The sequence below is a fragment of the Pseudomonas lini genome (assembly GCF_001042905.1).
GTDB lineage: Bacteria > Pseudomonadota > Gammaproteobacteria > Pseudomonadales > Pseudomonadaceae > Aquipseudomonas > Aquipseudomonas lini.
The window spans coordinates 57672-928492 of record NZ_JYLB01000002.1; the positions used below are offsets into that span (position 1 = coordinate 57672).

812 protein-coding genes, 13 tRNA genes, 1 other RNA gene, 7 pseudogenes and 3 riboswitches (1 of these 836 only partly in view) are annotated in these 870821 nt (G+C 58.9%); of the genes and pseudogenes, 505 read left to right on the top strand and 328 right to left on the bottom strand.

Features of this window, described 5'->3' with window-relative positions; genetic code table 11:
• From lysS to TU81_RS04625, 6 genes are all read left to right on the top strand, one after another.
• Nucleotides 1–1411, top strand: partial view of a lysine--tRNA ligase gene (lysS, locus tag TU81_RS04600; RefSeq protein ID WP_048393730.1) — the 3' portion only. Its footprint begins 92 nt before the window's first position; the window shows 1411 of its 1503 coding nt (coding positions 93–1503); its start codon lies beyond the left edge, outside the window; it ends in the stop codon at nucleotides 1409–1411.
• Between the two features lie 104 nt (nucleotides 1412–1515).
• A complete protein-coding gene (locus TU81_RS04605) occupies nucleotides 1516–2232 on the top strand; it encodes a TetR/AcrR family transcriptional regulator (protein ID WP_008070397.1) in 717 nt (238 codons plus the stop codon).
• A 158-nt stretch (nucleotides 2233–2390) separates the two neighbouring features.
• The gene (locus TU81_RS04610; protein ID WP_038979116.1) at nucleotides 2391–2945 is read left to right on the top strand and encodes a lipoprotein; all 555 of its coding nucleotides are present in this window, start codon (nucleotides 2391–2393) and stop codon (nucleotides 2943–2945) included.
• A 36-nt stretch (nucleotides 2946–2981) separates the two neighbouring features.
• Nucleotides 2982–4259: a flavohemoglobin expression-modulating QEGLA motif protein gene (locus TU81_RS04615; protein WP_038979117.1), complete on the top strand. Its 1278-nt coding sequence runs from the start codon at nucleotides 2982–2984 to the stop codon at nucleotides 4257–4259.
• Between the two features lie 164 nt (nucleotides 4260–4423).
• Complete coding sequence (locus tag TU81_RS04620; protein ID WP_048393732.1) at nucleotides 4424–5335, top strand: alpha/beta hydrolase; 912 nt, start codon at nucleotides 4424–4426, stop codon at nucleotides 5333–5335.
• Nucleotides 5335–5664: a hypothetical protein gene (locus TU81_RS04625; protein WP_038979119.1), complete on the top strand. Its 330-nt coding sequence runs from the start codon at nucleotides 5335–5337 to the stop codon at nucleotides 5662–5664. Before TU81_RS04620 ends, TU81_RS04625 begins: the two co-directional genes overlap by 1 nt.
• Nucleotides 5665–5910: 246 nt before the next feature.
• Here TU81_RS04625 and TU81_RS04630 read toward each other — a convergent pair whose 3' ends face one another.
• From TU81_RS04630 to TU81_RS04640, 3 genes are all read right to left on the bottom strand, one after another.
• Nucleotides 5911–6699, bottom strand: coding sequence for an OmpA family protein (locus TU81_RS04630; RefSeq protein WP_038979120.1), 789 nt, complete (start codon nucleotides 6697–6699; stop codon nucleotides 5911–5913).
• A gap of 56 nt (nucleotides 6700–6755) precedes the next feature.
• Nucleotides 6756–7169, bottom strand: coding sequence for a DUF4398 domain-containing protein (locus tag TU81_RS04635; protein WP_038979121.1), 414 nt, complete (start codon nucleotides 7167–7169; stop codon nucleotides 6756–6758).
• Between the two features lie 390 nt (nucleotides 7170–7559).
• Entirely contained in the window at nucleotides 7560–7886 is a 327-nt protein-coding gene (locus tag TU81_RS04640) for a hypothetical protein (protein ID WP_038979122.1), read from the bottom strand.
• A gap of 223 nt (nucleotides 7887–8109) precedes the next feature.
• On the opposite strand from TU81_RS04640, the gene ppc reads away from it, so the two are divergent.
• The 7 genes from ppc to TU81_RS04675 all read left to right on the top strand — a co-directional run bounded on the left by ppc (nucleotide 8110) and on the right by TU81_RS04675 (nucleotide 15542).
• Nucleotides 8110–10740: a phosphoenolpyruvate carboxylase gene (gene ppc / locus TU81_RS04645; RefSeq protein ID WP_048393733.1), complete on the top strand. Its 2631-nt coding sequence runs from the start codon at nucleotides 8110–8112 to the stop codon at nucleotides 10738–10740.
• 289 nt (nucleotides 10741–11029) lie between these two features.
• A complete protein-coding gene (adk, locus tag TU81_RS04650; protein ID WP_038979124.1) occupies nucleotides 11030–11677 on the top strand; it encodes an adenylate kinase in 648 nt (215 codons plus the stop codon).
• A 93-nt stretch (nucleotides 11678–11770) separates the two neighbouring features.
• On the top strand, nucleotides 11771–12445 hold the full coding sequence (tsaB, locus tag TU81_RS04655; protein ID WP_048393734.1) for a tRNA (adenosine(37)-N6)-threonylcarbamoyltransferase complex dimerization subunit type 1 TsaB: 675 nt from the start codon (nucleotides 11771–11773) through the stop codon (nucleotides 12443–12445).
• A gap of 308 nt (nucleotides 12446–12753) precedes the next feature.
• On the top strand, nucleotides 12754–13059 hold the full coding sequence (locus TU81_RS04660) for a hypothetical protein (protein WP_038979126.1): 306 nt from the start codon (nucleotides 12754–12756) through the stop codon (nucleotides 13057–13059).
• Nucleotides 13059–13919 (top strand): DUF72 domain-containing protein, encoded by an 861-nt coding sequence (locus TU81_RS04665; RefSeq protein WP_048393736.1) that lies wholly within the window; start codon nucleotides 13059–13061, stop codon nucleotides 13917–13919. Before TU81_RS04660 ends, TU81_RS04665 begins: the two co-directional genes overlap by 1 nt.
• A gap of 103 nt (nucleotides 13920–14022) precedes the next feature.
• A complete protein-coding gene (locus TU81_RS04670; RefSeq protein ID WP_048393738.1) occupies nucleotides 14023–14844 on the top strand; it encodes an isocitrate lyase/PEP mutase family protein in 822 nt (273 codons plus the stop codon).
• A gap of 2 nt (nucleotides 14845–14846) precedes the next feature.
• Nucleotides 14847–15542 carry an extensin-like domain-containing protein gene (locus TU81_RS04675; RefSeq protein WP_048393740.1) on the top strand — a complete coding sequence of 232 codons (696 nt, stop codon included), beginning with the start codon at nucleotides 14847–14849 and terminating at the stop codon, nucleotides 15540–15542.
• A gap of 3 nt (nucleotides 15543–15545) precedes the next feature.
• Here the strand turns inward: TU81_RS04675 and TU81_RS04680 are convergent, their stop codons facing one another.
• The gene (locus TU81_RS04680; protein ID WP_038979130.1) at nucleotides 15546–16166 is read right to left on the bottom strand and encodes a hypothetical protein; all 621 of its coding nucleotides are present in this window, start codon (nucleotides 16164–16166) and stop codon (nucleotides 15546–15548) included.
• 93 nt (nucleotides 16167–16259) lie between these two features.
• Between TU81_RS04680 and TU81_RS04685 the strand changes: the two genes are divergently transcribed.
• Nucleotides 16260–17042, top strand: a complete 783-nt coding sequence (locus tag TU81_RS04685) for a class I SAM-dependent methyltransferase (protein WP_038979131.1) — start codon at nucleotides 16260–16262, stop codon at nucleotides 17040–17042.
• 132 nt (nucleotides 17043–17174) lie between these two features.
• On the opposite strand, the gene TU81_RS04690 is transcribed toward TU81_RS04685, so the two are convergent.
• Nucleotides 17175–17819, bottom strand: a complete 645-nt coding sequence (locus TU81_RS04690) for a TetR/AcrR family transcriptional regulator (protein WP_038979132.1) — start codon at nucleotides 17817–17819, stop codon at nucleotides 17175–17177.
• Nucleotides 17820–17912: 93 nt separating this feature from the next.
• Here TU81_RS04690 and TU81_RS04695 point away from each other — a divergent pair, with 93 nt between their 5' ends.
• From TU81_RS04695 to TU81_RS04705, 3 genes are all read left to right on the top strand, one after another.
• Nucleotides 17913–19013 carry an efflux RND transporter periplasmic adaptor subunit gene (locus tag TU81_RS04695; RefSeq protein ID WP_048393742.1) on the top strand — a complete coding sequence of 367 codons (1101 nt, stop codon included), beginning with the start codon at nucleotides 17913–17915 and terminating at the stop codon, nucleotides 19011–19013.
• 6 nt (nucleotides 19014–19019) lie between these two features.
• Nucleotides 19020–22091: an efflux RND transporter permease subunit gene (locus TU81_RS04700; protein WP_038979134.1), complete on the top strand. Its 3072-nt coding sequence runs from the start codon at nucleotides 19020–19022 to the stop codon at nucleotides 22089–22091.
• A gap of 191 nt (nucleotides 22092–22282) precedes the next feature.
• Nucleotides 22283–23629 (top strand): Fic family protein, encoded by a 1347-nt coding sequence (locus TU81_RS04705; protein WP_048393744.1) that lies wholly within the window; start codon nucleotides 22283–22285, stop codon nucleotides 23627–23629.
• Nucleotides 23630–23677: 48 nt separating this feature from the next.
• Here TU81_RS04705 and TU81_RS04710 read toward each other — a convergent pair whose 3' ends face one another.
• Genes TU81_RS04710 through plsB form a run of 3 tightly spaced genes read right to left on the bottom strand, consistent with a single transcriptional unit; the run spans nucleotide 23678 to nucleotide 27349 of the window.
• Nucleotides 23678–24367, bottom strand: a complete 690-nt coding sequence (locus TU81_RS04710) for a DUF4197 domain-containing protein (protein WP_038979136.1) — start codon at nucleotides 24365–24367, stop codon at nucleotides 23678–23680.
• Nucleotides 24368–24394: 27 nt separating this feature from the next.
• Nucleotides 24395–24793: a YbaY family lipoprotein gene (locus TU81_RS04715; RefSeq protein WP_048393747.1), complete on the bottom strand. Its 399-nt coding sequence runs from the start codon at nucleotides 24791–24793 to the stop codon at nucleotides 24395–24397.
• A gap of 51 nt (nucleotides 24794–24844) precedes the next feature.
• Nucleotides 24845–27349 carry a glycerol-3-phosphate 1-O-acyltransferase PlsB gene (plsB, locus tag TU81_RS04720; protein ID WP_048393749.1) on the bottom strand — a complete coding sequence of 835 codons (2505 nt, stop codon included), beginning with the start codon at nucleotides 27347–27349 and terminating at the stop codon, nucleotides 24845–24847.
• Nucleotides 27350–27515: 166 nt separating this feature from the next.
• Here plsB and TU81_RS04725 point away from each other — a divergent pair, with 166 nt between their 5' ends.
• Both TU81_RS04725 and TU81_RS29100 read left to right on the top strand, forming a co-directional pair.
• Entirely contained in the window at nucleotides 27516–27725 is a 210-nt protein-coding gene (locus TU81_RS04725; RefSeq protein WP_007964248.1) for a cold-shock protein, read from the top strand.
• 271 nt (nucleotides 27726–27996) lie between these two features.
• Entirely contained in the window at nucleotides 27997–29895 is a 1899-nt protein-coding gene (locus tag TU81_RS29100; RefSeq protein WP_053078277.1) for a hypothetical protein, read from the top strand.
• A 64-nt stretch (nucleotides 29896–29959) separates the two neighbouring features.
• Here the strand turns inward: TU81_RS29100 and TU81_RS04735 are convergent, their stop codons facing one another.
• From TU81_RS04735 to TU81_RS04750, 4 genes are all read right to left on the bottom strand, one after another.
• Complete coding sequence (locus TU81_RS04735) at nucleotides 29960–30337, bottom strand: hypothetical protein (protein WP_048393751.1); 378 nt, start codon at nucleotides 30335–30337, stop codon at nucleotides 29960–29962.
• 84 nt (nucleotides 30338–30421) lie between these two features.
• Nucleotides 30422–31231, bottom strand: a complete 810-nt coding sequence (locus TU81_RS04740) for a putative RNA methyltransferase (RefSeq protein ID WP_048393753.1) — start codon at nucleotides 31229–31231, stop codon at nucleotides 30422–30424.
• Nucleotides 31231–32382 (bottom strand): succinyl-diaminopimelate desuccinylase, encoded by a 1152-nt coding sequence (gene dapE / locus TU81_RS04745; protein WP_048393755.1) that lies wholly within the window; start codon nucleotides 32380–32382, stop codon nucleotides 31231–31233. The genes TU81_RS04740 and dapE overlap by 1 nt, the downstream gene beginning before the upstream one ends.
• Before the next feature lie 195 nt (nucleotides 32383–32577).
• Nucleotides 32578–35166 (bottom strand): glycosyltransferase, encoded by a 2589-nt coding sequence (locus TU81_RS04750; protein ID WP_038980217.1) that lies wholly within the window; start codon nucleotides 35164–35166, stop codon nucleotides 32578–32580.
• 281 nt (nucleotides 35167–35447) lie between these two features.
• Here TU81_RS04750 and tcdA point away from each other — a divergent pair, with 281 nt between their 5' ends.
• Nucleotides 35448–36272: a tRNA cyclic N6-threonylcarbamoyladenosine(37) synthase TcdA gene (gene tcdA, locus TU81_RS04755; protein WP_048393757.1), complete on the top strand. Its 825-nt coding sequence runs from the start codon at nucleotides 35448–35450 to the stop codon at nucleotides 36270–36272.
• Nucleotides 36273–36362: 90 nt separating this feature from the next.
• On the opposite strand, the gene TU81_RS04760 is transcribed toward tcdA, so the two are convergent.
• From TU81_RS04760 to map, 8 genes are all read right to left on the bottom strand, one after another.
• A complete protein-coding gene (locus tag TU81_RS04760) occupies nucleotides 36363–36770 on the bottom strand; it encodes a SufE family protein (RefSeq protein WP_048393758.1) in 408 nt (135 codons plus the stop codon).
• Complete coding sequence (locus tag TU81_RS04765; RefSeq protein ID WP_038979143.1) at nucleotides 36767–37972, bottom strand: aminotransferase class V-fold PLP-dependent enzyme; 1206 nt, start codon at nucleotides 37970–37972, stop codon at nucleotides 36767–36769. Before TU81_RS04765 ends, TU81_RS04760 begins: the two co-directional genes overlap by 4 nt.
• A gap of 168 nt (nucleotides 37973–38140) precedes the next feature.
• Entirely contained in the window at nucleotides 38141–39175 is a 1035-nt protein-coding gene (gene dapD / locus TU81_RS04770; protein WP_048393760.1) for a 2,3,4,5-tetrahydropyridine-2,6-dicarboxylate N-succinyltransferase, read from the bottom strand.
• Between the two features lie 33 nt (nucleotides 39176–39208).
• Nucleotides 39209–39571, bottom strand: a complete 363-nt coding sequence (locus TU81_RS04775; RefSeq protein WP_038979145.1) for an ArsC family reductase — start codon at nucleotides 39569–39571, stop codon at nucleotides 39209–39211.
• Between the two features lie 406 nt (nucleotides 39572–39977).
• Nucleotides 39978–40706, bottom strand: a complete 729-nt coding sequence (locus TU81_RS04780) for a M12 family metallopeptidase (protein WP_048394479.1) — start codon at nucleotides 40704–40706, stop codon at nucleotides 39978–39980.
• 169 nt (nucleotides 40707–40875) lie between these two features.
• Nucleotides 40876–42075: a succinyldiaminopimelate transaminase gene (gene dapC, locus TU81_RS04785; protein WP_038979146.1), complete on the bottom strand. Its 1200-nt coding sequence runs from the start codon at nucleotides 42073–42075 to the stop codon at nucleotides 40876–40878.
• 122 nt (nucleotides 42076–42197) lie between these two features.
• A complete protein-coding gene (locus TU81_RS04790) occupies nucleotides 42198–44900 on the bottom strand; it encodes a [protein-PII] uridylyltransferase (RefSeq protein ID WP_048393762.1) in 2703 nt (900 codons plus the stop codon).
• 45 nt (nucleotides 44901–44945) lie between these two features.
• Complete coding sequence (map, locus tag TU81_RS04795; protein WP_038979148.1) at nucleotides 44946–45728, bottom strand: type I methionyl aminopeptidase; 783 nt, start codon at nucleotides 45726–45728, stop codon at nucleotides 44946–44948.
• 373 nt (nucleotides 45729–46101) lie between these two features.
• Here map and rpsB point away from each other — a divergent pair, with 373 nt between their 5' ends.
• From rpsB to ispD, 23 genes are all read left to right on the top strand, one after another.
• Entirely contained in the window at nucleotides 46102–46839 is a 738-nt protein-coding gene (rpsB, locus tag TU81_RS04800) for a 30S ribosomal protein S2 (RefSeq protein WP_007907989.1), read from the top strand.
• 192 nt (nucleotides 46840–47031) lie between these two features.
• A complete protein-coding gene (gene tsf, locus TU81_RS04805) occupies nucleotides 47032–47895 on the top strand; it encodes a translation elongation factor Ts (protein WP_048393770.1) in 864 nt (287 codons plus the stop codon).
• 210 nt (nucleotides 47896–48105) lie between these two features.
• On the top strand, nucleotides 48106–48849 hold the full coding sequence (pyrH, locus tag TU81_RS04810; RefSeq protein ID WP_003172271.1) for a UMP kinase: 744 nt from the start codon (nucleotides 48106–48108) through the stop codon (nucleotides 48847–48849).
• Nucleotides 48846–49403, top strand: coding sequence for a ribosome recycling factor (gene frr / locus TU81_RS04815; protein ID WP_007907979.1), 558 nt, complete (start codon nucleotides 48846–48848; stop codon nucleotides 49401–49403). Before pyrH ends, frr begins: the two co-directional genes overlap by 4 nt.
• 13 nt (nucleotides 49404–49416) lie before the next feature.
• A complete protein-coding gene (gene uppS, locus TU81_RS04820; protein WP_008015050.1) occupies nucleotides 49417–50172 on the top strand; it encodes a polyprenyl diphosphate synthase in 756 nt (251 codons plus the stop codon).
• Nucleotides 50172–50975, top strand: coding sequence for a phosphatidate cytidylyltransferase (locus tag TU81_RS04825; protein ID WP_038979150.1), 804 nt, complete (start codon nucleotides 50172–50174; stop codon nucleotides 50973–50975). The genes uppS and TU81_RS04825 overlap by 1 nt, the downstream gene beginning before the upstream one ends.
• Entirely contained in the window at nucleotides 50972–52162 is a 1191-nt protein-coding gene (ispC, locus tag TU81_RS04830) for a 1-deoxy-D-xylulose-5-phosphate reductoisomerase (RefSeq protein WP_048393772.1), read from the top strand. Before TU81_RS04825 ends, ispC begins: the two co-directional genes overlap by 4 nt.
• A gap of 50 nt (nucleotides 52163–52212) precedes the next feature.
• Nucleotides 52213–53565, top strand: a complete 1353-nt coding sequence (gene rseP, locus TU81_RS04835; RefSeq protein WP_038979152.1) for an RIP metalloprotease RseP — start codon at nucleotides 52213–52215, stop codon at nucleotides 53563–53565.
• Nucleotides 53566–53637: 72 nt separating this feature from the next.
• Nucleotides 53638–56013 carry an outer membrane protein assembly factor BamA gene (gene bamA, locus TU81_RS04840; protein WP_048393775.1) on the top strand — a complete coding sequence of 792 codons (2376 nt, stop codon included), beginning with the start codon at nucleotides 53638–53640 and terminating at the stop codon, nucleotides 56011–56013.
• Between the two features lie 45 nt (nucleotides 56014–56058).
• Nucleotides 56059–56562, top strand: a complete 504-nt coding sequence (locus tag TU81_RS04845) for an OmpH family outer membrane protein (RefSeq protein ID WP_007907155.1) — start codon at nucleotides 56059–56061, stop codon at nucleotides 56560–56562.
• Nucleotides 56563–56565: 3 nt separating this feature from the next.
• Nucleotides 56566–57621, top strand: coding sequence for a UDP-3-O-(3-hydroxymyristoyl)glucosamine N-acyltransferase (gene lpxD / locus TU81_RS04850; protein WP_048393783.1), 1056 nt, complete (start codon nucleotides 56566–56568; stop codon nucleotides 57619–57621).
• Nucleotides 57622–57730: 109 nt separating this feature from the next.
• Complete coding sequence (gene fabZ / locus TU81_RS04855) at nucleotides 57731–58171, top strand: 3-hydroxyacyl-ACP dehydratase FabZ (RefSeq protein ID WP_007907157.1); 441 nt, start codon at nucleotides 57731–57733, stop codon at nucleotides 58169–58171.
• A complete protein-coding gene (lpxA, locus tag TU81_RS04860; RefSeq protein WP_008010226.1) occupies nucleotides 58168–58944 on the top strand; it encodes an acyl-ACP--UDP-N-acetylglucosamine O-acyltransferase in 777 nt (258 codons plus the stop codon). Before fabZ ends, lpxA begins: the two co-directional genes overlap by 4 nt.
• A 2-nt stretch (nucleotides 58945–58946) precedes the next feature.
• Nucleotides 58947–60074, top strand: coding sequence for a lipid-A-disaccharide synthase (lpxB, locus tag TU81_RS04865; RefSeq protein ID WP_048393794.1), 1128 nt, complete (start codon nucleotides 58947–58949; stop codon nucleotides 60072–60074).
• Nucleotides 60074–60715 carry a ribonuclease HII gene (gene rnhB / locus TU81_RS04870; RefSeq protein WP_008072671.1) on the top strand — a complete coding sequence of 214 codons (642 nt, stop codon included), beginning with the start codon at nucleotides 60074–60076 and terminating at the stop codon, nucleotides 60713–60715. Before lpxB ends, rnhB begins: the two co-directional genes overlap by 1 nt.
• 82 nt (nucleotides 60716–60797) lie before the next feature.
• Entirely contained in the window at nucleotides 60798–64319 is a 3522-nt protein-coding gene (gene dnaE / locus TU81_RS04875) for a DNA polymerase III subunit alpha (protein ID WP_038979156.1), read from the top strand.
• Between the two features lie 139 nt (nucleotides 64320–64458).
• Entirely contained in the window at nucleotides 64459–65406 is a 948-nt protein-coding gene (locus TU81_RS04880) for an acetyl-CoA carboxylase carboxyltransferase subunit alpha (RefSeq protein WP_048393798.1), read from the top strand.
• Nucleotides 65407–65536: 130 nt separating this feature from the next.
• Nucleotides 65537–66865 carry a tRNA lysidine(34) synthetase TilS gene (tilS, locus tag TU81_RS04885; RefSeq protein ID WP_048393799.1) on the top strand — a complete coding sequence of 443 codons (1329 nt, stop codon included), beginning with the start codon at nucleotides 65537–65539 and terminating at the stop codon, nucleotides 66863–66865.
• A 274-nt stretch (nucleotides 66866–67139) separates the two neighbouring features.
• Nucleotides 67140–68771 carry a CTP synthase gene (locus TU81_RS04890; protein WP_007907172.1) on the top strand — a complete coding sequence of 544 codons (1632 nt, stop codon included), beginning with the start codon at nucleotides 67140–67142 and terminating at the stop codon, nucleotides 68769–68771.
• 5 nt (nucleotides 68772–68776) lie between these two features.
• Nucleotides 68777–69622 carry a 3-deoxy-8-phosphooctulonate synthase gene (kdsA, locus tag TU81_RS04895; protein WP_008072675.1) on the top strand — a complete coding sequence of 282 codons (846 nt, stop codon included), beginning with the start codon at nucleotides 68777–68779 and terminating at the stop codon, nucleotides 69620–69622.
• Between the two features lie 155 nt (nucleotides 69623–69777).
• Nucleotides 69778–71067 carry a phosphopyruvate hydratase gene (gene eno, locus TU81_RS04900; RefSeq protein WP_007907175.1) on the top strand — a complete coding sequence of 430 codons (1290 nt, stop codon included), beginning with the start codon at nucleotides 69778–69780 and terminating at the stop codon, nucleotides 71065–71067.
• Nucleotides 71068–71238: 171 nt separating this feature from the next.
• A complete protein-coding gene (gene ftsB, locus TU81_RS04905; protein WP_007907178.1) occupies nucleotides 71239–71517 on the top strand; it encodes a cell division protein FtsB in 279 nt (92 codons plus the stop codon).
• The gene (gene ispD, locus TU81_RS04910) at nucleotides 71514–72221 is read left to right on the top strand and encodes a 2-C-methyl-D-erythritol 4-phosphate cytidylyltransferase (RefSeq protein ID WP_048393802.1); all 708 of its coding nucleotides are present in this window, start codon (nucleotides 71514–71516) and stop codon (nucleotides 72219–72221) included. The genes ftsB and ispD overlap by 4 nt, the downstream gene beginning before the upstream one ends.
• Before the next feature lie 103 nt (nucleotides 72222–72324).
• Here ispD and TU81_RS04915 read toward each other — a convergent pair whose 3' ends face one another.
• Entirely contained in the window at nucleotides 72325–73221 is an 897-nt protein-coding gene (locus TU81_RS04915) for a LysR substrate-binding domain-containing protein (RefSeq protein ID WP_038979161.1), read from the bottom strand.
• A 106-nt stretch (nucleotides 73222–73327) separates the two neighbouring features.
• Here TU81_RS04915 and TU81_RS04920 point away from each other — a divergent pair, with 106 nt between their 5' ends.
• The 8 genes from TU81_RS04920 to rpoS all read left to right on the top strand — a co-directional run bounded on the left by TU81_RS04920 (nucleotide 73328) and on the right by rpoS (nucleotide 80469).
• Nucleotides 73328–74440: an S-(hydroxymethyl)glutathione dehydrogenase/class III alcohol dehydrogenase gene (locus TU81_RS04920; RefSeq protein ID WP_038979162.1), complete on the top strand. Its 1113-nt coding sequence runs from the start codon at nucleotides 73328–73330 to the stop codon at nucleotides 74438–74440.
• A gap of 8 nt (nucleotides 74441–74448) precedes the next feature.
• A complete protein-coding gene (gene fghA, locus TU81_RS04925; protein WP_048393804.1) occupies nucleotides 74449–75294 on the top strand; it encodes an S-formylglutathione hydrolase in 846 nt (281 codons plus the stop codon).
• A 53-nt stretch (nucleotides 75295–75347) separates the two neighbouring features.
• A complete protein-coding gene (ispF, locus tag TU81_RS04930) occupies nucleotides 75348–75821 on the top strand; it encodes a 2-C-methyl-D-erythritol 2,4-cyclodiphosphate synthase (protein ID WP_038979164.1) in 474 nt (157 codons plus the stop codon).
• A complete protein-coding gene (gene truD / locus TU81_RS04935; protein WP_038979165.1) occupies nucleotides 75818–76876 on the top strand; it encodes a tRNA pseudouridine(13) synthase TruD in 1059 nt (352 codons plus the stop codon). Before ispF ends, truD begins: the two co-directional genes overlap by 4 nt.
• Nucleotides 76864–77613: a 5'/3'-nucleotidase SurE gene (gene surE / locus TU81_RS04940; RefSeq protein ID WP_030127971.1), complete on the top strand. Its 750-nt coding sequence runs from the start codon at nucleotides 76864–76866 to the stop codon at nucleotides 77611–77613. Before truD ends, surE begins: the two co-directional genes overlap by 13 nt.
• A 41-nt stretch (nucleotides 77614–77654) precedes the next feature.
• Nucleotides 77655–78290: a protein-L-isoaspartate(D-aspartate) O-methyltransferase gene (locus TU81_RS04945; protein ID WP_173667553.1), complete on the top strand. Its 636-nt coding sequence runs from the start codon at nucleotides 77655–77657 to the stop codon at nucleotides 78288–78290.
• Between the two features lie 207 nt (nucleotides 78291–78497).
• A complete protein-coding gene (locus tag TU81_RS29315) occupies nucleotides 78498–79355 on the top strand; it encodes a peptidoglycan DD-metalloendopeptidase family protein (protein ID WP_038979166.1) in 858 nt (285 codons plus the stop codon).
• Between the two features lie 106 nt (nucleotides 79356–79461).
• Entirely contained in the window at nucleotides 79462–80469 is a 1008-nt protein-coding gene (gene rpoS / locus TU81_RS04955) for an RNA polymerase sigma factor RpoS (protein WP_007907200.1), read from the top strand.
• A gap of 485 nt (nucleotides 80470–80954) precedes the next feature.
• On the opposite strand, the gene fdxA is transcribed toward rpoS, so the two are convergent.
• Together fdxA and mutS are read right to left on the bottom strand one after the other, a co-directional pair.
• On the bottom strand, nucleotides 80955–81278 hold the full coding sequence (gene fdxA, locus TU81_RS04960; RefSeq protein WP_008154011.1) for a ferredoxin FdxA: 324 nt from the start codon (nucleotides 81276–81278) through the stop codon (nucleotides 80955–80957).
• Between the two features lie 142 nt (nucleotides 81279–81420).
• Nucleotides 81421–84000 (bottom strand): DNA mismatch repair protein MutS, encoded by a 2580-nt coding sequence (mutS, locus tag TU81_RS04965; RefSeq protein ID WP_048393809.1) that lies wholly within the window; start codon nucleotides 83998–84000, stop codon nucleotides 81421–81423.
• Between the two features lie 200 nt (nucleotides 84001–84200).
• Between mutS and TU81_RS04970 the strand changes: the two genes are divergently transcribed.
• The 26 genes from TU81_RS04970 (at nucleotide 84201) to recX (ending at nucleotide 104015) form a co-directional block, all read left to right on the top strand.
• Entirely contained in the window at nucleotides 84201–84935 is a 735-nt protein-coding gene (locus TU81_RS04970) for an XRE family transcriptional regulator (protein WP_048394481.1), read from the top strand.
• A gap of 512 nt (nucleotides 84936–85447) precedes the next feature.
• A complete protein-coding gene (locus TU81_RS04975) occupies nucleotides 85448–85864 on the top strand; it encodes a tail fiber assembly protein (protein ID WP_038979168.1) in 417 nt (138 codons plus the stop codon).
• A gap of 280 nt (nucleotides 85865–86144) precedes the next feature.
• Nucleotides 86145–86492, top strand: coding sequence for a phage holin family protein (locus TU81_RS04980; protein WP_038979169.1), 348 nt, complete (start codon nucleotides 86145–86147; stop codon nucleotides 86490–86492).
• A 128-nt stretch (nucleotides 86493–86620) separates the two neighbouring features.
• Nucleotides 86621–87205, top strand: a complete 585-nt coding sequence (locus TU81_RS04985) for a phage tail terminator protein (protein WP_048393811.1) — start codon at nucleotides 86621–86623, stop codon at nucleotides 87203–87205.
• Nucleotides 87202–87384, top strand: coding sequence for a DUF2635 domain-containing protein (locus TU81_RS04990; RefSeq protein WP_048393813.1), 183 nt, complete (start codon nucleotides 87202–87204; stop codon nucleotides 87382–87384). Before TU81_RS04985 ends, TU81_RS04990 begins: the two co-directional genes overlap by 4 nt.
• On the top strand, nucleotides 87384–88880 hold the full coding sequence (locus tag TU81_RS04995) for a phage tail sheath subtilisin-like domain-containing protein (RefSeq protein ID WP_048393815.1): 1497 nt from the start codon (nucleotides 87384–87386) through the stop codon (nucleotides 88878–88880). The genes TU81_RS04990 and TU81_RS04995 overlap by 1 nt, the downstream gene beginning before the upstream one ends.
• 67 nt (nucleotides 88881–88947) lie before the next feature.
• A complete protein-coding gene (locus TU81_RS05000; RefSeq protein WP_007907215.1) occupies nucleotides 88948–89295 on the top strand; it encodes a phage tail tube protein in 348 nt (115 codons plus the stop codon).
• The gene (locus tag TU81_RS05005) at nucleotides 89292–89588 is read left to right on the top strand and encodes a phage tail assembly protein (protein ID WP_038979172.1); all 297 of its coding nucleotides are present in this window, start codon (nucleotides 89292–89294) and stop codon (nucleotides 89586–89588) included. The genes TU81_RS05000 and TU81_RS05005 overlap by 4 nt, the downstream gene beginning before the upstream one ends.
• Nucleotides 89589–89718: 130 nt before the next feature.
• Entirely contained in the window at nucleotides 89719–91218 is a 1500-nt protein-coding gene (locus TU81_RS05010) for a phage tail tape measure protein (protein WP_038979173.1), read from the top strand.
• On the top strand, nucleotides 91205–92443 hold the full coding sequence (locus TU81_RS05015; protein WP_048393817.1) for a DNA circularization protein: 1239 nt from the start codon (nucleotides 91205–91207) through the stop codon (nucleotides 92441–92443). Before TU81_RS05010 ends, TU81_RS05015 begins: the two co-directional genes overlap by 14 nt.
• A 3-nt stretch (nucleotides 92444–92446) precedes the next feature.
• Nucleotides 92447–93490, top strand: a complete 1044-nt coding sequence (locus TU81_RS05020) for a phage baseplate assembly protein (RefSeq protein WP_048393819.1) — start codon at nucleotides 92447–92449, stop codon at nucleotides 93488–93490.
• 143 nt (nucleotides 93491–93633) lie between these two features.
• Nucleotides 93634–94143, top strand: coding sequence for a phage baseplate assembly protein V (locus TU81_RS05025; RefSeq protein ID WP_038979176.1), 510 nt, complete (start codon nucleotides 93634–93636; stop codon nucleotides 94141–94143).
• Nucleotides 94143–94541: a phage GP46 family protein gene (locus TU81_RS05030; protein WP_048393821.1), complete on the top strand. Its 399-nt coding sequence runs from the start codon at nucleotides 94143–94145 to the stop codon at nucleotides 94539–94541. The genes TU81_RS05025 and TU81_RS05030 overlap by 1 nt, the downstream gene beginning before the upstream one ends.
• Nucleotides 94531–95574 (top strand): baseplate J/gp47 family protein, encoded by a 1044-nt coding sequence (locus TU81_RS05035; RefSeq protein WP_048393823.1) that lies wholly within the window; start codon nucleotides 94531–94533, stop codon nucleotides 95572–95574. Before TU81_RS05030 ends, TU81_RS05035 begins: the two co-directional genes overlap by 11 nt.
• Complete coding sequence (locus TU81_RS05040) at nucleotides 95562–96161, top strand: YmfQ family protein (RefSeq protein ID WP_007907236.1); 600 nt, start codon at nucleotides 95562–95564, stop codon at nucleotides 96159–96161. Before TU81_RS05035 ends, TU81_RS05040 begins: the two co-directional genes overlap by 13 nt.
• An 11-nt stretch (nucleotides 96162–96172) precedes the next feature.
• Nucleotides 96173–97213 (top strand): hypothetical protein, encoded by a 1041-nt coding sequence (locus TU81_RS05045; protein WP_038979180.1) that lies wholly within the window; start codon nucleotides 96173–96175, stop codon nucleotides 97211–97213.
• A gap of 7 nt (nucleotides 97214–97220) precedes the next feature.
• Nucleotides 97221–97793 (top strand): tail fiber assembly protein, encoded by a 573-nt coding sequence (locus TU81_RS05050; protein WP_038979181.1) that lies wholly within the window; start codon nucleotides 97221–97223, stop codon nucleotides 97791–97793.
• Nucleotides 97794–97878: 85 nt separating this feature from the next.
• Complete coding sequence (locus TU81_RS05055; RefSeq protein WP_048393826.1) at nucleotides 97879–98775, top strand: gp53-like domain-containing protein; 897 nt, start codon at nucleotides 97879–97881, stop codon at nucleotides 98773–98775.
• Nucleotides 98776–99222: a phage tail assembly chaperone gene (locus TU81_RS05060; RefSeq protein ID WP_048393828.1), complete on the top strand. Its 447-nt coding sequence runs from the start codon at nucleotides 98776–98778 to the stop codon at nucleotides 99220–99222.
• Between the two features lie 107 nt (nucleotides 99223–99329).
• On the top strand, nucleotides 99330–100538 hold the full coding sequence (locus TU81_RS05065; RefSeq protein WP_038979184.1) for a carbohydrate binding domain-containing protein: 1209 nt from the start codon (nucleotides 99330–99332) through the stop codon (nucleotides 100536–100538).
• A 12-nt stretch (nucleotides 100539–100550) separates the two neighbouring features.
• Nucleotides 100551–100748, top strand: a complete 198-nt coding sequence (locus tag TU81_RS29320; RefSeq protein ID WP_080772035.1) for a hypothetical protein — start codon at nucleotides 100551–100553, stop codon at nucleotides 100746–100748.
• A 10-nt stretch (nucleotides 100749–100758) separates the two neighbouring features.
• Nucleotides 100759–101322 (top strand): glycoside hydrolase family 19 protein, encoded by a 564-nt coding sequence (locus TU81_RS05070; RefSeq protein ID WP_038979185.1) that lies wholly within the window; start codon nucleotides 100759–100761, stop codon nucleotides 101320–101322.
• Nucleotides 101304–101822 (top strand): lysis system i-spanin subunit Rz, encoded by a 519-nt coding sequence (locus tag TU81_RS05075; RefSeq protein ID WP_048393831.1) that lies wholly within the window; start codon nucleotides 101304–101306, stop codon nucleotides 101820–101822. The genes TU81_RS05070 and TU81_RS05075 overlap by 19 nt, the downstream gene beginning before the upstream one ends.
• Nucleotides 101823–101902: 80 nt before the next feature.
• Complete coding sequence (locus TU81_RS05080) at nucleotides 101903–102403, top strand: CinA family protein (RefSeq protein ID WP_007907266.1); 501 nt, start codon at nucleotides 101903–101905, stop codon at nucleotides 102401–102403.
• 83 nt (nucleotides 102404–102486) lie between these two features.
• A complete protein-coding gene (gene recA, locus TU81_RS05085; RefSeq protein WP_007907270.1) occupies nucleotides 102487–103539 on the top strand; it encodes a recombinase RecA in 1053 nt (350 codons plus the stop codon).
• 8 nt (nucleotides 103540–103547) lie between these two features.
• Nucleotides 103548–104015 carry a recombination regulator RecX gene (gene recX, locus TU81_RS05090; protein WP_048393833.1) on the top strand — a complete coding sequence of 156 codons (468 nt, stop codon included), beginning with the start codon at nucleotides 103548–103550 and terminating at the stop codon, nucleotides 104013–104015.
• Nucleotides 104016–104058: 43 nt separating this feature from the next.
• Here the strand turns inward: recX and TU81_RS05095 are convergent, their stop codons facing one another.
• Entirely contained in the window at nucleotides 104059–105177 is a 1119-nt protein-coding gene (locus tag TU81_RS05095) for an LOG family protein (RefSeq protein ID WP_038979187.1), read from the bottom strand.
• A gap of 486 nt (nucleotides 105178–105663) precedes the next feature.
• Between TU81_RS05095 and TU81_RS05100 the strand changes: the two genes are divergently transcribed.
• Nucleotides 105664–105858: a hypothetical protein gene (locus TU81_RS05100; RefSeq protein WP_048393835.1), complete on the top strand. Its 195-nt coding sequence runs from the start codon at nucleotides 105664–105666 to the stop codon at nucleotides 105856–105858.
• Here TU81_RS05100 and TU81_RS05105 read toward each other — a convergent pair whose 3' ends face one another.
• Nucleotides 105859–106284 carry a PA3611 family quorum-sensing-regulated virulence factor gene (locus tag TU81_RS05105; RefSeq protein WP_048393838.1) on the bottom strand — a complete coding sequence of 142 codons (426 nt, stop codon included), beginning with the start codon at nucleotides 106282–106284 and terminating at the stop codon, nucleotides 105859–105861.
• A gap of 189 nt (nucleotides 106285–106473) precedes the next feature.
• Here TU81_RS05105 and TU81_RS05110 point away from each other — a divergent pair, with 189 nt between their 5' ends.
• The 3 genes from TU81_RS05110 to TU81_RS05120 all read left to right on the top strand — a co-directional run bounded on the left by TU81_RS05110 (nucleotide 106474) and on the right by TU81_RS05120 (nucleotide 108545).
• Nucleotides 106474–107217 carry a tRNA-uridine aminocarboxypropyltransferase gene (locus tag TU81_RS05110; protein ID WP_038979190.1) on the top strand — a complete coding sequence of 248 codons (744 nt, stop codon included), beginning with the start codon at nucleotides 106474–106476 and terminating at the stop codon, nucleotides 107215–107217.
• A 239-nt stretch (nucleotides 107218–107456) separates the two neighbouring features.
• Nucleotides 107457–108107: a response regulator transcription factor ErdR gene (erdR, locus tag TU81_RS05115; RefSeq protein WP_007907284.1), complete on the top strand. Its 651-nt coding sequence runs from the start codon at nucleotides 107457–107459 to the stop codon at nucleotides 108105–108107.
• 75 nt (nucleotides 108108–108182) lie between these two features.
• Nucleotides 108183–108545: a diacylglycerol kinase gene (locus tag TU81_RS05120; protein WP_007907286.1), complete on the top strand. Its 363-nt coding sequence runs from the start codon at nucleotides 108183–108185 to the stop codon at nucleotides 108543–108545.
• On the opposite strand, the gene TU81_RS05125 is transcribed toward TU81_RS05120, so the two are convergent.
• A complete protein-coding gene (locus tag TU81_RS05125; RefSeq protein WP_007907288.1) occupies nucleotides 108542–109468 on the bottom strand; it encodes a LysR family transcriptional regulator in 927 nt (308 codons plus the stop codon). The two genes, TU81_RS05120 and TU81_RS05125, sit on opposite strands and share 4 nt — an antisense overlap.
• A 121-nt stretch (nucleotides 109469–109589) precedes the next feature.
• Between TU81_RS05125 and fpr the strand changes: the two genes are divergently transcribed.
• Nucleotides 109590–110369 carry a ferredoxin-NADP reductase gene (gene fpr, locus TU81_RS05130; protein ID WP_007947184.1) on the top strand — a complete coding sequence of 260 codons (780 nt, stop codon included), beginning with the start codon at nucleotides 109590–109592 and terminating at the stop codon, nucleotides 110367–110369.
• A gap of 98 nt (nucleotides 110370–110467) precedes the next feature.
• Here the strand turns inward: fpr and tsaA are convergent, their stop codons facing one another.
• The 6 genes from tsaA to rimO all read right to left on the bottom strand — a co-directional run bounded on the left by tsaA (nucleotide 110468) and on the right by rimO (nucleotide 115701).
• Nucleotides 110468–111169 carry a tRNA (N6-threonylcarbamoyladenosine(37)-N6)-methyltransferase TrmO gene (gene tsaA, locus TU81_RS05135; RefSeq protein WP_038979191.1) on the bottom strand — a complete coding sequence of 234 codons (702 nt, stop codon included), beginning with the start codon at nucleotides 111167–111169 and terminating at the stop codon, nucleotides 110468–110470.
• A gap of 186 nt (nucleotides 111170–111355) precedes the next feature.
• Entirely contained in the window at nucleotides 111356–112126 is a 771-nt protein-coding gene (locus tag TU81_RS05140; RefSeq protein WP_048393843.1) for an SDR family oxidoreductase, read from the bottom strand.
• 204 nt (nucleotides 112127–112330) lie between these two features.
• Nucleotides 112331–112801 (bottom strand): YehS family protein, encoded by a 471-nt coding sequence (locus TU81_RS05145; protein WP_038979193.1) that lies wholly within the window; start codon nucleotides 112799–112801, stop codon nucleotides 112331–112333.
• 75 nt (nucleotides 112802–112876) lie between these two features.
• Nucleotides 112877–113587 (bottom strand): rRNA pseudouridine synthase, encoded by a 711-nt coding sequence (locus TU81_RS05150; protein ID WP_038979194.1) that lies wholly within the window; start codon nucleotides 113585–113587, stop codon nucleotides 112877–112879.
• A gap of 191 nt (nucleotides 113588–113778) precedes the next feature.
• Nucleotides 113779–114252: a GNAT family N-acetyltransferase gene (locus TU81_RS05155; RefSeq protein WP_038979195.1), complete on the bottom strand. Its 474-nt coding sequence runs from the start codon at nucleotides 114250–114252 to the stop codon at nucleotides 113779–113781.
• Nucleotides 114253–114363: 111 nt separating this feature from the next.
• The gene (gene rimO / locus TU81_RS05160; RefSeq protein WP_048393845.1) at nucleotides 114364–115701 is read right to left on the bottom strand and encodes a 30S ribosomal protein S12 methylthiotransferase RimO; all 1338 of its coding nucleotides are present in this window, start codon (nucleotides 115699–115701) and stop codon (nucleotides 114364–114366) included.
• Between the two features lie 290 nt (nucleotides 115702–115991).
• On the opposite strand from rimO, the gene TU81_RS05165 reads away from it, so the two are divergent.
• Nucleotides 115992–117893 carry a potassium transporter Kup gene (locus tag TU81_RS05165; RefSeq protein ID WP_038979197.1) on the top strand — a complete coding sequence of 634 codons (1902 nt, stop codon included), beginning with the start codon at nucleotides 115992–115994 and terminating at the stop codon, nucleotides 117891–117893.
• Nucleotides 117894–118090: 197 nt separating this feature from the next.
• On the opposite strand, the gene TU81_RS05170 is transcribed toward TU81_RS05165, so the two are convergent.
• Nucleotides 118091–118402, bottom strand: coding sequence for a DUF3077 domain-containing protein (locus TU81_RS05170; RefSeq protein ID WP_038979198.1), 312 nt, complete (start codon nucleotides 118400–118402; stop codon nucleotides 118091–118093).
• 539 nt (nucleotides 118403–118941) lie between these two features.
• Between TU81_RS05170 and TU81_RS05175 the strand changes: the two genes are divergently transcribed.
• The 4 genes from TU81_RS05175 to TU81_RS05190 all read left to right on the top strand — a co-directional run bounded on the left by TU81_RS05175 (nucleotide 118942) and on the right by TU81_RS05190 (nucleotide 121252).
• Nucleotides 118942–119232 (top strand): Phd-YefM, encoded by a 291-nt coding sequence (locus tag TU81_RS05175; RefSeq protein WP_038979199.1) that lies wholly within the window; start codon nucleotides 118942–118944, stop codon nucleotides 119230–119232.
• 11 nt (nucleotides 119233–119243) lie between these two features.
• Entirely contained in the window at nucleotides 119244–119531 is a 288-nt protein-coding gene (locus tag TU81_RS05180) for a type II toxin-antitoxin system RelE family toxin (protein ID WP_038979200.1), read from the top strand.
• Nucleotides 119532–119784: 253 nt separating this feature from the next.
• Nucleotides 119785–120552 carry a hypothetical protein gene (locus TU81_RS05185; RefSeq protein ID WP_038979201.1) on the top strand — a complete coding sequence of 256 codons (768 nt, stop codon included), beginning with the start codon at nucleotides 119785–119787 and terminating at the stop codon, nucleotides 120550–120552.
• A gap of 1 nt (nucleotide 120553) precedes the next feature.
• Nucleotides 120554–121252, top strand: coding sequence for a hypothetical protein (locus TU81_RS05190; RefSeq protein WP_048393847.1), 699 nt, complete (start codon nucleotides 120554–120556; stop codon nucleotides 121250–121252).
• Nucleotides 121253–122041: 789 nt separating this feature from the next.
• On the opposite strand, the gene TU81_RS05200 is transcribed toward TU81_RS05190, so the two are convergent.
• From TU81_RS05200 to TU81_RS05215, 4 genes are all read right to left on the bottom strand, one after another.
• On the bottom strand, nucleotides 122042–123340 hold the full coding sequence (locus TU81_RS05200; protein WP_048393851.1) for a virulence factor family protein: 1299 nt from the start codon (nucleotides 123338–123340) through the stop codon (nucleotides 122042–122044).
• Nucleotides 123340–125982, bottom strand: coding sequence for a bifunctional lysylphosphatidylglycerol flippase/synthetase MprF (gene mprF, locus TU81_RS05205; RefSeq protein ID WP_048393852.1), 2643 nt, complete (start codon nucleotides 125980–125982; stop codon nucleotides 123340–123342). The genes TU81_RS05200 and mprF overlap by 1 nt, the downstream gene beginning before the upstream one ends.
• Nucleotides 125983–126260: 278 nt before the next feature.
• A tRNA-Met gene (locus TU81_RS05210) sits at nucleotides 126261–126337 on the bottom strand.
• 219 nt (nucleotides 126338–126556) lie between these two features.
• Nucleotides 126557–126633: transfer RNA gene (locus TU81_RS05215), tRNA-Met, on the bottom strand.
• A 301-nt stretch (nucleotides 126634–126934) separates the two neighbouring features.
• Between TU81_RS05215 and dinB the strand changes: the two genes are divergently transcribed.
• Complete coding sequence (gene dinB / locus TU81_RS05220) at nucleotides 126935–127996, top strand: DNA polymerase IV (protein ID WP_048393854.1); 1062 nt, start codon at nucleotides 126935–126937, stop codon at nucleotides 127994–127996.
• A gap of 208 nt (nucleotides 127997–128204) precedes the next feature.
• Here the strand turns inward: dinB and TU81_RS05225 are convergent, their stop codons facing one another.
• From TU81_RS05225 to TU81_RS05240, 4 genes are all read right to left on the bottom strand, one after another.
• Nucleotides 128205–129158: a hypothetical protein gene (locus TU81_RS05225; protein ID WP_048393856.1), complete on the bottom strand. Its 954-nt coding sequence runs from the start codon at nucleotides 129156–129158 to the stop codon at nucleotides 128205–128207.
• Between the two features lie 17 nt (nucleotides 129159–129175).
• Nucleotides 129176–130891, bottom strand: a complete 1716-nt coding sequence (locus tag TU81_RS05230; RefSeq protein ID WP_038979208.1) for a proline--tRNA ligase — start codon at nucleotides 130889–130891, stop codon at nucleotides 129176–129178.
• A gap of 142 nt (nucleotides 130892–131033) precedes the next feature.
• On the bottom strand, nucleotides 131034–132593 hold the full coding sequence (locus TU81_RS05235) for an AmpG family muropeptide MFS transporter (protein WP_038979209.1): 1560 nt from the start codon (nucleotides 132591–132593) through the stop codon (nucleotides 131034–131036).
• A 44-nt stretch (nucleotides 132594–132637) separates the two neighbouring features.
• Entirely contained in the window at nucleotides 132638–132991 is a 354-nt protein-coding gene (locus TU81_RS05240; RefSeq protein ID WP_038979210.1) for an MGMT family protein, read from the bottom strand.
• Nucleotides 132992–133158: 167 nt separating this feature from the next.
• On the opposite strand from TU81_RS05240, the gene TU81_RS05245 reads away from it, so the two are divergent.
• Nucleotides 133159–134166: a DUF481 domain-containing protein gene (locus tag TU81_RS05245; protein ID WP_038979211.1), complete on the top strand. Its 1008-nt coding sequence runs from the start codon at nucleotides 133159–133161 to the stop codon at nucleotides 134164–134166.
• 164 nt (nucleotides 134167–134330) lie between these two features.
• Here the strand turns inward: TU81_RS05245 and TU81_RS05250 are convergent, their stop codons facing one another.
• Nucleotides 134331–134540, bottom strand: a complete 210-nt coding sequence (locus TU81_RS05250; protein WP_002554837.1) for a cold-shock protein — start codon at nucleotides 134538–134540, stop codon at nucleotides 134331–134333.
• 354 nt (nucleotides 134541–134894) lie between these two features.
• On the opposite strand from TU81_RS05250, the gene dcd reads away from it, so the two are divergent.
• Nucleotides 134895–135461 carry a dCTP deaminase gene (gene dcd, locus TU81_RS05255; RefSeq protein ID WP_007904652.1) on the top strand — a complete coding sequence of 189 codons (567 nt, stop codon included), beginning with the start codon at nucleotides 134895–134897 and terminating at the stop codon, nucleotides 135459–135461.
• 107 nt (nucleotides 135462–135568) lie between these two features.
• Nucleotides 135569–135778 (top strand): hypothetical protein, encoded by a 210-nt coding sequence (locus TU81_RS05260; protein ID WP_048393859.1) that lies wholly within the window; start codon nucleotides 135569–135571, stop codon nucleotides 135776–135778.
• 122 nt (nucleotides 135779–135900) lie between these two features.
• On the opposite strand, the gene TU81_RS05265 is transcribed toward TU81_RS05260, so the two are convergent.
• From TU81_RS05265 to TU81_RS05305, 9 genes are all read right to left on the bottom strand, one after another.
• Complete coding sequence (locus tag TU81_RS05265; protein ID WP_038979212.1) at nucleotides 135901–136665, bottom strand: ABC transporter ATP-binding protein; 765 nt, start codon at nucleotides 136663–136665, stop codon at nucleotides 135901–135903.
• Between the two features lie 13 nt (nucleotides 136666–136678).
• Nucleotides 136679–137797: a succinylglutamate desuccinylase/aspartoacylase family protein gene (locus tag TU81_RS05270; RefSeq protein ID WP_048393861.1), complete on the bottom strand. Its 1119-nt coding sequence runs from the start codon at nucleotides 137795–137797 to the stop codon at nucleotides 136679–136681.
• 12 nt (nucleotides 137798–137809) lie between these two features.
• Nucleotides 137810–138520: an ABC transporter permease gene (locus tag TU81_RS05275; RefSeq protein WP_048393863.1), complete on the bottom strand. Its 711-nt coding sequence runs from the start codon at nucleotides 138518–138520 to the stop codon at nucleotides 137810–137812.
• Entirely contained in the window at nucleotides 138517–139245 is a 729-nt protein-coding gene (locus TU81_RS05280) for an ABC transporter permease (protein WP_048393865.1), read from the bottom strand. Before TU81_RS05280 ends, TU81_RS05275 begins: the two co-directional genes overlap by 4 nt.
• A gap of 56 nt (nucleotides 139246–139301) precedes the next feature.
• A complete protein-coding gene (locus TU81_RS05285) occupies nucleotides 139302–140084 on the bottom strand; it encodes a transporter substrate-binding domain-containing protein (protein WP_038979216.1) in 783 nt (260 codons plus the stop codon).
• Between the two features lie 314 nt (nucleotides 140085–140398).
• Complete coding sequence (locus TU81_RS05290) at nucleotides 140399–142087, bottom strand: ATP-dependent DNA ligase (RefSeq protein WP_048393868.1); 1689 nt, start codon at nucleotides 142085–142087, stop codon at nucleotides 140399–140401.
• The gene (locus TU81_RS05295) at nucleotides 142084–143115 is read right to left on the bottom strand and encodes a ligase-associated DNA damage response exonuclease (protein ID WP_048393869.1); all 1032 of its coding nucleotides are present in this window, start codon (nucleotides 143113–143115) and stop codon (nucleotides 142084–142086) included. The genes TU81_RS05290 and TU81_RS05295 overlap by 4 nt, the downstream gene beginning before the upstream one ends.
• Before the next feature lie 157 nt (nucleotides 143116–143272).
• Complete coding sequence (locus TU81_RS05300) at nucleotides 143273–145723, bottom strand: penicillin acylase family protein (RefSeq protein WP_048393871.1); 2451 nt, start codon at nucleotides 145721–145723, stop codon at nucleotides 143273–143275.
• Nucleotides 145724–146021: 298 nt separating this feature from the next.
• Nucleotides 146022–146666 carry a glutathione binding-like protein gene (locus tag TU81_RS05305; protein WP_048393873.1) on the bottom strand — a complete coding sequence of 215 codons (645 nt, stop codon included), beginning with the start codon at nucleotides 146664–146666 and terminating at the stop codon, nucleotides 146022–146024.
• A 146-nt stretch (nucleotides 146667–146812) separates the two neighbouring features.
• Between TU81_RS05305 and TU81_RS05310 the strand changes: the two genes are divergently transcribed.
• Nucleotides 146813–147361, top strand: a complete 549-nt coding sequence (locus TU81_RS05310) for a cysteine hydrolase family protein (RefSeq protein ID WP_038979221.1) — start codon at nucleotides 146813–146815, stop codon at nucleotides 147359–147361.
• 104 nt (nucleotides 147362–147465) lie between these two features.
• Here TU81_RS05310 and TU81_RS05315 read toward each other — a convergent pair whose 3' ends face one another.
• From TU81_RS05315 to TU81_RS05330, 4 genes are all read right to left on the bottom strand, one after another.
• A complete protein-coding gene (locus TU81_RS05315; RefSeq protein ID WP_046046248.1) occupies nucleotides 147466–147684 on the bottom strand; it encodes an SEC-C metal-binding domain-containing protein in 219 nt (72 codons plus the stop codon).
• Between the two features lie 5 nt (nucleotides 147685–147689).
• Nucleotides 147690–148181 (bottom strand): LEA type 2 family protein, encoded by a 492-nt coding sequence (locus TU81_RS05320; protein ID WP_038979223.1) that lies wholly within the window; start codon nucleotides 148179–148181, stop codon nucleotides 147690–147692.
• A 79-nt stretch (nucleotides 148182–148260) separates the two neighbouring features.
• Nucleotides 148261–148737, bottom strand: a complete 477-nt coding sequence (locus tag TU81_RS05325; RefSeq protein WP_038979224.1) for a YchJ family protein — start codon at nucleotides 148735–148737, stop codon at nucleotides 148261–148263.
• Between the two features lie 4 nt (nucleotides 148738–148741).
• Nucleotides 148742–149239 (bottom strand): DUF6231 family protein, encoded by a 498-nt coding sequence (locus tag TU81_RS05330; RefSeq protein ID WP_008005788.1) that lies wholly within the window; start codon nucleotides 149237–149239, stop codon nucleotides 148742–148744.
• A 201-nt stretch (nucleotides 149240–149440) separates the two neighbouring features.
• Between TU81_RS05330 and TU81_RS05335 the strand changes: the two genes are divergently transcribed.
• From TU81_RS05335 to TU81_RS05350, 4 genes are all read left to right on the top strand, one after another.
• Nucleotides 149441–150136: an OmpA family protein gene (locus TU81_RS05335; protein WP_038979225.1), complete on the top strand. Its 696-nt coding sequence runs from the start codon at nucleotides 149441–149443 to the stop codon at nucleotides 150134–150136.
• Between the two features lie 90 nt (nucleotides 150137–150226).
• A complete protein-coding gene (locus TU81_RS05340) occupies nucleotides 150227–150940 on the top strand; it encodes an OmpA family protein (protein ID WP_048393878.1) in 714 nt (237 codons plus the stop codon).
• 178 nt (nucleotides 150941–151118) lie between these two features.
• Nucleotides 151119–151397 (top strand): DUF1145 domain-containing protein, encoded by a 279-nt coding sequence (locus TU81_RS05345; protein ID WP_038979227.1) that lies wholly within the window; start codon nucleotides 151119–151121, stop codon nucleotides 151395–151397.
• Nucleotides 151390–152148, top strand: a complete 759-nt coding sequence (locus TU81_RS05350) for a collagen-like triple helix repeat-containing protein (RefSeq protein ID WP_048393881.1) — start codon at nucleotides 151390–151392, stop codon at nucleotides 152146–152148. Before TU81_RS05345 ends, TU81_RS05350 begins: the two co-directional genes overlap by 8 nt.
• A 195-nt stretch (nucleotides 152149–152343) precedes the next feature.
• Here TU81_RS05350 and TU81_RS05355 read toward each other — a convergent pair whose 3' ends face one another.
• Entirely contained in the window at nucleotides 152344–152808 is a 465-nt protein-coding gene (locus TU81_RS05355) for a CopD family protein (protein WP_048393882.1), read from the bottom strand.
• 86 nt (nucleotides 152809–152894) lie between these two features.
• On the opposite strand from TU81_RS05355, the gene dinG reads away from it, so the two are divergent.
• The 5 genes from dinG (at nucleotide 152895) to pdxH (ending at nucleotide 160888) form a co-directional block, all read left to right on the top strand.
• Entirely contained in the window at nucleotides 152895–155039 is a 2145-nt protein-coding gene (dinG, locus tag TU81_RS05360; protein ID WP_038979230.1) for an ATP-dependent DNA helicase DinG, read from the top strand.
• Nucleotides 155040–155135: 96 nt separating this feature from the next.
• Nucleotides 155136–157664 (top strand): beta-galactosidase, encoded by a 2529-nt coding sequence (locus TU81_RS05365; protein WP_048393884.1) that lies wholly within the window; start codon nucleotides 155136–155138, stop codon nucleotides 157662–157664.
• A 196-nt stretch (nucleotides 157665–157860) separates the two neighbouring features.
• Complete coding sequence (locus TU81_RS05370; protein WP_038979232.1) at nucleotides 157861–159006, top strand: EstA family serine hydrolase; 1146 nt, start codon at nucleotides 157861–157863, stop codon at nucleotides 159004–159006.
• Between the two features lie 112 nt (nucleotides 159007–159118).
• Entirely contained in the window at nucleotides 159119–160216 is a 1098-nt protein-coding gene (locus TU81_RS05375) for an OmpA family protein (protein WP_048393886.1), read from the top strand.
• 24 nt (nucleotides 160217–160240) lie between these two features.
• On the top strand, nucleotides 160241–160888 hold the full coding sequence (gene pdxH, locus TU81_RS05380; RefSeq protein WP_048393889.1) for a pyridoxamine 5'-phosphate oxidase: 648 nt from the start codon (nucleotides 160241–160243) through the stop codon (nucleotides 160886–160888).
• 5 nt (nucleotides 160889–160893) lie between these two features.
• On the opposite strand, the gene TU81_RS05385 is transcribed toward pdxH, so the two are convergent.
• The gene (locus TU81_RS05385) at nucleotides 160894–161130 is read right to left on the bottom strand and encodes a hypothetical protein (protein WP_048393891.1); all 237 of its coding nucleotides are present in this window, start codon (nucleotides 161128–161130) and stop codon (nucleotides 160894–160896) included.
• Nucleotides 161131–161299: 169 nt separating this feature from the next.
• Between TU81_RS05385 and TU81_RS05390 the strand changes: the two genes are divergently transcribed.
• On the top strand, nucleotides 161300–161764 hold the full coding sequence (locus TU81_RS05390) for an outer membrane lipoprotein (RefSeq protein ID WP_048393893.1): 465 nt from the start codon (nucleotides 161300–161302) through the stop codon (nucleotides 161762–161764).
• 70 nt (nucleotides 161765–161834) lie between these two features.
• Here the strand turns inward: TU81_RS05390 and TU81_RS05395 are convergent, their stop codons facing one another.
• From TU81_RS05395 to TU81_RS05410, 4 genes are all read right to left on the bottom strand, one after another.
• The gene (locus TU81_RS05395) at nucleotides 161835–162107 is read right to left on the bottom strand and encodes a pyocin S6 family toxin immunity protein (protein ID WP_313847566.1); all 273 of its coding nucleotides are present in this window, start codon (nucleotides 162105–162107) and stop codon (nucleotides 161835–161837) included.
• 177 nt (nucleotides 162108–162284) lie between these two features.
• Complete coding sequence (locus tag TU81_RS05400; RefSeq protein WP_048393894.1) at nucleotides 162285–162530, bottom strand: pyocin S6 family toxin immunity protein; 246 nt, start codon at nucleotides 162528–162530, stop codon at nucleotides 162285–162287.
• Nucleotides 162531–162700: 170 nt separating this feature from the next.
• Nucleotides 162701–162949, bottom strand: coding sequence for a pyocin S6 family toxin immunity protein (locus TU81_RS30665; protein WP_048393897.1), 249 nt, complete (start codon nucleotides 162947–162949; stop codon nucleotides 162701–162703).
• Nucleotides 162950–162966: 17 nt separating this feature from the next.
• Nucleotides 162967–164139, bottom strand: coding sequence for an S-type pyocin domain-containing protein (locus TU81_RS05410; RefSeq protein WP_048393899.1), 1173 nt, complete (start codon nucleotides 164137–164139; stop codon nucleotides 162967–162969).
• Between the two features lie 159 nt (nucleotides 164140–164298).
• Here TU81_RS05410 and TU81_RS31090 point away from each other — a divergent pair.
• Nucleotides 164299–164415: pseudogene (locus TU81_RS31090) on the top strand (hypothetical protein); the annotation flags it as partial.
• Nucleotides 164416–164533: 118 nt separating this feature from the next.
• Here TU81_RS31090 and TU81_RS05415 read toward each other — a convergent pair.
• From TU81_RS05415 to nhaA, 3 genes are all read right to left on the bottom strand, one after another.
• Entirely contained in the window at nucleotides 164534–164758 is a 225-nt protein-coding gene (locus TU81_RS05415; protein ID WP_048393901.1) for a hypothetical protein, read from the bottom strand.
• Nucleotides 164755–165939, bottom strand: a complete 1185-nt coding sequence (locus TU81_RS05420) for a colicin E3/pyocin S6 family cytotoxin (RefSeq protein WP_048393903.1) — start codon at nucleotides 165937–165939, stop codon at nucleotides 164755–164757. Before TU81_RS05420 ends, TU81_RS05415 begins: the two co-directional genes overlap by 4 nt.
• A 100-nt stretch (nucleotides 165940–166039) precedes the next feature.
• Entirely contained in the window at nucleotides 166040–167248 is a 1209-nt protein-coding gene (gene nhaA, locus TU81_RS05425; RefSeq protein WP_048393905.1) for a Na+/H+ antiporter NhaA, read from the bottom strand.
• 248 nt (nucleotides 167249–167496) lie between these two features.
• Between nhaA and TU81_RS05430 the strand changes: the two genes are divergently transcribed.
• Nucleotides 167497–168594, top strand: coding sequence for a PLP-dependent cysteine synthase family protein (locus TU81_RS05430; protein ID WP_173667552.1), 1098 nt, complete (start codon nucleotides 167497–167499; stop codon nucleotides 168592–168594).
• A gap of 117 nt (nucleotides 168595–168711) precedes the next feature.
• On the opposite strand, the gene TU81_RS05435 is transcribed toward TU81_RS05430, so the two are convergent.
• From TU81_RS05435 to TU81_RS05445, 3 genes are all read right to left on the bottom strand, one after another.
• A complete protein-coding gene (locus TU81_RS05435; protein ID WP_048393910.1) occupies nucleotides 168712–170325 on the bottom strand; it encodes an NAD(P)/FAD-dependent oxidoreductase in 1614 nt (537 codons plus the stop codon).
• A 95-nt stretch (nucleotides 170326–170420) separates the two neighbouring features.
• On the bottom strand, nucleotides 170421–171086 hold the full coding sequence (locus tag TU81_RS05440; protein WP_048393912.1) for a COG3650 family protein: 666 nt from the start codon (nucleotides 171084–171086) through the stop codon (nucleotides 170421–170423).
• A 163-nt stretch (nucleotides 171087–171249) separates the two neighbouring features.
• Nucleotides 171250–171849 carry a short chain dehydrogenase gene (locus TU81_RS05445; protein ID WP_048393914.1) on the bottom strand — a complete coding sequence of 200 codons (600 nt, stop codon included), beginning with the start codon at nucleotides 171847–171849 and terminating at the stop codon, nucleotides 171250–171252.
• Nucleotides 171850–171955: 106 nt separating this feature from the next.
• Here TU81_RS05445 and TU81_RS05450 point away from each other — a divergent pair, with 106 nt between their 5' ends.
• A complete protein-coding gene (locus TU81_RS05450) occupies nucleotides 171956–172870 on the top strand; it encodes a LysR family transcriptional regulator (protein ID WP_048393916.1) in 915 nt (304 codons plus the stop codon).
• 190 nt (nucleotides 172871–173060) lie between these two features.
• On the opposite strand, the gene TU81_RS05455 is transcribed toward TU81_RS05450, so the two are convergent.
• From TU81_RS05455 to TU81_RS05495, 9 genes are all read right to left on the bottom strand, one after another.
• Nucleotides 173061–173546 (bottom strand): DoxX family protein, encoded by a 486-nt coding sequence (locus tag TU81_RS05455; RefSeq protein WP_048393918.1) that lies wholly within the window; start codon nucleotides 173544–173546, stop codon nucleotides 173061–173063.
• Nucleotides 173543–174301, bottom strand: a complete 759-nt coding sequence (locus tag TU81_RS05460; RefSeq protein ID WP_048393920.1) for an HvfC/BufC N-terminal domain-containing protein — start codon at nucleotides 174299–174301, stop codon at nucleotides 173543–173545. Before TU81_RS05460 ends, TU81_RS05455 begins: the two co-directional genes overlap by 4 nt.
• Complete coding sequence (bufB, locus tag TU81_RS05465; RefSeq protein WP_048393922.1) at nucleotides 174298–175152, bottom strand: MNIO family bufferin maturase; 855 nt, start codon at nucleotides 175150–175152, stop codon at nucleotides 174298–174300. Before bufB ends, TU81_RS05460 begins: the two co-directional genes overlap by 4 nt.
• 25 nt (nucleotides 175153–175177) lie before the next feature.
• Nucleotides 175178–175483 carry a BufA1 family periplasmic bufferin-type metallophore gene (locus tag TU81_RS05470; protein WP_038979247.1) on the bottom strand — a complete coding sequence of 102 codons (306 nt, stop codon included), beginning with the start codon at nucleotides 175481–175483 and terminating at the stop codon, nucleotides 175178–175180.
• 298 nt (nucleotides 175484–175781) lie between these two features.
• Complete coding sequence (locus TU81_RS05475) at nucleotides 175782–176483, bottom strand: ABC transporter ATP-binding protein (protein WP_007906649.1); 702 nt, start codon at nucleotides 176481–176483, stop codon at nucleotides 175782–175784.
• Complete coding sequence (livG, locus tag TU81_RS05480; RefSeq protein WP_048393925.1) at nucleotides 176484–177251, bottom strand: high-affinity branched-chain amino acid ABC transporter ATP-binding protein LivG; 768 nt, start codon at nucleotides 177249–177251, stop codon at nucleotides 176484–176486.
• Nucleotides 177248–178516, bottom strand: a complete 1269-nt coding sequence (locus TU81_RS05485; RefSeq protein ID WP_048393929.1) for a high-affinity branched-chain amino acid ABC transporter permease LivM — start codon at nucleotides 178514–178516, stop codon at nucleotides 177248–177250. The genes livG and TU81_RS05485 overlap by 4 nt, the downstream gene beginning before the upstream one ends.
• Nucleotides 178513–179436: a high-affinity branched-chain amino acid ABC transporter permease LivH gene (gene livH / locus TU81_RS05490; RefSeq protein ID WP_030128345.1), complete on the bottom strand. Its 924-nt coding sequence runs from the start codon at nucleotides 179434–179436 to the stop codon at nucleotides 178513–178515. Before livH ends, TU81_RS05485 begins: the two co-directional genes overlap by 4 nt.
• Nucleotides 179437–179670: 234 nt before the next feature.
• Nucleotides 179671–180798: a branched-chain amino acid ABC transporter substrate-binding protein gene (locus TU81_RS05495; RefSeq protein ID WP_038979250.1), complete on the bottom strand. Its 1128-nt coding sequence runs from the start codon at nucleotides 180796–180798 to the stop codon at nucleotides 179671–179673.
• A gap of 351 nt (nucleotides 180799–181149) precedes the next feature.
• Here TU81_RS05495 and TU81_RS05500 point away from each other — a divergent pair, with 351 nt between their 5' ends.
• Nucleotides 181150–181455 carry a DUF2288 domain-containing protein gene (locus TU81_RS05500; RefSeq protein ID WP_033059033.1) on the top strand — a complete coding sequence of 102 codons (306 nt, stop codon included), beginning with the start codon at nucleotides 181150–181152 and terminating at the stop codon, nucleotides 181453–181455.
• 309 nt (nucleotides 181456–181764) lie between these two features.
• Here the strand turns inward: TU81_RS05500 and TU81_RS05505 are convergent, their stop codons facing one another.
• Nucleotides 181765–183960 (bottom strand): hypothetical protein, encoded by a 2196-nt coding sequence (locus tag TU81_RS05505; RefSeq protein ID WP_048393933.1) that lies wholly within the window; start codon nucleotides 183958–183960, stop codon nucleotides 181765–181767.
• Between the two features lie 200 nt (nucleotides 183961–184160).
• On the opposite strand from TU81_RS05505, the gene TU81_RS29335 reads away from it, so the two are divergent.
• A complete protein-coding gene (locus tag TU81_RS29335; RefSeq protein ID WP_082157813.1) occupies nucleotides 184161–185057 on the top strand; it encodes an NAD(P)-dependent oxidoreductase in 897 nt (298 codons plus the stop codon).
• Here TU81_RS29335 and TU81_RS05520 read toward each other — a convergent pair.
• Nucleotides 184948–187230, bottom strand: a complete 2283-nt coding sequence (locus tag TU81_RS05520; protein ID WP_048393935.1) for a putative bifunctional diguanylate cyclase/phosphodiesterase — start codon at nucleotides 187228–187230, stop codon at nucleotides 184948–184950. The two genes, TU81_RS29335 and TU81_RS05520, sit on opposite strands and share 110 nt — an antisense overlap.
• A 293-nt stretch (nucleotides 187231–187523) precedes the next feature.
• On the opposite strand from TU81_RS05520, the gene TU81_RS05525 reads away from it, so the two are divergent.
• The gene (locus tag TU81_RS05525; protein WP_048393936.1) at nucleotides 187524–188873 is read left to right on the top strand and encodes a spinster family MFS transporter; all 1350 of its coding nucleotides are present in this window, start codon (nucleotides 187524–187526) and stop codon (nucleotides 188871–188873) included.
• A gap of 177 nt (nucleotides 188874–189050) precedes the next feature.
• Here TU81_RS05525 and rapA read toward each other — a convergent pair whose 3' ends face one another.
• Entirely contained in the window at nucleotides 189051–191897 is a 2847-nt protein-coding gene (gene rapA / locus TU81_RS05530) for an RNA polymerase-associated protein RapA (protein WP_048393937.1), read from the bottom strand.
• 69 nt (nucleotides 191898–191966) lie between these two features.
• Here rapA and TU81_RS30450 point away from each other — a divergent pair, with 69 nt between their 5' ends.
• The 4 genes from TU81_RS30450 to ccoM all read left to right on the top strand — a co-directional run bounded on the left by TU81_RS30450 (nucleotide 191967) and on the right by ccoM (nucleotide 192993).
• The gene (locus tag TU81_RS30450; RefSeq protein ID WP_167344808.1) at nucleotides 191967–192122 is read left to right on the top strand and encodes a hypothetical protein; all 156 of its coding nucleotides are present in this window, start codon (nucleotides 191967–191969) and stop codon (nucleotides 192120–192122) included.
• 4 nt (nucleotides 192123–192126) lie between these two features.
• Entirely contained in the window at nucleotides 192127–192468 is a 342-nt protein-coding gene (locus TU81_RS05535) for a hypothetical protein (RefSeq protein ID WP_030132729.1), read from the top strand.
• Nucleotides 192469–192573: 105 nt separating this feature from the next.
• Complete coding sequence (locus tag TU81_RS30455) at nucleotides 192574–192735, top strand: hypothetical protein (protein ID WP_007935839.1); 162 nt, start codon at nucleotides 192574–192576, stop codon at nucleotides 192733–192735.
• A gap of 144 nt (nucleotides 192736–192879) precedes the next feature.
• Nucleotides 192880–192993 carry a cytochrome c oxidase subunit CcoM gene (gene ccoM, locus TU81_RS30995; RefSeq protein ID WP_010462558.1) on the top strand — a complete coding sequence of 38 codons (114 nt, stop codon included), beginning with the start codon at nucleotides 192880–192882 and terminating at the stop codon, nucleotides 192991–192993.
• Between the two features lie 268 nt (nucleotides 192994–193261).
• Here ccoM and TU81_RS05545 read toward each other — a convergent pair whose 3' ends face one another.
• Nucleotides 193262–194737 carry an inorganic phosphate transporter gene (locus TU81_RS05545; RefSeq protein WP_038979257.1) on the bottom strand — a complete coding sequence of 492 codons (1476 nt, stop codon included), beginning with the start codon at nucleotides 194735–194737 and terminating at the stop codon, nucleotides 193262–193264.
• A 378-nt stretch (nucleotides 194738–195115) separates the two neighbouring features.
• Nucleotides 195116–195316, bottom strand: coding sequence for a hypothetical protein (locus tag TU81_RS05550; protein WP_007903846.1), 201 nt, complete (start codon nucleotides 195314–195316; stop codon nucleotides 195116–195118).
• A gap of 666 nt (nucleotides 195317–195982) precedes the next feature.
• Here TU81_RS05550 and pcaR point away from each other — a divergent pair.
• The 10 genes from pcaR (at nucleotide 195983) to pcaC (ending at nucleotide 205549) form a co-directional block, all read left to right on the top strand.
• Nucleotides 195983–196825 (top strand): pca regulon transcriptional regulator PcaR, encoded by an 843-nt coding sequence (pcaR, locus tag TU81_RS05555; protein WP_007903845.1) that lies wholly within the window; start codon nucleotides 195983–195985, stop codon nucleotides 196823–196825.
• A 128-nt stretch (nucleotides 196826–196953) separates the two neighbouring features.
• Nucleotides 196954–198300, top strand: a complete 1347-nt coding sequence (locus tag TU81_RS05560) for an MFS transporter (RefSeq protein WP_038979258.1) — start codon at nucleotides 196954–196956, stop codon at nucleotides 198298–198300.
• Nucleotides 198301–198570: 270 nt separating this feature from the next.
• On the top strand, nucleotides 198571–199428 hold the full coding sequence (locus TU81_RS05565; RefSeq protein ID WP_048393939.1) for a CoA transferase subunit A: 858 nt from the start codon (nucleotides 198571–198573) through the stop codon (nucleotides 199426–199428).
• The gene (locus TU81_RS05570) at nucleotides 199428–200207 is read left to right on the top strand and encodes a CoA-transferase subunit beta (RefSeq protein ID WP_008005876.1); all 780 of its coding nucleotides are present in this window, start codon (nucleotides 199428–199430) and stop codon (nucleotides 200205–200207) included. The genes TU81_RS05565 and TU81_RS05570 overlap by 1 nt, the downstream gene beginning before the upstream one ends.
• Nucleotides 200204–201409 (top strand): 3-oxoadipyl-CoA thiolase, encoded by a 1206-nt coding sequence (gene pcaF / locus TU81_RS05575; protein ID WP_173667551.1) that lies wholly within the window; start codon nucleotides 200204–200206, stop codon nucleotides 201407–201409. Before TU81_RS05570 ends, pcaF begins: the two co-directional genes overlap by 4 nt.
• A gap of 37 nt (nucleotides 201410–201446) precedes the next feature.
• Nucleotides 201447–202151 carry a protocatechuate 3,4-dioxygenase subunit beta gene (gene pcaH, locus TU81_RS05580; RefSeq protein WP_038979261.1) on the top strand — a complete coding sequence of 235 codons (705 nt, stop codon included), beginning with the start codon at nucleotides 201447–201449 and terminating at the stop codon, nucleotides 202149–202151.
• A 1-nt stretch (nucleotide 202152) separates the two neighbouring features.
• On the top strand, nucleotides 202153–202719 hold the full coding sequence (gene pcaG, locus TU81_RS05585; protein WP_038979262.1) for a protocatechuate 3,4-dioxygenase subunit alpha: 567 nt from the start codon (nucleotides 202153–202155) through the stop codon (nucleotides 202717–202719).
• A gap of 244 nt (nucleotides 202720–202963) precedes the next feature.
• Nucleotides 202964–204328, top strand: coding sequence for a 3-carboxy-cis,cis-muconate cycloisomerase (locus tag TU81_RS05590; RefSeq protein ID WP_048393949.1), 1365 nt, complete (start codon nucleotides 202964–202966; stop codon nucleotides 204326–204328).
• Nucleotides 204329–204339: 11 nt separating this feature from the next.
• Complete coding sequence (gene pcaD / locus TU81_RS05595; protein WP_048393951.1) at nucleotides 204340–205146, top strand: 3-oxoadipate enol-lactonase; 807 nt, start codon at nucleotides 204340–204342, stop codon at nucleotides 205144–205146.
• Nucleotides 205147–205156: 10 nt separating this feature from the next.
• The gene (gene pcaC, locus TU81_RS05600) at nucleotides 205157–205549 is read left to right on the top strand and encodes a 4-carboxymuconolactone decarboxylase (RefSeq protein WP_008005892.1); all 393 of its coding nucleotides are present in this window, start codon (nucleotides 205157–205159) and stop codon (nucleotides 205547–205549) included.
• A 120-nt stretch (nucleotides 205550–205669) separates the two neighbouring features.
• Here the strand turns inward: pcaC and TU81_RS05605 are convergent, their stop codons facing one another.
• The 4 genes from TU81_RS05605 to emhA all read right to left on the bottom strand — a co-directional run bounded on the left by TU81_RS05605 (nucleotide 205670) and on the right by emhA (nucleotide 213088).
• Nucleotides 205670–206926, bottom strand: coding sequence for an OprD family porin (locus TU81_RS05605; protein WP_048393956.1), 1257 nt, complete (start codon nucleotides 206924–206926; stop codon nucleotides 205670–205672).
• A gap of 379 nt (nucleotides 206927–207305) precedes the next feature.
• Nucleotides 207306–208766, bottom strand: coding sequence for an efflux RND transporter outer membrane subunit EmhC (emhC, locus tag TU81_RS05610; protein WP_038979266.1), 1461 nt, complete (start codon nucleotides 208764–208766; stop codon nucleotides 207306–207308).
• Nucleotides 208766–211927 carry an efflux RND transporter permease subunit EmhB gene (gene emhB, locus TU81_RS05615; protein WP_038979267.1) on the bottom strand — a complete coding sequence of 1054 codons (3162 nt, stop codon included), beginning with the start codon at nucleotides 211925–211927 and terminating at the stop codon, nucleotides 208766–208768. Before emhB ends, emhC begins: the two co-directional genes overlap by 1 nt.
• A gap of 3 nt (nucleotides 211928–211930) precedes the next feature.
• Nucleotides 211931–213088: an efflux RND transporter periplasmic adaptor subunit EmhA gene (emhA, locus tag TU81_RS05620; protein WP_038979268.1), complete on the bottom strand. Its 1158-nt coding sequence runs from the start codon at nucleotides 213086–213088 to the stop codon at nucleotides 211931–211933.
• 265 nt (nucleotides 213089–213353) lie between these two features.
• Here emhA and emhR point away from each other — a divergent pair, with 265 nt between their 5' ends.
• A complete protein-coding gene (emhR, locus tag TU81_RS05625; RefSeq protein WP_038979269.1) occupies nucleotides 213354–213986 on the top strand; it encodes an efflux system transcriptional repressor EmhR in 633 nt (210 codons plus the stop codon).
• A 163-nt stretch (nucleotides 213987–214149) separates the two neighbouring features.
• Nucleotides 214150–215043 (top strand): DMT family transporter, encoded by an 894-nt coding sequence (locus tag TU81_RS05630; protein ID WP_038979270.1) that lies wholly within the window; start codon nucleotides 214150–214152, stop codon nucleotides 215041–215043.
• 16 nt (nucleotides 215044–215059) lie between these two features.
• Here the strand turns inward: TU81_RS05630 and TU81_RS05635 are convergent, their stop codons facing one another.
• The 4 genes from TU81_RS05635 to TU81_RS05650 all read right to left on the bottom strand — a co-directional run bounded on the left by TU81_RS05635 (nucleotide 215060) and on the right by TU81_RS05650 (nucleotide 218236).
• Nucleotides 215060–215509 carry a hypothetical protein gene (locus TU81_RS05635; RefSeq protein ID WP_048393967.1) on the bottom strand — a complete coding sequence of 150 codons (450 nt, stop codon included), beginning with the start codon at nucleotides 215507–215509 and terminating at the stop codon, nucleotides 215060–215062.
• Between the two features lie 165 nt (nucleotides 215510–215674).
• Nucleotides 215675–216724, bottom strand: a complete 1050-nt coding sequence (locus TU81_RS05640) for an alkene reductase (protein ID WP_038979272.1) — start codon at nucleotides 216722–216724, stop codon at nucleotides 215675–215677.
• A 22-nt stretch (nucleotides 216725–216746) separates the two neighbouring features.
• Complete coding sequence (locus TU81_RS05645; protein ID WP_038979273.1) at nucleotides 216747–217913, bottom strand: MFS transporter; 1167 nt, start codon at nucleotides 217911–217913, stop codon at nucleotides 216747–216749.
• 2 nt (nucleotides 217914–217915) lie between these two features.
• A complete protein-coding gene (locus tag TU81_RS05650) occupies nucleotides 217916–218236 on the bottom strand; it encodes an ArsR/SmtB family transcription factor (RefSeq protein WP_007903797.1) in 321 nt (106 codons plus the stop codon).
• 154 nt (nucleotides 218237–218390) lie between these two features.
• Between TU81_RS05650 and TU81_RS05655 the strand changes: the two genes are divergently transcribed.
• On the top strand, nucleotides 218391–218966 hold the full coding sequence (locus tag TU81_RS05655; RefSeq protein WP_048393969.1) for an acyl carrier protein phosphodiesterase: 576 nt from the start codon (nucleotides 218391–218393) through the stop codon (nucleotides 218964–218966).
• Between the two features lie 101 nt (nucleotides 218967–219067).
• On the opposite strand, the gene TU81_RS05660 is transcribed toward TU81_RS05655, so the two are convergent.
• Together TU81_RS05660 and olsB are read right to left on the bottom strand one after the other, a co-directional pair.
• Complete coding sequence (locus TU81_RS05660) at nucleotides 219068–219859, bottom strand: lysophospholipid acyltransferase family protein (protein ID WP_048393971.1); 792 nt, start codon at nucleotides 219857–219859, stop codon at nucleotides 219068–219070.
• Nucleotides 219859–220614, bottom strand: a complete 756-nt coding sequence (gene olsB, locus TU81_RS05665; protein WP_007903792.1) for an L-ornithine N(alpha)-acyltransferase — start codon at nucleotides 220612–220614, stop codon at nucleotides 219859–219861. Before olsB ends, TU81_RS05660 begins: the two co-directional genes overlap by 1 nt.
• A gap of 154 nt (nucleotides 220615–220768) precedes the next feature.
• Between olsB and TU81_RS05670 the strand changes: the two genes are divergently transcribed.
• The 5 genes from TU81_RS05670 to TU81_RS05690 all read left to right on the top strand — a co-directional run bounded on the left by TU81_RS05670 (nucleotide 220769) and on the right by TU81_RS05690 (nucleotide 225166).
• Nucleotides 220769–221656, top strand: a complete 888-nt coding sequence (locus TU81_RS05670; protein ID WP_048393976.1) for an acyl-CoA dehydrogenase middle domain-containing protein — start codon at nucleotides 220769–220771, stop codon at nucleotides 221654–221656.
• 184 nt (nucleotides 221657–221840) lie between these two features.
• Nucleotides 221841–222935, top strand: a complete 1095-nt coding sequence (locus TU81_RS05675) for a serine hydrolase domain-containing protein (RefSeq protein WP_048393978.1) — start codon at nucleotides 221841–221843, stop codon at nucleotides 222933–222935.
• On the top strand, nucleotides 222932–223261 hold the full coding sequence (locus TU81_RS05680) for a hypothetical protein (protein WP_048393980.1): 330 nt from the start codon (nucleotides 222932–222934) through the stop codon (nucleotides 223259–223261). The genes TU81_RS05675 and TU81_RS05680 overlap by 4 nt, the downstream gene beginning before the upstream one ends.
• Nucleotides 223262–223416: 155 nt before the next feature.
• On the top strand, nucleotides 223417–224007 hold the full coding sequence (locus TU81_RS05685; RefSeq protein WP_048393982.1) for a YceI family protein: 591 nt from the start codon (nucleotides 223417–223419) through the stop codon (nucleotides 224005–224007).
• A gap of 1 nt (nucleotide 224008) precedes the next feature.
• Nucleotides 224009–225166, top strand: a complete 1158-nt coding sequence (locus tag TU81_RS05690; protein WP_038979280.1) for a phospholipase D-like domain-containing protein — start codon at nucleotides 224009–224011, stop codon at nucleotides 225164–225166.
• Nucleotides 225167–225307: 141 nt separating this feature from the next.
• On the opposite strand, the gene bglX (TU81_RS05695) is transcribed toward TU81_RS05690, so the two are convergent.
• Complete coding sequence (gene bglX / locus TU81_RS05695) at nucleotides 225308–227599, bottom strand: beta-glucosidase BglX (protein ID WP_048393983.1); 2292 nt, start codon at nucleotides 227597–227599, stop codon at nucleotides 225308–225310.
• Nucleotides 227600–227835: 236 nt separating this feature from the next.
• On the opposite strand from bglX (TU81_RS05695), the gene TU81_RS05700 reads away from it, so the two are divergent.
• The 4 genes from TU81_RS05700 to TU81_RS05715 all read left to right on the top strand — a co-directional run bounded on the left by TU81_RS05700 (nucleotide 227836) and on the right by TU81_RS05715 (nucleotide 231298).
• Nucleotides 227836–228447, top strand: coding sequence for a LemA family protein (locus tag TU81_RS05700; RefSeq protein ID WP_048393987.1), 612 nt, complete (start codon nucleotides 227836–227838; stop codon nucleotides 228445–228447).
• A gap of 43 nt (nucleotides 228448–228490) precedes the next feature.
• Nucleotides 228491–229240 carry a TPM domain-containing protein gene (locus tag TU81_RS05705; protein WP_038979282.1) on the top strand — a complete coding sequence of 250 codons (750 nt, stop codon included), beginning with the start codon at nucleotides 228491–228493 and terminating at the stop codon, nucleotides 229238–229240.
• 46 nt (nucleotides 229241–229286) lie between these two features.
• A complete protein-coding gene (locus TU81_RS05710) occupies nucleotides 229287–229904 on the top strand; it encodes a TPM domain-containing protein (RefSeq protein WP_007903764.1) in 618 nt (205 codons plus the stop codon).
• A gap of 179 nt (nucleotides 229905–230083) precedes the next feature.
• Complete coding sequence (locus TU81_RS05715; protein WP_038979283.1) at nucleotides 230084–231298, top strand: class I SAM-dependent methyltransferase; 1215 nt, start codon at nucleotides 230084–230086, stop codon at nucleotides 231296–231298.
• A gap of 44 nt (nucleotides 231299–231342) precedes the next feature.
• On the opposite strand, the gene TU81_RS05720 is transcribed toward TU81_RS05715, so the two are convergent.
• On the bottom strand, nucleotides 231343–232260 hold the full coding sequence (locus TU81_RS05720; RefSeq protein ID WP_048393988.1) for a DMT family transporter: 918 nt from the start codon (nucleotides 232258–232260) through the stop codon (nucleotides 231343–231345).
• A gap of 370 nt (nucleotides 232261–232630) precedes the next feature.
• On the opposite strand from TU81_RS05720, the gene TU81_RS05725 reads away from it, so the two are divergent.
• From TU81_RS05725 to TU81_RS05735, 3 genes are all read left to right on the top strand, one after another.
• Nucleotides 232631–233212, top strand: a complete 582-nt coding sequence (locus TU81_RS05725; protein ID WP_038979285.1) for a DJ-1/PfpI family protein — start codon at nucleotides 232631–232633, stop codon at nucleotides 233210–233212.
• Between the two features lie 14 nt (nucleotides 233213–233226).
• A complete protein-coding gene (locus tag TU81_RS05730) occupies nucleotides 233227–233532 on the top strand; it encodes a ribbon-helix-helix domain-containing protein (RefSeq protein ID WP_038979286.1) in 306 nt (101 codons plus the stop codon).
• Between the two features lie 191 nt (nucleotides 233533–233723).
• The gene (locus tag TU81_RS05735; RefSeq protein ID WP_038979287.1) at nucleotides 233724–234068 is read left to right on the top strand and encodes a YegP family protein; all 345 of its coding nucleotides are present in this window, start codon (nucleotides 233724–233726) and stop codon (nucleotides 234066–234068) included.
• Between the two features lie 130 nt (nucleotides 234069–234198).
• Here TU81_RS05735 and TU81_RS05740 read toward each other — a convergent pair whose 3' ends face one another.
• Both TU81_RS05740 and TU81_RS05745 read right to left on the bottom strand, forming a co-directional pair.
• Nucleotides 234199–235086: a dihydrodipicolinate synthase family protein gene (locus tag TU81_RS05740; RefSeq protein WP_048393991.1), complete on the bottom strand. Its 888-nt coding sequence runs from the start codon at nucleotides 235084–235086 to the stop codon at nucleotides 234199–234201.
• A 29-nt stretch (nucleotides 235087–235115) separates the two neighbouring features.
• Nucleotides 235116–235898 (bottom strand): aldolase, encoded by a 783-nt coding sequence (locus TU81_RS05745; protein WP_048393993.1) that lies wholly within the window; start codon nucleotides 235896–235898, stop codon nucleotides 235116–235118.
• Nucleotides 235899–236006: 108 nt separating this feature from the next.
• On the opposite strand from TU81_RS05745, the gene TU81_RS05750 reads away from it, so the two are divergent.
• Nucleotides 236007–236549: a helix-turn-helix domain-containing protein gene (locus TU81_RS05750; protein WP_038979290.1), complete on the top strand. Its 543-nt coding sequence runs from the start codon at nucleotides 236007–236009 to the stop codon at nucleotides 236547–236549.
• A gap of 86 nt (nucleotides 236550–236635) precedes the next feature.
• Here the strand turns inward: TU81_RS05750 and TU81_RS05755 are convergent, their stop codons facing one another.
• Nucleotides 236636–237655, bottom strand: a complete 1020-nt coding sequence (locus TU81_RS05755) for a DUF4917 family protein (RefSeq protein ID WP_048393999.1) — start codon at nucleotides 237653–237655, stop codon at nucleotides 236636–236638.
• A gap of 156 nt (nucleotides 237656–237811) precedes the next feature.
• Between TU81_RS05755 and yiaY the strand changes: the two genes are divergently transcribed.
• From yiaY to TU81_RS05800, 10 genes are all read left to right on the top strand, one after another.
• Complete coding sequence (gene yiaY, locus TU81_RS05760) at nucleotides 237812–238960, top strand: L-threonine dehydrogenase (RefSeq protein WP_048394001.1); 1149 nt, start codon at nucleotides 237812–237814, stop codon at nucleotides 238958–238960.
• Between the two features lie 71 nt (nucleotides 238961–239031).
• Nucleotides 239032–239940 carry a LysR family transcriptional regulator gene (locus TU81_RS05765; protein ID WP_048394005.1) on the top strand — a complete coding sequence of 303 codons (909 nt, stop codon included), beginning with the start codon at nucleotides 239032–239034 and terminating at the stop codon, nucleotides 239938–239940.
• Nucleotides 239941–240223: 283 nt separating this feature from the next.
• Nucleotides 240224–241417 (top strand): CaiB/BaiF CoA transferase family protein, encoded by a 1194-nt coding sequence (locus tag TU81_RS05770; protein ID WP_038979294.1) that lies wholly within the window; start codon nucleotides 240224–240226, stop codon nucleotides 241415–241417.
• The gene (locus TU81_RS05775; protein ID WP_048394007.1) at nucleotides 241414–242340 is read left to right on the top strand and encodes a hydroxymethylglutaryl-CoA lyase; all 927 of its coding nucleotides are present in this window, start codon (nucleotides 241414–241416) and stop codon (nucleotides 242338–242340) included. The genes TU81_RS05770 and TU81_RS05775 overlap by 4 nt, the downstream gene beginning before the upstream one ends.
• A gap of 220 nt (nucleotides 242341–242560) precedes the next feature.
• Complete coding sequence (locus TU81_RS05780) at nucleotides 242561–243892, top strand: MFS transporter (protein ID WP_038979296.1); 1332 nt, start codon at nucleotides 242561–242563, stop codon at nucleotides 243890–243892.
• A 210-nt stretch (nucleotides 243893–244102) separates the two neighbouring features.
• The gene (fos, locus tag TU81_RS05785) at nucleotides 244103–244519 is read left to right on the top strand and encodes a fosfomycin resistance glutathione transferase (protein WP_048394008.1); all 417 of its coding nucleotides are present in this window, start codon (nucleotides 244103–244105) and stop codon (nucleotides 244517–244519) included.
• A gap of 64 nt (nucleotides 244520–244583) precedes the next feature.
• Nucleotides 244584–245222 (top strand): LysE family translocator, encoded by a 639-nt coding sequence (locus TU81_RS05790; RefSeq protein ID WP_048394010.1) that lies wholly within the window; start codon nucleotides 244584–244586, stop codon nucleotides 245220–245222.
• A gap of 103 nt (nucleotides 245223–245325) precedes the next feature.
• Nucleotides 245326–246678, top strand: a complete 1353-nt coding sequence (locus tag TU81_RS05795; protein ID WP_048394488.1) for a sensor domain-containing protein — start codon at nucleotides 245326–245328, stop codon at nucleotides 246676–246678.
• A 123-nt stretch (nucleotides 246679–246801) separates the two neighbouring features.
• Nucleotides 246802–246957 carry a KGG domain-containing protein gene (locus TU81_RS31000; protein ID WP_008014777.1) on the top strand — a complete coding sequence of 52 codons (156 nt, stop codon included), beginning with the start codon at nucleotides 246802–246804 and terminating at the stop codon, nucleotides 246955–246957.
• Nucleotides 246958–247030: 73 nt separating this feature from the next.
• Nucleotides 247031–247534: a DUF4142 domain-containing protein gene (locus tag TU81_RS05800; protein WP_048394012.1), complete on the top strand. Its 504-nt coding sequence runs from the start codon at nucleotides 247031–247033 to the stop codon at nucleotides 247532–247534.
• 52 nt (nucleotides 247535–247586) lie between these two features.
• Here TU81_RS05800 and TU81_RS05805 read toward each other — a convergent pair whose 3' ends face one another.
• The gene (locus TU81_RS05805; RefSeq protein ID WP_038979300.1) at nucleotides 247587–247988 is read right to left on the bottom strand and encodes a low affinity iron permease family protein; all 402 of its coding nucleotides are present in this window, start codon (nucleotides 247986–247988) and stop codon (nucleotides 247587–247589) included.
• A gap of 196 nt (nucleotides 247989–248184) precedes the next feature.
• Between TU81_RS05805 and TU81_RS30465 the strand changes: the two genes are divergently transcribed.
• Nucleotides 248185–248331 carry a hypothetical protein gene (locus tag TU81_RS30465; protein ID WP_008074520.1) on the top strand — a complete coding sequence of 49 codons (147 nt, stop codon included), beginning with the start codon at nucleotides 248185–248187 and terminating at the stop codon, nucleotides 248329–248331.
• A gap of 164 nt (nucleotides 248332–248495) precedes the next feature.
• On the opposite strand, the gene TU81_RS05810 is transcribed toward TU81_RS30465, so the two are convergent.
• Nucleotides 248496–249035 (bottom strand): AidA/PixA family protein, encoded by a 540-nt coding sequence (locus TU81_RS05810; protein WP_048394014.1) that lies wholly within the window; start codon nucleotides 249033–249035, stop codon nucleotides 248496–248498.
• 124 nt (nucleotides 249036–249159) lie between these two features.
• Nucleotides 249160–249663, bottom strand: coding sequence for an inclusion body family protein (locus TU81_RS05815; protein WP_007903283.1), 504 nt, complete (start codon nucleotides 249661–249663; stop codon nucleotides 249160–249162).
• 445 nt (nucleotides 249664–250108) lie between these two features.
• Here TU81_RS05815 and TU81_RS29345 point away from each other — a divergent pair, with 445 nt between their 5' ends.
• Entirely contained in the window at nucleotides 250109–250438 is a 330-nt protein-coding gene (locus tag TU81_RS29345) for a YXWGXW repeat-containing protein (protein WP_080772037.1), read from the top strand.
• Nucleotides 250439–250504: 66 nt separating this feature from the next.
• Nucleotides 250505–251275 carry a trans-aconitate 2-methyltransferase gene (gene tam, locus TU81_RS05820; RefSeq protein ID WP_048394016.1) on the top strand — a complete coding sequence of 257 codons (771 nt, stop codon included), beginning with the start codon at nucleotides 250505–250507 and terminating at the stop codon, nucleotides 251273–251275.
• Between the two features lie 56 nt (nucleotides 251276–251331).
• Here tam and TU81_RS05825 read toward each other — a convergent pair whose 3' ends face one another.
• The 3 genes from TU81_RS05825 to TU81_RS30415 all read right to left on the bottom strand — a co-directional run bounded on the left by TU81_RS05825 (nucleotide 251332) and on the right by TU81_RS30415 (nucleotide 252664).
• Entirely contained in the window at nucleotides 251332–251739 is a 408-nt protein-coding gene (locus TU81_RS05825) for a type II toxin-antitoxin system HicB family antitoxin (protein ID WP_008074516.1), read from the bottom strand.
• Between the two features lie 36 nt (nucleotides 251740–251775).
• Nucleotides 251776–251955: a type II toxin-antitoxin system HicA family toxin gene (locus tag TU81_RS05830; RefSeq protein WP_048394018.1), complete on the bottom strand. Its 180-nt coding sequence runs from the start codon at nucleotides 251953–251955 to the stop codon at nucleotides 251776–251778.
• Between the two features lie 373 nt (nucleotides 251956–252328).
• Entirely contained in the window at nucleotides 252329–252664 is a 336-nt protein-coding gene (locus TU81_RS30415; protein ID WP_048394021.1) for a hypothetical protein, read from the bottom strand.
• A 397-nt stretch (nucleotides 252665–253061) separates the two neighbouring features.
• Between TU81_RS30415 and TU81_RS05840 the strand changes: the two genes are divergently transcribed.
• The 5 genes from TU81_RS05840 to TU81_RS05860 are packed head-to-tail and all read left to right on the top strand — an operon-like array spanning nucleotide 253062 to nucleotide 258088.
• A complete protein-coding gene (locus TU81_RS05840; RefSeq protein WP_038979306.1) occupies nucleotides 253062–254528 on the top strand; it encodes a cytochrome c oxidase subunit II in 1467 nt (488 codons plus the stop codon).
• Between the two features lie 47 nt (nucleotides 254529–254575).
• Nucleotides 254576–256351 carry a cytochrome c oxidase subunit I gene (gene ctaD, locus TU81_RS05845; RefSeq protein ID WP_038980222.1) on the top strand — a complete coding sequence of 592 codons (1776 nt, stop codon included), beginning with the start codon at nucleotides 254576–254578 and terminating at the stop codon, nucleotides 256349–256351.
• Entirely contained in the window at nucleotides 256348–257037 is a 690-nt protein-coding gene (locus tag TU81_RS05850) for a cytochrome c oxidase subunit 3 (protein ID WP_048394024.1), read from the top strand. The genes ctaD and TU81_RS05850 overlap by 4 nt, the downstream gene beginning before the upstream one ends.
• A 6-nt stretch (nucleotides 257038–257043) precedes the next feature.
• A complete protein-coding gene (locus TU81_RS05855) occupies nucleotides 257044–257757 on the top strand; it encodes a heme-copper oxidase subunit III family protein (protein ID WP_038979308.1) in 714 nt (237 codons plus the stop codon).
• A gap of 13 nt (nucleotides 257758–257770) precedes the next feature.
• Nucleotides 257771–258088 (top strand): cytochrome C oxidase subunit IV family protein, encoded by a 318-nt coding sequence (locus TU81_RS05860; RefSeq protein ID WP_030132679.1) that lies wholly within the window; start codon nucleotides 257771–257773, stop codon nucleotides 258086–258088.
• Nucleotides 258089–258118: 30 nt separating this feature from the next.
• Here TU81_RS05860 and TU81_RS05865 read toward each other — a convergent pair whose 3' ends face one another.
• From TU81_RS05865 to TU81_RS05920, 12 genes are all read right to left on the bottom strand, one after another.
• Complete coding sequence (locus TU81_RS05865; RefSeq protein WP_038979309.1) at nucleotides 258119–258679, bottom strand: hypothetical protein; 561 nt, start codon at nucleotides 258677–258679, stop codon at nucleotides 258119–258121.
• A gap of 284 nt (nucleotides 258680–258963) precedes the next feature.
• Nucleotides 258964–259037: transfer RNA gene (locus tag TU81_RS05870), tRNA-Gly, on the bottom strand.
• Between the two features lie 181 nt (nucleotides 259038–259218).
• Nucleotides 259219–260103, bottom strand: coding sequence for an alpha/beta fold hydrolase (locus TU81_RS05875; RefSeq protein WP_038979310.1), 885 nt, complete (start codon nucleotides 260101–260103; stop codon nucleotides 259219–259221).
• 315 nt (nucleotides 260104–260418) lie between these two features.
• Complete coding sequence (locus tag TU81_RS05880) at nucleotides 260419–261111, bottom strand: pseudouridine synthase (protein WP_048394026.1); 693 nt, start codon at nucleotides 261109–261111, stop codon at nucleotides 260419–260421.
• 35 nt (nucleotides 261112–261146) lie between these two features.
• On the bottom strand, nucleotides 261147–261365 hold the full coding sequence (locus TU81_RS05885) for a cysteine-rich CWC family protein (protein WP_048394027.1): 219 nt from the start codon (nucleotides 261363–261365) through the stop codon (nucleotides 261147–261149).
• 91 nt (nucleotides 261366–261456) lie between these two features.
• A complete protein-coding gene (atzF, locus tag TU81_RS05890) occupies nucleotides 261457–263235 on the bottom strand; it encodes an allophanate hydrolase (protein ID WP_048394030.1) in 1779 nt (592 codons plus the stop codon).
• 15 nt (nucleotides 263236–263250) lie between these two features.
• The gene (gene uca, locus TU81_RS05895; protein ID WP_048394032.1) at nucleotides 263251–266892 is read right to left on the bottom strand and encodes an urea carboxylase; all 3642 of its coding nucleotides are present in this window, start codon (nucleotides 266890–266892) and stop codon (nucleotides 263251–263253) included.
• Between the two features lie 308 nt (nucleotides 266893–267200).
• The gene (locus TU81_RS05900; RefSeq protein ID WP_048394033.1) at nucleotides 267201–267854 is read right to left on the bottom strand and encodes an urea amidolyase associated protein UAAP2; all 654 of its coding nucleotides are present in this window, start codon (nucleotides 267852–267854) and stop codon (nucleotides 267201–267203) included.
• Between the two features lie 11 nt (nucleotides 267855–267865).
• Complete coding sequence (locus TU81_RS05905) at nucleotides 267866–268591, bottom strand: urea amidolyase associated protein UAAP1 (RefSeq protein WP_048394034.1); 726 nt, start codon at nucleotides 268589–268591, stop codon at nucleotides 267866–267868.
• Between the two features lie 12 nt (nucleotides 268592–268603).
• On the bottom strand, nucleotides 268604–269392 hold the full coding sequence (locus TU81_RS05910) for an ABC transporter ATP-binding protein (protein WP_048394035.1): 789 nt from the start codon (nucleotides 269390–269392) through the stop codon (nucleotides 268604–268606).
• Nucleotides 269389–270204: an ABC transporter permease gene (locus tag TU81_RS05915; RefSeq protein ID WP_038979318.1), complete on the bottom strand. Its 816-nt coding sequence runs from the start codon at nucleotides 270202–270204 to the stop codon at nucleotides 269389–269391. The genes TU81_RS05910 and TU81_RS05915 overlap by 4 nt, the downstream gene beginning before the upstream one ends.
• A 17-nt stretch (nucleotides 270205–270221) precedes the next feature.
• Nucleotides 270222–271289 (bottom strand): putative urea ABC transporter substrate-binding protein, encoded by a 1068-nt coding sequence (locus TU81_RS05920; RefSeq protein WP_038979319.1) that lies wholly within the window; start codon nucleotides 271287–271289, stop codon nucleotides 270222–270224.
• 62 nt (nucleotides 271290–271351) lie between these two features.
• Nucleotides 271352–271452, bottom strand: a riboswitch (guanidine-I (ykkC/yxkD leader).
• Nucleotides 271453–271735: 283 nt separating this feature from the next.
• On the opposite strand from TU81_RS05920, the gene TU81_RS30670 reads away from it, so the two are divergent.
• Nucleotides 271736–271975 (top strand): hypothetical protein, encoded by a 240-nt coding sequence (locus TU81_RS30670; protein ID WP_048394036.1) that lies wholly within the window; start codon nucleotides 271736–271738, stop codon nucleotides 271973–271975.
• A 212-nt stretch (nucleotides 271976–272187) separates the two neighbouring features.
• Complete coding sequence (locus tag TU81_RS30675; RefSeq protein ID WP_080772038.1) at nucleotides 272188–272691, top strand: hypothetical protein; 504 nt, start codon at nucleotides 272188–272190, stop codon at nucleotides 272689–272691.
• A 52-nt stretch (nucleotides 272692–272743) separates the two neighbouring features.
• Here TU81_RS30675 and TU81_RS05935 read toward each other — a convergent pair whose 3' ends face one another.
• Nucleotides 272744–273856 (bottom strand): enoyl-CoA hydratase/isomerase family protein, encoded by a 1113-nt coding sequence (locus TU81_RS05935; protein ID WP_038979320.1) that lies wholly within the window; start codon nucleotides 273854–273856, stop codon nucleotides 272744–272746.
• A gap of 132 nt (nucleotides 273857–273988) precedes the next feature.
• Between TU81_RS05935 and ung the strand changes: the two genes are divergently transcribed.
• Nucleotides 273989–274681: a uracil-DNA glycosylase gene (ung, locus tag TU81_RS05940; protein ID WP_030132670.1), complete on the top strand. Its 693-nt coding sequence runs from the start codon at nucleotides 273989–273991 to the stop codon at nucleotides 274679–274681.
• A 102-nt stretch (nucleotides 274682–274783) separates the two neighbouring features.
• Here ung and TU81_RS05945 read toward each other — a convergent pair whose 3' ends face one another.
• From TU81_RS05945 to TU81_RS05965, 5 genes are read right to left on the bottom strand one after another with little or no spacing between them, the layout of a single operon-like run.
• Nucleotides 274784–275824, bottom strand: coding sequence for an AbrB family transcriptional regulator (locus TU81_RS05945; RefSeq protein ID WP_038979321.1), 1041 nt, complete (start codon nucleotides 275822–275824; stop codon nucleotides 274784–274786).
• A complete protein-coding gene (locus TU81_RS05950) occupies nucleotides 275817–277331 on the bottom strand; it encodes a tripartite tricarboxylate transporter permease (protein WP_048394037.1) in 1515 nt (504 codons plus the stop codon). Before TU81_RS05950 ends, TU81_RS05945 begins: the two co-directional genes overlap by 8 nt.
• A 1-nt stretch (nucleotide 277332) precedes the next feature.
• A complete protein-coding gene (locus tag TU81_RS05955; protein ID WP_048394046.1) occupies nucleotides 277333–277791 on the bottom strand; it encodes a tripartite tricarboxylate transporter TctB family protein in 459 nt (152 codons plus the stop codon).
• Between the two features lie 58 nt (nucleotides 277792–277849).
• Nucleotides 277850–278827, bottom strand: a complete 978-nt coding sequence (locus TU81_RS05960; protein ID WP_038979324.1) for a Bug family tripartite tricarboxylate transporter substrate binding protein — start codon at nucleotides 278825–278827, stop codon at nucleotides 277850–277852.
• Between the two features lie 43 nt (nucleotides 278828–278870).
• Nucleotides 278871–280163, bottom strand: a complete 1293-nt coding sequence (locus TU81_RS05965) for an OprD family porin (protein WP_048394048.1) — start codon at nucleotides 280161–280163, stop codon at nucleotides 278871–278873.
• 233 nt (nucleotides 280164–280396) lie between these two features.
• Here TU81_RS05965 and TU81_RS05970 point away from each other — a divergent pair, with 233 nt between their 5' ends.
• Both TU81_RS05970 and TU81_RS05975 read left to right on the top strand, forming a co-directional pair.
• Nucleotides 280397–281068 (top strand): response regulator, encoded by a 672-nt coding sequence (locus TU81_RS05970; protein WP_007898613.1) that lies wholly within the window; start codon nucleotides 280397–280399, stop codon nucleotides 281066–281068.
• Complete coding sequence (locus TU81_RS05975) at nucleotides 281061–282449, top strand: sensor histidine kinase (RefSeq protein WP_038979326.1); 1389 nt, start codon at nucleotides 281061–281063, stop codon at nucleotides 282447–282449. The genes TU81_RS05970 and TU81_RS05975 overlap by 8 nt, the downstream gene beginning before the upstream one ends.
• 87 nt (nucleotides 282450–282536) lie before the next feature.
• Here the strand turns inward: TU81_RS05975 and TU81_RS05980 are convergent, their stop codons facing one another.
• Nucleotides 282537–283358 carry an HDOD domain-containing protein gene (locus TU81_RS05980; RefSeq protein ID WP_038979327.1) on the bottom strand — a complete coding sequence of 274 codons (822 nt, stop codon included), beginning with the start codon at nucleotides 283356–283358 and terminating at the stop codon, nucleotides 282537–282539.
• Between the two features lie 35 nt (nucleotides 283359–283393).
• Nucleotides 283394–284335 (bottom strand): CAF17-like 4Fe-4S cluster assembly/insertion protein YgfZ, encoded by a 942-nt coding sequence (gene ygfZ / locus TU81_RS05985; RefSeq protein WP_048394050.1) that lies wholly within the window; start codon nucleotides 284333–284335, stop codon nucleotides 283394–283396.
• A gap of 148 nt (nucleotides 284336–284483) precedes the next feature.
• Between ygfZ and TU81_RS05990 the strand changes: the two genes are divergently transcribed.
• Nucleotides 284484–284738, top strand: coding sequence for an FAD assembly factor SdhE (locus tag TU81_RS05990; protein WP_030132661.1), 255 nt, complete (start codon nucleotides 284484–284486; stop codon nucleotides 284736–284738).
• Nucleotides 284722–285174 (top strand): protein YgfX, encoded by a 453-nt coding sequence (locus tag TU81_RS05995; protein ID WP_048394053.1) that lies wholly within the window; start codon nucleotides 284722–284724, stop codon nucleotides 285172–285174. The genes TU81_RS05990 and TU81_RS05995 overlap by 17 nt, the downstream gene beginning before the upstream one ends.
• Here TU81_RS05995 and nadB read toward each other — a convergent pair.
• Nucleotides 285143–286759: an L-aspartate oxidase gene (nadB, locus tag TU81_RS06000; RefSeq protein WP_048394055.1), complete on the bottom strand. Its 1617-nt coding sequence runs from the start codon at nucleotides 286757–286759 to the stop codon at nucleotides 285143–285145. The genes TU81_RS05995 and nadB overlap by 32 nt on opposite strands.
• A gap of 557 nt (nucleotides 286760–287316) precedes the next feature.
• Here nadB and rpoE point away from each other — a divergent pair.
• From rpoE to TU81_RS06020, 4 genes are all read left to right on the top strand, one after another.
• Nucleotides 287317–287898 (top strand): RNA polymerase sigma factor RpoE, encoded by a 582-nt coding sequence (gene rpoE / locus TU81_RS06005; protein WP_003172477.1) that lies wholly within the window; start codon nucleotides 287317–287319, stop codon nucleotides 287896–287898.
• A 30-nt stretch (nucleotides 287899–287928) separates the two neighbouring features.
• Entirely contained in the window at nucleotides 287929–288516 is a 588-nt protein-coding gene (locus tag TU81_RS06010; RefSeq protein WP_038979331.1) for a sigma-E factor negative regulatory protein, read from the top strand.
• 8 nt (nucleotides 288517–288524) lie between these two features.
• A complete protein-coding gene (locus TU81_RS06015; protein WP_038979332.1) occupies nucleotides 288525–289487 on the top strand; it encodes a MucB/RseB C-terminal domain-containing protein in 963 nt (320 codons plus the stop codon).
• 247 nt (nucleotides 289488–289734) lie between these two features.
• Entirely contained in the window at nucleotides 289735–291165 is a 1431-nt protein-coding gene (locus TU81_RS06020; RefSeq protein ID WP_048394059.1) for a DegQ family serine endoprotease, read from the top strand.
• A gap of 88 nt (nucleotides 291166–291253) precedes the next feature.
• Here the strand turns inward: TU81_RS06020 and TU81_RS06025 are convergent, their stop codons facing one another.
• Complete coding sequence (locus TU81_RS06025) at nucleotides 291254–292687, bottom strand: M48 family metalloprotease (RefSeq protein WP_048394060.1); 1434 nt, start codon at nucleotides 292685–292687, stop codon at nucleotides 291254–291256.
• 98 nt (nucleotides 292688–292785) lie between these two features.
• Here TU81_RS06025 and TU81_RS06030 point away from each other — a divergent pair, with 98 nt between their 5' ends.
• Together TU81_RS06030 and TU81_RS06035 are read left to right on the top strand one after the other, a co-directional pair.
• A complete protein-coding gene (locus tag TU81_RS06030; protein WP_007898654.1) occupies nucleotides 292786–293025 on the top strand; it encodes a sulfurtransferase TusA family protein in 240 nt (79 codons plus the stop codon).
• A 31-nt stretch (nucleotides 293026–293056) separates the two neighbouring features.
• Nucleotides 293057–294127, top strand: a complete 1071-nt coding sequence (locus tag TU81_RS06035) for an AI-2E family transporter (protein ID WP_038979334.1) — start codon at nucleotides 293057–293059, stop codon at nucleotides 294125–294127.
• A 95-nt stretch (nucleotides 294128–294222) separates the two neighbouring features.
• Here the strand turns inward: TU81_RS06035 and TU81_RS06040 are convergent, their stop codons facing one another.
• A complete protein-coding gene (locus TU81_RS06040) occupies nucleotides 294223–294696 on the bottom strand; it encodes a peroxiredoxin (RefSeq protein WP_038979335.1) in 474 nt (157 codons plus the stop codon).
• A gap of 10 nt (nucleotides 294697–294706) precedes the next feature.
• Nucleotides 294707–295267, bottom strand: coding sequence for a glycine cleavage system protein R (locus TU81_RS06045; RefSeq protein ID WP_007898662.1), 561 nt, complete (start codon nucleotides 295265–295267; stop codon nucleotides 294707–294709).
• Nucleotides 295268–295592: 325 nt separating this feature from the next.
• On the opposite strand from TU81_RS06045, the gene dapA reads away from it, so the two are divergent.
• The 8 genes from dapA to TU81_RS06090 all read left to right on the top strand — a co-directional run bounded on the left by dapA (nucleotide 295593) and on the right by TU81_RS06090 (nucleotide 301314).
• Nucleotides 295593–296471, top strand: coding sequence for a 4-hydroxy-tetrahydrodipicolinate synthase (dapA, locus tag TU81_RS06055; RefSeq protein WP_048394063.1), 879 nt, complete (start codon nucleotides 295593–295595; stop codon nucleotides 296469–296471).
• Between the two features lie 17 nt (nucleotides 296472–296488).
• On the top strand, nucleotides 296489–297604 hold the full coding sequence (gene bamC, locus TU81_RS06060; protein WP_038979337.1) for an outer membrane protein assembly factor BamC: 1116 nt from the start codon (nucleotides 296489–296491) through the stop codon (nucleotides 297602–297604).
• 4 nt (nucleotides 297605–297608) lie between these two features.
• On the top strand, nucleotides 297609–298367 hold the full coding sequence (locus TU81_RS06065) for an MBL fold metallo-hydrolase (protein ID WP_038979338.1): 759 nt from the start codon (nucleotides 297609–297611) through the stop codon (nucleotides 298365–298367).
• Between the two features lie 28 nt (nucleotides 298368–298395).
• Entirely contained in the window at nucleotides 298396–299109 is a 714-nt protein-coding gene (gene purC, locus TU81_RS06070; RefSeq protein ID WP_048394065.1) for a phosphoribosylaminoimidazolesuccinocarboxamide synthase, read from the top strand.
• 83 nt (nucleotides 299110–299192) lie between these two features.
• Nucleotides 299193–299282 (top strand) — tRNA-Ser (locus tag TU81_RS06075).
• 340 nt (nucleotides 299283–299622) lie between these two features.
• On the top strand, nucleotides 299623–299814 hold the full coding sequence (locus TU81_RS06080; protein ID WP_008074435.1) for a YegP family protein: 192 nt from the start codon (nucleotides 299623–299625) through the stop codon (nucleotides 299812–299814).
• A gap of 150 nt (nucleotides 299815–299964) precedes the next feature.
• Nucleotides 299965–300891, top strand: a complete 927-nt coding sequence (locus TU81_RS06085; RefSeq protein ID WP_038979339.1) for a LysR substrate-binding domain-containing protein — start codon at nucleotides 299965–299967, stop codon at nucleotides 300889–300891.
• 57 nt (nucleotides 300892–300948) lie between these two features.
• Complete coding sequence (locus TU81_RS06090; RefSeq protein WP_038979340.1) at nucleotides 300949–301314, top strand: 5-carboxymethyl-2-hydroxymuconate Delta-isomerase; 366 nt, start codon at nucleotides 300949–300951, stop codon at nucleotides 301312–301314.
• Between the two features lie 17 nt (nucleotides 301315–301331).
• Here TU81_RS06090 and TU81_RS06095 read toward each other — a convergent pair whose 3' ends face one another.
• Nucleotides 301332–302246, bottom strand: a complete 915-nt coding sequence (locus tag TU81_RS06095; RefSeq protein WP_048394067.1) for a LysR family transcriptional regulator — start codon at nucleotides 302244–302246, stop codon at nucleotides 301332–301334.
• Nucleotides 302247–302592: 346 nt separating this feature from the next.
• On the bottom strand, nucleotides 302593–303528 hold the full coding sequence (locus TU81_RS06100; RefSeq protein ID WP_038980224.1) for a LysR family transcriptional regulator: 936 nt from the start codon (nucleotides 303526–303528) through the stop codon (nucleotides 302593–302595).
• Between the two features lie 171 nt (nucleotides 303529–303699).
• Between TU81_RS06100 and TU81_RS06105 the strand changes: the two genes are divergently transcribed.
• From TU81_RS06105 to TU81_RS06130, 6 genes are read left to right on the top strand one after another with little or no spacing between them, the layout of a single operon-like run.
• Entirely contained in the window at nucleotides 303700–304317 is a 618-nt protein-coding gene (locus tag TU81_RS06105) for a thermostable hemolysin (RefSeq protein WP_038979342.1), read from the top strand.
• Nucleotides 304314–305882 carry an AMP-binding protein gene (locus TU81_RS06110; protein WP_038979343.1) on the top strand — a complete coding sequence of 523 codons (1569 nt, stop codon included), beginning with the start codon at nucleotides 304314–304316 and terminating at the stop codon, nucleotides 305880–305882. The genes TU81_RS06105 and TU81_RS06110 overlap by 4 nt, the downstream gene beginning before the upstream one ends.
• Entirely contained in the window at nucleotides 305857–306738 is an 882-nt protein-coding gene (locus TU81_RS06115) for a TauD/TfdA family dioxygenase (protein ID WP_038979344.1), read from the top strand. The genes TU81_RS06110 and TU81_RS06115 overlap by 26 nt, the downstream gene beginning before the upstream one ends.
• A gap of 9 nt (nucleotides 306739–306747) precedes the next feature.
• Nucleotides 306748–307875, top strand: coding sequence for an aminotransferase class III-fold pyridoxal phosphate-dependent enzyme (locus TU81_RS06120; protein WP_038980225.1), 1128 nt, complete (start codon nucleotides 306748–306750; stop codon nucleotides 307873–307875).
• Nucleotides 307853–309193, top strand: a complete 1341-nt coding sequence (locus tag TU81_RS06125; protein WP_038979345.1) for an aspartate aminotransferase family protein — start codon at nucleotides 307853–307855, stop codon at nucleotides 309191–309193. The genes TU81_RS06120 and TU81_RS06125 overlap by 23 nt, the downstream gene beginning before the upstream one ends.
• A gap of 2 nt (nucleotides 309194–309195) precedes the next feature.
• A complete protein-coding gene (locus TU81_RS06130; RefSeq protein ID WP_038979346.1) occupies nucleotides 309196–310611 on the top strand; it encodes an amidase in 1416 nt (471 codons plus the stop codon).
• Between the two features lie 6 nt (nucleotides 310612–310617).
• Here TU81_RS06130 and TU81_RS06135 read toward each other — a convergent pair whose 3' ends face one another.
• Nucleotides 310618–311529: a DMT family transporter gene (locus TU81_RS06135; protein WP_038979347.1), complete on the bottom strand. Its 912-nt coding sequence runs from the start codon at nucleotides 311527–311529 to the stop codon at nucleotides 310618–310620.
• A gap of 130 nt (nucleotides 311530–311659) precedes the next feature.
• On the bottom strand, nucleotides 311660–312847 hold the full coding sequence (locus TU81_RS06140) for a cyanate transporter (protein WP_048394069.1): 1188 nt from the start codon (nucleotides 312845–312847) through the stop codon (nucleotides 311660–311662).
• A gap of 478 nt (nucleotides 312848–313325) precedes the next feature.
• On the opposite strand from TU81_RS06140, the gene TU81_RS06145 reads away from it, so the two are divergent.
• From TU81_RS06145 to TU81_RS06170, 6 genes are all read left to right on the top strand, one after another.
• Nucleotides 313326–314708: a glutamine synthetase family protein gene (locus TU81_RS06145; protein ID WP_038979349.1), complete on the top strand. Its 1383-nt coding sequence runs from the start codon at nucleotides 313326–313328 to the stop codon at nucleotides 314706–314708.
• 167 nt (nucleotides 314709–314875) lie between these two features.
• A complete protein-coding gene (locus TU81_RS06150; protein ID WP_048394489.1) occupies nucleotides 314876–316525 on the top strand; it encodes a phosphoethanolamine transferase in 1650 nt (549 codons plus the stop codon).
• 73 nt (nucleotides 316526–316598) lie between these two features.
• Nucleotides 316599–317261: a class I SAM-dependent methyltransferase gene (locus tag TU81_RS06155; protein ID WP_048394071.1), complete on the top strand. Its 663-nt coding sequence runs from the start codon at nucleotides 316599–316601 to the stop codon at nucleotides 317259–317261.
• Between the two features lie 124 nt (nucleotides 317262–317385).
• Nucleotides 317386–318519: a ribonuclease D gene (rnd, locus tag TU81_RS06160; protein WP_038979351.1), complete on the top strand. Its 1134-nt coding sequence runs from the start codon at nucleotides 317386–317388 to the stop codon at nucleotides 318517–318519.
• A complete protein-coding gene (locus TU81_RS06165; RefSeq protein WP_038979352.1) occupies nucleotides 318516–318809 on the top strand; it encodes a YcgL domain-containing protein in 294 nt (97 codons plus the stop codon). The genes rnd and TU81_RS06165 overlap by 4 nt, the downstream gene beginning before the upstream one ends.
• 120 nt (nucleotides 318810–318929) lie before the next feature.
• On the top strand, nucleotides 318930–319862 hold the full coding sequence (locus tag TU81_RS06170; protein ID WP_038979353.1) for a D-2-hydroxyacid dehydrogenase: 933 nt from the start codon (nucleotides 318930–318932) through the stop codon (nucleotides 319860–319862).
• A gap of 87 nt (nucleotides 319863–319949) precedes the next feature.
• Here TU81_RS06170 and TU81_RS06175 read toward each other — a convergent pair whose 3' ends face one another.
• On the bottom strand, nucleotides 319950–320543 hold the full coding sequence (locus TU81_RS06175; RefSeq protein ID WP_048394074.1) for a nitroreductase family protein: 594 nt from the start codon (nucleotides 320541–320543) through the stop codon (nucleotides 319950–319952).
• 165 nt (nucleotides 320544–320708) lie between these two features.
• Here TU81_RS06175 and TU81_RS06180 point away from each other — a divergent pair, with 165 nt between their 5' ends.
• Nucleotides 320709–321158, top strand: coding sequence for a YcgN family cysteine cluster protein (locus TU81_RS06180; protein WP_038979355.1), 450 nt, complete (start codon nucleotides 320709–320711; stop codon nucleotides 321156–321158).
• A 102-nt stretch (nucleotides 321159–321260) separates the two neighbouring features.
• Nucleotides 321261–322490 carry a hypothetical protein gene (locus tag TU81_RS06185; protein ID WP_048394076.1) on the top strand — a complete coding sequence of 410 codons (1230 nt, stop codon included), beginning with the start codon at nucleotides 321261–321263 and terminating at the stop codon, nucleotides 322488–322490.
• A gap of 96 nt (nucleotides 322491–322586) precedes the next feature.
• Here the strand turns inward: TU81_RS06185 and TU81_RS06190 are convergent, their stop codons facing one another.
• The 4 genes from TU81_RS06190 to TU81_RS06205 form a co-directional block, all read right to left on the bottom strand.
• Nucleotides 322587–322964, bottom strand: a complete 378-nt coding sequence (locus TU81_RS06190; RefSeq protein ID WP_038979357.1) for a YgaP family membrane protein — start codon at nucleotides 322962–322964, stop codon at nucleotides 322587–322589.
• Nucleotides 322965–323056: 92 nt separating this feature from the next.
• The gene (locus TU81_RS06195; RefSeq protein ID WP_032830521.1) at nucleotides 323057–323527 is read right to left on the bottom strand and encodes an RNA methyltransferase; all 471 of its coding nucleotides are present in this window, start codon (nucleotides 323525–323527) and stop codon (nucleotides 323057–323059) included.
• A 207-nt stretch (nucleotides 323528–323734) separates the two neighbouring features.
• Complete coding sequence (locus TU81_RS06200) at nucleotides 323735–324106, bottom strand: YajD family HNH nuclease (protein WP_007898702.1); 372 nt, start codon at nucleotides 324104–324106, stop codon at nucleotides 323735–323737.
• 47 nt (nucleotides 324107–324153) lie between these two features.
• Entirely contained in the window at nucleotides 324154–324840 is a 687-nt protein-coding gene (locus tag TU81_RS06205) for a spermidine synthase (RefSeq protein ID WP_007898703.1), read from the bottom strand.
• 96 nt (nucleotides 324841–324936) lie between these two features.
• Between TU81_RS06205 and TU81_RS06210 the strand changes: the two genes are divergently transcribed.
• Nucleotides 324937–325227 carry a hypothetical protein gene (locus TU81_RS06210; protein WP_048394080.1) on the top strand — a complete coding sequence of 97 codons (291 nt, stop codon included), beginning with the start codon at nucleotides 324937–324939 and terminating at the stop codon, nucleotides 325225–325227.
• Nucleotides 325228–325230: 3 nt separating this feature from the next.
• Here the strand turns inward: TU81_RS06210 and TU81_RS06215 are convergent, their stop codons facing one another.
• The gene (locus TU81_RS06215; protein WP_038979360.1) at nucleotides 325231–325704 is read right to left on the bottom strand and encodes a cyclic nucleotide-binding domain-containing protein; all 474 of its coding nucleotides are present in this window, start codon (nucleotides 325702–325704) and stop codon (nucleotides 325231–325233) included.
• Between the two features lie 197 nt (nucleotides 325705–325901).
• On the bottom strand, nucleotides 325902–327956 hold the full coding sequence (locus TU81_RS06220) for a S9 family peptidase (protein WP_048394082.1): 2055 nt from the start codon (nucleotides 327954–327956) through the stop codon (nucleotides 325902–325904).
• Between the two features lie 216 nt (nucleotides 327957–328172).
• On the opposite strand from TU81_RS06220, the gene TU81_RS06225 reads away from it, so the two are divergent.
• The 3 genes from TU81_RS06225 to TU81_RS06235 are packed head-to-tail and all read left to right on the top strand — an operon-like array spanning nucleotide 328173 to nucleotide 330035.
• Nucleotides 328173–328670 (top strand): hypothetical protein, encoded by a 498-nt coding sequence (locus TU81_RS06225; protein ID WP_038979362.1) that lies wholly within the window; start codon nucleotides 328173–328175, stop codon nucleotides 328668–328670.
• A 32-nt stretch (nucleotides 328671–328702) separates the two neighbouring features.
• On the top strand, nucleotides 328703–329479 hold the full coding sequence (locus TU81_RS06230) for a class II glutamine amidotransferase (protein WP_007898710.1): 777 nt from the start codon (nucleotides 328703–328705) through the stop codon (nucleotides 329477–329479).
• 13 nt (nucleotides 329480–329492) lie between these two features.
• Nucleotides 329493–330035: a DUF2937 family protein gene (locus TU81_RS06235; protein ID WP_038979363.1), complete on the top strand. Its 543-nt coding sequence runs from the start codon at nucleotides 329493–329495 to the stop codon at nucleotides 330033–330035.
• Nucleotides 330036–330150: 115 nt separating this feature from the next.
• Here the strand turns inward: TU81_RS06235 and TU81_RS06240 are convergent, their stop codons facing one another.
• A complete protein-coding gene (locus TU81_RS06240; protein ID WP_038979364.1) occupies nucleotides 330151–331074 on the bottom strand; it encodes a LysR family transcriptional regulator in 924 nt (307 codons plus the stop codon).
• A gap of 173 nt (nucleotides 331075–331247) precedes the next feature.
• Here TU81_RS06240 and TU81_RS06245 point away from each other — a divergent pair, with 173 nt between their 5' ends.
• The 4 genes from TU81_RS06245 (at nucleotide 331248) to TU81_RS06260 (ending at nucleotide 334986) form a co-directional block, all read left to right on the top strand.
• Entirely contained in the window at nucleotides 331248–332531 is a 1284-nt protein-coding gene (locus TU81_RS06245; protein WP_038979365.1) for an MFS transporter, read from the top strand.
• 78 nt (nucleotides 332532–332609) lie between these two features.
• Nucleotides 332610–333362: a 5-oxoprolinase subunit PxpA gene (locus tag TU81_RS06250; RefSeq protein WP_038979366.1), complete on the top strand. Its 753-nt coding sequence runs from the start codon at nucleotides 332610–332612 to the stop codon at nucleotides 333360–333362.
• The gene (pxpB, locus tag TU81_RS06255) at nucleotides 333359–334063 is read left to right on the top strand and encodes a 5-oxoprolinase subunit PxpB (RefSeq protein ID WP_048394084.1); all 705 of its coding nucleotides are present in this window, start codon (nucleotides 333359–333361) and stop codon (nucleotides 334061–334063) included. Before TU81_RS06250 ends, pxpB begins: the two co-directional genes overlap by 4 nt.
• Nucleotides 334060–334986 carry a 5-oxoprolinase subunit C family protein gene (locus TU81_RS06260; RefSeq protein WP_048394086.1) on the top strand — a complete coding sequence of 309 codons (927 nt, stop codon included), beginning with the start codon at nucleotides 334060–334062 and terminating at the stop codon, nucleotides 334984–334986. The genes pxpB and TU81_RS06260 overlap by 4 nt, the downstream gene beginning before the upstream one ends.
• Before the next feature lie 122 nt (nucleotides 334987–335108).
• Here TU81_RS06260 and TU81_RS06265 read toward each other — a convergent pair whose 3' ends face one another.
• Complete coding sequence (locus TU81_RS06265) at nucleotides 335109–336287, bottom strand: vWA domain-containing protein (protein ID WP_038979369.1); 1179 nt, start codon at nucleotides 336285–336287, stop codon at nucleotides 335109–335111.
• Nucleotides 336288–336312: 25 nt separating this feature from the next.
• Entirely contained in the window at nucleotides 336313–337158 is an 846-nt protein-coding gene (locus TU81_RS06270) for an AAA family ATPase (RefSeq protein WP_038979370.1), read from the bottom strand.
• Nucleotides 337159–337360: 202 nt separating this feature from the next.
• Here TU81_RS06270 and TU81_RS06275 point away from each other — a divergent pair, with 202 nt between their 5' ends.
• Complete coding sequence (locus TU81_RS06275; RefSeq protein ID WP_038979371.1) at nucleotides 337361–337591, top strand: DUF4160 domain-containing protein; 231 nt, start codon at nucleotides 337361–337363, stop codon at nucleotides 337589–337591.
• Nucleotides 337579–338082, top strand: a complete 504-nt coding sequence (locus tag TU81_RS06280) for a DUF2442 domain-containing protein (RefSeq protein WP_038979372.1) — start codon at nucleotides 337579–337581, stop codon at nucleotides 338080–338082. The genes TU81_RS06275 and TU81_RS06280 overlap by 13 nt, the downstream gene beginning before the upstream one ends.
• Here the strand turns inward: TU81_RS06280 and TU81_RS06285 are convergent.
• Nucleotides 338079–339152, bottom strand: coding sequence for a DUF748 domain-containing protein (locus TU81_RS06285; protein WP_038979373.1), 1074 nt, complete (start codon nucleotides 339150–339152; stop codon nucleotides 338079–338081). The two genes, TU81_RS06280 and TU81_RS06285, sit on opposite strands and share 4 nt — an antisense overlap.
• Nucleotides 339153–339278: 126 nt before the next feature.
• On the opposite strand from TU81_RS06285, the gene cysK reads away from it, so the two are divergent.
• The 3 genes from cysK to TU81_RS06300 all read left to right on the top strand — a co-directional run bounded on the left by cysK (nucleotide 339279) and on the right by TU81_RS06300 (nucleotide 342889).
• Nucleotides 339279–340253, top strand: a complete 975-nt coding sequence (gene cysK / locus TU81_RS06290; protein WP_048394089.1) for a cysteine synthase A — start codon at nucleotides 339279–339281, stop codon at nucleotides 340251–340253.
• A gap of 298 nt (nucleotides 340254–340551) precedes the next feature.
• Entirely contained in the window at nucleotides 340552–341490 is a 939-nt protein-coding gene (locus TU81_RS06295) for an aspartyl/asparaginyl beta-hydroxylase domain-containing protein (RefSeq protein WP_048394091.1), read from the top strand.
• Nucleotides 341491–342025: 535 nt separating this feature from the next.
• Nucleotides 342026–342889 carry a DMT family transporter gene (locus TU81_RS06300; protein ID WP_048394094.1) on the top strand — a complete coding sequence of 288 codons (864 nt, stop codon included), beginning with the start codon at nucleotides 342026–342028 and terminating at the stop codon, nucleotides 342887–342889.
• 36 nt (nucleotides 342890–342925) lie between these two features.
• Here the strand turns inward: TU81_RS06300 and TU81_RS06305 are convergent, their stop codons facing one another.
• Nucleotides 342926–343834 carry a DMT family transporter gene (locus tag TU81_RS06305; RefSeq protein WP_038979377.1) on the bottom strand — a complete coding sequence of 303 codons (909 nt, stop codon included), beginning with the start codon at nucleotides 343832–343834 and terminating at the stop codon, nucleotides 342926–342928.
• 129 nt (nucleotides 343835–343963) lie between these two features.
• Between TU81_RS06305 and aceK the strand changes: the two genes are divergently transcribed.
• The 7 genes from aceK to TU81_RS06340 all read left to right on the top strand — a co-directional run bounded on the left by aceK (nucleotide 343964) and on the right by TU81_RS06340 (nucleotide 355139).
• The gene (aceK, locus tag TU81_RS06310; protein WP_038979378.1) at nucleotides 343964–345685 is read left to right on the top strand and encodes a bifunctional isocitrate dehydrogenase kinase/phosphatase; all 1722 of its coding nucleotides are present in this window, start codon (nucleotides 343964–343966) and stop codon (nucleotides 345683–345685) included.
• Between the two features lie 193 nt (nucleotides 345686–345878).
• Nucleotides 345879–349790 carry an ATP-dependent RNA helicase HrpA gene (gene hrpA / locus TU81_RS06315; protein WP_048394096.1) on the top strand — a complete coding sequence of 1304 codons (3912 nt, stop codon included), beginning with the start codon at nucleotides 345879–345881 and terminating at the stop codon, nucleotides 349788–349790.
• Nucleotides 349791–350133: 343 nt separating this feature from the next.
• On the top strand, nucleotides 350134–351255 hold the full coding sequence (locus TU81_RS06320) for a beta-ketoacyl-ACP synthase III (protein ID WP_008009866.1): 1122 nt from the start codon (nucleotides 350134–350136) through the stop codon (nucleotides 351253–351255).
• A 190-nt stretch (nucleotides 351256–351445) separates the two neighbouring features.
• Complete coding sequence (locus TU81_RS06325) at nucleotides 351446–352060, top strand: RNA polymerase sigma factor (protein WP_048394099.1); 615 nt, start codon at nucleotides 351446–351448, stop codon at nucleotides 352058–352060.
• Nucleotides 352054–352290 carry an anti-sigma factor family protein gene (locus tag TU81_RS06330; protein ID WP_038979381.1) on the top strand — a complete coding sequence of 79 codons (237 nt, stop codon included), beginning with the start codon at nucleotides 352054–352056 and terminating at the stop codon, nucleotides 352288–352290. The genes TU81_RS06325 and TU81_RS06330 overlap by 7 nt, the downstream gene beginning before the upstream one ends.
• A 232-nt stretch (nucleotides 352291–352522) precedes the next feature.
• Nucleotides 352523–353866, top strand: a complete 1344-nt coding sequence (locus TU81_RS06335) for an OprO/OprP family phosphate-selective porin (RefSeq protein ID WP_038979382.1) — start codon at nucleotides 352523–352525, stop codon at nucleotides 353864–353866.
• A gap of 148 nt (nucleotides 353867–354014) precedes the next feature.
• Nucleotides 354015–355139 (top strand): GNAT family N-acetyltransferase, encoded by a 1125-nt coding sequence (locus tag TU81_RS06340; protein WP_038980227.1) that lies wholly within the window; start codon nucleotides 354015–354017, stop codon nucleotides 355137–355139.
• Between the two features lie 24 nt (nucleotides 355140–355163).
• On the opposite strand, the gene aqpZ is transcribed toward TU81_RS06340, so the two are convergent.
• From aqpZ to TU81_RS06355, 3 genes are all read right to left on the bottom strand, one after another.
• Nucleotides 355164–355862, bottom strand: a complete 699-nt coding sequence (gene aqpZ, locus TU81_RS06345) for an aquaporin Z (protein ID WP_048394101.1) — start codon at nucleotides 355860–355862, stop codon at nucleotides 355164–355166.
• 279 nt (nucleotides 355863–356141) lie between these two features.
• Nucleotides 356142–356747, bottom strand: coding sequence for a pyridoxamine 5'-phosphate oxidase family protein (locus TU81_RS06350; RefSeq protein ID WP_038979384.1), 606 nt, complete (start codon nucleotides 356745–356747; stop codon nucleotides 356142–356144).
• Nucleotides 356748–356765: 18 nt separating this feature from the next.
• Entirely contained in the window at nucleotides 356766–357251 is a 486-nt protein-coding gene (locus TU81_RS06355) for a GNAT family N-acetyltransferase (protein WP_038979385.1), read from the bottom strand.
• Between the two features lie 141 nt (nucleotides 357252–357392).
• Between TU81_RS06355 and TU81_RS06360 the strand changes: the two genes are divergently transcribed.
• From TU81_RS06360 to TU81_RS06370, 3 genes are all read left to right on the top strand, one after another.
• Nucleotides 357393–357818: a YybH family protein gene (locus TU81_RS06360; RefSeq protein WP_038979386.1), complete on the top strand. Its 426-nt coding sequence runs from the start codon at nucleotides 357393–357395 to the stop codon at nucleotides 357816–357818.
• A gap of 98 nt (nucleotides 357819–357916) precedes the next feature.
• Nucleotides 357917–358261, top strand: a complete 345-nt coding sequence (locus TU81_RS06365) for a YciI family protein (RefSeq protein WP_048394103.1) — start codon at nucleotides 357917–357919, stop codon at nucleotides 358259–358261.
• A gap of 3 nt (nucleotides 358262–358264) precedes the next feature.
• Nucleotides 358265–359500 (top strand): RNA polymerase sigma factor, encoded by a 1236-nt coding sequence (locus tag TU81_RS06370; RefSeq protein ID WP_048394491.1) that lies wholly within the window; start codon nucleotides 358265–358267, stop codon nucleotides 359498–359500.
• 122 nt (nucleotides 359501–359622) lie between these two features.
• Here TU81_RS06370 and TU81_RS06375 read toward each other — a convergent pair whose 3' ends face one another.
• Nucleotides 359623–360477 (bottom strand): LysR family transcriptional regulator, encoded by an 855-nt coding sequence (locus tag TU81_RS06375; protein ID WP_038979389.1) that lies wholly within the window; start codon nucleotides 360475–360477, stop codon nucleotides 359623–359625.
• A gap of 89 nt (nucleotides 360478–360566) precedes the next feature.
• Here TU81_RS06375 and TU81_RS06380 point away from each other — a divergent pair, with 89 nt between their 5' ends.
• Entirely contained in the window at nucleotides 360567–361001 is a 435-nt protein-coding gene (locus TU81_RS06380; RefSeq protein WP_048394105.1) for a multidrug/biocide efflux PACE transporter, read from the top strand.
• Nucleotides 361002–361031: 30 nt separating this feature from the next.
• On the opposite strand, the gene TU81_RS06385 is transcribed toward TU81_RS06380, so the two are convergent.
• The gene (locus TU81_RS06385; protein ID WP_048394107.1) at nucleotides 361032–361790 is read right to left on the bottom strand and encodes an SDR family NAD(P)-dependent oxidoreductase; all 759 of its coding nucleotides are present in this window, start codon (nucleotides 361788–361790) and stop codon (nucleotides 361032–361034) included.
• A 121-nt stretch (nucleotides 361791–361911) separates the two neighbouring features.
• On the opposite strand from TU81_RS06385, the gene TU81_RS06390 reads away from it, so the two are divergent.
• A complete protein-coding gene (locus TU81_RS06390; protein WP_038979392.1) occupies nucleotides 361912–362808 on the top strand; it encodes a LysR family transcriptional regulator in 897 nt (298 codons plus the stop codon).
• A gap of 51 nt (nucleotides 362809–362859) precedes the next feature.
• Here TU81_RS06390 and TU81_RS31095 read toward each other — a convergent pair.
• Both TU81_RS31095 and TU81_RS06395 read right to left on the bottom strand, forming a co-directional pair.
• A pseudogene (locus TU81_RS31095) lies at nucleotides 362860–362939 on the bottom strand (hypothetical protein); the annotation flags it as partial.
• 192 nt (nucleotides 362940–363131) lie between these two features.
• Nucleotides 363132–364154 carry a transporter gene (locus tag TU81_RS06395; RefSeq protein ID WP_048394112.1) on the bottom strand — a complete coding sequence of 341 codons (1023 nt, stop codon included), beginning with the start codon at nucleotides 364152–364154 and terminating at the stop codon, nucleotides 363132–363134.
• Between the two features lie 273 nt (nucleotides 364155–364427).
• Here TU81_RS06395 and TU81_RS06400 point away from each other — a divergent pair, with 273 nt between their 5' ends.
• Entirely contained in the window at nucleotides 364428–366053 is a 1626-nt protein-coding gene (locus TU81_RS06400) for a methyl-accepting chemotaxis protein (RefSeq protein ID WP_048394114.1), read from the top strand.
• A 205-nt stretch (nucleotides 366054–366258) separates the two neighbouring features.
• Nucleotides 366259–366603, top strand: a complete 345-nt coding sequence (locus TU81_RS06405) for a hypothetical protein (RefSeq protein WP_038979395.1) — start codon at nucleotides 366259–366261, stop codon at nucleotides 366601–366603.
• On the opposite strand, the gene TU81_RS06410 is transcribed toward TU81_RS06405, so the two are convergent.
• The 3 genes from TU81_RS06410 to TU81_RS06420 all read right to left on the bottom strand — a co-directional run bounded on the left by TU81_RS06410 (nucleotide 366587) and on the right by TU81_RS06420 (nucleotide 369574).
• Nucleotides 366587–367792 carry a GAF domain-containing sensor histidine kinase gene (locus TU81_RS06410; protein WP_048394116.1) on the bottom strand — a complete coding sequence of 402 codons (1206 nt, stop codon included), beginning with the start codon at nucleotides 367790–367792 and terminating at the stop codon, nucleotides 366587–366589. The two genes, TU81_RS06405 and TU81_RS06410, sit on opposite strands and share 17 nt — an antisense overlap.
• 158 nt (nucleotides 367793–367950) lie before the next feature.
• Nucleotides 367951–368256 carry a PepSY domain-containing protein gene (locus TU81_RS06415; RefSeq protein WP_038979396.1) on the bottom strand — a complete coding sequence of 102 codons (306 nt, stop codon included), beginning with the start codon at nucleotides 368254–368256 and terminating at the stop codon, nucleotides 367951–367953.
• 190 nt (nucleotides 368257–368446) lie between these two features.
• Nucleotides 368447–369574 (bottom strand): glycerophosphodiester phosphodiesterase, encoded by a 1128-nt coding sequence (locus TU81_RS06420; protein ID WP_038979397.1) that lies wholly within the window; start codon nucleotides 369572–369574, stop codon nucleotides 368447–368449.
• Between the two features lie 236 nt (nucleotides 369575–369810).
• Here TU81_RS06420 and TU81_RS06425 point away from each other — a divergent pair, with 236 nt between their 5' ends.
• Entirely contained in the window at nucleotides 369811–370137 is a 327-nt protein-coding gene (locus TU81_RS06425) for a DUF2025 family protein (RefSeq protein ID WP_048394118.1), read from the top strand.
• A gap of 145 nt (nucleotides 370138–370282) precedes the next feature.
• On the opposite strand, the gene TU81_RS06430 is transcribed toward TU81_RS06425, so the two are convergent.
• Both TU81_RS06430 and TU81_RS06435 read right to left on the bottom strand, forming a co-directional pair.
• A complete protein-coding gene (locus TU81_RS06430) occupies nucleotides 370283–370606 on the bottom strand; it encodes an antibiotic biosynthesis monooxygenase family protein (RefSeq protein ID WP_048394120.1) in 324 nt (107 codons plus the stop codon).
• A complete protein-coding gene (locus tag TU81_RS06435; RefSeq protein ID WP_048394122.1) occupies nucleotides 370603–371310 on the bottom strand; it encodes a CTP synthase C-terminal region-related (seleno)protein in 708 nt (235 codons plus the stop codon). The genes TU81_RS06430 and TU81_RS06435 overlap by 4 nt, the downstream gene beginning before the upstream one ends.
• Before the next feature lie 15 nt (nucleotides 371311–371325).
• Between TU81_RS06435 and TU81_RS06440 the strand changes: the two genes are divergently transcribed.
• Nucleotides 371326–372267 carry a LysR family transcriptional regulator gene (locus TU81_RS06440; RefSeq protein ID WP_082157815.1) on the top strand — a complete coding sequence of 314 codons (942 nt, stop codon included), beginning with the start codon at nucleotides 371326–371328 and terminating at the stop codon, nucleotides 372265–372267.
• 6 nt (nucleotides 372268–372273) lie between these two features.
• Here the strand turns inward: TU81_RS06440 and TU81_RS06445 are convergent, their stop codons facing one another.
• Nucleotides 372274–372813: a DUF1003 domain-containing protein gene (locus TU81_RS06445; protein WP_038979402.1), complete on the bottom strand. Its 540-nt coding sequence runs from the start codon at nucleotides 372811–372813 to the stop codon at nucleotides 372274–372276.
• A 142-nt stretch (nucleotides 372814–372955) separates the two neighbouring features.
• Complete coding sequence (locus TU81_RS06450; RefSeq protein ID WP_038979403.1) at nucleotides 372956–373564, bottom strand: TetR/AcrR family transcriptional regulator; 609 nt, start codon at nucleotides 373562–373564, stop codon at nucleotides 372956–372958.
• Between the two features lie 215 nt (nucleotides 373565–373779).
• On the opposite strand from TU81_RS06450, the gene TU81_RS06455 reads away from it, so the two are divergent.
• The gene (locus TU81_RS06455; protein WP_048394126.1) at nucleotides 373780–374856 is read left to right on the top strand and encodes an MBL fold metallo-hydrolase; all 1077 of its coding nucleotides are present in this window, start codon (nucleotides 373780–373782) and stop codon (nucleotides 374854–374856) included.
• Nucleotides 374857–374969: 113 nt separating this feature from the next.
• Nucleotides 374970–376502, top strand: coding sequence for an amidase family protein (locus TU81_RS06460; RefSeq protein WP_048394128.1), 1533 nt, complete (start codon nucleotides 374970–374972; stop codon nucleotides 376500–376502).
• 109 nt (nucleotides 376503–376611) lie between these two features.
• Here the strand turns inward: TU81_RS06460 and TU81_RS06465 are convergent, their stop codons facing one another.
• On the bottom strand, nucleotides 376612–376929 hold the full coding sequence (locus TU81_RS06465; protein ID WP_038979406.1) for a helix-turn-helix domain-containing protein: 318 nt from the start codon (nucleotides 376927–376929) through the stop codon (nucleotides 376612–376614).
• A 338-nt stretch (nucleotides 376930–377267) separates the two neighbouring features.
• Between TU81_RS06465 and bglX (TU81_RS06470) the strand changes: the two genes are divergently transcribed.
• On the top strand, nucleotides 377268–379496 hold the full coding sequence (bglX, locus tag TU81_RS06470) for a beta-glucosidase BglX (RefSeq protein WP_390176080.1): 2229 nt from the start codon (nucleotides 377268–377270) through the stop codon (nucleotides 379494–379496).
• A 172-nt stretch (nucleotides 379497–379668) separates the two neighbouring features.
• Here bglX (TU81_RS06470) and TU81_RS06475 read toward each other — a convergent pair whose 3' ends face one another.
• A complete protein-coding gene (locus TU81_RS06475; RefSeq protein WP_048394134.1) occupies nucleotides 379669–380436 on the bottom strand; it encodes an AraC family transcriptional regulator in 768 nt (255 codons plus the stop codon).
• Between the two features lie 112 nt (nucleotides 380437–380548).
• On the opposite strand from TU81_RS06475, the gene TU81_RS06480 reads away from it, so the two are divergent.
• From TU81_RS06480 to TU81_RS06490, 3 genes are all read left to right on the top strand, one after another.
• The gene (locus TU81_RS06480; protein ID WP_048394136.1) at nucleotides 380549–381367 is read left to right on the top strand and encodes a sulfite exporter TauE/SafE family protein; all 819 of its coding nucleotides are present in this window, start codon (nucleotides 380549–380551) and stop codon (nucleotides 381365–381367) included.
• A gap of 101 nt (nucleotides 381368–381468) precedes the next feature.
• The gene (locus TU81_RS06485; protein WP_048394138.1) at nucleotides 381469–382641 is read left to right on the top strand and encodes a hypothetical protein; all 1173 of its coding nucleotides are present in this window, start codon (nucleotides 381469–381471) and stop codon (nucleotides 382639–382641) included.
• A 33-nt stretch (nucleotides 382642–382674) separates the two neighbouring features.
• Complete coding sequence (locus tag TU81_RS06490) at nucleotides 382675–383856, top strand: hypothetical protein (protein WP_048394140.1); 1182 nt, start codon at nucleotides 382675–382677, stop codon at nucleotides 383854–383856.
• 7 nt (nucleotides 383857–383863) lie between these two features.
• Here TU81_RS06490 and TU81_RS06495 read toward each other — a convergent pair whose 3' ends face one another.
• From TU81_RS06495 to TU81_RS29370, 8 genes and pseudogenes are all read right to left on the bottom strand, one after another.
• Nucleotides 383864–384853: a hypothetical protein gene (locus TU81_RS06495; protein WP_048394141.1), complete on the bottom strand. Its 990-nt coding sequence runs from the start codon at nucleotides 384851–384853 to the stop codon at nucleotides 383864–383866.
• Nucleotides 384854–385163: 310 nt separating this feature from the next.
• Nucleotides 385164–385374, bottom strand: a pseudogene (locus tag TU81_RS30685) (BRO-N domain-containing protein); the annotation flags it as partial.
• A 105-nt stretch (nucleotides 385375–385479) separates the two neighbouring features.
• Complete coding sequence (locus TU81_RS06500) at nucleotides 385480–386271, bottom strand: DUF6339 family protein (protein WP_053078278.1); 792 nt, start codon at nucleotides 386269–386271, stop codon at nucleotides 385480–385482.
• Nucleotides 386271–387176 carry a hypothetical protein gene (locus tag TU81_RS06505; RefSeq protein ID WP_048394143.1) on the bottom strand — a complete coding sequence of 302 codons (906 nt, stop codon included), beginning with the start codon at nucleotides 387174–387176 and terminating at the stop codon, nucleotides 386271–386273. The genes TU81_RS06500 and TU81_RS06505 overlap by 1 nt, the downstream gene beginning before the upstream one ends.
• Nucleotides 387173–389029: a hypothetical protein gene (locus tag TU81_RS29105; RefSeq protein ID WP_053078279.1), complete on the bottom strand. Its 1857-nt coding sequence runs from the start codon at nucleotides 389027–389029 to the stop codon at nucleotides 387173–387175. The genes TU81_RS06505 and TU81_RS29105 overlap by 4 nt, the downstream gene beginning before the upstream one ends.
• Nucleotides 389026–390024 carry a PD-(D/E)XK motif protein gene (locus TU81_RS06515; RefSeq protein WP_053078280.1) on the bottom strand — a complete coding sequence of 333 codons (999 nt, stop codon included), beginning with the start codon at nucleotides 390022–390024 and terminating at the stop codon, nucleotides 389026–389028. The genes TU81_RS29105 and TU81_RS06515 overlap by 4 nt, the downstream gene beginning before the upstream one ends.
• Nucleotides 390017–392656, bottom strand: coding sequence for a Z1 domain-containing protein (locus TU81_RS06520; RefSeq protein ID WP_048394148.1), 2640 nt, complete (start codon nucleotides 392654–392656; stop codon nucleotides 390017–390019). The genes TU81_RS06515 and TU81_RS06520 overlap by 8 nt, the downstream gene beginning before the upstream one ends.
• Before the next feature lie 201 nt (nucleotides 392657–392857).
• Nucleotides 392858–393313: a very short patch repair endonuclease gene (locus TU81_RS29370; RefSeq protein WP_082157816.1), complete on the bottom strand. Its 456-nt coding sequence runs from the start codon at nucleotides 393311–393313 to the stop codon at nucleotides 392858–392860.
• Between the two features lie 13 nt (nucleotides 393314–393326).
• On the opposite strand from TU81_RS29370, the gene TU81_RS06530 reads away from it, so the two are divergent.
• Nucleotides 393327–395000: a DNA cytosine methyltransferase gene (locus TU81_RS06530; protein ID WP_048394151.1), complete on the top strand. Its 1674-nt coding sequence runs from the start codon at nucleotides 393327–393329 to the stop codon at nucleotides 394998–395000.
• A gap of 387 nt (nucleotides 395001–395387) precedes the next feature.
• Here the strand turns inward: TU81_RS06530 and TU81_RS06540 are convergent, their stop codons facing one another.
• The 5 genes from TU81_RS06540 to TU81_RS06560 form a co-directional block, all read right to left on the bottom strand.
• Nucleotides 395388–396446, bottom strand: a complete 1059-nt coding sequence (locus TU81_RS06540; protein ID WP_048394155.1) for a DNA-binding transcriptional response regulator — start codon at nucleotides 396444–396446, stop codon at nucleotides 395388–395390.
• On the bottom strand, nucleotides 396439–398631 hold the full coding sequence (locus tag TU81_RS06545) for a sensor histidine kinase (protein WP_048394157.1): 2193 nt from the start codon (nucleotides 398629–398631) through the stop codon (nucleotides 396439–396441). The genes TU81_RS06540 and TU81_RS06545 overlap by 8 nt, the downstream gene beginning before the upstream one ends.
• Nucleotides 398632–398832: 201 nt before the next feature.
• Nucleotides 398833–400083 carry a ribonucleotide-diphosphate reductase subunit beta gene (locus TU81_RS06550; RefSeq protein ID WP_048394159.1) on the bottom strand — a complete coding sequence of 417 codons (1251 nt, stop codon included), beginning with the start codon at nucleotides 400081–400083 and terminating at the stop codon, nucleotides 398833–398835.
• A 656-nt stretch (nucleotides 400084–400739) separates the two neighbouring features.
• The gene (locus TU81_RS06555) at nucleotides 400740–401012 is read right to left on the bottom strand and encodes a hypothetical protein (protein ID WP_048394162.1); all 273 of its coding nucleotides are present in this window, start codon (nucleotides 401010–401012) and stop codon (nucleotides 400740–400742) included.
• A 237-nt stretch (nucleotides 401013–401249) separates the two neighbouring features.
• Entirely contained in the window at nucleotides 401250–401513 is a 264-nt protein-coding gene (locus tag TU81_RS06560) for a DUF2790 domain-containing protein (RefSeq protein WP_048394165.1), read from the bottom strand.
• A 469-nt stretch (nucleotides 401514–401982) separates the two neighbouring features.
• Here TU81_RS06560 and acs point away from each other — a divergent pair, with 469 nt between their 5' ends.
• The 7 genes from acs (at nucleotide 401983) to argR (ending at nucleotide 409976) form a co-directional block, all read left to right on the top strand.
• Complete coding sequence (acs, locus tag TU81_RS06565; RefSeq protein ID WP_048394167.1) at nucleotides 401983–403938, top strand: acetate--CoA ligase; 1956 nt, start codon at nucleotides 401983–401985, stop codon at nucleotides 403936–403938.
• A 632-nt stretch (nucleotides 403939–404570) separates the two neighbouring features.
• A complete protein-coding gene (locus TU81_RS06570) occupies nucleotides 404571–405344 on the top strand; it encodes an ABC transporter substrate-binding protein (RefSeq protein ID WP_038979417.1) in 774 nt (257 codons plus the stop codon).
• Between the two features lie 90 nt (nucleotides 405345–405434).
• Nucleotides 405435–406124 carry an ABC transporter permease gene (locus tag TU81_RS06575; RefSeq protein WP_007904805.1) on the top strand — a complete coding sequence of 230 codons (690 nt, stop codon included), beginning with the start codon at nucleotides 405435–405437 and terminating at the stop codon, nucleotides 406122–406124.
• Nucleotides 406121–406819: an ABC transporter permease gene (locus tag TU81_RS06580; protein ID WP_038979418.1), complete on the top strand. Its 699-nt coding sequence runs from the start codon at nucleotides 406121–406123 to the stop codon at nucleotides 406817–406819. The genes TU81_RS06575 and TU81_RS06580 overlap by 4 nt, the downstream gene beginning before the upstream one ends.
• 1 nt (nucleotide 406820) lies before the next feature.
• The gene (locus TU81_RS06585; RefSeq protein ID WP_048394169.1) at nucleotides 406821–407933 is read left to right on the top strand and encodes a M14 family metallopeptidase; all 1113 of its coding nucleotides are present in this window, start codon (nucleotides 406821–406823) and stop codon (nucleotides 407931–407933) included.
• 27 nt (nucleotides 407934–407960) lie between these two features.
• Nucleotides 407961–408725, top strand: a complete 765-nt coding sequence (locus TU81_RS06590; protein ID WP_007904680.1) for an ABC transporter ATP-binding protein — start codon at nucleotides 407961–407963, stop codon at nucleotides 408723–408725.
• A gap of 270 nt (nucleotides 408726–408995) precedes the next feature.
• On the top strand, nucleotides 408996–409976 hold the full coding sequence (argR, locus tag TU81_RS06595; protein WP_038979420.1) for a transcriptional regulator ArgR: 981 nt from the start codon (nucleotides 408996–408998) through the stop codon (nucleotides 409974–409976).
• 24 nt (nucleotides 409977–410000) lie between these two features.
• On the opposite strand, the gene TU81_RS06600 is transcribed toward argR, so the two are convergent.
• Nucleotides 410001–415040 (bottom strand): dermonecrotic toxin domain-containing protein, encoded by a 5040-nt coding sequence (locus tag TU81_RS06600; RefSeq protein WP_313847580.1) that lies wholly within the window; start codon nucleotides 415038–415040, stop codon nucleotides 410001–410003.
• A 304-nt stretch (nucleotides 415041–415344) separates the two neighbouring features.
• Here TU81_RS06600 and TU81_RS06605 point away from each other — a divergent pair, with 304 nt between their 5' ends.
• The 7 genes from TU81_RS06605 (at nucleotide 415345) to astE (ending at nucleotide 423270) form a co-directional block, all read left to right on the top strand.
• Complete coding sequence (locus TU81_RS06605) at nucleotides 415345–416565, top strand: aspartate aminotransferase family protein (RefSeq protein WP_038979422.1); 1221 nt, start codon at nucleotides 415345–415347, stop codon at nucleotides 416563–416565.
• A 224-nt stretch (nucleotides 416566–416789) separates the two neighbouring features.
• Nucleotides 416790–417809 (top strand): arginine/ornithine succinyltransferase subunit alpha, encoded by a 1020-nt coding sequence (aruF, locus tag TU81_RS06610; protein ID WP_007904685.1) that lies wholly within the window; start codon nucleotides 416790–416792, stop codon nucleotides 417807–417809.
• Nucleotides 417810–417896: 87 nt separating this feature from the next.
• Nucleotides 417897–418922, top strand: a complete 1026-nt coding sequence (gene astA, locus TU81_RS06615; protein ID WP_038979423.1) for an arginine N-succinyltransferase — start codon at nucleotides 417897–417899, stop codon at nucleotides 418920–418922.
• A complete protein-coding gene (astD, locus tag TU81_RS06620) occupies nucleotides 418919–420388 on the top strand; it encodes a succinylglutamate-semialdehyde dehydrogenase (protein ID WP_167344812.1) in 1470 nt (489 codons plus the stop codon). Before astA ends, astD begins: the two co-directional genes overlap by 4 nt.
• Before the next feature lie 167 nt (nucleotides 420389–420555).
• A complete protein-coding gene (gene astB, locus TU81_RS06625; RefSeq protein WP_048394173.1) occupies nucleotides 420556–421902 on the top strand; it encodes an N-succinylarginine dihydrolase in 1347 nt (448 codons plus the stop codon).
• Nucleotides 421903–421956: 54 nt separating this feature from the next.
• Nucleotides 421957–422247, top strand: coding sequence for a hypothetical protein (locus tag TU81_RS06630; RefSeq protein ID WP_007904718.1), 291 nt, complete (start codon nucleotides 421957–421959; stop codon nucleotides 422245–422247).
• A 12-nt stretch (nucleotides 422248–422259) separates the two neighbouring features.
• Nucleotides 422260–423270 carry a succinylglutamate desuccinylase gene (gene astE, locus TU81_RS06635; RefSeq protein WP_048394175.1) on the top strand — a complete coding sequence of 337 codons (1011 nt, stop codon included), beginning with the start codon at nucleotides 422260–422262 and terminating at the stop codon, nucleotides 423268–423270.
• 156 nt (nucleotides 423271–423426) lie between these two features.
• Here the strand turns inward: astE and TU81_RS06640 are convergent, their stop codons facing one another.
• Nucleotides 423427–423936 (bottom strand): 6,7-dimethyl-8-ribityllumazine synthase, encoded by a 510-nt coding sequence (locus TU81_RS06640; RefSeq protein WP_008071834.1) that lies wholly within the window; start codon nucleotides 423934–423936, stop codon nucleotides 423427–423429.
• A 103-nt stretch (nucleotides 423937–424039) separates the two neighbouring features.
• Nucleotides 424040–424210: riboswitch (FMN riboswitch) on the bottom strand.
• Nucleotides 424211–424509: 299 nt separating this feature from the next.
• Here TU81_RS06640 and ltaE point away from each other — a divergent pair.
• The 7 genes from ltaE to TU81_RS06675 all read left to right on the top strand — a co-directional run bounded on the left by ltaE (nucleotide 424510) and on the right by TU81_RS06675 (nucleotide 430478).
• Nucleotides 424510–425514: a low-specificity L-threonine aldolase gene (ltaE, locus tag TU81_RS06645; protein WP_048394177.1), complete on the top strand. Its 1005-nt coding sequence runs from the start codon at nucleotides 424510–424512 to the stop codon at nucleotides 425512–425514.
• Nucleotides 425515–425660: 146 nt separating this feature from the next.
• A complete protein-coding gene (alaS, locus tag TU81_RS06650) occupies nucleotides 425661–428285 on the top strand; it encodes an alanine--tRNA ligase (RefSeq protein WP_038979428.1) in 2625 nt (874 codons plus the stop codon).
• 90 nt (nucleotides 428286–428375) lie between these two features.
• Nucleotides 428376–429617 (top strand): aspartate kinase, encoded by a 1242-nt coding sequence (locus TU81_RS06655; RefSeq protein WP_038979429.1) that lies wholly within the window; start codon nucleotides 428376–428378, stop codon nucleotides 429615–429617.
• 186 nt (nucleotides 429618–429803) lie between these two features.
• Nucleotides 429804–429992, top strand: coding sequence for a carbon storage regulator CsrA (gene csrA, locus TU81_RS06660; RefSeq protein WP_002554426.1), 189 nt, complete (start codon nucleotides 429804–429806; stop codon nucleotides 429990–429992).
• A 62-nt stretch (nucleotides 429993–430054) separates the two neighbouring features.
• Nucleotides 430055–430145: transfer RNA gene (locus TU81_RS06665), tRNA-Ser, on the top strand.
• 108 nt (nucleotides 430146–430253) lie between these two features.
• Nucleotides 430254–430330 (top strand) — tRNA-Arg (locus tag TU81_RS06670).
• A gap of 71 nt (nucleotides 430331–430401) precedes the next feature.
• Nucleotides 430402–430478: transfer RNA gene (locus TU81_RS06675), tRNA-Arg, on the top strand.
• A gap of 19 nt (nucleotides 430479–430497) precedes the next feature.
• On the opposite strand, the gene TU81_RS06680 is transcribed toward TU81_RS06675, so the two are convergent.
• Entirely contained in the window at nucleotides 430498–431013 is a 516-nt protein-coding gene (locus TU81_RS06680) for a SmpA/OmlA family hypothetical protein (RefSeq protein WP_038979430.1), read from the bottom strand.
• Between the two features lie 321 nt (nucleotides 431014–431334).
• Here TU81_RS06680 and mgtE point away from each other — a divergent pair, with 321 nt between their 5' ends.
• Nucleotides 431335–432777 carry a magnesium transporter gene (gene mgtE, locus TU81_RS06685; RefSeq protein WP_038979431.1) on the top strand — a complete coding sequence of 481 codons (1443 nt, stop codon included), beginning with the start codon at nucleotides 431335–431337 and terminating at the stop codon, nucleotides 432775–432777.
• Nucleotides 432778–432880: 103 nt separating this feature from the next.
• Here the strand turns inward: mgtE and TU81_RS06690 are convergent, their stop codons facing one another.
• The gene (locus TU81_RS06690) at nucleotides 432881–433207 is read right to left on the bottom strand and encodes an Arc family DNA-binding protein (RefSeq protein ID WP_003178899.1); all 327 of its coding nucleotides are present in this window, start codon (nucleotides 433205–433207) and stop codon (nucleotides 432881–432883) included.
• A gap of 387 nt (nucleotides 433208–433594) precedes the next feature.
• Between TU81_RS06690 and phnN the strand changes: the two genes are divergently transcribed.
• Nucleotides 433595–434167 carry a phosphonate metabolism protein/1,5-bisphosphokinase (PRPP-forming) PhnN gene (gene phnN, locus TU81_RS06695; RefSeq protein WP_038979432.1) on the top strand — a complete coding sequence of 191 codons (573 nt, stop codon included), beginning with the start codon at nucleotides 433595–433597 and terminating at the stop codon, nucleotides 434165–434167.
• On the opposite strand, the gene TU81_RS06700 is transcribed toward phnN, so the two are convergent.
• Both TU81_RS06700 and TU81_RS06705 read right to left on the bottom strand, forming a co-directional pair.
• Complete coding sequence (locus tag TU81_RS06700) at nucleotides 434142–434321, bottom strand: PA3371 family protein (RefSeq protein ID WP_038979433.1); 180 nt, start codon at nucleotides 434319–434321, stop codon at nucleotides 434142–434144. The two genes, phnN and TU81_RS06700, sit on opposite strands and share 26 nt — an antisense overlap.
• Before the next feature lie 22 nt (nucleotides 434322–434343).
• Nucleotides 434344–434577, bottom strand: a complete 234-nt coding sequence (locus TU81_RS06705; protein ID WP_038979434.1) for a hypothetical protein — start codon at nucleotides 434575–434577, stop codon at nucleotides 434344–434346.
• 290 nt (nucleotides 434578–434867) lie between these two features.
• Between TU81_RS06705 and TU81_RS06710 the strand changes: the two genes are divergently transcribed.
• Nucleotides 434868–434944 (top strand) — tRNA-Arg (locus TU81_RS06710).
• A gap of 83 nt (nucleotides 434945–435027) precedes the next feature.
• Here TU81_RS06710 and TU81_RS06715 read toward each other — a convergent pair.
• Nucleotides 435028–443073: a VCBS domain-containing protein gene (locus tag TU81_RS06715; RefSeq protein ID WP_048394181.1), complete on the bottom strand. Its 8046-nt coding sequence runs from the start codon at nucleotides 443071–443073 to the stop codon at nucleotides 435028–435030.
• A gap of 747 nt (nucleotides 443074–443820) precedes the next feature.
• Between TU81_RS06715 and TU81_RS06720 the strand changes: the two genes are divergently transcribed.
• The gene (locus TU81_RS06720; protein ID WP_038979436.1) at nucleotides 443821–444360 is read left to right on the top strand and encodes a hypothetical protein; all 540 of its coding nucleotides are present in this window, start codon (nucleotides 443821–443823) and stop codon (nucleotides 444358–444360) included.
• Here the strand turns inward: TU81_RS06720 and TU81_RS06725 are convergent.
• Nucleotides 444352–448503: a CheR family methyltransferase gene (locus TU81_RS06725; RefSeq protein WP_048394184.1), complete on the bottom strand. Its 4152-nt coding sequence runs from the start codon at nucleotides 448501–448503 to the stop codon at nucleotides 444352–444354. The genes TU81_RS06720 and TU81_RS06725 overlap by 9 nt on opposite strands.
• A gap of 382 nt (nucleotides 448504–448885) precedes the next feature.
• Between TU81_RS06725 and TU81_RS06730 the strand changes: the two genes are divergently transcribed.
• From TU81_RS06730 to TU81_RS06745, 4 genes are all read left to right on the top strand, one after another.
• Nucleotides 448886–450490, top strand: coding sequence for a tetratricopeptide repeat-containing response regulator (locus TU81_RS06730; RefSeq protein WP_038979438.1), 1605 nt, complete (start codon nucleotides 448886–448888; stop codon nucleotides 450488–450490).
• A complete protein-coding gene (locus TU81_RS06735; RefSeq protein WP_048394186.1) occupies nucleotides 450487–451179 on the top strand; it encodes a sensor histidine kinase in 693 nt (230 codons plus the stop codon). The genes TU81_RS06730 and TU81_RS06735 overlap by 4 nt, the downstream gene beginning before the upstream one ends.
• Before the next feature lie 374 nt (nucleotides 451180–451553).
• Nucleotides 451554–452795: a glutamine synthetase family protein gene (locus TU81_RS06740; protein WP_173667550.1), complete on the top strand. Its 1242-nt coding sequence runs from the start codon at nucleotides 451554–451556 to the stop codon at nucleotides 452793–452795.
• A gap of 71 nt (nucleotides 452796–452866) precedes the next feature.
• Nucleotides 452867–454249 (top strand): MFS transporter, encoded by a 1383-nt coding sequence (locus TU81_RS06745; RefSeq protein ID WP_038979441.1) that lies wholly within the window; start codon nucleotides 452867–452869, stop codon nucleotides 454247–454249.
• A gap of 64 nt (nucleotides 454250–454313) precedes the next feature.
• Here the strand turns inward: TU81_RS06745 and TU81_RS06750 are convergent, their stop codons facing one another.
• The 4 genes from TU81_RS06750 to flgA form a co-directional block, all read right to left on the bottom strand.
• Nucleotides 454314–455060 (bottom strand): flagellar brake protein, encoded by a 747-nt coding sequence (locus TU81_RS06750; RefSeq protein ID WP_048394187.1) that lies wholly within the window; start codon nucleotides 455058–455060, stop codon nucleotides 454314–454316.
• 88 nt (nucleotides 455061–455148) lie between these two features.
• A complete protein-coding gene (locus TU81_RS06755; protein ID WP_038979443.1) occupies nucleotides 455149–455616 on the bottom strand; it encodes a flagella synthesis protein FlgN in 468 nt (155 codons plus the stop codon).
• Nucleotides 455617–455664: 48 nt separating this feature from the next.
• On the bottom strand, nucleotides 455665–455991 hold the full coding sequence (gene flgM / locus TU81_RS06760; protein ID WP_008071796.1) for a flagellar biosynthesis anti-sigma factor FlgM: 327 nt from the start codon (nucleotides 455989–455991) through the stop codon (nucleotides 455665–455667).
• 178 nt (nucleotides 455992–456169) lie between these two features.
• Nucleotides 456170–456931 (bottom strand): flagellar basal body P-ring formation chaperone FlgA, encoded by a 762-nt coding sequence (gene flgA, locus TU81_RS06765; protein ID WP_038979444.1) that lies wholly within the window; start codon nucleotides 456929–456931, stop codon nucleotides 456170–456172.
• Between the two features lie 81 nt (nucleotides 456932–457012).
• Here flgA and TU81_RS06770 point away from each other — a divergent pair, with 81 nt between their 5' ends.
• The 6 genes from TU81_RS06770 to flgE all read left to right on the top strand — a co-directional run bounded on the left by TU81_RS06770 (nucleotide 457013) and on the right by flgE (nucleotide 462098).
• A complete protein-coding gene (locus TU81_RS06770; protein WP_038979445.1) occupies nucleotides 457013–457945 on the top strand; it encodes a chemotaxis protein CheV in 933 nt (310 codons plus the stop codon).
• A 47-nt stretch (nucleotides 457946–457992) separates the two neighbouring features.
• On the top strand, nucleotides 457993–458820 hold the full coding sequence (gene cheR, locus TU81_RS06775) for a protein-glutamate O-methyltransferase CheR (protein WP_038979446.1): 828 nt from the start codon (nucleotides 457993–457995) through the stop codon (nucleotides 458818–458820).
• 367 nt (nucleotides 458821–459187) lie between these two features.
• On the top strand, nucleotides 459188–459595 hold the full coding sequence (gene flgB, locus TU81_RS06780; protein WP_038979447.1) for a flagellar basal body rod protein FlgB: 408 nt from the start codon (nucleotides 459188–459190) through the stop codon (nucleotides 459593–459595).
• A gap of 3 nt (nucleotides 459596–459598) precedes the next feature.
• Complete coding sequence (flgC, locus tag TU81_RS06785) at nucleotides 459599–460042, top strand: flagellar basal body rod protein FlgC (protein ID WP_007899122.1); 444 nt, start codon at nucleotides 459599–459601, stop codon at nucleotides 460040–460042.
• A gap of 15 nt (nucleotides 460043–460057) precedes the next feature.
• Nucleotides 460058–460753 carry a flagellar hook assembly protein FlgD gene (gene flgD, locus TU81_RS06790; protein WP_038979448.1) on the top strand — a complete coding sequence of 232 codons (696 nt, stop codon included), beginning with the start codon at nucleotides 460058–460060 and terminating at the stop codon, nucleotides 460751–460753.
• Between the two features lie 31 nt (nucleotides 460754–460784).
• Nucleotides 460785–462098, top strand: a complete 1314-nt coding sequence (gene flgE, locus TU81_RS06795) for a flagellar hook protein FlgE (protein WP_038979449.1) — start codon at nucleotides 460785–460787, stop codon at nucleotides 462096–462098.
• Between the two features lie 265 nt (nucleotides 462099–462363).
• On the opposite strand, the gene TU81_RS06800 is transcribed toward flgE, so the two are convergent.
• The gene (locus tag TU81_RS06800; RefSeq protein ID WP_038979450.1) at nucleotides 462364–465258 is read right to left on the bottom strand and encodes a ribonucleoside-diphosphate reductase subunit alpha; all 2895 of its coding nucleotides are present in this window, start codon (nucleotides 465256–465258) and stop codon (nucleotides 462364–462366) included.
• A 736-nt stretch (nucleotides 465259–465994) separates the two neighbouring features.
• Between TU81_RS06800 and TU81_RS06805 the strand changes: the two genes are divergently transcribed.
• Both TU81_RS06805 and TU81_RS06810 read left to right on the top strand, forming a co-directional pair.
• Nucleotides 465995–466717, top strand: a complete 723-nt coding sequence (locus tag TU81_RS06805) for a response regulator (protein ID WP_048394191.1) — start codon at nucleotides 465995–465997, stop codon at nucleotides 466715–466717.
• Entirely contained in the window at nucleotides 466714–468324 is a 1611-nt protein-coding gene (locus TU81_RS06810; RefSeq protein WP_048394193.1) for an ATP-binding protein, read from the top strand. Before TU81_RS06805 ends, TU81_RS06810 begins: the two co-directional genes overlap by 4 nt.
• A gap of 140 nt (nucleotides 468325–468464) precedes the next feature.
• On the opposite strand, the gene TU81_RS06815 is transcribed toward TU81_RS06810, so the two are convergent.
• Complete coding sequence (locus TU81_RS06815) at nucleotides 468465–469190, bottom strand: 4'-phosphopantetheinyl transferase family protein (protein ID WP_197679444.1); 726 nt, start codon at nucleotides 469188–469190, stop codon at nucleotides 468465–468467.
• Nucleotides 469191–469387: 197 nt separating this feature from the next.
• Entirely contained in the window at nucleotides 469388–470179 is a 792-nt protein-coding gene (locus tag TU81_RS06820) for a dienelactone hydrolase family protein (protein WP_048394196.1), read from the bottom strand.
• A gap of 147 nt (nucleotides 470180–470326) precedes the next feature.
• Here TU81_RS06820 and TU81_RS06825 point away from each other — a divergent pair, with 147 nt between their 5' ends.
• The 4 genes from TU81_RS06825 to TU81_RS06840 all read left to right on the top strand — a co-directional run bounded on the left by TU81_RS06825 (nucleotide 470327) and on the right by TU81_RS06840 (nucleotide 474145).
• Entirely contained in the window at nucleotides 470327–470929 is a 603-nt protein-coding gene (locus tag TU81_RS06825) for a membrane protein (protein WP_048394198.1), read from the top strand.
• Nucleotides 470930–471153: 224 nt separating this feature from the next.
• Nucleotides 471154–471831, top strand: a complete 678-nt coding sequence (locus TU81_RS06830; protein ID WP_048394200.1) for a response regulator — start codon at nucleotides 471154–471156, stop codon at nucleotides 471829–471831.
• The gene (locus TU81_RS06835) at nucleotides 471828–473174 is read left to right on the top strand and encodes an ATP-binding protein (RefSeq protein WP_048394202.1); all 1347 of its coding nucleotides are present in this window, start codon (nucleotides 471828–471830) and stop codon (nucleotides 473172–473174) included. The genes TU81_RS06830 and TU81_RS06835 overlap by 4 nt, the downstream gene beginning before the upstream one ends.
• 611 nt (nucleotides 473175–473785) lie before the next feature.
• Entirely contained in the window at nucleotides 473786–474145 is a 360-nt protein-coding gene (locus TU81_RS06840; RefSeq protein ID WP_048394204.1) for a DUF6124 family protein, read from the top strand.
• A gap of 123 nt (nucleotides 474146–474268) precedes the next feature.
• On the opposite strand, the gene TU81_RS06845 is transcribed toward TU81_RS06840, so the two are convergent.
• On the bottom strand, nucleotides 474269–475267 hold the full coding sequence (locus tag TU81_RS06845) for an AraC family transcriptional regulator (protein WP_048394206.1): 999 nt from the start codon (nucleotides 475265–475267) through the stop codon (nucleotides 474269–474271).
• Between the two features lie 340 nt (nucleotides 475268–475607).
• Between TU81_RS06845 and TU81_RS06850 the strand changes: the two genes are divergently transcribed.
• Both TU81_RS06850 and TU81_RS06855 read left to right on the top strand, forming a co-directional pair.
• The gene (locus TU81_RS06850; RefSeq protein WP_048394208.1) at nucleotides 475608–476942 is read left to right on the top strand and encodes a dicarboxylate/amino acid:cation symporter; all 1335 of its coding nucleotides are present in this window, start codon (nucleotides 475608–475610) and stop codon (nucleotides 476940–476942) included.
• Nucleotides 476943–477087: 145 nt separating this feature from the next.
• On the top strand, nucleotides 477088–478269 hold the full coding sequence (locus TU81_RS06855) for a CaiB/BaiF CoA transferase family protein (protein WP_048394210.1): 1182 nt from the start codon (nucleotides 477088–477090) through the stop codon (nucleotides 478267–478269).
• Nucleotides 478270–478405: 136 nt separating this feature from the next.
• Here TU81_RS06855 and TU81_RS06860 read toward each other — a convergent pair whose 3' ends face one another.
• Both TU81_RS06860 and TU81_RS06865 read right to left on the bottom strand, forming a co-directional pair.
• A complete protein-coding gene (locus TU81_RS06860) occupies nucleotides 478406–478900 on the bottom strand; it encodes a SprT family zinc-dependent metalloprotease (protein WP_048394212.1) in 495 nt (164 codons plus the stop codon).
• 158 nt (nucleotides 478901–479058) lie between these two features.
• Nucleotides 479059–479661, bottom strand: a complete 603-nt coding sequence (locus tag TU81_RS06865) for a Yip1 family protein (protein WP_030131100.1) — start codon at nucleotides 479659–479661, stop codon at nucleotides 479059–479061.
• Between the two features lie 431 nt (nucleotides 479662–480092).
• Here TU81_RS06865 and ttcA point away from each other — a divergent pair, with 431 nt between their 5' ends.
• Nucleotides 480093–480917: a tRNA 2-thiocytidine(32) synthetase TtcA gene (gene ttcA / locus TU81_RS06870; RefSeq protein ID WP_048394214.1), complete on the top strand. Its 825-nt coding sequence runs from the start codon at nucleotides 480093–480095 to the stop codon at nucleotides 480915–480917.
• Between the two features lie 123 nt (nucleotides 480918–481040).
• Nucleotides 481041–481715 carry a DNA-3-methyladenine glycosylase I gene (locus TU81_RS06875; protein WP_038979464.1) on the top strand — a complete coding sequence of 225 codons (675 nt, stop codon included), beginning with the start codon at nucleotides 481041–481043 and terminating at the stop codon, nucleotides 481713–481715.
• A gap of 107 nt (nucleotides 481716–481822) precedes the next feature.
• Here TU81_RS06875 and TU81_RS06880 read toward each other — a convergent pair whose 3' ends face one another.
• The 3 genes from TU81_RS06880 to arsC are packed head-to-tail and all read right to left on the bottom strand — an operon-like array spanning nucleotide 481823 to nucleotide 483196.
• Nucleotides 481823–482248: a DUF2069 domain-containing protein gene (locus TU81_RS06880; protein WP_038979465.1), complete on the bottom strand. Its 426-nt coding sequence runs from the start codon at nucleotides 482246–482248 to the stop codon at nucleotides 481823–481825.
• Nucleotide 482249: 1 nt separating this feature from the next.
• Complete coding sequence (gene wrbA, locus TU81_RS06885; RefSeq protein ID WP_008011647.1) at nucleotides 482250–482846, bottom strand: NAD(P)H:quinone oxidoreductase; 597 nt, start codon at nucleotides 482844–482846, stop codon at nucleotides 482250–482252.
• Nucleotides 482843–483196: an arsenate reductase (glutaredoxin) gene (gene arsC / locus TU81_RS06890; protein WP_048394217.1), complete on the bottom strand. Its 354-nt coding sequence runs from the start codon at nucleotides 483194–483196 to the stop codon at nucleotides 482843–482845. The genes wrbA and arsC overlap by 4 nt, the downstream gene beginning before the upstream one ends.
• A 114-nt stretch (nucleotides 483197–483310) precedes the next feature.
• Between arsC and TU81_RS06895 the strand changes: the two genes are divergently transcribed.
• On the top strand, nucleotides 483311–483778 hold the full coding sequence (locus tag TU81_RS06895; RefSeq protein ID WP_038979467.1) for a TlpA family protein disulfide reductase: 468 nt from the start codon (nucleotides 483311–483313) through the stop codon (nucleotides 483776–483778).
• Nucleotides 483779–483977: 199 nt separating this feature from the next.
• Here TU81_RS06895 and TU81_RS06900 read toward each other — a convergent pair whose 3' ends face one another.
• Both TU81_RS06900 and TU81_RS06905 read right to left on the bottom strand, forming a co-directional pair.
• Nucleotides 483978–484382, bottom strand: a complete 405-nt coding sequence (locus TU81_RS06900) for an META domain-containing protein (RefSeq protein WP_048394219.1) — start codon at nucleotides 484380–484382, stop codon at nucleotides 483978–483980.
• On the bottom strand, nucleotides 484382–484816 hold the full coding sequence (locus TU81_RS06905; RefSeq protein ID WP_007899088.1) for a hypothetical protein: 435 nt from the start codon (nucleotides 484814–484816) through the stop codon (nucleotides 484382–484384). The genes TU81_RS06900 and TU81_RS06905 overlap by 1 nt, the downstream gene beginning before the upstream one ends.
• A gap of 134 nt (nucleotides 484817–484950) precedes the next feature.
• Between TU81_RS06905 and TU81_RS06910 the strand changes: the two genes are divergently transcribed.
• Nucleotides 484951–485337, top strand: coding sequence for a hypothetical protein (locus TU81_RS06910; RefSeq protein ID WP_038979469.1), 387 nt, complete (start codon nucleotides 484951–484953; stop codon nucleotides 485335–485337).
• Nucleotides 485338–485342: 5 nt separating this feature from the next.
• Here the strand turns inward: TU81_RS06910 and TU81_RS06915 are convergent, their stop codons facing one another.
• Both TU81_RS06915 and TU81_RS06920 read right to left on the bottom strand, forming a co-directional pair.
• Entirely contained in the window at nucleotides 485343–486332 is a 990-nt protein-coding gene (locus TU81_RS06915) for a 2-hydroxyacid dehydrogenase (RefSeq protein ID WP_048394222.1), read from the bottom strand.
• 79 nt (nucleotides 486333–486411) lie between these two features.
• Nucleotides 486412–489162 (bottom strand): response regulator, encoded by a 2751-nt coding sequence (locus TU81_RS06920; protein ID WP_048394224.1) that lies wholly within the window; start codon nucleotides 489160–489162, stop codon nucleotides 486412–486414.
• Between the two features lie 359 nt (nucleotides 489163–489521).
• Between TU81_RS06920 and cysM the strand changes: the two genes are divergently transcribed.
• From cysM to TU81_RS06945, 5 genes are all read left to right on the top strand, one after another.
• Entirely contained in the window at nucleotides 489522–490424 is a 903-nt protein-coding gene (cysM, locus tag TU81_RS06925; protein WP_007899067.1) for a cysteine synthase CysM, read from the top strand.
• A complete protein-coding gene (gene rlmD, locus TU81_RS06930; protein ID WP_048394226.1) occupies nucleotides 490424–491776 on the top strand; it encodes a 23S rRNA (uracil(1939)-C(5))-methyltransferase RlmD in 1353 nt (450 codons plus the stop codon). The genes cysM and rlmD overlap by 1 nt, the downstream gene beginning before the upstream one ends.
• Nucleotides 491777–491904: 128 nt before the next feature.
• Complete coding sequence (relA, locus tag TU81_RS06935) at nucleotides 491905–494148, top strand: GTP diphosphokinase (protein ID WP_038979473.1); 2244 nt, start codon at nucleotides 491905–491907, stop codon at nucleotides 494146–494148.
• Between the two features lie 130 nt (nucleotides 494149–494278).
• A complete protein-coding gene (gene mazG, locus TU81_RS06940; protein WP_048394227.1) occupies nucleotides 494279–495112 on the top strand; it encodes a nucleoside triphosphate pyrophosphohydrolase in 834 nt (277 codons plus the stop codon).
• 28 nt (nucleotides 495113–495140) lie between these two features.
• Nucleotides 495141–495683 carry a DUF2058 domain-containing protein gene (locus TU81_RS06945; protein ID WP_007899055.1) on the top strand — a complete coding sequence of 181 codons (543 nt, stop codon included), beginning with the start codon at nucleotides 495141–495143 and terminating at the stop codon, nucleotides 495681–495683.
• Between the two features lie 67 nt (nucleotides 495684–495750).
• On the opposite strand, the gene TU81_RS06950 is transcribed toward TU81_RS06945, so the two are convergent.
• The 6 genes from TU81_RS06950 to TU81_RS06975 form a co-directional block, all read right to left on the bottom strand.
• Complete coding sequence (locus tag TU81_RS06950; protein WP_008011665.1) at nucleotides 495751–495939, bottom strand: hypothetical protein; 189 nt, start codon at nucleotides 495937–495939, stop codon at nucleotides 495751–495753.
• Between the two features lie 365 nt (nucleotides 495940–496304).
• Nucleotides 496305–497525 carry a beta-ketoacyl-ACP synthase I gene (fabB, locus tag TU81_RS06955; RefSeq protein ID WP_038979475.1) on the bottom strand — a complete coding sequence of 407 codons (1221 nt, stop codon included), beginning with the start codon at nucleotides 497523–497525 and terminating at the stop codon, nucleotides 496305–496307.
• A gap of 11 nt (nucleotides 497526–497536) precedes the next feature.
• Nucleotides 497537–498052 carry a 3-hydroxyacyl-[acyl-carrier-protein] dehydratase FabA gene (gene fabA, locus TU81_RS06960; protein WP_007899046.1) on the bottom strand — a complete coding sequence of 172 codons (516 nt, stop codon included), beginning with the start codon at nucleotides 498050–498052 and terminating at the stop codon, nucleotides 497537–497539.
• A gap of 247 nt (nucleotides 498053–498299) precedes the next feature.
• Nucleotides 498300–500201 carry an ATP-binding protein gene (locus TU81_RS06965; protein ID WP_048394229.1) on the bottom strand — a complete coding sequence of 634 codons (1902 nt, stop codon included), beginning with the start codon at nucleotides 500199–500201 and terminating at the stop codon, nucleotides 498300–498302.
• Nucleotides 500198–501130, bottom strand: a complete 933-nt coding sequence (locus TU81_RS06970; protein ID WP_048394233.1) for an ABC transporter substrate-binding protein — start codon at nucleotides 501128–501130, stop codon at nucleotides 500198–500200. The genes TU81_RS06965 and TU81_RS06970 overlap by 4 nt, the downstream gene beginning before the upstream one ends.
• Nucleotide 501131: 1 nt before the next feature.
• Nucleotides 501132–503255: a TonB-dependent receptor plug domain-containing protein gene (locus tag TU81_RS06975; protein ID WP_048394235.1), complete on the bottom strand. Its 2124-nt coding sequence runs from the start codon at nucleotides 503253–503255 to the stop codon at nucleotides 501132–501134.
• Between the two features lie 196 nt (nucleotides 503256–503451).
• On the opposite strand from TU81_RS06975, the gene TU81_RS06980 reads away from it, so the two are divergent.
• The 10 genes from TU81_RS06980 to TU81_RS07025 all read left to right on the top strand — a co-directional run bounded on the left by TU81_RS06980 (nucleotide 503452) and on the right by TU81_RS07025 (nucleotide 512192).
• A complete protein-coding gene (locus TU81_RS06980; RefSeq protein WP_038979479.1) occupies nucleotides 503452–504477 on the top strand; it encodes an NAD(P)H-dependent glycerol-3-phosphate dehydrogenase in 1026 nt (341 codons plus the stop codon).
• A 30-nt stretch (nucleotides 504478–504507) separates the two neighbouring features.
• Nucleotides 504508–504855 (top strand): DUF4389 domain-containing protein, encoded by a 348-nt coding sequence (locus TU81_RS06985; protein WP_038979480.1) that lies wholly within the window; start codon nucleotides 504508–504510, stop codon nucleotides 504853–504855.
• Nucleotides 504852–505304 carry a phosphohistidine phosphatase SixA gene (sixA, locus tag TU81_RS06990; protein ID WP_038979481.1) on the top strand — a complete coding sequence of 151 codons (453 nt, stop codon included), beginning with the start codon at nucleotides 504852–504854 and terminating at the stop codon, nucleotides 505302–505304. The genes TU81_RS06985 and sixA overlap by 4 nt, the downstream gene beginning before the upstream one ends.
• Nucleotides 505305–505568: 264 nt before the next feature.
• Entirely contained in the window at nucleotides 505569–507236 is a 1668-nt protein-coding gene (locus tag TU81_RS06995) for an AMP-binding protein (protein ID WP_038979482.1), read from the top strand.
• Between the two features lie 32 nt (nucleotides 507237–507268).
• Nucleotides 507269–507712, top strand: coding sequence for a hotdog fold thioesterase (locus TU81_RS07000; RefSeq protein WP_038979483.1), 444 nt, complete (start codon nucleotides 507269–507271; stop codon nucleotides 507710–507712).
• A gap of 159 nt (nucleotides 507713–507871) precedes the next feature.
• Nucleotides 507872–508678, top strand: a complete 807-nt coding sequence (locus tag TU81_RS07005) for an alpha/beta fold hydrolase (protein WP_048394237.1) — start codon at nucleotides 507872–507874, stop codon at nucleotides 508676–508678.
• The gene (locus tag TU81_RS07010; protein WP_007899020.1) at nucleotides 508675–509529 is read left to right on the top strand and encodes an alpha/beta hydrolase; all 855 of its coding nucleotides are present in this window, start codon (nucleotides 508675–508677) and stop codon (nucleotides 509527–509529) included. Before TU81_RS07005 ends, TU81_RS07010 begins: the two co-directional genes overlap by 4 nt.
• 50 nt (nucleotides 509530–509579) lie before the next feature.
• Nucleotides 509580–510239, top strand: a complete 660-nt coding sequence (locus TU81_RS07015) for a glutathione S-transferase family protein (protein ID WP_048394239.1) — start codon at nucleotides 509580–509582, stop codon at nucleotides 510237–510239.
• Between the two features lie 8 nt (nucleotides 510240–510247).
• Nucleotides 510248–511054 (top strand): DUF4892 domain-containing protein, encoded by an 807-nt coding sequence (locus TU81_RS07020; protein ID WP_048394242.1) that lies wholly within the window; start codon nucleotides 510248–510250, stop codon nucleotides 511052–511054.
• An 82-nt stretch (nucleotides 511055–511136) separates the two neighbouring features.
• Nucleotides 511137–512192: an AI-2E family transporter gene (locus TU81_RS07025; RefSeq protein WP_048394244.1), complete on the top strand. Its 1056-nt coding sequence runs from the start codon at nucleotides 511137–511139 to the stop codon at nucleotides 512190–512192.
• 91 nt (nucleotides 512193–512283) lie between these two features.
• On the opposite strand, the gene lapD is transcribed toward TU81_RS07025, so the two are convergent.
• The 4 genes from lapD to TU81_RS07045 all read right to left on the bottom strand — a co-directional run bounded on the left by lapD (nucleotide 512284) and on the right by TU81_RS07045 (nucleotide 516217).
• The gene (gene lapD, locus TU81_RS07030; RefSeq protein ID WP_038979489.1) at nucleotides 512284–514224 is read right to left on the bottom strand and encodes a cyclic di-GMP receptor LapD; all 1941 of its coding nucleotides are present in this window, start codon (nucleotides 514222–514224) and stop codon (nucleotides 512284–512286) included.
• Between the two features lie 22 nt (nucleotides 514225–514246).
• Nucleotides 514247–514954 (bottom strand): cysteine protease LapG, encoded by a 708-nt coding sequence (gene lapG / locus TU81_RS07035; RefSeq protein WP_048394246.1) that lies wholly within the window; start codon nucleotides 514952–514954, stop codon nucleotides 514247–514249.
• Nucleotides 514955–515223: 269 nt separating this feature from the next.
• Nucleotides 515224–515619 (bottom strand): YbaN family protein, encoded by a 396-nt coding sequence (locus tag TU81_RS07040; protein ID WP_038979492.1) that lies wholly within the window; start codon nucleotides 515617–515619, stop codon nucleotides 515224–515226.
• A 10-nt stretch (nucleotides 515620–515629) separates the two neighbouring features.
• Complete coding sequence (locus tag TU81_RS07045; protein WP_038979493.1) at nucleotides 515630–516217, bottom strand: UPF0149 family protein; 588 nt, start codon at nucleotides 516215–516217, stop codon at nucleotides 515630–515632.
• Nucleotides 516218–516604: 387 nt separating this feature from the next.
• Between TU81_RS07045 and recQ the strand changes: the two genes are divergently transcribed.
• The 4 genes from recQ to TU81_RS07065 all read left to right on the top strand — a co-directional run bounded on the left by recQ (nucleotide 516605) and on the right by TU81_RS07065 (nucleotide 521646).
• On the top strand, nucleotides 516605–518734 hold the full coding sequence (recQ, locus tag TU81_RS07050) for a DNA helicase RecQ (RefSeq protein ID WP_038979494.1): 2130 nt from the start codon (nucleotides 516605–516607) through the stop codon (nucleotides 518732–518734).
• A 120-nt stretch (nucleotides 518735–518854) separates the two neighbouring features.
• On the top strand, nucleotides 518855–519289 hold the full coding sequence (locus tag TU81_RS07055) for a MarR family transcriptional regulator (RefSeq protein WP_038979496.1): 435 nt from the start codon (nucleotides 518855–518857) through the stop codon (nucleotides 519287–519289).
• Between the two features lie 128 nt (nucleotides 519290–519417).
• Nucleotides 519418–521229, top strand: coding sequence for a FimV/HubP family polar landmark protein (locus TU81_RS07060; protein ID WP_048394248.1), 1812 nt, complete (start codon nucleotides 519418–519420; stop codon nucleotides 521227–521229).
• A 129-nt stretch (nucleotides 521230–521358) separates the two neighbouring features.
• Nucleotides 521359–521646 (top strand): SelT/SelW/SelH family protein, encoded by a 288-nt coding sequence (locus TU81_RS07065; protein WP_038979500.1) that lies wholly within the window; start codon nucleotides 521359–521361, stop codon nucleotides 521644–521646.
• Here TU81_RS07065 and TU81_RS07070 read toward each other — a convergent pair.
• Both TU81_RS07070 and TU81_RS07075 read right to left on the bottom strand, forming a co-directional pair.
• Nucleotides 521640–522533: a DMT family transporter gene (locus TU81_RS07070; protein WP_038979501.1), complete on the bottom strand. Its 894-nt coding sequence runs from the start codon at nucleotides 522531–522533 to the stop codon at nucleotides 521640–521642. The genes TU81_RS07065 and TU81_RS07070 overlap by 7 nt on opposite strands.
• Nucleotides 522534–522611: 78 nt before the next feature.
• Entirely contained in the window at nucleotides 522612–523370 is a 759-nt protein-coding gene (locus tag TU81_RS07075; RefSeq protein ID WP_038979502.1) for a helix-turn-helix transcriptional regulator, read from the bottom strand.
• A gap of 136 nt (nucleotides 523371–523506) precedes the next feature.
• On the opposite strand from TU81_RS07075, the gene TU81_RS07080 reads away from it, so the two are divergent.
• Nucleotides 523507–524322, top strand: a complete 816-nt coding sequence (locus TU81_RS07080; protein WP_038979503.1) for a UDP-2,3-diacylglucosamine diphosphatase — start codon at nucleotides 523507–523509, stop codon at nucleotides 524320–524322.
• Between the two features lie 91 nt (nucleotides 524323–524413).
• Here TU81_RS07080 and TU81_RS07085 read toward each other — a convergent pair whose 3' ends face one another.
• Together TU81_RS07085 and TU81_RS07090 are read right to left on the bottom strand one after the other, a co-directional pair.
• Nucleotides 524414–525004, bottom strand: coding sequence for an HD domain-containing protein (locus TU81_RS07085; protein WP_038979505.1), 591 nt, complete (start codon nucleotides 525002–525004; stop codon nucleotides 524414–524416).
• Between the two features lie 99 nt (nucleotides 525005–525103).
• Nucleotides 525104–525415 (bottom strand): DUF962 domain-containing protein, encoded by a 312-nt coding sequence (locus tag TU81_RS07090; RefSeq protein ID WP_048394249.1) that lies wholly within the window; start codon nucleotides 525413–525415, stop codon nucleotides 525104–525106.
• Nucleotides 525416–525573: 158 nt separating this feature from the next.
• Between TU81_RS07090 and TU81_RS07095 the strand changes: the two genes are divergently transcribed.
• On the top strand, nucleotides 525574–526635 hold the full coding sequence (locus TU81_RS07095) for an AraC family transcriptional regulator (RefSeq protein WP_200889377.1): 1062 nt from the start codon (nucleotides 525574–525576) through the stop codon (nucleotides 526633–526635).
• Here the strand turns inward: TU81_RS07095 and TU81_RS07100 are convergent.
• The gene (locus tag TU81_RS07100) at nucleotides 526592–528046 is read right to left on the bottom strand and encodes a TrkH family potassium uptake protein (RefSeq protein WP_038979510.1); all 1455 of its coding nucleotides are present in this window, start codon (nucleotides 528044–528046) and stop codon (nucleotides 526592–526594) included. The genes TU81_RS07095 and TU81_RS07100 overlap by 44 nt on opposite strands.
• Before the next feature lie 122 nt (nucleotides 528047–528168).
• Here TU81_RS07100 and TU81_RS07105 point away from each other — a divergent pair, with 122 nt between their 5' ends.
• The gene (locus tag TU81_RS07105; RefSeq protein ID WP_038979512.1) at nucleotides 528169–528735 is read left to right on the top strand and encodes an NAD(P)H nitroreductase; all 567 of its coding nucleotides are present in this window, start codon (nucleotides 528169–528171) and stop codon (nucleotides 528733–528735) included.
• Between the two features lie 88 nt (nucleotides 528736–528823).
• Here TU81_RS07105 and TU81_RS07110 read toward each other — a convergent pair whose 3' ends face one another.
• From TU81_RS07110 to TU81_RS07135, 6 genes are all read right to left on the bottom strand, one after another.
• Nucleotides 528824–530164, bottom strand: coding sequence for a sensor histidine kinase (locus TU81_RS07110; protein WP_038979514.1), 1341 nt, complete (start codon nucleotides 530162–530164; stop codon nucleotides 528824–528826).
• A gap of 234 nt (nucleotides 530165–530398) precedes the next feature.
• Entirely contained in the window at nucleotides 530399–530848 is a 450-nt protein-coding gene (locus tag TU81_RS07115; protein ID WP_038979516.1) for a Spy/CpxP family protein refolding chaperone, read from the bottom strand.
• 268 nt (nucleotides 530849–531116) lie between these two features.
• Nucleotides 531117–531794, bottom strand: a complete 678-nt coding sequence (locus TU81_RS07120; protein ID WP_048394251.1) for a response regulator transcription factor — start codon at nucleotides 531792–531794, stop codon at nucleotides 531117–531119.
• 7 nt (nucleotides 531795–531801) lie between these two features.
• Nucleotides 531802–532215, bottom strand: a complete 414-nt coding sequence (locus TU81_RS07125) for a translation initiation factor 2 (RefSeq protein WP_038979520.1) — start codon at nucleotides 532213–532215, stop codon at nucleotides 531802–531804.
• Nucleotides 532216–532325: 110 nt separating this feature from the next.
• A complete protein-coding gene (locus TU81_RS07130; protein ID WP_007984134.1) occupies nucleotides 532326–532625 on the bottom strand; it encodes a YciI family protein in 300 nt (99 codons plus the stop codon).
• Nucleotide 532626: 1 nt separating this feature from the next.
• On the bottom strand, nucleotides 532627–533223 hold the full coding sequence (locus TU81_RS07135) for a septation protein A (protein ID WP_008010987.1): 597 nt from the start codon (nucleotides 533221–533223) through the stop codon (nucleotides 532627–532629).
• A gap of 87 nt (nucleotides 533224–533310) precedes the next feature.
• On the opposite strand from TU81_RS07135, the gene TU81_RS07140 reads away from it, so the two are divergent.
• From TU81_RS07140 to rluB, 5 genes are all read left to right on the top strand, one after another.
• A complete protein-coding gene (locus TU81_RS07140; RefSeq protein WP_038979522.1) occupies nucleotides 533311–534174 on the top strand; it encodes a PHP domain-containing protein in 864 nt (287 codons plus the stop codon).
• Nucleotides 534175–534187: 13 nt separating this feature from the next.
• Entirely contained in the window at nucleotides 534188–534817 is a 630-nt protein-coding gene (locus tag TU81_RS07145; RefSeq protein ID WP_038980232.1) for an L-threonylcarbamoyladenylate synthase, read from the top strand.
• Between the two features lie 60 nt (nucleotides 534818–534877).
• A complete protein-coding gene (locus tag TU81_RS07150) occupies nucleotides 534878–535636 on the top strand; it encodes a segregation and condensation protein A (protein ID WP_173667549.1) in 759 nt (252 codons plus the stop codon).
• Nucleotides 535637–535647: 11 nt separating this feature from the next.
• Nucleotides 535648–536652, top strand: coding sequence for an SMC-Scp complex subunit ScpB (gene scpB, locus TU81_RS07155; protein ID WP_048394253.1), 1005 nt, complete (start codon nucleotides 535648–535650; stop codon nucleotides 536650–536652).
• Nucleotides 536653–536963: 311 nt separating this feature from the next.
• A complete protein-coding gene (gene rluB, locus TU81_RS07160) occupies nucleotides 536964–538232 on the top strand; it encodes a 23S rRNA pseudouridine(2605) synthase RluB (RefSeq protein WP_038979527.1) in 1269 nt (422 codons plus the stop codon).
• A 91-nt stretch (nucleotides 538233–538323) separates the two neighbouring features.
• Here rluB and TU81_RS07165 read toward each other — a convergent pair whose 3' ends face one another.
• Nucleotides 538324–539289, bottom strand: coding sequence for a M29 family metallopeptidase (locus TU81_RS07165; RefSeq protein WP_038979529.1), 966 nt, complete (start codon nucleotides 539287–539289; stop codon nucleotides 538324–538326).
• Between the two features lie 67 nt (nucleotides 539290–539356).
• The gene (locus tag TU81_RS30475; RefSeq protein WP_038979531.1) at nucleotides 539357–539494 is read right to left on the bottom strand and encodes a hypothetical protein; all 138 of its coding nucleotides are present in this window, start codon (nucleotides 539492–539494) and stop codon (nucleotides 539357–539359) included.
• 947 nt (nucleotides 539495–540441) lie between these two features.
• Here TU81_RS30475 and TU81_RS07175 point away from each other — a divergent pair.
• A complete protein-coding gene (locus TU81_RS07175) occupies nucleotides 540442–541863 on the top strand; it encodes an amino acid permease (protein ID WP_038979533.1) in 1422 nt (473 codons plus the stop codon).
• A gap of 221 nt (nucleotides 541864–542084) precedes the next feature.
• Nucleotides 542085–542498, top strand: a complete 414-nt coding sequence (arfB, locus tag TU81_RS07180; RefSeq protein ID WP_008010994.1) for an alternative ribosome rescue aminoacyl-tRNA hydrolase ArfB — start codon at nucleotides 542085–542087, stop codon at nucleotides 542496–542498.
• Here arfB and TU81_RS07185 read toward each other — a convergent pair.
• The 6 genes from TU81_RS07185 to phhA all read right to left on the bottom strand — a co-directional run bounded on the left by TU81_RS07185 (nucleotide 542495) and on the right by phhA (nucleotide 546900).
• Nucleotides 542495–543694, bottom strand: a complete 1200-nt coding sequence (locus tag TU81_RS07185; protein ID WP_048394256.1) for an MFS transporter — start codon at nucleotides 543692–543694, stop codon at nucleotides 542495–542497. The two genes, arfB and TU81_RS07185, sit on opposite strands and share 4 nt — an antisense overlap.
• A gap of 104 nt (nucleotides 543695–543798) precedes the next feature.
• Nucleotides 543799–543981 carry a hypothetical protein gene (locus TU81_RS07190; protein WP_008010996.1) on the bottom strand — a complete coding sequence of 61 codons (183 nt, stop codon included), beginning with the start codon at nucleotides 543979–543981 and terminating at the stop codon, nucleotides 543799–543801.
• 72 nt (nucleotides 543982–544053) lie between these two features.
• Nucleotides 544054–544185 (bottom strand): hypothetical protein, encoded by a 132-nt coding sequence (locus TU81_RS30920; RefSeq protein WP_007902501.1) that lies wholly within the window; start codon nucleotides 544183–544185, stop codon nucleotides 544054–544056.
• Nucleotides 544186–544460: 275 nt separating this feature from the next.
• Nucleotides 544461–545654 carry an amino acid aminotransferase gene (locus tag TU81_RS07195; protein ID WP_048394258.1) on the bottom strand — a complete coding sequence of 398 codons (1194 nt, stop codon included), beginning with the start codon at nucleotides 545652–545654 and terminating at the stop codon, nucleotides 544461–544463.
• Nucleotides 545654–546010, bottom strand: a complete 357-nt coding sequence (locus TU81_RS07200) for a 4a-hydroxytetrahydrobiopterin dehydratase (protein ID WP_019648076.1) — start codon at nucleotides 546008–546010, stop codon at nucleotides 545654–545656. The genes TU81_RS07195 and TU81_RS07200 overlap by 1 nt, the downstream gene beginning before the upstream one ends.
• A 104-nt stretch (nucleotides 546011–546114) precedes the next feature.
• Nucleotides 546115–546900, bottom strand: a complete 786-nt coding sequence (phhA, locus tag TU81_RS07205) for a phenylalanine 4-monooxygenase (RefSeq protein ID WP_048394261.1) — start codon at nucleotides 546898–546900, stop codon at nucleotides 546115–546117.
• Nucleotides 546901–547181: 281 nt separating this feature from the next.
• On the opposite strand from phhA, the gene TU81_RS07210 reads away from it, so the two are divergent.
• The 66 genes from TU81_RS07210 to TU81_RS07535 all read left to right on the top strand — a co-directional run bounded on the left by TU81_RS07210 (nucleotide 547182) and on the right by TU81_RS07535 (nucleotide 618411).
• Nucleotides 547182–548747: a sigma-54-dependent transcriptional regulator gene (locus TU81_RS07210; RefSeq protein WP_048394262.1), complete on the top strand. Its 1566-nt coding sequence runs from the start codon at nucleotides 547182–547184 to the stop codon at nucleotides 548745–548747.
• 231 nt (nucleotides 548748–548978) lie between these two features.
• Nucleotides 548979–549719: a flagellar basal body rod protein FlgF gene (locus TU81_RS07215; protein WP_007902508.1), complete on the top strand. Its 741-nt coding sequence runs from the start codon at nucleotides 548979–548981 to the stop codon at nucleotides 549717–549719.
• A 45-nt stretch (nucleotides 549720–549764) separates the two neighbouring features.
• Nucleotides 549765–550550 carry a flagellar basal-body rod protein FlgG gene (flgG, locus tag TU81_RS07220; protein WP_048394264.1) on the top strand — a complete coding sequence of 262 codons (786 nt, stop codon included), beginning with the start codon at nucleotides 549765–549767 and terminating at the stop codon, nucleotides 550548–550550.
• 52 nt (nucleotides 550551–550602) lie between these two features.
• Nucleotides 550603–551298 (top strand): flagellar basal body L-ring protein FlgH, encoded by a 696-nt coding sequence (gene flgH, locus TU81_RS07225; RefSeq protein WP_038979543.1) that lies wholly within the window; start codon nucleotides 550603–550605, stop codon nucleotides 551296–551298.
• A 27-nt stretch (nucleotides 551299–551325) separates the two neighbouring features.
• Nucleotides 551326–552414: a flagellar basal body P-ring protein FlgI gene (locus tag TU81_RS07230; RefSeq protein WP_038979545.1), complete on the top strand. Its 1089-nt coding sequence runs from the start codon at nucleotides 551326–551328 to the stop codon at nucleotides 552412–552414.
• A gap of 11 nt (nucleotides 552415–552425) precedes the next feature.
• Nucleotides 552426–553724: a flagellar assembly peptidoglycan hydrolase FlgJ gene (flgJ, locus tag TU81_RS07235; protein ID WP_048394265.1), complete on the top strand. Its 1299-nt coding sequence runs from the start codon at nucleotides 552426–552428 to the stop codon at nucleotides 553722–553724.
• Nucleotides 553725–553747: 23 nt separating this feature from the next.
• Complete coding sequence (gene flgK / locus TU81_RS07240; protein ID WP_048394268.1) at nucleotides 553748–555808, top strand: flagellar hook-associated protein FlgK; 2061 nt, start codon at nucleotides 553748–553750, stop codon at nucleotides 555806–555808.
• Between the two features lie 13 nt (nucleotides 555809–555821).
• The gene (locus TU81_RS07245) at nucleotides 555822–557387 is read left to right on the top strand and encodes a flagellar hook-associated protein 3 (RefSeq protein ID WP_038979549.1); all 1566 of its coding nucleotides are present in this window, start codon (nucleotides 555822–555824) and stop codon (nucleotides 557385–557387) included.
• Nucleotides 557388–557481: 94 nt separating this feature from the next.
• Entirely contained in the window at nucleotides 557482–561066 is a 3585-nt protein-coding gene (locus tag TU81_RS07250) for a glycosyltransferase (RefSeq protein ID WP_038979550.1), read from the top strand.
• 754 nt (nucleotides 561067–561820) lie between these two features.
• Nucleotides 561821–562594 carry a glucose-1-phosphate cytidylyltransferase gene (gene rfbF, locus TU81_RS07255; protein ID WP_038979552.1) on the top strand — a complete coding sequence of 258 codons (774 nt, stop codon included), beginning with the start codon at nucleotides 561821–561823 and terminating at the stop codon, nucleotides 562592–562594.
• A complete protein-coding gene (gene rfbG / locus TU81_RS07260; RefSeq protein ID WP_048394270.1) occupies nucleotides 562576–563658 on the top strand; it encodes a CDP-glucose 4,6-dehydratase in 1083 nt (360 codons plus the stop codon). Before rfbF ends, rfbG begins: the two co-directional genes overlap by 19 nt.
• Nucleotides 563655–564215, top strand: a complete 561-nt coding sequence (locus tag TU81_RS07265) for a dTDP-4-dehydrorhamnose 3,5-epimerase family protein (protein ID WP_048394272.1) — start codon at nucleotides 563655–563657, stop codon at nucleotides 564213–564215. Before rfbG ends, TU81_RS07265 begins: the two co-directional genes overlap by 4 nt.
• Nucleotides 564212–565438, top strand: coding sequence for a class I SAM-dependent methyltransferase (locus TU81_RS07270; protein WP_048394274.1), 1227 nt, complete (start codon nucleotides 564212–564214; stop codon nucleotides 565436–565438). Before TU81_RS07265 ends, TU81_RS07270 begins: the two co-directional genes overlap by 4 nt.
• Nucleotides 565435–566556 carry a DegT/DnrJ/EryC1/StrS family aminotransferase gene (locus TU81_RS07275; RefSeq protein WP_048394276.1) on the top strand — a complete coding sequence of 374 codons (1122 nt, stop codon included), beginning with the start codon at nucleotides 565435–565437 and terminating at the stop codon, nucleotides 566554–566556. Before TU81_RS07270 ends, TU81_RS07275 begins: the two co-directional genes overlap by 4 nt.
• Nucleotides 566553–567218, top strand: coding sequence for an acetyltransferase (locus TU81_RS07280; protein WP_038979559.1), 666 nt, complete (start codon nucleotides 566553–566555; stop codon nucleotides 567216–567218). The genes TU81_RS07275 and TU81_RS07280 overlap by 4 nt, the downstream gene beginning before the upstream one ends.
• A gap of 29 nt (nucleotides 567219–567247) precedes the next feature.
• Nucleotides 567248–567976 carry a cephalosporin hydroxylase family protein gene (locus TU81_RS07285; RefSeq protein ID WP_038979560.1) on the top strand — a complete coding sequence of 243 codons (729 nt, stop codon included), beginning with the start codon at nucleotides 567248–567250 and terminating at the stop codon, nucleotides 567974–567976.
• A 54-nt stretch (nucleotides 567977–568030) separates the two neighbouring features.
• Nucleotides 568031–570964 carry a TIGR00180 family glycosyltransferase gene (locus TU81_RS07290; protein ID WP_038979561.1) on the top strand — a complete coding sequence of 978 codons (2934 nt, stop codon included), beginning with the start codon at nucleotides 568031–568033 and terminating at the stop codon, nucleotides 570962–570964.
• A 30-nt stretch (nucleotides 570965–570994) separates the two neighbouring features.
• Nucleotides 570995–571996, top strand: coding sequence for a UDP-N-acetylglucosamine 4,6-dehydratase (inverting) (gene pseB / locus TU81_RS07295; RefSeq protein ID WP_048394278.1), 1002 nt, complete (start codon nucleotides 570995–570997; stop codon nucleotides 571994–571996).
• On the top strand, nucleotides 571993–573156 hold the full coding sequence (gene pseC / locus TU81_RS07300; protein ID WP_048394280.1) for a UDP-4-amino-4,6-dideoxy-N-acetyl-beta-L-altrosamine transaminase: 1164 nt from the start codon (nucleotides 571993–571995) through the stop codon (nucleotides 573154–573156). Before pseB ends, pseC begins: the two co-directional genes overlap by 4 nt.
• A gap of 6 nt (nucleotides 573157–573162) precedes the next feature.
• Entirely contained in the window at nucleotides 573163–573858 is a 696-nt protein-coding gene (gene pseF / locus TU81_RS07305) for a pseudaminic acid cytidylyltransferase (protein WP_048394282.1), read from the top strand.
• Nucleotides 573855–575354: a UDP-2,4-diacetamido-2,4,6-trideoxy-beta-L-altropyranose hydrolase gene (gene pseG, locus TU81_RS07310; RefSeq protein WP_048394284.1), complete on the top strand. Its 1500-nt coding sequence runs from the start codon at nucleotides 573855–573857 to the stop codon at nucleotides 575352–575354. Before pseF ends, pseG begins: the two co-directional genes overlap by 4 nt.
• Entirely contained in the window at nucleotides 575351–576403 is a 1053-nt protein-coding gene (pseI, locus tag TU81_RS07315; RefSeq protein WP_048394286.1) for a pseudaminic acid synthase, read from the top strand. The genes pseG and pseI overlap by 4 nt, the downstream gene beginning before the upstream one ends.
• A 229-nt stretch (nucleotides 576404–576632) precedes the next feature.
• Complete coding sequence (locus TU81_RS07320) at nucleotides 576633–577559, top strand: ketoacyl-ACP synthase III (RefSeq protein WP_038979567.1); 927 nt, start codon at nucleotides 576633–576635, stop codon at nucleotides 577557–577559.
• A gap of 96 nt (nucleotides 577560–577655) precedes the next feature.
• Nucleotides 577656–578948: a motility associated factor glycosyltransferase family protein gene (locus TU81_RS07325; RefSeq protein ID WP_038979568.1), complete on the top strand. Its 1293-nt coding sequence runs from the start codon at nucleotides 577656–577658 to the stop codon at nucleotides 578946–578948.
• Nucleotides 578945–579214: a hypothetical protein gene (locus TU81_RS07330; protein ID WP_038979569.1), complete on the top strand. Its 270-nt coding sequence runs from the start codon at nucleotides 578945–578947 to the stop codon at nucleotides 579212–579214. Before TU81_RS07325 ends, TU81_RS07330 begins: the two co-directional genes overlap by 4 nt.
• Nucleotides 579215–579467: 253 nt before the next feature.
• Complete coding sequence (locus TU81_RS07335) at nucleotides 579468–580319, top strand: flagellin domain-containing protein (RefSeq protein WP_038979570.1); 852 nt, start codon at nucleotides 579468–579470, stop codon at nucleotides 580317–580319.
• A 74-nt stretch (nucleotides 580320–580393) separates the two neighbouring features.
• Nucleotides 580394–580759 (top strand): flagellar protein FlaG, encoded by a 366-nt coding sequence (locus tag TU81_RS07340; protein ID WP_038979571.1) that lies wholly within the window; start codon nucleotides 580394–580396, stop codon nucleotides 580757–580759.
• Between the two features lie 81 nt (nucleotides 580760–580840).
• The gene (fliD, locus tag TU81_RS07345) at nucleotides 580841–582247 is read left to right on the top strand and encodes a flagellar filament capping protein FliD (protein WP_048394288.1); all 1407 of its coding nucleotides are present in this window, start codon (nucleotides 580841–580843) and stop codon (nucleotides 582245–582247) included.
• 127 nt (nucleotides 582248–582374) lie between these two features.
• Nucleotides 582375–582770 carry a flagellar export chaperone FliS gene (gene fliS, locus TU81_RS07350; RefSeq protein WP_038979574.1) on the top strand — a complete coding sequence of 132 codons (396 nt, stop codon included), beginning with the start codon at nucleotides 582375–582377 and terminating at the stop codon, nucleotides 582768–582770.
• A gap of 10 nt (nucleotides 582771–582780) precedes the next feature.
• Nucleotides 582781–583077 carry a hypothetical protein gene (locus TU81_RS07355; protein ID WP_038979575.1) on the top strand — a complete coding sequence of 99 codons (297 nt, stop codon included), beginning with the start codon at nucleotides 582781–582783 and terminating at the stop codon, nucleotides 583075–583077.
• A gap of 173 nt (nucleotides 583078–583250) precedes the next feature.
• Complete coding sequence (locus TU81_RS07360) at nucleotides 583251–584726, top strand: sigma-54 dependent transcriptional regulator (RefSeq protein WP_038979577.1); 1476 nt, start codon at nucleotides 583251–583253, stop codon at nucleotides 584724–584726.
• A 128-nt stretch (nucleotides 584727–584854) separates the two neighbouring features.
• Nucleotides 584855–586060 (top strand): sensor histidine kinase, encoded by a 1206-nt coding sequence (locus tag TU81_RS07365; protein ID WP_162232619.1) that lies wholly within the window; start codon nucleotides 584855–584857, stop codon nucleotides 586058–586060.
• Between the two features lie 5 nt (nucleotides 586061–586065).
• Nucleotides 586066–587451, top strand: a complete 1386-nt coding sequence (locus TU81_RS07370) for a sigma-54-dependent transcriptional regulator (protein WP_048394497.1) — start codon at nucleotides 586066–586068, stop codon at nucleotides 587449–587451.
• A 179-nt stretch (nucleotides 587452–587630) separates the two neighbouring features.
• Nucleotides 587631–587960, top strand: coding sequence for a flagellar hook-basal body complex protein FliE (gene fliE / locus TU81_RS07375; protein ID WP_010456962.1), 330 nt, complete (start codon nucleotides 587631–587633; stop codon nucleotides 587958–587960).
• Nucleotides 587961–587975: 15 nt separating this feature from the next.
• Nucleotides 587976–589763, top strand: a complete 1788-nt coding sequence (gene fliF / locus TU81_RS07380; RefSeq protein ID WP_038979581.1) for a flagellar basal-body MS-ring/collar protein FliF — start codon at nucleotides 587976–587978, stop codon at nucleotides 589761–589763.
• The gene (fliG, locus tag TU81_RS07385; protein ID WP_007894195.1) at nucleotides 589756–590775 is read left to right on the top strand and encodes a flagellar motor switch protein FliG; all 1020 of its coding nucleotides are present in this window, start codon (nucleotides 589756–589758) and stop codon (nucleotides 590773–590775) included. The genes fliF and fliG overlap by 8 nt, the downstream gene beginning before the upstream one ends.
• A 7-nt stretch (nucleotides 590776–590782) precedes the next feature.
• Nucleotides 590783–591592: a flagellar assembly protein FliH gene (gene fliH, locus TU81_RS07390; protein ID WP_048394294.1), complete on the top strand. Its 810-nt coding sequence runs from the start codon at nucleotides 590783–590785 to the stop codon at nucleotides 591590–591592.
• Nucleotides 591582–592940, top strand: coding sequence for a flagellar protein export ATPase FliI (gene fliI / locus TU81_RS07395; protein ID WP_038979585.1), 1359 nt, complete (start codon nucleotides 591582–591584; stop codon nucleotides 592938–592940). Before fliH ends, fliI begins: the two co-directional genes overlap by 11 nt.
• 6 nt (nucleotides 592941–592946) lie before the next feature.
• On the top strand, nucleotides 592947–593396 hold the full coding sequence (fliJ, locus tag TU81_RS07400; protein ID WP_038979587.1) for a flagellar export protein FliJ: 450 nt from the start codon (nucleotides 592947–592949) through the stop codon (nucleotides 593394–593396).
• A 165-nt stretch (nucleotides 593397–593561) separates the two neighbouring features.
• Nucleotides 593562–593867, top strand: coding sequence for an STAS domain-containing protein (locus TU81_RS07405; protein ID WP_038979589.1), 306 nt, complete (start codon nucleotides 593562–593564; stop codon nucleotides 593865–593867).
• A gap of 2 nt (nucleotides 593868–593869) precedes the next feature.
• Entirely contained in the window at nucleotides 593870–595573 is a 1704-nt protein-coding gene (locus tag TU81_RS07410) for an ATP-binding SpoIIE family protein phosphatase (RefSeq protein WP_048394297.1), read from the top strand.
• Between the two features lie 31 nt (nucleotides 595574–595604).
• Complete coding sequence (locus TU81_RS07415) at nucleotides 595605–595952, top strand: Hpt domain-containing protein (protein WP_038979591.1); 348 nt, start codon at nucleotides 595605–595607, stop codon at nucleotides 595950–595952.
• Between the two features lie 105 nt (nucleotides 595953–596057).
• Complete coding sequence (locus TU81_RS07420) at nucleotides 596058–597428, top strand: flagellar hook-length control protein FliK (RefSeq protein WP_038979593.1); 1371 nt, start codon at nucleotides 596058–596060, stop codon at nucleotides 597426–597428.
• A gap of 210 nt (nucleotides 597429–597638) precedes the next feature.
• Complete coding sequence (fliL, locus tag TU81_RS07425) at nucleotides 597639–598142, top strand: flagellar basal body-associated protein FliL (RefSeq protein WP_048394300.1); 504 nt, start codon at nucleotides 597639–597641, stop codon at nucleotides 598140–598142.
• A 9-nt stretch (nucleotides 598143–598151) separates the two neighbouring features.
• Nucleotides 598152–599120 (top strand): flagellar motor switch protein FliM, encoded by a 969-nt coding sequence (gene fliM, locus TU81_RS07430; RefSeq protein WP_038979596.1) that lies wholly within the window; start codon nucleotides 598152–598154, stop codon nucleotides 599118–599120.
• A 65-nt stretch (nucleotides 599121–599185) separates the two neighbouring features.
• A complete protein-coding gene (gene fliN / locus TU81_RS07435; protein WP_038980234.1) occupies nucleotides 599186–599644 on the top strand; it encodes a flagellar motor switch protein FliN in 459 nt (152 codons plus the stop codon).
• Nucleotides 599645–600091 carry a flagellar biosynthetic protein FliO gene (fliO, locus tag TU81_RS07440; protein WP_038979598.1) on the top strand — a complete coding sequence of 149 codons (447 nt, stop codon included), beginning with the start codon at nucleotides 599645–599647 and terminating at the stop codon, nucleotides 600089–600091.
• The gene (gene fliP / locus TU81_RS07445) at nucleotides 600091–600849 is read left to right on the top strand and encodes a flagellar type III secretion system pore protein FliP (protein ID WP_038979600.1); all 759 of its coding nucleotides are present in this window, start codon (nucleotides 600091–600093) and stop codon (nucleotides 600847–600849) included. The genes fliO and fliP overlap by 1 nt, the downstream gene beginning before the upstream one ends.
• A complete protein-coding gene (gene fliQ / locus TU81_RS07450) occupies nucleotides 600846–601115 on the top strand; it encodes a flagellar biosynthesis protein FliQ (RefSeq protein ID WP_007894208.1) in 270 nt (89 codons plus the stop codon). Before fliP ends, fliQ begins: the two co-directional genes overlap by 4 nt.
• A gap of 3 nt (nucleotides 601116–601118) precedes the next feature.
• A complete protein-coding gene (gene fliR, locus TU81_RS07455) occupies nucleotides 601119–601901 on the top strand; it encodes a flagellar biosynthetic protein FliR (protein ID WP_038979602.1) in 783 nt (260 codons plus the stop codon).
• Between the two features lie 3 nt (nucleotides 601902–601904).
• Complete coding sequence (flhB, locus tag TU81_RS07460) at nucleotides 601905–603044, top strand: flagellar biosynthesis protein FlhB (protein WP_048394303.1); 1140 nt, start codon at nucleotides 601905–601907, stop codon at nucleotides 603042–603044.
• Between the two features lie 160 nt (nucleotides 603045–603204).
• Nucleotides 603205–603861 (top strand): hypothetical protein, encoded by a 657-nt coding sequence (locus TU81_RS07465; RefSeq protein WP_151152211.1) that lies wholly within the window; start codon nucleotides 603205–603207, stop codon nucleotides 603859–603861.
• Nucleotides 603862–604001: 140 nt separating this feature from the next.
• Nucleotides 604002–606131, top strand: coding sequence for a flagellar biosynthesis protein FlhA (gene flhA, locus TU81_RS07470; protein WP_038979605.1), 2130 nt, complete (start codon nucleotides 604002–604004; stop codon nucleotides 606129–606131).
• Between the two features lie 11 nt (nucleotides 606132–606142).
• Complete coding sequence (gene flhF / locus TU81_RS07475) at nucleotides 606143–607468, top strand: flagellar biosynthesis protein FlhF (RefSeq protein WP_038979607.1); 1326 nt, start codon at nucleotides 606143–606145, stop codon at nucleotides 607466–607468.
• Between the two features lie 116 nt (nucleotides 607469–607584).
• Nucleotides 607585–608415 carry a flagellar synthesis regulator FleN gene (gene fleN, locus TU81_RS07480; RefSeq protein ID WP_003222917.1) on the top strand — a complete coding sequence of 277 codons (831 nt, stop codon included), beginning with the start codon at nucleotides 607585–607587 and terminating at the stop codon, nucleotides 608413–608415.
• A complete protein-coding gene (fliA, locus tag TU81_RS07485) occupies nucleotides 608412–609152 on the top strand; it encodes an RNA polymerase sigma factor FliA (RefSeq protein ID WP_007894214.1) in 741 nt (246 codons plus the stop codon). The genes fleN and fliA overlap by 4 nt, the downstream gene beginning before the upstream one ends.
• Before the next feature lie 167 nt (nucleotides 609153–609319).
• Nucleotides 609320–609691 (top strand): chemotaxis response regulator CheY, encoded by a 372-nt coding sequence (locus TU81_RS07490; RefSeq protein WP_003183998.1) that lies wholly within the window; start codon nucleotides 609320–609322, stop codon nucleotides 609689–609691.
• A 22-nt stretch (nucleotides 609692–609713) separates the two neighbouring features.
• Nucleotides 609714–610502 carry a protein phosphatase CheZ gene (locus TU81_RS07495; RefSeq protein ID WP_038979610.1) on the top strand — a complete coding sequence of 263 codons (789 nt, stop codon included), beginning with the start codon at nucleotides 609714–609716 and terminating at the stop codon, nucleotides 610500–610502.
• Nucleotides 610503–610555: 53 nt separating this feature from the next.
• Nucleotides 610556–612793: a chemotaxis protein CheA gene (locus tag TU81_RS07500; RefSeq protein ID WP_048394309.1), complete on the top strand. Its 2238-nt coding sequence runs from the start codon at nucleotides 610556–610558 to the stop codon at nucleotides 612791–612793.
• A 49-nt stretch (nucleotides 612794–612842) separates the two neighbouring features.
• Entirely contained in the window at nucleotides 612843–613979 is a 1137-nt protein-coding gene (locus TU81_RS07505) for a protein-glutamate methylesterase/protein-glutamine glutaminase (protein WP_038979613.1), read from the top strand.
• A complete protein-coding gene (locus TU81_RS07510; RefSeq protein ID WP_038979615.1) occupies nucleotides 613979–614719 on the top strand; it encodes a flagellar motor protein in 741 nt (246 codons plus the stop codon). Before TU81_RS07505 ends, TU81_RS07510 begins: the two co-directional genes overlap by 1 nt.
• Nucleotides 614720–614731: 12 nt before the next feature.
• Nucleotides 614732–615622 carry a flagellar motor protein MotD gene (gene motD / locus TU81_RS07515; protein WP_038979616.1) on the top strand — a complete coding sequence of 297 codons (891 nt, stop codon included), beginning with the start codon at nucleotides 614732–614734 and terminating at the stop codon, nucleotides 615620–615622.
• 43 nt (nucleotides 615623–615665) lie between these two features.
• A complete protein-coding gene (locus TU81_RS07520) occupies nucleotides 615666–616454 on the top strand; it encodes a ParA family protein (RefSeq protein ID WP_048394310.1) in 789 nt (262 codons plus the stop codon).
• Nucleotides 616455–616577: 123 nt separating this feature from the next.
• A complete protein-coding gene (locus tag TU81_RS07525) occupies nucleotides 616578–617444 on the top strand; it encodes a CheW domain-containing protein (protein ID WP_048394312.1) in 867 nt (288 codons plus the stop codon).
• 88 nt (nucleotides 617445–617532) lie between these two features.
• Complete coding sequence (locus tag TU81_RS07530; protein ID WP_007894224.1) at nucleotides 617533–618018, top strand: chemotaxis protein CheW; 486 nt, start codon at nucleotides 617533–617535, stop codon at nucleotides 618016–618018.
• A complete protein-coding gene (locus TU81_RS07535) occupies nucleotides 618019–618411 on the top strand; it encodes a DUF2802 domain-containing protein (protein ID WP_038979621.1) in 393 nt (130 codons plus the stop codon).
• 117 nt (nucleotides 618412–618528) lie between these two features.
• Here TU81_RS07535 and TU81_RS07540 read toward each other — a convergent pair whose 3' ends face one another.
• Both TU81_RS07540 and fliK read right to left on the bottom strand, forming a co-directional pair.
• Entirely contained in the window at nucleotides 618529–618858 is a 330-nt protein-coding gene (locus tag TU81_RS07540) for an EscU/YscU/HrcU family type III secretion system export apparatus switch protein (RefSeq protein WP_048394313.1), read from the bottom strand.
• On the bottom strand, nucleotides 618855–620429 hold the full coding sequence (fliK, locus tag TU81_RS07545; protein ID WP_048394315.1) for a flagellar hook-length control protein FliK: 1575 nt from the start codon (nucleotides 620427–620429) through the stop codon (nucleotides 618855–618857). Before fliK ends, TU81_RS07540 begins: the two co-directional genes overlap by 4 nt.
• A gap of 198 nt (nucleotides 620430–620627) precedes the next feature.
• Here fliK and ccmA point away from each other — a divergent pair, with 198 nt between their 5' ends.
• From ccmA to TU81_RS07605, 12 genes are all read left to right on the top strand, one after another.
• On the top strand, nucleotides 620628–621263 hold the full coding sequence (gene ccmA / locus TU81_RS07550; RefSeq protein WP_048394317.1) for a cytochrome c biogenesis heme-transporting ATPase CcmA: 636 nt from the start codon (nucleotides 620628–620630) through the stop codon (nucleotides 621261–621263).
• The gene (gene ccmB, locus TU81_RS07555) at nucleotides 621260–621928 is read left to right on the top strand and encodes a heme exporter protein CcmB (protein ID WP_008072659.1); all 669 of its coding nucleotides are present in this window, start codon (nucleotides 621260–621262) and stop codon (nucleotides 621926–621928) included. Before ccmA ends, ccmB begins: the two co-directional genes overlap by 4 nt.
• A gap of 78 nt (nucleotides 621929–622006) precedes the next feature.
• Nucleotides 622007–622762, top strand: a complete 756-nt coding sequence (locus tag TU81_RS07560) for a heme ABC transporter permease (protein WP_038979629.1) — start codon at nucleotides 622007–622009, stop codon at nucleotides 622760–622762.
• Entirely contained in the window at nucleotides 622759–622935 is a 177-nt protein-coding gene (gene ccmD / locus TU81_RS07565) for a heme exporter protein CcmD (RefSeq protein WP_048394319.1), read from the top strand. Before TU81_RS07560 ends, ccmD begins: the two co-directional genes overlap by 4 nt.
• Nucleotides 622932–623387, top strand: coding sequence for a cytochrome c maturation protein CcmE (ccmE, locus tag TU81_RS07570; protein ID WP_038979631.1), 456 nt, complete (start codon nucleotides 622932–622934; stop codon nucleotides 623385–623387). The genes ccmD and ccmE overlap by 4 nt, the downstream gene beginning before the upstream one ends.
• Nucleotides 623388–623390: 3 nt before the next feature.
• Nucleotides 623391–625394: a heme lyase CcmF/NrfE family subunit gene (locus tag TU81_RS07575; protein ID WP_048394321.1), complete on the top strand. Its 2004-nt coding sequence runs from the start codon at nucleotides 623391–623393 to the stop codon at nucleotides 625392–625394.
• A complete protein-coding gene (locus TU81_RS07580) occupies nucleotides 625391–625927 on the top strand; it encodes a DsbE family thiol:disulfide interchange protein (RefSeq protein WP_038979635.1) in 537 nt (178 codons plus the stop codon). Before TU81_RS07575 ends, TU81_RS07580 begins: the two co-directional genes overlap by 4 nt.
• Nucleotides 625924–626397: a cytochrome c-type biogenesis protein gene (locus TU81_RS07585; protein ID WP_038979637.1), complete on the top strand. Its 474-nt coding sequence runs from the start codon at nucleotides 625924–625926 to the stop codon at nucleotides 626395–626397. The genes TU81_RS07580 and TU81_RS07585 overlap by 4 nt, the downstream gene beginning before the upstream one ends.
• A complete protein-coding gene (gene ccmI, locus TU81_RS07590) occupies nucleotides 626390–627592 on the top strand; it encodes a c-type cytochrome biogenesis protein CcmI (protein WP_038979639.1) in 1203 nt (400 codons plus the stop codon). Before TU81_RS07585 ends, ccmI begins: the two co-directional genes overlap by 8 nt.
• A 14-nt stretch (nucleotides 627593–627606) precedes the next feature.
• The gene (locus TU81_RS07595; protein ID WP_038979641.1) at nucleotides 627607–628011 is read left to right on the top strand and encodes a hypothetical protein; all 405 of its coding nucleotides are present in this window, start codon (nucleotides 627607–627609) and stop codon (nucleotides 628009–628011) included.
• Nucleotides 628012–628303: 292 nt separating this feature from the next.
• A complete protein-coding gene (locus TU81_RS07600) occupies nucleotides 628304–628516 on the top strand; it encodes a type II toxin-antitoxin system HicA family toxin (RefSeq protein ID WP_048394324.1) in 213 nt (70 codons plus the stop codon).
• Nucleotides 628516–628920 (top strand): type II toxin-antitoxin system HicB family antitoxin, encoded by a 405-nt coding sequence (locus TU81_RS07605; protein ID WP_048394326.1) that lies wholly within the window; start codon nucleotides 628516–628518, stop codon nucleotides 628918–628920. Before TU81_RS07600 ends, TU81_RS07605 begins: the two co-directional genes overlap by 1 nt.
• Nucleotides 628921–629018: 98 nt before the next feature.
• On the opposite strand, the gene TU81_RS07610 is transcribed toward TU81_RS07605, so the two are convergent.
• The 9 genes from TU81_RS07610 to gcl all read right to left on the bottom strand — a co-directional run bounded on the left by TU81_RS07610 (nucleotide 629019) and on the right by gcl (nucleotide 640449).
• Nucleotides 629019–630224 (bottom strand): MFS transporter, encoded by a 1206-nt coding sequence (locus TU81_RS07610; RefSeq protein ID WP_038979646.1) that lies wholly within the window; start codon nucleotides 630222–630224, stop codon nucleotides 629019–629021.
• Nucleotides 630225–630652: 428 nt separating this feature from the next.
• A complete protein-coding gene (locus TU81_RS07615; protein ID WP_038979648.1) occupies nucleotides 630653–631651 on the bottom strand; it encodes a sulfate ABC transporter substrate-binding protein in 999 nt (332 codons plus the stop codon).
• A gap of 106 nt (nucleotides 631652–631757) precedes the next feature.
• Complete coding sequence (locus TU81_RS07620; protein ID WP_038979650.1) at nucleotides 631758–632582, bottom strand: ion transporter; 825 nt, start codon at nucleotides 632580–632582, stop codon at nucleotides 631758–631760.
• A 21-nt stretch (nucleotides 632583–632603) separates the two neighbouring features.
• Nucleotides 632604–633518 (bottom strand): urea transporter, encoded by a 915-nt coding sequence (locus TU81_RS07625; RefSeq protein WP_048394328.1) that lies wholly within the window; start codon nucleotides 633516–633518, stop codon nucleotides 632604–632606.
• Nucleotides 633519–633786: 268 nt separating this feature from the next.
• Nucleotides 633787–635202: a pyruvate kinase gene (gene pyk, locus TU81_RS07630; RefSeq protein ID WP_048394330.1), complete on the bottom strand. Its 1416-nt coding sequence runs from the start codon at nucleotides 635200–635202 to the stop codon at nucleotides 633787–633789.
• Nucleotides 635192–636472, bottom strand: coding sequence for a glycerate kinase type-2 family protein (locus tag TU81_RS07635; protein ID WP_048394332.1), 1281 nt, complete (start codon nucleotides 636470–636472; stop codon nucleotides 635192–635194). Before TU81_RS07635 ends, pyk begins: the two co-directional genes overlap by 11 nt.
• Before the next feature lie 174 nt (nucleotides 636473–636646).
• A complete protein-coding gene (locus tag TU81_RS07640; protein WP_048394334.1) occupies nucleotides 636647–637537 on the bottom strand; it encodes a 2-hydroxy-3-oxopropionate reductase in 891 nt (296 codons plus the stop codon).
• 220 nt (nucleotides 637538–637757) lie between these two features.
• Complete coding sequence (gene hyi, locus TU81_RS07645) at nucleotides 637758–638540, bottom strand: hydroxypyruvate isomerase (RefSeq protein WP_038979659.1); 783 nt, start codon at nucleotides 638538–638540, stop codon at nucleotides 637758–637760.
• Nucleotides 638541–638673: 133 nt separating this feature from the next.
• Nucleotides 638674–640449: a glyoxylate carboligase gene (gene gcl / locus TU81_RS07650; protein ID WP_038979660.1), complete on the bottom strand. Its 1776-nt coding sequence runs from the start codon at nucleotides 640447–640449 to the stop codon at nucleotides 638674–638676.
• A 267-nt stretch (nucleotides 640450–640716) separates the two neighbouring features.
• Here gcl and TU81_RS07655 point away from each other — a divergent pair, with 267 nt between their 5' ends.
• Together TU81_RS07655 and TU81_RS07660 are read left to right on the top strand one after the other, a co-directional pair.
• A complete protein-coding gene (locus TU81_RS07655) occupies nucleotides 640717–641157 on the top strand; it encodes a GlcG/HbpS family heme-binding protein (RefSeq protein WP_038979662.1) in 441 nt (146 codons plus the stop codon).
• Between the two features lie 213 nt (nucleotides 641158–641370).
• Complete coding sequence (locus tag TU81_RS07660) at nucleotides 641371–641829, top strand: REP-associated tyrosine transposase (RefSeq protein ID WP_038979664.1); 459 nt, start codon at nucleotides 641371–641373, stop codon at nucleotides 641827–641829.
• 127 nt (nucleotides 641830–641956) lie between these two features.
• Here TU81_RS07660 and TU81_RS07665 read toward each other — a convergent pair whose 3' ends face one another.
• Nucleotides 641957–642565: a TetR/AcrR family transcriptional regulator gene (locus TU81_RS07665; protein ID WP_038979666.1), complete on the bottom strand. Its 609-nt coding sequence runs from the start codon at nucleotides 642563–642565 to the stop codon at nucleotides 641957–641959.
• Nucleotides 642566–642699: 134 nt separating this feature from the next.
• On the opposite strand from TU81_RS07665, the gene TU81_RS07670 reads away from it, so the two are divergent.
• Nucleotides 642700–643614, top strand: a complete 915-nt coding sequence (locus tag TU81_RS07670; RefSeq protein WP_038979667.1) for a DUF808 domain-containing protein — start codon at nucleotides 642700–642702, stop codon at nucleotides 643612–643614.
• A 186-nt stretch (nucleotides 643615–643800) separates the two neighbouring features.
• On the opposite strand, the gene TU81_RS07675 is transcribed toward TU81_RS07670, so the two are convergent.
• The gene (locus tag TU81_RS07675) at nucleotides 643801–644589 is read right to left on the bottom strand and encodes an MlaA family lipoprotein (protein ID WP_038979669.1); all 789 of its coding nucleotides are present in this window, start codon (nucleotides 644587–644589) and stop codon (nucleotides 643801–643803) included.
• Nucleotides 644582–645880 carry a serine/threonine protein kinase gene (locus TU81_RS07680; protein WP_038979671.1) on the bottom strand — a complete coding sequence of 433 codons (1299 nt, stop codon included), beginning with the start codon at nucleotides 645878–645880 and terminating at the stop codon, nucleotides 644582–644584. The genes TU81_RS07675 and TU81_RS07680 overlap by 8 nt, the downstream gene beginning before the upstream one ends.
• A 223-nt stretch (nucleotides 645881–646103) precedes the next feature.
• On the opposite strand from TU81_RS07680, the gene TU81_RS07685 reads away from it, so the two are divergent.
• Nucleotides 646104–646475 carry a hypothetical protein gene (locus tag TU81_RS07685; RefSeq protein ID WP_038979673.1) on the top strand — a complete coding sequence of 124 codons (372 nt, stop codon included), beginning with the start codon at nucleotides 646104–646106 and terminating at the stop codon, nucleotides 646473–646475.
• Nucleotides 646476–646568: 93 nt separating this feature from the next.
• Here the strand turns inward: TU81_RS07685 and TU81_RS07690 are convergent, their stop codons facing one another.
• Nucleotides 646569–648164 (bottom strand): glycoside hydrolase family 17 protein, encoded by a 1596-nt coding sequence (locus TU81_RS07690; protein WP_048394500.1) that lies wholly within the window; start codon nucleotides 648162–648164, stop codon nucleotides 646569–646571.
• A gap of 286 nt (nucleotides 648165–648450) precedes the next feature.
• Here TU81_RS07690 and TU81_RS07700 point away from each other — a divergent pair, with 286 nt between their 5' ends.
• The 3 genes from TU81_RS07700 to TU81_RS07710 all read left to right on the top strand — a co-directional run bounded on the left by TU81_RS07700 (nucleotide 648451) and on the right by TU81_RS07710 (nucleotide 651474).
• Entirely contained in the window at nucleotides 648451–649302 is an 852-nt protein-coding gene (locus TU81_RS07700) for a glycine betaine ABC transporter substrate-binding protein (RefSeq protein WP_038979674.1), read from the top strand.
• A 205-nt stretch (nucleotides 649303–649507) separates the two neighbouring features.
• Nucleotides 649508–649819, top strand: coding sequence for a DUF485 domain-containing protein (locus TU81_RS07705; protein WP_038979676.1), 312 nt, complete (start codon nucleotides 649508–649510; stop codon nucleotides 649817–649819).
• Nucleotides 649816–651474, top strand: coding sequence for a cation acetate symporter (locus TU81_RS07710; protein ID WP_038979678.1), 1659 nt, complete (start codon nucleotides 649816–649818; stop codon nucleotides 651472–651474). The genes TU81_RS07705 and TU81_RS07710 overlap by 4 nt, the downstream gene beginning before the upstream one ends.
• A 985-nt stretch (nucleotides 651475–652459) precedes the next feature.
• Here the strand turns inward: TU81_RS07710 and gltA are convergent.
• Nucleotides 652460–653749, bottom strand: a complete 1290-nt coding sequence (gene gltA, locus TU81_RS07715; protein ID WP_007898998.1) for a citrate synthase — start codon at nucleotides 653747–653749, stop codon at nucleotides 652460–652462.
• A 363-nt stretch (nucleotides 653750–654112) separates the two neighbouring features.
• On the opposite strand from gltA, the gene sdhC reads away from it, so the two are divergent.
• From sdhC to TU81_RS07775, 12 genes are all read left to right on the top strand, one after another.
• Nucleotides 654113–654487 (top strand): succinate dehydrogenase, cytochrome b556 subunit, encoded by a 375-nt coding sequence (gene sdhC / locus TU81_RS07720; protein ID WP_038979680.1) that lies wholly within the window; start codon nucleotides 654113–654115, stop codon nucleotides 654485–654487.
• Complete coding sequence (sdhD, locus tag TU81_RS07725; RefSeq protein WP_008071469.1) at nucleotides 654481–654849, top strand: succinate dehydrogenase, hydrophobic membrane anchor protein; 369 nt, start codon at nucleotides 654481–654483, stop codon at nucleotides 654847–654849. Before sdhC ends, sdhD begins: the two co-directional genes overlap by 7 nt.
• 3 nt (nucleotides 654850–654852) lie before the next feature.
• Entirely contained in the window at nucleotides 654853–656625 is a 1773-nt protein-coding gene (gene sdhA / locus TU81_RS07730) for a succinate dehydrogenase flavoprotein subunit (protein WP_038979682.1), read from the top strand.
• 11 nt (nucleotides 656626–656636) lie between these two features.
• Nucleotides 656637–657341 (top strand): succinate dehydrogenase iron-sulfur subunit, encoded by a 705-nt coding sequence (locus TU81_RS07735; protein WP_038980237.1) that lies wholly within the window; start codon nucleotides 656637–656639, stop codon nucleotides 657339–657341.
• A gap of 262 nt (nucleotides 657342–657603) precedes the next feature.
• Entirely contained in the window at nucleotides 657604–660435 is a 2832-nt protein-coding gene (locus tag TU81_RS07740) for a 2-oxoglutarate dehydrogenase E1 component (protein ID WP_038979684.1), read from the top strand.
• Between the two features lie 42 nt (nucleotides 660436–660477).
• A complete protein-coding gene (gene odhB, locus TU81_RS07745) occupies nucleotides 660478–661695 on the top strand; it encodes a 2-oxoglutarate dehydrogenase complex dihydrolipoyllysine-residue succinyltransferase (protein WP_007898985.1) in 1218 nt (405 codons plus the stop codon).
• Between the two features lie 110 nt (nucleotides 661696–661805).
• Nucleotides 661806–663242, top strand: a complete 1437-nt coding sequence (gene lpdA, locus TU81_RS07750; RefSeq protein WP_007898983.1) for a dihydrolipoyl dehydrogenase — start codon at nucleotides 661806–661808, stop codon at nucleotides 663240–663242.
• A 179-nt stretch (nucleotides 663243–663421) separates the two neighbouring features.
• Nucleotides 663422–664588 carry an ADP-forming succinate--CoA ligase subunit beta gene (sucC, locus tag TU81_RS07755; protein ID WP_007898980.1) on the top strand — a complete coding sequence of 389 codons (1167 nt, stop codon included), beginning with the start codon at nucleotides 663422–663424 and terminating at the stop codon, nucleotides 664586–664588.
• The gene (gene sucD, locus TU81_RS07760; protein WP_007898976.1) at nucleotides 664588–665469 is read left to right on the top strand and encodes a succinate--CoA ligase subunit alpha; all 882 of its coding nucleotides are present in this window, start codon (nucleotides 664588–664590) and stop codon (nucleotides 665467–665469) included. The genes sucC and sucD overlap by 1 nt, the downstream gene beginning before the upstream one ends.
• A gap of 394 nt (nucleotides 665470–665863) precedes the next feature.
• A complete protein-coding gene (gene brnQ / locus TU81_RS07765) occupies nucleotides 665864–667177 on the top strand; it encodes a branched-chain amino acid transport system II carrier protein (protein ID WP_048394337.1) in 1314 nt (437 codons plus the stop codon).
• A 262-nt stretch (nucleotides 667178–667439) separates the two neighbouring features.
• The gene (locus tag TU81_RS07770; RefSeq protein WP_048394339.1) at nucleotides 667440–668177 is read left to right on the top strand and encodes a DUF599 domain-containing protein; all 738 of its coding nucleotides are present in this window, start codon (nucleotides 667440–667442) and stop codon (nucleotides 668175–668177) included.
• Nucleotides 668177–668578 carry an MAPEG family protein gene (locus TU81_RS07775; protein WP_048394341.1) on the top strand — a complete coding sequence of 134 codons (402 nt, stop codon included), beginning with the start codon at nucleotides 668177–668179 and terminating at the stop codon, nucleotides 668576–668578. Before TU81_RS07770 ends, TU81_RS07775 begins: the two co-directional genes overlap by 1 nt.
• Before the next feature lie 65 nt (nucleotides 668579–668643).
• On the opposite strand, the gene TU81_RS07780 is transcribed toward TU81_RS07775, so the two are convergent.
• Nucleotides 668644–668901: a hypothetical protein gene (locus tag TU81_RS07780; RefSeq protein ID WP_038979691.1), complete on the bottom strand. Its 258-nt coding sequence runs from the start codon at nucleotides 668899–668901 to the stop codon at nucleotides 668644–668646.
• Between the two features lie 156 nt (nucleotides 668902–669057).
• On the opposite strand from TU81_RS07780, the gene TU81_RS07785 reads away from it, so the two are divergent.
• From TU81_RS07785 to htpG, 3 genes are all read left to right on the top strand, one after another.
• Nucleotides 669058–669546, top strand: a complete 489-nt coding sequence (locus TU81_RS07785; RefSeq protein WP_038979693.1) for a PaaI family thioesterase — start codon at nucleotides 669058–669060, stop codon at nucleotides 669544–669546.
• Complete coding sequence (locus tag TU81_RS07790; protein WP_030131718.1) at nucleotides 669543–669995, top strand: PaaI family thioesterase; 453 nt, start codon at nucleotides 669543–669545, stop codon at nucleotides 669993–669995. Before TU81_RS07785 ends, TU81_RS07790 begins: the two co-directional genes overlap by 4 nt.
• A gap of 81 nt (nucleotides 669996–670076) precedes the next feature.
• The gene (gene htpG / locus TU81_RS07795; RefSeq protein ID WP_038980238.1) at nucleotides 670077–671981 is read left to right on the top strand and encodes a molecular chaperone HtpG; all 1905 of its coding nucleotides are present in this window, start codon (nucleotides 670077–670079) and stop codon (nucleotides 671979–671981) included.
• A 311-nt stretch (nucleotides 671982–672292) separates the two neighbouring features.
• Here the strand turns inward: htpG and TU81_RS07800 are convergent, their stop codons facing one another.
• On the bottom strand, nucleotides 672293–673153 hold the full coding sequence (locus TU81_RS07800; RefSeq protein WP_038979695.1) for a pirin family protein: 861 nt from the start codon (nucleotides 673151–673153) through the stop codon (nucleotides 672293–672295).
• Between the two features lie 61 nt (nucleotides 673154–673214).
• Nucleotides 673215–673631: an OsmC family protein gene (locus TU81_RS07805; RefSeq protein ID WP_038979696.1), complete on the bottom strand. Its 417-nt coding sequence runs from the start codon at nucleotides 673629–673631 to the stop codon at nucleotides 673215–673217.
• Between the two features lie 162 nt (nucleotides 673632–673793).
• On the opposite strand from TU81_RS07805, the gene TU81_RS07810 reads away from it, so the two are divergent.
• Together TU81_RS07810 and TU81_RS07815 are read left to right on the top strand one after the other, a co-directional pair.
• A complete protein-coding gene (locus TU81_RS07810; protein ID WP_038979698.1) occupies nucleotides 673794–674807 on the top strand; it encodes an amidohydrolase family protein in 1014 nt (337 codons plus the stop codon).
• A 218-nt stretch (nucleotides 674808–675025) separates the two neighbouring features.
• Nucleotides 675026–675490 carry a DUF3859 domain-containing protein gene (locus TU81_RS07815; RefSeq protein WP_038979700.1) on the top strand — a complete coding sequence of 155 codons (465 nt, stop codon included), beginning with the start codon at nucleotides 675026–675028 and terminating at the stop codon, nucleotides 675488–675490.
• Between the two features lie 70 nt (nucleotides 675491–675560).
• On the opposite strand, the gene TU81_RS07820 is transcribed toward TU81_RS07815, so the two are convergent.
• Genes TU81_RS07820 through purM form a run of 3 tightly spaced genes read right to left on the bottom strand, consistent with a single transcriptional unit; the run spans nucleotide 675561 to nucleotide 677991 of the window.
• Entirely contained in the window at nucleotides 675561–676274 is a 714-nt protein-coding gene (locus TU81_RS07820; RefSeq protein ID WP_038979701.1) for a DUF3108 domain-containing protein, read from the bottom strand.
• Between the two features lie 8 nt (nucleotides 676275–676282).
• Nucleotides 676283–676933, bottom strand: coding sequence for a phosphoribosylglycinamide formyltransferase (purN, locus tag TU81_RS07825; protein ID WP_018925121.1), 651 nt, complete (start codon nucleotides 676931–676933; stop codon nucleotides 676283–676285).
• Complete coding sequence (purM, locus tag TU81_RS07830) at nucleotides 676933–677991, bottom strand: phosphoribosylformylglycinamidine cyclo-ligase (protein WP_010456810.1); 1059 nt, start codon at nucleotides 677989–677991, stop codon at nucleotides 676933–676935. Before purM ends, purN begins: the two co-directional genes overlap by 1 nt.
• 388 nt (nucleotides 677992–678379) lie before the next feature.
• Between purM and TU81_RS07835 the strand changes: the two genes are divergently transcribed.
• From TU81_RS07835 to TU81_RS07855, 5 genes are all read left to right on the top strand, one after another.
• A complete protein-coding gene (locus TU81_RS07835) occupies nucleotides 678380–679438 on the top strand; it encodes a DUF2066 domain-containing protein (protein WP_038979704.1) in 1059 nt (352 codons plus the stop codon).
• Nucleotides 679439–679468: 30 nt separating this feature from the next.
• Nucleotides 679469–680542, top strand: a complete 1074-nt coding sequence (locus tag TU81_RS07840; protein WP_048394345.1) for an AI-2E family transporter — start codon at nucleotides 679469–679471, stop codon at nucleotides 680540–680542.
• 230 nt (nucleotides 680543–680772) lie between these two features.
• Nucleotides 680773–681477, top strand: coding sequence for a DnaA regulatory inactivator Hda (gene hda, locus TU81_RS07845; protein ID WP_038979708.1), 705 nt, complete (start codon nucleotides 680773–680775; stop codon nucleotides 681475–681477).
• A gap of 227 nt (nucleotides 681478–681704) precedes the next feature.
• A complete protein-coding gene (locus TU81_RS07850; RefSeq protein ID WP_038979710.1) occupies nucleotides 681705–682343 on the top strand; it encodes a C40 family peptidase in 639 nt (212 codons plus the stop codon).
• A gap of 166 nt (nucleotides 682344–682509) precedes the next feature.
• On the top strand, nucleotides 682510–683046 hold the full coding sequence (locus TU81_RS07855) for a C40 family peptidase (RefSeq protein WP_038979712.1): 537 nt from the start codon (nucleotides 682510–682512) through the stop codon (nucleotides 683044–683046).
• 102 nt (nucleotides 683047–683148) lie between these two features.
• On the opposite strand, the gene TU81_RS07860 is transcribed toward TU81_RS07855, so the two are convergent.
• Together TU81_RS07860 and TU81_RS07865 are read right to left on the bottom strand one after the other, a co-directional pair.
• Entirely contained in the window at nucleotides 683149–684462 is a 1314-nt protein-coding gene (locus TU81_RS07860) for a PQQ-dependent sugar dehydrogenase (RefSeq protein WP_048394347.1), read from the bottom strand.
• A gap of 68 nt (nucleotides 684463–684530) precedes the next feature.
• Nucleotides 684531–685127 carry a hypothetical protein gene (locus TU81_RS07865; RefSeq protein ID WP_038979714.1) on the bottom strand — a complete coding sequence of 199 codons (597 nt, stop codon included), beginning with the start codon at nucleotides 685125–685127 and terminating at the stop codon, nucleotides 684531–684533.
• 156 nt (nucleotides 685128–685283) lie between these two features.
• Nucleotides 685284–685517: riboswitch (cobalamin riboswitch) on the top strand.
• Nucleotides 685518–685597: 80 nt separating this feature from the next.
• On the opposite strand from TU81_RS07865, the gene cobO reads away from it, so the two are divergent.
• From cobO to TU81_RS07930, 14 genes are all read left to right on the top strand, one after another.
• Nucleotides 685598–686209: a cob(I)yrinic acid a,c-diamide adenosyltransferase gene (gene cobO / locus TU81_RS07870; RefSeq protein WP_008071512.1), complete on the top strand. Its 612-nt coding sequence runs from the start codon at nucleotides 685598–685600 to the stop codon at nucleotides 686207–686209.
• On the top strand, nucleotides 686206–687603 hold the full coding sequence (locus tag TU81_RS07875) for a cobyrinate a,c-diamide synthase (protein ID WP_048394349.1): 1398 nt from the start codon (nucleotides 686206–686208) through the stop codon (nucleotides 687601–687603). Before cobO ends, TU81_RS07875 begins: the two co-directional genes overlap by 4 nt.
• Nucleotides 687600–688250 carry a 5,6-dimethylbenzimidazole synthase gene (gene bluB, locus TU81_RS07880; protein WP_038979716.1) on the top strand — a complete coding sequence of 217 codons (651 nt, stop codon included), beginning with the start codon at nucleotides 687600–687602 and terminating at the stop codon, nucleotides 688248–688250. The genes TU81_RS07875 and bluB overlap by 4 nt, the downstream gene beginning before the upstream one ends.
• Entirely contained in the window at nucleotides 688247–689155 is a 909-nt protein-coding gene (gene cbiB, locus TU81_RS07885) for an adenosylcobinamide-phosphate synthase CbiB (RefSeq protein ID WP_038979718.1), read from the top strand. Before bluB ends, cbiB begins: the two co-directional genes overlap by 4 nt.
• Complete coding sequence (cobD, locus tag TU81_RS07890; RefSeq protein ID WP_048394352.1) at nucleotides 689148–690140, top strand: threonine-phosphate decarboxylase CobD; 993 nt, start codon at nucleotides 689148–689150, stop codon at nucleotides 690138–690140. The genes cbiB and cobD overlap by 8 nt, the downstream gene beginning before the upstream one ends.
• A gap of 29 nt (nucleotides 690141–690169) precedes the next feature.
• Nucleotides 690170–691630: a cobyric acid synthase gene (locus TU81_RS07895; protein WP_038980239.1), complete on the top strand. Its 1461-nt coding sequence runs from the start codon at nucleotides 690170–690172 to the stop codon at nucleotides 691628–691630.
• A gap of 121 nt (nucleotides 691631–691751) precedes the next feature.
• A complete protein-coding gene (gene cobU / locus TU81_RS07900) occupies nucleotides 691752–692273 on the top strand; it encodes a bifunctional adenosylcobinamide kinase/adenosylcobinamide-phosphate guanylyltransferase (RefSeq protein WP_048394354.1) in 522 nt (173 codons plus the stop codon).
• Nucleotides 692270–693325 carry a nicotinate-nucleotide--dimethylbenzimidazole phosphoribosyltransferase gene (cobT, locus tag TU81_RS07905; protein ID WP_048394356.1) on the top strand — a complete coding sequence of 352 codons (1056 nt, stop codon included), beginning with the start codon at nucleotides 692270–692272 and terminating at the stop codon, nucleotides 693323–693325. The genes cobU and cobT overlap by 4 nt, the downstream gene beginning before the upstream one ends.
• Nucleotides 693322–693897: an alpha-ribazole phosphatase family protein gene (gene cobC / locus TU81_RS07910; RefSeq protein ID WP_048394358.1), complete on the top strand. Its 576-nt coding sequence runs from the start codon at nucleotides 693322–693324 to the stop codon at nucleotides 693895–693897. Before cobT ends, cobC begins: the two co-directional genes overlap by 4 nt.
• 2 nt (nucleotides 693898–693899) lie before the next feature.
• Complete coding sequence (locus TU81_RS07915; RefSeq protein WP_048394360.1) at nucleotides 693900–694634, top strand: adenosylcobinamide-GDP ribazoletransferase; 735 nt, start codon at nucleotides 693900–693902, stop codon at nucleotides 694632–694634.
• 142 nt (nucleotides 694635–694776) lie between these two features.
• The gene (locus TU81_RS07920; protein ID WP_048394362.1) at nucleotides 694777–695181 is read left to right on the top strand and encodes a MarR family winged helix-turn-helix transcriptional regulator; all 405 of its coding nucleotides are present in this window, start codon (nucleotides 694777–694779) and stop codon (nucleotides 695179–695181) included.
• Nucleotides 695182–695233: 52 nt separating this feature from the next.
• Nucleotides 695234–696442 carry an MFS transporter gene (locus TU81_RS07925; protein WP_038979727.1) on the top strand — a complete coding sequence of 403 codons (1209 nt, stop codon included), beginning with the start codon at nucleotides 695234–695236 and terminating at the stop codon, nucleotides 696440–696442.
• A complete protein-coding gene (locus TU81_RS30925; protein ID WP_267885916.1) occupies nucleotides 696439–696561 on the top strand; it encodes a hypothetical protein in 123 nt (40 codons plus the stop codon). Before TU81_RS07925 ends, TU81_RS30925 begins: the two co-directional genes overlap by 4 nt.
• A 56-nt stretch (nucleotides 696562–696617) precedes the next feature.
• Nucleotides 696618–697169 carry a glutathione peroxidase gene (locus tag TU81_RS07930; protein ID WP_038979728.1) on the top strand — a complete coding sequence of 184 codons (552 nt, stop codon included), beginning with the start codon at nucleotides 696618–696620 and terminating at the stop codon, nucleotides 697167–697169.
• Nucleotides 697170–697258: 89 nt separating this feature from the next.
• Here TU81_RS07930 and TU81_RS07935 read toward each other — a convergent pair whose 3' ends face one another.
• The 3 genes from TU81_RS07935 to TU81_RS07945 all read right to left on the bottom strand — a co-directional run bounded on the left by TU81_RS07935 (nucleotide 697259) and on the right by TU81_RS07945 (nucleotide 699654).
• The gene (locus tag TU81_RS07935; protein WP_038979729.1) at nucleotides 697259–698527 is read right to left on the bottom strand and encodes an OmpP1/FadL family transporter; all 1269 of its coding nucleotides are present in this window, start codon (nucleotides 698525–698527) and stop codon (nucleotides 697259–697261) included.
• Between the two features lie 146 nt (nucleotides 698528–698673).
• Nucleotides 698674–699156, bottom strand: a complete 483-nt coding sequence (locus TU81_RS07940) for a hypothetical protein (protein ID WP_038979731.1) — start codon at nucleotides 699154–699156, stop codon at nucleotides 698674–698676.
• A gap of 273 nt (nucleotides 699157–699429) precedes the next feature.
• Nucleotides 699430–699654, bottom strand: a complete 225-nt coding sequence (locus tag TU81_RS07945; protein ID WP_019407963.1) for a hypothetical protein — start codon at nucleotides 699652–699654, stop codon at nucleotides 699430–699432.
• 983 nt (nucleotides 699655–700637) lie between these two features.
• Here TU81_RS07945 and TU81_RS07950 point away from each other — a divergent pair.
• Both TU81_RS07950 and rmuC read left to right on the top strand, forming a co-directional pair.
• Nucleotides 700638–700961, top strand: coding sequence for an SEL1-like repeat protein (locus TU81_RS07950; RefSeq protein WP_080772046.1), 324 nt, complete (start codon nucleotides 700638–700640; stop codon nucleotides 700959–700961).
• A gap of 175 nt (nucleotides 700962–701136) precedes the next feature.
• On the top strand, nucleotides 701137–702501 hold the full coding sequence (gene rmuC / locus TU81_RS07955) for a DNA recombination protein RmuC (protein WP_167344813.1): 1365 nt from the start codon (nucleotides 701137–701139) through the stop codon (nucleotides 702499–702501).
• A gap of 117 nt (nucleotides 702502–702618) precedes the next feature.
• Here rmuC and TU81_RS07960 read toward each other — a convergent pair whose 3' ends face one another.
• Together TU81_RS07960 and TU81_RS07965 are read right to left on the bottom strand one after the other, a co-directional pair.
• On the bottom strand, nucleotides 702619–706089 hold the full coding sequence (locus tag TU81_RS07960; RefSeq protein ID WP_048394364.1) for a hybrid sensor histidine kinase/response regulator: 3471 nt from the start codon (nucleotides 706087–706089) through the stop codon (nucleotides 702619–702621).
• Nucleotides 706090–706339: 250 nt separating this feature from the next.
• Nucleotides 706340–706879 carry a TetR/AcrR family transcriptional regulator gene (locus tag TU81_RS07965; protein WP_038979739.1) on the bottom strand — a complete coding sequence of 180 codons (540 nt, stop codon included), beginning with the start codon at nucleotides 706877–706879 and terminating at the stop codon, nucleotides 706340–706342.
• A 91-nt stretch (nucleotides 706880–706970) separates the two neighbouring features.
• On the opposite strand from TU81_RS07965, the gene TU81_RS07970 reads away from it, so the two are divergent.
• From TU81_RS07970 to TU81_RS07985, 4 genes are all read left to right on the top strand, one after another.
• On the top strand, nucleotides 706971–708164 hold the full coding sequence (locus TU81_RS07970; RefSeq protein ID WP_048394366.1) for an MFS transporter: 1194 nt from the start codon (nucleotides 706971–706973) through the stop codon (nucleotides 708162–708164).
• A 42-nt stretch (nucleotides 708165–708206) separates the two neighbouring features.
• Nucleotides 708207–708518: a cupin domain-containing protein gene (locus tag TU81_RS07975; RefSeq protein ID WP_038979741.1), complete on the top strand. Its 312-nt coding sequence runs from the start codon at nucleotides 708207–708209 to the stop codon at nucleotides 708516–708518.
• A 105-nt stretch (nucleotides 708519–708623) separates the two neighbouring features.
• Nucleotides 708624–709775 (top strand): TDT family transporter, encoded by a 1152-nt coding sequence (locus tag TU81_RS07980; protein ID WP_048394368.1) that lies wholly within the window; start codon nucleotides 708624–708626, stop codon nucleotides 709773–709775.
• 97 nt (nucleotides 709776–709872) lie between these two features.
• A complete protein-coding gene (locus tag TU81_RS07985; RefSeq protein WP_048394369.1) occupies nucleotides 709873–711747 on the top strand; it encodes an MFS transporter in 1875 nt (624 codons plus the stop codon).
• Between the two features lie 96 nt (nucleotides 711748–711843).
• Here the strand turns inward: TU81_RS07985 and sugE are convergent, their stop codons facing one another.
• From sugE to rdgC, 3 genes are all read right to left on the bottom strand, one after another.
• Nucleotides 711844–712158, bottom strand: a complete 315-nt coding sequence (gene sugE, locus TU81_RS07990; protein ID WP_038979745.1) for a quaternary ammonium compound efflux SMR transporter SugE — start codon at nucleotides 712156–712158, stop codon at nucleotides 711844–711846.
• A 119-nt stretch (nucleotides 712159–712277) separates the two neighbouring features.
• The gene (locus TU81_RS07995) at nucleotides 712278–713243 is read right to left on the bottom strand and encodes a bile acid:sodium symporter family protein (protein ID WP_038979746.1); all 966 of its coding nucleotides are present in this window, start codon (nucleotides 713241–713243) and stop codon (nucleotides 712278–712280) included.
• Between the two features lie 146 nt (nucleotides 713244–713389).
• The gene (rdgC, locus tag TU81_RS08000; protein WP_038979747.1) at nucleotides 713390–714310 is read right to left on the bottom strand and encodes a recombination-associated protein RdgC; all 921 of its coding nucleotides are present in this window, start codon (nucleotides 714308–714310) and stop codon (nucleotides 713390–713392) included.
• Nucleotides 714311–714470: 160 nt separating this feature from the next.
• On the opposite strand from rdgC, the gene TU81_RS08005 reads away from it, so the two are divergent.
• The 4 genes from TU81_RS08005 (at nucleotide 714471) to TU81_RS08020 (ending at nucleotide 715011) form a co-directional block, all read left to right on the top strand.
• Nucleotides 714471–714546: transfer RNA gene (locus TU81_RS08005), tRNA-Val, on the top strand.
• Nucleotides 714547–714564: 18 nt separating this feature from the next.
• A tRNA-Asp gene (locus TU81_RS08010) sits at nucleotides 714565–714641 on the top strand.
• A 198-nt stretch (nucleotides 714642–714839) separates the two neighbouring features.
• Nucleotides 714840–714915: transfer RNA gene (locus tag TU81_RS08015), tRNA-Val, on the top strand.
• A 19-nt stretch (nucleotides 714916–714934) separates the two neighbouring features.
• Nucleotides 714935–715011: transfer RNA gene (locus TU81_RS08020), tRNA-Asp, on the top strand.
• A 298-nt stretch (nucleotides 715012–715309) separates the two neighbouring features.
• Here TU81_RS08020 and TU81_RS08025 read toward each other — a convergent pair.
• Both TU81_RS08025 and TU81_RS08030 read right to left on the bottom strand, forming a co-directional pair.
• Nucleotides 715310–716446: a catalase family protein gene (locus tag TU81_RS08025; protein WP_048394371.1), complete on the bottom strand. Its 1137-nt coding sequence runs from the start codon at nucleotides 716444–716446 to the stop codon at nucleotides 715310–715312.
• A 3-nt stretch (nucleotides 716447–716449) separates the two neighbouring features.
• Nucleotides 716450–718282 carry a di-heme-cytochrome C peroxidase gene (locus TU81_RS08030; RefSeq protein WP_048394373.1) on the bottom strand — a complete coding sequence of 611 codons (1833 nt, stop codon included), beginning with the start codon at nucleotides 718280–718282 and terminating at the stop codon, nucleotides 716450–716452.
• Nucleotides 718283–718552: 270 nt separating this feature from the next.
• Here TU81_RS08030 and TU81_RS08035 point away from each other — a divergent pair, with 270 nt between their 5' ends.
• From TU81_RS08035 to TU81_RS08055, 5 genes are all read left to right on the top strand, one after another.
• Nucleotides 718553–719266 (top strand): FKBP-type peptidyl-prolyl cis-trans isomerase, encoded by a 714-nt coding sequence (locus TU81_RS08035; RefSeq protein ID WP_038979749.1) that lies wholly within the window; start codon nucleotides 718553–718555, stop codon nucleotides 719264–719266.
• A 295-nt stretch (nucleotides 719267–719561) separates the two neighbouring features.
• The gene (locus tag TU81_RS08040) at nucleotides 719562–720017 is read left to right on the top strand and encodes a YkvA family protein (protein WP_048394375.1); all 456 of its coding nucleotides are present in this window, start codon (nucleotides 719562–719564) and stop codon (nucleotides 720015–720017) included.
• A gap of 115 nt (nucleotides 720018–720132) precedes the next feature.
• Complete coding sequence (locus tag TU81_RS08045) at nucleotides 720133–720474, top strand: helix-turn-helix domain-containing protein (protein WP_030131674.1); 342 nt, start codon at nucleotides 720133–720135, stop codon at nucleotides 720472–720474.
• Nucleotides 720471–720842, top strand: a complete 372-nt coding sequence (locus TU81_RS08050) for a hypothetical protein (RefSeq protein WP_007898892.1) — start codon at nucleotides 720471–720473, stop codon at nucleotides 720840–720842. The genes TU81_RS08045 and TU81_RS08050 overlap by 4 nt, the downstream gene beginning before the upstream one ends.
• Complete coding sequence (locus tag TU81_RS08055) at nucleotides 720843–721250, top strand: SEL1-like repeat protein (protein ID WP_038979751.1); 408 nt, start codon at nucleotides 720843–720845, stop codon at nucleotides 721248–721250. It begins immediately after the preceding gene.
• A 575-nt stretch (nucleotides 721251–721825) separates the two neighbouring features.
• Here TU81_RS08055 and TU81_RS08060 read toward each other — a convergent pair.
• Together TU81_RS08060 and TU81_RS08065 are read right to left on the bottom strand one after the other, a co-directional pair.
• A complete protein-coding gene (locus TU81_RS08060) occupies nucleotides 721826–723592 on the bottom strand; it encodes a bifunctional diguanylate cyclase/phosphodiesterase (protein WP_048394378.1) in 1767 nt (588 codons plus the stop codon).
• 145 nt (nucleotides 723593–723737) lie between these two features.
• On the bottom strand, nucleotides 723738–725819 hold the full coding sequence (locus tag TU81_RS08065) for a carboxy terminal-processing peptidase (protein WP_162232620.1): 2082 nt from the start codon (nucleotides 725817–725819) through the stop codon (nucleotides 723738–723740).
• Nucleotides 725820–725957: 138 nt separating this feature from the next.
• Here TU81_RS08065 and TU81_RS08070 point away from each other — a divergent pair, with 138 nt between their 5' ends.
• The gene (locus TU81_RS08070; protein ID WP_048394382.1) at nucleotides 725958–726920 is read left to right on the top strand and encodes a zinc-binding dehydrogenase; all 963 of its coding nucleotides are present in this window, start codon (nucleotides 725958–725960) and stop codon (nucleotides 726918–726920) included.
• Nucleotides 726921–727026: 106 nt separating this feature from the next.
• Here TU81_RS08070 and TU81_RS08075 read toward each other — a convergent pair whose 3' ends face one another.
• The 6 genes from TU81_RS08075 to TU81_RS08100 all read right to left on the bottom strand — a co-directional run bounded on the left by TU81_RS08075 (nucleotide 727027) and on the right by TU81_RS08100 (nucleotide 732387).
• Nucleotides 727027–727680 carry an HAD family hydrolase gene (locus TU81_RS08075; RefSeq protein ID WP_048394384.1) on the bottom strand — a complete coding sequence of 218 codons (654 nt, stop codon included), beginning with the start codon at nucleotides 727678–727680 and terminating at the stop codon, nucleotides 727027–727029.
• A gap of 34 nt (nucleotides 727681–727714) precedes the next feature.
• Nucleotides 727715–728719, bottom strand: coding sequence for an ABC transporter ATP-binding protein (locus TU81_RS08080; RefSeq protein WP_048394386.1), 1005 nt, complete (start codon nucleotides 728717–728719; stop codon nucleotides 727715–727717).
• The gene (locus TU81_RS08085; RefSeq protein WP_030131666.1) at nucleotides 728716–729516 is read right to left on the bottom strand and encodes an ABC transporter permease; all 801 of its coding nucleotides are present in this window, start codon (nucleotides 729514–729516) and stop codon (nucleotides 728716–728718) included. Before TU81_RS08085 ends, TU81_RS08080 begins: the two co-directional genes overlap by 4 nt.
• A complete protein-coding gene (locus TU81_RS08090; RefSeq protein WP_162232622.1) occupies nucleotides 729503–730339 on the bottom strand; it encodes an ABC transporter permease in 837 nt (278 codons plus the stop codon). The genes TU81_RS08085 and TU81_RS08090 overlap by 14 nt, the downstream gene beginning before the upstream one ends.
• 5 nt (nucleotides 730340–730344) lie before the next feature.
• Complete coding sequence (locus TU81_RS08095; RefSeq protein WP_048394389.1) at nucleotides 730345–731151, bottom strand: alkaline phosphatase family protein; 807 nt, start codon at nucleotides 731149–731151, stop codon at nucleotides 730345–730347.
• 171 nt (nucleotides 731152–731322) lie between these two features.
• The gene (locus TU81_RS08100; protein WP_038979758.1) at nucleotides 731323–732387 is read right to left on the bottom strand and encodes an ABC transporter substrate-binding protein; all 1065 of its coding nucleotides are present in this window, start codon (nucleotides 732385–732387) and stop codon (nucleotides 731323–731325) included.
• Between the two features lie 350 nt (nucleotides 732388–732737).
• Between TU81_RS08100 and TU81_RS08105 the strand changes: the two genes are divergently transcribed.
• Nucleotides 732738–733451: a UTRA domain-containing protein gene (locus TU81_RS08105; protein ID WP_048394391.1), complete on the top strand. Its 714-nt coding sequence runs from the start codon at nucleotides 732738–732740 to the stop codon at nucleotides 733449–733451.
• A gap of 3 nt (nucleotides 733452–733454) precedes the next feature.
• Here the strand turns inward: TU81_RS08105 and TU81_RS08110 are convergent, their stop codons facing one another.
• The 8 genes from TU81_RS08110 to minC all read right to left on the bottom strand — a co-directional run bounded on the left by TU81_RS08110 (nucleotide 733455) and on the right by minC (nucleotide 741242).
• A complete protein-coding gene (locus TU81_RS08110; RefSeq protein ID WP_048394393.1) occupies nucleotides 733455–735590 on the bottom strand; it encodes a mechanosensitive ion channel family protein in 2136 nt (711 codons plus the stop codon).
• 72 nt (nucleotides 735591–735662) lie between these two features.
• Nucleotides 735663–735839, bottom strand: a complete 177-nt coding sequence (locus TU81_RS30480) for a hypothetical protein (protein ID WP_167344810.1) — start codon at nucleotides 735837–735839, stop codon at nucleotides 735663–735665.
• Nucleotides 735840–736042: 203 nt separating this feature from the next.
• A complete protein-coding gene (locus TU81_RS08115) occupies nucleotides 736043–737332 on the bottom strand; it encodes a M18 family aminopeptidase (protein WP_007898846.1) in 1290 nt (429 codons plus the stop codon).
• 93 nt (nucleotides 737333–737425) lie between these two features.
• Nucleotides 737426–738265: a protein kinase family protein gene (locus tag TU81_RS08120; RefSeq protein WP_048394395.1), complete on the bottom strand. Its 840-nt coding sequence runs from the start codon at nucleotides 738263–738265 to the stop codon at nucleotides 737426–737428.
• A 156-nt stretch (nucleotides 738266–738421) separates the two neighbouring features.
• Complete coding sequence (locus TU81_RS08125; RefSeq protein WP_028941050.1) at nucleotides 738422–739057, bottom strand: RluA family pseudouridine synthase; 636 nt, start codon at nucleotides 739055–739057, stop codon at nucleotides 738422–738424.
• A 179-nt stretch (nucleotides 739058–739236) separates the two neighbouring features.
• Nucleotides 739237–739491: a cell division topological specificity factor MinE gene (minE, locus tag TU81_RS08130; RefSeq protein ID WP_048394400.1), complete on the bottom strand. Its 255-nt coding sequence runs from the start codon at nucleotides 739489–739491 to the stop codon at nucleotides 739237–739239.
• The gene (gene minD / locus TU81_RS08135; protein ID WP_038979761.1) at nucleotides 739491–740303 is read right to left on the bottom strand and encodes a septum site-determining protein MinD; all 813 of its coding nucleotides are present in this window, start codon (nucleotides 740301–740303) and stop codon (nucleotides 739491–739493) included. The genes minE and minD overlap by 1 nt, the downstream gene beginning before the upstream one ends.
• Nucleotides 740304–740504: 201 nt before the next feature.
• Complete coding sequence (gene minC / locus TU81_RS08140; protein WP_038980241.1) at nucleotides 740505–741242, bottom strand: septum site-determining protein MinC; 738 nt, start codon at nucleotides 741240–741242, stop codon at nucleotides 740505–740507.
• A 118-nt stretch (nucleotides 741243–741360) separates the two neighbouring features.
• On the opposite strand from minC, the gene TU81_RS08145 reads away from it, so the two are divergent.
• Together TU81_RS08145 and TU81_RS08150 are read left to right on the top strand one after the other, a co-directional pair.
• Nucleotides 741361–742293: a lipid A biosynthesis lauroyl acyltransferase gene (locus TU81_RS08145; RefSeq protein ID WP_038979762.1), complete on the top strand. Its 933-nt coding sequence runs from the start codon at nucleotides 741361–741363 to the stop codon at nucleotides 742291–742293.
• 35 nt (nucleotides 742294–742328) lie between these two features.
• Nucleotides 742329–743501 carry a patatin-like phospholipase family protein gene (locus tag TU81_RS08150; protein WP_048394402.1) on the top strand — a complete coding sequence of 391 codons (1173 nt, stop codon included), beginning with the start codon at nucleotides 742329–742331 and terminating at the stop codon, nucleotides 743499–743501.
• 117 nt (nucleotides 743502–743618) lie between these two features.
• Here the strand turns inward: TU81_RS08150 and TU81_RS08155 are convergent, their stop codons facing one another.
• From TU81_RS08155 to puuE, 6 genes are all read right to left on the bottom strand, one after another.
• Nucleotides 743619–744404, bottom strand: coding sequence for an outer membrane protein OmpK (locus tag TU81_RS08155; RefSeq protein ID WP_038979764.1), 786 nt, complete (start codon nucleotides 744402–744404; stop codon nucleotides 743619–743621).
• Between the two features lie 609 nt (nucleotides 744405–745013).
• The gene (locus TU81_RS08160) at nucleotides 745014–746318 is read right to left on the bottom strand and encodes a urate hydroxylase PuuD (protein ID WP_038979765.1); all 1305 of its coding nucleotides are present in this window, start codon (nucleotides 746316–746318) and stop codon (nucleotides 745014–745016) included.
• A 50-nt stretch (nucleotides 746319–746368) separates the two neighbouring features.
• Nucleotides 746369–746872, bottom strand: a complete 504-nt coding sequence (locus TU81_RS08165) for an ureidoglycolate lyase (RefSeq protein ID WP_008005655.1) — start codon at nucleotides 746870–746872, stop codon at nucleotides 746369–746371.
• A gap of 122 nt (nucleotides 746873–746994) precedes the next feature.
• Nucleotides 746995–747990, bottom strand: coding sequence for an allantoicase (alc, locus tag TU81_RS08170; RefSeq protein WP_030131652.1), 996 nt, complete (start codon nucleotides 747988–747990; stop codon nucleotides 746995–746997).
• An 88-nt stretch (nucleotides 747991–748078) separates the two neighbouring features.
• Nucleotides 748079–748594, bottom strand: coding sequence for a 2-oxo-4-hydroxy-4-carboxy-5-ureidoimidazoline decarboxylase (uraD, locus tag TU81_RS08175; RefSeq protein ID WP_048394404.1), 516 nt, complete (start codon nucleotides 748592–748594; stop codon nucleotides 748079–748081).
• On the bottom strand, nucleotides 748591–749517 hold the full coding sequence (gene puuE / locus TU81_RS08180) for an allantoinase PuuE (protein WP_038979767.1): 927 nt from the start codon (nucleotides 749515–749517) through the stop codon (nucleotides 748591–748593). The genes uraD and puuE overlap by 4 nt, the downstream gene beginning before the upstream one ends.
• A gap of 435 nt (nucleotides 749518–749952) precedes the next feature.
• On the opposite strand from puuE, the gene uraH reads away from it, so the two are divergent.
• A complete protein-coding gene (gene uraH / locus TU81_RS08185) occupies nucleotides 749953–750306 on the top strand; it encodes a hydroxyisourate hydrolase (protein WP_038979768.1) in 354 nt (117 codons plus the stop codon).
• 189 nt (nucleotides 750307–750495) lie between these two features.
• Here the strand turns inward: uraH and TU81_RS08190 are convergent, their stop codons facing one another.
• The 7 genes from TU81_RS08190 to TU81_RS08220 all read right to left on the bottom strand — a co-directional run bounded on the left by TU81_RS08190 (nucleotide 750496) and on the right by TU81_RS08220 (nucleotide 756033).
• Nucleotides 750496–751122 carry a LysE family translocator gene (locus TU81_RS08190; protein WP_038979769.1) on the bottom strand — a complete coding sequence of 209 codons (627 nt, stop codon included), beginning with the start codon at nucleotides 751120–751122 and terminating at the stop codon, nucleotides 750496–750498.
• Between the two features lie 79 nt (nucleotides 751123–751201).
• Entirely contained in the window at nucleotides 751202–752551 is a 1350-nt protein-coding gene (locus tag TU81_RS08195) for an NCS2 family permease (protein ID WP_038979770.1), read from the bottom strand.
• Between the two features lie 710 nt (nucleotides 752552–753261).
• Nucleotides 753262–753633 (bottom strand): glutathione S-transferase N-terminal domain-containing protein, encoded by a 372-nt coding sequence (locus TU81_RS08200; protein WP_048394407.1) that lies wholly within the window; start codon nucleotides 753631–753633, stop codon nucleotides 753262–753264.
• Nucleotides 753634–753734: 101 nt separating this feature from the next.
• Nucleotides 753735–754280, bottom strand: coding sequence for a GTP cyclohydrolase I FolE (gene folE, locus TU81_RS08205; protein WP_007898818.1), 546 nt, complete (start codon nucleotides 754278–754280; stop codon nucleotides 753735–753737).
• A gap of 77 nt (nucleotides 754281–754357) precedes the next feature.
• Nucleotides 754358–754915, bottom strand: a complete 558-nt coding sequence (locus TU81_RS08210) for a Smr/MutS family protein (RefSeq protein ID WP_007898817.1) — start codon at nucleotides 754913–754915, stop codon at nucleotides 754358–754360.
• A 75-nt stretch (nucleotides 754916–754990) separates the two neighbouring features.
• Nucleotides 754991–755311: a hypothetical protein gene (locus tag TU81_RS08215; protein WP_030131642.1), complete on the bottom strand. Its 321-nt coding sequence runs from the start codon at nucleotides 755309–755311 to the stop codon at nucleotides 754991–754993.
• Nucleotides 755312–755442: 131 nt separating this feature from the next.
• On the bottom strand, nucleotides 755443–756033 hold the full coding sequence (locus TU81_RS08220) for a cysteine hydrolase family protein (protein ID WP_038979772.1): 591 nt from the start codon (nucleotides 756031–756033) through the stop codon (nucleotides 755443–755445).
• Between the two features lie 238 nt (nucleotides 756034–756271).
• On the opposite strand from TU81_RS08220, the gene prmB reads away from it, so the two are divergent.
• Entirely contained in the window at nucleotides 756272–757180 is a 909-nt protein-coding gene (gene prmB / locus TU81_RS08225; RefSeq protein WP_038979773.1) for a 50S ribosomal protein L3 N(5)-glutamine methyltransferase, read from the top strand.
• Between the two features lie 124 nt (nucleotides 757181–757304).
• On the opposite strand, the gene TU81_RS08230 is transcribed toward prmB, so the two are convergent.
• Nucleotides 757305–758096, bottom strand: coding sequence for a hypothetical protein (locus tag TU81_RS08230; RefSeq protein WP_048394409.1), 792 nt, complete (start codon nucleotides 758094–758096; stop codon nucleotides 757305–757307).
• A 99-nt stretch (nucleotides 758097–758195) separates the two neighbouring features.
• Nucleotides 758196–759194 carry an alpha/beta hydrolase gene (locus TU81_RS08235; protein ID WP_048394411.1) on the bottom strand — a complete coding sequence of 333 codons (999 nt, stop codon included), beginning with the start codon at nucleotides 759192–759194 and terminating at the stop codon, nucleotides 758196–758198.
• 98 nt (nucleotides 759195–759292) lie between these two features.
• Here TU81_RS08235 and aroC point away from each other — a divergent pair, with 98 nt between their 5' ends.
• From aroC to TU81_RS30250, 6 genes and pseudogenes are all read left to right on the top strand, one after another.
• Nucleotides 759293–760384, top strand: a complete 1092-nt coding sequence (gene aroC, locus TU81_RS08240; protein WP_038979776.1) for a chorismate synthase — start codon at nucleotides 759293–759295, stop codon at nucleotides 760382–760384.
• Nucleotides 760385–760417: 33 nt separating this feature from the next.
• The gene (locus TU81_RS08245; RefSeq protein WP_038979777.1) at nucleotides 760418–761563 is read left to right on the top strand and encodes an MFS transporter; all 1146 of its coding nucleotides are present in this window, start codon (nucleotides 760418–760420) and stop codon (nucleotides 761561–761563) included.
• A 58-nt stretch (nucleotides 761564–761621) separates the two neighbouring features.
• Nucleotides 761622–761732: pseudogene (locus TU81_RS30695) on the top strand (hypothetical protein); the annotation flags it as partial.
• Between the two features lie 12 nt (nucleotides 761733–761744).
• On the top strand, nucleotides 761745–762290 hold the full coding sequence (locus TU81_RS08250; protein ID WP_048394412.1) for a 1,2-dihydroxy-3-keto-5-methylthiopentene dioxygenase: 546 nt from the start codon (nucleotides 761745–761747) through the stop codon (nucleotides 762288–762290).
• A gap of 4 nt (nucleotides 762291–762294) precedes the next feature.
• Nucleotides 762295–762366 (top strand): annotated as a pseudogene (locus TU81_RS30245) (acireductone synthase); the annotation flags it as partial.
• Nucleotides 762357–762462: pseudogene (locus TU81_RS30250) on the top strand (acireductone synthase); the annotation flags it as partial. The pseudogenes TU81_RS30245 and TU81_RS30250, both read left to right, overlap by 10 nt.
• A gap of 201 nt (nucleotides 762463–762663) precedes the next feature.
• On the opposite strand, the gene TU81_RS08255 reads toward TU81_RS30250, so the two are convergent.
• A complete protein-coding gene (locus TU81_RS08255; protein ID WP_038979780.1) occupies nucleotides 762664–762942 on the bottom strand; it encodes a DUF3509 domain-containing protein in 279 nt (92 codons plus the stop codon).
• A gap of 351 nt (nucleotides 762943–763293) precedes the next feature.
• Between TU81_RS08255 and TU81_RS08260 the strand changes: the two genes are divergently transcribed.
• From TU81_RS08260 to TU81_RS08300, 9 genes are all read left to right on the top strand, one after another.
• A complete protein-coding gene (locus TU81_RS08260; RefSeq protein ID WP_038979781.1) occupies nucleotides 763294–765132 on the top strand; it encodes a long-chain-acyl-CoA synthetase in 1839 nt (612 codons plus the stop codon).
• Between the two features lie 97 nt (nucleotides 765133–765229).
• Nucleotides 765230–765748 carry an ankyrin repeat domain-containing protein gene (locus TU81_RS08265; RefSeq protein WP_038979782.1) on the top strand — a complete coding sequence of 173 codons (519 nt, stop codon included), beginning with the start codon at nucleotides 765230–765232 and terminating at the stop codon, nucleotides 765746–765748.
• Between the two features lie 219 nt (nucleotides 765749–765967).
• Entirely contained in the window at nucleotides 765968–766498 is a 531-nt protein-coding gene (locus tag TU81_RS08270) for a hypothetical protein (RefSeq protein WP_038979784.1), read from the top strand.
• Between the two features lie 83 nt (nucleotides 766499–766581).
• A complete protein-coding gene (locus TU81_RS08275; protein WP_038979785.1) occupies nucleotides 766582–766773 on the top strand; it encodes a PLDc N-terminal domain-containing protein in 192 nt (63 codons plus the stop codon).
• A gap of 411 nt (nucleotides 766774–767184) precedes the next feature.
• Nucleotides 767185–767418, top strand: a complete 234-nt coding sequence (locus TU81_RS08280; protein WP_038979787.1) for a hypothetical protein — start codon at nucleotides 767185–767187, stop codon at nucleotides 767416–767418.
• A gap of 215 nt (nucleotides 767419–767633) precedes the next feature.
• Nucleotides 767634–767975 (top strand): ribonuclease E inhibitor RraB, encoded by a 342-nt coding sequence (locus TU81_RS08285; protein ID WP_007902188.1) that lies wholly within the window; start codon nucleotides 767634–767636, stop codon nucleotides 767973–767975.
• A 499-nt stretch (nucleotides 767976–768474) separates the two neighbouring features.
• Entirely contained in the window at nucleotides 768475–769884 is a 1410-nt protein-coding gene (locus tag TU81_RS08290) for a circularly permuted type 2 ATP-grasp protein (RefSeq protein ID WP_038979788.1), read from the top strand.
• 12 nt (nucleotides 769885–769896) lie between these two features.
• Nucleotides 769897–770847 (top strand): alpha-E domain-containing protein, encoded by a 951-nt coding sequence (locus TU81_RS08295; protein WP_010456611.1) that lies wholly within the window; start codon nucleotides 769897–769899, stop codon nucleotides 770845–770847.
• Entirely contained in the window at nucleotides 770844–771653 is an 810-nt protein-coding gene (locus tag TU81_RS08300; RefSeq protein ID WP_048394414.1) for a transglutaminase family protein, read from the top strand. The genes TU81_RS08295 and TU81_RS08300 overlap by 4 nt, the downstream gene beginning before the upstream one ends.
• 125 nt (nucleotides 771654–771778) lie before the next feature.
• On the opposite strand, the gene TU81_RS08305 is transcribed toward TU81_RS08300, so the two are convergent.
• Nucleotides 771779–772600 (bottom strand): c-type cytochrome, encoded by an 822-nt coding sequence (locus tag TU81_RS08305; protein ID WP_048394416.1) that lies wholly within the window; start codon nucleotides 772598–772600, stop codon nucleotides 771779–771781.
• Nucleotides 772601–773259: 659 nt separating this feature from the next.
• On the opposite strand from TU81_RS08305, the gene TU81_RS08310 reads away from it, so the two are divergent.
• The 3 genes from TU81_RS08310 to TU81_RS08320 all read left to right on the top strand — a co-directional run bounded on the left by TU81_RS08310 (nucleotide 773260) and on the right by TU81_RS08320 (nucleotide 777469).
• Nucleotides 773260–774465, top strand: a complete 1206-nt coding sequence (locus TU81_RS08310) for an acetyl-CoA C-acetyltransferase (RefSeq protein WP_038979792.1) — start codon at nucleotides 773260–773262, stop codon at nucleotides 774463–774465.
• A 23-nt stretch (nucleotides 774466–774488) separates the two neighbouring features.
• Nucleotides 774489–776633, top strand: a complete 2145-nt coding sequence (locus TU81_RS08315; RefSeq protein ID WP_048394417.1) for a 3-hydroxyacyl-CoA dehydrogenase NAD-binding domain-containing protein — start codon at nucleotides 774489–774491, stop codon at nucleotides 776631–776633.
• Between the two features lie 95 nt (nucleotides 776634–776728).
• Nucleotides 776729–777469 carry an amidotransferase gene (locus TU81_RS08320; RefSeq protein ID WP_048394420.1) on the top strand — a complete coding sequence of 247 codons (741 nt, stop codon included), beginning with the start codon at nucleotides 776729–776731 and terminating at the stop codon, nucleotides 777467–777469.
• A 92-nt stretch (nucleotides 777470–777561) separates the two neighbouring features.
• On the opposite strand, the gene TU81_RS08325 is transcribed toward TU81_RS08320, so the two are convergent.
• The 3 genes from TU81_RS08325 to TU81_RS08335 all read right to left on the bottom strand — a co-directional run bounded on the left by TU81_RS08325 (nucleotide 777562) and on the right by TU81_RS08335 (nucleotide 780309).
• A complete protein-coding gene (locus TU81_RS08325; RefSeq protein ID WP_038979795.1) occupies nucleotides 777562–778533 on the bottom strand; it encodes a magnesium and cobalt transport protein CorA in 972 nt (323 codons plus the stop codon).
• Between the two features lie 149 nt (nucleotides 778534–778682).
• A complete protein-coding gene (locus TU81_RS08330) occupies nucleotides 778683–779405 on the bottom strand; it encodes a lysophospholipid acyltransferase family protein (protein WP_008073003.1) in 723 nt (240 codons plus the stop codon).
• Between the two features lie 214 nt (nucleotides 779406–779619).
• A complete protein-coding gene (locus tag TU81_RS08335) occupies nucleotides 779620–780309 on the bottom strand; it encodes a crotonase/enoyl-CoA hydratase family protein (RefSeq protein ID WP_030131619.1) in 690 nt (229 codons plus the stop codon).
• Between the two features lie 308 nt (nucleotides 780310–780617).
• Between TU81_RS08335 and TU81_RS08345 the strand changes: the two genes are divergently transcribed.
• Both TU81_RS08345 and TU81_RS08350 read left to right on the top strand, forming a co-directional pair.
• Nucleotides 780618–780707: transfer RNA gene (locus tag TU81_RS08345), tRNA-Ser, on the top strand.
• Between the two features lie 294 nt (nucleotides 780708–781001).
• On the top strand, nucleotides 781002–781199 hold the full coding sequence (locus tag TU81_RS08350) for a hypothetical protein (RefSeq protein ID WP_048394422.1): 198 nt from the start codon (nucleotides 781002–781004) through the stop codon (nucleotides 781197–781199).
• 93 nt (nucleotides 781200–781292) lie between these two features.
• Here the strand turns inward: TU81_RS08350 and TU81_RS08355 are convergent, their stop codons facing one another.
• Nucleotides 781293–781595 carry an XRE family transcriptional regulator gene (locus TU81_RS08355; RefSeq protein WP_038979871.1) on the bottom strand — a complete coding sequence of 101 codons (303 nt, stop codon included), beginning with the start codon at nucleotides 781593–781595 and terminating at the stop codon, nucleotides 781293–781295.
• Between the two features lie 10 nt (nucleotides 781596–781605).
• Complete coding sequence (locus TU81_RS08360; RefSeq protein WP_038980249.1) at nucleotides 781606–781947, bottom strand: type II toxin-antitoxin system RelE/ParE family toxin; 342 nt, start codon at nucleotides 781945–781947, stop codon at nucleotides 781606–781608.
• A 386-nt stretch (nucleotides 781948–782333) separates the two neighbouring features.
• Between TU81_RS08360 and TU81_RS08365 the strand changes: the two genes are divergently transcribed.
• From TU81_RS08365 to TU81_RS29395, 7 genes are all read left to right on the top strand, one after another.
• A complete protein-coding gene (locus TU81_RS08365; protein WP_007902143.1) occupies nucleotides 782334–782654 on the top strand; it encodes a YbjQ family protein in 321 nt (106 codons plus the stop codon).
• A gap of 218 nt (nucleotides 782655–782872) precedes the next feature.
• Nucleotides 782873–783067: a hypothetical protein gene (locus TU81_RS08370; protein WP_008072999.1), complete on the top strand. Its 195-nt coding sequence runs from the start codon at nucleotides 782873–782875 to the stop codon at nucleotides 783065–783067.
• Between the two features lie 338 nt (nucleotides 783068–783405).
• Nucleotides 783406–783771 (top strand): glycine zipper domain-containing protein, encoded by a 366-nt coding sequence (locus TU81_RS08375; protein WP_038979874.1) that lies wholly within the window; start codon nucleotides 783406–783408, stop codon nucleotides 783769–783771.
• A 186-nt stretch (nucleotides 783772–783957) separates the two neighbouring features.
• Entirely contained in the window at nucleotides 783958–784383 is a 426-nt protein-coding gene (locus TU81_RS08380; RefSeq protein ID WP_030127952.1) for a glycine zipper domain-containing protein, read from the top strand.
• 128 nt (nucleotides 784384–784511) lie between these two features.
• The gene (locus TU81_RS30485) at nucleotides 784512–784682 is read left to right on the top strand and encodes a hypothetical protein (RefSeq protein WP_167344811.1); all 171 of its coding nucleotides are present in this window, start codon (nucleotides 784512–784514) and stop codon (nucleotides 784680–784682) included.
• A 107-nt stretch (nucleotides 784683–784789) separates the two neighbouring features.
• Nucleotides 784790–785014, top strand: coding sequence for a hypothetical protein (locus TU81_RS08385; protein WP_038979875.1), 225 nt, complete (start codon nucleotides 784790–784792; stop codon nucleotides 785012–785014).
• A 102-nt stretch (nucleotides 785015–785116) separates the two neighbouring features.
• Entirely contained in the window at nucleotides 785117–785482 is a 366-nt protein-coding gene (locus tag TU81_RS29395) for a hypothetical protein (RefSeq protein ID WP_080772049.1), read from the top strand.
• A 133-nt stretch (nucleotides 785483–785615) separates the two neighbouring features.
• On the opposite strand, the gene TU81_RS08390 is transcribed toward TU81_RS29395, so the two are convergent.
• Nucleotides 785616–786041 carry a hypothetical protein gene (locus TU81_RS08390; protein WP_038979876.1) on the bottom strand — a complete coding sequence of 142 codons (426 nt, stop codon included), beginning with the start codon at nucleotides 786039–786041 and terminating at the stop codon, nucleotides 785616–785618.
• A 2-nt stretch (nucleotides 786042–786043) separates the two neighbouring features.
• The gene (locus tag TU81_RS31100) at nucleotides 786044–790912 is read right to left on the bottom strand and encodes an RHS repeat-associated core domain-containing protein (protein ID WP_048394428.1); all 4869 of its coding nucleotides are present in this window, start codon (nucleotides 790910–790912) and stop codon (nucleotides 786044–786046) included.
• Nucleotides 790913–791175: 263 nt separating this feature from the next.
• On the opposite strand from TU81_RS31100, the gene TU81_RS08400 reads away from it, so the two are divergent.
• Nucleotides 791176–791871, top strand: coding sequence for an HAD-IA family hydrolase (locus TU81_RS08400; RefSeq protein ID WP_007902125.1), 696 nt, complete (start codon nucleotides 791176–791178; stop codon nucleotides 791869–791871).
• A gap of 185 nt (nucleotides 791872–792056) precedes the next feature.
• On the opposite strand, the gene TU81_RS08405 is transcribed toward TU81_RS08400, so the two are convergent.
• Nucleotides 792057–792803, bottom strand: coding sequence for a 3-oxoacyl-ACP reductase family protein (locus tag TU81_RS08405; protein WP_038979881.1), 747 nt, complete (start codon nucleotides 792801–792803; stop codon nucleotides 792057–792059).
• 124 nt (nucleotides 792804–792927) lie between these two features.
• Here TU81_RS08405 and TU81_RS08410 point away from each other — a divergent pair, with 124 nt between their 5' ends.
• Nucleotides 792928–793851, top strand: a complete 924-nt coding sequence (locus tag TU81_RS08410) for a LysR family transcriptional regulator (protein WP_038979883.1) — start codon at nucleotides 792928–792930, stop codon at nucleotides 793849–793851.
• Between the two features lie 133 nt (nucleotides 793852–793984).
• On the opposite strand, the gene TU81_RS08415 is transcribed toward TU81_RS08410, so the two are convergent.
• The 3 genes and pseudogenes from TU81_RS08415 to TU81_RS08420 all read right to left on the bottom strand — a co-directional run bounded on the left by TU81_RS08415 (nucleotide 793985) and on the right by TU81_RS08420 (nucleotide 795867).
• Nucleotides 793985–794713, bottom strand: coding sequence for an aspartate/glutamate racemase family protein (locus TU81_RS08415; protein ID WP_048394431.1), 729 nt, complete (start codon nucleotides 794711–794713; stop codon nucleotides 793985–793987).
• A gap of 59 nt (nucleotides 794714–794772) precedes the next feature.
• A pseudogene (locus TU81_RS30255) lies at nucleotides 794773–794931 on the bottom strand (NCS1 family nucleobase:cation symporter-1); the annotation flags it as partial.
• Between the two features lie 195 nt (nucleotides 794932–795126).
• A complete protein-coding gene (locus TU81_RS08420; protein ID WP_008074131.1) occupies nucleotides 795127–795867 on the bottom strand; it encodes a phosphoadenylyl-sulfate reductase in 741 nt (246 codons plus the stop codon).
• 174 nt (nucleotides 795868–796041) lie between these two features.
• Here TU81_RS08420 and thrH point away from each other — a divergent pair, with 174 nt between their 5' ends.
• Nucleotides 796042–796659: a bifunctional phosphoserine phosphatase/homoserine phosphotransferase ThrH gene (thrH, locus tag TU81_RS08425; protein ID WP_038979889.1), complete on the top strand. Its 618-nt coding sequence runs from the start codon at nucleotides 796042–796044 to the stop codon at nucleotides 796657–796659.
• 87 nt (nucleotides 796660–796746) lie between these two features.
• Here the strand turns inward: thrH and pabB are convergent, their stop codons facing one another.
• The 4 genes from pabB to rloA all read right to left on the bottom strand — a co-directional run bounded on the left by pabB (nucleotide 796747) and on the right by rloA (nucleotide 801391).
• The gene (gene pabB / locus TU81_RS08430; RefSeq protein ID WP_048394433.1) at nucleotides 796747–798084 is read right to left on the bottom strand and encodes an aminodeoxychorismate synthase component I; all 1338 of its coding nucleotides are present in this window, start codon (nucleotides 798082–798084) and stop codon (nucleotides 796747–796749) included.
• Nucleotides 798085–798327: 243 nt separating this feature from the next.
• On the bottom strand, nucleotides 798328–799314 hold the full coding sequence (locus TU81_RS08435; RefSeq protein ID WP_038979893.1) for an alpha-L-glutamate ligase-like protein: 987 nt from the start codon (nucleotides 799312–799314) through the stop codon (nucleotides 798328–798330).
• The gene (rloB, locus tag TU81_RS08440; protein WP_038979895.1) at nucleotides 799314–800849 is read right to left on the bottom strand and encodes an osmotic stress tolerance membrane protein RloB; all 1536 of its coding nucleotides are present in this window, start codon (nucleotides 800847–800849) and stop codon (nucleotides 799314–799316) included. The genes TU81_RS08435 and rloB overlap by 1 nt, the downstream gene beginning before the upstream one ends.
• Nucleotides 800850–800854: 5 nt before the next feature.
• Nucleotides 800855–801391: a retropepsin-like aspartic peptidase RloA gene (rloA, locus tag TU81_RS08445; RefSeq protein WP_038979897.1), complete on the bottom strand. Its 537-nt coding sequence runs from the start codon at nucleotides 801389–801391 to the stop codon at nucleotides 800855–800857.
• Nucleotides 801392–801688: 297 nt separating this feature from the next.
• Between rloA and TU81_RS08450 the strand changes: the two genes are divergently transcribed.
• The 6 genes from TU81_RS08450 (at nucleotide 801689) to prpD (ending at nucleotide 810327) form a co-directional block, all read left to right on the top strand.
• Complete coding sequence (locus TU81_RS08450; RefSeq protein WP_007902102.1) at nucleotides 801689–802411, top strand: GntR family transcriptional regulator; 723 nt, start codon at nucleotides 801689–801691, stop codon at nucleotides 802409–802411.
• Nucleotides 802408–803298 carry a methylisocitrate lyase gene (gene prpB, locus TU81_RS08455; RefSeq protein ID WP_038979899.1) on the top strand — a complete coding sequence of 297 codons (891 nt, stop codon included), beginning with the start codon at nucleotides 802408–802410 and terminating at the stop codon, nucleotides 803296–803298. The genes TU81_RS08450 and prpB overlap by 4 nt, the downstream gene beginning before the upstream one ends.
• Nucleotides 803299–803487: 189 nt before the next feature.
• Nucleotides 803488–804615 carry a bifunctional 2-methylcitrate synthase/citrate synthase gene (gene prpC, locus TU81_RS08460; RefSeq protein WP_048394435.1) on the top strand — a complete coding sequence of 376 codons (1128 nt, stop codon included), beginning with the start codon at nucleotides 803488–803490 and terminating at the stop codon, nucleotides 804613–804615.
• A gap of 181 nt (nucleotides 804616–804796) precedes the next feature.
• Nucleotides 804797–807394 (top strand): Fe/S-dependent 2-methylisocitrate dehydratase AcnD, encoded by a 2598-nt coding sequence (gene acnD, locus TU81_RS08465; RefSeq protein WP_048394437.1) that lies wholly within the window; start codon nucleotides 804797–804799, stop codon nucleotides 807392–807394.
• Nucleotides 807395–807449: 55 nt separating this feature from the next.
• On the top strand, nucleotides 807450–808652 hold the full coding sequence (gene prpF / locus TU81_RS08470; RefSeq protein WP_048394439.1) for a 2-methylaconitate cis-trans isomerase PrpF: 1203 nt from the start codon (nucleotides 807450–807452) through the stop codon (nucleotides 808650–808652).
• 190 nt (nucleotides 808653–808842) lie between these two features.
• A complete protein-coding gene (prpD, locus tag TU81_RS08475) occupies nucleotides 808843–810327 on the top strand; it encodes a 2-methylcitrate dehydratase (RefSeq protein ID WP_048394441.1) in 1485 nt (494 codons plus the stop codon).
• A 275-nt stretch (nucleotides 810328–810602) separates the two neighbouring features.
• Here prpD and ppsR read toward each other — a convergent pair whose 3' ends face one another.
• A complete protein-coding gene (gene ppsR, locus TU81_RS08480) occupies nucleotides 810603–811421 on the bottom strand; it encodes a posphoenolpyruvate synthetase regulatory kinase/phosphorylase PpsR (protein ID WP_007902088.1) in 819 nt (272 codons plus the stop codon).
• 174 nt (nucleotides 811422–811595) lie between these two features.
• Here ppsR and ppsA point away from each other — a divergent pair, with 174 nt between their 5' ends.
• The 8 genes from ppsA (at nucleotide 811596) to TU81_RS08520 (ending at nucleotide 819709) form a co-directional block, all read left to right on the top strand.
• The gene (gene ppsA, locus TU81_RS08485; RefSeq protein ID WP_038979908.1) at nucleotides 811596–813971 is read left to right on the top strand and encodes a phosphoenolpyruvate synthase; all 2376 of its coding nucleotides are present in this window, start codon (nucleotides 811596–811598) and stop codon (nucleotides 813969–813971) included.
• Between the two features lie 103 nt (nucleotides 813972–814074).
• Nucleotides 814075–815064 (top strand): alpha/beta fold hydrolase, encoded by a 990-nt coding sequence (locus TU81_RS08490; RefSeq protein WP_048394443.1) that lies wholly within the window; start codon nucleotides 814075–814077, stop codon nucleotides 815062–815064.
• A gap of 174 nt (nucleotides 815065–815238) precedes the next feature.
• Nucleotides 815239–815730, top strand: coding sequence for a ribonuclease E activity regulator RraA (gene rraA / locus TU81_RS08495; RefSeq protein WP_007902085.1), 492 nt, complete (start codon nucleotides 815239–815241; stop codon nucleotides 815728–815730).
• Nucleotides 815731–815755: 25 nt separating this feature from the next.
• The gene (locus TU81_RS08500; RefSeq protein WP_048394445.1) at nucleotides 815756–816751 is read left to right on the top strand and encodes a zinc transporter ZntB; all 996 of its coding nucleotides are present in this window, start codon (nucleotides 815756–815758) and stop codon (nucleotides 816749–816751) included.
• A 63-nt stretch (nucleotides 816752–816814) separates the two neighbouring features.
• Entirely contained in the window at nucleotides 816815–817063 is a 249-nt protein-coding gene (locus TU81_RS08505; protein WP_038979914.1) for a hypothetical protein, read from the top strand.
• A gap of 2 nt (nucleotides 817064–817065) precedes the next feature.
• On the top strand, nucleotides 817066–817890 hold the full coding sequence (locus TU81_RS08510) for a mechanosensitive ion channel family protein (protein WP_007902078.1): 825 nt from the start codon (nucleotides 817066–817068) through the stop codon (nucleotides 817888–817890).
• Between the two features lie 86 nt (nucleotides 817891–817976).
• Nucleotides 817977–818567, top strand: a complete 591-nt coding sequence (sigX, locus tag TU81_RS08515) for an RNA polymerase sigma factor SigX (protein WP_038979916.1) — start codon at nucleotides 817977–817979, stop codon at nucleotides 818565–818567.
• Nucleotides 818568–818674: 107 nt separating this feature from the next.
• Nucleotides 818675–819709: an OmpA family protein gene (locus tag TU81_RS08520; protein WP_038979917.1), complete on the top strand. Its 1035-nt coding sequence runs from the start codon at nucleotides 818675–818677 to the stop codon at nucleotides 819707–819709.
• A gap of 83 nt (nucleotides 819710–819792) precedes the next feature.
• On the opposite strand, the gene cobA is transcribed toward TU81_RS08520, so the two are convergent.
• The 8 genes from cobA to TU81_RS08560 form a co-directional block, all read right to left on the bottom strand.
• Nucleotides 819793–820557: a uroporphyrinogen-III C-methyltransferase gene (gene cobA, locus TU81_RS08525; protein WP_048394448.1), complete on the bottom strand. Its 765-nt coding sequence runs from the start codon at nucleotides 820555–820557 to the stop codon at nucleotides 819793–819795.
• A gap of 10 nt (nucleotides 820558–820567) precedes the next feature.
• A complete protein-coding gene (locus TU81_RS08530; protein ID WP_048394450.1) occupies nucleotides 820568–823285 on the bottom strand; it encodes a nitrate reductase in 2718 nt (905 codons plus the stop codon).
• Complete coding sequence (gene nirD / locus TU81_RS08535; RefSeq protein ID WP_038979922.1) at nucleotides 823285–823602, bottom strand: nitrite reductase small subunit NirD; 318 nt, start codon at nucleotides 823600–823602, stop codon at nucleotides 823285–823287. Before nirD ends, TU81_RS08530 begins: the two co-directional genes overlap by 1 nt.
• Nucleotides 823599–826052, bottom strand: a complete 2454-nt coding sequence (gene nirB / locus TU81_RS08540) for a nitrite reductase large subunit NirB (RefSeq protein ID WP_048394452.1) — start codon at nucleotides 826050–826052, stop codon at nucleotides 823599–823601. Before nirB ends, nirD begins: the two co-directional genes overlap by 4 nt.
• 389 nt (nucleotides 826053–826441) lie before the next feature.
• Nucleotides 826442–828112, bottom strand: a complete 1671-nt coding sequence (locus TU81_RS08545; protein ID WP_038979925.1) for a bifunctional protein-serine/threonine kinase/phosphatase — start codon at nucleotides 828110–828112, stop codon at nucleotides 826442–826444.
• A 7-nt stretch (nucleotides 828113–828119) separates the two neighbouring features.
• Nucleotides 828120–829331, bottom strand: a complete 1212-nt coding sequence (locus TU81_RS08550) for a nitrate/nitrite transporter (RefSeq protein WP_038979926.1) — start codon at nucleotides 829329–829331, stop codon at nucleotides 828120–828122.
• A 361-nt stretch (nucleotides 829332–829692) separates the two neighbouring features.
• A complete protein-coding gene (locus TU81_RS08555) occupies nucleotides 829693–830268 on the bottom strand; it encodes an ANTAR domain-containing response regulator (protein ID WP_008006986.1) in 576 nt (191 codons plus the stop codon).
• A gap of 15 nt (nucleotides 830269–830283) precedes the next feature.
• Nucleotides 830284–831495, bottom strand: a complete 1212-nt coding sequence (locus TU81_RS08560; protein ID WP_048394454.1) for a CmpA/NrtA family ABC transporter substrate-binding protein — start codon at nucleotides 831493–831495, stop codon at nucleotides 830284–830286.
• A 229-nt stretch (nucleotides 831496–831724) separates the two neighbouring features.
• Here TU81_RS08560 and TU81_RS08565 point away from each other — a divergent pair, with 229 nt between their 5' ends.
• Nucleotides 831725–832744, top strand: coding sequence for a quinone-dependent dihydroorotate dehydrogenase (locus TU81_RS08565; protein ID WP_038980250.1), 1020 nt, complete (start codon nucleotides 831725–831727; stop codon nucleotides 832742–832744).
• 286 nt (nucleotides 832745–833030) lie between these two features.
• Here TU81_RS08565 and rmf read toward each other — a convergent pair whose 3' ends face one another.
• A complete protein-coding gene (gene rmf / locus TU81_RS29400; protein ID WP_003223300.1) occupies nucleotides 833031–833246 on the bottom strand; it encodes a ribosome modulation factor in 216 nt (71 codons plus the stop codon).
• A 531-nt stretch (nucleotides 833247–833777) separates the two neighbouring features.
• On the opposite strand from rmf, the gene rlmKL reads away from it, so the two are divergent.
• Together rlmKL and TU81_RS08575 are read left to right on the top strand one after the other, a co-directional pair.
• The gene (gene rlmKL / locus TU81_RS08570) at nucleotides 833778–836048 is read left to right on the top strand and encodes a bifunctional 23S rRNA (guanine(2069)-N(7))-methyltransferase RlmK/23S rRNA (guanine(2445)-N(2))-methyltransferase RlmL (RefSeq protein WP_038979928.1); all 2271 of its coding nucleotides are present in this window, start codon (nucleotides 833778–833780) and stop codon (nucleotides 836046–836048) included.
• A gap of 144 nt (nucleotides 836049–836192) precedes the next feature.
• On the top strand, nucleotides 836193–838583 hold the full coding sequence (locus TU81_RS08575; protein WP_048394456.1) for a sensor domain-containing diguanylate cyclase: 2391 nt from the start codon (nucleotides 836193–836195) through the stop codon (nucleotides 838581–838583).
• Between the two features lie 177 nt (nucleotides 838584–838760).
• Here the strand turns inward: TU81_RS08575 and dacB are convergent, their stop codons facing one another.
• Nucleotides 838761–840221 carry a D-alanyl-D-alanine carboxypeptidase/D-alanyl-D-alanine endopeptidase gene (dacB, locus tag TU81_RS08580; protein ID WP_038979930.1) on the bottom strand — a complete coding sequence of 487 codons (1461 nt, stop codon included), beginning with the start codon at nucleotides 840219–840221 and terminating at the stop codon, nucleotides 838761–838763.
• A gap of 233 nt (nucleotides 840222–840454) precedes the next feature.
• Between dacB and TU81_RS08585 the strand changes: the two genes are divergently transcribed.
• Entirely contained in the window at nucleotides 840455–840799 is a 345-nt protein-coding gene (locus TU81_RS08585) for a YggL family protein (RefSeq protein ID WP_007896965.1), read from the top strand.
• 149 nt (nucleotides 840800–840948) lie between these two features.
• On the opposite strand, the gene TU81_RS08590 is transcribed toward TU81_RS08585, so the two are convergent.
• Entirely contained in the window at nucleotides 840949–842139 is a 1191-nt protein-coding gene (locus TU81_RS08590; protein WP_048394458.1) for a benzoate/H(+) symporter BenE family transporter, read from the bottom strand.
• 355 nt (nucleotides 842140–842494) lie between these two features.
• On the opposite strand from TU81_RS08590, the gene TU81_RS08595 reads away from it, so the two are divergent.
• Nucleotides 842495–843259 carry a GntR family transcriptional regulator gene (locus TU81_RS08595; RefSeq protein ID WP_038979932.1) on the top strand — a complete coding sequence of 255 codons (765 nt, stop codon included), beginning with the start codon at nucleotides 842495–842497 and terminating at the stop codon, nucleotides 843257–843259.
• Between the two features lie 176 nt (nucleotides 843260–843435).
• On the opposite strand, the gene guaD is transcribed toward TU81_RS08595, so the two are convergent.
• The 4 genes from guaD to xdhA all read right to left on the bottom strand — a co-directional run bounded on the left by guaD (nucleotide 843436) and on the right by xdhA (nucleotide 849559).
• Nucleotides 843436–844740, bottom strand: coding sequence for a guanine deaminase (guaD, locus tag TU81_RS08600; protein WP_038979933.1), 1305 nt, complete (start codon nucleotides 844738–844740; stop codon nucleotides 843436–843438).
• Nucleotides 844741–844748: 8 nt separating this feature from the next.
• A complete protein-coding gene (gene xdhC / locus TU81_RS08605) occupies nucleotides 844749–845594 on the bottom strand; it encodes a xanthine dehydrogenase accessory protein XdhC (RefSeq protein ID WP_048394460.1) in 846 nt (281 codons plus the stop codon).
• 118 nt (nucleotides 845595–845712) lie between these two features.
• Entirely contained in the window at nucleotides 845713–848112 is a 2400-nt protein-coding gene (gene xdhB, locus TU81_RS08610) for a xanthine dehydrogenase molybdopterin binding subunit (protein ID WP_038979935.1), read from the bottom strand.
• Complete coding sequence (gene xdhA, locus TU81_RS08615; RefSeq protein WP_048394462.1) at nucleotides 848105–849559, bottom strand: xanthine dehydrogenase small subunit; 1455 nt, start codon at nucleotides 849557–849559, stop codon at nucleotides 848105–848107. Before xdhA ends, xdhB begins: the two co-directional genes overlap by 8 nt.
• Before the next feature lie 266 nt (nucleotides 849560–849825).
• On the opposite strand from xdhA, the gene TU81_RS08620 reads away from it, so the two are divergent.
• From TU81_RS08620 to ffs, 6 genes are all read left to right on the top strand, one after another.
• Nucleotides 849826–850485: a GntR family transcriptional regulator gene (locus tag TU81_RS08620; RefSeq protein ID WP_038979937.1), complete on the top strand. Its 660-nt coding sequence runs from the start codon at nucleotides 849826–849828 to the stop codon at nucleotides 850483–850485.
• Nucleotides 850486–850487: 2 nt separating this feature from the next.
• Entirely contained in the window at nucleotides 850488–853976 is a 3489-nt protein-coding gene (smc, locus tag TU81_RS08625) for a chromosome segregation protein SMC (protein ID WP_048394464.1), read from the top strand.
• A 258-nt stretch (nucleotides 853977–854234) separates the two neighbouring features.
• A complete protein-coding gene (gene zipA, locus TU81_RS08630; RefSeq protein ID WP_038979939.1) occupies nucleotides 854235–855086 on the top strand; it encodes a cell division protein ZipA in 852 nt (283 codons plus the stop codon).
• 137 nt (nucleotides 855087–855223) lie between these two features.
• Nucleotides 855224–857581 (top strand): NAD-dependent DNA ligase LigA, encoded by a 2358-nt coding sequence (gene ligA / locus TU81_RS08635; RefSeq protein ID WP_048394466.1) that lies wholly within the window; start codon nucleotides 855224–855226, stop codon nucleotides 857579–857581.
• A 231-nt stretch (nucleotides 857582–857812) separates the two neighbouring features.
• Nucleotides 857813–858976 (top strand): zinc-binding metallopeptidase family protein, encoded by a 1164-nt coding sequence (locus TU81_RS08640; protein WP_048394468.1) that lies wholly within the window; start codon nucleotides 857813–857815, stop codon nucleotides 858974–858976.
• Between the two features lie 203 nt (nucleotides 858977–859179).
• An RNA gene (ffs, locus tag TU81_RS29410) (signal recognition particle sRNA small type) lies at nucleotides 859180–859276 on the top strand.
• A 180-nt stretch (nucleotides 859277–859456) separates the two neighbouring features.
• Here ffs and TU81_RS08645 read toward each other — a convergent pair.
• Entirely contained in the window at nucleotides 859457–859771 is a 315-nt protein-coding gene (locus TU81_RS08645; RefSeq protein ID WP_038979942.1) for a helix-turn-helix domain-containing protein, read from the bottom strand.
• 397 nt (nucleotides 859772–860168) lie between these two features.
• Between TU81_RS08645 and TU81_RS08650 the strand changes: the two genes are divergently transcribed.
• Nucleotides 860169–861869 carry a putative bifunctional diguanylate cyclase/phosphodiesterase gene (locus TU81_RS08650; RefSeq protein ID WP_038979943.1) on the top strand — a complete coding sequence of 567 codons (1701 nt, stop codon included), beginning with the start codon at nucleotides 860169–860171 and terminating at the stop codon, nucleotides 861867–861869.
• Nucleotides 861870–861884: 15 nt separating this feature from the next.
• Here TU81_RS08650 and TU81_RS08655 read toward each other — a convergent pair whose 3' ends face one another.
• A complete protein-coding gene (locus TU81_RS08655) occupies nucleotides 861885–862631 on the bottom strand; it encodes a substrate-binding periplasmic protein (RefSeq protein ID WP_048394470.1) in 747 nt (248 codons plus the stop codon).
• Between the two features lie 143 nt (nucleotides 862632–862774).
• Between TU81_RS08655 and dnaX the strand changes: the two genes are divergently transcribed.
• The 4 genes from dnaX (at nucleotide 862775) to TU81_RS08675 (ending at nucleotide 867555) form a co-directional block, all read left to right on the top strand.
• The gene (gene dnaX / locus TU81_RS08660; RefSeq protein WP_048394472.1) at nucleotides 862775–864874 is read left to right on the top strand and encodes a DNA polymerase III subunit gamma/tau; all 2100 of its coding nucleotides are present in this window, start codon (nucleotides 862775–862777) and stop codon (nucleotides 864872–864874) included.
• 67 nt (nucleotides 864875–864941) lie between these two features.
• Nucleotides 864942–865280: a YbaB/EbfC family nucleoid-associated protein gene (locus TU81_RS08665; protein WP_007905413.1), complete on the top strand. Its 339-nt coding sequence runs from the start codon at nucleotides 864942–864944 to the stop codon at nucleotides 865278–865280.
• Nucleotides 865281–865604: 324 nt separating this feature from the next.
• The gene (recR, locus tag TU81_RS08670) at nucleotides 865605–866207 is read left to right on the top strand and encodes a recombination mediator RecR (protein ID WP_038979946.1); all 603 of its coding nucleotides are present in this window, start codon (nucleotides 865605–865607) and stop codon (nucleotides 866205–866207) included.
• Between the two features lie 199 nt (nucleotides 866208–866406).
• A complete protein-coding gene (locus TU81_RS08675; RefSeq protein ID WP_038979947.1) occupies nucleotides 866407–867555 on the top strand; it encodes an acyl-CoA dehydrogenase family protein in 1149 nt (382 codons plus the stop codon).
• A gap of 139 nt (nucleotides 867556–867694) precedes the next feature.
• Here the strand turns inward: TU81_RS08675 and TU81_RS08680 are convergent, their stop codons facing one another.
• The 3 genes from TU81_RS08680 to hemN form a co-directional block, all read right to left on the bottom strand.
• Nucleotides 867695–868243, bottom strand: coding sequence for an adenine phosphoribosyltransferase (locus TU81_RS08680; RefSeq protein ID WP_007905416.1), 549 nt, complete (start codon nucleotides 868241–868243; stop codon nucleotides 867695–867697).
• Between the two features lie 79 nt (nucleotides 868244–868322).
• Entirely contained in the window at nucleotides 868323–869057 is a 735-nt protein-coding gene (gene fnr / locus TU81_RS08685; RefSeq protein WP_038979949.1) for a fumarate/nitrate reduction transcriptional regulator Fnr, read from the bottom strand.
• Nucleotides 869058–869187: 130 nt separating this feature from the next.
• Nucleotides 869188–870570: an oxygen-independent coproporphyrinogen III oxidase gene (gene hemN / locus TU81_RS08690; RefSeq protein WP_048394474.1), complete on the bottom strand. Its 1383-nt coding sequence runs from the start codon at nucleotides 870568–870570 to the stop codon at nucleotides 869188–869190.
• Between the last annotated feature and the right edge of the window lie 251 nt (nucleotides 870571–870821).

An 870821-nucleotide genomic window follows, 5' to 3' on the forward strand; every position in this document is an offset into this window, starting at 1 on the left:
CAAGGGCAATGCCTTCCCCAACGACTTCCGCCGCGACAATTACTGCGAAGATTTGCAGAAACAGTACGCGGACAAGACCAAGGAAGAGCTGGCAGAGGCTGCGATTCCGGTCAAGGTGGCGGGTCGCATCATGCTCAACCGTGGCTCGTTCATGGTGATCCAGGACATGTCCGGGCGGATTCAGGTTTACGTCAACCGTAAAACCCTGTCCGAAGACACCCTGGCCGCGGTGAAAACCTGGGACATGGGCGACATCATTGCCGCCGAAGGCACCCTGGCGCGCTCCGGCAAGGGCGACCTGTACGTCGAAATGACCAGCGTACGCCTGCTGACCAAATCCCTGCGCCCGCTGCCGGACAAGCACCACGGCCTGACCGACACCGAACAGCGCTACCGTCAGCGTTACGTTGACCTGATCGTCAACGAAGAGGTGCGCCAGACCTTCCGCGTTCGCTCGCAAGTGATTGCGCACATCCGCAGCTTCCTGATGAAGCGTGACTTCCTGGAAGTGGAAACGCCGATGCTGCAAACCATTCCAGGCGGCGCGGCGGCCAAGCCGTTCGAGACTCACCACAACGCGCTGGACATGGAAATGTTCCTGCGTATCGCGCCTGAGCTGTACCTCAAGCGTTTGGTAGTCGGCGGTTTCGAGAAAGTCTTCGAGATCAACCGCAACTTCCGTAACGAAGGCGTTTCGACGCGTCACAACCCTGAATTCACCATGTTGGAGTTCTACCAGGCTTACGCCGACTACGAAGACAACATGGACCTGACCGAAGAGCTGTTCCGCGAACTGGCGCAGCTGGTTCTGGGCAGCACCGACGTGCCTTACGGCGACAAAGTGTTCCACTTCGGCGAGCCATTCGTGCGTCTGTCGGTGTTCGACTCGATCCTCAAGTACAACCCTGAGCTGACCGCTGACGACCTGACTGACATCGACAAGGCCCGCGCCATCGCCAAGAAGGCCGGCGCCAAGGTGCTGGGCTTTGAAGGTCTGGGCAAACTGCAGGTGATGATTTTCGAAGAGCTGGTCGAGCACAAGCTGGAGCAGCCGCACTTCATCACCCAGTACCCGTTCGAAGTGTCGCCGCTGGCCCGTCGTAACGACGAGAACCCGAACGTCACCGACCGTTTCGAACTGTTTATCGGTGGTCGTGAAATCGCCAACGCCTACTCCGAGTTGAACGACGCGGAAGACCAGGCTGAGCGCTTCATGGCGCAGGTCGCCGACAAGGACGCCGGTGACGACGAAGCCATGCACTACGACGCCGACTTCGTTCGCGCGCTGGAGTACGGCATGCCGCCGACCGCCGGTGAAGGGATCGGCATCGACCGTCTGGTGATGTTGCTGACCAACTCACCGTCGATCCGCGATGTGATCCTGTTCCCGCACATGCGCCCGCAAGCGTAAGTGTTTCAATTAAAAAGCCGCCGATAACAGGCGGCTTTTTATTGCCTGTCTGGTACAAACGTATCAATTGGTTACTTTTGACGTTTTAGAGAGGAATACCTGTCGTGAATCGTGCAATGGCTCAAGAAGGTGCAGCGGGTATCGCCACTGCGGTCGCTGAAAGTGTTCAGTACCAGGGCCGCAAGGCCAGCCGACAGGGCAGCGAACAGCGTCGACAGGACATTCTCGACGCAGCGATGCGCATTGTCGTGCGTGATGGCGTGCGGGCCGTGCGCCACCGTGCAGTGGCCGCTGAAGCGGGTGTGCCGCTGTCGGCCACTACGTACTATTTCAAGGACATCGATGACTTGCTCACCGATACCTTCGCCCAATACGTGGAACGCAGCGCGGCGTTCATGGCCCGGTTGTGGGCCAGCAACGAAGGTCTGTTGCGCGAGATGGTGGTCAGCGGTGATGGCACCCCCGAGTCCCGCTCACAGCTGGCGGACGATATCGCACGGCTGATGGCTGACTATGTTCATCGGCAATTGATCAATCGCCGCGAGCACTTGATGGCCGAGCAAGCCTTCCGCCAGGAAGCCTTGCTCAACCCGCGTCTGGCCTTGTTGGTGCGCTCCCATCAGCAAATTCTGCTGCAGGGCACCTGCCAACTTTTCGAAGTATTGGGTTCCCGTGAGCCACAACAGGATGCCAAAGTGTTGACTGCGATTATCGGACGGATGGAATATCAGGGCCTGCTCAACGACGCCGAGCCTGTTGCCGAAGAGGAAATGCTCGGCATCCTCAACCGCTACATGCATTTGGTGCTGGCGTCGGTGTAACCCCTTATGGGAACTCAACCCTGTGGGAGCGGGCTTGCTCGCGAAGGCGGTGTGTCAGACAACGAAGATGTTGAATGTTAAACCGTTTTCGCGAGCAAGCCCGCTCCCACAGGGATAGTGGCCATTTGAGGGCGGCGTGTATTCATAGGGAGTGTTGAATGAAAGCCTGGCGCGTCGTTGTGATCGCCTTGTCGATCCTGCTGCTCAGTGGCTGTCTGGTGACTTTCAAGGAGCCGCTGCCCGCCAGCGAGCCCGCGCCCAAAGGGTTGCTCGGCAAATGGACCAGCACCAACGCCTGGGGCGAGCCGATGAACCTGGAACTGACGCGCATCGGCGACAATCGCTATCAGGCGGTCAGCTACTTCAAGGCCAAGCCCCATGAGCGTGAAGCCTATCCCTTCACCGTGTCGCGCCATGGCAATCGCTGGTACCTGTCGGCGAAGGTGCCGGCGCAGTTCGGCGGGAACTTCACCATCACCGGTTTCGAACTCAACGATAAGCACGAACTGGTGGTCTACAACCTCGATCTCGAACAGATCAAACAGGCCATGGGCCAAGAAGCCCTCAGTGGCCAAGGCTTCCAGACCGACGACGGCGACGGGGTGTTGATCAGCAACAGCCTGGATCAGGTGTTCGCCTACCTCGATGATCCGGCCAATTCCGATGTTTTCGTCGAAGCGGTGCGCTACCAGCGCCTGGCCAAAACCAAATAAACCCAGCACGTAACGGTTTTACTACAGGAGTTTCGGGTGGACGAATACCAGCAGACGATACGCATTTTGTCCGATCGCATAGTGCTGGCGCAGACGCCGATTCGCGTTCTGGATGCGGTCAAGTGGGACGACAGCATTCGCAAGGGATTCTTCAAAGGCAAGGGCAAGGAAATGCCGGCCGTGGACCGCGACTATTACCTCAATCGACCGCTGGCATTTGATTCCAGCAAAGTGAAGCTGGAGTTCCAGAACATCGAGCGCGACATCACCCGCCAGCTCGGCCAGTTCAACCCGGTCGGCCAGATCATGCGCCGCATGTGCAAGGAATACCGGATGGTGGTGCGCATGCTCGAAGCGCGCGGCACCGAGGATTTCGGGCTGATTTCCCAGGAGTTGTATGGCGCGGCGTCCGATGCGTTTCACGCCGGTGACCCGACCCTGGCCGACCTGGGCCTGATGCTCTCCGATTACCTGAACAACATCGATGGCCGTGGCGACCTCAAGGACGAACCGAAACTTCTCACCGCCAAGGAAGCCGTCGACCTGCTGCAACATCGGTTGAACAAGGTGTTTGGCGAAAACGAGGAAACCATTCGGGTATTCGAATCCGACGGGATCGTCGCCGATGCCGCAGCCGGCGCCGACTACATCAAGATCCGCGCCGACGCGATGTTCAACGACCGTGATGTGCGTGCGCTGGAAGTCCACGAAGGGCTGGTGCATGTGGGCACCACGCTCAACGGCCTGAATCAGCCAATCTGCACCTTCCTGTCCAAAGGCCCGCCGTCGTCCACCGTGACCCAGGAAGGCCTGGCGATCCTGATGGAAATCATCACCTTCGCCTCCTACCCGAGCCGCCTGCGCAAACTGACCAACCGCACCCGTGCCATTCATATGGTGGAGGAGGGCGCGGACTTCTTGCAGATCTACGATTTCTTCTGTGAGCAAGGTTTCGAAATGGCCGAAAGCTATGGTAATGCCAGTCGGGTTTTCCGCGGCTCGGTGCCGACCGGTCTGCCATTTACCAAAGACTTGTCCTACCTCAAGGGCTTTATCATGGTTTACAACTACATTCAGTTGGCCGTGCGTAAAGGCAAGCTGGAGCAGATACCGCTATTGTTTTGTGGCAAGACCACGCTGGAAGACATGCGGACCTTGCGCCAATTGGTGGACGAAGGCCTGGTCGTGCCGCCCAAGTACCTGCCCGACCAATTCCGCGACATGAACGCGCTGTCGGCCTGGATGTGCTTCTCCAACTTCCTGAACCACCTGAGCCTGGACCGGATCGAAGCGGATTATTCCAATATTTTGTGAGCAACGAATCCCCTTGTGGGAGCGGGCTTGCCCGCGATGGCGGCTTAACATTCAGCTTTCATGTTGCCTGTGACATCGCTATCGCGGGCAAGCCCGCTCCCACAGGGTTAATTGTTGTCCACAGGATACTGTTCCAACCCCCTATTTTCGCGAGGCTTCACCGGATGAGAATCCTCGGCATCTTTTGCCTGCTCCTGGCCCTCGGCGGTTGCGACTCTCTGCTGTTCTATCCCGAGCCCGGCCAGCCGTTCACCCCGGGAAAAGCCAAACTCGAATTCCGCGACGTCACCCTGATCACCGCTGACGGCCTCAAGCTGCATGGTTGGTGGTTGCCGGCGAAAAAAGGTGTCGAGGTCAAAGGCACGGTGCTGCATTTGCACGGCAACGGCGGCAACCTGGCGTGGCATTTGGGTGGGAGCTGGTGGTTGCCGGAGCAGGGCTATCAAGTGTTGTTGGTGGACTATCGCGGGTACGGTTGGTCCGAAGGTAAACCGGCGTTGCCGGCGATCTATCAGGACATCGACGCCGCGTTCAAATGGCTCGACCAGGCCCCGGAGGTCAAGGGCAAGCCGCTGATCCTTCTCGGTCAGAGCCTTGGCGGTTCGATGGCTGTGCATTTCCTGGCCCAGCATCCCGAGCGCCAGCGGCAACTCAAGGCTTTTGTACTCGATGGCGTGCCTGCCAGCTACCGTGATGTCGGGCGTTTCGCCCTGAGCACGTCATGGATGACCTGGCCGTTCCAGGTGCCATTGTCCTGGTTGGTGCCGGACGGCGACAGCGCGATCCATTCCATGAAGCAACTCAACGGCGTACCGAAACTGATCTATCACAGTATCGATGATCAGCTGGTGCCCCTTTCCAATGGCATCCGACTGTATCAAGCTGCGCCGCCGCCGCGAGTGCTGCAACTGACCCGGGGCGGTCATGTGCAAACCTTCGCCGACCCGGTCTGGCAAAAGGTCATGCTGCGCTACCTCGAAGACCCGCAGCATTTCGACGGCCTGCGCCGCTTGGGTGAGATCCCCAATTACCCGGCACCCCCGAATTCTGAAGATGAACCACCAGAGAGTCCGTAATGAGTGAAGAACGTAACGCCATCCCGCTGATCATCACCGGTATTTGCAGCATCCTCGGCACCGTTGGCGCCCTGTGGTGGTACGGCTACCTGCACTTCGCCAAACCCGAAGATGCGCTACTGCTCAGCGACTTCACCATGCTCAAGACCGTGCCGGGCGAAGACTATAAAGTCTCCCTGCAACCGGCCCCGCAAGTGGCCCAGTGCATCGATGGCGTGCTGGTGCTGTTCGACACCGAACAGAAAGGCCTGACTGGCGTGCTGATCAACAGCAAGAAAAAAGCCGTGCGCTGCATGGGCGAGGAAACGCCGCAAAAACTCGAACAGTAAGTCTCGCACCCATCGGCAACGATAAACCCTTGTGGCGAGGGGGCTTGCCCCCGTTGGGTCGAGAAGCGGCCCTAAAACCTGCATTCGCGTTTTGTCGGTTATACCTTGGGGGATGGTCTCACGACTGCTTCGCAGGCGAACGGGGGCAAGCCCCCTCGCCACAGGGTGTTTGCCCACAGTGTTCAGCCAATTAAAAGCCCCGCCTGATCGATTCAGGCGGGGCTTTTAATTATCAGCGTGGTCAGCTTACTTGGCGCTGATCGCCGAACGCGGAATGACCGGCTGGTTGTCGTTGGAAATGGTCACTTCCACCCGACGGTTCATCGCGCGGCCCGAAACACTGGAGTTCTCCGCAACCGGGTATTCCTTGCCATAACCCTGGGCCACGATGCGTGCAGGATCGACACCCATCTTGATCAGGGCCACTTGCACCGAGGTCGCACGACGCTCGGACAGCGACTGGTTGTACGACGCCGAGCCGGTGCTGTCGGTGTAGCCTTCGACAATCACCTTACGGTCCGGGTTTTCCTGAAGGAACTGCGCCAGTTTGTTGATATTCACCAAACCGTTGGACTTCAGGTCCGCCTTGTTGGTGGCGAACAGCACGTCACCGAAGGTCACCAGCGTGCCGCGATCGGTCTGTTTGGCATTCAGGCTGTCTTGCAGCTGTTTGATCTGCTGGTCGCGGGCATCCAGACGAGCCTGGGCTCGTTGTGCCGCGGCATTTTTCAGGTTGTTTTCAGCGGTGCGCAGGGCGATGGTCTGCTTGGCCACTTCAACACGCTGATTGGTCAGGTAAGCCAGTTGGTCGACCTTGGCCTGGTCTTCCCTATCCAGGTAAGCCTTTTCGGCCTTGTCCAGGTATTCGCTGGCGTCTTTGGTTTCCAGCGCCGCAACTTTGCTGGCTTGCGGGTTGGCTTGCAGGCCGGTGTAGTTGGTACGGGCTTGTTCCAGGTTCGCGTTGGGCGGTGTGGAGCAGGCAGCCAGTGCAACGCTTGCGGCCAGGAGGGCGGGGATCATCAATTGTTTGCGCATAATGGTTCGTCCTTTCTATCGATAAGAGTTTCAGGTCTGGAAATCGGGATGCGCGCTTACTGCACGGTGCGCTGACTTTCCTGACGCAGTTCCTGAACACCTTTCTGGGAGTCCTTCACAGCTTGTTCGGCTTTCATCGCCTGGGCCTTGCGCTCGGCGACACGGGCGTCCCACTCGGCTTGCTCAGCCAGCATTCTGGCTTCGTCATACTTCTTGTCGTGCATGGCGATTTCGGCTTGTTTGAGCTTGTCCTGAGCGGCCTTCATTTCCACGGCGGCGAATTCGGTACCGCCAGCGCTGACGGCGTTGTTCACAGCCGATTCGGTCACGGCGTATTGCTCGCTCGGCGGGTTACCGGCGCAACCGGCCAGAACGAAGCTGCTGCCGATGGCCAGGGCCGCCAGTTTGAGACCGCGCAGATGGGTGAATGAGGATGGGGCAGTGCTGGTCTTCATGGTCTTCAACTCCATTGGATAACTCCTGAAAAACATCTGAATCCATCCTGGGCAAGGAGCCGCAACCTACAATTCCAGAGTGCTTTTTGAAACGGCCGTCCCAGGCGTGGTTATTGGGTTGACCCAAGGTGTTTTTCAAAAGTTCAGAGAAGATCGCCTATCGCCCGAAAAAACTTGATCGAGCGGACAAGGCTCTAAACCGGGAATTTTAGCGATAGATAGCGGTAAGCCCGAGCGTTTCATGGCCCGGGAATACGCAATTATCGAAGTAATATGCAAGCCAATGTGGGAGCGGGCTTGCTCGCGAAAGCGGCTTAACATTCAACATCTCTGTTGTCTGACACACCGCTTTCGCGAGCAAGCCCGCTCCCACACGTTCGGCGGCAAATTCAGTGTTTTTGCTTGTCAATCGGTCGATAAATCATGCAAATGACGACGGGACAAAGCGAGAAAACGCGGGGTCGGACCGACGTCTTCGTACAGCGGATCGCCTTCTTCGTCGGTGGCTACTACCGTTGACCCTTTCACATACGGAAAGCTCGCTTCGAGTTCTTCCAGCGCGGCGCCGATCAGCTCGCCGAGCAGTTCTTCGGGGTGCCGTTTGGGGTACATCTCGATAATCGCCGCCAGCCGTGCGGCGGCCTCCACGTCCAGACGAATCGTGTAGCCAGAGTCGGTCAGGCGACCCTTGGCGTTTTCTTCCCAATGCTTGGCGAGCTCGCGGATTTTCATAATGACCTCATTGCGCACCTGCTCGTGGCAGGCCGGGTGAGTGTCCGGCGGTGGCCGGCGGCAAGCCGTTGTACGGCTTATTGTTGAGACTGGCTTCAGTTGAAGTCCCTTGGTCGTCCGCTTGTAAGAAGCGCTGTACGACGGCACTCTCTATATCAGAGCCCTATATCAGAGCCTCTAATAACCAAGCATAGCCGCCCGGATTTTCGCTGGAGAATTGCTGATGACCGATATTGATGCACGCTTGCGCGAGGACGTTCACCTGTTGGGTGAGCTGTTGGGCAACACCATTCGTGAACAGTACGGGGACGACTTTCTCGACAAGATCGAGCAGATCCGCAAAGGCGCCAAGGCCGACCGTCGCGGTTCGATGGACGCCGAACTCAGCGCCAGCCTCAACCAGTTGAGCGAAGACGAGTTGCTGCCGGTAGCGCGGGCGTTCAACCAGTTCCTCAACCTGGCCAATATCGCCGAGCAATATCAACTGATTCACCGCCGCGAAGAGTCGCAGCCCGAGCCGTTCGAGGCTCGGGTATTGCCGGAACTGCTCGCTCGCCTGCTGAGTGCGGGCCATGACGCCGAGTCCCTGGCGCGGCAATTGGGGCGGCTGGAAATCGAGCTGGTATTGACGGCGCACCCCACCGAAGTGGCGCGTCGCACGCTGATCCAGAAATACGACGCCATCGCCGCGCAACTGGCCGCCCAGGACCACCGTGACCTGACCAGCGCCGAGCGCGAGCAGATCAAGACGAAGTTGCAGCGCCTGATCGCCGAAGCCTGGCACACCGAAGAGATCCGCCGTACCCGCCCGACACCGGTGGACGAAGCCAAGTGGGGCTTTGCGGTGATCGAGCATTCGCTGTGGCAGGCGATTCCCAACTATTTGCGCAAGGCCGATCAGGCCCTGCATGCCGCCACCGGCCTGCACTTGCCACTGGAAGCCGCACCGATTCGCTTTGCCTCATGGATGGGCGGCGACCGCGACGGCAATCCCAACGTCACTGCCGCCGTGACCCGCGAAGTGTTGCTGCTGGCGCGCTGGATGGCCGCCGATCTGTATCTGCGCGATGTTGATCACCTCGCCGCCGAGTTGTCGATGCAGCAGGCCAGTGACGAGTTAAAAGCCAAGGCCGGCGACAGCGCTGAGCCTTACCGCGCAGTGCTCAAACAATTGCGTGAACGCCTGCGCGCGACCCGTAATTGGGCCCACGCATCCCTGACGGCAACCACGCCAGCGTCAGCCGATGTGCTGCAAAACAATCGCGACCTGCTGGACCCGCTGGAGCTGTGCTACCACTCGCTGCATGAATGCGGAATGGGCGTTATCGCCGATGGCCCGTTGCTCGATTGCCTGCGCCGCGCGGTGACGTTCGGGTTGTTTCTGGTACGCCTCGATGTGCGCCAGGACTCGTCCCGCCACACGGCGGCCATGACCGAAATCACCGATTACCTCGGCCTGGGCCGTTATGAGGATTGGAGCGAAGAGGAGCGCATCGCCTTCCTGATGCGTGAATTGAACAATCGCCGGCCGTTGCTGCCGGCGTACTTCAAGCCGTCTGCCGATACCGCCGAAGTGCTGGCGACGTGTCGGGAAATCGCCGCAGCACCGGGGGCTTCTCTCGGTTCGTACGTGATTTCCATGGCCGGCGCCGCCTCTGACGTGCTGGCCGTGCAATTGCTGCTCAAAGAGTCTGGCGTATTGCGGCCGATGCGCGTGGTGCCGCTGTTTGAAACCCTCGCCGACCTAGACAATGCCGGCCCGGTGATCGAAAAACTCTTGCTGTTGCCGGGCTATCGCTCGCGCCTGCAAGGGCCGCAGGAAGTGATGATCGGTTATTCCGACTCGGCCAAGGACGCCGGCACTACAGCGGCGGCCTGGGCGCAGTATCGGGCGCAGGAGCGTTTGGTCGACATCTGTCGCGAACAGCAAGTGGAACTGCTGTTGTTCCACGGTCGCGGTGGCACCGTAGGCCGTGGTGGTGGCCCGGCGCACGCGGCGATTCTGTCGCAGCCGCCGGGGTCGGTGGCGGGGCGTTTCCGCACCACCGAGCAGGGGGAAATGATTCGTTTCAAATTCGGCCTGCCGGACATCGCCGAGCAAAACCTCAATCTGTACCTGGCGGCGGTGCTGGAGGCGACCTTGCTGCCGCCACCACCCCCTGAGCCTGCCTGGCGCCATTTGATGGACGAATTGGCCGCCGATGGCGTCAAGGCTTACCGTGCCGTGGTGCGAGAGAATCCGCAGTTCGTCGAGTATTTCCGCCAGTCCACCCCGGAGCAGGAGTTGGGGCGTTTGCCTTTGGGCAGCCGTCCGGCCAAGCGCCGCGCTGGCGGGATTGAAAGCCTGCGCGCCATTCCATGGATCTTCGGCTGGACCCAGACGCGCCTGATGTTGCCGGCCTGGCTCGGCTGGGAAGCGGCATTGAGCAAGGCGCTGGAGCGCGGCGAGGGCGAGTTGCTGGGGCAGATGCGCGAGCAGTGGCCGTTCTTCCGTACCCGCATCGATATGCTGGAAATGGTGCTGGCCAAGGCCGACGCCGATATCGCCCAGTCTTACGATGAGCGCTTGGTCGAGCCGGATCTGCTCCCTTTGGGTGCGCATTTACGCGACCTATTGTCGCAGGCCTGTGCGGTGGTCCTGGGGTTGACCGGTCAGTCGCAGCTACTGGCACATAGCCCAGCTACCCTTGAATTCATCCGCCTGCGCAACACTTATCTCGACCCGCTTCATCTATTGCAGGCCGAACTGTTGGCACGTTCGCGGCAACAGGATGTGGCCCAGGGCAGCCCGGTAGAACAGGCGTTACTGGTGTCTGTGGCGGGGATTGCCGCCGGTTTGCGAAATACCGGCTAAGGTTTTCATCGTGGGGGACAGGCACCCGGCGCGAGCGTCGAGTGCCTGCTGGCGAGCGGTCGAAAAGGTCTGTCACGCGACAGTTAATGATGGGGTTGCGACTTGGCTTACCTCTTTTCAAGGCATCCTCCCGGGCGGGTTTCTCCGACTTTCGGCGGCTTGTGTGGGCAGGGCCTGCTGTGTATCTTGATCAGCCTTTGGCCGTTTGGGCGGTCGCGATCCTATTTTTGAGATTGGCCCCAAGAGGCGAATCTGACGTTATCTATATAAAAAATTGAGGAGCACATCGATGCGCGTCATTCTGCTGGGAGCTCCCGGGGCCGGTAAAGGTACTCAGGCTAAGTTCATCACCGAGAAATTCGGCATTCCGCAAATCTCCACCGGCGACATGCTGCGTGCTGCCGTAAAAGCCGGTACCGAGCTGGGTGTTAAAGCCAAAGGCATCATGGATGCCGGTGGTCTGGTCTCCGACGATCTGATCATCGCCCTGGTCAAGGACCGTATCGCGCAGCCTGACTGTGCCAACGGTTTCCTGTTCGACGGTTTCCCGCGCACCATTCCGCAAGCTGAAGCGCTGGTAGAAGCGGGTGTGGAACTGGACAACGTGGTCGAAATCGCCGTCGATGACGAAGAAATCGTTCAGCGTATCGCCGGTCGTCGCGTTCACGAGGCCAGCGGTCGTGTGTACCACACCGTCTACAACCCGCCAAAAATCGCCGGCAAAGACGACATCACCGGTGAAGAGCTGGTGCAGCGCAAGGACGACACTGAAGAAACCGTGCGTCATCGTCTGTCGGTCTACCACTCCCAGACCAAACCACTGGTGGAGTTCTACCAGGGTCTGGCCGCTGATAAGGGCAAGCCGAAATACAGCCATATCCCAGGTGTTGGCTCGGTAGAAGCGATCACCGGCAAGGTGCTTGAAGCACTGAGCTGAAAAGTCTGATCGGCTTCATCTTCTACGGCCCGCTTGCGGGCCGTAGTTGTTTATACTGGCGCACTTTTTCTGACCTCTCTTACGGAAACATCGATGAGCACCTTGCTGGCCCTGGACACCGCGACTGAAGCTTGCTCCGTTGCTTTGCTGCATGACGGCAAAGTCACGAGTCATTACGAGGTGATCCCGCGCCTGCATGCGCAGAAGCTACTGCCGATGATCCAGCAACTGTTGGCCGATGCCGGCACCACGCTGCAAGCGGTCGATGCCATTGCGTTCGGCCGTGGACCGGGCGCGTTCACCGGTGTGAGGATCGCCATCGGTGTGGTGCAAGGGCTGGCGTTTGCGCTGGATCGCCCGGTGTTGCCGGTCTCCAATCTCGCCGTACTCGCCCAGCGGGCCTATCGCGAACACGGCGTCAGCCAGGTCGCGGCGGCCATCGATGCGCGCATGGATGAGGTGTACTGGGGTTGCTACCGCGAAACGGCGGGAGAGATGCGGTTGGTGGGTAATGAAGCGGTACTGCCACCGGAAGCCGCTGCGTTGCCGGCTGATGCCAGCGGCGAGTGGTTCGGCGCGGGCACCGGTTGGGGGTATGCCGAGCGCATTGCCGTCAACCTGAGCGGCCAGGACGCGGGCATGCTGCCCCACGCCGAAGACCTGCTGACGCTGGCGCGCTTTGCCTGGGAACGCGGTGAAGCGATCGTGGCCGATCAGGCGCAGCCGGTGTATCTGCGCGATAAAGTTGCGACGCCCAAAGCGCGATAATCCACGCCGTCCTTGTGGCTACAGGCCTTCTGTGGCGAGGGGGCTTGCCCCCGTTGGGTCGCGAAGCGGCCCCAAAAACAACAACCACATTCCCCGGATGCACCACATCGGCTGACTTGCGACTGCTTCGCAGCCGAACGGGGGCAAGCCCCCTCGCCACAATGAATGTGTCGGATTTAGCCAATCGTCAGTTTTCTACCCGCCGTTTTTAAACCTTTTCGCTTTTCTGTGTTCTAGTTATCACTCGGCAGTTTGCGAAGTGGGCTATGTGCCACTAAGCTGCCATCACTGATACCGGACATGTACTCATGCGTATAGACGGCGTTTCCTCCCAGTCCTACCCCATCAAGCGCAAGCCCCGCAAAGGCCCTGTGGCGGATGACGACTACGTCGATATCGACGGCGAGCTGGAATTCCCTACCGAAGAGCAATTGGCCGCCCGCGCCGCCAAAGCCTCTGCGCAACGCCTGAGCAATCTCCCCGCTCGTCAACAAGACATGATTTATCACCGCGCCATGAGCAAAAGCGCAGCGATGGCACTGGCCAGCTACCTGAGCACCGCCACTTTTGTCGATTGGGATGCGGATGTACTGGGTCTCGACCTGTACATCTGATGTTGCAGCCTTACTACCTCGGCTGCCCGTCCTGGAGTGAAAACGTCTGGCGCGATTACTTGTATCCACAAGACGCCAGGCCCGCCGAGTTTCTCAATCTTTATTCTCAAGTGTTCAACGCCGTGGAAGGCAATACGACCTTCTACGCGAGCCCCTCTGCCGCCACCGTGCAGCGTTGGGCCGAAACCATGCCTGAACACTTTCGCTTCACCGCCAAGTTCCCCGGCGACATCAGCCACAGCGGTGACCTGCGCGAACAATTGACCGCCGCCGAAACCTTCCTGCAATTGCTCAGCCCTCTGGGTGAGCGGGTTTCTCCCCTCTGGCTGCAATTGTCCAAAAGCTTCACCCCTCAACGCTTGTCCGAGCTGGCCGGTTTTATCGACGCGGTGGACCGGCCCTTGGCGGTCGAAGTGCGGCACGATGAGTTCTTCGCCAAGGGCGATGCCGAGCGGATGCTCAATCGTCTATTGCTGGACCGCGGTGTCGAGCGCATCTGCCTTGATCCGCGAGCGCTGTTCAGTTGCACCTCGACCGATCCTTCGGTGCTCCACGCCCAATCGAAAAAGCCCAGGGTGCCGCCTAGACCTGCTGCGTTTACTCAGTTTCCACAGGTGCGTTTCATCGGCCATCCTGTGCTTGAAGCCAACGATCCATTCCTGGTGCCGTGGGTCGAGAAAATCGCTGTCTGGATCGAAGAGGGCCGCACGCCCTATATCTTCCTGCACACAGCCGATAACCTGCTGGCGGCAAAACTGGCCCAACGTTTTCACGCACAATTGATGCTGCGTTTGCCTGGCCTGCCGCCGCTGCCTGAGCTATACAGAGAGCCCGCCGCCGAGCAACTTGGTTTGCTGTAGGAGCCAGGCTTGCCGGCGAAGGCGTCCTTAAGAGCGCCTTCGCCGGCAAGCCTGGCTCCTACGAAAAGCGGTTTATCTTTCCCCCCTTTTCAGGAGCCTGCCAATGGATGCGCAAACCCTTCGAGCCCAGGCGTTCAAAGCACTGCACGAACGCGAGGGCGCTTTTGTCATTCCTAATCCTTGGGACGCCGGCTCGGCGAAAATGCTCGCCAGCCTTGGCTTCGAGGCGCTGGCGACCACCAGTGCCGGTTACGCCTTTTCCCGGGGGCGTCCCGATGGTGGGTTAACGCTCGACGAGACCCTGGCAAACGTAGAGGCGATTGTCGCGGCCACTGACCTGCCGGTAGCGGTGGATCTCGAAAACGGTTTTGCCGACGCCCCCGCCGAATGTGCTCAAAGTATTCTGCGGGCCGCCAAGGCTGGTGCTGTCGGCGGTTCGATCGAAGATGCCACCGGGCGTGAGGACGGTCCGATCTACTGCTTCGAGCATGCCGTGGCGCGGATCGAAGCGGCCGTCGCGGCGGCCCGCAGTTTGCCTTTCCCCTTCGTGCTGACGGCGCGTGCCGAGAACTTTCTGCACGGCAATCCTGACCTCGACGATACCATTCGCCGCTTGCAGGCATTCGCCGAGGCGGGGGCCGACGTGCTTTACGCACCGGGCCTGCGCAGCGCTGAAGAAGTATTGGCGGTGGTCCGCGCCGTGGCGCCGAAACCGGTCAATGTGTTGATGTCCGGCGGGCTCAAGCTGACGGTCGAGCAGTTGAATGAAATGGGCGTCAAACGCATCAGCGTCGGTTCGGCCCTGGCCTTGGCGGCGTATGGCGAGTTCTTCCGCGCCGCCGAGGAAATCCAGCAACACGGGACCTTCGGCTTCACCTCCCGCTCGATGCCGTTCCAGAAGGCCAATCAATTGTTCAAAGGCTGACGATGCGTTTTCGCTGGGGGCTGTTGCTGGTGCTGTTGATCATCGGCGCTGCCGGGCTGAGCGTCTGGCGCGGCTGGGTTTCCATTCCCCCGCAATGGAACCCATGGGCGCCGTTGGACGTGAAGGCCGACCCGAACCTGCTGACCCGCTACAAACTGATGCGTCTGCGCGATGATCCGCAGTTATGCGACCAGGCCCTGAGCAGCTCCGGGTTACGTGTAAACCATCAGGCCGACAGCCCGGACGCGGCCTGCCCGTTGACCAACACCTTGCGTGTGCAAGGCGGCGATGCGGCGCTGAGCAGCAGTTTCCTCGCCAGTTGCAGCCTGGCGGTAGCGTTCGCCTTGTTCGAGCACCACGCCCTGCAGCCGGCGGCTCAGGCTGTCTACGGGCAGGCGGTGAAACGGGTCGACCATCTCGGCAGCTTTGCCTGTCGCAACGTCTACAACCGCGAAAACGGGAGGCGCAGCCAGCATGCCACGGCTGATGCACTGGATATCAGCGGATTTCGGCTGGCGGACGGTCGATTCATCAGCGTGCTCAAGGATTGGCCGAAGGATAATCAGGACGCGCGATTTCTCCATCAGGTCCGCGACGGCGCTTGCGACATGTTCAGTGTGGTATTGAGCCCGGACTACAACGCCGCCCATCGCAATCACTTTCATGTGGATGTCGGGCCGTGGTGGCGGTGTCGCTGAGGGTTATGCGGCGATGCGCAGGTTCTGCAGAACGATAGGGCGTGCCCAGCCGTTATCGAAATCGAATTGTTTCTGTTGTTCCACCAGCTCTTCGGGCGAGAACGGCGGGAACGGCTTGTCCAGCAGGTCGAGTTCGAACTCGGCGATCGGCAAGTGCAGCGGACGCGGTTGCGGTGCGGTGCCAGGCTCTGGCAGCGGTTGACCGGCAGTGAGCACGATCGGGCGTACCCAGCCGCTGTCGAAGTCCTGCTGTTTTTGTTGCGCGACGATTTCTTGCGGTGGGAACGGCGGGAACGGTTTGTCAGCCAGGTCCATTTCGAACTCGGCAATTGGCAAAAATAGTGGCTCGGGTGGGCGGACTGGTGTTTCCATCACATCACATTCGCGCTGGGAAATGATGTGCGCCAGCAGCTCGCTGCCGACGGTCGGTTCGACCGGGCTCTCGAGATCGACCGGTGGAAAATTCAGCGATTCAGGCAGCACTTCACCCGACTGTTCGGCCAGCGCTCGGGCAAAAAAATCCTGCCAGATGTGGCTGACGCCGCTCAGTGCCTGGGTGTTTCGCAGGTTGTAGTCGCCGTAGGGCGAGATAAAACCTGTGAATGTGGATTGAATGTCTGACATTTCTCTCGGTCGACGCTCAGCTCTGGCAAAATGCTCGATAGTTTGGTTATCGGCCGTTTTTGCCGATCATTAATTTTTTGAGCGTGTTTTCCCATGATTGAGCAACCTGCGGCCTGCCGCATCCATGTCGAAGCCTTGGGCGCGACCTTCCAGCCACAGGCCGAGCAATGGGCCGAGCGCCTGGGGTTGCCGTTGCAGGTGGATGACGGCGAGTTTGCCTTGCAGGTGGGCGAGCAGGGGTTGCAGTTGCAACAACTGGGGCCGGATGCACCGGGGCCGGTGCGGGTGGACTTCGTCGAGGGCGGCGCGGCTCATCGTCGGTTGTACGGTGGCGGCAGCGGTCAGATGATCGCCAAAGCGGTCGGCATCGCCCAAGGCGTGCGCCCGCGTGTGCTGGACGCCACGGCGGGGTTGGGCAAGGACGCGTTCGTGCTGGCCAGCCTGGGCTGCGAGATGAGCCTGATTGAGCGCCAGCCGCTGATCGGTGCCTTGCTTGAGGATGGCCTGGCGCGCGGCGCTGAAGATTTCGACGTGGCGCCGATCGTGGCGCGGATGCGTTTGCTCAAGGGCAATTCGATCGAGGTGATGCGCAACTGGGAAGGCGAGCCGCCGCAGGTGATCTACCTGGACCCGATGTTTCCCCATCGCGAGAAAACCGCGTTGGTGAAGAAGGAAATGCGCCTGTTCCGGCCGCTGGTAGGTGATGACCAGGATGCCCCGGCATTGCTCGAAGCGGCGTTGGCCCTGGCCAGTCACCGGGTGGTGGTCAAGCGCCCACGCAAGGCGCCGTGCATCGACGGGCCGAAGCCGAGTCATGCGCTGGATGGCAAATCCAGCCGATACGACATTTATCCGAAGAAAGCGCTCAAGCCCTGAGATCGTGTCGCCCCCATCGCGGGCAAGCCTCGCTCCCACAGGTTTTGTGTTGGGCACAATATCCGAGAACACCTCGGAACCTGTGGGAGCGGGCTTGCCCGCGATAGCGTCGGCCCACACACTACCAATCGATCAGGCTGACTCTGGCCGGTAAGCCCGCATAAACAACCCCACCACTTCCCGCACATGGGCTTCAGCCGCATCTCCGGTCACCGGCTCGCCGCAGCCATACAGCAACCGAAAATTCCCCGCGCCCTTGAGCAGGCAAAAGAAATGCTCTGCCGCATTGCGCGGTTTATCGATGCTCAACGCTCCGCTCTGATTAACCTTGCTCAACAACCCCTCCATGCCGTGCAGCACACGCTCTGGCCCGGCCTCGAAAAAGATCGCCGAGAGTTTCGGGTCCTGGCTGCCCAGCGTCATCATCAGCCGGTGCAGGTTCACCGATTCGTCGCTGTTGATCAGCTGATGAAAGCCGCGCGCGATGTTCAGCAGCACGGTTTCCACGGCAATGCCGTCCGGCAATTCAAAAAACAGCGTTGGCAGTTGCTCCTCGCACTTGGCCATCACCGCGGCGGCAAACAGCGTCTCTTTGTCATTGAAATGGCTGTACACCGTCAGCTTCGACACGCCGGCCTCGGCCGCCACGGCATCCATGCTGGTGTTGGCGTATCCCTTACTCAGAAACAGGATTTTCGCCGCGTCGAGGATTGCCTGGCGCTTGGCCAGATCCTTGGGACGGCCCGGACCGCTGGGTGTTGAAAGATTGTTAGACATTCTTCGCTTTAATACTGGACTGGTGAGTTTGCTATTAATAACATACTGGTCAGTATAATTATTCCAAGCACCATTAGCGAAAGGTCCTTCACCATGTTCCGCTATGCCTTGTCCCTCGCATTGCCGGTTAGTCTGGCTTTTTTATTGTCTGCGTGTGGCCATGAAGAGGCGCCTCAAGTCACCGTCCGCCCGGCCATGGTCGTCCAGCCAGAGCCCTCGGCTCAGGCCATGGAAAGTTATCCCGGAGAAGTCCGTGCGCGCTATGAGCCAGATCTGGCCTTCCGCATTGGCGGCAAAGTCAGCCGACGACTGGTCGAGGAAGGCCAGCGGGTCAAGGCTGACCAGCCTCTGGCGGAGCTCGATCCTCAGGACGTGCGCCTGCAACTGGAAGCCACCCGTGCACAGGTCGCGGCCGCCGAAGCCAACCTGAGCCTGGTGCGCGCCGAGCGTGATCGCTACAAGACCCTGATGGAGCGGCAGATGGTCAGCCGTTCGCAGTACGATAACGCGGAAAACCTCTACCGCTCCGGTGAAGCACGCCTCAAGCAAATCAAAGCCGAATTCAACGTCTCGACCAATCAGGCCAGTTATGCGGTGCTGCGTGCGCCGCAGGATGGTGTGGTGGCCAAACGTGCGGTTGAAGTCGGGCAAGTGGTGGCTGCCGGGCAAACCGTGTTTACCCTCGCCACCGATGGCGAGCGCGAAGTGTTGATCAGCCTGCCGGAGCAGAGCTTCGGTCGCTTCAAGGTCGGCCAGCCGGTCTCGGTGGAACTCTGGACCCAACCCGATCAACGTTTCCCCGGACGCATCCGTGAGTTGTCGCCCGCCGCCGATCCGAAATCCCGCACCTTCGCCGCCCGTATCGCTTTTACCGCGGGCAAGGTTCCCGCCGAACTCGGTCAGAGCGCCCGGGTGTTCATCCAGACCGCCGATGTGGTGTCGTTATCGGTGCCGCTGTCGGCGGTCACTGCGGAAAACGGTGCCACTTATGTGTGGGTGGTCGGCGCCAACAACACCTTGAAAAAAGTCCCGGTGCGGGTCGGTGCATTCGGTGAAAAAAACGTGCCGGTGCTTGAAGGCCTGAACGCCAGCGATTGGGTGGTGGCGGCCGGTGTTCATGTGCTTCACGACGGGCAGCAAGTGCGCCCGGTGGATCGCTCCAACCGCGTGGTCAATCTGGCGCACAAGGAGTAATCCCCGATGGGTTTCAATCTTTCCGAATGGGCGCTGCGTAACCGCCAGATCGTACTGTTCCTGATGCTCTTGCTGGCCGTCGTCGGCGCGTTGTCCTACACCAAGCTCGGCCAAAGCGAAGACCCGCCGTTCACTTTCAAAGCCATGGTGATTCGCACCAACTGGCCGGGGGCCACGGCCGAGGAAGTATCGCGCCAGGTCACCGAGCGTATTGAAAAGAAACTGATGGAAACCGGCGAGTACGACCGGATCGCTTCGTTCTCTCGCCCGGGCGAGTCTCAGGTGACATTTATCGCTCGGGATTCGATGCATTCGGTGGAAATCCCGGAGCTCTGGTATCAGGTCCGCAAGAAGATCAGCGACATTCGCCACACCCTGCCACCGGGCATCCAGGGGCCCTTCTTCAACGATGAGTTCGGCACCACCTTCGGCAACATCTACGCCCTGACCGGCGAAGGTTTTGATTACGCGGTGCTCAAGGACTACGCCGACCGTGTCCAGATTCAGCTGCAACGGGTCAAGGATGTGGGCAAGGTCGACCTGCTCGGGCTGCAGGACGAGAAGATCTGGATCGAGCTTTCCAACGTCAAACTGGCCACCCTCGGGTTGCCTTTGGCGACGGTGCAGCAGGCGCTTGAAGAGCAGAACGCGATGTCCACCGCAGGTTTCTTCGAAACCACCAGCGAGCGTTTGCAGCTACGGGTTTCGGGGAATTTTCAGACGGTCGACGAGATCAAGAACTTCCCGATCCGCGTAGGCGATCGCACGTTCCGCATTGCCGATGTGGCCAACGTTCGTCGTGGCTTCAACGATCCACCGGCGCCGCGCATGCGTTTCATGGCTGAAGACGCCATCGGCCTGGCGGTGGCCATGAAGGGCGGTGGCGACATTCTGATTCTGGGTAAAGCGCTGGAAGTCGAATTCGCCCGGATCCAGCAAAACCTCCCGGCCGGCATGCAGCTGCGTAAGGTATCCGATCAACCCGCCGCGGTGAAAACCGGTGTCGGCGAGTTCGTTCAGGTACTGGTGGAGGCGCTGGCGATTGTGTTGCTGGTGAGTTTCTTCTCCCTCGGTGTGCGCACCGGCATGGTCGTAGCACTGGCGATTCCGCTGGTGTTGGCGATGACCTTCGCCTGCATGTATTACCTCGGCATCGGCCTGCACAAGATTTCCCTCGGCGCACTGGTGCTGGCGCTGGGGTTGCTGGTGGACGATGCGATCATCGCTGTGGAAATGATGGCGATCAAAATGGAGCAGGGCTTCGACCGGGTCAAAGCCGCCAGCTATGCCTGGACCAGCACCGCGTTCCCGATGCTCACCGGTACGTTGATCACCGCCGCCGGTTTCCTGCCGATTGCCACCGCGCAATCGGGCACCGGTGAATACACCCGTTCGATCTTCCAGGTGGTAACCATCGCGTTGGTGGCGTCGTGGGTTGCCGCCGTGGTCTTTGTGCCTTATCTGGGGGAAAAACTCCTGCCCGATCTGGCGAAAATTCATGCAGCCAAGCATGGCATCGGCGACGGCCAACCCGACCCTTATGGCACACCGTTCTATCAGCGTGTCAGACGGCTGGTGGAGTGGTGCGTGCGCCGACGCAAAACAGTGATCGTCCTGACCATCGCGATGTTCGTTGCCTCAGTGGTGCTGTTCCGTTTCGTCCCGCAGCAGTTCTTCCCGGCGTCGGGGCGACTGGAGTTGATGGTCGATCTGAAACTGGCCGAAGGAGCGTCTTTGAGCAATACCGCCGAGGAGGTCAAGCGCCTCGAAGGTCTGCTCAAGGATCACGCCGGGATCGACAACTACGTGGCTTACGTCGGCACCGGTTCGCCGCGGTTCTACCTGCCGCTGGATCAGCAACTTCCGGCAGCGAGCTTCGCGCAGTTTGTTGTCCTGGCCAAAACCATAGAAGACCGCGAAACCCTGCGCACCTGGCTGATTGAAACCCTCAACGAACAATTCCCGGCCTTGCGCTCGCGGGTCACGCGGCTGGAGAACGGCCCACCGGTTGGCTATCCGGTGCAGTTCCGGGTCACCGGTGAGCACATCGAGGAAGTCCGCGCATTGGCCCGTAAAGTCGCGGCCAAGGTTCGAGAGAACCCACACGTGGTCAACGTGCATCTGGACTGGGAAGAGCCGAGCAAAGTCGTTTACCTGAACGTCGATCAGGACCGCGCCCGGGCGCTGGGGGTGAGCACGGCAAACCTCTCGGGTTTCCTGCGAAGTTCGCTGACCGGTGCCAGCGTCAGCCAGTACCGCGAAGACAACGAGTTGATCGAAATCCTGCTGCGCGGCACGGTGCATGAACGCACCGAACTGGCGTTGCTACCAAGCCTGGCTGTGCCGACTGACAATGGTCGCAGTGTGGCGCTGTCGCAGATTGCGACGCTGGAATACGGCTTTGAGGAAGGCATCATCTGGCACCGTAACCGTCTGCCCAACGTGACGGTTCGCGCCGACATCTACGGCAAGGAACAGCCGGCGACGCTGGTGCAGCAGATCATGCCGACCCTCGATCAGATTCGTGCCGAGCTGCCAGACGGCTATCTGCTGGACGTCGGCGGTACGGTAGAGGACTCGGCTCGCGGGCAGAACTCGGTGAAGGCCGGCGTGCCACTGTTTATCGTGGTGGTGCTGACGTTGCTGATGCTGCAACTGCGCAGTTTCTCACGCACGGTGATGGTGTTTCTGACGGCGCCACTGGGGCTGATCGGGGTGACGCTGTTTCTGTTGGTGTTCCGCCAGCCGTTCGGTTTTGTGGCGATGCTCGGGACGATCGCCTTGTCCGGGATGATCATGCGTAACTCGGTGATTCTGGTGGATCAGATTGAGCAGGATATTGCTGCCGGGCTTAAGCCATGGCAGGCGATTATCGAGGCGACGGTGCGGCGGTTCCGACCGATTGTGCTGACGGCGTTGGCGGCGGTATTGGCGATGATTCCATTGTCGCGAAGCGTGTTTTTCGGGCCGATGGCGGTGGCGATCATGGGCGGGCTGATTGTGGCGACGGCGTTGACGTTGCTGTTTTTGCCGGCGTTGTATGCGGCTTGGTTCAGGGTCAAGAAAGAGGTTGTGTGATCCTTTGATCTTGGCGACCTTCGGGCCGACCAATTTCTCTCAGACATACGCCGACCCATTTGTAGGAGCGAGGCTTGCCCGCGAAGGCAGTCCAGGCTCCTACACATATTTCAGATCCGTCTGATATTGAGTCAACCCAGGTGCGCTGTTGTACTCAAGACTCAATTTCGTGAGTTTCTGAGCCACCAATAATGAAAAAGCCGCCCACGCTGAAGGGCAGATCCGACCCGGTGTTCGATCGGTTGGGACAATCGCCCCACAAGGAACGCCTCTCGGACTATCTCGCGCTGCTCAAGCCTCTGGACGATCGGGGGCGTTATCTTCCATTTGATGAGTTGCGCTACCGTTGGGCGCCGGGGCTGGATTCGAATCTGTGCTGGGCCTTGGTCAAGAAAGCCCGAACCGCCCAATACGCAAGCCTTCTGCCATTGGGCGAGCCCACTCAGTGGGGCCAATTTGTGCTGACTCCATTGGCACAGAAAGCTATTTCTGCCGTCGACAGGAAAGCCACAACGGCCGCGCTGGAATACATGACCGGCCAGATCGGCGAGCGCGCGCATTTCAGCTATCTGCTCAACGATCTGATCGAAGATGAAGCCATCAGTAGCTGCCAGCTCGAAGGCGCGGCAACCACCACCCGTGTGGCCAAGGACATGCTTAAGCGCAAGCGCCTGCCGCGTACGCCGGATGAGCTGATGGTCATCGGCAACTACAAGATGATGAACTTCGCCTGGGAAAAGCGTTATGAACCCTTGAACGTCGAACTGATCACGGCGATGCATCGTGTTGGCGTCGAAGGTATCGATGACCCGCAATATTCACCGGGTGCTTTCAGGATCAACGATGACGTGGTGGTGCAGGACGGTGAGGGCAACACTGTTCATACGCCGCCCCCCGCAGCGGGACTCGCGTCACGATTGCAGGTGCTGTCGAAGTGGATCAACCAGTCTCACGACGATCCCAATCAAGTGGATTACCTTCATCCATTGATCAAAGGTATCGCGCTGCATTTTGCGCTGGGTTATGAGCATCCTTTTCGCGACGGTAACGGTCGGGTCGCGCGGGCATTGTTTTACTGGTTCATGTTCAAGAATGATTTCTCGGCCTTTCGCTACATCGCGATCAGTCTGTTACTGCGCAACGCGCCGGTGAAATACGGGCGCTCGTATCTGAATACCGAGGCCGATGATCTGGACTTGACCTATTTCATCGACTTCCAGTGTTCAGTCATCTTCCGGGCAGTCAGCGCTTTTACCGAGGCTTATCGAAAAAGCCTGGCCTATACCGAAGTCTTTGATCGATGGCTGCTGGAGTCAGGTTTCTTCGACCAGCTCTCCGAGAAACAGCGAGCCGTATACCAGGTGGCCAAGAGTGGTATGGCCAAGGAATTCACGGCGGTCAATGTGAAGGAGAATCTGAACTGCTCTTACAACACCGCATCGGCCACCCTGAACGGGTTGGTCGAGCTGAAGGTGTTCGAGAAAAGGAAGATGGGGCGCGAGTGGGTGTTCTTCCTGCGGGCAGCGTCGGCGACCTGATGTTCGTGGGAGCGAGCAAGCTCGCTCCCACAGGATCGGAGTTGAGGTTTAGAGCGTACCAAACACCTTCTTCGCCAAACTGGTCGCCGCCGCCGCAGGATTCTGGCGAATGGTTTCTTCCTGCTTGCCGATCATCTCGAACAAACCGTTCAACGCTTGCTCGGTCACGTAGCTTTCGATGTTGGCATTTTTCGCATCCAGCACGCCCAAGGTCGCGGCTTGTCCGGCGAATGCGTTGTACTGCTGGGCCAGGCCGACCTGGTCGGTGGCTTGTTTGACGATCGGCAGGAATTTGGTGCGGATCTGTTCGCGGCTGGTTTTGCTCAGGTACTGCGTCGCCGAGTCCTTGCCGCCGCTGAGGATCCCCTTGGCATCTTCCACGGTCATCTTCTTCACCGCATCTACCAGGATCGGCTGAGCCTGTGTCACGGCCGTTTCAGCCGCTTTGTTCATACTGGTTTCCAGTTGATCGACTTGATCGCCCATGCCGAACTGTTTCATTTTCTTGGCGACTTTACCCAGCTTGCCCGGCAGTTCGATTTTCACGTCCGGGTTGTTGCTGAAGCCGCCGGGTGTGCCGAGTTGTTTAACGGCCAGTTGCGCGCCTTGAGTCAGAGCGTCCTTGAGACCGCCGGTGGCGTCTTGTTGCGACAGGTCACTGAGAGACCCTGCCAGGGCGTTGGCGCAGATCATCAAGCCTGCGCACAGGCCGGCGAAGCGAAGGGTAGGGCGGAGCATGGCGGCTTCCTTGTTCATAAAAGAGAGTTAGCGGGCGGCGTCGACGCGGATTTTCAGGGGTTGCGGATCTTTGCCGTCCAGTTGCACCGCGTAATTTTCAGTGGTGATGAACATCAGCTCGCCATTGACTTCGATGCGGGCGCTGACCGAGTAGCGGTGGCCGGGTTTGACCTGCGCCGGATCGTAGCTCAAATGGAACGGCAACGGCACCTGGCCTTTGACCGGGCCTTTCTGCTCGTCGAGCACTACCGCCGGTGCGTCGGCCAGAGACACATCTTGCAAGCTGACGCTCAAGGTTGCACTCGGTGGCAGGGCGATGCGTTGTAAGTAGAACACTTCGCCGGCGAGGCTGGCGTTGGCGGTCGGTTGTGTCGACTGGCAGGCACCGAGCAGGGTAGTCAGCAGGACGAGAGAGAGTTTTTTCATCGAAGATCTCCGTATCGAAGGCGCCAGAAGAAGCCTGGCGCCTGTAGGAATTTAGACGCTCTGCGCTGGAGCCGCGACTTGGTCCGCCGCATCTTCACTGCGATGCAATGCCACCTGACGGATCGACAAACGAATCTCCGCCGGCAACACCCGTTTGGCCGCGCCTTCGGCCAGTTCGCCGAGCAGTTCGTGGTAGCTCAGCTTGCCGGTTTCGTCACGGCGCAGCACGTCGAGGTCCAGCATTGTCTGGATGAAGTGACGGAACAGGCTCTTGTCGAAGAACTCCGGGGCGTTCAGGCCGTGGAGGATCGACAGGCGTTGGGCCATGACCGTGCACAGGTCTTCCAGCTCTTCGGCGCTGATGCTGTTCTGGCCGCTGTTGAGCAGCAAGGAAACGGTCATGTAGAAGCGCTGCAAGGTCTGGGCGATGCTTTTCGACAGCAGCGTCAGCAGCACGAAATGCCGCGAACTCGGCGCGGGGCGCAGATACACCTCTTTCTCGAAACGCAGCAGGCCTTGCTCGACGAAGGCTTCGAGCCATTGATCGACCACGCCATCGAGTTCGTCCAGCGACCAGCGAATGAACAGCTCCGATTGCAAGTACGGATACAGTGCGCGGGTGTAGCGCAGGATCTGCTCGCGGCTCATGCGCGAGGTGCTCTGGAAGAAACTCGCCAGCAACGACGGCAACGCGAAGATGTGCAGCACGTTGTTGCGGTAGTAGGTCATCAGGACGGCGTTTTGTTCGTCCAGGTACAGAATCTTGCCCAGCGCATCGCTTTGCTCGGACAGCAGGTCCATGTCCTTCACGTGTTCGATCAACGCCCGACCGTCGCCCTCCGGCAGGGTGGTGTGCGAGGAGTAGGGAACCTTGCGCAACAGCGCCAGATACAGATCGAGCACCCGCGCCATGGCGCGATCGTCCAGGGCCAGACGGCTGGTGGACAGCAACGCCAGGGCCACCAGATTCACCGGGTTGATCGCCGCCGCTTCATTCAAATGCTGTGCGACTTTCTCGCCGAGGCGGTTGGTGGTTTCGTTCAGCCAGGCCGGTTTGAACTGCGGACCGAGTTCCTGTTGGCGCCAGTCTGGCTGTTCGCTGTCGAGGAATTCCGCCAGTTTGATCGGCTCACCGAAGTTGACCGCGACCTGACCGAAGCGCTGTTTGAGCGCGCCGATGACTTTGAAGATGTCGAAGATCGATTCTTTCTTCTTGCTCGCGCCACGCAATTCGCCGAGGTAGGTGCGGCCTTCCAGCACGCGCTCATAGCCGATGTACACCGGCACGAAGACGATCGGCATGCGCGACGAACGCAGGAAGCTGCGCAGAGTGATCGCGAGCATCCCGGTTTTTGGTTGCAGCATGCGTCCGGTGCGCGAACGGCCGCCCTCGACGAAGTACTCGACCGGGAAGCCTTTGGTGAACAGGGTGTGCAGGTATTCGTTGAACACCGAGGTGTAGAGCGGGTTGCCCTTGAAGGTGCGGCGCATGAAGAACGCCCCGCCCCGCCGTAGCAAACTGCCGATCACCGGCATGTTGAGGTTGATCCCGGCGGCAATGTGCGGCGGGGTCAGGCCGTTGCGGAACAGCAGATAGGAGAGCAGCAAATAGTCGATGTGGCTGCGGTGGCACGGCACGTAGATCACTTCGTGACCCTGGGCGACTTTCTGCACACCTTCGATGTGGTTGACCTTGATCCCGTCGTAGATCTTGTTCCAGAACCAGCTCAGCACCACTTCCAGAAAGCGGATCGCGGTGTAGGTGTAGTCCGAGGCGATCTCGTTGCCGTAGCGCAAGGCCTGGGCCTTGGCTTTTTCCGGCGAGATGTTCTCGCGCTCGGCTTCGTCGAGGATCGCCTGTTTGACCAAGGGCTGATTGAGCAGGCCTTTGACCAGGTTGCGGCGGTGGGAAATGTCCGGGCCGATCACCGCGGCTTTCAGGTTGCGAAAGTGCACCCGCAGAATCCGCTGGGCCATGCGCACGGTGCGCTCGTGGCCTTTGTTGTGATCGATCAGTTCACGCAAATGAATCGGCGCCGAGAACTGCACCCGGGTCTTGCGTCCCAGAATCATGATGCTCAGCAGCCGACGCAAACGCCCGGTGACCGCCCAGCTGTCGGCGAACAGCAGTTTCCACGGGCTCGACTCGCTGTCCGGCGACTGGCCCCAGAACACGCTGACCGGAATGATCTGCGCGTCTTCGGCGGCGTTCTGGCTCAGGGCGCTGACCAAGCGGGTCAGGGTCGGCGGCGCGCCGCGTTTGTCCTGACGGCCGAGCCAGTCGGGTTCCGGCGTCAGGTAAAAGAACGCGGCGGGTTCCACCAACGCACCCACCGATACCGGCAACACCGGGCGCGGCAGACCGGCCTTGCTGCATTCGGTATCGACCACGGCAAGGTCGGTCAGTGAAGGATTTTGCAGGACGTAGAACACCGGCCGGCTGCGGTCGAGGTTGAGGGTGAACGACGACTGATTGATCGTCTCCGAGCGAACCCAGAGGTACAGCAGTCGGCGCAGGGTGCCAAACACAAGACGACGGAACGGGGAACGGGTCATACGGCTTCTGCGTGAGTGAAAAAAACCGAGCGTTTGCTCGGGCGGTAGATAGTGTGCCGTATTCGTCGAAAATCGGCAAAAAAGCGCCTAAGTAAACTTGAGTTGAGAGTTTTGGCGTCTGTCATATACTCGGCCGTTCAAAATAAAAACAAGGGGGTAACTGGATATGGCTACGCGCGAAACTGGCAATGTGAAGTGGTTCAACGACGCCAAGGGCTATGGCTTCATTCAGCGCGAGGACGGGGTGGACGTGTTCGTGCACTACCGCGCGATCCGCGGCGAAGGGCATCGCTCGCTGACTGAAGGTCAGCAGGTTGAGTATGCGGTGGTGACAGGGGAGAAGGGCTTGCAGGCTGAGGATGTTGTAGGTCTGTAACCCTGGAAATCAAAAGATCGCAGCCTTCGGCAGCTCCTACAGGTGTACATATGACCCTGTAGGAGCTGCCGAAGGCTGCGATCTTTTTGGTTTTACGCGGTCTTTTCCAGCTTTTGGCTTTGCGCCAAAAGACTGTTGAACAAAGCGCTGGATGGATAATCACCTGTCAGTTCTGACAGTAGACGACCTCTTGCCCCAGACCTACCCTCACTCCACGTTCACCTGGATTGTTTTGTTTCCGGTGTGTTGCTCATGCGAGAGGGATACGGTCATGCGGAAGATCATCGCGTTTTTGCTGATGTTGAGTCTTGGTGGATGCACCACTCAGGATCCCTTCGATAAAAACCTGACTGAGCCCACCACTGCAATTACCACCTTGGCAGTGCCGCAACAGGACGATATTCAAAGTGTCTCGACCGCCCTGCCGTCAGTGTTCAAGGTGGTCGAAGCCCCGGCCGGCGAGCTGAATGCCGACACCTTGGGCGCCGAAGCCAGCGTGCAGGTGAGTTACCCGGCCATGGCACTTCGTGACACTGTCGGGATACGTCTGGCCGGTGTGGTACTGCGCGATGCATCGATTCAGACGGTCTCCACGGTGGGCACCCTGACGTTCAAGGTGCCCAAGGCGTGGGTGACCGAGAACCGCAATCGTACGGTCAGCCTGACTTTCACCTACAAAGTGGGCGGCGCTGGCAACCTGATCACTTCATCGCCGTTGAGCATCCGTGTGGTGGGCGCGCAGGGGCAAAGCGTGTTCAAAGTGGTCGAGGCCCCGACGGGTGAGTTGAATGCCGACACACTGGGCACCGAGGCCAATGTGCAGGTGAGTTACCCGGCCATGGCACTCCGTGACACTGTCGGGATACGTCTGAGCGGCGTGGTATTGCGCGATGCATCGATTCAGACGGTCTCCACGGTGGGCACCCTGACGTTCAAGGTGCCCAAGGCGTGGGTGACCGAGAACCGCAATCGTACGGTCAGCCTGACTTTCACCTACAAAGTGGGCGGCGCTGGCAACCTGATCACTTCATCGCCGTTGAGCATCCGTGTGGTGGGCGCGCAGGGGCAAAGCGTGTTCAAAGTGGTCGAGGCCCCGACGGGTGAGTTGAATGCCGACACACTGGGCACCGAGGCCAATGTGCAGGTGAGTTACCCGGCCATGGCACTCCGTGACACTGTCGGGATACGTCTGGCCGGTGTGGTACTGCGCGATGCACCGATTCAGACGGTTTCCACGGTGGGAACGCTGACGTTCAAGTTGCCCAAGGCGTGGGTGACCGAGAACCTCAATCGCATAGTGAACCTCACTTACACCTACAAGGTGAGTGGTACGGGAAGCCTGATTACTTCGGCTGCGCTACCCATTAAGGTCACAAGTACGATAAGTGACGGTGAGCGGGCTGCCATTGAGCTCAATCAGCAATATGCCACCACCAGCAATGTTTGCCCGGGTAACAAGGCGGCTTTTTATTGCAGCGGCGTGTTGATCCGCACGGTGGATGATTCCACAGCCTTTCGTGCCTGGAACCCGAGCCCGTCAGCCATCAACCTGGGTGGCGTTTCGTTCAGTTATATGAAAATCGGAATTGGCATGAATCGACTGCAGGGCAGCCGTACCCAAGGTCTGATCCTGGAGCCGGGTCAGTCCTTTACTGCCAATGGCGGCTATCCGCTTCAGGTGTTATGCGCCTTCCCTTACGACGGCGAGTCTCTGCGCCGAGGTTCGAGTGGCTGTGGGGTCAGTTCCGACTTTCCACAAAACAGCGGGTCGTGTGCTGCCCAGAACATCACAACGCTGGCGGCGTGGCGTACGCATTTTAACCAGTATAAAACCGCCCCTGACCGGTATCGTCATCAATGTGGTTTTGGTGTGGATCAGGCCGGGTTTGCCTTGAGTCTCACCGCGAGAGAAAACCCCGATGCAGAGACGCAAGCCTGGCAACAAAACGAAATTGTGATCAAGTTGTGGCCGCAAAACACATCCAATCTGCCGATCAAAGCGTTCTTTTATTTCCTCACTGCAAATCGGGCTGTAGGCGTTGAAGGGGCCAAGAATATCCAGCGGGATTTTTTCAAGACCACGGGCAGGCGCATTCCAGTTGTTCGGATTACGCCGAACGTCACATCGGGCAATATTTTCAGTTATTTTGCTGCGGATCAAGGGATCTAGAGGGACAGGGGGATTGAGTTGCCGAGGCCATGTTCGTCGTTGGACGGTCATGGCCTGTGGCTCATCAGGCAGTTTTCCAGGTGATCTCTTCCTCACCATCAACGCTGATCCGCATCCAGCGATCCGCCGTCTCTTCACCTTCTTCCTCAACCCAACTGCCCGGCGCGCAACGCACTTCGACGTTCAACGCGGCAAACGCAGCGCGGGCGCAGGCGATGTCGTCTTCCCATGGGGTCTGGTCGCTTTCCAGGTACAGGCTGTTCCATTTGCCGACAGCTTTCGGCAGCCAGGTAACCGGCACATTGCCGGCCTTGCACTTGTAGGTCTGGCCTTTCTGAACCCAATCGGTGCATGGGCCTAAAGCCGCGCCGAGCCAGGCTGCGATGGCCTTGTAGTCGATGTCGGCGTCTTTCAGGTAAATCTCGATATCGGGTTGGCGCATGGATGTCCTCACTGCGGGTCTGAAAAATCCATTCGCGGATTTAGCCGGTCTCAAGCCATTGCTCAAGACCAAAAAATTAAGAAATTATTGAAGCACGAAGTAATCGTAGCGCATCGACACGGTGACCTCGAACGGCTCGGCCTGTTCGATGACTGCCGCCCGGCGTTCGGCACTCGCGCGCCAACCGTGGGGTGTCATGGCCAACAGGTTCGCGCGATCCTGACCGTTAACCAGCGTCAGTTTGAACTCCAGGGTTTCGCTGTGTTGCAGCGCCATGCCTTCCGGCATCAATGCCAAGTGCTTGTCGTCGGTGTACTCGCGCACTTCGTCATACAGCCGTTCGCGCAATTCCATCAGATGGCCGCTGGTCGGCCCGACTTTCATCAAGCCGCCGCCGGGGCTGAGCAGGCGTTTGGCTTCTTCCCAGTCCAGCGGGCTGAAAACGCTGGCGAGAAACTGGCAGCTGCCTGAGGCCAATGGCACTCGCGCCATGCTGGCGATCAACCAGGTCAGCGCAGGGTTGCGTTTGCAGGCGCGTTTGACCGCTTCCCGGGAAATGTCCAGGGCGTAGCCATCGGCGTTGGGCAAGGCTTCGGCGATTTGCGCGGTGTAGTAACCCTCGCCACAACCGATGTCCAGCCAGCGTTGGGGCGCGTACTGCGCCGCCAGTTCCGCCAGGCGCTTGGCCACCGGCGCGTAATGGCCGGCGTTCAAAAAATCGCGACGGGCTTCGACCATCGCCAGGTTATCCCCAGGGTCGCGGCTGTTTTTGTGCTGCACCGGCAACAGGTTCAAATAACCCTGTCGCGCACGGTCGAAACGATGCCCGGCGGGGCAAGCCACGCCGTTGTCCACCGCGTTCAGCGGTTCGCTGCAGATCGGACACGCAAGCATCAGGCGAGCAACTTGATCAGGGTCTGGTAGTAGATTTCGGTCAGCACATCGAGATCGGCCGCCAGCACGCGCTCGTTGACCTGGTGGATCGTCGCGTTGACCGGGCCCAGTTCGACAACCTGAGTACCCATGGTCGCGATGAAGCGCCCGTCGGAAGTACCGCCGCTGGTGGACGCCTTGGTCTCGCGACCGGTGATGTCCTTGATGCTCGCCGATACCGCGTCGAGCAGGGCGCCCGGTTCGGTGAGGAACGGCAGGCCGGACAGCGCCCAGTCGATGTGCCAGTCCAGACCATGCTTGTCGAGAATATCGGCGACGCGCTTTTGCAGGCCTTCGACGGTGGATTCGGTGGAGAAGCGGAAGTTGAATACCGCCACCAGATCACCCGGAATCACGTTGGTCGCACCGGTGCCGGAATTGACGTTGGAAATCTGGAAACTGGTCGGCGGGAAGAAATCGTTGCCGTGGTCCCAGTGCTCGACGGCCAGTTCGGCCAGCGCCGGGGCAGCGAGGTGGATCGGGTTCTTCGCCAGGTGCGGATACGCCACGTGACCTTGCACACCGCGCACGGTCAATTTGGCGCCGAGGGAGCCGCGACGACCATTCTTGACCACGTCACCCACCAGGGTTGTGCTCGACGGTTCGCCGACGATGCACCAGTCCAGACGCTCCTTACGGGCGGCGAGGCGTTCGATCACAGCCTTGGTGCCGTGGTGCGCCGGGCCTTCTTCGTCGCTGGTGATGAGGAAAGCGACCTTGCCCTTGTGATCCGGGTAGTCGGTGACGAAGCGCTCAGCGGCTACGGTCATGGCCGCGAGGCTGCCTTTCATGTCTGCCGCACCACGGCCGCAAAGCATGCCGTGCTCGTCGATCACCGCGTTGAACGGATCGATCTGCCAGGCGGTTACCGGACCGGTCGGGACCACGTCGGTGTGTCCGGCGAAGCACAGCACCGGGCCTTCGTGTTTGCCGTGGGTCGCCCAGAAGTTATCCACATCTTCGATGCGCATCGGTTCCAGTTTGAAACCGGCATCGCCCAGGCGCTGCATCATCTGCTTCTGGCAATCGGCGTCAATCGGCGTCACGGACGGACGGCGGATCAGGTCGATGGCGAGTTGAAGGGTCGGCGAAAGGTCGGCGTGGGCCGTCATGGAAAGCTCCGATGTGTGCAGCACGATAAACCTGTAGGAGCTGCCGAAGGCTGCGATCTTTTGATCCTGATTCTGAAAATCAAAAGATCGCAGCCTTCGGCAGCTCCTACCGAGTGTGTTGGCATTGAAAAGGGCGATCATTCTAAAGCAAAACGGCGACCCGAAGGCCGCCGTTTGACGTTATCTAATAACGGATTACGCCGTTGCAGGTTCTGGCTTAGCCACCGGTTTTGGCAGCGACGACAGGAACGCCATGATCAGCGCCGCCAAGTATGGCAGCGACTGCACCAGCAACATGGTCACCCAGAAGCGCATGTCGTTGCTCGGCAAACCGTTCACCAGGAAGATCCCCAGCGCCGCGCCCCACAACAGCAACATGATGAACACCTCTTCGCGTGCTTCCGAAATGGCTACCCAGAAGCCGTGGTTATCGGCGTTTTTCGGCGTACGGAAGAATGGAATGCTGCTGGTGAAGAAGCCGTACAGCACCGCTTTGGCGATGGTGTGCGACAACGCCAGCCCTGCCAATGCCGCGCAGAACGCATCCTTCAGATTGACCCCGACCGCACGACGGTAGAGGAAGATGATCTTGCCGACCTTGAACACAAACAGCGCCAACGGCGGGATCGCGAAAATCAGCAGCGGTGGATCGACCCGTTGCGGCACGATGATCATCGCCGACGACCACAACAACGCGCCGATGGTGAAGAAGATGTTCATGCCATCCGCCACCCACGGCAACCACCCCGCGAGGAAGTGGTAACGCTGGCCACGGGTCAGTTCGGTGTCCTTGCCGCGCAGCAGGCTGGCGGTGTGACGCTTGATGATCTGAATCGCTCCGTAGGCCCAGCGGAAACGCTGTTTCTTGAAGTCGATAAAGGTATCGGGCATCAGGCCTTTGCCGTAACTGTCGTGGTAATACGCCGCTGACAGGCCTTTTTCGAACACGCGCAGACCCAACTCGGCATCTTCACAGATGCACCAGTCGGCCCAGCCCAATTCCTCGAGCACCGAGCGCCGGGTCATGGTCATGGTGCCGTGCTGGATGATCGCGTCACGGTCGTTGCGGGTGACCATGCCGATGTGGAAGAAGCCTTTGTACTCCGCGTAGCAAAGCTTCTTGAAGGTGCTTTCGTTCTGGTCGCGGTAATCCTGTGGCGACTGCACCACGGCGATTTTCGGATCGGCGAAATGCGGGACCATGTGCTTGAGCCAGTTCGGGTCTACACAGTAGTCCGAGTCGATCACCGCAATCACTTCGGCATCTTTGGCGGTGTGCGGAATCAGGTAATTCAACGCGCCGCCCTTGAAGCCAGCCAGCGGTGCCACGTGGAAGAATTTGAAGCGTGGGCCGAGGGTCTCGCAATAATCGCGCACCGGTTCCCAGACCGCCGGGTCTTTGGTGTTGTTGTCGATGATCAGGACTTCGAAGTCCGGATAGTCGAGGTTGGCCAAGGCGTTGAGGGTCTGTTTGACCATCTCCGGCGGCTCGTTGTAGCAAGGTACGTGAATCGACACTTTCGGTCGGTAGTCCGAATCGCCCACGACCGGCAGGAATTCACGCCGGCGTTTGTGGGTCCAGACCGCTTCGGCCAGTTCATGGGCCTCGGTCAGCAGAACGATAAACACCCCGAGTGCACCGAGGGCGAGCAGGAAGCCTACCGTCAGGCTGAACCAGGTGCTGTATTGCTGGCTGTAGTCATAACCGATCCACACCAGAACCGAACCGCAGAGGAACGCGATAAAGGTCAGGAAGGTGCGGCCGCGTTGACGCAGGGCCGAGCCGTCGATCATCAGCAGGGTCAGCGACAGCAATGCCAGCACTACCGAGCCGATGGCCAATACGCGCCATTGCGGGATCGCGACGACCGGGCCCTCGAAGTTGAATTTCTGCTGGCGCGCGGCGTTGAAAACGCCCCAATACGCGCCCACCGAACCTTCGTCACTGGCCTTCCACGGTTGGTCGAACGCTTCGATCACGAAGTAGTTGAAGCCCTGACGGTTGAGCTTGTTGACCAGCGTGCGCAGATAAATTGCCTGATCCGCCGGCGATGCATCGGCGCCACCGCGCATGCGGCCGTTGCTCGGCCAGCCGACTTCGGAGAGCAGCAGCGGTTTTTTCGGGAACATCTTTTTCAGGTCACGGGCGCGGTCGAGGACGAACTGACCGGCCTTGTCCACCGGAACGAATTCCCAGTAGGGCAGAATGTGAGCCGCGATCAGGTCGACGTGCTTGGCCAGGCTCGGGTTTTCTTGCCAGACGTGCCACTGTTCAGAAGTGGTGACCGGAACCTTTACGGCCGCGCGGACGCGATCCAGGATCAGGCTCAGCTCTGCTGCAGTGATTTCCTTACGGAAGATCGCCTCGTTACCGACAATCACACGAACCACGCTGCGCGAGGTATTGGCGATTTCGATGGCGCGGGTGATCTCGCGCTCGTTGCGCTCTTCGTCCGGGCTGATCCAGATCCCCAGGGTCACCCGCAGGCCGAATTCTTCCGCCAGTTTGGGGATGTTCTCCAGGGTGCCGTCGACCGAGTAGGTGCGGATGTTGTCCGTCAGCTTGCTCATGATCTCCAGATCGCGACGCATTTCATCGTCGGTCGGCCACTGGGCTTTTTGCGGGTACTGGCCTTGTTGAAACGGCGAGTACGAAAAGCCGGAGATCTGTTCAGGCCAGTTGGGGGCGGTGACCGGGCGATTGACCAGCGCCCAGAAGCCGGTAAACAAGGCTGCGATGGCGAGCACCACGACCAGGTTGAGTCCAAATTTACGCGATGACATAGCTTTTTCGGGTTCCAAAGGCTGTGGAACGAAGGAACGGTTGGCGGCCGGCTGCCAGGTGGCAGGGGCGCGCATCCTACACTGGAGGTTCTCTGACCGTACAGCGAACAGGGAAACGCCCGACATTGGGCAATCCAGGTCGACTTAAGTTCTTTGACCGGTGCGGTATAACCCAATTCCAATAAATTTGTAGTCAATTGAAGCCGTCAAGACTGCCGTCCATAGCCCAAAGGTGCTCTTGACCGCCGACGGCCCTATAATGCGCGCCGGTTTTTGGGGTAATGGTCATGAGTACAGAAGATCCGCGGTTTGCTGGCATCGCCCGCTTGTATGGCATCGAAGGCCTGGAGCGTTTGCGCGCGGCCCATGTGGCGATCGTCGGCGTTGGTGGCGTCGGTTCCTGGGCGGCAGAAGCTGTCGCCCGGTGTGGTGTGGGCGAGATTTCGCTGTTCGACCTGGACGACGTCTGTGTCAGCAACGTCAACCGTCAACTCCATGCGCTGGACAGCACCGTCGGCAAGCCCAAGGTCGAGGTGATGGCCGAGCGCCTGCGCGGGATCAATCCGGACTGCACGGTGCATGCGGTGGCGGACTTCGTCACCCGCGAAACCATGGCCGAGTACATCACGCCGAACATCGACTGCGTGATTGACTGCATCGACAGCGTCAACGCCAAAGCGGCGCTGATCGCCTGGTGCAAGCGACGCAAAATCCAGATCATCACCACCGGCGGCGCGGGCGGGCAGATCGACCCGACACTGATCCAGGTCTGCGACCTGAACCGTACGTTCAACGATCCGCTGGCGTCGAAAGTGCGCTCCACGCTGCGCCGCGACTATGGCTTTTCCCGCACCGTGACCCGCCACTACAGCGTGCCCTGCGTGTTTTCCACCGAGCAACTGCGCTACCCGAAACCGGATGGCAGTATCTGCCTGCAGAAGAGTTTTGTCGGTGATGGTGTGAAACTCGACTGCGCCGGGGGCTTTGGCGCGGTGATGATGGTGACGGCGACGTTCGGCATGGTCGCGGCGACCAAGGCTGTGGATAAGATTGTGGCCGGGGTTCGACGTCCGGCGGATCGGGTCAAATCTCAAGCTGAAACGTAAACCCGTGTAGGAGCTGCCGAAGGCTGCGATCTTTTGATTTTTCGTGATCACTGGCGCCGAAGATCAAAAGATCGCAGCCTTCGGCAGCTCCTACACGTCGCTCAGGCTCCTCATCCGCTGTAACACGGCATTGAGGCCATTACTGCGCGACGACGACAACTGCCGCGACAGCCCCAACTGATTGAACCACTCCGGCAAATCCACCTGTTGCAGCTCAGACGCGGACAACCCGTTGACCCGCGCCAGCAGCAACGCCACCAACCCGCGAATCAGTCGTGCATCGCTGCTGGCGCTGAACTGCCAATGACCATCCTGCAGCGCACCGACCAGCCACACCTGGCTTTCACAGCCATGCACGCGGTTGGCCTCGACTTTATCCACATCGCTCAACGCAGGCAGGCGGTCGCCCCATTGCATCAGCAACCGCGCCCGCTGTTCCCAACTCGCAGTCTTCTGAAAAGTATCCAGCGCCAGGACGGCATCGGCGGGCAAGGTCATCGCAACAACTCCAGGGCCTGATCCAGCGCTTCAAAAAAGCGCTCAAGGTCCTCGGAGTCGTTGTACAACGCCAACGACACGCGAATCGCCCCGGCCAGTTCAAAGCTTTTGAGCAACGGCATGGCGCAATGATGACCGGCACGTACGGCGATTCCCTGTTCGGTCAGCAAATGCGCCAGATCAGAGTTATGCACACCCTCGACGACAAAACTGGCCAGTGCCAGTTGCGGCTTGCCCAGCAGACGAATGCCGTTGCGCGCTTCAAGGCCTTTGAGCAAATAGTCATGCAGCGCTGCTTCATGGGCGGACACAGCGTCCTGATCCAGCCCGGCCAGATAATCCAGGGTCGCCCCCAGGCCAATCACGCTGGAAATCGGCGGGGTACCGGCCTCGAACCCCAGTGGTGCAGGGCGAAAGCGTGCGTCGTGGTAGTTGGCATCCAGCACCATTTCACCGCCGAACTGCCACGGACGCAGTTGCTCAAGCGCTTCATGACGGCCGAACAGCGCACCCAGGCCATCCGGCCCGTAGAGTTTGTGGCTGGAAAATACATAGAAGTCGCAACCCAACGCCTGCACGTCATGCCGGCCATGCACCACACCTTGAGCGCCATCGACCACGGTCAGCGCGTTGTGCGCTTTGGCCATCGCCAGTAACGCGGGCAACGGCTGCCAGGCGCCGAGCACGTTGGACAGCTGACTGACCGCCAGCAAACGGGTACGCGGGCCGATCAGGTGAACGGCGGCTTCAAGGTCAATCAAACCGTCGGCATCCAGCGGCAGGATCACCAGTTTCAAATCGCGACGGTGGGCCAGTTGCTGCCACGGCAGCAGGTTGGCGTGATGCTCCAGCGCGCTGATGACAATTTCATCGCCCGGATTGAAAAGATGTTCCAGGCCATAAGCCAGGAGGTTCAGCGCGGACGTTGCGCCGTGAGTAAAGATGATCTGCCCGCAATTGCCAGTATTGAGCCATTGCGCAACTTTGCTGCGGCTGTCCTCGAACGCCTGGGTGGCATGGGCGCCGGGCAAGTGTTGCGCCCGATGCACATTGGCCGCGCCATTGGCGTAGTAATGCGCCAAGGCATCCAGCATGGCTTGAGGTTTTTGCGTGGTGGCGGCGTTGTCCAGATAGGTCTGGTCCTGCCGTTGCAGAGCGGCGATGGCCGGAAAATCGGCGCGCCAGGGAGAGGGAATCATCATGTTGTTCGGCCCTGGTAAACATGGGCGGATGTACGCCTGACCTGATAGTCGGGTCTACGCCAGACCTGTGTAGGAGCGAAGCTTGCTCGCGAAGGCGTCATCACTGGCGCCAAAAGCTTCGCGAGCAAGCTTCGCTCCTACAGGTCAGGTGATCGTTCGACGCTCTGCTTAGTTGTGAGCGTGCAGCGCTTCGTTCAGTTCGATGGCCGATTTGTGGGTTTTGCACTCCACGGCACCGGTCTCCGAATTGCGACGGAACAGCAGGTCTGGCTGACCGGCCAGCTCACGGGCCTTAACGACTTTGACCAGTTTGTTGTGCTCGTCCAGCAGCGCAACCTTGGTGCCGGCGGTCACGTACAGGCCCGACTCTACAGTGTTGCGATCGCCCAACGGGATACCGATACCGGCGTTGGCGCCGATCAGGCAGCCTTCGCCAACCTTGATCACGATGTTGCCGCCACCCGACAGGGTGCCCATGGTCGAGCAGCCGCCGCCCAGGTCCGAACCCTTGCCGACGAATACGCCAGCGGAAACGCGGCCTTCGATCATGCCCGGGCCTTCGGTGCCGGCGTTGAAGTTGACGAAACCTTCGTGCATCACGGTGGTGCCTTCGCCCACGTAAGCGCCCAGACGAATACGCGCCGCATCAGCGATACGCACGCCGGCCGGTACCACGTAGTCGGTCATTTTCGGGAACTTGTCCACCGAGAACACTTCCAGCAGCTCGCCGCGCAGACGGGCTTCCAGTTGATGTTCGGCCAGTTCGGCCAGGTCGATTGCGCCCTGGCTGGTCCATGCCACGTTCGGCAGCAGCGGGAACACGCCGGCCAGGTTCAGGCCATGTGGCTTGACCAGACGATGGGACAGCAAGTGCAGCTTGAGGTAAGCCTCAGGCGTGGAGGTCAGCTGAGCGTCTTCGGCCAAAATAGTCGCGACCAGCGGCTTGTGGCTCTCGGCCAGACGGGTCAGCAGCGCAGCCTGGGCAGCGTCGACGCCTTTCAGCGCTTCAGCCAGTTGCGACGCCTGAGCGGTGCTGAAGGCGATGGCCTGATTGCCGTCGGTGTAGCCCAGAACCGGCGCAATGGCAGCGACCAGTTCGGCCGACGGGTTGAGCAGTGGCTGTGCGTAAAACACTTCCAGCCATGCGCCTTGACGGTTTTGAGTGCCGACACCGAAGGCCAGGCTGAACAGGGTAGTGGACATGTTGATACCTCTAACAAAATGGAACGGGCTGCCTTACTTGAGTGCGGCCGCGTAGATATCTGGCTTGAAGCCAATCAGGGTTCGGTCACCGAGATCGAGCACCGGGCGCTTGATCATCGAGGGTTGCGCGAGCATCAGTTCGATGGCTTTCGGCTGGTCGAGATCGGCTTTGCGTTCGTCGTCGAGCTTGCGAAAGGTCGTGCCTGCACGGTTCAACACCACTTGCCAGCCGTGCTCGTCGCACCATTGGCTCAGGTGTTCACGGTCGATGCCGACCGTTTTGTAATCATGGAAGTCATAGCTGACAGCGTGTTCATCGAGCCAGGTGCGCGCCTTTTTCATGGTGTCGCAGGCTTTGATGCCGAAAAGGTGCAACGTTTTGCTTGAAACGGTCAAGGATTTGCCCCCTTTGCAGGTGCTGAAAATAAAAGGTGACGGATTATGCCATGACCGGACGGTTTCGCGTCGGCTGTGGTCGGGTTTGTCTTTTTGACTTGGGTAGCCGCTGTTCCAGGCGACATGAGTGCAGCGGTCAGACTTCAGTCTAAACGGCAAATATGGCACTTCAATGCTGTCGGTTGCCTGAGGGGGCGCTGCTGATGGGGATCACCGGGTTTGCGCAAAGGGCTCTGCTGACCTTCATCGCAGTGAGGGTGATTCTATTGTCGAATTCATGCGCTCGAAGCCGAGGAGGCCGACCCAGTAAACTCCTGGCTCGCTGCTAATGCGGATATCACGATGATAAGTCCGCAGGGTATTGCACCGTGCGGACTTGAATTTTTAATGAGGCTTGGCCTGTTGGCTATTTTGGATAGAGCAATTTCATCAGGCGCTTATCTTTTTTGCTGAGCTTGCGGTTGATCGGGATTTCCCAGTCGCCCAGCGTCAATGTATTCGCCACCGGGTGGTGCATGATGGATTTTCTGTCGTAGGGGGTATAAATCGCATCGAGCGTGTTGAAGGGCGCAAACATGTTTCTGTCTACTTGTTGCCGGGTGAGTGGGTTCATTTCGCGGTTCTGATAAAACTCATACACTTTCGGTTTGTCCCAAGGGATATTCGCCTCTGGATGCTGGTGTTCATGCATTGCCCCCAGTGCATGGCCGAATTCGTGAATAACAATAACCTCGAAATCCTCATGTTCCGGTTTGACGCCCAGGTTCATGGTTGGCCAGTCGGGATGAATCAACAGCGCATCAGTACCCAGCATCGAACTGTTGTCGTTGTTTTTGGTGGCGATCCGAATGTCGCCTTGCAAGTCATCGACAAAATCAAAACTCAGGTTGATATACGGCAGCCACTGGCTGGCTGCGTTGATGATTTTCTGTTTGTGGTGCTCCTCTGGATTGTCCATGAAGGCAATTTTCAAAGTGCGACTATTGGCCCAGAGTTTTGAATAGTTGACCACCGAGCGTTTACGGCGATGGGTGCTGGAGGATCCGGCATTGGCAGGGCTCTCATTAATGGCAGCGTCATAAGCTGCTTGATCGTCTGGCCACTGTATAAGCCTGCAGTGTAGAAGGTCGTTCATCATTGACTTCTTCCGTGAAGTTCAGAGTAAAAGTTTATTAAGGCGCAATGAGGCGCCCTGCAACAAGACTAAAGTCCAGTCGGCAGGCGGGTGAGGTATAAAGTTATATGAGTTGTAACTTGATATGCGAAGTGCCCGCGCCAGATTGCCTGGCACGGGCATTCAGGGGTTACTTGTGGCGAGTAATGAAAGCGCGAATCCGTTCAGCCGCTTCTACGCATTCAGCCAGCGGTGCCACTAGCGCCAACCGCACGCGCCCGGCCCCCGGATTGACGCCATCCACGTCGCGGGACAAGTAGGAGCCCGGCACTACAGTCACGTGTTCCTCGGCAAACAGGTCACGGCAGAACGCCGCATCATCTCCATTCACACTAGGCCATAGGTAGAACCCACCGTCCGGGCGCTGTACATTCATCACCGGGCTGAGAATCTCCAGCACCGCATCATATTTCTCGCGATACAGCGCACGATTGGCGCGCACATGCACTTCATCATTCCATGCGGCAACGCTGGCCAGTTGGGTCTGAACCGGCATCGCGCAGCCGTGGTAGGTGCGATAGAGCAGGAAGCCTTTGAGAATGTCTGCGTCACCGGCGACAAAACCGGAACGCAGGCCCGGCAGGTTGGAGCGCTTGGACAGGCTGTGGAATACCACGCAACGCTTGAAGTCCTTGCGGCCCAGTTCGACGCAGGCGCTGAGCAGGCCCGGTGGCGGGGTCTGTTCATCGAAGTACAGTTCGCTGTAGCACTCGTCGGCGGCGATCACGAAGTCGTATTCGTCGGCCAGGGCGATCAGCTTCTTCAGGGTTTCGACCGGAATCAGTGCACCGGTCGGGTTGCCCGGTGAGCACAGGAACAGAATTTGGCAGCGCTTCCAGATGTCTGGTGAAACAGTGTCGAAGTCCGGGTTGAAGCCGTTTTCATCCAGGCATGGCAAGTAGTGAGGCTTGGCCCCGGCCAGGAACGCGGCGCCTTCGTAGATTTGATAGAAGGGGTTCGGGCTGACCACCAAGGCATCGTCGCCACGGTTGACCACGGTCTGGGTGAAGGCGAACAGCGCTTCACGGGTGCCGTTGACCGGCAGTACGTTGCGCGCCGGGTCGAGCCAGCCATTCGGGATGCTGAAGCGACGTTCGCACCACGCGGCGATGGCTTCGCGCAGGGCCGGGATGCCGAGGGTGGTCGGGTACACGGCCATCTGATCCAGATTGCTTGCCAGGGCTTCGGCGACAAAGCTTGGCGAACGGTGTTTCGGCTCGCCGATGGACAGCGCGATGGCGCGTTTATCCGGGTTTGGCGTGACGCTGCCGAGCAGGGCGCGGAGCTTTTCGAACGGGTAGGGCTGCAACTGGTTCAGAGCGTTGTTCATGGGGGCCTCGTTCAATGTGGGAGGGCTAATGTGGTGCAAGGGGGGGTGGTGAGGGGCAAGCCCCCTCATCACAACAAGCCCCTCGCCACACAAACTCGCTTCCACAGGGGAAAATTGTTGGTTCAGAAGCTGATTCGCGACAGTTTGATATCGGGTTCCTGGCTGACACTCAGCTGCTCGACGATTGCATCCTGCAAGCGGCTGCACAGCAACGGGTCGGACAGCGGCTGATTGTTCGCGTCGGTGATGAAGAACACGTCTTCCACGCGCTCGCCCAGAGTGGCGATCTTGGCGTTCTGCAACGACAGGTCGAACTCAAGGAAGATCGTGCCGATCCGTGCCAACAACCCAGGACGGTCGGGCGCACTGAGCTCCAACACGGTCACCGGACGCTGGGCGTCGTTGTGGATCGTCACCTGTGGCGCAAACGCGAAATGCTTGAGCTGGCGCGGCACCCGACGCTGAATGATGGTCGGGTAGTTGTCCGGGTTGCGCAGGGCTTCGGTCAGGCCTTCACGGATCTGTTTGACCCGTGCCGGGTTGTCGCCGATCGAGTCGCCATCGGTGTCGAGCACGATATAGGTGTCGAGAGTGAACTGGCTGCTGGAGGTGATGACCCGGGCGTCGTGAATGTTCAGATTGAGCTGGTCCATCGCCGCCACGGTCACGGCGAAAAAGTCGTGCTGGTCCGGTGCATAAATGAAGATTTGCGTACCGCCCTCGAACTCGCGCTGGGTGGTTTCCTTGATCAGCACCAGCGGGCCACCGTCGGCCGGCTGCTGCAGGATCGCATCCGTGTGCCAGGCCACGTCGCCGGCGGTGTGGCGCAGGAAGTAGTCATCGCCCAATTGCGCCCACAACTGCTCGACATCGTCCGGGTCGTTGCCGCCGCGTACCAGGATATCCAGCGCCGCGCTCTGGGTCTGGCGGATCTGCTCTTCACGATCCACCGGGTTTTCCAGGCCACGACGCAAGGCGCGCTTGGTCTCGGTGTAGAGCTGGCGCAACAGGCTAGCGCGCCAGGAGTTCCACAGTGTCGGGTTGGTTGCGTTGATGTCCGCAACGGTCAGCACGTACAGATAATCGAGGCGGGTTTCATCGCCGACGGTCTGTGCGAAATCGTGGATCACGTGCGGGTCGGACAGGTCCTTGCGCTGGGCGGTGGTCGACATCACCAGATGGTTTTGCACCAGCCAGACGATCAGGCGGCTGTCCCACACCGGCAACTGATGGCGCTGGCAAAAAGCTTCAGCATCCACGGCGCCGATTTCCGAGTGATCGCCATGCCGGCCCTTGCCGATGTCGTGGTACAGACCGGCCAGGTAAATCAGTTCGGGTTTGGGCAGTTTGGCCATGAGCTTGCTGGCCAGCGGGAATTTTTCCGACACCTGGGTGTACTGCAGCTTACGCAGGTGCTTGATCAGGTTCAGGGTATGCGCGTCGACCGTATAGATGTGAAACAGGTCATGCTGCATCTGCCCGACAATGAAACCGAACTCCGGCAGATAGCGCCCAAGGATGCCGTAGCGGTTCATCCGTCGCAGATTGCGGTGGATGCCGATCTTGCACTTGAACAGCTCGATGAACAGGCTGGTATTACGAATATCGTTGCGGAAGTCGTCATCGATCAGATGACGATTCTCGCGCAGCAGGCGGATGGTATCGGCGCGTACGCCTTTGATCTCCGGTTGCTGGGCCATCAGCACAAAGATCTCGAGCATGGCGAATGGCGTACGGCGGAACACGTTGTCGCTACGTGCCTCGATATAGCCGTCATGCAGCTGGAACCGCGAGTTGATCGGCTGCGGCGGCGCTTCGTCTTCGGGCGCGAGGATCACTTCTTCGAAGTGCTGAATGATCAGGTCACTGAGTTGGGCAATGCTCATGACCACCCGGTAGTACTGCTGCATGAAGTTTTCGATGGCTTGCTTGGCGTCATTGCCTTCGAAACCCAGTAACCCGGCAATCGTGCGCTGGTGATCGAACAGCAAGCGGTCTTCGGAGCGGCCGGCGAGCATGTGCAGGGCGTAACGTACCTTCCACAAAAACTCCTGGGACGAGGCCAGCAGGGCGTTTTCGCTCTCCACCAGGAAGCCTTCGCCCGCCAGGGCTCGCAGGTTCAGGGTGCCGTACTGACGACGGGCGACCCAGAGAATCGTCTGAATATCCCGAAGGCCACCGGGCGAGCCTTTGACGTTGGGTTCCAGGTTGTATTCAGTGTCGTTGTATTTGTGGTGACGGGCTTTCTGCTCAGCGCGTTTGGCCAAGAAGAATTCCTTGCTGGGCCACATGTGCTCGGTGCTGGTGACGTCCAGCATGCGCTGACGCAGGCGCTCAGGGCCGCAAATGGTGCGGCTTTCCATCAAATTGGTGACGACCGTCAGGTCGGCACGGGCCTCGACGGCGCATTCGTCCACCGAACGAACGCTCTGGCCGACTTCCAGGCCGATGTCCCACAGCAACGTCAGAAAGCGTTCGATGGAATCGCGAAAAATTTCGTGATCGGCGCTGTCCAGCAAAATCAGCAGATCGATGTCGGAATAGGGGTGCAGCTCGCCGCGACCGTAGCCGCCGACCGCCACCAGGGCGATATCGGCGTCTTCGCTCCAGTTAAACTGTTCCCAGGCTTGTTGCAGAATATTGTCGATAAACCAGGCGCGATCCTCGATCAGCCGGCGAATGTCCCGGCCACTGCGGAACCGCTCGTCGAGCACTTCGCGGGCCTGACGGATCGCCTTCTTGAAGGCAGCAATAGGGCTTGCCTTCAGGGCCAGTTCAGCCTGGAACTGGCCGCGGTCGAAGAGTTCGGGATCCACCTGCGGCATCGATTGGCTTTCCTTTCTATAAAGCTGGGAACGGAGCGAGCGGGATCAGGCCGAAACGCGCGGGATGGTGTCGTCGCTGCGCAGGGTGAAGATCTCGTAACCGGTTTCGGTCACCAGCAGGGTGTGTTCCCATTGTGCCGACAGCTTGCGATCCTTGGTAATGGCGGTCCAGCCGTCGCCCAGTACCTTGGTGTCGGCCTTGCCCTGGTTGATCATCGGCTCGATGGTGAAGGTCATGCCGGCTTTCAGCTCCATGCCGGTACCAGCGCGGCCGTAGTGCAGGATCTGCGGTTCTTCGTGGAACACCTTGCCAATGCCGTGGCCACAAAACTCGCGAACCACCGAGAAGCCGTTCTTTTCCGCGTGCTTCTGGATGACTTCACCGATATCGCCCAGGCGGCAGCCGGGTTTGACCAGTTCGATGGCCTTGTACATGCATTCCTGAGTCACCTGGGACAGGCGCTCAGCCCAGACCGGCACGGTGCCGACGTGGAACATGCGGCTGGTGTCGCCGTGGTAGCCGTCCTTGATCACGGTGACGTCGATATTCACGGTGTCGCCATCTTTCAGCGGCTTCTCGTTCGGGATGCCGTGGCAGACCACGTGGTTGATCGAGGTGCAGATCGACTTCGGGAAGCCCTTGTAGTTGAGCGGGGCAGGGATGGCTTTCTGCTCATTGACGATGTAGTCGTGGCAGATGCGGTCCAGTTCTTCGGTGGTGACACCCGGTTTGACATAATCGGCAATCATTTCCAGCACATCGGCGGCCAATTTGCCGGCGATCCGCATTTTTGCGATGTCCTCTGGGGTTTTGAGGGTGACGGTCATACAGGCTCTCTCTGCGCTCAATGGCGCCTTCTAAAACGAAATGGGCATTGCGCGAACAATTGTCGCGGCCCTGAAAAACACGATTCTATCAGACGATCAGCGCAAATCTGAGCCTCTGTGCATCGCTTCTCTCTATAGGATGGCGCATTCTGGGGGGATTCCAAGGCGGGGCTCAAAAGCATTCCCCAGGTTTTCAGAATCCGGGTTCCGTTTTTTTCTGCCTTGTGATATAAAATGCGCCGCTTTCCGGGGATACCCTGAAAAGCCTAAATCCACACACGTGTCGACACGATGACCTGGGTGCCTTCAGCTGAAGCTGCTGGTTGGTCATTGGGATACGTGGAGGCCAAACCCGACTTATTAAGGAACTATCATGTCCCAAGTCAACATGCGCGATATGCTGAAGGCCGGTGTGCACTTCGGTCACCAGACCCGTTACTGGAACCCGAAAATGGGTAAATACATTTTCGGCGCGCGTAACAAGATCCACATTATCAACCTTGAAAAAACCCTGCCAATGTTCAACGAAGCTCTGACTTTCGTAGAACGTCTGGCCCAGGGCAAAAACAAGATCCTGTTCGTCGGCACCAAGCGTTCCGCTGGCAAGATCGTTGCTGAAGAAGCAGCACGTTGCGGTTCGCCGTACGTCGATCACCGCTGGTTGGGCGGTATGCTGACCAACTTCAAAACCATCCGTGCTTCCATCAAGCGTCTGCGTGACCTTGAAGTGCAAGCCGAAGACGGTACTTTCGCCAAGCTGACCAAGAAAGAAGCGCTGATGCGCACTCGCGATCTTGAGAAGCTGGATCGTTCCCTGGGTGGTATCAAGGACATGGGCGGTCTGCCAGACGCTCTGTTCGTTATCGACGTTGATCACGAGCGCATCGCGATCACCGAAGCCAACAAGCTGGGCATCCCGGTTATCGGCGTAGTCGATACCAACAGCAGCCCGGAAGGCGTTGACTACATCATCCCAGGCAACGATGACGCAATCCGCGCTATCCAGCTGTACATGGGTTCGATGGCTGACGCTGTTATCCGCGGTCGCAACCACGTTGCTGGCGGCACCGAGCAGTTCGTTGAAGAAGCTCCGGCAGCTGCAGCTGAGTAATTGACGCCCTGGCGTTGACTCAGTAAGCAAAAAGGGGGCTTGGCCCCCTTTTTGCCACCTCGAAAACCATTTGTCGGCAGCGCAGCTACAGCATTTGTAACGTGCAGCGGCTAACAAGGGTGGTTCGGGAAGAATTGAACGCCCGTTCGATCGGGTGGAATGGTTGAAAACCTATCCAAGAGGAATTTGAAAATGGCAGAGATTACTGCAGCGTTGGTCAAAGAACTGCGCGAGCGTACTGGCGAAGGCATGATGGATTGCAAAAAGGCCTTGACCAAGGCCGGCGGCGACATCGAAAAAGCCATTGATGACATGCGTGCTTCGGGCGCCATCAAGGCTGCCAAGAAAGCAGGCAACGTGGCTGCTGAAGGCGCGATCGCTCTTAAAGAAGACGGTAAAACCGCCGTTCTGCTGGAAGTGAACTCGCAGACCGACTTCCTGGCCCTGCAAGACGACTTCAAGGCATTTGTTGCTTCCAGCGTTGAAAAAGCGTTCGCTGACAAGCTGACTGACGTCGCTCCGCTGATCGAAGCTCAAGAAGCCAATCGTCTGGTTCTGGTCGGCAAGGTTGGCGAAAACGTCAACATCCGTCGCCTGGCTCGCGTTGAAGGTGATGTTGTTGGTGGTTACCTGCACGGCAACAAGATCGGTGTCGCGGTTGTTCTCAAGGGCGGCAACGTTGAGCTGGCCAAGGACATCGCTATGCACGTAGCGGCCACCAACCCTGAATTCCTGCTGCCATCGGAAGTTTCCGCTGAAGCGGTCGAGCGCGAGAAAGGCGTGTTCCTGACCCTCAACGCTGACAAGATCGCCGGCAAGCCAGAAAACATTGTTGAAAACATGGTCAAAGGCCGTATCAGCAAGTTCCTGGCTGAAGCGAGCCTGGTTGAGCAGGCGTTCGTCAAGAACCCTGAAATCAAGGTTGGCGAACTGGCCAAGAAAGCCGGTGCAGAAATCGTTTCTTTCACCTACTTCAAAGTAGGCGAAGGCATCGAGAAGCCGGTCGACAACTTCGCTGAAGAAGTTGCTGCCCAGCTGGCTGCCGCCAAGCAATAAGACGGTTTTTTAACTGTCGCCCTGAAGAGGCTGCCCGCTCACGCGCGCAGCCTCTTTTCAGATGGGGTTGCCAATTTTAATTGGTTTCCTTTTGGAACTGGCTTACAAAGCCATGTTCCGATGGCGCTGAAGCAGTGCCAAGCTAGAGTGAACGCCAGCTGTAAACAGCTCGCAAAGAATTTTTAAAATACGCCGCAGGAGAGATTCGCAATGGCTCAGCAGGGCAGTGGTTATCAGGCTCGCTATAAACGCATTCTACTCAAGCTTAGCGGCGAGGCCCTGATGGGCTCGGAAGAGTTCGGGATCGACCCCAAAGTTCTGGATCGCATGGCGCTGGAAGTCGGCCAACTGGTCGGCATCGGTGTTCAGGTCGGTCTGGTGATCGGTGGCGGTAACCTGTTCCGTGGCGCAGCGCTCAGCGCGGCGGGCATGGATCGGGTCACTGGCGATCACATGGGCATGCTGGCCACTGTGATGAACGCCCTGGCGATGCGTGATGCGCTGGAACGTGCCAATATCTCGGCCATCGTGATGTCGGCCATTTCCATGGTTGGCGTGACCGATCACTACGATCGCCGCAAAGCCATGCGCCACCTGAACGCCAAGGAAGTCGTGATTTTTGCGGCCGGTACTGGTAATCCGTTCTTCACCACGGATTCGGCAGCCTGCTTGCGTGCAATCGAAATCGACGCTGACGTCGTACTCAAGGCAACCAAGGTCGATGGCGTTTACACGGCTGATCCATTCAAAGACCCGCATGCCGAGAAGTTCGATCATCTGACTTATGATGAAGTACTGGATCGCAAGCTGGGTGTAATGGACTTGACGGCTATCTGCTTGTGCCGCGACCACAAGATGCCGTTGCGCGTATTTAACATGAACAAGCCCGGCGCCCTGCTGAACATCGTACATGGCGGCGCTGAAGGGACCCTGATCGAGGAAGGCCAACAATGATCAACGAAATCAAGAAAGACGCTCAAGAGCGCATGAAAAAATCCGTCGAATCGCTGGCGCACAACTTCGGTCGTATTCGTACGGGCCAGGCGCACCCAAGCATTCTGGAAGGTGTGATGGTTCCGTACTACGGCTCCGACACTCCGATCAAACAGGTGGCGAACATCACCGTTAAAGACGCCCGTACCCTGCAAGTGGTTGCCTTTGAGCGCAACATGCTGGGTGCCGTCGACAAAGCCATCGGTAGCGCGGGTCTGAACCTCAACCCGACCAACCTCGGTGAGTTGCTGCTGATCTCCATGCCGGCCCTGACCGAAGAAACCCGCAAGGGCTTCACCAAGCAGGCTCGCGATGTCGCTGAAGATGCCCGTGTTGCGGTACGCAACATCCGTCGTGATGCGAACAGCCAGCTCAAGGATCTGGTCAAGGAAAAGGAAATCAGCGAAGACGAAGAACGTCGCGCTACTGGCGAAATTGACGATCTGACCAAAAAGTACGTGGCTGAAATCGACGCGAATTTGGCGCAGAAAGAAAAAGACCTGATGGCCGTATAAGGGTCACGTTTTAATGGATAAGACAAAGCAGACTGCGCCGTCCGCGGTGCCGCGCCATGTCGCGATCATCATGGATGGTAATAATCGCTGGGCGAAAAAACGCTTTATGCCGGGTGTCGCCGGGCATAAAGCGGGCGTGGATGCAGTGCGTGCGGTAATCGAGGTGTGTGCCGAGGCCAAGGTTGAAGTGTTGACCCTGTTCGCCTTCTCCAGCGAGAACTGGCAGCGCCCGGCCGATGAGGTCAGTGCCTTGATGGATTTGTTCTTCAAGGCATTGCGTCGCGAGGCCAAGCGCCTCAACGACAACAACATCAGTTTGCGCATCATTGGCGATCGTTCGCGTTTTCACCCGGAGCTTCAGGCCGCCATGCGCGAAGCCGAGGCGATGACTGTCGGTGCAAACCGCTTTGTCCTGCAGATCGCCGCCAACTACGGTGGTCAGTGGGATATCGCGCAAGCCGCGCAGCGTCTGGCCCGAGAAGTTCAGGCCGGGCATCTGCGTCCGGAGGACATTACCCCTGAGCTGTTGCAAACCTGTCTGGCGACCGGTGATCTGCCGTTGCCGGACTTGTGCATCCGTACCGGTGGCGAGCATCGCATCAGCAACTTCCTGCTGTGGCAACTGGCTTATGCCGAGTTGTACTTCTCCGACCTGTTCTGGCCGGACTTCAAACACGACGCCATGCGCAATGCGCTAGCCGATTTCGCTTCTCGCCAGCGTCGCTTCGGTAAAACGAGCGAGCAGGTCGAGGCTGGAGCCCGGGTTTAATGCTTAAACAACGAATCATCACGGCGCTGATCTTGCTGCCGATTGCCCTGTGCGGGTTTTTCCTGCTCGAAGGGTCCGGTTTTGCGCTGTTCATCGGGCTGGTGGTGACGCTCGGGGCGTGGGAGTGGGCGCGCCTGGCAGGTTTCGCTACTCAGTCGATTCGCGTCGCCTATGCGGCCGTGGTCGCGTTGGCGCTGTTTGTCATGCATATCGTGCCGGGGCTCGCGCCTTGGGTGTTGGGCGCTTCAGTGCTCTGGTGGGGCGTGGCCACGTACCTGGTGTTGACCTATCCACAGTCCAGTCAACATTGGGCCAGTGCTGCCTGCAAACTGGTGATCGGTTTGTTGATTCTGTTACCGGCCTGGCAAGGTCTGGTTTTGATCAAGCAGGAGCCCTTGGGTAACTGGCTGATCATGGCGGTGATGGTGCTGGTCTGGGGGGCTGATATCGGTGCGTACTTTTCCGGTCGGGCCTTCGGCAAGCGCAAGCTGGCGCCACAGGTCAGTCCAGGCAAGAGTTGGGAAGGCGTTTACGGCGGCTTGCTGCTGAGCCTGGTGATTACAGCAATCGTCGGTTTTGTGCGGGACTGGAGTTTCGCTCAGATGCTGATGGGCCTGTTCGGTGCCGCAATTATCGTATTCATTTCAGTGGTGGGCGACCTCACTGAAAGCATGTTCAAGCGCCAGTCGGGGATCAAGGACAGCAGTAATCTGCTGCCCGGCCACGGCGGCGTCCTGGACCGCATCGATAGCCTGACAGCGGCGATTCCGGTATTCGCCGTGCTGCTGTGGATGGCAGCATGAGCCGCCCACAACAGATTACCGTGCTGGGAGCGACCGGTTCGATTGGTCTGAGTACTCTCGACGTCATTGCCCGTCATCCCGAGCGTTATCAGGTTTTCGCCTTGAGCGGTTTCACTCGTTTGAGTGAGTTGCTGGCGCTGTGTATGCGTCATTCGCCGCGCTTCGCCGTCGTGCCGGAATCTGGCGCTGCCCGGGGCTTGCAGGAAGATTTGCGTGCGGCCGGTCTGTCGACCCGCGTTCTGGTGGGGGAGGAGGGCTTGTGTCAGGTCGCCTCCGATCCGGAAGTCGACGCGGTGATGGCGGCCATTGTTGGTGCGGCGGGCTTGCGTCCGACCCTGGCGGCGGTCGAGGCCGGCAAGAAGATTCTTCTGGCCAATAAAGAAGCGCTGGTGATGTCCGGTGCGCTGTTTATGCAGGCCGTGCGCAAAAGCGGTTCGGTGCTGCTGCCGATCGACAGCGAGCACAACGCGATTTTCCAGTGCATGCCACAGGATTTCGCTCGCGGGCTTGGCGCGGTCGGTGTGCGTCGGATTTTACTGACAGCCTCTGGCGGCCCGTTCCGGCAGACACCCATGGCCGAACTGGCCCATGTTTCCCCCGAGCAAGCATGTGCGCACCCGAATTGGTCCATGGGTCGCAAGATTTCGGTGGATTCGGCCAGCATGATGAACAAAGGGCTCGAGTTGATCGAGGCCTGCTGGCTGTTCGACGCCACGCCGTCCCAGGTTGAAGTGGTGATTCACCCGCAGAGCGTGATTCATTCGCTGGTCGACTACATCGACGGTTCGGTATTGGCGCAGTTGGGCAATCCGGACATGCGCACGCCAATCGCCAATGCCCTGGCCTGGCCAGAGCGAATCGACTCGGGCGTTGCGCCGCTGGACCTGTTTGCCATCGCTCGCCTGGATTTCCAGGCGCCCGATGAGGAGCGTTTCCCTTGCCTGCGCCTTGCGCGTCAAGCCGCCGAGGCTGGCAACAGCGCGCCGGCCATGCTCAATGCCGCGAATGAAGTGGCTGTGGCGGCCTTTCTCGACGGACGGGTTCGCTACCTGGAAATCGCGAGTATTATCGAGGAAGTGTTGAACCTCGAGCCTGTGGTTGCGGTAGATGATCTCGAGGCAGTGTTTACGGCCGATGCGAAAGCACGGGTACTGGCCGGGCAATGGTTGAGCCGTCACGGGCGATAAGTGCTGCAATACTTTGCCCCATGCAGCACTGATAGTTGCGGAGAAAATACATGAGCGCGCTCTATATGATTGTCGGCACCCTGATAGCGCTGGGTGTGCTGGTTACCTTCCACGAATTCGGCCATTTCTGGGTCGCGCGTCGCTGTGGGGTCAAAGTGCTGCGTTTCTCCGTGGGCTTCGGCATGCCGTTGCTGCGCTGGCACGACAGTAAAGGCACTGAATTCGTGATCGCCGCCATCCCGTTGGGTGGCTACGTGAAGATGCTCGACGAGCGCGAAGGCGAGGTCCCGGCCGATCAGGCCGATCAATCCTTCAATCGCAAATCTGTCCGTCAGCGCATCGCCATCGTCGCGGCCGGCCCGATCGCCAACTTTCTGTTGGCAATGGTGTTTTTCTGGGCATTGGCAATGCTGGGCAGCGAGCAGGTGCGGCCGGTTATCGGTGCGGTCGAGTCCGGCAGTATTGCCTCCAAGGCGGGTTTGAGCCCGGGCCAGGAAATCATGGCCATCGATGGCGAGCCAACCTCCGGCTGGGCCGCGGTGAACCTGCAACTGATCCGTCGTCTGGGTGAGAGCGGCTCCCTCCAATTGCTGGTCCGCGAACAGGGCTCCACGGTGGACTCACCCCGTGAGCTGGTGCTGGACAAGTGGCTCAAGGGTGCTGAGGAGCCAGATCCGATTCGCTCGCTGGGTATTCGTCCTTGGCGTCCTGCGTTGCCACCAGTCCTGGCCGAATTTGATCCGAAAGGGCCGGCGAAGGCTGCGGGCCTGAAGCCGGGTGACCGCCTGTTGGCCCTTGATGGCAAGGCACTGGACGACTGGCAGCAAGTAGTCGACATCGTCCGTATGCATCCAGATACCAAAATCATGCTGCGCGTCGAGCGCGATAGTGCTCAAATCGACGTCCCTGTGACGTTGGCCGCTCGCGGCGAGAGCAAGTCGCCCAGTGGTTATCTGGGCGCCGGGGTGAAAGCGGTCGATTGGCCACCAGAGATGATTCGTGAAGTCAGTTACGGTCCGGTGGCAGCGATTGGCGAGGGTGCCCGACGTACCTGGACCATGAGCGTACTGACCCTCGATTCGCTCAAGAAAATGTTGTTCGGTGAGCTCTCGGTAAAAAACTTGAGTGGACCGATAACCATTGCTAAAGTGGCGGGCGCTTCTGCCCAGTCGGGCGTCGCTGATTTCCTGAATTTCCTTGCTTATCTGAGTATTAGCTTGGGGGTTCTGAATTTGTTGCCCATTCCTGTACTGGATGGGGGACATTTGTTGTTTTATCTGATCGAGTGGGCGCGTGGTCGTCCCTTGTCGGATCGGGTGCAAGGTTGGGGGATACAGATCGGTATCAGTTTGGTGGTCGGGGTGATGTTACTTGCTCTGGTCAATGATCTGGGTCGACTGTAACGCTTCGCTGAATTGCGAATCTGCCGCATTTTGCGGCAGTTTTTATTGCCAGTTGGAATAAGAAAGGACTTCATGAAACGTCTGCTGCTAACTGCGGTTCTCACCGTATTGATGATCGCCGAAGTTCACGCCGAGTCCTTCACTATCTCTGATATTCGCGTCAATGGCCTCCAGCGGGTCTCCGCGGGTAGCGTCTTTGGTGCCTTGCCGTTGAACGTCGGCGAACAGGCGGATGATCGTCGCCTGGTGGAATCCACTCGTGCGTTGTTCAAAACCGGGTTCTTTCAAGATATCCAGCTGGGTCGCGATGGCAACGTCCTCGTCATCACTGTAGTCGAGCGTCCGTCGGTCGCCAGTATCGAGATCGAAGGCAACAAGGCGATCTCCACTGAAGACCTGATGAAGGGCCTCAAACAATCCGGTCTGGCCGAAGGCGAGATCTTCCAGCGTGCCACCCTTGAAGGTGTGCGTAACGAGCTGCAGCGTCAATACGTCGCTCAGGGCCGTTACTCGGCCACCGTCGATACCGAAGTGGTGCCGCAGCCGCGTAACCGCGTGGGCCTGAAGGTCAACATCAACGAAGGCACCGTTGCAGCTATCCAGCACATCAACGTGGTGGGTAACACGGTTTTTCCTGATGAAGACCTGATCGACCTGTTCGAGCTCAAGACCAGCAACTGGCTGTCATTCTTCAAGAACGATGACAAGTACGCTCGTGAAAAACTCTCCGGTGACCTGGAGCGTCTGCGTTCCTACTATCTGGATCGCGGCTATATCAATATGGATATCGCTTCGACCCAGGTGTCCATCACCCCGGACAAGAAACACGTCTACATCACCGTCAACGTCAACGAAGGCGACAAGTACACCGTTCGTGACGTCAAGCTCAGTGGCGATCTGAAAGTCCCTGAAGACCAGGTCAAGTCCCTGCTGCTGGTTCAGAAAGGCCAGGTGTTCTCGCGCAAGCTGATGACCACCACGTCCGAACTGATCACCCGTCGCCTGGGTAACGAGGGTTATACCTTCGCCAACGTCAACGGCGTGCCTCAGCCTCACGATGACGACCACACGGTCGACATCACGTTCGCTGTCGATCCGGGCAAGCGTGCATACGTGAACCGTATCAACTTCCGTGGCAACACCAAGTCCGAAGACGAAGTGCTGCGCCGTGAAATGCGTCAGATGGAAGGCGGTTGGGCTTCGACTTACCTGATCGACCAATCCAAAACCCGTCTGGAGCGTCTGGGCTTCTTCAAGGAAGTCAACGTCGAAACGCCGGCCGTGCCGGGCGTAGACGACCAGGTTGATGTGAACTACAGCGTTGAAGAGCAGGCTTCCGGTTCGATTACCGCCAGTGTCGGTTTCGCCCAGAGCGCCGGTCTGATTCTCGGTGGTTCGATCACCCAGAACAACTTCCTGGGTACCGGTAACAAGGTCAGCATCGGTTTGACTCGCAGTGAATACCAGAGCCGCTATAACTTCGGTTATGTCGACCCCTACTGGACTGCTGATGGTGTGAGCCTGGGTTACAACGCTTTCTATCGCACCACAGACTATGACGACCTCGATGTCGACGTGGCCAGCTATGCCGTAGACAGCCTGGGTGCGGGCGTGAGCGTCGGCTACCCGATCAGCGAGACTTCGCGCCTGACCTTCGGCCTGACCGCGCAACAGGACGATATCAAGACCGGCCAGTATACCGTTGACGAGATTTTCGACTTCGTTAACCGCGAGGGCGACAGCTACCTGAACTTCAAGGCTTCGGCCGGTTGGTCCGAGTCCACTTTGAACAAAGGCGTGCTGGCGACCCGTGGTCGTTCTCAGAGCCTGACTCTGGAAACCACCACCCCTGGCAGCGACTTGTCGTTCTTCAAGCTCGATTACCGTGGCCAGTTGTTCCAGCCATTGTCCGAAAACTACACCATGCGTCTGCACGCCGAGCTGGGCTATGGCGATGGTTACGGTTCGACCGATGGCTTGCCGTTCTATGAAAACTATTACGCCGGTGGTTTCAACTCGGTGCGTGGCTTCAAGGACAGTACTCTGGGGCCTCGCAGTACACCAAGTACCGGTAAAAACCCGGGGACGTCGGTCGACCCGGACCAGGATCCACTGCCATTCGGTGGTAATGTCCTGATCCAGGGCGGTGTTGAGGTTCTGTTCCCTCTGCCGTTCGTCAAGGATCAGCGTTCCCTTCGCACCTCGGTATTCTGGGACGTGGGTAACGTGTTCGACTCGACGTGCAAAGAGACCCGGAACGCTGACGGTTCGAAGTCCAATACGCAGTGCAACGACATCAGCCTGAGCAACATGGCCAGCTCCGTCGGTGTCGGCGTGACCTGGGTTACCGCACTGGGTCCTTTGAGCTTCGCGTTGGCCATGCCGATCAAGAAACCGGATGACGCTGAGACTCAAGTGTTCCAATTCTCCCTCGGCCAGACGTTCTAAGCGTCTGACCCAAGATAACGACAATGGATTTTGTAGGAGTGCATCGTGCGTAAGTTGACTCAATTGGTTCTCCTGGCGACCGTACTGGTAGCAGGTCCGGCTTTTGCCGACATGAAAATCGCCGTTCTGAACTATCAGATGGCCCTGCTGGAATCCGATGCGGCGAAAAAATACGCCGTGGATGCCGAGAAAAAATTCGGCCCGCAACTGACCAAGCTCAAGAGCTTGGAAAGCAGTGCCAAGGGTATCCAGGACCGTCTGATGGCCGGTGGCGACAAGATGCAGCAAGGCGAGCGCGAACGTCTGGAGCTCGAGTTCAAGCAAAAGGCCCGTGATTTCCAGTTCCAGTCCAAGGAACTGAACGAAGCCAAAGCCGTTGCCGACCGTGAAATGCTGAAACAGCTCAAGCCGAAACTGGACAGCGCTGTGGAAGAAGTCATCAAGAAAGGTGCTTTTGACCTGGTCTTCGAGCGTGGCGCAGTGATTGATGTCAAGCCTCAGTACGACATCACTCGCCAGGTTATCGAGCGCATGAATCAGCTGAAGTAACCCATGACAGCGACTATAAAGCTCGGCCAGTTGGCCGAGTTCCTCGGCGCCACTTTACGTGGCGACCCGAAGAAAGAAATTACTGGGCTAGCCACTTTGCAAGAGGCTGGCCCAGCTCAGTTGAGCTTTCTGGCAAATCCTCAATACCGTAAATACCTGGCTGACAGTCGGGCCGCGGCTGTATTGCTGAAGGCCGCTGACGCTGAAGGTTTTGTCGGTGATGCATTGGTGGTGCCGGATCCGTATCTGGCCTACGCGCGCGTTTCCCACCTGTTCGATCCAAAGCCCAAGGCGCCTGTCGGTATTCACCCGACAGCAGTGGTGGCAGCGGATGCAGTGGTCGACCCGGCGGCGAGCATCGGTGCTTTTGCGGTGATCGAAAGTGCAGCGCGTATTGGCGCAGGTGTGACTGTTGGGGCTCATTGCTTCATCGGTGCGCGCTGCGAAATCGGCGAGGGCGGCTGGTTGGCTCCGCGGGTCACGCTGTATCACGACGTGCGCATTGGCAAACGGGTAGTGATTCAATCCGGTGCCGTGCTCGGCGGTGAAGGCTTCGGTTTTGCCAACGAGAAAGGTGTCTGGCAGAAAATCGCCCAAGTCGGCGGTGTTTCGATCGGCGATGACGTGGAAATAGGCGTAAATACCGCTATCGATCGCGGCGCACTGGCCGATACCGTTATCGGCAATGGTGTGAAGCTCGACAACCAGATTCAGATCGCTCACAACGTCCAGGTCGGTGACCACACCGCCATGGCCGCGTGTGTGGGGATCTCCGGCAGCACCAAAATCGGCAAGCATTGCATGCTCGCCGGTGGCGTAGGGCTGGTGGGGCATATCGAGATTTGCGACAACGTTTTCCTGACCGGGATGACCATGGTGACCCACTCGATTACCGAGCCGGGTTCCTATTCTTCCGGTACGGCGATGCAACCGGCAGCCGAATGGCGCAAAAGCGCGGCACGTATCCGTCAGCTCGATGACATCGCGCGACGTCTGCGACAGCTGGAAAAGCGTGTAGGGGACGTGACCCCTGGCGGTAATGCTTCATCAGATGGCTGATACCATTTCCATATCAAGTGTGCACAGCCGCTAGACTGCCTCCCTTGATTTGCTAGAGGAGTGCGCGTCAGTCGCGCGCTCCCAATCTTTACATAGGCTTCCCCCCGAAATGATGGACATCAACGAGATTCGCGAATACCTGCCTCACCGTTACCCGTTCCTGCTGGTGGACCGGGTCGTGGATCTGGATGTGGAAGGCAAGCGCATTCGCGCCTACAAGAATGTCAGCATCAACGAACCGTTCTTTAATGGTCACTTCCCTGCGCATCCAATCATGCCGGGCGTATTGATCATCGAAGCGATGGCTCAGGCTGCCGGGATCCTTGGTTTCAAAATGCTCGACGTGAAGCCTGCCGACGGCACGCTTTATTACTTCGTCGGCTCCGACAAACTGCGCTTCCGTCAGCCCGTGCTGCCAGGTGATCAACTGATCCTGGAAGCCAAGTTCCTGAGCTGCAAGCGTCAGATCTGGAAGTTCGAGTGCCAGGCTTCGGTCGATGGCAAGCCAGTCTGCTCCGCTGAAATCATCTGCGCGGAACGCAAACTATGAGTTTGATTGACCCTCGCGCAATCATCGATCCGACGGCCATTCTGGCCGACGACGTCGAAGTCGGCCCTTGGTCGATCATCGGCGCAGGTGTGGAAATCGGCGAGGGGACAGTGATCGGGCCGCATGTGATTCTCAAGGGCCCGACCCGAATCGGTAAGCACAACCGCATCTACCAGTTTTCTTCGGTAGGCGAGGACACGCCCGATCTGAAATACAAGGGCGAAGAAACCCGTCTGGTCATTGGTGACCACAACGTCATCCGTGAAGGTGTGACGATTCACCGCGGGACCATTCAGGACCGTTCGGAAACGACCCTGGGCGATCACAACCTGATCATGGCCTATGCCCACATCGGTCACGACAGCGTTATCGGTAACCACTGCATTCTGGTCAACAACACCGCGTTGGCGGGCCATGTGCACGTTGAAGACTGGGCGATCCTGTCCGGTTTTACTCTGGTTCACCAGTATTGCCACATTGGCGCCCATAGTTTCTCCGGCATGGGTACTGCCATTGGCAAGGACGTTCCAGCCTACGTCACGGTATTCGGCAACCCCGCCGAAGCCCGCAGCATGAACTTCGAAGGCCTGCGTCGTCGCGGTTTCAGCGAAGATGCGATCCACGCGCTACGTCGTGCCTATAAGGTGGTTTACCGCCAGGGCCTGACAGTCGAACAGGCGCTTGCCGAGCTGGCCGAACCCTCGCTTCAGTTCCCGGAAGTCGCGGTATTCCGTGACTCCATCCAGTCTTCGACCCGTGGCATCACCCGTTAACCATGGCCAATTTGCGTATTGCGCTGGTGGCGGGAGAGGCTTCCGGTGACATTCTGGGTGCGGGCCTCATGCGTTCGCTCAAAGCTCAGCATCCCGCAGTCGAGTTCATCGGTGTCGGCGGTCCGCTGATGCAGGCTGAAGGGCTGACGTCATATTTCCCGATGGAACGCCTTTCTGTCATGGGTTTGGTGGAAGTGCTGGGCCGTTTGCGCGAGCTGTTGGCGCGTCGCAAGAAACTGGTCGCGGACCTGATCGCCGAGAAGCCGGACGTGTTCATCGGTATCGATGCCCCGGACTTCAACCTCAATATCGAACTCAAGCTGCGTCAGGCCGGGATCAAGACCGTGCATTACGTCAGCCCGTCGGTCTGGGCCTGGCGGCAGAAACGGGTGCTGAAGATTCGCGAAGGTTGCGACCTGATGCTGACGCTGTTCCCGTTCGAAGCTAAATTTTATGAAGAGAAGGGTGTGCCGGTGCGGTTTGTCGGGCATTCCCTGGCCGATGCGATTCCGCTTGAGGCTGATCGCGCCGCCGCGCGGGCCGAACTTGGCTTGCCGGATGGGCCGCTGGTCGCCCTGATGCCGGGCAGTCGTGGCGGTGAGGTCGGGCGCCTTGGTGCACTGTTCCTCGACACCGCCCAGCGCTTGCGGGCCATGCGCCCGGGCGTACGGTTCGTCATGCCCTGCGCGAGCCCGCAGCGCCGGGCCCAGCTTGAGGAGCTGCTGGCCAATCGCGATCTGCCGCTGACCTTGCTCGACGGCAAATCCCATCTGGCCCTGGCTGCTTGCGATGCGGTGTTGATCGCTTCGGGCACGGCTACGTTGGAAGCATTGTTGTACAAGCGGCCGATGGTGGTCGCTTATCGCTTGGCACCGCTGACGTTCTGGATTCTCAAACGGATGGTGAAAAGTCCCTACGTCTCCTTGCCGAATTTGCTGGCCCAGCGCCTGCTGGTGCCGGAGTTGTTGCAGGACGATGCGACGGTAGAGGCCTTGGCCCAGACCCTGTCGCCACTGATCGAAGGTGGCCAGGAACAGACCCGAGGCTTTGACGAAATCCACCGAACCCTGCGCTTGGACGCCTCCAATCAGGCAGCGGACGCGGTACTGAACCTGATTGGCAGAGCATAATGAGCAAAGCAAGCAAGCAGCTGGGCCTGGATTTTATGCTAGTCGATGAGCTTGAAGATCTGGTGGCGGGTGTCGATGAAGTCGGTCGCGGCCCGCTGTGTGGTGCGGTGGTGACGGCGGCGGTGATCCTTGATCCGAGCCGCCCCATCCTGGGTCTCAACGACTCGAAGAAACTCACCGAAGCTCGCCGTGATGCGCTTTATGACGAAATCTGCGAAAAGGCCCTGAGCTGGTATGTCGCTCGCGCTGAAGTAGAAGAAATCGACGAACTGAACATCCTTCACGCCACCATGCTGGCCATGCAGCGTGCCGTCGAGGGGCTGCACATTCAGCCGAAACTGGCGATGATCGACGGCAACCGTTGCCCGAAACTCTCTATGCGCGCCGAAGCGGTAATTCAGGGCGACGGCAAGGTGCCCGCCATTGCCGCGGCATCGATTCTGGCCAAGGTCAGCCGTGATCGAGAAATGGCCGCGTTCGAATTGATTTATCCGGGTTACGGGATCGGAGGCCATAAAGGCTACCCGACGCCCGTTCATCTGGAAGCGTTGGCCCGCTTGGGGCCGACCCCAATTCATCGCCGCTCGTTCGCCCCGGTACGCTTGGCGTATGAGGCACGGGAAAACCTGATTGGTAGTTAGTCGCAGGCTGATGTTTTACTCAAGGCCCGGTACAATCCGGGCCTTGTTGTCTTTACGTTTCTAGTTTCTAGACAGGATCACTATGCCGGCTTCATTCGTTCATCTACGCCTGCACACTGAATATTCCCTGGTCGACGGTCTGGTGCGGATCAAACCGCTGGTCAAGACTCTGGTCGGCATGAACATGCCTGCCGTGGCGGTCACCGACCAGAACAACATGTGTTCCCTGGTCAAATTCTATAAAGCTGCCATGGGTGCGGGGATCAAGCCGATCTGCGGCGCCGACCTGTGGCTGTCGAACAAGGATCCGGACAACGCCTTGAGCCGGATCAGCCTGCTGGCGATGAACGCCGTGGGCTATCGCAACCTCACCGAACTGATCTCTCGCGGCTTCATCGACGGCCAGCGCAATGGCTCGATCATCATCGAGCGTGAGTGGGTGGCCGAAGCCAGCGAAGGCTTGATCATGCTGTCGGCGGCCAAAGAGGGCGAGATCGGTCTGGCCATGCTCAGCGGCAACCCGGACGAAGCTGAAACCCTGGCTCGCGAGTGGATGGCGGTATTCCCGGATCGTTTCTATCTGGAAGTCCAGCGCACCAGCCGCCCTAATGACGAAGAACAACTGCACGGCGCCGTGGCCCTGGCGGCGAAAATCGGCGCGCCGCTGGTGGCGACCAACGACGTGCGCTTCATCAAGCAGGAAGACTTCGAAGCCCACGAAACCCGCGTTTGCATCGGTGAGGGTCGCGCCCTCGACGATCCGCGGCGTTCGAAGAATTACAGCGATCAGCAATACCTCAAAAGCGCCGAGGAAATGGCCGAGCTGTTCAGCGACTTGCCCGAGGCGCTGGAAAACACCGTCGAGATCGCCAAGCGCTGCAACATCGACGTGAAACTGGGCAAGCACTTCCTGCCCAATTTCCCGATTCCCGATGGCATGACCATCGACGAGTATTTCCGCAAGGTTTCCTTCGACGGTCTGGAAGAGCGCCTCACCGTTCTGCTGCCCAAGGACACCACCGAAGACTATGAAGCCAAGCGCCAGGTCTACGTCGACCGGCTGAATTTCGAACTGGATATCATCATCCAGATGGGCTTCCCCGGTTACTTCCTGATCGTGATGGACTTTATCCAGTGGGCCAAGAGCAACGGCGTACCGGTAGGTCCGGGTCGTGGGTCGGGTGCCGGGTCGCTGGTGGCCTATGTGCAGAAGATCACCGACCTCGACCCGCTGGAATATGACCTGCTGTTCGAACGGTTCCTGAACCCGGAACGGGTATCCATGCCCGACTTCGACGTCGACTTCTGCATGGACGGCCGTGACCGGGTGATCGATTACGTGGCCGAGAAATACGGCCGTAACGCGGTTAGCCAGATCATCACTTTCGGTTCCATGGCGGCGAAAGCGGTGGTCCGCGACGTGGCGCGGGTGCAGGGCAAGTCCTACGGCTTGGCGGATCGTCTGTCGAAGATGATTCCGTTCGAAGTCGGCATGACTCTGGAAAAAGCCTACGAGCAGGAAGAAATCCTGCGCGACTTCATCAAGGTCGATGAAGAGGCTGCGGAAATCTGGGAGATGGCGCGCAAGCTCGAAGGCGTTGTGCGTAACGTCGGCAAGCATGCTGGTGGTGTGGTAATCGCGCCGACCAAGCTGACCGACTTCTCGCCGATTTATTGCGACGAAGCGGGCGATGGCCTGGTAACCCAGTTCGACAAGGATGACGTCGAGGCGGCCGGTCTGGTGAAGTTCGACTTCCTGGGGCTGCGGACCCTGACGGTCATCGACTGGGCCCTGAAAACCATCAACCGCGATCGCGCCAAGGTCAACGAGCCACCGCTGGACATCGCGTTCATTCCACTGGACGACAAACCGACCTACACGCTGCTGCAAAAAGCTGAAACCACTGCGGTGTTCCAGCTCGAGTCGCGCGGCATGAAAGAGCTGATCAAAAAGCTCAAGCCCGACTGCCTGGAAGACTTGATCGCACTGGTGGCCCTGTTCCGTCCGGGCCCGTTGCAATCGGGCATGGTTGACGACTTTATCAACCGTAAGCACGGTCGCGCGGAACTTGCGTACCCGCACTCGGATTACCAGTACGAAGGCCTCAAGCCAGTCCTGGCGCCGACTTACGGCATCATCCTGTATCAGGAACAGGTGATGCAGATTGCCCAGGTCATGGCCGGTTATACCCTTGGCGGTGCAGACATGCTGCGTCGAGCCATGGGTAAGAAAAAACCCGAAGAAATGGCCAAGCAACGTGGCGGTTTCATTGAAGGTTGTGCCACCAACAATATCGACGCCGACCTGGCCGGTAACATCTTTGACCTGGTAGAAAAGTTCGCCGGTTATGGCTTCAACAAATCCCACTCCGCCGCGTATGGCCTGGTGTCGTACCAGACCGCGTGGCTGAAAACCCACTACCCGGCGCCGTTCATGGCTGCGGTACTGTCGGCGGATATGCACAACACCGACAAGGTCGTGACCTTGATCGAAGAAATTCGCACCATGAAGCTGCGTCTCGACGCGCCGGATGTGAATACTTCGGAGTTCAAGTTCACGGTGAATGACGAAGGCCGCATTATTTATGGCCTCGGCGCAATCAAGGGTGTGGGCGAAGGGCCGGTGGAAGCGATCACCGAGGCGCGTCAGGACGGACCGTTCAAGGATCTGTTCGATTTCTGCGCCCGTGTCGATCTCAAACGGATCAACAAGCGCACCCTGGATGGTTTGATCCGCAGCGGCGCGCTGGATCGTCTGGGCCCGTATTTCCATGACGAACCAAAAGCCTATCAAGCCAGCATCGACCAGAACCGCGCGGTCTTGTTGAACGCGATGGAAGGGGCGATCAAGGCTGCCGAACAAACCGCTCGCACCCACGACAGTGGCCACGCCGATCTGTTTGGCGGCCTGTTCGTCGAGGAAGACGCCGACGTCTACGCCAATCATCGCAAGGCCAAGGAACTGACCCTCAAGGAGCGCCTGAAAGGGGAGAAAGACACCCTGGGCCTGTACCTGACCGGTCACCCGATCGACGAATACGAAGGCGAGATCCGTCGTTTCGCCCGTCAGCGCATCATCGACCTGAAGCCGGCTCGCGATACGCAGACGGTCGCGGGCATGATCATCGCCCTGCGAGTGATGAAGAACAAAAAGGGCGACAAGATGGGTTTTATCACCCTCGACGACCGCTCCGGCCGGATCGAAGCCTCGCTGTTCGCCGACGCTTTCCATTCCGCGCAGTCGCTGTTGCAGACCGACGCGATGGTGGTGGTCGAAGGCGAAGTCAGCAACGACGACTTCTCTGGCGGCCTGCGGTTGCGGGTCAAGCGGGTGATGAGCATGGAAGACGCGCGCACCAACCTCGCCGAAAGCCTGCGCCTGAAATTGCATACCAAGGATTTGAAGGGCGATCAGCTACGCTGGCTGGGTGAGCTGTTCAAGCGCCACCGCGGCGCGTGCCCGATCACGATGGAGTACACCAGTCCCGACGCGAAGGCCTTGTTGCAGTTCGGCGAGACTTGGCGGATCGATCCGGCAGATGCCTTGATTCAAGCCCTGCGTGACCAGTTCGGGCGAGACAACGTCTTCCTCCAATACCGTTGACGGTCAGGTGTGTTTGAAGCACCTGATCTTGACCCGAATTTTTAATCTCGACCTGAACGCGCCTGTCCCTTAAGGTAGGGCGCGAATAGACAACCGGCCGGCCCAAGTTCTCTTGGAGGTCGACCCAAGACGGACGCCTATGAACCCGAATTTTCTAGATTTCGAACAGCCGATCGCCGACCTGCAAGCCAAGATCGAAGAGTTGCGCTTGGTCGGTAATGACAATTCGCTGAATATCGGCGATGAGATCTCCCGCCTGCAGGACAAGAGCAGCACGCTGACCGAAGACATCTTCGGCAAGCTGACCAGCTGGCAGATCGCACGTCTGGCGCGTCACCCGAAACGTCCATATACCCTGGACTACATCGAACACATCTTCACCGAGTTCGACGAACTGCACGGCGACCGTCACTTCTCCGACGACGCTGCGATCGTTGGCGGTGTTGCCCGTCTGGACGACCAGCCGGTGATGATCATCGGTCACCAGAAAGGCCGCGAAGTGCGCGAGAAGGTTCGTCGCAATTTCGGCATGCCGCGTCCGGAAGGCTACCGCAAGGCGTGCCGTCTGATGGAAATGGCCGAGCGTTTCAAAATGCCGATCCTGACCTTCATCGACACCCCGGGTGCTTACCCAGGCATCGACGCCGAAGAGCGCAATCAGAGCGAAGCAATTGCCTGGAACCTGCGCGTCATGGCTCGCCTGAAAACCCCAATCATCGCCACCGTAATCGGTGAGGGTGGTTCCGGTGGTGCACTGGCGATCGGCGTCTGCGATCAGCTGAACATGCTGCAGTACTCGACCTACGCGGTGATTTCGCCGGAAGGTTGCGCTTCGATTCTGTGGAAAACTTCCGAGAAAGCCCCGGATGCTGCTGAAGCCATGGGCATCACTGCCGAACGTCTGAAGGGCCTGGGCATTGTCGATAAAGTGATCGGCGAGCCATTGGGCGGCGCTCATCGCGATCCGGCTGCTGCAGCCGCCTCGATCCGCGCTGAACTGAGTTCGCAACTGGCGATGTTGAAGAAGTTCGATAACGAAGCGCTGCTCAAGCGCCGTTACGATCGACTGATGAGCTACGGTCTCTGATCTGACGTTGCTTTAATGTGGGAGCGGGCTTGCTCGCGAAAGCGGTATAACAGTCAACTGATGTGTTGAATGTTGAACCACTTTCGCGAGCAAGCCCGCTCCCACATTTGATTTGTGCGAAGTGATCGATATGAGTCAGCCCACGATTGATTTGTCTACCAGACTCCTGCGCAACCTCACGCCTTGGCGCACCGCCACAACCTGGCGCATCGCGTTCTCCGGTGGTCTCGACTCCACCGTCCTGCTGCACCTTCTCGCGCACCTTGCGAAAACCCAATCCCTGCCGATGCTGACCGCCATCCATGTCCACCACGGCCTCCAGTTTGCGGCTGATGCGTGGCCGGAACATTGTCAGTCGGTCTGTGATGCGTTGGGAGTGCCGCTGGAGGTCGTGCGTGTTCAGGTTGAACCCGGCGCCAGCCTTGAGCGTGCGGCGCGGGATGCGCGTTATGGCGCCTTCATCGCGGCGACTCATGCTGGTGAAGTGCTGCTCACTGGCCAACACCGTGACGATCAGGCGGAAACCCTGTTGTTTCGGCTGATGCGTGGAGCAGGGGTGAGAGGGTTGTCGGGGATGCCGAGTGAGCGTCCTTTGGGCCGGGGGCATCTGTTGCGGCCGTTGCTCGACGTCACTCGCGCCGAGCTTGAAGCCTACGCGACTGAATATCAGTTGAGCTGGATCGAGGATCCGTCGAACCAGGACCGCCAGTTCTCGCGCAATTATCTGCGTCATCAGGTGTTCCCCGTGTTGACCGCGCGCTGGCCGCAAGCGGTGGCGACCATGGCTCGCAGTGCCGCGCATCTGAGCGAAGCGCAGGGACTGCTCGACGAATTGGCGCAAATCGATCTGGCCCACGCCACCACGGTCAGCGATTTCGATTGGCTGGGTTTGCCGTCGCTGGAGCTGGCACCACTGGAAAAACTGTCTGATGCGCGCCAGCGCAACGCGCTAAGTCACTGGCTCAAACCGCTGACAACTTTGCCGGACAGTGACCATTGGTCGGGTTGGGAGAATTTGCGCGATGCGACCGGCGATGCGCGTCCGGTCTGGCGACTCGCGGCGGGTGAATTGCATCGCGCGGGCGGGCGTCTCTGGTGGTTGTCTGGTGGTTGGCTGCACACTCCGCCGTCGCCGGTATCTTGGGCTGATCCCTCGGTATCACTGGCGTTGCCGGATAACGGTGTACTCACGTTCACCGGTCAGCCCCCAGATGGCCCGCTGCAAATCCGCTATCGTGAAGGCGGTGAGGTCATGAATTTGCCCGATCGCGGCCACCGTGACTTGAAGCGTTTGCTCAACGAAAGCGGTGTGCCGGGCTTCGCCCGTGGCAGATTGCCGCTGGTCTACAGAGGCCAGCAATTGCTGGCGGTGGCGAACCTGCAGGGGCTAAATGGTGGTGAGCAAGGTGGCTGGTATTTGCATTGGCAGCCGCTGATCGAAGATCAAGGTTTGAGCTGAAAGGGGCTTTCCGGTAGACTACGCTCCCTTCTTGATACAACTTCTGTGGATTCGCCTGAATCGCAGGAGTTGCCGATTACCAAGCAGTCTTTGCTGGGCGATTCCAAAAAATGTGTAGCGAGCAACCTACCGGTGTTTCATCTACCGGTCTGTCCCAACGCGGCGGTTTTTTTGAAAGGTGCACTGTGATTAATGCAGGTGATCGGGGGCTTCGGCCTTCCTTCGCTTTCCCCGGCGGCTCGGACCGCTTTAACGCAGACTTCTAGGGTTTTTCATGACGCGCTACATATTCGTCACGGGCGGTGTTGTTTCTTCATTGGGGAAAGGCATTGCCTCGGCTTCATTGGCGGCCATCCTGGAGGCGCGGGGACTTAAGGTCACCATGCTGAAGCTGGACCCGTACATCAACGTTGACCCGGGCACCATGAGCCCGTTCCAGCACGGTGAAGTGTTCGTCACCCACGACGGCGCCGAGACCGACCTGGACCTGGGCCACTACGAGCGGTTCATCCGCACGACCATGACCCAGAACAACAACTTCACCACCGGCCGTGTCTACGAACACGTCCTGCGCAAAGAGCGCCGTGGTGATTACCTGGGCGCAACCATTCAGGTGATCCCGCACATCACCGACGAAATCAAGCGCCGGATCATCAAGGGCGCCGGCGATGCCGACGTGGCCATGGTCGAGATCGGTGGCACCGTGGGTGACATCGAATCGCAACCGTTCCTCGAAGCGATCCGTCAATTGCGTTTCGAAGTCGGCGCCAAGCGCGCGATGCTGATGCACCTGACACTGGTGCCGTACATCGCCACCGCCGGCGAAACCAAAACCAAGCCAACTCAGCACTCGGTCAAGGAACTGCGTTCCATCGGCCTGCAACCTGATGTTCTGGTATGCCGCTCCGATCACCCGATCGACATCTCTTCGCGTCGCAAGATCGCCCAGTTCACCAACGTTGAAGAACGTGCGGTGATCGCGCTGGAAGACGCCGACACCATCTACAAGATCCCGGGCATTCTGCACTCCCAGGGCCTGGATGATTTCGTCGTCGAGCGTTTCGGCCTGCAATGCGACAGCGCCGATCTGTCCGAGTGGGAAGCGGTGGTCGATGCCAAGCTGAACCCGGAACACGAAGTCACCATCGCGATGGTCGGCAAGTACATGGAACTGCTGGACGCCTACAAGTCGCTGATCGAAGCGATGAGTCACGCCGGCATCAGCAACCGCACCAAGGTCAACCTGCGCTACATCGATTCCGAAGACATCGAAAACCAGGGCACCGCGCTGCTGGAAGGCGTCGACGCGATTCTGGTACCGGGCGGCTTCGGTCTGCGTGGCGTTGAAGGCAAGATCACTGCCGTTCAATACGCTCGCGAAAACAAGGTTCCATACCTGGGTATCTGCCTGGGCATGCAAGTGGCCGTTATCGAGTTCGCGCGTAACGTCATGGGCTGGAAAGACGCCAACTCCACCGAGTTCGATCGCACCAGCGGTCACCCGGTCGTGGGTCTGATCACCGAGTGGGAAGATGCCACCGGCGCAGTCGAAACCCGCACCGAAACCTCTGATCTGGGCGGCACCATGCGCCTTGGCGCTCAGGATTGCCTGCTTGAGCCAGGTTCCCTGGTGCACGATTGCTACGCCAAGGACGTGATCGTCGAGCGTCACCGTCATCGCTACGAAGTGAACAACAACCTGCTGCCGCAAATCATCGAGGCCGGTCTGAAAATCTCCGGTCGTTCCGGTGATGGCGCGCTGGTTGAAGTGGTCGAAGCACCGGATCATCCATGGTTCGTCGCTTGCCAGTTCCACCCTGAGTTCACCTCGACTCCACGTGACGGTCACCCGTTGTTCAGCGGCTTCGTTAAAGCCGCTTTGACCCAACACCAGAAGAAGGCATAAACCTGATGGCGCAGAAGATCATCCGCGTAGGCAACATCGAGATTGCCAACGACAAGCCAATGGTGCTGTTCGGTGGCATGAACGTGCTGGAAAGCCGCGACATGGCGATGCAGGTCTGCGAAGAGTACGTAAAGGTTACTGAGAAACTCGGTATCCCTTACGTGTTCAAGGCCAGTTTCGACAAGGCGAACCGTTCTTCTGTGACCTCTTACCGTGGCCCCGGCCTGGAAGAGGGCATGCGGATTTTCCAGGACATCAAGCAAGCCTTCGGCGTGCCGGTCATCACTGACGTCCACGAGCCTGATCAGGCCGCGGTCGTCGCTGAAGTCTGCGACATCATCCAGTTGCCGGCCTTCCTGTCGCGCCAGACCGACCTCGTGGTCGCGATGGCCAAGACCGGCGCGGTGATCAACATCAAGAAAGCCCAGTTCCTTGCGCCTCAGGAAATGAAACACATCCTGAACAAATGCGTAGAAGCCGGTAACGATCAGTTGATCCTCTGCGAGCGAGGTTCGAGCTTCGGCTACAACAACCTGGTGGTCGACATGCTTGGCTTCGGCATCATGAAGCAGTTCGAATACCCAGTGTTCTTCGATGTGACCCACGCGCTGCAAATGCCCGGCGGTCGCTCCGACTCCGCAGGCGGTCGTCGTGCCCAGGTCACCGACCTGGCCAAGGCCGGCATGAGCCAGTCGCTGGCCGGTCTGTTCCTCGAAGCGCACCCGGATCCGGATAACGCCAAATGCGACGGCCCTTGCGCCTTGCGTCTGGACAAACTGGAACCCTTCCTGGCTCAACTCAAAGCACTGGACGAACTGGTGAAGAGTTTTCCGACGGTAGAAACCGCGTAAACCTCATTTCTCCGGTAAAGTACCGCACGATTTAATGCTCAGGCCCTCGGGCTTGAGCCTTATCGTCCGCAAGCCTGCCGTTGCCTGTTGCTTGCCGACGATAAAAGATTTCCTTCAGCTGCGTCGTTTTCGTCAACTTTGGAGTGTTTACAACAATGGCAAAAATCGTCGACATCAAAGGTCGTGAAGTTCTCGACTCCCGTGGCAATCCCACTGTGGAAGCAGACGTGCTTCTCGATAACGGCATCATCGGCAGCGCTTGCGCGCCATCCGGTGCTTCCACTGGCTCGCGTGAAGCACTCGAGCTGCGTGATGGCGACAAGAGCCGTTACCTGGGCAAAGGCGTTCTGAAAGCCGTCGCCAACATCAACGGTCCGATCCGCGATCTGTTGCTGGGTGCAGACCCAAGCGACCAGAAAGCGCTGGATCACGCGATGATCAAGCTGGACGGCACCGAAAACAAAGCGACCCTGGGCGCCAACGCGATCCTCGCCGTTTCCCTGGCCGCGGCCAAGGCAGCAGCACAGGACCAGGACCTGCCGCTGTACGCTCACATCGCTAACCTGAACGGCACCCCGGGTGTTTACTCGATGCCGGTTCCGATGATGAACATCATCAACGGTGGCGAGCACGCCGATAACAACGTCGACATCCAGGAATTCATGGTTCAGCCAGTTGGCGCCAAGTCTTTCTCGGAAGGTCTGCGCATGGGCACCGAGATTTTCCATCACCTTAAAGCTGTACTGAAGGCTCGTGGCCTGAGCACTGCGGTCGGTGACGAAGGTGGTTTCGCACCGAACCTGGCTTCCAACGAAGACGCTTTGAAAGTGATCTCCGAAGCCGTGGCCAATGCCGGTTACAAGCTGGGCACCGACGTGACCCTGGCTCTGGACTGCGCCGCCAGCGAATTCTACGAAGACGGCAAGTACAACCTGTCCGGCGAAGGCCAGGTGTTCACCGCTGAAGGTTTCGCCGATTACCTGAAAGGTCTGACCGAGCGTTACCCGATCATCTCCATCGAAGACGGTCTGGACGAATCCGACTGGGCTGGCTGGAAAATCCTCACCGACAAAATCGGCGAGAAGACTCAGCTGGTGGGCGACGACCTGTTCGTGACCAACACCAAGATCCTGAAAGAAGGCATCGATAAAAAGATCGCCAACTCGATCCTGATCAAGTTCAACCAGATCGGCACCCTGACCGAAACCCTGGAAGCGATCCAGATGGCCAAGGCCGCTGGTTACACCGCCGTGATCTCGCACCGCTCCGGCGAAACCGAAGATTCGACCATTGCCGACCTGGCTGTGGGCACTGCGGCTGGCCAGATCAAGACCGGCTCCCTGTGCCGTTCCGACCGTGTTTCCAAGTACAACCAACTGCTGCGTATCGAAGAGCAGTTGAATGGCAAAGCCAAGTACAACGGTCGCAGCGAATTCCGCGGTTAATCGTTAATTGGTAAAAAGACACCGGATTGTGTCGGAAAAATCGCAGCAGCGATGGATTTGCCACTAATCTGATGCCTTAAGAGCACAAGCCTGGTTCTTCCAGGCTTCGTGCTATCAGAAGCTTCAAAGTTTTGGCATGGCTGTCTTTTTTCACTGGATACCTGATATTCGATGCGCAGTCCCAATTGGTTGTTCCTCGTCTTGCTCTTGCTGCTGGCCGGCCTGCAGTACCGCCTGTGGGTGGGTAATGGCAGTCTGGCGCAAGTGGCCGAGCTGAAGCAGCAGATTGCGGATCAACACGCCGAGAACGAGGCGTTGCTGGAGCGCAATCGGGTGATGGACGCGGAAGTCAGCGAATTGAAAAAGGGCATGGAGACCGTTGAAGAACGGGCTCGTCATGAGTTGGGCATGGTCAAGGACGGTGAAACTCTTTACCAGTTGGCCCAATGATTAATTCGTTACCGGCCTTCTGGGCCGTGATTCCTGCCGCGGGCGTCGGTGCCCGTATGGCCGCGGACCGTCCCAAGCAATACTTGCAACTGGGCGGGCGCACTATTCTCGAACACAGCCTCGGCTGTTTCCTCGATCATCCTGCCCTGAAGGGGTTGGTGGTCAGTCTTGCAATCGACGATCCTTACTGGCCAAACCTGGCATGTGCTGCCGATCCGCGTATTCAGCGGGTTGAAGGTGGCGCCGAACGCTCCGGGTCGGTGCTCAATGCCTTGCTGCATCTGCATGCCCAAGGCGCTGACGATGAGGATTGGGTATTGGTTCACGATGCCGCACGTCCGAATCTGGCACGGGATGATCTCGATAAATTGCTCAGTGAGCTGGCCGACGATCTGGTGGGCGGTCTGTTGGCGGTGCCTGCGCGCGATACCCTCAAGCGGGTCGACCAGCATGGGCGCGTGCTGGAAACGGTGGATCGCAGCGTGATCTGGCAGGCCTATACGCCGCAGATGTTTCGCCTTGGCGCGTTGCATCGGGCGTTGGCGGACAGTCTGGTGGCGGACGTTGTCGTCACCGATGAAGCCTCGGCCATGGAATGGTCAGGCCAGGCGCCGCGCTTGATTGAGGGGCGATCCGATAACATCAAAGTCACTCGCCCTGAAGATCTGGAGTGGTTGCGCCAGCGTTGGGCGAACCGACGTTAAAAGATCGCAGCCTGCGGCAGCTCCTACAGGTATCGAGTACACCCGTTAATTCGCAGTGCACACGATCACTGTAGGAGCTGCCGCAGGCTGCGATCTTTTGATATCAAGCCCGATACTCCGGCCGTTCGGCCAACCCTTCCTTCAAGTAATCCACCAACTTGCGCACCTTCGGCGACAGATGCCGTTGCTGTGGGTAAAGCGCCCAAACCGCTGTGTTCGGCGGTTGGTGGGCTTCCAGCAGCGAAATCAATTCGCCGTTTTTCAGGTATTCCAGCACGTAGTAATCCGGCAACTGACACAACCCAACCCCTTGTAGCGCGGCATCCAGCACTGCCTGCCCACTGTTGCAGCGCCAGTTTCCCTGCACTCGCTGGGAAAATTCCCGCCCGTTCTGTTCCAGTTGCCAGATGTCCGAGCTGCCGATGAGGCAGTTATGCCGACTCAGTTCCGACAAGCTGTGTGGGCGACCATACCTTTCCAGGTAGGAGGGCGAGGCGCACAAGTACATGCGCCGTGGTGCCAGGCGTGTGGCGACCAATCTTGAATCTTGTAGACGACCGAGGCGGATGGCCAGGTCCAACCCTTCATGCACAAGGTCGAGCGGGCGGTTGCTCAGTTCGATGTCGACGCGCAGTTGCGGATACAGTCCCATGAAGCGAGTCACCAGTGGCACGATGAATCGTTCGCCGTAGGCCACGGCACAGGTCATGCGCAGCATGCCCTTGGGTTCGCTGGTCAGGTCGCCGACAGCGCGCAAGGCTTCTTCGCGACCGTCCTGCAAACGCTGGCAATGCTGCAAAAAAGTTTGCCCGGCCTCGGTCAGCGTGACCCGGCGGGTGCTGCGATAGAGCAAACGGGTTTGCAGACGCTCTTCCAGCCGTACGATTTGGCGACTGATATGAGAGGAAGACACCCCAAGGCGTTCAGCCGCAGCGGTGAATTGGCTGCACTCGGCCACGGCGACGAACTCATCGATGCCTTCCCAGCGGTTTTCGGACATCAGGATTATCCCTGTATGGCAATAATGTTTTGCTTTTGTCCTGATTATTCATCGTAAGCCGCTGTATTACACTCCTTGTCTTGTTTTTATTCACTGGAGAGACAGCATGATCAAGTCGCGCGCCGCCGTTGCCTTCGAGGCCAAGAAACCCCTCGAGATCGTTGAAGTCGATGTCGCCATGCCCAAGGCGGGTGAAGTCCTGCTGCGTGTAGTCGCCTCCGGTGTCTGCCATACCGATGCCTACACCCTCTCGGGCGCTGACCCGGAAGGTATCTTCCCGTCGATCCTGGGTCACGAAGGGGGCGCGGTGGTCGAAGCGATCGGCGAGGGCGTGACTTCGGTCGCGGTCGGCGACCATGTGATCCCGCTGTACACCCCGGAATGCGGCAAGTGCAAATTCTGTCTGTCGGGCAAAACCAACCTCTGCCAGGCGATTCGCGCGACTCAAGGTAAAGGCCTGATGCCGGATGGCACTTCGCGTTTTTCCTACAAGGGCGAAACGATTTTCCACTACATGGGCACCTCGACTTTCTCCGAGTACACCGTGCTGCCGGAAATCTCCGTCGCCAAAATTCCTAAAGAAGCACCCTTGGAAAAAGTCTGCCTGCTGGGTTGTGGCGTCACTACTGGCATCGGCGCGGTAATCAACACTGCCAAGGTCAAACCAGGTGACACCGTCGCCATTTTCGGCCTGGGCGGCATCGGTCTGTCGGCGGTGATTGGCGCGGTCAAAGCCAAGGCAGCGCGGATTATCGCCATCGACATCAACCCGGCCAAGTTCGAGATCGCCAAGCAATTGGGCGCTACCGATTGTGTAAACCCGAAAGACTTCGATCGTCCGATTCAGGAAGTGATCGTCGACATGACCGATGGCGGCGTCGACTTTTCCTTCGAGTGCATCGGCAACGTCCAGTTGATGCGTGCTGCACTTGAGTGCTGCCACAAGGGTTGGGGTGAGTCGGTGATCATCGGCGTGGCCGGCGCCGGTCAGGAAATATCCACCCGTCCATTCCAACTGGTGACCGGTCGCGTCTGGCGCGGTTCGGCGTTCGGTGGTGTGCGTGGGCGTACCGAGTTGCCGAGCTATGTGGAAATGGCCCAGACCGGCGAGATCCCGCTGGATACCTTCATCACCCACACGATGGGCCTGGAAGATATCAACAAAGCGTTTGACCTGATGCATGAAGGCAAAAGCATCCGTACCGTCATCCATTTCTGAGGTCGGTCATGAGCCTGGAAAATATCTCCTGTCAGAAAAGCTTCGGCGGTTGGCACAAGCGCTATCGGCACCGATCCGACGTGCTCGGTTGCGACATGGTGTTTGCCGTGTACCTGCCACCGCAAGCGGAGCAGGGTGGGAAGCTGCCGGTGCTGTACTGGTTGTCCGGCCTGACTTGCACCGACGAGAACTTCATGCAAAAGGCCGGCGCCATGCGCATGGCCGCCGAGCTGGGGCTGATCATCGTCGCACCGGACACCAGTCCTCGCGGTCCTGATGTGCCGGGTGATCCGGATAGCGCCTGGGACTTCGGCCTCGGTGCCGGCTTTTATCTTAATGCCACTCAGGAACCCTGGTCACGGCACTATCGAATGCATGACTATGTCGTGCAGGAATTGCCGGCATTGGTCGAAGCGCATTTCCCGACATCGGAAAAGCGTGGCATCAGCGGTCACTCCATGGGTGGCCACGGCGCGTTGGTCTGCGCGTTGCGCAATCCGGGGCGTTATCTGTCGGTATCGGCGTTCTCGCCGATCAACAATCCGATTGATTGCCCTTGGGGGCAGAAAGCCTTTTCCCGTTACTTGGGAGAAGACCGTTCGAAGTGGCGCGAATGGGATGCCTGTGCGTTGATTGCCGAGGCTGACGAGAAGCTGCCGCTGCTGGTCGATCAGGGTGATCGCGATGATTTCCTGGCCACCCAGCTCAAGCCTGAAGCTTTGCAACAGGCTGCCAAACTGGCAGGTCATCCGCTGACGTTGCGTCTGCAACCGGGCTACGACCACAGTTATTTCTTCATCGCCAGCTTCATTGACGACCACCTGCAACATCATGCGCGTGCTCTAGGCGCCTAATGTCTGACAAAGCAGGTAGAATCACGCCCTGACAAAAATCGGGGCGTTTTTTTATGCGTATTGGCCACGGCTACGATGTGCACCGTTTCGCTGAAGGCGATTTCATCACTCTGGGCGGCGTGCGGATTGCACACAGCTTCGGGCTGCTCGCCCATTCCGACGGTGATGTCCTGCTGCACGCCTTGAGCGACGCCTTGCTCGGCGCTGCCGCGCTGGGTGATATCGGCAAGCACTTCCCGGACACCGACCCGCAATTCAAGGGCGCCGACAGCCGTGTGCTGTTGCGTCACGTCGTCGCACTGATCCATGCCAAGGGCTGGAAAGTCGGCAACGTCGATAACACCATTGTTGCCCAGGCCCCGAAAATGGCCCCGCATATCGAATCGATGCGCGCGCTGATTGCCGCGGATCTTCAAGTTGAGTTGGATCAAGTGAACGTGAAAGCTACCACCACCGAAAAGCTTGGCTTTGTCGGTCGCGAAGAAGGCATTGCCGTGCACTCCGTTGCCCTGTTGCTGCGCGCATGAACGAACTGCAATTGCTCGGCCCGCGGGCCTATGGTGAGTCTCTCGGTACTGCTGTACTGAAAGCCACAGCAGAAGATTTTCAGGTCGATGAAGTGCTTGATATCCCCCTCAGTGGTGATGGCGAACACCTGTGGATCTGGGTGGAAAAGCGCGGCCTGAATACCGAAGAAGCGGCACGGCGCATTGCCAAGGCGGCGGGTGTGCCGTTGCGCACCGTCAGCTATGCCGGCCTCAAGGACCGTCAGGCGCTGACTCGCCAGTGGTTTAGCGTGCAACTGCCGGGCAAGGCTGATCCTGATCTGTCGGCGGCGGAAAATGACACGCTGAAAATCCTCAAGACCGGTCGGCATAAACGCAAACTGCAACGCGGTGCCCATTCGGCCAACGGCTTCACCTTGCGCTTGACCCAGTTCGCCGGTGACAAGGCGGCGATCGAAGAGCGTCTGCAACTGATCGCCAAGCAAGGTATTCCCAATTATTTCGGCGCCCAGCGTTTCGGCTTTGACGGCGGCAACGTGGTCGACGCCCGTGCCTGGGCGGCGCGTAAGGCCCTGCCAGAACAACGCAATGTGCGTTCGCGGCTACTCTCCACCGCCCGTAGTTTTCTGTTCAATCAAGTGTTGGCGGCGCGTGTCGCCGATGGCACCTGGCAGCGGGCTCAGGTAGGCGATCTGCTGGCATTCACCGACAGCCGCAGTTTTTTCCCGGCAGGTGAAGCCGAATGCAGCGATCCGCGTCTGGCGATTCTCGACCTGCACCCCACCGGCCCGCAGTGGGGCGAAGGTGACTCGCCGACGTCAGGCGCTGTCCATGAACTGGAACAGGCAATCGCCGCGCGCGAAGCGGATCTGCGCGATTGGTTGATTAACGCGGGAATGAGCCACGAACGTCGCATCCTGCGGCTGCCCATTGGCGGGTTGACGTGGCATTATCCCGAGCCTGACATTCTGCAACTGGAATTCGTCCTGCCGGCCGGATGCTTCGCCACCGTTTTGGTGCGTGAACTCGTCGATCTGGTGCCGGTGGGGCAGACGGACAGCCCATGCGTATTCTGATTTCTAACGACGATGGGGTAACCGCACCCGGTCTCGCCGCGCTTTATGCTGCGCTGGCGGATTACACCGAATGTGTGGTTATCGCCCCGGACCAGGACAAAAGCGGCGCCAGCAGTTCGCTGACGCTCGACCGTCCGTTGCACCCGCAAACTCTGGCCAATGGCTTTATCAGCCTCAACGGCACACCCACCGACTGCGTGCACCTGGGCCTTAACGGCTTGCTGGAGCTTGAGCCGGACATGGTAGTTTCCGGTATCAACCTGGGGGCCAACCTGGGGGATGACGTGCTGTATTCCGGCACCGTGGCGGCGGCCCTCGAGGGACGTTTCCTTGGGCGTCCTTCGTTCGCCTTTTCGTTCGTCTCACGGCAAGTAGAGAACCTTCCCACAGCCGCTTATTTTGCGCGCAAACTGGTAGAGGCTCACGCGGACCTTGAACTGCCACCGCGCACGGTACTGAACGTGAACATTCCCAACTTGCCGCTGGAGCACATCCGCGGTATTCAGCTGACTCGCCTTGGCCATCGCGCCCGCGCCGCGGCACCGATGAAAGTGGTCGACCCGCGCGGTAAATCCGGTTACTGGATCGCCGCGGCGGGGGACGCAGAAGATGGCGGCCCGGGTACCGATTTCCATGCGGTGATGCAAGGCTATGTTTCAATCACGCCACTGCAACTGGATCGCACCTTTAATGATGCCTTCAGAAGTCTCGATGGCTGGCTGGAGGGTCTGCGTTAATGGCTCGTGAACAAGACCATATTCTGCATCGCGGTATCGGGATGACCTCTCAACGAACCCGTGAGCGCCTGATTCAGCGCCTCTATGAAGAGGGAATATCCAACGCCAAGGTGCTGGAAGTCATCCGCCGCACCCCGCGTCATTTGTTCGTCGATGAGGCACTGTCTCATCGCGCCTATGAAGATACGGCGCTGCCGATCGGGCATAACCAGACCATTTCCCAGCCTTATATGGTGGCTCGCATGAGCGAGCTGCTGCTGGAAGCCGGTCCGTTGGACAAGGTGATGGAAATCGGCACGGGTTCTGGTTACCAGACGGCAGTGCTGTCGCAATTGGTCGAGCGGGTTTTTTCCGTGGAGCGCATCAAGGTTCTGCAAGACCGCGCCAAGGAGCGCCTGGTGGAGCTGAACCTGCGCAACGTGGTATTTCGCTGGGGCGATGGCTGGGAAGGCTGGCCGGCGCTGGCGCCTTACAACGGCATCATCGTCACCGCCGTGGCCACCGACGTGCCTCAGGCACTGCTCGATCAGTTGGCACCGGGCGGGCGACTGGTGATTCCGGTCGGCTCTGGTGAAGTTCAACAATTGATGTTGATCATCCGTGAAGAACAGGGCTTTTCCAGACGTGTTCTGGGGGCGGTGCGCTTTGTGCCATTGCTCAACGGGCCGTTGGCCTGAGCATTTGTTTAAGCGCGCTGAATTCTCTTCGATTGCCCGGGTCTTACAGCGGCATCGATTGGTTAAACGCAATCGTCTGGCAGCAAACGTGTGCGCGAAGCTAATCCGCTTCATTAAAGGTAAAGCCTGTTCGGCCCGTTATACTTGCGACATTTCGTGCCGGAGCACGGCAATCCATATTTTCAGCCACCACAAAGGGAGCGGCGGGTGAGTCTCACAGTCATTGCGCAGCGAATGGGTATAACGAGCTTTCAGCGTCTGGTGACTGGCCTTGTCTTGAGTACCTTGCTGGTTGGTTGTTCCAGCACCAAATCAGGTAGTGCGAGCGTCGTCGATCGCAACAACGCGGTCGCTCAGCGTCCGGCCGTGACCACCGGACAGTACGTTGTCCGCCCCAAGGACACCTTGTTCTCCATCGCTTTTCGCTACGGTTGGGACTACAAAGCCCTCGCGGCACGTAACAACATTCCTACGCCTTACACGATCCATCCGGGTCAGACGATTCGCTTCGACGGTCGCAGCGGTTCAACGCCGACGGCGGTAGTGAGTTCGTCGAGTTCCTCGCCTTCGTCGTCGAGTAAAACCACGGTGATTCGGCGCCAGGCAAATGGCGCGACGACCAGCACCACAGTGCTTGCACCGTCCGTCGCCAACAAGCCGGCACCCGCGCCACTGCCTCCTGCCGGCCCGGCCCCGACGGGCTGGGGGTGGCCTTCTAATGGCATTCTGATTGGTAAATTCTCTTCAAACGGTAGTTTGAATAAAGGAATTGATATCGCCGGAGATTTGGGACAGCCTGTTTTAGCTGCGTCTGATGGGACGGTGGTATACGCCGGGAGTGGCTTAAGGGGCTACGGCGAATTAGTCATCATCAAACACAGCGATACCTACGTCAGTGCCTACGGACATAACCGCAGGCTGTTGGTTCGGGAGGGGCAGCAGGTCAAAGTCGGACAGACAATTGCCGAAATGGGGTCAACGGGTACAGACCGGGTGAAACTGCATTTTGAGATTCGCCGACAAGGTAAACCTGTAGATCCGCTGCAATTCCTGCCACGTCGTTGATTTGTTAGCCAGCCTGTTCCGTCACGTAGAGGGAACAGGCTCCAGCGTTGCCAAGGATCAAGGCGCCGCTTGAGCTTGAGGTCGAACTCACCAAAGGACTATAACAATGGCTCTCAGTAAAGAAGTGCCGGAGTTTGACATTGACGATGAGGTTCTCCTGATGGAGACCGGCATCGCCACGGATTCGATGTCGAATGATGAAGGGGATGCACCACCTTCCGTTCGTGCAAAATCCAAACACTCCGCTTCGCTTAAGCAACACAAGTACATCGACTACACACGGGCACTCGATGCCACGCAGCTGTACCTCAACGAAATCGGCTTTTCCCCATTGCTCTCCCCGGAAGAAGAAGTTCATTTTGCGCGCTTGTCGCAAAGTGGCGATCCGGCCGGACGCAAGCGCATGATTGAAAGCAACCTGCGGCTGGTGGTGAAAATCGCCCGGCGTTACGTCAATCGTGGGCTGTCGCTGCTGGACCTGATCGAAGAGGGCAACCTCGGCCTGATCCGGGCAGTAGAAAAGTTTGATCCTGAACGTGGCTTCCGCTTTTCGACCTACGCGACCTGGTGGATTCGTCAGACCATCGAGCGCGCGATCATGAATCAGACCCGGACCATCCGGTTGCCGATCCATGTGGTCAAAGAGCTCAACGTGTACTTGCGGGCTGCACGGGAGCTGACTCAAAAGCTCGATCACGAACCCTCACCCGAAGAAATCGCCAACCTGCTGGAGAAACCGGTAGGCGAGGTCAAGCGCATGCTCGGCCTGAACGAGCGGGTTTCTTCGGTCGACGTCTCGCTGGGTCCGGATTCGGATAAAACCCTGCTGGACACCCTTACCGACGACCGCCCGACCGATCCATGCGAACTGTTGCAGGACGACGACCTGTCACAGAGCATCGATCAGTGGCTCTCGGAGCTGACCGACAAACAACGCGAGGTGGTCGTACGCCGCTTCGGCTTGCGAGGTCACGAGAGCAGCACACTTGAAGACGTAGGCCTGGAAATCGGCCTGACCCGAGAGCGGGTCAGGCAAATCCAGGTCGAAGGCCTCAAGCGTCTTCGGGAGATTCTCGAGAAAAACGGCCTGTCGAGTGAGTCGCTGTTCCAATAAGCAATTCGCTCAACCGGTAACAAATAGCCCCGACTGGTTTGGGGCTTTTTGTTGTCTGGAATATGGGAAGGGAGTTGTCGCCGACATCACCTCAAGTTTGTAGTCTCGTGTTGTAAGTCTTTGCTTACTCTTTCGTAAGTGTTCGTTATTTTTACACCCTGGCAGTCGTCTATTCGAGGTGTGATTCTTTTTTATCTTATTGATTTACATGATTATTTTTTTAGATTAACAGCATATGACAAGCGATTTGATCGGCTGAAGCCGATTGCTCTTGGTGGGGAATTCTCTAGTATCTGAACTGTGTCGACGGATAGACACGCCCTTCAAGGAAGAGGGGAACGGACATCGCAGGAAGCGGTTCATCAGGACGATGAAAAGGAACACAAGGAATAGGGAAAAAATGTGGGCGGGTCATACCGCCCCTTTTTTTGCCTGCAGAAAAGCAAAAAGGCCCACAAGGGGCCTTTTCGAGAACGCGGGGGTAATCAGCGTTCGAGGTCTTTGATCTTGCCTTTGACGCCATCCCACTCTTCGGCATCGGGCAACGATTCTTTCTTCTCGGTGATGTTGGGCCAGATTTCCGCCAGCTCAACGTTCAGCTGAATGAATTGCTGCATATCTTCCGGAACTTCATCTTCGGAGAAGATGGCCACGGCAGGGCATTCTGGTTCGCACAGTGCGCAGTCGATGCACTCATCCGGGTGAATCACCAGGAAGTTCGGGCCTTCGTAAAAGCAGTCCACCGGACAGACTTCTACGCAGTCGGTGTACTTGCACTTGATGCAGTTGTCGGTGACGACGAAGGTCATTTCTAATTTTCTCCTCAGGCGGCGGCAGCGGAGCCCCTTCACGTTGGGGTCGCCAGGTTTGGGAGCGATAGTCTGCAGGTCAGGCTATTGGCCTGCAGCATCCCAAACCGCGCGAGATTCTAACAGCTTGCAGGCAAGTGCGTTAGATCCGTGTCTTTAGTGTATAGAGCATTTCGAGCGCACGACGCGGTGACATGTCGTCCAGATCAAGTTTGGCCAGTTCATCCAGCACCGGGTGCGGCAGGCTGGCGAACATGTCGCTCTGCTGCGGCGTAACCGGTTTGCCTTTGATCGGCTTTGGAACCTCATGAGGCAGCGCTGTGGATTCCAGTCGGCTCAAATGCTCGCGAGCCCGCACGATCACTTCGCTCGGCACACCGGCCAACTGCGCAACCGCCAAGCCGTAGCTCTGGCTGGCAGGCCCAGGCAGCACGTGGTGCAGGAACACGATGCGTTCGTTGTGCTCAGTAGCGTTGAGGTGCACGTTGGCCACCAGCGGCTGGGCTTCCGGCAGCACTGTCAGCTCGAAATAGTGGGTAGCGAACAGTGTGTAGGCCCGCAGGTGCGCCAAACGCTCAGCCGCGGCCCAGGCCAGGGACAGACCGTCAAAGGTGCTGGTGCCGCGACCGACTTCGTCCATCAGCACCAGACTGCGTTCGGTGGCGTTGTGCAGGATGTTCGCGGTTTCGCTCATTTCAACCATGAAGGTCGAACGACCGCCCGCCAAGTCATCGCTCGAACCTATCCGGGTGAAGATCCGGTCTACCAAGGACAATTCGCAACTGGCCGCCGGCACAAAACTGCCGATATGCGCTAGCAACACGATCAACGCAGTCTGACGCATGTAGGTAGATTTACCGCCCATGTTCGGACCAGTGATCACCAGCATGCGGGTGTTGTCGTCAAGGCTCAGGTCGTTGGCCACAAACGGCGTGGTGAGGACTTGCTCGACCACTGGGTGACGACCCTGGGTGATGCGCATGCACGGCTCGCTGACGAAGCGCGGGCAGTTCAGGTCCAGATTCAGTGCACGCTCGGCGAGGTTGCTCAACACGTCCAGCTCGGCCAGTGCGGCGGCCGTGTCTTGCAAGGGCGGCAACTGGGCGATCAAGTCTTCGAGCAGCGCTTCGTAGAGCATCTTCTCGCGAGCCAGGGCGCGGCTCTTGGCGGACAGCGCCTTGTCTTCGAACGCCTTCAGTTCCGGGGTGATGAAGCGCTCGGCGCCTTTGAGGGTCTGCCGGCGAATATAATCCGCAGGTGCCGATTCGGCCTGCTTGCTCGGCAACTCGATGAAGTAGCCGTGAATCCGGTTGTAGCCGACCTTCAAATGCGACAGGCCGGTGCGGGCTTTCTCACGCGCTTCGAGATCGATCAGAAACTGCCCGGCGTTTTCGCTGAGCGATTGCAGTTCGTCGAGTTCGCTGTCGTAACCGGTTTTCAACACGCCGCCGTCACGGATGACTGCGGGCGGGTTGTCGATAATGGCTTTTTCCAGCAGCGCCGCCAGTTCCGGGTAGGTGCTGGTGGTCGTCGCCAGTTGGATGATGTGCGGAGCTTCAAGCTCGGCCATCGCTACCTGCAACTCTGGCAGTGCACCGAGTGCGTCACGCAGGCGCGCCAAGTCACGAGGACGGGCATTGCGCAGGCCGATTCGCGCGAGAATCCGCTCGATGTCACCGATTTCCTTGAGCTGCGGTTGCAGTTTTTCGAAGCGGTAACCGTCGAGCAGGCAAGTGATCGAGCTTTGACGCGCCAGCAATACGGTCAAGTCCCGCAGTGGACGGTTCAGCCAGCGGGTCAGCAGTCGGCTGCCCATGGCGGTCTGGCAGCGATCGACCACCGATTGCAAAGTGTTGTCGCGACCGCCGGCCAGGTTGGTGTCCAGTTCCAGGTTGCGACGGCTCGCGCCGTCCAACACTACAGTGTCGTCCAGGCGTTCATGACGCAGGCTGCGCAAGTGCGGCAGGGCGGTGCGCTGGGTTTCCTTGGCGTAGCTGAGCAGGCAACCGGCGGCGCCGATCGCCAGGGTCAAGTTCTCGCAGCCGAAACCTTTCAGGTCCTGGGTGGAAAACTGCTGGCAAAGACTTTTCAGCGCCGAATCACGTTCGAAATCCCACGGCGCACGGCGACGAACCCCACGACGTTTTTCCGCCGGCAGGTCTTTCGGCCAGTCGTCCGGGATCATCAGCTCTACCGGATTGACCCGCTCCAGTTCCGCCAGCAGGTTTTCCCAACCCTTGATCTCCAGCACGGTGAAGTTGCCGCTGGTAATGTCCAGCACCGCCAGACCGAACAGACGCTCATCACCCAGCACCGCTGCGATCAGGTTATCCCGACGTTCATCCAGCAGCGCTTCATCGCTGACTGTGCCGGGGGTGATGATCCGCACCACCTGACGATCCACCGGGCCTTTACTGGTGGCCGGGTCGCCAACCTGTTCACAAATCACCACCGACTCGCCGAGCTTCACCAGTTTCGCCAGGTAACCTTCCGCGGCGTGGTAAGGAATCCCACACATCGGAATCGCCTGACCCGCCGATTGCCCACGAGCTGTCAGGGTGATGTCCAGCAACTTGGCGGCCTTCTTCGCGTCTTCATAGAAGATCTCGTAGAAGTCGCCCATGCGGTAGAACATCAGCTGGTCAGGGTGCTGGTTCTTCAGGCGCCAGTACTGCTGCATCATCGGGGTGTGGGAGGACAGATCGGAGAGGGCTTTATTCATCGGAAATTCAGGAAAACTCGTTGAAAGGTGTAGGGCAAAGGAGGGGCATCGGCCCGGCTTTTCCGCGATGGGCGCAAGATTACCATGGGCGGTCTGCCTGACGCAGGCATGAAAGCCTCCCGGTTCCTTTATGCTGGCTATGCACGATCTATGCAAATCAGCATTTGTCTTCCGAAAAAAGATCAAGCACTATGCGCGTTATGCAAAAACGCAATGTTTCTACCGTCTTAAGAACGCTGCTCGATCAGCACGGGATCTCCCCCACGGAGCTTCACCGTCGCACCGGCGTGCCTCAATCCACTCTCTCGCGGATCCTCAGCGGGAAGATCGTCGATCCTTCGGATAAACATATTTCGAAGATTGCCGAATACTTCGCCGTGAGCACCGATCAGTTGCGTGGCCGCGCAGATGTCGCGCCTGCTGCCAACGCTGGGCGCGATGAATCGCATTCGGAACTCAAGGACATAAGCCTGTGGGACGACGATACGCCAGTCGATGACGACGAGGTGTCGGTCCCCTTTCTTCGCGAGGTTGAATTGGCTGCTGGATCAGGAAGATTCGTCATCGAAGAGAGCGAGCGCTCTAGCCTGCGCTTCGGCAAGCGTAGCTTGCGCCACAACGGCGTGCAGTTCGATCAGGCCAAATGCGTGACCGTGCGCGGCAACAGCATGTTGCCGGTGCTGCGCGATGGCGCCACGGTCGGGGTGAATGCCGGCAAATGCGGGATTGGCGACATCGTTGACGGTGACTTGTACGCCATCAACCACAACGGCCAGTTGCGGGTGAAACAGCTTTATCGCCTGCCGACAGGGATTCGCCTGCGCAGCTTCAATCGCGATGAGCATCCGGACGAGGACTACAGCTTCCAGGAGATCCAGGAAGAGCAGATTGTCATCCTTGGTCACGTCTTCTGGTGGGGCATGTACGCCCGTTAACCTCATCGCTGTCAGATAAAACCCGCTACCCGGCGGGTTTTTTTTCGCCTGCCGAAAACCGCCAACGCCTTTGTCTGCGGGGCTTTAATGCGCCAGTGCATTTGTAATGCATAAATAAATGCATTTATGCATTGACTGTATATGCATCCATGCATATTCTTTGTCTCAAGCCGCTCAACAAAGTGGCTCGAAACGAAGCTCTTTAGTTCCACAACAAAGGCAGCGATGAACCGGCCTCAACGGTTCAGAGGGTTGGCAACTGACCCGGGTGTGCAGCGTAAAGCACCAGAAGCAGTTATCCGGCGGGCAGGGACCGCGGTCGGAAAAACAATTTGAATGGACTCGTACCGCGCCAGTAGCGCCGAAAGGTCAGCTTCCTTTTTTGTGCACAGGATCAAAGGAAGGCGAAGGACCGCATTACTGAAAAGCCCGGCCAATACCGGGCTTTTTGGAATGCCTACCTGGGCAGGAACCGAAATGCCGGGATGCCGGCAATCAAAAAGGAAATGACTATGAAAAAGTACGTACGTGTCGTTGATGGCAAGGTCGACAACATCTTCGAAACCAACAACCCGATCACCGAAGAGTTTCCGTCCGATCAAGTCTGGGTGGATGTCACCGCATTGCCCAAGATCGATTATTCCTGGAACGCGGTGAACACAAACGGCGTCTGGACGTTTACCGACAGCGATCCGTGGGGCCAGCAGTCCGCGCTTGCTATCCAACTGCGCAGCGCAAGAATGCCACGTATTGAACGAGCCAATGCCACCCTGGCTTCTACCGCGCTGGCGTACAAGGTTGAGCTGGGTCTGGCCACTCCAGCTGATGAAGCCGGGTTGCTGGCGTACAAGCAGTTCTTCATCGATATGAGCAACGTCAACAAACAACCGGGCTACCCGCTGACCGTCACTTGGCCTGAAGTTCCATAAGCACGGTTGATGCATTCCACAACGTCTGCATCTAAACCAGGACCGTATTACTCAAAAGCCCGGCCCAGGCGCCTAATGCTGTTCACTGAAAAGAGTCTTGAATCAGAGAAACCTGTGGCGAGGGAGCAAGCTCGCTCGCCACAAAGGTACGCACGATCCAAGAGCGCGCCTGAATGAACAGCATTAGGCCCCGGCACCGGGCTTTTTGGAATGCCTACCTCAAGAGACATCGTTTGAACTCAACACACATCACTCATCAATCACCCCCAGGAGGCGTGACATGACAAACGAGCAACAAGCGTTGCTGGACATGCCGATCTGGCTGGTCATCGTTCTCGCCTTGGTGGGCGGGGTGTCCGGCGAAATGTGGCGAGCTGACAAGGAGGGCGCCCGTGGCTGGTCGCTGCTGCGGCGTCTGGCACTGCGGTCCGGGGCCTGCATGATCTGCGGGGTCTCGGCAATCATGCTGCTGTACGCGGCTGGCGTGTCGATCTGGGCCGCCGGTGCCTTTGGCTGCCTGACGGCGATGGCCGGTGCGGACGTGGCCATTGGGCTTTATGAGCGCTGGGCGGCCAAGCGGATTGGCGTTTGCGAAGTGCCACCGCGCGATACGTCTCAGGATCATTGAGACCCCAACCTGAAGGAGTGTCATCCACAGTGCATGCCGCACTGGCTCGCAAGGACGCGGGTTTCCCACAGCCAGTACCGTTCACTCAAACCCGCCGCCGCGGGTTTTTTATTGCCCGGTGAAAAAATATGAAGATCACGCCGATCCTCACGCAGTTGCGTGAGCAATGCCCAACCCTGGCCAATCGCGTGGCCGCCGGCATCGACCTCGCCACGCTGCAAGCCAACACCCCGCTGCAAACCCCCTGCGCCTATGTGGTGCCGATTGCCGATCTGGCGAGCAAGAGCCTCGCGCAAAACCTGATGCTGCAACCCATCCGCGACCGCTTCGAAGTAACCCTGGTACTCGACACCACGGACGCTACAAAAGCGCTGGATCTGTTGCATGACCTGCGCGCCGAACTCTGGCGCGCTCTGGTGGGTTTCAAGCCCGGCAGCGACTACGACGCCATCGAGTACGACGGCGGCGAACTGGTTTCCATCAACAGCAGCCGCGTGTTGTATCGCCTGCGCTTTTTTGCCGAATTCCAGCTCGGCCGCAATCTGCCAGGTCAACCGGCGGAGAGCTGGCACGAGCGTGAACTGGACGGTTTGTCGTCCTTTACCGGGGTCACCGTGCGGGTCGATGCGATCGATCCGGCGGACCCCAATCTGAAACGCCCAGGCCCCGACGGGCGCCTGGAACTGACTTTCTCTGGAGACGTAACCCCATGAGCAAACGCATCACCGTGCTACCGGCCCCCGGCCGTGTCGTGCCGGACCCGGAAGCGGGCGATCTGTTGTCCCTCGAGGGCCGTGAAGTGCCGGACAACGCCTGGTGGCGTCGACGTCTGGCCGATGGCGATATCACTACCAAAGCCGTGAAAGCGGCGAAACCACAGGGAGCCAAATAATGGCGATCGGATTCAGCAACATCCCCGCAGACATTCGTGTTCCGCTGTTCTACGCCGAAATGGACAACTCGGCCGCCAATAGCGCGTCGTCGGCCATGCGCCGCCTGATCGTTGCTCAGGTCAACGACAACATCGCGCCGGCCGACGTCGGCAAACTGGTGTTGGTGTCCAGCGTGGCGCTGGCAAAAAGCATTGGCGGCCAAGGCTCGATGCTCGCCTCGATGTACGAAACCTGGCGCAAGACCGACCCGATCGGCGAGATCTGGTGCCTGCCGCTGCACAACACTGAAGGCAGCATTGCCAAAGGCGTGCTGACCCTGACTGGTGCGGCGACTCAAAGCGGCGTGCTCAACCTGTACGTCGGCGGCGTTCGTGTTCAGGCGGCCATCGTCAACGGTGCCACTGCGGCGCAAGCGGCCACGGCCCTGGCGCTGAAAATCAATGCCTCTGCCGATCTGCCGGTTAGCGCTGCAGCGGTCGACGGTATCGTCACCCTGAGCGCCAAATGGACTGGCGACAGCGGCAACGACATCAGCCTGCAATTCAATCGCCTGGGCAAGAGCAACGGCGAAGAAACGCCGGCAGGCCTGACCTTGGCAATCACTGCCATGACCGGCGGCACCGGTGTGCCGGATCAAGTGGCCGCCGTGGCGGCGCTGGGCGATGAACCGTTCGAGTTCATCTGCGTGCCGTGGTCGGATCTGTCGACCCTCAACACCTGGCAAGCCGTCATGGATGACAGCACCGGTCGTTGGTCCTGGGCCAAGCAATTGTTCGGTCACGTCTACAGCGCCAAGCGCGGCACCCTCGGTACTCTGGTGGCGGCCGGTCAGGCGCGTAACGACCAGCATATGACTATCCAGGCGCTGGAGCCGGGCGTACCGCAACCGTTCTGGGTGCAGGCCGCTGCACTAGCTGCGCGCACCTCGGTGTTCATCTCTGCCGACGCCAGTCGTCCGACCCAAAGCGGTAGCCTGCCAGGTCTCGATCCGGCACCGGCAAGCGAGCGTTTCACTCTGACCGAGCGTCAGTCGTTGCTCAACTACGGCATCGCTACCGCGTACTACGAAGGCGGCTACGTGCGCATTCAGCGTTCGATCACCACCTATCAGAAGAACGCCTACGGCCAGGCAGATAACTCCTACCTGGACAGCGAAACCATGCACCAGTCGGCGTTCATCGTGCGTCGTCTGCAAAGTGTGATTACCAGCAAATACGGTCGGCACAAACTGGCCTCCGATGGCACCCGTTTCGGCGCCGGCCAGCCCATCGTCACCCCAAGCACCATTCGCGGTGAGCTGATCGCCCAGTACGCCAAGCTCGAACTGGAAGGCCACGTGGAAAACGCCGAACTGTTCGCCGAACACCTGATCGTCGAGCGCGATGTTCAGGACCCGAGCCGGGTCAACGTGCTGTTCCCGCCGGATTACATCAACGGCCTGCGCGTGTTCGCGCTGCTCAACCAGTTCCGTCTGCAGTACGACGACGCAGCCTGATCGCTGCCTTTGACTGTGTGATTTCAGCCCACCTCGCGTGGGCTTTTTATTTGAAGGGAGAAACACCATGGGTCAACTGATTGCGGGCACCTGCTACGTCAAAGTGGACGGCGCTCAACTGACCATCAATGGCGGCTGCGAAGCACCATTGATGGCCGTTAAACGGGAAACCGTCGTGCCGGGCTTCTACAAGGAAACCGACATCGCGCCATCGTTCAAAGTGACGGCGCTGCACACCGCGGACTTCCCGCTCAAGCAACTGATCGCAGGCACCGACATGACCGTCACCTGCGAATTCAGCAACGGCAAAGTCTACGTACTGGCCGGCGCCTACCTGGTTGAAGAGCCTGTCTCCAAAGGCGACGACGCCACCATCGAACTGAAATTCGAAGGCATCAAGGGGACCTGGCAATGAGCAACGCCGTGAAGCTTCACGTTGCGATCGAAGCCCACGGCGAGCCCTTGACCGAACTCAACCTGCGCCGTCCGACGGTGCAGGAAGTTCGGGCGATCAAGGCGCTGCCGTACAAGATCGACAAGAGCGAAGAGGTCAGCCTCGACATGGACGTCGCGGCCAAATACATCGCCGTGTGCGCCGGCATCCCGCCGTCGTCGGTCAACCAGCTGGATCTGGCTGACCTCAACGCGCTGAGTTGGGCCGTCGCGAGTTTTTTCATGAGTGCGGCGTCGGAGCCATCACCGACCTGATCGCAGTCGCCTATGACCTGGCCTGGTTCTGGAAGGTTGACCCCGAACAGATGATGGCCAGGCCACTGGATGTGCTCCGCGAATCGTTGGAGCACGCGCAACGGATCAATGCGATGCAGCAGGTGCAGTGATGGCAGACACAGAAACGAAAGAGAAAACGTCGGTGCTGCTCACGGGCATTGACGAACTGTCACCCAAACTCGGCGCCCTGCGGGCAAAAGTCGAGAGCTTCAAGAAAAACCTGGAGCAGACCGGCCTCGGCAAACTGGACATCAGCGGTTTGTTCAAGGGCGGTAGCGTGATTACGCCGTTCATGGATGCGATCAAGGCGTCCGACGCGTTCAAAGGCAAATTGACTGAGGTCAGCGAATCGGCCGAAGGCGTTGATTTGCCGAAGGCGCCGGCAAGCGCCACGCAAAACATGAATGTGTTCAGTCGATCGATGGAGCAGGTGTCGGTCGCGGCCAACACTGCCCTGCAGCCTGCCGTCGCTACGGTAACGGCAGGTCTTCAACCTTTGCTGGTTGGTTTTGGCAGTCTGCTCGATGACAACCCGAAGCTGGTCGAAGGGCTGGCGGCAGGTGCCATCGCGTTCTCGGCGATGCAAACGGCCGTGACCGGCGCGACGCAAGTGTTCGAGCTGATGAACATGGTGCTCAAGACCAATCCGATCATGCTGATTGCCATGGGCATTGCCGTAGCTGCCGGTTTGATCATTGCCAACTGGGAACCGATTTCGACGTTTTTCGCCGGGCTCTGGCAAAAGGTTGTCAGTTACTGGGCGCCGATCAGCGGAGTTTTCTCGGATATTTTTGATCGAGTGAAAGCAGTCGTGAGCGCAGGATTCGATTTCCTCAAGGCGTGGTTTGCCTGGACGCCTTACGGAATGATCCTGAACAACTGGGGGGCCGTTGTCGGTTTGTTTGCCGCCATCTGGGATCTGCTCATGGCACTGACCGTGCCGGTAAAGGAGAAACTGCGCAGCCTGTTCGACTGGGTGCCGCTGGATGCGATTGCCGCTGCATGGGATCAGGTGCCTGCCATATTTTCGGGCTACTGGGAGTCAATCAAGCTTGGGGCTCAGGAATTCTTTTCCTATCTCGGCGGCCTGTTCACTTGGTCGCCCTTGGATGCATTGAGCGAAACGTGGGCATCTGTGGTTCAGTTTTTCAGTGAAAAAGCGGAAAAACTCCGGGCCATTCTGGCGCCGATCCAGGAGATGCTCGGCGGTAGCTTTGGTGGCTTTATCGCCCAAATTACCGGCAAGGTCGAAGGTTTCACCGAGGTGCAAAAGAAAACCAATGCCGAAGGCAAGGGTGAATTTGCGCCAGCAGCGGCCTTCTTTGGTGACGCGTCCGAGCCAGCCTCGAGCGCGCTGACGGCTCCCGGCAGTTTGCCGATCAAGTCGCCGATGCAGCCCGGTTCTCTGACACAAAACTCCAGCACCCTGATCCAGCAAACCGCCGCCAACAACCGCACGCAACTCGAAGGCGGCCTGACCGTGCGCTTCGAAAACGCGCCGGCCGGGCTGCGTACCGATCAACCGCAAACCAATCAACCGGGGCTGTCGCTCAATTCGCGCATCGGCTATCGCTCGCTGTCTCTGGGAGGTTCCAATGAACTGGCGTGACCGATTGTTGCCGGCATCCTTTCGCGGTGTCGGTTTTTGGGTCGATCAGGCGAAAACCCCGGTCGGCCACAAGGGCCAGTTGCACGAGTATCCACAACGTGACCAGCCGTTTTTCGAGGGCCTTGGGCAGCAGGCGAAGATCCACGATCTGACGGCCTTCATCGTCGGCGCCGATTGCCTGGAGCAGCGCGACAAGTTGCTCAAGGCGTTGGAGCAGGGCAGTGGTGAACTGGTCCACCCGTGGTTGGGGCGGATGCAAGTCAAGGTCGGTGAATGCGACATGACCCAGACCCGCCAGGACGGCGGGCTGGTGACCTTTGCCCTGAAGTTCTATCCCGATCAGCCGCTGCAGTTTCCGACGGCCACGGTGAGCACGCAAAAGGTGCTGCTGTTGTCGGCGGACACGCTGCTGGGCTCGGCGGTGGCGCGGTTCGAAGAGGTCATGATCCGGATCCAGGCAGCGCGGATAGGTATCAACAATCTGCGCAACAGCCTGACCGAGGTGTATGACGTTATCAAGGAACAGCTCAAACCGTTGATCGAGGAGTACCGGCAGATCACGGCGCTGGTCAAGGCGGTCAAGGAATTGCCCAAGGAAGTGGCGGCGGAATTCAAGGGATTGCTCGGCGATATCAAATCGCTCAAGGACTCCGCGAAGGAGGGTTATCGTGGCGTGATTGCCGACGTGTCCCAACAGCTCGAAGCCATCCGCAAGGCCGATGCGCCGAAGCTCACCACTGGCAAGGACACCACCGCCGCGGCGCAAGCCATGGCCGATCTGGTGCAGGACACGTTGCTGGTCAAAGTGGCGCAATGGGTCGCCTCGATGCCAGTGGCCTCGACGCCGGTGAAACTGACCTCGCAGCCGTCGCTGGATCATCAGACGCTGCAGCCGGTCACCCGTCAGGAAGTGCCGGTCACCGAAGATTTGCAGTTGTTGCAAAAGGAGTTGAACGAAGCGATCCAACTGGCACTGAACAAGGCCAGCCCCGCGCACTATCAGGCCATCAACGATCTGAAGCAGAACTTGAATGCGCACCTCAAAGCGGTGGCGTCGTCCGGCGTGCGGCTGGTCAGTAAATCCTTTCAGGAGAGCTTGCCTGCCGTCGTCGTGGCCTATCGGCAATTCGCCGACGCGACGCGGGTCACGGAGGTGACTCAACGCAACGGTGTTGCCCATCCGGGGTTCCTGCCACCGAACGATGTGAAAGTTTCCGGGAAGTGAACCATGAACGACATGGATAACCGGGTCACCCTGACCGTCGGCGGGCTGGAATACGGTGGCTGGAAAAGCGTGGAAATCACGGCGGATCTGGAGCGCCAGTTCCGCACCTTTAAACTCAACATCACCTGGCAATGGCCGGGGCAGACCGTGGACAAACGGATCCAGCCCGGTGACGCCTGTGAAGTGCGCATCGGCCAGGATCTGGTGCTGACCGGGTATGTGTTCAAGGCCCCGATCAGTTACGACGGGCGGCAGATCAGCCTGAACATCGAAGGCAGTTCCTGCACCCAGGATCTGGTGGATTGCGCCGCGACCAACCGCCCGAATCAGTGGCATGAGCAATCGCTGTTGAGCATCGTCGAAGCGCTGGCGATCACCTACAAGGTCTTTGTGGTCAGCGAAATTCCCGAGACCGCCCGGCTCAGCAGCCACACCATTGTGCCGGGGGAAACGGTGTTTCAATCCATCGACCGCTTGCTGACATTGTTCCGGGTGTTTTCTACCGATGATGCCCAGGGCCGGCTGGTGCTGGCCCGGCCTGGCAGTGGTGGCCGGGCCAGCGACGCGCTGGAGTTGGGCAAGAATATTCTGTCGGCCAACGCGCCGATGGATTACAGCCAGGTGTTCTCCGAATACCGGGTGATCGGCCAGCACAAGGGCACGGACAAGAAGAGCGGGGCAGCGGTCAGCGAGGTTGAATCAGTGTCCGCCGACCTGTGCTACAAACGTCGGCGGGTCACGGTGATCAACGAAGGCATGCAGATCAATCCCGATCTCGCCTTGCAACGAGCCAACTGGGAAAGCGCCACCCGCGTGGGCAAGGCCAAAGCCACCACCTATCAGGTGCAGGGCTGGCGGCAATCGAACGGCGATCTGTGGCGTCATAACACGCAGGTCAGGGTCAAGGATCCGGTGCTGGGGTTTGATGACGACATGCTGATCTCGAAGGTGACCTACTCGCTGTCGGCGCAAGGTTCGGTCACCACCCTGCAAGTCGCACCGCCGCATACCTTTGACGCCAATCCCGAGCCTCCCAAAAAGGCCTGAGCCTTACACCGAACCCTGTGGGAGCGGGCTTGCTCGCGAATGCGGTTGATCATTCAACACTGAAGTCGACTGACCCACCGCTTTCGCGAGCAAGCCCGCTCCCACACTCGACCGCGTCCGACCTGATCATTGAAGGAACCCGAATGAGCCTACTGACACGCCTCCTGGCGCGCGGCACTGTCGTGCTCGCCAACTCGGCCACCAAGCTTCAATCGCTGCAAATGCGCCTCACCGCCGGCGAAGTGAACGATGACATGGAGCACTTCGAACCCTACGGTTTCACCAGCAATCCGCTGGCCGGCGCCGAAGGTATCGCCACCTTTCTTGGCGGTGACCGCTCCCACGCCATTGTGCTGGTGGTCGCCGACCGTCGCTATCGCCTCCAGTCCCTGGCCGCTGGCGAAGTGGCGATCTACACCGACGAAGGCGACAAAATTCACTTCAAGCGCGGGCGGATCATCGACATCGAAACCGCCACCCTGAACATCCGCGCCAGCAGCGCCGTGAACATCGACACACCGACCCTGACCCAGACCGGCAAGATCGTCTCCCAAGGCGATCAGATTGCCGGCGGCATCAGCCAGATCAAACACGTGCATGTCGGCGTTCAAGCAGGCAATGGTCAGACCGGCGTACCGGCAGGAGGGCAGTGATGTTGATCAGCCAAAACCTGCATGCCGCACTGACCCGCTCAGTGCTGATCAGCCTGTTCACCTGGCGCCGCGCTGCCGATGACGACGCCCTCGATGACGAAGAACGTTTCGGCTGGTGGGGCGACACGTTTCCCACCGTCGCCGATGACCGCATCGGTTCGCGGCTGTGGCTGCTGCTCCGGGTCAAGTTGACCCGACAAACCCAGATGGACGCCGAATTCTATGCCCGCGAAGCCCTGCAATGGCTGATCGACGACGGTCATTGCAGCGCCATCGACATCATTAGCGAACGTCTCGACGCCCAGCGCCTGAACCTGCGCACGGTCCTGACCCTGGCCGATGGCGAGCGCCTGGACATCAACCCTGATAACAGTTGGCAGGTGATCTATGCCGTTTGAAACCCCTTCGCTGCCGGTGCTGATCAAGCGCACCCAAAGCGACCTGGCCAGTGATTCGCTGCGCCAGTCCGATGCGCAAGTGCTGGCCCGCACCCTCGGTGGCGCCGCCTATGGCCTGTATGGCTACCTGGACTGGATCGCCGAGCAGATCCTCCCGGACAAGGCTGATGAATCGACCCTGGAACGGATCGCCGCACTGCGTTTGAACCAGCCACGCAAACCCGCCCAAGCGGCCAGCGGCAGCGTCAGCTTTACCGCCAGCGCCGGTGCCGTGCTGGATGTCGACACCCTGCTGCAATCGAGCGACGGTCGCACCTACAAAGTGACCGCCGCACGCACCACCAGCAACGGGTTCAACAGCACCACCATCGCCGCGCTCGAGGCCGGCAGCCTGGGCAATGCCGAGACCGGTATGACGCTGATTCCGGTGCAACCGATTGCGGGTATCGTCGGCAATAGTTTCAGCGTGCTGGCGCCAGGTCTCAGCGGAGGAGTGGCGCGGGAAAGCCTGGAGTCGCTACGTTCGCGGGTGATCCGCTCCTACCGCATCATCCCTCACGGCGGTTCGGCGCAAGACTATGAAACCTGGGCACTCGAATGCTCGGGAGTGACTCGCGCCTGGTGTCGTGGCGGGTTGTTGGGGCCGGGCACGGTCAGCCTGTTCATCATGCGTGACGACGACCCGCAACCGGTGCCGAACGACGAACAACTGGCCGAAGTTCAGGCCTATATCGAGCCTCTGCGCCCGGTCACCGCCGAGGTGCATGTGCAGCGGCCGGTTCAGGTGCCGGTGGTCTATCACTTGACGCTGACCCCCGACACCACCGCCACACGCGCCGCCGTTGAAGCGCAGTTGCGAGACCTGCATAACCGTGAAGCCGACCTCGGCCAGAAGTTGTTGATCAGTCACATCCGTGAAGCGATCAGCAGCACCAGCGGCGAAAACGACCACGTCCTCACCTTGCCTGTCGCTGATGTCGAAACCGAGCGCAATGAGCTGCTGACCTTCGGAGGTTGCGTATGGGGGGCATAAGAACTGCCGCGCAATACCACGCCCAACTGCGCAGCCTGCTGCCCAGCGGCCCGGCCTGGGACCCTGAACGGGTGCCGGAACTCGAAGAAGTCCTCGAAGGCGTCGCCCAGGAACTGGCCCGCCTCGACGCCCGCGCCGCCGACCTGCTCAACGAAATGGACCCGGCCGGCGTCAGTGAACTGGTGCCGGACTGGGAGCGGGTGATGAACCTGCCCGACCCGTGCCTCGGCGCTACGCCACTGTTCGATGACCGCCGCCTCGCGGTACGTCGCCGCCTGCTCGCGGTCGGCAGCCAGGCCGTCGGCTACTACCTCGAAATCGCCAAAAGCCAGGGTTACCCGAACGCCACCATCACCGAACTGGAAGCCCCGCGCATGGGACGTTCGCGTTTCGGTGCGGCGCATTGGGGCACCTGGGAAGCGCAGTTCATGTGGACGCTCAATACCGGTGGGCGATTGCTGCTGGGCCGGCGTTTTGGCGCCAGTTACTGGGGCGAACGCTTCGGCGTGAACCCGGGCTCGGCACTGGAATGCCTGATCCACCGCAGCGCACCGGCGCATACCAAGGTGCACATCAATTATGACTAGGGAGTAGAGGGATGGATTATCCGAAAAGCGTACCCAGCGTCGGTCTGGTCAATAGCCGGTTCGTCGATGAAAACCCGGTGGCCGGGACGCCGGGATCGTTGATCCCGGCAGTATGGGGAAACAGTGTGACCGAAGAGCTTCTGGCCGTTATTACAGCGGCCGGAATGACGCCATCCGAGAATGTTAACGATCAATTGCTAGCGGCCTTGAAGACGCTACTGAATTTGGCCAGTCCCATGTCTTCGCGGGTGACAGAAGTATCGACATCAAAGGCGTTGATGCCAGAAGAGTTGGGGCTGGTACTGATTAGCGCCAGTGCGACGGAGACGACTATTACCCTGCCGGCAGCAAGTTCGTTGTCAGGTGTTCGGGATGTCGTTGTTCGACGGACCGACAACAGTGTTAACCGCTTGGTAGTACAGGCCTCAGGTAATGATCGAATCAAGTTCCACACTCACTTGTCGCCAAACGGATACCCGTTTCTGGTTTTGATGGGGGCGGGTGATTGGTGGCACTTACGAAGCGATGGAGCGAGCAATTGGTGGCCCGTCGGGCGCTTCGATGCAACGCCCTTGGGAAGGATTGTTCTTGAGACGACAACCGCGTTCAGTCCGGGTGGTTATGGCGCGTTGAACGGCAGAGAATTTCTTCGCTCCGAATGGCCCTGGCTTTGGGATCACGCCGTTCAGTCCGGAATGTTGCGTGCAGAAGTTGACCGCGCCGGAGGTTGGAGCAGTGGCGATGGGATCAAGACGTTCCGCGCCCCGGAAGTCCGGGGTGAATTTGTCCGCGTCCTTGATGAACAACGCGGTGTCGATACTGCGCGCGCAGCCGGCACCTGGCAGACGGGTACCAACATCACGGGTGATAACGGCGCCGCTCCAGCGGTTCAGGGTATTGCCAACATCGCGACAGTAGGGGCTGACCCAACAACCTTTACCGGTCTCTGTTACTACGTATCAGCCACCATGACCGAGAATCTGGGCAGTACTTACTGGGGGATGACTCGCCCCAGGAACATTGCTTATCCAGGTCGATTGAAACTCATTTGAGGTGCATATGGCTTATTACTATTTAAATGAAAGTTCTCAAGAGTTAACCGGTCCCGTCGGGTTGCCGGTCATTCCTGGTATGGGCGTTGTATTGCCGGGCAATGCGATCGAGTTACCGGAAGTTCTGCCACCCGCTGAAACCGGTTATGTATGGGTCTGGCGTAACGGTGCCGCTTCGCAACTGATCGATTTGCGCAACCGCCCGGTGTATCGCAAAGACACAGGTGGACTTCAATTCTGGTACGAGTTGGGTCCGTTGCCTGATTTCCTGACTGTCAAGCCTCGCCCCGGCGAATACTATGTTTGGCTGAATGATGACTGGGCGCTGGACTTGGCTGCCGAACGAACAGGCAAAACCGCTCAAGCCGGCGCCGAGCGAGACAATCGTCTGCGTGAGATGGTTATTCGCGTCGCACCGCTGCAATACGCCTATGAACTGGGTGAGGCCACCAATGTTCAACTGGCCGTTCTGCAAGAGTGGAAACGGTATACGCTCAAGTTGATAAACATTGAACAGCAACCGGACTTCCCACTGATCATTGACTGGCCAGCTTCACCTGTCAGCGTCGTAGCCGTATAAATCCTGAAACTTATTAATAACTGGAAGTGCAGTCTTGTGCCGCCAGCACACGGCTGCCTGCAAAATACCAACGGAAGGATATACCGTGGATTATCCCAATAGCGTCCCCAGCGCCGGTCTGGTGGACGGCAAGTTTGTCGATGAAAACCTGATTGCGGGGACTCCGGGTTCTTTGATCCCAGCCAGCTGGGGTAACGGTGTCACTCTGGAGTTGTTGAAAGTCATCGAGGCTGCTGGCATCAAACCGTCAGAGGCTAGTAACGATCAACTGTTGACGGCGTTGCGCAGTAACAAGCTGTTTGTGACCGCGCCACAGTTCGACAGCGATCAGTCGGTCGCCACCACTGAATTTGTGACCCGCAGCGGTCTGCAGTTTTCAGGCTTCAACGTCTTTCCCGCGAGCGCTGCGCTGACCGCAGCCAACGTGGGCGGGGTGGCGAGTTTTGCCAGCGCCACGCCGATCACGGCGACGTTGCCGTCCATCAATGGACTTGCCCATGCCAGTACGATCCATGTCATCAACGCCGGAAACGGCGTGCTGACCATCAACCCGGCTGGTGTCGAACTCATCGAGACCTGTAACGGCACATTCGGGCCGGTCAAGCTCGGCCTTGGTGATTCCGCGCACTTCATCAAACTGGGTAGCGAGTGGCGCCTGTATGGGGGCTCGGTCAGCGACAAGTACGCTTCGTCCTTCTCCGGCGTCTACGGCAACGTCGGTTACCAGAAGTATCCCAGTGGCAACATTGAACAATGGGGCGTTGGCACCACGGATGCCAATGGCGATGTCTATATCACTTTCCCGATCTCGTTCCCGACGTCTTTTTCTTCGCTCGTCGCCACCCATGTGGGTGGCGACGGGGCGATGGTCATCCTGGTCGGGGGCACCGGGACCAAACAGGGCTGCCGCCTGAAAGTCCGGAGTTTTTCCGGTCAGGTGCAGGCGGGATGGAGCGTGAATTATTTTGCAAAGGGCTATTGAATGAACGCGTTCAATGTTTTGTTTAGCGCAAGTACCTGTGGTGTTTATGTTCCTGGAATCAATGCGTCGGATATCCCTTCCGATGTCATAGAAATCCCCCAGGCTTATTGGATTTCGTTACTCCAACAGTTGGCTGTAACCCCGAAAATGATTTCGGTGCGAGCCGATAACGGCTATCCCTTTCTTACGGATACACCACCTCTTGCGCCGGAGGAAGTCGCGAAGGCCGAGCGTCTTTGGCGTGATAGCCAGTTATCGGCCACTGACAGTATGGTCGCTCGCGACAGGGACGAACTGGAGGACGGTGGCGGTACAACATTGACCACCGATCAATACGCCGAATTGCAGGCCTATCGCCGTGCACTTCGGGATTGGCCGCAAGGGTCATTCTTTCCTTTCAGCGAGCGTCGACCCAGCGCACCACTTTGGCTGGCTGGATATCTTTGACACGACCTGAATATCACTACCGGTCATACATCTGCCAACGCGGTTTTTTCTGAGCGTTTCGATATGCGTGCGCTGGGTTTTTTCAGGTAATACAGGAATCAAGACAAATGGATTATCCAAAGAGCGTACCCAGCGCCGGGTTGGTTAACGGACAGTTTGCGGACGAAAATCCGATCATCGGTACCCCCGGTTCCTTAATTCCCGCGAGTTGGGGGAATGCTGTTACGCAAGAAATTTTGAACGCGATTAGCGAAGCGGGTTTAACCCCGACAGAAGATCAGAATGATCAACTGTCGAGGGCGATCAGGCAACTTTCAAAACCTGATCCTCTGCAACATTTTCCGGTTCAGGTCTATCGTAAAAACCTGCTGATTAACGGTGGTTTTGATATTTGGCAGCGCGGAGCTACGAATCTTGCGCCTAACACGGGAGGGTACGTGGCTGATCGATTCCGTTGCGACTGGAACGGAAATGCCGGGGTCAATATTTCCCGACAGGGTTTTGTATTAGGGCAAACCGAAGTGCCGGATGAACCACGATACTTTCTTCGGTGGCAACAAGTGACTGCCGGCACCGGCGCTACTATTCACAAGATTTCCCAGAATATCGAATCGGTCAGAACCTTGGCCGGAAAAACCGCCACCGTGTCCTTCTGGGCGAAATCCGATGCGGCACGTCCATTGAAGGTAAGCATTACCCAGTACTTCGGACCGAGCGGTTCGGAATCCGTTGAAAAAAACGTCGGTGATTTTCTGCTGACAACTTCATGGGCGCTGTATACCACGACCTTCCAGGTTCCCTCGCTCGCTGGAAAAATGTTGGGTAACACCAACAGTGACTGTTTGCGCTTGGCCTTCGACTTGCCGCTGAACGTATTGCAAACGGTTGATCTGGCGCAGGTTCAGCTTGAAGAAGGGCCAATTGCGACGCCGTTTGAATATCGCACTGCGGCCCAAGAGCTGATCAATTGTCAGCGGTATTACGAAAAGTCTTTTAATACCTGGCTCCCGGTGCAAGCAGGTAATGGTTCAAGTACGTGCTTGTCGACCTTTACTCAGATCCCGGCAGGGAATACCGGTCAATATGGAATGACGATTGGCTTCCTGGTACAGAAAAGGGCTCAGCCAACTGTGTTGGCGTTTTGTCCTGGAGATAACAGCAATCAGGTCTGGAACCTGACGCTGGGCAGGGCCTGTACAGGGACGACCCTTCAAAGCCTGACGAATCGAAGCATATCGTTTGCAACAGTTACCGCCGTCGGAAGCGTGCCGGGTCAAACGTTACAGCTTGAATGGACAGCTGACGCTGAACTATAGGAATCGAACACGATGAACTATCAACTAACCGTCAATGGCGTACTTCGTCTTTCTGACTCAGCTTTTATTCCTCAAGATTCGGGTAATCGAGACTGGCTTGATTATCTGGACTGGGTTTCATCGGGAGGTGAGCCTTTCCCGCTGGAATCGCTGCTGGTGAGGAAGGAAGCAGAGCAAAGTGTTTTCGGTTTTCTTAAACGGATTATCTGATTGGTACTCTATGACCGTTACGCAGCAACAACTAAAGATCGTTATGCCCAACGCCCGCACCCAAGCGGGCGTTTTCATTTCCGCCCTAAACACAGCCATGACCCAACGCAACATCAACACCCCCAAACGTATCGCCGCCTTCCTCGCGCAAGTCGGTCACGAATCGGGGCAGTTGCAGTACGTACGTGAATTGGGCAGCACTCAATACCTGAGCAAATACGACACCGGCAACCTGGCCACCCGTTTGGGCAACACTCCAGAACCCGACGGTGACGGTCAAAAATACCGTGGACGTGGCCTGATCCAGATCACCGGCCGCAACAACTACCGTCAATGCAGCCTCGGCCTATTTGGCGATGAACGACTGCTGTCTCTGCCTGAACTGCTGGAACAACCCCAATGGGCCGCCGAATCGGCAGCATGGTTCTGGGAGCAGAATGGCTTGAATGAATTGGCCGACCGCGATCAGTTCAACAGCATCACTCGCCGTATCAACGGCGGGCTGAACGGCTTGCAGGATCGTCTGGAAATCTGGGCTCGAGCGAGGGCGGTGTTATGCCAGCCTTCGGTCTGATCGGCTGGCGACAGATCGGTCTGCTGGTGCTGGTCGGTTGTTCGGCGGCGTTGGCCTGGCAGTTTCAGGATTGGCGCTACGGCCGGCAACTGTCCGAGCAGGCCAGGCTGCACGCCGAGACCCTTAATCAACTGACTCTGGCCGCTGCCACCCAGCAACAGGTCGAGCAGGACAAGCGTCTGACTCTGGAGCAGCGGCTGTCGGCCAGTGAACAAACCCATTATCGAGCGCTTAGCGATGCCGAACGTGATCAAGGTCGCCTGCGCGATCGTCTTGCCACTGCTGATGTGCGCTTGTCAGTTCTCCTCGATGCCAATGACGCTGCCTCGGCCTGTGCAGTGCCAGCCGCCTCCGGCACCGGCGGGGTGGATCATGGCGCCTCGCGAGCCCGACTTGACCCGGCGCATGCTCAACGAATTATCGCCATCACCAGCGCAGGCGATAGCGGACTGATTGCCCTGCAGGCGTGTCAGGCCTATGTCAGAGCCCTCGCTCGCTAACATTTTGATCGATCCTGAACCTTGCAAGCGTGATCGGCTCGTGTACGGTAGGCCTCATTCCGCTCGATCAGGAGAGAGTCGTGAAAGATATCACTCAGCTGGCCGCTGAACTTGGCAGACGCTTGCAGGTTCTCAATGCCCACGTCACCACCGCCGAATCCTGTACCGGTGGCGGGATTGCCGAGGCGATCACCCGCATTCCGGGGAGTTCAGCCTGGTTCGAGGCCGGTTATGTCACGTACTCCAACCGCCAGAAAACCCAGCAACTGGATGTCCCGGCCGAGTTGTTTCCAACCGTCGGGGCGGTCAGTCGCGAGGTAGTCGAGGCCATGGTCCGCGGCGCGCAGGAAAAAAGCCGGGCGCGTTTTGCCGTCGCCGTTAGTGGTGTGGCAGGACCGGACGGCGGTTCGCCGAGCAAGCCCGTGGGCACGGTGTGGCTGGCCTGGGGCGTCGGTGAACAGGTGTTCAGCGAGGTGCAGTACTTTCCCGGTAACCGTGACGAGGTCCGCCGACAAACGGTGAAGGCCGCGCTAGAGGGGCTGCTGCGGCATGCCGCAGGAGAAATCTCAAATCAGGGGTAGGCGATCCTGAAACGCTGTGGAATAATACTGGCTACTTATACAGGTGTTGGCCGTCAGGCCTTATTGATTACGTGAGGACTTTAATGGACGACAACAAGAAGAAAGCCTTGGCTGCGGCCCTGGGTCAGATCGAACGTCAATTCGGCAAGGGTGCCGTAATGCGTATGGGCGATCAGGACCGTCAGGCGATCCCGGCTATTTCCACTGGCTCCTTGGGTCTGGACATCGCGCTCGGCATTGGCGGTCTGCCAAAAGGCCGTATCGTTGAGATCTACGGTCCTGAATCCTCCGGTAAAACCACCCTGACACTGTCGGTGATCGCCCAGGCTCAAAAAGCCGGCGCGACCTGCGCATTCGTCGACGCCGAACACGCCCTCGACCCTGAGTACGCCGGCAAACTGGGCGTCAACGTCGACGACCTGCTGGTTTCCCAGCCGGACACCGGCGAGCAGGCCCTGGAAATCACCGACATGCTGGTGCGTTCCAACGCGGTAGACGTGATCATCGTCGACTCCGTGGCTGCTCTGGTGCCAAAGGCTGAAATCGAAGGCGAAATGGGCGACATGCACGTGGGCCTGCAAGCCCGTCTGATGTCCCAGGCGCTGCGTAAAATCACCGGTAACATCAAGAACGCCAACTGCCTGGTGATCTTCATCAACCAGATCCGCATGAAAATCGGCGTGATGTTCGGCAGCCCGGAAACCACCACCGGTGGTAACGCGCTGAAGTTCTACGCATCGGTTCGTCTGGACATCCGCCGTACTGGCGCGGTGAAAGAAGGTGATGAAGTCGTCGGTAGCGAAACCCGCGTCAAAGTCGTGAAGAACAAGGTGGCTTCGCCGTTCCGTCAGGCCGAGTTCCAGATTCTTTACGGCAAGGGCATCTACCTCAACGGTGAGATGATCGACCTGGGTGTTCTGCACGGCTTCGTCGAGAAATCCGGTGCATGGTATGCCTACGAAGGCACCAAGATCGGTCAGGGCAAGGCCAACTCGGCCAAGTTCCTGGCGGACAACCCGGAGATCGCCGCGAAACTTGAGAAGCAACTGCGCGACAAGCTGTTGACTCCAGCGCCGGACGTCAAAGCATCGCCAGTCAAAGAGACGGCTGATGACCTGGCTGACGCTGATATCTGATTGATCCGATGACCGCCGTACTCGATACACTCGTCGCGGTGCGGCGAACCGCAATGGACCTGCTCGCGCGACGCGAGCACGGTCGAGTCGAGCTGACGCGTAAACTGCGTCAGCGCGGCGCCCTCCCTGAAATGATCGACACAGCACTCGACCGCTTGACGGAAGAGGGCCTGTTGTCCGAATCCCGTTACCTCGAGAGCTTCGTTTCCTACCGTGCCCGTTCCGGTTATGGCCCTTTGCGAATTCGCGAAGAGTTGAGCCAGCGCGGCCTGCAACGTACCGACATCGAACTGGCGTTACGCGAGAGCGGTATCAACTGGCAGGAACAATTGGAAGACACCTGGCGGCGCAAATTTGCTGGGCACCTACCGATAGATGCCCGGGAGCGTGCCAAACAGGGCAGGTTCCTGAGTTATCGGGGGTATTCCATGGAAATGATCAGCCGCTTGTTCAGCGGCCGAGGGATGGACGATTGAATGAACGGCTCGCTATTTCGATAGCGGGCCGTTTTTTTTTGCCTCACGTTACCTTGGACGGTTCCCGTGTGCGTTGTTGCGCCTGGGGTTTGGACTGGGCCCAGTTTTCCGGCAGATTGATGTAATCCACTAGCTCCCGCAGACGGCCATGATCACGGGCGTTGAAGGTGAAGGCCAGTCGCGCCAGATGGCTGAACTGTGCTTCGTCGTGCTCCTCACCGCTGTAGGCGTGCTGATGGAAATGGTCGCTCAGGCACAGGTCGGCGAATGCCTCCTGCATGTGTTCGAGTGCCCGATCGCTGAGTTTGTGGTTCATGCGAATCACGAACTGATGCTTGAGCCAGCGGCTGGAGTGGAAGTTGCTGTAGAACTGATTGATCTGCTCCACTGCCTCTTCGGCACTGTAGACCAGACTCAACAGCTTCATGTCGGTCGGCAGGATGTAGCGATTTTCCTCCAGTTGATGGTGAATGAAGTCCAGCGCGCCTTGCCAGAACTTGCCGCCCGGCGCATCCAGTAGCACCACAGGCACCAATGGGCTTTTGCCTGTCTGAATCAGGGTCAGCACTTCCAGCGCTTCATCCAGCGTACCGAAACCGCCCGGGCACAGGACCAGCGCATCGGCTTCCTTGACGAAGAACAGCTTGCGGGTAAAGAAAAAGTGGAAGGGCAGCAGGTTTCCGGTGCCATTGACCGTGGGATTGGCATGCTGCTCGAAGGGCAGGGTGATATTGAATCCCAGACTGTGTTCCAGACCGGCACCTTCATGGGCCGCCGCCATGATGCCACCGCCGGCACCGGTGATGACCATCATGTCCGAGCGCGCCAAAGCGGCGCCAAGCTCTCGGGCCAAACCATACAGTGGGTGTTCTATCGGCGTGCGGGCCGAGCCGAAAACAGTGACTTTGCGTCGTCCCTTGAATTGCTCCAGCACACGGAAGGCATGTTCGAGTTCGCGCAGGGCTTGCAGGGTGATCTTGGCATTCCAGCGGTTGTGATCTTCCTGGGCCATGCGCAGCACAGTCAGGATCATGTCGCGGTAAATCGGGATGTTGGGGCTGTTGGGTGAAACCAGGTTGAGTTGTTCTTCGACCTTGCTGGTGAGGTCGTGGCCGCTTTCTTGAAAATGACGGCTCAGGAGGTCATTCGGTTGGTAAGGCATTCAACTTCTCCTTCTGCACAGAACCCTTGGCCCGACAAAACAATGTCGGCGCCGCGACACCCCTTGTGTCGCTGTCTGCCCAAGCCCATGCCTGGGCGCTCCACCTGACTCGTTTGCAATCGAGCCATCCATACGGGCTCTGCTTATCCTTGAATGAAAGAAACGTTCGCACAATAAGGCACGCAATGGGCAGCCCCTTTTCTGCCCTGAAAAAAACAACGTGAACACTATGAATTTAGACCCTCGCAACGATTTGCGCTGCCTGATCATTGCGCCGCAAAGTCTTTCCTGGCAACCGCTTATTGACCATTTGCAAGGTGCTTTCACCGCTCGTCTGAACGCAAGCCGTATGTCCTGCGCTCTGATTTACTAAGTTACAGGCGTGACACGACAACTTTGCGTCAATGGCAGGACGCAACGTTCAAGCAATTCAGGGATTTTTCGCGTGATCAACGACGATCAATGCGTGCAGGGAGGCGGGAAACCATGACCAGAGTCACTCTGGAGATCGATGCGCAACTGTATCGATTGCTGAAATTATCAGCCGAGACTAATCATTTGAGTCTCGAAGAGGAGTGCTGCCGGCGTCTGGAGGGCGGGGAGCGACGTTCGCGCTACTTGCAGGCGCTGTTGGCAGAACTGCGCGCCGAGGATGAACAGCGGCGCGCCAAATCCCGTTGATTACTTTTTCTTGGCCGGTGTGGCTTTCGGGCAATCCGATTCCTGGAAGCTTGCGGAGCCGACCGGGCGATTGGATTTCACTTCGGTGAAGTCGTAACGCATGATCGCGCCCTTGGCCATCAGCTTGCGGAACCCCTCGTTTCTGCAGACGGAGGCACCCAGCTGGAAGTACACGGCTTTCGGATCGGCGCGCATCTTGTCGGCGTGGCTGCTCTGAACACTCAGGTGGTTGATCAGTTGATTACCTTCGACGGTATAACCCTGATCCTGAATGTCTTCGTTGATCGCCCGTGGCGTGCCGACACTGCTTTGTACGGCGACGTTTCGCAGCTCTCTGTTCAGATTCTGCTCACTCAAGGACGCAGCCTGAGCACTGAAGGACGACGCCAGCAAAACGGCAGCGGTGGGAACGATAAGGCGCAGCATGAAACTCTCCTGGTTCAGTGACTGGTGGTTCGACCAGCCACGTGACTGTGCGTTCAGTGGCGGCGAATTATAGGGGAGCGCGCCTGGACGGTACAGGCTTGCGCCGGCCGCTCTGGTAAACTGCTGGCCTTTATTGCCTTGCCGAGTGCCGTTTGTGTCGAGTTTTCCTGTCTGCCGGTGTTGCCCACGATGAACCACGCTCCCAACGCGGTAGCCCGCTTGCGCGATCAGCGAGAAGAAGAGGGCATCAAGCCGATTCAGGCCCGTGGCTGGCGAGCAACCCGTTGCCGTGCCTGCCGTGTGATCGAGAGCCACTGCCTATGCGCCTGGCGCCCGCAAGTCGACGCCCGTAGCGGCGTGTGCCTGATCATGACCAACAAAGAAGTGTTCAAACCAAGTAACACCGGTTGGCTGATTGCCGATGTGGTGCGCGACAACCATGCATTCATCTGGTCGCGCACGGAAGTCGATGAACAACTGCTGGCGCTGTTGGCCGACCCACAATGGCAACCCTATCTGGTGTTTCCGGGCGAATACGTCGAGCCCGAGCGAGTGACCCACAGCGTCGAGGTCGATAGCACCAAGCGCCCACTGTTCATTCTGCTGGACGCCACCTGGACCGAAGCCCGGAAGATTTTCCGTAAAAGCCCCTATTTTGATGCGTTGCCGATTCTGAGCCTGCTTCCTGAGAAGCTTTCACGGTACCGATTGCGCAGGTCCACTCGCAGCGAGCACCTGTGCACGGCCGAAGTGGCGGCGCTGTGCCTCGATCTTGCCGGTGATACAGACGCTGCCTCGGCGCTGGACGCTTATTTTGATGTGTTCAGCCAGCATTACCTGGACGCTAAACATCAGCTGGATATGAATGTTGCAACACCGGCTCACGCCGAGCTGATGCCCTTTGTACAGCACGCGGCGCCCGTCATCTGCTGAGCATCACCCATACTGCAAAGAACCAGGCTCGCTGGCGGGGCCACGCAACTTGACCACCCCGGCTTCGCTGGGCATGCTTGGCGCCGATTAGGGCGCGGCCAAAGTTTGAAACGCTGCTTTTTTACGTAATTGGCGTTGAACGTGCCCTGTTGGTGCTGCTGCGTGGCTGCACCTCGAGTTGTTCTGGCGAGGCCTGAAATGCATCAGGCGTCCCATAAAAAAACAGGATCATTTGAAAAATGGCCACATACGAAATCCTGATTGCCGATGACCACCCTCTTTTTCGTAGCGCCCTGCATCAAGCGTTGACCCTGGGCCTGGGCCCGGATGTCCGTCTGGTGGAAGTGGCAAGCATTGCCGAGCTGGAAACCCGTCTGGACGAAAAGGCCGATTGGGATCTGGTATTGCTGGACCTGAACATGCCGGGGGCTTACGGTTTTTCCGGGTTGGTGTTGTTGCGTGGGCAGTACCCGCAGATTCCGGTGGTGATGGTGTCGGCTCAGGAAGAAGCGTCGATCATGGTGAAATCCCGTGAATTCGGCGCCAGCGGTTTCATTCCCAAGTCCAGTGATTTGAGCGTCATTCAGAAAGCCGTACGCGCGGTGCTGGATGGCGACGTTTTCTGGCCGCCCCAGGCCTTTGAAGCGGTCAGCGTTTCCGCCGAAGCCAAGGCTGCCAGCGAAGGCCTTGCCAGTCTGACACCCCAGCAGTTCCGGGTGTTGACCATGGTCTGTGAAGGTTTGCTGAACAAGCAGATTGCTTACGAGTTGAGTGTTTCCGAAGCGACGATCAAGGCCCACGTCACGGCCATTTTCCGTAAGCTGAATGTGCGGACCCGGACTCAGGCAGCGCTGCTCTTGCAACAACTTGAGTCAATTTCGAGCAACTAAGGGGCTACGTGTTCACGCTTTTTTGACTTTGCTTCAACTAGTTTTCCCACTCCTTTTTGGTCAGTTGCCTACTTTATGTCACCTTTCAAAGGCCAGACCGGCCTCAAACGCATCCTCAACGCCTCCGGCTACTCCCTGGACGGCTTGCGCGCGGCCTTCACCGGCGAAGCGGCCTTCCGGCAACTGGTGTTGCTCAACGCCATTCTGATTCCGCTGTCGTTCTTCCTGAACGTCAGCCGCGTCGAGCAGGCACTGCTGATTGCGGTTTGCCTGTTGGCGTTGATCGTCGAGTTGCTCAATTCGGCGGTGGAAGCGGCCATCGACCGCATTTCCCTTGAATTGCACCCACTGTCCAAGAATGCCAAGGACATGGGCAGCGCCGCTCAATTCGTGGCGTTGAGCATGATCGCGCTGGTGTGGGCGGTGATTCTGCTTTAAGCGATGGTGGGCAGGACGATCTCGTCGCTGCGCTGAACCCCAGCGGTGAACGCGCGGCACAGTTCGAGGAATTCGCGCATCGCCGAGGTCTGATATTTCTGCTTGTGCCAGATGAAATAGAACTGCCGCGCCAGGTCCAGATCCGGTGTTTCCACGGGTACCAGACTGCCGCGGCGGAACGCATCGCGCAGCGCCAAGCGCGAAATGCACCCAATCCCCAAACCTGATTCCACCGCGCGCTTGATCGCTTCGGTGTGTTCCAGCTCCAGGCGAATGTTCAGCGCACTGCGATGGTGTCGCATGGCCTGGTCGAACGTCAGCCGTGTGCCAGAGCCTTGTTCGCGGAGAATCCACGCCTCATGACTCAGCTCCTCCATGGTCGCGATGCCACGTTTGGCCAGCGGATGCTGAGGCGCACAGAACACCACCAGCTCATCTTCGACCCAACTCTGCACTTCGATGTCCGGGTGGCTGCAGTCGCCTTCGATCAGACCCAGATCAATTTCATAGTGCGCGACCTGTTGCACGATGTTGGCAGTGTTCTGCACATGCAGCTTCACCTGGCTTTCCGGATGGCGCTGCATGAAGCTGCCGATCAGCAGGGTGGCGAGGTAATTGCCGATGGTCAGGGTCGCGCCGACCGCCAAAGAGCCGAAACCGGACTTGCCATTGAGCAAGTCTTCGATCTCCTTGGCCTGGTCGAGCAGGGCCACCGCTTGCGGCAACAGCTGTTTGCCGAGGGCATTGAGGCTCAGCCGTTTGCCGGCGCGATCGAACAGCTGACAGCTGCACTGACGCTCTAGCTCGGTGATCGAGGTGCTCGCCGCCGATTGCGAGAGGTTGAGCGTCAGGGCAGCACGGGATACGCTTTCCTGCTGGGCGACGGCGACGAATACTTGAAGTTGACGGAGAGTAAATCGCATATCGATATAACCGATAACCCTTATCTTAATAATCCAGTTAACAGATATTGTCGCTGCCATTAGAATGCGCTGCAATTGCGCACATCATCGGCGCAGGCAAATCTCCAGGAGTCCCACGTACATGAGCAACATGAACCACGAGCGTGTCCTCAGTGTTCACCACTGGAACGACACTCTGTTCAGCTTCAAGTGCACCCGCGATCCGGGCCTGCGCTTCGAGAACGGTCAGTTCGTGATGATCGGCCTGCAACAGCCCAACGGCCGCCCGCTTATGCGTGCTTACTCGATTGCCAGCCCGAACTGGGAAGAGCATCTCGAGTTCTTCAGCATCAAGGTGCCTGATGGCCCTCTGACTTCCCAGCTGCAGCATCTGAAGGAAGGCGACGAGATCATCATCAGCAAAAAGCCTACCGGCACGCTGGTGCTGGATGACTTGAAGCCTGGCAAACATTTGTACCTGCTCAGCACCGGTACCGGTCTGGCGCCATTCATGAGCGTCATCCAGGACCCGGAAACCTACGAGCGTTTCGAAAAAGTGATCCTGTGCCACGGCGTGCGTTACGTCAATGAAGTCGCTTACCGCGAGTTCATCACCGAGCACTTGCCGCAGAACGAGTTCTTCGGCGAGTCGCTGCGTGACAAGTTGATCTACTACCCGACCGTGACCCGCGAACCGTTCGAAAACGAAGGCCGCCTGACCGACCTGATGCGCAGCGGCAAGCTGTTCAGCGACATCGGTCTGCCACCGATCAACCCGCAGGACGACCGTGCCATGCTGTGCGGCAGCCCGAGCATGCTCGACGAGACCAGCGAAGTGTTGAACAGCTTCGGCCTGAAAGTTTCGCCGCGGATGCGCGAGCCGGGTGATTACCTGATCGAGCGTGCGTTCGTCGAGAAGTAAGACGTTGTTTGGGTGACGCAGAGCGTCACTGGATGCATTCCCACGCGGAGCGTGGGAACGATCAGCCCCCATTGCCTGTGCAGGCAATGGGGGCTTTTTTATGCCCGACGCACGGGAATGACTTCGAGGACGCGGATTAGGTCAGGCGTGGGGTAATGCCAGCGCACATCCACATCCCAGAACTGCGCGCCGTATTCCCTTTCCGGTGCAGGAATCTGGTACGCCGGGCGTGGGTCTTGTGCCAGGCATTGCTCGATCAGTTCGACCAAGGGCTCATCAAGCCGCTGAGCGTGGCCATGAGCCTGTTGCAGCGCTGAGTCTGTCCACTGCACGGGAATCAGCGATGGCGGGGCGCTGGCGATGCTGTTGGACGCCGTGTCGATAATGTCGGCGTAGGGCACGTAAGGTTTGATGTCGAGAATCGGCGTGCCGTCGAGTAGGTCGATGCCGGAGATCCACAGTCGATTGGCTTCGACCTTATCCAGTTTGACCACCGATTGACCGATACCATTGGGCCGGTGCGTCGCCCGAGTGGCAAATACGCCCATGGATTTGTTGCCACCCAGGCGCGGAGGGCGGACTTTCAGGCGTGGCTTTTCTTCCAGGGCCTGATGGAACAGGAACAACAGCCAGACATGGCTGACCTGCTCCAGTCCCTGCACCGCATCACCCTGATCGAACGGCGCCACCAGCTCCAGCACGCCTCGAGCGGCCGGGGCCAGTTGCGGCTGGCGCGGAATGGCGAACTTCTCCTTGAAACAGGAGCGCACGAAGCCGATGGGGGAAACGCTGTAGGTCATGGTTTGGGGTCGAGGCGGAGTTGAGGCGGGCATGATAACCCGGCAGGCCTCAAGTCTGGTGGTGGCAGAGCCGGCCTCATCGCGGGCAAGCCACGCTCCCACAGGGTTCTCGAGCGAACACAGATGTTGTGTACGGCATAAAACCTGTGGGAGCGTGGCTTGCCCGCGATGGCCGCACCACCAATCTCAGAGACTGAATCCGCCATCCAAAGGAATAATATTCCCAGTCATATACGCCCCGGCCGTACTCGCCAGACTGATCGCCAAGGCAGCCATCTCTTCCTCCCGTCCCCAGCGCTTCATCGGAATCAACGCCGTGTCCTCGGCCAGCGCCTGCTCATCATTCCCAATATGCTGAGTCATCTTGCTCGGAAAACGCCCCGGTGCAATCACGTTGACGTTGATGTGCTGGCTCACCAACTCCCGCGCCAGAATCCGCGACAGTTGATGCAGGGCAGCCTTGCTCGGGCCGTAGGCATACGCCTGTTCGCCAAAGGACGAAATCCCGGCCACCGAACCAATGTTGATGATCCGCGCCGGATTCGCCGCCGAACCGGCCTTGCGCAGCAGCGGCAAAAATTGCTGGATGCAGTTGAACACCGAGGTCACGTTGAGCTGCATGACCTTTTCCCAGCCCTTGACCGGGTAACTCTCCAGCGGCGCGCCCCAGGTGGTGCCGGCGTTGTTCACTAGAATATCCAGATGGCTGATCTGTTCGCCCAACCGCGTGGCCAGTTGCAGCACACCTTCTTCAGTGGCCAGGTTGGCCGCCACTGCGTGGCAATGACCGAATGCGCTCAATTCATCAGCCGTTTGCTGACAGGCGTCGGCATCGCGGGCACACACGTACACAGTGGCGCCAGCCTCGACATAAGCCTTGGCGATCATTTTGCCGATACCGCGGGTGCCGCCGGTCACCAGAGCGGTGCGGCCTTGCAGGGAAAAGTAGGGATGCATGGCGAATCCTGAGAGCTGAGGGTCAATACACCCTAGTCGTCAGCCGCCAGAAGCGGAGCCACTATTTTTGCGAGGAATGAGGGTCTATACAGGCTTGAACTGCCACCGTCCCCGTAGGAGCACAGCTTGCTGGCGAAGGCGTTTTGAAGACCGCCTTCGCGGGCAAGCCTCGCTCCTACAGGGACCGCGGCGTTCGTGGGCGACTTACTGCGGGCGAACGCGCAGGGTCAGGCCCTTGAGGAAGTTGCGCAGCAGTTGGTCGCCGCAGGTGCGGTAGTTGGTGTGACCGAACTTGCGGAACAGCGCGCTCAGCTCAGGCTTGGACACCGGGAACTCGGCGGCCTTGAGGATGGCGTGCATGTCGTCTTCCTTCAGTTCGAAGGCCACACGCAGCTTCTTCAGGATGATGTTGTTGGTCACCGGCACTTCGATCGGCTGCGGCGGACGGCTTTCGTCCTTGCCGCGCTTGAAGATCACCAGGCCATCGAGGAAATGCGCCATGACCTCGTCCGGGCAACGTACGAAGCCTTCCTCGTCTTCCTCTTTCTTGTCGAGGTAGGTCAGCAAGTCTTCCAGGGACACGTCCATGCCGCCGAGCTTGATGATCTCGATGACTTTCTTGTCGCTGATGTCGAGCATGTAGCGCACGCTGCGCAGTACGTCGTTATGAATCATGGTGTGCAATCCTGATATTCAGCAGTGGGCGCCGCATAAACAGCGGCGCCGAAATGTATGGCGGCGTGAAAAGTCTTAGAACTTCTCTTTGCCGGACAGGTAGCGCCATTGCCCCAACGGCACTTTGCCGATGGACACGCCGCCGATGCGGATGCGGCGGATGGCGACGACCTTCAGGCCCACGGCCTGGCAAAACAGGGCGATCACGCCCGGTTGTGGGTTTTTCATCGCAAAACGCAGGCGGTTTTCGTTCTGCCAGCTGGCTTTGACCGGCGGCAGTTCCTTGCCCTTGTAGGTCAAGCCGTGGTTCAGGCGGTTGAGGCCGTGAGCCACCATGTCGCCTTCAACTTCCACCACATACTCTTGCTCGATCTTGGCGGAGTCTGCGGTGAGTTTGCGCAGGATCTTCCAGTCCTGGGTGAACACCAGCAGACCGCTGGCATTGGCCTGCAGGTCGGTGCTGGCGGTCAGGCGCAGGAAGTGGCCCTTGAGCGGGCGTTTGCCGTAGCGGTGTTCTTCGCTCAGGGTCTCGGCGCTGATGGTCGCCATGGCTGTGTCCGCGTCCATGCCCGCAGGGACGTTGAACAGAATGGTCACCGGCTCCGGCGCAGTGGCCTTGGCTTCTGGGTCGAGCTCGACTTTTTGGTTGTCGACCTTGAACTGCGGCTCGTCGATGACTTCGCCGTCCACGGTGACCCAGCCGCCCTCGATGAACAGCTCAGCCTCCCGACGGGAACAGCCGACGAGTTCGATGAGGCGTTTGGAGAGACGAATCGGGTCAGTCATGACAGGGCCGTAACAAAAAAGGGGTGGGCATTGTACCTGCCTGGCGCCGGTTAATCGCGAATCCATTTGCGCCGTGTGGCTTTTTTGTGGGAGCGGGCTTGCTCGCGAATGCAATTTGTCAGCTGACATCAATGTTGACTGACACACCGCTTTCGCGAGCAAGCCCGCTCCCACATTTGTTCCGTGTTGTGTCAGCCATGCTGTGAACTTTGCTGGTTTTGACGCAAACGCATGTGCAGCAACGGATAGGGTTGACCCATACCGTCGTGCTCGGAGCGGCCAATCACCTCAAAGCCCTGTTTGAAGTAAAACCCCAAGGCCTGCGGGTTCTGCTCATTGACGTCCAGCTCATCGGCGTTCAGGTGTTCCATGGCATAGCGCAGCAATTGCTTGCCCAGGCCCTTGCCGCGATGCGCCGGGTCGATGAAGAGCATTTCGATCTTGCCCGCCGCCACGCCGGCGAACCCGGTGATGCGTTGGCGCGAGTCTTTGGTGCAGATCAGCATCACCGCGTCGAGGTAGCGGGTCAGCACCAGGTTCCTCAGCAGGTCGATGTAGCTGTCGGGCAGAAAGTCATGCGTGGCGCGTACCGAGGCTTCCCACACACGGGTGAGTTCTTCGTAGTCGCTTTGTTTGGGTGTGTGAATGATTGAGTGTTGGCGCATGCTCGCTTGCCTCTGTTCCGTGGATGACGCGAGTTCTTTCTCTTACAAAACGATAGACGTTAAAAAGCCCCGCATCTCGTCAAGAGAGCGGGGCTTTTGTGTTTTTTGCGTTTATATCTGTTCAGCCCACAGGTCGTATTCGTCGGCGTCGGTCACTTTGCACCAGACTTTGTCGCCCGGCTTCAAGTTGCTGCCGTTGTCGATGAACACGTTGCCGTCGATTTCCGGGGCATCGAAGAAGCAACGGCCGACCGCGCCTTGCTCGTCGACTTCATCGACCAGCACTTCGATTTCACGGCCGACGCGCATTTGCAGGCGTGCCGAGCTGATGGCCTGTTGGTGAGCCATGAAGCGGTCCCAACGGTCTTGCTTGACGTCGTCCGGCACGATGGCCGCGTCCAGCAGGTTGGCCGGTGCGCCTTCGACCGGCGAGTACTGGAAGCAGCCGACGCGGTCCAGCTGGGCTTCGGTCAGCCAGTTCAGCAGGTACTGGAAGTCTTCTTCGGTTTCGCCAGGGAAACCGACGATGAAGGTCGAACGGATGATCAGGTCCGGGCAGATCTCGCGCCAGTTCTTGATCCGCGCCAGGGTCTTGTCTTCGAAGGCCGGGCGTTTCATCGCTTTCAGGACTTTCGGGCTGGCGTGCTGGAACGGGATGTCCAGGTACGGCAGGATTTTCCCGGCGGCCATCAGCGGGATCAGCTCGTCAACGTGCGGGTACGGGTAAACGTAGTGCAGACGCACCCAGACACCGAGGGTGCTCAGGGCTTCGCAGAGTTCGGTCATGCGGGTTTTCACCGGCGCGCCATTCCAGAAGCCAGTGCGGTATTTCACGTCGACGCCGTAGGCGCTGGTGTCCTGGGAAATCACCAACAGCTCTTTGACGCCGGCCTTGACCAGGCGCTGAGCCTCGTCGAGCACGTCGCCGACCGGACGGCTGACCAGTTTGCCGCGCATCGACGGGATGATGCAGAAGCTGCAGCTGTGGTTGCAGCCTTCGGAAATCTTCAGGTAGGCGTAGTGGCGTGGGGTCAGTTTGATCCCTTGCGGCGGCACCAGGTCGATCAGCGGGTTGTGATCCTGACGCGGCGGCACGGCGTCGTGCACGGCGTTGACCACTTGCTCGTACTGCTGCGGTCCGGTCACGGCCAATACGCTTGGGTGCACGTTGCGGATGTTGCCTTCTTCGACGCCCATGCAGCCGGTCACGATGACCTTGCCGTTTTCCTTGATGGCTTCGCCGATCACTTCCAGGGACTCAGCCTTGGCCGAGTCGATGAAGCCGCAGGTGTTGACCACCACGACGTCGGCGTCCTGATAAGTGGACACAACGTCATAGCCTTCCATGCGCAGCTGGGTAAGGATGCGCTCGGAGTCGACCAGTGCTTTCGGGCAACCCAGGGAAACGAAGCCAACCTTTGGATTGGCCGGCGCAGGAGTGGTGGACATGTCTAACCTCGGTGTTTTGGGACGCCTCCAGCCGAAGACGGCAAGGCGACAGACGGGCGCTATGTTGCGCCTCTGGTCAAAAAGTGCGCAATTCTAGCGGTGAGAGGCGCACTTGACCAGCTTTATGCAGGGAAATACGACGAGTGCTGCGCTATGCTTCGCGCCGTTACGCTTTACCGAATTTTTACAGTCAACAAAACGTCTGTAACGTGATGTAAAACAGCGCATGCTGCACGGCAAAGCATAGTGCTTCTTATAAGAAGTCCGAGTCTGAGTAGTAGGAGTTTTGGATGGGGCAGGCAAGTAGTCAGGCGGTCGCCAACGGGCACTCGGCGGCGAAGCCGATCGGCATGCTGGTCGCGGCGGTCGGGGTGGTTTATGGCGATATCGGCACGAGCCCGCTGTACACCCTCAAAGAAGTGTTCTCCGGTGGCTATGGCGTGCCCGTCAACCATGACGGCGTACTGGGCATTCTGGCGCTGATCTTCTGGTCGCTGATCTGGGTCGTCTCAATCAAATACATGATGTTCGTGCTGCGTGCCGACAACCAGGGCGAGGGCGGGATCATGGCCTTGACCGCGCTGGCTCGGCGGGCAGCGGCGGGGCATGCGAAGTTGCGTACCTTGCTGGTGGTCTGCGGGCTGATCGGCGCGGCGCTGTTCTACGGCGACAGCATGATCACGCCGGCGATTTCTGTGCTCTCGGCGATTGAAGGCCTGGGGCTGGCATTCGACGGCATCGACCATTGGGTGGTGCCACTGTCGTTGATCGTGCTGGTGGCGTTGTTCCTGATTCAGCGTCACGGCACAGCGCGAATCGGCATTCTGTTCGGGCCGATCATGGTCACCTGGTTTCTGGTGCTGGGCGCGCTGGGCGTGTATGGCATCAGTCAGCATCCAGAAGTGTTGCAGGCGATGAACCCGGTGTGGGGCGTGCGTTTCTTCATGGTCCACCCGGGCATGGGGGTCACGATTCTTGGTGCCGTGGTGCTGGCATTGACCGGCGCCGAGGCGCTGTACGCCGACATGGGCCACTTCGGTCGCAAGCCGATCGCCCGTGCCTGGTTCATTCTGGTGCTGCCGGCCCTGGTGCTGAACTACTTCGGCCAAGGTGCGTTGCTGCTCGGTGATCCGGAAGCCGCCCGTAACCCGTTCTATCTGCTGGCGCCAAGCTGGGCGTTGATTCCATTGGTGGGATTGTCGACGATGGCCACGGTGATTGCCTCGCAAGCGGTCATCTCCGGTGCGTTCTCCCTGACCCGTCAGGCGATCCAGCTCGGCTACATCCCGCGCATGCACATCCAGCACACGTCCAGTGCCGAGCAAGGCCAGATTTATATCGGCGCGGTGAACTGGGCCCTGATGGTTGGCGTGATTCTGCTGGTAATAGGCTTTGAGTCCTCCGGCGCATTGGCTTCGGCCTACGGCGTGGCGGTGACCGGGACCATGCTGATGACCACCATCCTGGTGTCGGCGGTGATGTTGCTGCTGTGGAAGTGGCCACCGATCCTCGCGGTGCCGGTGTTGCTGGGTTTCCTGTTGGTGGACGGTCTGTACTTCGCCGCCAACGTGCCGAAAATCATTCAGGGCGGTGCGTTCCCGGTAATTGCCGGTATCGCGCTGTTCGTGTTGATGACCACCTGGAAACGCGGCAAGCAACTGCTGGTGGAGCGACTGGACGAAGGCGGGTTACCGCTGCCGATCTTCATCAGCAGTATCCGCGTGCAACCGCCGCATCGAGTCCAGGGCACCGCCGTGTTTCTGACTGCTCGCCCGGATGCCGTGCCTCACGCGCTGTTGCACAACCTGCTGCATAACCAGGTGCTGCACGAGCAAGTGGTGCTGCTGACGGTGGTGTACGAAGACATCCCGCGCGTCCCGCCACAACGGCGTTTCGATGTCGATTCCTACGGCGAAGGGTTCTTCCGGGTGATCCTGCATTTCGGCTTCACCGACGAGCCGGACGTCCCTGAGGCCTTGAAGCTGTGTCATCTGGATGACCTGAATTTCAGCCCGATGCGCACCACCTACTTCCTCAGCCGCGAGACGGTCATCGCCTCCAAACTCGAAGGTATGGCCCGTTGGCGCGAGTTGTTGTTCGCCTTCATGTTGAAGAATGCCAACGGCAACCTGCGGTTCTTCAATTTGCCGCTGAACCGGGTGATTGAGCTGGGTACGCAAGTCGAGATGTAAGCCACATGAAAAAGCCCCCGTTACCGTAAGGTTTCGGGGGCTTTTTATTGACCGGGATTTGATCCAAATCCAACGAAGAACCCTGTGGGAGCGGGCTTGCCCGCGATAGCGGTATGTCTGGCACATCAATGTTGGATCTGCTGCCGCCATCGCGGGCAAGCCCGCTCCCACAGGTATTTGAGTGTCTGCTGGTGCCTTTACTTGCTTTCAGGCAGCTCTTCTTCAGATTCGGTCTTTGTCCGAGCCGGTCGCGGTGTCAGCACCTTCACCACATCATCAATCACTGCCTTGGACATAGCCGTCAAATAATGCGCGGCCCAGGCGTGGCGGTCGGTGTCTTTTATGTAGGCTGCATCCTCGGTAAATGATTTGGCGAGGAACAGCAGGTCGGAGGCTTGTGACAATGCATCAACGATGGGGACGCCGGCGCGGACGTTGAACAACGCCTGATCCGAGCAGTAGATGAGCGGGGTGAGGCCGATGGTTTTTAGTTCTGATTGATTGTTCATGGTCAACTTCCTTGATTTAAGAAGCTGCCGCATCCGATACCAAGCGAATGGGTGGCAGCTGAGCGCAGGTTGGTAAACCGGGGAATCAAGGAAACCGGCACGCTCGAAAGCGTCCCACGCACAGCTGCCATAACACAGGATCGCAGGCCAAAAAACGCCTGCAATCGTGTCGGGTGCGCTGTTGCGCCTTATTCCACCGGGTTACCAAGCCCGATCACTGAATGGTCAGCGACGTCCGGAGAGTATCCCGTCGAAGAAAAACGCAACAAGGCGGCAAAGTGCCCAAACGCACCCAATTGGCAAGATTAGGAGTTTGCCTACAAGGTCTGCGGGCGTCATCTGATATTGCGACACCTTAAGTAAACGAAACTAAACGTGGCGAGAGCATTCACAAGTCGTTCGGCTCATTTTTTGTAGGCATGGAAAAACGCAGGTTGGTAAAATTCGCGTTTTTTGCAGCTTGCTGTATGTCGAATTCGACGCGATACTCTGCGTAGAACTGTGTGTTCAAATTTGCATGAATGTGTAGAGAGGTGAGTATGACGGCATTACTGGAGCGTGCTGACCAAGCGATTTCGGTGACTGCAATGGTCAGGGGGTTCAGCGCGAGGCTAAAAGAGATTTCCAGCCGAGCCACTGAGCGACTGGTCATTTTCAAAGACAATCAGCCGGCAGCGGTCATTATCAATGTCGATGCGTATCAGGAGATGCTCGACGAGCTTGAGGACCTTCGGGTTGAAGCAGCGGCTCGGGAGCGATTGATCGGTTTTGATCAGGTCAAGGCCATCAGCCATGACGATATGCGGGCGCGGTATGCCAGGAAAGACTAAAGGAGCTGTGGATGGTTTGGGGCGTTATCTATCATCCGGAGGTCCAGAAGGATCTGGATCTGCTGGGAGCTGTGGCGGCGAATCGCATTCTTGATGTTATCGAAGAGCGGATTATCAATGGCGAGCCGGACAAGAGCGGCAAGCCCCTAAGAGCCAGTCTTGCAGGTTGCAGACGGATCCGGACAGGTGACACGCGGATTGTTTATCGAGTCGATGGAAAGGCGATCCAGGTTTTGATCGTCGCCGTCGGTGCGCGACGTGATGAAGAGGTTTACGACGCAGCAGAGCGTCGTCTCTAATTAAAAAGCCCCTGATGCCTTGCGGCCGCGGGGGCTTTTTTGTAGCCCTTTATCTGAGTTCAGCGCGGGGCTTGACCCAATGCCAGTCAGTTAAGGGCAAATCGGACATGTAGGGCCAGGCTCACCCGCTGGCTGATAATCTGGGGTTTCCCAGTGAAACCTGATCAATATCGAAAGGACTTGACGGTTCGATATTTCCAATGAGACAAGTGTCCACGTTTTATGGAATGTGGACACTTGGAGTTTTAGCTTCATGAAGAGTCAAGACATTTTGCTTTTGTTCAAGATGGCTAGCCTGCACGCCCAGGAAGAAAATCTCTTTGGGAAGATGGAATCTGAGTCGAGTTCGAACATAGTTGAGGAATTGTTGAAGCCCCAGCAGATAAATCGAATGTCGGCAGGGGGGCAGGTGGGGCAGCCGCTAGCCACCTACTCCGCTGATGGTGAAGAAACTGTGTTCCACCGCCAGGAGTTCAACTCAGCCTTGGGCGATGAGGATGGGTGGGAAGGGTGGTCGGAGCCTTTACCTTCTCCGCCGCTGGCGAGCTGGAGTGAAGGTTACTCGTTGCGTGCGTTGTCTGCGTCTCTTGGGCTAAGCAAAAGCGAGGTTTCAAACTCTATAGCCAGGTGTCGTGAGTCCGGAATTCTCACCAATGACTATGACACCGGGCTTCCGAAGGTTAATCGGCGAGAGCTGCTGAAAATCACCGAGCACGCTCTGAAATACTTTTTCCCCGTGAAGCCGGGCGCGATGGTTCGCGGTATTCCAACAGGCTTCGCAGCGCCAGCCCTGTCCAAAAGCATCAAGAGCGCTGGCGGGTTGATTCCGGTTTGGCCTGATGCACTCGGAACTGAGCGTGGTCAGGCGATAGAGCCGCTGTACAAGACGGTGCCGGAAGCGGTGAAGAGGGACAGAATCCTTTATCACTATCTCGCGCTTGCTGATGCGATCCGTCTTGGTGGTCCGCGAGAGTGTGGTGTGGCGGTTAACATTCTAAAAGCAGGGATGGGGCTGAAATAAGATGTCATCAAACGCTGATCACAATTATGAGCTCATAGAATTTGTTGCAGACGGCTTGGGAGAGGCGTTTCTCGCTGAGGTTGCCTTTGTCGGCGGTTGCACCACGGCCATGCTGGTCACTGATACTGCTGTGCTGGACGACATTCGTTTCACCGATGATGTTGACCTAGTGATCGAGCTGGCAGGCATTAGCGCCTGGCAACACCTCACAGAACGGCTGGCGACCAAGAACTTCAAGATCACCGGTGAGGATGAAGTCAACTGTCGTTTCCGCTTCAACGACGTCGTCGTTGACGTGATGCCTTCTGATCCCGAAGTTCTCGGATATGCCAACCGTTGGTTCGTGGAGGGGCTGGCGAGGGCCGATAAATTTACGTTGCCCAGCGGTACCGTGATCCAGATATTTAAACCGACCTACTTTCTTGCGACGAAACTAGAGGCTTTTAGCGGTCGCGGTGAGGGCGATCCCTTCCACAAAGACGTCGAAGACATAATCATCTTGATTGATGGTCGTACAGAGCTTTTGGAAGAAGTTCGCCAAGCTGAGTCGGAGCTCAAAGAATTCATCACGGCTGGAATTCGAGAACTCACGGTGCTCAGTGGTATCGACTACGTGATTGAAAGCTCGGGCTCGGTGCAGGCTAATCCGGGTAGAGGGCGAATCATTCACAAGCGCATGAAGGACCTGGGCAGCGCATGAGATACGGCACCAGATCAGTAATAGGGCGGACCAGGAAAGCCAATCATGACTGTGCTGGAGCTCTCTGCGATGGCGACAGAGGGCTATTCGTCATCACGGATGGTACGTCGAAACCCGGCAGTGGTCAGCTGGCTGAATGCTTCGTAAAAGGTGTTTTAGCGGCCTACCCGAAACACATGGATCGGGAGGGCGATATCACTGAGCGCGGAGCAGTTGAGCGGGTACTTGGTTCAGTGCTGGCCGAGCTTCACCCCGCTTTGTTTGCGGACCAGACAGGGGCCACGTGTTACCTGATCGGTTTCGCTGCTCATGGGAAGCTCACGCTTGCGTATGAGGGTGACTGTTCGTGTGGTGTAGTGACACCGGCAGGCACGATCGAGTGGATTACGCCGCCCCACTGCAAGGCCAATTGGAGGCGCGACCGTTCGCACAGTGAGTTGGCGCAAGATCCGGCTCGAAACTGGGTAACCCGATGCCTGAAGGTTAGTCGTGCTCCAAACCCTGACTTTGTTTTTCACCCATTGGCCGTCGGTGAGCGACTGGTGTTCGTAACCGATGGCTTCTGGGCAGAGTTAACGGAGTCGCAGCAAAGCAGCTTGCTGGCAGCACCGGATAGCGACTTTATCGCTGTTGAAGATGACGTAACGTGGATAGATGTTCAGCTTTAGTCTTGGAAGCACAGAGCATCGACATAAAGTCCGGCTAGCTGGTAGCGCTTCATGTTTGTACATGTAAAAAAGCCCCCGCAACCATAAGGGTGCGGGGGCTTTTTTGTGCGCGCGGCTCAGATCACTCTTGAGCAGCCGTCTCCTTCGCTTGACGCTTCTCGATCACATCCACCAACCGCTTGGCCAACGCCGGGTAGTTCTCGTCGAAGTGATGGCCGCCAGGCAGTTTCATCGCTTCGCCCACGGCGGTCTTGTCGGTGCAGCCGCTCTCGTCGACTTCTTCTTCGCCGTAGATGCACACCACTTTTGCCGGCGGCAGCTTGGCCATTTCCGGGCCGGTGGCGGCTTCTTTGCCGGCGTTGCCTAGCCAGCCTTCGACTTCGATTTCGAAGCTGCCGGTGCGGGCGAAGGCCAGCAGGATGATTGCGTCGACGCGCTGCTGCTCCGCTTCCGGCAGGCGGTTGTAGATGGCGGGCAATACGTCCGCGCCGAATGAGTAGCCGGTCAGGATGAAGCGCTTGGTGCCCCATTTCTGCCGGTAGTGCTGCATCAATTCGGTCAGGTCCAGAGCGCTTTGTTCCGGGCTCTTGTGCTGCCAGTAGTAGCGCAGGGTGTCGATGCCGACTACCGGGTAGCCGATCTTCGCCATCTCGCCGGCCACGTCGCGGTCCAGGTCGCGCCAGCCGCCGTCGCCGGAAAGGAACAGGGTGACGGTGTCCTTGGCCTGGCCGGCCGGGACTTCGACCACCGGGATCTGCAGGCCACCAGCGGCTTTATCGCCGCCAACGAGGATTTTGCGCAGTTCGTTGTTCAGCACTTGCGGCAGGTTGATGTCGTAGTCGCTGATGCTGGTTTCGGCATTGGGCTGATCACGTACGAAACCGGCACTGGCGTCGTCCGGGTTGTCGTTCCATGCCACGAGCCAGTGGCCGTGGGCGGCGCTTTTTGGCAGCAGGTGAGTGCAGGCGCCGGGCTTTTCCAGGGCCAGATCAACTGAAATGGCCTGGGCCTTGTCGTCCTTCTGCTCCGACAACCAGCGCCACGCGAGCACGGCGCCAGGGCCGATGCCGCTGACCAGAGTGGCCGGGCCTTTCAGTTCGCGCAGACCCGCTTGCAGGGCGCGGCTTTGCAGCAGGCAGTCCTTGGGCAGGATCACCTGGACGATCTGCGCCGAGGCGCTGCGGCTCAGGGTGGTCAATTGCTTGTCATTGAGTTTCTGGTCGTCATTGACCGCCACCAGCACCTGAGCCTTCGGCGTGGTGCCGGGGATGACGCGGGTCATCGCGGCGCCATCGGCCGGCGTCAGCCGTTCGAGGGTCGGTTCTGGTGCCGGGCGTTTCAGGTACCAGTAACCGCCACCGACAATCAGGGCCAGCACTACCAGTGTGGCCAGTACGTACCGCAGGGAGCGTTGAATCATCAGCGTTTCACCAATCCAGTCAAGCCACCCGCAATCAGGGCGGCAGTGTCGGCCAGGGCCACCAGCGGATCGAGTCCGGCGGGCACGGCCATATAACGGGGTTCCCAGTCGGGCTGGAACTTGTCTTTGAAGCGGCGCAAACCTTGGAAGTTGTACAGCTGCTCACCACGGCGGAATACCATCGAGCCCAGGCGCTGGGTCAATGGTGCGCCGCGCCGGGGTTGCAACCCCGACAACGGCACCATGCCCAGGCTGAAGCGCGCGTATCCATGATTTTTATAATGTTGAATCAGACCGACCATCATGAACTCCATGGTCAGCTTGGGGGCGTCGGGGTGCGCGCGCATCAGGTCGAGGCTGGCCAGGTCATGGCCGTAGGTCTCAAGCAGGTTGGCGAACGCCACCGGGCGTCCTTCGAAACGAATCACCGCGACACGGAAGTGCTTGAGGTAGTCATCACTGAAACGCCCGAGCGAGAAGCCTTTCTCGCGCACGTTTTTACCAGTCAGCCAGGCATCGGAAATCACCTTGAGCTCATCCATCGGCGCTTGCCCCGGCTCATGGATTTCCAGCGACAGGCCATCACGGGTGCCACGATTCCAGGTGTAGCGCAGGTCCTTCATCTCTTTGCCTTTGGCTTCGAGATCAAAGCGGTGCAAATCGACCCGGGCTTCTTCGCCGAGTTTGATCGCGGTCAGGCCAATGTCCATGTAGTACGGCAGGTTCTCGGCACGTACTTGATAAAACACAGGGCGGGCGTGATGGATATCGCACAGGTCGCGGAACTGCCAGATCATTTCCGCCCGTTGCTGGCTCGGGCCGATCGGGTCGTACAACGCTACCAGGCTGCGACCACGGCGGGCGTACATCAGAAACGCCTCGTCGTTGGGGTGAAACAGCAGCGCCTTGTCACCGGTCAGGGCCAGGCCGCCATCCGGTTGGGACGAGGCCATGAGAATCTTTACCGCGCGGTCCAGCTCATCGGGCGTTGGCAGATGGATCACCGGGCGCGCGGTGCGCAGCAGCCAGGTCAGGGACACCACCACCAGCAGGACCGCGGCGCCGAGCAGCGAGCGCAGGCCACGCGGGGCATCGGCGTCGAGGGTGAACTGCCACCAGAGTTGATGGCTGTAGGGTACGTCCTGATAGGCGAACAGCAGCAACCAGATCGACGCGCCGAGTACGCAGAGGCTGGCCACCAGGTACAGCGGCGAAAACGGTACTTCGGTCAGGCGACTGGGCCGATAGAACGAACGCCGGAAAACCCCCAGCAAACTCGCCGTCAGGGTCATCAGGCAAGCCTCTTCCCAGTCGAAGCCTTTAAGCAGAGAGAGCAGGGCGCCGACCAACAACAGAATGGTGGTCAGCATCCACGCGGCTGACAGGCGGCGACGCAACCCCTGAGCCAGCAGCAGGCAGAGGACACCTACAAGACTAGCGCCGAAGTGCGAGGCGTCGACCAAGCGATGCGGAATCAGAAAACCGATGTGTTCAAGGCGGGTATCGATCTCCGGCGTCACACCGGAAAACAGCAGCACCACGCCGGACAGGAACACCAGTACCGCCAGAATCGGCGCGGCCATGCCAGATGCGGCACGCAAGGACTGGCGCGATTGAAACAGGCGCTGGCCTTCGTTGACCAGCAGCAGTACGCAAGCCACCAGCAGCGGCAACACCACGTAGATCAGACGGTAGAGCAGCAGGGCGGCGGCCAGTGGTGCGGCACCGAGTTTGTCGGCGAAGGCAGCGAGCAAAATCGCTTCGAATACCCCGACACCGCCCGGCACATGGCTGAGTACGCCAGCGGCCAGGGCCAATAGATAGACCAGCAGGAACGCACCAAAGGGCGGCGCTTCCGGCAACAACAGATAGAGCACGGTCGCGGCGGCGGCCACGTCCAGAGCGGTGATGACTAATTGCAGGAACGTCAGGCGGCGACCCGGCAGGCGCAAGGTGCGGCGGCCGACCTTGACCAGCAGGTTGTCCGGGTAAGGCTGTTCTGGCAAGCGACGGCGATAGATGCCAATGGCCAGTACGGTGGAGAGCAGCAGCACGGCCACTGCAATCGCACCCAGCAACGTCTCGGAGAAACCCAGGGCTGCGGAGGCGGCGGGCAGGTTGCTGAGGGTGGCGAGGGCGGCCAGGGGCGGGAGGGCGCAGCCGAGCGAGAGACTGGCAAACAAGGTCATGTGCGCGACTTCCGAAGCCCCCACACCATGACGTGCATATAAACGGTAGCGAACCGAGCCACCCGATAACAGCGAAAGGCCGATGGCATTGCCAATGGCAAATGCGGTGAAGCCGCCCAATGCCAATATTCGCGGCGCCAGCGTCACGCCGGCATAACGGCTGGCCGACCATTCGTAACCCAGCAGAATGATGAAGCCGATGACGGTCGCGCCGAGTGCACCCAGCAAGGCCGGTTTCGGTACTTCCAGAATCGAGTCGTGCAGCGCGTACAGATCGAGTTCGCTCAGCAGGTGACGACAGGCAATCAGCGCGATGGCGAACAACAGCAAAGTGACTGCCAGCCCGATGGGCTGACGATATTTGCTGATTCGATCCAGCAAGCGCAGACGCTCGGCTTTGATCGGTTGTGTCGCAGTGACGGTGTCTTGTGAATCAGACGAGTTGGCGCGCATCAATCACCTCTTGGATTGTGCGCGACAGGATGGAGGTATCCAGCCAAGTTACCAATCCCTGTGGAAAAAAATAATCACAAATATTAACGCCTCTCACCGGATGTGGGCGATGGCGCGTCATTCAGTCGTAGGAAGTTTCATCTGTGGTTCAGCCTGCGCTGAACTCACAGTCTGGCGATCCCGAACGGCTCGCTGCACAGTGACAGATCATTGTTGCGAAAGGACTTTTTCAACAGATACAAAAAAGGCCACTCTTTCGAGTAGCCTTTTTTGATGTTTGGTTGCGGGAGCCGGATTTGAACCGACGACCTTCGGGTTATGAGCCCGACGAGCTACCAGACTGCTCCATCCCGCGTCTGTGTGGCGGCATTCTACAGGCGAACGCCGGAGTGTCAACCGTTAATCCCAGTATGGCTCAAATAAGTGTAAAGCGACGGTGAACGGTAGCAGGGGAGACCTAAGTTTCGGAATCAGAACGATTTCTTGTTTCTGCGCCGAAAGGCTAGACCGCTGATTTTTATAAAACAGGCGCGCACAAAAAAGGCCACTCTTTCGAGTAGCCTTTTTTGATGTTTGGTTGCGGGAGCCGGATTTGAACCGACGACCTTCGGGTTATGAGCCCGACGAGCTACCAGACTGCTCCATCCCGCGTCTGTGTGTCGGCATTCTACAGAGGATCGCAGGGCTGTCAACCTTAAATCTCGGTAAAACCTGTTCCTGTTCAAGCGCTTAGGTGAAAAAAGCAATGGCTGGCCGGTCTGAAACGCAGGCAGGGCAAGGCTTGTGGCTCTATCGAGAGGGCTCTTTCGATTGAGAAAATAAATTCCTCCGGCGCTTTTCCTACAAAGGAAAAAGAACATTCAGAGTACTGGTGCTATATACAGGTGTCAGTGAGATACTGCCGGTATGACTCACCAACACCTCATTTCTTCGCCATGAACACTGCTTTTATATGACGCAGCGAAAAATCATCCACGTCGATTGTGACTGTTTCTACGCCGCCATCGAGATGCGTGACGACCCGCGCCTGGCTGGTAAGCCATTGGCGGTGGGCGGCTCGGCGGATCGGCGTGGGGTGATTGCCACCTGTAACTATGAAGCGCGGGCTTATGGCGTACGCTCGGCCATGTCTTCCGGACATGCCTTGAAGCTCTGTCCAGACCTGACTATCGTCAAGCCGCGCATGGATGCCTATCGAGAAGCGTCGAAGGAAATTCATACGATCTTTCGCGATTACACCGACCTGATCGAGCCGCTTTCCCTGGATGAGGCCTACCTCGACGTGTCGGACAGCGCGCATTTTGGCGGCAGCGCCACGCGAATCGCCCAGGACATTCGCCGCCGGGTCTCCAATCAGTTGCATATCACCGTGTCGGCCGGCGTGGCGCCGAACAAGTTTCTCGCCAAAATCGCCAGCGACTGGAAGAAGCCTAACGGCCTGTTCGTAATCACACCGGATCAGGTGGAAGACTTCGTCAGTGGTTTGCTGGTGAGCAAGCTGCACGGGGTTGGCAAAGTGACCGCCGACAAACTCGGCAGGCTCGGCATCGTCGATTGCTCGCATTTACGTGAGTGGGACAAGTTGGCACTGGTGCGCGAATTCGGCAGCTTTGGCGAGCGACTCTGGAGCCTGGCCCGTGGGATCGATGAGCGGTTGGTGCACAACGACAGTCGCCGGCAGTCGATCAGCGTCGAAAACACTTACGACGTGGACCTGCCGGATCTGGTGAGTTGCCTGGACAAATTGCCCGAGTTGCTGGAATCCCTGAATGACCGCATGGCACGGATCGACAGCAGCTATCGCCCGGGCAAGCCGTTCGTCAAAGTGAAATTTCATGATTTTACCCAGACGACTTTGGAGCAGGCCGGGGCAGGGCGGGATCTGGGGAGTTATCAGTTGCTGCTGACCCAAGCCTTTAACCGTGGTGGGAAACCGGTGCGGTTGTTGGGAATTGGGGTGAGGCTGGAGGATTTGCGGGGCGGGTTTGAGCAGATGGAGTTGTTTGAGCGGTAGTTTTGCAGTGAATGTAATGGCGTCATCGCGGGCAAGCCCTAATGCCAGTCAGTTAAGCGCAATCCATGTGGGAGCGGGCTTGCTCGCGAAGACGGCGGCACAGTAAACATTGATGTTGCCTGACCCACCGCTTTCGCGAGCAAGCCCGCTCCCACAGGTACTGCATCGTCCTTGTGGGAGCGGGCTTGCCCGCGAAGCTTTTAAGCGTTTAATTCGGCCCTGGATCCGCCACCAATCGCCCGGCATCCTTGGTCAGCGACTTGAGGAATTCGGTCTGCAGCTCGGGATCGTTGCGGGTCAGTTCGATCAGGCTCTGTTCCAGCTCGCTGGCTTCTTCTTCCAGACCCAGTTCCGACAGACGTTTGACCCGGTGTACCCACTGGCTCACTTCGTCGTCTTCGAGGTCGTCGTAAATCAGCCCATGCGCTTCGAGCAGCTTGCCGCGCAAGTTGCCGCTGATCATCAGGGACGAGTCGGTGTGCACATCGTCCTTGTTGTCCTCGACACTGATCTGCAGCTTGCCCAGATGATTGAGGTCATGTTCAGCGAACGGGCTGTCCAGCAGGTTCAGGCGCAACACGCCGTTACGGTCAGTGGTCAGTTCGAAGGTGTTCTTGCCAGCCTTGACCTGCACCGGGCGCTCGCTCCACGGCAGGCTCGAGTATTCCGTGCGCTTGTCGCGCTGGACTTCGTCGATACCCGCCAGGTTCTGTTGCGCCCGACCATGGGACTGCGCGTTCATGAACGGGTTGAGCCCGGCGAAACCATAGCTGAGCCAGTCCTTCGTCACGGTGTCCGGCAGATTGCCGAGGGCGAACACGTTGACCACGTTCGCACCGACACCGGCCACCACGGCCACCGCGCCCAGCGGGATCTCGTAGACCTCCCTCCAGGGTTGGTAAGGCGTGTAGCGATCGTAGTGACGCGTGACTTCGAACTCGGTGACTTCGAAAGTTTTTTGCTCGTGGATTTTCACCCGACGTTGCGGCAGCTCAAGCACCTTGGGCTCGCCGACATCGATCTGCAGGCTATGATCGAGCAATTTGCGCTCGACCCGTTCCTCGTGCTCGCTACGTTGTGACATCTGATTGGCACAGCCGCTGACCAGCAGGGCGCCGCACAGGGCGGCGCCACCGAGGCCTAAGGTGTTTCGCTTGAACATGACGTCTCTATCTGGTGTCAGCGGCGGATACGGGCCTGGAGGAAAGACAACACGTCAGCGACCGGCAGCGCTTGCGCCTCGGCCTCTGTGCGGCTCTTGTATTCCAGATTGCCGTCGGCGAGGCCGCGGTCGCTGACCACGATCCGGTGTGGAATGCCGATCAGCTCCATGTCCGCGAACTTGATGCCCGGGCTGGTTTTCTTGTCGCGGTCGTCCAGCAGCACTTCGAAGCCGGCGGCAGTCAGTTCTGCGTAGAGCTTGTCGGTGGCTTCACGAACCTGTTCGGTTTCGTAGCGCAGCGGTACCAGAGCAATCTGGAACGGGGCCAGAGCATCGCTCCAGATAATCCCGTTCTCGTCGTTGCCCTGCTCGATGGCGGCAGCCACCACGCGGGATACGCCAATGCCATAGCAGCCCATTTCCAGGGTGACCGGCTTGCCGTTCTCGCCCAGCACTTCGCACTTCATCGCTTTGCTGTACTTGTTGCCCAGCTGGAAGATGTGCCCGACTTCGATACCGCGCTTGATTTCCAGGGTGCCTTTGCCGTCAGGGCTCGGATCACCGGCCACGACATTGCGCAGATCGGCAACGGTCGGAACCGGCAGATCACGCTCCCAGTTCACGCCGAAGTAGTGCTTGTCGTCGATGTTGGCACCGATGCCGAAGTCGCTCATCAGCTCGACGGAACGGTCGATGATGATCGGCAGCGGCAGGTTCAACGGGCCAAGGGAACCGGCGCCGGCACCAATGGCGTCGCGCAGTTCAGCTTCGGAGGCCATGACCAGCGGGCTGGCAACGCCAGGCTGGTTGGCGGCCTTGATTTCGTTCAGCTCGTGGTCGCCACGAATGATCAGGGCAATCAGTTTGCCTTGCTCTTCAGCGTGCACCACCAAGGTCTTGATGGTCTTTTCGATCGGCAGATTGAAGCCTTCGACCAGTTGCGCGATGGTCTTGGCGTTCGGCGTGTCGACCAGACGCAACTCTTCGGTAGGCGCGGCACGAGAGGTTTCGCGCGGTACGGCTTCGGCCTTCTCGATGTTGGCTGCGTAGTCGGAACCGTTGCTGAAGACGATATCGTCTTCGCCGGATTCGGCCAGTACGTGGAACTCGTGGGAGCCGGCACCACCGATCGAGCCGTTGTCGGCTTCAACCGGACGGAATTTCAGGCCCAGGCGGGTGAACACGTTGCAGTACGCCTGGTGCATGCGATCGTAGGTGATCTGCAGCGAAGGCTGATCAGCGTGGAACGAATAGGCGTCCTTCATGATGAATTCGCGGCCGCGCATCAAACCGAAGCGTGGGCGGATTTCGTCACGGAATTTGGTCTGGATCTGATACAGGTTGATCGGCAGCTGTTTGTAGCTGCTCAGCTCGTTGCGCATCAGGTCGGTGATGACTTCTTCGTGAGTCGGGCCGGCACAGAAATCGCGACCGTGGCGATCCTTGAAGCGCAGCAGTTCAGGGCCGTATTCTTCCCAGCGACCGGATTCCTGCCACAGCTCAGCCGGTTGAGTGCTCGGCATCAACACTTCGAGAGAGCCGGCGGCGTTCATTTCTTCACGCACGATGGCTTCAACCTTGCGCATCACTCGCAAGCCCATGGGCAGCCAGGTGTACAGGCCCGAGGCGAGTTTGCGGATCATGCCGGCGCGCAGCATCAGCTGATGGCTGATGACGACCGCGTCGGAAGGCGTTTCTTTCTGTGTGGCGAGCAAAAATTGACTGGTGCGCATGGTTGGCCGTTGTCGGTTGCTGATGACGAGAAATGACGGAACATTGTACGGGCGAGATCTGCTGGCGTACAGGAGTGCGGCCGGCTGTGTCGCAGAGGGCGATAATCTGCCCGCCCTCTGCGATGTTTCCGGCGTAAAGAGCCTACGATTCTTCCGCGACCTGGGTCGGAACCGGTTCCGGCGTCGGTGTCGGACCGGCGCGGCGGTTTTCCTGGAACCAGTGCAGCGCGATCAACAGCAGGGTCGGAACGCCCAGCAGGGCGGTGATCAGGAAGAAGTTGTGATAACCGAATTTCTCCACCATGACCCCTGAATAGCCGCCGATCAGGCGGGGCAGCAAGAGCATGATCGAGCTGAGCAGGGCGTATTGTGTGGCGGAGAATTTGAGGTTGGTCAGGCTCGACAGGTAAGCGACAAATGCTGAAGTCGCCAGGCCCGAGCTGAAATTATCCAGTGAGATGGTGGCGATCAACATCTGCAGGTCGGCACCCATATCCGCAAGCATCAAGAACAGCAGGTTGGTGCCGGCTGAGGTAACGCCGCCGATGAACAGGATAGGCAGGATGCCGAAGCGCACGATTAGCAGGCCGCCCATGCCGGCGCCGACCAGCGTCATGATCAGCCCGAAAATCTTGCTGACGCTGGCAATCTGATCCTTGGTGAACCCTTGGTCGATGTAAAACACATTGGCCATCACGCCCATGACCGTATCGGACATCCGATAGGTGGCGATCAGCCCAAGCAGCAACAGGGCTTGCCAGCGGTAACGCAGGATAAAGTCATTGACCGGGGTCAGCACTGGGGCCAAGCCACGGCGGCCCATGGCCGACAAGCACAGGCCGGTAAGCGTGATATAGAGGATCGCCCGCAGGAACGCGCGGTCTTCGAGCAGCAGGTCGAGCACGCTGGCGCCTTCGAACAGTACGCTGGCGAAGTCGGTGTTGTAGAGCTGGGTGAACAAGGCCGGTACGGACACCAGCAGTACGATCAGCACGAACACCGACGCCAGTTGGTGCACGAAGCTGTAGCGTCCGGCCTGCAATTGAGTACGTAGAGGCACCGGCGGTTCGCGCATGAACAGGGTGGTCAGCAGCGCCGGGACCATCAAGACGCCGAACAGCACGTAGGTACCGGTCCACGCCGCATGCTTGTAGTTGAAGCCAGTGGAGCCGAAGCCTTCGGCGAAGAACAGTGCGCCTGCCGTCGCCAGCAGGGCCGCGACCCGATAACCGGCCATGTAGCTGGCTGCCAGCGCGGCTTGGCGGGTTTCATCGGCGATTTCCAGGCGATAAGCGTCGACGGCGATGTCTTGCGTCGCCGAGGCAAAGGCGACGACCACGGCGATGGCGATCAGCCAAGACAGGTGCTTTTGCGGGTCGCAAAATCCCATGCCGATCAGGCCAAGGATCACCAGTGCCTGGGCCAGTACCAGCCAGGAGCGTCGTCGACCGAGCTTGCCGAGCAGCGGCAGGCGCCATTGGTCGAGCAGCGGGGACCAGACCCATTTAAAGGCGTAGGCCAGGCCGATCAGGCTTGCATAGCCGATGGTTTCGCGGGCAACGCCGGCCTCGCGCAGCCAGACGGAAAGCGTCGAAAACACCAGCATGTAAGGCAAGCCGGCGGCGAAACCAAGCAGCAACAGTACGAGTGTCGAGGGGCTGGCATAGGCGGCGAGCGCGGCGCGCCAGGTTTTACGGGGCATGGGCTGGAGTCTGCCTCAAGAGTTACGGAAACAAAGCGCGCACTCTAACCGCTGTGCTCTACCGGGCGCCAGCCATGGCGCTGAATATCAACACGATTGTTCAGGATACTGATGCCTTCCATGCGCAATCGGGCCCGTTGTTCATCCCCCGAAGGGCTGCCCACGGGCAGGCTGATCCGACCGCCGGCACCCAGCACGCGGTGCCAGGGTAATTTGGTGTCGCCGGGCAATTGGCTCAGTGTTCGCCCGACCCAGCGGGCAGCACGACCCAGTCCGGCCAGCTCGGCGAGCTGGCCATAACTCACGACTTTGCCCTCGGGCACTTGCGCCAGGGTCAGGTAGAGCGCCGTGCGTCGGATTTGCGCCGCGCTTTCGGTTTCTGCGTTTGAGTCGGTCACGTCCCGGGTTTCCTGAAAGAATGCGCAATTGACCGTCTGTAGAGTAAATCCAGGATCGCCCATTGAGAAATGAACTCAATAGAAAAAGTCGGGTCAGTCCTTGTCAGGGCCTTATTCATGAGGATAATGCCGACTTTTTTTCGCAAAGTTGAGCCTTCGATTCGCTTATGTTGTCCAGAACCTTGCTGTGCCTCGCTGTCGCCAGTGCTTCCACTCCCTTGCTTGCCGATACCGTCTGGTTGAAGAACGGTGACAAGTTGAGCGGCAAAATCACCGTCTTTGATGGTGGCAAGCTGCTGATTCAGACCGAGTATGCGGGCGCGGTCCCGATCGACTGGAAACAGGTCAAAACCCTGGAAAGCGATCAGCAACTGTTGGTCAAACAGGATGCCTATACCGGTGAGAAGGCCAAATCCCTGCACGCGGCAGAGGATGGCAAGGTCACCTTGGCCAACGGCGATGGCCCCAAGACCGTGGAGCTGGCCAGTATCCAGCAGATGCTCAAGCCCAAGCCGGTAGTTGAGGATTTGGTGTGGAAAGGTAATGTCGACATGGCGCTGGATTATCAGCGGGCCGAAAAAGATACTGATGATTATGACGTTGGTTTCAAAACCACCGCGCGTCATGGTCGGTGGCGTCATACGGCGGAAGGTGAGTACAACCGCGAGTTCCAGGATGACGTTGTCACCACTGATAACTGGCGTGCCGAATATTCTCTCGACCGATTCCTCACCGAGAAGTGGTTCTGGCAAGGGCGCGCGGTCTATAAACGCGACAAGGTCGAAGAGCTCGCCCGTCAGCGCACCATCGGTACCGGCCCCGGTTATCAGTTCTGGGATAACGAATTGGGCGCCTTCTCCTTGGGCTCGCTGCTGAATAACACGGATTATGAGTATTCCAACGGTCGTAAGGAGAACTTCTACTCCCTGGCGATGAAGTGGGACTACAACCGTTATCTGGTTGGCAAGAAGGTCGAATTCTTCACCAATGGTGAGGTCGGCAAGCCGCTGTCGGGCGTGGCGGATTACGCACTCGATGCCGAGGTCGGCCTGCGCTACAAAGTCACCGATTGGGCGTCGCTGAACCTGAAGGCCGAGAGAGATATCATCAGTGGCAGCGATGAGGCTGATCTGAGCAAGACTCGTTACACCGCTGGGTTTGGCGTGGCCTGGTAACACTGAAAGATCAAAAGATCGCAGCCTTCGGCAGCTCCTACAGAGGATTGATGTATGCCCTGTAGGAGCTGCCGAAGGCTGCGATCTTTTTTGTCACACAAAACACTCAGGCACAAAAAAGCCCCGCTTTTGAGGGCGGGGCTTTTTACTAAAGCAAGTACAAGTTAGATAACTTGAACTTCTTCAGCTTGCATGCCTTTCTGACCGCGGGTAGCGATGAAAGAAACCTGTTGGCCTTCTTTCAGGCTTTTGAAGCCGTCGGATTGGATAGCTTTGAAGTGAACGAACAGGTCGTCACCGGATTGTGGAGTGATGAAGCCGAAGCCTTTTTCATCGTTGAACCACTTAACGGTACCGGTTTGGCGATTAGACATGGTGTAACTCCTTGAACAAAGATAACTGCGACGCAGGAAGAACCCTGGCCGAGACTGAGTGCAAAGAGCAGGAAAAATTCTTGTAGATGGTTGGATCGAAATTCAACATATCGTGTAGAGATTCTCAGTGACACAAGCAGCACAGTGGCGCCACCTTAACCCTTTTTCCGGAACGTGCCAATGGTTCTTGCGAAGGTTTCTCTGTTTTCATGACTGACGGTGTATCGAATAGCGGTGAAGGCCCTGAATTCACGGGGGATCGTCGAGAATTGTTTCCCGGACTTTGAACCCGGAGCGCCTGCCCGGTAAGATGCCGGACAGAATTTTTCCACCTCGCTATTCAGGACACCCGCCATGAGCATCAAATCGGACAAGTGGATTCGCCGCATGGCGCAGGAACACGGCATGATCGAGCCCTTCGTCGAGCGCCAGGTGCGCGGCAGCGACGATAGCCGTGTGATCTCCTACGGCGTGTCCAGCTACGGCTACGATGTGCGTTGTACCAATCACTTCAAGGTGTTTACCAACATCAATTCGGCGATCGTCGACCCGAAAAACTTCGATGCTGGCAGCTTCGTCGACATCCACAGCGACGTGTGCATCATTCCGCCGAACTCCTTCGCTCTGGCCAGCACCGTCGAATACTTCCGCATCCCGCGTAACGTATTGACCATTTGCCTGGGTAAAAGCACCTATGCGCGTTGCGGCATCATCGTCAATGTCACGCCGCTTGAGCCTGAGTGGGAAGGTCACGTGACCCTGGAGTTCTCCAACACCACCAATCTGCCGGCGAAAATCTACGCGAACGAAGGCGTAGCGCAGATGTTGTTCCTTGAGTCGGACGAAGAGTGCGAAGTCTCCTACAAGGACCGTGGCGGCAAGTACCAGGGCCAGCGTGGCGTGACCCTGCCGCGTACCTGAGTCAGCCGTCTGACAAACCGTTGGAATTCCTGAGCGGGCGTACACTCTATGGAATGTACTGCTCCGATTCGCGCAAGGCGGATCGGGCCATCGCTCAGGAGTGCTTCATGAAGATCGATCCGCGAATAAGTGCCGAACTGGCAAGGCTTGAGCCCAATCAGGTTGGCATGCTGGCCTGGTCCTTGTTGGCACATCCGCCAGTCAGCATGGCAGGGGGCATCCCCGGCCAGCCTGATCCCGACACCCCCAACGAACAGCCGACAGAACCCGGAGAACCGACTCTTCCGGATGAACCACCACCCGCGCCAGTGGCCTGATATCTGTTAGCGAAATCCGCTTTTGTAGGAGCGAGGCTTGCCCGCGATGAAGGCAACTCGGTCTATATGATGACCGCATTATCGTTCTTCGCGGGCAAGCCTCGCTCCTACAGGACGGTGGGTTACTTGAGGTTGCCGCTGAGGAACTGCTTCAACCGCTCACTCTTCGGATTACCCAGCACATCTTCCGGCGCGCCTTCTTCTTCCACCAGACCCTGGTGCAGGAACAGCACCTGGCTCGAGACCTTGCGGGCGAAGCTCATTTCGTGGGTGACCATGATCATGGTCCGGCCTTCTTCGGCCAGGCCCTGGATCACCTTGAGCACTTCGCCGACCAGTTCCGGGTCGAGCGCCGAGGTCGGTTCGTCGAACAGCATGACTTCCGGTTCCATGGCCAGTGCGCGGGCAATGGCTACCCGTTGTTGCTGGCCGCCTGAAAGGAACGCCGGGTATTGATCCGCCACGCGCGCCGCCAGGCCAACCTTGTCGAGGTAACGTCGGGCACGGTCTTCGGCTTCTTGCTTGCTGCAACCGAGTACCCGGCGCGGGGCCATGGTGATGTTCTCCAGCACCGTCATGTGGCTCCACAGGTTGAAGTGCTGGAACACCATGGCCAGGCGGGTGCGGATCCGCTGCAGTTCATCTGCATCGGCCACGTGCATGCCGTGGCGATCCTTGATCATGCGGATGTTCTGGCCGTCCATGGTCATGGCGCCGTCGTTGGGTTGTTCGAGAAAGTTGATGCAGCGCAAAAAGGTGCTTTTGCCTGAGCCGCTGGCGCCGATCAGGCTGATGACGTCGCCGGTTTTGGCCTTGAGCGAAACACCTTTGAGCACCTGATGATCGCCATAGCTTTTATGCAGGCCTTCAATGGTCAATTTGTACATGGGGCATGCATCCTCAAGGCGAAAGTAGGTAGCCGCTGCGATAGGCTTCGGTGCCCGCGACGTGGGCGATTACCATGCCGGCAGTGGCCATGCGCCGCAGCGAACGGGCGTACATCAGCCCGGCGACGGAGCAATGAACAGGGGTGACGCGATCATTGATCGGGTCGATCACTTCGGCGATCAGTTGCCCGGCCTCCAGGTATTCCCCGGGCAGGGCCGTGAACACCAGCAGTCCGCCCACGGGTGTCGCCACCGGTTCGACGCCGGCCAGCGGTGTGGCCGGGTAGGGCAGTTCGGGTAATGGCGCCGGTTCACCGGCAATCGCGCCGAAATGAATCAGATAATCGATCAGCGCCCGACAGTCGAGGCTTGCCAGCGGGTGATTGACGTCACCTTGGCCGCGCAATTCGACGGTAACTGAAAAACTGCCCAGCGGAATCTCGAACTGCTCGCCGAAGCGCTCTTTCAGCTGCCACCAGAGCAGAGTGAAGCATTCATCGAACGACTGGCCACCCGAGTCAGTGGCCAGCAGGCTGGCTTCGGAACCGATGTAGCGCGCCAGCGGCTCGACCTGCGGCCAGGCCTCGGGCGTGGTGTAGAGGTGCGCCACGGCTTCGAAATCACAATGCAGGTCCAGCACCATGTCCGCATCGCAGGCCAGCCGTTGCAGGGTCAGACGTTGGGATTGCAGTTGAGTGCCTGCGGTCTGCCGCGCCAACGCCTTGCGCAGGCTGTCGCGGATCAGTTCGAGGTTACGTTGCGGATCGTCGCCGAGCAGGCCTTCGATCTCGTTACCGACTTCTTCACTCAAGTCGACGAACCAGCGATTGAAGTTCTGCCCGCTTTCCAGCTCGTAGCGGCCCAGTGGAACGTCCATCAACACCTGTTCCAGGCCGACCGGGTTCGCCACGGGCACCAGCACGATTTCGCTGCGCAGCCGGCCGGCGGCTTCCAGTTCCGCCATACGTTGCTTGAGGTGCCAGGCCACCAACATGCCGGGCAATTCATCGGCATGCAGGGAAGACTGGATGTAAATCTTGCCTTTGGCCGACGGCGGGCCGAAGTGGAAGCTGTGAATCTGTCGCACGGTCCCCGGCAGCGGGGCCAGCAGGTCATGAATCTGGTGGCGCATGTACGAGTTGTCCTAGTGAGTCGGCCCGAGGAAGGCCAGCCATCGGCGTTCGGCGAGACGGAACAGGCCGACCAGCGCAAAGGTAACGGTCAGGTAGATCAGCGCGGCGATGCCGAACGACTGGAATGTCATGAAGGTCGCCGAGTTCGCATCACGAGCGACTTTCAATACATCCGGGATAGTCGCGGTGAACGCCACGGTGGTCGAATGCAGCATCAGAATCACTTCGTTGCTGTAATAAGGCAACGAGCGACGCAGGGCCGACGGCATGATGACGTAGGCATAAAGCTTCCAGCCTGTCAGACCGTAGGCCTTGGCTGCTTCGACTTCACCGTGCGCCATGCTGCGAATCGCCCCGGCGAAGATCTCCGTGGTGTAGGCGCAGGTATTCAGGGCGAAGGCCAGGATCGTGCAGTTCATCGCATCGCGAAAGAATGCATCAAGAACAGGCTGGGCACGTACGGCAGCCAGGCTGTAGATCCCGGTGTAGCAAATCAGCAGCTGGATATACAGCGGCGTACCCCGGAACAGGTAGGTGTAAAACTGCACCGGCCAACGGACGTAGATCTTGGGCGAAACCCTGGCGATGGAGAGCGGGATCGACACCACAAAACCGATGAAGATCGACGCGCTGAGCAGCCACATGGTCATGGCCAGGCCAGTGATGTTGTAGCCGTCGGTATAAAGGAAGGGTCTCCAGTATTCCTGCAAGAGTTCGATCATCGTACGGCCTCCCGGGAACCGGCGGCGTAGCGGCGTTCGAGCCAGCGCAGGACGACGTTGGAGGCACTGGTGATCAGCAGGTAAATCAATGCGGCAAGCACCAGGAAGTAGAACAGTTGATAAGTGCTTTTCCCGGCGTCCTGCGCAGCCTTGACCAGGTCGGCGAGGCCGATGATCGAGACCAGCGCGGTGGCCTTGAGCATCACCATCCAGTTGTTACCGATGCCCGGCAGGGCGAAGCGCATCATTTGCGGGAACACCACGAGACGAAAACGCTGACCGCGTTTGAGGCCATAGGCAGTGGCGGCTTCGACCTGGCCCCGCGGTACGGCGAGGATCGCTCCGCGAAACGTTTCGGTGAAGTACGCGCCATAAATGAAGCCCAGGGTGATGACCCCGGCGCTGAACGGGTTGATCTCGATGTATTCCCATTCCATGAAGTCGGTAAACGAGGTCAGCCAGGTTTGCAGGCTGTAGAAGATCAGCAGCATCAGCACCAGGTCGGGCACCCCACGAATCAGCGTGGTGTAGAGCTGGGCCGGTACACGCACCAGTTTGACTTTTGACAGCTTGGCACTGGCACCGAGCAGACCGAGCAATACGGCCAACAAAAGTGACAACACCGATAATTTGATGGTCATCCAGGTGCCTTCCATCAGCAACGGACCGAAGCCCTTGAGGCTGAAGGCAGAAAGCCCCAAGTCTTGTAATAGGTTTTCGAACATAAATCAGCAACCTGATCGGGTAAAAAAAGCGCCCATCGCGAGATGGGCGCCGGGCATTATTTGCCGCTGTACAGATTCAGATCGCCAAAGTGTTTCTTCTGAATGGTGGCGTAGGTGCCATCGTCGTGTAACGCTTTGATACCTTTATTCAAAAGGTCTTTGAGGTCTTTGTTACCTTTAGAGATACCGATAGCTGTTTTCGACGGCAGCAATTCGCTGTCGACCGGCTTGCTGACTTCGTAGCCTTCGCCTTTTGGAGACTTCAAGAAGCCCAGTTCGGCTTGCAGCATGTCCTGGATTGCTGCGTCGAGGCGACCGGACATCAGGTCCGAATACACCTGATCCTGGTTCTGATAGGCCTGGGTTTTCACGCCAGCCTTGTCCAGCACGGCCTTGGCGTAGGCTTCCTGGATGGTGCCTTGCTCATAGCCGACGGTCTTGCCCTTCAGCGACGCAACATCTTCGCTCAGCCCGGAACCTTTCTTGAATACATAAGCGGTTGGGCCGGAGAACAGCTCGTCGGAGAAGTCGATGACTTTTTCGCGGGCCGGGGTGACGGTCATCGAAGAGATCACACCGTCGAATTTATTGGCCTTGAGGCCCGGAATCATGCCGTCGAAATCGCTTTCGACCCATTTGCACTTGACCTTCAGCTCGGCGCAGATCGCATTGCCCAGATCGATGTCGAAGCCTACCAGGCTGCCGTCGGCTGCTTTGGACTCGAACGGCGCGTAAGAAGGGTCAACGCCAAAACGCAATTCTTTGTATTCCTTGGCCAGCGCGGAGCCGGCAGCCATGCACAACGCCAGTGCAGAAAGGGTCAGCAATGCTTTTTTCATTATTCAATCCCTAAGAACCAATATGAGCGCTTGTGGCGCAGAAGTACTGTTACTGGAAAGCGTAAGACCTATTCAAAGTAGCAATTTCCGAACCAGAGTCCCGAACAAGCGTTTAAAAGGTAATACAAGAAGTGGCAAAGCGCGATCTGTGCACGAAAACGGGCATCGCCAAATCCCTGCGCCAGGGTGGTGCTGTAGGAGCGAGGCTTGCCCGCGAAGCTTTTGGCGTACCTGAAGACGCCTTCGCGGGCAAGCCTCGCTCCTACAGAGCAGGTTTCGCAGCCGCTGCAAAAGATCAGCCCACAGAAATCAGGTCAGGCGAGCAAATCCTGCAACGTCGCCAAGCTGTCAGCGTCCTCCACCGACTTGTCCTGCCGCCAGCGCAGCATCCTCGGAAACCGCACCGCAATCCCGCTCTTGTGCCGTTTCGACAGGGCAATGCCCTCGAATCCCAGTTCAAACACCAACGTCGGTTTCACACTGCTCACCGGTCCGAACTTTTCCACCGTGGTCTTGCGCACGATGCTGTCGACCTGACGCATTTCTTCGTCGGTCAACCCGGAGTAAGCCTTGGCGAAAGGCACCAGCGTTCGCTCGCGGGCAGAGGGTGGGCCATCCCACACAGCGAAGGTGTAATCGGTGTAGAGACTGGCCCGGCGGCCATGACCCTGCTGGGCATAGATCAGCACCGCATCGACGCTGAACGGGTCGACTTTCCATTTCCACCACACCCCCATGTCCTTGGTCCGCCCGACGCCATACAGTGCATCGTGGGCCTTGAGCATCATGCCTTCGACGCCCAGTCTGCGGGAGGCTTCTCGTTGACGGGCGAGGTCGAACCAGTCTTCACCGGTCAGCACGGGCGAGCTCAGTAACACCGGGTTTGCGCAGGTGAGGATGAGTTGTTCCAGCTGAGTGCGGCGCGTGGCTTGAGTCTGGTTACGCCAATCCTCTCCCTGCCATTCCAGTAAGTCGTAGGCCTGGATGACCACGGGTACCTCATCGAGGATTTTTTTGCTCAGCATTTTACGGCCGATCCGCTGTTGCAACAGGGCGAAAGGCTGCACGGAAGGGGGCGATAGCGATTGCGCGTCGAAGGTGTCCTCGGTACCCGATTGTGCAGCTTTCCAGGCGACGATTTCACCGTCGATCACCGTGCCATCGGGTAAGCCATGGACCAGGCTCTCCAGTTCGGGGAAGCGTTCGGTCACCAGTTCTTCACCTCGCGACCAGATCCACAAGCGCCCATCGCGCTTGACCACTTGAGCGCGGATGCCGTCCCACTTCCATTCCACTTGCCACTGGCTGGCCGGTCCGAGCAGGGTTTCGAACCGCTCGACCGGGTGCGACAACGCATGGGCGAGGAAAAAAGGGTACGGCTGGCCACCCCGTTGGGCATGCTCATTGGGTGATTCGGGGGCGATCAGCTTCAGGTAACTGGCGGCGCTTGGGCGGTTAGACAGATCGGTGTAACCCACCAGTCGCTGGGCCACGCGTTTGCTGTCGAGCCCGGCCATCGCCGCCAGGGCGCGGGTGACCAGCAATTTGGAAACCCCGACACGGAAACTGCCGGTGATCAATTTGATGCACAGCATCAGGCTTTGGCGATCCAGTTGCGCCCACAGGGCCGGCAAGCATTCGGCGAGGGTCTGCGGGGGGGCGTTACGCAGTGGCAGCAGTTTGTCTTCTATCCACACCGCCAGCCCGTCGGTAGAGGTGTGGAGCTTTTCGGGCAGCACCAGCGAAATGGTTTCCGCCAGATCACCGACGGCCTGATAACTTTCCTCGAACAACCAGGGCGAGAGCCCGGAAAACGCTGTGGCCATTTCCCGCAGCATTCGTACCGGCACCAATTGCCGAGGTCGTCCACCGGACAGAAAGTACACCGCCCAGGCGGCATCTTCAGGCGCGGCTTGGGCGAAATAGTTCTGCATCGCCGTCAGTTTGGCGTTGCTCGAGGTGGTGGCATCGAGTTCGGCATACAAGTCGGCGAAGGCTTTCATGCCAGCACCTCAGCGCTCTCGGGTTCGAGGACAGGGGTGTCTTCATCATCGCCGTACTCGGTGCTGAAACTCATGGCATCGAGGCCTAGTTCGCGCAGATGGCGCACCAGCACTCCAATCGAACCATGGGTGACGATCACGCGTTCGGCTCCGGTTTGTTCGATGGCCCAGAGCAGGCCGGGCCAGTCGGCGTGGTCGGACAGCACGAAACCGCGGTCCACGCCGCGCCGCCGCCGTGTCCCGCGCAAGCGCATCCAACCGCTGGCGAAGCCATCGCTGTAGTCACCGAAACGCCATATCCAAGGGCTGGCGCCAGCCGGAGGTGGTGCGAGGACCAAGGCCTTGCGCATCATCGGGTCATGTTTTTTTACTTCGCCGGAATAGATCGTTGGCGGTAAATAAATGCCGCTCTCGCGATAAATCCGATTGATGGGTTCAACCGCGCCATGGACCAGAATGGGACCGAGACTGGCATCGATGCCGTGGAGAATCCGCTGAGCCTTGCCGAAGGAATAGCAGAGCAGCACGCTGGTTTTGTCGGCTGCGGCGTTGGTCTGCCACCACTGATTGATCTCGGCAAAGATCTGCGTCTGGGGTTGCCAGCGGTAAATCGGCAAACCGAATGTCGATTCCGTGATGAACGTGTGGCAACGCACCGGTTCGAATGGCGCACAGGTGCCGTCGGGTTCGGTCTTGTAATCCCCCGAGGCGACCCAGACCTCACCGCCGTATTCCAGCCGTACCTGGGCCGAGCCGAGTACATGACCCGCAGGGTGAAAACTCAGTTTTACGCCGTGGTGCAGCAACTGCTCGCCATAGGGCAAGGTTTGCAGGTTGATGTCCTGGCCCAGACGCGCGCGCAGAATGCCTGCACCCGGTGCCGCCGCCAGATAATGTTGATTGCCACGGCGAGCATGGTCGCTGTGGGCATGGGTGATCAGCGAGCGTTCGACCGGCTGCCATGGGTCAATATAGAAATCCCCGGGCGGGCAGTACAAACCTTCAGGACGAGCGATAACAAGGTCCATATTGTTACCCAAATGGAGAGGCCTGTTAGCTAGGAGGTTTGCGCGAGACGAGAAGTTCTATTTATTTTTATGGGTGGTAAAAATCAAAAGCTCGCAGCCTGCGGCAGCTTTTGTAGGAACTGCCGCAGGCTGCGATCTTGTCTTTTGACTGACTTACTTACTTGCCAGGCGTCAGCGTCAACCGCGTCTTGCCATACACCTTGTCAAAGTTCTGCGGCTGCATCGGCAGGCTCATGTATTGCCCCTTGAGCCATGGATCGACGCTGTCGAGATAGTGCGGGCTGGCCGGGTTGCCGGATTGGCCGGTACCGTTCTGGCCCATCAGCGGTTCGGCCTGGCCGAAATCGACGATAAAGCGCATGGCCGGTGCCTGTGTGGTGTTGAAGTCCTGACCCCAGGTGAACGCGGCGGTGTTGAGCGTGGTGTGGTCGCCGCCGGCTGCCAGCGGACCGCGCACGGTCTGGCCACTGACGTTCTTCCACTCATAGCGATGCAGTTTGCCCCACTGCCAGGCTTTGTGATCGCCACCCAACTGGCTGTCACCCGCGCTGATTGCGGCCGCCAGGCTACGGGCGAGAATCGCCGGTTTGTCTTCTTTCTGCGAGGTGCGCAGGTCGTCCCAGAACGGACTGTCCTCACGGCTCAGCAGATGGTCGGCCTGAGCCGCGTAAGACAACTTGCCGTTGGCGATAAAGGCCTTCCACGCCGGGCTGCTTTCCGGGCCCAGTTCGTCGAGGAAAATCTGTTTAGTGCTTTCCTGCAGGAACAGCTCGTAAATCGCCGCGTCGGCGGAGGTCGGGCTGAGTTTGCCGTCGAAAGCCATCAAGCGTGTGTAAGCCTCGCGAGCCTTGCCGCGATCAACCTCCGGCAGCGCTTCGATGGCCTGTTTGAGTGGCTGAGCCATGCCCGGCGCTTCAAACATTTTCTTCAGCTTGGCAGCGAAGGTGGTGGTCTGGTCGTATTGCATGGCGATCACGCTACGAGTGTCGTGCTTGCCTACGCCCGCCAGTTCGGCCATGCGCTCGCCGCGCTCCGGCGCTGACCAGGAATTGGACAGTTGCATGCCATAGCCATGGGGAATGACCCGTTGGTTGGCGGTGCCGAGCCAGCCCTGAGTCGGGTCTTGGTCATACGGATGGAGCATCGGGTCGGCGTAACCGTCCCAGTCGTAACGACCTTCCCAGCCCGGCGACGGCAGCAAGCCTTCACCTTCGCGACGGTTCGGGTAGCGACCGGTGACTTGCCAGCCAATGTTGCTGGCATCGGCAAACACCAGATTCAGGGCGATGGCGCGTATTTCACGGCTGGCGTCCGAGGCCTTCTCGACGCTCTGCGCTCGGGACAGGTCGAAAAAGGCGTCCAGGGTTTTGTCGTCGGTGAAGTTCGGCGTCTGCAAAGCCAGGCCGAAACCATTCGCCAACGCGGTGCCTTGGGCGCTGTTGAGCAACGGCCCGTGGCGGGTTTCGTACACCGCTTCGCGAATCGGCTTCTGGCCTTTGACGAAGTAGGTTTCGTTACGCACGATCGCCGGCTGCCATTTGCCGCTGACTTCGTAGGAAAGGCCATTGCTTTGGCGTTTGATTTTTTCCAGGAACAGGTCCTGGTTGTCGCCCATGACCGTGGTCATGCTCCACGCCACTTTGCCGTTGAAACCACCGAGCACCATGGGTAACCCGGCAATGGTCACGCCGGATGCCTGGTATTTCGGCGCGCGAATCTGTACGTAACTGAACAGCGACGGCACGCCCAGCGGCCTATGGCTGTCGCTGGCCAACAGGCTTTTGCCGCTGCGGCTGCGTTGCGGGGCGATCGCCCAGTTGTTCGAAGACGTGGCGCCCAGCAGGTTCAAGTCGGACAGTTGACCGGTGGCTTTGCTGATTTCGCTCAGCCCCGGGATTTGCCCGTTGAGTTTGAAGCCCTGAAGTTTTTCGGCTTCAGCGACCGGCAGTTTTTCGTCAGGGGCGGACGGCGCAAGCCACGCCAGCTTGTCGGTACTGACCGTCTGGGCCAGCATCAATGAGGAAATTTCTTCCGGCAGGTTCGCCGATTGACTGAAATTCAGCAGGCAGAAAATCAGCGCCGAATCTTCCGGTTTCCAGTATTCCGGTTTGTAGCCAGTGGCTGCTAGGTCCGCAGGCAGTTTGTCGCGGTAGCGGAACAGGTAGGCGTTGACCCCACGGGCATAGACTTCGAAGAAGCGCTTGAGGCGCGGCGAAGAGGCCTTGTACAGCTCACCCGCGCTTTTCTTCAGATTGACTGCACGCATGTAGCGGTCGGCGTCGAGCAAGTCTGAACCGGACATCTCCGCCAGACGACCCTGCGCCAGCAAACGCAGAGTGACCATTTGGCTGATGCGGTCGCTGGCGTGCACGTAGCCGAGGGTGAACAGTGCATCGTGGAAGCTGTTGCTCTCGATCAGCGGCATGCCCATGGCATTGCGTCGAATCGAAACGTTCTGCGCCAAGCCCTTGAGCGGTTGCACGCCGGAGGCTGGCGGGAGGGTGTCTTGAGTGTTCCAGGTCTGACAACCAGTCAGGCTTAAAACACCGGCCACTGCTGCGGCAACGCCGAACCGGGGAAGAAAATGTGTGAGGGCTGGCGAGGCCATGGCAAAGCTCCTGCGGGGGTAGTGACGCAATAAAGGCGCTACGTTAGTGAGCAGGAGGTGGTCGCGCAAGCGGGGTATGGGGTTATTTCAACATTTGTCTGATAAACCACACACTCCCAGGCGATGCGTTACCTGTGGCGAGGGGGCTTGCCCCCGTTGGACCGCGAAGCGGTCCCAAAACCGACAACGGTGTTCTTCTGCAAGAACGGCGGTGATGGTTTCACGACTGCTGCGCAGCCGAACGGGGGCAAGCCCCCTCGCCACAGGGTTTGTGGATAGCTGAGGGTTTGTGTTTGCATCAGGATTTAGGCGGATTAACCTTGGCCACCAGCGCATAGGCCTTCACCGTCGCCGGGCGGTTCTGGATGTGGTTGAACCAGCGCAGCACGTTGGGGAAGTCTTCCAGGTTCTGGCTCTGCCATTTGTGAGAAACGATCCACGGGTAGATCGCCATGTCGGCAATGCTGTATTCGCTGCCGGCAACAAAGTCATTGTTGGCCAGCTGCTTGTCGAGCACGCCATAGAGGCGGGCGGTTTCGTCGATGTAGCGCTTGATCGCGTAGGGGATTTTTTCCGGTGCGAATTGGCTGAAGTGATGATTTTGCCCGGCCATCGGCCCCAGGCCGCCCATCTGCCAGAACAGCCATTGCAGCGCTTGCTGGCGACCGCGCAGGTCTTTGGGCAGGAACTTGCCGGTTTTCTCCGCCAGGTACAGCAGAATCGCCCCCGACTCGAACAGTGCCAACGGTTCACCGCCATCGACCGGCTCATGATCGACGATGGCCGGGATTTTGTTGTTCGGCGATATCTTCAGGAACTCAGGTTTGAACTGGTCGTTCTGGCTGATGTTAATCGGATAAACGTTGTACGGCAGGCCTACTTCTTCCAGGAATATCGAAATCTTGTGGCCGTTGGGGGTGGTCCAGTAATACAAGTCGATCATGAAGTACTCCAAATCAAGAGACATCGTCAGGTACGGACAGCGACCGTCGGCATCAGGTCGTCCTGTTTGCGTTTGATGGCTTGCCAGTAGCAAGAGGTGATGCTGAAGTGCGGGGAATTCAATGCCCCAGCAGGAGAAAAGTCAGCATGGAGCTCAAGACAAACGCAGCGCTGATCATCATCGATCAACAAAAAGGCATCCTGCATCCCAAGTTGGGCCGCCGAAACAATCCACAGGCCGAAGAGCGCATCCTGGAATTGCTGGGATATTGGCGCCGAACCGGGCGGCCGGTGATTCATGTGCAGCACCTGTCCCGCTCAGAGGATTCAGTGTTCTGGCCACAGCAGTCGGGGGTGGAATTTCAGGAGCGTTTTCAACCATCGATGGGTGAGTGGCTGATTCAGAAACAGGTGCCGGATGCCTTTTGTTCGACGGGGCTGGAAGCACGTTTGTGCGAGGCGGGGATCGATCAGTTGATCATCGTTGGCGTGGCGACCCACAACTCGGTCGAGTCCACGGCGCGAACGGCGGGGAATCTGGGGTTTGAAACCTGGGTTGCCGAGGATGCGTGCTTTACCTTCGACAAGGCGGATTTTTTCGGTAACGCCCATTCAGCCGAGGAAGTGCATGCGATGTCGCTGGGTAATTTGCATGGCGAATATGCGACGGTTGTGAGCACTGCGCAGATTTTGTAGGAGCGAGGCTTGCCCGCGAAAAGGTCACCACGGACATTCAGACAAACCGCGTCATCGTTCTTCGCGGGCAAGCCTCGCTCCTACAGAAGCAGTGCGTCAGCGCGTTATGCGCCGTGGCACTTCTTGAATTTCTTGCCATTGCCGCAAGGGCAAGGGTCGTTACGGCCGACATCTTTCAGGGCGTTGCGCACCGGTTCCTGGTGGGCGTGGCCGCAGTTCGGGCCGTGGACATGGCCATGGTCGTGATCATGGTGGTCGTGATGGTCGTGATGGTCGTGATCGTGGTTGCAGTCAGGGCCATGGACATGAGGTTGCTGGGTCATCGGGGTCACTCCGGAATTAAATCGGCGGCGATTATCACGCCATTACGTGCCAGGTGCACGTAGTGCGCGATGAATAAACCGGTTTCCAGTTCACCTTCCAGACGATAGGGAATGGGTTGGTCGGGTTTTTTCAGCAGCTTCACCAGGTCCCGGACTTTCGGCCACAGGTTGGTGCGGATCGGCACTTTAAAATAAGCGCTGCGTTTGGGGCCGACCGTGAACCAGTGTTCGTGCTCGCCTTCAGTCAGCAACATGTCCCCCAAGTGAATGCGATATTCCAGGGCACGCACCGTCAGGTCTTGGTCGTTGGGATTGTCGACGCGAAAATGCAGCAGGAATTTCTGCTCCAGTAGTTTGGCCCGGACCACTTCGACCTTGACCAGATGTACTTCTGGCTCTGGCAGATCGTTGTCGAAGTCGAACCACGACGCACAGCCGCCGAGCCCCAGAAACAGGAGCAGGGTGAGCAGCTGTAATGCGCGCCGCCGAGTATTCATGGTCGTGTTTCTCTCTTTGTAGCAGCTGTCGAGCCTGCGAGGCTGCGTTCGGCCGTCGACAGCTGCTACAGGGATCACCTCAAGCGCCGAAATACCCCGCGCAACACTTCTTGAACTTCTGCCCGCTGGCGCATGGGCACGCATCGTTACGCCCTGCCTTGAGTAACACGGTGGGGTCGATGAAATACCAGTGGCCGGCGTTCTGTACGAATGACGAACGTTCGCGGTGGCTGTGTTCGCCGCTGCTGTCGTGCCAACGAGCGGTGAAGGTGACGAAAGCATGCTCCGGCTGACCGCCGAAGACCTCGGCGCTTTCCACCTCCAGGCCCAGCCAGGTGCTTTGGGCGCTCCAGTCGCTGATTGACTGGCGGTCCAGGCCGGCCTGTTGCGCGGGCAGGGTGGTCGCCACCAGATAGTCGATCAGCCCCAGTACATAGGCGCTGTAGCGCGAACGCATCAAGACTTCGGCGCTGGGGGCGGGGTGGCCGGCGTGGTAATGGCCACAGCAGGCATCGAGGAGTGTGCCGCTGCCGCAAGGGCAAATGGATGTACTCATTGGGTTACCACCAATATTTCCCGAAGTTTTCCGGATTGGCCCAGAAGCGTGAGTTCAGCCAGTCGGGCACCTGTTTATAGTCAAGCAGATCGTAGGTAAACAGGGTCAGTACTTGATCATCGCGCTGGAAGCGTTCGCTGGCTTGCAGCGCCAGGGAGAAAAAGTCCGTCTCCTGCCAACCGCAGGCCGGCAAGTCGGCCAGCACCGCAATGCGACTGGCATTGAGGTTGCGTATCCCGCCGAGCAGATTCAGGCCGTCGCGCTTGGGCAAGTGTTCAAGACAATCGACCACCAGCGCCAGATCAAACCGTTGTGCTGCCTGTTCGGCGGGCAGTGGCCCTGGCGCAGCAAAGGCGACGATGCTGTCCGGGTGCGCGAGCTTGAATGCCTCAAGCGCGGGGAATTCGCTGGCGCCAATCAGCAACAGACGCGCCGGGGCGTAACGATCAAGCAAAGCGGCCAACGCCTGTTGGGGCGTGCGCGAAGAAATACCTGCAATCATCGAAGATCCTCAATCAGAACGCCAAGACTAGCCTGCCCCAACGTCCGGGCCTAGTGTCCCGTCTCGAGGGTTTAGCCAAAAAGCGCCGATCTTCCGTGAACATGGGGCAAAGCAGCAATGACGTATTGCTGGCGGAGATTAAAAGTCGGGTCTTTACTCCCTAGAATCGGTTTTAAGCCGATCCCTCAGGAGAAGAACTAGATGAGCATAATTCGGACAGCATTACCCTTGGTTCTGCTAACCAGTGTGTTGACTGGTTGCGCAGGTTTGCAGAAAACCGACTGGCCTACCTGTGCGGGTGTCGGCGGTGTTATCGGCGCAGGGCTCGGCGCGACCGAAAGCTCGGCATGGGCGGGGTATGGCGCGCTGCTGGTCGGCGGCACGGCAGCAGCCTGGTGCTGGGTGCACGGCGATGGCGATGAAGACGGCGATGGTGTGCTGGACAGCCGCGACAAGTGCCCGGGTACACCTAAAGGCGTGCAGGTCGATGCCAACGGCTGCCCTCCACCTGCGCCTGCGCCGGTGGTCGAAGAGGTGGCGGTGGTCAAGGAAGAAGTCATCGTTATCCGTGATGTGCACTTCCAGTTCGACTCGGCCAAGCTCACCCCTGCCGATAAAGACGTACTCAACACCATTGCCACGCGCCTGAAACAGGAATCCTCCAGCGCCCAACTGACCGTGACCGGGCATACCGACAGTGTCGGCAGTGATGCCTACAACCAGAAACTGTCGGATAGACGCGCCCATTCAGTGGTGGAATACCTGATTTCCCAAGGCGTGCCACGCAGCAGTTTCGTGTCTGTGACCGGTGCCGGTGAAAGCCAGCCGGTGGCCGATAACAAAACCGCTGACGGCCGTGCGATGAACCGGCGCACGGAAATCAAAATCAACCGCTAGGTCTCTCGCATTCCGTGGCTTGTACAGTCGCGGATGCGGGTCTTTACTCCTGTGTGACCGGTATGGGCCGGTGACACAGGAGCATTCACAATGAGCGTTCTTACAAGGACCGTCTTGCCGGTTCTGCTGCTTGGCAGTCTTCTGACCGGTTGTGCGACTCACAGCGATGGCACCGCCCCCCTCAATCAACGTACCTGGCCGATCTGCAGCGTCATAGGCGGACTGGTTGGCGGTGGTTTGGGTGCAATAGAAAGTAGTGCCTGGGCAGCGGGTGGAGGGGCGCTAGGGATCTTGACCGGTGGCCTGATCTGTTATGCCCAGGATGGCGATGAAGACGATGATGGTGTCTTCGATCGACGTGACCGCTGCCCCGATACACCTGCCGATACCCCTGTCGAACATCACGGTTGCCCGCTGCCGCAATACCCGGCCAGCGTGAAACCTGTTGAAACACCTGTATCCGAAGTCATCACCCTGAACGGTAACGTGCTGTTCGCTTACAACCAATCCGACCTGATGCCCGAAGCGCGCAGTGAGCTGGATTCGCTGATGGCCAAATTGCAGAACGCCGATGTGGCGAGCATTAAAGTCATCGGTCATACCGACAGCCAGGGTTCGGACGCCTATAACCAGAAACTGTCGGAACGTCGTGCCAGCAGCGTAGCGGCCTACCTGTTGAGTCAGGGGTTGGCGCCGGACAAACTCACCAGCGAAGGCCGGGGCGAAAGCCAGCCGGTGGCCGATAACGATACGGAAGAAGGACGAGCGCAGAACCGTCGCGTGGAATTGCACATCAATCGCTAAGCTCTGTGACTTTAAGCTCTGTGGCTATAAGCCGCGTGATAGAGCCGTCGGACCACGATCAAGGTGGGTCCGACGGCCAATCCGCGACCTTCGGGAAGAATTTTTTGTTGCCCTCTGGCTTATCCCGCGCGTAAGCCGTTACTGTGCGTGCAAAGAATAATTCTCAACGGGGGGGCGTATGAAGGTGTTTTGGGGGCTGGGGAAGTTGTTGACCCTGCTGTTCTGGCTGGTGGCGCTGGTCAATCTGCTCATACCATTTATTCATCCGTTTCACCTGCTGATCAATTTTGCAGGCAGTGTGTTGGCAGGCCTCCATCTTCTGGAGCTGGTGTTCTGCAATCGCAGCCTCAAAGGTCGAGCCCACCCTTGGCGTGATCGCCTGAAGATCGTCTTTTTCGGCGTTTTCCACCTGCAAACCATTCCGGCCCCGGCCGCTTCGAAGGCCTCCCATGCGTAAATTCTGTCTGCTCGCTGCACTTATCAGCCCATTGGCCTGCGCGCAGGTGGTGAGCGTCGAAACCAACTCGCTGATGCGCTTGCCCAACACGGCCAGTACCTTGCAACTGGAACGGCTGGAAGTCGCCGATTACGGCACCTTGCTGATTCCCTCGAACGTGACCGAAGTGACGGTCGGCGAGCTGCATCTGGGACGCGACGCGCGGATCGCCATTGTGCCGAGCGAGCAGGCTCTGGCGTTGAAGGTCAGCCGTGCCGAGTTGGCCGAAGGCAGCCAGATCACTGCGCGGGGCGCGCCGGGGACATACCTCAAGGCCGCTCGCTCCGGGCGCAATCTGGATTTGCAGATCAAAGCGTTGAACGCGCCGCAATTGTCAGTAGACGCTCGCGGTGGTGCGGGCGCTCCAGGTTTTGTCGGCCTCGATGGGGCTAATGGTCAAGCACCGGGTTGCACCTGGGGCCAGGCCGGTCGCGGCGCCGATGGCAGTAATGGCAGCGACGGCCAGCCGGGCGCACCTGGGGCGCTGGTTCGGCTGGAAGTGCCGCGTGATTACCCGACGGAGCAGATCAAGGTCGAGGTTGCAGGCGGGGTTGGTGGCGCGGCAGGGCCTGGTGGAAAACCGGGAGCGGGTGGCAAAGCCAAGGGCTGCGTCGTCTATAAAGCCGATGGCGGCAAGAGTGGTCGTCCCGGTGCCGATGGCCTGCCAGGGCCTGCGGGGGTGGCTGGTTCGGTGAGCATTCAGCGGTTGTAAGTCCTCAAGCGATCGTTCCCACCTGTGGCGAGGGGGCTTGCCCCCGTTGGGTCGCGAAGCGGCCCCAAAACCAGCCACCCCATTCTTTCAGAATGAACGCGGTGACTGGTTTACGACTGCTTCGCAGCCGAACGGGGCGATGCGGCGTTCCGACAAGCCCCCTCGCCACAAAAGCTCCCCCAAACTACATATTCCTCAAAACATCGGCCGAGCCGCCGCAATCGCCACCAGCGCCAACCCGACCAGCAGGTTAATCCCCACCAACCGACGAATCTTACCCAACACCGCCGCCCCCGCCGGCCAATCCTGAGTCGTCACCGTCGTGCGCAATTCCGGCAGCAGCAACGCCTGAATCCGGATAAACAGCGCCGTCATCACCACATACAATCCCATCATCACCTGCACATACCGCGGCGCCGCTTCAAATCCGGCGAACTGCAGATGAATCATGCCCACGCCACTGATCGGTAAAAGCACCACCGCGACCCAGACCCAGCGGAAAAAACCTTGAAACACTTCCACCCACAGCTTCAACCGGGCAGGGCCTTCCAGCGCCTTCATCGCCGCGGGGCGCAAGACCATCCAGGCGAAAAACATGCCGCCGACCCACACCAGGGCGGCCAGGACATGCAGGGTATAAACGATGCCAAAAGGTGTCATTGAGGTACTCCGTTCTGCGCGGGATTGATTAGCGGGGTATGATAGCGGCCGATCCGAACCACTGAAAATTTATCCAGCCTTTTTTGATGATCAGCACCGAACTCAAAACCACGATCCAGGGCGCCTACTCGCGTTTTCTCGAAGCCAAGAGCCTCAAGCCGCGCTACGGCCAACGCCTGATGATCGCCGAAATTGCCAAGGTCCTCGGTGCCATCGACACCGACGACGAAGGCCGGCGCAGTGGCGACCCCGCGATTGTCGCGGTGGAAGCGGGCACCGGTACCGGCAAAACCGTGGCCTACAGCCTGGCGGCCATCCCGACCGCGAAGGCCGCCGGCAAGCGTCTGGTGATTGCCACGGCCACCGTGGCCCTGCAAGAGCAGATCGTCTACAAGGATTTGCCCGACCTGATGCGCAACAGCGGGCTGAATTTCAGCTTCGCCCTGGCCAAGGGCCGCGGGCGCTACATGTGCCTGTCCAAACTCGACATGTTGCTCCAGGAAGGTCATGCGCAGACTGCCACCGCGCAGCTTTTCGAAGAAGAAGGCTTCAAGATCGAGGTCGATGAGGCCAGCCAGAAGCTGTTCACCAGCATGATCGAGAAGCTCGCCGGTAATAAGTGGGACGGCGACCGCGACAGTTGGTCGACAGCGCTGGAAGACGCCGACTGGGCGCGCCTGACCACCGATCACAGCCAGTGCACCAACCGTCATTGCCCGAACTTCGGCCAGTGCGCCTTCTACAAGGCCCGCGAAGGTATGGGCAAGGTCGACGTGATCGTCACCAACCACGACATGGTCCTGGCCGACCTGGCCCTGGGCGGCGGTGCCGTGCTGCCGGACCCGCGTGACACCATCTACGTATTCGACGAAGGCCATCACCTGCCGGACAAGGCTATCGGTCACTTCGCTCACTACACGCGTCTGCGTTCCACCGCCGACTGGCTGGAAACCACCGCCAAGAACCTCACCAAACTGCTGGCCCAGCACCCGCTGCCGGGCGATCTGGGCAAGTTGATCGAGCAGGTGCCGGAGCTGGCCCGGGAGATCAAAACCCAGCAGCAGTTCATGTTCACTGCCTGCGAGCAAGCCGCCGACTTCAAACCCGGCGAAGACGTCGAAGGTCGCGAGCGGCCACGTCACCGTTTCGTCGGCGGGGTGATTCCCGAGCACATGCGCGAAATGGGTATCGAGCTGAAGAAGGGCTTTGCCCGCCTGACCGACCTGTTCACCCGGCTCACCGAACTGCTCAAGGAAGGCATGGATGGCGAGGTCAACATCGGCATCGCCAGTAACCAGGCCGAAGAGTGGTATCCGCTGTTCGGCAGCCTGTTGTCCCGATCTTCGGGCAACTGGGAGTTGTGGACCGCCTTCACCGTCGAAGACCCGGAAGACAATCCGCCCATGGCCCGTTGGCTGACCCTGGCCGAAAGCGGTTCGCTGTTCGACATCGAGGTCAATGCCAGCCCGATCCTCGCGGCGGACATGCTCCGGCGCAACCTGTGGAACGTGGCTTACGGGGCGCTGGTGACCTCGGCGACCCTGACCGCGCTCGGCACTTTCGACCGCTTCCGCATGCGTGCCGGCCTGCCTAAAACAGCCGTCACCGCGGTGGTCCCGAGCCCGTTCCATCACGCCGACGCCGGCGTGCTGCGGGTGCCGGACCTGAAAGCCGACCCGCGTGACGCGCCGGCTCACACCGCGGCGATCATCCGCGACTTGCCGCAACTGGTAGAAGGTTCACGTGGCACCCTGGTGCTGTTCTCCTCACGCAAGCAGATGCAGGACGTGTTCGACGGTCTGGATCGCGACTGGCGCAAGCAAGTGTTCATTCAAGGCAACCTGTCGAAGCAGGAAACCCTGAACAAGCACAAGGCGCGGGTTGATGGCGGGGATTCCAGCGTGTTGTTCGGCCTGGCGAGTTTCGCCGAAGGCGTGGATTTGCCCGGTGCCTACTGCGAGCACGTGGTGATTGCCAAAATTCCGTTCTCGGTACCCGACGATCCTGTCGAAGCGGCCCTGGCGGAATGGATCGAGGCTCGCGGTGGCAATCCGTTCATGGAAATCTCCGTGCCGGACGCCTCGCTGAAGCTGGTCCAGGCCTGCGGTCGCTTGCTGCGGACCGAAGAAGACCGCGGCACCATCACCTTGCTCGACCGTCGCCTGGTTACGCAGCGTTACGGCAAAGCTATTCTCAATGCATTGCCGCCATTCCGTCGTGAAATTTCCTGATGCACCGGTGGGCAAATAGGCCCACCGCGTTGTCTACCTCACTGCCACCGCTTTTCCACTGGCCCATTGATGGTCGCTTGGGAGATCCACGTTCTTATGATTCGCCGTTCGCTGCGCCGGTCGTTACCTGCCGTTTTTGCCTTGATGTTCGCAGCTCCTTTGCTGGCGGCCCCTGCCGGCCAGCAGACGTTGTTCAACTTTGTGCGTCCCGCCGACGTGGTCCAGGTGGCGACCCAGGACGCCAGCCTGCCGCAATCCAACGCGGAGCAAACGGCCGAAGGCGAAGTGCTGCGCCGCGTGACCTTCAACCCGGTCGCCCAGCCGACGTTGCGCCTGACGCCGCAGACCGGTGCCTGGGACTGGTCGCAGTCGGGTGTCATGAGCCTGCGGATCCAGAGCGCGATGAACTGGGCCGTGACCCTGTACGTGAAAATCCAGAGCAATGATGGCAAGACACTGGTCAGCCGTATCGATCTGCCGGCCGGCCCTGCGCAAACCCTGCTGGTGCCTTTGGTTGCCAGTTCGCCGCTGAGCCAGGGGATGAAAGCCGGCCCGCCGATGCCGATCAACTTCGAAGGCCAGCGTGTATTGCTGGCCAGCAGCGCCGGTGAGCTGGACCGCAGCCAAGTGGTGTCAGTGACTTTGTCGATGGATCAGCCGAAAGTCGCCCAAAGCATCCTGCTCGAACGTTTCGGCGTGCAGGACGGCGAGGCTGTCACCAAGGCCGCTTATGGCGGTCTGGTAGACGCCTACGGCCAATCGACCAGGGCCAAGTGGCCGGAGAAGGTCAACAGCGACGAGCAATTGAAATCCGCTGCGGCCAAAGAACAGCAACAATTGAAAACCTGGCTGGCCGAGCGCGAGAAGCAGTCCCTGGACAAGTTCGGCGGCTGGACCAAAGGCCCGGCGTTCAAGGCCAGCGGCTTTTTCCGCACTGAAAAGCGTGACGGCCGCTGGTATCTGGTGACGCCGGAAGGGCATCCGTTCTATTCCCTCGGCGTCAACAGCGTGAACCCAAGCGTCAACCAGACCTACGTCGCCGGTCGCGAGTGGATGTTCGAATCCCTGCCCAAACCCGACGAGCCCCTTGCCAGCTATTATGGCGAAGGCGACAACCGTGGCGGCAATGGCGTTGATCAGGGCCGAGCCTACAACGCCGGTCGCTGGTACGATTTCTATGGCGCCAACCTGCAGCGTCTGTATGGCAAACCTTGCGCACCGGGCAGCGAGACCAAGGCTGGTGTTGCCGAAGCGGCCAAGGCCAATGCGGTCGAGGCGACGGCTGATAAGATCGCCGAGCAATCAGCCCCTCCTGCGGCGACCGAATCCGCGGCCGGGGTTGCCGACGCGGCCAAGACCGGCGCCGTTGAAGCGTCAGTCGAAAAAGCCGCCGAGCAAGCGACCACCGAACCCTGCAAAGTGGTTTTCGACGAACAACGCTGGGCCAGTCATACCCTCGATCGTCTGCAAGCCTGGGGTTTCAATACGCTCGGCAACTGGAGCGCGCCGGTGTTTGGCAACGCTGACCGAGTGCCGTACACCTTGCCGCTGTCGATCGTCGGCGATTACGCCAGCATCAGCACCGGCACCGATTGGTGGGGCGGCATGCCCGACCCGTTCGATCCGCGTTTCGCCATGGCCACCGAACGCGCCGTGGCCATCGCCGCCCGCGACCATCGAGACGATCCGTGGCTGATCGGTTACTTCGCCGACAATGAACTGGCCTGGGCCGGTCCCGGCGATGACCCGAAGGCCCGTTACGCGCTGGCCTACGGCACTTTGAAAATGACCACCGATGTGCCGGCCAAACGTGCCTTCCTCAAACAGCTGCGCGACAAGTACCGCAACCAAGCGGGGCTTTCCAAAGCTTGGGGCATTGATCTGCCGGCCTGGGAATTGATGGAAGACCCGGGCTTCGTGCCACCGCAGCCGAGCGCCGAATACCCGGAAATCGAAGCCGACTTCAAATACTTCCAGAAAGTGTTCGCCGACACCTACTTCAAAACCGTTTCCGACTCGCTCAAATGGCATGCGCCGAACCAGTTGTTGTTGGGTGGCCGCTTTGCTGTCAGCACCCCTGAAGCCGTCGAGTCCTGCGCGCAATACTGCGACGTGTTGAGCTTCAATATGTACACCCTGCAACCCCAGGACGGTTACGACTTCGCCAGACTGCGCAGCCTGGATAAGCCGGTGCTGATCACCGAATTCAATTTCGGATCAAAGGATCGCGGCCCGTTCTGGGGTGGCGTAACAGAACTGGCGAAAGAAGAAGACCGCGGCCCTGCCTACGCCAACTTCCTCAAACAAGCGATGAGCGAACCGTCGATTGTCGGGGTGCACTGGTTCCAGTACCTAGATCAACCGGTGACGGGTCGCCTGCTGGACGGTGAGAACGGTCATTTCGGGCTGGTGGGTATTACTGATCTGCCGTTCCAGGGCTTTGTCGAGAGTGTGCGCAAAAGCAACTTGTTGACCGTCGATCAACTTGGCAAAGAGGCCGAGAAGGCTAGGGCCGAGGCGGAAAAAGCTAGTCACGATGCCGAGGGCGGCAGGAAAGGTGAGGCAGGCAAAGGCCCAGGGGAGGGCGCTGGCCATGCGGGCGGACATTCCGCTAATGGCCATTAATCCCTGAGATCGCCAAGATCGCAGCCTTCGGCAGCTCCTACAGGGTGTACTCAACCTCACTGTAGGAGCTGCCGCAGGCTGCGATCTTTTGATCTTGATCTTGAATTGACCGCCCGGCCCGACCCTGTTCCCAAAACCCTCAAGGGCTGGAACAATGCGGGCCACTTTGTAGAGCGTTTATCCGGGAGAGTTGCGGGTGCAGATTCAGGGTCATTACGAGCTTAAGTTCGAAGCGGTGCGCGAAGCGTTTGCGGCACTTTTCGACGATCCTCAGGAGCGTGGCGCGGCATTGTGCATCCGCATTGGCGGGGAAACCGTTCTTGACCTCTGGGGCGGTACCGCCGACAAGGACGGCACCGAAGCCTGGCACAGCGACACCATTGCCAACCTGTTTTCCTGCACCAAGACCTTCACCGCCGTGACCGCGCTGCAACTGGTGGCCGAAGGCAAACTGCAACTGGATGCCCCGGTCGCCCGTTACTGGCCCGAGTTCGCCGCCGCCGGCAAAGAAACCGTGACCCTGCGCCACTTGCTCTGCCATCAGGCCGGCCTGCCGGCGCTGCGCGAGTTGCTGGCCCCTGAAGCACTTTACGACTGGCAGACCATGGTCGATGCCCTGGCCGCCGAAGCGCCATGGTGGACGCCGGGTGAAGGTCACGGTTATGCGGCGATCACCTATGGTTGGCTGGTCGGTGAGTTACTGCGTCGCGCCGACGGTCGTGGGCCGGGCGAATCCATCGTGGCACGGGTCGCGAAGCCTTTGGGGCTGGACTTCCACGTCGGCCTCGCCGACAAAGAGTTCCATCGCGTGGCGCACATCGCCCGTGGCAAGGGCAACCTCGGCGATGCCGCGGCCCAGCGCTTGCTGCAAGTGACCATGCGCGAACCGACGGCCATGAGCACCCGGGCCTTCACCAACCCGCCGTCTATAATGACCAGTACCAACAAACCGGAATGGCGACGTATGCAGCAGCCGGCCGCCAATGGTCATGGCAATGCCCGCAGCCTGGCCGGGTTCTACGCCGGTCTGCTCGACGGCAGCTTGCTGGAAAGCGAAATGCTCGACGAGCTGACCCGCGAACACAGCATCGGCGAAGACAAGACTTTATTGACCCGGACCCGCTTCGGCCTGGGTTGCATGCTCGATCAACCGGACGTACCCAACGCCACCTATGGCCTCGGCCCACGGGCGTTCGGTCACCCGGGCGCCGGCGGTTCCACCGGTTTTGCTGACCCGGAATACGATGTGGCCTTCGGCTTTGTGACAAATACCCTGGGGCCGTACGTCTTGATGGATCCACGAGCGCAAAAGCTTGTGCGAGTACTGGCCACTTGTCTGTAAATCACGCTTAAGGGGGCCAGGGCCGGAACCCGAAAGCCTTTGTGGTTTCAAAGCGCTGTTTATCCGGGCTAACCCGGTCTGATTTTTCATTACTTCATTTTGTGGATATCCAATGTCATCCAATAAAACTCTCGCCCTGGCCCTGTGCTTCGCTATCACCGGTTGCGCACAAACTCCACAAAATGACGCAGACGGCGGCAGCTGGTGGCCGTTCGGTTCTTCCGACAAGGTTGCGACCAAAGAGCCGGCCCCGGCCCCGCTGAAACCTGCTGCAACAGCCCCTGTCGCCAAGGCTGACAGTGCATCCCCTTGGTACTGGCCGTTCGGTTCCGATGACGCTGCCGACAAAGCGGCCAAACCGGACGTGAAGCCGGAAGTTAAACCTGAAGCCAAACCGGTCGCTGTGGCCAAGGCTGAAGCCGATGCCGGTGGCAACTGGTGGTGGCCGTTCGGCGGCAAGGAGCAGAGCACCGTCAAAGCCGTGCCAATGCCCGACCCGAAAGTCACCCAGGCCTGGCTCGACGACTACGAACCACGTCTGCGCGAGGCGATCAAGGACAGCAACCTGAAACTTGAGCGTCGCGAAAACGTGCTGGTCGTCACGGCACCGGTAGAAGGCTCGTTCAACCCTGACCGTCCGGCCATGCTGCTGCCGGTAACCCTCGGCCCGTTCACCCGTGTTGCGAAAATCCTCGAAGTCGATCCAAAGACCGCCGTGCTGGTACTCGGTCACAGTGATACGTCGGGCGCCGCACCGGCCAATGTGAAGCTGAGCCAGGAGCGCGCCCAGTCGGTGGCGGCGATCTTCCGTCTCAGCGGTCTGCAGCGTGATCGCCTGATGCTGCGCGGCATGGGTGGTGAGGCTCCGCGTGCCGCCAACGACAGTTCCGAAGGCCGTGCCTTGAACCGTCGCGTCGAGCTGTTGGTGACGCCGGCAAACACCATGGTCGCGTTGCTGAGCAAGTACAACATGCCGGCTCCTGCACCGGTGAAAACTATGATCGCTGCGCAAGACATCAAGCCAGTGGCCAAGCCTGTGACCCCGGCGCCTGCTGCGAAGAAAGCGGCTGTGCCGGCGACGAAAAAGGCACCGGCCAAGAAAGCGGCTGCCAAGGCTCCAGCCAAAAAAGCCGTGGTGAAAAAGACTGCGCCCGCCAAAGCCGCTGTCGACACCAAGAAAGTCGCTGTCGCCGATGACACAAAGAAGTGATTCGTTAACCAAAAGGAATGCGCCATGACCCGGCCCTTGGCAGATATGCGTCGCGACTACACCCGAGATGGCCTGACCGAGGCGCAAGCTCCGGCCGAGCCGTTCGCGCTGTTCCATCAGTGGTTTGCCGACGCGGTGAAAACCGAGCAGGTACCGGTGGAGGCGAATGCCATGACGCTGGCCACCGTCGATCAGGACGGTCGGCCGCATTGCCGCATCCTGCTGCTCAAAGGTTTGGACGAGCAGGGCTTCACCTTCTTCACCAACTACGAAAGCGACAAGGGTCAGCAACTGGCAGTCAATCCATTTGCGGCCATGACGTTCTTTTGGCCAGCCCTGGAGCGCCAGGTGCGCATCGAAGGGCGGGTGGTGAAGGTCACGCCTGAAGAGTCCGACGCTTATTATCAGGTTCGTCCTCTGGGCAGCCGTCTCGGTGCCTGGGCCTCACCCCAGAGCCGGGTGATCGCCGATCGCGGCGAACTGGAAGCGTTGCTCAAGAACACCGAGCAACGTTTCAGCGACACCCAGCCTCACTGCCCCGAGCACTGGGGCGGTTATCGCTTGCTACCCGAGCGCATCGAGTTCTGGCAGGGCCGTCCGAGCCGTCTGCACGATCGCCTCAACTACCGCTTGCAAGGCACCGACTGGGTTCGCGAACGCCTGGCGCCGTAAACAATCTACCGATCGGGATACCCTGCCGCAGCGGCCTCCAGCCACTGAGGCAGGTCCCGTCGCTTGATCTTCTGCGCTTGAGCGTTCGCCAGTTGCTGAAGCATGAAGGCTCTTTTCTGATCGTCTTTACCCGCCAGTGACAACGCCAGATCACGGTCCATCCAGCGTTTGATCCGCACGTACAACCACCAATGGAAGTACAAGCCGGCGACGGTCGTGACGACAATGATGAAGTAATCCATGAAAATCCTTGGGTCAGCGGCGCAGATTTTGTAATTTGACGCTACTGTGTGCTGAGTTCGAAAAAGCGCCTGTATCGGGCCTGAATGAAACCAATTTTATCCGGGTGAAGTCGTGACAGGCGTCAAGCTGCGGAGTTTAATGGATACCTGTCCTATGGAGTTTGATGCTATGCGTAAGTCTGTTCTGCTGGTTGCTTCCTTTTCCACGATGGCGATGTTGCTCACTGGCTGCCAATCGAGCTTGACCGGTGACTCCTACTCCCGTGACGAAGCGCGTCGCGTGCAGACGATTCGCATGGGTACCATCGAAGCCCTGCGCCCGGTGAAAATCGAAGGCACTAAAACCCCGATCGGCAGCGCCGCTGGTGCAGTCGTGGGTGGTGTCGGCGGTAGCGCCATCGGCGGCGGTCGTGGCAGCATCGTCGCAGCGGTCATCGGCGCTGTCGCCGGCGGCCTGATGGGCTCAGCTGCCGAAGAAGGCCTGACGCGCACTCAAGGTGTTGAAATCACCGTGCGCGAAGACGATGGCAGCATGCGCGCCTACGTACAACAGGTTCAGGAAAACGAAGTGTTCCGTGTTGGTGAGCGTGTGCGGATTGCTACGGTTGATGGGACTAGCCGCGTTACGCACTAAGCGGGAGCGAAGGGTAAAAGAAAACCCCGATCAGGTGACTGGTCGGGGTTTTTTGTTTTTTGGGGGCAGGTCAGGATGCGGAGCGGGTGCCGATGAAATATTCCAAGTCTTTTGGGAAGTCGACGTTGAGTAGATCCGCGATTTGTAGGATCTGGCTTACCGTCAGCTCAAGCTCCCCAGGTTCTATTTCTTCAGAGCTTTTTGACTCGGTCAATTGGGCCAATGCCTGGTTCAATTCATAGTCTTTGATGGTCAGTTCGAACTGCAACGAATCATCCTGTTTTTCATCGGGGTAAAAACCGGTGATGGATAGGTAGCGCATGGTTTTTTTCTCTTCAGTCATCTTGAGGTCCTTCTACCTGGCTTCGCATTTTTTCTGATCGTTCCCACGCTCCGCGTGGGAATGCATGTCGTGACGCTCCGCGTCATCAGTGCGCAGGACTCAAGCTTGGCGTGGCCAGCGGAACGCAGAGCGTCCCCGGCGGCATCCCCACGCGGAGCGTGGGGACGATCAGTATCGTTAGTCTTGGCAAAGTCCCATGTAGTACACCAAGTCTTCTCTGAAAGAGTCGCCAACCAGTTTCATAATCGTGCTGGCTTGAGCGGGGGATAATTTGTGCTCGCCCATGGGTACATCCCACAAGGTTGACCAGCCCATGACATTAAGCACCGCTCCCTCTAAGGCCTGCGGCACATCCTTTTCGTATTGCAATGAATCGTCCGGGTTCGGCTCGTCGAAGAAACCGGAGATTTCGATAAATACCATCCTTTTTTCCTCACCATTGCTTTGTCGATGTGCGTCTCTCAGGCTTTGCTTTACCAGTCTGCACGCCCGTTTTTGTATCGAATTCGCAAAGTGAAAGAGAGAAAAACCGATCAGGTGAGCTGGTCGGGGTTTTTGTGTCTGCTGCTTTCAGTTATGTAGATTCAATATCGTTAGTCGTTGCTACAGAGACCCATGCAGTACATCAGGTCGCCCCTGTATGGCGTGCTAACGAGCTCCATAATTTCTTTGGCTTGATTGGCGGTTAATTCGTGCTCGCCCATTGGCACGTCCCTTAGGGATGACCATCCCATAACATTAAGAACGGCCGCCTCTAAGGCTTGCGGTACATTCTTTTGATATTGGAGAGAATTATCTGAGTTTGGCTCGGGGAAAAATCCGGTGAGAGCTATAAATATCATTCTTAATTTCTCGATTGCTATTTTGTCGATGTGCGTCTCTCAGGCTTTGCTTTACCAGTCTTCTCGCCCGTTTTTGCATCGAATTCGCCTAGATGATCTCCGTCCCAGTTGTACACTTCGACGGCTCCGTGTTGATAGTCCCATTCATAAATACGTCTCTTACTTTCCCAGCGTTTACGATTTCCTTTCTTGCGAACCAGAACAGCATCTGGAAAAGCAGGTAGCACCTCTGGCGGCATGTGATAACCGTGATCGCCAGCCATAGGCCGTGAAATCACCACATATAAGGGCAACACCCCCGAATCCGCCGGAAACACAAGAATAAAATCCTTGTACTCAGGCGGATACACCGGATTCACGATGATGCTGTCAGCCGCTTTCGTCGGCGGATAAACCCAGATATGCGGCGCTTGCGGTGCGGCTTCCAGCGCGGGGATGCCAAGGATATTTGAACCGTCCTCGGCCGGTGTCCAGATCAGCTCGATCCCGTCCCCAAGATCAGCCACTTGCTGATTGCCGCGCAAGGTGAATTGCGCGACATCGACCATCTCCCAGTCACGGTTTTTGCCGGTATAGAAACCGTATCTCTTGAGACTGCCATCAGCCTGTTGTTCGACTTGCAGGCGCACGCGGGTACGGGCCTGTTTAAGGGCGCGCAGTTGATCTTCGGTGTAGAGCGAGCTGTCGCCAAGACTCGACGGTATGACCAGGGCCACCAAGCCTGCCAGGGTGGCCGCAGCGGTGCTGGCGGCAACAGCGGGCAGTGCGGCGAACGCTGAGCCGGTCAAAGCAAAGCTGCCGAAACCGGCCGGAATCGCAGTGCCACTGATTTTCTTGAGCGGCACGACACCGCTTTCATCAGCCTCGCGAGCGCCGAGCAGAACCAGTTCGCCGTAGTCTTTCAGGCTGTCTGTCGGAACAACGCCGGAGGGATTCGTATAGTCGATGATTGCATCGGGCAGTTTGCAGGATTTGGCGAACACGCATCCCGCGCGGACAACGTTGTCCTTTTTCGTAGCGACTTGAAGGCTATCTTCGAAGGCCTGCTGCCTTGCGAGCATGGCGTCGTAGGCATTTTGCCTGGCATCGCGCTCGGTCAGTTCGGTGGCCGTCATGTAGCGGTGGGTAACGTGATGCCCGTCGCCTGACGGTGGGTTTTGCACCCGGGGGATGTCCTTGTTGCCAGCCACTGATTGTCCTTTCATTCGTCCATCGGCAACCCCTGAAAGAGGGGCCGCTCGACGTTAACGAACGTGGCTAATCGTGGCTGTAGGACGAATCCTGAATGTCACTAAGAGGGTTCTCTAACGCCTCAGGATTGCAGCGCTGTGCTGCGTCGAAATCACTGTGAAGACGATGCCAGCGAGCGCACCTACAGGCAGGAAGTTCAGCCAAACGAAGTGTTCCGCGTGGGTGAGCGGGTGCGGGTTTCTACTGTGAGTGGTACGAGCCGCGTTGTGCACTAAGCGGGAACGGGTAAAACAAAACCCCGATCAGGTGACTGGTCGGGGTTTTGTTTTTGGGGGGGGCATGGATGGCGCGGGTTCTGACAGACGTCGTATGCTAGTCGTTTTCGATAGCTCGTTAGTCGTATGAGGTCAGAAATAATTCGAGATTTTTAGGCAGATCGAGTGAGCATGCTTTTTCTATACCGATGATTTGTTGTTCGGTAAGGCGATAGTCATGTAATGAGTCTTCGTCTGTCTCCCATCCCATGATCAGTTTGAGTTCGGTGGTGGAAATAGGGATCTGCTTCTCAAATGAAGGAAAATCCTCGCCTTTCGGAACCCCCATAATTAAATGCTTCATGGTTCTACCTTCCTTGTTGGATCTGCTGGTTTGTTCTGAGTGCCAGTTTCATGGTTGAACTCCCCCAAGTGTTTTCCACGCTTGTTGTACTTTTCAACGGCTCCATGCTGGAAGTCCCACTCGTAAATCGTTCCGCTTCTATCCTTCCATCGTGGGCGCAACCCTCCGCCACCTTTGATTGGGGTTTTTGGGGTAGCCCATTTAGCACCTGGAAAAGCTGGGAGAGAGTCAGGTTTTTGATGGTAGTTAAGCTGAGGCCTGCTCACCACAATATAAACCGGCAACACCCCCGAATCCGCCGGAAACACAAGAATGAAGTCCTTGTACTCAGGCGGATACACCGGGTTAACGATGATGCTGTCAGCCGCCTTCGTCGGCGGATAAACCCAGATATGCGGCGCTTGCGGTGCGGCTTCCAGCGCGGGGATGCCAAGGATATTTGAACCGTCCTCGGCCGGTGTCCAGATCAGCTCGATACCGTCCCCAAGGTCAGCCACTTGCTGACTGCCGCGCAAGGTGAATTGCACGACATCGACCATTTCCCAGTCACGGTTTTTACCGGTGTAGAAACCGTATCCCTTGAGACTGCCGTCAGCCTGTTGCTCGACTCGCAGGCGAACGCGAGTGCGGGCCTGTTTGAGGGATCGCAGTTGATCTTCGGTATAGAGGGAACTGTCGCCGAGGCTTGACGGGATGACCAGTGCAACCAGCCCCGTCAGCGTGGCGGCAACGGTGCTGGCGGCAACAGCGGGCAGTGCGGCGAACGCTGAGCCGGTCAAAGCAAAGCTGCCGAAACCGGCCGGAATCGCAGGGCCACTGATTTTCTTGAGCGGCACGACACCGCTTTCATCAGCCTCGCGAGCGCCGAGCAGAACCAGTTCGCCGTAGTCTTTCAGGCTGTCTGTCGGAACAACGCCGGAGGGATTCGTATAGTCGATGATTGCATCGGGCAGTTTGCAGGATTTGGCGAACACGCATCCCGCGCGGACAACGTCGTCCTTTTTCGCAGCGACTTGAAGGCTGTCTTCGAAGCCTTGCTGCCTGGCGAGCATGGCGTCGTAGGCATTTTGCCTGGCGTCCCGCTCCGCCAACTCGGTGGCAGTCATGTAGCGGTGGGTGACGTGATGCCCGTCGCCTGATGGTGGGTTTTGAACCCGGGGAATGTCCTTGTTGCCAGCCACTGATTGTCCTTTCGCTCGTTCATCGGCAACCCCGGAAGAGGGGCTGCGCGACGTTAACGAACGTGGCTAATCGTGGCTGTAGGACGAATCCTGAATGTCGTTAAGAGTGTTCTTTTTCGCTCAGGAAAACAGGTGTAGTGCTCTTGCGACTCGCCGCCGCCGTCACCGCATAACCGATCAATGCCGCCAGAATCGAACCGGTCAGAATCCCCATTCGATCCATCCCGGCGTATTCGCTGGCGCCAGGCACGAAGGCCAGGGAGCCGACAAACAGGCTCATGGTGAAACCGATGCCGCAGAGGATCGCCACACCCAGCACCTGGCCCCAGTTGGCGCCTTGGGGCAGGGCGGCGATGCCGATTTTCACCGCCAGCCAGGTCAGGCCGAACACGCCGACCATCTTGCCCAGCAGCAGGCCGACGGCGATGCCCATCGGCACGTCGTGGGTGAAGCTTTCGACGGTCACGCCGCTCAGGGACAGGCCGGCGTTGGCGAAGGCGAATAGCGGCAGGATGCCGTAGGCCACCCACGGATGCAGGGCATGTTCCAGGGTCAGCAGCGGCGAAGGCTCGGCGTTTTTCGTGCGCAGGGGAATGCAGAAGGCCAGGGTCACGCCGGCCAGCGTGGCGTGTACGCCGCTCTTGAGCACGCAGACCCAGAGGATCAGCCCGATGATCATGTACGGCCCGAGCTTGACCACGCCGAGTCGATTCATCCCGATCAAGGCCGCGATGCAGGCCGCAGCCAGTGCCAGGGACAAGGTCGACAGCGCGCCGGAATAGAAGATCGCGATGATGATAATCGCGCCCAGGTCGTCGATGATCGCCAGGGTCATCAGGAACAGTTTCAGCGACACCGGCACGCGTTTGCCCAGCAGGGCCAGTACGCCGAGGGCGAAGGCGATGTCGGTGGCGGTCGGGATGGCCCAGCCACTCAGGGCGGACGGGTTGTCGCGGTTGAGGAACCAGTAAATCAGCGCCGGCACCACCATGCCGCCAATCGCCGCCGCGCCGGGCAGGACGATTTGCGACGGTTTCGACAGCTGGCCGTCGAGGACTTCGCGCTTCACTTCCAGCCCGATCAGCAGGAAGAACAGGGCCATCAGGCCGTCGTTGATCCACAGCAGCAGCGGCTTGGCGATCTTCAGCGCGCCGATCTGAGCCACCACGGGTGTGTCCAGCAGCCCGCTATAGAGCCACGACAGCGATGAATTGTTGATGATCAGGGCGAGAGCGGCCGCGGCGATCAATAACAGACCGCTGGCAGCTTCCAACTGAAAGAAACGCGTGAACGTGCTACGCAGAGGCAAGGTCGCTCTCCATCGATGAATTCAAAAGGTGGCACACCCTAACCCGTACCGTTAGTTGTTAAAACAAAAGTTATATTCTTTTTTGTTATATGCCGTTACAACGCGGACGGTCAGCAAAGGCCTGAGCCTAGCAGTTGCCGGACGTATTGGACCTCAGCTGTATCTGTGCATGATGTAGGTTCTTTCCTAAGCTTGTGGGCTGAGCCTTGCGACAAGGCCGACTCTTTGCCTGATTCAACGAGAAAACCATCATGAGCGACAACCGACAGTGGGCCCGCGAAGCCATCCGGATCATCGAAGCCGACTTCCAGCGCAGCGCCGATACTCACCTGATCCCCTTGCCGCTGCCGGGGTTGCCGGGCATCGAGTTGTATTTCAAGGATGAGTCGAGTCATCCCACCGGCAGCCTGAAACATCGGCTGGCGCGCTCGTTGTTCCTCTACGCCCTGTGTAACGGCTGGCTCAAACCCGGTGCGCCGGTGATCGAAGCCTCCAGCGGTTCGACGGCGATTTCCGAGGCGTACTTCGCTCGAATGCTGGGCTTGCCATTCATTGCGGTGATGCCGGCGACCACCTCCAAAGAGAAGATCGCGCAAATCGCGTTCTACGGTGGCCAGAGTCATCTGGTGGACGATCCGACCCAGATCTACGCCGAGTCCGAACGCCTGGCTCGCGAACACGACGGGCACTTCATCGATCAGTTCACCTACGCTGAACGCGCCACCGACTGGCGGGCGAACAACAACATCGCCGAATCGATCTTCCAGCAGATGCGTTTCGAGCAGCACCCGGAACCGAGCTGGCTGATTTCCAGCCCCGGCACCGGCGGCACCACCGCGACGCTCGGCCGATACGTGCGCTATCGCCAGCACTGCTCCCGCGTGCTGTGCGCCGATGCCGAGCGTTCGGTGTTCTTCGATTATTACCAGACCGGCGATGCCAGCCTGCGCCTGGATTGCGGGTCACGGATTGAAGGGATTGGCCGGCCGCGAGTGGAAGCGTCGTTCCTGCCCAAGGTGATCGATGCGATGGTCAAAGTGCCGGACGCGTTGTCGCTGGCGGCCATGCATTACCTGGCGCAGCGTTTGGGGCGACGGGTTGGCGGATCGAGCGGGACCAACCTGATCGGCGCCTTGATGGCGGCCCAGCAGATGGTGGCGGCAGGGGAGTCGGGGTCTATCGTGGCGATTCTGTGCGATGGCGGCGAGCGCTATGCCACCACCTATTACGATCAGGCCTGGCTCAAGGCCCAGGGGTATGAGTTGAGTGGTTTGATGGATGCCGTGGCGGCGAGTGTCGAGCGTGGCGAGCCGCTGCCATCGACGGTACTACGCGCCAACATCTGACACACCGAAGACCAAATGTGGGAGCGGGCTTGCTCGCGAATACGGTTTCACATTCAACAGAGATGTTGGCTGATCCACCGCTTTCGCGAGCAAGCCCGCTCCCACATTTAAATTGGGTCACGCTTCGAGGCCGAGGATGTCTCGGGCCACTGCTTCGGCAATCCGAATCCCGTCGACACCCGCCGACAGAATCCCGCCCGCATAACCCGCGCCTTCACCCGCCGGGAACAAGCCCTTCACGTTCAGGCTTTGCATCGACTCGTTACGGGTAATCCGCAGTGGCGACGAGGTGCGCGTCTCGATCCCGGTCAACACGGCGTCGTGCAGCGAGTAGCCACGAATCTGCTTCTCGAACGCCGGCAAGGCTTCGCGAATGGCTTCGATGGCGAACGCCGGCAAAGCCAGGGCCAAATCGCCCAAGGCAACACCCGGCTTGTAGGACGGTTCGACGCTGCCCAACTCGGTCGACGGTTTGCCGGCAATGAAGTCGCCAACCAGTTGCGCCGGTGCTTCGTAATTGCTGCCGCCCAACACAAAAGCGTGGGATTCCAGGCGTTCCTGCAACTCGATGCCAGCCAGTGGGCCACCTGGATAATCGACTTCCGGGGTGATCCCGACGACGATCCCGGAGTTGGCGTTGCGCTCGTTACGCGAGTACTGGCTCATGCCGTTGGTGACCACGCGGTTCGGCTCGGAGGTCGCTGCCACCACGGTGCCGCCCGGGCACATGCAGAAGCTGTAGACCGAACGACCGTTGCTGGCGTGGTGCACCAGTTTGTAGTCGGCAGCGCCGAGTTTCGGGTGCCCGGCGTATTTGCCCAGGCGCGCGCGGTCGATCAGCGATTGCGGGTGCTCGATGCGGAAACCCACCGAGAACGGCTTGGCTTCCATGAACACACCACGGCCGTGAAGCATGCGGAAGGTGTCCCGGGCACTGTGGCCGAGGGCCAGAATCACGTGTTTCGAATGGATCTGCTCACCGCCATTGAGCTCGACGCCGACCAGTTGGCCGTCCTCGATCAACACATCGGTGACACGCTGCTGGAAGCGCACTTCGCCGCCCATGGCGCGAATCTGCTCACGCATGTTTTCCACTACACCGGTCAGACGGAACGTACCGATGTGCGGTTTGCTGACGTAGAGGATTTCTTCCGGCGCGCCGGCCTTGACGAACTCATGCAGGACTTTGCGACCGATGAATTTCGGGTCCTTGATCTGGCTGTAAAGCTTGCCGTCGGAGAACGTACCCGCGCCGCCTTCACCGAATTGCACGTTGGACTCGGGGTTGAGCACGCTTTTGCGCCACAGGCCCCAAGTGTCCTTGGTGCGCTGACGCACTTCGGTGCCACGTTCGAGGATGATCGGCTTGAAGCCCATCTGCGCCAGCAGCAGCCCGGCGAAAATCCCGCAGGGGCCGAACCCGACCACGATCGGGCGCTGGCTCAGGTCGGCCGGCGCCTGGCCGACCTCTTTGTAGCTGACATCCGGCGCCACGCTGACGTTACGGTCATCGGCGAATGTGTGCAGCACCGACGCCTCATCGCGAACGTTGAGGTCGATGGTGTAGATGAAGCACAGTTCGGAGGACTTTTTGCGCGCATCGTAGCTGCGCTTGAACAAGGTGAAATCGAGCAGGTCATCACTGGCGATGCCCAGGCGCTGCACGATGGCAGGGCGCAGGTCTTCTTCGGGATGGTCGATCGGCAGCTTGAGTTCGGTGATTCGTAACATGACGGGATCCGGTTCGCGGGGCGCACAACTGCGCCAAGGCGTTTGAAGCCCGCGATTATAAGCCTCAAAGGATGATTCCCGTGAGGCAAAAACGATCAGTCGTTACGTGATCCGCCGAAATACCCACAGCCGCGTTGCACTTGGCCATCGATGCGGAGTTCGGCGCTCATGTGCTGCACGCTGCCGGTGCTGCTGTCGACGCAGCGTTGCGGCGCGACCCAGAGCTCGATGCGCTGATTGTTGGCTTCGGTGCTCAGGTTGAAGCGACCATCGCCCAGTTGCTCTTCAACGTACGGCAGGGCCAAGGGCGGCTGGCCGGCGCGGTCGATGACCATGCCTTTGCCGCTGACTTTGACGTTCCACTCAGGGCCATGGCCGGCGGCGCGCAGAATCAATTGTTTGAAATTGGGATCGTCACACGCCGTGCCCGAGCGCTCGACGCGGTACAGCTGCCCCAGATCGAGCCGGCTATCGGCACCACTGGCAACGATCCGGCCACGCACGTCAGCAAACAACTTGCCCTGATCATCGGCCAGGGTCGCGGCCTCTTGCAGAACGCTGGTGCCGCCGGTGTCATTGACCACATAACTGCGCTGCTCATTGCACGGCTGGAACAGCAACTTGCCGTCGGCCGCCGTCAACTGGCCCTGCATGCGGGTCTGGCCCACATGGGAAGCACTTTCGCGCGGCCCATCAAGCAACTGGCAGGCGGCGAACAGCGGAAGCAGGGTAACAAGCACTAAGGAACGGGCAACACGCATCTTTGAGTCTCCTGACAAGTGTCGCCACGTTACTTAGCCTGACCGCTCATCACAACCCTGCAAAGCAAGATCAAAAGATCGCAGCCTGCGGCAGCTCCTACAGGGGGTACGCCGAGCCTTTTGTAGGAGCTGGCGAAGCCTGCGATCTTTTGATTCTGGCGGTTTAGCCGACGCGGTAAGTCTGGCCGGTCTGTAAGCCTTCTACGCTTTTGGCGTAGGCCAGCGCCACTTCGGCGGCGGGCACCGGTTTGAAACCACGGAAGTACGGGGCGTAGCTACCCATGGCTTCGACCAGCACGTTCGGGCTGACCGAGTTGATGCGCAGGCCGCGCGGCAGTTCGATCGCCGCTGCACGGACGAAGCTGTCCAGGGCGCCGTTGACCATGGAGGCTGAGCTGCCGGTACGAATCGGATCGTGGCTGAGGATGCCGGTGGTCAAGGTGAATGATGCACCGTCATTGGCGAATTCCCGGCCGATCAGCAGCAGGTTGACCTGGCCCATCAGCTTGTCCCGCAAGCCGAGCTCGAAATCTTGTTCGGTCATGGTCGCCAGCGGCACGAAGTTGACGCTGCCAGCGGCGCAGATCAGGGCATCAAAGTTGCCGGTCTGTTGGAACAATTTGCGGATCGAGGCGCTGTCACTGATGTCGACCTGGAACTCACCGCTTTTACGGCCGATACGGATGATTTCGTGGCGCTGGGACAGTTCATGGTCAATCGCCGAACCGACGGTGCCAGAGGCGCCAATCAAAAGAATTTTCATCGTGCTGTACCTGAATGGGTTGGATTTAAATATAAGTTTAGAGTGGTTTTTTCCATCGATAAGCGGGCTAATAGGCAACCTTTGGTTTTCAAATGGAAACAATCCGATGAGCGAAATGGACGATCTGGCGGCGTTCGCGGTGTTGATCGAGGCGGGCAGTTTCACCCTGGCCGCCCAGCAATTGGGTTGCAGCAAAGGGCAACTCTCAAAGCGCATCAGCCTGCTGGAAACGCGGTTTTCCGTGGTGTTGCTGCAACGCACCACACGCCGCTTGAGCCTGACGGCGGCGGGCGCGGCGCTGTTGCCGCAAGCCCAGGCGCTGGTGGTTCAAGTCGAGCGAGCGCGTCAGGCCTTGGCGCGGTTGAAAGACGACATGGCCGGCCCGGTGCGGATGACGGTTCCGGTTTCACTGGGGGAAACCTTCTTTGACGGCGCGCTGCTGGAGTTTTCCCGGCAATACCCCGAGGTGCAGATCGAGCTGGAGCTCAACAATAATTACCGTGACCTGTCCCGGGACGGTTTCGACCTGGCGATCCGCTCGGAAGTGGCCAACGACGAACGCCTGGTTGCCCGTCCGCTGCTGGCCTGGCACGAGATGACCTGCGCCAGCCCTGCGTACCTTGAGCGATTCGGTGAACCACTGACGCCTCAGGCGCTGGCTGAACACCGCTGCCTGCTCAACAGTCATTACAGCGGTCGCGAAGAATGGCTCTATCACCAGCAGCACGAGTTACTGCGGGTGCGAGTGTCGGGGCCGTTCGCCAGCAACCATTACAACCTGCTGAAAAAAGCCGCACTGACCGGCGCGGGCATTGCGCGTTTGCCGTCGTACTTGCTGCAAGAGGAATTGGCTGACGGGCGTTTGCGCTGGCTCCTGCGCGATTATCAGACCCGCAGCATGCCGATGTACCTGGTGCACCCGTATCAAGGTGGTTTGCCGAAACGTACCCAAGTGCTGGCGGATTATTTGATGGGTTGGTTCAAGCGCAGTGGTGAGGCGTTGGATCGGCTTCGACGGTGACTGGAATTTGTGTAATTGGATCGGCTGTAGCGGTAACGGCGATGGATGCAATTGGATCGACTAATGACGATCTGCGTAGGAGCTGCCGAAGGCTGCGATCTTTTGATCTTGCTCTTCTCGGAGTCGCTGAAAATCAAGATCAAAAGATCGCAGCCTTCGGCAGCTCCTACAGGGGATATCTATCCGAAGTTTAGCGGGCGTAACGCTTGGCAATCAGATGATCGATCGACAACTTGCCCGGCCCGGTCGCCATCAAGTACAGCAACACCGCAACCCAGGTGCCGTGGGTTGGATAGGCATCGGGGTACACGAACAGCTGAATAGTCAGCGTCATACCCAGCAGTGCCAAAGCCGAAAAACGTGTGGCGAAGCCGATCAGAATCAGCACCGGAAAGAAATGCTCGGCGAAGGCTGCCAAGTGCGCCGCCAGTTCCGGGGAGAGTAGCGGCAGGTGATATTCGCTCTGGAACAACGGAATAGTCGAGTCCGCCAGCCTTGGTACGCCGAGTTCAAAGGTGCCGTCGATCAAGTCGATGACCAGGCCTTCCACCTTGGTTTGCCCGGACTTCCAGAACACCGCGGCAATGGAAAAACGCGCGATAAAGGCGATCAGGCTGTGGGGGATTTTTTCCAGCAGCGCGATGGCGCGGGCGATGGGGTTCTGGTGGGTGTTCATGGCGATACCTTCTGGTGTAAATGGGTAATGACGTTGTGGCTGATCAGCAGCGCCAGGGTTTGGCTGAGGTCGAAGGCGGGCGCTGTCTCTAACGCTTGGGTCAGGGACTGGCCGTTTTGCAGGTTCTGAATGAAGGTGCCGGCGCCGTGGTCGATGGCGAAAACCTCAACCTCCAGACCATTGCGCAACACCAGCGCGTTTTGCCCGTGGTCGAGTTCGATCCCGGCCAGCGTCGCGTCCTGTTGATGCGCCGCCCAGATCGAGATCACGGCAAAAGCTGAAGTCAGCAGATTCAGGGAGGGATGAAACCCGACCGTCAGTTCGCTCAGCGCCTGCGGGTCCGACAGTGCGGCAGCAATCTGTTCATGGCGCAACGGCTGGGCGTCGGCGGCGTGATAGGCCTGAACGCGCAACCGCTCCAGCCGCGCCATGTCGGCCAGATAAGGCACGCTGGCTGCCGGTTCAAAGCGGTCAATGAACTCGGCGAAGTCCTTGCCGTAATCGTTGATGAGTGGGCCTTGAGGTGGGCAACGCTGTACATACAGCCCCGCCATCGCGCGGAAGAACTCATCGCCCACCAACTGCGAAACCACGGGGTAACTGTCGGCCAGGGCGTTGATCAGCGAGCTCTGCACATTGTTGCGATACACCGCGAAACGGCTGGCGGGATCGGCGCCATTGGCGCTGAACAAACCCTCGGGGCAGGGTCGTTGCGGATCGAGCAGGGCGGCGGCAAAAGCGGCTTGAGTGCTCATGGCCGGCCCCCCGCGCAATGCAGCAACTCATCGGCCTGACGGGCTTCGGCATGCAGCACGCTGAAGGCCGGTAACTGGTTGTCGCGCTCGATCAACGTGGCGATCGGGCCGATTCGTTCCAGTACTCGCTTGTACAGCGTCCACACCGCGTTATCGATGGGCGCACCGTGATCGTCGATGAGCAGACGATCGCCGAGGCTGTCGGTGTCTTCAGCAAACCCGGCCAGATGAATCTCTCCCACCGCCTGCAGCGGCAGCGCGTCGATGTAGGCCAGCGGATCCCTTTGGTGATTGATGCAGGAGACGTAGACGTTGTTGACGTCCAGTAGCAGGCCGCAGCCAGTGCGGCGAATGACTTCGCTGATGAAGTCGGCTTCATCGATTGTCGAGCGCTGGAACGCCAGATACGTCGCCGGATTCTCCAGCAGCATCGGGCGTTTGAGGGTGCTTTGCACCTGATCGATGTGCTCGCAGACGCGGTTCAGCGTCGGCGCATCGTAGGCCAGGGGCAGCAGGTCATTGAGAAACACCGGACCATGGCTGGACCAGGCCAGGTGTTCGGAAAAGGATTGGGGTTGATAGCGTTCGATCAGCGCGGCAAGCCTTTGCAGGTGCTGGCCATCCAGCGGACCTTCGGCACCAATGGACAGGCCAACGCCGTGTAGCGACAGCGGATAATGCTCGCGAATCAACCCCAGAAAATGATGAAACGGGCCGCCGGCCACCATGTAGTTTTCGGCGTGGACTTCGAAGAAACCGATGTCCGGTTGTGCACCGAGCACTTCACGAAAGTGCTCGGTCTTGAGCCCCAGCCCGGAGCGGGGCGGGAGCCCGGAAGATAAATAGTTCATGGTCGACACTCAGGCTGGGTGCTGATTACGACTTGGCTTTGTAGGCTTCCAGTTGGCCAAAACCGGTTGGCGAGGTTTGGCTCATCGTGGTGGTGCAGGTGCCCTTAGGGACGAGTTTCCAGGCATTGGCCTGGTAATCGGTTTTTGCAGTGCCGGCGCAAGTGGTGCCAGCGCCTGCGGCGCAATCGTTCTTGCCTTTCATGGCCACGCCGAAGCATTTTTCCATGTTGTCGTCAGCGGCATGGGCAGTGGAGACAGCGGCAATGCTCAAGGCAGAACCGAGGGCCAGAACCAGGGCGGTGGCGGACAGGGTGCGGGTGGTAGCAGTCATGATGTTTCTCCGAAATTGAGCTTGGATTGGCAAGCATTTGTGCTTGCTTACTGCTCTAGAGAAACGACAGGGCGATGCGTTACAGCCCCAACGAAAAAAACTCAAAAAAACACGCAGACCCCCGTAGGAGCTGCCGAAGGCTGCGATCTTTTGACTTTGATCTTTTCTGAAACACTGAAGATCAGGATCAAAAGATCGCAGCCTTCGGCAGCTCCTACGGAGATCTTCATTGTTGTGAGGTTTGTGTCAGGCATAAAAAAACGGCCGCGAAGGCCGTTTTTTTGTTTACCGCCAAGGCTCAACCACCAAGATACGCTTCGCGCACTTTCGGGTCGGTCAACAGCGCTTCACCTGTCCCTGTCATCACCACCCGGCCGTTTTCCAGCACGTAGGCACGGTCAGCGATTTTCAGTGCCTGGTTGGCGTTCTGCTCCACCAAAAACACCGTTACACCGTCCTTGCGCAGTTGTTCGATGATGTCGAAGATCTGCTGGATGATGATCGGTGCCAGGCCCAGCGATGGCTCGTCGAGCAGCAACAGCTTGGGCTTGCTCATCAGCGCACGGCCGATGGCGAGCATTTGCTGTTCGCCGCCAGACATGGTGCCGCCGCGTTGGGCGAAACGTTCTTTCAGGCGTGGGAAAAGTCCGAGGACCTTGTCCATCTGTTCCTGATAATCGCCCTTGTCGGTGAAGAATCCGCCCATGGCGAGGTTCTCTTCCACGGTCAGACGGGCAAACACCCGACGACCTTCCGGGACCACGGCGATGCTTTTACGCATGATGTGCGACGAGTCCTGGCCGACGAGCTCTTCGCCCATGTAGCGGATGCTGCCGCTGTGGGCTTGCGGCGAACCGCAGAGGGTCATCAGCAGGGTCGACTTGCCGGCACCGTTGGCGCCGATCAGGGTCACGATCTCGCCCTGGCGGACTTCGACGTTGACGCTGTGCAGCGCCTGGATCTTGCCGTAGAAGGTGGAAACGTTTTCGAACTGCAGCATTTACGCTTCCCCCAGGTAGGCTTTGATCACTTCAGGATTGTCGCGGATCTGTTCCGGCGTGCCATCGGCCAGGGGCGTGCCCTGGTTGATCACGACGATGTGGTCGGAAATGCTCATGACCAGTTTCATGTCGTGTTCGATCAACAGCACGGTGACGTTGTGCTCTTCACGCAACATGCTGATCAGCGCTTTGAGGTCTTCGGTTTCCTTCGGGTTCAGGCCGGCGGCCGGTTCGTCGAGCATGAGGATCCGCGGACGGGTCATCATGCAGCGAGCGATTTCCAGACGACGTTGCTGACCGTAGGCCAGGGTGCCGGCCGGACGGTTGGCGAACGCCTTGAGGTTGACCTTGTCCAGCCAGTACTCGGCGAACTCCATGGCTTCACGTTCGCTTTTGCGAAAGCCCGGTGTCTTGAACAGACCGGCCAGGAAGTTGGTGTTCAGGTGACGGTGTTGGGCGATCAAGAGGTTCTCGACCGCGGTCATGTCCTTGAACAGCCGTACGTTCTGGAAGGTCCGCACCACACCTTTGAGGGCGATCTTGTGGCCGGGCAGGCCTTCGATTGGCTCGCCGTCGAGCAGGATGCTGCCGCCGCTCGGTTTGTAGAAACCGGTCAGGCAGTTGAACACGGTGGTCTTGCCGGCGCCGTTGGGGCCGATCAATGCCACCACCTGTTTTTCTTTCACGCTCAGGGCTACGCCGTTGACCGCCAGCAAGCCGCCGAAGCGCATGCTCAAGTTGTCTACTTTAAGGATCTCACGGCTCATTTGCGCGGCTCCGCTCTTAATTTAAGTTCGGGGCGTTGCATCGGCAGCAGACCTTGAGGACGCCAGATCATCATCAGCACCATCAAGGCGCCGAACATCAACATGCGGTATTCACTGAACTCACGCATCATTTCCGGCAACAGGATCATCACCGTGGCGGCGAGTACGACGCCCAGTTGCGAGCCCATGCCGCCCAGCACCACTATGGCGAGGATGGTCGCCGACTCGATGAAGGTGAAGGACTCCGGTGTCACCAGGCCTTGGCGCGCGGCGAAGAAGCTACCGGCGAAACCGGCGAACGCAGCACCGAGGGTGAAGGCCGACAGCTTGATGACCGTAGGATTGAGCCCCAGCGCACGGCAGGCGATTTCGTCTTCACGCAGCGCTTCCCAGGCACGGCCCAGGGGCATGCGCAGCAGACGGTTGATGACGAACAGGGCGAACAGCGACAACAACACCGCGATCAGGTAAAGGAAGATCACCTTGTTTACCGGGTTGTAGGTCAGGCCGAAGTACTCGTGGAAGGTCTGCAGTCCATCTGCGGCAGTTCTATCGAAGGTCAGCCCGAAAAGCGTTGGCTTGGGAATGTTGCTGATGCCGTTCGGGCCGCCGGTGAGGTCGGTCAGGTTACGCAGGAACAGACGGATGATTTCACCGAAACCCAAGGTCACGATTGCCAGGTAGTCACCGCGCAAACGCAGCACCGGGAAACCGAGCAGGAAGCCAAACGTGGCCGCCATCATCCCGGCAATCGGCAGGCAGATCCAGAAGCTCAGGCCATAGTAGTGCGACAGCAGCGCGTAGCTGTAGGCGCCCACGGCGTAGAAGCCGACATAACCGAGGTCGAGCAGACCAGCCAGGCCGACCACGATGTTCAGGCCCAGGCCGAGCATCACGTAGATCAGCACCAGGGTGGCGATGTCCACCGCCCCGCGGGAGCCGAAGAACGGCCAGACCAGTGCACCCACGACTAACGCGATGATGATCCAGCGTTGAGTCGTCGGCAGGGTCAGGAAGTGACTGGCCTTGGCCGGCATCACCGGCAGGTTGGGCGAGGCTTTCCAGGCCGAGCTGATCTGCTGGTCGAACAGCACCCGCAAGAACATCAGCACCGAGCACACGGCAATGGTGATCAGCGTTGCAGTGCTGGTGCCATGGACTTCGAGGTTGATGCCGACAATGGTCAGTTTCAGACCGAGTACCGGGTAGGCAACAGCCCACACCAGCAAGGCGCTGAACAACGCCTGTTTAAGATTCCTAGTCATACTTTCTCAACCTCCGGACGGCCCAACAGGCCGGTTGGCCGGAACAACAACACCAGAACCAATAGACCGAACGCCACGACGTCCTTGTACTGGTCGCCGAAAATATCGGCACCAAAGGCTTCCGCCACCCCAAGCACCAGCCCGCCGAGCATTGCGCCGGGGATGCTGCCGATACCGCCCAATACTGCGGCGGTGAAGGCCTTGAGGCCGACCAGGAAACCGGCGTTCGGGTTGATCACGCCGTATTGCATGCTCAGCAGCACAGCCGCGATGGCCGCCAGTGCCGCACCGATGACGAAGGTCAGGGCGATGATGTTGTTGGTGTTGATACCCAAGAGGTTGGCCATCTTGATGTCTTCGGCACAGGCGCGGCAGGCGCGACCCAGGCGAGAACGGGAGATGAACAGCGTCAGGCCGAGCATGGCGACCAGGGTCACCACGAACACCACGATTTGCATGTAGGAAATCAGCACTTCATGTGCGCCACCTGGCCCGATGGCGAAGTTGCCAGGGATCAGGTTGGAGATGGATTTGTCCTTGGAGTCTTGCGCCAGCAGAACCGTGTTCTGCAGGAAGATCGACATGCCGATGGCGGAGATCAGCGGGATCAGACGGTTGCTGCCGCGCAGGGGGCGATAGGCGATCCGTTCGATGCTGTAACCGTAGGCACTGGTAACGACGATGGTCGCGATGAAAGCCGCGGTCATCAAGAGCGGGACACTGTCGAGCCCCATCATGGCCAGCCCGGCGATGGCGATGAACGCCACGTAAGAGCCGATCATGTACACCTCGCCGTGGGCGAAGTTGATCATTCCAATGATGCCGTAAACCATCGTATAGCCGATGGCGATCAGGGCATACGTGCTGCCAACGGTCAGACCGTTAACCAGCTGTTGGAAAAAGTGATAGATGTCAGGCATTACAGCGCTCCTAAAAACCTGATACGCATTTCACTGGTGGAGTCATTTTCCCGCTCGAGCCCCGTGGATCTGCATCCACTTCGAATTCGAGGTTTGCCAGCGAACCGCTGATGACGGTTTTGAGATTTTCAGGTGGGGAGACTGGCGGATCACGCCAGCGCGGCCCAATTACGTTCGTAAAACAAAGCCCACGGCACGCCGTGGGCTTTATTGGCAGTCAGTCAGGCCAAGGCCTTACTGAGGCGAAACTTCAGTTTTAGGTTTGCCGAAGTGCCACTGGTAAACCACGAATTTGAAGTCCTTCAGATCGCCCTTGTCGTCGAAAGACAGGTCGCCGGTCGGGGTTTTGAACGTGCCCTTGTGGATAGCTTCAGCCACTTTGGTGGTGTCTTCGCTCTTGGCGGCCTTGATGCCTTCGGCGATGACTTGCACAGCCGAGTAGGCCGGGAACACGAACGGACCGCTCGGGTCTTCTTTCTTGGCTTTGAACGCGTCAGCCAGGGCGATGTTGGCCGGATCCTGGTCGAAGGATTTCGGCAGGGTCACCAGCAGGCCTTCGGAAGCTTCCTTGGCGATCTGCGAAATGGAGTCGTTACCCACGCCTTCCGGACCCATGAACTTGGCTTTCAGGCCTTTTTCCTGGGATTGACGCAGAAGCAGACCCAGTTCCGGGTGGTAGCCGCCGTAGTAGACGAAGTCGACGTTGGCTTGCTTGAGCTTGGAGACCATCGAAGAGAAGTCTTTGTCGCCAGCGTTGATGCCTTCGAACACGGCAACCTTGACGCCTTTGGCTTCCAGGGTTTTCTTCACGGCGCTGGCGATGCCTTCACCGTATTGCTGTTTGTCGTGCAGAACAGCAACGATTTTCGGTTTGACGTGATCGGCGATGTAGTTACCGGCGGCAGGGCCCTGGGCGCTGTCCAGACCGATGGTGCGGAAGATCATTTTATAGCCGCGAGTGGTGATGTCCGGGCTGGTGGCAGCCGGAGTGATCATGATCACGCCTTCGTCTTCGTAGATGTCGGACGCCGGTTGAGTGGAGCTGGAGCACAGGTGACCAACCACGAACTTGACGCCGTCGTTGACGACTTTGTTCGCGACAGCAACCGCTTGTTTTGGATCGCAGGCATCGTCGTATTCAACGGCTTCGAGTTTCTTGCCGTCGACGCCACCCTTGGCGTTGATTTGTTCGATGGCCATTTTGGAGCCACTGAACTGCATGTCGCCGTATTGGGCTACAGGGCCGGTTTTAGGGCCGGCGATGCCGATCTTGATGGTGTCAGCGGCGAACGAATGGCTGGCAACCCCGGCCAGAACCATAGCGGCAAACAGTTTTGAAATCTGCTTAGTAGCCTTAGTCATAGTGCTCCACTCTTACTGTTGTAGTTTTTATAGTCCTGGCGCCGTAGCAGCAGAACCGGGTCAGATATCGTTGATATCCTCCGGAAAATGCCCCCGGCAACTGTACCGGTACAGTGTAGAGCGCCGATTGTTAGCCTGGGAAGCTGGCGCCAGGGGGCAAAACCTGAGGGTGTCGCTTTATTGAAAGAAAAAGACAGAATCACGGCGGGATGTTAGCTGGCTAATACTTGAGTTCAGCAGCATTCCCTGGCTTTCCTGCTTTTTTCAATCGGTAATGCAATTGCATCCGGGTTTTTCTGGCGCAATACCGACGTTATCATTCACGTCGATTTTCTTTGCGGACAGAAGCCCATGACTCAAGAACCTAGCACCCTCTATGCCAAGCTGCTTGGTGAGACCGCATCTATTACCTGGAAAGAGTTGGAGCCGTTCTTCGCCAAGGGTGCCCTATTGTGGGTCGATCCAGGCCTGGATTTGATCGCTGCAGCAGAAGCAGTGGCAACCGATGAAGGCGAGAAAGTCGCTGCCTGGCTGGCCGCCGACAAGGTCGCCAAGCTGTCTGAAACGCGGGCGCTGGATCTTTTCGAGCGCGATCCGGAGCTTTGGGCCGTGGTGGTTTCGCCGTGGATTCTGATCCAGGAAAGGGCGACGAGCTGAGTCTATGCACTTAATTGGTGCGCATCTTTGCCGGTGAAAAGTGTGTAGCCGAGTAGCGTGATGGCATGTTGCCGTAGAGAAAGGCCACAGAAGGGTCTTGGCGAGGGTGACGTAAACGTAACGGGAACAGTTTATTGAGCAGCCGATTGGCTGCTTAATTGTTTCTGGATGTTGGTAAATCGGTGGCTGATGCGGTGAGTATCAGACCGCTTTCGCGAGCAAGCCCGCTCCCACATTTAACCGGGTTCCTCCAGAAGGAATGCGATCAAATGTGGGAGCGGGCTTGCTCGCGAATGGGGTCGCCGCGGTTTAAGCCGTCTTGCCCGTATGGTTATTCAAGGAAATAACCTTGGTCTTGCCAATCCGGTGACGGTAAATCTCGCGCAGATACTTGATCGCCTTCTTCACGCAATCCCGGGACAAACGAATGTCATTGATCGAGACAAACTTGTCCTTGTCGTTGATCAGCTCGCGGTACTTCTTCTCGTACATCGGTTTGATCGCGTACCAGTTGGTATCGAGGATTTTCGCCGGGTTTTCGAATTCGTTGAGCAGCTCGTCGATGCGGTCTTCGTCGAAGTCTTCATTGATGATGAAGTCCAGGATCGAGTTATCCAGCGTCTCGTCGAAGCGGTACGGGTTTTTCGCGAAGCAGCGCTTGATGAAGGCCACGATCAGCGTCAGGAAGTCGTCCGACAGGCAAGGGCTCTTGGCGATCAAAGTGGTCAGCGACAGGTTGGCCGAGGCGCCGATCACCAGCGCATAACGCTTGAGCGTGGTGTTGGGGAACAGGCTGTTGAGGTGGGTCTTCAACCGGTTCAGGTCCATGTAGGACAGCTTGTAGTCTTTGGGCAGCGAAACAATCGACACCACCGACGAGCAATTCTTGAAGAAGTGCAGGTCGTGCAACGCGGCCGCGTCATAGCCCGAATTCTTGTACTGCTCAAGCGAAGCGCGATAGCGCTTGGACTCGATCGGCAGCAGGCTGATGCCTTCGATTGCCTGGGTGACCTTGTTGAAGTGCGGCAGGTCGATGGAGCGGAAGAACAGGTCGTCGATGTTCAGGCGCTGCGGCTCTTTCTCGAACACTTTGAACTTGTCGCTGCTCGGCGGCGGAGTTTCCGGCACCACGGACTCGGCGTAGGCAATTGCCACCGGGCCGGCCAGGCTCATGAACAGGTCGTTGGCGTCCAGGCGAATGGTTTCGCCGATGTCGATGCCGGCACGACGGAAATAGTTCTGGTCGTAGTCGGTAGTGACCGCCTGGGCTGTCAGAATGTTGAAGATCTGCTGTGAGATGTACTGGTTGGCGTGCTTTTCCATGGCATTGACATCAATGTTCTGGATGTTGCCGTCATCGCTTTCTTCGGCATAACGCATGATGTCGTTGGAAATCAGCATCATCGCGTTCCATGGGCGGATACGACCCATGACGCTGGCTTCACTGCTGTCTTCGTTGGCGAAGTTGTAGGAGAAGTCCCACTCTTCCGACAGGTATTTGCACAGCAGGCGACCGGCGTTGATGTGCAGCGCCTCGGACATTTCGCTGCGGTGATCGGAAATGTTCGGCAGTACGCAAATACCGCTGGTGAAGATCGGCTCGAAGACGAAGGAATGACCGCTCTTGCTGTCGTGCTCGTCCACAGGCTTGGTGTCGAACGTCTTGTTCATGTATGAGTGCTGCTGGGCCAGGCCGAACTCAGAGGCCATGCCCGAACCGGTACCGCCGCCGGCGCTGAAGATCGAGAAATACAGGCGCGACTGGTTGGCCTTGATCCCGCAGCTGTCGATCAGGTACGAGTGAATCATCTTCCAGTCAGGGCTGGAAAACCGCTGGGTGTCCTTGTTCAGGATGATCTTGGCCAGGTATTGGCCGAGGATCGGCGCGTTACCGGCGCCACCGGCGTGGACTTCCGACAAGTCCATGATTTTCATTTTGCTGTAGTCGCGCAAAAAGCCGCTTTTTTCGCCCTTGCGCGAGAAACGGATTCGACCGGCGATGTCCTTGTCCAGGTCGCCGAGCATCACCAGCGGCTCGACCAGAAACACCGGTTTGCTGGCCTTGTTCGTCCCCAGGCGCAGGTTATTGCGAATCCACTGCGCCGGGCTGTAGCCCTTTTCGGCGTAGCGTTTGTCTGGCGACAGGCGGTCTTCGTTGTTGAATTCGTTGAGGTAGAACTTGCGGGCGTTGTACACCAGCTCCGCCACGTCCAGCGCGATGTTCGAACCACAGCGGCCCAGGCCGATCAGGCACACCGACGGGAATTCCTGATCGCTGTGCTGTTCGTTGTCACCTTCCAGGTGCGGCGGGCGCGGGAACACCAGGTCGCGCAGGCCGTCGAGGTTGTCGAGGATACGGTCGGTATTGGTTTCGGTGAAGTACAGGTATTGCTGAGTCGCCAGCGGACGCGACGGGGTCAATGGCTTCGACGATGAGGGGCTGTTCGCCGCGGGGCTCAAGGTCAGGTCGGATACCGCGGTGGCCGGATTATTTTTAGAAGTCATTGTGCGCCATATACCTGGACTGGTCGGCTCGGCGACAAGTGTCATCGAGTCATCACGGAATGGGATCTCGCGTCTTTTTTTGCAGCGCGAATGTGGCCCAAGAGTCAGGGCCTGGGCCTGAACATCGCTCGGGGGGAATCCTTTCCTTATTCATGATGAATCGGCCAATATTCGACGATCTTTAATCAAAAAGAGGCTAAATGATGGCAACGTTACCTGCGCTGGGGTTTGCCGGAATCGGTCTGATGGGCTTGCCGATGTGCCAACGCCTGTTGGCGGCGGGTTATCCGCTGACGGTGTGCAACCGCAACCCGGCCAAGTGCGCAGCGCTGGTCGAGGCCGGCGCGCGGCAAGTGGCGACACCGGCCGAACTGTGTCAACACGCTGATGTGGTGATGCTGTGTCTGGCCGACACTGCTGTTGTACGTGAGGTGGTGTTTGGCCCGGCGGGCGTTGCCGAGCGTGCGAAAAGCGGACAGTTGCTGGTGGATTTTTCCAGCCTGGAACCCAACGCGACGCGAGAAATGGCAAGCGCATTGGCGAGTAAAACCGGCATGAGTTGGCTCGATGCGCCAGTGTCCGGCGGGGTGGTCGGCGCCGAGGCGGGCAGCCTGGCGATCATGGTCGGTGGCGAAGCGGCAGACCTTGCGCGCGTGCGGCCGGTGTTGTTGACCCTTGGCCAGCGTGTGACCCACATGGGCGCCGTCGGTGCGGGGCAGGTGACCAAGGCCTGTAATCAGATGATCGTGGCCTGCAATGCCTTGGTCATTGCCGAAGTGGTGGCCCTGGCCGAGCGTTCCGGGGTCGACGCACGCCTGATCGCCGAAGCGCTGGCCGGTGGTTTCGCCGATTCAAAACCGTTGCAGATTCTCGCGCCGCAAATGGCCGAAAGCCGTTTCGAGCCGGTGAAATGGCACGTGCGAACGCTGCTCAAGGACCTCGACAGCGCCGTAAAATTCTCCCGTGAACAAGGCTCGGCCACACCGATCAGCGGATTGGCCGCACAACTGATGCGCCTCCATGGGGGGCAGGGGTTCCTGGAAAAGGATCCGTCGACGCTAGTGCAGCTATACCGCGAGCCAGACTCAAAGGATTGACGTTGTGCATGTGCTTGCGCTGATTGATTTCGGCCAGCACCGGACGCAACTCGGCCAGCGGCACCGGGCGGCTGAGCAGGTAGCCCTGAACGAAATCGCAGCCATGGCGTTCGAGAAAATCGTACTGCTCGAAAGTTTCGACGCCTTCGGTAACGACCTGCAAATGCAGGGTATGGGCCATGACGATAATGGCCTGGACGATTTCCATGTCCTGGGTGGCCTTGGGGATGTCCTGAATGAACGAGCGGTCGATCTTCAACGTGTTTAATGGCAGGCGCCTGAGGTAGGCCAGGGATGAATAACCGGTGCCAAAGTCATCGATCGACAACGAGACCCCGAGGGCGCGAATCTGCCGCAGCAACACCAGGGTATTGGTGATATTGCCCATCAGCGCATTCTCGGTGACTTCCAGTTCCAGTCGATGTGGTGCCACCCCGAAGGCGTGCAGGGCGTGTTCGATTTCATTGGCCAGTTCTTCTCGCGCCAGGTTCAGGGGCGAGCAATTCACCGCGATTTTGAGTTCTTCGCAATCGTGTCGGGACAGCTCGCCCAAGTCCTCGCAGGCCTTGCGCAGCACCCAGTTGTCCAGTTCGGCGATCAGGCCATTGGCTTCGGCAATGGCGATGAACCGATCCGGCGTGAGCAATCCGTGAACCGGATGTTGCCAGCGAATCAGCGCTTCAAGTTTGGTGACCTGGCCGATTCTCAAGTCATAGATCGGTTGGTAATACAGCATCAGCCCGATGTTTTCGCGCAGGGCATGACGCAGTTCCTCTTCGAGTTGTAACTCCAGAGTGGCGCGGGTTTTCAGGTTTGAACTGAAAAAATGCAGAGCGTTACGACCGCAATCCTTGGACTGGTACAGCGCCAGGTCGGCGTTTTTCAGCAGTTCTTCACAGGTCTTGCCGTCTTCTGGAAACAGGCTGATGCCGATGCTGGTGGTCATGACCATGCGCCGTCCGGACAACTCGATGGGCTCCTTCATTTTCAGCATGATGCGTTGAGCCATTTGCCGCGCTTCTTCACGGTCGTACAGGGTGATGAGGATGCAGAATTCGTCGCCTCCAAAGCGCGCCACCACGTCTTCATGGCTGCGCACCGCGGCTTTGATGTGGCTGGCCAGGACTTTGAGCAATTCGTCGCCGGCGTCATGGCCGAGGCTGTCATTGATCCGCTTGAAGTGGTCGATGTCCAGGAACATCACCGCCAGCATGCCGCCTTCGTTGGTTTTCTCGATGAGTTTCTCGGCGAAGATCTGGTTGAAGCCCCGGCGGTTGATCAGGTTGGTCAAGGGGTCATAATGCGCCACCTGTTGCAGCGACATACGTGCCTGATCCAGTTGACTGAGCAGGGCGTTGACCCGCTGCAGGTCATGCTCCTTGTGTTGCAGCTTCTTGTCCGCCAGTGCAGCGCTGATGCTGCTGCCGATGATCAGCAGCGTCATCACTGCCACCGTCAGCCCCAGTTGCAGGTGATTGTTGTCGCTGGGCAGCGGTTGAAGGCTGCCAGCGGGCAGCACCAGGTTGAACGCCGCCATGCCGGTGAAATGCATGCTGACGATGCCGGCCCCGAGCACCAGGCTGGCGGTGCATTTGAGCAATTGATGAAGCACGCCGGCGCCGTCGCGCAGGTGACTGGAAATCAACAGGGCGGCCAGGCTGGCACCGATGGCGATCACAATGGAAAGCACGAACAGAACGGGTTGGTAGTAGGCCATCGCATTCGATCGCAGGGCGGCCATGCCCACGTAATGCATGGTTGCGATGCCCAGGCCGATCCATACCGCGGCCCGCAGGTATTGCCAGAAATTCAGCTGAGGATGGCTGAGTGTGTACATGGCCAACCATGAGGCGGTCAGGGCGAATAACAGCGAGAGCAGGGTAGTGGGCAGGTGGTACTGGATTTCGATCGGCGCCTGGAACGCCAGCATGCTGATGAAATGCATGGCCCAGATACCGCCCGCCAGACACCCGGCACCGACCCAGCGCCAAAGCCGTTGAGAGGCGGATTTCTCCACATGCCCGACCCGTTCGGTCATGTCCAGCGTGGCGAAGCCGGCTGTGCAGGCGACCAGATAGGCCAGCAACACCAGAAAAGGGTTATGGGTGCAATCGAGTATGACCTGCCCGCTCTCCGGTAGCCCGGTCATGAAATGCAAACCAAGCCACTCCATAGCATGCCCCATCTCTGAATCATCCTGGCCTGCGCCATGCGCGCTGGCGAATGCTTGCAGTATAGAGGCCTTGCACGCAGCGCAAGAGGTGGTGGCACATTAATGCCAATGTTTTTGGAATGGCATTTAGAACAATTGGAAATGAATTGTTGCATGGGCCGCATTTGGCTGCGATGGATGGGTATCAGCATTACGAATAATTACAGACAGCGCTGATGAGCCTGACTAGATTGACGGTTCCGGGCTCGAATGCGTTGGCAGTGAAGCCCCAATAACAATAAAGAGACGGACCCATGCAGAACTCGACCCAAGCGGCGAATGCCTGGCGCATTCTGTTCCTGCTGTTCCTGGCCAACCTGTTCAACTTCTTCGACCGCACCATCCCGGCGATCATCATCGAGCCGATCCGCATGGAATGGCACCTCAGTGACTTTCAATTGGGGATCATCGGGACTGCATTCACCATCGTTTACGCCATTGCCGGCCTGCCCCTGGGGCGATTGGCCGATACCGGTTCGCGCAGTAAGTTGATGGGTTGGGGCCTGGCGGCATGGAGCGGGCTGACTGCGGTCAACGGGCTGGTGGGCAGTTTCTGGAGTTTCCTGATCGTGCGCATGGGCATCGGCATTGGTGAAGCCAGTTACGCGCCGGCCGCCAATTCACTGATCGGCGATTTGTTTCCGGCTCATCGTCGGGCGCGGGCCATGGGCATTTTCATGCTTGGTTTGCCGTTGGGGTTGCTGCTGGCGTTCTTCACCATCGGCTGGATGGTCAAGGCGTTCGACAGCTGGCGCGCGCCGTTCTTTATCGCGGCGGTGCCGGGGCTGATCCTGGCGGTCTTCATGTTCTTCATTAAAGAGCCGAAACGCGGCGCGGCGGAAAGCGTGCAAGTGTCTCAGGAACGCGTGGACCGGCCGATCCGTCGAGTGCTGGCGGTGCCGACTTTCCTGTGGCTGGTAATGGCGGGGCTGTGCTTCAACTTCGCGACCTATGCCTGCAACTCGTTTCTGGTGCCGATGCTGCAGCGTTATTTCCTGATGCCGTTGCAGGACGCGGCAGTGGCGACCGGGGTGATCGTCGGGGTGACCGGGTTGTTCGGCCTGACGCTCGGCGGCTGGATTGCCGACAAGATTCACCAGCGCGTGGCCAATGGGCGGCTGCTGTTCGCGGCGTTCAGCCTGATCATTTCGACGGTATGCACGGCTTGGGCGCTGCATGCCGGACGGATCGAGATCGGGGTGTTTGTCGCGGTGTTCAGCCTGGGTTGGTTGTTCGCCTACACCTTCTATACCTGCGTGTACACGGCGATTCAGGACGTGGTCGAACCGCGCCTGCGGGCTACGGCGATGGCGCTGTTCTTTGCCGGGTTATATCTGCTGGGTGGCGGATTGGGGCCGGTGGTGGTGGGCGGTTTGTCGGATCACTTCGCGCACACGGCCATGCTATCGGCTGGCGCTGAGCAGATGACTGAAGCGTTCAAGGCTGTCGGTTTGCATGACGCGATGTATCTGATTCCGGTGGCGCTGTTCTTTACCATGGTGTTTCTGTTTTTGGCCTCGCGGTGTTTTGTGCGCGACGCCAAGCGGATGAAAGAAGGGTTAGTGGCGGTGGTTGAGCCTGTGGGTTCTGCGGCGACTGCATGATCGCCTTCGCGAGCAAGCCCGCTCCCACATTTGACCGAGTCCTTTCAGGAGAAATACGGTCGAATGTGGGAGCGGGCTTGCTCGCGAAGGGGCCATCAGCGACACCACAACAATCAAGCAGACAAAAAAAGGCCCGCATCACTGCGGGCCTTTTGTTTTTGCGGGACAGGGCAGGGTTTAACCTGCCACCAACACCCGAATCGCTTCCAGTCGCAGCGCGGCTTTGTCGAGCATGGCCAGGCCTTGCTCACGTTGCTTGCGCAGGGCTACCAGTTCGCTGTCGCGCACGGTCGGGTTGACCGCTTGCAACGCGGTCAGGCGTGCCAGTTCTTCGTCGGTATCGGCGGCCAGGCGACGTTGCGCCTCGGCCACGCGCTCGGCGTGACGCGGGGTGATTTTCTCTTCGCCGGCGTTGATCCGTGGCGTCAGCTGGTCGCGCTGGGCCTGGATGAACTTGTTGGCGCTGGCGCGGGGCACGCTTTCCAGTTGATCATTCAGGGTTTCGAAAGACACTCGGGTCGACAGGTCGTTGCCGTTGGCGTCGAGCAGGCAGCGCAGGGCGGCCGGCGGCAGGTAGCGGCCCAGTTGCAGCGAGCGCGGGGCAACCACTTCGCTGACATAGAGCAGTTCCAGCAACACGGTGCCTGGTTTCAGCGCCTTGTTCTTGATCAGCGCCACGGCGGTGTTGCCCATCGAGCCGGACAGGACCAAGTCCATGCCGCCCTGAACCATCGGGTGTTCCCAAGTGATGAACTGCATGTCTTCGCGAGACAGTGCCTGGTTGCGGTCGTAGGTGATGGTCACGCCTTCGTCGTCGCCCAGCGGGAAGCTGGCGTCGAGCATTTTTTCGCTTGGCTTGAGGATCAGCGCATTTTCCGAATGGTCTTCGCTGTCGATGCCGAAGGCGTCGAACAGGGTTTCCATGTAGATCGGCAGGGCGAACTGATCGTCCTGCTCGAGGATGTCCTCGACCAGTGCATCACCTTCGCCAGCGCCACCGGAGTTGAGTTCCAGCAAGCGGTCACGACCGGTGTGCAGTTCGGCTTCCAGACGCTCACGTTCGGCGCGTGCTTCGTCGATCAGCGCTTGCCACTCGCCGTCATCGGCGGTTTCCAGCAGCGGCAGCAGGCGCGGGCCGAACTGATGCTGCAAGGCGTTGCCGGTCGGGCAGGTGTTGAGAAATGCGTTCAGCGCTTCGTGGTACCACTGGTACAGCCGTTCTTGCGGGCTGGTTTCCAGGTACGGCACGTGCAGTTCGATGATGTGCTTCTGACCGATCCGGTCGAGACGACCGATACGCTGCTCCAGCAGGTCCGGGTGCGACGGCAGGTCGAACAGCACCAAGTGGTGCGAGAACTGGAAGTTGCGACCTTCACTGCCGATTTCCGAGCAGATCAGCACTTGAGCGCCGAATTCTTCGTCGGCGAAGTAGGCGGCGGCGCGGTCACGCTCGAGGATGTTCATGCCTTCGTGGAAGACCGTGGCCGGAATACCGGAACGTACGCGCAAGGCGTCTTCCAGGTCCATGGCGGTTTCGGCGTGGGCGCAGATCACCAGCACTTTGGTGCGCTTGAGCATTTTCAGGGTGTCGATCAGCCACTCGACACGCGGGTCGAATTTCCACCAGCGCTCTTCTTCGTTGGCGTCCGGCTGGGCCTGGAAGCTGACTTCCGGATACAGCTCGGCGTGATCGCCCAATGGCAGTTCGAGGTATTCGGCCGGGCACGGCAGCGGGTACGGGTGCAGTTTGCGCTCCGGGAAACCCTGCACGGCGGCGCGGGTATTACGGAACAGCACGCGGCCGGTGCCGTGGCGGTCCAGCAATTCGCGGACCAGACGGGCGCTAGCTTCGGTGTCGCCATCGTTGACGGCGGTCAGCAGGGCTTCGCCTTCGTTGCCGAGGAAACCGTGGATGGTTTTGTGCGCTTCAGGCGACAGGCGCCCTTTATCCAGCAGCTCCTGAACGGCTTCGGCCACCGGGCGATAGTTTTCGCTCTCGGCGCGGAAGGCGTGCAGGTCATGGAAACGGTTCGGGTCGAGCAGGCGCAGACGGGCGAAGTGGCTGTCCTGACCCAGTTGTTCCGGGGTCGCGGTCAGCAGCAAGACGCCGGGAATGACTTCGGCCAGTTGCTCCACCAGTGCGTACTGAGGGCTGACCTGGTCTTCGTGCCACACCAGGTGGTGCGCTTCATCGACCACCAGCAAATCCCAGCCAGCGGCGAACAACGCGTCCTGGGCCTTCTCGTCGTCCACCAGCCATTCGAGCGCAACCAATGCAAGCTGGGTGTCTTCGAACGGGTTGGCGGCATCGCTTTCGATGAAGCGTTCTTCGTCGAACAGCGCGACTTGCAGGTTGAAGCGGCGGCGCATCTCGACCAGCCATTGGTGCTGGAGGTTTTCCGGCACCAGGATCAACACGCGATTGGCGCGGCCCGAGAGCAGTTGGCGATGGATCACCAGACCGGCTTCGATGGTCTTGCCCAGGCCCACTTCGTCTGCCAGCAGAACGCGCGGCGCAATACGGTCGGCGACTTCACGGGCGATATGCAACTGGTGCGCGATCGGTTGCGCGCGCACGCCACCCAAGCCCCAAAGCGCGGACTGCAACTGGCGGCTGGTGTGTTCCAGGGTGTTGTAGCGCAGGGAGAACCAGGCGAGCGGGTCGATCTGTCCGGCGAACAAGCGGTCGCTGGCCAGACGGAACTGAATGAAGTTCGACAGTTGGGTTTCCGGCAGGGTGACCACTTCGTTCTGCGCGTTGAGGCCGTGGTAGACCAGCAGGCCATCGACATCGTCGACTTCTTGTACGGTCAGTTTCCAGCCTTCGAAGTGAGTGATGCTGTCACCCGGCGAAAACCGCACGCGGGTGAGGGGCGCATTCCGTAGCGCGTACTGGCGAGTCTCGCCAGTGGCCGGGTAGAGCACGGTCAACAAGCGGCCGTCCTGTGCCAGAACGGTGCCCAAACCCAGCTCGGCTTCGCTGTCACTGATCCAGCGTTGCCCCGGTTGATACTGCTGCGCCATGCTGCCTGACTCCCACCTTGAAAAAGCGGGCTATCTTAACGGAATGAGCCTTCAGGGCCAAAGGATTACATGCGCGTGCTGACTGAGGATGCGAACTTTTCGGGAGATGAAGATCAAAAGATCGCAGGCTGCGCCAGCTCCTACGGTGCCAAGCGGATCACAAGTTTGCGACCGATGGCTCAAGTCGCCATTCCCGCAGCCGACAGCCTGCTGACAGGAGACTAATAATATGCTGCCACCGATGCTCCCCTTGAGCGCCGTACCAATCACTTCACAGCAGGATCCGATTCGCCAGCGCCCGGATATTCCGCCTGTGGTGCCGGTGCAGGAAAGCTCCAACGAAAGCACCATCGACCTGCAAAAGCGCGACCCGGAAGAGGCGGGCCTGCAGCTGCGCGAGGAACAGCGTCGCAAACAAGAGCAGGAGCGCCGCCGCCGTGAGGCCGATGAGGATCCTGAAGAACACCTGGCGATTCCCGGTAATGAGCTCAATGCCGACAACACCGTACCGGTGGTGCCGTTGATGGAGGATCAACCACGTCAGGGATTGTGGGTCGATATTGAAATCTGAAGTGTCGGATCACTGGTCAGCGCCCGCGCCAGACCGCATTATTGGCGTAATCCTGTCGCCTTTGACCGGCAGTTGAATTCATTTCCAAGCGATGCACTGAACGCCATGAGCCAAGATGACAAGCTGATCGACCTCAACTCCGAACGCGCCAAGCGGGTTCATGACCTTAATGAAAAGCGCCTGAACGAAGTGCGCCAGGCGTTCGAGCAGGCGATGCCGTTGGGCAAAGCGAAGAAAAAGCCGAAGAACAAACCGAAAAAGCGTTGAAAGACCCTGCATCGGTTGATGCAGGTCAGTTATTTCCCTTCCTTTTACGCCCGTCTAGGGCGGCATTGATCCCGGTCAATTTTCTCTCCTGCCCGATTGGTTAACTTAGCCCCATCGCAACAGGGCAAGTGCAGGAGGCTAGTCATGTTTTTCGACAACGTGGTGATCGCCGGAGTGCTGACAGTCGGCCTCATGGTTCTGTTTTTTGCAGGGTTTGGATTTTTTATCTGGAAGGATTCGCATAAGCGCAAACCGTAGGTCTTTCTGGAGCAATGAGCACGCAAGGCATTTTGGGCGACTTCGGTCGCCCTTTTTTTTGTCTGCGAATTTCTATCGGGGTGTACATAGAACTACTGTGGGAGCGGGCTTGCTCGCGAAGAGGCCATGACATTCAACATCTATGTTGGCTGCTAAGCCGCCTTCGCGAGCAAGCCCGCTCCCACAGTGGATCGGTGGTGTACGCGAAAATTGCGGCAATAAAAAAGGCGCGAACCTCACGGAACGCGCCTTTTTTGGTAGCGGTGTATCAGCTACCCAGTGCCTTGGACGCCAGCCAGAACAGGCCGGCCGACAGGGCCACGGTGGCGGGCAGGGTCAGGACCCAGGCCAGCAGGATGGTTCTGACGGTGCCGCCTTGCAGGCCGCTTTTGTTCGCGACCATGGTGCCGGCCACGCCTGAAGACAGGACGTGGGTGGTGGAAACCGGCAGGCTGAAGATGTTCGCCGCGCCGATCATGCACGCGGTGGTGATCTGCGCCGACATGCCTTGAGCGTAGGTCATGCCTTGCTTGCCGATTTTCTCGCCAATGGTCAGTACCACGCGTTTCCAGCCGACCATGGTGCCCAGGCCGAGGGCCAGTGCGACCGCCAGAATCACCCAGAACGGGGCGTATTCGGTGGTGGTGGTCAGGTCTTTGCGCAGCTTGTCCAGATCAGCCTTTTCACGGGCAGCGAGGCCTGGCAGCTTGGCGACTTTCTTCGCGGTGTCGTCCAGGCAGAGCAGGTAGCGACGTACTTCGATACGACTTTCCGACGGCAGCGAATGGTAGTCGGCTACACCTTTAAGGGTGCTGAGCAAAGCTGAAATGGTCGGTTCGGTCTGTTGCGGGTTGCAACGGAATTTCTCCGGCAAATCGCCTTTCACGCTTTTACCCAGTGCCAGGAACTCGCCCAGGGATTCGCGGTTGCGCTCGTAGAACTGGCTCAGGTGCAGGGTCGCATCGCGAGTTCGTTCGATCTGGTAGGTGGTGCTGTTCAGGTCGAGAACGAACTGCGCCGGCACGATACCGATCAGCACCAGCATGATCAGGCCGATACCTTTCTGGCCATCGTTCGAGCCGTGCACGAAGCTGACAGCCATCGCGGAAATCACCAGCACCAGACGGTTCCAGAACGGCGGGTGTTTCTTGTCGTCGATCTTGCGGCGCTGTTCCGGTGTCTTGTGCATCTTGGACAGCGGGCGCCACCATTTAAGACCGATCAGCACCAGGGCTGCGATCAGGAAACCGGCCATTGGCGAGAACACCAGGGACGCACCGATATCAATCGCCTTCTGCCAGTTCACGCCATCGGCCAACGGAATATCGTTGATCAGGGCGTTGGCCAGGCCGACACCGAGGATCGAACCGATCAGCGTATGAGAGCTGGAGGCGGGGATACCGAAGTACCAGGTGCCCAGGTTCCAGGTGATGGCGGCGGCGAGCAACGAGAACACCATGGCCAGTCCGTGACCGGTGTTCACATTGATCAGCAGTTCTACCGGCAGCAAATGGACGATGGCATACGCCACGCCCACACCGCCCAGCAGCACGCCGAGGAAGTTGAACACACCGGAAAAGAACACCGCCAGATGAGGCGGCATGGCTTTGGTGTAGATAACAGTGGCCACCGCGTTTGCGGTGTCATGAAAGCCGTTGATGAACTCGAAGGCGAGGACAAAGGCCAGGGCGAGCAAGAGGCTCACAAGCACCCAAGCATCCAGTCCGCTGAATAAATCGATCATGAAGGTTTTCTGACCCGGTCGTAAGGGGGCGCGATTATGCCAGAAAAGACTGCTAATCGATGCACTTGCTGCTCATCGGTAACATTCTTCAACGAATTAATTGGTGGCAATCCCCCAAGCCCCGGGTTTTTTCAGGGTTTTACAAGTCGTTGAATTTACTTGGAAAGGCCGCAGCCACAGGGGGTTCTCCCGTCGGGGCGAGAGGCTTGAACGCTTGTGTGAAATATCTGAGAAGAGGGCCAGACAGGAGCCATTTGCCTCATTCAATGGATGAGGGGGACCGCTGCCCGCTTGTAGCGGGCGCGAAAAGCATCATCCATACAACCCGCTTTTAACGGGTGCAGACGCAGGCTCTTGAAAGGATTCAAGCCGAGGCGGTCATGGCTCTTCGGCTTTGAGTTCCTTTTCCATCTTCTGCAATTCCTGGGAGAAGGCCTGGTCCTGAACGGTGGCGCGTTTACGCCAGGGTTTGCGTTCGGGTTCGGGCTGAGCGGCGTAGGTGGTGACTTCCCCGCCGTAAACTTCCTTGTAACGTTGTTCCTGGCGCTCAAGTTCCGCGCGCAGTTCGTCTTTCGTCACAGTGCTACCTGATTGAGTTGGGATTAATTCTGGTGAAACGCGCTGCATCGATTTATTGACCACGCTCATTGAAGGGACAATGCCTGACACGGCATCGTTCCCTCGGAGCAATCAATACGTCCTTGTTGCAGGCGGCCACGGCACCAGAGAAAAACAGCTGACGTAGCATCAGTCTCCTGTTTCAGCGAGCGCGTTGGCGGAACATATGAAATGAGCGTCAGGCGCTTGCTGCGGACAGCGGCAATGGATATTGCGCTGCCGGTTGGCGGAATCGGCACGTAAAAAACCGGTCGCCACTGAGGTGTATTATAGCGGTCGATCCGAAGAACACTATCTCTTGAGAGTTAAAAGTAGTTCCTCGTGTGTGATTGTTTTGTTACTCGCAAACTTTTACCGGTAACTACGGTGCCGGTGATGCCAGTTACAGCGATGACTTTCTGGCGCCATTAAGCCGAACGAATTAGTACATCCGTGTTTCTTTAAATCGTGACCGAAAATAACAATCGTATTGCATGGGCTGAAAGCAGTATGGCTCACCATAAGCAACCACTGATTGCGATTATCGGCCCATGGTTCGATAATCGCCCAATCTTGGTGGCCGGTGGCTTGTGTGTCAGACCGGGAGCCGCTTGTAATAGTCGCTGATCCGTGTGGGAAACAACTGATATGAACGATCAAATGCGCAATTCCTTCGCTTCAGTGGCACCGCCGATCGTTGCCTCGCCCGCCAAGCGAATCCAGGCCCTGACCGGTGACCCGGATTTCATGACCTCCCTGGCCCGTGGCTTGGCGGTGGTGCAAGCGTTCCAGGAGCGCAAGCGGCACCTGACCATTGCGCAGATCAGCCATCGTACGGAAATTCCCCGCGCCGCTGTGCGACGTTGCCTGCATACCCTGATCAAACTCGGCTACGCCACCACCGACGGGCGCACCTATTCGCTGCTGCCCAAAGTACTGACCCTGGGCCATGCCTATCTGTCGTCGACTCCATTGGCGGTTTCTGCCCAGCCATACCTGGACCGCATGAGCGAGCAACTGCATGAGGCCTGCAACATGGCCACGCTGGAGGGCGATGACATTTTGTACATCGCGCGCTCGGCAACCACCCAGCGGCTGATTTCCGTCGACCTCTCGGTGGGCGGGCGACTGCCGGCCTATTGCACGTCCATGGGCAGGATTCTTCTCGCCGCGCTGGACGACACGTCACTGCGCGAATACCTCGACCATGCAGAGCTGCAAGCCAAGACCAGTCGCACGTTGCATACCCCCGAGGCGTTGCTCGAATGCCTGCAAGAGGTACGGCAACAAGGCTGGTGCATCGTCGATCAGGAACTGGAGCAGGGTCTGCGCTCGATTGCCGTTCCGGTGTACGACGCTTCTGGCCAAGTAGTGGCGGCGTTAAACGTCAGTACCCACGCCGGCCGGGTCAGTCGCAGCGAGCTGGAACAGCGTTTCTTGCCCGGTCTGCTAAGCGCCAGCCGTGATCTGAGCGCGCAACTCTTTGCCTAAGCTGTTCGATAAACGCACGGAGTCGCGTTTATCGAATTGACGCTCTTTCCCTTGGATCATTAATGTCGCGGCAGCGTCAGCCCCGGCTGGCACCTGTTCGACTGCGTTCTTTGCGTGGAATAAAAATAATGAACCAGCCTCAGTCTGCTGTAGGAAACTGCCTCGACGTGCAGTCCTTCATCAACACTCAACCCATTTCGCGCTACCAATGGCGGGTGGTGATTTTATGTTTCCTGATTGTTTTCCTCGATGGCCTCGACACTGCGGCCATGGGTTTTATTGCGCCGGCACTGTCCCAGGACTGGGGGATCGATCGCGCCAGTCTCGGCCCGGTGATGAGTGCGGCGTTGATCGGCATGGTCTTCGGTGCGCTGGGGTCTGGCCCATTGGCTGACCGCTTCGGGCGAAAAGTCGTACTGGTGGGCGCGGTGTTGGTGTTCGGCGCTTTCAGCCTGGCGTCGGCCTACAGCACCAACGTCGATCAACTGCTGGTACTGCGTTTCCTCACTGGCCTGGGCCTGGGCGCCGGCATGCCGAACGCCACCACGCTGCTGTCCGAATACACCCCGGAGCGCAAGAAATCCCTGCTGGTGACCAGCATGTTCTGCGGCTTCAACCTTGGCATGGCCGGTGGTGGGTTCATCTCGGCCAAACTGATTCCGGCCTTCGGCTGGCACAGTCTGTTGATGATCGGCGGGGTTCTGCCGCTGATCCTCGCTGTCGTCTTGCTGTTCTGGTTACCGGAATCGGCGCGCTATCTGGTGGTGCGCAACCGTGGCACGGACAAAGTGCGCAAGGCCTTGGCGCCGATCGACCCGACGGTGGTGGCTCAGGCTTCGAGCTTCAGCGTCCCGGAACAGAAAACCGTGAAGGCGCGCAATGTGTTTGCGGTGATCTTCTCCGGCACTTACAGCACCGGCACGTTGTTGTTGTGGCTGACGTACTTCATGGGCCTGGTGATTGTTTACCTGCTGACCAGTTGGTTGCCGACACTGATGCGCGACAGCGGCGCGAGCATGGAGCAGGCCGCATTCATCGGTGCGCTGTTCCAGTTCGGTGGGGTGTTGAGCGCAGTGGGTGTGGGCTGGGCGATGGACCGGTTCAATCCGCACAAGGTCATCGGCATTTTCTACTTATTCGCCGGGGTGTTTGCCTACGCGGTAGGGCAGAGCCTGGGCAACATCACATTGCTAGCGACCTTGGTATTGGTGGCCGGGATGTGCGTCAACGGTGCGCAATCGGCGATGCCGTCGCTGGCGGCGCGGTTTTACCCGACTCAAGGACGGGCGACCGGTGTGTCGTGGATGCTCGGGATTGGCCGCTTCGGCGCGATCCTCGGTGCGTGGATGGGCGCAACGTTGCTGGGCCTGGGCTGGAATTTTGAACAGGTGCTGACGGCGCTGGTGATTCCGGCTGCGTTGGCGACCACGGCGGTGGTGATCAAGGGCATGGTCAGTCATGCGGATGCGACCTGAGGGCGGGTTTCAGATTCTTCAGCGAGTCTGATGGCCTCTTCGCGGGCAAGCCCGCTCCCACAAGAATTGCGCATCAACCTGTGGGAGCGGGCTTGCCCGCGATGCTTTTAGGGATCGGTAGGGAGATAACAATCTGTTCGATAAACGAACACTCAGTCGATTATCGGATTGTTTGGCGTTTTCCAGGGGCTTACTCTTCAGTCATTCCGGCGCTGAACCTCGCGCCTTTTTCTACCACTGTCGGTTCATAACAAAACGGGAGCCTGCCCCATGGCTGAAATCCTTTCGCTGCATGACGCGATAAAGCAGTTCGTTAACGACGGCGATACCGTCGCGCTCGAAGGCTTTACTCACCTGATTCCTACGGCGGCGGGTCACGAAATCATCCGTCAGGGCAAGAAAGATCTGACCCTGGTGCGGATGACGCCTGACTTGATCTACGACCAGTTGATCGGTGCCGGTTGTGCTCGCAAGCTGATTTTCTCCTGGGGCGGTAACCCGGGCGTGGGTTCGCTGCACCGTCTGCGTGACGCGGTCGAAAGGCAGTGGCCGCATGCGCTGGAAATCGAAGAGCACAGCCACGCCGACCTGGCCAATGCCTACGTCGCGGGCGCTTCGGGCTTACCGTTCGCGGTGCTGCGTGCCTACGCCGGTTCCGACCTGCCGAAGGTCAACCCGCTGATCAAAACCGTCACGTGCCCGTTCACCGGCGAAGTGCTGGCGGCGGTGCCGTCGGTGCGCCCAGACATCACCGTGATTCACGCGCAGAAAGCCGACCGCAAAGGCAATGTGCTGCTCTGGGGCATTCTCGGCGTGCAGAAAGAAGCGGCGCTGGCCGCCAAGCGTTGCATCGTCACTGTTGAAGAAATCGTCGACGACCTCAACGCACCGATGAACGCTTGCGTGCTGCCGACCTGGGCCTTGAGCGCGGTCTGCCATGTACCGGGTGGTGCGCATCCGTCCTACGCTCACGGTTACACCGAGCGTGATAACCGTTTCTACCAGGCTTGGGACCCGATTGCCCGCGACCGTGAAACCTTCACCGCGTGGATCAACGAGTACATCCACGGTTGCGCTGACTTCAGTGAGTTCCAGGCCAAGCTGGCCGCTGCTTCGGAGGCCAAGTAATGACTTACACCACCAATGAAATGATGACCGTCGCCGCCGCCCGCCGTCTGAAAAACGGTTCGGTGTGTTTCGTCGGCATCGGCCTGCCGTCGAAAGCCGCCAACCTGGCGCGTCTGACTTCCTCGCCAGATGTAGTCCTGATCTATGAATCGGGTCCGATCGGTGCCAAGCCGAGCGTACTGCCGCTGTCGATCGGTGACGGTGAACTGGCGGAAACCGCCGACACTGTCGTCCCGACCGGTGAGATTTTTCGCTACTGGTTGCAGGGCGGGCGCATCGACGTCGGTTTTCTCGGCGCCGCGCAAGTCGACCGCTTCGGCAACATCAACACCACGGTGGTGGGTGACTACCATCAGCCGAAAGTTCGCCTGCCGGGTGCCGGTGGCGCGCCGGAGATCGCCGGTTCCGCCAAGAGCGTGCTGATCATCCTCAAGCAGTCGGCGCGTTCCTTTGTCGACAAACTCGACTTCATCACTTCGGTCGGTCATGGCGAGGGCGGTGATTCACGCAAGCGTCTCGGCCTGCCGGGCGCCGGTCCTGTCGGCATTATTACCGACCTGTGCATCATGGAACCTGAAGCGGACACCCATGAATTCGTGGTCACCGCGCTGCACCCAGGCGTGACCCGCGAGCAAGTGATTGCGGCCACCGGTTGGGCGATTCGTTTTGCCGATCAGGTGGAAAACACCGCCGAGCCAACCGATGTCGAGCTGACCGCGCTGCGCGATCTGGAAGCCCGCACCGCTGCAGCCCACGGCCAAGCACCCGGAGAAGCCTGATGCGTGACGTATATATCTGTGACGCCATTCGCACCCCCATCGGCCGTTTCGGCGGCGGCCTGTCGGCGGTTCGCGCCGATGATCTGGCCGCCGTGCCGATCAAAGCGCTGATGGCGCGCAACCCGTCGGTAGACTGGAACGCGGTAGACGAAGTGTTTCTCGGCTGTGCTAACCAGGCCGGCGAAGACAATCGCAACGTTGCGCGTATGGCGCTGTTGCTGGCCGGATTGCCGGAAACCATTCCCGGCGTGACCCTCAACCGCCTCTGCGCTTCGGGCATGGATGCCATCGGCACCGCGTTCCGTGCTATCGCCAGCGGTGAGATGGAGCTGGCGATTGCCGGCGGCGTCGAGTCGATGTCCCGTGCGCCCTTCGTGATGGGCAAGGCCGATGCCGCGTTTTCGCGCAACATGAAACTGGAAGACACCACCATTGGCTGGCGCTTCATCAACCCATTGATGAAAGCCCAATACGGCGTCGATGCGATGCCGCAGACCGCCGACAACGTGGCCGATGACTACCAGGTTTCCCGCGCCGATCAGGACGCGTTCGCCCTGCGCAGTCAGCAACGCACGGCGGCCGCGCAAGCCGCAGGATTTTTTGCCGAAGAAATCGTCGAAGTGCGGATTGCCCACAAGAAGGGTGAAAGCGTCGTTACACAAGACGAGCATCCCCGTGCCGACACGACATTGGAAACCCTGGCCAAACTCAAACCGGTCAATGGCCCGGACAAAACCGTTACCGCTGGCAACGCTTCCGGTGTGAACGATGGTGCGGCGGCGCTGATTCTGGCCTCCGGCGACGCGGTGAAGAAACATGGCCTGACTGCCCGCGCTCGGGTGTTGGGCATGTCGAGTGCCGGGGTCGCACCTAGGGTGATGGGCATCGGCCCGGTGCCAGCGGTGCGCAAATTGACTGAGCGCCTGGGCCTGGCGGTCAGCGATTTCGATGTGATCGAACTCAACGAAGCCTTCGCCAGCCAGGGCTTGGCCGTGCTGCGTGAACTGGGGTTGGCGGATGACGCAGCCCAGGTCAACCCGAACGGTGGCGCCATTGCCTTGGGTCATCCGCTGGGCATGAGCGGTGCACGCTTGGTACTGACCGCGCTGCATCAACTGGAAAAGACCGGTGGCAAGAAAGGTCTGGCGACCATGTGCGTCGGTGTCGGCCAGGGTCTGGCCTTGGCGATCGAACGCGTCTGACGCGTAGCAGTGACTAATAAGAACTGAGGAATGCTTCATGACTGACAAGCCTGGTTACCGCCGCCCGCAAGAGGGCACCCAGCCGGAGTACCTGCACCCGGCCTATCAATCCACCAACCTTCGCTCGCCGTCCAAGCCGTTGGTGTTTTTGCCTCATTCGCTGTCGGAAATCACCGGGCCGACCATTGGCGCCGATCGCATCGAGGAGCAGGACAACGACCTGACGGCGCAGCATCAGGGGGAGCCACTGGGTGAACGGATCATCATCCACGGCCGTGTGCTGGATGAAAACGGTCTGCCGGTGCCGGGGATTCTGGTGGAGATCTGGCAGGCCAACGCCGCCGGTCGCTACAACCATCCGCGCGACCTGCACGACGCGCCGCTGGACCCGAACTTCACCGGCACCGGTCGCACCGTGACCGACGCCGATGGCTGGTATCAGTTTCAGACCATCAAGCCCGGCGCCTATCCGTGGGGCAACCACCACAATGCCTGGCGCCCGGCGCACATCCATTTCTCACTGTTCGGGCCGAGTATTCTTACGCGTCTGGTGACCCAGATGTATTTCCCGGGCGACCCGTTGCTGGCCTACGACCCGATCTACAACTGCGTGCCCGATACCAGCGCCAAAGAGCGCCTGATCGCCAGTTTCGACCTGGAAAAAACTATCCCTTCCTACGCCCTCGGTTATCGCTGGGACATCGTTTTGCGCGGCCGCGACGCCACGCCGATGGAGAAATAAGATGACGCTGAACGCGACCACGTCCCACACCGTCGGGCCGTATTACCACATCGGCCTGACTTGGCTGAACCGCGAAGACCTGACCGTTGCACAGACCCTCGGCGAGCGCGTGGCGATCACCGGGCAAGTTGTCGATGGCAATGGCGACTTCGTCAATGACGCCATGCTCGAAGTGTGGCAGGCCAACGCTGCCGGCAAGTACGACCACCCCGAAGACGATCAAGACAAACCCCTGGACCCGAACTTCGAAGGTTTTGGCCGGGTGCCGGTGGATGCAGAAGGGCGTTTTCGATTTACCACGATCAAGCCGGGCACAGTGGAAGGCTTGAAAGGCACGACCCAGGCGCCGCATTTGGTGGTGCTGGTGTTTGCTCGCGGGTTGGTGAAGCACTTGTTGACTCGGATTTATTTCGACGGCGACCCGGCTAACGTGGCGGATCCGCTGCTGGAATGCGTGCCTGCTGAACGCCGTAGTACCTTGCTGGCGAAGCAGGATACTTCGGGTGTATATCAGTGGAACGTGATTCTGCAGGGAACGGATGCGGAGACTGTGTTTTTTGATTATTGAGTGAAAGCCGCAAACCTGTGGGAGCGTGGCTTGCCCGCGATAGCGTTGGGTCAGTCAACATTAATGTTGGATGTGACTCAGTCATCGCGGGCAAGCCCGCTCCCACAGGGATAGCATGGAACGGGATATTGCAACGCGTGTCTGGACTCGAAATGTTCACTGATACGTGTCGACAAAGTATTTGCACCACGACCGTTGATCTTTACGCGAGGGCCTGACCGGCCCTCGCCTGCAAGGACTGTTTATGAACCAGCGACCGGGCAATCAATTGTTCGATGCCTACTTCACTGCACGCGACATGCGTGAGGTGTTCTGCGATCAGGGCCGGGTTCAGGCCATGCTTGATTTCGAAGCGGCACTGGCCCGGGCCGAGGCACGGGTTGGCCTGATTCCGCAGACGGCTGTTGCGTCTATCGAAGCGGCATGTCGGGCCGAGCATTACGACTTCGCCGCGCTTGGTGAGGCCATTGCCACGGCAGGGAATTCGGCGATTCCGCTGGTCAAGGCGTTGGGCAAGCAGATCGCCAAGAGCAATGCCGAAGCCGAGCGTTACGTGCATCTGGGCGCGACCAGCCAGGATGCAATGGACACCGGCCTGGTGCTGCAACTGCGCCGCGCGCTGGAATTGATCGAAGCTGATCTGATGCAGCTGGGGGAAACCCTCGCTACCCAGGCCTGGCGTTACGTCGCCACGCCGTTGGCCGGGCGCACCTGGTTGCAACACGCGACGCCCGTCACCCTCGGCATGAAGATCGCCGGTTGGTTGGGGGCGGTGACGCGCAGCCGTCAGCGTCTGCTGGAACTCAAACCGCGCCTGCTGGTGCTGCAATTCGGTGGCGCATCCGGCACCCTCGCGGCCCTCGGCGAACAGGCGATGCCGATTGCCGAAGCCTTGGCCGTAGAACTGCAACTGACCTTGCCGGATCAACCCTGGCACACCCAGCGTGATCGTCTGGTGGAGTTCGGCGCGGTGCTTGGATTGATCGCCGGCAGCCTCGGCAAACTCGGCCGCGATATCAGCCTGTTGATGCAGACCGAGGCCGGCGAAGTGTTCGAGCCGTCGGCGCCGGGCAAGGGCGGTTCCTCGACCATGCCGCACAAACGCAACCCGGTGGGCGCAGCGGTGCTGATCGGCGCGGCGACGCGAGTGCCGGGTTTGCTCTCGACCTTGTTCAGTGCGATGCCGCAGGAGCACGAACGCAGCCTGGGCCTGTGGCATGCCGAATGGGAAACCCTGCCGGAGATCTGCTGTTTGGTGTCAGGCAGTTTGCAGCAAGCGCTGTTGGTGGCCGACGGACTGGAAGTGGATGCCGACCGAATGACGCGCAACCTCGACCTGACCCAGGGCCTGGTGCTGGCCGAAGCCGTGAGCATCGTGCTGGCGCAACGGGTCGGTCGCGACACCGCGCACCATCTGCTGGAGCAATGCTGCAAGCGCGCAGTGGCTGAGCAACGACATCTGCGCGCGGTACTCGGCGACGAGCCGCAAGTGACCGCCGAGCTGTCGGATGCTGAGCTCGATCGTCTGCTGGACCCCGCCCATTACCTCGGTCAGGCCCATACCTGGGTCGAGCGAGCGGTGGCTGAACATTTTGCGTTGACCTCTTGAAGGAGACTGCTGTGGCATTCGTACAACTCGCCGAGGGCGAACTGCACTACCAAATTCAAGGGCCGCAACTCGATGGCCCTATCGAGGCGCCGGTGCTGGTGCTGTCCAACTCACTGGGTACCGACCTGCACATGTGGGACGCGCAGATCCCGGCGTTCACCGAGCATTTTCGCGTGCTGCGTTTCGACACCCGTGGTCACGGCCAGTCGTTGGTGACGCCGGGGCCGTACAGCATCGAGCAACTGGGCCGTGACGTGCTGGCGCTGCTGGATGCCTTGCACATCGAACGCGCGCATTTCTGTGGTCTGTCCATGGGCGGGTTGATCGGTCAGTGGCTGGGGATCAATGCCGGTCAGCGTTTGAATAAACTGATCGTATGCAACACCGCGGCGAAAATCGGCGATCCGTCGGTGTGGAATCCACGGATCGAAACTGTGCTGCGTGACGGCACAGAGGCAATGGTTGCCCTGCGCGATGCGTCGATAGCGCGCTGGTTTACCGCAGATTTTTCCGAGGCTAATCCGGAAGTGGTGAAGCGGATCACCGACATGCTCGCGGCGACTTCGCCTGAAGGTTACGCGGCCAATTGCGCGGCGGTGCGTGACGCCGATTTCCGCGATCAGTTGTCCTCGATTCAGGTGCCGCTGCTGGTGATCGCCGGCACCGAGGACGCGGTGACGCCGCCGTCCGGCGGGCATTTCATTCAGGAGCAAGTGCGTGGCGCCGAGTACGCCGAGTTCTACGCCGCGCACCTGTCCAACGTCCAGGCCGGCGCTGCGTTCAGCGACCGGATACTGGCGTTTTTGTCAGCTCATTGAGGGGGTTGTTGTGGACGAGAAACAACGTTACGACGAGGGCCTGAACGTCCGTCGTGCGGTACTTGGCGACGCCCATGTCGACCGCAGCCTGAACGCGCTGACCGAGTTCAACTCGGAGTTCCAGGAGATGATCACCCGCCACGCCTGGGGCGACATCTGGACCCGCCCGGGCTTGCCGCGCCATACCCGCAGCCTGATCACCATCGCCATGCTGATCGGCATGAACCGCAACGAAGAACTCAAACTGCACCTGCGCGCCGCCGCCAACAACGGCGTGACCCGTGGCGAGATCAAGGAAGTGATCATGCAGAGCGCGATCTACTGCGGCATCCCTGCGGCCAACGCGACGTTCCATCTGGCTGAATCGGTGTGGGATGAGTTGGGGGTTGAATCGCGGGAATAACTGTCCACCACAACCCCTTGTGGGAGCGGGCTTGCTCGCGAAAGCGGTTTAACATTCAGCATTGATGCAAGCTGAGACACCGCTTTCGCGAGCAAGCCCGCTCCCACATTTGGTCTGTGTTTACAGCAGGCTGATCGGATAGCTGATGATCAAACGGTTCTCGTCGAACTCGTTGTTGCTGAAGTCGCGGCGGATGGTTGAGTTGCGCCATTTGACGTTGAGGTCTTTGAGCGTGCCGCTCTGCACGGTGTAGCCCAGTTCGCTTTCGCGGCCCCATTCCTTGCCGTCGCTGGTGGTTGCGGTGTGTACGTTGTCGCCGCTGATGTAGCGGTTCATCAGGCTCAGGCCTGGTACGCCAAGGGCGGCGAAGTTGTAGTCGTGGCGCAGTTGCCAGGATTTTTCCTTCGCGTTGTCATAGCTGGCGTTGTAGCTGTCATTGGCCAGGGTGCCGCCGCTGGTGCCGTTGACCCGCATCCAGGCGCTTCTGCCTGTGAGTTTTTGCAGGCCGACGTAGAAGGTGTTGCCGCCATATTTGGCCGAGAACAGGCCCGACCAGGTCTTGTTGTCCAGTTCACCAGCCCGGGCGCTGCCGTCATCCTTGCCGTAGAAGAACCCCAAATTGGCGCCGAATGTCCAGTCGCCCAGCGGTTGGGTGTGGATCAAGTTGACGTATTGCTGGCTGTAGATGTCCTTGAGTTCAGCGTTCCACAGGCCGATCTGAGTGCGCTTGCCGTTGAAGGCGTATTCACCGCCCTGGAAGTTGAAGCGGTCTGAGGTAAACGCCGTTTTGCCGGTCATCGACATGTCATTCATGCTGCTGTCATCGCGCGGGCTGTTGGCGCGGAACTGGCCGCCGTAGAGCGTCAGGCCGTTGATTTCCTTTGAGGTGATCTGGCCGCCACGGAAGGTTTGCGGCAACGAGCGACCGTCGTCCGAACGCAGGATCGGCAGCACCGGCATCCATTCACCGACCTTCACTTCGGTCTGGGACAGTTTCGCCTTGAACGCCACATTGGTGCGACCGAAGTTATCCGCCGGGCGACCATCGTGATCCAGCGGCAACAACTGCGTACCCCCGGTGCCTTTGCCGCCGTCGAGCTTGACCGAATACAACCCCAGCACGTCCATGCCGAACCCGACGGTGCCCTGGGTGAACCCGGACTTGGCGTCGAGGATGAAACTTTGCGTCCACTCTTCAGCCTTGCCCTGGGTCTTGGTCGGGTTGGTGAAGTTACGGTTGATGTAGAAGTTGCGCAGGTTCAGGTTGACCTTGGCACCTTCGACAAAACCGACTTCCTCGGCCATGGCGGGCAGGGCCGCACCGGCCAGTGCGATGGCGATCAGGCTGGGTAAGAAATACTGCGTGGAAGGCGTCATGGGCTCGGGTCTCTCTAATTCCTGGAGGTGAAACAGGGCGATGCCGCAACGTTCGGGTTGCAGACAAAAGATTCGAATTCAGAAAAGCGGGGCGAAGTCAGCCGGGCAGGGCAGGGCGCGGGGGCATGGTGTTGAACCTGTTGTTATTGGTTTTGTATGACAGATGGTGAGGTAAACGGACTAAATGGTTCAATCGGGGGAGGACGGGTTCTGGGCGATTATCGAACAGCAAAAGATCAAAAGATCGCAGCCTTCGGCAGCTCCTACATGGAATCGCGTACCTGCGTAGGAGCTGCCGAAGGCTGCGATCTTTTGATCTGGCTTTTCCCGCAGCCAACAAAAAGCCCACCAATCGGTGGGCTTCGTGTTTACCGCGCTATCAGAACAATTTCATCTTCGGCGCTTCTTCTTTCAACGGCTCGTTCTTCGCCGTCTGTTCATTCCAGCCACCACCCAATGCCTTGTACAGATTGACCGCGCTGGTCAGCTGCGCCAGACGGTCGGTGATCAGCGCTTGTTGAGCACTGAACAGCTGACGCTGGGCATCGAGGAAGGTCAGGTTGCTGTCGACACCAATGCGATAACGACGCTCGGCCAGACGGTAGTAGTCCTGGTTGGCGCTGACGAAGTCACGCTGAGCCTGCAACTGTTCGGTGTAGGTCTGGCGGGCAGCCAGGCCATCGGCGACTTCCTGGAAGGCCGTTTGAATGGACTTCTCGTAGTTCGCCACGCCGATGTCTTTCTGGATTTTGGAGTAATCCAGGCTGGCGCGCAGGCTGCCGGCGTTGAAGATCGGCAGGTTGATTTGCGGCTGGAACAACCAGGTGCCCGAACCGCCCTTGAACAGACCGGACAGGTCCGGGCTCAGGGAACCGGCATTGGCGGTCAGGCTGATGCTCGGGAAGAACGCAGCCCGTGCCGCACCGATGTTGGCGTTGGCAGCCTTCAGGTTGTACTCGGCCTGAAGGATGTCCGGACGACGTTGCAGCAAGTCCGACGGCAGGCCGGCCGGCACTTCGCTCAGCACGTCATCCGACAGTGGCTTGGCCGCTTGCAGATTGGCCGGGATACCGGTGCCGAGCAGCAGCACCAGGCTGTTTTCATCCTGGGCGACCTGACGGGTGTATCTGGCCAGTTGTGCGCGGGCGTTTTCCACCGAGGTACGCGACTGGGCCAGATCCAGCGCCGAGGCTACACCCACTTCGTTGCTGCGCGAGGTGAGCTTGTAGCTCTCCTCGAAGGCCCCGAGGGTTTCCTGGGTGAGTTTCAGCAGCTCCTTGTCAGCCTGCCAGGTCAGGTAGGCATTGGCCACGCTGGCCACCAGACTGATCTGCGTACTGCGGCGCGCTTCTTCAGTGGCGAAGTATTTCTGCAGGGCTTCTTCGCTCAGGCTGCGAACCCGACCGAACAGGTCGAGTTCATAAGCGCTGATGCCGACAGTGGCCGAGTAGGAACTGCTGATGGCCGCTTCACCGGTTTGCGAGGCCCGTGCCGGAACTCGCTGACGGCTGCCGCTGCCGGTGGCCGAAACGGCCGGGAACAGATCGGCACGCTGGATGCGGTATTGAGCCGCATAAGCGTCGATGTTCAGCGCCGCGACGCGCAGGTCACGGTTGTTCTCCAGCGCGGTCTGAATCAGCTGTTGCAGCGCCGGGTCGTGGAAAAACTGCTTCCAGCCCTGTTCGGCGGCGGCCTGGTTAGGCGCCTGGGCCGGCGAATACGCCGGGCCTTGCGGGTATTGGCCCGCCACCGGTGCTTCTGGCTGCTGATAATCGGGTATCAGCGAGCAGCCGCTCAGCACGAAGGCGGCGACTGCGATGGAGAGTAGCGACTTGCTCATTAGCCAGCCTCTTTAGAAGGTTCAATAGCGTCATCCTGGTCAGCGATTTTGCGCTGGCCCATGGACGACACGGTGACGAAGAACAATGGGACCCAGAAGATCGCCAGCACAGTGGCCGTGATCATACCGCCAATCACCCCGGTACCGATCGCATGTTGGCTACCCGAACCTGCGCCCGTGGAAATGGCCAGTGGAACCACACCGAGCACGAAGGCGAGCGAGGTCATGATGATCGGTCGCAGACGCATCCGGCAGGCTTCGATCGCGGCATCGCGCAGGCTACGTCCTTGCTCATGCAGTTCCTTGGCGAACTCGACGATCAGAATGGCGTTTTTCGCCGCCAGACCGATGGTGGTCAACAGCCCCACCTGGAAGTACACGTCGTTGGACAGGCCACGCAGGCTGGTCGCCATCAGTGCACCAATGATCCCCAGCGGTACCACCAGCATCACCGCGATCGGGATCGACCAGCTTTCATACAACGCCGCCAGACACAGGAACACCATCAGCAGCGACAAGGCATACAACGCTGGCGCTTGCGAGCCGGACAAACGTTCCTCGTACGAGAGGCCAGTCCAGGAGATACCGACACCAGCCGGCAGTTTCTTGGCCAGGGCTTCGACTTCGGCCATCGCTTCACCGGTGGAATAGCCTGGCGCCGGGGCACCGAGGATTTCCATCGCTTCTACGCCGTTGTAACGGGCCAGTTTCGGCGAACCGTAGATCCACTCACCCTTGGCGAACGACGAGAACGGAACCATGGTGCCGGCGCTGTTGCGCACGTACCACTTCTTCAGGTCTTCGGGGCTCATGCGAGCGCCAGGCAGGCCTTGGATGTAAACCTTCTTCACGCGACCGCGGTCGATGAAGTCGTTCACATAGCTACTGCCCAAGGCAATCGACAGGGTGTTGTTGATGTCGGTGAGGGTCACGCCCAGGGCGCTGGCTTTCTCATCGTCAATTTCCAACTGGTATTGCGGCTCGTCGTTCAGGCCGTTAGGACGGACTTGCGACAGGACCTTGCTTTGCGCTGCCATGCCGAGGAACTGGTTACGTGCCTCCATCAGCTTTTCGTGACCGATACCGGCGCGGTCCTGAAGGAACACGTCGAAACCGGTGGCGTTACCCAGTTCCAGTACCGCCGGTGGAGCGAAGGCAAATACCATGGCATCACGGAAGGTAAAGAAGTGCTGTTGGGCACGGGCCGCCAGTTTGAACACGCTGTTGTCGGCGTTACGTTCTTCCCATGGTTTGAGCATGATGAACGCCATACCCGAACTCTGACCCCGACCGGCGAAGTTGAAGCCGGTCACGGTAAACACCGAGGCCACCGCGTCGCCTTCGCCGCCTTCCTTGCTCGGACGCAGCAGGAATTCGCGCATTTCGTCCACGACCACTTGCGTACGCTGGGAACTGGAACCAGCCGGTGTCTGCACCTGGGCAAACAGTACGCCTTGGTCTTCTTCCGGGAGGAACGCCGTTGGAATACGGGTGAACAGCCAGATCATGCCAACTACGATGATCAGGTACGCCAGCAGATACGGAGCCTTGTGCGCGAGCATGTTGCCCACGCCGCGCTCGTAGCTTTTGACGCCACGGTCGAAACTGCGGTTGAACCAGCCGAAGAAGCCGCGTTTCGGCGTGCCGTGCTCACCTTTCGGAATCGCCTTGAGCATGGTCGCGCAGAGCGCCGGGGTGAAGATCAACGCTACCAGTACCGACAGGGCCATGGCCGAGACGATGGTGATCGAGAACTGCTTGTAGATCACACCGGTGGAGCCACTGAAGAACGCCATCGGCAGCAGTACCGCCGACAGAACCAGCGCAATACCGACCAGGGCACCCTGGATCTGCCCCATGGATTTCTTGGTGGCCTCCTTGGGTGACAGACCTTCTTCGCTCATGACCCGTTCGACGTTTTCCACCACGACAATGGCATCGTCCACCAGCAAGCCAATGGCCAACACCATACCGAACATGGTCAGGGTGTTGATGCTGAAACCGAACGCCGCGAGGATCCCGAACGTACCCAGCAATACCACCGGCACGGTCATCGTGGTGATGACGGTGGCGCGGAAGTTTTGCAGGAACAGGAACATCACCAGGAACACCAGCACGATCGCTTCGACCAGGGTTTCAACCACACCCTTGATCGACTCGGTCACCACCGGAGTGGTGTCATACGGGAACACCACTTCCATCCCTTCCGGGAAGAAGGGCTTGAGGGTGTCAATGGTATTACGCAGGGCTTTTGCGGTGTCGAGGGCGTTGGCACCGTTGGCCAGTTTCACCGCCAGACCGGAGGCCGGGGCGCCGTTGAACTGGGCGCTGATCGAGTAGTTTTCGCCACCCAGACCGACTTCCGCAACGTCGCCGACACGCACTTGCGAGCCGTCCTTGTTGACCTTCAACAGGATCGCCTTGAACTGCTCGGCGGTCTGCAGACGGGTCTTGCCGATGATCGTCGCGTTCAGTTGCTGGCCGGGCAGGGCAGGCAAGCCGCCGAGTTGACCGGACGACACCTGGACGTTCTGCGCTGCAATGGCGGTTTTCACGTCCACCGGGGTCAGGTTGAAGTTGTTCAACTTGGCCGGGTCGAGCCAGATCCGCATCGCGTACTGGGCACCGAAGACCTGGAAGTCACCGACACCGGCGGTGCGCGAAATCGGGTCTTGCATGTTCGACACGATGTAGTTGGACAGGTCGTCCTTGGTCATGCTGCCGTCGCGCGACACCACGCCGATGACCATCAGGAAGTTTTTCACCGACTTGGTCACGCGGATGCCCTGTTGCTGCACTTCTTGCGGCAGCAGCGGGGTGGCCAGGTTCAGCTTGTTCTGGACCTGAACCTGCGCGGTATCGGAGTTGGTGCCCTGCTCGAAGGTCGCGGTAATGGTCATGTTGCCGTCAGAGTTACTTTCCGACGAGACATAACGCAGGTTATCGATACCGTTGAGCTGTTGCTCGATCACTTGCACCACGGTGTCCTGCACGGTTTGTGCAGACGCGCCCGGGTAGGTCACCGAGATGGCAATGGCCGGAGGCGCAATGCTCGGGTATTGGTTGATCGGCAGTTTGAGAATCGATAGAGCCCCGACCAGCATAATCACCAGGGCAATCACCCAGGCGAAAATAGGACGGTCGATAAAAAATTTCGACATGGTTTACTCCCCTTTGCCGCCGACAGCTGTGTTAGCTGCCTGTGCGGGGGCCGGGCTCTTTATGCCAACATTAGTGGCTTCAGTGGCCTTGACTTCAACGCCAGGTCTGACGAATTGCAGCCCTTCGGTGATCACGCGATCGCCTGCCTTCAGACCGTCTTCAATCAGCCATTGGTTACCGACAGTGCGGCTGGCCTTGAGCTGACGCAGTTCGACCTTGTTGTCCGGGCCGACGACCAGTGCGGTCGGAGAGCCTTTGAGGTCGCGGGTCACGCCTTGTTGCGGAGCCAGAATCGCCGCGCTGTCCACACCGGCCTGCAACTGGGCGTGAACGAACATGCCCGGCAGCAGGGTGTGATCGGGGTTCGGGAACACGGCACGCAGGGTCACGGAACCGGTGGTCTGGTCAACCGAAACTTCGGAGAACTCAAGCTTGCCGTCCAGCGTGTACTGGCTGCCATCTTCGAGAGTCAGCTTGACCGCGGCGGCATTATCGCCAGCCTTTTGCAGACGACCGCTTTCCAGTTCGCGGCGCAGCTCAAGCAGCTCCACCGAAGACTGAGTGACGTCGACGTAGATTGGGTCCAGTTGCTGAATGACGGCCATGGCGTCGGTCTGGCCGTTGCTGACCAGCGCGCCTTCAGTCACAGACGAACGGCCGATGCGACCGGAGATCGGTGCGTAAACCTTGGTGTAGCGCACGTTGATCTGGGCGGTCTGCAGGGATGCTTCCGATTGCAGGCGGTTGGCCAGCGCGGTGTCGTATTCCTGACGACTGACAGCCTGTTCGTCGACCAGTTGCTTGTAGCGGTCGGAGATCGACTTGGTCGAACGCAGGTTGGCTTCGGCGCTTTTCAGGGTCGCGTCATAGACCGATGGGTCGATCTGATAAAGCTGCTGACCGGCCTTGACGTCGCCGCCTTCCTTGAACAGTCGCTTGAGAATGATGCCGTTGACCTGTGGGCGAACTTCGGCGATGCGGAACGCACTGGTGCGCCCCGGAAGTTCGGATGTCAGGGTGAAGGCTTGAGGTTGCAGGGTTACGACGCCGACCTGAGGGGCTGGTGCGGCAGGTGCCGCCTCTTCCTTTTTACATCCGCTGAGCAGCGATGCCAGGGCGACGGCAGTAACCAGAGCGGTAACAGCTGGCTTGAATTGCATGAAGATCCTCGGGTCAGGCGCGCACATTGCGCACAAGAAATGTGGAAGGTTAAAAAATTTTTGCCGGGTGGATAAGTAGCTTGCTAAGGAATATACTTACGTTCATGGTTGTTTGTAAAGGCCTTGGCGGTGTACCCACACGGTTACAAAAGCCGTTCAAAGGTTGGAATTGTAGGCCTGATGAGACGCCCAAGAGCGCTCGCCCCACTTTTATTCAGCTGATATTCAGACATCGCTGAAGCACCCTGATTGAGGTTTTACTGCCATGGTCCGTCGTACCAAAGAGGAAGCTCAAGAAACCCGAAGCCAGATACTCGAAGCGGCAGAAAAAGCCTTTTACGAGCGGGGCGTGGCACGCACGACGCTGGCGGATATCGCGACCCTGGCCGGCGTGACTCGCGGGGCCATCTACTGGCATTTCAGTAACAAGGCGGATCTGGTGCAGGCGATGCTCGATACCTTGCATGAGCCGCTGGATGAAATGGCCAAGGCCAGTGAAAGCGAAGATGAACTCGATCCGCTGGGCTGCATGCGCAAGCTGCTGATTCATTTGTTTCATCAAGTTGCCCTGGACCCGAAAACCCGACGCATCAACGAGATTCTTTTTCATAAGTGCGAATTCACCGATGAAATGTGCGATCTGCGCCAGCAGCGCCGAACGGCCAGTCTCGATTGCAATGTGCGAATTGCTCTGGCCCTGAGTAATGCGGTGAATCGCGGGCAGTTGCCGGAAAACCTCGACACTGCCCGCGCGGCCATCAGCCTGCATGCGTATATCGATGGCATCCTGTATCAGTGGCTATTGGCTCCCGACAGTTTTCAACTGCACACCGAAGCCGAGCGTTGCGTCGATACAGGGTTGGATATGCTGCGCTTGAGTCCAAGCCTGCGCAATTGAAACAAAATGCGTAATTGGATCCGTTTGTGTCAAGACTTGAAGCGGGGGGAAATGTCCCTGCTTCACTCGCCTTTCTGTAATGGGTGCTTTTATATACGTACGTTTGCCAGGTTGATAGGTAGCGAGCTACGTATTTTGTAGGGATTTTGTGTCGAGTGTGTGAATGAATGTTAACAACCCGGGCTACAAGGGCGCCGAGCAGCCGATAAAGGGTATCGCGCTGATCTGCCTGGCGGTTTTGTTGTTCGCCAGTCACGACACTTTGTCCAAGTACCTGTCCGGGTTCTATCCGATCGTGATGGTGGTTTGGGCACGCTACGTGGTGCACACCTTGTTGATGCTGGTGATTTTCGTGCCACGCAGTGGTTTCTCGGTGGTAGTGCGCACCCAGCGTCCGGGTTTGCAGTTATTACGCGCCCTGTGCCTGATCGGCACCAGCCTGTTTTTCACTTCCGGCCTGCGCTACATCCCTTTGGCTGAAGCCACCGCCGTCACTTTTCTTGCTCCTTTATTGGTGACCGCGTTGTCCGTACCGTTGCTGCATGAGCGCGTAACCCGCAATCAGTGGCTGGCGGTGCTGGGTGGATTTGTCGGCGTGTTGATCGTCGTGCGGCCTGGGGGTGCGCTGTTCACCCCGGCGATTTTATTGCCACTGTGCTCGGCCTTGTGTTTTGGCTTCTATCAATTGCTCACTCGCCTGCTCAGCGGTATCGACAGCCCGACCACCAGCAACTTTCTCACCGGCATTCTCAACAGCCTGATCATGACTGCACTGTTGCCGTTCTTCTGGAGCACACCGACGCTGCTGCATAGCCTGTTCATGATTGGCCTGGGCACTTGCGGCATGCTCGGTCACATGTTGCTGACCCAGGCCTTCCGCCATGCGGCGCCGGCGATGCTGGCGCCGTTCAGTTATGGGCAGATTCTGTTTGCCGGGATATACGGGTACTTGATCTTTGACCATGCCCCGGATGGTTTTGCCATCCTGGGCATCGCTGTTATTTGTGTGAGTGGACTTGCAGTTGCATGGGCTCAAAGCAAAAGAAGTTCCGCTTAGGTTCCGCCTGATGGCTTCAACTTGGCATTGTTATAATGGCTCCCATAAAATAGTTATAAGGATAAGTTTCACTTTTGTTATGAAGGTTTGAGAGGCACTTGATAGGTTCTGAGCCAACGGAAGTGGCGTAATACTCCCAAAATAATTCAACTCTCGGGATTCGGTGGCCAGCCGTTTGCCTGTGGCAATAACTCAGCGTCGTCTCAAACAGCGCTGTTTGTCGATAGTTGGTATATTTGATGTAGGTATCGAATATCTGTTTCTTGATGTCGTAATCGATATTGATGTCTTGCTTAAGATGAGGATCTCCTTCGAATATCAGGTTGACGGTCTCGTAAGGGAGGATCTTGTCGGGCCGATCCACGGGCGGATTTTCAGGGGAAACGTCATCAAGCCAGAAGGTTGTATCCGTAAAGTTTGTAATTTGCAGCATAAAAATAAGAGTGTTCGGATCTGTAGCGTCCATGCTCATGTTTTCCTTTTGAATTAGGTGGTTGTTGTGGAGGTTGTGCAACGTGTTCGTTGATGTGCGAAGACTAAGTGTCTTGTATTTGGTTGGCGACTCTTTAAGTGTGTGCAAATAAAAAAGCCCTGGCTCTTTCGAGGCAGGGCTTTATGTTATTTAAGTTATTTACAGAGCCGGATAATCGATATAACCCACCGGACCCTTCGCATAGAACAATTCCGGACGTGCTTCATTCAACGGCGCATCGGCCTTCAAGCGTGCTGGCAAATCCGGGTTGGCAATGAACGGCACACCGAATGCCACCGCGTCAGCCTTGCCGCTGGCCAGCCACTCGTTGGCGCTGTCCTTGGTGAAGCGTTCGTTGGCGATGTACGGGCCGCCGAAGGCTTCCTTCAGTTGTGGGCCCAGACTGTCGCCAGCTTCTTTCTCGCGCGAGCAGATGAAGGCGATACCACGCTTGCCCAGTTCGCGAGCGACGTAGGTGAAGGTCTCGGACAGGTTGTCGTCGCCCATGTCATGGAGATCGGCACGTGGTGACAGGTGCACACCGACGCGGCCCGCGCCCCAGATTTCGATGGCGGCATCGGTCACTTCCAGCAACAGGCGCGCACGGTTTTCCAGGGAGCCGCCATAGTTGTCGGTGCGCTGGTTGGTGCTGCTTTGCAGGAACTGGTCGAGCAGGTAACCGTTGGCGCCGTGGATTTCCACACCGTCGAAACCGGCAGCCTTGGCGTTCTCGGCACCCACGCGGTAAGCGTCGATGATGTCGGCGATTTCAGCGGTTTCCAGGGCGCGCGGGGTTGGGAAATCGGCCAATGGACGCACCAGGCTGACATGACCCTTAGGCTGGATGGCACTCGGCGCGACCGGTGCTTCGCCGTTCAGGTACAAGGGGTGGGAAATCCGGCCCACGTGCCACAGTTGCAGGAAGATTTTGCCGCCAGCGCCGTGGATCGCTTTGGTCACGTTGCTCCAGCCGCGCACCTGGTCGTTGGACCAGATACCGGGAGTGTCCGGGTAGCCCACGCCGATTGGCGTCACCGAAGTCGCTTCGCTGAGGATCAGACCGGCAGAGGCGCGTTGCACGTAGTACTCGGCCATCAGCGCGTTCGGCACACGGCCTTCGTCGGCGCGGCAGCGGGTCAGCGGCGCCATGATGATGCGGTTGGCCAACTCGAGGTCGCCCAGTTTGATCGGATCGAAAATAGTCGTCATGAAATAAAACCCTCGTTAAAGATCAGTTAGTAGCGGGGGCCAGTTCGGCATTGCCGCTCTGACGGAAAGTAATCAGGGTCACCAGAAGGGCGAGTACCGCCAGTGCGGCTGCCGCGAGCGGCACGCGGGTGAGGCCGAAGCCATGGGCGATGACGCTGCCGCCGACCCAGGCACCCAGCGCGTTGCCGACGTTGAAAGCGCCGATGTTCAGGGTCGACACCAGGTTCGGTGCCGCCTTGCCGTAGGTCACAACGTTCACTTGCAGGGCGGGTACGGCGGCGAAGCACGCGGTGGCCCAGAGGAACAGGGTGATCTCGGTTGGAATCACGGCAATGCTGGTCCAGGTCAGCACGGTGGACACGACTGCCATGGTGGTGAACACACCGATCAGCGTCGCCGCCATGCTTTTGTCCGCCAGCTTGCCGCCGATGATGTTGCCGACCGTCAAGCCCAAGCCGATGAGCATCAAGGTCCAGGTCACGCCACGTGGCGAGACTCCGGTGACCTCGCCCAACAGAGGCGCGACATAAGTGAACAAGGTGAAGACCGAGGCGGCGAACAGCGCAGTCATGCTCAGTGACAGCCAGATCCCAGCGCCTTTGAGGGCGCGCAGTTCGGCACGCATGTCGAGTTTCTCTTCATCGCGCTTGGCCGGCAGGAAGCGAATCAGGCCGATCAACGCAATCACACCGATCACCGTCACCGCCCAGAAGGTCGAACGCCAACCGGCTTCCTGACCGAGCGCGGTACCCAGCGGCACGCCGAGGACATTGGCCAGGGTCAGGCCGGTGAACATCAGGGCCACGGCCGACGCACGTTTGTTGGCCGGTACCAGACCTGCCGCCACCACCGAACCGATGCCGAAGAAGGCGCCGTGACACAACGCGGTGACCACGCGGGCAAACATCAAAACGTTGTAGTCACTGGCCAGGGCGCAGAGCAGGTTGCCGATAATGAAGATGCCCATCAACGCTACCAAAGCGGCCTTGCGCGGCAGTCTGGCGGTGGCCAGTGCCATGAACGGTGCACCGATGGCCACGCCCAGGGCGTAACCGGTCACCAGCCAGCCGGCGCCGGGGATCGACACACCGAGATCGGCCGCCACCTCGGGCAACAGGCCCATGATGACGAACTCGGTGGTGCCGATGGCGAAGGCGCTCAAGGCCAGAATGAGTAGCGAGAGGGGCATTGTCAGTTCCTTGTCGGAGCGCGAAGCTCCTTGTCGATGGCGTCGAGGAACGCCTGAATCACGTCCTCGTTGCGTTTGAAGAAGTGCCATTGACCGGCTTTCTGGCTGCTGATCAGTCCTGCCCGTTGCAAGGTCGCCAAATGGGCGGACACGGTCGACTGCGACAGGCCGCAGCGTTGATCGATCTGTCCGGCGCAAATGCCGTACTCATGGTTGTGGAGCTGTTCCGGGAACTGGACTTTGGGGTCTTTCAGCCAGATGAGGATGTCTCGGCGTACTGGGTGTGCCAGCGCTTTTATTATTTCGTCGAGGTCGATGGTCATGGTTTGGGCTCGTGATGAGTAAAACGCTATATCGCGATGAGGCGAACTTTAAATCGGTACTTCGCGATATACCAATATGATTTTGGTCTGATGACCGCATGAATCGGTATATCGGGTTATAACGATATGGATGTCGCAGTGTTAAGCTGCGCGCATGAACTATCTCGCACATCTGCACCTCGGTGGCCAGCGCCCCGGTCAAATGCTCGGCAGTCTGTATGGCGATTTCGTCAAAGGACGGCTGCAAGGGCAGTTCGATCCGGAGATCGAAGCGGCCATTCAGTTGCACCGCAGCATCGACGTGTTTACCGACCGCCATCCGCTGGTGGACATCGCCTTGTCGCGGTTTTCCCTCACGCGCAGGCGTTACGCCGGGATCGTGCTCGATGTTTTTTTCGACCACTGCCTGGCACGGGACTGGGAGTTGTACGCCGACCGTCCGCTGGCGCAGTTCACTTCGGACGTTTACCGGGTGCTGTCCGCCGAGCCGCAGTTGCCGGAGCGCCTGGCGATGATAGCGCCGCACATGGTGGCCAATGACTGGTTGGGTTCTTACCGGGAATTTGCGGTGCTGGAGCAGGTGCTGCGGGGGATTTCACGCAGGTTGACCCGGCCCGAGGAGTTGGCCGAGGCGATGCAGGAATTGCGACGATTGTATGAGCCGTTGAGCGAGGATTTCCGGTTGTTCTATCCCGAGTTGCAGGCATTCGCTGCGACACCGCGAATTTAATGTGGGAGCGGGCTTGCTCGCGAAGGCTGCTTCACATTCAACACATGTGCTGGCTGTCAAACCGCTTTCGCGAGCAAGCCCGTTCCCACAGGGGATTTGTGTCAGGCCGCGATCGCAGGGCGTAGCGGCTCCTGTTGTGTCTGCGGAATCGCCCCGAACAACGCCTTCTGCACCGCCTGCTGCGCTTCGAACGCCAGCGCAGCACGTTCCCGGTCCTGGCACTCGATCGGCTTGAGCAGATGAATTTCCACCTCACCTCGATCATTGGCGAACAAGCGCATCAGGTGCGAGAGCAAATCATCATCGCCAATGAACGGTGCCAGGGTATCGAGCTCGCCATCGCGCAGATAACGAATCGCCACCGGTTGCAGCGCCACTTCGGAATCGATCGCCGCTGACAGCAAACGACCATGAAATGTGCGCAGCGAGCGGCCATCAGTGGTGGTGCCTTCCGGGAACATCAGCAGCGGATGTTCCTGCTCCAGATGGCGCGTCATTTGTTTGCGGATCAACTGACTGTCGCCTGAACCACGGCGAATGAACAGGCTGCCGGCCTTGGCCGCCAACCAGCCCGCCACCGGCCAGGTGCGCACTTCGGCCTTGGACAGGAACGACAGCGGCGTGAGCATGCCCAGCAAAGGAATGTCAGTCCAGGACACGTGATTGCTGACCCAGAGCATCGGTGCCTTCGGCAATTCACCCTGCACGGTCACGCGAAAGGGCAGGGCATTGCTCAGCCGCGCCATGAAAAACCGCGACCAACGCTGGCGACGGACCATCGAATGGGCAATCCCCAGTCGCTCGAACAACCCGAAGAGACTGGCCATGCTCAAGCCCAACGTCACCACCAAAAGCACTCGCGCAATTCGCGCGTACACCCGCAAGCGGCTCATCATACAGCCGCCTTGAAGTGCTTGGCGTAGCGCGGGCAGAGCTCGTCACGCTTGAGCAGGATGAACACGTCGGCCACCTGGAAGTCTTCGTCCCAGCACGGCTCGCCACAGATTTTTGCGCCCAGGCGCATGTAGGCCTTGAGCAGTGGTGGCATTTCGGCGATGACGTTGGACGGAATATCCAGCGTCGGCAGTGGTTTTTTCGGCTCGGCGCGCAGGTGTTCGGTGCACAGGTAGCGTTCGCGCAGGCGCTGCATGATCGCGTGGGCCTGAATGCCGCCGTCCTGCATTGGAATGCTCGCGCAACCCATCAAATAGCTGTAGCCGCCTTGGTTCAGCACTTCGGCCAGTTCACCCCAGAGCACGGCGATAGTGCCGCCATTGCGGTAGGCCGGGTCGACGCAGGTGCGACCGATTTCCAGGATCGGGCCTTTCAGATGGACCAGGCCATGCAGGCTGAATTCTTCTTCGCTGTAGAACTTGCCCAGGCTGCTGGCCGCTGTGTGGTCGAGCAAACGGGTGGTCGCCACCAGGCGCCCGGTGTTCAAGTCACGCACGCCGATGTGGGCGCAGTGAACATCATAGTCATCCATGTCCAGACCCAGCTCCGCGCCTTTCAGCTTGGCGTTGAATTCGCCGCTGAACACGTTGAAGCGCAAGGCCTGGGCTTCCTGCAACGCCTCGGCGCCCACCAGGCGTTCGGCTTGCAGGCGGCGTTCATTGCCGGTGTCGCTGATGCGGGCGATCTGAGTCATTGTGAGTCTCCGTACGGGCTGGCCACCCGTCTTGGGTTGCAGCCGATCGACTTTCTTTATGCAGCCGTGTTGTGCAAAGTCAGGCTATGTAGCCCCGGTGTCATCGCCATGAAGCTTTGGTGATGCTTATATGACAGCCTTTGAGGAGCCTCTTATGCCCTGGCAATCCCTGTTGAATCGCCGTGATCGCCTGCCCGTCGACCCTGACCTGGGCGAAGGCTTTGCAACCTTGTTGCAACAATTGGGCGCGGTGTCGCCGTTCGAATTGGCGGTGGTCGGTGGACGGCTGATGGCAACACCGGGGCTGGCGTTTCTGGTGGGTTATCAGGCGGCGTTGCGCATGCTCTGGCCGAGCGCGCCGCTGAGCCTCGGCGCGTTATGTGCGACTGAACAGCGCAGTTTGCGGGTGGCGGACATGCAGACCCGGCTGCGCGATCTGCGTCTGAATGGACGCAAGGATTTCGTCACCGCCGGCGATGCCGCCGACTGGTTGCTGGTCGCCGCCCGCAGTGAAGAACCCGGCGAAGCGGCGCGCTTGAACCTTGCGGTGGTTTACCCCGGCGAACCGGGTGTGCGCCTGGAAAAGCTCGCGCCGATGCCACTGATGCCAGACATAGGTCACGGCCGGTTGTTTCTCGACAACGCGCTGTGTGAATTGCTCGCTGGGGATGGTTGGGACGCATACGTCAAACCGTTCCGCACCCTGGAAGACATCTATGTGTTGAGCGCCATGACCGCGTGGCTATACGGCGTCGGTCAAGACAGCGACTGGCCGCAAACCTTGCAACTGCGTTTGCTGGCGCTGCTGGCCGGGTGCGCGGAAGTCAGCCGCCAGGCACCGAACAATCCGGTCGGGCATGTGTTGCTGGGCGGGTTGTTTGCGCAGTTCGATGGGCTCAAGGCTGAAGTGAATCAGGCCCTGGCCGATGGCCCGCCACAATGGGCGGCGATGTGGCAGCGAGATCAGACCGTGATGGATCTGGCGGCAGGGGCGCGGGGGAAGCGGTTGGCCAAGGCGTTGGCGGGATCTTCGCTGGGTTGATGGGCCTCTTCGCGAGCAAGCCCGCTCCCACAGTTGATCTGCGGTGTTCACACATTTTGTGCTCACCACAAATCCCCTGTGGGAGCGGGCTTGCTCGCGAAGGCGGCCTCATTGGCGACGCAAATTCCAAAACTGTCATCAAGCTCGACTAGGCTCTGCAGGTTCATCCCTCCGAGCGCCCCTCATGTTCAAAGGCTTGTCCCTGATTGTCATGCTACTGCTCAGCCTCACGGCCCACGCTGAAAACTGGCCGGACGAGCAATGGTCGCCCGGCCCGAAAGTCACCGGTCCGGCACTTCAGGCCCTGGAGAGTTACGCCTTCCCGCCCCGCGACGATGCCACTCACCAAGGCATTCGCACCGATGCCTTGCTGGTAATCCGCGACGGTCAGTTGATCTACGAACGCTACGCCGGCCCGACCACTGCCCAAACGCCGCACCTGACGTGGTCGATCAGCAAAAGCCTGATGGGCGCGGTGCTCGGGGTGGCCTATGGCGAAGGGCTGTTCAAACTGCAGGACCCGGCGGTGAAGTTCTATCCTCCGCTGGAAAAACACCCCGGCATGACCATGGCCGACCTGCTGCACTGGGCCTCGGGCCTGGACTGGCAGGAAGACTACGAATACGCCCCATTGAAGTCCTCGGTGGTGGCCATGCTCTACACCCGTGGTCACCGCGACATGGCTGCGTTCACCGCCGACCATGACGAGTACGTCAAACCCGGCCAGGCATTCCGTTACTCCAGTGGTGACAGCAACCTTCTGTCCGCCGCGCTGAAAACCATCGTCGGCCCGGCCCGTTATCCGGATTATCCATGGACCGCGCTGTTCGAACCCTTGGGGATTCGCAGTGCGGTGTGGGAAACGGATGCCACGGGGACGTTTGTTGCATCGTCCTACGCCTATCTCACTGCCCGGGATCTGGCGCGGGTCGGCCTGTTGATGGCGCGCGACGGTCGTTGGCGTGAGCGGCAATTAATGCCCAAAGACTGGGTCGACTTCAGTCGTGAGCCTTTTGCCCGCTATCAAGCCAACCAGGATGAAGTAGTGCCCGGCGGACATTGGTGGCTCAATCGCACGGTGGATGGCGCGACCCAACCCTGGCCCGCTGCCCCCGGCGACACCTTCGCCGCGCTGGGCCATTGGGGCCAGGCGATGTACGTGATTCCCAGCGAAAAGCTGGTGATCGTGCGCTACGGCGATGATCGCGATGGAAGCTATCGGCACAACGAATTGCTCAACCTCGCGCTCAAGGCCTTTGCCATGCAGGTGCAGCCATGAGCCGCCGCAGTTTTATTCGCCGTCGGCCGTTCAGCACGATGTTGCTGGTGCTGCTGATCGTCTTGCTTGGCTGGATCTGGCAGGAGCGTGTGGCGCTATGGGCCTTCCCCGATATCATCAGCGCTTATACCGCCAAGGAATACTGCTCGTGCCGGTATGTGATGAACAATCCGGTGGAGTATTGCCAGAGCTATGTGAAGCAGTATTTGCCCACCAGTGGGTTCGTCGATGATGCTGCGAACAAGCGTGTGACGGTTGGTGGGATGGGGCGCAGCAATAGCGCTGTTTGGGTTGGCGAACGGCAGGGATGTCGGTTGATCCCTTGAAAAGATCGCAGCCTTCGGCAGCTCCTACATTGACCGCGTGCAACCCTGTAGGAGCTGCCGAAGGCTGCGATCTTTTGATCTTTTGATCTGTGCGGTTTGCAATGCGCCCACGGCCAGTTAAGGTTCGCTCAGGTTTATCTACCCCCCGAGTCTCTATGTTCAACCGCTTTGTCTGCAAAACCCTCGCTTTCCTGCTGCTGGCCGGTGTCACCGTGTCGGCCCAGGCCAATTGGTACCTGGACGGCGAGTCTTCGCGGCTGTCGTTCATTAGCACTAAAAACGCCAACATCTCCGAAGTGCAGCGCTTTCTGGTGCTGCACGGCAAGGTCGATCCCAAGGGCCTGGCGCAGGTAGAAGTCGAACTAGAGTCGATCAACAGCGGCATTCCGCTGCGTGACGAGCGCATGCGCAAGGAGCTGTTCGAGATCCAGACGTTCCCTGAGGCGCTGATCACTACGCAAATCGATCTGCGGCCGATCAACGACCTGGCGCCGGGTGCGCAACTGGAGTTGCGCTTGCCACTGACCGTCAACCTGCATGGCAAACAACACCGATACAACGCCGAACTGCTGGCGACCCGTCTTGATGACCGGCGCTTTCAAGTGGTGACCCTCGAGCCGTTGGTGATCAGCGCTGAAGATTTCGGCCTGGCCCCGGGCCTGGAAAGCTTGCGCAAGGTTGCCGGTTTGTCGGCCATCAGTCTGTCGGTGCCGGTGGGTGCGGTGCTGATTTTCACGGCGCGCTGAAATGCGCGGCGCAATTTTTCCGTGGCGCGACGGCAACCGCTTTGAACTGCTGATCGATGGCCCGCAGTTTTTTCCGCGAATGCTGGTGGCGATTGCCCGCGCCGAAGAACAAGTCGAACTGGAACTGTACCTGGTGGAGGCGGGAGCCTGCGCCGAGGCCATGGTTCAGGCGCTGGTCCAGGCTGCCGAACGCGGCGTGCGGGTGCGTTGCCTGTTCGATGACTACGGCAGCCTAGCCTTTACCCTGACCTTGCGTCAGCGCCTGATGGCCGCCGGTGTCGAGCTGCGTTTCTACAATCGCCTGAGCTGGCGACGCTGGGTGGGCAATTTCTATCGCGACCACCGTAAGCTGCTGCTGGTGGATCAATGCCTGGCGGTAGTCGGCGGCACCGGGGTCACCGATGAGTTCTGGACACCAGGTGAAGACACCAGCGAATGGCACGAAGTGATGGTGGAAATCGGCGGCCCGTTGGTGCTCGACTGGCAGTTGCTGTTTGACCGCCAATGGATTGCCAACCGCCATCGGCGCGCCTGGAAACCCACTGCGCACTTCGGTTTACCGCGCCTGCCACGAGTGCCGGCCATGGGCGAGGGCATGGGGCGGGTCGCTTATGCCGACGCCCGCCAACACCGCGATATTTTGCAATCGCTGGTTCGCGCACTGAACAGTGGCCAGCGCCGAATCTGGTTGGCCACGCCGTATTTCCTGCCGACCTGGAAAGTCCGCCGCTCACTGCGTCGGGCTGCGGCTCGTGGCGTTGATGTGCGTCTGCTGCTGACCGGGCCGCGCACCGATCACCCCTCGGTGCGCTACGCCGGGCATCGCTACTACCCGCGATTGCTCAGGGCCGGGGTGAAGATCTTCGAATACCAGCCGTGTTTCCTGCACCTGAAAATGGTGTTGATCGATGACTGGGTGAGCATCGGCTCGTGCAACTTCGATCACTGGAATCTGCGCTTCAATCTGGAAGCCAACCTCGAAGCCCTGGACCCCGGACTGACCCGGGCGGTGGCGGCGAGTTTCGAGAATGACTTTGCCCTGAGCCAGGAAGTCAGCCTCGAGGCATGGAAGCGCCGACCGTTGTGGCGGCGGGTCAAGCAAAGGGTATGGGGATGGGTGGATCGGCTGGTGGTGAATCTGCTGGATCGACGGGGCTGAATACATTCCTCCAAACACCCTGACCTAATGTGGGAGCGGGCTTGCTCGCGAAAGCGGTCTGACATTCAGCATCTTTGTTGAATGTTAAGCCGTCTTCGCGAGCAAGCCCGCTCCCACATTTGTTTTGCGGTGTGTCAGGGATTACAGCAACTCAAAGCTCTGCTGCGTCACGTCCTGGGAGTCCAGGCCGATCTGCACGTTGAACTTGCCCGGTTCCGCGGCGTACTTGAGCTGGGCGTTGTAGAACTTCAGGTCATCCTCGGTGATGGTGAAGTGCACGACTTTCTGTTCGCCGGCCTTGACCAATACTTTCTGGAAGTTCTTCAGTTCCTTGACCGGGCGGATCATCGAACCGGTCACGTCCTGGATGTACAGCTGCACCACGGTTTCGCCGTCACGCTTGCCGGTGTTCTTCACCACGACGCTGGCGTCGAGCTTGCCGGTCTTGTTCAGTGTGGTCGACGACAGCGCCATGTCGGTCAGGCTGAACTGGGTGTAGCTCAGGCCGAAGCCGAACGGGAACAGCGGCCCGGTGGTGTCTTCGAAATATTGCGAGGTGTAGTTGCCCGGTTTGCCCGGAGTGAAAGGCCGGCCAATGCTCAGGTGGTTGTAGTAGGTTGGAATCTGACCCACCGAGCGCGGAACGCTGATCGGCAGTTTGCCCGATGGGTTGTAGTCGCCGAACAGCACGTCAGCGATGGCGTTGCCGCCTTCGGTGCCGCTGAACCAGGTTTCCAGAATCGCGTCAGCCTGCTCTTTCTCTTCGAGAATCGACAGCGGACGGCCATTCATCAACACCAGCACCAGCGGTTTGCCGGTGGCTTTCAACGCCTTGATCAGCTCGCGCTGGGCTGCCGGGATGTTCAGGTCGGTACGGCTCGACGATTCGTGGGACATGCCACGGGATTCGCCCACCGCCGCCACCACCACATCTGCTTGCTTGGCAGCCTTGACCGCTTCATCGATCAACACATTGGCCGAGCGCGGATCATCCACCACTTCCGGCGCATCGAAGTTGAGGAAGTTGAGGTAATCGAGGATTTTCTTGTCGCTGGTGATGTTCGCGCCGCGGGCGTAGATCAGCGTCGACTGTTTGCCAAGCGCAGTGGTCATGCCGTCGAACAAAGTGACCGATTGCTCGGGACGGCCCGCAGCGGCCCAACTGCCCATCATGTCGATCGGCGCCTTGGCCAGTGGACCGACCAAAGCGATTTTTGCGGTTTTCTTCAGCGGCAGGGTGTCGCCCTGGTTCTTCAGCAACACCAGGCTGCGGCGCGCGACATCACGGGCCTCGGCGCGGTGCAGACGGCTTTCGGCGTAGGTGTCGACCGGGTCATCCTCGGCCTTGCCGATGCGCAGGTACGGGTCCTTGAACAGGCCCATGTCGTACTTGGCGGCGAGCACTTCACGCACGGCGTTGTCGATGTCTTTCTGTTCGATCTCACCGGCCTTCAACAGCCCTGGCAATTCCTTGCCATAAAGAGTGTCGTTCATGCTCATGTCGATGCCGGCCTTGATCGCCAGTTTCGCGGCTTCGCGACCGTCGGCGGCGACGCCGTGCTTGATCAGCTCGAAAATTGCGCCGTGATCGCTGACTGCCAGGCCCTTGAAACCCCATTCCTTACGCAGCAGGTCGTTCATCAGCCAGGTGTTGGCGGTAGCCGGCACGCCGTTGATCGAGTTCAGCGCGACCATCACCCCGCCGGCACCGGCGTCAATCGCCGCGCGGTACGGTGGCAGGTAGTCCTGATACATCTTGACCGGGCTCATGTCGACGACGTTGTAGTCGCGACCGCCCTCGACCGCGCCGTACAAGGCAAAGTGCTTGACGCTGGCCATGATGCTGTCGGCCGCGTTCGCGCCTGAGCCCTGGAACGCCCTGACCATTACGCCGGCAATCCGCGAAACCAGGTAGGTGTCTTCGCCGAAGCCTTCGGACGTGCGGCCCCAGCGTGGGTCGCGGGAGATATCGACCATCGGCGCGAAGGTGATGTCGAGGCTGTCAGCCGCCGCTTCCTGGGCGGCGATGCGCCCGGAGCGACCGATGGCGTCCATGTCCCAGCTCGAAGCCAAAGCCAGCGGAATCGGGAAAATGGTGCGGTGGCCGTGGATCACGTCATAGGCGAAGAACATCGGGATCTTCAATCGGCTGCGCATGGCCGCGTCCTGCATCGGACGGTTTTCGGCGCGGGTGATCGAGTTGAAGGTGCCGCCGATATTGCCGGCAGCGATCTCCTTGCGGATCATCTCCCGCGGCATTTCCGGGCCGATGCTGATCAGGCGCAACTGGCCGATCTTTTCATCGAGGGTCATTTGCTTCATCAGGTGGCTGATGAAAGCGTCCTTGTTCTCTATAGGTGCGGGCGTCGTGGCGGCCAATACGGTATGACTGGCCAGGCTGACGAACAGGCCCAGCAAACACAGCTTCTTCATGAATTGTTTTCTCAAAAGCCTAAACGGCAGTGAATACACGCCGGTCAGCCAAAATTTGGGGAGCGACTATTGTTGTTCAGGTAAATGCAGACACACTTGCGCAGCGTGTCAGTGCTGGGCATCTTTTAGCCCATTGGCTCGATGCAATCCAGTAGCGGCGCAGATTATGCCCCAAGAGCCGGGTCAGAGTTCGCGGGTTGTTTCATCAACGGAATGTGCAAGGGAGCATCAACCAGATGAATGTACGACACCATTATCGGTCGAGCCTGCAGGTTGCAGCCTTGATGTTGCTGACCACACTGCTGGCCGGCTGCGGCATCAACAATATCCCGACCCTCGACGAACAAGCCAAGGGCGCCTGGGGCCAGGTGCAGAACCAGTACCAGCGTCGCGCTGACCTGATTCCCAATCTGGTGGAAACCGTCAAGGGTTATGCCCAGCATGAGCAAGACACCCTGACCGCGGTGATCGAAGCCCGCGCCAAGGCGACGTCGATTCAGGTGGATGCCAGCACGCTGGATAATCCGGAAAAACTCAAACAATACGAGCAGGCGCAGAATCAGCTGACCGGCGCGCTGAGTCGATTGATGGTGGTGTCCGAGCGCTACCCGGACCTCAAGGCCAACCAGAACTTCCTGGCGCTGCAATCGCAACTTGAAGGCACCGAGAACCGCATCGCCGTGGCGCGTCGCGACTTCATCCTCGCGGTGCAGAAATACAATACCGAGATCCGCACCTTTCCCGGTCGCCTGTGGCACACCGTGATGTATAGCGATCTGCCAATCCGCGAAACCTTCGAGGCCACCAGCCCCGGCGCCGAGAAAGCGCCTGAAGTGAAGTTCCAGTAAGCGCCGGAACGGGCTTGAAGCGTCACCAAGGATGAGGTTGCCAATGCGCGTGTTGAAAGTGGGCCTGGTGCTGATGTTCTGGGTGTTTGCCCTGACGGCCCAGGCCGAGTTGAAGTTCCCGGAATTGACCGGTCGGGTGGTGGACAACGCCCAGATGATCGAGCCTGCGGTGCGCGAGCAGCTTGTTCAGCAGCTTAACGCCCATGAAAAAACCACCGGCGAGCAATTGGTGGTGGTCACGTTACCGGACTTGCAGGGCACCGACATCGCGGATTTCGGTTATCAGCTGGGACGCTACTGGGGCATCGGCCAGAAGGACAAGAACAACGGCGCGTTGCTGATCGTCGCGCGTGACGAGCGCAAGCTGCGGATCGAAGTCGGTTATGGCCTGGAAGGTCGTCTGACTGATGCGCAGAGTTCGGTGATCATCCATCAGGTGATCACGCCCGCGTTCAAGGCCGGCAACTTCAGTAAAGGCATCAGCGACGGGGTTGCGGCGATGCTGGTGGTGCTGGGCGGCAATCCGCTGGACGAGCCGTCGACGGTGTATGAATCGGACGGTGATCAGGAGAGTGATTTCGTTGGGCGGCATCCGGGGTTGTTCGTGCTTCTGCTGATGCTGTTCTTCCTGACGATCTTCGTCGGGCAGATGTTCGGTATTCTGCCAAGCGGCGGGGGCCGTGGCGGCTCGGGAGGCGGGTTCGGCGGCGGAGGTTTTGGCGGCGGTGGCGGTGGGGGCTTCAGCGGCGGCGGGGGCAGTTTCGGGGGCGGCGGTTCGTCGGGCGGCTGGTGATCACACTGCAGGTAAAAACAACAACAGCGAGCAGGCATTCATAAACATGGCATTACTGACTGAACACGAACAACGCAAAGTCGCCGAGGCGATCGCCCGGGTAGAGCGCGATACCGACGCCGAACTGGTGACGGTGCTTGCGGCCCGCGCCGACGATTACGCGTATATCCCGCTGCTCTGGGCCAGTCTGCTGGCGCTGGTGGTGCCGGGTATCGTGCATTACCTGACGGGCTGGCTGACCATGCACAGCCTGTTGCTGGTGCAATGGCTCAGCTTCATCGTGTTGTGTCTGGTGTTCCGTATTCCGAAAGTCACCACGCGCCTGATCCCGCGCTCGGTTCGTCACTGGCGCGCGTCAAACCTGGCGCGCCGGCAGTTCCTGGAGCAAAACCTGCACCACACCGTGGGCAGCACCGGCATGCTGATTTTCGTCTCCGAGGCCGAGCGCTATGTGGAGATTCTGGTGGATGAAGGCATTTCCAAACGGCTGGACAACAAGAACTGGGACGCGATTGTGGCGGCGTTTACGCAGCAGGTGAAACAGGGGCAGACGTTGCAGGGCTTTGTGACGTGCATCGAGGCATGCGGCGAGTTGCTCAAGGTGCATGTACCGGTGACCCATGTGCGCAATGAGTTGCCGAATCGGTTGGTGGTGTTGAGCTAAATAAAAAGATCGCAGCCTTCGACAGCTCCTACGCCGATCGCGGTTCCCTGTAGGAGCTGCCGAAGGCTGCGATCTTTTGATTCTGCACCGTTCGGCAAATAACTGCGTGTCCCGAACGGCCATCCCCCCTAAAATACCCACCATTCCCCGATCCGCACCGCCCGAGGCCGTTTTTTCCCATGTCTGTCACCGCCACTCCCGCCAGCCTCGCGCCGGATCATCACGCCCAGTTCATCGACCTGCTGCAAACCAGCCTCGACCAGAACGCCTTCATCAAACTGGTGCTGGCCAAGTACGTTGGTACAGAGGCGGATTTGCAGCGGCTGATCATCAAGCAACTGACGGTCAAGGATCAGTCGTGCCTGTCCTTCGTCTATCGCTACAAGACCCGCGACATCACCAAGAACCTGCCGCTTGCCGAAGGCGTGGCGACCATTGCTGCGTTGTTGCCTGCATCGTTCAAAAATGCGCATTTATTGTCATTGACCGATGAAGCCCAGCTCGAATACAGCAAAAAGGGCAAATCTTCGCTGTTCAAGAGCAAACCTCAGCAATTGCGCGAAGTGCCATCCGCCGAGCACAACCGCGAGAAGAACCGTTTCCTCGATCTGAGCCGGCCGTTTCTCAAAGACCTCGGCGTAACCAACGCGCAGCATGAGCTGATCCCGGCGATGTCGCGCAAGTGGAAGCAGATCAACAAGTTCATCGAAGTCTTCAGCCATGCGCTGACCTCGTCGCCGCTGGCGCTGGACAAACCCGTGCGGGTGGCGGATTTCGGCTCGGGCAAGGGTTACCTGACGTTCGCGATCCACGACTACCTGCGCAATACCTTGAAAGCCCAAGGCGAAGTGACCGGCGTCGAGTTGCGCGAAGACATGGTCAGCCTGTGCAACACCGCCGCCGCGAAACTGGAGCATCCGGGGCTGGTGTTCAAATGCGGTGACGTGCGCAGCGTCGCGCCGAGTGAACTGGACGTGATGATCGCGTTGCATGCCTGCGACATCGCCACCGACTACGCGATTCACACCGGCATTCGTTCTGGCGCTTCGATCATCATGTGCTCGCCGTGCTGCCACAAGCAGATCCGCCTGCAGATCCAGAGCCCGGCGCTGCTCAAGCCGATGTTGCAATACGGGCTGCACCTGGGTCAGCAAGCGGAAATGGTTACTGACAGTTTGCGTGCGTTGTTCCTGGAAGCCTGCGGTTACGAGACCAAGGTCTTTGAGTTCATCTCTCTGGACCACACCAACAAGAACAAGATGATCCTGGCGGTCAAACGCGCCGAGCCGGTTGATCCCGCCCAGCTGTTGGTGAAGATTCAGGAACTGAAGGATTTCTACCACATCAGCGAACATTGCCTGGAAACATTGCTGCGGGCTGACGGTTACCTCTGATCCTGTGGGAGCGGGCTTGCTCGCGAAAGCGGACTGGCAGCTAACTAAGATGTTGAATGTGATGACGCCTTCGCGAGCAAGCCCGCTCCCACAGGGGGTTGCACCGCCGTCTTGCGCCCCAACATCACCGTCACGATCACCCCGGCCGCGAACAGCCAGGTAATTGGCTCGACATGTTCACCAAAGAACAACGCCGAAAACGCGATCGTGAAGAAAATCTGCAGCAACTGGATCTGGCTGACCCGGGCAATGCCGCCCATGGCCAGCCCGGCGTACCAGGCAAAGAACCCGATGAACTGCGAAAACAGCGAGACATAACCAAACGCCCACCAGGTTTTGGCTGAAATCTCGCCCTGATGTTGCAGCGCCAGGTACAGCACCGGTCCGATCAGCAGCGGCGTCGACAGCACCAGCGCCCAGCAGATCACCTGCCAGCCGCCCATCTCCTTGGCCAACCGGCCACCTTCGGCATATCCCAACCCACCCACGGCAATCGCGCCGAGCATCAGCAAATCACCGGCCTGAATGCTGCCCGCGCCGCTGATCAGCGCATAACCGAGCACCAACGCACTGCCCAACGCGGCGCAGGCCCAGAAGGCTTTCGACGGACGCTCATGTGACAGCCACGCGGCATACAGCGCCACGCACAGCGGTTGCAAGCCGTTGACCAGTGCGCCGTGGGAGGCGGGTAACGTCTGCATGGCCCAGGCCGACAGCACCGGGAAACCAAGGATGACCCCGGCGATCACCAGCGTCAGGCCTTTGACCTGCTTCCAGGTGGGCCATTTTTCACGGTGCCACAGCAGCAGCGCTGCCGGAATCGCCGCAAACAGCGCACGGCCGAGGCCGTTGAGCAGGGGATGGAGTTCCTGCACGACGATCCGTGTGAAGGGCAGGGTCAGGCTGAAGATAACGACGCCAAGCAGGCCGAGGGCCATGCCGGTGTTTTCGCGCGAGGACATGATGGTGACCAGAGTTCAGGATGGCGGGAAGTGTCTTTATCTAGCCATAAACCGCAGGCGCTGCTCTGTTACAGATAGGCGCAGAGTTATCCGTACAGTTGGGGGTAATGCCCCCAACGTAGGAGCTGCCGAAGGCTGCGATCTTTTTATCAGCCGCGCCACATACCCAATCGCTTCACCCAATGTCCCCAAGGATCAAAGTCAAAAGATCGCAGGCTTCGCCAGCTCCTACATCGACCATGCACATCCGCAAATCAAATGATCTACCCCCAGGTGATCGGCGTAGTAGTCGGTTATTACCTGCCATGCAGATTAAGGACTACCTTGAATACTCCTGCATGCCCACGCATTTTCCAGAGGAGTCCTCCCCATGGCGGCTAAAAAAATTCTGATGCTGGTCGGCGATTACGTCGAAGACTACGAAGTGATGGTGCCGTTCCAGGCGTTGCTGATGGTCGGCCATACGGTACACGCCGTTTGCCCGGACAAAACTGCTGGCCAGACCGTGCGCACAGCAATCCATGACTTCGAAGGCGACCAGACCTACAGCGAAAAACCCGGTCACCTGTTTGCCCTGAACTTCGATTTCGCCAAGGTAGACGCCACGGACTACGACGCCCTGCTGGTGCCGGGCGGTCGTGCGCCGGAGTACCTGCGCCTGAACGAAAAAGTCCTGGACCTGGTGCGAGCGTTCGACAAGGCGGGCAAACCGATCGCCGCGGTGTGTCACGGTGCGCAACTGTTGGCCGCGGCAGGCATTCTTGAAGGTCGCGAGTGCAGCGCCTACCCGGCGTGCGCTCCAGAAGTGCGCCTGGCTGGCGGCACGTTCATCGATATCCCGGTGACGGAAGGTCACGTTCAAGGCAATCTGGCCACTGCACCGGCCTGGCCGGCACACCCGAGCTGGCTGGCCGGTTTCCTCGGGTTGCTGGGTACCAAAATCACGCTGTAACGAGGGACCTGTCCATGTGCGAGCTCTATGTCAAAGCCGATCCGATTCTCTACGAATCGCGCTCCCGCTCGCTGCGCATCTGCGGGGTGGTGACCACCCTGCGGCTGGAGAATCAGTTCTGGGACATCCTCAGCGAAATCGCCGAGGTCGACGGCATGACCACCAATCAGTTGATCGCCAAGCTGTATGAAGAGGTGATGGACTACCGCGGCGAAGTGGTGAATTTCGCCTCGTTCTTGCGGGTTAGTTGCATGCGTTACCTGAGCCAGAGACGGGTGCAGACACCTGAGTTGTCGGTGGTGCGGGCGGTGGTGAAGTAGGACGGTTTTGTTTAGACCTTACCGGCCCCTTCGCGGGCAAGCCCGCTCCCACATTAGACCGCATCCTTCTGAACAACTCGGTCAACTGTGGGAGCGGGCTTGCCCGCGAAGGGGCCGGTACAGGCGACAGAAATCCCGACTTGGTCTTTACTCTGAAGCGCGAAACCTCTCAATCGCCAAGGAGAAAAAGCATGTCTGGATGGTACGAAGTGAGCAAAACCAGCAACGGTCAGTTCAAGTTTGTATTGAAAGCGGCCAATGCCGAAACCATTCTGACCAGTGAGCTGTATACCTCTCGCGGTGCAGCCGATGGCGGTATCGCCTCGGTTCAGGCCAACAGTCCGCTGGACCAACGCTACGAGAAAAAAACCACCAAGGACGGTCATCCTTACTTCAATTTGAAGGCCGGTAACCACGAGACCATCGGCAGCAGCGAATCCTACTCATCCGATGCCGCGAGGGATAAAGGCATCGCCAGCGTCAAGGCCAACGGCCCAACCACGGTGATCAAGGACAAGACCTTGCCGGTGCTCTAAACACACCGCCGATTAACTGTGGGAGCGGGCTTGCCCGCGATGACGGCCGAACATTCAACGAAGAGGTTGGATGTACGATCGCTATCGCGGGCAAGCCCGCTCCCACAGTTGTTTTGTGTGTGGCTGAAAATCAGCGCAATGCGTTCAACAATCCCTGCAACTGACCGCGACCCGCTTCACCCAACGCAAACACCGGTAACCGCGGATCGCCCACTTCCAGCCCGGTCATGCGCAAACCGGCCTTGATGGTCGCCGGCAAACCGCCCTTGAGGATGAAGTCCAGCAGCGGCAACTGGCGATAGAACAGTTCGCGAGCCTTGCTCAGGTCGTTGGCCAATACGGCTTCGTACAAGTCGAGATTGAGCTGCGGGATCAGGTTCGGCGCCGCCGTGCACCAGCCTTTCGCGCCTGCCGCAAACGCCTCCAGCGCCAACGGATTGCAGCCGTTATAGAACGGCACCTGACCTTCGCCCAGCAGTTGCAGTTTGTGCATGCGCTGAATATCGCCGGTGCTTTCCTTGACCATGGTGACGTTGTCGACGGCGTTGAAAATCCGCAGGATCAGCTCCACCGACAGGTCGGTGCCGCTGGTGGCCGGATTGTTGTAGAGCATGATCGGCACGCCGATGCTCTCGCCGATAGCGCGGTAGTGGGCGAGGATTTCTGCCTCGCTGAGTTTCCAGTAGGACGCCGGCAGCACCATCACCACGTCGGCGCCGTGAGCTTCAGCGAAACGCGCGCGGCGTACGGCTTTGGCGGTGGTCAAGTCGGACACGCTGACGATGGTCGGGACGCGTTTGGCGACGTGCCGGAGGCTGAATTCGCTGACCTGATCCCATTCCGCGTCGCTCAGGTAGGCGCCTTCACCGGTGCTGCCCAACGGGGCGATGGCGTGGACGCCGCTGTCGATCAGGCGGTCGATGGAGCGCCCGAGCGCGTCGAGATCAACGCTTTCGCCATTGGCGGTGAAGGGGGTGATGGTGTAGCCGATGATGCCGTGAATGTTTGGGGTCGACATGGTGTCTCTCCTTTCAAGAATGAGTGGGATCAGTTCAGGCAATCGGCGTGTTGACGCAGGTTCTGCCGAGCGTAGTAGTTGAACGCGGCGGCGTGGCGCTTGGGCCTGGAAATCCAGTCATGGGCTTCGCGGCCAAGCTGGGGAAGAATCGGTTTGATCACCCCCGCGGCCATGGCCAGCAACTGCAACTTCGCCGCGCGTTCGATCAATTGCGCAATGACACAGGCTTCTTCAATGGTCGCGCCGGTGGACAGCTGGCCATGGTGGGAAAGCACAATCGCCCGCTTGTCGCCCAAGGCCCCGGCAATCAGTTCACCTTCTTCATTGCCCACCGGTACACCCGGCCAGCCTTCGAGAAACGCACAGTCGTCGTAGAGCGGGCAGAGGTCCATGTGCGAAATCTGCAGCGGCACTTCAAGCATCGACAGCGCGGCGACGTGAGTCGGGTGCGTGTGAATGATGCAGTTCACGTCCGGCCGGGCGCGGTACACCCAGCTGTGGAAACGGTTGGCCGGATTGGGCATACCGTGGCCTTCAAGCACTTCCAGGTCTTCGTTGACCAGCAGCAGATTGTTTGCCGTGATCTCGTCGAAACCCAGGCCCAGTTGCTGAGTGTAATAGGTGCCCACCTGCGGTCCACGAGCGGTGATTTGACCGGCCAGGCCTGAATCGTGGCCGTTTTCGAACAGAATGCGGCAGGTCAGGGCCAGCTTTTGCCGGTCGGTCCACGTATTATCCGCCAGGGTATTTTGCATCTGTGTCAGCGCTTGCTTGACCAGTTGCTCTTTGGGCAGTGCTAATGTCTTGGCCATGTCGGTGTCCTTCGGTGGATCATGCAAATGACACTAAAGAGGCTATATGACACTTTGTGTCATTGGCAAGGACAAATCGTTGCCTCCTTGATGGATTAATCGCTCCACATGTCTATCCGTTTGAAATTACTTAGAAAAAAGCTCGGCGTGACGCTGGAGGCCTTGGCCGAAAAGTCCGGCATGACCAAGAGCTATTTGTCGAAAGTCGAGCGCGGGTTGAACACCCCGTCGATCGCCGCCGCCCTGAAACTGGCCAAGGCGCTGAACGTGAAGGTCGAGGAATTGTTCTCCGAAGACAACGTCAGCCTCGACAGCTACAGCCTGGTGCGCAGCGACGAACGCCAGTCCCTGGCCGCCAACGACCACAGCCCGGGTTATGCGGTGCTGGCCCATCAGGTCAGTGAACGCAGCCTGTTGCCGTTCATCATCTACCCGCCGGCAGAGTTCACCGACAAAACCTTCAAGGAACACTTGGGGGAAGAGTTTCTGTTCGTCCACGAGGGGCAGGTGGAAGTGGACTTCATGAACGAGCGCGTGCTGCTCAATCGGGGGGATGCGCTGCACTTCAATGCGCAGAAACCGCATCGCATCAGGTCAGTGGGCGAGGTTCAGGCGCAGTTGCTGGTGGTGGTGCATAGCAGCGAGGAATGAGGTTGCTCTAAAAGATCGCAGCCTTCGGCAGCTCCTACACCGATCTATGTAGGAGCTGCCGAAGGCTGCGATCTTTTGATCTTGACTTAAACCTCAACCGGTACAGTCAGCTTGGGACTACCAAGTGCATGCGTCTTCGAATCAAAAAACCGCAGCTCCACGCCCGTCCCCTCGAACACCTTCGTGTAATGCCGCTTCTGATGCTGGATGAACGCCTTGCTGCGCGGGTAAATCGAGATCGCCGCTGTCTTTGGCTTCGCCTGGCGCAATGCATGAATGATGTGACTGTCCTGCTCGCCAAGGGCGTGCCCGAAGATGCACAGCCCATCGCCATGGCTCAGTAACTGGTCGTAGCAAAACGACAGGTAATCCGAGCTGCGAATGGTTTTGAGTTTGTCCTGGGTCGGACCTTCGGTGACGAACAGCGGTACATCGTCGAGGGTCTTGATCGTATTGTTGATGGCGAAACTGCCCAGCAACGTACCTTCGGTCGACATCAATTTACGCGCCGTACCGTCCTGATTGCGCACCAGATGCAGGCCACCGTGCAGGTACAGCAGCCGGGTTTTATCTGTCGCGGTGAGGCTCAGATCAAAACGTGGCTCGGTGCCCTGGAACAGATCGGTAATAGCGTCGGGCCGGTGCTGGACCGCCCAGTAGTTGAGCAAATCGTAATTGGTGGTGAACACCGTTCGATAGCTGCCCAGTTCTTGATTGATCGTCGCCAGCGTCGAGGGCACCACCAATCGCCAAGGGATGTGCACCGCATGCACGGTGTTGATCAGCGCTTCCTTGATCGCGTAATAGCGATTGCGCGGTGCGGCAGAGCTGACGGCCAATGCCTTGTTGACCCGGCTAGTGGTTTTCAGCGCCCCAAGCACTTGTTCGAAGCTGCGTGTCTGCATCGCGTCGAACACGCTCAGTTCGGATTGGCTCAGCGGCTTTTCTTCGACGGTCCGGGCGTTTTCAAACAGCGAGTCATAGCCGAAGTCGTCCCATACCGAACGACTGGCACCGTTACCCACCAGCAGGCCACCGAAAGAGGCGGTGGTGCGCAAGGCGTTCCAGTCTTCAAGTTGGGCATCGACATCCTGGAAATCGGTCATTGCGTTCGTTGTCTCAAAGCAAAAGGTCTGATGGACGGCGACTTTATCACGACCCGGACTTGAGCCAGATCAAGTTACCGCACGACTAATGGGTTGATCCTGTGCGTGCCCGCCAAATCGGCGCTGCCGATTCGGGTTCAGCCAGGAGACTCGCGCATGAGCAGTACGTTCTTCATTCCCGCTGTGAACATCATGGGCACCGGTTGCCTTGACGAAGCCATGGACGCCATTCGCAAGTATGGTTTTCGCAAGGCGCTGATCGTCACCGACACCGGGCTGGCCAAGGCTGGCGTGGCGACGATGATTGCCGGAAAACTGGCGTTGCAGGACATCGACTCGGTGATCTTCGACGGTGCCAAGCCGAATCCAAGCATCGCCAACGTCGAGCTAGGCCTGGGTCTGCTCAAGGAAAGTCGCTGTGATTTCGTGGTGTCGCTGGGCGGCGGTTCGCCTCACGACTGCGCCAAGGGCATCGCGTTGTGCGCCACAAACGGTGGGACGATTCGTGACTACGAAGGTGTCGATCAGTCGGCCAAACCGCAAATGCCGTTGATCGCGATCAACACCACCGCCGGTACCGCCAGCGAGATGACCCGTTTTTGCATCATCACCGACGAGTCCCGTCACGTGAAAATGGCCATCGTCGATCGCAACGTCACACCGCTGCTGTCAGTCAACGATCCGGCGCTGATGGTCGCCATGCCCAAGGGCCTGACTGCCGCCACTGGCATGGACGCACTGACCCACGCCATCGAAGCCTACGTCTCCACCGCGGCCAACCCGATTACCGATGCCTGTGCGCTGAAAGCCATCACCTTGATCAGCAATAACCTGCGCCTGGCTGTACGCGACGGCAGTGACATGATCGCGCGGGAAAACATGGCTTACGCGCAGTTCCTCGCTGGTATGGCGTTCAACAATGCGTCCTTGGGATATGTCCACGCCATGGCCCACCAGTTGGGCGGGTTCTACGACTTGCCCCATGGTGTGTGCAATGCGGTGCTACTGCCTCATGTGCAAAGTTTCAACGCGCTGGTCTGCGCCGACCGCCTGACCGATGTTGCCCGCGCGATGGGCGCCGACATTCGCGGGTTCAGCCCGGAAGAGGGCGCTCAGGCAGCCATCGCGGCCATTCGCAACCTGGCCAAGGACGTGGAAATTCCCGCCGGTTTACGTGAGCTCGGTACCAAGCTCACCGACATCCCGGTTCTCGCCAGCAATGCCATGAAAGACGCCTGTGGACTGACCAATCCACGGAAGGCGGATCAGCGGCAGATCGAGGAGATTTTCCGCAGCGCGTTTTAACCAAGGCATCGGTTCGGACGCAAAGAACGCTATGCTGCGATCTCGTCCGAGCCGACATTGCCGAGTGCCTGATGCTGCAAAAAAGCCTGATCCGCCGCCTCGACCTGATCACTCTCCAACTGTTCGTGGCTGTCCATGAAGAGGGCACCTTGACCCGTGCCGCGGCTCGCGAAGCGATCGCGGTGTCGGCGGCCAGCAAGCGCTTGATGGAGTTGGAGGTGGCGCTGGGCATCAGCCTGTTCGTGCGTCAGGCCAAGGGCATGACGCTGACGCCGGCCGGTGAAACCCTGCTGCACCATGCCCGGCAGATGTTGTTCAACGTCGAGAAAATGGGCCTCGAACTGGGCGAGCATAGTCACGGTGTTCGGGGCTATGTGCGGATGCTCGCGAACCTGTCGGCGATCATTCAGTTCCTGCCCGAAGACCTGCGAGATTTTTCCGAGCGCCATCCGCAGGTCAAGACCGACCTCGAAGAACGCCCCAGCAGTGGGGTGATTCAAGGCGTGCTCGATGGCGTGGCAGACCTCGGGATTTGTTCCAGCGACAGTGACGTCAAAGGCCTGCACAGTGTTCTTTATCGCCGGGACAAACTGATGGTGTTGATGCCGGCCGATCATCCATTGGCGAGTCGTTCGACCCTGGCTTTTGCCGACACGCTGGGCAGCGATTACGTCGGCTTGCACGCCGCCAGTTCCATCAACATGCGCACCCATGCGGCCGCGCGCAAGGCTGGCAAGGTGCTGAGGCTGCGGATTCATGTGCCGGGGTTCGATGCCATGTGCCGGATGGTCCAGGCCAACATGGGCATCGGCATCCTGCCGCAAAAGGCCTATGAGCTGTTCGGCCGGGCGTTGGGTTTGCACGCGGTGCCGCTGACGGATGACTGGTCGGATCGTGCGTTGATTCTGGTGGTGCGTGATGAAGCGATGCTGTCGCCGGTGAGCCGGATGTTGTTTGAGCAGTTGCGCGGGGTGGTCTGATAGTTATTTGTCGGGTTGGCGGGCCTCTTCGCGAGCAAGCCCGCTCCCACACGTGCTTTAAGCACTCCGGGCATTCAGCTTGCCACTCCACCGCTCTCACCCTCAGTCTAATTCCTGCCCAAGACACAAGCGGGCTTGCTCGCGAAGACTGACTTGAGGTCGCGGCAAACCGTCCATCGAGCATTCGCATTTCGCGAACGGTCGTTGCCAACTGAAGGTTGGATTCCTTGCCCCTCGGTCCTCTAGCCTTGGCTCATATTCCAAGAACAAGAGGTACCCCGCGATGACTGCCCCCTTGAGTGCAATCAAAGTGATCGAGATCGGCACACTGATCGCCGCGCCATTCGCGGCGCGCATGCTCGCCGAGTTCGGCGCCGAAGTGATCAAGATCGAAGCCATGGGCCAGGGCGATCCCCTGCGCAAATGGCGCAAGCTGCACGAAGGCACTTCGCTGTGGTGGTACCTGCAATCGCGAAACAAGAAGTCCCTGGCGCTGAATCTGAAATCCGCCGAAGGCATCGAATTGGTCAAGCAACTGGCGACCGACGCCGATGTGCTGATCGAAAACCTGCGCCCCGGTGCCCTGGAAAAACTAGGCCTGGGCTGGGACGTGTTGCATGCCCTCAATCCCAACCTGACGCTGGTGCGCATTTCCGGTTATGGCCAGACCGGCCCGTACCGTGATCGTCCGGGTTTCGGTGCGATCGGCGAGGCCATGGGCGGGATTCGCTATACCACCGGCACCCCCGGTTCACCGCCGGCCCGAGTGGGTGTGAGTCTCGGCGACTCCCTGGCTTCGCTGCACGCGGTCATCGGTGCACTGATGTCGCTGCTGCGAGTCAAGACCGGGCAGGGCGGCGGGCAGGTGGTCGATGTGTCTTTGGCCGAAAGCGTGTTCAACGTGATGGAAAGCCTGGTGCCGGAATACGACATGCTGGGCCATGTTCGTGAGCGCAGCGGCGGGGCGTTGCCGGGCATCGCGCCATCCAATACTTACCTGACTGCCGACGGCGCCTACGTGGTGATCGCCGGCAACAGTGACCCGATCTATAAGCGCCTGATGGCGGTGATCGGTCGGGTCGATCTGGCCGAAGCGCCGGAGTTTGCGCATAACGATGGCCGCGCCGCCAAAAGTAATGTGCTCGACGCCGCCATCACTCACTGGACCAGCAGCCTGCCCATCGATGAAGTGCTGTCGGCCCTGGAAGCCGCCGAAGTCCCGGCCGGTCGCATCTACTCGGTAGCCGATATCGTTGCCGATCCACATTACCAGGCGCGGGACATGCTGCTCAGCGCCGAACTGCCTGGCGGCGCCACGGTGAAGATGCCGGGCATCGTACCGAAAATGTCCGAGACCCCCGGTGGCGTGAACTGGTCGGGACCGAGTCTGGGTCAGCACACCGATGGCATCCTCGCGGGGCTGGGCCTGACTGACCAGGATATCGAACGGCTGAAAGCTGAAGGGGTGGTGCAATGATCACTGATTACTCCGAGACTCTGATCGTTCAGGAAGTCTCTCCTCGTGATGGCTTGCAGATCGAGCCGACCTGGGTCGAAACCGTCGACAAGATTGCGCTGATCGATCAGTTGTCGCTGGCGGGGTTTAGCCGCATCGAAGCAGGCTCGTTCGTTTCGCCCAAGGCCATTCCAGCGCTGCGCGATGGCGAGCAAGTGTTCAAGGGCATCGCCCGACGGCCAGGCGTGATCTATGTCGCATTGATCCCCAACCTCAAAGGCGCACAACGAGCGCTGGCCTCGGGGGCCGATGAGCTGAACCTGGTGATGTCCGCCAGCCAGACCCACAACCTGGCGAATATGCGGATGCGCTGCGAGGCGTCATTGGCGGCGTTTGGCGAGATCGTCGAATTCGTTCGCGGCACCCAGGTGCGGCTCAACAGCAGCATTGCCACGACCTTCGGTTGCCCGTTCGAAGGCAGGATCGATGAGGACCGAGTGCTGCAGATCGTCGACGCCTATCAGGAGCTCGGGATCCAGGGCATTACCCTGGCTGACACCACCGGCATGGCCAATCCGCGTCAGGTCGATCGGCTGGTGCGCAGAGTCTTGCAGCGGGTTTCGCCAGCGGATCTGACCCTGCATTTTCACAACACTCGCGGCCTCGGTCTGTGCAACGTCCTGGCCGCTTACGAGGCCGGAGCCCGTCGCTTCGATGCGGCCCTCGGCGGCCTTGGCGGTTGCCCGTTTGCGCCGGGGGCTTCGGGCAATATCTGCACTGAAGACCTGGTCAACCTGTGCGATGAAATCGGTATTCACACCGGCATCGATCTGCCGTTGTTGCTGAAGTTATCCCGAGGGTTACCCGCGTTGCTGGGCCATGAAGTGCCTGGGCAGTTAGCCAAAGCAGGACGCAATTGCGACCTGCACCCGACACCCTCCTGAACCCACCACGAACCCTGTGGGAGCGGGCTTTTGTGGCGAGGGGGCTTGCCCCCGTTGGGTCGCGGAGCGGCCCCAAAAATGGGACTGCTGCGCAGTCCAACGGGGGCAAGCCCCCTCGCCACAAAAGCCTCGCTCCCACAAAAAAGCGTCCACAAGACCACCTCAACCAGACAACAAAAACAATCGGGACTCCCTCGTGAAGTCCATCTGGAGAAACACTATGAGCCTCAATGTACTGGAGGCGGGCGCGAGCCCGTCCGTTAGCCACGACGCCGAAAAAGCCCTGGTCCGCAAAGTCGCCTGGCGACTGATGCCACTGATCATGGTTTGCTACCTGTTCGCGTTTTTCGACCGCATCAACATCAGCTTCGCCAAGTTCCAGTTGCAGGCCGACCTGAGCCTGAGCGATACCGCTTATGGCCTCGGCGCCGGGCTGTTTGTGGTCGGTTACGTGATCTTCGAAGTGCCGAGCAACATGATGCTCTACAAGGTCGGTGCCCGGCGCTGGATCGCCCGGATCATGATGTCCTGGGGTGTCGCCACGGCGGCCATGGTCTTCGTCAACAGCGAATGGCAGTTCTACGCCTTGCGCTTCGTGATTGGTGCGATGGAAGCGGGTTTCGCGCCGGGCGTGCTGTATTACCTGACGCTGTGGTTCCCGCAGCACTATCGCGGGCGCATCACGTCGATGCTGTTTCTCGCGTCGGCGTTTGCCGGGCTGGTTGGCGCACCGTTCTCCGGGCTGGTGCTGCAACACCTGGATGGCGTCCTTGATATGCGCGGCTGGCATTGGCTGTTTCTGCTCGGTGGCGTGCCTTGCATCGGCCTCGGTTTGTTGGTGCTGACCTTGCTCAAGGACCGCATCGAAGACGCCCATTGGCTGACGTCGTCGGAAAAGAAACTGCTCGCCAGCCGTATCGCTCACCACGAACCGCACAAGAGCGGCGGTTCCTTGCTGGCAGCCTTGCGGATTCCGGGTTTCCTGATGCTGGGGCTGATTTACTTTCTGATTCAGGTAGCGTCCTACGGCTTGAATTTCTGGGCACCGCAACTGATCCGCAGTGCCGGCACCGAGAGTCCGGTGATGATCGGCTTGCTGACCGCCATTCCCTATGTCTGTGGCGCCATCAGCATGGTGGTGATCGGGCGGTTGTCCGATGCCACCGGCGAGCGGCGCAAGTTTGTTGCAGGTCTGGTGGCGGTAGGCGCGGTGGGGTTCTTCAGCGCAGGAATCTTCGCTAACCACACGACCTTCCTGATTGTCGCCCTGGGCTTGCTCGGTGCCGGGATCATCGCCTCCATCCCGAGCTTCTGGACCCTCCCGCCAAAACTACTGGCCGGTGCCGGCGCAGGTGCTGCGGGCGGGATCGCGGTGATCAACACCCTTGGCCAATTCGGCGGGATCGTCAGCCCGGTCATGGTCGGGCGGATCAAGGACCTGACCGGCAGCACCACCCCGGCCCTGTACGTCATCGGCGTCGCCGCGCTGATTGCTGCTGCGTTGTTGCTGTGGGGATTGCCGCAGAAGCTGCGCACGCTCGATAAGTTCTGAAATCTGCGGCGTCAGGAAAACCGCTTTCGCGAGCAAGCCCGCTCCCACATTGACCGCGTCAGGCACAGGATCTGTGTCCGACGCCAATCCCTGTGGGAGCGGGCTTGCCCGCGAAGACTGACTCACAGCAACAAAGCACTAGTGGTTCTACGCCCAAGGACGTTTAAGTTGTACGCTCCGGTTGGACTCAGCCTCAAGGTTACTAAACCCATGCTAACCGGCCTCAATCACCTGACCCTCGCCGTCACCGACCTGAACCGCAGCGTGGCGTTCTATCGCGATCTGCTGCAACTCCAGCTTGAAGCCACGTGGGACACCGGCGCCTATCTCTCATTACCCGGTCTATGGCTGTGCCTTTCTCTCGATCCGTTGCGCGAATCCGCTCCCGCCGCTGACTACACCCATTACGCCTTCAGTATCGGCGCTACGGACTTCCCGTTGTTCGTCGAACGCCTGCGATCCGCTAGCGTGCGGGAATGGCGGGACAACCGCAGCGAAGGCGCGTCGTTTTATTTTCTCGATCCGGACGGGCACAAGCTAGAGGCGCATGTCGGGGATCTGGCGTCGCGGCTGGCGGCGTGTCGGCAACGGCCGTATGCGGGGATGAAGTTCTTCGACGATCGTTAAGTCGATGCTCGAGGTCCTGGGATAGACTTGCGTCCATTCATCCGGCGTTTCAACAGGAATTCCCATGACTCCATCACTGCTAATGGCGGTTCTCGCCTCGGGCTTCATTTATGGCATCACGCCGGGGCCGGGTGTACTGGCGGTGTTCGGCATCGGCGCGGCGCGCGGGCGGCGGGCCGGAGCGGGGTTTCTGTGCGGGCATTTGCTGGGCGACGTGATCTGGTGCAGCACGGCGCTGATCGCGATTGTCGGTGCGCGGGAAATCGGCAGCACCGCGTTCGATGTGCTGGGCGTATTCAGTGGGCTCTACTTGTTCTGGCTGGGTCTGCGCGCGGTGCGGGCTCGCCGCGGCAGTGCCGAGGCGCCTCAGGGGCCGGCGCGGCAGCCGTTCTGGCACGGCATCATGTTCGGTCTGACCAACCCCAAGGCATACCCGGTGGCGGTGGCGACCTTTACTGCGCTGCTGTCCAGCCGTGCAGAATTGCTGCATTGGTCGATGCTGCCATGGTTGATCGTCCTCAGCTTCATTGGTGGCCTTATGGCCTACGCTATCCTCATAGGCATCGTCGGTGCGCGTCAGGTGCGCACGCTGTATCAGCGCCATGAACTGGCGATCACGCGGTTGTGCGGGGTAATGTTCATCGGTTTTGCCATCAATGCCCTGGTGCATGCGCTGCCGGGGCTGGTGACGAACAAGGCTTGAGGCTGATCGCAAGGAAGCGTCAGCTGCACAGTCATCGCTCGGGCGTATGACCGGTCAGGGAGGGTTGTTCAATGTTGCATTGTCCGGACACGCTCTCGGCATCATGGAAACCAGAAATTCCGCACCACTGGCCAGCTACATCGACCTCTTGCTGGACGCCGTCTGTGCGGTGGACAAACAAGGTCGCTTCGTATTTGTCAGCGCGGCCTGCGAGCGCATTTTCGGTTACACCCCCGACGAGCTGATCGGCCAGCCGATGATCGACTTAGTGCATCCCGCCGACCGACAGCGCACCATCGACGCCGCGCGGGAGATCATGGGGGGCGAGCCCAAGCTCAACTTTGAAAATCGCTACCTGCGCAAGGACGGCCGGGTGGTACACATTCTCTGGTCGGCGCGCTGGTCGGAGGTCGATCAGTTGCGCATTGCCGTGGCGCGCGACATCACCGAGCGCAAACAGGCCGAGTCCCGGCAAGCGGCGCTGTATGCAATCTCCGAGGCGGCCCATGCGGCGGAAGACCTGCTGGCGCTGTTCAAACGCGTCCATTCGATTATCGGCGAATGGCTCCCAGCGTTGAATTTCTCTGTGGCGCTGTATGACGAACACTGCGCGCAGCTTAATTTTCCCTATCACGTCGACGACCGTGAACCGCAACCCGAGGAGCCCGGGACTGTGACCGGGCGTCTTTGCAGCGAAGTGATTCGCAGCGGCTTGCCGATTCTGCTGACCCCGGATCAGGACGATCCGCCGGCCGGTTTTGCGGCGCTTGTCGCGGGCCAGGATTCGCCCTGCTGGCTGGGCGTGCCATTGAGTTCGCAGAACAACGGCACCATTGGCGCCTTGATCGTTAAAAGCGTACCGGGCGGCGAGCGTTACACCGAGCAAGACAAGGAACTGCTGCAGTATGTTTGCGCTCAGGTCGCGACCGCTATCGAGCGCAAGCAATTGCATGCCCGGCTCCAGCGCATGGCCCAGTACGACCAACTGACTCAGCTACCCAATCGCGAGTTGCTGCGCGAACGCCTCAAGGCCTCACTGGCGCTGGCCCGGGAAGATTCCGGTCGAATGGCGTTGCTCTACGTCGATCTCGACCGCTTCAAGCAAGTCAACGACACCCTTGGTCATGCAGTTGGGGACATGCTGTTGCAAGCGGTCGCCAATCGGCTCAAGGGCTGCGTGCGCGAAACCGACACCGTAGCGCGTATCGGCGGTGATGAATTTGTCGTGTTGTTGCACAGCATCCACGCCGCGGAAGACGCCGAGAATGTGGCGGGAAAAATCCGCCAGGTACTGGTTCAGCCCCTGCGCCTGGACGGACATAACCTGAACATTCAGCCGAGCATTGGCGTTGCGCGCTACCCCGAGCATGGCACTGAAGAAAACCAGCTGTTCAGGCATGCCGATGAGGCGATGTACACCGCAAAACGCCAACATCACCTGCGTCTCGGGGCCTGAAAGTCCGTCACCGTTCGTCGCGGCGTTGCCAGTTTTTCTAAACCTTTTTGGCGATGGAAATTCTTATTCTATGCGGGCGGCTGCTCGCCGCTCGCTGCTCTCATCATCAAGAGGATGAAAACCATGCCTACTTCAAAAAATCCGAGTCCGGGTAGTGCCCATGATCGAACGAAGGCGTCTGAAGCCGGTCGCAAAGGTGGGAAAACCACCACGACGACCGTTGATAAAGACTCCGCGAAAGGCGGCATGGGCCGCAAAGGTGGTCAGAAATCCCGGTAATAGTGAAGGTGGTTTTATTAAAAGACGGGGGCGCAAGCTCCCGTTTGAATTTTCAAAGAAGGAGGGCGCGACCATGAGCCAGATGGCCACCCGTTTACGCAATGCCAGTTTTGTCACGTTACTGGGGCTGTTTGCCAGCAGTGCCTTTGCCCAGTCAGCTGCCGAATTCATCAACGAAGCGTCGGCCAAAGGCATGGCCGACATCGAAGCCAGTCGCTTGGCGCACCAGAAAACCGAGTCCAAACAGGTCAAGGATTACACCATCGTGGTGATCAACGACCTCACCACAGCGAACCAGCATCTGGCGAAAATTGCCAAGCAACTCGATTTACCGGTTGCGCCACGCGAAGAGGTGATGGACAAGGCCAAAACGCTGATCCCGGAGGTGAAGGACGACGCGTCCTTCGATGAGGCATACGCCGCCAACCAGGTGAAGACCACACAAGAATCCATCGACCAGCTTCAACAACAAGCACAGGCCACGGACGTGCCGCAAATCAAAGCGTTCGCCGAAGAAACGTTGCCCAAACTGCAAAACCACCTGCAAATGGCCAGAGAGCTGCAAGCCAGTCGTTAGCACCAATGGCGCGGGTGACATCGCCGGTCACCCGCGGGGCATGGATCAACATTCATTCATCCTGTTTCTTTGTTTCCGGGACGACAGTGCCGTCCAGGGCAATCGTTTCGCCTTCGCCGAGGTGGCGATATTTCTTTCTCAATTCTTCCAACTGTTTGAGATCCAGCGATTCGAGTCCCAACATCGCGTTCTGCGCTTCTTTCGTGACTCGCAATAACTCATCGATCTTCAAGTGCAAAATGTCCGTGTCGCGGTTCTGGGTGTTCTGGATCAGGAACACCATCAGGAAGGTGATGATGGTGGTCGAGGTGTTGATGATCAGTTGCCAGGTATCGTTGAAATGAAAAATCGGCCCGCTCAAACCCCACAGGATAATCAGAGCGATCGCCCCCAGAAATGTCCGGGGCAGGCCGGCCCACAGGGAGAGTTTCTGTGCAATTTTCGCGAATTTCATTGCCGTGTTCCTTATAGGGATGAGCCTGATTTTCAGACAGCACGGGCATAACGAAAATTCTGCTGAATATTGCCTGCGGGGCGGAAAACCGATGCGTTGAACCCTCTGTCAGCGCTGATCGTTCGGGGCCGAGAAAGTCGCAACCATTTCCACCGACATGGGTCACTACTTCAAGCCCCTGAAACTGGAGAACAGCATGAACCTTGCACGCACGTTTTACCTGTGCTGCTGCCTGCTTGCATTGCAGGGCTGCTTCGATAACTCGGATAACGAGACTAAAGACAATACTGACGGCACCAAGTCTTCGGTGCAGATGCAGGAGAAGGGGGCGGATAGTAAATAGCGGTGAGTCGCTGCTACCGTTGCACCCCAAGACACAAGCGGGCTTGCTCGCGAAGACGGCGGTATAGTCAATATTGATGTCGCCTGACACACCGCATTCGCGAGCAAGCCCGCTCCCACAGGTTCCGCGCCTGAACTGGCATTGGTTTTTTTGTGCCTATCTATTCACGCCGACAGCGTCACCTCAGTCTTCCAGCTGAAGTACCCCAACACTTCACAGCGCTGGTTGATCAGCATGAAGTTCAGTTCGCAGGCTGTTACGCCCGTGCTCAGTTGCGAACACTCCCAATAATGATCATCGGCGCTGTGGCTGCCAGGCTGGGTCGGGTTGGCGGGGTCGGGCGTGGGGACTGTCTGGTCGCTGTGAACGATCAGTTTGGGCGGCGAAAGGACCCCGGCATCGTCCACCGTCAGGTCGTGAAATACCACCGTATGTTCGGCCAGCAGGCTGACGGTCCTGCCGCGAACATGGAAGACCTTTCCGTTGCTGGCTGTCAGCGTTATTTTGCTGTCATTTTCAGCACTTTGTGTCGTCGTGCTACTAGTCACGGGGAAGATGAAGCCATCTTCAATCACAGTCGGGTTCTGCGATTCAAGACTGGGTTGCGAATAGCGTGAAAGCAACGATTCGGCATCGACAATCAGAAGCACACTACTGGCTATCACGGCGTCCGCCGAAGGGGAGGTAATCGGTTCGGAAGTCATCATGGATCCTTTCATGATGTTGACGCAAAACGGTAACCGCTTCGGTTCAAGCGAGACATCCTGTTCCAGCCGAGGCGGCAACGAGCTCGGTAGGCCCCTCGTTGCCAAGGGGCCCGGCCCAGCATCAGTTACGGATGGTAATGAACGGATCCCATGTGCAGCAGCCGATGATCTGGCAGTCGCGATTCACGATCAGAAACTGGAAGTGATAGGTCACGCTGCCGCAGGCAAGGGTTTCCGAAGACCAGTAATGGTTATCGACCTTCTGGCAGCTGGGCACCGACGGATTGCTGGTGTTAGGAACTGCAAAGGAGGCAGTAGCCTTGCGTGGCGTGGGCGTAGAGATCAACTCGTTGCCTGCGTTACCGACGAACTTGTAGAAAATCACTGCTTGCTCGAAGCCCAGCGACAGGCTGGCTTCACGCCAGCGAATCAGATCGCCTACCTGGGCTTTCAGGTTGAGCTCGCCGCCGGCCTGGCCACTTACCACGTTGTTCTGATTGGTCACCATGTACACATGATTGACGTCGATCATCGTCGGCGCAGCAGGGTTTTTGCTGATGTTCGGGTAGTTTTTCAGAATGGTTTCGGTGTCGATCGAAACAAGTACATCCGTGACTCGAGACATAGTAAAGCTCCTTTGAACATAGTGATTACCTGGCTACCTACCAGGTACGACAACGCTTGTTGCCTTGCGGCCGTTGCGAACACACTACTGGGGAACCCACTCGATTCACGGGGTACGAGCTGGCCTTGCTCCTTGCCTTGAGATAACGGGTTGGGTTCCTTCCAACAGGCCGCGATAGGACTATAGATGCCATTTTTATACTGTCAAAATCGCTTTGCCCTTCGGTCGACGAACGGTCCTTTTGGTTATGACTTTCAATGATTTTGCGATAAGAAAAGGCTCATTCAGATCCCCTGTGTTTTTCAATCGTCAAGTGATCCGGGTTCAGGCAATAGACAGACAAGGCCTGTTAAAAGAGTAATGAACCAGGCAGGAAGATGGTTGGAAAAGGGGTGCTGTTTTTTGCTGGTTCACTCGATTTGGCTTTCAAGCCTGAGGAGGCGGCATGTTGTTACGTTACATGGTGTTGCTGGCGGTGGTGGTTACCGCTGCGGGTTGTGTGCAGGAACGGGTTGTTCATGACCGGCGTCCGGTGCAGCGTGAATATGTTGAAATAATCGCACCGCAGCCGCCACCGGAACGCGTTGTTGAGGTAGAGCCTGCGGGGCGGTCGGGTTATCTCTGGTCCAGGGGGTACTGGCGTTGGGAAGGTGGGCGTTATGTCGCGGTTCATGGCCATTGGGTCCCGGAACGGCCGGGGTATCGTTATGTGCATCCGCACTGGGAGCAACGTAACGATGGCTGGCATTGGCGGGTGGGGGCGTGGGTTAACTGACGCGGTCAATGTATCGTAGCGAACCGGTTGTCTGCCTCTGGCGACAACCACCGACAGGAGAGCGATATGAGTTGGTCCGCCAAACAATACGTAGCTTTTGAAGACGAGCGAACGCGCCCGGCGCGTGACTTGCTGGCCGCCATCCCCGCAATGGATGTCCAATCGGCAATCGACATCGGTTGCGGCCCGGGTAATTCCACCGAGTTGCTGGTGCAGCGCTTTCCCAATGCCGCGGTGCGAGGGGTGGACAGTTCACCCGATATGATCGAGGCCGCTTGCAAGCGCTTGCCTCACCTGCGTTTCGACACTGCTGACATTGATACCTGGAAAGAGACCGGCCCGTTCGACGTGATTTTCGCCAACGCGGTGTTGCAGTGGCTGCCTGATCACGCCCGGTTGCTGCCGTCATTGGTGACCAGGCTTGCGCCTGGCGGTAGCCTGGCGATTCAGATGCCCGACAACCTCAACGAACCGTCGCACAGGTTGATGCGCGAAGTCGCGGCGAACGGCCCTTGGGCTGACAAACTGGCGGGGGTCGCTGGGCTGCGAACGGAAATGAAGGATGCGGGTGGTTACTACTCGATGCTGCGTGCCCATTGCACCCGGGTCGATGTATGGCGCACCACTTACCACCATCCACTCGCGGACGGCGCATCGGGTGTGGTCGAGTGGTTCAAGGGCAGCGGTTTACGGCCTTTCCTTGAGCCGCTGAATGAAGCGGAGCGGGTGCAGTATCTCAAGCAGTATCAGACGGCAATCGAGCAGGCCTATCCGGCGCTGAGCGATGGTTCGGTGCTATTGCCGTTTCCGCGTTTGTTCATGGTGGCGACGCGCTGACCTACAAAGGGACCTGTCTGGTCATTTGTCCCTTTGGTTGACCAACCTTGGAACCATCAGCCCTGCTGCAAAACCTTGAGCGCCGCCGAGGCCAGAAACCCGGAGCGACTTTTCTCTTCCGGATGATGCAGTACATACTCATCGATGCGGTTGAGCAGGTAGCCGGGCAGGGTGATGTTGAGTTTCTGGGCCTTGCCCAGGTATTTGGTGACATCGATGTCCACCACGGCCCAGGTACACCCTGCGTACTGTGGATTGGCCGCATGCAAGGTCACTTTGTTGGCGGGCGGAATCGGTGATCCGTCTTCGGCCAATATTTCGAAATGGCCTTCGATGGCTTCGCGCGCCATGGCCATGGCGTCATCCAGATCCTCGCCGGCGGAGAAACAACCCGGAATATCCGGTACTTCTACACCCCAGGCGTGTTCGTCATCGCCCATGGAAATCGCAATTGGGTAAAGCATGTTCGTCATCCTCCGAAGGCGCTGTCAATCGACTCGTCAGAGCAGCGCCTGTTGCAAAATACTGATGGCCGTTTTTTTGAGCAGATCCTTTTTCGGATGAGGAACCGTAACCAGTCCTGGCTTGGTTGGATGCTTGAAATGGTGATGGCTCCCCTTGATTCGTACCAGATACCAGCCATCCGCAACGATTTGGCTTATCAAAAAACGGCTATTCACATCACCTCCCTGTGGTGTGCTTGTGGTTACTATACCTACTGAAATTCACTAATCAACACTATAACCACCAATGCAGTCTGAGCACCTACGTGTTGGCGACATGAAATGAGTCTAGGAGGGCATTTGGCGATGGCTTGGGGAAGGCCGGCTTTCTGTATTGCAAGGTTTTGCCGAGGCGCTGGAGAGCGAGGGGAGATCAAATTTCATGCATAAAAAACCGGCCACTTCGAATCAATGTCAGTGAGTTGGGCGAATCGGACATGTAGGAGCCAGGCTTGCCGGCGAAGGCGTCCTAAAGCGCGCTTTCGCCGGCAAGCCTGGCTCCTACGAAAAGGGGGTGCTCGCTTAACTGACTGAGATTGAGTAGTAGCTTCTAAAGCAGCTGATCAATCAAAACTGCGTTGGTATAGACCAAGCTTCCATCGCTCGCTCGATGCCCGACCAAATGGAACTGACCGCGCCCGTGCTGCAAGTAGACGCGCATTTGGCAGTCGGACAAGGGGTCGTAACCCTCTGGCAGGATCAAATCCATTGAGCTCATGTCGACATCAATCATGGCTTCAGGCTCATGGGTCTTCTGTAGGCGTTCTTCGGCTTGCTCCAGACGCAGATGGAGGGGGCCATCGACATCAAAGCTGATCTCACCCATCGGGGTGGACTTTGGGGCGCCGCTGGGTTTGCACCAGCCTTCGATCGTCAGGTTACTCATGACGAAACCTCCGTCGTGGACTGCTGGACTCTGTAGCTCTTGTCTCTTCTCAAGCCATCCGCTTCTGGCCAGTTCTGCCATCCCGTCATCAGAATTGAGTATAGCTGGCAACCCGGCCTTGATAACCCGCGTCAATTCGCTACGCCCATTCAGTCCCGAGAGACGTAATGCTGATATCCATAGTTATATGTAGCGAATAGCTTTAAGCGATTAACTTAATGTTCGAATTGGAATATCCGGACGCCAGGTTTTTTCACAAAACGCGCTGGATCTGTCCATGCACTATACTTCTTGCTGACTTTACCGCCGGAATGGATGGTACTTGTCTGCCCTGCTTGGACGTCAGTGGCGATGCTGTTGCATAACCAGTGAACAACAGGAATAGGATGAACAGAAAATGGCAATAGCAATTATCTTGATACTAATCGTTATTGCATCAGTGTTGTTCCATATACTAGCGCCTTGGCATGCGGCACCGCCAGCCTCCAACTGGGGGTCAATAGACACTACCCTGTTCATCACCCTGATCATTAGCGGAATATTTTTTATCGCTATCACGGTATTTATGGCGATAGCCGTCATGCGTTATCGTCACAAGGAGGGGGCCAGGGCGCACTATCAGCCAGAAAGTAAAAAACTGGAAACATGGTTGATTATCGTGACCTCGATAGGGATTGCCGCGATGTTGGCGCCAGGCCTGGTGGTTTACAATGACTTCATCCGGGTGCCGAAAAATGCTTATGAACTTGAAGTAGTCGCCCAGCAGTGGCAGTGGGCCTTTCGTTTTGCCGGTCGGGACGGGAAGCTGGGCAAGTCGGATATCAAGTTTGTTAATTTCACCAATCCTCTCGGCCTTGATCCCAAAGATCCTCTTGGGCAGGACGATGTACTTATAAAAAACAATGAAGTTCGCCTTCCGCTCGATCAGCCAGTGAAAGTTTTACTGCGTTCTAAAGATGTACTGCACAATTTCTATATCCCGCAAATTCGCAGCAAGATGGACATGGTGCCGGGGATGGTGTCGTATTTTTGGTTTACGCCGACTAAAACCGGGAAATATGAAATCCTTTGTGCTGAATATTGTGGTGTAGGTCATTACAACATGCGCGGCCATATGTTTGTGGAAGAGCAGGGCGCCTTCGATCAATGGCTGAACAGCCAACCGACTTTTGCGCAGACATTAACGACAGCTGCCAAACCCAGTCAGGACAGCGTGCTGGAAAAAGGTCGCTTGTTGGTCGAACAATACGGCTGCGGTGCCTGCCATAGCCAGGATGGCAGTACCCGTCTCGGCCCGGGATGGAAGGGGCTGTACGGCCGCACTGAACAGTTTGTCGATGGCACCAGTGCACTGGTCGATGAGGCCTACCTGAAAGAGTCGATCCTCGATCCGAAGGCCCGACTGGTGCAGGGCTACCCGCCAGTCATGGTGGCCTATACTCTCACTGAAGATGAACTGGGTGCTGTCGTCGCCCTGATCAAATCTTTGGGTGCCGCGGAGCAAGAATCTTCTGCCAGCGAAAAACTGGACAGAGGTGACGACTTGGCGACGCAGGGGCAGCGGTTGGCCGAGTCCCTCGGTTGTCTGGTCTGCCACAGCGTCGATGGCAGCAAGGGTGTCGGCCCCAGCTGGCAGGGCCTGTATGGCGAGACCGTAACCCTTGCCGACGGTACGAGTATCAAGGCCGACGAGGGCTATATAAAGGATTCGATTCTTAATCCCGGCGCCAAAATCGTCAAAGGCTACGCAGCCGTCATGCCGGCCTTTACCCCGAGTGATCAGGAGTTGAGCGCACTGATCGCCTTTATCAAATCCAAAGCGAATGCCGACGCTGATGCGAGCAAGGCGGAGCCAGGGAAGTAGTAAAGCAGCCAGGAATGCACCGAAACTTCGAACCGGAGGATGACGTGATGGCCTATGCGGAGCAAGCCGAAACAGAAGCACTACACGAACCTAAAAGCTTCCTGACCAAATATATCTGGAGTCAGGACCACAAGGTCATAGCCATTCAATATTCCTTGACGGCTATATTCGTGGGCGTTATCGCCGTGGTGTTGTCTGGCTTGATGCGCATACAGCTTGGCTTCCCTGGCACTTTGGAGTTCATGGACGCCAGTGCTTACTATCAGGCGATGACCATGCACGGCATGATCATGGTCATTTACTTGCTGACGGCGTTGTTTCTGGGTGGCTTCGGTAACTATCTGATCCCGCTGATGGTGGGCGCCCGCGACATGGTCTTCCCCTATGTCAACATGCTGAGTTACTGGTTCTACCTGCTAGCGGTAGTGGTGTTGCTCTCCAGTTTCTTTGTCCCCGGCGGCCCCACCGGTTCGGGCTGGACGCTCTATCCGCCACAGTCCATTTCTCAGGGAACACCGGGGGTCGAGTGGGGCATCGTCCTGATGCTCGTCTCACTGGCGATTTTTATTGTTGCAGCCACCATGGGCGGGTTGAACTACGTCACCACGGTGTTGCAGGCGCGCACGCACGGCATGACATTGTTTCGCATGCCGCTCTCCGTATGGGGCATCTTCATGGCCTCGATCATGGCCTTGCTGGCCTTCCCGGCGTTGTTCGTCAGTGCGGTCATGATGCTGTTTGACAAGCTGTTGGGCACCAGCTTCTTTATGCCGGCGATGATCTCGCTGGGGCAGCAAATCGATCACCAGGGTGGCAGCCCAATATTATTCCAGCACCTGTTCTGGTTCTTCGGCCACCCGGAGGTCTACATCGTGGCTCTGCCTGCGTTTGGTCTGGTCTCCGACTTGATCAGCACGCATGCGCGTAAAAATATCTTCGGCTACCGAATGATGGTGTGGGCCATTATTGCGATTGGCGTACTCAGCTTTGTGGTCTGGGCACACCATATGTATGTCAGCGGAATGAACCCGTACTTTGGCTTTTTCTTCGCCGTCACCACCTTGATCATCGCAGTGCCGACCGCACTGAAAGTCTACAACTGGGTGCTGACCCTGTGGCGGGGCGACATCCATCTGACCGTGCCGATGCTGTTTGCCCTGGCCTTTATCGTCACCTTCCTGGTCGGTGGTTTGACCGGATTGTTTCTGGGCAATGTGATCGTCGATATTCCGCTCTCGGACACCTATTTCGTCGTCGCCCATTTTCATATGGTCATGGGAGTCGCACCGGTATTGGTGGTGTTCGGCGGCATTTATCATTGGTACCCGAAAGTCACCGGGCGCCTGTTGAACGACACCCTGGGCAAGCTGCATTTCTGGATTACCTTTCTGGGCACCTACGCCATCTTCTTCCCCATGCACTACCTGGGTTTCCAGGGCATGCCACGCCGTTACTACGCCTATGAAAACTACGCGTTCATCCCGCAGTCGGCGCAAGAGTTGAATGCCTTCATTACGGTGATCGCATTGATCGTCGGCGTTTCCCAACTGCTGTTCCTGTTCAACCTGGCCTGGAGTGCATTCAAGGGCAAGCCCGCAGGCAGTAATCCGTGGGGTGCGGCCAGTCTGGAATGGCAAACGCCGAACACCCCGCCGATACACGGTAACTGGGGAGCGAAGCTGCCGGTCGTGCACCGCTGGGCCTATGACTACAGTGTGCCGGGGATAGAACAGGATTTCGTTCCGCAAACCGTCTCCGCCGAGGAACTGGAGCAGATGCGGCAACTGAGTGCCGGAACCAAGATAGCGGACGTTAAAACATGAAAAGGCTGCTATTGAGAAACGCCGACGGCGCTGACCCGGGCGGCAGTTGGAGTAGCGATCCTGGGGGTATTCAGGCCACCGAGGCTGATAGAGGCCAAATCGCAAGAACGGGCCTGCGCTTGTTTCTGGTGGTGGTGAGCTCGTTATTCTTTCTCTTCCTGTTCGCTTTTATTGCCCGTTCACAAATGGCCGACTGGCTCCCCCTGACAGACCCCTTGGCGCCGTTAGCCAATCTCTGGCAGCTATGGCTGAATTCGGCTTTTCTGGTATTCAGCTGCATCGCACTGCAATGGTCGCGCATGGCCGCCCGACAGGCTCGACTGGACGCAACGGTCATCGGTTTTGCATTGGGGGGCGTATTTGCCATTGCCTTTCTGGTGGGGCAATTCTGGGTCTGGCAGCAGTTTGTCGCCTGGGGCTACTTTGTCGCCAGCAATCCGGCCAACAGTTTCTTCTACCTGTTGACCGGCCTGCATGGGCTCCACCTGCTGGGCGGGCTGATAGCCTGGGGCATAATCGTCGCTAAATTCCTGCGTCGCGTGCCGTTGCCGCAACTCAGTGTCAGCGTAGAGCTCTGTACCATTTATTGGCATTACTTACTGGGTCTTTGGTTCGTGCTATTCGCTTTGCTGGCCAGCACGCCGCAAACCTATGAAGCCATCGCCAGATTCTGCGGCCTGAGGTGAAAAGCCATGGCATCGCACCCACTTGCCCCAGGCGAATCCAGTTCATCCAATCCACCAGACTCACCGCCTGCTCCGGGATGGCAGGGCATCGCCAGCGACTGGGCCTCGGATAGAGAGGTCTTCAAGCAGGTCCCTTGGGGCAAGGCGATGATGTGGATATTCCTGCTCAGCGATACGTTTATATTCACCTGTTTTTTAGTCGGCTACATGTCGGTACGCATGACCATCACCACTGCCTGGCCGAACCCCAGTGAAGTGTTCGCATTGACGATTGCCGGTAAGGAAATCCCACTTATTCTGATCGCCATCATGACCTTTGTGCTGATCAGTAGCAGCGGCACCATGGCCATGGCCGTTAATTTCGCCTATCGCCGTGATCGCGCGAAAACCGCTGCCCTGATGTTGGCGACCGCTGCCTTGGGCGTGGCCTTCGTCGGCATGCAGGCATTTGAATGGAGCAAGCTGATCGCAGAAGGGGTGCGTCCCTGGGGAAACCCCATGGGAGCGGCGCAATTTGGTGCGAGTTTTTTCATGATTACCGGTTTCCACGGACTGCATGTGTCAATCGGCGCCCTCTACCTCAGCATTGTGGCGCTGAAAGTAATGCGGGGAGATTATGAGCGCTCCGGAAACTATCAGAACGTCGAGATAGCCGGGCTCTACTGGCACTTCGTGGATTTGGTGTGGGTGTTTATTTTTGCTTTCTTCTATTTATGGTAGAGGAGTACGGGTGATGGCACATGCTCAGGGTCAGCAACATCCAATCAGTTTGTACCTTAAGATTTGGGGGCTGTTATTCGTCCTCAGCACGCTGTCGTACCTTGTCGACTATTTCCACTTCCATGGCTACCTTCGGTGGTCCCTGATTATCACTTTCATGTTGTTGAAGGCAGGTTTAATTGTCTCCATCTTCATGCACATGGCCTGGGAACGGTTGACCATGGTCTACGCCATATTGTTGCCACCTTTGTGTTTATTGGTGCTCGTCGGACTGATGGCCACCGAGGCAGACTATGTTTTCCTCAGCCGGGTCATTTCCTTCGGCCAATAAGCAGCTTCCGGTGGCCATGAGTCTTCAGGGCTAACCCGATATCACTCGCTTGAACTGATGCCATTTATGCTGCCAGGCCACTGTCCAGTGGGGGGCTGCCGTTCCCGTGCCGGCGACCGTCAGCGTTGGATGATGTTCGATTACCCGGTCCAATATCGGTTCCTGATTCGGTTCAACATCCACGAAGAAGATATGTTTTCCCTCTTCTACCATTTGTTTAAAATTGCGGAAGTGAGCATTCGGCACCTGGATACCAAAAAAGCCGCCTTCCCAGATGCAGAAGCCAAATATAATGATGGCAAGGAAGATAAAAGGCATCCAGCCTGCGGCGGACTCAGTCCAGCCCAGCCAATAGGCGCCGCCAAGGACCAGCGCCGCGAGTGGCAGACCGACCACAGCACCAATCTCGCCAGAGTGAACAACATCCTGTTTCATTAACGAGTTAACCTCGTGGAGGTGATGTTCTTCAACATCAGCCACTTGTTCACTGAGCACATGAATTTGTTCGGTGTTGATGCCGTTGGCTTCCAGTTCATTTTCAACGGCTTCGAGATCGTCGAGATTGTCACTGATGTAATAGTGCCGATTCATGCCACACCTCCCATCTCGTGTTGGCTGTAGACCTCCTCTGTCCTGCAGCCGCTAACTGAGATTTGCAGTCGGTATCTGTACCCGTGGGGAACGTTGTACGCTTCATGCAATTCGTAGGAAGTATAGCATTCGCTAGTATGCGGGGCGGGCAACGTCAAGATCTGAGAGGTGGCAGGGTTTGGCGCAAGCCCCCTAAACCCCAGACACAAAAAAACCGGCCATCGAGGCCGGTTTTTTTATTCCTGCATCCCCCGCCAAAAACTGACGTGAGATAAAAATTCGATTGGAGCGGGTGAAGGGAATCGAACCCTCGTTATCAGCTTGGGAAGCTGGAGTAATGCCATTATACGACACCCGCTCAGAGCGGCTGACTTTGTACCAGATGTGCGCGTGAAAATGAAGTTTTTCTTTGCGCGTGATGGCTTTAGCACGGGTGAAACGAAAGCATCGACCGCGTAGCGGTCATTCGCGGGCAAGCCTCGCTCCTACAGGAATGCGTTTAACGCTGCAGGGCGGGGCTTGCTCGCGATGACTCTGTTTCAGATTGCCAATGCATGGTGGTCCTGGACGTACTGGTAGCGCGGTCGGCTTTCGTGTTGCGCCGGTTTCAGGAAGCCCAGCAGTGCGTTGCGGCTGTCTCGGCAGGCGGCTTTGTGCTCCATGTCGAGAAAGTGGCCGGTGGCCTGAAGGGTGCTGAAGGTGCTGTGCTGCACGTGGCCGGCGAACAGCTTGGCATCGGCAGCGGCGGTGTACTCGTCCCATTCGCCGTTCATGAACAGCACCGGCACGTTGATTTTCTTCGCCGCGTTCAGGTAGCACTGACGGTCGCTGTTAAGCACGTCGCTGATGTGAAAATGCATCTGCCCGTATTCATGTTCGGCCAACGAACTGACATGACGATAGTTGAAGCGCTTGAACAGCGAAGGCAGGTGTTTGCCGATGGTGCTGTTCACCAAGTCACCGACCCGGTTACCGTCCCGGCTGCCGAGATAATCGACACCGCGCTCAAGGTAGTCGAGCATGTGCGCGTTGACCACCGGCGAGAACGAGCTGATCACGGCCTTTTCGATGCGCCGTGGCCGCTGGGCGAGGGCGACGAGCGTGGCGGCGCCTCCAAAGGAAAACGACAGCACGTGCTCGGCGGCGAAGTGGTCGATCAGCTCCAGAAGAATCTGCCCTTCGATTTCCTTGGTGAGCATTTTCTCATGCAGGTTGTGGGCTTTTGACTTGCCCGCATAGGGCTGGTCGTAGCACACCACATTGAACTCTGGGTAAAGGTTTTTCACGGTCTGTGCAAACGACGCAGTCGTGGACATCGAGCCGTTGACCAGAATGATGGTCTTCTCTGCGGCGTCTGCGCGATAGAACTCCGTGTAGACCCGATACTGACCCTGTATATCCAGCACAGCGATTTCTGGCCTCATGACATAAGACTCCTGGCAAGCGGGTATGCGCGCAAATCAGATTGCACGAGCTTTGTGACAGGTAGGCATACGCCTGGAATTTTGAAGGCCCATGTCGATCCATTGCAGGCCGGTCGACGGGTATTGTTATAAGCGGGCAGTTTGCCGGGGGAAGGCGGAACCTGAGGGTTCTCTGCCGGCAAAAAGTTTCTTAGAGTAGTTTTGGTGACTCGTCGGTCACGTTTCGCGCCGACGTCCTGATTCAAGCAGGGGTCACGTCATCGCGCAAGTATCTTTCGAAAAATTTTCACCGGCTTCTGCTGAGCGGTCGCCTGCTTAGATCATTCGGATCTCATCGCTGCTCAGCGGCCGGTATTCGCCGGGCTTCAACGTGTCGTCGAGCACCAGCGGACCCATGCGTTCACGGTGCAGGCGCACCACCTTGTTGTCGAAGTGGCCGAACATCCGTTTAACCTGATGATAGCGGCCCTCGACGATGCTCAAGCGCGCAGACTTTGGCCCGAGTACGACCAGTTCAGCAGGTTGTGTGGTGAGGTCTTCGAAGGCGAAATACAGCCCTTTGGCGAAGGTGATCGCGTATTCGGCAGTGATGTCCTGCTCGGTCTCGACGTAGTAGACCTTGGGCAGTTTGGTCTGAGGTTGGGTCAGGCGTCGCGACCAGCTGCCATCGTTAGTGATGAGCATCAGGCCGGTGGTGTTGAAGTCCAGGCGACCGGCGATGTGCAAATCATCCTTGTCCGGTTCATCGATCAGGTCGAGCACCGTCGGGTGTTGCGGGTCGCGGGTGGCACTGACGCAGCCGGGTGGTTTGTACAGCATGAAGTAGCGGGCTGGTTTGCCGACTTGCAGAACTTCGTCGTCGACCTCTACGCGGCTGAACTCGAGTACCTCGGCGTGAGGGTCGCTGACGACTTCTCCGTCGACCCTGACGCGTTTTTCCACCAGCAACAGGCGTACCTGCTTACGGTTGAAGCGGGGCAGGTTGCTGAGGAAACGGTCAACGCGCATGGGCTAGGGATCGGTGGGAAAAGGGGGGGCGCATCTTACGTGATCGGCTCAGCGGCTGCTTGCAACTGCACCTCGACCTGGGCGCAGGCCGGGCACAGGCAGGACTTGTCGCGCAGCTCGGCGGGCAACGCCTGGAGCACCGCCGGATCGATGCTGACGCCGTAGCACCAGCAGGCACGATCGACGGTTCGCGGGTCAGCCAGGCTGCAGTCGTTGGAGGCGCCGCAAGCCGGGCAGAGGTCAGGTTTTTTCATGAGGGGCATTCGATTACGGCCGGTTTGCTTGGCCCGAGACCGCGCATGATCGGCCGGCAAGCACTCCTGCGCAAGCCGGTGATCCCGGAAATCAACGCCGATCTTGCAGATACGCTCGCCACCCGCCCAACTGACTGATATCCACCGCCCCCTCCAGCCCATAGGGCTCACAGATAAACCCGCTCTCCCAGCGCCCATCCGCCAATTGCACCTTGCCCAACCCCAGCGGCGCCGGAATGGCGGTCAGGAACGAACCCAACTCACTGCTTGGCAACTCCCACACTTCCACCGCAATCGCCGCGCCACCTTCTTTCACTCGGACCATGCCTGGGCGATAGGGGGGGCCACCGGCCAGGGCATACAGCTGATAGTCGGGGGAGCTGTGAGTGGCTTCGAGCAAACGGGCTCCACGCTGCTTGAGTTGCCAGTTCAGCGCCAGCCCATCCAGGTGCGCGCCGCAGACCACCAGCCGTGCGCGATCATTGCGCGCAATGTTCGTCGGCGCAGGCGCGGCCAACCCTTGCTGGCGTTGCAGGGCATCCGCCACGCTCAACAGATACTGATCGGTAAACGCCCGGCCGAACAACGTCACGCCCCATGGCAAACCATTGCCCATGAATCCGCTGGGCACGGCGACGGCGGCGTAATCGAGCAGGTTCATGAAGTTGGTGTAGTAGCCCAGTTCCGAGTTGCGCAGCACCGGTTCGGCCGCAAGCTCCGCCTGTGTCACCGGGCGGCCGATGGTTGGCGTGACCACGCAATCAAGGCCTTCCAGGGCTTTGTCGCACAGCGCTTTCAAGGCCTGCAGACGGTATTGGGCGCGGAAGGTTTGCACGCCGGTCACCGCTGGGGCCTTGGCCAATACGGCGCGAATCACCGGCAGCACGGCTTGAGGATGTTGCTCCATCAACTCGCCGGCCACGCTGTAACGCTCCGCCACCCACGGCCCTTCGTAGAGCAACCGCGCCGCTTCGAGAAACGGCGACAAATCCAGTTCGACCGCTTCCCCGCCCATGGCTTTGAGCTGGTCGATGGCGTCGCCGAACAGCAACGGGCCTTCAGGGCAGCCGAAGAACGCCAGATCCTGCGCACGGGGCACGCCGAAACGGAATGGGCGTGGTGTGCCGAAGGCCGAGCCGTCATTCCACAGCGGATTACTGCGGCTGTATTCGTCCCGTGGATCGAGATGAGCGGTGAGCGCGAGCAACTGACTGGCTTCCCGGGCCGTGGACGTGAAGGTCGTGACGCAATCGAGCGTGCGACAGGCAGGAACCACACCGGCAGTGGAGAACAGCCCTTTGCTGGCTTTCAAACCGACCAGATTGTTCAATGCCGCCGGCACGCGACCGGAGCCTGCCGTGTCCGTGCCCAGGGAAAAACTCGCCACGCCCAGCGCCACCGCCAGTGAAGACCCGGCGCTGGAACCTCCCGACGGATACTCCGGCAACACGCTGTTCGGGCAAGCGCCATACGGCGAGCGGCTGCCATTGAGGCCAGTGGCGAACTGGTCGAGATTGGTCTTGCCCAACGGAATCGCACCCAGCGCCAGCAGTTGCTCGACGATGGTTGCCGAGCGTTCCGGCACATAGGCAAACGCCGGACACGCCGCCGTGGTGGGAATGCCCGCCAGGTCGATGTTGTCCTTGATCGCGAACGGCACGCCGTACAGCGGCAGGCTGCCAGGGTCACGACCGTCGAGTGCGGCGAGGTACGGTTCCAGTTCCTCGGCACTGAGCAAATGGATGAACAGGTGATAGTCCGGGTTCAGTGCCGCGGCTTTTTCACGCAGGCTCAACAGCAGTTGCCGAGGCGTGATTTGCCCTTGTTGGTAAGCGTTGCGCAGGGCGTCGAGTTGCAGATTGATGTTCATGGCGATAATCCTTTTTTAATGGCTTGAGTCGAGTTCCAGCACCACCACACGTTGCCCGGCGCGCACCGCCGAACCCGGTTGCACGCGAATCTCGCGCACCACGCCCGCCATGGGTGCGAGCAGCGGGATTTCCATCTTCATCGACTCCAGAATCACCAACACATCCCCCGCCGCAACCCGGCTGCCAGCCTGCACCTGAACCTGCCAGAGATTGCCGGCGATGTGGCTGTCGATGCTCTGCTGACCGTCGGCTAACGGTGCCTCTTCGGTCACTTCCGGGGCCAGCTCTTCGCTGTCGAAATGCGCCTGGCCGCTGGCGATCCAGCGTTCGCGCTCGGCGTTGAACGCGCTTTTTTGCTGATCCCGAAATGCCGCGATGCCCTGGGCTTCTTTCGCCAAGAACGCCTGGTAATCCGTCAGATTCAGCTGACTGTGTTCGATGTTCAGATCAAAGCGCCCAAGCGGGAAATCCCGACGAATGCGCAGCAGTTCATCGGCGCTCACCGGGTAGAACCGGATCTGGTCGAAGAAGCGCAGCAGCCACGGCTTGCCGTCGAACGCGGCGACTTCGCGGTAGCGATTCCACATCTGCAGCGTGCGACCGACGAACTGATAACCACCGGGGCCCTCCATGCCGTACACGCACATGTAGGCGCCGCCGATGCCTACCGAGTTTTCCGCGGTCCAGGTGCGGGCCGGGTTGTACTTGGTGGTCACCAGGCGATGCCGAGGATCGAGCGGGGTGGCGACCGGTGCGCCGAGGTAGACGTCGCCCAGGCCCATCACCAGATAGCTGGCGTCGAACACTGTGCGCTGCACTTCGTCGAGGTTCGGCAGGTCGTTGATGCGGCGGATGAACTCCAGATTGCTCGGGCACCAGGGCGCGTCTTTACGCACGGTGGTCATGTATTTCTCGATCGCCAACTGGCAGGCCGGGTCATCCCAGGACAGTGGCAGATGGACGATGCGCGAGGGCACTTGCAGGTCCTTGGCGGCGCACACGGAGTCCCATTCACCGGTGACAATGCCCAGCAGATCGGCCAGCGGCAGTTGCTCCGGTTGGTAGTGCACTTGCAGCGAGCGAATGCCCGGCGTCAGGTCGATCACACCGTGCAGGTGTTTGCGTTCCAATGCCTGCATCAACGCGTGAGCGCGAAAGCGCAGGACCAGGTCCAGTTCGGGGGCACCGATTTCCAATAACAAATGAGTGTCGCCCGACAGACGTGCAACCAGCCGCGTATCCCCCTGACCAATATCCAACACCACAGGCGACGCAATCCCCTGTGGGAGCGGGCTTGCTCGCGAAGGGGCCAGATCAGGCACCGCATCAACTTCTTCGTGAGCAAGCCCACTCCCACAGGAATCCCATTTCAAGGCGAGATTGCGCGCGGTCTTGAGATCGACCGGGACGAACTGAACCTTGTCCCCAGCCTTGAGCTGCCCCAACTGCCAAAGGTCCGCCTCGATCACCGTCACCGGGCAGACAAAGCCACCGAGGCTCGGGCCATCGGGACCGAGGATTACTGGCATGTCACCAGTGAAGTCCACCGCGCCAATCGCGTACGGATTGTCATGAATATTCGACGGATGCAATCCCGCTTCACCACCGTCGGCCCGCACCCATTCAGGCTTCGGCCCGATCAACCGCACACCGGTGCGGCTTGAGTTGAAGTGCACTTCCCACTGTGTAGCGAAGAAGGTGCCAATGTAGTTTTCGGTGAAATATTCCGGGGCGCCGTGAGGGCCGTAGATCACCCGAATCTGCCGCACGGCGGGCAACTCGGTAACGTGCTGGATCGCCAGGTTTTGCCCGGCGCTGTGGTCGCTCAAGGCCGGAACATGCAATACGTCCCCAGCGCGCAATGCACGACCAGCGTGGCCACCAAACTGGCCGAGGGTGAAGGTACTTTTGCTACCCAGATAATCCGGCACTTGCACGCCGCCGCGCAGGCACAGATAGCTGCGCGCACCTGCACCGCCAATGGTGCCGAGATTCAAAGTGGCACCGACGGGAATCAACAGCGCGGTATTCATCGGCACCGCTTCACCGTTCAGCATCAACGGAATCACTGCACCCGTAACGGCCACAACCGCCTCACAATTGAAACGCAGCAGCGGCCCGCTCATGGTGATTTCCAGCGCTGCTGCACCTTCATCGTTACCCAGCAAGCGATTGCCCAGACGCAGCGCCCGGCTGTCCATCGGTCCCGACGGCGGCACGCCCACCGCCCAGTAACCGAGGCGTCCCGGATAGTCCTGAACGCTGGTCTGCGTGCCGGCGCTGAGCACTTCAAAGGTGTTGGCTTGATAGATCAGGGCTTCCAGGCAACGGGTCCACGGCTGGCCGCTGGCAAAGGGCGTATCGAGCAGAATCTGCCGCAAGTAATCGCGGTTGGTTTCCACCCCGTACAGCAGGCTGTCACCCAGAGCCTGATGCAGATCGACGCGCGCTGCTTCGCGAGTCGGTGCCCAGCTGATGACCTTGGCGATCATCGGATCGAAGTACGGCGGGATCTCGCAACCGGCCTCGACCCAAGTGTCGATGCGCAGGTGTTTGCCATCGGTAACCGGGAAATTGACGGCAGTGAGCAGACCGGGACTCGGCTGGAAATCCCGACCAGGATCTTCGGCATAGAGTCGTGCCTGAATCGCATGACCGTTGGCTTTCAATCCCTGGCTCAACTCGCGCAGCGGCGGCAAATCACCGGCCGCCAATTCCACCATCCAGCGCACCAGATCGACGCCCCACACTTGTTCGGTGACGCCGTGTTCCACCTGCAAACGGGTATTCACTTCAAGAAAATAGAAACGCTGGGCATCGCTGTCGAAGACGAATTCCACAGTGCCCGCGCTGCGGTAATTCACCGCTTTGGCCAGTTTGATTGCCGCTGCACAGAGTTCCTCGGCCATGCCCACGGGCAGGTTCGGCGCCGGGGTTTCTTCGAGGACTTTCTGGTTGCGTCGCTGCACCGAACAGTCGCGCACGCCGAGGGCAAGCACCTCGCCCTGGCCATCGCCGAACACCTGCACTTCCAGATGCCGGGCGCGCTGGATGTACTTCTCGATGAACACGCCGGCGTCGCTGAAATTGTTCTGCCCAAGGCGTTTGACGGCTTCGAATGATTCGCTCAATTCGCCGGCGCTGCGGCACACGCGCATACCGATGCCACCACCGCCGGCGGTGCTTTTGAGCATCACCGGGTAGCCGACCTGTTCACCTGCGATCAACGCTGCGTCGAGGTTATCGAGCAGCTCGGTGCCTTCGAGCATTGGCACGCCGTGTTGCCTGGCCAGCGCACGGGCGGTGTGCTTGAGGCCGAACACCCGCAGTTGCTCCGGTGTGGGGCCGATGAAGGCGATGTCGGCCGTTTCGCAGGCTTGGGCGAATGCAGCGTTTTCCGAAAGAAAGCCGTAGCCGGGATGGATCGCGGTGGCTCCGGTGGCTTTTGCGACGGCGAGGATTTTATCCACGGCCAGATAAGTGCCAGCGGCAGCGCCTTCACCGAGGCTGTGGGACTCAAAGGCTTGCAGGATGTGCAGGCTGGCGGCATCGGCTTCGGAGTAAACGGCAACGCCCTTGACCTGCAATTCACCCAAGGTACGCAAGATGCGACAGGCAATGGCGCCGCGGTTGGCAATAAGGACTTTTTCGAACATGGCATAACCCCCGGAGGCGATAACGCATCAGCCTCGACCTGGGATGCGGGCCGTCCCGCAGTTTTTCGATAGGCGCCGAGGTCGTCCTCGGCGGCAGAATCAGTTCACTTAAAAAGCACCGCTGACCCCCTGTGGGAGCGGGCTTGCTCGCGAAAGCGGAGTGTCGGTCGACATCAATGCTGGATGTGACGGCCCCTTCGCGAGCAAGCCCGCTCCCACATTTGGGTTGTGGTGTTTTTACTTTTTTAGGCACTGGCCGGAGCGGGACTGGCACAGGGCAAACAACCACCGCCGAAAGCGCGAAATTTTCAGTTCCATACCAGCAGCTCCGCAGGCGTCGGGTTGTAGGCGTTGCAGGGGTTGTTCAGTTGCGGGCAGTTGGAGATCAGCACGATCACGTCCATCTCGGCCCGCAGGTCGACGTATTTGCCCGGCGCCGAAATCCCGTCTTCGAAGGTCAGGCCACCGTCGGCCGTCACCGGCACGTTCATGAAGAAGTTGATGTTCGGCCCGATGTCTCCCTTGCCCAGCCGACCGTCGTGGGCGCAGGCGCGCAGGTAGTTGTCGCGGCAGCTGTGCATGTAGCGTTTCTCCAGCGCATAACGCACGGTGTTGCTCTCTTGGGCGCAGGCACCGCCGAGGGTGTCGTGACGCCCGCAAGTGTCGGCGACGATGGTCAGCATCGGTTTGCCGAGGTTGGAATAGAGCACGCTGCCGGTGCTCAGGTAGACGCTGTTCTGCCGACGCAACGTGCGCTGTACGTCATAGCGCTCCTTGGGATTGGCTAGGCTGTAGAACAGAGTGTCGACGGCCTGATTGCCTTCCAGGTCGAGGATGCGCAAGGTCTGGCCGGCCTTGACCTCCATCAGCCAGGGTTCGCCGGCGGGGATGGTGGCGCGGTACACCGCGGTTTCTGGCTGCCTGTTTGTAGTAACGGCAGCGGTGGTGATAGCGAGTGACATGGCAGCGATCCTCAGGCGAACAGACGGTCGGTGTTGATGAAGCCGCGCTCGTTTTCCGGGCGCGAGGTGCGGCAGTGTTCGGCGACACTCGCATCGGCGTTCATCCAGCTGAGCTTCAGCGGTTTGGGTGCGTACTCAGGCGCCGGGTCCATCGGATGTTGCAGCGCGGTGAGCACCACCAGGGTGTCCATCGGCGCGTACAACTCGATGTAGTCACCGGCCTTGGAATGGCCTTCGACGAAGTGGAAACGCCCGGCCTCATCGACGTTCACGCGGCTGAACAGGTTGAGGGTCATCAACAGATCGGACAGGCCCAAACCCCACTTGCCCAGTTCCACCAACAGGTTGTCGGTGCCGTTGCGGAAGAAGCCGTTACGCAGTTCCTGATAGCGGCCCGCGCCGTACTTTTGCGCGACCTCTTCAGCGCACAGCACGCCGCCGAGACTGTCGCTCCAGCCGCACGTATCGGCAGTGATTGCCGCCAATACGCGGCCCATGTCCGAGTACAGGCAATGGCCAGTGGTGAGCTTGGCGGTGTGTTGGCATTTGAGGCTGTCGGGCAGGTTCAGGCGTTCGGTTTTTTCATGCGCATTGAGCAGCGTCAGGCTGACGTTGGCACCGCCGCGCAGGTCGGTCAGGCGCAGTAACTGGCCGCGTTTCAGAACGAAGGAACGATGGCCGCCGCCAGGGAGCATTTCTTCGGCGAAGGGCGGGAACAGTTGGGTCGAATCAGTCATGTGTAAATTCCTCTAAGCGATGCGAAGCGAACCTGCCAGCTGAGCAGGCAGGGCGTCGACGGCGGCGCGATTGGCACGGCGGTCGCTGTTCAAAGGGATGTCGTAGGTGATGCGTGCGCCATAGGCGCCGGGGGCGTGCGGGTCGAGGCGGACTTTGTCGAACACCAGTAAACGGGTGCCGAGGCTGAAACCTTCGGACAGGTCATGGGTGACCATGAACACCGTTAGCTGCGTCTCGCGCCACAGCTCCAGCAGCAACCCGTGCATGTCTTTGCGGATGCCCGGATCGAGGGCTCCGAACGGTTCGTCGAGCAGCAACACGCGCGGCTTCATGATCAGCGCCTGGGCAATCGCCAGTCGTTGCTGCATGCCGCCGGAGAGCTGCGCCGGGTACTTGTCCAGCGAGTGGCCGAGGCCGACTTTGTGCAGCAGCACTGAGGCTTGTTCGCGTGCGTCTTTTTTAGCGCTGCCGAACAAGCGCCCAAGTAGCGGTGAACGCGGCAGTTCGAGGCCGAGGGCGACGTTGTCCAGCACGCTTAAATGCGGGAACACCGAGTAGCGCTGGAATACCACGCCACGGCTGGCATCCGGTTCGCTCTCCAGGGCCTGGCCGTCGAGCAGAATCTCGCCGCGACTGGCGCGTTCCTGGCCCAGCAGTAGCCGCAGGAAAGTCGATTTACCGCAACCTGAAGCACCGACGAGTGTGCAGAACTCACCTTCGTTGACGTTCAGGTTCAGCCCTTCGAGCACCACCTGATCGGCGTATTGCTGCCAGACATTCTTCACTGTGATAAAGCTCATGCGCGGGCCCCCTCATACCAAGGGAACGCCCGTTGGGTCAGGCGTTTCAGACCCCAATCCATCAGCCAGGCAAGCAGGGTGATCCAGACTACATAAGGCAGGATCACGTCCATCGCCAGGTAGCGGCGCACCAGAAAAATCCGGTAACCGAGGCCGTCGGTAGAGGCGATGGCTTCGGCGGCGATCAGGAACAACCACGCCGAACCCAGCATCAGTCGCAGCGATATCAACAGGCGCGGCAATAATTGCGGCAGCACCACCCGCAGCATCAAGGTCCAGGTCGAAGCGCCAAGCGTCTGCGCCTTGATCAGCAACTCGACGGGAATTTCCCGGGCGCGCTGTTCCAGATCGCGGGCCAGGCACGGGGTGATACCGATCACGATCAGCATCACTTTCGACAATTCCCCCAGCCCGAACACGATGAACAGAATCGGCAGGATCGCCAGCGGCGGCACCATCGACAGCACGGTGAGTACCGGCGACAACGGTGCGCCGAACAGCGGCAGGGTCCCGGCGGCGATGCCCAGGCACAGCCCGGCCAATGCACTGATGCCGAGGCCGATGGCCAGCCGTCGCAGGCTGGCGGCGCTGTCTTGCCAAAGTAAATAGTCGCCGGTGCGGGTGTCGGCAGTGAACGCCAGGCGTTTCACTGCGTCGGTCATCTGCACGGCACTGGGCAGCAGTTTGTCGTTGGGGTTGTCCATCAGCCGATCGGCCGAGCCCATGAAGTAGGCGAACAACACCAGGGCGAACGGCAGGATCACCAACAGCAGGCGACTCGGGCGATCCGGGTGGCGATTGATCAGGCGCATGGCCTAGTCCTCCGTTATTACAACGTGGAGTCGGCAGCCATCTGCACGTAGCTCGGATCGAAGCGCAGCTTGAGGTTGGTCTTGTCGCCGCTGGTCACGCCATTGGCGAAGGCCATGCCGATGGCGCTGGTGTCCTTGGCGCCTTCACCCAGCAAGCCGTGCTGAAAGGAGAACTCGGCGACCTTGCGCATGGTTTCCGGCAATTGCTTGCTGGTGGAAAACGCCAAGGCTTCCTGGGGGGTGGCGAACAGTTTGGTGGTGTCGAGTTGTGCCTGGAAACCCGCCAGGTCGGTGCCCGAAGCTTTGGCCATGTGTTCGAGGGCGGCTTTGCTGGCGGCGTTTTTCGCGTTCATCAATTCCACCACTTCAAACCAGGCGCCGGTCAGGGCTTTGCCCAGGGCCGGGTTGTCTTTGAGGGTGGCGCTGTTGACCACCATCATGTCCATGATTTCGCCGGGAACCTGGCTGGAGTTGAAGACTTCGGTCACGCCGGGTTTGGCCTTGATGTCCGAGAGCATCGGGTTCCAGGTGGTGACGGCGTTGACCTGATCGGTGTTGAAGGCGGCCGAAATGTCGGCGTCGGAGGTGTTGACCACTTTCAGGTCTTTCTCGGTGAGGTCCACCGAATCGAGTGCCCGGGCCAATAGATAGTGGGACACCGAGAGCTCCACCAGATTGACGTCCATGCCCTTGAGGTCGGCGACTTTCTTGCCTTCGCCTTTGAGCACGATGCCGTCGTTGCCATTGGAGAAGTCGCTGACGATCAGCGCTGTACTGTCGACGCCACCGGCAGCCGGAATGGTCAGCGCATCCATGTTGGTCATGGTGCAGCCGTCAAACTGGCCGGCGGTGTATTGGTTGATGGATTCGACGTAATCGTTGAGCTGCACCACATCGATCTTGATGCCGTACTTCTTCGCCCATTTGTCGACGATGCCTTGGCTGCCGGCATATTCCCAGGGCATCCAGCCGGCATAAATAGTCCAGCAGACGCTGAAATGGTCTTTCTGTGCGGCTTGGGACGAGACGCTCACGAGGGCTGCAAAAGCAGCGGCGAGCAGGGCGGGTAAACGAAGTCGGGACATGGGATGGTTCTCCAGTTGATCAAGGGCGGACAGGAAGGCAGCGGCACCGCGAACGGTGGCTTGTCTCCCGGGCTTTTGTCCCGCCGTGTAACCTCAACTGGAGGTCGCCAACTCTCGGACCAGCCACTCGCCTAAGCGAGCCGGAACCCTAGTCAGCCATTGCAAATTGTGGTGCCGCGAACCTGTGATGACTCCTGCACGCCTTTGGTTAAGCGAGAGCCGTGCCAAGTCGGCTTGAGCCCTCTAGCTTGGGCATCGAGGAAAAGGGGAGGGATAAACAAGCGGCATGCCCTGCCTTGTCATGGTGCGTTGGCGTATGTCTATGCACCGTAGATGGACGCAGTGGCCGCTGATCTGAAGGCCGACGCTGTCTGGCACTCGGTACCGGTTTGAAAGTCAAAACAGGTGTCAGTCGACTGCTGTTGCAGGTCTTCCAGGAGGCCTTCATGCTCTGTCAAAAAATGCTCCGTCGCATACTGTTCAGTGTGTTTATCGGTTTGGGCCTGTCTGGCTGTTATTACTACGCAGGCTCTGGCGATTTCTATCCGACACCTTATTACTACCCCGGTTATTACTACTCACCTTACTACTATGGCGGCCCGCGGTTTTACGGGGGTTATCGTTACTATTATTTCAGTGGTCCCCGTCATCATCATCGCGGTGGACACCCTCGCGGGCACCGCTGATCAGCTCATGAATACAACGGCGCGTCCGGCTTTCGGATGCGCCGTTTTCTTATGAGCTGGATGAAAAACCTTTCATCGGCTACTTGTTTCAACGTGTTGCAGGGACGCACCAGATTCCGATTTCACTGTCTGATATTTCGACAGTCGCCGAACCATTGACTGTCGCCTGCCAGCGTCGCTGGTGTGGCTCACCCGCGGTCCAGGAGGCCGCCATGCTCTGTCAAAAAAAGCTCCGCCAAATTCTGCTGATTGTTTTATCGGGATTGTCTCTTGGTGCGTGCGTGCCCTATTCCGATGGAGGATCGAGCTACTACCGTTCCGATGTCTACACGTCCCCAGCGCCGTATTACTCCGGTGGCGGGTCTTATTACTCCGACGGCCGTTACTACTCGGCCCCGCGCAGGTATTACTCACCGCCTGCACGGTATTACCAGCCAACGCCGCGTTATTACCACCAGCCGCGGGTTTATCAATCGGCACCACGCTATTACCAGCCGGCGCCACGAGCAGACTACCGGGGCTATCAGAATCGTGGATGGGACCGTCATGACCGTCGTGATCGTGGCGGCTGGGATGGCCGTCACCGGGGCGGCTGGGACGGCCGGAACCGAGGCGGCCGGGACAATGACTATCGAGGCCACAATAGGTCGGATAATCGGGGCGGTCGGGGCGATCACCGTGATGGCGATCGGGATGGCCGACGCAACCACCGGTAAACCACTCAATAAAAAGCGGCGCATGAAGCGCCGCTTTTTTTGTGCCTGATTTTTAGTATTCCGAGAGATCAGCCAGAGGATGCCGGCCTTCCCAGACCTTATGGAAATGCGCCTCCACCGTCGCCTCCGGCACAGTGTTGATGTCCGGCCAGTGCCAACGAGGTTTCTGGTCCTTGTCGATCAACCGCGCTCGCACGCCTTCGCTGAACTCTGGATGACGGCAGCAGTTGAGGCTGATGGTGTATTCCATCTGAAAGACTTGAGCCAACGATAGATGCCGGGCGCGAACGATCTGTTCCCACACCAGATGAGCGGTCAGGGGCGAGCCTTCAGTCATGGTCTTGGCGGCACGAGCGAGCAGCGGGTCGGAATCATCACGCAGTGCACTGATGGCCTTCCAGGCGCATCGAACGTCGCTGACATCCAACAGTTCGTCGATCTGCTCGCGTCGAGGCAGCCACTGCGCTTCGGGCATCTGCGCAATCGCTTCCTGCTGCAAGGCCTTGAGCAGGCTGTTGAGCTGCATGGCTGTCTGTTCCTGCCAGTTCAATTGCAGCAAACCTTCGAGCAGCTCATGCTGTTGATCATCGCGCAGGAAGCGGTCGGCGAGGTCCAGATCGATCGCATCACGACCGTTCATCTGGGCGCCGGTCAGGCCGAGAAACAATCCGAGCTTGCCGGGCAACCGCGACAGAAACCAACTGGCGCCGACATCCGGGTACAAGCCGATGCCGATCTCCGGCATCGCCAACCGGCTGCTCGGCGTGACAATCCGAATGCTCGCCCCTTGCAGCAGCCCCATGCCGCCGCCCAGCACGTAACCATGCCCCCAGCAGATCAGCGGTTTGGGGTAGGTGTGCAGGTTGAAGTCGAGGCGATATTCTGCCGCAAAGAAGTGTGCAGCCAAGGGCGGCACTTCGCCGGGATGGTCGCGACACGCCTCCACCAGGCTGCGTACTTCGCCACCGGCGCAAAAAGCCTTGGCGCCATTGCCGCGCAGCAGCACGCAAACGATCTGTGGCTCCTTGGCCCAGGCGTCCAGTTGATCGCGCAGGGCGTTGATCATCGGCAAGGAGAGGGCGTTGAGGGATTTTTCGGCATCCAGGCTGGCGATGCCGATGCGTGCGCCGTCGGTGCCGGTGAGTTCTTCGAAGTGCAGATTCATCGTGACCTCGATCGGGAATTTGAGCGTTCAGTATGATCGCTCTATAGGAAAGTGCCGGATCTGCGTCAGATCAATTGACAAGCGTGATGGGCTTTCCTAGGGTTCGCCCCATTGTTTTTGCCGGATGTAACCATGACTGCTGACGACCGTATCAAACTCGAACCGAGCTGGAAGGAGGCACTGCGTGCCGAATTCGACCAGCCTTACATGGCAGAGTTGCGCACATTCCTGCAACAGGAACGCGCGGCGGGCAAAGAGATCTATCCACCCGGACCGATGATCTTCAACGCGCTAAATTCAACGCCGCTGGACAAGGTCAAAGTGGTCATTTTAGGTCAAGACCCTTACCACGGCCCGGGTCAGGCCCATGGGTTGTGCTTCTCGGTGCAACCGGGCGTGCCGGCACCGCCGTCGCTGGTGAACATTTATAAAGAGTTGAAGCGCGACCTGAACATCGACATTCCCAACCATGGCTACCTGCAGAGTTGGGCAGAGCAGGGCGTGTTGATGCTCAATACCACCATGACCGTGGAGCGCGCGAATGCCAACGCCCATGCGGGCAAGGGCTGGCAATATTTTACCGACCGGATTATCGAAGTGGTCAGCGAGCACCAGCCACATCTGGTGTTCCTGCTGTGGGGCGCGCATGCCCAGAGCAAGCAGAAACTCATCGATGCCACCAAACACCTGGTGCTGACCTCGGTCCACCCGTCGCCGCTGTCCGCCTATCGCGGTTTCCTCGGATGCGGGCACTTCAGCCGGGCGAACAAGTTTCTGGAGCAGAATGGCGAGATGCCGATCGAGTGGCGATTGCCGTCGGTCTGATGTGTTGACCTGGAGGCCCCCATCGCGGGCAAGCCCGCTCCCACAAGGACTACGCGGACCTTGTGGGAGCGGGCTTGCCCGCGATAAAAGCGACTCGGTCTATCAGGGAGAATCCGGCTCCCGGTTCCAATACCGAAACAACGGTTCCGCCAGAAACAATACAAACAACAACCGCATCACCTGCATCGCCGTCACCAACGGTACCGACAATTGCAGGGTTTCCGCCGTCAAACTCATCTCGGCAATCCCGCCGGGCATCATGCCCAGCGTCAGCGAACGCAGATCCAGATGGGTCAGCGCGCTCAAACCCAATGCCGCCAAAGTTGCGATCAACATGGTCAACACTGTGCCGAGCAGGGTTCGGCCCATGAACGACGGTGCCCGCCGGAAGAACTGCCGATTGAAGTGACACCCCAACCCGCTGCCAATCAACCATTGGCCAATCTGACTGCCGCCGTTGGGCAGACCGATGTGCAGGTCCCAAGCAATGCTCACCGTCGCAGTCACCAGCAACGGTCCGAACAGCCAGGGATTGGGTTGTCGCAGCCGCTCCCAGATCCAGGCGGCAAGGGCGCCCGCCGGGAACAGAATGGCCAGCCACCACCAGTTGACGGTCGTTGGATGCAAGACCGGCGCACCGTCGCCCAACAGATACTTGAACGCCGCCGGCACACACAGCACCACCACCAGTACCCGCAAACTCTGCCCCGCCGCGACACGACTGAGCACCGCACCGTTGCGGGCGCCGAGGTTGACCATCTCCCCGGAGCCGCCGGGCATGCTGGAAAAGAATGCGGTGGCGCGATCTTCCCCGGTGCGCCGCATCAACCAGACCCCCACCACGGCGGAAAGACTGGTAACCAGCGCACCGAAGAAGATCAAACCGAAGTGGCTCAGCACCTGCTCCATCACCACTGGGGTGAAGTGCAGGCCGATGCCGATGCCGACAACCCACTGGCCGCACTTGCGGCCGCCAGGGATTTCCGCCAATTGCCAGGGAGTCAGGCAGCGCACCAGGATGATCGCCAGCAACGAGCCGACCATCCATGGCAGTGGCCAGCCGATCTGGCTGGCGAGGTAACCGCCCAGCAGACCGACCAGCGGTGTTCCCCACCAGCTTTTGAAGGGGGTCCTGTCAGACATCGGCAATAACGCGCCGGGCGACCGAACGCTTGCGCCAGATCCGCAGGATCGGCACCAACAGCATGATCACAATCAACCCCCAGACGGCGAGAGTGATCGGACTCGACCAGAGGATTTCCAGCGCGCCGTTGGAAATCGACAGGGCGCGGCGCAGATTCTGTTCCATCAACCCTCCGAGAATGAAGCCCAGCAGCACTGGCGACAACGGGAAGTCTAGCTTGCGCAGGATGTAGCCGAAGATGCCGATGCCGATCATCAGGAACAGGTCGAAGGTGGTCGCGTGTACCGCAAAGACGCCGATGGCGGTGATGATCGCAATCATCGGCACCAGCGCCCAGTTCGGCACGGCGAGGATGCGGGTGAAGATGCGGATCATCGGAATGTTGAGGATCACCAGCATGATGTTGGCGACGAACAACGAAGCAATCAGGCCCCAGACGATGTCCGGTTGCTGTTGGAACAGCAGCGGGCCCGGCGTGATGTTGTACAGCGACAGTGCGCCGATCATCACCGCCGTCGTGCCCGAACCTGGCACACCGAGCGTCAACATCGGCACCAGCGCGCCGCAGGCTTCAGCGCCGATAGCGGTTTCCGGGGCGGCGAGACCACGTTTGTCGCCTTGACCGAATTTGCCGCTAGGGCCGGCAATGCGTTTCTCGGTCATGTAGGCCACGGCGCTGGCCAGCGTCGCGCCGGCACCGGGCAGCACGCCCATGATGAAACCGAGCACACCGCAACGCATGTTCACCCAGAACACCGAGGCGGCTTCCTTGAAGTTGAACATCATGCGACCGGTGGCTTTGAACGCTTCCTGACCGCGGTGGGTTTTTTCCAGCAGCAGAAGGATTTCACTGATGGAGAACAGACCCAGTACCAGCACCACAAACTGAATACCGTCAGTGAGGTGGATGTTGTCACCGGTGAATCGATAGACGCCGCTATTGGCATCAATGCCGACGGTCGACAGGAACAGGCCGATCAGCGCGGCGATAAAGGTCTTCAGTGGTCGATCGCCGGCCATGCCGCCGAGGCAGACAATCGCGAACACCATCAGCACGAAGTATTCCGCGGGACCGAAGGCAATCGCCCATTTCGCCAGAATCGGTGCAAACACCACCATCCCGCAGGTCGCGATGAAGGCGCCGATGAACGAGCTCCAGGCCGACAGCGAAAGTGCAACCCCCGCCATGCCTTGACGCGCCATCGGGTAGCCATCGAGGGTGGTCATCACGGTGGAGGCTTCCCCCGGAATGTTCAGCAGGATCGAACTGATCCGGCCGCCGTACTCACAACCCAGATAGACCGCTGCCAGCAGGATCAACGCCGACTCCGGTGGCAGGCCCAGGGCGAACGCGATGGGGATCAGCAGCGCCACGCCGTTGATCGGGCCCAGACCCGGCAACAGCCCGACGACGGTGCCGATCAGTGTGCCACTGAGTGCGGTCACCAGGTTGTATGGCGTTAATGCGACGCCGAAGCCGTGACTCAAATAACCAAGCGTATCCATATCAGTTCTCCAGAACGTCAAGCAGGCCCAAAGGCAGCGGGACGTCCATGACTTTGTCGAACAGCAGGTACAGGCCGACACTCATCAGGCTGATGATCACCGCGCTCGGCAACCATCGTCCGCCGTACAGACGCGCCATCGGAATGCCGATCAAGATGCTGCTGAGGATGAAGCCCAAGGGTTCGAACAGGCCGGCGAAGATCAGCAGCAACAGCACGCAAAGGCCAATCTTGTGCAGGGTTTCGCGATCCATCGGTGGATCGTCAGTCGTGTGGATGATCGGCGACGGGCGAAACACCATGTAAGCCAGCCCCAGCCCCATCAGGCCCAACATCAACAACGGGAAGGCGCGGGGACCGATGGGTTCATAGGAAAACGGAGCCTGATAGGGCCAGGCCATCAGTATCAGGCTGATACAGGCCAGCAACAGCACCGAAGCAAAAATGCGTTGTATGAGCATGAGGAACTCCTGGGCCACGACCCCGAGAACCGGGGTCGTGGCCGCTAGACAGAGGCGATCACTGGATCAGGCCGAACTCTTTGGCCAGCACTTTGTAGTCCGCGACCTGCTTCTTCACGTAGGTGTCCAGCTCCGGGCCGGTCATGGCGAACGGGAACAGTTCACGCTGATCGCGCAGCTTGGCGAAATCCTCGGAGGCCAGCAGTTTGTCGAAGGCGTTTTTCCACCAGGCGTAGTCTTCGTCGCTGACTTTTGGCCCAAGGTAGAAACCGCGAACCACTGGCCAGACGATGTCGTAACCTTGCTCTTTAGCGGTCGGAATCTCTTTCATTTCCGGCTCGTCCAGACGCTTCTCGGAGAACACCGCGAGAAGGCGCATGTCCCCACTCTGGATGTGTGGCATGGAGTCGGAGATGTCGGTGCTGCCGACCTGGATGTGGCCACCGAGCAGGGCAGTGGCAATTTCACCACCGCCTTCGAGGGCGACATAACGCAGGTCGCGCGGGTTGATCCCGGCCGCCTTGGCGATCAGTGCGGTCTGCATCCAGTCCTGGCTGCCGACGGTGCCGCCGGAACCGATCACTACTTTGCTTGGATCTTTCTTCAGCGCCTGAACCAGGTCGTCCAGGGTCTTGTAAGGCGAGTCGCTTTTCACCGCGATGGCGCCATAACTGGTGCCGACGGCGGCGAGCCAACGAACGTTGGTTTCATCGAAACGACCGAACTTGCCTTGCGCCAGGTTCAGCAGCGAACCGCTGGACCACGCCACCAGCGTGCCGGCATCGGCCGGACGCTGAGCAACCACCGCGTTGTACGCCACCGCGCCGACACCGCCGGGCATGTAGGTCACGCGCATCGGTTTGGTCAGCAGTTTTTCGTTTACCAACGCGCTTTGCGCCAGTTTGCAGGTCAGGTCGAAACCGCCGCCTGGCGACGCCGGAGCGATACATTCCGGGCGTTTGGGTTCGGCCATCAATTGGCCGGCAAACAGTACACAGCTGGCGGCTAGAGCAACTTTACGCAGTGATAAGTTCATTTGAGTCTCCACGGGCATTCATTATTGTTATTGAACGTGATGTTTACCAAAGAGCAACGCTATAGCTCACCAGCAGACGCACTTCATCGGCATCGCGAGCGGAGTAGTTGGAACGGTAGGTGGCATTGCGCAGGCGTACGGCGACGTCTTTCAGGGCGCCGCTTTGTACGACGTATTTGATCTCGGTGTTGCGTTCCCACTCTTTGCCTTCGTCGCCGTTCTTGAGCTTGATGTTGTCACCGCTCACATAACGGCTCATGAAGCTCAGGCCCGGAATGCCGAGTTTGGCGAAGTCATAGTCGTAACGTGCCTGCCAGGAACGTTCTTCGGCGCCGGCAAAGTCATTGATCTGTACGAAGTTGACCAGGTACGGATCGCTGCCATCGACATAGGGGAAGGCACTGTCACCGGACATGTGCTGATAGCCGGCGCTGAGTTTATGCCCGTTCAAGGCGTAGCTCACCAGGCCGTTCAGGGATTTGTTGTCGATTGGGCCGCCACGGGCTGCGCCCTCGTCATCACTGATGGCCAGGCGCAAGTCAGTGCCGAAGGTGCCGGGGCCGAATTTTTCCGAGGCCACCATGCCGAGGAAGTGCTGGTTATAGACTTCATCGAGTTGGGCGAAGTGGTAGCTGCCGGTGATCTTGTCGGTGAACTTATAGTCCACGCCGCCAAAGTCAAAGTGCTTGCCGGCCACGGTGCCGGCGAAACGGCTGTTCTTGTTGTTGAGGGCGATGTCCTCGAAGTCGGTGCTGTCGCGGTCCTTGGCTTTCCCCAGACGCCCGCCGGTGAAGGTCAGGTTCTTGATCTCTTTGGAGGTCAGCAGGCCGCCTTCAAAGGTCTGCGGCAGAATGCGCCCGTCGTTGGCTTTGAGGATCGGCAGTTCCGGAATCAGGCTGCCAATTTTCAGTTCCGTGGCGGAGATTTTCATTTTGCCGGTCAGGCCGAGCTTGGAATACTCATCCGCCGCGCGACCGTCATCATGGGTCGGCAACAGGCCGGTGCCGGTACGATCCGGACTTGAATCGAGTTTTACCCCCAGCATGCCCAGTGCATCGACACCGAACCCCACGGTGCCGTCGGTGTAACCCGATTGCAGATTGAGCATGAACCCCTGGGCCCATTCGTCCCGCTTGGATTGCTGGGCGCTGGTGCCGTCGCGAAAGTCGCGGTTGAAATACATGTTGCGGGTTTCGAAGGTTGCCGTACTGTCTTCGAAGAAGGCAGCCTGGCTCAACGGCGAAAAGCCGGCGAGGGCGGCGGCACTGGCAAGGGCGGTGTGGCTGAGGCGGGAAAAACGAGCAGGCGGGCGAGCCTGAAGCTGCGTGGACAGCATGGTGACGTACTCCGTTTATTGTTCTTATTGGCGAAAACGCTTCGAGGCGTTTTTCGTACGCTATGTGCGGTAGCGACGGCAGTCGAAACTGTCCGTGGCTGGACTCTAACCGGCCAACCTTTCGCTAACCTTTCAGCTGACTTTCACGGTTTTCGGGCTTCACAGCGACGGTTGCGGCTGTAAACTCCGCGCCAAAGAATGGCGTCGACCATCCCTGAATGAGGTAAAGATCCATGCGTGTTCTGCTCGTCGAAGACCATCTGCAGCTTGCCGAAAGTGTCGCCCAAGCGCTCAAGAGCACCGGGCTGACCGTGGATGTGCTGCATGACGGTGTGGCAGCCGACCTGGCCTTGAGCAGCGAGGAATACGCCGTGGCGATCCTCGATGTCGGCCTGCCGCGCATGGATGGTTTCGAAGTGCTGGCGCGCCTGCGAGCCCGGGGCAAGAACCTGCCGGTGTTGATGCTGACTGCCCGCAGCGACGTCAAGGATCGGGTCCATGGCCTGAACCTTGGGGCTGACGATTACCTGGCCAAACCCTTCGAGCTGACAGAACTCGAAGCCCGGGTCAAAGCCTTGCTACGCCGCAGTGTGCTCGGCGGTGAACGCCAGCAGCGTTGTGGCGTGCTGGCCTATGATCTGGACACCCGGCGCTTCACCCTCGGCGAAGAATTGCTGACCCTGACCTCCCGCGAGCAGGCGGTGCTTGAAGCGCTGATCGCCCGTCCCGGTCGGGTGATGAGCAAGGAGCAACTGGCCGCCCAGGTGTTCGGTCTGGACGAGGAGGCCAGTCCCGATGCCATCGAGATCTACGTTCACCGCTTGCGCAAGAAACTCGATGGCCAACCGGTAGCCATCGTGACCTTCCGCGGCCTGGGCTATCTGCTGGAAAGCCGCGATGCATAAGCCCCGCAGCCTGCGCTGGCGGTTGCTGTGGAACCTCGCGCTGCTGCTGGTGGTGTTGATGCTCGCCAGTGGTTTGAGCGCGTACTGGAACGGTCGCGAAGCCGCCGACACCGCTTATGACCGGACCTTGCTGGCCTCGGCGCGGACCATCGCCGCGGGGGTTTCCCAGCGTGACGGGACGCTCAGCGCCGACGTGCCTTACGTGGCGCTGGACACGTTTGCCTACGACAGTGCCGGGCGAATTTTTTACCTGGTCAACGATATCCACCAGAATCTGATTTCCGGTTACGAAAATCTTCCCGCTCCGCCTCCGGGAACGCCGCGCACCGATGACTACCCGGCGCTGGCGCGTTTTTATAACGCCATTTATCGAGGGCAAAACGTGCGGGTAGTCAGCCTGCTCAAGCCTGTCAGTGAACCGAACATGAATGGCATGGCGGAAATTCGAGTCGCGGAAACCGATGAGGCGAGGGTCAGTATGGCGCGCAGTCTGGCGGCGGATACGTTGCTGCGACTGGGCATGCTGGCGATCGGTGCGCTGCTGCTGGTGTGGTTTGCGGTCAGTGCGGCGCTGCGTCCGCTGGAGCGCTTGCGCACGGCGGTGGAAGAGCGTCAGTCCGATGACTTGCGGCCCTTGCCGTTGGTGGAAGTGCAGCACGAGTTGTGGCCGCTGGTGCGTGCGCTCAATCACTTTACCGAGCGCTTGCGCGGGCAGTTCGAGCGTCAGGCGCAGTTCATCGCCGATGCCGCCCATGAACTGCGTACCCCGTTGGCGGCGCTCAAGGCACGACTCGAGCTGGGCTTGCGGTCGAACGAACCCGAAACCTGGCGCAGCACCCTGGAAACTGCGGCCCAGGGCACGGATCGTCTGACCCACCTGGCCAATCAATTGCTCTCGCTGGCACGGGTCGAGAATGGCGCCCGGGCAATTGCCGAGGGCGGTGCGCAGTTGCTCGACCTCAGTCAGTTGGCCCGGGAACTGGGCATGGCCATGGCGCCGCTGGCCCATGCACGTGGTGTGGCGCTGGCGCTGGAAGCTGACGAACCGGTGTGGCTGCGCGGCGAACCGACGTTGTTGAATGAACTGTTGAGCAACCTGGTGGACAACGCGCTGGCCCACACGCCACCGGGCGGCAATGTGATCCTGCGGGTCTTGGCACCAGCGGTGCTGGAGGTCGAAGACGATGGCCCGGGGATTCCTCTTGAAGAGCGGGATCGGGTGTTCGAGCGTTTTTATCGGCGTAACGAACAGGTGGCTGGATCGGGACTGGGCTTGGCCATTGTCGGCGAGATCTGCCGCGCCCACCTGGCGCAGATCAGCCTGCACGACGGCGAGCAGGCGGGGTTGAAGGTGCGGGTGAGTTTTATCGCGGGAGAGTAATGGTGTTTGTTCCGGCCTCTTCGCGGGCAAGCCTCGCTCCTACAGAGCGTCGAGAACCTGTAGGAGCGAGGCTTGCCCGCGAAGCTCTTAGTAAAACATCGACCGCGACTCCTCCAGATCCTTGCACATCGCCTTGTTCTCCGGATCGATCCCCAACTTTTTGAAGGCCGGCACGCTGAAGAGGTCGATACGGGCCAGTGGATGATCGGTGTCCTTGTGGCAATACAGACTGGCCACTTGCACCAGATCGACATAATCGACCCGCTCCGATTGCCGCTTGAAATCCAGATACAGCCCCGGCAATTGCACCAGCATTTCCGGAAACTCCCAGACCCTGAGCAATTTATCGCCGAGCAGCGGGTGAATCCGGTCGATCACATGGTTGAGGCTGATCGGGTCAGACAGCAATTCATAGTGATCTTCGGCGTAGGTCAGAATCGGCAGTACACCAATCTGATGCACGAGCCCGCCGAGCGCCGCCTGATCAGGCTTGAGTTGCGTATAACTGCGGCACAACGCGTAACTGACGCCGGCGATTTCCAGGCTTTTGCGCCAGACCTCGCGCATTTTCTGTTCCACCACTTCGGAACGGGCATTGAAGATCTGTTCCATCACCAGGCCAATGGCCAGGTTGCTGCTGTAATTGACGCCCAGCCGGGTGATGGCCGTGTGCAGGTCAGTCACTTCCTGGGTCGCGCGCAGCAACGGGCTATTGACCACTTTGATCAGGCGCGCCGACAGCGCGGTATCGCGGCCAATCACTTTGCTCAGTGTGCTGACACTGATTTCCGGGTCTTCAGCGGCCTTGCGAATCTGCAGGGCCACTTCGGGTAACGTTGGCAGAACCAGGTCATCGTTATCGATGGCCTCAACCAAATCCTGTTGGACCTTATCCGCCAGCTCGATCATTTCTTTTCTCTAGGGTATTGCGACAAGTGCTGCTGTTAACGCTGGATTTCGCGATCACGATCCAGTTGGTAAGGCAGGTCGAGCAGATGCAGGCCCGGACCTTCAAGTGCGCCAAGGTGCAGATTGCCATCTTCTGCAGCTTCGGCTTGCAGCACCGCAAGGAGTTCAATGTTTTGCTCGGTACGGGCGGCCATCACCACTTCACCGATCGAACTGCCGTGGGTTGGGGAGAACAGTTGGGTACCGGGCTCCGGTAATTCGCTGGCCTCCAGTTGCAGGCGGTACAGACGGCGCTTGAGTTTGCCAAGGTATTGCATGCGCGCGACGATTTCCTGGCCGGTGTAGCAACCTTTCTTGAAGCTCACGCCGCCGACGGCTTGCAGATTGAGCATCTGCGGGATGAACAGCTCGCGGGTACTCGGCATGACCTGACCGATCCCGGCGCGGATCTGGCCCAGCAGCCATTGATTCAATTCACCTTCGGCCAACAGAGCGGACAGCTTGCCCTTGAGGGTGTCGGCTTGATCGGCGCGAACCCAGAGCTCAGCGCGATCCGGCGAGGCGCGAAGGGCGATCAGGCCGTCATTGCGCGCGACGCTGTCGGTTTCAGCCGGTAGTTCCAGGCCCAGGCTGGTCAGTGCCGCATCGCCATGCTCAAGGCCAAAGCGAACCCAGCTGGCACTTTCATCGGTCAGTTTCGATTTGGAGAACACCGCGTACTTTTTCAGGTCCGCCAGTTGCGGCTCCAGCAGCTCGCTGGCCATCGCCATGAGCACACCGTCGCCTTCCAGCAGAATGCGGAAACTCGACTGCATCCGGCCTTTCTGCGTGCAGCGCGCGCCAAGGCTGGCCTGGGTGTCGCTCAGGTAATTAAGGTTGCAAGTCAATTGGCCTTGCAGGAATTTGCCGGCATCCGCGCCGCGTACCGCGAGAACGCCTTCGTGAGACAGGGTGCAGAAAAAAGCAGAATCGGCCATGGGTCATCGCAGGGTAAAGAGTCCGAGGGACATCATAAGGGGGCGCCCTTGAAATGGGTAGTTCACAAAGGATCGTCGGTCCCGACCAAAGCCGACTGTTAGGCTCGCTTTGGGGCTGTATACTTGCCGCCTATTTGAGGAGCGCTCCATGGTCGAACAAGTTGAACTGAATCGCCTCTACTGGCACAGCCGCCGCGGCATGCTTGAGCTTGACGTGTTGCTGGTGCCGTTTGTGAAAGAGGTTTACCCGCACCTCAACCAGGTGGATCGTGATCTGTACGTCCGTCTGCTGACGTGTGAGGATCAGGACATGTTCGGCTGGTTCATGGAGCGCAACGAATCGGAAGATCCGGAGCTTCAGCGCATGGTTCGCATGATCCTGGATCGTGTCCAGCCCAAGTAACGCGTTCGAATGCCGCTGGCATGCCTCACGGCAGTTGCTGGCGGCCTATCTTCTGGCCCAGCTGTTCGCGTTGGGTTCTTTGTTTCTACTTTCCCTACCGGTCTGGGCCAGTTTGCTCGGCGCTTTTTGCTGTCTGGCTCATGGCATCTGGGCATTGCCGCGACAGATTCTGCTGACACACCCACAGGCGTTTCGCGGCTTGCGTCGCGATGCCGATGGCTGGCAGTTGTGGAATCAGGCGGTGGGCTGGCAGCCCGTGCAGCTGCGGCCGGACAGTCTGGCGTTGCCGCTGATCGTGGTACTGCGTTTTCGTCTGCGCGATGAGCGACGGATCAGGGCGATCTGTGTGCTGCGCGATTCGCAGGCGGCGGATGTGCACCGACGCCTGCGGGTTCGGCTCAAGTTCAGTCGGCGTAGGTGGGCGGCACCAGAATAGTGTCCAGGGCGACCGGCAGCATATTCGGGTAGTCGAGGGTGTAATGCAGGCCGCGACTTTCCTTGCGCTCCATGGCTGACTGGATCATCAGTTCGGCTACTTGCGCCAGGTTGCGCAGCTCGATCAAATCCCGGCTGACCTTGTAGTTACTGTAGAACTCATCGATTTCATCCAGCAACAGACGCACCCGGTGCTGAGCCCGTTGCAGGCGCTTGTTGGTGCGCACGATGCCGACATAGTCCCACATGAATCGCCGCAGTTCGTCCCAGTTGTGCGCAATGATCACGTCTTCGTCGGAATCGGTGACCTGGCTCGCATCCCAAACGGGCAGGGCAGTCGGAATCGACACGTCTGGCAACTGCTCCAGAATGTCCGCCGCCGCCGAACGGGCGTAAACGAAACATTCCAGCAGCGAGTTGCTGGCCATGCGGTTGGCGCCATGCAGGCCGGTGAAACTGGTTTCACCAATCGCATACAGGCCCGGCACATCGGTGCGACCCCGCTGATCGACCATTACGCCGCCGCAGGTGTAGTGCGCCGCCGGTACCACCGGGATCGGTTGTTTGGTGATGTCGATGGAGAATTCCAGGCAGCGTTCATAGACCGTCGGGAAGTGCGTCTTGATGAAATCTTCGGGCTTGTGGCTGATGTCAAGGTAGACGCAGTCGATACCCAGGCGCTTCATCTCATGGTCGATGGCGCGGGCGACGATGTCCCGTGGTGCCAGCTCGGCCCGTGGGTCGAAGCGCTGCATGAAGCGTTCACCATTGGGCAGCTTCAGGTGGCCACCTTCGCCGCGCAGGGCTTCGGTGATCAGGAAACTCTTGGCTTGCGGGTGATAAAGGCAGGTGGGATGGAACTGGTTGAACTCCAGGTTCGCCACCCGACAGCCCGAACGCCAGGCCATGGCGATGCCATCACCGCAGGCGCCGTCTGGGTTGCTGGTATAGAGGTAGACTTTTGCCGCGCCGCCGGAGGCAAGGATCACGAAGCGCGCGCCGTAGGTGTCAACTTCACCGGTGCCGCGGTTGAGCACATAGGCGCCGAGGCAACGCTCACCTTCAAGGCCCAGACGCTTTTCGGTGATCAGGTCGACCGCGACCCGCTGCTCCAGCAGTTCGATGTTGGGACGCTGCTTGGCCTGATCGAGCAAGGTTCTGAAGATCGCCGCGCCCGTCGCATCGGCAGCGTGGATGATTCGCCGATGGCTGTGGCCGCCTTCGCGGGTCAGGTGAAACTCGAACCCACCGTCTTCGGTGCCGGACTGTTCATCGCGGGTAAAGGGCACGCCTTGGTCGATCAGCCATTGAATTGCCTCTCTGCTGTGCTCGACGGTAAAGCGCACGGCGTCTTCATGGCACAGGCCACCACCGGCGTTGAGGGTGTCATCGACATGGGATTCGACAGTATCGGTGTCATCCAGAACGGCAGCGACACCGCCCTGGGCCCAGAAGGTTGAGCCATTGGCGAGGTCGCCTTTGCTCAATACGGCGATGCGCAAATGACCGGGTAAGGTCAGCGCAAGGCTCAAGCCGGCAGCACCGCTGCCAATTACCAGAACATCGTGTTGAAACTGTTGGCTCATTTCAGGATTCCGCTCAAAGCGACCCGGGACGGGGTTGGCGCAAGACAGCTGGGTCGGCGAGTCAAGACAGCCACACAGCCCACTAGTATATAGAGGGGGGGATCGGCACAATAGCCGGGCCAGCATGGCATTGTGAAACTACTGTGACGGAAAAGGCTGGACGCTTCGTCGGAAGTTTTTTTGAGGGCTTCGGCGACAAGGCGACTGTATCGTGGATTTAACAGTCTTTTTCTCTTCAGAGTTGCACAATGTCGGTTTCGGGCAGCTATAAATATGGAACTTTTGCCAAAGGCCCAAGATCAATAGAAGGTTGCCTGAAACAAGGGACAGTGTCGGCTTCGGGGCGGGACTTGCGGTTGGGTCCTTGCTGACGAATCCGATGACAAGATTATTCGCGCAGCCGGGTTATCCCGCGCTGCGCTTTTCGTGCGTGCCAAATCAGAGTGCGCAGGAAACTTGCTTGAAGGGGGAGAACTTTTGCGAAAAGCCCGAGTCTATGTTTGCAAGTCTGGTCGTTCAGTAATGCAAGCCTCCTTCGAGCTTATCGAGGAGTGTTCATGCTAACCCAGGAAGAGGATCAGCAGCTGGTCGAGCGCGTTCAACGCGGCGACAAGCGAGCTTTCGATCTGCTAGTGCTGAAATACCAGCACAAAATTCTCGGGTTGATCGTGCGGTTCGTGCACGACACCCATGAAGCCCAGGATGTCGCACAGGAAGCCTTTATCAAGGCATACCGTGCACTTGGTAATTTTCGCGGAGACAGCGCGTTTTATACGTGGCTTTACCGCATCGCCATCAACACGGCGAAAAACTATCTGGTTTCACGCGGCCGTCGGCCGCCGGATAGCGATGTCAGTTCCGAGGATGCAGAGTTCTACGATGGCGATCATGGCCTCAAGGATCTCGAGTCGCCAGAACGTGCATTGCTGCGGGATGAGATCGAAGGCACCGTCCATCGAACCATTCAGCAACTGCCAGAAGATTTGCGTACGGCTTTAACTTTACGTGAATTCGATGGTCTGAGTTACGAGGACATTGCCAGCGTCATGCAGTGTCCGGTGGGTACCGTGCGCTCCCGGATTTTCCGCGCTCGGGAAGCCATCGATAAAGCCCTGCAGCCGTTGTTGCAGGAAAACTGAGACAGCGGCGACAGCCAAGAGAGGAACGCCATGAGTCGTGAAGCCCTGCAGGAATCGCTGTCCGCAGTGATGGATAACGAAGCGGACGAATTGGAATTGCGTCGGGTGTTGAATGCCTTCGACGATGTTGAAACCCGCGATACTTGGGCTCGTTACCAGATCGCTCGGGCAGTTATGCACAAGGATTTGTTGCTTCCTCGTCTGGACATCGCTGCGGCAGTCTCTGCTGCGCTGGCTGACGAAGCCGTACCGGCAAAAGCCTCTCGCGGTCCATGGCGCAGCCTCGGTCGTCTGGCAGTTGCTGCTTCGGTGACCGTTGCCGTGCTGGCGGGTGTTCGTCTGTACAACCAGGACGAGATCGCCGGTGTCGAGTTGGCCCAGCAATCCAGTCAACCGGGTCTGGCCGCTCCTCAGGTCAAGGGTCCAGCTGTATTGGCAGGCTACAATGAGAGCTCGGAAGCCACTGGCCCTATGGCCAACGGCGTATTGCAAGGTCAGCCAGGCTGGCACGATCAGCGTCTGCCAGGTTACTTGCGCCAACATGCTCAACAGGCTGCATTGAAAGGTACTGAGAGCGCTCTGCCTTACGCTCGTGCAGCAAGCCTGGAAAACCGCTAAGGAGGATCATGCGCGCCATACCTCTACTTACGCTTCTGCTCAGTGGCTGGTTCGTTGTTCCAGCCCACGCCGATGAAGCCCAGGACTGGCTGAAGCGTCTGGGGCAGGCGGAGCAAACGCAAAGCTTTCACGGTACTTTCGTCTACGAGCGTAACGGTAGTTTCTCTACCCACAACATCTGGCATCGCGTCCAGGATGGCAAGGTCCGCGAGCGTTTACTCCAGCTCGACGGCTCGGCACAGGAAGTCGTGCGCATTGATGGGCATACTCAATGCGTGAGCGGCACCCTGATAGCAGGGCTGGGGGACTCACCCAACTCCACCGCTCGTGCACTCGATCCACAAAAGCTAAAGAATTGGTATGACCTTGCCGTCATCGGCAAGTCGCGTGTGGCCGGACGTTCAGCGGTGATCGTGTCGTTGAAGCCTCGCGATCAGCACCGCTACGGTTTTGAGCTGCATCTGGACAAGGAAACCGGTTTGCCGTTGAAGTCATTGTTGCTCAATGACAAAGGGCAACTGCTGGAGCGGTTCCAGTTCACCCGACTGGATACTGCCGAGGTGCCTTCCGACAGCGATTTGCAGGCAGGTTCTGATTGCAAACCCATTACCCTCGACAGTGACAAGGCTTCCGCCGTCAAAACTGCGCAGGTCTGGCATTCGGACTGGTTACCACCAGGTTTCGAGCTGACCAGCAGTACCTCGCACAAGGATCCGGAGACCAAAGCCCAGGTCAACAGTCTGATGTTCGACGACGGTCTGGCCCGATTCTCGGTGTTCCTTGAGCCGTTGAATGGCGCAACAGTCACTGATACGCGCACCCAGTTGGGGCCAACCGTTGCTGTCTCCCGGCGATTGACTACACCGCAAGGCGAGATGATGGTGACTGTGGTCGGTGAAATACCGATTGGCACCGCCGAACGGATTGCGCTGTCCATGCGCAACGATGCCGCGGCTACCAGCAAGCAGTAAGCTGATCAGCCATGCTCACCTATCGGGGTCTGGATGGTGCGGGAGGTCGACAATGGCTATCCCGCCATTGATGCCTCGAAATGTTTTGCCGAGCATTTTCATTTGCAAATATCCCGAAAATTTTTTATAGGTCAGAGCCCCTCGGCTCTGGCCTTGTTTGTTGTTCCCGGAACAAAAATACCGGCGTATCGTTTCCGGTGTTCCTTGCTCCATATCGCTTAACCATGCTCGTCGTAACGGGAGCCGTATGTCGATACCACGCTTGAAGTCTTATCTCTCCATTTTGGCCACCGTGCTGGTGCTCGGTCAGGCGGTCGCTGCGCAAGCGGTCGAGTTGCCTGACTTCACGCAGCTGGTCGAGCAAGCCTCGCCCGCGGTGGTTAACATCAGTACTACCCAGAAGCTGCCGGACCGTAAGGTGTCCAGCGAGCAAATGCCTGACCTTGAAGGCTTGCCGCCGATGTTGCGCGAGTTCTTTGAGCGGGGCATGCCGCAGCAGCCACGTTCCCCACGCGGCGATCGTCAGCGTGAAGCGCAATCCCTGGGCTCGGGTTTTATCATCTCGCCCGACGGCTACATCCTGACCAACAACCATGTGATTGCCGATGCCGACGAGATTCTCGTGCGCCTCGCCGATCGCAGTGAGTTAAAGGCCAAGCTGATCGGCACCGATCCGCGCTCTGACGTCGCTTTGCTGAAAATCGAAGGCAAGGACCTGCCGGTTCTCAAGCTTGGCAAGTCGCAGGACCTGAAAGCAGGTCAGTGGGTCGTGGCCATCGGTTCGCCGTTCGGCTTTGATCACACGGTGACCCAAGGTATCGTCAGCGCCATCGGCCGTAGCCTGCCGAACGAAAACTATGTGCCGTTCATCCAGACCGACGTGCCGATCAACCCGGGCAACTCCGGTGGTCCGTTGTTCAACCTGGCCGGTGAAGTGGTCGGCATCAACTCGCAGATCTACACCCGTTCCGGCGGCTTCATGGGCGTGTCCTTCGCAATCCCTATCGATGTGGCGATGGACGTTTCCAATCAGCTGAAAAGCGGCGGTAAAGTCAGTCGTGGCTGGTTGGGCGTAGTGATCCAGGAAGTGAACAAGGATCTGGCCGAGTCGTTCGGTCTCGAGAAGCCGGCCGGTGCGCTGGTGGCTCAGATCCAGGATGACGGTCCGGCTGCCAAGGGTGGTCTGCAAGTGGGCGACGTGATCCTCAGCATGAACGGTCAACCGATCGTCATGTCCGCCGATCTGCCGCACCTGGTGGGCGCACTGAAGGCCGGCTCGAAAGCTGATCTTGAAGTGATCCGCGAAGGCAAGCGCAAGAACGTCGAGCTGACCGTCGGCGCTATTCCTGAAGAAGGCAAAGAGCTGGAAGCCCTGCCTAAATCCAGCGTTGAGCGCAGCAGCAATCGCCTGGGTGTTTCGGTGGCCGAGTTGACCGAAGAGCAGAAGAAAACCCTCGACCTCAAGGGTGGTGTGGTTATCAAGGAAGTCCAGGACGGTCCTGCTGCCCTGATTGGCTTGCAGCCGGGCGATGTGATCACTCACCTGAACAACCAGGCGATCGGCTCCTCCAAGGAGTTCACGGACATTGCCAAGGCACTGCCGAAGAACCGCTCGGTGTCGATGCGGGTTCTGCGTCAAGGTCGCGCCAGCTTCATCACCTTCAAACTGGCTGAATAAACCGGTTGTCGGCTGAATAAAAAACCGCCTCGAAAGAGGCGGTTTTTTTTGTACCTGGATTTTTGTTTCTGAGCTTTTTCTGAAGACGTCAGCCCATCATGTCCTTGACCATCCGTTCCTGCTCCATCAACTCACGTTGCCGTGCGTCGATCCGCGATGACAGCGGGAAGTTGCTGCCAGCCTTGCGCTTGGCGAAGTCCAGTTGCTGGATCGCCTGGCGATAGTCGCCGACCAGCGCAAAGTACTCCGCGCGAGCCTGATGCAGGCCGATGATGTTGCCCGACAGGCCGCGAGTCTCGGCCACCATGTACCAGACATCCGGATCATCAGGTCGGCTCTTGAGCAGGTTCTCCAGCGCTTTTTCCGCATCTGCCGCTCGATTCTGCTTGAGCAGCAGGTCGACACGCACCTGATTCAGCGGGTAGTTGCCGGGGTATTGAGTAAGCATCCGGTCGACCCGTGATTGAGCATCGGGCAGACGATTATTGGTGATGTCCAGATCGACCTGCGCCAGGTTGTAGATGATCTCGTTCGGCGATTTGGCCAGCAGCAGCTTGAGGTTCTCGCGAGCCTCATTCAACTGGCCGCCCTTGATCTGGGCGATTGCCAGGCCATAGCGCGCGACGTCATTTTTCGGGTTTTCATCGAGTTGGGCCCGAAAGCGTTTGGCGCCCAGGCCTGGGGTTTCTTCATAGATCAGCTGCACGCGTGCCCGAATCAGCTGGTAACGCATGCTGTCTTCGATACCGCCCGGTTTGGCCTGTTCGGCGCGGTTGCGAGTGTCGGCGATCCGCGATTCGGTCACCGGGTGAGTCAGCAGGAATTCTGGGGGCTTGGCGTCGAAGCGGTACTGGCGCATCAGTCGTTCGAACATGGTCGGCATCGAGCGCGGATCGTAACCGGCCTTTTCCAGATTCATGATGCCGATACGGTCGGCTTCCTGTTCGTTCTGGCGCGAGAAACGTCGTTGTTCCTGAATCGCCGCCGCTTGAGTACCGGCAATGGCCGCGATCCCGGCATCGCCTGCACCGGCCGCGGCAATCACGATGCCGGCCAGCAGCGCAGCCATCATGGGCACCTGCATGCGTTGCGACGCTTCGACACCGCGGGCGAAGTGACGCTGCGACAAGTGAGCCAGTTCGTGGGCCAGTACCGAGGCATATTCGCCCTCGGTCTGGGCATTTAGGAACAACCCGCCATTGACACCGACGATCCCGCCCGGCGCGGCAAAAGCGTTGAGCTGCGGACTATTGATCAGGATGAACTCCAGGCGCCGGTCATTGACCTGGCTGGTTTCCACCAGCCGGTAGACGCTGGATTCGACGTAATCCTTGAGCTGCGGATCGTTGAGCTGTGACACCTGGCTGCGCAACAGCGCCAGCCACGCACGGCCCAGTTGGTGTTCCTGTTGCGGCGAGACGATGGCAGAACTGGCGTCACCAAGTGACGGCAAGTCGTCGGCGAAGCCCGGTGAGGCGAGCAGGCAAGCGAGCGTCAGCAGGGTAGGGCGCAAAAAAGTCATGCACAAAGCCTTAGTCGACAAAGACCTTACTGTAGCCGGACACTACGCTTGGGACCAGATATTCTAAGCTGCTTAACCCCCTGCCCCGGAGTGATTCGATGACTGACGCTGTAACCCACGACGCCGAGCTGGACGCCAGCGGTCTGAATTGCCCGTTGCCGTTGCTCAAAGCCAAACTGGAACTCAACCGACTAGCCAGCGGTGCGGTACTCAAGGTGATTGCTACCGATGCGGGTTCCCAGCGCGACTTTCGCACCTTTGCCCGATTGGCCGGTCATACCCTGCTTCGTGAAGAAGATGAAGCGGGCGTTTACCGCTATTGGTTGAAAAAAGCCTGAAACCTGCTGCGTTCGTTTCTAAGGATTATTGATGTTCAAGGTGTTACGCGACTGGATTCAGCGCTATTTCTCGGACGAAGAGGCTGTGGTGCTGGCGGTGCTGCTGTTTCTGGCATTTACCGCGGTGCTCACCCTGGGTGGAATGCTCGCGCCGGTACTGGCCGGTATGGTGCTGGCGTATCTGATGCAGGGGCTGGTGGTGACCCTTGAGCGCCTGCGTGTGCCGGGTGGTGTGGCGGTGGGGTTGGTTTTCGCGTTATTCATGGGGTTGTTGCTGGTCTTTATCATCGTCGTGGTGCCACTGCTCTGGCACCAACTGATCACGTTGTTCAACGAATTGCCCGGCATGCTCGCCAAGTGGCAGTCGCTGCTGTTGCTGCTGCCCGAGCGCTATCCGCACCTGGTGTCGGATGAGCAAGTGTTGCAGGCGATCGAAGTGGCGCGGGGCGAGATCGGCAAGTTCGGCCAGTGGGCGCTGACATTCTCGCTGTCGAGTCTGCCGCTGCTGGTGAACATCATGATCTACCTGGTGCTGGTGCCGATCCTGGTGTTCTTCTTTCTCAAGGACCGGGACATGATCGGCCAGTGGGTACGCGGTTATCTGCCGCGCGAGCGGGCGCTGATCACCCGGGTCGCCCAGGAAATGAACCGGCAGATCGCCAATTACATTCGCGGCAAAGTCATCGAAATCTTCATTTGCGGTGGCGTGACCTACATCGCCTTCGTGGCGCTGGGGCTCAACTATTCGGCGCTGCTGGCATTGCTGGTGGGTGTATCGGTGGTGGTGCCTTACGTCGGGGCTGTGGTGGTGACCGTGCCGGTGCTGCTGATTGCGCTGTTCCAGTGGGGCTGGAGCGATCAGTTCATCTATTTGATGGCGGTCTACGGGATCATCCAGACACTGGACGGCAACGTGCTGGTGCCGCTGCTGTTTTCGGAAGCGGTCAACCTGCACCCGGTGGCGATCATTTGCGCGGTGCTGTTGTTTGGCGGGTTGTGGGGCTTTTGGGGGGTGTTCTTTGCGATTCCCCTGGCGACGCTGTTCAAAGCTGTGCTGGATGCCTGGCCGCGCAAAGAGCCGATGGTGGCGCCACTGCTTTAGATCGGTGGAGATGTAAAAAGATCGCAGCCTGCGGCAGCTCCTACAGGAGCACCTCGTGGCGTAGGAGCTGCCGAAGGCTGCGATCTTTTTGGGTGTCAGGCCTTGTTCAGCGCCTGAGCAGCAGCCAAAACTGCATCCACATGCCCTGGCACCTTCACACCGCGCCATTCCTGACGCAGCACACCATCCTTGTCGATCAGGAATGTGCTGCGATCAACGCCCATATATTCCTTGCCGTAGAGCTTTTTCAGCTTGATCACGTCGAACAGCTGGCACAGCGCTTCTTCCTTGTCACTGATCAGTTCGAAGGTGAACGCCTGCTTGGCCTTGAAGTTCTCATGGGATTTCAGGCTGTCGCGAGACACGCCGAAAACTTCGGTATTGGCGGCTTTAAAGGCTTCAAGCTGATCACGAAAACCCTGACCCTGGGTGGTGCAGCCCGGCGTGCTGTCCTTCGGATAGAAGTAAATCACCACTTGCTTGCCTTTGAGGCCCGCGAGGCTGACGGATTGCCCGCTGGTGGCGGGTGCTTCGAAGTCGGCAACCGGTTGGTCGATGGCTACGGCCATGAAAGCTTCCTTACATTGGGTTTTGTGGGCGCCACGGTTCAATCAGTGCGTCCAGGTTCATGGCGTCGGCGAAATCCAGGAACTGGTCACGCAACCAGCTGATCTGGGTGCCGGCCGGCAGGGTCACGGTGAACGTGGCGTTAAGCATGGTGCCGCCGGTCTGTGGGGCCTGATAGGTGTCGCAGGTCAGGTTCTCCAGCTCGACGTTGTGATCCATGAAGAACTGGCACAGTTCGTTGATGATGTCCGGGCGGTAGGCCGAGCTGACATAGGCAACGTACGGCAGGGCCTGGGGACGGTTCTCCAGGGCAGCGCTGCGGACCACGTTAACGGTGAAGGCGTGCCGTTTGGCCAGCACTGGCAGGCTGCCTTCGAGACGCGCCAGGGCGTCCCAGCTGCCCGAGATTTCAAGGATCAACGCACTGCATTCGCCATGGCGCGTCAGGCGAGAGGTGACCACGGCGCAGCGGTTTTCATGGCTGGCGCGGCACAGGACGTTAGTCAGCTCCATGGGGTTGGCGCCGAGGGCACTGATGACAAGGAATTGTTCGCGAACTGTGGGGGTGGACATGCAGCATTCCTAAAGCGATGAGCGGTCGATACTTTTATGCGCTTTTTTACCGGGACGAGCCAGCGGATGCGAATTCAGAAAACCCGGCCGAAGGTTGCAACGTGCTCCAGTATGGCAAGAGCGAGGGGTGGCAACGCTGGATCGGGGCTTGTGATGCCGAAAATGGAGGCTGGAACGCGGCGTACGAGCTTATCAGTACCGATCAAAGTCTGAAGGGTAGCGAAAAGCAGCGCCAAGGGGAATGGCAGCAGCGCAGTACTTCGCTTGTACAAGCATCTTGGCGCCAGTACCATTACCGCTCTCTTTTTCCGGCAGGAGCGGTTGCATGATTGCGGGCAGTATGGTGGCACTGGTCACACCCATGGATGCACAGGGTCGTCTCGACTGGGACAGCCTGAGCAAACTGGTGGACTTCCACCTGCAAGAGGGCACCAACGCCATCGTGGCGGTCGGCACTACAGGTGAGTCGGCCACGCTTGACGTGAACGAGCACATCGAAGTGATTCGTCGCGTGGTTGCCCAGGTTGCAGGGCGTATTCCGGTGATCGCCGGTACGGGCGCCAATTCGACGCGCGAAGCGATCGAACTGACGACCAACGCGAAGAACGCCGGCGCCGACGCGTGCCTGCTGGTAACCCCTTATTACAACAAACCGACGCAAGAAGGCCTGTACCAGCACTTCAAGGCAATCGCCGAAGCCGTCGACATCCCGCAGATTCTCTACAACGTGCCGGGTCGTACTGCATGCGACATGCTGGCCGAGACGGTGATCCGCCTGTCGACCGTGAAGAACATCATCGGTATCAAGGAAGCCACGGGTGACCTGCAGCGCGCCAAGGACATCCTGGCCGGCGTGAGCAGCGACTTCCTGGTTTATTCCGGTGACGACGCGACCGCGGTCGAGCTGATGCTGCTCGGCGGCAAGGGCAATATTTCGGTGACCGCCAATGTCGCACCGCGCGCCATGAGCGAGTTGTGTGCCGCGGCCATGGCCGGTGATGCCGTCAAAGCCCGGGCGATCCACGAAAAGCTGATGCCGCTCAATAAAACCCTGTTTATCGAATCCAACCCTATCCCCGTGAAATGGGCACTGCATGAAATGGGCTTGATGCCGGACGGTATCCGTCTGCCGCTCACCTGGCTCAGTGCTGCCTGTCACGAACCGCTGCGGCAGGCCATGCGCCAGTCCGGCGTCCTGGTTTAATTGAGGAAGTACTACGCATGAAGCGATTGGCCGGACTTTCCGCACTTGCCTTGATTATCTCCAGCACCAGTGGCTGCGGATGGATCTGGGGCCCGGAAGGTTACTTCCGTGACCGTGGTAGCGATTACCTGGAAGCGCAACAGACTGCACCGATGCAACTGCCACCAGAGGTCAGCACCGCCAAGCGTCTGGATCCGCTGTTGCCGATCCCGCGCAACGTGGCTGACGACACCGCCAAGGGCGAATACATCGTGCCTCGTCCACAGCCGCTGTCGGCATCGGCTGACGCCAGTGCCTACTCTCTGCAGAAGAGCGGCGACTCGCGTTCGATCCTGGCTCAGACCCCGCCGGCCGAAGTCTGGCCTGTGGCCGTGCAGTTCTTCCAGGACAACGGTTTCCGTCTGGACGAACAGCGCCCGCAAACCGGCGAATTCACCACCACCTGGCAGCATTCCGACGAACTGTCCGCAGCAATGGCCAAGCGCCTGAGCGCGGCCGGTGTCGATGCCAACAGCGAAACCCGCGTGCGGGTGCGTATCGAGCCGGGCGTGCAGCGCAACACCAGTGAAGTCTACGTGGTCAGCGCCGAGCGTCCTGCCGGCAGCACCGCCAACGTGGATTTCACCAATCGCTCGGTCAACACCGGCCTGGACGCAGCACTGGTCGACGACATGCTCGCGAGCATGAGCCGCACCTCGGAAAAGGGCGGTTCGGTCTCCATGCTGGCTTCGCGTGATTTCGATACGCCAAGTCGTGTCAGCCTGACCGAAGATGGCAGCGGCAACCCGGTGCTCAACGTCGGTTCCGATCTGGATCGTGCCTGGTCGAGTGTCGGTCGTGCGCTGGAACAGGGCGAATGGCGCGTTGAAGACATCAACCGCAGCCTGGGCCTGTACTACATCAACCTCGCCGAAAAAGCCGAGAAAAAGGACGAGAAGCCAGGTTTCTTCAGCGGCCTGTTCGGCAGTAAGCCAGACAAGGAAGAAGTTGAAGCCCGCGCCGAGCGTTATCAGGTTCGCCTGAGCAAGGTTGGCGAGAACGTCCAAGTCACCGTCGAGAAAAACATCAACACCGTGGCGCCAGCAGACGTGGCGCGTAAAGTGTTGAGCGTGATTCAGGACAACCTGGGCTGATCACATGCGTTTTGCCGTTCTCGGCAGCGGTAGCCAAGGGAACGGCACGCTGATAGCCAGCGACGACACGTATGTACTGGTGGATTGTGGTTTCTCCCTGCGAGAAACCGAAAAACGCCTGCTGCGACTGGGTGTGAACCCTTCGCAGTTGAGCGCGATACTTGTGACCCACGAACATGCCGACCACGTGCATGGCGTGGGTTTGCTGTCTCGGCGTTACAATCTGCCTGTCTACCTCAGTCGCGGGACTCTGCGCGGGATGCGCAAACCGATTGAACCCGCAGGCTTTCTGGCTGGCGGCGAGCAACTGCAAATCGGTAACCTGAGCATCGGCGTCATTGCCGTGGCCCATGATGCACAGGAGCCGACGCAGTATGTCTTCAGCGACGGTCAGCGGCGTTTCGGCCTGTTGACTGACCTGGGCTCGTATTGCAATACGGTGCTGGACGGCTACCGGGACCTCGATGCATTGATGATCGAGTCCAACCATTGCCGTGACATGCTGGCTCGCGGTCACTACCCGTACTTTCTCAAGCAGCGGGTGGGCGGTGAATTGGGACATTTGAACAACCATCAGGCGGCATTCCTGGTGGCCGAGTTGGGCTGGCAAGGCCTGCAACACCTGGTCCTGGCCCATCTGAGCAGCAAGAACAACCTGCCGCAGCTGGCCCGGCAATGTTTTGTCGACACCCTCGGGTGCGACCCGGACTGGCTGCAACTGGCCGATCAAGATTCAGGGCTCGACTGGCGACACATCGCCTAGCCCACCTACTTAGCAAGCGGAGCCCATCATGGAAAAACGTGAAGAACTCTACCGCGGCAAAGCCAAATCGGTTTACAAGACCGATGACGCTGACCGCTTGATCCTGCTGTTTCGCAACGACACCTCGGCGTTCGACGGCAAGCGCATCGAGCAGCTCGACCGCAAAGGCATGGTGAACAACAAGTTCAACGCCTTCATCATGCAGAAACTCGAAGCAGCTGGTGTGCCGACGCAATTCGACAAACTGCTGGGCGACAACGAATGCCTGGTGAAAAAACTCGACATGATCCCGGTCGAGTGCGTCGTGCGTAACTACGCCGCCGGCAGCCTGGTTAAGCGTCTGGGTGTCGAAGAAGGCATGAAGCTCAACCCTTACACCTTCGAACTGTTCCTGAAGGACGACGCCAAGGGCGACCCGTTCATCAACGAATCCCACGTCGTGGCATTCGGCTGGGGCACCGCCGAACAACTGGTTCGCATGAAAGAACTGTCGCTCAAGGTCAACGAAGTCCTGAGCAGACTGTTCGACGACGCCGGCCTGCTGTTGGTCGACTTCAAACTCGAATTCGGCGTTTTCTCCGACGGCTCCATCGTCCTGGGCGACGAGTTCAGCCCGGACGGCTGCCGTCTGTGGGACAAGGCCACCGGCAAGAAAATGGACAAGGACCGCTTCCGTCAGGGCCTCGGTGACGTCATCGAAGCTTACGAAGAAGTCGCCAATCGTCTGGGCGTACCGCTTTAATCGACGCAAGCATCTGATAGCACGGAAAAATTTCGCTTAGGGGGTTCGCTTCCGGCAAAAGTGTTGTTATGATGCGCGCCGTTGGAGAGATGCCAGAGTGGCCGAATGGGACGGATTCGAAATCCGTTGTACCTTCACCGGTACCTAGGGTTCGAATCCCTATCTCTCCGCCATTACATAGAAAAAGCCCCGTAGATGAAAATCTACGGGGCTTTTTCGTTTGCGCAGCTTTTTCCTTTGGACCATTTCGCGTTCGTCCGACGTTTGCCCCAAGTTTTTGGTGTCGGATAAATCAGACCAACAGCGTAAGAAAAATATGCATATTTACGGGAAAACTGACTCCACCGAGTCTCTTTAATTACCGCCTCCCGTATCTATTGGACGCCCCGCGAATCAAGGGTTTTTCTTCGAAATATCCCCTCACATTGAAAAACATTGCCTCAAAAATTCCTCATCTACTCTGGTTTCGCAGGTCACTGATCTGTCGTAATCAGCAGTCGCAAGGAGCGATCAATGTATTTTGAGATTTACAGGCAAACCCGTGGTATCGCACAAACTGGCAAGGGCCAATGGCGCTGGCGTTTGCGGGCGGGGAATCATGAAACGATTGCCAGTGGGGAGGCTTACGTCAACAAGTCTGATTGCGTGCATGCCATCAGTTTGATCAAAGGGACTCATGATCAGACCCCGGTCAAGGAGATATAGACTCCAGGCGGTGAAGCTGCTCAGTCAGAGCAGCTTCGTTTTTTCGGGCTCCCTGTTTTTATGGATCAGGTCATTTGCCAACCTGCATAGACGCCGATTACGACATCTCCCTAAACTGTCACCCAAGTCTTGGGGGCCGGGGTGCAAGGGATGAATCGCAACGAACTGCGCAAGGCCGACATCAACCTGATGGTGGTGTTCGAGACCTTGATGCTCGAACGCAACGTCACGCGGGTGGCGGAGAAGCTGTTCCTCGGTCAGCCGACCATCAGTGCGGCGCTGAACCGCTTGCGGACGATGTTCAATGATCCGCTGTTCATTCGGGTCGGCCATCGCATGGAACCCACGGCGCGAGCCGAGGAAATTATTCAGCACCTGTCACCGGCGCTGGATTCGCTGTCGGTGGCCCTGAGCCTGACTCACGATTTCGATCCGCTCAGCAGCACCATGACGTTTCGCATCGGGCTGTCGGACGATGTCGAGTTCGGCCTGTTACCACCGTTGCTGCGCGCCTTGCGTCAGGAAGCGCCGAAGGTGGTGTTCGTGGTTCAGCATGTCGACTACTGGCGCATTCCCGACTTGCTGGCGTCCGGTGATATCACCGTTGGTATTAGCCAGACCCGCGGCCTGCCAGCCAACGCCAAGCGCAAATTGCTGCGACACATCCAGCCCAGTATTTTGCGTGCAGACGCATCAGATACACCGCTGACCCTCGATGAATATTGCTCGCGGCCGCATGTGCTGGTGTCTCACACCGCCAATGTCAGTGGCTACGCCGATGAATGGCTGGCGGAGATCGGTCGTACTCGTCATGTGGTGCTCTCAGTGCCGCAATACAGCTCGTTGCCGGCCTTGCTCGCTGGCACCGATCTGATCGCCAGCCTGCCGGATTACACGGCCGAAGCGATGGCCGCGTCCGGCCAACTGTTCAAGGAGCCGTTTCCGTTCAAGACGCCGACTCTGGACCTGTCGATGGTCTGGCTCAGTCATGTCGACAGCGATCCGGCCGAACGCTGGCTGCGCTCGCGTCTGGAGGCGTTCATGAGTGAGCGGCCGATCCTTCCGCTGTCCCAGTGAGTAGGACGGCGCTGTGTTATATGTACGAACTTTCTACCAATCTACAGGAGCCCTGTCATGCCTCACCTGCACATGGAATACACCGCTAACTTGCCCGAACTGAATGCCGACGTGGCGTTGATGCGACTCAACAATGCGTTAATGGCTTCCGGTCAGTTTGCGGCCGAGTTCGATATCAAGAGCCGTGCAGTGAAGGTCGAAAGCTTCAAGGTGGGCACCGCATTGGGCGAGCGGGCTTTTGTGCATATCAAGCTGGCACTGTTGAGCGGGCGTTCGGCGGAGATCAAGAAGCAGTTGTCGCAAAGCCTGTTGGCGGTGTTGCAGGACTTGTGCGAATGGCCGGCCAACGTAGAAGTGCAGTTGTGTGCGGAAATTCTGGATATTGATCGTGAGTCCTACACCAAAACCGCTTTCGGCCATTGACAGGCGAGGTCTTGGGTTCAGAGCAAACCTTGTTCCCCACAGGCTTTGACCACTTGCTCGCGAAGCCAGGTATTGGCGCTGTCCTGATCGTTGGCTTCGCTCCATTGCATGTCGAGGGTAAATCCTGGCAAGCCATTCGGTGCTTCGCAATGACTGAACACGGCGTCATTGGCCAGCAGCGTTTGAATGCGCCGCGGTAGCGTCAGGATGAAGTCGGTGCCGGTGATCATCTTGAGGGCTGCCCTGTAGCTGTTGGATCGCGCGATAAGCTGCCGCTTGTGATCGACCCTGTGGGTGTCGAAGGTCCTGTGTGGAGGGAGCACGTGACGATGTTCAGCGATTGATCGCAAGCTTGGGCGCGATTCCAGCGGGGTTGCGCGTTTATCGAAGACGTAAACCAGCTCGTCTTCAACCAGCCTCCGGGATTTGAAGTCAGTGTGGCTGTGTTGAAAATCGTGACCGAAGCAGATCACCAGATCGAGACTGCCCTCGCGCAGTTCATCGACGGGTAGGGCGGTATCGAGTTTTTGCACATTGACGATCACTGGCAAGTTGGCGAAGTCGAAGTTCCTCAACAGCCGCGGCAGTACCAGCAGTTCGAAGTATTCCGACGCGCAAATGTTGAAGGTGACGGCTTTTAGAGTCGGATCAAAGGCTTGAGCTCCGGAATGGCAGAAGTTGATGCCTTCCAGAATCTTCAGCACATGCTCGTGCATGGTGGTGGCTTTGTAGGTTGGACGCATGCCTGATCGGGTGTTGATGAACAAATCATCTTTGAAGCCGGTGCGCAGCTTTTTCAGCGAATAGCTGACGGTGGACTGGCTGACCCCGAGGGTTTCGGAGACGGCAGTGACGCTGTTTTGTTCATACACGGCGACGAACACCATGAGGTCCTGCATATCGAGCTTTCTAAGTAAATTGCTGTTAAGCATCTGCCCCACCTGATGAACTCCCTGTTCTGTTTTGAGCACAACCTATCCATAAGAGGATAACGGAACGATAGTGCCAGGAGAATGGTTTGTAGGAAGGTTCATTGTCAGATGTGGGACACAACGTGTAGGTAACACGACCTACGCATTCAATCGCCGGCCATATCGCCCAGCGCGTTCTGGCCTGAAGGGGCTTTCCGGGATTTTCTGGATCAGCGCGGGCTGCTCGAAAGTGATCGGCATCGGGTTGCCAGACGCTGAATACCCCACCGGCCAAGCGCTGAAGTTACGTCCAGACACTTGGCTACGGTCGGCCCGGTAAAGTGAAGTTGTATGTTAATGAGTCTTATTACAGTAAGCCGTCTTGCGCGCACACGCTGACAACTTGTTCGCGAAACCAGTTGTTGGCGCTGTTTTGACCTGGTTTCTCGCTCCACAACATTTCCAGTGTGAAGTTCGGTAAACCTGTCGGAGGTTTGCAATGGCTGAATTTGGCGTCGTTACTGATCAGCATCTGGATACGCCGAGGCAGGGTGAGAATGAAATCGGTTCCGGGAATCATGTTCAGTGCAGCAACGTAACTATTGGCCCGTGCGATAATTTGGCGAGAGTAGTCCCATTTGCTGAGCCAGCCATCGACCATATTGGTATCTGAAGTCCATGGGGTCGGGAAAATATGCTGACGCGCGACAAAGGTGTCCAGGCTGAACTCGCCCTCTGGAGGCTCGAAGTTTTTATCGACGACGCAGACCAGATCGTCTTCCAGCAGTACTTGTGATTTCAGATTTTTAGCGCCGCGATGAAAGTTAGGGCCGAAACAAATTACCAAGTCGAAACGCCCATCCATAAGCTCATCATTAGGGATGTCTCTGTGAAACTTCTGAATATTTACAATAACTGGAAAGCGGCTTCCGATAAAGCGCTTCAATAAATTTGGAAGTATCAGAAGTTCAAAGTATTCGGGTGCGCAAATGTTAAAAGTGATCTCTTTTTGCGCAGGATCGAATGAGGGTATTCCAGAATGGCATATGTTTATGGTTTTCAGGATTTTTAGTACATGTCTGTACATTGTGGCAGCTTTGTGTGTTGGCCACATGCCGCTACGGGTATTGATGAAGAGTTCGTCATCGAAGCTCGTGCGCAGCTTTTTCAGGCAATAGCTCACTGTGGACTGGCTGACGCAAAGGGTTTCGGAGACCTCAGTAACGCTTCTTTGTTCATATACCGCCACGAAAACCATAAGGTCCTGCATATCCAGTTTTCTTAGCAGATTACTGTTAAGCATAAAATCCATCTCGGTGAAAGTCCATGCGGGTCACTGTACGTCGTGTTTTGTGACAAGGTTGTTTATTTATATATTAGTGGAAGCAATTGGTTTTTTAAATAGTCTGTCGGACATTTCCTCATATCCTCGTTCCACTTTAGAGAAATCCCTGACCCGGGAAAGGAGGGCGAAGTGTTGGTACGAGTCACGGAAAGTCAAACGCCGTTATGGATGCAGGCGACTGAAGTTGTGAAAGAAAAATTTCGCAGCTCTTATAAGGCATCCGTAGAGCCGAGCCCGCAGTATTTTGCGGTCACCCAAGACAGTGAGGAGCGCATTCTTTCTTGCGCCGGGATAACTTTTGCGGATCACCGCACACTGTTCTCGGAGCAATACCTGTCGCAACCGATAGAAACGATTTTGTCCCAGCGTTTTGAAAAAATGATCGATCGATCAGTTATTGCCGAAATAGGCAGTTTGATTTCTCATCACCTGACGGCCGGAATGATCATGGTCAACATGATTCCGCTGTTGGCCTGGTGCATGGGGGCTCAATATTTGCTTTGCACCGTCACACCCCGGGTCCGGGAAATGATGGAGAGCTGTCAGATCGATTTCGAACCGCTGCTCACGGCGGACCCTCAGCGCCTGGCCGATGATGGTGGCAAGAACTGGGGAACTTATTACTCGAAATTACCGATCACCGGTTTTATCCGAGTTGACCCGAAACGTTCGCGATTTGCAGCCATGACGCTCGGTACGCTGTTCACCCAACTGCCGACCGATTTACCGGCGAGGGCGCAACCATGAGCGGCCGTTTCATTGCGGATTTACGGCTTGCGTTGCAGGTCAATCGTCAGAAGGTCTGCGCTATCGATTGTGCTCCGACCGGCCTGGAGCACGCCGCTGTCATGACTTATGGCGAGTTGGAATCCCGGGCGCTGAATCTGGCGGCAGAACTGCAGCGGCGTTTCGACACGGCGGCTCATGGCGACCACGTCGTGCTGGGGATTGCGACGCGTAACAGCAGTGACTGGCTGATTGCCGATCTGGCTTGTCTGTTTGCCGGAATTACCGCACTGCCTTTGCCGCTGGCGTTCAGTCAGTCCCAGGCCGAGCACCTTGCCGAGCGTTGTGACGGATTTTTGGTGGATGCCGCAGGAGAGCGCACGCTCGCTGAGCGCTGGATGCTCGATTTTCCCGACAGTCGTCTCCGGCGTATCAGTGAGCCGGCCCTGGAGCAGCCGTTGTTGCGAGAACCCGACGGCGATAGCGACTGGATCTGCAAAATCATTCATACCTCCGGGACTACCAGCCGGCCCAAGGGGGTGCGCCTGAGCACCGCAGCTGTGGGGGCGGTGTTGACTTCCCTGCGCCAGTGGATGCCGGTCGATGCCCATCGCAGCTACCTGTCACTGGTGCCGTTGAGTCTGCTGCTGGAGCAAGTGACTGCCGCGTATTTGCCATTGCTGGCCGGTGGGATCGTGCATTTCCTGCCAGAAGACGAGGCGCTGCTGGGCGAGCCTGGGACATCACCGCAGCGTTTGATCGAGTGGATTCTGCGGGTCGAACCAACGGCATTGACGGTGCCACCGGTGATGCTCAATCGCTTTTACGAGCAATTGACCGAAGGCGGCGCGCAAGGCGAGCACTTGTCTCGTTACCTGCATTCGGGGGTGCATATCACCTGCGGCGGCGCGGCCGTCAGCATCGATATCCTGCATGCCCTCGCCGAGATGGGTATTGCTGTGTTCCAGGGGTACGGGCTCTCCGAGAACGCCTCGGTCGTCAGTATGAATACCTTGCAGCACCAACGTCTGGGTAGTGTGGGCAGGCCGTTGCCGCATGTTCAGGTGCGCATCGGCACCGACCAGACCATTGAGGTCAAGAGCAGCTCGTTGTTCAGTGGTTACTCAGGCAAGGACCCGAGCGCCTGTTCGATGTCCGACGACGGCTGGATGGACACCGGCGATTTGGGGGAGCTGGATGCCGATGGTTATCTCTATGTTCGCGGTCGCAAGAAAAACGTGATCTGCCTGCCCAATGGCCGCAACGTCAGCCCGGAACAGGTCGAGCTGGAATACCGCGAATACCCCGGTGTGCGCGATGCCGCGGTGTTTTTCGATGAGGCCCATGGTCTGGTGGCGTTGTTGTGTGTTGAGTCGACACCGGATCGCGATGACCTGGCCAGCTGGTCAGCACGGCGCTTTTCCGACATCGAGCGCCCGAGCCGCCTGTGGTTGCTGACTAAAGACGATCCATTGCTCGAGCAACTCTATACCGTCACCGGCCGTCCAAAACGTGCCGACATCGCTACTGTTTTCGCCAATCTGCAAGGGAGTGCATCTGATGAACACACCGGCCTATCACTCTGAAAGTCCCGACGTATCCATTATCGAGCCACGCCATTTCGCCAGCCTGGGCAAGGCCGAGCTATACGAGTTGCTGGGGCACTACGGTGTCGTCCTGTTACGCAACTGCATTCACAATGCCGAGGATTTCAGCGCCTATGTGAAGCAGAACAGCTCGCGGCTGAGCCTCGACCCTGCGCGGGTCATGGTCGGCGGTGCAGCACAGTTGGTGGATGCAGGTCGTCAGGCGATTGGTCTGCATTGCGAGAATGGCAACTCTCCATTCTGGCCGGACATCACTTGGTTTTATTGCCAGGAAGCGCCGCGCAAGGGCTCGCAAACCACCTTGTGCGACGGTGAGAAAGTGCTGGCGAAACTGTCGCCCGCCTGCCGCACATTTTTCGAGAACAACCCGATTCGCTACAGCCGCACTGTTGCCGGCGACAAATGGCGTCGGCTGGTCTGCCACTATTCGCCGGCGCTCTCGGACCCGGCGGCGGTCGAGATCGAAGATCTGATGCAGATCGTCGGCGACGATTCGCAGACGCAAATCTCCTTCAACCCGGCCGATGATTCAATTCACTACGCCTTCAGTACCTCGGCGATTCTGGTCTCCGAATTCAGCCAGCGACCGGCGTTTGCCAACAGCATCCTCGGGCCGTCGTTCAACTATGAAGTGCCCGTGATCGATACAGCGTCCGGGCTGCCCATTCCCAGCGAATTCCTGCACGAAATCGCTGAGGTTTCCGCGCAATACACCTACCCCGTCGGCTGGCGTGACCATGACATGGTGATGATCGACAACCGTCGGGTGATGCACGGCCGTGAGGCCATCGTTGACGAACGTCGCCGTATCTTCAACGCCCTGAGCTACCGCTGAGACCTATTTATGAAGACCAATAACCAACAGATCATTTCTGGCCAGTACGAGACGTATATCGACGGCGATGGTCGCCAGATCGTCGATCTGGCCGGCGGGTTTGGCTTTCAGGTGCCTGAGGTGATCGAGGCGGTCAGCCTTCAGGCGCAGAATATGGGCCTGTCCAATCGGGTGCTGATGTCCGACCCACTGATCGCTTTGTGCCGCCGCTTGGCCGAGTTGCTACCGCAACCGCTGGTGAACTCTTATGTGTGCAGCTCCGGCGATGAAGCATTCGAAGGCGCCTTGAAACTGTGCAAAGGCCTCAAGCCCAAGGGCAACACCATTGTCGTTGTCCAGGGCGGCGACTATGGCTCGCTGAGTTATGGACGTTGCCTCAGCGCACCGCAAAACTATCTGGAAATGCAGCGTTTCCTGGGCTTCGAACTGGTGGCGATCCGTCATGTCCGTGAGCTGGACAAGGTGGACTGGAACGATTGCTTCGCTGTTTGCCACACCAGCACCGTGATGGGTGAAGACGGTCGCTTGCGCCTGATAGAGCAGGTGCTACTCGATCACTTGTATGCCGCGGCGGCCAAGGTGTCGGCGCCGGTCATCGCGGTCGATGTGCAAAGTTGTCTGGGGAGCCTGGGCACGCTGTTCGGTTTCCAGCGTTATCGCAACACTCCGGACATTGTGGTGTTGGGCGGACCACTGGGCGGCAGTGCGATTCCTATCGGCACCTATACCTGCAGCGAACAGATGGCCTATCAAGTCTACGGTCGCAGCAGCCCGGCGAAACATGGCAGCACCACGGCCGGCAATCCGATGGCCTGTGTGGCCGCCATGGCGGCACTGGATTACGTGCAGGCACACGACTTGCCCAGGCAGTGCCTCGATAACGGCCAGATTCTGGCGCAAGCGCTCGCCTCATTCGGTGCTGTCGCCTGCGGTGCCTGGGTCAGCCTGCAGCTGCCAGCCGACCTCAAACCCGCCGAATTGTGCGAGGAGCTTTATCAGCGTGGCGTCTATGTCAGTGCACCCCGTGGCCGCGAGTTGATTCTGCGTTGCCCGATCACCGCACGAGCCGAACACATCCAGCGCGCATCCCGGATCCTCAAGGAGACTTTAAGCCATGTCCTTAACCCTATCGCATGAACAACTGCTGGATGATTGCCAGCGGCATTGGAGTGCCTCGGCGGCAAAGCTCTATCGCCTGGGTAAAACCAGCGTCGAAAAGGAGGCCGATGGCATCTATGTCACCGACCATGCCGGCAAGCGCTTTATCGACTGCGCATGCAGCTATGGGGTGTTCATCGTCGGCCATCGCAATCCGATGGTGCGTGAGCAAGTGCAGACCCAGTTGAACCAGATGGCTTGGGTTCCAGAGGGGCGGGTGCACCCGCTGCAAGGCGCACTGTCCGAGCGCCTTCGGAATCTGGTGCCGGGTGATTGGGGGGATGTGCAGTTCATGGTCTCGGGTGCCGAAGCCATCGAACAGAGCATGCGTTATGTGCTCAAGGTGCAGCAGCACCGGCGCGGAATCGTGGTAATGAACGATTCCTACCACGGCAAGACGCTGGCGGCGATGAGCATTCTGGGGCAGAAACAACACCATCGCAGCTACGGCACCGAGGCCTCGGAAGTGACTTATGTGCCGTACGGTGATTTCGCTGCCTTGCAGAGAGCGGTTGGCGAGGGTGTGCGTGCGGTGTATGTCGAGCCGATTCTGGGGGGCGCCCACTTACAGGTTCCGCCCGTAGGTTATATGGCGAATATCCGCGCCCTGTGCGATGCCACCGAAACCTTGTTGGTGGCCGACGAAATCCAGACCGGTTTCGGTCGCTGTGGCAAGTGGTTCGCCGTGCAGTACGACGACATCGTGCCGGACATCATGATCCTCTCCAAAGGCCTGACGGGTGGCTACACCTCGTTTGCCTGTGCGATGTACAGCCAGCGACTGGCCACGCAATACCCGCTGAGCGAAATCGAGCCGGACCAGCGAACCAATGGCGGGCATCCGGTGGCGTGTGCCTCGGCGCTGGCCGCTATCGATTACATCGAGCAGCACAACCTGGTCGAGCAATCACGAATCAATGGCGGTTTGCTGCGCCATGGCCTGCAACGGCTGGCTCAGCGTTATCCGCAGATTGTCGAGGGTGTGCCCGGTGTCGGTCTGATGACCGGCTTGCGCTTGCGTGGTTCGGTCTACGAAGCGCTGATGAGCATGGAGTTGGGCAAGCGTGGAGTGCATGCCGGGCATTCCATGAATGAAAAGGCCGAGCACCCGGTTTTGCGGTTTTACCCGCCGCTGAACATCACGCCCGAAGCGCTTCGGCATGTCCTGACGATGACCGAGGAAGCCCTCGAGGCGATTGCCCGGCGTCCGAAGCTGGCGGTCAAGGCGTTTTCTCTGGTGGTCAGAAACATGTACCACATCCCCAACAAACTACTGCGCAACAAAGGGAAGCCCTGAGTATGTTCAATCCCGATACTTTGACCTTGCGCGAAATGGCCGGTCTGTTGCGCCGCGGTGTGCTGACCAGTGTCGACTTGCTGGAGTTCTACCTGCAGCGTATTGCTGAACGCAATCCGCAGATCAATGCCCTGATTCAACTGGAGTCTGTCGACGAACTGCGTCGACAGGCCCGGGAGGCCGATGAAATGGCCCGCATTGGACAGATTCGTGGCCCTTTACACGGGATCCCCATGACCATCAAGGACGTCTGCCATGTGCGTGGCTTCCGGATGTCGCGAGGCCTGGAAGAATTGCTTGGCGAAGCCAGTCAGGAGGATGCCACGGTCGTTGCCCGGCTTCGCCAGGCGGGAGCGATCATCCTTGGGATCACCAATGTTCCCGAGCTGTGCATGGCGTTTGAAACCGACAACCTGCTGTATGGCCGCACGCTAAATCCTTATGACGGGCAGCGCTCCGCCGGTGGCAGCAGTGGCGGTGAAGCGGCGGCCATCGCGGCCGGTTGCTCGCCGGCCGGGCTGGCCTCGGATGCTTGCGGCAGTGTACGGATTCCGGCGCATTTCAACGGTATCTGCGGCATGAAACTGACCCAGGGGCGTGTGCCGTTGACCGGCCAGTTTCCCAATGATCGCTCCGGGCTGTTTCATCTGACGTCGGCGTTTGGCGTGATGGGGCGTTATGTCGATGATCTGGCGTTACTCGGGCAACTGATCAGCGGCGCTGACGGTCACGACCCGGACACCGTCGATGTGCCGTTCGCCGACAGCCAGCCGCTGGCCCAATTGCGTGTCGCACTGTCTTGGGAGTCCACCAGAACCCGGGTGAGCCCGGCGGTGAAGCAAGTCCTGCAACGGGTCGAGAGTTGCCTGAGCAGTGTGGTGGCGCAAGTGACACCGACGGCTCCGCAGATGCTCGACGAGGCCTGCGATGTGCTATGGCGGGTTTTCATCACGGGCGCGGATGCCGGGCGTGGCTGGAAGCGTCTGTTCCAGTCCATGGACAAACAGACCTATACGCCTGCCACCACAGAGTTGATTCGCTTGAGCGAAGAGGTCGAATTGAGCGTGGATGAAATGAAGCGCGACTGGATTCAGATCGATACGTTTCGCTATCACCTGGCGAAGTTCTTCAATCAGCACGATCTGTTCATTTGTCCGGTATTCCCCGACGTGGCGTTCGCTCATGGCGAATCTTTGCAGGATCGTGAGCGCTATGCCTTTGTGTTTCCGTTCAGCCTCTCCGGTTCACCGGCGGTGGTCATTCGCGCCGGGCATGATCCGGTCAGCGGGATGCCGATCGGCATTCAGATAGTGGGTCCGCATTGGCAGGAAGAACGGCTGCTGGCCGTGGCCAATTTCCTTGAACGCGAACTGGAGCGCTGGAGCCCGGTGGCACCATTGACCACAGTCGCTCTTTAACGGATCTCAAGCCGTAACGGTTTTGGCGTTGCGGCTGGTGATCACCAGGGCCAGCATACCGACACCCACCAGTACCGCACCGGTGACTTCTATCAGCGCCGGTTGCTCTCTGAGCCACACCCAGTGAAACAATGTGACAAACAGCGTGTTCAGGTAGACGTAGGAAATCACCGTTGATGGTGAAATCACCCCGATTGCCCGATGCAGCAGCCAGAATGTCGCGAGGGTGCCAAACAGCGCCAGGTACACCAGCCAGAACATATCGCTCGCCGACAACTGCGCGCCGCTGCGCCAACCGCCGTTAAACAGACAGAACACAAACAGAAACAGTGAGCCGAAGAGCATGTTCCAGAAGGTCATCGCCACCGGGTCACGTCCCTTTAAAGTCTTGGCCTTGAATCGCTGGCTCAAAGGCGAATAAAGCGCCATCGCCAGGCAGCCGACGCCGAAGACCAGTACCGGGTACAGCGCCGGCAACTCGCCTGGAGCCGCCCCTTTGAGGATCAGCAGCAGGGCACCGATCGCTGCAATCGACATCGGCAACAAGCGGGTTTTCAGGCTCGGGCTCGGCAGCAGGAATACTTCAAAGAACAAAGTCATCAGCGGCACCAGGGTATACAGCGTTGCGGTATTGACCGCCGTCGTATAACGCAGCGCTTCAAACAACGAACCAAAATACGTCGCCAGCAGCAGCCCAAGAACCGCATGGGCCAGCAAGCCTTTGGCCGAGATCGGTGAAGTGTTTTTCAATAACAGCAGCGGCAAGAATATCAAGGCTGAAAACAACAAGCGCAGCCCGGTCAACAGGATCGGGTCTATCGATTGTCCAACCTCTGCCGCCGCAAAGAACGAGGAGGCGATTAGCATCGCCCAGATCAACATCCCCCAGTGAGCTTCTGCAAAACCGACTTGTTTCATGCGTTCCTTCCCCTGGGTTTGATCGGTAAACCGGACATGGTAGGAGCCAGGCTTGCCGGCGAAGGCGTCCTTCAGAGCGCCTTCGCCGGCAAGTCGGATCGCCGCACCGCTGGCTCCTACGACAAACAGACTATTGGATATGCTGCGCGTACTGCTTGGGATTGAAGCGCAGCACCATCACGATCATCACTGCCATAACTGCCGTGAGTGACCACCAAGCCCATTCGAAGCTACCCAATTGGTCACGAATCATCCCGGCAATCAGCGGTGAGAGTCCCGCGATCAGGTAACCGATGCCTTGTACAAAGGCCGTCAGGCCGCCGGCACGGCGCGGGTTATCCAAGTGATCAAGGGACACGATCAGGCTCATCGGGAACAGACCGCCAATACCCAGACCCAGCAGGCACGGCCATAGCAGGCTAAAGCGTTCCGGACTGAGGATCAGGCCGCAGAAGCCGGCCATGATCAAGGCCAGCAGAACGACCAGCACCACACGTTTGTCCTGGCTGCGGTTGGCAATCGCGGGTGTGATCAACCCGGACACGACTTCCATGGCTGTCAGAAATCCCAGCAATAAACCTGCATTTTGTTCGCTCCAGCCCTTTTCCACGTAATACGGAGCAAGCCAAGCCAGCACACAGGTGTAGGAGGCCGTGCCCAAGCCGAAGAAAATTGCCAGCAACCAGGCCCGTGAGTTACCGACGAAGGACTCCTGGCGCCCCATCGGCGCCGCCGGCAATGGCGCGATTGCCGAGCGCTGGGCAAACCAGAAGGCCAGGGCCACCAGCGTCAGGAGAGCCCAGATTGCCAGGCCCATCCGCCAACTACCGGTCTGCGCCAGGACAAAAGGCGAGAACGATGCCGCAATCGCCGCTCCGCCCATGATCGAGGTGACATACAAACCCATGAACAGCGAAACGTTGTCGCTGAAGCGTGACTTGATCAGCGCCGGCATCACCGCTTGAATAAGGGCGATCCCCAGTCCGGCCAATACCGCGCTGAGGATCAGCTCAAGCGTGCTGTCCAGGTACAACCGGGAGACCGTGGCCACACCGATGATCAGCAACGACACGATGATGGTGCGATGTTCGCCGACGCGTTGCGCGATGCGCATTCCCAGGAACATCGCCAGGCCCATCGCCATGACGGGCAGCATGGTCAGCAGCGAGGCGGTACTGAAACTTAATGGAACATCTGCGCGAATGGCCGACAACAACGGTCCGACAGCGGCCATCGAAGGCCTCAGGTTCAGTGCCACCAATACCACGCTGACCATCAGCCATCCGGCATAGGAGCTTGAAGTGCGAACGTTTTCCATAAGGGAACCCCAAATATACAAGGCTTCGATTAGGCAGCTCCAAGCCTGTCGGGGCAAACTGAAAAGTCACTGGCACTATCGAGAAATTAGGTTTAGTGACTTGGGGGGATTGTTTAGCCAGTCTGCAACCAAGGTTCATCAAGTCTGGATTTAACGGCTTATCTGCCCGTGTGACGCTGCTTTGATCTGTTTACTGCGGTTTTTTCCATGGACGCTTGGCTAATCGGAATCAAACACGAGAGGACGCCTGGGGCCACTTCAAGCTTTCATCCATGTCGTCTATATAGACCTGCCTGCGCATTGAGTTTGTCTGCACTCCCTTCTGAACTGACCTTCTGGGCACTGTGGCACTGCCGCCACGCCCGCCCGCCGGATTCCTGCATGTCCCGTTGATTGTTCTGACAGGTCCCGCGCTGTGCGTCGGGATCAAACCGGCGGCGCCTGTGCGTTTGCCTGACGCGGATAGACGAGAATTCCCATGAGCTGTGCCACGACATCCTTCGCCACGAAAGAAGAAGCCCTGTCCTTCCTGGAACACAATCCGGATATCGAGATGTTCGAGCTGTTCATCCTCGACAACAACGGTGTGCCACGGGGCAAGCTGCTGCATCGCGATGAACTGCTGGCGGTGTACGAGAGCGGGCGGCCGCTGCCGAGTACCATTCTGGGACTGACCATCAATGGCGATGACGTGGAAAATTCCGGACTGGTCTGGGACGTCGGTGATATCGATTGTCGGGCCTACCCGATCAGCGGCAGTTTGCAGCGTATGCCGTGGCGATTGATTCCCACGGCGGCGGTGCAGGTCAGCATGCATCCAAAAGAAGGCATGCCCGCGACCATCGCCGATCCACGGCACTTGCTGGCCAAGGTCATCGAAGGCTTGCAGGCTGACGGTTATTACCCGGTGATGGCGGCGGAACTGGAGTTCTATTTGCTGGATCAGCAGCGCGACGGCAACGGTCGGCCGCAGCCGGCGCGGGATGTCGATGGCGGGCGGCCACGCACCACGCAGGTCTATGGCTTGCGGGAGCTGGAGCAAATCGAACCGTTTCTGGCAGACCTCTACAGCGCCTGCAAGCTGCAGGGCATTCCGGCGCGCACGGCGATTTCCGAATACGCGCCGGGGCAGGTGGAAATCACCCTCGAACACCGCACCGATGCTTTGCAGGCGATGGACGAAGCGGTGCGCTACAAACGGCTGGTCAAGGGCGTGGCCCACAAGCATGGGATGGCGGCCTGTTTCATGGCCAAGCCTTTCGATGATCTGGCCGGCACCGGCATGCACATGCACGTCAGCCTGGCGGACAAGGACGGCAATAACCTGTTCGCCAGCGAAGCCCCGGACGGCACGCCGCTGCTTAAACAAGCGGTCGGCGGAATGCTCAGCACGTTGCTCGATTCATTGCTGCTGTTCTGTCCGAACGCCAACTCGTACCGTCGTTTCCAGACCAACAGCTACGCACCACTGGCGGCCACCTGGGGCGTGGACAACCGCACCGTGAGTTTGCGAGTGCCCGGCGGGCCGGCATTCTCCCGGCATATCGAGCACCGCATCTGCGGTGCCGACGCCAACCCGTACCTGGCGGCTGCGGCGATCCTGGCCGGGATTCATCGCGGCATTCGTGAGCAGCTTGACCCGGGCGCTCCGGTGGAGGGTAACGGGTACGCCCAGGCCACTGAATTGTTGCCGACCGACTGGTTGACCACGTTGCGAGCGCTGGAGGCATCGAACTGGGCGCGGGAGGCTTTCGGTAGTGAGTTTCTTGGCGTGTATCTGGCGGTAAAACGTGCCGAATACCGGCAGTTCATGGGCGAAGTTGGTGAGCAGGACTGGCGCTGGTATTTGCATCAGGCTTGAAACGAGTTTCCACTGTTGAAAGTTTGGGCCTAATGCCATGAGCCAACTAATCGTTGGCTTATTTTTCACAAAAAATTGATGGTTGGCTGCTTAAGATTTGTGTTGTCGCGGTAAATGAATTTTTCACATTTACCGCGGGCACTTCTTTTCAGGAACAGCCGTTCATCATGTTGAAGTTAAAAGCCGTGCGCCCCGAGTGGGTGACGTTGATTGCCAGCGTCTTTTTATTGGCAGGGTTCAATTCAGTTCTCTGGCAACACCTCTTCGATATCACCGCGGCAGACGGTCCAGGCATCACCATGCGTGTCGCATTCGGGGTGATGATCCTGGCGGTCTTCAACATTGTGCTGACGTTGCTGGCATTCCGGCCTGTGATGAAACCCGTGTTGACGCTGATCTTTTTGGTCAGTGCCGGCGTGGCCTATTTCATGAGCCAATACGGTGTGTTGATCGACGCCGGTATGTTTCGTAACTTCGCAGAAACCAATGCCACGGAAGTACGTGACTTACTGTCCGTGAAGTTGTTTGTTTATATTATATTTCTCGGAATTTTACCGTCGTGGTTGTTGTGGAATACGCCGGTTAATTACCGTCGTTGGCACCGTGAGTTGTTAAGTAAAGTGCTGGTGAGTGTCGCATCGGTGGCGGTGATCGGCGGTGTCGCCCTGGTCAACTATCAAGGCTTGTCGTCGTTGTTTCGCAACCACCATGAATTGCGCCTGATGGTGGTGCCAAGCAACTACATCGGTGCCTCGCTCGGCTATCTGCGCGAACAAGTCGTTTCTGCCCGGCAGCCCTTCATCAATATCGGTGAAGACGCCGAGAAAAACCCGGTCTGGCAGACCCACGGCCGTAAATCCCTGACGGTACTGGTGGTGGGCGAAAGTGCCCGGGCCGAGAACTTCGGCATCCTGGGTTATGACCGCGACACCACCCCCCAACTGGATAAGGAAGCCGGCCTGATTGCCTTCACCGATGTGCATTCTTGCGGCACGGAAACGGCGGTGTCGGTGCCCTGCATGTTCTCCAACATGGGTCGCAAGGATTACAACGCCAGCAAGGCAAAGAACGAGGAAGGACTGCTGGACGTGCTCAAACACGCCGGTCTCGAGGTGATCTGGCGGGATAACCAGTCAGGCTGCAAAGGTACTTGCGATCGAGTCACTGTCGACGACGTGAGTAACCTGAAAGACCCGGTGTTGTGTGCCAATAGCGAGTGCCGCGATGAAATTCTCCTGCAAGGTTTGCAGCACTTCATCGACACGCTGGATAAAGACACCGTGCTGGTACTGCACCAAATGGGCAGTCACGGGCCGGAATATTTCAAGCGCTACCCGAAAGAGTACGAACACTTCACCCCGGTGTGTGAAAGCAATGCGCTGAACAATTGCAGCCGTGAAAGTATCGTCAATGGCTACGACAACACGTTGGTGTACACCGACCATGTGCTGTCGACCCTGATCGACCTGTTGCGCAGTAATCAGGACAAAGTCGATACCGCCATGCTCTATCTGTCGGACCACGGCGAATCGCTGGGCGAATACAACCTGTTCCTTCATGGCACGCCTTACATGCTGGCGCCGGAACAACAGAAGCATGTCGCGATGCTGGCGTGGTTCTCCGACAGCTATCAAAAATCGTTCTCTGTGGACACCCATTGCCTGCAACTGAGTCGCGAAAAGCCCTTGAGCCAGGACAACCTGTTCCATTCCATGCTTGGCCTGCTGGAGGTCAACAGCAAGGTCTACGACCCGGGGCTGGACATGTTTGCCGGCTGCCGCGGCGCGGTGATTGACGGTGTGCTGGCCAAAGAATGAGCTCGTCGACCTTTTTTTCACGCGCCAGTGGTTAACCTGCGGTCAGTCGATATTCCAACAAGAGCCATTGCACATGTCTGCGTTGCCCCCATCCGCCATCGAGCTTGAGTTCGCCCGGCGCTACGATCAGGAACACGCCCGCGTCTGCCTGCAGTCGCGACCGCGTGGCCTGGCGGGGCGTTTGACGTTCTGGCGCAACGAGCAACTGGTGCGTAACGCGCTTCAGGTCGCTGGCGAGCCGGGATTGATTCTTGATGTAGCCTGCGGTGTCGGGCGCTTCTGGTCGATACTGGCCGAGCATGCGAATCGGGTGATTCTTGCGACCGATCCGTCTCAGGACATGCTCGATCACGCCCGCACCCACCATCCGCAGCACCTGCTGGAGCGGATCAAGACCTTTCAGAGTTCAGCCTTCACCATCGGTTTGTCGGCGAACGCGGTTGATTGCATTTTTTGCATGCAACTGTTTCAACACATCGCCAGTCCTGAGCATCGGTTGGCCATGCTGGGCGAGTTCCATCGGGTCGGTCGCGACACGGTGATCGTGGCGGTGCGGGCTGATGCGCATTTCAAGCTGCGCCGATCCGGTGTGGAAGGCGCACGGGCCCGGCCACAGGCGAGCAAGGCCGAGCTTGAGGCCGAGTTCAGGCAAGCGGGTTTCCACTTGCTCAGCCATCAGGACTTCCTGCCGGGTTGTGCGCGGATGCGCGTCTACGTGCTGCGTAAGGGAGGCTAGTCTCCCTTCTGTCAGACTATTCTTGCGGTCCAGCAGGTATTTTCGCTAAAGCTCTTGTTCAGTGGATGCGCGGAAATCGCCGGGGGCGATATATACTGCGCGCCATTCTTCAAGGGAGAGCCGTGTGGCCATCGATATTCTCTGGATTCGCGACAACGATAGCCTCGGTCAGTTTTGCGCCGAGTGGCAGCAGTTGCCATTCGTTGCCCTCGACACCGAATTCATGCGGGTCGACACCTTTTACCCGATCGCAGGCCTGCTGCAGATCGGCGATGGCGTACGCGCTTACCTGATTGACCCACTGACCATCGACAATTGGCAGCCGTTGGCCGCGTTGCTGGAAAATCCGGCCGTGGTCAAAGTCGTGCATGCGTGCAGCGAAGACCTCGAAGTCTTGCTGCGTCTGACCGGTAGCCTGCCGGCGCCGTTGTTCGACACCCAACTGGCCGCCGCTTACCTGAACCTCGGTTTCTCCATGGGCTATTCGCGGCTGGTGCAGGAAGTGCTCGGCATCGACCTGCCCAAGGGCGAAACCCGTTCCGACTGGCTGCAACGTCCACTGTCCGACACTCAGATCAGCTACGCCGCCGAAGATGCCTTGCACCTGGCGGAAGTTTTCGTACAGCTGCGTCCGAAGCTTTCGGACGACAAATACGCCTGGGTCCTGGAAGACGGTGCCGAGCTGGTGGCCAATCTGCGTCGCGAGGTCGACCCGTATGAGGTCTATCGCGACGCCAAACTCGCCTGGAAGCTGTCCCGCGCCCAACTTGCCGTGTTGCGTGAACTTTGCGCCTGGCGTGAAACGGAGGCCCGTGCCCGTGATCTGCCGCGCAACCGCATCGTCCGTGAACATTCCCTGTGGCCATTGGCGCGCACGCAACCGGACAACCTTGGCGCGCTGGCGAAAATCGAAGACATGCACCCGCGTACCGTGCGTCAGGACGGCGAATTTCTGCTTGATCTGATCAAGCGCTCTGGCAGTGTGTCGCCTGATCAATGGCCGCCAGCAGTGCCGGAGCCGTTGCCGGTGGACGCCGCCGCGCTGGTCAAACAGCTGCGCGCCATCGGCCAGGCCGAAGCCGAGCGCCTGAACATCGCGCCAGAACTGATGCTGCGCAAGAAAACCCTGGAAGCGCTGCTCAAGAGCGGCTTCCCCAATGGTCCTTACCAATTGCCTGATTCGCTGCGTGGCTGGCGCCGCGAATTGATGGGCCAAGCGCTGCTCGACAGCCTGGCCACCGCCGGAGAACAGCCTTGAAACGTATTTGTTCCATCTACCAAAGCTCCAAGCGCAGCGGCATGTACCTTTATGTGCTCAAAAGCGATGCGCTTGAACGTGTGCCGGAAGCGCTGATGCTGGCCTTCGGCAAGCCGAAACATTCCTTCAATCTGGTGCTGTCGCCCGAGCGCAAACTGGCCAGTGAAGACATCGTCGTCGTGCTGGAGAACCTCGAGAAGCAGGGCTATCACCTGCAAATGCCGCCGGCCGAAGACGAATACATCGAGCATCTGCCGGAAGAATTGCTGCGCCGCAACGACCCGATGTAATCGGCAGACAGGCTCTGTTCAGAGCCTTTATGAAACACTGGAATGATTTTAGCGATGGCCAGGGCGATGGAGTGATACTCCGTCGGCGGCCGTCTGCACTGTTTTTGAAAGGTTTGAACCATGCGCGTTCTGATTGCTGAACACGACCACCCTGTGTATGCCCAACTGTTGCGTCAGGCAGCACCTGATCTGGAAGTACTGACCAGCGGCGACTCCGCCGAACTGGCCCGTCAGGCCGCCGAATGCCAGGTCTGGCTCGGTCAGCCGGACCTGCTGGCGACGCTGTTGCGTCAGGGCCACGAACCACAATGGCTGCAATCGACCTGGGCGGGCATCACGCCGTTGCTGGCCGACGGTTTGCCTCGGCACTATCGCCTGACCCGGGCGGTGGGGATTTTCGGTCAGGTCATGGCCGAATACGTACTGACTTACATGCTCGGCCACGAGCGCGAAGTACTGCCGCGGCTGGTCAGCCAGGTCGAGCGCAAATGGGACAATCGCCAGGGGCAAAGCCTGGCCGGACGCAAGGTGTTGATCGTTGGCACCGGCGACATCGGTCAGGCGGTGGCACAGTTTCTGCTGCCGTTTGGCGTCGAGTTATATGGCATCGCCAGCACCGCCCGGGAGCAGGCGCCGTTTATCGAAGTCGGTGCGCTGAGTGATTTGCCGCGACTGGTTGGCGAAGTGGATTACGTGATCAATCTGCTGCCGAACACCCCGAATACTCACGACCTGTACGACGCCGCACTGTTCAAACAGTTTAAGCCGACCGGGTTGTTCATCAACGTCGGGCGCGGCGTCGCGGTGGTCGATGCGGATCTGGTGGAAGCCTTGAAGGAAGGGCATCTGGCTGGGGCCGTGATCGACGTCTGCCGTCAGGAGCCGTTGCCGCAACGCCATCCGTTCTGGACCGCGTGGGGCCTGTTGCTGACCGGCCACAGTTCGGCACCGACTTCGCCACCGATGATGGTGAAGTTGTTCGTCGAAAACCTGCGGGCGTATCAGGCGGGCGAAGCGTTGCGTGGGGAAGTGGATTTCTCGCGCGGGTATTGAGGCGCAGCTGAAAAGATCGCAGCCTTCGGCAGCTCCAGGGTTTTGTGAACACCTGTAGGAGCTGCCGAAGGCTGCGATCTTTTGCTTTTAGAGGGTGAAATCACCTTCCGCCGCCAACTCGCTCAGCGGGCGACGCGGGCTTGGCTCTTCGCGAGCTTGCAGGTACTCGGCCAGTGTCGCCTTGTCGCCCAGCTTGCCGATCGCCACCGCCGCGTGCAGCGCATAGCCCTCAGGAATATTCAGCTCTTTGCGGGTCAGTTCCTGATCGAAACCAGCCATGCCGTGGGTGTGCCAGCCGCTGATGCTCGCTTGCAGCGCCAGGTGGCCCCAGGCCGAACCGGCGTCGAAAGTGTGGGATTGCGCCGGTGTTTCTTCGGTGGCGCCAGGTATCGCAAAAGTGGTTTTCGAAATCACGATCACCAGCGCCGAAGCGTGCTGCGCCCAGCTGCGGTTGAACTCGTTCAACAGGCCCAGATAACGCTCCCAGTTCGGCGTGTCGCGACGCGCATAGAGAAACCGCCAAGGCTGCGAGTTGTACGCCGATGGTGCCCAGCGTGCGGCTTCGAAGAAGCTCAGCAGTGTTTCTTCGGCAATGGTTTCGCCGGTGAAGGCACGGGGCGACCAGCGATCGGTGAACTGAGGGTGAATGGCGTAGTCGGCAACGCGTGGGTTAGCACTCATCAAGAGATTCCTTGCTACGTTTGAAAGTGAGGGGCGACGCAAAACCCTACTTGGCGGCGTGATAACTGACAAGCTCGTTCTACCGGCAGTCGCCAATGCTTGGCCCGCCGGTGCCTTGGCACTAGACTGGCGGCCTTTTCACCACCTGATGTTGATGCTTGAGCCATGGCCGCCAAAGTCGAACCGTTCTGGATACGCAAAACCCTCGATCAACTCGATCAAGAGGAATGGGAATCGCTGTGCGACGGCTGTGGCCTGTGCTGCCTGCAAAAGCTCGAGGACGAAGACGATAACTCCGTCTACTACACGCGTATCGCCTGCAAACTGCTGGACCTCAAAACCTGTCAGTGCACTGATTACCCCAACCGCCGCGACTTTGTGCCCGATTGCATCCAGCTCACGCCGGGCAAGGCCGATGAGTTCAAATGGCTGCCGCCGACCTGCGGTTATCGATTGGTCAGCGAAGGCAAGGATTTGCCGCTCTGGCATCACCTGGTGTGCGGTGATCGCGAGGCGGTGCATCACGAACGCATTTCCCAGTCCGGGCGCATGCTCGCCGAGGGCAGCGTGGCCGAAGACGATTGGGAAGACCATCTGATTTTTCGCGCGGGTTGACTCCCATTGCTTTGTGGCGAGGGAGCTTGCTCGCGCTTGAGTGCGTAGCACTCAAAAAAAATCGGCAGCGATTACAAGAATTTGGGGCCGCTAGGAGTGTGTATGGCTGTGGGAGTGCGCCAGGCGTTAGCCTTTGGACTTTTGGCCCTGAGTTTGCCTGTGTGGGCGGCGAAGAAAGTCGATCTGGATTATCACGTGCGCCTGTTGCCGCAAAGCGATCAGGCCGAAGTGCGCCTGACCCTGGCCCAAGGTTCGGCGGTGCGCAGTCTGGATTTCGACTTGGGTGATGGCAGTCATTACAGTGATTTCAAGGCCGATGGCCAATGGCAGCTCACACCGGGTAAACAGGCTCGTGGAGTTTGGCGTCCAACCGCCGACAAGGCCAGCCTGACCTACCGCGTGCGCATCAGCCATGGGCGCAAGAGCGGCCGCTTCGACACCCGCATGACGCCGAACTGGGCGCTGATGCGTGGCGATGACTTGGTGCCTGCGGCCAAACTCGATCAGCAGGACGGCATCGAACTGGTTTCACGCCTTGAATTCGAATTACCCACCGGTTGGAAAAGCGTCGAAACCGCCTGGCCGCGGATCGGCAAGAACAAATTCCGGATCGATAACGTCTCGCGCCTGTTCGACCGTCCCACTGGCTGGATGCTCGCTGGCCATCTCGGTAGTCGTCGCACGCGACTGGGAGAAACCGAAGTCACCGTGGCCTCGCCGCAGGGGCAGGGCATGCGCCGCATGGATGTGCTGACGCTGCTGACTTTTGTCTGGCCGCAAGTGCAGGCAGTTTTTCCGCGTCATCCCAGCAAGTTGCTGATTGTCGGCGCCAACGACCCAATGTGGCGTGGCAACTCGGCCGCGCATGAATCGATTTACCTGAACGCGCGTCTGCCGCTGGTCAGCGAAAGCGGCAGCAGTGCCTTGGTGCGTGAATTGGCTCAAGTGTTCGGGCGGATCAACGACAGCCAGCGTAGCGACTGGATCAGCGAAGGGTTTGCCGAGTATTACGCCATCGAACTGGTGCGCCGCGCAGGCGGCATGAGTGATGAGCGGTATGAAAGCCTACACAGCAAGTTGGTCAAGGACAGCCAGAAGGTCAGCACGTTGCGCGGTGAGCAGATCAACCCGGCGCAGGTGGCCAAAGCAGTGGTGTTGCTACAGGAACTGGATCGCGAGATTCGCCTGAAAACCCGCAACAAGCGTTCGCTCGATGATGTGCTGCGTGGGGCGATGCATTTGGAAAGTGTGGATACCAGGGCATTCGTTCAGCTCGCGGAAAGCGTAATTGGCGAGTCTTCCAAGGTGCTTGATACCGGGTTGTTGCAATAAGAAATCAAAGGATCGCAGCCTTCGGCAGCTCCTACAGGTGGTACACCATCCCAATGTAGGAGCTGCCGAAGGCTGCGATCTTTTGATCTAAAAGGGTTAAACCCCAGCCTTCGGCGAGTTCAACGAATCATTACCCGTCACGGTCGCCGTGCTGGTCGCCGCTTCGGCATTGGCTTTCATGCGGCTCAGCTCATCCCCGGCGCGCTCGATTCGCGCGCGTGCGTTTTCCATGTCCTGACGGTTCTTTTCCAACAGTCTTTTCGCCGAGCAATGCCCAGTGATTCCCCGGGCCAGGGCCATGCCACCGATGGCTATTTCAATCAATCCGAACACGCCGCCGCGTCGCAGGCCCTTGCTCAGCATGACCACGCCACCCGCCAGGGAGCCGGCGCGTTCCCAACCATGAACGTTCTGTTCGGAAGGGCTCTGGAACGGGGTGGTTTCGATACGTTCTACAGGGTTGAACTCGCGCATGATCTGTCTCCAGGCAGGGAAGGATTGCTTCAGCAATAGATATTTAGCTGACTGCCTGGGCGAGCGGCTTGTTCCATCGAATATGTAGCAATTCAGCGGAATTTCGGACCCGAGCGGGTGTTGTTGCCCTTGGCCATGCGGTCGTACAGCACAACATTGACGGTGGCCGCCAGGTTCATGCAGCCGGTGGTCGGGATGTAGACCACGTCTTCGCACCAGTCGCGGATTTCTTTATCCAGCGAGCCGTCTTCGGGGCCGAAGATATAGAGGGCGCGATCCGGGTGCGTGTATTCCGGCAGCGAGCGGGCACCGTCGACCAGTTCAACGGCGACCGGGACACAGCCCAGAGGCAGGATTTTTTTCAGGTCGTCGATGCCGATCAGCGGAATGTCGTAGTGGACCCTCTTGGTGTCGGTGACGAAATCGGCGGCGCGTTCATAACGCTTGCCGGTGTAAAACACCGACGCCACGCCATAGCAGCCGGCGGCGCGCATCACCGAACCGACGTTCTCCGGTGATTTGGGGTTATACAAACCAATGCAGCTGTACCGTTTGTCTGCCACGAGCGGGGTGCCTTCGGGGAAAAAACGGCGATTATACGGGGATTGGGGGAGGGGTGTTCAGTTTGAGATTGGTGGTGCCCGGACAAATGCTATCGCGGGCAAGCCCGCTCCCACAGGGGCCGCGGTGTACACAACATCTGTGCTCACCGCCAATCACTGTGGGAGCGGGCTTGCCCGCGATGGGGCCGGTGCAGGCGCTGAAGAGCTTCAGTCTTCTTTCTTCATCAACCCCGCCAACGCCGCAAACGGGTTGTGCGTCGCCTTGGCAATCTTCGGCGTACTCAGCGAGCCTTCGTCGAAATACTGCTGATCGGTATAACGCGAGTGTTCGTTGTCGTGGCAATACAGGCACAACAGCTCCCAGTTCGAGCCATCCTGAGGGTTGTTGTCGTGGTTGTGGTCGCGGTGGTGCACGGTCAGTTCACTCAGGCGCTTACCGGAGAACTCACGGGCGCAACGGCCGCACACGTGCGGATACATTTTCAGGGCTTTGTCGCGGTAACCCATTTCCTTGTCGCGCTGGTTGTCGGCAAGGATGCGGTCCAGTTTCGAAGTATTGGTCGGGGTGGACGAACTCATGGGTTCACCTTTGTAAAAGACTAATGACGGTATGACGTGAGTTTAGCTCAGCCCTTGAGCTTTTCGGCAATCCAGATGGTGTGGCGGGTGCCCTTGTTGCCATGGGCGAAGACTTGCACTTCCTCGGCCTTGAAACCGGCTTTTTTCAGCTTGTCGGAAAACTGCCGGTCGGCGCTGGCCGACCACACCGCCAGCACGCCTTTTGGCCGCAGGGCCTTGGCGCAGGCGCTCAGGCCACCGGCGGAGTAGAGCCAGCTGTTGGCCTTCTGGGTCAGGCCTTCGGGGCCGTTGTCGACGTCGAGCATGATCGCATCGAAACCTTGCGGCTCGGCTTGCAGCACCTTAGCCACGTCTTCCATCCGGATCACGGTGCGCGGGTCGAGCAGCGGATTGCCGGCTTTCTCGCCCAGCGGCCCGCGATTCCACTCCACCACGCCGGGTACCAATTCAGCGACCACCACTTCAGCCGTTTTGCCCAAATGCTTGAGCGCCGAGGCGAGGGTGAAGCCCATGCCCAGGCCACCGATCAATACCCGCGAGTTCGGCCGGCCGGCGACCTTGCGGCAGGGGATTTCGGCCAGGGCATCTTCGGAGCCGTGCATGCGGGTGTTCATCAACTGCCCGCCATCGCCGCCCTGAATCTTGATGACGAAGTCCTCGCCGTATTCGAACAGGCACAGGGCACCGCCGTTTTCAGGAATAGGGGTGGTGTCGAGCAGAACGAAACGTTTCATGGGGCTCTCTTGAGGAGAAATTGACAGATGGAGGAAGGCAAACACGCGCAGTTGGGAGTAGCCTGCAAAAAGACCACAAGGCCAACGGAGCCATTGATGAAGCGCACCATTCTAACGGTCATTGCCTTGGCCGCGCTCTCGATAACTGCAGTGCAGGCCCAAGAGCTGCAAACCATCCCCACCAGCCCCGCGCCGATGCCCGGTTCACCCGGCACCGCCACTCCGACGCCGTATCCGCAGATCACCCCGACCAGCGTGCCCAAGGCCGGCTCCGGCAGTGGCGGGCCACCGCTGTTGCCGCCGATCGAAATGCCCAATCCACCCAAGGGTCAGACCTTGCCGGGCCTTGAACCGAGCACGACGAAAATCAAAACGCCGGGCGGTTAGTGTCTAAATCTGCTGCGAGAGCAATTGCCCGTCGGCCATGCGTAAGCGTTTGGAGAGGGAGACGGCGAGGGCGCGGATGATCTTGGCGGCGATTTTCGGCGCATCGTTGAGCATCTTTTCCAGAGAGTCCTTGCCCAGGTTGAGCAACTGGCAATTGCTCGCGGCCACACAACTGGCTGAGCGCCGTTCACCGTCGAGCACGGCCATTTCGCCGAACGCCCGACCGCTGCGCAAGGTAGCCATGGTTACCCGTTGCCCGTCGCTGTTGGTCTTCTGCACCGCGACCTGGCCGGTGTGGATGATGCACATGAAACTGCCGGCATCGCCCTCATGGAAAATCTCTTCGCCTTCGGCAATAGTGCTGATGCTGAAGTAACCCGAAGCCGCCACGAAGTCTGCCGGCAACAGTTGATCGAACAGGCCGCAGTCCATCAGCCAGTCGCGAATTTCGTTGTTCAGTAAGGTCGGTTCTGACATGTCGTCACGGTCTTTTTCTTGTGTCTGTGTCTGTTCCAGGCACCGTCCCCTTGTAGGAGCGAGGCTTGCCCGCGAAGGCGGTATGACAGGCAACATTGATGTTGGATGTTATGGCCTCTTCGCGGGCAAGCCTCGCTCCTACAGGGGGACGGTGCCTGGCGTACGGGTGTTAAGACCGGTACGCCGGGCCAAGTTCCTCAGGCGATTCCCAAAACCTTGAAAACAAATGCGTATTCGAGGGCTACGTCACGTAATCCTTGATAACGACCGCTCATCCCGCCATGCCCCGCACCCAGTTCAGTCTTGAGCAGCAGCGGATTGGTATCGGTTTTGGTCGCGCGTAATTTCGCCACCCACTTGGCCGCTTCCCAGTACTGCACGCGACTGTCGTTGTAGCCGGCGATCACCAGCGTCGCCGGATAGGCTTGCGCGGTGACGTTTTCGTACGGGGCGTAGGCCTTGATCCGATTATAGACGTCCGGCTCCTGCGGGTTGCCCCACTCGTCGTACTCCGTGATGGTCAGCGGCAGATCCGGGTCGAGCATGGTGTTGAGTACGTCGACGAACGGCACTTCGGCAATCGCCGCGCCGAACAGCTCTGGCCGCTGATTGAGTACCGCGCCAATCAACAGGCCACCGGCGCTGCCACCGCTGATTGCCAGCTGCGATGGGGTGGTAAAGCCCTTGGCGATCAGGTGTTCGGCGCACGCGATGAAGTCGCTGAAGGTGTTGTGCTTGTGTTCCTGCTTGCCAGCGCGATACCAGGCTTCGCCCAGCTCACCGCCACCGCGTACATGGGCGATGGCAAACGCCATGCCGCGATCCAGCAGGCTCAGGCGGGCGTGAGAGAACCACGGGTCGAGGCTTTCGCCGTAGGCGCCGTAGCCGTACAAATAAAGCGGCGTAGGCTTGCCGAGGAACTCGCGTTTGACCACTAGGCTGATCGGCACTTGCGTACCGTCCGGTGCCGTCGCCCAAAGCCGCTGGCTGACGTACGCATCGGCGTCGAACGGGCCGAGCACCGGGGTTTCCTTGAGGACTTTCTGCTCGCCGCTGCTCAGAATCAGTTGGCGGATCTGCGCCGGACGGTTCAAGGCTTCATAGCGCAGACGGATCCGGTCGCTGACAAATTCCAGGCTGTTCTGCACGTGCAGGCTGTAGGCCGCGTCCGGCAATTGCACGCGATACGGCACTAAATCCCGTGGGCGGACTTCGATGATCGGCAGGCCACCTTCACGCAGGCTCAGGGTCATGGCCTCGGCGTTCAGACTCATGCCTTCGAGCATCACTGTGTCGCTGTGGGGAATCAGGTTCTGCCAGTCGGCTTCGATCGGCGCGATGCCGGTATCGGCGGCCTGGTACAGGGCGAAGTTGATGCCGTCGCGGTTGGTGCGGATCAGCCACGTCCACTCGCCATCGAGTTTGCCGTGGTCGACATCGTACTCATGATCTTCGACTCTCGGCGCCAGGCAGGTAAAGGCCTGATGCGGCAGCGAGGCGTCGAGCACCCAGACTTCGCTGGTGGTCTTGCTGCCCAGCGACAACAGCAGTTGCCGTTCGGAGCTTGAGCGGTAGCAATGCAGGAAGAATCGGCCGTCTGGCTCGTGGAACACTTCTTCGGCCGCGGTGCCGTCCAGCCGATAGCGGAACAGTTTGTGCGGGCGATGGGTGTCGTCGAGTTCGCCGAAGAACAGCGTCAGGCTGTCGTTGGCCCAGGTCATGCTGCCGTCGCAGTCCTGGAATTCCAGTTCGCTGACGCGGCCGCTGGATAATTCCTTCACGAACAGCGTGTAAATCTCTTCGCCGCTGGAGTCGATGCTGTAGGCCAGACGCTGGTGGTCCGGGCTGATGCTGAACGCGCCCAGGGAAAAGAAGCCACCTTTGGCCAGCACATTCGGATCAAGCAGCAGCAGTTCCTGGCTTTCGTCGATCTGCAGGCTGCCATCGGCTGGACGCGGGCAGCGGTAGTGACGGGCGTATTCGTCGCCAGCCGTGGTGCGCGTGTAATACAGGTACGGGCCCCAAGGCGAGGGCAGCGACAGGTCGGTTTCGAGAATCCGTCCCTTGATCTCCTCGAACAGGGTTTCGCGCAGCCCGGCCTGATCGGCGGTTTGTTCCTCTTGATAGCGGTTTTCAGCTTTCAGGTAATCGAGCACCGCGTCGGTGTCGCGCTCCTGCAGCCAGGCATACGGGTCGGAACCGTCGGCCTTGTGGGCAATCGGAGCGCTGGTGACGTTGGCGGATAGGGGCATGAATGGCTCTCGAACAATGTACGGAATAGGGGCTTCGCAACCTGTGGGAGCGGGCTTGCTCGCGAAGGCGGTGTGTCAGGCAACATCAATGTCGAGTGATACTCCCTCTTCGCGAGCAAGCCCGCTCCCACATGGAATGCGCTTAACTCACTGGTATTGGGACAAGCCTGACGTGCGAAAAGTCGTTACTATAAGCGCCTCTTTGCCTGCCTTGCCATGGACACCATGACCGAGAACGACTATCTGATCGCTTGGGGCCTCTACGCCTTTGCCGCTTTAGGCTGCCTGTTGGTGTGGATGCGCATCACCCGCTGGATGTGGCGTTGGCTGCGTGAGCCGCTGCGGCTGCTGGTGGCGGTGTTGCTGTTCAGCCCGACCATCATCGACCCGGTGAAAGAAAAGATCGCCCCGTCCATCGCCATTACTGCCCTCGACTTGCTGTTCAAGGTTGGCAACAACGCCTGGCGCGCGGTTTCCGATCTGTTCATGTACGGCATGATTGCCTTCGGCATTTATCTGGTGTTCGTGGCGATCCGTATTCCCATCGAGCGCGCCTCCAGCGCTCGCAAGGAGCAGGCGGCTGCCGCCAAGGCTGCGGCGCGGGCCGACGAGCCTGACGACGATCAGCCTTTCGGCGGTGCCGGCGATGATCGTTACGGTCGGCCACCGGTGCCGAGCAACCCTCAGCGTTCGCGGGTCGAACCGCGTCTGTAACCGTGCCCCTGTACTGAATCGAGAGTCCGAGCATGTGTGAGTTATTGGGCATGAGCGCCAATGTCCCGACCGATATCGTGTTCAGCTTCACCGGGCTGATGCAGCGCGGCGGCCGCACCGGGCCGCACCGTGACGGTTGGGGCATCGCTTTTTATGAAGGCCGTGGCCTGCGGCTGTTCCAGGACCCGGCGGCGAGCAGCGAGTCGGAAGTGGCGAATCTGGTGCAGCGCTACCCAATCAAAAGCGAAGTGGTGATCGGGCACATCCGCCAAGCCAACGTCGGCAAGGTCTGCCTGTCCAACACCCACCCGTTCGTGCGCGAGTTGTGGGGGCGCAACTGGTGTTTCGCCCACAACGGCCAGTTGGCCGATTTCAACCCGACCGCCAGTTTTTATCGCCCCGTTGGCGATACCGACAGTGAAGCGGCGTTTTGCGATTTGCTCAACCGGGTGCGCGCTGCGTTCCCCGAGCCAGTAGAGATCGAAGCACTGTTGCCAGACCTGGTGGCCGCTTGCGCCGAGTACCGTAGCAAAGGCGTATTCAACTGCTTGCTCAGCGACGGCGACTGGCTGTTCTGCTACTGCTCGAGCAAACTGGCGCAGATCACCCGCCGTGCACCGTTCGGCCCGGCGCGTTTGAAGGACGTCGATGTGATCGTCGACTTCCAGGCCGAAACCACACCCAACGACGTGGTCACGGTGATCGCCACCGAACCCTTGACCGAAAACGAAACCTGGACCCGCTACGAACCGGGCCAATGGAGCCTCTGGCGACGCGGTGAATGCGTCAGCCAGGGCAAGACCGAATAAGGATCTCTCCCCCATGTTGCTCAGTTATCTACGGCTGGTGTTGTTCGCGGCGGGCCTGTTGATCGGTGTCCAGGTGCCTGGCTTCATCAGTGATTACGCGAAACGGATCGAAGCGCATCTGATCGAGGCGCAGACCGGTTTGAGCGGTTTCCAGGGCACTGCCAATCAGTTTTTCAAGGGTGACATGCAGGCGCTCGTGGCCCATTACCGTGCCAGCGAAGACCCGATCTTTCGCAGCGATGCCGACAGCCTGAGCACCTTGCTCACCCGTCAATTGGCCCTCGACAAGCAATTCCAGGCCATGCAGGGCCCGTGGTACATCCGCGTCCTGCAAGTGGCCCTGGCCGCCGACCCGGATATTCGCAAGGAAACCTGGAACGGTTACAGCTACCAGATCCTGCTGACCCCGGAGGCGATGATCTGGGGCATGAGCGGCGCGTTACTGCTGTCGTTCGGCATTGAATGTTTGTTCCGACTGATCGACTGGGTGGTGCTGGGCGGCAAGCGTCTGCGCCAGAGCCGGCCGATCGAGGATCGGGATGTGCGGGGTCTTTGAGTCGATGATCGTTCCCACGCTCTGCGTGGGAATGCCTTAACGGACGCTCCGCGTTCGGCTTTGGATGGGACGCGGAGCGTCCCGGGCTGCATTCCCACGCGGAGCGTGGGAACGATCAAACCGAAGGTTTGCTCAAGACGATGTACTGCTCGCCCACTTTATGGGCATAGCGCTCCACGACCTGCTGACACAACGCCACAATTTCTTCGACCCACTCCACGCCAACCCGCCACGACACCACCACCTGCAAATTCGGCGGCCGCTGATCGATGGCCAGCAAGGTCAATTCCCCTCGCGCCAATTCTTCGGCCACCAGTACCGGCGGTAGTGCGCCAATGCCGAAGCCGTCCCTCAGCAATCGGGTAATCGCCGACACTGAATTCACACAGTTCAGCCGTGGCGCCATGACCCCGTTGGCCTGCATCAGGGCAAGTATCTCCTGGTGTGGCTGGGAGTTTTTCGAATAGGTGATGATCCGCTCCCGCGCCAGGTCGGCGACACTTGCATACTCGCGGTTGTAGATGGAATTGCTGGCCACGATCCAGCCCATCGGATGACTGGCCAGCTCCAGGCTACGCACGCTTTCCTGGCGCAGCAGATCGGTTTGCAGGATCAGATCGAGAAAGCCTTTTTGCAGCTGATCGCAGAGGTTGAGCGCGGTATCGGCCACCAGCTCGATTTCCACCAGCGGGTAGTGATCCATCATTTGCGCCACCAACGGGCTGAGCCAGGTGTGGATCACAGTGTCCATGACGCCGATCCGGACCCGCCCAACCTTGCTCGAACGCGTCTCGATCGACTGCTTGAGCGCCTGCATCGTGTCCATCATCTGCTCGGCGTATTCGAGCACTTTCAGGCCTTCGGGCGTCAGGCTCACACCGCGAGAATCGCGCAGGAACAGCTTCACCCCGAGCTCGCCTTCGAGCACGGCGATACGGCTGGAAATCGACGCCTGGGTGGTGAAGAGTTTGTCTGCCGTCAGGCGGAAACTCTTGAGTCGGGCGACCCAGACAAAGGTCTCGAGAAACTTCAGGTTCATGGGATCAGCTCTTGGGGCTTAGCCCGTCGGATAAGGTTTTCTTATGTCTAGGGCGGGTTTTTATTAGTTGGACGCCGCAGGGCCAAGCGTCCAAAAATCGACGCATCCGGTTCCCACGATAGGCGTCGTCGGGGCTCAGAACAATACCAATAAAATTTGCACGGAGACTTGCCATGAGTGCGCCCGACACCCTCGTTCCCAAAGCCACGGCTCGCCCGGGACCCTTCGATTGGTACCACAACATCAATAAGCAGGAACGTCGTACGTTCTGGAGCTGCAAGATCGGCTATGGCCTGGACGGCATGGACACCCAGATGCTCAGCTTCGTGGTGCCGACCCTGATTGCCATGTGGGGCATTACCACTGGCGAAGCCGGGCTGATTCACACCAGTACCCTGATCGCCTCGGCCATCGGTGGCTGGGTGGCGGGGATTCTCTCCGACCGCATCGGCCGGGTGCGCACCCTGCAACTGACTGTTTTGTGGTTCGCCTTCTTCACCTTTCTTTGCGGCTTCGCCCAGAACTACGAACAATTGCTGATTGCACGCACATTGATGGGCTTCGGCTTCGGCGGCGAGTGGACGGCCGGCGCGGTGCTGATCGGCGAAGTGATCCGCGCCAAGGACCGTGGCAAAGCCGTCGGCATGGTGCAATCGGGCTGGGCGCTTGGGTGGGGAATGACGGCGATTCTGTACGCGCTGCTGTTTTCGGTACTGCCGCCGGAAGACGCCTGGCGTGCTCTTTTCCTCCTTGGCATCGTGCCGGCGATTTTCGTGATCTTCGTCCGTCGCTTGGTGAAAGACCCGGAAATCTACCGCGAAGCCAAAGCCAGGCAAGAGCCAGGCAACCCAGCCAAGTTCTACGAGATCTTCGCCCCGGGCATTCTTTTCACCACGATCCGCGCGTCGATCCTGACCACCGGCGCCCTTGGCGGTTATTACGCGATCACTTCCTGGTTGCCGACGTTTCTGAAAAACGAACGGGGCTTGAGCGTACTCGGCACCGGTGGCTATCTGGCCATGGTGATCGTCGGGTCCTACGTCGGATACGTGATCAGCGCGTATTTGACTGACATCCTCGGTCGTAAAAAGAACTTCATTCTGTTCGCGGTCGGCTCGTTCACCATTGTTCTGCTGTATACCCAATTGCCGGTCAGCAACGGCGTGATGCTGTGGCTGGGGTTCCCCTTGGGCTTCTTCGCTTCGGGGATCTTCAGCGGCATGGGTGCGTTTTTGACCGAGCTGTTTCCGACGCGGATTCGCGGTTCGGGCCAGGGTTTTTGCTACAACATCGGTCGGGCATTGGCGGCGTTGTTCCCGCTGTTCATCGGCTTGCTCAGCCAGAAGGTGCCACTGAGTGTGGGAATCGGCGCCTTCGCGGCGGTGTCCTACGGGGTAGTGATCCTGGCGGCCCTGAGCTTGCCGGAAACCCGTGGCAAGCAACTCGACGCTCAATAACCGGATGTCCGGTAACTGATAATCTGAGGGACATATGTCCTTCAGCTAAGAAGATAAAAGCCTACAGGAGTGTTCACCGTGAACCGCCTGCTATTGAACTGCGACATCGGCGAGAGTTTCGGTAACTGGACCATGGGTCTGGACGCCGAGGTCATGCCCTTCATTGATTGCGCCAACATCGCCTGCGGCTTCCATGCCGGCGACCCGAGCATCATGCGCAAGACCGTCAGCCTGGCCTTGAGCCACGGCGTGCAGATTGGTGCTCATCCGGCCTATCAGGATCTGGTGGGATTCGGTCGTCGCTCCATGGCGTACACCGCTCAGGAACTGCAGGACCTGTTGCATTACCAGATCGGCGCCCTCGACGGCATTTGCCGGGCTCAGGGCGGGCGGGTGAGTTACGTCAAGCCCCACGGCGCGATGTACAACGACATGATGGCCAACCCGGCGCAATTGCGCGCAGTGATTCAGGCCGTGGCGGCCTACGACCGGACGCTGCCATTGATGCTGATGGCGACCCGCGACAACCGTGCTGCGCAGCAATTGGGCGATGAATATGGCGTGACGTTGTGGTTCGAAGCCTTCGCCGATCGCGCTTACGACAGCGCAGGCAGGCTGGTCTCGCGGCAACTGCCGGGCGCCGTACACCACGATCCCGAGAAAATCATCGAACAGGCGCTGATCATTGCTCGCAGTGACAACCTCACCGCCAGCGATGGCAGCGCCTTGCACTTGCAGGCCAATACCTTGTGCGTACACGGCGACAACGCCAGTTCGGTGGCCGCCGTGCAGCGCATTCGCGAAGCCTTGAATCAGCAGAGTGCATCATGAAGCCACGGGTAGAGGTGGTGGCGCTGGATTGCCTGATGGTGCGTTTGTTCGATGAAATCAGCGAAGCCAACATGCCGTGGATGCTCGCGGCCAGCGAGGGTCTGCGGGAGGCGTTCGGAAACCATTTGATCGATCTGGTGCCGTCCTACACAACGTTGATGGTGCATTACGATTTGATGGCACTGAATCCGGCCCAGGCGCGGGAATTGATCGCTGAAGCCTTGATCGATCTGTCGCCCAACGCTCGGGCCAAGGGTAAATGCCATGTATTGCCGGTCTGGTACGACCTGAGTGTTGGTCCGGAACTGACCTTGCTGTCTCAGCGCAGCGGATTAACGATGGAAGAGGTGATCCACCGCCACAGCGGACGCGAGTATCAAGTGTTCGCGTTGGGCTTCGCACCGGGGTTCGCCTTCATGGGATTGGTGGAGGAGGTATTGGCTGCACCGCGTATGAATACTCCGCGCAAAAAAGTGGCTGCCGGCAGTGTCGGTATCGCCGAACGCCAGACGGCGGCTTATCCGGTGGTGTCCCCCGGCGGCTGGAACCTGATCGGCCGCACTCCGGCAAAATTGTTCGACCGCGAGCGCGACGGCTACAGCCTGATGCAACCGGGCGATACGGTGCGCTTCGAAGCGGTCAGCCATGCCGAGTTCATCAATCTGGGCGGTGATGACACACCGTTGGAGGCCCTGGCATGAGCCGACTGACGATTGAAGCAAGTACACCGCTGTGCCTGTTGCAGGACGCCGGGCGATTTGGCGTGCGGCATCTGGGCGTGACCCAGGGCGGGGCAGCGGATTGGCGATCGATGTCGTGGGCCAATTGGCTGCTGGGCAATGGGCTGGATGCGTCGGTGATCGAAATCACCCTCGGCGGGTTTACAGTCGTTGCCCAGGAAGATTGCGTGCTGGCGTTGGCCGGGGCGGATCTGGGGGCGCGGGTGGATGGCGAGGCATTGGCGCCGTGGCGCAGTTTCAGGCTGAACAAAGGTCAGCAATTGCAATTCACCCAGCCGCGGCTTGGCGCTCGGGCTTATTTGGCGGCCCCGGGCGGATTTGATGCGCCCAAGGTGTTGGGCAGTAGCGCAACGGTGGTCCGTGAGGAGCTCGGTGGGCTGGATGGCATGGGGCGGGCGTTGGCCAAAGATGCGCAGTTGAGCTATTCGGGAAGCTCGCTGTTACTGCTGCGGGAGTTGGCGCACGAACAAGTGCCGGACTTCAAACTCAATGCGCCGCTGGACCTGGTGCTCGGTGCACAGATCGGCGAGTTTAGTGGACAGAGTCTGTTCGACGCGTTCAACAGCGTCTGGACCCTCGACAGCCGCGCCGATCGCATGGGCATTCGCCTGTTGGGAACGTCGTTGCAGTATCAGGGCCAGCCGATGATTTCCGAAGGCATCCCGCTGGGCGCGGTTCAGGTGCCGCCGGACGGGCAGCCAATTGTGCTGCTCAATGATCGGCAGACCATAGGCGGTTATCCGCGACTGGGGGCGTTGACGCCGTTGGCATTGGCGCGATTGGCGCAGTGTTTGCCGGGGGCGAAGGTGCGGTTGAAGCCGGTGGTGCAGGATGTCGCTCATCGGGAACACGTTGAGTATTTGCGGCGGTTTTTAGGCCGCTAAAGCATCGCGGGCAAGCCCGCTCCCACATTTGATCTCCAGCGGACACAGAGTTTGTGTACGACGAATATCCAATGTGGGAGCGGGCTTGCTCGCGAAGGCGGCATCACAGACAACAACAATCTTTACTTGGACAAAAACCGCATCCCTTCCTCCAACCCCCGCAACGTCAGCGGGAACATCTGGTCATCAATCAAATCCCGCACGATGTTAGTTGATGAGGTATAGCCCCAGGTGTCTTTCGGGTACGGGTTGATCCAGATGAGCTTCTTGTACTTTTCCTTGAAGCGCTGCATCCACACGTAACCGGCTTCTTCGTTCCAGTGCTCGACACTGCCACCGGCCTGGGTGATTTCATAGGGCGCCATGGCGGCGTCGCCGATGAAGATCACTTTGTAGTCGGCGCCGTACTTGTGCAGCAGGTCCTGGGTGGCGGTGCGCTCGGAGGTACGGCGCATGTTGTTTTTCCACACCGATTCATAAATAAAGTTGTGGAAGTAGAAGTACTCCAGATGCTTGAACTCGGTCTTGCAGGCCGAGAACAGTTCTTCGCAGATCTTCACGTGGGCGTCCATCGAGCCGCCGATGTCGAACAGCAGCAACAACTTGACGGTGTTGCGGCGCTCCGGACGCATCTGGATGTTCAGCAGCCCGGCATCGCGCGCGGTGTGGTCGATGGTGCCGTCGATGTCGAGTTCTTCGGCTGCGCCCTGACGAGCAAATTTACGCAGGCGCCGCAGGGCGACCTTGATGTTGCGCGTGCCCAGTTCGACCGAATCGTCGAGGTTTTTGTACTCTCTCTGATCCCAGACTTTGACCGCTTTGCCTTGACGCTTGCCGGCATCGCCGACCCGAATGCCTTCCGGGTTGAAGCCACCGGAGCCGAACGGGCTGGTGCCGCCGGTGCCGATCCACTTGTTGCCGCCGGCATGGCGTTCTTTCTGTTCTTCCAGGCGCTTCTTGAACTCTTCGATCAGCTTGTCCAGGCCGCCGAGGGACTGGATCGCGGCCCGCTCTTCATCGGTCAGGGAACGCTCGAATTCCTTGCGCAGCCAGTCTTCCGGAATCAACGCCTGGAGGTGGTCGTCGAGCTTTTCCAGGCCATTGAAGTAGGCACCGAACGCCCGGTCGAACTTGTCGAAATGCTTTTCGTCCTTCACCAGAATCGCCCGTGACAAGTAATAGAACTCGTCCATGTCGGCGAAGGTCACGCGCTGTTTCAGAGCGTTGATCAGGTCCAGCAACTCACGTACCGAGACCGGCACCTTGGCTGCACGCATTTCATTGAACAGGTTGAGCAGCATGGCTATCGCCTCTCTCTATCGGGGCTTAGCGAGAGCCGCGACGGCTCATGAACGCCAGACGCTCAAGCAATTGCACGTCTTGTTCGTTCTTCACCAAGGCGCCGGCCAGTGGCGGAATGGCCTTGGTCGGATCGCGCTCGCGCAGCACCGCTTCACCGATATTGTCGGCCATCAGCAACTTCAGCCAGTCCACCAATTCCGAGGTCGATGGCTTCTTCTTCAGGCCCGGCACCTTGCGCACATCGAAGAACACGTCCAGCGCTTCGCTGACCAGGTCTTTCTTGATGTTCGGGTAGTGCACGTCGACGATCCGTTGCATCGTGACGCGGTCCGGGAAGGCGATGTAGTGGAAGAAGCAGCGGCGCAGGAAGGCGTCCGGCAGCTCTTTCTCGTTGTTGGAGGTAATGATGATGATCGGGCGCTTCTTGGCCTTGATGGTCTCGTCGATCTCGTAAACGTAGAACTCCATCTTGTCGAGTTCTTGCAGCAAGTCGTTGGGGAACTCGATGTCGGCCTTGTCGATTTCGTCGATCAGCAGAATCACCCGCTCTTCAGACTCGAACGCCTCCCAGAGCTTGCCCTTTTTCAGGTAGTTGCGAACGTCGTGGACCTTCTCCGTACCCAGCTGCGAGTCCCGCAGGCGACTGACCGCGTCGTACTCGTACAGGCCTTGGTGGGCCTTGGTTGTGGACTTGATGTGCCAGGTAATCAACTTGGCGCCGAAGGATTCGGCCAGTTGCTCGGCGAGCATGGTCTTGCCGGTGCCTGGCTCGCCCTTGACCAGCAGTGGCCGTTCCAGAGTGATGGCGGCGTTGACCGCCAGCTTCAGGTCATCGGTGGCGACGTAGGCCTGGGTGCCTTCGAACTTCATCTGCTAATCCTCGAACGGTAACGCCGACCTGAACGAGGCAGGGCGGGGCGCAATAATTGTAGTACCCGACTATAACGCGCTGCCCGGTCGACTGTGAACGCAGACGGCTTATTCAGTCTCTGAATGGGGCGTCACATCTTGACTTGGTCTCGGCTGCTGGCCAGTATTGAGCTATCGCCATTTTGGCGATAGCTTGCTGGGTATGTCTACTAAATACCGATTTCGCGATACGTACCGCATTCAGTTGCGCGAGAAGGATCATCCGCCGCCCCATGTGCATCTGACCGGTGGCGGGCTGGATGTGATGCTCAGCCTGGTAACTGTCGAAGTGATGATGGGCAAGGCACCGCCGCTGATTATCAAGGAAGCGCTGGAGTGGGTCAGGGCCCATCAGGTGCAATTGCTGGAGGATTGGAAACGATGTTACCCATGAAACGACCACGGCTGTCGGCTGTGCAGGTACTGCCGGATTACCGCCTGGCGCTGACCTTTATCGATGGCCAGCAACTGAGCATCGATTTAAGTCGCGACCTGCGTTCGTACCCGGGGTTGCAACCATTGCTGGAGGACCGTGCTTTTGAAGGCGCAGCCTTGGGGGACGATGGCTGGAGCGTGGAGTGGCCCGAACTGGATATCCAGATTGGCGCAGACACGCTGTATCTGGATGCTCTTGCGCAAAATGCGGCAGATGAAAACACCCGTATTTTCATCGATTGGCGTGCTCGCACCGGATTGCCGCTGAATCAGGCGGCCGAAGCGCTGGGCGTCAGTGCCCGCAGTATCAGTCGCTACAGCAGTGGCCGTGAAGCTGTGCCGCGGTCATTGGCCCTGGCTTGCCTGGGCTGGGATTTTTTGCAACAGCAATTAAACCCGGCACGAGCAGCAGAAGAAACCGGTCGTTACACCGTCACACGCAAATCCTAGTCCGTATCCGGCTTGGGTCGTTCGTACTGCGCATTGAACGCCTGGATAAAACCATTACGCAAAATCTGCAAAAAAGCCTCGAATGCGCTGATATCTTTCTGATGCACGCTGCCTCTGAGCTGGACGCGCGTCGCGAACTGGTTTTTTGGCTGATTCTTCAACACATTCTCGGTGCCACCGACGAGTGCTTCCCAGATGGAGCGAAAAATCCCTTTGTCTTTGTTCTCCACGTCCTGTTGCCAATCGAACACATCAACGTCGCGCAATAGCGGCTTGATGTAGCCGGTGAGTTGACCCTTGTTGGCTTCGGCTTCGATGACCAGGTCGCCATGGCCGGAATTGAAGTCGAACTTGCCGTAGGCCGCGGCGAAGTCGTTCATGCGTTTGAGTTCAAGGTTCTTGGCGCGCAGGCGGAACTCGAAGTCCTGGAAGTCGCTCAGCGGATCGAAAGTCGCTGTGGTTTCCAGTGGCGCATGCCCCAGCAGCAACGCCTTGCCGTCGAAACGGGCGTCGCGTTTGCCTTTGGTGTCGACCACATTGGTCAGGTTGTAAATGCTGGCATTAACCTGGGTGGCATTCATGTTCACGGGCGGTTTTGAATTGAAGTTTCGAAAGGTGACCCGCCCGTCGTTGATCCGCACTTCGTTCAGGGTTATCGGCAGCAATTTTTCCAATTGTGCCCGCCAGTCGGTGCCCTGACCGGTCTGGGAGTTTTTCTTGTTACCACCATCGACGAAGTTCACCTCGGGTTTGTCGAACTGCGCCTCGGCCACCACGGCGTGGTCATACCAGAGCGAATGCCAGCTGACGGACAGGTCGATCAATGGCGCGTTGACGAAAGGCACCGGAACCTTCCCGTCGACCTTGACGATTTTCAGTCCATTGATTTTGTAGGCGCCTCGCCACAGGGCCAGGTCTACGTCGGTGATCTGCCCGCGGTAGTCACCCATGTTCGCCAATCTTTCGTTGAGGTAATCGCGCACCACGTAGGGCAGGGCAAGGTGCAGGGCAACCAGCAGTAGAACGAGGCCGGCGAGGGTCCACAGGGGCCAACTGTATCGACGCTTCATGGCGGCAAATCTCTTGCGGTGTAAAGCGATTGACTGCTCTGGTAACCGGACGTTCGACTGACTGGACGACCACGGGTAACAGGCATACCTTGGAGGGCTAATTCAACGCGGTATAAGGACCCAGCCATGAGCCGTATTTTCGCTGACAACGCCCATTCCATTGGCAATACGCCGCTGGTGCAGATCAACCGTATTGCTCCGCGCGGTGTCACCATCCTGGCCAAGATCGAAGGGCGCAACCCGGGTTATTCGGTCAAGTGCCGGATCGGCGCGAACATGATCTGGGAGGCCGAAAGCAGCGGTAAACTCAAGCCCGGCATGACCATCATCGAACCGACTTCGGGCAACACCGGCATCGGCCTGGCGTTCGTTGCCGCCGCCCGCGGTTATCGACTGGTATTGACCATGCCGGCGTCCATGAGCATTGAGCGACGCAAGGTGCTCAAGGCCCTTGGCGCCGAACTGGTGTTGACGGAACCGGCCAAAGGCATGAAAGGCGCGATCGAGAAGGCCGCCGAAATCCTCGCCAGTGATCCATCGACCTACTTCATGCCGGCGCAATTCGAAAACCCGGCCAACCCGGCCATCCACGAAAAAACCACCGGGCCGGAAATCTGGAATGACACCGACGGCGCAGTCGACGTACTGGTGGCGGGCGTCGGGACAGGTGGAACCATTACCGGGGTTTCGCGGTATATCAAGAATACCCAGGGCAAACCGATTATCTCGGTGGCGGTGGAGCCGTTGGTGTCTCCAGTGATCACCCAGGCGATGGCCGGGGAAGAGATCAAACCGAGCCCTCACAAAATCCAGGGCATCGGCGCTGGTTTTGTGCCGAAGAACCTGGATCTGTCGATGGTCGATCGGGTCGAGCTGGTCAGCGACGATGAGTCCAAGGCGATGGCCCTGCGCCTGATGCAGGAAGAAGGGATTTTGAGCGGTATCTCGTGCGGCGCCGCCATGGCGGTGGCTGTGCGGCTGGCCGAAACCCCGGAAATGCAGGGCAAGACCATCGTGGTAATCCTGCCCGACTCGGGCGAACGCTACCTGTCGAGCATGCTGTTCAGTGATCTGTTTACCGAGCAGGAAACTCAGCAATAAAGATCAAATGATCGCAGCCTTCGGCAGCTCCTACAGATGTGTACAGGAACACGGTCGATGTAGGAGCTGGCGCAGCCTGCGATCTTTTGATCTTGTTTTTTAATCCGGTGTGAGAGGGGGTCGATTCATGTCAGCCCCCGTTCAGGAACCTTGTGTTAATAAGGGGTTATTGCGTAATTCTTAACACTGAATGTTGAGTCAGGTGGGTTTTCCCCGAGGCCGGTAATGTTGATAATGGCCGACTGCCACGTCGGGTAAATGGCGTTGTGCAAAGTTACCTACTATCAAGGAGTTGTAGATGAGCTTTTCCTTCGTCGCGAAGGCTTCGGTGTTGTTGCTGTTCCTCGGCAGCACGCTCTATATGCACTTGCGTGGCAAGGCGCGTTTGCCGGTCCTGCGTCAGTTCGTCAACCACTCGGCTCTGTTTGCACCCTATAACGCCTTGATGTACCTGTTTTCCGGTGTACCTTCCAAACCCTACCTGGACCGCAGCAAGTTCCCCGAACTGGATGTGCTCAGGGACAATTGGGAAGTTATCCGCGACGAAGCCATGCACTTGTTTGACGAGGGCTATATTCGCGCCGCCGAAAAGAACAACGACGCCGGTTTCGGTTCGTTCTTCAAGAAAGGCTGGAAGCGTTTCTACCTCAAGTGGTACGACAAACCATTGTCATCGGCCGAAACCTTGTGCCCGAAAACCGTGGCGTTGGTCAGCAGTATTCCCAACGTCAAAGGCGCCATGTTTGCGTTGCTGCCCGCTGGCAGTCACCTCAACCCGCATCGCGATCCGTTCGCCGGTTCTTTGCGTTATCACTTGGGGCTGTCGACGCCGAACTCCGATCATTGCCGTATCTTCGTCGATGGTCAGGTCTATGCCTGGCGTGATGGGGAAGACGTTATGTTCGATGAAACCTACGTGCACTGGGTCAAGAACGAAACCGGGCAACCCCGGGTCATCCTGTTTTGCGACATCGAGCGACCGATGAGCAACCGCCTCATGACCCGTATCAACCGCTGGATCAGCGGCTTGCTGGGGCGCGCCACTGCACCCCAGAACCTTGACGATGAACGCGTTGGCGGGATCAACCAGGTCTATGCCTGGAGCAAGTGCTTCAGCGACAAATTCAGCGGTGCGGTCAAACAGTGGAAGCGTCGCAATCCCAAGGCCTACCGCGTACTGCGGCCGGTGCTGGCGGTGGTGGTGTTGACGTTGTTGGGGTATTGGCTGTTTGGTTGAGGGCCGGCCACGGGATGAAAAGCCGCTCCTTGGGGGTAATGCCAGTCAGTTAAGCGCAATCCCTGTGGGAGCGGGCTTGCTCGCGAAGACGGCGGCACAGTAAACATTGATGTCGCCTGACACACCGCCTTCGCGAGCAAGCCCGCTCCCACAGGGATCGTGCCAGACTCTTAGTCATTGCAATCCATGTCATGCGCTGGTTATAGTCGGCCCTCGGTGGTTTCCTGAACCACCATTTCATCCATCAAAAAAGATCAGCCCATGCCAGCTTCCCCCATCAACGCGGTAGTCGATTCAGCGGTCAACGCTGGCGTCGTGCCGTGCGGGAATCAGCAGCCTGCGCAGATCAGTCATTACCCCCCACCTGTCAGTAGCTCGCCGGTGTGCGCAGTCGTATCACCGCCAGGCGTTGGCTTTTCGGGCTGATCAGCTTTTCTGCTGTTCCCATGCCCGTCTGAAAAAGCGCCCGCCTGAAAAAACTACTGAATTTCAGCCTCGGCTGAGTTGGCTTTTTGCCTGACTACAGGTGGTATTCATGTTTGTCCTTTCGAAAAAATCCGCGCTCGCGGCGGCGTCCACGAGCCTGTTCGTTTTGCTGTGGAGCAGCGGGGCGATCTTCTCCAAATGGGGCCTGGCCCATGCATCACCCTTTGCCTTTCTGCTGATTCGCTTCGCCATTGCCTTGTGCGGGCTGGTGCTATTGATGCCGTTGCTCAAGCTGAAACTGCCCAAGGGCGGCAAGCCGATGTTGTATGCGATGGCCACGGGTGTGGTGTTGCTGGGCGCTTATCAGATTTTCTATCTGCTGGCCCTGGACCTGAAAGTCACGCCGGGCGTGATGGCAACCATCATGGGTGTTCAACCGATTCTCACCGTAGTGATCATGGAGCGGCATCGATCAATAAGCCGGATGTTCGGTCTGGCGCTAGGCTTGGCCGGATTGATCATGGTGGTCTATCAGGGCATCGGTCTGGCTGGCATGTCGTTGGCCGGGATGCTCTTCGGTCTGTTGGCGCTGGCGAGCATGACGTTCGGTTCGATCATGCAGAAACGCATCACCGACAATCCCCTCGGCACACTGCCGGTGCAGTACCTCGCCGGGCTGTTGTTGTGCGGGGTGTTTGTGCCGTTCCAGCCGTTTCACGTCGAACACAGCACCGGGTTCATCGTGCCGGTGTTGTGGATGGGACTGGTGGTATCGGTGCTGGCGACGCTGCTGCTGTATCGACTGATTGCACGAGGCAATCTGGTGAATGTCACCAGCCTGTTTTACCTGGTGCCGGCGGTAACGGCGGTCATGGACTACCTGATTTTTGGCAACCGTCTGGCGGCGTTGAGCATGCTCGGCATGCTGCTGATCATCGTCGGCCTGGTGTTTGTGTTCCGTAAGAGCGCTTGAAACCGAAAGGCCCGGGGCATGAGCTCCGGGCCTTGTTTAACTGGCAGCCACCTCAGCCGTCTTCACCACCGCTGGCTTCAACACCAGCCACAACGCCACCGCAATCAACACCCCGCCATAAAGGTGCGCCATCGACAGCGGCTCATCCAGCAACAGCGCCCCCCACAACACACCAAACGGCGGAATCATGAAGGTTACGGTCATGGATTTCACCGGGCCAACCGAAGTCAGCAAACGGAAGTAAATAATGTAGGCAAAGGCCGTGCAGACCAAACCTAACCCCAGCAACGACAACCAGACATTCCAGCCGCCCCAGCTCGCCGGTGGCTGGCTGATCACGCTGTAGCCAAACAGCGGCAGCAACAACAACGTCGCGCCGAGCATGCTGCCCAGCGCCGAAAGGCGACTGTCGAGGCCGCCGGCATGGTCGAGCCAGCGTCGGGCGAGGAACCCGGCAAAGCCATAGCAGGTGGTGGCCATCAGGCACGCCAGTGCGCCCATCAGCAGTTCCATGTTGAACGCCACCGGACCCGCACGGGTGAGGATGCCGACGCCGAACAGGCCGAGAAATACTCCGCCCAACTTGGCGGCGGTGAGTTTTTCATGGAAAAACAGGCCGCCGATCAGCACCCCCATCAAAGGCGTGGTGGCGTTGAAAATCGCCGAATAACCGGCCGGCAGCACTTGGGCGGCCACAGAGTAGAGGGTTGCTGGAATCCCGGAGTTGATCAGCCCGAGCAGCATCACCGTCTTGAGTTTGCCTTTGAAATCCCAGCTGATGCGCATCAGCCCAAGGATCACCAGTAGCCCGACGGCGGCAATCGATACGCGAAAAAAAGCAGTGGGGATTGTGCCAATCACTGGGGCAATAACGCGCATGAACAGAAAGCTCGCACCCCAAATGGCGGCAAGCGACAACATACGCAGGATATCGACGGGGTTCACAGCACTTTCCTTCCTTGATTGGCGCGCAAGTGTCGCGCCAGTCAGGGCACAAGGCAATGGTTGCGTTGCGTCACGCAGGGCCACTAAGCTCAGGCTCCAACGATAAGAACAGCCGCCGAGGTTTTACCTATGCCGCAGCAATGGCCAGCCGCCGACATCGCCCGAATGATCCTCGATGGCTTTGACGATTACCGCGAGCATTTCCGTCAGATCACCGACGGCGCCCGAGCCCGCTTCGAGCAGGCTCAATGGCAGGAGACGCAAGTCGCGTCGGCGGCGCGAATCAACCTCTATGAAGAAAAGGTCGGCGAAACGGTCGGGCGCTTGCATGTGTCGTTCGAGACCGATGTGCTGATGGACGTCAGCAACTGGCCGTTGGTCAAGAGCGCTTACATCAGCCTGATCGACCTGCGTTTCGACGATGAACTGTCCGAGACTTGGTACAACTCGATTTTCTGCGGGCTGTTCAGCCACGACCTGATCAGCGATGGCTGCATGTTCATCCACACCACGCGGCCGAGCCTGCGCCGCGCCCGGGCCGCGCAAACCCGCACCTACAAGCCGCATGGACAGTTATCGGGCATGCTCACGAGCATCTTTGCCGACTACCGCTTCAGTGAGGATTACGCTGATTTGCCAGGCGACCTGCGTCGCCTCGAAGTGCAATTGCGTGAGAATCTGCCGGACTGGGTCTGCAAGGATCCGGAACTGAGTGTGGAGCTGTTTTCCTCGGTGCTTTACCGCAACAAGGGCGCCTATCTGGTGGGGCGCATTTACACCCAGGACGAACAGTGGCCGCTGGTGATTCCGCTGCTGCACCGCGAAGGTCGGGGCATCCAGATCGATGCGCTGATCACTGACGAGGCGGAGGTGTCGATCATCTTCTCCTTCACCCGTTCGTACTTCATGGTCGATGTGCCGGTGCCGGCGGAATTCATCGGCTTTCTCAAACGCATCCTGCCGGGCAAGCACATCGCCGAGCTATACACCTCGATCGGCTTCTACAAGCATGGCAAGTCCGAGTTTTACCGGGCGCTGATCAATCACCTGGCCAACACCGACGATCAGTTCATCATGGCCCCCGGCGTGCGCGGCATGGTCATGAGCGTGTTTACCCTGCCGGGCTTCAACACCGTTTTCAAGATCATCAAGGACCGCTTCTCTCCGTCGAAAAACGTCGACCGCGCCACGGTGATCGAAAAGTATCGCCTGGTGAAAAGTGTCGACCGGGTCGGGCGCATGGCCGATACCCAAGAGTTCGCCGACTTCCGTTTCCCGTTGAGCAAGTTCGAGCCGGCGTGCCTGGAGGAATTGCTTGAAGTGGCAGCGTCCACGGTGTCACTGGAAGGTGACACGGTGCTGATCCGCCACTGCTGGACCGAACGCCGGATGACACCGTTGAACCTCTATCTGGAACACGCCAACGAGGCACAGGTTCGCGAGGCGCTGGAGGATTACGGTCTGGCGATCAAGCAACTGGCGGCGGCGAACATTTTCCCCGGCGACATGTTGCTGAAAAACTTTGGCGTCACCCGTCACGGTCGTGTGGTGTTTTATGACTACGACGAGATCTGCTTCCTGACCGAAGCCAACTTCCGCCACATCCCGCAACCGCGTACACCGGAAGACGAAATGGCCTCCGAACCGTGGTACTCGATCGGGCCACTGGATGTATTTCCCGAGGAATTTCCACCGTTTCTGTTTGCCGATTCGGGGCAACGACGGTTGTTCGATCAGTTGCATGGGGAGTTGTACAACGCTGATTACTGGAAGAGTTTGCAGGAGGCAATTCGGGCGGGGAAGGTGATTGATGTGTTCCCGTATCGCCGCAAAGGCCTTGATAACGAATAGCCCACAACACCACACCGGACACTGATCATTCCCACGCTCCGCGTGGGAATGCAGCAAGGGACGCTCTGCGTCCCAAGAGCGGACGCGGAGCGTCCGGGGAGGCATTCCCACGCGGAGCGTGGGAACGATCACATGGGAGCGCAAATCTGCGACAATCCGCCCCCTGCGCCACTAGACGACTTTTGCGTACCTGATGACTGACGAATCGCCTTCAATCGACAAACTGCTGAAAAACCTCGATCACGCCATGCTCGCCGACCGCCACCGGCTGCGGCGGCAGTTGCTTGAGCTGCGCAAGAAACCTGACGAGGCCAAACTGGCCCAGTGGGTGACGCGCACGCAGGCGTCCTGTGATCAGGTGTTGGCGCGGCGCGCCAGCCTGCCGGTGATTCGTTACGACGACAGCCTGCCGATCGCCGCCAAGCGCGACGAAATCAAAGAGGCGCTGCTCAAGCATCAGGTGCTGATCATTGCCGGCGAAACCGGGTCGGGTAAAACCACCCAGTTGCCGAAAATCTGCCTGGAAATCGGTCGCGGCCAGCACGGCCTGATCGGCCACACCCAGCCCCGTCGAATCGCCGCGCGCAGCGTGGCGAGCCGGGTTGCTGAAGAATTGGCGACGCCGTTGGGCGCGCTGGTCGGTTATCAGGTGCGGTTCGAGGATCAGAGCGATTCCAACACCCTGATCAAACTGATGACCGACGGCATTCTGCTGGCGGAAACCCAGAACGACCGCTACCTCGAGCGCTACGACACGATCATCGTCGACGAAGCCCACGAACGCAGCCTGAACATCGACTTCCTGCTCGGTTACCTGAAAACCCTGCTGCCGCGTCGTCCGGACCTGAAAGTCATCATCACTTCGGCGACCATCGACCTGGAGCGTTTTTCCAAGCACTTCGACGATGCGCCGATTGTCGAAGTCTCCGGTCGCACCTTCCCGGTAGAAACCTGGTATCGCCCGCTGACCCTGGAGCAGGACGAGGAGGGCAACCGTGTCGAGGATGACCTGACCGTGGATCAGGCGATCCTCGCTACCCTCGACGAAATCGCCGCGTTCGAACGCAGCGAGCGCAAGAGTCCTGGCGACGTGCTGGTGTTCCTGCCCGGCGAGCGCGAGATTCGCGACGCGGCGGACATGCTGCGCAAGGCTCAACTCAAACACACCGAGATTCTGCCGTTGTACGCGCGACTGTCGCCTGCCGAGCAGCAGCGGATTTTCCAGTCGCACCCAGGGCGTCGCGTGGTACTGGCGACCAACGTCGCCGAAACCTCGCTGACGGTGCCGGGCATTCGTTACGTGATCGACAGCGGCACCGCGCGCATCAGCCGTTACAGCTATCGCGCCAAGGTTCAGCGCCTGCCCATCGAAGCGGTTTCCCAGGCCAGTGCCAACCAGCGCAAAGGTCGTTGCGGACGGGTCGAACCGGGCATTTGTATCCGCCTCTACAGCGAAGAAGATTTCATCGGTCGGCCGGAATTCACCGATCCGGAAATCCTGCGTACCAACCTCGCAGCAGTCATTTTGCAGATGCTTCATCTGCGCCTCGGCGAGATCACCGATTTCCCGTTTATCGAGCCGCCGGATGGCAAAGCCATCAGCGACGGTTTCAACCTGCTGCAAGAGCTCTCAGCGGTGGACCGCAACAGTCAGTTGACGCCGCTCGGTCGCCAACTGGCGCGGCTGCCGGTGGACCCGCGCATGGGCCGCATGCTGCTGGAAGCGGCGAAACTTGGCAGCTTGCAGGAAGTGCTGATCGTCGCCAGCGCCATGTCGATTCAGGACCCGCGCGAACGTCCGCCGGAGCGTCAACAAGCGGCCGATCAGGCTCACGCCCAGTGGAAAGACGTGGACTCGGACTTCGCCGGGCTGGTTAATCTGTGGCGTGGTTTTGAAGAGCAGCGCCAGGCCCTGACGGCCAGTCCGCTGCGCAACTGGTGTCGCAAGAACTTCCTCAATTACCTGCGCCTGCGTGAGTGGCGCGACTCCCATCGTCAGTTGAGCCTGATCTGCCGCGACATGCAGTTGAGCCTCAACAAAGAGCCGGCGGATTACCCGAAACTGCACAAAGCCGTGCTCTCCGGATTGCTCAGCCAGATCGGCCAGAAAACCGAAGACGGCGACTACCTCGGTGCCCGTCAGCGGCGCTTCTGGATTCACCCGTCGTCGGGCCTGGGCAAGAAGCGTCCACAATGGCTGATGACCGCCGAACTGGTGGAAACCACCAAGCTCTACGCGCGGATGGTCGCCAAGATCGACGCTGACTGGATCGAGCCGCTGGCCGGGCACCTGATCAAGAAAAATCACTTCGAACCCCACTGGGAGAAGAAGCGTGGTCAGGTCGTGGCCTTCGAGCAAATCACCCTGTTCGGGCTGATCGTGGTCGGTCGCCGACCGGTGCATTACGGGCCGATCGACCCGGTGGTGTCTCGTGAGTTTTTCATTCGCGAAGGCCTGGTGCGCGGCGAGATTCAATCCAAAGCCAAGTGCCTGACGGCCAACCAACAACTGCTGGAACAGCTCGACGAACTGGAAGCCAAGGCGCGCCGCCGCGACATCCTCGCCGACGAAGAAACCTTGTTCGCCTTCTACGATGCGCGACTGCCAGCAGAAATCCACCAGACCGCGACTTTCGACAGCTGGTACCGGATCAACAGTCAGAAAGACCCACAGCTGCTGATCATGCGCGAAGAAGACGTGCTGGCTCGCGAAGCCAGCGAAGTCACCGCCGCGCATTACCCGGACACCCTGCACATTGGCGATCTGGAACTGGCGCTGAGTTATCACTTTGAGCCCAACCATCCGCGCGACGGCGTGACCTTGCGCGTGCCGGCGCCGCTGTTGCCGATGCTGCCGCCGGAACGTCTGGAATGGCTGGTGCCGGGCGTAATCGAGGCCAAGTGCATTGCGTTGGTGCGCAACCTGCCCAAGGCCCTGCGCAAGAATTTCGTGCCGGTGCCGGACTTCGTCAAAGCCGCATTGCAGCGCATCACGTTTGCCGAGGGCTCGTTGCCTTTGGCGCTGGGCCGCGAGTTGCTGCGCATGACCGGCGCGCGGGTCAGCGATGAGGCGTGGGCCGAAGCTTCGCAGCAGGTCGAAAGCCATTTGCGGATGAACCTGGAAATCGTCGACGGTCAGGGCAAGTTCCTCGGTGAAGGCCGTGACTTGGCCGAGCTGACCGCACGCTTTGCCGAGGCCAGCCAGGCTGCATTGGCGGTGCCGCAAACGGCGAAGAGCCAACAACCGGTGGAGCCGAAAGTCTTTGCCGCCGTGGCTGAGAAAACCCAGCAGAAAATCGCCGGGCTATCGATGACGGTGTATCCGGCGCTGGTGGAAGAGGGCGGGACAGTCAAGGAAGGTCGATTCTCGACCCCGGCCGAAGCCGAGTTCCAGCATCGCCGGGCCTTGCAGCGTTTGCTGATGCAGCAACTGGCGGAACCGGCGAAGTTCCTGCGCGGCAAGTTGCCGGGGCTGACCGAGTTGGGCCTGATGTACCGCGACATGGGGCGTGTCGACAGCCTGGTGGAAGATATTCTGCTGGCCAGTCTCGACAGCTGCATCCTCGACGGCGAAGACCCGTTGCCACGCGATGGCGCCGGACTGGCGTCGCTGGCTGAGCGTAAACGCGGTGGCTGGACCGAGCACGCCGAACGGTTGGCCAAGCTGACGCTGGAGATTCTCAAGCTGTGGCATGGCCTGCAAAAACGCTTCAAGGGCAAGATCGACCTGGCGCAAGCGGTGGCCTTGAACGACATCAAGCAGCAGCTCAGCCATCTGGTGTATCCGGGCTTCGTGCGTGAAACGCCGATGCCGTGGCTCAAGGAGCTGCCGCGTTACCTCAAGGCTGTCGAGCAACGCTTCGAAAAACTTGGCGCTCAGGTGCAGAAGGACCGAGTCTGGAGCGGTGAATTGTCCGGCCTCTGGGCTCAATACCAGACCCGCGCCAACAAACACGCCCAGGAAGGCAAGCGCGATCCGCAGCTCGAACTCTATCGCTGGTGGCTGGAGGAATACCGGGTCTCGCTGTTCGCGCAGCAATTGGGGACCAAGGTGCCGATCTCCGACAAGCGCCTGAACAAGCAATGGAGTCAGGTCGAGCCGTAAAACCCGATCTCCTTGATCTCCTGCGGTCTACTGTAGGAGCTGCCGAAGGCTGTGATCTTTTGATCTTTTGGTGTCGCGACAAAGAAAGATCAAAAGATCGCAGCCTTCGGCAGCTCCTACCCGGTACTGCATTACATCGCGTGCTCCAGCAAAAGGCGCCAAAAGCCAACGTTTATGGCAAACTTCGCGCCTATAAACGCCAGCCCCGCGGTTTTGAGCCTTCACGGGCCGGGCGGATCGGAATAAAGCGATGCCAGGTTTGCGTCCGGACCTGGAATAGACCCTTTGTGTGTTGGTACGTCGGTGCCAGCGCTTTCTGCCTGAACGGATTAGAGAAACGACCATGCATAACGTCGTCATCAGCGGCACCGGCCTGTACACCCCGGCCAACAGCATTTCCAATGAAGAGCTGGTGCAGTCTTTCAACGCTTACGTCGCGCTGTTCAACGCCGACAACGCTGAAGCCATCGCGCGCGGCGAAATCCAGGCATTGACCGAATCCAGCGCAGCGTTTATCGAAAAAGCGTCCGGCATCAAAAGCCGCTTTGTCATGGACAAAGACGGCATCCTCGACCCGCAACGCATGGCACCACGCTTGCCCGAGCGCTCGAATGACGAGTGGTCGGTGCTTTGCCAGATGGCTATCGGTGCGGCCGAACAAGCCTTGCAGCGCGCCGGCAAGACCGCCGCTGACATCGACGGTGTGATCGTCGCCTGCTCCAACCTGCAACGCGCCTACCCGGCCATCGCCATCGAAGTCCAGGAAGCGTTGGGTATTCAGGGGTTCGGTTTCGACATGAACGTCGCCTGTTCCTCGGCGACCTTCGGCATCCAGGCTGCGGCCAACAGCGTGCAACTGGGCCAGGCCCGGGCGATCCTGATGGTCAACCCGGAAGTCTGCACCGGTCACCTGAATTTCCGTGACCGCGACAGCCACTTCATCTTCGGCGACGCCGCCACCGCGGTAATCATCGAACGTGCGGATCTCGCGACGTCCAAGTACCAGTTCGACGTGGTCAGCACCAAACTGCTGACCAAGTTCTCCAACAACATCCGCAACAACTTCGGCTTCCTCAACCGCGCCGCGGAAGAGGGCATCGGTGCCCCCGACAAACTGTTCGTCCAGGAAGGCCGCAAGGTGTTCCGCGATGTCTGCCCGATGGTCGCCGAGCTGATCGCCACGCACCTGGAAGAAAACCAGCTCAACGTCAGCGACGTGAAGCGCTTCTGGCTGCACCAGGCCAACCTCAGCATGAACCACCTGATCGTCAAGAAGCTGCTGGGCCGCGAAGCCACCGAAGAAGAAGCGCCGGTGATTCTCGACACCTATGCCAACACCAGTTCGGCCGGTTCGGTGATTTCGTTTCACAAAAATCAGGACGATCTGGTCAGCGGTTCGCTGGCTGTACTCAGCTCGTTCGGCGCTGGCTACTCGATCGGTAGCGTGATTCTGCGTAAACGCTGAAGCTGTCGCGAGGTGGTATTGTCCCAATGCCATTCTCGGTTAAGGCGCGGAACCTGTGGGAGCGGGCTTGCTCGCGAAGGTGGTGTATCAGGCAACATTCATGTCGACCGACACTCCCTCTTCGCGAGCAAGCCCGCTCCCACAATGGTGTCCGACACTGGAATATCGGTGGTTCTGAAACGAGGTTTGCATGGCCGCAGCTGACGACGCTCTACTACTCGAACGCCTGCTGGCGGGCGAGCAGAGGGCTTTCAAGGAACTGGTCAGCACTTACCAGAGCGCCATGCGCGCGGTGGCTTATGCCATCGTCGGCAACCGACACGTCGACGAGGTGGTCCAGGATGCCTGGCTGTCGGTGGTGCGCAATCTCGGCGGGTTTGAGGGGCGTTCGAGCCTCAAGACCTGGCTCCTGACCATCACTGCCAACTCGGCGAAAAGCCGTTATAAGCAAAACCGCCGGGAAGTGTTGCTCGATGACCTGCCGTCGCCTCACGGCACGGTCGATGACGATCGTTTTTCATCGACTGATGGTCATTGGCTGGTGGCGCCGTACGCCTGGCATCAGGACACCCCAGAGGCCCTGTTGACCGAAAACGAGCTGCGCGAATGTCTGGAGCACACGTTGCTCAGCCTGTCGGAACTGCAAAGCAGTGTTTTGCTGTTACGCGAGCGACAAGGGCTTGAATTGGAGGAGATCTGTAATCTTCTGGAGATCTCGCTCTCCAATGTTCGTGTGCTGCTGCATCGGGCACGGTTGAAGGTCTTTGCGACCGTGGAGCATTTTGAGGAAACCGGCGAATGTTGACCTGCAAAGAACAAGTGGCGCGCTCCAGTGATTATCTCGATGGCCAGTTGAGTTTTCGAGAGCGACTGATGGTGCGGCATCATTTGATGTTCTGCCCTAATTGCCGACGGTTCATTCGGCAGATGCGGTTGATGCAGGCCACCCTGAAGGTGATGCCCGAGCCGCCTGTAGCTGACCTGGATGCGCTGGCCGAACGGCTTGCCAATGAACATCTGAAGAACAAATCGTAGTTTTCCCGCCCGTAACACACCCCTTCAGCCGCTCTAACTTGCGGCTTGTAGCTCATCTCTTGCGGCTGCTTTTCTGTTATTTCGATTCGAAGTAAAAAAGTTCCCCTGTCATAAAATCTTTATCTATCAGCAACCCGGCTGAAATACCCCGCCTCCAAGATTCCCTCCCAACACAAGCGGGCCAGACCCGCGTGTTTCCAAGCTACAGACCACCAATTAGGGGAACTCTTCGATGATCCGTAAGCACTTCGCCGGTTTTGCCGCCAGCGCATTGGCCATGGCAGTAACCGCCCAGGCTTTCGCTGGCACCGTCACCACTGACGGCGCCGATATCGTAGTCAAAACCAAGGGCGGCCTCGAAGTCGCCACCACCGATAAAGAATTCAGCTTCAAACTCGGCGGTCGCTTGCAGGCTGACTACAGCCAGTTCGATGGCGTCTACACCAGAAACGGCGATACCGCTGACGCGGCCTACATCCGTCGTGGCTTCCTGGAATTGTCTGGTGTGCTGTACACGGATTGGGCTTACACCATCAACTACGACTTCTCCCACAACAGCGGTGATTCCGACAACGGTTACTTCGACGAAGCGTCGTTGGCCTACAACGGCTTCAAACCGGTCTCGATCAAAGTCGGTCGTTTCGACCCGGACTTCGGCCTGGAAAAAGCCACCAGCTCCAAGTGGGTCACCGCGCCAGAGCGCAACATGGCGTACGACATGGTCGATTGGGCGAACAGCCACCAGAATGGTCTGGGCCTGCAAGCCTCCAGCACCTTCGCTGATTCGTTCTACGCATCCGCTGGCGTGTTCAGCAAAGACACCGACGATACCGATGGCAACAGCGTCAAACAGGTCAACGGCCGCTTTGTATTCGCGCCGATGCATGACGCCGGCAACGTGCTGCACTTCGGTGTGAATGTGGCTTCCCGTGATGTCTCCGACACCGCCTTCGATTCCCGTTATCGCACCCGCATGGGCATGCGCGGCGTTGAAACCCTCGGCGGCAACGATGCTGGCACCAACGGCAACCGTCCGGTGCTGGGCGGCAGTTCCACTTCGGCTGCCGGCTCCTATGACCGTGACGATGCTTACGGCCTGGAAGCCGCATTCGCCATGGGCCCGGCCTCGATCCAGGGTGAGTACGTCGCCCGCAAGACCAAGGCCGATGCCAGCAACCTTGAAGACATCAAGGGTCACGGTTTCTACGTTCAGGGTGCCTACACCCTCACCGGCGAAGCCCGTGGCTATAAAGTCGGCAAGTTCGACGCGATCAAGCCAGCCAACAAGTCCATCGGCGCCTGGGAGCTGTTCTATCGTTACGACAGCCTGACCGTCGAAGACGACAACATCACCACCGCCAGCCTGACCCGCGATGTCGGCGATGCCGAAGCCCAAGTGCACACCCTGGGCGTCAACTGGTACGCCAACGAAGCGGTGAAAATCACTGGCGCCTACCTCAAGGCCAAGACTGACAACGTGACCAATGCCACGGCTGCCAGCGGTACTACCCCGGCACGTCGTACCGGTGATGACAGCGGTGACGGCTTCGTGGTCCGCGCTCAATACGTGTTCTAAATCGCAGTAAGCGCTGTACGAGCTCTTTCTTCATCCGTTAAAGCTCCTCTCGTTTAACCCCGCTTCGGCGGGGTTTTTTTTGTTTCGGGTTAGCCAATCAGATAAGCGATACTCGTCCCATCTGTAGAAAATGATGGTTGGGATGCTAATGCCGCTGCAACGTCTGGAACGTCTGTCCGAAATCGCGCCGCACACCTGGGACGCGCTGGTACCGGAAACTCAGCCGTTTCTGCGCCATGCTTTTCTGAGTTCGCTGGAAGACAGCGGCAGCCTCGGCCCGCATTCCGGCTGGCAGCCCGAGCATTTGCTGCATGTTGAAGGCGATCGCCTGATCGCCGCGCTGCCCAGTTACCGCAAATGGCATTCCTACGGCGAGTACGTGTTCGACCATGCCTGGGCCGAAGCCTGTGAGCGTGCCGGCATCGACTACTACCCCAAGCTGTTGACGGCGGTGCCGTTCAGCCCGGTCAGCGGGCCGCGATTGCTGGCGGCGACGATCGAGGACGGTTTCGAACTCCTGCAGAGCCTGCCGGGTTATCTGGAGATCGAAGGACTCTCCAGCGCCCATATCAACTTCACCGATCCATTCACCGACGCGGCATTGGCCGGACAGCCAGGCTGGTTGCAGCGTATTGGCTGTCAGTACCATTGGCAGAATCGCGGTTATCGGGATTTTCAGGACTTCCTCGACGCCCTCAGTTCGCGCAAGCGCAAGCAAATGCGCAAGGAGCGTGAGCAAGTGGCGGGGCAGGGCATCGACTTCGAATGGCTGGAAGGGCGACAACTGGATCAGGCGCAGTGGGACTTTGTGTATGCCTGCTACGCCAATACCTACGCGGTGCGTCGGCAAGCGCCGTACCTGACGCGGGAATTTTTCAGTCTGTTGGCCGAGCGCATGCCGGAGTCGATCCGTGTGGTGCTGGCCAAACAAGGCTCACGACCGGTGGCCATGGCCTTCAGTCTGGTCGGTGGCGACAGTTTTTATGGTCGTTACTGGGGCTGCCTGGCGGAGTTCGATCGCCTGCATTTCGAGACCTGCTTCTATCAAGGCATGGATTACGCGATTGCCAATGGTTTTCAGCGTTTTGACGCTGGCGCTCAGGGCGAGCACAAGTTGATTCGTGGCTTTGAGCCGGTGATCACCCATTCCTGGCATTACCTGCGCCACCCGGGTTTGAAGTCGGCGGTGAAAGACTTCCTTGAGCGTGAGCGGGTCGGAGTCATGGGGTATGCAGAAGAAGCGAAGACAGCCTTGCCCTACCGACAAGGCTGATCTTCACCGGTTAATTCGCGCCGGTTAACTGTCTTCTTTACCCAACCAGCGATACATCACACCGCCAATGACCGCACCCAGGATCGGCGCCAGCCAGAACAGCCACAGTTGTTGAATCGCCCAACCGCCGACAATCAGCGCCGGGCCCGTACTGCGGGCTGGGTTGACCGAAGTGTTGGTGACCGGAATCGAAATCAGGTGGATCAGGGTCAGCGCCAGGCCGATGGCGATGGGCGCCAGCCCGGCCGGGGCGCGTTTGTCGGTGGCGCCGAGAATGATCAGGATGAACATGGCGGTCATCACCAGTTCACTGACAAACCCCGCTGCCATCGAATAGCCGCCGGGCGAATGTTCGCCATAGCCATTGGATGCAAGGCCGCTGGCCAGTTCGAAGCCGGGTTTGCCGCTGGCGATGAAGTACAGCAGCGCCGCTGCGATGATCCCGCCAATTACCTGAGCGATGATGTAGGCGGGCAATTCTTTGGCAGGGAATCGTCCGCCGACCACCAGCCCGACCGAAACCGCGGGGTTGAGATGGCAGCCCGAAATGTGGCCGATGGCGAAGGCCATCGTCAGCACCGTCAAACCGAATGCAAAGGACACCCCCAGCAAACCGATCCCCACGTCTGGAAACGCCGCCGCCAGGACCGCACTGCCGCACCCCCCTAACACCAACCAGAACGTTCCCACCAATTCTGTAGCCGAGCGTTTGAACAAAGACATAGCGAATTTCCCTGTCGAGATAACACTGTCGTTGTGCATCCAGCAGATGGACTACAGAACCATCTCCAGAACCTTGCCTGAGTACAGCAGGGTTTTAATGAAATTCCAGTGACCATGAAAAACCGCCAGAGCCCGTGTTCAAAGGGTTGTGGCGGTTCGCCGATCTAATGTGGGAGCGGGCTTGCTCGCGAAGGCGGTCTGTCATCCAACATTGATGTTGAATGTAATGGCCCTTTCGCGAGCAAGCCCGCTCCCACATTGAATGGTGGTGTCAGGTGATCAGTAGAGACTATCGCGCACTCTCACCGGTGCTTCCCGGTCATACGCCTCGGCATCGAACTGCCCATCGTTCAGGCGCTTGTGAAACGCCCCGGCGGTCGGCAGCGCAGAGCGTTCGAGGTGTTTCTGCGGGTTCCACAAATCTGAACGCACTATCGCTTTCGAGCAGTGGAAATACGCCGCTTGCACCGTCACCAGCATCACCGTGCGTGCTGGTTTGCCGTTGACTGCAAAACTCTCCAGCAACCCGGGCTCGGCGCTGATCTGCGCCGTGCCATTGACCCGCAATGTCTCGCCAATCCCGGGAATGATGAACAGCAGCGATACCCGCGAGTCGAGCACGACATTGCGCAGCGTGTCGATGCGGTTGTTGCCCGGTCGATCCGGAATCGCCAGCGTGCGTTCATCGACGATCCGCACGAAACCCGGCGTATCGCCACGCGGCGAGCCGTCCATGCCGTCGGGGCCGACCGAGCTGATAATCACCAGTGGCGAGGCGCGGACCATCGCCTGATAGTCCTCGTTCAGAAACGGGATCTGCTTGCGCACGGCGCGGTCATGGGGCAGGCCGTAGATCGCTTCCAGCGCTTCGATTGAATTCAACATCGTTCATCCCTCTACGAATCAGAAAACCAACCCCATGCGCCGCTCATAACCGATCCGGCCTTTGTACGCTTCGCCGCTGTCGACAAAGCCATATTTGGCATACAGCGCGATGGCCGACTCATTGTCCGCATCCACCGACAACTCCAGCCCTTTGATTTCCGGCCAGGCCTGGCGCGCAACCTCGGGCAGGGCTTGCAGGCAGGCTTTGCCATAGCCTTTGCCCTGTGCGCGGCGATCGACTTGCAGGGCGTGCAGGGTGGCGCTGTGTTCATCGGCCCAGGCCGGCAGCACCGGCGGGCGCTTGAGCAGCAGGAAGGCCACCGGAACATCCTCCACCAGTAGCGCAAAGCCTTTGACGCCAGGGCCAGGCTTGGACAGCAAGGTATGCAACGCACCATGAATGTCGCCGGAGAATTTGATTTGTTCGGCGTGGATTTCGATCGCCTCGACCTGTTGGCGCTGCAGGGCGTTCAGGCTTTCGTAAGGCACGAGTCGGGCAGTCACTGGAGTGTCCTTTTTCCAACGGAAATGAGCTTCGGATTCTAGCGAGTTTGCGTTCGTCGCCTATTTTTATTTCGTCTGTCGATTTGATTGATCGCCAGACGACTAAGGGTGTCTTCACACTAAAACTCACGGAGAACCATCATGAATGCTCAAACACAAATCCATAACCTGATCGAGAACTACCGCCAGGCGGTCATCGCCAAGGACGTGGAAAAGGTCATGGCTCTGTACGCCGATGACATTGTCTCCTTCGACGCGGTCAAAGCCCTGCAATTCAAGGGCAAGGCGGCCTATCGCGCGCATTGGCAGGAATGCCTGGAGATGTGCCCTGGCCCGCATATTTTCGAGTTCCATGAAATCACCATCGAACCGTCCCAGGAGATAGCTTTCGCCCATTGGCTGGCGCATTGCGGCGGCACCAATGAAAAGGGTGAAACCCAGGCCTGCTGGATGCGCGTCACCGCGTGCTACCGCCAGGAAGCGGGGCTATGGCAGATCGTTCACGAACACTGGTCGGCACCGTTCGACATGACCAGCGGCGCGACCCTGTTTGACCTGCAACCCTGATCGTCGGGTTGTTTATCAGGAAGCAGCGCCAAAGCGCCGATCTGCAGCCATAGTTGATTCGTTCGATTAGGGCAGAGCCTCAGAAATGGAGAGTTCCCATGAAGTATTTATGCCTGGTCTACAGCAACGAGCACGAGTTGCACTCGCTGCCCGAAAGCCCCCACGACGCCGAGTGCATGGCCTACAGCGAGTCGATCCAGGGCAGCGGCCGGATGATCGCCGCCGAAGCGCTGGAGTCGGTGCAGACCGCGACCACCGTGCGCATGCGCAACGGCAAAATGTCGGTCACCGATGGCCCGTTCGCTGAAACCAAGGAGCAATTGGCCGGCTTCTACCTGATCGATGCCAAGGATCTCAATGAAGCCATCCAGGTCGCCGGCAATATCCCGGCGGCTCGGGTCGGCTGTGTCGAGGTACGCCCTGTGCGCCAGTTGAATCCCTGAGTGATGACGGGCGCAGCGGTCAAGGCGCGAGTCGAGCAGGTCTACCGCGAAGACTCGCGGCGGATTCTGGCGACCCTGATCCGTCTGCTCGGCGATTTTGACCTCGCCGAAGAAGCGCTGCACGAGGCGTTCTTCGTCGCGGTCGAGCGCTGGCAGCGCGACGGTGTGCCGGACAATCCGCGCACCTGGCTGGTGTCCACCGGGCGCTTCAAGGCCATCGATGTATTGCGTCGGCGCGCGCGTTTTAACGCGTCCCGGCCGATGTTGATCGCTCAACTGGAAGAGCTGGAGCAGGCTGACTGGAGTGATGAAGATGTGGAAGACGATCGCCTGCGCCTGATTTTTACCTGTTGCCACCCGGCACTGGCGGCGGACGCCCAAGTGCCATTGACCCTGCGCGAAGTCTGCGACCTGACCACTGAAGAAATCGCCCGGGCCTTTCTCTCGGCACCGGCCACCATCGCCCAGCGCATCGTGCGAGCCAAGGCGAAGATTCGTGATGCGAAAATCCCTTACCAAGTGCCCACCCTGACGGAACTGCCCGAGCGTCTCGACAGCGTTCTGCGGGTGATTTACCTGGTGTTCAACGAAGGCTACTCGGCGTCTGTCGGCAACGAATTGACCCGCGAATACCTGACGCGTGAAGCGATTCGTCTCGGTCGAATATTGATGGAATTGCTACCCGAACCGGAGGTGATGGGGCTGCTGGCGCTGATGCTGTTGCATGAATCCCGGCGCCCGGCCAGGACTTCACCGAACGGCGAGTTGATTGTGCTGGACGAGCAGAATCGCTCGTTGTGGGACGCCGAACTGATTGCCGAAGGCTGTGCACTGGTTGAGCGGGCGCTGACGACGCGGCGTTTCGGGCCTTATTGCCTGCAAGCGGCAATTGCCGCAGTGCATGCCGAAGCGCCCACGGCGGGGGAGACGGATTGGCCGCAGATTGTCGGCCTGTATGACGTGCTGCTGCGGGCCGTGCCATCGCCGGTGATCGAACTCAACCGCGCGGCGGCGCTGGCCAAACGCGATGGTCCGTTGGCCGGGCTGACGTTGATCGAAGGGATTCTGGCGCGGGGCGAGTTGCAGGACTACCACCTGGCGCACTCGGCGCGGGCGGAGTTTTACCGGCAGTTGGGAAGGGTGGAAGAGGCGCGGGCGGCGTATGAGCGGGCGCTGGAATTGACGCAGCAAATGCCGGAGCGACGGTTTATTGAGGGACGGCTCAAGGCGTTGGAATGATTTGATTTCACTGGCCTCATCGCGGGCAAGCCCGCTCCCACAGGATTGAGTCGATCACACCTTTGCGATTCGACTCAGTCCTGTGGGAGCGAGGCTTGCCCGCGATAAGGGCCGCAGGACCTTCACTCCAGCATCTTGCTCAATAACCAACTCCCCGCCGGCCCCGGCGGATGCAGGCGCGACCACAGCGCATCGACGCACACCGGTTTCGGCCAGCCGCGCACATTCAGTTCCACCAACGAACCGGCCCCAAACCGGCCTACTAGCCAGCGGGGCAGCGGTGCCCAGCCGAAACCGCCCTGGGCCATTTCCAGCAGCATCAGGTAACTCGGTGCCGACCAGACGCGCCCCTTCGCCCGGCTTTCATACGGATTGACGATTGTCGCCAGACGCAGCTCGCGGTGCTGTTGCAGCACGTCCTGATCGATTCCCTTCAGCTTCGCCAACGGGTGAGCGTGGGACACGAACAGGGCGATTTCCGTGCGCTCGTCCACCGTCGAACTGACCAGGTCGGGTGGGTAGCTGTCTTGCATCTCAGCGAAGGCGACATGCGCTCGGCCGCGTTGTACCAGCGCCACCAGGTCATCGCATTCGGCGATCAGGCATTCAAGTTCCAGATCTGGATAACGCTGCTCGAAAGCACTGAGCGCCGCTTCGAAACGGTCGGACTGATAAGTGTCGGAAATCGCCACGGTCAGCTTCGGCTCGACGCCTTGAGACAGTTGGCTGGCGGTCATTTCCAGACGGCTGGTGGCGGCCAGAATCTCCTCGGCCCGCTGCAGCATGACGTGCCCGGCCGGAGTCAGGCTCGGCTTGCGACTGCTGCGGTCGAAGAGGGCAAGATTCAGATCGATTTCCAGGCTGGCCACGGCGGCGCTGATGGTCGACTGACTGCGACCGAGTTTGCGCGCCGCGGCGGAAAACGAGCCTTGAGTCGCCGCCTGGACAAACGCCAGCAACACTTCGTGGGAAGCCATGGACTATCGCCTTGATCGATGGTTATTGGTTATGAAGTATCGGCATGATGACAGATCATGGCAACCACAGTCACTCAGGGAGTCTGGCCATGAGCGCCAACAAATCCATTTCTGAACGAATTTTCCAGGCCATCGGTTTCGAACTGCTGGCGATATTGATCTGTACCCCGCTGCTGGCCTGGATCATGGACAAACCCATGCTGGAAATGGGCGCGGTAACCATGGCCATTGCAGCCCTTGCCCTGGCCTGGAACGTGGTCTTCAACGGCCTGTTCGACCGGTTGCTCAAGCGCTTTGCCATTGTGCGTAACGCGTGGGTCCGCGTGGTGCATGCGCTGTTGTTCGAGGGCGGTCTGGTCGCGTTCGGCGTGCCGTTGATTGCCTGGTGGTTGCAGGTCAGCCTGTGGCAGGCGTTCTTGCTGGACATCGGCGTACTGCTGTTTTTCCTGCCGTACACCTACGTATACCACTGGGGTTACGACGTGGTGCGTGAGCGGTGGGTGATGGCTCGCGCAGTTCGCTAATGAGAGGGCTCCCTCGCCACAGGTTTGGCCTTACAGAAACATCCCGCCTGAAGCCTCGATGCGCTGCCCGTTGATCCACTGGCCACCCGGAGCCAGCAGCAGCGCAATCGCGGCCCCGATATCATCCGGCTTACCCACGCGCCCCAGCGCTGTATTGCCAGCGATGAAGCTGTTCACGTCATTGTTATCGCGCACCGTCCCACCGCCGAAATCGGTTTCGATGGCACCCGGCGCCAACGTATTCACGGCGATGTTGCGCGCACCGAGTTCCTTGGCCTGGTAACGCGTCAGCACTTCCATCGCGCCCTTCATCGCCGCGTAGGCGCCGTAACCCGGCAAGCTGAAACGGGTCAGACCGCTGGAAATATTGACGATGCGCCCACCGTCAGCCATCAACGGCAGCAGGCTTTGAGTGAGGAAAAACGGTCCCTTCAAATGGATGCTCATCAACAGATCGAATTGCGCCACCGTGGTGTCGATAAAGTTCGCGTGCACGCCGATACCGGCGTTGTTGATCAGAAAGTCGAAACGCTGGCGATCGAAGTTCTGGCGCAACATCTCCCCCACCTGAGTGCTGAAGTCGGCGAAGCGTTCGCTCTGGCCGACGTCGAGTTGCAGCATGACGGTGCGCCCTCCCAGGTTTTCAATCTCCGCGACCAGTGCCTGCGCGTCCTCGGCCTGGCTGTTGTAGGTACCGATGATGTCGATGCCTTGGGTTGCCAGGTGCAGGGCAGCGCTTTTGCCAAGGCCGCGGCTGGCGCCGGTGATCAGTGCGATTTTACGGTTCATGGGACTTCCTCAAGAGCGGTGAGTGATGATGTGGAGGAAGTTTATTTATCCGCCATAGGGTGATAAATAGGCTGGAATCGGAATCACTGGTCGGTTAATCCGAACAATAGAAGGTCGACCCATGAACAAACTGGAACTGCTGCGCACCTTCGTCCGTGTCAGCGAAATGTCGAGTTTTACCCTCGCGGGTGAAAGTCTGGGGCTGCCCAGGTCTACGGTGTCCGAGCACGTCCAGGCCCTGGAAATGCTGCTGGGCACACGTCTGCTGCAACGCACCACGCGCAAGGTTCAGGCAACCCAGGACGGCGTAGTGCTATACGAACGCAGCAAGGATTTGCTTTCGCACATGGACGAAATCGAAGGGCTGTTTCGCCAGGACGCAGCTTCACTCATCGGGCGGATTCGCATCGACATGCCAAACATTCTGGCACGCCGGGTGGTAATGCCACGTCTGCCGGAATTCATGGCAAAACACCCCAATCTGGAACTGGAGATCAGCAGCACCGATCGCCGGGTCGATTTGCTCAGCGAAGGGTTTGATTGTGTGGTGCGGGTCGGCACGCAACCGGATCAATCGGTGGTCGCTCGCCACCTCTGCGACTTTGCGATGGCCAACTGCGCCAGTCCCGCATATTTGCAGCGCTATGGCATACCCGTAACGCTCGAGGATTTGGCGCAGCATCGGCTGGTCCATTACGTCGGCGTACTGGGTGCGCGGTCGGAAGGTTTTCTGTACGAGGAGGAGGGCAAGCTGCATCGAGTGTCGATGGCCGGCAGCGTGACGGTGAACAACACCGATGCTTATGAATCGGCGTGTCTGGGTGGTTTCGGTTTGATTCAGGCGCCGATGATAGGCATGAAACCGTACCTGCTCAGTGGTGAGCTGGTCGCGGTATTACCGCAGCTCAGCGCTCCGGCTCTGGAAGTCTCGCTGCTCTATGCCCGGCAACGGCATTTACCGTTACGGGTCAGGGCGTTCATGGAGTGGCTGGGGCAAATCATCCTGTCCAACACATGACCTATGGGAGCCTGCCAGTGGTGTCGGCGTCGAAGTTGCCGACCTTGTTCTTCCGAACGCCACCGCGCCGCTCGAAAGCAACACCCCCAGAAAGTTGAAGACCCAGACCAGGCCACGGCGAAATTCGGCGGCGTCCATCCGATATTGGGGTTTCACAATACCTGTGGCGAGGGGGCTTGTCGGAACGCCGCACCGCCCCGTTCGGCTGCGAAGCAGTCGTAAACCAGAGAATGCGGTCTGACTGACGAAACCGGATAGGGGCCGCTGCGCAGCCCAACGGGGGCAAGCCCCCTCGCCACAATGTATCAGTGGGGCCGAAGGATTCAATAATCCTGGCGCTTGCGAAACGCCCAGCGTCCGGCAATCAGGGTAAATGTCGCGACCAGCGCCACTAGAATCCAGAACCCCTCTGGATCGCCGGAAAGCGGCACGCCGCCGACGTTCATGCCGAAGAAACCGGCAATGATGTTGATCGGCAGCGCCAGCACCGTGACCACGGTCAGCGTGAACAGCGTGCGGTTGCTCTGTTCGTTGAGGTTGGCGGCGATTTCTTCCTGCAACAGCTTGATCCGTTCACCGAGGGCCGTGAGGTCGTTGATGATTAGCGCAAACTCCTCGGTGGACTTGCGCAGCTCCTTGACGTCCTCCTTCTGCAACCATTGCGGCGGGCGATTGAGCAGGCGCAGCAACGAGCCCGGCTCCAGCGCCAGCAACCGTTGCAGGCGCACCAGCACGCGGCGATTGGCGCCCAGCTCAGCGCGGTTGTTCGAGAGCCGCGAAGACAGCAACTCATCTTCGATCTGATCGACACTGAGGCTGGTCTTGCGCACGATCTGCGTCAGCACTTCACCCTGATCGCGCAGCAAATGCACCAGCAGCTCCAGCGGCGAGCGAAAACATTCACCGGCCTTCACCGAAGAACGCAACTTGTCCACCGAGTGCAGCGGTTGCAGGCGCGCGCTGATGATCAGCCGACTGCGGGCACAGACCCACAGCGTCGAGACATCCGAAGAGACCATGCTGCTGAGGTTGAACACCACGTCGTTGACCACCGCCAGCAACGCCGAATCGACATGCTCGATGCGCGTCGAGCGAGAACCTTCATGCAACGCTTCGAAAAATTCATCGGGCAAGGCCAGATGGCTTTTCATCCAGCGCTCGCACGCCGCATGGGCCAGGTTCAGGTGCAGCCAGAGGAATTCGTCGCTGTCCTCAGGTTGTTGCAGGCAGTGCAGCGCCTTGGCCGAATCAATCTCTCGGCCACGCTCGCCGGGGCGAAAACTGAAGCCGTAAAGCAGGCCGAACAGGTCGGAATCACGATGGCGCTGGTCGATGCTGTGGTTCATGAGGTCTCGCTGGAGGAGGCGCCTGTCGCGGGTTTCACAGGTTCACTTGAGCCCCATCATCGCAACGTAGTTTGAAGGTTTTGTGACAGTTGAATGGCGCCGGAAATCCGCCTCCTACCGGTGGTCGGAAGGGCTCAAGAAAGGCTCTGGCCCGCCGATGTGGGTGATGTTGATCTTCCGATTCTGGTGGTGAACCAGTGTCGCTGACAGGGATGTCTGGACATCTTGCACCCCACTTGGGCGTGCCTTATCCCTGTCATGAGATATCACTCGATGTTTTTGCAAAAATCCCTGAGAGCGCAAATCCTCGCGCTGTTGAGCGGCAGTCTGTTGGCGATGTTGCTGATCGCTTTGGCCTGCTTTCACTTTCTGTCCAGCGGCGTTCAGAGCTACGCGAACCTGATCGAAGGTCCGTTGCGCACGTCGCAATTGATCGATGAAGCCAACCTGCAATTCAAGGTGCAGGTTCAGGAGTGGAAGAACGTTCTGCTGCGCGGCAAGGAACCTGCGAACCTGGACAAATACTGGAAGCAGTTCGAGGACCGCCAGCGCGACGTGCAGGGCATCCTCGGTGAACTGGCCGGGCAGAAGGGCATCGAGCCGCAACTCAAGACTCGCATCGAGCGTCTGCGTGAAGAGCATCGTGTATTAGGAGCGGCCTATCAGAAGGGTCGTGATGCCTACGTGTCGGCCGGTGCCGACCCTGCGGCCGGCGACAACGCGGTCAAAGGCGTGGACCGTGCCGCCAGCGAGCAGATGAATGAACTGGTCAGCGAACTGCGCAAGCAGAGCATCGAGCAATCGAAGCTGATCAGTGCCAGCGCCGATCAGACGGTGTTGTTGGGGCTCGTGGTGATGCTGGTGTCGGGTCTGCTGATTGGCCTGTTGAGTCTGTGGCTGGTCAACCGCAACCTGGTGGAGCCGATCCGTAAACTGATCGACTATGTGGCACAGCTCAGCCAAGGGCGCCTCGCCGAGCGCGTGGCCAGCACCCGTCAGGACGAGTTGGGCAACCTGGCCAAGGCCGCCAACACCTTGCGTGATTTCCTCGCCGAAACCTTCAGCCGTTTGCAGCGCAGTGCTATGGATCTGGACAGCGCCAGCGGCGAGTTGAACTCGATTGCCGGCCTCATGGCCAGCGGCACCAACGAGCAGTTCAACCGCACCGATCAGGTGGCCACGGCGATGAACGAAATGTCCGCCACCGCGCAAGAAGTCGCGCGCCACGCAGCCGACGCAGCACGTGCGGCTGATGACGCTGACCAGTCCGCGCAGCAGGGCGAAAAAGTCATGCAGGGCACGATTCACACCATCACCCAAATGCGCGGCGAAATCGCCAACACCGCCACGGTCATCCGTCGTCTGGAAGCCGACAGTGGGCGCATCGGTAAAGTGCTGGAAGTGATTCGCGGCATCGCCGAACAGACCAACCTGCTGGCGCTCAACGCCGCCATCGAAGCGGCCCGCGCCGGTGAGGCCGGGCGTGGTTTCGCGGTGGTCGCCGATGAAGTACGCAGCCTGGCCCAGCGCACGGCGGCGTCGATCATCGAGATCAACCAGATCATTCAAACCGTGCAAACCGGTGCGGTGGACGCGGCCCAGGCAATCGAAAGCGGCCAGTCGCGCAGCGAAGAAAGTGTCGAGCAAGTGACCCAGGCCGGCGCCATGCTCGAGCGCATCACCCATGCCGTGGAAGCCATTCGCGACATGAACCGCCAGATCGCCACCGCCGCCGAAGAGCAGACCTCGGTGGCCGAAGATATCTCGCGCAACCTCACCGAAATCACCAGCATCGCCAGCACCAATCTGGACAACGTGCAGCGCACCGAAGCGGCCAGTCACAATCTGCACGGCTTGTCGGGGCAGTTGAATGAAGTGACGGCGCGGTTGAGCGCCTAGTGAAAATGGCCGTGTACGGCGGGGTCGTGGTCAGTACTTCGGCATGAGATTCCGGCCAGCAGGCATGACCGTTGGTCGGGTTCGTCGTTTCGAACCCCTTGATTCAGAGGGTACCTGTTAGTTCTGGCAGTAGACGAAATGGAGGTGTCAGCGTCTGATCGCGTTGCCAGCGCAGTGGCGCTGCTTAACCTACAGGGAGCGTGTCATGTCTATTGATCGGGTATTGAGCAAGTTGCATATTAACGGAATGACCCCGTTAGTTGGATACGACGGGCAAGTTGCCGAACCTTCCTTGCCTATCGGTTTGCGGGCGAAAGTAGAAGGTAATCAGGGTTATGAAAACGGTGATTCGCTAACCGTGTTTTGGAACGATATAAAGGTGTTCGAACATTCCATCACTGAAGTCGAAATCCCAAATGGTGTGCTCTTTCAAGTCGAGAAGCGTTTCATAACGCTAGGTGATGTGGACGCCTACTACATGATCATCAGTAGCAATGGAAATAGCGTTCGTTCCCCCTTTCTGAAATTGAAGGTCAATCCTGCCGCGTAGGGTTTTCTATGGCGGCAAGCACAGGAAAGCTGAAGTTGAATAGCGTGCCTTTTTGCTCTATCGAGCTGACCTCCAGTTTCCCGCCATGGGACTGCGCAATCTGACTGGCAATGTACAACCCCAACCCGAGGCCGACCTGCGGTGTTGCGCCGGTTGGTTTCGAGTAGGGCTGGAACAGGTGCGGCAGCGCATCCTCGGCAATTAGCCCCTGGTTCTTCACGCTCAACACAAAGTGTCCATCTTCAACCTGCGCACTGACCTCAACCGGGCCTTCGGGAGTTCCGTGGACAACGGCGTTCGCCAGCAGATTGGAGAGCAACTGCGCGACCCGTTCGCGATCGCAATGAATGTTGCTCAAGTCGCCAATCGACGACTGAATGATGCGTCTAGGGTGAATGCTCTGGATCTCGGAGATCACATGCCGCAACGCATCCTCCAGGTCCGGGCACGGCTCTATATTTACGGGAATGCCTCGGCCCAGTGAGCCCCGCGCAAAGTCCAGCACATCGTCCACCAGTTTGGTCGCCCGTCGGGCGCTGGTGAGGATGTGCCGGGCCCGTTGCTCATTCGCCGGGTCGGAGACTTTGCGCAGGAGCATTTCGGCGCCGGCGCTGATGGCGAACAAGGGGTTGCGCAGGTCATGGCCGAGCACGGCGATGAATTGTTCAGGCAGCTCGGTGGTTTTGCGTTCCTTGATCAGCGCCGCTTCGGTCCGTTGCAGGTTTTCTTCGGCTTCGATCTGCAGCGCGAGCATTCGGGCGAACGACTCCATGGTGCTCTGGATCGTGCTGGACTTGAGTGGCGCAGGGTTAGGATCAAGGGCACAAAGGGTGCCGAAAAAGCGCCCGTCAGTGCGCAATATCGGGACGGCAATGTAGCTTTCGAATGGATGGGCCTGAGGCGTGTGGTGATTGCGGTAGAGCGGATCTTCACTGGCCTTGTCAATCACCACCGAGTGGTGGCCCTGGCGAATTTCGTTACACAGGGTGGACACCAAGTCCAGCTCATCGCCCACCTGCAAACCGAAATCCAGTCGATCAAGCACCGCGCAGGCAGTCCAGGCCTCCTCGGTAACACGGGCCACCGCTGCGAACCGCAAACCGGTCAACTCACTGATCACCTGAAGAATCGCCGGCACCGCGCTGATCCGGCTGATTGTGGCGATGTCTGCTGCCGCTGTTTGCCCCATATCCGTGGTTCTCTGCTTCAACATGCCGAATGGTTTTGAGGGATTCTAGCGGGCTTGCGCGAATTGTCGCGGCTTCGTTCGTCGCTTCAGCGAACGGCCTGATGCCGAACGCAAAAAAGCCGCACGACCCGAAGATCGTGCGGCTTTTTGCAGATGAATCACTTGTCTTGTTTGTCGCTCAAAACCTTGCCGGTAGCGGCGTCGAAGTCCACATCCCACTCGGTGCCGTCAGCCATGCGCAGTTCAACTTCATATTCGTAGCCGTTGAAGTGGTTATCCAGGTCGGTGTCGGTAATCGTGGCGCCCGGGTGCAACTTCAGGGCGGCCTGGTTCATTTCTTCCAGAGGTTTGATCTTGCCACTCTTGACCAACTCAGGGATCTGGTCGACGCGAACGTCAGCCTGGGCCAGGCCAGCGGTGAGGGTCAGGGCAGCAGCGGTGAACAGGGCAGTTAAAGTTTTCATGAAGTTCTTTCCTTGGATGAGCTGTTTAAGTGGGATCAGGTTAATCGGTGTAACTTAATCCACCCTTAAATTCCCTTTGCCTGAACCAATGTCATCGCGGGCAAGCCACGCTCCCACAGGTTTTGCGCGGACCTTGTGGGAGCGTGGCTTGCCCGCGATGGAGACGACGCGGTGTCGTGTCTGGTGCCGATCAATACCCGTTGTTCTGCAACAACTGCGCAACGCTCGCCGCCGCCGGACGCTTATAAAACTTCAGCAATTCGCTGGCGCGGTTGGTGAAGATGCCATCGATACCGGCATCCGCCACTTTCTGGTAATCCACGGCATCGTCGATGGTGTAGACGTGCACCAGCAGGCCCTGATCGTGGGTGTACTGGTTCATCCACGGTTGCACCAGGTCTGAATAGCTCTGATCGCCACCCTTGGTCAGTGCAGCCGAAGGGCCGGTACCGATAGCGCCCTGAGCCTTGGCGTACTCGACCCATTGCTGGAACTCGGCTTTGTCTTTCGGTTCCTGCTTGGCGTAGTAGGTTGCTTTATCCTTGTCACCCGACTCGGCGAACGTCACTTTGGATTTCGGCTCGATGCTGCCTTCGCCCACCCACAGCAGCAGGATTTTCGGCACTTGCGGCATTTCCTTCTCAAGCAATTCGAGGCTGCTCTTCTCGAAGGTTTGCAGCACCACTTTGCCTTTGCCCTGGCCGACCGCCAGATTGCTCTTCGCCAGTTTTGAGCCGGTAGGACTCAGCCAGCCGCGGTCCTGCAATTTATCCTTGAGGTCACGCTCGATGCCGGGAAACTGCTTCGGCTCTTTGGTTTCGATGTACAGGCCCGGCTTGTGCAGCGGGTTGCCCTGGGCAATGTCGATGATTTCGTCCAGGGTCAGGATCTTCAGATCCGCGTAGCTCGGGCGTGCGCGATCCGGGTAAGCGCTGTTAAACCAGCTGCCAGCATCCAGGGTTTTGAGTTCGGCGATGGTGAATTCGTTGGCCAGGCTGTCCTTGCGCTCAGGGAATTTAGTGGCGACATCGGTGGTGCGTTGCAGGTTGTTATCGTGCAGCGCGAACAGCACGCCATCCTTGCTGCGTTGCAGGTCCAGTTCCAGGTAGTCGGCACCCAGATCGCGGGCCAGTTTGTAGGCCGCAGCGGTGGATTCCGGTGCATCGAAAGACGCACCACGGTGGGCGATCACTGCCGGGTGCGGAATACCCAGACGGGTCGCCAGTGCGGTGGGGCTTGGCTCGCTGGCGGCCTGTGCCTGGCCGAGGCCGAGCATCAGGCTCAGCAGCAGGGCGCTCTTGGTGAAGGTGACAGGCATGGTCGAAGTCCTTTTGCGATGGGTTTTCAAAGACGTATCTTTTAACAACTGAGCGCCGCTTGCGCTATCGCCAGACCGACATAAACGTATTTAAAGCATTTTTTTTCAGCGCTTTTGTGCGCTTCTTTGCAGTACTCTTGGTTCCGGTAATTTCCCCGGCAGAGGGAAACCCGTTCGCTTGCCCTGCGTGTAAACCATCGATCACCGGTCCTTTGCGACCTTTTGTGAGGTTTATCATGCGCATCACTTCCCAGCTCATCTGCCAGGCCGCCGACCAACTCAAAGGCTTCGTCGGCCTCAATCGCAAGACCGGCCAGTACATCGTGCGCTTCAGCGAAGACTCGTTCGGTATGGACGTGGCTGATGACGGCATCATCCCCACCAGTGAATTCGTCTGGGCACCCGGCCCCGAGCAGACCATGACGCTCAAGCGCGAACTGGTCCAGTTGCTGCTGGACCAAAACATCGACGACCGGATCAACATCACCGAACCGTTGCGGGTGTATATGGATCGGCGGGAAGTGCCGCAGATTACGGCGGTGAGGAGTTTAGTGCGGGGGTGAGGGTTTTGTGGTGTCAGATCGGGCCTCTTCGCGGGCAAGCCCGCTCCCACATTTGATCCCTGTTGGGCACAAATCTTGTGTGCGCAGGAGATCCCCTGTGGGAGTGGGCTTGCCCGCGAAGACGGCCTCCAGAACACCGCATCATTTACTGTTTGAACGCATATGCCCGCTCAACCTTACATACCCGCGTATGACACGCCGAATACCAGGTCGAACGCCCGCGCTCGCGAATCGCGCTGTGCTCGGGATGGTGTTTCCAGGCCAGGATCGCCGCTTCGCTATCCCAGTAGGACACCGTAATCCCAAGCCCATCCGCACCCCGGGCCGATTCCACGCCAAGGAAGCCGGGTTGCTCCCGGGCCAGTTCCACCATGCGTTCGGCGGCCTGTTCGTAACCGTGATCGCCGTCGGTGCGCAGCGAGGTGAAAATCACGGCGTAGTAAGGCGTTGCCGGTGTCTGGGCGATCATGATTTTTGCCTCGCACAAGCCTCGATCAACGCCCGAACCAACGGCGGCAGAATACCCTTGAGCGCGGCGCGTTCCGGTTGGAACAGCGTGGCGACAAAGAATGGATGATCTTTTAGCTCCACCGCCCGCAGATCCCCTGCCGAATCGTGGCCAACCGCGTGCAACTGCTGTTTCAGTAGCTCCCGTTCAAACTCAGGGTTCACGCCATAACGGCAGCGATATCCCTCACGAATTTCAGCTTTTTCGTACGCCTTGGCGATCAACGAGCCTTCAACCAAATGAATGCTGTCGACGGCTTCCACCAGTGAACAAGCTAGCGGCGTGAGTAACGCCCGCGTTGCCTCGGGCGAGATCTCGCCGTGTTCGGCATCGTTCCAGCCCAGAACGTTGCGGGCGAATTCGAGTACCGCGTGCTGAAAACCGCCGCAAGTGCCGAGGAAAGGTCGTTGCTGCTCGCGGGCAAAACGGATCGCCCGTAACGCGCCGTCCATGTCGCGGTATGGGCTGGCGGGCACGCACCAGAAGCCATCGAAATCGTCCAGTGGCGTATCCACGTTGATGCTGTTGGTGGCCAACCATTGAAACTGTATGTCCTTGCCTGAGTGTTCGGCGGCCATGCCTAGGGCGACGGGAATGGCGTGGTGGGCGGTGACCTGTGGGTCGTGATCGCCGATCAGGGCAATGCGGATGACGCTGGTTTCCATGAGTGATCTCGACGCTTGTTGATTCCTGGCACCCACTATAGATTGGCGTTCACGCAATCAGTATTGGCGTTACTCCAAGTGATCAATGCACCGACGCACTATCGATTGGACTACCCGGACCTGTCCCTGATCCTCGCCCTGGTGCGCGGCGGCTCTCTGGCCCGGGCCTCGGCGTTGTTGAAAGTCGACGTCTCAACGGTGTTTCGCGCCGTCCGCCGACTGGAAGCCGCGTTGGGCCAGCAGCTGTTCGAAAAGAGCGGTGCCGGTTACCTGCCGACCACGCTGGCGCAGACCCTGGCCGAGCAGGCTGAACGCGCCGAACAAGCGCTGGAGGCGGCGCGCATCGGCGCGGAGCAGGGCGGTGAAGTCATCAGCGGCACTGTGCGCCTGACCTGCACCGATTCAGTCCTGCAAAGTTTATTGCTGCCGGCACTGGCGCGGTTCATGCCGTCTTACCCCGCGCTGACCATCGAACTCTGCACCTCCAATGATTTCGCCAACCTCAGCCGTCGCGATGCCGACATCGCCTTGCGGCTGACCCGCACACCGCCCGAGCATTTGGTTGGCCGGCGGCTGGCGGATATTTCCTACCGGGTCTGTGCCAGCGCGGCCTATGTGCAATCGGTTGATTCCCACGATCTGGCTGCATTGACCTGGATCGCTCCGGACGACTTCCTGCCCGATCACCCCACCGTCGCCTGGCGACGTCAACAATTGCCTGGCGTGACACCGAGCTATCGCTGCAACAGCATGTTGTCGGTGACCGAGTTGGTGCGGGCCGGGCTGGGTGTCGCGGCATTGCCGGACTTCCTCATCGGTGATGGACTGCAACCGTTGACCGAGCCCTTGCACGGTTACGACACCGCACTGTGGTTGCTCACTCGCCCAGACTGCCGCGCATTGCGCTCGGTGGTGACGTTGTTCGATGAATTGGGGCTGGCGCTGAAGTTGCCTTGAGTCGGATCACGCCTTCGGCGGCTCTTTGCCTACGAAGTGTTGATGCATTTCCGACGTCAGGCTTTCGATACGCTCGGTCAGGGTCTTGGTGATTTCGGTAAGCCGGGTGTTTTGCTCCAGCAGCTCCAACAGTTGCGCGGTGTGTCGCGCGGCCTGGGCCTGACGATCGCTGTTGGCCACGGCCAAGGCTTCACGATGTCGCGCATCGGCGTCTGACTGGGCTTTGTCCCGCGCCGCTTGACGCGTCTGGGCCAGCAGAATCAGCGGCGCGGCATAGGCCGCTTGCAGGCTGAACGCCAGGTTGAGCAGGATGAACGGGTACACATCGAAATCGGTCACACCAAACAAGTTCAGGCAAATCCAGACCACCACGATCAGGGTCTGGGCGCCAAGAAACGTCGGCGTGCCGAAGAACCGCGCAAAGGCCTCGGCGCGCAGGGCAAAACGGTCGGTACCGAAAGTAGGTGCCAGATGAGCGTGAGGACGATGAAAGCGCAGGTGATCGACGGGGCCGGTGGTTTCGATTTCGTGGGTCGGGGTGCTCATAGTGCTCTCTGCATGGCCGCTGGGACTGAGGCTCACTATAGCCCCGGCGCCAGTTTCATTCTGAAACACATTTCGATGTTTCTAATCAGAGCGATCAATCAGCGATAAAGCCGCGGACATTGTCATTTTTTGCAGGCTCGACTCAGAGCTCATAACAGGCCAGGAACATATCTAGCGCCGACTCCACAACGGTGTGCTGCATCTCGGGCGACAAGCCTGGCTGGCCCATGGATATCTGCGGCCAGAACGCAAAAGACTTGAGCAATCCCTGGACCTGTTGCGCGGCGAAGTCGGGTGCGACCGGTTTCAATAGGCCATCGGCCTGGGCAGCGCGAATCCACACGGTCAGGCCTTCTTCGCGTTCACTCATTCGGGCGACCATGTTTTGCGCACGCTCGGGAGAATGGATGGTGGCGGCAATCGCCACCCGCGCCAGGTCGAGAAAATTGTCATCGGCCAGCATCTGCAATTTTGCCTGCAACATCAGGCGCAACTGATCGCGCAGGGGCAGGTCAGGGCGGTAGGCCGCTTCCTGTTCAGCCGTTACCCGCGCCCATAATTGATTAAGGATTTCGGCGAACAACTCTTCCTTGCTCGGGAAGTGGTTGTACACGGTGCGCTTCGACACGCCAGCGGTGGCGGCGATCTTGTCCATGCTGGTGATGTCGAAACCGTTGGCACGGAATTCGGCAATCGCCGCCTGGATGATGGCTTCGCGTTTTCGGTCAGTGAGGCGCTGTGGAGCTGTCATAAATACGCTTAGGCAGGAAGATGTGGGGAATTACACTTGGTAGTTTACTTGTGATCAGCTTTGATGCAACCTTGAAACTACACTGTGCAGTGTAATGTTTCGTTAATCCTGCGCAGCGAAAAATAGAATCTCCGGCTGATGCGTGCGTGCCTTGGCCATTTATCGTCCCAAACGGAAAATCGTCAATCGTGCGGTTTTTCTGGAGTCATTCAGTCATGGCCACTTCAACTTCTCCAGCGGATAACGCCTCAACGCCTGAAGCTTCACGACAGGCTCAAGGGCAGTACCGAAACCATGTGCCGGTGCCGCGCGAAGGCTTTCGCAAAACCTTGCGCATCCTGTGGAACTTCATCTTCCACAAACCGCGCGACACCCGTCCGTCCGCTCCCGTCCCGGTGCAAATCCTGACCCAGGCTGCGTTGATCGCCGTGCCTAACCACAGCGTCTATCGCCTTGGTCATTCCACCGTGCTGCTGAAACTGCGAGACAAGTTCTGGATCACCGACCCGGTCTTCGCCGAGCGTGCCTCTCCGGTGCAATGGGCCGGCCCGAAGCGTTTCCATCAGCCGCCGATCAGCCTAGAAGACCTGCCGCCGATTGAAGCGGTGATCCTGTCCCACGATCACTATGACCACCTCGATTATCAGGCCGTCCTCAAACTGGCGGGCAAGACCCGGTACTTCCTCACACCGTTGGGTGTGGGCGACACTCTGATCAAATGGGGTATCGAGGCCAGCAAAGTGCGCCAACTGGATTGGTGGCAGAGCACCGAGGTCGATGGCCTTCAATTCGTCGCTACACCTTCGCAACACTTTTCCGGTCGTGGCCTGCTCGACGGCAACAGCACCCTTTGGGCGTCGTGGGTGATGATCGATGGCGACACGCGGATCTTCTTTAGTGGTGACAGCGGCTACTTCGACGGCTTCAAACGCATCGGCGAACAGTACGGCCCGTTCGACCTCACGCTCATGGAAACCGGCGCCTACAACGCCGAGTGGCCGCACGTTCATATGCAGCCCGAGCAAACCTTGCAAGCGCACATAGACCTTAAAGGACGCTGGTTGCTGCCAATCCACAACGGCACCTTCGACCTGTCGATGCACGCCTGGTACGAACCTTTCGACCGTATTTTGGCGTTGGCCTGGGAGCGGAGCGTATCGATTACCACGCCGCAGATGGGCGAGGCGTTCAATGTGATGGATCCGCAGCGTGGGCGCACCTGGTGGCTGGATCTGGAAAGTACGATGAAGGAAAAAGGGCGCGTGGCTTATAGCGGCTACAAGTCTGGATGAACTTTCGTACGGCCCCTGTTCCTTGTTGCTGACAGCCGTTTCCTGCGGCTTCGGTAGGCTGTGCGGCGAGTGAAATGACTCACTCGTGATTAGCCATAACAAGGACGCTTTACATGAAAGACTGTTTCAAAAAACGCATGACGGTGCTGGCCCAGGCCATTCTGATTTCGGTCACGGGTATCGCTTATGCGGATGACATCGCTGCAACATCAACCGCGGTCAACGCGCTCGAATACGCGAGTGTCAGTGAACTCACTGCACAGATGGAGCGTAACGAACTCACCTCTGTAGCCCTGGTGAAGCACTTGCAGGCGCGTATCGAGGCACTGGATAAGCAAGGGCCGGCGATCAACGCGATCATGGAACTCAATCCCCAGGCCATCGAGATTGCGACGGCCTTGGACAAAGAGCGTGAGGATGGAAAAGTTCGCGGTCCGCTTCACGGGATTCCGGTTCTGCTTAAAGACAACGTCGATACCGCAGACACGATGCAAACGAGCGCGGGTTCATTGGCCATGATCGGCCAACCAGCGGCAAACGATGCGTTTGTCGTCAAGCGTCTTCGTGATGCCGGCGCGGTCATTCTCGGCAAAACCAACATGAGCGAATGGGCTTACGTTCGGCAAATGGGCTTGCCCCATGGCTGGAGTGGCCGAGGCGGCCAAGGGAAAAATCCCCACGTACTGGGCGGCGAAATATGTGGTTCCAGTTCCGGTTCGGCTGCAGGCGTAGCCGCCGGGTTCGCACCGCTGGCCATTGCCACCGAAACCAATGGCTCGATCACCTGCCCGGCTTCGGCCAACGGCGTGGTGGGTGTCAAGCCGACGCTGGGGCTGTTCAGCCGTTCCGGCATCATTCCGATCACGCGCCTGCAAGATACTCCCGGCACCATGACGCGCACCGTTCGTGACGCTGCGCTCATGTTCAACGCCCTGCAAGGTGTCGATGCCTCGGACGCCGCAACCGGCGACGCCCCGGTGGGTATCGATTACACCGCATTGCTCGCCACGGACGCATTGAAGGGTAAACGAATCGGTTATCCGGTCGAGTACACGGGGCCGAATGGCACCGTGCTTCGTCCCGATTTTCAGTTCCTGATGGCCTTGGCCACGCTGGAAGAGCAAGGCGCTACTTTGGTGCCATTAAAAGTTCGGCTGCCGAACATTGACGGTTACTTCAACGCGCTCATGGCAGGCATGAAACATGAACTGCCCGAGTACCTGGCCAGCCGCTCCGGGCTGCCGATCCAGACGCTTCAAGCGTTGATTGATTTCAACGAACTCAATCCTGGCCCCGAAGGTTACGGTCAGCAGATGCTCAAAGAAATCAATGAACTGGACATGACCCACGCACAGGCGACTGAATTGTTCGCGGCGTTCACGGCCGACTTCAAGGGCGCCATCGATGAGCAACTGACCGAGCACAATCTGGACGCCTTGGTCGCCGATGCCGACGGCTACTCGCAATTCAGTGCCGCAGCAGCTGGCTACCCAGCGATCACACTCCCGTCGGGCATGAATGGCGACCTGCCCACCTCCGTGTTCTTTTACGGCCCGCGCTGGAGTGAACCTAAACTGCTGGCGCTGGCTTACAGCTATGAACAGGCTTCGTTAGAACGCCAGGATCCGGCATTTAAACAGCAATAAAGGGATGTAACCGGACCAGTGAGTTTGCGGTGTCACTGGTCCGGTATGTCATGCTCAGGATGATTCCTTTTGCGTGATCCTGCGCAAACCCTTCAATCGATAACTTCACTCACTCAACCATCGCATAATCCGCCCGCCCCACCGGATCCGGTGTCGACCCTCTCACGTTCATCCCTCTACCCGGTGCAAATCCCGGGAAGAACACCAGACCTTGCGACTCAAACCGATACGCCAACGCCAGCCGGGTGACGTCCAGCACATCGCGTTCAGCCTCGAAACGCTGAATGGCGTCAACCGAAACCCCGGATTCCTCGGATAGCTCTTCAACACTCCAGCCCAGCATCGCTCGGGCCTGGGCGCAGTGGGCGGGGGTGAACTGGAAGAGGGCGATACGTTCCAGGGTGATTTTCATCGCAAGAGTGGCCATGGTGTTCTCCGGGCTCGAGAGTGCTGATTCAAAATGTACTGTGTTTTTGTACAGTTGTTTTGATCCCGGATCAAACTCATTTTTTGATCGATTACACCTTTCACTCAGGCAGGAGCCTGGGAGCGACTACGCTGTTTCTATGCGGGACCCTGAAAGCTCAAGGCTTTCAACTCTCGTCAGCAGCAATGATTGAACGTCAGCTTTCTGATTTTCAATACAGGGAAAGGTGGCGTTTATGACGCAGTGCGTCACAGCGTTATGCAGGGAAGGGAATCATGAAAAGACTACGTCTGCTATGTGCCCTGATTGGTTTTACAAGTCTGCCCGTCGTGGCTGATATGGCATCGTTGAGCAAAGAGGCCTTTGTCAGCAACCTGATAAATCAGATGACTCTGGAGGAAAAAATCGGCCAACTGCGGCTGATCGCTATTGATGAAAAGATGACGCCCGAAAAGATACGCGAAGAGATCGCCGCCGGGCGAATCGGTGGTACCTACGGCTCTGTGAGCCGCTACGTAAACCGACCCATGCAGGACGCGGCTCAACAAAGCCGCCTGAAAATACCGATGTTTTTCGGCTGGGACGTGATACACGGCCATCGAACCATTTTCCCCATTGGCCTGGCGTTGGCCTCCAGCTGGGATATTGGCGCTATCGAGTTAAGCGGTCGGATAGCGGCAAAAGAAGCCAGTGCGGACGGTATCGATATGACCTTCGCCCCGATGATAGATATCGCCCGGGATCCTCGCTGGGGACGCACTTCCGAAGGCTTTGGTGAAGACACCTACCTGGTTTCGCGCATTGCCAAAGCGATGGTTCAGGCCTACCAGGGCACAAGCCCGAATGCACCCGACAGCATCATGGCCAGCGCCAAACACTTCGCGTTGTATGGGGCTGTCGAGGGTGGACGCGACTACAACAGCGTCGACATGGGCCTGGCCAGAATGCACCAGGATTACCTGCCACCTTATCGTTCGGCGATTGAGGGTGGCGCGGGGGCGATGATGGTGGCGCTCAACTCGATAAATGGCGTACCAGCCGCTTCCAATGCCTGGTTGATGCAAGACCTGCTGCGCAAAGCATGGGGCTTCAAGGGACTGGTCATCAGCGACCATAACGGGATCAACGATCTGGTTCAGCATGGTGTTGCGAAGAATCACCGCGAAGCGGCCAGGCTCGCGATCAAGGCCGGCGTTGATATGAGCATGAACGACTTCTCCTATGGTCCGGAGCTACCCGGGCTGCTTGAGTCTGGCGCTGTTTCCCAAAGCAATATCGATAACGCGGTACGGGAAGTGCTGGGGGCCAAGTACGACATGGGCCTGTTCGAAGACCCTTACCGGCGCATCGGCGTTGCCAGTGAAGACCCCGCTGACAACAATGCCGAATACCGTCTGCACAGAGCCCAGGCCCGTGAGGTGGCACGCAAGACATTGGTGCTGCTGAAGAATGAAAACGGGCTCTTGCCGCTCAAAAAAGAGGGCGTGATTGCGCTCATAGGTCCGTTGGCAAAAAGTACCGTCGACATCATGGGCAGTTGGTCCGCAAGCGGCGTGCCCGCGCAATCGGTAACGATCTACGACGGCCTGAAAAGCGCGATGACCCAGGGCTCGCTGATCTATGCCCGGGGCGCCAATCTCGAGGAGGATCAGGAAGTTGTTAAATACCTGGAGTACCAGGGCGTGTCCGAAATCGCGAACGACCCTCGTCCGGCTGCAGAAATGATTGACGAAGCGGTCAAGGCTGCACAGCAAGCCGATGTCGTGATTGCGGTGGTGGGCGAGCCCCGCAGTATGTCTCATGAAGCGGCCAGTCGAACCAGTCTCGATCTGCCTGGGCGCCAGAGTGAATTGATCACTGCCCTGAAAGCCACCGGCAAGCCGTTGGTACTGGTATTGATGAATGGCCGGCCACTTTCCATTGGCAAGGAGCAGAAACAGGCCGATGCGATTCTGGAAACCTGGTACAGCGGCTCCGAAGGAGGCAACGCCGTTGCCGATGTGTTGTTCGGGGACTACAACCCGTCCGGTAAGTTACCCATCACCTTTCCACGCTCGGTGGGGCAGATCCCCAATTACTACAGTCACTTGAACACCGGTCGCCCCTACATAGCGGGTGCGCTTCGCAACTACACGTCGCAATATTTCGATCAATCCCACGGTCCGCTTTATCCCTTCGGCTATGGGCTGAGTTATACCGATTTCAGCCTGACCGACATGGCCCTGTCTTCGACCACACTGAGCAAGACCGACAACCTCGTCGCTAGCGTGATAGTGAAAAATACCGGCCAGCGCGACGGCGAAACGGTGGTTCAGCTGTATATCCGCGATGTCGTTGGTTCCGTCAGCCGCCCGGTCAAAGAACTGAAGAACTTTCAAAAAATCATGCTCAAGGCCGGAGAGGAGAAAGCGGTCCATTTCAGCATTAACGAGAACGACTTGAAGTTCTTCAACGCCCAGTTGGAACACGTCGCCGAGCCGGGCGAGTTCCGGGTGCAAATCGGTCTGGATTCCCAGGATGTGAAGGAGCAGAGCTTTGAGTTGCTGTCAGAACAAGGGAGTGGCTAAGACCGATAAGTAAAGAAAATGAAGTGCCAAACGCAGAACCTGTGGGAGCGGGCTTGCTCGCGAAAGCGGTGTATCAGGCAACATCAATGTTGACTGTGCCGCCGTCTTCGCGAGCAAGCCCGCTCCCACATGAATTGCGCTTGACCGGCTGACATTGGCGACTGTGCCCTCTCTATTTCACCCCCTCCAACCAAACGGACGGTGCCTGCCCCAGCACCCGACGAAACATGGTCGAGAACGCCGCCGGGCTGTCATAGCCAAAATCCAGCGCAATCCGCGTCACCGGCGTGCCCACCGCCAGCCGCGCCAAAGCCAGCACCACACAGGCCCGCTGCCGCCATTGGCTGAAACTCAGGCCAGTCTGTTGGCGGAACAAACGATTGAAAGTACGCAAACTGATATGCAACTGATCAGCCCATTGCTGCGGCGCTTGATGAGCGTTCGGATGCTGGAGAAACATCTGACACAACCCAAGCAGCCGCGAATCCATAGGCAACGGAATGTGCAACGGCAAATGAGCGCTACGGGCCAGTTCATGCAGCAGCAAGTCGATCAGCGCACCGTCGCGCCCGGCCTCGTCGTACTCCTGCGCAACCTCCACCGCCTCCATCAGCAAATGCCGCATCAACGGCGAAACACTGAGCACCTGGCAGCGATTGCCCAAATCAACCGCCCCCGGTTCGATGTACAAGCTGCGAGTACTCACCCCCAGCATCAACACCTCGTGCGCCACCCCCGGCGGAATCCACACCGCCCGCTGCGGCGGCACCACCCAATTGCCGTCGTGCGTACTCACCTGCATCACCCCGGTGGCGCCGTACAACAACTGCGCCCGCCGATGGGTATGGCGCGGCAACAGACGACCGTCGGGGTAATCCGTGCCGATAGCCACCACCGGCCGTGGCGTGTCGTCCAGCAGATCAATCGAAACATTGCGCATCGAGCGGCATCCAGCGGTTGGCGTGAACGCAAACATTATTGGCTGACTTGCTGAAGCAGGCCAAGCCCCATCGCTCTATCGTCGGCCACTCTCAACCAACGGACGACGCGCAATGTTCTTCTACCTCTTGCTGGCACTTTTCGGCTGCATGACCGGCGTCACTGCCGTGCTGTTCGGCTTCGGCGGCGGATTCGTCGTCGTGCCCTTGCTGTACCGCATGCTCACGGCCAGCCACGGCGCCGACGATCCCATCAGCCAATCGGCGATGCACATCGCCGTGGCCACCTCGACCTGCGTGATGATCGTCAACGCCCTGATAGCCACCGCAAAACATCACCGCGCCGGTAATCTCATTCGCCATTACGTGTGGCCGTTAGGCGGGTTCATCGGCCTGGGCGCTATCGTCGGAGCTATTGCAGCGATGTGGACGAGTGGCGAGTTGATTCGCTATGCCTTCATCGCCTACCTCGGCGTGACGATTCTGGACTGCCTGTTCCGACGCGGTTTTCTCACACAGTCCGACGCTGTAATCCCACGGCAATTGGGCAGGGCAGAAGTGTCGGGCGGCGGTGTAGGCATCGGCACCATCGCCACGTTTCTCGGCGTGGGCGGCAGCGTCATGACCGTGCCGTTGTTGCGGCGATGTGGGCTGAGCATGTCTCGGGCTACGTCGATGGCCAATCCGTTGAGTCTGCCGGTTGCGGTAGCTGGGACGCTGACCTATATGGCCATGGCTGGCTTCAGCGAGTTTGACTTGGGGTCGTGGTTTATCGGCTATGTGGACGTGCTGGCGTTTGCGGTGCTGACGGTTGGGGCGCTGGTGGGGATTCGGCTGGCCACGCCGTGGATCGGGCGGATACCGGATCGAACCCATGCGCGGGTGTATATCGGTTTGTTGATGCTGGTGATGATCAGCCTGTGCCTGAGTTGAGTGCTGGCGCCGTAGCTTTTCATCGATTCTCGGAGGATGCTTCGCCATAATCCGCGGCTCTTTACCGCGATCAGGCGCTCGTTTCATTCAAGGATGATGTGATGTTCAAAGGACTGTTTCGTCTGACCGGCGTTGTCGTGCTGGTGTGCACAACATTTTCTACCGCGCTGTGGGCTGAAAGCGGGGCTCGGGTCTACACCGGAACCGTGGGCAAAACCCCGATTGTGCTGGAGGTGGGCGCCAACGGCAGTGAGGGCCGCTACTTCTACCAAAAGTACCGCGGCGATCTAGTGCTCACCGGCAAAAAAGAAGGCGAAACCCTGATACTCGATGAGGGCAACCCGCCGGTCGAAAAGCGCAAGCTTCTCCCGCAATTTCGCTTGCAGCCCAAGCTGGACGGTTGGTCTGGCGAATGGATCAGCTCACAAGGCAAAAGCCTCAAGGTCGAGCTGCAGCCAGCCAAACTCCCGCCGTATCCCGCCGATGCATTGCCCTATCTCGTCAGACTCCATGACAAGGCTCCGTACGAATACCTGCGTCTGCAAGGTCTGAAACTCAAACAAGGGCGGACCGAAACGTTTATGGGTTACACGCTGCAATGGTGGAGCGAGCCACAGACTAAAACAGAAGGGTTTGAAGTGGTTTCGGGTTACACCGCTGAGGCGCGTCAGCGCATCAATCAGCAGTTGATGGCGCGGTTGTGGCAGGGCGTGGAGGGGCATTTCGGATGCTACGTCGATGGCCGTGCGAGCTATTACAATCAGACCATGCAGCCGTCGTGGATGACGCCTTCCGTGATGAGCACGACGCTCTCATTCGAGTACTACTGCGGTGGTGCTTACCCGAATCAGTACAACGAAGCGCTCAATCTTGATACCCGCACCGGAAACGCCCTGACGCTTGATGACGTGCTGTGGGTGGGGCAGGGCAAGCCACTGCATTTCGAGCAATCCTACGACTACGATGAGCCTTCATCCGAGTCTTCCGATGCCTATTTCGACTACCGCTCCAAGGAGTTGGCGCCTTGGCTGGTGGCGCAACTGCTTAAGCTCTATCCCAAGGAAATGACGACAACGCAAGAGGGGGAGAACGACTGCGGCTACAACGAAGATGACCCTTGGCAATTTCCGGACTGGTACTTCACCGAAAACGGCATCCGGTTAGAGCCTTCCTTCCCTCACGTGGCTGCCGTGTGCCGAAACATAGGCTGGAGCGTTCTGCCTTACAGTCTCGTCAAACAGCACCCCGGCGGTGTAACACTGCAACTGCCCTAGGCTACATATGGCCATTTACCCAAGGATGATTTGATGTTCAAAGGATTGTGGCGTTTGACCGGCGTTGTCGTGCTGGTGTGCTCAACGGTTTCTACTGCGCTGGGGGCCGACAGTGGCAAACAGGTTTACACCGGAACGTTAGGCAATTTGCCGATCGTGTTGGAGCTGAACACCTATAACGCCAAGGACGTGAGCGGGCGCTACTTCTACCAGAAGTACCGCAAGGACTTAATACTCAGTGGCGAAAAGGTCGGTGAGGCGCTGAGAATTGATGAGGGCAACGACCGCGATCGCGAGGGTGAACCGCGCCCGAACATTCGTCTTCAGCCCACGCCCAACGGCTTGTCCGGGGGATGGACCAGCCCCCAAGGCAAAGTCCTGAAGATAGAACTGCTGCAAGCCAAACTACCACCGGTTCCAGTGGGTACTTTGCCTTATCTCGCTACGCTCCATGACGTGGCGCCTTATGAATACCTGCGCCTGCAAGGTATGAAACTCAAACAAGGCAAAACCGAAACCTTCATGGGCTACACGCTGCAATGGTGGAGCGAGCCGCAATCCGGGATGTCGCTGTTTGAAGTGGTTTCGGGTTACAGCGCCGAAGAGCGGCAACGCATCAATCAGCAGTTGATGGCGCGTTTGTGGCAGCAAGTCGTCAGCTTTCACGACTGCCTCACCCAGCCCGGCATGTACGTCTACAGCCAAACGGCCGATCCGTTGTGGATGTCACCCTCGGTGATCAGCGTAAACATCATGGCCGAGGACAACTGTGGCGGATCTTATTCGGATGAGAGGGATATGCCGTTCAATCTCGACGTCAAGACCGGCAAGCCCTTGATGCTGGAAGATGTGCTTTGGATAGGACAGGGCGAGCCGAAGCATTACGAACTAAGCGAACTCGACGATAAGGCGTCCTATGATGCTTATCGCGCCTATTTCGAATACCGCACCAAAGAACTGGCACCGTGGCTGGTAGGTCAATTGCGTACGCTCTATCCCGAGGAAGTCACCACCACGACTGACCGCAATGATGGCTGCGTCTACGGTGAAGAACAGTCGTGGAAATTCCCCTCCTGGTACTTCACCGACCAAGGCATCAAGTTGCTGCCTTCCTTTGCTCACAACCAAGCCATGTGCCGAAACGTGGAGTGGAGCGTCCTGCCGTACAACCTGATCAAACAACACCCCGGCCACGTTGCATTGAAGTTGCCCTGACGCTGAGTTATTTATCCGCCAGCCCCGGCGCTTCACGGACAATAAAGTGATCCAGGTTCTCAATATTTGCGCTGAACACCCCGAACGTCTGTTCGGGGTTTTTCTTGCTCGGCACCTGCTTCAACTCCGGCGTCACCCCATAAAAGAAGCAATACAACTCCGCTTCACTGTCGACGGCGTGCTTGATCTCTTCCAGAAACGCTTTGCGCTTGCGGTAGTTGTCGATCAGCTTCTTGCTCAGGTAAACATTGACCGAGTAAGGCTTCTTCTTCGCCTCGTCCGGTTGCTTGAACCAGACCTTCTGTTCGAAATCGATGCGAAAACTCTGCGTGTAATCCTTGATCTCCTTGATCTTGCCCCAGTAGATCAGCCCCTTGTTGTCCTGCAGATATTCGATCTTCTTGAAGAACGACCCATAAGGCGCCGAGTGCTCGCCAATCTTCAGCGGCATGCGCTTGAGCAGCTCCTTGTCCTCGAAGTTCGACACAAAACACTCCACCGGATGGGCGAAGACACTGGTCTTGTCCGGCGCCGACTCCCGGCTCGGATGCTCGACGTTACTGGCCGCTGAAGGCACTCGCGGCTCATCGCGCACAACATCCGCCGCCACCGTCGGGCTGGACGGCTGGCGCACATACTCACGTCGAGTCAGCAACAACTCCGACGGAAAATGCTCCTCCCGACCGTCATCCGATTCCGCACCGTCCACCTCCAGGCCCGACGCCGGCGTCTTCAGACTGACATAAGGACAACCCTCGACATGCCGTGTGCTGGGAATGTTCTTGAAGTGCGGCGTGCGCACGTAATTCACGTTCTTGGCGTTGAACGTCCCCAACACGTTGGCCGCATCAAACGCCGAACGGCACGCATCGTTGGGGCACTGGAAATGCTCCTTGGCGGAATCGAACTCCATCGTCTCGTCGAAATTCAAATCGCGCACGTCATAGATCGACAGCTTGTCGTCGAGGCTGAGGCAGTAGGCGAGGTCGAATTTCATGGTGGGCTCGGGTCCTTGAGTAGGGAAGGGTATTAATAGCGGGAGGCGGGGCGGGTTGCACTGACTGTTTTTGGCACAGCGCAAATCGATGGCAACACACCAAACCTGTGGGAGCGGGCTTGCCCGCGATTTTCAAACACACAACAGTCACCAAGCCAGGCACCATCCCTGTGGCGAGGGAGCTTGCCCCCGTTGGGTCGCGAAGCGGCCCCAAAACCGGTGAACGCAGCAGGTCAGGCCGTGAAGATGCCACATAACAAAATCCGCTTCCTGAACCTCAACGGCGGATTTTTTATGCCGCGACGAACAATCAGAACCCGCGCAACATCCGGGAAGCCTTCCGCCACCCAGGACTCACGCCGATTGAACGGACCATCGGTCAACACACAAGGCATATCCCGCAACCGAATCCAGGGCTCATCCTGCTAATGCAGCATGCTTAGCGACATCTGAGGCCAATCCAGAACACTCAACGTCGGACGCTCGACCACTCGCGATGGTCGAGCATCATGTAGCGCAGGAGAGGAGACTAGGAAAACGGAGGATAAAAAAATCAGCACTCCGCCTTGGGTAAAATTTCAATCGGCAGACTGGTTGGTTTTCAATCAGCGTCAACACCCTGGCTTTCAGGTCGCAAGCTCAGGCTCAACAGTTTTAATAAATGCGCGCACCGCAGTATCGAACGTATTTAAGACTACGTGCTCTAGCTCCTCGGAAGTTAGATACCCCAGATCAATGATCTGGTTCTTCACTCGAAGAATCTTGGTGGCAGAACGCATGACGTCCTCCATTGGGCCTCGACCGACCTTAACTGCCGTGCTTAGCCAGCCTTCAGCTATTGCGATGGCCAAGGAAGGGTTCCCACCTATAGATGCACGCTCAAAAATCTGAACCATTGCATCCTCGGTCAATTGCTTTAATAACTCCCAGCGCTGCGCGTGCCCCTCGCCTCTGTCCAGAATCGTACCTCGTACCCAGAGCCGTTGAAACGAGTTGCGGACACCTCCCGCAAACCGTGCTGCTCGCTCGCGATTCTTATCGGTGAAACGCCATACGACTATGTCAGGGGCCAATACCGTTGTCATGAACGCCCATACGTCATCACGCAATGCTTCGCCTGTCCGCAAATCCTCTAACTGGCCAAGGTAAATGGCTGCGTCTTGGTCGAACTGCGCTCTGGCCGCTTGGGTATTGGAAGTGGGGAAACCCGCTATTTGAGCAATCCTCCGCAGTTCGGCAGTAATGTTAACGGCCACGCTATCAGCTCTGGTCCCACCACTTGAGGCGCTGGTCTTCAAGGCCGAGTATTCTCTGATACGGTCGATGCTGTCTTTGGGAGACGGGGTCTCACTCTTGAGTTTCTCAAGGATTGTGGCAACACCGTGAGCTTTCAGGCGCGGAAGAAGTGGAACACGCATCAGTCACCCTCTCCAAAGTCGGCTGTAGCAAGAATCAAGGCCTTAAACTTTCCTGGCGCATAGGTCCGCATTTGTCGGATGTTCTCGAGACTTTGTCCAGGAAATGACATCTCTATCCACGCTCTCGCTTGATAACCTATCGAACCTTCCTCATATCGATCGAGTTCGGCTTCATTCTCAACGTCTAGCGAGGCTTCGATGAGCTGCGTCATCACATCAGCGACCATTGCCTGGAGCGTAAGAGCATCACCTTCGACGAACCTTGCGCACACACGTTCGATATCAGAATTGACATAAAGCCTTACGTTACCGCTGAAGTCCGCATCCAGCGTTGTCGGGCTCCAGTCTACGAGCCAAGGAGCATATTGCTCTGGCCTAGCCTTGAAACTCTCGGAAAAGCTGGCAAGCTCAATAGGGAACCTGGAATCACCACCATCTTCGATAAGAATATGTTTGTGATACTGCCAGAGGCGCGCGCCCCGCTGCTTAGCAGACAATGGCCCCCCAGAATCAACGGGTGCTTCAAGAACGATCCTGAGGCTGAGCTGAAGCTGCCCTGAAAGGGTTCGTCCAGGAATGGTTGCCTCGAGCGTTACCGCGGGTTCGTCGATATCTATTACTGCAGTCACCAGGCGATCTACTCGCCGAGGCAAGCTGCCGGTGCCAGTGCCAGCCACGAGCACTACCGCCAGTTTCAGATCAGCAGCATCTATTCCCAATCGATCTGCTGCTTCTATGAAATCTACATCGACATGAACATTGACTTGAATGTCTTGTTCATAATCCCAGTTCTCCAGAATATCGGAAGCCGGGGATAAAGGTTCACCCGGAGGCCCGATCATCCATCCGCTGAAGTTGACCAGTTCATTCGGAAAGGTCAGGAATGGGAGGGCTATGCGGCTCATGCTCTACCCTCGTTCAGAAAGCGAAGTCGGACACCTATGGCTGCTTCTGGTGGGCTCAGAACCGAGATACTGATGGTGCCGCTTTCAGTACCTACCTTGATGGTTGGCCCAAGGGTAACTTCGTCAACGCCATCAAACGACATCCCGATCACCCGGGTTTCAAAGCCAGCTGGCAAATCTTCACCGTCAGCAACGACACCGTCTGCAACCAGATGAGATTCAGCCGATATTTCAAGCATTGCATTCGCCCCATCGTTCTGCAAGTCCGCTTCAAAAATGGCGCAACGTCGATTCTTATCGTCAATTTCAAGACGTATAAACCGAGTTGGCGATATGGCGAGCTCGTGCTTTACATGCGGTGAGCGCGGGACCGGCTTAGATCTGCCCGGACCTTTTCCCGAAACTGAATCAAGTAGCCGTCCCAGACGGCTAGCAGTACCAGCAAGCGAAGGACCACGCTCCTTGCTACTGCTTGCGACTGACATGACTGGTGCTGCGAAAGTACTGGCGGCTTGTTCGATTCGCTTGAGAGCCCCCCGAACGAATGTCTTCGCGTTACGATCGGGAAGATTGTCAGGAATCCAATCGTCGTGAGCAGGAGGCTCGGACATTGCAAACGCGGATTCCACCTCATCCTCATCCGAACATATGAATACACCAGCCCACTCAAAGCGTGTATCGGCAAAAGGAGTACCCTCGATATACTTCACGACCAGCTCCACAGGTCGCATCAAGGCGATATGACAGGTCTGTTCAGGTATCCCGGAATTGTCATCCAGAGCGGAGCCCAAGCGATCGGCGCAAAGCCCCCTCTTGATGATCAGTTTGCCCAAATCCTTTTTAGGGCGCTCACTCCTAATAATTTGCACATCATCAGCATTATCTCGATAAGCTTTCATGGCAGACGCGAACAGATCAAACGGAGGGAAGTCGTCCGGCACCGGCAACGCGACTTCATGCTCCTCGATTTCTACCCGAATGGTGAGCTTTTTGTCTTCAGGGGTTGATGCCGTGAGTCGTGGCCAGAAGTTCCAGAGAATCGTTTCTTGTATATAGTGATTTATCGACCTGACGTCTTCTCCCTCCTCAATGTAAGGATCAAGGATAAGGATTGAAGTACCCGTATTGTTCAGATCTCGTTCAGGCATCCCTAACGACGCCGCCAGTTCGGCAGCATGGGATCCGGTCAGGGGATCGATGCCGCCGTCGCCATCGCTGATCCCCCACCAGTGCCTCCCCGTAAATCTTCTGCGCTTGTTATCGGCCGTATCAGCATCGAACGCCGAACCCAAGTGACAACCCATAAATCTGCGTACAGGTTTACCTTCGCAAGTGGTCTGGCTATCTACGAGAATCGTCGAACACGCACTCATTGCATATAGAGATGTCTTCCCGTAACCGTAGGTGCCTCCTCCGTGATATGTGTCACGAGCAACGCCGACGTTACGCAGAAAATTTACGAAATTGAGCGCTTCGCGTCCATCTGAAGCGACGTCTCCCGACGTCGGTCCACTGAGCCCGATGGAACGGAAGTCACAGATTTCCAGCACTTTGAGGCCGACCGTCCCAATTGAGGTTGCTATCTCATTCCGGGTGTGATCACCCTGGGGAAGGTCTGCCAATACAACCTCCCTCAATGCTGTGCACTGTTGAGATGTCAGCGTACGAAATCTAATCGACAACGACGGACCGAACCCCGGCAGGGCAGCATCGATACTGTTCTGAATAGACTCACGGAGCATTGTCTGCAGAAGATCCTGAGCAGGACAACCGAGCAGCCGCCTGAAGCCGTCTGCTGCGATGTTTCCTGTCTTGGCAAAGGGTTCGCTAAAAAGCTCCAGTAGTCGCGTCATCCAGCAATCCTTTCAAAGGCAATTTCGAAATCATTGGTCGAAAGTTCAAAGGTCTTCGCATGGCTCAGATCGATCTGATATTCCAAAGCCGAGATGCCCTCTGGCAGGAATCCTCCAGCGAAACTGGAACCAGTGATTCGCGGAAATCCTTCGGAAACTCTGTAGACCTTCAGTCCTTCCAGATCAAAGGATAGGCGATTCCATTCCTCTCCATGAGGATCCGAGCATCCCAGTGCCTCCAACCCCTTTTCGAGCGTTCCTCTATCAGCCCCGGATCTCAGCAGACCATCAAAGACCGAGCCTACTGAAAGTTGGCCATTTTTGACTTGCTCCAGACGAACATGGGCAAGGTGAAGTGTCCCTCCGATTGGCGGAGCCAACTGGTCGATGCCATGAATGGATACTCGAGTTGTATCGGATCGCCCAGAGGTCTTCACCTCGAGAGCATGGATACCTCTGCGAAAATCATGACGGAGTTCAAAAGGCCCGGTCCATGTTTCCGTTGCAATCCGATTATGAATGACAAGACGCCGCATCACTTCAAGTTCGCCAACCAACCCCTGAACTTTGTTGTCCGGGATTTCTTCACGAGCCTTCTCTTTCAAGAGTTCCCGGAAATCATCGATAGACGCAGCTACGGCCTTGAACGGTGAAAACCCCTCCTTGATCCTTCGAAGAATTTCCTCCGCCAGCTCAGCAAACACCATATCAAGAGCTCGGTCCAAGCACATGATGTCGATAAACAACGTACCCTTGCTGGATACATTGTAGTTCGAAGTTGTCACGAGGAGCTTTGAAGTTGACGTCAGCCCACGGACCTCAGATCGCCCACCGACAGGCACCAGAAGTCGAGGCTGCCCTTGTGCTCCGATCGCGTATCGCGCCGTGCCGAAGCCTGTCGCGATACCCGAATCAATACTGGGAACCTCAATCACCCCATCACCCGAGCCGGTCTCCTTAAGACGCTTCCAACGCTCGATCGCCCTCTTACTCATCAACCGCCCCATCCAGTGCTTCGGCCAACAATTCTTCTTCCGATGCAATCTGCTCAGGTACAGGGGCGTCCAGCCCCACCGAGAAATAGTCGCCCGCTTGATCCGGTGTTCCCGGGAAAACAATACCAATACCTATCAAATCACTAACGGCGTCCAAGTCCTTGCGAGATGTCGACTGTGCCTCGGACTTACCGTCGATCACGTATAGCAAGAGGAGAGGGATTTGTGGGCGATCATTTTTGATCTCTGCCCAACTTCCATTACTTTTCACTGTCTCTGGGTCCATGGTGTCGATAAGAATGTCGCTCTTCGACATCAACGCTTTGATGTCGGCATATCCTCTCTCGTTGTCTTTCAACTGAGAGCGACGGGCAGCATTCACCTGGCCAAGAACGCCCAGTGGTTTTTCAGCCTCTCTCTTGCCAGTGGGAGTAATGATGCCGACATTCCATTCCTGCAGTCTGTCTGCTGCCTGATCGATATAACCGAGAAGAAGATCTTTCTTCAGATCCATGTGGTGTTCACAGATATCATAAGCCACCAGAAATTTACGGACCTCTTGGAGTGACACTTCTCGTGCGAGATGACGTTTGCCCCCACCTTGAGTTTCGAATGGGCGCTTGGCAAATACATCGTCAACGAACTGAACGGCAGCTTCCCAATTTCCCGCTACCTTGGTATCACTCTGATGATCAAAGCGGATGGTCTGCACATGTCGGCCCTCGAAGCTGATATTGCTGCGATATGTATGCCGCATCTTGGATGCAGCAGTAATCGCCATACCTGGAATGGCACGAACCCTGACGGCGAACTCCTTGGGAGTGACGCCATGCTTGCGGTAGTTGCTGATGTCTTCGCGGATCTCTTCCTCAATACGCGCCAGCGCACGGAAGTTTGACGTAAGTTCAGCAGTCGTCCAAAGGCGAGGAAGATCCTCATAACCCTTTCTATAGCCGAACCAACGCCCCATCTGAAGCAGAGTGTCATATTGCATGGAAGTGCGCAGGAAGAATGAAACTGAAAGACCTTCAAGCGTCAGTCCGCGGGCTAGCACTGTCCCCCCCACCACGATGTAAGTCTTGGGTTCTAGGGTGTAATCCAACCGTTCAAAGCTTTCTCCGTTTTCGATAGCGAATTCCAGGGCATCGAGAGTGCTCTTGAGATGTGGGCGAAGGTCGGCCAGTGAATATATTCCGTCGTACTCCAGCGGAACTTGGTCTGTCTCCTCCTTGAGTACCTGCTCCATCTTATTCTGGAACTCACCAAAATCGCTGGTCAGTTCAACCAGGTTGCTTTCGATCCATTGCTTAATGAGCTTCGCCATTCGCTCGTGTTGGATGATGTAAGGGGATGTATGGACCAACATCGTCATATGCTGTTCATACTGCCCGCGCGCTCTTCGGATTGCACAACTAAGAAGGAACCAGAGAACTGCATTTTCCAGTTCTTCAGTCATCTGAGGGTGGAACGAATCCTTTTCACTGATGCGGATCGGTCGCAGGAGTTTGAGCTTTTCGTCCGGCACATGTCGAATCATGTTTCTGCCGGCCTCTTCTGGAGACTCAGGGCCATCCGGATCGACTGGAGCATACCCGAACACCTCCCTCGCACCAAAATAGCCGTCAGTGCGAGGCAAAGTGGTAATGAAATCCTCCGGATACAGATCGTCGAGATCGTTCTGATTTAATGGGTACGGATCGATGAACACATTGGCAAATGGTGTTGCCGTGTAACCCACATAAGATACCGCTGGGAGTGCTCTTAGGATCTTGCGGATCTCGGCATTGATCCGCGTCATGTCGTAATCATTATTCGACGAGTTAACCGACGCTTGATCGCACTCATCGTCAATTAGTAGCACCTTGAGCTGCCGAAGTATTGCCAAGGGGGTCTTTGGCTTGCCTTTATCATCGATAATAGTCTTACGGAAGGTCTCGAGTCTCGAGGTGATTTTCTTCATCACGACCAACTGCGCTCGTCCGGGAACAGGCATCGTGAACGAACCATTCGCAGGATATGTGTAATCCCCGTCGTTCTGCTCGGTGGTGTAAAGCTGCCAGAAATGTCGGTGACGATTTACGATGTCGTGTTCTATACGTCGTTGGGTCTGCGCCCGCAACTTGTTGGTTACTCCGCCCAGCAGCACGATTAGGTTATATCCGGCGTCCACGGCTTTGGCGATCACGGAGGTCATGTTCGCTGTCTTGCCGGACTGGACATAACCAACTACGAGTCCACGATGGCGAAAACTTTCGTTATTTGGATTTGCAAGTAGCGATACAACTTCTGACGAGCTCTCATCGATAGACGCAATGGTGTTTTCGTCCCAACCCTTGCTGTTCTTGAGATATCCCTTCAGAGCCGGCCAGTGAACATCCTTCGAGCCAGGCCCCTTGTACCAAGGATCTCTTTTCTTGATCAAAGAGCTACGACGCAAGATCTCAACATCCTCCAACGACGCGATCACCTGCTCAAGTGCTACCGCAAGATTCTGGTCCATTTCGGAGGTAAAGGAGAAACCAATGCTGGTGAGATCCTTTTTTAAGGCTCCTGCAGCCTGCTCCGGGGAATCGTGCGTAGGAAGTTTCTCGCGGATCTGACGGGCGAAGGTTTCAATCTGCGGATTTGTCATCGAAGCAATCCTTACTTTCAATCCATAGGTATAGGCGCTGCTGGTTCGCTGAGCATGTACTATCCAACTTCCAGGCCACCTGCAATGTGTGGCATCACTTTGCCACTTAATGCGTCATTGGCCCAGTCCATTTTGCGCAGACAGCTGATCGGATTAAGCATCAAGCAGGCCATCTATCAGGCATCGACCGGTGGCAGGGCATTACGTATCCATCACAGGAAAGTCGGGCCAGGAGACGTATTTTTGATTACAATCCGGCACGGCTTCCAGAAGCCAGTTCATTTCTGCTTCAGGCCCGCGGATACCACACTCCCAAAGCTCGAAGACACGCCACCCCAGCTGGAGCAGCTCGGTTTTGTTCCTAAGGTCTCGTTTCACATTCTGGTCGAATTTCAATCGCCAGAATTCTTCGCGAGTTCGAGGGGATGTGGCATATCTGCAGCCAGGGTGTCTATGCCAGAAACAGCCATGAATGAAAATGCAGACGTTGTAGCGAGGAAGCACAACGTCTGGCCGACCTGGAAGCTCCTGAGAGTGCAGTCGATACCTGAAGCCATGCCGATGCAGCAGCTTCCGGACCTTCATCTCGGGAGATGTATTGCTGCCGCGAATAGCGGCCATCATGCGAGACCTAACTTCTTTGCTGACTATGTCCATGACCGAGCCCCAGATGAATTTGCCGTTAGGCCGAGATAAAGCTATCGAATGCAACACTGAGCTTTCGAAGCCGATCCAGATCGTTGATCTCTTTGCAGGCCCTGGAGGGCTAGGCGAAGGGTTCGCATCATCGGGTAACGGAACCCGGTTCGAGATCGTGGTCTCAGCTGAAATGGACCCTGTTGCTCGGGAAACGCTAAAGCTGAGAGCGTTCTACAGGCTACTAAAGCTGAAGAAACCTGATCGGCTTTGCGATTACTACGATTTTTGCAACGGCCATAGTCAAACGCCTTTCAGCGATACAAGCAAAGCCCTTTGGCTTGAGGCCGAAGAAGAGGCTAGGTGCATCACCTTGGGGTCGGAGAAAGGTGACGAAGAACTCGATAAGATTCTCGACGACCGACTCAAGGATCGACCTTGGGTGCTTATCGGTGGCCCTCCTTGTCAAGCCTATTCAATCGTAGGTCGATCACGAAATCAGGGAAAAGCCGATTACAGCGCCGAAAATGATCATCGCCATTTCCTCTACAAAGAATATCTGCGGATCATCAAAGAAAGGAAACCCGCAGTTTTCGTCATGGAAAACGTGAAGGGGATTCTGTCCTCGAAAATTGCCGGTGAAAGTATATTCGCACAAATACTGCAGGACCTTACTGATCCTAACAAGGCTCTCGGTGATCCCGCGCCCGGTACAAAGTATCGTATCTGTTCCCTCGTGACGGGCCAGTCCTTCGGCCCAGGTGATGATGTGAATAAGGTGGATCCTCGCGGCTTTATCATCAAAGCCGAGGAACATGGCATCCCCCAAGCTAGGCATCGGGTAATCCTCCTAGGTATTGCCTTGGATGATGAAGGAAATATCCCTGAGTACGGGAGCGTTCCCGAGATCACTGGGCGAGTCAGCACGAAGCAGGTTCTCGGTGAGCTTCCAGAACTGCGTAGTCGACTCACAAAGCAGCGTGATGACGGAGAAGCTTGGTATAGGGAAGTTGCAAACCAGCTCGATGAGCTTAGATCTGAAGTAGACGGTAGAGTCGAGCCGAAACTTGATTCTGCGATGAAAATTGCACGTGACGCACTTCTGTCAACCTCTTTGGATGTTGGCGCGCTTCGAGTAGCTCGCCGCAAGGGAGACGGAAAAACCGGCGATAAAAATCTGGACCGGTGGTATCGCGATGACAACCTAGAACATTGGCTGAATCACGATGCGCGCGGGCATATGTCTTCTGACCTGCGCAGATATATGTTTGCTAGTGTCTATGCCCGGGCCTACAAGACGTCTCCGAAAGGGCATCAACAGTTTAGCCTTTCAGGTCTAGCCCCTGCCCACAAAAACTGGGAAAGCGGCAAGTTCAGTGATCGTTTCAGAGTCCAGCTGGAGGAACTTCCGGCAACGACCGTTACTAGTCATATATCCAAGGATGGGCACTACTTTATACACTATGATCCCAAGCAATGTCGAAGCTTGACGGTAAGGGAGGCCGCTCGTCTTCAGACGTTTCCTGATAATTACTTCTTTCAGGGGAATCGAACTCAACAGTTTCATCAAGTCGGAAATGCAGTGCCACCATTATTGGCAAACAAGATTGCTTCAGTTGTGTATGCCGTAGTGTGCAAGAAAACTCGAGAGACAGAGCAAGACTGTCTTCCTGAGGTGTCATCAGTGGCATGGACAGCTAATGCATAGACTGGAGCGAAAAATATTTTCGCTTGGTCAGTTCGAAATAGATAATCGTTAAAATGATCAATCTCTCAATTGCTGTCGACATAGCGGGAATACCATCCGTCGACCAGTGTTCAAGTTGGCGGATGCTCGGAATGCGCCACGACATCCCGACTTGCGCAACTAGGGCGGTTGCCATCGCTGTGGCAGCAACTCAATGTGGCGGCAGGTGAGGCCCGGGCATCTTTTGAATATGCTTATGGATCATGCCCGTTAAGCTTATCCGACGGGATCAAACTCATGATCGCCGTCACCCGTGGACCGCTACGCATTGAGCAGGCAGAGAGCCAGTTCTAGCGACCTAACGCACAAAGCTGGATCTGGTTCTCGGCCCAACTATTGCAGATGTACCTACAAAGAATGCTGGAGGCAATGGCTTGGCTCTATATCGGGTGCTCCAGGTCTTCCAATGTAGGCAGAAAAGCGATGTATTAAGTTTGGTAGAAACTTTGGTGATATCGCGGCTATTATATTATTAGGATCTAGTTCGGAATATTTGATTGTGATTAGCTCGTCAAAGTTAACGATTTTTGGGGCTTCTCCTTTATTTAGTGGGGGCAAAAAATGTGTAAATAGATTGTTTGCTTGGTTAATTAAGGCTCTAAGAGATTTGTCGTCACCTTTTTCAGCTGCATCCAGATATTGCCTGTACTTAGGATGGTCATTGCATTTTGCCAAAAGAACAATTTCATTTTTTGAGTATCTTACAATATTACAAGCCGGTGTCAGAATCACCCAAGTCTCGTCTCCTATGCTTATTAGATCCCCCGTCATAATGTTGTTGCGGATGACTGGATGAATATAGCTTTCTTGAGGGTGGGACTTTGTAGTGCTGTTGACTGTCAAGATGCGGTCTGCGATATTTTCTAGAATCATCCTTAGGGATGACTCTGCCGGGATAGTACTGCCTAGTTCAGAAATTCTATCCGCTACTCCACTATGAAATAGAGTTGCTAGTTCTTTGTTGAGTAATTCGAACGACTGTTGCATCAATGAGATTAATGGTAACTTGGTTTTGATCCAATGAAATATTTTGGTTTCGGCATCCACTTCTTTCGTGAATTTTGCCATGGAACTTCTATCTAGCGTGTCATCTTCTACGTCAGAAGGCTTGCCAGTGAGAATGGCTATGGGGCAAGGCGATATTTCCTTAAGTTCTTTAATGAATAAATTACCTGTGGTTACTGCATCGCTTCCAGGTATACCGGTCGCTATTTTTAGATCTGTAACAATTATGTCGAATTTCTGAGTGGCTATTGCTGCTTTAGCTTCTTCAATGCCGGGGACACAATGAACGACAAAGGCTATTTTGTTTTCCGGTACTGCTCCATATATTTCTGCTTCTTTTAGGAAGCCATCCCAAAGATTTGTTTCATCCTCTATATAAAGCAGGTGTATGTTATTACTCATGAGTCTTGGCTTCCTTTATTTTTATTTCGAAAGTGCATCCGTGGGTAGAGTTTATTAAATTTAACGAGCCGCCGGTGCGGGCAAGCGACTCTTTAGAGATCGCGAGTCCTAGACCTTGTCCATCAGAAACTTTTGTAGTGAAGCCTGCCTCGAATACGGACTCTTTAAAGTCTTCTTTAATTCCAGGTCCATTGTCTTCTATGCGTATTAAAATGTAGCCTGATTCTTTGTATGTGGTTATATTTATTCTTGGTCGGCTGTTGGATTGCTTTATAAGCCAGAAGATTGAGTTGTCTATTAGATTTATCAATGCTGTTTGTATTTCATCGCCGTAACCGATGTAGTTTAGCTCTTTTTCGCCCTCGAGCATTATTGTTATTCCGTTGTCAGTCGCTTTGTTATGCATTACTTCGATGGAAGAAATTGTATGGGTGTAAGCATCTTGTACCGTTGGTGGGCCAGATCTTTTAGTTGCTAGCGGGTCCAGTTGTGTCAGGAGTTTCTCCATCCTTGCTGATTGCTTTATGTTTTCCTCGGTTCTGAATAGATACTTTGCTTTTATTTCTGGCTCTGGATCTTGGGAAGTTATTTTTTTCCAGTCGTATTTAAGGTGCTTAAGTAAGCTGCTCATAGATTTAAGAGGGTTTCTCAGTTCGTGGAGAACCTCAGCGATAATCTTACCGAGAGTTGCGCGAGCCTCTAAAATTCGCTCATGCTCGATCTGCTCAATTATTCTTTTTCTAAGTTCTTCTTGAGCGTGATCAATTACCAGGCGAGCATTGTCACGTTTTTGCAGAGGGATTTCGGAAAGAATTTTTTCTTTCCATGTGAATTCTGCTGCTTCGATGAAGTGCTCGTGCCTTGGTTGTCTTTTTCCCTTGCCGGTGCCTTCCCTGACTTTTCGGCGCATTGGTTCAATTGTTGAGCCTAGCAACTTCGTGATTAACTCTTGCAGCCGCTTGTAGCTACCATTTGCTTCTAACCCTTCGCGACTGCTTCGCTCTATAAGGTTGCTATTTCTCTCATCGGATATAGTAATAAAACCCGCAATTTGATTTGAGCCAATCCGCATTGAAGGATTGTCAATGCGTCTTCTGCTCAATTCTAACCAGTCTTGGTCTTTATCACCGTAAGGACGAATTCTGAAGTCGTCTCTATATATTCCTACGCCTGTCATGTCATCAAGAATTTGACGTGCTGCTCGTTTTCCATAACCTTGAAGCCCCGCTCTTGATATTAGTGCTTCTATGGATTCTGTCTCTCGATCAAATACCAGAAGTCTAATTTTTAACTCGCCGCAGGGTAGCTGTCCAGATTGCAGTTCAATTGGAAAGCTTTCATGAATGCTTTCAGAGTAGGGTTCTCCGAGAGAATGAAACCTCATATCACCAGAGAAAGTACCATCTTCATCAAACGTCCCAATTACTTCGTAATCTGCACTGTCGAGAATAGGTGCTGGTTCAACTTTCAATACCTCAGTTTCAGTGTCGTGATCAAACGTTATTGGTTTCGATGTCTTTAATGCTCTGCGTAAATCTAGGTAGATTGAAAACCCGTTTTCTGAGTTGGGTTGGATGTTTTCTTCAGTGTCTTCTTTTTTTATAGGGGAGATTAAGCGTCTTAGCTCAATATTTAGATCTGCTATTTCCTTTGAGATCCAGTTGTCTCGAAGCTCTTTTATTTTTACGGTAGTTCCAGTGGGGTAATCTCTCGGTCTTAAGCTTCTTCGGATTTGAATTCGAACATCATCTAAATAATTCTGTGCGTCAAACTCTTTCCAGTCAATTTTTACTGTGGTTATTTCCGTGTTTCTCCCATCTGCGGTAGCGGCGGAAGTGGTCAAAGTCATCAGCTCTCCAAGGCGAGCTGCGGCGAATCTACCAATTCCTTTTGACCCTAGTAGTCTTCTCCCAGTGGCGGAGTGGCTTCTTTTAACTTTATGATCGGTTGCTGGCTCTAACCAAGAATTGACAATAGTGTCAAACGTCATCCCATGGCCATCATCGGAGATTTCTATCCAAGACGTCTGTTGCTGTCTCGCAATGATTTTTATTGTGCAATGAGTGGCATCAGCGTCATGCGCGTTTTTTACTAACTCAACTACGGCAGCGATAGGGCCGCTTACCAATTTGTCGCCAATGGTTCTGATTAGCCTAGCTCGTGGTTTGAACTTAAATGGTTCCACTTTCAGCTGCCTTTTTCGCAAATGTTAGATTCTTATAACAATTGGATCAGTGTTTTTTGTTTATATCATGCCATTTTGATGTCATCAATAAATTACTCAATACGGATTTAGCTTTTTGCTAGAAATTAACATTCGATATGATCAAGCAAAAAAAAAGGCTACCAAAATGGCAGCCTTCTTGAAGTGTGTGCGGCGAGAGCTTTAATCCCAGCTCAAAGCCCCACCAGTCTGATACTCAATAACCCGAGTCTCAAAGAAATTCTTCTCTTTCTTCAAGTCCATGATCTCGCTCATCCAAGGGAACGGGTTAGTCGTCCCTGGGTACTCTTCCTTCAAACCAATCTGGCTCAAACGACGGTTAGCGATGAACTTCAGGTAGTCCTCCATCATCGCCGCATTCATCCCCAACACCCCACGAGGCATGGTGTCACGAGCGTATTCAATCTCCAGCTGAGTCCCCTGCAGAATCATCTGGCTCGCTTCTTCCTTCATCTCAGCATCCCACAAGTGCGGGTTTTCGATTTTGATCTGGTTGATCACGTCGATGCCGAAGTTCAGGTGCATGGATTCGTCGCGCAGGATGTATTGGAACTGCTCGGCGACGCCGGTCATTTTGTTGCGGCGGCCCATGGAGAGGATTTGGGTGAAGCCGCAGTAGAAGAAGATGCCTTCCAGAACGCAGTAGTAGGCGATCAGGTTGCGCAGCAGTTCTTTGTCGGTTTCGACGGTGCCGGTTTCGAACTTTGGATCGGAGATCGAACGGGTGTATTTCAGGCCCCAGGTGGCTTTTTTCGCGACCGATGGGATCTCGTGGTACATGTTGAAGATCTCGCCTTCATCCATGGCCAACGATTCGATGCAGTACTGGTAGGCGTGGGTGTGGATCGCCTCTTCGAAGGCCTGGCGCAGGATGTACTGGCGGCATTCCGGGTTGGTGATCAGGCGGTACACGGCCAGGACCAGGTTGTTGGCAACCAGGGAGTCGGCGGTGGAGAAGAAGCCGAGGTTGCGCATCACGATGCGGCGCTCGTCGTCGGTCAGGCCTTCCGGGTCTTTCCAGAGGGCGATGTCGGCGGTCATGTTGACTTCTTGCGGCATCCAGTGGTTTGCGCAACCGTCCAGATACTTCTGCCAGGCCCAGTCGTACTTGAACGGTACGAGTTGGTTGAGGTCGGCGCGGCAGTTGATCATGCGCTTTTCGTCGACAGCAACGCGGGCGGAGGCGCCTTCGAGTTCGGCGAGGCCTTCGGCGACGTCGAGGGTGTCCAGGGCAGCTTTGGCACGGGCGATTGCGGCAGAGTCGCTCGCGGTAACAGCGCGAGCTTCTTGAGCGGCGACACCACCAGCGGTGTCGAGTCGGTCCATGTTGGCTTCGGTCGCGTGGCCGGCGTTGGCGCCTTTTACCACGGTCTCGCCGCTGTCTTCTTTGTCGAATTCGTCCCAGCTCAGCATGACGTGTCGTCTCCTGCGTGAGGGCCAGATTGCCCGTGTGAAAACTGATAGGTTGGTTTTTCACACAGCCTTTTCTGGCCGCGTTGGATCTAAAGGAAATCGTTTGTTGCAGCGGTACAACGCAGGCAATAAACAGAATTTTGTACGGGTGTTCCGAAGCCGCTGATGGGCGCAGAAAACGTGAACCGCTCTGCGTGGGCTTCAGACTGGCTTTTCACCCCTGTAAGGGAATATTGCAGGCCCGTTTAAGTGCGCATTATAAGGAAATTTTCGGCCCCGTGGTGCGGCGAAATGGCACTCGGAGCGGTCGGCGAGGGGCGTTTTCAGGTTGGAGCGAGGGTTTACAGGGCTTTGGCGGAGTAAGTTTTTTTTTCGGTTGTTTTGGCTGGTTTTTGACGGTGGGAGCAAGGTGTTCGCGTGGTTATGGTCTGGTGTTGTGTTGCAAGCCAGGTGGGGCGGGGCTTTCAGGGGATGGGAGGGTTTTTTGTGGGCGGGATTGTGTGCAGTTTTTGGCTGAAAATGTTTTTGAAAAAGGTTGTTCAAAAAACAATCAAAAACGGCGTTTTTTACTACATGTAGTGGTTTTGGTCGATTTTTGACCACTCCAGACACAACTAAGCCCGACCGAAGTCGGGCTGTGATGTCGCGTTCGATTTTCAGCTGAAACGAGCTGCACCTACGTGGTCCGAACCGTCAGCGGCGACCTTGGCAGCGCCAGTGTGATCGAAGCCGTCAGCAGCAACCTTGGCAGCGCCAGTGCGATCAAAACCATCCGAAGCGAAAGAAGCCGAACCAGTGTGGTCGTAACCGTCAGAAGCGACAGCCGCTTCAGTGAAAGTAGATGAGCCAGTGCGGTCGTAGCCATCGGCGGCGAAGGTGTTAGCGGCCAGGACGGAAAGGGTCAGGGCGAGGATCAGTTTGGTTTTCATGGTAGTGGCTCCAGGTTTTTTGGCGTTTTGTGCCTTGGGTGTGGAATTCATCCTACGCCAACTATTTTGATTAAAAAGCGCAAATAAACGCTTAAAGCAATCTTGTTTATCGATCTATTGGGTTGGCGGTTTATCTGTCTTTAATAGGTGAGCTTTGGGGGAAAGATCAAAAGATCGCAGCCTGCGGCAGCTCCTACATGGACCGTGAACCGTGGAGTGCTGGGCTTGAGGGGCGGATCAGCCGTTAGAGCAGCCGTTACCCATGACGCTGTAGCGCAGAATGTGCCGCTGACCTTTGGAGTCGTCGTATTCCATTTTGGCCGGAACCACTTCGCAGACGTTCGGGATTTCGCTCATCGATATAACTTTGGCGATGTCCAGGTGGGTGGAGTAGGTGTATTCCTCAATGGCGGGTTGTTGCTGTGCTACATCAGTCGGGACCTCGTCCGCCATGGCGGTTGCGCACAGACTGCTGAGGGCCAGAACCCATAAAGCTTTCATTTGATATTTACCTTTCTGAGGTCGAATGGGGTCACGCAATCTTTTTGGGATTGCGTGTGGCGCTTTAATAAAGAGTCTTGGATTAACTGCCTTCGTGGGGGCTGCAACTGGGTTAATCGCGTTTGCCTTGTTGGCGAAACCGATTTTAGGCCTGGGGATGGCGTGCATATAGCCGTGCTTTTGATAAACACCTTTGGCAGATTTGGTAACAATCCCCGAGAACTCGCCCGTAATCACTGCGCAGAATCTGCCGAAGATGGCGATCTTTCGACTTTAAAAAGCTGAAGATCAAAAGATCGCAGCCTTCGACAGCTCCTACGAGGGCCCTGATAGCCGGGTTTGAGCGCCTCGTCGCGGTATAGCCACATTTTGTAGGGGCTTGTTACTACCATCGTCGAATGGTTCTATAGGCCCGGCCCGGCTACAACTGGGGCCATACAAAAACAACTATTCCACCGAGGTAAGAAAGATGAGTGCGGCTTCTTTGTATCCCGTTCGTCCCGAGGTAGCAGCCAACACGCTGACTGACGAGGCCACCTATAAGGCCATGTACCAGCAGTCGGTCGTCAACCCGGACGGCTTCTGGCGCGAACAAGCCAAGCGCCTCGACTGGATCAAGCCTTTCACCACGGTGAAGCAGACATCCTTCGACGATCACCATGTCGACATCAAATGGTTCGCCGACGGCACGTTGAACGTTTCCTACAACTGCCTCGACCGTCATCTGGCTGAGCGCGGCGATCAAATCGCGATTATTTGGGAAGGGGATGACCCTGCCGAAAGCCGCAACATCACCTACCGCGAGCTGCATGAAGAAGTCTGCAAGTTCGCCAACGCCTTGCGCGGCCAGGATGTGCACCGCGGCGACGTGGTGACAATCTATATGCCGATGATCCCCGAAGCCGTGGTCGCCATGCTGGCCTGTACCCGGATCGGTGCGATTCACTCGGTAGTGTTCGGCGGTTTCTCTCCGGAAGCCCTGGCTGGCCGGATCATCGACTGCAAATCCAAAGTGGTGATCACCGCTGACGAAGGCATTCGTGCCGGCAAGAAAATCCCGCTGAAGACCAACGTCGACGACGCGCTGACCAACCCGGAAACCAGCAGCATTCAGAAAGTCATCGTGTGCAAGCGCACCGGTGGCGACATCAAGTGGAACCAGCATCGCGACATCTGGTACGAAGACCTGATGAAAGTGGCGGGCAGTGTCTGCGCGCCGAAAGAGATGGGCGCCGAAGAAGCGCTGTTCATCCTTTATACTTCCGGTTCCACCGGCAAGCCGAAGGGCGTGCAGCACACCACCGGCGGTTACTTGCTGTATGCGGCGATGACCCACGAGCGCGTGTTCGACTACCGTCCGGGCGAAATCTACTGGTGCACCGCCGACGTCGGCTGGGTCACCGGCCACACTTATATCGTCTATGGCCCGTTGGCCAATGGCGCGACCACGCTGCTGTTCGAAGGCGTGCCGAACTATCCGGACATCACCCGGGTGGCGAAGATCGTCGACAAGCACAAGGTCAACATCCTCTACACCGCACCTACCGCGATCCGCGCGATGATGGCGTCGGGCACCGCCGCGGTAGAAGGCGCCGATGGCAGCAGCCTGCGTCTGTTGGGTTCGGTCGGTGAGCCGATCAATCCGGAAGCGTGGGACTGGTACTACAAGAATGTGGGCAAGTCCCGTTGCCCGATCGTCGATACCTGGTGGCAGACCGAAACCGGCGGCAACATGATGAGCCCGTTGCCGGGCGCTCACGCGCTGAAACCTGGTTCTGCGGCGCGTCCGTTCTTCGGTGTGGTGCCAGCGTTGGTCGACAACCTGGGCAACATCGTCGAAGGCGTGGCCGAGGGTAACCTGGTGATTCTCGATTCGTGGCCAGGTCAGGCGCGCACGCTGTACGGCGACCATGACCGCTTCGTCGATACCTACTTCAAGACCTTCCGTGGCATGTACTTCACCGGTGACGGTGCGCGTCGTGACGAGGACGGTTACTACTGGATCACCGGTCGCGTGGACGACGTGCTCAACGTTTCCGGGCACCGCATGGGTACTGCCGAGATCGAAAGCGCAATGGTCGCTCACCCGAAAGTCGCCGAAGCGGCGGTGGTCGGTGTGCCGCACGACATCAAGGGGCAGGGCATCTATGTCTATGTCACATTGAACGCTGGCGAAGAGACGAGCGAGCAGCTGCGCCTGGAATTGAAAAACTGGGTGCGTAAAGAGATCGGCCCGATTGCTTCGCCGGATGTGATTCAGTGGGCGCCGGGACTGCCGAAAACCCGTTCGGGCAAGATCATGCGCCGGATTCTGCGCAAGATTGCTACGGCTGAATACGATGGGTTGGGGGATATTTCGACCCTGGCGGATCCGGGTGTGGTGCAGCATTTGATTGATACGCACAAGACCATGAACGTCGCTTAACAGCGGTTCTTGAGTCATCGAAGCCCCACCAGGTGTTGAGCCTGGTGGGGCTTTTTGTTGTTGAAGATCAAAAGATCGCAGCCTGCGGCAGCTCCTACAGGGAATGCGTTCGGCGTAGGAGCTGCCGAAGGCTGCGATCTTTTGATGTTGATCTTCCACCAATAATTATCGGTGTCCGCCGTAGGTCAATTCCCACTGTTACCCATCACCCTTCAAGTTACCGAATGTGTAACCACACGCCCGGCAACGAGGCATTGGGAAACGCAAAGCCCTGTTTCAGGGCCTCTCAACCCGGCATGAAAAATAAGACACAACGCTGCGCTTGCCGGATTAGAAGGGTTTGCCAATAATAGGCCCGCAATTTGCAATATAGATCGGTTCACTGTCTTTTGCTCTTGCATGAAATTGCAAGGCTGTCAACGCGCTTAACCCGCATTCTCAGTGCATCTGTAATTTGTTGTCGCATTGAAGAAATATCGGCTTCGGACCTGTCGTTAGAATGCCGATCACTCGCTCGTCGTTGCCTGCGTTGAAATCAGCGCACGGTTCGTAGGACGCAGCCGTTTAACCCATTCGCATATTGGGCTGTCGCTCACTCTGCCGTTTTTGCCCTTTACCGATGGAGTCCCAAGATGAAGAAACTTGTGCTGCTTGGCGCCCTGGCACTGTCCGTGCTGTCCCTGCCGACCTTCGCCGATGACAAGCCCGTAAAAATCGGTATCGAAGCAGCTTACCCTCCGTTCGCCTCCAAGGCGCCGGACGGCAGCATCGTGGGTTTCGACTACGACATCGGCAACGCCCTGTGCGAAGAGATGAAGGTCAAGTGCGTATGGGTCGAGCAAGAATTCGACGGCCTGATCCCGGCACTCAAAGTGCGCAAGATCGACGCGATCCTGTCGTCCATGTCGATCACGGAAGACCGCAAGAAGTCCGTGGACTTCACCAATAAGTACTACAACACCCCGGCTCGCCTGGTCATGAAGGCCGGCACTCCAGTCAGCGACAGCCTGGCTGAGTTGAAGGGCAAGAACATCGGCGTGCAACGTGGTTCGATCCACGAGCGTTTCGCCCGCGAAGTCCTGGCCCCACTGGGTGCCGAGATCAAGCCTTACGGTTCGCAGAACGAAATCTACCTCGACGTGGCCGCCGGTCGCCTCGACGGCACCGTGGCAGACGCGACCTTGCTGGATGACGGTTTCCTGAAAACTGACGCCGGCAAGGGCTTCGCCTTCGTTGGCCCGGCCTTCACCGACGTCAAATACTTCGGCGACGGCGTAGGTATCGCGGTTCGCAAGGGCGACGCGCTGAAAGACAAGATCAACACCGCGATCGCTGCCATTCGTGAGAACGGCAAGTACAAGCAAATCCAGGACAAGTACTTCGCCTTCGATATCTACGGCAAGTAATCGTCCCCGCAACAAGTCCGAAATGGCGCAAGCAACAGGATCTCTGAGGTTTGCGCCATTTTTTCATCCCAACTTTCGAGGACCTGAATCATGTTGAAAGGCTACGGGGCTGTCATCCTCGATGGCGCATGGCTGACGCTTCAGCTCGCCTTGTCGTCCATGGTCTTGGCCATCGTTCTGGGTCTGATCGGCGTTGCGCTGCGTCTGTCCCCAATACGCTGGCTGGCCTGGCTGGGCGACCTGTATTCCACGGTGATCCGCGGTATTCCCGATCTGGTGCTGATCCTGCTGATTTTCTACGGCGGCCAGGACCTGCTCAACCGCGTCGCGCCGATGCTCGGCTATGACGACTACATCGACCTGAACCCGTTGGCCGCCGGTATCGGCACCCTGGGCTTCATCTTCGGTGCGTACCTGTCGGAGACCTTCCGCGGCGCCTTCATGGCAATCCCGAAGGGGCAGGCAGAGGCCGGCATGGCGTACGGCATGAGCAGTTTTCAGGTGTTCTTCCGGGTGTTGGTGCCGCAGATGATTCGTCTGGCGATTCCGGGTTTCACCAACAACTGGCTGGTATTGACCAAGGCGACCGCGCTGATTTCGGTGGTCGGTCTGCAAGACATGATGTTCAAGGCCAAGCAGGCGGCAGACGCTACCCGCGAGCCTTTCACCTTCTTCCTCGCAGTGGCGGCGATGTACCTGGTAATTACCAGCGTCTCGTTGCTGGCATTGCGTCACCTTGAGAAGCGCTACTCGGTAGGCGTAAGGGCGGCTGATCTATGATCTTCGACTACAACGTCATTTGGGAGGCCTTGCCGCTGTACTTCGGCGGCCTGGTGACCACCCTTAAATTGCTCGCGCTGTCGCTGTTCTTCGGCCTGTTGGCGGCACTGCCGCTGGGGCTGATGCGCGTTTCCAAGAACGCCGTCGTCAATATGAGTGCCTGGCTGTTCACTTACGTGATCCGCGGCACGCCGATGCTGGTGCAGCTGTTTTTGATCTACTACGGTCTGGCGCAGTTCGAAGCGGTACGTGAAAGCTTCCTCTGGCCATGGCTGTCCAGCGCCACGTTCTGTGCGTGCCTGGCCTTCGCCATCAACACCAGCGCCTACACCGCCGAAATCATCGCCGGCAGCCTGCGCGCCACGCCGAACGGCGAGATCGAAGCGGCCAAGGCCATGGGCATGTCGCGCTTCAAAATGTACAAGCGGATCCTGCTGCCATCGGCCCTGCGCCGGGCACTGCCGCAGTACAGCAACGAAGTGATCATGATGCTGCAGACCACCAGTCTGGCGTCCATCGTGACCCTGATCGACATCACCGGTGCCGCGCGCACGGTCAACGCTCAGTTCTACTTGCCGTTCGAAGCCTACATCACCGCCGGCGTGTTCTACCTGTGCCTGACGTTCATTCTGGTGCGCCTGTTCAAAATGGCTGAGCACCGCTGGCTGGGCTATCTGGCCCCGCGGAAGCACTGATATGGAACGCATCGATCATGCATTGCCGTGGAGCCACCTGGGCAGCGAACGCCGGATTTCGGTGTTCCGCTTCGGTGCTGGTGAGCGCAAGGCCTATATCCAGGCCAGCCTTCACGCCGATGAACTGCCGGGGATGCGCACGGCCTGGGAGCTGAAAAAGCGCCTGACCGAACTCGAAGCCCAAGGCTTGCTGAACGGTGTGATCGAACTGGTGCCGGTGGCCAATCCACTGGGCCTCGGTCAATTGCTTCAGGGTAACCATCAAGGGCGTTTTGAAGCCGGCAGCGGCAAGAACTTCAACCGGGATTTCGTCGAGCTGAGCGAGCCCGTGGCCGCTGAGCTGCAAGGGCATCTGGGTGACGATCCTCACGCCAATATCCGTTTGATCCGTGAAACCATGAGCGATGTGCTGGCTGCCTTGCCGCCTGCCGCGAGTCAGTTGCAAGGCATGCAGCGCATCTTGCTCAGCCATGCTTGCACCGCCGATGTGGTGCTGGATTTGCATTGCGATTGCGAAGCGGCACTGCACATGTACGCCTTGCCGCAACACTGGCCGCACTGGCGTTCGCTGGCTGCGCACTTGAACGTCAAGGTTGGGCTGCTGGCGGAAGATTCCGGCGGCAGCTCCTTTGACGAAGCGTGCTCGCTGCCGTGGCTGCGTCTGTCGCGTCTGTTTCCGGATGCCCAGATTCCACTGGCCTGCTTGGCGACGACCATCGAGTTGGGTGGCCAATCTGATACCGGTCGCCCAGAGGCAGAGGCTCACGCCGAAGGCATTCTGGCGTTCCTTGCCGAGCAGGGTTTGATCAGCGGCGAATGGCCAAAACCTGCGCAAGAGGCTTGCGAAGGCATGCCGTTCGAAGGCACCGAATTGCTGTTCGCTCCGCATCCTGGCGTGGTGAGTTTTCTGCGTAAACCCGGTGAGTGGGTTGAAGCGGGCGACGAGATTTTTGAAGTGATCGATCCGTTATCGGATCGGGTCAGCACGGTGTGTGCTGGTACGTCCGGGGTGCTGTTTGCCATTGAACGGCTGCGTTATGCCCAACCCGGTTTCTGGCTGGCCAAGGTGGCGGGGCGCGAAGCGCTGCGTCACGGGCGCTTGCTCAACGACTGACTGACTGTTTTTGTGAGAACCGACCGCATGTACAAACTTGAAGTCCAAGACCTGCATAAACGCTATGGCAGTCACGAAGTGCTCAAGGGTGTGTCCCTGAAAGCGGCGGCTGGCGATGTGATCAGCATCATCGGCTCCAGTGGCTCCGGCAAAAGTACTTTCCTGCGCTGCATCAACCTGCTCGAGCAGCCGCACGCGGGCAAGATTCTGCTCAACAACGAAGAGCTGAAACTGGTCGCCAACAAGGACGGCGCGCTGAAAGCCGCCGACCCGAAACAGCTGCAACGCATGCGTTCGCGCCTGTCGATGGTGTTCCAGCATTTCAATCTGTGGTCGCATATGACCGCGATGGAAAACATCATGGAAGCGCCGGTCCATGTGCTCGGCATGTCCAAGACCGAAGCCCGTGAAAAGGCCGAGCACTACCTGAACAAGGTCGGCGTTGCTCATCGCAAAGACGCTTACCCTGGCCACATGTCCGGCGGCGAGCAGCAGCGTGTGGCGATTGCCCGTGCGCTGGCGATGGAGCCTGAGGTGATGTTGTTCGACGAACCGACCTCGGCCCTCGACCCTGAGTTGGTCGGTGACGTGCTGAAAGTCATGCAGGCCCTGGCGCAGGAAGGCCGGACCATGGTGGTGGTGACGCACGAAATGGGCTTTGCCCGTGAAGTGTCGAACCAGCTGGTGTTTCTGCACAAAGGCGTCGTCGAAGAAAGCGGCAACCCGCGCGAAGTGCTGGTGAATCCGCAGTCTGAGCGTTTGCAACAATTTTTGTCCGGCAGCTTGAAATAATCAGGACTGCCGTTGTGCACAGGGATAGTGCATGCTTCGTAGCCTGAAGGCTGGCTACGATTCCCTGTAGGAGCTGCCGAAGGCTGCGATCTTTTGACTTTGATTTTCAAGATCAAAAGATCGCAGCCTCGTTTCACTCGACAGCTCCTACAGGGGGGGGCGGCAAGCCAGCTCCCACATTTGATTTTTGTCGGTTTTGAAATTTGTGTTCATTTACGGGCTAGCCTTGGCCCATGCCTTCATTCTGTTCTTCGTTTCGGATTGCCCGCCATGACTGCCCATCGAATTGGTTTCCTGATTTGGCCCAGCACTAAAGCTCTGACGCTTACGCTGGCTGAGGAGGCCTTGCGTGTTGCCCAGCGTGTGCACCCGGACGTTGTTTACGAACTGTCGTTCTTGCAGGCCGAACCGCCGACCGAAGGCGCCTGGCAATTGCCGGGTGAGCCGTGGGCCGGCAAGCTCGAAAATTTCCAGAAACTGTTCCTGCTCGCCGATGAGCCGCCGACTTCACTTGCGCCAGCACTCAGCAGTGGGCTGAAACAACTGGTGCGAGCTGGATGTGTGATCGGCGGTTTGTCGGCCGGTGTTTACCCCTTGGCGCAGTTGGGTTTGCTCGACGGTTACCGCGCTGCCGTGCATTGGCGCTGGCAGGACGATTTCACCGAACGTTTTCCGAAGGTGATTGCCACCAGTCACCTGTTTGACTGGGATCGCGATCGCCTCACTGCGTGCGGCGGCATGTCGGTGCTCGATTTGCTGCTCGCGGTACTGGCCCGTGATCACGGCGCCGAACTGGCCGGTGCGGTTTCAGAAGAACTGGTTGTCGAACGCATCCGTGAAGGCGGCGAGCGCCAACGCATTCCATTGCAGAACCGCTTGGGTTCCAGTCATCCGAAGCTCACCCAAGCGGTGTTGCTGATGGAAGCCAACATCGAAGAGCCGCTGACCACCGACGAAATCGCCCAGCATGTGTGCGTATCGCGTCGGCAGCTGGAGCGGATCTTCAAGCAATACCTCAACCGCGTGCCGAGCCAGTACTACCTGGAATTGCGCCTGAACAAGGCCCGGCAGATGTTGATGCAAACCAGCAAGTCGATCATCCAGATCGGCCTGTCGTGTGGCTTCTCTTCGGGGCCGCATTTCTCCAGCGCCTACCGCAACTTCTTCGGCGCCACGCCGCGGGAAGATCGCAACCAGCGGCGCAGCAGCAGCCCGTTCGAGTTGTCGTCGGTGCCGTCGGAGCGCGGTTGACCCCGTCGCCAAGTCTGGCGTCGACTACTCATCGACGTCAGAGCCTTCGGACGACGACACCTCCATTTCCGCTTGATCCATGACCGCATCGACACCGAAGTCGACACCTGTCTGCCTGAAATAACTGATCAGCGTTTGTACACTTTCCTCTGACAGCGGATTGCCCCTCAGATTGATGCTCTCACCGACGTCCACCGACAACTCCAGAATGTCGGCGGGTATGTGGGTGATCGCGTTTGCGCTCAGATCCACGGTGTCCAGGAATTTGAGTTGCAACAGGCCTGGCGGCAATTCGGCAATGCCGGTGTCGTTCAGCAACAGGGTCGTGAGACGGGGCATCTGGCTCACGTCGGGTGTGGCACCCAGCGGGTTGTCGCTCAGGTCCAGGTAGTCAAGCCGCTCCATCTGTGCCAGTTCCAGTGCACTTTGCGCCGTCAGGGTGAGTTGGCAATCGGTCATCGACAATGCGGTCAGATCGCCCATTCTGAAAATCGGCTCGGGGAGGGTCTGCTGTCGGTAGTTACGGATGGTCAACCCCTTGAGGCGAGGAAAACTCTCCAGAAAACGCCCGACCCCGGTCAGCCCTTCATCACTGTGCAGATACAGCAGCGAGACATGACTGAAGTCTGCCTGCATCGTCGGCAGGTTGCCGGTAATGATGGTGGGCAGGGTCAGCTCGTAGGTGGGTCGAAGTTGCTGATTGAAGTGGTCCAGACCGGTTTGGCGGCGCCAGCAACGTTCCACAATCCGTTTGAATTCATCCCGGATCGAATGTTCTTCGAGTAGCTCCTGCGCGGTGAAAGGGGCATCGCTCACCGGGTGTATCGCCGGTACGTCTGCTGTCCAGGCTGACAGGTCGTTGCTGAGGGTGCTGAGTTCGGTTTCCAGGCGCGTGATCTCCACCCTGCCATCGGCCAGCGTACCGGGCTGTAGATAGATAAACTCACTGGCTTCTTCCTGATCCATAGACGGGTACAGCGCTTGAACCCGATTGACATCAGCCTGTTCGGCAAACACCCCGAAATCCTGGCGCGTGCGCCCGAAATGGCTTTTTATGCGTTCGCGAGTCGCGGCCGAAAGCGGGTTACCGCCCAGGTCGAAGCCATCTCTGACGGTGTTGGGGAGATCGAAGAGCGCGGTGGGCAGTTCCTGGATGCGGTTATCATTAAGCAGAACGGTTCGAAGGTGTGGCCGGGTCAGCACACTGGGTGGGAAGTTGGAGATACCGGTCTCCGATACATCGATGTAGCGCAGCTGCGGCATGTGCTCGACATTGGGAATCAGCTCCAGCGGGTTCTTGTACAGGTCCAGAATCACCAGTTTGTTCAGCGCTGACAGGGTGGTGTAGCTCTGTGGCGTGAGGGTAATGGCGCAGTCGCTGAGAATCAGTTCGGTCAGGTTCGGCGATTGCACAATGGCTTGCGGAAGGCGATTCAGCCTGAAACCGCGCAAGGCCAGGCGACGCAAGTCTGAGAATCCTCGCAAAAAATCAGTCATCCCGCGCGTAGCGATATGGCCGTCCAGCGACAGGCTTGTCACGTGACTGAAGCCCTCGCCGAGCATCGGAAGCTCACCCACTATCGGTTGGGAAAAACGGAATTCGACCACATGATCCTCACCAAGGTGCGGTGAGGCTTGTTGATGCCAGCAGTCGAGTAATTCGTTTACCAGGTGTCGGCGATTTCGCTGCTGAATGCTGAATTGTTCGGGGGTGACTCTGGCTTGGGTGTCCGGCATGAACAGTGGGATTTCGTTACGCCAGAGGTGCAGGTCATTGCTGAGTCGCGCGTGTTCGGCCATGAGTCGGGTCAGCTCTGCCCGTGGCCCCGTCGGGTGCCGTTGCAGGCGTTCGACAAAGGCTTGCAGTTCCTCGGCTGACAAGTGGGGGAATAGCCTATGGGCGCGGGCTTGTAAGGTCGGCGTACCGAACGGTGCGCGATGGTAGCCATCCGTGCCGCCGAGCAAGCGCATGACGGTTGGATCGTAGGTGGGCTTCAGGATTGGGTGTTGCGCCAGGACCGAGTGCAGTTCATTGCGGTTCAGAGCATGGGTGCGAATCATCCGTTTGAGTTTTTCACCTTCGCCAATGTGGATGCCTAGCGCCGAGCGCTCGCTGTCCGGCAGTGCCTGCAATAAATCCAGATAGAACGTGCTCGCGCCGCTGAGCTCAAGGCCTGCATCGTCAAAGGCCTGATAGCTGCCATCTGCGTTCAGAACGAGCACTTTACGAATGGGCGCATCGGCATTGCCGATACTGTCGAGCAGGCGTCCGCCATGGGCGTATTCGCGGATTTCCAGGCGCAATTGTCCCGACCAGCCAGGCAGTCGCTTCAGGGTGTGCAGGGCAAGTCGATCGGTGTCGGGGTTGTTAGCGCTTGAGCTGATCTCCAGGCCTTCGTAAGCCCGTGTGATCCTGACGTGTTCCCGGGCTTCACGGGTGAGCTGTGCGAGGCGTTTGGACAAGGTGCCGCGCTCAAGTTGTTGCAGCTCTTGATCGCTGGCGGTTTGCAGCAGTGCATCTGCCACGCTGCTCGGCAAACCGTGTTCGGCGTCGATGAGTTTTTGCGCCAGCCCAGAGGTGGCGCGATCGAGTCGGCGGTATCGATTGTCGAACAGGGTTTCTCGTTTGCTCTCGGCGAGCGTTGCCAGGGTCCGGCGCAACGTGCGGGCGCGGGTGGCCAAACTGGGGGACGGCGTGCCGAAATGTTCGCCCATCAGCGTTCTGGTTTCGGTTTCTCCCAGGCTCAGCAATAGCGTTTTGATCAAGTCGCCGTTGAAGTGCGCCTGATTGATCTGGACCATGGGTTGGCCGACGGCACCGCGTTCCCAGAGGGTCTGTGCTTTGCTGTCGACCAGGCGCAGCCCTTTTTCGGCCGGCCAGTAATTGTTGTCGCGGAGCAGTTCCAGTTGCGTGACGAGGTCGGCTTTCAGGTAGTCGGTCGGTTGTTCACTGCCGATCAGTTCGATGAAGGTCTGGATGTCCTGATCGATCTTGAAGCGCTTCAGTGTGTCGGCGAGCAGCGCAGGCATCTGGCTGGTATTCACATGCATCTTGCGCAAGGCATTCTCGTGGCAGCCGCTGATCTGCAGCATTCGTTCACGCACCGAGGGTGCGAACCGTTCCATGTCAGGGCCGAGGCGGCGCAGCACGGTGGCTTGATCCCAGCTCAACGGCTGGTCGAGTGCGGTCTGCCAGGCTCCGGCGCCATTGTGTTTGAGTGCGGGTTTATAGGCTTCAGGACGGCTCGGGTGATCGATGCGGTGCTCACCGGTCACGGGATCCTGGCTGACGGCGTAGGGTTTATTGTCCAGTGACAACAGGGTTTTGCCGTCGTGGCGGTACAGTCCGAGTTCATCGGGTCTGGCAGCCTGAGGAAGTGTGCCGGGCTGTTCATAGGTGCTCAGATCTGGCTTCCAATAGCGACTTTCACCCTGGGGTGTTTTGACCGAATGGAACCGGTCGATGAACTGAACAATTTCCCGGGGCAGGACCGCACGAAACTCTCCCGCCGCGATCACGCCACCCACCGCAAAAGTGCCCAGTTGCACGGCGGATTCAATGACCCCCATGAAATGCTCGAAGGCCTCGGTCGTCAGGCCTTCTGCCCAGTCGACGATGCTTTCGAAGGTTTCGTCGAGTAGCTGGTACGCCATGTAAGCCAGCATCAATTCGCCGAGAAAAGGCACGAACGGCAGGACGACAAAGGCTGCGATGCTTAGCAGTGTCGAGGCGATTTGCGTGAAGGAGTCCCATAATGCCCAGCGGGCTTTCTGATCGACCGTCGCCGTGGATACCGCAATGACTCGGGCATCGTTGAGGATCTTGTCGAGTTTGCGCTGATAGAGATGAGCCCACAGATCGCCTCTGATCGGCGTCGTCGTCATTTGCAGGTTGGCGCGCTGGTCTGGTTTTTCTCTCCAGGTGGGGCGTGGGTCGCCAGGTTGAACCGGTTGCCAGGTGATGGGAACAAGTCGGTCGTTTAACTGAGCGAAGAAATGCCCACGAGCCTCATGATCGATAAAGCGGCTGAAGAACTGTTGATAGTCATGACTGCGCAAACGCTGGGTCAGCTCCTGGGCGAATGCGCCTGTGGAGGCATATTCCTTGATCGGGTGTTCGGGGTCGTCGGGGATATAGGCCACTACCCGGACCACTTCTCGCGCGCGTTCCAGATCCGGGGCAAACAGCACGATGCCAGTCAGCCGTACATTCATGATCGTCAGTTCATGACAATCCCATGCCTGTCCGCGTAGACGTAGATGTTGCTGGCCATCGAGTAAGCCAAGGATCAGGCGATGGACATCGCCGCCAAGCTTGTTTTGCATGTAGGCCATTTGCAGGGCGGCGCTGAGGGCCGCTTTCTGGCTGTCGCGGACTCTGGGTTGCAGGGTCGCCGCGACCACCGGGTTGCTGATGCCGAGGTTTTCTTCGAGGTACGTTTTGTAGTGCTCGCCAATGTCCAGTTCCCGGCACAGTTGGGTGAATGCCGTGATGGGAATTTTTAGCAGGACGTGCGGCAGTTCATCGAAATGCCCCGCAGAAGAAGGTGCACTGATGTAGGTCGAGGCGGGCTCAAAGGCGTCGTCTCTGGTCTCGCTGCTTTCGAAGTTGTGCAGCGCGGCGTCCAACAGCGACACCGTCCAGATGCGTGCCGCGCCCGACTTCAGCCCCAGCCATGGGATATGGGCGGGAATATAAAGACGCAAAAAGGTTTGGTGGACGTCCAGTTCCAGGCCGAAGCGCTGCTTCAGCGCTGCAACCAGCAACGGTTCGGCAAAATCCTTGGCATTTTTCACCTTGGCCAGCGACTGATCGACGCGGTTCTGCGCTTGCCAGTGCAAGGCATTGAGTGTGCGTAACTCGGCGTGTTGGCTGCGGGGCGCGTTGTTGAGGCCGGCCGGTAGGCGAGGTTTGGCCTTGCTCATGGCTTCGCGCTTTTGCGGGGTGGCCTGCGTAAGCCAGCGGGGGATGACGCTTATCAGATGCTGGTAATGGGTGTCCCTGTTGAAGGGTGGCATCGGATCGAGATGGATAGCGTCCGGATTTTCGTTAGTAAGGCTCATGAAGGTTGCCGTTGGCGTTAGGAAGATCTCAGAAAACACCATGAGCGCCAGCGACGTGCGGTACATATATACCGCCACCGTAAAATCCGGATGAGTAAGATCCTCGCAACCTGCCGCAAACCCCGCAGGCAGTTTAAACTGCGCCTTTGCGACCCTATTTGTCGCATTGCCGTAAACCCGGGCCAAACCTGTGTTTGCGCTATAAGAAGTTGTCGCTTGGCGGCAAGGCCGGGCTGAAAACTGTCCTTACAATCCCCTCATCGCTCGCCAGTTTCAGGCGAGTGTTCCTCTTCAGGAGACTCCGATGTCCGTTGAGCACGCTGCGGTAGAACGCGCCGATTTTGACCAGGTAATGGTTCCCAACTACGCGCCAGCCGCTTTCATTCCTGTGCGTGGTGCCGGTTCCCGTGTTTGGGACCAGTCTGGCCGCGAGCTGATCGACTTCGCCGGCGGGATTGCCGTTAACGTATTGGGCCATGCGCATCCGGCGCTGGTCGCTGCATTGACCGAGCAAGCGAACAAGCTGTGGCACGTGTCCAACGTGTTCACCAATGAGCCAGCCTTGCGCCTGGCCCATAAGCTGGTCGACGCCACTTTTGCCGAGCGCGTGTTCTTCTGCAACTCTGGCGCCGAAGCCAACGAGGCCGCCTTCAAGCTGGCCCGTCGCGTGGCCCATGACCGTTTCGGTACCGAGAAGTACGAAATCGTTGCCGCGCTCAACAGCTTCCACGGCCGTACCCTGTTCACCGTGAACGTCGGTGGCCAGTCGAAATACTCCGACGGCTTCGGTCCGAAGATCACTGGCATCACCCACGTGCCTTACAACGATCTGGCCGCGCTGAAAGCCGCTGTTTCCGACAAGACCTGCGCAGTGGTTCTGGAGCCGATCCAGGGCGAAGGCGGCGTATTGCCGGCCGAGCTGTCTTACCTGCAAGGTGCTCGTGAACTGTGCGACGCGCACAACGCGCTGCTGGTTTTCGACGAAGTTCAGACCGGCATGGGCCGCAGCGGCAAACTATTCGCCTATCAGCATTACGGCGTGACCCCGGACATCCTGACCAGCGCCAAGAGCCTGGGCGGCGGTTTCCCGATCGCAGCGATGCTGACCACCGAAGACCTGGCCAAACACCTGGTCGTCGGCACCCACGGCACCACATATGGCGGCAACCCGCTGGCGTGCGCTGTCGCTGAAGCGGTGATCGATGTCATCAACACGCCTGAAGTGCTGAACGGCGTCAATGCCAAGCACGACAAGTTCAAGACCCGTCTTGAGCAGATCGGCGAGAAGTACGGCCTCTTCACTGAAGTCCGCGGTCTGGGCCTGTTGCTCGGTTGCGTGTTGAACGATGCCTGGAAAGGCAAGGCCAAAGACATCTTCAACGCCGCCGAGCGTGAAGGCTTGATGATTCTGCAAGCCGGCCCGGACGTGATTCGTTTCGCGCCAAGCCTGGTGGTTGAAGACGCCGATATCGATGCCGGTCTGGACCGTTTCGAACGCGCCGCAGCAAAACTGACGCAAGCCTGATAGTCCCTTCGACGCCTGGCTATCCGGGCGTCGAACCCAATTTTTGTGCCGGACCGGATCAAATGTGGGAGCGGGCTTGCTCGCGAAAGCGGTGGGTCAGACAGCAATGATGTCGACTGATACACCGCTTTCGCGAGCAAGCCCGCTCCCACATTAGTCCGAGTGTCTTCAATGACAGCCCGGTTATTTTTCCTAAAAGTGTTAAATGAGAAAGGAGTGACACCATGCTGGTGATGCGCCCCGCGCAAATGGCTGATCTGGGCGAGGTACAGCGTCTGGCTGCGGACAGCCCGATTGGTGTCACTTCCTTGCCGGATGACGTTGAACGCCTGAGCGACAAGATCGCCGCGAGCGAAGCCTCGTTCGCCGCCGAAGTCAGCTTCAACGGTGAAGAGAGCTATTTCTTCGTCCTTGAAGACACGGCCACCGGCAAACTGGTCGGCTGTTCGGCCATCGTTGCCTCGGCCGGTTATTCCGAGCCGTTCTACAGCTTTCGTAACGAAACTTTCGTGCACGCCTCCCGCGAGCTGAAGATTCACAACAAGATCCACGTGCTATCCCAGTGTCACGACCTGACCGGCAACAGCTTGCTGACCAGTTTCTACGTGAAGCCGGAGTTGGTGGGTTCGCCTTGGGCGGAGCTCAATTCCCGTGGTCGCCTGTTGTTCGTGGCCAGCCACCCGGAACGCTTTGCCGATTCGGTGGTGACCGAGATCGTTGGTTACAGCGACGAAAATGGCGACTCGCCGTTCTGGGATGCCATCGGTCGCAACTTCTTCGACCTCAACTACGCCGCTGCCGAGCGTCTGTGTGGCCTGAAAAGCCGCACGTTCCTGGCCGAGCTGATGCCGCATTACCCGATCTACGTGCCATTGCTGCCGGACTCCGCTCAAGAGGCGATGGGCCAGGTGCACCCACGAGCGCAGATCACTTTCGACATCCTGATGCGCGAAGGCTTCGAGACCGATCACTACATCGACATTTTCGACGGTGGCCCGACCCTGCATGCCCGCGTCTCGGGGATCCGTTCGATCGCCCAGAGCCGTGTAGTCCCGGTGAAAATCGGTGAGCCGGTCAAAGGTGCCGGTCGTCAATATCTGGTGGCCAACGCCCAGTTGCAGGATTACCGCGCCGTTTTGCTTGAGCTCGATTACGCGCCGGGCAAACCCGTGACCCTGGATCTTGAAGCGGCCGAAGCCTTGGGCGTCGGTGAAGGTGCCAGCGTGCGCCTGGTGGCGGTTTAACGCCTGCTGCTATGCCTATAAAGAGTGAATGCTTAGTAAAGCAGCGAGTTTCACGGGTGGCTCAAGCGGCCCGTTTGAGGAGATAGCATGATCGTTCGTCCCGTACGCAGCAGCGATTTACCCGCTCTGATCGACCTGGCCCGCAGCACCGGCACCGGCCTGACCACCTTGCCGGCCAACGAAGAGCGTCTGGCCCATCGGGTCGGCTGGGCCGAGAAGACCTTCCGCGGCGAAGCCGGGCGGGGCGATGCGGACTACCTGTTCGTGCTCGAAGACGACAATGGTCGTGTGGTGGGCATTTCTGCCATCGCCGGCGCCGTCGGTCTGCGTGAGCCTTGGTACAACTTCCGCGTAGGCCTGACCGTCAGCGCCTCGCAAGAGCTGAACATCTACCGCGAAATTCCGACGTTGTTCCTGGCTAACGACCTGACCGGCAACTCTGAACTGTGCTCGTTGTTCCTGCACGCCGATTTCCGCACTGGCCTCAACGGTCGCATGCTGGCCAAGGCGCGGATGCTGTTCATCGCCGAGTTCCCGCAACTGTTCGGCAACAAGATCATCGCCGAAATGCGCGGTGTGTCCGATGACGTCGGGCGTTCGCCGTTCTGGGAAAGCCTGGGTCGGCACTTCTTCAAGATGGAATTCAGCCAGGCCGATTACCTCACTGGCGTGGGCAATAAGGCGTTCATCGCCGAACTGATGCCGAAATTCCCGCTGTACACCTGCTTCCTGTCGCCAGATGCGCGCAACGTGATCGGCCAGGTTCACCCGGACACCGAGCCGGCGCTGTCGATGCTCAAAAGCGAAGGTTTCAGCTACCAAGGCTACGTCGATATTTTCGATGCCGGTCCTGCGGTGGAATGCGAAACCGCCAAGATTCGCGCGGTGCGTGACAGCCAGGCGCTGGTGCTGGCCATCGGCACCCCGGGTGACGACGCCACGCCGTTCCTGATTCATAACCGTAAGCGCGAAGACTGCCGGATCACTGCCGCGCCAGCACGCTTCGCCGCCGGCACTTTGGTGGTCGATCCGCTGACCGCCAAACGTCTTCAACTCAACGCTGGCGATCAAGTGCGCGCCGTTCCGTTGTCTGCTGCTCGGGAGTCGAAATAATGAATTCGCTATACATCGCCGGTGAATGGCTGGCTGGTCAGGGTGAAACCTTTCAATCGGTAAACCCGGTGACCCAGCAAGTGCTGTGGGCCGGCGAAGGTGCCTCGACCGGTCAGGTCGAGTCGGCTGTGCAAGCTGCACGTCAGGCGTTCCCGGGCTGGGCTCGCCGTACCCTGGAAGAACGCATCAGCGTGCTGGAAGCCTTTGCCGCTGCGCTGAAAAATCACGCTGACGAGCTGGCTCGCACCATCGGTGAAGAAACCGGTAAACCCCTGTGGGAAGCGGCGACTGAAGTCACCAGCATGGTCAACAAGATTGCCATCTCGGTGCAGAGCTACCGCGAACGTACCGGCGAGAAGAGTGGCCCGTTGGGCGACGCCACTGCGGTGTTGCGCCACAAACCACACGGTGTGGTGGCGGTGTTTGGCCCTTACAACTTCCCCGGTCACTTGCCGAACGGTCACATCGTGCCGGCGCTACTGGCCGGTAACAGTGTGCTGTTCAAACCGAGTGAGCTGACGCCGAAAGTCGCCGAGCTGACGGTCAAGTGCTGGATCGAAGCCGGTCTGCCGGCCGGTGTGCTGAACCTGCTGCAAGGCGCTCGCGAAACCGGTATCGCCCTGGCGGCGAACCCGGGCATCGACGGTCTGTTCTTCACGGGTTCCAGTCGTACCGGCAATCACCTGCACAAGCAGTTTTCCGGTCGTCCGGACAAGATCCTCGCGCTGGAAATGGGCGGCAACAACCCGCTGGTGGTGGATCAGGTTGCGGACCTCGATGCCGCCGTTTACACCATCATTCAGTCGGCATTCATTTCTGCCGGTCAGCGTTGCACCTGTGCCCGGCGCTTGCTGGTGCCGCAAGGCGCCTGGGGCGATACGCTGTTGGCGCGACTGGTAGCGGTCAGCTCGACGATTGAAGTCGGTGCGTTCGATCAGCAACCAGCGCCGTTCATGGGCTCGGTGATTTCCCTCGGCGCTGCGAAAGCGCTGATGGACGCGCAAGAACATCTGCTGGCCAACGGCGCAGTGACGCTTTTGGAAATGACTCAGCCCCAGGCTCAGGCAGCGTTGCTGACCCCTGGCATTCTGGACGTGACGGCGGTTGCCGATCGCCCGGACGAAGAGCTGTTCGGTCCGCTGCTGCAAGTGATCCGCTACGCTGATTTTGAAGCGGCGATCGCTGAAGCCAACGACACCGACTATGGCCTGGCGGCCGGTCTGCTGTCGGATTCCGAAGCGCGTTATCAGCAGTTCTGGCTGGAAAGCCGGGCCGGTATCGTCAACTGGAACAAGCAGCTGACCGGTGCTGCGAGCAGCGCGCCATTCGGCGGTGTCGGTGCATCGGGTAACCATCGCGCCAGCGCCTACTACGCCGCAGATTACTGCGCGTACCCGGTGGCTTCGCTGGAAACCCCGAGCCTGACCATGCCTGCGACCCTGACGCCCGGCTTGAAGATGGCGTGACGCCCATTCGCGAGCAAGCCCGCTCCCACAGAGTCTGCGTCGAACACAAAATCTGTGTACACCGCTAATCCTGTGGGAGCGGGCTTGCCCGCGATGGCCGCGACTCGGTCGCACTGAACAGTTAGTTACTGATGCCTATAACAACAGATTCTCGTGGAGCCTCGCTGATGAAATCCTATGAAGTCAATTTTGACGGTCTAGTGGGGCCGACCCATAACTACGGCGGCCTGTCCTACGGCAACGTCGCGTCCCAGAGCAATAGCCAGCAGTCTTCGAACCCGAAGGAAGCCGCGCTGCAAGGCCTGGCGAAGATGAAAGCGCTGATGGAAATGGGCTTTCAGCAAGGCGTTTTGGCGCCACAAGAGCGTCCGGACGTAGCCGCATTGCGCCGCCTGGGTTTCAGCGGTACCGATGCTCAGGTGATCGAGCGCGCCGCCAAAGAGGCCATGCCGCTGCTGGTTGCCAATTGCTCGGCGTCGAGCATGTGGGTGGCCAACGCCGCCACAGTCAGCCCGAGCGCCGACACCGCGGATGGCCGCGTGCATTTCACCGCCGCCAACCTGAACTGCAAATACCACCGCAGCATCGAACACCCGACCACCAGCCGCGTACTGGGGGCGATGTTCGCCGATCAGAAGCACTTTGCTCACCACGCCGCTTTGCCGGCCGTGGCGCAGTTCGGTGACGAAGGCGCGGCCAACCACACCCGTTTCTGCCGTGACTACGGTGAAGCCGGCGTCGAGTTTTTCGTGTTCGGTCGCAGTGCGTTCGACACCCGTTACCCGAATCCGCAGAAGTACCCGGCACGCCAGACGCTCGAAGCGTCCCAGGCCGTTGTGCGTCTGCACGGTTTGAGCGATGACGGCGTGGTCTATGCCCAGCAGAACCCTTCGGTGATCGATCAGGGCGTGTTCCACAACGACGTAATCGCGGTGGGTAACGGCGAAGTGCTGTTCTATCACGAGGATGCCTTCCTCGACACCGAGCAGATGCTCGCTGAACTGCACGGCAAACTCGCAAAAGTCGGTGGGAAATTTCAGTCGATCTGCGTACCACGTTCCGCGGTCACCGTAGAAGACGCTGTTCGTTCCTACCTGTTCAATAGCCAGCTGCTGTCGCGTCCTGACGGCTCCATGCTATTGATCGTGCCGGAAGAATGCCGTGGCAACGAGCGTGTCTGGCAATACCTGCAAGGCCTGACCAGCTCTGGCGGCCTGATCCGCGAAGTGAAAGTTTTCGATCTCAAGCAGAGCATGCAGAACGGCGGTGGCCCGGCTTGCCTGCGGTTACGCGTCGCGCTTAACGAAACCGAACTGGCGGCCGTCAACCAAGGGGTTATCATGACGGCACCGTTGTACGGCACATTGACCGAATGGGTCGACAAGCACTACCGCGACCGCATGACCGAAAACGATCTCGCGGACCCGCAATTGCTGCTTGAGTGCCGGACGGCACTGGATGAACTGACGCAAATCCTTAAACTGGGCGCGGTTTATCCATTCCAGATCAATTGAAAGTCGGCGCATGAATTGAATGCGCCGCGCTATCTCCAGACGAGAGCGTAAAACATGAGCGATACCCTGCAGCTGATCCTTGAAGACACCGACGGCACGCAACTGGAAACTTCCTGCACCCGCGTCGCGGTCATGTGGCAAGGCAAAGAGCTGTGGATCCAGCAGGACGGCCGCGGCCAGTTGCTGATCGGCGTGGACGTCGAAGAAGGTGATGCTGAATACGCAAACCTGCTGCTGCGCCCATTGGCGACTAATCTGGTAAGTCTGCAACTGGAGATGGAGCCGGCTGACGTCGGTGATGATGAGGACCACGTGCACGGCCCGGATTGCAATCACGACCACTAAGGAAACCGCTCTATGCTCGCCCTCGGCAAACTGCTTGAACTGACCCTCGCCGGCCGCGAACCGGCGGAGAAGACTCAACTGACTGTCGAAGGCGTGCGGATGCGCTGGTTGAGCGAAGGTGCGCTGGAAGTCCGGCCACCTGAAGCTCGCGACAACGGCCTGGACCTGCTGCTCTCGGCCGGCATCCATGGTAACGAAACAGCGCCGATCGAGCTGCTCGATCGCCTGTTGCATGACATCGCCCGCGGTGACTTGAAGCCGCGCGCACGTATTCTGTTTCTGTTCGGCAATCCCGAGGCTATCCGTCGCGGCGAGCGTTTCATCGAGCAGGACGTCAATCGGCTGTTCAACGGTCGTCACGAACAAACCAGCGGTTCCGAGGCCTTGCGCGCTTGTGAGCTGGAGCGGCTGGCGGCGACTTTCTTCAGCCTGCCGGACCGCAATCGCCTGCACTACGACCTGCACACGGCAATCCGTGGCTCGAAAATCGAGCAGTTCGCCTTGTACCCCTGGAAAGAAGGTCGTCAGCATTCACGCCTGGAACTGGCTCGCCTGCGTGCCGCGGGCATGGAAGCGGTGCTGTTGCAGAACAAGCCTTCAATCGTCTTCAGCTCTTACACCTACGACAAGCTCGATGCCGAGTCCTTCACCCTGGAACTGGGCAAGGCCCGGCCGTTCGGGCAGAACGATGGGGTCAACGTCGACCTTCTTGAAACCCGCCTGAAGCAAATCATCGAAGGCACCGAGCCGCCAATCACCGACGAAGGGCTGGATGGCTTGCAGCTGTTCAGCGTCGCGCGGGAAGTCATCAAGCACAGCGATAGCTTCCGCCTGAACCTGCCGGCGGATATCGAAAACTTTTCGGAGTTGAAAGTGGGGTATGTGCTGGCCGAGGATATCGCGAATACCCGCTGGATCATCGAAGAGAAGGGCGCCCGTATCATCTTCCCGAACCCCAGGGTCAAGAACGGCCTGCGCGCCGGCATCCTGATCGTGCCGACCACCGACGAAAACCTCGCTTAAGCACGACACATAACAAATGTGGGAGCGGGCTTGCTCGCGAAATCGGACTGACAGTCAACAAATGCGTTGAATGTTAAACCGCTTTCGCGAGCAAGCCCGCTCCCACAGTTGATTTGGGTGAAGCCAAAGACCTCACCCATGCCACAGGTTTTGTGTTTAGACAGCTACCGCGCGGGGCTCGCTGCGACGCAACGCACGCATTTTGTGCAGCGTATCAGCACAAGTCTTCGCCGCTTCCTGACCTTTATGCACGAAATGCTCGAAGAAGAACTTCTGATGTTCTTCGCCAGCATGGAAGTGGTGCGGGGTCAAAACCACCGAGAACACCGGCACTTCGGTTTCCAGCTGAACCTGCATCAGGCCGCTGATCACCGACTGGGCGACGAATTCGTGGCGATAGATGCCGCCGTCGACCACCAGGCCCGCCGCGACAATGCCGGCATAACGGCCGGACTTGGCCAGCAGTTTGGCGTGCAGCGGAATTTCAAAGGCGCCGCCGACTTCGAAGAAATCGATGTCCGACTCCTGATAACCCTGAGCAATCATTTCGGCGACGAAGCCTTTACGGCTCTGATCGACGATTTCCTTGTGCCAGCAGGCCTGGATGAACGCGACGCGCTCGCCCTGATGGTTTTTGCTTTTGCTATCGATTGCGGTGGGTTGCATGTTCTGACTCCTGTTTGTGTGAAAAACAGGGCGTTATGAATCGAATGGGATTTAAGGGTACACACGCTCGCACGAATGCCTGCGGACGACCCTTTGGTGCCAATCCCGTTCTCTCTTCATCCGGACTATGACCGTCGGCCCCGGGATCACACCGGGTCTGCTGACCTTGCCGCCATCACAGCCATTGCCGTGCCTGTCGCCAAGCGCTCGCGGGCTATGCGCATTGCGCGCAATTACCGCCGGTGGGGAGTTACACCCCGCCCTGAGAACGTTTTGCCGCCAGATTGTTTGGCGGCGAAGCGTTTTTAACACATATTTTCGGGGTGTGCATGTCCAATACCGGTCAATCAAAATGCAGAACCTGTGGGAGCGGGCTTGCTCGCGAAAGCGGTTTAACATTCAACGCAAATGTTGACTGTCAGTCCGCCTTCGCGAGCAAGCCCGCTCCCACATGGATTGTGCTTTCTCGAGGAGTAACGTGCCTTTTCCTCGTTCATGGCTTGATTATTCGCCGACATGACCGCAGTAATTCCATCCTGAAAGGGATTTTCCCTGCTTACCGAGGCCAGATTCATGAGCGTTATCGATCTTCGCAGCGACACCGTCACCCAACCAACCGCAGGGATGCTCGACGCGATGGCGAATGCTGCCACCGGTGACGACGTTTATGGCGAAGATCCGACGGTCAACCGCCTGGAAGCCGAACTGGCAAAACGACTGGGTTTTACCGAGGCGCTATTTGTCCCGACAGGTACCATGAGCAACTTACTGGGCCTGATGGCCCACTGCGATCGCGGTGACGAATACATTGTCGGACAACAGGCTCACACCTATAAGTACGAAGGGGGCGGCGCGGCAGTGCTCGGTTCGATCCAGCCGCAGCCGCTGGAAGTGCAGGCCGATGGTTCGCTGGATCTGGCGCAGGTCGCCGCCGCGATCAAGCCGGATGACTTCCACTTCGCCCGCACCCGTTTGCTGGCGCTGGAAAACACCATGCAGGGCAAGGTTCTGCCGCTGGAGTATCTGGCCCGGGCACGCCGTTTCACTTATGAAAACGGCTTGGCGCTGCATCTGGATGGCGCGCGGCTCTACAACGCGGCGGTCAAGTTGGGTGTCGATGCCCGGGAGATCACTCAGCATTTCGATTCGGTTTCGGTCTGCCTGTCCAAAGGTCTGGGCGCGCCGATCGGTTCGGTGTTGTGCGGCTCGGCCGAGTTGATCGCCAAGGCGCGACGTCTGCGCAAGATGGTCGGTGGCGGCATGCGTCAGGCCGGGATTCTCGCCGCGGCAGGGCTTTATGCGCTGGATAATAATATTCAGCGCTTGGCCGATGACCATGCCAACGCACAAATGCTGGCCGAAGGCCTGCGCGCAGCGGGCTATGAGGTCGAGCCAGTGCAGACCAACATGGTTTACGTGCAGATGGGCGACAAGGCTGAAGCGATCAAGGCCTTTGCCGCGACACGCGGGATCAAACTCAGCGCTGCCGGTCGTCTGCGAATGGTCACGCACATGGACGTCAGTCGTGCGCAAATCGAGCAAGTCGTCGCGACATTCGTCGAGTTTTCCCGCATCTGATCGCGTTAGCGGTCCAATTGACCGTTTCTATCGTATAAACACGCTGTACCCCGCGCGCAGGGCCGATATAATGCGGCCCTTTGCCGTCGCTTCGTCTGTTGACGTTTCGCACAGGCCTTTGGCCGCAGCCTCCGTGGAAGAACCTAATGAAAAGCGCAGAAATCCGTGAAGCCTTCCTTCGCTTCTTCGAAGAGCAAGGCCACACCCGTGTAGCCTCCAGCTCTTTGATTCCGGGCAACGACCCAACCCTGCTGTTCACTAACGCGGGGATGAACCAGTTCAAGGACTGCTTTCTGGGCCAGGAAAAGCGCGCGTACACCCGCGCTGTCAGCAGCCAGAAATGCGTGCGCGCCGGCGGCAAGCACAACGACCTGGAAAACGTCGGTTATACCGCCCGTCACCACACCTTCTTCGAAATGCTGGGTAACTTCAGCTTCGGTGATTATTTCAAGCGTGACGCCATCACCTACGCCTGGAACTTCCTGACCTCCGAGAAGTGGCTGAACCTGCCTAAAGAAAAGCTCTGGGTCACCGTCTACGCCAGCGATGACGAGGCGTACGACATCTGGACCAAAGACATCGGCGTGCCAGCCGAGCGCATGGTTCGCATCGGCGACAACAAAGGCGCGCCGTACGCTTCCGACAACTTCTGGACCATGGGCGATACCGGCCCGTGCGGTCCTTGCACCGAGATTTTCTATGATCACGGCGCCGACATCTGGGGTGGCCCACCGGGCTCGCCGGAAGAAGACGGCGACCGTTACATCGAGATCTGGAACAACGTGTTCATGCAGTTCAACCGCACCGCCGATGGTGTGTTGCACCCGTTGCCAGCGCCGTCGGTGGACACCGGCATGGGCCTGGAGCGGATCAGTGCCGTGCTGCAGCACGTTCACTCGAACTATGAAATCGACCTGTTCCAGAGCCTGCTGATTGCATCGGCCAAGGCCATCGGTTGCACCAACGATGCTCAGGCTTCGCTGAAAGTCGTGGCTGACCACATTCGTTCGTGTGGCTTCCTGATTGCCGACGGCGTGCTGCCGTCCAACGAAGGTCGCGGTTATGTGCTGCGCCGGATCATTCGTCGCGCTTGCCGTCACGGCAACAAACTGGGTGCCAAGGGCAGCTTCTTCTACCAGATCGTTGCGGCGTTGGTCGCCGAGATGGGCGAAGCGTTCCCAGAGCTGAAATCCCAACAGGCGCACATCGAGCGCGTCCTGAAAGCCGAAGAAGAGCAATTCGCCAAGACCCTGGAGCAGGGCCTGAAGATCCTCGAGCAGGATCTGGCCGAACTCAAAGGCGACGTGGTGCCGGGCGACGTGGTGTTCAAGCTTTACGACACTTACGGCTTCCCGATGGACCTGACCGGCGACATCGCTCGCGAGCGCAGCCTGACCATCGACGAGGAAGGCTTCGAACGCGAAATGGAAGCCCAGCGCGTCCGTGCTCGCTCCGCCAGCTCCTTCGGCATGGATTACAACAGCCTGGTCAAGGTTGATGTGGCCACCGAATTCACCGGTTACACCGCTCATAGCGGTTCCGCCAAAATCGTTGCTCTCTATAAAGAAGGGCAATCGGTTGACGTGCTGAGCGAAGGCGAAGAGGGCGTGGTCGTTCTCAATCAGACCCCGTTCTATGCTGAATCGGGCGGTCAGATCGGCGACTGCGGCTTCCTGCAGGCCGGTGCTTCGCGCTTTGACGTACGCGACACGACCAAGACCGGCGGCGCATTCCTGCATCACGGTGTGTTGGCATCGGGCAGTCTGATCGTGGGTGCTCCGGTCGAGACTCATGTCGATGCCGAAGTGCGTCACGCGACTTCGCTGAACCACTCGGCCACTCACTTGCTGCACGCGGCATTGCGTCAGGTACTGGGCGAGCACGTTCAGCAGAAAGGCTCGTTGGTCGACAGTCAGCGTCTACGCTTTGACTTCAGCCACTTCGAAGCAATCAAGCCTGAGCAGTTGAAGGCGCTGGAAGACATCGTCAACACCGAGATTCGCAAGAACTCTGAAGTTGAAACTGAAGAAACCGACATCGAAACCGCCAAGCAAAAAGGCGCCATGGCGCTGTTCGGCGAGAAGTACGGCGACAGCGTTCGCGTGCTGAGCATGGGCGGCGACTTCTCCGTCGAGCTGTGTGGCGGTATTCACGCCAACCGTACCGGCGACATCGGCCTGCTGAAAATCATCAGCGAAGGCGGTGTGGCCTCCGGTGTGCGTCGTATCGAGGCAGTGACCGGCGCAGCAGCGCTGGCCTACTTGAACGCGGCTGAAGAACAACTCAAGGAAGCGGCCAACCTGGTCAAGGGCAGCCGCGATAACCTGATCGACAAGCTGTCGGCTGTGCTGGAGCGCAACCGTCTGCTGGAGAAGCAACTCGAGCAGTTGCAGGCCAAGGCAGCCAGCGCGGCGGGCGACGATCTGTCGGCTTCTGCCCTGGACGTCAAAGGCGTGAAAGTGCTGGCCGTGCGTCTGGACGGTCAGGACGGCAAAGCGCTGCTGGCGCTGGTCGATCAATTGAAAAACAAACTCGGCCGCGCAGTGATCCTGCTCGGCAGTGTCCATGAGGAAAAGGTCGTTCTGGTTGCAGGCGTGACCAAAGACCTGACTGGCCAACTCAAAGCCGGTGATTTGATGAAACAGGCTGCTGCGGCAGTGGGCGGGAAGGGCGGTGGTCGTCCAGACATGGCGCAGGGCGGTGGTATTGACGCTGGCGCACTGGATACCGCATTGGCCCTGACTGTTCCATTTGTAGAGCAGGGTTTATAAGGCAGTGTGCCTGGCCCGCGGTCTAGTGGCGGGCCAGAACGCTGTTTGAGTGATTATTGGGCGCCCTTCATGGGCAGAGGCGGCTTTGAAATGGCTTTGATCGTACAGAAATTTGGAGGCACCTCAGTCGGCACTGTCGAGAGAATCGAGCAGGTCGCCGACAAGGTTAAGAAATTCCGCGAGGCGGGCGATGACCTGGTGGTTGTGCTGTCTGCAATGAGCGGCGAAACCAACCGTCTGATCGATCTGGCCAAGCAAATCAGTGGCGACGGCCAGCCGGTTCCTCGCGAACTGGATGTGATCGTATCCACCGGTGAGCAGGTGACGATTGCACTGTTGGCCATGGCGCTGATCAAGCGTGGCGTGCCAGCGGTGTCGTACACCGGCAACCAGGTACGGATTCTGACGGATAGCGCGCACAATAAAGCGCGTATCTTGCAGATTGATGACCAGAAGATTCGCGGCGACCTGAAGGCCGGTCGTGTGGTGGTTGTCGCCGGTTTCCAGGGCGTCGACGAGCACGGCAATATCACCACCCTCGGTCGTGGCGGTTCTGACACCACCGGCGTGGCGCTGGCGGCGGCCCTGAAGGCTGACGAATGCCAGATCTACACCGACGTCGACGGTGTCTACACCACCGACCCGCGTGTGGTGTCCGTGGCTCAGCGCCTGGACAAGATCACCTTTGAAGAGATGCTGGAAATGGCCAGCCTCGGTTCCAAGGTGTTGCAGATCCGTGCGGTGGAATTCGCCGGCAAGTACAACGTTCCGCTGCGCGTACTGCACAGCTTCAAGGAGGGTCCGGGCACCCTCATTACTATTGATGAAGAGGAAACCATGGAACAGCCGATCATTTCCGGCATCGCTTTCAACCGCGATGAAGCCAAGCTGACCATCCGTGGCGTGCCAGACACCCCGGGCGTGGCGTTCAAGATTCTCGGTCCGATCAGTGCCGCGAACATCGAAGTCGACATGATCGTGCAGAACGTTGCGCACGATAACACCACCGACTTCACCTTCACCGTGCACCGCAATGACTTCCAGGCTGCGCAAACCGTGCTGGAAAACACTGCTCGCGAGATCGGTGCCCGTGAAGTCATTGGCGACACCAAGATTGCCAAGGTCTCGATCGTCGGCGTCGGCATGCGCTCCCACGCAGGCGTGGCCAGCCGTATGTTCGAATCCCTGGCGAAAGAAAGCATCAACATCCAGATGATCTCGACCTCGGAAATCAAGGTGTCCGTGGTGATCGAAGAGAAGTACCTGGAACTGGCTGTGCGCGCTCTGCACACGGCTTTCGAACTGGATGCGCCGGCCCGACAGGGCGAGTAATGCGTTTCCCGAAGGGCGCGGTCTGACCGCGCCCTTTGTTTTTTTGAATGGCGCGGCCCAAAGCTGTTCTTTTGCCCGCGCTAGTCAATACTCAGGCATGTAGGGCTGCGATCGTTCCGGTTGTAGGTCGAATGCCTTTTTTTTGCAGACTGTTGTCCCTGAAATGAAATGCGTGAGGAGAAAGGTATGCTGATTCTGACTCGTCGGTGCGCAGAAAGCCTGATTATTGGTGATGGCGAAATCACTGTGACCGTGCTCGGCGTTAAAGGAAATCAAGTGCGTATTGGTGTAAACGCCCCGAAAGAGGTTGCTGTGCACCGTGAAGAAATTTACCTGCGTATAAAGAAAGAGAAGGACGAAGAACCAAGCCATTAATTTTTATCGTTTTTTATGTTTGCAAACGGGGAAAAGGTTGGTTAAGATACGCCCCGTGTTGCGGAGAGCTGGCCGAGTGGCCGAAGGCGCTCCCCTGCTAAGGGAGTACACCTCAAAAGGGTGTCGGGGGTTCGAATCCCCCGTTCTCCGCCATTATTTGCGTAGTACGTTGTAATCTGGCTTCTTCGGTAAGTTGTTGAAATTACTAGAAAAAAGCGCTTTACAAAAAGATTCAACGGCCTATAATGCGCGGCAACAAATGCACTCGTAGCTCAGCTGGATAGAGTACTCGGCTACGAACCGAGCGGTCACAGGTTCGAATCCTGTCGAGTGCACCATTTAAGAGTTGTTTGCAGTAATGTGAATAACTTGGCTTCAACCAGTTGTGATCTGGTATAAAAACACAAATGCACTCGTAGCTCAGCTGGATAGAGTACTCGGCTACGAACCGAGCGGTCACAGGTTCGAATCCTGTCGAGTGCACCAAACACCAAAAAGCCCGCGTTTAACGCGGGCTTTTTGCCGTCTGCGATTTGGCTTTTCCTTTGGTACAACCTTTCTCGTCGAACTCGATATGAGCACTGCGCCCTCGCTTGTTGTCGTAGCGATAGCTTGTGGCTGAATTGCGGGTGCTGATCTTGTCGGGCTTGCCGAGAGCGCTTTCGACCTCCTGCTGACTCATACCGGCAACGACCCGCTGATTGATGATCGCTATGCGGCGTTCCTTCGCGCTGAGCAGATCTCCACATTTACCTTCGGACTGACCGACGATCGTCGGCTCTCTCCTTTGGAATTTCGTACCAGGTGTTTCGCGAAACTCGGCTTCTGGCATCAGAGGCGTCATGCTGGCTGGCAGGAACGTGCGTACGTCCTGAAGTGAGAGGCTTTCTCCGGCCGTACAACTCATAGTCGTGAAGGTGATATGCCCATTGGCGGCTTCGCACCGGTGAACGGTCGTGGCGAGCGTCGGGGGCGGCAGGCAGAGCAGGGCGGCAAGCAAGTAACGAGCAATTGATGGCATTCGACGTCCTCCATGACGGTCTCCATCAAGGGTAGTCATTACATTTTCAGGCGGCGGTGTGTTTTCTTTTCAGGATAAGTCGTCGCACTTTCATGGATCAGGACAGCGCTCAAGTTTGTCTCGCAAGCACTTGTTTCAGCCGCGATTTTTTAACGTTTAAAACCGTCAGGCGGTGTTATCATTGCGCCCGTCAGCCCCGCCGGGGCTTGTGGAATACCTCCATGGACTTACCCAGTAGTTACTCAGTACCCCGTTTCTACAATCATGAATTGACTGATTGATCCTTCCGGCGTGCCCCGCTGCTGGGAGTGGAGTTCGCCTATGTCTGAAGTTGAAGTAAAGAAAACGCAGGAAAGCTTGCAGGACCGCCTCGCTCAAGTCGTTGAGCTGCTGCAGCGCCAGCGGGTGGTCGAAGACCTGACTCATCGCCAGGAAGGTCCGCATCACGACCGGGTCGAGAACCTGGTTCACCGGCAAAATCTCGTCGAGTTGCAGCGCAAGCTCGATGATCTGCACTCCGCCGACGTTGCCTACATCCTTGAAGCCCTGCCCCTGGACGATCGCCTGGCGGTCTGGCAATTGGTCAAGGCCGATCGCGACGGCGACATTCTGCTCGAAGTATCCGATTCGGTTCGTGAAACCCTGATCGCCGACATGGACGATCACGAGCTCCTGGCGGCGGCCAAGGACATGGATGCCGATGAACTCGCTGACCTGGCCTCCGAGCTGCCGCGAGACGTCGTCCACGAGCTGATGGAAACCCTCGATGGCCAACAGCGCGAGCGCGTCCGCTCCGCGTTGTCCTATGACGAGGAGCAGGTCGGTGCGCTGATGGACTTCGAGATGGTGACCATCCGTGAGGATGTCAGTCTCGAAGTGGTTTTGCGTTACCTGCGCCGTCTCAAGGAGCTGCCGGGCCACACCGACAAACTGTTCGTGGTCGATTACGACGGCGTACTCAAGGGCGTGTTGCCGATCAAGCGTCTGCTGGTCAACGACCCGGAAAAGCAAGTGTCGGAAGTCATGGCCAGCGACCCGGTGAGTTTTCATCCGGACGAAGACGCTTACGAGGCCGCTCAAGCATTCGAACGTTATGACTTGATCTCGGCCCCCGTGGTCGACAAGAACGGCAAGCTGATCGGTCGTCTGACCATCGATGAAATGGTCGACCTGATTCGTGAAGAGAGCGAAAACGAAGTTCTCAACATGGCGGGTCTGCGTGAAGAAGAAGATATTTTCGCGTCAGTCTGGAAATCCCTGCGCAACCGCTGGGCCTGGCTGGCGGTGAACCTGATCACCGCGTTCATTGCATCCCGGGTGATCGGCTTGTTTGAGGGCTCTATCGAGAAACTGGTAGCACTCGCGGCATTGATGCCGATCGTTGCCGGTATCGGTGGCAACTCGGGTAACCAGACGATCACCATGATCGTTCGGGCCATGGCGCTGGACCAGGTCAGTACCGGCAATACGTCGCGGCTGATGCGCAAAGAGTTGGCGGTTGGTTTGATCAATGGTCTGGTCTGGGGCGGCGTGATTGGTGTGGTGGCCTATCTGCTTTATGGCAGTTGGTCCCTGGGCGTGGTGATGACCGCCGCCATGACGCTTAACCTGTTGCTTGCGGCATTGATGGGGGTTTTGATTCCAATGACCCTGGCGAGGCTTGGGCGCGACCCGGCAATGGGCGCCAGTGTGATGATCACTGCCATGACTGACAGCGGTGGCTTTTTCATCTTCCTCGGGCTGGCGACGATTTTCCTGCTTTAACGTCCTGCTTCAAAAAACAACCCGCCTGATCGGCGGGTTTTTTTAGCCAGATTTCAGGCAAAAAAAAGCCAGCAATTACGCTGGCTTGAGCTTTCGGGATGAATCAGGAAGCGTCTGCGGCCATTTCGGCGTCATGGGCGATCAGCGAAACCAGAGCGTTTTGCTGACGGTGAGAGAGTTGGCGGAAGCGTTGAAGCAGTTCGCGTTCATGCAATGACAGCTCGGGGCTGTCCAGGCGCATGCTCAATTCTTCACCCAACGCGCCTTCCTGAATAAGACTCTGCTCAAGGCGCGCGATGATTTCGGAGTTCATGCTGCGATGATGATTGCGAGCCACCTCGGCAATGCGTTCACGCATTCCGTCTGGCAGACGTACGACGAACTTGTCAGCCGTACGGCTGGAATAAATTGCCTGTTTCAATGGGCGCATATATTTAACCGGTTAGTTCAGGGGAGCGGTTCTCGGGATAGGCCGCAGGATGTCAGATAGGACAAGCACTCCGGCCAAATGTTCAACCTGAATTGATAGAGGCGCGCATCATGCCTCAAATTAGCCAGATCATTGGCGTCAATTCTGTGACAAAAATTGATCTGGGTAAAGGCTTAATGCCAGCACCTATTATCAGAAATGCGGACTGGTTTGAAAATAATCCATGAGTCCGTATCGCTGAACCGCGTCCTCTTGCCCGACAGGTGATGCCCGAAGACGCCTGAAGGTGCATGCTATGCGGATTCGATCCTTGTTCCTTACCTTATACAGGATAGTGGCAAATGGCCGATTTACTAGTGTGGGCACGTGGCGCGGGATAATTTCAGGATGGATGGCAGGCTGATTTATTTAATGGGGCCTTCGGGATCCGGCAAGGACAGCCTCATCGAAGCCGCTCGCGAGCCGTTGCGCGCAGGCAATTGTGAAGTCGTGCGCCGCGTTATCACGCGCTCGGCGGAGTCCGTGGGTGAAGACGCCATCGAGGTTTCCCGCGAAGAGTTCGATCGACGCAGAGCCAAAGGGGATTTTGCATTGTCGTGGCAAGCCAATGGGCTGAGTTACGGTATTCCTGCGCGCATAGACCAATGGCTCGCGGACGGTCGCGATGTGTTGATCAACGGTTCGCGCGCGCACCTGGCAGAAGCGCAACAGCGCTATCCCACGCTATTGCCGGTGCTGTTGACGGTCAAGGATGAAGCCCTGCGCGAGCGTCTGCTACGGCGGGGGCGTGAGAGCCCGGCAGAAATTGAAGCAAGGCTGCACCGTAATGCGCTGTTTACGGCTGATGATTCAATCGGTGATACGCAGATCCGCCGACTCGATAACTCCGGCGACCTTGCTGGCACCGTCGCCAATCTTCTGAAGCTACTGAACCTCAGCGCAAAACCGGATCAAACTTGATCTTGCGCCCGGCGATCAACGCCAGAACGAACAGTGCACCGAATACGCCGCAAGCAATCAGGGGCAGGGTGACGACCATGTCCTGGACCAGTGACAGATGAAGGATGCCACTCAGTAAAGCGAGGATGAAAAATCCTGCGGCTGATTTGGACATGCTGTGCTCCTGATGGGGTGATTCAAAATACCAAGCGTTCAAAAGACTGTGTACGCAGCTGAACAGTCTCCTGGCTCACCTCTTGGCTGACAAAACCGCGTTGATCGCTCATGACTGCCAACTGCGATGTTTTTTGCAGTTGCAGGTAATGGGGGATGCGTTGAGCAATCATCGCAGCGTCGTTTTCGGGGAAAAAATGAAAACCCAACAGAACCGCCAAAGCGACCGCGTTCGCGACTAACAGAGCGCTGTTCATGGGGCTGACCTCCTGTGTTCTGTGAGAACACTCGAAGCAGCCCGTATGCCAAAAGTTTAACGGCTATTAAATCCTTTAAAAACAATGAATTAAGATATTTTTGCAAAATCCCCGCATTGCATTTTGCAATGATGGCATTTTGCGGTGATGCAATTTGCACGGTAAACAAAGCCACGCTACCGCGAGGCGTCTGCCTACACTTAAAAAGCCCTACGGACGACATGACAAAAGCGGGCCTGCCCGTTAACATGCACGCCGTCCATCGCTCCGCATTCTTGCGGGCGACTTGTGTCTCAGTAGCTCAATTGGATAGAGCATCCCCCTCCTAAGGGGAAGGTTGGCAGTTCGAACCTGCCCTGGGACACCATATATTTGAAAGCCCCACGCAGAGTGATCTGGTGGGGCTTTTTTGTGGCTGTCTGCAGCGGTGGATTCAACGCCAGCCCAACATCACGCCGTCAACGTATGGTCACCCTCCCCAAACCAGGTGCGCACCAGATCGGTACCGCTCGTGCCCGTGTTGGCAAGGACCGCCACATCGGCGAAGTTCGTACCATTGGCCGCACCATCGGCATCCACCTTCACGGTGATGTCGCTGCCTGATTGCGCCAGTTGGACGAAGTCGGACGCCTGGCTGACACCGCTAACGAAGTTGGCGCTGAGCAGTGCGGAGAGGTCGAGCGCGTCACCTTCGGCGAAGTTGTAGTCGAGGATGGTGTCTCCACCTTCAGCCGAGTTGAGATAGGCGAACATATCGGCTCCCGCGCCACCGCTGAGCGTGTCCTCCCCACCACGACCTGCGAGGAGGTCGTTGCCGTCGCCGCCACTGAGTACGTCCGCCGCCATGCTGCCCACCAGTGTGCCGCTGGATTCGCCGCTGTAACTGACTTGGGTACCGGCCTCGCCGCCGTCGGTGGCCTGGAAATCATCCACGGTGTAGTGCCCCAGCAAGTTCACCTCGGCCCGGTGCACGCCGTCGTCCACCGTCAGCAGGCCGCCGGCGCCAGAGGCGTTGGCGCTGTAGGTGAGCTGGGTGTTGGCGCCGAAGGCGAGATCGCCGAAGGTCAGCATGTCATCGCTCTCCAGACCGAGGATGCCGACCAGCGAGCCCGCTGCTTCTGCTTGTGCGATCACCAGCGTACCCGCGCCTTCGCCGTGGAAGGCGACGGACCCGTGTGCCGCGCCGGAAAAGGTCAGTGTCGCGTCGCCGTCAATGGTGGCGCTGCCGTTGCCCATCACGTCGGCCAGCAGGCGCATGTCGCCACCGTTGGCCCACAGGTGGCCGGAGTTGTCGACCGCACTGGCTACCGTCATGCCGCCTGCGCCCGTGGATTCCAGCACTCCGCTGTTGGTGATGGTGTGGGTGCCGGTGTCGAGCACCAGGCTGTTCAGTCCACTGGCCAGGATCAGCCCCGCATTGACCAATACCATCTGCCCGGCGCCCAACTGACCGGCACCCGAAATACGGTTGTCGACGTTGGTCAGGACGGTGTCGGCGCTGCCGCCGAAAATCACGTTTTGTGCGTTGTCGGATAGCTGCACCTGACCGCCACCGGTCAAGGTCGCGCCACGGAACAGAATCTCAAGACTGGTCTCGCTGCCGTTGGAGCCGAGCTCAATGGTGCCGCTGTTCTGGATGCTGCCACCGAACGGCATGATCGCGCCGTCGGCAATGGTGAGGGTACCGGCATTGGTCATGACCGGATCCACATCGAACTGGAAGTTTGCTTCGCTCAAGTCAGCCGCATCTACACCTTTCAGGGTGACCGACTGGCCGGAGCTGATGCTGACCAGCGCATTGCCGTTGGCGTCGTTAGTGATACTCAAATCAGCAAAGCCGGCGATGCCCGCGAAACCGATCAAGTCGATCTTGTCCGCCGTGGCATCGAAACTGTAGATCTGGTTGTTGCCAATCGGCTGGGCGAAGACGAAGGTGTCGGCACCGGACGAGCCGGTCAGGTTGTCGTCAGCGGACAAGGCGAAGATCGGGGCGCCGGGTGCATAGACTTCGACGTTGTTGAACACATAGGCGCTTGCGGTGCTGCCGTCGCTGTTGCTCCAGTACATGTTGATATCAAGCACCAACGCGCCCGTGAAGTCGTCTGGGGCTGTCACCGTCAATGCGCCAGGATCGCTGGTCTGCACGGTCCAGGTGCCGTCGCCGTTGTCGGTTCCTGCGCTGAATATCCATCCCGAGGGAACGCCGCTGATTGAGACCGTTATCGGGCCACTAACATCGGTCGACGGAGTAGTGAGGGCTAAATTAATGGGTTCGCCGGCAACGCCTGCCGGAAGGTTTGCACTGCTCCCGGCAGCACCCGCATTACCCGCCAGGTCGGTGTAGCTGTTCGCGGTAACGTCGACTTTCACGCTACCGCCCAGCGTTCTGGTCAGCGTTGCCGTGTAGGTGTCGCCGTCTACCTGCGTGAAGTTACTCCAGGTTGCGCGGGGCGTTCCGCTCGTTGTAGTCACCGTGACGTCCGATAGGTTGAAACCGCTCACAACCTCACTGAACTGGAAGGTGACCGTTGACGTTGAACCGATTGAGCTCCCTAGGGCCGTCCCCGTCACGCTCACTGTCGGTGCCACGGTATCCACTGGAGTCTCAACCACGTTCTGCACGTTTACCGTAATTGTCTGCGTGTCGGTTCCGCCATTGCCGTCGGCCACTTGAACGTCCACAACATAGGCATTGTCACCGTCAGCACCACCGACATCCTGGGCATTCTCGTAATCCGGCGCCGAATTGAACGTCAGCACTCCGCTCGAACTGATAGAGAACTTGCTGAAGTCCGTCCCGGCCGTATTCAGGATCGAGTAGCTCAGGGTTTGCGCCGGAAGATCAGCGTCTGTCGCCGTCACTGTCGTGACCGCCGTGGTGTTCTCCGCCACGCTGACCGAGGCCGTCGCTCCACCACCGTTGGAGGTGATCACCGGGCTGTTGTCGTTGACGCCTGTCACGCTTATGGCGAGCGCCTGATCGTCAAACAGCGTGCCGTCCGACGCCCGCACAATCACGTCATAGACGTTGTTCGTTCCTGAATCAGTCGGGGCCTCAAAGTTGGGCGCAGAGGTAAAGCTCAGTGCGCCTGTGCCTGAAACGATCGAGAACTTCGCGGCATCTGCTCCACCAACGATGCTGTAACTCAGGGTTTGTGCCGGAAGATCGGCATCGGTCGCCGTCACTGTCGTGACCGTCGAGGTGTTCTCCGCCACGCTGACCGAGGCCGTCGCACCACCGCCGTTGGAGGTGATCGTCGGCGCGTCGTTGCTGCCGTTGATGGTGACCGTCACCGCAGTCGCGGTGCCGTCGGCACTGAGTACCGTGAAGGTGTCGGTCAGGCTGTCGCCGACATTGAGTGTGTCGAAGGCCGAGTTGGCGGTATAGCTCCAGTTGCCAGCGGCATCGATGGCGAAGGTTCCGTTGGTGCCGGCGGTACCTGATTGGGCTAGGAAGGTTTCCGGGTTGTCGACGTCGCTGATGGTGAGGGTGCCGGTGGTGGTCAGCGGGGCATTGGTTTCAGTCAGCGTCACGCTGGCCGAGGACAGTACAGCTGCATCGTTGCTGCCGTTGATAGTGACCGTCACTGCGGTCGCGGTGCCGTCGGCACTGAGTACCGTGAAGGTGTCGGTCAGGCTGTCGCCGACATTGAGTGCGTCGAAGGCCGAGTTGGCGGTATAGCTCCAGTTGCCCGCGGAATTGATGGCGAAGGTTCCGTTGGTGCCGGCGGTACCTGATTGGGCCTGGAAAGTTTGCGGGCTGTCGATGTCGCTGATGGTCAGCGTGCCGCTGGTGGTCAGCGGAGCATTGGTTTCGGTCAGGTTGGCGATGTCGGTAGACAACAGCGCGGCGTCGTTGGTCCCGAGGATATGCACGGTGACCGAGGTGACGGTGCCATCGGCGCTGCTCACCGTGAAGGTATCGGTGTAAGTGGTGCCGGCGACGAACGCGTTGTGGGCGGAGTCGGCGATATAGGTCCAGGCACCATTAGTGTCGATGGAGAACTGGCCGTAGCTGCCGGCGATGTTGGTTTGGGTGACGAAGGTTGCGGCGCTGTCGACATCGCTGATGGTCAGCGTGCCGCTGGTGGTCAGCGGGGCATTGGTTTCGGTCAGGTTGGCGATGTCGGCAGACAACACCGCGGCATCGTTGGTCCCGAGGATCTGCACGGTGACCGAAGTGAGGGTGCCGTCGGCGCTGCTCACTGAGAAAGTGTCGGTGTAAGTGGTGCCGGAGACGAACGCGTTGTGGGCGGAGTCGGCGACGTAGGTCCAGGCACCATTAGTGCCGATGGAGAACTGGCCATAACTGCCGGCGGTGTTGGACTGCGCGACGAAGGTCGCGGCGCTGTCGACATCGCTGATGGTCAGGGTGCCGCTGGTGGTCAGCGGGGCATTGGTTTCGGTCAGGTTGGCGATGTCGGCAGACAACACCGCGGCATCGTTGGTCCCGAGGATCTGCACGGTGACCGAAGTGAGGGTGCCGTCGGCGCTGCTCACTGAGAAAGTGTCGGTGTAAGTGGTGCCGGCGACGAACGCGTTGTGGGCGGAGTCGGCGACGTAGGTCCAGGCACCATTAGTGCCGATGGAGAACTGGCCATAGCTGCCGGCGGTGTTGGTCTGGGTGACGAAGGTTGCGGCGCTGTCGACATCGCTGATGGTCAGGGTGCCGCTGGTGGTCAGCGGGGCATTGGTCTCGGTCAGGTTGGCGATGTCGGCAGACAACACCGCGGCGTCGTTGGTCCCGAGGATCTGCACGGTGACCGAAGTGAGGGTGCCGTCGGCGCTGCTCACTGAGAAAGTGTCGGCGTAAGTGGTGCCGGCGACGAACGCGTTGTGGGCGTTATCGGCGACATAAGTCCAGGCACCGTTAGTGCCGATGGAGAACTGGCCGTAGCTGCCGGCGGTGTTGGACTGCGCGACGAAGGTCGCGGCGCTGTCGACATCGCTGATGGTCAGGCTGCCACTGGTGGTCAGCGGGGCATTGGTTTCGGTCAGGTTGGCGATGTCGGCGGACAACACCGCGGCGTCGTTGGTCCCGAGGATATGCACGGTGACCGAGGTGACGGTGCCATCGGCGCTGCTCACCGTGAAGGTATCGGTGTAAGTGGTGCCGGCGACGAACTCGTTGTGAGCGTTATCGGCGACATAAGTCCAGGCACCATTAGTGTCGATGGAGAACTGGCCATAGCTGCCGGCGGTGTTGGACTGCGCGACGAAGGTCGCGGCGCTATCGATGTCGCTGATGGTCAGGGTGCCACTGGTGGAGATGTCGACGGCGGCATTGGTCTCGATCAGGTTGGCGATGTCGGCAGACAACACCGCGGCGTCGTTGGTCCCGAGGATCTGCACGGTGACTGAAGTGAGGGTGCCATCGGCGCTGCTCACTGAGAAAGTGTCGGTGTAAGTGGTGCCGGCGACGAACTCGTTGTGAGCGTTATCGGCGACATAAGTCCAGGCACCATTAGTGCCGATGGAGAACTGGCCGTAGCTGCCGGCGGTGTTGGACTGCGCGACGAAGGTCGCGGCGCTATCGATGTCGCTGATGGTCAGGGTGCCACTGGTGGAGATGTCGACGGCGGCATTGGTCTCGATCAGGTTGGCGATGTCGGCGGACAACAGCGCGGCGTCGTTGGTCCCGAGGATCTGCACGGTGACTGAAGTGAGGGTGCCATCGGCGCTGCTCACTGAGAAAGTGTCGGTGTAAGTGGTGCCGGCGACGAACTCGTTGTGAGCGTTATCGGCGACATAAGTCCAGGCACCATTAGTGCCGATGGAGAACTGGCCGTAGCTGCCGGCGGTGTTGGACTGCGCGACGAAGGTCGCGGCGCTATCGATGTCGCTGATGGTCAGGGTGCCACTGGTGGAGATGTCGACGGCGGCATTGGTCTCGATCAGGTTGGCGATGTCGGCGGACAACAGCGCGGCGTCGTTGGTCCCGAGGATATGCACGGTGACCGAGGTGACGGTGCCATCGGCGCTGCTCACCGTGAAGGTATCGGTGTAAGTGGTGCCGGCGACGAACTCGTTGTGGGCGCTATCGGCGACATAAGTCCAGGCACCGTTAGTGCCGATGGAGAACTGGCCGTAGCTGCCAGCGGTATTGGTTTGCGCCTGGAAGCTTTCCGGGCTGTCGATATCGCTGATGGTCAGCGTGCCGCTGGTGGTCAGCGGAGCATTGGTTTCGGTCAGCGTGACGTTGGCCGAGGACAGCACGGCCGCGTCGTTAGTGCCAGTGACGGTGACAGTCACCGACTGAGTGTCAACGCCGCCGAGGCCATCGCTGACCTGCACGCTGAACACTTCATCGTGACTTTCGCCAGCCCCCAGCAACTGCACCGCACTGGCGACACCGTCGGTGCCATTGGCCAGGGTGTAAGTCCATTGGCCGGTGCTGTCCACCGCGATCGAACCGTAGATGCCGGTATTCGTACCGGCGATGCTCCAAGTGGCCGTAGCAGCGTGATCGATGTCAGCCGAGCTGAACTGGCCACTGACGCTGAGCGCGGTGTCTTCCTGTACCGCGCCGGCATCGTTGCCCGTCACGAAGCTGAGCACGGGCGCATCGTTAGTGCCGCTGACGGTGACGGTCACCGACTGAGTGTCAACGCCGCCGAGGCCATCGCTGACCTGCACGCTGAACACTTCATCGTGACTTTCGCCAGCCCCCAGCGACTGCACCGCACTGGCGACACCGTCGGTGCCATTGGCCAGGGTGTAAGTCCATTTGCCGGTGCTGTCCACCGCGATCGAACCGTAGATGCCGGTATTCGTACCGGCGATGCTCCAAGTGGCCGTAGCAGCGTGATCGATGTCGGCCGAGCTGAACTGGCCGCTGACGCTGAGCGTGGTGTCTTCCTGCACCGCGCCGGCATCGTTGCCTGTTGCGAAGCTGAGCACCGGCGCATCGTTAGTGCCGGTAATAGTGATGGTCACCGTTTGTGTCGCCGAGGCAGCGTTAGCCGCGCCGCTGTCGTCGGTAGCGACCACTGCGTACGAGAAGGTGATGGTTTCACTCGCATCGAGGAAGTCGAGGTTCTGATTGCTGCTGTAGTCCCAGCTGTTCTGGTCGACCGAGAAACCAGCCACCAGTGCCGAGGCCACGGTCGCATTGAGCACGCCGCCGCTCCAGGCGATGTCGCCGTTGGCGGTCTGCGACACGGTCACCGTGTCGGTACTGTCCAGATCGGCAAAGCTCAGTGCGCCGCTGTCGCTCAGGGTTGCAGTGCCATTGCCTTCGTTCATCGCGCCGATGGTGTCGGTAATTGTTAGCGTCGGCTGATCGTTGGTACCAGTAATCGTGATAGTCACGGTCTGCACCGAGCCGTCGCCGATTGCCACGTTATAGGTTTGCGTGACGCTCTGGCCTTCGCCGAGGAACTGCAACGCGGAGTTGTTCACCGCAAAGTTCCAACCCAGCGAACCGTTGCCCGTACCGGTGCTGTCGCTCAGTGGATTAGTGGTGAAGCTGCCCAGATAGCCGGAAGCACCCGGCGTGACGGTGACGCTGTGAGTGTCGATCAGGTCGACGTCGGTGAAGGTGATGCTGCCGCTGGCCGCGTAGTCGCCGCTGTCTTCCCCGGCATCGCCGGCCTGCACGCCGCTGATGATCTGCACTTGGTCGTTGTCGCCGGCGATGGTGATAGTCACATTCTGCGTGGTCGTCGAGCCATGCCCATCATTGATGGTAACCACATAGGTTTCAGTAACAGTCTGCCCCTGGGCCAGGTATTGGGCTGCCGCATTATCCAGAGTGTAAGTCCAGTTAACGGTGCCGTCGGCTGCGTTGGCCGCTTCAGTCACGGGTGCAAGGGCGAAGTTGCCCAGCGCGGTGGCATTGCCTCCCGCAGCGACGAAAGAGGCTGTATGCGTGTCGCTCAGATCCACATCGCTGAAGGCAATAGTGCCCGACGCACTCAGCGAGTCGCTCGTGCTCGGTGTCGTGCTTGCATCTTCGGTTACCGTGCCAGCCTGAACGCCAATGCTCATCGTCACACTGTCATTCATACCAGCAAACTGCACCTGAGCAGTGGCCCAACTGAGCGTGCCGTTGCCGAGACGAATCGCATAAGTAAAGCTGTCCGTCAGGGACCCTCCAGCAGCAAGCGACTGAAGTTGTGCCTTGAAAGTCGTCGACAACGTAGCGGCGTCGTAGCCGACCTTGCCATCCGACGTAATCCAGATCTTTGCACCATTGAAACTGGTGTCAGTACTCGTCGCCTCAATTCTGCCCGTGTCCTGGATCAGAAGATCGGCCGGTGCATAAACCTTGGTGGCAGTAGAAAGACTGGTCGCGTCATCGAGTGACCACAGTGTCTTTGCGCTACCGCCAAGATCATTGGACATGACGTCCAGGTACACGACCCCCAGCAGGTCTTCAGTGATGGCCGCGGTGCTCGTGCCAATAACACCGGTAGTGAAAATGTCGTCCTGCGCCTGCGGAGTGTTGGAAAGCGAAGTAACGGTGCCGCCGCTGGAAGTTGTGGTGGTAGCCATGTCTATCTCCCGAAAATGCAGTTTTTTATTTTTAGAATCGCTTGGGATTGCTAACAGGACGAAGTCCCGTTCTTGCACCGCTCAGGTTGTTCAGGAGCGGTACGAGGCGGCCGCCGGACATCGTCGGCCAGCTGACGGGACAAGCGCTGCCGGCAGAGGCGCGCGGGTATTGCGGGGGTGGAAAAGTTCGCCGCGCTTGAGCCGCGGATCGCAGGACAAGTCGGGCGAACGTGGACGCCAGCCTGGGGCTGCGCTGCGCATGGCACGCAATAGACTGAGAGTACCCATGTGGAAGGGACTCCTGGAGAAAGGCTGGATGAGGCCGTGTTTTGGGGTTACACCGACTCAGGGATACGGCCTTTCCTGATATCAGTTTGATGTGTGTTTAGTTGTGGGCTCAGGCTTTGTAAAGGTGTTAACCGAAGGTAACAGTACGATGTGCCAATATTCCGACAGGCGGATGTTTTGGTGTCAATATAATGTCGATTTGTTTTTGGCGAAGAGGGCGGGGAAGGGTCATGGACACTCGACACTGGCGAGGCTCGAATGAGCTGAAACCCAAGTGGGGCATGGTCTGGCTGAATCGTACCGGCCCTGAAACTCCATCAAATCTCAGCATTCAGCTGTTAAAAACGCCCGCCAGAGCCTCTGCTTTGGCGATTTTTTTTATGTCCGAACCACCCGACGACCTACATGGAAAGTCTGTCATTGCTGTGCCTTACTGCTCACTCCACAAGGAGCCCGGCAATGCGACACAGAGGCGCGCAGTTCTGGTTATGGACCGACAACCGGTTACCTCTACACACCCATGAAGAAGTGCTCAGCGATGGGGTACAGGTGGAAGTGCGGGCGCGGGTGAGTCATGCCGGTGTCACCCAGGTGTTCATCGGTATTTACGATGGCCATGGGGTCATGCTGTGTGAGGAGTTTCACGACAGGGATCGCGATGAGCCTTACTGCGCGGCGTTGAAGTGGGGCGCTCAGCGCGCAAGGGATATTGTGGCGCAGACGCAGGGGTTCGTAGCACCGCATCGGGTGCAGTTGGCGCTAGGCCCGGTCATCACCGATGAGTCAGTACTGGCGCTGCGGCGGATGGAAATGAGCGAACATGAGCGTTTCAAGCTCTGCTGCGAAGACGCATGGTCGGAGTACCTGGCCGCCAAAGCGGCCATGCTGAACCTCATGCGCGCGCCCAAGGTCGATCCCAAGATATGGGCGGATCACAAGGAGCGACTCAAACAGGCGATCGACCGGCGCGTCTATGTGCAACGCACCTATTTACACTGAGTCATTGCCGGCCCCCCAGGGCTGGCGCAAGGTCTCGATGGTGGTGATCAGGTCATCGTAGGAAACCGGTTTCCCAATGTGCTGGTTAAAGCCCGATTGGCGGGCCTTTTTAATGTCGCTGCTGGAGCCATAGCCGGTGAGGGCAATGGCTGGCACATCCTTGGCGAGCGGCAATTGACGCAGTGCATTCATCAGCTCATGGCCGTTCATGACCGGCATGCCCAGATCCGAAATGATCAGGTCAAAGCGGGTGCTGGTCGCCGCGTCTAGAGCATCTTTCGGACGATCGAAGGCAATGACTTCGGCGTCTTCCATTTCCAGCAGCATTTTCAAGGTTTCCAGCACCTCGGCAGAGTCGTCGACCAACAAAATCGTCAAGCCGCTCAGTCGTCCTGACGTCTCATCGATCTGGGGCGCGGTTTGAGTTTCACCTTCGACGTTGGCCAGCGGCAAGTAAACGCTGAAGGTACAGCCAGCCCCGACGCCCGGTGAACTCACTTCAACCGTACCCCGTTGTGCTTCTGTCAATTGACGGACCAGTGACAAACCAATGCCCAGCCCTTCGCGTTGGTGGTTGGCGTGTTGTGTCTCAGCCTGTCCGAACAGGTCGAATACGTGTTCCAGGTTCTCGGCCGCAATGCCGATGCCGTTGTCTTTGACGTCGAGCCGCGCCATGTTCCCGGCCCGACTGGCGATCAATTGCACGTGGCCATTGGGTGGAGTGAATTTCAGGGCGTTGTTCACCAGGTTCCAGATGATCTGCTCCAGGCGCGTCGGATCGGCGTGGACCATCAAGGGTTGTGATGGTACTTGCAGTTCGACGGTAGTGCTGTGGCGATCATTGATGACAACCGTGTGGATATCGCGCAGCACATTGGCCAGATCCACGGCAATCGGTTTCAGCTTGAGCTTGCCGGTACGCACACGAGCAACGTCCAGCAGGTCATCGATGATCCGTGCCTGACTGCTGACGGCATCGCAAATGGTGCTGACGGCTTTGGCGGCCGACGCCACCGACTTGGTCACCGGCAAGCGACGCAGCAGTTCGGCGTTGAGCTGGATCAGGTTCAGTGGATGCTTGAGTTCGTGGGACATGACCGCGAAGAACTCATCCTTGAGGTAATTGGTGTTCAGCGTCTCGGCCAGTTGTTGGCTTTGTTCTTCATGCTGGCGTTTGTGACCGGTCAGGTCGCGGGCGATTTTCACGTAGCCCTGAAGGTGGTCACCGTTGAGCAGGGTCACTTCGCCGCTGCAATAGAAGCGGCTGCCGTCTTTGCGCAAGTGCCAGCGTTCATCTTCGGAGCGACCATGGGTGCGAGCCCCCAGCAGCTCGGTCTCGGGCACGCCAGAGGCGCGGTCTTCGGCGGAAAAAATGAAGTCGTAGTAAGCGCCTTCGGCCTCGGTCTTGCTGTAGCCGAAGATCAGCTCGGCGCCTTTGTTCCAGGTGGTGATCACGCCCTGTTCATCGAGGGTGATGATCGCGTAGTCGCGGGTACTTTCGGCCACCAGACGCATGCGTTCTTCGCCCAGGCGCAGTTCTTCTTCGGCCGCGCGGCGTTTGGTGATATCGATGAAGGTCAGCACGGTGCCGTCAATATGGTCTTCGCTGGAGCGGTAGGGCAGCAGGCGGGCGATGTACCAGCGCTTGTCGGTGCTGCTGACTTCGCGTTCGATCATGTTCAATGATTCGAATACCTGTGCGGCGTCACCCGCCAGATCGTCGTAGTCCAGGCGATGCGTGATGTCGAGCAGGGAGCGGCCGGTATCCATCGGCAACATGCTGAAAATATCGGTGGCGCGCGGGGTGAACCATTTGATCCGCATACTGCGGTCGACAAAGACTGTGGCGATGTCGGTAGAGGCGATCAGGTTGGTCAGGTAGTCGTTGATCTTGTCGGTTTCTTCAACTTTGGTTTTCAGCTCGTAGTTGACCGTCAGCAACTCTTCGTTGATCGATTGCAGCTCTTCCTTGCTGGTTTCCAGCTCTTCGGTGGCCGAGCGCAATTCTTCGTTGATCGCCTGCATTTCTTCGTTGGAAGCTTTCAGTTCTTCGCTGGAAATTTCCGATTGTTCAATGGTGTCTTGCAAATGCAGCTTGGTGCGCAGCAGTTCACGCTCCAGGTTAGACAGTACCTGGCTCTCGGTTTGCAACAGGGTCGTGGCCGTCTGCGAAGGATCGACTTCGACTTCCTCGAAAATCACCAGGACGAACTCGCCGTCCGACTCTTCGTCCTTGTAGGGCTGCACTTCCAGGCTGACCTTGTAACGTCGGTCTTCGCGCTTGAGCGGCACCTCGCGGGATTTGACGGCCATGCCGCTCTGCTGGGCCTGGAACAGCGTGGTGCGGATTTCCAGGCGCAGCTCCGGAAGGATCAGCGTCAGCAGGTTGCGTGACAGTTCACCGCCCACATGCCGCAGGAAACGCCCGGCACTTTCACTCATGTGCAAGATGTCGGCGTTGGCATCGACGATCATGCTCGGCGGGCCGGAACGTTCGAGGGCGCGTTGATGGATGTCGGCGAAGGACAGCTTGCGCTGCACGGCGTGTTGCGGTTCCTGCCGGGAAACGTTGGTGCGCACATAACCACCGCGCGGCACGGTGGGCGTGCGTCGGCTATTGGCGGTGCCGGTTTTTGCGCGGAAGATCCGGTTGCGTTTGTCCACCGGCGTGAACAGCTCATGACAAGCTTCGGCGCTTTCGGAAGACCCCAGGAACAGGAAGCCGCCGGGCCGCAATGCAAAGTGGAACATCTGAAGGATTTCGCGTTGAACTTCGCGATCCAGATAGATCAACAAGTTGCGGCAAACGATCAGGTCGATTTGCGAAAAAGGCGGATCGGACAGCAGGCTGTGTTTGGCGAACAGCACCTTCTCGCGGATTTCCTTGCGAATCCGGTAGTGATCATCGTCCTTGACGAAATAGTTGCGCAGCCGTGTTGGCGGCACATCCGTGACAATGGCTTGCGTGTACACACCGGCCCGACCAACACTGATGGCGCGTTCGTCGATGTCGGTGGCGAAAACTTGCAGCGAGGCCTGGCTGGCTTCCTGTTGCAGTTGATCGTTGACCAGCATCGCCAGGCTATAGGCTTCTTCGCCGGTCGAACAACCAGCCGACCAGACCCGAATTTCTTCTTTCTCAGGCTGCGCTGACACCGCGGCGCTGACCAGTTGCGGTATGACATCGCGCTCCAGCGCTTCGAAGGCTTCGCGATCACGGAAGAAGTTGGTCACACCGATCAGCATATCCCCCAGCAGCGCTTTGGTTTCTTCGGGGTTGCTTTGCAGGTGGCGGTAATAAGCCCCCAGGTCTGGCTGGCCAGTGACCTGCATCCGGCGCTCGATCCGGCGCAATACCGTCGCGCGTTTATAGTGCTTGAAGTCATGACCGGTGCCGGTGCGCAGCTGGATCAGGATGTCGTGCAGCATTTGTTCGGCGAGCGCTGCATCGCGCTCGGACACCGACGCGAAGGATTGAAGTTCCGGATCGTTGGCGGCGGGCAAGGTGATTTCCCGGGAGTTGTGCCACAGGTCCAGCAGCTTTTGCGGCATTTCCACCACGGGCAACACCAGATCGACCATGCCGGTCTCGATGGCTGCTCGTGGCATACCGTCGAACTCGGCGTCTTCCGGCACTTGGGCCAGGGTGATGCCGCCCTGTTCCTTGATGCGCGACAGGCCTACCGCGCCGTCGGAACCAGTGCCCGAGAGCACCAGGCAGAAGGCGCGCTCGCGGTGCACTTGGGCCAGATCGCGGAAGAACAGATCGATCGAGGCGTGGCGTCCCAGCTGTGGATCGTTTTCACCGACTTCAAGGTTGTTCTCATTCATCGTCAACCGCTGCGCCGGTGAGATGACGTACACCCGGTTTTTCTCGATCGGCACGGTTTCGGTGACCTGCAAGACCGGCATCCGGGTCGATTCCTGGATGATCTTGTCAGCGATGCTTTGATGGTCAGGCGACAGATGAAGAATGATCACAAACGCCATGCCGTTGTCGTGAGGCATGTTCTCGAAGAACAACTTAATGGCCTGGAGTCCGCCTGCTGACGCGCCGATGCCTACCACCGGAAAGTCCAGGGTGCTGGGACTCAAGGCCTGTCGCTCGGGAGCCGTGGCCGAAGGCTTGGGGGTAGTGGTCATTTCATTCTGCCTTTGCTGGCGATGTAAAACGCTTTGCATGCAAGCGGGTATAAAAAACGCGGGTCATAAAACAGGATAATCCCGTTTTTCAATAACCCCTTCAATTATTTAACGCGCATTTATGGGCCTATATAAGGTTTTGACAAACAAATGCGCAATTGCACTCCCGTCGCTTCAAGGGAACGCGACTACTGGCCGATAACCCGACCAGTCGTTGTCATTTTTACTTCTGGCGGCCGGCAACTGTCGTCACGGGTTTATGCGAAATTGCTTGATAGCCTATGGCCTCCAGCTATCATCTGCGCGCCAAAAAGGCCGCGAAGCTGAGCTCGCCCGTGTGGTTGCCTTTGGGTTGTTCTTCTTAATTGCCTGGAAATCTTCGATGCTGTCGTATCACCAAAAAAGTTTTCTGATCGTCGATGATTTCTCGGATTTCCGCAGTTCCGTCAGGTCCATGCTGCGGGAGCTGGGCGTCAAGGACGTCGACACCGCCGATACCGGTGAACAGGCGCTGCGCATGTGCTCGCAGAAGTCCTACGACTTCATCCTGCAGGACTTCCACCTGGGCGATGGCAAGAAGAACGGTCAGCAGGTACTTGAAGACCTGATGATCGAGAAGCTGATCAGCCATGAAAGTGTGTTTGTCATGGTTACCGCCGAAACCAGCCAGGCCATGGTGCTCAGCGCGCTGGAGCATGAGCCCGATGCTTACCTGACCAAGCCGTTCAACCGTTCCGGCCTGGCCCAGCGCCTGGAGCGCCTGGAGCAGCGCAAGACCTTGCTCAAACCGATCCTGCAAGCCCTTGACCGGGGCAAACCGGTTGAAGTGCTCAATGCCTGCATCGCCCTGTGCAAACAGGACATTCGTTACTCGCCTCTGTGCCTGCGTTACCGCGCCGATGCGTTGCGCGACTTGAACCAGAACGAAGCGCTGGAACGCCTGTACGACAGCATCATTGCTGATCGGCCTTTGCCATGGGCGTTTGCCGGGTTGGGCCAGTTGCTATTCAAGCGAGGCCATGTCAGCCAGGCCAAAGGCATTTACGAGAAGGCTCTGAAAGTCTTCCCGATGATGCCGGCCCTCTACGACGGCATGGCCGATGTGCTGGTTGTCGAAGGCGACACAAAAGCCGCGCAGAGAGTCTTGGAAGAGGCTATTCGCCTGTCGCCGCTGGCGGTGCGCCGGCAAGCGTTGCTGGGCAAGCTGGCGATGGCCAACGAAGATTTTGACACAGCCTCCAGAGCCTATCGTCAGGCAGTGGCGCAAGGGGCGCAGTCGCGTTTCAAGGATGCGGAAAGCAACCTCGGCCTGGCCCACGCCTTGATCAGCAAAGGCAGTGAGAAGGGCCTGGACACCCGGACCCGCCTTGAAATCAACACAACGCTGAGTGCGGTGGCGAAGGAGAATCCTTCCGACCCCGGTTTGCAGATTCGTGCGCGTCTGATGAAGGCCACCAGCCTGTTGCTCAACGATGCCGAAACCGCCGAGAAGCTCACCGAGCAGGCGATGATGCGCCTCGATGGCATGGAGCAGTTCATGAGCGCCGAAGCGGCGCTGCTGGTGGCCAAGCAGCTGCAAATGCTCGGACAGGCGAGTGCCGGCGCTTCGATGCTGAAAAACTGTGCGGAAATCTACGGCGATGATCCGGCCGTGATGAAGGACATCGCCAAGCTGACCGACGACCCGACCATCCTCAGCTCCAGCAACGCGGCCGCCGACCTCAACCGTCAGGGCGTGCGGGTGTACAAGACCGGCAACCTGGTGGAAGCCCGGGATGTATTCCGCAAAGCCCTGGCACTGCAGCCGAAGAACATCAGTATTGCCCTGAACATGGCGCAGTCGTTACTGCATGGCACCGATACCAGCGTGCCGTCGGCCGAACTGCAAGAATGTCGCGCCTGCCTGAAAACCGTCGGCCTGATGCCCGATACCGACGCGCGTTATCCGCGCTACCAGAAACTGAAAATCAAGGCGTTCGGCGAATGATCGACAGCGAACCGTCACTCGACTTTTCCACGGTGATTGCCTCCACCGTGCATGACATGAAGAACTCTCTGGCCATGCTGATGCAGGCGCACAGTCAATGGCTGGCGCATTTGCCTGACCCCGACCGGCACACCCCGGAGCAGGGCGTGATCGACTTCGAGTTCGCCCACCTCAACGGCATGCTGGTGCAGTTGCTGGGGCTGTACAAACTCGGCGTCAACCAGATGCCGTTGCAGCCGGCCTACCATGAGCTGGATGATTTCATCGAGGCACAACTGGCGGCTCATCAAGAAGTATTCGCCAGCCGCGGCATCATCGCGACGTATGAAGTGGACCCGTTGAGCCCGCTGGGTTTCTTCGACCGTGAGCTGATTGCCTCGGTGCTCGCCAACAGCATCAACAACGCGATTCGTTACGCCCGTCATGCCTTGTTGATCAGCGTCAGCGATGAGGCCGGGCAACTGGTGCTGACCATCAATGATGATGGCGAGGGTTTTCCAGCCGAGATGATCGAGCGTCAGGCCGATTATGTGCAGGGCATCAACCACAGCAGTGGCAGCACCGGCCTGGGCCTGTACTTTGCCGGACGGATTGCCGCGTTGCATCAGCGCAATGGCGTGGGCGGACGCACCGAAATCAGCAATGGCGGCCCATTGGGCGGTGGTGTATTCAGCCTTTACCTTCCCTGAATCCCTAAGTACGCCGTTTCTGACTTGGCATACTCCCTGTAGGAGCTGCCGAAGGCTGCGATCTTTTGATTTTGTTTTTAAAGGCAAGATCAAAAGATCGCAGCCTTCGGCAGCTCCTACACGGACCGTGTTGTCAGGGCAAGATTTCGGGAGGCGTGTCGTTCGGGGCAGGATTACGGCTTTTTGTTTGACGCTGCTTGATATTCCGAACAGCCGGAGCCTATTTTGTACGAGTCGCCGTTCGCGGCTCGTACAACAACAAGGATTGCGTCATGACAACCGATGGCCATCGTTCACTCGCGCAGCGATTGACGGGCATTGATGAGATTGAATGTGTCACGCCGGACCTGAACGGCGTACCACGCGGCAAGGTGATGACCGCCGAAGGATTTCTTGAAGGGCGGCGTTTGCAGATGGCGCGGGGAGTGCTGCTGCAATGCATCATGGGCGGTTATCCGCCGGCACGCTTTTACGGCAGTGATGATGGCGACCTGGCGCTGGTGCCTGATCCCGCGCAGATCCACCGCTTGCCCTGGAGCTCGCAGCCTCGGGCGCTGGCCATTTGCGATGCGGACGAGCTGACTGGCGAGAGCTCGCCATTGTCGACTCGCGGCCAACTCAAGGCTGTGATTGCTCGATACGCCGCTCTCGGTCTGGCGCCGGTGGTGGCGACCGAGCTGGAGTTCTTCGTCTTCGCGCCCAACCCTGACCCGACACAACCCTTCCAGCCGCCACTGGGCCTGGACGGTCGTCGCGAGGACGGTCATTCGGCGTTCAGCGTCAGTTCCAATAACGGCTTGCGGCCGTTCTTCAATGAAGTCTACGAATGCATGGCGGCGCTGGGCTTGCCGCGCGATACCTTCATGCACGAGATGGGCGTCAGCCAGTTCGAGATCAACCTGCTGCACGGCGATCCGTTGCTGTTGGCCGACCAGACGTTGTTGTTCAAGCATCTGCTCAAAGAAGTGGCGCTCAAGCATGGCCTGACCGTGGTCTGCATGGCCAAGCCGTTGGCGCACACGCCGGGCAGCTCGATGCATATTCACCAGAGCATCGTCGAGATCGGCACCGGGCGTAACGTGTTCAGCGACAAGGCCGGCGAGCCGACCGCGACCTTCCGTCATTTCATCGGTGGTCAGCAGGCCGGTATGGCGGACTTCACCGCGCTGTTTGCGCCGAACGTGAACTCCTATCAGCGGCTGTGCCATCCTTTCGCGTCACCGAATAATGCCTGCTGGTCCCACGATAACCGCGCGGCCGGGCTGCGCATTCCGGCCAGTTCACCGGTCGCTCGTCGGGTCGAAAACCGCTTGCCGGGGGCCGATGCCAATCCGTATCTGGCGATCGCCGCGAGCCTGGCCGCGGGGTTGTATGGCATCGAAAACAAACTGGAGCCGAGCGAGCCGATCCAGGGTGAGTTCGTTGTGCCGGATAATCTTTCGTTGCCGTGTACCTTGCATGCCGCTCTTGAACGTCTGAAACGTAGCCAATTGGCGAAGGAACTGTTCGGCAAGGAGTTCATCGAAGGCTACATCGCTTCGAAGACCATGGAGTTGACCAGCTTCTTTGATGAAATTACTCCCTGGGAACGGCGTGTTCTAGCAGCCCAGGCCTGACGACCCGTCGCCGTCGGGCTATCGTTTGTCGATAGTCCGATATTCACTGCAAGGAGCCGCTCGGAACGCCGATGCGCCAAATCTTGAAATCTTTTCGGGGGCTTTATTTCGCCTCGCTGATGATGTTGATCGGCTCAGGTCTGTTAAGTACTTACCTAGCCCTGCGCCTGGCAGCCGATAACGTCGACAGCCTGTGGGTCGGTGCGTTGATGGCAGCCAACTATTTCGGCTTGGTGCTGGGCGGCAAGATCGGCCATCGGCTGATTGCCCGGGTCGGGCATATTCGAGCTTATTCAGCCTGCGCCGGGATTGTCGGCGCGGCAGTGCTGGGCCATGGCTTGGTGGACTGGCTCCCCGCGTGGCTGTTTCTGCGGGTGATCGTCGGCCTGGGCATGATGTGCCAGTACATGGTGATCGAAAGCTGGCTCAATGAGCAGGCTGAAGCCAATAAACGTGGGGTGGTGTTCAGCGGCTACATGATCGCCTCGTACCTGGGGCTGGTGTTGGGTCAACTGATTCTGGTCATGCACCCGGGCCTGGGTCTGGAACTGCTGATGCTGGTCGCACTGTGTTTCGCCCTGTGCCTTGTGCCGGTGGCCCTGACACGGCGGATTCACCCGGCGCCTTTGCACCCGGCACCGATGGAGCCACGGTTCTTCATCAAGCGCGTGCCGCAGTCATTGAGTACGGTGTTGGGGTCGGGTTTGATCGTCGGTTCGTTCTACGGTCTGGCGCCGCTGTATGCCTCGCAGCAAGGATTGTCGACCGAACAGGTCGGTCTGTTCATGGGCAGCTGCATTTTTGCAGGCCTGGTGGTGCAGTGGCCGTTGGGTTGGCTGTCGGACCGCTATGACCGGGCGCTGTTGATCCGCTGCTTCGCGTTCAGCCTGGCGCTGGCTGCATTGCCGCTGGCGATCATGCGGCAGGTGCCGCTGGAGGTGCTGTTCATCGCCGGTTTTTTCTGTTCGTTGGTGCAGTTCTGCCTGTACCCGTTGGCGGTGGCGTTTTCCAACGACCACGTCGAGGGTGATCGCCGGGTATCGCTGACGGCGATGCTGTTGGTGACCTACGGTGTCGGTGCGAGTATCGGACCGTTGGTGGCCGGGGTGTTGATGAAGCTGTTCGGCAGTCAGATGCTCTATGCCTTCTTCAGCTTCTTCGCCTTGGTGCTGGTGTGGCGAATCCGCCCGAAAGCGGTCACCAACCTGCATCAGGTGGACGATGCTCCACTGCATCACGTCGCCATGCCGGACAGTATGTCGAGTTCGCCACTGGTGGCTTGCCTTGACCCGCGAGTCGATGAGCAGGTGGTGCAGGATCAGATGCAGAACCCGGTCAGCCCGGAAGCTGATTTGAATCCGGATGCCGAGCCCGAATCAGCGCCTGAAACGGATTCGGAACCCGAAGACCCTGACACGGGTCGCGAGCAAAGTTTTACCGAAGCAAGGCCTTGATCAAGGCATAAAAAAACGGGCAGTCACCGCAAGGGATTGCCCGTTTTTTTATGGGAGTGGCGTATCAGAAGTCGTCTTTATCGAAGCGCCGCGCTTCGCGCTGAAGCTGATAGACGAACCGCTCGACCTGCCGCTGCACCAGGCCGCTCATGTTGTGAAAACGCACGCCGGCAAAGGTGGTGTTGATCTTTTCTTCGAAGTGCAGGTAACGCAGTTCGACCGGTGCCGTCATGCTGCCGAAGGGCAGGGCGGCGGCGAAGCGGTCGTAGACCTGGCCCAGTTGCAGACGGGCGGTGATGTCGCCCTCGAAGCGCAACTTGCAGCCGGTGGCGGAGATGTCCAACAGTTTGCCGCTGATGGGAGCCTTGAGTTTGTCGCCATCCAGGTCAACATTGACCAGTTGCGCCAGCTTCAACGCGGCGCGGAAAGCATTGCGGCGCTGGTGATAAACCACCTCATCGGGCAGCGCGCCACGGTAGCAGCGGCCATCGCCGGATTCATCGATGGTCAGCGGGCCGTTGCTTTCCCAGGCGATGCGCACGCCGTCGTGAAAGCCTTCGACCTTGAACGGTTCGCCGGCCAGCAGAAAGCGTTCGCCATCGCGAGGGATCATTTCGTCCAGAGCGATCATCTTACTGTCACGGTCGACGTCCACCAGATAACTCTGAAAGCGCTGGCTGCGCTCGTGGAACGTGATGATCAGCGGGTCACGGCTGTCTTGCAGTTGACGCAGATTGCCGGAGATTTCCAGGGGCGTGGTGAGCACCTTGGGAGGCTGCGTAGCCTCTTCCGCGCTTAAGGCATTGAACACGGGGCATCAATCTCCAAACAAATATGACTACTGGCCAGCATTCTGCCAGCATGTTTCGCGTCTTGATAGAGCGTGCTCATTGAAAGGCTCAAGCCTGACTGAGCGGGCGTGGTTTTGCGAGTTTGGAGGTTGAACCACGGGCATCGTAGAGCGCTGGCGGCTCGCCGCCGGTGAGGATTTTCAGCTGGTTGGCCGTAGCGGCCTGCTGCACCAGAATCGACTGGCCATTGTTAACGTTGGTGGCCTGGCACTGGGTCAGGAGGTCGGTCAGCACGTCGCTCTGTGCCAGCAATTGGTCGCCAATGCTCGAATGGCTGGCAAGTTGCTCAAGGCCCTGGCGATTGGTCGGCAGGTTGAGGCTGGCGAGGATTTCACTGCGCTTGCGGCCATGCTGCTCGAGCAAAATGATCATTGCCTGTTTCTGCGCCAGAATGTCTTCGAGCAGTGGCATGTCGCGACCGTGCAGTGCGAGGGACTCGGTTTGCAGCAGCTCCAGCAGGTGTTGCGCCGGGGCAAAGTCGTCGATGATCAGTTGCAGTAAATTAGTGTCGTGCATGGCTGGCCTTGGGTTTTAAGCGTCCAAAAGCCTGGCGCCGGCGGTGGCCTAGCGCTGGGCTTCGAAGTTGAGCAGTTTGCTGGCTACACGGTTGCTGTCGACTTTATAGCTGCCATCGGCAATCGCTGCTTTCAACTCGGCCACGCGGGCGTTGTCGACGGCAGGCTGATCGCGCAGCTTGTCAGTGACCTTCTGCAACTGTTGAGCCTCATTGCTGAGGTGTACCGATTCCCCGCTTTTGGTGGTACTGGCCTGTTCGGCCGGGGTATTCAGCGGCGTGGATTGGCCGGCTTCGGCGGTTTCCTTCGCAGCGCTGGTACGTGTACTGCCCGTAAGTGACGAGGAGCTGTTTAAACGACTGAAATCGATGACCATGACAAAAAACCTCTGGGTATTTGGACGCTTGCCATGTTTTCGGCTCTCCCCCGGAAAACTTTAGGCCCATTTATCAATGAGCTTGCATGCGCCAGCGCGTGTCCTGCATGCGGCACAGTTTAGGCAACAGCCGAGTGGCGCGCCATATATTCACGAACACAGAGCCCTGCATGGCCGCTCACATAGAAACTTCCACTTGGCCCGGCGCGGTGACTTGCGCCTTGATGACCCGCTGGGAGTTAAGGTTTTTCACGCGAATCTGTTCGCTCATGCCGCCGTTGGACAGCGCTTCACCCGGCATGCGTACACTGAGCGTACCACTGCGGGCGGTAATCACCACCTGATCACCCTTGCGAATCACTTCCGCCTGTTCGAGGTGCACCAGGGTAATGACCTGATCGGCGACCATTGGTCGGGTAAGTTTTTGTCCGATCGCCTCATCGACGGAGGTCAGAAAACCCTGATTTATCAGGCTGATATCGCGTTCGCGAAGGGTTACGTCCTGAGGCTCGATAATCCCTGTGCGCTTGAGGGGGCGAGTGGTGGTCACGATGTCGCGAAACAGCCGTACTTGAGCGGGTACGAAGACTGTCCAAGGGGAAGCGCCCTCGCAGCGGACCTTAACCGTGACCCGGCCCAGAGGCCTCGCGGGGCTCTCAAGGGTGGCTGTCAATTCCTTGTCGCACATAGGCATGCGCAGGCGCGGATCGAGCTGGTTGACCTCGATCTCGTAGCGTCCTTGTGTTTGACTCGTGGCCAGATAGTCTTCTACGGTGAATTCAAGAAAGCCCTGAGTGACGCCGATAAGCATGTCAGGCAAGGTAACCGCGTCAGCAAGGGCAGGGCTGCCAGCGTTGAACAGGCAAGCGGCCGACATTGCGCAGAGCAATCTGCGGCAGGTTGATGTCAGGTGTCGGAAAAATGTCGGTTCTGTGTTCATAAGAGTTAAAAAGCAAGCGCCGTGCCGTTTAGTGATGAATGTGCGTCGCAACACACTTAGCGTTGGTGTAGGAGTCTGGGCATGGCTGGTGTAATGGATTCGGTGAACCAGCGCACGCAACTGGTGGGGCAGAATCGCCTTGAGCTGTTGTTGTTCCGTCTTGACGGCCAGCAGCTGTATGGGATCAACGTGTTCAAGGTTCGTGAGGTGCTGCAATGCCCCAAGCTGACCCTGATGCCCAAGTCCAGTCCTGTCGTGTGCGGTGTGGCAAATATCCGGGGGGCGACCATTCCGATCCTTGATCTGGCGATGGCGACCGGTTCCGGAGCGCTGAAAGATCAAAGCAATCCCTTCGTGATCATCACGGAGTACAACACCAAGACCCAGGGTTTCCTGGTTCGGTCGGTGGAACGCATCGTCAACATGAACTGGGAAGAGATTCATCCGCCTCCCAAGGGTACCGGGCGCGATCACTACCTGACGGCTGTGACTCGGGTCGACAATCAGTTAGTCGAAATCATCGACGTCGAGAAGGTGCTGGCGGAAGTGGCACCGACACCGGAAGCGATTTCGGTGGGCGTGGTGGATGTCGAGACTCAGCACAAGGCGTTGTCCTTGCGCGTGCTGACGGTCGATGACTCATCGGTGGCGCGCAAGCAGGTGACCCGTTGCCTGCAAACGGTCGGTGTCGAAGTGGTGGCGTTGAACGACGGCAAGCAAGCGCTGGATTACCTGCGCAAGCTGGTCGACGAGGGCAAGAAGCCGGAAGAAGAGTTCCTGATGATGATTTCCGACATCGAGATGCCGGAAATGGACGGGTACACCTTGACGGCCGAGATCCGCAACGACCCGCGCATGCAAAAGCTTCATATCATCCTGCACACTTCATTGTCGGGTGTATTCAATCAGGCGATGGTCAAGAAGGTCGGCGCCGATGACTTCCTGGCCAAATTCCGTCCTGATGACTTGGCATCCCGGGTGGTCGACCGGATCAAAGCAGCAGATATCAGCTAGGGGCGCTTTGCCCCTGGCGGTCAACACGATTTAAAGAGGCCGCATCATTGTCTACGGGTAATTTGGATTTCGAACAGTTCCGGGTCTTCCTGGAAAAAGCCTGTGGCATTTTGCTCGGTGAAAACAAGCAATACCTGGTCTCGAGCCGTCTCAACAAACTGATGGAACAGCAGGGCATCAAATCGCTGGGTGAGCTGGTTCAGCGCATCCAGACTCAGCCGCGCAGCGGTTTGCGCGAGATGGTGGTGGATGCCATGACTACCAACGAAACCTTGTGGTTTCGTGACACCTATCCGTTTGAAGTCTTGAAGAACAAGGTATTGCCTGAAGCGATCAAGGCAGCCCCCGGCCAGCGCCTGCGGATCTGGTCGGCGGCGTGCTCGTCGGGCCAGGAACCGTATTCGCTGTCGATGTCCATCGATGAGTTCGAGCGGGTCAACATGGGCCAGTTGAAGATGGGTGTGCAGATCGTTGCCACTGACCTGTCCGGCACTATGCTGACCAACTGCAAAACCGGCGAGTACGACAGCCTGGCCATCGGCCGCGGTCTGTCGCCCGAGCGCCTTCAGCGTTACTTCGACCCGAAAGGGCCGGGACGCTGGGCCATCAAGGCGCCGATCAAGAGTCGGGTGGAATTTCGCTCGTTCAACCTGCTGGACAGCTACGCAGCCCTGGGCAAGTTCGACATCGTGTTCTGCCGCAACGTGCTGATCTACTTCTCCGCCGAGGTGAAGAAAGACATCCTGTTGCGCATCCACAGCACGCTGAAGCCGGGCGGTTATCTGTTCCTTGGCGCGTCCGAAGCGCTGAACGGTTTGCCGGATCATTACCAGATGGTCCAATGCAGCCCGGGGATCATTTACAAGGCGAAGTGATTCGTTGACGGCATAAAAAACGGGAGTCCTCAGGGGCTCCCGTTTTTTTATGCCTGTAATTATCTCTCAAAATCACCACAACCCCTGTGGGAGCGGGCTTGCCCGCGATAGCGTCGTATCAGTCGACATCAATGTAATTTGTTACACCGCCATCGCGGGCAAGCCCGGCTCCCACAGGGGTAAGTGTTGTTCTTCCGACTGCGATAAGCGGCAGAAAAGCGGCAGGCGGCGGAAATCGGTTGCCGCTTTTCTGGCATTGCCTCCTTGCCACCGCGCGCAAAGCCCCGGTTTACGGGCTTTTTTGAATTGGCACGGCGCTTGCTATGTCCATCGTACGAAAAATCAGGTCACCCGAAGGTTTCCCGACATGAGCATCAGCTTCGATAAAGCGCTCGGTATCCACGAACAAGCCCTGGGCTTCCGCGCTCAGCGTGCCGAAGTCCTGGCCAACAACATCACCAACGCCGACACCCCGAACTACAAGGCTCGGGATCTGGACTTCTCGAAAGTGCTCGCCGAGCAGAACGAGAAAACCAAAAACGGCAAGTTCGCCTTGAACATGACCAACAGCCGTCACATCGAAGCTGAAGGCCTGGGCAATGGCGGCGAGTCGCTGATGTATCGCACGCCGATGCAACCGTCGATCGACCAGAACACCGTGGACGCCCAGCTTGAACAATCAGCGTACGCGGAAAACGCGGTCAACTTCCAGGCCAGCTTCACCCTGCTCAACAGTAAATTCAAAGGGCTGGTATCAGCCCTGCGCGGAGAGTAATCCATGTCTCTATCCAGTGTTTTCAACATTGCCGGTAGCGGCATGAGTGCCCAGACCACTCGCTTGAACACCGTCGCCAGTAACATCGCCAACGCCGAGACCGTTTCGTCGAGCATCGACCAGACCTACCGTGCCCGCCACCCGGTATTCGCCACCATGTTCCAGGGCGGCCAGAGCGGCGGCAGCGATTCGCTGTTCCAGAACCAGGACGCTGCCGGTCAAGGCGTGCAAGTACTGGGCGTGGTCGAAGACCAGAGCAACCTTGAAGCGCGCTACGAGCCGAACCATCCGGCTGCCGATGGCAAGGGCTACGTCTACTACCCGAACGTCAACGTCGTCGAAGAAATGGCCGACATGATTTCCGCGAGCCGTTCGTTCCAGACCAACGCCGAAATGATGAACACCGCCAAAACCATGATGCAGAAGGTCCTGACCCTCGGTCAGTGATAAGGGGCGATTCACATGAGCGTTATCAGTGATGTACTGGCCAACTCTTCGGTCACGACCACTACCTCTACTGCCACCGGCAGCCTGACCTCGGCCGCTACCGGCGGCAAGGAACTGGGCAAGGATGCGTTCCTGCAACTGCTGGTGACTCAGCTGAAAAACCAGAACCCGCTCGATCCTCAGGACAACAGCGAGTTCGTGGCCCAGCTGGCGCAGTTCAGTAGCCTGGAAGGTATCACCACGCTGAACGACACGGTCAGCGGTCTTGCCAGCAGCTACAGCTCCTCTCAAGCCTTGCAGGCTTCTTCGCTGGTGGGCCGTTCGGTCATCGCGCAGACCGACAAAGCCGTGGTCGACACCTCCAAGAGTCTCAATGGTACCGTCGTGGTGCCAACCTCGGTTCCCGCCGCCACCGTCAAGATCACCAACTCGGAAGGCAAGACCATCCGTACGCTCGAGCTGGGCAGTCAAAGTGCCGGTAACGCCAGTTTCATCTGGGACGGCAAGGACGATGCGGGCGCGGTGGCACCGGCGGGTACTTACACCTTCGGCGCAACGGCCACCATCGACAGCAAGGCGACATCGCTGATTACTTATCTGCCAGCGACCGTTAACAGCGTGACCATCAGCCAGACCGGCGGTGAGTTGATGCTGAACCTGGCAGGCATGGGCAGCGTTGCCCTGTCCAAAGTACAAACCATTGGTATATAGAGCCGACTAACACGGCACAAAGGAGTGGAATATGTCTTTCAGTATCGGCCTTAGCGGTCTCTATGCAGCCAACAAACAACTGGACGTGACCGGCAACAACATCGCCAACGTCGCGACCACTGGTTTCAAATCGTCCCGTGCAGAATTCGAAGACGTGTACTCGGCCACTCGCCTGGGTACCGGCAGCAAGACCATCGGTAACGGCGTGCGTCTGGCCAACGTTTCCCAGCAGTTCAGCCAGGGTGACGTGAACAACACCGGCAACGTGCTGGACATGGGCATCCAGGGCACTGGCTTCTTCATCCTTAGCGACAACGGTTCCCTGAGCTATACCCGAGCCGGTGCGTTCAAGACCGACGCTGAAAACTTTGTAGTCGATAACAACGGTAACCGTTTGCAGGGTTATGGCGTCGATGCCAACGGCAAGATCGTCAACGGTGTGTTGACTGACTTGAAGATCGATACTACGGCCCTCAAGCCGAACCCAACCACCAAAGTCGATCAGACATTGAACCTGAACTCGTCCGAGGTTTTGCCGACTGTGGCCGTGTTCAGCCCGACCGATACCAACAGCTATAACAAGACCATCTCTACCAAGGTCTATGACAGTCAGGGTAACGAGCACACCATGGATCAGTACTACGTGAAAACGGGTACTAACGCCTGGCGTGTCCACACCTACATGGATGGTCGTTCCCCGGCCAACCCCGCTACCACGCCACCCGTGGCGATCACCGCCAACATCACTTTCAACTCCGACGGCAGCATCAATACGCTGACGGCGGGGGCTGGCTGGACCCAGACTGGCAACACTTTGACCATGACCGGTTGGGTCCCGGGTACTGTAACCAACGCCGCGACGATTCCGCCGACTTGGGGGGCGAATGGTTCCACGGCGGCGGCAGGCGGTATCGCGTTCAACATGGCGCTGACTACTTCTTACAACTCGCCAACCGCCCGTACCGCCCAATACCAGGACGGCTACGCCACTGGCCAGATCTCCAGCCTGAGCATCGACGCCACCGGCGTCATGACCGCCAACTTCAGCAACCAGCAAACCAAGGCCATCGGTCAGGTTGCAGTGGCCAGCTTCGCCAACGAGCAAGGCTTGCAGCCAATCGGCGGCACACGCTGGAAAGAAACCTTCGCCTCGGGCGTGTCGGGTGTCGATGCGCCGACCACCGGCACCCTGGGTTCGGTCGTGTCCAACTCCCTGGAAGAGTCCAACGTCAACCTGACCAACGAATTGGTCGAGCTGATCAAGGCTCAGAGCAACTACCAGGCAAACGCCAAGACCATCTCCACCCAGAGCACCATCATGCAGACCATCATTCAGATGACCTGATGCTGGTTAGCGGGTAGCACTTCACAAAGAGCCCCTCGGAAGAGGGGCTTTTTTGTGGGTGGCAGATAAAGATCAAGATCAAAAGATCGCAGCCTCGCTACGCTCGACAGCTCCTACAGGGATCGCATGTCAATGTAGGAGCTGTCGAGCGTAGCGAGGCTGCGATCTTTTGATTTTAAAGCAGGCAAAAGAAAACCCCCGACCAATCCAGAGGACTGATCGGGGGTTATCGAGGTAAGCGCCTTTCCGCGCTCACCCGCTCAGCTTATTGGCAAGCTTCGCAATCCGGCTCGTCGATGGCGCACGCCTTCGGCACTGGAGCAGGGCCGGCAGGCGCTGCCAGGACCGAATCGTCACCGTGGTTGCCGCCGCTGGAAACAGCGTTCAGCTTACCGGTGTTGATGGTCGACTTCTCGGTGCTGGTCGCGGCCAGGGCACGGAGGTAGTAAGTGGTTTTCAGACCACGGTACCAGGCCATGCGGTAGGTCACGTCCAGCTTCTTGCCCGATGCGCCAGCGATGTACAGGTTCAGCGATTGAGCCTGGTCGATCCACTTCTGACGACGGCTTGCCGCGTCAACGATCCACTTGGTGTCCACTTCGAACGCAGTTGCGTAGAGCTCTTTGAGTTCTTGCGGGATGCGCTCGATCTGCTGTACCGAACCGTCGTAGTACTTCAGGTCGTTGATCATGACCGAGTCCCACAGGCCGCGAGCCTTGAGGTCGCGAACCAGGTACGGGTTGATCACGGTGAATTCGCCCGACAGGTTCGATTTCACGTAGAGGTTCTGGTAGGTCGGTTCGATCGACTGCGACACGCCAGTGATGTTGGCGATGGTCGCGGTCGGTGCGATGGCCATGATGTTGGAGTTACGAATGCCTTTCTGCACGCGGGCACGAACCGGTGCCCAGTCCAGGGATTCGTTCAGGTCAACGTCGATGTACTTCTGGCCACGCTGCTCGATCAGGATTTGTTGCGAATCCAGCGGCAGGATGCCTTTGGACCACAGCGAACCCTGGAACGTCTCGTAAGCGCCGCGCTCGTCGGCCAGGTCGCAGGACGCCTGGATCGCGTAGTAGCTGACCGCTTCCATCGACTTGTCGGCGAACTCGACGGCAGCGTCGGAACCGTAAGGGATGTGCTGCAGGTACAAAGCGTCCTGGAAGCCCATGATGCCCAGACCGACCGGACGGTGCTTGAAGTTGGAGTTCTTCGCTTGCGGCACCGAGTAGTAGTTGATGTCGATAACGTTATCGAGCATGCGAACGGCGGTGTTCACGGTGCGTTCCAGCTTGGCGGTGTCCAGCTTGCCGTTGGTGATGTGGTTCGGCAGGTTGATCGAACCCAGGTTGCAAACGGCGATCTCGTCCTTGTTGGTGTTCAAGGTGATCTCGGTGCACAGGTTCGAGCTGTGAACCACGCCCACGTGCTGCTGCGGGCTGCGCAGGTTGCACGGGTCTTTGAAGGTCAGCCATGGGTGGCCGGTTTCAAACAGCATGGACAGCATTTTGCGCCACAGGTCTTTGGCCTGAATGGTCTTGAACAGCTTGATCTTGCCCGGGTACTGGGACAGGGCTTCGTAGTACTCGTAACGCTCTTCGAAAGCCTTGCCGGTCAGGTCGTGCAGATCCGGAACTTCGGATGGCGAGAACAGGGTCCATGGGCCGTCATCGAAGACACGCTTCATGAACAGGTCCGGGATCCAGTTGGCGGTGTTCATGTCGTGGGTACGACGACGGTCATCACCGGTGTTCTTGCGCAGCTCGATGAACTCCTCGATGTCCATGTGCCAGGTTTCCAGGTAGGCACACACAGCGCCTTTGCGCTTGCCACCCTGGTTAACGGCGACGGCGGTGTCGTTCACTACTTTCAGGAACGGTACAACGCCCTGGGATTTGCCGTTGGTGCCCTTGATGTACGAACCCAGTGCGCGAACCGGCGTCCAGTCGTTGCCCAGGCCGCCAGCGAATTTCGACAACATGGCGTTGTCGTGGATCGCGTGGTAGATGCCCGACAGGTCATCCGGCACGGTGGTCAGGTAGCAGCTCGACAGCTGTGGACGCAGGGTACCGGCGTTGAACAAGGTTGGGGTCGAGGACATGTAGTCGAAGGACGACAACAGGTTGTAGAACTCGATCGCACGGTCTTCTTTGTTCTTCTCTTCGATTGCCAGGCCCATGGCCACGCGCATGAAGAAAATCTGCGGCAGTTCGAAGCGGATACCGTCCTTGTGGATGAAGTAACGGTCGTACAGGGTTTGCAGGCCCAGGTACGTGAACTGCTGATCGCGTTCGTGGTTGATTGCCTTGCCGAGTTTTTCCAGGTCGAAAGTCGCCAGAACCGGGTTCAGCAATTCGAATTCGATACCTTTGGCGATGTAGGCCGGCAGCGCCTTGGCGTACAGGTCGACCATTTCGTGGTGGGTCGCGCTCTCGGCGACGCCCAGGAAGTTCAGGCCTTCGGCACGCAGGGTGTCCATCAGCAGGCGGGCGGTCACGAACGAGTAGTTCGGCTCACGCTCGACCAGCGTACGGGCGGTCATCACCAGGGCAGTGTTGACGTCGGTCAGGGCCACGCCGTCGTACAGGTTCTTCAGGGTTTCGCGCTGGATCAGGTCGCCGTCGACTTCTGCCAGGCCTTCGCACGCTTCGGTGACGATGGTGTTCAGACGACCCATGTCCAGAGGTGCAAGGCTGCCATCGGCGCGGGTGATGCGGATCGAAGGGTGAGCCTGTACCGCGTCTTCGGCAGGGGTGCGTACAGCGCGTTCCTTGGAACGAGCGTCGCGGTAGATCACGTAGTCGCGGGCGACTTTCTGCTCGCCGGCACGCATCAGGGCCAGTTCGACCTGGTCCTGGATTTCTTCGATGTGGATGGTGCCGCCCGATGGCATGCGACGCTTGAAGGTCGCGGTGACCTGTTCGGTCAGGCGAGCAACGGTGTCGTGAATGCGCGACGAAGCGGCAGCGGTGCCGCCTTCAACTGCAAGAAACGCTTTGGTGATGGCGACGGTGATTTTGTCATCGGTGTAAGGAACGACAGTGCCGTTACGCTTGATCACGCGCAGTTGACCAGGCGCGGTGGCGGACAGATCCGAATTCGAATCGGCGGCCTGCGGCAAGGTGCCCTGCGGGTTCTCGCGAGTTGTGTCGGTTTGCATGGGGGGTTGTCTCCACATTCTCTATGTTTGTTTGGGCACCATCACGGTGCCCACCGTTCTGTCCTGAAGCACTACAACCGACGTGGCGTCGGGCATAACAACTTCGGGACAGTAGGAAAAAGGCTAATGATGCCGCTTCCTTGCCGAAGTCTTTGGCCGCGAGCCTGGGCTCGAAGCCGGATTCCTTTCTGGGGTGCCAGTTTTGACTGCAACACCCGTACCGTTCTGGCTGTTCTGGCCTGAAAAAACGGTGCCATCCGCACGTGCGGTTTGGGCTTGTAAAATCGTGCTTGGTTCAACCATAAACAGGCAATAAAGCGCTTGAGTTTCTGGTCTGAAATGTGGTTGGGCTTTTAAGCTAAAACCCTACATGTAGGGTTTTTTTAGCGCCGAGGTACAAGATAATGCGTTTTTGAGGGTGTTGCAACGTACTACCTGTGGATAAACCTGTGCGTAAATTGTGTGTGAAAGGTGGAACGAGCGTGTAGGCCGCGACCTAGCTGGAGCGGACTGTTTTTCACTGATTTTCAGCGATTGAAAACAGTCATTCGGATTTTTAAGGGCGCGAACCCTATCACAAAAAACCGTCGTGTCCGAACGCATTTACCCGCTTGTGTTCCAGACGTGCGCCGTTTATACAATCGGCCAATGCAGATGCATTCTTATCCTCCCCAATCATTACAAAAAGACGGGCGGATCCTTCCCTATAAAGTGATGTTGGCAAGCAGAGGTCACCGTGGAGCAAGAAGTCTGGCAGGTATTGATTGTCGAGGACGACCAGCGTCTGGCCGAACTGACTCGCGACTACCTCGAAGCCAATGGCCTGCGCGTATCCATCGAGGGCAACGGCGCCCTCGCCGCGGCACGCATCATCAAGGAGAAACCGGACCTGGTAATCCTCGACCTGATGCTCCCCGGTGAAGATGGCCTGAGCATTTGCCGTAAGGTTCGCGACAAGTATGACGGCCCGATCCTGATGCTCACCGCGCGCACCGATGACACCGATCAAATCCTCGGCCTCGACCTCGGCGCGGATGACTACGTCTGCAAACCGGTTCGCCCACGCCTGCTGCTGGCGCGCATCCAGGCCTTGTTGCGGCGCAGTGAAACCGCTGAAACCGCTCCGGAAAAACCACGGCGTCTGCAGTTCGGCCCGTTGGTGGTCGACAACGCGTTGCGCGAGGCCTGGCTGCATGACAAAGGCATCGAGTTGACCAGCGCCGAGTTCGATTTGCTCTGGCTGCTGGTGGCCAACGCCGGGCGTATTCTGTCCCGCGAAGAAATTTTCACCGCGCTGCGCGGTATCGGCTATGACGGCCAGGACCGCTCCATCGACGTGCGCATCTCACGCATCCGCCCGAAGATCGGCGATGACCCGGAGCATCCGCGACTGATCAAAACCATCCGCAGCAAAGGCTATCTGTTCGTTCCCGAAGCCTGCGCAGACTTGTCGCTGTGAACTCGATCTTCCTGCGCATTTATGGCGGCATGTGCGCGGCGCTGATTCTGGTGGCTGTGCTCGGCGTGCTGGCCTTGCACCTGCTCAATCAGGTGCGCAGCGAGCAATACCGCGAGCGCCTGGCCCACGGCACGTTCTCGCTGATGGCCGACAACCTGCAACCGATGAACGAAACCGAGCGCCACCGGGCCTTGCTGGTGTGGGAGCGCTTGCTTGGGATTCCGTTGGCGCTGAAGACATTCCCCCAGACCGACCTCGACCTGACCCAGCGCACTCGCGTGCTGCGCGGCCAGGCCCTGGTGGAACAGACTGGCCCGCACGCGGCGAAGGTTTACCGCTTGGTCAGCGACAAGGAACAACTGGTGCTCACCGGGGAAGTCCAACAAATCAGCGAGCAACTGGCGCGAGCGACCATTTATCTGCTGGCCGATGAACTGGTGCGCTACCCGGTGGCCGAGCAGCCCAAACGTCTGGCGCAGTTAAAGGAAGAGAAGGGTTTCGGCTTCGATCTGCAACTGGTCACGATCGATCAGGCCGACATGGACGAAGACCAGAGCCGCCGCGTATCCGAAGGCGACACGGTGATGGCGTTGGGCAAGGGCGGTGACTCGATCCGGGTGTTTGCCGGCATGGTCGGTACGCCGTGGGTGCTGGAAATCGGCCCGCTGTATCAAATGAATCCGTACCCTCCTGAGTGGCTGGTGCTGATTGCTGCGCTTGGCCTGAGCCTGATCGGTTTGATTGTCTATCTGTTGGTGCGTCAGCTGGAGCGCCGCTTGCGCGGGCTGGAAGCCGCCGCCACGCGCATCGCCAAGGGCAGCCTGGAAACCCGCGTACCGGCACGCGGCGCGGACTCGGTGGGGCGCTTGGCCTCGGCGTTCAACGGCATGGCCGAGCACTTGCAGCAATTGTTGGCGATTCAGCGAGAACTGGTGCGTGCCGTGTCCCATGAACTGCGCACGCCGGTCGCGCGTTTGCGTTTTGGCCTGGAGATGATCGGCTCGGCCACCACGCCTGAGGCGCTGGAGAAATACCGCGACGGGATGGACCACGACATCGAGGACCTCGATCGGCTGGTCGACGAGATGCTCACCTATGCGCGGCTGGAGCAAGGTTCCCCGGCACTGAATTTTCAGCGGATCGATCTGGATGCGTTGGTCAATCAGGTGATCGAAGAACTGGCGCCACTGCGGGCCGAGGTCACGGTGCAGCGCGGTTTGTGCCTGTCGGCCGCCGATTGCGACGACGCCTGGGTCGAGGCCGAGCCGCGTTACTTGCACCGGGCATTGCAGAACCTGGTGAGCAACGCCATGCGTCACGCCCATTCTAGGGTGACCGTCAGTTATCAGGTGGGGCAGCAGCGCTGTCGGGTGGATGTCGAGGATGACGGGCCGGGCGTGCCGGAAACGGCCTGGGAGAAAATCTTCACCCCGTTCCTGCGCCTTGATGACAGCCGCACCCGCGCTTCGGGCGGGCATGGGTTGGGGTTATCGATTGTGCGGCGGATCATCCATTGGCATGACGGACGAGCATTGATCGGCAAGAGCAAAAGCCTGGGCGGGGCCTGTTTCAGTTTGAGCTGGCCGAGGAATCAGGAGCGGCGTTGAGATTGTGGGTGTCCTTTAGGGCCCCATCGCGGGCAAGCCCGCTCCCACAGTTTCAGTGATGCTCACAGATTTTGTGTACGACGCGGACCCTGTGGGAGCGGGCTTGCCCGCGATGAGGCCCTAAAGGACACTGAAAGCCTTCAGGCCTTGATACTGACCAGACTCAACAACTGCCCATCCATCACTGCAAACTGCGCATCCAGCTCAGTGCCGTTACGCCATTCACTGGACAGGTCAGTCAGCAACCGCAACCGCACTTCGCCACCCGCGCTCCACTCCAGCACTTCGGCGTGTTCGAAATAGAAGCGCTTCTGCACGATCGGGTAGAGCGCCTTGAACAGGCTTTCCTTCACCGAAAACGTCAACGTCACCAGCATTGCCAATTGATCGCCAGCCCCGGCAGCCATGCGCTGCATTTCAGGCCCGGTGAGAATTTCCCCAGCCAGGCGTTCGGCGCGCTCCGCGTCGAGCAGGTTTTCCAGGTCCATTCCCAAGCCGCGCCAGTGCGCCTTGTTCGCGACAATCGCCGCGGCCCGGCCGGTGCTGTGGGTGATCGAGCCGGTGATATGCGCCGGCCACACCGGTGCGCGGTCTTCGCCGATGGCCGGGATGAAACTCAGCCCTTCCAGTTGTTGCAACGCCGCCCGAGCGCAGACTCGCCCGGCGAGAAACTCGGCTTGGCGCTTGGCCACCGAACGCTGGATGCTCGCAGGCGGCTCGATGGCGCTGCGCTGGAAATCATCGCTGGCCAGTTGTTTGGTATCGAAGTGGGTCCCCAACAAGACCGTATCGGGCAGCACAAACGGCAGCGGCCAATGGGCGTCGAGTGGGGTGCAGCAGACGGGTAGGGCGGGGACGGGATTCATGACGGGCATTTTGCCGTCTAGCGCGATGGCTGGGTAGTGGCAGCAGGGCTTTTGTGGCGAGGGGGCTTGCCCCCGTTCGGCTGCGAAGCAGTCGTGAATCGGCGAACGCGGTTTATCTGTCGAAACGCGATTGCAGATTTCGGGGCTGCTTCGCAACCCAACGGGGGCAAGCCCCCTCGCCACAGTGGTCTACGTGATCAGCTAAATATCTTCTTGAAAAACGCCTGCATGTCCGCCCAAGACTTTTCATCGGCGGTCTTGCTGTAACCAATGTCCGGCCCGCCGTGGTCGCCATGACTCAGACGATCCGCCTCGGGATTGCTGAACCCATGCTTGGCGCCTTCGAGGGTGACAAACTTGTAGTCGGCTTTGGCCTTGTCCATTTCCGTCTTGAACGCTGCCACGTTTTCCGCCGTGACCATGCTGTCCAGAGCGCCATGCTCCACCAGGACTTTCGCCTTCACACTGCCAGGCGTCGCCGGCGTATTGGTCACCAGCGCACCGTGGAAACTCACCACGCCTGCCAGCGGCACGCCTTGACGCGCCGCATCCAGCACCACCTTGCCGCCGAAGCAATAACCGATGGCCGCCAGTTTGTCCGGATCGGTCTGCGGCTGTTTCTTCAGCAAGTCGAGCCCGGCCTGAAACCGTGCACTGGCCGCTGCACTGTCCTTCAATGCTGCTTGCATGAAGGCCATGGCGTCCTTGGCGTGTTCGGTGCTCTTGCCGTCGCCAAACATGTCGATCGCCAGCGCGCTGTAGCCCAGACCGGCCAGATCACGGGCGCGGCGCTTGGCGTAGTCGTTGAGGCCCCACCACTCATGTACCACCACCACGCCCGGACGCGGGCCTTTGATGGCGTCGTCGTAGGCGTAATAGCCGATCAGCTTGGTGCCGTCGGCACTCTGGTAGGGGATTTCCTGGGTCTGGATGGCGGCCTGGCTGACCCCGCTCAGAACCAGTAATACAAGGGTGAGGAACATGCGCATGATCAAGTCTCCTGATTAAAAACCGTGAATTGAGCGTAGTCGATTTGATTCAGCTCAGGTTCAGAGTGCGTTCAGGGGCAGTACAGGGAGGGGTCGGTAACCTTGCCCCGTACCCAAAAAGCACATAGCGCATGAGGAAACTCCCCAATGACTACTTTTAAAAAACTGCTTCTGGCTTTCACCGTGATGGGCGCCAGTGTGGCGGCCCACGCCGATACCACCAATTTCGCCGGCCTGACCTTTGGCCAGACCAGCGACAAGGTTAAAAAATCCAGCGCCCTGAACGACAACCTCAACCACCCGAACGCCGACGGTGTGATCGGCAAGGACAACACCTTTGGTGTGCGTCTGGGCCAGCAAGACAGCAAGGGCCGCTACTACGCCACTTATGACAACGTGTCGGGCTCGCACAATGGCATTAAACTGCGTCAGGAAAACCTGCTGGGCAGCTACGATCTGTTCTACCCGGTGGGCGGCAGCACCAAATTATTCGGTGGCGCCACCGCCGGGCTGACCAAACTGACCCAGGATTCACCAGGCTTCAGCCGTGACAGCGACATCGGTTACGCCATTGGCGGTCAGGTCGGTGTATTGCAGCAAGTTTCGCAAAACACCTCGGTCGAGCTGGGTTACCGTTACCTGCGCAGCAATGCCAGCACCGAGATGAGCGAGCGCGGCGGCAGCAAACAGGGTTCGCTGGACTTGACCAGCAGCGCCCAGACCTACCTGTCCGCCAACTACGCTTTCTAAAAAGCGTTTTGTGAGGGTATGCCCGTTAAACGCAATCACTGTGGGAGCGGGCTTGCCCGCGATGACGGCAGCACATTCACCATTGATGTGTCAGACAGGTCGCTATCGCGGGCAAGCCCGCTCCCACAGGTTCTGCGGCTTAATTGATGACGGGCATTCGCCCTGTTAGCCATTGAGGTGCAGCGTTATGTCTTTGGAGATGTTGATTTGCCCAGGAGAGCGTTATGAAATTGCTGGTCGTCGAAGATGAAGCGCTGTTGCGTCATCACCTGCAAACCCGCCTGACGGATAGCGGCCACGTGGTCGAGTCCGTGGCCAACGCCGAGGAGGCGCTGTATCAGGCCGGGCAGTTCAACCATGACCTGGCGGTGATCGACCTTGGTCTGCCGGGAATGGGCGGGCTCGATCTGATTCGTCAATTGCGCTCCCGGGGCAAGACGTTTCCGATCCTGATCCTCACCGCGCGCGGCAACTGGCAGGACAAGGTCGAAGGCCTAGCCGCCGGTGCCGACGACTACGTGGTCAAGCCGTTCCAGTTCGAAGAGCTGGACGCCCGCCTGAATGCCTTGCTGCGCCGTTCCAGCGGTTTCACCCAGTCGACCATCGTTGCCGGCCCCTTGTTGCTGGACCTCAATCGCAAACAGGCGTCCCTCGATGAACAACCGCTGGCGCTGACCGCCTACGAATACCGGATCCTCGAGTACCTGATGCGGCATCACCAGCAAGTGGTGGCCAAGGACCGCTTGATGGAGCAGCTCTACCCGGATGACGGCGAGCGCGATCCGAATGTGATCGAAGTGCTGGTCGGCCGCTTGCGTCGCAAACTCGAAGGCCCGGCCGGCTTCAAGCCGATCGATACCGTGCGTGGCCTTGGCTACCTGTTTAACGAGCGCTGCACTTGATTCGTTCCCTTCGTGTCCGATTGATGCTCGCCGCCACGGTCCTGGCGGTGTTGTTCATGCTGGCGTTGTTGCCTGCGATGCAGGGCGCGTTCAGCCTGGCGTTGCAGGATTCCATCGAGCAGCGCCTGGCGTCGGACGTCACCACACTGATCTCCGCCGCGCGGGTCGAAAACAACAGCCTGCAGATGCCGGCGCAGTTGCCCGATGAGCGCTTCAACCTCACCGACAGCCGTTTGCTCGGTTACATCTATGACCGGGAAGCTCATCTGGTCTGGCGCTCGAAGGCCACTCAGGAAGAACACATCAATTACAAGCCGCGTTACGACGGGCGCGGTAACGAGTTCGCGAGAATTCGCGAAGCCAATGGCGAAGAGTTCTTCGTCTATGACGTCGAGGTCAAATTGCTCGGTGGCAAAAGTGCCGCGTTCAGCATCGTCGCGCTGCAACCCGTGCGCGAATACGAAATCACCCTCGAAGGCCTGCGGGAAAACCTTTACCTGGGCTTCGGCGCAGCCTTGCTGGTGTTGCTCGCCTTGCTGTGGATCGGCCTGACCTGGGGCTTGCAGGCGTTGCGTCGGCTGAGCCAGGAGCTGGACCAGATCGAAAGCGGCACCCGTGAAAGCCTCAGCGAACAACACCCGCGTGAATTGCTGCGCCTGACTGGCTCGCTCAACCGCTTGTTGCACAGCGAGCGTGAGCAGCGCAGCCGTTATCGCGACTCCCTCGACGACCTGGCTCACAGCCTGAAAACCCCGCTGACGGTATTGCAAGGGGTCAGCGAAGACATGGCGCAAAAGCCGCAAGAGCGCGAGCAGGCCTGGGTGCTGCAAACCCAGATCGAACGCATGAGCCAGCAGATCGGCTATCAGTTGCAACGTGCGAGCCTGCGCAAAAGTGGTCTGGTGCGCCACCAGGTGCGCCTGCGCCCGGTGCTGAAAAGCCTCTGCGACACGCTGGACAAGGTCTACCGCGACAAACGTGTGCGAGTCGCTTTCGATCTGCCGGAGCAGTGCTACGTGCCGATCGAGCAAGGCGCCTTGCTGGAAATGATGGGCAACCTGCTGGAAAACGCCTATCGCCTGTGCCTGAGCGAAGTACGCATCAGCGTGCGCGAAACCCTCAGTGGCATTGAGCTCTGTGTCGAAGACGACGGCCCCGGCGTGCCACCGGATCAGCGTGCGCGGATTCTGCAGCGGGGCGAGCGGCTGGATCGCCAGCATCCGGGGCAGGGGATCGGGTTGGCGGTGGTCAAGGACATCATCGAAAGCTACAGCGCCAAGCTGACACTGGGGGATTCGCCGATGGGCGGGGCGGCGTTCCGGATTCATTTTCCGGTGGTTTGACCCCTGTCACCGATCGTTCCCACGCTCCGCGTGGGAATGCAGCCCGGGACGCTCCGCGTCCCTTTCCAGAACTGGAACGCGGAGCGTCCCTTGAGGCATTCCCACGCAGAGCGTGGGAACGATCAAAAAGCCCGCTCCCACAGTGATCGGTGTCGTTCACAAATCTTTTGGTCAAAGTAGATACCTGTGGGAGCGGGCTTGCCCGCGATGAGGCCGGTGCAGCCACCACAAGGCTCGGTGTCAGACTGATAAACAAGCACTGTTTAAACGACACTTCCAGATACTCTCCCAGGCTACACATCCTTGCGCCGTTGCCTACGACTACGCCAGAATCCGCCGGCTTGTGCGCCTTGAGGCCGGGCTCTATCGTTTCCGGGTCGCTGACCAATCAGCGATCGGGTTTAGCAGCTCGGTAAATATCAAGGCACGCAGTGCCACCTCTCGATCAGTCGGCTATTTTTGCCTACGCTGGTCTGCGTTATGGTGGCTGTGCGTGGGGCACTTCGGTGCGCCGGGTTTCTTGATCCCTGGTCTGCTAACCCGCGTACAGTCGCCACCATTTCTCGTTTAGCAGCGACATGTGGCGACTCCATTGATCAAGGAGTTTCACCATGTTCAAACCTACGCCAAATCCTCCGGAAACCGACGACGTTTCCCCCTACGAATCCCTCGATTCCAAAAAACTCAACGAAGCCGCCGACCGCGCCCTCGATTACTACCTCAAACCGCCCATCCCCAAAGACACCCCGCGCAAACCCAGCACCATTTACCACGTCGGCGCCGAGGTCGATAACGAAACCCTGCTGGTCAACGCCTGCGAATCCCTGGCGTCAGCGAGCATGATGCTCAGTGAGTTCGCCGGATTGATGGACATGCCACATCGCAACATGATGTTGGGGATTCAATCGGTGGTCATGCTCGGCGAGCTGGCGGTGAATCGGGTGCTGGATAACTTCGATCCGCGAGGCTAGCCAGAAAAAACAAAATCAAAAGATCGCAGCCTTCGGCAGCTCCTACAGATTCGGTGTTCGCCGCCATCTCTCGGTCGAACACAATCCCAGGTAGGAGCTGCCGCAGGCTGCGATCTTTTGATCTTAAAGCTCTTGGGCCCGATAGGCCCCCGGCGTCAACCCCGTCCATTTCTTGAACGCCCGGTGAAACGCCGAAGGCTCGGAAAACCCCAGCTGCTCGGCAATCTGTTGCAACGACAGATCCGCACGCCCCAGGTGATAAATCGCAATGTCCCGGCGCAACTGGTCCTTCAATTCCTGAAAACTCGTGCCTTCTTCGCGCAAATGCCGACGCAAGGTTTGCGGGCTGATGTGCAGGTGCGCGGCCACCGCTTCCAGATCCGGCCAGCGCGCACTGTCGCGGCTGAGCAAGCGCCGCAACTGGCTGCTCAGGCTGTCGCCTTCGTCGGGGCGCGAGAGCAGGTCGGCGGGGGAGCGCTCGAGAAAGTGCTTGAGGGTGCGTTCGTCCTGCAACAGCGGCATGTTCAGGTAGCGACTGTGAAACAGCAGACTGCTCTGCGCGCAAGAAAACTCAAGCGGGCAAGAAAACAGCAAATCGTATTCGGCCCCGTGTCCGGGCCTCGGGTAGCTGAACGTCGCCTGCTCCAGACGAATGCGCTGGCCAATCAGCCAGCTGCCGAACCGATGCCAGATCACCAGCAGGCTTTCGCTGAGGAAGTGGTCCGGGTCCCACAGCGGCGAATCGTCCAGGCCCAGGCGAACCCTGTCGCCTTCGCGGCTCAGCGTCAGACGCGGCGCGCCGGGGAACAGGCTGTAAAACAACAAACCGCGATTGAGCGCTTTCTCCAGCGTGCGGCAGTGGATCACCGCGTGGCACATCATCGCGAAGCTGCCGGGTTTGCTCGGCGCCTGCCCGAAGCCCAGGTATTCGTCGTCCAGGGCCAGCCACAGCCCCTGGATCAATCGGGCGAACTGCTCGGGCGCGATTCGGGCGCGCGGCTCCTCGAGCAACTCGGGGCTGATCCCCAGTTGCTGCAACAGACTCGAATAGTCGTAACCACGCCGACGCGCGCCACCGAGGGCGGCGCGGGCGAAATGGCTGGCGATGGTGCGTTCGCGCATAGAGAGCAGGTCCGTCCACTGAGCAATGGATGGTAGCGGTGCCCGTCGAGAATGAACAAGGCGGATATCCGCCAAATTGCAGGACGAGGTTTGGCTGGTGGGCGGAAATCCGCCACATCGTTGTGACTGGTTAGTGACCCAAAAAAACCTGTAACCCTTGATGTCACAAGGCTGGCAGGGTTTTTTTCGAAGGTGGCACGGGGCTTGCGATACAAGCCGCAGAGGTCTGCCATCGCGCAGCTCGACAAAACAAATCCCTCCAGTGCAGGAGGGTTCGCAATTGAGGTGTCAGGGACAACAGACGGATGTTGTTACTGAGGCACTCTTGAGGAACTTTGCAATGACGACTCGTCAGCCACTGTATAAATCCCTGTACTTCCAGGTGATCGTTGCCATCGCTATCGGCATCCTGCTCGGTCACTTCTACCCGCAGACCGGTGTAGCCCTCAAGCCGCTGGGTGACGGGTTCATCAAACTGATCAAAATGGTCATCGCACCGATCATCTTCTGTACCGTTGTCAGCGGCATCGCCGGCATGCAGAACATGAAATCGGTCGGCAAGACCGGCGGCTATGCGCTGCTGTACTTCGAAATCGTCTCCACCATTGCCTTGCTGATCGGTCTGGTCGTGGTCAACGTCGTGCAACCGGGCGCCGGCATGCACATCGACGTGACGACTCTGGACACCAGCAAAATCGCTGGCTTCATCTCGGCCGGTAAAGACCAGAGCATCATTGCTTTTGTCCTCAACGTGATCCCGAACACCATCGTCGGCGCCTTCGCCAACGGCGACATCCTGCAAGTGCTGATGTTCTCGGTGATCTTCGGTTTCGCCCTGCATCGCCTGGGTGCCTACGGCAAACCGGTGCTGGACTTCATCGATCGCTTTGCTCACGTGATGTTCAACATCATCAACATGATCATGAAGCTCGCTCCAGTCGGCGCGTTCGGTGCGATGGCCTTCACCATCGGTGCCTACGGTGTCGGTTCGTTGGTGCAACTCGGTCAGCTGATGATCTGCTTCTACATCACCTGCATCCTGTTCGTGCTTCTGGTTCTGGGCGCCATCTGCCGCGCGCACGGTTTCAGCGTTATCAAACTGATTCGCTACATCCGTGAAGAACTGTTGATCGTGCTGGGCACTTCCTCTTCGGAATCCGCGCTGCCACGCATGCTGATCAAGATGGAACGCCTGGGTGCGCAGAAATCGGTTGTGGGTCTGGTGATCCCGACTGGCTACTCGTTTAACCTCGACGGTACCTCGATCTACCTGACCATGGCGGCTGTGTTCATCGCTCAGGCGACTGACACCCCGATGGACCTCACTCACCAGATCACCTTGCTGCTGGTGCTGCTGTTGTCCTCCAAAGGTGCGGCGGGTGTGACCGGTAGTGGTTTCATCGTGCTGGCAGCCACTCTGTCGGCCGTGGGTACTCTGCCGGTGGCCGGTCTGGCGCTGATCCTCGGTATCGACCGCTTCATGTCCGAAGCCCGTGCGCTGACCAATCTTGTTGGTAACGCCGTGGCCACCATCGTGGTCGCCAAGTGGGTGAAAGAGCTGGATGAAGACAAGCTGCAAGTCGAGCTGGCTTCCGGCGGTCGCGGTATCTCCGACGAGCGTGAAGTAGACGACCTGGGTGTGGCTGAAGGCCCAACCCCGGCCAGCGTCAAGTAAGTACTCTGGCTGCATGAAAAACCCGCTTCGGCGGGTTTTTTCATGCCTGCGATTTGAGCGCAACGGTCACCGCCACTGACACATAAGGTGATTGCTGCAATGTCCTCGGCTGCCTAGGCTTGGGGGATCGCACTGGAGAACACTTATGCTCGGTCCACTGGCATCACTCAAGGTTCTGGATTTCTCGACACTGCTGCCGGGGCCGTTCGCCTCATTGCTGCTGGCAGACATGGGCGCCGAGGTGCTGCGCATCGAATCGCCGACCCGCATGGACCTGCTGCGAGTATTGCCGCCGCATGATCAAGGCGTTTCGGCCAGCCACGCGTACCTCAATCGCAACAAGCGCAGCCTGGCCCTGGACCTCAAGCAGCCCGAGGCACTGGAGGTGATCAAGCAATTGCTGCAGGACCACGACATCGTGCTGGAGCAGTTTCGTCCCGGCGTGATGGACCGGCTCGGTTTGGGGTATGAAGCCTTGAAGGCGATCAATCCGAAGCTGATTTATGTGTCGATCACCGGTTATGGCCAGACCGGCCCCTACAAGGATCGCGCCGGGCACGACATCAACTACCTGGCGCTGGCGGGGCTTTCGAGCTACACCGGTCGCGCTGACAGCGGGCCGGTGCCGTTGGGCATGCAGGTAGCGGATGTCGCCGGTGGCTCGCTGCACGGGGTGATCGGCCTGCTGGCAGCGGTGATCGCACGGCAGCAGACAGGGCAGGGGCAACATCTGGATGTGAGCATGACCGACTGCGCCTTCAGCCTGAATGCCATGGCCGGTGCCGGGTACCTGGCCTGTGGCGTGGAGCCGGGCAGGGAAGATCAGATGCTCAATGGTGGCAGCTTCTACGACTACTACCGCTCGCGCGATGGGCGCTGGCTGTCGGTGGGCAGTCTGGAGCCGGTGTTCATGCAGCAACTCTGTACGGCGCTGGGCCGGCCGGAACTGGCGGCCCAGGGACTGTCACCCGAACCGGCCCGGCAACAGGCGCTCAAGGAGGCGTTGAAAGTTGAATTCGAAAAATACGACTTTGCCGAGTTGTGTGAGCTGTTTGCCGGGGTCGATGCGTGCGTCGAACCGGTGTTGAGCCTGGGCGAAGCGGTGCGGCATCCGCAGTTGAAGGCACGGGAATTGGTGACTGAGGTGCCGAGGGGCGATGGTTCGACCCAGGCGCAGATGGCTTGCCCGTTGAAGTTTTCGGATGGATTGCCTGAGCCTCGGCATGTCGGGGCGGGGCTGGGTGAGCACACCGATCAGGTGTTGGGGGAATTGGGGTTTAGTGTTGAGCGGATCGAGGAATTGCGGCGTGCCAGGGTGGTTCTCTAGCGTCTGTCCCGGCCCCATCGCGGGCAAGCCCGCTCCCACAGTGGTCGGAGTCGTTCACAAATTTTGTAATCAAAGCTGATCCCTGTGGGAGCGGGCTTGCCCGCGATGAGGCCGGCCGAACCACCACAAATCTGACTTATTCGACCCGCATCTCCCCACTAAACACCAATGTATTTCTGCACCGCCTACACAAATACCGCCGCCCCTGCCTCACCAATCCATGACGCTGCGCCGAAAACGGGAAATCGCTGTCGGCGCACGGGCATTTGTAGATGTAGCGGGTCACGCTGCGGCGTTTGACGTCGTAGGTGTGGCAGCGGTTGGGCGGCAGCTCGTAAACACCGCGCATGATCAGTTGCCACTCTTCGCCGTGAGGCTGGATGCGGTCGCCGAACAGTTGATGGGCGATCAGATGCGCGACTTCATGCGCCACGGTCTGCTTGAGGAAGTCTTCGGTGTTTTCCCGGTACAGCTGCGGATTGAAGCGCAGCAGGTTCTCGTGCAAATGCGCGACACCGGCTTTTTGCCCGCGCAGCTTGAGGCTCACCACGGGGCGTTTGAAAGGTCGTTTGAAAAAGGATTCGGCTTGTTGGAAACAGTCTTCGACGCGGGTATTGAGTTGCTCGGGCATGCTTGATGGATCTCCAGAGACGTCGAGTATGCCGCAACCCTCGGGACTTGCGAATCGCTCAGGCGCCGAATGGTTGGTGCTCCTGCTCATTCTTAGAGAGTAGAAGGCCGCCTTGCGGCGGCCTGTGTTGGCAGATCTTGTTTTTGGTGGGTGTGTTGCTAATTGGTATAGACCGGCCCCACGCCGAGTCCCCAGACAATTACCGTGAACGCCATGATCGCCACCAGCACCACCAGTCCTACGGCGAGCACCGAGCTTGAAAACAGGAATCCCTCGTCCGAAGGAATGTTCATGAACGTTGGCAGACCCACATACAGCAGGTACACCGTGTAGCAGATGGCTGCGGTGCCGACGATCATTCCCAGCCACATATGCGGGTACAGCGCCGCCAGACCGCCGATGAACAGTGGCGTCGCGGTGTACGTTGCGAACGCGACACAGCGCGCCAGGCTCGGGTTGGCGTCATAGGTGCGGGCCATCCAGTGGATGAAAGCCCCCATCACCGCGACACCGCCGAGCATCGCCAGGTACGACATGATGGTCATCCACAGCGCGCTTTCCATGGTCAGCATTACCGGCGCCCGGTTACCAATGACCCAGCCGACCTGCGTGGTGCCGATAAACGCCGATACGGCGGGGATCGCCGCCAGAATCAGGGTGTGCGTGAGGTACATGTGGCTGATGCTTTCCTCCTGGTCGCCACGGATTTCTTTCCATTCCTGGTCAGGGTGGGTGAAGAGCCCCACTACGTGATGGATCATGCCAGTCACTCCTCTTGTTGTTGCCATCGCCCCCCAGCGGAGCGCTTACGGGCCAAAGTGGCCAGGTAAGTACAGGTCTGAATACGTGTGCGACCTTATGCCGCAGTATAGAAAGGAGTTACCGGTAATAGTGCGAGGGGCTTAGAGCAAATCGCGCTGTAAAGCACCTTGTTAATCGCGCAAATGCATTGGGAAGTTGATCTTCGCCGGTGCTGAATTGGTTGAAGATCATGGATATGTACCGGGATCTCTCGAGCTGCCGCAGGCTGCGATCTTTTGATCTTGATCTTCAGTGGTGCTGAAATAGCCAAAATCAAAAGATCGCAGCCTTCGGCAGCTCCTACGGGGATTGCGATTCTCCGGGCTATTCGCCCTTGAACGGTTTTTGCGTAAAATGCCGGCCTTTCGTCACACCTCACGGATTTCGCGTCATGGGCACTCTTACGGTCAACCAGAACAAACTGCAAAAGCGCCTTCGCCGCCAGGCGGGTGAGGCTGTCGCCGATTTCAACATGATTGAAGATGGCGACAAGGTCATGGTCTGCCTGTCCGGTGGCAAGGACAGCTACACCATGCTCGACGTGCTGATGCATTTGCAGAAGGTCGCCCCGATCAAGTTCGACATCGTCGCCGTGAACATGGACCAGAAGCAGCCAGGCTTTCCCGAGCACGTGCTGCCGGCTTACCTTAAAGAACTGGGCGTCGAGTATCACATCGTCGAGAAAGACACCTATTCGGTGGTCAAGGAGCTTATTCCTGAGGGAAAAACCACCTGCTCGCTGTGCTCGCGCCTGCGTCGCGGCACGCTCTACACCTTTGCCGATGAAATCGGCGCGACCAAAATGGCCCTCGGTCACCATCGCGACGACATCGTCGAGACGTTCTTCCTGAACATGTTCTTCAACGGTTCGCTCAAGGCCATGCCGCCGAAGTTGCGCGCCGACGACGGTCGCAACGTGGTGATCCGCCCGCTGGCCTACTGCAACGAAAAAGACATTCAGGCTTACTCGGACTTCAAGCAATTCCCGATCATCCCGTGCAACCTCTGCGGCTCCCAGGAAAACCTGCAACGCCAGGTGGTTAAAGAGATGCTGCAGGAGTGGGAACACAAGACGCCGGGCCGTACCGAAAGCATTTTCCGCAGCTTGCAGAACGTGATTCCGTCGCAACTGGCGGACCGCAATCTGTTTGACTTCACCAATCTGCGCATCGATGAAACCGCCGCTTCACGGTTCGTGAATGTGGTGAACCTCTAAACAAAATGTGGGAGCGGGCTTGCTCGCGAATGCGGTGTGCCATCCGACATCTATGTTGAATGACACACCGCATTCGCGAGCAAGCCCGCTCCCACAGGTTTTTCGTTAACCTCAGGAGAGGGCATGCGCGACTACAAGTGGCTGAACGAATACTGCTTGAACCGCTTCGGTTCGGCGGCTGAACTGGAAGCCCATCTGCCCGTTCCCAAGACCCCGGCGCAATTGCGCAAGATCAGTGACGACCGCTACCTCTCGACCATGGCGTTGCGGGTATTCCGCGCCGGGCTCAAGCACAGCCTTGTGGACGCCAAATGGCCGGCGTTCGAAGAGGTGTTCTTCAAGTTCGACCCGGAAAAAGTCGTGCTGATGAGCGCCGAGCATCTGGAGCGCTTGATGCAGGACGCGCGGATCATCCGCCACCTGGGCAAGCTCAAGAGCGTGCCGCGCAATGCGCAGTTCATTCTGGATGTGGCCCATGAGAAGGGCAGCTTTGGTGCCCTGATCGCCGAATGGCCGGTGACCGATATCGTCGGTTTGTGGACCTACCTGAAAAAACACGGGCATCAGCTGGGCGGGTTATCAGCACCGCGATTCTTGCGGATGGTCGGCAAGGACACCTTCGTGCCGAGCTACGACGTGGTGGCAGCGCTGAGTGCGCAGAAGATTGTCGACAAGGTGCCTACCAGTTTGCGGGACATGGCTACGGTGCAGGCTGCGTTCAACCAATGGCACGAAGAGAGCGGTGGGCGGCCGATGAGCCAGATTTCGATGATGCTGGCTTACACAGTGAATCATTGAGACCGAGTCGATCCCTTCGCGAGCAAGCCCGCTCCCACATTAAACCGAGTTCTGTCAGTTGGAATGCGGTCAAATGTGGGAGCGGGCTTGCTCGCGAAGGCGTCCTGTCAGGCGACGCTGGTCTCGCCTTCACCCGCCAACTTGCGGTTCAACTGAAACCGCCACCGCACATACAACATTGCCGAGCAGAACACCGCCAGGCTCGCGCCCATCTCCAATAAACCGAACAGCTGCCGGTTCGGGTCATACGCGGCCAATGCGCCCTTCATGAAATACAGGTTCACCACAAAACACATCCACGAATGCCCACGGGCGCTGCCGACGATCATCCCCGGCGCCATCAACAATAGCGGCACCAGTTCGATCAGCAGAATCACCCACGGTCGCGCGCCATGCAGGTCGGCGAATACCAGGTAGTAGACGCAGAGCAGTCCCACCAGGCCGAAAAAGCACAGCAGGCTGATGACGCGCATCGCCCGTACTCGCGGTTCGAGCCATTCGATGGAAGGCAGAATCTTCGGCTTTTTGGCCATATCAGCTCACCAACTTTTGCGCAGTCTTCGCCAACCGCAGGCCCAAGGCCCGGCACAGCGCAACTTCATGTTCATTCAAACCGCTTTTGCCATCGGCACCTGCGTGATGGCTGGCGCCGTAAGGCGTGCCGCCACCGCGGGTTTCCAGCAGCGCCGATTCGCTGTAAGGCAAGCCGGTGATCAGCATGCCGTGGTGCAGCAACGGCAACATCATCGACAGCAGCGTGGTTTCCTGGCCGCCGTGCAGGCTCGCGGTGGAGGTGAAGACCCCGGCCGGTTTGCCGACCAGGGCGCCGGTCAGCCAAAGGTTGCTGGTGCCATCGAGGAAGTACTTCAACGGTGCGGCCATGTTGCCGAACCGGGTCGGGCTGCCGAGTGCCAGGCCGGCGCAGTTCTTCAAATCGTCGAGGCTGGCGTACAGCGCGCCTTCATCGGGAATGTCCGGCGACACCGCTTCGCACTCGGTGGAAATCGCCGGTACGGTGCGCAGGCGCGCTTCCATACCGGACTGCTCGACACCACGGGCAATCTGTCGGGCCATTTCATTGGTCGAGCCGCTGCGGCTGTAATACAGCACCAGAATGTACGGCGCACTCACGGCAGCAACTCCAGCACATTCTCCGGCGGACGGCCGATGATGGCTTTGTCGCCGACTTCGAGAATCGGGCGCTCCATGAGTTTCGGGTGCGCGGCGATGGCAGCGATCAATTGCGCCTCGCTCAGGCTGCTGTCGGCCAGGTTGAGGGTTTTGTACTCGTCCTCGCCGGTGCGCAGTAATTGCCGGGCGCTGATACCGAGCTTGCTCAGCAGGCTCTGGATTTGCGCGGCGTCCAGCGGGGTTTCCAGGTAGCGGACCACGGTCGGGGCCACGCCACGACCTTGGAGCAGTTCGAGCGCACCGCGGGATTTCGAGCAGCGCGGGTTGTGATAAAGCGTCAGATCGGTCATGTGCGGGTCGCATCTTGCGTAAGGTGGCGGCTATTCTAACTGTGCGGCGCGTAATCCAGAACCTTGGGAGGCGATGGGTCGCAGGTGCATTTCATTTTTGACAAGGATCGAGACATGACAAGGCAACTGGCAGCGGCATTGGCGATCATGGGGGCGTTATTGCTGGGGGGCTGCGGCAACGACTATGGCGTCGACCAGAACGGTCACAAAGTCGCCGCCGAGCGTCTGGACAAACAATGGCTGGTGCTCAATTACTGGGCCGAATGGTGCGGCCCGTGCCGTACCGAGATTCCTGAGTTGAACGTGCTGGCCGAGCAGCTCAAGGGCAAGAAGATCGGTGTGTTCGGGGTCAACTTCGACAATGTGCAGGGCGAAGAGCTGAAAAGCGCCAGCGAGAAACTGGGAATCGCTTTCACCGTGCTGGCCCAGGACCCGGCCGACCTTTTTGAATTGCCGCGCAGTGAAGCGCTGCCGGTGACTTACATCATCGATGACAAAGGCAAGGTGCGGGAGCAGTTGATGGGGGAGCAGACGGCGGCGGGGGTGATGGCGAAGCTTGAGGCGTTGCAGGCTAAAAATTGATCTGTAGGAGCCAGGCTTGCCGGCGAAGGCGTACTTTGGAGCGCCTCCGCCGGCAAGCCTGGCTCCTACGAAAAGCAGTTCACTGATCATTCCCACGCTCTGCGTGGGAATGCCGCCCGGGACGCTCCGCGTCCCTGTGACGCAGAGCGTCACTAGATGCATCCCTTTGCTGCGCGTGGGAACGATCGGAGCGAGAGGATCAACCCTCTTCAAGCCACCAGCGCAATGGTTTGCCTTGCGCCGGCCAGAAGCGCATCTGGTCGATCGGTGAAACGTCCCAGCGCTGCACGTTTTCCAGCGCCTGCAGGAAGCGTTTTTCCTGCTCCATCAACGCTGGCGCACACATTTTGCGGGTGCTGCCGATCTTGCCGAAGCTCAGCTTGTCGCCTTCCAGGGTATACGGCGCGAACCAGTGGTTGCAGCCGCCATTGCCATAGGCCCGACCATCTTCATCAAGGGTGATGGTCAGATGGCTGTAGTCCATCAACGGACGCTCGCCGATCCATTCCAGAATGTAGCTGCGATTCTGTTGCAGTTGCACCGGTTCGGCGGCGCAGCCCAAGAGGCTGGCGCTAACGATCGCGGTCAGAGCAAGGCGTTTCATCACGCAGGCTCCTGGCACTTCTTGCACAGGTGCTTGTCAGCAACGGTGGCCCAGCCCAACTCGGCAATGCGCGCAGTGGCGGCCGGTTTTTCCGCCTTGTTGCCCAGCTTGGCGTCGACCGCGAACTCAAAGCTCAGCTCTTTGGCGCAGCTGTCGCAGTTGACTTTCCAGGTGTGGATCGCCAATTCGCCGAACACCGGACCACTGGCCACCGCGACCCATTGGCCCGGCGGGTTGATCAGATGGCGAACCGTTTCGACGGTCAGGCGCATGGACAAGTCCTTGCTGCCTTTAAGGGTCACTACCAGCACGTCGTTATTACGAATCGAGCCGCCGTTGCCGGTGACTTGATAACGCCCCGGCACAAGGGCGCGGCATTCGGTGAGGGTGTGTTGCGGGTTCATCAGGCTATAGCGGAAATCGTGTTCGACCATGGGTCCTCCAAATATGCGCGATATGCTAGCACGGGCATGCACGCAGCATGGCGCGGGCATGTAACCTTCGATCTGGTTCAAATTACCTGCCGAGTCATGGCACACTGCCGCTTTTGCATCTCTAAGGAACAGAAATGGCGTTGATCGAATGTTTTGAGTGCAAGCAACGCATCAGCTCCACGGCGCCTGCTTGCATTCATTGCGGTGCACCTGCGGTGGCAGAAGCCGCCACGTCGACGGCAACGCAGGCGCCTCTTTCTTTCGGACGTTTACCGACCAATGAGAGCGTACCCAGGGTGACCCCGGCCGCTTTCGGGCGCAGACGTAAAGCCGAAGTCGAGGCAGAGATCCCGGCACCGGCACCCGGTGGGCCGCGTCCAGTGGAACTCTGGCTGAAACTGATGATTTTCTTTCTGCCGCCGTTTTTTGTCTGGTTCCTGCTGCGTCGTGGGCATTCGCTGGGACAGCGCTTGCTGGGCTTTGGCTGGCTGGCCCTGATGATTCTTTTGTCCAAGGCCTGAGCCGATCAGCTCTCGACCAGATTCTGTGGCGAACCGGCCGCCCAGGCCGCGATGTTCTGCAGGGTGGTCGCGGCAATCGCGCCCAGGGCTTCGCGGGTGAGGAAGGCCTGGTGCGCCGTGATGATGACATTCGGAAAGGTCAGCAGGCGCGCCAGCACATCGTCCTGCAGCGGCAAGTCGGAGCGATCCTCGAAAAACAGCTGCGCCTCCTCTTCATAAACATCCAGCCCCAGATAGCCCAATTGGCCGTCCTTCAATGCATCGATCAGCGCCGGGGTGTCCACCAGACCGCCGCGCCCGGTGTTGATCAACATCGCACCGGGCTGCATGTGCGCCAGCGATTCGCTGTTGATCAAGTGTTTGCTCTGTTCGTTGAGCGGGCAATGCAGGCTGATGATCTGCGACTCGGCCAGCAGTTGCGGCAAGCTGAGGTAGCGCGCGCCGAGCGCTTCGACCTGCGGGTTCGGGTAAGGATCACAGGCCAGCAACTGGCAGCCGAAGCCGTTCATGATTTTTGCGAAGGTCGCGCCGATCTGCCCGGTGCCGACGACGCCGACGGTCTTGCCCACGAGGTCGAAACCGGTCAGCCCGTGCAGGCTGAAATCCCCCTCGCGAGTTCGGTTGTAGGCACGGTGCAGGCGGCGATTAAGCGCCAGAATCAGCGCCACCGCATGTTCGGCCACCGCGTGAGGCGAGTAAGCCGGAACCCGCACAATCGAAAGTCCCAGGCGCTTCGCTACCGCCAGATCGACATGGTTATAACCGGCCGAGCGCAGGGCAATCAGGCGTGTGCCACCCGCGGCCAGACGCTCGAGTACCGGAGCACTGAGGTCATCATTGATGAAGGCACAAACCACTTCGTGATGCTCCGCCAGCGCCACCGTGTCGAGGCTTAGTCGCGTCGGCTGGAAATGCAGCTCGATGCCGGAGGGCAGGTCGGTACTCAGAAAACTGTCGCGGTCGTAGGTCTGGCTGCTGAAAAGAATCGTGCGCATGCTGTCCCCCTGGAAGTTACCTGCTACACAGAATGCATTTGAGCTTAGCCTTCAAGGCGCGCAGCGTTATTGCGCTGCATCAGGCATTGATACGGGCATGGGCCGCCAGGCGATTGATGGCTCGTTCGAGCTCTTCCAGCGCGCCGGGGGCTTTTGCGTCCTGTTGCTTGAGCAGGGTTTCACTGCGCTGGCAGGCGGCGCGCAGTTGCGGAACGCCGCAATAACGGGTCGCCCCATGCAGGCGATGGACTCGCTCGATCAGCGCATTCTGGTCGTTGGCTTCACGAGCGACGCGGATGGCCTCGCGGTCGGCCTCCAGGGAGGCCAGCAGCATTGCCAGCATGTCCGCCGCCAGATCGGCTTTGCCGGCCGCCAGGCGCAGGCCTTCTTCGTGATCGAGCACCTGCAAATCATTACCGTTGTTGCTTTCGCTGGAACGCTCCGGCCCCAGATTACGCAACGCCAGGCCGGTCCATTTCAACACTACCTGCGCCAGTTGCCGTTCGCTGATGGGTTTGGTCAGGTAGTCATCCATGCCGCTTTGCAGCAACGCGCGTTTTTCGTTGGCCATCGCGTGGGCGGTAAGGGCAACGATCGGCAGTGGCGTGCAATGCCGCTCGCTTTCCCACTGGCGAATGGTTTCGGTGCTCTGTCGGCCGTCCATACCGGGCATCTGCACGTCCATCAGCACCAAGTCGAAGGTCTCGTTTTGCACAGCCTTGACCGCGGCGTAACCGCTTTCCACCGCGAGCACCTTGGCGCCCATGTCTTCGAGCAGGGTTTGTACCAGCAGCAGATTGGCCGGGTTGTCATCGACGCAAAGGACTTTCGGCGCGCGGCTGGAAACCGGCTCGCCGGGGTCGCTGCGCTGCTGGCGCGGGTTGACCATATCGGACAGGGCCCGGCGCAGTTTGCGCGTGCAGGCTGGTTTGGACTGCAGCTGGCTGTGGGGGTTGGGCACCGAGAGGTGGAACAGCGTCAGTTCGGTGGTCGGGCAGAGCACCAACACTCTGCAGCCCAGGTGTTCGAGGTCCCAGATATGCTGGTTGAGGCGCTCCGGCGGCATGTCGTTGCTGGTGATGCCGAGCACTGCCAGACCGATGGCCTGATCGGTCTGATGGGCACCGGTCACGCCATTGGCCAGGCTTTCCAAGGTGTTGAATGGTGTAACTACCAGACCGCAGTCTTCCAGTTGATGCTGCAAGGCCTGACGGGCCAGTTCATGGTTTTCCAGGACTGCCACCCGATGCCCGAGCAAGGGTGGGCCGGGCAAGTCTTCGGCGTCGTCGCGAGCTTTGGGCAGGCTCAGGCTGATCCAGAATTCCGAACCTTCACCCGGTGTGCTGTCGACGCCGATCTCGCCGCCCATCTGTTCGATCAGGCGTTTGGAAATCACCAGCCCCAAGCCGGTGCCGCCAGGTTGTCGGGACAGCGAGTTATCGGCCTGGCTGAAGGCCTGGAACAAGGCGCGCACGTCCTGGTTCGACAGACCGATGCCGGTGTCCTGAATGCTGATGCGCAGTTGCACGCTGTCTTCATGCTCTTCTTCGAGCATGGCCCGGGCGACGATGGTGCCTTCGCGGGTGAACTTGATCGCGTTGCTCACAAGGTTGGTGAGAATCTGCTTGAGTCGCAGCGGATCGCCTACCAGCGACAGTGGCGTATCGCGATAAACCAGGCTCACCAGCTCAAGCTCTTTGGCGTGGGCGGCCGGGGCGAGGATGTTCAAGGTGTCTTGGAGCAGGTCGCGCAGGTTGAAGGGAATATGGTCGAGCACCAGTTTGCCGGCCTCGATTTTCGAGAAGTCAAGAATCTCGTTGATGATCCCCAGCAAGCTGTCGGCGGATTTTTCGATGGTGCCCAGGTAATCGAGTTGGCGCGGGGTCAATTCGCTTTTTTGCAGCAAATGGGTGAAGCCGAGAATGCCGTTGAGCGGTGTGCGGATTTCATGGCTCATGTTGGCCAGAAACTCGGATTTTATCCGGCTCGCCTCCAGGGCTTCCTTGCGCGCAAGGTCCAGCTCGATGTTCTGGATTTCGATGGTTTCCAGGTTCTGACGCACATCTTCGGTGGCCTGGTCGACGCTGTTTTGCAATTCTTCCTGAGCGTTCTGCAGGGTTCCGGCCATACGGTTGATGCCGGACGCCAGTTCATCCAGCTCTTGGCTGCCGAGGGGCGGCAGGCGGGTTTCCAGATGGCCGTCCTTGAGCTGTGCCACGGCTTGTTTGATTTGGCTCAGCGGCCGGTTGATGGTCCGGCCCATGCGCAACGCCAACAGCGCCGCACCGACCAGTCCCCCGCCGATCAGCAGCAGGCTGGCGAACAGGCTACGGTAACCGCGCAGCAACATACCGTTGTGGGACAGTTCGAGTTCGACCCAACCCAGCAGGCGGTCGGCTTCATCGGGGATCAGGTCGCCGGCCAGGTTGCGGTGCTTGCCGAACACCGGCAGCAGGTAGCGCGTGGCGTCATTGCCACTGCGGCGCAGCAGCTGTGAACCGTTGCCCAAAGGGGCCTGATTGAGCATGGTCGGGCCGGCATGGGCCAGCAGCGTGCGATCGGGGGCGAGGAAAGTCACCGCGCGCACGTCGGTTTGTTCCAGGAACTGGGTGGCGATGCGTTCCAGCAGTTCGTTGTCTTTGCGACCCATGGCCGGGGCCACCAGCGGTGCCAGCTGTTCGGTAATCATTTCGCCGCGCTGCATGAGCTGGGATTGCAGGTCCGATTGCTGCATCCAGGTAAAATAGCCGCCCAGAACCAGTGCCATCAGGGTGGTCGGTAACAGGGTCAGCAACAGCACGCGGCCTTTAATTCCCAGTTTCTTGAGCACGCATCTCTCCCGCATCCAGCTGTTTATTGACCTGCACATGCGTCCGGCACGCGCCACCTGCGCAGTGTAGCGATTTGCATGCGGGCAATCTTCGTAAAATTGATGTCGTCATTCGTCGGCTAGTTCAGTGCTGACGCCATCACGGCAAGCCCGTTACCCACAGTTGATGTGTGTCTGCCGCAAATTGTGTGATCAATCCAAATCCTGTGGGAGGCGGGCCTGCCCGCGAAGAGGCCCTCATATTCAACACAAACCCACCCTTATTCCCATTAGCCATAAGCCCCTTACTTTGCGTGATATGGCCTGCGCACGTTTGCCGGTATGATAGGCGCCCCCGCAGTCTGGATTGCGAATACGCCATGACCTTGCAGTACCCAACCATCGCCGATTGCGTCGGCAACACTCCGCTGGTCCGTTTGCAGCGCCTGCCTGGCGCCACCAGCAACACCCTTTTGCTCAAGCTCGAAGGGAACAACCCGGCGGGTTCGGTCAAAGACCGTCCGGCGCTGTCGATGATCACCCGCGCCGAACTGCGCGGGCAGATCCACGCCGGCGATACGCTGATCGAAGCGACCTCGGGCAACACCGGGATTGCCCTGGCCATGGCTGCCGCGATCAAGGGTTACAAGATGATCCTGATCATGCCGGACAACTCCAGCGCCGAGCGTAAAGCCGCCATGACGGCCTATGGCGCCGAGCTGATTCTGGTCAGCCAGGAAGAAGGCATGGAAGGCGCTCGCGACCTCGCCCAGCGAATGGAAGCCGAAGGCCGCGGCAAGGTGCTGGATCAGTTCGCCAACGGTGACAACCCCGAGGCGCACTACACCACCACCGGTCCGGAAATCTGGCGTCAGACCGAAGGCACCATCACTCATTTCGTCAGTTCGATGGGCACCACTGGCACCATCATGGGCGTTTCGCGCTACTTGAAAGAGCAGAACGACAACGTGCAGATCATCGGGCTGCAACCGATGGAAGGCTCGGCGATTCCGGGCATCCGTCGCTGGCCGCAGGAATATCTGCCGAAGATCTACCAGGCCGAGCGCGTGGACCGGATCGTCGACATGGCACAAAGCGAAGCTGAAGACGTGACCCGTCGTCTGGCACGCGAAGAAGGCATCTTCTGCGGCGTGTCCTCGGGCGGTGCCGTGGCGGCGATGCTGCGTTTGTCCAAAGAAGTTGAAAACGCGGTGATCGTCGCGATCATCTGCGACCGTGGCGACCGTTACTTGTCGACCGGCATTTTCGACGCGCCCAACTGATGGCCAAGCAAGAGAGAGGCCTGCGCTTCCAGCCCACGGGCGGCAGCAAGGCCCCGCAAGTCCCGACCGGCAAAAAGCAGCGCTTGACCATCGAGCGCCTGGCCAATGACGGTCGCGGTATCGCGTTTTTCGAAGGTCGCACCTGGTTCGTCATCGGCGCATTAGCCGGTGAGGAAGTCGAGGCGCGGGTCTTGGGTGCCCACGGCAAAGTGGTCGAGGCGCGCACCGAGCGCGTGTTCCAGGCCAGTGAATTGCGCCGCCCGGCACCGTGCGCTCATGCCGCTCGCTGCGGCGGTTGCAGCGTGCAGCATCTGCCCCACAACGAACAGCTCGCCCTGAAACAGCGCATGCTCGCCGAGCAATTGTCGCGAGTTGCCGGTGTCGAACCTGATGAGTGGGCAGCGCCGTTGAGCGGTCCGGAATTCGGCTACCGTCGTCGCGCCCGAGTGGCGGTGCGTTGGGACATGAAAGCGAAAAAACTCGAAGTCGGCTTCCGCGCTGCCGGCAGTCAGGACATCGTCGCCATCAACGAATGCCTGGTGCTGGTACAGCCCTTGCAACCGATCATGAGCCGCTTGCCGGACATGCTCCGACGCTTGAGCAAACCTCAGGCGCTGGGGCATGTGGAGTTGTTCAGTGGTTCGTCATTGGCGGTATTACTGCGGCACATGGCGCCGTTGTCCGAAGCCGACATGACCATCCTCAAGGAATTCTGCGCGTTCCATGAAGCCCAGTTGTGGCTGCATGGCGATGGTGAGCCGCAACCGGTCGAGGCCGATCAGTCGCTGGGTTATCGCCTTGAACAGTGGGACTTGAACCTGGCGTATCGGCCGGGAGATTTCATTCAGGTCAACGCCGGGGTCAACGAAGCGATGGTCGCCCAGGCGTTGGCGTGGTTGGCGCCGAAATCTGATGAGCGGGTTCTGGACCTGTTTTGTGGGTTGGGCAACTTTGCCTTGCCGCTGGCCAAAACCGTTCGCGAAGTGGTGGCGGTGGAGGGCGTGCAGGCGATGGTTGAGCGAGCTGCCGCAAATGCCGTTAACAACAATTTGCATAATGCGAAGTTTTTTCAGGCCGATTTATCCCAGCCTTTGGCCGATGCCGAATGGGCCGATGAAGGCTTTTGTGCGGTACTCTTGGACCCACCTCGCGACGGCGCTTTCGAGGTGGTGCGCAAGCTGGCGTCCCTGGGCGCCAAACGATTGGTGTATGTGTCGTGCAACCCTGCAACGCTGGCGCGCGACACGGTCGAATTGATCAAGCAGGGCTACCGGTTAAAACGTGCCGGGATTCTCGATATGTTTCCTCAGACGGCACATGTCGAGGCCATGGCGTTATTTGAAGCGAGCTAGGACGGCTCGTCTGGTCCGACTGACCCGCTCGTGCAAAGCGCATTCGTCTTAGCCCCGCGAGTGCACACGGGCAGCAAAGGTCAGCGATTTGACGCATTGAATCTGCGTCGTAGGGAAGGTAAAGCAAGATGGTACAGGTGAGAGCACACCAGCCGATCAACACTGACGGCAGTATCAACCTCGAGGCTTGGCTCGATCATGCGGTCAGTGTCGATGCGGCACTGGATCGCGAAGCCTTGAAGGAAGCCTGCGAGTTCGCTCGCGAGGCCGAACAACAAGCCAATGCGGCGAAGAATCTGTGGTCCGAAGGGACCTCGAGTTTCCGCACGGGCCTTGAGATCGCCGAGATTCTCGCTGACCTCAAACTCGACCAGGATTCGTTGGTTGCAGCGGTGCTGTACCGCGGCGTGCGCGAAGGCCAGATCCAGTTGCCGGCAGTCAGCCAGCGCTTCGGTCCGGTGGTCGCCAAACTCATCGACGGCGTGTTACGCATGGCGGCGATCAGCGCCAGCCTGAGCCCCCGTCAATCGCTGGTGCTGGGCACTCAGGGCCAGGTCGAGAACCTGCGCAAAATGCTCGTGGCCATGGTCGACGACGTGCGCGTCGCGCTGATCAAACTGGCTGAGCGCACCTGTGCGATCCGCGCGGTGAAAACCGCCGACGACGAGAAGCGCAACCGCGTCGCCCGTGAAGTCTTCGACATTTATGCGCCGCTCGCCCACCGCCTCGGTATCGGTCACATCAAGTGGGAACTGGAGGACTTGTCCTTCCGCTATCTTGAGCCCGACCAGTACAAGCAGATCGCCAAGTTGCTCCACGAGCGACGGCTGGATCGCGAGCGCTTCATCGCCGACGTGATGACCCAACTCAAAGACGAGTTGCAGGCCACCGGCGTCGATGCCGACATCAGCGGCCGTGCCAAACACATCTATTCGATCTGGCGCAAAATGCAGCGCAAGGGTCTGGAATTCAGCCAGATCTACGACGTGCGCGCGGTTCGCGTGCTGGTGCCGGAAATGCGCGACTGCTACACCGCGCTCGGCATCGTTCACACCCTGTGGCGGCACATCCCGAAAGAGTTCGACGACTACATCGCCAACCCGAAAGAGAACGGCTACCGCTCGCTGCACACCGCGGTAATCGGCCCTGAAGGCAAGGTGCTGGAAGTGCAGATCCGCACCCATGCGATGCACGAAGAAGCCGAGCTGGGGGTTTGCGCCCACTGGAAATACAAAGGCACCGACGTCAAGTCCGGCTCGAACCACTACGAAGAGAAAATTTCCTGGCTGCGTCAGGTTCTCGAGTGGCACGAAGAGCTGGGCGATATTGGTGGCCTCGCCGAACAACTGCGGGTCGATATCGAGCCGGACCGGGTTTACATCTTTACCCCGGACGGTCACGCCATCGACCTGCCGAAGGGCGCGACACCGCTGGACTTTGCCTACCGCGTGCACACCGAAATCGGTCACAACTGCCGCGGCGCCAAGATCAACGGGCGCATCGTGCCGCTCAACTACAGCCTGCAAACCGGTGAACAGGTCGAGATCATCACCAGCAAGCACGGCACTCCGAGCCGCGACTGGCTGAACCCGAACCTGGGTTACATCACCACCTCGCGGGCACGGGCGAAGATCGTCCACTGGTTCAAATTGCAGGCGCGCGATCAGAACGTCGCTGCCGGTAAAACCTTGCTTGAGCGCGAACTCAATCGCCTCGGTCTGCCGCAGGTGGATTTCGACAAGCTGGCCGAGAAGGCCAACATGAAGACCGCCGAGGACATGTTCGCCGCATTGGGCGCAGGCGATTTGCGCTTGGCGCAACTGGTGAACCTGGCGCAGCAACTGGTCGAGCCGGAACGCGGCAACGAACAGCTGGAACTGATCCCGCGCAAAGCCACCGGCTACAAACCGGGCAAGCGCGGCGACATTCAGATCCAGGGCGTCGGCAACCTGATGACCCAGATGGCTGGCTGCTGCCAGCCGCTACCGGGGGATGCGATCGTCGGTTACATCACCCAGGGCCGTGGCGTGAGCATTCACCGTCAGGACTGCGCCTCGGTGCTGCAACTGGCCGGGCGCGAGCCGGAGCGGATCATCCAGGTCAGCTGGGGCCCCGTGCCGGTGCTCACCTATCCGGTGGACATCATCATTCGCGCCTACGACCGTTCCGGCCTGCTGCGTGACGTGTCGCAGGTGCTGCTCAACGAGCGGATCAACGTGCTGGCGGTCAACACCCGTTCGAACAAAGAGGACAACACGGCGTTGATGTCCCTGACCATCGAAATTCCGGGGCTGGATGCGCTGGGACGGTTGCTGGGGCGGATTTCCCAGTTGCCGAACATCATCGAAACCCGCCGTAACCGCACACCGTGAGAGACCTGCACGGAAATTGATGGTGACACCTGTAGGAGCGAGGCTTGCCCGCGAAGGCGGCATTCCTGACACACCGCCTTCGCGGGCAAGCCTCGCTCCTACAAGTGAAGTGTGTAGAGATTAATGAAAGATGTATTCACTTGAAGATCTGTTGCACCTGATGAGCCGTCTGCGCGACCCGCAGTACGGCTGCCCGTGGGATATCAAGCAAACCTACGCGACCATCGTCCCGCACACCCTGGAAGAAGCCTACGAAGTCGCCGACGCCATCGAGCGCGGGGACTTCGATCATTTGCAGGGTGAGTTGGGCGACTTGTTGTTCCAGGTGGTTTATTACAGCCAATTGGCCCGGGAAGAAGGGCGTTTCGAGTTCGATGGTGTGGTCGACAGCATCACGCGCAAGCTGATCCGCCGTCATCCTCACGTGTTCCCCACCGGTGATCTGTATGCGTCGCAGGACATCCCGCGTTTGAATGAAGAGCAGGTCAAGCAACGTTGGGAAGAGATCAAGGCTGAAGAACGCGCCGAGAAGTCTTCGGCGCCGCAGCAGTTGTCCTTGCTCGACGACGTGCCTGCCGCGTTGCCGGCGCTGTCCCGTTCGGCAAAGCTGCAGAAGCGCGCAGGGCAGGTCGGTTTCGACTGGCCGGACGCCTTGCCGGTGCTCGACAAGGTGCGCGAAGAGCTCGATGAAGTGCTCGAAGCCATGGCCGACAATGACTCGGCAGCGATTGCCGATGAAGTCGGCGACCTGCTGTTTTCCGTGGTCAATCTGGCGCGACACCTCAAGGTCGATCCGGAAACGGCACTGCGTAGCGCGAACTCAAAGTTTGAAAGACGCTTCCGATTTATCGAACAGGCATTGCGCGACACCCACCGTCCCATAGAAGATTGCACCCTCGAAGAGTTGGACGCCTTGTGGGGCGAAGCCAAACGTCAGGAAAAGAATTTGCCCAGCTGCGGTTGAGCAGTTGCCTAAGTGAGAAATAAGCACCATGAGCATTTCCCTTCGCGACCAGTTGCTCAAAGCAGGGCTGGTCAATCAAAAGCAGGCCAAACAGGTCGGCAAAGAGAAGCAGAAGCAGCAACGTCTGGCCCACAAAGGCCAGATTGAACTCGATGACTCCCAGCAGCGTGCCGCTCAGGAAGCCATGGCCGAGAAGGTCAAGCGCGACCAGGAGCTGAACCGCCAGCAGCAGGAGAAGGCAGAAGCGAAGGCCCGCGCCGCCCAGGTCAAGCAATTGATTGAAGTCTCGCGCCTGCCCAAGCTGACCACCGAGGATTACTACAACTTCGTCGACGACAAGAAGGTCAAGCGCATCTCCGTCAACACGCTGATGCGCAACAAGCTCAGCAGCGGTTCGCTGGCGATCGTGCATCATGCCGGCGGTTACGAAGTGATCCCTCGTGAAGCGGCCCTGAAGATTCAGGAGCGCGATCCACAACGCATCGTGCAGTTGAATGTGAAGACAGAAGAAGTCAGCGCCGAAGACGATCCGTATGCGGCCTATCAGATCCCTGACGATCTGATGTGGTAAGCCGTTAGAAACTGCAAAAACGACAAACCCCGCTCATGGCGGGGTTTGTCGTTTTCAATGCTATGAATTATGCAGAGCGTGCTTCGCGCTGCTGTTCCAGTGTTTCCAGTTCGGCCTTGTACTTGTGGGCTTCGGTCTCGGAGTGGAACATCCCGACCAGCAGGTCTTGTTGATGTACATCCCAGATGCGGATACCGGCGGCGATGCCTTCATGGGACATATGTGAATCGTCGCGTTCAGTTACTTTTACAGTCATCTGCTAGCTCCAATCTCTGTTATCTGCAGCAAGGCGTGTGCAGGCCTTTGTTATATATTTTGTTAGCTGGCTAAGTAAACGACAGAGTTCGGCAACCCATTTTTGCAGAATCGGCAAAAGTCCTGCAGCCCGCTAAATACGTGACATTCAGTCGCAGGCCATTGAGTTTCATGACAAATGTTTCATGTTTGCGAAGAGCAAAACCACGAATTTGAACCTGATTACCTGTAGGAGCCAGGCTTGCCGGCGAAGACCTACTCAAGGACGCCTTCGCCGGCAAGCCTGGCTCCTACAGGAAAGCAGAGGCAAAAAAAACGCCCCGAACCAGTCGGGGCGTTTTTGTTTACGGCGAAGCGGCGGGGGTATTACTTACCCTGCCAGCGCTTCAGTACCAGCGTGGCGTTGGTGCCACCGAAGCCGAAGCTGTTGCTCATCACGGTGTTGATGGCGGCGTCTTCGCGAGTCTTGGTCAGGATTGGCATGTCTGCCACTTCCGGGTCCAGTTCGTCGATGTTGGCGGAACCCGCCATGAAGTTGCCTTCCATCATCAGCAGGCAGTAGATCGCTTCGTGAACGCCAGCGGCGCCCAGGGAGTGACCCGACAGGCTCTTGGTGGAGCTGATGGCCGGGGCCTTGTCACCGAACACTTCACGCACACCTTTCATTTCCATGGCATCGCCGACCGGAGTCGAGGTGCCGTGGGTGTTCAGGTAGTCGATCGGGGTGTCGACGGTGGCCATGGCCATCTGCATGCAGCGGATGGCGCCTTCGCCGCTTGGAGCGACCATGTCGTAGCCGTCAGAGGTCGCGCCGTAGCCAACGATTTCCGCGTAGATCTTCGCGCCGCGGGCCAGGGCGTGTTCCAGCTCTTCGACCACGACCATGCCGCCACCGCCGGCGATGACGAAACCGTCACGCTTGGCGTCGTAGGCACGGGAAGCTTTTTCCGGGGTTTCGTTGTACTGGCTGGACAGTGCGCCCATGGCGTCGAACAGGAACGATTGGCTCCAGTGTTCTTCTTCACCGCCACCGGCGAACACGATGTCCTGTTTGCCCAACTGGATCTGCTCCACAGCGTTACCGATGCAGTGAGCACTGGTGGCGCACGCGGAGGAGATCGAGTAGTTCACGCCCTTGATCTTGAACGGCGTGGCCAGGCAAGCCGAAACGGTGCTGCCCATGGTCCGCGTGACGCGGTACGGGCCGACGCGCTTGACGCCTTTCTCACGCAGGATGTCCAGCGCTTCCATCTGGTTCAAGGTCGACGCGCCACCGGAACCGGCGATCAGGCCGGTACGCACGTTGGAAACCTGCTCTTCGGTCAGGCCGGAGTCTGCGATGGCGTCTTTCATGGCCAGATAGGCGTAAGCCGCCGCGTGGCCGACGAAGCGAAAAATCTTGCGATCGATCAGCTCTTCGAGGGGAAGGTCAATGGAGCCGGAAACCTGGCTACGCAGACCCATTTCAGCATATTCCGGGTTGAACCGGATGCCAGGGCGGCTTGCACGCAGGTTAGCGGAGACGGTCTCTTTGTCATTGCCCAGGCACGAAACGATGCCCAGACCAGTGATAACGACGCGGCGCATGCGGATAACCCTTAGAAGTTGTCAGTGGAGGTGAAAACGCCGACCCGAAGGCCTTCGGCGGTATAGATTTCGCGGCCGTCGACGGTCACCGAACCATCGGCAATGGCCATGTTCAGCTTGCCCTTCAGGACGCGTTTGATATGGATGTTATAGGTGACTTTCTTGGCGGTCGGCAGTACCTGGCCAAAGAATTTCACTTCGCCCGAACCCAAGGCGCGTCCGCGGCCCGGCAGACCTTGCCAGCCGAGGAAGAAACCGACCAGTTGCCACATGGCATCGAGGCCCAGGCAGCCCGGCATTACCGGATCACCTTCGAAGTGGCAGGCGAAGAACCACAGGTCTGGAGTGATATCCAGCTCGGCGACCAATTCACCCTTGCCGTACTTGCCACCCTCTTCGCTGATATGGGTGATGCGATCGACCATCAGCATGTTCGGGGCGGGCAGTTGCGCGTTACCTGGGCCGAACAACTCACCACGACTGCAGCGCAGCAGGTCTTCCCGAGTAAAGGCGTTTTGTTTGGTCATGCGAGCTCCTCAATAGTCCATGCGGCAGGGTGGGGCGAATCTTCCCGGCCGATCGAAGCGTTCATGCCTCGAGTCAGCAGCCTACTCATAGACTATTGCGTTGTGGTGAAAGTCACAGCACCAAGGACATGAATGTACACTTGTGCACTGAAATTATTATTCAAGCCCCTTTTCGGGCCTGTTCGGGTGCCTAAGACTGCCGCACTTTCGTCTTTCACGCCAGTCGCAGATAGCCGAAAGGCCTGTACTACTGCACCCAACGCTGCAGAATTTGCTGCAGATCCGTGCGTTTGAAGGGCTTGGCCAGGTAATCGTTCATTCCCGCCGATAAACAGGCTTCGCGGTCGCCCTGCAAGGCATTGGCCGTCAGCGCGATGATCGGCACGTCAGCACAGCCGGGCAGTTGGCGAATCTGTCGGGTGGCTTCGTAACCGTCGATGACCGGCAGTCGGCAGTCCATCAGAATCGCGTCGAAAGTCCGGCTCTCGGCGCTACGCACCGCTTGTGCACCATCGGTGACGACGCTGACAGTAAAGCCCAGACTGCGCAACATTGCTTCGACAACGGTGCGATTGACCGCGTTGTCCTCCACCAGCAGCACATCGCGACCTTCGCCGTGGTCATTGCCGGTATGTCCTCGTGGCGTCAACGCTGGCAATGGCTGCTTATACAGAGCCAAAGGGATTTCCAGGGTGAACACCGAGCCAACGCCTTCTTCGCTCTGAGCACGCAAGGTGCCGCCCATCCGCTCAGCCAGAGTGCGGGCAATCGGCAGCCCCAGTCCGGTGCCGCCGTAACGTCTTGAAATAGAACTGTCGGCCTGCTGGAACGCGTTGAACATTAACTCCAGGCTTGCGGGCGGGATGCCGATTCCGCTGTCGCGCACGGTGCAGGTGAACCACAGCAGTTCGTGATCCAGGGACTGCCATTGCGGTTCGATCGTGACGCGGCCCCGTTCGGTGAATTTCAGCGCATTGCCGACCAGATTGACCAGAATCTGCCGGATCCGCGTCGGATCGCCCTGAACCTGCAGGATGCGCATGTCCTCGGGTATCCGCAGTTGCAAGTCGAGCCCGCGTTGCACCGCGCTGTGCTGGAACGACTGGGCACAACTGCCGATCAGGTCCGCGAGGTTGAACGGAATATGCTCCAGCTCCAGTTCCGAACGCTCGATGCGCGAGAAATCGAGAATGTCGTTGATCACTTTGAGCAGGTGCTCGGTGGATTCCGAGGCCAGCGCCGCGTACTCGATCTGCTCCTCGGTCATGTCGGTGGTTTCCAGTAGTTGCAGCATGCCGAGCACGCCATTCATCGGCGTGCGCAATTCGTGACTCATCATCGCGAGGAAATCGGATTTGGCGTTGTTGGCCTTTTCCGCTTCCTCGCGGGTCTGGATCAATTGCGCCATGGCCTGATGCTGTTCGCGACTGGCTTGCTCAAGGCCTTGGGCAAGGTTGTTGATGTGCTGCGACAGGGCGCCCAGTTCAGTGTCGTCGACAATCGGCAGGGGCGTTTTGTAGTCGCCCTTCTGGATCGCCTTGACGGCGTTGCCGATGTCGTGGATCGGTTGCGACAGGCTGCCGGCCAGGCGTCGAGCCAGCAAAAACGTAAACAGCAGAGCGAACAAGGCAAGGATCCCGGCCTTGAAGAGGATTTCCTGCTGGCGTTGGTTGAAGGCGTCATTGGACAGGCCGACGATCACCCGGCCCAGATAATCCTCGCCCGGCGCACTGGCGGCGGTACGGCTGTTCTGAAAAAAGTCATTGTTGAGCGCGATGCGTTGCAGGCGCACCGGTGCCTGGAACACTTCGACCTGATGCGAGCGGTTGTGGGCTTCCGACGGTTGCTCGACGTACACCAGAATCCGGTTGGCTCTGTCCTGTACTTCCAGAAAGCGTACGTTGGGCGTCGCCAGGGTGGCCTTGAGCAAACTTTCAAGCACCTCTTTGTTACCCGAAATGACCCCGTATTCGGTGGCCGGCGCCAGTTGATTGGCGATCAGCTGACCGGTGTGATTGAGTTCCTGGCGCAGGTCCTGGATTCGCACGAAGGTGAAAAAACTGATCAGCAGCAACGTCAGCAGCAGGGCCGGGCCGAGGCTGATGATCTGGGTGCGGGTATTGATGTCCCAACCGCGACGGAAGGTCATGGGCGGCGTTCTCCTTCGGCCAGCTGTGTTGCGACAGAGGCTTCATTCATCGGTTCAATACTGAGTGAACGAGCCACTTGCGGGTTGCTCAAGACCTTGAAGTGTTGCGGATACAGTGCGCGCGGCCAGGTGCTCGAGGGGCGGTCGAGCAGCTCGTCGAGAATCTTCAGCCAATCGTTCTGGTCGCTGTAAGTACTGGCCAGACTGCCGGCCCTGACAAAGGCTGCGTTGGGACCGATCAGCGCCAGTTGCCGCGCATAGCTGCTGAGCAGCAGGTTTTTCACGGTTTTCGGGTTGTACAGATCAGGGTCGTCCAGGCCCAGCAGCACATCACTGTTTTTCAGCAGGGCCTGCAAGGGACGGCTGTCATTGGTGTTATCCCAACGCTCGGTGACCACTTCAAGGCCCAGGGGCAGGGCGGCCTGACGCACTTCTTTCAACAAAAATTCGCTGTGGCTGTCGACAAGCACGCCGACCCGCCGGGCCTCAGGCAGGAGCAGTCGGGTCAGGCGCAACTGTCGGTCCAGCGGCGGATCACTCCAGAGCAGGCTGAGGTGCGGGGGCATTTCATTGCCCAAGCGTTGGCGGGCTTGCAGGCGACTGATGCGCAGCACCAGCGTTGCCGGGCCCTGGGCGTCTTGCAGGCGCCAGTCGAGGCTGGGCAAGTCGAGCAGAACCAGACGGGTGTCGACGGGCAGTTGGCCTGGCGCCGGCAGGCTGGCGACAGGCTGGAAGCGCACGCTGTCGGTGGGGCGCAACTCGCTGAGGGCCTGAACGAAAGACTGCACGCCGGCACCGTCCTCGGCGCCGGTCAGCAGAATGTCAGCGGCCCGTGCCGGCAGATTGCACAGCAGCCCGGTAAACACCAGGCACAACCCGGCCAGCAGGCGGCCAAGGGTTGGCGTCTTCGGTGACGGGCGATGCGGCATCTTAAAACTCCAGCTCCGCGCTGAAGTAGAGCACCCGGCGATCGTCGTAGTTGTTGTCGACGAAGGTGGTGGGCTGATTGTCGAGGCGTTGCTGGAGGACCCCGGCCAGTTCCAGATTGGCCTTGCCTAAACCGATGCGTTTGGCGATGCGGGTGTCGACCCGTTCGAAGCGGTAACCGTTGAGGGCGTCGGCACCATAGTAGAAGAGCGCGCTGTTCCAGCCCTGGCCCCAATTGCGTAGCCAACCGGCGGAGCCGCTGTTGCGCGCAGTCTGTTGTGCATCCAGCGGGTTGCTGGCTTCGGCGTCGACATAGGCATAAGTCAGGCGCAGACGATCGGCGCTGCTGACGCGCCAATCCAGCTGGGTTTCAGTTCCAGTGAAGCGCGAGCTGTTCGAGTTGCTGGCGATGTACTGGTTGTTGCGCAGTGGTTCGCTGATCATGCCGGTGATTTCGTCGTAGAACAGCTTCACGTCGACCGCCAGCCCCCACTCTGCGAAGTAGCCGTTGTAGCCCAATTCCCGGGAGCGCATGCGTTCCTGTTCGAGGTCACCCGGGCCACGGGTCTTGACGAAATAGCGGGCGCTGGACTGGCCGTAGGCACTGGGCTTCAGGTTGGTCACCTGATAACTCCAGTTGACGTTGTTCTCGAACATGTCCGGCGAGCGGATGGCTTCCGAATACACCGCGCGCAAGCCGTGGCGCGGGTTAATCAGGTAATTGACCGCCACCCGCGGGGTCAGCGAGTGGCCGGTCAATTGCGTGTCTTCGTACATCGCCCCGCCCTGCAGCAACCAGTGTTCGGTGGCGCGCCACTCGAGTTGGCCGAACGCCCGCCAGGTGGTGTCGTCGAGCGTGCCATTGAAGTAGGTCTCGGAATTGGCCCGGTCGTAACGATAGTTCATGCCACTGACCAGCCGCAGACTGTCGGACAGGCTGAGCGTGTCTTGCAGTTCGAGGTCGTAGCGCGATTCCCGGGCGCTCTGGTCGATGTCGCCGCAGAGGGTTTGCCGGGCGCCATTTCGCCATTGATCCAGCACCTGATTGCCCAATGCCTGTTCGGCCGGTGTGCCTGTCGGTGCACCTAAGCTGGTAAAGCGCACCATGTTGCGCGCCAGGCGTTCGGTGTAATTCGGATTGAGTTGCCAGAGCTCGGTCAGTTCCGGGCTGAATGAGATCTCGGCATCGCAGGCACGCCAGGTTTGCTGGCGATCCCAGTGTTGCGCCGAGCCTTGAATATAAAGGCTGTGATCGGGATTGATGTCCAGATTCCAGCGCAGCGAGCCGGCATAGTCCTTGGCAATGACGTCGGAATTGTTCCCGGCGGCAGTAATCCCTGAAAATACCGGACGGTAGGTATAGGGCCGCTGGTTGGTCCCGTCCTTGGCATTCAGTTGCAAGTCGATGCTCTGGTTTTCATTGAGCGTCTGGCTGACGGCGAGGCTGAAGCGGTTCAAGCGACGACTGTCGCGGTAATCGGCGCCGGTGCGGTCCGAGTCGAAGCCATCGTCTTGCTGGCCGGACAGCGAAAGGCGTAAGTCGCCGCTGTCCCAACCCATGCCCTGGCTGGCGTAGAAATCATTGATACCGCGCTGGCCACGGGTGACTTTCAGTCGCGTGCCGTGGCTGTCGGCCGGTTTGCGGGTGATGATATTGACCACCGCCATCAGCGCGTTGGCGCCGTAGCTGACGGTGTTCGGGCCACGGAAAACCTCGATGCGCTCGATGTCTTCCATGGCCACCGGAATATCACTCCAGTCCACCGTGGCCAGGCCTGCGCGATACACCGAACGGCCGTCGATCAACACTTGCATGCGCCGCGCTTCGCTGGCATTGGTGCCGTGGTAGTTCACCGCCGCCTGATTGCCGCTGATATTACCGACCATCATCCCCGGCACCAGCCGCAGCAACTCGCTGATGTCCCGCGCGCCGCTGGCATTGATCAGTTCGCTGTCGATCACCGTCATGCTCCCCGGCACGGCCGCAGGCGACTGCTTCAAGCGCGTCGCCGTCAGCACTTGCGGCAACGGATCATTGTCGAGGAACAGGTCGTCGGCCAGCAATGGCGAGCTGAAGATCAGCGCCAATACCAGCGGCGAGCGAGGACGGGGAAAGCCAAAAGACACGGTACGGCCTTGATAGCGATTAGTTGGCGCGCATGTTAACCGAGCGCAAAGACTTTTCCAGTCACGTTATGGGCATTTTCCTCGGTTTTCTTGGTCTTCTTCCTACAAGTGTCGGTAATTGATGCTGGGGCTGGCCGCGACCGGGCCGCTCCGTATAATGCCGGCATCGCCACTGGTATGGATTAACGGATTGCATATGACTGATCAGCGCCCAATTGCGGTCCTGGGAGGCGGAAGTTTTGGTACCGCCGTGGCTAATCTGCTGGCCGAGAATGGGCATCAGGTCCGGCTGTGGATGCGCGACCCCGAACAGGCCGAGGCCATTCGGGTCAATCGTGAGAACCCGCGTTACCTCAAAGGCATTAAGATTCTTCCGGCGGTGGAGGCGGTCACGGACCTGCAAGCCACCCTGGAGGCCTGCGACCTGTGCTTCGTCGCGCTGCCATCCAGCGCGCTGCGCTCGGTATTGGTCCCTCACGCCGAACGTTTGAGCGGCAAACTGCTGGTGAGCCTGACCAAAGGCATCGAAGCCCATACGTTCAAGCTGATGAGCGAGATCCTCGAAGAAATTGCCCCGCAAGCGCGCATCGGCGTGCTGTCGGGCCCGAATCTGGCCCGTGAAATCGCCGAGCATGCGCTGACCGCCACCGTGGTCGCCAGCGAAGACGAAGCGCTTTGCCAACAGGTTCAGGAAGCGCTGCATGGCCGGACCTTTCGCGTGTACGCCAGCGCCGACCGCTTTGGCGTGGAGCTGGGCGGGGCGCTGAAAAACGTCTACGCAATCATCGCCGGCATGGCGGTGGCGTTGGGCATGGGTGAAAACACCAAGAGCATGCTGATCACCCGGGCACTGGCGGAAATGACCCGCTTCGCGGTGAATCAGGGCGCCAACCCGATGACTTTCCTCGGTCTGGCGGGTGTCGGCGATTTGATCGTCACCTGTTCGTCGCCGAAAAGCCGCAACTATCAGGTCGGGTTTGCCCTTGGCCAAGGCTTGAGCCTGGAAGACGCGGTGACGCGCCTGGGCGAAGTCGCCGAAGGCGTGAACACCCTTAAGGTGCTCAAGGCCAAGGCGCATGAAGCTGGCGTGTATATGCCATTGGTCGCCGGATTGCATGCGATTCTGTTCGAAGGCCGCACGCTTGAACAGGTGATCGCACTGCTGATGCGTGGCGAGCCGAAAACCGACGTCGACTTTATTTCAACCAGCGGTTTCAACTGAACCCTCTACTCAATAGGAACGGAGTGAGACATGAACGATCAGAAAGTAGAAGCCAAGTACGAATCCATCCTGCTGCGAGTGCTGTGGATGATTGTCTATGTGCTGGTCTGGCAAGTGGCGCAATTGATCCTCGGTGCGGTGGTATTTGTGCAGCTGATCTATCGTTTGATTTATGGCGCACCGAGCGCCAGCTTGATGAATTTCGGCGACAGCCTGAGCCAGTTTCTGGCGCAGATCGGTCGTTTCGGCAGCTTTCACAGCGACCAGAAGCCCTGGCCGTTCGCCGACTGGCCGACGCCGCGTACACCGGAAGGTGAAGCTCCGCACGTTGTGGCGCCAGCACCGCATCCGGCCCGAGATGAGGAGCCAAAACTATGAAACTCTGGGTATTGCGTCATGGCGAAGCCGAACCTCACGGTACTCGTCCGGACTCCGAGCGGGCATTGACCGCCCACGGCCGTGAAGAGGTGTTGCGTGCTGCGGCCCAATTGATCGGCCAGCCGCTCACCGCCATTTATGCCAGTCCTTTCTTGCGAGCGCAGGAGACCGCTTTGCTGGTGCGTGAGGCTCTGGGTTTCGAGCCAGAGATCCGCACCGTCGAATGGCTGACCCCGGATACTGATCCGGACAAGGTGGCGGAGCAGCTTGTATCGGTGAGTGACGTCCTGCTGGTCAGTCACAATCCGCTGGTGGGCAACCTGCTGAGCTATCTGCAGCACGGCGCTGGCTATCCACCGGAAAAAGTCAGCACCGCCGGCCTGGCCGAGCTGGAGAACAATGAACTGCTGATCGGGTCGATGAGGCTCAACGGCATCAAGCACCCTTAACCTGCCTCTGCTCTGGCTCTGGCTCTGGCTCTGGCTCTGGCTCTGGCTCTGGCTCTGGCTCTGGCTCTGGCTCTGGCTCTGGCTTTTGCTTTTGTAGGAGCGAGGCTTGCCCGCGAAGCTTTTAGCGTCTTCGAAGGCCCCTTCGCGGGCAAGCCTCGCTCCTACAAGGGCGGAGGCGTTCCATTTTTTTGTGTGAAATAGTCAACCAAGCACTTGCTTGGTTGACTACGCTTGCTCCAGACAAAAAATAAAGGAGCAAGTCGCATGTCTGCTGCTTCCCGTTTGCCATTGGACGCCTTCTACGAGCGTGAAGCCCGTCATCCCCGCCAGCGCTTTCTGGTTCAGCCGACGGGGGGCGGCCAGGTCGAGACGCTGACCTGGGCCGACGTCGGCCATCAGGCGCGCTGTGCCGCCCACTGGTTGCGGGCTCGCGAATTGCCACAAGGCAGCCACATCGCGCTGATCTCGAAAAACTGCGCCCACTGGATCATCGCCGACCTGGCGATCTGGATGGCCGGGCATGTCTCGGTGCCGCTGTATCCCAATCTGACCGCCGATTCCGTGGCCCAGGTGCTCGATCACTCCGAAGCCGCGCTGGTGTTCATTGGCAAGCTGGATGACTGGCCGGGCATGTCCGCCGGGGTCAGATCCGACCTGCCGACCATCAGCCTGCCGCTGTGCCCGGCTGGCACTTTCGATTTCAGCTGGGCCGATCTGCAGCGCAGTTCGCCGATTCAGGACGACCCCAAACCCGCCGCCGATCAATTGGCGACCATCATTTACACCTCCGGCACCACGGGCCAACCGAAAGGCGTGATGCACAGTTTCGGCACCTTGGGCTTTGCCACCACTCGCGGCACGCAGTTATTCGGCCTGAATGAGTCGGATCGCCTGCTTTCCTACCTGCCGCTGTGCCACGTCGCCGAGCGGATGTTCGTCGAGTTGGCGTCGATCTACACCGGGCAAACAGTTTTTTTTGCCGAGAGCCTCGACACCTTTCTCAACGATTTGCAGCGTGCCCGGCCGACGGCGCTGTTCGGTGTGCCGCGGATCTGGACCAAATTCCAGATGGGCGTCTACAGCAAAATCCCGGAAAAGCGCCTCGACTTCCTGCTCGGCTTGCCCTTCATCGGCAAACGGGTAGGGCACAAAGTCCTCGCCGGGCTGGGGCTGGACGCCTTGCGCATCGCCTTGTCCGGCGCTGCGCCCGTGCCACAGACCTTGCTGCTCTGGTACCAAAAACTGGGGCTGGATGTGCTGGAGGTGTACGGCATGACCGAAAGTTGCGGTTATTCCCACATCGGCCTGCCGGGTCAGAACAAACCCGGCTGGATCGGTAAGCCATGTCCGGAAGTCGAAGTGTGCATCGAACCGTCTGGTGAAGTACTGGTGCGCAGCGGCGCGACCATGCTCGGCTATTTCAAGGAACCCGGGAAAACCGCCGAAGCCATCACCGAAGACGGTTTCCTGCGCACCGGTGACAAGGGCGAGGAAGACGCCGAAGGCAACCTGCGCCTGACCGGGCGATTGAAGGAAATCTTCAAAACCAGCAAAGGCAAATACGTTGCCCCGGCACCGATTGAAAATCGCCTGGCGGTGCATACGCGGATCGAACAAGTGTGCGTGGTTGGCGATGGGCTGAGCGCACCACTGGGGTTGTGCGTGTTGTCGGCGGTCGGTCAGCAGGACGCGAAGGGATCGGCCCGGGCGGGTTTGCATTCAAGCCTGGAAAAACTGCTGGAGGAGGTCAACGGCGTTCTCGACAGGCATGAGCGCTTGCGTCGATTGGTGGTGGTCAAGGACAGTTGGGCAGTGGAGAACGGCTTCCTGACACCGACCCTGAAGATCAAGCGCAACATGATCGAAGCGGCTTACGGTGCTCGGTTTGCAGAATGGAGCGAGCGCAGCGAGGCGGTGCTGTGGCAGGATTGAGCCACGAACAACTCCAACAAAGGAACGTAACGATGAGTCTGTGGCGCACCACTCCCAACGTCGAGCAGTTGAACGCAATCCAGAAAAACACCATCGGCGAAGTGCTGGATATTCGCTTCGAAGCCTTCGATGACGAGTCCCTGACCGCGAGCATGGTCATCGACCACCGCACACACCAGCCCTATGGTTTGCTGCACGGCGGCGCCTCGGTGGTGCTGGCCGAAACCGTCGGCTCGATGGCTAGTTTCCTGTGCATCGACGCCAGCAAATTTTATTGCGTGGGCCTGGAAATCAACGCCAACCATTTGCGCGGCCTGCGCAGTGGGCGGGTGACGGCGGTGGCCAAGGCGATTCACATCGGGCGCACGACCCATGTCTGGGATATCCGTTTGAGCAGTGATGAAGGGAAGGCCAGTTGCGTGTCGCGGCTGACCATGGCAGTGGTGCCGGTGGGGGAGAATCCACCGGCGCGATGATTTAGAAGATCAAAAGATCGCAGCCTTCGGCAGCTCCTACCCTGCGATCTTTTGATCTTTGCGACATCTCCTACCACCATTCCTGGCAGTTATGGTCATTGCTGTAGGACACGGTCTTACGGACAATCAACCCCCGTTCTCGCTCATGGATTTGCAGGTATGTCGCAACAGATATTTTTCGCCCACGCCAATGGCTTTCCTTCGGGGACCTACGGCAAGTTGTTCGCGGCGCTGGCGCCCGAGTATCAGGTGACGCATCTGGAGCAGCACGCCCATGACCCGCGCTTTCCAGCCGACGACAACTGGAACAATCTGGTGGATGAGCTGATTCATCACCTAAAGCAGCAACCGGAACCGGTTTGGGGCGTCGGTCACTCCTTCGGCGGCGTGCTGCACCTGCACGCCGCCTTGCGTTGCCCTGAGCTGTATCGCGGCGTGGTGATGCTCGATTCACCGGTGCTGACCCGCGCCGATCAATGGGTGATCCGTGCCGCCAAGCGCTTCGGGTTCATCGATCGCTTGACCCCGGCCGGCCGCACGTTGGGACGACGGGAAGAGTTTGCCGATCTGGACGCAGCCCGATTGTATTTCGCCGGTAAAACCCTGTTTCGTGGCTTCGATCCGGAATGCTTCGAGGCCTATCTTCAACATGGTTTGCACAATGTCGGTGGCAAGCTACGGCTGCGTTTTGACCCGGCCACGGAAATCAGCATCTACCGCGGTGTGCCCCACACCAGCCCCGGCCGCGCACGGCAGTTGAAAGTGCCGCTGGCGGTGGTTCGCGGGCACAAGAGCCGCGTGGTGATGCGCCATCACGCCCGATCCGTCGGGCGTATGCCTTTGGGCGAGTCCTTGACCATTCCCGGCGGCCATATGTTTCCCCTCGAACGTCCACAAGACACGGCCACGCTGCTGAAGAATCTGTTCAGTCGCTGGGACGGTCGCAGCCAACAGGATTGCGCATGAACAGCGTCGTCGAAGAAGTTCGCCTGAGCCTGCCGCATATCGAGTTGGCGGCGCACTTGTTCGGGCCTGAAGATGGCTTGCCAGTGATTGCCTTGCACGGCTGGCTGGACAACGCCAACAGCTTTGCCCGGTTGGCACCGAAGCTCAAGGGTTTGCGCATCATCGCGCTGGACATGGCCGGGCATGGTCACTCGGGGCATCGGCCGAATGGCGCCGGTTACGCGCTGTGGGACTACGCGCACGACGTGCTGCAAGTGGCCGAGCAGTTGGGGTGGAAACGTTTTGCGCTGCTGGGGCATTCCCTGGGGGCGATTGTCTCGCTGGTGCTGGCCGGGTCGTTGCCGGAGCGGGTGACTCATCTGGCCTTGATCGACGGCATCATTCCTCCTACAGACAAAGGCGAAAACGCCGCCGAACGCATGGGCATGGCCCTGCAAGCGCAGCTGGATCTGCGGGAAAAACGCAAACCGGTCTACAACACTCTCGATCGCGCCATCGAAGCACGAATGAAAGGCTTGGTGGCGGTCAGTCGCGAAGCCGCCGAACTGCTGGCCCAGCGCGGCTTGATGCCGGTGCCGGGCGGCTATACCTGGCGCACCGACAACCGCCTGACCCTTCCATCACCGCTACGTCTGACCACTGAACAGGCGATGGCCTTCGTCCAGCGCGTCAGTTGCCCGGCACACCTGGTGGTCGCGGCTGACGGCATGCTCGCCAAACATCCTGAGTTGCTGGAACGTCTACCCTTTAGCCGTGAACAGTTGCCTGGCGGCCATCATTTGCACCTGAATGACGAACCCGGTGCCGACCTTGTCGCAGACTGTTTCAATCGGTTCTTCGCCGTTCCTTGACTTGCGCCCGGCAACTGTCGAGGCTGGGCGGGTTGAAATGGGAGACAACCATGATAGATCTGTACACCGCTGCGACCCCGAATGGCCACAAGGTCTCTATCGTGCTCGAGGAACTCGGCCTGCCCTATACAGTGCATGCCTTGAGTTTCGACAAAAAGGAACAGAAGTCCCCGGACTTCCTCAAGATCAATCCCAATGGGCGGATTCCGGCGATTGTCGACCGTGCCAATGGCGATTTCGCCGTGTTCGAGTCCGGCGCGATTCTGATTTACCTCGCCGAGATGACCGGCAAACTGCTGCCCCAAGACCCCAAGGGGCGCTCGGTGGTGTTGCAGTGGCTGATGTTCCAGATGGGCGGAATCGGGCCGATGCAGGGCCAGGCCAACGTGTTTTTCCGCTATTTCCCGGAAAAACTCCAGGGCGCCATCGACCGTTATCAACACGAAACCCGGCGCTTGTATGAAGTGCTCGACACGCGTCTGCAAGCCGTAGAGTTTCTGGCGGGCGAGTACAGCATTGCCGACATCGCCACTTATCCGTGGGTTCGTGGCCATGAATGGTCCGGTGTCGCGGTGGATGGTTTGTCAGCCTTGCAGCGCTGGATGGCGACCATGGAAACGCGCCCTGCGGTTCAACGCGGTTTATTGGTGCCCGAGCGCATCGATGACGACAGTGTCATCAAGGGTGCCCAGGCCATGCTGATTCGATGAGTCTATCCATGCGTTCACTCACTCTGCTGGCGCTGTGTTGTTTCAGTCCTCTTTTATTTGCCGCTGATGTCCCTGGCAGCCAGGACCTGCCGATCGTGCCGCGTATGGCCGATGCGCAGATCGTCGACTATCGCCCGGCTGTCGAGCTCGAGCGGATATATCCGTTGGGTTCGATCCGCAAGATCAGCGGCCAGCTGCGTTTCGACGGTCAGGTCACTGCTCGGGGTCAAACCACCTCGGTGACCTACGAATTGCCACCGGAGCATTCCTCTACCGACGCCTTCACTACCGCTCGCGAAGCCTTGCAGAAACAGGGCGCCGAGTTGCTGTTCTGGTGCCAGGCCCGGGATTGTGGCGAAAGCAGCCTGTGGGCCAATGAAGTCTTCGGCAACGCCAAGCTGTATGGCGCCGATAATCAGCAGGCTTATTTGCTGCTGCGTCTGGCAGCCCCTCAAGACAACACACTGGTGGCGCTTTACAGCATCACTCGCGGCAATCGCAAAGCCTATCTGCACGTCGAGCAGTTCGACGCTGCTGCACCATTGGGCGATCTGGTGCCAACGTCCGCGACCTTGCTGCGACAGCTAAAAAGCACTGGGAAACTCGACTTCCCCAAACTCGGCGGCGACCCTGACGACACCTGGCTGCGTTTGATTTCCCGAGGCCTGAACCTGGACACCACGTTGCGCGTCAATGTTTCGGGGCCCAATGCCGAAGCCTGGCGTCAGGCATTGATCGGCCAGGGCGTGCGGTCGGCACGGATGGAAACCGGCAACGTCGAAGGCTCTGGCCTGCACTTCGAACTGTTGCGATAAGCTTCATTGGGCGAACGTGTTCCGCGTGTTCGCCTACTCTTTGCTGACTGACTTTTTCGGCTGACTTTTTTCAGGATCATACATGCTCAATAACGATCGGCTGTTGGTGCAGATTCTGCTCCTGGTGCTGTTTGGCGCGAGCTTTTGGGTGATGGCGCCGTTCTGGTCGGCGCTGTTCTGGGGCGCGGTGCTGGCGTTTGCCAGTTGGCCGCTGATGCGTTTGTTGACCCGTTGGCTCAATGGTCGTGAATCCCTGGCGGCGCTGTTACTGACGCTGACCTGGATGTTACTGGTGGCAGCACCGCTGGTGTGGCTGGGCTTCAACCTGGCGGATCATGTACGCGATGCCACTGCGTTCATCAAGGATGTGCAAGTCGACGGTCTGCCTGAAGCACCGATCTGGCTGGGGGGTATTCCCTTGGTCGGCGAGCGGTTGGTGGGGATCTGGAACAGCATCGATCAGCAAGGCGCGGCGATGATGCTGGCGATCAAGCCTTATCTGGGGCAGGTCGGTAACTGGTTGCTGGCGCGCAGTGCACAGATCGGCGGTGGCATCCTTGAGCTGACGCTGAGTATTGTCTTTGTGTTCTTTTTCTACCGGGACGGGCCGCGGTTGGCGGTGTTTGTTCATGGGTTGCTGGAACGGCTGATCGGTGACCGCGCCGGCTATTACATCGAATTGGTGGCGGGCACCGTGCAGCGCGTGGTCAACGGCGTGATCGGCACCGCGGCGGCTCAGGCAGTGCTGGCGTTGATCGGCTTCCTGATTGCCAGCGTGCCGGGGGCGCTGGTGCTGGGGGTTGTGACATTTTTGCTGAGCCTGATTCCGATGGGGCCGCCGTTGGTGTGGATTCCGGCCACGGCGTGGTTGGCCTGGAAGGGCGAGTACGGGATGGCGGTGTTCCTCGGGATTTGGGGGGCGTTCATCATCAGCGGGGTCGACAACGTGCTTAAGCCGTACCTGATCAGTCGGGGCGGGAATTTGCCGTTGGTGATTGTGCTGCTCGGGGTGTTTGGCGGGTTGATTGCATTTGGGTTTATCGGTCTGTTCATCGGCCCGACATTGTTGGCCGTGGCTTACAGCCTGCTGACTGATTGGAGCAAGAGTCAGGCTCGGGTCGAGGATCGCCGGCCCTGAAAAGCGGTGGGGAGCGTGATCGCGTATATCCGGGCCAATGCGGTTGGCGTAGGAGCTGCCGCAGGCTGCGATCTTTTGATCTTTTTGATTGTCACATCGGCTCCGGCGGCCCAATCAGTCTTCCCATCACCCCAAACAACCCCAACTCCCGAATCGCTTCCAACTCCCCCTGCGTCTCCACCATCTCGGCAATCAACGGCAAATCAATACTGTTGGTCGCCCGGAAAATCGCTTCGATGAACAGGCGCTTGTCAGTCTGTTCATTGATACCCCGAATGTAGGCTCCGTCGATTTTCAGGTAAGCCAGCCCCAGTTGCGTCAGGTTGCCAATCTGGCTGAAGTTGCCGCCGAAGTGCTGCAAACCGATGCGATAACCGGTGTTGAGCAGGCTATGGCTCAGGCGTTGCAACTCTTCGGGGGGCGGCAGTTGGCGTTCGTCGATTTCCAGGGTCAGCAGCGGCGCCAGCTCCGGCAGTGATTCAAGTATGTCGCAGATCAGTTTCAGCTGGGTCTGATCGCGCAGAGTGCTGCCGGACAGGCTCAGCGCGAGCGGCCAACGGTTGGCGGCGAGGTATTCCAGGGTGGTTTCCAGCATCGCCAGGTCGAACCGTGCCGACCAGCCAAGGCGCTCGATCCACGGCAGGAAATGCCCGGCGGCAATCGCCTCGCCTTGCGGGTCGAGCAGACGGGCGAGGACTTTGTGATGCAACACCTGGCTGGTATCGGCGCATTGCACCACCGGTTGAAAATACAGCTGCATCTTGCCCTCGGTCAGTGCATCGTCGATCCAGCTGCGCCAGTCGTGTTGGGTCTGGTTCGGTGCGGTATCGGAATAGGCCAAGTGTATCCACGGCCGCTCGGGGTGCTGGCGGGCCTGGGTCAGCGCTTGATCCAGGCGCAGCAGCACATCGTTCGCCGGTTCGCCGGGGGAGTAGGCGACGACGCCCAAGTGCGCCACCGGCATGCAGTCGCTGGCACCGGTCAGGCGCAGGTTTTCCAGGGTGGCGCTGATTTCGGAAGCCAGGCGTACGGCGTCCTTATGGTCCAGGCCCGGGGTCAGCAAGCTGAATTCGCCACCCCGATTGCGCGCCGCGAGCCAGGTTCGACGTTCCGGTGGTTGCGTCAGGCGTTTGAGCAGTTCGCCGACGGCGCCAATCAGGGTATCGGTGCGCTGGCCGCCCAGACGTTGGTTTAGGCCGATCAGGTCATTGATCCGCAGCATGAGCAAATGGCCGTCGCAGCTTTGCTCGGAAACCAGTAGTTGGTCGGCCAGTTGCTCATCCAGCAAACGCCGGTTGGCTAAACCCGTAAGACTGTCCTGATAAGAATCGGACCGCAGTTTTTCGCTGCGCGCGGCCTCTTCTTCGAACAGCGCCTTGAGTTTTTCCACCATCTGGTTCATAGCCAGCACCACGCGTTTGAGCTCCGGGGTGCGCGGCAGTTTCGGCAAACTGCGGAACTCGCGCTTGCTGATGGCTTCAGCCTGTTTGACCATCTTGTCGAGCGGGCGCAATTGCCGGCGCAACAGCCAGCCACCAAACACGGCGCTGAGCAGTCCGCAAATCAACAACCAGATCAGACTGCCGAGGGTACTATCCCAGAGTTTGGCCAGGGCGAATTGCGGATTGCTTAGCACTTCGACCCGAGCCGCTTGCTCCCAGCCACGCATGATCAGTGCATCGCCACCCTGTGGGCGCAGGTTCACCAGGCTGATGAACCAGCCGGGAACACCCTCGATTTGCGCCGGTGTGCTGCGTTCCACCAGCACCCGTTCATCCACAATATTGACGACCCGAATGCTGCTGAAATAACCACTGTCGAAAATCGAGCTGACCATCAATTCGATCATCGCCGGGTCATCGATCTGCGCAGTCAATGACAAGCCCAGCGCCGTGGCGGCGTCCTGGGCGTGGGAGCGCAATTGGCCAAGCATCTGTTCGCGAGAGCTTTCCAGGCTGACAAAAAAACTGCCGCCGAAGGCCACCAGCAAAAACAGGCAAATGGCGAGGAACAACTGTTTGCGCAGTGACATAAAACGCTCCTTGCAGTAACGGCTAGCCTTCGCCCACGGCGAACCCTTCAAATTGCATCTTTTTCAACACGTCTTGCCAGCGCGACAGTTTTTTCGAGTCGCTGCTGCGTTTGCCACCATTGGCTCCCGGCAAATACAGGCCTTCGGCGTTAAAGGCGTACACCGGCAACAGGTCTTTGCGTTGGGAAGCGGGACGGATCTCGCCGATCAGGTTGTCCAGCACCAGCGGATCGGCCGTGGGGCTGCTGTAGAAGGTCAACACCATGTGCGCCTGGTTCTGGGTCAGGGCCTTGACGTAGGTGATGCGCAGTTTCTCGCTGGGAATTCCGAGGTGTCGCAGGCTGAAATATTTCGCCAGGGCGTAGTCCTCGCAGTCGGCGGCGCCCTTGATCAAGGATTCGACGGGCGTGGCCCAGTAATCGGTCTGACGCCAGATACGCGTGTCGTCCTGAAAGCTCAGTTGTTGATTGAAGAAGCGATTGACTGCATTCAGTTGTTCGCGCTCGGGCGCGTTGAGTTCGCTTTGCAGCATTTGAGTCCAGGCCTCGATCCTTCCCCGGGCCAGCCCAAGGGGGCCGTAACGTTTTTCGGCCGTTTGCAGAATCTGCGCAAAGTCCCAGTCGGCCCAGACGCTGCCCATCCCTGCCAGCAGAAAACTCGTCAGCAGCAGCCATCCGCCGAACCGAAGTCGGAGCGTTGACCATCCTGGACTACGCGGACTGCGGGACATGTCTGGCTGCTCGGGTGCAGATGTCTGAAGTCTAGGCGGTGTTTTCAGCGAGGAAGGGCAGGTCGTCGGACGAAGGGGGGATTGCAGGACTGCTTTTGTGGCGAGGGGGCTTGCCCCCGTTGGGTTGCGAAGCAGCCCCAGAACCGCCAACCCATCTTATCCTGACACACCGCATTGATTGGTTGGCGACTGCTGCGCAGCCGAACGGGGGCAAGCCCCCTCGCCACAAAAGCTCCCTCACCGCAAAAGCCCCGGGCCACAGATGGGGATCAGGGTTTATGCAGGGTTTTCTGCTTGAGGATATAAACCGTCACCAGCACTGCACTGGTCAGCATGAACCCGCGCGCCCACGGCAGGGGCACCAGGTAGCAGGACAGCAAAATGCTCGCCCACATGATGCCGATCGCATAGACCTTGCCCTTGAGTGGAATGCCGTTGCCACTCAGATAGTCGCGAACCCACGGCCCAAGCCGTGGATGTTCAACCAGCCACTGATAGAAACGCGGAGAGCTGCGGGCGAAACAGGCGGCCGCCAGCAGCAGGAACGGTGTGGTGGGCAGCACCGGCAGGAAAATCCCGATCACCCCCAGCGCTACGCTTAGCCAGCCGATGGCCAGCAGCACGTAGCGCAACATCAGGGGGCGGTTGCCTATGGGGTTGTCCATAGGCAAAACCTTAATGGTGACGTGGCTTGAGAATCGCCGGTTTTTCGTCTGGCGCCTGGCACAGCAGGTACAGCGCGGTCAGGGCTTCCGGGATCTGCACGATCATGTCGTCCATCAGGTTGGCGTCTTTGGCGATGTCTTCGAACTCTGGCTGTTCGTCGAACAGACCGGAACCGACCATGATCGGCAGCAGCATTTCGCTGACTTCATCTTCGGCGGTTTCGAACCAGGCGGCTTCGCGCAGGAATACGCCTTCCATGAAACCGATGCACCAGCCGCGCAGGTCGGAGTCATCCGGCTCTTCGCCCAGGTCGAGGTCGCACGGCAGCTCGAACTCTTCGTCGGACGCCAGTTGGCGAGCGATGTGCGCCTTGAGCAGCAGCAGGGTGGATTCGATCGCTTCACGCTCGGTGTCGTCGGCGTAATGCGGCTCTTCGGCGAAGAGTGCGTCGATCCATTCACGGTCGGGAACGCTCTCGGAACAGATCGACAGCGCAGTCAGGTAGCCGTGGGCGGCCACGTAGTCCAGCGCCTCGTCATGCAGCTCGTCGGCGTCGAGGAAGACTTGCAGGCGGGTTAGTTGCTCAGCGAAGGACATTAAAGGGCTACCTTGGGGAGAATATACGATGCGGGAATTCTAGGCCTTCTTGAGCGCTCAGGCCAGCCGCGCGGCATATTTGCCCCTAGGCGCACTGCCTTCCCCCGTAGGAGCTGCCGAAGGCTGCGATCTTTTGATCTTCAACAATTGCAGCCTCGCCGAAATCAAGATCAAAAGATCGCAGCCTTCGGCAGCTCCTACAGAGGATCGGCGAGCGGCGTCCTTTGTGGGACAGGCGTCGGGTATACTCGCGCGTTTTGTGATGCCCTGCTGGCGTCACGGCTGAAATGTGCAGCGTCATGCAATGTGCACTTACGATTTGTCGGTGCAGCTTTCATGATTCTGAACCAGCCTTGCAGGGATGTTTCGGTGATTTTTGGAGTTTTTATGCTCGAACAGGCTCAACGCGTCCTCAAGGACATCTTCGGCTACGACAGTTTCCGTGGCCGTCAGGGTGCAATCATTGAGCGCGTGGCCAGTGGCGGCGACGCCCTGGTGCTGATGCCTACCGGTGGCGGCAAGTCCTTGTGCTTCCAGGTGCCGGCGTTGTTGCGCGAAGGCCTGGCGGTGGTGGTGTCGCCGCTGATCGCGCTGATGGACGATCAGGTCGCCACCCTCGAAGAGCTGGGCGTCGCCGCGGCGGCGTTGAACTCCACGTTGAGCGCTGAGCAACAGCGTGATCTGGCGGCACGGATCAAGCGCGGCGAGGTGAAAATGCTCTACCTGGCGCCCGAGCGCCTGGTTCAGCCGCGCATGCTGGCCTTCCTGCAAAGCCTTGAAATCGCCTTGTTCGCCATCGACGAAGCGCACTGTGTGTCCCAATGGGGCCACGACTTCCGTCGGGAATACCTGCAACTGGGCCAGTTGGCGGAACTGTTTCCCAACGTCCCGCGCATTGCCCTGACCGCAACGGCCGACAAGCGCACCCGGGAAGAAATCGTCGATCGTCTGCATTTGCAGGATGCCGAGCGCTTCCTCTCGAGTTTCGACCGCCCCAATATTTTCTATCGCATCGTGCCCAAGGAACAGCCGCGCAAGCAGCTGCTGGCGTTCCTCGCCGAGCGGCGCAGCGATGCCGGTATCGTTTACTGCCTGTCGCGCAAAAAGGTTGATGAAGTAGCGGTGTTCCTTAGCGAGCAAGGTTTCCCGGCGCTGCCATACCATGCCGGTCTGCCCAACGACACGCGGGCCCATCACCAGAAGCGCTTCCTCAACGAGGAAGGCCTGATCATGGTTGCCACCGTGGCGTTCGGCATGGGCATCGACAAACCTAACGTACGTTTTGTCGCGCACCTGGATTTGCCGAAGTCCCTTGAGGCCTACTACCAGGAAACCGGTCGCGGCGGGCGTGACGGCCTGCCGGCGGATGCCTGGATGGCGTACGGCCTGCAAGACGTGGTGATGCTCAAGCAGATGCTGCAAAACTCCGAAGGCGACGAGCGCCACAAGCGTCTGGAGCAGCACAAGCTCGACGCCATGCTCTCGCTCTGCGAAGAAACCCGCTGCCGCCGCCAGACCCTGCTCGCGTACTTCGACGAAGACATGCCCGAGCCCTGCGGCCACTGCGACAACTGCGTCGACGGCGTGCAAACCTGGGACGCCACCGAGCCGGCCCGTCAGGCGCTGTCGGCGATCTACCGCACCGGTCAGCGTTATGGCGTCGGTCATCTGGTTGACGTGTTGCTGGGCAAGGACAACGAAAAGGTTCGCAGCTTCGGCCATCAGCATTTGTCGGTATACGGCGTAGGCAAAGCGATGGGGGAGAGCGAATGGCGCTCCTTGTTCCGACAGCTTGTTGCCCGTGGTCTGGCGGACATCGACCTCGAAGGCTACGGCGGCCTGCGCCTGAGCGACACCTGCCGACCGCTGCTCAAGGGCGAAGTGACCCTGGAGTTGCGCCGCGATCTCAAGCCACAAATCACAGCCAAGACCGCCAGCAAGAGCCCGGCCAGCCAACTGGTTCGCGGCGAAGAACGCGAACAGTGGGAAGCCTTGCGTGCCCTGCGTCGCAAACTCGCCGAAGAGCATGGCGTGCCGCCGTACGTCATCTTCCCCGACTCGACCCTGCTGGAAATGCTCCGCAGCCAGCCGACTTCTCTGGCGGAAATGGCCACGGTCAGCGGTGTCGGCGCGCGCAAGCTGGAGCGTTACGGCGAGGCCTTCCTCGAAGTGCTCGGCGGTCAAGTCGAGGCGCCGAAAGTGGTGGCCGATGTGCGCCACGAGTTGATCACTCTGGCTCGGGCCGGCATGACACCGTTGCAGATCGCCGGTCAGTTGCAATGCTCGGAAAAGAACGTCTACGCGATGCTCGCCGAGGCGATTGGCAAGCAGCAGTTGTCGCTTGAACAAGCGCTGGACCTGCCCGAAGAATTGATGGGTGAAGTCCAGGACGCTTTCCTCGACGGCGAAGGCGAACTGCCGCCCGTGTCAGAAATTGCTGCGCTGTTCGCGGGGAGAGTTCCAGAAGGTGTTTTGTATTGCGTTCGTGCCGCCCTGCAGTCGGAATTCGAAGTCTGAATGACCTGCGGCCCAGATGTAACAATTCAGTACAGAGCAAACCTTGCCTATAGCCAAAGGTCATGCTTAGCTGACTAATAATTAGTTTTTCTCTATTTTCAGTCTAACCATGAGTGTTTTATGCCGTTAACCGATCAACACCGCTTTGGCATGCAACTGGCCCAGATGTCTCGTGGCTGGCGTGCCGAACTGGACCGCCGACTGGCTGGCCTGGGTCTGTCCCAGGCGCGCTGGCTGGTGCTGCTGCACTTGGCGCGTTTCGAGAATGCCCCCACCCAACGCGAACTGGCGCAAAGCGTCGGCGTCGAAGGGCCCACCTTGGCTCGGCTGCTCGACAGCCTGGAAAGTCAGGGCCTGGTGCAGCGCCAATCCGTGCTGGAAGACCGTCGGGCGAAAAAAATCGTCCTCTGTGCCCCGGCCCGGCCCTTGATCGAACAAATTGAAACCATTGCCACTCAATTGCGCCACGAACTGTTCGAAGGCGTTGATGAGGCGGATTTGAAGGTCTGCATGCGCGTCCACGGGCACATCCTGGCCAACCTGGAAAAATCTTGAGGCACAACCACGCGCCGGACTTTTGAGATACCCCGTTGGGCAGACTATAAAGAACTACTAGGCAATATCGTGTTCGTACCGGATGTGCGAACACGTACAGGTTGGTTCTGGTTATCTAAGGGATGCTCATGCTCGAGAGTTGGCACGTTGTATTGCGGTGTTGCGGCAGGTTGCTACTGGTCGGTGGTGCTGTCACTTACTCGGCATTGGCCCCTGCGCTCGGTTTGGGTGAGATCACCCAGCATTCGGCGTTGAATCAGCCGTTCAATGCCGACATCGCCCTGGTGGACGCCGGTGGTCTGGAAGAGGGCGAGCTATCGGTCAGCCTGGCGACGGCGGACGAATTCAGCCGCGCCGGCGTCGAGCGGGTGTTCTTCCTTAACGACCTGAAGTTCACACCGATCCTGCGGGGCAACCGCAGCCTGATCCGGGTGACTTCCAGCAAACCGGTCAAGGAACCCTTCCTGAATTTTCTGGTGCAGCTCAATCAGCCCAACGGGCGTTTGCTGCACGAGTACACAGTGCTGATCGATCCGCCGGGTTCGCCGGGAATTGTTCCCGTCAACGACGAGCCCGAGCCGCGCCCTCAGTCTTCCGCGTTCCCGTCTGTCGAACCGGCTGTTGCACCGCCACCTGCTGCGAAGGCGGCGGCGCCCAAGCCTGATGTCGAAAAACCCGCTGCTGCGCCCGCGAATGATGCTGTTGCCGAACAACTGGCCGCCAGCGTGCTACAGAACCAACAGTTGCAAAAGACCATCGATGAACTCAATTCGAAGCTTCAGGCTCAGGACGAGCAGATCGCCGGGCAGAAAAAGCAGGTCATCGAGTTGCAAACCCAATTGGCGGAAGTCAAACAGGCATCGGTAGAGCCGGTCGCTCCCCAGGTGACGGCACCGGTGCCCGTTGTAGTAGAGGAGTCTGAACCGACTCCGTGGCTGCTGATCATCGGGTTGCTGGCACTGGTGGCGTTGGTATTGCTCGCAGTATTCATTCGCCGTCAACGACAGGAGGCTCAGGCTCAGGTCCAGTCCGAGCCGCTACCCGTGCTGCCGTCGCGTCATGAACCGGTGCTTGACCGCACAGCAGAACCGATCAGGCCGACGTCCCGGCCGCAACCGCTAGCCGGATCGGCCGAAGAGACTCCCGCAGGCGACGTGCTGGAAGGGGTGGGTATCTATCTGGCGTATGGCCGTTTGTCCGAGGCGGCCGGTTTGTTGCGAGATGCGTTGGTCAGGGAGCCCCAGCGCACCGATCTGGCCGTGCAACTGTTGGAAGTCCTCGGTAAACAGGGCGACGCACAAGCTTATGACGCGCAGGAAAGCAGCCTGCGAGACGCCGGGTTCGATGCACAGCAACTTCAGGACATCCGCGCCCGCCATCCGAAACTGATCAGCGCCGCACCGGTGGTCGCCACCGTGGCAGTGGCGCCGCTCACGCCTGCAATCCCTGAAGCGGCACCGAGCGATGAGTTCCAGTTGAACCTCGATGACCTGTCGATGGATTCGAATTGGGACCTGATCAGCCCCTTCGAAAACTCGTCATCCAGCGCTAAACCGTCGAATGAGTCAGCGCAGGCAGACGACCCCGGGTTCACCTCGAATCTGCATGTGTTGCCCGATGTTTTCGAGATGCCCGAGGAACCGACACTGGACGAGCCCGAGCTTGAATGGATCGCCGAACCTGACGCTCAATCTCTGGACGAGACCTTTCTCGACGAATTCAGCGATCCCGGCCAACCGCTGGAGATTGAGCCGCTGAATGCCGAATTGATGGATCTTGAGCCGGCCGGGCCGAGCAGCGCGGGCAAACTCGAACAGGCCCAGACCTGCATCGACGACGGCGATCTGGACAGCGCCATCGAGCTGCTCAACGAGTTACTCAAGGAGGGCGACGAACCGCTCAAAGAGACAGCCCGGACGCTGTTGGCCGGTATTCGATAAACCCTTTCCTGTAGGAGCGAGGCTTGCCCGCGAATCAGACGGCGCGGTTTATCAGAATAACTGCATTATCGTTCTTCGCGGGCAAGCCTCGCTCCTACAGGATCAAGGGCCACAGGAGTTTTACCATTCATGACCGCACGTAAACCGGAAATCGTCATCACCTATTGCACGCAATGCCAATGGCTGTTGCGCGCCGCCTGGCTGGCCCAGGAACTGCTCAGCACCTTCGGCGATGACCTGGGCAAAGTGTCTCTGGTGCCCGGCACCGGCGGGGTTTTTCACATTTTCTGTGATGAGGTGCAGCTCTGGGAGCGCAAGGCCGACGGTGGTTTTCCCGAGGCCAAGGTGCTCAAGCAGCGGGTCCGCGATCAGATCGATCCGGACCGCGACCTGGGCCACAACGACCGCACTCAGTGAGACGGGGCTTGCGCCGCCACTGCGTTCTTGCTTGAGCTGCCGGACAACCGGCTGGAAACCACGATGGCCACGATGATCAGCGCGCCGCCGATCAGCATGCGCAGCGTCGGGTTTTCATCGAACAGCAGCCAGGCCAGGGTGATGCCGTAAACCGGTTCCAGAGCAAACACCACTGACGCGGTCCGGGCTTTGATCACCGCCAGGCTGGCGACGAACAGGCTGTGGGCGACGCCGGTGCAGAACACCCCGAGCAGGCCGATCCACAGCCAGTCGATGGCGCGCACTTCGCTCAACTGCGGCACCGCCACCGGCATCAGGCAGATCGCAACCACCACGTTCTGACACAGGGCAGCCTGCACCGGCGGAATTCGTCCGGAGCTGGCGCGGTTGGTCAGAGACAGCAGGGCGAACAGCAAGCCGGAAGCCACCGCCCACAACAGGCCGGTGGTGGCGCCGCTGGCCAGATCGAAGTCCGGTGTGACCAGCACCAATCCAATGCTGACCAGCACCACCAACAGGATTTCATTGGCGCGGATGCGCTCGCGGAAGATCAGCCCTTCGAGGATCACGGTAAACGCCGGGAAACTGGCAAAACCCAGGGTCGCGATCGCCACCCCCGCCACCTTCACCGCGATGAAGAAACTCACCCAGTGCCCGGTCAGCAGCAAGCCGCTGAGCAGCAGGCGGCGCAGGTCCGCGGCGTCGAGTTTCTGCCAACGGGTATTGCTGGCGAACCGTGCGAAAAACGTCAATGCGAGGACGGCAAACGCGGCACGGCCGAACACGATGATGGCCGGCGAGGCGGCGGCGAGTTTGCCGAATACGCCAGTCAGGCCGAACATCAGTGCGCCGATATGCAGAGCGCCAAGGGCGGTACGGGGAGTCATTGCAATCCTTAACGACAAACGAACAAATGTCCTACATTGAATCGTGCTGAGCCGATTATGTCTGTCGCCAGACTCGCGTCATTTGTCGCCAGCCTCGCGGCGCAATTTACCGGGTGAGGCACCGAACTCGCGCAACACGGCCGCGGCGAACGCACTCTGCGAGCTGTAACCGACCCGACAGGCGATCTCGCCAATGGGCAACGCCGAATCGCGCAACAGGCTCACGGCAATGTGCAGCCGACGACTGCGAATGTAGTCCATCGGCGTTTGCCCGCATTCCGCCACGAACCGTGCGTGCAACCGAGCGCTGGACAAGCCGGCAATGCGCGCCAGATCGGCGACTTGCAGCGGATAGGCCGCGTATTGATCGATGTGCGCATTCAGTGCCGCATAAGGCAGACGCCGACCGCCCACACTGTCGGGTTTGGCATTGTTCAGGCTGGCGAGCAACAGCACCGCGCCTTGCTGGGCGATCAGCGGATCACTGATCTGACTGCCTGCCAGCCAACTCACCAGTTGGCTTTGCCCGGCGTCCAGCGACAGGCGCCCGGCATTGTCGAGCAAGCGGCGGCTGGCTTCGGCGTGATCGCCAAGGGACTGCGAAACCCACTGGTCGCTCGGCACATCCAGCACCAGGCAACGACTGCCACGAGCACTGTCGCAGGCATGATGCGCGCCCGACGGCACCACCACGAAACTCTGCTGCACCACCTGACTACCATGCCCCTCGACCTCGAAGTCCAGCGCGCCCGACAGCCCGAACACCAGTTGCGCGTGGTCGTGGCTGTGGACGATCAGGTCGTGGGTGTACTGGCGTAGCGTGAGGATCGGTCTCATCGCAGGTCTCCTGTGCAGGTCGCCAGTCTACACCGGGTGCGGCCCGACTCGCGCTGTCACAAGACTGACTTGCCACTGTCATGGGCAATTCACCCGACCGGCGCAAGCTTGCCAAAACTTGTCCTGAGGGTTGCCCATGACCAGCGCCGAGCTCGCCAAACCCAGCCGTAAGCAACGTGTGCGGACCTTGTGGATTTCCGATGTGCATTTGGGCACCCGGGACTGCCAGGCCGAACACCTGTCGCAATTTCTCAAGGGCTACCACACCGACAAGATCTACCTGGTCGGCGACATCATCGACGGCTGGAAACTGCGCAGCGGCATGTATTGGCCGCAAGCGCACACCAATGTGATTCGTCGTCTGCTGACCATGAGCAAGCGCGGCACAGAAGTGATCTACGTCACCGGCAACCATGACGAATTCCTGCGCCGTTATTCGAAGCTGATGTTGGGCAATATCCAGTTGGTGGATGAAGCCGTGCATGTGACCGCCGATGGCCGTCATTTGCTGGTGATTCACGGCGATCAGTTCGACGTGATCACCCGTTACCATCGCTGGTTGGCGTTTCTCGGCGATTCGGCCTATGAATTCACCCTGACGCTCAACCGCTGGCTCAACCATTGGCGTGCCCGTTATGGCTATGGCTACTGGTCGCTGTCGGCGTACCTCAAGCACAAGGTCAAGACCGCCGTCAGTTTCATCAGCGATTTTGAAGAAGCCATCGCCCACGAATGCGTCAAACGCGAGTTGCACGGGGTGGTGTGCGGGCACATTCACCATGCCGAGATTCGCAAGGTCGGCGGGGTGGATTACCTCAATTGCGGGGATTGGGTGGAGTCGTGCACGGCGCTGATCGAGCATTGGGATGGGTCGATCGAGTTGTATCGGTTGGCCGATGCCCAGGCGCGAGAGGCTGAGTTGAAGGCGGTGAAGGTCGCGGAGCCGGCATAAAAAACAAAATCAAAAGATCGCAGCCTTCGGCAGCTCCTACAGGGGATCGCGTTTCCTTGTAGGAGCTGCCGAAGGCTGCGATCTTTTGATCTTAGGCCGGCGAATGTTCTTCCATCGCCGCCTTGTAAATCGAATGCTTCGGCTGCGCAAACAGCCGCTCCACCATCGGTTCGAAGAAGCTCAGCGGCAGCGTGTCGTACGCCGGATCAAACGCCGCCGCATCGTACCGGGCACAAAATTCGATGGTCGCCTGATACTGCGGATGAGCGCTGAATTGCTCGCGCAAATGCCGATCCATGCCCAGGTGATGGAAGAAGTAATAGCCCTGGAAAATCCCATGCTTCTCCACCATCCACAGGTTCTCGGCGCTGACGAACGGCTTGAGGATCGCCGCCGCGATGTCCGGGTGATTGTAGGAACCCAGTGTGTCGCCGATGTCATGCAGCAGGGCGCAGACCACGTACTCTTCGTCGCGACCATCACGCCAGGCGCGGCTGGCGGTTTGCAGGGAGTGGGTCAGGCGATCCACCGGGAAACCGCCGAAATCCCCTTCCAGTAACTTCAGGTGCGCCACGATCCGTTTGGGTAATTGCCGGGCATAGGCGCTGAAATCTGCGGCGATGATCGCCCAGTCTTCCTGCGTGCCGTCCTGCATGTGAGTAAAACGGGCATGGGCATTCATCGGCTATCCTCTTGTTCTGATCGAAAGGGATGTGTTGAGTGTAGGACTTGGATCCAGCGCTGCATTGGCTGCACAAGACGCTTTTATGGCCAATGGAGCCTAGAACGGCACGCGACCCCGAATCATGTCGCGGTACATGACGAAATCGCCGAGCAGGCTGTAAAGAGGATGCTGGAAGGTGGCAGGGCGATTCTTCTCGAAGAAGAAATGCCCGACCCAGGCGAAGCTGTAACCGGCCAGCGGCAGGACCAGCAACATCCACCACGCGCCGTTGCCGATGGTCAGCGCCAGAATGAAAATAACCAGGGAGGTACCGACAAAGTGCAATCGTCGACAGGTGCTGTTGCGATGTTCGCTGAGGTAATACGGGTAAAACTCAGCGAAGCTGTTGAAACGTTTGATGTTTTCCACGACGGCGATCTCTGTGGTGACTGTGCACGCGACAAGTTGTTCTGCGGGTAGCTTATTTGAGTCTAGAGTGATCATTGGTATCAGCCAGTGACAATAGGCGCCACTTTAGTATCCTTGGGTATTGGGTCGTGGCATGCGGCCATCACGTAGTAAACGCCATGAGCGAACGAACGACTTCTGCAAGCTGGGCGATGGGGATTGTCAAAGCACTGGAAATGGACGGCCTGGATTGCCGGGTTCTGTTCAAGCAGCTAGGGCTCGACTATGCGGCACTGGATGATCCGGATGCGCGCTTCCCGCAAGATTCCATGACGCGGCTCTGGCAGCGCGCGGTCGAGCTGTCCGGCAACCCGGCGATCGGCCTGAACATGGGCAAGGTGGTGCGACCGGCGTCCTTCCATGTCGCCGGTTATGCCTTGATGTCCAGCCAGACCCTGGCTGAAGGCTTTCAACGTCTGGTGCGTTATCAGCGAATCATCGCCGAAAGTGCCGACTTGAGTTTCCGATTGCTGGATGAGGGTTATGCGCTGATCTTGACGGTGCATGGCGATCATCTGCCGCCGACCCGACAGAGTGCCGAAGCATCATTGGCCTGTGCCCTGGCACTTTGCGGCTGGCTGACCGGCCGCGCGCTCCAGCCGCGCAAAGTCTTGCTGCAAGGCGATGAGCCCGTTGATATCGAACCTTATAAACAAGCTTTCCATGCCCCGTTGATGTTCAACGCGCCGTATGACGCCTTGATCTTCGAGCGCGCTGACATGGAGACGCCGCTGCCCACCGCCAACGAGGCCATGGCGCGGTTACATGACCGGTTTGCCGGCGAGTACCTGGCGCGATTTTCCGAGACCCGCGTGACTCACAAGGCGCGCCAGGTGTTATGCCGTCTGCTGCCCCAGGGCGAACCCAAACGCGATGCGGTGGCCCAGACGCTGCATTTGTCGCAACGCACCTTGCAGCGTCGTTTGCAGGAAGAGGGCACGAGTTTTCAGACGTTGTTGGATGACACCCGACGTGAACTCGCCGAGCAATACCTGGCGCAACCAAACATGACCTTGCTGGAAATTGCCTACCTGTTGGGGTTTGCCGATCCGAGCAACTTCTTCCGCGCCTTCCGACGCTGGTTCGATTCCACCCCCGGCGAATATCGGACGCGGCTGATGGAAGCGCCCATGCCGATTAGTGACGCCAGAACGCCGGGATACACAGAACAAACACCGTAATGATCTCCAGCCGGCCCAGCAGCATGCCGAACGAGAGAATCCATTTCGCGGCATCCGGCAGGCTGGCGAAGTTACCCGCCGGGCCGATCGTTTCGCCAAGCCCCGGGCCGACGCCGGACACCGTGGCGGCCGCGCCGGTAAGCGCGGTCATCCAGTCCACGCCCAGTAGCGACAGCAGCAGTGCAATAACGCAAATGGTGATGGCGAAGAAGAACGAAAAGGTCAGGATCGAGCGCACGATCTCTTCGTCGAGACGGTGGCCGTTGTACTTCTGCTTGATCACTGCGCGCGGGTGAATCAACTGGTTAAGGTTGGCCTTGAGCAGAATGTAGGCAACCTGGAAGCGGAAAATCTTGATCCCGCCAGCGGTCGAGCCTGAGCAGCCGCCGATAAACCCCAGATAAAAGAACAGCATCAGTGAGAAGTTGCCCCAGAGGCTGTAGTCCCCCAGTGCAAAACCGGTGGTGGTCACCACCGACGTCACGTTCAGCGCCACATGCCGCAAGGCTTCCAGCCAATGCAACTGGGTAGTCCACCAATACCAGGTGCCGAGCACCAGCCAGGTCACCAGCAACATGCCGAGCAGGCCTTGAACCTGTTCATCCTTGATCAGCGCCCGACGGTTACCGCGCAATGTGGCGACATACAGGGTGAACGGCAGGGCACCGAGAATCATGATGACGACGGCGACCCAATGCACCGCAGGCTCAGGCCACTTGGCCAAAGATTTGTCGGAGGTGGAGAAGCCGCCGGTGGAGATCGCCGACATCGCGTGATTGATTGCATCGAACGGGCTCATCCCGGCCCACCAGAAGGCCAGGCTGCCGATAATGGTGATGCCGACGTAGGCCGCAACGATCAAACGCGCCACCATGTGCGAACGGGGCATGACTTTTTCGGAACGGTCCGACGATTCGGTCTGAAACAGCCGCATGCCACCGATGCGCAGCAGTGGCAGAATCGCTACCGCCATGCCGATAAAGCCGATGCCGCCGATCCAGTGCAGCAATGAACGCCACATCAGGATCCCGGGAGACATGTTGTCCAGGCCGTTGAGCACCGTCGCGCCGGTGGCGGTGATGCCGGACATGCTTTCGAAGAACGAGTCGGTGTAACTGATGTGCTGGGTCAGCAGGAACGGCAGGGCGGCGAAGATGCACACCACCAGCCAGCTGCTGACGGTCAGCAGGTACATGTCACGCGGGCGCAGATGGATGTGCTCGGGGCGCCCGGGTATCACCAGGGCCAGGCCGGCGACAAAGGTGATCATGCTCGCCCAGAGGAACGACGGCAGATCGCTGGTACGCTCGAAGATCACCAGTGTGGCCATGGGCACGATCATGGCGATGGCCAGCGTGATCAGGAAGATGCCGATGATGAAACCAATGATCCGTAAGGTCGGCAACGCCATGAAGTCCGCTCGGGCTAATAGTAGGAAGGGCGCCATTCTACCTGCGGGGCAGGGCATGTAAACCGACGCCGTCGCGACAGTTGACGCTAGAATAGCCAAACATTTTCTACAGGAGGTGGCCGATGCAGGCTCTCGACGCTTTGCTCAACCGTGTTTCCGTCCCACGACTGCTCGATCCGGCGCCCACTGCCGAGCAACGGGAAGTGCTGTTTGCCGCCGCGATGCGCGCGCCAGACCATGGCCACTTGCAGCCTTGGCGCTTCCTGACAGTCGAAGGCGCGGCACGCGAGCAAATGGGTGAGTTGCTGGCCGAGGCGGCGAAGCTGCAAGACAGTGATGTGTCCGAAGCCGTGCTGGACAAGGCGCGCAACGGTCCGTTACGTGCGCCGCTGGTGGTTGTTGTGATTGCGCGTTTGCAGGAACACGACAAGTATCCCAAGTCCGAGCAACTGTTGGCGGCAGGCTGTGCGGCTCACGGGATTTTACTGGCTGCCTATGCGCAGGGCATTGGCGCGGTGTGGCGCACCGGTGAGCTGGCTTATTCGGCGCATGTGGCTAAAGGCTTGGGGCTGGCGGAAGGGGAAGAGGTGATTGCGTTTCTTTACCTTGGCACGCCGCAGAAAGAACCGCGTGTTGCGGAGAAGGTTGATTTGACCGAGTTCGTTAGCGCCTGGACCGGTAAGGCCTGAAGCGGAGATCAAAAGATCGCAGCCTCGTTTCACTCGACAGCTCCTACAGAGTGAAACGAGGCTGCGATCTTTTGCATCACCACCGAATTTAAGGCTGCACCACCGCCCCCGGCACCAACGGCAATTCCAGGCTGGCAATAAACCCGCCCTCAGGATGATTGGCCAGCACCAGACTGCCGCCATGCCGTTCCGCCGCACGGCGTGCAATGGCCAGGCCCAGGCCATGCCCGGCCGCTGTTTGCCCCGGTGCCCGATAGAACGGTTCAGCCAGCTGATTCAAGTGTTCGGCCTCTACACCGGGGCCGTGGTCGCGCACGCTGACCACAATTCTGTCGCCCTGACGCAACGCCTGCATTTCGATCGGTTGCCCGACCGGGTTAAAGCGCTGGGCATTGCGCAGCAGATTGTCCACGGCGCGCTCGATCATGGTCGGCCAGCCTTTGAGGTTCAGTTGCGGCTCGGCCTCAAGGCGCACGTTCTGCTCGGGCGAGCCCAGCTGTGCATCTTTTTGCAGGGTGTTGAGCAGCGCGTTGAGATCCACTTCTTCAGCACTGGCGTTGTCGGCATCGACGCGCGCCAGTACCAGGATTTCGCTGATCAGCGCTTCCAGTCGATCGCATTCACGGGTCAGGCGTGGCCAGAGTTTTTCCCGCTCCTCAGGATTGGCCCGCTCGGCCAGCGCCAACGCAATGCGCAGTCGGGCCAAGGGTGAGCGCAATTCGTGGGACACATCGCGCAGTAATTGTCGCTGGCTGCCGATCAGGCTTTGCAGGCGCGCGCCCATGCGGTTGAAGTCGTTGGCCAGCACACCGAATTCATCGCGGCGGTTGGCCAGCTGCGCCAGGCTGTTCTGTTGATACGTTGTCTGCCCCAAGTCATGCACGGCGCTTCGTAAACGGCTCAGTGGTCGGGTGATGGAAAAAGTCACCAACAGGCTGAACAGGGTCAGCACCACCAGCGCGATGCCCAGTGCGCTCAACGGCCAGAGCAGGCTTTCACGGTGCCAGGCATCCAGTTCCGGGTGCGGGACGCGATAGATCAGCAGATAGGTGTCGCCTGTCTTGGCGCTGGTGTATTCATCGGTCAAACGCCGCCATGGCAGGCGCCGATCATCATTGTTCTGCCGGGCTTCGAAGGCCGCCGCCCGCCGAGGAAAGGTGCCGCGGACCACCGGGTCACCTGCCTCGTTGAGCACTTGAACGTTGATGTGATACTGACGCTTGCGCTGTTCCAGAATGTCCTGGGCGGCTTCTTCACCCTGGCTTTCGTAGGTTTGCGTCCACTGTTCGGCCAGGGTGTTGAGGCCTGGGTGGCGACTGAGAATCCACGCGTCCTGGTTGAGCATATGCCCGAGCAGAATGGAAAGCCCTGCAACCAGAGCGATGGCCAGCCAGAAGCTGGCCAGGATACGCCAGAACAATGAACGCACAGAAAATCCTCAACTAGCGCAAATCCATGTGGGAGCGAGCCTTTGTGGCGAGGGGCTTGCCCCCGTTGGGTCGCGAAGCGGCCCCGGCATTTCAAAGTTAAACCGCATGTAACGGGTTTACGACTGCTTCGCAGCCGACGGGGGCAAGCCCCTCGCCACAAAGGCTCGCTCCCACATTAAATCGAGTGGCAAAAGACCCAACGGGGTTTAGCCGTTGGGTCCAGGGTTAGCGCATTATTGCGCTTTTTGCGCTTGCTGCGCTTTCCAGGCCTTGAACTCGGCCCATTCGGCGCGACGCTCAGCTTTTTTCTTCTGGATCTCGTCGAATTGCTTCTGTTGATCCGGCTTCAGCAGTGCGCGAACGTCGGCTTCGGCTTTCTTGTGCTTCGCCGCCATCTCGTCCTTCAGGGCTTGCTGATCGGCTGGCGAGAGCTTTTCCAGGTACTTGTCGACCAGTTGCTGACGCTCATGCATCTGCTCGCCCATGATCTTGCGGATTTGCTCGCGCTGTTCGCGGCTCAGGTCCAGCTGGCTGTAAGGGCCTTTACCGCGCATGCCGTGCATCTGAGCGCCGTGGCGTGAGCCGTCCATATGGTCACCCATCGGACCTGCGCCTTCAGGCATGGCCATGGCAACGGTCGGCAGGGCGGCAGCAAACATCAAAGCGATAAGAGTCTTGCGCATGGTGTATCTCCTTGTCTCATTCCCGGTACGTTCCGGATGTGTGCAGATTACGGAGATCAAGGTCAGCGGCGGTCAGCGGAGCGTAAAGCTTGGGTAAAGACGATTTTCTATCTTGCTGACAATTCTACGATGCGACACGGTCCGGCGTAGGAGCTGCCGAAGGCTGCGATCTTTTGATTTTGCTTTTTACTGGCCAAGATCAAGATCAAAAGATCGCAGCCTGCGGCAGCTCCTACGGAGGTGGTCGCAGGTCGCATCGCGTTCGGATTCAGAGGCTGTAGTAGTAACCGCGACTGCGCAGGGCAACGATGCGTGGGCGGCCGTCGGGGTGCGGGCCTATTTTTTTGCGCAGGTTGCTCACGTGCATGTCCAGGCTACGGTCGTACAGGGTCAGTTTGCGGCCGAGGGCGATTTGCGCCAGTTCCTGTTTATCCAGCGGTTCGCCGGGCTGCTTGAGCAGGGCTTCGAGCAGGCGGCTTTCGGAGACAGTGAGGGTGAACTCCTGTTCATCGATGCTGACCACGCCACGCACCGGGCTGAAGCACAAATCACCCAGTTCAAGCTGGCTGGACACTGCCGTCGGATGACTGCGGCGCAACACCGCGCGCAGACGCGCAGTCAGCTCCCGTGGGTCGCACGGTTTGGCCAGGTAATCATCGGCACCGAGTTCCAGGCCGAGGATGCGGTCCAGCGGTTCGCCACGGGCCGAAAGCATCAGCACTGGCAACTCTGGATGGTCGTTGCGCAGCTGCTTGAGCAGTTCCAGGCCACTGCCGTCCGGCAGCATCACGTCCAGCACCACGGCCGCGGGGGAAGTTTCGGCCAGCGCCCGACGCGCGCTCTGGCCGTCGTGGCAGGCGCGGACCTGAAAGCCTTCCTGGCTCAGCCAACTGCTCAGGAGCTCACACAGTTCCTGGTCATCATCAATTAGTAACAGCTCGCTCATCACTCACTCAATTTAGCCATTGCCGACGTTTTCTGGTTGCACCACTGGCGAAGATACCGCAGAGCAGGGCCATTAGCGCTACTCCGCCACCGATAACGAACCATTGCTGCTGATCTGTCAGCAGGCGTGGCAGCGGGCTGCTGGCCTGAGCCTCCTTGAGTTGCAGCTTGAGGCGCTGATTCTCTTGGCGCAACCGGCTCAGCTGGACGCTTTCGCGTTCGCTATCGGTATTTTGCAGTTGTTTGCTCAGTTCTTCTCGTTGCTGTTCGCTTACCTTCAAGCGCTGCTGCAACTCGGTGATCTGGCTGCCGGCGCTCAAGGACAGCGGCGTCGAACCACCGCCATTGGCGCTTTCTTCGCCATGGGCGGGCGCCATGATCGACAACGTCACCAACATCAGACACAACGGACCTTTGCGCATCGCAACTCCTGATTCCAATACGAGTATTGGGCAGGTTGTCGGCCGGTAAACGAGAATAATGAGCGATTGAACGCGCGATGAACCGACAAGGTTCATCGCGCTGAAGGACTTTACGGCAGGACTTGCTTGAACGGCTTGACCAAAACGTTGGCGTAGACGCCTGCGGCGATGTACGGATCGGCGTCGGCCCAGGCCTGTGCGGCGCTCAGGGAATCGAATTCAGCGACGATCAGGCTGCCGGTGAAACCCGCCGCGCCCGGATCATTGCTGTCGACGGCCGGGTGCGGGCCGGCCAATACGATACGACCTTCGCCTTTAAGCACTTGCAGGCGCTCAAGGTGCGCAGGCCGTGCGGCCAGGCGGGCTTCCAGGGAGTTGGCGACGTCTGTGGCAATGATTGCGTAAAGCATGTCAGTCCTCGGTTTTTGGCGTTGTGGTATCGGCGTCGTGCAGGTGGCGGGACAGGTAAATGCCCTGGGCGACCAGGAACAGCAACGTCATGCCCAGGCTGCCGAAGACTTTGAAGTCGACCCAGTAGCTCTGGAACGTGAACGCGACGAACAGGTTGGCGGCACCGCAAAACAGGAAAAACCCGATCCAGGCGATGTTCAGACGGGTCCAGACCGGCTCTGGCAGGGTCAGCGCGTGGCCCATGATGCGTTTGATCAACAGTTGATCACCGATGAAGTGGCTGCCGATGAACCCGAGGGCGAACAGCCAGTTGACCACCGGGGCTTTCCATTTCAGGAAGGTCTCGCTGTGGAACGCCAGGGTCAGGCTGCCGAAGACCAGGCAGGCGATGAGGGTCAGCCACTGGCTCTTTTCCAGCTTGCGCTGCTTGATGAACAGCGTGCCGTAAACCACCAGGGAGCTGATGATCAGCACTGCGGTGGCGCTGTAAATACCACCGACAGACAGTTGATAACCGCCGATGTCGACGATCCGTGGATCGATTTTGAAGACGATGAAAAACAGCAGAAGCGGGATGAAGTCGATGAATTGTTTCACAGTGGCAGCCAGAAGCAGGATGTGGCGGCATAATAACAAACATATTGACGCGCGATAGCGTCAGCTGATTTGAGGTTACACAGTCCTGTGAATGTTGATTTGCACTGCCATAGCACGGCTTCCGATGGCGCCCTCGCGCCTGCGGTACTGGTTGCGCGTGCGTTCGAGAAAGGCGTGCGAGTCCTGGCCTTGACCGATCACGATACCCTTGAAGGCCTCGGCGAGGCCCGTAGCACCGCGACGGCGCTGGGGATGCAACTGGTTAATGGCGTCGAATTGTCCTGCACCTGGGGCGGGGCAACCATTCACGTTTTGGGCTACGGTTTCGACGTCAATGCGCCGCCGTTGGTCGAGGCCATCGCCAAATTGCACGATGGCCGCTGGCTACGGTCCGAAGAAATAAGCCGCAAGTTGGCGCTGAAAGGCATGCCGGGGGCGCTTGATGGCGCCCGGGCCATTCAACAGGAGCTTGGCGACAGCGGTAATGCGCCGGCCCGTCCGCACTTCGCCGACTGGATGGTGCGCGAAGGTTTCGTCAAGGATCGCGCCGAAGCGTTCCGCAAATGGCTGGGCGCCGGCAAACTGGGAGACGTCAAACAACACTGGCCGACCCTGGAAGACACCGTCGAAACCCTGCGCGCCGCAGGTGCCTGGGTCAGCCTGGCGCATCCCTGGCACTACGATTTCACTCGCAGCAAACGTCGCCGCCTGATTGCCGACTATATTCAAGCAGGGGGCCACGCGATAGAAGTGGTCAATGGCCATCAGCCTGCCGAACAGGTGGGCAGTTTGGCGATTCTAGCCCGCGAGTTTGGTCTGCTGGTCAGCGCCGGCAGTGATTTTCATGGCCCTGGAGGCTGGTCCGAGATCGGTGAATACCGCCCGCTCCCGGAGGATCTGCCACCACTGTGGTGTCGATTCAAACATGACCCAATTATTGCCGTCGTCTGAACAGGTAGAAAATGTGAGTCAATTTTTCCAGATTCATCCGGAAAACCCGCAACCGCGCCTGATCAAACAGGCTGTCGAGATCATCCGCAAGGGCGGGGTGGTGATTTATCCCACAGACTCTTCCTACGCCATTGGTTGCCAGATCGGCGACAAGAACGCCGTGGAGCGCGTGCGCCGGCTGCGTCAGCTGGATGAGAAGCACAACTTCGCGCTGATTTGCAGCGACCTGTCGCAGTTGGGGCTGTTTGCCAAGATCGACACCGGCACTTTCCGGGTGCTCAAGGCTCACTTGCCTGGCCCTTACACCTTCATTCTCAACGCCACCCGCGAAGTCCCGCGGCTGTTGCTGCACCCTAAAAAACGCACCATCGGCCTGCGTGTGCCAAGCCATCCGATTGCCTTGGCATTGCTGGAAGAACTCGGCGAGCCACTGATGAGCGTGACCCTGATCATGCCCGGCGACACCGATCCGTTGAGCGATCCTTACGAAATGCGCCAGTTGCTCGAGCATCAGGTCGATCTGATCATCGACGGCGGTTTTGGCGGGATCAAGGCGTCCACCGTGATCAGCCTCGCCGACGGCGAACCGGAAGTCATTCGCGTCGGTTGCGGCGACCCTGCGCCTTTCATGGTCGAGGCCTAGATGTCAGCAGTAGAACCCGTCGACAGCCAGGCCGGCGCTCAGCAAGAACTGCCTTTCGCCATGGTCTATGGCCAGGCGGTCATGGAAATGCCGCTGGACCTGTACATCCCGCCGGATGCGCTCGAGGTCTTTCTTGAGGCCTTCGAAGGCCCGCTCGACTTGCTGCTGTACCTGATCCGCAAACAGAACATCAACATCCTCGACATCCCGGTGGCGGAAATCACCCGTCAGTACATGGGCTATGTCGAGTTGATGCAGTCGGTGCGCCTGGAGCTGGCCGCCGAGTACCTGGTGATGGCCGCGATGCTGGCCGAGATCAAGTCGCGGATGCTGTTGCCCCGTGCCGAAACGATTGAAGACGAAGAGGACGACCCTCGCGCCGAACTGATTCGTCGCTTGCAGGAGTACGAGCGCTTCAAGGCTGCCGCCGAAGGCATCGATGGCCTGAGCCGCGTCGGGCGCGACGTGGTGGTGCCTAAGCTCGATGCCCCGGAAGCCCGGGCACGCAAACTGTTGCCGGATGTGAGCCTGGGAGAGTTGCTGATGTCCATGGCCGAAGTCTTGCGCCGTGGCGACATGTTCGAAAGCCACCAGGTCAGCCGTGAAGCGCTGTCCACCCGCGAGCGTATGAGCGATGTGCTGGAACGGCTCAAGGGCGGCGGTTTTGTGCCGTTTGTCGAGCTGTTCACCGCTGAAGAAGGGCGCCTGGGGGTGGTGGTGACCTTTATGGCGATCCTCGAACTGGTCAAGGAATCCTTGGTCGAGCTGGTGCAGAATGAGCCATTCACCGCGATCCATGTCCGGGCCCGAGCCGAATAACGAGTTGAATCATGAACCTGACTGAACCCCGCGAGCTGGCGCCACTGCTTGAAGCCTTTCTGTTGGCCTCGGGAAAACCGCAATCGCTTGAACGCCTGTTCGAACTCTTCGAAGAAGGCGAGCGGCCCGAGCCCCCTGTTTTCAAGAAAGCGCTGACAATTCTGGCCAAGTCCTGCGACGGCCGTGCTTTCGAGTTGAAGGAAGTCGCCTCCGGGTATCGCCTGCAGATCCGCGAAAAGTTCGCGCCGTGGGTCGGACGTTTGTGGGAAGAGCGGCCGCAACGCTATTCCCGCGCCATGCTCGAAACCATGGCCCTGATCGCCTATCGCCAGCCGATCACCCGGGGCGAGATCGAAGACGTGCGCGGCGTGGCAGTCAACAGCCACATCGTGAAAACCCTGCTGGAACGTGAGTGGATCCGCATCGTCGGTTACCGCGATGTGCCCGGCAAACCGGCAATGTTCGCCACCACCAAGGCGTTTCTCGATCACTTCAACCTGAAGAACCTCGACGATTTGCCGCCACTCGCCGAACTGCGTGAGTTGGAGCCTGATCCTGTCCTCGATTTCGACGACGCTCCGGTTCCGCAAGGCTTGCAGGAACTGGCCGATGCCAGCGGCGAACCGGAGGAGCCGAAGGAAGAAACCAGTTTCCACACGCTGTTGCTGGAACTGGACACCATGGAAGAGGGGCTCAAGACCGACTTCGACGATTTGCTGCGGAATGGGGCGGTGAGCGAGACCGAAGGGGAGTTGGCAGAACCCGAGCCTGAAATCGAAGTTGAACCTCAGGTCGAGGCTAAAGCTGGAGCTGAAGTCGAACCAGAAGCCGAAGCTGAAGACGAACCAGAACAGGAAGATGACATTCTTGGCGTTGCCGAAGCTCGCGAAAAGCTCCTGGCCGCCGTCGCTGCTCTTGAACAGCCAAAACCCGAGCCCGAGCTGACCGACGAAGAAGCCGAAGCCAAGGCGCTGGCAGAAGCAATCGAGGCCGAGCGTCGCCAGTTCGAAGATTGACCCAAATCCCATGTGGGAGCGGGCTTGCTCGCGAAGGGGGCGGCACATTCAACATTGATGTTGCCTGACACCACGCCTTCGCGAGCAAGCCCGCTCCCACATGGGTTCTCTATTGAATTCGAAATTAGTGCCACCGGTCGGCGGAAAAACAAATAACCTTCTGTCGATCAGCTAGTCTCTGATGCGCGAACGTCTCCATGAGCGTATGATTCGCGACCCTTCGGCGATCCCTTCGCCAAAGTATAGATTTATAACTCTTCAGGACCCTCAATCCAGAGCATCCTGAACAGACCACACCGGGAGGTGCCCAGATGAGTATCAACGACCAGAAAGACGACCAGGAAATCGGCCCAGCAGGCGAAAAGCTGCAGAAAGTCCTCGCCCGTATCGGCGTCGGCTCGCGCCGTGACGTGGAAGCCTGGATCAGCCACGGCCGCATCAAGGTCAATGGCAAAGATGCCACCCTCGGCCAGCGCGTCGACCTGCATGACGCCATCACCATCGATGGCCGGGTGATCAAGCGCGAAGAAGCCGCCGAGTCGGTACGCCGCGTGATCATGTACAACAAACCCGACGGTGAAATCTGCACCCGTAACGACCCTGAAGGTCGTCCGACCGTGTTCGACAAGATGCCGCGCCCGAAAGAAGGTCGCTGGATCAACATCGGTCGTCTGGACATCAACACCACCGGTTTGCTGATGTTCACCACCGACGGTGAATTGGCCAACCGCCTGATGCACCCATCCTACGAAATGGACCGTGAATACGCGGTACGTGTACGTGGCGAAGTCGACGACGAGATGATTGAACGCCTGAAAGCAGGTGTGGTGCTCGAAGACGGCCCGGCCAAGTTCACCGACATCAAACAGGCTCCGGGTGGCGAAGGTTTCAACCACTGGTACCACTGCGTGGTGATGGAAGGTCGTAACCGCGAAGTCCGTCGTCTGTGGGAATCCCAGGGTCTGGTGGTCAGCCGTCTGAAGCGCGTGCGTTTCGGTCCGGTGTTCCTCAATTCCGATCTGCCGATGGGCCGCTGGCGCGAAATGAGCCAGTACGAAGTCGACGTTCTGAGTGCCGAGGTCGGCCTGACGCCGGTGGCGATGCCGCAAATGAACGCCAAGAGCAAAGACAAGCTCGATCGCATGCAGCGTAAATCGTCGCGTCCGATGGGCAAGACCGAGCGCGTGCGTACGTTGCGTCCAGCAGCCGGTGGCCAGGCAGCTGTTGCTCCGCGCGAATCCCGCGAGCCACAGATCGAAGGCGAACGTCCGGCCCGCAAGCCAGCGCCACGTCAGGACGGCGAACGCGGCCCACGTACGCCGCGTCCGGCCAACGGTCGCACTGAGCGTGGCGAAGGCCGTGGCGCTCCGTCCGGTGGTCGTAGCGATCGCGGCGCGCCTGCCGGTCGTGGTACGCCCGTGGCAGACCGCCCGGCCGATACCAAGCGCCCGGCCAAGCCGGCGCCGAAGAAACGCCCAGGCATCGTACTGGTCGACCGTGACGCGCCATCAGGTAAGCGCCGCGGCGCGCCAGCCGGCTCCGGCCAGCGTCCGGGCTTCGGTCGTCGCAAGCCTGAGTAATCGGTAAGCGCTGCATGAAAAACGCCATCCTTCGGGATGGCGTTTTTTTTGTCTGATTGATCGTTCCCACGCTCCGCGTGGGAATGATCAGCTAGAAGACAAACCGCCCATCAAACAGCGGATCATCATCCAGCGCCAACACGCCACTGGAGAAGATCAGGTCCAAATGATGGCTACCTTTGGCACCTCCGCCCAAGCCAAGGTGCAAGCCGCAATGGCGCTCCTCGAATCCGGCATTGCGCGCATACAAATCTTTCACGCCTTCGTTGGTGCCGATCCCCAACTCCTCGATTCGCCGATTGGACGGATTGGCGTCCAGGTACTTGTTGAAGTCATGTTCCAGCCCCGGCACGTCGGTGGCGATTTTGCTGATGGTGGAGTTCTCGATCCACAACTCCAGCGGTGACGCCAATACGCCGTATTTGCGGGCAAAGGGAATCGTACTGAGGAAAGTCCCCATAAACTTCACCCGGCCATTAATGGCCTCGCTATGAGTGGCGATCTCGCCGGGCGCCAGGTCGAAGTTGCCGATACCGTTGATGTCGGTCCACTTCTTGATACTGCTCAACGGTGTTTCGAACCACGACCCATGGTCATCTTTGAAACTCAGGGTGGTGGCGTGGGACATGCGCTGGATCAAGTGGCTGTTCAACCCGGCAATTCGCTGCGGGGTGACACTGAAGGTGTCGTAGAAGTAATCGCCGTAATCCTTGAACAGCAATGACTTCTTCCAGTTCTGCGCCATCACGCCTTGCAGCGCGCGGACAAACTCCGGGCCGTCGGGACGCGGGTTGGGCAGGGTGGAAGAGTCGTAGAAGAAAATGTACAGATCGCTGTCGGTAATCGCCTGGGTCAGTAATTCGGTGGGTTCGAGGTCCAGACGCATTGCGCTGAAGCTGAACCGTGGGCTGTTACCGGCCTGTTCGGCAATGGCGCCGGTCAGTGCCTCGTAATCAGCGGTATGGCCGAGCAAGACCTTCGCCGGGTTGATACCGGCAACGGCAGGGTGATGTTCGAGGTAGTAAAGGAAATGCGAGATGGCGCGTTGCTTATCCATGTAGTCCTCCCTGACAAACCGAGAATGTGGCAGGCACGACCGGCCGGATGATGCCTGCCGGGATGTCTTACAGAGGCCACATCGCCGTGCCGAACGGAACAACCGCGTCGGCTTGCATCATTTCGACGGCGGCATCATGGGTCGGTGCTTCAAACCAATCGTCCAGTTGCAGTTCAGTGTCCAAGTCTTTGTCCAGTGCTTGCATGGTGAATCTCCTAGATGATTTCTTCGGTAAGAACACTTTTGATAAGAGCAGTGGCGTGCTTTTCACTCGTTGAAGAGCGCGTCAACGTGCCGGTCGATACGGCTCGGCAAGTCGCTGAAAACCTAGTTCACAGGTTTTTAAAATGCAAAAAAATAGTTAAACAATTTTCATTTGAACTATTTATTCCATTTTTCGAAAGCTCATTTTCTTAATAAAAAACAGAAAACTAAGCAAGGCATTTACTTAGGAAGCTTCCTATCGTCAATTTACAGTCAGTGGGCTTCCGGATCTGATTTGGAAAATTTACGTTACACCTTGTCAATAAAACCTTACGCAAAGCGCTCTTAAACCCCGTGGAATGCCGCGAAGGAAAGGTCTGTAAGGAAAACCTTCCGCCAACCGCCGGGTTTGTAGCCTTCAAGGGCTCTGGCACGCTTGTTTCGACAACGTATCAAGGGTGAGATGCGCCCCATGCCTGTCGTGCAGGTGCATAACAAGAAGGAGGCGCAATGAACGCCGTGACTCATCTCCATCTCTCCCCAAAGGGCGATTTTTCCGCTGCCCTTATCGATGACCTGCAAAGGTCTGACTCAATTTTTGCAGTCGCCCGAGACCCTCGAGGCGGACACAGGCAATCCCGGCAACCGACGCGCTGATCCAGCGGTGTCTGGCAGCAGGGGGTTACAGGTGTACAATGCGCCGCGTTTTAACTGTGACCCTCTGCGCAACAGCGCAAACTTCAAGGCTACCCGCCTTGTTCACTCCGCCGCGTCACGAGCGTGTCGGGTTCGATTTCGTCACAGATAAAAACAAACAGGTGACGCATGACTGTCGTAAAAACGCTGAACTCCTGGTGCCTGCGCTGGGGTTTGATCGGCGCTGCTTGAAATCGCAACTAAGCAGCAACGTCTACCGAACATCATCAAACCTTGCGTGAGACCTTTTTCATGAGTGGACAAAACTCGCATTCAGGCGAGCTGAAACGCGGCCTGAAAAATCGCCATATTCAACTGATCGCCCTCGGTGGCGCGATCGGCACCGGGTTGTTCCTCGGCTCGGCCGGCGTGCTCAAATCCGCCGGCCCGTCGATGATCCTCGGCTACGCCATCTGCGGCTTCATCGCTTTCATGATCATGCGCCAACTCGGCGAAATGATCGTCGAAGAGCCGGTCGCCGGTTCCTTCAGTCACTTCGCCCACAAATACTGGGGCGGTTTCGCCGGCTTCCTGTCGGGCTGGAACTGCTGGATTCTATACATCCTGGTGGGCATGTCCGAGCTGACCGCGGTTGGTAAATACATCCACTACTGGGCGCCGGATATCCCGACCTGGGTCTCGGCAGCCGGGTTCTTCGTATTGATCAACCTGATCAACCTGGCCAATGTCAAAGTCTTTGGCGAGGCCGAGTTCTGGTTTGCGATCATCAAGGTTGTGGCGATCGTCGGCATGATTGCCTTGGGCAGCTACCTGCTGGTCAGTGGCGACGGTGGCCCGCAAGCCTCGGTGACCAACCTGTGGGAACACGGCGGCTTCTTCCCGAACGGCGTCAGTGGTCTGGTGATGGCCATGGCGATCATCATGTTCTCCTTCGGTGGCCTGGAAATGCTCGGTTTCACCGCTGCTGAAGCCGACAAGCCGAAAACCGTGATCCCGAAAGCGATCAATCAGGTGATCTACCGGATCCTGATTTTCTACATCGGTGCGCTGGTGGTCCTGCTGTCGCTGACCCCTTGGGACAGCTTGCTGACGACGCTGAACGCGTCCGGCGATGCCTACAGCGGCAGCCCGTTCGTGCAAGTGTTCTCGATGCTCGGCAGCAACACCGCCGCGCACATTCTCAACTTCGTGGTTCTGACCGCGGCGCTGTCGGTGTACAACAGCGGCACCTATTGCAACAGCCGCATGCTGCTGGGCATGGCCGAGCAGGGTGATGCGCCGAAAGCCTTGTCGAAGATCGACAAGCGTGGCGTGCCAGTGCGTTCGATCCTGGCGTCAGCTGCCGTGACCCTGGTCGCGGTGCTGCTGAACTATCTGGTTCCGCAACATGCACTGGAACTGTTGATGTCGTTGGTGGTGGCCACCCTGGTGATCAACTGGGCGATGATCAGCTTCTCGCACTTCAAGTTCCGCCAGCACATGAACAAGACCAAACAGACGCCGTTGTTCAAGGCTCTGTGGTACCCGTACGGCAACTATGTTTGCCTGGCGTTCGTGGTGTTCATCCTTGGCGTGATGCTGCTGATCCCGGGTATCCAGATCTCCGTGTATGCGATTCCGGTGTGGGTCGCGTTCATGTGGGTCTGCTACGGCATCAAGAACAAGCGCAGTGCGCAACATGCGTTGCAGGCTGCGGGTTCCGCTGCCAAGTAAGTGCAAAGCGCAGAAACAACAAACCCGGCCATGTGCCGGGTTTGTCATTTATGGGTTCCCTACAAAATCCTGTGGGAGCGTGGCTTGCCGCGATGAACGATAACGCGGTATGCCTGATGAACCGCGGCGCCTGAATCGCGGGCAAGCCACGCTCCCACAGGGGCCGCATTCCTTCTGTCTATTCGCGGTATCCTTCTTGTTCTGAATACGGATTTTTTTCCATGCTGGTGATTTCCAACAACGTGCATCTGCCGGATGCCGAGATCGAGTTGACGGCCATTCGTGCGCAAGGCGCCGGTGGGCAGAACGTCAATAAGGTTTCCAGTGCCGTGCACCTGCGCTTCGACATTCCGGCCTCGTCCTTGCCCGAGTTCTACAAGGAACGGCTGCTGGCGCTGCGCGACAGTCGCATCACCAGCGAAGGCGTGTTGATCATCAAGGCCCAGCAATACCGCACGCAGGAAGCCAATCGCGCCGATGCGCTGGAGCGGCTGACCGAGCTGATCCTCAGCGCCACCAAAGTGGAAAAGAAACGCCGCCCGACCAAGCCGACCCTTGGTTCGAAGAAGCGTCGGCTCGAATCCAAGACCAAGCGCGGCAGCATCAAGGCTGGACGCGGCAAGGTCGATTTCTAACGCGCTTCTCTTTCTTCGCGATACTTGGGCGCCTGCCGGTACAGATAAACGCTCAGCATCAATCCGCTCAAAGCGGCGAGGGCGGCAAACAGGAAGATCGAGGCGAAGCCAAATCCAGCCGCAATCGCACCCGCCAGCGGTCCGGTGATCCCCAGCGACAAATCGATAAACAGTGAATACGCCCCAACCGCCGCGCCACGGCTGGAAGCGGGCACCAGGTTGACCGCTTCCACGCCCAACGCCGGGAACACCAGCGAAAAGCCGAAACCGCTCAGCGCCGCGCCGGCCAGTGCCCAATGGGCATCGGGTGCCAGCCACAGCAACAACAGTCCCAGGGTTTCCACTGACAGGCAGGCAATCGCCACGCGAAAGCCGCCGAGGCGGTTGATCAGGTTACCGAACAGCAATCGCGCACCGATGAAACTGGCACCGAACAGGCTCAGGCACAACACCGCGTTGGACCACTGCTGAGTGGCGTAATACAGGGTGATGAATGTGGCGATGGTGCCAAAGCCGATGGAGCCCAAAGCCAGACCGCAACCGTGAGGAAACACCCGCCCCAGCACGTGCATGAACGGCAGGCGTTCGCCGACAACGATCGGTGCAGCGGTTTTTGGCCAGGCCAGTGCCAGGCCCAGAACGGCCAGCAGCACGATGCTCACGCCCATGCTCCACAAACCCAACTGACTCACCAGCAGCACCCCCAGCGGCGCGCCGACCGCCAGTGCGCCATAACTGGCGATGCCGTTCCAGGAGATGACCTTGGCAGTGTTTGCCGCGCCGACCCGGCCGATGCCCCAGCCGATCGACCCGGAACCGACCAGGCTTTCCGCGCTGCCGAGCACCAGTCGGCCGATCAACAGGCTGATCAGGCTCAACATCGGCACGCTTTGCGTCCAGGCCGAAATCAACATGAATACACCGCTCAAGCCGCAACCGGCGAGGCCGTACATCACTGCCAGTTTGCTGCCCTTGTTATCGATGATGCGCCCGGCGTAAGGGCGGCTGAGCAGGGTGGCCAGGTATTGCACGCTGATCACCAGCCCGGCGATCACGGCACCGAAACCGAGGTCGCTATGGACGTAGCCCGGCAATACGGCCAGGGGAATGCCGATATTCAGGTAACCGATGAACGTGAACAGAACGATGGAAACGACTTGCAGCGTGACCGCCATGGGGCGCTGGGTTTCTGACATGGGTAAAAGGTCCACGGGGCAGCTGGATAGATAGGCTGCTTATGATAGCGGCGCGGACGGTCGCGGGGCGTGAAAAAGTAAAACTATTTGCCGGATAGGGATAATCAGGATTTTGCGGGGGCAACCAGTTGCGTCGTGACCAGGGCGGCGAGGGCGTTTTCTTCGCTGCCGAAGCGGGCCAGCAGGGCGGCTTGTTTCTCGGGGGAAAGGCGGTTCCAGATCTCGATCATCTTCTCGGCGGTGCCGATCAGGACGCTGGCCTGGGTTGCGCTGAATTCGTCGGTCATGGGAAAGCTCAAGGTTCAGGCGGTGTGGAAAGCGCATATTAGCGCTTTCCACACGGTCTGGTCGTGCAGGTATCAGTCTTCGCTGTCGGCCTGGCGGCGTTCAGGTGCTTCTTTCGTCTCGGGCTGTTGGGCACCGGCTTGTTGCGTGGTTGTCTGCTCAGTTTCGTGCAGGCTTGGGAAGGGGAGATTAGGGATCTCGTGCATGTCGCGCTCCTCGCTAAGTCTGTTGATAGATCTGGTAGATCCGCGCTTTTAAAAAAGCCTGCGCAGGATACAGCAGGAGAAATGACAAATAGACTTTTATATCCAATTGTTGCGACGGATGGGATTGTCTAGACAGGTCAGCAAGAGAGGGCGACACCATGCAAATGTGGGAGCGGGCTTGCTCGCGAAGACGGAGTGTCAGTCAACATCATCGTTGCCTGACACACCGCTTTCGCGAGCAAGCCCGCTCCCACAGGGGATGTGCAGTGTCTGATTTATTTGCAGACTTCGGCGATTGCTTCGGCAAGCAAGTCCAGACGCGTCGCATCAATCCCTGCCACGTTCGCCCGGCCTGAGCTGACCATGTACACGCTGTGATGCTCACGCAGTTGCTTGACCTGTTCCGGCGACAAACCGGTGTAGGAAAACATCCCGCGTTGCACACCAATGTGCGCAAATTGCTCACGCAAGCCATGGGGTTCAAGCGCTTCGACCAGACCGCTGCGCAACTGGGCGATACGCAAACGCATGGCTTCCACTTCGTCGGCCCAGCGGCTTTTCAGCTCTGGATCGCCGAGGATGGTCGCAACCACGGCGGCGCCATGATCCGGTGGCGTCGACCACAGGTTGCGGGCGATGTTGGCCAGTTGGCTGCGGATGTCCACCAGCTTGTCGGCGTTTTTCGCGCAGACAATCAGTGCGCCAGTACGGTCGCGGTACAGGCCGAAGTTCTTCGAGCAGGAACTGGTGATCAGTACTTCCGGCAACTCGGCGGCGAACAACCGGGTCGACCAGGCATCTTGCTCCAGGCCGTCACCGAAACCCTGATAAGCGAAGTCGATCAGTGGCAGCAAATCGCGACTGCGCACCACGTCCAGCACTCGACGCCAATCGTCATGGGACAGATCGAAACCGGTCGGGTTGTGGCAGCAGGCATGCAACAGCACCACATCGCCCTTGGGGGCTTCATTGAGCACCGCCAGCATCGCTTCCACATCGAGGCGATTGTCGCTGCCCACGTACGGGTAGTGACTGACCTTGACCCCGGCCGCCGCGAAAATGGTTTCGTGGATCGGCCAGGTCGGGTTGCTCAACCACACGCCACGGCCCGGCAGGCATTGGGCGATGAAGTCAGCGCTCAAACGCAGCGCACCAGTACCGCCCGGCGTTTGAGTGGCGCCGGCCCGTTGTTCGGCGATCAGCGCCGAGTCAGCGCCAAGCACCAACTCGTTGATGACCTTGCCGAACGCTACATTGCCGTGGCCGCCGATGTAGGTCTTGGTGGATTGACGCTCCACCAAGTGCTGCTCGGCGAGCTTCACCGCCTCGGGGATTGGCGTCAGGCCCTGGGCGTCTTTATAGACACCCACGCCGAGGTCGAATTTGCGCGGGTTAGGGTCCAGCGCATAGGCCTCCATCAGGCCGAGAATCGGGTCGCCAGGTACTCGACCGATGGCGTCGAAATGCATTATTTACGGCCCTCGGCGTCTTTGGCCACTTCGTCAGTGCGCGCGGCCATGATGAAGTCGTTGCGGTGCAGGCCTTTGATGGAGTGGCTCCACCAGGTCACGGTGACTTTGCCCCACTCGGTCAGCAGGCCTGGGTGGTGACCTTCGGCCTCGGAGATTTCACCGACGGCGTTGGTGAACGCCAGCGCGTGTTTGAAGTTCTTGAACAGGAAAATTTTTTCCAGCTGCATCACGCTGTCGCGGACTTCGATGTTCCAGTCAGGGATTTGCTTGATCAGGATCGGCAATTCTTCGTCGCTGACTTGAGGGGCGTCGGCGCGGCAGGCTTCACAATGGGCTTGGTTTAATGTGGACATGATGGGTTCCTGAAATCGAATTATTGGAAATCGGCCGTCAGTGTCACCACGCTAAACCAAAGCGGTGGTTCCTGACAGACTCACTTGATTCTAAAAGCTGCGGATCACGCAGCCTTTGGCGGAAATTTCGGTGCGCGCAACCCCAACTGCATACCTTGCTTGACCATACCCATGATGTCTTCGTGGGCCAGATCGAACAGGCGCTTGAGGTTCGGCAGGACAAAGTACAGCGGTTGCAGGATGTCGATGCGGTATGGCGTGCGCATGCATTCCAGCGGATCGAAGGCCTGATGCTCAGGCGTGTCCGACAGGCAGTAAACGGTTTCTTTTGGCGAGGACAGAATGCCGCCACCGTAGATGCGCAGGCCTTGTGGCGTGTCGACCAGACCGAATTCGATGGTCATCCAGTACAGGCGCGCCAGGTACACGCGTTCTTCCTTGGAAGCCTGTAGGCCAAGTTTGCCGTAGGTGTGGGTGAATTCGGCGAACCAGGGATTGGTCAGCAGCGGACAGTGGCCAAAGATCTCGTGGAAAATGTCCGGTTCTTGCAGGTAATCCAGCTCTTCGCGGGTACGAATAAACGTCGCTACCGGAAACTGCTTGTTCGCCAGCAATTCGAAAAAGGTCTGGAAGGGAATCAGTGCGGGGACTCGGGCAACCTGCCAGCCGGTGGTTTCACCGAGGACCTTGTTGATTTCACCGAGTTGCGGAATGCGGTCGTGGGGCAGACCGAGTTTTTCGATACCGTCCAGGTATTCCTGGCACGCACGGCCCTCGACCACTTTCAGTTGGCGAGTGATCAGCGTGTTCCACACCGCGTGTTCTTCGGCGGGGTAGTCGATAAAACCTTGCGCATCGGGCTCACGAGCCACGTATTGCGTCTGCTTCATGCTGCTCTCCTGCTAGGGGATTCGTTCTTGTTGTGTGTACAGCTATGGACCTAGAAATACCCCAAGGCGTGCGGTGTTGCAGCAGGTGATCCGCGGTGAGAGTAGGAAAAATCTGCGCTTTTCGTAAAGTATTCGTTACGGATCGATCGCTATGGCGCAAGTATTGATATTTGCGGGTTTGAAAAGGCTCGCCGGTGTCACATAATCTTGACGACTAACTTGGTGCCCCCGCAGAAATTTTCTTGCGCCGGGCCTCGATCACCGCTGTTACGGGCCTTTATATGCGTATCAAAGTTCACTGCCAGAACCGCATTGGTATCCTGCGTGACATCCTCAACCTGCTGGTCGAGTACGGGATCAACGTCGCACGCGGCGAAGTGGGCGGTGAACACGGCAATGCGATCTATCTGCACTGCCCGAACCTGATCAACATTCAGTTCCAGGCGTTGCGTCCGAAGTTCGAGGCGATTGGCGGGGTATTCGGCGTCAAGCGCGTAGGGCTGATGCCCAGCGAGCGTCGGCATATGGAGCTCAATGCCTTGCTTGGTGCGTTGGAATTTCCGGTGCTGTCGATCGACATGGGTGGCTCCATCGTCGCGGCCAACCGTGCGGCGGCGCAGTTGCTCGGGGTGCGGGTGGACGAAGTTCCCGGGATTCCACTGTCGCGGTACGCCGAAGATTTCGATTTGCCGGAGCTGGTGCGCGCCAACAAGTCGCGGATCAACGGCCTGCGGGTGAAGGTTAAGGGCGATGTGTTTCTCGCCGACATCGCGCCGCTGCAATCGGAGCATGACGAAAGCGAGGCCATGGCCGGTGCGGTGTTGACGCTGCACCGGGCGGATCGGGTGGGCGAACGTATTTATAACGTGCGCAAGCAGGAGTTGCGCGGCTTCGACAGCATTTTCCAGAGCTCGAAAGTAATGGCGGCAGTGGTGCGCGAGGCGCGGCGCATGGCGCCACTGGATGCGCCGCTATTGATAGAAGGCGAAACCGGCACCGGCAAAGAATTGTTGGCGCGGGCCTGTCACTTGGCGAGCCCGCGTGGGCAGTCACCGTTGATGGCGCTCAACTGCGCCGGTCTGCCGGAGTCCATGGCCGAGACCGAACTGTTCGGCTACGGCCCCGGTGCCTTCGAAGGAGCGCGGGCCGAAGGCAAGCTTGGGCTGTTGGAATTGACGGCGGGCGGTACGCTGTTTCTCGACGGCGTCGGCGAAATGAGCCCGCGTTTGCAGGTGAAGTTGCTGCGCTTTCTGCAGGACGGTTGCTTCCGTCGTGTCGGCAGTGATGAAGAGGTCTATCTGGATGTGCGGGTGATCTGCGCAACGCAAGTGGACTTGTCCGAGCTGTGCGCTCGCGGTGAGTTTCGTCAGGATTTGTACCATCGCTTGAACGTGCTCTCGCTGCACATCCCACCGCTGCGCGAATGCCTCGACGGATTGGCGCCGCTGGTGGAGCACTTCCTCGATCAGGCCAGTCGACAGATCGGTTGCTCGTTGCCGAAACTGGCGCCGGCGGCGATGGAACGGCTCAGTCACTATCACTGGCCGGGCAACGTGCGGCAGTTGGAAAACGTACTGTTCCAGGCGGTTTCCCTGTGCGACGGCGGCACCGTTAAAGCCGAGCATATTCGTCTGCCGGACTACGGCGTGCGTCAGCCGCTTGGCGATTTTTCCCTTGAGGGTGGCTTGGACGAGATTGTCGGGCGCTTTGAAAAGGCGGTGCTGGAGCGTTTGTATTCCGAGCATCCGAGCAGTCGGCAGCTGGGCAAGCGGCTGGGGGTTTCGCATACGACCATTGCCAATAAATTGCGTGAGTACGAAGTCGGTAAAGAACCCGGCAGCGCATGATCGTTCCCACGCGGAGCGTGGGAACGATCAGTGTCCAGGCTGATCCTTGCCACCTACCGGCATAACACCGCCGGTTTTTCGTCTCCGACACATTCCCCCAATCCCCTCTGAATCCCTCAAGTCCTTTGTTTGCCGGGCCCTGCGCCGCCAGAAAAAAGTTGGTCTGCAAATTGCTTATGGCTCAGCAGTACAGCGGTGGGCGGCAAACGTCCGGCATGCAGAGGAAAGAGTGTGGACAAGTACCTTTATGTGGCAATGACCGGCGCCAGCCAGAATGCACTGGCGCAGAAGGCTCATGCCAACAACCTGGCGAACATCTCTACCAACGGTTTTCAGAAGGACCTGGAACAGGCCCGTTCGATGCCGGTGTTTGGTGACAGCTTTCCGGCGCGTGCGTTTGCCATGACCGAGCGTCCGGCCACGGATTTCTCCCCGGGTGCGCTGGTGCAAACCGGTCGCGACCTCGATGTCGCGGTGCAGGGCAATGGCTGGATCGCCGTGCAGAACCCCGATGGCGGTGAAAGCTACGTGCGCACCGGCAGCCTGAACGTTGACGCTCTGGGCGTGCTGCGTGCCGGCAACGGTATGCCGGTGGTAGGCAATGGTGGACCGATTGCCGTGCCGCCCGAGCAGCAAATCGAAGTTGGCGAAGACGGCACCATCAGCATCCGTGCGATGGGCGAAGGCCCGCGGGTGATGGCCGAAGTCGACCGGATCAAACTGGTCAACCCGGACTTCAAGAACATGACCAAAGGCCTGGACGGTTCGATCCACACCAAGGACGGCAAGCCGGCGCAGGCCGATGCCAACGTCAAACTGGTGTCCGGGTTCCTTGAGTCGAGCAACGTCAATGCCGTGGAAGAAATGACCTCGGTGCTGGCGCTGGCCAAGCAGTTCGAGCTGCACATCAAGATGATGAACACCGCCAAAGACGATGACCAGGCCATGGCTCGGGTCTTGCAGATCAGCTAATTATCAGAACGTCGCGCCGTAAAACAGGCGCACGAGGAGAATCGAATGCTTCCGGCTCTATGGGTTGCCAAAACAGGTCTGTCCGCCCAGGACACCAACCTCACCACCATTTCCAACAACCTGGCGAACGTATCGACCACGGGTTTCAAACGTGACCGCGCCGAGTTCCAGGACTTGCTGTATCAGATCAAACGCCAGCCAGGCGCCCAGTCGACCCAGGACAGCGAATTGCCGTCGGGTCTGCAGGTGGGTACTGGTGTGCGCATCGTCGGCACCCAGAAAAACTTCACCGCCGGTAGCTTGCAAACCACCGAGCAGCCGTTGGACATGGCCATCGACGGTCGCGGTTTCTTCCAGATTCTGCAGCCGGACGGCACCACGTCCTACACCCGTGACGGTACGTTCCACCTGGATTCCAACGGTCAGATCGTCAACGCCAGCGGCTTCGCCCTGGAACCGGCCATTGTCATTCCGAACGATGCCCAGACCTTCACCGTCGGCCGTGACGGCACCGTGTCCGTCACTGTTGCCGGCAACCCGGCCTCCCAGGTGATCGGCAACCTGCAAACCGCCGACTTCATCAACCCGGCCGGTCTGCAAGCGGTGGGTAACAACCTGTTCCTGGAAACCGCTGCCAGTGGCGCGCCGCAAGTCGGCACCCCGGGCCTCGCCGGTTTCGGCACCACGCTGCAGAACACCCTGGAAACGTCCAACGTCAGCACCGTTGAAGAGATGGTCAACATGATCACCACTCAGCGCGCCTACGAGATGAACTCCAAGGTGATCTCCACCGCCGACCAGATGCTCTCGTTCGTAACGCAGAATCTGTAATCAAGTCTATGAGGCGGCCATGAGGTCGCCTGCAACACCGTGAGGTAGGGTCATGAATCGCTTTGTATCTGTTCTGGCACTGAGTGGGGTCGTCGTGCTCGCGGGCTGCGTCGCGCCACCGCCCAAGCCCAATGACCCTTACTACGCCCCGGTGTTGCCGCGCACGCCGCTGCCGGCTGCGGCCAATAACGGCTCGATCTACCAGGCCGGTTTCGAACAGAACCTGTACAGCGACCGCAAGGCGTTCCGGGTCGGTGACATCATCACCATCACCCTGAACGAGCGCACCCAGGCAAGCAAGAACGCCAACTCGCAGATCGACAAGAACAGCAAGACCGACATCGGCCTGAGCTCGTTTTTCGGGGGCGGCCTGAGCACCAAGGATCCAGTGGGCAGCGGTAGCCTGAGTCTGGACGTCGGTTACGAAGGTGACCGCGCCACCAAGGGCGACAGCAAGTCCGGCCAGAGCAACAGCCTGACCGGTTCGATCACCGTGACCGTTGCTGATGTGTTGCCCAACGGCATCATCGCCGTGCGCGGCGAGAAGTGGCTGACCCTCAACACCGGTGATGAGCTGGTGCGGATTGCCGGCCTTGTTCGCGCCGATGACATCGCCACCGACAACACCGTGCCGTCGACCCGCGTCGCCGATGCGCGCATCACCTATTCGGGCACCGGTGCGTTTGCCGATGCGAGTCAGCCAGGCTGGTTCGACCGTTTCTTCCTCAGCCCGCTGTTCCCTTTCTAGGTGGCTACGTTGAATCTGAAAAGCCTTATGGTGGGCGCCCTGTTGCTGACGGCAGCCTTCGATGCTCAAGCCGAGCGGCTGAAGGACATCGCCAGTATTTCCGGCGTGCGTTCCAACCAATTAATCGGCTACGGCCTGGTGGTCGGGCTTAACGGTACTGGTGACCAGACGACACAGACCCCGTTCACCCTGCAGACTTTCAACAACATGCTTTCGCAGTTTGGCATCAAGGTGCCGGCAGGTTCGGGCAACGTGCAGTTGAAGAACGTCGCGGCGGTATCGATCAGTGCCGACTTGCCAGCGTTCGCCAAGCCGGGTCAGCAGGTGGACATCACCGTAGCATCCATCGGTAACTCCAAGAGCCTGCGCGGCGGCACCTTGTTGCTGACGCCGCTCAAAGGTATCGACGGCAACGTCTACGCTATCGCTCAGGGCAACCTGGTGGTCGGCGGTTTTGATGCTGAGGGTCGTGACGGTTCGAAGATCACCGTCAACGTTCCGTCGGCCGGTCGCATCCCTGGCGGTGCATCGGTCGAGCGTGCAGTGCCAAGCGGTTTCAATCAGGGCAACAGCCTGACCCTGAACCTCAACCGTTCGGACTTCACCACCGCCAAGCGCATCGTCGACAAGATCAACAACATGCTTGGCCCTGGCGTCGCCCAGGCCATCGACGGTGGTTCGATCCGTGTGACAGCGCCACTCGATCCGAGCCAGCGGGTCGACTATTTGTCGATCCTCGAAAACCTCGAAGTCGACCCGGGTCAGGCGGTGGCGAAAGTCATCATCAACTCGCGCACCGGCACCATCGTGATCGGCCAGAACGTCAAGGTTTCCCCGGCCGCCGTGACCCACGGCAGCCTGACCGTGACCATCACCGAAGACCCGATCGTCAGCCAGCCCGGCCCTTTGTCCAACGGGCAGACGGCGGTGGTGCCGCGCTCGCGGGTCAACGCTCAGCAAGAAGCCAAGCCGATGTTCAAGTTCGGCCCGGGCACCACCCTCGACGAAATCGTCCGGGCGGTGAACCAGGTCGGCGCGGCACCGGGTGACTTGATGGCGATTCTCGAAGCGCTGAAACAGGCCGGCGCGTTGCAAGCCGACCTGATCGTGATCTGAGGACGGCGACCATGGATATGCGCAAAAGCGGTCTGGTCAGCAGCAGCGACTCGGGTTCCTACTCGGACCTGAATCGCCTGAACCAGCTCAAGGTCGGCGACAAGAACAGCGATGCGAACATGCGCAAAGTAGCGCAGGAATTCGAATCGCTGTTCCTCGGTGAAATGCTCAAGTCCATGCGCTCGGCCACCGAAGCGCTGGGTCAGGACAATCCGCTCAACACGCCAGCAGCCAAGCAATACCAGGAAATGTACGACCAGCAGTTGGCCGTTTCCATGTCCCGCGAAGGCGGCGGTATTGGCCTGGCGGACGTGCTGATGCGCCAGATGTCGAAGAACAAACCGATGGCGCCGGGTGAGGCAGCGGCAGCGTCTGCCGCCAAGCAAGCTGCCGCGAAAGCCGCCGTGGAAACACCGATTGCCGCCGGTACGGTCGCCACCAACGGGCCGCTGTCGCGTCTCAATGGTGAGCGCCCGTTGTGGGCTTCGCGCTCGGTGAAGACGCCGGCAAGCGCGGGCGAGGGCGCTCATCGCAATGACATGGCGCTGATCAATCAGCGGCGTCTGGCACTGCCACCGAAACTGGCCGATCGTTTACTCGCCGGGTTGGTGCCGTCGGCATCGACCGCTGCAACAACCGCCACAACACCGCAGAACAACATCCAGGTGCCGCAAAGCACCAAGACCGGTTCCGGCCCTCTGTACAACGGCGATTGGCTGGCTGCGCAAACGGATACGAAAGCCAGCGGGCGCCTGCAGATTTATGGTCGTGCCATGGCGCAAATCCCCCTGGCGCCAGCGAAGAAGGCTTTCAGTTCCGCCGACGAATTCGTCAACACCATGCTGCCGATGGCCAAAGAAGCTGCCGACCGTATCGGTGTCGATCCGCGTTACCTGGTGGCCCAGGCTGCCCTGGAAACCGGTTGGGGCAAATCGGTCATGCGCGCCCAGGATGGCAGCAGCAGCCACAACCTGTTCGGCATCAAGGCCAGCAGTAACTGGAAGGGCGATTCGGCGCGGGCGATCACCAGCGAATTCAGAAATGGCGAGATGGTCAAGGAGACGGCCGAGTTCCGTTCCTACGGCTCTTACAAAGACAGCTTCCATGACCTTGTGACGCTGCTGCAAAGCAATAATCGCTATCAAGATGTGCTGAAGTCGGCCGATAACCCAGAACAGTTTGTACGCGAGTTGCAAAAAGCCGGGTATGCAACCGACCCGGATTACGCAAGCAAGATCTCGCAGATAGCCAAGCAGATGACGAGTTACCAAAACTACGCTGCGGCGGGCGCTTCCACCACGCCTCTATAGGCACAAGGCATAAGGTCTGAACCATGAGTTTGCTCAATATCGGGATGTCGGGTCTGGCCGCTGGCCAATCCTCGCTGATGACTACCGGCAATAACATTGCCAACGCCGACACCGCCGGTTACTCACGCCAGCAAACCGTGCAAGGCACCAAGGCCTCGAATCAGTTCGGCAAAGTCTTTATCGGCACCGGTACGACCCTCGCCGATGTACGTCGGGTCTACAACAGCTACATTGATGCGCAGCTGCAGACCACCACGTCGCTCAATAGTGACTCGGCGGCCTACGCCGGGCAGATCAGCCCGCTCGATAAGTTGCTCTCGGACAGCGGCACCGGCCTCAATGGCGCCCTGACCAAGTTCTTCGCCTCTGTACAGAACGTCAACGCCAAGCCGGGCGACGATGCTTCCCGCCAACTGCTGTTGAGCGATACGCAGGCCCTGAGCAACCGGTTCAACTCGATCTCCAGCCAGTTGACGCAGCAGAACGCCAACGTCAACGGCAACCTGGCGGACATGGCCGATCAGGTCAACAAGCTGGCCACCACTGTGGCCCAGCTGAACCAGAAGATCTCCGAAGTTTCCAACGCCGGCGGCCAGCCCAACGACCTGCTCGACGCGCGCAATGAGACCGTACGCCAGTTGTCCACCCTCACCGGTGCGCAAGTGATGGAACGTGACAATAGCCTCGACATTTACCTGGGCAGTGGTCAGCCGCTGGTCATGGGCAGCACCGCCAGCAAGCTGGAAGTGGTGCCGAGTAAAACCGACCCGTCGCGTTCGGCCATTCAGCTCAATCGCGGTTCGAGCACTATCGATATCACCTCGGTGATGACGGGTGGCGAAATGGGCGGCTTGCTACGCTATCGCAGCACCGTGCTGGACCCTGCCATGAACGAGCTGGGTCGTGTGGCGCTGGTCGTCGCCGATCAGATGAACACCATTCAGGCCCAGGGCATCGACAAGAACGGTGACTTCGGTTCGAACCTGTTCAACAGCATCAACAGTGCCGCGCAAATGGCTCAGCGCAGCGTTGCCACGGTCGGCAACAGCGCAGGCTCGGGCAACTTCGATGTGACCATCGAGGACAGCGGCAAGCTGACCATCAACGATTACAAGGTTACGTTCACCAGCGCGACTGCCTACACCGTTCAGCGTCTGCCGGAAGGCACCGCCATGGGCGCGTTCAGCACGCTGACCACGCCGCCGCCAGTGATCGATGGTTTCTCCATGAAGCTCACCGGTGGCACCGCAGCCGCCGGCGATACCTTCAAGATCACCCCGACCCGCAACGCGGCGACCAACATCAAGACCGAAATGACCGACTCCAAGCGTCTGGCCATCGCGGCACCATTGGGCGCGGCCATTGCGCCGGGTGGCAGCGGCACGTTGACCATTCCGGCCAGCGGTCAACCGACCCTGACCACGCAGTTCGATATCTATGACACGGCGACCACCACGGCGATCCAGAATGGTCTGAAGACGTCGACTCCGGTCAAAATCGTGTTTGGCACGGCGGGTGGCACGACCCAGACTTACCAAATGCTCGATGCCCAAGGTAACGCGCTCAGCAGCGGCACCATCGTGCCGGGCCAGAACAATACGCTGAGCCTGACCATTCCTCTGGTCGACGCCGGCGGCGCCGCGATCAATGATCCGGGACCGCCAGTCGTGCAGCGTACTGTATCGTTCGACATGACCATCGCGGGCTCGCCGGGTACCTCGACGGCGATCAACGTGACGCTCAGCCAGCCAGGTACTCTGGACAACCGCAACGGCACCATACTGGCTGGCTTGCAGACCAAGCAGACCGTGGATACCGGTTCGGCCAGTAAAGGCATTTCCCTGACCGACGCCTACGGCAAACTGGTTGAGGGCGTAGGCGCCAAGGCCGCCCAGGGCAAGCTCGACAGCGCTGCCACCGAAGCGATTCTGGCAAACGCCAAGAGCGCCCGCGATTCGCTGTCGGGTGTCGACCTCGATGAGGAAACCGGCAACCTGGTCAAGTATCAGCAGTACTACACCGCTTCGTCGCAGATCATCAAGGCTGCGCAGGAAATCTTCAACACACTGATCAGCAGTCTTTAAGGAGTCGTAGCCCATGCGCATTTCTACCGCCCAGTTTTACGAGTCCTCTGCCGCCAACTATCAGAAGAACTTCGCCAACGTGGTCAAAAGCAGCGAAGAGGCCAGCAGCCTCGTTCGCGTGAATACCGCTGCCGATGATCCGGTCGGTGCCTCGCGCTTGCTGCAATTGGGTCAACAGGCTTCGATGCTCGATCAATACGAAGCCAACTCCACCACCATCAAGGCGACGCTGGGCGCCACCGAAGCGGTGATGACCAGCATCACTAACGTGCTGCAGCGCGCCAAGGAACTGGCCATCGGCGCCGGCAACGCCGGTTACACCGATGCCGACCGCCGGGCCAACGCATCGGAGCTGGGGCAGATCGAAGAACAGTTGCAAAGCCTGATGAACAGCAAGGACGAGAACGGCAAATACATCTTCGCCGGCTCCAAGGGCGACACCGTGCCGTTTACCCGCAACGACGATGGCACCTACAGCTACAACGGTGACCAGGTGACGCTTGACCTGGCAATCGGCGACAACATGTCGATGGCCACCAACAGCACCGGTTGGGAGGTGTTCCAGCAAGCGATCAACACCAGCCGCAGCGAGGTCACCCGGACTGCGCCGGTCGTGGATGATGGCCGCGTCGTCCTGTCCAATGGTCAGGTGTCGTCGAGCCTGACCTACAACAGCAAATTCCGTTCGGGTGAGCCGTACACCGTCGACTTCGTCAGCGGCACCCAGTTGCAAATCACCGATTCGGGCGGTAACGACGTGACCGCCGAAGCCAGTCAGGGCGGTGCGTTCAATCCGGCCACCGCCGCTGGCCAGACTGTGTCGTTCCGCGGTGTCGATCTGACCCTGAACATCAATCTGGCGGCCGGTGACACCGCCGCTGCCGTGCTGCCGGGCCACAGCTTTACCCTGGCGGCCAAGCCTGACACCTTTACGGCGACTCGCAGCCCGGGCAACCCGACAGCGACTCAGGTGACTGGCAGCAGCATCACCAACCCGGTGGCTTACCACGCCAGTTTTCCGACCGGTTCGGCGGTGATGAAATTCACCAGCGCCACCGCGTTCGACTTGTATGCGGCACCGTTGACGGCCAACAGCAAGATAGTGTCTTCCGGCACTGTAGCGGCCGGCGTTGCGACCGCCTCGGGCGTGAGTTTCAACCTGGCCGGTACACCGGCGGCAGGCGATCAGTTCAGCGTGGCGGTCAATACCCACGAAACCCAGAACATTCTGGATACTGTGAGCCAGCTGAAAACCGCGCTGAATACACCCATCAATGGCAACCCGATCCTGCAACAGAAGTTCCAGGCGGCGCTGGACTCGGGCATCGGCAACCTGGCGAGCGGCAGCGATCAGTTGTCCAGTGCGCTGAGTTCAGTGGGCGGTCGCGGCTCAGCCCTGGATACCCAGGTCGATACCAACCAGAGCCTGGTCCTGGCCAACACCCAGACCCAGTCGGCGATCCGCGATTCCGATCCGGCCGAAGTGATGACCCGCCTGACCTTGCAACAAACCATGTTGCAAGCGTCGCAACTGGCCTTCAGCAAGATTGCTCAACTGGGCTTGTTCAACAAAGTCTGAGTCTGTGTCTGTCGAGCTGCTCAACCGTCTTTTCCTAAGCGGTTACGAAGCCTCTGCCTGAAAGGGCAGAGGCTCGCCGCTCGAGAGTTTCGTCGTGAATCAACATCCTCTAGTCAGTATCGTCATCCCCGCCTTCAACCCGCGCTTCTTCAGCCAGGCGCTGGAAAGTTCGCTCGCTCAAACCTATGAGAACGTCGAAATCGTCATTTGTGACGATTCGTCGTCCGACGAGATTCGCGACATCGTCGAGTCGTTTGCCGACCCTGTACACCCCGTTCGTTACCTGCGTAACCCCAAGCGCCTTGGCCTGCAAAAGAACCTGTTGCGCTGCGTCGAAGAAGCTCGAGGCGAGTTCATCAAAGTGCTGTGCGACGACGACCGTCTGTTCACGCCCAGCATCGAGATGCAAGCCCGGGTACTGATCGACCATCCCGAGGTCACCCTCGTTTGTGGCCTGCGGATGATGAGCGATGCCAACAACTTCATCCTGCCGCCGCGGATCGATAACTGCCGATTTTCGCCCCTTGATTCGCTGCTAAAAGGCGATGACATGTTGGCGATTTTCGAGGGCACGCCGAAGAATTTCATCGGCAACTTCAGCTCGACTTTGATGCGCCGTGCCGATGTGCTGGAGCTATTGCCTGCGCTGATTCAGGAGGGTAGCGGCTTTGTCGCGATGCTCGATTTCGCCTTGTTCGTGTGCCTGTTGCGTCGCGGAAACCTGGCGGCGGTGAATACCGTGCTGAGTACCGAGCGTCAATACCCGGAGCGCTTGAGCAAAACCCTGGAAATGACTCGGGCCGCCGTACAGGAATGGGAATGGCTGGCACAAATGCTGACAGCACGCGGCGGCGAGTCAGCACCTGCATCGGGTTGGGTGCGCTGTGTCGAACTGGGCAAGGCCTCTGAAGAACCGCGCCAGTGGGAAGAGTTGTGCGTGGTGCGCGTGCTGGGCAACCGCAACACCGTGGTCAATGGCCGAGTGGGCGGCAATAGCGACAGCTATGCCGAGTTCTACCGCGAGTGGTTGTCGGTTCGCAAATTCAACCCGGCGGAAGCGCGGCACATGCCGGAACGTATCAGCCGCTGGGCCGTGCGTCCGAACCTGGTGCCGATCATCATCGACACCGAATCTGACAGCGCCGGCCTAAAAGCCACGCTAGCCAGCATCGGCACTCAACTGTACGCACCGCAAGCGGTGGTCGTGCTGTCCAACGCCGATTGCGATGCCGACGATAAAGTGCTGCAGTTGCCGCTGGAGTCGAACTGGTCGCAACAGCTCAATGCCGTGGTGCCGCAACTGGAAGGCGCGCATTGGTTCTATCTGCTGCGGGCGGGTGACACGCTGCGCGAGTCGGCGCTGCTGGTGCTGGCCGAGCGCATCGCCGGCACGCCGGGCATGCTGTGCGCCTATAGCGATGAAGGCGCGCTGGTCGAGGGTGAGTCCCTCGACCCGGTGTTCAAGCCTGACTTCAACCTCGACCTCATGCGTTCCTACCCCTACGTCGGGCGAACACTGGCGTTCGAGCGGCAGCGTTTTTTGGCGGTGGGCGGTTTCGATCCGGCTCACGGCGAACTGGCGCCGCACGATTTGCTCTGGCGTCTGGTGGAGGAGGCCGGGTTGCATACCATCGAGCACATTGCCGAGATTCAGGTGGAGTCGACTCAGACCTTTCCCGACTGGATGTCGTTGCCCGAGGTGATCGAGGGCAGTGAGGCGTTGGTCAGTGCGCACCTGACACGCATCGGTCTGGAACACCGGATTCGCCATGAAGAGTTGTCGCTGCTTAATCGTATCGATTACCTGTACAGCCACCGACCTTTGGTCTCGATCATCATTGCGGCGGGCACGTCGCTGGCCGCGTTGCAGCGCTGCACCGAAAGTTTGATCGAAAAGACCACTTATACCGAATACGAAATCCTGATTGTCGATGAAGATCGCGGCGATTCGGCGATGGCCGACTGGCTGAGTGCAATGGCTCAGTTGGGCGCGGCGATGCTGCGGGTGCTACGTTATGACGGGCGTTCCGGTGAGGCGGCCGTTGTCAACTTCGCCGCCAGTCACGCCCGTGGCGAGTATTTGTTGACGCTCAGCCCGCGCAGCGTTATTTGCGCGGGCGACTGGCTCGCCGAACTGCTCAATCACGCTCAGCGCCCGGAAGTCGGCGTGGTGGGCGCGCGGCTGCTGGGTTCCAATGGTGCGATTGTCTCCGCCGGTCTGATTCTGGGGCTGGCCGGGCCTGCCACTTCGCCGTCTCTCGGCGAGCATGCCAGTACCCGGGGTTACATGCAGCGTCTGCAAGTAGCGCAGAACTGGAGCGCTGTCAGCAGTGATTGCCTGATGGTACGTAAAGAGGTATTCGACAGCCTGGGTCAATTGGATGAGGCTCAGTTCAACCTGGGCCTTGGTGGTGTTGATCTGTGCCTCGAGGCGGATAAAAACGGCTACCTGATTGTCTGGACGCCTTTTGCGACCGTGATGATGGGTGAAGACGCGTCGCCTGCAGCGTCGCAGGCCCATGTACAAGCTCATATGCAGGCGCAGGTGCTTGAACACGAAACCTTCTACAAAAAGTGGCTGCCGAAAATCTCCCGTGATGCGGCCTACAACCCGGCGTTGTCGCTCGGCGTGGCGAGCTTCAGTCTGGAGCCTTCGCTGCGTAATAACTGGAATCCGTTCCGCCATCGCGACCTGCCGCTGATTCTCGGGTTGCCGGTCAACGAGTCAGCGATCGGGCATTACCGTGTGACTGCGCCTCTGGCAGAGCTTGAGGCGGCGGGACGAGTCATTGCGCGCGTGGCCTATGAGTCGCCGTCGAACGTGGAAATCGAGCGTCTGTCGCCCGACACCATTATCTTGCAAGGGCGTTATAACGGGGGCTCGGCGGCAGACATTCTGCGCATGAAGAAATACTCCAGTGCCCTGCGGATTTTCGAGCTGGACGACTACGTTGTCAGCACGCCAAAAAAGAACAGCCATGCCCGCAACAAGCCGGTCAACACCGAGCAGATGTTGCGTGATGGCATAGCCCTGTGCGATCGCGTGGTGGTGACGACGCAGGCACTGGCTGATGTGTTGTCGAGCATGCACAGCGAAATTCGCGTGGTGCCCAACATGCTGCCGCCCGCCCCATGGGCGACCTTGACCAGTCAGCGCCGCACCTCGAAAAAACCACGGGTTGGCTGGGGCGGTGGTACCAGTCACACCGGCGATCTGGAGATCATTGCGGAGGTGGTCCGTGAACTGGCCAATGAGGTGGAGTGGGTATTTTTCGGTATGTGCCCGGACGCCTTGCGCCCGTACATCCACGAATTTTACGGCACCATCGATTTGCAGAGTTACCCGTACAAACTGGCGAGCCTGAACCTCGACCTGGCATTGGCGCCGTTGGAATTCCACATCTTCAACGACTGCAAAAGCAACTTGCGGTTACTGGAATATGGCGCGTGCGGTTATCCGGTGATTTGCACTGATACCCGCGCTTACGAGGGTTTTTTGCCGTGCACCAAAGTTCTGAGCAACAGCACTGAGGAATGGCTGCAGGCGATTCGCATGCACTTGGCTGACCCGGATGCCAGCTATCGCATGGGGGATGAATTGCGTGAAGCGGTGCATCGGGATTTCATGTTGCGCGGGGATAATCTTCAGCATTGGCTTTGGGGCTGGTTGCCGGACTGATTTTGGTCTGTGTGCATATCCGTTTCTGCGGTAATGGCTTCTATTGGTTTCGCTTTTACAGCGAGTCACTTTCGAAAAGTGCGAAAGTAACCAAAGCGCTTCTGCCCCCGTCGTTCGGTGCCTCGCCCAGGCTCGGCATGCCCTCGCTCCGGTCCTGCTCCGTGGGGATGTACCCAGTCCAACTGTGGGAGCGGGCTTGCTCGCGAAGCTGTTGATCTTGCCGTTGCCGTGCTGTTGCTTCGGCTTTTGATCTTGATCTGCCGCCCCTTTCCCAGAGGCCGAACGCAGGCGTTGCGTAGGGGGCCCCGCGGCAAGGATGCCGCGGTAGCCGCCCTCGGCCATGGATGGCCGATGGCGGCGGGCCCCCGGAGCAATGCCGGAGTGAGGGCATGCCGAGCCTGGGCGAGGCACCGAATGGAGGGGCAAAGCCTTTTGGTTCCTTTTCGGCGTTTGGAAAAGGGACTCGCTGTAAGAGCGAAACCGCCAGCGGCCGTGACCGCAGAAACGGATATGTACCCCAATCCCCAATCCCCGGTCACAGCAATCACCTCCCACCTCAATAAACCGCCAAACCCCCATCAGTCGCCCACCCCAAACAATTGGCTCACTTCCTGCAAGTCCCCCATATATCGCCATAAAACCTTCACCCCCAAAGGCGTGAAGGCCCCAGTGGCTGCGGGTAAATGATGTGCATCTGACGGTTCGCCGACCCTTGCGGGGGTGGCCAAACCGCGCGAAGAGCAAGAGGACAGCGATGAAGGCAGTAATTCTGGCGGGTGGTCTCGGTACGCGGATCAGCGAAGAGTCGCACCTCAAGCCCAAGCCGATGATCGAGATCGGCGGTAAGCCAATTCTTTGGCACATCATGAAACAGTACTCCGCTCACGGAATTCATGATTTCGTGATCTGCCTTGGCTACAAGGGGTATGCGATCAAGGACTTCTTCGCCAACTACTTCCTGCACACCTCTGACGTTACCTTCGACATGCGCAACAACCGCATGGACGTTCACCAGAATTACAGTGAGCCATGGCGCGTCACGCTGATCGACACCGGCGAAGAAACCATGACTGGCGGCCGTTTGCGGCGGGCTCGACGTTACATCGAAGACGAACAGGCATTCTGTTTTACCTACGGTGACGGTGTGTCAGACCTGAACATCGGTGCGCTAGTGGATTTCCATCTTCAACACGGAAAGCTGGCAACAGTCACGGCGGTGCAGCCGCCAGGTCGATATGGCTCACTGAATCGCGACGGCGACAGCGTGCTCGGTTTCACCGAAAAACCCCGTGGTGATGGTGGATGGATCAATGGCGGATTCTTTGTCCTGTCACCTGAGGTGTTGCCATTGATCGAGGGAGACGACACCTCGTGGGAGTCCGGTCCGCTTGATGGTCTTGCCGAGCGCGGTGAACTCATGGCATTCCAGCACGACGGTTTCTGGCAGCCAATGGACACCCTTCGCGACAAGAATCACCTTGAGGCTTTGTGGCAGAGCGGGGGGGCCCCATGGAAACAATGGGACTGAGCCCGGAATTCTGGCGCGGCAAGCGGGTTCTACTGACCGGCCACACCGGTTTCAAGGGCAGCTGGCTGACGTTGTGGCTGCAAAGCCTCGGTGCTGAGGTCAGCGGATTTTCGCTCGATCCATCCACCGAGCCGAGCCTGTTCGAACTGGCGCGGGTGGCCGAGGGCATCAACGATCAGCGCGGCGACCTGCGTGACCTGGGCGCGTTGCTGGAACTGATCGCCGATGTGCAGCCGGAAATCGTCCTGCACCTGGCGGCCCAACCGCTGGTGCGTGAAGGCTATCGCGACCCGCTGGGAACTTACTCCAGTAACGTCATGGGCACCCTCAATCTGCTCGAAGCGATCCGCCAGGTCGGCGGCGTGCGCGCCTGCGTGCTGGTGACCACCGACAAGGTTTATGCGAACAAGGAATGGCTGTGGCCATATCGCGAAGACGAAGCCCTCGGCGGCCATGATCCTTACAGCAGCAGCAAGGCTTGCTGTGAATTGTTGGCGCAGTCTTATGCAGCGTCGTTTTTCCCGGCTGACAAGTACGCCGAACACGGTCTGGCGTTGGCCACCGCGCGTGCAGGCAACGTGTTGGGTGGTGGCGACTTCGCGCCGGAGCGTTTGATTCCTGACGTGCTCAAGGCCTGGTCGGCGGATGAGCCCGTGACCCTGCGCTACCCGCAAGCCGTGCGCCCGTGGCAGCACGCACTGGAACCCTTGGCTGGCTACCTGCAACTGGCCGCCGGTCTTTACGAGCAAGGCCCAGGATTCGCCGGCGCATGGAACTTCGGCCCGAGCGAAGCGGACATGTGCAGCGTCGGCGAAGTCGTCGAGCTGCTCGCCAGCCGCTGGCCACAAGCGCGCGGCTTGCGCATCGAACCGAGTGATTTGCATGAGGCTGGTCTGCTGCGCCTGGACAGCAGCCGCGCCCGTCAACTGTTGGCCTGGCAGCCGCGCTGGTCGTTGCAGCAGTGCCTGACACAGACCCTCGATTGGCACCTGGCGTGGCAGAACGGCGATGACATGCGTGAAGTCACCCTGGGCCAGTTGAACCTGTACCGAGGCGCGCTGTGAGCGAATTTCTATTGAAAGCCTTGCCGCTGGCCGGTCTGTTCAGCGTGCAGCACAAACGCGTCGAAGATGATCGCGGGCACTTCGCGCGGCTGTTCTGCGAAGGCAGCCTGAGCGCCTTCGGCCAGCCGTTTCATATTCGTCAGATCAACCATTCCTGCACACGTTTACGGGGCAGTGTGCGCGGTCTGCATTATCAAAATTCCAATGCACCGGAAGCCAAGTTGATTAGCTGCCTGCGCGGCGAGGTCTGGGATGTGGCGGTGGACTTGCGCCCCGACTCCGAAACCTTTCTGCACTGGCATGCCGAACACCTGCGGGCCGGCGACGGTCGCAGTCTGCTGATCCCGGCCGGGTTCGCCCATGGCTTCCAGACCCTTACCGACGACGCCGAATTGCTCTACCTGCACAGCGCCGATTACACGCCTGCGCATGAGGGCGGTTTGAGCGTGAACGATCCACGGTTGGCCATCGCCTGGCCGTTGTCTGTCAATAATCTGTCGGCGCGGGATTCCAGCCATCCCTTGCTCGATGAACACTTCGCTGGAGTGCGTGTATGAATTGCCGTGGTTGCGGTACTCCTCTGGCTTTGCCGCTGATCGACCTGGGCACCTCGCCGCCGTCCAACGCCTACGTGCGCGCCGATCAACTTGAGCAAGCCGAACAATGGGTGCCACTGAAAGTTGCGGTGTGTCAGCAGTGCTGGCTGGTGCAAACAGAGGATTACACCCGCGCCGACAGCCTGTTCGACGCCGAGTACGCCTATTTCAGTTCGTTCTCCAGCACCTGGCTGGCCCATGCCGAGCGCTATGTGGCAGAAATGGTCGAGCGCTTCGGCCTGACCGCCGACAGCCGTGTGGTGGAAATCGCCGCCAATGACGGTTACCTGTTGCAGTACGTTGCCGGGCGCGGCATCCCTTGCCTGGGCGTTGAACCGACCCGCAGCACCGCGAAAGCGGCGCGGGAAAAAGGCCTCGAAATTCGCGAACTGTTCTTCGGTCGCGACACCGCCTCGCAGCTGAACAGCCAAGGCTGGGCCGCCGACCTGATGGCCGCCAACAACGTGTTGGCCCACGTCCCGGACATCAATGATTTCCTCGGTGGTTTTGCTTCCTTGCTCAAGCCGACCGGTGTGGCGACGTTCGAGTTTCCACAACTGCTGACGCTGATGGCCGGGCAGCAGTTCGACACGCTGTATCACGAGCATTATTCCTACCTGTCCCTGACCGCCGTGCAGAACTTGTGCGAGCGCAATGGCCTGGAGGTGTTCGATGTCAGCCAGCTGACTACTCACGGCGGATCGCTGCGGGTCTTCGTCCAGCGTGTCGACGGTGTTCGCCGTGAGGTGCAGCCAGCCGTTCAGCAGCAGTTGCAGGCCGAACTTGCAGCGGGGGTGAAAACGCCCGAGTACTACGCGACCCTGGCGCCCGCTGCCGAACGCATCAAGCACGAACTGCTGCGCTTTCTGTTGCAGGCCAAGGCCGACGGCAAGTGCGTGGTTGGTTATGGCGCGGCGGCCAAAGGCAACACGTTGCTCAACTATGCCGGGGTCAAACCGGACCTGCTGGCCTGGGTCGCCGACGCCAATCCGCACAAGCAGGGCAAGTACTTGCCGGGTAGCCGAATCCCGGTGGTTTCGCCCGACCGCATCGATATTGAAAAACCCGACTACATCCTGGTTTTACCCTGGAACCTATTGACTGAAATCACCCAACAATTCGCCTCGGTCAACGCGTGGGGAGCACGGTTTGTGGTCGCCGTTCCGGAGTTGAGCATTCAATGAGCAGAATTCATTACACCAAGCCGAGCGTCGGTGAGCTGGAAGCCCGGTATGCCCTGGACGCCGTTCAGAATGGTTGGGGCGCCCGTTGCTACGAATATCTGACACGCTTCGAGCATGGTTTTGCCGAGCATCTTGGCGCAACGTATGCCATCGCGACCTCCAGCTGTACCGGTGCGTTGCACATGGGGATGGCGGCGCTGGACATCGGTGCGGGCGATGAGGTGATCCTGGGCAACACCAACTGGATCGCATCGGCGGCTCCCATTACCTACCTGGGCGCCACGCCGGTATTTGTCGACGTCCTGGCGGATAGCTGGTGCCTGGACCCGGAGCAGGTCAGAGGTGCAATTACTCCGCGAACCAAAGCCATTCTCGCGGTGCATCTCTACGGCAATCTGTGTGACATGGACGCCTTGCTGGCGATCGGTCGCGAACACAATATCCCGGTGATCGAAGACGCCGCTGAAGCCATCGGCTCGCAGTGGCGCGGCAAGGCTGCCGGTTCTCTAGGCGCATTTGGTGCATTTTCGTTTCATGGCACCAAGACCATGACCACCGGTGAGGGCGGGATTTTCGTCACCTCGGACAAAACCTTGTACGAGCGAGTTCTGACCTTGTCCAACCACGGGCGGGTCGCTGGAAGTACAAAGCAATTCTGGCCGGAGTTCATCGGCTACAAATACAAGATGAGCAACCTGCAGGCTGCCGTCGGTTGCGCCCAGGTCGAGCGTATCGATGAGCTCATCAGTCGCAAACGCGAGATTTTCGCCAATTACGCTCGCGCCCTGACACTACTGCCGGGTGTCTCCCTGAACCCTGAGCCTGCGCACTCGCGTAACGGCTACTGGATGCCAACGGTGGTGTTCGACGCTGAGACCGGAATTCACCGCGATGAGTTGATCGTCGCCTTCCAGGCTGCCGATATCGACGCCCGGGTGTTCTTCTGGCCATTGTCGTCGTTGCCGATGTTCAACGAATACGTTGTCGACACGCCGGTGGCTTTCGCCTTGCCGGAGCGCGCGTTCAACCTACCGAGTTACCACGACATGACCGACGCCGATCAACAACGGGTGGTCGATGTCGTGCGCACCCTGCTCGCAAAAAGGCAGCTGTTGTGAAGGTCTATTTGCTGGGCGCGGCCAACCCGGAAGCGGTGCGCATGCTCCAGGCGGTGAAGCGCAGCACGCCGAATGTCGAATTCGCATTTCTGGACAACGACCCGAGCAAGCAGGGCACGCTGTTTTATGGGGTACCGGTGATCGGCGGTTCGGATCGTGTGAGCGAACTCAAAGGTCCTGAAGTTCGCTTCGTGAACCTGATCACCGGCAGCACCAGGCTGCGTTACGAGACCACCCGCCAACTGGTCGAGGCCGGCGCTACCCTGGGCCAGTTCGTTCACCCGGGTATCGACCTGACCATGATTCGCATGGGGCAGGGCAGTTATCTGCAGGAAGGGGTGCTCATGCAGGCCGAAGTGACCCTGGGTGACAACACCAGCATCAGCGCCGGCAGTGTGGTGGGGCATGAAGGGCAGATCGGCCACTCGGTTTTCATGGCGCCAGGGGTGTGTATCGCCGGTTGCGTGGAAATCGGCGACGGGACCTTTATCGGTACCAACGCCACCATCCTGCCGCGCCTGCGTATCGGTCGTTGGGTCACCATCGGCGCTGGTGCCGTCGTCACCAAAGATGTTCCGGATTATTCGGTCGTGGTGGGCAATCCCGCCAGGATCATCAAGACCAACACGGTGCCTTACCCCGACGGTAGGGTGTTCAAGTAAGCCGTTTCCCTATTTTTTGGAGAGTTGCAATGAATCCCCATGAGCAGTTTCGTGAAGAAGTAAAAGGCAACATCGAAGGCCTGAAGCAAGACAAGGCGCTGCAGACCGAGTCGCTGGGCTGGGTAAGCACCACGGCCAAACACAAGTACACCTACAACTTCAGCTGGATGGGGCGGCCGATTATTCAGTTCCCCCAGGACATGGTCGCCATGCAGGAAATTATCTGGGACTTGCGCCCGGACGTGATCGTGGAAACCGGTATCGCCCACGGCGGGTCGCTGGTGTTCTACGCCTCGATGCTGGAGCTGATCGGCCATGGTGAAGTACTGGGTGTCGACATCGATATTCGCCAGCACAACCGTGAAGCGATCGAAGCCCATCCGATGAGCAAACGAATCCAGATGATCCAGGGGTCGAGCATCGACGCCGCGATCGTCGATCAGGTGCGCGAGCGCATTCAGGGCAAAAAAGTGTTGGTGGTACTGGACTCCAATCACACGCATGAACACGTGCTGGAAGAGTTGCGTCTGTATGCACCGATGGTTTCGGTCGGCAGCTACTGCGTGGTCATGGACACCGTGGTCGAAGACATGCCTGAAGATGCCTTCCTGGACCGTCCGTGGGGCAAGGGTGACAACCCGAAAACCGCCGTGTGGGCTTACCTGGAAGAAAACCGGGATTTCGAGATCGACCAGGCGATTCACAGCAAGCTACTGATCACCGTCGCGCCGGATGGCTATCTGCGTCGGGTACGTTAAGCGACAACTTCATTTAAGTATTCATCAGGCAATAGGTTTGTGGTGAGGAAGGATATGCAAGGTATTTATGGTTCTGAAAACATGGCGCCCCTGAGTGAACTGTTCACTGTGGTGCTGCTTACGCACAATCGTCCGGCGTATCTGCGCAGGGCATTGCAGTTCTACAGTACGCTGCCTTGCAAGATTCTGGTCCTTGATTCGTCAGCCGTTGCTCTGGACGGCGCGGCGGCGGTTGGGGACACCATCGACTATCGGCATTTGCCACAGTTCGGCTACTGGGGCATCCAGTCCAAGCTGATATTCGGTGTTGAAGAGGTCACCACGCCGTACATGGTTTTTGCTGCCGACGATGACTTCCTGATTCATGACGCGCTGATCGCATCGGTCGAGTTTCTGCATGCCAACCCCGACTATGGTTTGTGCCATGGTTACGGGATGATGTACCTGGCCCGTGCCACCGAAGTTAACTACTATCGCCGCGACCAACGGGTGCAAGAGGATTACAACTCGCAGCAGCCTGAAGATCGGGTCATGGAATTCCTGGGCCAGTTTCTGCCGCCATTCTATGCGGTGACCCGCACTGACTTGCTGCAACAGTGGTACAGGCTGCTGCCTCCCGACACCAGTTTCGAGTGGCAGGAAATCGGCCATGCGTTCTACCTGCTGGCGTGTGCCAAAGCGCGGATCCTGCCGATTCCGTTCGCTGTGCGTGAGGCGAACTATGGCGGTTCGGAGCACAACACCAACGTGTTGACCGTACTGACGTACAAAGATGCGAAAACCGTCGCCGACCGTGAGCAGTTTGCGCAATTCCTGGCTTCGATCCCGACGCAATTGAGCGACAAGGATCCGGCACAGATCAAACAAATTGCTCTGGACAGTTTTACCGCCATGGCCGACTGCCTGATCCAAGGTCGCTCGCTTAAAGGCACCATGATCTTCAATTCGGTTTGGGGCGAGGCGGGGTGTGAGCCGGTTCGCATGTTCGGTCCCGAGCAGTTCGTCGAAATGCCGTTCTACAACAAACCGATGTTCGATCTGCTGACCGAATTTGAGTTTCTGTTGCACGCAATGCCGGCCGGTCGCCTGCAATTGCAGGAACTCGAAGGCATCCTGCTCAAGCAACACGAGCTGATGCAAATTCAGCCTAACGACAACGACCGCACCATTCGCGCTCGCTTGTGGGAGGCATTGAGTCTTAACCCGTTCAGCCGGTCGGTGGTCAAGCGCTTGATCGAGTCACTCGAAGACACTGAGGAACAGGACGAGAAGCTCAAGCTTCAAGCATGGGTCGAGCGTCTGGATTCGGTCTGTGGGCAGGATGATGACCGAACATTGCTTCAGAAGATGCCGTCCGGGCGTTTGCTCGACTGGCTCGAAACGCGCAATCCCGATGCCGCTCAACGTTCAGCTATCTCCACGCATCTGGCCAAGCACAATGGCGGCCCGCAATTCGGCATTCTGTTGCTGGATCTGGAGGCAGACATGTTCAAGTTGCAGGCGACCTTCGACAGCCTGGTCAACGGCCACTGCAAGGCGTTCAAACTGGTGGTGTTCACCACCGGCGATTTGCCGGCAACCACCTCGCCGCGTGACACCGTGCATTTCGTCAAAGTGACCGCGACCAATTACATCGAACGTATCAACCAGAGTGTCGCCCAGTCCACCGCCGACTGGCTGGTGCTGGCCGAGGCCGGAGATCAATTCACCGCCAGCGGCCTGCTGCGCGCCAGCCTCGAGTTGATGGGCGCAGAAGGCGTGCGCGCCGTGGCCATGGATGAAATCCAGCGTCAGGAAAACGGCTCCCTGAGCGATGTGTTCCGTCCGGGCGTCAACCTTGATCTGCTGCAAACCGTACCGTCGCTGATGGCCCGGCATTGGTTGATTCAGCGTGACGTTCTGGCTGACGCCGGTGGTTACTCGACTGAATACGCATCTGCACTGGAATTCGACTTGCTGCTGCGCCTGATTGAAGACGGCGGGCTGGGTGGCCTGGCGCATCTGGCCGAGCCGCTGCTGATCTGCAGCGCGCCATCCTCCGAGGAAAATCCTCATGAACGTCAGACTTTGACCCGTCACCTCAGGGAGCGCGGCTATCGCGCTCAGGTCAGTTCCGAGCTGGCGCAAACCTGGCAGATCGACTACCAGCACGCCGAACGGCCGAAGGTGTCGATCATCCTGCACAGCCAGGATAATCTGGAAACGCTGCAAAGCGCCGTGGTCAGCGTGTTGCAACGCACCCGTTATCAGCAGCACGAAATTCTGATTGCCGATAACCACAGCCAATCCGAAGAACTGGCGACCTGGTTGGCCAGCCTGGAAGGCAAGGGCGACCGCCTGCGCGTCTTGCGTTCCGGCGAGCGTCTGAGCGCTTCGGCGCTGCATAACTTTGCGGTGCGCGAAGCCAAGGGTGCCTATGTGGTGTTGATGTCGGCCGACGCCGTCGTGGTCAACTCCAACTGGCTCGATAGTTTGCTCAATCAGGCCCAGCGTCCGGAAGTCGGGATTGTTGGTGCCAAGCTGATGGACATCAGTGGAGTCACCACGCAAGCCGGCCTGGTACTGGGCTTCAACGGTGTGGTGGGCTCGGTGTTTATCGATGAGCGCAAGGATGCCAAAGGCTACATGAACGGTCACCAGGTCGAGCAGAACTATTCGGCGGTGTCCGGCGCTTGCATGATGGTGCGCAAGGATCTTTACGAAGCCGTCGGCGGACTGGACGAAGAGCACTTCGACGAAGCTTTCGGCGATATCGATCTGTGCCTGAAAGCCGCCGATGCCGGTTACCTGATTGTCTGGTGCCCTCAGGCGCAGGTGTTGCACCCAGGCCTGCTACCCGACGCACCGCAGACTGCCGCGGCCCTGCAAGACAAGTGGCAAGCGCGCTTTGCGTACGATTCGGCCTACAACCAGAACCTGGCCTTGACCGGTAAGGGCTTTACTCTCAGCGAACCGACCCGTGTGAACTGGGCGCAGTTGCTCGCATAAGCCTGGCTGACAGGTAAAAGGACTCAAGGCATGTTCAACGGTAAATCGATTTTCATCTCCGGCGGCACCGGCTCGTTCGGGCGCAACTTCATCCGCCGGCTGCTGGAGCAATACCAGCCCAAGCGTGTGGTGGTGTTTTCCCGCGATGAGCTCAAGCAGTACGAGATGCAGCAGACGTTCAACGCGCCGTGCATGCGTTACTTCATTGGTGATGTGCGCGATGCCGATCGTTTGCGCCAGGCCATGCGCGGTATCGATTACGTGGTGCATGCCGCAGCCCTGAAACAAGTGCCGGCGGCGGAATACAACCCCACCGAATGCATTCGTACCAACGTCAACGGCGCGGAAAACATCATTGCCGCCGCCATCGATAACGGCGTGAAAAAAGTCGTCGCGCTGTCCACCGACAAGGCCGCCAGCCCGATCAACCTGTACGGCGCAACCAAGTTGCTGTCGGACAAACTGTTCGTGGCCGCCAACAACATTGCTGGCGAACAGCAGACCCGTTTTGCTGTGGTGCGCTACGGCAACGTCGCAGGCTCGCGCGGTTCGGTGGTGCCGTTCTTCAGCAAACTGATTGCCGAGGGCGCCAAAGAGTTGCCGATCACTGATGAGCGCATGACCCGATTCTGGATCACCCTCGATCACGGTGTGAAGTTTGTGCTCGACAGCTTCGCCCGCATGCACGGCGGTGAAGTGTTTGTGCCGAAGATCCCGTCGATTCGTATCGTCGATCTGGCGCAGGGCATGGCTGAGCATTTGCCGCATAAAAACGTCGGTATTCGTCCAGGGGAAAAGCTTCATGAACTGATGGTGCCGCTGGATGACGCGCGCATGACCCTGGAATTCGATGATCACTACACCATTCAGCCGTCGATTCGTTTCACCAGCGTCGACGTGGATTTTGCCGTCGACAAACTGGGTGAGCAGGGCAGGCCGGTGAGCGAAGATTTCGAGTACCGCTCCGACACCAACCCGCACTTCCTGTCGGTCGGCCAGATTGCTGACCTGCACGCGGAGCTGTCGGCATGATTCCCTACGGTCGGCAAAGCCTCGATCAGGAAGACATCGACGCGGTGGTTGCCGTGTTGCAGTCCGACTGGCTGACGCAAGGGCCGACCATCGAACGTTTCGAACAGGCCATGGCTGAGCGCTGCCAGGCCGATTTCGCGGTGGCGGTGTGCAATGCCACGGCGGCGTTGCACATCGCGTGTCTGGCGGCGGGACTCGGGCCAGGCGATCGATTGTGGACCACGCCGAACACCTTTCTGGCCTCGGCCAACTGCGGTCGCTACTGCGGCGCCGAGGTCGATTTCGTCGACATCGATCCGCTGACCTGGAACCTCGACGCCTACACCTTGGCGTCGAAGCTTGAGATTGCCGAGCGCGACGGCAAACTGCCGAAAGTGCTGGTGGCGGTGGCGTTCTCCGGGCAGAGCTGCGATATGCGCATGATCGCCGAGCTGGCCGAGCGCTATGGTTTCACCGTGATCGAGGATGCCTCCCATGCGGTCGGGGCGTCCTATGCCGGGCGACCGGTAGGGTGCGGCGAATTCGCGGCAATGACGGTGTTCAGTTTTCACCCGGTGAAGATCATCACCAGCGCCGAAGGCGGCATGGTGCTGACCAATCGCCCGGAACTGGCCGAGCGCTTGCAGCGCCTGCGTAGCCACGGCATGACCCGTGACCCTGCGCAGATGACTGAACCCAGTCACGGCCCCTGGTACTACCAGCAAGTGGAACTGGGCTTCAATTACCGGATCACCGACTTGCAAGCGGCCCTCGGTCTGTCACAGCTGAACAAGCTCGATGGTTTTATCGAACGTCGGCGTGAGCTGGCGGCGCGTTATGAGCGGTTGCTGGCGTACTTGCCGCTGACCTTGCCCAGCGCGCAGCCGGAGGCCGAGTCGGCGTGGCATCTGTACGTGGTGCGCTTGCAGACGGAGCGGATCAACCTCAGCCATCGACAGGTGTTCGAAGGCTTGCGAGCGGCTGGTGTCGGTGTGAACTTGCACTATATTCCACTGCACTTGCAGCCGTACTATCGCGACCGGGGTTTTGCCGAGGGTGATTTCCCCCAGGCCGAACGTTATTACGCCGAGGCCATCAGCCTGCCGCTGTTTCCTCTGCTGAGTGATGAACAACAGGATTATGTGGTCGAGCAATTACGACGACTGATCCTTGAGGAGTAGTGACTCTTGAGCTGCGTTGCGATCATTCCGGCCCGCGGGGGCAGCAAGCGAATCCCGCGCAAGAACCTCAAGCCATTCGATGGCGTGCCGATGATCGTCCGTTCGATTCGCACGGCGCTGGAGTCGAATCTGTTCGACCAGGTGATCGTCAGCACCGACGATGAAGAGATCGCCGAGGTCGCACGGGCCGGTGGGGCTCAAGTGCCGTTCATGCGGCCTGCGGCGCTTGCCGACGATTTCACCGGGACCGCCGCGGTGATCGTGCATGCCTTGAAGCAATTGCCGCCGTTCGACTATGCGTGCTGCGTCTACGCGACGGCGCCCCTGTTGCAGGCGCATTATCTGCGTCAGGGGCATGAATTGCTGGTGCAGCATCCGGACAAGTCTTTTGCGTTTTCAGTCACCGGTTTTGGCTTCCCGGTACAACGGGCCTTGACCCTCGACGAGCAGGGCGCCTTGACCTCGCTCTACCCGGAATTTCGCGAGACCCGTTCCCAGGACTTGCCCGAAGCTTTTCAAGATGCCGGTCAGTTCTATTGGGGGCGCAGCGAGGCCTGGTTGCGTGGCGATGTACTGTTCTCGCCGGCAAGCCTGCCGGTGATTCTGCCGCGGCACCTGGTGCAGGACATCGACACGCTTGAGGACTGGACGCGTGCCGAATACCTTTACGCCGCCTTGAAGGCCGGTGGTGAGTTGCAATGAGAGTGCTGATCCGCGTCGACGCGTCGTCGCTCATCGGCATTGGCCATATCGCCCGTTGCCTGACCCTGGCCAAGGTATTGCGCAAGCAGGGTGCGCACGTTGCTTTTGCGTGTCGTCTGTTGCCGGGGCATCGGCTGGACAGGCTGCGGGCCGACGGCTTCGAGACCTTCGCGCTGCCGGAGCGCTACCCCGGTGAAGACCCGCAGCAGGCCATCGAGTCGATGCTGCCGTGGGAGGCGGATATTGCGGCGCTGGGGCAAGCTTTGGAAAGTCATCCGGCTTTCGACTGGATCATCGCCGACCACTATGGTCTCGATCATCACTGGCAGACCGCCGCGCGCCGCTGGGCTCCAAGAATCGCGGCGGTGGACGATTTGGCCACTCGGCAATACAGCGTCGATCTGCTGCTCAATCAAAATCTGTCGGGCACGCCAGAGGCTTATGCCTCACTGCTGACGCCCGATTGCCAGACCTTGCTCGGCCCACGTTTTGCGATGCTGCGCGATGAGTTCTGTTGCCCGGCGATCGAGGTCAAGCCTCGAGCCAGGCGAGTACTGGTGAACTTCGGCGGCTTCGATGCGGCCATGCAGACCCACCACGCGATGTTGGCGTTGGCGGATTTCCATGATCTCGAGATCGATTTCGTGGCAGGTGCCGACAATCCTGCCTGGGAGCAGATGCAGAGTTTGGCGGAGTATCGTCCGAACTGGCGCCTGCACAGTTTTGTCTGCGACTTCTACCGGTTGATGAGCGAGGTCGACCTGTTCATCGGTGCCGGTGGCGGTACCAGTTGGGAGCGGGCGGCCATGGGGTTGCCGACGATCTGCATTGCGGTCTCGAATAACCAGCAGGCCAATGGCGAGGTCATGGCAGCCTCGGGGGCTCATGTGTTTATGGGGAATCGCGAGCAGGTCAGCGTCGAGCAGTTGCGCCAGGCCATCGGTTTTATCGTGGGCAATCAGGGGATTCGTCAGAGTCTGGCCGAACGTTCGCGGCAATTGGTCGATGGCCGTGGGGCGCAGCGGGTGGCGGCAGCGCTGGCGGGGGCGGTGTTGCAGGTTCGTCAGGCCACTCAGGACGATGCGCAATTGTTGTTCGACGGGCGCAATGCCGAGGCGGTACGGCGCTGGTCGCTGGACACGCACGTCATCGACTGGCAACGGCATCAGGCCTGGCTGGCCGCGAGCCTGAGCAACCCGCAGCGGTTGCTGTTGATCGCCGAGGCGGATGATGGCCCGGTCGGTGTGCTGCGTTATGACCTCGACGATGCTCGGGCCGAAGTCTCGATTTATCTGTTCGAAGGCCGATTTGGCCTGGGCTGGGGCAGGGCGCTGCTGGCGCGGGGCGAAGCCTTCGTCACGGCTCATTGGCCGTCACTGCAAGCCATCACCGCTCAGGTGCTGCCGGCCAACCAGGCGTCGCTGAAAGTTTTCCGTGAGGCAGGTTTCACTCAGAGTGCTTGTTCGTTCACACGCGTCTTAAAGGATCACCCATGACCAGTTTCAAGATCGGCAACCGCTCGATCGGTGCCGATGCGCCGCCGTTCATCATTGCCGAGATGAGCGGCAACCATAACCAGTCGCTGGACATGGCGCTGCAAATCGTCGAAGCCGCGGCCAAGGCCGGCGCGCACGCCTTGAAGCTGCAAACCTATACCGCCGAGACCATGACCCTGGACCTGTCCGAAGGCGAGTTCTTCATCAAGGACCCCAACAGCCTGTGGGCCGGTTCGTCGCTATACGCGCTGTACGAGAAGGCCCATACGCCGTGGGAATGGCACGCGCCGATCTTCGCCCGGGCCAAAGAGCTGGGTATGCTGGCGTTCTCCACACCGTTCGATGACACGGCGGTGGACTTCCTCGAAAGCCTGGACGTGCCGGCCTACAAGATCGCCAGTTTCGAGAACACCGATCTGCCGTTGATCCGGCGAGTCGCCGCCACCGGCAAGCCGCTGATCATCTCCACCGGCATGGCCAGCATCGCCGAGCTCGATGAAACCGTGTGCGCCGCCCGTGGGGCCGGTTGCAAGGACCTGGTGTTGCTCAAGTGCACCAGCACCTACCCGGCGACGCCAGCCAACAGTAATGTGCGCACCATCCCTCATCTGCGCGAGTTATTTGGCTGTGAAGTCGGTTTGTCCGATCATTCGATGGGCGTCGGCGTGTCCGTCGCCGCGGTAGCGCTGGGGGCGACGGTGGTGGAAAAACACTTCACCCTTGACCGTGCCGCCGGTGGCGTGGACGCCAGTTTCTCCTTGGAACCAGCCGAACTCGCCAGCCTGGTGATCGAAACCGAACGCGCCTGGCAGGCGATGGGCCAGGTGCATTACGGCGTGACCGAGGCCGAGCGCAAGTCGCTGGTATACCGCCGTTCGCTGTACGTCACTCAGGACATGGCCGCCGGTGAGCCTTTCACCGTCGCCAATCTGCGGGCCATCCGTCCTGGCCTGGGGCTGGCCCCCAAACACGCTGAAACCCTTCTGGGCCGCCGCGCCCGCCAAGCCATCAAGCGCGGGACGCCGCTGGACTGGTCGCTGGTCGAATAACCCATTGCGGGGCTGATTCGGCAAAATAGCGTGACCTGCGAGTCATAACGCGCATCTTCACTGTATTGTATAAAAAGGGAAGATGGCGCCTGGACTGTTTTTAGCCCAGTGATGGCCTTTTATTCTTCCCGCTGTCACCCCGTTGAGGGCGACGTTACTTGTTGTTTGTCGGCGCCCCTCGAATCCTTGCGAGCGGTGGTATTGGGCTGTTTATTATTGGGAAGCCGTAATGATTGGCATAAAGAGCATTGCGAGCTACGTTCCTGTAGCCGGCGTGGACAATTACGCACAAGGTGCAAAATTCGAAAAGGATGAAGAATTCATCCTGGGCAAAATCGGTTCGGCCTTCCTGCCGCGCAAAGATGCAGGGCAAGAAACTTCGGACCTGTGTGTCGAAGCAGTCAACGCGCTGTTCGCCAACAATCCCGAATTGAAGCGTGAAGCCATCGACGTGCTGATCGTCGTTACCCAGAATGGTGACGAAGAAGGTCTGCCGCACACCGCCGCCATTGTTCAGGACAAACTGGGCCTGCCCACGACCGTGGCTGCGTTCGATATTTCCCTGGGCTGCTCCGGTTACGTCTACGGCATCTACGCCATCAAGGGTTTCATGGAAGCTGCTGGCCTGAAGAATGGCTTGCTGGTGACCGCTGATCCGTACTCCAAGATCGTCGACCCGGAAGACCGCAACACCACCATGCTCTTCGGCGATGCCGCCACTGCCACCTGGATGGGCGAAGATGCACCATGGCAGCTGGGCAAGGCCAAGTTCGGCACTGACGGTTCCGGCGCGCCGCACCTGAAGGTTTCCGACGGGGTGTTCTTCATGAACGGCCGTCAGGTCTTCAACTTCGCGCTGCTCAAAGTGCCAGCGCATTTGCACGAGCTGCTGGGCGACTCCGGCCTGACGGCTGACGATATCGACGCCTTCTGCATTCACCAGGGCAGCGCGGCAATTGTCGACGCCGTGGCGCGGCGTTTCGAGGGCGAGCCTGAGAAGTTCATCAAGGACATGGTCGAGACCGGTAATACCGTGTCGTCGAGCATTCCGCTGCTGCTGGAAAAACACGTGCTGGACTCGAAGTGGAAGCGCGTGGCGCTGAGTGGTTTCGGTGTTGGTTTGTCTTGGGGGTCGGCGATCATTTATCGCCCTTGAATCTCGGCTCTTTAGTCAAAGAAAGCCAGGCAAAAAAAAGCGTTCAAGGTGTAACCTTGAACGCTATTTTTTTGCCCGAATGAAAAGCGAGGCTCCATGAGCGAGTTCTTTGAGCGCAACGTCGAGGTCATCCAGCAACGCTGGCCGGCGTTGGCTGTGCGCTTGCTGGTTGAAGACGCGAGCCTGTTGCAGGCCGATCTGGTCGAAGGCCTGGGCTCGACGTTGAGCATCAATGGCATCCAGCTGACCAGTCGTCATGACCGCACCCGCGAAGCCAGGCTTCAAGCCGACAGCCTGCCCATCGACAGCCCGGTGGTGCATGCCTACGGCACCGGGCTTGGCGATCTGCAGATAGAGCTACTGCAGCGCGCCGGGCTTGAGCGTTTATACGTACATATCCTCAACGGCGCGGTGTTTGCGCTGGTGCTGCAACTGCTCGATCAACAGCAGTGGCTCAGCGATCCGCGAGTCGAGCTGTTGTATGCCGGCGATCTTACGGAAATAAAGCTGCCGTATTTCGCCTTGCCGTCGGAACTGGTCCTGGCCGATGACTTCAATGCGAAGATCCGCGATCGCTTGATCAGCGAAACTCACCTGACCTTCAATAATCGCGAGTTCGACCCGCAGTCGCCCGAGATTATAGAGTGCTTACAGGCCAGTCTTTCTCGGGTGCAGACCGATCATGACGTGGCCGAGTTGTTCGGCTCCCGCCCGGGTCGGGAGGTGTTTGTCATCGCCACCGGTCCAAGCCTGGAACAGCATTTCGACACTTTGCGCGCGATTCGCAATCAAGCTGAGCGGCCGTTGTTCATCTGCGTCGATACAGCCTATCGCCCGTTGCTCGCGCACGGCATCCGCCCCGACGTGGTGGTCAGCATTGACCAGCGGATCTCGGCCCGGCACCTGCCGCCTGAAGGCACGACCGACATCACGCTGGTGTACATGCCGATGCTCGATCCGCTGGTGCTCGAGGCTTGGCAGGGGCCGCGATATGCCGGTTACTCCGCCAGCCCGATCTACCAGCAATTGCGTGCGCAATTACCCAGGGGAGAGCTGTATGTCGGCGGCAGCGTGATTCATCCAGCGGCAGACCTGGCGGTAAAAATGGGCGCAGCGCAGATCACGTTGTTCGGTGCCGACTTCGCCTTCCCCGGCGACAAGACTCACGCGGGTTGGAACGATGGCGATCTGGGGCCGCAACTGGGGGCCGCCAAACACTGGGTGCTCGATGGTCATGGCCAGCGGATCAAAACCCAGCTCAATTTCCGCAGCTACCTGTGTGAGCTGGAGCGCTTTATCGCGGGCCATCCTCAGGTGCGCTTCTATAACAGTAGTCGGGCAGGGGCGATGATCGCCGGCACGGTTTTTCATCCGGAGTTTGCGTCATGAGCGGGTTTGAGTCCTTCGTCGTCGACGCGCAGCAATGCGCTGCACTGTTCCGTCTGGGGCGTGATGTAGAAGCCGGGCTGGCAATGATCGAGCTGATAGGTGCGCTGCACCCGAGGCTGGATTCGACGCCGCACGAGTCTCAACAGCAGTGGGCATTTCTGCTCGGCGAAATGTTCGCGTGTCAGGAGGCGCAGAACTGGCTCGCCTTGGCGGATTATCTGGAATATGAACTGGTCGAGATACTGACCGCCAGCCTGTCCGTTTAAGCAATTTCCCTTCTGCCGGTGCAGGCGAGCCCTCGCCAATCTGTCACCGGCATTCCCCTGGCGTCATTTTTTCGCTATTGGAGCGCCGCCAAACCCTTGATTTACGGGGGGTGGCAACGTGATGGCAAATATTTTTGATAATCCCCTAAAGCAAGTTGCATTACCGACGATAACTATTACGAAGGTTCTCTAGGCCATACCCGGCGGTTGCCAGGGCCGGAAGCCGCAGTACCCAACCAACGAGGAATTCGTCATGGCTTTAACCGTAAACACCAACGTCACATCGTTGAGCGTTCAGAAGAACCTGAACCGCTCTTCCGACGCTCTGTCGACTTCGATGACCCGTCTGTCTTCCGGCCTGAAAATCAACAGCGCCAAAGACGACGCCGCCGGCCTGCAGATCACTACCCGTATGACCTCGCAAATCCGCGGTCAGAACATGGCGATCAAAAACGCCAACGACGGTATCTCGATCGCTCAGACCGCTGAAGGCGCGATGCAGGAATCGACCAACATTCTGCAACGTATGCGTGAATTGGCCGTACAAGCTCGAAACGACTCGAACGGTACTCAGGACCGTGTCGCTCTGAACAAAGAATTCGCGGCAATGTCGGACGAGCTGACGCGTATCGCCAACTCGACCAACCTGAACGGCAAGAACCTGATGGACGGTACCGCTGGCACCATGACCTTCCAGGTCGGTTCCAACACCGGTTCGGCTAACCAGATCACTCTGACCCTGTCCAGCAGCTTCGGCGCTGCAACCCTGTCCGTTGACTCGGCTACCACGCAGATCACTGGTAACAACTCGGCTACTGCTCAAGCTTCGTTCTCCGCTGCCCTGACCCGTATCGACGCTGCTCTGCAGACCATCAACACCGCCCGTGCTGACCTCGGTGCTGCACAAAACCGTCTGACCAGCACCATCTCCAACCTGCAGAACATCAACGAAAACGCTGAAGCTGCTCGTGGTCGCGTACAAGACACCGACTTCGCTGCTGAAACTGCCCAGCTGACCAAGCAACAAACTCTGCAACAAGCTTCTACCGCAATTCTGGCTCAGGCCAACCAACTGCCATCCGCTGTACTGAAACTGCTTCAGTAATAGCTGATTGAGTGTTGGCGAGGGGTGTGCGCTGGTCGCACCCTCTCGCTTTTTTACTTTTAGAGGTAATGGACATGGATATGAGCGTGAAGCTGAACTTGTCTTATCCGGCGGCCAGGCACGCGACTACGGTTGCCGACCAGCCTGCGGAAAAGCCTCGAGCGGAGCCCGCGCAAGTGGTCGACGTCAAGGAAGTGCGCAAGACCGAACAATCTGAACAGGACAAGCTGAAAATGGCTGTCCAGGAAATTGAAAAGTTCGTTCAGTCGGTAAAGCGTAACCTGGAGTTCTCGATTGATGAGCCTTCAGGCAAGGTTGTTGTGAAAGTCATTGCCAGTGAGTCGGGTGAAGTGGTCCGCCAGATCCCCAACGAAGAAGTCCTGAAACTGGCTAATAGTTTGAATGATGCAAGCAGCTTGTTGTTCAGCGCTAAAGCCTGACGCTGGCACGAATTTTGTTGCTATGTTCTTTTGGGCGTTGTAGTGGTCAAAAGGCCGGCGACACACTGAAGGGAGTTTCACATGGCAAGTCCAATTCTACCGGGCACGGGTTTAGGCTCCGGCCTTGATACCGGTGCTATCGTCAAAGCCTTGGTGAACGCTGACAAAGCAGCCAAGCAAGGCCAGATCGACCGTGGAACCACCACCAACAGGGCGAGCATTTCCGGGATTGGTACCTTGAAGTCGCTGTTGGCCACGTTCCAGAAAGCACTCACCGATCTGGGCAGCACGACAACCCCACAGTTCACGGGTTTTTCTGCTACGTCCTCCGATGTAAAAATACTGACGGCTACCTCCAGCAACACGGCTGTGTCCGGAACCTATTCCGTCGACGTGACCAAGCTGGCCACCTCGTCGAAAGTGGCTTCCGAAGCGTTTGCCGGCGGTGTGACCAGTGCTATCCCTTCGGGCACGCTGACCATCACCCAGAACGGCACCAGCTACCCTGTCACTGTAGGTGCGGGCGCCACGTTGCAATCGGTACGTGACTCGATCAACACCCAATACCAGGCCAGTGGCCTGAGCGCCAACATCGTGACCGACAGTTTCGGTTCGCGTCTGGTGCTGGGCTCCACCACCACCGGTGCCGGCTCCGACATCTCCGCCAGTGGTATTGCCGGTCTGGTAATCGACGGGTCGACCCCGATGGCCGCCGTGCCGACCGCCACCTCTTCAGGTGCTATCGGTGGCCTGGCCCAGGATGCCGAGTTCACAGTCGATGGCCTGGCAATGACCAGCAAGTCAAATACCCTCGATCAAACGATCTCCGGGCTGACCTTGAAGCTGGTTGCCACCGGCAAGTCTACCGTCACCGTAGCGTCCAACAACGATGGTTTGAAGGCATCGATCCAGAAGTTTGTCGACGCGTACAACGCCGTCGCCAACGCTGTGACTTCCTTGACCAAGCCGTCCCTGGACGACGATGGCAAGCCGACCGTCCCTGCTGCGCTGACCGGCGACCCGTTGCCACGTTCGCTTCTGGCTGCCATACGGGGTCCATTGTCCCAGACCGGTGCTGGCGACAAGCTGACCGTGCTCTCGCAGTTGGGGATCACGACTGACCAGAAAACCGGTGCACTGAACTTTGACTCCACCAAGTTCACCGCGGCGATGAACGACAAGAAGCTCGGCGGCGAGGTTCAGACCCTGTTTACCGGTACCAATGGTCTGATTGAGCGCATGAATAATGTGATCAAGCCATACACCGATACGGGCGGTATTCTTGATACTCGCAACACCAACCTGAATACCACCAAGACCAGGCTGGCCGCCGATCAGGAAGCCCTGGATCGTCGGGTCGAGACCCTGACCGCTGTACTGACCAAAAAGTACAACGACATGGATACACTCGTTGGTAAATTGAAAGCGACAGCCAGCAACATCACCTCGATGTTTGAGGCCATGGCTGCGCAGCAGAAGAACTCGTAATACTCATAACGCCAAAAGCCCGGCAGCGTTTTCACGCTCCGGGCTTTTTGTTTTTTGAATCTAAAGTTTTTTGACGCGTCGTCGATACACTGGTTATACGAACCACAGATTTTTGATGAGGTACAACATGAATCCAATGTTAGCCCTTCGCCAATACCAGAAGATTGGCGCCCAGGCGCAAACTTCCGAAGCCAGCCCGCATCGTCTGGTGCAGATGTTGATGGAAGGCTGCCTGGATCGTATCGCCCAGGCCAAAGGCGCAATGGAGCGTAAAGACATTCCGAACAAAGGTGTTCTGATCGGCAAGGCCATCGGCATCATTGGTGGTTTACGTGAAGGTCTGGACCTTGAGAACTCTGTCGAAACCGTCGGTGAGCTGGACAGCCTGTACAGCTACATGATGAAGCGTTTGGCTGAGGCCAATATCAAGACCGATCCAGCCATTCTCGACGAAGTCTCTGATTTGCTCCGAACAGTCAAAGACGGTTGGGATGCCATCGCCGCGCCAGGTCCGCAGTTTTAAGGAGATCACCATGAGTCTTGTATTGCAGCGAATCGAACAAACCCGTGAGGCTCTGGTCGATGCATTGGCAGAGCGCAACTGGGAAGCCATCGGTGAATTGGACCTGGCTTGCCGTTCCTGCATGGAAGACGTCTTGAGTGAAGCTTCGGTGGACGAGGTCGCGTTGCGCGATAACCTTGAGGAGTTGCTGAGAGTCTATAAGCAGCTTCTGGAGGCGGCGACGGGGGAGAGGCAAGCGATAGTCGACGAGATGTCGCAGATCCACCAAGCACAGAGCGCGGCAAAGGTTTACCATCTGTTTGGTTAGTTAACCCCTCAGTTAATCCAAACATAGTGCGCCATAAATTTGACTGTGCACGGTTTTTTGACTTAACTAGTGGCTGGTTCCAGATTTCAGGCGTCTACAGGCATAACGTGTCTGCAAGCGTCTAGCTTGCCCCTCATTTTGGGCATTGAGTTGACTAGGGAAGTTGCTATTGCATGTGGCGTGAAACCAAAATTCTGCTGATTGATGACGATAGCGTCCGTCGCCGCGATTTGGCGGTGATTTTAAATTTTCTCGGCGAAGAAAATTTACCCTGTGGCAGCCATGACTGGCAGCAGGCGGTCGGCTCTCTGTCATCAAGTCGTGAAGTAATCTGTGTCCTCATCGGGACGGTAAATGCTCCTGGTGCACTTTTGGGCTTGTTAAAGACACTCTCAACCTGGGATGAGTTCCTTCCGGTTTTGTTAATGGGCGATAATTCTTCCATTGACTTGCCGGACGACCAGCGTCGTCGAGTGCTTTCGACCCTCGAAATGCCACCCAGCTACAGCAAATTGCTCGATTCGCTGCACCGTGCCCAGGTCTATCGCGAGATGTATGACCAGGCCCGTGAGCGCGGTCGTCACCGTGAACCCAATCTTTTCCGCAGCCTCGTCGGCACCAGTCGGGCGATTCAGCACGTCCGTCAGATGATGCAGCAAGTCGCCGACACCGACGCCAGCGTGCTGATCCTCGGCGAATCCGGGACCGGCAAGGAAGTGGTCGCGCGTAATCTGCACTACCATTCCAAGCGTCGTGACGCGCCGTTCGTTCCGGTCAATTGCGGGGCGATCCCGGCCGAGTTGCTGGAAAGCGAATTGTTCGGCCACGAGAAGGGCGCCTTCACCGGGGCGATCACCAGTCGTGCCGGGCGTTTCGAGCTGGCCAATGGCGGTACCTTGTTCCTCGACGAAATCGGCGACATGCCGCTGCCGATGCAGGTCAAGCTGCTGCGCGTCTTGCAGGAGCGCACGTTCGAGCGCGTGGGTAGCAACAAGACCCAAAGCGTCGATGTGCGGATCATTGCGGCGACCCACAAGAATCTCGAAAGCATGATCGAGATCGGCACTTTCCGCGAAGACCTCTACTATCGCTTGAACGTGTTCCCGATCGAGATGGCGCCATTGCGCGAACGCGTCGAAGACATCCCGCTGCTGATGAACGAGTTGATCTCGCGCATGGAGCACGAGAAGCGCGGTTCGATCCGTTTCAATTCGGCGGCGATCATGTCGCTGTGCCGTCACGGCTGGCCGGGCAACGTTCGCGAGCTTGCCAACCTGGTGGAGCGCATGGCGATCATGCATCCGTACGGCGTGATCGGCGTGGTCGAGTTGCCGAAGAAATTCCGCTACGTCGATGACGAAGACGAGCAATTGGTCGACAGCCTGCGCAGCGATCTTGAAGAGCGAGTGGCCATCAATGGTCATACCCCGGACTTCACCGCCAATGCCCTGCTGCCTCCGGAAGGCCTGGATCTGAAGGACTACCTTGGCGGTCTGGAACAAGGGCTGATTCAGCAGGCGCTGGATGATGCCAATGGCATCGTGGCGCGCGCGGCAGAACGGCTGCGGATTCGTCGGACCACGCTGGTGGAGAAGATGCGCAAGTACGGCATGAGCCGTCGTGACGGTGATGAACAGGCGGATGATTGACGCCTGTTTTTCAACTCCTTCATTTATAGGCGGTTTTTTTTAGGCACGGGTATTGCTACATCCCTCGCAACGTTCCGTTTAACTGACGGTCAACCACGCGAGAGAGCACGATGCCCCCAGCCGCCCAGATGTCTCCTGTCCCAGATGCTTCGGGGCAACCGTCGTCCGTAGAGCAGGCAAGCCGGCTTGGCCTTGAGCAGGCGTTTGCGCTGTTCAACCAGATGTCGAGCCAATTGACCGATTCCTACAGCATGCTCGAAGCCCGGGTCACCGAGCTCAAGGGCGAGCTGGCGGTGGTCAGTGCTCAGCGCATGCAGGAGCTGGCAGAAAAAGAACGCCTGGCCAACCGTCTGCAAAACCTCCTCGATCTGTTGCCCGGCGGCGTCATCGTCATCGACGCCCAAGGCATCGTGCGCGAAGCTAATCCCGCCGCGACTGAACTGCTCGGTCTGCCTCTCGAAGGCGAGCTGTGGCGTCATGTGATTGCTCGATGCTTTGCACCGCGCGAGGATGACGGTCACGAAATCTCTCTCAAGGACGGTCGGCGTCTGTCGATCGCCACGCGCTCGCTGGATGCCGAACCCGGTCAGTTGGTGCTGCTCAACGACCTGACTGAAACCCGTCATCTGCAAGATCAACTGGCTCGTCATGAGCGCCTGTCGTCTCTCGGTCGCATGGTTGCGTCGTTGGCTCATCAGATCCGCACGCCGTTGTCCGCTGCGCTGCTCTATGCCAGTCATTTGGCTGAACAGGAGTTGCCAGTCGCCACGCAACAGCGTTTTGCCGGTCGCCTGAAAGAGCGTTTGCATGAACTGGAACACCAGGTGCGCGACATGCTGGTGTTCGCTCGCGGCGAACTGCCGCTGACTAACCGCGTCACCCCCAAGATGCTGATGCAGTCGCTGCAAGCGGCAGCGCTGACCCACGTTCAGGACCTGCCGATTCGCTGGCAGTGCGACAGTCATGCCGGTGAGTTGTTGTGCAATCGCGACACCCTGGTCGGGGCGATCCTCAATCTGATCGAGAACGCCATTCAGGCGAGTGCCGGCGATGTCCGTTTGAAGGTTCACCTGTATACCCGCGGCAACAACCTGCGCTTGTGTGTCAGCGACAGCGGCAGTGGCATCGACACGAAGGTGCTGGCGCGTTTGGGTGAGCCGTTTTTCACCACTAAAACCACCGGCACCGGCCTGGGCCTGACCGTGGTCAAGGCCGTCGCCCGTGCCCATCAGGGAGAATTGCAGTTGCGTTCGCGGCCGGGTCGCGGCACTTGTGCGCAGGTGATCTTGCCGCTTTTTTCTGGTGAGCAACCCAGCGCTCAGGGAGCGAAGTGAAGGACATGGCCATCAAGGTTTTACTGGTCGAGGATGACCGCGCGCTTCGGGAGGCGTTGACCGATACGTTGCTGCTTGCCGGGCACGATTACACGGCGGTCGGTTCGGCGGAAGAGGCGTTGGAGGCTGTCGGTGCCGAGGCGTTTAACCTGGTGCTCAGTGACGTCAACATGCCGGGCATGGATGGTCATCAGCTGCTGGGATTGCTGCGGGCTCGTCAGCCCCAGCTGCCGGTGCTGCTGATGACCGCTCACGGTGCTGTCGAGCGAGCGGTCGACGCGATGCGTCAGGGCGCAGCCGATTATCTGGTCAAGCCGTTCGAGCCCAAAGCCTTGCTCGATCTGGTGGCGCGTCACGCACTGGGCAATCTCGGTGCGACCGAGAGCGAGGGGCCTGTGGCGTTCGAGCCGGCCAGTGCGCAATTGCTGGAATTGGCCGCACGGGTGGCGCGTAGTGACTCCACGGTGTTGATCTCCGGTGAGTCCGGGACCGGCAAGGAAGTGCTGGCGCGTTACATCCATCAACACTCTCGCCGCGCCAGTCAGCCGTTCATTGCGATCAACTGTGCAGCGATCCCGGACAACATGCTCGAAGCCACCTTGTTCGGTCACGAAAAGGGCTCGTTCACCGGTGCCATCGCGGCGCAGGCCGGCAAGTTCGAGCAGGCCGATGGCGGGACGATTCTGCTCGATGAAATCTCCGAAATGCCCCTCGGCCTTCAAGCCAAATTACTGCGGGTATTGCAGGAGCGTGAAGTCGAACGAGTCGGCGCACGCAAGCCGATCACGCTGGACATCCGAGTGGTCGCCACCACCAACCGTGACCTCGCCGCTGAAGTGGCGGCGGGGCGTTTTCGTGAAGACCTTTACTATCGCCTGTCGGTGTTCCCGCTGGCTTGGCGTCCGCTGCGCGAGCGCACCGCCGACATACTGCCGCTGGCCGAGCGTCTGCTGACCAAACACGTCAATAAAATGAAGCATGCCGCGGCGAAGCTCTCGCCCGAAGCACAGGCGTGCCTGATCGGTTATCCATGGCCGGGCAACGTGCGAGAACTGGATAACGCGATCCAGCGTGCCTTGATTCTGCAGCAGGGCGGTTTGATCCAGCCGCAGGATTTCTGCCTGGCCGGGCCTGTGGCGTGTGCGCCGTTGCCGACATTGACGCCGACGTCCGTGCGCGCAGTAGAAGTCGAAGCTGAATCGGCGGGCGCCCTCGGCGATGACCTGCGGCGCCGTGAATTCCAGATGATCATCGATACCTTGCGCTCTGAGCGCGGCCGTCGCAAAGAAGCCGCCGAGCGACTGGGCATCAGCCCGCGCACCTTGCGCTACAAGCTGGCGCAGATGCGCGACGCTGGCATGGATGTGGAAGCGTACTTGTTCGCCACCTGAAAGTTGACGCAAGCAACACCGATCCAAATGTGGTTCACGGTTGAGCAAGGCCCGGAATTGGCTTTTGTTCAGATCGGCCACGGAGCTGGCACCCTTGTTGCTAACACCTCACTACCCGCCGAGTGAGTGTCAAAAAATTGCGGGTAGCCAAAGACGTAGCTTCGTCAAAGAGAGAAACCATGAGCCAAGGTATTGAATTCAATCGGTTGATGCTGGACATGCGCTCCATGCAAATGGATGCGATGTCTGCGCCGAAATCGACTGCCGCAGTTCCTGAATTGGGTGGCAGCAGCTTTTCCGACATGCTCGGTCAGGCCGTCAATAAAGTGAACGACACCCAGCAGGCGTCCAGTCAGTTGGCCAGTGCATTCGAGATCGGTAAAAGCGGCGTCGACCTGACGGACGTGATGATTTCCTCACAGAAGGCCAGCGTGTCTTTTCAGGCACTGACCCAAGTGCGTAACAAGCTGGTTCAGGCTTACCAAGACATCATGCAGATGCCGGTTTAAGGACGAGATTGAGTCATGGCAGAAGCAATCGCCGATAATGTTCCGGCCAAGGCCACTCCAATAGACGGCAAACCGCCGCTGTTCGGGTTGTCCTTCCTGGAAAACCTCTCCGAGATGACCATGTTGCGTCAGGTGGGCCTGTTGGTCGGCCTGGCTGCGAGTGTGGCGATTGGTTTTGCCGTGGTGTTGTGGTCCCAGCAGCCGGACTACCGGCCTCTGTACGGCAGCCTTGCCGGTCTGGACGCCAAGCAAGTCATGGAAACCCTGGCCGCGGCCGACATTCCCTACACCGTTGAACCGAACTCCGGTGCCTTGCTGGTCAAGGCCGACGACTTGTCCCGTGCGCGACTCAAGCTCGCGGGCGCTGGTGTCACTCCCAGCGACGGCAACATCGGTTTCGAGATCCTCGACAAGGAACAGGGGCTGGGCACTAGCCAGTTCATGGAAGCGACCCGTTATCGTCGCGGCCTCGAAGGCGAACTGGCCCGGACCATTTCCAGCCTGAACAACGTCAAGGGTGCCCGCGTGCATCTGGCGATTCCGAAAAGCTCGGTGTTCGTGCGTGACGAGCGCAAGCCAAGTGCTTCTGTTCTGGTTGAACTCTATTCCGGTCGCTCGCTGGAGCCGGGTCAGGTCGTCGCTATCATCAATCTGGTGGCGACCAGCGTTCCTGAACTGAGCAAGTCGCAGATCACCGTTGTCGACCAGAAGGGCAATCTGCTGTCGGATCAGGCGGAAAACTCCGAACTGACCATGGCCGGCAAGCAGTTCGATTACAGCCGTCGCATGGAAAGCATGCTGACTCAGCGTGTGCATAATATCCTGCAGCCGGTGCTGGGCAACGATCGCTATAAAGCCGAAGTCTCGGCCGATGTGGACTTCAGCGCCGTCGAGTCGACCTCCGAGCAGTTCAACCCGGATCAGCCGGCGTTGCGCAGCGAGCAGTCGGTCAACGAACAACGCACCGCCAGCAATGGCCCGCAAGGTGTGCCGGGTGCCCTGAGCAACCAGCCGCCATCGCCAGCCTCGGCGCCGCAAACCACCGGTGGCGCCACCGCGTCGGCCGGCATGGTGCAGCCAGGCCAGCCATTGCTCGATGCCAACGGTCAGCAAATCATGGACCCGGCCACCGGCCAGCCAATGCTGGCGCCGTACCCGGCGGACAAGCGTCAACAATCCACCAAGAACTTCGAGCTCGACCGCTCCATCAGCCACACCAAACAACAGCAGGGTCGTTTGAATCGCCTGTCGGTGTCGGTGGTGGTGGATGATCAGGTCAAGGTCAGCGCGGCCAACGGCGAAACCACCCGTGCGCCGTGGAGCGCCGATGAATTGGCGCGCTTCACTCGCCTGGTGCAGGACGCCGTCGGTTTCGACGCCAGCCGTGGCGACAGCGTCAGTGTGATCAACATGCCGTTCTCCGCCGAGCGCGGTGAAGTGATTGCCGAGATTCCGTTCTATTCCCAGCCGTGGTTCTGGGACATCGTCAAGCAAGTGCTGGGTGTGTTGTTCATCCTGGTGCTGGTGTTCGGTGTGCTGCGTCCGGTGCTCAACAACATCACCGGTGGCGGCAAAGACAAGCAACTCGCAGGCCTGGGCAGCGACATGGAGCTCGGTGGCATGGGCGGCCTGGACGGCGAACTGGCCAACGACCGCGTCAGCCTCGGTGGCCCGACCAGCATCCTGCTGCCGAGCCCGAGCGAAGGCTATGACGCACAGTTGAACGCAATCAAGAGTCTGGTGGCAGAAGATCCGGGTCGCGTGGCCCAGGTCGTGAAAGAGTGGATTAACGCAGATGAGTGATAACCGAGCCGTTGCCGCCAAACTGACCAAGGTCGACAAAGCCGCGATTCTGCTGCTGTCCCTCGGTTCCACCGATGCTGCGCAAGTGCTGCGCCACATGGGGCCCAAAGAGGTCCAGCGTGTGGGTGTGGCGATGGCCCAGATGGGCAACGTGCACCGCGAGCAGGTCGAACAGGTCATGAGCGAATTCGTCGACATCGTCGGCGACCAGACCAGCCTGGGCGTCGGTTCCGATGACTACGTGCGCAAAATGCTTACCCAGGCACTGGGCGAAGACAAGGCCAACGGCCTGATCGACCGGATCCTGCTGGGCGGCAACACCAGTGGCCTCGACAGCCTGAAGTGGATGGAACCGCGCGCCGTCGCCGACGTGATCCGTTACGAGCACCCGCAAATCCAGGCAATCGTGGTCGCGTACCTCGACCCGGATCAGGCGGGTGAAGTACTGGGCAACTTCGACCACAAGGTTCGACTGGACATCATTCTGCGGGTGTCCTCGCTGAATACCGTACAACCAGCGGCCCTGAAAGAACTCAACCAGATTCTCGAGAAGCAGTTCTCCGGCAACTCGAATGCCTCGCGCACCACCCTGGGTGGCATCAAGCGTGCGGCCGACATCATGAACTTCCTCGACAGCTCGATCGAAGGTCAGCTGATGGATTCGATCCGCGAAGTCGACGAAGACCTGTCCGGTCAGATCGAAGACCTCATGTTCGTGTTCAACAACCTGTCCGATGTCGACGACCGCGGCATTCAGGCGCTGTTACGCGAAGTGTCCTCGGACGTCCTGGTGCTGGCCCTCAAGGGTTCGGACGAAGGCGTCAAGGAGAAGATCTTCAAGAACATGTCCAAACGGGCGGCCGAACTGTTGCGCGACGACCTCGAAGCCAAAGGCCCGGTGCGCGTCAGCGACGTGGAAACCGCGCAGAAAGAAATCCTCACCATTGCCCGCCGTATGGCCGAAGCCGGAGAAATCGTTCTCGGCGGGAAGGGCGGCGAAGAGATGATCTAAGGTCACTATGTCGTCTAAACATGATGAGTCCAACACCGACCTGATCCGGGCCAAGGATGTCAGTGGTTTCGACATCTGGTCGCTGCCCAGCTTCGACCCGTTTGTGCCGGAACCCGAGCCGGAGCCGGAGCCCGAACCGCCGGAAATGGAAGAAGTGCCGCTGGAAGAAGTCCAGCCACTGACCCTCGAAGAGCTCGAAAGCATTCGTCAGGAGGCCTACAACGAAGGCTTCGCCGTTGGCGAAAAAGAAGGTTTCCACAGCACCACGCTCAAGGTCCGTCAGGAAGCCGAAGTGGCCCTGACGGCCAAGATCGCTGGCCTGGAACAGCTGATGGCCAGCCTGTTCGAGCCGATTGCCGAGCAGGACACGCAGATCGAAAAGTCGCTGGTCGACCTCGTGCAGCACATCACCAAACAAGTGATTCAGCGCGAACTGGCCATCGACTCGACGCAAATCGAACACGTCATGCGCGAAGCGCTCAAGCTCTTGCCGCTGGGCGTGGGCAATGTGCGGCTGTACATCAACCCGCAGGATTTCGAACAGGTCAAAGCCCTGCGCGAGCGCCATGAAGAAACCTGGCGCATCGTCGAGGACGAGTCGTTGTTGCCGGGCGGTTGCCGGGTCGAGACTGAACACAGTCGCATCGACGCCACCATCGAAACCCGTATTACCCAAGTCATGGCCAAGCTGTTCGATCAATTGCACGATCAGGCGCTGCACCCGGCCGCGCCGGACCTGAGCCTGGAACTGCCGGTCGACGAAAAGCCTGCGGTTACCCCGGTCGAGTCGGCACTGGATGATCCCGATGCGCCTTGATCGCACCAGCTTCGCCAAGCGCTTGGGTAGCTACGCCGAGGCCACGGAGCTGGCTGGAGCGCCAATCCTCGAAGGTCGCCTGCTGCGCATGGTCGGCCTGACCCTCGAAGCCGAAGGCTTGCGCGCCGCCATGGGCAGCCGCTGCATGGTCATCAACGATGACAGCTATCACCCGGTGCAAGTCGAAGCCGAGGTCATGGGATTCTCTGGCAGCAAAGTTTTTCTGATGCCGGTTGGCAGCGTCGCCGGCATCGCTCCCGGTGCCCGTGTGGTTCCGTTGGCCGATACCGGTCGTCTGCCCATGGGCATGAGCATGCTTGGGCGGGTGCTCGATGGCGCCGGTCGTCCGCTCGACGGCAAAGGTGGCATGAAGGCCGAAGATTGGGTGCCGATGGACGGCCCGACCATCAACCCGCTCAAGCGTGACCCGATCAGCCAGCCGCTGGACGTCGGTATTCGCAGCATCAACGGTTTGTTGACGGTTGGTCGCGGCCAGCGGCTCGGGCTGTTCGCCGGTACCGGCGTGGGCAAGAGTGTGCTGCTGGGCATGATGACCCGTTTTACCGAAGCCGACATTATCGTCGTCGGGCTGATCGGTGAGCGGGGTCGTGAAGTTAAAGAATTCATCGAGCACATCCTCGGTGAAGAAGGGCTCAAGCGTTCGGTGGTGGTGGCGTCGCCGGCGGACGATGCGCCGCTGATGCGTCTGCGCGCGGCCATGTACTGCACACGGATCGCCGAGTACTTCCGCGACAAGGGCAAGAATGTCCTGTTGCTCATGGATTCCCTGACCCGTTTCGCCCAGGCCCAGCGGGAGATCGCCCTGGCTATCGGCGAACCGCCAGCGACCAAGGGCTATCCGCCGTCGGTGTTCGCCAAGTTGCCGAAACTGGTGGAGCGCGCCGGTAATGCCGAAAAGGGCGGCGGTTCGATCACTGCGTTTTATACCGTATTGTCCGAAGGCGACGATCAGCAGGACCCGATCGCCGACGCGGCGCGAGGCGTGCTCGACGGGCACATCGTGTTGTCCCGGCGTCTAGCCGAGGAAGGGCATTACCCGGCCATCGATATCGAAGCGTCCATCAGTCGGGTCATGCCGTCGGTGGTCGGCATCAAGCACATGAATCACGCGCAGACGTTCAAGCAATACTGGTCGCGCTATCAGCAGAGCCGCGACCTGATTAGCGTTGGCGCCTATGTGCCCGGCGGTGACCGGGAAACTGACGCCGCGATCCATCTGCAACCGGCCATGACCATGTACCTGCGCCAGGGCTTGAACGACAACATCAGCATGGGCGCCAGCGAAAACCATCTTGCTTCGGTCTTCGCCCCGGCGCCGGGCGGCTAACCGGCCATGGCCCAGAGCCGCGCAGCACGCCTGGCACCCGTGGTGGAAATGGCCGAAAAGGCCGAAAAAACCGCGGTTATGCGCCTCGGACACTTCCAGGGCCAGGTTCGTCTGGCGGAAAGCAAGCTCGCCGACCTCGAAAACTTCCGCCTCGAATACCAGGAACAGTGGATCGTGCGCGGCAGTAGCGGCGTGTCGGGCCAATGGTTGCTGGGTTATCAGGGCTTTCTCGCGCAACTGGGCACGGCCATCGACCAGCAGCGTCAGAGCCTGAACTGGCACCAAAACAATCTGAACAAGTCCCGGGAAGCCTGGCAGCAGGCGTTTGCCCGGGTCGAAGGTTTGCGCAAACTGGTTCAGCGCTACATGGATGAGGCACGGCAACTGGAGGACAAGCGTGAGCAGAAGCTGCTGGATGAACTGTCCCAGCGATTGCCTCGGCACGATCCGTATTGAGTGTCGGTTTTAAAAGATCGCAGCCTGCGGCAGCTCCTACATGGGCCGATGTGAATCCGATCCTGTAGGAGCTGCCGAAGGCTGCGATCTTTTGACCTTGCTCCAGCCTCCATCAGGTGCTAAACCTTCTACACGTACGTTCGCCAATGACAAGGAAGCCGTGAAATGTCAGTCGTTACAGAAGTATCTCAGGATGGGAAAAAGCTGACGATTTCGATCGAGGGGCGATTCGATTTCGGTCGGCATCAGGAGTTTCGCGAGTCCTACGAGCGACTCAACAGTAAACCCGAGTCCATTGTGGTGGACCTGAAGAAAGCCACTTATCTCGATAGCTCGGCGCTGGGCATGCTGCTTCTACTGCGTGATCACGCCGGTGGCGACAGTTCCGATATTCGCGTCGTTAACAGCAGCACCGACGTGAAGAAAATCCTCGCCATTTCCAACTTCGACAAGTTGTTCGACATCAGTTGATCATGCAGCAGCTTGAACCGCTGACGATACTGATCGCTGAAGACAGCGCGGCCGATCGCCTGCTGCTGTCGACCATCGTCCGGCGTCAGGGCCATGAAGTGCTGACGGCCGCCAACGGTGCCGAGGCGGTCGAAGCATTCCGCTCGCAGCGACCGCATCTGGTACTGATGGACGCCATGATGCCGGTGATGGACGGTTTCGAGGCTGCGCAGCAGATCAAGGCGCTAGCCGGCGAAACGCTGGTGCCGATCATCTTTTTGACGTCGCTGACCGAAAGCGAAGCCTTGGCTCGTTGTCTGGAAGCCGGGGGCGACGATTTTCTGGCAAAGCCTTACAACCAAGTGATCCTCGCCGCCAAGATCAAGGCCATGGACCGCTTGCGACGTTTGCAAGCCACGGTGCTGGAGCAGCGCGACCTGATCGCCAGGCACCACGATTACCTGCTCAACGAACAACGGGTGGCCAAAGCGGTGTTCGACAAGGTCGCCCACTCCGGTTGCCTGAATGCACCGAACATCCGTTACCTGCAATCACCCTATGCGCTGTTCAACGGCGATCTGTTACTGGCCGCGTTCACTCCGGCCGGCGACATGCACGTGTTGCTCGGCGATTTCACCGGTCATGGTTTGCCGGCCGCTGTGGGTGCCATGCCTCTGGCTGAAGTCTTCTACGGCATGACCGCCAAGGGCTACGGCTTGTCCGAAACCCTGCGCGAGATGAACGCCAAGCTCAAACGTATTCTGCCGGTGGACATGTTCTGCTGTGCGACCCTGCTGTGCCTGAGCTTTCAGCGAGGATCGGTGGAGGTCTGGAACGGTGGGATGCCGGACGGTTACTTGCACAGCACCGCCAGCGGCGAACGCATCGCGCTGACGGCACGGCACTTGCCGCTGGGGGTGCTGAGCCCGCAAACCTTCGATGACCGCACCGAGGTGTTCCCGATGGCCGTCGGGGATCGGGTCTTTCTGTTGTCCGACGGGGTGATCGATACCTGCGATGAAAATGAACAATTGTTTGGCGTAGAGCGATTGGAGCAGGTGTTTGCAGCCAATCGTCAGCCTGATGCGCTGTTCGAAGAAATCGAACAGGCCCTGCGGGACTTTCGCGGCGAGGCTCGCGATGACGTGAGCATGGTCGAGGTCCGTCTACTGGAGGCTGCGCAACTGAGTCCGCCGGTGCCGGTGTACTCCGACAGCGGTCAGTCAAGCCCGCTGGACTGGTCGGTGAGTTTTGAGTTTCGCGCCGGCACCCTCAAGCGCTTCAATCCGCTGCCGTACTTGTTGCAGTTGCTGCTTGAGGTGCATGGCCTGCGCGCTCAGAGTGGCGCACTCTACAGTGTGCTGGCAGAGCTTTATTCCAATGCCCTGGAACATGGCGTGCTGGGCCTGGATTCGAGTCTGAAACGCGATGCTTCAGGTTTTGCGCGCTATTATCAGCAGCGCAATACGCGCCTGGACGAATTGCGCGACGGTTATGTGCGGGTACATTTGCAGGTGTCGCCAAGAGGCGAGGGCGGTTGCCTGACGGTCCGGGTCGAAGACAGTGGCAAGGGTTTCGATGTGGCGCGGGTGATGGCGCGTCCTGTCGATGATGTCCGTCTGTCGGGACGTGGAGTCAGTTTGATCCGCCAGTTGAGCGATCATGCGAGCTGGTCCGATAATGGTCGAAGTGCTCGCGTGGAGTTTTTCTGGGAGGCTCTGGCATAATCCCAGGCGTTCTTGATCAAGGAGTGAACAAGTGGCTGACACACATCTGGACCGTGACGTGCTGAGCGCGTTGCAGGAAGTTATGGAAGACGGGTATCCAGAATTGCTCGATACCTTTCTCGCCGATTCCGAAGAGCGCTTGAGTCTGCTGCGCCAAGTTGACGATGCCGAGAAGTTGGGCGCCGCCGCGCACAGCTTCAAAGGCAGCAGCAGCAATATGGGCGCTACCCGGCTGGCAGAGTTGTGCCATGAGCTGGAGCAGCGAGCCAAGCAGAAAAGCCTCGAAGGCATTGAGGCGCTGGTCGGAGAAATTGACGGTGAGTTCGCCATTGTCCGGCCACTCTACGAAGCGGAACGTCAGCGTTCCCTTGCTGAATAAGGCAACCGTCCAGCGCTTTTGGCGGCCAGCGAGCAAAGCTGGCTCGACCCTTGCATTTAACTCACTCAACTGTACCTACGATCCCAGTGCAGCGGAGACCGTTTTATGCCCGTTACCCCCAATATTCTTCTTCAGGCCGCCGCTACGGCCAAGACTCAAGCCGCATCCGCCAATACGCCGGCGCTAACGGCTGAGCCCGGGGACAAGGCGTCCAGCTTCGCTGAGGTCTACGCCAATCAAGCCCAGAACAAGCCTGTTGTGATCGCTGATAAATCGGCCAGTCCGGCGACTGATAATGCGCCGCAAGGCACCGGCAAACCGGACGTCAGCAGCGATAAAGCTGCCGCCCCGGAACCTGCGGTTGCCGATAGCGGCAATTCCTTGCCTGCCGATAAACCGGCGCCGACAGACGATGCGACGGCCAGCGATGACAAGCCGGAGACGACCGATACACCGGTAGCCGATGCTCCACCGGTTGAGCCGAGCCTTGATCCGGCCCTCGATCCTGCCTTGATGCAGGCCGTTCAACCATTGGTGGCCGTGCCGGTAGCGCAGGCACCTGCGCCGGTTGTGACGAGCGTTGCACCACAGGTTGAAGCGCCGGTTGCCGCTGCCATCGTTGCCGCACCCGCACAAGCCGGCACCGCCACCGTCGACAGCGATTTCGATCCTGAAGCCGATCCACTCGATGCGCTGCCAGCGGTGCGTCTGGCCATGGAGCAAGGTGGTCACGTTTCCGCTTCTAGCCAGGCCCAGCCAAAAGCGTCCCCGGCCCAGGCTCAGGCCGACGGCGAACCGACCTCGGCGCAAAGCTTTGCCGTGGGCATGGCGAGTATGCTCGATGTGCAAGCCGATCAGGACAGCACCAGCCAGGGCGGCGAGAAGGCCTTCAGTGGCCTGATTGATGACGGTCTCAAGGATCTCAAATCCGCCAGCAGTGATACCCGTGTCGATGATTTCGCCAACCGTCTGGCGGCACTGACCCAGGCGGCAACGCCGAAGACTGCCAATGCATTGCCGGTGAACCAGCCGATCGCCATGCATCAGAGCGGTTGGACTGAAGAGGTGGTCAACCGGGTCATGTACCTGTCCAGCGCCAACCTCAAAGCGGCCGATATTCAGTTGCAGCCGGCCGAGTTGGGGCGCCTCGATATTCGGGTGAACATGGTGCCGGATCAGCAGACCCAGGTGACCTTCATGAGCGCCCACCCAAGCGTTCGCGAAGCGCTCGACGGGCAAATGCATCGCCTGCGTGACATGTTCGCGCAGCAAGGCATGGGCCAGGTCGACGTCAACGTTTCCGATCAGTCCCGTGGCTGGCAGGGTCAGGAACAGGCTCAACAGGGGCAGGGTGGACGTAGCAACGCCAGTGGCGGTCGCCTCGACTCTGTCGATGAAGAACTTCCTGCGACTGTCGCTGAAGTAGCCGCCAGTACCAGCGTGATTGGCTCCAGCGCCGTCGATTATTACGCCTGATAAATTAGGGCGCCCCTCAAAAGATCGCAGCCTTCGGCAGCTCCTACAGGGTGTACACCATCCAACTGTAGGAGCTGCCGAAGGCTGCGATCTTTTGATTTTAGGTGCCTGCCCGCCGCCATCCATTTTGCCCTCAGACACTTCTGGCATAACACTTGCTCTTGCCTTGCCGTGCGACTGTGAAAACCCGAATAGTGACGGATTATTGGCATGGCTAAGAGCGACGCATCACCAGTGAAAGACCCCGCAACCAAAGGCAAAATAAAGCTGATCATTGCGATCGTCGTGGCCATGCTGCTGGCGATCGGCTTGTCCGTGGGGGCGACCTGGTACTTCATGCACGGCGCCCAGAGCAAGCCTGCCGCAGCGGCTGAAACCGCTGTGGTCGGCAAGCAGCCGGCGATCTTCGAGCCCATGGCGCCGGCCTTTGTGGCCAACTACACCCAGAACGGCCGTCAGCGCTACATGCAGGTGAGCATCACCCTGCAGGGGCGCAATCAGGCCGATCTGGAAGCGCTCAAAGTCCACATGCCGGTGATCCGCAATAACCTGGTGATGCTGTTTTCCGGTCAGGATTTCGCCACGCTGGCGAGCCCGGTCGGCCAGGAAATGTTGCGTCAGAAGGCCACGGCCAGCGTCCAGGAAGTGGCGCAGAAAGAGCTTGGCAAAGTGGTGATCGAACAGTTGCTTTTCACTAATTTCGTACTGCAGTAGGAACACGACATGGCCGTGCAGGACCTGCTGTCCCAGGATGAGATCGATGCGCTGTTGCATGGCGTCGACGATGGTCTGGTACAGACCGATAACGCTGCCGAACCCGGCACCGTCAAAAGCTACGACCTTACCAGCCAGGATCGCATCGTCCGCGGACGCATGCCGACCCTCGAAATGATCAACGAGCGTTTCGCCCGCTACACCCGCATCAGCATGTTCAACATGCTGCGCCGCTCGGCGGACGTTGCCGTCGGTGGCGTGCAGGTGATGAAGTTCGGCGAATACGTGCACTCGCTGTACGTGCCGACCAGTCTCAACCTGGTCAAGATCAAACCGCTGCGTGGCACTGCGCTGTTCATCCTCGACGCCAAACTGGTGTTCAAACTGGTGGACAACTTCTTCGGCGGCGATGGCCGTCACGCGAAGATCGAAGGGCGTGAATTCACCCCCACTGAGCTGCGTGTGGTGCGCATGGTGCTGGAACAGGCCTTCGTCGATTTGAAGGAAGCCTGGCAGGCGATCATGGAAGTGAACTTCGAGTACATCAACTCGGAAGTGAACCCGGCCATGGCCAACATCGTCGGCCCGAGCGAAGCGGTTGTGGTGTCGACGTTCCACATCGAACTCGATGGTGGTGGCGGTGACCTGCACGTGACCATGCCGTACTCGATGATCGAGCCGGTACGCGAAATGCTCGACGCCGGCTTCCAGTCGGACCTCGACGATCAGGACGAGCGCTGGATCAACGCCTTGCGCCAGGATGTGCTGGACGTCGATGTACCGATCGGTGCCACCGTAGCCCGCCGCCAGTTGAAGCTGCGCGACATCCTGCACATGCAGCCCGGGGATGTGATCCCGGTCGAGATGCCGGAAGAAATGATCATGCGCGCCAACGGCGTGCCGGCCTTCAAGGTCAAGATGGGCTCGCACAAAGGCAACCTCGCGTTGCAGGTTATCGAGCCGATCGAGCGCCGCTGACCGGCGCTCCAACCCCCTTTTAATTGACTGCTCTTGATTGAGCAGGTGCCCGCCGAGGACAAATGATGAACGACGATATGAACGCCCAGGACGACCAGGCACTGGCTGATGAATGGGCTGCGGCCCTGGAAGAAACCGGTGACGCCGGGCAGGACGATATCGATGCCTTGTTGGCCGCCGATGCCACCGGTTCGTCGTCCAACCGTCTGCCAATGGAAGAGTTCGGCAGCGTGCCGAAGAGCAACGATCCGGTGACGCTGGACGGTCCGAACCTGGACGTGATCCTCGATATTCCGGTATCCATTTCCATGGAAGTCGGCAGCACCGATATCAACATCCGCAACCTGCTGCAACTCAACCAGGGGTCGGTGATCGAACTCGATCGTCTGGCCGGCGAGCCGCTGGACGTGCTGGTCAATGGCACGCTCATCGCCCACGGTGAAGTGGTGGTGGTCAACGAAAAGTTCGGCATCCGCCTGACCGACGTGATCAGCCCAAGCGAACGCATCAAGAAGCTGCGCTGAGTGAAAAAGGTTCTGGGGTTTGTGCTGGCGTTGCCGTTCAGTGTTCTGGCTGCCGAGCCGGTAGCGACCGCTACTGCGGCCGCCACGCCGGCTGTCAGCAGCGGTGTGGCCGGGCAATTGACGCAATTGGTATTCGGCTTGGTGCTGGTGCTGGGGTTGATCTTCTTCCTCGCCTGGCTACTGCGCAGGGTCCAGCAGGCCGGGCCGGCGGGCAAGGGGCAAGTGATCGAGCTGATCGGTTCTCGCGCGCTTGGCCCTCGTGACCGTTTGATGCTGGTGCAGGTCGGCAATGAACAAATCCTGCTCGGCCTGAGCCCCGGCACCATCACTGCGCTGCATGTGCTCAAGGAGCCGGTGCCAGTGCCCGCCACTACCGAGAAAGCGACCCCGGAGTTTGCTCAGCATCTGTTGAAGATGCTCGGCAAGGATCAGAAGGATAAGAAGTAATGGGTGCGCTACGCATCGTCTTGACGCTGGCCCTGATGCTGGCTGCGCCGCTGGCGTTCGCTGCCGATCCGTTATCGATCCCGGCAATCACTCTGGGCACTAACGCCGAAGGCGCTCAGGAATACTCGGTCAGCCTGCAAATCCTGCTGATCATGACCGCGCTGAGTTTCATCCCGGCGTTCGTCATGCTGATGACCAGTTTCACCCGGATCATCATCGTGTTCTCGATCCTGCGTCAGGCCCTTGGCTTGCAGCAGACACCGTCGAACCAGATCCTCACCGGCATGGCGCTGTTCCTGACTATGTTCATCATGGCGCCGGTGTTCGATCGCGTAAATCAGGATGCCTTGCAGCCATATCTGGCGGAGAAACTCAGCGCTCAGGATGCCGTGACCAAGGCGCAGGTGCCGATCAAGGATTTCATGCTGGCCCAGACTCGCAGCAGCGATCTGGAGCTGTTCATGCGCTTGTCCAAGCGCACTGACATTGCTTCGCCTGATCAGGCGCCGCTGACGATTCTGGTGCCGGCGTTCGTGACCTCTGAGCTGAAAACCGCGTTCCAGATCGGCTTCATGATCTTCATTCCGTTCCTGATCATCGACCTGGTCGTGGCCAGTGTGCTGATGGCCATGGGTATGATGATGCTCTCACCACTGATTATTTCCCTGCCGTTCAAGATCATGCTGTTCGTGCTGGTGGATGGCTGGGCGTTGATCATTGGCACGTTGGCCAGCAGCTTCGGCGGCGTTTCACCATGACGCCGGAAGTTGCCGTAGACATCTTTCGCGAAGCGTTGTGGCTGACCACCATGATGGTCGCCGTGCTGGTAATCCCGAGCTTGCTGGTGGGCTTGTTGGTGGCGATGTTCCAGGCAGCCACCCAGATCAACGAACAGACCCTGAGCTTCCTGCCGCGCCTGCTGGTGATGCTGGTGACGCTGATCGTTGGCGGCCCGTGGATGGTGCAGACCTTTATGGAATACATCCTGCAGTTGTACGGCAGTATTCCTCAGGTCATCGGCTAAACCATGTCGCTGCTGCAGCTGACCGATACCCAGATCAGTACCTGGGTGGCGACGTTCATGTTGCCGCTGTTTCGCATCGGTTCGTTGCTGATGGTCATGCCGATTTTCGGTACGAGCCTGGTGCCCCAGCGCGTACGCCTGTACTTCGCCCTGGCGATCACCTTCGTGATCGCTCCCGGCCTGCCGCCGATGCCGCCGGTCAACGCGTTGGACCTGAGCGCACTGCTGCTGATTGCCGAGCAAATCATCATTGGCGCGATATTGGGCTTTTCCTTGCAGCTGTTCTTCCAGGCTTTCGTGGTCGCCGGGCAAATTGTCGCGATCCAGATGGGCATGGGCTTCGCCTCGATGATGGACCCTACGAACGGTGTGTCGGTGGCGGTGATCGGGCAATTTTTCACCATGCTGGTGACCCTGCTGTTCCTGTCGATGAACGGCCATCTGGTGGTGTTCGAAGTCCTCACCGAGAGCTTCACCACGCTGCCGGTCGGTGGCGGGTTGATGGTCCATCATTTTTGGGAACTCGCCGGCAAGCTCGGCTGGGTACTTGGCGCGGCGCTGTTACTGGTGTTGCCGGCGATCACGGCGTTGCTGGTGGTCAACATTGCGTTTGGCGTGATGACCCGGGCGGCACCGCAGTTGAACATCTTCTCGATCGGCTTCCCGCTGACCCTGGTGCTCGGGCTGTTCATTGTCTGGGTCGGCCTGGCGGACATTCTCAATCAGTATCAACCGCTGGCCTCCGAGGCTTTGCAGTTGTTACGCGAACTGGCACGGGCGCGCTGAGTCATGGCTGAGAGCGAAAGCGGTCAGGACAAAACAGAAGACCCCACGGAGAAACGTAAAAAGGACTCCCGTGACAAGGGCGAGATTGCGCGCTCCAAGGAGCTCAATACCTTGGCGGTCATGCTCGCCGGTGCCGGCGCGCTGCTGATTTTTGGCGGCGCATTGGCGCAGGACATGATGGAGCTGATGCGGATGAACTTCACGCTGTCGCGGGAAGTGATTCTGGACCAGCGCAGCATGGGTACCTTCTTGCTGCACTCGGGACAGATTGCCTTGTTGGCGATTCAGCCGGTGATGATCACTATGCTGTTGGCGGCGTTGATCGGCCCGATCTCCCTCGGTGGCTGGCTGTTCGCGGCCGGCTCCATGGCGCCCAAGTTCAGTCGCATGAACCCCGGCGCGGGCCTGAAACGGATGTTCTCGGCCAAGGCGCTGGTGGAGTTGCTCAAGGCCCTGGCGAAGTTTTTCATTGTCTTGTTCGTGGCGTTGGCGGTCCTGTCGTCGGACATCGATGATCTGATGCGCATCGCTCACGAGCCGTTGGACATGGCGATCATTCACAGCTTGCAGGTGGTCGGCTGGAGTACCTTGTGGATGGCTTGCGGGCTGATCATCATCGCAGTGGTCGACGTGCCGGTGCAGCTCTGGGAAAGCCACAAGAAGCTGCAGATGACCAAGCAGGAAGTGCGCGACGAGCACAAGGATCAGGAAGGGCGGCCAGAGGTCAAACAGCGCATTCGTCAGTTGCAGCGCGAGATGTCCCAGCGGCGGATGATGGCCGCGATCCCCGAGGCCGACGTGGTTATCACCAACCCGACCCACTACGCCGTGGCCCTCAAGTACGATCCAGATAAAGGCAATGCGCCGGTGCTGTTGGCCAAGGGGAGCGACTTCCTCGCCTTGAAGATCCGCGAAATCGCCGTGGCCAACAATGTGATGCTGCTCGAATCGCCGGCGCTGGCGCGCTCAATCTACTACTCCACGGAGCTGGAGCAGGAAATTCCCGGCGGGCTCTATCTGGCAGTCGCCCAGGTACTGGCCTACGTCTACCAGATCCGCCAGTACCGCGCCGGCAAGGGCAAGCGTCCGGATCCGCTCCAGGACGATCTGCCGATTCCACCGGATTTGCGGCGCGATTCCTGAGTGAGGGGGATTCTGCGCCGTCGGCCGGCGGCTTGCCGATGAGTGGTCGCTATTTGCTTGTTTACCTATCAGTTATGACAGTAGGCGGCGATGAAAATGGTGTGTCTGATAAGCCTGACTATTTCGCCCTGTTCAGGGTGATCACGGCAGGGGCGGCATCATGGAAAATCAGTACACGCGGCTGGAGGGAATGGGGCTCAAGTTCGTATCGGGCAACGTTGAGCATCGACTGGAAGAAGGCGCCATCGGTTACACGATCAAGTTCAAATTGCTACTGGACTTTGAGGCTTTCAAGGTTGCGGCCAATGCAGCCATTCCTGGCTATCTCGACTCCTTCATCAATGCTATTCGTCCTGAACTGGGCGGGCTTGCCTACCATCTTTGGTACAACTATTTCAGTGATGCTGCCGGGAAAATCCACTCTTTTGAGCGGCTATGCGAAGTTTTCAGCTGGGCGGGCAATTACTTCGATCAATGGACGGAGGGCAGCCTTGCGCGGCGTTATGCGAAGCCCACGTTCGAGGTGGTAGGCAATGATATTTTTATTACCTGCGGGCAGTATTTTCGCTGGTCAGATCGTAAGCGGGAAATTGTGATCGGCGATCTGCCTGTAGTCAGTTTTTTTTGGGGGCTTGGCTTGATGCAAGGGCATACGCGGCTGGAGAGGGCGCCCGGTCATGTCCTGACGTTGGGGTATGTGTATGAGGATCTGGTGGAGGTCGACGGCGCACCGATGAATCGCGGGATGCTTTACATGCGCGGTCATCAGCTCGCCTTCGGAAAAATCAGCGCCAACGACATCAGGATTGCAACCTGAGTCCGTCGGCGGCGATCCTGTTTCAGAGCGTTTCTCAAACTCTTTCGGCGGCCTGCAAAAAGTTGGAAGGCTTCTTGCAGTAGCCGCCCTGCGCCTGTTTCAGGCGTCAAAAGTTTGCTTTAAAGGAACGGGGAAAACCGGTGGATCGCTCTCAGTTAATCAACACTGCACGCACAAACGTTGCCGACCTCAGTCGGGGCAATCTGGGTGTGCCGCTGTTGCTGCTGGTCATGCTGGCCATGATGATGTTACCGGTGCCGCCGTTCCTGCTGGACGTGTTTTTCACGTTCAACATTGCCTTGTCCATCGTGGTGTTGCTGGTCTGCGTGTACGCTCTGCGGCCGTTGGATTTTGCCGTGTTCCCGACCATTCTGCTGGTGGCAACGTTGCTGCGACTGGCGCTGAACGTGGCCTCGACACGGGTGGTGATGCTCCACGGTCAGGACGGCCATGCCGCTGCCGGTAAGGTGATCCAGGCCTTCGGTGAAGTGGTGATCGGCGGTAACTACGTGGTTGGTATCGTGGTTTTCGCGATTTTGATGATCATCAACTTCGTCGTAGTGACCAAGGGTGCGGGGCGGATTTCCGAGGTGAGCGCGCGTTTCACCCTCGATGCAATGCCCGGCAAACAGATGGCGATCGATGCCGACTTGAACGCCGGCCTGATCGATCAGAACCAGGCGAAATTGCGCCGGATGGAAGTGGCCCAGGAAGCCGAGTTCTACGGCTCGATGGACGGTGCCAGCAAGTTCGTTCGCGGTGACGCCATCGCCGGCCTGCTGATTCTGTTCATCAACCTGATCGGCGGCATGGCGGTCGGTATCTTCCAGCACGGCATGACCTTTGGCGATGCCGGTCGGGTTTACGCCTTGTTGACCATCGGTGACGGTTTGGTGGCGCAATTGCCATCACTGCTGTTGTCGACTGCCGCTGCGATTATGGTGACCCGTGCTTCCGGTTCGGAAGACATGGGCAAGCAGATCAATCGTCAGATGTTCGCTTCACCGAAAGCCCTGGCCGTGGCTGCTGGCTTGATGGCGGTGATGGGCCTGGTGCCGGGCATGCCGCACTTTTCTTTTCTGAGCATGGCAGCCCTGGCGGCTGGCGGCGCTTACCTGTTCTGGAAGAAGCAGAACGTGGTCAAGGTTCAGGCCCTGCAAGAGGTCAAGCGCCAGCAGGAACTGCTGCCATCGCCGGCCCGCGCCCAGGAAACCAAGGAGCTTGGCTGGGACGACGTGACCCCGATCGACATGATCGGCCTGGAAGTCGGCTACCGCCTGATCCCGCTGGTGGATCGCAACCAGGGTGGGCAGTTGCTGGCACGGATCAAGGGTGTGCGTAAAAAGCTCTCCCAGGACCTGGGCTTCTTGATGCCGACTGTGCATATCCGTGACAACCTCGACCTGGCGCCAAGCGCCTACCGCCTGACCCTGATGGGCGTGATCCTGGCCGAGGCCGAGATTTACCCGGACCGCGAACTGGCGATCAACCCGGGGCAGGTCTACGGCACGCTCAACGGCATTACCGCCAAAGATCCGGCTTTTGGTCTGGAGGCGGTCTGGATCGAAATCAGCCAGCGTGCCCAGGCGCAATCCCTCGGTTACACCGTGGTCGATGCCAGTACGGTAGTGGCAACCCACTTGAACCAGATTTTGTACAAACACTCCAGCGAGCTGATTGGCCACGAAGAAGTCCAGCAACTCATGCAATTGCTGGCCAAAAGCTCACCGAAACTGGCCGAAGAGCTGGTGCCGGGGGTGGTTTCTCTGTCGCAGTTGCTCAAGGTCTTGCAGGCATTGCTGGCTGAACAGGTGCCGGTACGGGACATTCGAAGCATCGCCGAAGCCATCGCGAACAACGCCGCCAAGAGTCAAGATACTGCCGCTTTGGTGGCCGCGGTGCGCGTCGGCGTATCCCGTGCAATCGTGCAAAGCATTGTAGGCACTGAGTCGGAGCTGCCTGTGATCACCTTGGAGCCAAGGTTGGAACAAATATTGCTCAATAGTCTTCAGAAGGCAGGACAAGGCTCGGAAGAGGGCGTTCTGCTGGAGCCAAGCATGGCAGAGAAACTGCAACGCTCGTTGATCGAAGCGGCGCAGCGTCAGGAAATGCAAGGTCAACCGGTGATTCTGCTGGTGGCCGGTCCGGTTCGCGCGATGCTCTCGCGATTCGGCCGACTGGCAGTCCCGGGTTTGCATGTGTTGGCTTACCAGGAAATCCCTGACAACAAGCAAGTGACCATCGTTGCGACAGTAGGGCCCAACGGCTGAGGTAGTGGTTTATGCAAGTTAAGCGTTTTTTCGCCGCCGATATGCGTCAGGCCATGAAACTGGTTCGTGATGAGCTGGGCGCAGATGCCGCCATCATTGGCAATCGCCGGATCGCCGGCGGTGTCGAGCTGACGGCTGCCCTGGATTACAAATTGTCGGCGCTGGCCCCGCGTGTTCCGAACATGGAACTCGAGGACGAGCTGCGCAAGACCCAGTCGCGGATCGTCACCGCCCAGGCCGAACTGAGCCTGCGTGGCGATGGCGAGAGCGACAAGAGCACCAATCGCCAGTTGTTCGCCGGCCTGCCGTTGACCGCCGCCGAGCCGCTGATTGAATCGACACTGGCCGAGCCTCGGCGCTCGGCACCTGCGCCTGCCGCAGCGACCGGCGTCGATCCGCGTGCGTTCGACTCGATGCGTTTCGAGCTCAACAGCCTGCGTGAACTGATGGAAGTGCAACTTGGCTCGCTGGCCTGGAATCAGCTGCAAGGCAGCCGTCCGGCCCAGGCCAACCTCTGGCGCCGCTTGCAACGCATCGGCCTGTCCGGCCCGTTGTCGCGCGATCTGCTGGCGCTGATTACTGACATTGAAGAACCCCGTCAGGCCTGGCGCATGTTGCTCGCGCACCTGGCGCGGATGATCGCCACCCCGGAAGTCGAGCCCTTGGAAGAGGGCGGTGTGATTGCCATGGTCGGCCCGGCCGGCATGGGCAAGACCACCACGCTGGCCAAGCTGGCGGCCCGTTACGTGCTCAAGTACGGCGCGCAGAACATCGCGCTGGTGAGCATGGACAGCTACCGCATCGGCGCTCAGGAACAGCTCAAGACCCTGGGCCGCATCCTCAACGTGTCGGTCACCCACGTCGACCCAGGTCAATCCCTGGTGCAGGCGCTGGAGCCCTTGCTGCGCAAACGCGTGGTGCTGATCGATACCGCCGGCCTGCAGGCCAGCGATCCGGCACTGCGCATGCAGCTCGAAAGCCTGGCCGGACGCGGCATCAAATCAAAAAATTATCTGGTCTTGGCAACCACCAGCCAGAAACAGGTTCTAACCGCCGCTTACCACAGTTACAAACGTTGCGGCCTTGCCGGCTGCATCCTGACTAAACTGGATGAAACGGCAAGCTTGGGTGAGGTGTTGAGCCTGGCCATCAGTCATGAATTGCCGGTGGCTTACCTGACCGATGGCCCGCGGATTCCGGATGATTTACATCTGCCGCGTCGTCATCAGTTGGTCAGCCGCGCCGTTAGCGTGCAAATGCAGGAAGAACCCAGCGAAGAAGCCATGGCTGATATGTTCGCTGATATTTACCACAGCCCGACCAAGCAGGTTGGCTGAGGTATTAATGAACATTTTTTGTACCTACATCGATGGTCGGCCATGCATTGTTCAGTCGCTGAACGCGCAGCCAGTAATGTGGCCTCCGTCTATGCAAGACAAGGTAAAGAAATAACATGGGCAGCATGCATCCCGTACAGGTGATCGCGGTGACCGGCGGCAAAGGTGGCGTCGGGAAGACTAACGTGTCAGTGAACTTGTCCCTGGCTCTAGCTGAACTCGGCCGGCGCGTCATGCTGCTGGATGCCGATCTGGGGCTGGCGAACGTCGACGTCCTGCTGGGGCTGACACCCAAACGTACCCTGGCCGACGTGATCGAAGGCCGCTGTGAGCTGCGCGACGTACTGTTGCAAGGACCCGGCGGTATCCGCATCGTCCCGGCCGCATCCGGCACCCAGAGCATGGTTCATCTGAGCCCGGCCCAGCATGCCGGCCTGATCCAGGCCTTCAGCGACATCGGCGACAACCTCGACGTATTGGTGATCGACACCGCTGCGGGCATTGGTGACTCGGTAGTCAGTTTCGTCCGCGCAGCGCAAGAAGTCTTGCTGGTGGTGTGTGACGAGCCGACCTCGATCACCGACGCCTACGCACTGATCAAACTGCTGAACCGCGACTACGGCATGAATCGTTTCCGCGTCCTGGCCAACATGGCGCAAAGCCCGCAGGAAGGCCGTAACCTGTTCGCCAAGTTGACCAAGGTCACGGATCGTTTCCTCGACGTCGCCTTGCAATATGTCGGTGCGGTGCCTTACGACGAAAGCGTGCGCAAGGCCGTGCAGAAACAGCGTGCCGTCTACGAAGCCTTCCCGCGTTCCAAGTGCGCCCTGGCGTTCAAGGCCATTGCGCAGAAGGTCGATACCTGGCCACTGCCGGCCAACCCACGCGGGCACCTGGAGTTTTTCGTCGAACGCCTCGTGCAACAAACGGCAGGACCCGTCCTATGACAGCCAGTGGCTACAACCTCTACAAGAAGTCGGCACGTGACGCGCAGTACGAGCTGATCGAGCGTTACGCGCCACTGGTCAAACGCATTGCCTACCACTTGCTGGCGCGTTTGCCGGCCAGTGTCCAGGTCGAAGACCTGATCCAGGCCGGGATGATCGGCCTGCTTGAAGTATCAACCAAATACGACGCCAGCAAAGGCGCGAGTTTCGAGACGTACGCGGGCATTCGAATCCGCGGCGCGATGCTCGATGAAGTGCGCAAGGGGGACTGGGCGCCACGTTCGGTTCACCGCAATACCCGCATGGTCAGCGACGCGATTCGCTCGATTGAAGCTAAAACCGGTCGTGACGCTAAAGATCATGAGGTTGCGGCCGAACTCCAATTGAGTCTCGACGATTATTACGGGATTTTGAACGACACCCTCGGTAGCCGCTTATTCAGTTTCGACGATCTGTTGCAGGACGGCGAACACGAAGGGCTGCATGAGGATGGCGCCAGTGCTCATCTCGAGCCGTCACGCGATCTGGAAGATGAACGCTTCCAGGCGGCGCTGGCGGACGCGATTGCCAATTTGCCGGAGCGTGAGCGACTGGTGTTGGCGCTGTACTACGACGAAGAGTTGAATCTCAAGGAAATCGGTGAGGTCCTGGGGGTCAGCGAATCGCGGGTCAGCCAGTTACACAGCCAGTGCGCGGCCCGTTTGCGGGGGCGTTTGGGGGAGTGGCGAGCGCGCTGAAGGCAGTGTGGGGACACTGCGAATGGAGCTGGTGTGGTGTTGAACTGCATCGGTCTCGATCTGTTGTGCTCCAGACAGTCATTGAGTGCTTTGCCGGATTGATTGAAATGGCGCGTCCAGGTGCTGGGCGCGTTTAAGACTGCTTGGAGGTCGAATTGGACAAGAACATGAAAATCCTCATCGTTGATGACTTCTCAACGATGCGGCGGATCATAAAAAACCTGTTGCGTGACCTTGGGTTCACCAACACGGTCGAGGCTGACGATGGCACCACTGCCATCCCGGTTCTCAACAGTGGGAGCATCGACTTTCTGGTAACGGACTGGAACATGCCTGGCATGACCGGTATCGATCTGCTGCGTCACGTGCGCGCCGATGAAAAGCTCAAGCACCTGCCGGTGCTGATGGTGACCGCTGAAGCCAAGCGCGAGCAAATCATCGAAGCGGCCCAGGCCGGTGTTAATGGCTATGTGGTCAAACCCTTCACAGCCCAGGCGTTGAAAGAAAAAATCGAGAAGATTTTCGAACGCATCGGTTGATGTACTGCGCCACGGGGGAGCTATGGAGCATAAAGAATCTTCACAGGGCGATTTCGAGTCGACCCTGAAAAAACACGCGGTCGAACTGGTCGAGAGCCTTGAAAAAGGCAGGTTCGGCGACGCTGTGCAACTGATCCATGAGCTCAACCAGACCCGTGACCGCGGCCTGTACCAGGAAGTAGGCAAGCTCACCCGCGAGCTGCATAGCGCGATCGTCAATTTCCAGATTGACCCGCACATGCCGCAAGCCGAGGAAGTGTCTCAGATCACGGATGCCACCGAGCGCCTGGGTTATGTGGTCAAGCTGACCGAGGCCGCGGCGAACCGCACCATGGATCTGGTGGAAAACGCCACGCCGCTGATCAACAGCCTGAGCGACGAAGCTCAGACGCTGAGCACGGATTGGGGACGGTTCATGCGTCGCGAAGTCGGGGCTGAAGAGTTCCGCGAACTGGCCAGGCGCGTCGACGGTTTCCTGACACGCAGCAGCGAAGATAACCGCGTCGTGTCGAGCAATCTCAACGACATTCTGCTGGCCCAGGATTACCAGGACCTCACCGGTCAGGTGATCAAACGCGTGACCCAGTTGGTCACCGAAGTTGAAAGCAATCTGCTCAAGCTCGTGCTCATGGCCAGCCAGGTAGACCGCTTTGCGGGTATCGAACATGACCGTGATGCGATGCTGGCTGAAAAAGATCCACAAAAACATCTCTCTCAGGGTGAAGGTCCGCAGATTCATGCCGATAAAAGAGAAGACGTTGTGTCCGGTCAGGACGATGTGGACGATTTGTTATCCAGCCTAGGATTTTAGAGTTTTAGCATTTTAGGTTTTTTAGGTTTTTAGACCTCAGGAGCACCCCCTTAATGAGCTTCGGCGCCGATGAAGAGATCCTTCAGGATTTCCTGGTTGAGGCCGGCGAGATTCTAGAGCAACTGTCCGAACAGCTGGTCGAGCTTGAAAGCCGACCGGATGATGCGGATTTGCTCAATGCAATTTTTCGCGGTTTTCACACTGTAAAAGGGGGCGCCGGCTTCCTCCAGCTCAACGAGTTGGTGGAGTGCTGTCACATCGCCGAGAACGTGTTCGACATCCTGCGCAAGGGTGAACGACGCGTCGACTCGGAACTGATGGACGTGGTTCTCGAAGCACTGGACGCGGTGAACAGCATGTTCAGCGAAGTCCGCGAACGCGGCCCGATCACGGCTGCCACTCCAGAATTGCTTGCAGCGTTGGCCCGTCTGGCCGAGCCGCAAACCGCCGATGAATCGGCACCGGTCGCCGAGGTAGTGGAAGAACCTGCCGCTGAAGAATCGGGCGACATCACGGATAACGAATTTGAACAGCTGCTGGACTCGCTGAACGCCGTCAAGGCTCAAGCCGAGGCTCCAGCGGCTGCGCCAGTGCCGACCAGCGATGCCTCGGCCAGCGATGAAATCACCGATGCCGAGTTCGAGTCGTTGCTCGATCAACTGCACGGCAAAGGCCAGTTCGCCGTCGATGCGGTGGCTGCGCCAGCCGCACCGGCTGCCCCGAAAGCGGCAGGCGACAGCTCCGACATCACCGACGACGAGTTCGAAGCACTGCTCGATCAGTTGCACGGCAAGGGCAACTTTGCCGTCGATGCGCTGGAGTCGGCGATTGCCGCCGTACCAGCTCCGGCTGCGCCAACCGCTAAAGCGGCCGGCGGCGATCTGATCTCGGACCACGAATTCGAATCACTGCTCGACGAATTGCATGGCAAAGGCAAGTTCACCGAGGTTGGCACTGGCGCAGTGGTTTCTGCTCCTGTCGCCAAGGCGCCGGCACCAGCTGCGAAACCTGTGACCAAAGCGCCCGAGCCAAAAGCCGAAGCGCCGAAATCGGCCGCCGCTGCTGCACCGGCCCCGGCCCGTGCCCCGTCTGCGCCACCACCAGAAAAACCGGCCAGCGAAGCCGAGACCACCGTGCGGGTCGATACCGCGCGTCTCGACGAAATCATGAACATGGTCGGCGAGCTGGTATTGGTGCGTAATCGCCTGGTCCGTCTGGGCCTCAACAGCGGCGACGAAGCCATGTCCAAGGCCGTGTCGAACCTCGACGTGGTCACGGCCGACCTGCAAACCGCGGTCATGAAGACCCGGATGCAGCCGATCAAGAAAGTCTTCGGGCGCTTCCCGCGTCTGGTTCGCGACTTGGCTCGCCAGCTCAAGAAAGAGATCAACCTGGAGCTGGTCGGCGAAGAAACCGACCTCGACAAGAACCTCGTCGAGGCCCTGGCCGACCCGCTGGTCCACTTGGTGCGCAACTCGGTCGACCACGGTATTGAAGAGCCGGCTGAGCGCGAAGCGATGGGTAAACCTCGCAGCGGCAAGGTGATCCTGTCCGCGGAACAGGAAGGCGACCACATCCTGCTGTCCATCTCCGATGATGGCAAAGGCATGGACGCTGATGTTCTGCGCGGTATCGCCGTGAAGAAAGGCCTGATGGACAAGGATGCGGCGGACCGTCTCAGCGAGTCGGATTGCTTCAACCTGATCTTCGCTCCGGGTTTCTCGACCAAGACCGAAATTTCCGACGTCTCCGGGCGCGGAGTGGGCATGGACGTGGTGAAAACCAAGATCGCCCAGCTCAACGGTACCATCAATATCTACTCGACCAAGGGCAAGGGCTCGAAGATCGTCATCAAGGTCCCGTTGACCCTGGCGATCATGCCGACGCTGATGGTCATGCTCGGCAACCAGGCGTTCGCGTTCCCGCTGGTGAACGTCAACGAGATCTTCCACCTCGACCTGTCGCGCACCAACGTGGTGGACGGCCAGGAAGTGGTGATCGTGCGGGACAAGGCGCTGCCTCTGTTCTACCTCAAGCGCTGGCTGGTCAGCTCCGCCGCTCACGAAGAGCAGCGCGAAGGCCATGTGGTGATCCTTTCGGTGGGCACTCAGCGGATCGGCTTCGTCGTCGACCAACTGGTGGGCCAGGAAGAAGTGGTCATCAAGCCATTGGGCAAAATGCTCCAGGGAACCCCCGGCATGTCCGGCGCCACCATCACCGGTGACGGCCGCATTGCGCTGATTCTCGATGTTCCGAGCATGCTCAAGCGTTACGCCGCACGGCGTATTTGATTCTGGGGGAGCGGGGCGACTGAGCCTCGCCCCGTCTAACGGAGTGTTTATGGCAGTCAAAGTCCTGGTGGTGGACGATTCGGGGTTTTTCCGCCGCCGCGTCTCGGAAATTCTTTCAGCGGATTCGAATATCCAGGTCGTCGGTACGGCGACCAACGGCAAAGAGGCGATCGATCAGGCGCTGGCCCTCAAGCCAGACGTGATCACCATGGACTACGAGATGCCGATGATGGATGGCATCACCGCAGTGCGGCACATCATGCAGCGCTGCCCGACCCCGGTGTTGATGTTCTCCTCGCTGACTCACGAAGGCGCGCGGGTCACCCTCGATGCGCTGGACGCCGGTGCGGTGGACTTCCTGCCGAAGAATTTCGAAGACATCTCCCGTAACCCGGAGAAGGTCAAGCAACTGCTGTGCGAGAAGATTCTCAGCATCTCGCGCAGTAATCGTCGCGCCAGCACTTACAGCGCCCCGGCCCCGGTGGCTGCGCCAGCCCCGACGCCTGCGCCTTCGAGCGTCAACAGCTACGGTAGCAGCGCGCCTGCGCGTCCGGCACCGGCACCGATTCCGGCTCCGGCTCGCACCCATGCAGCGACTCCATCGTCGCCAGCGCCGAAACGCAAAGCCTACAAACTGGTTGCCATCGGTACGTCCACTGGTGGCCCGGTTGCCCTGCAACGGGTTCTGACGCAGTTGCCGGGCAACTTCCCGGCACCGATCGTGTTGATCCAGCACATGCCGGCAGCCTTCACCAAGGCTTTCGCCGAGCGTCTGGACAAACTGTGCCGCATCAGCGTCAAGGAAGCCGAGGATGGCGACATCCTGCGTCCGGGCCTGGCGCTGTTGGCTCCGGGTGGCAAGCAAATGATGATCGACGGCCGTGGCGCGGTGAAAATCCTGCCGGGCGACGAGCGTTTGAACTACAAACCGTGCGTGGACATCACCTTCGGTTCCGCGGCCAAATCCTACGGCGACAAAGTTCTGGCGGTGGTACTCACCGGCATGGGCGCGGACGGTCGCGAAGGCGCACGTCTGCTCAAGCAGGGCGGCAGTGCGATCTGGGCTCAGGATGAAGCCAGCTGCGTGATCTACGGCATGCCGATGGCCATCGTCAAAGCTGAACTCGCGGACGCGGTGTACAGCCTGGACGATATCGGCCGTCACCTGGTCGAGGCGTGTATCTGATGGATGTATTAAGCCTTATCGGGATCATCATGGCGTTCGTCGCCATTATTGGCGGCAACTACCTTGAAGGCGGTCATCTCGGTGCGCTGGCCAACGGCCCGGCAGCGTTGATCGTACTCGGTGGGACCATTGGTGCTTCGCTACTGCAATCGCCGATGAGCGCCTTCAAGCGCGCCATGCAGATTCTCGCCTGGATCCTGTTTCCACCGCGCGTGGACTTGGCCGGCGGCATCGATCGCGTAGTGAATTGGAGCCTGACCGCACGCAAGGAAGGTTTGCTCGGTCTGGAAGGGGTGGCCGACGCCGAACCCGACAGCTACTCACGAAAAGGCCTGCAACTGCTGGTGGACGGCGCCGAGCCGGAAGCGATTCGCAGCATTCTGGAAGTGGATTTCTACACCCAGGAAAGCCGCGACATCGAAGCCGCCAAAGTCTTTGAAAGCATGGGTGGCTACGCGCCGACCATCGGCATCATCGGTGCGGTGATGGGCCTGATCCACGTCATGGGCAACCTGGCCGATCCGTCGCAACTGGGCAGCGGTATTGCCGTCGCCTTTGTCGCCACCATCTATGGCGTGGCCAGTGCCAACCTGATGTTGCTGCCGATTGCCGCCAAGCTCAAATCCATCGCGTTGCGACAGTCGCGTTATCGCGAGATGTTGCTGGAAGGGATCTTGTCGATCGCCGAAGGTGAAAACCCTCGCTCCATTGAGTTGAAGCTTCAGGGCTTCATGGATTAAGGGAATAACCTCATGGCTCGTCGTCGGCAACCTGAAGAACACGTAAACCATGAACGCTGGCTCGTTTCCTACGCCGACTTCATCACGTTGCTGTTCGCTTTCTTCGTGGTGATGTACTCGATTTCTTCGATCAACGAAGGCAAGTACAAGATCATTTCCGAGGCGTTGATCGGGGTATTTACTGACTCCGATCGAGCCCTCAAGCCGATTCCTATCGGCGAAGAGCGACCGAAGACCGTGACCCCGGCCAAGCCGCTGGTCAAGGACAGCGAGCAGGTCGATGCCGGTATCGCCGGGGCCAGCGATCCGCTCAAAAGTATTGCCGATGACATCAGCGCGGCGTTCGGCGACTTGATCAGCTCCAACCAGATGACCGTGCGCGGCAATGAGTTGTGGGTCGAGATCGAACTCAATTCCAGCCTGTTGTTCGGCAGTGGCGACGCCATGCCCAGCGACATCGCGTTCAACATCATCGACAAGGTTGCCGCGATCCTCAGGCCGTTCGACAACCCGATCCACGTCGAAGGCTTCACCGACGATCAGCCGATTCGTACCGCGCAATACCCGACCAACTGGGAGCTGTCCTCGGCCCGTTCGGCAAGCATTGTGCGCATGCTGGCGATGCAGGGTGTGAATCCCGGTCGTCTGGCGTCGGTGGGTTACGGCGAGTTCCAGCCGGTGGCCAACAACGCCACCGCCGAAGGCCGGGCGCGTAACCGTCGGGTGGTGTTGGTGGTTTCACGAAATCTCGATGTACGCCGCAGCCTCACCGGTACCGGAACGGCTCATGCACAACCGGATGCCGCGTTGAAGCGGGCTGGCACACAAACTGCACCTACCCCGGTCAAGTCGCCGGGACGAGAGAGCGCCGTCAATTCTCCGTCACCCGCATTAATACGTTGAGCTATTTCTCGGTCGACCTTTTCGACCGGGAGGAACAATCCGAATGAGAGTCTGGGCAGTCGCCAATCAAAAGGGTGGTGTCGGTAAAACCACTTCCTCCATCGCTTTAGCCGGTTTGCTGGCTGAGGCGGGCAAGCGCGTGGTTGTGGTCGATCTCGACCCCCACGGCTCCATGACCAGCTACTTCGGTTACGACCCCGACAGCCTGGAACGCAGCAGTTACGACCTGTTCCTGCACAAGGGCATTGTGCCGCAAGGCTTGCCCGGTCAGTTGCTGATGCCCACCAGTGACGAGCGCATTTCCCTGTTGCCATCGAGCACCGCGCTGGCAACCCTTGAGCGCCAGTCGCCGGGCCAGAGTGGTTTGGGCCTGGTGATCGCCAAGAGCCTGGCGCAACTTTGGCAGGACTTCGATTACGCGGTGATCGACAGCCCGCCGTTGCTCGGCGTATTGATGGTCAATGCCTTGGCGGCCAGTCAGCAGTTGGTGATCCCGGTGCAGACCGAGCATCTGGCCGTCAAAGGCCTGGAACGCATGGTCAACACCCTGGCGATGATCAACCGCTCGCGCAAACAGGCGCTGCCGTTCAGCATCGTGCCGACCCTTTTCGACCGTCGTACCCAGGCGTCCCTCGGCACCCTTCGCGTGCTGCGCGACAAGTACCCGGAAGAAATCTGGCAAGGCTACATCCCGATCGACACCCGCTTGCGTGACGCGAGCCGGGCAGGGCTGACGCCTTCGCAATTCGACGGCAAGAGCCGTGGCGTTCTCGCTTACCGTGCACTGCTCAAGCATTTGCTGGCGGCGCAACTTGTTCCGCAGGTGGCTTGAGATGAACTCAATCCCTGTAGGAGCTGCCGCAGGCTGCGATCTTTTGATCCTGCTTTTTGGCGTCCTTGAAAAGATCAAGATCAAAAGATCGCAGCCTGCGGCAGCTCCTACGATGGTGTGCGCATGACTCGGCCGGTGAAGATCACCTCGCGTCCGCAACTGGCCCTCCAGTCCTATCTGGACGCCTTGTTGCAGGACGCAACCGAAGAGTTGCCGCCAGAAGTCGAGGCGCTGCCCGAGGTTATCGAGGTTGAGGCCGCGCTGGATGAGTTCCAGGCCGCCGTGCTTGAAGAACAGGCCCGTGATGCGCAGAAACCGGCCGTAGCTGCTGCACCCATCGTTGCGCCAGTGGTGAAAGCACCGGTGGTTGTTATCGAAGCACCGGCACCGATTCTGGCGCCCGTGTCGACGATTGCACCACTGCTGCAAGCATTGGTGCCGCCGTTGGTCGAAGTTCATCTGCCGCCAAGCAACACGCCGCCACCGGTGGAAACCGACGGTCGTCCGTCGTGGGCTGCCGAGCCGTTCGAGTGCTTGTTGTTCGACGTCGCCGGGTTGACCCTGGCGGTGCCGCTGGTGTGCCTGGGCTCGATTTATTCTCTGGCCGGTCACGAGCTGACACCGTTGTTCGGTCAGCCGGAATGGTTCCTCGGGATCCTGCCGAGCCAGGCCGGAAACCTGAAAGTGCTGGATACCGCGCGCTGGGTCATGCCGGACCGCTACCGCGATGATTTCCGCCAGGGCCTGCAATACGTTATTTCGGTTCAGGGCTACGAGTGGGGGCTGGCGGTGCATCAAGTCAGCCGCTCGTTGCGCCTGGACCCGAACGAAATCAAATGGAGAAGCCATCGAGGTCAGCGGCCATGGCTCGCTGGCACGGTAATTGAGCACATGTGTGCGCTGCTGGACGTTTCCGCCTTGGCCGAGTTGATCGCCAGCGGCGGGGCAAAGCACATGGGCGGCATCAAGCCGCTACACAAACCGACATAGCTGCCGACATAACAAATATGCGACGGCATTGTTGAATGCCGCCAACAGAACACACACCGCCAGAAGCGGTTTTTCGAGGGGTCAGGGTATGAGTAATCAAGCGACGAATGCAAAAGGTTCTGAAGATCCGATCCTGCAATGGGTAACCTTCAAGCTGGACAACGAAACCTACGGCATCAACGTGATGCGCGTTCAGGAAGTCCTGCGCTACACCGAAATCGCCCCGGTCCCGGGTGCTCCGAGCTACGTGCTGGGCATCATCAACCTGCGCGGTAACGTGGTCACCGTGATCGACACCCGTCAGCGCTTCGGCCTGATGAATGCCGAGATCAGCGATAACACCCGCATCGTCATCATCGAAGCCGACAAGCAAGTGGTCGGGATCATGGTCGACAGCGTGGCTGAAGTGGTTTACCTGCGTCAGTCGGAAATCGAGACCGCGCCGAACGTCGGTAACGAAGAGTCCGCCAAGTTCATTCAAGGTGTGTGCAACAAGAACAACGAACTGCTGATCCTGGTCGAACTGGACAAGATGATGAGCGAAGAAGAATGGTCGGAACTGGAGAGTATCTGATTGATTCTTGAGGTGGCTGTCATTGTCCTGTTCCTCTTCTGGGCAGGCACGCTGGCGATGTTCCTGGCGTACATCCGCGCTCAGCGGCAGATCGCCGCGCAACAGGCCGAGGGCGATGCGCTGCGCGATCAGCGCATCAAGGACCTGGCCAAACGCGTCGACGACTACCAGAACGGCAACGTGCGCATGGGTGAAGACCTGCACGAACTGCGTGCCGTCGTCGGCCCGTTGCCGGACAAACTGGCTCAGTTGGAGCAACGTGATCCGTCGAGTCTTTCATTCGCTCAGGCAGCGCGCCTGGTGGGGATGGGGGCCAGCGTCGATGAACTGACTCAGTCTTGCGGGTTGACCCAGGCTGAGGCGGAGTTGATGAGTAAGTTGCACAAGAACTGAAAAGATCAAAAGATCGCAGCCTCGTTGCACTCGACAGCTCCTACATTGGGACGGTGTACGCCCTGTAGGAGCTGTCGAGTGCAACGAGGCTGCGATCTTTTTGCATTCAACAACGATTCAATAATCATCCCCGCGCTCGGTGATGTCCTTCTCCACCATCGCAGCATCTGGATCCCGCCCCTCGGGAAACTTGCCCTTCAAATTCCACGCAAACGCAATGATCTCGGCAATCGTGCGGTACAACTCCTGCGGAATACTCTCCCCCAATTCCATCCGCGCCAGCAGTTTCACCAGCTCGGCGTTTTCGTAGATAGGCACTTCATAATCACGGGCAATCTGCAGAATGGCTTCGGCCAATTCCTCATCACCTTTGGCCGTGAGGGTAGGGGCATGGCTGCCGTCGTATTTGAGGGCGATGGCCTGGCGCGGTGCGGTAGATTCGTTCATGCGGTTTCGTCGACCCAGCGTTGTTCGAGGCGGGTTTGAGGGCCTTGTGGCGGTGTGCCGAGGTGGCAATCCAGATCGCCGACGTTCAGGCCGGAGGCCAGCAGGCGTTCGCGCAGCCCGGCCAGATTGCTTTCGATCAAGCTCGCGGTGTACGGCCGTTCGGCCCATAGCTGACTGGAGAGGCTGCCTTTGATCAACTGGGCCTGAATCTGCAACGGCCCTAACGGCTCCATATCGAACGCCAGTTCGACGCGCCACAACTGTTGCTTGGGTTCGCGTTCGTCGCGGCGTTCGTGGGGTTGATCTTTCTCGGGCGCTTCTTCGCGCTGGAATTTGACCTGCAACGGCACGATGTCCTGCAGGTTGCGCATGGGGATTTCCAGTTGCCAGGTGCTGAGCAGGCGACCGTCGTCGGTGAGGCCGGTCTGTTCCAGGCTCGACAGTTGATGGCTTTGCAGGCGCGAGACGGCCGCTGCTGCCAGACGCAGCAAGTGTTCCAGATCGCCTTCACCGTCCTGGCTTTGCAGCAAGCGCTCCGGAAGCGGGAAACTGGTCGGCAATGGTTTGGCACTGACCTGGCCGAGCATGCCGAGGGCGCTGCGCACGAAACTCGGCAGCGCCTGGGCCAAGGTATTGGCGGCAATGATCGCGTTGAGATTGGTGTTAGCCGGCAGGCCCGGCGTCAGTTGTGCGATCAACTTGAGCAGGTCGCCCTTCATGTCAGGCGTCAGCGTCGGGTTTTGTCCGGTCAACAGTTTCGCTTCGAGGAACAGGCCGCTGTTGGCCAATGCCTGGGCCAGGCCTTTGGGCGTGCTCAGTTGCTGGACGTCCGGCAGACCGGCGAGCAATTTGTCCACGGCGGCGCGCAGGTCGCTGGAGGTTTGATCCGACGGCGGCAGGTTTTGCAGGACTTTGATCAAGCCATCCAGAGAACCCTGGCGACTTTGCTGGCTGACCAATTGTTGCGTCACCGCCAGCTGTTCCTGGCGGCTACTCAACGGGACGAATTTCAGGGTCTGGGTGTCCTGCACCAAGGCGCTCAGCAATGTACCGATGCGCAGTGGCGTCGGGCTGTCGATACTCAGGGTGCTGCCGCTTAGCGCGGTGTTGAGCAGGCTCACCATCGAGCGAAACACTGTCGGCTGGCCCGGCACCTGTGGCCTCACCTGAGAGGTCAGCACTTTGCCTTGCAGCAAGGTGCCGACCGGCAGTTGCGCCGTGTCGATGCGGGTGAGGGTGGCGACGCTGGAGGCGATGGCCTGTTGCACCGTGACCGCCAGATTGCCCGCCGATGGCTGGGTGATCGCCAGGCTGGTGCCTTGGGGCAGCGGCTGGGTGCTGGTGGCCTGGACCGTGGTCTGGCGGCCGCTGTCGAGGGTGACCTTGAGCAACAGTTGAAAAGTCTGATCCGTCTGCTTGAGCGACAGCACTTCGGCTTTGGCGGTTTGACCGGCAGTGATCAGGCCCTCCATCGGCGTCAGCAGCTTGAGCAACTCGCCGTTGATCACCAGCGGACGCGTGACCGCCGCAGTGGTTGGCGGTAGCGGGAGGATGTTCATTTCGCCTGTCATACGCGGTCACAACCTGAGGAAAATGCACTCTTTAGAGTAAGGCATGGCATGTATAATGCCGCCCCGTTGTATACAGAGTGGCGAAAACATTGCATTTGTTTGACGCAGCTCTCTAGAACAAGCCGTCATTGCATCTATGCTGCATCTCTTTAACGGCCGCACCAGAGCCGACTTGAACCGTATAAGGCCCGTGATCTCTTGACCAGTCCTGTCCTGCAAACCGTTGCCCTTGCCTGTGAGCGAGACCTTCGGCTGCTCTTCGAAAATCTCGAATTGAGACTGGCCAGTGGCGAAATGTTGCAGATCAGCGGCCCCAACGGCAGTGGCAAGACCAGCCTTTTACGTCTGTTATGCGGTTTGATGCACCCGACCGCCGGTCAAGTATTGTTAAACGGCCAGCCATTGCATGAGCAGCGCAGTGAACTGGCGCGCAACCTGTTGTGGATCGGCCATGCCGCCGGCATCAAGGATTTGCTGACCCCTGAGGAAAACCTCAGTTGGCTCTGCGCGTTGCATCAACCGGCCTCCCATGAGGCGATCTGGCAGGCGCTGGAGGCTGTGGGGCTACGCGGTTTCGAGGATGTTCCCTGCCACACCCTGTCGGCCGGCCAGCAACGTCGCGTGGCCTTGGCGCGGTTATACCTGGACAGCCCGCCGCTGTGGATCCTCGATGAGCCGTTCACCGCGCTCGACAAACAAGGCGTGGCGCAACTTGAAGAACACTTGGCTGCGCATTGCGAGCGGGGCGGCATTGTGGTCCTGACCACTCACCACACGCTGACCAGGATGCCGGCCGGCTATCGCGATATTGATTTGGGGAATTGGGCCGTATGAGTGTTTTCGGCCTGTTGGTCGCCCGCGAGGCCCGTTTGCTGTTCCGCCGTCCTGCTGAATTGGCGAATCCGCTGGTGTTCTTTGCCATCGTCGTCTCTTTGTTCCCATTGGCGGTCGGCGCCGGGCCTCAATTGTTGCAAACCTTGTCCCCGGGGCTGGTCTGGGTGGCAGCCCTTTTATCGGTTTTGCTCTCGCTGGACGGGCTTTTCCGCAGTGATTTCGAAGATGGATCGCTTGAGCAGTGGGTCCTTTCGCCGCACCCCCTGCCTATTCTGGTTTTGGCCAAGGTACTGGCACACTGGGCGTTTTCCGGCCTGGCGCTGGTTTTGCTCGCACCCTTGCTGGCGTTGATGCTTGGTTTACCTGCCGCCTGTCTGCCGGTGTTGCTGCTTTCTTTATTGCTGGGTACACCGGTGCTGAGCCTGCTCGGTGCGGTGGGCGCGGCGTTGACGGTAGGATTGAAGCGCGGCGGCCTGTTGCTGGCGTTGCTGATTCTGCCGCTGTACATCCCGGTGTTGATTCTCGGCAGTGGCGCCTTGCAGGCGGCATTGCAGGGCATGCCGGCGACCGGTTATCTCTTGTGGCTTGGTAGCCTGACCGCCCTGGCGATAACCCTGACACCTTTTGCAATAGCTGCTGGCCTGAAGATCAGCGTCGGCGAATAATGAGGTCTGATCAAATTTTGATCAGTAAAGACCCTTCGCTGCTCGTGATGACGAACAGCAACCGTGATGGAAACAGCAATGAACTGGACCTGGTTTCATAAGCTCGGCTCACCCAAATGGTTTTACGGTATCAGTGGCAAACTGTTGCCATGGCTGAGCGTCGCGGCGTTGCTGCTGATCAGCATCGGTGTGGTTTGGGGGTTGGCCTTCGCGCCGCCGGACTACCAGCAAGGCAACAGCTTTCGGATCATCTATATCCACGTCCCGGCCGCCATGTTGGCGCAGTCCATTTACGTGATGCTGGCCGTGTGCGGCATCGTCGGGCTGGTCTGGAAGATGAAGTTGGCCGACGTCGCCCTGCAATGCGCCGCGCCGATCGGTGCCTGGATGACCGCCGTGGCGCTGGTCACCGGCGCGATCTGGGGCAAACCGACCTGGGGTTCGTGGTGGGTCTGGGATGCGCGACTTACGTCCATGCTTATTCTGCTGTTTCTGTACTTCGGTCTTATTGCGCTCGGCAACGCCATCAGCAATCGTGACAGTGCCGCCAAGGCCTGTGCGGTACTGGCAATCGTCGGCGTGATCAACATCCCGATCATCAAATACTCGGTGGAGTGGTGGAACACCCTGCACCAGGGCGCGACCTTCACCCTCACCGAAAAACCGGCAATGCCAGTCGAAATGTGGCTGCCACTGCTGCTGACGGCGCTGGGTTTCTACTGTTTCTTCGGCGCGGTGCTGTTGCTGCGCATGCGCCTTGAAGTGCTCAAGCGCGAAGCCCGGGCGAGCTGGGTGAAAACCGAAGTGCAGAACAGTCTGGAGGTCGCTCGATGAGTTTCGCTTCATTCGGCGACTTTCTCGCCATGGGCCATCACGGCCTGTATGTCTGGTCAGCCTATGGCATAAGCCTTGCGGTGCTGGCCCTCAACGTGGTGGCGCCGATCCTGGCCCGCAAGCGGTATCTGCAACAAGAGGCGCGTCGTCTGCGCCGGGAGAACGGCAAGTGAATCCCCTGCGTAAAAAGCGTCTTATCATCATTTTCGCGATCCTGGTCGGTGTCGGCGCTGCCGTCGGCCTGGCCTTGAGCGCCTTGAAGCAGAACATCAATCTGTTTTACACCCCGACCCAGATCGCCAACGGCGAAGCGCCGCAAGACACGCGCATTCGTGCGGGCGGCATGGTCGAGAAAGGTTCGCTGCAACGTTCCGGCGATTCCCTGGACGTGAAATTCATCGTCACCGACTTCAACAAATCCGTGACCATCAGTTATCGCGGCATCCTGCCGGACCTGTTCCGTGAAGGGCAGGGCATTGTCGCCCTCGGCAAGCTCAATGCTGACGGCGTGGTAGTGGCCGACGAAGTACTGGCCAAGCACGATGAAAAGTACATGCCGCCGGAAGTGACCAAGGCTCTGAAAGACAGCGGTCAATCTGCTCCAACGCCCGCGAAGGAGGGTTGATCGATGACGTCCGGAATCTTTATCCCTGTGCTTTTTATACCAGAGCTGGGCCACCTGGCCATGATCCTCGCGCTGTGTTTCGCGCTGGTGCAGGCCGTGGTGCCATTGCTCGGTGCCTGGCGCGGCGATCGTTTGTGGATGAGCCTGGCCCAGCCGGCCGCGTGGGGGCAGTTCGCGTTTCTGCTATTCGCTTTCGGTTGCCTGACTTACGCGTTCATGGCGGACGACTTCTCCGTCGCTTACGTGGCCGGCAACTCCAACAGCGCCTTGCCGTGGTACTACAAATTCAGCGCCGTCTGGGGCGCGCATGAAGGTTCGTTGCTGCTGTGGGCTCTGATCCTCGGCGGTTGGACCTTCGCGGTGTCGGTGTTCTCCCGGCAATTGCCGCAAGTGATGCTGGCCCGGGTGCTGGCAGTGATGGGCATGATCAGCACCGGCTTCCTGCTGTTCCTGATCCTGACGTCTAACCCATTCGCCCGAATCCTGCCGCAGATGCCAACGGATGGGCGCGACCTCAATCCACTGCTGCAAGACATCGGCCTGATCGTTCACCCACCGATGCTGTACATGGGCTATGTCGGTTTCTCCGTGGCCTTCGCCTTCGCCATTGCCGCGCTGCTGGGCGGTCGTCTTGATGCGGCGTGGGCACGTTGGTCGCGTCCGTGGACCATCGTCGCCTGGGCCTTCCTCGGTATTGGTATTACGTTGGGCTCCTGGTGGGCCTACTACGAACTCGGCTGGGGCGGCTGGTGGTTCTGGGATCCGGTCGAAAACGCATCCTTCATGCCTTGGCTGGTGGGCACGGCACTGATTCACTCGTTGGCGGTCACGGAAAAACGCGGCGTGTTCAAGAGCTGGACGGTGTTGTTGGCTATCGCCGCGTTCTCGTTGAGTTTGCTCGGGACCTTCCTCGTGCGTTCCGGTGTGCTGACTTCAGTTCACGCCTTTGCGTCGGATCCTGAACGCGGCGTGTTCATCCTGATCTTCCTGCTGTTTGTGGTCGGTGGTTCGCTGACGCTGTTCGCTCTGCGCGCTCCGGTGGTCAAGAGCCACGTCGGCTTCAACCTCTGGTCCCGGGAAACCCTGCTGCTGGGCAATAACCTGGTGCTGGTGGTGGCCGCTTCGATGATCCTGCTCGGCACCTTGTATCCATTGATCCTCGACGCGATGACCGGCGCCAAGCTGTCGGTGGGCCCACCGTACTTCAACGCGCTGTTCATTCCGTTGATGGCGTTGCTGATGGTGGTGATGGCGGTCGGCATGCTGGTGCGCTGGAAAGACACCCCGGTCAAATGGCTCGTAAGCATGTTGACCCCGGTGCTGCTTGGCAGCGCTGCGCTGGCCGTGGTGGCCGGCGTCGCTTACGGCGATTTCAACTGGGCGGTGCTGGCGACCTTCATGCTGGCTGCCTGGGTATTGCTGGCCGGTGTGCGGGATATCTTCGACAAGACCCGTCACAAAGGCCTGATCAAAGGTCTGCCAACCCTGACCCGCAGCTATTGGGGCATGCAAGTCGCGCATTTGGGCATTGCCGTGTGCGCGCTGGGTGTCGTGTTGTCGAGCCAGAACAGTGCCGAGCGTGATCTGCGCCTGGCGCCGGGTGAGTCCATGAGCCTGGCCGGTTATCAATTTGTGTTCGAAGGCGCCAAACACTTCGAAGGGCCGAACTTCACGTCCGACAAGGGCACCATCCGGGTGATCCGCGATGGCAAGGAAATCAGCGTGCTGCACCCGGAAAAACGCCTGTACACCGTGCAGAACTCGGTGATGACCGAAGCCGGGATCGACGCCGGTTTCACCCGTGATCTTTACGTCGCACTGGGCGAACCGCTGGGCGAGGGCGCCTGGGCGGTCCGCGTGCACGTCAAACCGTTCGTGCGCTGGATCTGGTTTGGTGGGTTGCTCACCGGTCTCGGCGGGTTGCTGGCGGCGCTGGATCGCCGTTATCGGGTCAAGGTGAAAAGCCGCGTGCGTGAAGCGCTCGGCATGACGGGAGCCACCGCATGAGACGTTGGTTGATGCTGTTGCCACTGGCGATTTTTCTGGTGGTCGCTGTTTTTCTGTATCGGGGTCTGTACCTGAACCCGGCCGAGCTGCCTTCGGCAATGATCAACAAACCGTTCCCGGAGTTTTCGTTGCCGTCGGTGCAGGGTGACAAAACCCTGACCAAAGCGGACCTTCTGGGTAAACCGGCATTGGTCAACGTCTGGGGCACCTGGTGCATTTCCTGCCGGGTCGAGCACCCGGTGCTGAACAAACTGGCCGGGCAGGGCGTGGTGATCTACGGCGTCAACTACAAGGACGTCAACGCCGATGCCTTGAAGTGGCTGGCCGAGTTCCACAACCCGTATCAACTGGACATCCGTGACGATGCCGGCACCCTGGGCCTGAACCTCGGCGTATACGGCGCTCCGGAAACCTTCTTCATCGACGCCAAGGGTATCATCCGCGACAAATTCGTCGGCGTGATTGACGAACAAGTCTGGCGTGAAAAACTGGCGGCCAAGTATCAGGCGCTGGTCGATGAGGCCAAACCATGAAGCGCTGGATTGCCGCCGCCGTGCTGGGGTTGAGCATGGCTGGTGTGGCCCACGCGGCCATCGACACCTATGAGTTCGCCAAAGAAGGCGACCGTGAGCGTTTTCGTGAGCTGACCAAAGAGCTGCGTTGCCCCAAGTGCCAGAATCAGGACATCGCCGATTCCAACGCACCGATCGCCGCCGACCTGCGCAAAGAGATTTTCCGCATGCTCGGCGAGGGCAAGGACAACCAGCAAATCATCGATTTCATGGTCGACCGCTACGGTGATTTCGTCCGCTACAAACCTGCTCTCAACGCCAAAACCGCACTGCTCTGGTTCGGCCCCGCCGGCCTGCTGCTGGGCGGTTTTGTGGTCATCGCCGTGATCGTCCGCCGTCGTCGCGTGCAACGCACTGACAGCCCGGACACGCTTTCTGCCGAGGAGCGCGAGCGCCTCGACCACCTGTTGGATAAAACCAAGAATGATTGATTTCTGGCTCGCTGCAGGCCTGCTGCTCCTGGTTGCCCTGAGTTTTCTGCTGATCCCCGTTCTGCGTGGTCGCCGCGCTCAGCTTGAGGAGGACCGCACGGCATTGAACGTTGCGCTTTATCAGGAGCGCGTGGCTGAGTTGCAGACTCAGCAGGAAGAGGGCGTGCTCAACGCCGAACAAATGGACACCGGCCGCGCCGAAGCCGCCCGTGAACTGCTCGCCGACACCGAAGGCGTCGAGGCGCCGCAAGTGTCGCGTCTGGGCAAGCCATTGCCATTGCTGGCGGCGATTCTGGTGCCAGTGCTGGGCCTTGGGCTGTACCTGCATTTCGGCGCCAGCGATAAAGTCGAGCTGACCCGCGAATTCGCCCAGGCTCCGCAGTCGATGGAAGAGATGACCCGTCGCCTGGAACGTGCGGTTGCCGCCCAACCGGATTCGGCCGAAGGCCTGTACTTCCTCGGCCGCACCTACATGGCTCAGGACCGTCCGGGCGACGCGGCGAAGATCTTCGAACGCACCGTGGCCCTGGCTGGTCGTCAGCCGGAACTGCTCGGGCAATGGGCCCAGGCGCAATATTTCGCCGACGGCAAGAAGTGGTCGGATAAGGTCCAGGCCCTGACCGACGAAGCGCTGAAAGCTGACCCGAAAGAAGTCACCAGCCTCGGTCTGCTGGGCATCGCGGCCTTTGAAAGTGAGCGTTACCAGGACGCCATCGACTACTGGAATCGCCTGCTGGCGCAACTGCCGTCGGATGATAAATCCCGCATCGCGCTGCAAGGCGGCATTACTCGGGCCGCCGAGAAGCTCGAAGCCAGCGGTGGCAAGGTTGCCCAGGCGCCTGCGGCCAAAGCTGCAGCACTGCTCAAAGTGCATGTCGATCTGGCGCCAGAGCTCAAAGCCAAGGTCCAGCCGGGTGACAGCGTGTTTATCTTCGCCCGCGCCATCTCCGGCCCGCCCGCACCGCTGGCCGCCAAGCGTCTGACCGTCGCCGACTTGCCGGCAACCGTCGAACTGGGTGATGCCGATGCGATGATGCCGCAGTTGAAACTGTCGAACTTCCCTGAAGTCCAACTGGTTGCGCGCATCTCCCGCGCCGGCCAACCGACTGCCGGCGAATGGATCGGTCGCAGCCAACCCTTGGCCACCAGCACCACTGCGCAACAAAAACTGATCATCGACAGCCCGGATAAATAACAGGAAGCACCACCATGACCGCCATCGCTCGTATCACTCTCCTCAGTATGGTTTTGGGGTTAAGCGCCTGTGCGGTCCAGCAGCCCGAGCCCACACGGCTGCCGCCAATCCCGCCTTCGCAACCGAGTACCAAGCCGGCTCCGCCGACGGTACCGAGCAAACCGAGTACCCCGGTCAAACCCTCCAAGCCGATGCCACGCACCTCCGCCAGCTTTGCCCCGCCACCGGGGGGCAATAGCCATTGGGACGCGAAACTCGGCGTTTACGTCCTCGATGATCAGACCAACACCTTCTACCGCCAACGCACCTACTACCGCTGGAACAACGGCTGGAGCCGCTCGATCAGCCCCAACGGGCCGTGGGAAGAGACGAATATCCATGGCGTGCCGAGTGGGTTGGGCAGGCAATTCGGGCAGTGAATGGAAACGGCGATCTGAGGATCGCCGTTTTGCTTTTTGGGGGCTGAAAAGATCGCAGGCTTCGCCAGCTCCTACAGGATCGCGTACGACGATGAACGGCGGGTGTACGCGGTTAATGTAGGAGCTGGCGAAGCCTGCGATCTTTTGATCTTGATTGAGCGATTCAACTGCAGTGCCAGGAATTCAAATCAACACCCTGTAAAACAACCGAGCGTCGTGATCCGGATTTTTGTGCTTGAGTAAAAGTAACTCTAGGGTTATTTTTGTTTGGGCCGGAGCAAGGAGGCTGGTGGTGCAGAGCAGGTTATTGATCAAGGAACTGATAGAGGCGGGCTGGGCACTGGACCGGGTCACCGGCAGTCATCACATCTTCACTCACCGTTACAACCCTTACACGATACCCGTCCCTCATCCGAAGAAGGATTTGCCGGTCGGGACGGTTAAAAGCATCAGGAGGCGAGCCGGGCTTTATTACCCGGAAGCCAGTTTGGCAGGAGATCCATAATGCAATACCCAATCTGTATCGAGTGGGGCGACGAGAACACCGCCATCGGTATTCAGATCCCCGATATTCCGGGTGCCGTTACGGCCGGGGATACGTTTGAAGATGCTTACAACGCGGCGGTCGAAATTGCCCACATCATGCTGCAGGAGATCATGGCAGACGGGGAGTCAATTCCGATGCCGACCTCAGCGGCGGCGCACCGCGAGAATCCGGAATTTGCCGAGATGGGTTGGGGGATGCTGGAACTCGACATCTCGCCGTATCTGGGCAAGACCGAGAAGGTCAACGTGACGCTGCCTGGCTACGTGATCCAGCGCATTGACCGTTATGTGCGAGAGCACAATGTCAAAAGCCGCTCCTCCTTTCTCGCGGATGCAGCAATGGAGAAACTGGTTCGGCCCTGAGTGGTATCAGTCGAATCGCCTTCGCGGGCAAGCCTCGCTCCTACAGGTCTTACACCAACCCTGCAGGAGCGAGGCTTGCCCGCGAAGCTTTTAGGTCTTTAAGCCGTCGCCAACGAATGCCTCTGCGAAGCACTCAAAAACCGCAACAACGCCAACAACGGAAACGCACTACCCACAATCACGACCCACAACCAGCCGCCATGCTCATACACCGCGCTGGCCACCGAAGAACCAAACGCACCGCCGATAAAAATGCTCGTCATGTACAGCGCATTCAGACGGCCGCGGCTTTTAGCGTCGAGGGTATAGACCGCTCGTTGGCCGAGGACCATGGTCATTTGCACGCAGAAATCCAGCACGATCCCCGTCACCGCCAGGCCGATAACGCTGTAGGCCGGGTGGATGAAGGCGGGCAGGAAGCTCAGGCTGGCGAATAGCAGGGCCAGCAGCGAGGCGATGCGGGTATGGCCGGCATCGGCCAGTCGACCGGCGATGGGTGCAGCAATCGCGCCGATGGCGCCGACCAGGGCGAAGATCGCGATCTGGGTTTGCGACAAGCCATGATTACGCGACAGTTCCAGCGGTACTGCAGTCCAGAACAGGCTGAAGGTGGCGAACATGCAGGCTTGATAAAACGCCCGTTGACGCAACACCGGCTGCTGACGCAACAGCGTCCAGAGCGAACCCAACAACTGGCCATAAGAAGCGTTGTGATCAGGTTGGCGCTTGGGGATGGTCAGGGCCAGAACGATGCTGATCGCCGCCATCAATACTGCGGCGATGACGAACATCGCGCGCCAGCCGAAGTGGTCGGCTACTACGCTGGACACCGGTCGAGCCAGCAGAATCCCCAGCAGCAAACCACCCATGATGCCGCCGACCACGCGGCCACGCGATTCTTCCGGCGCCAGGTGGGCGGCCAGTGGAATCAGGATCTGCACCGATACCGAGCTGAACCCCACCAGCAACGAGATCAGCAGAAATACGTTCGGCTGATCGGTGAACGCCGCCCCGAGCAAACTGGCAATCGCCACCACGGTGGTGATGATCATCAAGCGGCGGTTTTCCAGCAGATCACCCAATGGCACCAGGAAGAACAGACCCAGCGCATAACCAATCTGCGTCAGCGAAACGATCAGGCTGGCCATGGTGTCGGTCAGGCCGATGTCCGGCGCGATCAGGCCGATGATCGGCTGGGCGTAGTAAATGTTGGCCACGATGGCGCCGCAGCAGAAGGCGAAGAGCAGCACCATGCCTCGGGTCATTGTCGCGGCACCGAGGGGCACCTGAGTCACTGGGTTCATAACGTGTCTCGCTGAACAAGAAAGGAATGCAGGGAAGGCTAATCGGCGGGCTAGAGCGGCGGAAGAGGGAATAGAGTGATAGTAATCATGCTTCTGAGGCATGATTGAGAGAGGCCGTTCATTTGAACCTTTGCACCGGCGGTCCCGATCGTTGCGCCCGATGATACATACACTTACATCTTGTTCGATAGCGTGCTTATGTTTTCTCTCGCCAAGGAGGAGGGTGTCACACCGACGATGTAATGGCATCACGCAACCCCTGTAGGAGCTGCCGAAGGCTGCGATCTTTTGATCCTGATCCTTTTCGAAGCACTGAAGATCAAGATCAAAAGATCGCAGCCTGCGGCAGCTCCTACGCTAGATCGCAGTCCAGCGCTCACAAAAAAAGGCGACCTTCGCAGGTCGCCTTTTTCATTGCAGCTCAGGAATTACTGACCGCTGTAAATCTGATCAAAAACCCCACCATCATTGAAGTGAGTCTTCTGCACCGTGCGCCAGTCACCAAAGGTCTTCTCCACCGAGAGGAAATCAACCTTCGGGAAGCGATCGGTGTACTTGGCCAATATCGCCGGATCGCGTGGACGCAGGTAGTTGGCAGCTGCAATTTCCTGACCTTGCGGCGACCACAGGTACTTCAAATATTCCTCAGCGGCAGCGCGAGTGCCTTTCTTCTCGACCACTTTGTCGACCACGGACACTGGCGGTTCAGCTTCAGCGGAAACGCTTGGGTAGATCACTTCAAACTGATCACGACCAAACTCACGCGCAATCATTTCCGCTTCGTTTTCGAAGGTCACCAGCACGTCGCCGATCTGGTTCGTCATGAACGTGGTGGTCGCTGCACGGCCGCCGGTATCCAGCACCGGTGCTTGTTTGAACAGTTTGCCGACGAAGGCTTTTGCCGTGCTTTCGTCACCGCCATTTTTCAGCACATAGCCCCAGGCCGAGAGGTAGGTGTAGCGGCCGTTGCCCGAGGTTTTCGGGTTGGGGACGATCACTTGCACGCCGTCCTTGAGCAGGTCAGGCCAGTCTTTCAGGGCTTTCGGGTTGCCTTTGCGCACGATGAACACGGTGGCCGAGGTGAACGGCGCGCTGTTGTTTGGCAGGCGCGTGACCCAGTTGTCCGGAACCAGTTTGCCGTTGTCCGCGAGGGCGTTGATGTCGGTGGCCATGTTCATGGTAATGACATCAGCCGGCAGGCCATCAATTACCGAACGCGCCTGTTTGCTGGAACCACCGAAGGACATCTGCAGCGTGATGTTTTCGTTGTGCTCGGCTTGCCAGTGTTTCTGGAAGGCAGCGTTGTAGTCCTTGTAGAAATCTCGCATCACGTCGTAGGAAACGTTAAGCAGGGTCGGTGCAGCCTGAGCCACGCTACCCAAGGCCAGGCCAGCGGCCAGAAGTGAGGCGCCAAAGAGTTTTTTCACTGCGCATTCCTTGTTTGATCAAACATGTTCTATGGAGAGTGTTGGCAATTTGCCAGCGACTATAGCCGGGCTCGCATAGTCCTTTAAAGATTAAAAAGCACTTTGCTTATTCCAGTTTTTTGAACAGGGCATTGCCGCAACGGGAGCAAAATGCTGCGCCGTGTTCATGACTGTTTTTCTTGCAGGTCGGGCAATCGTGTTGCAGTTGTTCACCGCGCATGGCATTGGCCAGTTCCGCGGTAAAAATCCCCGTCGGGACGGCGATGATCGAGTAACCGGTGATCATCACCAGCGACGAAATCACCTGACCCAACGGCGTCTTGGGCACGATGTCGCCAAAGCCCACGGTGGTCAGCGTGACGATAGCCCAATAGATGCCTTTGGGGATGCTGGTGAAGCCGTGTTCCGGGCCTTCGATCACGTACATCAGAGTGCCGAACACCGTCACCAGGGTGCTGACGCTGAGCAGAAACACCACGATTTTCTGCTTGCTGCCGCGCAGCGCCGTCATCAAATAGTTGGCTTGCTTCAGATACGGGCTGAGCTTGAGCACGCGGAAAATCCGCAGCATCCGAATGATCCGGATAATCAGCAGGTACTGCGCATCGCTGTAATACAGCGCGAGAATACCGGGCACGATCGCCAGTAAATCCACCAGCCCATAGAAGCTGAATGCGTAGCGCAACGGCTTGGGCGAGCAGTACAGGCGCAGGCCGTACTCGATGGCGAAAACGACGGTGAAGCCCCATTCGATGTACGCCAGTATGTCGGCGTAGTTCTGGTGAACGCTGTCGATACTGTCCAGAATCACGATCACCAGGCTGGCGAGGATGATCAACAGCAGAATGCTGTCGAAGCGGCGACCGGCCGGGGTATCGGATTGGAAGATGATGACGTAAAGGTCTTCACGCCAGTTTTTATTGCTGTCCATGGAAAACGCCTGAACCAAGAATCAGCGCAGCCTAGGGTGATTCTCCCCGGTAGTGCAAGGCGCGCTGTCTATGGCGGCCTGACGCAGCACCCGAATGCCTGCGCGAATCAGCCAGCAGGCGAGGATGAAAGGCGCGGTCAACGTGGCCAGGCCGAGTGCGGCGAACCCCGGTGTGAGCAACACCGCCAGCAGGATTGCCAACAATGGCAGCCAAGGCTGGCGACGATTCTGGCTGAAGGCGAGGGCGGCGAGCACGGCGTTGTAACCGCTCAAACCCTGCAGGGCGGTTAATGTTTCGTGCTGCAGTAGGGCGAGTCCGAGGCCGGCAACGGAGCCGAGCAGCGCCCAGAGGAAGGCGCGACGGTCAGCGATCAGCAAACCCGTGGCAATCAGAGCACCGGCCAGCGGATGACCGAGAAACAGCACCTGACCGAGTCCCTTCAATGACGCGGCGAGCAGGTTGAGTGTGGTCATTTCGATCAGCGGGGCGGGTTGCTGGGGTGCGGCAAACGACAGCAACAACCAACTCATCCCGACGAAGGGCGCGGTATAGGCGGGAAGGCAGTGATGATCGCGCGAATGCTTGAGCCATTGCTGAGTGACCATCGCGCTCAGGCCCCCAGCGGCAATGATCAGCGGTGGCAACAGCGCTGACCATGGGAAATAAAGGCTCAGCAGCAGGCCGAGCAGAATACCGTTGTAGCTGAACAGCCCGGCCTGACGATCAGCCTTGGTGTACCCACGACGTTGCGCGGTGAGCAACCCGGCGACCCCTCCCAGCAACGCACCGCCGAGCAAGGCCGGCGCGCTGAACAGAATCGCCAACAGACACAGCAAACCGCACAGCGGATGGCGCTGGAGAAAAATCTGGCTGAAGCCGTTGAGCAGGGCAGTGGCCCAGTCGGGGCAGTGGGTGTTGAAGTGGTTGGCGGGCATGATGAGGTCTGTGTGTCAGAGGAACCGTGTAATCGTTCTTCGCGGGCAAGCCTCGCTCCTACAGGAATGCGCTGTCCCTGTAGGAGCGAGGCTTGCCCGCGAAGAGGCCGGTACAGACGCTAAATCATGTGGCGAGGGGGCTTGCCCCCGTTGGGCTGCGGAGCGGCCCCAAATCAGCGAATGCGGTTTTTTATCGAAACCGTCATACCGAATCTACGACTGCTACGCAGCCGAACGGGGGCAAGCCTCCTCGCCACAAAAGCTGTCTTTAAATCAATGTCTCAATGCGCAACGAATTGGTCGACCCCGGCTGCCCAAATGGCACACCCGCCGTGATCAACAACGTATCCCCCCGCTGAGCCATCCCCTGTGCCTGGGCAATCTCCAACGCCGTCGAGCACACTTCATCCACCTGGCGCAGCCGATCGTTGACCACCGAATGCACGCCCCACGCCACCGTCAAACGCCGCGCTGTTTGCAAATTCGGCGTCAGGTTGAGGATCGGCACCGTCGGCCGTTCCCGCGCCGCCCGCAGACTCGACGTGCCAGACTCGCTGTAGTTCACCAGCACCGCCACCGGCAGCACATTGCTGATACGGCGAATCGCGCAGCTGATCGCGTCCGACACCGTGGCCTCGGCTTTCGGTCGGCTTACGTCCAGTTGGGCCTGATAGTCCGGGCCGTTTTCCACCTGACGGATGATCTTGCTCATCATCTGCACGGCTTCCAGCGGGTATTCGCCGGACGCGGTTTCCGCCGACAACATCACCGCATCCGCACCTTCGGCCACCGCGTTGGCGACGTCAGTGACTTCGGCGCGGGTCGGGGCGGGGGAGAAGCGCATCGACTCCAGCATCTGCGTCGCCACCACCACCGGTTTGCCGAGTTGGCGGCAGGTACTGATGATGTTTTTCTGAATCTGCGGCACGCTTTCGGCCGGAACTTCCACGCCCAGGTCACCGCGAGCGACCATGATCGCATCGCTCAATTCGGCGATTTCCCGCAGTTGAGTCACGGCCGATGGCTTCTCGATCTTCGCCATCAAATACGCCTTGTCGCCGATCAGTGCGCGAGCTTCGCGAATGTCTTCCGGGCGTTGCACGAACGACAGCGCAACCCAATCCACCCCCAGCTCCAGACCGAAGCTCAAGTCGCGACGATCCTTGGCGGTCAACGGGCTCAGATCCAGCACGGCTTGCGGTACGTTGACGCCTTTGCGATCCGACAGCTCGCCGCCATTGAGCACCGTGGTGTCGATGGCGTCGGCGTATTTGGTCACCACTCGCAGGCGCAGCTTGCCGTCGTCCAGCAGCAGGTCCATGCCGGGCTCCAGCGCTGCGATGATTTCCGGGTGAGGCAGGTTGACCCGGCGCTCATCGCCCGGCGTCGGGTCCAGGTCCAGACGCAAGGCCTGACCGCGATACAGCTGCACTTTGCCTTGGGCGAATTTGCCGACCCGCAATTTCGGGCCTTGCAGGTCCATCAGAATTCCCAGCGGGTAATTCAGCTGGCGCTCGACTTCACGAATCCACTGATAACGCTGGGCGTGGTCGGCGTGATCGCCGTGGCTGAAGTTCAGGCGAAAGATATTGACCCCGGCCTGCACCAGCTCACGGATGTCGTCGATTCCGTTGGTGGCCGGACCAAGGGTGGCGAGGATTTTGACCTTCTTATTAGGCGTCATGTTTAGGGCTCTCGAGAATCAGAATGGCGCGGAAGTCGTTGACGTTGGTGCGGGTCGGCTCGGTGACGATCAGCGCATCCAGCGCGGCGAAATAGCCGTAGCCATTGTTGTTGTCCAGTTCATCGCTGGCGCTCAGGCCGAGGGCGGCGGCGCGGGCGTAACTGCCGGGGGTCATGATGGCGCCGGCGTTGTCTTCGGAGCCGTCGATCCCGTCGGTGTCACCGGCCAGCGCGTAGACGCCGGGCAGGCCTTTGAGGCTGTCGGTGAGGCTCAGCAGGAATTCGGCGTTGCGCCCGCCACGGCCATTGCCGCGCACGGTGACGGTGGTTTCGCCGCCGGACAGAATCACGCACGGCGCTGCCAGCGGCTGGCCGTGCTGGACGATCTGCCGCGCAATACCGGCGTGGACCTTCGCCACGTCCCGGGATTCGCCTTCCAGATCGCCGAGAATCAACGGGCTGAAACCGGCCTGACGGGCTTTCACCGCTGCCGCTTCCAGCGATTGCTGTGGGCGTGCGATCAATTGGAAATGACTGCGGGCCAGGCTCGGATCGCCGGGTTTGACCGTTTCCGATTCCGGGTTTTGCAGCCAGGTGCGCACCGAGGCCGGGACTTCGATGCCATAACGTTTGAGGATCGCCAGCGCTTCGGCCGAGGTGCTCGGGTCGGCCACGGTGGGGCCGGACGCGATGACCGTGGCGAGATCGCCCGGTACATCGGAAATCGCATAGGTGTAAACCGTGGCCGGCCAGCAGGCTTTGCCCAGACGACCGCCCTTGATCGCCGAGAGGTGCTTGCGCACGCAATTCATCTCGCCGATGGTCGCACCGGATTTGAGCAGGGCTTTGTTGATTGATTGCTTGTCGGCCAGGGTGATGCCGGCGGCAGGCAAGGCGAGCAGGGCAGAGCCACCGCCAGACAGCAGGAAGATCACGCGGTCGTCTTCGCTCAGGTCGCTGACCAGTTCCAGCACCCGTTTCGCGACAGCCAGACCGGCAGCATCCGGTACCGGGTGAGCGGCTTCGACCACTTCGATTTTTTCGCATGGGGCGCCGTGGCCGTAACGGGTCACCACCAGGCCGGACACTTCGCCCTGCCAGCAGCGCTCGACCACCTGGGCCATGGCGGCTGCGGCTTTACCGGCGCCGATGACGATCACCCGACCGCTGCGATCTTTGGGCAAATGGGCTTCGAGAACTTGCTGCGGATGGGCCGCGTCGATGGCTGTGGCAAACAGCTCGCGCAGCAGTTGTTGCGGATCGACCGACATGGCGGGCTCCCGGAATTCTTGTTATTGGGATAAAGCGAAAGCAGGTGTTGCGACGCGGTCCTGTGGGAGCTGGCTTGCCTGCGATTCAGGCGACGCGGTCTTTCAGGTAGACCGAGTCGATGCCATCGCAGGCAAGCCAGCTCCCACAGGAACCGAGCCAGTTTCAGATCGGTGTTATTTATCGCGAATCGAGAAGTTCGCCATGTGTTCCAGGCCTTTGATCAGCGCCGAGTGGTCCCAGTTGCTGCCACCGATAGCCGCGCAGGTGCTGAACACTTGCTGGGTATTGGCGGTGTTCGGCAGGTTGATGCCCAGTTCGCGAGCGCCGGCCAGTGCCAGATTCAGATCCTTCTGGTGCAGGCTGATGCGGAAACCCGGATCGAAGGTGCCCTTGATCATGCGTTCGCCGTGAACCTCAAGGATCTTCGATGACGCGAAACCGCCCATCAGCGCTTCACGCACCTTGGCTGGATCGGCACCGTTTTTCGAGGCGAACAGCAGTGCTTCGGCTACAGCCTGGATGTTCAGCGCGACGATGATCTGGTTCGCCACTTTCGCGGTTTGACCGTCGCCGTTGCCACCGACCAGGGTGATGTTCTTGCCCATGGCCTGGAACAGCGGCAGGGCGCGTTCGAACGCATCGGCATCGCCACCGACCATGATGCTCAAGGTCGCAGCCTTGGCACCGACTTCACCGCCGGAAACCGGCGCGTCGAGGTATTGAGCGCCTTTCTCGTTGATCTTGGCAGCGAAGGCTTTGGTGGCGGTCGGCGAGATCGAGCTCATGTCGATCACGATTTTGCCCTTGCTCACGCCCGCTGCAACGCCGTCGGCGCGGAACAGCACGTCATCGACCTGCGGGGTATCCGGGACCATGACGATGATGAATTCGGCTTCCTGGGCCACTTCTTTCGGGTTTGCCAGGGCGATGGCGCCAGCGGCGACCAGATCGGCAGGGGCTGGGTCGTGGTGCGCCGACAGGAACAGGCTGTGACCGGCTTTCTGCAGGTTCAACGCCATTGGGTGGCCCATGATGCCGGTGCCGATAAATCCGATTTTAGCCATGAGAAAATCCTCTTGTTTTTGTGTAGCTCCCGGCTCTGGACCGATGAGCTCTTTGTGGCGAGGGGGCTTGCCCCCGTTGGGTCGCGAAGCGGCCCCAAATGTTTTTTCGCGGTGAGTCAGGTAGAACTCATGTGCCGGTTTTTACGACTGCTTCGCAGCCGAACGGGGGCAAGCCCCCTCGCCACACAAGCCCGCTCCCACAGTGTTTTGTGTTGATCAATCAAATCGCGTTATGGGTTTTCAACCAGCCAAGACCCGCTTCGGTTGTGGTCAGCGGCTTGTATTCACAGCCAACCCAACCCTGATAACCGATGCGGTCCAGGTGTTCGAACAGGAAGCGGTAATTGATTTCACCGGTGCCCGGTTCGTTGCGCCCTGGGTTGTCGGCCAACTGGATGTGGTTGATCTCGCCCAAGTGCGCAGCCATGGTCCGGGCCAGGTCGCCCTCCATGATTTGCATGTGATAGATGTCGTATTGCAGGAACAGGTTGGCGCTGCCGACCTGCTCGCGAATCGACAGGGCTTGCGCCGTGTTGTTCAGGTAGAAGCCTGGGATGTCGCGGGTGTTGATCGCTTCCATCACCAGTTTGATGCCCACCGCTTGCAGCTTGTCGGCCGCGTACTTGAGGTTGGCGACAAAGGTCTTTTCCACGGTGGCATCGTCGACACCTTGTGGACGAATACCGGCCAGGCAGTTGATCTGGGTATTGCCCAGCACTTTCGCGTAAGCGATGGCCAGATCGACACCGGCGCGGAATTCTTCGACCCGATCCGGCAAGCACGCAATACCGCGCTCGCCCTTGGCCCAGTCACCGGCCGGCAGGTTGAACAGCACCTGGCTCAAGCCATTGGCATCGAGCCTGGCCTTGATTTCGGCGGAGCTGAAATCGTAGGGGAACAGGTATTCGACACCACTGAAGCCGGCCTTGGCGGCAGCGTCGAAACGGGCAAGAAAATCCTGCTCGGTGAACAGCATGGACAGGTTGGCTGCGAAACGCGGCATGGTGGTCTCCCGTAAATTTGTGCAGTCCCCTGTGGGAGCGGGCTTGCTCGCGAAAGCGGTGTGTCAGGCGACATCAATGTTGGTTGTGCCGCCGCCTTCGCGAGCAAGCCCGCTCCCACATGGGGAACGATCATCAATCGAGCAGCGAAATCGCCGTTGGCGCATCGTTGCCCACCAGCGCCAGGTCTTCGAATTCGTTGACGGCGTTGATCTCGGTGCCCATGGAAATGTTGGTCACGCGCTCCAGAATGATCTCGACGATCACCGGCACCTTGAACTCCTCGATCAGTTCCTGAGCCTTGCGCAGGGCAGGCTGGATCTGATCCGGTTCGAATACCCGCAGCGCCTTGCAACCCAGGCCTTCGGCGACAGCGACGTGGTCGACACCGTAACCGTTGAGTTCCGGAGCGTTGAGGTTGTCGAAGGACAGCTGCACGCAGTAGTCCATTTCGAAACCGCGCTGGGCCTGACGGATCAGCCCCAGGTACGAGTTGTTCACGACAACGTGGATGTACGGCAGCTTGAACTGCGCGCCCACCGCCAGTTCTTCGATCATGAACTGGAAGTCGTAGTCGCCCGAGAGCGCCACTACCTTGCGGGTCGGATCAGCCTTGACCACGCCGAGTGCTGCCGGAATGGTCCAGCCCAGCGGGCCAGCCTGACCGCAGTTGATCCAGTGACGCGGTTTGTAGACGTGAAGGAACTGTGCGCCGGCAATCTGCGACAGACCGATAGTGCTGACGTAGCAGGTGTCTTTACCGAACACCTGGTTCATCTCTTCGTAAACACGTTGCGGTTTGACCGGTACGTTGTCGAAGTGAGTCTTGCGCTGCAGGCTGGCTTTGCGTTGCTGGCAGTCTTGCAGCCAGGCGCTGCGGTTTTTCAGCTTGCCGGCGGCTTGCCACTCGCGAGCGACTTCGATGAACACGGTCAACGCGGCAGCGGCGTCGGACACGATGCCCAGGTCCGGGGTGAACACGCGGCCGATCTGAGTCGGCTCAATGTCGACGTGAATGAACTTGCGGCCTTCGGTGTAAACGTCGACCGAACCGGTGTGACGGTTAGCCCAACGGTTACCGACGCCCAGCACCACGTCCGACTTCAACATCGTGGCGTTGCCGTAACGGTGCGAGGTTTGCAGACCGACCATGCCAACCATCAGCGGGTGATCGTCCGGGATGGTGCCCCAGCCCATCAGGGTCGGGATCACTGGAATGCCGGTCAGCTCAGCAAACTCCACCAGCAACTCGCTGGCGTCGGCATTGATGATGCCGCCACCGGCCACCAACAGTGGGCGCTCCGCCTGATCAAGCATGGCCAGGGCCTTCTCGATTTGCACGCGGTTAGCGGTCGGCTTGGCCAGCGGCAGCGGCTCATAGGCGTCGATGTCGAATTCGATTTCAGCCATCTGCACGTCGAACGGCAGGTCAATCAGCACTGGGCCTGGGCGGCCGGAGCGCATTTCATAGAAGGCTTTCTGGAACGCGTAAGGCACTTGGCCTGGTTCCATAACGGTGGTCGACCACTTGGTGACCGGCTTGACTATGCTGGTGATATCGACGGCCTGGAAGTCTTCCTTGTGCATCCGGGCCCGCGGTGCCTGGCCGGTGATGCACAGGATCGGGATCGAGTCGGCCGAGGCGCTGTAGAGCCCGGTGACCATGTCGGTGCCGGCCGGGCCGGAGGTGCCGATGCACACGCCGATGTTGCCGGCCTTGGTGCGGGTGTAGCCCTCGGCCATGTGCGAGGCGCCTTCAACGTGGCGAGCGAGGACGTGATCGATGCCACCGACTTTCTGCAAGGCGGAGTACAGCGGGTTGATCGCGGCGCCCGGGATGCCAAAAGCGGTATCAACCCCTTCACGGCGCATCACCAGAACGGCGGCTTCGATTGCTCTCATTTTGCTCATGGTTTTGGTGCCTCTTACGTTTTGTAATTGTATACAAGTGGCTTTGCGCAGAGTGTATTCACGGCGGACGGCGCAGGTCAATCCATTTTCTCAAGCAGCTGTTTCATTCGTCGGAAGCCCGAAAGACTGTGGCTTTTCGTCGCATGTGGCGCTTTTAGATAATTATTGTATACAAAAAAATAGTTCATTGTGTTCTATTTGTTGCATCGGATTGCGCAACAGAAAGCAATCCAACGGCTTTCCCAATAACAAAATGAGGACGGCACCATGAGCGCTTTAACCTTGAACGTTGCAGTCAACCTGGCCAATCAGGCCATCTCCGCGGGCCGTGCAATCTCTGCCGCGCCCTTGACCGTTGCCGTGCTGGACGCCGGCGGGCACTTGATAACGCTGCAACGCGAAGACGGCGCGAGCCTGTTGCGCCCGCAGATCGCCATCGGCAAAGCCTGGGGCGCGATCGCCCTGGGCAAGGGCTCACGCCTGCTGGCCCAAGACGCCCAACAACGCCCGGCCTTCTTCGCCGCGCTGAATAGCCTGGGGCAGGGCAGCGTCGTCCCGGTACCGGGCGGTGTTTTGATTCGGGATCAGGATGGGAGTGTGTTGGGAGCGGTGGGCATCAGCGGTGATTTGTCTGATGTTGATGAGCAATGTGCGATCAGGGCGATCGAGACGCAGGGGTTGAGGGCGGATGCGGGGGTGACGGCTTGATTATTCGGTGACTGATCTACCGCTTTCGCGAGCAAGCCCGCTCCCACACTGATCGTCGGTAGACACAAATTGTGTGAACACCGCAGATCAACGGTGGGAGCGGGCTTGCTCGCGAAGGCGATGTTCCAGACACATCCAGCTAAAAGTCTGCCCCACTATCCGGTATTCGCTGATCTAGCCTTTTCATGATTTCATCCATGAAGGGGCAAAGGAATGCCTGAACTGTCAGCATCACATCGTCTGCGCATTGGTCGTTATGCAGAGCAAAACCGTATCTATCTGCTGACGGCCAATACCCTTGGGCGGGAACCTGTTTTCAAGGATTACACCTTGGGCAGGATGGTCGTACATCAATTCAAGCAAGCACAGAGCGAGGGTTTTGCCGACTCATTGGCCTGGGTTGTCATGCCCGATCATTTTCATTGGCTGGTTCAATTGCAAAAGGGATCGCTGGGTCAGTTGATGTGCCAGGCGAAATCCTTGAGTACTCGATCAATCAATTCGGCGAGTGGACGGACAGGTAGTCTTTGGCAGCAGAGCTTTCATGACCATGCACTGCGGCAAGAGGAGAGTTTGGTAAGAGTGGCACGGTATGTCGTTGCCAACCCATTGCGGGCGGGGCTGGTTGAGAAGTTGGGTGACTATCCGTTGTGGGATGCCATTTGGGTTTGATAGGGAACCGAGTTGCCCCATTCGCGAGCAAGCCCGCTCCCACAGTTGATCTCGGTTGTTCACAGATTTTGTGTACGCAGTAGATCTAATGTGGGAGCGGGCTTGCTCGCGAAGGCCGCACCACGGTCTACCGGTCCAACTCACACCCCTTAAGCACCAACCGGATAATCGTCTGCGCCGCCGCTTCATAGTCGACCTCATCCAGCTTGGCCTTGCCGGTAACCGCAGAGATCTGCCAGTCGAAGTCGGCGTAGGTCTGGGTTGCGGCCCAGATGCTGAACATCAGGTGGTTGGGGTCGATCGGGGCGATCTGGCCGCGGTCGATCCAGGTCTGGATGCAGTCGATGTTGTGCCTGGCCTGGCCGTTGAGCTGCTCGACCAGGTCGGGGCTCAGGTGCGGGGCGCCGTGCATGATTTCGCTGGCGAACACCTTGGAGGCGAAAGGCAGGTCACGGGAGATGCGGATTTTCGAGCGAATGTAGCCGCTCAGCACATCGCTGGGCACGCCGTCGGCGTTGAACGGCGTCGAGGCCTGCAGGATCGGCTCGATAATGCTTTCCAGGACCTCGCGGTAGAGATTTTCCTTGGATTTGAAGTAGTAGTAGACGTTAGGCTTGGGCAGCCCGGCCTTGGCCGCGATGTCACTGGTTTTGGTCGCAGCGAAGCCCTTGTCGGCAAATTCTTCACTGGCGGCACGCAGGATCAGTTCTTTGTTGCGCTCGCGGATGGTGCTCATAAACCAAGGAGTTCCTTGCCTGTTCTGGCGGTTGCGCATGGTAGCACCGGCCTCGCGCGGCGCTCAAGAATGCCCCGAGTAGCCTCGGGTCGCGCTATGCTGCGCACCATTCATTCAAGAAGGAAACCTGATTCATGGCAGGAAGCAGTTTGCTGGTGCTGATCGACGACATCGCCACCGTACTGGACGATGTGGCGTTGATGACCAAAATGGCCGCGAAGAAAACCGCCGGCGTGCTTGGCGACGATCTGGCGCTCAACGCCCAGCAGGTTTCCGGGGTGCGTGCCGAGCGGGAAATCCCGGTGGTATGGGCGGTAGCCAAGGGCTCGTTCCTCAACAAGCTGATCCTGGTGCCGTCGGCGTTGGCCATTAGTGCGTTCATTCCGTGGCTGGTCACGCCATTGTTGATGGTCGGTGGCGCTTACCTGTGCTTTGAAGGTTTCGAGAAACTCGCGCACAAATTCCTGCACAGCAAAGCTGAAGATCAGGCCGAACACGCAGAGCTGGTCGAGGCCGTGGCCAACCCGGCGGTCGATCTGGTGGCGTTCGAGAAGGACAAGATCAAAGGTGCGATCCGTACCGACTTCATCCTCTCGGCGGAAATCATCGCCATCACCCTGGGCACCGTGGCTGAGGCCTCGCTGACCCAGCAAGTGATCGTGCTCTCGGGCATCGCCATCGTCATGACCATCGGCGTCTACGGCCTGGTGGCCGGCATCGTCAAACTCGACGACCTCGGTCAGTGGCTGGCCCTGAAGCCCGGCCAGATGGCCAAAAGCATCGGCGGCGGGATTCTGCGTGCGGCACCGTACATGATGAAAAGCCTGTCGGTGATCGGTACCGCGGCGATGTTTTTGGTCGGCGGCGGGATTTTGACCCACGGCGTGCCGGTGATTCATCACTGGATCGAGAGTGTCAGCGCGGGTGCTGGTGGGGCTGGGTTTATCGTACCGACGTTGCTGAATGCGGTGGCCGGGATTGTGGCGGGTGCGGCGGTGTTGGTTGGGGTGATGCTCGTGAGCAAAATCTGGAAAACAGTCAAAGGCTGACGCTTGGCAACACGGTCAACTGTGGGAGCGGGCTTGCTCGCGAAGAGGCCAGCACATCCAATATCAATGTTGACTGACACACCGCTTTCGCGAGCAAGCCCGCTCCCACAGTGGATTGTGGTGTGGCAAGAATATAAAAAAGGCCATTCGACGCAAATCGAATGGCCTTTTTTGTTGCCGTCGGAATTACTCGGCGACCTGCAGCTTGCGTGACTCGGTGTACACGTAACGCACTTTTTCGTACTCGAACGGCGTGTTCAGCTGGCCGTAGCGGAAGCTGTTCTGATAGCGCTTGTCGATGACGCGCAGTGCCAAGACTTCCGGGTGGTTGGAGCTGACCTCGGCAACGTTCAGGAAGTTGATTGCCGATTCGGCCGTGTAATCGACCGCCAGGCCCGCGGTGTCACGCAGGTTCGACGGACCGAGGATCGGCAGCACGAAGTAGGCGCCGCCCGGTACGCCGTAGAAACCCAGGGTCTGGCCGAAGTCTTCGCTCTGGCGCGGCAGCCCCATGGAGGAGGCCGGATCCCACAGGCCGGCGACACCGATGGTGGTGTTGAGCAGGAGGCGCGCGGTGGTTTCCATCGAACGCTGCCCCTTGAATTGCAGCAGGCTGTTCATCAGGTTCGGTACATCGCCGACGTTGTTGAAGAAGTTACTGACGCCGGTGCGCAGGAAGCTTGGGGTGATGTAGCGATAGCCGTTGACCACGGGCAGGAACACCCATTGGTCGAAACGGTAGTTGAAGTGGTAGACGCGGCGGTTCCACTCTTCCAGCGGGTCGTAGACATTCAGCGCGTTGAGCGTCGAGCGTTCGAACTCACGCTGATCCAGCCCCGGGTTGAATTTGAGTTTGCTCAGCGGTTCCTTGAAGCCGTCACTATCGACCACCACAGGTGCATTGGCTTTGCTGTTGTCGGCGTTGGCGACGCCAGCACAGAGTAACGCTGCGATCAGCAGGGGGTATTTAGCCACGGAAAAACTCCAGCATGGCGTCGCTGTTGACGCGATAGTTGAGGTTGCCGCAGTGGCCGCCCAATGGATAAACAGTCAAACGGTCGCCGAAGGTCCTGCGCAGGAACCCCAGGTCGCCAGGGCCGAGGATCACGTCGTCGGCGTTGTGCATGACGGCGATTTTCGGGCTGTCGTGCAGGTAGTCCTTGAGTGCATACAGGCTGACCTGATCGATCAGTTGCAGCAGGCTGCCGCCGTCGGTGCGGGCGCGCCACATCGGAATGACCTGTTCGGTCAGGTAGCAGTCGAAGTCGCATTGCAGCGCACGTTTGAGGAACGGCGTGAGGGTGGTGCCTTCGGTGATCGGGTATTTCGGTGGTGTGATCAGGCCACGGCGGTTGATCAGGTCTGAGGTGAAGGCGATGTCGGCCGCCGAGAAACGGAACGAAGTGCCGATCAGCATGGCCATCTGCTCGTTGCTCAAGTGCTGCTTGGACTGCTGGAAGTCATAGAGCAGGGCATCGTTGAGGTCGATGTAGCCTTTCTGCTGGAAGTAGCGGGTCAGTTTGTCCAGCACCAGTTCATAGAAAGTGGTGCTGTTGTTGATGCCCTTCACCTCTGTTTGCACCAGCTTGTCCAGGTTGGTGATCGAGGTGTAAAGGTTGACCGGCGGGTTGAGCAGCAAGACTTTCTTGAAATTGAAGCTGCGACGGGTTTCATCCAGGTGCGCCACAAAGGCCGCATCCAGAGCGCCGAGGCTGTAGCCGCTCAGAAAATAGTCGGTGACCGGCAGTTTCGGGTTTTGCGCCCGCACGGCCTGCATCACCCGGTACATGTCTTCGGCATCTTCCTTGGTCACGCCGGGGGTGGCGAAACGCGAAGCGGCGGTCATGAAGTCGAAGCTGGTCGGCGACGACAGCTGCACCACGTGATAGCCGGCTTTGTAGTAGAGCTTTTTCAGGTACTCGTTGAGGGTGCTGTCATAGCGTGCACCCGTGCCGGAGATCAGGAAGATCAACGGTGCCGCTTGATCTTGCGTGGCGATGCGGTAGGTGAGCTTCTTTACCGGCCAGAAGTTGTCCGGCAGGCTGAACTCACGCTCAGGGCGCAACGTGACGCTGCGATCCTCCTGATTGATGTCGTCGTCCAGCGGCAATTCCGGGCGTAACTCCGGCGGTGTCGTGGCGATGGTCGCCTCGAACGGGTTGGTCAGGGGGTAGCCGTAACTGGCGGCATCAATGTCGGCCGCCAGTGCGGACGCACTTAAAAACAAGCCGCCAAACAGGGCGGCGCAGCGCAAGGAACGGAGCATGACTAGATCCCTTAGAGGAAGGTGCCGGATGAAGTTCGCAGGCTATGACCACAGGATTTGCGCCAAAGTGCCATGATGGGCACCAAACAGGCCTGATTTCGGAGCAACGGTAGCTGGACGATACACTTTGCAGCTATTTCATGAACAGTTATCTGTTGATGTCACTTGCTTACGGCGGGCGGGGGATTAAGCTGGCCGCCGATTTCGTTTATTGGAGTGCTTCATGTCCCGCCGTCTGCCCGTAATCCTGTTGCTCGTTCTTCTGCCATTGTGGTTGGCCGCCAGTTATGGCGCGCGTTATGGCTTCATGGAGGATGCTCAATGGGTTGGCATTTGCGTCGATGAGGCCAGTCGCTGGGAATGCCAGATTCGGTCGAACCTGGGCCTGATGATTCATTTCAAGGTGCTGGGCTGGGCAGCAGTGGCTGCCGCCGTGATTGGTTTTGTGCTGCCGGGGCGAGCGGGGTGGTGGCTGGCGGTGCTGGCGCTGGTGTTCGGGTTTCCGGCGCTGGCGTTGTACAACACTACGTTGGCGGTGTTTGCGGTGGTGATTGCCGCTTTGCGTCTGGTCCGGGCTTCTCGCAGCGCTCAATAAAAAAGATCGCAGCCTTCGGCAGCTCCTACAGGGGATATGCGTTTCCCTGTAGGAGCTGCCGAAGGCTGCGATCTTTTGATCTTGCTGTGTTGATCAGCCCTTGCGAGCCCGCAAGCTGCGCCACAACGCCGCCACCATCAGCACACTCACCAGCGCCCAACCCCAGGCCTGCTGGTTCTGCAAACCTTCTTGATACAGCTGTGGCGCAATGCCGGCGCCGATAATGAAGGTCAGCAGGGCAATTTCCCGACGCGGCACACTGACCGGACGGCACAGGTACACCAGCGCCGGCAGGATGAACGCGACACTCGGGAAGCTGCGATAACGCGGGTCGAACACCAGCTCCAGCATCATCACCGCCGCGGCAAAACCTGCCGCTGCCAGCCACCAGCCGGCACGACGTTCCAATGCATTGAAGGCGCGTTCACGCCAGCCGGTGCGGGCGCTCAAGGTCAGCGCGGCATGCGCCAGCACCAACAAATTCAACCCAGTCAGCAAGGCGACCCACAGCCATTCACTGGCAAACCGGGTGGTGACACGGGCCAGATCGCCCCAGGCCCCAATCGAACAGGCCGCCAACGCGCCGAGCAGTGGCAGCACCAACGCCGCGCGGGTACTGCGAACGCGACCACCGAGAATCAGCGTGCCGATGAAGATCAAGCCACCCACCGCCAGCCATTGCGACCAGTACGGCACGTTCGAGACCGGCCCGGCGAGTACGCCCTTATCCTGGCGATCGGCGTCGAACAGTCCCCAATAACCGCCAACCGCACCTTCACTGGCGCGTTTCCACGGTTGGTCGAAGGCTTCGATCAGGTTGTAATGCCAGCCTTGCTGCTCGGCCATGATCACAAAGCTGCGAATGAACTTGGCTTCATTGACCCGGCTCGGCAGGGCGGTTTCGCGCTGACGGCCTTCGCTCGGCCAGCCGGTTTCGCCAATCATCACGTCTTTGGGTGCAAATTTGTTGCCGAACACCTGACGCACTTCGGCCACATGCTGCAGCGCGGCGTCGATGTTCGACGGATCGTCTTCCCAGTACGGCAGCAAGTGGATGGTCAGGAAGTCCACAGCCGGAGCGATTTCCGGGTGCTTGAGCCAGAACTCCCAGACGTCGGCGTAGGTCACCGGTTGCTTGACCTGGCTTTTGACTTTGTTAATCAGTGTCGCCAACTGTGCGCCGGTGACTTCCTTGCGCAGCAGGGTTTCGTTGCCTACGATCACCGAGGTCACGACATCGGCGTTGGCATTGGCCGAGGCGATCAGCAGGTCGACTTCCTTGGCGGTATCTACCGGGTTGCTGTTGACCCAGGCGCCGATCATCAGCTTCAAGCCGTGCTTGCGTGCCAGATCGGGCAGCGCCTCGAGGCCGGTCATGGAGTAAGTGCGGATGCATTCGAACCGGGTCGCCAGCAGCGCGAGGTCGGCGTCCATGCGCTCGGGGCGCAGTTTGAACGGCACATCGAACGGCGATTGGTCTTTGTCGAACGGGGTGTAGGAGGCGCATTGCAGCTTGTGCGTCGCGCTGGCCACGTCTGGCAGGATCACCGGTTTGCCGAGTCCATACCAGAAGCCGCCGAGGGCAAAAATCCCCAGCAGGCAGGCGAATAAATAAGCAAAAAAAGGAAAGCGGGATGTCGCGGGCATGGTCAGGCCGTCTGGGAGCAAAGCTGCGCATGTTACCTGTATTTGTCCCGCGCTTGGTGGCCTGCATAATCTTGACATGCAAAGTTCGGGCGGGGTGGCGGATGGATTTGCGACGGTTGCAATTAATGGCCTTCTGATGTCGTTTCTCGATGCCTTGAGGTCGCTGGCAGAGCAGGTCGTCGTGGGCGTCAGGTTGATCATCCAATCGTCAGTACTCCGCTGATGTTTGAACGAGTTTGCAGTGAGGCGTGATGGGGGCGCTGTGCACCATAACAATACGTTGAGCGGCTCGGCATCCGTCGAGCGCAGCACTTTCGGGGAAGTAACGATGAAGATGCGACGACTCTTGGGCGCAGGTGCCGCTTTGGTGCTGGCGATCAGTTCTACGATGGCCAGCGCTGAAGGCAAGGCAGTGACGATCGGTTATGTAGACGGCTGGTCGGACAGTGTCGCCACGACCAACGTGGCTGCCGAGGTGATCCGGCAGAAGCTCGGTTATGACGTGAAGCTGCAAGCCGTTGCCACCGGGATCATGTGGCAGGGTGTGGCCACTGGCAAACTCGACGCCATGCTGTCGGCGTGGTTGCCCGTGACTCACGGGGAATACTGGACCAAGAACAAGGATCAGGTCGTCGATTACGGCCCGAACTTCAAGGACGCGAAAATCGGCCTGATCGTACCGGAGTACGTCAAGGCCAAGTCTATCGAGGATCTGAAAACCGACGACAGCTTCAAAAACCGTATCGTCGGCATCGACGCCGGTTCAGGCGTGATGCTCAAGACCGATCAGGCCATCAAGGATTACGGCCTGGACAACTACACCCTCAAGGCCAGTTCTGGCGCCGGTATGATTGCCGAATTGACCCGTGCCGAGAAGAAAAACGAATCCATTGCCGTCACCGGTTGGGTGCCGCACTGGATGTTCGCCAAGTGGAAACTGCGTTTCCTGGAAGATCCGAAAGGCGTTTACGGTGCGGCTGAAACCGTGAACAGCATTGGCAGCAAAGGCCTGGACGCCAAAGCGCCGGAAGTTGCGAAGTTCCTGAAGAACTTCCAGTGGGCGTCGAAAGACGAAATCGGCGAGGTCATGTTGGCGATTCAGGAGGGCGCCAAGCCTGAAGCCGCCGCGAAGGATTGGGTGGCCAAACACCCGGATCGCGTTGCCGCCTGGATCAAATGATTTGATCTGAAGCGTCTAGTCAGTACCTCTCAAGGCCCCTTGGCATTAATGCCAAGGGGCCTTTTGCTTTTTGATGTGTTTATTGAATGCTGAAAAATGGCGACTCTGTCATGTCGTTCTAATACTAAGGTCGTCTGGAACCTGTCCGGCAGCCGCATAGAGTGGATACCGTTCTAACTAAATCTGTGCTGCGAGGATAAAAACAATGAACGACAGCATTTACCTCTCGATTCAAAACAGCTCGCGCTTCAAGGAGCTGGTCAGCAAGAGAGAACGATTCGCCTGGATTCTTTCAGCGATCATGCTTGGGCTGTACTCCGGATTCATCCTTTTGATTGCTTACGGGCCGCATATCCTGGGCGCTAAAATCAGCCCCGAATCCTCAATTACCTGGGGCATTCCGATCGGTGTCGGGCTGATCATTTCGGCCTTTATCCTGACGGGTATCTACGTGCGACGCGCCAACGGCGAATTCGACGACTTGAACAATGCGATTCTCAAGGAGGCTCAGCAATGATCCGGCGTCTAATGGCTCTATTGAGCATCGCAGCGTTCGCACCTGGCGCCTGGGCGGCTGAGGCCTTGACCGGTGCAGTGACCAAACAACCCCTGAACGTTGCGGCGATCCTGATGTTTGTGGCGTTCGTCGGCGCGACTTTATATATCACTTACTGGGCTTCCAAGAAAAACAACTCGGCCGCCGACTACTATGCGGCGGGCGGCAAGATCACCGGTTTCCAGAACGGTCTGGCGATTGCCGGTGACTACATGTCCGCGGCGTCCTTCCTGGGTATTTCCGCCCTGGTGTTCACCTCTGGCTACGACGGCCTGATCTACTCGATCGGCTTCCTGGTGGGCTGGCCGATCATTCTGTTCCTGATCGCCGAGCGCCTGCGTAACCTGGGCAAGTACACCTTTGCCGACGTGGCGTCCTACCGCCTCGGGCAAACCCAGATCCGCTCGCTGTCGGCCTGCGGTTCGCTGGTGGTGGTGGCGTTCTACCTGATCGCGCAAATGGTCGGTGCCGGCAAGCTGATTCAGCTGTTGTTCGGTCTCGACTATCACGTTGCGGTAATCCTGGTCGGTATCCTGATGTGCCTGTACGTGCTGTTCGGCGGCATGCTGGCGACTACCTGGGTGCAGATCATCAAGGCGGTGCTGTTGCTGTCCGGTGCCTCGTTCATGGCGCTGATGGTAATGAAGCACGTCAACTTCGACTTCAACGCGTTGTTCTCCGAGGCGATCAAGGTTCACCCTAAGGGTGAGGCAATCATGAGCCCCGGCGGCCTGGTGAAAGATCCGGTCTCGGCGTTCTCCCTTGGTCTGGCGCTGATGTTCGGTACCGCTGGCCTGCCGCACATCCTGATGCGCTTCTTCACCGTGAGTGACGCGAAAGAAGCTCGCAAGAGCGTGTTGTATGCAACCGGCTTCATTGGCTACTTCTACATCCTGACCTTCATCATCGGCTTCGGCGCGATCCTGCTGGTCAGCACCAACCCAGCCTTCAAAGATGCGGCCGGCGCGCTGTTGGGCGGCAACAACATGGCGGCGGTGCACCTGGCCAACGCGGTCGGGGGCAGTATCTTCCTGGGCTTCATCTCGGCGGTGGCGTTCGCAACCATCCTGGCGGTGGTAGCTGGTCTGACCCTGGCCGGCGCATCGGCGGTGTCTCATGACCTGTATGCCAGTGTGATCAAGAAGGGCAAGGCCAACGAGAAGGACGAGATCCGCGTCTCTAAAATCACCACCATCGCTCTGGCGGTGCTGGCGATCGGCCTGGGCATTCTGTTCGAGAAGCAGAACATCGCGTTCATGGTGGGCTTGGCGTTCTCCATCGCGGCGAGCTGCAACTTCCCGGTGCTGCTGCTTTCCATGTACTGGAAGAAGCTGACGACTCGCGGTGCGATGATTGGCGGCTGGCTGGGTCTGGTCAGTGCTGTTGGCTTGATGGTGTTGGGGCCAACCATTTGGGTGCAGATCCTGGGTCACGAGAAGGCGATCTTCCCGTATGAATACCCAGCGCTGTTCTCCATGGCCATTGCGTTTGTCGGGATCTGGTTCTTCTCGGTCACTGACAAGTCGGCTGAGGGTGTGAACGAGCGTGCGCTGTTCTTCCCGCAGTTTGTTCGTTCGCAGACCGGGTTGGGGGCGAGTGGGGCGGTTTCGCACTAAGGCTTTGAGTTTCTATATATAAGCTGAGCTACACAAAATGCCCCGGTCGAGAGATTGGGGCATTTTTTATTGGGCGGTTATCGCCCCTTGTAGAAGCGAGGCTTGCCCGCGAAGGCGGCCTGATAGCCGACCTGTTTCTTGCAGATGTACACCGATCAAATGTGGGGGCAGGCTTGCCTGCGATGGCGGTCTGATAACCGACCGGGATTTTTGATGGTGTACATATCCGTTTCTTCGGTAGCGGCGGCTATTGGTTTCGCTTTTACAGCGAGTCACTTTCGAAAAGCGCGAAAGTAACCAAAGCGCTTTTGCCCCTCCATTCGGTGCCTCGCCCAGGCTCGGCATGCCCTCACTCCGGCATTGCTCCGGGGGCGGCTACCGCGGCATCCTTGCCGCGGTGCCCCCTACGCAATACCTGCGTTCGGCCTCTGGGAAAGGGGCAACAGATCACGATCAAGATCAAAAGCCAAAGCAACGGCAACGACAAGATCAACAGCTTCGCGAGCAAGCCCGCTCCCACAAAAAATCAGAGCACATCCGCTCTGCTTTTCACCACTCAACAGGCCGAGCGTTAGCTCGCCTGCAGTTTTTGATCTTGACGCACCGCCCCCTCGAGAGGCCGAGTGGAGGTTCTGCGCAGTGGGCAACCCGGCATGGATGCCGGGTTAGCCGCCCCCGGCCATGGATGGCCGATGGCGGCGGGCCCACGGAGCAGGACCGGAGCGAGGGCATGCCGAGCCTGGGCGAGGCACCGAACGAAAGGGGCAAAAGCGCTTTGGTTACTTTGGCGCTTTTCCAAAGTGACCCGCTGTAAGAGCGGAACCGCCAGCAGCCGTTACCGCAGAAAAGGATATGTACCCGACCAACGAGCCCAGTCGGCCCTCAGGCCGCCGCGTCATTCAAACGTCAGGCACAAACAAAAACGGCCCCTATCTAAATAGAGGCCGTTCCCGGTACAGCTTAAGACGTTATCGCAAGACAGGTCTTATTCGCGGTCTTCCAGCTTGGTGATATCACGCGACTCGTAGCCGGTGTACAACTGGCGCGGGCGGCCGATCTTGTACGGGCTGGAGAGCATTTCTTTCCAGTGGGAGATCCAGCCGACAGTCCGCGCCAGGGCGAAGATCACGGTGAACATGCTGGTTGGAATGCCGATCGCCTTGAGGATGATCCCCGAGTAGAAGTCGACGTTCGGGTACAGCGAGCGTTCGATGAAGTACGGATCGGTCAGGGCGATCTCTTCCAGGCGCATGGCCAGTTCGAGTTGCGGATCGTTGGTGATGCCCAGCTCTTTCAGTACTTCGTCACAGGTCTGCTTCATGACGGTAGCGCGCGGGTCACGGTTTTTGTAAACCCGGTGACCGAAGCCCATCAATTTGAACGGATCGTTCTTGTCCTTGGCCTTGGCGATGTACTTGTCGATATTCGAAACATCGCCAATCTCGTCAAGCATGGTCAGAACGGCTTCGTTCGCACCGCCGTGGGCAGGGCCCCACAGTGCAGCGATACCGGCGGCGATACAGGCGAACGGGTTGGCACCCGACGAACCGGCCAGACGTACGGTAGAAGTCGATGCGTTTTGCTCGTGGTCGGCATGGAGGATGAAGATCCGGTCCATGGCCTTGGCGAGTACCGGGCTGATCGGTTTGATCTCGCACGGGGTGTTGAACATCATGTGCAGGAAGTTTTCCGCGTACGACAGGTCGTTGCGCGGGTACATCATGGGTTGGCCCATGGAGTACTTGTAAACCATTGCAGCCAGGGTCGGCATCTTGGCAACCAGGCGGATCGCGGAGATTTCGCGATGCTGCGGGTTATTGATGTCGAGGGAGTCGTGGTAGAAGGCCGAGAGGGCGCCCACTACGCCGCACATGACGGCCATCGGGTGGGCGTCGCGACGGAAGCCGTTGAAGAAGGTCTTCAACTGCTCGTGAACCATGGTGTGGTTCTTCACGGTGCCGACGAACTGGGCCTTCTGTTCTGCGGTCGGCAACTCGCCGTTGAGCAGCAGATAGCAGGTTTCCAGGTAGTCCGACTTTTCAGCCAGCTGTTCGATCGGGTAGCCGCGGTGCAGCAGAATGCCGTTGTCGCCGTCGATATAGGTGATCTTCGACTCGCAGGAGGCAGTCGACATGAAACCAGGGTCAAAGGTGAAACGGCCCGTGGCCGTCAGGCCCCGAACGTCGATAACATCGGGACCAACGGTGCCGGTTAAAATGGGCAGCTCGACGGGGGCTGCGCCCTCGATGATCAACTGCGCTTTTTTGTCAGCCATGTGGCCTCCTATTTATGCTTGAAATCATCAGACAGACCCCCCACGCAGGGCCCGCACCACTATAGTGAGATAAATTCGAATGTCAATTTGCCTAAAGTCTTGCTCCAGAAGGCTTTAACCGGACTTTTTCCTCGAAATTGACTGCCATTTACGCCTTTTATCTCACTTGTGCAATCAGCTATTAGGGGAAGGTGAACGCGTTGTCATTAGTAGCCTAACTGTCTATACTCGGCCACCGACCGCCAGGGGCTTTTGGGCCTGCTTTATTGGGGGTCGCATCCCTGGGTGGTGGTTACCTGACCAGTGCACTCCCCAACAACTTTGCCCTGATTGTTAGGGGCTCTTCAGTGTGAAAAAAAAGCCGTGAAAAGCCAACGACCTGTAAACCTAGACCTAAGGACCATCAAACTCCCCATCACCGGCGTTACGTCGTTTCTTCACCGTGTTTCCGGCATCATCCTCTTCCTGGGCCTTGGCTTCATGCTGTATGCATTGGGCAAGTCTCTGGGTTCCGAGGAAGGTTTTGCCGAGGTGAAGGCATGCTTGACCAGTCCGCTGGCCAAGTTCGTAGCATGGGGCCTCCTGTCCTCTCTTTTGTATCACCTGGTAGCCGGTGTGCGCCATTTGATCATGGACATGGGCATCGGTGAGACGCTGGAAGGCGGCCGCCTGGGCTCGAAAATTATCATCGCCGTTTCCGTGGTGTTGATCGTTCTGGCAGGAGTTTGGATATGGTAACCAGCGTTACGAACCTTTCGCGTTCGGGCCTCTATGACTGGATGGCACAGCGTGTGTCTGCGGTCGTTCTCGCGGCTTATTTCATCTTCCTGATCGGATACCTCGTTGCGAATCCAGGCATTGGCTACGACCAATGGCACGCCCTGTTCGCCCACAACGGGATGCGTATCTTCAGTCTGCTGGCCCTTGTAGCCCTGGGCGCTCACGCCTGGGTCGGCATGTGGACCATCGCGACTGACTACCTGACGCCGATGGCGCTGGGCAAGTCCGCGACTGCAGTACGTTTCCTTTTCCAGGCAGTATGCGGCGTTGCGATGTTCGCTTACTTCGTCTGGGGTGTGCAGATTCTCTGGGGTATCTGATCCATGGCTAACATTCCAACGATTTCTTTCGACGCCATCATTATTGGTGGTGGCGGTGCCGGCATGCGCGCAGCGCTGCAACTGGCACAAGGCGGTCACAAGACTGCCGTGATCACCAAGGTTTTCCCGACTCGTTCGCACACCGTGTCGGCCCAGGGCGGCATCACTTGCGCCATCGCGTCTGCCGATCCGAACGATGACTGGCGCTGGCACATGTACGATACCGTCAAGGGTTCCGACTATATCGGTGACCAGGACGCTATCGAGTACATGTGTCAGGAAGGCCCGGCCGCCGTATACGAGCTGGACCACATGGGTATGCCGTTCTCGCGTACCGAACAAGGTCGTATCTATCAGCGTCCGTTCGGTGGTCAGTCCAAGGATTACGGTAAAGGTGGCCAGGCCGCCCGTACCTGCGCCGCTTCCGACCGTACCGGTCACGCGCTGCTGCACACCCTTTATCAGGGCAACCTGAAAGCTGGCACCACGTTCCTGAACGAGTACTACGCTGTTGATCTGGTGAAAAACCAGGAAGGCGCATTCGTCGGCGTGATTGCCATCTGCATCGAAACCGGTGAAACCACCTACATCCGTGCCAAGGCCACCGTACTGGCCACCGGCGGTGCAGGTCGTATCTACGCATCGACCACCAACGCCCTGATCAACACCGGTGACGGCGTTGGCATGGCGCTGCGTGCCGGCGTACCGGTACAAGACATCGAAATGTGGCAGTTCCACCCGACCGGCATCGCCGGCGCCGGTGTACTGGTCACCGAAGGTTGCCGTGGTGAAGGTGGTTACCTGATCAACAAGCACGGCGAGCGTTTCATGGAGCGTTATGCTCCGAACGCCAAAGACCTTGCCGGTCGTGACGTTGTTGCCCGTTCGATGGTTAAAGAAATCATTGCCGGTAACGGTTGCGGTCCGAATGGCGACCACGTAATGCTCAAACTCGACCACCTGGGCGAGGAAGTGCTGCACAGCCGTCTGCCAGGCATCTGCGAACTGTCCAAGACTTTCGCACACGTTGACCCTGTTGTTGCTCCGGTTCCGGTTGTTCCGACCTGCCACTACATGATGGGCGGCGTTCCGACCAACATTCATGGTCAGGCAATCACCCAGAACGACGAAGGCGTCGACGAAATCATCCCTGGCCTGTTCGCAGTGGGTGAAGTGGCGTGCGTATCGGTTCACGGCGCCAACCGTCTGGGCGGCAACTCGCTGCTCGACTTGGTGGTATTCGGCCGCGCTGCCGGCCTGCACCTGGAAAAAGCGCTGACCGACGGTATCGAATACGATGACGCCACCGACGCCGACATCAACGCGGCCCTGGCACGTCTGTCCGCTCTGAACGAGCGTACCGAAGGTGAAGACGTGGCAACCCTGCGTCGCGAACTGCAAAACTGCATGCAGAACTACTTCGGTGTGTTCCGTACCGGCGAATACATGCAGAAGGGTATTGCTCAGCTGGCTGATCTGCGTGGCCGTATCGCCAACGTCAAGATCAATGACAAGAGCCAGGCGTTCAACACCGCGCGTATCGAAGCGCTGGAACTGCAGAACCTGCTGGAAGTGGCCGAAGCTACTGCCATCGCTGCAGAAGTGCGTAAAGAGTCCCGCGGTGCTCACGCCCGTGAAGACTTCGAAGACCGTGACGACGAAAACTGGCTGTGCCACACCCTGTACTTCCCGGGTGACAAGCGCGTTACCAAGCGTGCTGTGAACTTCTCGCCGAAGACTGTTCCGACTTTTGAACCTAAGATTCGGACTTATTAAGGGTGGCCGCCATGTTGCAAGTCAGTGTTTATCGTTACAACCCTGATCAGGACGCTGCGCCGTTCATGCAGGAATTCCAGGTTGATACCGGTGGTAAAGACCTGATGGTGCTGGACGTGCTGGCCCTGATCAAAGAGCAGGACGAAGGTTTCTCCTATCGTCGCTCTTGCCGTGAAGGTGTTTGCGGTTCCGACGGCATGAACATCAACGGCAAAAACGGTCTGGCGTGCATCACGCCGCTGTCTGCCGTCGTAAAACGTAACAAGCTGATCGTTCGTCCGTTGCCAGGTTTGCCGGTTATCCGTGACCTGGTCGTCGATATGAGCATCTTCTACAAGCAATACGAAAAGGTTAAGCCATACCTGCAGAACGACACGCCGGCTCCGGCCATCGAGCGTCTGCAGTCCCCTGAAGAGCGTGAAAAGCTCGACGGTCTGTACGAGTGCATCCTGTGCGCTTGCTGCTCGACTTCGTGCCCGTCCTTCTGGTGGAACCCGGACAAGTTCCTGGGTCCGGCTGCTTTGCTGCAAGCCTATCGCTTCCTGGCAGACAGCCGCGACAACAAGACATCCGAGCGTCTGGCTTCGCTGGATGACCCGTTCAGCGTATTCCGCTGCCGGGGCATCATGAACTGCGTCAACGTTTGTCCGAAAGGCCTGAACCCGACTAAGGCCATCGGTCACATTCGTAACATGCTGCTTTCAAGCGGCGTGTGATTCAGCTGCTGTACCCGTAGGACCGCAATACCCGTAGATGCTACGGCGCAGGCTTCAACCGGCGCCGTAGTTTTAACCTGAGCAGCAGCTTATAAGGCTGCAGCTCTTATTTTGAAGAAATGAGACAAGCAGGGGCATCCGGGCTGGTACCCGGACTATCAGCGTGATCCTAAGTGGCTTGTTTTAGTCGCTGCATTCGGACTTCTGCAAGTTTTCTCGGTGTCGACGCCGGTGGTGTTCCCCTAACCGAGGGTGACCAAGCATGCAAGAAAGCGTGATGCAGCGCATGTGGAACAGCGCCTACCTATCCGGTAGTAACGCTGCCTATGTGGAAGAGCTCTACGAGCTCTACCTGCACGACCCTAACGCTGTGCCAGAAGAGTGGCGCACCTACTTCCAGAAGTTGCCTGCTGATGGCGACACTGTCACCGATGTTTCGCACTCCACAATTCGCGATCATTTCGTCTTGCTGGCAAAGAACCAGCGCCGCGCCCAACCGGTTTCCGCCGGCAGCGTGAGCAGTGAGCACGAGAAGAAGCAAGTTGAAGTGCTGCGATTGATCCAGGCCTACCGTATGCGTGGCCACCAGGCAGCCCAGCTTGACCCGCTGGGGCTGTGGCAGCGTCCTGCACCTGCAGACCTGTCAATCAATCATTACGGCTTGACCAATGCCGATCTTGATACGACCTTCCGTGCCGGCGACCTGTTCATCGGCAAAGAGGAGGCGAGCCTACGCGAAATTCACGAAGCGTTGCAGCAGACATATTGCCGCACCATCGGCGCTGAATTTACGCATATCACCGATTCCGAGCAGCGCCAGTGGTTCCAGCAGCGTCTGGAAAGCGTGCGCGGCCGTCCGACGTACTCCGCCGACATCAAGGGCCACCTGCTCGAACGCGTCACCGCCGGCGAAGGTCTTGAAAAATACCTCGGGACCAAATACCCGGGTACCAAGCGTTTCGGTCTGGAAGGCGGCGAGAGCCTGATTCCGATGCTCGACGAGCTGATCCAGCGTTCCGGTTCCTACGGCACCAAGGAAATCGTCATCGGCATGGCCCACCGTGGTCGCCTGAACGTGCTGGTCAACACCTTCGGCAAGAACCCGCGCGAGCTGTTCGACGAGTTCGAAGGCAAGAAGAAGGTCGAGCTGGGTTCCGGTGACGTTAAGTATCACCAGGGCTTCTCGTCCAACGTGATGACCACTGGCGGTGAAGTTCACCTGGCCATGGCGTTCAACCCGTCTCACCTGGAAATCGTTTCTCCGGTGGTCGAGGGTTCGGTTCGCGCTCGTCAGGATCGTCGTAACGACCCTACCGGCGAGAAGGTTCTGCCGATCTCCATCCATGGTGACGCGGCATTCGCCGGTCAGGGTGTGGTGATGGAAACCTTCCAGATGTCGCAGACCCGCGGTTTCAAGACCGGCGGCACCGTGCACATCGTGATCAACAACCAGGTCGGTTTCACCATCAGCAATCCGCTGGACTCGCGCTCCACCGAGTACGCGACCGACGTTGCGAAGATGATCCAGGCGCCGATCCTCCATGTGAATGGTGATGATCCGGAAGCCGTGTTGTTCGTGACCCAGCTGGCCATCGACTACCGCATGCAGTTCAAGCGTGACGTGGTGATCGACCTGGTCTGCTACCGTCGTCGCGGCCACAACGAGGCCGACGAGCCTAGCGGTACCCAGCCAATCATGTATCAGCAGATCACCAAACAGCGCACCACCCGTGAGCTGTATGCCGATCGTCTGACCCAGGGCGGTGTACTGGACGCAGAGCGTGTTCAGGCGAAAGTCGACGAATACCGCAATGCGCTGGACAACGGTCTGCATGTTGTAAAAAGTCTGGTCAAAGAGCCGAACAAAGAGTTGTTCGTGGACTGGCGTCCGTATCTGGGCCACGCCTGGACCGCGCGTCACGACACTCGCTTCGATCTGAAAACCTTGCAGGAACTGTCCGCCAAGCTGCTGGAAATTCCGGAAGGCTTCGTGGTTCAGCGCCAGGTCTCGAAAATCTACGAAGACCGTCAGAAAATGCAAGCCGGCGGCCTGCCGATCAACTGGGGTTACGCCGAAACCATGGCGTACGCGACCCTGGCGTTCGAAGGTCACCCGATTCGCATGACGGGTCAGGACATCGGTCGCGGTACGTTCTCGCACCGTCACGCTGTCTTGCACAACCAGAAAGACGCGGGTACCTACGTCCCGCTGCAAAACCTGTACAAGGGTCAGCCACGTTTCGACCTGTACGATTCGTTCCTGTCCGAAGAAGCCGTGCTGGCGTTCGAATACGGTTACTCGACCACCACGCCTGAGGCGCTGGTGATCTGGGAAGCCCAGTTCGGCGACTTCGCCAACGGTGCCCAAGTGGTTATCGACCAGTTCATCACCAGTGGCGAGCACAAGTGGGGTCGTCTCTGCGGTCTGACCATGCTGCTGCCGCACGGTTATGAAGGTCAGGGTCCAGAGCACTCTTCGGCTCGTCTGGAGCGTTACCTGCAGCTGTGCGCCGAGCACAATATTCAGGTTGCCGTTCCGACTACGCCGGCTCAGATCTACCACTTGCTGCGTCGTCAGGTGATTCGCCCGCTGCGCAAGCCGTTGATCGTTCTGACTCCGAAGTCGCTGCTGCGTCATAAACTGGCCATCTCGACCCTGGAAGATCTGGCTGAAGGTTCGTTCCAGACCGTTATCCCGGAAATCGATGCCCTGGACCCGAAAAAGGTCGAGCGCGTTGTTCTGTGTAGCGGCAAGGTCTACTACGACCTGCTGGAAAAACGCCGTGCCGAAGGTCGTGATGACATCGCCATCGTGCGTATCGAGCAGCTGTACCCATTCCCTGAGGACGACTTGAACGAAGTCCTGGCTCCGTACACCAACCTCAAACATATCGTTTGGTGTCAGGAAGAGCCGATGAACCAGGGTGCCTGGTACTGCAGCCAACACCACATGCGCCGCATCGTTGGCAACCACGACAAGTCTCTCGTACTTGAGTACGCGGGCCGTGATGCTTCTGCTGCACCTGCTTGTGGTTATGCATCGATGCACGCTGAGCAGCAGGAACAACTGCTGCAAGACGCCTTTACTGTTTAACGCCTTCGCGCACCTGAAACCGAATTTAAGGACCCACAGATAATGGCTATCGAAATCAAAGCCCCCACTTTCCCGGAATCGGTTGCCGATGGCACCGTTGCCACCTGGCACAAAAAACCGGGCGACGCCGTCAAGCGTGACGAACTGATCGTCGACATCGAAACTGACAAAGTCGTACTGGAAGTGTTGGCCACCGCTGATGGCGTGCTGGGCGCTATCGTCAAGAACGAAGGCGACACCGTTCTGTCCGACGAAGTTCTGGGCTCCATCGGTGAGGGCAGTGCTGCTGCCGCGCCAGCCGCCGCTGCTGCACCTGCTGCCGCTGCCGCTGCTCCTGCCGAAGCGGGCGAAGACGATCCTGTTGCGGCACCGGCTGCTCGCAAGCTGGCTGAAGAAAACGGCATCAACATCGCTTCCGTTGCCGGCACTGGCAAAGGCGGTCGTGTGACCAAGGAAGACGTTGTTGCCGCTGTAGCTGCCAAGAAAGCCGCTCCGGCTGCCGCGCCTGCCAAGGCTGCTGCGCCTGCCGCTGCTGCTCCAGTGTTCGCTGCCGGCGATCGCATCGAGAAGCGCGTACCGATGACTCGCGTGCGGGCCACCGTTGCCAAGCGTCTGGTTGAAGCTCAATCGAACATGGCAATGCTGACCACTTTCAACGAAGTCGACATGACCGAAGTCATGGCGTTGCGTTCGAAGTACAAGGATCTCTTTGAGAAGAGCCATAATGGTGTGCGCCTGGGCTTCATGTCGTTCTTCGTCAAGGCTGCCACCGAAGCGCTGAAACGCTTCCCGGCTGTCAACGCGTCGATCGACGGTGCTGACATCGTTTATCACGGCTACGCTGACGTCGGTGTTGCTGTTTCCAGCGACCGCGGCCTGGTTGTACCGGTTCTGCGTAACGCCGAACTGATGAGCCTGGCTGAAATCGAAGGCGGCATCGCCACCTTCGGCAAGAAGGCTCGCGACGGCAAGCTGTCGATGGACGAAATGACCGGTGGCACGTTCACCATCACCAACGGTGGTACTTTCGGTTCGATGATGTCGACCCCGATCGTCAACCCGCCGCAAGCGGCCATCCTGGGCATGCACAACATTCTGCAGCGTCCTATGGCGATCAACGGTCAAGTCGTTATCCGTCCGATGATGTACCTCGCTCTGTCCTACGATCACCGTTTGATCGACGGCAAAGAAGCTGTGACCTTCCTGGTTACCATCAAGAACCTGCTGGAAGACCCGGCTCGTTTGCTGCTGGATATCTGATTTCGTTGCACGGGCCGCTCAGCGATGAGCGGCTCTTCTGTAATGACCAGCTTCGTCCCACGACGGTCCCCAAAAGGGGCCGTCCGGTTTGATTCGAGAAGGAATGACACATGACTCAGAAATTCGACGTGGTAGTGATTGGCGCGGGCCCTGGCGGCTACGTGGCTGCCATTAAAGCAGCGCAACTGGGCCTCTCCACTGCCTGCATCGAGAAATACACCGACAAGGAAGGCAAACTGGCCCTCGGCGGTACTTGCCTGAACGTCGGCTGCATTCCATCCAAGGCGCTGCTGGACAGCTCCTGGAAGTTCCACGAAGCCCAAGATGGTTTCGCGATCCACGGTATCAATCACGCTGGCGTGACCATGGACGTGCCAGCAATGGTCGGCCGTAAAGCCAACATCGTCAAAGGCCTGACCTCGGGTGTTGCGACCCTGTTCAAGGCTAACGGTGTGACCTCGATCCAGGGCCACGGCAAACTGCTGGCCGGCAAGAAAGTCGAAGTCACCAAGCCTGACGGTTCGGTAGAAATCATTGAAGCCGAGAACGTGATTCTGGCTCCAGGTTCGCGTCCGATCGACATTCCACCGGCTCCGGTCGACCAGAATGTGATCGTCGATTCCACCGGCGCGCTGGAATTCCAATCGGTTCCAAAACGTCTGGGCGTGATTGGCGCTGGCGTGATCGGTCTGGAACTGGGTTCGGTCTGGTCCCGTCTGGGCGCAGAAGTTACCGTTCTCGAAGCGCTGGACACCTTCCTGATGGCCGCTGACGCTGCCGTTTCCAAGGAAGCGCTGAAAACCCTGACCAAACAAGGTCTGGACATCAAGCTGGGCGCTCGCGTTACCGGTTCCAAAGTGAACGGCGACGAAGTCGTTGTGAACTACACCGATGCCAACGGCGAACAGAACATCACGTTCGACAAGTTGATCGTAGCCGTTGGTCGCCGTCCGGTGACCACTGATCTGCTGGCTGCTGATTGCGGCGTGACCCTGGACGAGCGCGGTTTCGTGCACGTTGACGATCACTGCGCCACCACCGTACCGGGCGTTTACGCCATCGGTGACGTGGTTCGCGGCATGATGCTGGCACACAAAGCCTCGGAAGAGGGCATCATGGTCGTTGAGCGCATCAAGGGCCACAAAGCCCAGATGAACTATGATTTGATCCCGTCAGTTATTTATACTCACCCGGAAATCGCGTGGGTCGGCAAAACCGAGCAGACCTTGAAGGCTGAAGGCGTTGAAGTTAACGTTGGCACCTTCCCGTTCGCAGCCAGTGGCCGTGCCATGGCAGCCAACGACACCGGCGGTTTCGTGAAAGTCATTGCCGATGCCAAGACTGACCGCGTATTGGGCGTCCACGTGATTGGCCCGAGCGCTGCAGAACTGGTTCAGCAGGGCGCGATCGGTATGGAATTCGGCACCAGCGCTGAAGACCTGGGCATGATGGTTTTCTCCCATCCGACCCTGTCTGAAGCCTTGCACGAAGCAGCTTTGGCTGTGAATGGCGGCGCCATCCACATCGCCAACCGCAAGAAGCGTTAAGACAATAAGAAACCACGGCGGTACGGCCCGTCGTGAGCCTTGCATGCAAGACTCACCGCGGAATGTCCGCTGGACGCAGTCTTGCGTAGCTCAGCTACGCAAGCAGCAGTCACAGGTGGTGCGGCACTTGAACAAGTGCAGCACCGAATGCGCAGTACCTAACGAAGACGGTAATAAGCATGAATCTTCACGAGTATCAGGGTAAGCAGCTGTTCGCTGAGTACGGCCTGCCAGTTTCGACCGGCTACGCAGTAGACACCCCGGAAGCAGCAGCAGAAGCTTGCGACAAAATCGGCGGCACCGAGTGGGTTGTCAAAGCCCAGGTCCACGCTGGTGGTCGCGGTAAAGCGGGCGGCGTAAAGCTGGTTCGCAGCAAAGAAGACGCCAAAGCATTCGCTCAACAGTGGTTGGGCAAGCGTCTGGTGACTTACCAGACTGATGCCAATGGTCAGCCAGTCACCAAGATCCTGGTTGAATCGTGCACTGATATCGCTAAAGAGCTGTACCTGGGCGCTGTCGTTGACCGTTCGAGCCGTCGCATCGTGTTCATGGCTTCCACCGAAGGTGGCGTGGACATCGAGAAAATCGCTCACGACACCCCTGAGAAAATCCTCAAGGCCACTATCGATCCACTGGTTGGCGCTCAGCCATTCCAGGGTCGCGAGCTGGCATTCCAGCTGGGCCTGGAAGGCAAGCAAGTTGCTCAGTTCGCCAAGATCTTCGTAGGTCTGGCCAAGCTGTTCAAGGATCACGACCTGGCTCTGCTGGAAGTGAACCCGCTGGTGATCAAGGCTGACGGCGATCTGCATTGCCTCGACGCCAAGATCAACATCGACGCCAACGCCATGTACCGTCAGCCTAAGCTGAAGACTTTCCACGATCCGTCGCAAGACGATCCGCGCGAAGCGCACGCTGCCAAGTTCGAACTGAACTACGTAGCACTGGAAGGCAACATCGGTTGCATGGTCAACGGTGCTGGCCTGGCCATGGGTACCATGGACATCGTCAACCTGCATGGCGGCAAACCAGCCAACTTCCTCGACGTGGGCGGCGGTGCTACCAAAGAACGCGTAACCGAAGCGTTCAAGATCATCCTGTCCGACACTAACGTCGCTGCAGTATTGGTCAACATCTTCGGCGGCATCGTTCGTTGCGACATGATTGCCGAAGGCATCATCGGCGCTGTGAAAGAAGTCGGCGTGAAAATCCCGGTTGTTGTTCGCCTTGAAGGCAACAACGCTGAGCTGGGCGCTAAAGTACTGGCAGAAAGCGGTTTGAACATCATCGCTGCTACCAGCCTGACCGACGCTGCTCAACAAGTCGTTAAAGCTGCGGAGGGCAAATAATGAGCGTCCTGATCAATAAAGACACCAAAGTTATCTGCCAGGGTATTACCGGTTCGCAAGGTAGTTTCCACACCCAGCAAGCCATCGAGTACGGCACCAAGATGGTTGGTGGTGTAACTCCAGGCAAAGGCGGCACCGAGCACCTGGGTCTGCCAGTGTTCAACACCGTGAAAGACGCTGTAGCTGCCACTGGCGCCACCGCCAGCGTGATCTACGTTCCAGCTCCTTTCTGCAAGGACTCCATCCTGGAAGCAGCCTTCGGCGGCATCAAGCTGATCGTTTGCATCACTGAAGGCATTCCTACCCTGGACATGCTGGATGCCAAGGTCAAGTGCGACGAGCTGGGCGTAGTCCTGATCGGTCCTAACTGCCCAGGCGTGATCACTCCAGGCGAATGCAAGATCGGCATCATGCCAGGTCACATTCACTTGCCAGGCAAGGTCGGTATCGTTTCCCGTTCCGGCACCCTGACCTACGAAGCTGTGAAGCAGACTACTGACGCCGGTTTCGGTCAGTCGACTTGCGTCGGCATCGGTGGTGACCCGATCCCGGGTTCGAACTTCATCGACATCCTGAAGCTGTTCCAGGAAGACCCGAAGACCGAAGCGATCGTAATGATCGGTGAGATCGGCGGTTCGGCTGAAGAAGAAGCGGCTGCCTACATCAAGGCAAACGTGACCAAGCCGGTTGTTTCCTACATCGCTGGTGTGACTGCCCCTGCGGGCAAGCGCATGGGCCATGCTGGCGCAATCATCTCTGGCGGCAAAGGCACTGCAGACGAGAAGTTTGCTGCCCTGGAAGACGCAGGCGTTAAAACCGTGCGTTCGCTGGCAGACATCGGCAAGGCTTTGTCCGAGCTGACCGGTTGGGCGATCAAGTAAGCCTCGCGCTTAGCTTGTAACTCTGCTGACAAAGGCCACCTTCGGGTGGCCTTTGTCGTTTCCAAAGATCAAAAGATCGCAGCCTTCGACAGCTCCTACAGTTGGAATGCAGTCCATGTAGGAGCTGCCGAAGGCTGCGATCTTTTGATCTTTGCTGTTTTCGATGAAATTTAGATATGTAAACGCGACATTGAAATGTCGCGTATCGGATAGTTCGCCCTGTAACAGTGCGTTTGTCGTGCAAATTCGTTAGGCTAGCAGCCATTTTTGCGTCCGCGGCCCACAAGGCAGCGACGCGCTAAACGGGTTAGTCCTATACGGGCCGACAGCATTTCCCTCACCCATAAGGGAAATCCCTCTCTAAATTCCGATTCAGTAGTGTGGTATTTCCTTAATGAAAGTGTTGAAAGGCCAGGACATCCTGGCACTGGGTTTTATGACGTTTGCCCTGTTCGTCGGGGCTGGCAACATCATCTTCCCGCCTATCGTCGGTTTGCAGTCCGGGCCTAATGTCTGGATGGCGGCGCTGGGTTTTCTGATCACCGCGGTCGGTCTGCCGGTGATCACCGTTGTCGCCCTGGCCAAGGTCGGTGGTGCAATGGATGCCTTGAGCAGCCCGATCGGTAAAGTCGCCGGTGGCCTGCTGGCAGCCGCGTGCTACCTCGCTGTTGGCCCGTTGTTCGCGACGCCGCGCACCGCGACCGTGTCGTTTGAAGTAGGCCTGGCGCCGTTGACTGGCGAGAGCCCGCTGGCGCTATTTCTCTACAGCTCGGTGTACTTCCTGCTGGTGTTCTTCATCTCGCTCTATCCGGGCCGTCTGCTGGACACCGTAGGACGTTTCCTTGCACCGCTGAAGATCATCGCTCTGGCTGCTCTCGGCATCGCCGCGTTCGCGTTGCCGGCTGGTGAAATCGGCGTGGCCACTCCTGAATATGTCGCAGCACCGTTCTCCCAAGGCTTCATCAATGGTTACCTGACCATGGATACCCTGGGCGCGCTGGTATTTGGCATTGTCATCGTTAATGCGATTCGCTCCCGCGGCGTGGAATCGCCAGCGTTGATCACTCGTTACGCGATCATCGCCGGTCTGATTGCCGGCGTGGGCCTGGCACTGGTTTATGTCAGTCTGTTCCGTCTCGGTTCGGGCAGCCATGAAGTGGCCGCCGGTGCTGCCAACGGCGCGGCGGTATTGCACGCGTATGTTCAGCACACATTCGGTTCGCTCGGCAGCGGTTTCCTCGCGGTGTTGATCTCCCTGGCCTGCCTGGTAACAGCGGTCGGTCTGACGTGTGCCTGTGCCGAATACTTCAGCCGTGTACTGCCACTGTCCTACAAGACGCTGGTGATCATCCTGGCTGCGTTCTCCTTGTTGGTGTCCAACCTGGGCCTCACCAAGCTGATTGCTTTCTCGATCCCGGTGCTGACCGCCATCTACCCGCCGTGCATCGCCCTGGTAGCCCTGAGCTTCTGCAAGGATTTCTGGCATGAGCAGGGCCGTATCGTCGGTCCGGTGATGCTGGTGTCGTTCATCTTTGGTTTGATCGATGCCCTCAAGGGCGCCGGTCTGGCTGACTGGATGCCGACTCAACTGACTCATCTGCCACTGAGCGAGCAGGGTCTGGCGTGGCTAGTGCCAGCGGTCATGACCCTGGTGGTTGCCGTGGTTTGCGACCGTCTGCTGGGCAAGCGCGAAGAAGCGTTGGCTTAAGTCGCTTTAAGGCCCGCCACAAGCGGGCCTCGAACGGCTTCCTGCAAAAATAGAAATGCCCCGTATCAATCGATACGGGGCATTTTTTTATGGGCGGGATGCGGTGTCTTTTTCCTTGCGCTAACGTCGAAGCACTACCTGTGTAGGAGCGAGGCTTGCCCGCAAAGGCGATGTCAGATCCGAAGAAATTATCGACTGACACGCCGTCTTCGCGGGCAAGCCTCGCTCCTACAGATTTAACTAATGCCTCACAGGGAATTGCATGTCGTTCATCCACGCCAATCTGATCCACATTCTCGCCGCACTCTGGTTTGTCGTCTGCTGGGGTGGCTACACCCGTTACGCAACGTGGAAGGGCCGCGACACCGCGTGCCTGGCCAGCGTGCTGCACCTGTATCGCGAAGACTGGATGCGCCGCATGCTGTTGCGCGACAACCGCATTGCCGATGCCAGCGTGATCGGTAACCTGGAACGCAATGCCTCGTTCTTCGCCTCCAGTACGCTGATTATCCTGGCCGGTATTCTCACGGTGTTGGGTGCATCCGACAGAGCCGTGTCGTTGCTGGCGGATATCCCGATGGTGCAACAGGCTTCCCAAGGGATGTCGGAGATCAAGTTGTTGTGCCTGGCGCTGGTGTTTGTCTATGCGTTCTTTACCTTCAGTTGGTGCATGCGTCAGTACAACTTTGCGGCGATTCTGGTGGGCTCTGCACCGATGATCGGCGAGCGCCATGTGTCCGAGCAAGAGCGCAAAGCCTTCGCTTCCCGAGCCGCCCGTGTCATCTCCATGGCGGCCAACCAGTTCAACTTCGGTCTGCGTTCCTATTACTTCGGCATGACCATGCTGGCGTGGTTCGTCAGCCCCTGGTTGTTCATGCTGATGAGTGCCGGCGTCGTGCTGGTGTTGTATCGCCGCGAGTTTCACTCCGACGTTCTTGATGTAATGGTGTATACCCCTACAGAGGCGCCATTGCCTGAAGCGAACAAGGAGGCTGCTTGATGAGTATTCCGTTCTGGTGTGTGTTTGTCAGCGCATTGTTGATTTACGTGGCAAAGATTCCAGTGGCCAAGGCCATGAACGAGCAGGGCGGTTACGACAATCACCTGCCGCGCCAGCAGCAGGCCCAACTAACCGGTTTCGGCGCCCGTGCATTGGCGGCCCACCAGAACAGTTTCGAGGCGTTCTTATTGTTCGCGGTAGGGGTGTTGATGGCGTACACCACGCAGACGGCGGGATGGCTGATCGATACGCTGGCAATCATCTTTGTGATCGCGCGCATCATTTACTTGCTGTGCTATTGGGTAGATCTGGCCTGGCAGCGCAGCCTAGTGTGGTTTGTGGGGGTAGTGTGTTCGTTGTTGCTGATGATTAGTCCGACTTTTAGAACAATTTTGCTCTAATACTTATCGCCAATAAAAAGAAAACCCGCACTTGGCGGGTTTTCTTTTATCACACTAAAAACGTTTTAGTTTTTAGGGGCTTCTGGCGCTGGAGCTGGAGCGGCTTCTTTTGCCGCTGCTGCGTTCGATTCGGCCTGAGCTTTGGCAGCTTCGGCGTTTTCTTTTGCAGCCTCGTTCACTTTATCCTGAGCTTCGCCCATTTTTTCCTGAGCTTGCTCGGCATGTTTGGTGGCATCTTGAGCTTTGTCCTCGGATTTTTTATCGCAGGCAGCGAGACCGAGGGAAGCGGTCAACATCAAGGCAATAGCTAAAGTCTTACGCATGGGGTGTTTCTCCTTATGGAAAATATCTACTGGCCTTTCGAGCACAGCGAATAGGGTTAAGTTCCTCAATTCATACAGATATATAAGTTTGTTTTGCTGCGGAACTTTTGCCTTCTAGCCCGCTACTTGACCAGACACTAAGAAGAGTTTTATCAAATGGCCGAAAATCCCGTTTTTGAGCGTGCGACGCGATTCCTGTCGGCATTGCGGCATTGTCAGGTACTCGGCATGCGTGTTCACAGCGCCAGCAGCGAAGGATTGACGGTGATTTTGCCGTACAGCCCGCAGATCGTCGGTAATCCGCAAACCGGGGTGATTCATGGTGGTGCGCTGACCTCACTGATGGACACTGCCTGCGGCATGGCCACCCTCTGTGTGCTGCCCGAATTCGAAGTCTGTCCGACGCTCGACTTGCGCATCGACTACATGCACGCCGCCGAGCCGCACAAGGACGTATACGGCTTCGCTCAATGCTACCGAGTGACCACCGACGTGATCTTCGCGCGCGGTTTTGCCTATCAGGACGACCCCGAACAGCCCATCGCCCATGTGGTAGGCACCTTCATGCGTATGGGCAAGAGCATCAAAGGCACCAAAGGTTTTGGCGGTGCTATTGCCGGTGCCGTCGCTGGAGTTGCGAAATGACCGACACGTTCAAGGAACAACTTCAACAGGCCCATGCGCAGGGAGACTACGCCTCGCTGCTGGACCTGATTCCCTACGCCAGACTGATCGGCGTCGAATGTTCACGGGTGGGGGATGAGCTGCTGTTTCGTCTACCGGCCAACAAAGACAACATTGGTAATCCTTTATTGCCGGCGATTCATGGCGGGGTGATTGCTGGGTTCATGGAGCTCTCGGCAGCACTGCACCTGCTGATCTTCACCGGCTCGCCTGGTGTGCCGAAGATTATCGACTTTTCCCTCGACTACCTGCGCGCGGGGCAGTTTCGCGATACCTGGGCCAGATGCCAGGTGTGCCGACAGGGGCGTCGGGTGGCAAACGTGGCAATTACCGCTTGGCAAAGCACCGAAGCCGAGCCCATTGCCACGGCCCGCGCTCACTTCAAAATCGAAGAGCCCTTGAAATCCTGATCTCAGCCCCCAACTCTGAGGACAACCCGCCGCCGACCCTCAAGGTCGCGGCCACTGCCATCTGATTGGAGTTTGATGACCATGAGTGTGGAAACTCAAAAGGAAACCCTGGGCTTCCAGACCGAGGTGAAGCAACTGCTGCACCTCATGATCCATTCGCTGTATTCCAACAAGGAAATTTTCCTTCGCGAATTGATCTCGAACGCCTCTGACGCTGTCGATAAATTACGCTTTGAAGCCCTCGCCAAGCCTGAATTGCTGGAAGGCGGCGCTGAACTGAAAATCCGTGTGAGCTTCGACAAGGACGCTAAAACCGTCACCCTCGAAGACAACGGCATCGGCATGAGCCGTGAAGACGCGGTCACCCATCTGGGTACCATCGCCAAATCCGGCACTGCCGATTTCATGAAACACCTGTCTGGCGATCAGAAAAAAGACTCGCACCTGATCGGTCAGTTCGGTGTCGGTTTCTATTCGGCCTTCATCGTCGCCGATAAAGTTGACGTATTCAGCCGCCGTGCCGGCCTCGCTGCCAGCGAAGGTGTGCACTGGTCGTCCAAGGGCGAAGGCGAATTCGAAATCTCCACCGTCGAGAAAGCCGACCGTGGTACTCGCATCGTCCTGCACCTGAAGTCCGCTGAAGACGAGTTCGCCGATGGCTGGCGTCTGCGCAACATCATCAAGAAGTACTCCGACCATATCGCCTTGCCGATCGAGCTGCCGAAAGAAGTGGCAGCCGCTGAAGGTGAAGAGCAACCGGCCGTTGAATGGGAAACCGTCAACCGCGCCAGCGCCCTGTGGACTCGCCCTCGTACTGAAGTAAAGGACGAGGAATACCAGGAGTTCTACAAGCACGTCGCTCACGATTTCGAAAACCCGCTGAGCTGGAGCCACAACAAGGTCGAAGGCAAACTCGAGTACACCTCGCTGCTTTATGTGCCGACCCGTGCTCCGTTCGACCTGTACCAGCGTGAAGCGCCGAAGGGCCTGAAGCTGTACGTGCAGCGTGTGTTCGTCATGGATCAGGCCGAGTCGTTCCTGCCGCTGTACCTGCGCTTCATCAAAGGCGTGGTCGACTCCAACGACCTGTCGTTGAACGTGTCGCGGGAAATCCTGCAGAAAGACCCGATCATCGATTCGATGAAGTCGGCGCTGACCAAGCGCGTTCTGGACATGCTGGAAAAACTGGCGAAGAACGAGCCTGAGCAATACAAAGGCTTCTGGAAGAACTTCGGTCAGGTCATGAAAGAAGGCCCGGCAGAAGACTTCGCCAACAAAGAAAAAATTGCCGGCCTGCTGCGTTTCGCGTCCACTCAGGGCGATGACGGCGAGCAGGTTGTAGGTCTGGCCGACTACCTGGCCCGCGCCAAGGAAGGTCAGGACAAGATCTACTACCTGACCGGTGAAACTTACGCGCAAGTCAAAAACAGCCCGCACCTGGAAGTCTTCCGCAAGAAAGGCATCGAAGTGCTGCTGCTGACCGACCGCATCGACGAGTGGCTGATGAGCTACCTCAACGACTTCGACGGCAAGAGCTTTGTCGACGTGGCACGCGGTGACCTGGACCTCGGCAACCTGGATTCGGAAGAAGACAAGAAAGCCGCGGAAGAAGTCGCCAAGTCCAAAGAAGGCCTGGTTGAGCGTCTCAAGACCGCTTTGGGCGACTCCGTTGCTGAAGTGCGGGTTTCCCATCGTCTGACCGATTCCCCGGCGATTCTGGCCATCGGCGAGCAGGACCTGGGCCTGCAAATGCGCCAGATCCTGGAAGCCAGCGGTCAGAAGGTTCCGGATTCGAAGCCAATCTTCGAATTCAACCCGGCTCACCCGCTGATCGAGAAACTCGACAACGAGCAGAGCGACGAGCGCTTCGGCGACCTGTCGCACATCCTGTTCGATCAGGCGGCCCTGGCGGCCGGCGACAGCTTGAAAGACCCGGCGGCTTATGTGCGCCGTCTGAACAAGCTGTTGGTTGAACTGTCGGTTTAACCGAGTTGTAAAAAAAACCCGCTTCGGCGGGTTTTTTCATTCTGGGGCTTTTTTACCGGGAGTTAATCATGAGCCAAATCATGGTTCGTTCCGTCGCCATCGATGTATGACTTGCTGGATGAAGTGTTCAAGGGCTGATTGCTGTTTGTAGCCCTGATAGGGGTGGTGTTAGTGCCGTCCCCTTCGCGAGCAAGCCCGCTCCCACAGTGGATCGGCGTCGACTGTAAATTTTGCGGACGACTCGATCAAATGTGGGAGCAACTGTCTTGATGGTTTTTATTTTGAAGGCAATCTGATAGGCGACTCAGGACCTAAGGCAACTCGATCCGCTCACTTTCCCCCGGCACAGTCGGCCAATCCCCGGCCGCCCAGCGCCGACGTGCTTCATCGATCAATGCTGGATCACTGGCCACGAAATTCCAGTTGATCCGTCGCGGGCCATCCAGCGGCGCGCCGCCAAACAGCACGGCATGACAGTCGCTCTCGGCGAACAGTGTCATCTCTTCCCCGGCCGGCAATACCACCAGCGAATGCGGCTCCAGCGCCTCGCCATCCAGTTGCGCCTCACCGCTCAGTACATACAGTGCCCGTTCTTCATGCTCGGTGGGAATCAGCAATGTGGTCGCTGTTTGCAGGTTCAATTCGGCGTAGAGCGTAGGAGAAAGCACTGGGACCGGCGATTCGAGGCAGAAGCCTGACCCGGCGATCATCCGTATCTTCACGCCAAGGTTATCGCTGACGGGCAGCGTGGCAGCCGGATGGTGGCTGTAGTGTCCCGGACCGTGTTCACGATCCTTGGGCGAAGCCAGCCAGATCTGTAAGCCGTGCATCGTAAAGCCGCTGTCTTTCAATGGCTCGGGCGTGCGTTCGACGTGGGCAATTGCGCTACCCGCGGTCATCCAGCTGACATCGCCGGCATTCACCACCTGATCGGAACCGAGGCTGTCCTTGTGCTGGATTTGCCCTTCGAACAGGTAGGTGAGGGTGGACAGACCGATGTGCGGATGCTGACGGATGTTCATGCCTTTGCCCGCCGGATAACGGGTTTCGAGCATGTGGTCGAAAAACACGAAAGGCCCGACGTTGCGGCATTTGGCTGACGGCAACGGGCGAAGAATCGGCTGACCTTCGACATCTTCGGCGCGAGGGCGGATCACGAGCGGAGTGTTCATGGTGCATTCCAGGCTGAGCGGGTGACGCAGGGAGCATAACCCGCTTGCGCAGCCCTTGCCGCTATTGGCTGAAGGCACCTTCGGACAGATGGGTTTCGATGCTGATCTCGGAAGTGGTCATGAGCTTGTGTACCGGGCAGCGGTCGGCCACGCGGTGCAGTTCGTCACGCTGAGCGTCGGTAAGCACACCCTTGAGCGTGAGTTCGACGTGCAGGGCGTATTTGCCTTTCTGCTCTTCACTGTTGTCGCGCGTGACCTCAACCTCGACACCCGTCAGCGGGATGTTTTTTTTCTGGGCATACATTTTCAGCGTCAGGGCCTTACAGGCACCGAGGGCTGCATCGAAGTAGTCATGGGGCTCGGGCGCGGTGCCTTCGCCGCCAGAGGTTTTCGGCACATCGGCAAAAAGTTCGTGGTCATCGATCTGGACGCTGTGACGAAAACCTTCGGCGGAGATGGTATTGACGGTAACAGTCATGGGAAACCTCGCGGGCAGTGGAAAAGTCATTCGATCAAAAAGACCGTGAAGTTATAGAGCATTCCTTCAAGTTCGCGTTCCACTTTCTTGCCGGCTGAACCCCGGTTTGCGCGGGGCGGTCTATGGTGCTCATACCGCAGTTGCCCATCACAGGAGAATTCCGTGCCCCCGATCCGCTTGAGCCTCGCCTGGCTGTTGGCGCTGTGCAGCGTTGATGCCTACGCTCGCGAATATGCCTACAGCGATGCGCACCTGCATTACGTCGATTTCTTCCAGGAAACGGCGGGCATGTCGAAATTGCTCACGGCCATGGACGACAACGCCATCGAGCATGTGATGATTTCCGGCATTCCGGTGGCCAAGAAATGGCACGAAGACGAACCCAAGCGCCCACGTTATTACGCCGGCGATGACGCCGATGCCTACTGGTACAGCGCGACCGATGTGATCGTCGCGGCGGCGGTGAATAAGTTGACGCCCGAGCAGCGCCAGCGTTTTCACCCTTTCCTGTCCGGCTTCAACCCGAATGACAAAAACTCCGCGGCACACATCCAGCGCATGCTCGACCTCAATCCCGGGCTTTGGCAGGGCATCGGCGAAGTCTTTACCCGTCACGACGATCTGACTGCGCTGACGTCCGGCGACACGCCGCGGGCCAACAACGAGGCGATGACCCGCATCTATCACCTGGCTGCCGAGAACGACTTGCCGGTGATGCTGCATTCCAACATCACCTCCAAGCGTGAGAAAAATCCGCTGTACCTGGCAGAAGTCGAAGAGCCGCTGCGCAATCATCCGCACACCCGGTTTATCTGGGCTCATGCAGGCACCAGTGCGGAGATTCATCGGCATCAGACGCAGCTGGATTTTCTGTTGCCAACGCTGTCGCGAATGCTCGAGGCCTACCCCAATCTGTTCATTGACCTGTCCTGGAGCATGCTGACGCCTTATCTGCTGGATGAGCAGGGCAAGCCTCGGGATGAATGGGTGAAGCTGGTGGAGCGCTTTCCGGAGCGCTTCATGCTCGGTTCCGATGTGGTGGGACGTTTCAACAAGCTCGGTCAGGAAATGCGCAGCTTCGATCCGTTTCTTGATGCCTTACGGGAGGATGTTGCCAGAAAGATTGCACGGGATAACTTTTTGGCGATTTTGCCTCGTTCCGTTGGTAAAAGCTGATTTCGCGGCGCGGCCTTCGCGAGCAAGCCCGCTCCCACACTGGATCTCGGTCGTTTACAACATCTATGTACACAGGAGATCCAGTGTGGGAGCGGGCTTGCTCGCGAAAGCGGTAGCTCATTCAACCCATTTGTTGAACCTGTCGCCAAACTCGGACCTGTCATCAATAAGTCATGTCCGTGTCATACGCTCCGGCCATCTCAATCAAGGAGCGCACCATGCACCTCACCCGTTTAGCCGCCCTGGCCACAATGATGTTCGTCAGTGGTCTGGCCAGTGCCGAAGTCCGTGTCGAAGGCCCGGTGGAATATGGCGTGTTCGCTGGCCCGAAAGCCGAACTGCAATCGGGCGAGCGAGTTTTGCGCCGCAGCAATGAACAGATACAGCAAACCGAAATCGTCCCCGCCAAACTCGGCACCAAGTTCGGTATGCGTTACCAGTTGGCCGGCAAGGTCGCCGAAGACCAGCCGCTGACGTTGCTCTATTTCACGCCGGGCATCCGTACTCCGGATGGCGTGCGTCACGACAAGCTGGAAGTCACTCAGAAACTGGTGCCTGGCGCTCCGCAGGACGTGATGGCGTACGAGTTCACCGAAAGCCACGAAGTCGTTCCCGGTGAATGGCGTTTCATGGTGTTCCAGGGCGATCGCCTGCTGGCCCAGCAACGCTTTACCGTGCGCTGATCGCTCTCACCCAGCCAAATGACAAACGAAAAAAAGCCCCGCGTTTGCGGGGCTTTCATGTTGTTGCGGATCAGCTGCCTTTGACCGGCTTGCCGTTGACCGTGCCGTCGAGGAGCATGATGTTGTACTCCTTGCCGTCGGTTTCGACCTGTTGCAGACGGACCAGCAAATAATCCCAATCCTTGGCGAACCACAGCACGGTGATGCGCTTGCTTTGTGTCGGATCGCGCACGCGCTCGACCTTGATCGCATCGATCTGGCCAGCCTTGGTGTCGACTTTCTCCGAACCCAGCACGCGGAAGTCATAGGTATCGACTTCGCCGTCATCGACGACCTGATAGCTCATGCTTTTCTTGCCGGCGGCCACGTCATGCTGCAGCGCCAGTTGATAGGTGGACTTGTCGACCATGCCGCGGTTGAGCGGAAGCTTGACGGCGTCACCGCGATCGGTGCCGGTGACCATCTTGTTGGTCCAGTCGAAGTCCAGATCGGCCTTCTTGGCTTTGCCCAGGCCACCACGTTCGAAGTGGTAGGACTGTGGCAGCAGCGTGTCCTTGTCCAGAGTCAGGGTGCTTTCTTCAGTCAGGCTGGCGATCATCATCGACGCCTTGAAGCTGAGTTTCCAGACGCCGTTGGCTCCCTTGGTCAGGCTGCGTTCGGCGGTGCCGCTCATGGGCAGCTGCTTCCAGTCGGCGGTGTAGCTGGCGGAGAAGGGTTGAAGGTCTGCGGCCTGCGCAAACGGCAGGGCGAGCAGAGCGCAAGCGAAGAGCAGGGCGCGACGCATAAAATCTCCTAGGTTCGAATCAAGTGGCCGCTGGCCGCGAGTAACTGTCCGTCCAGTAAAGCACCTTGTTCACCGAGTGATAAACGACCTTCGGCAAACCAGCGTACGGCCATCGGGTAGATCAGGTGTTCCTGGGTATGGACTCGCTGCGCCAGACTCTGCGGCGAATCGTGCAACTCTACCGGTATTACTGCCTGTACGACCAGTGGTCCGCCATCGAGTTCCTCGGTGACGAAGTGCACGGAACAGCCGTGTTCAGTGTCGCCGGCTTCCAGCGCGCGCTGATGAGTGTGTAACCCTTTGTATTTGGGCAGCAGCGAAGGATGGATATTGAGCAGGCGACCCTGATAGTGGCGCACGAAGTCAGCGCTGAGAATGCGCATGAAACCGGCCAGTACCACGAGTTTGGGGTTGAAGGCGTCGATCAGTTCGATCAGCGCGGCATCGAAGGCCTCGCGACCTTCGAAAGCCTTGTGATCCAGGGTGCGGGTGTCGATACCCGCGTCCCTGGCGCGTTGCAGGCCGTAGGCGTCGGCGCGGTTGGAGATCACCGCAGCGATGCGGGCCGGGCTGTCGCCGGTCCGCGTGCTGTCGATCAAGGCCTGCAAGTTACTGCCAGTGCCGGACAACAGCACCACCACATCACAGGTCTGGGACATCAATGAGCCTTGAGGTTCTTCAGTTCAACCTGAGCCGCGCCTTCGGCAGCGGTGGCGATCTGACCGATGACCCAAGGCTGCTCGCCGGCTTCACGCAGCACGTTCAGCGCGGTTTCAACGTGCTCTTGAGCGACGCAGATAACCATGCCGACGCCGCAGTTCAGTACGCGGTGCATTTCGTTTTCGTCGACGTTGCCTTTCTCTTGCAGCCAGTCGAACACGGCAGGGCGAGTCCAGCTTGCAACGTCAACCACCGCTTGTGCGCCTTTTGGCAGAACGCGCGGGATGTTGTCCAGCAGGCCGCCACCGGTGATGTGGGCCATGGCTTTGACGGCGCCGGTGTCCTTGATCAGCTTGAGCAGCGGCTTCACGTAGATGCGGGTCGGGGCCATCAGCAGGTCGGTCAGTGGTTTGCCGTCGAGCTGGATGTTTTCGATGTCTGCACCGGACACTTCGATGATCTTGCGGATCAGCGAGTAGCCGTTGGAGTGCGGGCCGGAAGACGGCAGGGCGAGCAGGGCATCGCCGGCAGCGACTTTGGAACCGTCGATGATTTCGGACTTTTCCACGACACCGACGCAGAAGCCGGCCAGGTCGTAGTCTTCGCCTTCGTACATGCCAGGCATTTCAGCGGTTTCGCCGCCGACCAGGGAGCAGCCGGACAGTTCACAGCCAGCGCCAATGCCGGTCACGACCTGGGTCGCGGTTTCGACGTTCAGTTTGCCGGTGGCGTAGTAGTCGAGGAAGAACAGCGGCTCGGCGCCGCAGACCACCAGGTCGTTCACGCACATGGCCACCAGGTCGATGCCGATGCTGTCGTGCTTGTTCAGGTTCAGCGCCAGGCGCAGCTTGGTGCCGACGCCGTCAGTGCCCGATACCAGCACCGGTTGTTTGTAACCGGCCGGGATCTCGCAGAGGGCGCCGAAACCGCCCAGGCCGCCCATGACTTCCGGGCGCGCAGTGCGCTTGGCGACGCTCTTGATGCGTTCGACCAATGCTTCACCGGCGTCGATGTCTACACCGGCGTCCTTGTAGCTCAGGGAGGGTTGCTTGCTCATGATCCAGGCCTTTAGGGGGGATTCAGGGGTAACGACCGAGTCCAGTGGGACCGCCGAAACAAACGAAGGCGAGTGCCATCCGCGAATTTCAGGGTGCCCGGCTGTTGCCGGTCTGCGAAGGCGCGCGATTTTATCAGGCTTGAGGGGCAGCGGCCATCCTCGTGCCGACGGGCAGAGGCATATCGCGTTAAAAAAACCGATATTGCCCGTGTTGGTGGCGTCCCGGATGGCTGTATAAGGTATCGACGTTAACCGTCTATCGTTATGACAGTGCGAAAACTTACCGGGATCGGGTGAATGTTTTGCTTGAACGTGTGGTCAACAGACCCTTGGTTCAATCATCTTCACGCGGTCTGTTCCAGCCGCTCTTGTCGTCAGGAATCTTTTTATGCGTTTTCTTAAATTCTTGTTCGTGGGCTGTTTATCCATGGTCAGCCTGACCGGCCATGCCGAAACCGTCAAAGGCCTCTATCAAGTGCGCGAACCCGTCAGCAGCCAGACGCCGGAGGAGCGCGATCAGGCGACTCAGCGAGCGCTGGATACGTTGGTGTTGCGCCTGACCGGCGACCCCAAGGCGGCGCAGAGCCCGGGTCTGGCGACCGTGCGCAAAGACCCTCAGCAAATCATCAGTCAGTTCGGTTATGAGGCCGGGCCGCCGCAAGTGCTGAAAGTCGATTTCGATCCGGCCACCACCGAACAGGCGTTGCGGCGTGCCGGGTTGGCCATGTGGGGCAGCAACCGGCCGTCGATTCTCGGTTGGTGGTTGAGCGATTCCACTGAAGGTTCGAGCCTGGTCGGTGATGGCCAGGCCAGTGCCACGCCACTGCTTCGAGCGGCGCAACATCGTGGGCTGCCGCTGCGTTTGCCGCTGGCAGACCTGAACGAGCAAATTGTCGCCACAGCGCCGAATCTGGAAAGTGCGGACCCGGCACCACTGCGGGGCGCATCCGACCGCTACAATGCCGACGCCTTGCTGGCGGTGCATGCCCGTGAAGAGGGTGGCCAATGGCAAGCCAAGTGGCGTTTGTGGCTGGGCGATCAGAAAGAAGCGGGTAGCGTGCAGGGCGCGGATACCGCCGCGCTGGCCGATGCGGTGATGCTGGCGGTCAGTCAACGCCTGGCGCCGCGTTTTGCCGCCAAACCGGGCGCGTCGAGCGAGCAATTGCTGGAAGTGCAGGGGATGAGTCTGGAGCGTTATGCGACGCTCGGGCGTTTGCTGGAGCCTTTTGGTGCACGCCTGCAAAGTGTCGACGGCGACCGCGTGCTTTATCGGGTCAACGGCAGCCCCGATCAGCTGCGGGCGCAGTTGTCTTTGGCCAGGTTGCAAGAAATTCCGGCCGGTGAGGCGCCGACCCCCACTGCGCCTGTTCAACCCGTGGCGGCTGGCTCGACACCGGTCGCAGCGCCGGCCCCGGCACCGACGCCGCAGTTACGTTTTCGCTGGTAGTTTTTCTTTATATAGAAGCAGGAGTTGTACATGGCCGATACACGGCGTTGGTTCTGGCTCGGTGGGGTGGTCCTGCTTTGCGCGTTTGTTTACCTGTTGCACCCGATCCTGACGCCGTTCCTGGTGGCACTGTTACTGGCTTATCTGTTCGACCCGCTGGTGGATCGGCTGGAGAAGTACGGTCTGTCACGGACCTGGGGCGTGGTGGCGGTGTTCGCCTTGTTCACGTTGATCGTCACCGCGTTGCTGTTGGTGTTGGTGCCGATGCTCGCCAAGCAGATGTTCCGCTTGTATGAACTGGCGCCGCAGATGCTCGACTGGTTGCAGCACACCGCCGTGCCGTGGGCGCAATCGAAGATGGGGTTGTCGGACGGCTTCTGGAAGTTCGACAAGCTCAAGGCGGCGTTCAGCGAGCACATGGGCCAGACCACCGATGTGGTCGGCGTGGTGCTGAGTCAGGCGACGGCTTCAGGCCTTGCGTTGATCGGCTGGCTGGCTAATCTGGTGCTGATTCCGGTGGTGAGTTTTTATCTGCTGCGCGACTGGGATCTGATGATGGCCAAGATCCGTAGCCTGCTGCCACGTGATCGTGAAGAGCGCGTCATGTCTCTGGCGGGAGAATGCCACGAAGTGCTTGGCGCGTTCGTGCGCGGTCAGTTGCTGGTGATGCTGGCGCTCGGCGTGATCTACGCCGCAGGTTTGATGATCGTCGGGCTGGAGCTGGGGCTGTTGATCGGTCTGATTGCTGGTCTGGCGGCGATCGTGCCGTACATGGGATTCGTCATCGGGATTGGTGCGGCATTGATTGCCGGTCTGTTCCAGTTCGGTGGCGATCTGTATCCCATGATCGGTATTGTCGCGGTGTTCATGGTCGGCCAGGCGCTGGAAGGTATGGTGCTGACGCCGTTGCTGGTGGGCGACCGGATCGGCCTGCATCCGGTGGCGGTTATCTTCGCCATCCTGGCTGGCGGCGAGCTGTTTGGTTTTACCGGCGTGCTGCTGGCGTTGCCAGTGGCGGCGGTGATTATGGTCCTGGTGCGTCATATACATGATTTGTATAAGGATTCGGATATCTACGGCGGTGTCGACGAATCCACGCTGTAAGGGTTTTTGATCGCTCATGGCGGGCAGCCTGGTTTCGTGCCAGGTTTGCCCGTATCGCTCGCGTGGCTGTCACATGCGCCGCCAAAGAATCTGTCATAAAACCAGTGTGTTAACGCAAACCTTTGATTTTGCTTGTGGTCTGTCGCATTGTGCGGTCAGCCTCACGGGTATAAACTTCGCAAACTTTACACAGAGGCCACTAACGGTTCCTTTGGAACTGTTCAGTCAGCATGAAACCGATTCAGCTGCCCCTAGGTGTGCGTCTGCGTGATGACGCTACCTTTATCAATTACTACCCAGGCGCCAATGCCGCTGCACTCGGCTATGTCGAGCGGCTCTGCGAAGCCGACGCCGGCTGGACGGAAAGCCTGATTTACCTCTGGGGCAAGGACGGGGTAGGGCGCACGCATTTGTTGCAGGCGGCATGTTTGCGTTTCGAGCAACTGGGGGAGCGTGCGGTGTACTTGCCGTTGGCCGAGTTGCTGGACCGCGGCATCGAAATCCTCGATAACCTCGAACAATACGAACTGGTCTGCCTGGACGATTTGCAGGCAGTCGCCGGCAAGGCAGATTGGGAAGAGGCGCTGTTCCATCTATTCAATCGCTTGCGTGACAGCGGTCGGCGTCTGTTGATCGCCGCCTCGACGTCTCCGCGTGAACTGCCGGTGAAACTGGCGGATCTCAAGTCGCGGCTGACGCTGGCACTCATCTTCCAGATGCGCCCACTCTCTGACGAAGACAAATTGCGTGCCTTGCAGTTGCGCGCATCCCGTCGTGGCCTGCACCTGACCGACGAGGTCGGGCATTTTATTCTGACCCGTGGCACCCGCAGCATGAGTGCGCTTTTCGAGTTGCTTGAGCGCCTCGATCAGGCCTCCCTTCAAGCTCAGCGCAAGCTGACAATCCCGTTTTTGAAAGAAACCCTTGGTTGGTGAAAAACCTGATCAAGCCCAGGTTTTACACGGGTTTCGGCATATTCCAGGCGTCAACAAATCCGCTTTCCTGCAAGAGGGCAGGCTGCGCAAAGGTTCAAAATGGGCTTAAGCGCTTAGATGTAAACGAGAAACCGAGAAGTCACATAAAGATCGATTGAATTTGCAAATGAGGTTGATAGCGGGCATAGTCGCGGCTTCTTTTATAACTATCAGCCACGGTCGTGCCCATGCTAAAGCGCTTCGCACCCCTCGTGCCTCTCGCACTCGTCACCCTGTTGTTCGGTTGCGCTGCTCACTCTCCAGTGCCCCAGCAAGAGCCAAAACAGCAGGTTTCAAATTCAGTTACCGCGCAATCTTCTTCCGTTCTTTTCCAGGAAGAGCTGGTCAATGATAAAGAACTGGCAGACTTCGCCGGCGGCAAGTCGTACCAGCTTCCGGTTCTGGCCGACAGCATCCTCGAACGTGGCATGTCCCTGATCGGTACCCGTTACCGTTTCGGCGGCACCTCCGAGGCTGGTTTCGACTGCAGCGGCTTCATCGGTTATCTGTTTCGTGAAGAGGCCGGCATGAACCTGCCGCGCTCCACTCGCGAAATGATCAACGTTGATGCTCCTCTGGTTGCTCGCAGCGCCCTCAAACCGGGTGACCTGCTGTTCTTCGCCACCAATGGCCGTCGCGGTCGTGTCAGTCACGCCGGGATCTACTTGGGGGACAACCAGTTCATCCATTCCAGCAGCCGCAAAAGCGGTGGTGTCCGGATCGATAGTCTGGGCGACAGCTACTGGAGCAAGACCTTCATCGAAGCCAAGCGCGCACTCGCGATGGCGCCTGCTGCGGCCCCGGCTATCGTCACGGCGCGCAAGTAAGCGGACAGTTTGTAAGGCGAAGTTAAAGTCTTACTTGAAGTTTGCCGCGTAGCCGCTAGAATCCTGATCTATTATTGATGGCAAACCGCCTGCGTTCTGCGCAGGCGGTTTTCTTTTCTGTCTTTGTGGCAGAAAAAAGCCGCAGCCAGATCAGGATGTTCTGTTTATGACGATGTCGGCCCGCCTCGCACTCATGTTCTTCGCAGCACTGCTCAGCGCCTGCGCCAGCCGCACACCGCCACCTGCGCCGGTGGTTCGCGCTCCGATTGTTTTTGGTCCTTCCCAAGCCTTTTCCCCTGCGGCAGAAGACGTGCTGTTTCGTGCGCTGGGTCTGGTGGGAACGCCTTATCGCTGGGGCGGCAACACGCCGGATTCCGGGTTCGATTGCAGCGGTCTGATCGGTTATGTGTATCGCGATGTCGCAGGCATTTCCTTGCCGCGCTCCACCCGCGAGATGATCGGCATGCAGGCCCCCAATATCGGCAAGGAAGGCCTGCAAACCGGTGACCTGATTTTCTTCGCCACCAATGGCGGCTCCCAGGTCAGCCACGCCGGGATCTACGTCGGCGAAGGCCGCTTCGTCCACGCGCCAGCCACGGGCGGCACGGTCAAGCTGGACAGCTTGTCCAAGGCTTACTGGCAGAAAGCCTATCTGAGCGCCAAGCGCGTCTTGCAGCCCGAGCACCTGGCACATAATCCGTAGCGGATGTAGGCGTCTGCCGGAAAAGATCGCAGCCTGCGGCAGCTCCTACGTTGGATGACGTACACCCTGTAAGAGCTGCCGAAGGCTGCGATCTTTTGACGTTTACCTGGCCGCGGACACGCGCCACACCTTGTTCCCTACGTCATCCGCCACCAGCAGACCTCCCTGCTGATCGATCACCACACCCACCGGCCGGCCCATGGCTTTTTCCTCATCATTGAGGAAACCAGTGAGCACATCCACTGGCTGCCCGGTCGGTTTGCCGGCGCTGAACGGCACGAAAATCACTTTGTAGCCACTGTGTGGCTTGCGGTTCCACGAGCCGTGCTGGCCGATGAATGCACCTTGAGTGAACGGTGCAGGCAGTTTGCCGCCTTCGGCGAACGTCAGGCCCAGTGACGCGGTATGTGGCCCCACTGCGTAGTCTGGCGCAATGGCCTTGGCCACCAGATCGGGTTTTTGCGGTTCGACGCGAATGTCGACGTGTTGGCCGTAATAGCTGTAAGGCCAGCCGTAGAACCCGCCGTCTTTCACTGACGTGATGTAGTCCGGCACCAGGTCGCTGCCGATTTCGTCACGCTCGTTGACGGCGGTCCACAATGCGCCGCTCTGAGGCTCCCAGGCCAGACCGTTTGGATTACGGATGCCCGAGGCGAAGATCCGGTGATTGCCGGTGGCGCGATCCACTTCCCAGATTGCCGCGCGGCCTTCCTCCTGATCCATGCCGTTTTCACCGACGTTGCTGTTCGAGCCCACGGTGACGTACAGCTTGCTGCCATCCTTACTGGCGATGACGTTTTTGGTCCAGTGATGATTCAGCGTGCCGCCCGGCAAATCGACTATCTTGATCGGCTGCGACTTGATCGCGGTCTCACCGTTTTCATAGTGGAAGCGCAGCAGGCGATCAGTGTCGGCGACGTACAGGTCATTGCCGACCAGGGTCATGCCGAAGGGCGAATTGAGGTTTTCCAGGAACACCGTGCGGGTTTCGGCGACGCCGTCGTGGTCCTTGTCCCGCAGCAGAGTGATGCGGTTCGGGCTGGGGACGCCAGCACCGGCGCGGCCCATGACTTTGCCCATGACCCAGCCACGAATGCCTTGTCCATCATCGGGTTTGGGCGGCGCGTTGGTTTCGGCCACCAACACATCGCCGTTAGGCAACACATAGAGCCAGCGCGGATGATCGAGGCCTTCGGCAAACGCCGCCACTTGAGTCCCTGCCGCGGCGACGGGTTTCTTACCTTCAGGCCAGCCGATCGCCGGGGCGATGTTCACCGTCGGGATCAGGGTTTTATTCGGTTCTGGCAGCTTGGGCGAGGGGCCTGTGCCATCCGAGACTTGCAGGCTGGAGGTTTCACCACAGGCGGCGAGCCCTCCGGCGAGCGCGATGATGAAAACGAGCTGGGGTTTGCGCATTACTGATCTTCCCTATGAATGCATTGACGTAATCATAGAGAAGCGTAGACGCTTGATGGTTCAACCCGTCAGCCGCGGGCTTCCTTGAGTAATACGGCGATCCCTGGATGGTAGTTGCCGGCTTCATTGCGCAACTTGCGATAGGCGTAAGGGAAATACCAGGCCACGGCGCAGCTGGGTTCCTTCTGCAAGTCGTCGAGCATGTCCTGCAGTTCTTCCGGTGTAGCGCTCTGCTGAGCTTTTTGCGGCGCAACGAACAGGCAACCGAGTTTCAGGTCGCTGGCGTAGCTGATTCGCTTGGCCTCGCTGGTGATGTCCTGTAGTGCCTGAGTCAGGTTCAGGCTGTTGACCCGCGGCCAGCGTTGAGTGGCTTGAAGGTAGGCGCGTTGTTCGGCGGTGGCTTCGGGAGTGGCGATAAACAGGTCGGCGCGGCCGTTGCGTTCGCCTTCTTCGTTCTGCTTGCGCGTCGTCGTTTGTTGCAAGGTGACCATTTCTGCCATCCAGGCCGCGGCGGAGAGCAGGCCGAGGTTGGCTTTTTCGTCGTACCAATAAGGTGTGTCGTTATCGCCGCGCACAGCGTTGTAGCGGTCGATACAGTCAAACCAGCGTTCCAGCACCGGTCGCAGGAATTCCAGCTTCGGATTGCTGATGATCATGCCTTGCATGTTGCTTACCCTTGTAATTGTGTTGTTGGGTTCTATGGCGCTTTGATATCACTGCTGACAGTGTGGTGCAAGATTGGTGTCAGGTAATTGATGGGCGGCAGTATATCGAGTGCCCACGCTTTGTCTTCAATTGACGCTCCACCCCCAACCCTCTAACCTTCGCGGCTTGTTTCAGGTGCTCTGTGGCGATGGCCGACAGAGTGAAACAGGGAAGCCGGTGAGTGGCTATCGTCAAGCGACGAAGCGTCATGATCCCGGCGCTGCCCCCGCAACGGTAAATGAGTGAAGACTGCGCTTTGAGCCACTGTGTTGATGTCAACATGGGAAGGCGCGCAGTCAGGCAACACGCCGCTCATGAGCCCGGAGACCGGCCTGATTCATCCAACGGCATCACGGTGGGCGATGCCAGGCTTCTTGCCGTCTATTCTTGTGCCTGCCCGCCGTTATCCAGCCTCAACGGAGAGCTCCCCATGACTGATACTCCCGATCGTGACGAACGCCATCTGGCGCGCATGCTGCGCAAAAAAGCGGTGATCGACGAACGCATCGCCAACTCCCCGAATGAATGCGGTTTGCTGCTGGTGCTGTCCGGCAACGGCAAGGGCAAGAGCAGCTCGGCGTTCGGCATGCTTGCGCGGTCAATGGGCCACGGCATGCAGTGCGGCGTGGTGCAGTTCATCAAGGGGCGCACCAGCACCGGCGAGGAGCTGTTCTTCCGGCGCTTCCCGGAGCAGGTGCGTTTTCATGTGATGGGCGAGGGCTTCACTTGGGAAACCCAGGACCGCCAGCGCGACATCGCCGCCGCTGAAGCCGCGTGGGCGGTGTCCCGCGAATTGCTGCGTGATCCGGCCATTGGCCTCGTGGTGCTCGATGAGTTGAACATCGCCCTCAAGCACGGCTACCTCGATCTCGATCAGGTGCTCAGCGACTTGCAGGCCCGTCCACCGATGCAGCACGTGGTGGTCACGGGTCGTGGCGCCAAACCAGAGATGATCGAGCTGGCCGACACCGTCACTGAAATGGGCATGATCAAGCACGCCTTCCAGGCTGGAATCAAAGCGCAAAAAGGCGTCGAACTGTGACTCAACCCCGTCATTGCTCGGCGGTACTGATCGCCGCGCCGGCCTCCGGTCAGGGCAAGACCACCGTCACCGCCGCGCTTGCCCGTTTGCATCGCAATCAGGGGCGCAAGGTTCGCGTGTTCAAATGCGGCCCGGACTTTCTCGACCCGATGATTCTCGAGCGCGCCAGCGGCGCACCGGTTTATCAACTCGACATGTGGATGGTCGGCGAGCAGGAAAGTCGACGTCTATTGTGGGAGGCCGCAGGCGAAGCCGATCTGATCCTCATCGAAGGCGTCATGGGGCTGTTCGACGGTACGCCGTCCAGCGCCGATCTGGCGCGGCACTTCGGTGTGCCGGTGCTCGGCGTGATCGACGGCACCGCCATGGCGCAGACGTTTGGCGCGCTGGCCCTGGGTCTTGCGCGTTATCAACCGGACTTGCCGTTTGCCGGTGTGCTGGCCAACCGGGTCGGCACCGTGCGACATGCGCAGTTGCTCGAAGGCAGCCTGACTGAAGGCTTGCGCTGGTACGGCGCGTTGTCCCGGGAGACCGGGATCGAATTGCCGAGTCGGCATCTGGGCCTGGTTCAGGCCAGCGAGCTCAATGATCTCGACCTGCGTCTCGATGCGGCGGCCGACTCCTTGGCCAGCAGTTGCGATGTGGCTCTACCGCCGGCCGTGGAATTCGCCGCGCCTGAAATGATCGCCGCCGAACCGTTGCTGGCCGGTGTGCGGATTGCCGTGGCTCGGGACGAAGCTTTCGCGTTTACCTACGGCGCGAGCCTGGATCTGCTGCGGGCGATGGGCGCCGAATTGTTTTTCTTCTCGCCGATCCGCGACACCGAATTGCCAGAAGCAGATAGCCTGTATCTGCCGGGCGGTTACCCCGAATTGCACCATGTGGCGTTATCACAAAACACGCCGATGCTGACCGCGATCCGCGCTCACCACGCAGCGGGCAAACCGTTGCTGGCCGAGTGTGGCGGCATGCTGTACCTGCTGGATTCCTTGACCGATGTCGAGGGCACTCGCGCTGAACTGGTTGGCCTGCTGGCCGGTGATGCGGTGATGCAGAAGCGCCTTGCCGCGTTGGCCTTGCAGGCGGTCGAATTGCCGGAAGGTTTACTGCGCGGGCACACGTATCACCACTCGTTGACCAGCACCGAGCTTGAGCCGATTGCTAGAGGTTTGAGCCCGAATGGTGGGCGAGGGGCGGAGGCGGTTTATCGTGAGGGGCGGATGACGGCGTCCTATGTGCATTTTTATTTTCCGTCCAATCCATCGGCGATTGCGGCGCTGTTTGTGCCTGACCTTGAGGCCGCCTTTGCGAGCAAGTCGGATCGCCGCACCGCCGCTCCCACATTGGATCACCAAAACCCTGTGGGAGCGGGCTTGCCCGCGAAGAGGCCATGACGGACAACGCATTCAGCCAGGCCGAACGCGCAGCCGTCTACCGAGCCATCGCCGAACGCCGTGACATGCGGCACTTCAGCGGCGGCACCGTCGAACCCGAGTTACTGAGGCGTCTGCTCGAAGCCGCGCATCAGGCCCCGAGTGTTGGCCTGATGCAGCCCTGGCGTTTCATTCGCATCAGCGACCGGGCACTGCGCGGCAAGATTCAGCAACTGGTGGAAGACGAGCGCATCCGTACCGCCGAAGCCCTCGGCGAGCGCTCCGACGAATTCATGAAGCTCAAGGTCGAAGGCATCAACGACTGCGCCGAGGTGCTGGTCGCCGCGCTGATGGACGATCGTGAGCGGCATATCTTCGGCCGTCGTACATTGCCGGAAATGGACATGGCCTCGCTGTCCTGCGCCATCCAGAATCTTTGGCTCGCGTCCCGCGCCGAAGGCCTGGGCATGGGCTGGGTGTCGCTGTTCGAGCCGCAAGCGCTGGCGGACTTGCTGGGTTTACCGACCGGGGCCAAGCCTTTGGCTGTTCTTTGCCTGGGGCCGGTCAAGGAATTCTATCCGGCGCCGATGTTGGTACTCGAAGGCTGGGCGCAGGCGCGTCCACTCAGCGAGTTGCTGTATGAAAATTATTGGGGAGTGAGTCAATGAGTGTGGCGTTGTTGAGTGTCGCCGCGGTCGCGCTGGATGCGCTGCTGGGTGAACCCAAACGCTGGCATCCGCTGGTGGCGTTCGGTCGTTTTGCCGATCGCATCGAGCAACGTTTCAACTCCGGCGGCCGCGGTTGGCGCAGTCACGGGGTTACGGCCTGGGTGATGGCGGTCGTGCCGCTAACCTTGCTGGCCACCGCACTTTCCTGGGCGCCTTACGTTGGCTGGATCGTCGAGATTCTCGTGCTCTATTGCGCCCTTGGTATGCGCAGCCTTGGTGAGCACGTTGAGCCGGTGGCCAAGGCCCTGCGTAGTGATGATCTGATCGAGGCGCGCAAACGCGTTGGTTATCTGGTCAGCCGTCAGACCAGTGAACTGGATGAAACCGAAGTCGCCCGCGCCGCCACCGAGTCGGTGCTGGAGAACGGCAGCGATGCGGTGTTCGCCGCGCTGTTCTGGTTTGCCGTGGCGGGTGCGCCCGGCGTGGTGCTTTATCGCCTGAGCAACACTCTCGATGCGATGTGGGGTTATCGCAACGAACGCTTCGAACGTTTCGGTTGGGCGGCGGCGAAGATCGATGATGTTCTGAACTACATTCCCGCACGCTTGGTGGCGTTGACCTACGCGCTGCTGGGCAAAACCCGACTGGCGTTGAAGTGCTGGCGTACCCAGGGCCCGACCTGGGATAGCCCGAATGCCGGGCCGGTGATGGCGGCCGGTGCCGGCGCGCTGGGCGTCGAGTTGGGCGGGGCGGCGATCTATCACGGTGAACTGCATCAGCGTCCGCCATTGGGCGAAGGTGTGCCGGCGGATGCCGATTCCATCGACCGTGGCTGGCAATTGGTCCAGCGCGGGGTATGGTTATGGCTGCTGATTCTCTGCGTAGGGGCTGAATTCTATGCTTGAGCACGGTGGCCGCTTGCGCAAGGCGGCGCTTGAATACGGCATTGCCGAAGCCGATTGGCTCGACCTGTCCAGTGGTCTCGCGCCCTGGCCATTCCCGGTCCCGGACATCCCGCTGCGGGCCTGGGCGCGGTTGCCGGAAACTGATGACGGTCTGGAGCAGGCTGCCTGCGACTATTACGGTGCGGCCCAAGTGTTGCCGGTGGCCGGTTCGCAAATGGCGATCCAGTTGCTGCCGCGTTTGCGCCGGGCCGGCAAAGTCGGCGTGCTGTCGCCGTGTTACGCCGAACACGCCGAAGCCTGGCGTCGCAATGGTTACATCGTGCGTGAAGTGCTTGAGTCGGAAGTCGATTTCTTTCTCGACAGCCTCGATGTGCTGGTGGTGGTCAATCCGAACAATCCCACGGGGTTGAGCCTGACCCCGGCTCGCCTGCTGGACTGGCATTCGCGGCTGGCCCAGCGCGGTGGCTGGCTAGTCGTGGACGAGGCGTTCATGGACAACACCCCGCATTTGAGTCTGGCGCCGTTCGCCAATCAGATTGGCTTGATCGTGCTGCGTTCCTTCGGCAAATTTTTCGGTCTGGCCGGTGTGCGGTTGGGTTTTGTATTGGCCGAGCGCAAGTTGCTCAAGCTGCTGGCCGAACAGGTCGGGCCTTGGGCGGTCAGCGGTCCGACCCGAGTGCTGGGTCAGGCGTGCCTGACGGATACGGACGGGCACACTCGACAGCGCATTCGTACTGACGAGGCCGGCGAGCGTCTGGCGTTGCTGCTTGAACAGTATGGTTTCAAGCCTCAGGGCGGCTGCGCATTGTTCCAATGGCTGATCACCGAGCGTGCCGAAGCGCTGCATGAATTCATGGCCCGACGCGGCATTCTGCTGCGGTTGTTCACCCACACCAGCAGCGTACGGTTTGGCTTGCCCGCCGATGAAGCGGATTGGCTGCGTCTCGAGCAAGCGCTTGAAGCCTACGTTAAGGAAGCGCAATGACTACGTTGATGGTGCAAGGCGCGACTTTGATGGTGCAGGGCACGACTTTGATGGTGCAGGGCACCACGTCCGACGCCGGTAAAAGCACGCTGGTGACGGCGCTGTGTCGCTGGGTCACGCGCCAGGGCGTCAGCGTCGTGCCGTTCAAGCCGCAGAACATGGCCCTCAATAGCGCGGTAACCGCCGACGGTGGCGAGATTGGCCGTGCTCAAGCAGTGCAGGCCCAGGCCGCCAACCTTGAACCGCACACCGACATGAACCCGGTGCTGCTCAAACCCAATAGCGATACCGGCGCTCAAGTGATCATTCATGGGCGCGCGGTCACCACCATGAATGCCGTCGCCTATCACGACTACAAGGCCATCGCGATGCAAGCGGTGCTGGCTTCTCATGAACGCTTGAGCGCGGCGTATCCGGTGGTGATGGTCGAAGGTGCGGGTTCGCCGGCAGAGATCAACCTGCGCGCCGGCGACATCGCCAACATGGGGTTTGCCGAGGCGGTGGACTGCCCGGTCGTGCTGATTGCCGACATCAATCGCGGCGGAGTTTTCGCGCATTTGGTCGGTACGCTGGAACTGCTGTCGCCCAGCGAGCAGGCACGGGTCAAAGGCTTCATCATCAACCGTTTTCGCGGCGACATCGCCTTGCTGCAACCGGGGCTGGATTGGCTGGAGGCGCGCACCGGCAAACCGGTGATCGGCGTTTTACCGTATGTGATGGACCTGCATCTTGAGGCCGAGGACGGTCTCGATCAGCGTCAGACCGACAAGACCGATCAAGTGCTCAACGTGGTGGTGCCGGTGCTGCCGCGCATCAGCAACCACACCGATTTCGATCCGCTGCGCCTGCATCCGCAAGTGGACCTGCAATTCATCGGCCCCGGTCAGGCGATTCCGCCGGCTGACCTGATCATTCTTCCCGGTTCGAAAAGCGTGCGCAGTGACCTCGCGTACTTGCGGGCCAACGGTTGGGACACGGCTATCTCGCGGCACTTGCGTTACGGTGGAAAAGTGCTGGGGATCTGCGGCGGTCTGCAAATGCTCGGCGAGCAGGTGCACGACCCGCTGGGCCTCGAAGGCGCGCCGGGTTCCAGTGCCGGTTTGGGCTTGCTGGCGTTCGAAACGCAGCTCGAAGAAGAGAAGCAGTTGCGCAATGTGCGTGGGCGTCTGGTGCTGGAGGACGCGGAGGTCAGCGGCTATGAAATTCATGCCGGCGTGACCACCGGGCCGGCGCTGGAAAACGCCGCGGTGCAGCTGGACGATGGTCGTTGCGATGGCGCGCAAAGTGTCGATGGACAGATTTTCGGCACGTACCTGCATGGCCTGTTCGAGTCGCCGGCGGCGTGCAGTGCGCTGTTGCGCTGGGCCGGGTTGCAGGATGTGCAGGAAGTGGATTACCACGCCTTGCGCGAGCGCGATATCGAGCGGTTGGCGGATCTGGTGGAGAAGCATCTGGATACTTCGTTGCTGCGTGAACTCTGTGGTTTTTAGGGTGAATGTGCCGGCCTCTTCGCGAGCAAGCCCGCTCCCACATTGGAACGCGGTCAACTGTAGGAGCGAGGCTTGCCCGCGAAGAGGCCCGCCCCGACACCGCACATCTAAGGAATAAACCATGCTGCAACTGATCCTCGGCGGCGCCCGCTCAGGCAAAAGTCGCCTGGCTGAAAAACTGGCGACAGACAGTCAACTCCAGGTCACCTACATCGCCACCAGCCAACCCCTGGACGGTGAAATGAACGAACGGGTCGCCCATCACCGCGCCCGTCGTCCAGCCGAGTGGGCATTGATCGAAGAGCCGCTGGAGCTGGCCCGCGTGCTGCGCGAAAACGCCAGTGCCGATCGTTGCTTGCTGGTGGATTGCCTGACGCTGTGGTTGACCAATCTACTGATGCTCGACAACGCCGAGCGCCTGTCGGCCGAACGCGAAGCGCTGCTGGACTGCCTGGCATCGTTGCCGGGTGAAATCATTTTTGTCAGCAACGAGACCGGGATGGGTGTCGTACCGCTGGGCGAATTGACTCGCCGCTATGTCGATGAAGCCGGTTGGCTGCATCAAGCCTTGGCCGAGCGCTGTCAGCGAGTCGTCCTGACCGTCGCCGGCCTGCCCCTGACTTTGAAAGGAACTGCGTTATGACTCACTCCTGGTGGCTGAACCCGTGCAAGCCAATCGACGCGCAAGCGGTCGATCAGGCGCAGGCGCGTCAACAGCAACTGACCAAGCCTGCCGGCTCTCTCGGCCAGCTCGAGTCGGTGGCGGTGCAACTGGCCGGGTTGCAGGGGCAGGTCAAGCCGACGCTCGATCAGCTGTGGATTGCGATTTTTGCCGGTGACCATGGTGTGGTTGCTGAAGGAGTGTCGGCGTTTCCGCAGGAAGTCACCGGGCAGATGCTGCACAACTTTGTCAGCGGCGGCGCGGCGATCAGCGTGTTGGCACGGCAGTTGGGGGCTTCCCTGGAAGTGGTCGACCTCGGCACCGTCACGCCGTCGTTGAATCTGCCGGGTGTGCGTCACCTGAACATCGGTCCGGGCACGGCGAATTTTGTCCAGGGGCCGGCAATGACTCAGGCCCAGGGCGAACTCGCCTTGCAGGCCGGTCGCGACAGTGTGCTGCGCGCCATCGCGGCCGGCGCGCAGTTGTTCATCGGTGGCGAAATGGGCATCGGCAACACCACCGCGGCCAGCGCGTTGGCGTGTGCGTTGCTCGATTGCCCGGTGGTGCATCTGGCCGGACCGGGCACCGGATTGAACGCGGCAGGTGTCAGCCATAAAGCCCAGGTCATCGAGCGTGCCTTGGCGTTGCACGGCGCTCAGCGTGGCGATGCACTGCAGACCTTGTTCAACCTCGGCGGTTTCGAAATTGCTGCGCTGGTCGGCGCGTACCTGGCCTGTGCTCAGGAAGGTGTCGCGGTGTTGGTCGACGGGTTTATTTGCAGTGTTGCTGCGTTGGTGGCGGTGCGTTTGAATCCGGCCTGCCGTGAGTGGTTGCTGTTCGGTCATCGCGGCGCCGAGCCGGGTCATCGCCATGTGCTCGAAACCCTGCACGCCGAACCGTTGCTGGACCTCGGTCTGCGGTTGGGCGAGGGCAGTGGTGCGGCATTGGCCGTGCCATTGTTGCGTCTGGCCTGCGACCTGCACGGGCAAATGGCGACGTTCGCCGAAGCCGCGGTGGCGGATCGTCCGGCATGACCTTGCGCCTGGACCTGTTGCGCCATGGCGAAACCGAGCTCGGCGGCGGTTTGCGCGGCAGCCTCGACGATGCACTGACCGGCAAGGGCTGGGAGCAGATGCGCGCCGCGGTGATCGAACAGGGACCCTGGGATCGACTGGTCAGTTCGCCGTTGCAGCGTTGCGCGCGTTTTGCTGAAGAGCTTGGGGCGCAACTGGGTTTGCCGGTGCAGCTGGATAAGGATCTGCAAGAGCTGCACTTCGGCGCCTGGGAAGGGCAGAGCGCGGCGGCGCTGATGGAAACCAGCGCCGAGGCGTTGGGTTTGTTCTGGGCCGATCCCTATTCGTTCACGCCGCCAGACGGTGAGCCGGTGGTGGACTTCTCTGCGCGAGTGTTGGCGGCCATCGAACGGCTGCACGCGGTCCATGCGGGTGAGCGAATCTTGCTGATCAGCCATGGCGGTGTCATGCGTTTGTTGCTGGCTCAAGCGCGTGGATTGCCGCGTGAACAGTTGCTCAACGTTGAAGTTGGCCATGGCGCGCTGTTCTCGTTGTCGGTTGAGTCCGGCGTCTTGTTAAGGGAAGCGATCTGACCATGTTGCCGTTCTGGATCGCCCTGCAATTTTTGAGCAGCCTGCCGATTCGCCTGCCAGGCATGCCGACGCCTGAGGAGCTGGGCCGGTCATTGCTGTTTTATCCGCTGGTCGGTTTGCTGTTCGGCGCGATTCTGTGGGGGCTGAACTGGCTATTGCTGGGCACGCCATTATTGCTTCATGCCGCGCTGCTGCTGAGTGTTTGGGTCGTACTCAGCGGCGCGTTGCACCTGGATGGCTTGGCCGATAGCGCCGATGCGTGGCTCGGGGGTTACGGCGACCGTGAGCGCACCCTGACCATCATGAAAGACCCGCGCAGCGGGCCGATTGCCGTGGTGACGCTGGTGCTGGTGTTGCTGCTCAAGTTCGCTGCGTTGCTGGCGTTGATCGAGCAGCAGCACAGCGTGGTCCTGATCATCGTTCCACTGATTAGTCGTAGCGCGTTACTGGGGTTATTCCTCACCACGTCTTACGTGCGTCCGGGTGGGTTGGGGCAGGCGCTGGCCGATCATCTGCCGCGTTTGGCCGGAAAGCAGGTGTTGGCGATCAGTGCCGTGGCCTGTGTGCTGATGGCTGGCCTCAGCGGCGTATGGGCGCTTGTGTTGGCGGCGGTGTTATTTGTCTGGTTGCGGCAAGTGATGGTGCGACGATTGGGCGGGACAACGGGCGATACGGCGGGGGCGTTGCTGGAATTGCTGGAGGTGGCGGTGCTGGTGGGGCTTGCATTGATCTTGTAGGAGCGAGGCTTGCCCGCGAAGGCGGCGGCACAGTCAACATTGATATCGACTGACACACCGCCTTCGCGGGCAAGCCTCGCTCCTACAGGGTATATGTGTCGAAAAATTTGCTTTCATTTAACCGCGGGTATATACACGCACTATGCTTCCTTCTCAATGTTTGTGTACCAACCTGCGTCGCGCCGCTCGTGGCGTCAGCAGGCATTACGACGGCGCCCTCGACGGCTTCGGGATCAACGTTGCCCAGTATTCTCTGCTGTGCAATCTGCAGCGTCTGGATCAGCCGAGCATCTCGTCGCTGGCCGAAGCCATGGGCCTGGATCGCAGCACCCTCGGGCGCAATCTGCGAGTGCTGGAAGGCGAAGGTCTGGTGACGCTGGTTGAGGGTGAGGACATGCGCAATCGCATCGTCCTGCTCACCGAGACAGGGCGCGAACGTCTGGCAGCGGCGTTGCCGGCCTGGGAAGCGGCGCAGCAGCGGTTAATCGACCGTCTGGGTGCCGAGAAGCGTGAAACCTTGCTGAAACTGCTGGACGAACTGGCTTGAGGCCCGTTTGTTCGATCTTAAGCGGGTATATACCCGCTACCGGAGAACAAGAATGACATCAATGTGGCGTACATGCGGTTGGGTTCTGTTGGGGAGTGCGCTGATTCTGGCGTTGTCCCTGGGTGTGCGACACGGCTTCGGGCTGTTTCTGGCGCCCATGAGTGCCGAGTTCGGCTGGGGCCGCGAAGTGTTTGCCTTCGCCATCGCTTTGCAGAACCTGATCTGGGGCCTGGCGCAGCCGTTCACCGGTGCCCTTGCCGACCGCTTTGGCGCCGCGAAGGTGGTGTTGATTGGTGGTGTTCTGTACGCCTTGGGTCTGGTGTTCATGGGATTGTCCGATTCTGCGGTGACCTTGTCCTTGAGCGCCGGGCTGTTGATCGGCATCGGCCTGTCCGGCACCTCGTTCTCGGTGATCCTCGGCGTGGTCGGCCGGGCCGTGCCGCCGGAAAAACGCAGCATGGGCATGGGGATCGCCAGCGCCGCCGGTTCTTTCGGTCAATTCGCCATGTTGCCCGGCACGCTGGGGCTGATCGGCTGGCTTGGCTGGTCTGCGGCATTGTTGGTGTTGGGCCTGGTGGTGGCGCTGATCGTGCCACTGGTGAGCATGCTCAAGGACAAGCCGCTGCCGGTCCTCGGGCACGAGCAAACCCTCTCTGAAGCATTACACGAGGCCTGTTCCCATTCAGGATTCTGGCTGTTGGCGTTCGGCTTTTTTGTCTGCGGTTTTCAGGTGGTGTTCATCGGCGTGCACTTGCCGGCCTATCTGGTGGACCAACACTTGCCAGCCTCTGTCGGCACCACGGTGCTGGCGCTGATCGGGTTGTTCAATATCTTCGGTACTTATACGGCTGGCTGGCTTGGCGGGCGGATGTCCAAGCCGCGTTTGCTCACCGGTCTGTATCTGTTGCGGGCGGTGGTGATTGTGCTGTTCCTCTGGGCACCAGTCACTCAGGTCACGGCTTATTTGTTCGGCATGGCCATGGGTTTTCTCTGGTTGTCGACGGTGCCCTTGACCAACGGCACGGTGGCGACCTTGTTCGGTGTACGAAATTTGTCCATGCTCGGTGGGATCGTTTTCCTCTTCCACCAGCTCGGCTCGTTCCTCGGCGGCTGGTTGGGTGGGGTGGTGTATGACCGAACCGGGAGTTACGACTTGATCTGGCAGGTGGCGATTCTCTTGAGTCTGGTGGCCGCAGCCCTGAACTGGCCGGTGCGCGAGCAGCCGGTGGCGCGTCTGCAAACCCGGATGAGTGCAGCATGAACAGTCTCTGGCCGCGGATGGCTGTAATCGCCATCGGCTTACTGCTGCTGGCTCTGGCGTGGTGGGGCTGGCGTCAGGGTGGCCTGGCATTGATGCAGTTGGGCATGGGTGCTTGCTAGCGAGCGCCGAAGGCGAGTAATTTCGTTTCCTGACGATTGTTCAAGGATGCACTGACATGCTGATGCGCTGGCTTGCAGTTCCCGCGTTGTTGATGGTTTTTACCGGATTGGCCCAGGCGGCAGAATGCCCGGAATTGTTACAAGGCTCATTGCCCAAGCTGCGTGCCAAGGAATCCATCGATCTGTGCCAGCGATTCGCCGGCAAGCCGCTGGTGGTGGTCAATACCGCGAGCTTCTGTGGCTTCGCCCCGCAGTTCAAAGGCCTTGAGGCGCTGTATCAGCGTTACAAGGATCAAGGGCTTGAGGTGGTTGGTGTTCCGTCCAATGATTTCAAACAAGAGTCTAAAGATGGCGCAGAGACTGCCAAGGTCTGTTACGTGAACTACGGCGTGACCTTCACCATGACCGAGCCACAGAAAGTCCGCGGCGATGATGCAACGCATTTGTTCAAGGTTCTCGCTGAACAAAGCAGTTCACCGAAGTGGAATTTCTACAAGTACGTGGTCGATCGCCAGGGCAAGGTGATCGCCAATTTCTCCAGCCTGACCAAGCCGGATAATCCCGAGTTCATCGAGGCGGTGGAGAAAGCCCTGGCTTCGAAACCCTGATCGACGCGCACTAAAAAGCCCCGCCTCTGGATAAGAGTGCGGGGCTTTTTCAATTCAGGTGGCGAGGTAGTCAAGCTCGCCGTGAATCATCAGAAACGGTAGGTTGCGCCAACACCGAAACCGTTCGCCCAGTTTTCATACTTGGCGTTGTAGGTCTGGCGTCCGTTGCTGTTGTTGACCTTGACCGACTCTTCGCGCAGGTACGAGTACGCCACGTCGATGGTCAGGTCGTCGGTCGGGCTCCAGCCAGCGCCAAGGCTGAAAATCTTGCGATCGCCAGTCGGAATGCGTGGGGAACGGTCTTCGTTGTTGGTTGGTGCCTGGTCGACGGACAGACCGGTACGCAGGACCCATTGTTTGTTCAACTGGTACGAAGCGCCGATGGCGTGAGCCCAGGTGTCATGCCAGTTCTGTTCTTCAGTGATGGTGCCAAACCGACTGTTCAGAGCAGCAGGAACGCCACTGTTCTCAACGGAGATTTCTTTCAGGCGGCTCCAGCGAGTCCAGGTGCTGCCTGCGTAGAGAGTCCATTTGTCGTCCAGCTGGTGAGTAACCGAGAAGTCGACCGACTCAGGCGTGGTGATGTCCAGCGAAGCGTCGTACTTCTGGCTCGGGTTCTGGCCAAGGGCCCCCAGGAGGTTGTAGTTGACCTTGGTGTCGCCCTCGAGCTTGTACTTCACTTTCGAGTGGTAGGTCAGGCCGACGCGAGTGCTGTCGGTGGCTTGAACCATGATGCCGATGTTGTAACCCAGCGCGGTGTCGTCACCCTTGATCTTGACGTTGCCGTCCGCTGCGCGAGGGTTCAGCGACAGATTCGATTCCAAGGTGCCGTCAATGCGGTTGATGGTCGGACCGAAACCGATCGACACCTTGTCGTTGAAGGCATAGCTGACGGTTGGCTGCAGGGTTACGATTTTTACTTCGCTCTTGCTGCCGAAGTATTTGCCGGCGAAGCCGTTCTCGTAGTCGGTCACCAGGCCGAATGGAGCGTAGACGCCGAAACCGAACGCCCAGTGGTCATCGATTGGCTTTACGTAGTAGCCCATGGGCACGCCCATGAAAGGGACCATGTCACCTTTGTTGGTGCCACTATTCGGGCTGGAGCTCGCATCACTGATATCAGCGTGCGCGTCGATAAATGCAACACCACCGGTCACTTGTTCGCGCTTGAGGCGAGACATGCCGGCAGGGTTACCAAAAACGGTGGATGCGTCGTCGGCAGAAGAAGATCGCCCGGCAAAACCAGTTCCCATCCCGCTGATGCTTTGTTCGTTAAGGGCAAAGCCACTTGCGAAGATCTGGGTGGATGCCAAGGCAGCGGCGAGGCTAAGGGTGGTTTTGAGCATTACTTTTTTCATTATTAGAACTCCTGGTGATCACCGGGGCGAAAATTACCAACATTTTCGTCCGGGCGCTATAGCCTGTAACGCTTGATTTAGAGCGGTTTTGTAGGACAATCCGACCAAAATCGCGACAAGTTGTGCGATCTTCGGAAACGGGTGGTTCAGCAGGCGACCTGATTCAACGATGAAACACAGGTTTGCCAGGCGTAGGTGAAATCTCGCAAACGACCTTGGGGCTGGAAAGTCTGGCGCCAGATTCGGGCCATTCCCAACAGGTCGTCGGAGGCGGGGAGGGGAGTGTTCTGTTCTTCTACCAGCAACCAGGCGATGGCTGTGGCGTAACGCAGGTTGACGGTCAATTCCAGGTGCGGCCCGCTAAGAAAAGCATGTTGGCTGGCCAGGCCGCGGACCAGGCTCGCCCGATCCGGGTCCAGGGCCAAATAGTGATCCCATAGGGCTTGGTGGCGAGGCTCGGCGATTCGGTACAGGCCGTGTCCACGGCGGTCATGCAAGGCTGACCCAAGGGCTGACTGACTGGCGGCAATGCCCAGCAGCAGGGATTCGGCAGTTGCGCTATGGCGTCCGAGGTAGATCAATGTCGGACGGATCACATAACGGCACAGTTCGCTGGCAGCGATACCCATAAAGCCCTCGAAACATGAAGTGGTCGGCGATACCTGAAGGGCCTTGGCAGCTATGGATCGAATCAGGCTCGCCGGAAGCGGATCAAGCCGCTTGAGTTGAAGTGTAGTGTCATTATTTCGCTGTAAAGGACTGTTTTTAAAATATTTCTGGCTTCGAGTTATAACCGTTATATCGGTTGGTGCTTAGCCGTAGGCCACGAAATGAGAAATATCGGGCAATAAAAAGCCCCGCTTTTCAGCAGGGCTTCTGAGGTTTTCAGCCTTTCTGGCGTCTCAGGCAATCAGTGCCTGGCGAGTACGCTCGATCACAGCCTGCAGCGGTTCTGCGCTGGAGTATTGATCCGGGTACAGGCGTTCGCTGTGACGAGCGATGCCGTGTTCGTTGACCAGAGTGAAGCTGAAGCAGCCTTTGCGAGCGGCCATGATCAGGCAGTTCATTGGAGCAAAAGCGTTGGTTAGGGTGCGAATGGCATCCTGAGTGTGGATTTGAGTAGACATAATTGGTGTTCCTACAAGCGACACGGATAAGAACCGTGCAAAGTTAAAACGTTCCAGTGACGACGACCACCATTGGTCGAACGAAGAACCCGACTGGAACAAAGCAGCCAGTTTGAAGCGCTGATAAGTTGGCGCGCTTGGGCTGGCAGGTAGGTACTTAGGAGGGCAGGCAACACATCAAGGGCAAAGGTTCTGGGCCCGGGGTGAAGATCCTGATCAATTTGCAGGCTGGTTCGGTCAGAGTAAGTGAGCTTGGCAACACCCTTTGCTTTCGATTCAAAGGCTGTGTTGGTGCAAGATTTACCTGGAAACCATCGAGGTGGTCGATCCCATTTTATCGGTGGAGGCTTCTCTTAGGGAAGGCTGACCGGGGGATTTGTTCGACCAGAATTGACTTTCAGCTTGGTACTAACGCCGCGGATACTAACGGATTGAACTGCCGAAGGGAAGCCTGTTTGTAAAAAGGCGCTGAATGCCTGTCGGCAAGTCTCGACTGAGCTGTCGAAAGAGCAGACCAGTGCCCCGCAATAGCCCAGAACCCGACCGTTGATCCGAGAGAAACGATCGAGTCAGGATCGACCTGCGGCACGGGTTGCCCGGGTTTATCCCCAGGCCTTACCTAAAAACCGCGCCAAAAAAGCGCATCGATATAACCGCCTCGCAGGTACTTGTGCACATAAGTTGCGCGAACTGTCATCCCACTGTCATCCTCGCCTCAATGGGAGTGGGTGCCTGTAATGAAAATTTAAGTCAATGAAAAACATCGCTTTTTTTTACTGGTGAAAAAATCGTCAGTTTGACTGCGAGCCCCACCCCACACGGCTTTGCGCGAGTTCAAAGGCGGTTGTCCACTGAGTTATCCACAGCTTCTGTGGATTGTCCCAAGCGCTTGCTCTAGGACGGGCGTGCAGGCTTTTTTCGACTTTACCTGTACGAAAAAAAGAGTAGAGTGGCGCGCCTTCCGATCTGCCCCACAGTGCTTTATGAAGTTTCGCTCAGTATCAGTCCCTGCTACCTCAACAACCCCCAGTGTTACCCCACCCAAGCGCTTTTCGATGCGCGTGGCTGAGTGGTTACTCGACAGCCCGCGCCTGGGCGAAAACTCCAACGTCAAACACTTCGCCGGACGCTTGCTCAAGCAGCCTGCCCGGGAAGGCGTCGTGGCCGCGCAAAGCCGTCTCGGTCAGCTGATGTGCCGCGAATGCGGTAACGCCCGGGATCGCCGCATTGGCCAGGAGCTGTTGCGTCAGGCCGCGCGTGCGGGCGACCGACGCGCGCAACAGGAACTCGGCCTGAGCGAAGACTGAGCTGTCCAAGACCTGACGCCTTGGTTAACCTTCACGCTTTATCGAATGGGCAGGAGTGGCTATGGCGATGGACTTGACCAGCGCATTGCTGGGTCTGGCGGGCGCTGGGCTGCCGTTACTGGTATTGGCCTGGCAACTTCAGCGTCGGGCGAGTGCGGGGCAGGCCGAGCTGGCGCTGCTGGAAGAGCGCCTTGCCATTGCCCAGCTGACGCAGGACGGCTTGAATGCTCAGCTTGACACCTGCCGTGATGAAATCGCTGACCTGAGCCAGGCCAATTCCGCCAAACAGGCCGACTTGGCTGCCGTGCGCCGTGAAGTCGAACTGCTCCAGATCGAACGCGACGATGCCCGCGACGCGGCCCACGCCTGGAACATCGAACGCGCCGGCAAAGAGGCTGAGTTGCGCCGCCTCGACGCGCAGGCGGCCTCCCTCAATGCCGAGCTGCGTGAGCAGCAGGAAAGCCATCAGCAGCGCCTCAACGACCTTCAAGGCTCGCGGGACGAACTGCGCGCGCAATTCGCCGAGCTGGCGGGCAAGATCTTCGACGAGCGTGAGCAGCGTTTTGCCGAAACCAGCCAGCAACGTTTGGGGCAGTTGCTCGATCCGTTGAAGGAACGTATCCAGTCGTTCGAAAAGCGCGTCGAGGAAAGCTATCAGGCTGAAGCCCGCGAGCGTTTTTCCCTGGCCAAGGAACTGGAACGGCTGCAACAACTGAACCTGCGCCTGAGCGACGAAGCCACAAACCTGACGCGCGCCTTGAAAGGACAGAAAACCCAAGGCAACTGGGGCGAACTGATTCTCGAGCGGGTGCTTGAGCACGCGGGGCTGGAGAAGGGGCGTGAGTACCAGACCCAGGTCAATCTCAAGGGGCCGGACGGCGAGCGTTTTCAGCCGGATGTGATTATTTACCTGCCCGGCGACAAGCAGGTCGTGGTCGATTCGAAGGTCAGCCTCACGGCCTATCAGCAATATGTGGCGGCCGAGGACGATGCCATCGGCCAGATCGCCATCAAGCAGCACGTACTGTCCCTGCGCAGTCACGTCAAAGGCTTGGCCGGCAAGGATTACAAGCGGCTCGACGGCTTGCACAGTCTGGATTTCGTTCTGCTTTTCGTCCCGATCGAAGCGGCGTTTTCTGCGGCGTTGCAGGCTGAGCCGACGCTGTTTCAGGAGGCATTCGACCGCAATATCGTGATCGTCAGTCCAACCACGTTGCTGGCCACTTTGCGGGTCATCGATAGCTTGTGGAAGCAGGAGCGCCAGAGCCAGAACGCCCGGGAAATTGCCGAGCGCGCCGGTTGGCTGTACGACAAGTTCGTGTTGTTTATTCAGGATCTGGACGAGGTCGGCAATCGCTTGCAGCAACTGGACAAGGCCTACAGTTCTGCTCGCAATAAACTGACTGAAGGTCGCGGCAACCTGGTCAGTCGCAGCGAGCAGCTCAAGTTGCTCGGGGCGCGGGCCAGCAAGAGCTTGCCGGCGGATCTGCTGGAGCGGGCGATGACGGATGTTGATGGCTTGGCCGAGCTCCCCGAATAAAGAGCAAAAGATCGCAGCCTTCGGCAGCTCCTACATTGACCGCGTGGAAACCCGATCCTGTAGGAGCTGCCGAAGGCTGCGATCTTTTCGAAGGCAACACAGACCTCAATCATCACCCTACAACGGCAAATGCCGACTCAACAACGCCCGCAACGCCGCAGGTTTCACTGGTTTGGCCAGGTAATCCAGGCCTGCTGCATGCACTTGGGCCACCGTCTCCGGCCGTCCATCTGCACTGATCACCACCCCCGGCACCGGCTCGCCCAGTTGCGTGCGCAACCACGCCATCAATTCGGTCCCGGTCTCGCCATCGTCCAAGTGATAATCCACCAGCGCCAATTGCGGACGCATCCCATCACCGAGCAGCGTCGCGCATTCCTCACGGTTGCGCGCGGTCCAGACCTGGCAACCCCAGCGCGTGAGCAAACTGTTCATGCCGATCAGGATGCTGTCTTCGTTATCAATACACAGGACCTGCGCGCCGCTGAGCATATGGCCATTGAGTTCGGCAACGTTGGCCGGCGTCGCGGTTTGTACCCGAGCCAGCGGCACGCTGACACTGAACACGCTGCCGCGACCCGGCCAGGAACGCACGCGCAAGGTGTGACCCAATACGCGACACAGCCCATCTGCAATCGCCAGACCCAAGCCCAGACCTTTCTCGGCTCGGGTCTGGTGGCTGTCGAGGCGTTTGAACTCTTCGAAAATCACCTGCAGTTTGTCTTCCGCAATGCCCGGTCCACGGTCCCAGACCTCCAGACACAGCTCACCATTGCGCCGCCGAACGCCGAGCAGCACCGGGCCTTTGGCGTAGCGGAAGGCATTGGTCAGGAAGTTCTGCAAAATCCTTCGCAGCAGTTTGATGTCACTGTCGACCCGTAGCGCGCTGCCCCGAACACGGAATTTCAGCCCCTGTTCCTGCGCCAGTGCCTTGAATTCGGCGCCCAGCGTATGGAATAAATCATTGAGTTCGAAGGGCTTGCGGTCAGGGTTGATCTTGCCGTTTTCCAGACGGGAAATGTCCAGCAGGTCGCTGATCAGGTCCTCGGCCGAGCGCAGTGAACTGTCCAGGTGATGAACCAGTTTCCGGGCTTCACTGGATAAACTGTCTTCCTGATGGGTGAGGGCTGCAGAGAACAGCCGCGCAGCATTCAGCGGTTGCATCAAGTCATGGCTGACGGCGGTCAGGAAACGGGTTTTCGACTGGTTGGCCGATTCTGCGGTGCCCTTGGCTTCGGTCAGGGCGACGTTGAGTTGCGACAGTTCGTGGGTCCGTTCGGTGACCCGTTGCTCAAGGCCCTCGTTCGCTTCGGTCAGCGCCTGCTCGGCCTCGCGGAACGCGGTGATGTCGGTGAAGCTCATGACGAAACCGCCACCGGGCATCGGGTTACCGATCAGCTCGATCACTCGACCATTGGGGAACAATCGCTCGGAGGTATGGGCGCGGCCCTGGCGCATCCAGTGCAAGCGGCGGGCGACGTGCACTTCCGCTTCGCCGGGCCCGCACAGACCGCGCTCGGCGTTGTAGCGAATGATGTCGGCAATCGGCCGGCCAACGCTGATCAAACCGTCGGGGTAGTTGAATAATTCAAGGTAGCGCCGGTTCCAGGCCACCAGTTTCAGCGACTGGTCGACCACGCTGATGCCCTGGGTGATGTTCTCGATGGCGCCTTGCAGCAGGGCACGGTTGAACTGCAGCACTTCCGAGGTTTCGTCGGCGATCCGCACGACATCCTCGAGTTGCATTTCCCGACCTTCAATGGCGGCTTTTACCACCGCCCGGGTCGAAGATGCGCCGAGTACACCGGCCAGCAAGCGTTCGGTATGGGCGATCCATTCACCGTCGGCGTTCTGGGTCGGGTTGAAGCCTTTGCCCTGACGGTAGGCGAAACGGAGGAAACTCTGACGAGCCCGCTCCTCGCCGACAAAACGGGCGGCCAGTTGCTGCAAGTCGTTGATCTGTACCGCCAGCATCGAGCGGGCGTTGGGTCGGGCGCTGATCTCCTGGCCGATGAAGCGGCCGGCCTGCCAGTGCTCCGAAACCCGTGTGCGTGACAATAGCGAGACCCAGGTGAACAAGGTGAAGTTGCCCGCCAGGGACAGCACCACGCCTTGAGTCAGTGGCGTGATCGGCAGGTTCAACGGGTTGCCTTGCAGCCAGGCCAGTCCCGGAAAACTGCTCAGGGGCAAACCGAGACTTTTGGCGGCGATCGGCAACACCAGGGTGTAGAACCAGAGGAAGGTCCCAGCGGCCAGCCCGGCGAACACCCCTCGACGGTTAGCCTGTTTCCAATACAGCGCGCCGAGCATGGCCGGGGCCAGTTGGGTCACGGCGGCGAAGGCGATCTGGCCGATGGTCGCCAGGCTCGCGGTGGAGCCCAGCAGTCGATAACTGACGTAGGCCAGCAGCAGAATGACCACGATGCTCACCCGCCGCACCGAAAGCATCCACTGGCGGAACACTTCGAACGGCCGCTCGGCGTTGTTGCGCCGCAGCAACCACGGCAGCAGCAGGTCATTGGAAAGCATGGTCGACAGCGCCACGCTGGCCACGATCACCATACCGGTCGCCGCCGAAGCACCGCCGATAAACGCCAGCATCGCCAAGGCAGGGTGAGATTCGGCCAGAGGCAGGCTGATGACGAATGAGTCCGGCAGCACTGAGCTGGGCAGCAACATCTGACCGGCCAGCGCGATCGGCACGACAAACAACGCCGCCAGCGCCAGATAGGCCGGGAACACCCACTTGGCCAGGCGCAGATCCTGAGGGTCGATGTTTTCCACCACGGTCACGTGGAACTGCCGGGGCAGGCAGATGATCGCCATCATCGCCACGCCGGTTTGCACCACCATGGACGGCCAGTTGATGGTTTCTTTCCAGTACTCTTCGAGGCGCGGGGCGAGCATGGCCTGGTCGAACAGGTCGTCGAAACCGTCATACAGGCCGTAGGTCACGAACGCGCCGACCGCGAGAAAAGCGAACAGTTTGACCAGTGATTCAAAGGCGATCGCCAACACCATGCCGCGGTGGTGTTCCGTGGCATCGAGGTTGCGGGTACCGAAAACGATGGTGAACAGCGCCAGTACCAGCGATACGATCAGCGCCGTGTCTTGCGCGCGTGTGCCCATGGCGTCAGCGCCGGCGCCGATCAGCAGGTTCACGCCCAGCACGATGCCCTTGAGTTGCAGGGCGATATAGGGCAACACGCCGACCAGGCAGATCAGCGCCACCACCACCGCCAGCGACTGGGATTTGCCGTAGCGGGCGGCGATGAAGTCGGCGATGGAGGTGATGTTCTCTTGTTTGCTGATCATCACCATTTTTTGCAGGACCCACGGCGCGCACACCAGCAGCAGGATCGGCCCGAGGTAGATCGGCAGGAATGACCAGAGTTGTTCGGCCGCTTGGCCCACGGCGCCAAAGAATGTCCAACTGGTGCAATAAACGGCCAGCGACAGGCTGTACACCCAGGCGCGCACCCGTGGCGGCAACGGCGCGCTGCGCCGGTCACCGTAAAAGGCGATAGCGAACAGGATGGCCATATAGGCCAGGGCGACGGTGGCGATCAGCCCGATGGACAGCGACATGGGAACTCCAGACAAAAGACATCCGGGACTCCGCCCGGTCAGGACAGTCTCGCATGACCGCCGGAGTTAGTCAGTGTCGACCAAGGTCGTGGCGTGGTGGGGTGTCACAGGTTGGGAGTCCGTTCGATTTTTGGTGTGTTTGGGGGCCTCTTCGCGAGCAAGCCCGCTCCCACACTCGATCGTCAGTGAACACAAAATATGTGGACATCCTCAATCCAGTGTGGGAGCGGGCTTGCTCGCGAAGGCGGCCTCACTGACTCAGCGCAATATCAATCAACCGATGCAACTCTTCAACCTCCAGCGCCTGCACTGAAAACAAGATGCGAAACACCGTCGGCGCCACCACCATATTGATCAGTCGATCGACACTCGGCTTCGGCTGCTCGGGATAGCGATCCAGAATCGTCTGCAACTGCCCGCCAATGATCGTCACGCAATAGCCCGGCGTGGCGCTGGATTGCACGTCACGCATCATGTTGCGCCCGGGCTCGGAACTCATTTCGTCCAGATATTGCTCCGCCCAGGCCCGCACGTCTCCGCGCAGGCTGCCGGTGTTGGCCGGTTCGCCGTCGGGGCGCATGCGGGCGAGGGCGACGTCGGCCAGTAGCACCGACAGATCACCCCAGCGCCGGTAAATGGTCGACGGCGTCACCCCGGCCCGGACAGCGATTTGCGGCACGGTCACGCTCGCGCGATCCTGTTCTTCGAGGAGCGCGCGAACTGCCGCATGAATCGACTCTTGCACCCTGGCGCTGCGGCCACCAGGACGTAAACCTTCTTTAATAGCCATATGGCGGACCTTAACACAAAGAATTTGCTTTAAGCGTTTGCCAGTAGCACACTCCGCAAAAGCAAAAAGTTAGCTTTTGCGGAGTGTGCTTATGTCCCGTCTAACGTCAAACCGTTCCAGCCTGTGGTTTCTGGCGATCACCTTACTCAGTTTTCTCGCCGCTTCCACCGCGCCAACGCCGTTGTATCACTTGTATCAAGAACACCTGCAGTTCTCGGCAGCGACCCTGACCCTGATTTTCGGGGTCTACGCCCTCAGCTTGCTGGCGGCGTTGCTCACGGTCGGTTCGCTTTCGGATTATCTGGGGCGCAAACCGGTGATTTTTACCGCCATATTGCTGAACATGCTGGCGATGTTGCTGTTTATCAGCGCCGACAGCGTTGCCTGGCTGATCAGTGCGCGGGTCCTGCAGGGTTTTGCCACGGGCATGGCCACCGCCGTTTTAAGTGCGGCGCTGCTGGACACCGACCGTCAGCAAGGGCCGATGGTCAACAGCGTCGCGCCGTTGCTGGGCATGGCGCTGGGTGCCATGGGCTGCGGCGTGTTGGCCGAGTTTGCACCGCTGCCGCTGCAATTGACCTATTGGGTGCTGTTCGCGCTGTTTGTGATGCAAGCGCTGTACGTCTGGCGCCTGCCGGAAAGCGTCACACGGCAATCGGGTGCCTGGGCCTCGCTGCGCCCGACCTTGCATGTGCCGATTCAGGCGCGGCGTATGCTGTGGCGGGTGCTGCCGATAGATCTTGCGGTGTGGGCGCTCGGTGGTTTTTTCGCTTCTTTGGCACCGTCTCTGGTGCGGACCGCCACCGGGTCCACCTCGAATCTGATTGGCGGGGCGACGGTGGCCGTGTTGACGGTGACCGGCGCCTTGATGATCTACACCTTGCGCAATCGGCCGGCCGACAAAGTCTTGCTGTTGGGCGCGAGCCTGCTGCCTGCGGGCGTTGCGCTGATTCTGCTGGCGGTACACAGCGCCAGTCTGCCGTTGTTTTTCTTCGGCACCCTGGTGGCGGGCGGCGGTTTTGGCGCGGGCTTCCTGGGGGCCCTGCGAAGCATCGTGCCGCTGGCCTTGCCTCATGAGCGGGCGGGTTTGATGTCGGCGTTTTATGTGCTCAGTTACCTGGCGTTCTGCTTGCCGTCGTTGCTGGCCGGCGGTCTGACACGGACCTTTGGCCTCGTGGCAACCACCGATGGTTATGGCGCGGTGCTGATCATTCTGTCGCTTGGTGCGCTGGTCGGGTTGATGCGTGTGCCGACTGTCAAAGTCTGTGGCGTCGATGTTCGATGACCGTTAGCCTTTGAACTGCCATTCATTTCGACGGACCGACCCATGAAGATCATCCGCAGCAAATCCTTCACCGGTGACCGCGCCTGGGCGGCGCTGGACATCGCCAACATGAATGGCATCACCACCCGTTTGCACTGGACCGATCAGCCCTATAAATGGCACATCAACGATGGCCAGGAAGTGTTCGTGGTGCTCGATGGGCGGGTGCAGATGCGTTATCGCGAAGAAGGCCTGGAAAAGGAAACGCTACTCGAAGTCGGCGATATCTTTTATGCCTCGGTAGGCACCGAGCATGTGGCTCATCCACTGGGTGTGGCGCGGATATTGGTGATCGAGACGGAAGGTAGCGTCTGATGCAGTATCTGTAAAACAGATAACAGTTAGAGATATTACCCGTTATATCGATATTCGATTCGGATCTACCCTGAACTCCACCTCACGAGAGGACAGGAGTTCACCATGACCTGCACCCATAGCGTTAAACCCGGTATCAAACCGTTCAGTCATTTGCATCACCCTCGAGAGACCATCCGACAATTCACTCCCAACTGGTTCGCGGCGACCATGGGCACGGGTGTGTTGGCGCTGGCGCTTGCGCAATTGCCGGTGTCGAATCCCGGTCTGCATGCCTTTGCCGAAGGCCTGTGGCTGTTCAATATTGTCCTGTTTGTCTTGTTCACAGCCATGTATGCCGCCCGTTGGGTCATGTTCTTCGACGAGGCGCGGCGGATTTTCGGCCATTCCACGGTTTCGATGTTTTTCGGCACCATTCCCATGGGTCTTGCGACCATCATCAATGGCTTTCTGCTGTTCGGTTTGCCGCGCTGGGGTGATGGTGTGATTCATCTCGCCGAAGTGCTCTGGTGGCTCGACGTGGCGATGTCGCTGGCTTGCGGCGTACTGATTCCCTACATGATGTTCACCCGTCAAGAGCACAGCATCGACCAGATGACCGCCGTCTGGCTGTTGCCGGTGGTGGCAGCGGAAGTGGCGGCTGCCAGCGGTGGCTTGCTGGCGCCGCACTTGGCCGATGCTCATTTACAACTGGTGGTGTTGGTGACCAGCTACGTGCTCTGGGCCTTTTCCCTACCGGTAGCGTTCAGCATTCTGACCATCCTGTTGCTGCGCATGGCGTTGCATAAATTGCCCCACGAAAACATGGCCGCCTCTAGCTGGCTGGCCCTTGGGCCGATTGGCACCGGTGCGCTGGGCATGTTGCTGTTGGGCGCCGACGCGCCAGCGATCTTTGCCGCCAACGGTCTGTCGGGTATTGGCGAGATCGCCGCAGGGCTTGGCTTGGTGGCCGGCATCACGCTGTGGGGGTTCGGGCTCTGGTGGATGTTGATTGCGCTGTTGATCACCGTTCGTTACTTGCGCGCCGGTATCCCGTTCAACCTCGGCTGGTGGGGCTTCACTTTCCCGCTGGGGGTCTATTCACTGGCTACGCTGAAACTGGCCAGCACCTTGAGCCTGACGTTTTTCAGTGTCTTTGGTTGCCTGTTGGTGGCAATGCTGGCAGTGATGTGGCTGATAGTCGCCAAGCGTACGGTGCAGGGTGCGTGGCGAGGTGAGCTGTTTGTCTCGCCGTGCATTGCAGGATTAAAGAAATAACCGGCAAAGATTAGGTAATCTGTGGCCTGGATCGATGTCCGGCATCCAATAACAGTATCCGCGCCACTCTCCAGCCAAAATCAGGGACACATGGAAGATGAGTCACCCCTCACAATTCACCTTGCTTCGAACTCGCCGCTTCTTGCCGTTTTTTGTCACGCAGTCCCTCGGGGCCTTCAATGACAACATCTTCAAGCAGTCGCTGATCCTCGCCATTTTGTACAGGTTGACCATCGAGGGTGACCGTTCGATCTGGGTCAACTTGTGTGCGTTGCTGTTTATCTTGCCGTTTTTCCTGTTCTCGGCTTTGGCCGGGCAATTCGGGGAAAAGTTCGCCAAGGACGCACTGATCCGTCTGATCAAGCTCGGGGAAATCGTCATCATGGCGGTAGGGGCGGTCGGTTTCATGTTCGATCACCTGTCGCTGATGCTGGTCGCGTTGTTTGCCATGGGCACCCACTCGGCGCTATTCGGGCCGGTGAAGTACTCAATCCTGCCGCAGGCCTTGCGCGAAGAAGAATTGGTGGGCGGCAACGGTCTGGTGGAAATGGGCACTTTCCTGGCGATTCTCGCCGGGACGATTGGTGCCGGGATCATGATGTCCACCAGCAACTACGCGCCGGTCGTGTCCACGGCAATCATCGGGATCGCGGTACTCGGTTACCTGGCCAGCCGCAGCATTCCCCGGGCCGCGGCGGCATCGCCGGAAATGCGTTTGAACTGGAACATCTTCAGCCAATCCTGGGCCACCTTGAAGCTGGGCCTCGGGCAAACCCCTGCGGTATCGCGCTCGATCGTCGGTAACTCATGGTTCTGGTTTGTCGGGGCTATTTATCTGACGCAAATCCCGGCGTATGCCAAGGAATGGATGCACGGTGACGAGACCGTGGTGACGCTGATTCTTACGGTGTTCTCGGTCGGTATCGCACTGGGTTCGATGCTCTGCGAGAAACTCTCCGGGCGCAAAGTCGAGATCGGTCTGGTGCCGTTTGGCTCATTCGGTCTGACGGTGTTTGGCTTGCTGTTGTGGTGGCATTCAGGCGGGATTCCAGACAGCGTTGCCGGTCATGGCTGGATCGAAGTCCTGGGGTTTGGTCACGCCTGGCTGGTGTTGATCGACATCCTCGGGCTTGGGATCTTCGGCGGTTTCTACATCGTGCCGCTGTATGCGCTGATCCAGTCGCGTACCGTCGAGAACGAGCGTGCGCGGGTGATTGCTGCCAACAACATTCTTAACGCCCTGTTCATGGTGGTGTCGGCCATTGTGTCGATCGTCTTGCTGAGCCTCGCCAAGTTGTCGATCCCGCAGCTGTTCCTGGTGGTGTCGCTGTTGAACATCGGCGTCAACACCTACATCTTCAAAATCGTCCCCGAGTTCAGCATGCGCTTCATGATCTGGCTGCTTGGCCATTCCATGTACCGCGTCGAGCATCGCAATCTGGAGCTGATTCCCGATGAAGGCGCGGCATTACTGGTTTGCAACCATGTGTCGTTCGTCGACGCGTTGCTGATTGGCGGCGCAGTGCGTCGGCCGATTCGCTTTGTGATGTATTACAAAATCTACAACCTGCCGGTCCTGAACTTCATCTTCCGCACGGCGGGGACGATTCCGATTGCCGGGCGTCAGGAAAACATTCAGATCTACGAAAAAGCCTTCACCCGCATCGCCCAGTATCTGAAGGACGGCGAGCTGGTGTGCATTTTCCCTGAAGGCAAGTTGACCGCCGATGGCGAGATCAATGAATTCAAGGGCGGGCTGACGCGGATTCTCGAAGAAACGCCGGTGCCGGTGATTCCGCTGGCATTGCAGGGGTTGTGGGGGAGTTTCTTCAGCCGTGATCCGGACAAGGGCGTGTTTCGTCGGCTGTGGTCGCGGGTGACTTTGGTGGCGGGGCCGGCGGTGGCCGTTGAAGCGGCTGAACCGGCGACATTGCAAGGTTTGGTGGGGGAGTTGCGTGGGGCCGTTAGATAGTCGGTGACTTTGCGGACCTCTTCGCGAGCAAGCCCGCTCCCACATTGGAATGCGGTCAAATGTGGGAGCGGGCTTGCTCGCGAAAGCGGTAGAGGCCTAAGCGCTAACCTTGAGCCCAACCAACCCGGCAATGATCAACGCCACACTCGCCAGCCTAAACAACGCCATGGATTCACCAAACAATATGATCCCGGCGATCACCGTGCCCACCGCACCCACGCCAGTCCATACCGCATAGGCCGTGCCCAGCGGCAATTCCTTCATGGCAAGGCCCAGCAGGCCAAGGCTGATCGCCATGGCGGCAATGGTCAGTGCGGTAGGAAGAGGGCGGCTGAAACCGTCGGTGTATTTCAGGCCGACGGCCCAGCCGACTTCGAACAGGCCAGCGAAAAACAGAATGATCCAGGACATCAAAGACCTCCATCAATGGATGGGGTCGTCCCCGGATTAATCACTCGATCGAGCCGCGAGGTCGTCCCCGCATTGTGCAATAGAGTGCCCATCATTAATCCGAGGATCAAGTTTGCGGCTTAATCCGCTGTCTGCTGAGCAGCGGTTTGCCGGTCTTCTTTCTCGCTCATACGACGGAAATACGTCGAGAGCAGCGCCCCGGAAATGTTGTGCCAGACGCTGAACAACGCGCTTGGCACCGCCGCCAGCGGCGAGAAGTGCGCACTGGCCAAGGCCGCGCCCAGGCCGGAGTTCTGCATGCCGACTTCCAGTGCCAGGGATTTGCGCTGGGCCAATGGCAGGTTGAACAGGCGCCCGGTGAAGTAACCCAGCAAGTAGCCGAAGCTGTTGTGCAACATCACCACGGCCATGATCAGCAAGCCGGATTCGGCAATCTTCGCCTGACTGGCAGCCACCACGGCAGTGACGATGATCACGATGCTCACCACCGACACCAGTGGCAACACGTCTACCGCGTGACGTACCCGATCACCAAGCAAGCGCTGGGCAACTACACCGAGCACGATCGGCAGCAGCACGACTTGCAGGATCGACCAGAACAGCTCCATGAACGACACCGGCAACCAGGCCGAGGCCAGCAGCCAGATCAGTGCCGGGGTCAGCAGCGGAGCGAGGAGGGTGGTGACGGCGGCAATGGCCACCGACAACGCCAGATCGCCACGCGCGAGCCAGGTCATCACATTCGACGAGGTGCCGCTTGGGCAGCAGCCGACCAGAATCACGCCGACGGCGATTTCCGGCGGCAGGTGGAAAACCTGGCAGAGCAACCACGCCACACCGGGCATGATCACGAAATGGGCAACCACGCCCAGTGCCACGCGCCACGGATGGCGAGCGACTTCGGCGAAGTCTTCGAGTTTGAGGGTCAGGCCCATGCCGAACATCACCAGCCCCAACAGCGGCACGATGGCGCCTTTCAAACCGATGAACCAGGCCGGTTGCAGAAACGCCACAACGGCGAAAATCAGTACCCAGTAAGCGAAAGTGTTGCCGACAAAACGACTCAATGCAGCCAGTGCGCGCATGGCCTGATCCTTGTTATCAAGTAGCACCACAAAACCAATGTGGGAGCGGGCTTGCTCGCGAAAGCGGTCTGACATTCAGCGATGATGTTGACTGTCAGGACGCCTTCGCGAGCAAGCCCGCTCCCACATTTAGACTGTGCGTCGGCTTAGATACCCTGTGGCGTCTCTTCACCACCCAACGCTTCAACCATCGACGGCAGGAAGTCGCCGAAGGTCAGCATCATCAGGGTAAAGCTGGCATCCAGTTGGCCGAGGGCTTCGTCGCCACCGTCCTGTTCCGCCTGATCCTGCAGCAGGTCTTCGAACTTCAGGCGCTTGACCACCATTTTGTCGTCAAGCACGAACGACAGTTTGTCCTGCCAGGCCAGCGACAGTTGAGTGACCACTTTGCCGGTGCTCAGGTGCAACTGGATTTCTTCGCTGGTCAGGTCCTGACGCTTGCAGCGCACGATGCCGCCGTCTTCGTGTGTGTCGCGCAGTTCGCACTCGTCCAACACGAAGAAATCATCCGCGGCTTTCTGGGTGGTGACCCATTCGGTCATGGTGGCGGTTGGCGACATCTTCACCGTCAGCGGACGTACTGGCAGCGAGCCGATCACTTCGCGCAGGGTAGACAGCAGGTCTTCGGCACGTTTCGGGCTAGCCGAGTTAACCAGGATCAGGCCCTGTTTCGGCGCGATGGCGGCGAAGGTCGACGAGCGACGGATAAAGGCGCGGGGCAGGAAAGCCTGGATGATTTCATCCTTGATCTGGTCGCGTTCCTTTTTATAGACCTTGCGCATTTGTTCGGCTTCGATCTCTTCGACCTTTTCCTTCACCGCGTCACGTACGACGCTGCCCGGCAGAATGCGTTCTTCCTTACGAGCAGCGATCAGCAAGAAGTCGCCGCTGATGTGCACCAGCGGCGCGTCTTCGCCCTTACCGAATGGCGCGACGAAACCGTAGGTGGTCAACTCCTGGCTTGCACATGGACGCGCCAGTTTGGTGGCCAGTGCAGTTTCCAACGCCTCGGCATCAAAAGGCAGATCTTGGGTCAGGCGATAGATAAGCAGGTTTTTGAACCACATGGGGTGAGTCTCTCCTTTATACAAAGGGGGGCATTATTGTCTTCGTGGTGCCATAGGCCAACCCTTCTCTAAGCCTTTGGAAGGCCTGAGAAAATTAATTAAAAAAGTGCTTGCCAGAGGTTGGGTCGCTCCGTAGAATGCGCGCCACACCGAAAGTGAAGGGTGATTAGCTCAGCTGGGAGAGCGTCTGCCTTACAAGCAGAATGTCGGCGGTTCGATCCCGTCATCACCCACCATTCGCTTTAGTGTTACGCGCAGCGGTAGTTCAGTCGGTTAGAATACCGGCCTGTCACGCCGGGGGTCGCGGGTTCGAGTCCCGTCCGCTGCGCCATATTCGGTAACCTGGAACGCTGAACGCCAGGTCACCACGGAAAAGCCCGCTAACGCGGGTTTTTTTCTGTCTGTTGTTTGACTGTAGTTCCTGCAGGGTGTGTCGTTTTACTGGTTTTCAGATTTTTTTGATTTTTTATCAATTAAATCAACACTTTATGAAAATCTGTGGCACAATGCGCCCCGCAACGAAGGTAAAGGGTGATTAGCTCAGCTGGGAGAGCGTCTGCCTTACAAGCAGAATGTCGGCGGTTCGATCCCGTCATCACCCACCACTTACTTTCAACGCTACGCGCAGCGGTAGTTCAGTCGGTTAGAATACCGGCCTGTCACGCCGGGGGTCGCGGGTTCGAGTCCCGTCCGCTGCGCCATATTCGGTATCTGGAACGCTGAACGCCAGATCACCACAGAAAGCCCGCTTAATGCGGGCTTTTTGCTGTCTGGGATTTGGCTTTGTGCTGGCCTTCCACTGAAAGATCGACCTGTTCGGGTAATACTAGTCAGTTACGCGAAATCCCTGTGGGAGCGGGCTTGCCCGCGATGACTGCAGCACATTCACCATTGATGTGTCAGACAGGTCGCTATCGCGGGCAAGCCCGCTCCCACAGGTTCCGCGCGTAACTGACAGGCGTTGACCTGTTCGGATCTCGTTTTTCGTTTCTGCCTTGCCTATTGTTCGGCGTTACGACTGTGTCGGTAGTCGCTGATGGCCTCGTACACCGCTTTGCGCAACCGGTTGATCCCGCCAATCGGCCTATGGGCTTCAAGGCCGAACCATGGGTTGAACGACAGGTTGTCGCATTGCAGGTTCAGCGCCGGGGTGTCGAAATCCTGGGCAGGCAGTTTGATCCGGGCCACGGTTTCGAAGGGCGCGTCACTTTCGCTCCACTCTATACTGGTGTCTTCGATCGGCATGTACTTGCCCGCATCCTGGCGCTGAATCTGCAAGACGAAACACGCCGGCACCCGATCAGTCGACAGCTGCTGGTTCAGCGCACTGCGCAGGAAGTTCGGCAGGTTTTGATTTTGCGTGGGCAGCGCGTAGACCGGGCAGCTATCAGGATCTGGCATCACCCGGAATTTGGCGTTGGCGTCACCGAACTTGTATGGCGAAACCGAAAAGTAAGTGGTCTGCGTCGGGCTTGCTGGGGCAGGGGAGAGCGTCGCCAGCGCAATAAACAGATGGCGAACCTGCCAGGTGCGCGGGTCCCAGCCTGGGAAGAACGCCATCGCTTTTTTGCCGTCAGCCTGGGCGGCCACATTCTGACGATACTCGGCGACATCGCTGACAAAGAAGTTCGGATGGTTGAACATCACGAAATCCTGTTCGCTGTGTCCTTGTCGGTCACTCAGCAGCTGTTTACCAGGCACATCGAACAGTTTGATCGCCATGCCCCGGGCATCGCGGATGCTGTCGAACTGCGGATACGCATTGCCGTTGGACAGCCGCATCATTGCTTGCCAGGTTTTGCCCGGTTCGCTGAACACGCCTTGACGTAACTCCGTTGCCAGATCCGGCAGCACCTGAACCTCGGCCTTCACGCAGCCATGGGCCTTGGCATGGGCATCGCGCAGGTAGCGGGTGCTTTCACGGTGTTGATCGACGATACGCACGGCCGTCTGGATGATGTCCTGGGTCATTGCCGCTTCGCCGTCCGGAATCAATTCTTCAGCCGATACCGGGCCGCGATGTTGCCAGGTGGACCAGGCCATGAGCAGCGCCCAGCCGAGCAGGCCCAGACCCAGCAACCACAGCAGGGTTTTGCCGAGGAAGGCGCCCAGGCGCAGCCAGAGAGTAATCAGCATGGGTCAATCCTTTTGACTGAGACGGCGGTCTGGCAATTGCGACTCCATCGGGCCGCCCAACACTTTCAGGTATTCCAGCAGCGCCCAGCGTTCCTCCGGTTGCAGCAGACGACCAATGACGCCGTTACCGCGCTCACCTGCGCGGAACTCGTGGCCGCTGTTGTGATTACCGGTGATGCGCGTGTCGAACACAAAACCATTGGTGAAGGCTTCGGTGCGATAGCCCAAATGTTTGGGGTCGTATTCAAAGGTGCCCTTGTAGAACGTGGGCGCGCGTTCACTTTGTGGCGAGAGCAGTTGATAAATGCTCGGTACCGAACCGTTATGCAAAAACGGCGGCGTCGCCCAGACGCCCGCCAGTGGTCGGGCTTTATAGCTACGCAACTCTTGAACGCCGATCGGCAGGCCGAATCCGTCCAGGTTCGGGCGCTCTGCGGGTGTCACATTGGCTTCGCGGTAGGCCTGATTGCCCACGAAAGCAGTGACGTAAGCCAGTCCCTTAGCCACGGACAACTGGCTCATATCCAAGGGTTCTGTGGGTGTTGGGTGCAGTTGTACGTCCAGTTGCGCAAGCTCTGCCGGATCCCACTGCAAGGCCGTCAGGTCGAAGCGGTGATCAGCAATATTGTTGGCGGCGCCGGGGTCTGTGCCAATCACCCCCACAGGCAGCAATTTCAGATGTTGCACGGGTCTGCCGTCGCTTTGGGTGACGCGGGGGACATGACACCCGGCGCAGTTTTCAGCGAACAGTTCGCGGCCTTTTGCAGCCAAGGGCTTGTCGATATTGCCCAGCAGGGCTTCCGGCCAGGCGGGCGGTTTGAGTCGTTGCAGGGTTTCTTCGATCCGGTGCAGATCACGTACCCGGACGCTGGACGGGTAGCGGTCGTCGCCCTTGAGCGGCTGCCCGCTGCTGTCGAAGAAATTCAGCGTGGCGCCCACACCCAAGGCTTCACCGATATTACGGGCCATCGGTTGCTGCGCCGAACCGTTCCACTGCACCCAGTCGAAGGTCCACATATCCCACAGTTGCGGGTAGTCCACCGGCGCGTTGGCCACGCGGTAGTTGGCGGGTGAAATCGCGTCGCCGAAGCTGGCGTTGGCAATACGCCCGAAGGCATCGGTGCGGCCGGGACCTTCTTCGGTGGGGTAGAGGCCGCGATGGGTGTCGTTCCAGGCCACCTTCAGGAAGGTATCGAGGGATACTTTGAAATCCTGGCGCAGCTGTTGATGCCGTGCCTCGTAGTCCTGCCCCAGAACGTTGCGTGCGAAACGTTCGAATTTCCAGGGGTTGTAGTAAGTCGAGGTCAGACTGGCGACCAATGCTTGTCCGAAACTGCCACCTCGCAGCGTAGGAACGCTGGACGGCAATACATGCTGGGCCGAGCCGCCATCGATGCGCACGGCCTGGCCATTGAAGCGCAATTCGCCGGTGTGGCAGGCGGCGCAGGTGATGTCCAGAAACTCGTCCTGGCTGCCGGGGTTTTGATGACGGGCAAAACCGACGGGCAGGTTACCAGGGTTGTTCGGCGTGGCTTTCTGGCTTGGGTCGATCAGAAAACCAAAGCGTGCGAGGTATTCAGGAGCGGCGAATCGTTTTTGCGAGAAGGGCAATTCCAGGGCGTTGAACCAGTCATAACGCAAGCCTTTGACCTGGGTACCCTGAGGCGTGAAGTAGTAAGCCTGGCGGTCGGCGGCGCTCCATTGCTCCAGGTAATTCACCTGTTGCGCCGGTGACCAGGCTGGCAATTTCGGGTTGGCGACATAGTACAGCACCACGGCGAGGCCAAGCCCCAGCAGTACTGCGATCAGCATCAGCAAACGGAATATGAGGCGCAAGATAAACATCCTTGTCAATTTGTAGCTTCTCTTATGCCTCAGCTGACGAAGTGCGGCAAGAGGCCATTACGCCAGAGGCTGTGGGAACCGGCCCTTGAGTCTGTAAGAGCCAAATGACAGAAGCTTCATCGTTCTATAGCCGAAATGCGTTTAAACACCTGAACTTATCAGACGTTTCCTGCTCTCATGCCGGTAGCCATTGGTCGTGGCGGCCTGATAAGCTCGCGGCTTTACTCGATTGCCCTTTAGGCGCATGAACAAGGAAATAGCATGAAACAGCATCGGTTGGCGGCGGCGGTGGCCCTGGTTGGCCTGGTACTTGCGGGTTGTGATTCGCAGACCAGCGTAGAGCTGAAAACCCCGGCGCAAAAAGCTTCCTACGGTATCGGCCTGAACATGGGCAAAAGCCTGGCTCAGGAAGGCATGGATGACCTGGATTCCAAAGCTGTAGCCCAAGGCATCGAAGATGCCGTCGGCAAGAAAGAACAGAAACTGAAGGATGAAGAACTGGTTGAAGCCTTCGCAGCACTGCAAAAGCGTGCTGAAGAGCGTTTGGCCAAAATGAGCGAAGAGTCGGCAGCCGCCGGCAAGAAATTCCTCGAAGAGAACGGCAAGAAAGCCGGTGTCACCACCACGGCTTCCGGCCTGCAATATGAAGTGGTCCAGAAGGCCGACGGCGCTCAGCCTAAGCCGACCGACGTAGTGACTGTTCACTACACTGGTAAATTGACCAACGGCACCGTTTTCGACAGCTCCGTCGAGCGCGGCAGCCCGATCGATCTGCCGGTCAGCGGTGTGATTCCGGGTTGGGTTGAAGGCCTGCAACTGATGCACGTTGGCGAGAAGTACAAACTGTACATCCCTAGCGAACTGGCTTACGGCGCCCAAAGCCCAAGCCCTGCGATTCCAGCCAACTCGGTGCTGGTATTTGACCTGGAGCTGCTGGCCATCAAGGATCCAGCAAAACAAGACGCCGCCAAGTAATTCGCGTCTGCTCTAAAAACAACGCCTCGCTTATGCGGGGCGTTGTTGCATCTGGCGTTCAGTGGAGGTAAACAAAGCGAACGGATACGGTACGCTGAAGTCATAGCCAGTGAGGGCGCCCGAGCTAGACGGGCCAGAACGCCAAGTCAATGAAATCTTGGGGTTTTTTTATGTGAGTAAAAAACGCCCGATCTGAGTCAGGCCCTTATGAAACGGGGCTTTCAGCGGTGAAATGCAGCTCTGTTCACAAGGTTATCCACAATTTGTGTGGATAACATTTCAGCGGGAGGAACAAATGAAAACGCCCTGGAATTTTGCTCGTTTCCTGCCTCTGGCCGGACGCCTGCTCGCCCGTGGTCGTTTGCCGACCCTGCTGTTCGCGGTTGCCAGCAAAGGGGCCAGCCAGGGTAATCGTCTGGGTAAGCTCAAAGACGATCTGCGCCTGTTGCAGGCACTCTGCCTGGCTTACTGGCGTGGCGAATACCGGGCCATCAGCCCGAAAGCACTGCTTTCGGTGGTGGCCGGCCTGATGTATTTCCTGAGCCCCGTAGATGCAATCCCGGATTTCATCCCGATGTTCGGCATGCTCGACGACATCGCCGTGCTGGCCTGGTTGATGAAAGTCCTCGATGACGAGCTCAACGCCTTCCGCGCCTGGCGCAAGCGTCAGCTGCCGGAGAAGCTCGCGGTAGTCGAACGCTTGCCTGATACCCCCGAACAATTACAGCTGCAGGGCCCGAAAAAAAACTGAGCCAATTCAGAATCCTCCAGATATTCATACCCCCCCGCGACCTTGGCCGCTGTTAGGATTACACTTCTAAGGAAAAGCGCCGACTCGCTCAGTGTCGTTGTCCTACGGGGTAGTCATGGATATTCAGATAATTACACGCGAAGGCGAACCCGAATATGCGGTTCTGCCATGGGCTCAGTATCAGGCTCTACTGAAAGCAGCAGGCATCAAGCAACAACCACCGCGTGACGCCACAGTGCCTCCCGCGGCGGCACCAGACCAGATTCTTCCGGGTCTGGATCAACTACGCAATTTGCGCGAAGGGAAGGGCATCGCCATTGAGGCGCTGGCCCGCACGGTAGGCATCAGCCCGTCATATCTCGCCTTGATCGAAAGCGGTGAGCGTCAACCTGACGCTGCTATTCGCCGCAGCCTCGCCTGGGAATTGACGGTGCCAGGATGGAGGGATGAATCGTGAGCGTACGCATCAGTCGTCAACATTGGGATGGATTGTTGGGGGAGCTGGATCAGGCGCGTCGTCAGCGCCATCTTTTGACTTATCGGGCGTTGCTGGAGCGTTTGCAGCTACCCACGCCGGCCATGCAAACCTTGACCGCAGCCCTTGAACATCTGGCGGCGCTGGATGCCAGAGCCGAGCAGCCGTTGCGCAGCTCGTTGGTGATCAGCCAGGGCGCCAGCCGCTTGCCGCGCACCGGCTTCTTCGAATGTGTCGAGCGTCTCGGGCGCTTTTCCGGCCCGTCCGATGGCGTGGCTGCCGCGTCCTGGCATGCCTCGGAAGTGGTGCGAGTGTTTGAATACGAGTACCCCGAGTCGGCGGAAGCCTGAGTGTTTTTACGACTCAAGGCGCGGGCCAGTTACTGGCTGGCCCGCCGGTTGTTTCACTGGTCGTGGTTCGTGCGTCAGCCGCGAGGCTGGAGCTGGCTCGAGGGCCAGTTCGCCCGCATGGCGAACCTGGGTGATGTCGGCGCCCAGAGCTTCTACGGCCACATTCTGGCCTTTCGCGGCGTCGGTCTTGGGGCTCGCGAGGAAGGTGTGCGATTACTGCGCCTGGCCGCGTTGGCGGGGGATGGCAAGGCGGCCTATCAGGTTGGCGTGATCAGCCTGACCGGAACGCCGAGCAAGGCGCCTGATCCGGCTGAAGCGGCTCGCTGGTGGGAAATGGCGGCGAAGGCCGGGCATCCGCTGGCCGAACTCAAATTGAAAGAATTGGCGTCTCGCGGTTCTGCAGATTAAACAATTGTGTGTCTGATAAACGAACGTGGCGTGAGGGAAACCTCCCGCCACGTTTGCGTTTTTGCCTGCTTGTTGATTAATGGAGTGATCATTAGCGAATCGACCTACATCCACATCATCCTTTCCTGACTTTTTTCCTGATTGATCCCCCGCAAAGTTTCGCGTGTTTATTGCCGGGCAGATCCATTGGAGATTTCCTTCAAGTTGTAGCGGTTTTCATGAACTGGTGCGCGATGCGCTCCATCGATAGTCTTGGGGTTGTCACTGCAAATTCAGTGACAGGGCGTGGAAGCCCTTCTATCGTTAGGCGCAGCAAGCGCCACCAGCTCGGCGTGTTTTATCGTCTGTGTTTTATGGTGGCTGTGCGCGGGGCGCTTTCGAGTGCGCGGGTGCCTAACGTCCTGGTCTTCCACACCTGCGTACAGCCGCCACCGCATTGTCTAGTGACGGATTAGTCCTGGAAATTTGTGGTGCCTGAGCGGGCCTCTTCGCGGGCAAGCCTCGCTCCCACAGGTTTTGTGTCGTTTGTGAATATTGCGTACGACACAAAACCTGTGGGAGCGAGGCTGATCTGGTCAAGTAATCCCGGGCACCGCCAGGCTATCAATCACATGCACGCTATACCCCGGCACATTCTTCGCGTGATGCTTGGCCTGCGATGCCATTTCCGCCAACTGACTTGCATCGAGTTGTCCGCAAGCCTGTGGATGCAAATGCACCACACCGATGGACAGGGACAACAACGGAAATTCCTGTCTTACGCCTTGCCGGTTGGGGGCGATGAAGCAGCCGGCTTCCAGGTGTTCGCTGCGGTAAAAGCGTCGGCATTGGCTGTGGAAGTCGTCCAGCAGTTGATTCAGGCGTTTGCGCCAGTCTTCCGGGCCGAGGACCAGCAGGAAGTCATCGCCGCCGATATGGCCGACGAAGTCGCGGGACGGGTCGACGCGGTCGTTCAGGCATTGCGCCAGGCACAGTAGGACTTCATCCCCGCGACCGTAGCCGTAGATGTCGTTGAAGGGTTTGAAGCTGTCGATGTCCACGTAGCAGATCACCGATTCCCGTTTCTGTTGCAGCAGCCGTGTCAGGCATTGCTGGATCGGTACGTTGCCCGGTAGCAGGGTCAGCGGGTTGGCGTAGCGGGCTTGCTGGATTTTCAGTTCCGTAATCAATTTGAGCACGTCGATCACTCGGCCCAGCCCCAGATAGCCGCCGTTGAGGGTGATGATGAAGTCTTCTTCGATGCGCTGACGGGCGCGGCTGGTGATGAGGCGGCTGACCTGTTGCAGCGACTGGCTCAGCTCCACGGCGAGGAAGTCGTCGCTCATCAAGCGGCTGATGGGCTTGCGGGCGAACAGGTCGGTGGCAAAGGGTTTGAGCAGGGCGTCCGAGAGCGAATGACGGTGGACGATGCCGCAGGGCTGACCCTGTTCGTCGAGCACCGCCAGGGAGTTCAAATTGGCTTGGCGGCGGAAGGCTTCCAGCACGGTGGCGGTCGGGGTGTCGCTGGTCACCGCCGGTTGGTCGTTGAGCAGGGCGCTGAGGTCACTGACTTCCTCGTTCAGTATCGCGGCGACGCTGTTTGGTTTGGGCATCAAGGTTCGGGCATCGCGGGGCGGATGCTCCTGGGGCCGGCAGAGCAGATAACCCTGGACCAGATCGATGCCCATTTCGGTCAGCACGGCGAGTTCTTCCGGCAATTCGATGCCTTCGGCGATCACTTTTGCCCGCGAAGCTTTCGCGATCTGCAGGATCGAGCCGACGAACTCACGCTTGAGCGCGTCCTGGTGAATGCCATCGATAAAGTGCCGATCGATCTTGACGTAATCCGGCCGCAATTCAGACCAGAGCCGCAAGCTCGAATAACCGGCACCCAGATCATCCAGCGCAATGGAAAAGCCCATCGCCCGATAGTGATGCAGCGCGTTTTGCAGTAACTGGAAGTCGTCGGTCGGGGTCTGTTCGGTGAGTTCGATCACCACCTGGCTCGGTGGTATGCCGAAATCCTGCAGCAGTTGCAGAGTGCGCCCGGGTTGGTGGGCGGCTTCGAGCAGGGATTCCGGGGACACATTGAGGAAGAGTTTGCCGGGCAGTTGCTGTTCATTGAAACGGCGGCAAGCACTTTGACGGCAAGCGATCTCCAGTTCGCTGAGGCGACCGGCCTGGCGGGCTACCGAGAACAGGGCGATGGGGGAGTGCAACGGACTGTTGGAGGGGCCACGGCTGAGGGCTTCGTAGCCGATGATACGTCGTTTGGAGAGGGAAATGATCGGCTGGAACAGGCTGTGCAAACCGCTTTGAGTCAGTATTGAGCTCAAGGCACTCAGCTGTTCGGTCGTGGTCATGGCGTTCTCTGGCGATAAAAAAAGGACTGGGCGTGCTCTCGTTAAAGAGCACGCCCAGTCCTGTATTTCACGACAGAATGATGACTGTTTGATGACGCTCAGGGGAGCGTCAACATTAAATTGCCATCATCTTGCTTGTAACAACTTAGTGCTTGGCAACCGCGGTGTTGAGTTTCAAGTAATCCAGCAGAATCCGCCCGGTCTCGCTCAGATAAGCATCGTCTTCTGGCTTGGTCTTGTCCTGCTCGGCCGCGATGGCATCCTCGTCTTCTTTCTTCAGCTCTTTGAGCGGCTCTTCGCCCTTGGCCTTGCGACGGATGTTTTCCATGGCCAGTTGCTTGGCTTCGATATCGGCGTGTTGTGCACGACGGTCAGCTTCATTGAGGCTGACGGTTTTTTCGCTCATCAACTTCTGCGCCAGGGCCAGTTTGTCGCGGATGAACACGAACTCCGCGTCCTTGGCCGTGCGCACGTCATGCTCGGACTTGAGCTGCGTGATGTACGGCTTGAACGGGTCAAGCGCAGGCTTGATGGCCGCACGGATAGTGTCCCACGGCATGGCTTCCGGCAGGGCGCTTTCGCCGATTTCCTTGGTGTCGATGATCGACGGGTAATCGATGTCCGGCAGCACGCCCTGATGCTGGGTGCTCTGACCGGAAACCCGGTAGAACTTGGCCAGGGTCAGTTTCAGTTCGCCATGGTTCAGCGGCTGAATGGTCTGCACGGTGCCTTTGCCGAAGGTCTGGCCGCCGATAATCAGCGCGCGGTGGTAGTCCTGCATGGCGCCGGCGAAGATCTCCGAAGCCGAGGCGGACAAACGGTTGACCAGCAACGCCATCGGGCCTTTGTAGAATGCGCCCGGATTTTCATCTTCCAGCACATCGACCCGGCCGTCGGCGTTACGCACCAGTACGGTCGGACCTTTGTCGATGAACAGACTGGTCAGCTCGGTGGCTTCCTGCAAGGAACCGCCGCCGTTGTTGCGCAGGTCGATGACCACGCCGTCGACTTTGTCTTTCTGCAGCTCGGTCAGTAGCTTCTTGACGTCGCGAGTGGTGCTCTTGTAGTCCGGATCGCCGGCACGGAAAGCCTTGAAATCCAGGTAGAAGGCCGGGATCTCGATGACGCCGAGCTTGTAGTCCTTGCCATCCTGCTTGAGGTTGAGGACCGACTTCTTCACCGCCTGGTCTTCGAGCTTCACCGCTTCGCGGGTGATTGGCACGATCTTGGTGGTCTGGTCGTTCGGCGCATTGCTGGCCGGGATCACTTCCAGGCGCACCACGGTGCCTTTCGGACCACGAATCAGTTTGACCACTTCGTCCAGGCGCCAGCCGACTACGTCGACCATTTCTTTGTTGCCCTGGGCCACGCCGATGATCTTGTCGGCCGGTGCAACTTGCTTGGTCTTGTCGGCTGGGCCGGCAGGCACCAGGCGCACGACTTTCACTTGATCGTTATCGCTCTGCAACACGGCACCGATGCCCTCGAGGGACAGGCTCATGTTGATGTCGAAGTTTTCCGCGTTATCCGGCGACAGATAGTTGGTGTGCGGGTCGTAGGACATGGCGAAGGTGTTGATGTACGCCTGGAAGATGTCTTCCGGGCGGGTCTGGTCCAGACGCGACAACTGATTCTTGTAACGCTTGGTCAGGGTTTCCTGAATCTGCTTCGACTCTTTGCCGGAGATCTTCATCCGCAGCACTTCGTCCTTGACGCGTTTGCGCCACAGGTCGTCCAGCTCGGCGGTGGTCTTGAGCCAAGGGGCATCCTTGCGATCGACCAGCAAGGTTTCCTTGGCGGTGAAGTCGATCTTGTCGACGCCTTTGTTCAGCTCGGCAAGGGCAAAGTCCAGACGCGCCTTGACGCGGTCCAGGTAGCGCTTGTAGATGGTGAACCCGGCGTTCAGGTCGCCGCTTTTGAGGAAGTCGTCAAACTGGGTTTTCCATTTGTCGAATTCGGCAATATCGCTGGCCATGAAGTAGCTGCGCGATGGATCCAGCAGCTTGATATAGCTGTCGTAGATGATCACGGAGCGTGCATCGTCAAGCGGTGGTTTGCTGTAATGGTGACGCTTGAGCAATTCGACGACGTTCAGACTGGCGATTACTTCGTCACGATCGGGCTGAAGCTTGTCCCAGCTGTTGGCTGCGAACGAATTGCTCGACATCGGCAAAAGACCGAGACCAAGGACAAGAGCGAGGGCGGTGCTGGGGAGCAGATGCTTCATGCTGATTCGACGCGGTGACAATTGATAACGCATATTAGGCCGTCTTTGAAGTCGCCGGATCCACAAGGACCGGTCGCATAATGCAAAAAGCCCGGCGCTACAGCTTCGGGCTCAGTCCAGACTCACTATGGAGGCACTGTGAAAGCATTGCAAGGCGTTGAGGGGCGAGTGGAGTGGGTTGAAGAGCCGAGTCCTACGTGCGATGTAGGACAAGTTCGCATCCGGGTGGCGGCAGCAGGACTCAATCGCGCCGATTTGTTACAGAAGGCGGGGCTATATCCGCCACCGCCGGGGGCCAGTCAAGTACTGGGTCTTGAGTGTTCGGGGGTGATCAGCGAGGTCGGCCCGGGCTCTTCCTGGCAGGTCGGCGATCGGGTTTGCGCCTTGCTGGCCGGGGGCGGGATGGCCGAAGAGGTAGTTGTCGACGGACGGCATGTGTTGCCAGTTCCCGAAGGTTTGTCCCTGGCCGAGGCGGCAGCATTGCCGGAAGTGTATGCGACCGTTTGGCTGAATTTGTTTCAACTGGCTGCGCTCAAACCGGGTGAGAAAGTTCTCCTGCACGCCGGAGCCAGTGGAATCGGTTCAGCTGCCATTCAGCTGTGCAAGGCGTTTGGTAACCCGTGCTGGGTCAGCGTCGGTTCCGCCGAGCGTCTGGCTTACTGCGAAACGTTGGGCGCACAGGGTGGCGTAGTGCGCAATGGCGATCTGGACAGCTTGAATGATCTTGCGCCGTTCGACGTGATCCTCGACCCGGTGGGTGGCAACTATGCGGCGTTGAACCTCAAGCTGCTGGCTCGCGATGGTCGATGGGTGCTGATTGGCTTGATGGGCGGTCGTGAGGCGCAGCTGGATCTGGCGCAGGTATTGGCCAAGCGGGTGCAACTGCTGGGGTCGACCCTGCGCAATCGCGACGAGCAGTTCAAGGCCGATTTGTTCAGTGATCTCAGCCAGCATGTCTGGCCACTGTTTGCCGAAGGGCGTTTGAGCCCGCAACTGGCCAGGACATTTGCGATCAAGGATGCCGAAGCGGCGTTTGCGGAACTGGCGACTAATAAGGTGTCCGGCAAACTGGTATTGGTGATCGACGACAGCCTGGTTTGACACTCACCTGTGGGAGCGTGGCTTGCCCGCGATGAACGATGACGCGGTATGAAAGACACACCGCGTCGCCTGAATCGCGGGCAAGCCCGCTCCCACAGGATTTGGATTACTTCCAGATATGGATCGGCCAACCGGCCTTTTCGGCATGCTCAAGCAGGACCGGATCGGGGTTCACCACATGCGGGAAATCCACCTTCAGCAGCAGCGGCAAATCGTTGCGAGAGTCGGAATAAAAACTCGCGCCTTCCAGATTTTCCTCTTCGGCATCCAGCCATTCCAGCAACCGGGTGATCTTGCCCTCGCGGTAGGTCAACGTGCCAAGGGTATTGCCGCTGTACACCCCGTGCGCCACTTCCAGTTCGATGCCGAGAATCTCGTCGATGCCCAAACGGTCGGCAATCGGCTTGACCAAATGCGTGCCTGAGGCCGAGATCACCAGAATCCGGTCGCCGGCCTTGCGGTGGGCGGCAATGGCTTTGGTGGCGTCGCTGAAGATGATCGGTTCGATAAAATCTTCCACCCAAGGCCCCACCAAGTGCTCGACCTCCTCCGGTGTGCGACCGATCATCGGTTCCAGGCTGAAGTCCATGTACTCTTCCATGCGCAACTTGCCGTGGCTGTAAGCGTCCATCAGTTCGTTGTTCTGACGCATGAACGACTCGGGATCGACCCAGCCCAGGCGGCCCATTTGCTCGCTCCAGAGGGTGGCGCAGTCGCCGTGGATCAGGGTTTCGTCCAGATCAAAAATTGCCAGGGCCATCAGTGCAGTTCTCTCTTCAACATCAGCAGAGTCATCAGGCTACCTCACACAGGGCCGTCGGATCGATGGAAAGCGCCAGGCGCTGACCATCGGGATGCAGGTCGGCCGCCGAACGGTTCAGCACATCCACCACCAATTCCACGCCCCGGGCTTCGACCCGATAGCGAATCACGTTGCCCAACAGGCTGTGGCTGCGAATCTGAGCGTCGAGCTCGCCGTTGAGGCTTAGCTCGATGGCTTCCGGGCGAATGGCGAGGCGATGGGTGATCGGTCGTTGCAACAGTTTCGTCGCGCTGTCGGCGTCCAGCAGGTTGTAGTTGCCGATGAAGCCTGCGGCAAAAACATCGACTGGCGCGGTGTAAAGGGTTTCGGCATCGCCACTCTGTACGATCTTTCCCTCGTTCATCAGGAAGATTCGATCAGACATGGTCAGGGCTTCTTCCTGATCGTGAGTGACAAAGATCGTGGTCAGGCCCAGTTCGCGCTGGATCTGACGGATCTGTTCGCGCAGGTGCTTGCGAATCCGCGCGTCCAACGCCGATAGCGGTTCATCCAGCAACAACAACCGAGGCCGGGTCACCAGCGAGCGGGCCAGGGCGACACGCTGGCATTGGCCACCGGACAATTGATGTGGGTAGCGGGCGGCGAAGTCCTTGAGCTCCACCAGTGCCAGCACTTCGTCGACGCGCTTGTGGCTGTCGTCGGCGTTGACCTTCTGCATGCGCAAGCCGAAGGCGACGTTCTGCTCCACGGTCATGTTCGGGAACAGCGCATAACTCTGGAACACCATGCCGATCCCGCGTTTTTGCGGGCTCAGCGGAACGAGGTCCTGACCTTCCAGCAGGATCTTGCCGCCATCCACCGAGGTCAGGCCGGCGATGCAACGCAGCAGGGTGGACTTGCCGCAACCGGACGGGCCGAGAAGGGTGACGAATTCGCCTTTCTTGATTTCGCAGTTGATGTCGCTGAATACCGTGGTGCCAGACTGCCCTATTTGAGAGTAGCTTTTTTGCAGGTGTTGGACGCTCACATAGCTCATTCGCTTTTGTCCTTGTTCAAGATATTGGCAGCCCAGGTCAGAACCAGCACAAAGAAGAAGTAGGAGATCACCACTGCACTGGTGAAGTGGCCGCTGCTGTTACGCATATTGTTGAGGTAGACCTGCAGAGTTTCGTAGCGGGTGCCGACGAGGATGTTGGCGAACACGAACTCACCGAACAGGAACGAGAACGACAGCAGCAACGCCACCATCAGACCTTTGCGCAGGTTCGGCAGCACCACCAGGAATGCCGCTTGCCAAGTGCTGGCGCCGAGCAGTTGCGCGGCGTCCATCAGGTCGCGCAGGTTGATCGCTTGCAGGTTATTGGTAATCGCCCGGTACATGAACGGCAGCGCCACGGTGAAATAGCAGCCGATCAGAATCCACGGCGTACCGACCATCGCGAACGGCCCCGAACCGTAGAGCTGCAGCAACCCCACCGACGACACCACCGGCGGCACCGCGAAGGGCAGCAGGATCAGAATGTTCATCAATGCGTCGAGTTTCGGGAAGTGGTAATGCACCACGAACAGCAGCGGCAGAATCAGCACCACCGACAGAATCAGCGAGCCGACGCAGACCAGTAACGATTGACCGAATGCGTTGAGAAAGCGCGGATCACTCCACAGCTGGATGTACCACTTGAAGGTAAAACCGCTGGGCATGATCGTCGCGGACCAACTGCTGGAGATCGAGTAGATCAGCGTTCCGATCAGCGGCAACAACAGAATGGCAAACAGCAAATACACCACGACGCGGTGATAGACACCGACAGGCCCCAATTCAGCGCGAGACATGGTAGCTCCTCTTCAACAGCAACTGATGCACGATGGTCACAACGGTCATCAACGCCACCAGCACCACGGCCAAGGCGCTGGCCATGTTCGGGTCGAGGGAAATGTCACCGGAGACCATCGCCGCGATGCGGATCGGCAACACGTTGAAGTTGCCGGTGGTCAGGGCGTAGACCGTGGCATACGCGCCGAGGGCGTTGGCCAGCAGGATTACAAAGGTGCCGAGCAGCGCCGGGGTCAACACCGGCAAACCGATATGCCGCCAGAACTGCCAGCCATTGGCGCCGAGCAATTCGGCGGATTCACGCCAGTCTTCGCGCAAGGCGTCGAAGGCCGGGTAGAGCAGCAGCACGCCCAGGGGAATCTGGAAGTAGGTGTAGAGAATGATCAGCCCGGTTTTCGAGTACAGGTTGAAGTCCTGAATGATCCCGGCTTGTTTGAGCATGATGGTAATGCTGCCGTTGAACCCCAGCAAAATGATGAACGCGAAGGCCAGGGGTACGCCGGAGAAGTTGCTGGTCATGTTGGCGAAGGCGTTGACGAAGTTGCGCAGTTTCGAGTCGACCCGGCGCAGGGAGTAGGCGCCGAGTATGGCGATGATGATGCCGAACACGCTGGACCAGAAACTGATCTCGAGGCTGTACTGGATCGCCTGCAAATAGAACTTTGAGTTGAAGATTTTGCTGAAGTTGGCAAGGCCCCAGCCGAACTCTTCCGATTCCAGGCTGTTGATCATTATCCAGAGCAGCGGGGCGATCTGGAACACGAAGAAGAAAATCGCAAAGGGCACCAGGCACAGAACGGCGAGCCATTTACCGCGGGTCATGGCGTTCACTTGAGCAGCTCCCGGCACACAGGTTTGTCGTGGGGCACGCCCAACAGTTCGCAGACGGTGCCGCAGATTTCGGTTTGTTTCGGTGCGGCGTTTTGGTTGAAGCTGAAGGCATCGCCGAGGACGAACAGTGGCACTTCGCGTTCTTCGGGCAGGAGGCCGTTGTGCGAGCGGTCGTTGTTCATGCCGTGGTCGGCCGTCACCAGCACCTGGTAATCGGCGTCGAGCCAGCCTTGCAGGTAATCGGCAAGGATGATGTCGGCTGAGCGAGCGCTGTTGCGGTACTGCGAGGTGTCGAGGCCGTGCTTGTGCCCGGCGTCGTCGATGTTCATGGGGTGGACCAATAAAAAGTTCGGCGCGTGGCGCAGGCGCAAGTTTTCCGCATCGGCGAACAGGTGCGAGTCCGGGTAGTGGTCGTTCCAGTAGAAGTGACCGTGCTGGATCGGCAGTTTGGGGTCGTCGGTGTGACGATCCCGGGCGGCCACGAATGGCGAACGGTTATACAACTCGCTGACCCAGTGATAGGCCGCGGCCGCGGTTTTCAGGCCTGCGTCGGTGGCGTAATGGTAGATGCTGCGCTGGTTGGACAGGCGCGAGACGTTGTTGTGAACGATACCGCTGACGATCGGCGTAACGCCGGTCAGGATGCATTCGTAAAGTGGTCGGGACAGGGCCGGCAGTTCGCACTCCAACTTGTAGAGTGCCGCGCGTCCTGCGCCAACGTAAGCCTGCAGATGCCCCATGGCGTGGCGCGCGACTTCGTAATTGAGGCCGTCGAGCACGACAAGGATGACGTTGTGCTTCATAGGGCTGGGACTCCGCAAAAACAGTGAATATCGTCAAGCCTGTAGGAGCGAAGCTTGCTCGCGAAGGCGGACTGTCAGCCAACATCAATGTTGAATGTCAGTCCCTCTTCGCGGGCAAGCCTCGCTCCTACAATGAATCTCCATCAGATCCCCGAATGGGGATCTACGGTGTTACGGCATGTTGATGATGACTTCTTCCTGCCACTTCTGCGGCAGCGACTTGGAGGTCTTTTCCCATGCATCGGCGTCTTTGATTGGCGTGACCTTTTTGTACTGCTCATTTGGCAGCAGTTTGGCCTTCACGTCTTCCGGCAGTTTGATGTGCTCGGCGCGGATCGGGCGGGCGTTGCCTTTCGCCAGGTTGATTTGGCCGGCATCGCTGAAGATGTATTCGCGGGTCAGCTTGGCGGCGTTCGGGTTCTTCGCGTATTTGTTGATGATGGTGGTGTAACCGGAAATCACCGAGCCGTCGGATGGAATCAGCACGACGTAGTCATCCGGATTCGCCATCTTGGCCTTGTAACTCAGACCGTTGAAGTCCCAGACCACGCCGACTTCGATTTCACCCTTTTCCATCGTGGCAATCGTCGGGTTGGCCATGGACAGGCGGCCTTGCTTGGCGATGTCAGCGAACAGCAACAGGGCTGGCTGAATGTTTTTCTCGTCACCACCGTTGGCGAGGGCGGCGGCCAGTACGCCGTTGGCAGCTTGTGCGGCGGTGCTTACATCACCGATGGAAACTTTGTACTTGCCAGTCTTGAGGTCGGCCCATTTGGTCGGTGCTTCAGAACCGTGCAGCAGTTTTTTGTTGACGATAAACGCGATGGTGCCGGTGTAGGCCAGCGCCCAGTTACCGTCCTTGTCCTTGGCCCAATCCGGAATCTGTTCCCAAGTAGTTGGCTTATAAGGTTGCACCACGCCCTGCTTGACCGCGATCGGACCGAAGGCGGCACCGACGTCACCGATATCGGCGCTGGCGTTGTCTTTTTCGGCGGCGAACTTGGCGATTTCCTGGGCCGAGCTCATGTCGGTGTCGATGTGTTTCAGGCCATATTTCTTGGCCAGGTCTTCCCAGGTGCCTTTCCAGTTGGCCCAGTCATCGGGCATGCCGACGCTGTTGACTGCGCCTTCCGCTTTCGCAGCGGCTTCCAGGGTTTTCAGATCATCCGCCGCCATGGCGGAGGTGCACAGGGCAATGGTCGAGCCTAACAGTGATGCCAGGAAAAACTGTTTCATCCGAAGCTCCTTTGGGCGTTTTCAACGCTGCGATTGCGGTTGTGTTGGTCTAGGTCAGCAATACCTGAGCCAATTTAGGCGGGTTGGATGACATTTTGATGTCGACGACCGGTCGGCCTGAATTTTCTGCGCTCGGATACGCGGGGTGCGAGATAAGCGTAGACCATCGCTAAAGAGCTGATATGAAAGGGACTTGGCCATAAAATTGCAGGTGTCTGGCGCAACCGTTCGGCGGCTTTGTCATCTGTCAGTCATGTGCAGTGCCTAGGCTTGCAGGCAGTTGAAGGAACCGATTTGAATCACGGTTCCGCCCTGAATCAGTGCTGGTCTAGTCCAGATAGGTAACGTTGATGCGCATCGAGACCACCAAAGCGGTGACAGCCATCGGGCAGGTTCTGCAGGAACAGCTCGACCACGGCCTGTTGGCGCCCGGGAGCAAGTTGCCGGCAGAGCGCAAGCTCAGTGAGTTGTTCGGTACCACGCGGATCACCGTGCGTGAGGCTTTATTGCAGCTGGAGGCCCAGGGCCAGATTTATCGCGAGGAGCGACGCGGCTGGTTCGTGTCACCACCGCGACTGGCTTATAACCTGATGCAGCGCAGCCACTTTCACGCGATGGTCAGTGCCCAAGGGCGGGTGCCGTCCACCGAGGTAATTTCGGCGCGCTTGCAGCCTGCGTCGGCGGCGGTGTGTGCCTGGTTGCAGTTGCCGGCGCTGTCGAGCGTGATCCAGATCTGCCGCTCGCGACGGATTGACGGGAGATTGGTGTTGTATGTGGAGCACTACCTGAACCCGCAGTATTTCCCGGGGATTCTGGACTTCGATCTGAATCAGTCGATGACCGAACTCTATGCCCGGCATTACGACTTGCATTACGGGCGGGTGCGCTTCGAGATTGTGCCGACGGCGTTGTCGGTGGACGCAGCGGCGGCTTTGCGCGTGTCGGTGGGCAGCCCGGGGTTGCGGATTGCCCGGGTCAATTACGATCACCACCAGCGGTTGATCGATTGTGACCTGGAATTTTGGCGACATGATGCGATTCATGTCGGGGTGGATGTGGTTTGAGTTCTATTCCTTGGCGACGTGCACACTCATGCGCGGCGTCGCCAGATCCAGCCCGGCTTCATCCAGATGCCGCTTGAGCGACAGGTTGAACGCCCGGGAAACTTCCCACTGTTTGATCGGCGCAGTCTTGAAGCGTGCGCGAAGAATCGCGTTGCCGGACTCGAAACTTTCTACCCCCTGAATCTCCAGCGGCGACCAGATGTTTCGCCGTTGCAGCGGGTCGGTGCGCATTTTCTGGCCGACTTCGCGCATCAGTTTGATCGCCTCGTCGATGTCCATGTTGGAGGGCACCGCCACCCGGAAGATCGCGTAGCCGAATTCCCGGGAGTAGTTCTTGATACTTTTGATTTCGCTGAACGGAATGGTGTGGACGATGCCGTCGATGTCCCGCAGGCGTACGGTGCGGATGGTCAGGCCTTCGACCGTGCCCAGGTGGCCGCCGACGTCCACGTAGTCGTCGATGGCCAGGGAGTCTTCGATGATGATGAACAGCCCGGTGATCAGGTCAGCCACCAGTGACTGCGCGCCGAAACCGATGGCCAGACCGATTACGCCGGCACCGGCCAGCAACGGCGTGACGTTCATGCCCATGTTCGCCAGGGCGACGATCAGCGCAATGATGAAAATCGCCACGAACAGTACGTTGCGGATCAGCGGCATCATCGTCTGCGCGCGGGCATTGGCCTGGCCTTTGCGCGAGCGGGTGAGGGCGTGATGCACGGCGGTGTCGCTGAGGATCCAGATCAGCCAGGCAAAAATCAGCGTGCCACCGAGGCTGAACAGTTTGACGCTGACTTCATGGCCTTCGCCTTCGGTGAAGCGGATCAGCGACATGCCCCAGACCCGCAGGCCGAGCTCGATGAATGCCAGCCACACCAGCAGATGGGCGAGGGTGTAGAAAAAGCTTTTCAGGCGATCCGAATACAGCGCGTGGCGTTTCACGCTGCGTTGCGGTTTCAGTGAATGGCGGCGCACCAACCCATTGATGACCATGCACAACACCAGCAGCACGGTGCAGATCAGTGATTGACGCAAGGCCGTGCTGGTGTCACCGGCAGAGACGAAGGTGGCGAACAGCGAGATGCCCACCAGCACCAGCGCTGGCAGATACCAAAAGGTGCCGAGGATTTCGATCGTGTCGCTCAAGGCCCGGCGAGTCAGGCGCCGGGACAGCGGTTGGTTGCGGATCAAGTGCGCGATGGGCCGACGGAAACGCAGAACGAAATAACCAGTGGCGATCGCCGCGAGCACATTGGCGAACGTCGCTGCTGTATGGGCCAAGTGACTGCCGAGACTTTCAACCAGACGGGGGTCGCTCAGGGCTTCACCGAAGGCGGCGAAACTGCCGATCAGCCACAACGGGCGGAAAGCCTGATGCCGCAGAATGAACAAGGCGCGGTGGCGATGCGGGCCATCCAGCACGGAAAACGCGATCACGCAGATCGCCGAGAAACAGGTGCCGACCACCAGCGCATAGGCCAGCACCATGGCCAGGCTTTTGCCCAATGACGAAGGCAGGGCGTAGGTCATGTAAACCGTCATGACCAAGGCAATCAACCACGGCCCGAGTTTGCGCAAGGCGAAGCGCAGCATGTCCAGCGCCTTGGGGTGTTGCGGTAATTCTTCGGTCAGGCCAAAGCGCATGCGCACCCGGTGGCCGAGCCAGATCAGGGCGGCGGCCAGCAGGCTCCAGACCATCAGGATCACAGCGAACGCGAAGATGATCGGCAGCCATTCATTGGCCGGCAGCATCAGCGCCGCCAGTTCATCCTTGGCCAGATCGACCTCTTCGGACCAGCGATTGAGAGGGCTATCGGCGCCGGAAAATTGCTTTTCGAAACCGGCCAGGGTGCCGCCGATCAGGCCCAGCACGCCTTCTTCGGTGGTTGGCTGAGCCTTTTGGGTGACGTCGCGCAGTTTTTTCAGGTCCGTCAGTAGCTGGGTGCGCTGCTGATCGTTTTCCAGAGACTTGATGACTTCGTCCAGCGATTGCCCCAGCGGCTCTTGTGCTTGCGGCTGGGTTTTTGCCGAGCCATTGAGCAGCCCCGGCAAACTGACCGCCTGGGCAGGTGCCATCGGCAGCAGTGTCATCAGGCAGACAAGGAACAAACACGGCAGGGCAAAAAGACGAGCGAACACGGTCAACCTCGGATGAACGAATCGGCCGAGTGTACGAGCCCGTCAAAATCAATGCGAGCCAGGCGCGAGGATTTATTCGTTGAGTTTGGCGAGGATCTTGTAGATCACGGTGGCGAGGATCATCAGCATGCCGACCCACATCGCGAACACACCAACGTTCTTGTCGCGAAAGTTGAAGCCGATGGCCAGCATGATCATCCCGGAAAGAATCGGGATCAGCATGGAGTGGAACGAAGACATCGAGATCATGGTGACAGCCTTGTCGGAGAGGGGTATTGCAAGTCTAGGCGGCTTTCGGACGAGCGGAGGTGATGTGTGTAGGAGCTGCCGCAGGCTGCGATCTTTTGATCTTGGCTGCTTCAAATGTGCTGAAAATCAAGATCAAAAGATCGCAGCCTGCGGCAGCTCCTACAGGGGATCGCGTTCACCCTGTAGGAGTTGATCTTTGAGGGCTACGGCAATTCGCGGCAGGCGTAGAACGCGCTCAGCACTTTGACCAGGTGCGCCAGGTCATGGCTGCCGCACAGCTCGCGGATCGAGTGCATCGCGAACGTCGGCAAACCGATGTCCACGGTGCGCACGCCCAGGTGGCTGGCGGTGATCGGGCCGATGGTCGAACCGCAGCCCATGTCGCTGCGCACCACGAAGCTCTGCACCGGTACTTCTTCGGCCATGCACAAATGGCGGAAGAAGCCGGCGGTTTCGCTGTTGGTGGCGTAGCGCTGGTTGCTGTTGACCTTGATCACCGGGCCGGCGTTGAGTTTCGGGCCGTGGTTGGCGTCGTGCTTGTCCGCATAGTTCGGGTGCACGCCGTGGGCGTTATCGGCCGAGACCAGCAGGGATTTCTGAATGGTCCGTACGAATTCATCCCCTTCGGGCAACAGACGGCGCAGGGTTTGCTCAAGCATTGGACCGTCGGCGCCACAGGCCGAGCAGGAGCCGACTTCTTCATGATCGTTGCAGACCAGCACGCAGGTTTCGTCGGTTTCGGTCGTCAGCAAAGCTTGCAGGCCGGCGTAGCACGACAGCAAGTTATCGAGGCGCGCACCCGCAATGAAATCACCATGCAGGCCAATGACCGCAGCGCTTTGGGTGTCGTAGAAGCTCAACTCGTAATCGAGCACCACGTCGGCGTTCAGGCCATGTTCGCGGGCGAGTTGATCGGTGAGCACGGCGCGGAAGTCCACGCGTTCGTCACCGGCGAATTGCGCGAGGATCGGCGGCAGTTCGGTCTGGGCATTGATCGCCCAGCCCATGTTGGCTTCGCGGTTGAGGTGAATGGCCAGGTTCGGAATGATCGCAATCGGTGCCTTGAAGTCGATCAACTGGCTCTCGACCTTGCCATCACGGCGGAACGTCACGCGGCCGGCCAGAGACAGATCGCGGTCGAACCACGGCGCCAGCAGCGCACCGCCATACACTTCGACGCCCAGTTGCCAGAAGCCCTGGCGTTGCAGTTCCGGTTGGGGTTTGACCCGCAGGCACGGGCTATCGGTGTGCGCACCGACCAGGCGGATGCCACCGTGCAGGGGCGAATGACGGCCCATTTTGAACGCGACGATCGAAGAGTCGTTACGGGTGACGTAGTAACGACCATTGGCTTCGGTGGTCCATGGCTCGCGCTCATCGAGGCGCATAAAGCCGGCCGCTTCCAGACGCTGAACAAGGCTGGCGGTGGCATGGAAAGGGGTAGGGGAGGCCTTGAGGAAGTCGATCAGGCCTTGGTTCAACTCTTCGCGCATAAGAAGCTCCAGACAGCAGTGGCGCCAGTTTAGCGTATTGGCCCACGGCATTGCAGACACAATGCCATCCGGTGTGTAACGACTACTGGAAAGTCAGCCGGTGATCAGTTCGCCGCAGAGGAACACTTCGCGACGCTGTTTGCGGCCAACGTGTTCATGTTTGCTCGCGAGGTATACCGGGTTGAATTTTTCCCGCGAGAAGTCGGGTTGCTGTCTGACGTATTCATCCACCAGGCGGTCATAGTCGGCTTCGGTGATGAACTTGTAGATATCCCGGCGATAAAAGAATCCCAACTGGAAACCCAGGGTTTCGCTGGAATGAGCAGTCATGCCGGAAAAGCAGTTTTCAAAATCGATGGCTTTGAGAGGTTTGCGTGTTTCGGGAATCATGATGTTGCCGGCCCAGAAGTCCATGTGCGTGATGTTCTTCAGGGCCAAGGAATGCAGCAATTCGAACGCATCGAGAATGAAGGCTTCGACGTGTTCCGGGTGTTGGCTGAGCCACTGCACGCCGTTGACATGGTCGTCGAGCAGGCGCGTGAGTAAGAAATACTCCAGGGTCAGGCCCATTCGATCACGGGTATAACCGAAGCCTTGCAGCGGGGGCATTTGCACCCCGCGGCGTTGGGCTTCATGGGTATTGATCAGCTCTTCCAGTGGCCAGTCGAATCGGCCATTGCGCTGCGGCTTGCCCAGGGTTACCCGGACTTTGGCCTTGAAGGAGTCCAGCGGCTGGACCTTGGCAAACAGCGGTGTATCGCCGGATACCAGTGGTGCGCTTGCCCGTGAGAGTTTGCGAGCGCGGCGTTTGTTAATCAGCTGTTCAAGCGCACGTTGTGTTTCGACGCAAGGCGGCTCGCTCAAGTGCAGCGTGGTGTTGAACAGGCTGAAAGTGAAGGGGTAGTCGCGTTGAAGTGTCTTACTGCTGAACACAAGGGCGTCCTGCCTGATATCTAAGTGCTGTCATTTCACGATTTTTTACAAAACCATAACAATTTCTTCACGTTATCTTAACGGCGTTTTGTGTTAGCAAATAGCAAATAAAAACGCCCTTCGACGGAAGGGCGTTATGTTTGTCCGGCGTGTTACTCAGAAGGGCGCAGGGCACTCGAATCGCAAGCGTTCGCCGCTTTGCGGGTGAGTAAAACTCAGCATGCTCGCGTGCAGGCACAGACGTGGCCAGGCAGCGAGTGCTTGCTCATGGGCGTAAAGCCCGTCACCCAACAGCGGGTGACCTATCGACAGCATGTGCACGCGCAACTGGTGAGAGCGGCCGGTGATCGGCGTCAGCTCGACGCGGCACCAGTCGCCACAACGCTCCAGCACACGCCAGAAGGTCAAGGCATGCTTGCCGAACTCGTGGTCCACCACGTGGCGTGGCTTGGTCGGCGGGTCGTAGCGCAGGGGCAGATCGATGCTGCCGCTGTCCAGTTCCGGTTGTCCCCAGCACAGGGCGGTGTAGGCCTTTTCGGTTTCGCGGTCGTGAAATTGCCGAGACAGCTCGCGATGAGTGTCCGGGTCACGGGCCAACAGAATGATGCCGGAAGTTTCCCAGTCCAGCCGATGAACAATTCGTGCTTCCGGGTAGCCGTTTTCTTGCAGGCGCGTAATCAGGCAGTCCTTGTTGTCATCAGCCCGGCCAGGGACGGAGAGCAACAGGGTCGGCTTGTCCACCACGAGTACGGCGGCGTCCTGATGGATGATGCGGATGTTGGACAACGGCATTAAAACAGCCTCGTAACAAACGCCAACGGCGGCTCAGGCCCTTCATCGGCCCCTGTAGGAGCTGCCGCAGGCTGCGATCTTTTGATTTTGCTTTTAAACAAGATCAAAAGATCGCAGCCTGCGGCAGCTCCTACAAAAGCCTGGAGGGCCTGAGCCGCCGTGGCTCCCGCCGGATCGACTCAGCGATCTGGCAGGGTGATATTGAGTTCCAGGATCGAGCAGCTGCCCTGGTTTTCCAGAGCGACGTGCACGTCATCGGACCCGATATTGACGTACTTGCGGATCACTTCCACCAGTTCCTTCTGCAAGGCTGGCAGGTAATCCGGCGTACTGCGCTGGCCGCGTTCATGCGCCACGATGATCTGTAGACGCTCTTTCGCTACCGAGGCGGTATTAGGCTTTTTGTTGGCACGAAAGAAGTCAAAAAGGTTCATTACCTACCTCCAAAAAGTCGCTCGAAGAATCCCTTCTTCTCGACATCGAGGAAACGATGGTCCACGGTTTTACCCAGCAGACGATCAACCGCATCGCTGTACGCCTGACCGGCGTCGCTTTGGTCGTCGAGAATTACCGGCACGCCCTGGTTGGAGGCTTTGAGGACGGCTTGCGATTCTGGAATCACGCCTAGCAGGGTTACTGCGAGGATGTCCTTGACGTCTTCGACGCCGAGCATTTCGCCGTTGCTCACGCGTGTTGGGTTGTAGCGAGTCAGCAGCAAGTGTTCCTTGATCGGGTCTTCGCCGTTTTCGGCGCGACGGGATTTGCTGGCCAGCAGGCCCAGCATGCGGTCCGAGTCACGTACGGAGGAGACTTCCGGGTTGGTCACTACAATCGCTTCGTCAGCGAAGTACATGGCCAGGTGGGCGCCTTTCTCGATACCCGCCGGGGAGTCGCAGACCACGAATTCGAAGTCTTCCTTGAGCTGCATCAGGACCTTTTCGACGCCTTCGACAGTCAGCGCGTCTTTGTCGCGGGTCTGACTGGCGGCCAGTACGTAGAGGTTTTCCAGACGCTTGTCTTTGATCAGCGCCTGTTGCAGGTTGGCTTCGCCGTTTACCACGTTGACGAAGTCATACACCACGCGGCGCTCGCAACCCATGATCAGGTCGAGGTTACGCAAGCCGACGTCGAAGTCGACGATAACTGTTTTGTGACCACGCAGAGCGAGGCCGGTACCGATAGCGGCGCTGGTGGTGGTCTTACCCACACCACCCTTGCCGGATGTAACCACGAGAATCTTGGCCAAGGTGTTTTACCCCTAAGGAAAAAGGACGTTTAGCCCCTGAAAAACATCTCTTGAAAAACTACTGCAGTCGGACAGCCTTGGCTGGAATCCGGTTCTGAGCGGCGCTTACCCCCGGTAAACACTGCTTTTAGCCTTTTTCCTACTTCGTTTGAGCCGTTTTCGCTACGTTTTAGAGATGCTTGGAAAATGCGGCAGTATCCGTTAAAGCCGAATGATGTTCAACACGTCGCCCGACAGGCTGACTTGTACGCCCGCGCCCCACAATGGATCACGACGCAAATCCTCGGAAACCTTGTAGTGGCCGGCGATGGAGACCAGTTCAGCGGTCATTTGCTGACAGAAAATCCTGGCTTTCGTGTCACCTTTGACGCCGGCCAAGACACGACCGCGCATCGCGCCGTATACATGGATGTTCCCATCGGCGAGAAGTTCCGCCCCCGGGCTTACCGACGAAATCACCACCAAGTCGCAACCCTGGGCATAAATCTGCTGGCCACCGCGTACTGGCGAAGTGATGATTTTGGTCGGTTTGATGGTCGGTTCCGGTGGTTTTTCCGGTTTTTTTGCAACAGTGCCTTCGTGCGGGTCGAGCGGTCGCTCACGGGCGCCGGACGGCGGCAGCACCGGCAGATCGACCGCGATGGCGGCGGCAATGTCTTCAATGCGGCTGGCACGGATCGCCAGGGTGCGCAGGCCATGCTGGCGGCAGATGCGCATCAACCCAGGCAGATCGACCGAGCCTTCGCTGGCCGGAAGTTTGTCCAGGGCCAGTACCAACGGCGCGTTGCTGAAGAAGTTGGGCGCCTGGGCGACTTTGGCGGCCAGTTGTCGATCAAGATTCTCAAGGTCGTTACGGGCCAGTTCCAGCACCGTAATGGCGAGCATGCTGCCCTTCAACTGGAACACGGGATCTTGGTCTAGCGGTTCGGTTTGGCTCATGGTCGGCATACAACGACTTGTCACTAAAAGTGCCGAGACTTATAACGATAACGCCCGCGGGCCGCAAGCCGGGTCGAACGATGTAGAATGCGCGGCCACTGTCTTGACGGAACCTTTAATGGATCGCCCGCGTTTTCGAACAGCATTTCTTTCTCCACGTTTCTGGCCGCTGTGGTGTGGCTTGGGGCTGTTGTGGCTGATTGTGCAGTTGCCATATCCGGCATTGCTGTCGGTCGGTCGCGTCTTGGGCGCATTAATGTATCGGGTGGCCGGCGACCGACGGCGCATTGCCAAGCGCAATCTTGAGCTGTGTTTCCCTGAAAAGTCCGCTGCCGAACGCAAGCGCCTGCTCAAGGAAAACTTCGCCTCCACCGGCATCGCCTTCTTCGAGATGGCCATGAGCTGGTGGTGGTCGCGCAAGCGTCTGGCGAAACTGGCCCATGTCGAAGGCCTGGAGCATTTGAAGCAGGCCCAACGCGACGGCAAGGGCGTGATTCTGATGGCCGTGCATTTCACTACGCTTGAGATCGGCGCGGCGCTGCTCGGTCAGCAGCACACCATCGATGGGATGTACCGCGAACACAAGAATCCGCTGTTCGACTACATCCAGCGTCGTGGCCGCGAGCGGCACAACCTCGACTCGCTGGCGGTGGAGCGCGACGACGTGCGTGGCATGCTCAAACTGCTGCGGGCAGGCCGGGCGATCTGGTACGCACCGGATCAGGACTATGGCGCCAAGCAAAGTATCTTCGTGCCATTGTTCGGGATTCAGGCGGCGACCGTCACTGCCACCAGCAAGTTCGCGCGGCTGGGCAAGGCGCTGGTGGTGCCGTTCACTCAGCAACGCCTGGCTGACGGCAGTGGTTATCGGTTGGTGATTCATGCGCCGCTCGAGGGCTTTCCCGGCGAGACGGAAGAGGCTGACTGTATTCGGATCAACCAGTGGGTCGAAAGCGCGTTGCGTGAATGTCCGGAGCAATACCTCTGGGCACATCGCCGCTTCAAGAGTCGTCCACCGGGCGAACCGAAGCTGTACGCCAAACGCGGTTGAGTCACCGATCCCTTTAAGCACCATGGAGTGTTGCGATGAGTTCTGCTGAACCGGTTACAGGGTTGATACTTTCCGGCGGCGGGGCTCGAGCGGCTTATCAGGTGGGCGTGCTGGCGGCGATTGCCGAGCTGCTGCCGGTGGGGGCGGCGAATCCGTTTCCGGTGATTGTCGGCACCTCGGCCGGCGCGATCAACGCGGTCAGTCTTGCCAGTGGGGCAATGGACTTTCGCGACGCGATTCAGCGCCTGACCGCTTTCTGGCAAGGTTTTCGCAGCCATCTGGTATTGCGCAGCGACTGGCCGGGGGTGATCCATCAAGCCACCCGGTTTGTCAGTCACAGTTTGCTGGGGATTGGCGCTCAGGTGCCAGTGGCCCTGCTCAACAGCTCGCCGCTGCGCGGTTTACTCCACGACAAACTGCACATGCCCGGGATTGCCGAGGCCATCGCGCAACAGCAATTGAAGGCGGTGGCGGTCACGGCGTTTGGCTATGAGTCCGGTCAGGCCGTCACGTTCTATCAGGGCGGCGGCACCATCGAGTCCTGGTTGCGCCATCGGCGAATCGGCGTGCCGACCCAATTGAGCGTCGAACACTTGCTGGCCAGTTCGGCGATTCCGTTGCTGTTTGCGCCAGTGAAAATCGGCGAAGAATATTTCGGCGACGGCGCGGTACGCCAATCGGCACCGATCAGCCCGGCCCTGCACCTGGGCGCCAGTCGCGTGCTGGTGGTGGGCGTCAGCGGCAACCCGCGCGGGGTCGATCCGCAACAGCCACTGCAACGCGCCTACACCGGTCAGCAGCCGACCTTGGCGCAAATCGGCGGGCACATGCTCAACAGTACGTTCATTGATAGCCTGGAAAGCGACATCGAGTTGCTGCAGCGTCTGAATCAGTTCAGCCATCTGCTGCCCGACGGCACACCGAGTCGTGCATTGGGAGCAGCGCCGGTGGAGGTGCTGGTGATTTCGCCGAGTCAGCCGATTGATGAAATTGCAGCGCGGCACCGGCAGGAATTGCCGGCGGCCTTGCGCCTGTTTTTGCGCGGACCGGGGGCGACCAAGACCAGTGGGGCGGGGGTGTTGAGTTATCTGCTGTTCGAGGCGGGGTATTGCGGCGAATTGATCGATCTGGGGCGGCGCGATGCGTTGGCCAAGCGCGATGAGCTGTGCCGGTTTCTGGGGTTGGTGGAGCCTGCGGTTCCGGCTTGAAATTTGCGGTGCGGCCATCGCGGGCAAGCCACGCTCCCACAGGTTTTGTGTCGTTCGCCAATGATGTGAACAACACAAAACCTGTGGGAGCGTGGCTTGCCCGCGAAGCTTTTACGATTAGAAGTGGAACTTCACCAGGAAGCTCGTGTTGCTTTGATCGGTCTTGAAGGCCTGGCTGTCCTTGATCCCGTACTTGTCTGACCAGTAGTCGTACTCGACGCCGACGTACAACTGCTTCTCGCCGATGTTCAGGGCTTTACCCAAGTCGTATTTGACCTGTGGGTTGAAGTGCAGATTGGCGTGGTAGGTGCCTTTGCTGTTCTTGTCGTTATCGACCACCCAGTCCATGAAACCATCGATCAGGATGTTCGAATCGCCCACGGGAATGGTGTAGGACCAGACCGGGGTGATCTGCCAGACGTTGTCACCCGGGCGGCTGCCCTCGGTGTGACGCTGGTAGAAGTTCAACTGGAAGTAGTCGAACCCGGGAATCGCCAGGTCGAAACCCGGACCGATCAGGTAGGACTCGGTATCGCCCTCACCGAACTCGTACGTCATGGCCAGCAGCACGTCTTTGATCGGGCCGAATTCGATCTTCTGGTCGAGCACTTTGCCCAAGGAAATACGCGGCTGGAACTCACCATAGTAGGTGTTCGGGCCGGCGTTGAAGTCCTTCTCGCCGTTGTAGAAGATCTTGTCGACGAAGAAGAAGTTATCCCCGTATTTCCAGGCATCGGCGTGCTCGAAGGTGACGGTTTGCTGAATGCGCGGGTTGACCTGGAAGTCCTTGCCATAGAGGTAGGTCAGGCTGTTGTTCTGCCATTGCAGCAAGTCGCCGGCCATTGCCTGGCCCCCGGCCAACAAGGATCCCGCGAGCATCAGGCTGGTGCACGTACGTTTCATTCGGTTGCTCCCAAAAAGTAGGTGGTTCCACGTTATTTTTCTAAGGTCGGCGCTCTGGTGTGGCGCCTTTTCTTGCTGCTGTAAAAAATCATCCAGTCGGTCAGCTTTAGTGCTGTTAGCAAGAGCTGAGCCAAGGCTTTCGAAAAGCAAAAAAACGCCCGTTCGGCTGTTCGAAAACAGTCGATTGAGCGTCATTTGGGGATGCCTTGGTACGGTCCAGAGCCGGGGTAAGTTGGCTTTCTGGTCAGGAATTAAATTCGCGCTTTTTTTTAGACCGGACTCGGGCGGGCGCGGAGAATACTCACTCCCGCGCCATGGCTCAAGTGCCCCGCAACAGAGCGTCGGGGACAGGTTTGGGGCACGGTTGTCGGTGGTCAGCCTGGCGTCGCTGAACCACAGTCTTGTCTGGGTACGAATCATCTGTTGCTCCCTCTTTTTTTTATTGTTTGAGGCGCAATGTGGCGAGGGGGCTTGCCCCCGTTCGGCTGCGAAGCAGTCGTAAAATCGGTTACCAGAGTTTGACTGAAGGAATGCGGGGGCCGCTTCGCGACCCAACGGGGGCAAGCCCCCTCGCCACAAAAGCCCGTTTGTCACGGGCTTTTGTGTTGCTTATTGGGTTTGGGCTCCCTGAACAATCCACGCACCGATCAGGTCACGCTCCTGCTGGGTCATCTGGGTGATGTTGCCCAGTGGCATGATCTGGCTGGCAACAGCCTGGGCCTGGATGCGCGGGGCCTGGAGCTTGATCTGCTCGGGGGTATCGAACATCACGCCGGCCGGTGCCGCGCTGAACAGCGGGCTGGTGGGTTTGGCCGAATGGCAGACCGTGCAACGCTCCTGGATCACGTTGTGCACCTTGTCAAAGTCCGGGCCGGCATTTGACGCTTGAGCGGGTGCCGTTTCAGGGGCTGCCGCCGGTGCGGCTTCAGCCGGTTTCTTACCACCGCCAAGGGCGGTTTCCGGCAGCGGCTGGTACTCGATGGTCCCAGGCGCCTTGGCCACTTCAGGTGCCCTGGACATCGGCGCCGGCCCGGTCACGTAGGCCAGGCAGATCATGCCGACCGCCGCGGCGGGCAGGGTCCAGGCAAACTTGTGGCTGTCGTGACGGGTGTTGAAGTAGTGACGCACCAACACCGCCAGCACCGCGATCCCGGCCAGGATCAGCCAGTTGTATTGACTGCCGTAAGTGCTCGGGAAGTGGTTGCTGATCATGATGAACAGCACCGGCAAGGTGAAGTAGTTGTTGTGCCGCGAACGCAGCAAGCCTTTGGCCGGCAGCGCCGGATCCGGCGTGCGGTTTTCGGCAATCGCGGCAACCAGTGCGCGTTGCGCCGGCATGATGATGCGGAACACGTTGCCGACCATGATGGTGCCGATGATCGCGCCGACGTGCAGGTACGCACCACGACCGCTGAACACTTTGCTGAAGCCGTAAGCGGCGCCAATGATCAGCACGAACAGGATGAAGCCTAGCAGGGCAGGGCGTTTGCCCAGGGCCGAGTCGCAGAGGAAGGAGTAGACGAACCAGCCGACGAACAACGAGGCAATGCCCAGTGCGACCCCTTCAGGGCCGGTCAGGCTGCTGCCCGGTGCGAGCAGGTACAGCGTCGGGTTGGAGTAGAACACCACGCAGAGCAGCGCGACCCCCGACAGCCAGGTGAAGTAGGCTTCCCATTTGAACCAGTGCAGGTTGTCCGGCATGGTCGGTGGAGCCAGTTTGTATTTTTCCAGGTGATAGATACCGCCGCCGTGGATCGCCCACAAATCGCCAGCCAAGCCACTTTTCGGGTTGACCCGATTGAGGTTGTTCTCCAGCCAGACGAAATAGAACGATGCGCCGATCCAGGCCACGCCAGTAATCATGTGAACCCAGCGCACGCTCAGGTTCAGCCATTCCAACAGATGTGCTTCCACAGTCTTTACCTCTCGCCTGTCACTCTGTTGTCGAGTGATCAGACCTTCTCTTATTGGTGGGGGGCGAGGATCAAACGCTCATCCTCTTTGAAAAAATGCTCATCGCAGTTATTGCCTGTGCCACTGCGATCAACCACCAGGAAGTCATCCCGCTTTTCGATCGTCAGCACCGGGTGGTGCCAAACGCCGCGATGGTAATTAATGCCCTGCCTGCCGTTGGTGACGAAGGCGCGGACCAAGCCTGATACAGGTTCATCGCCAAGTGGCGCGACCACGATCAGAAAGGGGTTGCCGAGCAGCGGAATGAAAGCCTGGCTGCCCAGCGGGTGACGCTCCAGCATGCAGACGGTCAGCGGCATGTCCTGCGCGTCGGCGCGGAAGATGCTGATGATCGCGTTGTCCTCTGGCGTGGCGGTTTCCACCGTCGCCAGTTTGTGAAAGCGCATGGTCGAACCGTTGTTGATCATGAAGTGATCGCTGCCGTCGGTTTCAATCACGTCACCGAAAGGGGCGAAGGCTTCTTTGGTCAGCGGTTCAATCGTCAATGTGCGCATGCTGGTCTTCTTTTCGTTGAGTTCTGTGTTGTTTGATCTGGCGCTTTCGCGAGCAAGCCCGCTCCCACATTTGAAATGCATTCCCCTGTGGGAGCGGGCTTGCTCGCGAATGGCCTCACCGCTTACTTCGCTACCTTGCCGAGGACCCGCAGGCGGCTCACGCCCCCATCCGGGAACACGTTCAGGCGGATGTGGGTGATCGGGCCCAGTGCCTTGATCTGCTCGGCAAAGGTATGTTCAGCGTGCATTTCCAGCTTCTGGCTTGGCAGCAATTCGCGCCAGAACAGCGATTGGGTTTCGATCTGGCTGTCGGTGCCGCCCTTCACGAATGCACCCTGGATCGAACAGGTGTCCGGGTAGTTGCCTTTGAAGTGCAGCGTGTCGACGATGACTTTCTCGATCTCGCCCGCATGACCCAGCGCGACGATCACCCAGTCATTGCCCGGCGTACGACGACGTGCGGTTTCCCAGCCGTCGCCCATGTTGATGCCACGGCCCGGGTTGAGGATGTTGCTCATGCGGCCGAAGTGTTCGTCGGAGCAGGCCAGCGCACGACCACCGTTCAGAGCCGCAGCCAGATCGACTTGTTCGTTGTCGCCGACGGCCGACCAGTCGCGGAACGGAATGCCGTACACACGCAGACGGGCCACGCCGCCATCCGGGTAGATGTTGAAGCGCAGATGGCTGAAGGCCTGGTCGTTGTTGATTTCGTGGTAGTGGTGGCTGTTGCCTTGCAGCTCGACGGCCGACAGCACTTCAGTCCACTGGGTGTTTTCGTCGGGCTCGCCCGAGGCCAGGAAGCAGGCTTCCAGGGACGCCGACGGCGGGAAGTTGCCGGTGAAGAATGAAGTGTCGATGTCCACGCCTTTGATCGAGCCCGGTACGCCCAGGCGGATCACGGCGCTGTCGTAGCCTTCGAAGCGCTTGCGGCGCGACTCCCAGCCGTCCATCCACTTGCCGTTGTCATCGAACACGCCCTCCTTCCACACGGCCGGGGTCGGTTGGAACAGACGGTTGGCGTCTGCGAACCAGTCATCGGTGACCGAGATGATTTTGGTGCCCAGGCGGGCGTCGGCCAGGTTGACGAACTTCTCGAAAGGTACGGCGTAAGCTTTCATTCTTCTTGTCTGCCTTTAATAAGTTGGCTTGGGATGCTTGCGAGGCCCTGGGTACTTTTCGCGTTTAAGAGCACTCGGGCCAGGCTTGCTATAGGGTCAGTAATCGGAACAACGCGATCTTGTTGATCTCCGCCAGCGCGCATTTGAATTCGGTGTCGACCGAGTTGTGAATGCGCGTTTCGAACGCCGCGAGGATCTGATGCCGGTTGCTGCCTTTTACCGCCATGATGAAGGGAAACTTGAACTTGGCTTTGTAGGCGTCGTTCAGCTCGGTGAAGCGCTGGAACTCTTCGGCCGTGCATTGGTGAATACCCGCGCCAGACTGTTCTTCAGTGCTGGCTGCGGTCAGTTGGCCCTGGACGGCTGCTTTGCCGGCCAGGTCCGGGTGAGCGTTGATCAGGGCCAGTTGGCTTGTGTGATCAGCGCTCAACAAAATGTCGCTCATGCGCTGGTGCAGGGTTTCGATCTCGTCGATCGAAGCGTCCTGGCCCAGGTCGAAGGCCTTTTCGGCCACCCATGGCGAATGTTCGTAGATGTCGGCGAAAGCAGCGACGAAAGCGTCGCGGCTCAGGGTCGAAGGTTTGACGGTTTGAAAGGTGCTCATTTGGCAGCCCCTGTGTACGGGTGGGTTTCTTGCCAGTGACGGGCGATGTCGACGCGACGGCTGAACCACACCTGTTCATGACTTTTAGCGTATTCGATAAAGCGCTTGAGCGAAGCCAGACGCGCCGGCCGGCCGATCAGCCGGCAGTGCAGGCCGATCGACAACATCTTCGGTGCTTCGGCACCTTCGGCGTACAGCACATCGAACGCGTCTTTCAGGTATTCAAAGAAATCGTCGCCCTTGTTGAAGCCCTGGACCTGGGTGAAGCGCATGTCGTTGGTGTCCAGCGTGTACGGAATCACCAAATGCGGCTTGCCAGTCGGGTTGTTCGGTTCCCAGTAGGGCAGGTCGTCGTCGTAGGTGTCGCAGTCGTAAAGGAAACCGCCTTCTTCCATCACCAGTCGACGGGTGTTCGGACCGGTGCGGCCGGTGTACCAGCCCAGTGGGCGCTCGCCGGTGATTTCGGTGAGGATGCGGATCGCTTCGAGCATGTGCTCGCGTTCCTGCGCTTCGTCCATGTACTGGTAGTCGATCCAACGGTAGCCGTGGCTGCAGATTTCATGGCCGGCCTCGACCATCGCGCGGATCACGTCCGGGTGGCGCTGGGCGGCCATGGCCACGGCGAAGATGGTCAGCGGAATGTCGAATTCCTTGAACAGTTTCAGAATCCGCCAGACGCCGGCACGGCTGCCATACTCGTAAAGGGATTCCATGCTCATGTTGCGCTCGCCTTGCAGCGGCTGCGCCGAGACCATTTCCGAGAGGAAGGCTTCGGACTCTTTATCGCCGTGCAGGATATTGCGCTCGCCACCTTCCTCGTAGTTGAGCACGAAGGACAGCGCGATGCGGGCATTGCCCGGCCAGTGTGGGTGAGGAGGGTTACTGCCGTAACCGATCAGGTCGCGTGGATAGTCAGCGCTCACTGCAGTCTTCCTTCTTGTTCGTGTCGACTTATTCAAAGTCAGGGTGTGTGTGGCGGCCTGGCGATGAGAGGGCAGGCTGGCGTCACAGCGATGGAGTGATTGTATACAACTTTATATTCACTTTGTAAGCCTGATTTTTTGCATTTTTCACTGACTGCCCACTTTGAAGGGTACTGCAAGAAACCTGCCTGACTGGTCAGCTAATGGATAGAAGGTCCGCTGATCGTATGGTTCGGCGTTAGATTCGCTGCCAAAGGTTGAATGACGGCGGTAGCGGTAAAAATGTCGTTTTTATTGTGTACAATTTTTATGAAAAGTGTCTTAATCAGTCGCTCGCCGCAGCTTTTCGTGCTCCGAAACGGTGCGGTCTCCTTTTCAACTGACTTCGGGAGGCGCGAGGTCTGACTGCTCCACGCAGGCAGGCGCGCAGAATCAATGGGACGTTTGACTACACACGTTTTGGACGCTGCACACGGTTGCCCGGGCGGCTCGATCAAGGTCGAGTTGTACCGCGTTGAAGGTTCGCAGCTGGAATTGGTCGCCACTGCGCTCACCAACAGCGATGGCCGTGTCGATTCGCCGCTGCTGCAAGGCGATGACTATCGGTCCGGGGTTTATCAGCTTCAGTTTCATGCGGGTGATTACTACCGTGCCCGTGGGGTTCAGCTGCCTGAGCCTGCGTTCCTGGATGTGGTGGTGCTGCGTTTCGGCATCTCTGCGGAGCAGGATCACTACCACGTGCCGTTGTTGATTTCGCCGTACAGCTATTCGACCTACAGAGGAAGCTAGGACTTTTGCCCCAAGCCCCTTCTTCTCAAAAAAAGCTGCGCATATAGCTTCTTTGGTCTTTCGCCCGCTCACACTGCGGGCTTTTTTTTGCCTGATAGAAAGTCAAAAGATCGCAGCTTCGGCAGCTCCTACAGGGTTTTGCGTCTTTAGGAGCTGCCGAAGGCTGCGATCTTTTGATCTTGCTTTACCTCAACGGCTCAACAACGACGCAGCACCCGCACCACTAAACAACCCCGCACTCACCCGGTTAAACCAGCTCTGCCCATTGCCGCTACGCAAATACCGCGCAGCACCATGGGCTCCGAGGCCATAAGCCAATTTGCACAGCAAATCCAGCACGGTCCAGGTGGCAATCATCACCAGCAACTGCGGCAGGAACGGCTGTTCGGCGCTCAAAAACTGCGGCAGGAAAGCGGCAAAGAACAAAATGTCTTTCGGATTACTCGCGCCGAGCATGAACGCGCGCCCGAACAGTGCGCGAAAGTGCGGCACCGGCGCAGCTTGGGGCACTTCGGCGCCTTGGGATGGCTGACGCGATTGCTGCCAGCTCTGCCAGGCGAGGTAGAACAGGTACAGCGCACCGACGATTTTCAGGGCGCTGAACAGCTGTTCCGACGCCAGCAACAAGGCGCCCAGACCCAAAGCCGAAGCACTGAGCAGGCAGATCGACGCAATCACGCCCCCCAGAAACGCCGGGTAAGAACGGCGCAAACCGTAATTCAGACTGTTGCTGATCATCAGCAAAGACAGTGGCCCCGGGATCAGGATCACCACCAGCGCAGCGCCGCTGAACAGCAGCCAGGTTTCCAGACTCATCACTTTCCTCCATTTGCACAAAAGCCTCACCCGACGGGGTGAGGCTGTTTTGAAACACTGCTTTTGAATCGTAAACGGCTTACAAGAAAATGAACTTGGCGATGAAGATCGCGCAGAGCACCCACAGACTGACGGAAATTTCCTTGTACTTGCCGGTGCCGGCCTTCAGCGTCACGTAAGTGATAAAGCCCAGCGCAATGCCGTCGGCGACCGAGAAGGTCAGCGGCATCATGATCGCGGTAACGATCGCCGGAATGCTGTCGGTCGCTTCGTCCCATTCGATGTGCGCCATGCCGCCCATCATCAGCATTGCCACATAAATCAGCGCACCAGCGGTTGCATAAGCGGGGATCATGCCAGCCAACGGTGCGAAAAACATTGCGGCAATAAATAGCACACCTACGGTCACTGCGGTAAGACCAGTCCGACCACCCGCTGCTACACCCGCGGCACTTTCCACGTAGCTGGTGACTGGCGGAACACCGACCACCGCACCGAACACACTGGAAGCACTGTCGGCCTTGAGGGCGCGGGAAAGGTTTTCGATCTTGCCGTCGGCGTTCACCAGGCCGGCGCGCTGGGCAACGCCCATCAAGGTGCCAGCGGTGTCAAACATGTGCACAAAGAGGAAGGCCAGTACCACGCTGATCATGCTGACATTGAATACCCCGGCGACGTCCATGGCCATCCAGGTCGGTGCCAGGCTCGGCGGGGCAGACATGATTCCTTCGTAATGCACCAGGCCCAAGCCCCAACCAGCCAGGGTCACGGTGATGATGCTGATGAGGATTGCGCCGAACACTTTGTGGTAGCTGAGCACGGCAATCATCAGGAAGCAGATGGCCGCCAGCAACGGGCCAGGCTCGCGCAGGGAGCCGAGTTTGATCAGGGTGGCCGGGCTATCGACAACGATGCCCGCGGTTTTCAAGCCGATCAGCCCCAGAAACAGGCCCACACCGGCGCCCATGGCAAAGCGCAAACTCACTGGAATGCTATTGAGCAGCCATTCGCGAATCCGGGAAAAGGTCAGGAACATGAACAACACACCGGAAACGAACACCGCACCGAGGGCGGTTTCCCAGTTGTAGCCCATGGTGCCGACCACGGTGTAGGTGAAGAACGCGTTCAGGCCCATACCCGGCGCCAGGCCGACCGGCCAGTTGGCGTATAGCCCCATCAGCAGGCAACCCAGCGCGGCAGCGATGCAGGTGGCGACGAACGCCGCACCGTGATTGATGCCGGCATCGGCCATGATGTTCGGGTTGACGAAGATGATGTAGGCCATGGTGATGAAGGTTGTCAGACCGGCGATCAGCTCGGTCTTCACCGTGGTGCCGTGCAAGCTGAGTTTGAAGATGCGCTCCAGCCAGCCATTGCGTAATGGCGGTGAGAGTTCCAGCGTCGGGGCTTCGGATTTGCGGCTTTCCACAGCGAATACTCCTCAAGAGTTTTATTGTTATTTCCAGGGCCGGACCCATGAGGGTGGCAGCGACCCTTTGAGGCATTTGCGAATTTGTTGACCTGATGGTCAGGAACTCGCACGAAGCGAATTATGCTTTTGTATACAAATAAAGCAAATAATGTTTTTGATTTTGTAGACGAAAAGTTTGGCAATAGGGATATATCGCCAGGAAGGACGCCTTCGCGGGCAAGCCTCGCTCCTACAGGTGAGCGCATTCCCCTGTGGGAGCGTGGCTTGCCCGCGATAGCTTTAGATCAGTCGATACACATGTCGCGGGTAGAGCGTTCACTCAGCTGCCACCTGACTTTTCCCCAAGGCCAGATTCACCGCCAACCTTTTCCGATCTGGCGCAGTGGAACGTGCCGCAGGGTGGGCAGCACGAGCAATTGGCGACGTTGGTGCGTCAGGCACATGCAGCAGAAGTGGCCTGAGGGGAGGGTATAAACAACAAACCGGCCAATCGGCCAATGCCAGTCAGTTAAGCGCAATCCATGTGGGAGCGGGCTTGCTCGCGAAGACGGCGGCACAGTAAACATTGATGTTGCCTGACCCACCGCTTTCGCGAGCAAGCCCGCTCCCACAGTGGATCTTTTTTAAACACAAATCCCATTCACACTACAAATCCCTGTGGGAGCGGGCTTGCCCGCGATGAGGCCGGTCGAAGCACCACAAAACCATCAGGCAGCAGCAAACCGCTTATCCAGATAATCAATGATCACCTTGGACTCATACATCCAGGTGGTCTGGCCATTCTCTTCGATGCGCAGGCACGGCACCTTGATCTTGCCGCCTTGCTCCAGCAGAGCCTGGCGATCCTGTTCGTTGTTCTTCGCATCGCGCAACGCCACCGGAACGTTCAAGCGACGCAGGGTGCGGCGGGTTTTCACGCAGAACGGGCAGGCGTGGAACTGATACAGGGTCAGGTCTTTGGCGGCGGTTTCGACCTGAGCCTGAGCGGCGGCGGGGCGCTGCTTCTTGCCTGGACGAGTGATGAAGTCGATGAAGATGATCAGTTGGCCGAGGCCGATACGAAGCGCTTTAACGAACACGGGATAAGCCTCACAGGGCAAACAGAAGGCGCGCAGCTTACCTGATTTTTCGCAGGCGAAAAAAAACCGGCGATCAGTGCCGGTTTTCTTCGTGCTGCGAATTACTTGATCAGGCTGAGAAACTCGCTGCGGGTGGCCGCGTTTTCGCGGAACTCGCCGAGCATCACCGAGGTGATCATCGTCGAATTCTGTTTCTCCACACCGCGCATCATCATGCACATGTGCTTGGCCTCGATCACCACCGCAACGCCCAGGGCGCCGGTGACTTGCTGGACCGCATCGGCGATCTGGCGGCTGAGGTTTTCCTGGATCTGCAGGCGGCGGGCGTACATATCAACGATACGCGCGACTTTCGACAGCCCCAGGACCTTGCCGCTCGGGATGTAGGCAACGTGGGCCTTGCCGATGAACGGCAGCATGTGGTGCTCGCACAACGAGTAGAGCTCGATGTCCTTGACCAGCACCATCTCGCTGTTGTCGGAGCTGAACAAGGCACCGTTGGTGACCTCTTCCAGTGTCTGTTCATAACCGCGGCAGAGGTACTGCATGGCTTTGGCGGCACGTTTTGGCGTGTCGAGCAGGCCCTCGCGGGAGGCGTCCTCGCCCAATTGGCCGAGAATCTCGGTGTAATTCTGTTCCAGGGACATGAAACTACCTGTGGGATTTTACGCAAAGGGCAAGGGTACGGTGACGGACACGGCGCTGCAAGCGTGAAGCGACAGCATCACTCGTCGCGACCTTCCATCATGGTGCGTTTGAGCATCACATAAACCGCTCCGGCGCCGCCGTGTTTCGGTTGGCACGAGGTGAAGCCGAGCACCTGTGAATGCTGACGCAGCCACGTGTTGACGTGGCTCTTGATCATCGGCCGCTTGCCGTCCAGACGCACCGCTTTGCCGTGGGTGACACGTACGCAGCGGATTTCGAATTTTGTCGCTTCGGCCAGAAAGGCCCACAGGGTTTCACGGGCCTTTTCCACGTTCATGCCATGCAGGTCGAGGCTGCCTTCGAACGGAATCTGTCCGATCTTGAGCTTGCGCATCTGGCTTTCCTGGACACCGTCGCGGGCCCACATCAGCTCATCTTCGGGGCCGACATCAATGACGAACTGATCGGACAGCCCGTCAACGGTGGTGGCATCGGTGCGCACAGTGGCGGCCTGGCGCAGCTTGGCGATTTGCGCGCGGTCGGCCTTGGGTTTGCCGGTTTCGGCGCGATCGTGCTTGATCGGCTTGACGCCTTGGATCGCGCTTTTGAACAGGGAAAAATCGTCGTCTTGCATGTCAGCCTCCGCGAAGGGCGGCCAGTTTACCCAAGTCGGGACGAATCGGGCGCGACAAAACGTCCGGCTTTGGGCTTAGTCGTGTTTTTTCATCAGGTGTGGAGACATGTTCAGCTCTCGCGACTGGCGCGAGCGGCGACGGCAGCGGCGCCAGAGCCACACGCCGATGTACAGCACGAACAGGCCCACGGCCAGAATGATCGCCGAGCCCAGCGGGCTGGCATTCAATTCGCCCAGCGCCGGTGGCCGGCCCAGCAGGCTGGCCGCGCCGGCCATCGCCAGCAACACACCGCACGTCGCCAGTAAGGCAGCGAACGCTGCGCCGAAGCGAAAACGCCAGTTGCTTTGGCCTTTGGGCCGCAAGCGGCGTGCATCAAAACCATCGGATAACTTCATTCCGACCTTCCTCAATGGGTATCGGCCCTTCGACCGGGAGTTGACCGGGATGTTCCTGAGGCTAGGGCAATTACAGCAAATGAGAGGCTTTTGCGGATGAGCGGCGGCATGGACCGCTCATCGACGGTCGATCAGATCAGTTCGTGCGTCAGGGCGAGGGTGGCGAAATTGTCCGCCATGATCGCCATTTCGGTGTGCTGAACGTGCTCGGCGCTCAGGACGCCACCCTTGTAGGGCAGGTCGCGAGTCGCGCAGGCGTCTTCAACCAATGTGCAACGAAAGCCCAGGTTTTTCGCGGCACGCACGGTAGTGCTGACGCTGGAGTGGCTCATGAAGCCGCAGACGATAAGGTCCAGCGAGCCGAGATTCTGCAAGCGCTCCAGCAGTTCGGTGCCATGAAACGCACTCGGCAGCAATTTGCCGATGATGGTTTCGTCGCCCTGTGGCTCCAGGCCCGGAATGAACTCACCGCGCTCGCCTTGCGGGTCGAACAGCCCTCCGACGGTGCCGAGGTGGCGCACGTGTACGATCGGCCGACCGGCTGCACGGGCAGCGGCTACCAGTTGCTTGATGTTCGCGACGGCAGCATCCATGCCGCTCAGTGCCAAGGGGCCGCTGAGGTATTCTTTCTGGGCATCGATGATGACAAGGGTCGCATGACCCAGATTGGCCGCTGCATAACCACGGCCGCTGAGTTGAAACATCGTTTTTGGAACGGACATTCTGGGGCTCCTTCGGGTGGGGCTTTTGCGACATTGTCCTCTGGCTGAGCGCTTCTGTGAATCGCTACCATCGTAGGCACCGCCGTTGTTGGGTCGCAGCCTCGTCAAGATACTCGTTCTGTTCAATAGACTGCTGAAAAAATAGAAGAGTCCTACATCTGATCCGGTGTTTTTCCTGCGTCGTCGCGGCGCCTTTTGGCTGTTAGAATCGTCAGTCGTTTTTTCTGGAGTTTGCCCCGTGATCACTTCCCGACTTCGTACCCTGCGTGACCATATCCGTTGGGCCGTCAGCCGCTTCCATGGGGAGGATCTGTTTTTCGGCCATGGGACCGACAACGCCTGGGACGAAGCCCGTCAACTGGTGTTGGGTGCGCTGCACTTGCCGTGGGAAATCGCCGATAGCTACCTCGACTGCAATCTGGAAGAAGACGAGTTGGTCAATCTGCAACGCTTGCTCAAGCGCCGCATCGAAGAGCGCATTCCGACCGCTTACCTGCTGGGCGAAGCCTGGTTCTGCGGTATGTCGTTCATTGTCGACGAACGCGTGCTGATCCCGCGTTCGCCAATTGGCGAGTTGATCGAAAAGCGTTTCGAACCGTGGCTCGGCGCCGAACCAGCGCGCATCCTCGACTTGTGCACCGGTTCCGGTTGCATCGGTATCGCCTGTGCTTACGAGTTCCAGAACGCCGAAGTGGTACTGGCCGATCTGTCGTTCGAAGCGTTGGAAGTGGCCAACCAGAACATCGAGCGTCATGGCGTCGATGAGCGGGTGTACACGGTTCAGGGCGATGGCTTCGATGGTTTGCCGGGCCAGCGTTTCGACCTGATCGTGTCGAACCCGCCTTACGTTGATGCGGAAGATTTCGCCGACATGCCGGACGAGTATCAGCACGAACCGGAGCTGGGCCTGGCTTGTGGCGACGACGGTTTGAACCTGGTGCGCCGCATGCTCGCCGAAGCGGCGGAACATCTGACCGAGAAAGGTTTGCTGATTGTCGAAGTGGGTAACAGCCAGGTTCACGTCGAAGCGCTGTACCCGGAAGTCGACTTCGCCTGGCTGGAGTTCGAGCGTGGTGGGCATGGGGTGTTCATGCTGACAGCGGAGCAGTGCCGCGATCATCAGGCGTTGTTCGCTTCTCGCGTCTGACCTGAGAAAGCTATCGCGGGCAAGCCACGCTCCTACAGGTTTATGTCGTCTCCAAATGATGGGGACACACTAGACCTGTAGGAGCGAGGCTTGCCCGCGATGGCCGCGCCTCGGTCTCAAATCTCTACCGATGCGTAGCAATCCAGATCAACAACCCCGCCTGAAACACCGCAAACGCCACCAGACACGTAATGGTAAAACGCAGCCCGGCGTCTTCGCGTTTGTACTTGCTGACTTTTTCTTCGTGCTTCTTCAGTTTGACTTCCTGTTCCGCCAGGTTCTGCTCGGCTTGCTGGAGCATCTGCGCGGCTTCGAGGATTTCTACCTGCTGCAGCTTTTCGCTGTTCCAGTCGCCGAGCAAATCACCGACCGACACCTCTTTAACGCTGCCCTTCAAATGCTGGGCGTCGGCGTAGACCACGTCAAAACCGTGCACCCGCAGAAAGTGATCGCGGCGCAGACGAGTGTCTTCGTTCAGCGCATCCTTGTTGTTCAGGTCAGTGCCGTCGACGGTGTAGGCGGGCCATCTCTTCTTCACCCACGTAATGCCCTGAGCGGCCATATAACGCCCGATGCCACGGTTCATCGGCTCGATTTGCAAGCCACTTTCCGGCACGAAATGCACGCGTTTGGCAGTGTGATCGACCCACACGTCCAGATGGTTCTGTTCTTTGCGCACGCGCTGGCCCGGCAGCTTGATAGCCATGCGCATCAGGCTGTGTTCCTTGCTATTGCGTTCGGCGTAACCGAATTCGACAAAGCGCAATGGCCGTCCACCGGTGTTGCGGTCGGTTTGCAGCGGCGCCAGGCGGAGCATCTTGTGGTGCTCGACGTGGACGTCCGCCCACGGCAGCTCGACCGCTGGCGGTGCGTCTTTTTCAGCGGTGGTGTCGGGTGAAGTCTGGGTATCAGTCATAACGGCGAGATCCTGTCCAAGCCCTGCTTGCCGCCAGCCAGTGCGCTGGCGACAAAGGCTTATCGGCCGTTTTTTTCAGGACTGGAGGGTAAACCTCGGTTAACTGGAGCGAAGTCCGTCAATAAACCCAAGGATTCGCGCGCCGAGTTCGGCTGCCAGTGGTAATTGCGGATCTTTATAGGAGGCCAATTGCCGCTTCACGTCGTTGGGCACGATGCGCATCACGTGGTTCATGCCTTCGATCAGCGCCAGTTCAGCGTCCGGTTTGGCGGCCTTGAGTGTCTTGGCGTCACCCACGCCGACCTGAATGTCGTTGCTGCCCTGGATGATCAGCGCCGGCATTTTCAGTTTGGCGAAGGCCGCCGCCGGATCTTGGCGGAACAGCGAAATCAGATACGGCTGCACGCTGGGGCGGAAAATCACCTGCAATTGCGGTGGCACGTTATCGTCGGTGTGGCCGGCCTTGAGGCTGTCGAGCAGCTCATTGCTGCGCAGCATCAACGGCGGTGGCAGGCGATTGCTCAATTGCTGGCGCAGGACCTGATCGATTGGTCGGGCGCTGCCGGACATGGAAATCACCGCCGCGGCATCGACGTTTGGCGCCGCCAGGCTGGCGATCAACGCACCTTCGCTGTGGCCCAGCAAAATCAGTTTGCCAAAGCGTGGATCGGCTTTGAGCTTCTGGCCCCAGGCTTCGGCGTCGGCCACATAAGCCTCCACCGACAGATTGCGTTCGTCTGGAGTCGCAGCCAGGCTCGCCGCCACGCCGCGCTTGTCGTAGCGCACGCTGGCGATGTTGTGTTTGGCCAGCACCCACGCCAGTCGTTTGAGACTGTCGTTGCGTCCGCCGTCGGGGTTGTTTCCGTCACGATCCGTAGGGCCGGAGCCGGAAATGATCAGGACAACCGGCACCGGCGTGTCGGACTTGGGCAGTAACAGCGAGCCGAAAAGCTCGCCGCTGCCCGTGTCCAATGTGATCGGGCGTTGCAGGACAGTGGCCTGTGCAAAGCCGGTAAACAAGGTAAGGCTCAAGGCTAGAACTCGCAGCATCATCACGCCATCATCCACTCGGTGCCGGTTGGACTCGCAGGCGGCCATAAGGTTCGAGCATAAGGTTCGAGGATGAACTAGTCGGGTAGCCTGCGTATACTGGCGCGCATTACGTATTTTAGTTTCGATTTCACGGAGCGTCCCGCATGTCCGGCAATACCTACGGCAAGCTGTTCACTGTCACCACCGCGGGCGAAAGCCATGGTCCGGCGTTGGTCGCCATTGTCGATGGCTGCCCGCCGGGCCTGGAGATTTCCCTTGAGGATCTGCAGCGCGACCTGGATCGCCGCAAGCCCGGCACCAGCCGCCACACCACCCAGCGCCAGGAAGCCGACGAAGTCGAAATCCTCAGCGGCGTGTTCGAAGGCCGCACCACCGGTTGCGCCATCGGCCTGTTGATCCGCAACACCGACCAGAAGTCCAAGGACTATTCGGCGATCAAGGATCTGTTCCGCCCCGCCCACGCCGACTACACCTACCACCACAAATACGGCGAGCGCGATTACCGCGGCGGCGGTCGCAGTTCGGCCCGTGAAACCGCCATGCGCGTGGCGGCAGGGGCGATTGCGAAAAAGTACCTGGCCACCCAGGGCATCGTCATTCGTGGCTACATGAGCCAGCTCGGCCCGATCGAAATTCCGTTCAAGACCTGGGATTCGGTGGAAGAAAACGCTTTCTTCAGCCCTGACCCGGACAAAGTGCCGGAGCTGGAAGCCTACATGGACCAGTTGCGTCGCGACCAGGATTCGGTCGGCGCGAAGATCACCGTGGTCGCCGAAGGCGTGATGCCTGGCCTTGGTGAGCCGATCTTCGACCGTCTCGACGCCGAACTGGCCCACGCGCTGATGAGCATCAACGCGGTTAAAGGCGTGGAAATCGGCGCCGGGTTTGCCAGCGTCGCCCAGCGCGGTACTGAACACCGTGATGAAATGACCCCGGAAGGTTTCCTCAGCAACAACTCAGGCGGCATTCTCGGTGGCATCTCGTCCGGTCAGCCGATTGTTGCGCATCTGGCGCTCAAGCCAACATCGAGCATCACCACGCCGGGCCGCTCCATCGACATCCATGGCAATCCGGTTGAGGTTGTCACCAAAGGCCGTCACGACCCGTGCGTCGGCATCCGCGCCACGCCGATCGCCGAGGCGATGATGGCCATCGTATTGATGGATCATCTGCTGCGTCATCGCGGGCAGAATGCCGATGTGCGCGTGAGCACTCCGGTGCTGGGTCAGCTTTAATGGCTGACCTTATAGCCGCTGCGGTCTGACAACGTGGCGGCGCTCCCGTACTGGCGGCTTTCCAGTTTCTATCTGTTCTATTTCGCCTTGCTCGGTTCGACAGCGCCATTCCTGGCGCTGTACTTCGATCACCTGGGCTTTTCCAGTGCGCGCATCGGCGAACTGGTGGCGATCCCGATGCTGATGCGCTGCGTGGCGCCGAACATCTGGGGCTGGCTCGGTGACTACACCGGGCGACGTCTGGCCATCGTGCGGTTCGGCGCGGTCTGTACGCTGCTGACCTTCTCACTGATTTTCGTCAGCAAAAGCTACGCGTGGCTGGCGATGGTCATGGCCTTGCACGCGTTCTTCTGGCACGCGGTACTGCCGCAGTTCGAAGTCATCACCCTGGCGCATTTGAACGGCCAGACATCTCGCTACAGTCAGATTCGCCTGTGGGGCTCCATCGGTTTCATCATCACCGTGGTCGCCCTCGGCCGGTTGTTCGAATGGCTTAGCCTGGACATCTATCCGGTGGCGCTGGTGCTGATCATGGCCGGGATCGTCGTCAGTAGTTTGTGGGTGCCCAACGCGCAACCGGTACAGAGTGAACGGTTGGCGGGAGAGGGGTTCCTCCAGCAATTGCGCAACCCCGGGGTGTTGGCGTTCTATGGTTGCGTGGCGCTGATGCAGATGAGTCATGGGCCGTATTACACCTTTCTGACCCTGCACCTTGAGCGACTGGGTTACACCCGTGGCTTGATTGGTATGCTCTGGGCCTTGGGCGTGGTCGCTGAAGTATTAATGTTCCTGGCCATGAGCAAGATTCTGGCGCGCTTCTCGGTGCGCCGGGTGCTGCTGGCGAGTTTCCTGCTGGCGGCCCTGCGTTGGTTGTTGCTCGGTTCGTTTGCCGAATTCCTCTGGGTGCTGCTGTTTGCCCAAGTGCTGCACGCCGCCACCTTCGGCAGCTTTCACGCGGCTGCCATCCAGTTCGTGCAACGTAGCTTCGGCGCGCGTCAGCAAGGGCAGGGCCAGGCGTTGTATGCCGCGCTGGCTGGCACCGGCGGCGCACTGGGCGCGCTGTATTCCGGCTACAGCTGGAATGCCCTCGGCGCCACATTGACCTTTAGTATCGCCAGTCTCGCAGCCTTCGCCGCTGCCGTTATCATTGCCACGCGTATGCAAGAGGACAGGCCATGAGCCTTACCTGTGAACACCTCGCCCAGGAAATTCATCGACACCGGACTTTTTTGTATGGTGGGGCGCGCGCATGAGCGACGCGCTGCGGCAGATCGAGGCCTTTGAATTTTTGTTCGAGTGCGAATTGAATATGCGCTCACTCTTGAACCATAAGAAGCTGAACCGTTAAGGAGTTGCCCCGATGAGCAGCCTGTCCGTTTACCACGTCAGCAGCCCCGACCTGCCGAACAAAGTATTGACCCACCTCGAAGACATTGCCACGACCCTGGCCGAGCAGGGCGTGCGCTTCGACCGTTGGCAAGCCACGGCGAAAATCCAGCCAGGCGCCAGCCAGGAAGAAGTAATCGCCGCCTACCAGGAGCAAATCGACAAGCTGATGACCGAGCGCGGTTATCTCACTGTCGACGTGATCAGCATGAACAGCGATCATCCGCAAAAAGCCGAGTTGCGCGCCAAGTTCCTCGATGAACACTGCCTTGCTGAAGATGAAGTACGATTTTTCGTCACCGGCCGTGGCTTGTTCAGCCTGCACATCGGCGATTACGTCTACGCCGTGCTCTGCGAGAAAAACGACCTGATCTCGGTGCCGGCCGGTACGCCGCATTGGTTTGACATGGGCGAGCATCCGCATTTCGTCGCCATCCGACTGTTCAACAACCCCGAAGGCTGGGTGGCCAGTTTCACCGGCGATGACATCGCCAGCCGCTTCCCGCGTCTCGAGGACTGAGTCGATGCCGATCAGAGCGATTCTCACCGACATCGAAGGCACCACCAGTGCGGTGAGTTTTGTGTTCGACGTGCTGTTATGGCAACTTGCGGACTGGCCCCGTGAGGGCGGGGAACTGGCAGGGCATGTGACCGTCGACAGCTTTGCGCGGATCAATCCTTCCGCCCTGTAAACCACCAGATAACCTGTAGGAGCTGAGCTTGCTCGCGAAGGCGGTGTATCAGGCGATATTAATGTTGACTGACACACCACTTTCGCGAGCAAGCTCTGCTCCTACAGGGTCTTGCGCAGTTTCAGAAACAATTCAGGCCGTGAAGCGAAAGCGCTCACGGCCTGTTTGTTTGTAGCGTGTTTATTTATACAACCGCAGGGTTTAAACCGAGTGATAGGTCGGCAAGGCGAACCGTTGCTGGCTTTGCAGCATGGAGATCTGCGGCAGTTCGCTGGCCTGTTCGGCGACGTCACGACGTATCGCGCTGATCACCCACGACAGCTGATCGCCGGCATGCAATTGCTGGTAGGAAATCGAACGTTTGAAGACTTTGCCGTCGGTACTGCGCAGGGTCAGCAGAATGCCGCCGTCAGGCCGTGGCTGGGTGGTCACTTCGAAGTTGGAGAATAGCGACGAAAACTTTTCCTGGATCAGGTTCATGTCTATCAGCTCCATGAGTGCTTGAAGGGCTACATGGAGAGGTAGTTGCAGTGATTGTGCCAGTGCCATTTTTTTTAAAAATACATATAAATCAATGGCTTATATTTTGATGGGTTTTTGGCTCTCGTGCAATCTGCACGAATGGCCATCGTGCATCCTGCATTTTGCGTGGTCGGTCGATTCGATTGAACCAATCACAACGCCAGGGTTCCGCTTTTCGATCTCTGGTCCGAACGCTGCAGTCGCGGATACAAAACATTTCAAAAACTGCGTGTACAGCTCAAGAACCGCTGACGTATTTTCGGCCTCAATCAACGCCACCCGACAATAAGAAGATCGAACGGGAGCATCATGAGCCGCACGCTGAACGACACGATCACCTGGGGCATGATGCTCCGCAAGCTGCCTTCCATTGCCAAAGCCATTCCCCGCGTGGTGAAGGGCATGAAAGCCGCCAACGTCAAGGACCCGACCCAACCGTGTGGTCTCGGCTGGAGCTTCGAGCAGGCGACATTACGCAACCCCGATGGCCCGGCCTTGCTGCAGGGTGAGGTGAGACTCACTTATGCACAGGTCAATCAGTGGGCCAATCGCATCGCCCATCACTTGATAGGCCAAGGCATCGGCAAGGGCGATGTGGTGGCGATCTTTATCGAAAACCGTCCGGAACTGCTGGTGACGATATTGGCGGTGGCCAAGGTCGGTGCGATTAGTGCGTTGCTCAATACCTCCCAGACCCGCGAAACCCTGGCCCATAGCCTGAACCTGGTGGCGCCGGTGGCGATCGTGGTCGGCGACGAGTTGGTTTCGGCCTTCAATGCGGTCCGCGAGCGGGTGTCTATCGATACGGCGCGCACCTGGTTTGTCGCCGATCAAGACACTTATCGCCATCCGGGCAATTCGCCCGATGGCTTCATCAACCTGATGACGGCCAGCGCCGAAGCGTGCAGCGATAACCCCGTCAGCAGCCAGCAGGTTTTTCTCGACGATCCTTGTTTCTACATTTACACCTCGGGCACCACCGGGTTGCCCAAGGCTGGGGTGTTCAAACACGGCCGCTGGATGCGCAGCTCCGCCAGCTTCGGGCTGATTGCTCTGGATATGCAGCCGCAGGACATCGTCTATTGCACCTTGCCGCTGTACCACGCCACCGGGCTCTGCGTGTGCTGGGGTTCGGCAATCAGCGGGGCGTCGGGGTTTGCCATCCGCCGCAAGTTCAGCGCCAGCCAGTTCTGGAGTGACGTGCGCAAATACCGGGCGACCACCCTCGGTTACGTCGGCGAATTGTGCCGCTACCTGGTGGATCAACCGCGTAGCGCCGATGACAGTCGGCACAACGTGACGAAGATGATCGGCAATGGTCTGCGCCCCGGCGCGTGGCGCGAGTTCAAAACGCGTTTTGCCGTTGACCATATCTGCGAGCTGTACGCCGCCAGCGACGGCAATATCGGCTTCACCAATATCCTCAACTTCGACAACACCATCGGTTTTTCCCTGATGTCCTGGGAACTGGTGGCGTACGACCACGACAGCGGCGCACCCACGCGAGATGCCAAGGGTTTCATGCGTAAAGTGGCCAAGGGCGAGCAGGGTTTGCTGCTGGCGAGGATCGACGATAAGGCGCCGCTGGACGGCTACACCGATCCGCAGAAGACCGCAAAAGTCGTGCTCCACGACGTGTTCAAGAAGGGCGACCGTTACTTCAATACTGGTGACTTGCTGCGCAACATCGGTTTTGGCCACGCGCAGTTTGTCGATCGCTTGGGCGACACCTACCGTTGGAAAGGCGAAAACGTCTCGACCACCGAGGTCGAGAATATCCTCCTGCAACACCCGCAGATCGCCGAAGCCGTGGCCTATGGCGTGGAAATCCACAACACCAACGGACGTGCCGGGATGGCGGCAATCACGCCGGCTGAATCCCTGGCGACCCTGGATTTCAGCGAGTTGCTGGCTTTCGCCAAGCAGCAAATGCCTGCCTATGCGGTGCCACTTTTCCTACGGGTGAAAGTGAAAATGGAAACCACCGGGACCTTCAAATACCAGAAGACCCGACTCAAGGACGAAGCCTTCGACCCGAACAAAACCGGCGATGACCCGATCTACGCCTGGTTGCCGGGTACCCAGACTTATGTGCAAGTCACCGAGGAGGTGCTGGCGGATATTTGCGGCGGCAGGTACCGCTATTGAATGTGGCTATAGCCATCCATGAGAAAAAAGAAGTGACAGGTTCCGGAGCGCTCGGGAAACTATCGGCTTTTCCGATTGACCGAATGTGGAGTCCCCAATGTCAGACAAAAGCCGCCAGATGACGCCCGAAGAGGCTGCTGAATTTGCCGAACAGGTGTTCAACAAAGCGCGCGAGGGCGATGCAGCCATGATGGCTGCGCTGCTGACCAAGGGCTTGCCGCCGAACCTGCGCAACCACAAGGGCGATACCTTGCTGATGCTCGCGGCGTACCACGGCCATGTCGAGACGGTAAAAGTCCTGCTCGAGCACAAGGCCGATCCTGAAATCCGCAATGACAACGGCCAAAGCCCGATTGCCGGCGCGGCATTCAAAGGTGATCTGGCGGTGGTCAAGGCGTTGGTGGAAGGTGGCGCGCAAGTGGAAGGTTCGTCCTTCGACGGTCGCACTGCGCTGATGATGGCGGCGATGTTCAACCGCGTTGAAATCGTCGACTACCTGATCAGCAAAGGCGCCGATCCGAAAGCCAAGGATGCCAACGGTGTGTCCGCGCTGGACGCGGCCAAAACCATGGGCGCGGTGGATACCACCGCACAGCTGCAGAAGCTGGTTGGCTGATTCCCTCTGTGGCAGCGGGGGCTTTTGTGGCGAGGGGGCTTGCCCCCGTTGGGGCGCGAAGCGGCCCCCATTTGGCGACCGAGTTCTTTGGTTTTACGACTGCTACGCAGCCGAACGGGGGCAAGCCCCCTCGCCACAGGTCATGCCTGGTCCCGCAATCCGTTTCCGAATGCGTTATCCTTCGCGCCCTCAAATCTCCCTCGCTACAGGATCCACTTCATGAAAGCCGCACTCGTCGAACTCATCAGCAAAATCAGCTCCGGGTGCATGAGCGATGACGAAATTCTGAAAGTCGCAGACGAAGCGGCTCAGGCCTACGCCGATCCCGAGGCTTTTCTGGCGGCCAATCCGGACATCAACTACGACGAAACCTTCCCGATCCCGTTGGGTGAGTGGGTAGTCGTCGGCAGCCTGCCGGAAACCGTGCTGTTCCAGGCTGACACCTACATGGACCTGTTTGCGCAGATCGTCGCTTCGTTCGGCCCCGGCGTCGATTTCAACATCAAACCCAAGCAACTGGCCAAGACCGAAGCCCTGACGGCGCTCAATCGCATTCAGGTGCAGATGAGCAGCATGAACAAGGAAAACGGCGGGTACACGCTGATGAACTTCAGCCAGTTGCTCGACGACGAACTGCAAGTGGTGCTGGTCTACGGTAACGACGTACCACGGGTACTGGAATTGTGCGCCGAAGTCGGCATCGTCGCCGCGCCATCGCTGGAAGCCCTGAAAGTGGCGATCCACGTCTGAAGCTGTCTAGAACGGTAATAAAACGGAACCCTCGCAAGGCCCGACTATCCTAAGAGTGCATATCACTCTTCGGGAGCGTCACCATGGGTTCCACGTTCAACAGCCTGGTTGGCCTGATTATTCTTGCCCTGGATATCTGGGCCATCATCAACGTGCTTAAAAGTGGCGCCGAGACCGGGATGAAAATCATCTGGGTGCTATTGATCCTCCTGCTGCCGGTTTTGGGCCTGATCATCTGGGCCATCGCCGGGCCGCGAGGCGATGTGCGGATCTGACAGACTGACACTTTTCCCCTGTAGGAACGCCGGACCCTGTGGGAGCGGGCTTGCTCGCGAATGCAGACTGTCCGTCGACATCAATGTTGAATGATAAGCCGCTTTCGCGAGCAAGCCCGCTCCCACATTGGTGCCTTCGCCTTGCCGCAATACGTACTGCAAGCGGTGAACAAACCCAGCAACGACTAAAATGAATACATAACCCTGTAGGAGCGAAGCTTGCTCGCGAACGCGGTGCATCAGCCAATACACCTATCAACTGATACACCGCCTTCGCGAGCAAGCTTCGCTCCTACACAGGTTTCTGTGTTTTTTTTCATGCCAGCACGCGGTAATCCGTTTGAACGATCACTCAGGGTAAAAGTCCAGATAGAAGTAAGCCCATCCATGGGTTTTATCGAGGAGGCACCGATGCAAAAGTGGAAAATCACTTTCGTGGATGATCACGGTGAAACAGTGGACGAACTCTTCGAGTGCGAGGAATGCCCGAATAGCGAGCAAGCCGCCAAACTCATTCGCGCCCGGTGCCTGCCGGTCGCTGCCGAACTGGATCTCAATGATCTGGAGGGTCGTACCGATGATCCGACCGTCAAAAGCCTGAAATCCCAGAACAGCATTGAAATCATCAGTATTACCCCGATCTGATACACCTCTTGTCACATTCACAACCAGACCTTGGCAGCAGCTCTGTCTTGGGGCTACTCTGCAAGCGAGATCAGCGAATGACTCGCTAAGGTCTGGTCTTGTCAGCTACATGCTTGTTTCCCGTCGGCAACCTCTGTTGCCGTATCGCTCTCACCAATCGGTTGAAAGTGCAGGGAATACGGAAAGTCTATCCATCAGTCTGAGGGGGACGTTTCATGAGCACAGCCTATCAAGAAGACATCAGCAGCAGCGTGCTGCGCCGCATGAAAGAAGGCGGTTTCGACTTTTCACGATTCCATCCCATCGAGTTCTACGCCATTTTTCCGGACGAGGAGCGGGCACGCAGGGCGGCAGGTCATTTCTGTGGTGAATCCTTGAATGCCCAGATCAGCGTGCGCGACGACGGCGCGTGGCATCTGGAACTGAGCAAAGTGATGTACGCCACCTATGACGGGATCGGCGACTTTGAGCAGGACTTCGAGGCGGTGGTCGAGCCTCTGGGCGGTATCATCGAAGGATGGGGCGTCAAGCAGGAGGTACGAGGGCTACTCGCATAAGCTTATGAACAGTGACAACACTCAGCAACGGCTGACCTTTGGGTTGGCCGTTTTCGTTTTTGCTATATGGAAAGCAAGATCAAAAGATCGCAGCCTCGTTTCACTCGACAGCTCCTACATTGGAATGCGTTCTCCTGTAGGAGCTGTCGAGTGAAACGAGGCTGCGATCTCTTGATCGTGTTTTTGATTCATAACGTTTCAAAAACGCAAAAAAAAGCCACCTGAACAAGCGGCTAAAAGGGAAGAACGATAAGTTTTCCAGCGAATGCCCGGATTATCCCCATCGCCTCCCGGGCAGTGAAATCAACTCTGACTATGCTGCAGATAGGCGACAGCATTGCTTCGCCATGAAGCGGGGGCGATCAGGTTGGGGCATTTACCGCACAGGATTGGTGCGGTGCGTGCAGCGCCATTATCCAACTGATTGATATCAAAGCGTTTATGCCGATGGCACGGGCCTTGCGAAGGTCTGGATGTCCGGAGTGACAAGGAGTACGGCATGATCCGCACCTATTTTGATGAGATGTACGACGCCGGCGGCCAGGTCCGCCCGCATTATCGGGAGTTTGCCCGTTGGCTGGCCGAAACGCCTGACGAGCTTTTGGCACAACGGCGACGCGAGGCCGATCTGTTATTTCATCGTGCCGGGATTACATTCACGCTCTATGGTGATGAGCAGGGGACAGAACGCCTGATTCCCTTCGACACCATTCCCCGCAGTATCCCCGCCAGTGAATGGCGGATCGTCGAGCGCGGCTGCATTCAGCGGGTCAAGGCATTGAACATGTTCCTTGCCGACCTCTATCACGAGCAGCGCATCATCAAGGCCGGCATCATCCCGGCCGAGCAAGTATTGGCCAACGAGCAATACCAGTTGGCGATGCAAGGGCTGGATCTGCATCGCGATATCTATTCGCACATTTCCGGCGTCGACCTTGTGCGCGATGGCGACGGCACGTACTACGTGCTCGAAGACAATCTTCGTACACCCAGCGGCGTGAGCTACATGCTCGAAGACCGCAAGATGATGATGCGATTGTTCCCCGAGTTGTTCGCTGCCCAGCGCATTGCACCGATCGACCACTATCCGAACCTGTTGCTCGACACCCTGAAAAGCTCCAGCCCGATCGACAACCCGAGCGTGGTAGTGCTGACGCCGGGGCGCTTCAACAGCGCGTTTTTCGAGCATGCATTTCTGGCCCGGGAAATGGGCGTTGAACTGGTGGAGGGCGCGGACCTGTTCGTGCGCGATGACAAGGTGTTCATGCGCACCACGGACGGGCCGAAAGCCGTCGATGTGATCTACCGGCGCCTCGACGATGCCTTCCTCGATCCGTTGGCGTTCAACCCGGATTCGATGCTTGGTGTTCCAGGTCTGCTGTCGTCCTACCGCTCTGGCAATGTGGTGCTGGCGAATGCCATCGGCACCGGGGTCGCGGACGACAAATCGGTGTATCCCTTCGTCACGGACATGATTCGTTTCTACCTGGATGAAGAGCCGATCCTGAAGAACGTGCCTACATGGCAGTGTCGTAATCCCTCGGAACTGTCCCACGTGCTGGCCAATCTTCCAGAGCTGGTAGTCAAGGAAACCCAGGGCTCCGGCGGTTACGGAATGCTGGTGGGGCCGGCGGCGACGGCGGCGGAAATCGAATCTTTCCGTGAGCGGATCAAAGCCAAGCCCCACGCGTACATCGCCCAGCCGACGTTGTCTTTATCGACCTGTCCGACCTTTGTCGAAAACGGCATCGCTCCACGCCATATCGACCTGCGTCCGTTTGTATTGTCTGGCCGCGAAACCCGGGTTGTGCCCGGCGGTTTGACCCGTGTTGCCCTGCGCGAAGGCTCCCTGGTGGTGAATTCATCCCAGGGCGGCGGAACCAAGGACACCTGGGTGGTCGAGGATTGAAGGAAGCCTGCCATGTTAAGTAGAACTGCCTCGGATCTGTATTGGATGTCGCGTTACCTGGAGCGGGCCGAAAACCTCGCACGGATGCTCGACATCAGTTATTCGCTGTCACTGATGCCTCAGGACGGTCGTGGCGACGGCTTGCACGAACTCGCCATGCCGTTGCTGATCACCGGCACTCTGGACGATTACCTGGAGCGTCACGGCGATCTGCATGCCGAACGGCTGCTGCATTTTTTCGCCTTGGATGCGGCCAACCCGGCGAGCATCTACAGCTGCCTCGGTGCCGCGCGAGCCAGTGCCCACGCGGTGCGTGGGCGAATCACCGCCGACATGTGGGAAAACATCAACGCTACCTGGCTGGAAATTCGCGGGATCGCCGAACAGGGCTTGAGTCGCTACGGCATGAGCCGTTTCTGTGAGTGGATCAAGGAACGTTCCCACCTGTTTCGCGGTGCGTCCTACGGCACCATCATGCGTAACGACGCGTTCCGTTTCATTCGTCTGGGCACTTTTATCGAAAGGGCTGACAACACCTTGCGCCTGCTCGATGCCCGTTACGAAATGGCCGGCGATCAGGCCGAAGCGGTCAGCGACGGCACGGCTCACGCCTATTACCAGTGGAGCGCCTTGCTGCGGGCCCTGTCATCGTTCGAGGCCTATACCGAGATCTATCGCGACGCCCCTGGCGCCCGGCATGTGGCCGAGTTGTTGCTGCTGCGCGCCGACGTGCCACGATCCCTGCGCGCCTGCACCGAAGAAATCGACCAGATCCTCGCTCAATTGCCGGGGGCCAACGGCCGTCCTGCCCAGCGATTGGCGGCAGAAATGGACGCACGCCTGCGCTACACCGGTATCAACGAAATTCTCGACGAAGGCCTGCACGCCTGGCTGACCGAGTTCATCCCGCTGGTGCGCCAGTTGGGCAACGCCATACACAGTTCCTACCTGGAGGCTGCATGAGACTTTCCATTAGCCACGAGACCACCTATCACTACGAAGATCAGGTGCGGGCGAGCATCCAGTACCTGCGACTGACCCCTCACGACAGCGAGCGCCAACACGTGCTCAGCTGGCAGCTCGACCTGCCACGTCCGGTGCGCGCGCAACTCGATCCGTTCGGCAACATTCTGCATGTGCTGACCCTGGACGAACCTCACGAAGCGATCATCATCGGCGCCCGAGGGCAGGTGGACATCGACGAACTGCGCGAAGCCGAGCATGAAAGCCAGTCGGCGCTGCCGTTCCTGCGCTTCACGCGCCTGACCGAAGCCGACGAAGCGCTGCGCGCGTTTGCCGAGAAAGCGTGCAAGCAGCGCCGGGATCGTACGGCGCTAATCGATTTGATGCATGGCCTGAACCAGCACATGACCTACACGCCGGGTTCTACCGAAGTAGACACCAGCGCCGCTCAGGCCTTTGCCGGGCGTTCCGGGGTCTGCCAGGACCACACCCATGCGTTTCTCGCCTGCGCCCGCAGCCTGGGCATTCCCTCGCGTTATGTGTCGGGGTATTTGTACAGCGAGAACAGCGAACACCTGGCCAGTCACGCCTGGGCTGAAGCCTGGCTGGATGACGCCTGGTATAGCTTCGACGTAACCAACGAACTGGCCCGCCCGGAGCGTCACCTGAAACTGGCCGTGGGCCTGGATTACCTCGACGCCTGCCCGGTGCGCGGCATGCGCCGTGGTGGTGGGTGCGAGCAGATGCATGCGAAGGTGTTTGTCTCACCGACGCCGGCGCCGGTGATCTCAGTGCAACAGCAGTAACCTACCACCGATCGTTCCCACGCTCTGCGTGGGAATGCCTCCACGGACGCTCCGCGTTCGGCTTTGGATGTGACGCAGAGCGTCACGGGCTGCATTCCCACGCAGAGCGTGGGAACGATCACTGACTATGGCTTCACCTTCCGCCCCGCCATATGCTTCAAATACCCCACCAACAACTCCAGATCCCCCTCCGGCAACACTGTCGTCGCGAACGCCGGCATCTTCGCCTGCGGCCACTGGCGCAAGCTCTGCGGATCACGAATGTAGCGCTTGAGGAAATCCGCGCCGAAGTACTCGGTCGGGCTGAATGGAATATTCAGGTCCGGCCCGAACTGCGCATCCCCCGCGCCATTGAGTCGATGACAGGCCAGGCAGTTCTTCTGAAACAGCGCAAAGCCCTTGTTCACCGGATTGTCCGCCTTAAGCGCAGGATCGGGCAGCAGGGCAGGGAAGCGCTCGGCCACTGGGGCCATGCGCTTGATGCTCGCTACTTCGAACGGCCATTGCTCGGGGCTGATATTGCCCGCTTGTGGATCAGTCCAGACCAGATAAAACGGCCCCGCACTGTGCTTGCCCTCTGACAACGGTGGCCATGGCTTGGCCGGGTCTTCAATTGCCAACCAGGCCCGCGCCCCTTGGGTATCGAGCAACGGCGCGGCGGCCAGTTCTGCGGCAAAACCGTCCAGGGCAACGGCTTGCAGATGATCGTCAGGCTTGATGCCCGTCAACAACGCCGCCAACGGCACGGCGCGATAGCTCATGTCCCGTTTGTAGGAAACGTCGTTAGTGATCGTGATGGTCTGAACCTGAGGATGCTTGAGCAATTGCTCGGTCTGCCAGGTGCGAGAACTCGCGCCCAGCTCCAGATTCAGCTGTGCGGCAGACAGAGGCATGCTGAGCAGCAAGGCCCCAAATAGAGTGAGCGCTTTCAAGTGATCGCCGTCCATGTCGTGGAAGTGCCGCAAAGGTTGGCACAGCCACGCTGACCCGGGTAGCGAGCCAATCACATTTTTATCAGGCGAAATGAAAACCCTGATGCCCGATCAGCCAATCACCTTGGTCAGGTTCGGCAAAATCAACAACAGTGTAGTGGCGAAAAGAATGAGCCCGGCTTGACGAACTTTCGAATGCTTGAACATGGCTTGACCGCCTTTTTTGTTATTTCCTGATGCCTGCCTGCCTATCTCCATGACGGCAGAGCGCTGCACTTCCTTGTAGGACGAGTGTCTCGGCAAAACCCGACGACAGCTTCGTACAGGTTTACCTTAGGGCCCGCGTCACGATTGGCTTAGATCCATTTCGTATGTGCTGAGCACTCATCGCTTTTAAAAAGGTATGAGGCTTATGGCCAGCTTCTTGGGCGCCCGTTTGCTAGACAGCTTGGTGACTTGAATCGGTTTATCCGATAGCAGACTACCGTTCGTCTGAGCGTGACCGTCAACGCCAATGAGCACTGTGGTCATTGAATCCATGGCTGTGGGGCATAAGGTGAGTGCATAAAGATCAAGATCAAAAGATCGCAGCCTTCGGCAGCTCCTACGCGCCTGTGGGCGCTGCCGAAGGCTGCGGTTTTTGATCTTCATTCACCATCAGGTTCGAGGACGTCATGACCCAAGCTTTGATATTCGACGCGTTACGCACGCCCCGTGGTAAAGGCAAGGCCAATGGCGCCTTGCACAGCGTCAAGCCAGTGAATCTGGTGGCCGGGCTGCTGACGGCGCTGCAGCAGCGCACGTCCCTGGACACCAGTCAGGTCGATGATGTGGTGCTCGGCTGCGTCACGCCCATCGGCGATCAGGGTTCTGACATCGCCAAGACTGCCACGCAGGTGGCCGATTGGGACGTCAGCGTGGCTGGCATGCAGCTCAATCGCTTTTGCGCGTCGGGGCTGGAAGCGGTGAACCTCGGTGCGATGAAAGTGCGTTCCGGTTTCGAAGACCTGGTGGTGGTCGGTGGCGTCGAATCGATGTCCCGCGTGCCCATGGGCAGCGATGGCGGCGCGTGGGCGCTGGACCCGGAAACCAATTTGCACAACCACTTCACGCCCCAGGGCGTGGGTGCCGACCTGATCGCCACGATCGAAGGCTTCAGCCGTCAGGACGTCGATGCCTTCGCGTTGCACTCCCAACAGAAGGCGGCGCGGGCGCGGGCGAACGGTTCGTTCAACAAGTCGCTGGTGCCGGTGCAGGACCAGAACGGCATCATCCTGCTCGATCACGATGAGTTCATTCGCGCTGAATCGACGATGGACGGCTTGGGCAAGCTCAAGCCAAGTTTCGAAATGATCGGGCAAATGGGCTTCGACGCCACGGCATTGCGGGTTTACAGCCAGATCGAGCGGATCAACCACGTGCACACGCCGGGCAACAGTTCCGGGATTGTCGACGGCGCGGCGCTGATGCTGATCGGCTCCGAAGCGAAAGGCCGGGCGCTGGGCTTGCAGCCACGGGCGCGAATCGTCGCCACGGCGGTTACCAGCACCGACCCGACCATCATGCTCACCGGCCCGGCGCCGGCCACTCGCAAGGCGCTGGCCAAGGCCGGGCTGCGGGTCGAAGACATCGACCTGTTCGAAGTCAATGAAGCGTTCGCCTCGGTGGTGCTCAAGTTCATCAAGGACATGGCCATCGACCCCGACAAGGTCAACGTCAACGGCGGCTCCATCGCCATGGGCCATCCGCTCGGCGCCACCGGCTGCGCAATTCTCGGCACGCTGCTCGATGAACTGGAAGCCCGGCGCCTGCGCTATGGCCTGGCGACATTGTGTGTCGGCGGCGGCATGGGCATTGCCACCATCATCGAACGCCTCTGAGCCCCGATTTCAAGGAAATAGCCATGACCGAAGCCATCCGTTACGAAAAAGGTCAGGACCAGATCGTCGTCCTGACCATCGACATGCCGGGCCAGAGTGCCAACACCATGAACGCGGTCTACCGCGACGCCATGGCCAGCTGCGTCGCCCGACTGGTCGCCGACAAGGACGCCATTGCCGGCGTGATCATCACCTCGGCCAAGAAGACCTTCTTCGCCGGCGGCGACCTCAATGAACTGATCAAGGTTGGTAAACCCGAAGCCAAAGCCTTTTACGACATGGTGCTGACACTCAAGGGCCAACTGCGCACCCTGGAAACCCTTGGCAAACCGGTGGTCGCCGCCATTAACGGCGCGGCGCTCGGTGGCGGTTGGGAAATCTGTCTGGCATGTCATCACCGTGTGGCGCTGGACAATCCATCGGTGCTGCTGGGCCTGCCGGAAGTCACTCTTGGCCTGTTGCCGGGCGGCGGCGGGGTGGTGCGCATGGTCCGCATGCTGGGCATCGAAAAAGCTCTGCCGTATCTGCTTGAAGGCAAGAAAATCCGGCCGCAACAGGCGTTACAGGCGCGATTGATTGACGAGTTGGCTGCCGATCGCGATGAACTGATGACCAAGGCGCGGGCGTGGATTGTCGCTCACCCGGTCGCTGTGCAGCGCTGGGACGTGAAGGGTTATCAGATCCCTGGCGGCACGCCGTCGGATCCGAAGCTCGCGCCGATGCTTGCTATCACGCCATCGATTCTGCGCAGCAAAACCCAGGGCTGTCTGCCCGCGCCGGAGAAAATCCTCTGCGCTGCGGTGGAAGGCGCCCAGGTGGATTTCGACACGGCGCACCTGATCGAAACCCGCTACTTCACCGAGCTGACCACCGGCCAAGTGTCGAAAAACCTCATTGGCACGTTCTGGTTTCAGCTCAATGAGATCAATGCCGGCGGCTCGCGACCCCAAGGCATAGCGCCTTGCGTGACGAAGAAAGTCGGCGTGCTCGGCGCCGGGATGATGGGCGCGGGCATCGCGTTTGTCAGCGCATCGGCTGGCATCGACGTGGTGCTCAAAGACATCAACCTCGCCGCGGCAGAGAAGGGCAAGGCTCACTCGGCGGCGTTGCTGGACAAGAAAGTTGCGCGTGGTCAGTTAACCCGGGAGCAGCGTGAAGAGATTTTGGCGCGAATCCATGCCACCGAAAACGATGCGGACCTGGCGGGTTGCGATCTGATTATTGAAGCGGTGTTTGAGGATCGCGAACTGAAGGCCAAGGTCTCATCGGCCGCGCAAGCAGTCGTCGGCCCGGACGCGGTCATCGCCTCCAACACCTCGACCTTGCCGATCAGTGGCCTGGCCACCGCCGTGCCGGACCAGACGAAATTCATCGGCCTGCATTTCTTCAGTCCCGTCGAGAAAATGCCACTGGTGGAAATCATCAAGGGCGTCCGTACCAGCGACGAAACCCTGGCGCGCGGTTTCGATTTCGTCCTGCAAATCAAGAAGACACCGATCGTGGTCAACGACAGTCGCGGCTTCTTTACCTCGCGGGTGTTCGGCACCTTCACCAACGAAGGCATTGCCATGCTCGGCGAAGGCGTGAGTGCTCCCATGATCGAGACCGAAGCGCGCAAGGCCGGCATGCCCGTCGGGCCTCTGGCGATCTCCGACGAAGTTTCCCTCAGCCTGATGAGCCATATCCGCGAGCAAACCGCCAAAGACCTGCGAGCAGAAGGGAAAACCCTGATTGAGCACCCGGCGTTCGCCGTGATTGACTTGCTGCTCAAGGAATACAAGCGTCCGGGCAAGGCCGCTGGAGGTGGTTTCTACGATTACCCGGCGACAGGGCAGAAGCATTTGTGGCCCGAGCTGAAAACCCATTTCGAGAAAGCCGATGGGCAGATTTCGCCGAAGGACATACGCGATCGACTGCTGTTCGTGCAAGCCATCGAAACCGTGCGCTGTATGGAGGAGGGCGTGCTGACCTCGACGGCGGACGCCAACGTTGGCTCGATCTTCGGCATCGGCTTCGCGGCCTGGACCGGCGGTGCGCTGCAATTCATCAACCAGTACGGCGTGAAAGACTTCGTCGCCCGCGCCCAGTACCTGGCCGAGCAGTACGGCGAACGCTTCACACCGCCTGCGCTGCTGTTGGAGAAGGCGGCCAAAAACGCGCTGTTCTAAGGGACCGATGACGCGCTCCAGGGCTTGCCTTGCCACTGTGTTTCAAGGCAGGCTCTGGGGTGTGCATTATTCCCTTCATGTGTCAGGTATTTTTTATGTCGTTACGCATCTGCATTCTGGAAACCGACATCCTGCGTCCGGAACTGGTCGATCAATATCAGGGTTACGGGCAGATGTTCCAGCGTCTGTTTTCGCAGCAGCCCATCGCTGCCGAGTTCACCGTGTACAACGTGATGCAAGGCGATTATCCCAGCGATGACCTGACCTTTGATGCGTATCTGGTCACCGGCAGCAAGGCCGATTCCTTCGGCACCGACCCGTGGATTCAAACTCTCAAGACGTATCTGCTGAAACGCTACGAACGCGGCGACAAACTGCTGGGCGTGTGCTTCGGCCATCAATTGCTGGCGCTGCTATTGGGCGGCAAAAGCGAGCGGGCGACCCAGGGTTGGGGTGTCGGCACCCACAACTACAAACTCGCGGCCAAGGCGCCATGGATGAGCCCGCTGAGGGAGGAGCTGACGCTACTGATCAGCCACCAGGATCAGGTCACCGCGCTACCGGAAAACGCTACGGTCATCGCCTCGAGCGATTTCTGCCCGTTCGCCGCGTACCACATCAACGATCAAGTGCTGTGCTTCCAGGGGCATCCGGAGTTCATCCACGATTACTCACGCGCATTGTTGGATATTCGTCAGGAAGCGCTGGGTGAGCAGATTTATTCGAAAGGTATGGCGAGTCTTGAACACGAGCATCACGGCACTACCGTCGCAGAGTGGATGATGCGGTTTGTGGCGCATAAGCCTGAGGGTGAGGCTGAGTCGGTTAAGCCTTAAAAGCTTCGCGGGCCAGCCTCGCTCCTACAGGATTTCGGTGTACTTGTAGGAGCGAGGCTAGCCCGCGAATTTCGCAGACGCCTCGGTCTTGACTACAACCACCCCGACCGCTTGAAACTCGCCCACAAACCAACGCACCCAACGGCAATAAACCCCAACACCCCGAAATACCCGTAATGCCAAGTCAATTCCGGCATGTTCTCGAAATTCATCCCGTAAACTCCGGCCACCGCCGTCGGAAACGCCAGAATCGCCGCCCATGCCGCAAATTTGCGCTGCACCACACTCTGGCGTGACGCCTCCAGCAACACTCCGATCTCGATGGTCTGGCTGGCGATGTCTGCCAGGGTCGTCAGGTCTTCCATCTGTCGCCTGACGTGAATCTGCACATCGCGGAAGTACGGGCGCATGTTCTTGTCGATAAATGGAAAGGTCAGGTTCTGCAATTCCTCACTGATCTCCACCATCGGCGCCGCAAACCGGCGCAAGCGCAATACATCACGGCGCAGACTGTGGAGTTTCTGAATGTCGCGCTCATTCAGGGAGCTGCACATTACGCTGCTCTCCAGCTCATCGATCTCGGCATGGATCGCTTCGCCCATCGGCTGGTAGTTCTCAATCACGAAGTCGAGGATGGCATAGAGTACGAAATCTTCCCCATGCTCCAACAACAATGGCCGCGCCTCACAACGTTGTCGGACGTACGCGTAGGACGCCGAATGACCATTGCGCGCGGTAATGACGTACCCTTTGCCGGCAAAGATATGCGTCTCGATGAACTGCAGTTTGCCTTCATTGCGGATAGGCGAATATGTGACGATAAACAGTGCGTCGCCGAATGTTTCCAGCTTCGGTCGGCTGTGTTTTTCCAAGGCGTCTTCGATGGCCAGTTCATGCAGGTTGAACTGACGTTGCAGGTTGAACAGCTCTTCGGCGTTCGGCTCTTCCAAACCAATCCACACAAAGTGGCCAGGCTTCGCAGCCCAGGCAGCGCCTTCGTCGAGGGTGATATTGGTGACTTTCTTACCGGCGCTGTAAACCGCAGCAGCAACGACTCTACCCATGATGGTGATTCACTTCTTATTAGCCGCTTTCTATTGGTAAAGACTGGCGGTGCCAGGCAGGATTCAGCTTAACCTTGTCTGCTGCTTGAGAGTCAGCAAAATCGTTAGAGTTCGCAGGCAAAAGAAAACCCGCACAGGGCGGGTTTCATTCAGGCGGCTTGCAGTTGCCGATCCATCGAGTCGATACACTCGCGCATCTGCTCGCGGCACTGGGCGATTAGCATGGGCATGTCATCCAGACTCAATCCAGCCGTAGGAATCGCCGGCAGCGAACGGATCAGAATCTTCCCACTGCGCCAGCGGTTCAATCGCATGTGTTTGACGTAACTGCTGACACACACCGGCACGATGGGCACGCCCGCGGCAATCGCCATCTGGAACGCGCCTTTCTTGAATGGCAGCAGCTCTTCGCCGAGGTTGCGTGTGCCTTCCGGGAAGACCCAGATCGAGGTGTCTTCATGCTGCAAGGTGCGAGTAGTGGTCAGCATCGACTGGCGTGCCTTGTGCGCATTGCCGCGGTCAATCAACACATTGCCGGCCAGCCAGAACAACTGCCCGAACAGCGGCACCCATTTCAGGCTCTTCTTGCCGATGCACACGGTGCGGCGGGGCACCACGTTGCCGAACACAAACAGATCGTAGTTGGACTGGTGGTTGGCAATGATCACGCAACTGTCAGGCTTATCCATCAACGGCCCGACGTCAGCCTTCACCCGCAAACGCAAAATGCACATCGCCGGCCACGCATACAGACGTGCGCATAAACGGCTGTTGTCCGGATTAAACGGCCGGCATAGACCGAGGATCACTCCAAGCATACCGGCCAGAATAAAGTGCAAGCCCATCAATAACATACGAAACACAAACAGCATTTAAAGGGCCCACCGGAACAAAAGGTGGCGCAGTGTACGGATGTGCACTGTTTTCGGCAATTGCCGCTATAGAAGTGGGAGATGACCGATGTTTGAGCACATGTTTCCGACTTATGGGTCAGATGCGGCCTAGAGCGGTTGTAAGGTTTTGAACCAGACACGCAAGAAAAAGCCCGACACGACGGTCGGGCTTTTCGGTGCAACGCGTTCGGGCTTAACCCATATGCTCCTGATCCAGGATGATCGCGTTGTCCAGCGTCTCCAGCAGCGCCTTGCGCACTTTCAGCTTGGTGTTCTTGTGGGCGATCATGTTGAGCTTCTTCAACTGACGAGCTGCCGCCAGCGCCGCGCCTTGCAGCTCTTCGGCCGACACCACCACATCAAGGAAACCGGCATCCACAGCACTCTGCGGATTGAACATCTCGGCATTGATCACCGCACGATGAAACGCCGACTTGCGCAGACGATCACGCGCCAGCTCGATACCGGCATGGTGCATGGTCATACCGATCTGCACTTCGTTCAGGCCAATGCTGAACGGGCCATCGACACCAATGCGGTAGTCAGCCGACAACAGAATAAACGCACCCTTGGCCACCGCATGCCCAGGACACGCCACGACCACCGGGAACGGGTGCGACAGCAGGCGACGAGCCAGCGTCGAACCGGCAGCCACCAGTGCAGTGGCCTCTTTAGGGCCAGCCGTCATCACCTTCAAGTCGTAACCACCCGAAAAAATACCCGGCTGACTGGTAATGATCACCACCGCCCGATCCGCCACCGCCCGATCCAGCGCAGCGTTAAACGCGACAATCACATCCGGCGAGATGGCATTGACCTTGCCATTGCTCAAGGTCAGGGTCGCGATACCGTCTTCGAGATGGTAGGAAATCAACTCACTCATGACGCCAATCCTTCTAATAAAGTAGGGCAGACGTTACCCACCGCCGTAGGCCAGGTAAAGCGCCGTGACTGACTCGCCAGTCACCCTTTCTCGGCCCGCCAGGCGTAGTCAGCCATGTCCGCCGCGCATTGGCTTCTATATAGAAGGGAAGACGAAGCCGGAGATTGGCAGGTTTGCCATGCCCTTGAACGGCACGAAAGGGATAACGGCGTTAACCGCATGAAAATTCTGAAAAAAATGTTTGCCATCAGAAAAGCTTTCGACTACATTAGCGCGCCTCGACAGACAGAACATGTTTGAAGAGATACGGTGAAGTGTCCGAGTGGCTTAAGGAGCACGCCTGGAAAGTGTGTATACAAGAAATTGTATCGAGAGTTCGAATCTCTCCTTCACCGCCAAATTCGATGTAAGCAAAACCCCTGATTTCGAGAGAAGTCAGGGGTTTTGTGGTTTCTGGTGTCTGGATTTCATGCGTGGCGGTATCAGCGAAGGCGCTTTCTGAAACTGATGTAAGACGATTGATAGGCGGGTGGGAAGCATGCTGAAAAGCCAGATGGTTGGGGGCTTTCATCGGATTTGGCAGCTCACATAAGTCGCGCTGGGAGGGTATTGGTTTTACGCCTTCAGGGTGCAAAATGACTCAAAGGGCAGCACACAATAAGCGCCCCATTATCTGTAACGGCGCACACGTTATGCAGGAATTCACTATTAAACAGGCTGAGCTGAAAAAGGTTCACGTAGAAATCGTCAAGCTGATGGCTGAACAGCGCAAGCTGAACGCCGAAGCTGGCAAGATGACCTGTGAAGTTTTTTGGTATCCGGTGGGCGTTGCGACTGGCCTGATCGTGACGGTGGCAACTATTACCGCGGTGTTGATCAAACTTCTCTAATTCCTACAGGACTCGAGATTAGGGACTTGGTTTTCCATCCACGCCGAAACTGGCGTAATGCCAGACTTTGGGCATGCAGATAAGAAACTGGATTTATGCGTGAGATTCGTCGCTCTCAGGAATCAGACGAACCTCTACTCGCTGGCCGAGTGCGCGAGCAGCGCTGGCGAGCGTGGCCAATGTCATGCCTGAGTCATTTTGATCGAGTGCCCGATCCACTGCAGTGCGGCTTGTATGCATCCGCTCGGCAAGGGTTTTCTTGCTGACACGCTGCAGCTTCATAGCCTCAGCAATTTGCCAGGAAATGACGCGCTTGAGAGCTGCGGCAGAAACCTCTTCGGCAAGACCTTGCTCCGCAAGGAAGTCATCGAAGTCAGATCCGATATGCTTGTTCATCTTTTGTGCCTCATAGTCGTGCTTTGCGCTGTTTGGCGGTAGCCATGTCCGACGCGGGTGTTTTTTGGCTTTTTTTGATAAAGCCATGGAGTAGCACCATGTCGGATCCAACAACTGTAAAAATAATGCGTGCGATGGTGTCGCCAAGATCAATCCTGATTTCCCAGAGCCCGGCATCCAGCTTTCTTACCACCGGCATGCCGATGGGCCAACCAAGCTGAACGGTTTTGATGTCTGTACCGACCATCCTTCTATGGTCGCGGGGAAGATCAGCAAGCCAGTCACGCACCGGTTCATTTTCAGCGTCCGTGCGAAAGAAACGGACATTGAGCACAGGTGCAAGATCAGTCATAAATATAGTGTACCTAAATAGGTGCATGAGGCAAATTTGCCGCTAAGCGTTCGATCCGCAAAGAGGTATGCGATCAGTAGATGGTTTTAGATAAGAAAGTCGGCGTACAAGGATTTACTCTCGCGTGTTAGGCGACGCTCAGACTATATGAGCCCCACCTCAGCCAGAGCAATGCGCGAACGGCGCGCGGCTTCCGAACGATATGTAGGACTTGTCTCCTTTTCGGGTACGACCTTTTCAAGTCGCCCTCAAAGCCCCATTTCAGGTGAGTTTCGCCCCCTGTTAGACTGCTAAACCCCTCGACGGTAATCGATCTCTATACTCAATTCTCGCGCCGTTTTTCCCGTCGTTTCACCCTATCGACGACACCTGAACAAGGACATTTCATGATCACCACTACAACCCACACCATCGAAGGTCGGCAAATCACCGCTTACCTGGACATCGTCAGCGCCGAGTCGGTGCAGGGCGTTAACGTGATCCGCGATCTGTTCGCTGGCATGCGGGATTTTTTCGGTGGGCGCTCTCAAACGTTGGAGCGGGCATTGAAGGATGCGCGGATTCAGGCGACCGACGAGATCAAGGAGCGGGCGCGGGCGCTTCAGGCGGATGCAGTAGTAGGGCTCGATTATGAGATCAGCATGCCGGCCGGCAAGGGTGGAATGGTGGTGGTGTTTGTGACCGGGACGGCGGTCAAACTGCGGTAAGTCAGTGTGAAAAAATCATGAGGGCGCCGCCCCGGGGCGTGCTCGTTTTGTTTATTCGTCATTTGGTTTTGTAGGAAGCAAGCGCTGGCCATTCGTCGGCACGTAACAATCTGAATCACAGGTCTGGGAATGACCGACTAGTCTCAGAATCCTGGGTGGTCGATATTTTCCAGGCAAATAGGGCTTGCCGGTATCGACCCGTTGTGAGGAGCGAAGATATGACTGAGCCGTATATCGAAGACGACGGGGCGGAGTTTCCAATCAATAATTGCGTGCAGTGTGGTCAGACGGACTACGTGCCGAGCTTCGGTGAAGACCGTATCAAAATCAACAAAATCAAATCTACAGTGCCTCGAACTCGAGGGCCGAAATCGAAATTCATGCCCAAGCTGGGTGCGCCTTCCAGGAAGTAAACAGTGACTCGTACGAGCCCCGCCATTGAGCGGGGTTTCTTGTTTTGGATGGGTAGAAAGTATGGCTCGGTGGCCATGTAGAGAAATGTCCTACAGCTGCGTAGGTTTTTCACAAACTTTTCACACCAGCCTACGTAGTCTCAGCTCATCCGTTAGAAAGCAGTACCCTGGCCCGTCTCCCCAGCGGGCTTTTTTTTGCCTGTCATAAAACCTTTTCCATAAATGCTGTCCAACCGTCGCCAATGACGAGGTTGTTCCGTGTTTGTGTCTGGACTTTGCCTCCTCTAAAGCATTCAATCTCCGGCCTTTCGGTTTCCCCCTTTTTTGAGGTTCTCGTTATGCGTTTGACACTGCCTGCTCTGGTTCTGGGCCTTTTGGTTGCTCAAGGTGCGATGGCTGCCGGTGATGGCACTGCCGCGCTCGGTGGTGGTCTGGGTGGCGCACTGGGTAATGTGGTCGGTCAGAAAATGGGCGGTAGCACAGGTGCAGCGATTGGTGCTGGCGTAGCGGGCGCAGCCGGCAGTGCTGTTGCAGCACGCAAAGGCAGCCGCACCAAAGCGGCCATTGGCGGCGGTGTGGGTGCGGCGGGCGGTTCGGTGATCGGCAATAGCCTGGGCGGCAAGACAGGTTCCACCATCGGCGCCGGCCTGGGTGGTGCATTGGGCGGCGGCGTGGGCAGCAATCTGTCCAAAAAGCGCCACTGATCCTGAATGATCCGCTGAAAAAGCCCGGCTCGATGCCGGGCTTTTTCGTTTTGGAACGATTCTCCCGTATATGGCTCAAATCTCTTACAGTCGGTATCTGATTTGCTGTTCAACAGACGCAGATGCCAGGCTGAGGCCTATCCGCGGCACGTTCTTCCCCCGATGCGGAAATTAGAGGTTCATATCATGCGTTTGACATTGTCCACGGTGGTTTTAGGACTTTTGGTCGCTCAGGGTGCAATGGCTGCCGGTGACGGCACTGCTGCAGTGGGCGGTGGTCTTGGCGGCGCGTTGGGTAACGTGGTCGGCGGTCAACTAGGCGGCAGCACGGGAGCAGCGGTTGGCGCTGGCGTCGGCGGTGCGGCAGGCAGCGCGGTCGGTGCGCGCAAGGGCAGTCGAACAGAAGCGGCCGTTGGCGGCGGTATCGGCGCGGCGGGCGGCTCAGTGATCGGCAATAGCCTGGGCGGCTCCACCGGTTCGACCATTGGCGCCGGTGTGGGCGGTGCAGCCGGTGGCGCGGTGGGCAGCAACTTGGGTAATGACAGCGGCAGCTCGCATTCCGGTGGCGGCAAACACAAACACAAGCATAAAAATAAGTACAAGCATCGCTAACTCGGCATCGAGTGACAGTAGAAACCCGGCCCAGTGCCGGGTTTTTCGTTTCTGTCAGTAGGACTCTGGAACGTTTGCCCGTAGGACGCCTCGAACTTCATACACCCCTGAACGTTTTGAGGCATGTCATGACTCCGGAAACCGAAGGCATGGAAGATGAAGGTCCGATCAACGATCCGGGCAACGAAGATCCGGGGTCTCTGATGGACGACGCCACGGTGCCGCTCAACGATGCCGATGACGCAGGCGATGTGGGCAATATCGAGTACGACGAATACGACGAGGAAGACGACGAGTGACAGGGGGTGTGGTCGGGCCGACCGATCGTCCCTCTGATCGAACCGCGTCTATCGTGTTGTCCTCGAAATGTCAGGATCTGCTTTTCAGGTCCATTGAGAGGTGCGTTATGAACGCTGATCCAAAAGACTCTGATATCGACGACGATACCCCCGAGTATCCGCTACCTTCACCCACCGACTCCCTGAGTCGTGATCAGCGCCCGCCCGACGATGACGACACCGGCGTGGAGCAGGTGCCCACCGATACCGATGATGTGGAGCGCGGGGATGTGGAAGCCAATCCCGATGACCCGGACATTGCCGGTGACGATCTATCGGGAGAACCGAGCTGAAGCCTGCGCAGCGATCCATCGCCGCTCGTCGATTGTGCGGCATCTTTAAAAAGCGACCGCTGCCAGACATCAGGTAAAGCACTCTTTAAAAGGAGGTGCGCCATGATCAGGTCAAAACTGACAACCCTGACGGTGGTCGGCTTATTGTCGATCAGTTCATTGTCGGCGTTAGCTCAATCTTCCGGCCGCGATGCGCCGGTCGACAAGGGTGGGATGCCACCTTACTCGGAAATGAATGCGGGTACCTCGGACGGGAAGGCGCCGCCACCGGACACCATTGGTGGTGGGAATGGCGGCGATGCCAATGGAAGTAGCACCAGCCCGGGGAAGGGAAGTGGCTCGATGAGCGATGGAAGTTCGATGGGGAGTGGTTCTGGAAGTGGGTCTGGAGAGTCAGGTGATTTTGAAATTGATGAGAGCGGTGGTGGAGTAGGAAGTGGAGGTAAAACCGGTGGTTCTGGCGGCTAAGTCAGTGTTTCATGTAGAACTGAGCCCAGCGTCGAGCTGGGCTTTAGATGTTTTTCACAGGCGTCACTTATGCTTGACGCATTTGCTCGATGAACGTGTTGCGTGAGTTCATGATTCTATGTTGTTGGTTGTTTTATTGAGTATTATCTTCAGGCTTTTTTTGCGTTGTAATAATTAATGACTCGATCCAGTTTTTATAGAAGGTTTTTTGCTCTTCAATGTTGCTAGTAATATTTTCGTCTTCGTAGTCGAAAATTCGTACTATGTCCTCCTCTTCGCTAGGTTTTCCAAGTTTAAGTTCGTATGCGACTAAGCCACTAGACATTTGGGACGACATTCGTGAAGGATGAACATTTAATTTGGCTCCTTTGCACAGAAATTTTATCTCAGGATAGTCGGCTCTTAACATGCCAAAGCATACGAAAAGGTCATAGGCTGTATAAACTTTTTTTAAACCATTTTGCATCGTGAATGTGAGTGTCGGTTTTTTTCTGTCGCATTCGATTGTGGCCCTTTCTATGACCCCATGATTGTTTATTAAAATTTCTATTGTTTTCATGGTTACTTCCTGAAAGGGTTGGGTATTGAGTAGCCCTTATAGCTACCATCATCGTAGACGGGGGTGACGCCCACGATGTCGTGATTTTTTATTCCTCCTGGGAACGCTATTTCAACCTCACGCCGATGTGGTGACATCATGCCCAGTTCTTTATTTACATCGATGCCGCGAATGTTTTTCAGCACATATATATAGCCGTCGGCAAGACCGTACCCTGTGGCAAACTTTTTTGCCTCTTTTTCGTTTGTCGTAGTGCTGACAAAGTAACTGGGAGGGCTTCTGTTATCTGATGCATGCAAAAACAGATCTGTACTGTCTCCCAAGGGTTCAAATCCTGCCTCAAAAATTTCCCATGGTTCTCGGTCGTCACCACGGTACAAATAATAGTTCTCTTGTTTTGGATTTGGGGGGCCGGGCTCCCCCTCATCAACCCCCACCTTACCCGCCGGATCCTCCTCCCCAAACGACGGCTTCTTACACCCATCGCCCCCCGGACAATCACTCAACCCCAACGGATCAACCCAACCCGTCGGATTGCGCGTGTACTGATAGCCGTTTAACCCACCCGCCAGCTTGCTCGGATCCGGCGTCAGGTACCGCCCGACATCCGGATTGTAGTAGCGATGCCGGTTGTAGTGCAGGCCGGTTTCCGCGTCGAAATACTGCCCTTGAAAGCGCAGCGGTTGATCGAGGACCTGGTGAGTGTCGCGGTTGAGGCGGGTGAGGCGGCCATAGGCGGTGTATCGGGCGGCCCAGATGATGTCACCGCTGTAGTCGGTGAGTTCTTGCGGTGTGCCGAGGTGGTCGAGTTGGTAGTAGAACGGGCACGCTTGGCGCGGGCCTTTGCCGTCGAGCATGGCCAGTGGACGGAAGGTGCCGGGTTCGTAGATGTAGCTGCGATGGTGATCCTGGCTGTGTTCAGCGACGAGATGGTCGCCTTGCCAGAAGAACTCGGTGGTCTTGCCATCGACGGATTTGCTGATACGGCGGCCGAAGGCGTCGTAACGGTAAGTGGCTTGGCTACCATTGGGCAGGGTGGCGCCGATCAACCGGTGCTGGCAGTCATAGCGGTATTCGGTGACCAGTTTCTGTGCGGTGCCGCGACGCTCGCGGATCAGGTTGCCGAAGGCGTCGTAGTCGTAGTGGCGGTCACCCTGCATCAGCAGGCGATTACCCAGCACCTTCGCAACGCCGGGGCGGTCCTGCATCAACAGGTTGCCCGCCGGGTCGTGGGCGAAGCTTTCCGGCGATTGATCACGGGAATGGCGGACGCGGATCAGGCGGTCGAGCGAATCATATTGGTAGCTGCGCTGGCCGTGGCGGGTGTCGGCGATATGGTCGAGATTGCCGTTGGCGCTGTAGGCATAGTCGCGACGGTAAAGCGGATGTTGATGTTGGCTGACGGCATGGGCCTTCAGCCGGCTCTGGTCGTCGTAGGCGTATTCGCTGAGCAACAGACCCTGTTGGCGGTTTTGTTCGCGACCGAAGGCAAACTGGTGGGTGGTGAGGCGTGTGCCGTTGAGATCAATGGCCGTCAGCGCGCCGCCCTTGGCGTGGTGGTAGTCGAGTTTGCTGTTGTCCGGCAGGCGTAGGTGGTTGAGTCGGCCGCACGCGTCGTAGCGGTAACGCAAGGTGCCCCAACTTTGGTGCTCGGTGATCAGCCTGTCTTGGGCGTCGTATTCGAATTCCAGCGGATGGTCGTGGCCGTCGTCGACACTGACCAGTCGGCCGAGGCGGTCGTAGCGGTACTTGACCTTGACGTCATCGGGCAGGGTCTTGACCAACAGACGTCCAGCCGGGTCCCGCTGATAGCCGGTGATCAGCTGCGAGTCGTCATCACCAAACTCGGTTTTCTCCTGCAGGTGGCCATTGAGGTCGTAGGCGTAAGCGGTGCGGCGGCCGTCGAAGCCGGTTTCCTGTCGGATCAGGCCGTTGGGCGAGTAGTCCAGACGATATTTTTCGCCGGATTCGTTTTCGATTTCCGTGAGCCGTAGCTGCGCGTTGTCGTAGCGGTACTGGAGCTGGGTGCCGTCTGGGTTGATGCGGCGGCTGACCAGGTGCAGGTCGTCGGCGTATTCGTAGCGGGTGATGCGGCCGAGTTCATCGCGTTCGGCGGTGATCTTGCCGTAGGCGTTGTAGCTGAAGGCGCGAGTGGCACCGGTATGCAAAGTCGTCTGGATCAGTCGGCCGACGGCATCCCATTGGTACTGGGTGAGCGCACCGTGTTCGTCCTGACGGGTCGTCTGCCGGCCTAGCGCATCGTAGGAAAAGCGTCTCTGACCACCGTCCGGCAAGGTCTCTTCGAGCAGTTGTCCCAGCCCGTTCCGAATGAAGACATGCCGGCTGTTGTCCGGGAAGCGGATCGACAGCAAACGCCCCTGAGCGTCGTGGTGATAGTGAGTGACATGCCCATCCGGATCGGTGGCTTCGGTGACATCCCCCTGAGCATTGCGCTGATATTTCCACACCGCTTTGCCGCGATAGCGCGCATGCAGGAAACCATTGCGATATTCGTAGGATGTTGGCTCGTCTTCCGGCGGAACCAGCGCCACCAGCCTTCCGACGTCGTCATAGCGGTATTCGGTGATGGCCCCGAGCGGATCCTGCTCGGCAATTAGTCGACCTTGATCGTCATAGGCCTTGAGCTGTTCGCCGCCACCCAGCTCGACCCGGCGCACCAGCCGCGCCCGATCATCGTGGACGTAAACCTCTTCGCTGCCATCGATGTTCTGGACGGTGACACTGCCTTGGTCATCCCAGACATAGCGCGCCTCCATCTGTGCAAACGATGCCCAATGCCGGACGCAGCGCGCCGCCTTGCCGGACCTTTCCCACTCCCAGAAGAAACTCGCGCCACCGGCCAGTTGCCGCTGCAAAATCACATGCTGGTCGTCGTAGTCGTAACGCTCGCTTTCCCCAGCGGCGTTGGTCGCTTCGATCAAGCGTTGGCGGGCGTCGTAGCGATAGAAAACCAGCGTCTGCTCTGTACGCCAGGATTCACCCACGGCATCGGTGGGATGAAACGACTGATATTCAATGGCGACGAGGTGTCTGCGCTCGTAGCACAACAGCAGCGAACGACCGGCGCCGTTATCGAGACGTTGAATGCGATCCTGACGGTCGCGAGTGATGAGGAGGCGGTTATCGTAGGCATCACTGATCGCCGTTAGCCGACCGTTATTAAAGTGGTAGAACCGGCTCGTTTCTCCGGCTAGCGCGAGAATCAACTCCTCCGACTCATCTCCGAGGTAAATCGCTGCCCGCGACAGGCTGTTGTGGATCACCGGGCGCTCGACACTCGGCAGCGGAAACGTGGTGCGGCGGTTTTCATGGTCGACCCAGACGACCTGTTCATCGTCCAGCTCCAACCGCTGTGCCAACGAATGGCTCCAGCCCCAGCCCAGCCCGCAATCGATCTCGGCGGCGCTGGTGCGATAGAGCCGGGTGAAGTCGAACGGCAGAATCCCATCCAGCGAACCGTCGGTCAGGGTCAGCAGTTCTTCGCCGGTGACCATCGACACCGGACAGTTGTGGGTGCAGGTCAGTGCCGCGCAATCGGCACTGTCGCCGTTGGGGTTTTTCGCCTGACTCGATGCGTCGTCGTGAGGTTCGTGACGCCCCAGCCGGGTCATGGCGTTGGACTTGTCGCGAGCAATCGCAACCGGATTGTTCACCTGTACAACGGGAGAGTCGCCGGCACGGATCTGTAACGGAATCGTCGGTGTCGGTTTCAGTGGTGCTTTCCGCGCGCTGACCACGAGTGGTTTGAGCGCGCCAGCGTGGGCTGTCAGGTCAGATTTGGCCGTCAGTTCGGCCAGCCGCAAACTGGCTGCCGCCAACCACTGCCGAGCCTGCTGGGACTTGATCTTGTCCAATACTTTGGCGCTCATGCCGAGCTTCAGGCCCGTAGGTCCGGTGAGGCGCACCAGAAGGAAACTGATCAATAGTTCTGTGCGAATTTGCGCCACTACTTCGGCGATGTACTGCGGCGGCAGCATCCTCAGCCAACTGGTGAAGGCCGCGAGATGGATGAACATCAACGGCTCATCGCTCAACATCAGCAACACATTGGCGATGGCTTCAGCCGAAGTATTCAGCAGCGTCTCTAGCTCGCCTTGGGTCAGGTATTCGAGGAGTTTTTCGCTGTTGGTTTGCAGGTCTGCCAGCAGGGCGTAGACCTGCTTCACGTCATCCCACAAACCGTGCAGCGAACGCTCGAAGCCGCGCCAGTCGGCCTGTTGCAGCATGCCGTAGCGCTGAGTGAACGCTGCTTCGGAAAAGCCTGCCCATAAAGGCTCGAATTCGCTCGTCCATTCATTGCGCAGCCAGCCTTCCAGCTCGCCGATCACGCCTTGATAGGAGGCGTAGAGCGCTTTGACGTGATCGGCGCAAACATTGGGAAAGAAGGTGATGCGATAACGTTGGCCGCGCCAGCATTCGGGGATTTCGAGGATGCCGCTGGGGCCAATGGTTTTGTGGACGGGCTCACCGAACGTCAGTTCACCATTACGCTGCGAGATAACCGGTTCGAGCGTCACCGGCGTATTGCCGATCGGCACGAAACGCGCGGCCTCAAACAGGTGCACCAGGGTCAACGGACCGCTGGCGGGGCACATGGCGAGCGTCGAACTGACAGGGGCGGTGGAGTCCTTCGGCGCGCTGAGCCGGACTTCGTTACCGACCTTGAATACCTGCTCGACATTCAGCGCCCCACCGGTCCAGAAATTTTCCGCCCAGGCTTCGTAGTTGTTGAGGCAAAGTCGAAAATCACCGAGCAGCGCTTCGACGTCCGGCTGCTCGGGGTTCATGGCGGCGACCACCAGCAAGCCGATGGCATTGTTCAAGGCCAGGACCTTGTCAGGTTCGAACATTCGCAGTCCCTCGCGCTGATTAATCTGGAGGGCAAGACTTTGCGGGGGATCAACAAGGAAAGAAGTCGGGAAAGGAGGTGTTTGGTGTAGGGGAAATCGCTAAATCATCGCGGGCGTCTCGACACAGTTTTTTGTATCCGCCGGGCATTGCCCGTTGCTCTCTGCCAACCGCGCTCGCTATGCTGCTGAACCCTTTAATCCATCACGGACCCGGTCGTGCCTTAGCCGCTCCTGGGATGTCATGAGAAAACGGATCAGATGCGATGAATGCACCCTTGGATGAGTTCGGCCCGATCAAGGCCGTGATTTTCGACATGGACGGCTTGTTGCTGGACACCGAGGGCATTTACACCGAGGTCACGTCCATCATTGCCGGGCGTTATGGCCGAACCTTCGACTGGAGCGTCAAACAGAACATCATCGGTCGTGGCGCGGGTGATCTGGCGCGCTATGTGGTCGAGGCGCTGGACCTGCCGATTACAGCCGAAGAGTTCCTGGTGATCCGTGAACCGCTTATGCGCGAGCGTTTTCCGACGGCGCTGGCGATGCCTGGCGCAGAGGAGCTGGTTCGGCACTTGAAGGCCAATAACATTCCCATTGCAGTGGGCACCAGTTCTTCACGTCAGTCGTTCGGCCAGAAAACCACCTTGCACCGCGACTGGTTTGCGCTGTTCGACTTCATCGTCACCGCTGATGACCCGGAAGTGGGCGCGGCCAAACCAGCGCCGGATATCTTCCTGACGGCGGCGCGACGCCTGGGTGTCGCGCCTGAGGATTGCCTGGTGTTCGAGGATTCACCGTTCGGCGTCACCGCAGCGAAAGCGGCGGGGATGACGGCGATTGCGATTCCGGATGCGGCGATGGCCGACGAAAAGTACGCACACGCCGATGGCATTCTTCGTACGTTGAAGGCGTTCAAGCCCAGCGCATGTGGCCTGCCGGCACTCGAGTGGGCTTAATGCCGGTAAATGTGGGAGCAGGCTTATGTGGCGAGGGGGCTTGCCCCCGTTGGGGCGCGAAGCACCCCTGAAACCAGTCACCGCGATCTTGAGTTAGACAGCGGTGACTGGTTTTACGACTGCTTCGCAGTCGAACGGGGGCAAGCCCCCTCGCCACACAAGCCCGCTCCCACAAGTGACCTGTATCAGGCGCCGAAACCACCGTCGATGGTCAGGCTGGCACCGGTGATGTAGCCGGCTTCGGGGCCGACAAGGTAGGCGACGAAGCTGGCGATTTCTTCCACTCTGCCGTAACGACCCACGGCCATCAGCGGGATCAGGCTTTCAGCGAAGTCACCGCTGGCGGGGTTCATGTCGGTGTCGACCGGGCCTGGTTGTACGTTGTTGATGGTGATACCCCGTGGGCCGAGGTCGCGAGCCAAACCTTTGGTCAGGCCGACCAGCGCCGATTTGCTCATGGCGTACGGGCCACCACCGGCGAAGGGCATGCGTTCGGCATTGGTGCTGCCGATGTTGATGATGCGACCGCCTTCGGTCATATGTTTGGCCGCTTCCTGGGTGGCGATGAACACGCTGCGTACGTTGATGGCCAGGGTCTGGTCGAAGTCTTCGAGTTTGAAGTCTTCCAGCGGTGCGACGGCCAAAACGCCTGCGTTGTTGACCAGGATGTCCAGGCGCCCAAAGGCTTCGACGGTGGCATTAACGGCATTGCGAATCGCTACGGCATCGGCGCTGTCGGCCTTGATGGCCAGGGCTTTGCCGCCGGCGCTGGTGATGCTGTTTTGCAACTCTTCTGCTTTGGCGGTGGAGCTGACGTAAGTGAAGGCGACGGTAGCGCCTTCGGCAGCCAGGCGTTTGACGATGGCAGCACCGATGCCGCGTGAACCGCCTTGAATCAGAGCTACTTTACCGCTGAGGTATTGAGTGGTCATGTCGATCTCCAGAAATTCAAGGCGGGCTGCCTTGTTGTTGGAGTCGAGTATCGGCCTCGCACTATCCTGCGGGTAGACCGTCATTGCTATAGTCTGTGTAAACCAAAAGTTTATAGTGGCGCTTATGGAAACCTTCAGCAGTATCGAATGCTTCGTGCGTAGCGCCGAGGTTGGCAGCTTCGCCGAAGCTGCGCGGCGCTTGAGTCTGACGCCGGCGGCGGTGGGCAAGAGCGTCGCCAAGCTGGAGGCGCGACTGGGTGTGCGGCTGTTCCAGCGCAGCACGCGCAGCTTGACGCTCACCGAGGCCGGCCAGCTATTTCTCGGCGAAGTCAGTGCCAGTCTGCACACGATCCAGAATGCCGTGGCCAACCTGGCCAGCGCCGAAGGACGTCCGGCAGGCACGCTCAAAGTTAGTATGGGGACGGTGTTCGGACGTTTGTACATAGTGCCGTTGCTGGGCGAGTTTCTGCAGCGCTTTCCGGCGATCAACCCGGACTGGCATTTCGATAACCGCCAGGTGGACCTTATCGGCCAGGGCTTCGATGCGGCGATTGGTGGCGGATTCGAACTGCCTCAGGGCGTGGTGGCGCGCAAGCTGACGCCTGCCCATCGGGTGTTGGTGGCTTCAGCCGAGTACTTGGCGAAGCACGAGGCGATCGTCGAGCCCGACGACCTCAAACACCACGATGGCATCTTGATACGCTCGCCGCAGACGGGACGCGTGCGTTCCTGGCAGTTGACCAGTCGCGCCCGGCAACACAGCCCGCTGACGCTCACGGCGCGAATGACCATGAGCGATTCGGAAGCCGCCTGCGCCACGGCGGCTCAGGGGTTGGGCATTGCGTTGGTGAGCATGCCGTTCGCCGTGGGCTATCTGGATACCGGGACATTGCAGCGGGTGTTGCCAGACTGGTACGTCGACGACGGCAACATCTCTATCTATTACGCCGAACACAAATTGCTGCCGGGCAAGACCCGAGCGTTTGTCGATTTCATTATTGAGCAGTTTGCGGAGCAGGGGTTGGGGCAGCGATTTAGTGCGCTTTGAACCTGGCTTGAGACCGAGGTGTGGCCATCGCGGGCAAGCCACGCTCCCACAGGGTTTTGAGTCGTATCGTAATGATGTAAACGACACAAAACCTGTGGGAGCGTGGCTTGCCCGCGAAGAACGATAACGCGGTCTACCTGCCAAACCGCCCCGGCCAACCAATAATGGTCTTCGGCCGAGGCGTCGCATACGTCCGCACTTTCGAGGTCGACAACCCCAACCGCACCAGCGATTCAGCAATGGTCACCGCCGCGGTCACGCCATCCACCACTGGCACGCCGGTGCGCTGACGAATCTGCTCGTCTAGCCCGGCCATGCCGCCGCAGCCCAGGCAGATCACCTCGGCTTTATCCTCAAGCACCGCCAGTTCTGCCTGCCGAACAATCGCCTCCAGCGCACGTTCTGGATCGGACTCCAGCTCCAGCACTGCCAACCCGCTGGCGCGCACCGACGCACAACGGTCCCAGAGACCGGACAGTTTGAGGCGATCCTCGATCAGCGGCACGGTGCGGTCCAGGGTGGTGACCACCGAATAGGCATGCCCGAGGAACATTGCAGTGCTGGCGCCGGCATCGGTGATGTCCACCACCGGCACGTTAAGCAACTCCTGCAAACCTTCGCGGCCGTGCTCGCCATAACCGGCCTGGATGACCGCATCGAAGGGCTGATCGTAGGACATGACCCGATCCATCACCGCAATAGCAGCCAGATAACTTTCGAAATTGCCTTCGATGGAGTCGGCACCAAAATGCGGGGTCAGGCCGATGATTTCCGTGCCGGGCGAGGCCACGGATTGGGCTTGGCGGGCGATGGCCTGGGTAATGGATTCGGTGGTGTTGACGTTGACCACGAGAATTCGCATGGGAGGTCCTTTTATAGCGAAGTGGTTCTACGGCCCGACGTTGCCGGGCCGCCCGGGGATCAATGGCTGACGTTATCGACCGCGATGGCTTCACCGCTGACATCTGCGTAGTAAGGCTGCCGTTTGGCGATGATCAGGTAGAGCATCCCTGCAATCCCGGCGCCAATCAGCCAGGAGAACGGTGAAATGCTGTCGAAACCTGGCACCGGGGCCAGGACGGGCCGATTGAACAGCTATTTATTTCGACGAGGGGGGCTGGGAATGATCGAATGAGGGAGTCAAGACAGGAAAATGTAATTTTTTTGGGCGCAAAAATAAAAAGTGCACACAGATATCTGTGTGCACTTTTTTCTAAGATCAAAAGATCGCAGGCTTCGCCAGCTCCTACAGGAGCTGTTGCGGGATGAGATTTTTTAAGCTTTGGATTTGCTGATGATGTTCCCGGCATGCAGCCCGCATTCTTTCTGCGTGGCTTCTTCCCACCACCAACGACCTTCGCGCTCATGCTGGTTTGGCAACACCGGACGGGTGCAAGGCTCGCAGCCGATGCTGATGAAGCCGCGCTCATGCAGGCTGTTATACGGCAGCTCCAGCATGCGGATGTAGCCCCAGATCTCTTCGCTGGTCATTTGTGCCAGCGGGTTGAATTTGTACAGAGTGCGTTCAGGGGTGGAGAACGCAGTATCGATTTCCAGCACCGCGACCGCGCTGCGAGTACCCGGGCTCTGATCCCGACGCTGACCGGTGGCCCAGGCCGTCACACCCGAGAGCTTGCGACGTAGCGGCTCGATCTTGCGGATGCCGCAGCATTCGCCATGGCCGTCCTTGTAGAAACTGAACAGGCCCTTTTCCTTCACGAAAGGTTCGAGCTTGGTGTAGTCCGGCGATACCACTTCGATATCGATCTTGTAGTGCTCGCGCACCTGTTCGATAAAGCGGTAGGTCTCGGGGTGCAAGCGGCCGGTGTCGAGACTGAACACTTTGACGTTCTTGTTCAGCTTCCAGGCCATGTCCACCAGCACCACATCCTCGGCGCCGCTGAAAGATATCCACAGGTCATCGCCGAACTCGGCGAATGCGAGTTTCAGGATGTCCTGAGCGGATTTGTTGGCATAGGTCGTGGCGAGTTCCACAACATCGAACGATGGGCTCATCAGGGCGGCTTCCTACAGGTCGGTGGCGCTGGGCGCTCTATATGTGCCTGATGGTAACAAAATCCTGCGGCGGCTGGTGCGCCCTCTGCGTTGCACAGAGGAGGGCGAGTCGCTAGAGTTCGGCAGTCCTTTTGCTCGCTCGACTCAATAAACAGTACAAAATGGGAGTGTCTTGTGGAAATTGCCTGTCTGGATCTTGAAGGTGTGCTGGTCCCGGAAATCTGGATCGCCTTCGCCGAAAAAACCGGGATTGAATCCCTCAGGGCCACCACTCGGGACATTCCCGACTACGACGTGTTGATGAAGCAGCGGTTGCGGATTCTCGACGAGCACGGCCTGAAGCTTTCCGACATCCAGGAAGTGATCGCCACGCTCAAGCCTCTGGAAGGCGCCAGCGAATTCGTCGACTGGCTGCGTGAGCGCTTTCAGGTGGTGATTCTGTCGGACACCTTTTACGAATTCTCCCAGCCGCTGATGCGTCAACTGGGCTTCCCGACCTTGCTTTGCCATCGTCTGATTACCGACGATGCCGGTCGGGTCACGGGCTATCAGTTGCGTCAGAAAGATCCCAAGCGTCAGTCAGTGTTGGCGTTCAAGAGCCTCTACTACCGGGTGATCGCGGCGGGGGATTCGTACAACGACACGACGATGCTGGGCGAGGCCGATGCCGGGATCCTGTTCCATGCGCCGGACAATGTGATTCGTGAGTTTCCACAATTCCCGGCGGTGCACAGCTTTGCGGAGTTGAAGCAAGAGTTCATCAAGGCTTCGAATCGGGCGTTGAGTTTGTAGTCGTCTGCGAGGGCGCCTTCGCGGGCAAGCCTCGCTCCTACGGGTGATCACTGGTCCCTGTAGGAGCGAGGCTTGCCCGCGAAGCTTTTAAAGGCTTTGCAAAGTATCGAGCAACACCTTCACCTTGGTTATCGATTCCTGATATTCCGCCTGCCAGTCCGAATCCGCGACGATCCCGCCGCCACCCCAGCAGCACACCTGCCCATCCTTGACCAGCAAACTGCGAATGGCGATGGAGCTGTCCATCTCACCGCGCACGTCCAGGTACAGCAATGAACCGCAATACAACCCACGACGGGTCGGTTCCAGTTCGTCGATGATCTGCATCGCGCGAATCTTCGGCGCGCCGGTAATCGAACCGCCGGGGAAGCTGCCGGCGATCAAATCCAGCGCATCCTTGTCATCCGCCAGCTCGCCGGTAACGCTGCTCACCAAGTGATGCACGTTCGGATAGCTTTCCAGACTGAACAACTCCGGCACCCGCACCGAGCCGATGCGGCAGGTACGGCCGAGGTCGTTGCGCAGCAAATCGACGATCATCAGGTTTTCCGCGCGGTCCTTGGGGCTGGCCAGCAGTTCGGCGGCGTTCGCCGCATCTTCAACGGCAGTCAGGCCGCGGGGGCGGGTGCCTTTGATCGGGCGGGTTTCGACGTGGCGCTCGCTGACTTTGACGAAACGCTCCGGCGACAGGCTCAGCACGGCGTCGCCGTCGGGCAGGCTCTGGAAGCCGGAAAACGGCGTCGGGCACGCCGCCCGCAGCGCGCAGTACGCGGCCCATGGATCGCCCTGGCATTGTGCGCGAAAGCGCTGGGCGAAGTTGACCTGATAGCAGTCGCCGGCCTGGATGTACTTCTGAATGCGGTCGAAGGCTTGTCGATAGTCTTCGGCACTCAGGTCGGCACTCATCGGGCCGTCCAGTTTGAAAGGCTCGATCTTCTGAGGTGCAGGCTGAGTGAACAGTTCGATCAGCCGCTGTCGTTCACTGTCGATCAGCGTCGGGTGGAATACCAGTTGGCTGGTGGCCAAATGGTGATCGCTGATCAGGGCCCAGTCGTATAGCCCAAAACGTGCGTCGGGCAATTGCAGGTCGTCCTGTGCCTGACTCGGCAGGTTTTCCAGATGCCGGCCGAAGTCGTAGCTCAGATAACCGATCAGCCCGCCGGCGAAAGGCAGGTCGAAAGGAACAGTGGCTTCGCCGAGTCGCGTCAGAGTGTCGCGAAGGCGTTGCAGGAAATGGCTACCGCTTTCATCCGGTAACACGGCCAGTTGCTCCAGCGGCCAGGCGCTGAGCAGGTCGAAACGTCCGCGCTCGGCGCTTGGTCGGCCGCTGTCGAGCAGCACGGCACCGGGGGCATGACGAATCGCCGCGAAGTATTCGGCGGGGTTGGCGCGATAGGGCAGCGGGTGTACGGAACAGGTCAACATGGGCGGGGCAGATCAGCCATCGAGGCGGGGGAGCGATTGTAGTCCTCTGCAGGATTTGCTCCTAGAGGGATGTCGGGGATTGGAAGGTTGAAAGCGGCTGCGCAAGACCTGTGGCGAGGGGGCTTGCCCCCGTTCGGCTGCGCAGCAGTCGTAAAACCGGCTGGTGCGGGCTATCTGATGCACGGGAGAGAATGACTTGGGGTTGCTGCGCAACCCAACGGGGGCAAGCCCCCTCGCCACAGGTCAGCCCTCAACCGCAGGAATATGCCCAAACATTTCCTGAACGAACTCCACGCGTTCCTGCGCTGTTTCGATTATCCCGCGGGCCTGTAATTCTTCCAGCCGCGCTTCGACCGCGTGGGTACGTAACGTCAACCCGCAATCGTTGGCGATTTGAATGTTCAACCCGGGCCGGGCGTTGAGCTCAAGAATCAGCGGCCCTTTTTCCTGGTCGAGCACCATGTCGACACCGATGTAACCCAGCCCGCACAGTTCATAGCAGCCAGCAGCGAGCTTCATGAAACCGTCCCAGTAGGGCAGTTGCACGCCGTCCACTGCGTTGGTGGTGTCCGGGTGTTTGGTGATGATGTTGTTCAGCCAGGTGCCACGCAATGTCAGGCCTGTAGCCAGATCGACACCGACGCCGATTGCGCCCTGGTGCAGGTTGGCCTTGCCGCCGGACTGGCGGGTCGGCAGGCGCAACATGGCCATCACCGGATAGCCCATCAGCACGATGATGCGAATGTCCGGCACGCCTTCATAGCTGATGCTTTTGAAGATCTGGTCCGGGGTCACGCGGTATTCGATCAGCGCGCGGTCACGGTGACCGCCGAGCGAGTACAGGCCGGTGAGGATGCTGGAGATATGATGCTCGATTTCCTCATGGCTGATGATCTTGCCGGAGACCGTGCGATAGCGGCCCTCAAAGCGGTCGGCAATCACAATGATGCCGTCACCGCCGGCGCCCTGGGCCGGTTTGACCACGAAATCGGTACGCCCGCCAATGATCTCGCCGAGGTTGTCGATCTCCTTCTCGGTGGAGATCACGCCATACAGCTCCGGCACATGAATGCCGGCGGCGATGGCGCGCTCCTTGGTGATGATCTTGTCATCGACGATCGGGTACAGGCTGCGTTTGTTGTACTTGAGCACGTAGTCTGCGTTACGCCGATTGATCCCCATGATGCCCCGGGCCTCCAGGGCTTTCCAGGTCTTCCAGAGACCGAACATCAGGCGTCAGCCTTCTTCAGGAAAGCCTTGAAGCGCACCAGTTCGGTCAGGCGGTAACCACGATAGCGACCCATGGCCAGCATGAAGCCCACCAGAATCAGCAGAATCGCCGGGAAGGTGAACACGAAGTACACCAGCTCAGGCACGCTCATGATCAGGTGCGCCAAAGAGGCGGCGAACAGTGTGCCGATCGCCACTTTCATGGCATGACCGCCACCGCGCTCTTCCCAGGTGATCGACAGGCGTTCGATGGTCATGGTCAGAATCACCATTGGGAACAGCGCCACCGACAGCCCGCGTTCCAGGCCGAGTTTGTGGCTGAACAGGCTGATCGCCGCGATCAGCACCACCACGAAGGTCAGCACCACCGACAGCCTCGGCAGCATTTGCAGTTTCAAATGTTCAAGGTAGGAGCGCAGCGACAGCCCCAGCGTCGTGATGATCGTAAATAGCACGATGCCGAAACCGAGCTGGGTTTCCCGGAAGGCGAGGGCGATCAGCACCGGGGTAAAGGTGCCGAGTGTCTGAATGCCGATCAAGTTGCGCAGGATCAGGATCACCAGCACGCCGATCGGGATCATCACCATGATCATGAAAGTCTGCTGGGTTTGCAGCGGCAGGCCGTACAACGAGTAGTCGAGGAAGTTGGCGTCGGAGTTTTCGTCGGTCAGCTTGGCCAGGCGAATGGCGTTCATTTCGCTGTTGTTCAGGCTGAAGGTGACGTTGGCTTTTTTGCCGCCATCGACGGTGATCAGGTTTTCGTCGCCGGTCCACCACAGCAAGCGGTCGGTAGGCAGGCCCTGTTCGCCGGTTTCCGGGTTGAAGTACAGCCAGTCGGTGCCGTTGAAGCTGCGCAACCAGAGTTCAGGCATTTGTGGCTGATCGGCCACCAGGCGGATGGTGTGGACCTTTTCCACCGGCACATGGGCGATGGACAGTACCAGCTCGACGATTTTGGCTTTGTTCACGGTGGACGGATCGCCGGCCAGCAGCAATTTCACGTTGTCGTCGTTGAGGTTGTTGACACGCTTGATGGCTTCGCCGATGAAGGTTTCGACGTCGGCCGAGTGTTGGCGGATCGGTGCGAGCAGGGCGTCGGCGGCGATTTTTTCCGGGCCTTCGACGGCGATGCTGTCGCGGAAGGTCGGGCCTTTGACCTTGGATTTTTCGCCGCTGTAGCGCTTGGTCAGCACCAGTCGGTAATAAAGGGTCTGGTTGCCCTTGGCCCGGCGCGCCGACCAGGTGACCTTGCGGTTGCCGTCGACACGGTTCACCGCCACGCCGTAATTATTGGAAATGAAACTCTCATTGAGGCTCACGTAGTCGCGGCTCAGCGGCGGCACGAACATCTGGATCTTGATCGGGTCTTTGGCATTGGCGACGAACTCGACCTTGGCGTCGATGTTCCACAAGTCGTCGGTAGCGTCTTCGGTCACCGGAATTCCGAGCACGAAAATCTGATAGGCCGTAACTGAAATGCCCAGCACCACCAGGATGGCGATCAGCAGTTTCAGATGGAGGGTAAGAGAGCGCATTGGAATTACTCTGCGGTATGTGCGTCGGTGGCGCAGGCGGGTTTGCCAGCAGCGTATTTAAGACTGGGGTCGACCAGCGCATCGAAACGTTTGAGCGCTTCGGAGCCGATCAAGAGCGGGTATTGGAAGGCACTGCGGTCGGTCAAGTTCACTTCGATGCTGCGTAAAGCCGAACCCATGCAGATATCCAGCTCAATGACCGGACGGGCGGTGTACTTCTTGCCTTCTTCCGGGTCGTAGTCACCGGCCCGGCGCTTGATCTTGCTGACACGGGCCAGCGGTCGTTCGATCGGGTGCGAATGCGCGGCGTCGATAGCCAGATAGAAGCGCACCCAGGATTCGCCATTGCGTTTGAAACGTTTGATGTCGCGGGCACTCAACGAAGCGGTTTTCGCCCCGGTGTCGAGTTTGGCGGCGACTTCCAGATTGATGCCATCCAGCGAAGCGTACTCATTGAGGCCGTACACAGTCTTCTCCCCTGCCGCGGCGAAACCTGGCAGGCCAAGAAGACAAAGGAATGTGGTGAAGGGCTTGAGTCTCATAAATCCTGGTGCGCAGCGGTCCGTTCTTCAATTCAAGGCCCTGGCATTGCTGCACAAGCTCCCTCGTATGCCTATCCGCTTTTTATGACAGGCAATGCAGATGACAAGCAAATGCGGGCGGCATTCTAGCACGGTGGGTTTATGGCGCCAGCGTTGGCCGACGGCTATAACTGAGGGGTCGCTTCCTTATGGTGCAACGTGGTTATTAGACGATTGTCGACAATATCGATTTATCCTTTGACGTAAGCGGCCATATTCGCTAGTTTTTGCGGCATTGGTTTCCAAGGTGTCGACAATATGCTGGATCAACTCGATCCCCCGGTCACAGTTCAGGACGACTCGGAAACACTTTCCGAAAACGTCTTCCGACGCATTCAGGCGGCCATCGTCAAAGGCGAGATTGCCCCGGGCAGCAAGATCTCCGAGCCAGAGTTGGCGCGCACCTACGGCATCAGCCGCGGGCCGTTGCGTGAGGCCATTCACCGTCTGGAAGGCCAGCGCCTGCTGGTTCGCGTGCCGCACGTCGGGGCGCGGGTGGTGTCGCTGAGCCACGCCGAATTGCTGGAACTCTATGAAATTCGCGAATCCCTGGAAGGCATGGCCTGCCGTCTGGCGGCTGAACGCATGACGGTCGAAGAAATCGACGAACTGCGTCGGGTGCTGGAAACCCATGAGCGCGATGCGGCGTTTCAGGCAGGCGTCGGTTACTACCAACAGGAAGGCGATTTCGACTTTCATTACCGGATCATCCAGGGCAGCGGCAACCGCACCCTGACCCAGATGCTGTGCGGTGAGCTCTATCAGCTGGTGCGCATGTACCGCATCCAGTTTTCCACCACGCCCAATCGGCCGCGCCAGGCGTTTGCCGAACACCACCGAATTCTCGATGCCATCGCCGACCGTGACGGTGAATTGGCCGAGTTGTTGATGCGCCGTCACATCGGCGCCTCCAAACGCAATATCGCCCGTCACTACCAGGACGGCGCTAACCCGACAGCCACTGAACGAGGTGAGTCATGAGTTCCAACAAGAGCACTCCAGGCCAGCGTTTCCGCGATGCGGTCGCCAGCGAACATCCGCTGCAAGTGGTCGGCACGATTAACGCCAACCACGCACTGCTGGCCAAGCGCGCCGGTTTCAAGGCTATTTACCTGTCGGGTGGCGGGGTGGCTGCCGGCTCCCTCGGCGTACCGGACCTGGGGATTACCGGTCTGGATGACGTGCTGACCGACGTGCGTCGCATCACTGATGTCTGCGACTTGCCCCTGTTGGTGGACGTGGACACCGGTTTCGGTTCCTCGGCGTTCAACGTCGCCCGTACCGTGAAGTCGATGATCAAGTTCGGCGCGGCGGCGATTCACATCGAAGACCAGGTCGGTGCCAAGCGCTGCGGTCATCGTCCTAATAAAGAAATCGTCTCGCTGCAGGAAATGGTCGACCGCATCAAAGCGGCTGTCGATGCCCGCACCGATGACAGCTTCGTGATCATGGCCCGCACCGACGCCCTGGCGGTGGAAGGTCTTGAATCTGCGCTGGAGCGCGCGGCCGCATGCATTGAGGCCGGCGCCGACATGGTGTTCCCGGAAGCGATCACCGAGCTTGAGATGTACAAGCTGTTCGCCAGCCGCGTGAAAGCGCCGATCCTGGCCAACATCACCGAGTTCGGCGCGACGCCGCTGTACACCACCGAGCAGCTCGCCGCTGCCGACGTGTCGCTGGTGCTGTACCCGCTGTCGGCGTTCCGCGCGATGAACAAAGCCGCGGAAAACGTCTACACCGCGATCCGCCGCGACGGCACGCAACAGAACGTCATCGACACCATGCAGACGCGCATGGAGCTTTACGATCGCATCGACTACCACACCTTCGAGCAGAAGCTTGATGCGTTGTTTGCTGCGAAGAAATAAAGATCAAGAGATCGCAGCCTCGCTGCGCTCGACAGCTCCTACAGGGTTGTTGTCGAACGTAGTCAATGTAGGCGCTGTGTAGGAGCTGTCGAGTGAAACGAGGCTGCGATCTTTTCGGCATCACAAAAGAACCTGATGAAACAAAAATTTGCCGATTCCCTAACAAATTCAAGAAAACTGGAGACAGCAATGGCCGAAGCAAAAGTACTCAGTGGCGCCGGGCTCCGTGGCCAGGTTGCCGGGCAAACCGCACTGTCCACCGTGGGCCAGTCGGGCGCAGGCCTGACCTATCGCGGCTACGACGTTCGCGAACTGGCGGCTGACGCACAATTCGAAGAAGTGGCTTACTTGCTGCTATACGGCGAGCTGCCAACCAAAGCGCAACTCGCTGCCTACACCGAAAAGCTGAGCAAGCTGCGTGACCTGCCGCAAGCGCTGAAAGAAGTGCTGGAACGCATCCCCGCCGACGCCCATCCGATGGACGTGATGCGCACCGGTTGTTCGTTTCTGGGCAACATCGAGCCGGAGCAAGACTTCTCCGAGCAGCACGACAAAACCGACCGCCTGCTGGCCGCGTTCCCGGCGATCATGTGCTACTGGTATCGCTTCAGCCACGACGGCAAACGCATCAATTGCGTGACCGATGAAGCCTGCATCGGCGGCCATTTCCTGCACCTGTTGCACGACAAAAAACCGAGCGAGTTGCACGTCAAGGTGATGAACGTTTCGCTGATCCTCTACGCGGAACACGAGTTCAACGCCTCGACCTTCACCGCCCGGGTGTGTGCCTCGACCCTGTCGGATCTGTATTCCTGCATCACGGCGGCCATTGGCTCGCTGCGCGGTCCGCTGCACGGTGGCGCCAACGAAGCAGCGATGGAAATGATCGAGCGCTTCTCGTCGCCTGAAGAGGCGGTCGAGGGCACCCTCGGCATGCTGGCGCGCAAGGACAAGATCATGGGCTTCGGCCACGCGATCTATAAGGACAACGATCCGCGCAACGAGGTGATCAAGGCCTGGTCGAAAAAACTCGCTGACGAAGTGGGCGACACGGTGCTGTTCCCGGTGTCCGAAGCCATCGACAAGACCATGTGGGAACAGAAGAAACTGTTCCCGAACGCCGACTTCTACCATGCGTCGACGTACCACTTCATGGGCATTCCGACCAAGTTGTTCACGCCGATCTTCGTCTGCTCGCGCCTGACCGGCTGGGCGGCGCATGTGTTCGAACAACGTGCCAACAACCGCATCATCCGCCCGAGCGCCGAATACGTCGGCGTCGAACAGCGCAAGTTCGTGCCAATCGAACAACGCTGAATGGGGGAGGCGCATTGGCTGAGTGAACCGAGCCCCCTGTAGGAGCGAAGCTTGCTCGCGAAGACGGATTGACATTCAACATCAGTGTCGGCTGACAGACCGCTTTCGCGAGCAAGCTTCGCTCCTACAGGAGCTGCGCCAGGCGCCCACCCTTTGAAACCACCGTGACCGAGTCCTGACGATGAACACTGAATTCCGCAAACCGCTGCCCGGCAGCCATCTGGATTATTTCGACGTCCGCGCGGCGGTCGATGCCATTGCGCCCGGCGCCTACGACACCCTGCCGTACACCTCCCGCGTGCTGGCGGAAAACCTCGTGCGTCGCTGCGACCCGGCCACGCTCACCGTATCCCTGAAGCAATTCATCGAGCGCAAACGCGATCTCGATTTCCCATGGTTCCCGGCCCGCGTGGTGTGCCACGACATTCTCGGCCAGACCGCGCTGGTTGATCTCGCCGGCCTGCGCGATGCCATTGCCCTGCAAGGCGGTGACCCGGCGCAAGTGAACCCGGTGGTGCCGACTCAGTTGATCGTCGACCACTCCCTGGCCGTTGAACGCGGTGGCTTCGATCCCGAGGCGTTCGAGAAAAACCGCGCCATTGAAGACCGTCGTAACGAAGACCGTTTCCACTTCATCAACTGGACCAAAAAAGCCTTCAAGAACGTCGACGTGATCCCGCCGGGCAACGGGATCATGCACCAGATCAACCTGGAGAAAATGTCGCCGGTGATTCAGGTCCGCGACGGCGTGGCCTTCCCCGATACCTGCGTCGGCACCGACAGTCACACCCCGCACGTTGATGCGCTGGGCGTGATCGCCATTGGTGTTGGTGGTCTGGAAGCGGAAAGCGTCATGCTTGGTCGCGCATCGTGGATGCGTTTGCCGGAAAGCGTCGGTGTCGAACTCACTGGCAAGCTGCAACCGGGCATCACCGCCACCGACATGGTGCTGGCGCTGACCGAATACCTGCGCAAACAAAAAGTCGTCGGCGCGTGGCTGGAGTTCTTCGGTGAAGGGGCTTCGGCGCTGACCTTGGGCGACCGTGCGACCATTTCCAACATGGCCCCGGAATACGGCGCCACGGCGGCAATGTTCTACATCGACCAACAGACTATCGACTACCTGAAACTCACCGGCCGTGAAGATGAGCAAGTGCAGTTGGTCGAGAATTACGCCAAGCAGACCGGTCTCTGGGCCGACAGCCTGAAAGGCGCGCAATATGAGCGCGGGTTGAGCTTCGACCTGTCCTCGGTGGTGCGCAACATGGCCGGCCCGAGCAACCCGCACGCCCGTGTCGCCACGTCCGATCTCGCGGCGCAAGGCATCTCCGGCCAGTGGGACGACGTGCCGGGCCAGATGCCGGACGGCGCGGTGATCATCGCCGCCATCACCAGTTGCACCAACACCAGCAACCCACGCAACGTGATTGCCGCTGGCCTGCTGGCGCGCAACGCCAACAAGCTCGGGCTGAGCCGCAAGCCGTGGGTCAAATCCTCGCTGGCGCCGGGTTCGAAAACCGTGGCGCTGTATCTGGATGAAGCCGGGCTGACCAAAGAACTGGAACAACTCGGCTTCGGCGTCGTGGCCTTCGCCTGCACCACGTGCAACGGTATGTCCGGCGCATTGGACCCGGTGATCCAGCAAGAGATCATCGACCGCGATCTGTACGCCACCGCAGTGCTCTCCGGCAACCGCAACTTCGACGGGCGGATTCACCCGTACGCCAAAAACGCGTTCCTGGCTTCGCCGCCATTGGTGGTGGCTTACGCCATCGCCGGGACCATCCGTTTCGACATCGAAAAAGATGTGCTGGGCCTGGACACGAACGGCAAGGAAATCCGCCTGAAAGACATCTGGCCGAGCGACGAAGAAATCGACGCGGTGGTCAAGGCTTCGGTGAAACCGGAGCAGTTCCGCCAGGTGTACATCCCGATGTTCGCCATCCACGAAGACACCGGTCCAAAGGTCACGCCGCTGTATGACTGGCGCGAAATGAGCACCTACATCCGTCGTCCGCCGTATTGGGAAGGCGCGCTGGCCGGCGCTCGTCCGCTCAAGGGCATGCGTCCGCTGGCGGTGCTGCCGGACAACATCACCACCGATCACCTGTCGCCATCGAATGCAATCATGCTCGACAGCGCCGCCGGCGAATACCTGGCGAAAATGGGCCTGCCGGAAGAAGACTTCAACTCCTACGCGACTCATAGGGGTGACCATCTCACCGCACAGCGCGCGACGTTCGCCAACCCGAAACTGTTCAACGAAATGGTTCAGGAAAACGGCAAGGTCAAGCAGGGTTCCCTGGCGCGAGTCGAGCCGGAAGGCCAGGTCATGCGCATGTGGGAAGCCATCGAAACCTACATGGAACGCAAGCAGCCGCTGATCATCATCGCAGGCCAAGACTACGGTCAGGGTTCGTCCCGGGACTGGGCGGCCAAAGGTGTGCGTCTGGCGGGTGTGGAAGCGATCGCCGCTGAAGGTTTCGAGCGCATCCACCGCACCAACCTGGTGGGCATGGGCGTGTTACCGCTGGAGTTCAAACCGGGCACCGACCGTCACACCCTGGCCATCGACGGCAGCGAAACCTTTGATGTGATCGGCGACCGCACCCCGCGTGCGACGCTGACGCTGGTGATCAATCGCAAGAACGGCGAACGCGTCGAAGTGCCGGTGACCTGCCGCCTCGACACCGCTGAAGAAGTGTCGATCTATGAGGCTGGCGGCGTGTTGCAGCGTTTCGCTCAGGACTTCCTCGAAGAATCGGCGGTTGCCGTTTAACACACGCTATGCGGACACGGGATTTCAGGCTCGTGTCCGTCTATAAGGAGCACCAATGGCTCACGCACCTCAAATCGCCCCTCAAATTAGAATCGCCGCCACCTACATGCGCGGCGGCACCAGCAAAGGCGTGTTCTTCAGCCTGAAAGACCTGCCCGAAGCGGCACAGATTCCCGGCCCGGCTCGCGATGCGTTATTGCTGCGAGTGATCGGCAGCCCCGACCCTTACGACAAGCAAATCGACGGCATGGGCGGTGCGACGTCCAGCACCAGCAAAACCGTGATCCTGTCGAAAAGCCTCAAGGCCGACCATGACGTCGATTACCTGTTCGGTCAGGTCTCCATCGACAAGCCTTTCGTCGACTGGAGCGGCAACTGCGGCAACCTGTCGGCGGCGGTCGGTTCGTTCGCTGTCAGCAATGGCCTGGTGGATGCCAGCCGCATTCCATTTAACGGTGTGGCGGTGGTGCGCGTATGGCAGGCCAACATCGGCAAGACCATCATCGCCCATGTGCCGATCACCAACGGTGAGGTCCAGGAAACCGGCTATTTCGAACTCGACGGCGTGACCTTTCCGGCGGCCGAAGTGCAGCTCGAATTCATGGAGCCGGCGGCGGAAGAAGAGGGTGGCGGTGGTTCGATGTTCCCCACCGGCAATCTGGTGGATGACCTCGAAGTGCCGGGCGTCGGTACGCTCAAGGCGACCCTGATCAATGCCGGGATTCCGACCATTTTCATCAATGCCGAAGACATCGGCTACACCGGCACCGAATTGCAGGGTGCCATCAATGGCGACCTGAAGGCCCTGGCGATGTTCGAAACCATCCGCGCTTACGGCGCGCTGCGTATGGGGTTGATTCAGCACCTGGACGAAGCGGCCAAGCGTCAGCACACGCCGAAGGTGGCGTTCGTCGCCAAACCGGCGGATTACATTGCGTCCAGTGGCAAGGCGATCGCCGCTACCGACATTGACTTGCTGGTGCGCGCGCTGTCCATGGGCAAACTGCACCACGCGATGATGGGCACGGCAGCGGTGGCCATTGGCACGGCGGCGGCGATTTCCGGCACGTTGGTCAATCTGGCGGCGGGCGGCATCGAACGCAACGCCGTGCGCTTCGGCCATCCCTCCGGCACCTTGCGCGTGGGCGCCGAGGCCAGCAAGGTCAACGGTGAATGGACCGTGAACAAAGCCATCATGAGCCGCAGTGCGCGAGTGTTGATGGAAGGTTACGTTCGCGTGCCGGGGGATTCTTTCTAAACACATCCCCCTGTAGGAGCTGCCGAAGGCTGCGATCTTTTGATCTTGCCTTTTAAAAGCAAAATCAAAAGATCGCAGCCTTCGGCAGCTCCTACATTTAATCCCGTTCCTACAATAAGAAAGCAGTGCAGCCAGAGATTGATCCTGAACCGAGGTCCCATCAGCGAACCACTGACCGAGTGAATCGAACATGAGCGCCAACGTCGACCTGAACAACCGCCCCGACTACGACACGGTCCTGCAGGACATCGCCGACTACGTCCTCAATTTCAAAATCGAATCTACCGAGGCGCTGGACACCGCCCGCAATTGCCTGATGGACACCCTCGGCTGCGGTCTGCTGGCCCTGCGTTTTCCCGAATGCACCAAACACCTGGGGCCCATCGTCGAAGGCACTGTCGTTCCTTTCGGTGCTCGCGTGCCGGGGACCAGTTACCGTCTCGATCCGGTCAAAGCCGCTTGGGATATCGGTTGCATCGTCCGCTGGCTCGATTACAACGACACCTGGCTCGCCGCCGAATGGGGTCATCCGTCCGATAACCTCGGCGCCATTCTCGCGGTGGCCGACCACCTGTCGCAAAAGCGCCTGGCCAATGGCAATTCCCCGCTGACCATTCGTGTGGTGTTGGAAGCCATGATCATGGCCCATGAGATTCAAGGCGTGATTGCGCTGGAAAACTCTTTCAATCGCGTCGGCATCGATCACGTCATCCTGGTGAAAGTCGCCTCGACCGCCGTCACCGCCAAGCTCATGGGCGCCAATCGCGAGCAACTGCTGTCGGCGTTGTCCCATGCCTTTGCCGACGGCCAGGCCCTGCGCACTTACCGGCATGCACCCAATGCCGGGTCGCGTAAATCCTGGGCGGCAGGGGATGCATCCAGTCGTGGCGTGCGTCTGGCGGACATTGCGATGCGCGGGGAGATGGGCATTCCCGGTGTACTGACCGCCAAACAATGGGGGTTCTACGACGTGTTGTTCAGCCACACCAACAACGATCTGGCGCTTAAGCCTGAAGACAAACGAGCCTTCAGATTCTCTCGGGTGTTCGGCAGCTACGTGATGGAAAACGTGCTGTTCAAGATCAGCTTTCCCGCCGAGTTTCACGCGCAAACTGCCTGCGAGGCTGCCGTCACCCTGCATCCATTGGTCAGGAACCGCCTGCACGAAATCGACAAGATCGTCATCACCACCCACGAATCGGCGATCCGCATCATCTCCAAGGTCGGCCCGCTGGCCAACGCTGCGGACCGCGACCACTGCATCCAGTACATGACCGCCGTGCCCCTGGTGTTCGGTAATCTGGTGGCCGAGCAGTACGAAGACGACTTCCACGCCGTGCATCCGATTATCGATGTGCTGCGCGACAAAATGGTCATCGTCGAAGACCCGCGCTTCACCCGCGAATACCTGGAGCCGGATAAACGCTCCATCGCCAATGCGCTGCAGGTGTTCTTCAAGGACGGCTCCAGCACCGAGAACGTGGTGGTGGAGTACCCGATCGGCCATCGCCGTCGCCGCACCGATGGCATTCCGCTGCTGGAAGAGAAGTTCAAGGCCAACCTGGCGACGCGATTTACGGCGCAGCGGAGTGCCGAGATCTTTGCGTTGTGCAAGGATCAGGTTGCGCTTGAAGCGACGGCGGTGAACCGGTTTGTGGATTTGTTTGTGATCTAGTTACACCGCGTCATCGTTCAATCGCGGGCAAGCCCTAATGCCAGTCAGTTAAGCGAGTAAGCCGCTTTTTTGTAGGAGCCAGGCTTGCCGGCGAAGGCGTTCTTAAGGACGCCTTCGCCGGCAAGCCTGGCTCCTACAGGTCCGATTTTCCCTTAACTGACTGGCATTAGGGCAAGCCCGCTCCCACAGGTTCTCCAATGTTTGGATTTTGCATTCAACACAGATCCCTGTGGGAGCGGGCTTGCCCGCGATGGCGGTGGAGCAGACGCCGGAAATTACTTGAACCGTCGCTCCACGCCTTTCTCTACTAAAATCTTCGCAGAGATCTCTTCCACGGAGAAGTGCGTGGAATTGATGTGGGCAATGTTCTCGCGGCGAAACAGATTCTCCACCTCGCGCACTTCGAATTCGCACTGCGCGTAGCTCGAATAGCGGCTGTTGGGCTTGCGCTCATTGCGGATGGCTGTAAGCCGGTCCGGGTCGATGGTCAGGCCGAACAGCTTGTGATGATGGGCGCGAAGCGCGGTTGGCAATTGCAGGCGCTCCATGTCGTCTTCGGTCAGCGGGTAATTGGCCGCACGGATGCCGAACTGCATGGCCATGTACAGACACGTCGGCGTCTTACCACAACGCGACACGCCCACTAGGATCAGATCGGCCTTGTCGTAATAATGCGTGCGGGCGCCGTCGTCATTGTCGAGAGCGAAGTTCACCGCCTCGATGCGCTCCATGTAATTGGAGTTGCCACCGATGGAGTGGGATTTGCCGACGGTGTAGGAAGAATGCTCGGTCAGTTCCTGTTCCAGCGGGGCCAGGAAGGTCGAGAAAATGTCGATCATGAAACCATTCGAGGTTGCGAGGATCTCACGAATGTCCTGATTGACAATGGTGTCGAAAATAATCGGACGAAAACCATCGTTTTCGGCGGCTTTGTTGATTTGTTGTACCATGGCCCGCGCTTTATCCGCGTTGTCGATGTAGGGCCGCGTGATTTTGCTGAAGGTAATGTTTTCGAACTGCGCCAACAGGCTTTGACCGAGCGTTTCGGCCGTAATGCCGGTGCCATCGGAGATAAAGAAAGCAGATCGTTTCATTTGCACCTTGGGCCTTAAGCTAGTGACGATTCTTGGATATAGTAGGCGCGATTTGCCGGCCACCCATGGTCCGCATTCTCACTTATTTTCCAGGTCCAGGCCATACAGCCGGCAAATGCTCCCCCGAGTCGCCGGCTTCTGAGCTTTTCCAACACAGTTAGTGGAGAGATCACCTTGGTAGAGTACGTAGTTTCCCTCGATAAGCTCGGCGTCCATGATGTAGAGCATGTGGGGGGCAAGAACGCATCCCTGGGCGAGATGATCAGTAACCTTGCAGGTGCCGGTGTATCGGTGCCCGGTGGCTTCGCCACGACAGCTCAGGCTTATCGTGATTTCCTGGAACTGAGCGGCCTGAACGATCAGATCCACGCCGCCCTCGACGCGCTGGATGTCGACGATGTCAACGCCCTGGCCAAAACCGGCGCCCAGATCCGTCAATGGATCATGGAAGCCGAATTCCCCGAGAAGCTCAACGCCGAGATCCGCACCGCGTTCGCCACGCTGTCGGCCGGCAACCCTGACATGGCCGTGGCCGTGCGCTCTTCCGCTACCGCCGAAGACTTGCCGGACGCTTCCTTCGCCGGCCAGCAGGAAACCTTCCTGAACATCCGTGGTGTCGAAAACGTTATTCGCGCCGCCAAAGAGGTGTTCGCTTCCCTGTTCAACGACCGTGCGATTTCCTACCGCGTCCACCAGGGCTTCGACCACAAGCTGGTTGCCCTGTCGGCCGGCGTGCAGCGCATGGTCCGCTCCGAAACCGGCACCGCCGGCGTGATGTTCACCCTCGATACCGAATCGGGCTTCCGTGACGTGGTGTTCATCACCGGCGCTTACGGCCTGGGTGAAACCGTCGTACAAGGCGCGGTGAACCCGGATGAATTCTATGTCCACAAAGGCACGCTGGAAGCCGGTCGTCCGGCCATCCTGCGTCGCAATCTGGGCAGCAAAGCCATCAAGATGATCTACGGCGAAGTGGCCACGGCCGGTAAATCGGTCAAGACCATCGACGTGGACAAGGCCGATCGCGCACGTTTCTGCCTGAGCGACGCCGAAGTCAGCGAGTTGGCCAAACAAGCGATGATCATCGAAAAGCACTACAAGTGCCCGATGGACATCGAATGGGCCAAAGACGGCGACGACGGCAAGCTCTACATCGTGCAGGCCCGTCCTGAAACCGTGAAGAGCCGCACTTCGGCCAACGTCATGGAACGTTACCTGTTGAAAGAAACCGGCACCGTGCTGGTGGAAGGTCGCGCCATCGGCCAGCGCATCGGCGCCGGCAAGGTGCGGATCATCAAAGACGTGTCCGAGATGGACAAAGTCCAGCCGGGCGACGTTCTGGTTTCCGACATGACCGACCCGGACTGGGAACCGGTCATGAAGCGCGCCAGCGCCATCGTCACCAATCGTGGCGGCCGTACCTGCCACGCGGCGATCATCGCTCGCGAGCTGGGTATCCCGGCCGTGGTCGGTTGCGGCAACGCCACTCAGCTGTTGAAAGACGGCCAGGGTGTGACCGTTTCTTGCGCTGAAGGCGACACCGGTTACATCTTCGAAGGCGAACTGGGCTTCGACATCAAGAAAAACTCCGTGGATGCCATGCCGGATCTGCCGTTCAAGATCATGATGAACGTCGGCAACCCGGACCGCGCCTTCGACTTCGCGCAGCTGCCGAACGCCGGTGTGGGCCTGGCCCGTCTGGAATTCATCATCAACCGCATGATCGGCGTGCACCCCAAAGCGCTGTTGAACTACGACGGCCTTCCGCAAGAAATCAAGGACAGCGTCGACAAGCGCATCGCCGGTTACAACGACCCGGTCGGCTTCTATGTCGAGAAACTGGTCGAGGGCATCAGTACCCTGGCAGCAGCGTTCTGGCCAAAAAAGGTCATCGTGCGTCTGTCGGACTTCAAGTCCAACGAATACGCGAACCTGATCGGCGGCAAACTCTACGAGCCGGAAGAAGAGAACCCGATGCTGGGCTTCCGTGGCGCTTCGCGTTACATCAGCGAATCGTTCCGCGACTGCTTCGAGCTCGAGTGCCGCGCCCTCAAGCGCGTGCGCAACGAGATGGGCCTGACCAACGTCGAAATCATGGTGCCGTTCGTTCGCACCCTGGGCGAAGCGAGCCAGGTGGTCGATCTGCTGGCCGAAAACGGTCTGGCCCGTGGCGAAAACGGTCTGCGCGTGATCATGATGTGCGAACTGCCGTCCAACGCGATCCTGGCTGAAGAGTTCCTCGAGTTCTTCGACGGCTTCTCCATCGGCTCCAACGACCTGACTCAGCTGACACTGGGCCTGGACCGTGACTCCGGAATCATCGCGCACCTGTTCGACGAGCGTAATCCTGCGGTCAAGAAGCTGCTGGCCAATGCTATTCAGGCCTGCAACAAGGCTGGCAAATACATCGGCATCTGCGGTCAGGGGCCTTCGGACCACCCGGATCTGGCCAAGTGGCTGATGGAGCAGGGCATTGAAAGCGTTTCGCTGAACCCCGATTCCGTACTGGAAACCTGGTTCTTCCTGGCTGAAGGTCAGGCTTCGGTCTGATTCGTGAATGAAGCCTCGGTCCAGTGTTAGTGTGGGTCGAGGCTTTAAGACTCAAGTAGGGCGGGCTCCATCTGGATGCCGCCCTTTTTTGTGCAAGAGCATTATGCAAAGCAGCAGCAATCTATTTCCTGTCGCCCTGATCAGCGCCGAACGGCGCGGTGATTTGAGCGAAGACGTCTATCGTTTGAAACCCGGCAACAGCCCCGACGGCACCGTCGAACTGGCTGTGACACGCCTGGGGCTGGCCGATGAGCCGGCGGTGCGTGGCGTGCCGGTGATTCTGTTGCACGGCAGCTTTTCCAATCGACGATTCTGGTTCTCTCCCAAAGGTCTGGGGTTGGGGGCTTATCTGACGCGTCTGGGGTTCGATGTGTGGATTCCGGAAATGCGCGGTCATGGGCTTTCTCAGCGCAATCAGGATTATCGTAAAAACCGCGTCGCCGACTACGCGCGTTACGATTTGCCGGCCATTGGCGCGTTCGTGCGCGAACAAAGCGGCCAGGTCCCACACTGGATCGGTCACTCGCTGGGTGGTATTACGCTGGCGGCGGCGCTGGGTGGGGAATACATCGGCGAGCCTGTCGTCGCGTCTGCGGCGTTTTTTGGCACTCAGGTCAGCCGCACCTACTGGCCGTTGAAGTTTCCGCCGGTGGAGTGGAGCGGGCGCTTCATTCTCAAGCGATTTGCCCAACTGTCAGGTTCACGGCTCAAGCGCGGCCCGGAGGACGAGCCGATTGGCCTGGCCCTGGAAAGCATGCGCTGGTACGGGCTGTTCGGCCGTTTTGGCGATGCCGACAAGGACTGGTGGGCGGGTTTGGCCGAGGTTCAGTTGCCAGTGCTGGCCGTGAGCGCCGCGGGTGATCATCAAGACCCGGCCTGGGCCTGCCGCAAGCTGTTCGATCAGGTCGGCTCCGAGCACAAGCAATTCATCACCCTTGGCCGCGAGCAAGGCTTTGGCGATAATTTCGGTCATGTGGAAATGCTTGTCAGCAAGTCTGCACAGACTGAAGTCTGGCCATTGGTGGCGCGTTGGCTGGCGGATCAACAGACGCCTTTGCTGGGTGGAAAGCCGGATTTGGCCGCGGCCGTTTGAGCCTGATGCTCTAACAAGGGCATTTCGCTCTGAACGGCTTGCGGCTAAGATATGACGCATTAAGCGGTTCTGGTCACTTTTGGTGATTGACTCGATCGGCGCGTTTGCAGCCGTTCAGCCTTGGCCCGCGTATGCTGCCTATTCGATTGTCTTCCTTCTTACAGGAGTTTCTCGATGAACCATTACCTCACGCCTGATCTGTGCGACGCCTACCCGGAGCTGGTACAGGTGCTGGAACCGATGTTCAGCAATTTCGGTGGCCGTGATTCTTTCGGTGGCGAAATCGTGACCATCAAATGTTTCGAAGATAATTCGCTGGTCAAGGAGCAAGTCGCGCTCAAGGGTAACGGTAAAGTGCTGGTGGTAGACGGTGGCGGTTCCCTGCGCCGCGCGCTGTTGGGCGACCTGCTGGCCGAGAAAGCCGCCAGTAACGGTTGGGAAGGGCTGGTGATCTACGGTTGCATCCGTGACGTCGACGTCATCGCGCAAACCGATCTGGGGGTTCAGGCCCTGGCCAGTCACCCGATGAAAACCGACCGGCGCGGTGTTGGTGAACTCAATATTGCCGTGACCTTCGCGGGTGTGACCTTCCACCCGGGGCACTATGTTTATGCGGACAACAACGGCGTGATCATTTCGCCAAGCCCGCTGAAGATGCCTGAATAAAGCGCGTTTCATTAAAGGGGTGAGGATGTTCGAGGAAGAAAACGCGCAGTGGGGGCTGGTGCATGCCCTGGTGCTGGACGGTAAAGGCGGTGCGCGTTCGATAGCCCGGACTGAACTCGATGACTTGCAGTTGCAGGCCCATGAAAGCCTGTGGCTGCACTGGGATCGTAGTCACCCGCAAACCCAGACCTGGCTGCGTAAGTACAGCGGTCTGAGTGAATTTAGTTGCGACTTGTTGCTGGAAGAGAACACCCGACCGCGCCTTTTGCCGCTGCCGGACTCCGAGCTGTTGCTGTTTCTGCGCGGGATCAACCTCAATCCAGGTGCCGAGCCGGAAGACATGGTCTCGGTGCGGATCTTCGGTTCGGCCCAGCGGGTTATCTCCCTGCGTCTGCGGCCGTTGCGCGCCACCGATGAGTTGCTGGTGCAGCTGGCCGAAGGCAAAGGGCCGAGAACCGCTTCCGAACTGATCCTTTATATGGCGCAATACCTCACCAACAAAGTGCAGAATCTGGTCAGTTGCCTCTCGGAAATCGTCGATGAGGAAGAAGAAAAGCTGGATACCGACGAACGGTATACACCGGAGCATGGGGCCGTTTTGCAGATCCGTCGCAGAGCGGCCGCACTGAAGCGTTTTCTGGCACCGCAGCGGGATATTTTCGGTCAGCTGACGCGGATAAAACTGCCGTGGTTCGTTGAAGACGATGGCGATTACTGGAACGAATTGAACAACAGCCTGACCCGTTATCTCGAGGAGCTGGAATTGACCCGGGAGCGCGTGGGGCTGGTCCTGGAGGCCGAAGACCGGCGTCTGAGCGTGCGGATGAACCGCACGATGTACCGCTTCGGGATCATCACCGGAATTTTTTTGCCGATGAGTTTTCTGACCGGTCTTCTGGGAATTAACGTCGGCGGTATTCCGTTCTCCACCAGCCCTTATGGCTTCCTGATCGCCTGCTTGCTGGCAGGCTCGGTAGCGCTGGGGCAGTGGTGGCTATTCCGACGTTTGCGCTGGTTCTGATGATGAGTCATGTGACCCGACCAAATTTGACCGCGTCTTTCACAGATATCACGAGAGGTGCGTATGCACGATCCGTTTGAACAGTCTTTGCGTGACATGCTCAAAGCTTCGCCGTCCAGCCGTGACGACGATGCCTGCCTGGGTCGCGTGCTGAAAACCGCCAACCGCCAGGTCGGTGCCGGCGATCTGTTCAGCCTGCTGGGCCGTTGGCTGCCCGCGCTGATGATCGCCCTGAATAACGGATCGGCCCATGTCGCGCCGGTCTCCCGTCTTCGTAAACCTTCCGCTCGCACTGCTGATAAGGCTGATTGAATATGGAACTTGATCTCTGGACTCAGAGCCTCGTCACTGCAATGACTGCGTTATGGACCAAAGTTGCGAACTTCATTCCGAACCTGTTTGGCGCACTGGTTGTGCTGCTGCTGGGTTTTGTCGTGGCCAAACTGCTGGACACGCTGCTCTCCAAATTGCTTGCCAAACTGGGCCTCGATCGCCTGATGGGCGGTACCGGGCTGACCAAATTGCTGTCCCGCGCCGGCCTTCAGGTGCCTATCTCCACATTGATCGGCAAGATCGTTTATTGGTTCGTTCTGCTGATTTTTCTGGTTTCTGCCGCAGAATCACTTGGACTTGAGCGAGTTTCGGCTACGCTGGACATGTTGGCGCTGTATTTGCCGAAAGTATTTGGCGCGGCGCTGGTGCTGCTGGTGGGTGTCTTGCTGGCGCAACTGGCCAATGGGCTGGTGCGTGGCGCGGCAGAAGGCGTAGGTCTTGATTACGCAGCGGGCCTGGGGCGAATTGCCCAGGGCCTGGTGATCATCATCAGTATTTCGGTTGCGATCAGTCAGTTGGAGGTCAAAACAGACCTGCTCAACCATGTGATCGTGATCGTCTTGATTACCGTTGGTCTGGCGGTTGCGCTGGCCATGGGTTTGGGAAGCCGGGAAATTGCCGGTCAGATTCTTGCGGGAATCTATGTGCGTGAGTTGTATCAGGTTGGGCAACAAGTGCGTGTTGGCGAGGTCGAAGGTCAGATCGAAGAGATCGGCACGGTTAAAACCACCGTGCTGACCGATGAGGGTGAGCTAGTCTCTCTCTCGAATCGGATTCTCTTGGAGCAGCATGTGAGTAGCCGCTAACCCGGCAAATCCTGCTAATGTATGCCGCCGCAAAATGCCCTGAAGGGCTGCGGCGGACATTGACCTGACTGTCGGCCAGACTTGTTTTGAATAAAGCTCAATTGCTCTCCACGCGCTACGACCCCCGCGAGCTCTCTGATGAGGAGTTGGTCGCGCGCTCGCATAACGAGCTGTTTCACGTAACGCGCGCTTATGAAGAACTGATGCGGCGTTACCAGCGAACATTATTTAACGTTTGTGCACGGTATCTCGGGAACGATCGTGACGCAGATGATGTCTGTCAGGAAGTGATGTTGAAGGTGCTGTACGGCCTGAAGAACTTCGAGGGCAAATCGAAGTTCAAGACGTGGCTATATAGCATCACGTACAACGAGTGCATCACGCAGTATCGGAAAGAACGGCGAAAGCGTCGCTTGATGGACGCTTTGAGTCTGGACCCCCTTGAGGAAGCGTCTGAAGAAAAGATGCCGAAACCCGAGGAGAAGGGCGGACTTGATCGCTGGCTGGTGTATGTGAACCCGATCGACCGTGAAATTCTGGTGCTACGATTTGTCGCAGAGCTGGAATTTCAGGAGATCGCAGACATAATGCACATGGGTTTGAGTGCGACAAAAATGCGTTACAAACGCGCTCTAGACAAATTGCGTGAGAAATTTGCAGGCATTGCTGAAACTTAGTTCGGCGCAAATATCTCTTACGTGTAGGCAAGTTCTGATAGACTTGCCGCCGAGTTGTCCCCCGGTTTGCGGGACTGCTTCACAATCACCAGATGGGGATTTAACGGATGAAACTGAAAAACACCTTGGGCTTGGCCATTGGTTCTCTTATTGCTGCCACTTCGTTCGGCGCTCTGGCACAAGGCCAAGGCGCAGTTGAAATCGAAGGCTTCGCTAAGAAAGAAATGTTCGATAGCGCTCGTGACTTCAAGAACAACGGCAACCTGTTCGGCGGTTCTGTTGGTTACTTCCTGACCGACGACGTTGAACTGCGTCTGGCCTACGACGAAGTGCACAACGCACGTGCCGAAGACGGCCGTAACATCAAGGGCTCCAACACCGCTCTGGATGCTCTGTACCACTTCAACAACCCGGGCGACATGCTGCGTCCGTACGTATCGGCTGGCTTCTCCGATCAGAGCATCGGTCAGAACGGCAAAAGCGGTCGTAACGGTTCCACCTTCGCCAACGTTGGCGGCGGTGCCAAGTTGTACTTCACTGACAACTTCTACGCCCGTGCCGGCGTTGAAGCTCAGTACAACATCGACCAGGGCGACACCGAGTGGGCTCCTAGCGTTGGTATCGGTGTGAACTTCGGTGGCGGCTCCAAGCCTGCTGCTGCTCCAGTTCCAGCACCAGCTGAAGTCTGCGCCGACAGCGACAACGATGGCGTTTGCGACAACGTTGACAAGTGCCCAGACACCCCAGCCAACGTAACTGTTGACGCTGATGGCTGCCCGGCAGTTGCTGAAGTTGTTCGTGTTGAGCTGGACGTGAAATTCGACTTCGACAAGTCGGTAGTCAAGCCTAACAGCTACGGCGACATCAAAAACCTGGCTGACTTCATGAAGCAGTACCCATCCACCACTACTACTGTTGAAGGTCACACTGACTCCGTCGGTCCTGACGCTTACAACCAGAAACTGTCCGAGCGTCGTGCAAACGCCGTTAAGCAAGTTCTGACCAACCAGTACGGTGTTGAATCGTCCCGCGTTCAGTCTGTTGGCTACGGCGAATCCCGCCCAGTTGCTGACAACAAAACTGACGCTGGTCGCGCTGTAAACCGTCGCGTAGAAGCGCAGGTTGAAGCTAGCGCTAAGTAATTAGCTCGCAGCTCTGGAAAAGCCCGGCTTAGGCCGGGCTTTTCTTTGTCTGCGATTTGGTGATGAGGGGTTGGCAGGTAGATTCAAGCTGATTGATCGGCCGCCATCGCGGGCAAGCCACGCTCCCACTGAGATGACGTTGCACAGGCTGCCACTGCTCCAATCACCAAAATGGCTGGGCTTTTCAATTCAAAGGCGCGGGCATCGAGTTCCATGGCTGCCAAGTCGCTCCGACATTCCCGTTGATGCGGCAGGGAAGCATTTTCGATCATCGCCACAGGTGTATCGGTAGCCATTCCGCCGGCCAACAGCTGTTCGCGAATCTCACTGAGCTTCGCTACGCCCATATAGATCACCAGCGTAGTGCCCCCTTGAGCCAGGGCCTGCCAATTCAGGCTGCTGTCATCCTGAGTGTGCGCCGTGACCAGTGTCACGCCACGCGCGACGCCCCTTAGCGTCAGCGGAATATCGCATTGGGTCGCGCCGGCAAGACCAGCGGTGATGCCATTGACCAGCTCAACCTCGACGCCACGCTCACGCAGCCACTGCGCTTCTTCACCGCCGCGCCCGAAGATGCACGGATCGCCACCCTTGAGCCGCACCACGCATTTGCCGTGACGGGTACAACGCAGCATCAGGCGATGAATGAAAGCTTGAGGCGTGGAGCGACAGCCACCGCGCTTACCCACAGGAATAATGCGCGCGTTCGGGCAATGCTCCAGCACCGCGTCATTGACCAGATCGTCGATCAACACGACGTCCGCTTCGCGCAACGCTCGAACCGCCTTGAGGGTCAGCAATTCAGGATCGCCAGGACCCGCACCCACCAGCCAGACTTTTGCGCTCATAGTGTTTTCCTCACGAGATGACGGCGACTGGCTGCGCAGTGGCGGCCAGCAAACGCTTGATTTCCGGGACGCAGGAGCCGCATTGCGTGCCACAGCCCAATTCTTGTTTCAAGCCCTGCAAGTCCAGACCACGGCTGATGCCAGCACACACGGCGTTCTGGCTGACGTTCATGCAGTTGCACAGGGTTTTGGTGCCCGATGCCGGACCGCCAGCGCTGCCCGGTGGCGCACTCAAAGGTGCCAGCAGCCAACGGCGTAGTTGTTCGTCGGCGCGACCTTCGAGCCAGAGGCTTTGCAGCCAGTGCTGGGCGAGGGTTTCACCGGCCAGGCGAATCGCGGTGATCCGACCGTTCTCGATCCGTACCCGCTTGCCGATCGAGCGCCGAGGATCGTCGTAGGCCAATACCGGACCGTCGTTGAGCCCCAGATATTGATCGATATCACGCAACAGCTGCGGCTCTGGCGCGGTGGCGCTGGCGGCGCGTATCAGCAGTGCAGGGCGCTCACGGCCGGTAAGGCTGAGGCTTGCGTAGGAAAACGCCTCGCAGAGCGGTCGCAGCGTCTCCAAGTGCTGTTGAACATCACCCTCAATCAGGGCGAAAAGCTGCCAAGGCAATTGCACAGGCTCGAGTCGTACACCGCTGTGTTTGAGTTCCGGTTGTTTCGACAATGGGTCGAAGGCGGGAAGGGTGAGGGTATTCACGCCGCCCTTGAGAAAGCGGTCGCCCCAATGCATCGGCAGAAACGCCTGGCCCGGACGTACGCTGTCATCGCTGCTGACCGGCACGATCACCGAGCCCCGGCGACTTTTCAGATTGATCAGGTCGCCAGGTTGCAGGCGATGCCGACGCAGTTCATCCGGGTGCAGGCTCAACACGGCTTCGCTGACATGGCCGAATAGCTGCGCGGCGGTACCGGTGCGGCTCATGCCGTGCCATTGATCGCGCAGGCGGCCGGTGATCAGGGTCAGCGGAAAACGCGCATCGCGTTGTTCCTTGGCGGCGCGATACGGGTCGGTCACGAATTGAGCGCGCCCACTGGCGGTCGGGAAAACTCCGTCGAGATACAGCCGCGCCGTGCCTTCGCGGGCACCGGCGGGGAAGGGCCATTGCTGCGGACCGAGTTGGTCGATCAATTCATGGCTGATCCCGGAGAGGTCGAGGTCGCGGTCGCGCGTCAGGTGTTTGTATTCATCGAAGACTTGCGCCGGAGTTTCAAAGGCAAACAAGCTGGTTGCTCCAGGGCGCAGATGTTTTTCCAGGCGCTGTGCGAAATCCACGGTGATTGCCCAGTCGGGCCGTGCTTCACCGGGTGCGCCGATGGCCTGACGGACGTGGGAAATGCGCCGTTCGGAGTTGGTGACCGTGCCGTCCTTTTCACCCCAACTGGCGGCGGGCAGCAGCAGGTCGGCGAACGTGGCGGTTTCGGTGGTGCGAAAGGCTTCTTGCAACACCACGAACGGGCAGGCTTGCAGTGCCTCGCGCACAGCGGTTTGATCCGGCAGCGACTGTGCAGGGTTGGTGCAGGCGATCCACAGGGCTTTGATCTTGCCGCTGCGCATCTGCTCGAACAGTTCGATGGCGGTTAGCCCGGTGTTCGCGGGCAGTTGATCAACGCCCCAATAGTCGGCCACTTGCGCGCGGTGTTCGGCATTGGCTGCTTCACGATGGCCTGGCAACAGATTCGACAAACTGCCGGTTTCCCGGCCACCCATGGCATTCGGCTGACCAGTCAGGGAGAAAGGTCCTGCGCCGGGGCGGCCGATTTGTCCGGTGGCCAGGTGCAGGTTGATCAACGCGCTGTTTTTTGCGCTGCCGGCGGTGGACTGATTCAGCCCCATGCACCACAGCGACAGAAAGCTCGGTGAAGTGCCGACCCATTCCGCGCATTGATGCAGTTGCTCGACGCTGATGCCGCAGAGTTGCGAAACCATTGTCGGGGTGTAATCACGCACCAGGTTTTTCAGCTCGGCCAAGCCTTCGGTGTGGGCCTTGATGAAATCGCGGTCGACCCAGTCTTCCCACAGCAACAGATGCAAAATCCCATGAAACAAGGCGACATCGGTGCCGGGCAGAATCGCCAAATGCATGTCGGCCAAATCGCAGGTGTCGGTGCGCCGTGGGTCGATGACGATGACTTTCATCTGTGGGCGGCGGGATTTGGCTTCTTCCAGGCGACGAAACAGTACCGGGTGAGCGTAGGCCATGTTGCTGCCGACGATCATCACGCAGTCGCTCAATTCCAGGTCTTCGTAGTTGCAAGGCGGAGCATCGGCGCCAAGGCTGCGCTTGTAGCCGACCACCGCAGAAGACATGCACAGCCGTGAATTGCTGTCGATGTTGTTGGTGCCCACCAGCGCCCGCGCCAGTTTGTTGAAGGCGTAGTAATCCTCGGTCAGCAATTGCCCGGAGATATAGAACGCAACGCTGTCCGGGCCGTGCTCGGCGATGGTTTCGGCGAAGACGCTGGCGGCGTGATCGAGAGCCGTGTCCCAGTCGGTGCGGCTGCGGGCCAGGCCTTTGCCCAGGCGCAGCTCCGGGTACAACGCCCGTGCTGCCAAGTCGCCGGTCAGGTGCAGGGTCGAACCTTTACTGCACAATTTGCCGAAGTTGGCCGGGTGCGCAGGATCGCCGCTGACGCCGAGGATGCGCTCGCCGTCGTGCTCGATCAGCACGCCGCAGCCGACCCCGCAGTAGCAGCAGGTGGAGGCGGTGATTTGACGGTCCATCAGCTTGCTTCCCGTAGGGCCAGCAGCACGCGGCCGTTCTCGACCCGTGCCGAATGATGGTGGGCGCAGCCGACATCCGGGGCCTGAGCCTCGCCGGTTTCCAGGTCGATCTGCCAGTTGTGCAGCGGGCAGGCCACTCGTTTGCCGTAGATCAAACCCTGGGACAGCGGCCCGCCCTTATGCGGGCAGCGGTCGTCGAGGGCGAAAACCTCATCGTCGCTCGTACGAAAAATCGCGATGTCGCCTTTCGGGCCGGCGATGATCCGCGAGCCAAGGGTGTTGATCTCTTCCAGTGCGCAGATATCCAGCCAGTTCATACCGACACCTCCAGGTTCTTCACGGGAATGACCTCGAATTCTTTTTTCAGCAGTGGCTGTTCGAGGCGTTCCTTCCAGGGGTCCTGTTCGAACGACAGGGAAAATTGCAGGCGATCGTTCAAGGCCTTGCGCCGCTCCGGGTCTTCCAGCACGGCTTTCTTGATGTGCTCCATGCCGACCCGTTGCAGGTAATGCACGGTGCGCTCGAGGTAGAAGGCTTCTTCGCGATACAGCTGCAGGAACGCGCCGTTGTATTCGCGCACTTCTTCGGCGGTTTTCAGTTTGACGAAGAACTCCGCGACTTCGGTTTTGATCCCGCCGTTGCCACCGATGTACATCTCCCAGCCGGAGTCCACGCCGATAATTCCGACGTCCTTGATCCCCGCTTCCGAGCAGTTGCGTGGGCAACCGGAGACGGCCAGTTTCACTTTATGCGGCGACCACATGTTGAACAGGTCGTGCTCAAGCTCGATGCCCAGTTGCGTGGAATTCTGGGTGCCGAAGCGGCAGAACTCGCTGCCGACGCAGGTTTTTACCGTGCGGATGGATTTGCCGTAGGCGTGGCCGGAGGGCATGTCCAGGTCTTTCCAGACGCCTGGCAGGTCCTGCTTTTTGATCCCCAGCAAGTCGATGCGCTGGCCGCCGGTGACCTTGACCATCGGCACGTTGTACTTGTCGGCCACGTCGGCAATGCGCCGCAGCTCTGAAGGATTGGTCACACCGCCCCACATCCGCGGGACTATAGAGTAAGTGCCGTCTTTCTGAATGTTGGCGTGGGCGCGTTCGTTGATCAGGCGCGATTGTGGATCGTCCTTGGCTTCGCCCGGCCAGGTGGAGATCAGGTAGTAGTTGAGCGCCGGACGGCACGTGGCGCAACCGTTCGGGGTGCGCCAGTTCAGGTAGCTCATGGTGCCGGCGATGGTCAGCAGGTGCTGGTCGCGGATGGCTTGACGGATTTGCCCGTGATTGAGGTCGCTGCAACCGCAGATGGCTTTTTCGCTTTTCGGTTTGACGTCCGCTGCACCGCCCACGGTGTTGATCAGGATCTGCTCGACGAGGCCGGCGCAGGAACCGCAGGAGCTGGCGGCCTTGGTGTGTTTTTTCACGTCATCGACGCTGAACAGACCGTGTTCCTGGATGGCCTTGACGATGGTGCCTTTGCACACGCCGTTGCAACCGCAGACTTCGGCGGTGTCGGCCATGCTCATGGCTTTGTCCTGACCTTGATGTCCTACATCGCCCAAGGCGTTTTCGCCGAACATCAAGTGATCGCGGATCTCGCCGATGGCGTGGTTCTCACGGATCTGCCGGAAATACCAACCGCCATCTGCCGTATCGCCGTACAGACAGGCGCCGACCAGCACGTCATCCTTGATCACCAGTTTTTTGTAGACCCCGCCGATCGGGTCGGAGAGGGTGATGGTTTCGGTGCCTTCGCCGCCCATGAAGTCGCCGGCAGAAAACAGGTCGATGCCGGTGACTTTCAATTTGGTCGAAGTCACCGAACCCTTGTAGGTGGCGAAACCCAGTTGGGCGAGGTGGTTGGCGCATACCTTGGCCTGTTCGAACAGCGGCGCGACCAGACCGTAGGCGATACCACGGTGGCTGGCGCATTCGCCGATGGCGTAGACCCGAGGGTCGTAGGTTTGCATCGTGTCGTTGACCAGAATCCCGCGGTTGCACGGGATACCGGATTTTTCCGCGAGTTCGGTATTGGGGCGAATACCGGCGGCCATCACCACCAGATCGGCGGGGATGATGTCGCCGTTCTTGAACTGCACCGAGCCGACCCGGCCGTTGCCGGCATCGTGCAGAGCCTGGGTCTGTTCGCACAGGCGAAAGTGCAGGCCACGAGCTTCCAGGGCGGTTTGCAGGAGTTGACCGCTGGTTTTGTCCAGTTGCCGTTCCAGCAGCCATTCGCCGATGTGCACCACGGTGACGTGCATGCCGCGCAGCATCAGGCCATTGGCGGCTTCAAGACCCAGCAGACCGCCGCCGATGACCACGGCGTGCTTGTGGGTCTTGGCGGTGTCGATCATCGCCTGGGTGTCGGCAATATCGCGGTAGCCGATTACGCCCTGCAAAGTATTACCTGGGATCGGCAGGATGAACGGGGTCGAACCGGTGGCAATCAGCAGACGGTCGTATTCGGCCTCGGTGCCGTCCTCGGCGATGACCCGACGTTTGACCCGGTCGATCTCCACCACTTTGCGGTTGAGCAGCAGCTTGATGTTGTTTTCCAGGTACCAGTCCAGATCGTTGAGCACGATCTCTTCGAACGTCTGTTCGCCGGCCAGTACAGGCGACAGGAGGATGCGGTTGTAGTTGGTATGGGGTTCGGCGCCGAAGACCGTGATGTCGTACAGCTCATTACTCAGCTTGAGCAGTTCTTCCAGGGTACGAACCCCGGCCATGCCGTTGCCGATCATCACTAGTTTTAGTTTTTTCATCAGGTTCTCCGGGGAGCTCGGGCCTGCCTCATCAGGGCATTCAGGCCTTGCTCGACAAAATTTTGCGCAAACAAAAAAAGGCGTCCCGCTAGTTAACTAGCGAGGACGCCTTTGTCCTTGTCCCGTTCTCTCGGGCAGCGCAGCCTTCTACGTTGAAGGTTGGGCTTTATGTATGTTGGGAAAGGTAATGCAGTGGTTGTGCCAAGTCGCACAAATGCCGAATTTATGGGTTCTCATCATGGGAGAAGGGTGTTTGCGTGCACCGGTTAAAGGCGCGACGCCCGGTTTTGAAGCAGAAAGATCAAAAGATCGCAGGCTGCGCCAGCTCCTACAGGAGATCGTGGGCACCCGTAGGAGCTGGCGCAGCCTGCGATCTTTTGATCTTCTGGTCAGTTATGAAAGAGTAAAAACAGCAGCACCAGATTCACCAGCAACGACACCAGCGCCAACGTCCGCCAGACTTTCAGCGGTTCGCGCTCCAGCAACGGTCTGGGGCGTACGCTCAAACTGCGTCGTTCTCCCTGTTCCAGTAGCAACAACCATTCTTCCGCCGTTTCAAAACGCTGATCCGGAGCCGCCGCCACCGCGCGCTCCAGACTTTGCGCAATCCATTCCGGCAGGTCGGGCCGGTAGCGACTGGCGCTGACAGGCACACCAAACCGGGGGCGCTGGAACGCTTCGATTTCGCCGTAGGGATAATGCCCGGTCAGCAGGTAATACAAGGTCACGCCGACCGCATACAAATCCTGTTGTGGTGTAGGAGGATCACCTCGAAAGGCTTCCGGCGCGATATAGCTGGGCGTTCCGGGCAGGGCGCAAGCTTGATCTTCGGACAGCCCGGGGCAGTAGGCGAGGCCGAAGTCCAGCAGGCGCAGCTCACCGTCGTCCCCTAGCAGCAGGTTCTCCGGTTTGATATCGCGATGCAGAATCTGCCGTCGATGCAATATGCCGATGGCCCGCAGCAAGCGTTCGGCCAGGTCCAGCCATTGAGCCAATGGCAGCGTTGCGACACGCTCATGCAGCTCAGCCAAGGTCGACCCGGAATATTCACGCATCACGTAGTACAAATGCTGACGCTGACTGGCGGCATGGACTTCAGGAAAATGCCGCCCGGCCACACGCTTGAGAAACCATTCCTCCGACAACAACGCCTGCCCGGCCTGATGATCGTCACGCAGCGCACCGGGCAAGGTTTTCAGCAGCCAGGGCTGTTGTTGTCCGTCGCGCACCCGATAGAGCAGTGATTGCTGGCTCTGGCCGAGGATCCCTTCGACCTGCCAGCCTTCGAAAGTCTGGCCCGGCTTCAGCGCAGGCGGGAGTGGCCATTGCTGCAGATGAATCAGCGCATCGCCAATGCTGGTTTCACCGAGGGCATCGACCCGCACCAGCAGGGCGCTGGCGTTGTCCTGACTGCCGGCCAGGTGCGCGGCGCTGACCAGGGTCTGCGCGGCACTGTTCAGGTCAGGTTGATCGCGCAAAATGCCTGCAATGGCGGTGTCGCCCAGCACGGCCCAGATGCCGTCGCTGAGCAGCACGAAACTCTCGTTCAGGCGCAGTTCGCCATCGAGAAAGTCCAGCACCAGGTGTTGATCCAGCCCCAAGGCCCGTTTGAGCACATGCTGCATGCCCGGTTGGTCCCAGACGTGATCCTCGCTCACCCGTTGCAGCGTGTCGGCGTGCCAGCGATAAACCCGGCAATCGCCGACATGCGCCAGGGTGAAACGCCGGCCGCGCATCACCAAGGCACTGACGGTGGTCAGCAGCGGTTGCCCGCCGCCGTTAGCCTGCAACCAGCGATTTTGCGCCAGTAGCAGACGGTCCAATGCCTGGGCGACGCCCCAGGTTTCCGGGGTGGCGTAGTAGTCCAGCGCCAAGGCCTGCAAGGTTGAACGGGCCGCAAGACCGCCATCGGCGCATTGGCTGACGCCGTCGGCGATGGCGAACAGGTAACCCTTGCTTGCCGCCAGCGCCGGGGCCGGAGTGACCAGGCGCAGAGCGTCCTGGTTCTCCTCGCGGGGGCCGATAGCGCTGTGTTCGGCGAAGCTCAGTTGCAGGCTCATTCAGTCCTCACACCCGTGCTGCGGTGACGGCTGCCGAACCCCAAGTGGTTCTCCAGCGACGTTTCACACCGTGCAGACCGAACCAGGCAAGTACACCGAGGCTTGCGAACAACCACAACGCCAGCTGATAGCTGCCGGTGCTTTGCTTGATCGCGCCCATGCCGGCTGCCAGTGCGAAGCCACCGATGCCGCCGGCCATGCCGATCAACCCGGTCATTACACCGATCTCCCGACGAAAACGCTGCGGGACCAACTGGAATACCGCACCGTTGCCTGCACCCAAACCGAGCATGGTGCAGACGAAAAGCGCCAACGCGGCGTAGGAACTCGGCAGATTGAAACCCACTGTCGCAATGCAGATCGCTGCCACGGTGTACATCGCCAGCAAGGTGCGAATCCCGCCGAAGCGGTCCGCCAGTGCGCCGCCCAACGGGCGCATCAGGCTGCCACCGAACACACAAGCAGCAGTGTAGTAGCCGGCAGTCACCGGGCTCAGGCCGTATTGGTCGTTGAAGTAGCCAGGCAGGGCGCTGGCCAGACCGATGAAGCCACCGAAGGTCACGCTGTAGAAAAACATGAACCACCAGCTGTCGCGGTCACCCAGGGCCTTGAAATAGTCAGACACGGACTTGGGTTTCGGGCGCTCGGGTGCATTTTTGGCCAGCCAGGCGAAGACGATCAAGGTCAGGATCAGCGGGATCAGGGCGAAGCCGAACACGTTGCTCCAGCCAAATGCAGCGGCCAGTACCGGGGCGATCAGGGCCGCGAGCACGGTGCCCGAGTTACCGGCACCGGCGATGCCCATGGCTTTGCCTTGGTGCTGGGGCGGATACCATTGCGAGGCCAATGGCAGGGCGACGGCGAAGGACGCACCGGCCATGCCGAGGAACAGGCCCAGCAACAGCGCTTGCTCGTAACTGTGAATGCCGACTTTCCAGGCGACGAACAGGGCGCAGATGACGATCACCTGGCCGATTATCCCGGCGGTTTTTGGCGACAGGCGATCAGCCAGCAGGCCCATCGCAAAGCGTAATACGGCGCCGGCCAGAATCGGCGTGGCCACCATCAGCCCGCGTTGTTGGGTGGTCAGCTGCAGGTCAGCGGCGATCTGCACCGCCATTGGGCCGAGCAGGTACCAGACCATGAAGCTCAGATCGAAATAGAGAAAGGCTGCGAACAGGGTCGGGGTATGGCCGGATTTCCAGAAGCTTGAATTCATCGCGCACCTCAGCTGTCAGGCGTATCAAGAAGGAGTCATGAGCTTGCAGGTGGGCGCCGCTATGGCCGCACCACCGGCCCCGGTCTCTGGGGCCAAAACGGAAAAACGCCGCTACCCGATCCGCCAAGGGGGGCGAATGAGGTGAGCGACGTCTTTGTCGTAGGTGGGGCAACCGCCGTTGGTTACCTTGCAGTGATTTACTTAGCGAGATTTGTGCCAACACGTGAGATCGGAGTTGTGGCCATTCGCGGGCAAGCCTCGCTCCTACAGGTTTTGTGGTGAATCCAGATGTTGTAAACGACACAACACCTGTAGGAGCGAGGCTTGCCCGCGAAGGCGTCAGCACAGGCTCCGCAAGACTTCAGCCAAGCAACTCACTCATGGCAATAATCTGCTCCGCCACCTGGATCAGCTTCTGCTGGCGGCTCATGGCCTGGCGGCGCATCAGGGTGTAGGCCTCTTCTTCGTTGCAGTCCTTCATCTTCATCAGCAGCCCCTTGGCCAGCTCGATGCGCTTGCGCTCGGCCAGTTGCTGGTCGCGGGCGTGCAGTTGCGCGCGCAGGGCCTGGTCGCTTTCAAAGCGCGCCATGGCCACGTCGAGAATCGGCTGCAAGCGTTGTGCGTGAATGCCTTCGACGATGTAGGCACTGACGCCGGACTTGATCGCGCGGCGCATCACGTCGGGATCGTGCTCGTCGGTGAACATCACAATCGGCCGTGGTTGGTCACGGGTCACCAGCACCACTTGCTCCATCACATCGCGGCTCGGTGACTCGGTATCGATCAGGATCACGTCCGGACGCACCGTTTCGACGCGCGCGGGCAGGTCAATGGTCAGGCCGGACTCGTCGATGACCTCGAACCCGGCTTCGGTCAGGGCCGCCTTCAGACGCCCGACTTTTTTCGCAGTGTCATTGATCAGCAGGATACGCAACATATTCGCAGGCTCCTGTCAGCGGCTGGCGAGAAGGGGAGCGCTGTCGCTCATGGCGTGCAGCGTGAAGCTGCGGGCATAGCCGGCCGGGTCCGAACCGTCCCAGACTTTGCCGTCGATCAATTGACTGCTGCGCATTTCCTGACTCCGGGTGGGCACACCGACAGCAGTGGCGGCCTCACGGTATAAGTCTAGTTGCTGGACCTGACGGGCCACGCCGAGGTAATCCGGGTCATCACGCAACAAACCCCAGCGCCGGAACTGGGTCATGAACCACATACCGTCGGACAAATACGGCAGATTGACCTCACCACCACCGTGGAAACGCATGGCGTGCGGGTCTTGCCAGCGATTACCCAAGCCGTCGGCGTAGTCACCGAGCAAGCGCGGTTCGATGCAATCGAGCGGTGCATCCAGATACTCGGGTGCACTCAACAGTTGCGCGGTGCTGCGGCGATTTTCGTGGCTGGCTTCGATGAATCGGCTGGCCTCGAGGATCGCCATCACCAATGCCCGTGCGGTATTGGGGTATTGCTCAACGAAGGCGCGGGTGCAGCCGAGGACTTTTTCCGGGTGATCGGGCCAGAGGGTCTGGCTGGTGGCCATGGTAAACCCGAGATTTTGCTGCACCGCACTGGCCGCCCATGGCTCGCCGACGCAGAAGCCGTCGATGCGCCCGGCTTGCAGGTGTGCGACCATTTGCGGCGGCGGGACCACCACGCTGTCGACATCCTGCAACGGATGAATACCCTGGCTCGCGAGCCAGTAATACAGCCACATGGCGTGGGTGCCCGTAGGAAATGTCTGGGCGAAGGTCAGTTTTGGGCGACTTTGGTGCACATGCCGGTCCAGTGCTTCAGGACTGGTCACGCCCAGGGCCTGCAAGCCGTGGGAGAGGTTGATGCTCTGGCCGTTCTGATTCAGGCCCATGAGCACGGCCATATCGGTGGAGGCTATGCCGCCGATGCCCAGGTGCACGGCGTAAATCAGGCCGTACAGGCTGTGGGCGGCGTCCAGTTCGCCGCTGACCAGTTTGTCCCGCAGGTTGGCCCACGATGATTGGCGCTTGAGGTTCAGGGTCAGGCCATAGGGTTGGGCGAAGCCCTGAGTGGCGGCAACCACCACTGAGGCGCAGTCGCTCAGGGCCATGAAGCCGAGGTTGATTGCGGTTTTTTCCGGGGCATCGCTGCCATTGACCCAGGCCAGTGGGCCGGCTGATGGTTCGTTCATCGATTTCGCACCTTCCAAAAAAAAGCGTCGTCCCAAGGCCTTTGCGTGGGCAAAGCCGGGTGACGACGCCATTGTCCTTCCACTCATCCCGCCGTTGGCATGAGTGCTGATGCCTGTGACGGTGCAAGGCATATGCCATCGCTGGCTGATTTTGTTGCGCGCCTCGCCTGTGGACCCGATGCGCGGCTATAATCGCCGCCTCTCATCGCCAACCGAGTCAAGCCTGCCCATGTACACCCTGGCCCGTCAGCTGCTGTTCAAACTTTCCCCGGAAACCTCCCACGATCTGTCCCTGGACCTGATCGGCGCGGGCGGGCGTTTGGGCCTTAACGGCTTGCTGTGCAAGGCACCGGCGAAACTGCCGGTAACGGTCATGGGCCTGGAGTTCCCGAACCCGGTGGGTTTGGCGGCCGGTCTGGACAAAAACGGCGCAGCGATCGATGGCTTTGCCCAATTGGGTTTCGGTTTCGTCGAAATCGGCACCATCACACCACGTCCGCAACCGGGTAACCCGAAACCACGGATTTTCCGCTTGCCGGACGCCGAGGCGATCATCAACCGCATGGGTTTCAATAACCTCGGCGTCGATCACTTGCTCGCTCGCGTGGCAGCGGCCAAGTACAAGGGCGTGCTGGGCATCAACATCGGCAAGAACTTCGATACGCCGGTTGAGCGTGCGGTCGATGACTACCTGATCTGCCTGGACAAGGTCTATGCCCACGCCAGCTATGTGACGGTCAACGTCAGTTCGCCGAACACTCCAGGCCTGCGCAGCCTGCAATTCGGCGATTCGCTCAAGCAATTGCTCGCCGACCTGGCCACCCGCCGGGCGGAACTGGCCCTGCGTCATGGCAAACATGTACCGCTGGCGATCAAGATCGCGCCGGACATGACCGACGAAGAAACCGCTCAAGTCGCCCAAGCGCTGATCGAAACCGGGATGGACGCGGTGATTGCCACCAACACCACCCTGAGTCGCGTTGGCGTCGAAGGCATGGAACATGGTGACGAGGCGGGCGGGTTGTCCGGCGCACCGGTTCGCGACAAGAGCACTCACACGGTGAAGGTGCTGGCAGCGGAACTGGCCGGTCGCTTGCCGATCATCGCCGTGGGCGGCATCACCGAAGGCAAGCACGCGGCTGAGAAAATCGCCGCGGGTGCGAGTTTGGTGCAGCTCTACTCCGGCTTCATCTATAAAGGTCCGGCGTTGATTCGTGAGTCGGTGGATGCCATCGCCGCGCTGCGCTAGCTGACATCTGGGGTGCGGTGTACACGGTCAATGTAGGAGCTGCCGAAGGCTGCGATCTTTTGATTTTGCTTTTTACAATCAAGGGCAAGATCAAAAGATCGCAGCCTTCGGCAGCGCCTACAGGGGGATTGTGTTTAGCCAGTTCCGCAGGCGTGCTTAGCCAGATATCAGACATAAAAAAGGGCTCCTCGAAGGAGCCCCTGGGCCGAAGCCCGCCGTCCGGATGGGACGTGCGTGGTTAAGTCGTTGCGTAATCAGATTGTCGTGTCGGAGTGTGTGCCCTGTATTAGCCGACGGCGTGAAGTTCGTTGAGTCTGTGGATTCCCGCAGTGCCGGTCATACCGTCCCAGTTGTCGCCGCGTCCTTCTCGCCAGCCATTGATCCAGGCTTGGCGTACCGACGGTAGAGTAAAAGGGCAAAGCTCACGGGATTTACCACCAACGCCATATTGATATCCGCGCAAAAATGCTCTTTCCAACGGATCACGCTTAAGTCTTCTCATAGGGTGTTGCCCTCACTTGTTGACTGTATTTATCGCGTCGACCTCAATCGAGGTCAGGCAGAAAAATCCTGCCGTTGGCGGCTCGCTGCCGGCGTCGCGAGCCAAGGTGTTGACGCCGTTGCGACGTCAACCTGAGTTGAGTTCTAACCAATGCGTCACATCGAGGGAATGATCGTTTTGTCATAAGAACGTAACCATAAAGATGCTATGGCCATAAGTAACACGATATTTGTCCCGTGTTTATTGGCCAAAGCCCGGTATGATCGGCCCTGCGCGGGATGAGAGGGTTGAGGCCTTTAACGAGAATGACACCCGTTCACTTGGGGACTATTCGACGAAGGGTCGACTTATGACATTTTGTTGCATCAACTTTTTTATCTGCCCTGGCATCTAAGCTCTTTTAACCCGAGCAGTCAGGGTGGGGACGGCACACCTTCGTGCCACGCGGGCGTTCTGTTAGAAAAGCGCCTGATTGAAAACCGGATCGGCAATGCGTTGCCGGTTCACTTAGCTAAAGGCTCTGGAATTACCATGTCCGATCGTTTCGAACTCTTCCTCACTTGCCCCAAAGGCCTTGAAGGCCTGCTCATCGAGGAAGCCGTCGGGCTTGGCCTTGAGGAAGCACGTGAACACACCTCGGCTGTGCGCGGCATGGCCACCATGGAAACCGCCTATCGCCTGTGCCTGTGGTCGCGTCTGGCGAACCGCGTGCTGCTGGTGCTCAAGCGCTTCCCGATGAAGGACGCCGAAGACCTCTATCACGGCGTGCTGGATATCGAGTGGCAAGACCACATGCTCAACGATGGCACCCTGGCCGTCGAATTCAGCGGTCACGGCTCGGGCATCGACAACACCCACTTCGGCGCCTTGAAAGTTAAAGACGCCATCGTCGACAAACTGCGTACTCCGCAAGGCGATCGTCCGTCGATCGACAAACTCAACCCGGACCTGCGTATTCACCTGCGCCTGGACCGTGGCGAAGCGATTCTGTCCCTCGACCTTTCCGGTCACAGCCTGCACCAGCGTGGTTACCGCTTGCAGCAGGGCGCGGCGCCGCTGAAGGAAAACCTCGCGGCGGCGATTCTTATCCGTTCCGGCTGGCCACGGATTGCCGCCGATGGCGGCGCACTGGCTGACCCGATGTGCGGTGTCGGTACGTTCCTGGTCGAAGCCGCGATGATCGCCGCCGACATGGCGCCGAACCTGCGTCGTGAGCAGTGGGGCTTCACCGCCTGGCTCGGTCACGTGCCGGCGCTGTGGAAAAAGCTCCACGAAGAAGCCACCGAACGCGCCGCGGCCGGCCTGGCCAAGCCACCGCTGTGGATTCGCGGTTACGAAGCTGACCCGCGCCTGATTCAACCGGGCCGCAATAACGTCGAACGTGCCGGCTTGAGCGAGTGGATCAAGATCTATCAGGGCGAAGTCGCGACGTTCGAGCCGCGCCCGGACCAGAACCAGAAAGGTCTGGTGATCTGCAACCCTCCGTACGGCGAGCGTCTGGGCGATGAGGCGAGTCTGCTCTATCTCTACCAGAACCTCGGCGAACGTCTGCGTCAGGCGTGCCTGAACTGGGAAGCGGCGGTGTTCACCGGCGCCCCGGACTTGGGCAAGCGCATGGGTATCCGCAGCCACAAGCAGTATTCGTTCTGGAACGGTGCCTTGCCGTGCAAATTGCTGCTGATCAAGGTCACGCCGGACCAGTTCGTAACCGGCGAGCGTCGTACTCCGGAACAGCGCCAGATCGAGCGCGAACAGGCCGAGTCCGATGCACCGTCGAACATCGAAGCGCCGGGCAAGTACGAGAAGTACAACAAGAACGGCAACCCGATCAAACCGGCCCCGGTGGTGATCGAGCAACCGCGCTTGAGCGAAGGCGGGCAGATGTTTGCCAACCGTCTGCAAAAGAACCTCAAGGCGCTGGGCAAGTGGGTCAAGCGTGAGGGCATCGATTGCTACCGCGTCTACGATGCCGACATGCCGGAATATTCCATGGCCATCGACCTGTATCACGACTGGGTCCACGTTCAGGAATACGCCGCACCGAAATCCATCGATCCGGAAAAAGCCTCGGCGCGGATGTTCGATGCCTTGGCGGCGATCCCGCAAGCGTTGAACATCGACAAGAACCGCGTAGTGGTCAAACGTCGCGAGCGTCAGAGCGGCACCAAGCAGTACGAGCGTCAGGCAGCACAGGGCAAGTTCGTCGAGGTCAACGAAGGCGGCATCCAGCTGCTGGTGAACCTCACCGACTACCTTGACACCGGGTTGTTCCTCGACCACCGGCCGATGCGCATGCGGATTCAGAAAGAGGCGGCCGGCAAGCGCTTCCTCAACCTGTATTGCTACACCGCAACCGCCAGCGTTCATGCGGCCAAGGGCGGTGCACGCAGCACCACCAGCGTCGACCTGTCGAAAACCTATCTGGATTGGGCGCGTCGCAACCTGTCGCTGAACGGTTTCTCCGACAAGAACCGTCTGGAGCAAAGCGATGTGATGGCCTGGCTCGATGCCTGCCGTGACGAGTATGACTTGATCTTCATCGACCCGCCGACCTTCTCCAACTCCAAGCGCATGGAAGGGATCTTCGATGTGCAGCGTGATCAGGTGCAGTTGATCGACTTGGCCATGGCGCGTCTGGCGCCGGGCGGGGTGTTGTACTTCTCCAACAACTTCCGCAAGTTCACGCTTGAGGAAAACCTCACCGAGCGTTATGCCGTTGAAGAAATCACCGCCCAGACCATCGATCCGGATTTCGCCCGTAATGGCAAGATCCACCGTGCCTGGAAGATCACTGCTCGCTGACACTTGAGCCTGATTGGATCCACAGAGCCTTGATTTTTAAAGGCTCTTGGGTTCTTTCAGTGCTGGTCAAATTAGTGGCTAATAGCTATAACTCAACTCATGGCCAATGGGCTTTTCCGGCACCTGGCGTTTTGAGTTGTATCTATGTCGTTGCACGCCGTGCGCCCCAAGATCCTGGGTTTTATCCGCGAAGATGTTTCGGCCTGGCTGGTCGCGCTGCTGGCGTTGCTCGTCGGCGGGATTCTCACGGGATTGCTGGCCTGGGCGACGTTCAATCAATTTCATCAGCAATTGCGGCAACGTTTTCAACTGCTCGCCAGTGAGCGTTACAGCCGTATCGAAGAACGTTTCGAAGATCAGGAGCAGCGCCTCGACGGCCTGCGCCGGTTCTTCGTCAATTCCGAATCGGTGTCTCGCGAGGAATTCGACGGTTACGCCAAACCTCTTTTGCATCGCACCCAAGCTTACTCCTGGGCTCCCCGGGTTTCTCACACCGAACGTCCCCTGCTTGAACGCGTGGTGCGAGAAGAAGGCTTGAGCGGTTTCACCTTTCGCGAACTCACCGCCGACGGCCAGTTGCAACCGGCCACGGAACGGGATGAGTACGTACCGGTGCTCTACACCCAAACCCAAAGCCGATTGCCCACGCCGCTGGGTTACGACCTGCTGGCCCAAGCGCTGCGTCGTTCGACCTTGGAACGGGCCGATCGCAATGGCCGTATGGTCGTGTCGCAACCGTTGCATCTGGTAGGCATCGAGCCTGCCTATTCGCGGGGCGTGTTGCTGGTGGCTCCGGTTATCCGTCAGAACCTTGCGAGTGCCGCGCCCGCCGGGTATGTCATGGCGGTGATCAGCATGCGCCAGCTGTTGGCGGACGGGTTGCCGGAAGAGAATCATGACTCTCTCTCGGTGCGTATCCTCGACTTGTCCACCGATGATCAACACGAAGTGTTGTACGAGTCGACCAACACGGCGGGGGCCAGTGACTTGTCTTCCACGCGTTTGCTCCGTCTGGCCGACCATGATTATCAAGTGGATATGCGCCCCAGCGCCGCGTTCCTGAAAGCCAACCATTCCTCGGTGGCCAGCCTGGTGGTGCTCGGCGGTTTGCTCAGCCTGCTGCTCAGTGTGTTTCTCTATGTGCTGGTCAGCCAGCGCCAGCGGGCACTGAAAATGGTGGAGCAGCGGACCCAGGAACTTCACGACCGTGAGCAAGAGTTGCGCGGTACGCATGGCCAGTTGCGCGGTGTACTGGATGCCGCGACTCAGGTGGCGATCATCGCCACCGACCTGCGCGGAATCATCAGCACCTTCAACGCCGGCGCAGAGCAGATGCTCGGTTACTTCAGTGCGCAAGTCGTGGGCCACATGACCCTGGAAAATCTGCACCTGCCCCGGGAACTCGAAGCGCGCTCGGCGGAGTTGAGCGCGCGCTATGGCAAGCCGATCCCGACGTGTCAGGCGATGCTGGTCGAAGGTGGGGAAGAGGGCGGTCACGAAGCGCGGGAGTGGACGCTGGTCCGCCACGACGGCAGTCACTTGACGGTGAACATGCTGGCGACCCCGGTCCTCGACGAGCAAGGCTTGTGGGTCGGGCACCTGGCAATTTGTATCGACATCACCGAGCGCAAGCGCGTCCACGAAGCCCTGGCGGCCCGCGACCTGTTGTTGAAGAAACTCAGCGCCCATGTGCCCGGTGGGATCTACCAGTTCAAGATGGAATTCGATGGGCGCTTCAGCGTGATCTACGCCAGCGACGGTATGCGCGATATCTACGAACTCGAGCCGGACGTGCTGTTGCTCAACGCCGAAGCGGTGTTCGCGCGGATTCATCCTCAGGACACGCGCCGGGTCCGCGCGTCGATCCTGGCCTCGGCTGACACCCTCAGCCCTTGGCGTGAAGAGTACCGCGTGCAATTGCCCGAGCGTGGTCTGCGTTGGGTCCGCGGCGAAGCGACGCCGGAGGAACTGCCCGGTGGCGGTGTGTTGTGGCATGGCTACATTTCGGACATTTCCGACCTCAAGCGTGTGGAAGAGGAATTGCGCGCACTGTCGGTGACCGACTCCCTGACCGGAATCCATAACCGTCGCTACTTCCAGGAGCGCCTGACCACCGAAATGGCCCGGGTCGAGCGCGGCGGTGGCGAGTTATCGGTGATCATGCTCGACATCGATCATTTCAAGCGCATCAACGATCAGCACGGTCATGCCGTGGGTGATCGGGTTTTGCAGGCCGTGTGCGAGCGCATTGGCGGTCGCCTGCGGCGCACCGATGTGTTTTGTCGCCTGGGAGGCGAAGAGTTCATGGTGCTCTGTCCGGATATCGACGGCGAACAGGCTCATGTGCTGGCCGTGGAGTTGTGGCAAGGGTTGCGCAGTGCGCCGATCGACGAGGTCGGGATCGTCACCGCGAGTTTCGGGATTGCCAGCTGGCGGGCCGGAGAGGGCGCGGATGCGCTGCTGTTGCGGGCTGACTCAGGGGTGTATGCGGCGAAGCAGGCGGGAAGGGATCGGGTTGAGGGGCAGATGAGTTAACCCAGGCTGCATGCAAACCCTGTGGACTGATCGCAATGCTGTGCTTTGACCCAAATCAATGTGGGAGCGGGCTTGCTCGCGAAGGCGGTGTGTCAGGCAACATTAATGTCGACTGACACGCCCTCTTCGCGAGCAAGCCCGCTCCCACATTTGATCTCCAGTGTCTGGACGATCGGGTTACAACACCGAAGCCGTTTCCGGCAGTTTCGGCTGGCGATACAGATCCAGCAGCACCTGATCCAGCACCGAGGAGGCGCCAAACGGTGCCTTGTCGTTGAGGATCGCCACCACCGCCCAGGTATTGCCATTGATGTCGCGGCTGTAGCCGGAAATGGCACGTACGGTGTTCAGGGTGCCGGTCTTGACGTGGGCTTCACCGCGCATCGCGGTGGTCTTCAGGCGTTTGCGCATGGTGCCGTCGGTGCCGGCGATTGGCATCGAGCTGATGAACTCGGCGGAATACGGGCTGCGCCAGGCGGCTTGCAGCATCGCGGCCATTTCACGGGCACTTACTCGCTCGGCGCGGGACAGACCGGAGCCGTTCTCCATCACCAGGTGCGGCGCGGTGATGCCTTTTCTCGCCAGCCACTGACGCACCACGCGCTGAGCGGCCTTGGCGTCGTCACCGTCGGCATCAGTGCGGAACTTCTGGCCCAGGCTCAGGAACAACTGCTGAGCCATGGTGTTGTTACTGTATTTGTTGATGTCGCGAATGATTTCCGCCAAGTCTGGCGAATAGGCCCGGGCCAGCACCTTGGCGTTGCTCGGTGTCGGTGCCAGACGATCCTGGCCCTGGATGCTGCCACCCAATTCTTTCCAGATCGCCCGCACAGCGCCGGCGGTGTAGGTCGCGTGGTCGAGCAGCGACAGATAGGTCTGGGAGCTGCAACCTTCGCCCAACTGGCCGCCAACGGTCACGGTGACGCTGCCATCAGCCTGGGGCACCGGGTTGTAGCGCACGCCACCGGTGCATTGCTTGGAGTTGAGCGCCTTGACTTGATTGTCGATGCGGATGCTGGCAATCGGCGGCTCGACCGACACCAGGACCTTGCCCGAGTCGTTGCGGGCCACGAAGCGCAGGGCCTTGAGGTTAACCAGCAGCGCGTCGGGTTTGACCAGGAACGGTTTGTTCTCGTCGTTGCCGTCGTCGTTGAATTCAGGCAGTTGCGGTTGTACGAAGAAGCCGCGGTCCAGCACCAGGTCGCCGGTGACCTGGGTCACGCCGTTGGCGCGCAAATCGCGCATCAGCAGCCAGAGTTTTTCCATGTTCAGCTTCGGGTCACCGCCACCCTTGAGGTAGAGATTGCCGTTGAGGATGCCTCCGCTGAGGGTGCCGTCGGTGTAGAACTCGGTTTTCCACTGGTGGTTCGGGCCAAGCATTTCCAGCGCGGCGTACGTGGTCACCAGCTTCATGGTCGAGGCCGGGTTAACCGAAACGTCAGCGTTATGAATGGTAGGGGTGCCCGGACCGTTGAGCGGGATCATTACTAGCGACAGGGCACTGTCCTGCAGTTTGCTGGCCTTGAGGGCCTTTTCGACGTTGGGCGACAGCGCGGTGTTGATCGAAGCGGCGGAAACGGGGAGGGCCAGGGGCAGAAGAAGACTGGCCAGCAGCAATGGACGCAAAGATTTGATCATCTGAAATAAAACCCTACAGCCGAGGGGAAAAAGACGAGGGCATGGAGATAAATTCCCTCAGCGGTCATGAAAGTGTCGGCATTATGCCCCAAGGTGTAACGGCTTGTGCCGTACTCCGGTCTGCTAATCCGCTATTTTTTTACCGGCGGTAGGTGTAGTGCCGTTCCGAGGCGGGCAATCGGCGCCTTAAACTGCTAAAGTGCGGCCCGTTATTACTTATGAGGATTGTTCCAATGGCGACTAACCGTTCCCAGCGTCTGCGCAAAAAACTGTGCGTCGATGAATTTCAAGAGCTGGGTTTCGAACTGAACCTGGATTTCAAAGAAGATTTGGCTGATGAAGCCATTGATGCTTTCCTCGACGCTTTCCTGAAAGAAGCCATGGAAGCCAACGGTCTGGGCTATGTTGGCGGCGACGACTTCGGTCTGGTTTGCCTGCAGAAGCGTGGCTCTGTTTCCGAAGAGCAGCGTGCCGCTGTTGAAGCCTGGCTCAAAGGCCGCAGCGAACTGACCGAAGCAACCGTCAGCCCGCTGATCGACGTCTGGTACCCGGAAAAGCCGATCAATCCGGTAGCTTGATGTTCTAAAAAACGGCGACCCAAGGGTCGCCGTTTTTTTGTGAAGATCAAAGGATCGCAGCCTCGTTTCACTCGACAGCTCCTACATGGCAACACATACGAAGGTAGGTGCTGTGTAGGAGCTGTCGAGTGAAACGAGGCTGCGATCTTTTAGCTTTTACGCCAATTCAAGATCAGCAACGTCAACACCCCTGCCACAATCCCCCAAAACGCCGAACCGATGGAAAACAGCGTCAACCCCGACGCCGTCACCATAAAGGTAATCAGCGCTGCTTCCCGTTCCTGCACTTGCGCCATGGCAATGCTCAACCCATTGATGATCGAGCCGAACAGCGCCAGCGCGGCAATCGACAGCACCAGCTCTTTAGGCAATGCGGCAAACAACGCCGCCAGCGTCGCGCCGAACACCCCGGCAATCCCGTAGAAAATCCCGCACCAGACAGCTGCGGTGTAGCGCTTGTTGCGATCTTCATGGGCATGCGGCCCGGTGCAGATCGCCGCGCTGATGGCGGCCAGGTTGATCCCATGGGAGCCGAACGGCGCCAACAGCAACGAGGCGATGCCGGTGGTGGTGATTAGCGGCGAGGCCGGCACGTTGTAGCCGTCGGCGCGCAATACGGCGATGCCCGGCATGTTCTGCGACGTCATCGCCACCACGAACAGCGGAATGCCGATGCTGATGGTCGCAGCCAGGGAGAAATGCGGCGTGGTCCAGACCGGTGTCGCGATTTCCAGATGGAAGCCACTGAAGTCCAGCAGTCCCATAAACCCCGACAGCGCGGTGCCGATCAATAGCGCGGCAAGCACGGCGTAGCGCGGTGACAGGCGCTTGACCAGCAGATACGTAAAGAACATACCCAGAACCAGCGCGGTGCGGTGCTGGGCGGCGACGAAAATCTCGCTGCCGATCTTGAATAGAATCCCCGCCAGCAACGCCGCCGCCAATGAGGCCGGAATCTTTTTCACCAGCCGTTCGAAACTGCCGGTCAGGCCGCAAATGGTCACCAGCACTGCGCAAGTGATGTAGGCGCCGATGGCCTCGCCGTAGCTGACACCGCCCAGGCTGGTGATCAACAACGCCGCGCCGGGGGTCGACCAGGCGATGGTGATCGGGGTGCGGTAGCGCAGGGACAAGCCGATCGAACACACCGCCATGCCAATGGAGATCGCCCAGATCCACGACGAAATCTGCCCGCTAGTCAGGCCCGCTGCTTGCCCGGCCTGGAACATCAGCACCAGTGAGCTGGTGTAGCCGGTCATCATGGCGATGAACCCGGCGACGATGGCCGAGGGGGATGTATCAGTCAGGGGGCGAAGCTGCGTGTGCGTGGCGTCGGTCATGGCAGCGGTGTTCCTTGTTCGGCTGAAGATGTCCGAAGCGACGCTACCTCCCCCCTGTAGGAGCTGCCGAAGGCTGCGATCTTTTGACTTTGCTTTCAAAAACAAGATCAAAAGATCGCAGCCTTCGGCAGCTCCTACGGGGGATCGCGTTTGAGCCACGGATTCTGCGTTCAAGCCTAAACTGAAAAGTAACCGGTCGTTGCAATACAGCGAAGGCGACAAACAGCCGTACAGTCGTGTTGCCACCTACCATTGTGTACAATTACGGTGTTTTTTACGCGATACTTGCCAGCGACCCACTGTGCCGTATTACAGTCACGGTCAATTCGCCGCAGTTCTCCCGACTCGAGTGCCCATGAACGAACAGTTGCAACCCCTCAAGAAACAACCGCGAGCAGGCAAAGCCGGCCGTAGCGGTACCCAGGACGATATTGTCTACGCGCATATCTTCGAGGCCATCCTCGAACAGCGTCTGGCGCCCGGCACCAAGTTGAGCGAAGAAGCGCTGGGGGAAATTTTCGGGGTCAGCCGCACCATCATTCGCCGCGCGCTGTCGCGTCTGGCTCATGAAGGCGTGGTGTTGCTGCGACCGAATCGCGGCGCTGTCGTCGCCAGCCCGAGTGTCGAAGAGGCTCGTCAGGTGTTTCTGGCGCGACGTCTGGTGGAGCGGGCGATCACTGAACTGGCGGTTCAGCATGCCACTGCCGAGGAGATTGCCGACTTGCGGCAGATGGTCAATGACGAGCGCGACAGTTTCTCCCGTGGCGATCGTGGTGCCGGAATCCGTCTGTCGGGCGAGTTCCACTTGAAACTGGCCGAAGCGGCGAAAAACGCGCCGCTGATCAGCTTCCAGCGCAGCCTGGTGTCCCAGACTTCGTTGATCATCGCCCAGTACGAGAGCGGCAACCGTTCCCACTGTTCCTACGATGAACACACCCAGTTGATCAACGCCATCGAAGCGCGGGACGCGACGTTGGCGGTGGACCTGATGATGCATCACATGGACCACATCGACAGCAAACTCAACCTCGACGAAGAAAGCGCGTCGGATGATTTGCATGCGGTGTTTTCGCATTTGTTGCAGACCAAAAAGCCTGGGCGGCCTGTCGCGAAGCTCTGAAGTACCGATGATAAAAAATCCCCCGCAGCCTTCCGGTTGCGGGGGATTTTTTTGAGTATCAGATCGTTCCCACGCTCTGCGTGGGAATGCAGCCCGTGACGCTCCGCGTCACTGGACGCGGAGCGTCCCTAGAGGCATTCCCACGCGGAGCATGGGAACGATCAGCCCGGAAAATCTTAGCGCTGATGCACCAGACTCCCCGCTGCATACGTCTGCAACACCGTCCGATCATCCCCCAGCGTCATCAATACAAACAACGTCTCGGCAATGTTATTGGCCTGCTTCAGGCGATAGCTGAGCAGTGGCGTGGCGTTGTAGTCCAGCACCAGGAAGTCCGCGTCGGTGCCCGGTTGCAGGGTACCGATCTTGTCTTCCAGGCGCAGGGCACGGGCGCCGCCGAGGGTGGCCAGGTACAGCGACTTGAACGGGCTCAGTCGCGCGCCTTGCAGTTGCATGACTTTGTAGGCTTCGTTCAGGGTTTGTAGCAGCGAAAAACTGGTGCCGCCGCCGACGTCGGTACCCAGGCCGACATTGAGTTTGTGTTTCTCGGCCATTGGCAGATTGAACAAACCGCTACCGAGGAACAGGTTCGAGGTCGGGCAGAACGCAATCGCTGAACCTGTCTGCGCCAGTCGCGCACATTCGTCGTCGCACAGGTGCACGCCGTGGGCGAACACCGAGCGCTCACCGAGCAGTTGGTAGTGATCGTAGACGTCCAGGTAGCCCTTGCGCTCCGGGAACAGCGCCTTGACCCACTCGACTTCCTTGAGGTTTTCGCTGATGTGGGTCTGCATGTACAGATCCGGGTATTCGCTGAGCAACTGGCCGGCGAGGGTCAGTTGTTCCGGGGTGCTGGTCGGGGCGAAGCGCGGGGTGACTGCGTAGTGCAGGCGACCCTTGCCATGCCAGCGCTCGATCAGCGCCTTGCTTTCGACGTAGCTCGATTCGGCGGTGTCGGTCAGGTAGTCCGGCGCGTTGCGGTCCATCATCACCTTGCCGGCGATCATCCGCAGGTCTAGCTGTTCGGCAGCCTCGAAGAACGAGTTCACCGATTGCGGATGCACGCTGCCGAACACCAGTGCAGTGGTGGTGCCGTTGCGCAGCAGCTCCTTGATGAAAATATCCGCGACCTCATCGGCGTGGGCCTTGTTGGCGAACTGGCTTTCGCACGGGAAGGTGTAGGTATTCAGCCAGTCCAGAAGCTGTTCGCCATAGGCGCCGACCATGCCGGTTTGCGGCAGGTGGATGTGGGTGTCGATGAAGCCCGGGGTAATCAGTGCGTCCTGATAATGGGTGATCTCGATGTCGGCCGGCAGGGTCGGCAGTAATTCGCTGGCGTGGCCGATGGCGCTGATCTGGCCGTTTTCGACCACCAGCAGGCCGTCTTCGAAATACTCGTACGAGGCTTCGATACCCACTTCAGCGGGATCGGCGATGCTGTGCAGGAGGGCGGCGCGGTAGGCTTTGCGAGTCAGAGGCATGGGGGTTCTCAATTCGTGGCTTGGCTGCGGCGTGAAGCAGGCAGCAGTTTGGCGATCGATGATCCGGCGCTGGCGGTGTGCTGGCCGAAATTCGCGTTATAGGTGGCGATGATTTCGCCGGCGATGGAGATGGCGATTTCCACAGGCAACTTGCCTTTGACTTCGCCGATGCCCATCGGGCAGCGCATGCGTTGCAGCACGGTGTTGTCGAAACCACGGTCGCGCAGGCGGTGTTCGAACTTCACCCGTTTGGTCTTTGAACCGATCAGGCCGAAGTAGGCGAAGTCGTTGCGCTTGAGGATCGCGGCGGTGAGTTCGAGGTCGAGCTGGTGGTTGTGGGTCATGACGATGCAGTAGCTGCTGGCGGGCAGGTCATCGACTTCATCCAGCGGTTCTTCGGTGACGATTTTGCGCACGCCGTGGGGAATCTGTTCAGGGAATTCAGCTTCCCGCGAGTCGATCCAGCGCACCCGGCAGGGCAGGCTGGCGAGCAGCGGCACCAGCGCCCGACCGACGTGACCGGCACCGAACACGGCGATTTGCGCCTGGACCTGGCCCATCGGTTCGAACAGCAACACCGTCACGCCACCGCAGCACTGACCCAGGCTGGCGCCGAGGCTGAAACGCTCCAGATGGGTGTCCTGCCGGCCGCTGGCCAGCATCTCGCGGCCGATCTGCATGGCCTTGTATTCCAGATGCCCGCCACCGATGGTGTCGAACGTTTGCGTGGCGCTGATGACCATCTTCGAGCCGGCATTACGCGGCGTCGAGCCGAGCTCTTCGATGATAGTCACCAACACACAGGGTTCACCCCGGGTTTGCAGGTCGGCGAGGGCGTCGATCCAGTTGTACATGTTTTCACCCCTACAACATTGTTGTCTGTTCGGGCCTCATCGCGGGCAAGCCACGCTCCCACAAGGATTGCATCGTACCTGTGGGAGCTGGCTTGCCTGCGATGGCCGCAGCGCGGTCTTAAAGCGAAGCCAACTCCGGCTCAGCTTCGGCGGCCTTGGCCACCTTCAACTGCCGCATCTGCTCACAGCCCCACAACACCCGCTCCGGGGTCGCCGGTGCGTCGATTTTCGGTTGATGCTGGTAGTCGCCCAGGCTCGCCACGGCGTCCTTGATCGCGCACCACGCAGCGATGCCGAGCATGAACGGCGGCTCACCCACGGCCTTGGAATGGAATACCGTGTCTTCCGGGTTCTTGCGGTTTTCCACCAGCTTCACCCGCAGGTCCAATGGCATGTCTGCCACCGCCGGGATCTTGTAGCTGGCCGGGCCGTTGGTCATCAGTTTGCCTTTGTTGTTCCACACCAGTTCTTCCATGGTCAGCCAACCCATGCCCTGGATGAAACCACCCTCGACCTGACCGATGTCGATCGCCGGGTTCAGCGAGTCGCCGACATCGTGAAGGATGTCGGTGCGCAGCATCTTGTACTCGCCGGTCAGGGTGTCGACGATCACCTCGGCACAGGCTGCACCGAAGGCGTAGTAGTAGAACGGCCGACCCCGCGCCTGGCTGCGGTCGTAGTAGATTTTCGGGGTCTTGTAGAAGCCGGTGCTCGACAGCGAAACCTGAGCGAAATACGCCTGCTGGATCAGCGATTCAAACGTCAGGATGTGATCGCGAACCCGCACGTGACCGTTGTGGAATTCCACGTCTTCTTCGCTGACCTTGTATTGCCGTGCGGCGAATTCCACCAGGCGTTTCTTGATGATTTCCGCCGCGTTTTGCGCCGCTTTACCATTGAGGTCGGCGCCGCTTGAAGCAGCGGTTGGCGAAGTGTTTGGCACCTTGTCGGTGTTGGTCGCGGTGATCTGCACGCGGTCCATTTCCACCTGGAACACTTCAGCCACGACTTGCGCAACCTTGGTGTTCAAACCCTGGCCCATTTCGGTGCCGCCGTGGTTCAGGTGGATGCTGCCGTCGGTGTAGATGTGGATCAGCGCACCGGCCTGATTGAGGAAGCTGGCGGTGAAGGAAATACCGAATTTCACCGGCGTCAGCGCCAGGCCTTTTTTCAGGATCGGGCTGTTGGCGTTGTAGCGACGGATCGCTTCGCGGCGTTCGGCGTACTGGCTGCTTTCTTCAAGTTCCGCGGTCATTTCCTCGAGCATGTTGTGCTCGACGGTCTGGTAGTAATGGGTGATGTTGCGCTCGGTCTTGCCGTAGTAGTTGGCCTTGCGCACCGCCAGCGGATCGAGGCCCAAGTGGCGGGCAATCGCGTCCATCACTTCTTCGATGGCGACCATGCCTTGCGGGCCGCCGAAACCACGGTAAGCGGTGTTTGACGCGGTGTTGGTCTTGCAGCGGTGACCGTTGATGGTCGCGTCGCCCAGGTAGTACGAGTTGTCGGCATGGAACATCGCGCGGTCGACAATTGACGCCGACAAATCCGGCGAGCAACCGCAGTTGCCGGCCAGTTCCAGCGCAATGCCGTGCAGGCGGCCAGTGCTGTCGAAGCCCACGTCGTACTCGACGTAGAACGGATGGCGCTTGCCGGTCATCAGCATGTCTTCGACCCGCGGCAGGCGCATTTTGGTCGGCTGGCCGGTCAGGTGCGCAATCACTGCGCACAGGCATGCAGGGCTCGCAGCCTGGGTTTCCTTGCCGCCGAAACCACCGCCCATGCGGCGCATGTCGACGACGATTTTGTTCATCGACACGTCCAGCACTTCCGCCACCAGCTTCTGCACTTCGGTGGGGTTCTGGGTCGAGCAGTAAACGATCATGCCGCCGTCTTCAGTCGGCATCACCGAAGATATCTGGGTTTCCAGATAAAAGTGCTCCTGGCCGCCGATGTGCAGCGTGCCTTGGATGCGATGCTCTGCAGTAGAAAGCGCGGTGGCCGAATCGCCGCGCTGATGCGTATGACTGTCGAGCACGAAATGGCGTTTGCGCAGAGCTTCGACCACGTCCAGAACCGGTTCGAGGTCTTCGTATTCGATGATCGCGGCCATGGCCGCTTTGCGCGCGGTTTCCAGGTCTTTCGCCGCCACGGCGAGTACCGGTTGACCGACGAATTGCACGTCATCGATGGCCAGCAACGGATCGCCCGGCAACAGTGGGCCGATGTCTTTCAGGCCTGGCACATCTTCGTGGGTGATGGCGATGCGCACGCCTTCGAAGGCGTAGCAGGGCTTGGTATCGATGCTGATGATTTTCGCGTGGGCGCGGTCCGACAGCCGTGCGTAAACGTGCAACTGATTGGGGAATTCCAGCCGATCGTCGATGTACTGCGCTTCACCGGACACATGCTTGTCGGCGCTGTCGTGCTTGACGCTGCGGCCGACGCCGGTGGTCAGGTCCTTGGCGAACAATTCAGCCAGTTCGGCTTGGGTCTTCTCTACAGCGTGATGATTAGACATAAGCGGTCACCCGAGTCTCGATGTGCGGTGTTTGCAGTTCGATGAAGTATTTACGCAGCAGATTCTGCGCACTGAGCAGGCGGTATTCCTTGCTGGCGCGGAAGTCTGAGAGTGGCGTGAAGTCTTCGGCCAATGCAGCGCAGGCGCGTTCGAGGGTGGCGTTGTTGAACGGCGCACCCAGCAGGGCGACTTCGCAGTGTTTGGCGCGTTTTGGAATGGCCGCCATGCCGCCGAAAGCAACGCGGGCGTCGGCGATCACGCCGGTGTCGATGCGCAGGTTGAACGCTGCACATACGGCGGAAATGTCATCGTCCAGACGCTTGGATACCTTGTAGGCGCGGAACAGTTGTTCAACGCTGGCGCGCGGCACGATGATCTTTTCGATGAACTCGCTTTCCTGACGCGCGGTGACCCGGTAATCGATGAAGTAATCTTCCAGCAACAGGGTGCGGCGGGTTTCGCCTTTGCACAGGACGATCTGCGCGCCGAGGGCGATCAGCAGCGGTGGCGAGTCGCCGATTGGCGAGGCGTTGCCGATGTTGCCGCCCAAAGTGCCCTGGTTGCGGATCTGCAAGGACGCGAAGCGTTGCAGCAATTCGCCGAAGTCCGGGTACTCGGCCTTCAAGGCGTCGTAGCAGTCGGAGAGGGCGGTGGCGGCGCCGATTTCCAGGCGATCGTCGAAGCGTTCGATGCGTTTCATTTCGGCAACGTTGCCGACGTAGATCATCACCGGCAAGGTGCGGTGGAACTGGGTGACTTCCAGCGCCAGATCAGTGCCGCCGGCCAGCAGGCGGGCCTGTGGATAAGCGTCGTAGAGGTCGGCCAGATCGGCCACGGTCAACGGCACCAGGCAGCGTTTGTCGCCACTGTTGAGCTCGCCGATATCAGTGGGAGCGATGGCTTTCAGGCGAGCGATAGTTTCCGCTTCGCGAGCATCGAATTGGTCGGGTTGTTTGCCGCAGCAAGATTGCTCGGCGGCGGCCAGGATCGGCCGATAACCGGTGCAGCGGCAAAGGTTGCCGGCCAAGGCTTCGTGGGCCTTGTGAGAATCCGGTTGATCGCTGTTCTTTTGCAGCGCGAACAACGACATCACGAAGCCGGGTGTGCAGAAACCGCATTGCGAGCCATGGCACTCGACCATGGCTTTTTGCACGCTGTGCAGTTCGCCTTGGTACTTGAGGTCTTCGACGCTGATCAGTTGCTTGCCGTGCAAGGAGGAGACGAACGTCAGGCACGAGTTGAGGCTGCGATAGCGAATGTGTTCGCGGCCGTCGTCGTCCGTTTGTAGCTCGCCAACCACCACGGTGCAGGCGCCGCAGTCACCGCTGGCGCAGCCTTCTTTGGTGCCGGGTTTGCCCACATGTTCGCGCAGATAATTAAGCACGGTCAGGTTCGGGTCCAGGGCGTGCTCGCTACGGAGTTCCTGGTTTAGTAAAAACTGGATCACGGAAGGCCTCGCAAACTCATTATTGTTGTTAACCGACATGAGCTGAATTTATCAGGTCTGACTTTACGGTCAATGATTTTCTGACTTGAAGGTCAGGAAGTAGCATTTTGTCGATCAACGACTCGTTCCTTCATTATTGACCCTCACGGGATAGCTTGCCTTTTGCTTGAATCGTGCCAAAAACCGCTGGGTGGGCACTCCGCCATGACCCATCAATTGCGCTACACTGCGCCGCTTGTGCAGATCGAAGAGTTTGAAGGACAACCATGACGTTCAAGGCGCCGGACAGCCTCGCCGAGCAAATCGCTCACCACCTCGCCGAACGTATCATTCGCGGCGAAATGAAGCCGGGGGAGCGCATTCAGGAACAGAAGGTCACGCTGGCGCTCAATGTCAGCCGCGGTTCAGTCCGTGAGGCCTTGCTGATTCTCGAGCGCCGCCACTTGATCGCGATTTTGCCGCGACGTGGTGCCCACGTGACCGAACTCACGGCGCACAAGGTGCAGAGCCTGTGCACGTTGATGAGCGAGTTGTACATTCTGCTCGGCAACGCGGTGGCCAGCGGCTGGCAAGTCCAGGCCGACATGGCGCCGTTCGTGGAGATCCAGCAGCGCCTGACCGACAGCTACGAACGCCAGGACATCCGCACGTTCGTCGACGACAGCTTCAGCGTGATGCGCGCGGCGTATCCGTTCGCCAACAACCCGTACTTGCAGGAAACCGTCGAGAATCTGCAACCGGCCATGAGCCGCGCGTATTTCCTCGCGCTGGATCAGCGCAAGGCCTCGATGAGCGAGTTCCTCGAGCTGTTCGAACGCTTGCTCGCTGCCGTGCTGGCCCGTGACTTGCCGCAGATCCGCGTGGTGCTGACGGCGTATGCCCAGCGCAGTTGCGATCTGGTGGTCTCTGCCCTGACGGTCGCTTAAGCGTGCGGCTCAAGTGCATCAAACTGGCGGGGTTCAAATCCTTCGTCGACCCGACCACGGTGAACTTCCCCAGTAACATGGCGGCCGTGGTCGGCCCCAATGGCTGCGGCAAGTCGAACATCATCGACGCCGTGCGTTGGGTGATGGGCGAGAGCTCGGCCAAGAACTTGCGCGGCGAGTCGATGACCGACGTCATCTTCAACGGCTCGACCAGCCGTAAGCCGGTGAGCCAGGCCAGCATTGAGCTGGTGTTCGATAACTCCGACGGCACCCTGCTCGGCGAATGGGCCGCCTATGCGGAAATTTCCATTCGCCGCAAAGTAACCCGCGACAGCCAGACCACCTACTACCTCAACGGCACCAAATGCCGTCGCCGCGATATCACCGACATCTTTCTGGGGACCGGCCTCGGCCCGCGCAGCTATTCGATTATCGAGCAGGGGATGATCTCCAAGCTGATCGAGTCCAAGCCCGAAGACCTGCGCAATTTCATCGAAGAAGCCGCCGGTATTTCCAAGTACAAGGAACGTCGGCGCGAGACTGAAAACCGTATTCGTCGCACCCATGAAAACCTTGCCCGCCTGACCGACCTGCGCGAAGAGCTCGAGCGTCAGCTTGAACGCTTGCACCGCCAGGCCGAGGCCGCCAAGAAGTATCAGGAATACAAAGGCGAAGAGCGCCAGCTCAAGGCCCAGCTGTCGGCCCTGCGCTGGCAGGCGTTGAACGAACAGGTCGGCCAGCGCGAGTCGATCATCGGCACTCAGGAAGTCACCTTCGAAGCGCTGGTGGCCGAGCAACGCAATGCCGACGCGGCCATCGAACGCCTGCGTGACGGTCATCACGATCTGTCCGAGCGCTTCAATCTGGTGCAGGGGCGTTTTTATTCGGTCGGTGGTGACATCGCCCGGGTCGAGCAGAGCATTCAACACGGTCAGCAGCGCTTGCGTCAGTTGCAGGACGACTTGAAGGAAGCCGAGCGCGCGCGGCTGGAAACCGAGTCTCACTTGGGCCACGACCGCACCTTGCTGCTGACCTTGGGCGAAGAGCTGGACATGCTCACGCCGGAACAGGAAGTTACCAGCGCCGCCGCCGAAGAAGCTGCTGCGGCGCTCGAAGAATCCGAAACCACCATGCACGGTTGGCAGGAGCAGTGGGACACGTTCAACCTCACTGCCGCCGAGCCACGCCGTCAGTCTGAAGTTCAGCAGTCGCGAATCCAGCAGCTGGAAACCAGCATGGAACGTTTGGCCGATCGCCAGAAACGTCTTGGCGAAGAGCGTGCGTTGCTGTCGGCGGACCCGGAAGACGCGGCGATCATGGAACTCAGCGAGCAATTGGCTGCGTCCGAGGCCACGCTCGAAGACTTGCAGGCCAGCGAAGAGGCTCAGGTCGAGCGCCTCGAGCAACTGCGTCAGGAACTGCAGCAAGCGCTCTCGGCGCAGCAGCAAGCCCAAGGTGATTTGCAGCGGCTCAACGGTCGACTGGCGTCGTTGGAAGCCTTGCAGCAAGCCGCGCTCGATCCGGGTACCGGCACCGCCGAATGGCTGCGCGAACAGCACCTGGCGGATCGTCCGCGTCTGGCCGAAGGCCTGAAGGTCGAGGCCGGTTGGGAGCTGGCGGTGGAAACCGTGCTCGGCGCCGACCTGCAAGCGGTGCTGGTGGATGACTTCGGTGACTTCGATCTGGCCGGGTTTGCCCAAGGCGATTTGCGCCTGCTCAGCCCGGCTACCGATGGCGTGCGCATGCCCGGCAGTTTGCTCGACAAGGTCGAGGCGCAGATTGATTTGTCGCCATGGCTGGGGCAGGTCAAACCGGTCGACAGCCTTGAGCAAGCCTTGGCGTTGCGCGGGCAATTGGCCGCCGGGCAAAGCCTGATCAGCCGCGACGGTTACTGGGTCGGCCGACACTTTTTGCGTGTGCGCCGGGCTAGCGAAGCGGAAAGCGGCGTGCTCGCCCGTGGCCAGGAAATCCAGCGCTTGGGCCTTGAACGCGAAGAGCGCGAAGCCACGGTCGAAACCCTCGAAACTCAATTGCAAAACCTGCGGGCGCAACAGCGTCAGCAGGAAAACGGTCGCGAACATTTGCGTCGTTTGCTGCAAGACGAAGCCCGTCAGCAAGGCGAATTGAAAGCCCAGTTGTCCGCCGGCAAAGCCAAGGTCGAGCAGTTGACCTTGCGCCGCACCCGTCTCGATGAAGAACTTACCGAGTTGAGCGAACAGCGCGCCCTGGAACACGAAAACATCGGCGAAGCGCGCCTGCAGTTGCAGGAAGCCCTCGACAGCATGGCGCTGGACACCGAGCAGCGCGAGTTGCTGCTGGCTCAGCGGGACAGCTTGCGCGAGCGACTTGATCGGGTGCGTCAGGAGGCTCGGCAGCACAAGGATCATGCGCATCAATTGGCGGTGCGCCTCGGTTCGCTGAAGGCGCAACACGACTCCACTCGTCAGGCCCTCGAACGGCTGGAAATGCAGTCCGAGCGCCTGACCGAGAAGCGCGAACAGCTCAGTCTCAATTTGGAAGAGGGCGAGGCGCCACTGGAAGAACTGCGTCTGAAGCTCGAAGAGTTACTCGACAAGCGCATGACGGTTGACGAAGAACTCAAGACCGCGCAAATGGCCTTGGAAGATGCCGATCGCGAACTGCGTGACGCCGAAAAACGCCGCAATCAGGCTGAACAACAATCGCAATTGATACGCGGCCAGATGGAAACGCAGCGCATGGAATGGCAAGCCCTGACCGTGCGTCGCAAGGCTCTTGAAGATCAACTGCTGGAAGACGGTTACGACCTTCATGGCGTGCTCGCCACGCTGGTGGCTGAAGCCAACGAGAAAGACGCCGAAGAAGAACTCGAGCGCATTGCCGCGCGAATTCAGCGCCTCGGCGCGATCAACCTCGCGGCTATCGATGAATACCAGCAACAATCCGAGCGTAAACGTTATCTGGATGCTCAGAACGACGATTTGGTGGAAGCGCTGGACACGCTCGAGAACGTGATTCGCAAGATCGACAAGGAAACCCGAAACCGCTTCAAAGATACCTTTGATCAGATCAATGGCGGTTTACAGGCCCTTTTCCCAAAAGTTTTCGGTGGAGGACGCGCGTATTTGGAACTGACGGGCGAAGATCTACTCGATACAGGGGTGACGATCATGGCGCAGCCGCCAGGAAAGAAGAACAGCACCATCCATTTGCTCTCCGGTGGTGAAAAAGCCCTGACTGCATTGGCCCTGGTTTTTGCCATCTTCAAGTTGAATCCGGCGCCGTTCTGCATGCTCGATGAGGTTGACGCGCCATTGGATGACGCTAACGTTGGACGCTACGCACGGCTGGTCAAAGAGATGTCGCAGACGGTGCAGTTCATCTATATCACCCACAATAAGATCGCCATGGAAATGGCCGATCAATTGATGGGGGTAACGATGCACGAACCCGGTTGCTCGCGTCTGGTGGCAGTGGATGTGGAGGAGGCGATGGCCATGGTGGACGCCTGAGTCGTTGCTTGTAGGGCAGGTATTTTTGAGCTGTAGGGCTTTTTACCTGCCTTGACTTGCTGGCCAATCGACATAATTCGCGCAAGCCACTGTGACAGACGGTGTAAAGTTGCCTTTGGTCGTGCTAGTTTAATGTCAATTTTTCGTATGCGTGGGCAAAACGCCTGTCAGAACATAGAGTTGGCGCCACGTTTTAAAGCGGTTTACACAATGTAAACCCCTTATTTTTCAGCATTTTTTATAGAGGCACGGGATTACATGGAAATCGGTCTGCGCGAGTGGCTGATCGTCATCGGCATTATTGTCATTGCCGGTATTCTTTTCGATGGCTGGCGTCGCATGCGCGGCGGCAAGGGAAAACTGAAATTCCGTCTTGACCGAAGTTTGTCCAATCTGCCGGACGAGGACACCAGCGCCGAGCTGTTGGGCCCGCCTCGTGTGCTGGATAACCATAAAGAACCGCAACTGGACGAGCATGATCTGCCGTCGGTGAGCATGCCTGCCCGTGAACCTCGCGAGTCGGGTTCCAAGCGCGGCAAACGTGGTCATGGCGAGCCTTCTCAGGGCGACATGAATCTCAGCCTGGATCTGGACGGCGGCCCTAGCTTCAACAGCCGTGACGACGATTTCCCGGATGACACCAAGCCCGCCAGCTCGGCCGAGAAAGAACAGCCGCAAGCCGAAGAAGTGCTGGTGATCAGCGTGATCTGCCGTGACCCGGCCGGTTTCAAGGGCCCGGCACTGTTGCAGAACATTCTGGAAAGCGGTCTGCGTTTCGGCGAGATGGACATTTTCCACCGTCACGAAAGCATGGCCGGTAACGGCGAAGTCCTGTTCTCCATGGCCAATGCGGTCAAACCGGGCGTCTTCGATCTGGATGACATCGATCATTTCAGCACCCCGGCAGTGAGCTTCTTCCTCGGCCTGCCAGGCCCGCGTCATCCCAAGCAAGCCTTCGACGTGATGGTGGCTGCGGCACGCAAACTGTCCCAGGAGCTGAACGGCGAACTGAAAGACGACCAGCGCAGCGTGTTGACCGCCCAAACGATTGAGCATTACCGTCAGCGCATCGTCGAGTTCGAGCGTCGCGCATTGACCCAGAAGCGCTGATCTTGTAGGAGCCAGGCTTGCCGGCGAAGGCGATCTCACGTATGCCTTCGCCGGCAAGCCTGGCTCCTACAATGATTTGTACAGCATCTACAGATTGAGCAGCCTCGGCTGCTCTTTTGCTTTATGAGAGAACACCCATGACCGCCGCCAAAAACCGCATTCTAGAGCTGCGCGCCGAGCTCGATCAGCACAACTATCGCTACCACGTGCTGGACGAACCCAGCATTCCGGACGCCGAATACGATCGCTTGTTCCATGAGCTCAAGGCCCTCGAAGCGGCCCATCCCGAATTGATCACCAGCGACTCGCCGACCCAGCGTGTCGGCAGCGCGGCGTTGTCGGCGTTCACTCAGGTGCGTCATGAAGTGCCGATGCTCAGCCTGGGCAACGCCTTCGAAGAAACCGACATGCGCGAATTCGATCGCCGGGTGACGGAAGGGCTGGACCTGCCGGTCGGCGACTTGTTCGGCGGTGGCGCGGCGGTGGAGTACAGCTGCGAACCCAAGCTCGATGGCCTGGCGGTCAGTCTGCTGTATCAGGACGGTGTGCTGGTGCGCGGCGCCACCCGCGGCGACGGCACCACCGGTGAAGACATCAGCGTCAACGTGCGCACCGTGCGCAATATCCCGCTCAAGCTGCATGGCACCGGCTGGCCGGCGACCCTGGAAGTGCGCGGCGAAGTCTTCATGTCCAAGGCCGGTTTCGAGCGACTCAACGCCACGCAACTGGAAGTCGGCGGCAAGACCTTCGCCAACCCGCGTAACGCGGCGGCGGGCAGTTTGCGCCAGCTGGATTCGAAGATCACCGCCAACCGTCCGCTGGAATTCTGCTGCTACGGCATCGGCCAGATTTCGGCCGATATTGCCGACACGCACATTGGCAATCTGCAGCAACTCAAAGCCTGGGGGATGCCGATCAGTCATGAGCTGAAATTGGCGCATGGCATTGAAGAATGCCTGGATTACTACCGCGACATCGGTGAGCGCCGCAATGCGCTCCAGTATGAAATCGACGGCGTGGTGTTCAAGGTCAACAGCATTGCTTCCCAGCGTGAACTGGGTTTCCGCGCTCGCGAACCGCGCTGGGCGATTGCCCACAAATTCCCGGCCATGGAAGAGCTCACCGAACTGCTTGATGTGGAATTCCAGGTGGGTCGCACCGGTGCTGTGACGCCGGTGGCGCGCTTGAAACCGGTCAGGGTCGCGGGCGTCACCGTGGCCAATGCGACTTTGCATAACATGGATGAAGTTGCGCGGTTGGGCCTGATGATCGGCGATACGGTGATCATCCGTCGCGCCGGTGATGTGATTCCGCAAGTGGTGCAAGTGGTCACCGAACGTCGTCCGGAGAATGCCCGGCCGGTGCAGATTCCCGAGCAGTGCCCGGTCTGCGGTTCCCATGTCGAGCGCACGCAACTGGTCAAGCGCAGCAAGGGTCGCGAAACCATCAGCGAAGGTGCGGTGTACCGCTGCGTCGGGCGTCTGGCCTGCGGTGCGCAACTCAAGCAAGCGATCATTCACTTTGTCTCGCGCCGCGCCATGGACATTGAAGGGCTGGGCGAGAAGAGCGTCGAGCAACTGGTGGACGAAGGCCTGGTGAGTTCGCCGGCTGACCTCTATGCCCTGACGTTCGAGCAGATCGTCGACCTGGAAGGCTTTGCCGAGCTGTCGAGCAAGAACCTGCTCGGCGCTATCGAAGACAGCAAGCAGCCGAGTCTGGCGCGATTCATCTACGCCTTGGGCATTCCCGATGTCGGCGAAGAGACGGCCAAGGTCCTCGCGCGCTCTCTCGGCTCGCTGGAGCGGGTTCAGCAGGCATTACCGCACGTGCTCACGTACTTGCCGGATGTCGGGCTGGAAGTGGCTCACGAGATCCACAGCTTCTTTGAAGACGCGCATAACCGGCAGGTGATCAAGGATCTGCTCAAGCACGGCCTGCAGATTCAGGATCAGGGCGAGTTGGGTGCCGAATTTTCCGCCAGTACCACGTTGGGCGGCTTCCTTGACAAGTTGCACATTCCGTCGGTCGGGCCGGGCGGGGCGCAGAAGCTTGCCGACAAGTTCGGCTCGCTCGAAGCGGTGATGAGTGCTGATTGGCTGGACATGCGTCAGGCGCTGCCGGAGAAACAGGCGACTTCGGTTCGCGAGTTCTTTGCGGGCACGGAAAATCGTCAGGTCGCCGAGGCGGCCGAAAAGCAGCTGCGGGATTTCGGCATGCATTGGCAGAGCGAGAAAAAGGTCGTCGAAGGGTTGCCGCTGGCCGGGCAGACCTGGGTGCTGACCGGTTCGCTGGAGCTGATGAGTCGCGATGTGGCCAAGGACAAGCTTGAAAGCCTCGGCGCCAAGGTGGCCGGTTCCGTGTCGGCCAAGACCCATTGTGTGGTCGCCGGGCCGGGCGCGGGATCGAAGCTGGCCAAGGCCAATGAGCTGGGGTTGAAGGTGCTGGATGAAGAGGCGTTTGTGGCGCGTCTGAAGGAATACAACATCTCGATCTAACAGAGACCTGTGGCGAGGGGGCTTGCCCCCGTTCGGCGGCGAAGCCGTCGCAAGACCTGCTTGCACGGTATGCCTGAAAAATGCGGTTGGCGGTTTTGGGGCTGCTGCGCAGCTCAACGGGGGCAAGCCCTCTCGCCACAAAAGCTCGGCCCCACACAGGTGTGTTCATTTGTGGGAACGATCACGGTACAAGAATGATCTAGTCTTCGCAGGCCCCAGGGAGAGATCGCCATGTACCGCTTCTTCGAACAGCTCAGTTCACGCATCGCCGCGCCCTTCATGGGTGAGCGTTCGCGCAACAGCAAGGTCTGGCATTGCCGCTGCGGGCAGTCGCTGTTCTTTCGCAACAGTCAGTGCCTGGCCTGTTCGGCAGCGCTGGGCTATCAGTCCCAGCAGAGTCGCTTGTCTTCGCTGCAAGCCGGCCCGCAAGTGGATACCTGGTTGCTCGACGCCGATCCTGACGCAGGGGTGTTCCGCCGCTGCGCCAATCTCGACTCTCCGGCCGCATGCAACTGGCTGCTGGCGGCCAATGATCACGATGCGTTATGCATTGCCTGTAGCCTGAATCGCACCATCCCCGACCTGTCGATCCCCGAGAACCACGAGCGCTGGCGCAAAGTGGAAATCGCCAAGCGTCGTCTGGTAGCGCAGTTGATCAGCCTGGGCTTGTCAGTCATTCCGAAATCCATGGACGAAGACATTGGTCTGGCCTTCGACTTCATCGGTATCGACCTCGAAGGCAAACCGCCGACCACCGGGCATGCCAACGGTCTGATCACCCTCGATATAAAGGAAGCCGACGACGCCCATCGCGAGCAGGTGCGCGTGCAGATGCACGAACCTTATCGCACGCTGCTCGGGCACTTTCGTCACGAGGTAGGGCATTACTACTGGGACCGCTTGGTCGCCAACAGTCATTGGCTGGAACCGTTTCGCGATCTGTTCGGTGACGAGCAAGCAAGCTACGCCGAGGCCCTTGAACGGCATTATCAGCAAGGCGCGCCGCTGGACTGGCAGCAACATTACGTCAGCGCCTACGCGACCATGCACCCTTGGGAAGACTGGGCCGAAACCTGGGCTCACTACCTGCACATGATGGATGCAGTGGACACCGCCCTGGGGTTTGGCATGAGTGCCCGGGAAATGGATTTCGATTACCAGCCGTTTCCGCCGAGCACACTATTCGACCCGCAGCACCCCGGCGGCCCGGCGTTCCTGTCGTTCGTCAATGCGTGGATCGAACTGGCCGGCATGCTCAACGAGTTGTCACGCAGCATGGGCCAGCCGGATTTCTATCCGTTCGTCCTGCCGCCGACGGTGATTACCAAGCTGCACTTCATTCACCTGGTGATCCAGCAAGAGGGTGGCAGGGCGGATGAGGTGTTGGCGCAATAGGATCAAAAGATCACAGCCTGCGGCAGCTCCTACAGGTGTACGCCGACCCAATGTAGGAGCTGCCGCAGGCTGCGATCTTTTCAGGATCACCGCAGGTCCTTGAAGCGGCTCATATTTTTTAATCCGCACGAACGGTTGTAACTTCGTCTCAGATAGGTACAATGGCGCGGCTCGCCGTCAGGTGAGCGTCGTTATGGTGACCCCATCGGTCCCCCCGCAACGATTACCCGTGAACCTGGTCAGACCCGGAAGGGAGCAGCCACAGCGGGAACATTGTGTGCCGGGGTGTGGCTGGTGGGGTTGCCTCCATAACGCAACACGAACCCTCTTTCGTGTTTTCTATTTAAAAATACTGTTTTGTTCTGCCATGGAGCTCATCCAGGGCGGTGTTTCGTCGTTTCCGAATTAAAGAACGGGATATAAAAAGGAGGCTGATCTGTCGCATTCGACAGGTCGGCCTCCTTTTTTCATTTACTGGCACTAAGGCTTGGACAAGGCCTGGTCAACCGCTGCGATCAGCTTTCCCAGATCCTTCGGGGTGGCTTTGTGTATGACGCTGAACAGGTATGCCCGCTGTTCATCTTCGTCTTCCAGATCTGCGAAAAAGGCTTTCAGCTTCACGCCCAGCACGTCGGCAAGCAAGAACAATGCTTCCACGCTGGGGGTATAGGTGCCGGTTTCGAAGCGACTGATGGTTTTGGGGTCAAAACCGGTTTTTTCGCCGAGTTCAGCCTGAGTAAGCCCTGCGACCTTACGGTAGCGTCGGATGGCCGGACCCAAACTTGAAATTTGCATCGCTCAATTCCCATTTAGAATCAAGAACTTAACGATAGATTTTTGCATTAGGCAACTGCATGATCCATCACCTTGCTTTGCAAAATGTGATGCATTTCGTAGAATCGCCGCTTCGAAGGGTTTTGGGTGATCTGCTTTCTGAAGTTTAGGCGATATGAAACAGCCAGCATTGCGTTCCCTGTCGGGTATGCGCAGAGGCCGCTGGCGGTCTGAAGCCTGGCGAAATATTACCAGAGTCGGAGTCGTTACTTTGCCCTGGATCTTCGGCGGTCCGGGGGCCATCAAATGCTGTTCATGGAGTGATAACGTGTCTCTGCGCAGTACGTCTCAAAACATCTCTTCCGGGCATCCTGCGCTGGTCGAGCGGTACCACCGCTAGCGACAGTGAGCCTGACTCATGGATGAGAAATACCGCAGGGCCGTGGATGCCGCCGCGATTTTTTCCGAGACCGATCTGAACGGCCGGATTACCTATGTCAACGATCAATTCTGCGCCGTGTCCGGCTACAGTCGTGAGGAACTGCTGGGGCAGAACCATCGCCTGCTGAATTCCGGCCTGCATTGCGCCGATTTCTTCGCCGCCATGTGGCGCACCATCGCCTTGGGCAATATCTGGAAGGGCGAGATCTGTAATCGCGCCAAGGATGGCAGCCTGTATTGGGTCGACAGCACCATGGTGCCGGTGCTTGACGACGCCACGGGGCGCATTGATCGATACCTGTCGATTCGTTTCGATATCAGCGAAAAACGCCAACTCCTGCAATCCTTGCAATGGCGGGTCGGGCATGACGTGCTGACCGGACTGCCCAATCGCGCGTTCCTGTCGGATTTGCTGGATCAGGCGCTGGAATTCTCCCGGCATGAAAATATTCCGTTGGCGGTATGCATGCTTGACCTCGACGGGTTCAAGGCGGTCAACGACGGTTATGGTCACGCCAGTGGCGATATGTTGCTGGTGGAGGTGGCCAAGCGTTTGCGCGACATTGTGCGCGGCGAAGACGTGGTGGCGAGACTGGCCGGTGACGAGTTCGTGCTGGTGTTGCGTTATGTGCGTGATCTGCCGGAATTGCGCGCGGCGCTGAATCGTGTGTTGGGGGCGATATCGGCGCCTTACACACTGCACGGCAAAGATATCAATGTGTTTGCCAGTATCGGCGTCACCCTGTTTCCCCACGACAACGAAGATGCCGAAACCCTGCTGCGTCATGCCGATCAGGCGATGTACGTGGCCAAGCAGAGCGGGCGAAACCGCTTTCATCTATTCGATGTCTCTCGGGATCAGGAGGTCAAGGCCACTCACCAGACCGTCGAGCGGGTGCGTCAGGCGCTGCTCGCCGGTGAGTTACGTTTGCATTTTCAGCCCAAAGTGAACATGCGCCGTGGCGTGGTCGTTGGTTTCGAGGCGTTGTTGCGTTGGGAGCACCCGCAAAACGGCATGGTGCCACCCCGGGAGTTTTTGCCACTGGTAGAGGACACCGACCTGATCATCGATATCGGTGAATGGGTAATGGACCAGGTTCTTTCGCAGTTGCACCGTTGGCAGCAAGCGGGGCAGGGCTGGCCGGTCAGTATCAATATCGCGGCGCGACATTTTCAGCGCGCCGATTTCGTCGACCGGCTCAGGCAGGTACTCGCTCGGCATGCCCAGGTCGCCCCGCAAATGCTCGATCTGGAAATCGTCGAGTCGGTGGCGATCGAGAATATCCAGCATGTCAGTGCCTGTTTGCAGGCCTGTCAGGCGTTGGGGGTGCAGTTTTCGCTGGGTGACTTCGGCACGGGTTACTCGTCCCTGAGTTACCTCAAGCGTTTACGCACCCAAACCATCAAGATCGATAAGTCGTTCGTGCGCGACATTCTGAATGATCGTGATGACCTGGCCCTGACCACGGCGGTGATTGGCCTGGCCCGTGCGTTCGGCCGGCAGGTGATTGCCGAGGGACTGGAAAGCGTTGAGCATGGTGAATTGCTGTTGCGGCTGGGATGCGAAGTCGCTCAAGGCTATTTCATCGCTCGCCCGATGCCGCCCGGTGAGGTGCCGGGCTGGGTGGCGGGGTTTGTCGCCCCATCGCAATGGCAGACGCTCGGCCAGATTGCCTGAGCCATCATGCAGTTGCTACTGGTTGGCAGCAGGGTTACCGGTATAGAGCCGGATGATGTCATCGATCTCCCCGGACATTTTCATTTGCAACAACGTGTCCAGAATGCGTTGCACAGGCACCTTGGGGTCGTTGCGCACGTAGCAACTGACGGCTTGTTCATGCACCAGCGCTACGCTTTTCAGCTGCTGATCGGGCAGCAGGCGCTGATTGAACCAGTCCAGGGTCCATTGGTTGCTCACCGCGTAGCGGTAGCGTCCGGCCAGCAGTTTTTCCAGCACTTGTTCCTGATTGCGCGCGTCATCGCGGTGCAGCCGGTCGGCGTCGAACAGCGGTTGCAAGGTCGGGTAGTTATAGCCACGCACGGTGCCGATTGACTGTTGCGGCAGGTCTGCCGGATTGATCGAAGGTGAGCCTCGCCGACCAATCAGCAAGTCGCGCTGAACCAGCAGCGGAGCGCTCCAGATATAGTCGCCAGACTGATTCGGCAGCCAGGATTTTGAGATATAACAACGCACATCGACTTCGCCGTGCTCCATGGCGTTCTGCACCCGTGCCCGAGGCAAAATGTGAAACTCAGCCGGCACGCCGACCTGAGTCGCCAGGCTGATCATCATGTCGTGCAAGATGCCCTGGGTCGGCCGGCCGCGCTCCATCTGCACCATGGGCATGGCCCAGCTGTCGGACACGACAAAGCGCAACGGCACCTCGGCGGCCGCGACGCTCACGCTGACCAACAGCAGTGCCCCCAAGGCAAAACGCATAAACGCTCCGGTACGGCTCAAACCTGAGCCAATAAAAGCCCTTAAAGTGCAGCTTAGCCAGAATAGACGAGCGCGCCGGATGCAATTTTGGCCTTGCTCCGCTAGCATTAGCCGCTTGTGTTCCTTCGTTGCGACGGTTTTCGATGAGTTATCAGGTTCTTGCACGTAAATGGCGTCCGCGCTCGTTCGGCGAAATGGTCGGCCAGACCCATGTGCTCAAGGCTCTGATCAATGCCTTGGACAGCCAGCGGCTGCACCACGCGTACCTTTTTACCGGCACCCGCGGGGTCGGCAAGACCACCATCGCGCGGATCATCGCCAAATGCCTGAACTGTGAAACAGGTATCACTTCGACCCCCTGTGGCGAGTGCTCGGTGTGCCGCGAAATCGATGAAGGCCGCTTCGTCGACCTGATCGAGATCGACGCCGCGAGCCGGACCAAGGTCGAAGACACTCGCGAGCTGCTCGACAACGTGCAGTACGCGCCGAGCCGCGGGCGCTTCAAGGTCTACCTGATCGACGAAGTGCACATGCTCTCCAGCCATTCCTTTAATGCGCTGTTGAAAACCCTCGAAGAGCCGCCGCCCTACGTCAAGTTCATCCTGGCGACCACCGATCCGCAGAAACTTCCTGCAACGATTCTTTCGCGTTGCCTGCAGTTCTCCCTGAAGAACATGACCCCGGAACGGGTGGTCGAGCATTTGACCCACGTGCTGAGCGTCGAGAACGTACCGTTCGAAGACGACGCGCTGTGGCTGCTGGGCCGCGCCGCCGACGGTTCGATGCGCGACGCCATGAGCCTGACCGATCAGGCCATTGCTTTCGGTGAAGGCAAGGTTCTGGCCGCTGATGTGCGGGCCATGCTCGGTACTCTCGATCACGGCCAGGTCTACGACGTTTTGCATTCGCTGATCGAAGGCGATGCCAAGGCGTTGCTCGAAGCAGTGCGCCATCTGGCCGAACAAGGCCCGGACTGGAACGGCGTGCTCTCGGAAATTCTCAATGTGCTGCACCGTGTCGCCATCGCCCAGGCCCTGCCTGAAGGCGTCGATAACGGTCATGGCGACCGTGATCGGGTGCTGGCATTGGCCCAGGCACTACCGGCCGAAGACGTGCAGTTCTATTACCAGATGGGCCTGATCGGGCGCCGGGATTTGCCGCTGGCACCGGACCCGCGCGGCGGTTTCGAAATGGTCCTGCTGCGAATGCTCGCGTTCCGGCCGGCAGACACTGAGGACGCCCCGAGGCAACCGCTAAAGCCAGTGGGGATCAGCCAGGCCACAGTTGATTCCGCAAATTCAGTGGCTGCCGCGCCGATCGTTGCGCCGGTAGTTGCTACGGCCGTTACACCGGCTCCGGTTGCGCCAGTGGTGGCTCCGGCCCCTGTCCCGGTGGCTGCGCCTGAGCCGGTCGCTTCCGTGCCTGTGCCCGTGGTCGCGCCTGAGCCCGAGCCTGTTGTCGAGCCCGTAGCGGTCGAAGAAGTCGTTGATCTGCCGTGGAACGACCCGGTAGAGCCCGAAGTTGTCCAGCAGCCCGCCGTCGAGCCGGTGCTGGAAACGGCTGGCGAACAACCCGAATTGCCACCGATGCCCATGCCGACGCCGGACAGCGTAGTGCCGGACGCGCCGGAATGGGCCGCTGCGCCGATCCCGGAACCGTCCATGGCCGAAGTCGATGCCGCCACGCCAGGCATGGATCAGGACGACGAGCCGCCGCTGGACGAGGACTACATCGAGCCGGACATGGATTCGGCTTATAGCTATCTCGACGAACTGGCCAGTGAGCACACCGCCGAACCTGCGCCGGAACCCGAGCCTGAACCGGCCGCGATGCCGGCCACCGGCCTGGCCCTGCAATGGCTGGAGTTGTTCCCGAAACTGCCGGTGTCCGGCATGACCGCCAGCATCGGCGCCAACTGCACGCTGATCGCCGTCGATGGCGACAATTGGTTGTTGCACCTGGACCCGGCCCACAGCGCCTTGTTCAACGCGACACAACAACGTCGCCTCAACGATGCACTGAACCAGTTCCACGGGCGCACGCTGACCCTGAGCATGGAGCTGATCAAGCCCGAGCAGGAAACCCCGGCTCAGGCCTCATCCCGCCGTCGTGCCAACCGTCAGCGCGAGGCCGAGGAATCGATCCACGGCGATCCGTTCATCCAGCAAATGATACAGCAGTTCGGGGCGGTGGTCCGTCACGATACTATTGAACCTGTCGAGGCCCTGGTCAGTCAGGACTAATAACTGAAGGCGCTTGGCCGCATTCGCCGGGCGCTGTTTTTATCCAAGTACTTTTGAGGTGATTCCCATGATGAAAGGTGGCATGGCCGGCCTGATGAAGCAGGCGCAGCAGATGCAGGAAAAAATGGCCAAGATGCAGGAAGAACTGGCCAACGCCGAAGTCACCGGTAAAGCCGGCGGCGACATGGTCACCGTGGTGATGACCGGTCGTCACGACGTCAAGCGCGTGACCATCGACCCAAGCCTGGTCGAAGGCCTGAGCGAAGACGACAAGGAAATGCTGGAGGCGGTATTCGCCGCGGCCGTTAACGACGCCGTGCGCAAGATCGAAGCCAACAGCCAGGACAAAATGTCCGGCGTGACCGCTGGCATGCAATTGCCTCCGGGTATGAAACTGCCATTCTGATTCGCCAACGCGCGTCGGATGGGTTACAAAAAATGCCAGGCATCGCGCCTGGCATTTTTTTTTCTGTCTGTTGGAAGTGTGGTGCCTGTGAGGCAGCCTTCGCGGGCAAGCCCGCTCCCACAGGGATCACCTGAATCCTGTGGGAGCGTGGCTTGCCCGCGATGAAGTCACCTCGGTACAACTGACGAAACTTCGAACCGGACACCACCACAAAGGTCTGCTCCCTATACGGCCGGATTCATCGATTAAGGACACGCTGCTATTTGACGCTAAACAGAGGCGCGGGTATAAACCGCGTCTCGTTGTTATGTCGGACTTTTCCCCATGAGCTTCAGCCCTTTGATTCGCCAACTGATCGATGCCCTGCGAATTTTGCCGGGTGTGGGTCAGAAAACTGCCCAGCGCATGGCGTTGCAACTGCTTGAGCGTGATCGCAGCGGTGGTTCGCGACTGGCCCAGGCGCTGAGCCAGGCCATGGAAGGAGTGGGCCACTGCCGCTTGTGCCGTACGCTGACTGAAGACGATCTGTGCCCGCAATGCGCCGATCCACGCCGCGACGACACCTTGCTGTGTGTGGTGGAAGGTCCGATGGATGTTTACGCGGTGGAGCAGACCGGTTTCCGCGGTCGCTACTTCGTACTCAAAGGCCACCTGTCGCCGCTCGACGGGCTAGGGCCGGACGCCATCGGTATTCCACAACTGCTGGCGCGGATCGAAGAGGCGGGCACGTTTGCCGAAGTCATCCTCGCCACCAACCCGACGGTAGAAGGCGAGGCCACCGCGCATTACATTGCCCAGTTGCTCAGCAACAAAGGCCTGATCGCCTCGCGCATCGCCCATGGCGTGCCGTTGGGTGGCGAGCTGGAACTGGTGGACGGCGGGACGTTGGCGCATTCGTTTGCCGGACGTAAGCCGATTACCTTGTAGTGTCTGAAGGCCTCTTCGCGGGCAAGCCTCGCTCCTACAGGAATTGGTGGTGTGTCCACAATATATGGCACAACACAAAACCTGTAGGAGCGAGGCTTGCCCGCGAAGAAAGCACCTCGGTCCATCTGATTCACACAACTCTATTGAAAACCAAGCAAGCGCTCGGTTAACTTCGCTGAACCTTCAATGGAGTTCGCCGATGCCTGCCTTTCAGGAATACTTCGACCCCAGCCACCAATTGGTCCGTGACAGCGTCAGACGTTTCGTCGAGCGCGAGATTCTTCCGGACATCGACCAGTGGGAAGAAGCCGAAAGCTTCCCCCGTGAGCTCTACCTCAAGGCCGGCGCGGCGGGGATTTTGGGCATTGGTTATCCCGAAGCCTTGGGCGGCAGCCACGAAGGTGATGTGTTCGCCAAGATCGCCGCCAGTGAAGAGCTGATGCGCTGCGGTTCCGGTGGTCTGGTCGCGGGGTTGGGCTCGCTGGACATTGGTCTGCCGCCGATCCTCAAGTGGGCCAGGCCCGAAGTCCGCGATCGCGTTGTGCCTCAGGTGCTGGCGGGCGAGAAGATCAGCGCCCTGGCCGTCACCGAGCCCAGCGGCGGCTCCGATGTGGCCAACCTGCAAACCCGCGCTGTACGTGACGGCGACTTTTACCGGGTCAGCGGCAGCAAAACCTTCATTACCAGCGGCGTTCGCGCGGATTTCTACACCGTCGCGGTGCGCACCGGCGAGCCTGGGTTTGGCGGCATCAGCTTGCTGCTGATCGAGAAGGGCACACCCGGTTTCACCGTCGGTCGCCAGTTGAAGAAAATGGGCTGGTGGGCGTCGGACACCGCCGAATTGTTTTTTGATGATTGCCGGGTGCCGGTTAGCCATCTGATCGGGGCCGAGAACATGGGCTTCGCCTGCATCATGGGCAACTTCCAGGGCGAGCGTCTGGCCCTGGCCCTGATGGCCAACATGACCGCGCAGTTGGCGCTGGAGGAGAGCCTGAAATGGGCTCGTCAGCGTGAAGCCTTCGGCAAACCCATCGGCAAGTTCCAGGTGCTCAAGCACCGACTCGCGGAAATGGCCACGGCGCTGGAGGTGTCACGGGAATTCACCTACCGTCAGGCAGCGAAAATGGCAGCCGGGCAGAGCGTGATCAAGGAGATTTCCATGGCCAAGAATTTTGCCACTGACACGGCTGATCGCATTACGACCGATGCGGTGCAGATTCTGGGCGGTCTGGGTTACATGCGTGACAGTCTGGTGGAGCGGCTGTACCGGGATAACCGGATTCTGTCGATCGGCGGGGGGACGCGGGAAGTGATGAACGAGATCATCAGTAAGCAGATGGGGCTTTGAGTTTTTGCGGTGTTGCGGCTGACGCTTTCGCGAGCAAGCCCGCTCCCACAGGGGATTTTCTGTGTACACAAGTTTTGTGCACGACAGAGAGTAACTGTGGGAGCGGGCTTGCCCGCGATGGCGTCAGTACAGACGCTGCTTATTTATCGGTAAGGGCAAACTGCGTCAGGCAAAACGTAGGAATCCCCATGTCTTCCAGCCGCTGCGAACCACCCAGCTCCGGCAAGTCAATGATCGCCGCCGCTTCATGCACCCGCGCGCCCATGCGCCGAATCAGGTTCGCCGCCGCGATCAGCGTGCCGCCAGTGGCGATCAGGTCATCGAACATCACCACCGCATCACCCTCACACAGGCTGTCGGCATGGACTTCGAGAAAGGCTTCGCCGTACTCGGTCTGATAACCCTCGGCCAGCACGTCGGCCGGCAGTTTGCCCTGTTTGCGGAACAGCACCAGCGGTTTGTTCAGCTGATAGGCCAGGATCGATCCGATCAGAAAGCCACGGGCATCCATGGCACCGATGTGGGTGAAGTCGGCTTCGACGTAACGATGGGCAAAGCTGTCCATCACCAGGCGCAGGGCCGTGGGTGACTGGAACAACGGAGTGATGTCGCGAAAGATCACGCCCGGCTTGGGGAAGTCGATCACGGGGCGGATCAGGGATTTGATGTCGAAGGAGTCGAAGACCATCGTCGAAGTGTCCTGGCGGGCTGCAAACGTCGCAGTATAGCGGCGGCTGAACCGTTTCGCTCAGCCGCAATCGTTGCTATCAGCCTTCGAGCGAACCGCCGGCCAGGGCGCAGAGCTGGATCGGATCGAGGATGTGGATTTCCTTGCCCTCGGCCGCAATCAGTTCGTTTTGCTGGAAGCGGGTGAATACCCGGGACACGGTTTCCACCGCCAGGCCGAGGTAATTGCCGATTTCGTTGCGCGACATGCTCAACCGGAACTGGTTGGCCGAGAAGCCCCGGGCGCGGAAACGTGCCGACAGGTTGACCAGGAAAGTGGCGATGCGCTCGTCGGCGGTTTTCTTCGACAGCAGCAACATCATTTGCTGATCGTCGCGAATCTCGCGGCTCATCACCCGCATCAACTGACGGCGCAGTTGTGGCAGTTGCAGGGCCAGTTCGTCGAGGCGATCGAAAGGGATTTCGCACACCGAGGTGGTTTCCAGGGCTTGCGCCGAGACCGGGTGCTTTTCAGTGTCCATGCCCGACAGGCCGACCAGTTCACTCGGCAAATGGAAGCCAGTGATCTGCTCTTCACCGCCATCGCTCAGGCTGAAAGTCTTCAGGGCGCCGGAGCGTACTGCATAAACGGAATCGAACGTGTCGCCCTGGCGAAACAGGAACTCGCCTTTTTTCAGCGGGCGACCACGTTTGACGATATCGTCCAGCGCTTCCATGTCTTCCAGATTCAGAGAAAGTGGCAGGCAGAGCGGAGCCAGGCTGCAATCCTTGCAATGGGCCTGACTATGAGCGCGCAGCTTTACTGGCTCGGACATTTTCTTTGATCCTTGTGGGAAAACACACATAAGCTGTAAGGGTAACCCACAGGAGGACATTCAGGCACGCGGCGATTTTGTCGCAGGGTCGTAAAATCAGCGTTTCGCAGACCGGCCAGTGAGCTGATGGCTAGATAACCCGTGAAAACCGCTGGCGATTTTGCTGTTCCAGGTACGCGTCGAACACCATGCACACCGAACGCACCAGCAATCGTCCGGCGGGCAGTACGGTAATCCGTTCGTTATCAAGTTCGATCAGTCCGTCGTCGGCCATTTCCTGCAACTGTGGCCAGAGTTCGCCGAAGTAACCCTGAAAGTCGATGTTGAAGGCTTGTTCGATCTGGGCGAATTCCAGGCCGAAAGTGCAGATCAGTTGTTGGATGACCGCACGTCGCAGGCGGTCATCGGCGTTGCACAGCAGACCACGGCTGGTGGCCAGCTGTGCGCTGGCCAACGCATTCTGGTACTGGTTCAGATCACTGCTGTTCTGGCAGTACAAATCGCCGATCTGGCTGATGGCCGATACCCCCAGGCCGATCAAATCGCAATGACCGTGGGTGGTATAGCCCTGGAAGTTACGTTGCAGGGTCGATTCTTCCTGAGCAATCGCCAATTCATCATCGGGCAGGGCGAAATGGTCCATCCCGATGTAGCGGTAACCGGCGGCCGTCAGTTGTTCGATGGTGCGCTGGAGCATTTCCAGCTTCTGTGTCGGCGCCGGTAGATCATTGCCGTTGATCCGCCGTTGCGGCATGAAGCGTTCCGGCAGATGGGCGTAGTTGAACACCGAGAGCCGATCCGGTTGCAGGCTGATGACTTCGTCGACGGTGCGGGCGAAGCTTTCGGGTGTCTGTTTCGGCAGGCCGTAGATCAGATCGATGTTGATCGAGCGAAATTGCAGGGTTCGGGCAGCGTCGATCACCGCACGGGTTTCTTCCAGGCTTTGCAAGCGATTGACCGCCCGTTGTACCGCCGGGTCGAGGTCTTGAACGCCTATGCTGACTCGGTTGAAGCCCAGTTCCCGGAGCAGGCCCATGGTCGACCAATCAGCTTCGCGAGGATCGATCTCAATGCCGTAGTCGCCGGAATCGTCGTCCAGCAAATTGAAATGCTTGCGCAGCTTCGCCATCAACTGGCGCAGTTCGTCGTGGCTGAGAAAGGTCGGTGTGCCGCCGCCGAAATGCAGTTGCTCGACTTTTTGCGAGGGGTCGAGGTGGCAGGCAATCAGCTGGATTTCCTGTTCCAGGCGCTGCAAATAGGGCAGGGCGCGGCCACGGTCCTTGGTGATGACTTTGTTGCAGGCGCAGTAGTAGCAAATGTTCGCGCAGAACGGCACATGCACATACAGCGACAGCGGCCGCAGGGCCTTGCGGCTGTCGCGAAGGGCATGAAACAGGTCGAAGGTGCCGACCTGGCTGTCGAATTGCACGGCGGTCGGGTACGAGGTATAGCGCGGTCCCGCCAAGTCATAACGGCGGATCAGATCTGTGTCCCAACGAATGGCGTCGAGCATGCGGGCATTCCCCCGGATAGGCTGGCAGTGTCGGCGAGTCTAGGGGGGGCGGCGTTGGGGCATCTTGATTTGCATCAAGGGTCGGGATTTGTGGTGTCAGTGAGGGCCTCTTCGCGGGCAAGCCTGTAGTGGTTCAGTTTTTTTAAACCATCGCGTAGGAGTATTAAGCCGCCTGTTGCTCGAACAGCGCAGGCGGCAAGTGGTTCGAGGCGGAGTGGCAACGGCGATGGTTGTAATGCGAGATGAATTCC

What these genes read in the sequence shown, in the direction of transcription:
- fliP (WP_038979600.1), top strand. Translation starts at nt 600,091, where the DNA reads ATGGGTGCGCTACGCATCGTCTTGACGCTGGCCCTGATGCTGGCTGCG.
- TU81_RS29370 (WP_082157816.1), bottom strand. Translation starts at nt 393,313, where the DNA reads ATGGACATAGTCAGCAAAGAAGTTAGGTCTCGCATGATGGCCGCTATT.
- TU81_RS30670 (WP_048394036.1), top strand. Translation starts at nt 271,736, where the DNA reads ATGCTCTGTCAAAAAATGCTCCGTCGCATACTGTTCAGTGTGTTTATC.
- TU81_RS07920 (WP_048394362.1), top strand. Translation starts at nt 694,777, where the DNA reads ATGCTTCCTTCTCAATGTTTGTGTACCAACCTGCGTCGCGCCGCTCGT.
- fos (WP_048394008.1), top strand. Translation starts at nt 244,103, where the DNA reads ATGCTAACCGGCCTCAATCACCTGACCCTCGCCGTCACCGACCTGAAC.
- ppsR (WP_007902088.1), bottom strand. Translation starts at nt 811,421, where the DNA reads ATGAAACGATCTGCTTTCTTTATCTCCGATGGCACCGGCATTACGGCC.
- TU81_RS07010 (WP_007899020.1), top strand. Translation starts at nt 508,675, where the DNA reads ATGAACAGCGTCGTCGAAGAAGTTCGCCTGAGCCTGCCGCATATCGAG.
- TU81_RS08315 (WP_048394417.1), top strand. Translation starts at nt 774,489, where the DNA reads ATGACCGAAGCCATCCGTTACGAAAAAGGTCAGGACCAGATCGTCGTC.
- TU81_RS07525 (WP_048394312.1), top strand. Translation starts at nt 616,578, where the DNA reads ATGACTCGGCCGGTGAAGATCACCTCGCGTCCGCAACTGGCCCTCCAG.
- TU81_RS04920 (WP_038979162.1), top strand. Translation starts at nt 73,328, where the DNA reads ATGATCAAGTCGCGCGCCGCCGTTGCCTTCGAGGCCAAGAAACCCCTC.
- folE (WP_007898818.1), bottom strand. Translation starts at nt 754,280, where the DNA reads ATGTCCCTGGAACAGAATTACACCGAGATTCTCGGCCAATTGGGCGAG.
- TU81_RS07025 (WP_048394244.1), top strand. Translation starts at nt 511,137, where the DNA reads ATGCTCAATAACGATCGGCTGTTGGTGCAGATTCTGCTCCTGGTGCTG.
- TU81_RS08390 (WP_038979876.1), bottom strand. Translation starts at nt 786,041, where the DNA reads ATGAAAACAATAGAAATTTTAATAAACAATCATGGGGTCATAGAAAGG.
- TU81_RS04760 (WP_048393758.1), bottom strand. Translation starts at nt 36,770, where the DNA reads ATGACCTTGCCCGCCGATGCCGTCCTGGCGCTGGATACTTTTCAGAAG.
- TU81_RS06725 (WP_048394184.1), bottom strand. Translation starts at nt 448,503, where the DNA reads ATGACCACTACCCCCAAGCCTTCGGCCACGGCTCCCGAGCGACAGGCC.
- TU81_RS05310 (WP_038979221.1), top strand. Translation starts at nt 146,813, where the DNA reads ATGGAGCTCAAGACAAACGCAGCGCTGATCATCATCGATCAACAAAAA.
- TU81_RS08300 (WP_048394414.1), top strand. Translation starts at nt 770,844, where the DNA reads ATGAGACTTTCCATTAGCCACGAGACCACCTATCACTACGAAGATCAG.
- TU81_RS05120 (WP_007907286.1), top strand. Translation starts at nt 108,183, where the DNA reads ATGTCACCTTTCAAAGGCCAGACCGGCCTCAAACGCATCCTCAACGCC.
- TU81_RS07015 (WP_048394239.1), top strand. Translation starts at nt 509,580, where the DNA reads ATGATAGATCTGTACACCGCTGCGACCCCGAATGGCCACAAGGTCTCT.
- TU81_RS04890 (WP_007907172.1), top strand. Translation starts at nt 67,140, where the DNA reads ATGACGCGCTACATATTCGTCACGGGCGGTGTTGTTTCTTCATTGGGG.
- acnD (WP_048394437.1), top strand. Translation starts at nt 804,797, where the DNA reads ATGAACACTGAATTCCGCAAACCGCTGCCCGGCAGCCATCTGGATTAT.
- frr (WP_007907979.1), top strand. Translation starts at nt 48,846, where the DNA reads ATGATCAACGAAATCAAGAAAGACGCTCAAGAGCGCATGAAAAAATCC.
- TU81_RS07045 (WP_038979493.1), bottom strand. Translation starts at nt 516,217, where the DNA reads ATGTCCTTCGCTGAGCAACTAACCCGCCTGCAAGTCTTCCTCGACGCC.
- TU81_RS05065 (WP_038979184.1), top strand. Translation starts at nt 99,330, where the DNA reads ATGGATTATCCAAAGAGCGTACCCAGCGCCGGGTTGGTTAACGGACAG.
- sixA (WP_038979481.1), top strand. Translation starts at nt 504,852, where the DNA reads ATGAAACTCTGGGTATTGCGTCATGGCGAAGCCGAACCTCACGGTACT.
- TU81_RS08295 (WP_010456611.1), top strand. Translation starts at nt 769,897, where the DNA reads ATGTTAAGTAGAACTGCCTCGGATCTGTATTGGATGTCGCGTTACCTG.
- TU81_RS04915 (WP_038979161.1), bottom strand. Translation starts at nt 73,221, where the DNA reads ATGTCCGAAAACCGCTGGGAAGGCATCGATGAGTTCGTCGCCGTGGCC.
- TU81_RS06905 (WP_007899088.1), bottom strand. Translation starts at nt 484,816, where the DNA reads ATGGTCGAACACGATTTCCGCTATAGCCTGATGAACCCGCAACACACC.
- TU81_RS06095 (WP_048394067.1), bottom strand. Translation starts at nt 302,246, where the DNA reads ATGCTTAACAGCAATTTACTTAGAAAGCTCGATATGCAGGACCTCATG.
- TU81_RS06260 (WP_048394086.1), top strand. Translation starts at nt 334,060, where the DNA reads ATGAGCCGACTGACGATTGAAGCAAGTACACCGCTGTGCCTGTTGCAG.
- TU81_RS06490 (WP_048394140.1), top strand. Translation starts at nt 382,675, where the DNA reads ATGTTCAAAGGATTGTGGCGTTTGACCGGCGTTGTCGTGCTGGTGTGC.
- ttcA (WP_048394214.1), top strand. Translation starts at nt 480,093, where the DNA reads ATGGGCACTCTTACGGTCAACCAGAACAAACTGCAAAAGCGCCTTCGC.
- prpF (WP_048394439.1), top strand. Translation starts at nt 807,450, where the DNA reads ATGGCTCACGCACCTCAAATCGCCCCTCAAATTAGAATCGCCGCCACC.
- TU81_RS07405 (WP_038979589.1), top strand. Translation starts at nt 593,562, where the DNA reads ATGTCAGTCGTTACAGAAGTATCTCAGGATGGGAAAAAGCTGACGATT.
- TU81_RS08090 (WP_162232622.1), bottom strand. Translation starts at nt 730,339, where the DNA reads ATGACCCGCGGTAAATGGCTCGCCGTTCTGTGCCTGGTGCCCTTTGCG.
- TU81_RS06830 (WP_048394200.1), top strand. Translation starts at nt 471,154, where the DNA reads ATGAAATTGCTGGTCGTCGAAGATGAAGCGCTGTTGCGTCATCACCTG.
- rraA (WP_007902085.1), top strand. Translation starts at nt 815,239, where the DNA reads ATGAACCATTACCTCACGCCTGATCTGTGCGACGCCTACCCGGAGCTG.
- TU81_RS06120 (WP_038980225.1), top strand. Translation starts at nt 306,748, where the DNA reads ATGAAGACCAATAACCAACAGATCATTTCTGGCCAGTACGAGACGTAT.
- bglX (WP_390176080.1), top strand. Translation starts at nt 377,268, where the DNA reads ATGGCATCGTTGAGCAAAGAGGCCTTTGTCAGCAACCTGATAAATCAG.
- TU81_RS08500 (WP_048394445.1), top strand. Translation starts at nt 815,756, where the DNA reads ATGTTCGAGGAAGAAAACGCGCAGTGGGGGCTGGTGCATGCCCTGGTG.
- TU81_RS06715 (WP_048394181.1), bottom strand. Translation starts at nt 443,073, where the DNA reads ATGGCTACCACCACAACTTCCAGCGGCGGCACCGTTACTTCGCTTTCC.
- TU81_RS08490 (WP_048394443.1), top strand. Translation starts at nt 814,075, where the DNA reads ATGCAAAGCAGCAGCAATCTATTTCCTGTCGCCCTGATCAGCGCCGAA.
- TU81_RS07610 (WP_038979646.1), bottom strand. Translation starts at nt 630,224, where the DNA reads ATGAACCCAGTGACTCAGGTGCCCCTCGGTGCCGCGACAATGACCCGA.
- cobC (WP_048394358.1), top strand. Translation starts at nt 693,322, where the DNA reads ATGACCTTGCGCCTGGACCTGTTGCGCCATGGCGAAACCGAGCTCGGC.
- TU81_RS04990 (WP_048393813.1), top strand. Translation starts at nt 87,202, where the DNA reads ATGAGCAAACGCATCACCGTGCTACCGGCCCCCGGCCGTGTCGTGCCG.
- TU81_RS06335 (WP_038979382.1), top strand. Translation starts at nt 352,523, where the DNA reads ATGATCCGTAAGCACTTCGCCGGTTTTGCCGCCAGCGCATTGGCCATG.
- TU81_RS04685 (WP_038979131.1), top strand. Translation starts at nt 16,260, where the DNA reads ATGATTGAGCAACCTGCGGCCTGCCGCATCCATGTCGAAGCCTTGGGC.
- TU81_RS06580 (WP_038979418.1), top strand. Translation starts at nt 406,121, where the DNA reads ATGATCTTCGACTACAACGTCATTTGGGAGGCCTTGCCGCTGTACTTC.
- TU81_RS07115 (WP_038979516.1), bottom strand. Translation starts at nt 530,848, where the DNA reads ATGCGCAAGACTCTTATCGCTTTGATGTTTGCTGCCGCCCTGCCGACC.
- TU81_RS07085 (WP_038979505.1), bottom strand. Translation starts at nt 525,004, where the DNA reads ATGAATGCCCATGCCCGTTTTACTCACATGCAGGACGGCACGCAGGAA.
- TU81_RS04640 (WP_038979122.1), bottom strand. Translation starts at nt 7,886, where the DNA reads ATGAAAATCCGCGAGCTCGCCAAGCATTGGGAAGAAAACGCCAAGGGT.
- TU81_RS08310 (WP_038979792.1), top strand. Translation starts at nt 773,260, where the DNA reads ATGACCCAAGCTTTGATATTCGACGCGTTACGCACGCCCCGTGGTAAA.
- TU81_RS07735 (WP_038980237.1), top strand. Translation starts at nt 656,637, where the DNA reads ATGTTGCAAGTCAGTGTTTATCGTTACAACCCTGATCAGGACGCTGCG.
- dinG (WP_038979230.1), top strand. Translation starts at nt 152,895, where the DNA reads ATGATCAGCACCGAACTCAAAACCACGATCCAGGGCGCCTACTCGCGT.
- TU81_RS05340 (WP_048393878.1), top strand. Translation starts at nt 150,227, where the DNA reads ATGAGCGTTCTTACAAGGACCGTCTTGCCGGTTCTGCTGCTTGGCAGT.
- TU81_RS05660 (WP_048393971.1), bottom strand. Translation starts at nt 219,859, where the DNA reads ATGAGCCGCTTGCGGGTGTACGCGCGAATTGCGCGAGTGCTTTTGGTG.
- fleN (WP_003222917.1), top strand. Translation starts at nt 607,585, where the DNA reads ATGGGCAGCATGCATCCCGTACAGGTGATCGCGGTGACCGGCGGCAAA.
- fliI (WP_038979585.1), top strand. Translation starts at nt 591,582, where the DNA reads ATGCGCCTTGATCGCACCAGCTTCGCCAAGCGCTTGGGTAGCTACGCC.
- TU81_RS06275 (WP_038979371.1), top strand. Translation starts at nt 337,361, where the DNA reads ATGTCTACTAAATACCGATTTCGCGATACGTACCGCATTCAGTTGCGC.
- TU81_RS06475 (WP_048394134.1), bottom strand. Translation starts at nt 380,436, where the DNA reads ATGCGCAATGTTTCGATTGATCTGCTGGACGACACGCCACGGCCGGTG.
- TU81_RS07365 (WP_162232619.1), top strand. Translation starts at nt 584,855, where the DNA reads ATGTCTCCTGTCCCAGATGCTTCGGGGCAACCGTCGTCCGTAGAGCAG.
- TU81_RS05685 (WP_048393982.1), top strand. Translation starts at nt 223,417, where the DNA reads ATGTTCAACCGCTTTGTCTGCAAAACCCTCGCTTTCCTGCTGCTGGCC.
- TU81_RS06265 (WP_038979369.1), bottom strand. Translation starts at nt 336,287, where the DNA reads ATGCTGCTCAACCTGTTCAATGAAATGCGTGCAGCCAAGGTGCCGGTC.
- rlmKL (WP_038979928.1), top strand. Translation starts at nt 833,778, where the DNA reads ATGTCCGATCGTTTCGAACTCTTCCTCACTTGCCCCAAAGGCCTTGAA.
- TU81_RS07660 (WP_038979664.1), top strand. Translation starts at nt 641,371, where the DNA reads ATGCCTGAACTGTCAGCATCACATCGTCTGCGCATTGGTCGTTATGCA.
- TU81_RS06065 (WP_038979338.1), top strand. Translation starts at nt 297,609, where the DNA reads ATGCGTTTTGCCGTTCTCGGCAGCGGTAGCCAAGGGAACGGCACGCTG.
- cysK (WP_048394089.1), top strand. Translation starts at nt 339,279, where the DNA reads ATGAGCCGTATTTTCGCTGACAACGCCCATTCCATTGGCAATACGCCG.
- TU81_RS08210 (WP_007898817.1), bottom strand. Translation starts at nt 754,915, where the DNA reads ATGCAAGACGACGATTTTTCCCTGTTCAAAAGCGCGATCCAAGGCGTC.
- TU81_RS08065 (WP_162232620.1), bottom strand. Translation starts at nt 725,819, where the DNA reads ATGAAGCATCTGCTCCCCAGCACCGCCCTCGCTCTTGTCCTTGGTCTC.
- uppS (WP_008015050.1), top strand. Translation starts at nt 49,417, where the DNA reads ATGGATAAGACAAAGCAGACTGCGCCGTCCGCGGTGCCGCGCCATGTC.
- TU81_RS05455 (WP_048393918.1), bottom strand. Translation starts at nt 173,546, where the DNA reads ATGAACACCCACCAGAACCCCATCGCCCGCGCCATCGCGCTGCTGGAA.
- emhR (WP_038979269.1), top strand. Translation starts at nt 213,354, where the DNA reads ATGGTCCGTCGTACCAAAGAGGAAGCTCAAGAAACCCGAAGCCAGATA.
- TU81_RS08420 (WP_008074131.1), bottom strand. Translation starts at nt 795,867, where the DNA reads ATGAGCCCATCGTTCGATGTTGTGGAACTCGCCACGACCTATGCCAAC.
- bamA (WP_048393775.1), top strand. Translation starts at nt 53,638, where the DNA reads ATGAAACGTCTGCTGCTAACTGCGGTTCTCACCGTATTGATGATCGCC.
- TU81_RS05920 (WP_038979319.1), bottom strand. Translation starts at nt 271,289, where the DNA reads ATGTCCCGACTTCGTTTACCCGCCCTGCTCGCCGCTGCTTTTGCAGCC.
- TU81_RS07960 (WP_048394364.1), bottom strand. Translation starts at nt 706,089, where the DNA reads ATGTCGCTGTCCATCGGGCTGATCGCCACCGTCGCCCTGGCCTATATG.
- fabB (WP_038979475.1), bottom strand. Translation starts at nt 497,525, where the DNA reads ATGCGCCGCGTCGTTATCACTGGTCTGGGCATCGTTTCGTGCCTGGGC.
- map (WP_038979148.1), bottom strand. Translation starts at nt 45,728, where the DNA reads ATGACCGTCACCCTCAAAACCCCAGAGGACATCGCAAAAATGCGGATC.
- TU81_RS06505 (WP_048394143.1), bottom strand. Translation starts at nt 387,176, where the DNA reads ATGAGCCGCATAGCCCTCCCATTCCTGACCTTTCCGAATGAACTGGTC.
- astE (WP_048394175.1), top strand. Translation starts at nt 422,260, where the DNA reads ATGCTCGCCCTCGGCAAACTGCTTGAACTGACCCTCGCCGGCCGCGAA.
- TU81_RS05435 (WP_048393910.1), bottom strand. Translation starts at nt 170,325, where the DNA reads ATGTTACGAATCACCGAACTCAAGCTGCCGATCGACCATCCCGAAGAA.
- TU81_RS05630 (WP_038979270.1), top strand. Translation starts at nt 214,150, where the DNA reads ATGAATGTTAACAACCCGGGCTACAAGGGCGCCGAGCAGCCGATAAAG.
- TU81_RS07275 (WP_048394276.1), top strand. Translation starts at nt 565,435, where the DNA reads ATGAGCAGAATTCATTACACCAAGCCGAGCGTCGGTGAGCTGGAAGCC.
- TU81_RS05365 (WP_048393884.1), top strand. Translation starts at nt 155,136, where the DNA reads ATGATTCGCCGTTCGCTGCGCCGGTCGTTACCTGCCGTTTTTGCCTTG.
- fliK (WP_048394315.1), bottom strand. Translation starts at nt 620,429, where the DNA reads ATGACAGGCGAAATGAACATCCTCCCGCTACCGCCAACCACTGCGGCG.
- TU81_RS08415 (WP_048394431.1), bottom strand. Translation starts at nt 794,713, where the DNA reads ATGCGAATTCTCGTGGTCAACGTCAACACCACCGAATCCATTACCCAG.
- TU81_RS06495 (WP_048394141.1), bottom strand. Translation starts at nt 384,853, where the DNA reads ATGAAATTCGACCTCGCCTACTGCCTCAGCCTCGACGACAAGCTGTCG.
- TU81_RS06590 (WP_007904680.1), top strand. Translation starts at nt 407,961, where the DNA reads ATGTACAAACTTGAAGTCCAAGACCTGCATAAACGCTATGGCAGTCAC.
- TU81_RS07530 (WP_007894224.1), top strand. Translation starts at nt 617,533, where the DNA reads ATGAGTAATCAAGCGACGAATGCAAAAGGTTCTGAAGATCCGATCCTG.
- TU81_RS07580 (WP_038979635.1), top strand. Translation starts at nt 625,391, where the DNA reads ATGAGACGTTGGTTGATGCTGTTGCCACTGGCGATTTTTCTGGTGGTC.
- flhF (WP_038979607.1), top strand. Translation starts at nt 606,143, where the DNA reads ATGCAAGTTAAGCGTTTTTTCGCCGCCGATATGCGTCAGGCCATGAAA.
- TU81_RS05305 (WP_048393873.1), bottom strand. Translation starts at nt 146,666, where the DNA reads ATGATCGACTTGTATTACTGGACCACCCCCAACGGCCACAAGATTTCG.
- TU81_RS04705 (WP_048393744.1), top strand. Translation starts at nt 22,283, where the DNA reads ATGAAAAAGCCGCCCACGCTGAAGGGCAGATCCGACCCGGTGTTCGAT.
- TU81_RS04780 (WP_048394479.1), bottom strand. Translation starts at nt 40,706, where the DNA reads ATGAACGACCTTCTACACTGCAGGCTTATACAGTGGCCAGACGATCAA.
- TU81_RS06325 (WP_048394099.1), top strand. Translation starts at nt 351,446, where the DNA reads ATGGCCGCAGCTGACGACGCTCTACTACTCGAACGCCTGCTGGCGGGC.
- TU81_RS05035 (WP_048393823.1), top strand. Translation starts at nt 94,531, where the DNA reads ATGCCGTTTGAAACCCCTTCGCTGCCGGTGCTGATCAAGCGCACCCAA.
- bamC (WP_038979337.1), top strand. Translation starts at nt 296,489, where the DNA reads ATGAAGCGATTGGCCGGACTTTCCGCACTTGCCTTGATTATCTCCAGC.
- rnhB (WP_008072671.1), top strand. Translation starts at nt 60,074, where the DNA reads ATGAGCAAAGCAAGCAAGCAGCTGGGCCTGGATTTTATGCTAGTCGAT.
- rmf (WP_003223300.1), bottom strand. Translation starts at nt 833,246, where the DNA reads ATGAGAAGACTTAAGCGTGATCCGTTGGAAAGAGCATTTTTGCGCGGA.
- TU81_RS06845 (WP_048394206.1), bottom strand. Translation starts at nt 475,267, where the DNA reads ATGCGCGAACGCACCATCGCCAGCCATTTCGCCCGCGCCGCCCTCGGT.
- TU81_RS08545 (WP_038979925.1), bottom strand. Translation starts at nt 828,112, where the DNA reads ATGAGCCTGCAACTGAGCTTCGCCGAACACAGCGCTATCGGCCCCCGC.
- pcaG (WP_038979262.1), top strand. Translation starts at nt 202,153, where the DNA reads ATGACGCTGAACGCGACCACGTCCCACACCGTCGGGCCGTATTACCAC.
- TU81_RS07605 (WP_048394326.1), top strand. Translation starts at nt 628,516, where the DNA reads ATGCAATACCCAATCTGTATCGAGTGGGGCGACGAGAACACCGCCATC.
- phhA (WP_048394261.1), bottom strand. Translation starts at nt 546,900, where the DNA reads ATGAAGCAGACGCAATACGTGGCTCGTGAGCCCGATGCGCAAGGTTTT.
- TU81_RS06045 (WP_007898662.1), bottom strand. Translation starts at nt 295,267, where the DNA reads ATGTCCACCCCCACAGTTCGCGAACAATTCCTTGTCATCAGTGCCCTC.
- TU81_RS06420 (WP_038979397.1), bottom strand. Translation starts at nt 369,574, where the DNA reads ATGCCTGTCACCTTCACCAAGAGCGCCCTGCTGCTGAGCCTGATGCTC.
- alaS (WP_038979428.1), top strand. Translation starts at nt 425,661, where the DNA reads ATGAAAAGCGCAGAAATCCGTGAAGCCTTCCTTCGCTTCTTCGAAGAG.
- TU81_RS07700 (WP_038979674.1), top strand. Translation starts at nt 648,451, where the DNA reads ATGAAGATGCGACGACTCTTGGGCGCAGGTGCCGCTTTGGTGCTGGCG.
- rfbF (WP_038979552.1), top strand. Translation starts at nt 561,821, where the DNA reads ATGAAGGCAGTAATTCTGGCGGGTGGTCTCGGTACGCGGATCAGCGAA.
- alc (WP_030131652.1), bottom strand. Translation starts at nt 747,990, where the DNA reads ATGAAAGCTTACGCCGTACCTTTCGAGAAGTTCGTCAACCTGGCCGAC.
- TU81_RS05230 (WP_038979208.1), bottom strand. Translation starts at nt 130,891, where the DNA reads ATGCGCACCAGTCAATTTTTGCTCGCCACACAGAAAGAAACGCCTTCC.
- TU81_RS08260 (WP_038979781.1), top strand. Translation starts at nt 763,294, where the DNA reads ATGAGCCGCACGCTGAACGACACGATCACCTGGGGCATGATGCTCCGC.
- TU81_RS06135 (WP_038979347.1), bottom strand. Translation starts at nt 311,529, where the DNA reads ATGAAACAAGTCGGTTTTGCAGAAGCTCACTGGGGGATGTTGATCTGG.
- TU81_RS05635 (WP_048393967.1), bottom strand. Translation starts at nt 215,509, where the DNA reads ATGGACGCTACAGATCCGAACACTCTTATTTTTATGCTGCAAATTACA.
- TU81_RS08265 (WP_038979782.1), top strand. Translation starts at nt 765,230, where the DNA reads ATGTCAGACAAAAGCCGCCAGATGACGCCCGAAGAGGCTGCTGAATTT.
- TU81_RS05165 (WP_038979197.1), top strand. Translation starts at nt 115,992, where the DNA reads ATGGGGCAGGCAAGTAGTCAGGCGGTCGCCAACGGGCACTCGGCGGCG.
- TU81_RS07230 (WP_038979545.1), top strand. Translation starts at nt 551,326, where the DNA reads ATGGTGGGCGCCCTGTTGCTGACGGCAGCCTTCGATGCTCAAGCCGAG.
- ispF (WP_038979164.1), top strand. Translation starts at nt 75,348, where the DNA reads ATGCGTATTGGCCACGGCTACGATGTGCACCGTTTCGCTGAAGGCGAT.
- TU81_RS07640 (WP_048394334.1), bottom strand. Translation starts at nt 637,537, where the DNA reads ATGGCTAAAATCGGATTTATCGGCACCGGCATCATGGGCCACCCAATG.
- rpoS (WP_007907200.1), top strand. Translation starts at nt 79,462, where the DNA reads ATGGCTCTCAGTAAAGAAGTGCCGGAGTTTGACATTGACGATGAGGTT.
- TU81_RS08060 (WP_048394378.1), bottom strand. Translation starts at nt 723,592, where the DNA reads ATGACCACGACCGAACAGCTGAGTGCCTTGAGCTCAATACTGACTCAA.
- TU81_RS07970 (WP_048394366.1), top strand. Translation starts at nt 706,971, where the DNA reads ATGTCCCGTCTAACGTCAAACCGTTCCAGCCTGTGGTTTCTGGCGATC.
- TU81_RS05140 (WP_048393843.1), bottom strand. Translation starts at nt 112,126, where the DNA reads ATGCATCCCTACTTTTCCCTGCAAGGCCGCACCGCTCTGGTGACCGGC.
- recX (WP_048393833.1), top strand. Translation starts at nt 103,548, where the DNA reads ATGACCGCCGTACTCGATACACTCGTCGCGGTGCGGCGAACCGCAATG.
- pseB (WP_048394278.1), top strand. Translation starts at nt 570,995, where the DNA reads ATGTTCAACGGTAAATCGATTTTCATCTCCGGCGGCACCGGCTCGTTC.
- TU81_RS05880 (WP_048394026.1), bottom strand. Translation starts at nt 261,111, where the DNA reads ATGCGCGTTGACCGTTTCCTCAGCAACCTGCCCCGCTTCAACCGTAAG.
- TU81_RS07840 (WP_048394345.1), top strand. Translation starts at nt 679,469, where the DNA reads ATGGCCGATACACGGCGTTGGTTCTGGCTCGGTGGGGTGGTCCTGCTT.
- TU81_RS30925 (WP_267885916.1), top strand. Translation starts at nt 696,439, where the DNA reads ATGAACAGTCTCTGGCCGCGGATGGCTGTAATCGCCATCGGCTTACTG.
- TU81_RS05025 (WP_038979176.1), top strand. Translation starts at nt 93,634, where the DNA reads ATGAGCCTACTGACACGCCTCCTGGCGCGCGGCACTGTCGTGCTCGCC.
- TU81_RS07815 (WP_038979700.1), top strand. Translation starts at nt 675,026, where the DNA reads ATGCACCTCACCCGTTTAGCCGCCCTGGCCACAATGATGTTCGTCAGT.
- TU81_RS05285 (WP_038979216.1), bottom strand. Translation starts at nt 140,084, where the DNA reads ATGAAAAAAGCATTGCTGACCCTTTCTGCACTGGCGTTGTGCATGGCT.
- TU81_RS29100 (WP_053078277.1), top strand. Translation starts at nt 27,997, where the DNA reads ATGCGGAAGATCATCGCGTTTTTGCTGATGTTGAGTCTTGGTGGATGC.
- TU81_RS05245 (WP_038979211.1), top strand. Translation starts at nt 133,159, where the DNA reads ATGTTGTCCAGAACCTTGCTGTGCCTCGCTGTCGCCAGTGCTTCCACT.
- ctaD (WP_038980222.1), top strand. Translation starts at nt 254,576, where the DNA reads ATGGCCTATGCGGAGCAAGCCGAAACAGAAGCACTACACGAACCTAAA.
- TU81_RS05470 (WP_038979247.1), bottom strand. Translation starts at nt 175,483, where the DNA reads ATGACTGCTACCACCCGCACCCTGTCCGCCACCGCCCTGGTTCTGGCC.
- fabA (WP_007899046.1), bottom strand. Translation starts at nt 498,052, where the DNA reads ATGACCAAACAAAACGCCTTTACTCGGGAAGACCTGCTGCGCTGCAGT.
- TU81_RS08590 (WP_048394458.1), bottom strand. Translation starts at nt 842,139, where the DNA reads ATGACCGACGCCACGCACACGCAGCTTCGCCCCCTGACTGATACATCC.
- TU81_RS30675 (WP_080772038.1), top strand. Translation starts at nt 272,188, where the DNA reads ATGCTCTGTCAAAAAAAGCTCCGCCAAATTCTGCTGATTGTTTTATCG.
- TU81_RS08675 (WP_038979947.1), top strand. Translation starts at nt 866,407, where the DNA reads ATGCCTGCCTTTCAGGAATACTTCGACCCCAGCCACCAATTGGTCCGT.
- adk (WP_038979124.1), top strand. Translation starts at nt 11,030, where the DNA reads ATGCGCGTCATTCTGCTGGGAGCTCCCGGGGCCGGTAAAGGTACTCAG.
- TU81_RS05650 (WP_007903797.1), bottom strand. Translation starts at nt 218,236, where the DNA reads ATGACCATCGACCTCGACGAAATAATAAAAGCGCTGGCACACCCAGTA.
- TU81_RS08520 (WP_038979917.1), top strand. Translation starts at nt 818,675, where the DNA reads ATGAAACTGAAAAACACCTTGGGCTTGGCCATTGGTTCTCTTATTGCT.
- dapC (WP_038979146.1), bottom strand. Translation starts at nt 42,075, where the DNA reads ATGAACAACGCTCTGAACCAGTTGCAGCCCTACCCGTTCGAAAAGCTC.
- TU81_RS07495 (WP_038979610.1), top strand. Translation starts at nt 609,714, where the DNA reads ATGGAGCATAAAGAATCTTCACAGGGCGATTTCGAGTCGACCCTGAAA.
- TU81_RS08280 (WP_038979787.1), top strand. Translation starts at nt 767,185, where the DNA reads ATGCAAAAGTGGAAAATCACTTTCGTGGATGATCACGGTGAAACAGTG.
- TU81_RS04980 (WP_038979169.1), top strand. Translation starts at nt 86,145, where the DNA reads ATGACAAACGAGCAACAAGCGTTGCTGGACATGCCGATCTGGCTGGTC.
- TU81_RS06155 (WP_048394071.1), top strand. Translation starts at nt 316,599, where the DNA reads ATGTCTGCGTTGCCCCCATCCGCCATCGAGCTTGAGTTCGCCCGGCGC.
- xdhB (WP_038979935.1), bottom strand. Translation starts at nt 848,112, where the DNA reads ATGTCTAATCATCACGCTGTAGAGAAGACCCAAGCCGAACTGGCTGAA.
- TU81_RS07185 (WP_048394256.1), bottom strand. Translation starts at nt 543,694, where the DNA reads ATGTCAGAAACCCAGCGCCCCATGGCGGTCACGCTGCAAGTCGTTTCC.
- TU81_RS06340 (WP_038980227.1), top strand. Translation starts at nt 354,015, where the DNA reads ATGCCGCTGCAACGTCTGGAACGTCTGTCCGAAATCGCGCCGCACACC.
- xdhC (WP_048394460.1), bottom strand. Translation starts at nt 845,594, where the DNA reads ATGTACAACTGGATCGACGCCCTCGCCGACCTGCAAACCCGGGGTGAA.
- TU81_RS06855 (WP_048394210.1), top strand. Translation starts at nt 477,088, where the DNA reads ATGCTCGGTCCACTGGCATCACTCAAGGTTCTGGATTTCTCGACACTG.
- TU81_RS05020 (WP_048393819.1), top strand. Translation starts at nt 92,447, where the DNA reads ATGAACGACATGGATAACCGGGTCACCCTGACCGTCGGCGGGCTGGAA.
- TU81_RS06945 (WP_007899055.1), top strand. Translation starts at nt 495,141, where the DNA reads ATGAGCATTTCCCTTCGCGACCAGTTGCTCAAAGCAGGGCTGGTCAAT.
- TU81_RS07120 (WP_048394251.1), bottom strand. Translation starts at nt 531,794, where the DNA reads ATGAGCGAGCTGTTACTAATTGATGATGACCAGGAACTGTGTGAGCTC.
- TU81_RS07130 (WP_007984134.1), bottom strand. Translation starts at nt 532,625, where the DNA reads ATGCTTTACGCAATCATTGCCACAGACGTCGCCAACTCCCTGGAAGCC.
- cobA (WP_048394448.1), bottom strand. Translation starts at nt 820,557, where the DNA reads ATGAGCGCAAAAGTCTGGCTGGTGGGTGCGGGTCCTGGCGATCCTGAA.
- TU81_RS05675 (WP_048393978.1), top strand. Translation starts at nt 221,841, where the DNA reads ATGTTCAAAGGCTTGTCCCTGATTGTCATGCTACTGCTCAGCCTCACG.
- purM (WP_010456810.1), bottom strand. Translation starts at nt 677,991, where the DNA reads ATGAGCAAGCAACCCTCCCTGAGCTACAAGGACGCCGGTGTAGACATC.
- TU81_RS08405 (WP_038979881.1), bottom strand. Translation starts at nt 792,803, where the DNA reads ATGACCACTCAATACCTCAGCGGTAAAGTAGCTCTGATTCAAGGCGGT.
- TU81_RS06245 (WP_038979365.1), top strand. Translation starts at nt 331,248, where the DNA reads ATGAGTGCGCCCGACACCCTCGTTCCCAAAGCCACGGCTCGCCCGGGA.
- ygfZ (WP_048394050.1), bottom strand. Translation starts at nt 284,335, where the DNA reads ATGGCCGATTCTGCTTTTTTCTGCACCCTGTCTCACGAAGGCGTTCTC.
- TU81_RS05780 (WP_038979296.1), top strand. Translation starts at nt 242,561, where the DNA reads ATGAGCCTCAATGTACTGGAGGCGGGCGCGAGCCCGTCCGTTAGCCAC.
- TU81_RS05185 (WP_038979201.1), top strand. Translation starts at nt 119,785, where the DNA reads ATGAAGAGTCAAGACATTTTGCTTTTGTTCAAGATGGCTAGCCTGCAC.
- TU81_RS05450 (WP_048393916.1), top strand. Translation starts at nt 171,956, where the DNA reads ATGAGCGAAATGGACGATCTGGCGGCGTTCGCGGTGTTGATCGAGGCG.
- TU81_RS05970 (WP_007898613.1), top strand. Translation starts at nt 280,397, where the DNA reads ATGCGTGTTCTGCTCGTCGAAGACCATCTGCAGCTTGCCGAAAGTGTC.
- uca (WP_048394032.1), bottom strand. Translation starts at nt 266,892, where the DNA reads ATGTTCGAAAAAGTCCTTATTGCCAACCGCGGCGCCATTGCCTGTCGC.
- dapD (WP_048393760.1), bottom strand. Translation starts at nt 39,175, where the DNA reads ATGTCCACTACCCTGTTCAGCCTGGCCTTCGGTGTCGGCACTCAAAAC.
- TU81_RS06405 (WP_038979395.1), top strand. Translation starts at nt 366,259, where the DNA reads ATGTCTATTGATCGGGTATTGAGCAAGTTGCATATTAACGGAATGACC.
- rseP (WP_038979152.1), top strand. Translation starts at nt 52,213, where the DNA reads ATGAGCGCGCTCTATATGATTGTCGGCACCCTGATAGCGCTGGGTGTG.
- TU81_RS07835 (WP_038979704.1), top strand. Translation starts at nt 678,380, where the DNA reads ATGCGTTTTCTTAAATTCTTGTTCGTGGGCTGTTTATCCATGGTCAGC.
- TU81_RS07995 (WP_038979746.1), bottom strand. Translation starts at nt 713,243, where the DNA reads ATGCGCGCACTGGCTGCATTGAGTCGTTTTGTCGGCAACACTTTCGCT.
- TU81_RS07790 (WP_030131718.1), top strand. Translation starts at nt 669,543, where the DNA reads ATGACCGACACGTTCAAGGAACAACTTCAACAGGCCCATGCGCAGGGA.
- TU81_RS08080 (WP_048394386.1), bottom strand. Translation starts at nt 728,719, where the DNA reads ATGAGCTATGTGAGCGTCCAACACCTGCAAAAAAGCTACTCTCAAATA.
- nirB (WP_048394452.1), bottom strand. Translation starts at nt 826,052, where the DNA reads ATGAAAAAACTAAAACTAGTGATGATCGGCAACGGCATGGCCGGGGTT.
- rimO (WP_048393845.1), bottom strand. Translation starts at nt 115,701, where the DNA reads ATGTCCACCACTCCTGCGCCGGCCAATCCAAAGGTTGGCTTCGTTTCC.
- rpsB (WP_007907989.1), top strand. Translation starts at nt 46,102, where the DNA reads ATGTCCCAAGTCAACATGCGCGATATGCTGAAGGCCGGTGTGCACTTC.
- tcdA (WP_048393757.1), top strand. Translation starts at nt 35,448, where the DNA reads ATGGTCATGAGTACAGAAGATCCGCGGTTTGCTGGCATCGCCCGCTTG.
- ligA (WP_048394466.1), top strand. Translation starts at nt 855,224, where the DNA reads ATGACCGCCGCCAAAAACCGCATTCTAGAGCTGCGCGCCGAGCTCGAT.
- TU81_RS06280 (WP_038979372.1), top strand. Translation starts at nt 337,579, where the DNA reads ATGTTACCCATGAAACGACCACGGCTGTCGGCTGTGCAGGTACTGCCG.
- TU81_RS07105 (WP_038979512.1), top strand. Translation starts at nt 528,169, where the DNA reads ATGCAGGCTCTCGACGCTTTGCTCAACCGTGTTTCCGTCCCACGACTG.
- TU81_RS06015 (WP_038979332.1), top strand. Translation starts at nt 288,525, where the DNA reads ATGCGCGCCATACCTCTACTTACGCTTCTGCTCAGTGGCTGGTTCGTT.
- TU81_RS05385 (WP_048393891.1), bottom strand. Translation starts at nt 161,130, where the DNA reads ATGGATTACTTCATCATTGTCGTCACGACCGTCGCCGGCTTGTACTTC.
- TU81_RS07945 (WP_019407963.1), bottom strand. Translation starts at nt 699,654, where the DNA reads ATGTCTACTCAAATCCACACTCAGGATGCCATTCGCACCCTAACCAAC.
- phnN (WP_038979432.1), top strand. Translation starts at nt 433,595, where the DNA reads ATGGATGGCAGGCTGATTTATTTAATGGGGCCTTCGGGATCCGGCAAG.
- TU81_RS08510 (WP_007902078.1), top strand. Translation starts at nt 817,066, where the DNA reads ATGGAACTTGATCTCTGGACTCAGAGCCTCGTCACTGCAATGACTGCG.
- TU81_RS08435 (WP_038979893.1), bottom strand. Translation starts at nt 799,314, where the DNA reads ATGTTCGGTCTCTGGAAGACCTGGAAAGCCCTGGAGGCCCGGGGCATC.
- mutS (WP_048393809.1), bottom strand. Translation starts at nt 84,000, where the DNA reads ATGAATAAAGCCCTCTCCGATCTGTCCTCCCACACCCCGATGATGCAG.
- TU81_RS05075 (WP_048393831.1), top strand. Translation starts at nt 101,304, where the DNA reads ATGCCAGCCTTCGGTCTGATCGGCTGGCGACAGATCGGTCTGCTGGTG.
- TU81_RS31000 (WP_008014777.1), top strand. Translation starts at nt 246,802, where the DNA reads ATGCCTACTTCAAAAAATCCGAGTCCGGGTAGTGCCCATGATCGAACG.
- TU81_RS06460 (WP_048394128.1), top strand. Translation starts at nt 374,970, where the DNA reads ATGAAAGACTGTTTCAAAAAACGCATGACGGTGCTGGCCCAGGCCATT.
- TU81_RS06900 (WP_048394219.1), bottom strand. Translation starts at nt 484,382, where the DNA reads ATGAAACGCCTTGCTCTGACCGCGATCGTTAGCGCCAGCCTCTTGGGC.
- TU81_RS05945 (WP_038979321.1), bottom strand. Translation starts at nt 275,824, where the DNA reads ATGTCTGACAGGACCCCCTTCAAAAGCTGGTGGGGAACACCGCTGGTC.
- pcaR (WP_007903845.1), top strand. Translation starts at nt 195,983, where the DNA reads ATGAACGATCAAATGCGCAATTCCTTCGCTTCAGTGGCACCGCCGATC.
- TU81_RS05980 (WP_038979327.1), bottom strand. Translation starts at nt 283,358, where the DNA reads ATGATCGAGCTGGCGGATAAGGTCCAACAGGATTTGGTTGAGGCCATC.
- tilS (WP_048393799.1), top strand. Translation starts at nt 65,537, where the DNA reads ATGAGTCAGCCCACGATTGATTTGTCTACCAGACTCCTGCGCAACCTC.
- TU81_RS06115 (WP_038979344.1), top strand. Translation starts at nt 305,857, where the DNA reads ATGAACACACCGGCCTATCACTCTGAAAGTCCCGACGTATCCATTATC.
- TU81_RS05740 (WP_048393991.1), bottom strand. Translation starts at nt 235,086, where the DNA reads ATGTCGACCCCAAACATTCACGGCATCATCGGCTACACCATCACCCCC.
- TU81_RS07505 (WP_038979613.1), top strand. Translation starts at nt 612,843, where the DNA reads ATGGCAGTCAAAGTCCTGGTGGTGGACGATTCGGGGTTTTTCCGCCGC.
- TU81_RS08165 (WP_008005655.1), bottom strand. Translation starts at nt 746,872, where the DNA reads ATGCGCACATTGACGATTGAACCGCTGACCAAAGAAGCCTTCGCCCCT.
- fliQ (WP_007894208.1), top strand. Translation starts at nt 600,846, where the DNA reads ATGACGCCGGAAGTTGCCGTAGACATCTTTCGCGAAGCGTTGTGGCTG.
- bufB (WP_048393922.1), bottom strand. Translation starts at nt 175,152, where the DNA reads ATGAACTATTTATCTTCCGGGCTCCCGCCCCGCTCCGGGCTGGGGCTC.
- TU81_RS06575 (WP_007904805.1), top strand. Translation starts at nt 405,435, where the DNA reads ATGTTGAAAGGCTACGGGGCTGTCATCCTCGATGGCGCATGGCTGACG.
- TU81_RS06480 (WP_048394136.1), top strand. Translation starts at nt 380,549, where the DNA reads ATGTTCTTCTACCTCTTGCTGGCACTTTTCGGCTGCATGACCGGCGTC.
- dnaE (WP_038979156.1), top strand. Translation starts at nt 60,798, where the DNA reads ATGCCGGCTTCATTCGTTCATCTACGCCTGCACACTGAATATTCCCTG.
- recR (WP_038979946.1), top strand. Translation starts at nt 865,605, where the DNA reads ATGAGCTTCAGCCCTTTGATTCGCCAACTGATCGATGCCCTGCGAATT.
- TU81_RS05225 (WP_048393856.1), bottom strand. Translation starts at nt 129,158, where the DNA reads ATGTTCAAGCGAAACACCTTAGGCCTCGGTGGCGCCGCCCTGTGCGGC.
- TU81_RS06130 (WP_038979346.1), top strand. Translation starts at nt 309,196, where the DNA reads ATGTTCAATCCCGATACTTTGACCTTGCGCGAAATGGCCGGTCTGTTG.
- TU81_RS06210 (WP_048394080.1), top strand. Translation starts at nt 324,937, where the DNA reads ATGAAGCGCACCATTCTAACGGTCATTGCCTTGGCCGCGCTCTCGATA.
- TU81_RS05250 (WP_002554837.1), bottom strand. Translation starts at nt 134,540, where the DNA reads ATGTCTAATCGCCAAACCGGTACCGTTAAGTGGTTCAACGATGAAAAA.
- TU81_RS06455 (WP_048394126.1), top strand. Translation starts at nt 373,780, where the DNA reads ATGGCCACTTCAACTTCTCCAGCGGATAACGCCTCAACGCCTGAAGCT.
- TU81_RS06730 (WP_038979438.1), top strand. Translation starts at nt 448,886, where the DNA reads ATGCTGTCGTATCACCAAAAAAGTTTTCTGATCGTCGATGATTTCTCG.
- TU81_RS04675 (WP_048393740.1), top strand. Translation starts at nt 14,847, where the DNA reads ATGCGTTTTCGCTGGGGGCTGTTGCTGGTGCTGTTGATCATCGGCGCT.
- pseG (WP_048394284.1), top strand. Translation starts at nt 573,855, where the DNA reads ATGAGAGTGCTGATCCGCGTCGACGCGTCGTCGCTCATCGGCATTGGC.
- lpxA (WP_008010226.1), top strand. Translation starts at nt 58,168, where the DNA reads ATGAGTTTGATTGACCCTCGCGCAATCATCGATCCGACGGCCATTCTG.
- TU81_RS07780 (WP_038979691.1), bottom strand. Translation starts at nt 668,901, where the DNA reads ATGCGTAAGACTTTAGCTATTGCCTTGATGTTGACCGCTTCCCTCGGT.
- TU81_RS06500 (WP_053078278.1), bottom strand. Translation starts at nt 386,271, where the DNA reads ATGCGTGTTCCACTTCTTCCGCGCCTGAAAGCTCACGGTGTTGCCACA.
- TU81_RS06970 (WP_048394233.1), bottom strand. Translation starts at nt 501,130, where the DNA reads ATGCCGCATCGCCCGTCACCGAAGACGCCAACCCTTGGCCGCCTGCTG.
- TU81_RS06390 (WP_038979392.1), top strand. Translation starts at nt 361,912, where the DNA reads ATGAACAAACTGGAACTGCTGCGCACCTTCGTCCGTGTCAGCGAAATG.
- mgtE (WP_038979431.1), top strand. Translation starts at nt 431,335, where the DNA reads ATGTCTGAAGTTGAAGTAAAGAAAACGCAGGAAAGCTTGCAGGACCGC.
- TU81_RS07270 (WP_048394274.1), top strand. Translation starts at nt 564,212, where the DNA reads ATGAATTGCCGTGGTTGCGGTACTCCTCTGGCTTTGCCGCTGATCGAC.
- TU81_RS06330 (WP_038979381.1), top strand. Translation starts at nt 352,054, where the DNA reads ATGTTGACCTGCAAAGAACAAGTGGCGCGCTCCAGTGATTATCTCGAT.
- TU81_RS07200 (WP_019648076.1), bottom strand. Translation starts at nt 546,010, where the DNA reads ATGTCCACATTAAACCAAGCCCATTGTGAAGCCTGCCGCGCCGACGCC.
- TU81_RS06415 (WP_038979396.1), bottom strand. Translation starts at nt 368,256, where the DNA reads ATGAAAACTTTAACTGCCCTGTTCACCGCTGCTGCCCTGACCCTCACC.
- lapD (WP_038979489.1), bottom strand. Translation starts at nt 514,224, where the DNA reads ATGTCACTGCGCAAACAGTTGTTCCTCGCCATTTGCCTGTTTTTGCTG.
- TU81_RS05000 (WP_007907215.1), top strand. Translation starts at nt 88,948, where the DNA reads ATGGGTCAACTGATTGCGGGCACCTGCTACGTCAAAGTGGACGGCGCT.
- TU81_RS08380 (WP_030127952.1), top strand. Translation starts at nt 783,958, where the DNA reads ATGCGTTTGACATTGTCCACGGTGGTTTTAGGACTTTTGGTCGCTCAG.
- TU81_RS05190 (WP_048393847.1), top strand. Translation starts at nt 120,554, where the DNA reads ATGTCATCAAACGCTGATCACAATTATGAGCTCATAGAATTTGTTGCA.
- TU81_RS08100 (WP_038979758.1), bottom strand. Translation starts at nt 732,387, where the DNA reads ATGAAACAGTTTTTCCTGGCATCACTGTTAGGCTCGACCATTGCCCTG.
- TU81_RS06200 (WP_007898702.1), bottom strand. Translation starts at nt 324,106, where the DNA reads ATGAGTTCGTCCACCCCGACCAATACTTCGAAACTGGACCGCATCCTT.
- TU81_RS04710 (WP_038979136.1), bottom strand. Translation starts at nt 24,367, where the DNA reads ATGCTCCGCCCTACCCTTCGCTTCGCCGGCCTGTGCGCAGGCTTGATG.
- TU81_RS06395 (WP_048394112.1), bottom strand. Translation starts at nt 364,154, where the DNA reads ATGAACCACAGCATCGACCAGCGCCATCGTGATTCCGACCTGTTCGGC.
- TU81_RS07655 (WP_038979662.1), top strand. Translation starts at nt 640,717, where the DNA reads ATGAGCGCTTTAACCTTGAACGTTGCAGTCAACCTGGCCAATCAGGCC.
- TU81_RS08365 (WP_007902143.1), top strand. Translation starts at nt 782,334, where the DNA reads ATGATCACCACTACAACCCACACCATCGAAGGTCGGCAAATCACCGCT.
- TU81_RS06380 (WP_048394105.1), top strand. Translation starts at nt 360,567, where the DNA reads ATGAGCGCCAACAAATCCATTTCTGAACGAATTTTCCAGGCCATCGGT.
- hrpA (WP_048394096.1), top strand. Translation starts at nt 345,879, where the DNA reads ATGACTGACGAATCGCCTTCAATCGACAAACTGCTGAAAAACCTCGAT.
- TU81_RS30485 (WP_167344811.1), top strand. Translation starts at nt 784,512, where the DNA reads ATGACTCCGGAAACCGAAGGCATGGAAGATGAAGGTCCGATCAACGAT.
- TU81_RS05645 (WP_038979273.1), bottom strand. Translation starts at nt 217,913, where the DNA reads ATGCCCCTCTCGCTACTCATTCTGGCCTTGAGCGCCTTCGCCATCGGC.
- TU81_RS06235 (WP_038979363.1), top strand. Translation starts at nt 329,493, where the DNA reads ATGTTGCTCAGTTATCTACGGCTGGTGTTGTTCGCGGCGGGCCTGTTG.
- kdsA (WP_008072675.1), top strand. Translation starts at nt 68,777, where the DNA reads ATGGCGCAGAAGATCATCCGCGTAGGCAACATCGAGATTGCCAACGAC.
- dapA (WP_048394063.1), top strand. Translation starts at nt 295,593, where the DNA reads ATGATTGCGGGCAGTATGGTGGCACTGGTCACACCCATGGATGCACAG.
- TU81_RS08155 (WP_038979764.1), bottom strand. Translation starts at nt 744,404, where the DNA reads ATGAAACGTACGTGCACCAGCCTGATGCTCGCGGGATCCTTGTTGGCC.
- TU81_RS30475 (WP_038979531.1), bottom strand. Translation starts at nt 539,494, where the DNA reads ATGCAAGCACTGGACAAAGACTTGGACACTGAACTGCAACTGGACGAT.
- TU81_RS07680 (WP_038979671.1), bottom strand. Translation starts at nt 645,880, where the DNA reads ATGCTCCGTTCCTTGCGCTGCGCCGCCCTGTTTGGCGGCTTGTTTTTA.
- TU81_RS05155 (WP_038979195.1), bottom strand. Translation starts at nt 114,252, where the DNA reads ATGCGCCAACACTCAATCATTCACACACCCAAACAAAGCGACTACGAA.
- TU81_RS04740 (WP_048393753.1), bottom strand. Translation starts at nt 31,231, where the DNA reads ATGCTTGCGTGTCCGATCTGCAGCGAACCGCTGAACGCGGTGGACAAC.
- lpdA (WP_007898983.1), top strand. Translation starts at nt 661,806, where the DNA reads ATGACTCAGAAATTCGACGTGGTAGTGATTGGCGCGGGCCCTGGCGGC.
- TU81_RS06125 (WP_038979345.1), top strand. Translation starts at nt 307,853, where the DNA reads ATGTCCTTAACCCTATCGCATGAACAACTGCTGGATGATTGCCAGCGG.
- cbiB (WP_038979718.1), top strand. Translation starts at nt 688,247, where the DNA reads ATGAGTGTGGCGTTGTTGAGTGTCGCCGCGGTCGCGCTGGATGCGCTG.
- aruF (WP_007904685.1), top strand. Translation starts at nt 416,790, where the DNA reads ATGCTGGTGATGCGCCCCGCGCAAATGGCTGATCTGGGCGAGGTACAG.
- TU81_RS07175 (WP_038979533.1), top strand. Translation starts at nt 540,442, where the DNA reads ATGAGTGGACAAAACTCGCATTCAGGCGAGCTGAAACGCGGCCTGAAA.
- htpG (WP_038980238.1), top strand. Translation starts at nt 670,077, where the DNA reads ATGAGTGTGGAAACTCAAAAGGAAACCCTGGGCTTCCAGACCGAGGTG.
- TU81_RS07420 (WP_038979593.1), top strand. Translation starts at nt 596,058, where the DNA reads ATGCCCGTTACCCCCAATATTCTTCTTCAGGCCGCCGCTACGGCCAAG.
- surE (WP_030127971.1), top strand. Translation starts at nt 76,864, where the DNA reads ATGCGTATTCTGATTTCTAACGACGATGGGGTAACCGCACCCGGTCTC.
- gcl (WP_038979660.1), bottom strand. Translation starts at nt 640,449, where the DNA reads ATGAGCAAAATGAGAGCAATCGAAGCCGCCGTTCTGGTGATGCGCCGT.
- pseI (WP_048394286.1), top strand. Translation starts at nt 575,351, where the DNA reads ATGACCAGTTTCAAGATCGGCAACCGCTCGATCGGTGCCGATGCGCCG.
- TU81_RS06150 (WP_048394489.1), top strand. Translation starts at nt 314,876, where the DNA reads ATGTTGAAGTTAAAAGCCGTGCGCCCCGAGTGGGTGACGTTGATTGCC.
- TU81_RS06180 (WP_038979355.1), top strand. Translation starts at nt 320,709, where the DNA reads ATGGCCGCCAAAGTCGAACCGTTCTGGATACGCAAAACCCTCGATCAA.
- TU81_RS06985 (WP_038979480.1), top strand. Translation starts at nt 504,508, where the DNA reads ATGAACGATCAGAAAGTAGAAGCCAAGTACGAATCCATCCTGCTGCGA.
- TU81_RS05715 (WP_038979283.1), top strand. Translation starts at nt 230,084, where the DNA reads ATGTCTGTCACCGCCACTCCCGCCAGCCTCGCGCCGGATCATCACGCC.
- TU81_RS04665 (WP_048393736.1), top strand. Translation starts at nt 13,059, where the DNA reads ATGTTGCAGCCTTACTACCTCGGCTGCCCGTCCTGGAGTGAAAACGTC.
- TU81_RS08145 (WP_038979762.1), top strand. Translation starts at nt 741,361, where the DNA reads ATGGATCGCCCGCGTTTTCGAACAGCATTTCTTTCTCCACGTTTCTGG.
- TU81_RS05810 (WP_048394014.1), bottom strand. Translation starts at nt 249,035, where the DNA reads ATGACTTCCGAACCGATTACCTCCCCTTCGGCGGACGCCGTGATAGCC.
- TU81_RS06770 (WP_038979445.1), top strand. Translation starts at nt 457,013, where the DNA reads ATGGCTGGTGTAATGGATTCGGTGAACCAGCGCACGCAACTGGTGGGG.
- TU81_RS08375 (WP_038979874.1), top strand. Translation starts at nt 783,406, where the DNA reads ATGCGTTTGACACTGCCTGCTCTGGTTCTGGGCCTTTTGGTTGCTCAA.
- TU81_RS05560 (WP_038979258.1), top strand. Translation starts at nt 196,954, where the DNA reads ATGAACCAGCCTCAGTCTGCTGTAGGAAACTGCCTCGACGTGCAGTCC.
- TU81_RS05755 (WP_048393999.1), bottom strand. Translation starts at nt 237,655, where the DNA reads ATGACCGATTTCCAGGATGTCGATGCCCAACTTGAAGACTGGAACGCC.
- TU81_RS05345 (WP_038979227.1), top strand. Translation starts at nt 151,119, where the DNA reads ATGAAGGTGTTTTGGGGGCTGGGGAAGTTGTTGACCCTGCTGTTCTGG.
- TU81_RS05745 (WP_048393993.1), bottom strand. Translation starts at nt 235,898, where the DNA reads ATGGCCAAGACATTAGCACTGCCCAAAGAGCAACTGGTCAAGCAAGCG.
- TU81_RS06995 (WP_038979482.1), top strand. Translation starts at nt 505,569, where the DNA reads ATGTCTGCTGCTTCCCGTTTGCCATTGGACGCCTTCTACGAGCGTGAA.
- TU81_RS08025 (WP_048394371.1), bottom strand. Translation starts at nt 716,446, where the DNA reads ATGCTGATTACTCTCTGGCTGCGCCTGGGCGCCTTCCTCGGCAAAACC.
- tsf (WP_048393770.1), top strand. Translation starts at nt 47,032, where the DNA reads ATGGCAGAGATTACTGCAGCGTTGGTCAAAGAACTGCGCGAGCGTACT.
- TU81_RS08595 (WP_038979932.1), top strand. Translation starts at nt 842,495, where the DNA reads ATGAACGAACAGTTGCAACCCCTCAAGAAACAACCGCGAGCAGGCAAA.
- TU81_RS08620 (WP_038979937.1), top strand. Translation starts at nt 849,826, where the DNA reads ATGACGTTCAAGGCGCCGGACAGCCTCGCCGAGCAAATCGCTCACCAC.
- pxpB (WP_048394084.1), top strand. Translation starts at nt 333,359, where the DNA reads ATGAAGCCACGGGTAGAGGTGGTGGCGCTGGATTGCCTGATGGTGCGT.
- TU81_RS06450 (WP_038979403.1), bottom strand. Translation starts at nt 373,564, where the DNA reads ATGACAGCTCCACAGCGCCTCACTGACCGAAAACGCGAAGCCATCATC.
- TU81_RS04750 (WP_038980217.1), bottom strand. Translation starts at nt 35,166, where the DNA reads ATGTCATCGCGTAAATTTGGACTCAACCTGGTCGTGGTGCTCGCCATC.
- TU81_RS04680 (WP_038979130.1), bottom strand. Translation starts at nt 16,166, where the DNA reads ATGTCAGACATTCAATCCACATTCACAGGTTTTATCTCGCCCTACGGC.
- TU81_RS06285 (WP_038979373.1), bottom strand. Translation starts at nt 339,152, where the DNA reads ATGAAGCGTCGATACAGTTGGCCCCTGTGGACCCTCGCCGGCCTCGTT.
- TU81_RS06740 (WP_173667550.1), top strand. Translation starts at nt 451,554, where the DNA reads ATGACCGCCGAAGGATTTCTTGAAGGGCGGCGTTTGCAGATGGCGCGG.
- TU81_RS07005 (WP_048394237.1), top strand. Translation starts at nt 507,872, where the DNA reads ATGTCGCAACAGATATTTTTCGCCCACGCCAATGGCTTTCCTTCGGGG.
- TU81_RS06170 (WP_038979353.1), top strand. Translation starts at nt 318,930, where the DNA reads ATGCGCGTTCTGATTGCTGAACACGACCACCCTGTGTATGCCCAACTG.
- TU81_RS07625 (WP_048394328.1), bottom strand. Translation starts at nt 633,518, where the DNA reads ATGCCCGCCAACCACTTCAACACCCACTGCCCCGACTGGGCCACTGCC.
- TU81_RS08650 (WP_038979943.1), top strand. Translation starts at nt 860,169, where the DNA reads ATGGATGAGAAATACCGCAGGGCCGTGGATGCCGCCGCGATTTTTTCC.
- TU81_RS06425 (WP_048394118.1), top strand. Translation starts at nt 369,811, where the DNA reads ATGCGCATCACTTCCCAGCTCATCTGCCAGGCCGCCGACCAACTCAAA.
- TU81_RS06950 (WP_008011665.1), bottom strand. Translation starts at nt 495,939, where the DNA reads ATGACTGTAAAAGTAACTGAACGCGACGATTCACATATGTCCCATGAA.
- TU81_RS08530 (WP_048394450.1), bottom strand. Translation starts at nt 823,285, where the DNA reads ATGGACCGTCAAATCACCGCCTCCACCTGCTGCTACTGCGGGGTCGGC.
- bglX (WP_048393983.1), bottom strand. Translation starts at nt 227,599, where the DNA reads ATGAAGAAGCTGTGTTTGCTGGGCCTGTTCGTCAGCCTGGCCAGTCAT.
- TU81_RS07855 (WP_038979712.1), top strand. Translation starts at nt 682,510, where the DNA reads ATGACGATGTCGGCCCGCCTCGCACTCATGTTCTTCGCAGCACTGCTC.
- TU81_RS07740 (WP_038979684.1), top strand. Translation starts at nt 657,604, where the DNA reads ATGCAAGAAAGCGTGATGCAGCGCATGTGGAACAGCGCCTACCTATCC.
- TU81_RS05680 (WP_048393980.1), top strand. Translation starts at nt 222,932, where the DNA reads ATGAGCCGCCGCAGTTTTATTCGCCGTCGGCCGTTCAGCACGATGTTG.
- TU81_RS29345 (WP_080772037.1), top strand. Translation starts at nt 250,109, where the DNA reads ATGTTGTTACGTTACATGGTGTTGCTGGCGGTGGTGGTTACCGCTGCG.
- atzF (WP_048394030.1), bottom strand. Translation starts at nt 263,235, where the DNA reads ATGAACATCAATCTGCAACTCGACGCCCTGCGCAACGCTTACCAACAA.
- fghA (WP_048393804.1), top strand. Translation starts at nt 74,449, where the DNA reads ATGAGCCTGGAAAATATCTCCTGTCAGAAAAGCTTCGGCGGTTGGCAC.
- TU81_RS06895 (WP_038979467.1), top strand. Translation starts at nt 483,311, where the DNA reads ATGACAAGGCAACTGGCAGCGGCATTGGCGATCATGGGGGCGTTATTG.
- TU81_RS04695 (WP_048393742.1), top strand. Translation starts at nt 17,913, where the DNA reads ATGTTCCGCTATGCCTTGTCCCTCGCATTGCCGGTTAGTCTGGCTTTT.
- TU81_RS07245 (WP_038979549.1), top strand. Translation starts at nt 555,822, where the DNA reads ATGCGCATTTCTACCGCCCAGTTTTACGAGTCCTCTGCCGCCAACTAT.
- TU81_RS29105 (WP_053078279.1), bottom strand. Translation starts at nt 389,029, where the DNA reads ATGACGCGACTACTGGAGCTTTTTAGCGAACCCTTTGCCAAGACAGGA.
- TU81_RS06820 (WP_048394196.1), bottom strand. Translation starts at nt 470,179, where the DNA reads ATGCGCATGTTCCTCACCCTTGTATTACTGGTTCTGAGCGGGGTCAGC.
- TU81_RS08250 (WP_048394412.1), top strand. Translation starts at nt 761,745, where the DNA reads ATGAGCAGCCTGTCCGTTTACCACGTCAGCAGCCCCGACCTGCCGAAC.
- guaD (WP_038979933.1), bottom strand. Translation starts at nt 844,740, where the DNA reads ATGCCTCTGACTCGCAAAGCCTACCGCGCCGCCCTCCTGCACAGCATC.
- fliE (WP_010456962.1), top strand. Translation starts at nt 587,631, where the DNA reads ATGAGCCAAGGTATTGAATTCAATCGGTTGATGCTGGACATGCGCTCC.
- TU81_RS06550 (WP_048394159.1), bottom strand. Translation starts at nt 400,083, where the DNA reads ATGCTGAGCTGGGACGAATTCGACAAAGAAGACAGCGGCGAGACCGTG.
- TU81_RS07500 (WP_048394309.1), top strand. Translation starts at nt 610,556, where the DNA reads ATGAGCTTCGGCGCCGATGAAGAGATCCTTCAGGATTTCCTGGTTGAG.
- TU81_RS05815 (WP_007903283.1), bottom strand. Translation starts at nt 249,663, where the DNA reads ATGTCTCGAGTCACGGATGTACTTGTTTCGATCGACACCGAAACCATT.
- cobO (WP_008071512.1), top strand. Translation starts at nt 685,598, where the DNA reads ATGACTGATACTCCCGATCGTGACGAACGCCATCTGGCGCGCATGCTG.
- TU81_RS07805 (WP_038979696.1), bottom strand. Translation starts at nt 673,631, where the DNA reads ATGACTGTTACCGTCAATACCATCTCCGCCGAAGGTTTTCGTCACAGC.
- fliS (WP_038979574.1), top strand. Translation starts at nt 582,375, where the DNA reads ATGAATCCAATGTTAGCCCTTCGCCAATACCAGAAGATTGGCGCCCAG.
- TU81_RS05725 (WP_038979285.1), top strand. Translation starts at nt 232,631, where the DNA reads ATGGCGGCTAAAAAAATTCTGATGCTGGTCGGCGATTACGTCGAAGAC.
- TU81_RS07080 (WP_038979503.1), top strand. Translation starts at nt 523,507, where the DNA reads ATGACCAGCGCCGAGCTCGCCAAACCCAGCCGTAAGCAACGTGTGCGG.
- TU81_RS05180 (WP_038979200.1), top strand. Translation starts at nt 119,244, where the DNA reads ATGGTTTGGGGCGTTATCTATCATCCGGAGGTCCAGAAGGATCTGGAT.
- livG (WP_048393925.1), bottom strand. Translation starts at nt 177,251, where the DNA reads ATGAGCCGTGAGATCCTTAAAGTAGACAACTTGAGCATGCGCTTCGGC.
- TU81_RS05325 (WP_038979224.1), bottom strand. Translation starts at nt 148,737, where the DNA reads ATGAGTACATCCATTTGCCCTTGCGGCAGCGGCACACTCCTCGATGCC.
- TU81_RS06690 (WP_003178899.1), bottom strand. Translation starts at nt 433,207, where the DNA reads ATGCGCCCATTGAAACAGGCAATTTATTCCAGCCGTACGGCTGACAAG.
- TU81_RS08320 (WP_048394420.1), top strand. Translation starts at nt 776,729, where the DNA reads ATGTCGTTACGCATCTGCATTCTGGAAACCGACATCCTGCGTCCGGAA.
- TU81_RS05485 (WP_048393929.1), bottom strand. Translation starts at nt 178,516, where the DNA reads ATGACTAGGAATCTTAAACAGGCGTTGTTCAGCGCCTTGCTGGTGTGG.
- TU81_RS07195 (WP_048394258.1), bottom strand. Translation starts at nt 545,654, where the DNA reads ATGCATTTCGACGCCATCGGTCGAGTACCTGGCGACCCGATTCTCGGC.
- flgK (WP_048394268.1), top strand. Translation starts at nt 553,748, where the DNA reads ATGAGTTTGCTCAATATCGGGATGTCGGGTCTGGCCGCTGGCCAATCC.
- TU81_RS07685 (WP_038979673.1), top strand. Translation starts at nt 646,104, where the DNA reads ATGTCCCGCCGTCTGCCCGTAATCCTGTTGCTCGTTCTTCTGCCATTG.
- TU81_RS07980 (WP_048394368.1), top strand. Translation starts at nt 708,624, where the DNA reads ATGACCTGCACCCATAGCGTTAAACCCGGTATCAAACCGTTCAGTCAT.
- TU81_RS06640 (WP_008071834.1), bottom strand. Translation starts at nt 423,936, where the DNA reads ATGCAACCCACCGCAATCGATAGCAAAAGCAAAAACCATCAGGGCGAG.
- erdR (WP_007907284.1), top strand. Translation starts at nt 107,457, where the DNA reads ATGGCCACATACGAAATCCTGATTGCCGATGACCACCCTCTTTTTCGT.
- TU81_RS05260 (WP_048393859.1), top strand. Translation starts at nt 135,569, where the DNA reads ATGAAGATCGATCCGCGAATAAGTGCCGAACTGGCAAGGCTTGAGCCC.
- TU81_RS06215 (WP_038979360.1), bottom strand. Translation starts at nt 325,704, where the DNA reads ATGTCAGAACCGACCTTACTGAACAACGAAATTCGCGACTGGCTGATG.
- TU81_RS06745 (WP_038979441.1), top strand. Translation starts at nt 452,867, where the DNA reads ATGCGCCAAATCTTGAAATCTTTTCGGGGGCTTTATTTCGCCTCGCTG.
- TU81_RS05955 (WP_048394046.1), bottom strand. Translation starts at nt 277,791, where the DNA reads ATGCTCATACAACGCATTTTTGCTTCGGTGCTGTTGCTGGCCTGTATC.
- dinB (WP_048393854.1), top strand. Translation starts at nt 126,935, where the DNA reads ATGACGCAGCGAAAAATCATCCACGTCGATTGTGACTGTTTCTACGCC.
- TU81_RS05700 (WP_048393987.1), top strand. Translation starts at nt 227,836, where the DNA reads ATGAATGTACGACACCATTATCGGTCGAGCCTGCAGGTTGCAGCCTTG.
- astA (WP_038979423.1), top strand. Translation starts at nt 417,897, where the DNA reads ATGATCGTTCGTCCCGTACGCAGCAGCGATTTACCCGCTCTGATCGAC.
- TU81_RS07360 (WP_038979577.1), top strand. Translation starts at nt 583,251, where the DNA reads ATGTGGCGTGAAACCAAAATTCTGCTGATTGATGACGATAGCGTCCGT.
- flgB (WP_038979447.1), top strand. Translation starts at nt 459,188, where the DNA reads ATGAGCATCAGCTTCGATAAAGCGCTCGGTATCCACGAACAAGCCCTG.
- TU81_RS04985 (WP_048393811.1), top strand. Translation starts at nt 86,621, where the DNA reads ATGAAGATCACGCCGATCCTCACGCAGTTGCGTGAGCAATGCCCAACC.
- TU81_RS06370 (WP_048394491.1), top strand. Translation starts at nt 358,265, where the DNA reads ATGACGGGCGCAGCGGTCAAGGCGCGAGTCGAGCAGGTCTACCGCGAA.
- plsB (WP_048393749.1), bottom strand. Translation starts at nt 27,349, where the DNA reads ATGACCCGTTCCCCGTTCCGTCGTCTTGTGTTTGGCACCCTGCGCCGA.
- pabB (WP_048394433.1), bottom strand. Translation starts at nt 798,084, where the DNA reads ATGTTGACCTGTTCCGTACACCCGCTGCCCTATCGCGCCAACCCCGCC.
- TU81_RS05565 (WP_048393939.1), top strand. Translation starts at nt 198,571, where the DNA reads ATGGCTGAAATCCTTTCGCTGCATGACGCGATAAAGCAGTTCGTTAAC.
- ccoM (WP_010462558.1), top strand. Translation starts at nt 192,880, where the DNA reads ATGTTTTTCGACAACGTGGTGATCGCCGGAGTGCTGACAGTCGGCCTC.
- TU81_RS08035 (WP_038979749.1), top strand. Translation starts at nt 718,553, where the DNA reads ATGAAACAGCATCGGTTGGCGGCGGCGGTGGCCCTGGTTGGCCTGGTA.
- tsaB (WP_048393734.1), top strand. Translation starts at nt 11,771, where the DNA reads ATGAGCACCTTGCTGGCCCTGGACACCGCGACTGAAGCTTGCTCCGTT.
- TU81_RS07100 (WP_038979510.1), bottom strand. Translation starts at nt 528,046, where the DNA reads ATGGCGTTGCCGACCTTACGGATCATTGGTTTCATCATCGGCATCTTC.
- TU81_RS07670 (WP_038979667.1), top strand. Translation starts at nt 642,700, where the DNA reads ATGGCAGGAAGCAGTTTGCTGGTGCTGATCGACGACATCGCCACCGTA.
- TU81_RS30920 (WP_007902501.1), bottom strand. Translation starts at nt 544,185, where the DNA reads ATGCACGAGATCCCTAATCTCCCCTTCCCAAGCCTGCACGAAACTGAG.
- TU81_RS07055 (WP_038979496.1), top strand. Translation starts at nt 518,855, where the DNA reads ATGCCGTTAACCGATCAACACCGCTTTGGCATGCAACTGGCCCAGATG.
- recQ (WP_038979494.1), top strand. Translation starts at nt 516,605, where the DNA reads ATGCTCGAACAGGCTCAACGCGTCCTCAAGGACATCTTCGGCTACGAC.
- TU81_RS08335 (WP_030131619.1), bottom strand. Translation starts at nt 780,309, where the DNA reads ATGAGTGAGTTGATTTCCTACCATCTCGAAGACGGTATCGCGACCCTG.
- TU81_RS04790 (WP_048393762.1), bottom strand. Translation starts at nt 44,900, where the DNA reads ATGCCGCAGGTGGATCCCGAACTCTTCGACCGCGGCCAGTTCCAGGCT.
- TU81_RS07540 (WP_048394313.1), bottom strand. Translation starts at nt 618,858, where the DNA reads ATGAACGAATCTACCGCACCGCGCCAGGCCATCGCCCTCAAATACGAC.
- hda (WP_038979708.1), top strand. Translation starts at nt 680,773, where the DNA reads ATGAAACCGATTCAGCTGCCCCTAGGTGTGCGTCTGCGTGATGACGCT.
- TU81_RS06850 (WP_048394208.1), top strand. Translation starts at nt 475,608, where the DNA reads ATGACGACTCGTCAGCCACTGTATAAATCCCTGTACTTCCAGGTGATC.
- TU81_RS07620 (WP_038979650.1), bottom strand. Translation starts at nt 632,582, where the DNA reads ATGGACAGCAATAAAAACTGGCGTGAAGACCTTTACGTCATCATCTTC.
- TU81_RS04700 (WP_038979134.1), top strand. Translation starts at nt 19,020, where the DNA reads ATGGGTTTCAATCTTTCCGAATGGGCGCTGCGTAACCGCCAGATCGTA.
- TU81_RS29320 (WP_080772035.1), top strand. Translation starts at nt 100,551, where the DNA reads ATGAACTATCAACTAACCGTCAATGGCGTACTTCGTCTTTCTGACTCA.
- TU81_RS07070 (WP_038979501.1), bottom strand. Translation starts at nt 522,533, where the DNA reads ATGACTCCCCGTACCGCCCTTGGCGCTCTGCATATCGGCGCACTGATG.
- TU81_RS07865 (WP_038979714.1), bottom strand. Translation starts at nt 685,127, where the DNA reads ATGCAAGGCATGATCATCAGCAATCCGAAGCTGGAATTCCTGCGACCG.
- TU81_RS08215 (WP_030131642.1), bottom strand. Translation starts at nt 755,311, where the DNA reads ATGAAGTTATCCGATGGTTTTGATGCACGCCGCTTGCGGCCCAAAGGC.
- TU81_RS05395 (WP_313847566.1), bottom strand. Translation starts at nt 162,107, where the DNA reads ATGACTGAAGAGAAAAAAACCATGCGCTACCTATCCATCACCGGTTTT.
- TU81_RS07975 (WP_038979741.1), top strand. Translation starts at nt 708,207, where the DNA reads ATGAAGATCATCCGCAGCAAATCCTTCACCGGTGACCGCGCCTGGGCG.
- TU81_RS07575 (WP_048394321.1), top strand. Translation starts at nt 623,391, where the DNA reads ATGACGTCCGGAATCTTTATCCCTGTGCTTTTTATACCAGAGCTGGGC.
- TU81_RS06755 (WP_038979443.1), bottom strand. Translation starts at nt 455,616, where the DNA reads ATGCACGACACTAATTTACTGCAACTGATCATCGACGACTTTGCCCCG.
- TU81_RS08040 (WP_048394375.1), top strand. Translation starts at nt 719,562, where the DNA reads ATGAAAACGCCCTGGAATTTTGCTCGTTTCCTGCCTCTGGCCGGACGC.
- TU81_RS05175 (WP_038979199.1), top strand. Translation starts at nt 118,942, where the DNA reads ATGACGGCATTACTGGAGCGTGCTGACCAAGCGATTTCGGTGACTGCA.
- TU81_RS08385 (WP_038979875.1), top strand. Translation starts at nt 784,790, where the DNA reads ATGAACGCTGATCCAAAAGACTCTGATATCGACGACGATACCCCCGAG.
- TU81_RS08550 (WP_038979926.1), bottom strand. Translation starts at nt 829,331, where the DNA reads ATGAATTCAAGCTTCTGGAAATCCGGCCATACCCCGACCCTGTTCGCA.
- flgM (WP_008071796.1), bottom strand. Translation starts at nt 455,991, where the DNA reads ATGGTCATCGATTTCAGTCGTTTAAACAGCTCCTCGTCACTTACGGGC.
- TU81_RS05270 (WP_048393861.1), bottom strand. Translation starts at nt 137,797, where the DNA reads ATGCGCCACCAGATTCATGACCTGCTGGCCCCGCTGCCGGGGACCGTG.
- TU81_RS05440 (WP_048393912.1), bottom strand. Translation starts at nt 171,086, where the DNA reads ATGCGTGTTGCCCGTTCCTTAGTGCTTGTTACCCTGCTTCCGCTGTTC.
- pseC (WP_048394280.1), top strand. Translation starts at nt 571,993, where the DNA reads ATGATTCCCTACGGTCGGCAAAGCCTCGATCAGGAAGACATCGACGCG.
- TU81_RS05265 (WP_038979212.1), bottom strand. Translation starts at nt 136,665, where the DNA reads ATGTACAAATTGACCATTGAAGGCCTGCATAAAAGCTATGGCGATCAT.
- TU81_RS07595 (WP_038979641.1), top strand. Translation starts at nt 627,607, where the DNA reads ATGACCGCCATCGCTCGTATCACTCTCCTCAGTATGGTTTTGGGGTTA.
- TU81_RS07820 (WP_038979701.1), bottom strand. Translation starts at nt 676,274, where the DNA reads ATGCGTCGCGCCCTGCTCTTCGCTTGCGCTCTGCTCGCCCTGCCGTTT.
- mprF (WP_048393852.1), bottom strand. Translation starts at nt 125,982, where the DNA reads ATGCGCGCCAACTCGTCTGATTCACAAGACACCGTCACTGCGACACAA.
- TU81_RS07290 (WP_038979561.1), top strand. Translation starts at nt 568,031, where the DNA reads ATGCAAGGTATTTATGGTTCTGAAAACATGGCGCCCCTGAGTGAACTG.
- TU81_RS06300 (WP_048394094.1), top strand. Translation starts at nt 342,026, where the DNA reads ATGTTTGTCCTTTCGAAAAAATCCGCGCTCGCGGCGGCGTCCACGAGC.
- TU81_RS07985 (WP_048394369.1), top strand. Translation starts at nt 709,873, where the DNA reads ATGAGTCACCCCTCACAATTCACCTTGCTTCGAACTCGCCGCTTCTTG.
- cobT (WP_048394356.1), top strand. Translation starts at nt 692,270, where the DNA reads ATGACTCACTCCTGGTGGCTGAACCCGTGCAAGCCAATCGACGCGCAA.
- TU81_RS07785 (WP_038979693.1), top strand. Translation starts at nt 669,058, where the DNA reads ATGGCCGAAAATCCCGTTTTTGAGCGTGCGACGCGATTCCTGTCGGCA.
- TU81_RS07510 (WP_038979615.1), top strand. Translation starts at nt 613,979, where the DNA reads ATGGATGTATTAAGCCTTATCGGGATCATCATGGCGTTCGTCGCCATT.
- fliJ (WP_038979587.1), top strand. Translation starts at nt 592,947, where the DNA reads ATGGCCCAGAGCCGCGCAGCACGCCTGGCACCCGTGGTGGAAATGGCC.
- TU81_RS04725 (WP_007964248.1), top strand. Translation starts at nt 27,516, where the DNA reads ATGGCTACGCGCGAAACTGGCAATGTGAAGTGGTTCAACGACGCCAAG.
- uraD (WP_048394404.1), bottom strand. Translation starts at nt 748,594, where the DNA reads ATGAGCACCTTTCAAACCGTCAAACCTTCGACCCTGAGCCGCGACGCT.
- TU81_RS29395 (WP_080772049.1), top strand. Translation starts at nt 785,117, where the DNA reads ATGATCAGGTCAAAACTGACAACCCTGACGGTGGTCGGCTTATTGTCG.
- TU81_RS05670 (WP_048393976.1), top strand. Translation starts at nt 220,769, where the DNA reads ATGCCCTGGCAATCCCTGTTGAATCGCCGTGATCGCCTGCCCGTCGAC.
- TU81_RS07125 (WP_038979520.1), bottom strand. Translation starts at nt 532,215, where the DNA reads ATGCGCAAAGGTCCGTTGTGTCTGATGTTGGTGACGTTGTCGATCATG.
- TU81_RS04975 (WP_038979168.1), top strand. Translation starts at nt 85,448, where the DNA reads ATGAAAAAGTACGTACGTGTCGTTGATGGCAAGGTCGACAACATCTTC.
- cobD (WP_048394352.1), top strand. Translation starts at nt 689,148, where the DNA reads ATGCTTGAGCACGGTGGCCGCTTGCGCAAGGCGGCGCTTGAATACGGC.
- TU81_RS06085 (WP_038979339.1), top strand. Translation starts at nt 299,965, where the DNA reads ATGAATCGCAACGAACTGCGCAAGGCCGACATCAACCTGATGGTGGTG.
- ppc (WP_048393733.1), top strand. Translation starts at nt 8,110, where the DNA reads ATGACCGATATTGATGCACGCTTGCGCGAGGACGTTCACCTGTTGGGT.
- TU81_RS05720 (WP_048393988.1), bottom strand. Translation starts at nt 232,260, where the DNA reads ATGTCCTCGCGCGAAAACACCGGCATGGCCCTCGGCCTGCTTGGCGTC.
- TU81_RS05805 (WP_038979300.1), bottom strand. Translation starts at nt 247,988, where the DNA reads ATGAAATTCGCGAAAATTGCACAGAAACTCTCCCTGTGGGCCGGCCTG.
- TU81_RS05865 (WP_038979309.1), bottom strand. Translation starts at nt 258,679, where the DNA reads ATGAATCGGCACTATTACATCAGTGACAATCTCGACGATCTCGAAGCC.
- emhC (WP_038979266.1), bottom strand. Translation starts at nt 208,766, where the DNA reads ATGAGCAAGTCGCTACTCTCCATCGCAGTCGCCGCCTTCGTGCTGAGC.
- TU81_RS05705 (WP_038979282.1), top strand. Translation starts at nt 228,491, where the DNA reads ATGCGCGTGTTGAAAGTGGGCCTGGTGCTGATGTTCTGGGTGTTTGCC.
- TU81_RS06225 (WP_038979362.1), top strand. Translation starts at nt 328,173, where the DNA reads ATGGACACCATGACCGAGAACGACTATCTGATCGCTTGGGGCCTCTAC.
- TU81_RS05005 (WP_038979172.1), top strand. Translation starts at nt 89,292, where the DNA reads ATGAGCAACGCCGTGAAGCTTCACGTTGCGATCGAAGCCCACGGCGAG.
- TU81_RS06080 (WP_008074435.1), top strand. Translation starts at nt 299,623, where the DNA reads ATGTATTTTGAGATTTACAGGCAAACCCGTGGTATCGCACAAACTGGC.
- TU81_RS05975 (WP_038979326.1), top strand. Translation starts at nt 281,061, where the DNA reads ATGCATAAGCCCCGCAGCCTGCGCTGGCGGTTGCTGTGGAACCTCGCG.
- TU81_RS08355 (WP_038979871.1), bottom strand. Translation starts at nt 781,595, where the DNA reads ATGAACAAGCATATCGGATCTGACTTCGATGACTTCCTTGCGGAGCAA.
- recA (WP_007907270.1), top strand. Translation starts at nt 102,487, where the DNA reads ATGGACGACAACAAGAAGAAAGCCTTGGCTGCGGCCCTGGGTCAGATC.
- TU81_RS06365 (WP_048394103.1), top strand. Translation starts at nt 357,917, where the DNA reads ATGAAGTATTTATGCCTGGTCTACAGCAACGAGCACGAGTTGCACTCG.
- TU81_RS07775 (WP_048394341.1), top strand. Translation starts at nt 668,177, where the DNA reads ATGAGTATTCCGTTCTGGTGTGTGTTTGTCAGCGCATTGTTGATTTAC.
- TU81_RS07930 (WP_038979728.1), top strand. Translation starts at nt 696,618, where the DNA reads ATGCTGATGCGCTGGCTTGCAGTTCCCGCGTTGTTGATGGTTTTTACC.
- TU81_RS08045 (WP_030131674.1), top strand. Translation starts at nt 720,133, where the DNA reads ATGGATATTCAGATAATTACACGCGAAGGCGAACCCGAATATGCGGTT.
- TU81_RS06190 (WP_038979357.1), bottom strand. Translation starts at nt 322,964, where the DNA reads ATGCGCGAGTTCAACCCTGTAGAACGTATCGAAACCACCCCGTTCCAG.
- TU81_RS08450 (WP_007902102.1), top strand. Translation starts at nt 801,689, where the DNA reads ATGCTGGATCAACTCGATCCCCCGGTCACAGTTCAGGACGACTCGGAA.
- TU81_RS08290 (WP_038979788.1), top strand. Translation starts at nt 768,475, where the DNA reads ATGATCCGCACCTATTTTGATGAGATGTACGACGCCGGCGGCCAGGTC.
- TU81_RS05275 (WP_048393863.1), bottom strand. Translation starts at nt 138,520, where the DNA reads ATGATCGAACTCTTGCAGGAATACTGGAGACCCTTCCTTTATACCGAC.
- TU81_RS04660 (WP_038979126.1), top strand. Translation starts at nt 12,754, where the DNA reads ATGCGTATAGACGGCGTTTCCTCCCAGTCCTACCCCATCAAGCGCAAG.
- fliN (WP_038980234.1), top strand. Translation starts at nt 599,186, where the DNA reads ATGAACGACGATATGAACGCCCAGGACGACCAGGCACTGGCTGATGAA.
- TU81_RS04630 (WP_038979120.1), bottom strand. Translation starts at nt 6,699, where the DNA reads ATGCGCAAACAATTGATGATCCCCGCCCTCCTGGCCGCAAGCGTTGCA.
- TU81_RS06090 (WP_038979340.1), top strand. Translation starts at nt 300,949, where the DNA reads ATGCCTCACCTGCACATGGAATACACCGCTAACTTGCCCGAACTGAAT.
- TU81_RS08095 (WP_048394389.1), bottom strand. Translation starts at nt 731,151, where the DNA reads ATGAAGCACAACGTCATCCTTGTCGTGCTCGACGGCCTCAATTACGAA.
- TU81_RS06110 (WP_038979343.1), top strand. Translation starts at nt 304,314, where the DNA reads ATGAGCGGCCGTTTCATTGCGGATTTACGGCTTGCGTTGCAGGTCAAT.
- fliL (WP_048394300.1), top strand. Translation starts at nt 597,639, where the DNA reads ATGGCTAAGAGCGACGCATCACCAGTGAAAGACCCCGCAACCAAAGGC.
- TU81_RS06540 (WP_048394155.1), bottom strand. Translation starts at nt 396,446, where the DNA reads ATGAGTAATAACATACACCTGCTTTATATAGAGGATGAAACAAATCTT.
- TU81_RS05445 (WP_048393914.1), bottom strand. Translation starts at nt 171,849, where the DNA reads ATGAAAATTCTTTTGATTGGCGCCTCTGGCACCGTCGGTTCGGCGATT.
- TU81_RS06435 (WP_048394122.1), bottom strand. Translation starts at nt 371,310, where the DNA reads ATGGAAACCAGCGTCATCCGCATTGCCCTGATCGGCGATCACGACCCA.
- TU81_RS06350 (WP_038979384.1), bottom strand. Translation starts at nt 356,747, where the DNA reads ATGTTGAATTCAATCGAAGCGCTGGAAGCGATCTACGGCCTGCCCCAT.
- TU81_RS04620 (WP_048393732.1), top strand. Translation starts at nt 4,424, where the DNA reads ATGAGAATCCTCGGCATCTTTTGCCTGCTCCTGGCCCTCGGCGGTTGC.
- TU81_RS05825 (WP_008074516.1), bottom strand. Translation starts at nt 251,739, where the DNA reads ATGCTTTACCCAATTGCGATTTCCATGGGCGATGACGAACACGCCTGG.
- TU81_RS06100 (WP_038980224.1), bottom strand. Translation starts at nt 303,528, where the DNA reads ATGCTTAACAGTAATCTGCTAAGAAAACTGGATATGCAGGACCTTATG.
- TU81_RS06530 (WP_048394151.1), top strand. Translation starts at nt 393,327, where the DNA reads ATGAATTTGCCGTTAGGCCGAGATAAAGCTATCGAATGCAACACTGAG.
- pyk (WP_048394330.1), bottom strand. Translation starts at nt 635,202, where the DNA reads ATGACGCCTAATAAGAAGGTCAAAATCCTCGCCACCCTTGGTCCGGCC.
- TU81_RS08275 (WP_038979785.1), top strand. Translation starts at nt 766,582, where the DNA reads ATGGGTTCCACGTTCAACAGCCTGGTTGGCCTGATTATTCTTGCCCTG.
- TU81_RS08360 (WP_038980249.1), bottom strand. Translation starts at nt 781,947, where the DNA reads ATGACTGATCTTGCACCTGTGCTCAATGTCCGTTTCTTTCGCACGGAC.
- flgG (WP_048394264.1), top strand. Translation starts at nt 549,765, where the DNA reads ATGCTTCCGGCTCTATGGGTTGCCAAAACAGGTCTGTCCGCCCAGGAC.
- truD (WP_038979165.1), top strand. Translation starts at nt 75,818, where the DNA reads ATGAACGAACTGCAATTGCTCGGCCCGCGGGCCTATGGTGAGTCTCTC.
- TU81_RS05290 (WP_048393868.1), bottom strand. Translation starts at nt 142,087, where the DNA reads ATGAAAGCCTTCGCCGACTTGTATGCCGAACTCGATGCCACCACCTCG.
- TU81_RS06040 (WP_038979335.1), bottom strand. Translation starts at nt 294,696, where the DNA reads ATGGCCGTAGCCATCGACCAACCGGTTGCCGACTTCGAAGCACCCGCC.
- TU81_RS08285 (WP_007902188.1), top strand. Translation starts at nt 767,634, where the DNA reads ATGAGCACAGCCTATCAAGAAGACATCAGCAGCAGCGTGCTGCGCCGC.
- ftsB (WP_007907178.1), top strand. Translation starts at nt 71,239, where the DNA reads ATGCGCAGTCCCAATTGGTTGTTCCTCGTCTTGCTCTTGCTGCTGGCC.
- rdgC (WP_038979747.1), bottom strand. Translation starts at nt 714,310, where the DNA reads ATGTGGTTCAAAAACCTGCTTATCTATCGCCTGACCCAAGATCTGCCT.
- emhB (WP_038979267.1), bottom strand. Translation starts at nt 211,927, where the DNA reads ATGTCGAAATTTTTTATCGACCGTCCTATTTTCGCCTGGGTGATTGCC.
- TU81_RS06515 (WP_053078280.1), bottom strand. Translation starts at nt 390,024, where the DNA reads ATGAGTAAGAGGGCGATCGAGCGTTGGAAGCGTCTTAAGGAGACCGGC.
- TU81_RS06230 (WP_007898710.1), top strand. Translation starts at nt 328,703, where the DNA reads ATGTGTGAGTTATTGGGCATGAGCGCCAATGTCCCGACCGATATCGTG.
- TU81_RS08575 (WP_048394456.1), top strand. Translation starts at nt 836,193, where the DNA reads ATGTCGTTGCACGCCGTGCGCCCCAAGATCCTGGGTTTTATCCGCGAA.
- TU81_RS07020 (WP_048394242.1), top strand. Translation starts at nt 510,248, where the DNA reads ATGCGTTCACTCACTCTGCTGGCGCTGTGTTGTTTCAGTCCTCTTTTA.
- TU81_RS05535 (WP_030132729.1), top strand. Translation starts at nt 192,127, where the DNA reads ATGCTGCCACCGATGCTCCCCTTGAGCGCCGTACCAATCACTTCACAG.
- TU81_RS06145 (WP_038979349.1), top strand. Translation starts at nt 313,326, where the DNA reads ATGAGCTGTGCCACGACATCCTTCGCCACGAAAGAAGAAGCCCTGTCC.
- TU81_RS08325 (WP_038979795.1), bottom strand. Translation starts at nt 778,533, where the DNA reads ATGGGTAGAGTCGTTGCTGCTGCGGTTTACAGCGCCGGTAAGAAAGTC.
- TU81_RS07040 (WP_038979492.1), bottom strand. Translation starts at nt 515,619, where the DNA reads ATGGACAACCCCATAGGCAACCGCCCCCTGATGTTGCGCTACGTGCTG.
- TU81_RS05150 (WP_038979194.1), bottom strand. Translation starts at nt 113,587, where the DNA reads ATGACTGACCCGATTCGTCTCTCCAAACGCCTCATCGAACTCGTCGGC.
- TU81_RS07925 (WP_038979727.1), top strand. Translation starts at nt 695,234, where the DNA reads ATGACATCAATGTGGCGTACATGCGGTTGGGTTCTGTTGGGGAGTGCG.
- TU81_RS06630 (WP_007904718.1), top strand. Translation starts at nt 421,957, where the DNA reads ATGAGCGATACCCTGCAGCTGATCCTTGAAGACACCGACGGCACGCAA.
- TU81_RS04880 (WP_048393798.1), top strand. Translation starts at nt 64,459, where the DNA reads ATGAACCCGAATTTTCTAGATTTCGAACAGCCGATCGCCGACCTGCAA.
- TU81_RS04610 (WP_038979116.1), top strand. Translation starts at nt 2,391, where the DNA reads ATGAAAGCCTGGCGCGTCGTTGTGATCGCCTTGTCGATCCTGCTGCTC.
- TU81_RS08075 (WP_048394384.1), bottom strand. Translation starts at nt 727,680, where the DNA reads ATGGCCCTGGCAATTTTTGATCTGGACGAAACCCTGATCCACGGCGAC.
- TU81_RS07965 (WP_038979739.1), bottom strand. Translation starts at nt 706,879, where the DNA reads ATGGCTATTAAAGAAGGTTTACGTCCTGGTGGCCGCAGCGCCAGGGTG.
- rluB (WP_038979527.1), top strand. Translation starts at nt 536,964, where the DNA reads ATGAGTATCAACGACCAGAAAGACGACCAGGAAATCGGCCCAGCAGGC.
- aceK (WP_038979378.1), top strand. Translation starts at nt 343,964, where the DNA reads ATGCCGCAGCAATGGCCAGCCGCCGACATCGCCCGAATGATCCTCGAT.
- TU81_RS08655 (WP_048394470.1), bottom strand. Translation starts at nt 862,631, where the DNA reads ATGCGTTTTGCCTTGGGGGCACTGCTGTTGGTCAGCGTGAGCGTCGCG.
- prpC (WP_048394435.1), top strand. Translation starts at nt 803,488, where the DNA reads ATGGCCGAAGCAAAAGTACTCAGTGGCGCCGGGCTCCGTGGCCAGGTT.
- TU81_RS06600 (WP_313847580.1), bottom strand. Translation starts at nt 415,040, where the DNA reads ATGAGCCTTACTAACGAAAATCCGGACGCTATCCATCTCGATCCGATG.
- TU81_RS04735 (WP_048393751.1), bottom strand. Translation starts at nt 30,337, where the DNA reads ATGCGCCAACCCGATATCGAGATTTACCTGAAAGACGCCGACATCGAC.
- TU81_RS05015 (WP_048393817.1), top strand. Translation starts at nt 91,205, where the DNA reads ATGAACTGGCGTGACCGATTGTTGCCGGCATCCTTTCGCGGTGTCGGT.
- TU81_RS05750 (WP_038979290.1), top strand. Translation starts at nt 236,007, where the DNA reads ATGTCTATCCGTTTGAAATTACTTAGAAAAAAGCTCGGCGTGACGCTG.
- TU81_RS05965 (WP_048394048.1), bottom strand. Translation starts at nt 280,163, where the DNA reads ATGCTGTCCACGCAGCTTCAGGCTCGCCCGCCTGCTCGTTTTTCCCGC.
- TU81_RS30465 (WP_008074520.1), top strand. Translation starts at nt 248,185, where the DNA reads ATGAACCTTGCACGCACGTTTTACCTGTGCTGCTGCCTGCTTGCATTG.
- rloB (WP_038979895.1), bottom strand. Translation starts at nt 800,849, where the DNA reads ATGCGCTCTCTTACCCTCCATCTGAAACTGCTGATCGCCATCCTGGTG.
- TU81_RS05320 (WP_038979223.1), bottom strand. Translation starts at nt 148,181, where the DNA reads ATGAATACTCGGCGGCGCGCATTACAGCTGCTCACCCTGCTCCTGTTT.
- TU81_RS07000 (WP_038979483.1), top strand. Translation starts at nt 507,269, where the DNA reads ATGAGTCTGTGGCGCACCACTCCCAACGTCGAGCAGTTGAACGCAATC.
- TU81_RS31100 (WP_048394428.1), bottom strand. Translation starts at nt 790,912, where the DNA reads ATGTTCGAACCTGACAAGGTCCTGGCCTTGAACAATGCCATCGGCTTG.
- TU81_RS05145 (WP_038979193.1), bottom strand. Translation starts at nt 112,801, where the DNA reads ATGATTCATAACGACGTACTGCGCAGCGTGCGCTACATGCTCGACATC.
- lapG (WP_048394246.1), bottom strand. Translation starts at nt 514,954, where the DNA reads ATGTCCCGCAGTCCGCGTAGTCCAGGATGGTCAACGCTCCGACTTCGG.
- TU81_RS05110 (WP_038979190.1), top strand. Translation starts at nt 106,474, where the DNA reads ATGAACCACGCTCCCAACGCGGTAGCCCGCTTGCGCGATCAGCGAGAA.
- pdxH (WP_048393889.1), top strand. Translation starts at nt 160,241, where the DNA reads ATGACCCGGCCCTTGGCAGATATGCGTCGCGACTACACCCGAGATGGC.
- ispD (WP_048393802.1), top strand. Translation starts at nt 71,514, where the DNA reads ATGATTAATTCGTTACCGGCCTTCTGGGCCGTGATTCCTGCCGCGGGC.
- TU81_RS05765 (WP_048394005.1), top strand. Translation starts at nt 239,032, where the DNA reads ATGCTGCAAAAAAGCCTGATCCGCCGCCTCGACCTGATCACTCTCCAA.
- TU81_RS05960 (WP_038979324.1), bottom strand. Translation starts at nt 278,827, where the DNA reads ATGAACTTATCACTGCGTAAAGTTGCTCTAGCCGCCAGCTGTGTACTG.
- lpxD (WP_048393783.1), top strand. Translation starts at nt 56,566, where the DNA reads ATGACAGCGACTATAAAGCTCGGCCAGTTGGCCGAGTTCCTCGGCGCC.
- TU81_RS07490 (WP_003183998.1), top strand. Translation starts at nt 609,320, where the DNA reads ATGAAAATCCTCATCGTTGATGACTTCTCAACGATGCGGCGGATCATA.
- TU81_RS06175 (WP_048394074.1), bottom strand. Translation starts at nt 320,543, where the DNA reads ATGAGTGCTAACCCACGCGTTGCCGACTACGCCATTCACCCTCAGTTC.
- dapE (WP_048393755.1), bottom strand. Translation starts at nt 32,382, where the DNA reads ATGACGGCCCACGCCGACCTTTCGCCGACCCTTCAACTCGCCATCGAC.
- TU81_RS07325 (WP_038979568.1), top strand. Translation starts at nt 577,656, where the DNA reads ATGAGCGAGTTCTTTGAGCGCAACGTCGAGGTCATCCAGCAACGCTGG.
- TU81_RS06400 (WP_048394114.1), top strand. Translation starts at nt 364,428, where the DNA reads ATGTTTTTGCAAAAATCCCTGAGAGCGCAAATCCTCGCGCTGTTGAGC.
- TU81_RS05125 (WP_007907288.1), bottom strand. Translation starts at nt 109,468, where the DNA reads ATGCGATTTACTCTCCGTCAACTTCAAGTATTCGTCGCCGTCGCCCAG.
- pcaH (WP_038979261.1), top strand. Translation starts at nt 201,447, where the DNA reads ATGACTGACAAGCCTGGTTACCGCCGCCCGCAAGAGGGCACCCAGCCG.
- TU81_RS05570 (WP_008005876.1), top strand. Translation starts at nt 199,428, where the DNA reads ATGACTTACACCACCAATGAAATGATGACCGTCGCCGCCGCCCGCCGT.
- ccmB (WP_008072659.1), top strand. Translation starts at nt 621,260, where the DNA reads ATGAGTGTTTTCGGCCTGTTGGTCGCCCGCGAGGCCCGTTTGCTGTTC.
- TU81_RS05850 (WP_048394024.1), top strand. Translation starts at nt 256,348, where the DNA reads ATGAAAAGGCTGCTATTGAGAAACGCCGACGGCGCTGACCCGGGCGGC.
- TU81_RS08665 (WP_007905413.1), top strand. Translation starts at nt 864,942, where the DNA reads ATGATGAAAGGTGGCATGGCCGGCCTGATGAAGCAGGCGCAGCAGATG.
- aqpZ (WP_048394101.1), bottom strand. Translation starts at nt 355,862, where the DNA reads ATGTCTTTGTTCAAACGCTCGGCTACAGAATTGGTGGGAACGTTCTGG.
- TU81_RS05900 (WP_048394033.1), bottom strand. Translation starts at nt 267,854, where the DNA reads ATGTCACTCGCTATCACCACCGCTGCCGTTACTACAAACAGGCAGCCA.
- TU81_RS06140 (WP_048394069.1), bottom strand. Translation starts at nt 312,847, where the DNA reads ATGGAAAACGTTCGCACTTCAAGCTCCTATGCCGGATGGCTGATGGTC.
- TU81_RS05590 (WP_048393949.1), top strand. Translation starts at nt 202,964, where the DNA reads ATGAACCAGCGACCGGGCAATCAATTGTTCGATGCCTACTTCACTGCA.
- TU81_RS05335 (WP_038979225.1), top strand. Translation starts at nt 149,441, where the DNA reads ATGAGCATAATTCGGACAGCATTACCCTTGGTTCTGCTAACCAGTGTG.
- TU81_RS06485 (WP_048394138.1), top strand. Translation starts at nt 381,469, where the DNA reads ATGTTCAAAGGACTGTTTCGTCTGACCGGCGTTGTCGTGCTGGTGTGC.
- TU81_RS04995 (WP_048393815.1), top strand. Translation starts at nt 87,384, where the DNA reads ATGGCGATCGGATTCAGCAACATCCCCGCAGACATTCGTGTTCCGCTG.
- TU81_RS08410 (WP_038979883.1), top strand. Translation starts at nt 792,928, where the DNA reads ATGGAAACCTTCAGCAGTATCGAATGCTTCGTGCGTAGCGCCGAGGTT.
- TU81_RS05415 (WP_048393901.1), bottom strand. Translation starts at nt 164,758, where the DNA reads ATGAAGCATTTAATTATGGGGGTTCCGAAAGGCGAGGATTTTCCTTCA.
- TU81_RS06445 (WP_038979402.1), bottom strand. Translation starts at nt 372,813, where the DNA reads ATGAGCACCCCGACCCACGAAATCGAAACCACCGGCCCCGTCGATCAC.
- TU81_RS08645 (WP_038979942.1), bottom strand. Translation starts at nt 859,771, where the DNA reads ATGCAAATTTCAAGTTTGGGTCCGGCCATCCGACGCTACCGTAAGGTC.
- ccmI (WP_038979639.1), top strand. Translation starts at nt 626,390, where the DNA reads ATGATTGATTTCTGGCTCGCTGCAGGCCTGCTGCTCCTGGTTGCCCTG.
- arfB (WP_008010994.1), top strand. Translation starts at nt 542,085, where the DNA reads ATGCTGGTGATTTCCAACAACGTGCATCTGCCGGATGCCGAGATCGAG.
- TU81_RS06555 (WP_048394162.1), bottom strand. Translation starts at nt 401,012, where the DNA reads ATGAAAACCAAACTGATCCTCGCCCTGACCCTTTCCGTCCTGGCCGCT.
- TU81_RS05775 (WP_048394007.1), top strand. Translation starts at nt 241,414, where the DNA reads ATGATCACTGATTACTCCGAGACTCTGATCGTTCAGGAAGTCTCTCCT.
- TU81_RS06840 (WP_048394204.1), top strand. Translation starts at nt 473,786, where the DNA reads ATGTTCAAACCTACGCCAAATCCTCCGGAAACCGACGACGTTTCCCCC.
- TU81_RS07320 (WP_038979567.1), top strand. Translation starts at nt 576,633, where the DNA reads ATGATTGGCATAAAGAGCATTGCGAGCTACGTTCCTGTAGCCGGCGTG.
- mazG (WP_048394227.1), top strand. Translation starts at nt 494,279, where the DNA reads ATGTATTCACTTGAAGATCTGTTGCACCTGATGAGCCGTCTGCGCGAC.
- TU81_RS06865 (WP_030131100.1), bottom strand. Translation starts at nt 479,661, where the DNA reads ATGATCCATCACGTAGTGGGGCTCTTCACCCACCCTGACCAGGAATGG.
- TU81_RS08235 (WP_048394411.1), bottom strand. Translation starts at nt 759,194, where the DNA reads ATGGCCGCCTGCGAGTCCAACCGGCACCGAGTGGATGATGGCGTGATG.
- arsC (WP_048394217.1), bottom strand. Translation starts at nt 483,196, where the DNA reads ATGACCGATCTGACGCTTTATCACAACCCGCGCTGCTCGAAATCCCGC.
- TU81_RS06035 (WP_038979334.1), top strand. Translation starts at nt 293,057, where the DNA reads ATGTTCAAGGTGTTACGCGACTGGATTCAGCGCTATTTCTCGGACGAA.
- TU81_RS06860 (WP_048394212.1), bottom strand. Translation starts at nt 478,900, where the DNA reads ATGCCCGAGCAACTCAATACCCGCGTCGAAGACTGTTTCCAACAAGCC.
- TU81_RS05640 (WP_038979272.1), bottom strand. Translation starts at nt 216,724, where the DNA reads ATGACGACTATTTTCGATCCGATCAAACTGGGCGACCTCGAGTTGGCC.
- TU81_RS07935 (WP_038979729.1), bottom strand. Translation starts at nt 698,527, where the DNA reads ATGAAAAAAGTAATGCTCAAAACCACCCTTAGCCTCGCCGCTGCCTTG.
- minC (WP_038980241.1), bottom strand. Translation starts at nt 741,242, where the DNA reads ATGAGCCAAACCGAACCGCTAGACCAAGATCCCGTGTTCCAGTTGAAG.
- TU81_RS06800 (WP_038979450.1), bottom strand. Translation starts at nt 465,258, where the DNA reads ATGCAAACCGACACAACTCGCGAGAACCCGCAGGGCACCTTGCCGCAG.
- TU81_RS05350 (WP_048393881.1), top strand. Translation starts at nt 151,390, where the DNA reads ATGCGTAAATTCTGTCTGCTCGCTGCACTTATCAGCCCATTGGCCTGC.
- scpB (WP_048394253.1), top strand. Translation starts at nt 535,648, where the DNA reads ATGAACCTGACTGAACCCCGCGAGCTGGCGCCACTGCTTGAAGCCTTT.
- flgE (WP_038979449.1), top strand. Translation starts at nt 460,785, where the DNA reads ATGTCTTTCAGTATCGGCCTTAGCGGTCTCTATGCAGCCAACAAACAA.
- TU81_RS08555 (WP_008006986.1), bottom strand. Translation starts at nt 830,268, where the DNA reads ATGTTGCGTATCCTGCTGATCAATGACACTGCGAAAAAAGTCGGGCGT.
- TU81_RS05525 (WP_048393936.1), top strand. Translation starts at nt 187,524, where the DNA reads ATGCAGAACTCGACCCAAGCGGCGAATGCCTGGCGCATTCTGTTCCTG.
- TU81_RS06295 (WP_048394091.1), top strand. Translation starts at nt 340,552, where the DNA reads ATGAGCTTTTCCTTCGTCGCGAAGGCTTCGGTGTTGTTGCTGTTCCTC.
- flhB (WP_048394303.1), top strand. Translation starts at nt 601,905, where the DNA reads ATGGCTGAGAGCGAAAGCGGTCAGGACAAAACAGAAGACCCCACGGAG.
- TU81_RS07150 (WP_173667549.1), top strand. Translation starts at nt 534,878, where the DNA reads ATGGTCTATGGCCAGGCGGTCATGGAAATGCCGCTGGACCTGTACATC.
- TU81_RS05990 (WP_030132661.1), top strand. Translation starts at nt 284,484, where the DNA reads ATGGTCGAACAAGTTGAACTGAATCGCCTCTACTGGCACAGCCGCCGC.
- TU81_RS07060 (WP_048394248.1), top strand. Translation starts at nt 519,418, where the DNA reads ATGCTCGAGAGTTGGCACGTTGTATTGCGGTGTTGCGGCAGGTTGCTA.
- TU81_RS06465 (WP_038979406.1), bottom strand. Translation starts at nt 376,929, where the DNA reads ATGGCCACTCTTGCGATGAAAATCACCCTGGAACGTATCGCCCTCTTC.
- TU81_RS05170 (WP_038979198.1), bottom strand. Translation starts at nt 118,402, where the DNA reads ATGAACAATCAATCAGAACTAAAAACCATCGGCCTCACCCCGCTCATC.
- TU81_RS30415 (WP_048394021.1), bottom strand. Translation starts at nt 252,664, where the DNA reads ATGAGTAACCTGACGATCGAAGGCTGGTGCAAACCCAGCGGCGCCCCA.
- hemN (WP_048394474.1), bottom strand. Translation starts at nt 870,570, where the DNA reads ATGCTCGACGCCATTCGTTGGGACACAGATCTGATCCGCCGTTATGAC.
- TU81_RS04690 (WP_038979132.1), bottom strand. Translation starts at nt 17,819, where the DNA reads ATGTCTAACAATCTTTCAACACCCAGCGGTCCGGGCCGTCCCAAGGAT.
- TU81_RS05855 (WP_038979308.1), top strand. Translation starts at nt 257,044, where the DNA reads ATGGCATCGCACCCACTTGCCCCAGGCGAATCCAGTTCATCCAATCCA.
- pyrH (WP_003172271.1), top strand. Translation starts at nt 48,106, where the DNA reads ATGGCTCAGCAGGGCAGTGGTTATCAGGCTCGCTATAAACGCATTCTA.
- TU81_RS07285 (WP_038979560.1), top strand. Translation starts at nt 567,248, where the DNA reads ATGAATCCCCATGAGCAGTTTCGTGAAGAAGTAAAAGGCAACATCGAA.
- TU81_RS04670 (WP_048393738.1), top strand. Translation starts at nt 14,023, where the DNA reads ATGGATGCGCAAACCCTTCGAGCCCAGGCGTTCAAAGCACTGCACGAA.
- TU81_RS05010 (WP_038979173.1), top strand. Translation starts at nt 89,719, where the DNA reads ATGGCAGACACAGAAACGAAAGAGAAAACGTCGGTGCTGCTCACGGGC.
- TU81_RS08565 (WP_038980250.1), top strand. Translation starts at nt 831,725, where the DNA reads ATGTACACCCTGGCCCGTCAGCTGCTGTTCAAACTTTCCCCGGAAACC.
- purC (WP_048394065.1), top strand. Translation starts at nt 298,396, where the DNA reads ATGGAAAAACGTGAAGAACTCTACCGCGGCAAAGCCAAATCGGTTTAC.
- acs (WP_048394167.1), top strand. Translation starts at nt 401,983, where the DNA reads ATGAGTGCGGCTTCTTTGTATCCCGTTCGTCCCGAGGTAGCAGCCAAC.
- TU81_RS30665 (WP_048393897.1), bottom strand. Translation starts at nt 162,949, where the DNA reads ATGATATTTATAGCTCTCACCGGATTTTTCCCCGAGCCAAACTCAGAT.
- TU81_RS30450 (WP_167344808.1), top strand. Translation starts at nt 191,967, where the DNA reads ATGCGCGTGCTGACTGAGGATGCGAACTTTTCGGGAGATGAAGATCAA.
- TU81_RS05300 (WP_048393871.1), bottom strand. Translation starts at nt 145,723, where the DNA reads ATGGCCTCGCCAGCCCTCACACATTTTCTTCCCCGGTTCGGCGTTGCC.
- TU81_RS06585 (WP_048394169.1), top strand. Translation starts at nt 406,821, where the DNA reads ATGGAACGCATCGATCATGCATTGCCGTGGAGCCACCTGGGCAGCGAA.
- TU81_RS07895 (WP_038980239.1), top strand. Translation starts at nt 690,170, where the DNA reads ATGGTGCAGGGCACGACTTTGATGGTGCAGGGCACCACGTCCGACGCC.
- cysM (WP_007899067.1), top strand. Translation starts at nt 489,522, where the DNA reads ATGACCTTGCAGTACCCAACCATCGCCGATTGCGTCGGCAACACTCCG.
- fdxA (WP_008154011.1), bottom strand. Translation starts at nt 81,278, where the DNA reads ATGACCTTCGTCGTCACCGACAACTGCATCAAGTGCAAGTACACCGAC.
- uraH (WP_038979768.1), top strand. Translation starts at nt 749,953, where the DNA reads ATGGGACGTTTGACTACACACGTTTTGGACGCTGCACACGGTTGCCCG.
- TU81_RS06430 (WP_048394120.1), bottom strand. Translation starts at nt 370,606, where the DNA reads ATGATCGCCCAGACACCGGCAACGCCTTACTACGCCGTGATTTTCACC.
- cobU (WP_048394354.1), top strand. Translation starts at nt 691,752, where the DNA reads ATGCTGCAACTGATCCTCGGCGGCGCCCGCTCAGGCAAAAGTCGCCTG.
- TU81_RS08230 (WP_048394409.1), bottom strand. Translation starts at nt 758,096, where the DNA reads ATGACTGATACCCAGACTTCACCCGACACCACCGCTGAAAAAGACGCA.
- TU81_RS05950 (WP_048394037.1), bottom strand. Translation starts at nt 277,331, where the DNA reads ATGGATACGCTTGGTTATTTGAGTCACGGCTTCGGCGTCGCATTAACG.
- nadB (WP_048394055.1), bottom strand. Translation starts at nt 286,759, where the DNA reads ATGAGCCAACAGTTTCAACACGATGTTCTGGTAATTGGCAGCGGTGCT.
- fnr (WP_038979949.1), bottom strand. Translation starts at nt 869,057, where the DNA reads ATGTCCGAGCCAGTAAAGCTGCGCGCTCATAGTCAGGCCCATTGCAAG.
- TU81_RS05730 (WP_038979286.1), top strand. Translation starts at nt 233,227, where the DNA reads ATGTGCGAGCTCTATGTCAAAGCCGATCCGATTCTCTACGAATCGCGC.
- TU81_RS07165 (WP_038979529.1), bottom strand. Translation starts at nt 539,289, where the DNA reads ATGGATAAGCAACGCGCCATCTCGCATTTCCTTTACTACCTCGAACAT.
- TU81_RS06410 (WP_048394116.1), bottom strand. Translation starts at nt 367,792, where the DNA reads ATGGGGCAAACAGCGGCAGCAGACATCGCCACAATCAGCCGGATCAGC.
- sugE (WP_038979745.1), bottom strand. Translation starts at nt 712,158, where the DNA reads ATGTCCTGGATCATTCTGTTTTTCGCTGGCCTGTTCGAAGTCGGCTGG.
- flgA (WP_038979444.1), bottom strand. Translation starts at nt 456,931, where the DNA reads ATGAACACAGAACCGACATTTTTCCGACACCTGACATCAACCTGCCGC.
- dcd (WP_007904652.1), top strand. Translation starts at nt 134,895, where the DNA reads ATGAGCATCAAATCGGACAAGTGGATTCGCCGCATGGCGCAGGAACAC.
- TU81_RS04635 (WP_038979121.1), bottom strand. Translation starts at nt 7,169, where the DNA reads ATGGAGTTGAAGACCATGAAGACCAGCACTGCCCCATCCTCATTCACC.
- TU81_RS04625 (WP_038979119.1), top strand. Translation starts at nt 5,335, where the DNA reads ATGAGTGAAGAACGTAACGCCATCCCGCTGATCATCACCGGTATTTGC.
- TU81_RS08400 (WP_007902125.1), top strand. Translation starts at nt 791,176, where the DNA reads ATGAATGCACCCTTGGATGAGTTCGGCCCGATCAAGGCCGTGATTTTC.
- olsB (WP_007903792.1), bottom strand. Translation starts at nt 220,614, where the DNA reads ATGACTCAGATCGCCCGCATCAGCGACACCGGCAATGAACGCCGCCTG.
- TU81_RS05390 (WP_048393893.1), top strand. Translation starts at nt 161,300, where the DNA reads ATGCGTAAGTCTGTTCTGCTGGTTGCTTCCTTTTCCACGATGGCGATG.
- TU81_RS07705 (WP_038979676.1), top strand. Translation starts at nt 649,508, where the DNA reads ATGAACGACAGCATTTACCTCTCGATTCAAAACAGCTCGCGCTTCAAG.
- fliF (WP_038979581.1), top strand. Translation starts at nt 587,976, where the DNA reads ATGGCAGAAGCAATCGCCGATAATGTTCCGGCCAAGGCCACTCCAATA.
- relA (WP_038979473.1), top strand. Translation starts at nt 491,905, where the DNA reads ATGGTACAGGTGAGAGCACACCAGCCGATCAACACTGACGGCAGTATC.
- TU81_RS07950 (WP_080772046.1), top strand. Translation starts at nt 700,638, where the DNA reads ATGAAGTTTCGCTCAGTATCAGTCCCTGCTACCTCAACAACCCCCAGT.
- TU81_RS04945 (WP_173667553.1), top strand. Translation starts at nt 77,655, where the DNA reads ATGACCTCTCAACGAACCCGTGAGCGCCTGATTCAGCGCCTCTATGAA.
- TU81_RS05795 (WP_048394488.1), top strand. Translation starts at nt 245,326, where the DNA reads ATGGAAACCAGAAATTCCGCACCACTGGCCAGCTACATCGACCTCTTG.
- TU81_RS06020 (WP_048394059.1), top strand. Translation starts at nt 289,735, where the DNA reads ATGTCGATACCACGCTTGAAGTCTTATCTCTCCATTTTGGCCACCGTG.
- sdhA (WP_038979682.1), top strand. Translation starts at nt 654,853, where the DNA reads ATGGCTAACATTCCAACGATTTCTTTCGACGCCATCATTATTGGTGGT.
- TU81_RS06360 (WP_038979386.1), top strand. Translation starts at nt 357,393, where the DNA reads ATGAATGCTCAAACACAAATCCATAACCTGATCGAGAACTACCGCCAG.
- TU81_RS06735 (WP_048394186.1), top strand. Translation starts at nt 450,487, where the DNA reads ATGATCGACAGCGAACCGTCACTCGACTTTTCCACGGTGATTGCCTCC.
- TU81_RS07355 (WP_038979575.1), top strand. Translation starts at nt 582,781, where the DNA reads ATGAGTCTTGTATTGCAGCGAATCGAACAAACCCGTGAGGCTCTGGTC.
- TU81_RS07410 (WP_048394297.1), top strand. Translation starts at nt 593,870, where the DNA reads ATGCAGCAGCTTGAACCGCTGACGATACTGATCGCTGAAGACAGCGCG.
- TU81_RS05915 (WP_038979318.1), bottom strand. Translation starts at nt 270,204, where the DNA reads ATGCGCCTGATCAATCGCCACCCGGATCGCCCGAGTCGCCTGCTGTTG.
- tam (WP_048394016.1), top strand. Translation starts at nt 250,505, where the DNA reads ATGAGTTGGTCCGCCAAACAATACGTAGCTTTTGAAGACGAGCGAACG.
- TU81_RS05235 (WP_038979209.1), bottom strand. Translation starts at nt 132,593, where the DNA reads ATGCCCCGTAAAACCTGGCGCGCCGCGCTCGCCGCCTATGCCAGCCCC.
- TU81_RS05060 (WP_048393828.1), top strand. Translation starts at nt 98,776, where the DNA reads ATGAACGCGTTCAATGTTTTGTTTAGCGCAAGTACCTGTGGTGTTTAT.
- TU81_RS30480 (WP_167344810.1), bottom strand. Translation starts at nt 735,839, where the DNA reads ATGATCTCGATGTCTTCGTTCCACTCCATGCTGATCCCGATTCTTTCC.
- TU81_RS05095 (WP_038979187.1), bottom strand. Translation starts at nt 105,177, where the DNA reads ATGCCTTACCAACCGAATGACCTCCTGAGCCGTCATTTTCAAGAAAGC.
- TU81_RS05910 (WP_048394035.1), bottom strand. Translation starts at nt 269,392, where the DNA reads ATGAGCTTTATCACAGTGAAGAATGTCTGGCAGCAATACGCCGATCAG.
- livH (WP_030128345.1), bottom strand. Translation starts at nt 179,436, where the DNA reads ATGCCTGACATCTATCACTTTTTCCAACAGCTGGTTAACGGTCTGACC.
- TU81_RS05500 (WP_033059033.1), top strand. Translation starts at nt 181,150, where the DNA reads ATGACTCAAGAACCTAGCACCCTCTATGCCAAGCTGCTTGGTGAGACC.
- TU81_RS07210 (WP_048394262.1), top strand. Translation starts at nt 547,182, where the DNA reads ATGCGTATCAAAGTTCACTGCCAGAACCGCATTGGTATCCTGCGTGAC.
- TU81_RS08115 (WP_007898846.1), bottom strand. Translation starts at nt 737,332, where the DNA reads ATGCGCGAAGAGTTGAACCAAGGCCTGATCGACTTCCTCAAGGCCTCC.
- TU81_RS04715 (WP_048393747.1), bottom strand. Translation starts at nt 24,793, where the DNA reads ATGAAAAAACTCTCTCTCGTCCTGCTGACTACCCTGCTCGGTGCCTGC.
- TU81_RS05875 (WP_038979310.1), bottom strand. Translation starts at nt 260,103, where the DNA reads ATGAGGCCAGAAATCGCTGTGCTGGATATACAGGGTCAGTATCGGGTC.
- TU81_RS06320 (WP_008009866.1), top strand. Translation starts at nt 350,134, where the DNA reads ATGCATAACGTCGTCATCAGCGGCACCGGCCTGTACACCCCGGCCAAC.
- TU81_RS05710 (WP_007903764.1), top strand. Translation starts at nt 229,287, where the DNA reads ATGGCATTACTGACTGAACACGAACAACGCAAAGTCGCCGAGGCGATC.
- rloA (WP_038979897.1), bottom strand. Translation starts at nt 801,391, where the DNA reads ATGAGACTCAAGCCCTTCACCACATTCCTTTGTCTTCTTGGCCTGCCA.
- TU81_RS05200 (WP_048393851.1), bottom strand. Translation starts at nt 123,340, where the DNA reads ATGATTCAACGCTCCCTGCGGTACGTACTGGCCACACTGGTAGTGCTG.
- TU81_RS08370 (WP_008072999.1), top strand. Translation starts at nt 782,873, where the DNA reads ATGACTGAGCCGTATATCGAAGACGACGGGGCGGAGTTTCCAATCAAT.
- TU81_RS05355 (WP_048393882.1), bottom strand. Translation starts at nt 152,808, where the DNA reads ATGACACCTTTTGGCATCGTTTATACCCTGCATGTCCTGGCCGCCCTG.
- prpB (WP_038979899.1), top strand. Translation starts at nt 802,408, where the DNA reads ATGAGTTCCAACAAGAGCACTCCAGGCCAGCGTTTCCGCGATGCGGTC.
- ung (WP_030132670.1), top strand. Translation starts at nt 273,989, where the DNA reads ATGACTGCTGACGACCGTATCAAACTCGAACCGAGCTGGAAGGAGGCA.
- TU81_RS08680 (WP_007905416.1), bottom strand. Translation starts at nt 868,243, where the DNA reads ATGGTCTTCGACTCCTTCGACATCAAATCCCTGATCCGCCCCGTGATC.
- TU81_RS08125 (WP_028941050.1), bottom strand. Translation starts at nt 739,057, where the DNA reads ATGCCGTTGTCCAACATCCGCATCATCCATCAGGACGCCGCCGTACTC.
- TU81_RS06980 (WP_038979479.1), top strand. Translation starts at nt 503,452, where the DNA reads ATGACTGATCAGCGCCCAATTGCGGTCCTGGGAGGCGGAAGTTTTGGT.
- aroC (WP_038979776.1), top strand. Translation starts at nt 759,293, where the DNA reads ATGTCCGGCAATACCTACGGCAAGCTGTTCACTGTCACCACCGCGGGC.
- TU81_RS08640 (WP_048394468.1), top strand. Translation starts at nt 857,813, where the DNA reads ATGTACCGCTTCTTCGAACAGCTCAGTTCACGCATCGCCGCGCCCTTC.
- gltA (WP_007898998.1), bottom strand. Translation starts at nt 653,749, where the DNA reads ATGGCTGACAAAAAAGCGCAGTTGATCATCGAGGGCGCAGCCCCCGTC.
- TU81_RS06700 (WP_038979433.1), bottom strand. Translation starts at nt 434,321, where the DNA reads ATGTCCAAATCAGCCGCAGGATTTTTCATCCTCGCTTTACTGAGTGGC.
- TU81_RS04765 (WP_038979143.1), bottom strand. Translation starts at nt 37,972, where the DNA reads ATGATGATTCCCTCTCCCTGGCGCGCCGATTTTCCGGCCATCGCCGCT.
- astB (WP_048394173.1), top strand. Translation starts at nt 420,556, where the DNA reads ATGAAATCCTATGAAGTCAATTTTGACGGTCTAGTGGGGCCGACCCAT.
- TU81_RS07635 (WP_048394332.1), bottom strand. Translation starts at nt 636,472, where the DNA reads ATGTCGGTCGATCCGCAACAACTGCTGCGCGAGCTGTTTGCCACAGCC.
- flgH (WP_038979543.1), top strand. Translation starts at nt 550,603, where the DNA reads ATGAATCGCTTTGTATCTGTTCTGGCACTGAGTGGGGTCGTCGTGCTC.
- TU81_RS08585 (WP_007896965.1), top strand. Translation starts at nt 840,455, where the DNA reads ATGGCGACTAACCGTTCCCAGCGTCTGCGCAAAAAACTGTGCGTCGAT.
- TU81_RS07585 (WP_038979637.1), top strand. Translation starts at nt 625,924, where the DNA reads ATGAAGCGCTGGATTGCCGCCGCCGTGCTGGGGTTGAGCATGGCTGGT.
- flgJ (WP_048394265.1), top strand. Translation starts at nt 552,426, where the DNA reads ATGGATATGCGCAAAAGCGGTCTGGTCAGCAGCAGCGACTCGGGTTCC.
- TU81_RS07330 (WP_038979569.1), top strand. Translation starts at nt 578,945, where the DNA reads ATGAGCGGGTTTGAGTCCTTCGTCGTCGACGCGCAGCAATGCGCTGCA.
- TU81_RS07915 (WP_048394360.1), top strand. Translation starts at nt 693,900, where the DNA reads ATGTTGCCGTTCTGGATCGCCCTGCAATTTTTGAGCAGCCTGCCGATT.
- rpoE (WP_003172477.1), top strand. Translation starts at nt 287,317, where the DNA reads ATGCTAACCCAGGAAGAGGATCAGCAGCTGGTCGAGCGCGTTCAACGC.
- TU81_RS05105 (WP_048393838.1), bottom strand. Translation starts at nt 106,284, where the DNA reads ATGCTGCGCCTTATCGTTCCCACCGCTGCCGTTTTGCTGGCGTCGTCC.
- TU81_RS08105 (WP_048394391.1), top strand. Translation starts at nt 732,738, where the DNA reads ATGCGCATCGAGACCACCAAAGCGGTGACAGCCATCGGGCAGGTTCTG.
- TU81_RS07800 (WP_038979695.1), bottom strand. Translation starts at nt 673,153, where the DNA reads ATGAACACTCCGCTCGTGATCCGCCCTCGCGCCGAAGATGTCGAAGGT.
- TU81_RS07560 (WP_038979629.1), top strand. Translation starts at nt 622,007, where the DNA reads ATGAACTGGACCTGGTTTCATAAGCTCGGCTCACCCAAATGGTTTTAC.
- TU81_RS07095 (WP_200889377.1), top strand. Translation starts at nt 525,574, where the DNA reads ATGAGCGAACGAACGACTTCTGCAAGCTGGGCGATGGGGATTGTCAAA.
- TU81_RS08220 (WP_038979772.1), bottom strand. Translation starts at nt 756,033, where the DNA reads ATGTCCGTTCCAAAAACGATGTTTCAACTCAGCGGCCGTGGTTATGCA.
- TU81_RS04970 (WP_048394481.1), top strand. Translation starts at nt 84,201, where the DNA reads ATGCAAAAACGCAATGTTTCTACCGTCTTAAGAACGCTGCTCGATCAG.
- zipA (WP_038979939.1), top strand. Translation starts at nt 854,235, where the DNA reads ATGGAAATCGGTCTGCGCGAGTGGCTGATCGTCATCGGCATTATTGTC.
- csrA (WP_002554426.1), top strand. Translation starts at nt 429,804, where the DNA reads ATGCTGATTCTGACTCGTCGGTGCGCAGAAAGCCTGATTATTGGTGAT.
- TU81_RS05735 (WP_038979287.1), top strand. Translation starts at nt 233,724, where the DNA reads ATGTCTGGATGGTACGAAGTGAGCAAAACCAGCAACGGTCAGTTCAAG.
- TU81_RS05330 (WP_008005788.1), bottom strand. Translation starts at nt 149,239, where the DNA reads ATGATTGCAGGTATTTCTTCGCGCACGCCCCAACAGGCGTTGGCCGCT.
- TU81_RS06240 (WP_038979364.1), bottom strand. Translation starts at nt 331,074, where the DNA reads ATGAACCTGAAGTTTCTCGAGACCTTTGTCTGGGTCGCCCGACTCAAG.
- TU81_RS05505 (WP_048393933.1), bottom strand. Translation starts at nt 183,960, where the DNA reads ATGACTTCTAAAAATAATCCGGCCACCGCGGTATCCGACCTGACCTTG.
- TU81_RS07940 (WP_038979731.1), bottom strand. Translation starts at nt 699,156, where the DNA reads ATGGGTATCGCTGCCAGCGAACTGTGCCGTTATGTGATCCGTCCGACA.
- sucC (WP_007898980.1), top strand. Translation starts at nt 663,422, where the DNA reads ATGAATCTTCACGAGTATCAGGGTAAGCAGCTGTTCGCTGAGTACGGC.
- prpD (WP_048394441.1), top strand. Translation starts at nt 808,843, where the DNA reads ATGAGCGCCAACGTCGACCTGAACAACCGCCCCGACTACGACACGGTC.
- TU81_RS06875 (WP_038979464.1), top strand. Translation starts at nt 481,041, where the DNA reads ATGCGCGACTACAAGTGGCTGAACGAATACTGCTTGAACCGCTTCGGT.
- TU81_RS05655 (WP_048393969.1), top strand. Translation starts at nt 218,391, where the DNA reads ATGAACTATCTCGCACATCTGCACCTCGGTGGCCAGCGCCCCGGTCAA.
- fliG (WP_007894195.1), top strand. Translation starts at nt 589,756, where the DNA reads ATGAGTGATAACCGAGCCGTTGCCGCCAAACTGACCAAGGTCGACAAA.
- TU81_RS08255 (WP_038979780.1), bottom strand. Translation starts at nt 762,942, where the DNA reads ATGAACCTGATCCAGGAAAAGTTTTCGTCGCTATTCTCCAACTTCGAA.
- TU81_RS06030 (WP_007898654.1), top strand. Translation starts at nt 292,786, where the DNA reads ATGACTGACGCTGTAACCCACGACGCCGAGCTGGACGCCAGCGGTCTG.
- TU81_RS08190 (WP_038979769.1), bottom strand. Translation starts at nt 751,122, where the DNA reads ATGAGTCTGGAAACCTGGCTGCTGTTCAGCGGCGCTGCGCTGGTGGTG.
- TU81_RS07465 (WP_151152211.1), top strand. Translation starts at nt 603,205, where the DNA reads ATGGAAAATCAGTACACGCGGCTGGAGGGAATGGGGCTCAAGTTCGTA.
- TU81_RS07770 (WP_048394339.1), top strand. Translation starts at nt 667,440, where the DNA reads ATGTCGTTCATCCACGCCAATCTGATCCACATTCTCGCCGCACTCTGG.
- motD (WP_038979616.1), top strand. Translation starts at nt 614,732, where the DNA reads ATGGCTCGTCGTCGGCAACCTGAAGAACACGTAAACCATGAACGCTGG.
- TU81_RS06880 (WP_038979465.1), bottom strand. Translation starts at nt 482,248, where the DNA reads ATGGCCAAAAAGCCGAAGATTCTGCCTTCCATCGAATGGCTCGAACCG.
- TU81_RS05790 (WP_048394010.1), top strand. Translation starts at nt 244,584, where the DNA reads ATGACTCCATCACTGCTAATGGCGGTTCTCGCCTCGGGCTTCATTTAT.
- TU81_RS05400 (WP_048393894.1), bottom strand. Translation starts at nt 162,530, where the DNA reads ATGGTATTTATCGAAATCTCCGGTTTCTTCGACGAGCCGAACCCGGAC.
- eno (WP_007907175.1), top strand. Translation starts at nt 69,778, where the DNA reads ATGGCAAAAATCGTCGACATCAAAGGTCGTGAAGTTCTCGACTCCCGT.
- fabZ (WP_007907157.1), top strand. Translation starts at nt 57,731, where the DNA reads ATGATGGACATCAACGAGATTCGCGAATACCTGCCTCACCGTTACCCG.
- nirD (WP_038979922.1), bottom strand. Translation starts at nt 823,602, where the DNA reads ATGAACTGGCTGGATATCTGCGCACTGGAAGAGATCAACACCCTTGGC.
- TU81_RS06205 (WP_007898703.1), bottom strand. Translation starts at nt 324,840, where the DNA reads ATGAAACGTTTCGTTCTGCTCGACACCACCCCTATTCCTGAAAACGGC.
- TU81_RS05280 (WP_048393865.1), bottom strand. Translation starts at nt 139,245, where the DNA reads ATGTTCGAAAACCTATTACAAGACTTGGGGCTTTCTGCCTTCAGCCTC.
- TU81_RS06385 (WP_048394107.1), bottom strand. Translation starts at nt 361,790, where the DNA reads ATGAACCGTAAAATCGCACTGATCACCGGCGCCAGCCGCGGCCTTGGC.
- TU81_RS04825 (WP_038979150.1), top strand. Translation starts at nt 50,172, where the DNA reads ATGCTTAAACAACGAATCATCACGGCGCTGATCTTGCTGCCGATTGCC.
- TU81_RS05375 (WP_048393886.1), top strand. Translation starts at nt 159,119, where the DNA reads ATGTCATCCAATAAAACTCTCGCCCTGGCCCTGTGCTTCGCTATCACC.
- fliA (WP_007894214.1), top strand. Translation starts at nt 608,412, where the DNA reads ATGACAGCCAGTGGCTACAACCTCTACAAGAAGTCGGCACGTGACGCG.
- TU81_RS05070 (WP_038979185.1), top strand. Translation starts at nt 100,759, where the DNA reads ATGACCGTTACGCAGCAACAACTAAAGATCGTTATGCCCAACGCCCGC.
- TU81_RS07370 (WP_048394497.1), top strand. Translation starts at nt 586,066, where the DNA reads ATGGCCATCAAGGTTTTACTGGTCGAGGATGACCGCGCGCTTCGGGAG.
- brnQ (WP_048394337.1), top strand. Translation starts at nt 665,864, where the DNA reads ATGAAAGTGTTGAAAGGCCAGGACATCCTGGCACTGGGTTTTATGACG.
- TU81_RS07065 (WP_038979500.1), top strand. Translation starts at nt 521,359, where the DNA reads ATGACCGCACGTAAACCGGAAATCGTCATCACCTATTGCACGCAATGC.
- TU81_RS05520 (WP_048393935.1), bottom strand. Translation starts at nt 187,230, where the DNA reads ATGGAGTGGCTTGGTTTGCATTTCATGACCGGGCTACCGGAGAGCGGG.
- sucD (WP_007898976.1), top strand. Translation starts at nt 664,588, where the DNA reads ATGAGCGTCCTGATCAATAAAGACACCAAAGTTATCTGCCAGGGTATT.
- TU81_RS07860 (WP_048394347.1), bottom strand. Translation starts at nt 684,462, where the DNA reads ATGCGCAAACCCCAGCTCGTTTTCATCATCGCGCTCGCCGGAGGGCTC.
- TU81_RS05475 (WP_007906649.1), bottom strand. Translation starts at nt 176,483, where the DNA reads ATGCTGCAGTTCGAAAACGTTTCCACCTTCTACGGCAAGATCCAGGCG.
- TU81_RS06680 (WP_038979430.1), bottom strand. Translation starts at nt 431,013, where the DNA reads ATGCCATCAATTGCTCGTTACTTGCTTGCCGCCCTGCTCTGCCTGCCG.
- TU81_RS05935 (WP_038979320.1), bottom strand. Translation starts at nt 273,856, where the DNA reads ATGAATCTGCACTTCGAAGAACTCACCGGCACCGACGGCGCACGCATC.
- TU81_RS05545 (WP_038979257.1), bottom strand. Translation starts at nt 194,737, where the DNA reads ATGATCGATTTATTCAGCGGACTGGATGCTTGGGTGCTTGTGAGCCTC.
- TU81_RS06825 (WP_048394198.1), top strand. Translation starts at nt 470,327, where the DNA reads ATGACTACTTTTAAAAAACTGCTTCTGGCTTTCACCGTGATGGGCGCC.
- bluB (WP_038979716.1), top strand. Translation starts at nt 687,600, where the DNA reads ATGACGGACAACGCATTCAGCCAGGCCGAACGCGCAGCCGTCTACCGA.
- TU81_RS05040 (WP_007907236.1), top strand. Translation starts at nt 95,562, where the DNA reads ATGGGGGGCATAAGAACTGCCGCGCAATACCACGCCCAACTGCGCAGC.
- argR (WP_038979420.1), top strand. Translation starts at nt 408,996, where the DNA reads ATGACTGCCCATCGAATTGGTTTCCTGATTTGGCCCAGCACTAAAGCT.
- TU81_RS06570 (WP_038979417.1), top strand. Translation starts at nt 404,571, where the DNA reads ATGAAGAAACTTGTGCTGCTTGGCGCCCTGGCACTGTCCGTGCTGTCC.
- odhB (WP_007898985.1), top strand. Translation starts at nt 660,478, where the DNA reads ATGGCTATCGAAATCAAAGCCCCCACTTTCCCGGAATCGGTTGCCGAT.
- TU81_RS05605 (WP_048393956.1), bottom strand. Translation starts at nt 206,926, where the DNA reads ATGACGCCTTCCACGCAGTATTTCTTACCCAGCCTGATCGCCATCGCA.
- TU81_RS05460 (WP_048393920.1), bottom strand. Translation starts at nt 174,301, where the DNA reads ATGAGCACTCAAGCCGCTTTTGCCGCCGCCCTGCTCGATCCGCAACGA.
- TU81_RS06910 (WP_038979469.1), top strand. Translation starts at nt 484,951, where the DNA reads ATGGCGTTGATCGAATGTTTTGAGTGCAAGCAACGCATCAGCTCCACG.
- lpxB (WP_048393794.1), top strand. Translation starts at nt 58,947, where the DNA reads ATGGCCAATTTGCGTATTGCGCTGGTGGCGGGAGAGGCTTCCGGTGAC.
- TU81_RS07190 (WP_008010996.1), bottom strand. Translation starts at nt 543,981, where the DNA reads ATGACCGACGAATTCAGCGCAACCCAGGCCAGCGTCCTGATCGGCACC.
- TU81_RS07850 (WP_038979710.1), top strand. Translation starts at nt 681,705, where the DNA reads ATGCTAAAGCGCTTCGCACCCCTCGTGCCTCTCGCACTCGTCACCCTG.
- TU81_RS05495 (WP_038979250.1), bottom strand. Translation starts at nt 180,798, where the DNA reads ATGACTAAGGCTACTAAGCAGATTTCAAAACTGTTTGCCGCTATGGTT.
- fliH (WP_048394294.1), top strand. Translation starts at nt 590,783, where the DNA reads ATGTCGTCTAAACATGATGAGTCCAACACCGACCTGATCCGGGCCAAG.
- fliR (WP_038979602.1), top strand. Translation starts at nt 601,119, where the DNA reads ATGTCGCTGCTGCAGCTGACCGATACCCAGATCAGTACCTGGGTGGCG.
- TU81_RS07340 (WP_038979571.1), top strand. Translation starts at nt 580,394, where the DNA reads ATGGATATGAGCGTGAAGCTGAACTTGTCTTATCCGGCGGCCAGGCAC.
- TU81_RS05295 (WP_048393869.1), bottom strand. Translation starts at nt 143,115, where the DNA reads ATGGACCTTGTTATCGCTCGTCCTGAAGGTTTGTACTGCCCGCCCGGG.
- TU81_RS05050 (WP_038979181.1), top strand. Translation starts at nt 97,221, where the DNA reads ATGGCTTATTACTATTTAAATGAAAGTTCTCAAGAGTTAACCGGTCCC.
- TU81_RS08505 (WP_038979914.1), top strand. Translation starts at nt 816,815, where the DNA reads ATGCACGATCCGTTTGAACAGTCTTTGCGTGACATGCTCAAAGCTTCG.
- rlmD (WP_048394226.1), top strand. Translation starts at nt 490,424, where the DNA reads ATGGCCAAGCAAGAGAGAGGCCTGCGCTTCCAGCCCACGGGCGGCAGC.
- purN (WP_018925121.1), bottom strand. Translation starts at nt 676,933, where the DNA reads ATGTCCCAGACCTGTGATGTGGTGGTGCTGTTGTCCGGCACTGGCAGT.
- TU81_RS06220 (WP_048394082.1), bottom strand. Translation starts at nt 327,956, where the DNA reads ATGCCCCTATCCGCCAACGTCACCAGCGCTCCGATTGCCCACAAGGCC.
- TU81_RS06965 (WP_048394229.1), bottom strand. Translation starts at nt 500,201, where the DNA reads ATGACCTTCCGTCGCGGTTGGGACATCAATACCCGCACCCAGATCATC.
- ispC (WP_048393772.1), top strand. Translation starts at nt 50,972, where the DNA reads ATGAGCCGCCCACAACAGATTACCGTGCTGGGAGCGACCGGTTCGATT.
- TU81_RS05030 (WP_048393821.1), top strand. Translation starts at nt 94,143, where the DNA reads ATGTTGATCAGCCAAAACCTGCATGCCGCACTGACCCGCTCAGTGCTG.
- minE (WP_048394400.1), bottom strand. Translation starts at nt 739,491, where the DNA reads ATGAACCTTTTTGACTTCTTTCGTGCCAACAAAAAGCCTAATACCGCC.
- yiaY (WP_048394001.1), top strand. Translation starts at nt 237,812, where the DNA reads ATGAGCAGTACGTTCTTCATTCCCGCTGTGAACATCATGGGCACCGGT.
- TU81_RS06270 (WP_038979370.1), bottom strand. Translation starts at nt 337,158, where the DNA reads ATGAAGTTCGAAGGCACCCAGGCCTACGTCGCCACCGATGACCTGAAG.
- TU81_RS08560 (WP_048394454.1), bottom strand. Translation starts at nt 831,495, where the DNA reads ATGAACGAACCATCAGCCGGCCCACTGGCCTGGGTCAATGGCAGCGAT.
- TU81_RS06185 (WP_048394076.1), top strand. Translation starts at nt 321,261, where the DNA reads ATGGCTGTGGGAGTGCGCCAGGCGTTAGCCTTTGGACTTTTGGCCCTG.
- TU81_RS08085 (WP_030131666.1), bottom strand. Translation starts at nt 729,516, where the DNA reads ATGTCTCGCGCTGAATTGGGGCCTGTCGGTGTCTATCACCGCGTCGTG.
- TU81_RS06375 (WP_038979389.1), bottom strand. Translation starts at nt 360,477, where the DNA reads ATGGCTTCCCACGAAGTGTTGCTGGCGTTTGTCCAGGCGGCGACTCAA.
- tsaA (WP_038979191.1), bottom strand. Translation starts at nt 111,169, where the DNA reads ATGACCTACAGCGTTTCCCCCATCGGCTTCGTGCGCTCCTGTTTCAAG.
- dnaX (WP_048394472.1), top strand. Translation starts at nt 862,775, where the DNA reads ATGAGTTATCAGGTTCTTGCACGTAAATGGCGTCCGCGCTCGTTCGGC.
- sdhD (WP_008071469.1), top strand. Translation starts at nt 654,481, where the DNA reads ATGGTAACCAGCGTTACGAACCTTTCGCGTTCGGGCCTCTATGACTGG.
- hyi (WP_038979659.1), bottom strand. Translation starts at nt 638,540, where the DNA reads ATGCCGCGTTTCGCAGCCAACCTGTCCATGCTGTTCACCGAGCAGGAT.
- TU81_RS05840 (WP_038979306.1), top strand. Translation starts at nt 253,062, where the DNA reads ATGGCAATAGCAATTATCTTGATACTAATCGTTATTGCATCAGTGTTG.
- TU81_RS06720 (WP_038979436.1), top strand. Translation starts at nt 443,821, where the DNA reads ATGCGACACAGAGGCGCGCAGTTCTGGTTATGGACCGACAACCGGTTA.
- TU81_RS08330 (WP_008073003.1), bottom strand. Translation starts at nt 779,405, where the DNA reads ATGCTGTTTGTGTTTCGTATGTTATTGATGGGCTTGCACTTTATTCTG.
- flgC (WP_007899122.1), top strand. Translation starts at nt 459,599, where the DNA reads ATGTCTCTATCCAGTGTTTTCAACATTGCCGGTAGCGGCATGAGTGCC.
- TU81_RS06815 (WP_197679444.1), bottom strand. Translation starts at nt 469,190, where the DNA reads ATGAATCCCGTCCCCGCCCTACCCGTCTGCTGCACCCCACTCGACGCC.
- TU81_RS06025 (WP_048394060.1), bottom strand. Translation starts at nt 292,687, where the DNA reads ATGACTTTTTTGCGCCCTACCCTGCTGACGCTCGCTTGCCTGCTCGCC.
- TU81_RS05770 (WP_038979294.1), top strand. Translation starts at nt 240,224, where the DNA reads ATGACTGCCCCCTTGAGTGCAATCAAAGTGATCGAGATCGGCACACTG.
- TU81_RS05315 (WP_046046248.1), bottom strand. Translation starts at nt 147,684, where the DNA reads ATGACCCAGCAACCTCATGTCCATGGCCCTGACTGCAACCACGATCAC.
- TU81_RS06560 (WP_048394165.1), bottom strand. Translation starts at nt 401,513, where the DNA reads ATGAAAGCTTTATGGGTTCTGGCCCTCAGCAGTCTGTGCGCAACCGCC.
- TU81_RS30455 (WP_007935839.1), top strand. Translation starts at nt 192,574, where the DNA reads ATGAGCCAAGATGACAAGCTGATCGACCTCAACTCCGAACGCGCCAAG.
- TU81_RS07710 (WP_038979678.1), top strand. Translation starts at nt 649,816, where the DNA reads ATGATCCGGCGTCTAATGGCTCTATTGAGCATCGCAGCGTTCGCACCT.
- ccmD (WP_048394319.1), top strand. Translation starts at nt 622,759, where the DNA reads ATGAGTTTCGCTTCATTCGGCGACTTTCTCGCCATGGGCCATCACGGC.
- ltaE (WP_048394177.1), top strand. Translation starts at nt 424,510, where the DNA reads ATGAGCGTTATCGATCTTCGCAGCGACACCGTCACCCAACCAACCGCA.
- rfbG (WP_048394270.1), top strand. Translation starts at nt 562,576, where the DNA reads ATGGAAACAATGGGACTGAGCCCGGAATTCTGGCGCGGCAAGCGGGTT.
- TU81_RS06010 (WP_038979331.1), top strand. Translation starts at nt 287,929, where the DNA reads ATGAGTCGTGAAGCCCTGCAGGAATCGCTGTCCGCAGTGATGGATAAC.
- TU81_RS08305 (WP_048394416.1), bottom strand. Translation starts at nt 772,600, where the DNA reads ATGGACGGCGATCACTTGAAAGCGCTCACTCTATTTGGGGCCTTGCTG.
- TU81_RS06915 (WP_048394222.1), bottom strand. Translation starts at nt 486,332, where the DNA reads ATGCGCACGATTCTTTTCAGCAGCCAGACCTACGACCGCGACAGTTTT.
- TU81_RS06705 (WP_038979434.1), bottom strand. Translation starts at nt 434,577, where the DNA reads ATGAACAGCGCTCTGTTAGTCGCGAACGCGGTCGCTTTGGCGGTTCTG.
- TU81_RS05100 (WP_048393835.1), top strand. Translation starts at nt 105,664, where the DNA reads ATGACCAGAGTCACTCTGGAGATCGATGCGCAACTGTATCGATTGCTG.
- TU81_RS05885 (WP_048394027.1), bottom strand. Translation starts at nt 261,365, where the DNA reads ATGAAAAAACCTGACCTCTGCCCGGCTTGCGGCGCCTCCAACGACTGC.
- TU81_RS29335 (WP_082157813.1), top strand. Translation starts at nt 184,161, where the DNA reads ATGATGGCAACGTTACCTGCGCTGGGGTTTGCCGGAATCGGTCTGATG.
- flgD (WP_038979448.1), top strand. Translation starts at nt 460,058, where the DNA reads ATGAGCGTTATCAGTGATGTACTGGCCAACTCTTCGGTCACGACCACT.
- TU81_RS05690 (WP_038979280.1), top strand. Translation starts at nt 224,009, where the DNA reads ATGCGCGGCGCAATTTTTCCGTGGCGCGACGGCAACCGCTTTGAACTG.
- TU81_RS08270 (WP_038979784.1), top strand. Translation starts at nt 765,968, where the DNA reads ATGAAAGCCGCACTCGTCGAACTCATCAGCAAAATCAGCTCCGGGTGC.
- TU81_RS05045 (WP_038979180.1), top strand. Translation starts at nt 96,173, where the DNA reads ATGGATTATCCGAAAAGCGTACCCAGCGTCGGTCTGGTCAATAGCCGG.
- emhA (WP_038979268.1), bottom strand. Translation starts at nt 213,088, where the DNA reads ATGCAATTCAAGCCAGCTGTTACCGCTCTGGTTACTGCCGTCGCCCTG.
- dacB (WP_038979930.1), bottom strand. Translation starts at nt 840,221, where the DNA reads ATGATCAAATCTTTGCGTCCATTGCTGCTGGCCAGTCTTCTTCTGCCC.
- TU81_RS05860 (WP_030132679.1), top strand. Translation starts at nt 257,771, where the DNA reads ATGGCACATGCTCAGGGTCAGCAACATCCAATCAGTTTGTACCTTAAG.
- TU81_RS08350 (WP_048394422.1), top strand. Translation starts at nt 781,002, where the DNA reads ATGCAGGAATTCACTATTAAACAGGCTGAGCTGAAAAAGGTTCACGTA.
- TU81_RS07335 (WP_038979570.1), top strand. Translation starts at nt 579,468, where the DNA reads ATGGCTTTAACCGTAAACACCAACGTCACATCGTTGAGCGTTCAGAAG.
- TU81_RS05905 (WP_048394034.1), bottom strand. Translation starts at nt 268,591, where the DNA reads ATGACTGATTCGACCCAACTGTTCCCGCCCTTCGCCGAAGAAATGCTC.
- TU81_RS06520 (WP_048394148.1), bottom strand. Translation starts at nt 392,656, where the DNA reads ATGACAAATCCGCAGATTGAAACCTTCGCCCGTCAGATCCGCGAGAAA.
- TU81_RS07075 (WP_038979502.1), bottom strand. Translation starts at nt 523,370, where the DNA reads ATGAGACCGATCCTCACGCTACGCCAGTACACCCACGACCTGATCGTC.
- fliD (WP_048394288.1), top strand. Translation starts at nt 580,841, where the DNA reads ATGGCAAGTCCAATTCTACCGGGCACGGGTTTAGGCTCCGGCCTTGAT.
- fpr (WP_007947184.1), top strand. Translation starts at nt 109,590, where the DNA reads ATGAGCAACATGAACCACGAGCGTGTCCTCAGTGTTCACCACTGGAAC.
- TU81_RS06655 (WP_038979429.1), top strand. Translation starts at nt 428,376, where the DNA reads ATGGCTTTGATCGTACAGAAATTTGGAGGCACCTCAGTCGGCACTGTC.
- TU81_RS07520 (WP_048394310.1), top strand. Translation starts at nt 615,666, where the DNA reads ATGAGAGTCTGGGCAGTCGCCAATCAAAAGGGTGGTGTCGGTAAAACC.
- TU81_RS05800 (WP_048394012.1), top strand. Translation starts at nt 247,031, where the DNA reads ATGAGCCAGATGGCCACCCGTTTACGCAATGCCAGTTTTGTCACGTTA.
- TU81_RS06605 (WP_038979422.1), top strand. Translation starts at nt 415,345, where the DNA reads ATGTCCGTTGAGCACGCTGCGGTAGAACGCGCCGATTTTGACCAGGTA.
- fliM (WP_038979596.1), top strand. Translation starts at nt 598,152, where the DNA reads ATGGCCGTGCAGGACCTGCTGTCCCAGGATGAGATCGATGCGCTGTTG.
- TU81_RS08150 (WP_048394402.1), top strand. Translation starts at nt 742,329, where the DNA reads ATGAGTTCTGCTGAACCGGTTACAGGGTTGATACTTTCCGGCGGCGGG.
- TU81_RS07665 (WP_038979666.1), bottom strand. Translation starts at nt 642,565, where the DNA reads ATGAGCACCATCCGCGAGCGCAACAAAGAACTGATCCTGCGTGCCGCC.
- rapA (WP_048393937.1), bottom strand. Translation starts at nt 191,897, where the DNA reads ATGGCGCAGCAGTATCAACCGGGGCAACGCTGGATCAGTGACAGCGAA.